Origin of the sequence: Enterobacter sp. E12 (genome assembly GCF_014596715.2) — a bacterium.
Taxonomy (GTDB): Bacteria; Pseudomonadota; Gammaproteobacteria; order Enterobacterales; family Enterobacteriaceae; genus Enterobacter; species Enterobacter bugandensis.
Genome location: NZ_CP115601.1, coordinates 3786517 through 4709262 on the forward strand (window position 1 = coordinate 3786517; position 922746 = coordinate 4709262).

Here is a 922746-nt window from a genome sequence, read left to right on the forward strand (position 1 = left end):
CGCGGGTATCGATCCGGCGTTCAAAAAAGCGCTGGAAGAAAAAGGCATCGACGTGATCGTAACCGGAGAAAGAGATGAGTGATTTTCTGTTAGAAACGGGCCGCCAGACGCTGATGCTGGAGCTGCAGGAAGCCAGCCGCCTGCCGGAACGTCTGGGCGAGGATTTTGTCCGCGCCGCCAACACCATTATCCACTGCGAAGGCAAAGTGATTGTGGCGGGCATCGGTAAATCCGGCCATATCGGCAAGAAGATTGCCGCGACGCTCGCCAGCACCGGTACCCCGGCGTTCTTCGTGCATCCGGCAGAGGCGCTGCATGGCGATCTCGGGATGATCGAAAGCCGCGACGTGATGCTGTTTATCTCCTACTCCGGTTCGGCCAAAGAGCTGGATCTGATTATTCCGCGCCTGCAGGAAAAATCTGTCGCCCTGCTGGCGATGACCGGGAAACCCCGCTCGCCGCTGGCGCTGGCCGCCAAAGCGACGCTGGATATTTCCGTTGAGCGTGAAGCCTGCCCGATGCACCTCGCCCCGACCTCCAGCACCGTTAACACCCTGATGATGGGCGACGCGCTGGCGATGGCGGTAATGCAGGCGCGCGGATTCAATGAGGAAGATTTTGCCCGTTCGCATCCGGCAGGTGCGCTCGGCGCGCGACTGCTCAACAAGGTTCACCATCTGATGCGCACCGACGATGCCATTCCGCAGGTCAAACTCGATACCAGCGTGATGGACGCGATGCTGGAGCTGAGCCGCACCGGTCTGGGGCTGGTGGCGGTATGCGATGACGGCGGAAACGTGAAGGGCGTCTTCACCGACGGCGACCTGCGCCGCTGGCTGGTGGGCGGCGGCAGGCTGGAAACAAACGTGTCTGACGCCATGACCAAAGGCGGGCTGACGCTCAACGCCGACAGCCGCGCCATTGAAGCCAAAGAGGTGCTGATGAAGCGCAAAATCACCGCCGCACCGGTGGTGGACGAGCACGGCAGGCTGTGCGGCGCTATCAACCTGCAGGACTTCTACCAGGCCGGGATTATTTAACCCTTCAGCCCAAGACGCTTCGCCAGCCGGTGCAGGTTGGCGACGTCCATCTCCAGCGCCCGCGCGCACGCCGCCCAGCTGCGGTTATTCTGCTCCAGCGCGCGGGTAATCATCTGACGCTGAAACTCTTCCGTCGCTTCGCGCAGGTTTTCGATTGCGCTCTCAGGCACAGCAGGCTTCACGGTCGGGGCATTTTCCTCATGCAGCGCAAAATGGCGCGCATGAATCACCACTTCATCCCCCGAGCGCGTCGCCCTCGCCAGCACCACCGCGCGGTGAATCGCATGCTCCAGCTCGCGCACGTTGCCCGGCCAGCCGTAGCTGAGCAGATGCGCTCTCGCCCCCGGGCTAAGCACCACGCGGGACAGCCCCATTTTGAGACGGCACTGTTCGCAGAAATAACCCGCCAGCAGCACCGCGTCGTCTCCGCGCTCGCGCAGCGGCGGCACGGACAGCGGGAACACGCTCAGGCGATGGAACAGGTCGGCGCGGAACTGCCCGGCCAGCACCGCTTCGCGCAGATCCCGGTTGGTCGCAGCAAGGACCCGCACGTCCACCCGCAGGCTGCGGTCATCCCCCACGCGCTGGATGTCGCCGTACTGCAATACGCGCAGCAGCTTGGCCTGAAGTGAAAGGGAAAGCTCGCCAATCTCATCAAGAAACAGCGTGCCGTTATCGGCCATTTCAAACTTGCCGCTGCGGTTGCTGATGGCCCCGGTAAACGCCCCTTTGACGTGACCGAACAGCTCGCTCTCCGCCACGCTTTCCGGCAGCGCGGCGCAGTTGAGGTACACCAGCGGGTTGACCGCGCGCGGCGAAGCTTCATGGATGGACTTCGCCACCAGCTCCTTACCGGTACCAGTCTCTCCGAAGATCAGCACGTTCAGATCGGACGCGGCGACAATCTCAATCTCTTTTTTGAGCTGCTCCATGCCCGGTGAAAGGCCGATCATCTCGGTGTGCGCCACCGGCTCAAACGCCATCGGGCTACCGGGAAGAATATTCTGGCTCTCCAGCTGCTCTATCAGCAGCGCATTATTCAGCGCCCCGGCGGCCAGCGCGGCAATCAGCCGTAGCTCTTCGTCGCTGAAGGTGTCGAACTGATCCGGCGACATGCCGTCGAGGGTTAATGCGCCAATCAGATTCTGCCCGGCGAACAGCGGCAGGCCAATACAGGCGTGCACCTTCAGGCTCTCCTGCCCCGGAATCAGGCCGTCGTACGGATCGGGCAGATCGCTGTCTGCCGGGAAACGCACCACGTCGCCCGCGCGGGCGATGGTTTCCAGACGCGGGTGGCCCTCCAGCGTAAAGCGCCGCCCGAGTACGTCCTTCGCCAGGCCGTCGATAGCCAGCGGAATAAACTGCCGCCCTTCGTAACGCAGCAGCGCCGATGCATCGCAATCCAGCACGTGGCGCAGCGTGGAGATCAGGCGCTGAAAGCGGTCCTGATGGCCGATACCGGTTTGCAGCTCAATGGCGATCTTCGCCAGCACGTCTACGGAAAAGCTCATGTCTGCCTCACTGTCATTTTGACAATGAATAATGTCATATTGACTCTTTTTAGGATAGTCATAATGACTACTCATCATGGGGCATTAAATCGCAACTTATTGAATATTAATAATTTAAAAAGTTGGCACGCAACTTGATATAAGCAAACCATCTTATTTAAAAACGCTGTATTAAGTTGAGGTTGCTATGTCTATTCTGGTTAAAAATAACATTCATTGGGTGGGTCAACGTGACTGGGAAGTGCGCGATTTCCACGGGACGGAATACAAAACGCTGCGCGGCAGCAGCTACAACAGCTATCTCATCCGCGAAGGTAAAAACGTCCTGATCGATACCGTCGATCACAAATTCAGCCGTGAGTTCGTGCAGAACCTGCGCGGTGAAATCGACCTGAATGACATCGACTACATCATCATCAACCATGCGGAAGAGGACCACGCCGGGGCGCTGACCGAACTGATGTCACACATTCCGGATACCCCAATCTACTGCACCACCAACGCCATTGATTCAATTAACGGCCACCACCATCATCCGGAGTGGAACTTCCACACCGTAAAAACCGGCGACACGCTGGATATCGGCAACGGCAAGCAGCTGATCTTCGTCGAAACCCCGATGCTGCACTGGCCGGACAGCATGATGACCTACATGACCGGCGACGCGGTGCTGTTCAGCAACGACGCCTTCGGCCAGCACTACTGCGACGAACGCCTGTTTAATGATGAAGTGGATCAGACCGAGCTGTTCGAACAGTGCCAGCGCTACTACGCCAATATCCTGACCCCGTTCAGCCGTCTGGTGACGCCTAAAATTACCGAGATCCTCGGCTTCAACCTGCCGGTGGACATGATTGCCACCTCCCACGGCGTGGTGTGGCGTGAAAACCCCACCCAGATCGTCGAGCTGTACCTGAAATGGGCCGCGGATTACCAGGAAGACCGCATCACTATCTTCTACGACACCATGTCCAACAACACCCGCATGATGGCGGACGCGATTGCCCAGGGGATCAATGAAGTTGACCCGAACGTAGCGGTGAAAATCTTCAACGTGGCGCGCAGCGATAAGAACGAGGTATTGACCAATGTCTTCCGCTCCAAGGGCGTGCTGGTGGGAACCTCCACCATGAATAACGTGATGATGCCGAAGATTGCCGGCCTGGTGGAAGAGATGACCGGCCTGCGCTTTCGTAACAAACGCGCCAGCGCCTTTGGTTCACACGGCTGGAGCGGCGGCGCGGTAGACCGTCTTTCCACCCGTTTACAGGATGCGGGTTTTGAGATGTCCATGAGCCTGAAGGCGAAATGGCGTCCGGATATCGACGCGCTGGAAATCTGCCGCCAGCATGGCCGCGACATCGCCCGTCAGTGGGCGCTCGCCCCGCTTCCTGAAGTCACCGCAAAACCTGCGGAACAGCCACAAACCTGTTCTACGGCAGCCAGCGCCGATCTCGGTCCGCGCATGCAGTGCAGCGTCTGCCAGTGGATCTACGATCCTGAGCTGGGCGAACCGCTGCAGGATGTTGCCCCGGGCACGCCGTGGAGCGAGGTGCCGGACAACTTCCTCTGCCCGGAATGCTCCCTCGGCAAAGACGTCTTTGATGAACTGGCAACGGAGGCAAAATGAGCAACGGCATCGTTATCATCGGCTCGGGCTTTGCTGCCCGCCAGCTGGTGAAAAATATCCGCAAACAGGATGCAAACGTGCCGTTGACGCTGATCGCCGCCGACAGCATGGACGAGTACAACAAGCCTGATTTAAGCCACGTCATTAGCCAGAATCAGCGCGCCGATGACCTCACCCGCCAGACGGCGGGGGAGTTCGCGGAGCAGTTCAACCTGCGTCTGTTTCCGTACACCTGGGTCACCGATATCGATGCCGACGCCCACGTGGTAAAAGCGAAAGAGAAAACCTGGCAGTACGACAGGCTGGTGCTGGCGACCGGGGCATCTGCGTTTGTGCCGCCGGTTGAGGGCCGCGAGCTGATGATTACCCTCAACAGCCAGCAGGAGTATCAGGCCAGCGAAACCCGGCTACGCGATGCCGCCAGAGTGATGATCGTCGGCGGCGGGCTGATCGGCACCGAGCTGGCGATGGACTTCTGTCGGGCGGGAAAATCCGTGACCCTGGTTGACCACGCGGCCAGCATTCTGTCGGCGCTGATGACCGCAGAAGTAAGCAGTCGCTTACAGCATCGTCTGACCGATATGGGCGTGCATCTGATGTTGAAATCGCAGCTACAAAGCCTGAGCAAAACCGAAGGCGGTATCCGTGCCACGCTCGACCGAAGCCGCAGCGTAGAAGTGGATGCGGTGGTTGCCGCGACGGGCCTGCGCCCGGAAACCGCGCTGGCGCATCGCGCAGGGGCTGAAATAAACCGCGGCGTGAAGGTAAATAGCTACCTGCAAACCACGCGGCCGGATATTTATGCCCTGGGCGACTGCGCGGAAATTAACGGCCAGGTGCTGCCCTTCCTGCAGCCGATACAATTAAGCGCCATGTATCTGGCAAAAAACCTGCTCGGCGGCAGCGCGCCGCTGAAATTACCCGCCATGCTGGTAAAGGTCAAAACGCCGGAATTGCCGCTGCATCTTGCAGGTGAAACGCAGCGTCAGGATCTGGACTGGCAGATTGCCCTTTCGCCGCAGGGCATGGTGGCGCGCGGCACCGATGCAGACGGTCAGATGCGCGCCTTTGTCGTCAGCGAAGACCGGATGAAGGAGGCCTTCGCCCTGCTGAAATCGCTGCCTGCTTAACCCTCGTATTGCCGGGTAACGCTCCGCTTACCCGGCCTACATGCAGACCCGCGCAAGCGTAGCGCCGCCGGGTAAAACAGGGTGGGGAGTTCAGGAACGCACCACCAGCGCGTCGTAGCCGCGCCAGCGGTAGTTGACCATGGAGATCAGCCAGCAGGCGACAAACAACCCGACCACCACAAACCCGGCGTTGCCCAGGTTGTCGTTCACCGCGCCAATCAGATCCCAGACGCCGCCGCTGAGGGCGAATTTGTCCATCAGCAGACCCAGCGCTTCCAGCCCGCCGATAAACAGCGCCACCACCACGGAGGTGCCAGTGATGGTCATGTTGTAGTAGAGCTTGCGCTGCGGTTTATCAAACGCCCAGCCGTAGGCACCGACCATCAGCAGGTTATCGAGCGTATCCACCAGCGCCATGCCGCTGGCGAAGAGCGCCGGGAAGATCATGATTGACCACACGGACATCCCGCTGGAGGCGCTGGCGGCGGAGATCCCGAGCACGCCGATTTCCGTGGCAGTGTCAAACCCGAGGCCAAACAGAAAGCCCACCAGATACATCTGCCAGCTTTTATTGACGAGGCGGAAGGTTTTACCGAACAGCCAGTTCATAACGCCCCCCTGGGCAGGCAGCGTGACGTCACCCTGCACCGTCTGGCCCTTTTTCAGCGCCTGGAAACTGCGCCAGACGCCGCGCAGGATCACCATATTCACCAGCGCCATCGCCAGCAGGAAAGTGGCGGATACCGCAGTGCCAATCAGGCTGCCGGTTTCGTGGAACCATTCCATGTTTTTCTGAAACGCCGTGGCGGTGGCGGCGATGGCAATGGAGGCCAGCACCACGATGGTGGAGTGCCCCAGCGAGAACCACGCCCCCACACCGCACGGGCGTTTGCCCTGCTGCATCATCTTACGCGTCACGGTATCAATGGCCGCGATGTGGTCGGCATCCACCGCATGGCGCAGCCCGTAGCACCACGCCAGCAGGCTGGCGGCCATCAGCGCCGTGCTGCCGCTAAAAGAGTGCCATGCCCATCCCCAGGCCAGCAGGTTTGCCATTACCAGAGCCAGCAGCAGAAGCGCGGCGCGAGGTTCATTGTGTAAAAGTCGTAACATTTTAAGTCCTTTGTGAACATGACCGGGCAGCGGCGACCACCGCCTGCCCGAAGGAGATCGCTCCGTCACCTGCAGGCAGGCGCGAAGGAAAAAGAAGCGTAAAGTCAGAAAGATAATGACGCAGGCGCGCGCGCAGCAGACGGTTGTGCAACACGCCGCCGCTGAGACAGATTGTCGACAGCGATAAGCGTCGGGCATGGAGCGCGGCGAGTTCTGCCAGCCCTTTTGCCAGCGCGTCGTGAAACGCCCACGCGCGCTCGCACGGCTCAGCCTGCCAGGCCAGCCACTGCTGCCAGAAAAGCGCGAGGTTACCCGCATCCAGCGTCACCGGATGGTCGACGCCCGCGCACTGCGATGCCAGCGCTTCCAGCCTGCACGCTGCCTCGCCTTCATAGTGCTGCGCGTCAATGCCCAGCGCGCAGGCGACCGCGTCAAACAAACGACCGCAGGACGACGCCTGCGGCGCGTTGATGCCACGCTGGATCGCCGTTGCCAGCAGCGGCCAGCTGTGGCGCTGAACCGCTCGCGTTTCCGGGTAGCGTTGCCAGTCCGGGACAAACGCCAGGCAGTGGGCGAGCAGATTACGCCACGGCTGCTTTGCCGCCAGATCGCCGCCCGGCAGCGCCACGGCAGGCAGGCCGCCGAGCCGTTCGCAGTCGAGATAGTTCACCCGCAGGCACTCTCCGCCCCACAGCGCACCGTTCTCGCCCATGCCGATCCCGTCCAGCGTCAGAGCGATAGCGTCTCCGCCGTCGAGCGGCCAGCCGTTCTCCGCCAGGCACGCCGCCGCGTGAGCGTGATGATGCAGCACGGTTTCGACGGGCAGCGCCTGCTCCTGCGCCCACCGGCGCGCGCGATACCCCGGATGGGCATCGCACACCAGCTTATCAGGCTGGAAAGCGTAGATGCCCTGCATCGTCGAGAGCGCGCTGCGCCACTGCGCCTCTACGCCCTCGTCGCTCAGATCGCCAAAGTGCTGGCTCAGCACCGCCTGGTTGCCGCGCACCAGGCAGAAGGTGTTCTTCATCTCTGCACCGGTGCACAGCATGGCGGGGATATTCTCAAAACCCGCGGGCAACGTGACGGCATCGGGCACAAAACCCCGGGCACGACGCAGGATAGCGCCATCCCGATCCATCACCGAATCATCCATGCGCTGCAGGATGTCGCGGTTGTGCAGCAGGAAGCCGTCCGCGATGCCGCCGAGCTCCTCCAGCGCCTGCGCGTTGGTGACGGCAGGCGGCCTGCCGCAGAGGTTGCCGGAGGTCATCACCAGCGGGCGCCGGCAGTCCATCAGCAAAAGATGCTGGAGCGGGTTCGCGGGCAGCATCACGCCAACGCAGTCGAGCCCAGGGGCAATTTCCTCGGGAAACGCGGGAAGCGAAGCTTTCGGCGTCAGCACGATCGGTGCCGCGGGCGAGCGTAACAGCGTCTGTATCGTCTCCGGCAGATCGTCCGCATCCGGTAGCATCACCGCCAGCGGCTTCGTCGGGCGCTGCTTGCGTGCCCGCAGCGTCGCCACTGCCTGCGGGTTAAGCGCGTCGCAGACCAGATGAAATCCCCCCAGCCCTTTAACCGCCACGATCCCGCCGTTTTTCAGCCTCTTCACCGCCTCGTTTAAGGCCGATTCGCGAGTGGCAATAGTGTCTCCGGCTCGCCATTCCAGCTGCGGCCCGCAGTCCGGGCAGGCCACCGGCTGGGCGTGGAAGCGGCGGTCGGCCGGGTTGCGGTACTCGGTTTCGCACGGCGCGCAGAGCGGGAATGCGGCCATCGACGTGGCCGGACGGTCGTACGGCATGGCGCGTATAATGGTAAACCGCGGCCCGCAGTGGGTGCAGTTGATAAACGGGTAACGATAGCGGCGCTCGCGGGGATCGCGCATTTCAGCCAGACACGCCGGGCAGGTGGCGGCATCCGGCACGATTTGCGTATCCATCGCCCCGCGATCGCTGTGGCGGATGGTAAAGTCCTCAGGCATGTCCGCCCAGGTGAACGGCTGCGTTTCAACGCGATCGATGCGCGCCAGCGGTGGGCAGTCCTGATGCAGCCTCGCGGTAAAGTCCCCCCCATTACCCGCGAGACGCACCAGGACACCCTCTCCGTCGTTGCAGACATCGCCCACAAGCTTCAGCCGGTGCGCCAGCTGCCAGACAAAGGGCCGAAACCCTACGCCCTGCACTTTGCCGCGCACCCGAAGCAGTACGCCGTTAACGCTCATCGCAGCTTAAAACAGCAGCGATGACGAGGTGTCGAACGCCGCGCGACGGCGTTTTTCTGCGCTCATCTGCTCAAGCTTGTCACGATCCACGCAGACCAGTGCGTGCGTCGGGCAGGCCTCCATACAGGCCGGGCCGGCTTCGCGGTGATAGCAAAGATCGCATTTATTGGCTTCGGCTTTCTCCGCCCGCACGCTCAGCCCCATGCCGCTGTTGCGCACCACCGGGCGGACAACCACCTCCATCGCGCCATACGGACAGGCCACCACGCAGGTTTTGCAGCCAATGCAGCGCTCCTGCATCACGTGCACAAAGCCCTTCTCGCGCTTAATCGCCCCGTTCGGGCAGACGTTCGCGCACGGCGCATCTTCGCACTGGCGACAGATGGCGGCGGTGGAAATATTCACACCTTTAATGACGTGAATGCGCGGCAGGAAGGTATCGGGAGTGAGAGAGGCGCAATCCTGCTCCGCCTGGTGGGAAACCACGCACGCCACTTCACAGGTACGGCAACCAATGCACTTGCTGGCATCGGCCATAATAAAACGGTTCATCTGCTTCTCCGGCATAACTGTTATGCGCGAAGCTATTCATAAACCGTGCCAATATTTAAGATACTGATTTTTAAGAAAAATAAAAACGCAGCGTTTCTGTCATCGTCATTAGTGACGATGACAGATGTCGACGTCAGCGGTGCGGGCCATCGGTAACGGAGTCGCGCAGGACAAGCTCGCCAGAAAAGGTTTGCTGATATTTGAACTCTCCGCCGTCGAGCATGAAAATCAGGCGACTGACGATCTCCTGGATCATCGCCGTCACCGGAATACGCACGCTGGAGAGCGACGGCACGATGTAGGGCGCAATCGCCACGTCGTCAAAGCCGATGACGGACACCGCGTCCGGCGTGGCGACGCCGCTGTCGTGCAGTTGCTTGATGGCGCCGATCGCCATATCGTCGTTGCTCGCCACCAGCGCGGTAAACGGTTCGCCGCGGGAGAGGAGTTGAGTGACCGCCGCCGCGCCGCTGGCCGGGTTCCACTTCCCTTCGGCGATAAGCGCGTCACGCGCTGCAATACCGTGCTGCGCCAGCGCATCCCTGTAACCGGAAAGACGTTCAACCCCGGTGGGGGAATCCAGCGAACCGGTGATAAAGGCAATCTCCCGGTGCCCTTTCGCAATCAGCTGCGACACCGCGTCCTGACACGAGGCTTTATGATCGGACCAGACGCTGTGGCTGCTGTTTTTCCGCAGGCGGCGGTTAAGCACCATAATCGGCTGCTCGCAATTCTCGACGAGCTCGTCCAGCTCTTCCACGCTCAGGAAACGCGGGTAGATAATTACCGCATCGCAGCGCATATCCAGCAGATACTGAATCGCCTCGCGCTCTTCTTCGGCGCTGTGCTTGCCGTCGGCGAGGATCAGCTGCCGCCCTTTTTCTTCCGTCATCCGCGCGGCGTTAAACAGCAGCTCGCTAAAGTAGACGCCGTGATACAGGGTGTTGGTCACTACCAGCCCAAGCGTCTGGGTGCGTTTGGTCGCCAGGTTTCGCGCCAGCAAGTTCGGGCGATAGCCGCTCTCTTCAATGGCCTGAAAAACCCGGTCTTTGGTCTCCTGGCTAACGTAGCCGTTGCCCGACAACACCCGGGAAACCGTCGCTTTCGATACGCCTGCCCGCTTCGCCACTTCCAGCATCGTGGTCATATTGTTCTTCCATCCGAAACTCATGCGGGCAGTGTACTGCACCGCGAAAAAATTGTCGCAGCGACGACGTCACGCTTTCTACACCCCACTGCGATCTTCATCACGAAAAGAAAAAATGTCCAAAAAGCGGTCTTGTTTCAACAAAAGAAACTCATGATGATTATGTGGAACCGGTTTCCTACATTTCACACAACGATAACAGGAACAGATCCGATGGCCAAAAACTACGCTGCGCTGGCAAACGACGTTATCAGCGCGCTGGGCGGCAAAGAGAACATCGTCGCCGTCACCCACTGCATGACGCGCCTGCGTTTCGTTCTGAAAGACGAAAATCTTAACGACGTTGCGCGCCTGAAAAGCATCAGCGGCGTGCTTGGCGTGGTGCGTAACGACAACCAGTGCCAGGTGATTATTGGCAACACGGTTTCACAGGCGTACCGCGAAGTAGTGAGCCTGCTGCCCGTTGACCTGCAGCCCGTGGTACCGGAAGGCCCGCAGAAGCTGACGTTACGCCGCATTGGTGCCGGGATCCTCGACGCGCTGATCGGCACCATGTCGCCGCTGATCCCGGCAATCATCGGCGGTTCGATGGTCAAGCTGCTGGCGATGATCCTCGAAATGACTGGCGTGCTGGAAAAAGGCGCGCCGACGCTCACCATTTTGACCGTCATAGGCGACGGGGCGTTCTTCTTCCTGCCGCTGATGGTGGCGGCCTCGGCGGCGGTGAAGTTTAAAACCAACATGTCGCTGGCGATTGCCATCGCGGGCGTGCTGGTGCACCCGAGCTTTATCGAGCTGATGGCGAAAGCCGCGCAGGGCGAGCACGTTGAGTTCGCCTTTATTCCGGTGACGGCGGTGAAATACACCTATACCGTCATCCCGGCGCTGGTGATGACCTGGTGCCTGTCGTACATCGAACGCTGGGTGGATCGCATCACCCCGGCGGTGACGAAAAACTTCCTCAAACCGATGCTGATCGTGCTGATTGCCGCCCCGCTCGCCATCGTGCTGATTGGCCCGCTGGGGATCTGGATCGGTAGCGCCATCTCCGCGCTGGTCTACACCATTCACGGCTATCTGGGCTGGCTCTCTGTCGCCATCATGGGCGCACTGTGGCCACTGCTGGTGATGACCGGGATGCACCGCGTGTTTACGCCGACCATCATTCAGACCATTGCCGAAACGGGCAAAGAAGGAATGGTGATGCCGTCAGAAATCGGCGCCAACCTGTCGCTCGGCGGCTCGTCGCTGGCGGTGGCATGGAAAACGAAAAACCCGGAACTGCGCCAGACGGCGCTGGCCGCGGCGGCCTCCGCCATCATGGCGGGGATCTCTGAACCGGCCCTGTACGGCGTAGCGGTACGCCTGAAGCGTCCGCTGATTGCGAGCCTGATCAGCGGCTTTATCTGCGGCGCGGTGGCGGGTATGGCAGGCCTTGCCAGCCACTCAATGGCGGCGCCGGGGCTGTTTACCAGCGTGCAGTTCTTCGACCCGGCCAACCCGATGACCATCGTCTGGGTGTTTGGCGTAATGGGGCTGGCCGTGGTGCTGTCATTTGTTCTGACCCTGCTGTTAGGGTTTGAGGATATCCCGGTCGAAGACGAGGCTGAAAAAGCGCGCGCCCTGCAGACCGCACCGGTACAGAACAACGCAGCAAAAGCATAAATTGAAAGCGAGGTAAGAATGTCTGTTTTTCCACAAGGATTTTTATGGGGCGGCGCGCTTGCCGCCAACCAGAGTGAAGGTGCTTACCGTGAAGGCGGCAAAGGACTGACGACGGTCGATATGATCCCCCACGGCGCGAACCGCCTGGCGGTGAAGCTGGGTAAGGAAAAGCGTTTTTCGCTGCGTGACGATGAGTTTTACCCGAGCCACGAGGCGATTGATTTTTACCATCGCTATAAAGAGGACATCGCCCTGATGGCGGAGATGGGCTTTACGGTGTTCCGCACCTCGATTGCCTGGAGCCGCCTCTACCCGAACGGCGACGAGCCGTTGCCGAACAAAGAGGGCATCGCCTTCTACCGCGCGGTGTTCGAGGAGTGCAAAAAGTACAACATTGAGCCGCTGGTAACGCTTTGCCACTTCGACGTGCCGATGCACCTGGTGACGGAGTACGGCTCCTGGCGCAACCGTAAGATGGTCGATTTCTTCGCCCGCTACGCCCGCACCTGCTTCGAGGAATTTAACGGGCTGGTGAAATACTGGCTGACCTTCAACGAAATCAACATCATGCTGCACAGCCCGTTCTCCGGCGCGGGGCTGGTGTTTGAGGAAGGTGAAAACGAAGATCTGGTGAAATACCAGGCCGCGCACCACGAGCTGGTGGCGAGCGCGCTGGCGACAAAAATCGCTCACGAGGTAAACCCGGAAAACCAGGTCGGCTGCATGCTGGCGGGCGGAAATTTCTACCCGTACTCCTGCAAGCCGGAAGACGTGTGGATGGCGCTGGAGAAAGACCGAGAGAACCTGTTCTTTATCGACGTGCAGGCGCGCGGCAGCTATCCGGCTTACTCCGCCCGCGTGTTCCGCGAGAAAGGCGTCGTGATTGTTAAAGACCCAGGCGACGACGAACTGCTGAAAAATACCGTCGACTTTGTCTCGTTCAGCTATTACGCCTCGCGCTGCGCGTCGGCGGACATGAACGCGGGCAACACCAGCGCGGCAAACATCGTGAAGTCCCTGCGTAACCCGCATATTCAGGTAAGCGAGTGGGGCTGGGGCATCGATCCGCTCGGCCTGCGTATCACCATGAACATGATGTACGACCGCTACCAGAAGCCGCTGTTCCTGGTGGAAAACGGCCTGGGAGCGAAGGACGTCATTGATGAAAACGGCGAGATCAACGACGACTACCGCATCAGCTACCTGCGCGAGCATATCCGCGCGATGGGCGATGCGATTGAGGACGGCGTGCCGCTGATGGGCTACACCACCTGGGGCTGCATCGACCTGGTGTCGGCCTCAACGGGCGAGATGAGCAAGCGCTACGGGTTTGTGTACGTTGACCGCGACGATGCCGGCAACGGGACGCTGGACCGCAAGCGCAAGAAATCGTTCTGGTGGTATAAAAAGGTGATTGCGAGTAACGGGGCGGATCTGGCGTAGCCAGTTGCCCGGTGGCGCTGCGCTTACCGGGCCTACGGTTTTGTAGGCCGGGTAAGGCGTCGCCGCCACCCGGCACTGCTCAGAGCGGAGAAAACCCTCCATCCCCAACCCACTCCGCCAGCCGCGAATACACCTCTTCCACCGCCGCCTTCACCGGCGGCGTCATCGGGTAATAAAAGCCGACAATGTCCGGCTGAATTCCTAAAAACAGCACCTCGCCCACGTCGTCTTTAATCTGATCGACCAGGTAGTTCAGCGGCATATTGTGGGTGGTCATCATAAACATCTCGGCGATGTCGTCCGGATCAATCAGGCGGATTTCGCCCGGGTTCAGCCCCATATCGGTGGCATCGACAATCAACAGCCTTTCCGGACGCAGCTCGCGAATGGCGACCACATCGTTTTCCGGCGCGCTGCCGCCGTCAATCACCACCCAGTCGCCCTGCGGTTTTGCGGCGCACATCTCCGCCAGCAGCGGGCCCGCGCCGTCGTCGCCCATCATGCTGTTGCCGACACACAGTAAAACGTCAGTCACGTAATCTCCTCACCATCAGGTAGATGGCGCTCTCCTGATGAATATCGTGCAGCATGCCGAGCAGCGTTTTGCTCCACGCCTGCTGCGCCGGGGTTTGCCTGCCGAGCGCCGCGTCAAAGGCGTTGGCGAGCATTGTGATATGGTTGGCGTCGATGACGATCTCGCCATACTTCGGCACGCCCTCCATCTTGCGCCGCGCGGTGCTGCCCTCCTCCAGCGTGGCGATCCACGCCAGGTATTCCGGCCACGGGCAGGTTAGCGCCGCCTCCAGACAGTCGATCACCCCGAGGTGGTGCCCAATCGCCAGGCTGTAATAGACCACCTGCTGCGCCGCATCCGGCGTGGCATCGTTCTCATCAATAAACTTACGGCTCAGTTGGCTGAACACCACCGTTTCACTCATCGGATACGCGCCTCATCCACAATGCTGTTCAGGTTTGCCACGATCTCATTGAGACGCGGATCGTTTTCCGCTTCCAGCCAGCGCGCCACCTGATGGTCGCCCTGGCTCAGCAGGCGCAGGTAATCGTCGGCAATCTGACGCCCGTAGCGATAGCCCGCCAGCCTGCGCGCCGTGCGGTCGACCTTCACGCGCAGCGTCTGCACCATGTCCGGATGCAGAATGGCCGCGGGCTGGTTGTCGATCTCGCCAGGGGCGCGGGCGTGGATCTTCTGCTCCAGCAAGCCGAGCGCCATCGCAAAGCCGTACAGCGTGGCGGCAGGCGTCGGCGGGCAGCCCGGAATATAGACATCCACCGGCACGATTTTGTCGGTGCCGCCCCAGACGCAATAAAGATCGTGGAAGATGCCGCCGCTGTTGCCGCAGGCGCCGTAGGAGATGCAGATTTTCGGATCCGGCGCGGACTGCCAGGCGCGCAGCGCGGGCGATCGCATGGCGCGGGTCACCGCCCCGGTAAACAGCAGAATGTCCGCATGACGCGGGGACGGAACCACTTTGATGCCGAAGCGCTCGGCGTCAAACAGCGGCGACAGGGTGGCGAAGATCTCGATCTCACAGCCGTTGCAGCCGCCGCAGTCCACGCGGTAGACGTAGGCCGAGCGTTTAATTTTTTTCAGTAGCGACGCCTTCATGCTGGCGATGGACTCCTCCACCGTCAGCGGCACCGGAATGCCGTTATCGTCGCGCGGGCCGAGTAAGTTTTCCATCAGCTGGCCTCTCTCATATGGCGGGTAATATCAATGCGGTCGGACGGCAGCAGGCACTTCTGACGTTTGCACTCCGGGCAGGTTTCGAAGCTTTCGCGGTGATGCTCCGCGCGGGCGTCGCCGTTGTGCTGCAGCAGCGCGATGGCGTAGTCGATCTCTTTTTGCACGGCGAACGGACGCTTGCAGACGCGGCAATTGCACAGCGCGAAGCGCGACTGCTGGAGAAAATCCTCTTTTTTCCACACCGCCAGCTCGTACTCCTGAGAAAGTCGAATGGCGACCGTCGGGCAGACCTCCTCGCAGCGGCCGCAGAAGATGCAGCGCCCGAGGTTAAACTGCCAGGCCAGCTCGCCGGTTTTAAGATCCGTTTCCACCGTTAAGGCGTTCGACGGGCAGGCGTTGACGCAGGCCGCACAGCCGATGCACTGCTGCGGGTTGTGCTCCGGCTTGCCGCGAAAGTTTTTATCCACCGGGATCGGCTCCAGCGGATAGCTGCTGGTCTGCGCGCCGGTTTTGATCACTTTTTTGATAAAGGTAAACATGGCGTGTCCTTATTTCAGCGGCGAGTTCTTGCGCTCGATGCTGTAGCGCTCAAGCTCTTTGTACGGCACTACCTGGCTTTTCTTCTTGCGCACGTCCACCACCGTCATGCGGTCGGTGCAGGAGTAGCATGGATCGAGGCTGCCGATGATCAGCGGCGCGTCAGAGACCGTGTTACCGCGCAGCATATAGCGCAGGGTAGGCCAGTTGGCGTAGGTCGCCGCGCGACAGCGCCAGCGGTAGAGCTTCTGATTGTCGCCGGTCATGCTCCAGTGGATATCATCCCCTCGCGGCGCTTCGGCAAAGCCGAGGGCAAAGCGGTTTGGAATGTAGGTGAAGCCCTCCACCATCAGCGGACCGCCCGGCAGGTTGTCCAGGCCGAAGTCGATCATGTTCAGGGCGGTGTAGACCTCGTTGATACGCACCTTGAGGCGAGAAATAACGTCGCAGCCCTGTTCGCTGTGCACGGTCATCGGCAGCAGGCCGTAGCCGACGAACGGGTGATCGGCGCGGGTGTCGCGGGCGTGGCCGCTGGCGCGCACCATCGGGCCGACATTGCTGAAGTCGCGGGCAATTTCCGGATCGAGGCGACCAATCCCGACGGTGCGCTGCTCGATGTTTGGCGTGCTGAGCAGCATGTCCACCAGCTCCTGCACGTCCCGGCGCATCTGCTGCGCCAGCTGGCGGGTCTTGATCATGTCGTCTTTCAGCAGGTCGCGGCGGATCCCGCCGATCAGGTTCAGGCCGTAAGTTTTACGCGCCCCGGTGAGGATCTCCGCCATCTTCATCGACGCTTCGCGCACGCGGAAGAACTGCATAAACCCGGAGTCAAAGCCGACGAAGTGGCAGGCAAGGCCGAGATTCAGCAGGTGCGAGTGCAGGCGCTCCACCTCCAGCAGAATGGCGCGGATCATCTGCGCGCGCTCCGGCACCACGATCCCCATGCCGTTCTCCACCGAGGTGGTGTAGGCGGTGCTGTGGGCGAAGCCGCAGATGCCGCACACGCGGTCAGAGAGGAACGTGACCTCGTTGTAGCCCATGCGGGTTTCCGCCAGCTTCTCCATGCCGCGGTGGACGTAGAACAGGCGGTAGTCAGCGTCGATGATATTTTCGCCATCGACGAACAGGCGGAAGTGGCCCGGTTCGTCGGAGGTGACGTGCAGCGGGCCGATCGGCACCACGTTGTTCTTCTTGCTGCCCAGCTCGTTGATGAACTCGTAGGTTTCGCTGTCGGTGGTCGGGGCCGGACGCTGGCGGTAATCCATGCTGTCCTTGCGCAGCGGATAGAGTTCATCCGGCCAGTCGTCCGGCAGCACCAGACGACGCTCGTCCGGCAGGCCGACGGGCACCAGGCCGTACATGTCACGCACCTCGCGCTCACCCCAGACGGCGGCAGGAACGCGCGGCGTCACGGACGGGTATTCCGGCTTATTCGGGTCGACCTCGACGCGCACGGTGAGCCAGCACTTCTCGCCCTGCTCCATCGACATCACGTAGTACACCGCGTAGTTACCGCACAGCTGACGCTCGTCGTTACCGAACAGCACCGACAGCCAGCCGCCCTGCTGGTAATAGAGAAACTCCACCACTTCCGGCAGGTAGTTCACCTTCACGGTAATGGTGATCTGATCTTTGGTTTGCCAGGACTCCTCCAGCACCACGCCGGGGAAAGCCTGATGCAACGCGGCGAGATACTGCTGACCTTTCTTTTCTTCAGACATAAACACTCTCTTTAATCACGCCACCAGCAAGGAGACGAACGCTAAAAATGCAAAACCAAAACCGGCCCAGGTGATGCGCGAGGTTGCCGCAAAACGCAGGCGCGCCATGCTGTTTTCAAACAGGGCGATGACCAGCACGCCGACCAGCAGCTTGAGGGCGGCAACCACCACGGCCAGCAGCAGGCCGCCTGCAGAGAAGTGCGTCATCTGCCCCCACGGGAAGAAAACGCCAACAAACATCTGCAACACCACCAATTGCTTAAGGCTGATGCCCCACTTCAGCACCGCGAAGCCGTAGCCGCTGTACTCGGTAAGCGGCCCTTCCTGCAGCTCCTGCTCCGCTTCCGCGAGATCGAACGGCAGCTTGCCCATCTCAATAAACGTGGCGAACGCGCAGGCGCAGAGTGCCAGCACGAGCGGGATGGAGCGGGCCACCGGCCAGTGGTAAACGGTGTCGGTGATAAAACTGATGTGGGTCGAACCTGCAACCTGCGCGGCCACCCACAGCCCCAGCAGCAGGATCGGCTCCACCAGCACGCCGAGCATCGCCTCGCGGCTGGCGCCGATGCCGGTAAACGGGCTGCCGGTGTCCAGGCCCGCAATCGCAAAGAAGAAGCGCGCGATGGCGAAGAGGTAGATGAGCGTAATCAGATCGCCGAGCACCGGCAGCGGCGAGCCTACCGTGACCACTGGCAGCGCGGTGGCGATGGTGAGCATCACGCCGACCATCACGAACGGCGTCAGGCGGAACACCCAGCCCGCGGCATCCGGAGCGACGCTCTGGCGAGAGAGCAGTTTGAAGAGATCGCGGTACTCCTGGAGCACGCCAGGCCCGCGACGGTTGTGCATTCGGGCGCGCGCCACGCGCGTGATGCCCGACAGCAGCGGCGCGGCGGCGAACAGCACCAGCGCCTGAAGAATTGCCAGTAAAAGACTCATGTCAGGCTCCTCGTGAAATCACAATCACTACCAGCACCGCCAGCTCGATCAGCGCCAGTCGGCGGAACAGCACGGGCACGGCAGCACTCTGCCAGCCCGGCACCCAGCCCTGCGGGTTAAGCCACTGGCGCAGCTTCAGCACGGCGGCGAAGTTCTCCTTCACCGGCATGGCAAAACCGTGGGCGGTAATGACCATCGACGGCTCGTGTTCGTAGCCGCAGGCCCACGCCGCGCCGCGCGAACGGGAGGCGAGACGGTCGCGCCTGAAGAACAGCATCAGCACGAACGGCAGGAGCGGCCCGGCGATCAGCAGCAGCGCCATCATCGGCTGGGAGACAACGGTATGCGCCGTCGCCAGCGGCAGCGGAACGGCGTGGCCCAGCAGCGGCAGCAGCCACGGCGCGGCAACCCCGCCCGCAATGCAGCACAGCGCCAGCGCGACCACGCTGGTGGCCATCAGTACCGGGGCGCAGCAGGCGTTCTCCGCTTCACGGGTGCGCGGCGCGCCGAGGAAGGTGACGCCATAGACTTTCGCCATGCACATCACCGCCAGCGCCCCGGTAATCGCCAGGCCCACCGCCAGCAGCGGGCCGAGCAGCCGCGCGATAAACGCGTCGCTCTGGCCGAGCGCGAAGAAGGACTGATAGATCACCCACTCCCCGGCAAAGCCGTTCAGCGGCGGCAGCGCGGCCATCGCCATCAGCCCCACCAGCATGGCGAGTGAAATCATCGGCATCTTTTTGCCAATCCCACCGAGCTTTTCGATATCGCGATGGCCGGTGCGGAACCAGACGCTGCCCGCGCCGAGGAACAGAGTGGTTTTAAACAGGCTATGGTTGACGAGGTGATACAGACCGCCGACAAACCCGGCAGCAATCAGCGCCGGCTGGTTGAGCGCCAGCCCGGTGACGCCCGCGCCCATGCCGAGCAGGATGATGCCGATGTTTTCCAGGGTGTGATAGGCCAGCAGACGCTGGATGTTGTGCTCCATCAGGGCGTACAGGCCGCCGACAAATGCGGTGATCATCCCCGCAATCAGCAGCGCTACCCCCCACCACAGCGGCGGCTGACCGCCCGTCAGGGTAATCGTCAGGATACCGAACAAACCGACCTTCATTACCACCGTCGAAAACAGCGCGGCGGCGGGCGCAGAGGCATTCGCGTGCGCCTGCGGGACCCAACCGTGCAGCGGGATAATCCCGGCCAGCAGGCCAAAGCCGACTGTGCCCAGCAGCCAGACGTCGTTCCCCAGCGGCTGGCCGTTAAGCGCGGCAAAATCCAGGGTGCCGAAACGCTGCCACACCAGCCAGCAGGCCAGCGCCAGCAGCAGCGTGCCGAGGCGTCCGAGCGCAAACCATAGCTTGCCGGAGGCGCTGCAGCCGGTCAGGAACACGCCACACAGCGCCATGATCTCTGCCATCACCACCAGCGCGCCGAGGTTGCTGGCGATAACCGTGCAGACCGCGGCGGCCATCAGCAGATTGACCAGCAGGCCGTTGGCTTTGGTCTGCTGATGGCGGTGCCAGTCAATATTGAACAGGCTGATAAACAGCCCGCACAGGCCAAAGGTCACCAGCCAGATGGCGTTCAGCGGCGTAATCGCCACGGTGTGGCGAATCAGCGGCATGAGTGTTTCCACGGATTGTCCGCCGAGCAGGACGACACCGCCCGCCGCCAGCGTCATCAGGCTGCCGACCGCCCCGCCGATACCGGCTATCCAGCCGCTCAGGGTTTTATGGAAAGAGAACACCAGCGCCAGCGCGGCGGCAGCGGCAAAGTACGCCACGGCGCTATTAATCATAAATATCGCGTTCACTTCGCCCCCTCGTTAAGCGCCTGCAGAAGCGAAAGATCGCCGACGTCGGTATTAATGGTCAGCTCGCGCTTGCGCCTGCTGGTGCGGGCGATATCGCGGATGTTAACCAGGATCAGCGCTTTGGTCGGGCAGGTCCGCACGCAGGCCGGACCCTGTTCGTCAAAGCTGCACAGATCGCACTTCACCGCAATAGCGCGGATGCCGGGCACCCAGTCCAGCAGCGTGCTCACGCGTGCCGGAGCCGGTGGCGCAGGCGGCGCTTTCGGGGTATTGGCGTTCGCCGGGATATGCAGCGGGCGGCTGCCGGAGAATTCAATGGCACCGAACGGGCAGGCGATGCCGCACAGCTTGCAGCTCACGCACAGGCTTTCGTTCAGCTGGACCGCGCCATCGACGCGGGTGATGGCATTGACGGGACACACGCCCGCGCAAGGGGCATCTTCACAGTGGTGGCAGAGCTGCGGCGCAGACTCTTTCTCATTACGCATGACGCGCAGGCGCGGCATGGACTGCAGCCCGTGCAGGCGGTGCGTTTCCGAACACGCCGCCTCACAGGTCCGACAGCCAATACAGACCGTCGAGTCAGCAATTACAAAACGGTTCACCGGGCAATCCTCTGGTGATGGTCATTTTTGACGACGAAAAACTGTCTCATCGACACTTTTCGACATTCGGTTATCAGGCAAGATTTGCGGGGGCCTTTCCCACGACGAGCTGTTTGAGGTCGACCGGCAAGTCGTGCTCAACCGCGGCGTAGAGACCGTTGTAAACCGGCGCGATTTTCTCCAGATAGTGCTCAAGTACCTGCTGGCGATCGCGGTTGCTGACGTAGCCGTCGACCATGCCGTCGGCCATCAGCTGCGCCTGCGCAATACATTGTTTTTCACCCTCTTTATTCTCAACGTAGTACTCGATGGTGTGGCTGTTAAAGCTGTCTGCCAGGGTCACAAAGACCGTGAAATGACCGAACAGGACAAAGCGCATATCCCCCTGCGCCGCACAGCTCATCGCATGATGCAGTCGGGCTTTTGACAGGGTGATCCCCTGAACCAGAGAGTTACAGTAGAGGTGCCACTGATCCTGAAGCTGCTGGTGGCGCTGCGCGATGTAATCCGCTTTTTCGCTAATTTCCCAAATAGTCATAGAAGGTATCCGGTTAATGGAGATAGCGGCTGTTAAGCAGATTCCGTGCCAGTTTTTAATGTGTTGATTTGAATGATTTTTATTAAAAAAGACACTGTCAACGCCGCCGTGTCGACGTGTCATTTCGACAGCGCTGACATCGTCACGCCGTAACGCAAATCAAGCTGGCACCGTTATTGCATTTACTGGCGCAAATCATTGAGGAGGCGTCATGCACGAAATCACCCTCTGCCAGCGGGCTCTGGAACTTATCGAACAGCAGGCTGTGCAGAACCACGCGAAGCGCGTCACCGGCGTCTGGCTGAAGGTCGGCGCCTTTTCCTGCGTCGAGAGCAGCGCCCTCACCTTCTGTTTTGAACTGGTGTGCCGCGGCACGCTGGCGGAAGGCTGCGCGCTGCATATTGAAGAGCAGCAGGCAGAGTGCTGGTGCGAGCAGTGTCAGCAGTACGTCACCCTGCTCTCATCAAAGGTTCAGCGCTGCCCGCAGTGTCAGAGCACGGGTCTTCGCATCGTGGCGGATGACGGCATGCAGATCCTGCGCCTCGAAATCGAGAAGGAGTAAGTTATGTGTAGTACCTGCGGTTGCGCCGAAGGCAACCTGTATATAGAAGGGGATGAACACCGTCCTCACTCCGCGTTTCGCTCCGCGCCCTTTTCCCCTGCCCCGCGTCCCGCGGCGGCACTGACCGGCATCACCTTTGCGCCGCAGCGTTCCGACGCGGGCGACCTGCATTACGGCCACGGCGAAGCGGGCACCCACGCGCCGGGCATGAGCCAGCGCCAGATGCTGGAGGTGGAGATCGACGTGCTGGACAAAAATAACCAGATCGCCGCCCGCAACCGCGCCCGCTTTGCCGCGCGTCAACTGCTGGTGCTGAACCTGGTCTCCAGCCCCGGCTCTGGCAAAACCACGCTGCTGACCGAAACGCTCAAGCGCCTGAACCAACGCGTCTCCTGCGCGGTTATCGAAGGCGATCAGCAAACCGTTAACGACGCGGCGCGCATCCGCGAAACCGGGACGCCCGCCATTCAGGTTAACACCGGCAAGGGCTGCCACCTGGATGCGCAGATGATTGCCGACGCCGCCCCTCGCCTGCCGCTGGCGGATAACGGCATCCTGTTTATCGAAAACGTCGGTAACCTGGTCTGCCCGGCAAGCTTCGACCTCGGCGAACGGCATAAAGTGGCGGTGCTCTCCGTGACCGAAGGGGAGGACAAGCCGCTGAAGTACCCGCACATGTTCGCCGCCGCCTCCCTCATGCTGCTGAACAAAGTCGATCTGCTGCCGTACCTGAACTTCGACGTGGATAAGTGCCTTGCCTGTGCCCGCGAGGTGAACCCGGACATTCACATCCTGCTGGTTTCCGCCACGCGCGGCGACGGCATGGCCGCCTGGCTGGATTGGCTGGAGAGCGAACGATGTGCATAGGCGTACCGGGACAAATCCATTCCCTCGACGGCAATCAGGCCAAAGTGGAGGTTTGCGGCATCCTGCGCGACGTCGACCTGACGCTGGTGGGCAGCACCGATGAGACGGGCGCGTCGCGCCTCGGCCAGTGGGTGCTGGTCCACGTGGGGTTTGCGATGAGCGTGATTAACGAAGCGGAAGCCCGCGACACGCTGGACGCGCTGCAAAACATGTTTGACGTGGAGCCGGACGTGGGCGCGCTCCTGTACGGCGAGGAGCGCTAGCCTATGCGTTACGTTGATGAATATCGCGCGCCAGAACAGGTGATGCAGCTTATCGGACATCTGAAAACGCGCGCGGCGCTGCTGGACTACACGAACGAAAGGCCGCTGCGGATCATGGAGGTGTGCGGCGGGCACACGCACGCCATCTTCAAGTTTGGCCTCGACCAGCTGCTGCCGGAGAACATCGAGTTTATTCACGGCCCCGGCTGCCCGGTGTGCGTTTTGCCGATGGGGCGTATCGACAGCTGCATCGAAATTGCCGGCCAGCCCGACGTCATTTTCTGCACCTTTGGCGACGCGATGCGCGTGCCGGGGAAAAACGGCTCGCTGTTGCAGGCGAAGGCGCGCGGCGCGGACGTGCGGATCGTTTACTCGCCGATGGATGCCCTGACGCTGGCAGAGGCTAACCCTGAGCGCAAGGTCGTCTTTTTCGGGCTGGGTTTTGAAACCACCATGCCCGCTACGGCCATCACGCTGCAGCAGGCGAAAGCGCGCAACGTCACTAACTTTTTCTTTTTCTGCCAGCATATTACGCTCATTCCCACGCTGCGCAGTCTGCTCGAAGAGCCAGACAACGGCATCGACGCGTTTCTGGCGCCGGGCCACGTCAGCATGGTGATTGGCACAGACGCCTACGGTTTTATCGCTGATCAATACAATCGTCCGTTAGTGGTGGCTGGTTTCGAACCGCTTGATCTACTGCAAGGCGTAGCCATGCTGGTTGAGCAGAAAATAGCGTCTCTGAGCGCGGTTGAAAACCAGTACCGCCGCGTGGTGCCCGATGCGGGAAATGAACGGGCGCAGCAGGCGATTGCCGACGTGTTTAGCGTTGAGGGCGACAGCGAGTGGCGCGGGCTGGGGCTGATTGCGGAATCCGGCGTGCGCCTGACGCCTGCCTATTGCGAATTTGATGCCGAAGCGCACTTCCGCCCTCAGCCGCAGCAGGTGTGCGACGATCCCCGGTCCCGCTGTGGCGAGGTGCTTACCGGCAAATGCAAACCTCATCACTGCCCGCTATTTGGCAACACCTGTAACCCGCAAACCGCGTTTGGCGCGCTGATGGTCTCCTCTGAAGGGGCATGCGCCGCGTGGTATCAGTATCGCAACCAGGAGTGTGAAGCATGAACACGGTGGAAATGGCGCACGGAAGCGGTGGACAGGCGATGCAGCAGCTGATTAACAGGCTGTTCATGGAGGCCTTTAATAACCCCTGGCTCGCCGAGCAGGAGGATCAGGCTCGCATCGCGCTCTCAACCCTCACCGCACACGGCGACCGGCTGGCGTTCTCCACCGACAGCTACGTGATTGACCCGCTATTCTTCCCGGGCGGCGATATTGGCAAGCTCGCCGTCTGCGGTACGGCCAACGACGTGGCCGTCAGCGGCGCCATTCCGCGCTACCTCTCGTGCGGATTTATCCTCGAAGAAGGATTACCGATGGAGACGCTTGCGGCAGTGGTCAACAGCATGGCGCATACCGCCCGCGAGGCGGGGATTGCTATCGTCACCGGCGATACCAAAGTGGTCCAGCGCGGCGCGGCCGATAAGCTCTTCGTCAACACCGCCGGCATGGGGGCGATCCCCGCCGACGTTCACTGGGGCGCGCAGCAGCTTTCGGTGGGCGACGTGCTGATTGTCAGCGGAACGCTGGGCTGCCACGGGGCAACCATCCTGAACCTGCGCGAAGGCCTGGGGCTGGACGGCGAGCTTCGCAGCGACTGCGCGGTGCTCACCCCGCTTATCCAGACGCTGCGCGACATCCCGGGCGTCAAAGCCCTGCGCGACGCCACCCGGGGCGGGGTGAATGCCGTTGTCCACGAGTTCGCCGCAAGCAGCGGGTGCGGGATTGAACTGAGCGAGCGCGACCTGCCCGTTAAGCCTGCCGTGCGGGGGCTGAGTGAGCTTTTAGGGCTTGACCCGCTAAACTTTGCCAACGAGGGCAAGCTGGCGATCGGCGTGGAACGTTCGGCGGCGGAAGCCGTACTTGAACAGCTGAGAGCGCATCCCTTAGGGAAAGACGCGGCCATCATTGGCGACGTGGTTGAGCGCAAAGGGGTGCGCCTGACCGGACTTTATGGCGTGAAGCGCACGCTGGATCTGCCGCACGCTGAGCCGTTACCCCGAATTTGCTAGAACCGCGTCATAAGCGGTCAGCAGTGAAGTCTCTTTTTTGCCAGTTTCTAGTGGAAAGCAATAATGCCGTATACACCGATGAGCGATCTTGGACAGCAGGGCCTGTTTGACATCACGCGCACACTTTTACAACAGCCCGATCTCGGCGCGCTGAGCGATGCCCTGACGCGGCTGGTCAGGCAATCAGCGCTGGCGGACAGCGCGGCGATTGTGCTCTGGCATAGTGGAACGCACCGCGCGAGCTACTATTCCACGCGCGATAATGGCAAAACGTTTGAATACGAAGACGAAACGTACCTCGCGCACGGCCCGGTGCGCCGCATTCTCTCCCGGCCTGAAGTGCTGCACTGCAATTTTGAAGAGTTTCGGATGGCATGGCCGCGGCTGGCAGAGAGCAATCTCTATCAGCCTTTCGGTCATTACGGCATGCTGCCGCTGGCGGCGGAGGGCCATATTTTTGGCGGCTGCGAGTTTATCCGCAATACCGACCAGCCCTGGAGCGAGGCGGAGTACGAGCGGTTGCATACCTTCACGCAGATTGTGGCCGTCGTCGCGGAGCAGATCCAAAGCCGCGTCACCAATAACGTGGATTACGACCTGCTGAGCCGCGAGCGCGATAACTTCCGCATTCTGGTCGCCATCACTAACGCCGTACTCTCAAGGCTCGACATGGACGAGCTGGTCAGCGAAGTCGCCAAGGAGATCCACCACTATTTCAGGATCGACGCCATCAGCATCGCGCTACGCGGGAACCGCAAAGGCAAGCTGAACATCTACTCCACCCACTATCTTGATGAGGCCAATCCGGCGCACGAGCAGAGCGAGGTGGACGAAGCGGGCACCCTTTCTGAGCGGGTATTTAAAAGCAAAGAGATCCTGCTGCTTAATCTCAGCGAGCAGGACCCGGTGGCGCCGTACGAGCGGATGCTGTTTAACACCTGGGGCAACAAAATTCAGACCCTGTGCCTCCTGCCGCTGATGTCCGGCAGCACCATGCTTGGGGTGCTCAAACTGGCGCAGTGCGATGAAGCCGTGTTTACCACCGCCAACCTGAAGCTGCTGCGCCAGATCGCCGAGCGTATTTCCATCGCGCTGGATAACGCCCTCGCCTATCAGGAGATCCACCGCCTGAAAGAGCGGCTGGTGGACGAAAACCTGGCCCTGACCGAACAGCTCAACAACGTGGACAGCGAGTTTGGCGAAATCATCGGGCGCAGCGATGCCATGTACAGCGTGCTTAAGCAGGTGGAGATGGTGGCCCAGAGCGACAGCACGGTGCTGATCCTCGGTGAAACCGGCACCGGTAAAGAGCTGATAGCCCGCGCCATTCATAACCTGAGCAACCGCAACAGCCGGCGGATGGTGAAGATGAACTGCGCGGCGATGCCCGCGGGTCTGCTGGAAAGTGACCTCTTCGGCCACGAGCGCGGCGCCTTTACCGGGGCCAGCAGCCAGCGGCTGGGCCGTTTCGAACTGGCGGATAAAAGCTCGCTGTTCCTCGACGAAGTGGGCGATATGCCGCTGGAGCTGCAGCCCAAGCTGCTGCGCGTTTTGCAGGAGCAGGAGTTTGAGCGCCTCGGCAGCAACAAGCTGATCCAGACCGACGTGCGGCTGATTGCCGCCACCAACCGCGACCTGAAAAAGATGGTCGCCGACCGCGAGTTTCGCAGCGATCTCTACTATCGCCTGAACGTCTTTCCGATCTGCCTGCCGCCGCTGCGCGAGCGCCCGGAAGATATTCCGCTGCTGGTGAAGGCCTTTACCGCGAAGATTGCCCGCCGGATGGGGAGGAATATCGACAGTATTCCTGCCGAAACGCTACGTACCCTTTCGGCGATGGAGTGGCCGGGGAACGTGCGCGAGCTGGAAAACGTCATTGAGCGCGCGGTACTGCTGACGCGCGGGAACGTTCTTCAGCTCTCTTTGCCTGAAGTCTCCCTTCAGGAAGCCCCCACGCTTTCGGCAGAGGTCGCGCTGGAAGGCGAAGATGAATATCAGCTCATTATGCGCGTACTGAAAGAGACCAACGGCGTGGTAGCCGGACCGAAGGGCGCAGCTCAGCGGCTGGGGCTGAAACGCACTACCCTGCTCTCTCGCATGAAGCGTCTGGGAATCGATAAAGAGAGCCTGCTTTAACCCGACATTCCGGCGCCGCTTATGGCGCCGCTTTTCGTCACCCTGCGCAATTGTCCCTCATTGACACAATATATTTTCCTCTGTATAAAATTCCGCCTTAATAATGCGTTTCATTTGCATCAAAAATAATATTAATGAAGGGTAGCGTTTCATGAAGAAGGTCATCTGCGCGTTAGGCCTGGCGATTGCGTCGGTCAGTTCTGCTCTGGCAACCACATATCCTCTGACGATTGAAAACTGTGGCTATAAAGAGACATTCACTAAAGCGCCTGAACGCGTCGTGGCCCTCGGTCAGAACACCGTGGAAATTTTGCTCCTGCTGGGGCTGGAAGATAAGGTCAAAGCCAGCGCCTTCTGGCCGACCAAGGTGCTGCCGCAGCTGGCTGAGCAGAATGCAAAAATCAAAACCCTGACCGTCGAAATTCCGACTCTTGAATCCATCCTTGCGCAAAACCCCGATTTTGTTCCTGCACAGCTGCCGCTGCTGCTTGGGCCGGAAAGTAAGGTCGCAAAACGTGAAGATCTGGCTACCGTCGGCGTGAACAGCTATTTATCTCCAGGCATGTGCGCCACCAAAAAAGCGGCAGGCGATATGTACGGCAGCCGCCAGACGCTGTGGGATATGACGTACCTTTATAAAGAGATTGAAGATTTCGCGAAGATTTTCAACGTTGAAGCGCGCGGCCAGGCCGTTATCGCTGATTTCAAAAAACGTGAGGCCGACCTGCGTCAGGAATTTGGTAAAAACAAAAAAGATCTCTCGTTTGTTTTCTGGTTCTCAAGCGCCTCGCCTTCGGCAGATGCCTATGTCGGCGGGAAAAATAGCGCCTCCGGTTTTATTGCTAACGTGCTGGGTGGCCATAACGCCATTACCGCTGAGACCGAATGGCCGACCGTCGGCTGGGAAAGTATTATTGCCGCGAACCCTGATGTGATTGTCGTCTCCAGTCTGGACCGCAACCGCTGGGCGCTGGATAACGCGGATGAGAAAATCAAATTCCTGAAAAGCGATCCTGCCGTGAGCCAGCTTGATGCCGTCAAAAAAGGCCATATCGTGGTGATGGACGGTCAGGCGATGAACCCGACGATTCGTACGATTTACGGTGCTGAACAGGTGGGTGAACAGCTCAGAAAACTGGGGCTGAACTGATGACGGCAGCCGTACTTCAGGCCCGCCAGGGCCTGATCCTGACCACTTCCGCTCTGCTTGCCGTTGTCCTGCTGTTTTTAGTGATTGCTCTTGGCGTCAGCGTCGGCGAGCTGTCGATTCCGCTCTCCAACGTCTTTTACGCTATTGGTAATAAGCTGGGGCTGACCGACGTTCCGCTCAACCGCATCTATGAGAGCGTAATCTGGGACTTTCGCCTGAGCCGCGCGCTGGTGGCGGCCTGCTGCGGGGCCGGTTTAGCCATCTGCGGTGCCGTGCTGCAAAGCCTGCTGAAGAACGCGCTGGCGGAACCCTACGTGCTCGGCGTGTCGGCGGGTGCCTCAACCGGGGCGGTGTCGGTCGTCGTCCTGGGCATCGGCACCGGCGCGGTATCGCTCTCTGCGGGGGCGTTTGCCGGGGCGTTCGCCGCCTTTGCGTTTGTCGCCTTTCTGACGAACGGCGCGCGCGGCGGCAATGAACGCACCATTCTGGCAGGCGTTGCTGCATCTCAGCTTTTCAACGCCATTACCGCCTACACCATCAGCACCTCCGCCAGCGCGCAGCAGGCGCGCGACGTGATGTTCTGGCTGCTGGGCAGCTTTAGCGGCGTGCGTTGGCCGGAATTCCAGCTGGCGCTGGTTGTCGTGCTGGCGGGCCTTGCCGTCTGCCTCTACTATTCCCGGGCGCTGGACGCCTTTACCTTTGGTGATGACGCGGCTGCCTCCTTAGGCATTGCCGTGCCCTGGGTGCGTCTTGCCCTCTTTACCACCACGGCACTGATCACCGCGACCATCGTCAGCATGGCGGGCTCAATCGGCTTTGTAGGGCTGGTGGTGCCGCACGTCATGCGCTTCCTGTTCGGGCCGCTGCACCGCACGCTGCTGATTGCCAGCGCGCTGGCGGGGGCGATCCTGATGGTGCTGGCCGATATCGCCTCGCGCATGCTGATTGCCCCGCAAAGCCTGCCCGTCGGCGTGGTCACCGCGCTGGTGGGCGTACCTTTCTTTGCCGTGATTATCTACCGCTCAAGGAATAAGTGATGAGTATCTGCGCTGAAAATATTACCTGGAAGGTAGGCAAAAAAGTTATCGTCAATGGTGTCTCGCTGAAGGTTTCACGCGGCGAAACGGTGGGTTTGCTTGGTCCTAACGGCTGCGGCAAATCGTCCCTTTTGCGTATCCTGGCAGGCCTGCGTCGCCCGGATTCGGGCAGCGTGACCCTGGACGGGCAGGACATTTCCCGCATCGCCAAAAAGCAGCTTGCCCGCCGGGTGGCGTTCGTTGAGCAGCACGGGATGACCGACGCCAATATGCGCGTGCGCGACGTGGTCAAACTTGGACGTATTCCGCACCACTCCCCTTTTTCTAACTGGAGCGCGCAGGATGACGACACCGTCACCGCGGCTCTGCAGCGTGTCGATATGCTGGACCGCAGCGAGCAGGGCTGGCTGAGCCTGTCCGGCGGCGAGCGTCAGCGGGTGCATATTGCCCGCGCGCTGGCACAAACGCCAACCGAAATCCTGCTGGATGAACCGACCAACCACCTGGATATCCATCATCAGATGCAGCTGATGCAGTTGATCAGCCAATTACCCGTTACCAGTATCGTCGCCATCCACGATCTCAACCACGCTTCAATGTTCTGCGACTCGCTGATTGTGATGCAAAAAGGGCAAATTGTGGCGACCGGAACGCCGCAGGACATCTTATCCGAGTCGTTGCTCTGGGATGTCTTCCGGGTCAAAACCAAAATTGAGATCTCGCCGTTTCATGGCAAAAAGCACATTCACTTTATCGTTTAGGGACGAGTGATCGACAATGTCCCTTCGCCCCGCCACCACGCTCTGGCCGCCCGTTTTACTGGGTAGCCAGTTTGTTTTTAACATTGGTTTTTACGCCGTCGTTCCCTTCCTGGCGATATTTCTGCGTGACGACATGCTGCTCTCCGGCGGGCTCATCGGGCTGATCCTGGGCCTGCGCACGTTCTCGCAGCAGGGGATGTTTATCGTTGGCGGTGCGCTCTCGGACCGGTTTGGCGCGAAGGTCATCATCCTCAGCGGCTGCATAGTTCGTGTTTCAGGCTATCTGCTGCTGGCCTTCGGGGGATCGCTGTGGCCGATTATTCTGGGCGCGTGTCTGACGGGCGTCGGCGGCGCGTTATTTTCTCCCTCAATTGAGGCTCTGCTGGCGAAAGCGGGTACCCACAGCGAGGCGAAAGGGAAACGAAGCCGGGCGGAGTGGTTCGCGCTCTTTGCCGTCTGCGGGGAGCTCGGCGCGGTACTGGGCCCGGTTGCTGGCGCTCTGCTAACGGGGCTTGGCTTCCGCCAGGTAGCGCTGGCGGGGGCAGGCGTCTTTATCATTGCGCTAGTGGTGCTTTACTTCTGTCTACCTGCTGCCGGGCAACGTTCACAGAAGATAAAAATAGAGCCCTGGTGGACGACGTTCCGCCAGCCGCGCTTTGTCGCCTTTATCATTGCCTACAGCTCCTGGCTGTTAAGCTATAACCAGCTCTATCTGGCGCTGCCGGTGGAGATCCAGCGCTCCGGCGGTAACGAGAAAGATCTCGGCCCGCTTTTTATGCTGGCCTCCGTTCTGATCATTACCTTACAGCTGCCGCTGGCGCGTTTCGCCCGACGCGTGGGCGCGGTGAACATTCTTCCGGTGGGCTTTTTGCTGCTTTCCGCCGCCTTTGCGAGCGTGGCAATGTTTGCGGCAACAGAACCGCCTGAAGGCTGGCTGCGGCTTCTGCCCTCGGTCTCGTTTGTCACGCTGCTGACGCTGGGGCAGATGCTGTTGGTGCCGTCGGCAAAAGATCTCATTCCGCGGTTCGCCGATGAATCCACGCTGGGCGCGCACTATGGCGCACTCTCCACCGCCGGAGGCATTGCGGTACTGGCTGGAAATTTGTTATTTGGCAGCCTGCTGGATCGCGCGCTGGTGCCTTCAACGCAGGCGATTTACCCGTGGCTGCTGCTGGCGCTCTTTCCACTCTGCAGCGCGCTGGCCCTGAACGTGATTTGCCGCCCGCTACGAAGCTGATCGGTTCACTTTTTCGGTCGATACTTCTCCGGCAGTTCCGGCACCGGACGACGGTCATCCATCAGATGGCGGACGGTCAGAATGGGGTGACGCCATAACATACGCGGGCCTGCCCAGCGCATAATCTGCTTCATCTCTTCACGTCTGGCAGGCTGGTAGCAGTGCACCGGGCATTGTTTACAGGCGGGCTTTTCTTCACCAAAAACGCACTTATCCAGGCGCTTATCAGCATACGCGTTGAGCCCCTGATAATGCCCCGCTTCCTGAGAAGCCTGTGGACACTGCTTTGCGTACAACGCGATCATTTTCGCGATGGTCTCTTTTTCACGTGATATGCGTTTACCGGTCATAGCGACTTACCAAATAATAAGATGCATCAATAATACACTTTAAAACTGTGGATTTCAGGTGTTGCATTCCGTTTTCTGAAGCCTGATTCCACTATTAACCCTGCACCTCCTGGAAATCACTGGTATTTTATACAGGCATCAGGAATGACCGTTGTCCGTATAGTCTGGAGACCCTATGAAAGAGATCGCGATCGGCAAACCCTACCGCCATTTAAAAGTGGGATATTTCAGAAAACGTCACGAGGATCGAAAAACGAAGATACCAAAGCGATACAGCGTGCATGCGGCGCTGAGCTTAAAAGGAGACTGGCTTGAAAAGGCGGGCTTTACCACCAACTCCCAGGTCAGGGTGGGCGTTGAGCATGGAAAAATCGTCATAGAGTTAATGTCTGAAGGCGCCTCGTAAAGCCGCCACATTTTTCTGCGCCGTACCTTTTTTTCATGCGACAATAGAACGAACAAACGGCCACTGAGCCGCTCAAAACGGTTTATTTTCAAAGAAATGGACATCATAACTCCATGAGCACAATCGACAATTTCGACGCACATACGCCGATGATGCAGCAGTACCTGAAGCTGAAGGCACAGCATCCGGAAATCCTGCTGTTTTACCGCATGGGCGATTTTTACGAGCTGTTTTATGACGATGCTAAACGTGCGTCGCAGTTGCTCGACATCTCGCTAACCAAACGTGGCGCATCCGCAGGCGAGCCCATCCCGATGGCCGGTATCCCGCACCACGCGGTTGAAAACTATTTGGCCAAGCTGGTGAATCAGGGTGAGTCCGTTGCCATCTGCGAACAAATCGGCGATCCGGCAACCTCGAAAGGCCCGGTTGAGCGCAAAGTCGTGCGCATCGTCACGCCAGGCACCATCAGTGATGAAGCCCTGCTTCAGGAGCGCCAGGATAACCTGCTGGCGGCGCTGTGGCAGGACGGCAAAGGGTTTGGCTACGCCACGCTGGACATCAGCTCCGGGCGTTTTCGCCTGAGTGAGCCGGCTGACCGCGAAACGATGGCTGCCGAACTGCAGCGCACCAACCCGGCAGAATTGCTCTACGCCGAAGACTTCGCCGAAATGGCGCTGATTGAAGGCCGTCGCGGATTGCGCCGTCGCCCGCTGTGGGAATTCGAAATTGATACCGCGCGCCAGCAGCTGAACCTGCAGTTCGGTACCCGCGATCTGATTGGCTTTGGCGTGGAAAATGCTCCACGCGGGCTGTGTGCCGCAGGTTGCCTGCTGCAGTACGTGAAAGACACCCAGCGCACCGCCCTGCCGCATATCCGTTCTATCACCATGGAGCGCCAGCAGGACAGCATCATCATGGATGCCGCCACGCGCCGTAACCTGGAGATCACCCAGAACCTGGCAGGTGGCGTTGAAAACACGCTCGCGTCGGTGCTCGACAGCACGGTGACGCCGATGGGCAGTCGCATGCTGAAACGCTGGCTGCATATGCCGATTCGCGATACGGATACCCTTGTCTGCCGTCAGCAGACCATTGCCGCCCTGCAGGATCGCTATACCGAGCTGCAGCCGGTCCTGCGCCAGGTGGGCGATCTGGAGCGTATCCTGGCCCGTCTGGCTCTGCGCACCGCGCGCCCGCGCGACCTTGCGCGTATGCGTCATGCTTTCCAGCAGCTGCCGGAACTGCGTGCGCAGCTGAGTGACGTTGACAGCGCGCCGGTACAGAAACTCCGCGAAACGATGGGCGAATTCACTGAACTTCGCGAACTGCTGGAGCGCGCCATTATCGATGCGCCTCCGGTTCTGGTGCGCGATGGCGGCGTGATTGCTCCAGGCTACAACGAAGAGCTGGACGAATGGCGCGCGCTGGCCGACGGCGCGACGGACTATCTCGATAAGCTGGAAATTCGCGAACGCGAGCGTCTTGGGCTCGACACGCTGAAAGTGGGATATAACGCGGTACACGGTTACTACATTCAGATCAGCCGCGGGCAGAGCCATCTGGCGCCGATTCACTACGTACGTCGTCAGACCTTGAAAAACGCCGAGCGTTACATCATTCCCGAGCTGAAAGAGTACGAGGACAAAGTACTCACCTCGAAAGGTAAAGCCCTGGCGCTGGAAAAACAGCTGTATGACGAGCTGTTCGACATGCTGATGCCGCACCTTGCTGACCTGCAGCTCAGCGCCAGCGCGCTGGCGGAGCTGGACGTGCTGGTGAACCTGGCAGAACGGGCTGAAACGCTAAACTATACCTGCCCGACCTTTACCGACAAGCCCGGCATTCGCATTACGGAAGGCCGTCACCCGGTCGTTGAGCAGGTGCTGAACGAACCGTTCATCGCCAACCCGCTGAGCCTCTCGCCGCAGAGAAGAATGCTGATCATTACCGGCCCGAACATGGGCGGTAAGAGTACCTATATGCGCCAGACGGCGCTGATTGCTTTGCTCGCCTATATCGGCAGCTACGTCCCGGCGCAAAAAGTGGAGATTGGCCCCATCGATCGTATCTTCACCCGCGTTGGGGCAGCGGACGATCTGGCGAGCGGTCGCTCAACCTTCATGGTCGAGATGACCGAAACGGCTAATATTCTGCATAACGCAACGGAGCACAGCCTGGTGCTGATGGACGAAGTGGGACGCGGAACCTCAACCTATGACGGCCTGTCACTGGCCTGGGCCTGTGCTGAAAGCCTCGCGAATAAAATCAAGGCCATGACGCTGTTCGCCACCCACTACTTCGAGCTGACGCAGCTGCCGGAGAAAATGGAAGGCGTGGCTAACGTTCATCTTGATGCGCTGGAGCACGGCGATACCATTGCCTTTATGCACACGGTGCAGGATGGCGCGGCGAGCAAGAGCTATGGCCTGGCCGTTGCGGCGCTGGCAGGTGTACCAAAAGAGGTGATCAAGCGCGCTCGCCAGAAGCTGCGTGAGCTGGAAAGCCTCTCGCCGAATGCGGCGGCGACGCAGATCGATGGCACCCAGATGTCGCTGTTGGCGCCACCGGAAGAAACGTCGCCTGCGGTGGAAGCGCTGGAGAACCTCGACCCGGATTCACTGACGCCGCGTCAGGCGCTGGAGTGGATTTATCGGTTGAAGAGTCTGGTTTAGTTTTCTGCGGTCTGTTTTGTCGGGTGGCGGCTTCGCCTTACCCGACCTACAAAACCTTTAGGCCCGGTAAGCGCAGCGCCACCGGGCTTATTTTTACAACAGCGGCGGGATCGTCGGCACCTGCGGTGCTTCATCAATATCCTTCTGCGTCATGCGGAACGCTTCCGGGTAATGCTCGCGGCTGGTACGACGCAGCGGTTCGGTATCGCGCCAGGTATAAAGACAATGCTGGCACTGATAAACGGTCCAGACCCCTTTCACCGGTGACGTCGCCATCACTTCAATATGCTCATCGGCACAACGTGGACAAATCATCTTTTCCTCCTTATTGGCGTGCTGCCAGCATCGCGGTCAGTTTTTCAGCCCAGGCTTTAGTTTCAGGCAGATCCTGTACCGGCTGGCTGTAGTGGCCACGGGTGTCCGGTGCAACAGGCGTGGTGGCATCAATAATCAGTTTGTCGGTAATGCCCGCCGGGCTGGAGCCAGGGTCAAGTTCAAGCACTGACATGTTCGGCAGCTGCACCAGATCCCCTGCCGGATTGACCTTCGATGAGAGCGCCCACATCACCTGCGGGAGGTTGAACGGATCGACATCCTCATCCACCATAATCACCATCTTCACGTAGCCCAGACCGTGCGGCGTGGTCATGGCGCGTAAACCGACCGCGCGGGCAAAACCACCGTAGCGTTTTTTGGTGGAGATAATTGCCAGCAGACCGTGGGTGTACATCGCGTTCACCGCCTGCACTTCCGGGAATTCTGCCTTCAGCTGCTGGTAAAGCGGCACGCAGGTGGCTGGTCCCATCAGATAGTCAATCTCGGTCCACGGCATGCCGAGGTAAAGGGATTCGAAGATCGGTTTGGTGCGGTAAGAAACTTTGTCGATACGGACCACCGTCATATTACGGCCACCGGAATAGTGTCCGGTAAACTCGCCGAACGGCCCTTCGATTTCACGTTTGCGGCCTTCAATCACCCCTTCCAGGATCACTTCAGACCCCCACGGCACGTCGAAGCCGGTCAGCGGCGCGGTGGCAATCGGGTACGGGCTTTCGCGCAGCGCGCCGGCCATTTCATACTCAGACTGATCGTATTTCAGCGGCGTGGCGCCCATCAGGGTGATGATCGGGTCGTTGCCGAGAGTAATCGCGATCGGCAGATCTTGTCCGCGCTCTTCCGCTTTGTGCAGATGGAGGGCGATATCGTGCATCGGTACCGGCTGCAGGCCGAGCTTGCGCTTGCCCTTGACCTCCATGCGGTAGATCCCGACGTTCTGCTTGCCGAAATGGTCCGGGTCGAGCGGATCGCGCGAGACAACGCACGCTTTATCGAGATAAAAACCGCCGTCACCGTCGTTCAGGCGAAACAGCGGCAGGATATCGAACAGGTTAATGTCTTCACCGTCGACCGTATTTTGCGCCCAGGCCGGGTTAGCGCGGCGCTCCGGCGTAACGGGGAATTTATCCCAGCGGCGAATAAACTCGTCGATCTGTTTTTTTACCGGGGTGTTCGCTGGCAGCCCCATCGATATGGCGTGGTTTTGCCACGAGCCGATGGTGTTCATCACCACGCGGGCGTCGGTAAAGCCACGAATATTGTCGAACCACAGCGCGGGCGCGCCGTCGCCAATACGGCCTGTGGCGTTGGCTGCCGCCGCCAGATCCGGCTCCGCATTCACCTCTTCCTCAATTTTCAGCAGTTGCCCTTGCTCATCGAGCGCCTGCAGGAAGCTTCTCAAATCATCAAATGCCATCTTTGTTCTCCTGTGAAAAATGTTTCGCCTCCCGCAACCCGTTCCATCGGCGCGCCTTTTTGTGCTCCAGACCAAACTGGTCGAGCACACGAGTGACGATATGCTGGGTGATGTCATCGGCGGTTTGCGGGTGGTTGTAATACGCAGGCATGGGCGGCACCATCGCCACGCCCATGCGGGAAAGCGCCAGCATGTTCTCCAGATGAATGGTGCTGAGCGGCGTTTCGCGGGGAACGAGCACCAGCTTGCGCCCCTCTTTCAGCACCACATCTGCCGCACGGCCCACCAGCCCTTCGGCGTAGCCCGCGCGGATCCCCGCCAGCGTTTTCATGCTGCAGGGAATGACTATCATGCCGTCGGTGCGAAACGAGCCGGAGGAGATGGTGGCGGCCTGGTCAGCCGGGCTGTGAACAACGTCAGCCAGCGCAGCAACGTCCTGCACGCTGTAAGGCGTTTCCAGCTCAATGGTTGTTTTTGCCCACTTCGACATGACCAGATGGGTCTCTACCTCCGGCATTTCCTTCAGCGCCAGCAGCAGCGCCACGCCGAGCGGAGCCCCCGTTGCTCCTGTCATTCCCACGATCAATCTCATTCATCACCTCAATCAATTTGTTCGTGTACGAACATTTATAAATAAACTACTCCCGGATCGCTCTACTGACAAGATCGTTCGCACACGATCACATTAATTGCTAAAAAATCCCGCGTTATCATCCCGGGCTTTAGCGGCTATCATAGGGGGTGATTTTTTCTGTCGGAGTGTTCATGGAACTAAGACAAGAGGCGTTCCACCTGTTACGTCAGCTTTTTCAACAGCATACCGCTAAGTGGCAACATTCCCTGCCGGAACTGACCAAGCCGCAGTATGCGGTTATGCGCTCCATTGCCGAGCACCCGGGCATTGAGCAGGTGTCATTGACCGAAGTGGCGGTCAGCACGAAGGCGACTCTGGCGGAGATGCTCAGCCGAATGGAGGCGCGCGGGCTGGTCAAACGCGAGCACGATCCCGCAGATAAGCGCCGCCGGTTTGTCTTCCTGACGCCGGAAGGCGAAGCCCTGCTTGCAGACTGCCAGCCGGTCAGCAACGAGGTGGATGAGGCGTTTTTAGGGCGTCTTAATAAGGCCGAACGGGAGCAGTTCTCTGCGCTCATCAAAAAGATGATGCACGATTAATTCACGCAGGCGCGCATAAAATCAATAAAGGTGCGCACTTTCGCAGGCACGTGCCGGGCATCCGGATAAACCGCGTGGATGCCCTGCCGCGCGAAGGTATATTCCGGTAAAACCGGGACCAGTTTTCCCGCATCAAGCGCATCGCGCACCAGCCATTCCGGCAGTAACGCCACGCCACTTCCCGCAAGCGCAAAGGCCATAAGCGCCTGCGCGCTGTCGGCAAACAGGCGCGGCGCTTTTTTTATCTCAAGCATTTCAGGCGCACCGCTGGCATCTTTCACCTGCCAGCTCAGCGGCGACGCTAAGCGCTCGTGAATAATCCAGTCGGCTTGCGCCAGCTGCGCAAGCGATTCAACCGGATGATTCATCCGCCATTCCGGCGTCGCGACGGGCAGGATGGAAAAATGTGAAATCAATGCGGCGTGGTAGCGCGAGTCGGTAAGCGTTCCCAACCGAATAGCCACGTCAAAGCGCTCTGAGATCAGGTCGGCATGGAGTGAAGACGAAACATGACGCACGCGAAGCTCCGGGTGCAGCTGGCTAAACCTTGCCAGCAACGGTACCACGACCCGCGAACCATACTCAGGGGTGGTGGTGATCCGCAATTCCCCCGTGAGTCCTGCATGATTCGCGCGAACATCATCCTGCAGCCGTTCTGCGTCCTTCAGAAGCGCCACGCTGCGCTGATGAAAAAGCGCTCCCGCCTCGGTTAACGTCAGGCGGCGGGTGGAGCGCAGCAGCAGCGTCACCCCCAGCTCGGCTTCGAGCTGGCGAATATTGAAGCTGACCACGGCTTTTGTCAGACCCAGCGCATCGGCTGCGGCAGTAAAGCTGCCGGTATCGGCCACCGCAACAAACATCTGCGTCCGCTGTAGGTTAATCATCATTACGCCTTTTACCGTCAAAATTTTTTTGACAGTATATCGCGCTTTGTCAGGTTTATCCCTGTTTCCGGGGTCGATACGATACGCCTCCTCACGGGAGGATCCACCATGACGTATCGCAGCAAAGTCGCCGCTGTCTATCTGCTGGGCTTTTTTCTTGATTTGATCAACATGTTTATTGCCAGCGTCGCTTTTCCGGCGATGGCGCAAGCCCTTAACGCCACGCCTTCAGCGCTTGCCTGGGTCAGTAACGGGTACATTGCCGGCCTGACGCTGGCGATCCCGTTTAGCAGCATGCTCACGCGCCGCTTCGGACCAAAGCGGGTCATCCTGATCTCGCTTTTTCTGTTCAGCGCGGCTTCTGCTGCGGCAGGCTTGTCTGCAACGCTGGAAAGTCTGATCGCCTGGCGCGTGCTGCAGGGCGTGGGCGGTGGCTTACTGATCCCCGTCGGACAGGCGCTGACCTGGCAACTGTTTCAGCCTCACGAGCGAGCCAGACTCTCCTCGGCGGTCATGCTGGTCGCGCTGCTTGCTCCTGCCTGCTCCCCCGCTATCGGGGGCCTGCTGGTGCAGATGCTAAGCTGGCGGTGGATATTTTTCGCGACGCTTCCGGTGGCCATCGTGACCTTTGTGTTGGCCTGCCTGTGGCTTAAACATGAAATACCCGCGATGAAAGCGGCCAGGCTGCTCAACCTGCGGTTGCTCGCGGACCCGCTTTTGCGTTTTGCCATGCTTGTCTATGTATGCGTTCCTGGCGTATTTATCGGGGTGAACGTTACGGGCATGTTTTATCTTCAGCACGAGGCGAACATGAGTCCAGCCGCAACGGGTATGCTCATGCTGCCGTGGTCCGTGGCATCGTTTATCGCCATCACGGCGACGGGACGCTATTTTAACCGTATCGGCCCACAGCCGCTGATTGTTATCGGCTGCCTGCTGCAGGCGACGGGCATTCTGCTTTTGCTTAACGTCAGTTCGGCTACGCTGCTTCCTGTCGTTGCGTTTGCCCTGATGGGCGCGGGGGGAAGCCTGTGCAGCAGTACCGCTCAGAGCAGCGCTTTTCTGACAACGCGCCGGGAAGAGATGCCGGATGCCAGCGCGCTGTGGAATCTCAATCGTCAGTTAAGCTTTTTTGCCGGTGCCCTGCTGCTGGCAGAGGTGCTGAGTCTGGCGCAGAGTTATCTGGCGCCGCTCGCCGCCTGGCACGGAATGTTTCTTTTTGCCGCAGGCATGACCCTATTGCCTGTACTGTACGTTTTCCGACTTAACAATACGCAGGTGCTCGACCAGCTGCGACAGGAGAATTCATGACGCCTTTTGAACACGACATTATCGACCTCCACATTGCGCTTGAAAACTGGTTAGGCAAAGGCGAAGGCGACTCTGACGCCCTGCTCGCCCGTTTCCGGCCAGATTTTCTGATGATCCCACCGGGTGGCGTTCATATCGACTATCACGGCCTTGTGGGCTTTCTGCACAGTCAGCGAGGAAGCCGCCCCGGACTGAAGATCGTCATTGACGAATTATCCACGATCGAGCGCTGGGATCGTGGCGCGGTACTGCACTACCGGGAGACGCAAACCCGGCCGGACCTGCCCGTCAACGTGCGCTGGTCAACCGCGGTGCTTAATCAGGAAGGCGACGGGATTACATGGCGTCTGCTGCACGAAACGGCCCAGCCGTAGCAAAAAAGAAAAAGGCCCGTCTCACGACGGGCCTTTTTTGACGAAAGGATGCTTATTCGCGGAACAGCGCTTCGATATTCAGACCTTGCCCCTGCAGGATTTCACGCAGGCGGCGCAGACCTTCTACCTGAATCTGACGAACACGTTCACGGGTCAGGCCAATTTCGCGGCCGACGTCTTCCAGTGTCGCAGCTTCATACCCCAGTAAACCGAAACGACGTGCCAGCACTTCACGCTGTTTGGCGTTCAGTTCGAACAGCCATTTGACGATGCTCTGCTTCATGTCATCATCCTGGGTGGTGTCTTCCGGGCCGTTGTCTTTTTCATCGGCCAGGATGTCCAGCAGCGCTTTTTCGGAGTCGCCACCCAGCGGGGTGTCAACCGAGGTAATGCGCTCGTTGAGACGCAGCATACGGCTTACGTCATCAACCGGTTTGTCGAGTTGTTCGGCAATTTCTTCTGCGCTTGGCTCATGGTCCAGTTTATGGGACAACTCGCGCGCGGTACGCAGATAGACGTTCAACTCTTTGACGATGTGGATCGGCAGTCGGATCGTACGGGTCTGGTTCATAATAGCCCGTTCGATGGTCTGACGAATCCACCAGGTCGCGTAGGTTGAGAAACGGAACCCGCGTTCCGGGTCAAACTTCTCAACTGCGCGGATGAGACCTAAGTTGCCCTCTTCAATCAGATCCAGCAGAGCCAGACCACGATTGCCGTAACGGCGGGCAATTTTCACGACCAGTCGCAGGTTACTTTCGATCATGCGACGACGCGAGGCAACATCACCACGCAAAGCACGACGTGCGAAATAGACTTCTTCTTCGGCCGTTAGCAGTGGGGAGTAACCAATCTCCCCAAGGTAAAGCTGAGTCGCGTCCAGTACACGCTGTGTGGCGCCCTGCGATAACAGCTCTTCTTCAGCCAAATCGTTATCACTGGGTTCCTCTTCTACTAAGGCTTTTTCGTCAAAAGCCTCTGCTCCGTTCTCATCAAATTCCGCGTCTTCATTTAAATCATGAACTTTCAGCGTATTCTGACTCATAAGGTGGCTCCTACCCGTGATCCCTGAACGAGACACCCTGGCTGGCATGCCCCGTCAATTTATCGCTGCGGCAAGTACTGCAGCGGGTTTACGGATTTCCCCTTGTAACGAATTTCAAAATGCAAGCGTGTAGAACTGGTTCCGGTGCTACCCATGGTAGCGATTTTTTGCCCCGCCTTAACTTCTTGTTGTTCCCGGACCAGCATTGTGTCGTTATGGGCGTAGGCACTCAGGTAATCATCGTTATGTTTGATGATAATCAGATTACCGTAACCGCGCAGCGCGTTACCGGCATACACAACGCGTCCGTCTGCGGTCGCGATGATAGCCTGTCCTTTACTGCCTGCGATATCGATCCCTTTGTTCCCCCCCTCAGAGGTTGCGAAGTTCTCGATAATCTTGCCGTCGGTTGGCCAGCGCCATGCGGTGATGGACGAACTGGCATTCTGACTGCTTGCAGTCGGTTCAGTAGAGCTAACCACAGGTGCCGTGGTCGGTGCTGTGACAACAGTCGCAGTCCCTTTATTATTCGGCAACATTTTGTTAGCAGTCTGATCACCTGAATCCTCAGAATACGTAATTACAGGTTGTGAAGCAACCACCGTGGTGGATTTTTGTGCAGGCTTAACGCTGTTATTTTGAGCCGTCACATCGGCCGCTGAAACCGTATTGCCAGGCGTCAGTGGCGTACCCGTTGCGTTGCCCACCTGGAGCGTTTGGCCAACTTCCAGAGCATACGGGGCCTGGACGTTATTGCGCTGCGCGAGGTCACGGAAATCGTTCCCGGTGATCCAGGCAATGTAGAACAGCGTATCGCCGCGCTTCACGGTATAGGTGCTGCCGCCGGTATAGCTGCCTTTCGGAATGTTCCCATACTGGCGGTTATAGACTATGCGGCCATTTTGGGTCTGAACAGGCTGTTCAACTGGCTGAATCTGCGTTGGCTGTGTAACAGGATGTTGCACAGGCTGAATTTGTGGTGTTTGCTGCGGCGCAGCAGTACCCATTTTAGGCGGAGGCGTGATCAACATTCCGCTGGACGTGTTACCGGAGCCGCTGTTTCCCCCGACGGAACTGACGGGCGCAGGCGCGTTGTTGGAACTTGTACAGCCTGCCAGCCAGAGCGAAACCAGTGATAATGCCGCAACACGGCTGATGGTGAATTTAGGGCTTCCCGCGCTCATTTATCCCCCAGGAATGTGTTAACTACCAGTGACTTAAAATTTACCGTGATGACACGAATCTTTCGCGCCACACCATACGCTGAATTTGCCTTAATAACCCTGGATAAATCCGAGTCTCAGGCCAACTCCCCCTTTACCAGAGGCACAAAGCGCACGGCTTCCACGGTGTCGATAATATACTCGCCGCCGCGCCGACGAACGCGCTTTAATAGCTGCTGCTCGTCCCCGACGGGCAGAACAAGAATGCCCCCCTCATCCAGCTGCGACAAGAGCGCTGCGGGAATTTCAGGCGGAGCCGCCGTCACGATGATAGCGTCAAACGGGGAGCGAGCCTGCCAACCCTGCCATCCATCACCGTGTCGTGTCGAAACATTATGTAAATCAAGTTGTTTCAGGCGACGACGCGCCTGCCATTGCAAACCTTTGATCCGCTCTACGGAACAGACATGGTGTACCAGATGCGCCAGGATGGCGGTCTGATACCCCGACCCGGTGCCAATCTCCAGCACGCGTGAGTCGGGCGTGAGCTCCAGCAGCTCCGTCATCCGCGCCACCATATAAGGCTGCGAAATCGTCTGGCCTTGCCCGATGGGCAGCGCTACGTTTTCCCACGCTTTGTGTTCAAACGCCTCGTCTACAAATTTCTCACGCGGGACCTGAGCGAGCGCTTCAAGCACGTGCTCGTCGCGGATCCCCTGTGCGCGAAGTTGTTCCAGAAGAGTTTGTACACGTTTGCTTACCATTGCGCGTTCACCCCTGCGCGATCCAGCCAGCCCGACACCACATCATGCGCGCTATACGCGGTTAAATCTACGTGCAGCGGAGTGACCGAGACATAGCCATCATCCACGGCGGCAAAGTCGGTGTCCGGACCCGCATCGCACTTATCGCCAGGAGGCCCGATCCAGTAAAGCGTGTTGCCGCGAGGATCCTGCTGCGGGATCACCTGATCGGCCGGATGCCGGCTTCCGCAGCGCGTAACGCGAATGCCCTTAATTTCATTGAGAGGAAGATCCGGCACGTTGATGTTCAGAATGCGCCCGGTACGCAGCGGCTCGCGGCCGAGCGCCCGCAGGATCGAGCAGGTCACCGCGGCGGCGGTATCGTAGTGCGTGTGCCCGTTTAACGAGACCGCCAGCGCCGGGAACCCCAGATGGCGCCCTTCCATTGCCGCCGCTACCGTTCCGGAGTAAATCACGTCATCGCCGAGGTTCGGCCCGGCGTTAATGCCGGAGACGACGATATCCGGACGCGGGCGCATCAGCGCGTTCACGCCCAGAAACACGCAGTCCGTCGGCGTGCCCATCTGCACGGCAATATCGCCATTTTCAAAGGTAAAGGTGCGAAGCGACGACTCCAGCGTCAGTGAGTTAGACGCTCCACTGCGGTTACGATCGGGGGCCACGATCTGCACATCCGCAAATTCACGGAGGTGCTTCGCCAGGGTCTGAATGCCCGGCGCGTGGATCCCGTCATCGTTACTCAGCAATATTCGCATAATCACCCGAGGTGTTGATTAGTTCCCTGACAACACTGGTGGCAAAGCTACCTGCCGGCAGCCAGAAGCGTAACTCGACGGTCACGTCATCCCACCAGTTCCAGCTTAACTGCTGCGGATAGAGCAGCATCGCGCGGCGCGCTGCTTCGACTTTTTCCCGCACCAGCAAGGATTGTAATTCCGGCGCATCCGCCACGGCGGTCTGCTCAGCGCTCAACGCGTCGCCCTGGGTGCCCCAGTCGCCTGAGCCCGGCAAAGCTGCGGTAATCATCAGCGCTTTGGCGTCCACGCGCGACTGCACATCGGCCATTTCTTCGGCCGTTGCCACAAACCAGCTTCCGCGTCCCGCTAATTGTAGCGCATCGCCAACAACAACTTGATTCGCGTCCGGTTTTTTCAGCCTTTCGCTCACAATCTGATTAAACAACGCGCTGCGGGCCGCCGACAACCAAAAACTGCGTTTATTCCTGTCGCGCACCGGCGCATCGCTTTGCGCCCAGCGCAGCGCGCCCTGCAGGTTGCTGCCGCCAATGCCAAAGCGCTGCGCGCCAAAGTAGTTCGGAACACCGCGTTCATTAATGGCGTTGAGACGTTTTTCAACGTCTTCTCGATCGGTCACTTCGCGCAACACCAGCGTAAACGCGTTGCCTTTCAACGCCCCCAGGCGCAGCTTGCGCTTGTGGCGGGCGTACTCCAGCACCTTACAGCCTTCAAGCTCAAATTTGCTTAAATCAGGCATCGCATTGCCGGGCACGCGGGCGCAGAGCCACTGCTCGGTGACGGCGTGTTTATCTTTCTGCCCGGCAAAGCTCACTTCCCGGGCGTGAATTTTGAGGAATTTTGCCAGCGCGTCGGCCACAAAGCGGGTGTTGCAGCCGTTTTTCAGAATACGCACCAGGATATGTTCGCCTTCGCCATCGGGTTCAAAGCCCAGATCCTCAACCACGAGGAAATCTTCCGGGCTGGCTTTCAGCACCCCGTTCCCCTGCGGCTTACCGTGCAGGTATGTCAGGTTATCGAAGTCCGTCATTTTGCCGCCTTCACCAGCAGCGCCACGGCTTCACAGGCAATCCCTTCGCCACGACCGGTAAAGCCCAGCTTCTCCGTGGTGGTGGCTTTGACGTTGACGTCGTCCATATGGCAGCCCAGATCTTCAGCGATAAATACGCGCATCTGCGGAATGTGCGGCAGCATTTTCGGGGCCTGGGCAATAATCGTCACGTCGACGTTGCCGAGGGTGTAACCTTTCGCCTGAATACGGCGCCACGCTTCGCGCAGCAATTCGCGGCTGTCCGCCCCTTTAAAGGCCGGGTCGGTGTCCGGGAACAGCTTGCCGATATCACCCAGCGCGGCAGCGCCGAGTAGCGCGTCGGTCAGCGCATGCAGCGCCACGTCGCCATCAGAATGCGCCAGCAGCCCTTTTTCGTAAGGAATACGTACGCCGCCAATGATAATTGGGCCTTCTCCGCCAAAGGCGTGTACATCAAAACCGTGTCCAATTCGCATTATGCCTTCTCCTGATGGGTCGAACGGGTAAGATAAAATTCCGCGAGCTGTAAATCTTCCGGGCGCGTCACTTTTATATTATCAGCGCGCCCTTCAACAAGCGTGGGGTGAAAACCGCAATACTCCAGCGCGGAGGCTTCGTCCGTGATGGTCGCGCCTTCATTAAGGGCACGCGTTAAGCAGTCGTGGAGCAGTTCGCGGGGGAAAAATTGCGGCGTCAGCGCGTGCCATAAGTCGACGCGCTCAACGGTGTGGGCGATGGCACGCTTGCCCGGCTCGGCACGCTTCATGGTGTCGCGCACCGGCGCGGCCAGAATGCCGCCCACTTTACTGGTTTCGCTCAGCGCCAGCAGGCGTGCCAGGTCGTCCTGATGCAGGCACGGACGTGCCGCGTCATGGACCAGCACCCACTGGGCGCTTCCGGCAGCCTGAATGCCCGCCAGCACGGAATCGGCGCGCTCGGCGCCGCCATCAACTACGGTAATCTGTGGGTGGTTTGCCAGCGGCAGCTGCGCAAAGCGGGCATCGCCGGGACTGATGGCGATGACCACGTGCGTCACCCGCGGGTGCGCCAGCAGCGCCGCCACGGCGTGCTCAAGGATCGTTTTATCGCCAATTGAGAGGTACTGCTTGGGACATTCTGTCTGCATGCGCCGGCCAAAACCTGCGGCCGGCACCACGGCACATACGTCCGAAAAAGTTGCTGCCATGTCGTAATCCTGGGCCTGATTATCGATTGTTTTGTGCTGAGCCCTGATTGCGTTTAGACGCATCCGGAACCAGACGATAAAAGGTTTCGCCCGGCTTAGTCATACTGAGTTCATTGCGTGCGCGCTCCTCAATCGCCTCCTGGCCGCCATTGAGGTCATCAATTTCAGCAAAGAGTTGATCGTTACGCGCCTTAAGTTTGGCATTTGTTGCCTGCTGAGCCGCGACGTCATCGCTCACCCGGCTGTAGTCGTGCAGCCCGTTCTTACCGAACCACAACGAATATTGCAGCCAGACCAGCAAAGCCAGCAACAGCAGCGTTAGTTTACCCATCCTGCCCCCTGAAAAAACGGCATCATCATCCCATAACTTTCCGTTCGACTCTACTGCGGGGTTTTAATTATGTCGCAAGTTAGCCCATCAGCCATAAAAACAGCAGGCCAAAGATGACGACAACGGTGGCAATCGTGATAACCGTACTGTACAGGAGCTTGCCGTTGAAAAGGGAGTGCAGCGCAACCCCGACAACGACCGCAACGGGCATCAGCGCCAGGAAGAAGGGCCAGGTGTAGAGAAAGAAGAAAAGGGTGTTACCACCGTAGATCAAAAACGGGATACCCAGCGCCAGTAACCACGACGCAAAGCCGACTATCGCCCCAGGGAAGGACCAGGTCGTCTCATTGTCGGAGGTTAACGGTTCCGACCCGGTGGTGATAATGTAGTTTTCACTGTTGCGCATAGCTAATCCTGTGACCGTGACTCATCGTTCGGGAAGACAGCTCCCGAACGATACCGCCTCAGGATCTGATAATATCGTCCCGTCTGAGCAGGTCTAATAATTGGCTTACTAAATTTGTTACCAATTGTTGACCTTCCAGGTGAATCTCAGGCGATTCAGGCGCTTCGTAAACCGAGTCAATTCCGGTGAAGTTTCGAAGCTCGCCGGCACGCGCTTTTTTGTACAGCCCTTTCGGATCGCGCGCTTCGCAGATCTCCAGCGGCGTATCGACAAACACTTCGATAAAGCGATCCTGACCCACGCGCTCGCGCACCATCTGGCGCTCTGCGCGGTGTGGCGAGATAAACGCCGTCAGCACCACCAGCCCGGCGTCTGCCATCAGGCTGGCGACTTCACCTACCCGGCGAATGTTCTCTTTGCGGTCGTCGTCGCTGAACCCCAAATCGCTGCACAGGCCGTGACGCACGTTGTCGCCATCCAGCAGGTAGGTACTTACTCCCTGCTGATGCAGCGCCTCTTCCAGCGCGCCCGCCACCGTGGATTTACCGGAGCCAGACAGCCCGGTAAACCACAGCACCACCCCACGGTGGCCATGAAGCTGTTCGCGCTGGGCGACGGTGACCGGATGAGGATGCCAGACGACGTTCTCATCATGGGCGGCCATTACTTGCCTCCCAGCAGATCGCGGGCGCCCCAGTGCGGGAAGTGCTTACGCACCAGCGCGTTCAGCTCCAGCTCAAACGCGCTGAACTCAGAGGTCACGCTCGCCTGCGCGTTAGGCTCGCGCACCATGCCCGCGCCGACGGTAACGTTGGTCAGGCGGTCAATAAAGATCAGCCCGCCCGTCACCGGGTTCTGCTGATACGGATCCAGCACCAGCGGCTCGTCGAAGGTCAGATCCACCAGGCCAATACCATTCAGCGGCAGCTCGCTCACGTCACGGTGGGTCAGGTTGTTGATGTCCACCTGGAACTGAATGCCGTCCACGCGGGCACGGGTTTTCTTCCCGGCAATTTTGATGTCGTAGCTCTGGCCTGCGGTCAGCGGCTGTTCGGCCATCCACACCACGTCCACGGACGCGCCCTGCACCGCCGTCAGCATCTCCTGCGCGTCGACCAGCAGGTCACCGCGGCTGATATCAATTTCGTCTTTCAGCACCAGCGTGACCGCTTCCCCTGCCCCGGCTTCCTGCAGGTCGCCGTCGAACGTCACGATGCGAGCGATTGCCGACTCCACGCCGGATGGCAGCACCTTCACGCGCTGCCCCACCTTCACGGAACCGGAAGCAATAGTGCCGGAGAAGCCGCGGAAATCGAGGTTTGGACGGTTCACGTACTGCACCGGGAAACGCATTGGCTGAGTGTCGACCACGCGCTGAATTTCAACGGTTTCGAGCACTTCCAGCAGCGTCGGGCCGCTGTACCACGGCATGTTCGCGCTCTGGGAGGCGACGTTATCCCCTTCCAGCGCCGAGAGCGGCACAAAGCGAATATCCAGGTTGCCCGGCAGCTGTTCGGCAAAGGTCAGGTAGCTCTGGCGGATCTCCTCGAATTTTTCTTCGCTGAAGTTCACCAGATCCATCTTGTTGACCGCCACCACCAGGTGCTTGATCCCCAGCAAAGTGGAGATAAAGCTGTGGCGACGGGTTTGATCCAGCACGCCTTTACGGGCGTCCATCAGCAGGATCGCCAGATCGCAGGTGGATGCGCCGGTCGCCATATTGCGGGTGTACTGCTCGTGCCCCGGGGTATCGGCAATAATAAACTTGCGCTTCTCGGTGGAGAAATAGCGATAGGCCACGTCAATAGTGATGCCCTGCTCGCGCTCCGCCTGCAGGCCGTCCACCAGCAGCGCCAGGTCAAGTTTTTCGCCCTGGGTGCCGTGACGCTTGCTGTCGTTATGCAGGGAAGAGAGCTGATCTTCATAAATCTGGCGCGTGTCGTGCAGCAGGCGGCCAATCAGGGTACTTTTCCCGTCATCCACGCTGCCGCAGGTCAGAAAGCGCAGCAGACTTTTATGTTGTTGGGCGTGCAGATACGCTTCCACGCCGCCTTCGTTGGCAATTTGTTGAGCAATAGTGGTGTTCATGGCGGCTCCTTAGAAATAACCCTGACGTTTCTTCAGCTCCATGGAGCCTGCCTGGTCGCGGTCAATCACGCGCCCCTGTCGCTCGCTGGTGGTGGACACCAGCATCTCTTCGATGATCTCCGGCAGCGTCTGCGCGTTCGATTCCACCGCGCCGGTCAGCGGCCAGCAGCCGAGGGTACGGAAACGGACCATCTGTTTTTTGATCACTTCACCCGGCTGCAGGTCGATACGATCGTCGTCAATCATCATCAGCATGCCGTCGCGCTCCAGCACCGGGCGCTCGGCGGCCAGGTACAGCGGAACAATCTCGATGTTTTCCAGATAGATGTACTGCCAGATATCCAGCTCGGTCCAGTTAGAGAGCGGGAAGACGCGAATGCTTTCGCCCTTGTTGATCTGGCCGTTGTAGTTGTGCCACAGCTCCGGGCGCTGGTTTTTCGGATCCCAGCGATGGAAGCGGTCGCGGAAGGAGTAGATTCGCTCTTTGGCGCGGGATTTTTCTTCGTCACGCCGCGCGCCGCCGAAGGCCGCGTCAAAACCGTACTTGTTCAGCGCCTGCTTCAGCCCTTCGGTTTTCATGATGTCGGTATGCTTGGCGCTGCCGTGGACGAACGGGTTAATGCCCATCGCCACCCCTTCCGGATTTTTGTGCACCAGCAGCTCGCAGCCGTAGGCTTTGGCGGTACGGTCGCGGAATTCGTACATTTCGCGGAATTTCCAGCCGGTATCCACGTGCAGCAGCGGGAACGGCAGCGTGCCCGGATAAAACGCTTTACGCGCCAGGTGCAGCATGACGCTGGAATCTTTACCGATGGAGTACATCATCACCGGGTTAGAGAACTCGGCGGCCACTTCGCGGATAATATGGATACTTTCCGCTTCGAGCTGCCGCAGGTGAGTAAGTCGTTTTTGGTCCATAACCGTTCCTTAAGCCAAATTTACAACAGAAGAACCAAAGCCTTCTGTATCGGTTGTGTGTTGGAACCAGGCGAGGGTGCTGTGCAGCTGCACCACCTCTCCCACCACGATCAGGGCAGGCATCGGGGCGTCTTTCGCCAGGGTTGCAAGGTCTTGTAATGTGCCGATAGCGACATGCTGATCGACGCGCGTACCGCGAGAAATGACGGCAACGGGCGTCGTCGCCTCGCGACCGTGCTGAATAAGCTGTTCGCTGATGTCCGCCGCCTTCATGGTGCCCATGTAGATCGCCAGCGTCTGGCGGCTCTGGGCGAGATGCGACCAGTCAAACGGCGTGCTGTCGGCCTTGTAGTGTCCGGTCACAAAGGTGACGCTCTGGGCATAATCGCGATGGGTGAGCGGGATCCCGGCGTAGGCCGTCACGGCTGACGCCGATGTGATGCCGGGCACCACCTGGAACGGTACGCCCGCTTCGGCTGCCGCCTGCAGTTCTTCACCGCCGCGACCGAAAATGAACGGGTCGCCCCCTTTCAGGCGCACCACGGTTTTGCCCGCTTTCGCGGCGGCAATCAGCATCTGGTTGGTATCGTGCTGCGGCACGGAGTGTTCCCCCGCCCGTTTGCCGACGCAGATTTGCTCCGCATCGCGACGGATCAGCTCGCGCACGCCATCGGTGACCAGGTGGTCGTAGAACACCACGTCCGCATCCTGCAAAACCTGCAGGCCGCGCAGCGTCAGCAAACCGGCATCCCCCGGCCCGGCTCCCACCAGAATAATTTCCCCGCCCGTACTGCCGGGGTTATCCAGTTCGTCTTCGAGAATTTTCTGCGCCGCCGTCTCATTGCCCGCCTGCATCAGGCTGGCAAAGCGGCCGCGAAATACGCGCTCCCAGAAGCGACGGCGTTCCGTCACGCTGGTCAGGCGGTTTTTTAAATGGTTGCGCCAGTAGCTGGCTTTCTCCGCCATGCGTCCGAGGCTGGTCGGCAGCAGCGCTTCGATCTTTTCCCGCAGCACGCGCGCCAGCACCGGCGCGGTGCCGCCGGAGGAGATCGCCACCAGCAGCGGCGAGCGGTCAACGATCGACGGGAAGATAAACGAGCATAAAGGCTGGTCGTCCACCACGTTCACCAGACGGTAACGGGCCTGGGCCGCGTCGGAGACCCGCCGGTTAAGTTCCCGATTTTCAGTCGCCGCAATCACCAGCACCACGCTGTCGATCTGTGACTCGTCGAAATCCGCCTCTTCAACAACCCGCACCTGTGCCCCTGCGCGCTGCAAAAACGCGATTTTGCGATCGGCAATTTCTCCCGTGCCGACAACCAGTACCGGTCGGTCTTTTAAGGCGGCAAAAAGGGGCAGATAGTCCACAGGCAACAACTCACTAACAACGAGGAATAGAGGGACTATAGGGGGCGGCTTAGATCGAATGAAATTACGAATTGGAATGAGTAGTTACTCAATGGAATAACGCAGTAAAAAAGCAAATACCAAAAAATGCTTAACACGCGAAATTTCGGGCATTTAAGAGCAATTCAAATTGTGTATGGACGATCACAGTTTCATACTATGCACGTTATTATTTTGCTCTGTTTTTAAGGACTCACTATGTTTTCCGCAACGCGCCACCGTATTGCTGCCCTGGCGCTCGGCGTTTGCTTTATCCTTCCGGCTCAGGCAAAAAATCAACCTTATGGTGAAATCGCGACTCAGCAGGCGCGACATATTGCGACGGTTTTCCCTGGCCGCATGACCGGTTCACCCGCGGAGATGCTCTCCGCCGACTATATTCGCCAGCAGTTTGCACAGATGGGCTACCAGAGTGACATACGCTCGTTTCACAGCCGCTACATCTATACCTCACGCAATAAAACGCAAAACTGGCATAACGTGACCGGCAGCACGGTGATTGCGGCGCATGAGGGGAAAGCGGCTGAGCAGATTATTATCATGGCGCACCTGGATACCTATGCGCCAATGAGCGACGCCGATATTGATAATAACCTCGGGGGACTGACGCTGCAGGGCATGGACGATAACGCAGCGGGTCTCGGCGTGATGCTTGAACTGGCTGAACGCCTTAAAAATATTCCGACGAAATACGGTATTCGCTTTGTGGCGACCAGCGGCGAAGAAGAAGGAAAACTCGGCGCTGAGAATCTCCTTAAACGGATGAGCGCTGAGGAGAAGAAAAATACGCTGCTGGTGATTAACCTCGATAACCTGATCGTGGGCGATAAGCTCTATTTTAATAGTGGACAGAGCACGCCGAGCAGCGTGCGTAAACTCACCCGCGACCGTGCGCTGGCGCTTGCCCGTACGCATGGCGTCTATGCCGCAACAAACCCAGGCGGTAACCCGGATTATCCAAAAGGCACTGGCTGTTGTAACGACGGGGAAGTGTTTGATAAGGCAGGCATTCCGGTGCTGTACGTCGAGGCGACGAACTGGGCGCTGGGCAAAAAGGATGGCTATCAGCAGCGCGCTAAATCGAAAGCGTTCCCTGACGGGACAAGCTGGCATGACGTGCGGCTGGATAATCAGCAGCACATTGATAAAACGCTGCCGCAGCGGATTGAGCACCGCAGCCGGGACGTGGTGAAAGTGATGCTGCCGCTGGTGAAGGAGCTGGCGAAAGCGGGCAAAGCCTGATGTTTTTAAGTATAGCGGGGCCTGATGCCCTCACCCCAACCCTCTCCCACAGGGAGAGGGAGGATAAAGGATCACCCTTCGTGCAGCCCGCACTCGCGCTTCAGCCCGAAGAATCGCGTCTCTTCTTCCGCCATTCCCGGCTCCCATTTGCGCGTGGTGTGGGTGTCGCCCACGGACAGGTAGCCCTGGTCCCACAGCGGATGGTACTTGAGTCCGTGTTTTTGCAGGTACTGATACACCGTGCGGTTATCCCAGTCGATAATCGGTAGCACTTTGAATACGCCGCGCTGTACCGCCAGTACCGGTAAAGTTGCGCGGCTCCCGGACTGCTCGCGGCGCAGGCCGGCAAACCACGTTTGGGCGTTCAGCTCTTTCAGCGCCCGGTTCATCGGCTCAACTTTGTTGATCTCATTGTATTTTTCAATGCCCTCAACGCCCTGCTCCCAGAGCTTGCCGTAGCGCGCCTCCTGCCAGGCCGCGCTTTCCGTTGCGCGGTAGACTTTAAGGTTCAGCCTGAGCTTGTCCGTCAGCTCGTCGATAAACTGGTAGGTTTCCGGGAACAGGTAGCCGGTATCGGTGAGGATCACCGGTATGTCCGGACGGATCTGATTCACCAGATGCAAACTGACCGCCGCCTGAATACCAAAGCTTGATGAGAGCACATACTCTCCCGGCAGGTTTTCCAGCGCCCACGCCACGCGCCCTTCGGCGTCCAGCTTTTCAAGGTGAGCGTTAGTTTCTGCCAGCGCCAGAATGCGTTCGACTTTTGGCAGGTCATTAAGGGCGTTTAGATCGAGTACGGACATAATTACCTCTCGTGGTTACTCCCAGAAATCCCTTGCGGGATCGAGCACCGGGCGAATGATGCCCGCACGCACCGTAAAGTCGCCGAAGCCTTCACCCGCTTCGCGCTCTTTCGCCCAGCGCCCGACAAGCTCGTCGATAGAATCAAGAATTTCCGGCTCGGTGATGTTCTCGCGGAACATGCGTGGAATACGCGTGCCGATACGGTTACCGCCCAGGTGCAGGTTGTAGCGACCCGGCGCTTTCCCCACCAGCCCCAGCTCGGCCAGCATCGCACGACCGCAGCCGTTCGGGCAGCCCGTCACGCGCATAACAATATGCTCGTCCGGAATACCGTGTTTTTCCAGAATCGCTTCCACTTTGTCAGTAAATGACGGGAGAAAACGCTCGGCTTCGGCCATCGCCAGCGGACAGGTCGGGAACGACACGCAGGCCATCGAGTTTTCACGCTGTGGCTTCACCGCATTCATCAACCCGTGCTCGCGCGCCAGCTCCTCAATTTTCGCCTTTTCGCTTTCCGGCACGCTGGCGACGATCAGGTTCTGGTTAGCGGTGATACGGAACTCGCCTTTGTGGATCTTCGCGATTTCCAGCAGACCGGTTTTCAGCGGGCGGCCCGGATAATCCAGAATACGGCCATTTTCAATGAACAGCGTCAGGTGCCAGTTATTGTCGATGCCTTTCACCCAGCCGATGCGATCGCCGCGACCGGTGAATTCGTAAGGGCGGATCGGCTCAAATTTGATCCCCGCACGACGCTCCACTTCCTCTTTGAACGTTTCAACGCCCACGCGCTCCAGAGTGTACTTGGTTTTCGCGTTTTTACGGTCGGTACGGTTGCCCCAGTCGCGCTGGGTGGTCACTACCGCTTCCGCCACGGCCAGCGTGTGCTCCAGCGGCAGGAAGCCGAACTCGCTCGCGGTGCGGGCGTAGGTTTTCTTGTTACCGTGCTCAATAGACAGGCCGCCGCCCACCAGCAGGTTAAAGCCCACCAGCTTGCCGTTTTCGGCAATCGCCACGAAGTTCATGTCGTTGGCGTGCAGATCGATGTCGTTCTGCGGCGGGATCACCACCGTGGTTTTGAACTTACGCGGCAGGTAGGTCTGACCGAGGATCGGTTCTTCGTCGGTGGTCGCGACTTTCTCCTGATCGAGCCAGATCTCCGCATAGGCGCGGGTACGCGGCAGCAGGTGCTCGGAAATTTTCTTAGCCCACTCATACGCTTCGGCGTGGAGCTCGGACTCGTACGGGTTCGAGGTGCAGAGCACGTTACGGTTCATGTCGTTGGCGGTCGCCAGCGCGTCCAGACCCACGGAGTGCAGCATCTGGTGCACCGGCTTCACGTTCTTCTTCAGAATCCCGTGGAACTGGAAGGTCTGACGGTTGGTCAGGCGGATGCTGCCATAAATCGTGTTTTCACCTGCAAACTTGTCGATCGCCTGCCACTGTTTGGTGGTGATCACCCCGCCCGGCAGACGGCAGCGCAGCAGCATCGCGTGGCGCGGCTCCAGTTTCTGTTCTGCGCGCTCGGCGCGGATATCGCGGTCGTCCTGCTGATACATACCGTGGAAACGGATCAGCAGGAAGTTGTCGCCTTTGAAACCGCCGGTCAGGCCGTCATTCAGATCTTCAGCAATGGTGCCGCGCAGATAGTTGCTTTCCAGCTTCATGCGCTCGGCGTCTGTCAGTTTACCTTCGACCACCAGTGGCCCTGGATGTTTTTCGCTCATTAGTAGACATCTCGCTGATAACGGCGCTCAACGCGCAGCTCACTTAAAAATTCATCCGCCGCTTCGGCATCCATACCGCCGAATTCGGCAATCACTTCCAGCAGTGCCTGCTCAACGTCTTTCGCCATGCGATTGGCGTCGCCGCAGACATAAATGTGGGCACCGTCATTGATCCAGCGCCACAGCTCTGCGCCCTGTTCGCGCAGTTTGTCTTGTACGTATACTTTTTCTTTCTGATCGCGGGACCAGGCCAGATCGATGCGGGTCAGTACGCCCTCTTTGACGTAGCGCTGCCACTCAACCTGGTAGAGGAAATCTTCGGTAAAGTGCGGGTTGCCGAAGAACAGCCAGTTTTTACCCGGCGCGTCGTCCGCGGCACGCTGCTGCATAAAGGCGCGGAACGGCGCGATGCCGGTGCCCGGGCCAATCATGATCACCGGAGTTTCCGGGTTCGCCGGCAGGCGGAAGTTGTCGTTGTGCTCGATAAAGACGCGCACCTCGCCCTCTTCTTCCACGCGGTCCGCCAGGAAGCTTGATGCCCCACCCGCGCGGGCGCGGCCTTCGATGTCGTAGCGCACCACGCCGACGGTAACGTGAACTTCGCTTTCCACTTCCGCCTGGGAAGAGGCGATAGAGTACAGGCGTGGGGTCAGCGGACGCAGCAGACCGATCAGCGCATCGGCATCCAGCTGTGCCGGAGAGAAACGCACCATATCGACAATCGGCGTCGTCGCGGCGTAATGCTGCAGCTTCGCTTTGTCGCCCACCAGCGGCAGCAGGGATTCGCTGCGCGTTAGGGTGGCATAATTCTCGACGATATTCGGGGTGTTCACCGTCAGCTCGAAATGCCACTGCAGCGCCTCTGAAAGTGGCTGGGTTTTGCCATCAACGGTGACGGGCTCGTCACCCTTCAGCCACAGCAGTTCCACCAGCTCTTTCACCAGCGCCGGATCGTTCTGATACCAGACGCCCAGCGCATCGCCAGGCTGATAGCGCAGGCCGGAGTCGCCAAGATCGATTTCAATATGGCGCACGTCTTTTTCCGAGTCGCGGCCCGTAATTTTCTGGTTCACCGACAGGCTCGCCGTCAGCGGCGACTCTTTGGTGTACGGGCTGGTGTGGATCTCATTGACGGTGCCCGCAGCGGTCACCGCGGCCTGTGCTGGCGTCTCTTTCGGGACGCGGGCTTTCAACACCTCAACGATGCGCGCACGCCATTCAGCGGCGGCAGTCTGGTATTCCACATCCGCGTCCACGCGGTCCAGCAGGCGCTCCGCGCCCAGCTCCGCCAGCTTGCTGTCGAAATCTTTACCGGACTGGCAGAAGAATTCATAGGAGGTATCGCCCAGGCCAAAGACGGCAAACGCCGTGCCGTTCAGCTTAGGGGCTTTTTTTGAGAACAGGAACTTGTGCAGCGCCACCGCTTCTTCAGCGGGTTCACCTTCCCCCTGGGTCGAGGCGACCATCACCAGCAGTTTTTCTGACGCGATTTGTTTGAATTTATAATCCCCGGCGTTGACCAGGTTCACGTTCAGTTTGGCGGCCAGCAGATCATCACGCAGCGCTTCGGCCACGCGGCGGGCGTTGCCCGTCTGCGAGGCGCTAATCAGCGTAATAGCAGGAATTTCCACGGCCGTTGCCGGTGCGCCAGCCACCGCGCCAGGCTGCTGGTTGAGCATTCCCCAGAAATAACCGGAGACCCAGGCAAGCTGAGTGGGAGAAAAATCAGAGGTGGCAGCCTGAAGGCGCGCCAGTTGCTCCGGGTTAAGGGGAAGCAAATTTGAAGGTGGGGCCTGTGTTGTCATGCGTCGTTATGTTCCAGTAGCCAAGCGGACTTTAAGCGAATAAATCCAAACTGAAGATAAGGTTAACGGCGTGGATAATAACAATTAAAGAAGGGATGGAAATAATAAATAACCAAATGGACTAACCTGTTTTAGTTATCGTTCTTAGCGGTAAAAACGATTGAATAACCATTTGAAATAAAACAATAAAAACCAACAATCACCCTGAATACCCGGCGTTCAACGTTCAGAGCCGTTTTAGTTAATGCTAAAAATTGTGCTTTCCGGTACTATGCGGCGGTTTTTTCCGCATTACTGAGAGCGATCATGTCCACCACACTGTTTAAAGATTTCACCTTCGAAGCCGCCCACCACCTTCCGCACGTTCCTGCAGGACATAAATGCGGCCGCCTGCACGGGCATTCGTTTATGGTGCGTCTTGAGATCACCGGTGAAGTTGATCCGCATACCGGTTGGATCATGGACTTTGCCGAGCTGAAGGCCGCGTTTAAGCCGACCTACGATCGTCTGGATCACTACTATCTCAACGATATTCCGGGTCTGGAAAACCCGACCAGCGAAGTGCTGGCAAAATGGATCTGGGATCAGATGAAGCCGCTGGTACCGCTGCTGAGCGCGGTGATGATCAAAGAAACCTGCACGGCAGGCTGCGTGTATCGCGGAGAGTAAAAAAAGCCCGGCAAAACCGGGCTTTTTTCTAGGCAATATTCAGATACTTATGCGTCTGCATCGACAGGCGCCAGTTGCGCGCAATGCAGGTTTCAATGCACAGGCGCGTCGCATCCTCTTTCTGGCTGATCGGCTGCAGGGCGATTACCCGCTGCTTCTCATCCGTCAGCGTCGCCAGCAGTTCATCCAGCGCTTCGATATCACGCACGCGTCCTACCGGATGCTTAATTTCATCCGCGCGCTCCAGCGCCTGAGACAGCACGTCATACCCGCCACGCATATTCACTTTTGGCGATACCGTCACCCAGGTGGTGTGTGAACAGCGCACTTCATGGGTGCCGCTGGTCTCAATCTGGCAGCTGTAGCCGTTCTTTTCGAGCAGCTCGGTCAGCGGCGTCAGATCGTGAATGCAGGGTTCGCCGCCGGTGATGACGACGTGGCGAGCCGTCCAGCCCTGGCGACCAATAATGGCCAGCAGGTCTTCTGCACTGCCAGCGCCCCACTTATCGCTCTCTTTGGTTTTCGCCAGAATGCTAAACAGCGACACTTCCCGATCTGCGAGCTTATCCCACGTATGTTTGGTATCACACCAGGCACAGCCAACCGGGCATCCCTGTAAACGAATAAAGATAGCGGGAACGCCGGTAAAGTAACCCTCGCCTTGCAGGGTCTGGAACATCTCGTTAATCGGGTACTGCATAGTCATCTCAGTAAAGGGGATAAACGATAAGTATCGCAGATCCCCGTCGGATGGTCATGCTCCATCGGTGCTTTGCGCGCTAATCGCCGCCATAAAGCGCGCGGTAATTTGCTGTGGGCGGGTGATCGCCCCGCCGACAACGACCGTATGCGCGCCCAGAGCCAGACACCGGGCCGCGCGCTCGGGCGTATCCACGTTGCCTTCGGCAACCACGGGGACCGTCACGGCCGCCAGAACCGCTTTCAGGAACGCACAGTCATTCTCCGGAAGCGTATGGCCTATCGTTTCCGCCGTATAGCCGTACAGCGTGGTACCGACGCAGTCAAAGCCAAGCGTCTGCGCCGTCACGGCTTCGTCTACGGTGGAAATATCTGCCATCAGCAGTACCGAGGGGTAACGTGAGCGGATGGCCGTGACCAGTGTTTCCAGGGATTCACCGCCAGGACGTTCCCGCGCCGTCGCATCAAGGGCAATGATTTCCGGAGAGACGGCCATGAGCTCATCCACCTCTTTCATCGTAGCGGTGATAAATACTTCGCTCCCTGGATAGTCCCGTTTGATGATGCCGATAACCGGTAAAGACACCTGCTGTTTAATGGCCTCGATATCCACCACGCTGTTGGCGCGAATGGCGAAGGCTCCGCCCTGTGCCGCCGCCAGCGCCATTCGCGACATGATAAACGGGCTGTGCAGCGGTTCGTTTTCCAGCGCCTGACAGGAGACGACCAGTTTTCCCTTCAGGTTATCCAGTACATTTTTCATTACGATAAGATCTCTTCCACTTCGTTTTTGATAATCGTGACGTGCGGGCCATAAATGACCTGTACACCGTTACCGCGCACGATAACGCCGCGCGCGCCGGTGGCTTTCAGCGCCGCGTCATTCACTTTGCTGCCGTCTTTGACCGTCACGCGAAGCCGCGTGGCGCAGCAGTCCACCTCTTCCAGATTGTCTTTTCCGCCCAACCCGGCGATCACCGCCGCAGCGCGCTCGCTTTGCGGCAGGCTGACGTCATCAACCATCGCCTCCTTTTCACGGCCCGGCGTGGCGAAATCAAAGCGGTTAATCAGGTAGCGGAAGGTGAAGTAATAGAGGAAGAACCACGGCACGCCGACCAGCGGAACGAACATCCAGTTGGTTTTGGCCTCCCCCTGCAATATGCCGAACAGCACGAAGTCAATAAAACCGCCGGAGAAGGTCTGCCCGATTGTGATGTGCAGCATGTGCGCGAGCATAAACGCCAGCCCGTCAAACAGCGCGTGAATGACGTAGAGCACCGGGGCAATGAACAGGAAGGAGAACTCGATGGGCTCGGTAATTCCCGTCAGGAATGAAGTTAACGCCGCGGAGAGCAGCAGCCCGGCAACGCGCTTTTTGTTCTCCGGTTTCGCCGTGTGGTACATCGCCAGACACGCGCCGAGCAGGCCAAACATCATCGTGATAAAGCGCCCGGACATGAAGCGTGACGTGCCTTCATAGAAATGCTGCGTGTTCGGGTCGGCGAGCTGAGCGAAGAAGATCCGCTGCGTGCCCTCAACCAGGTGGCCGTTGACGATCTCGCTGCCGCCGAGCGCGGTGGTCCAGAACGGCAGATAGAAGATGTGGTGCAGACCAAACGGGCCAAGCATGCGCAAAATAAAGCCGTACAGCAGCGTGCCAAGATAACCGGTGGCATCCACCAGCCCGCCCAGACCAAAAATAAGCTTCTGGAAATGCGGCCAGACCACGGTCATGATCGCGCCAACGAGTATTGCCGCCAGCGAGCTGATAATCGGGACAAAGCGCGAGCCGCCAAAAAAGCCCAGGAACTGCGGAAGCGCTATCTTGTTAAACCGATGATGCAGCGCGCAGGTCACGAGACCAATCACCACGCCGCCAAACACCCCGGTTTCCAGCGTCTGAATACCCAGCGTCATGCCCTGCCCTACAGCGCCCGGGTTCTCGTGCGCCAGTTTGCCGGTGAGGATCAGCAGCGCGTTGATGGTGGCGTTCATCACCAGAAACGCGAGTAGCGCTGCCAGCCCCGCCGTGCCCTTATCGTTTTTTGCCAGCCCGACGGCCACCCCAACCGCAAACAGCACCGAGAGGTTCGCAAACACAATCGAACCCGCACTGCTCATGATGGTGAAAATGGCCTGCAGCCAGCTCACATCTAAAAACGGATAGGCCGCCAGCGTATTGGGGTTCGATAACGCCCCGCCGATACCGAGCAGCAGACCCGCCGCGGGCAAAACGGCGATAGGCAACATAAAGGATTTGCCAAAGCGCTGCGCTTTTTCAAACCATCCACCCGACGAAGCGCCACTGAATATTTGCATCATTTTTTCATCCCCCCATTAAAAGATGAAAATTTTTACCATATAAATATTTTATAGTGAAAATTATCATCACAAACCAGGAGGCCGATCATACTTTTTTAAAATGACTGGCATCTTTCCCCCGCTTTCCGCCACACTAGTCGCAGTGAAACACATTAAGGACGTGGCATGTCGGACCATGAAAACCTGCTGCTGAAGCTCCGCCAGGAGGCTTCCGGGTACAGCCCAACGCAACAAAAACTCGGTGAGTTTGTCCTCAGCGACCCTGCCCGGGTGCTCTACCTGACCATCACCGAACTGGCGCGAGAGAGCCACACCAGCGAGGCCAGCGTGACGCGTCTTTGCCGGACGCTGGGATGTAAGGGGTATAACGAATTCAAAATGGCGCTGGCGCTGGACATTCAGCAGGGCCAGCCCGCACGTCAGGCGGGGGATGAGATTGACAGCGTGGTGGATGAATCGGTGCAGGCTCTGCAGGATACCGCGAGACTCCTCGACCGCGCGCTGCTTGAAAAAGCCGCACTGGCGCTGCATCAGGCGCAGTCCGTGCAGATTTATGGCGTCGCGGCCAGCGCGATCCTCGGGGAGTATCTGCATTACAAGTTATTAAGGCTGGGTAAATCCGCACAGCTGTTTAGCGATATGCACCGCGCAGCCATGAATGCGACCACGCTTTCGGCAGAGACGCTGGTGGTGGCGATCTCCAGCTCCGGTTCAACGCGAGATTTACTTCACGTGGTGAAACTTGCCCGCAAGCGCGGGGTGAAGGTTCTGGCGCTCAGCAACACTCCCCGCAGCCCGCTGGCGTCTCTTAGCGATATGCTGCTGGTGGCCGCCAAGCCAGAAGGCCCTCTTAGCGCGGGCGCGCTCAATGCCAAAGTTGGGGTGATGCTGCTGGTCGAATTACTTACGACATCCATGATTGCGCTGGATGGTCATTACGCTGACGTCAGCCAGCAAACGGCCAGCGCCACGCTTCCTCTTCTGCTCTGAAAACCCTTCGCAGGCTAAATAAAATAGCCTGCATTTTATTTTGCTCAATTTAACTTAAGCAGAGTTCAATTCATTTATATGATAAATGTTTGGTGTAACAAATTATTTTGTTTATTACAGTTTGAATTATTTTCCTCGCGCCACCCCAGAGACAAAAACAGATTAAAATCATTAAGTTAAAATAAAAACATGAATAAATTGAATTTTTCCGCTTTCTGCAATGTCCAATATTTTCACCTGATTTCCTTTCCTTAAAATAAGCTTAAGACGCTGTCGGTCCCGACGTTTTATTATTTAAACGCCGTTTACTTTTGCGCGCCTACAATCCGCCCCATCAATCATAATGAGACGGTAATAATGAAGATGTTATTAATTACAGGCGTGACCGGGTTTCTGGGCGGTGCAGTACTTGAAAAAATCCTGACCAGCGATCAATCCGTAAAACTCCTTTTGCTTGCCCGTGCCGGCGATCCGCAAAGCGGGCTGGCGCGCGTGCAGGAGAACATGCGTAAGTTCAACATTTCTGAGGAGAAACTGGCCTCCCTGAGCGTGGATAATATCCTCATCGGCGACCTCAGCCAGCCGGAAGCCTTTCTGAACGATCCCCGTCTGGACCAAGTTACGCATGTCGTTAACTGCGCGGCAGTTGCGTCTTTTGGCAATAACCCGCTGATCTGGAAGGTGAACGTAGAGGGTACGCTAGCGCTGGCGCGCCGCATGGAGCAGGTCGCAGGGCTGCAGCGTTTCCTGCATGTAGGCACCGCAATGTCATGCACGCCGGAGCAGGATTCGCTGGTCGCCGAAAGTGCGGAATTCAGAGAAAACGCTGAGCACCTGGTGGAATATACGTATTCGAAGTCAACCATCGAACAGCTGATGCGCCAGGAATGTCCTAACCTGCCGCTGCTCATCGCCCGTCCGTCCATCGTCGTCGGCCATACCCGCCACGGCTGCACGCCGTCGAGCAGTATCTTTTGGGTCTTCAGCATGGGCCTGATGCTGCAGAAGTTTATGTGCTCGATGGAAGACCGGATCGACGTTGTCCCGGTAGATTATTGCGCCGACGCAATGTTAATGCTGCTGAGCAGCAACGCGCGTCCGGGGGAAGTGGTACACATTTCAGCCGGGGAAGAGAACAGCGTTCGCTTTGCGGATATCGATCGGGCAATGGCGCAGGCGCTGGAGAAAGCGCCCGTTGGCGATAAGTACGCGCAGGTCAGCTACGAAACGCTGGTCAAAATGCGCCGTGAACTGAAAACCATTTTTGGTCCGTGCAACGAACGTCTGATGCTGAGAGCGATGCGCTTATACGGTGCCTTTGCCACGCTGAACGTGCGCTTCAGCAACGATAAGCTGCTCAGCATGGGGATGCCGAAGCCACCTCGTTTTACGGATTATATCGCCCGCTGCGTGCAAACCACCCGGGGACTGACCATTCCCGAGCAGATGGCGGTCGATTTTAAATAACCAAAAAAAATGCCAGTCATTCGACTGGCATTTTCATGTTAAGGCTTAAGCAATTATGCCTGGCCTTTGATCTCTTTACGACCGTTGTAAGGTGCTTTTTCACCCAGCGCTTCTTCGATACGAATCAGCTGGTTGTATTTAGCAACACGGTCAGAACGGCTCATAGAACCGGTTTTGATCTGGCCAGCAGCGGTACCAACAGCCAGGTCGGCAATGGTCGCGTCTTCAGTTTCGCCAGAACGGTGAGAGATAACAGCGGTGTAGCCAGCGTCTTTCGCCATTTTGATCGCAGCCAGCGTTTCGGTCAGAGAACCGATCTGGTTGAATTTGATCAGGATGGAGTTAACGATGCCTTTCTCGATGCCTTCTTTCAGGATCTTAGTGTTGGTTACGAACAGATCGTCACCAACCAGCTGGATTTTGTCGCCCAGTACTTTGGTCTGGTATGCGAAACCATCCCAGTCAGACTCGTCCAGACCGTCTTCGATAGAAACGATTGGGTACTGTTTGGTCAGGTCTTCCAGGAAGTGAGTGAACTCTTCGGAGGTGAACGCTTTGTTGCCTTCGCCAGCCAGAACGTATTTACCGTCTTTGTAGAATTCAGATGCTGCACAGTCCATCGCCAGGGTGATGTCTTTGCCCAGCTCGTAGCCTGCTGCTTTAACCGCTTCAGCGATAACAGCCAGTGCTTCTGCGTTAGAACCCAGGTTTGGCGCGTAGCCACCTTCGTCACCAACAGCAGTGTTCATACCTTTAGCTTTCAGAACTTTAGCCAGGTTGTGGAACACTTCAGAACCCATACGAACCGCTTCTTTCAGGGTTTTCGCGCCAACTGGCTGAATCATGAATTCCTGAATATCAACGTTGTTGTCTGCGTGCTCACCACCGTTGATGATGTTCATCATTGGTACAGGCATAGAGTATTTGCCTGGGGTGCCGTTCAGTTCAGCGATGTGCTCGAACAGTGGCATACCTTTAGCAGCGGCTGCTGCTTTGGCGTTCGCCAGGGAAACGGCCAGGATTGCGTTCGCACCGAAGTTAGATTTGTTTTCAGTACCGTCCAGATCGATCATGATCTTGTCGATGCCAGCCTGATCTTTGGCATCTTTGCCAACGATAGCCTGAGCAATAGGACCGTTAACAGCGCCAACCGCTTTCAGTACGCCTTTGCCCATGAAACGGGATTTGTCGCCATCACGCAGTTCCAGCGCTTCACGGGAACCCGTAGAAGCACCTGATGGAGCAGCTGCCATACCGACGAAACCACCTTCCAGATGAACTTCGGCTTCAACGGTCGGGTTACCACGGGAGTCGATGATTTCACGACCGATGACTTTAACGATTTTGGACATTAGATTTTCCTCAGTACAAGTTAAACTAAAACTCCAGACAAACAACGCGTACCGTTGGTACGCGTTGCCGTTCTAACTTTTTTACTTCGCCTGACGCTTCTGGTACTCGCTGGCGGCTTTCACGAAGCCTGCAAACAGCGGATGTCCATCACGCGGCGTTGAAGTAAATTCCGGGTGGAACTGGCAGGCAACAAACCACGGATGGTTTGGCACCTCGATGATCTCGACTAACTGATCGTCCCCGGAGCGACCCGCAACACGCAGGCCCGCGGCTTCAATTTGTTTCAACAACATATTGTTGACTTCATAGCGGTGACGATGGCGCTCGGTGATGACCGGCTCGCCGTACAGCTTGCGAACCACGCTATCGTCGGACAGCTGGCAGGCCTGCGCGCCAAGACGCATAGTGCCACCCAGATCGCTCTTCTCGGTACGGACTTCGACGTTACCGTCTTCGTCGCGCCATTCCGTAATCAGCGCCACGACAGGGTACTTACAGTCTGGCACAAATTCCGTAGAGTTCGCGTTTTCCATTCCCGCTACGTTGCGCGCAAATTCGATCAGCGCAACCTGCATACCCAGGCAGATGCCGAGGTATGGAATATTGTTTTCACGCGCATAGCGTGCAGTGGCGATCTTGCCTTCAACACCACGGTAGCCGAAGCCGCCAGGGATGAGGATAGCATCCAGATCTTTCAGAATTTCAACGCCACGTGTTTCAACATCCTGCGAATCAATCAGCTTGATGTTCACGGAGACGCGGTTCTTCAGACCACCGTGCTTCAGCGCTTCGATAACGGACTTATAGGCGTCCGGCAGTTCGATGTACTTGCCGACCATACCGATAGTCACTTCGCCTGCCGGGTTCGCTTCTTCATAAATAACCTGTTCCCATTCAGACAGGTTAGCTTCCGGACAGTTCAAGCTGAATCGTTTACAAATATAATCGTCCAGACCCTGTGATTTCAACAGGCCCGGGATTTTATAAATGGAATCGACATCTTTCATTGAAATAACGGCTTTTTCAGGCACGTTACAGAACAATGCAATTTTCGCACGTTCGTTCGCTGGAATGGCACGATCGGAACGGCAAACCAGGATGTCAGGCTGAATACCGATAGAGAGCAGTTCTTTAACGGAGTGCTGAGTCGGTTTGGTTTTCACTTCACCTGCCGCCGCCATGTAAGGCACCAGCGTCAGGTGCATGAACAGCGCGTGTTCACGACCAATGTCTACCGCCAGCTGACGAATCGCTTCGAGGAACGGCAGGGATTCGATATCACCCACGGTACCGCCGATTTCAACCAGCACAACGTCATGCCCTTCGCCACCGGCAAGGACACGCTCTTTGATGGCGTTAGTGATGTGTGGGATAACCTGCACGGTCGCGCCCAGGTAGTCACCGCGGCGCTCTTTACGCAGAACGTCAGAGTAGATGCGGCCAGTCGTAAAGTTGTTACGACGGGTCATTTTGGTACGAATGAAACGCTCGTAGTGGCCAAGATCCAGATCGGTTTCAGCGCCGTCTTCAGTAACGAACACTTCCCCGTGTTGGGTTGGGCTCATGGTGCCAGGATCGACGTTGATATACGGATCCAGTTTCATCATGGTCACATTGAGGCCACGGGCTTCAAGAATGGCTGCGAGGGAGGCTGCGGCAATGCCTTTACCCAGAGAGGATACGACCCCGCCGGTCACAAAAATATAGTTCGTTGTCATGCTGAACCTGAGAAGTTAGGGTGAAACGATGGAATAACCAGGACGGGAAAGTAGTATACCCGAACACGGCGAGCGCCACAAACTTTCATTCTCCGTCTCCATTCCAGGCCATGACAAACATAAGGAGTGAGAAAATAGCCCCTTTTGGGTAAATGTTTTTGACGCAAATCAAGCGCTTGTCATTTAAAAAATCACACAAATTGCGCTTGATCGCAAAATTCCGTTAGAGATCAGATTCCTGGCGTTTTACTTCCTGCCAGACTTCTTCCATCGCGTCGAGGTCAATTCCGGTCATTTCCAGGCCGCGCGAGGCCACAATCCGCTCGACTTCACGAAAGCGTCGTTCGAATTTCAGGTTGGCTTTTTGCAGCGCGGTTTCCGCTTTTACCCCTAAATGGCGAGAAAGATTGACGGTGGCGAACAGCAGGTCGCCCATCTCTTCCTCCAGCTTTGCTTCATCGACCACCGCCTGCTGCGCTTCGTGCATCACTTCATCGATCTCTTCATGCACTTTATCCAGCACGGGTCCCAGGGAATCCCAGTCAAATCCTACCGCCGAGCAGCGCTTTTGAATTTTGTGGGCGCGCATCAGCGCGGGCAGGCTCAGCGGGATGTCGTCCAGCGCAGAGTGCTGGGACTTTTCAGCGCGCTCGGCGCTTTTAATCTGCTCCCAGCGGGACAGCACCTCTGCGCTGTTTCCTGCAGTGGCATCGCCAAAGATATGCGGATGGCGGCGCTCCAGCTTATCGCTGATAGCGGCACAGATATCGTCAAAGTTAAAGCGCCCTTCCTCCTGCGCCATCTGGGCGTAGAACACTACCTGGAACAGCAGGTCGCCGAGTTCACCGCGCAGGTCATCGAAATCCTCGCGTGAAATGGCGTCCAGCACCTCATAGGTCTCTTCGAGGGTATAAGGTGCGATGGTCGCGAAAGTCTGCTCCTTGTCCCACGGGCAGCCGTTTTCCGGGTCGCGCAGGCGTTTCATGATGCCGAGCAGGCGGTCGATTTGAGTCATAGTTCTGTCCTGATGAAAAAATGCCGGGTGGCGGCGTTGCCTTACCCGGCCTACGGAAGAGGATGTTTAGCCGCCGTGCAGACGACGCGCGTCAATCACATCCGGCACCTGGTTCAGTTTGCCCAGCACGCGGCCGAGCACCTGCAGGTTGTAGATTTCGATGGTCATATCGATGGTGGCAAGCTGCTCGCGGGTATCGCTGCGGCTGGCGACGCCCAGCACGTTGACCTTCTCGTTGGCGAGAATGGTGGTGATGTCGCGCAGCAGCCCGCTGCGATCGTTGGCAGTGACGCGCACCACCAGCGAGTAACCGGCGGAATAGCTCTCACCCCAGACCGCTTCCACGATACGCTCCGGCGCGTGGGACTGCAGTTCGGCAAGCTGGTCGCAGTCGGAGCGGTGGATCGAGATCCCGCGCCCCTGGGTGATAAAGCCGACGATATCGTCCCCCGGAATCGGCTGGCAGCAGCGGGCAATGTGGTGCATCAGGTTGCCCACGCCCTCGACCACCACGCGGCCGTTGTCTTTGCTGCGCTGCTGCGGGGCATAGGTTTTCTGCTGCAGCTGCTTCAGCGCCGCCGCGTCCTGCTCTTCCGCGCTAGGCTTGTTGAACTGCGCCTGCAGGAAGTTGACCATCTGATTCAGACGGATATCACCGCCGCCAATCGCCGCCAGCAGCTCGTCCAGCTCGTTGAAGTTGTAGCGCGGCAGCAGGAATTTCTCTGCTTCTTTCAGGCTGATCCCGATATGCTCCAGCTCGTCGTCAAGGATCTGGCGACCGGCAAGAATGTTTTTGTCACGATCCTGCTTGCGGAACCAGGCGTGAATTTTGGAGCGCCCGCGGCTGGTGGTGACGTAACCGAGGTTCGGGTTAAGCCAGTCGCGGCTCGGGTTTGGCTGCTTCTGGGTAATGATTTCAATCTGGTCGCCCATCTGCAGCTGATAGGTAAACGGCACGATACGTCCGCCGATCTTCGCCCCGATGCAGCGGTGCCCCACGTCGCTGTGAATGTGGTAGGCAAAATCGAGCGGCGTGGAGCCAGCCGGCAGGTCGACAACGTCCCCTTTCGGGGTAAAGACGTAGACACGGTCATCAAAGACCTGGCTGCGCACCTCGTCGAGCATTTCGCCGGAGTCGGCCATCTCTTCCTGCCACGCAATCAGCTTGCGCAGCCAGGCGATGCGGTCTTCGTGGCCGGAGCGTGCCCCGCCAGAAGTGCCCTCTTTGTACTTCCAGTGCGCGGCTACGCCCAGCTCGGCGTCTTCGTGCATCTGTTTGGTGCGGATTTGAATCTCGACCGTTTTGCCGCCGGGGCCAAGCACCACGGTATGAATGGACTGGTAGCCGTTCGGTTTTGGGTTCGCGACATAGTCGTCAAATTCATCCGGCAGGTGGCGGAAGTGAGTATGTACTATCCCCAGCGCGGCGTAGCAGTCCTGTAGACGCTCCGCCACGATACGCACGGCGCGCACGTCAAACAGCTCGTCAAAGGCGAGGTGTTTCTTCTGCATTTTGCGCCAGATGCTGTAGATGTGCTTAGGCCGACCGTAAACTTCGGCACGCACATTCTCTTCTTTCATGGCCTGACGCAGCCCGCTGACAAACTCGTCGATGTAGTGCTCACGATCGATACGGCGCTCATGCAGGAGTTTGGCAATGCGCTTGTATTCTGCCGGATGCAGATAGCGGAAGCAGTAATCTTCCAGCTCCCATTTCAGCTGACCAATACCTAAGCGGTTCGCCAGCGGCGCATAGATGTTCGTACACTCTTTGGCGGCCAGCACGCGCTCGTCTTCCGGCGCATCTTTCACTTCACGCAGGTGGGCAATACGCTCGGCAAGCTTGATGACCACGCAGCGAAAATCATCCACCATGGCCAGCAGCATCCGGCGGACGTTATCAACCTGCTCAGAGGAGACGGAATCGGTATGCGCGGCTTTTAGCTGGCGAATGGCCGCCATATCGCGCACGCCGTGGATCAGCGCAACGACGGATTTGCCGACGCTGTCGCGCAGCACATCTTCGCTGACCACATCCGCATCCGCGAGGGGGAACAGCAGCGCGGCCTGCAGCGTTTCGATGTCCATGTTCAGCATGGACAAGATTTCAACCATTTCCACGCCGCGCCATAAGAGAAGATCGGCATCCGGGTGTCCCTGCGTGGTGCGCAGACAGTAGGCCCAGGTTTCGGTTAAGCGTTCACACGACTGCTGGCTGGAAATTCCCAGACTTGCGATCCATTTTTGTGGGTCAAACTCCCCAGCTTTATTGAGATGTGCACTTCTTACCGCAACCATTGTCCTCTCCTTTAGGGACCAGGGCCTGTCGAAGTCGACAAGCCAAACAAATTAGATGTGCTCGAACAACGCCATCGATTCCAGATGTCCAGTGTGCGGGAACATGTCCAGCATTGCCAGACGCCGAATCTGGTAACCCGCGCTGATTAACGCCTCACTGTCACGGGCAAGCGTTGCCGGGTTACAGGAAACATAGACCACGCGCCTGGGCGCGAGTTTAATAATATGCGCCATGACGCCTGGGGCACCTGCACGCGCCGGGTCGAGCAGGATTTTGTCGAAACCCTGCTTTGCCCACGGCTGTTGGGTGACATCTTCCTCGAGATTTTGATGAAAGAATGTCACATTTTGCAAGCCGTTCTGCTCTGCGTTTTCCTGGCCTTTGACCACCAGCGCCTCAACGCCTTCCACCCCGACCACGCTTGCCGCTCTACGCGCCAGCGGCAGGGTAAAGTTACCCATGCCGCAGAACAGATCGAGCACACGGTCAGTGGGCTGTACGTCAAGCCATTCCAGGGTCTTCGCCACCATTTGCTGGTTTATGCCGTCGTTGACCTGGATAAAATCACGCGGACTGAACGTTAAGCGTAGCCCGTCTGACGCATACCAGGGAGCTTCGCCCGATACCTGTTCAAGTATCTCGCTTTGAGGCGCGAGGAAAAGCGCAAGCTCATGAGAATGCGAAAAGCGTTCCAGTTTTTCGCGATCTTTTTTCGACAGCGGCACGGTGTGGCGCAGCACCATCAGCGGGCCGTTGTTCGCCAGCACCAGTTCAACGTGGCCCAATGAACGCACCCCGTCCAGCGATGCAAGACAGCGGTGCACGTCCGGAAGTAACGCCTCAAGATGGGGCACCAAAATGGGGCACCGCTTCACGTCAACAATATCGCTGGAGGCTGCTTTGCGAAAACCCATCTCCAGCCGCTCCGTTTTGGGCTGATAGCTCAGGCTCAGGCGCGCGCGGCGGCGATAGCCCCAGGGCTCATCGGCGATAATCTCGTCAACTTCGTGTTTAAGGAGGCGCGCCAGCGCGCGGCTTTTACTTTTTTGCTGTAATTCTGTGCTCGCATGCTGTTGCTGGCAGCCTCCGCACACGCCAAAATGTGGACAGCGGGGCTCCACGCGCTCCGGGCTCGCGTTGAGGCGACGCTTCACCTGTCCACGCGAGTACTGACGCTTGTCTTCCGTCAGCGTAATTTCTGCTCGTTCTCCTGGCAGCAAACCTGTTATAAACAGAGTCTTACCGTTGTGACGAGCCACTCCCTGACCAAACGGATCAAGGTCCGTGGCTTCAACAGTAATGATTTGACGCGTCGTCACGCGTCGCTTTGCAGAGTAGAATTGCGCCATCGCCGAGATTTTTCTCACATAAACATAATTATCTTAATTGTCCCATAACGGAACGCCATGACCAACTACAGCCTGCGCGCGCGCATGATGATTTTGATCCTCGCCCCCACCGTTCTCATCGGTTTGCTGCTGAGTATCTTCTTTGTGGTGCACCGCTATAACGATTTGCAGCGACAGCTGGAGGACGCGGGCGCCAGCATTATCGAACCGCTCGCCGTCTCAAGCGAGTATGGGATGAACCTGCAAAACCGTGAATCCATTGGGCAGTTAATCAGCGTGCTCCACCGCCGCCACTCGGATATCGTCCGCGCCATTTCCGTCTACGACGAACATAACCGCCTGTTTGTCACCTCAAACTTTCATCTCGATCCGACCACGCTGAAGATCCCTGACGGTACGCCCTTCCCGCGCCATCTCACCGTGTTGCGGCGCGGCGACATCATGATCCTGCGCACGCCGATCGTGTCGGAAAGCTATTCACCCGATGAGTCTGCGCAATCCGATGCCAAATCCAGCAATAACATGCTGGGATATGTAGCGCTTGAGCTGGATCTCAAGTCGGTACGGCTGCAGCAGTACAAAGAAATTTTTATCTCCGGCGTGATGATGCTGTTCTGCATTGGTATTGCGCTGATCTTCGGCTGGCGTCTGATGCGCGACGTCACGGGGCCCATCCGCAACATGGTTAATACCGTTGACCGCATCCGCCGGGGACAGCTCGACAGCCGCGTGGAAGGGTTTATGTTGGGCGAGCTGGATATGCTGAAAAATGGCATTAACTCGATGGCGATGTCGCTGGCGGCCTATCACGAAGAGATGCAGCATAACGTTGACCAGGCCACCTCTGACCTGCGCGAAACGCTGGAGCAGATGGAGATCCAGAACGTTGAGCTGGATCTGGCGAAAAAGCGCGCTCAGGAAGCGGCGCGTATCAAGTCTGAGTTTCTGGCCAATATGTCGCACGAGCTGCGTACGCCGCTCAATGGCGTGATCGGCTTTACCCGCCTGACCCTGAAAAGCGAGCTGAATCCTACTCAGCGCGATCACCTGCACACCATTGAACGTTCGGCCAACAACCTGCTGGCGATCATTAACGACGTGCTGGACTTCTCCAAGCTGGAGGCCGGCAAACTGATTCTGGAGAGCATCCCGTTCCCGCTGCGCAGTACGCTCGATGAAGTCGTGACGCTGCTCGCGCACTCGTCGCACGACAAGGGCCTTGAGCTAACGCTCAATATTAAAAACGACGTGCCGGACAACGTTATTGGCGATCCGCTGCGCCTGCAGCAGGTCATTACCAATCTTGTCGGGAATGCGATTAAATTCACCGAAAGCGGCAACATCGACATCCTGGTAGAAAAACGCGCCATCAGTAATAACAAGGTGCAGATTGAGGTTCAAATCCGCGATACCGGTATCGGCATTCCGGAGCGGGATCAGTCGCGTCTGTTCCAGGCCTTCCGCCAGGCAGACGCCAGCATCTCCCGCCGCCATGGCGGTACCGGACTGGGGCTGGTGATCACGCAGAGGCTGGTAAACGAGATGGGCGGCGATATCTCTTTCCACAGCCAGCCAAACCGCGGCTCAACCTTCTGGTTCCATATTAACCTCGACCTCAATCCGAACGTGCTGACCGACGGCCCGGTGACGGACTGTCTGAAAGGTAAGCGCCTGGCCTACGTTGAGCCTAACGCGGCAGCGGCGCAGTGCGCGCTGGATATTTTAAGCACCACGCCGCTGGAGGTGGTTTACAGTCCAACCTTCTCTGCCCTGGCCGTTGATCATTACGACATTTTGCTGATGGGGATCCCGGTGACCTTCACCGGCGAGCTGACCATGCAGCAGGAGCGACTGGCGAAAGCCGCGTCGATGACCGACTATCTGCTGCTGGCGCTGCCCTGCCACGCCCAGCTTAATGCGGAAGAGTTGAAAAACGACGGTGCGGCCGCGTGCCTGCTTAAACCACTCACCGCGACCCGCCTGCTGCCCGCCCTCACGGAGTATTGCCGTCTTAGCCAGCACGCACTGCCGTTGATTAACGACGAGCAAAAACTGCCCATGAGCGTGATGGCGGTGGATGATAATCCGGCAAACCTGAAGCTAATCGGCGTATTGCTGGAAGACCAGGTTCAGCATGTTGAGCTGTGTACCAGCGGCGCCCAGGCGGTTGAACTGGCTAAACAGATGCAGTTCGACTTAATTCTGATGGATATTCAGATGCCGGGCATGGATGGCATTCGTGCCTGCGAGCTGATCCACCAGCTCCCGCATCAGCAGCAAACCCCGGTGATTGCGGTCACCGCGCATGCGATGGCCGGTCAGAAAGAGAAGCTGCTGAGCGCCGGGATGAATGATTACCTGGCGAAACCTATCGACGAAGAGAAGCTTCATAACCTGCTGTTACGCTATAAGCCGGGGCACATTGGCGGAACATATACGGTTTTCAGCGAGCCGGTTGAGGTAAGCGTTAATCAAAATGCGACCTTTGACTGGCAGCTGGCGCTGCGCCAGGCGGCAGGGAAACCCGATTTAGCACGCGAGATGCTGCAAATGCTGGTCGCGTTTCTGCCGGAGATCCGTAATAAGGTTGAAGAACAGCTGGTGGGCGAGAACCCGGAAGAGCTGCTGGAAGCGATCCACAAGCTGCACGGCAGCTGCGGCTACAGCGGCGTACCGCGGCTGAAAAACCTCTGCCAGCTGCTGGAGCAGCAGCTGCGCGCGGGTACGCCGGAATCGGAGCTTGAACCGGAGTTCCTGGAACTGCTGGATGAGATGGATAACGTGACGCGGGAAGCGATGAAGGTGTTGGGTAGCTGAGGTAAAAGCCCGGTGGCGGCTTCGCCTTACCGGGCCTACGATTGCGGGTGCGGCCTGATGCCCTCACCCCGCCCCTCTCCCACGGGGAGAGGGAGAACTACATCCCCTGCCCCACTTTCAGCACCGCCGCGATATTCCTTGCGGCCATCTGTACATTCTCGCTGGCATTTTCCAGCGCGTCCTCCAGCGAGCAGATGGTGTAGATCACGCTAAACACCGCGTCTAAGCCGTGATCGTGTACAACGCCAACATCCGCCGTCAGGCTACCTGCAATACCGATAACGGGCTTATTAAAGCGTTTCGCCACTTTCGCCACTCCTACCGGCACTTTGCCATGGATCGTCTGGCTGTCGATGCGGCCTTCCCCGGTGATCACCAGATCCGCATCGGCCACCTGGTCGGCCAGGTGTAGCGCATCGGTCACAATCTCAATGCCCTGGCGCAACTCCGCGCCACAAAAAGCGTACAGCGCCGCGCCCATGCCACCCGCTGCACCGCCGCCAGCAAGGTTGAGCACATCAATGTCCAGATCCCGGGCAATGACTCTCGCATAGTGCGCAAGCGCGTTGTCCAGGGTGACGATCATCTCGGGTGTAGCGCCCTTTTGCGGGCCAAATACCGCTGACGCGCCATCCTTACCGGTGAGCGGATTCGTCACATCGCAGGCGACTTCTATCCGGCACTCCGCCAGACGCTGGTCGAGGCCGCTCAGGTCGATCCGCGCAAGCTTATCCAGCTCGCCCCCGCCCTGCCCCAGCGGCTGTTCATTGTCGTCCAGCAGCTTAGCCCCCAGCGCCTGCACCATCCCGGCGCCGCCGTCATTGGTGGCGCTGCCGCCGATACCGATGATGATATGCTTAACGCCCGCATCCAGCGCGTGGCGGATAAGTTCCCCCGTGCCCCAGGAGGTCGTTTTCAGAGGGTCACGCAGTGAAGGGGCTACCAGTTCCAGACCGCTTGCCGCCGCCATTTCAATAAAGGCGCTCTGCTCGTCACCGGATATTCCATAAAATCCGTCCACGCGCTCGCCCAGCGGACCGGTCACCGGAACGTGCACAATGCGTCCCCGGGTTGCCGCGATCATCGCCTCAACCGTGCCTTCACCGCCATCAGCGACCGGCAGTTTGACGTACTCCGCCTCAGGGAAAATCTCGCGAAAACCGCGCTCGATCGCTGTCGCAACCTCAAGCGCACTCAAACTTTCCTTATACGAGTCCGGTGCGATAACAATTTTCATAAGCCATCCTTACGCATAGTCGTTACGTTAAGCATACACCACGTAGGAAACCGCTCATGGGAGCGGTCCCAATGCGTTTATCGTACCATGCACGGACGTTTATTGTCGAATGTCCAGTCAGGGATCAGGTACTGCATCGCCATCGCGTCGTCGCGCGCGCCCAGACCGTGTTTCTGATACAGCTCGTGTGCTTTCATTACCTGATCCATATCCAGCTCAACGCCCAACCCCGGCGTGGACGGCACCTGCACCATGCCATCTTTGATCTCAAACGGCTCTTTGGTGAGGCGCTGATTACCCTCCTGCCAGATCCAGTGCGTGTCGATAGCGGTAATGGTGCCCGGCGCGGCGGCGGCAACGTGGGTAAACATCGCCAGCGACACGTCAAAATGGTTGTTGGAGTGCGAACCCCAGGTCAGGCCAAACTCGTGGCACATCTGCGCCACGCGAACCGAGCCCTGCATTGTCCAGAAGTGCGGGTCCGCCAGCGGGATATCCACCGATTGCAGAGAGAGCGTGTGACCCATCTGACGCCAGTCGGTGGCGATCATATTGGTCGCGGTCGGTAGCCCCGTAGCGCGACGGAATTCCGCCATGACTTCGCGGCCCGAGAAGCCTTGCTCAGCCCCGCATGGATCTTCGGCGTAGGCCAGTACGCCCTTGAGCTGCTTACCAATTTTGATCGCTTCATCAAGCGACCACGCGCCGTTCGGATCCAGCGTCACGCGCGCCTGCGGGAAACGTTTTGCCAGCGCGGTAATGGCTTCCGCCTCCTCTTCCCCCGCCAGCACGCCGCCTTTCAGTTTGAAATCATTGAAGCCATATTTTTCATACGCGGCTTCTGCCAGCCGCACCACCGCATCCGGGGTCATCGCTTCTTCGTGACGAACGCGGTACCAGTCGCATTGGTCATCCGGCTGGCTCTGATACGGCAGCGGCGTCAGCTTGCGGTCGCCAACAAAGAACAGATAGCCGAGCATCTCCACTTCACTGCGCTGCTGGCCCTCGCCCAGCAGCGACGCGACGTTAACGCCCAGGTGCTGGCCCAGCAGATCCAGCATCGCGGCTTCAATGCCGGTCACCACGTGGATAGTGGTGCGCAAATCGAAGGTTTGCAGACCGCGGCCGCCGGCATCGCGATCGGCAAAGGTGTTGCGCACTTTGTTGAGGACATTTTTGTACTCACCCAGCGTTTTGCCCACCACCAGCGGAATGGCATCCTCCAGCGTTTTGCGGATCTTCTCCCCGCCCGGAATTTCCCCCACGCCGGTATGGCCGGCATTGTCTTTGATAATGACAATATTGCGCGTGAAGAACGGCGCATGCGCCCCGCTCAGGTTCATCAGCATGCTGTCATGACCTGCGACCGGAATGATTTGCATGGAGGTGACGACAGGGGTCGTAAAAGTACTCATCGTGTAATCCTTTTATCAGTGACGTCCAAAAACAGGGCGCTTACGGTCAAATGTCCAGCCGGGGATAAGGTACTGCATCGGGCCCGCGTCGTTACGTGCGCCGCCCGGTAGCTTTTTATACGCCTCATGGGCTTGATGAACCTGATCCCAGTCAAGCTCCACGCCCAGCCCCGGCGCATCGGGTACGGCAATTTTACCGTTTTTGATCTCCAGCGGATTTTTCGTCAGGCGAGCTTCGCCTTCCTGCCAAATCCAGTGGGTGTCGATGGCGGTCGGGTTACCCGGCGCCGCCGCGCCAACGTGGGTAAACATTGCCAGCGAGATATCGAAATGGTTGTTGGAGTGGCAGCCCCAGGTCAGGCCCCAGTCAGCGCACAGCTGCGCCACGCGAACCGCGCCGGAGAGCGTCCAGAAGTGCGGGTCTGCCAGCGGAATGTCGACGGCGTTCAGCATCACCGCGTGGCCCATTTCGCGCCAGTTGGTGGCGATCATATTGGTCGCAACCGGCAGCCCGGTTGCGCGGCGGAATTCGGCCATCACCTCGCGGCCTGAGAAGCCCTGCTCGGCGCCGCACGGGTCTTCCGCGTAGGTCAGCACGTCACCGAGACCTTTACACAGGCTAATCGCCTCATCCAGCAGCCAGGCGCCGTTCGGGTCAACGGTGATGCGCGCCTCCGGGAAGCGTTTTTTCAGCGCCCGGGCCGTTTCAATCTCCTGCTCGCCGGGCAGCACGCCGCCTTTCAGCTTGAAATCCTTAAAGCCGTAGCGATCCTGAGCAGCTTCAGCCAGCCGGACCACCGCCTCGCCGGAGAGCGCTTCCTGATGGCGCAGCTGATACCAGTCGTGGTCACCCGGTGAACGAGCCAGATAGGGGAGATCGGTTTTATTGCGATCGCCAACGTAGAACAGATAGCCCAGCACGGTGACCGCATCGCGCTGTTTGCCCGGCCCCAGCAGTTCGCAGACCGGAACGTTAAGGGCTTTACCGAGTAAATCCAGCAGTGCCGCTTCCAGGGCGGCGACCGCATTGACGTGCAGTTCAAACGTCCACGCGCCCTTGCCGAAGGTATCAAAGTCCGCCGACTGATTGCCCTTATGCACCCGCTGAACCACCTTGTTCAGACGAGCCACTTCCTGGCCCACGACCTGTGGAATAGCCTCTACCAGGGTCTGGTAGATCACTTCCCCGCCGGGGGCTTCACCTACCCCGGTGTTGCCTGCGCTATCGGTTAACACCACGATATTGCGGGTAAACCATGCGTTATGCGCGCCGCCAATATTGAGCAGCATGCTGTCCTGACCGGCCACCGGGATAACTTTCATTTCCGTGACGATAGGGCTTGATTGTGTTGTCATCATCCGCGCTCCACAACAGGTTTAAGTTCGACGCGTTTAATATCACCCACCAGCACCAGGTAACTCAGCACCGCCACCAGGGCATGCACACCGACGTAGATCAGCGCGCCGTTGAAAGACCCCGTGGTGCCGACGATGTAGCCGATAGCGATAGGTGTAACAATCCCGGAAACGTTGCCGAACATATTGAACAGACCGCCGCTCAGGCCGCTGATCTCTTTCGGTGCCGTATCCGCCATCACCGCCCAGCCCAGCGCGCCAATCCCTTTGCCGAAGAAGGCCATCGCCATAAAGCCGATAATCATCCACTCGGCACTGACGTAGTTACAGAACACCATGGTCATGGAGAGCAGCATGCCGAGCACAATCGGCGTTTTACGCGCGATGTTCAGCGAACCCGTGCGGCGCATCAGCCAGTCGGAAATGACCCCGCCAAGCACGCCGCCGATGAAGCCGCAGATTGCCGGGACCGAGGCAACAAACCCCGCTTTGAGGATCGACATGCCGCGCGCCTGCACCAGATAAACCGGGAACCAGGTGATAAAGAAGTAAGTTAAGGCGTTGATACAGTACTGACCGAGATAGATACCGATCATCATGCGCGAGCCGACGAGCTGCTTGATCTGCGCCCATTTCTGGCTGAAGGGGACTTTTGCTTTGTCAGATTTCTGATCCATATTGATCAGCGCCCCGCCCTCAGCAATGTATTCCAGCTCCTTCTTGTTCACGCCAGGGTGCTGATTCGGTTCGTGGATCACTTTCAGCCAGATAAAGCTGATGACGATCCCAAGCCCGCCCATAAAGAAGAAGACGTGCGACCAGCCCACCTCATGCGTCAGCCAGCCCATAATGGGCGCAAAGATCACCGTCGCGAAATACTGGGCAGAGTTAAAAATTGCCACCGCTGTTCCCCTCTCCTGCGCAGGAAACCAGGCCGCGACAATGCGGCTGTTGCCCGGGAAGGAAGGGGCTTCCGCCAGGCCTACCAGAAAGCGCAGCGTAAAGAGCGCCACGATAATGCCAAAGCCGCTGAAGATATCGACGAAACCCTGCAAAAGGGTAAAAGCAGACCAGATAAAGATGGACCAGAAATAGACGCGTTTAGAGCCAAAACGGTCCAGCAGCCAGCCGCCAGGAATTTGGCCGATGACGTAGGCCCACGAGAATGCAGAGAAAACGTAACCCATGCCCACCGGATCAAGGCCGATGTCTTTTGCCATCTCCGAGCCGGCAATCGACAGCGTGGCGCGGTCACCATAGTTAAAGGACGTGACGATAAACAGCATCACCACTATCCAGTAGCGGGCGTTAGTGCGCTTTTCAGCGCTGCTCGCTGCGTGGCTTAATGTACTCATTGTTGCACTCCTGAAACATAGCTTTCGCCTGTTCATTCTGTACAGCACCGGTAGGGTAATCAGAATGAGATAAGTTTTGTCGTTTTAGTACGGCGTGAAGCCGTTTTATTGTGACCGGAGAAGTATATGAAGGAGTGGCAGGTTCGCTCACCGTGCAGAAACACAACATTGAGGAGTGTGGGGAACGTGGTTTAAGGCATAAGCCCAAAGCAGTGGAAGATACTTCACGGAATTGAGGATTTGATGCGGCTTTGTTGCCGGGTGGCGGCTACGCCTTACCCGGCCTACGAAACTATTTAAGAAGCGTTGCCCAGTGTTCAACCCACGGGTTCGACTCGCTTTCGGGTTCAGGATGCTCACCGGCATCAATCAGCAGCATCTCGCCGACGCGCTGGGCGCTCTGTTCCTGAAGAAGCGCATCGAACTGCTTGCCGCCGCCGCAGAAGTTGGCGTAAGAGCTATCGCCGAGGGCAATAATGCCGTAGTGGACGTCCGGCTGGTAGCCAAGCCGATCTTTAATGCCCTGGAAAAGCGGCACGATACTGTCCGGGAGATCGCCCTGACCGGTGGTGGAGGTCACTACCAGAATGTATTTATCTTTATACTTTTCCCAGTCCGCCAGCTCCGGGTCTTCATAGACCGTGGCTTTATGGCCCTGGCTTGTCAAAATCGCCTCAGCCTCTTCCGCTACCAGCAGCGAGTTGCCATACATTGTGCCGACAAAAATGCCTACTTCAGCCATGCTTTGCTCCCGTAATTATTGCGCTTACCGTTCATCCTGAACGTTGCCCGATGCAAACTCAACCCTTTCATTTTCGGGGAGTTGTCCCCGCCAGCCAAACTGTGACAGCGCCTGCATCCAGACGTCGTCCAGCCCGGCACGAATAATCAGTGGTTCACCGGTAAACGGGTGAGTCAGGCTAAGCTCGCTGGCGTGCAGCATCAGTCTGTTACAGCCAAAATGCTCTGCCGCGCTGCGGTTCTGGCGCAGATCGCCGTGCTTGCTGTCGCCAATAATCGGGTGGCGCAGGTGCGCAAGATGGCGGCGAAGCTGGTGCTTGCGTCCGGTTTTGGGCAAAAGCTCAACCAGGCTGTAGCGCGTGGTGGGGAATTTGCTGGTTGCTACCGGCATTTCCGTTGTCGCCATGCCGCGATAATCCGTCACCGCGGGCTGCGGGCCTTTGTCATCTCGGGTAAATTTATCGGCGATTTTGTCCAGCTCCTCCACCAGCGGATAGTCCAGCGTGGCGGATTCGGTCAGCCAGCCACGAACGATCGCGTGGTAGCGCTTCTGGATCTGGTGCTGTTCGAACTGCTGCGCCAGCAGGCGGCCCGCCTCGCTGGAAAGCCCCATCAGCAGCACGCCGGAAGTCGGTCTGTCGAGGCGGTGCGCGGTAAACACATGCTGACCAATCTGGTCGCGCACGGTTTGCATCACCACCACTTTCTCGTCGCGATCCAGCCAGCTGCGGTGCACCAGCCAGCCAGACGGTTTATTCACCGCCACCAGCCACTCGTCCTGATAGAGGATTTCCAGCGTCATGCCTCTTCACCGGCAAACAGGGCGTCCAGTTTTTCCAGCTCAACCAGCATCACATCGCGAGCTGGGTGCGTCGCCTCAAGCGCCATTTCATAGTAGGGAGAAACGGCGAACGCCTGCGGCAAAGGGTGGCCGCCTTCCAGCAGCGCGTGCATGCGCGGGATTAATACCCACTGGAGCCACTCGAACGGTGCCAGCGTATCCAGGCAGAATGGCTGGGTACTGGCAAACGCTTCCGGATTCGGCGCGGTCTCCTGCCACAGCTGATGCTGGCGCAAAAGGGCTTCGATGGCGTGCAACTGAGCACGAACGCTATCGTGTTGCGTCATAGTAACCTCAACTGAAAAAGTGAACGGCGCGCAGCATAGCATTGCGGAAGACAGAAATAAAAAAGGGAGCACTGTAAAAACAGTGCTCCCGGTTCGTTTCGCAGCATTCCAGCTACAATTCGTGCTCCCTGCTCTTCCGTGACAACTTTTCCTGATGCCCGAAGGCCTGATCATCCTTATACCTTTTGCATCCTGCACACATCTTCCTGACGTGTTTGTTTCATCCTGAAACGTCCTGGCCTTCCTGACCCACCGACCATCCTGTTCGGTTCTCGTTCTCCTTCCTGGAGGTGTCCCTTACGCGTCCTGCGTTATCCTTTTGCTTCATCCTGAAGCCTTCCTGCAGCGCCATCCTGACGTGTCCTGAGTAAGAAACGCCATCATCCTGATGTTCGTTTCTCGTGTCGGCGTCCTGTCGACGGAGATAGAATCCGCTATTCCGCTTCGTCTTACAACCCACCCTTGCAGCACTGTAAGCCGTAAGAAATCCCTAAAAAAGATGCGATGAACAACTAATTCTTTGAAAAACAGAGTGATATTAATCTGAATTAAATAAGGCAATACTGAATGATCCAGCGATCTCTCACAAACCTTGTAAGAGATCTCTCACACGCGTCGTAGCATCATGGATTACAGAAGCGGCTCAAGCCGGGTAAGGAAATCCGCAAGAGAGGGGGCGAGCGTTTCGCGATTGCGGGTACCGATGGTCTCTTTAATCACTTCCCCGGACAGGTTGCAGACGGATATCACATCCAGTTCGCTGTCCAGCGTGGCAATAAAGAGCGTCGGAGAAAGCTTAAGGCGTTTTTGCGTGACCAGATGACCAATCAGGTTTTCCTGAACACGCTGCAGATCGTCTTCGCTCCAGGTCTGCAACAGCGTCAGCGTCAAATCACCCAAGCGCGCGGGCATATCCCCTGCGAACTGCGTGGCATAAAACGCGTGAACCGCTGGTTGTACCACAAGGTCCATAGCCCGTTCAACCGCATTTACATTTTGCTCAGCGGTATTGGGCTTCGGCTGCCAGATAACATAGTCATCCTGCGAAGAGATAATGCACGGCGACGGCACGCCATATAAATCAGCGCTTTGTGGCCATGTTCCGTGCTTTTCATGCCACGCGTCGCAATAGCGGGTTGTGAAGGTAGTAAGGGCATTTGCAGTTTCGATGTCCACCGATTTCTCTCTTCTTGTAAGACAGGATAAACTCTGCCCATAAGTGTACCTGTAAAGTGGCTATGAAACATGTCTTACGAAAATCATCAGGCGTTAACCGGCCTAACGCTGGGTAAATCGACCGATTACCGCGATACCTACGATGCAAGCCTGCTGCAGGGCGTGCCGCGCAGCCTGAACCGCGATCCTCTTGGACTGCATGCGGACGCGTTGCCGTTTGTCGGCGGCGATATCTGGACGCTGTACGAACTCTCCTGGCTTAACGAGCGCGGTCTGCCGCAGGTGGCCGTGGGCCACGTTGAGCTGGACTATGCCAGCGTGAACCTGGTCGAGTCCAAAAGCTTTAAGCTCTATCTCAACAGCTTCAACCAGACCCGATTCAACAGCTGGGACGAGGTTCAGCAAACGCTGGAGCGGGATTTAGCCGCCTGCGCGCAGGGGAACGTGTCCGTCTCGTTATACCGCCTGCACGAGCTGGAAGGACAGCCCATTGCCCACTTCCACGGGACCTGCATCGACGAGCAGGACATCGAGGTGGAGAATTATGAATTCAGCGCCGATTACCTCGAAAACGCGGCGGGCGGAAAAGTGGTTGAAGAGACGCTCGTCAGCCATTTGCTGAAGTCCAACTGCCTGATTACCCACCAGCCGGACTGGGGTTCGGTGCAGATCCAGTACCGCGGCCCGAAAATTGACCGGGAAAAACTGCTGCGCTATCTGGTGTCGTTCCGCCATCACAACGAATTTCACGAGCAGTGCGTGGAGCGTATTTTTAACGATATTCAGCGTTTCTGCCAGCCGGAGAAACTGAGCGTTTACGCGCGCTATACCCGCCGTGGCGGGCTGGACATTAACCCGTGGCGCACCAACACCGATTTTGTGCCGGCGACGGGCCGGCTGGTGCGTCAATAATATAAATATTTTCACAATATGCGTGCGGTATTCCGCCGAAGTGTTGTGAAACGTCACGTGCCAGGGCTATTGTAATCAAAGGGAATGACGATAATCGTCCCATAAGGAGCTCACTTGATTACACATATTAGCCCGCTTGGCTCAATGGATATGTTGTCGCAGCTGGAAGTGGACATGCTTAAACGCACGGCCAGCAGCGATCTTTATCAACTGTTTCGTAACTGTTCACTTGCCGTACTGAACTCCGGAAGCCTGACAGATAACAGTAAAGAACTGCTGTCCCGCTTCGAAAGCTTTGATATTAACGTGCTGCGCCGCGAGCGTGGCGTGAAACTGGAAGTGATCAACCCGCCGGAAGAGGCCTTTGTCGACGGACGTATCATTCGTTCCCTTCAGGCCAACCTGTTTGCCGTCCTGCGCGACATCCTGTTTGTTAACGGGCAGATTCACAACGCGGGCCGCTTCCAGCATCTCGACCTGGAAAGCTCCGTTCATATCACCAACCTGGTGTTCTCTATTCTGCGCAACGCCCGCGCCCTGCACGTTGGCGAAGCACCAAACATGGTCGTCTGCTGGGGCGGCCACTCGATTAACGAAACCGAATATCTCTATGCCCGTCGGGTCGGAACGCAGCTTGGCCTGCGCGAGCTGAATATCTGTACCGGCTGTGGTCCGGGTGCAATGGAAGCACCAATGAAAGGTGCAGCCGTGGGTCATGCGCAGCAGCGTTACAAAGAGGGGCGGTTTATCGGCATGACCGAGCCGTCAATCATCGCCGCTGAGCCGCCTAACCCGCTGGTCAATGAGCTGATTATCATGCCGGATATCGAGAAGCGTCTTGAGGCGTTTGTTCGTATCGCTCACGGGATTATCATCTTCCCGGGCGGCGTGGGAACGGCGGAAGAGCTGCTCTATCTGCTGGGGATTCTGATGAACCCGGCCAACAAAGATCAGGTTCTGCCACTGATCCTGACCGGCCCGAAAGAGAGCGCCGACTACTTCCGCGTGCTGGACGAGTTTATCGTGCATACGCTGGGAGAAGCCGCGCGTCGTCACTATCGCATCATCATTGATGATGCGGCGGAAGTGGCGCGCCAGATGAAAAAAGCGATGCCGCTGGTGAAAGAGAATCGTCGTGATACCGGTGATGCGTACAGCTTTAACTGGTCAATCCGTATTGCGCCTGACCTGCAGATCCCGTTCGAGCCGACCCATGAAAATATGGCGAACCTGAAACTCTACCCGGACCAGCCGGTGGAAGTGCTGGCCGCCGACCTGCGTCGCGCCTTCTCCGGGATTGTGGCGGGCAACGTGAAGGAGATGGGCATCCGCGCGATTGAGCAGTATGGTCCGTACAAGATCCACGGCGACCCGGAGATGATGCGCCGTATGGACGACATGCTTCAGGGCTTTGTGGCTCAACACCGCATGAAGTTGCCGGGTTCAGCCTACATTCCGTGCTACGAAATCTGCACGTAACGCTCAGTTTCTTCTCCTCAAAGCCGGGGCACCCTGTAGCGGGTCCCGGCTTTTTTATTACCGAATCAATTCATAGGCCTCACTTATAACTTTAACAAACTTACGGCGAACGCAATCGATTACCTCCATTTAACAACCGTAACTTATCAGCCTTAAACTAAATTACCCGCAAGAAAATCCTAAAAACCCATATCTTTACAGCGGAAGACACCTATATTGCGGGCCGCTCTTTTAGCCCACATGTCGTTGGTGGTAGCCTTCGCGCCCGTAAATTCTATTTGATGTTTTTTTAACAGATAAATGGTCTAAAGATGCCCACATCATAAGTGGATTATTGCATTTGGGATCGCGATCACTGATAGATTCATAACGAGAATGTATCTTTCCGCCCGCCAATAGTTACGGGCGAAAATTATTAAAAAACCGTCACTGAACGAATTTCATATTACCGTCATGCACTTTTTCATCGGATTTGACTAAAAACCTGACAATTTGCTTCCTCCAGGAGATACAGATGGAAACCACTCAAACCAGCACCGTTGCTTCGATTGAATCCCGAAGTGGTTGGCGCAAAACGGATACCATGTGGATGCTGGGCCTTTACGGCACGGCAATCGGCGCTGGTGTACTGTTCCTTCCTATCAACGCAGGCGTCGGCGGTCTGATTCCGCTGATCATCATGGCCATCATCGCCTTCCCGATGACCTACTTCGCACACCGCGGGCTGACCCGCTTCGTGCTGTCCGGTAAAAACCCGGGCGAAGACATCACCGAAGTGGTTGAAGAACATTTCGGCGTTGGCGCAGGTAAACTGATTACCCTGCTCTACTTCTTCGCGATTTACCCAATCCTGCTCGTCTACAGCGTGGCGATCACCAACACCGTTGAAAGCTTCATGACGCACCAGCTGCACATGACGCCGCCACCGCGTGCCATTCTGTCTCTGATCCTGATCGTCGGCATGATGACCATCGTGCGCTTCGGCGAGCAGATGATTGTTAAGGCCATGAGCGTGCTGGTCTTCCCGTTTGTGGCTGCGCTGATGCTGCTGGCCTGCTACCTGATTCCACAGTGGAACGGTGCAGCGCTGGAAACCCTGTCCCTGAGCAGCGCGTCTGCGACCGGTAACGGCCTGCTGATGACCCTGTGGCTGGCGATCCCGGTAATGGTCTTCTCCTTCAACCACTCCCCAATCATCTCCTCTTTCGCCGTGGCGAAACGCGAAGAGTACGGTAATGGTGCAGAGAAGAAGTGCTCCAGCATCCTGGCCCGCGCTCACGTGATGATGGTGCTGACCGTGATGTTCTTCGTCTTCAGCTGCGTACTGAGCCTCTCCCCGGGGGACCTGGCGGCAGCGAAAGAACAGAACATCTCTATTCTGTCTTACCTGGCGAACCACTTTAACGCACCGCTGATTGCGTGGATGGCACCGATCATCGCGATGATCGCCATCACCAAATCCTTCCTGGGCCACTACCTGGGCGCGCGTGAAGGCTTCAACGGTATGGTGATTAAATCTCTGCGCGGTAAAGGCAAGAGCATTGAAATCAACAAGCTGAACAAAATCACTGCACTGTTCATGCTGCTCACCACCTGGGCGGTAGCGACCCTGAACCCAAGCATCCTGGGCATGATTGAAACCCTGGGTGGCCCGGTTATCGCGATGATTCTGTTCCTGATGCCGATGTACGCGATTCAGAAAGTGCCTGCCATGCGCAAGTACAGCGGCCAGGTCAGCAACGTGTTTGTGGTTATCATGGGCCTTATCGCTATCTCTGCGATCTTCTACTCCCTGTACACCATGTTCTGATGAACGCCCGCGCCGCCTTCGGGCGGCGCACTCCTCCCCCTCTGACTGAAAGCAATGGACGCATCATGATTAGCGTATTCGATATTTTCAAAATCGGTATTGGTCCTTCCAGCTCTCACACTGTCGGACCAATGAAAGCCGGTAAGCAGTTCACGGATGACTTGATTGCACGCGGCATTCTGCACGACATCACCCGCGTGGTTGTCGATGTGTACGGCTCGCTTTCCCTGACCGGGAAAGGCCACCATACCGATATTGCCATTATCATGGGCCTGGCGGGAAATCTGCCGGATACCGTTGATATTGACGCGATCCCTGGCTTCATCCAGGACGTGAACACCCACGGTCGTTTGCTGCTGGCAAACGGTGAGCATGAGGTTGAATTCCCGGTTGACCACTGCATGAATTTCCATGCGGACAACCTGTCGCTGCACGAAAACGGCATGCGCATTACCGCGCTGGCCGGCGACAAAGCGGTTTACAGCCAGACGTATTACTCCATCGGCGGCGGCTTTATCGTCGACGAAGACCACTTTGGTCAAACCACCACCTCTTCTGTTGAGGTGCCGTATCCGTACAAAACCGCGGCAGATCTCCAGCGCCACTGCCACGAGACGGGGCTTTCCCTCTCTGGCCTGATGATGAAAAACGAACTGGCCCTTCACAGCAAAGAAGAGCTGGAACAGCACTTCGCTAGCGTCTGGGAAGTGATGCGCGGCGGCATTGAGCGCGGGATCACCACCGAAGGCGTTCTGCCGGGCAAGCTTCGCGTACCGCGTCGTGCGGCGGCGCTGCGTCGTATGCTGGTGAGCACCGACAAAACGACAACGGACCCGATGGCCGTCGTCGACTGGATCAACATGTTCGCCCTGGCGGTGAACGAAGAGAACGCCGCAGGGGGCCGCGTCGTCACGGCGCCAACCAACGGTGCCTGCGGTATCGTTCCGGCCGTGCTGGCGTACTACGACAAGTTTATCCGTGAAGTGAACGCTAACTCCCTGGCGCGCTACCTGCTGGTCGCCAGCGCGATTGGTTCTCTGTACAAGATGAACGCCTCCATTTCCGGTGCGGAAGTAGGCTGTCAGGGCGAAGTCGGCGTGGCATGTTCCATGGCGGCGGCGGGCCTGGCGGAACTGTTGGGCGCAAGCCCGGCGCAGGTCTGCATCGCTGCGGAAATCGGCATGGAACATAACCTGGGGCTAACCTGCGATCCGGTTGCCGGACAGGTACAGGTGCCGTGCATCGAGCGTAACGCCATCGCCTCCGTCAAGGCGGTGAACGCGGCGCGTATGGCGCTGCGCCGCACCAGTGAGCCGCGCGTCTGTCTCGATAAAGTTATCGAAACCATGTACGAAACCGGTAAAGATATGAACGCCAAATACCGCGAAACCTCTCGCGGCGGCCTGGCGATGAAGATCGTAACCTGCGATTAAGCCTCTCAGGAAGCCTCGTTTTGCGAGGCTTCTTCCTGTTTTCCCTCACGCTATTCGTTTCATCCTGCCGACAGTGATACCCTTTACCCATTAGATTTAAGGGAGAATATCTGTGGCTGTTCATTTGCTTATCGTCGACGCGCTCAATCTGATTCGCCGAATCCATGCGGTACAAGGCACGCCCTGCAAGGACACCTGCCTGCACGCGCTGGAGCAGCTTATTCGCCACAGCGAGCCGACGCACGTCGTGGCCGTGTTTGATGACGAAGCGCGCAACAGCGGCTGGCGACATCAGCGCTTGCCCGACTACAAAGCCGGACGCGCACCGATGCCGGACGATCTGCATGCCGAAATGCCCGCCCTGCGTGCCGCCTTTGAGCAGCGTGGCGTCCCCTGCTGGGGTGCACAGGGCAATGAAGCCGACGATCTCGCGGCCACCCTGGCCGTAAAAGTGGCAAGTGCCGGGCATCAGGCCACTATCGTTTCAACTGACAAAGGCTACTGCCAGCTGCTCTCCCCAACTATCCGCATTCGCGACTATTTTCAAAAACGCTGGCTGGACGCGCCGTTTATAGCCAGCGAGTTCGGCGTCTTGCCTGAGCAACTGCCGGATTATTGGGGTCTGGCAGGCATCAGCAGCTCTAAGGTTCCGGGTGTCGCCGGTATTGGACCAAAGAGCGCCGCCCAGTTGCTGACCGATTTTCAGAGTCTGGAAGGGATTTACGCCCGTCTGGATGAGGTGCCAGAAAAGTGGCGCAAGAAGCTGGAGGCGCATAAAGAGATGGCGTTTATCTGCCGCGAGGTGGCGACGCTACAGACAGATTTACAGCTGGACGGGAATTTACAGCAGTTGCGGTTAGAACGTTAAAACGTCAACACGGTTTTGTAGGCCCGGTAAGCGCAGCGCCACCGGGCAAAACAAAGCACGCACTATCGCTCGTCGCGACGTCCGCCTACAGCCGCCCACCAGCGACGGATGTGTACCGTCACCTCTTCGCGGTCGTGGTACAACTGACGCGCCTGGATCTCCACGTTAATACCGTGCTCATCCAGCTGTGCCTGAATGTAGGCCAGGTTCTGGGATACCTCCTCGTAGCGCTTTTTCATCGGCAGCTTGAGGTTGAAAATTGTCTCACGGCACCAGCCGTTCACCAGCCAGGAGGCCATCAGCGCGGCCACTTTCGCCGGCTTCTCCACCATGTCGCACACCATCCACGAGATGTTGTTGCGGGTTGGGCGATAGCGGAAACCGTCTTCTCGCAGCCAGGTGACCTGTCCAGTGTCCATCAGGCTTTGCGCCATTGGGCCGTTATCCACAGACGACACCCACATGTTGCGTTTCACCAGCTGATAGGTCCAGCCGCCCGGGCACGCGCCAAGGTCGACGGCATACATGCCGTTAGCCAGACGCTCGTCCCACTCATCAGTCGGGATAAAAACGTGAAACGCCTCTTCCAGCTTCAGGGTTGAACGGCTCGGCGCATCTGCCGGGAACTTCAGGCGCGGGATGCCCATAAAGAATGGCGAATTGTTATTGGTGTACGAATAGCCCGCATAGCAGCAGCCCGGTGCGATAAAGAAGATATGTACCACCGGACGCTTCGGCGTTTCGTAGTTTGTCAGTATGCCCGCGTCACGCAGCGCTGCGCGCAGCGGCACGGTGAACTTACGGCAAAACTTCATCAGCTCTTTGCTTTCGTTGGTATCGGCAACCTCAACGCGCAGGTCGCCGCCCTTCTCCACCACGCCCTGCAGCATGCCCACAATCGGCGTGATGCGATCTTCCGGCGGAAGATCTTTCAGCAACTCACCCGCGACGAACATCTGGCGGGCGAAAATCAGCGAGCTGAACGGCAGCTCGCGCGCCAGCTTGTCGGCGTCTTCAGGCTGATAACACTCGAATACCACATAGCCCGCATTTTCTTTTACGCGAGCAAAGCCGAAGACTTCGCGCTTCGCCGCTTTATCGGTAATTTCCGCGGCGCACTCTTTCTCAAACCCCGGGCGACAATATAAAACAACCTTATTCATGAACAACGCCCTTGCGTTTCAGACGGATAGCTCCGATAAACATTAATACCCAACCCGCCAGGAAGCTCACGCCGCCGACAGGTGTAACAAACGCCCACAGGCGCAAATGCGAGAGGGCCAGACAGTAAAGGCTGCCGCTAAACAGCACGGTACCCAGCGCCATAAATACGCTACTCCAGTAAAACCAGATGCTTATCCGGCGCTGCATCGCTACCGCCAGCCCAAAAATAGCCAGCGTATGAAACGCCTGGTATTCAAGGCCGGTCTGGATCCAGCCCATCTCGACGGCGCCCAAAGACTTGCTCAATACGTGCGCGCCAAAGGCGCCCAGTGCAACAAAAATAAAGCCACTCACCGCGGCAAAAATCAGCATGAATCGGCTGGTCATGTTTAAGTCCTGAATTAATGCGTGCCCGGCACACAAACGTTATTGTTCATACCTGAAGCGGAATTTTTCTTGCTCGCTTGCCGCTTTCGCCAGTATCCACTGCCGGAAGGCGGCTATTTTACCCAGTTCTGCCTGACTGTCATGACAAACCAGATAAAATGCATTCTTGCTGACCAGTACATCATTAAAAGGGCAAACCAGACGGCCTGCCTCAATTTCGGACTGCGCCATCACGTTGTTCGCCAACGCCACGCCCTGTCCGTGAATGGCAGCCTGTAGCACCATCGCACTATGGCTAAAAATGGGGCCCTGCTGCACGTTTATATGACTAAGACCTAATTGACGGGTATAAGTTTGCCAGTCGCGGCGAGAGGCATCATGTAAAAGCGTATGCTGCGCCAGGTCAGCGGGTGTTTTCAGCGCCTTGTCGCCTGTTAAAAGCAGAGGCGAACAGACCGGCAGCAGATATTCTGCGTATAATTTCTCGACACGCAAGCCCGGCCAGTTGCCGCGACCATAAAAAATGGCGACATCCACATCATCGGCCAGCTTGTCTTCCTGACGATCCACCGCCTGGATTCGAACGTCGATCCCCGGATAAGCTGAGTTAAAGCTTGAGAGTCTAGGCACCAGCCACTGAATGGCAAAACTGGGCAATAAACTAACAGTCAGGGCACCTTTTGCACTGCGGGCCTGCAGCTTACGCGTGGCTTCCGTGAGCTGGGAAAAAATCTCTTTAATATCCTGAAAATAGCTCTGCCCCTCTTCGGTCAACAGCAAGGAACGATTGCGTCGGCGGAACAGCTTAAGGCCCAGGAAATCCTCCAGGGACTTGATTTGGTGACTTACTGCGGCCTGTGTCACAAAAAGCTCATCTGCCGCACGGGTGAAGCTCAGGTGACGTGCTGCTGCATCAAAAACGCGTAATGCATTAAGGGGTGGCAATCGCTTGGACATGGTTATCTGGCTTAGATGTTAACGGAATTTAACAAACAGGAAACAACGTTTAACCTATTAGTTTTTTTTATCTGAGCCATTATAATTTGTCCGTTGAGGAACTACCAGCAAATACCTATAGTGGCGGCACTTCCTGAGCCGGAACGAAGAGCTTTTTTCGGAATGCGTGTTCTGAAGGGCTTTTGGCTTACGGTTGTGATGTTGTGTTGTTGTGTTTGCAATTGGTCTGCGATTCAGACCACGGTAGCAACGCTACCAATTTTTCACTTCCTGTACATTTACCCTGTCTGTCCATAGTGATTAATGTAGCACCGCCAATTTGCGGTGCTTTTTTTTCGCCTGCGATCGGTTAATGCTCGATCTCTTTCATCTCCTTCACGTCCGTGCGGTTGATCTGCTGCTTGTTCCCGTTAGCATCTTTGTACGAAATCATCCCGGTATCGTTATCGGTAGTCGGTTTCCCTTCCGAAACGATAGAACGACCATCGTTTGTGTGCATCACGTAGTTGTTACCAGAACAGGCGCTCAGGGCAAAAGTAAACGCACAGGCAGAAATGATTGCAGCTGTCTTATTCATGATTATTCTCCTTTAGCAATTAATGCTATTCAAACCTCGATTTATAACAGGCTAAAACATCCGCCTAACACTATTTAGCATAACCTGCTTTTTCGAGGTCGCCAGGATAAGCAGACAAATCTGATAGATATCAACCTCCTTGCCCTGCCGCAGAAATTGCGCGACGATCTCTCTATCGACACGAGGAATTCCATGAACGCTTTCAGTCCTGCGCAGTTTCGCGCACAGTTTCCGGCGCTGGCCGATGCCGGTATTTATCTTGATAGCGCCGCCACGGCCCTGAAGCCCCAGGCGGTGATCGAGGCCACGCAGCAGTTCTACAGCCTGAGCGCCGGCAACGTACATCGCAGCCAGTTTGCCGAAGCGCAGCGCCTGACCGCGCGCTATGAAGCCGCACGCGATCAGGTTGCACGCTTGATCAATGCCGAAAGCGGGAAAAATATCGTCTGGACGCGCGGCACGACCGAAGCCATCAATATGGTGGCCCAGAGTTATGCCCGCCCGCTGCTGCAGCCAGGGGACGAGATCATTGTCAGCGAAGCAGAGCACCACGCTAACCTGGTGCCGTGGCTGATGGTGGCTGAGCAAACGGGCGCGCGCGTTATTAAGCTCCCGTTGAGTGCAGACTTTCTGCCTGACGTGGCCCGTCTCCCTGAGCTGATTACCCCCCGCAGCCGTATTCTGGCGCTGGGGCAGATGTCCAACGTCACCGGCGGCTGTCCGGATCTGGCTCGCGCCATTGAGATTGCCCATGCCAGCGGCGTGGTGGTGATGGTCGACGGTGCTCAGGGCGTGGTTCATTTCCCCGCTGATGTGCAGGCGCTGGATATCGACTTCTACGCCTTCTCCGGACACAAACTCTACGGGCCAACCGGGATTGGCGCGCTGTACGGTAAGCCAGAACTGCTGGCAAAAATGACGCCGTGGCTCGGCGGCGGCAAAATGATTACCGAAGTGACCTTCGACGGTTTTAAAACGCAGGAGGTGCCTTACCGTCTGGAAGCGGGCACGCCGAACGTGGCCGGGGTCATCGGCCTCAGCGCCGCACTTGAATGGCTGGCGGAAACGGACGCGGTTCAGGCGGAAAGCTGGAGCCGAGGACTGGCGACGCTGGCAGAGGAAGAACTGAAAAAACGCCCGGGTTTCCGCTCGTTCCGCGTTCAGGATTCCAGCCTGCTCGCCTTTGATTTTGCTGGCGTGCATCATAGCGATATGGTGACGCTGCTGGCCGGGTACGGCATTGCCCTGCGCGCAGGACAGCACTGCGCCCAGCCGCTGCTGGCGGCGCTCGGCGTCAGCGGTACGCTGCGCGCCTCGTTTGCGCCCTATAATACCCAAAGCGATGTCGACGCGCTGGTTAGCGCCGTTGACCGCGCCCTTGAAATACTGGTGGATTAATGACTAGCGCTGCTTTAGCCGGACATCCGTTTGGCACGGTCATCACTGAAGAGACCTTAAAACAGACCTTCGCCCCGCTCCAGCAGTGGGAAGATAAATATCGTCAGCTGATCCTGCTGGGTAAACAGCTCCCAGCTCTTTCCGACGATCTTAAAGCGCAGGCGAAAGAAATTGTGGGCTGTGAAAACCGCGTCTGGCTGGGCGTGAGCGTCTCCGGCGAGAAGCTGCATTTCTTCGGCGACAGCGAAGGGCGCATCGTCCGGGGCCTGCTGGCGGTCCTGTTAACCGCCATTGAAGGGAAAAGCGCGGCGGAATTGTTAACGCACTCGCCGCTGGCGCTGTTCGACGAACTGGGGCTGCGCGCGCAGCTTAGCGCCTCGCGCGGTCAGGGCCTGATCGCGCTCAGCGACGCGGTGCTGGACGCCGCACGTCAGGCTCAGGCCTGACGTTCCGCCTTCGCCATCATCTTCTTCAGGGCGTGAGAGACCGCCACAAAGCCAAAAGAGGCGGTTACCATGGTGGCCGCCCCAAAGCCTGACGCGCAGTCCATGCGTTTTGGCCCTTCCGCTGTGCTTTTCATCGCACAAACTGAACCATCCGCCTGCGGGTAGACCAGCGCTTCGGTGGAGAACACGCAGTCGACGCCCAGCTTGCCCTTGCTGTTCTTCACCACATTGAAGTCGCTCTTCAGGCGTTCACGCAGCTTGGCAGCCAGCGGATCCTGAATTGTTTTCGCCAGATCGGCAACCTGGATCTGCGTGGGATCGATTTGCCCGCCCGCGCCACCAGTCGTGACCAGCGGCACCTTGTAACGACGGCAGTATGCGATCAGCGCCGCTTTAGGCCGCACGCTGTCGATGGCGTCAATCACATAGCTGTAGCCTTTGCTCATGTACTCCGCGACGTTATCTGCCGTCACAAAGTCGTCGATCACCGTCACCCGACACTCCGGATTAATGAGGCGAATGCGCTCCGCCATCACCTCGGACTTCGCCAGGCCGACGTTATCACGCAGGGCGTGGATCTGACGGTTAGTGTTGGTCACACAAACGTCATCCATATCAATCAGCGTGATTGCGCCAATCCCGGTTCTCGCCAGCGCTTCCGCCGCCCAGGAGCCGACACCGCCAATGCCCACGACGCAGACGTGCGCATCCGCAAACAGCTGCAGGGCTTTTTCACCATAGAGACGTGCCGTGCCGCCAAAACGCTGGCGCCAGGCATCGCTGATTACCACAGACATAAAACCTCAGATGTAAAAAGGGTGAGGTTTTCCTCACCCTGAACAGTAATCCGTATTGCGCTCAGAATACCACAATCAGCCGCTGAATACGTTTCCGGTGCCCGGCGCGGCCTTCAGCACCCATACGCGTCCGTAGTGGTTATACCAGCCTGCACGGTGACCAGCATCCGGGCCAATGCCCTGATAGATATCAAAGTGCTGGCCCTTAATCGCTCCGCCCACATCCAGGGCTACCATCAGACGCAGCTCATATTTGCCGTTGAACTTGCCGTTGTTGTCGAGCAGAGGGACTTCCGCCAGCAGCGTGGTACCCGCAGGAATGATAGAACGATCCGATGCCACCGACGCGCGGCCAATCAGCGGCACGGCGCTGGCCCCTTTCACCGGGGCGAAGTTTTGCGGCTTGAAGAAGACGAACGATGGGTTCTGCTCCAGCAGCTCGCGCACCTCGGCTTCACTGTGCTTTTCGCCCCACTCGCGGATCGCCTGCATCGACATATCTTCTTTTTTCACTTCGCCGCGGTCAATCAGCACCTTACCGATGCTGCGGTAGGCATGGCCGTTTTTCCCGGCATAGCTGAAGAAGTTAAGCGGTGAACCGTCGCCAAAATCAATGTAGCCGCTGCCCTGCACGTCCATGATGAAATTATCCATCAGGGAGTTGCTGTAGGCCAGGACGTAGTTTTCGCTCAGCGCACCGGCGTAGATTTCGGCGCGGGACGGCAGACGGCCGCGTTTTGGCGGCATACGGTAGATAGGGTACTGGAACTCGCCCTGGCGCGTGTGTCGCGCCTGAACCACGGGCGTGTAATAGCCGGTGAACTGGACGTTGCCGTAGTTATCCGCCCCTTCCATTTGCCAGGCATCAATACCAAACTGGCGCATGTTGCGCGTATCGCCGCCCGCCTTCAGCCAGTCCTGTACCGCGCTATAAACATTGTTCTGTGAGCTATACAGACGCGGCGACGCATTGCGGATCTGGTAGACCTGCTCGGAGAAATCACCGGCGTTGATCGGCGCGCCAACGGCGTCAGGCTGATTAACTAAAGAGAAAGGCTGGGATAACTTCCCGTCTTTATACTGCTGACCGCGATCGGTCGGTTTGGAAGAACAGGCCGCAAGAATCGCTACCATTGCGCCCGCCATCAGATACTTCGCCCAACGTCCTTTCATTATATCTCGTCTTTAAGTTGCCCATTTCCGCGTGATGAAGATAACAAACCGACAAAGCGAATGAAATGCGATCGCATGCCCTTTGGCAAATTCAGAGCAAAAAATAGTCTAAATGTCGCAATGCCGTTCACTTTACATACAAAGTTAATGATTTATGTGAAAAAGGGGTTGCATCACAAACCTATCCGAGTATAGTGCGCTTCCACGGACGCGGGGTGGAGCAGCCTGGTAGCTCGTCGGGCTCATAACCCGAAGGTCGTCGGTTCAAATCCGGCCCCCGCAACCAATTAAAATTTGATGAAGTATAAGCAGTACGGTGACGCGGGGTGGAGCAGCCTGGTAGCTCGTCGGGCTCATAACCCGAAGGTCGTCGGTTCAAATCCGGCCCCCGCAACCAATCAAATTTTAGAAAAGATAAGAAGTACGGTGCCGCGGGGTGGAGCAGCCTGGTAGCTCGTCGGGCTCATAACCCGAAGGTCGTCGGTTCAAATCCGGCCCCCGCAACCAACACTTCTAAAAACAATAAACACCCTTAAGGGTGTTTTTTTGTATCTGTCGTTTGTGAATTTGCCGGGCATTTCACCCGGCTAAAAACCTACCCGCGCCGCGCCAGCGTCGCCCCGTCTGAGAAATACGCCCGTATCCCCGCCAGAATCGACTCCGCCACCTCCTGCTGGAACTTTGCCGTCTTGAGCTTACGCTCTTCTTCAACGTTACTGATAAACGCGGTTTCTACCAGAATGGACGGGATATCCGGTGCCTTCAGCACCGCAAACCCGGCCTGCTCAACGCTGTTTTTGTGCAGCTTATTGATGTTCCCCAGCTTGCCCAGCACCGCTTTACCAAACTTCAGGCTGTCGTTAATGGTCAGGGACTGCACCATGTCGAACATGGTGTGGTCGACGTAGCGGTCGCCGCTTTTGCTCACGCCACCGATCAGGTCCGAGGCGTTCTGGGTGTCCGCAAGGTATCGCGCCGCGGTACTGGTCGCACCCTTGGTTGAGAGCGCAAACACCGACGAGCCGCTCGGCTGGCGGCTGGTAAAGGCATCCGCATGGATCGAGACGAACAGATCGGCACGCTGCTTCTGCGCTTTCGCCACCCTCACCTTCAGCGGGATAAAGACATCCTCATTGCGCGTCATGTAGGCGCGCATATTGCCCTCTTTATCAATTAACGCCTTCAGACGACGGGCAATTTGCAGCACCACGTCTTTTTCACGCGTATGGTATTTCCCCACCGCACCGGAGTCTTCGCCGCCGTGGCCGGGATCGAGCATGATCACAATCGGACGATCGCGCCCTGCTTTCCCGGGCTGCGGGCCGCTTTGCGCAGGCGGCACCTGACGCTGAAGATCGCCTTTGTTGTAATCCTCCAGCAGGGCGAGAAGCGGATCCTGAATATCCGTCGCATTCGCCGGGTAAAGATCCATCACCAGACGCTCTTTAAACGTCGCGACGGGCGCCAGGGCGAACAGCTGCGGCTTAACGTTCTGCTTAAGCTCAAACACCATGCGCACGGTTTGCGGATCAAACTGACCGACGCGCGCCGATTTAATAAACGGATCGTCACCGCGGATCTGCGCCGCCATGCCTTTCAGCACGGAGTTGAGGTTCACCCCTTCGAGATCCACCACCACGCGTTCAGGGTTGCTGAGGGCAAATTGCTTATATTTCAGCACGCGATTGGATTCAACCGTCACGCGCGTATAGGTCGACGACGGCCAGACGCGCACCGCCACCACCTGACTCGTGGCGGCAAGACCGACCTGGCTGACGCTAAGCAACCACATTGCCCCGGCCCCTTTTAACAAACGGCGGCGGCTTATTGCTGAATTGGATCCCGACATGCTTCTCCCGAGCAAGAAAACAAACTGATATACAAAAGTGCAGATTGACCGAAAACTTTAACGAATGACGCATAAACTGTCATCTATAAAAGGGTAAACAATCATACGTTAACGCACGGATTACTTATTAATTTCTGTAGGTCGCAGAAAATTTGCACTTGCACACGCGCCCACAATCGAATAAAAATACATAAATTACGAATAAACATTCATTAAGGGTTGTGCCATGGTGAAGGAACGTAGAACCGAACTGGTCCAGGGATTCCGCCATTCTGTTCCCTATATCAACGCCCACCGGGGAAAAACGTTTGTCATCATGCTGGGCGGCGAAGCCATTGAGCATGAAAATTTTTCCAGCATCGTCAATGACATTGGCCTGCTGCACAGCCTCGGGATCCGCCTGGTGGTGGTCTATGGCGCGCGCCCGCAGATCGACGCCAACCTGGCCGCTCACCACCACGAGCCGATTTACCACAAACATACCCGCGTCACGGATGCCAAAACCCTGGAGCTGGTGAAGCAGGCGGCGGGTCTGCTGCAGCTGGATATCACCGCTCGCCTGTCGATGAGCCTGAACAACACGCCGCTACAGGGCGCGCATATCAACGTCGTGAGCGGCAACTTTATCATTGCCCAGCCGCTCGGCGTGGACGATGGCGTGGATTACTGCCACAGCGGCCGCATTCGTCGTATTGATGAAGAGGCCATTCACCGTCAGCTCGACAGCGGTGCCATTGTGCTGATGGGGCCGGTGGCGGTTTCCGTAACCGGTGAAAGCTTTAACCTGACGTCCGAAGAGATTGCCACCCAGCTGGCGATCAAGCTGAAGGCGGAAAAAATGATTGGGTTTTGCTCCTCCCAGGGCGTCGTAAACGATGAAGGGGTGATTGTGCCGGAACTCTTCCCGAATGAAGCGCAGGCCCGCGTTGAAGCGCTGGAAGCCGAAGGGGATTACCACTCCGGCACCGTCCGCTTCCTGCGTGGCGCCGTGAAGGCCTGCCGCAGCGGCGTGCGCCGTAGTCACCTGATCAGCTATCAGGAAGACGGCGCCCTGCTGCAGGAGCTGTTCTCCCGCGACGGTATTGGTACGCAGATTGTCATGGAGAGTGCGGAGCAGATCCGCCGCGCCACCATCAACGACATCGGCGGTATTCTGGAGCTGATCCGCCCGCTGGAACAGCAGGGTATTCTGGTTCGTCGCTCCCGCGAGCAGCTGGAGATGGAGATCGACAAATTCACCATTATCCAGCGCGATAACCTGACCATTGCCTGCGCCGCCCTCTATCCGTTCCCGGAAGAGAAAATCGGAGAAATGGCCTGCGTGGCGGTGCACCCGGATTACCGCAGCTCTTCACGCGGCGAAATGCTGCTTGAGCGCGTGGCGGCACAGGCGCGTCAGATGGGGCTGAGCAAGCTGTTCGTCCTGACGACGCGCAGCATTCACTGGTTCCAGGAGCGCGGGTTCACGCCGGTGGATATTGATTCTCTGCCGGAAACGAAGAAAGAGATGTACAACTATCAGCGCCGTTCGAAAGTGCTGATGGCCGACCTGGGGTAATCCTTTCTTTGCCGGCGTCGTTCAGAGGGAGTCAAATATCGCGCTCAGCCCGCTTCGGCGATCCGTGCGGGTGGCAATCGCCTGTACCAGCACCCGTTCATCGGTATACAGCGACAGGCGCTGACGCGCGCGCGTAATGGCGGTATAGATCAGCTCGCGGGTAACGACGGGGGAAAGCTGTGTGGGCAGGATAAGTGCCGCATGGTTAAACTCAGAACCCTGGGATTTATGCACCGTCATCGCCCAGGCAGTTTCATGCTCGGGCAAACGGCTCGGCTGGAAGGACTTCACGCTACCGTCCGGCATCTGGAACCAGACGCGGAGCCCCTGCCCGCGATCGAGCGCAATCCCGATATCCCCGTTAAACAACCCCAGCGCGCTGTCGTTGCGGGAGATCATCACCGGCCGGCCTTCATACCAGCGCGAGTGCGGAGTACGGTTGATTTTACGCTTTTGCGCCAGCAGCTGTTCCAGCCTGTCATTCAGGCCGCTGACGCCAAAGGGCCCTTCCCTCAACGCGCAGAGCAGCTGGTATTCGCCAAACGCGGCAATGACCTGCTCCGGCGTGCTTTGCTGCTGTACGCCCGTCAGAAAATGTTGGTACCCCAGCAGGGCGTCATCCAGCATCGCCTGATACTCTTCCCCGGTTTGCAGCGATTTTTTCTCAATATCGGTAAAGGTACCGTCAAATACCGCACAGGTAGCGTGCCGGTCGCCCCGGTTCACCGCCGCCGCAAGCTGACCAATGCCGGAGTCGCTGCCAAAACGGTAGCTTTTTTGCAGTAAACACAGGCTGTCGCGCAGCGCCCCCGCAAGTAAATGGTTTTCAGCCGCGAGCGAACATCCGGTCAGGCGCGCCAGCTCCTCAGCGCGTTCTGCGGTATACCCCAGGCTGGCATAGGTGCAGATATCGCCCAGCACGGCCCCGGCCTCAACGGAGGCAAGCTGATCGCGGTCACCGAGGAAAATGACGCGCGCGTGCGGCGGTAACGCATCAATCAAACGCGACATCATCGTCAGGTCAATCATCGACGCTTCATCCACCACCAGCACGTCCAGATGCAGCGGGTTACCGGCATGGTAGCGCAGACGCTGGCTACCCGGCTGCGCACCGAGCAAGCGGTGCAGCGTGCTGGCTTCGTTAGGGAAAAGCGCAAGCCGCTCCCCGGTGAGCGGCAGTTTTTGCAGCGCGCCACCTAACGACTCCGTCAGACGTGCAGCCGCTTTACCGGTGGGTGCCGCCAGGCGGATACGACACTTTTGCTCACCCGATAACTGAATCAGCGCGGCAAGCAGCTTAGCCACGGTGGTCGTTTTACCGGTGCCAGGCCCGCCCGAAATCACCGATATCCGCCGCGTTAACGCCACTGCTGCCGCCACTTTCTGCCAGTCTGTCTCGTCGTCAGAGGTAAACAGCGTATCCAGCGTTTGCCGGAGCAGTGCTTCATCGCACGGAAGCGGAGTATTGGTCTCGCTGAAGAAGCGCGCCACCGTCAGTTCGTTACGCCACAGCCGGTTCAGATACAAACGTTCACCCGTCAAAATCATTGGCGTACCGGTATCGGCGCTGCTGACGGCGGGCGAGCGGAGTAATATTTCTTGCCAGTCCACTGCCTCACCCAGAAGCGCGAAACACGCCTGTAAAGCCGGCGGCATTTTCTCATCCACCACCAGACGTGAAAGCGGCAGACAGACATGCCCTTCTCCCGCATCTTTACTCAGGATCGCCGCGGCAAGCATGACGGCAGGCTCTTCGCTCGCCACCATCATGGCAAATTGTACGTCCAGGTGGCGAAGTGCACGTTGTTCAATTGCGTCCAGCAGTAGCGCCTGCATCGTCATGCTACTTCCTCCGTGCTTGCAGCAAACAGGTTATCCATCTTTTCAATCAACTCCGCAGCCGGGCGGGTGCTGAAGATACCCGAACGCGGGTCGTTAGCATCCACGCCGCGCAGAAACAGGTAAATGACGCCGCCAAAATGATCTTCATAGCGATAATCGGCCATGCGATGGCGCAGGTAACGGTGCAGCGCCAGGGTGTAAAGCTGATACTGCAGATCGTAGCGATGCATTTGCATCGCTGAGGCCATCGCCTGCTGGGTATAAGCTTCGCTGTTTGCCCCCAGCCAGTTCGATTTGTAATCCAACAGGTAGTAGCGCCCTTCATGGCGGAAAACCAGGTCGATAAAGCCTTTCAGCATCCCCTGCACCTGGCGAAAATTCAGCGGCGGACACCCGGCGGATAACGGATCGTACTCGCGGATCAGCGCATCAAGCGCCTCGGCCCTGAGCGGGCTGGCGATGGGGAGGTAAAACTCCATCTCCACCTGCTTATCTTTGGCGGTCAGCTGGCTCAGCGAGATCCCCTGCGCCGTGAGCGGCGCGTGCAGAACAGCGCGGATCCATTCAGTGAGAACAGGCTGCCACTGTGCGTCGTAGCCTCCGCTCTGTAACATCTTCAGCACCCACTCTTCTGATACCGGTTGGGTAAAATCCAGCTCTTCAAACAGGCTGTGCAAAAACGTGCCCGGCGAGGCGCCGCGCGGAAACTGATGCGGCGTGAGCGCCGGCTCGACGGGCACGCTCCCGGCCCCAGCGGCATCCACGTCCAGTTTTGGCATCAGATCCTGCGCAATACTCTGTCCGTGCTGCTGTAAACCGGAGTAACTGGTAACGCGCCAGTCGTCAGCGATTGTGCGAGCCACCTCGCGGGCATGCAGCGCTGACTCTCCCTGCTCCGGCGTCTGCCAGCGGCTGCTGTCGGGCTGGGAGGGAATATGCAGGGCAACATGCTCTGAGCAAAGTGATTCGATGCACTGGCGCAGCCCTGCGGCATCTTTAGGCTCGCCGCGCTGAATAAGCCGCCCCAGCGCGCTCAGATGAAAATCACTCTCGCCGCTCTTTTCGCCACGGCGACGGAACAGCGGCGCGACGCCCAGGGAACAGTGCCAGACCGAACGGGTCAGCGCCACGTATAGCAGGCGCAGGTCTTCCGCGAGACGCTCGGCTTCGGCCAGCTCGACGCTGGACTCCGCGTTGCTGAGGTCGAGTACCGCTTCGAACGACTCGCGATCGTGGTAAAAAGCCTGGTCCTGCACGCGATAATTGGCGATAAACGGCAGCCAGACCAGCGGATACTCCAGGCCTTTCGACTTGTGAATGGTGACGATCTGCACCAGATGTTTATCGCTCTCGAGGCGCATCTGCTGGCTGGAAGAATTGCTGTTAGGGTCGGCAATCTGCTGGGCCAGCCAGCGCACCAGAGCATGCTCGCTCTCCAGTTGCGTACCCGCTTCCTGGAGCAGCTCGCTGATGTGCAAAATATCGGTCAGACGGCGTTCGCCGCCCGCTGTCGCCAGCATGTTTTCCGCAATGTGACGATGTGCCATGAGCTCGCGCACCATCGCCATCACGCCGCGCTTCTGCCATTTTTCACGGTAGCGCACAAACTCTTCTACCACAGCATCCCACGCGGATTCGTCAGTATTAAGCGCATCAATGTCACGCGCGTTCAGCCCGAGCATCGCGCTCGCTAAGGCGCTGCGGAGCGTGCTTTCACGCTCCGGGGCCAGCACAGCCTGCAGCAGCCATAGCATCTCGAGGGCTTCCAGCGTTTCAAAAACGCTGTCGCGGTTGGAGAGGTAGACGGACGGTATATTCAGTAGCGTCAGGGCGTCGCGGATAAGCGCGGCCTCCTGACGGCTGCGCACCAGCACCGTGATATCAGATGCCTTTACCGGGGCTGGTTTATCCTCCTTCCACAGCAGCGCATCGCCGCGCGCGCCTGCGCTGAGCCAGTCCCTAATTTGCGCCGCACAGTGCTGGGCCATAGCATTTTGATAGTCCGCGACGCCCCAGCCTTCCCCGTCAAGTAGCCAGAAGTTCATGGCTGGCTGAGTTTCGCCATTAACCTCGAAGCGCAACGCGGTATTTTTAGGGGCGAACTTGACCTGCTGGAAAGGGATCTCCCGGAACATAAACGCCGTATCCATGCGGCTGAAGAGCGCATTGACGCTTTCCACCATGCCGGGAGAAGAGCGCCAGTTGGTGTCGAGCGTGTAGTGCGCGTCAACCTCGCTACGGGCTTTCATGTAGGTAAAAATATCCGCACCGCGGAAGGCGTAAATGGCCTGCTTAGGATCGCCGATTAACAACAGCGAGGTGCCGGGCTGCTGGCCCCAGATACGGCGGAAAATGCGGTACTGCTGTGGGTCGGTGTCCTGAAATTCGTCAATCATCGCGACCGGGAAGCGGGTGCGAATCGCGGCGGCAAGCGCTTCGCCATTTTCACTGCACAGCGCCGCATCAAGTCGGCTCAGCATATCGTCGAACCCCAGTTCGCCCCGGCGACGCTTTTCACGCGCGACGGCGTCGCGGATCTCCGTCATGGCGCGAGTGATCATCAGATCGTTGAGCGTCAGGGGCTCCGCCAGCAGGGTTTCAATCGCCAGAAACAGGGGATGTTCAGGTACGATACCGTCTGCTTTGGTCCGCTCAACCAGGAAACGCCGGGAGAATTTCTCCAGCGCATCCGGGAGCTGGTAACCGCGCGTCTCTTCCTGCGCCCACGCGCTGATTTTCTCGATCCATTTGCCCTGGTTGCCGCGATTGAACTTACGTCGATCGATCCCGGAATTCTCGATGATCGCGTCAATCTCACCGACTGACTCAATCCATTTTTGTTTGATGTCGGCAATTTTAGCGATGATTTTTTCATGGCGTGAGGCCAGGGTTTCATCCGCCGGGGGCGGAGATTTGATGACCGGCGCTTCCCCCTGAAGATAACGATCGATGGCGCGCAGCAGCGCTTCGGGCCCCTTCCACAACGCATGTACCGCTTCCGCAATATCCCGCTGTAACGGATAACAGTGGCGACGCCAGAAATCCGCGCAGGCCTGATAGCGAAGCACGGATTCATCTTCAATAAGCTGCTGCTCAAACAGCATGCCGGATTCAAACGCATTCAGGCTCAGCATGCGCTGGCAAAAACCGTGAATGGTGAAGACGGACGCTTCGTCCATCTGCCTTTCTGCGAGGAGCAGCCACTGGGCTGCCTGTTGCTTATCGGCGATCTCTTCCAGAAGGCTCGCGTAGAGAGGGTTATCCGTGCTCTGGCGCAGACAGGCGATACGCAGTTCGTGGATATTGCTCCGAATACGGCCGCGCAGCTCAGCGGTGGCGGCCTCGGTAAAGGTAACGACCAGCAGCTCTTCAACGCTCAAAGGACGAGGAAAAGCGGCATTACCGCCAAGCCCTAACAGCAGGCGCAGATAGAGCGCGGCGATGGTGAAGGTTTTTCCCGTTCCCGCTGAGGCTTCAATCAATCGTTCACCCTGCAGAGGTAAACGTAAGGGATCAAGGGACTCAGCGGTATCGGTCATTCTTTCTTACTCCAGGGCATAGATTGCTGCAACGCGCTGACGCTCTTCCAGACTTTCCAGCCTTTCGGGTTCACGTAGTCCGTTTTCCCGTTCTGGCTACCGGAAACCTGAGACAGGATAGTGATGCCCTGCGGCTTAATCACCGCCTGATGGAAGAAGTCGGCAGCCTTCTGCGGCGTCAGCTGTTTTATCTCGGCCACTACTTTATCACGCGAATCAAATTTCAGATTACCGCGATCGAAATCTTTGCTCAGCTGTGACGCCTCTTCGCCCAGCGTCTGCGGCGGCTGCATCACCTGCGCGATGACGGCCTGCTGGATCTGAGCAAACTCTTCCGGCTTCATGGCCCGCAGTTTTGCTTCCACCTGCGGGAAGAACGCCTGATAGCGGTGCCAGAGATAGGCCGGCTGTTTGTCGCTGCTTTGCAGCAGGAAGCCCAGCCCCCATTGACGCCCCACGTTCATTGAGAAAGCAAATACCGCATAGCCAAGCTGCTCTTCTGTGCGCAGCTGGTTATAGAACCACGGCTGAATAATCTGACCCAGAACGGCGCTCTGCGCAGAGCTTGCGAATTCATCATAGCCCGTTGGCACAAACACCGCGGCCAGCGCGGAATCGGTGCTGCTCCCCGCTTTTTCAAAGATCACATTCTGTTTTTTCTCAACCAGCACGTCCTGGTTACGGCACCACTCGTCCCCTTTCGAACCGAGCTGCGTGCGAACATTTTCTGCCAGCGTTTTGGCCTGATCTTCGCTCATGTTGCCGACGATAAGAAACTCCGGGCGCGTGTTGGTTTTTAGCGAGTCACGGTAAGCCAGCACCTCTTTTAATGAGATTGATGGCAGCAAGGCACGGCGTTCTTCACGCTGGAAATAAGGTATTTGCGACAGCATTTGTGCCGGCATAAGCGCCTGATCGTAAGCTTTGCCCTTTTCTGCAGAATCCATCATCTGCGCATACCAGGATTTAGCCTGCTCAAGCTGCTCTTCCGTTGGCGTGTAGCTGAAGTAACCCTCGAGCAGTGCCTTGAAAAGCTGAGGCAGACGCTGAGTATAGCCATTTGCATTAAGCATCAAACCGTTGTTGGCGTTGGTGGAGAAGCTGATCCCGCCCACGGCCGCCTGGTTGCTGAGCTGATCGAGCGCGATACCGGCCAGATAGTCATTGAGCGCGAACATCACCTGATTTTTGGCGCTGTTCATCGCTTTCGGGTTACGCAGGACCACGCTGACATCGGCCTTTGGCTCGCTCGCAAAATAACGGCTTGGGGTATACACCACGCGCAGCGTCGGTTCATCAATAATGAGCTCCGGGTGCGGATAATGCTTAGTCGTTTTGATCAGCGAGAAATCATCCGGGATATAGGGGTTCAGCTCCGGCAGCTTCAACGCAATCTCACCGGCCTTCTTCTGCCAATCGGCGAAGGTCTGGTCGCTGATTTTGTCTACCTGATAAGGGGCATCAACAAAGTATGCCGTCTTGTTATGCGGTTCGTTCGGGCTGATGTACCAGATGCGGGCATTTTGCGGCGTCATCATCGCCAGGCGCGCTTTAACCGCCTCGGCATCATAACGATCGGCAATATTGACCGCGTCGAGCGTGTGCGCCACCGGCACGCGGATCATGGTATCCGCCAGCCACTCCACGTAATCCATATCGCGGGTAATGGACGGGTAACGGAAATCGAGATCCAGCACGTGCGCGAGTTCATCAAAATAGCGCTTATCGACGCCTTTCTCGCGCAGTAAAGAGAGGTAGCTAAAGATAGCCGCCACCACTTCATCACGGTTGGCCTGACCTTTGTCGGTCAGGGTGGCGGAGATCGCCAGCACGCCGCTGTTGCCGTTTACCACGGGATCGGAATCGGCGCGGATCCCTTCCACCAGCCCCTGTTTTTGCAGCCAGTCAGATAAGGTTCCCGGGCTACGGTTACCAATCAGGTAGGTCACCAGCTCGTCGGTTTTACTGCGAAACTGGGCTGTGTTGTTATCAATGCGGAACTCAACGCGCAGCACTTTGCGGGGCATGGCAGGGACGTAGTGGATGACGATCCCTTTTTGCGCGTCCGTGACAACCGGTACGTCTATCTTCGGCAGGTCAATATTTTTATTCGGCACCCGGCCAAACGTTTGTGCCGCCAGTCCGGCAAGCTCCGGCAACGATTTGTTGCTGTAAATAACCGCCTTCATCAGGTTGGCGGAGTAGTATTTGTCACGAAACGCATGCAGGGCGTCAATGACCGGGCTTCCCGGTTTATCGCTCAGCGTCTCCAGGTTACCGCCCGAGAAACGTGAGCCCGGATGCGCCGGGTTGATGGTCTCGGCGCTGACCTGCGCCATACGCATACCGTCCCGGGTACGGGCCATAGTCAGCTCCGCATTGACGGCATTGCGCTCGCGGTCGGCGTATTTTTTATCCAGCAGCGGCGCGGCGATAGCATCGGCAAGACGATCAACCGCCCCTGCCAGCGCGTCATTTTCGACTTCGAGATAAAAGGCCGTGCGGTACGGTGCCGTGCTGGCGTTGTGGCTGCCGCCGTGCATTTTCAGGAATTCAGAAAGGCTATCCGGCTGCGGATATTTTTTAGAGCCCATCAGCGTCATGTGTTCGAGATAATGCGCCAGCCCCGGATGCGCCTCAGGATCTTCCAGCGATCCAACCGGCACCACTAACGCCGAGAGGGATTTCACCGCCTGCGGATCGGAAACCAGCAGCACGGTCATACCGTTATCGAGGCGGATAGCCTGATACTGACGGGTATCTTTTTCGCTCTTACGGATAGTTTCCTGAACGGGTTGCCAACCGGAGTCTGCCTGAGTGACGGGAGCCCAAAGGGCGACAAACAAAACAAACGCTTTGAACAAGGTGCTGCCTGGCATTACGACCTCTTTATCACGGCTATCCCGTCATACTTCAAGTTGCATGTGCGTCGGTTGCATGCGTTCACCCCAGTCACTTACTCATGTAAGCTCCCGGAGATTCACGCCCTTGCCGCCTTCCTGCAACTCGAATTATTTAGGGCAAACATCATTAACAAACTGCGTGCTGGACACGCCAACATCTCTTTATTTAGGTACATCAGTCCGTGATAAGAAGTGCATCATAAATGAACACCCCATACTGCGCAATTTTTATACAGCGCTCAGGACTGATTAAACTTAAACAACGGTAACAGGTAGCGCTGTGCCTCTTCCGTAATAGCCTCGAAGTATTCTGGCTCAAGCGTTCGCCATAGACGTTGATACCAGACATCCTCACCTTCACCGCGTACCATCATGTTTCCTTCATAGGCCTGCATAAATTTACTGCGCGCTTTCTGCAGCGAAGCCTCATCCGTTAACATCGCATCATTCTGCGCGTCATAACAGGCTTTTATCCACGCACCGCCACTTTCGGGCAGTAACAGGAGGGGTTTGTTCATTCCCTGAAGATAGCCCTCAATATACAAGGACAGATAGCGTAACGCCTGTTCTGCCTCCATGGGTGGGAAGCGCCATTCGCCCTCTTTGCGCACGAAGATCCGGCTTTCACCTTTATTCCCACCCGCACTGTAGACAAGATGTTCCAGCCAGAGTTGCAATCCTTGTGAAACGCTGAGCAGAGAAGGTCGCCAGCGCAATAGCCCATCCGGCTGAACCTGGGTTAGCCAGCCCGTGAGCTGTATGCCCTTGCAACTGAGATCGATTTCGATGCTTTGTCCGGGCTGGCGGTACTCCCTGACGCGCTCCGCCAGAGCGGTCATCTCCTGGCACTGCGCCTCCCAGACGATTTCCCCAAACGCACCGTAAGGTAGTTGCCCTGCGGCACGGTAGCGCCGGTAAAGTTTGTCTGCATCTTCCTCTTCAACCAGCGCATTAAGCAGCTGGAGGTTTAGCTGATAGCGCTCCAGCCCTTCCAGAGTAAAGGGTTCTGCATCAGGAATTTCGCTCTCTTCAGAGCGGAAGTTGACCCGTAATCGCTGCTGGAAGAAGGCGCGCACCGGATGCGCCCAAAACCGCTGAAGCTGTTCGAAAGTCAGAGTGTTAATGGGCAGCGGATCAAGCGGCTGAATAAAATCCGTATGGGCTCTCCCCTCTTTTTTCGCTGCTGGCAGCCATTCGCGGGCATAGCTCTGCTGTTCGCTGACAATATAGTTTACCGGGTCAAACGGCATGCGGCTGTGGATACAGGTAATGTGCGCCTTCACCCGCTGCTCGCTTTCATCGCAGTTAAGCGCCTCATCCCCAGCCAGATAGTGGCTCTGGCCGATATAGTCCACCAGTTCCTGCACCAGAACGGAGGGGAAGCGCTCGCTGTTGTCCTGAATGGAACGACCGATATAGCTGATATAGAGCTTACTTTGAGCGGAGATGAGCGCTTCAAGGAAGAGATAGCGGTCATCATCACGGCGGCTACGGTCACCCCGCTTTGGATCTGCGTTCATCAAATCGAACCCCAGCGGTGCCAGGGCCCGAGGATAAATACCGTCGTTCATGCCGAGCAGGCAGACCACCTTAAAGGGAATTGAGCGCATTGGCATCAGGGTACAGATATTGATGGGGCCTGCCAGGAAACGCTGGCTGATTCGCTCCTGGTCAAGGCGCTGCGTCAACTCATCTCTCAGCAGCGACAAAGGAATCGCTTCGCGATAGTGGGAATTCACGCCCTCGTCAACGATAGCCTGCCACTGCGTTTCAATGAGCGCTATCGCCGCTTCGGTGTCGTTGTCTGGCAGGAAGAAATCATTAAGTAACGCCCTGCACACCGGGAGCCACTCTTCAAGAGGACGCGGCTGCATTAGCTCACGGCGCCAGCGGTTAAGCTGCATCAGTAGAGAAGCTAAATGCCCTACCAGGTCAGCAATCAAACCGCTGGACTCATCGTAAGGCAGCACTTCGTTCCACTCGCCCTGGCTGCTCTCCATGGCGTAGCCCAGCAGCATACGCGTCAGGCCAAACCGCCAGGTATGCTGGCCGGTTGGGGGAAGCTCGAACTCCTGAACGTTATCGTCATCGATGCCCCAGCGAACGCCTGATTCGTTTACCCACTGGCGAAGGTAGCGCAGCCCTTCTTCATTGATGTTGAAGCGGGCTGCCAGCACGGGAACATCCAGTAACGCCAGAACATCTTCGGAGATAAACCGGCTATCCGGCAGTGAAAGCAGGGTGATAAATGCCTGCAATGCCGGGTGCGACTGACGGGCACGACGGTCAGAGATGGCGTAAGGCAGGTATCGCTCACCCGTCGCACTGCCGAAGACGGCCTGAATAAAGGGACTGTAGCTGTCGATGTCCGCCACCATCACCACGATATCGCGTGGCGTCAGTTCAGGGTCGTCCTGCAGCATCGCCAGCAGCCGATCGTGAAGCACTTCGACCTCACGCTGCGGGCTATGACAAACATGGATCGTGATACTGCGATCCTCGGCGTCCAGCTTCCGCTTGCTGTCGCTGCGCTCAAACTCTTTCGCCGTCACGCCCATGACGGCGCGGTTCTCCAGATCCAGAATATCTAACTGAATATTATGCAGCAGACTATCCGGGGCGATCTCGACAAAGGCGTCAACGTCACCTTCGCCTGATGACGTAATATCGGAGAGCATGTGAATGTAATCACGCCCCAGCTTCCCCCATGAGGCAAGCAGTGGATTGGGCAGGTTCTGGATGCCGTCTTCATCAAAAAGCTGCCCGGCAGTCGAGCCGTCTTTAAACAGCGGGACGGATCGTTCTTCAAAAAGGCGCTTTCGCTGGCGAGTCACCAGCCGCGCAAGCCAACGTTCGTCGAGGATATCCCCCCAATACTGTCGGCAAGGGTTGGTGAACAAAATATGAATATCGATATGTTTACCCAGCGCATTCAACGCTTTCAGATAAACAGGCGGTAATGCGGATATCCCACAGATAAAAACGCGTGACGGCAGTCGGGCTGGACGCGCCGACGCATTCTCGAGTATTGAGATAAACCGATCGTAGAGGTTGGCACGGTGCCACTTAGGCTGCCCAAGTTTCTCCGTATGCTCGACCAGCGCTTTCCAAAGCGGTGCCTGCCATATTTGCGCCTCCGGTAACCCTTCAACCAGTTCGCCCGCTTCCCAGCGAATTAACCAGTCAGAACGGTAAACAAGGTATTGGTCGTAGAGATCGGCGGTGCGCGACGCCAGCTGGAACAGCTTGCGCTTATCGGTATCGTCATTGAGGTAGTGGCGCAGCATGGCGAATTCATCGTGCTGGAGCATTTCCGGCAGCAGCGCCATCAGCTTCCAGCTCATGCCCTGCTTGTTGAAGGCGCTCTGCTCGGGGATGTCCGGTAACACGCGAACAAACATCTCCCAGATAAAGCTCGCGGGCAGCGGGAAATCAATATTCGCGGCAATGCCAAACTTACGGGAAAGCGACATTTGCAGCCACTGTGCCATACCGGTGCTCTGCACCAGCACCATTTCAGGCTCAAAAGGATCGTCGAGCCGCTCGCGCTCAACAATAAATTCCATCAGTGCTTCCAGCACATCCAGACGATTTGAGTGGTAGACCCTTAACATAGACGCTCCCGACTACTGGCTAACCGGGCAATGCAGACGCGTTATTTCACCGCGTCGCCCCAGAGGAGAAATAAGTGTAACCGTGATGCTGACACATCCTGCGTGCGTTGTCTGCACCCGACTGGCCTGCCAGCCTGCGGGCAGAACATTTGTTGAGAGCTGAGCCTGATTCCAGGCGTGGTGCCAGAGCTGACGATACTGGTTAAACTGCGTAAACCGCGCCGCCAGCGCCCGATGATAACCGGCCAGTGCCGTGACGATGATGACCAGCAGCATCATCGCCAGCAGAACCTCAACCATGCTAAATCCTTTTTCTTTGCTTACGGCAGCTGGCATAGCGAACGCTCCTTTAGCGGGCAAAAATCACTCCAGCCGTGAGGCGAAAAGCGAATATTACCGTCAATAATCTCTCCTGAACGCCAGAGCAGCAGGTCGTTGACTCCGGCAATCAGTAAAACAGTGGTCTCACTCAGCCGCCGCAAACACACTTGCCACGCGGATGCCTTTTTGCACTGGACTTCAGGATCGGGTGACCAGCTCTGAACGCGTCCCCACTCAAGCGCTGACTGTACAGAAGCCTGCTGCTGCAGCGAACGGCTCTCACCGCCAACGAGCGCGCTGAATGTTGTCAGTTGCTGGTTAAGGCCGGTGAGGATCAGCGTACCAAGCACCAGTAAAAGTAGAACCAGCGCCAGCGAAGACATACCGCGTTGACGGTTCACAGGTTGTACCCCGTGACCGTATACAAAGCCTGATAAGGCTCTCCATGATCGCCGTTGCGCAGGGCGGACAGTTCGATATTCAGCTCCGGCGCAAACCCGGTGTGTGTTACTTTCCTCACCACAAAATGCGCGATGGCGAGCCTGTCCGGGTCCGTGAGCTTTTCCCATCCCTGACCTTCACACGAGGTTGCCCCACGAAGCGTTTCCAGCGCGCCCGATTCCAGACGAAAACCGGTGCTGTCGTTTTCTGATGCACTGCGATCCCAGCGCCCGTTACTGTTGGCATCCCACCGAACAATGACGCAGCTGCCCTGCCTTGCGATCGCCAGCCCTTGCCCCTGGCAGTTCCCCGCACAGTAACCCGCACGCTGAAGCTGTTTGCCGAGAGCAAACAGGCGCTGCCAGACCTCTTCTTCCAGCTCTCTCTGGCCGGATTGCAGTAATACCGCCTGATGCAATCCGGGTAGAAAGCGCGACGCGCCAATCAACAACAGGCTACTGATGGCCGTAGCAATCAGAACTTCTGTCAGCGAGAAACCGCGTTGTCTCATCGACATGAACCTCCTTGTGAGACCTTACACATTCTGATGCGCCCTCCGTCTGAGATCAGGATAAGCCATTCTCCGGCACGGCTTTGCACGCGTATCCGCCCTGCCCATGCCGTATCCCTTAACCCATAGAAGCCTAATGACGGTGTGACCTCGCTCACCGCGACCTCTGGCCAGAGTGGAATCAGAACAAAGGGGCTGCCCTTCTCACAGCCTTGCACGGCAGCGCTCACCAGACACTGCTGTTCCCCAACCCGCAGCTGGGTTATGTGATGATCGCGGTTGTACCTGTTGGCATCATTTCGCAGAAACACCAGATAGTCGCGCACCTGGCTGGCGGTTTGCCACAGCCGCTGCTGCCGCTGCCAGCTGTCCCAGCCGTACAGACCTGAGGCGCTGAGTATGACAACCAGCGAGACTGCCACCAGCGTTTCGATAAGCGTAAAGCCGTTCTCTTTTTTCATGCGGGAAGTGTGGCGATTCGCCGTGGGCGTGGCGAGCGGTGAATAATGGTTTTACGAGGCGTTATCCGAAGTATCAGGAGAGTTGCAGCGCGTTGCACGTTTTCTGGATAACGCCTCGGAAAACGAAATAAAGACGAAAAAAAACCGGCGCTAAACAGCACCGGTTATGTCACGCTTTACCGCATCAGATAGCGACAGGCGCTTTGATGCCAGGGTGCGGGTCGTAGCCCTCAATCTCAAAATCATCAAAGCGGTAATCGAAGATCGATTCCGGTTTGCGTTTGATAATCAGCTTCGGCAGCGCGCGCGGTTCACGAGTGAGCTGAAGATGCGTCTGTTCCATATGATTGCTGTAAAGATGGGTGTCCCCACCTGTCCAGACGAAATCACCCACTTCCAGGTCGCACTGCTGCGCCATCATGTGGACTAACAGCGCATAGCTGGCAATGTTAAACGGCAGGCCGAGGAACACGTCACAGGAGCGCTGGTAGAGCTGGCAGGAGAGCTTGCCGTCTGCGACATAGAACTGGAAGAACGCGTGGCACGGAGCCAGCGCCATTTTATCCAGCTCGCCCACGTTCCAGGCGGAAACGATGATTCGGCGCGAGTCCGGATCGTTTTTCAGCTGGTTCATCACGGTGGTGATCTGGTCAATATGGCGGCCATCAGGCGTTGGCCATGCGCGCCACTGCTTGCCGTAAACCGGGCCCAGGTTGCCGTTTTCATCTGCCCATTCGTCCCAGATGGAGACGTTATTTTCGTGCAGATACGCAACGTTGGTGTCGCCTTGCAGGAACCAGAGCAGTTCATGAATGATCGAGCGCAGGTGGCAGCGCTTCGTCGTCACCAGAGGGAAGCCTTCTTGCAGATTGAAGCGCATCTGGTGGCCAAAAATGGAGAGCGTACCGGTACCGGTACGGTCGTTTTTCGGCGTGCCCTCATCGAGCACTTTTTTCATCAATTCAAGATACTGTTTCATGGTTCCTCAGGAAAGTTGTTGCTGTGGACGACGACGATACGCCCAAATCATCATAATGGCACCCGCGACAATCATCGGAATGGAGAGGATCTGCCCCATGCTGATGTACTGTACCCATTCGCCGGTAAACTGCGCATCCGGCTGGCGGAAGAATTCAACGATGATGCGGAACGCGCCATAGCCAATCAGGAACAGTCCGGAAACAGCTCCCATCGGGCGCGGCTTGCGAATAAACAGGTTGAGGATGATAAACAGCACCACGCCTTCCAGCGCCAGTTCATACAACTGGGACATATGACGCGGCAGCACGCCGTAGGTATCGAAAATGGACTGCCACTCCGGGTGCGACGGCAGCAGCGCGATATCCTCCGCGCGGGAGCCCGGGAAGAGCATCGTGTACGGTACGCTTGGGTCAACGCGGCCCCATAGCTCACCGTTAATAAAGTTGCCCAGACGACCCGCCCCCAGACCAAACGGGATCAGCGGTGCGATAAAATCTGACACCTGGAAGAAGTTGCGTTTGGTGCGTTTGGCAAAAATCACCATCACCAGGATCACCCCAATCAGGCCGCCGTGGAAGGACATGCCGCCGTCCCAGACGCGGAACAGGTAGAGGGGATCGTTCAGGAACACCGGGAAGTTATAGAACAGTACATACCCAATACGGCCACCGAGGAACACGCCGAGGAAGCCCGCGTACAGCAGGTTTTCAACTTCGTTTTTGGTCCAGCCGCTGCCAGGACGGCTGGCGCGACGGCCCGCGAGCCACATGGCAAAAATAAAGCCCACCAGGTACATCAGACCGTACCAGTGAAGCGAAACAGGTCCTACTGAGAAAATGACCGGATCAAACTCCGGAAAATGCAGATAACCACTGTTCATCTGTCACCACAAGATGTTGTTATTCCGCTGAAAGTGGACAGCGGTAGACATGCGATTCTGCCTTAAGCAGAGGCTCCAAAGTTGCGAATCATAGCATAAGGCGGGCGCGGAGGATGCGCCAGAGATGTAAAAGATGTGTATAGGATTTTGTGCGCACTGGCGCCCTCTCCACAAGGAGAGGACGAAAGACGATTAGCGACCACCGCGGATCAGGCCGCCCATACCGCGCCGCTCCATAAATGCCGCCACCTGGTGACGAACCTCTGCGGCCAGCTGCGCCTCAAGGCTGCGCTCAGCCAGCTCGCGGGCATCATTGATGTCGATATGCCGCAACAAATACTTCACGCGCGCTACTGCGCGGCCGTTCATTGACAGATGGCGATACCCCAGACCAATCAGGATCGCGACGCACATCGAGTCTCCGGCCATTTCACCGCACAGGCGGAGATCAATACCGTACTGTTCAGCCTCACGGGCAATCATCGCCAGCGCGCGAATGATCGCCGGGTGCAGGCTATCGTAGATACTGGCGACGCGGGTGTTGTTCCGGTCGACGGCCAGAATATATTGCGTCAGGTCGTTGGTACCAACCGAAATAAAATCAACGCGATTTGCCAGCTGCGGCAGCATAAAGACCATAGATGGCACTTCGAGCATGACGCCGATCCGTGGTTTCGGGATCGCATAGCCAATCATCTCTTCCACTTCACGACCAGCACGTTCGATCAGGCGCCGCGCTTCGTCGATTTCATCTATGCTGGTGACCATCGGCAGCAGGATACTGAGATTGCCCGTCGCGGCGTTGGCGCGCAGCATCGCGCGCACCTGGATCAGGAAGATCTCCGGCTGATCGAGCGTAATGCGGATCCCGCGCCAGCCCAGACACGGGTTCTCTTCGCTGATGGGCATATACGGTAGCTGTTTATCCGCCCCGACATCCAGGGTTCGCAGGGTGACAGGCTTGTCGTTGAACATCTGCAACATCCCCTGATACTGCGCCACCTGCTCCTCTTCGGAGGGGAAACCGCTCTGCAGCATGAAGGGGATTTCAGTGCGGTATAAACCGATCCCGTCGATGCGGCTGCCAAGCTTCTCTTCGTGCTCGGGGCTTAAGCCGGCGTTGAGCATGACTTTGATCCGCTCTCCGCTTTTCAGCTGCGCGGGCAGGTTAACGTCATCTTCCGCCAGCTTGCTTAATTCATTCTCTTCGCTGATGAGACGCTGATATTCCTGGAGCAGAACCGGCTCAGGATCGACCAGCAGTTCACCGCGGTAACCATCAACCACCAGCGTGCGGCGGTGCAGCACCGAGGGCTGAATATCCGCCCCCATAACGGTAGGGATACCGAGCGCGCGCACCATAATGGCGGCATGGGAGTTCGCTGCACCATCACGTACGACAACCCCGGCGAGTCTGTCCTGCGGCAGCTCGGCCAGTGTTGTTGCCGAAAGTTCATCGGCCACCAGCACAAACCGTTTTGGCCAGGCATTCGGCCCCTGAATGGTATCATCGAGGTGGAACAACAGGCGCTGTCCCAGCGCGCGGAGATCTCCCGCCCGCTCTTTCAGATAACCGTCGGTCAGAGCAGCGAACTGCTCGGCAAATTTTTCGATGACCTTTTTAACCGCCCACTCCGCGACTGCGCCTTTATCAACCTCAGCAAAAAGCTCACGGCGCAGACGCGCGTCGGAAAGCAGGTGCGAGTAGAGGTCGAAGATGGCCGCCGTCTCTTTTTGCGCACCAGCGGCAAAGCGCTTGCTGTAGCGACGAAACTCATTGGCCGCCTCTTCCAGCGCGGCGGTAAGACGCTCGCGCTCCAGCGCTTCATCAAGCGTAGAGGCTTCGTAGACCTGCTCCATCAATGGCAGCGTGGCGTCCATCCAGCCTTCCGCAATCGCCACCCCTGGCGATGCCGGAAGGGCGCGAATGCGCGTATGGCGATACTGACCAAAGAGCGCAGCAAGCTGAGACTGAGAGAGGATCGCCGCCATCTGTGTCGCCAGCGTGACGAGGAAGGACTCTTCGCTTTCATCATACTGACGCAGCTCGCGCTGCTGGACGACCAGCACACCGAGTAGCTGACGACGCTGAATAATCGGCACACCCAGAAACGCGCGGAAGCGTTCTTCTTTTACGGAAGGGATGTATTTAAAGCTGGGGTGTTTTTGCGCGTCGGCAAGGTTGATAGGTTCAGCCAGCCGCCCAACCAGCCCGACGATACCTTCATCAAAGGCGAGCGTTACGGTGCGCCCCCGCGGCTTTTTCAAACCGCGGGTCGCCATCAGGTAATAGCAGCGCCGATCGTGGTCGGCCAGATACACCGAACAGACCTCGGTCTCCATCGCAAGACAGATGTCAGTGACCAAAATATTCAGCGCCTCGTTGAGGCGCGGAGCGCTGGCCACCTTCTCGACTATTTCTCGCAAGCGGGTGAGCATGATTTGCGTAGCTTAACCTCTTTTACGTCGCCAAGCAGGTGCGCTCTGCGGCTTAGGCGGGATCTCCTGAAGCTGCATCACCACACTTGCAAACTCTTTCATCACCCTACGGTAAACATCGCGCTTAAATGACACGACCTGACGAACAGGATACCAATAGCTCACCCAGCGCCAGCCATCGAACTCCGGCGTACTGCTGGTTTGCATATTGATGTCCGAATCGTTGCCCACCAACTGCAGAAGAAACCACTTCTGTTTCTGGCCGATACAAACCGGCTTTGTGTCCCAACGCACCAAACGTTTCGGTAACTTGTAACGCAACCAGTTGCGGGTCGAGGCAAGGATGCGAACATCTTTTCGGCTTAAACCGACCTCTTCAAAAAGCTCCCGGTACATCGCTTGTTCTGGGGACTCTCCCGGATTGATCCCGCCTTGCGGGAACTGCCAGGAGTGCTGACCATATCGACGGGCCCACATGACCTGGCCCTGACGATTACAAATTACTATTCCTACGTTCGGGCGGTAGCCATCGTCATCAATCACCGGACTACCCCAAACTAAACCTTATATATGAATGATTGTTTCACACTACAGTGAGGCGGTAAACCACTCTCTTACAGGCCTGCAACCTAATAACATTTGAATAACTCACAAATAAGCGCAGAGTTATAAACAGATGTGCGGTCTCGAGGGCAATTTTATTCACCTTTTCTGTGGATATAGTTGTGAAGAAGTGTCTGATTACCGATGAACAACCTGAAATGGCCTCTGCCCTCCCATTTCTCGCCTTCAACATAAAGTCATATTTTTCATTATTTTATATTCATATCGACAAACAAAATGCAGAATAGCGTGACGATCGTCACAGCAGGGATCGTCGTGCTGATGAAAGATCGAACAGCGTCGGTTTTATCCACAGATTGTGCCAATAAGTTAGGCACAATTTGTCTGAAATTTGGATTTTCGTCGCACGTCAAGGCTGTAAATTGAAACAGTAGTCAGGGTTATGCCCAGTTATCCCATTTTTCTGTGGATAACATGGTGTAAGATCCTGTTTATTGTCAGTGACCAGATTTGAACAACCCGTTTTGCGTCCCTGATGAAACCGTGAAAAATTCATAAAAAACCTATAAATCATGCACATGGAATATTGGTACAGAAAAAGTTAAACTCTATCCACAGGGGACTGTTTCTTCGTTTATTTTTTAATCAAAAGGTTATCGTCATGCATCCGCTTTCACCCTTGCTCTCACCGCCTTCGAGCGAAAGCCAGTTGCTACAGCAGGCTCAGCGCCTTGCAGGCTTCTCGCTGGGCGAACTGGCGGCGATGGCAGGGCTACAGATCCCGAAGGATCTGAAACGAGATAAGGGCTGGATCGGCATGCTTCTGGAGCTGTGGCTGGGTGCAAGCGCCGGGAGCAAGCCAGAGCAAGATTTCGCGGCCCTTGGCGTAGAGTTAAAAACTATTCCTATCGACCGCCAGGGTCGGCCTCTGGAGACTACCTTTGTCTGCGTTGCGCCCTTAACCGGCAATACCGGCGTAACGTGGGAAACCAGCCACGTGCGCCATAAGCTGAATCGCGTGCTTTGGGTTCCGGTTGAAGGTGAACGGCAGATCCCGTTAGCTGAACGCCGCGTTGGCGCGCCGCTGCTCTGGAGCCCGGATGAAGAAGAGGAGCATCAGCTGCGCCTGGACTGGGAAGAACTGATGGACATGATTGTGCTCGGTCAGGTCGAGCGAATTACCGCCCGGCACGGAGAAGTGTTACAGCTGCGCCCAAAAGCGGCAAACAGCAAAGCGCTTACCGAGGCGATCGGCGCGATGGGCGAACCCATACTGACGCTGCCGCGCGGCTTTTATCTCAAAAAAAATTTCACCGGCGCGCTGCTTGCTCGTCATTTCTTACTTAAAACATAGTTTTTTACTTATTTTGCGAGCTCACAAACATAATCGCCTGGTTTTTAAGATTTTACCGCTTCACCCTGTTGCTATAACGGGTTAATACTACACTATGATTTGATACGAGCCAGATGAGGACGATAACGATGAAAAAATGGGCGGTGTTAATTTCAGCAGTCGGGTTGGCGTTTGCCGTTTCGGGCTGCAGCAGCGATTACGTCATGGCGACGAAAGACGGCCGGATGATCCTGACTGACGGTAAACCTGAAGTCGACGATGATACCGGTCTGGTCAGCTACCACGACCAGGCAGGCAATAAAATGCAGATCAATCGCGACGAAGTCTCGCAAATTATTGAGCGATAACAGTCGGAGGTCAGTAGCCTACTGGCCTTTTTGATTTTTTTCTTCCCCTTTTGCTTCCCCTCTGCCATGTTTATATTCCTTTGTCGGGAGGTTCCTGACGCGGTCTACATGTCTATTGAAGGAAGCCGGCTATGCATTATCACCGTATCCCCCACAGCGCTCTGGAGATAAGTCAACTGGGGTTGGGCACGATGACATTTGGTGAACAAAACAGCGAAGCCGATGCCCATGCACAACTCGATTATGCCGTCAGCCAGGGGATTAACCTGATTGATGTCGCAGAGATGTACCCTGTGCCTCCACGCCCTGAAACGCAGGGACTTACCGAAACCTACGTCGGTAACTGGCTGGCAAAACGCGGTAACCGTGAAAAGCTGGTTATCGCCTCGAAAGTGAGTGGCCCCGCGCGAAACAACGATGCCGGGATCCGCCCAAACCAGATCCTCGATCGCAAAAATATCCGTGCCGCGCTGGACGCGAGCCTGAAGCGCCTGCAAACCGACTATCTCGACCTTTACCAGGTCCACTGGCCGCAGCGTCCAACCAACTGTTTTGGCAAGCTCGGCTACAGCTGGAACGAGAGCGCCCCCGCCGTTACGCTGCTGGAAACGCTGGAGGCGCTGACCGAATGCCAGCGCGCGGGAAAAATCCGCTACATTGGCGTGTCCAACGAAACGGCCTTTGGCGTAATGCGCTATCTGCACCTGGCGGATAAACACGATCTGCCGCGCATCGTCACCATCCAGAACCCGTACAGCCTGCTTAACCGCAGCTACGAGGTGGGGCTGGCCGAAGTGACGCAATATGAGGAAGTGGAACTGCTCGCCTATTCATGCCTCGGTTTCGGCACCCTGACGGGGAAATACCTGAACGGTGCGAAACCGGCCGGGGCACGTAATACCCTCTTTAGCCGCTTTACCCGCTACAGCGGCGAGCAGACGCAAAAAGCCGTTGCTGCCTATGTGGATATCGCGAAGCGCCACGGCCTGGATCCGGCGCAGATGGCGCTGGCCTTCGTGCGCCGTCAGCCGTTTGTTGCCAGTACCCTGCTTGGCGCGACGACCATGGAACAGCTGAAAACTAACATTGAGAGTTTCCATCTGAACCTGAGTGAAGAGGTGTTAGCGGAGATTGAAGCGGTGCATCAGGTTTATACCTATCCTGCGCCGTAGCTGATGCTTTTGCCGGGTAAGGCGAAGCCGCCACCCGGCTACTTATTAACGGCGACGCTGCCAGATCCACAATCCCGCAATCGCCGCCGCGAACAGCCCACCAAATCCAACGCCAATCGCCACCACCGGGACACCCACTTTTACCGCCAGCGAGTAGAGCCCCAGCATTAACAGCATGGCCAGGTTTTCACCGAGATTTTGAACCGCAATGGCATTCCCCGCCCCGACGGTCTGCTTGCCACGCTCCTGGAGTAACGCATTCAGCGGTACCACAAAGAAGCCCCCCAGAATACCAATCAGGATCAACAGAGCATAAGCGGGCAATAACGCATGTTGTAGCGAGAAGATAAGCACCACGAGGCCAATCAGGATCCCCGCTGGCATGCAGCGTGCAACCGTTTCAAGCGTCACCAGCTTCGCCGCCGCGCCCGCCCCAGCCACAATCCCGATCGCCACCATCGCATTAAGATAGGTCGGCGTCGCATTGTCCGTAATCCCCAGCGCCACCGGTACCCACAGAACCAGCAGGAAGCGCAGCGTGACGCCCGCCCCCCAGAACATACTGGTTCCCATCAGGGAGAAACGCGTTTCCCCGTTACGCCAGAGCACGCGGCACGCGTTAAAGAAACTGCCGGTCATTGGTTTAAAGCGCCAGGACTGGCCCGGGCGAGCCACCGGCAGCTTCGGAATAAACAGGTTAGCCACGACCGCCCCACCATACACCACTGCACACACGCCCAGGGCCGCCAGAACATGCCAGTCGGCCAGCACGCCACCCGCGACGGAGCCGAGGAGGATAGCGGCAATCGTTGACGACTCCATCAGGCCGTTGGCTTTCACCAGCTTATCGCCCGTAGTCAGTTCTCCGAGAATGCCATACTTCGCCGGGGAGTAGGCGGCAGCACCGATGCCCACCAGCGTATAGCCAACAAACGGATTAAAACCAAAACATATACTGGCAGCGCCCAGCAGCTTGAGACCGTTGGCAAACATCATCACCCGGCCTTTCGGGAAGCTGTCCGCCACCTGCCCCACAAACGGGGCAAAGATAATGTAAGCGCCCACAAACACCATCTGCAGGATCGGCTGACTCCAGTCAGGGTAAAACTCGGCTTTCAGCAGCGCCAGCGTGGCAAACAGCAGCGCGTTATCACCGAATGCAGAGAGAAACTGCGCGGCGATGACGGCCATCATGCCTTTCGACCTGAGGGAGGTGTTAGTGTGTACTGACTCACGCATTTTGCTGTTCCGCCTCTTCAACCATACCTTTCAGGGTCACGAAATCGGGCTTGCCGCTACCCAGCACCGGAAGCTGCTTCAGGTAGCGAATATCGCGCGGCACCGCCAGCTCTGGAATGCCATGCTCACGCGCATAGCTCAGTAACCTGTCGCGCTTAAGCTCAGCATCAGTGGTAAACAGCACCAGCGCCTCGCCTTTGCTGGCATCGCTCTTCACGACCGTGGCGTGCATCTTCTCGGCGGACACGGCCGTCGCCAGTTGTTCAACCATTTCCAGAGAGACCATCTCACCGGCGATTTTGGCGAAGCGTTTTGCGCGCCCCTGAATCTTTACAAAGCCTTGCTCATCGAAACGAACGATGTCACCGGTGTCGTACCAGCCGGTTTCAATCTCGCCGTTGACGTTTTCCGCCGTTGGCGCTTCCAGCACGCCTGGGTTTTCCACGCGCAGGTAACCGTTCATCACGTTCGGCCCTTTCAGCTGCAGGCGGCCACCGTCCTCAATGCCCGGCACCGCCAGCAAGCGCGCGTCCATCCCCGGCAGAATTCGGCCCACCGTTCCCGGTTTCGCCGCCATCGGTACGTTGATCGAGACAACGGGCGCGCACTCGGTAACGCCATAACCTTCAAGAATGCGCAGGCCAAACTTGTCCTGCCAGATCTGACGCGTGCTCTCCTGCAGCTTTTCCGCACCGGCCACCACGTACCGAACGCGGAAGAAATCATACGGATTGGCGAAACGGGCATAGTTACCCAGGAAGGTTGAGGTCCCGAACAGGACGGTGCAGTTACGGTCATACACCAGCTCCGGCACAATGCGGTAGTGCAGCGGGCTAGGATAGAGGAACACCTCGGCACCGGTCAGCAGCGGCGTGAACAGCCCCACAGTCAGGCCAAAGGAGTGGAACAGCGGCAGCGCCGACATAAAACGGTCATTCGCGGTAAAGTCGGCAATGCTTTTGATCTGCTCAACGTTCGCCAGAATACTCTTGTGGCTGTGGACGACGCCTTTCGGGTTGCCCTCCGAACCCGACGTGAAAAGGATAATCGCGTCATCTTCCGGCTGCTGTTTGACCTGAGCCAGATGCGGCACCAGCAGATGCGCAAAAATCCACAGCTTGTCGCCGGTGGTCACGTCCGCTTTTAGATCTTCCAGGAAGACCCAGCGTACCTGGGTCAGCTGTTCCGGCAGATGCCACAGCTTGCCTTTGTCCAGGAACTGTCGGGAGGTAAAGATGGTATTGATTTGGGCGGCGGTAATGGCGCTGGTCAGCCCTTTCACGCCCGCCGTGTAGTTCATCATCGCCGGTATACGGCCACGGGAAACCGCACCAAAAATCACCGCCGCGCTGATGCCCGCGTTTGGCAGCATCAGGCCGATCTTTTCGCCCTTTTTGCTGTACTTCTCAAGAATGCGGCCCACGAACAGCGTCTTGGTCAGCAGTTTACGATAGGTATCCGGGGTAAAGTTGATGTCTTCAATGCAGTTTTTCTTCGCGCCGTAGCGGTACTGCGCCGAAAGCAGGGATTCATACAGCGTTTCGCGCGGACGAACGGCCATGCGCGCTTCCATCATAATCTGGTGCAGCATTTCCCCGGCGATTTTACGGCGATCGCGGGCACGCGGCGCTTCCGGCATCGGTAACGACGTTGGCGGCAGGATATGCAGGGTGATTTTGGGGAACAGACGCTGCTTCACCAGCCCCTTAAGGCGGCTGAAATGGGTCAACTCTGCGCCTTCAATGCGCAGCGGCACCACGGTCGCGTTTGATTTCGCCGCGACAAACCCCGCGCCGTCGTAGATTTTCATCAGCGAACCGGTCACTGAAATGCGCCCTTCCGGGAAAATGACCACCGGACGCCCCTGCTCTACCAGACGTACCAGGTGTTTAATCATCATCGGCTTTGTCGGGTCAAGCGGTACGAAATCGATCAGTGGGGTGAGCCAGCGCATATACCACTGCTGGCTGATGGAGGTATAGACCGCAAACACCGGACGCACGGGCAGAAACAGCGCAAGCAGGATGCCGTCTATAAAGGAAACATGATTGGGTGTGATAAGAACGCGCTCGCCACGAAGCGCCTGGGCATCGCCAGTGACGCGGATGCGAAAAAGAATACGGAACAGTGTACGGAAAAACCCAAATAGCATCTCAACTCCCTTTGCCAGACAGTGTGGTGGGTTGACAGTAAATGGTGGCAGATTACACGAGAAGTGATACGGGAGCGACAGCAAAAATGGAGGCGAAAAAAAACCTGCGCATCCGCGCAGGTTGGTGCAAGAGATGAGTACGAAACCGTACTAAGAATTCTCACCAATCAATACCTCTGGGATCTTGATTGTGGCTGTTGACCCTGCACTTCGCCAGCAGGAAAACGCAAGGGAATGAGCCGAAATGCAACCAGGTGTGAATATTCTCTTTTGCTGTTACAGGTTGAACTATCAGGCAAAAAAAACCTGCGTAAGAACGCAGGCTGGTGTAAGTCGTGTTAATCAACCGGAGTTGATTCCACCTATCAATACCTCTGGGATCTCGACTCTACCAACCTCTTTAACGTCATCGCCACCGGACAATCGCAACAGCCTGAGGCAAAGTGTAACTAAAGGTTCAGAATGACATTCTTCTGACATGACCAGGCGTGTAACGATTACACTACCAGGGTTGGTCTGCGTCACGTTTGTGGCTCCCGGAAACCGGCTTCCCTTGAATGGACGTCACTTTTCCGCAACACTATTCAGTGTGTAAACGCTTACCCCAAATAAGAAGGTTATAAATGGCGACAATAAAGGATGTGGCTCGTCTGGCAGGTGTGTCGGTAGCCACCGTCTCCCGCGTGATTAATGATTCACCCAAAGCCAGTGACGCATCACGCCAGGCGGTACAAAGCGCCATGGAAACCCTGAACTACCATCCGAATGCCAACGCCCGCGCGCTCGCCCAGCAGTCAACAGAGACTATTGGGCTGGTGGTGGGAGACGTTTCCGATCCCTTTTTCGGTGCCATGGTAAAAGCGGTTGAACAGGTCTCTTATCAGACGGGTAATTTTTTGCTGATCGGCAATGGCTATCATAATGAACAAAAAGAACGCCAGGCCATCGAGCAGCTGATCCGCCACCGCTGCGCTGCACTGGTGGTACACGCCAAAATGATCCCGGATGCCGAGCTAATTCACCTGATGAAGCAGATGCCCGGCATGGTGATTATCAACCGTATTATCCCCGGCTTTGAAAAACGCTGTGTAGCCCTCGACGACCGCTACGGCGCCTGGCTTGCGACCCGTCATCTGATTCAACAGGGTCATACCCGGATTGGCTATCTCTGCTCCAATCACCCCATTTCTGATGCGGAAGACCGCCTGCAGGGCTACTACGACGCCCTGCGCGAAAACGGTCTGCCGTGCAATGACCGTCTGGTGGCCTACGGTGAACCGGATGAGAGCGGCGGCGAACAGGCCATGACGGAGCTGCTGGGTCGCGGACGGAATTTCACCGCGGTCGCCAGCTATAACGATTCGATGGCCGCCGGGGCAATGGGCGTCATGAATGACAACGGGATCGAGGTGCCGGCGGAAATCTCGCTGATTGGCTTCGACGATGTTTTGGTCTCCCGGTACGTGCGCCCGCGCCTGACCACCGTACGCTACCCCATCATCACGATGGCCACCCAGGCCGCAGAGCTGGCGCTGGCGCTGGCCGAACAACGCCAGCCGCCGGAGATTACCCATCTCTTCAGTCCAACGTTAGTGCGCCGTCACTCCGTTGCTGCCCCCGCTGACGCACAGAGCGAATAGCGATACAGGTGTACCGTTTTATCCGGATACTCCAGCCCATCGCCAATATACTGCCAGCCGTAACGTTCATAGAAGTCGCGGCAGGCAGACCAGAGATGAAGTTCCTCGTACCCGGCCCGTGCGGCGAAGCGAATAACATGCTGCTGTAACTTTCCTGCCAGCCCCTTGCCTCGCGCCGCGTCATCAACGTAGAGCGCCGCCAGCCACGGACAGAGATCCTGACGGGTAATCAAATCACAGCGCCAGAGTCCCACCGTCCCGAGAAGCCGTTCATCCTCTACGGCGATAAAGGTCAGCGGCAGGGCACCCGGCGTCTGACTGTGCTCGACGATGCTATGGAAAAAATCCCGCGCAAGCCCCTCGCCAAAGGCCTGCCAGAGCCAGTCGGTGACCTGCTCCGCATAGCGCGGTGCCTCGTAAAGCGGGAGAATGACGGTCTTTTTCACGTTTCACCTGCGTTTTTAATGATTCTGCTGGCCTGACGTCTCCAGCCCGGTTTGGCGATTATTTTACCAGAGTCAGACTATTTAGTTTTACTTCCGGCAGGCCAGGCGAATCGTGACCAAAAAGCGTGATCGTGGCAGAAGTTTTGCGCTTCCCGCATCGCTTATACGCTGTCAGGTCTGTGTTAAACTGCAAACCATTACGTGGAAGCAGGAATGTAGAATGGCAACAATGCTGGATGTCTCACTGCGCGCGGGCGTGTCGAAGGCTACCGTCTCGCGCGTGCTGAACGGCACAGGTCAGGTTAAAGAGAGCACGCGTCAGCAGGTCTTTGCTGCGATGGAAGAGCTGGGCTACCGCCCAAACTTTCTCGCGCGTTCGCTGGCTAACCAGACCAGCAACAGCATTGGTCTGGTCGTCTCTACCTTCGACGGCTTTTACTTTGGTCGTCTTTTGCAGCAGGCGTCGCGGCAGACTGAAACCCACGGGAAACAGCTGATCGTCACCGACGGTCACGACGCGCCAGAGCAGGAAGAGCAGGCGGTGCAAATGCTGGCCGACCGCCAGTGCGATGCCATCGTGCTTTACACGCGCTATATGAGCGAAAAAGCGATCATCAAGCTGATTAATACCGTGCAAACGCCGCTGGTGGTCATCAACCGTGAAGTCAGCCAGGCACCGGAGCGCTGCGTGTTCTTCGAACAACAGGATGCCGCGTTTAAGGCGGTGGATTACCTGATCAATCAGGGCCACCGGGAGATCGCCTGCATTACCGTTCCGATCCACACCCCCACGGGTAAAGCGCGGCTGATGGGCTACCGTAAGGCGCTGGAAAAGCACGGCATTCGTCTGGACGAGCGTCGAATAAAGTACGGTGATGCGGGAATGACGCGGGGCTATGAGCTGTGTAAGGAGCTGATTGCTGAAGGGGTGTCGTTCAGCGCGCTGTTTGCCTGTAACGATGATATGGCGCTGGGCGCGTCCAAAGCGCTGCATCAGGCAGGGCTTAAGATCCCGCAGGATATCTCCCTGTTCGGCTTTGACGATGCCCCAAGCGCAAAGTGGCTGGAGCCTGCGCTGTCGTCGGTTTATCTGCCGATAGATAACATGATCGTCACGGCTATCGATCAGGCGATCCGGCTGGCGAAGAACCAGCCGGTCGATGCGATCCCGCCGTTTACCGGCACGCTGGTATTACGCGATTCGGTCACAACGGGGCCGTACTTTAATCAAACGAGTTCCAGCGCCAGCAGTTCCTGAATGGTCTGGCGACGACGGATCAGCCGCGCCTTGCCGTTATCAAACAGCACTTCCGGCAGCAGCGGACGGCTGTTGTAGTTCGAGGACATAGACGCCCCGTACGCCCCGGTGTCGTGCAGCACCAGGTAATCGCCCGGCTTCACCTCGGGCAGCGCGCGGGTTTCAACTTTGCCACCTTCCTGCTGGGTAAACACATCACCGGATTCACACAGCGGGCCTGCGACCACCGTCTCGCGGCGCGGCGCGTGCGTTAAATCGCGGCCATCGGCAGCCAGGGCGGTAATGTGATGGTAGCTGCCGTACATGGACGGACGCATCAGGTCGTTAAAGCCCGCATCAATCAGCACGAAGTGGCGGGAGCCCATCTCTTTGACGCTGCGTACCTGAGCCACCAGCACGCCGGCTTCGGCTACCAGGAAACGACCCGGCTCAATTTCCAGCTTCACGGCATGGCCCAGATGCGCGGCAATTTGATCGCGCGCGGCGCTCCACAGGCCGTAATAGTGATCGGTGTCGATCGCCTCTTCCCCTTCACGATAAGGAATGGAAAGACCTCCACCGGCGGAGATCGCCTCCAGATCCTGACCGAAGTCAAGAACCTGGCGCACCATCGCCCCGCACACCTGCTCCAGGTGCCCGTAATCGACGCCGGAGCCAATGTGCATATGAATGCCTACCAGCTTCAGGCTGTAGCGCTGCAGTACCTCAAGCGCGGCAGGCATATCGGCGTACCAGATGCCGTGCTTGCTGTTTTCGCCCCCGGTGTTGGTTTTTTGGCTATGGCCATGTCCAAAGCCCGGGTTGACGCGCAACCAGACGCGATGGCCGGGCGAAACCTGCCCAAGCTGCTCCAGCATATCCACAGAACCGGCGTTCACCGGCACCTGCAGTTCATGCACGCGCGCAAGCGTGGCGTCGTCGATCACATCCGCGGTAAAGACGATCGCGTCAGGATCGGTTTTCGGATCAAAGCCTGCCGCCAGCGCACGCTCGATTTCACCCAGCGATACGGAGTCAACCTTCACGCCCTGCTCGCGCATCAGGCGCAGAATATGAATATTGGAGCAGGCCTTCTGGGCAAAACGCACCACGTCAAACTGATGCAGGGCGGCGATCTTCTCGCGAACGATCTGCGCGTCGTAGACCCATACCGGGCAGCCAAACTCGGCGGGCAGGCGCAGCAGGTTTTCAGCGTTCAAATCGGTATCCGTCTGGTTGAGCGGGCGTGGCATGGTCTTCTCCGGTTCAATTCATTTTTTATGATTACGCCACAGCGGAAGCAGAATAAAAAATATCGTTTTATCGCGAGTCTATGCAAAAATGATATGGACAGTTCCTTGCTTTCAGGTGCCCTATGCCCGCCGTCAATTTACGCCACATCGAGATTTTCCACGCCGTGATGACCGCCGGCAATCTCACCGAAGCCGCGCAGATGCTGCATACCTCGCAGCCGACGGTCAGCCGCGAGCTGGCGCGCTTCGAGAAAGTGCTGGGGCTGAAGCTGTTCGAACGCGCCCGGGGCAGGCTTCACCCGACGGTGCAGGGGTTGCGCCTGTTTGAGGAAGTGCAGCGCTCATGGTACGGGCTGGACAGAATCGTCAGCGCGGCGGAAAGCCTGCGCGAGTTTCGTCAGGGCGAGCTGTCGATTGTCTGCCTGCCCGTCTTCTCTCAGTCCTTTTTACCGACGCTGCTCCAGCCTTTTCTGGCCCGCTATCCTGAGGTCAATCTCACCATCGTCCCGCAGGAGTCGCCTCTGCTTGAAGAGTGGCTGTCGGCACAGCGGCACGATCTCGGGTTAACCGAAACCCTCTCGACACCCGCAGGAACGGTGCGCACGGAACTACTCGCGCTGGATGAAGTGTGCGTTCTGCCCGCCGGGCATCGGCTTGCCCACAAAGCAGTGCTGACGCCCGCGGATTTTCATGGTGAAAACTACATTAGCCTGTCGCAAACGGACAGCTACCGGCAGCTGCTGGATACGCTTTTTTCTGAGCATCAGGTGAAGCGGCGGATGGTCGTTGAAACCCACAGCGCGGCGTCAATATGCGCGATGGTGCGCGCGGGCGTTGGCGTTGCGGTCGTCAATCCGCTTACGGCGCTGGACTATGCAGGAAGCGGGATCGTCATCCGCCGTTTTAGCGTTTCCGTCCCGTTCACCGTAAGCCTTATCCGCCCGCTGCACCGTCCGGCCTCCGCGCTGGTGGACGCATTCACCGAACACTTAGTTGAGCATGCGCGTCAGGTGGCGCTTCGCTTACCTGACCTGCAAAACCCGTTATGACAGCATAAATTCCACGGCATCTGCCGCGTGAATGGCCGCGGTATCAAACACCGGGATGGGGCTTCGTTCGGCCGGCACCAGCAAACCGATCTCCGTGCAGCCGAAAATCACCCCTTCAGCCCCCTGCTGCGCCAGTTTATCTATTACGCTGACGTAATATGCGCGGGAGGTTTCGCTGAAGGTTCCGAGGCAGAGTTCGTCGAAGATAATCTGATTGATACGCGCCCGGTCCCCCTCATCCGGGATCAGGCTTTCAATCCCAAACTCGCTGTGCAAGCGCCCGCGATAGAAATCCTGCTCCATGGTGTAACGTGTGCCCAGCAAGGCCACGCGCGACATTCCCGAAGCGCGAATGGCGCGTCCGGTGGCGTCCGCGATGTGCAGGAACGGCAGCGAACAGCGCGCTTCAATGTGCGAGGCCACTTTGTGCATCGTGTTGGTACACAGCAGAATGCCCTGCGCCCCCGCACGCTCCAGCCCCAGCGCGGCATCGGTCAGGATTTCTCCGGCTTTATCCCATTCGCCACTCGACTGGCAGGCTTCGATTTCATGAAAATCAACGCTGTGCAGCAGCAGGCTCGCGGAGTTCAGGCCGCCCAGACGCTGCTTTACGCCTTCGTTAATCAGGCGGTAATAAGGGATTGTCGATTCCCAGCTCATCCCACCTATCAGGCCAATCGTTTTCATCATCGCTCCTTATCTGTTTAAGCCAGTGAAGCAAACTTGTGATCCTGTTTCCAGTTCTTTATTACGTCGTTTTCTTTTTAAGCTGGCCAATGTAAATTAAATAAAACACTGTTTTATTAGGAAGGGCGAAGCCATGTTTATGTTCCACAAAGAGACCGCGTCTGAAGATCTGGGGAATGGCGTTACGCGTCGCGTGCTGGCCCACGGCGGCAGGATGATGGCGGTTGAAGTACATTTTGAGCAGGGCGCGATTGGCCCACTGCATAACCACCCGCACGAACAGTTAACCTATGTTCTCTCTGGAGAATTTGAGTTTACCATTGGTGAAGAGAAGCATGTCGTGACGGCGGGAGATACCCTCTACAAACAACCACATGTGATGCACGGCTGCGTCTGCCTCAGGGCCGGCACGCTGCTGGACACCTTTACGCCTGTTCGCGAGGATTTCCTGAAATAAAAAAGGCGCTGTTGCAGCGCCTTCATGTGTGCAGAATTTATTCCGTTACCGGCTCTGGCAATGGGTTTCGGCTGAGCATGGCCTCACGGAGTAATACGCTGCCGCAGGCAAACAGAGCGCCAAGGATCGCCGCCAGAATGACAATCATGCCTTTGCCCGGGCCGTCTTTTTTCACCGGCATCGATGGCGAAAGCTGATACCTGAATGGCTCAAGCTTAACGTCTGCGAAGGAGAGTTTTTTCAGCTGCGCCAGGTAATATTCCCGGTTCTGGAAGTCCGCGTTCAGCTCCGTCACATCCTTAAGATTTTTTTCAATCCTTAGCTTTTCCGCGATACCGTCAGCCCCGAGCGCGACGGAGTAATCCGGATCGTCTTTTATCCCTTGTCCGTTGCTATAAACAGGCTTCTTAATGCCCGCCGCATTCGCCACTTCCAGCGAATAGTTCAGCCGCTGCAGGTTGGTGTTATGCACATTGGTCAGACGAACGCGGTCGAGCGCCAGCTGCTGTTCTACCTCGTTCGTTTTGAGGGCGATCTGGTTGCGGATATTCTGCACCGTCTCTTTCTCAACAATTGCCGAGATATAGTTGATATACCCCTCCAGAACGGATTGGGCATCGGCTGCGGTCGGCGCGGTGAAGCTCAATGTCCAGGAGACGAAAGGCGCTTTATCCGCATCTTTTCCCTGAACATCATTCACCGCTTTCATTTTGTCTGCAATATTGACAACCGCACGGTGCAGTTCAAGCGGGTCCACTTGCGCATTCTTGAGCTGCGCCATCACGTAAGGGGAAGAGGTCATATACTCTTCAAGCAATGACTGCGACTGGAATTTTTTAATAAACAGGTCAAAGACTTCCTGACGGGTAACCGGCACCTTCACATCAAGAACCTGCAGCGCAACCATCATCTGGCTCAGCGGATTCCACTGTGTCTGTTCCGCCGGAGTGATCACCGCTTTACTGGTCCATTTTTGCGGCAGTAGAAGCGCAATTGCCAGACCTGCCAGCGCGAAAACAAAGATAATGGTGGCAATACGTTTTTTCGCGGTAATCAGAATATCTAACAGGCCCAGAAGATCGATCTCTTTTGAACTGACTGCTGGAGGAGCATATGAGGGAAAATCGAGGTCCGTATTTTTTTTGAAATCCATTGCTGACATAGCCGTTCTTATGTTTCGGGTGCAGTAAATTCCTGCCGGGTGAGTTCAGTTGCCCAATAATACAAGAAACTAAGAATAATCTGAACACGAGAATGGACTATCTGAGGAACGGCTATCAAAGTTGGTAGTTATTCAGCATCACGGTTACAAAACGCCGGGTGGCGCTGCGCTTACCCGGCATTACCCCTTACACGCCGATATTTCGCAGTTTCTCCCCGCTCATCAGCTTGCGTTCAATATGTTCCAGCGTCACGCCTTTGGTTTCTGGAATTAGCCAGAATGTCACGCCAATAAACGCCACGTTCAGCACCGTATAGAGCCAGAAGGTTCCCGCCGCGCCAATCGCATCCAGCAGCGTCAGGAAGGTCGCGCCGATGATCATGTTCGACACCCAGTTGGTGGTGGTGGAACAGGTGATACCAAAATCGCGACATTTCAGCGGCTGAATTTCAGAGCACAGGATCCACACCACCGGCGCGGCGCTCATCGCGTAGCCAGCAATACACATCATGGTCATGCCCACGGAGAGCCAGGAGAGGCCGCTGGACGCCGTGCCGTTATCAAACTGCATCAGGCAGTAGCCGAGGATCAGGGTGCCAAGCGCCATCACGCTAAAGCCAATTTTCAGCGCAGGCTTACGACCGGCCTTATCGACGGTGAACACCGCGATAAAGGTGGCGAACATAAAGGTAAGCCCCACCACCAGCGTGGCGATCATCTGCTGTTCGGTGGTGGTAAAACCGGCCATTTTGAAGATGCGCGGGGCGTAATACATGATGATGTTCATCCCCGTGAACTGCTGCATCGCCTGCAGCAACATGCCGAGGAACACCGCGCGGCGCACGTTGCGGTTAGCCTTAAACAGCGACCAGCCGCCCTGCTTCAGCTTCAGGCTTTCGCGGATCTCGTTCAGCTCTTCACGCGCTTTCTCAGACGTGTCGCGCAGCATGCGCAGCACCTCTTCCGCTTCCACGTGACGCCCTTTTTGCGCCAGCCAGCGCGGGCTGTTGGGCAGGAAGATCACTAAAACAATCAGCACTACCGCAGGCAGCGCCAGCACGCCGAGCATCGCCCGCCAGTTACCGCTGTAGCTGAAGTACGTATCGGACAGGAACGCCAGCACGATGCCCAGCGTCACCATCAGCTGGTACATGCTAATCATCTTGCCGCGCACGTTCTCGCTCGCCATTTCGGAGAGATACAGCGGCGCGGTGTAGGAGGCAATCCCCACCGCCACGCCCAGCAGCACGCGGGAGAGCAGCAGCACTTCAACGTTAGTGGCAAACGCCGAACCTATGGACCCGGCAACAAACAGGACCGCCCCGACCATCAGGCTGTATTTACGCCCAAGGCGGAACGAAAGCCAGCCGTTAAACAGTGCGCCGATGGCCGCGCCGAGCATCATGCTGCTCACCACCCACTCCTGCAGGCGGTTACTCAGCGTAAAGTGATCGGTAATAAACGGCAGCGCTCCGGCGATAACGCCGATATCAAGGCCGAACAACAAACCGGCCACGGCTGCCGCAATGGAGACAAACTGGTTCATGCGGCGGGTATCGCGCAGCGCGGCGGGCATCAGGGTAGAGTCATTTATAGATGTCATATTTTTCCTGCCTCAACAGCAAAATTCGTTAAGTGAAATTACGAGATAGCGGGGAAAAGTGTCAGGCCGGAATTCGTGAAGATATGGATTATTTCGCTATGGCATAGCGATCTGTGATGGACATTACAATTTCAACTAATGCTGGATAATCACCTGATTTTACTAACATCTTAATTTTTCAGTAATAAAAGTGTGATGGCAGTCATCTATGATTTTTAAGTATGGATTTTTCGTGTTTATCAATATGGACTTTGACAAATTTTAAGCAAAAAAAACCTCCGCCGAAGAGCAGAGGTATTTGTCATAAGTTAAGTTATCGCGCCAGCCAGCCGCCATCAACCGCGACGGTATAACCATTGATATAGTCCGATGCCGGGGAAGCCAGGAACACTACCGGCCCCATCAGATCGCTCGGTAGCCCCCAGCGGCCCGCCGGAATACGCTCCAGGATCGCCGCACTGCGTTCTTCGTCAGCACGAAGCTGCTGGGTGTTGTTGGTGGCCATGTAGCCCGGCGCAATCGCGTTGACGTTGATGTTGTGCTGCGCCCATTCGTTCGCCAGCAGGCGGGTCACGCCCATCACCGCGCTTTTCGACGCGGTGTAAGACGGCACGCGGATGCCGCCCTGGAAGGAGAGCATCGAGGCGATGTTAATGATCTTGCCGCCCTTGCCCTGCGCGATGAAATGCTTCGCCGCCGCCTGGGACATAAAGAACACGCTCTTGATGTTCAGGTTCATGACATCGTCCCAGTCGGTCTCGCTGAAGTTAATCGCGTCTTCACGGCGGATCAGCCCCGCGTTGTTGACCAGAATGTCGATATGGCCAAATTCCGCCACCGCGCGATCCAGCAGCTCCGGAATAGCGTCGATTTTACGCAGGTCGGCGGTCAGGCTGAGAAAACGGCGGCCCAGCGCGGTTACGCGTTCGATGGTTTCCGTGGGCTCAACGATGTTAATCCCGACGATATCACAGCCCGCTTCCGCCAGGCCTAACGCCATCCCCTGGCCCAGTCCGGTGTCACACCCGGAAACCACGGCCACTTTACCCTGCAGAGAAAATGCATCCAGAATCATGTTTGTTCCTTACTCTTTCAGCGCCTGTCATCAACAGGCAGATGTATGCTTAACTGCCCGCGACTAGCGCAGATCCTTAACCGCGACGTGGTCCATGTCATCGAAGACCTGGTTTTCTCCAACCATCCCCCAGATGAAGGTATAGGCTTTCGTCCCCACGCCGGAGTGAATAGACCAGCTGGGTGAAATCACCGCCTGCTCGTTATGCATGACGATATGACGGGTTTCCTGAGGCTGTCCCATCATGTGGAACACGCAGGCGTCTTCATCCATGTTGAAGTAGAAGTAGACTTCCATGCGGCGTTCGTGGGTATGGCACGGCATGGTGTTCCACAGGTTGCCTGGCGCAAGCTCGGTCAGCCCCATGCTGAGCTGGCAGGTTTCCAGCACATCCGGCACGAAGTATTTATTGATGGTGCGGCGGTTGCTGGTGAGGTTGTCGCCCAGCGTCACGGGCGCAACGTCCGCGGGCGTTACTTTTTTGGTTGGATAAGCGGTGTGCGCCGGGGCGCAGTTGTAGTAAAACTTCGCGGGTTTACCGCCGTCGATGCTGGCAAAGACCACCTCTTTCGCCCCTTTCCCGACGTACAGCCCGTCGCGGTGGCCAATCTCGTAGCACTGGCCGTCCACGGTAATCGTGCCCGGCCCGCCAATATTAATCACGCCCAGTTCACGACGCTCCAGGAAGTAGCTTACGCCCAGCTGCTTGCCTACTTCCCCGCCCACGGAGACGGTTTTCGCCACCGGCATAATGCCGCCCACGATAATGCGGTCGATGTGGCTATAGACCATGGTGTACTTATCGGCTTCGAACACCTGCTCAATTAAAAACTCGCTGCGCAGTCCCTGAGTATCCAGCGCTTTGGCGTGCGCGCTGTGGATGCTTTGTCTGACGTCCACGGTAACCTCCAGATGTGGTCATGCCCGAAGGCAGAAATTAAACGAAACGATGTTTCGTTTTATGATGAGCACATACTAGCGGCATAAAATAGGGTTTTCAATTGCAATTAAAACAACGTTTCATTTTTTATTTTTGTTTATAACAGAAATGACGCGCGGATCACGATTACTTCCCATGAAGAGAAGAGCACGATAAAAAAAACCTCCCGAAGGAGGTTTTTTAAGGGAGGAGAAATTAGCGTTCGATGGCGAGCGCCACACCCTGTCCGCCGCCTATACAGAGGGTAGCGATCCCTTTGCGCGCGTTTCGCTTTTTCATTTCGTGGACCAGCGAAACCAGGATTCGGCAGCCGGACGCGCCGATGGGATGACCCAGCGCAATTGCACCGCCGTTCACGTTGACCCGCAGCGGATCCCATTCCAGCATTTTGCCGACCGAGATCGCCTGCGCGGCAAAGGCTTCGTTCACTTCGATCAGATCTACATCCGAAAGCTGCCACCCTGCGCGCTCCAGGCAGCGACGGGTAGCGTAGACCGGCGCAATCCCCATCAACGCAGGATCCACGCCCACGCTGGCAAACGCCTTAATGCGGGCCAGCACGGGGAGATCGAGCTCAAGGGCTTTGCTTTCGCTCATCATCATCACGGCGGCGGCACCGTCGTTAATGGACGAGGCATTGCCCGCGGTGACCGAGCCCTGTGTTTCAAACGCGGGATTCAGTCTCGCCAGGCCTTCCGCGCTGGCATCCGTGCGCGGCTGTTCATCGGTATCGACGACGATCGCCTCGCCGTTCTGACGCTGCGTGCTGACCGGGACAATCTCGTCGCGAAAGCGACCGGAATCAATCGCGGCACGCGCTTTTTGCTGCGAACTGAGCGCATAGGCGTCCTGCAATTCGCGGCTAATGCCGTACTCGCGCGCCAGGTTTTCTGCCGTCACGCCCATATGATAGTCGTTGAACGCATCCCACAGCCCGTCATGCACGAGGCTGTCGAGCAGCTGGCTGTTACCCAGCTGCGCGCCGGTTCGGCTATCGGTGAGAACGTGCGGCGCGCGGCTCATGTTCTCTTGTCCGCCAGCTATAACCACATCCGCTTCACCGCACTGAATGGCCTGGGTGGCGAGATGCAGCGCTTTTAACCCTGAACCACAGACGTCGTTGATGGTAATGGCGGAGACGGTATTGGGCAGCCCACCCTTCAGCGCCGCCTGACGCGCAGGGTTTTGCCCGGCACCGGCCGTGAGAACCTGCCCCAGGATCACCTCATCAACTTCATGGGCTGCGATCCCGCTACGTTCCACCAGCGCTTTAACGACCACGCTGCCCAGGTCAACCGCCGAGTGACGCGCAAGCGCTCCCTGAAAACAGCCGATAGCCGTACGCAACGCACCCACTATTACGACATCTTTCATCACGACCTCTGTGTTAAATGACATGACGATAGTAGAGGATTGTTACTGGCAATTATCTTAATTGTTTAAAAATAGTGAGTTTAATCACAAGGATTAGCGTGCATCCTGCAGATACTGCCGCAGCCAGCTTCCGGCCACGCCGGGAGGGGATCGTTTATTCCACAGCAGATCGATGCCGATCGCCCGTGGCCAGCCGGGAACATTGAGCTGTACCAGCGACTTCGCAGCGGCGAATTCATCTACCAGCGCGCACGGCAGCACGCACCAGCCGAACCCCTGGACGGCCATACTCAGCAGTAACAGGTAGTTCGGCGCTGACCAGACGGGCCCGCGCGCGATCTCAGCCTCGCGCTCAAGGTAGGTGCTGAGCCTCAGCTCCCGCCAGCCGTGCAGCTCGTCGCTATGCACCTCGTGTTGTCCGGCGAGCGGATGCGTGGTCGCGGCATATATCGCCATTCGGGTCTGCACCGGCAGCCGGGTAGCGCCAATATCCGTAGGATAACCGTCTCGCGCTTCCGTCAGCCCCACCTGCGCGCGCTCCTTTTGCAGCAGATCGATCACGTCCTCTTCCTCGCCAATCAGGCATTCGAATTCCGTGTGGGGAAAGCGAGCGTCAAACTGCTTCATCAGATCTTCAAGCACGTCGGGGTTGAGGGTATCGGAGAGGACAAACGTCAGACGCGCCTCCGTTTGTGCCGTTAACGACACCGCCAGCTCATCCAGCCGCGTGCTGGCGGCGAGGATGGCCTGCACATAGCCCAGCACCTGTTCTCCCTGGACCGTTAACACCGGCTGGCGCGCCGAGCGGTCAAACAGTTCGAAACCCAGATCGGCTTCAAGGTTGGCAATGGAGGTGCTGATCGTCGACTGGCTTTTACGCAGCCTGCGCGCGGCAGCAGAGAAAGAGCCTGCCGCAACGGTCTCAACAAACGCGGTAAGAGCTTCAGGTGAATAGCGCATAAACTATCTACTTTATCAATGGATACCATCTTTAATATATCAGCTTTAGCGATAAAAATAGGCTGCATCAACGCCCATACCGGTGAATTAATGAGGTCTACACTATGCAACATCAGGATGCACTCCAACGTAAGCTGCCGGAGCGGATCTTTCATGCTGTCTGTTTCGAAGGGATTGCCACGGCAATTCTCGCCCCCACGGCGGCATGGCTGATGCAGCGCTCGGTGGTGGAGATGGGTGGGTTAACCATTATCCTGGCTACCACCGCCATGCTCTGGAACATTATCTATAACTTCGGCTTCGACCGTTTCTGGCCTGTCCAGCGCGTAAAACGTACGGCAAAAGTGCGCGCGCTGCACGCCCTGGGGTTCGAATGCGGGTTTATTGTAATCGGCGTGTCGATTGTCGCCGCCGTGCTGGGCGTGACCCTGCTTGAGGCATTCACGTTAGAAATTGGTTTCTTCCTGTTCTTCCTGCCATACACCATGTTCTATAACTGGGCATACGATAACCTGCGTGAGAAATTCCTTAAGCGTCGCCAGCAACGACGCGCTCTGGCAGGCTAAACCCTCGCTGGCCGGACGCCTGTTCCGGCCAAACTCCGTCGAAGCAACTGCGCTCTTCAGGCATAACTATGGTAAATTGCACGCCATTCTGATGGTTTGTTAGTTGAAACGTTGCTCTAATGTCGAAAATTTGGTCAAAAGATGAGACTCTCTGGAGTTTCGCTCTCTATGGCACGGCCGTGGGCGCAGGAACGCTGTTCTTGCCCATTCAGCTGGGCTCCGCAGGCGCTATTGTCCTGTTTATCACCGCCCTCGTGGCCTATCCGTTAACCTACTGGCCGCACCGGGCGCTGGCGCAATTTATTCTCTCGTCAAACACAAAAGGTAATGAAGGGATCACCGGCGCCGTCTCCCACTACTATGGTAAGAAGATTGGCAATCTGATCACCACGCTCTATTTCATCGCCTTTTTTGTGGTGGTGCAGATTTATGCGGTGGCCATTACCAACTCGTTAACCGAGCAGTTGGCAAAACACCTGACGGTGGACACCACCGTTCGCGTGCTGGTCAGCCTGGGGGTGGTGCTGGTATTGAATCTGATTTTCCTGATGGGACGGCATATCACGATAAAAGTGATGGGCTTCCTGGTGTTTCCGCTGATTGCCTATTTCCTGTTTGTCTCGATCTATCTCACCGGAAGCTGGCAGCCCTCGTTGCTTACCAGCCAGATGGCTTTCGATCGCCAAACGCTGCATCAGGTATGGATTTCAATTCCGGTGATGGTGTTTGCCTTTAGCCATACCCCGATTATCTCAACGTTTGCCGTTGACCGTCGCGAGAAGTTTGCCGACGGTGCCATGGATAAATGCAAGAAGATCATGAAGGTGGCGTACCTGATTATCTGCCTGAGCGTGCTGTTCTTTGTCTTCAGCTGCCTGCTCTCTATCCCACCGTCCTATATTATGGCCGCCAAAGAGCAGGGGGTGACGATTCTGTCAGCGCTGTCGATGATGCCGTCTTCCCCAGCCTGGCTCGGCATTTCCGGGATTATCGTGGCGATCGTAGCGATGTCGAAATCGTTCCTCGGCACCTATTTTGGGGTGATTGAAGGGGCGACGGAGATCGTGAAGTCGTCGCTAAATCAGGTGGGGATTAAAAAGAGCCGCGCCTTTAACCGCGCGATTTCCATTATGGGAGTGTCGTTAATCACCTTTGCGGTCTGCTGCATTAACCCGAACGCCATCTCGATGATTTACGCCATCAGCGGCCCGCTTATCGCCATGATCCTGTTTATCATGCCGACGCTGTCGACGTATCTGATCCCTTCCCTGAAACCGTACCGCTCAATTGGCAGCCTGCTGACGCTGATCGTCGGCGTGCTGTGCGTGTCGGTGATGTTTGTTGGCTAGACGTACTCGTGCCCGGCGTGCTGCCGGGCGCGTTATTTACGCCCGAATATCGTCATATTCCCGCGTCTTATCAAACTCATGCTTCGCAAACGGGCACAGCGGAATAATTTTGCGGTTCTCACCGCGCATCTTCTCCACCACTTTCGCCACCAGCTGTTTACCGACGCCCTGCCCTTTCAGGCTCTCATCCACATCAGTGTGCTCGATAATGCTCAGGTGCTCGCCGGTCGGCACGAAGACAATCTCTGCGACCTGATTGCCGTCTGCATCATTCACGTAAAACTTGTTATGGCCTTCCAGAATATCCATGGTTCCTCGCTTATTTTTGGCGATACTTCAGCGCACCGCTCGGGCAGGTATCAATCACGCGTACAACCGTTTCAACGTCCACTTCATCGGGAATGATCCACGGCTTACGTTTCAGATTAAACAGCTTTGCGCTCCCACGCACGCAGTTACCTGAGTGTTTGCAGATCCCGGTATTAAAGTAAACGTCAATTTTCTCGCCGGTATAGGCCCGGTACCCCTCATCCAGTAGTTCTTTATCCATGACATTGCCTCTGTAATTATTATCGTGCTGAATGAAGCATAGCCTTACGGGATCCTGATGGCTATAACGCCGAAAACGAAAAGCCAGGTCACAACTCTTTTCTCGCCAGATTGCGTCCGCTATTGGCACATGTCAGGCTCCGCAAATCTCTCACTTTCATAGGGCTAGCACAGGTTGAATGAAACGCAGACTCTCTTTTCAGGTAAAGCTGTTTTTAGCGCTGGTGTGCTTCTCCTGCCTGCTGTTAGTTCTGCTGGGAACGATCCTGTTTCATTTTATTGACCGACAGCTACACCACGATTTGGGCCAGCGCGCCCGGGTGCAGGCCAGTGAAATCGCCCTGATACCGGGTCTGGCGGAAATGGTGGCAGCCAGAGATATCCCCGCTATCGCCCGCTTAATACAGCCGCTGCGTGCCGAAAGCGATGCCAGCTATATTGTGATTGGCGATACCCGGGAACAGCACCTTTATCATTCAGAATCACCGGAGCGCATTAATTTACCGATGATTGGAGGGGATAATGCGGAGGTGTTAAAAGGCAAAACCATTATTTCCGTGCGTCAGGGCGGGATTGGGGTGTCGCTGCGCAGCAAAGCGCCAATATTTAATGCGCAGCATCAGGTCATTGGCATCGTCTCGGTCGGCTATCTGACCTCGTATATCGCCAATATTAACGCCCGCATTCTCTGGCAGGCTGGACTGTACGGTATTGCCCTTCTGCTGTTGCTGTTTATTTTCTCCTGGCTGTTTACCCGCAATCTTAAAAAGCAGATGTTCCGCCTTGAGCCGAAAGATATCGCCCAGTTGGTTTTGCAGCAACGCGCGCTATTAGAAGCGATGTACGAGGGGGTATTTGCCATCAATGAAGAGAAGCAGCTGATTTTAATTAACCGGGCAGCCAGGGAGATGCTGGATATTCATCAAAGTGAGAAAGAACTTATCGGCAAACCGCTGGAAGACGTTCTGCAGACGTCGCCGGGCTTTTTATCCCAGCGCTACGCCTCGGTAAGCGCTGGTCGCCACGACCAGATCGCAGTGCTTAACCAGCGAGAGGTGATCGTTAACCGCGTGGCGATTGAGGTCGAACCCGGCGTTGAAAGCGGCTGGGTGTACAGCTTTCGCGACAAAAACGACATTAACACCCTCAGCAGCCAACTGAGCCAAATCAAGCGCTATGCGGACAACCTGCGCATTATGCGCCACGAGCAGCTGAACTGGACCGCCACGCTGGTGGGGCTGCTGCAGATGAAACACTATGACGAGGCGATCCGTTACATCCAGGTGCAGTCAGAAGGCGCGCAGCGCGTGCTGGATTTTGTCTCCGCCCATTTTGTCTCTCCGGCCCTGTGCGGGCTGCTGTTAGGAAAATACGTCAGCGCACGCGAAAAAGGCGTTGAACTGCAGTTTGATCCGGCCTGCCAGCTCACCCGCATGCCCGGCACGCTCAACGAAACGGAGCTGATGTCCATTATTGGTAACCTGCTGGATAACGCAGTGGACGCGACCCTTAAGGCACCGGTCCCCGCGCCGGTGGAACTCTACATTTCTGACCGCAACCAGGAGTTGTTGATAGAGGTGGCAGACAGAGGCTGCGGTGTGGATGAGGTGGTGAAGCCACACATTTTCCGCCAGGGTTTCAGCAGCAAACCGGAAAGTGAAAACGACATTGTGGGTACCGAGCACGGTATTGGCCTGTTTCTGGTGGCAGGCTATATCAGGAAAGCGGGCGGCAGCATAGAGATCGCCGACAACACGCCACAGGGCACCGTTTTTTCTGTGTTTATTCCCAATGGACAACAGCATGAGCCAACCACTTGACGTTGTGATCGTTGAAGACGAACCGCACCTGGCGGAACTGCATCGCGAGTATATCGAGCAGAATTTTCACTTGCGCGTGGTGGGCATCGCCGCGTCGATTGAGCAGGCATGCTGCCTGATTCGTCAGCATCAGCCGCGGCTTATCCTGCTGGACAACTATCTCCCGGACGGTAAAGGCGTGGAGCTCATCGATAACCCGCTGCTGAAAAGCTATGAATGCTCGGTGATCTTCATCACCGCCGCCAGCGATATGCAGACCTGCAGCCATGCCATGCGCAGCGGCGCGTTTGACTACCTGATCAAGCCCGTCTTTTTCCAGCGCCTGCACGCCTCGCTGGAGCGGTTTATGCGCTTCGTCCACACCGTGCAGCAGGTGAAGGTGGTCGACCAGCACGCGCTGGATCGTCTGTTTAATCTGCCTGCCGCGGAAGCCTCCATTACGCCGTCGACGAAGGGCATTGAACCCCAAACGCTGGAAAGGATTAAACGCCTGTTCGCCGAACATCCCGACAGCGCGATGTCGGTTGAAGAGGTGGTGGAAAACGTGGGGATCAGCAAAACCACGGGGCGTCGCTACCTGGAATACTGCGTGGAGAGCGGGTTAATCATCGTCGAAATGCTGTATGGCAATATTGGTCATCCACGGCGGCTATACCGCAAAGCCGACGATAAACCGTAATCCGAAACCGTTCGCAGGCAAACGTTCGCGGATTTTATGGTGTTAATTGCTGAAACGATGGTGACAGTCACACTTCGGAATCATTGCCCGCGCCTCCCTATTGTCGGAGGCGCGCTTTACGCTATGTTGACAATTAGTTCCTCAAATGTAACTAAAAGGTTAACTATAATGTCGAACACGTTCCGAATTTCTCTGCTTACCGCTACCGTACTGTTCTCTGCTTCTGCACTTTCTGCCCTGCCGCAGGGCTATCCTGCTGAGTATCAAAAAGTTGTCGATGCCGCCACCAAAGAGGGCAAGGTGGTGATTTACTCCACCACCGACACCAAAGCCGCCGGGCCGCTGATTGCGGGCTTCGAAAAAACCTACCCGGGCATCAAAGTTGAATACAACGACATGAACAGCACCGAGCTGTACAACCGTTTTATCAGCGAACAGGCCTCCGGTGGCGGTAGCGGCGACGTGGTCTGGAGCTCCTCAATGGACACCGGGCTGAAACTCGCCACCGACTACGCCATGGAGTACAAATCGCCGGAGCAAAGTCAGCTGCCGAAATGGGCAGTCTGGAAAGATAAGGCATACGGCACCACCTATGAGCCAGTGGTCTTTATCTACAACAAGCGCCTGATCCCGGCTGGCGACGTGCCGGATTCTCACGCCGCGCTGGCGAAGCTGATTGCCAGCCAGACGGACAAATTCAAGAGCAAAGTCACCACCTACGACATCGAAAAATCGGGTCTTGGCTTTATGCTTTCCGTGCAGGATCACAAGGCCGATCCAAACTACTTTAAAACCCTGGCCGACGTCGCCAAAGGCGGCTTAGCGGTGCAGTCATCAACGGGCACCATGATGGAGAGGGTTTCCTCCGGTGAAAACCTGATCGGCTTTAACATCCTCGGATCCTATGCTGAAGCCCGTGCGAAGAACGATCCTTCTCTCGGCATTTCGTACCCGAAAGATTACACGCTGGTGCTCTCGCGCGTGTCGTTCATCAGCCAGCAGGCGCAAAACAGCAATGCGGCAAAACTGTGGCTGGACTATGTGCTGTCTGAAAAAGGGCAAAGCATTCTGGCCAGTCAGGCGGACATCCCCTCCATCCGTAACGATATCGAAGGCAAAAATGATATTGACGGCCTGACCAAAATACTCGGTAACGCGCTGAAGCCGATCCCGGTTGATGAAACGCTGCTGGAGTACCTGCAGCCGAAAAAACGCCTGGAGTACATCAAAGAGTGGCGTGCAGCAGCCGCCAAATAAGCGTTCGGGCGCGGCGCACGCCGTCGCGCTCCCTGTCGACTGAGTTCGTTTTATTGGGCTGCAACACCAGGGATACCCCATGAATACATTACGCAGAAAGTGGCAAAGCCTGCCGCGCGGCATCGTCGTGCTGATAACCGCTCTGGTTATCTACACGCCGCTGTCGTTTATCGTGATACAGAGCTTCCTGTCCGCTCCGTTCTTTTCTCCGGCAAAAGAGTGGAGCCTTGAATCATTTGGCTTTATCTTCACCGACCCTGATTTCTATAAGGCCCTGAGAAGCGGCTTTATTCTCGCCTTCGGGCTGGTCATCATCGCCATTCCGCTGGGTGGCGTACTGGCGTTTCTGATGGTTCGCACCGACCTGCCCGGCCGCCGCCTGATTGAACCGCTGATCCTGGTCCCCATTTTCGTATCGCCGATGGTGCTCGGCTTTGGCTATGTGGTGGCCGCCGGTCCCGTGGGCTTTCTGTCCCTGTGGGCGCAGGCGCTGATCGGCTTTGTGCCGTGGAACATCTACGATATGTCGAGCATCGTGGTCATTGCTGGCCTGACGCACGTGCCGCATGCCTATCTCTATATTTCATCCGCGCTGCGCAGCGTCGGCTCTGATGTGGAAGAAGCCGCGCGCATTGCGGGTGCCTCTCCGCTGCAGGTGATGACCTCGGTCAGCCTGCCGATGGTGCGCCCGTCGATCCTGTACGCCATCGTGCTGCTGTTCTTCCTCGGGCTGGAAGTATTTGGCCTGATGCTGGTGCTCGGCGATCCGGAAGGCAATATGGTGCTGGCAACCTACCTGTACCAGTTGACGAACAAGCTCGGCACGCCTTCCTATCACCTGATGGCGGCGGTTGCCGTGGTGCTGATCTGCATCACCATCCCGCTGGTGATGCTCCAGCGCCGTCTGATGCGCACCGCCAACCGCTTCGTCACTATGAAAGGGAAAGCCTCACAGGCTCGCGCGTTACCGCTGGGCAAATGGCGCTGGGTTGCCGGGGCGGTGGTTGCCTTCTGGCTCACCGTCACCATCGGCGTGCCGCTGCTCGGCGTGGTGCTGCGCGCGTTTATCTCCAACTGGGGCGTCGGCGTTTCGCTGTGGGATGAGCTTTCGCTGAGCACTTTCCGCACCATCTGGGCACAGCCCAACCTGCTGCGCGCCATCGTCAACTCCATGGCAATTGGGGTGATTGGCGGCGCGCTGGCCGTGGCGTGCTACCTGTTCGTCGGGATTGCGATGCACCGTAAACCGGATAACACCACGCGCTTCCTGGACTACAGCGTACTGGTGCCGCGCGCCGTGCCTGGCCTGCTTGCCGGTCTGGCGTTCCTGTGGGTGTTCCTGTTCCTGCCGATGTGGCTGGACAACTCGCTGAAATCCGGCTGGCTTTCCGGGTTCGCCTGGACCGACTGGATGCGCGAGAACGTCATCGTCTGGCTGCGTTCGCTGCGCAGCACCATTTTCAGCGTCTGGCTGGCCTATACCGTGGTGTGGATGGCTTACGGGCTGAGGCTTATCTCTTCCACGCTGCTGCAGGTGGGGCCAGAGCTTGAAGAAGCCGCGCGCAGCACCGGGGCGACGCGCGGGCAGATCACCCGCCATGTGACCATTCCCCTCTCCCGCTACGGTCTTATTGGTTCGTGGCTGCTGATGTTTCTGATCTTTGAGCGCGAATACTCAACGGGTGTGTATCTGCTTTCCCCCGGCACGGAGACCATCGGTTCAATGCTGGTTTCCCTCTGGGCCGCGGGTGCCATTGATATCGTGGCGGCGCTCTCTTTCATTAACATCCTGCTGGTCGTGGTAGGTCTGGGCATTGCCCTTCGTTTCGGAGTGAAAATACATGATTGAATTAGCGGTTGACGATCTGCACTTAACCTACGGCGACAATCCTGTTTTAAAAGGTGTCTCCATGAACCTGAAGCGCGGCGAAGTGGTCTCACTGTTAGGCCCCTCCGGCAGTGGTAAAACCACCCTGCTGCGTGCCGTCGCGGGTCTGGAAAAACCGACGCAGGGGTCGATTGTCATTGGCAACAATAAAGTTTACGACGGCACGCCGCGCAGTGAGATCCCGGCAGAAGAGCGTAACCTGGGGCTGGTGTTCCAGTCCTATGCCCTGTGGCCGCACAAAACCGTGTTTGAGAACGTGGCCTATCCGCTCAAGCTGCGTAAAGTTCCGGCCAAAGAGATCCAGCAGCGCGTACAGGACGTACTGGACCAGCTGGGTCTGGGCCATCTTGGCAAACGTCACCCGCACCAGCTCTCCGGCGGGCAACAGCAGCGCGTGGCGATTGGCCGGGCGCTGGTGTACAACCCACCGGTGATTTTGCTGGACGAGCCGCTTTCCAACCTCGACGCCAAGCTGCGCGAAGAGGCCCGCGTGTTCCTGCGCGAGCTGATTATCAAGCTCGGGTTATCCGCGCTGATGGTGACGCACGATCAGAACGAAGCGATGTCCATATCCGACCGCATCCTGCTGCTTAACAACGGTAAAATTGAGCAACAGGGCACGCCGCAGGAGATGTACGGCTCGCCAAAAACGCTGTTTACCGCCGAGTTTATGGGCAGCAACAACCGCCTGCACGGTAAGGTCACCGAAGTGCGCGACGGCAGAGCGCGTATCGAAGGAAAAGGCTGGGTTCTGTGGGGCCAGGCCGGAGAAGGGGTGCAGAGCGGTGATGACGCTACGGCGGTGATCCGGGTCGAGCGCGTGGCGGTGGTTGAGGGGCCAGGGGAAAATCAGCTTGAGCTGCCGCTGCTCACCAGCATGTACCTCGGCGACCGCTGGGAGTACCTGTTCCGCACGCCGGGAGATGATTTTGTCATTCGCGCGTATGGGCATGAGGTTCGGGATCCGCAGCACTGCCATCTTTCGCTGCCGGAGAAGCATGTTTGGGTGTTCCCGAAAGGGTGAGTGTGAGAGGAAAGGCTGCGGGATGCGGCCTTTTTTGCTTTGACAGAGTGAGAGCATGCAACCTACGCCCTCAAATATTTAATTAATTATACCTTTCCGATGTCAACAACTTCTGCGCTTGCCCGGCTTACTGAGATTGCGGAATGCCCTGGGCTGCCGCAGATGGCGGCAGTGGCACGGCCGATCTCGCGCAGGAGTTCCGTGAAGGCCATTACGTAATGGCGCCGCAGGCTACCCCTGCGGTTGGACTCCAGGGAAGCGGCCCCTAGCATGTCGGCGAGAATGCTAAGGAACGAGGCCATGGTCTGCCAACTACGGGCGGAGTTGAGGGAAAGCAGGTAGGCCCGAGCAGGATTAACCGGGCCTTTACCTCCGGGCAGCATCGGCATGAAATTCTCATTGGGCAGAATGACAGCTGGCGACAGGTTAAGCTCCGGAGCATCAGATATCTGGGGCATTCAGGGCCCCGTCCGGGGCGGAAGTCCTCCGGCGCGCTGCGTGAAATGCCGAGGTAAATGATACCGAAAAGCGTACCGCAGAGTGTCTACTTTTCAAAGGTACATTTTAATAAGTAGAAATTTTCAGAAATTGTTAATACATCTCACATAAAGAGATAGACCATTCGCTTACTATATGATTAGTATTAAGAATATTTAACACATACTAAACTACTGAGTAAATGAATATGGAAGATACTAATCAGCAGGTTTACCTAAAAGCCATGCAAAAAATGAAGGAAGATGATTTCACAAAATACCTTATAAAACCACTATTTGAATCTATGGGTTTTTTTCGTGTTGACTTCTACGGAGGGCCTTACGAATCAGGAAAAGACTTGATAGCCTTTGTTGAAGTGCCGGTTAATAAAACCATGAGTTACGCCATCCAATCAAAAAAAATTGGTGAAGAAACTAACACATCGGAAAAAGCAATTCTCGGAGAGCTTGTTTTTCAGCTTAGACAATGTTTCACAAATCCTATTAAATTACATAATGGAGATGAGGTAATCCCTGATCAAGTATATTTAGCAAGCCCATATCAAATAAGCCTTCGTTTGATTAATGAAATACATGGAATGCTCAAAATAGATGGAAAGAAAATTGAAATATTGGATGGGCCGTCAGTAATCAAATTATTAAAAACACATAAGCCAACTCTATTAGATAAATTGCTTTCCGTAGATGACATATTCAGTACACAAGATACTACTCAACTGTGCAATGTAGAGCTCATGTCAGCTTTAAATCAACAAAATTCAATACATGAACTTGATTGTTATAGCGATCTAGCTTTTTTCATGGGCACAATTGATAGCAACGTACTGCTAAATAGTAGATTTACTATTAAGCCGGATAAATTTCAGGTTACTCAAGGGGAATGGGAGTGGTTTGAGAGAAAAGTATATACCCCATTAAAATCTTTGAGTGCTTTAGAACCTCTAATTCAAGATGCTAATTCTGTCCTAAGAAAATACAACAATGAGTTAAATATTTATACATCAAAAGAAAACAGAAAAATTAAAAATGGTATAGATCAAGCTAATCAATTGCTGGCTGGAAATGTTTCATTCATTAGAGAAGTTATTTCAGAATTAGAAACGAGCATCAATAATATAACTACGTATAAGTTAGAAAACGCAAATCTTGGTATCATGATTAATAGCGTTACCATCTTGAAGAAATGCTTAGAAACAAGCTTTCATAAAGATTCCATTGATAGTTTTGATAGTTTTATAAACAAAACTAAACTACAGAATCTTGCAAAAGAGAATGCAAAAAGTCTATTACCGAAAATAGTAGAATGTTATAAGAAAGCTAAAACCTCAAACTTACAAAGTATTGAACTAGGTAAGTTGAAAAGTGAGTATAAAGAAGAACCGAAGATAGAGTACGCATTCAATAGTGAGCTAATAAATTTATGGTTAAGTGAGAGATGCAACAAATATAAACTTGACATACAGGCTATAAATTCTGGAGATAACAGTATAGATATATTTAGGTTTCTTAATGACACGCAGACCACACTAAATGCTTTAGATATACTAATAAACAAGCTTGAGGATAGTGAAAAGGTATTGTCTAAAGAAATTCTTATGGATAGCATGGGTGTGACAGACGGCCTATCGACATCACCCTTCAGACTTTTTGATTGTCAGCATGATATAGCAGTGTATGGTAGCGCGGGAGCTGGAAAAACAACAACGCTTCAAATGTATGCAAGAAAACTAGAACAGGAAGGAAATAGAGGTGTTATATACTTACCATTAAACCGTTTCTTAAATAAAGTAGAGATGAATATTGAATCAAAATCAAAAAACTATGACATTTTAATGAGCATGATTTTGATCTCTAAATCACTTGAGCCCATTCGGGAGAACATTGAAAAACTTGAGCTTCACTTACAAAGCAAAAAAAGAAACAAAGTAATTTTTGATGGATTGGATGAGGCTTATGTAAAATTCCCAGGAATAATAGAGGCAATAAACTCCTTCAAAAATAAGTTTAATAATATTCAGTTGCTAATTTCAAGCAGGGATTGTGTTAGTTATCTATCTGAAATTAATTTTTTAGGGATTACACTCATGCCCTTCAGTGAAACTCAGTTGTACTGTTTCATTCAAGCATGGTTTAAAGATAAAAACCCAGCTTTAAGCGATATTATAATTAAAAACATAAAGGCAAAAAAAATATCTGACATAGTGAGAACTCCATTACTAGCAACACTTCTGTGTGATTTAGCTGAAAAAGGAATAGATATCCCTTCTAGTGAAAGTGAAATTTTCACTAAAAGATTAGAGTTGTTATGTGGTTCTTATGATACCTACAAAGATATTAAACGAACAAAGTTATCACAAAGCATTTTAATCAAAGCATCACATAAAATTGCTTTCGCTATGCATTCAAAAACTTTAAGAGCAGCAACTAAGCAAGAGCTTGCTTCATTTTTAGTTAATGACCCTAGTTTTAATTATGAGGAATCAACGTGTTTATTAGCAGTTAACGAGCTAATAGATCCTTGCAACATACTTTTTTTCGACCCAATATCAGAAACATTTTCTTTTGGTCATCTAAGGTACCAGGAACACTTAGCGTCATTAGAACTAATGCAGAATCGGTCAATAGAAATTATTCATTACTTAAAAAATGATTGGTGGCGAGGCTCCCTGTGTCTTTATGCTCAATGCTGTGAATTCTCTATTTTGTTGGAAGAGTTTACGTTGAAATACAATAATATAAAGCCAGCCTTGATTACATTACGTGAAATGGTAAAATTTAGACCTGAGAAAGAACGTCGCCATTTGAATGAGCTTATAAATAATTATGAGCGTTCAGATGATGATTACTTCATCGCATCTACTGAGTGGGATGATAGCTGGAGAGCCGATAGCTACTAATTTCGCTATTTTATTCCAGTTAATCATAGTACAACAGAACTATGACCAGCCATCTCGACACTGGCCTGCATATTATTTTTCCTGAGCGAGTCTCATCCTTTGAATGTAGTGATCACTGTGATGAGACTGTAGCGCGGAGAGGACGGGGACATCTCAATTAAGCTACTGCGCACTAAGTTCGCATAACAAAGAATATGTTAAATAGCTGTACAATTAGTGAATAGATGCCCTTCAAAACATCAAGTTATCTCCCTTGCGTCAGCCCAAAGCAGCATTGTGTAACTGCACTGCTTGTTGCAGTGAGGCGTGTCGCTGAAGGCATCAAGTAGCGATATTTGGCGAAGAAAAGCGCTTTTCACCGAGGGCCTGGGCTGACGGTCTAGCAGATCATCAACAGAGCTGGGGATATTTTGAACAGGAGAATGTAAACTGGAAGGATACAGCAACGGGCCCCCCACGGGGGCGGGTTGTGAAAATATTTTCTGTTGTCTTCGACCTTATTGCACGTAAAATGACCAGACACATTTTGGGAAGGAGTCTTTAATGGATATTGCGCTGCTCAACAGGGGCTGGAACAGAACATGGTCAGATACCATGGTGAATCTTGAAGCCCGGAAACTCGTCGAAACAGCAAATCGGCTGTCAGCATTCTATTTGCAGGATGGTCTTACACGAATCAAGTTTGTCGAAGAGATAAAACAGGTTGTAGATAAAGAATTTGAAACAGCACGACGAGCTAAAACCGATGAAGAATGCATTGCTTGCATCAAAAATCTGCGTGCCGAAACAGATAATCTACAAGAACAAGAACACCTGTTAAGAACCAGAGCCGCACAGCTTTACGCGAAAGTCGAATTTGTTAAGGAAAATAATAAAATCGTCGGTTATGTTATATCCGCTGTAAATGTGGTGCTATCAGGCGTGGTTCTCTTTGGTGGCTTTATGATGTTATCCACTATGGGGCCGATTGGTATGCTGGCTGGGGCAGTCCTGATTGCCGATGGAATGAACGGATTAGCGAAAGAAGTGCTCAACTTTAATCAGCCAGCAGGACATAAACCCTCACAAGGTATCATTGCTGACTCCGCGATGCATACCGCCCAGTTTATGGGATTTAATCCTAACACGGGCCTGGCTCTCTATAATGGTGTTACTCTTGGTGCCAGTGTGTACAGCATTGTGGGATTCGCTCGAAAAACTGGAGCCTGGAGATTATTCCGCTGGCTTCCACACGATTACTATCGCAAAGTCAGCACAATGAGCACTCCTAAACTAACAATGAAGATTGTCGGTTATGGTGTTAAAGCAAAAGTGATTTTCGATCTACTAACAACAGAAAATGGAACCAGTTAATCCTTGATAGTTTTTCGGTAACGCCAGGATTTATAGGAAATTACCGGCGGCTGTGCGAAGGACATAATGGCAACCCCAAAGATCATCGCCAGCCCCCATGCAAATGCTCTATCAGGTGAGCTGAAGACGATAAGTAGCAGTAGGATTAAGGCACACACAGCCACCACTCCCGCCAAGGTAACAAATCGCCTGGCAAGGTCATTTATGGCCTCTCCAAGCGTTCCTCCATATTTTTCAATATTGCTTTTTATCTTCTGCAATTCGGGCTGCGTAAACCCTGAACGTAACAAAGCTTCATCAGTCACTTTCATATCGTCTCGTCCCTTATCTTCCAGAAGTGCTTTCCCAATCGCTGATTGTGCTAGCAATCATACTGATGAACTTTACAGCAATCCACATGATGTTTGTGCAATGTATCAGATTTCAGACAATAGCAGCCAAAAGGCCGCACATCGGGCTTAAATGCGTATGATCAATCTGTTCGGGAGTTATGCCAGGTATGCGGCTTTTTGTTCGTTGTTGTGCTGTCGCGGTAAGAACCAGGAACCACCGCCAGCGTGATGATATGCTCTCTTGTACCACAGACCAATCACGCGACAGGTGCGGGCGTAGAGCAATGGGTAGTTTAAGTTGTACCTGCTAAAGCAGGGCTACGTAACTAACTGATAAGCTATAACTTATTGATTTATCAGGAGGCTGGAGCGGGCGAAGGGAATCGAACCCTCGTATAGAGCTTGGGAAGCTCTCGTTCTACCATTGAACTACGCCCGCTTTGAGGTGCGTAAGGCATTATAGACCTTACGCACCTTCATACAAGCCTCTTCACAACTAACCGGCGATTAAATAATCACTTAGCACTTCGGTTTGCTGCCGGGCGCAGGAAGATAGCGTTGCGGATCGATGGCCGTCGCCTTATAGCGGATCTGGAAGTGCAGCTTCACCGAATCGGTACCTGTACTGCCCATGGTGGCTATCTTCTGCCCCGCCTTCACGTTCTGCCCGTTGTTGACCAGCATCGTGTCGTTATGCGCGTAGGCGGTGATGTAATCTTCGCCATGCTTAATCATGATGAGGTTACCGTAGCCGCGCAGCTGGTTACCGACGTAAACCACCTTCCCTGCCCCGGAGGCATAAACCGGCGTACCGCGCGCAGCGGCGATATCAATACCCTTGTTGCCACCTTCAGAGAGTGAGTAAGGGGCGACCACTTTACCGCTGGCAGGCCAAATCCAGCAGCGCTGTCCAACCGGCGGCCATGACGATTGCGGTACCTGATAGGACGGCGTCACTTTGGCGGTTTTGCCTTTCGATGAGGATTTTTTGCCCGAGGACGAACTGCCGTTCACCTTGAGCTTTTGCCCCACTTCGATGGTGTACGGCGGAGAGATGTTATTCAGGCGCGCCAGATCCTTCACGCTGGTCCCCGTTGCGCGCGAAATCCGGTACAGCGTATCCCCGCGCTTAACGGTATAGACCGAACCGGAATAGCTACCCATATCCGACGATTTGCTTCCTGAACAGCCTGCCAGGAATAGCGTCAGCGTCAGGCAAAAGATGGCGATGATGGGGTTTCTCGTCAGGCTTCCTGCAAACAAAACAGATCCTCGGTCAGCGTGAATGGCGCACTATGATACCAGCCCGGAGAGATATGGGTCAGCCCTTTTCCGCTCCTGGAAACAAACCGTTCGTATAAGATTGCCGTATAATGCTCCCTGTTGATGGTGCAGAACCATCCGCATCGTTGGCACTGGAGCATGAATGAGTATTCAAGAACACGTTATTTTGGTTAATGACCAGGGAATGGTGATTGGCACTCAGGAAAAATACGCCGCGCATACTGCCCAAACCCCGCTGCATCTGGCGTTCTCATCCTGGCTGTTTAACGCCGAAGGCGAGTGTCTGGTAACCCGACGCGCACTAAGTAAAAAAGCCTGGCCGGGCGTCTGGACGAACTCCGTCTGCGGTCACCCTCAATCTGGTGAACGGACGGAAGAGGCAATTATCCGTCGCTGCCGCGATGAGATTGGCGCAGAAATTACCGCGATTACGCCTGTCGCCTCAGAATTCCGCTACCGCGAAACGGATCCTTCCGGGATCGTGGAAAACGAGATTTGCCCGGTCTTCGCTGCCCGCGTCACCAGCGAACTGCGAATTAACCATGATGAAGTGATGGCATTTGAATGGGTGACGCTGGAGTCGTTATTCCGCGCGCTGGACGCCGCCCCATGGAGCTTTAGCCCGTGGATGGTGCAGGAAGCAACGGTCGCGCGAGACGCGCTGAGAGCGTTCGCGGCGCAATAAAAAAGCCCCTTTCGGGGCTTTTTTAGCAACGTAACGCCTTATTTCACCGGGCGCATTGCCGGGAACAGGATCACGTCACGAATAGTGTGGCTGTTGGTGAACAGCATCACCATACGGTCGATACCAATACCCAGACCTGCGGTTGGCGGCAGGCCGTGCTCCAGCGCGGTCACATAGTCTTCGTCGAAGAACATCGCTTCGTCATCGCCTGCTGCTTTCGCGTCAACCTGATCCTGGAAACGCTGCGCCTGGTCTTCCGCATCGTTCAGCTCGCTAAAGCCGTTGCCGATTTCACGGCCGCCGATGAAGAATTCGAAACGGTCGGTGATTTCCGGGTTCTCGTCATTACGACGCGCCAGCGGAGAGACTTCCGCCGGGTACTCGGTGATGAAGGTCGGCTGAATCAGGTGCGCTTCTGCCACTTCTTCGAAGATCTCGGTCACGATACGGCCCAGACCCCAGCTCTTCTCAACCTTGATGCCGATGCTTTCAGCGATGGCCTTCGCAGAGTCGAAGTTATCCAGATCCGCCATGTTGGTTTCCGGACGGTATTTCTTGATCGCTTCGCGCATGGTCAGTTTTTCGAACGGCTTGCCGAAGTCGAAGACTTCTTCACCGTAAGGGACCTGCGTGGTGCCCAGAATATCCTGCGCCAGGGTACGGAACAGGGATTCGGTCAGCTCGATCAGATCTTTGTAGTCCGCGTACGCCATATAGAGTTCCATCATGGTGAACTCTGGGTTATGGCGAACGGAGATACCTTCGTTACGGAAGTTACGGTTGATTTCGAACACGCGGTCGAAACCACCGACCACCAGACGCTTCAGGTACAGTTCCGGCGCGATACGCAGGTACATGTCCAGGTCCAGGGCGTTGTGATGGGTGATGAACGGACGCGCAGACGCGCCGCCAGGGATCACCTGCATCATAGGGGTTTCCACTTCCATAAAGTCGCGGTTGACCATGAACTGGCGAATACCGGCCATGATCTGGGAGCGAATTTTGAAGGTCTTGCGGGATTCATCGTTAGAGATGAGATCCAGGTAACGCTGACGATAGCGCGCTTCCTGATCCTGCAGGCCGTGGAACTTGTCCGGCAGCGGGCGCAGGGCTTTGGTCAGCAGGCGCAGCTCGGTGCAGTGGATAGACAGTTCACCGGTTTTGGTTTTAAACAGTTTACCTTTCGCACCCAGGATATCGCCCAGGTCCCACTTTTTGAACTGCTCGTTGTAGATGCCTTCCGGCAGGTCGTCACGGGAAACGTACAGCTGAATACGGCCGCCGACGTCCTGCAAGGTCACGAAGGAGGCTTTACCCATGATACGGCGGGTCATCATACGGCCTGCAACGGCCACTTCGATGTTCAGCGCTTCCAGCTCTTCGTTCTCTTTACCGTCGAAGTCAGCGTGCAGTTGGTCTGAGGTGTGGTCACGACGAAAATCGTTCGGGAACGGCACGCCCTGCTCGCGCAGCGCTGCCAGCTTCTCGCGGCGGGTTTTCAGTTCGTTGTTAAGATCGACTACCGCGTCAGCGCCCTGTGCTTGTTGTTCAGACATGTTGGTTCCTCATAACCCTGCTTTCAAACTTGCTTCGATAAATTGGTCCAGGCTGCCGTCCAGCACCGCCTGCGTGTTGCGGGTTTCAACCCCGGTACGCAGGTCTTTGATGCGGGAGTCATCAAGGACGTAAGAACGGATCTGGCTGCCCCAACCGATGTCGGACTTGTTGTCTTCCATCGCCTGTTTCTCAGCATTTTTCTTCTGCATCTCCAGCTCATAAAGCTTCGCTTTCATCTGCTTCATGGCCTGGTCTTTGTTCTTATGCTGGGAACGGTCGTTCTGGCACTGTGTTACCAGCCCGGTTGGAATGTGGGTAATACGCACCGCAGATTCTGTACGGTTAACGTGCTGACCACCCGCACCGGACGCGCGGTAAACGTCAATACGCAGGTCCGCCGGGTTAATTTCGATATCGATATCTTCGTCAACTTCCGGGTAAACAAACGCGGAGCTGAAGGAGGTATGACGACGACCACCGGAGTCAAACGGGCTCTTACGCACCAGGCGGTGAACGCCGGTTTCGGTACGCAGCCAGCCGTAGGCGTAGTCGCCAATGATCTTGATAGTGACGGATTTAATACCGGCCACTTCACCTTCAGACTCTTCGATAATTTCGGTTTTGAAGCCGCGCGCTTCCGCCCAACGCAGATACATACGCGTCAGCATGCTGGCCCAGTCCTGCGCTTCGGTACCGCCAGAACCTGCCTGAATATCGAGATAGCAGTCAGCGCTGTCGTATTCGCCGGAGAACATGCGACGGAATTCCAGCTGTGCCAGCTTCTCTTCCAGCCCGTCGAGTTCTGCCACGGCTTCGTTAAAGGTTTCTTCGTCGTCGGCTTCGACGGCCAGCTCCAGCAAACCGGAAACATCTTCCAGCCCCTGAGCCATTTGATCCAACGTATCTACGATAGCTTCGAGAGAGGAACGCTCTTTACCCAGCGCCTGTGCGCGTTCAGGTTCGTTCCAGACGTCCGGCTGTTCCAGCTCGGCGTTTACTTCTTCAAGACGCTCTTTCTTGGCATCGTAGTCAAAGATACCCCCTAAGAACGTCAGAGCGCTCCGTGAGGTCCTGAATACGGTTTTTTACCGGATTAATTTCAAACATGGTCTGTTTTCTTTTATGGACTTGTCAAAATGCGGTGATAAGAGCGGGATTGTACCGAATCCACGCCCTTTTTTATAGAGATTACTGCCGCTAAATTGGCCAGATATTGTCGATGATGATCTGAAGGGTGCGGTTACCGCGAAACTCGTTGATATCCAGTTTGTACGCCAGCTCGACCTCGCGCACGCCGTTGTCCGGCCAGATGGAGGTGTCAACGTTGAAGGCGATGCCGTCCAGCAGCGGTCCGCCGCCCACCGGTTCAACCATCACTTTCAGGTGACGTTCGCCAACGATACGCTGCTGCAGCAGGCGGAATCGCCCGTCGAACAGCGGTTCCGGGAACATTTGCCCCCATGGACCGGCATCGCGCAGCATCTGCGCGACCTCCATCGTCATTTCGGAGACAGACAGCTCACCGTCAGAGACCACTTCGCCCTGCAGCAGCGCCGGGTCAATCCACTCGGTGACCAGCTCGCCAAACAGGCGCTGGAACTCGTCGAACTTTGCCTCTTCCAGCGACAAGCCTGCCGCCATCGCGTGGCCGCCGAACTTGATCATCAGACCCGGGTAAAGCGTATCCAGACGCTCCAGCGCATCGCGCATGTGCAGCCCCTGAATCGAACGGCCAGAGCCTTTCAGCGTGCCGTCACCCGCAGGCGCAAACGCGATCACCGGGCGGTGGAAGCGCTCTTTAATGCGCGACGCCAGAATGCCGACCACGCCCTGATGCCACTCGGGGTGGTACATTGCCAGCCCGCCCGGCAGCGTATCGCCGCTGCGCTCAAGTTTTTCGCACAGGGTTAGCGCTTCGGCCTGCATCCCCTGCTCAATCTCTTTACGGGTCTGGTTCAGGGCGTCCAGCTCGTTGGCCAGCACGCGCGCTTCACCGATGTTGTCGCACAGCAGCAGCGCCACGCCGACGGACATATCGTCCAGCCTTCCGGCAGCGTTCAGACGCGGCCCGAGCGCAAAGCCCAGGTCGCTTGCCGCCAGCTTAAGCGGATCGCGGTTGGCAATCTCCAGCAGCGCCTTAATTCCGGGACGGCACTTGCCCGCGCGAATACGGCTTAAGCCCTGCCAGGTCAAAATGCGGTTATTGGCATCAAGAGGTACCACGTCCGCCACGGTGCCCAGCGCCACCAGGTCGAGGTATTCGGCCAGGTTTGGAACGGCAATGCCGCGGGATTCGAACCAGCCCTTATCGCGTAAGAGAGTACGCAACGCCAGCATCAGATAAAACGCCACGCCCACGCCGGCGAGGGATTTCGACGGGAAATCGCAGTCGCGCAGGTTGGGGTTAATAATCGCTTCTGCTGCGGGGAGCGTATCGCCGGGCAGGTGATGATCGGTGACCAGCACCGGGATCCCCAAAGCGTGAGCATGATCGACGCCCGCATGGGAGGAGATCCCGTTGTCGACGGTCATGATCATCTGCGCACCGCGGGCATGGGCCTGATCGACCACCTCCGGGCTGAGGCCATAGCCGTCTTCAAAGCGGTTCGGCACCAGATAGGTGACATTATCGCAGCCCAGCGCGCGCAGGCTGAGTACGCTCAGGGCGGTGCTGGTTGCGCCGTCGGCGTCGAAATCCCCTACCACCACAATGCGCGTTCCCTCACGAAGCGCGTTGTAGAGCATTTCGGTAGCTTTCTCGATACCGTTCAGCTGCTGCCAGGGCAGCATCCCTTTCACGCTGCGCTCAAGATCCTCTGCGCGACGCACGCCGCGGCTGGCGTAGAGGCGCTTTAGCAGCGGCGGGAGATCGTCCGGTAAATCAACGTGTTCAACCGCCTCGCGGCGGCGCAATTTGATGGGGGCTTTCACGCGAATTATTTACCACCAAACTGTTTCTGGTGCGCGTCGAGGAACTCTTTCATCTCTTTCGGTCCCTGATAGCCCGGAACAACATAGCCGTTACTCAGGACAATCGCTGGCGTACCGCTCACGCCAAACTGCACGCCCAGCGCGTAGTGGTTAGCAATGTCGATGTCGCAGGAGGCAGGCTTAACGTCTTTACCGTTCATCGCGTCATCAAACGCTTTGTTGCGGTCTTTGGCACACCAGATCGCTTTCATGTCCTGCTCTGGCTTGCTCTGTACGCCTGCGCGCGGGAAGGCCAGGTAACGCACGGTAATGCCCAGCGCGTTATAGTCTTTCATCTGTTCATGCAGCTTGTGGCAGTAGCCACAGGTGATGTCGGTGAAGACGGTAATCACATGTTTTTCCTGCGCCGCTTTATAGACGATCATCTCTTTTTCGAGCGCGTTCAGGTTTTTCATCAGCAGCTGGTTGGTGACGTTCACCGGCTGCGCGCCGCTCACGTCGTACAGCGGTCCCTGAATAAAGTGTTTGCCGTCTTCGGTGACGTACAGCACGCCGCTGTTGGTCAGTACGGTTTTCATACCGGCAACCGGCGCAGGCTGGATGTCGCTGCTGGTGACGCCAAGCTTAGCCAGAGACTGTTTGATGGCGGCGTCATCCGCATGGGCGAAGCCGGTAAATGAGGCTGCCAGCAGGGTGAACAGCACGAAAGACTTTTTCATAATTGATCCTGTTACAATTTGTCGGCACTCACGCACGAGGGTGGTGCTGTTGGTGTAGCTGCCGCAGGCGTTCCGTCGCGACATGGGTGTAAATTTGCGTCGTTGAAAGATCGCTGTGTCCCAGCAGCATCTGCACCACGCGTAAATCTGCGCCGTGGTTTAACAGATGCGTCGCGAAGGCGTGACGCAATACGTGCGGCGAAAGCTTTTCACTGTCGATACCCGCCAGTGTGGCGTAATGCTTGATGCGATGCCAGAACGTTTGTCGCGTCATCTGCTGCGCGCGCTGGCTCGGAAACAGGACGTCGATAGACGCGCCATTGAGCAGCCAGGGGCGGCCATGCTCAAGATACGTCTCCAGCCAGTAAACCGCCTCTTCTCCCAGCGGAACCAGCCTTTCCTTGTTTCCTTTACCGATGACGCGCACCACGCCCTGACGCAGGCTGATGTCGCTCATCGTCAAGCCAACCAGTTCCGAAACGCGCAAGCCGGTAGCATACAATAGCTCAAGCATGGCTTTATCGCGTAACTCCAGCGGCAGGTCAACAGCCGGTGACTGTAATAATCTCTCAACTTGTGCTTCGCTGAGATCTTTCGGCAGCCGCTGCGGGAGTTTCGGGGACGCCAGCAGCGCGCTGGGATCGTCTTCGCGAATCTTCTCCCGATAAAGATGCTGGAAAAGCCGACGCATTGCGCTGAGCAAGCGTGCAGAGCTGGTGGCTTTGTACCCCCCTTCTACGCGTTCAGCGAGCAGCGCCTGCAGGTCGTCGCTTTGCGCGCTCGCAAGCGATAGCTCCCGACGCGCCAGCCACTCCACCAGCATGGTGAGATCGCGCCGGTAGGCACTGAGGGTATTCTCGGCCAGATTTTTCTCCAGCCACAGCGCGTCGAGAAACTGTTCAACGAGTGCGAGATCCTTTTCCACATCAGCCCCTTTGATTTTGCAGTCAGGCCATTATGCCTGATTGCGACCGGTTTCTGGTACACTACGCGCAAAGTCATAGCAAGAATTGAGATAGTTACGCGATGAATATTGGTCTGTTCTATGGTTCCAGCACCTGCTACACCGAAATGGCGGCGGAGAAAATTCGCGACATCATTGGCCCGGAACTGGTGACGTTGCATAACCTGAAAGATGACTCGGTCGCCTTGATGGAGCAGTACGATGTGCTGATTCTGGGCATCCCAACCTGGGACTTTGGTGAGATACAGGAAGACTGGGAAGCCATCTGGGATCAGCTCGATTCAGTCAATTTCGACGGTAAAATTATTGCGATGTACGGCATGGGTGACCAGTTAGGCTACGGCGAATGGTTCCTGGACGCACTCGGCATGCTGCACGATAAGCTGGCACCAAAAGGGGCGGCGTTTATCGGCTACTGGCCAACCGAAGGGTATGAATTCACCAGTAAAAAGCCGATTATTGCCGACGGTGAGCTGTTTGTCGGGCTCGCGCTGGATGAAACCAATCAGTACGATCTCAGCGACGAGCGCCTGCAGGCCTGGTGCGAGCAGATCCTCGGCGAAATGGCAGAAAAATTCAGCTAACGCGCGTTACTCCTGCGTCGGCTGTTGCAGCAACATCCGGCGCAGATCCCGCCATTCTGATGCGTCCATACTGTCCGCCGCCAGCCACAGGTGCTGGCAACGTCCGCCCCCCACTTTGCGTAACCGTAGCATCATCCCGGCGTTAAGCATCCAGGGCACACCGAGAATATCCCACTCTTTTCCCTGCCAGCGCAGGCGGGAATCCATCAGCAGCTTGATCTCGCCCTGACGCGCGTTAATGCGACGCTGGCTGCGTACGCTGTCAAAAACAACAAACGAAAGTAATAGCAGCCACAGCGGCGTATAGCTGAGCGGCCACGGCATGAGTAAAACGATGGCCGCAACCAGCCCGTGGAGCAATAAAGACATCCACTGCGAGCGCCACGAGACGCGAAGATCAGATTGCCACAGGACCACGTTCCCGATTCCGTGTTTGAATTAATTGCACCATCCGTTGCAACTCGGTGTCGGCGGGTTTGCCGTGGTTCATCAGCCAGTTGAATAAATCCGGATCGTCAGACTCAAGCAGGCGAACAAACAGACGCTTATCATCATCGCTTAAGCTGTCGTACTCATATTCGAAGAAAGGCATGATGGAAATATCAAGTTCACGCATTCCGCGTCGGCATGCCCAGTGAATACGGGCCTTGTTGTTAATATCCATGTTCAGTTTCCTGCATTACGTTTGGCACAGTCGGTACCCCGTTTTCTGTTCTTAATTTCTCTACGGGGACACCAGCTAGTGTAACGTGTTTTTGACCGTTTCATTACTGGAATATTGCGTTTGACGAGCAGGCTTCCAGAATAATCCCTACATAGACAGCGGATTACACTATTTTGCGTAGCGCTACGCATAACCCGTTTATGGCACAAATGGTCTGCTGAAAGCGCTTGCAATGCCTGCAGGCTCTTTTACCATTAGGCATTATCAAAGCGTTAAGCAATTCAGGATACCGTTATGGCCTTTACACCATTTTCTCCTCGCCAGCCCGCCGCCTCTGCGCGTCTGCCGCTGACGCTTATTTCTCTTGATGACTGGGCGCTGGCAACCCTCTCCGGCGCCGACGCCGAAAAATACTTGCAGGGTCAGGTGACTGCGGATGTTGCGCAGTTGACTGAACACCAGCATCTGCTGGCCGCGCACTGCGATCCTAAGGGCAAAATGTGGAGCAACCTGCGTCTCTTCCGCCGTCAGGACGGTTTTGCCTTTATTGAGCGCCGCAGCCTGCGCGATGCGCAGCTCAAAGAACTGAAAAAATACGCGGTCTTTTCCAAAGTCACCATCGCCCCGGACGATGAACATGTTCTGCTGGGCGTGGCGGGCTTCCAGGCGCGTGCGGCGCTGAAAAACCTGTTTGCTGAGCTGCCGGATGCAGAAAAACAGGTGGTCCGCGAGGGCGCAACTTCCATCCTGTGGTTTGAACACCCGGCAGAGCGCTTCCTGTTAGTCACGGATGCCGCAACAGCCGAACGCGTGACCGAGGCGCTGCGCGGCGAAGCTCAGCTCAACAACAGCCAGCAGTGGCTGGCGCTGAACATCGAAGCGGGTCTGCCTGTAATTGACGCAGCCAACAGCGCGCAGTTTATTCCTCAGGCAACTAACCTGCAGGCGCTGGGGGGCATCAGCTTTAAAAAAGGCTGCTACACCGGTCAGGAAATGGTCGCGCGTGCAAAATTCCGAGGGGCAAACAAACGCGCGTTGTGGACACTGGCAGGCCATGCCAGCCGCGTACCGGAAGCAGGAGAAGACTTAGAACTGAAGATGGGCGACAACTGGCGCCGCACCGGTACCGTGTTAGCCGCAGTCCAGCTGGACGATGGCCGTCTTTTGGTACAGGCTGTAATGAACAACGACATGGAAGCGGACAGCGTGTTCCGCGTGCGCGACGACGCGAATACGTTGAGTATTGAGCCGCTACCGTATTCACTGGAAGAGTGATGCTCTATCGCCCGGTGGCGCTGCGCTTACCGGGCCTACGGGTGCAAATCCAGGTCGGGTAAGGCGAAGCCGCCACCCGACAACAAACTAAACCTGCCCCACGTACAAATAAATCGCCAAAAAGTGGCACACGCTGCCGCCCAGCACAAAGCCGTGCCAGATGGCATGGTTGTATGGGATGCGCTTGCAGACGTAGAAAATAACGCCCAGCGAGTAGACCACACCGCCCACCGCCAGCAGCGTGACGCCGCCGACCGCCAGCTTAATCGCCAGCTGATACACCACAATCAGCGACAGCCAGCCCATCGTCAGATAGGTGACCAGCGACAACACTTTAAACCGGTGCGCAATGGTCAGCTTAAACAGGATCCCCAGCAGCGCCAGGCTCCAGATAACAATCATCAGGCCGCGCGACAGCGGTGAGTTTAGCCCCACCAGCAGGAAAGGCGTATAGGTACCCGCAATCAGCAGATAGATAGCGCAGTGGTCAAATTTCTTAAGCCATATTTTGGCCCGCTGATGCGGAATCGCGTGATAGAGCGTCGAGGCCAGGAACAGCAGGATCATACTTCCGCCATACAGGCTATAGCTGGTAATGGCCATCGCGCTGGCATTGGTATCCACCGCCTGTACCAGCAATAACACTAAACCGACAATCCCAAACACCAGGCCAATGCCGTGGCTGATGCTGTTGGCTACTTCCTCAGCCAGCGAATATCCCTGTGCGATTAATGGTCTGCTCGCCATACTAAACTCCGGGAAAACTAAAGATGATTATTCATCGCATGACTATGCTAACTGAGAATGATTCCAGTGAACACCTGTTAGCTAAAATAATTTTAAAGTAAATTTTTATAATTAAAATCAAAAACATAAACGAAAAATTCACCTGACATTTGTTCACATAAAAATTTAAGCGTTACTAATCAATGGCATAAAATTGGCTCCTGCCGTCTGGCTGCATGATATGATGGATAAATGAGGTCTGAATGAGAGTTTTGCCACTGTGAGTATGTTCACCCACTCCGCCATTGCCAGTCTCAATAACCTGGAAATGATGGTCTACAACTATGTCATCAAAAACCGGGACAAAGTGATGTACATGACCATCCGCGAGCTGGCGGATGCGGCCGGCGTCTCAACCACCACTATCCTGCGCTTTTGCCGCAAGCTCAACTGCGAAGGGTATTCTGAATTTCGCGTGCGCTTTAAGCTCTATCTTGAGCAGAACGAGCCCCAGCAGGCGAATTTCGGCGCCAGCGAAATTATCAGCTTCTTTAAAAGCGTGAATAATGAAGAGTTCGACGCGCTATTAAATGACGCGGTAAATATCATTTTGTCTTCCGAGCGAATTATATTTGTCGGGGCGGGCACGTCAGGCTCTTTGGCCAAATATGGCGCACGCTTCTTTTCAAATATTGGTAAATTCAGTAATCATATTGATGACCCTTATTTCCCGGTTACCAATGATATGGCGAAAAATGCGCTGGCGATTGTGCTCTCCGTCTCGGGCGAAACCGAGGAGATCCTGCGCTTCGCCAGCCAGTTCAGCCTGCATCACTGCAAGGTGCTCTCTATCACCAGCCACGAGCACTCGCGCCTGGCAAAACTGGCGGACTTTAATCTCTCCTGGCACGTTCCCCAGACGCGAATTGGCGGCGTCTATGATATCACCACGCAAATTCCCGTCATTTATATTCTGGAATCTCTCGGACGCAAGCTGGCGAAAAAACTGACGGAATAAAACACCCTGTTTTTTCGATGTGACAAATCACAATTTTCGCAAATTGTTATATCGTGACATTCAATTTCGCTTTGCTAGACTCAATGCCAATAAGCCATTTATTGAGAATAGCAGCGATGAAAAAAATAACCTTACCGAAAGATTTTTTATGGGGCGGCGCGGTTGCCGCTCATCAGGTTGAAGGCGGCTGGAACAAAGGCGGCAAAGGGCCAAGCATTTGCGACGTGCTGACCGGCGGCGCACACGGCGTGCCGCGCGAAATCACGCAGGAGGTGGTGCCGGGTAAATACTACCCAAACCACGAAGCCATCGACTTCCACGGCCACTATAAAGAAGACATCAAGCTATTTGCCGAGATGGGCTTCAAGTGTTTCCGTACCTCTATCGCCTGGACGCGCATCTTCCCGAAAGGTGACGAAACGCAGCCAAACGAAGAAGGGCTGAAGTTTTACGACGACATGTTCGATGAGCTGCTGAAGTACAACATCGAACCGGTGATCACCCTCTCCCACTTCGAAATGCCGCTGCACCTGGTGCAGGAGTATGGTAGCTGGACCAACCGCAAAGTGGTCGATTTCTTTGTGCGCTTCGCGGAAGTGGTGTTTGAGCGCTACAAGCACAAGGTCAAATACTGGATGACCTTCAACGAAATCAACAACCAGCGCAACTGGCGCGCCCCGCTGTTCGGCTACTGCTGCTCGGGCGTGGTCTACACCGAACATGACAACCCGGAAGAGACCATGTACCAGGTGCTGCACCACCAGTTTGTGGCCAGCGCCCTGGCGGTGAAAGCCGCGCGCCGCATCAACCCGGAGATGAAAGTCGGCTGCATGCTGGCGATGGTGGCGCTCTATCCGTTCTCCTGCAAGCCGGAAGACGTGATGTTCGCCCAGGAATCCATGCGCGAGCGCTATGTCTTTACCGACGTCCAGCTGCGTGGTTACTACCCGTCCTACGTGCTGAACGAGTGGGAGCGCCGCGGCTTTTCCATCAAAATGGAGGCGGGCGACGAGCAGATCCTGCGTGAAGGTACCTGCGACTACTTAGGCTTCAGCTACTACATGACCAATGCGGTGAAGGCGGAAGGCGGCACAGGTGACGCCATTTCCGGCTTCGAAGGCAGCGTGCCGAACCCGCACGTGAAGGCGTCCGACTGGGGCTGGCAGATTGACCCGGTGGGCCTGCGTTATTCCCTGTGCGAACTTTACGAGCGTTACCAGAAGCCGCTGTTTATCGTTGAAAACGGCTTCGGCGCCTACGATAAGGTGGAAGAAGACGGCAGCATCAACGATGACTATCGCATCGACTATCTGCGTGCCCACGTGGAAGAGATGATCAAAGCCGTCACGCACGATGGCGTGGATCTGATGGGCTATACGCCGTGGGGCTGCATCGACTGCGTGTCGTTCACTACTGGTCAGTACAGCAAGCGCTACGGCTTTATCTACGTCAACAAGCACGACGACGGCACGGGCGACATGTCGCGCTCCCGTAAGAAGAGCTTCGAGTGGTATAAAGGCGTGATTGCCAGCAACGGCGAGAAACTTTAACGCCGGGCGTCGTTCCCTCTCCCCTTTGGGGAGAGGGTTAGGATGAGGGGTTTACTTCCCGCCAGCCAGCTCGATAAAACTGCCCGTCACGTAAGACGCCTTCTCGCTCAGCAACCAGACAATCGCCTGCGCCACCTCTTCCGGCTGGCCGCCGCGCTGCATCGGCAGTAACGATTTCACGCGATCCACTCGCCCCGGCTCTCCGCCGGAAGCATGGATATCGGTATAAATCAGCCCAGGCCGCACGCAGTTCACGCGAATGCCCTGCGCCGCCACCTCCAGCGATAGCCCGGTTGTCAGCGAATCTACCGCGCCTTTAGAAGCAGCGTAATCGACATATTCACCCGGCGCGCCCAGACGAGACGCGGCGGAAGAGACATTCACAATCGCCCCGCCCTTGCCGCCATGCTTGATGGACATGCGTTTCACCGCTTCACGACAGCAGAGAAAGTAGCCCGTGACGTTGGTCGCCAGCACGCGGTTAATGCGCTCTGCGGACAGATTCTCAATGGTGGATTGCTCAAACAGAATGCCTGCATTATTGACCAGCGCGCGAAGCGGCTCACCTTCACGATCGATGCTGTCAAACATCGCCAGCACCTGAGCTTCATCGCTGATGTCCGCACGCACGGCAAACGCTTTACCGCCGGCCTCAACGATCTGATTGATAACGTCCGTCGCGGCTTTAATGTTGTGGTGATAGTTCACCGCCACGGTGTAGCCTTCACGTGCCAGCTGCAGCGCGGTGGCTTTCCCAATGCCCCGACTCGCGCCGGTGACCAGTGCAATTGCCATTCACAACCTCCAGATAAAAAAAAGCCGGGTGGCGCTTACGCTTACCCGGCCTACAGTATGGCAAATAATTACTGGTATTCGCTCATCGGCACGCAGGAGCAGAACAGATTACGGTCGCCGTAAACGTCATCAAGACGCTTCACGGTCGGCCAGTATTTGTTTGCCACGCCTGCCGGGAAGACGGCCAGCTCGCGGGAGTAACCGTGGTTCCACTCTGCCACCATCTCGTGCTGGGTATGCGGGGCGTTGACCAGCGGGTTATCTTCCAGCGTCCATTCGCCGTCCTGCACGCGGTCGATCTCCATGCGGATGGCCAACATCGCGTCGATAAAGCGGTCCAGCTCGGCTTTGCTTTCAGACTCGGTCGGCTCCACCATCAGCGTCCCCGCAACCGGGAACGACATGGTTGGCGCGTGGAAGCCGTAGTCGATCAGACGCTTGGCGATATCCAGCTCGCTGATGCCGGTCTGCTCTTTCAGCGGACGAATATCCAGAATGCACTCGTGCGCCACGCGACCGTCGCGGCCTGTATAGAGCACCGGGAAGGCGGACTTCAGGCGAGTCGCAATGTAGTTGGCGTTCAGAATAGCCACCTGGCTCGCCTGCTTCAGCCCTTCCGCGCCCATCATGCGGATGTACATCCAGCTGATTGGCAGAATTGATGCGCTGCCGAACGGGGCCGCAGAGACCGCGCCCTGACGGGTCAGCATGCCTTCAATCTGCACCACGCTGTGCCCCGGCACAAACGGCGCCAGGTGCGCTTTCACGCCGATTGGTCCCATGCCCGGGCCGCCACCGCCGTGCGGAATGCAGAAGGTTTTATGCAGGTTCAGGTGCGACACGTCCGCGCCGATAAAGCCCGGAGAGGTAATGCCCACCTGAGCGTTCATGTTCGCGCCGTCGAGGTATACCTGACCGCCAAACTGGTGCACCACTTCGCACACTTCACGGATGGTCTCTTCGTACACGCCGTGGGTGGACGGGTAGGTCACCATAATGCAGGAGAGCTTGTCGCCCGCCTGCTCGGCTTTCGCACGCAGGTCGGCCAAATCGATGTTGCCGTTCTTATCGCACGCGACCACCACCACTTCCATGCCCGCCATCTGGGCTGAGGCCGGGTTGGTGCCGTGGGCGGAGCTTGGGATCAGGCAGATATCGCGGTGGCCTTCGTTACGGCTTTCGTGATAGTGACGGATCGCCAGCAGGCCCGCGTATTCACCCTGCGCGCCGGAGTTCGGCTGCATGCAGAGCGCGTCATAACCGGTCAGCTTCACCAGCCAGTCTGAAAGCTGGTTGATCATCATGTGATAGCCTTCCGCCTGTTCTGGCGGGCAGAACGGGTGCAGTTCGGAGAATTCAGGCCAGGTAATCGGGATCATCTCTGCCGCGGCGTTCAGCTTCATGGTGCAGGAGCCCAGCGGGATCATCGCCTGGTTCAGCGCCAGATCCTTGCGCTCCAGAGAGTGCATATAGCGCATCATCTCGGTTTCGCTGTGATAGCGATTGAACACCGGGTGAGTCAGGATCGCGTCATTGCGCAGCATGCTTTCCTGAATGGAGCGGCTGTCGAGCGCGACCTCTTTGTCGAGCGTATCAACGTCCAGACCGTGAGCATCGCCCAGCAACACGCTGAACAGATTCAGGATATCGTCGCGAGTGGTGCTTTCATCCAGCGTAATGCCGACCGCGTTGTGGATGTCGCTGCGCAGGTTGATTTCTGCTGCATTCGCGCGCGCCAGCACGGCGGCTTTGTCTGCCACTTCCACGCACAGGGTGTCGAAGTAGTGCGCGTGGCGCAGCTTGAGGCCCTTCTGCTGCAGGCCGCAGGCCAGAATATCGGCCAGGCGGTGAATGCGGCTGGCAATGCGCTTCAGGCCAGCCGGACCGTGGAATACCGCATACAGGCTGGCGATGTTTGCCAGCAGTACCTGGGAAGTACAGATGTTGGAGTTAGCTTTCTCGCGGCGGATATGCTGCTCGCGGGTCTGCATCGCCATGCGCAACGCGGTATTACCGGCAGCATCTTTTGACACGCCAATGATACGGCCTGGCATGGAGCGTTTGAATTCATCTTTCGCGCCGAAGAACGCCGCGTGCGGGCCGCCGTAGCCCATCGGCACGCCGAAGCGCTGCGCGGAGCCGAATACAATATCCGCGCCCTGTTTGCCCGGCGCCGTCAGCAGCACCAGCGCCATAAAATCGGCGGCAACGCTGACAACCACTTTGCGGGATTTCAGCTCGGCAATCAGCGCGCCGTAGTCGTGAACTTCGCCGGTGGTACCCACCTGCTGCAGCAGCACGCCGAAGACGTCCTGGTGATCCAGCACTTTGTCGGCGTCGTCGACGATCACCTCAAAGCCGAAGGTTTCTGCACGGGTGCGCACCACGTCCAGCGTCTGCGGATGCACGTCCGCCGCCACGAAGAAGCGGTTAGCATTTTTCAGCTTGCTCACGCGTTTTGCCATCGCCATCGCTTCGGCAGCGGCGGTCGCTTCATCCAGCAGAGAGGCGGAAGCGATATCCATACCGGTCAGATCCAGCGTCACCTGCTGGAAGTTCAGCAGCGCTTCCAGACGCCCCTGGGAGACTTCTGGCTGATAAGGGGTGTAAGCGGTGTACCAGCCCGGGTTTTCCAGCATGTTGCGCAGGATAACCGGCGGTAACTGCACGTTGGTGTAGCCCATGCCAATGTAAGACTTATAGCGCTTGTTGAGGCCTGCAATAGCCTTCAGCTCCGCCAGCGCGGCGAACTCCGTGGTGGCTTCCCCTACCTGAGGCGGCGTGGCAAGCTGGATGTCTTTTGGCACAATCTGGCCGATCAGTGCGTCTAATGAATCCGCGCCAACCGTCTTCAGCATCTCCTGCTGTTGCTGAGCATCCGGCCCAATGTGACGTTCAATGAAGGCGCCACGGTTTTCAAGCTGGCTTAAAGTCTGTGTCATGAGCGATGGTTCCTGATACGTGCAGTGAATGTGTTTTCTCCCTCTCCCTTAGGGAGAGGGCTGGGGTGAGGGTGTCGTCTGTTCCCCTCACCCTACCCTCTCCCCAAAGGGGAGAGGGATAATGGCTTACTCGTCTTCTAACAGTGCTTCGTACGCGGTTGCATCCAGCAGCGCGGCAACTTGCGATTCGTCGCTGGCTTTGATCTTGAAGATCCAGCCGCCTTCATAAGGCTCGCTGTTGACCAGCTCTGGCGAATCGCTCAGCGCATCGTTGACCGCAACAATCTCGCCGCTTACCGGTGCGTAGATGTCAGACGCCGCTTTTACGGACTCCGCCACGGCGCAGTCGTCGCCCGCGCTAACAGTCGTGCCCACGTCAGGCAGGTCAACAAACACCATGTCGCCCAGCAGCTCCTGCGCGTGCTCGGTGATCCCGACGGTGTAAGTGCCGTCCGCCTCTTTGCGCAGCCACTCGTGTTCTTTGCTGTATTTCAGTTCTGCTGGCACATTGCTCATTGAAGTTCTCCTGATAAAAATGATTAGGCGACCGGCTTACCGGCGCGAACAAAAATCGGTTTGGTCACGTGGACCGGCATTTCGCGGTTGCGGATTTGCACTACCGCCGTTTCGCCAATGCCTGCCGGCACGCGAGCCAGTGCAATACTGTAGCCCAGCGTCGGGGAGAAGGTACCGCTGGTGATCACGCCTTCGCGATGATTGCCGTCAGCATCGGTAAAGCGCACCGGCAGCTCGCCGCGCAGCACGCCTTTTTCCTTCATCACCAGTCCCACCAGCTGTTCGGTGCCCTTCTCGCGCTGCATCTCCAGCGCTTCACGGCCAATAAAGTCACGGTCAGCCGGTTCCCACGCGATGGTCCAGCCCATGTTGGCCGCCAGCGGAGAGACGCCTTCATCCATTTCCTGACCGTAGAGGTTCATGCCCGCTTCCAGACGCAGCGTATCGCGCGCGCCCAGACCCGCAGGCTTCACGCCCGCCTCTACCAGGGCACGCCAGAAATCGGCAGCTTTCTCGTTCGGCATCGCAATTTCGTAGCCCGCTTCACCGGTGTAGCCGGTGGTGGCGATAAACAGATCCCCCGCCTGCACGCCGAAGAACGGCTTCATGCCTTCGGTGGCGGTGCGCTGCTCGTCGTTAAAGAGAGAGACGGCTTTTGCCTGCGCGTTTGGTCCCTGCACGGCGATCAGCGACAGATCGTCACGGACGGTGATGTCGACGGCATAAGGTTCGGCGTGTTGGGTGATCCAGGAGAGGTCTTTTTCGCGGGTGGCGGAGTTTACAACGAGGCGGAAGAAATCTTCAGTGAAGTAGTAGACGATAAGGTCGTCAATCACGCCGCCCGAGGCATTCAGCATGCCGGTATAGAGCGCTTTACCCGGCGTCTTCAGTTTGGCGACGTCGTTTGCCAGCAGATAACGCAAAAACTCCCGGGTGCGGCTACCGCGCAGATCGACAATCGTCATGTGGGACACGTCGAACATACCGGCATCGGTGCGCACCGCGTGGTGCTCATCTATCTGCGAGCCGTAGTGCAGCGGCATCATCCAGCCATGGAAGTCCACCATGCGGGCGCCGCATAACACGTGTTGTTCGTACAAAGGAGTCTGTTGAGCCATCTTGTCCTCGTTGAAAAATTCACCGTGAAACCCGGTATCGGCCTCGTTCCCGAATGCCGACGCAAACGTTCTCTTTTACCTGAACTTACCACCGAAACCGGCGGTTAACCATAAGGTAAAACGGGTCATCACATTAGCTTATGACCAAAAAACGCTGAAAAGCCTACAGAGTTATTCACTGGAAAAATGCGATTAACCCCGCACAAAATTAACAATGATCTAACAGGATTTAGCACAAGGTGATATTTCGTGCGGAAAAACGGGCCGAATTTCCGTCACGTGAAAATCACGACATGAGAATAACTAATGCGAAAAATGGCGTGGAATTAGAATATTTCAAACGAGGGGATTTCCCCGACGCAGAGGCCGGGAAAATAAAGTGTGACGGGGATCGAGGTTAGCGTAACCAGTCGGGAAGATCGTTAAGACCCATTGCCTGACGAAGAAGTTGAGGTTTGACGCCGGGAAGGGTGTCGGCCAGCTTGAGGCCGATATCGCGCAGCAGTTTTTTCGCCGGATTTGCCCCGGCAAACAGCTCGCGGAAGCCCTGCATTCCTGCCAGCATCACCGCCGCACTGTGCTTGCGGCTGCGCTCGTAGCGACGCAGATACAGATGCTGGCCGATATCTTTACCTTCACGGTGCAGGCGACGCAGTTCTTCCACCAGTTCCGCCGCGTCCATAAAGCCGAGGTTAACGCCCTGCCCGGCCAGCGGATGAATGGTATGGGCCGCATCCCCCACCAGCGCCAGGCGGTGCGCGGCAAACTGACGCGCGTAGCGGCCGGTTAACGGGAAAACCAGCCGCTCGCTTTCAAGCGTGCACAGGCCAAGGCGATTATCAAACGCCACGCACAGCGCCTGGTTAAAGGCCTCCGGCGTCGCATCCTGCATCTGCTGCGCTTTATCCGGTACCAGGGACCAGACAATCGAGCACAGGTGCGGATCGGCAAGCGGCAGGAACGCCAGTATGCCGTCGTTGTGGAAAATCTGCCGCGCAACGCCGCCGTGCGGCTCTTCAGTACGGATCGTTGCCACCATCGCATGATGGCGGTAATCCCAGTACGTTAGCGGGATATCAGCCTTGTTGCGCAGCCAGGAGTTAGCGCCGTCGGCACCGACCACCAGACGCGCGGTCAGCATGTCGCCGCTTTGCAGGGTGATAAACGCCTCGTTTTCGCCCCATGCCACCTGCTGGATCTGCGCAGGCGCAACCAGCGTCACGTCGCTGCACTGCTCTGCTTTCTGCCACAGCGCGTGGTGGATCACCGCATTCTCTATGATATGCCCCAGATGGCTATAGCCCATGCTTTCATCATCAAAGGCAATATGGCCAAAGCTGTCTTTGTCCCACACTTCCATGCCGTGATAGCAGCTGGCGCGCTGGGCGACGATATCTGACCAGACGCCGAGACGCGTCAAAAGCTTTTCGCTGGCCGCGTTAATCGCCGACACGCGGAGTTCCGGCGGGGCATCTGATGCGACAGGCTGGGGCTGCTTTTGCTCCAGCACGGCCACGCGCAGGCCGCTGCCCTGTAATCCACAGGCCAGCGCCAGTCCAACCATTCCGCCGCCAACGATGGCAACATCAACATTTTGCACAGTGATAACTCCTTAACGCGCGACCCAACCCAGGGTCCGCTGCGCCAGCACGTCACGTGCCGGAATGAACAGTTCCATCGCCATCAGCCCGAGGTTGCGACCAACAACCAGCGGCGCCCAGCGATTGGCAAAGAGATGGACTAAACCATCAGTGACGCCAATTGTCGCCTCTTTATCGGCCTGACGTCGCGTCTGGTAATGGCTTAGCACCGGGTAAGCGCCACAGTCTTTTTGTTCGCTCCACGCCTGCGAAAGCGTTTCGGCCAGGCTCATCACATCCCGCAGGCCAAGGTTAAAGCCCTGACCGGCGATGGGGTGGAGGGTTTGCGCCGCGTTGCCGACCAGCGCCACGCGGTGAGAAACAGACTGTGATGCCGTGGTTAACGACAGTGGATAGACCGCACGTTTCCCGGCATGGGTAATACGCCCCAGCCGCCAGCCAAAGGCTTTCTGCAGCTCGGTACAAAAACGTTCGTCGGACCAGGATTTAACCTCTTCGGCCTTTTCCTGAGGGTGGCACCAGACCAGCGAGCAGCGCCCGCCCGTCATCGGCAGCATCGCCAGCGGGCCGTGCTGGGTGAAGCGCTCAAACGCCCGGCCGTTGTGTTCTGCTGCGGTCGAGACGTTCGCGATGACCGCGACCTGCCCGTAAGGCTGCTGCCGCCACTCTACGCCGCACTGGGTGCCGAGCGCCGAGCGCGACCCGTCAGCCGCCACCAGAAGCTGTCCGTCAAGCACGGTGCCATTGTCCAGCGTTACGCTGACCGCGTCTTCACTGCGGGTGAAGCTGGCAACGCGTGCCGGGCAGTGCAGCGTGACGCCCGGCGCGTCCTGCAACAGGCGGAACAGGCGCAGGCCAATATCGTGCAGTTCAACGACCTGACCCAGCGCGTCAATACGGTAATCATGGGCATCCAGCGTCACAAACCCGGCATGACCGCGATCGCTCACGTGCACGGTATTAATGGCGGTAGCGCAGTCGGCGATGGCCTGCCAGATGCCAATGCGGGATAGCTGCTGGCAGGTGCCCTGCGCCAGAGCAATGGCGCGGGAATCAAACCCAGGGTGATTCTTCGCCTGCGGCGCGACGGCTTCAACCAGATGCACCGGAAGCTGCCCCTTCGTCAAATGCGAGATGGCTAACGCCAGCGTGGCGCCGGTCATGCCGCCGCCAACGATAATCACGCTCATACGCGCGCCGCTGCCATCAGCGCCTCGATATCGTCCGCTTTTTTCACCACGCTCGCGGTCAGGTTTTCGTTGCCGCTTTCGGTGATGACGATGTCGTCTTCAATACGAATGCCAATTCCGCGGTATTCCTCTGGCACGTCGGCATCCGGCGCGATGTACAGGCCCGGCTCGACGGTCAGCACCATGCCCGGTTCAAGCACGCGCGAACGTTCAGGGCCGTACGCGCCCACGTCGTGCACGTCCAGCCCCAGCCAGTGGCTCAGGCCGTGCATAAAGTACGGGCGGTGAGCATTCTCGGTAATCAGGGTGTCGACATCCCCTTTGAGGATCCCAAGCTTAACCAGCCCGGTAATCATGATACGCACCACCTCACCGGTCACCTCCTGAATGGAGGTGCCCGGGCGATACAGCGTCAGCGCCGTCTCGAGAGATTCGAGAACGATGTCATAAATCGCCCGCTGCGCTGGCGAAAACTTGCCGTTCACCGGGAAGGTACGCGTGATGTCGCCCGCGTAGCCCTGATATTCGCAACCGGCGTCAATCAGCACCAGATCGCCGTCGCGCAGCGCGCTTTCGTTTTCGGTATAGTGCAGAATGCAGCCGTTTTCCCCGCCGCCAACGATGGTGTTGTAGGAGGGATAACGCGCGCCGTGGCGGTTAAATTCGTGGTGAATTTCGCCTTCCAGCTGGTATTCGAACATTCCGGGGCGGCATTTTTCCATCGCGCGGGTGTGCGCCAGGGCGCTGATTTCGCCCGCACGGCGCAGCACGTTCAGCTCTTCTTCAGATTTGAACAGACGCATCTCGTGCACCACCGGACGCCAGTCCGTGAGGGTGGCGGGCGCGGACAGGTTCTGCCGCGAGCCTTTACGCAGTTTTTCCAGCGCGTTGAAAACAATCTCATCGGCGTAGGCGTATTCGCCCTGCGCGTGGTAGAGCACGTCGAGGCCATTAAGCAGCTGATAGAGCTGCTGGTTGATTTCGCTAAACGCCAGCGCGCGGTCAACGCCCAGCTTTTCCGGGGCGGCCTCTTGCCCTAAGCGGCGGCCAAACCAGATCTCAGCGGTTAAGTCTCGTACGCGGTTGAAAATCACGCTGTGGTTGTGGGTGTCATTGCTCTTAATCAGCACCAGCACCGCTTCCGGCTCGTTGAAGCCGGTGAAGTACCAGAAATCGCTGCTCTGGCGATAGGGGTATTCGCTGTCGGCGCTGCGCGTCACTTCCGGCGCGGCAAAAATCAGCGCCGCGCTTCCCGGCTGCATGTTTGCCAGCAGCGCCTGACGACGGCGCAAATACTCTTGTTGCGAGATAACCATGACACCCTCCTGTGCGTTATTTTTCTTAATGTAAGGTTGGCTTGCGAACTTCCGGCGCGGTCGGCTGCGAGCGCGTAAAGTTGTCGTGGCACAGCAGCGCCGCCACGCGCACGTACTCGATGATCTCTTCGAGAGACATTTCCAGCTCCTCCTGATCTTCCTCTTCATCGTAGCCAAGCTGGGCGATGTTGCGCAGATCGTCAATCGCTTCACCCGCTTCGCCGGTGACTTTATCAAGCTTAGGCTGGGTAACGCCCAGGCCAAGCAGATAGTGGTTTACCCACCCCGCGAGCGCATCGGCGCGATCGAAGACGCTGACATCGTCGCCTTCAGGCAGATAAAGCTGAAAAAGGAAGCCATCGTCTTCCAGCGAATCGCTGGTTGCCGCGTGCATTTTTCGCAGCGCTTCCGCCAGTTCGTGGCCAAACGCCAGCCCTTCGTTGGTGAGGTCGTGGATCAGCGGCTGCCATGAGCTGTCGCTGTTTCCGCCGCACAGTATGCCGCTGATCAGACCGTGCATTTCGGCAGGGGTAAGACCGACTCCCTGCTGGTTCAGTAACTGGTTTAAATCTTTGTAACCAGGCATTTCGTTCTGTATAGACATACGCATTCGTCATCAAAGGGAGGATATTCATGATATGCTACCACTTTGGACCCTGGTGATACCAGAAAAGGGCTTGTATCTTCACATCAGGGTAGCTATAGTGTCGCCCCTTCGCAGCCCCCGGGGCAGTAAGCGAAGGCAGCGCAGTCAATCAGCAGGAAGGTGGCATGTCTGCACAACCCGTCGATCTCCAGATTTTTGGCCGTTCACTGCGAGTGAATTGTCCACCTGAACAAAGGGATGCTTTGAATCAGGCTGCGGACGATTTGAATCAGCGGTTGCAAGATCTAAAAGAACGCACTAGAGTCACAAATACTGAGCAGCTGGTTTTCATCGCCGCGTTGAACATCAGCTATGAACTGACTCAGGAAAAAGCGAAGACCCGCGATTACGCGGCTAGCATGGAGCAGCGCATTAAAATGCTCCAGCAGACCATTGAACAGGCGTTGCTTGATCAAGGTCGCAATCCCGAAAGACCGGGACCAAAGTTTGAATAACACTTCGCAGTTGACTATGGTAGAGTAACTGTGAAGACAAAATTTCTCTGAGATGTTTGCAAGCGGGCCAGTCCCCTGAGCCGATATTTCATACCACAAGAATGTGGCGCTCCATGGTTGGTGAGCATGCTCGGTTCGTCCGAGAAGCCTTAAAACTATGACGACACATTCACCTTGAACCAAGGGTTCAAGGGTTACAGCCTGCGGCGGCATCTCGGAGATTCCCTCTCTCTTCTTCTACCGACTACCATGACTCAATTCCCTGAAGTTTCTGCTTCACGCCAGGACATCCGTCAGCTCATTCGCCAGCGTCGTCGCGCCTTAAGCGTCGAACAACAGGCACACTTTGCGCAGCAGGCCGCCGCCCGCATGATGGCCTATCCGCCCGTGGTGATGGCAAATACCGTCGCGCTCTTTCTCTCGTTTGACGGCGAACTGGACACCCAGCCGCTTATCGACCAGCTCTGGCGCGCCGGGAAAAAAGTTTACCTGCCGGTACTGCATCCGTTCAGCCGGGGCAATCTGCTGTTTCTGCACTACCATCCGCACAGCGAGCTGGTGGTGAATCGTCTGAAAATCACCGAGCCGAAACTCGACGTGCGCGACGTACTCCCGCTGTCCGAGCTGGACGTGCTGATTACGCCGCTGGTGGCGTTTGATGAGCAGGGACAGCGCTTAGGCATGGGCGGGGGGTTCTATGACCGAACGCTGCAAAACTGGCAGCAGTACAGGCTGCAGCCGGTAGGCTACGCGCATGATTGTCAGTGCGTGGAGGCGTTGCCGGTGGAGAAATGGGATGTGCCGCTGCCGGCGGTGGTAACGCCAGGTAAAACGTGGCTTTGGTAGCATAAAGCCGGGTGGCGCTTACGCTTACCCGGCCTACAAAAGCTCAACGTAGGTCGGGTAAGGCGTAGCCGCCACCCGACACCACAGACCGCACTATCAGTACAACAGGCGCGCGCGAATCGTTCCCGGTATGGCCTTCATGCTCTGCAGCGCTTTCTCAGCAACATCTTCATCGGCTTCAATATCGATAACCACATAACCCATCTGCGAGTTGGTTTGCAGATACTGGGCGGCAATGTTAACGCTCTGCTCGGCAAAAATCTGGTTGATGGCGGTCAGCACGCCAGGACGGTTTTCGTGGATGTGCAGCAGACGACGACCGCCGTGCAGCGGCAGAGACACTTCCGGGAAGTTCACCGCAGAAAGCGTTGAACCGTTGTCGGAATATTTGCTCAGCTTACCCGCCACTTCCAGACCAATATTCTCCTGCGCTTCCTGAGTAGAACCGCCGATGTGCGGCGTCAGGATCACGTTGTCGAATTCGCACAGCGGAGAGTTAAACGGATCGCTGTTGGTGGCCGGTTCCGTCGGGAACACGTCGATGGCCGCCCCCGCCAGATGCTTACGCTTCAGCGCATCGCACAGCGCAGGGATATCGACCACCGTACCACGCGCGGCGTTGATCAGCAGAGATCCCGGCTTCATCAGCGCCAGCTCTTCCGCGCCCATCATATTTTTGGTGGAGGCGTTTTCCGGCACGTGCAGGCTGACCACGTCGCTCATGTTCAGCAGGTCAGAAAGATGCTGTACCTGCGTCGCGTTACCCAGCGGCAGCTTGCTTTCGATATCGTAGAAGTAGACGTGCATCCCCAGCGATTCCGCCAGGATCCCCAGTTGGGTACCGATGTGGCCGTAGCCGATGATACCCAGTTTTTTACCACGGGCTTCGTATGAGCCCGCGGCCAGTTTGTTCCACACGCCGCGGTGCGCTTTGGCGTTAGCTTCCGGGATACCGCGCAGCAGCAGCAGCAGCTCGCCAATCACCAGCTCCGCCACGGAACGGGTGTTAGAGAACGGGGCGTTAAAGACCGGGATACCGCGTTTTGCGGCAGCGTTTAGGTCGACCTGGTTGGTGCCGATGCAGAAACAGCCAATAGCAACCAGCTTTTCTGCCGCGGCAATCACGTCTTCAGTCAGGTGGGTACGGGATCGCAGGCCAATGAAGTGGGCATCACGGATGGCGGCTTTCAGCTCTTCCGTGTCCAGCGCGCCTTTGTGAAATTCGATGTTGGTGTAACCCGCCGCACGAAGGCTATCAAGCGCTTTCTGATGCACGCCCTCGACCAGCAGGAATTTAATCTTGTCTTTCTCCAGTGATACCTTTGCCATTTCCCCGACCCTGTTTTTATCTGAACTGATGTTGTGCTGGATTGAAATCCGCTGTAGCCAACATATCAAAAAAAACTATTGCAGCAATATGAACGTTTGCGTCGGCACTCTGAAGAAAAGTCATACAGGGCAAAATGACAGAGTAAAATGCTGAGGAAATTTACAAACGTGGCAGGATCGGCAAAAGAGGCGGAAAAGCGTGACACAAGTCACCAAATTTAGCTTTTCAAAAATTTTTTAGCGGGGGGAGCACTCCCCCCGTCAGATCATTTTACGATGGTTTTCACACCGTCAGCCGTACCGATCAGCGCCACATCCGCGCCGCGGTTGGCAAATAATCCTACGGTGACGACGCCTGGAATGCCGTTGATGGCGTTTTCCAGCGCAATCGCGTCGAGAATCTCCAGACCGTGAACATCGAGGATGACGTTACCGTTGTCGGTGACCACGCCCTGACGGTATTCCGGACGGCCGCCCAGCTTCACCAGCTGACGGGCAACCGCACTGCGCGCCATCGGGATCACTTCAACCGGCAGCGGGAAATTACCCAGAATGTCGACCTGCTTGGAGGCATCCGCGATGCAGATGAACTTGTCCGCCACGGAGGCGATGATCTTTTCACGGGTCAGCGCCGCGCCGCCGCCTTTGATCATCTGCATATGGCCGTTGATTTCATCCGCGCCATCAACGTAAATGCCCAGACGATCCACTTCGTTGAGATCGAAAACGGTAATGCCGAGGCTTTTCAGCTTTTCCGTGGACGCATCGGAGCTGGAAACCGCGCCCTCGATCTGCCCCTTCATCGTGCCCAGTGCATCGATAAAGTGCGCCGCCGTTGACCCCGTACCAACACCGACAATGGTCCCTGGCTGTACGTACTGGAGAGCGGCCCATCCTACTGCTTTTTTCAGTTCATCCTGCGTCATGATCGTTTTGCCTGTGGTGTGAAAACTCAGGGCGCATTATAGAACACGTCGAATGGATTTCGTCTGCCAGGAAGGGAAAATTGTGTCATAGTGCAGATTAAGCAAAATTTAGGAGCCAGCCAGAGCAATGAAACGTCCGGACTACAGAACACTACAGGCACTTGATGCAGTTATTCGTGAACGCGGCTTTGAGCGCGCAGCGCAAAAGCTGTGCATCACCCAGTCCGCCGTATCACAGCGTATCAAACAGCTTGAAAACATGTTCGGGCAGCCGCTGCTGGTGCGTACCGTGCCGCCGCGCCCAACGGAGCAAGGGCAAAAGCTTCTCGCCCTGCTGCGTCAGGTTGAACTGCTGGAAGACGAGTGGCTGGGTGACGAACAAACGGGTTCCACGCCGCTGCTGCTCTCGCTGGCGGTGAACGCCGACAGTCTGGCGACCTGGCTGCTGCCGGCCCTTGCGCCGGTGCTGGCCGACTCCCCTATCCGCCTGAATCTTCAGGTCGAAGATGAAACCCGCACCCAGGAACGCCTGCGTCGCGGCGAAGTGGTTGGGGCGGTCAGTATCCAGCCTCAGGCCCTGCCAAGCTGTCTTGTCGATCAGCTCGGCGCGCTCGACTACCTGTTTGTCGGTTCAAAAGCCTTTGCGGAGCGCTACTTCCCGAATGGCGTCACCCGCGCCGCGCTGCTGAAAGCCCCTGCCGTGGCGTTCGACCATCTGGACGATATGCACCAGGCGTTTTTGCAGCAAAACTTCGACCTGCCGCCGGGCAGCGTGCCGTGTCATATCGTTAACTCGTCCGAAGCTTTCGTGCAGCTGGCGCGTCAGGGCACCACCTGCTGCATGATCCCGCATTTACAGATTGAGAAAGAGTTGAAAAGCGGTGAGCTGATTGACCTGACGCCGGGGCTGTATCAGCGCCGGATGCTCTACTGGCACCGTTTTGCGCCAGAAAGCCGCATGATGCGCAACGTGACTGATGCGCTGCTGGCGTTTGGACATAAGGTGTTGAGACAGGATTAAAATGAAAAGCCGGGTGGCGGCTACGCCTTACCCGGCCTATTGATTATTGTGCAGGTTTCGGCTGTGCTGCAACGGGTTCCAGCTGGAACACCACATCAACCTGATCGTCGAACTGAATCGTTGGCTGCTCGTAGGTTTCCTGAGCAGAAACCGGCGCGGCGTCCGCCTTCATCATCCGAACCATCGGGCTTGGCTGGTAGTTAGAGACGTGGTAACGCACGCTGTAAACCGGGCCGAGCTTGCTCTTGAAGCCAGACGCCAGCTGTTCCGCCTGATGAATGGCATCATCAATCGCCGCTTTACGCGCTTCGTCTTTGTATTTCTCCGGTTGCGCAACGCCCAGTGAGACAGAACGAATTTCATTCAGCCCCGCTTTTAACGCGCCATCAAGCAGCGAGTTAAGCTTATCAAGCTGACGCACGGTCACTTCCACGGTGCGCACGGCACGGTAGCCTTTCAGGATACTTTTGCCGTTCTGGTAGTCGTAATCGGGCTGGGTACGCAGGTTCGCAGAGCTGATGTCTTTTTTAGCAACACCGTTCTGTTCCAGGAAAGAGAGATATTGCGCAACACGATCGTCTGCCTGTTTTTTGGCGGAAGCGGCATCTTTCGCCGCCACATTCACTTCAATTGCCAGGGTTGCAACATCCGGTACCGCGTCCACGCTTGCGGTGCCTGACGTGACGATGTGCGGGCCATCCGGCAGTTCACTTGCCTGCGCCGACACCGCACCGAAACTTACTAATGCCGCGAGGGCCATCACTTTAAACTTCACTGTCATTCCTCCATGTTGCGAAGAGTGCCCTAACAACAGGGCTCATGCCAGCAAGCTTAGCGGGTCTTGCTCAGTTGTCCATAAGACAAGGATTAGTTGAACAATTCCTGGACGTGGTGAATGCCCTCTTTTGCCAGCTGAAAAGCAATGAACCACATCACCAGCCCCACCAGGGTATTAATAATGCGCTGGGCTTTGGCAGTCCGCAGACGAGGCGCCAGCCATGCCGCCAGAATGGCGAGACCGAAGAACCAGAGGAAAGAGGCGCTGACCGTGCCGAGCGCAAACCAGCGTTTCGGCTCAACGTCCAGCTGTCCGCCCAGGCTGCCCAGCACTACGAAGGTGTCGAGGTAGACGTGCGGATTTAGCCAGGTGACCGCCAGCATGGTGACGATAATCTTCCAGCGGCCCTGCTTCATGACTTCCGCGCTCGCCAGTTCGAGGTTGCTGCTCATCGCCGTTTTCAGGGCACCGAATCCGTACCACAGCAGAAACGCCACGCCACCCCAGGTCACCAGCGCCAGCAGCCAGGGGGACTGCATCAGCAGCGCGCTGCCGCCAAAAATGCCGGCGCAAATCAGCAGCAGATCGCTCACCGCGCACAGCAGGGCAATCATCAGATGATACTGGCGGCGAATGCCCTGATTCATCACGAAGGCGTTTTGCGGGCCGAGCGGAAGGATCATGGCCGCACCTAAGGCAAGCCCTTGAAAATAATAAGATAGCATGACGATTTTCTCGCAGTGTTGTTCTGGAGGCTGACTATACTGCGCGAATCACATTAGATGAAATGGATAATATTAATTGGGTATTAGCGGAGCTTATGAAAGTAAAGCCCGGTGGCGCGAGCGCTTACCGGGCCTACGGGTGACGTTATTCTGCTTCTTTGACTTTTTTGACGTTTACGTCCATCTGCGGGTAAGGGAAGCTGATGCCGTTGGCGTCGAAATCGCGCTTGATTCGCTCCAGCACATCCCAGTAAACGTTTTGCAGATCGCTGCTTTTGCTCCAGATACGCACCACGAAGTTAATAGAGGAAGCACCCAGTTCGTTCAGGCGAACCGTCTGCTCGCGGTCCTTCAGAATGCGGTCGTCAGAGGCGATGATATTTGCGATCAGCGACTTCACCTGATCGATATCGGAATCATACGCCACGCTGATGATGAGCTCGTTACGACGCACCGGCTCGCGGGAGAAGTTAATGATATTGCCCGCAATGATTTTCCCGTTCGGGACTACCACAATGCGACCATCAACGGTACGCAGGGTGGTAGAGAAAATCTGTACCTGCAACACGGTACCGGCGATGCCGCCAAGGTCAACATATTCACCGGAACGGAACGGACGGAAAGTCACCAGCAGTACGCCCGCCGCCAGGTTTGAAAGCGAGCCCTGCAGTGCCAGACCAATGGCCAGACCGGCGGCACCGAGAACGGCAATCACGGAGGCGGTTTGCACCCCAACACGGCCCAGCGCGGCAATCAGCGTGAAGGCGATAATGCCGTAGCGCACCAGTGCGGAGAGGAAGTCAGCCACCGTGGCGTCAATGTGTCGTGCGACCATCACACGGTTGACGGCGTTCGACACGATACGCGCCACGATCATCCCGACGATGATGATGGCAATCGCCGCGACAATGTTCACGGCATAGCTCAGCAGCAGGGCCTGGTTGCGCACCAGCCAGTTACCGGCGTTATTGATGCTGTCTACAACATCGAGTTGTTCCATTTATTCTTCCTTTTGTTAAACCAAAACACAAAATCCATCCCCCATGGAGACAGGCAGGTCAGTAAAGGGTAAACAAAAAGCACCGGCTTTGCCAAACAGATCACAAAAACAGGTCTGACAGGGTATTGAAAAAGCATAAAAAAAGGCCCGCATTTGCGGGCCTTCTGATGCTGTCAGCAGCTCAAATTACAGAACGTCGATTGCGTTCAGTTCTTTGAAAGCCTGCTCCAGACGGGTCACCATGGACGTCTGAGCAGCGCGCAGCCATACGCGTGGATCGTAGTATTTCTTGTTCGGCTGGTCTTCGCCTTTCGGGTTGCCCAGCTGGCCCTGCAGGTAAGCTTCGTTCGCTTTGTAGTACTGCAGGATACCGTCCCAGGTTGCCCACTGGGTGTCGGTATCGATGTTCATTTTCACTACGCCGTAGCTTACGGAGTCTTTGATTTCCTGAGCAGAAGAACCGGAACCGCCGTGGAAGACGAAGTTCAGGCTGTTGTGCGGCAGGTTGTGTTTCTTAGACACGTATTCCTGAGAATCACGCAGGATGGTCGGGGTCAGAACCACGTTACCTGGCTTATAAACGCCGTGCACGTTACCGAAGGACGCTGCAATGGTGAAGCGCGGGCTGATTTTGCTCAGCTCGGTGTAAGCGTAATCAACGTCTTCTGGCTGGGTGTACAGGGCAGAAGCGTCCATGTGGCTGTTGTCCACGCCGTCTTCTTCACCACCGGTGCAGCCCAGTTCGATTTCCAGGGTCATGCCCATTTTGGCCATGCGTGCCAGGTACTTAGAGCAGATCTCGATGTTTTCTTCCAGAGACTCTTCGGACAGGTCAATCATGTGAGAAGAGAACAGTGGCTTACCGGTTGCCGCGAAGTGTTTTTCACCCGCGTCCAGCAGACCGTCGATCCACGGCAGCAGTTTCTTCGCGCAGTGGTCAGTGTGCAGGATAACTGGAACACCGTAGTGTTCAGCCATCTGGTGAACGTGGTGCGCACCAGAGATAGCACCCAGGATAGCAGCACCCTGAGGAATGTCAGTTTTCACGCCTTTACCTGCGATGAACGCAGCGCCGCCGTTAGAGAACTGAACGATAACCGGTGCTTTAACTTTTGCAGCGGTTTCCAGTACGGCGTTGATGGAGTCGGTACCTACGCAGTTAACTGCTGGCAGAGCGAAGTTGTTTTCTTTAGCTACCTGGAACACTTTCTGTACGTCATCACCAGTGATAACGCCAGGTTTTACGAAATCAAAAATTTTAGACATGTTGCTTAGTCCTGTATCTTCGGCCGTTAGAAAAGGTGCGAGCTCTTAAAAGCGCGCTGAAAATTGGGCAGGTTTCCCTGCCCTTGAATGGCTTACTTCTTAGCGCGCTCTTCGAGCATTGCTACTGCTGGCAGTACTTTGCCTTCCACGAATTCGAGGAATGCGCCGCCACCAGTGGAGATGTAGGAGATCTTGTCAGCGATACCGAACAGGTCGATTGCTGCCAGGGTGTCACCACCGCCTGCGATAGAGAACGCTTCGCTGTCTGCGATTGCGTTAGCCACGATTTCAGTCCCTTTGCGGAAGTTCGGGAATTCGAACACGCCAACAGGACCGTTCCACAGGATAGTTTTTGCGTTTTTGAGGATTTCAGCCAGTTTCTGTGCAGAAACGTCGCCCAGGTCCAGAATCTGCTCTTCGTCTTTGATGTCGTTTACTGATTTCAGGGTCGCGGTTGCGGTTTCGGAGAACTCAGTCGCCACGCGAACGTCAGTTGGAACCGGGATATCACAGGTACCCAGCAGGCGTTTGGCTTCGTCAACCAGGTCTGCTTCGTACAGGGATTTACCCACGTTGTGGCCCTGAGCGGCAACGAAGGTGTTCGCGATACCACCGCCCACGATCAGCTGGTCAGCGATTTTAGACAGGGAATCCAGAACGGTCAGTTTGGTAGACACTTTAGAACCACCAACGATAGCGACCATTGGGCGAGCAGGTTCTTTCAGTGCTTTACCCAGTGCTTCCAGTTCGTCAGCCAGCAGAGGACCCGCACACGCGACGTCTGCGAATTTACCGATACCGTGGGTAGATGCCTGCGCACGGTGCGCAGTACCGAATGCATCCATCACGAATACGTCGCACAGTGCAGCGTATTTTTTGGACAGGGTTTCGTCGTCTTTCTTTTCGCCTTTGTTGAAGCGAACGTTTTCCAGAACAACCAGCTCACCTTCGGCAACGTCTACGCCGTCCAGGTAATCTTTCACCAGGCGAACCGGGTTGGACAGTTTGTCTTTCAGGTAATTAACAACCGGCAGCAGAGAGAACTCTTCGTTGTACTCGCCTTCAGTTGGACGGCCCAGGTGGGAGGTGACCATCACTTTAGCGCCCTGCTTCAGAGCCAGTTCAATGGTTGGCAGAGATGCACGGATACGCGCGTCGCTGGTCACTTTGCCATCTTTAACCGGTACGTTCAGATCGGCACGGATGAAAACGCGTTTACCTGCCAGATCCAGATCGGTCATCTTAATTACAGACATGGTGAATCCTCTCGTTGATTCTTAAAGTTTTGCAAGCGCAAGGTGCGCTCTACCTGAAACCTTTTGCGGCCATGGCTAACGTGGTGTCGAGCATTCGGTTAGCAAAGCCCCATTCGTTATCACACCAGACCAGCGTCTTGATAAGGTGCGCACCACTGACTCGCGTCTGCGTGCCATCCACGATGGCGCTGTGCGGGTCGTGGTTAAAATCTACTGAGACCAACGGTAATTCCGTATAGTCAACTATACCATGAAATGCTCCCTGTGCCGCTTTTTGCAGCAACAGGTTGACTTCACAGGCTTTTACCGGTTTTTTCACCGTCACGCTGAGGTCGATTGCGGTGACGTTTATCGTCGGAACACGCACGGCAATCGCTTCGAAACGGTCATTAAACTGCGGGAAAATTCGGGTGATCCCTGCAGCCAGTTTCGTGTCCACCGGGATGATTGACTGGCTCGCCGCGCGAGTGCGTCGTAAATCCGGGTGATAGGCGTCGATAACCTGCTGATCGTGCATGGCGGAGTGAATCGTGGTTACGGTGCCGGATTCAATGCCATACGCATCGTCTAACAGTTTGATGACCGGAATAATGCAGTTGGTGGTGCAGGAGGCGTTGGAAACAATGCGGTGTTCGGCTTGCAGCTCATGCTGGTTGACGCCAAACACGACGGTCGCGTCGAGGTCGTGACTGCCGGGATGAGAAAACAGGACTTTTTTCGCGCCTGCTGTCAGATGCGCTTCGCCGTGTTCGCGGTTGCCATACACACCGGTACAGTCAAGCACCACATCCACACCCAGTTCACGCCAGGGTAGCCCGGAAATGCTGTTCTCATGCAGCACACGAATAGCGTCATCACCCACAAAAAGCTGGTCTCTTTCCTGGCGCACATCCCAGGCAAAGCGGCCGTGGCTGGTGTCATACTTCAATAAATGCGCCATGCCCGCAGCATCCGCCAGTTCATTGATTGCCACCACGGTGATTTCCGCCCGACGTCCGGATTCATACAAAGCACGAACCACATTACGCCCGATGCGACCGAAGCCATTAATCGCTACGCGTACGGTCATAGATCTCCTGCAAAGCAATCCCTGAGTTTGAGGTGGCTGAAAGAGTAATCCAGCGACGCCCGAAGGGGAATCTTTGCTATCACAAACTGCGATTGATTGGTCAATTGTCGAACATTTAATCGACTGAAACGCTTCAGCAAGAATAAGCGAATCGGGGAATAAAAGGAATGTCTGTCCAGATGAATAAGCGAGCTATATGACTTGCGTCACATTTTCGTTGGAATAATGACGCAAAAAAAGCCGGGTAAGCGCTAGCGCTTACCCGGCCTACTTTTGAGCCATTTGTAGGCCCGGTCAGCGTAAGCGCCACCGGGCAAAACGGCGATTACAGCAGTTCTTTCGCCTTAGCGACCACGTTCTCAACGGTGAAGCCGAACTCTTCGAACAGCTGTTCTGCCGGAGCAGACTCACCGAAGGTGGTCATACCGACGATAGCGCCGTTCAGGCCCACGTATTTGAACCAGTAGTCAGCAATACCCGCTTCCACCGCCACGCGAGCGGAAACCGCTTTAGGCAGTACGGATTCACGGTAAGCCGCATCCTGCTTGTCGAACGCATCGGTAGACGGCATGGAGACCACGCGCGCCTTCACGCCTTCGGCAGTCAGTTTTTCCCATGCAGCTACAGCCAGTTCAACTTCAGAACCGGTCGCGATGAAGATCAGCTCAGGCTGGCCCGCGCAATCTTTCAGCACGTAGCCACCGCGGGCGATGTTCGCCAGTTGCTCAGGGGTACGCTCCTGCTGCGCCAGGTTCTGACGGGAGAGGATCAGAGCGGTCGGGCCGTCCTGACGCTCAACGCCGTATTTCCACGCTACCGCAGATTCAACCTGGTCACATGGACGCCATGTGCTCATGTTCGGGGTTACACGCAGGGAAGCTACCTGCTCTACCGGCTGGTGAGTTGGACCATCTTCGCCCAGACCGATGGAGTCATGGGTGTAGACCATCACCTGACGCTGTTTCATCAGCGCAGCCATACGCACGGCGTTACGTGCATATTCCACGAACATCAGGAAGGTAGAGGTGTATGGCAGGAAACCACCGTGCAGAGCGATACCGTTCGCGATAGCGGTCATACCGAACTCACGTACACCGTAATGGATGTAGTTACCGGCAGTGTCTTCGTTGATTGGCTTAGAACCAGACCACAGGGTCAGGTTAGAAGGCGCCAGGTCAGCGGAGCCGCCCAGGAATTCTGGAAGCAGCGGACCGAACGCTTCAATCGCATTCTGAGATGCTTTACGGCTGGCGATTTTAGACGGGTTCGCCTGCAGCTTCGCGATGAATTCGTTGGCTTTCGCGTCGAAGTCAGACGGCATATCGCCTTTCATACGACGGGTGAATTCAGCCGCTTCCTGTGGGAACGCCTTCGCATAGGCAGCGAATTTCTCGTTCCAGGCCGCTTCTTTCGCCTGGCCCACTTCTTTAGCATCCCACTGAGCATAGATCTCAGACGGGATTTCGAAGGCAGGGTGTTTCCAGCCCAGTGCTTCACGGGTCAGTGCGATTTCCGCGTCGCCCAGCGGTGCGCCGTGGGAGTCATGGGTGCCCGCTTTGTTCGGAGAACCGAAGCCGATGATGGTTTTGCACATCAGCAGGGACGGTTTGTCGGTGACTGCGCGAGCTTCTTCTACTGCACGTTTAATCGAGTCAGCATCGTGGCCATCAACACCACGCACAACGTGCCAGCCGTAGGCTTCGAAACGTGCGGCGGTGTCGTCGGTGAACCAGCCTTCAACGTGACCGTCGATGGAGATACCGTTGTCGTCGTAGAACGCCACCAGTTTACCCAGTTTCAGGGTACCTGCCAGGGAGCATACTTCGTGAGAAATGCCTTCCATCATGCAGCCGTCGCCCAGGAAAGCGTAGGTGAAGTGGTCAACGATATCATGGCCAGGACGGTTGAACTGCGCCGCCAGGGTCTTCTCGGCAATCGCCATACCCACAGCGTTAGCAATACCCTGCCCCAGCGGACCGGTGGTGGTTTCTACGCCAGCGGTGTAGCCCACTTCCGGGTGACCTGGAGTTTTGGAGTGCAGCTGACGGAAGTTTTTCAGCTCTTCGATTGGCAGATCGTAGCCGGTGAGGTGCAGCAGGCTGTAGATCAGCATAGAGCCGTGGCCGTTAGACAGCACGAAACGGTCGCGGTCAGCCCATGCCGGGTTCTGCGGGTTGTGGTTAAGGAAATCACGCCACAGGACTTCGGCGATATCAGCCATACCCATAGGGGCACCCGGGTGGCCGGATTTGGCTTTCTGTACTGCGTCCATGCTCAGCGCACGAATAGCATTAGCAAGCTCTTTACGTGAGGACATTTTAACTCCAGATCGGACTGTTAAAGGCCATGCCCTTGACGACAGCGCGTTTTGGGCTACGCCGGAAAAAAGTGCCAACAATGTAACCCAAGCCGCAGGGCATGTACATGGACCATTCTTTTGCAGCTTAAGAAATCTCTGGATCATGCTCGCATGTTGCGCAATCTGCTCGCCCGCGCCTGTAGATATTCCTTATACTTATCCCGCCCCGGCTTCGTTGCGGGTGCACTTTTCGGATTTTATTCAGTTTAACGAGTACGGAAGCAACCTCATGAAAATGCGTGCAATAGTGCTGGCCTTGGGTACAACGCTCGTGCTGAGCGGCTGTCAGAATATGGACTCTAACGGTCTGATGACCTCAGGTGCAGAAGCCTTTCAGGCCTACTCCCTGAGCGACGCGCAGGTTAAAGCGCTGAGCGATCAGGCCTGTAAAGATATGGACGGAAAAGCCACGCTTGCGCCGGCTGACAGTACCTACACACAGCGTCTGAATAAGATTGCTTCCGCGCTCGGCGATAACATCAACGGCCAACCGGTGAACTACAAGGTTTACATGGCGAAAGACGTCAACGCCTTCGCGATGGCTAACGGCTGTATCCGCGTCTACAGCGGGCTGATGGATATGATGACCGACAACGAAGTGGAAGCGGTTATCGGCCATGAAATGGGTCACGTTGCGCTCGGCCACGTGAAGAAAGGGATGCAGGTTGCCTTAGGCACCAACGCCATTCGCGCGGCGGCGGCCTCTGCGGGCGGTATCGTTGGCAGCCTGTCGCAGTCACAGCTTGGCGACGTCGGGGAAAAGCTGGTTAACTCTCAGTTCTCCCAGCGTCAGGAGTCCGAAGCGGATGACTACTCCTACGATCTGTTGCGCAAACGCGGCATTAATCCATCCGGTTTAGCCACCAGTTTCGAAAAACTGGCCAAGCTGGAAGCGGGTCGCCAGAGCTCCATGTTTGATGATCACCCGGCCTCAGAAGCGCGCGCACAGCATATTCGCGACCGAATGGCCGCTGACGGAATTAAATAATTTTTGAAGGAGGCAATTTTGCCTCCTTTTTATTTCGCATGAATTGCTAACTAAATCGCACGTATCGGTAACACCTCTGAAAGCCCCGTTAAGCCTACCCTTTCCGGCTGAAACGTCTGGTCACATATTTATTGCAATCGTTAATCTTTCCGGTAATTATCAAACGCGCAGTAATTCAATTTAATATATTAAGACAGAGACGTTCCCTCCGTGAAAAAAGAATTATCGTTAATTGCTTTAAGTTTATTCGCCGCATTACCCGCCGCTGCAAGCCAGCAATCTGACAGCAAGGGTTTTATCGACGACAGTCATTTAGACCTGTTTTTACGCAATGCGTATATCAGCCGTGACTACCATCAGGGCCAGCAGGATAAAGCCGAATGGGGTCAGGGGATCATCGCCACCTTTGAATCCGGCTATACCGAAGGGCTGGTGGGCTTTGGCGTGGACGGCATCGCGCAGTACGGCGTGCGCCTGGACGGCGGTCGCGGCAAGAGCGGCGCGGGCGGTATCGACTTCTTTAAACAGGAAGACGATGGCCGGGCCAAATCCGATTTAGCGAAATTTGGCGCTACCGCCAAAATGCGGATCTCGAATACCGTGCTGAGCTACGGTAACCAGCGTCCTGAACTGCCTATCGTTAACGCCGACAGCTCCCGCCTGCTGTTTGAAAGCTACACCGGTGCCATGCTGACCTCGAAAGAGATCGACGGGCTGGAAGTGAACGCCGGTTATTTCACCGACGAGCAGCGTAAAAGCGACGACCGCCACGACAGCGGCCTGAAAAGCCTGACTTTCGGTGGCGCAAGCTACCAGTTCAACGACCAGTTCAGCGGCGCGCTATACGCCTCTCACAACGAAGAGGTGATGAACAAACAGTACCTGGGGTTGAATTACAAACAGCCGTTCAGCACCGGGCAGCAGCTGGTGCTCGACTTTAACGGCTATAACTCGCGTCTGGATCAGGGCTACGCTGACAGCCTCGACACGGGCCGCAGCAACACCATCTGGAGCCTGGCGGCAAGCTACATCTGGGATATTCACACGTTCAAAGTGGCGTATCAGCAGAGCAGCGGCAGCACAGGCTATAACTACGGCGGATATCGCGACAAGGGCGGCGTGGGCGACGGCGGTAACACCATCTGGCTCGCGAATTCCTACTGGTCTGACTTTAACGGCGAAGATGAACGTTCCTGGCAGGCATCCTACGGTCTGGACTTCGCGGGTCTCGGCCTGCCGGGCCTGAGCTGGACCACCGCCTACGTGCGCGGCGACAATATCAAGACCTCTGAAACCAGCAACGGCAAAGAGCACGAGTGGTTTAACCAGATCCAGTACCAGGTGCAGGATGGCCCGGCAAAAGATCTGAAGCTGAAACTGCGCTACTCCGTGCTGCGCGTCTCCAGCAACGCCAGCGACTATAACGTGGGCGGGGACGAGATCCGCGCTTACGTGGAATACCCGTTTAACGTGTTCTGATAAAACAAGCCGGGTGGCGGTTTCGCCTTACCCGGACTACTGTTTTCTCCCTCTCCCACGGGGAGAGGGAGAAAACAGCTAGTAAAGCGTTTTCTGCGGCGGCCCGGCAAACTTCAGCGCGCCAATCTGACCCATCCGCACTTCCACTACCGACGGCCCCGGCATCGCCAGCGCTTCCGTCATCACGGCTTCAAAATCCTCTGCCCGCTCAACGCTCCACGCCTGCAGGCCAATTGCCTGTGCCAGCAGGGTAAAGTCCGGCGTATGCAGTTCGTTATAATACTGTCGCCCGCCGAAGTACTTATCCTGAATGCCGCGCATCACGCCGTAGCCCCCGTCGTTCATGATCAGCAGCGTCACGTTAGCTTTCTCCTGCGCCAGCGTCGCCAGCTCGCCTAAATTCAGGCTCAGGCCACCGTCGCCCACCAGCCCCACCACCTTACGCTGTGGGTTGGCAATCGCGGTACCAATCGCCATTGGCAGCCCCATGCCAATCGCCCCGGCCAGAGAGTGAATGTTCATCAGCGGGCCGTTAGCCCTGAACAGGCGGCTGCCCCACAGGCTGCCGGAAACGGTGATATCGCGCACCAGCAGGCCGTCCTTCGGCAGGGCTTTTTCTATGGCGTCGTTGAGCTTCGCATAGGCGCCGCACTGCTCGCGCAGGCCCTGTTCAGCCTGCAATACCGCCTGCTGCACCTGCGCGTCCCACTGGGCGTTGCCCCACTCGCGGCCCTGCGCTTTTTCAGCCAGCGCGCCAAGCAGCGCTGAACAGTCGGCTATCAGCGTATTATCCATCAGGTAGTTACGGCTCGCCGCCGCCGGGTCGATATCTATCTGCACCCTCGGAGACGGCAACTCCAGCGTCCAGGAGCGGGTTTCGTTACTGCGCAGGCGAGAACCGGCCACCAGCGTAAAATCACACTGCTCAATCAGCGCCTCAACCGACGGCGAGTTGTGGAACGCGCGCAGGCTGGCACGATGGCCGTCCGGCAGCACGCCGCGTGCGTGGGTGCTGGAGATCACCGTCACGCCCGCATCCGCCAGCTTTTTCACCGCGTCGGCGCTTCCCAGCGCCCCGCCGCCCAGCCACAGCAGCGGCTGTTTAGCCTGCCTGAGCTGCGCCCATAAAGCATCCACCATCGCGGGATCCACAGCTGCAACCGAAGCCGGTTTCACCGGTGCGGTCACCAGAGACAGAGGAATTTTAGCCCCCTGAATATCAATCGGAATTTCCACAGAGACCGGCCCGCACGGCGGCGTCTGCGCCTCCTGAATGGCTTTATGCAGGATGGCTATCGCCTGGCTGGCATTGCTGATGCGGTACGCCCGTTTTGAACTGGCCTTCAGGAAGGTCAGCTGGTCGCGGGTCTCGTGGATAAACCCGGTGTCAGCGTCCAGCCAGGCCTTTTCAACCTGTCCGGTTAAATGCAGCAGCGGCGTGCAGGCGTTCATCGCCTCCACCAGCGCGCCTACCGCGTTCCCCGCCCCCGCGCCGGTGCTGGTCAGCGCCACGCCGAGGCCGGAAAACCGCCCGTGGGCGTCGGCCATGGTGACGGAACCCGCCTCGCCGCGCGCGGGCACGAAGCGGATTTTGCCCCGCTGCCCCACCGCGTCCGCGATCGGCAGGTTGTGAATGGAGATGACGCCGTAGATGGCCTCAACCTGATACTGCTCCAGCGTTCTGGCGATGGCGTCGCCGACGGTTATCATTTCGCTCATTGCTCACCCTTTCTCAGTCGCACCAGTGGTTGACGCTGTTACCCGTCGCCAGATAAATGCTCTTTTGCTGCATCCAGGCTTTCAGCCCCTGAATGCCCTTTTCGCGGCCCAGACCGCTCTCTTTAAAGCCCCCGAACGGGGTCGAAATCGCAAAAACTTTGTAGGTGTTGATCCACACCGTACCGGCCTCCAGCTGCTCGCTCAGGCGCAGCGCCCGCCCGGTGTCGCGGGTCCAGATCCCTGCCGCCAGGCCGTAAACCGAGTCGTTCGCCTCGCGGATCAACGCCGCTTCATCGCGAAACGGCATCGCCACCAGCACCGGGCCGAAGATCTCCTCCTGGCAGGCGCGGGCGCCGTTCGTCAGCCCTTCGATAATGGTCGGCTGGAAGAAGCTGCCGTTTGCGAGCGCGGGATCTGCCGGGATCTCCCCGCCGCACAGCACCCGGCCCCCCTCGCGCTTCGCCAGCTCGACGTATTCCTGCACGCTCTGGCGATGTTTCTCATTGATCAGCGGCCCAACGTGAACGCCGTCGGTGAAGGGATGCCCTACGCGCAGCCCGCGAGTTAATTCCAGCAGCCGCGCCATCAGCGGCGCGTACAGGCTTTCGTGGATAAACAGCCGGGACCCGGCGATGCACGCCTGCCCTGCTGAGCTGAAAATGCCGTAGCAGATCCCGCGCGCGGCCTGCTCAACGTCGGCATCCTCCAGCACGATGGTCGGGGATTTACCGCCCAGCTCCAGCGACGCCGGAATAAGCTTTTCCGCCGCCACGTGCGCCAGATGGCGGCCCGTATTGGTGCCGCCGGTAAAGGAAATTTTTCGCACGCGGGTATGGCGCGCCAGCGCGTCGCCAATCACCGAGCCTTTGCCCGGCAGCACGCTCAGAAGCCCGGCGGGCAGCCCGGCCTGTTCAAAAATGCGCGCCAGCTCCAGCGCCATCAGCGGCGTGGCTTCGGCAGGCTTGAGGATCACCGCGTTCCCGGCGGCGATGGCCGGGGCGACCTTCTGCATCTCGCTGGCAATGGGCGAGTTCCACGGCGTGATGGCCGCTACCACGCCGAGCGGCTCATAGCGGCTTAGCGTCAGCAGATCCGGCTGGCGCGGCGTGGGCAGCTCCCCTTCCAGCAGCTCGCAGGCGGCGGCGAAGTAGCGCGCCGTTCCCGCCGCGCTCATCACCAGCCCGCGCGCCTCCGCCAGCGGCTTGCCGTTATCCCGGCTCTGCATCTGCGCCAGCTCGTCAGCGCGGGACTCAATCAGATCCGCCACCTTGTGCAGGATCTTCGCCCGCACGTGCGGCAGGCTGTTGCGCCAGGCGGGATCGAGCCACGCGCGCTCGCCGGCCTCAATCGCGTCGTGCAGATCGTCAAGGTTTGCCGCGGTCAGCGTCGCATTGAGCGACCCGTCAGCCGGGAAGTGGCTCTGCATCGGGTTACCGCCGCCGCGTCGCCACTGGCCGCCGATAAAAATCTTCAGATCGTCCATCGTCACTCCTCAGCTCAGGGCCAGCTCGCGGCAGGCGCGCACCGCGCTGAGTGCCGCCAGGGTGGAGGTTTTAGGGTTAGACGCCAGCGGCAGCCCGCTCAGCTCCAGATGGAATTCGCCAAACAGCCCTTCTACGTGCAGCGTGTGGGTGTTACGTTTCGTTGCCGGGTCAACCATCAGCTGCACGCGGGTTTCATCCATCCCGACGCCGCCGAGCGCCACGGTCGCCGCCACGTTGGCGTTCGCCGGGAACAGGCGCGCCGCCTCGCGGGCGCTGCCTTCGAAGAAGACTTTCGCTTCTGACACTGCGTTAAGGTCGATAAGCTGCTCGGCGTAGCTGCCGCGCCAGCTGGCCGGGCTTTTGCGTGACTGATAGGTGACGCGCTCAAGCCCGCCCTCCTTCGCCGCCGCCAGCCCGTCGATGCCGGCGACCGCCCCGGAAAGCAGCGTCAGCTTTCCGCCCGCCGCGAGCAGGCGCTGCTCCAGCGCGCTGTCCGCCAGCGCGCCGGTGGAAATAACCGCCAGATGCCAGCCGCGGCGCAGAATCGCTTCGCCGTACTGCGCAACCGCCTGCTGGCTGGCGCACTCCAGCACCAGATCGGGCGTTTGTGCGCACGCCATCGGCGAGGTCAGCGCCTCGACCGCATCCCCAAACTGGTCGCGAATGGCGGCATGGTGAGACGCGCGCGCCACGATCCAGCCGATAGCCACGCCGGCGGGCAGACGCTCAATCACCGCCTGCGCCATGGCGCCATAACCAATCAACATTACCTTTTTCATGATGCGTCCTTACAGATGACGGCAAAAGCCGCCGGAAACGTCCAGCGCCGCGCCGGTGGTAAACGAGGCCAGCGGCGAGGCGAGGAACAGCAGCGCCTGCGCGGGCTCCTGCGGCTTGCCGAGGCGCGCCATCGGTATGCCGCGCTTGCGCGCGATCTCCGCCGTCCACTCCGGCCAGCTCTGGCTTTTATCCGCCCGGCTTTCAAAGCGGCGCTGCCACTGGCCGGACTCGACCATACCGAGCAGTATGGAATTGACGCGAATCCCTTTGCCTACCAGCTCTTTCGAGAGCGTCAGCGTCATGTTCAGCAACGCGGCGCGGGCTGCCGACGTGGCGATCATGTGCTCTTCCGGCTGAAGCGCCAGCAGGGAGTTCACGCAGGTGATGGAGGCGATATCGGACCTTTCCAGCAGCGGCTGAAACGCCTGCACCGGATTAATGACGCCAAACAGTTTAAGTTCGGCTTCGTGCAGCCACGCCTCGCGCGGCGTGTCATGGAAGTGCGCCACGTAGCCCTGACCGGCGTTGTTGATCAGCATATCCGCCGCGCCAAAGCGCGCCTGCACCGCATCCGCGAAGGCCTGCACCTCGTCGGCGTTCAGCACGTCGCAGCGGTATGAGAAAATCTCCCCGTCGGGATAGTCGTTTTGCAGCGTCGCATGGGCGCTGGCGAGCCGGTCCGGGTCGCGGCCACAGAAGGCGACTCTCGCCCCTTCGCCCAGCAGCAGGCGCAGCGTTTCAAAGCCAATGCCGGACGAACCGCCGGTAACGACCGCTACGCGGCCGTCAATGTGTGCATTCATCGCGCACCTCTTCGTTAATGCGTAAAAGCTGTTGATTAAAAAACGCGTCGTTATCGAGATAGCTCGCGTGTCCGGCCTGCGGAATCGCGGTAAACGGCATGCCGTAGCGCAGCGCCAGCCCCTGTACCAGCTCGGGCTGCGTGATCGCGTCCTGCTCGCCGCACCAGACTTCAAATTGACCGGCGTAACGCTTAAGCCAGCCGTGAATGTCGTCATGCGCCAGCATCCACGCGGCAGCGAGGTAGCCTTCGGGGCGCAGCCTGCGCATGCCCGCCGCGACGGTGGCGATATCGTCCGGGCGCGCGCCGGGGCGCAGCAGCTTCGCGGCGCGGGTCTGCGCGAGAATGTCGCCACCGAGCGCCATCTGCTGCTCACGATTACGCCAGACCTGCTCTCGCTGCGCCGGCGCGGCATTACCGTAGCCCTGCGCGGCGTCCGCCAGCACCAGATGAATAACGCGTTCAGGGAACTTCGCCGCAAACGCGCTGGCCACCAGCGCCCCCAGGGAATGGCCCACCAGTACCGCCTGCCAGACGCCTGCGCGGTCGAGCATCGCCGCCAGCGCGTCGGCGTAATCTCCGGCGTTCGCCCGCTCAACCGCCAGCATCGGGCTTTCGCCGTAACCGGGCATGTCCCACGCCAGCACGCGAAAACCGTTCAGCGTCATCTGCTTATGCCAGGACGCAGCGCCAGAGCTGATCCCGTGCAGCAGCATCAGCGGGATGCCGCTTCCCTGTTCACGAAAACCCGTCATGTCGCCCCCTTAGTTCCGCTTCACTTTTGAGAGCGGATGATCGGAGGGATAGGTCGGGATTTCCGGCTTATTGGTTCCCAGCATGACGCACATCAGCGCCTCTTCTTCCCCGTGGTTAAACAGGCCGCGATAGATGCCCGGCGGGACGGAGATCAGGTCACGCTCGCGCAGCACGGTTTCGGTGTAGTTGTCGCCGTCCTGGATCATCAGCGTGATCTGCCCTTTGAGCATGAAGAACACCTCCTCCACGTCGTCGTGCAGGTGCAGCGGCCCTTCGCACTTCGACGGCAGCACCATGGTGGAGAAGGTAAAATGGTCCGCCTGCACGGTATTGGTGTCGTTCGCCACGCCGGTTGCCCCGGTGCCGATGTAGCGCATCTGCGCCCGGCGGTATTTCGGGTCAAAATCGGCCTGGAACTTCAGCGCGTTCCAGTCGTATTTACGGCCTTCGAAGCGCGCGATGCGCGACTCGACCCACTCTTCCATCGTCAGGTGGTCAGGTTTGATGCCTGTTTTGTTGGTTACGGTTGAATCAGTCATGACACTCTCCTCAGTAACGTCTCAGCAGCGGCAGTAACAGGACGCAGCCCACCGCCGCCATCACCGCCAGAAAAATCAGCCCGGAATCCATGCTGTGGGTGAAGGCAATAAGCGCGCCCATCACCGCCGGCGACAGCGCGCCCGCAAAGTTTCCCAGCCCGTTGAAGATGCCGCCCGCCGTGGCGCTCACCCGGGGATGGGTGGCCTTCGCCAGCAGGGCGAAAATGTTGGGGGCGCCGGTGCCCCACATAAAGGTGCTGAAGCTCATCGCCGCGATGATGGCAAGCGGGGTATCAAGGTGCATCACCGCCGCCAGCCCGACGGCTGCCCCTGCCATCGAGATAAAGCAGGCCGCCGCGCGCTTATCGACCCGGTCAGAGAGCCACGCGCCAATCACCTCTCCCGCCAGCATGGCGATGAACGGCATCGACGACAGCCAGCCCGCGTGCTCCAGGTGGATGCCTTTGCCCTTAATTAAGTAGCCAGGCAGCCAGCCGTTGATGCCCCACAGGTAGGTCAGGAACGCGATGTTAAAGATGCAGATGATCCAGAAGTGCGGACTGACAAACAGCTCGCGCCGCGCCGCGCGCCGCTCGTCCCGGGACGCCTGCGAGGTACCGGGTTTTGCCTCCAGCCGGATCCCGCGCAGGCCAACGCGCACAAAGATAAGCACCGGCACGGTCAGCATCGCCATCACAAAGAAGGTGCTCTGCCAGCCGAAGGTGTTCAGCAGCCAGAGGGAGAGCGGGAAGCCAATCGCCGCGCCGACCGGCGTGCCCAGCAGCCACAGCATGGTGGCACGCGCCTGCAGATGCTGCGGGAAGTTGTGGCGCACGATGGCGAAAGCCAGCGGGAACAGCGGCCCTTCCGCCACGCCCAGCAGGATGCGCAGAACGATCATCAGCGTGTAGTTATGGGTAAAGCCCATCGCCACCATCAGCACGCACCAGATCGCCATCATCCCGGTGAGCAGGCGCAGCGGCGCGATTTTGTCGCCTAAACCGCTCAAAAATACCGACGAAAAACCGTAGCTCAGCAGGAAGGCGCTCATCAGAATGCCGAGGCGCGTGGTGTCAAAATCGATGCCCATCGCCTGCTGGAAATGGCCGTCGGAAAAGAGCGCCGCGATGCTGATTTTGTCGAAAAAGGCCAGCAGCACGCAGGCCAGCAGCGACAGCGGGATGGCCCAGCGCACCGCTTTTTCAGGCGTGCGGGTTCCCTCACCGCTCGCCTCGACGGGCGCGGTGTTGGTCTCTAATGTAGTCATGTCTCCCCCTACGGGTGCGGGTTAGCTATCGCAATGACATCAGTGAAAAAGCCGGGTCGGCGAGCGGTACGTCCGACAGGTCCCGCCCCGCCGCCATCCAGCGCTTCGCCAGCTTGACGGTGCGCGCATCGTTGAACGCCACCAGCTGCGTTAGCCGACCGTTGTCGTCCAGCGAGAAGTACAGCGCCTCTTCACGCACTATCGTTCGGCTGCCCGGCTGCGGAATGCCGAGGATCTGGATGTTGTGCTGATATTGATCCGACCACAGCCACGGCGCGTCGTCGTAGCCTGGCGCATCGGGGTTAAGCATGGCTTTCGCCGTCGCCACCGCCTGATTCTGGGCGAAGGCCCAGGACTGAATGCACAGGCCGTAGTGATGGTGCTGCGCCACATCTCCGGCGGCGAAGATGAATGGATCCGACGTCCGCCCCTGGGCATCCACCACGATCCCCCGCTCGGTGCAAAGTCCCGCATCGCGCGCCAGTTCCAGATTGAGATCGACACCGATCCCCACCACCACCGTGTCAAAGGTTTCGCGCTGGCCGTCGCAGTGGATGACCGGCAGGCCGTTATCGTCCTCCAGCTCCAGCGCGCCGCAGCCGGTACGGATTTCCACCCCCTGCTCGCAGTGGATGGCCTCTAAGCGCTGCGACACCTCGCCGCTCACCGAGCGCATGCACAGCGCGGGCTGCTGCTCGAACAGCGTGACCGCTACGCCGCTTTTGCGCGCGGAAGCGGCAATCTCAAGACCGATCCAGCCGCCGCCGACAATCGCCAGTTTTTTACTTTCCGCCAGACGCGCCTTCAGGCGCTGCGCATCCTGCCAGTGGCGCAGAGTGTAGACCTGCGGATGCGCCGCCCACGCCGGTGAAGGCAGGCGCGCCCTCCCGCCGGTGGCCATTAGAAGAATGTTGTAACTAAGGCGTTCGCCGTTGCTTAAACGCACGGTTTTCGCTTCACGATCGACTGACTCAGCACGCAGCGGGCGGTACCAGGTCAGGTTCAGCGCCTGCTGTGCTTCTTCGCTAAACAGCCGCGGGAGCGCCGCGTCCGGCTCCAGCAGAGACGCTTTCGACAGCGGCGGACGTTCGTAGAAATCCCACTCCTCTTCCGCCACCACGCAGATCTCGCCGTCGAAGCCCTCGTCGCGCAGGGTTTTCGCCGCCCAGCCGCCCGCCTGACCGCCGCCGATAATGACAATGCGCGACGTCATACCGCCTCCGGCTTTTTCTGCTGACGGCGGGTGTCGTGGTCAATCCCTCCCTCCACCGCCCATTCGGTAAAGGAGACCAGGGAGTGCTCCAGCTCGCGCGGCTGCCAGTTTTCCGTCAGATAGTCGTCGTTGGTGTAATACTCAAACGCGCCGCCGGTCGGGCTATTGACGTACCAGAAATAGGCCGACGACACCGGATGGCGGCCCGGCCCGATAAAAGTGCTCCATTCATTTTTATTCATCGCGATACCGCCGCCGATCACCTCGTGGATGTCGCGCACGGTGAAGGCCACGTGGTTGAGGCCGCGCTTGCGGTTCGGCAGTTGCAGCAGGAACAGGTTGTGATGTCCGCCGCGCGCCCCGCAGCGCAGGAACACGGCGCGGTTGATGTAGCGGTCCGAAACCTGGAAGCCGAGCACCTCGCGGTAGAATTTTTCCACCGCCGCCAGCTCCTCCACGAAGAACACCACGTGCCCGACGTTGATCGGCTGCGCGCGATCGTAAACCGGGCTGGGCGTGTCGATGCGGCGGGCGTCGCCCCACTGGTTGATCGGCTCAACGTTCAGCTCCACGTCGGTCTGCTGGCTGACCTGCACGCGCAGGGTCATGCCGTTCGGATCGAGGCATTCCAGCGCGTCGCCCACTTCGCGAAAGCCGGGCTGCTGCGCAAGCTTCGGGCGCAGCGCGTCGAGATCGGACTGTGCGGCCACCGCCCAGGTCATGCGGCGCAGGGTGTTGCCCGCTTCAAACGCCAGCGGCAGGTCGGGACTGTCGATGGGGTTCAGCTCCACGCGCGCGCCGCTCAGGGTGGTAAAACGCTGGCCGCTGGCATCGCCCGTCAGGCCAAAATCACGCATAAATTTGGCGCAGTGCGTCAGGTCTTCCACGCCAAATTCCAGCTTTTCAATTCCGGTTACACTCATCGTTCGTTGCCTCATCTGGCCCAAATTGGGCGTAAAACATGCCCGACGCAGTCAAGCGCCTGACGTTAACTCACTGATTTAGCTGGCCTGTGACAAATAGCCTAAGAAGCCAGAAATTTTATCCGCCGCGAGGCGAACCTCGTTTTGCAGCCGCTCACGGTCGGTCTGCGGGATCTCTTCCGACGGCACCAGAATGCTGACCACCGCCGCCACGCGTCCGCTTCGGTCATACACCGGATAGACGATGGAGGAGATGCCGTGGCGGAAGAAGGATTCGCCGATGACATACCCGCGGGCTTTGTCCTGCTGCACCATCTGCCACAGGGCTTCGCGGTCGTGAAGCTGCCCCGGCGTGTTGCCCGGCAGGCGCTCGTGCGGGAACAACTGTTCAAAATCGGCGCGGGAAATATCGGTCAGCAACATGCGGCCCAGCGAGGTGCAGTGCACCGGCAGGCGGGTGCCAATGCTGACCTGATTGATGCGCGACCCGGCGGCGCTGACGCGGGCGATGTAGATAATGTCGCGCCCGTCGCGGATCGCCAGATGGCTGCTGCACTGGCTCACGTCGCGCAGCTGCTCGATCACCGGCTGGCCGACCTGCGCCACGTCCAGCGAGGCGATGTACTCAAAGCCGAGACGCAGCACGTTCATGCCCAGCGAAAAGGTATTGGTGCGCGCGTTGCGCTCCAGAAAGCCCATGTACTCCAGCGTCTGCACCACGCGATAGGCGGTCGCCTTCGGCATATCCACCAGCCGGTGCAGCTCGGCAAAGGTCAGATCGCGATGCTGCTCGCCAAAGGCCAACAGCAGCTGTAAACCGCGCTCCAGCCCCGGCACCAGATACTTCACTTCCTGATCGTTTGCCATAATCGCTACACCTTAGTTAAAGACAAAACCGCCGTTGACCGGGATCAGCTGCCCGGTGATAAACCGCGACAGATCGCTTAACAGCCAGACCACGCTGCCGGTGACGTCTTCCGGCTGCTGCGCGCCGGTTAACGCGCGGCCATTCTCGTAGAGCTGATGGCGCTCGGCCGGAACATATTCGGTCGCCTCGACGCGGGTTAACCCCGGCGCGATGGCATTAATGCGTATACGCTTTTCACCCAGTTCGCGTGCCATTGAGCGGGTCATGGCAATCACGGCGCCCTTACTGGCGACGTAGGCCATCAGGCGCGGCGCGCCCCACAGCGCGGTGTCGGACGCAACGTTCACGATACCCGCGCCCTCGCGCAGCAGCGGCACCGCAGCGCGCGTCACCAGCCAGGTGCCTTTGACGTTAACGCTCATCACCCGATCCCAGAGATCCGGATCGTAATCGAGCATATTTTTGCCGCCGACGCCCGTCGCCATCGCCGCGTTGTTCACCAGGCCATCAATCTGACCCTGCTCGCCAATCGCGCTGAACACCTGCTCAATGGACTGTGGATCGGCCAGATCGATAACGTGCGGTTCGATCGCATAGCCCCGCTCGCTCAGGGCGTGGGCGCTCTCGGCCAGCTCGCCCTTGAGGATGTCGCACATCACCACCGCTGCGCCCTGCTCCGCGCAGGCTTTGGCAAAGTGAAAGCCCAGCCCGCGCGCGGCGCCGGTTATGACGATGCGTTTGCCGCTCAGCAGCCCGTTCATCAGGCGGCTCCCTGCTGTTCTTCGCGCATCGCCAGCTGCTCTTTGGCGGCCTTTTGCATCATGCGGCGCAGGCGCGAGAGGCCGACGTCGTGCTGATACAGGTATTCATGGTCGCGGGCGTTTGGCGCCAGGCTTTCCAGCACCACGCGGTCCTGCTCCAGCACTTCCCAGTGCAGTTTTTCCAGACGGTTGCGGTACATGAAGCGCCACATGTCGCGCTGCCAGCCCTGCACCCGGCGAATGCGCCAGAAGAAGACGCGGCAGTTGTCGTTATCTTCCGGCACCACCATGCCGACGATAAAGAAGTGGCCGCCCGGCCCGAAGCGCTTCTTGTACGGAATGGAGAGGCGCATCCAGCAGGTGCCGCTGTTGCCCAGCTCCACCCAGTCAAAGTTGACGCCGCTCTGCCCTTTCTTCTCGAAGATAAAGCCGGTTTTGGTCGGCTGGAGCACCATGTCAGCCTTGCGGTCCCCTTCCGCCATTGAGTGCGACGAGGAGTGCAGATAGGTGCCGTGCATCGGGTCCATCACGTTTTCCAGCGCGTACTGGTAATTGCATTTCCACGCGGCGGTGCAGAGGAAATTGCTGAAGCTGTCCGTATCGGCGAGCTCGTCCGGGAAGATCAGCTCGTCCGGCTGCTGGTCCGCGGTGACGCCAAACCACAGGAAGATTGCGCCGTGCGCCTCCTGCACGTTGTAGCTGCGCACGCACTGCTGGCCGACCAGCGGGCATTTGTCCACGGCGGGCACGTCTTTCACCTCGCCGTTGCCCGCGACCTCCACGCCGTGATACCAGCAGGCAATGCGGTCGCCAAGGTTCCAGCCCATCGACAGGCGTGCGCCGCGGTGCGGACAGCGGTCCTCCAGCGCCTGCACCTGGCCGTCTTTGTTGCGCCAGACCACAATCTGTTCGCCCAGGCGGGTAATGCCCACCGGTGCAGACTGCACCTCCCAGCTCGCCAGCACCGGATACCAGAGGCCGCGCAGACCTTTATCGAGGTAGTGTTGTACGGTAGTCGTCATCGCGTTGCCCTCAGTAGCCGTTAACCTGTAAGAATGCCTGGAAGCTGGCCTCGCTCCACGGCTCGCCCTGCTGATCGTGCATGCGCACCGCGTTCAGCCCGTTCACCAGCTCCGGTAAGGTTTCAACCCCCTGCTCGAAGAGATCTTCCAGCGTGGCGATGAGGTTCACTTCCCAGCTTTCCGGCTCGCGGCTGCGGGTCTGCCAGATAAGGTTCTGGTAATCACCCGGCTTATGGATCGCACCGTTACCGCCCTCAGCCGGGGGGGCAAACTGACGGCTTTCCGGCAGCGCCGGGTTGTAGTTCAGGGTGTCGCTCATGCCACGGTCTCCTAGACGAAGGTAATCTGAATCTGGTTTTCAAAAATCCGAACCGGGTAGCGGTTGAGGTTGCGCCCGCCGGGGCCGTGCAGGCACTGGCCGGTTTTGACGTCGAATACCGCCTCGTGCAGCGGGCATTCCACCTTGCCGTCCTCCACGAAGCCCTGGCTCAGCAGGGCATAGGCGTGGGGGCATACGTCTTCCAGCGCGTAATATTCACCGTCAATCAAATACACGCCGATCTCTTTACCGTCGACGTTGCCGCTAAAAGGGAAATCTTCCTGTACTTGTTCTGCGTCACATACGCCTATCCAGCTCATCACGATCCTCCAGGCTTTTGTTTCATATATGAAACTCTGTTTCTTATTTAATACGGTCAATATAAAAGCGATGAATGTTTCGTCAAGCCGCAATGTGACGAATTTGTTAATCAAACGGTAATTAATTAACTAAGTGTGCAAAGGATCACGAAAAAATGCAGCGATATGAAATTTTCATTATTTCGGTGTGAAAGAATACGATTTATCGATGGCCTTAAATTTTAATAAACAGTGATTGACTTCTTTTCTTTTTGTTCCTTAAAAATAAAAGAAGTGAAAAACAGGGTGTTTCACCTGTGAAACTTAATTTTATTTTTTCTTTAATAAACAATGAGTTTCACAGGTGAACCATTTTACCCACGTGATAATCACGCGCATAAAAATAGAAATAAGCAAAAACATAAGGCAGGCGTTATGACGGCAAGATGGCAAGGCACAGTGGCATTGTTATTACTGATTATTATTTCCTACGTTGACCGGGTGAATATTTCTGTCATGATTTTAAACCCGGAATTTGCTCAGCATTTTCAGCTAAATGAAAACAGAATGTTACATGGAATGCTTATGACCTGTTTTCTGCTGGGTTATGGATTTTCAGCTTTATTATTAACTCCGGTTATTGAAAGCAAACTCCATTATCGACAGGGATTATTGAGCAGCATAGCGATGTGGGCAGCGGTATGCGCCATTTCACCGCTGCTCGGATCGCTGATGGGCATGCTCGTCGCGCGCACGATCCTGGGGATCGCTGAGGGGCCGCTCTTTTCGCTGAAAACGCGCTTCATCAGCGATCACTTTAGCGCGCAAGAGATCGGCAAACCCAACGCCGTGACCGCGCTGGGCGTCTCGCTCGGGCTGGCCGTGGGCTTTCCGCTGGTAACGTGGCTGATGGCGCATCTCGGCTGGGCCGGATCGTTTTATGCCCTGGCGGCACTGAATCTGGTGCTGGGCGGCGGCCTTGTCTGGCGCTTCCTGCCCGCGCCGCGGAGTACGGTGAAGATGAAAAAACCGGGCTTTACAGAGACGTTTTCGCTGGCCTGGCAAACGCCGCTGCTCGGGTGGATCCTGCTGGTGGAGATTGCCACCCTGAGCTATCTCTGGGGGAGCAGCGCCTGGCTGCCCGCGTGGCTGCGCGACGAGCATCATTTCTCGCTGCACGCCACGGGCATACTTGCGGCCATTCCCTTCCTGCTGAGTCTGGGCTCGAAGTTCCTCGGTGGGGTGCTGCTCGACAAAATGCGTCCGGAACAGGCGCCAATGCTGTTTGTGGTGGGCGGCGCGCTGACGGCGCTGTCCGTGATCGCGCTGATGCTCAGCCATCAGCCTGCCTGGCTGGCGCTGTTTATGCTCTCGGCGAATATCTTCTGGGGGCTACAGGGGGCGGCTATTCCGGCGGTGATCCAGCATCACGCCGCGCGGGAAGCGGTGGGCAGCGCTTACGGCATTATCAACGGGATCGGCAATATCTGCGCGGCGTTTATTCCGCTGCTGATGGGGATGGTAATGAGGTCGGTGGGGTCGGTTAGCTCAGGCTTTTCGGTGCTGGTCGTCTCGCAGGCAATCACCCTGCTTGCCGGGGGAATGTTGCTGCTGCGCATGCGTCGCGCAGCAGCAATCAGCGCGTAAGGCTTATTCGCCTTTTTTCGCGGCCTGGATGTAGAGCATTTCCAGCGCCAGGGTCGCCGCGGCAAGCGCGGTGATCTCGGACTGGTCATAGGCTGGCGCCACTTCTACCACGTCCATACCAACGATGTTCAGATCCTTCAGGCCACGCACCAGCTTGATGGCGCGGTCTGACGTCAGGCCGCCAATCACCGGCGTACCAGTACCCGGTGCAAACGCCGGATCCAGGCAGTCGATATCGAAGGTCAGGTATACAGGCATATCGCCGACGATCTGCTTAACCTGAGCCAGAATATCGTCCACGCCGCGATCGTTCACCTGGCCGGCGTCCAGCACGGTGAAACCGTTGTCTTTGTCGAACTCGGTACGGATGCCGATCTGCACGGAGTGGTTCGGATCGATCAGGCCTTCTTTCGGCGCGGTGTAGAACATGGTGCCGTGGTCGAACTCGCAGCCGTTCGCGTAGGTGTCGGTATGCGCATCGAAGTGCACCAGCGCCATTTTACCGAAGTGCTTCGCGTGGGCGCGCAGCAGCGGCAGAGTGACAAAGTGGTCACCGCCGAAGGAGAGCATGCGCTTACCGGCCGCCAGCAGTTTCTCTGCGTGCGCCTGCAATTTTTCGCTCATTTCGCGCGCGTCGCCGAAGGCGTACACCAGGTCACCGCAGTCCACCACGTTCAGGCGCTCGCGCATGTCGAAGTTCCACGGGAAGCGGTTGTGCTCCCAGGCCAGGTTGGTGGAAACCTGACGGATTGCCGCCGGGCCGTGACGTCCACCCGCACGACCGGAGGTTGCCATGTCGAACGGCACGCCGGTGATCACCCAGTCCGCATCGCTGTCGTACGGCTGGAAGTTCATTGGAAGGCGTAAAAAACCAAACGCGTTAGATACCAGAGAGTTATCGTACTGATGACCTAAAGTGCTCATGTCCTGACCTCTTTCAACGTCGATACATTAGAAACAGATGAAAAAAAATCCCCTCCGCGTCGTTAAACCCGACGAGGAAGGGATTGATTCGTAAATCGCATATTGGGGCGAATTATCGCCGTTAATTCATACGGGTTCAAGTGAGTATAGGGCATTGTGCGGTCTGATGCCCTCACCCCAACCCTCTCCCACCGGGAGAGGGAGGTTTTACTACTCGTCTTCCAGGTAGGTGTACCCGTACAGACCCGCTTCAAACTCTTCCAGGAACTGCTGCTGCAGCGCGTCGTCCAGACCGGTGTTTTTCACCTGGTCGCGGAACTGGGTGAGCAGTTTTTTCGGATCCAGCTGCACGTATTCCAGCATATCCGCCACGGTGTCCCCTTCATCGGACAGCTCAACCTCGACGCTGCCGTCAGGGAAGACAAACACGTCAACCGCTTCGGTATCGCCGAACAGGTTGTGCATGTTGCCGAGGATCTCCTGATACGCACCCACCATAAAGAAGCCCAGCATTGGCGGGTTCTCCGGATCGTACTCCGGCATTGGCATCGTCGTTGCGATACCGTCACCGTCAACGTAGTGGTCAATCGCGCCGTCAGAGTCACAGGTGATGTCCAGCAGCACCGCGCGACGTTCCGGGGCGTGGTTCAGCCCTTCCAGCGGCAGAACCGGGAACAGCTGGTCGATACCCCAGGCATCCGGCATCGACTGGAACAGGGAGAAGTTGACGTACATTTTGTCCGCCATACGCTCCTGCAACTCGTCGATAATCGGACGATGCGCGCGGTTGCTCGGGTCGAGCTGTTTCTGCACTTCATGGCACATGTTCAGATAGAGCTGCTCCGCCCACGCGCGCTCCTGCAGGCTGAAGGTGCCTGACGAGTAGCCGACGTGGATATCGTGCAGGTCCATCTGGCTGTCGTGCAGCCATTCGCGCAGGGAGCGACGCGTGCCCGGCTCGTGCATTTCCTGCCAGGTTTCCCACATGCTTTGCAGGGAACGTGGGGCATCGTCTGCCGGAGGCGTCGCTTCGGTGATTTCGCTACGCTCGACGCCGATGATGTTAGACACCAGCACCGTATGGTGCGCGGTAACCGCGCGGCCAGATTCGGTGATCACTGTCGGGTGCGGCAGGCCGTGCTCTTCGCAGGCATCGCCAATCGCCCAGATGATGTTGTTGGCGTATTCGTTCAGGCCGTAGTTCACCGAGCAGTCGGACTGGGAGCGGGTTCCTTCGTAGTCCACGCCCAGGCCACCGCCCACGTCGAAGCACTGAATATTCACGCCAAGCTTGTGCAGCTCAACGTAGAAACGCGCGGACTCACGCACGCCGGTGGCGATGTCGCGGATATTGGCCATCTGCGAGCCGAGGTGGAAGTGCAGCAGCTGAATGCTGTCCAGACGACCGCGCTCGCGCAGGATCTCCACCAGCTGCAGCACCTGGTTCGCCGCGAGGCCGAACTTGGATTTTTCACCGCCGGAGGACTGCCATTTACCGGAACCCTGCGACGCCAGACGCGCACGTACGCCAAGGCGCGGAATGACGTTCAGACGCTCGGCCTCTTCCAGCACGATGGCAATTTCGGTCATCTTCTCGATAACCAGATAGACCTTGTGGCCCATCTTCTCGCCAATCAGCGCCAGACGAATGTACTCGCGGTCTTTATAGCCGTTACAGACGATCACCGACCGGGTCATGCCCGCGTGCGCCAGAACCGCCATCAGCTCCGCTTTGGAGCCTGCTTCCAGTCCCAGCGGTTCGCCGGAGTGGATCAGGGATTCGATTACGCGGCGGTGCTGGTTCACCTTGATCGGGTAAACCAGGAAGTAGTCGCCGTTATAGCCGTAGGATTCACGCGCGCGCTTGAACGCGGCGTTAATGGAACGCAGGCGATGTTGCAGGATCTGCGGGAAGCAGAACAGTGCAGGCAAACGCTGGCCCTGCGCTTCACGGGCTTTCACCAGCTTAGCGAGATCCACGCGCGCTTCAGGGACGTCCGGATCCGGGCAGACGCTGATGTGGCCCAGTTCGTTGACGTCGTAGTAGTTATTGCCCCACCAGGCAATATTGTAAGTGCGCAGCATCTTGCTGGCTTCCTGGGAGCTCATCGCAACCTCCTGCATAGAACGTAGTACACCCTGTTCGCCCGCTGACGAAGGCGAAAAAGAAGACATGTCGTCAGACATAGCGAACCTCAACTCTTTGTATTAAGTGTAAAACAGTTGACTACTATCGCAGCGTTATACGGCGATAACAACCCATAAACGGCTCCGTTTCCCAGCAGAGTATGCTGAAATCCAGACCGTGCGACCGGTTTCTTATTCATATCATTGTAAAACACGTATCCGAACTCTGTATGACAAGGTTCGGCGAAACCACGAGAAAACTCTTGTATTAACAAGAGCGCCCTTGTTCAGTTTTCACAGAGCGTAACCGGCCCTTGAATCCTGAGAAGCGCCGAGATGGGTATAACATCGGCAGGTTTGCAGACTAGAAATGCGGGTTGCGGGAATCAATGGCGCGCCAGAACGGCAGCGCTGAATTAGCGGAAAACGATGGTTCATTATCTCGTATCACCTCCACGGCCGCCTCTGATGAAACGGACCCCAAGCCAAAGCTAAAAGTTCACTGCTCAACCCGGCTGGAAGTGGCGACACGATGTATTCATCGAGCGCTGATTTTATATGAGCCGCGCGCCGCGTTTTATACCGAGAAGGGGGCTAAAAAGCAAAACAAAAATACGCGTGTTGCCAGCAGCGTCAGGAAAAATTTCCAGCAGCCATTTCAACGCAGTGAGAGATGAATCAAAAAAAACTGGAAATCGGGCGAAGAAGTGACCTAAAATAGCCATCCAGATGTTAATCCATCTATACTGATTAACACTCATACTGCCAGTGTCAAAAACCTGCAGGCCTTGGTAGAATTATCTCCTTTGGCTATTCCACACAGCAGCTTGAGCTAACCAAATTCCTCTTAGGTGAAATAAAACATGGCAAAACACCTGTTTACGTCCGAGTCCGTATCAGAAGGACATCCTGATAAAATTGCTGACCAAATCTCCGATGCGGTGCTGGATGCGATCCTGGCGCAGGATCCTAAAGCGCGCGTAGCGTGTGAAACCTATGTCAAAACCGGCATGGTTCTGGTTGGCGGTGAGATCACCACCAGCGCATGGGTTGATATCGAAGAGATCACCCGTAACACGGTGCGTGAGATCGGCTATGTGCATTCTGATATGGGCTTTGATGCCAATTCCTGCGCGGTACTGAGCGCGATTGGCAAACAGTCTCCGGACATCAACCAGGGCGTTGACCGTGCCGATCCGCTGGAACAGGGCGCGGGCGACCAGGGCCTGATGTTCGGTTATGCAACCAACGAAACCGATGTGCTGATGCCAGCACCTGTGACCTACGCACACCGTCTGGTGCAGCGTCAGGCTGAAGTGCGTAAAAACGGCACCCTGCCGTGGCTGCGCCCGGATGCGAAAAGCCAGGTCACCTTCCAGTACGACGACGGCAAAATCGTCGGTATTGACGCGGTTGTGCTGTCTACCCAGCATGCCGAAGAGATCGATCAGAAATCCCTGCAGGAAGCAGTGATGGAAGAGATCATCAAGCCGGTTCTGCCAACCGAATGGCTGAGCTCAGCAACCAAATTCTTCATCAACCCAACCGGACGCTTTGTTATCGGCGGCCCAATGGGCGACTGCGGCCTGACCGGTCGTAAAATCATCGTTGATACCTACGGCGGCATGGCGCGTCACGGTGGCGGCGCGTTCTCCGGTAAAGATCCGTCTAAAGTTGACCGTTCTGCCGCGTACGCTGCGCGCTATGTAGCGAAAAACATCGTTGCTGCCGGCCTGGCCGACCGCTGTGAGATTCAGGTTTCCTACGCAATCGGCGTGGCTGAGCCAACCTCCATCATGGTGGAAACCTTCGGTACGGAGAAAGTGCCTTCAGAACAGCTGACCCTGCTGGTGCGCGAGTTCTTCGACCTGCGTCCATACGGCCTGATTCAGATGCTGGATCTGCTGCACCCAATCTACCAGGAAACCGCTGCATACGGTCACTTTGGTCGTGAACATTTCCCATGGGAAAAAACCGACAAAGCCGCTCTGCTGCGTGAAGCTGCCGGTCTGAAGTAATCGACAGCCGAGAGTATTAAACAGGCCAGCCTTTGTGCTGGCTTTTTTTATGTCGGGGGGCGGCTAAAGCCGCACAACTGAAAGCGATTACACCGCACCGGATATACCCCTCTTTCAGAATATTCTCTTTGCATGATCGCCTTTCTTCTGCTGTTACATTTCCTTTCAGTTAAGTCTGAAATTCAAACAAACGCGATGCGCATCACCTCGTTTACCTCTATATTTTCAAAGCTTTAATAATTTTTACGGTTGCACGTTAGTGTAACCGATTACACCATTGTGATTAATCTCACATATTTTTACGGGTCGCTCACCTACCCTTATCATCAATAAAACTGATAACCCAACTGGAGGGCATAATGCCTGACAATAAAAAACAGGGGCGTACGTCCAACAAGGCGATGACTTTCTTCGTCTGCTTCCTCGCCGCCCTGGCAGGATTACTCTTTGGCCTGGATATTGGCGTCATCGCCGGCGCTCTTCCCTTCATCGCAGACGAATTCCAGATTAACGCGCATACCCAGGAATGGGTGGTTAGCTCCATGATGTTCGGTGCGGCCGTTGGGGCCGTCGGCAGCGGCTGGCTCTCCTTCAAGCTCGGACGCAAAAAGAGCCTGATGATCGGTGCGATCCTCTTCGTCGCCGGTTCGCTCTTCTCCGCTGCCGCCCCTAACGTTGAAGTGCTTATTCTTTCCCGCGTGCTGCTGGGCCTTGCGGTGGGCGTGGCGTCTTACACCGCCCCGCTTTACCTCTCCGAAATTGCGCCGGAGAAAATCCGCGGCAGTATGATTTCCATGTACCAGCTGATGATCACCATCGGTATTCTCGGCGCTTACCTGTCCGATACCGCGTTCAGCTACAGCGGCGCATGGCGCTGGATGCTCGGCGTGATCATCATCCCAGCCATTCTCCTGCTGATTGGCGTCTTCTTCCTGCCGGACAGCCCGCGCTGGTTTGCCGCCAAACGTCGCTTCGTTGATGCCGAACGCGTGCTGCTCCGCCTGCGTGATACCAGCGCGGAAGCGAAAAACGAGCTGGAAGAGATCCGCGAAAGCCTGAAGGTAAAACAGTCCGGCTGGGCGCTGTTTAAAGAGAACAGCAACTTCCGTCGGGCGGTGTTCCTCGGCGTGCTGCTGCAGGTGATGCAGCAGTTCACCGGGATGAACGTCATCATGTACTACGCGCCAAAAATCTTTGAACTGGCGGGCTACACCAACACCACCGAGCAGATGTGGGGCACCGTCATCGTGGGCCTGACCAACGTGCTGGCGACCTTTATCGCCATCGGCCTGGTGGACCGCTGGGGTCGTAAGCCAACCCTGACCCTGGGCTTCCTGGTGATGGCGACGGGTATGGGCGTTCTCGGTACGATGATGCATGTGGGCATCCACTCCCCAACCGCCCAGTACTTCGCGGTGGGCATGCTGCTGATGTTTATCGTCGGGTTTGCGATGAGCGCCGGTCCGCTGATTTGGGTACTGTGCTCTGAAATCCAGCCGCTGAAAGGGCGTGATTTTGGTATCACCTGCTCTACCGCAACCAACTGGATTGCCAACATGATCGTCGGCGCAACGTTCCTGACCATGCTCAACACCCTGGGCAATGCCAACACCTTCTGGGTCTACGCCGGTCTGAATATCTTCTTCATTGTGCTGACCGTCTGGCTGGTTCCAGAAACCAAACATGTTTCTCTGGAACATATTGAACGTAACCTGATGAAAGGTCGTCCGCTGCGCGAAATCGGCGCCCACGACTAATCCTCTTGCGGGAGGCGCCTCTTGCGCCTCCCCGCTTCCCGCTTTATGCTCTGCCCCTATGAAAGCTCCCCGTCTCCCCATCGCCATTCAGCAAGCCGTTATGCGCAGCCTGCGGGAAAAACTTGCCCAGGCGAATCTGAAACTCGGCCGCAATTACCCTGAACCGAAGCTGGTCTATCAGCAGCGCGGCACCGCAGCCGGCACCGCCTGGCTGGAACCGTACGAGATCCGCCTGAACCCGGTGCTGATGATGGAAAACCAGCAGGCGTTTATTGAAGAAGTGGTGCCGCACGAGCTGGCGCACCTTCTGGTATGGAAGCATTTTGGCCGCGTCGCGCCGCACGGCAAAGAGTGGAAGTGGATGATGGAGGCGGTGCTCGGCGTTCCGGCGCGCCGTACCCATCAGTTCGAGCTGGAATCGGTACGCCGCAATACCTTCCCCTATCGCTGCCAGTGTCAGCAGCACCAGCTTACCGTCCGCCGCCATAACCGCGTGGTGCGCGGTGAGGCGACCTACCGCTGCGTCAAATGCGGCGAACCGCTGATTGCAGAGTAATCACCTGAACTTTCAGGAACTTTCCTGATCTGACTGATTGCATACAGGAACAACATTCGTTACGTTGCGGGCTCGTTTTGACACGGAGTGTAAGATGTCCCGTAATGTTTCTCTCGCGGTCGCTTTTCTGGCGACGGCGCTTTCCGGTCAGGCCCTGGCCGACGGTATCAACAGTTTTTCCCAGGCCAAGGCAGCAGGCGTGAAGGTGAACGCCGATGTGCCGGGCGATTTCTACTGCGGCTGCAAAATTAACTGGCAGGGCAAAAAAGGGGTCGTTGACCTCGAATCCTGCGGCTATAAGGTGCGTAAAAACGAAAACCGCGCCAGCCGCATCGAGTGGGAGCATGTCGTTCCGGCCTGGCAGTTTGGTCACCAGCGCCAGTGCTGGCAGGACGGCGGACGTAAAAATTGCGCCAAAGATCCGGTTTATCGCCAGATGGAAAGCGACATGCATAACCTGCAGCCTGCGGTAGGTGAAGTGAACGGCGACCGCGGCAATTTCATGTACAGCCAGTGGAACGGTGGCGAAGGCCAGTACGGCCAGTGCGGTATGAAGGTAGATTTCAAAGAGAAAGTCGCCGAGCCCCCTGCCCGCGCGCGCGGCAGCATCGCCCGCACCTACTTCTACATGCGTGACCGTTATGACCTCAACCTTTCACGCCAGCAGACGCAGTTGTTCAATGCCTGGGATAAGCAGTATCCGGTGACGGAATGGGAATGCCAGCGCGACGAACGTATCGCCAGAGTCCAGGGGAATCATAACCCGTACGTCCAGCGGGCTTGCCAGGCGCAAAAGAGCTAACCTACACTACGGCAATTCGCTTATACCGCATGACATATGGAATTTTTGACTATGCGCATTCCCCGCATTTACCACCCTGAACTGATTACCGCAGGCCGCGAAATCGCCCTGTCTGACGACGCCGCTAACCACGTTGGCCGCGTGCTGCGCATGGGGGCTGGCCAGGCAATACAGCTGTTCGACGGCTCTAATCAGGTTTTCGACGCGGAAATCACGCGGGCGGATAAAAAAAGCGTGCATGTAAATGTCTTGCGCGGCGAAGTGGACGACCGTGAATCGCCGCTGCACATCCACCTTGGGCAGGTGATGTCGCGCGGAGAAAAGATGGAGTTCACCATTCAAAAATCCATTGAGCTGGGTGTAAGCCTCATTACGCCACTTTTTTCCGAGCGCTGTGGCGTTAAACTGGATGCGGAACGTCTGAACAAAAAGATCCAGCAGTGGCAGAAAATCGCCATTGCGGCCTGCGAACAGAGCGGCCGCAACCGTATCCCGGAGATCCGCCCGGCGATGGATCTGGAGGACTGGTGTGCAGAAGAGGATAGCGGGCTGAAGCTCAATCTTCATCCGCGCGCCAGCGCCAGCATCAATACGCTGCCGCTGCCCGTTGAGCGCGTACGCCTGCTGATTGGCCCCGAAGGCGGCCTGTCGGCGGACGAAATTGCGATGACGGCGCGCTACCAGTTTACTGATATTCTGTTGGGACCTCGCGTTCTGCGCACTGAGACAACGGCACTCACGGCCATAACCGCGCTACAGGTACGGTTTGGCGATCTGGGTTGAAGTATTAACGGAGAAGAACATGATAAAGCTCGGCATCGTGATGGATCCCATCGCAAACATTAACATCAAGAAAGACTCCAGCTTCGCCATGCTGCTGGAAGCGCAGCGTCGTGGCTATGAGCTCCACTATATGGAGATGAACGATCTTTATCTGATCAACGGTGAAGCCCGCGCACGCACCCGCATCGTTAACGTCGAGCAGAACTACGACAAATGGTACGAATTCGGCACCGAGCAGGACATTGCCCTGGCCGACCTCAACGTCATCCTGATGCGTAAAGATCCGCCGTTTGACACCGAATACATCTATAGCACCTACATCCTTGAGCGTGCCGAAGAGAAAGGGACGCTGATCGTCAACAAGCCGCAGAGCCTGCGCGACTGCAACGAGAAGCTTTACACCGCCTGGTTCTCTGACCTGACGCCGGAAACGCTGGTCACCCGCAGCAAAGCGCAGCTGAAAGAATTCTGGCAGAAGCACGGCGACATCATCATGAAGCCGCTGGACGGCATGGGCGGCGCGTCTATTTTCCGCGTGAAGGAAGGCGACCCGAACATTGGCGTGATTGCCGAAACGCTGACCGAGCTGGGCACGCGTTACTGCATGGCGCAAAACTATATTCCAGCGATCAAAGATGGCGATAAGCGCGTGCTGGTCGTGGACGGTGAGCCGGTGCCTTACTGCCTGGCGCGTATCCCACAGGGTGGCGAAACCCGCGGTAACCTGGCGGCAGGTGGCCGCGGCGAGCCGCGCCCGCTAACCGAAAGCGACTGGGAAATTGCCCGCCGCGTTGGCCCAACGCTGAAAGCCAAAGGCCTGATCTTCGTTGGCCTGGATATCATCGGCGATCGCCTGACTGAAGTTAACGTCACCAGCCCAACCTGCATTCGCGAAATCGAAGCGGAGTTCCCGATCTCGATCACCGGAATGCTGATGGACGCTATCGAAAAACGCCTGCAGAAATAACCCACCAATGAGTGACAGCGCCCGGGTTTCTCCGCATACTGGACGCTGTCGCTTTTTAAACCAGGAAACAGTACCTCTGACAATGAATTTACAGCATCACTTTCTTATTGCCATGCCTGCTCTCCAGGATCCGATTTTTCGCCGCGCCGTGGTTTATATTTGTGAATACAATGAAGACGGCGCGATGGGTATTATCATCAACAAACCGCTGGAAAACCTGCAGGTTGAAGGGATTCTGGACAAGCTGAAAATCTCGGCTGAAGCGCGCCTGCCGGAAATCCGGCTTGATAAACCGGTGATGCTGGGTGGACCTCTTGCCGAAGATCGCGGCTTTATCCTGCATACCCCGCCGGTATTCTCTTCCAGCATTCGCATCTCCGATAACACCGTGATCACCACCTCGCGCGACGTGCTTGAAACGCTGGGCACCGCTGAGCAGCCTTCCGAAGTGCTGGTGGCGCTGGGCTATTCGTCGTGGGAGAAAGGCCAGCTTGAGCAAGAGATCCTCGATAACGCCTGGCTTACCGCACCTGCGGACATGAATATTCTGTTTAAAACCCCTATTGCCGATCGCTGGCGTGACGCGGCAAAGCTGATTGGCATTGATATTCTGACCATGCCTGGCGTAGCGGGGCACGCGTAATGAGCGGCACCCTTCTCGCCTTCGACTTCGGCACCAAAAGCATCGGCGTCGCCGTGGGTCAACGGATCACCGGCACCGCCCGCCCGCTCACGGCGCTGAAAGCTAACGACGGCACGCCGGACTGGAACCTGATTGAGCGCCTGCTCAAAGAGTGGCAGCCGGACGACGTGATTGTCGGCCTGCCGCTGAACATGGACGGCACCGAGCAACCGCTTACCGCCCGCGCGCGTAAATTCGCCAATAAAATCCATGGCCGCTTTGGCGTCTCCGTGAAGCTTCACGACGAGCGTCTCAGCACCGTCGAAGCGCGTGCAGGCCTGTTTGAACGCGGTGGCTTCCGGTCGCTCAACAAAGGCAGCGTAGACTCCGCTTCAGCCGTTATCATCCTCGAAAGCTACTTCGAACAGGGCTTTTAACGCAGGGGCCTAAAGCCGCCCCTGTGCCCGTCTCTCCGCCAGGCTCTGGTCAAAGTTCTGCATTCCCGCCTGCTGGCCGGTTTGAATGATGCCGGGCAGCTGCCACGTCTTCCCCTCACGAATCAGATTCGCCGCCGCCGCGGTGTTTACCAGCAGCTCGTACAGCGCGACGCGCCCACCCTGAAGATCGGGAAGCAGCTTTTGCGCCAGCACTGCCCGCAGGCTGCCAGCCAGCTGGTTACGCACCGGATCTTTCTCCTGCGCCGGGAACGTATCGACCAGCCGTTCAATCGCCTGTGCTGCCCCGCGCGTATGCAGCGTCGCCAGCACCAGATGCCCGGTCTCCGCCGCCGTCAGCGCCAGGCGGATCGTTTCGCTGTCGCGCAGCTCCCCCAGCAAAATAACGTCCGGGTCCTCGCGTAACGCACTGCGCAGCGCCTCTGCAAATGACGGGCTGTGCTGGCCTATCTCCCGCTGCTGAATCAGGCAACGTTCACTCTGGTACATAAACTCCACCGGATCTTCAAGCGTGAGGATATGGCCGTCAGTATGGCGGTTGAGGAAGTCGACCATTGCGGCCAGCGTGGTGGATTTACCGCTGCCGGTCGCTCCCGTTACCAGAATCAACCCGTTGTCGCTGGACAACAGTTCGGGAATAGCGCGCGGCACCCCAAGCGAAGGGAGCTGCGGACAGGAACGCGGCAACAGCCGCAGGGTAACGGAGATGCCCTTCATCTGCTTAAACGCACTGCCGCGCAGACGCTGGTCTCCTGCGACCGTCACGGCAAAATCGACCTGCCCGTTTGCCCACCATGCGCCCTGCTGTTCGTCGTTGAGCCACGCCTTTAGCAACGCCCCGACGTCCGGCGGCGGAAACGGGGCCGGCTCAAGGCGGCCCAATCTGCGCCAGCGCGGTGGTGAATCACTGCACAGGTGTAGATCGGAGACGTTATGCTTTACACTAAGGGCCACAATTTCTTCCACATCCATAGACTACTCCTCGGAAAATGAACGACATTGCGCATAACCTGGCACAGGTCCGGGACAAAATCTCAGCCGCTGCAACGCGTTGCGGCCGTGCTTCAGAAGAAATTACGCTACTTGCAGTCAGCAAAACCAAGCCTGCGAGCGCCATCGCAGAAGCGATTGCTGCAGGTCACCGGGCGTTTGGCGAAAACTACGTGCAGGAAGGTGTGGATAAAATTCGCTACTTCCAGGAGCAGGAGACGTCCGATCTGCAATGGCACTTTATTGGTCCCCTGCAGTCGAACAAAAGCCGTCTGGTGGCAGAGCACTTTGACTGGTGCCATACCATCGACCGTCTGCGTATTGCTTCCCGTCTGAACGACCAGCGCCCGGCGGAGATGCCTGCGCTTAACGTGCTGATTCAAATCAACATCAGTGATGAAAACAGCAAGTCCGGCATTGCGCTGAACGAGCTGGATGCGCTGGCCGCAGAGGTGGCCGCCCTGCCGCGCTTAACCCTGCGCGGACTGATGGCCATTCCGGCACCTGAGTCAAGTTATGAAAGGCAGTTTGCCGTGGCACAGCAAATGGCTGTAGCATTTGAGGCGCTTAAAGCGCGCTATGAAACGGTAGACACGCTTTCACTGGGCATGTCGGATGATATGGAAGCCGCCATCGCGGCAGGCAGCACTATGGTGCGCATCGGCACAGCCATTTTCGGTGCGCGCGACTACACCAAATAATAAGGAAACCTGAGGAACGCCATGAAGACGTTGACTTTCCTGCTCTCAACGGTCATTGAGCTGTACACGATGGCGCTTTTGCTGCGCGTCTGGATGCAGTGGGCCCGCTGTGACTTTTACAATCCGTTCTCCCAGTTTGTCGTGAAAATCACGCAACCTGTTGTCGGACCGCTGCGCCGTATTATCCCGGCCATGGGCCCCATCGACAGCGCTTCGCTGCTGGTGGCGTTTATTCTGAGCGTGCTCAAAGCCATCGTGCTGTTTATGGTCATCACCTTCCAGCCGATTATCTGGATTGCCGCCGTCCTGATTCTGATCAAAACCGTCGGTTTGCTGATCTTCTGGGTACTGCTGGTGATGGCGATCATGAGCTGGGTAAGCCAGGGGCGTAGCCCGGTAGAGTACGCCTTGATTCAGCTGGCCGAGCCGCTGCTGCGTCCGATCCGTAACCTGCTTCCGTCCATGGGCGGCATCGACTTCTCCCCGATGATCCTGGTGCTGCTGCTCTATGTGATCAACATGGGGATCGCCGAACTGCTCCAGTCTACGGGCGATATGCTGCTGCCGGGGCTGTGGATGGCGCTATGAGTGCAGTAAGCACCTGCACCGACGGGCTGGTTTTACGGCTGTATATTCAGCCGAAAGCCAGCCGTGACAGTATTGTTGGGCTGCATGGCGACGAGCTAAAGGTCGCCATCACCGCCCCACCGGTCGATGGCCAGGCGAACGCGCATCTGACCAAATATCTGGCAAAACAGTTTCGCGTCGCCAAAAGCCAGGTCATCATTGAAAAAGGTGAACTTGGGCGGCATAAACAGGTGAAAATCCTTAATCCGCAATCTATCCCGACGGAAGTCGCGGCTCTGACAGAACAGGACTAAACCATGCAGAAAGTTGTTCTCGCGACCGGTAACGCCGGTAAAGTGCGCGAGCTGGCCTCGCTATTAAATGATTTTGGGCTGGACGTGGTGGCTCAGACCGAGCTGGGCGTGGAGTCCGCCGAAGAGACGGGCCTGACGTTTATCGAAAACGCCATTCTGAAAGCGCGCCATGCGGCGCAGGTAACCGGCCTGCCCGCGATTGCCGACGACTCCGGTCTGGCCGTGGATTTTCTCGGCGGTGCGCCGGGGATTTACTCCGCCCGCTATTCCGGGGTGGACGCCACCGACCAGCAGAATCTGGAAAAGCTGCTCGTGGCCCTGAAGGACGTTCCCGACGAACAGCGTACCGCGCAGTTCCACTGCGTGCTGGTCTACATGCGTCATGCGGAAGACCCGACGCCGATTGTCTGTCACGGCAGCTGGCCGGGCGTGATTACCCGTGAAGCGGCGGGCAACGGCGGCTTTGGCTACGACCCGATTTTCTTTGTCCCGACCGAGGGCAAAACCGCTGCGGAACTGACCCGCGAAGAGAAAAGCGCGATTTCCCACCGTGGACGCGCGCTGAAACTGTTACTGGAAGCACTGCGTAATGGCTAATTTGCCGCCTCTGAGTCTTTATATTCATATCCCGTGGTGCGTGCAGAAATGCCCGTACTGTGATTTCAATTCGCACGCGCTGAAGGGCGAAGTGCCGCACGATGACTACGTCGCGCATCTGCTGGCCGACCTGGACGCCGATGTGCCGTACGCGCAGGGACGTGAAGTTAAGACCATTTTCATTGGTGGCGGTACGCCGAGCCTGCTGTCAGGCCCGGCAATGCAGACGCTGCTGGACGGCGTGCGTGCGCGCCTGAACCTGGCGGAGGATGCAGAAATTACGATGGAAGCCAACCCCGGCACCGTTGAGGCCGACCGTTTTGTCGAGTATCAGCGCGCGGGCGTGAACCGCATCTCCATCGGCGTGCAGAGCTTTAGCGAGCCGAAGCTGAAGCGTCTGGGGCGCATTCACGGCCCGGAAGAGGCGAAGCGCGCGGCGAACCTGGCAACGGGGCTTGGGCTGCGCAGCTTTAACCTCGATTTGATGCATGGCCTGCCGGATCAGTCGCTGGAAGAGGCGCTGGACGATTTGCGCCAGGCCATTGCGCTGAATCCACCGCACCTGTCGTGGTATCAGCTCACCATCGAGCCAAACACGCTGTTCGGCTCCCGCCCTCCGGTGCTGCCGGATGACGACGCGCTGTGGGATATCTTCGAGCAGGGCCACAAGCTTTTGACCGCTGCCGGGTATCAGCAGTATGAAACGTCCGCCTACGCGAAGCCGGGCTTCCAGTGTCAGCACAACCTGAACTACTGGCGTTTTGGTGATTATCTGGGGATTGGCTGCGGCGCCCACGGCAAGGTGACCTTCCCGGATGGTCGCATTCTGCGTACCGCCAAAACCCGCCACCCGCGCGGGTATATGGAAGGCCGCTACCTGGAGCGTCAGCACGACGTTGAGGCGGCGGATAAGCCGTTTGAGTTCTTTATGAACCGTTTCCGCCTGCTGGAAGCCGCGCCGCGCGCGGAGTTTTCGCTGTACACTGGCCTGGCGGAATCGGTGATTCGTCCGCAGATTGACGAAGCGCTGGCAAAGGGGTATCTCACCGAGAGTGAGGAATGCTGGCAGATCACCGAGCACGGCAAGCTGTTCTTAAACTCCCTTCTTGAGCTGTTCCTCGCTGAAGATTCCTGAAGGCTGATTCAGGATTTCGCATCCCGTTCTGCCGGCTAAGGGAAAGGCTGGCAGAGTATGGGGATGGAAAAATCAAAACAACTCCGTAAACAAATGACGCCCGAAGAGTTACGCCTCTGGTATTTACTCAGGGGACGCCGCTTCTTTGGCTATAAGTTTCGCCGCCAGATGCCGATTGGTGCATATATCGTGGATTTTGCCTGTTTTAAGGCAAAGCTGATTATCGAGCTGGACGGTGGCCAACATCAGAATAACGAAACCTATGATTCACGTCGTACTGAATTTTTGAATGCGAACGGCTGGGAAATACTACGGTTCTGGAATAACGAATTCAGGACAAACGAGGAGGAGGTGTTAATGGCTATCAGGCAACGACTGCGCTGCCTGATGCCCTCACCCTGACCCTCTCCCACAGGGAGAGGGAACAATTACACCCTCTCCCCTGGGGAGAGGGACCCAGCGCGCAGAGAACTTACTTCAGCGTCCCCACCAGCGCCTTCCGGCTGTCTTCCAGCGACACCACGCGTTTACACACGTCTTTGCCGAACTGCTGGAAATCATCTTCCTGGTTCTTCCACTCGTTCTGAATGGAAGTCTGCAAGCCGCCCAGGCTGCCCAGTACGCCCTGCAGCGGGTTACCGCCGCCTTTCAGCACGGCTTTCGCCCCCATCTCGTTGATGCTGTCCTGCAGGATGCCGCCCATCGCCTGGTTCACCAGCTGCTGGCCGTCGGCGCGGACCTGATCGATCGCCTTATAGTGGAACGTAAGGCCATCAGAGCGCGTCTCGATAATGCGGTTCATCTGCTCTTTGAGCTGCTTGTCGAGCTTCGTAAGGCGGGAGCGCATATTACTGCTCTCCCCCACCTCTTTAGTGATGATGTTGTCCAGCGCGACGCGGCTCTTTTCGACGCGCGTCAGGGCACCTTCATTGATCCATGGCAGCGCGGTACGCAAATCGGCCTGATAATCTTTCGCCTGCTCACGCTGTGCGGCAGTCAGGTTGTACTGTTTGCCGTTAAAGGTGACGTTCCCTTCCGGCGTAATCACCAGATTGCCGTTCTCGCCTTTGACCTGCACGGTTTGCGGGCTTAACACCACGTCATCACGCGGGGTGACGCTACATTGATAATCCGCATGGGCGGTGAATCCGGTTGCCATCAAAGCAACAGCCAGCAACGTTTTGCGCATCATAAACACTCCCTCAGACAAAATGGGCCAGCTAATGCTGGCCCGCTTACTGCTTTATTAGTCCCACCAAACGTCGAAAAGTTCGCTCACGCGGACATCTTCCAGCTTGTGCTCTTCGAGCCATTTGCGAACCAGGGCCTGATGTTCTTCGGTGCATTTGCCCACTTCCTGGGTGCAGATCAGACCTTCCCATGCCAGGTAGCCGCTACCGTCGAAGGCCAGCTTGTTTGGCTCGATTACCTCGTTGATGAACGCATCAACGTCCTGGTCGATCTGCTCAACGCTGGTGCCTTCCGGGAAACGCCAGGCAACGGAGAAGCCCACTTCCTGGAATTCTTCGATGTGCATCTTTTTACGCAGACGACGGCTACGATTCTTTGCCATTATTTCACCCTCTCGAACATTAAGTCCCATACGCCGTGACCAAGACGATGGCCACGCTGTTCAAATTTTGTCACCGGACGCGATTCCGGACGCGGTACGTAGTCGTTGCTCTCGGACTGATTTTTGTACCCGTCCAGAGACGACATCACTTCCAGCATGTGTTCCGCATAAGGTTCCCAGTCGGTCGCCATGTGGAAAACGCCGCCCAGCTTGAGCTTGCTTTTCACCAGCTCGGCAAACGGTGCCTGAACGATACGGCGTTTATTATGACGCGCTTTGTGCCATGGGTCAGGGAAAAAGAGCTGAACCATGTTCAAAGAATTGTCAGGAATCATTTTGTGCAGCACTTCCACCGCGTCGTGACACATCACGCGCAGGTTCTCAACGCCCTCTTCGTGGGCCGTTGCCAGGCACGCGCCGACGCCCGGCGAGTGTACTTCAATGCCGAGGAAGTTCTGCTCCGGGCGCGCTTTCGCCATAGTGACCAGCGAGGTGCCCATACCAAACCCGATCTCCAGCGTGACGGGCGCGTCGCGGCCAAACAGCTCGGTAAAGTCGAGCGGCTGCTCGCTGAACTCAACGCCCATCACCGGCCAGTAGTTGTCCAGCGCGTGTTGCTGCCCTTTGGTCAGGCGGCCCTGACGGCGGACAAAGCTGCGAATACGGCGCAGCGGGCGACCGTTTTCATCAAATTCCGGTGAAATGACGTCGTTTTTCATAAAAGAGTTGTCTGCTTGTGAGAATGTTCGGGAAACGGGCATTATCCAAAGTTAAGGCTTCTATGCAAGCATGGGAAAGATCCGGTTTACAGCAGATGGACGCTGTGCTGCAATCTGCGTCCCTGATTATGCGAATCGATGACCATGCAAGCCTCTCAATTTTCAGCCCAGGTGCTGGACTGGTACGACAAATACGGGCGTAAAACCCTGCCCTGGCAAATTGAAAAAACGCCCTACAAAGTATGGCTCTCCGAGGTGATGTTGCAACAAACGCAGGTCGCCACCGTGATCCCTTACTTCGAGCGTTTTATGGCACGCTTCCCGACGGTCACCGACCTGGCAAACGCGCCGTTGGACGAAGTGCTGCACCTGTGGACCGGGCTGGGCTATTACGCCCGCGCGCGCAACCTGCACAAGGCCGCGCAGCAGGTCGCCACCCGCCACAACGGTAAATTCCCTGAAACCTTTGACGAGGTGGCGGATTTACCCGGCGTAGGACGTTCAACCGCAGGCGCGATCCTCTCCCTTTCATTAGGCAAGCATTTCCCGATCCTCGACGGCAACGTGAAGCGCGTGCTCGCACGCTGCTACGCCGTTGACGGCTGGCCGGGTAAGAAAGACGTTGAAAAACGCCTGTGGGAGATCGCTGAAGCGGTCACCCCGGCGAAGGGCGTAGAGCGTTTTAACCAGGCGATGATGGATCTTGGCGCGATGGTCTGCACGCGCTCAAAACCAAAGTGCGAACTCTGCCCGGTGAACAACCTCTGCGTGGCGTATGCCAACCAGTCATGGGCGCAGTATCCGGGTAAGAAACCTAAACAGACGCTGCCGGAGCGCACCGGCTATATGCTGCTGATGCAGCACGGTGACGAGGTCTTCCTCGCCCAGCGTCCGCCGAGCGGTCTGTGGGGTGGTCTATACTGCTTCCCACAGTTTGAAGATGAAGACTTGCTGCGTGAATGGCTTGAACAGCGCGGCATTGCTGCAGATACCCTGACGCAGCTGACCGCGTTTCGCCACACCTTCAGCCATTTCCATCTGGATATAGTACCGATGTGGCTTCCCGTGTCCTCATTCACCTCCTGCATGGATGAAGGCACCGCTCTCTGGTATAACTTAGCGCAACCGCCATCAGTCGGGCTGGCGGCTCCCGTGGAGCGCCTGTTACAGCAATTACGTGCCGGTGCAATGGTTTAGCATCGGCAACACAAAGAGGAATACGTATGGCCAGAACCATTTTTTGTACTTTCCTGCAGCGCGACGCTGAAGGCCAGGATTTCCAGCTCTACCCGGGCGACCTGGGCAAGCGCATCTATAACGAGATCTCCAAAGAAGCCTGGGGACAGTGGCAGAAAAAACAGACCATGCTGATCAACGAGAAAAAGCTCAGCATGATGAACCCGGAGCACCGCAAGCTGCTGGAGCAGGAGATGGTGAACTTCCTGTTCGAGGGCAAAGACGTCCACATCGAAGGCTATACGCCGCCGGAAAAATAACAGCGTGCGGGTGAAACCCCGCCGTTAAAGCAAACACAACACGCACTCCCGGAATGATGAAAAAACTTTTAGCGCTAGCCCTTGTTGCGCCGTTGCTGGTCTCGTGCTCGTCCAAAAAAGGCGATGATTACAATGAAGCCTGGGTCAAGGACACCAACGGTTTTGACATTTTGATGGGGCAGTTTGCCCATAACATCGAGAACATATGGGGATTTAACGAAGTTCTTATTGCCGGACCGAAGGACTACGTTAAGTACACCGACGCCTATCTGACCCGTAGCCACATCAACTTTGATGAGGGTACGATCACCATTGAGACCATCGCAGGCACCGACCCTGCGGCACGGCTGCGTCAGGCGATCGTCAAAACCCTGCTGATGGGTGACGATCCGGGATCTATCGATCTCTACTCCGATGCGGACGACATCACCATTTCGAAAGAGCCGTTCCTGTACGGTCAGGTTGTCGACCAGACCGGACAGCCGATCCGCTGGGAAGGTCGCGCTACGAAATTTGCCGACTACCTGCTGCAGACGCGCCTGAAGAGCCGCTCTAACGGCCTGAAGATTATCTACAGCGTTACCATTAACCTTGTCCCGAACCACCTCGACAAGCGTGCGCATAAGTATCTGGGCATGGTGCGTCAGGCGTCGCGTAAGTATGGCGTGGACGAGTCGCTGATCCTGGCGATTATGCAGACCGAATCCTCGTTCAACCCGTACGCGGTCAGCCGTTCCGACGCGCTGGGGCTGATGCAGGTTGTCCAGCACAGCGCCGGTAAAGACGTCTTCCGCTCGCAGGGGAAATCCGGCACGCCGAGCCGCAGCTATCTGTTCGATCCGCAAAGCAACATTGATACCGGCACGGCCTATCTGGCGATGCTGAACAATATCTATCTCGGCGGAATTGATAACCCGACGTCGCGTCGCTACGCGGTGATCACCGCCTATAACGGCGGCGCGGGCAGCGTGCTGCGCGTCTTCTCGAATGACAAAGTGCAGGCTGCGAACATCATCAACAGCATGACGCCGGGGGATGTTTACTCCACCCTCACCACCCGCCACCCGTCTGCGGAGTCCCGCCGGTACCTGTATAAGGTGAATACGGCGCAGAAAAACTATCGTCGTCGATAATCAACACACCTTCTCCAGCAAGGAGAAGGCGTTCTGCTTACCCTCTCCCTGTGGGTGTACGGTCCGGGGACATAGTGAACACTTGTTCGGGGACATGGTAGACACTTACAACTGAGGTATAAGAACCCGTTTATGGAGTCGCTTATGCCCTGGGATGCGAGAGATACCATGTCATTACGTACCGAGTTTGTTTTGTTCGCCTCGCAGGACGGGGCGAACATCCGTTCCCTCTGCCGTCAGTTCGGCATTTCTCCTGCCACCGCCTACAAGTGGCTTCGCCGCTGGGCTCAGGAAGGTGCCGCCGGCCTTCAGGACCGCCCGCGCATACCGCACCATTCCCCGAACCGCTCATCTGACGACATCACCGCCCTGCTGCGCATGGCCCATGACCGTCATCAACGCTGGGGCGCCCGCAAGATTAAGCGCTGGCTTGAAGACCAGGGGCACCGTATGCCCGCCTTCAGCACCGTCCATAGCCTGATGGCCCGTCACGGCCTGCTGCCGGGCGCAACACCGGGCATTCCCGCCACGGGACGGTTCGAACACGACGCGCCGAATCGCCTCTGGCAGATGGATTTTAAGGGCCACTTTCCCTTTGGCGGTGGCCGCTGCCATCCGCTCACCCTGCTGGACGACCACTCCCGTTTTTCCCTGTGCCTGGCGCACTGTACCGATGAACGGCGCGAGACCGTGCAGCAGCTGGTCAGTGCGTTTGAACGCTACGGCCTGCCGGACAGGATGACGATGGACAACGGCTCACCGTGGGGCGACACCACCGGCACCTGGACGGCGCTGGAGCTGTGGCTGATGCGCCACGGTATCCGGGTGGGGCACTCCCGGCCTTATCATCCGCAGACGCAGGGCAAGCTGGAGCGTTTTCACCGCAGCCTGAAGGCGGAAATGCTGCAGGGAAAATGGTTCGCGGACAGCGGAGAGCTGCAGCGCGCTTTCGATCACTGGCGCACGGTGTACAACCTTGAACGCCCGCACGAGGCGCTGGATATGGCGGTACCGGCCTCGCGTTATCAGCCGTCTGCCCGGCAGTACAGCGGCAGCGTAACGCCACCTGAATACGATGAAGGGGTGAAGGTCAGGAAAGTGGATGTCAGCGGAAAGCTGAGCATACAGGGTGTCAGTCTGAGCGCAGGCAAGGCGTTCAGGGGAGAACGGGTCGGGCTGAGGGAGACACAGGATGACGGCTGCTATGAAGTGTGGTGGTACAGCACGAAAGTGGGGGTGATCGACCTGAAGAAAAAGTCGATCACCATGGGTAAAGGATGTTAAAAAGTGTTCACCATGTCCCCGAACACCTGTCTACCATGTCCCCGGACTGTACAGAGGGAGAGGGCTGGGGTGAGGGGGAACATACGGCTGAAGTGGTCATTCCGTTCACTTTATGTTCCTTGCTACTCTGTAAGGACATGGCCGGTGAACGTGCCAGGGCGGCTCAATCGCCGCCGCCCTGGCGACCCGGGCTCCCGGCGGTAAATCGCCGCTTCGCGGTGCCTTCGGCTTATTCCTTTCGGCTTGTCGGGGGCGGGCGGAGGTAACATCCCTGTAAAGCCCGCCCTCTCGGCGCATCCATGCGCCTCGCCCCGGCCTACAGGAAACGCCTCAGCGATTTACAGCCGGACCAGGACATCGCTGTAAGTTATTCATTTCTCTGAAGCAATGTTCATCGCTTCAGGAAAAAATTACTGGGGATCCCTCTCCCCTGTGGGAGAGGGTCAGGGTGAGGGCATCAGGCCGCACCTATCCTCCACCCATACGAAAATGTTATTTGCATCACAATCCAAACTGCAAATTAATGTGGATTGCATTTTTTTGCGGGAGATAACAAAACATATCGTTGCCAACTGATAGAATTGCATCAAATAACAACCCTGAATGTTCCTATAACAACATATCTCCCGCTCACTTGTGAGGAAAGTAACATGAACCTTAAGCTGCAGCTTAAAATCTTGTCGTTTCTGCAGTTCTGCCTGTGGGGTAGCTGGCTGACTACACTCGGCTCCTATATGTTTGTGACGCTCAAGTTTGATGGTGCGTCAATCGGTGCCGTCTACAGCTCGTTGGGTATTGCGGCTGTTTTCATGCCAACGCTGCTCGGTATCGTGGCGGATAAATGGTTAAGTGCGAAATGGCTGTATATGCTTTGCCATCTGGTGGGTGCGGGGACGCTGTTTATGGCGGCCGAAGTGACCACGCCGGGGGCGATGTTTATGGTGATCCTGCTTAACTCGCTGGCGTATATGCCAACGCTTGGGCTGATCAACTCCATCTCCTACTACCGCCTGAAATCTGCCGGCCTGGATATCGTCACCGACTTCCCGCCAATCCGTATCTGGGGCACCATCGGCTTTATCATGGCGATGTGGGGCGTGAGCTTCGCGGGCTTCGAGCTGAGCCACATGCAGCTGTATATTGGTGCTGCGCTCTCCGTACTGCTGGCGTTGTTCACCCTGACGCTGCCAACCATTCCGGTATCTAACCAGCAGAAAAACCAGAGCTGGAGCACCATGCTTGGCCTGGACGCCTTCGCGCTGTTCAAAAACAAGCGCATGGCGATCTTCTTTATCTTCTCCATGCTGCTGGGCGCGGAGCTGCAAATCACCAACATGTTCGGCAACACCTTCCTGCACAGCTTCGATAACGATCCGCTGTTTGCCGGGAGCTTTATCGTTGAGCACGCGTCGGTGATGATGTCCATCTCGCAGATCTCCGAGACGCTGTTCATCCTGACCATCCCGTTCTTCCTGAGCCGCTACGGCATCAAAAACGTCATGCTGATCAGTATCGCCGCGTGGATGCTGCGCTTCGGCCTGTTCGCCTACGGCGACCCGAGCGCGTTCGGCACCGTGCTGCTGGTGCTGTCGATGATTGTTTACGGCTGCGCCTTCGACTTCTTCAACATTTCCGGTTCGGTGTTTGTGGAAAAAGAGGTGAAGCCTGAAATCCGCGCCAGCGCGCAGGGCATGTTCCTGATGATGACTAACGGCTTCGGCTGTATTCTGGGCGGCGTGGTGAGCGGTAAAGTGGTTGAGATGTACACCACCAACGGTATGACCGACTGGCAGCCCGTGTGGCTGATCTTCGCGGCGTATTCGCTGGTGCTGTTCTTCGCGTTCCTCGCGCTGTTCAAGTACAAGCACGTTCGCACAGCGCACGGTACACAGCCGATTGCGCATTAATTGTTGTGCCCGGTGGCGCTTCGCTTACCGGGCCTACAAAACCAGACCGTAGGCCGGGTAAGGCGTAGCCGCCACCCGGCTATTTTATTGCAGAGAGCACCCACCCCACCGACAGCAAATCCGCGCTGCCGCCCGGACTCAGGTTTCGTTCAATCAGTGCCTTATCCATCTTAAGCAACGCCTCGCGATCCCAGCCGTTAGCCAGCAGTTTCCGCGCATAGCCCTGAACGTAGCGCAGCCCCTGAATGCCGCCGCGTGACACGAGATTACTGTCCTGATTGACCGCCATCAGGCGCAACAGCAGGCCGTGAAGCGACTGTCCGTTCCACTGCCCCAGCGCCTTACGCACCGTCGCAAAGCCGCTCTCCGCCTCGCCTCGCGCCCCGGTTAAGCCGTACTGCTGAAACTGCCGCTCGCCCGCCGTCGCCTGCCCGCTGCGCGCTGCCAGCTCCCGCGACACCAGCCCGCTACAGATGTTACTCACCTCACAACAGAGGCTGCTGGCGGAGATATTTTTCACACGCCCGGCAGCGAAGCACAGCAGGCCGAGAGCAAAAATCCCACCCTTATGCGTGTTCACGCCGTTCGTCGCGGCGTACATCGCCTGCTCGCAGGCCATCCCCATCGGGCGGATAATCCGCAGCTGCTGAGCGGCTGGCTTGTCCGCATGTGCCTCGCCCAGCTCCGCAAAACGGGCAAACCACGGCGTAATCGCCGCAATGCTACGGACAAACAGCGCGTGGTCCATATCGCGATGGGAACCGTTGTTAAGCTTGTCCACCAGCCCCGGCTTGGGCGTCAGCTCCAGCTCCTGCCACAGCGCCGCTTCGGCAAGCCCGGGCACGTCAACCGGGCGCGGTTTAGTCGCGAGCAAACCAGTCATCGATCGTCTTCTCCACGCGGGAAACTACCTGCTCAACGGGATGGCGCCGCGAACGGGAGCAGGCATGCGCGGGCTCGTCGCAGATCAGGCAGCGCCTGAGGTTTGCCCCCAGCGACTGACGCCCCACGTGGCCATGCTGAGGACAAATCACGTCCAGATCCCACAGCCTGCCGAGCGGGTGCGTCTGCTCCAGTTCCGCGCAGTGCGCTTTGATTTCCGCCGCCGGATGGGCGACGCACCACAAGGCTTCCGGTCCGGTGGGCAGCCACAGCACCTGGCGGTCCAGCACCTGCCAGCGGTTCTCCCACAGCAGCTGGTCGCACATCTGGAGCGCCACGCCCATGGTGTTGCGATAGCGCAGGCTGTCCTTGATTTCCCCTGGCGTGACCAGCGTGAGGGAGATCACCGGCTGTTTATAGTGCTCAAGCATGTCAGCCTGACGGGCTGCGCGACGCTCTTTCGCCGCCAGCAGTTCTTCCAGGCTGACACCCGCCCGCACGGGTGTCGCTAAAATCATACTGACTCCTTCACCTGTCGTACGGTGTCGATCACGCTGCCGTCGCGGTAGCGGATCACCCCGACGATTTTGTCGGTAAATTCAATCGGTTTCGGTACGCCGGTCAGGGAAATCGCCCGCTCATAGAGCGCGCTGATGTCCACTACCTTCAACCCGGCCTCCAGCAGCCGCTCGCGGATCTCCGGGCGCGCCGGGTTGACCGCGATGCCGTGATCGGTAACCAGCACGTCGATGCTTTCGCCCGGCGTGAGGCGCGTGGTCACCCGCTTCACGACGGTGGGGATGCGGCTGCGCAGCAGCGGCGCGACCACGATGGTCAGGTTGGCTGCCGCCGCCACGTCGCAGTGCCCGCCGGATGCGCCACGCATCACGCCGTCGGAGCCGGTGATGACGTTGACGTTGAAATCAACGTCAATTTCCAGGGCGCTGAGGATCACCACGTCGAGCTGGTCGCAGCTTGCCGCCTTGCTGCCGGGGTTGGCGTAGACATTGGTGGAGATCTCCACGTGGTTCGGGTTGCGCGCCAGCGAAGCCGCCGCCTGGCCGTCAAAGCACTGGGTGTCGAGCAGCTTTTCGATGAGCCCCTTCTCGTGCAGATCCACCAGGCTGCCGGTGATGCCGCCGAGCGCAAAGCGCGCCTTTACGCCGCTGCGCTCCATCTTCTCTTCCATAAAGCGGGTGCAGGCGGTGGCCGCCGCGCCGGAGCCGGTCTGCATCGAGAAGCCCGGCTTGAAGTAGCCGGAATGCTCGATCACGTCCGCCGCATAGCGGGCGATCATCAGCTCGCGCGGGTTGCTGGTGACGCGCGCCGCGCCGACGCTGATTTTCGCCGGGTCGCCCACGCTCTCGACCTGCACGATGTAGTCCACCTGGTCCTGCACCAGGCTGGCGGGCATATTCGGGAACGGCACCAGCTCTTCGGTCAGCAGCACCACCTTGCGAGCAAAGTGCGCGTCCACCATCGCGTAGCCGAGCGAGCCGCAGCACGATTTACCGTGCGTGCCGTTAGCGTTGCCAAACGCATCGCTGCACGGCACGCCGAGAAACGCCACGTCGATATTCAGCTCGCCGTCCTGGAGCAGCTTCACTCGCCCACCGTGGGAGTGAATGTGTACCGGCTCGTCCATCAGCCCGTGGGAGATGGCGTCCGCCAGCCTGCCGCGCATGCCCGAGGTGTAAATCCGGGTGATGACGCCGCTTTCAATATGCTCGATCAGAGCGTCGTTGCAGGTCATCAGCGAGCTGGAGGCCAGCGTCAGGTTTTTAAATCCCATCCGCGCCAGCAGCGCCACAACGGTGTTGATCACCCGGTCGCCTTCGCGAAAGGCATGGTGGAAGGAGATAGTCATCCCGTCCTGCAGGCCGCTGCGCGCTACGGCTTCTTCAAGGGAGGCACAGAGCTTGCGGTTGTGCTTCGCGTCATTATCCGCCAGCCAGGGCGTCGCGCTGTGGGCAGTATCAAAGGGTTTCAGGTCCCGCAGATGGGGGAAGTTTACGTGGAGAAGTTCAGTCTGATTCATTGTCTTATCCTTACCGACGCACGCCGGAAGCCGCCGCGCGCTCCAGCACCACCTGCGCGTGGTTAATAATTGGTGCATCCACCATTTTGCCGTTGAGCGACACCACGCCCAGGCCGTTACGCTCGCCCTCTTCTGCCGCCTCAATCACCCTTTTGGCGTGATCCACCTCTTCCTGCGTCGGGGCGTAGGCGTTGTGCAGCAGGTCAATCTGGCGCGGGTTAATCAGCGATTTGCCGTTAAAGCCCATCTTGCGGATCAGATCGACCTCGCGAAGGAACCCAGCCTCGTCGTTAACGTCTGACCACACCACATCGAAGGCGTCGATGCCCGCGGCGCGAGCGGCGTGCAGCACGGCGCAGCGGGCATAGAACAGCTCGGTGCCGTCGCCGCGCTCGGTCTGCATGTCCATCACGTAGTCAAAGGCGGCCAGCGCGATGCCGATGAGGCGCGGGGAGCTGCGGGCAATCGCCACGGCATTGATGACGCCAATGGCCGACTCAATCGCCGCCATCACGCGGGTGGAGCCGACCTCGCGGCCGCACTCGCGTTCAATGCGCTCAAGATGGCCTTCCAGCTCGTAGACGTCGTCCGGGGTGTCGGTTTTTGGCAGGCGGATCACGTCAACACCCGCGCGCACGGCGGCTTCCAGATCCAGCAGGCCAAACGGCGTGCTGAGCGGGTTAATGCGCACCACGGTTTCGATATCCTGATACATCGGGTGCTGTAGCGCGTGGAATACCAGCAGTCGGGCGGTGTCCTTCTCACGCAGGGCGACGGCGTCCTCAAGGTCAAACATGATGGAGTCGGGGCGGTAGATAAACGCGGTGGAAAGCATGGCGGCGTTGGCGCCCGGCAGGAACAGCATACTGCGGCGGAGTTTGCTCATTTCAGCGCCTCCCAGTTGATGGCCTGTTCATCGGCGGCACGCATCAGCGCGCTTTGCAGGCGGGCGCGAATAACACAGTCCAGCGCCCCTTTGTCTTCAATAATGATTAATCCCTGGCGCACGTTCATGGCGCGCAGCGTGTCGTTGACCACCCGGCGAATTTGCTCGCCAAACTGCTTAATCACTTCACTGTGGATGACAATCTCCAGCTCGCCGTGAGCGGGGGCGATTTTCACCATCAGGTCGCTGGACTCCTGCGTTCCGGCCAGCGCCTCCCTTACAATATTCATGATAAATTCCTGATAGTTATGCGACTTCCGCACTCGCACGATAGTGTGTTTCGAGATGCGCGAAGGTGGAGTCCGGGACGATCTCCCGGATCCGGGAAAACTGCTGTGTCTTGATTAAACGGCGCACTTCGGACGCCGAAATGGCGTTGCCGGTGGCCTTGATGCGCGGCATTTCCACCACCTCGATATGCGAGGCCAGCAGGTCATACAGCGTCTGGTTGTACTGGCGGGTGATGTCGCAAAAAGGCTCCGAGCCGATGAAGCGGTGCGTGATGCCGAGCGCCGGGGCGATGAAGTCCCGGAAGATCAGCACGTCGATCTCGCTCCACGCCTGCTGCACTTTTCCGGTCTCCTTCAGGAAGTAGGCCGGGAAGGTGGCGCGGGAGATGATGTACTGCGAGCCTTCATGCACCACCACGTTCGGCAGATGGGCTACGCCCGCGCGCACCATCTCGAGACGCGCGCTGAACGGGAAGAACGAGGCGTCTTCACGCACCACGAACAGATGCAGGGCATCGCACCGCTGCGCCGCCTGCTCCACCAGATGGCGGTGGCCGAGGGTGAACGGATTGGCGTTCATCACTATCGCGCCAGTTTTCTCCCCGCCCTTTCGCATCCGGCTTAAGGTACGGCAGTAGCGCGCGATCCCCTGCGGGGTGTTCTCCATCAGCACCGCGTTGTTCCCGCTCTGGGCAATTGGCCAGAAGCCGCTGCGGGCAAAGCGCTCCCGGTTGCACGGACGGGTGCAGAGGAAGAGGTGAAAATGGCCGCGCTCCAGCGCCGCATTTTCCACCTCTGCCAGCAGCCGCGCGCTGAGGTTTTCCCCACGAAGCTGCTCGTTGACCGCCACGCATTTGATGACGTTGCCGGCAAGTCCTGCGCAACCCACCAGCTGCGCGCCGGACCAGGCTTCGACAAACAGCGTGATGTCGTTGTCCAGGCCAAGGCCGCTGTCTGCCAGCAGGTAGCGGATCTGGCTTAAGCGTTCCGGGTGTTTCGCCACCAGCGTCTGGCGAAAATCGATGGGTTGACTGTTCATGCCGCCTTTCTCAGTGTGCCGCCGCAAGCCCGACGGCTGGCGCTTCAACAATCACGTTGCTCAGATGACCGATATGCTCGATCTCCACCTCAATGCGATCCCCCTCTTTCATAAACAGCGGCGGGTTACGCTTTTTACCCACGCCGCCCGGGGAGCCGGTGATGATCACGTCGCCCGGGCTTAAGCGGGTAAAGGTGCTGATGTACTCGATGAGCTCCGCGACCTTGTGGATCATGCTGCTGGTGTTGTCCTCCTGCACCATGCGGCCGTTAAGCCAGGTGCGGATCGCCAGGCTGTGCGGGTCCGGGATCTCATCCGCCGTCGCCATCCACGGGCCAAACGCGCCGGTCTGACGCCAGTTTTTACCGGCGGTGAACCAGGTGTGCTGCCAGTCGCGGGCGGAGCCGTCCATGTAGCAGCTGTAACCCGCCACGTGGCGCAGGGCGTCATCGCGGCTGATGTTCTCCCCACCCTTACCGATGATCACCGCCAGCTCGCCTTCGTAGTCGAATTCGCTGGAGTGGCGCGGCTTCAGCACCGGCTCGTTGTGGCCGGTCTGTGAGTCCGGGAAGCGGACAAACAGCGTTGGGGCCGGGTTGTGCTGGTCAAACTCCTTGCGCTTGTCGGCGTAGTTCATGCCCACGCAGAGGATTTTTTCCGGCTGCACGATCACAGGTAAGAAGGTGATGGCGCTCAGCGGTACATCCACCGCGTCGTTCAGGTAACGGGTGGCCAACGCCAGCCCGTTGCCCTGCAGCAGCGCTTTAAGGTCGCCATAGTGGTCGCCCAGGCGGCGGCCTAAATCAATCACGCCCTCGGCCTGGACGATGCCGTAGCTGCGTTTTCCCTGGTATAAAAAGCTTGCGAGTTTCATTGTTTTTTCCTGAATACTTAGACGAGGAAGTTGCCCAGAATCAGCAGTGAGACAGAGACGTTAATCGCCCCGCCGATACGGGTAGCAATCTGGGCGAAGGGCATCAGGCTCATGCGGTTGCCTGCGGTCAGGATCGCCACGTCGCCGGTACCGCCCTGGCCGCTCTGGCAGCAGGAGACGATGGCGACATCAATCGGGTGCATACCGATCTTTTTGCCGACGAAGAACCCGGTCGCCACCAGCGCGGAGACGGTGCTGATAATCACCAGCAGGTTGGTCAGCGTGAAGGCGGCCACCAGTTCATGCCACGGGGTAATGGCCACGCCAACGGCGAAGAGGATCGGGTAGGTCACGGAGGTCTGGAAGAATTTGTACACCACCTGCGAGCCCTCCAGCAGGCGCGGAGAGGCGCCGTTGCAGAGCTTCACCAGCACCGCCATAAACAGCATGCCAACGGGCGCAGGCAGGCCAATCAGCTTGTGGCCGAGCATGCCCAGCATGTACAGCAGCACCGCCAGCAGCGCGCCGGAGGCGATAGTCGTCACGTCCGCTTTACCGGAAAACGCAGGCTGAGAGACGGTGGCATCGGCATTCGCGCGGTTAGGCATCAGCTGGCCTTCACCGGTCAGGTGCGGGTAGCGTTTACCGAGCTGGTTCAGGCAGCCGGAGATGATGATTGCCGTCAGCCCGCCGAGCATGACCATCGGCAGCACGCGGCCGAGCGCTACACCCTGGTCCATATGCAGCAGGGTGGCATAGCCGATGGAAAGCGGAATCGCCCCTTCCCCGACGCCGCCCGCCATGATCGGCAGAATGATAAAGAAGAAGATCTGGAACGGCTCCAGGCCCAGCGCCAGCCCCACGCCCATGCCAACAATCATGCCGACGATTTCACCGCACAGCATCGGGAAGAAAATGCGCAGGAAGCCCTGAATCAGCACCGTGCGGTTCATGCTCATGATGCTGCCGACGATAATGCAGCAGATATAGAGGTAGAGAATGTTGGTGGATTTGTAGAATTTGGTCGTGGATTCCACCACCACGTCCGGCAGCAAACCGTAGTAGACCAGCGCGGAAGGGATAAAGGTGGCGCAAATCGCCGCCGCACCAAGCTTGCCGACAATCGGCAGGCGTTTGCCGAACTCACCGCAGGCAAAGCCGAAGAAGGCCAGCGTCGCCACCATCACCACGATATCGCTCGGCAGCTTTCCGCCCAGGCAATCAATCGCGATCAGCACGCCCGCCAGAACGAACAGCGGCAGAGGAATAATCCCGATTTTCCAGGTATCCATAATATGCCACCAGCGCTCTTTAAGCGAAGGCCGCTGAATTTCAATCGGGTCGTGGGTAACAGAGAAAGAATCGTCAGTTGTGCTCATAATAAGCCCCTTAGTTATTTTGTGCGTTCAGCTTAGAGTCACAAAGGCCTACTTTATGTGAGGAATGGCATATTAAAAGCGAAGTTTTAATGGCAGCTATGGTTTTTATGGTTTCTTTTATTTAATGTGATTTATGCCTTATTTATTATCGTGGTTTTTATGGTTTCTTTTCTGAATTGAACGACCAAATAACATTTAACTTAGCAGCATGAAGATCTTAAGCCTTCTGGATAAATCATTTACAGCCCTTGCTGTGCAAGGGATCACAAGTTTCCCGCAAAGCGGACATCCGCATGAAAAAAGATGATATATTGACGATCTTTGCCGCTACTTTGCGTGATAGTTATGAAAGTCTCTTTCCAGATTAAGCTGTTTATTTCGCTGGTTGCCTTTTTCTCAGTACTTTTTGTGCTGCTGGGCGGATATTATTATGCCGATGTCGGAAAACAGCTTTATCAGGAAATGAGTGCGCGCGCTAAAATACAGGCGGAAGAGATTGCGCTTATTCCGTCATTGCGTACTGAAGTTGAACAAAAAGATATCAACGCCATTCATGATTTCATGCAGAAAATGGCCGCGCACAGCGACGCCAGCTTTATTGTCATTGGCGATAATACGGGACGGCATCTTTTTCACTCCGTCTTTGCCGACAGGGTGGGCACGACGCTGGTCGGCGGCGACAATGAAGCCGTATTGCAGGGGAAAAGCACGACAACCATACGTAAAGGCGGGTTGGGCATTTCACTGCGCAGTAAAGCGCCCATTTTCAACGACGCCGGACAGGTGGTCGGCATTGTTTCAGTTGGCTATCTCACCAGCTACCTGGACACCATTACCGTCAGTAAAGTGGTCAATATCCTGATTGCCGCCGTGCTGCTGCTGATCGCCCTCTTTGTCTTCTCCTGGTTCTTTACCCGTAGTATTAAGAAGCAGATCTTCTCCCTGGAGCCACGAGAGATCGGCCTGCTGGTGCGCCAGCAAAAGGCGATGATGGAGTCCATCTACGAAGGCGTGATCGCCATTGATAACGAACGGCGCATAGAGGTGATCAACCAGGCGGCGCGCAAGCTGCTGGGCCTGAGCCAGCCGGCCCGGGAACTGCGCGGGCAGCTGATAAGCCAGGTGATCGATCCGGTCCCGTTCTTCGACACGCAGACGATGCTGGCGAAAGATACCCATGACGAGATTTGCCGCTTTAACGATCTCACGGTGATTGCCAGCCGGGTACACATCATGCTTGAGGGGTCGCTGCAGGGCTGGGTGATCACCTTCCGCGATCGCAACGAGATCGACTCTCTCAGCAGCCAGCTCAGCCAGGTAAAACGCTACGTCGATAACCTGCGCATTATGCGTCATGAGCAGCTGAACCGGATGACCACCCTCTCCGGCCTGCTGCATATGGGCCGCTATGAAGAGGCCATTCGCTACATTCAGGCGCAGTCGGAGCATGCTCAGGAGCTGCTGGACTTTATCTCCTCCCGCTTTAGTTCCCCGACACTTTGCGGGCTGCTGCTGGGAAAAGCCGCCCGCGCGCGTGAGAAAGGCGTCGAGCTGAGTTTCGACCCGGCCTGTCGGCTGGACAAACCGTTCCTGCCGCTGGGAGAGCAAGAGCTGATTTCGATTATTGGCAACCTGCTGGATAACGCCATCGAAGCGACGCAGCGATCGCCGCTCCCGCATGCGCCGGTGGAAGTGCTGATAAAACTCAGCGAGCAGGAGCTGATTATTGAAGTGGCCGACCAGGGCGTTGGCATTACCCCGGCGATCCGTGACCGGATATTTGAACGCGGCATCACCACCAAAACGCGGGGCGATCACGGGATTGGCCTGTATCTGATTGAAAGCTACGTCACGCAGGCTGGCGGCACAATAGAAGTTGCCGATAACATGCCGCACGGGACCATTTTCTCACTGTTTATCCCGGCCTCGGGAACCGTCCGGCAACTGGAAGATACCGACTATGCAACATGAACTTATCGACGTACTGATTGTTGAAGACGAGAACGAACTGGCACAGCTGCACGCGGAGCTTATCGGTAAACATCCGCGCCTGAGGCTGGTGGGGATTGCCGCGTCGTTGGCCGACGCGCAGGTTCAGCTTGAGAGTAAACAGCCGCAGCTGATGCTGCTGGATAACTACCTGCCGGACGGCAAAGGCATCACTCTTATAAGCAACCCGATGCTGGCCCGCGCCAACTGCTCGGTGATTTTCATCACTGCCGCCAGCGATATGGACACCTGTAGCCAGGCCATTCGAAACGGCGCGTTTGACTATATCCTTAAGCCGGTCTCCTGGAAGCGGCTCAGCCAGTCGCTGGAGCGTTTTGTGCAGTTTACCGAACAGCAGCGGGTCTGGAAGATTGTCGACCAGCAGAACGTGGATTCACTCTATCAGTTACAGGCGAAAAACTATCGTCTGGACAACGGCAGCAAGGGAATAGAGGAGAACACGCTGGCGCGGGTGCAAACGCTGTTTAACAGCAAGGCGGCGCACTGCTTTACGGTGGATGAGGTGGTGAGCGAGACGGGACTGAGTAAAACCACCACCCGACGCTATCTGGAACATTGCGTGGAGGTGGGTTTTCTGACGGTGGAGATGCTGTACGGGAAGATTGGGCATCCGAGAAGGATGTACCGCCGCGCAGAAGCCTGACGAAGTATTATAGGCCCGGTAAGCTTGCGCCACCGGGCCTGCGTTCAGACATTCAATACGTACCCATACAGCCGCTTAATCCCGTCCGCATCCTTCTCGCTGTAAACGCCCTGCAACTCCGGCGAGAAGCCCGGCAGCATATTAATGCCCTCTTCCAGCGCCAGGAAGTAACGCTGTACCGCCCCGCCCCAGACTTCTCCCGGCACCACGCACAGCACGCCTGGCGGGTACGGCAGCGCGCCTTCGGCGGCAATGCGCCCTTCAGCGTCACGAATACGCACCAGCTCCACGTTCCCGCGAATGTACTCCTGGTTGGCATCCTGCGGGTTCATCACTACGGCGGGCAGGCTCTCCTGGCGGAACATCGCCTTCTGTAGATCCTTCACGTTAAAGCTGACGTAGAGATCGTGCATCTCCTGGCACAGTTGACGGATCGTGTAGTCGCGGTAACGCACCGGGTATTTTTGGTAGATGGTCGGCAGCACGTCAGCGAGCGGCGTGTCGTCTTCAATATGCTGCTCAAACTGCCCCAGCATCGCCACCAGCTGCGCCAGCTTCTCGCTGCTTTCGGCAGGCGTCAGCAGGAACAGGATCGAGTTGAGGTCGCACTTCTCCGGCACGATGCCGTTTTCGCGCAGGTAGTGGGCGAGAATGGTCGCCGGAATGCCGAAATCGGTATAGTGACCTGTTTCTGCATCAATGCCCGGCGTGGTCAGCAGCAGCTTGCACGGGTCGACGAAATACTGCTCGCTCGCATAACCCTCAAATCCGTGCCATTTGGCCCCCGGCTCGAAGCTAAAGAAGCGACGCTCGCTCGCGATGACCTGCGTGGGGTGATCCTGCCATGGCCGCCCCGCCACCACCGGCGGAATAAACGGTTTGATCATATGGCAGTTGGCGATGATTGCCTTGCGCGCCTCAATGCCCAGCTCGACGCACTCCGCCCACAGCCTGCGCCCGCTCTCGCCCTCGTGAATTTTGGCGTTCACGTCCAGCGCCGCAAACAGCGGATAAAATGGGCTGGTGGAGGCGTGCAGCATAAACGCGTTGTTCAGCCGCTTGTGCGGACAGAAGCGCGCCTGACCGCGGATGTGGTTATCCTTTTTATGGATCTGCGACGTTTGCGAGAACCCGGCCTGCTGCTTGTGCACCGACTGGGTCACGAAAATACCCGGATCGTTCTCGTTAAGCTCCAGCAAGAGCGGGGACGTTTCCGCCATCATCGGAATAAACTGCTCGTAGCCCACCCACGCGGAGTCGAAAAGGATGTAGTCACACAGATGGCCGATCTTGTCGATCACCTGGCGGGCGTTGTAGATCGTCCCGTCATAGGTGCCCAGTTGAATGATCGCCAGGCGGAACGGGCGAGCCTCCTCGGCCTTTTCCGGCGCCGCTTCGCGGATCAGATCCCGCAGATACGCGTCATCAAAGCAGTGCTCGTCGATCCCGCCGATAAAGCCAAACGGATTGCGCGCCGCCTCAAGATACACCGGCGTGGCGCCCGCCTGGATCAGTGCGCCGTGGTGATTAGATTTATGGTTGTTGCGGTCGAACAGCACCAGGTCGCCGCGGGTCAGCAGCGCGTTGGTCACCACCTTGTTGGCCGCCGACGTGCCGTTCAGCACAAAGTAGGTTTTGTCCGCGTTGAATACTTTCGCCGCGAACTTTTGCGCGTGCTTGGCGGAGCCTTCGTGGATCAGCAGATCGCCCAGCTTAACGTCGGCGTTGCACATGTCGGCGCGAAATACGTTCTCACCGAAGAAATCATAGAACTGTCGCCCTGCCGGGTGTTTTTTGAAAAAAGCCCCGTGCTGGTGGCCCGGACAGGCGAAGGTGCTGTTGCCCATCTCTACATACTGGCTCAGGGTATCGAAAAAAGGCGGCAGCAATTCCTCTTCGTAACGGCAGGCGGCGCTCTCCAGTTCCAGAAACTCCTGAGCTTTACCCGAGATAATCGCCGTGACGCCATCAGGCACCTCTCCAGGCTCTTGCGAGAACATAAACACCGGTAGCTGAAAGCCCGTACGCTTCAGCAACGCGAGAATGCCGCTGTAGCTTTCAACAACGGTAATGACGACTGCCGCCACATCGGTGAAATCGGTGTTATCCAGCGTCACCTTTTCACGGTGCGTAGAAACTTTGGATACCAGCTCATGGCTGACGGCAATTTTCATGGTTTTCATAAGCGCAAATACCCTCACCGAGCGGTGAGACAGGGAGGAGAAAATTCGCGCAATCATGTCACTTTTTATTTTCATGCGCAAGAAGGAATCAGTATGCACGAAACCACCCAAAGCTAAGGCTCGCGCAGCCCTGACGTGCCATAATAATGCAATATTAATGAGTAAATAACAGGAGTTAACTGTGGTTATCGGGCCATTTATTAACGCCGGAGCCGTATTGCTGGGCGGCGTACTGGGCGCAGTGTTGAGTCAACGGCTGCCGGAGCGTATCCGTTCATCCATGCCCTCTATATTCGGCCTGGCATCCTTAGGCATCGGCATCCTTTTAGTGATCAAATGCGCCAACCTGCCCGTCATGGTGCTGGCTACACTGCTCGGCGCACTGATTGGCGAATTTTGCTATCTGGAAAAAGGCATCAATAGCGCGGTGGGCAAAGCCAAAAACCTGATTGCCCGACCGGGCAAGGCGAAACACGGCACGCACGAGTCGTTTATTCAGAACTACGTCGCCATCATTATTCTGTTTTGCGCAAGCGGCACCGGGATTTTCGGCTCGATGCAGGAAGGGATGACGGGCGACCCAAGCATATTGATTGCAAAAGCGTTTCTCGATTTCTTCACCGCCACCATTTTCGCCACCACGCTCGGCGTTGCCGTTGCGGCGATTTGCGTGCCGATGCTGCTGATTCAACTCGCGCTTGCCACCTGCGCCACTTTGATTCTCCCGCTGACCACGCCAGCGATGATGGCGGACTTCACCGCCGTCGGCGGCCTGCTGCTGCTGGCGACGGGCCTACGTATTTGCGGGATCAAAATGTTTGCCGTGGTGAATATGCTGCCCGCATTACTGCTCGCCATGCCGCTCTCTGCGCTCTGGACACACTTTTTCGCTTAAGATTGCGGCGAAATGGCGAGAGATTGCGCAGTCTGTAACGAAAACAACATTTTTCGTTGACGGCAACGGGCAGATCGGGTTTAATGCGCCCCGTTGCCCGGATAGCTCAGTCGGTAGAGCAGGGGATTGAAAATCCCCGTGTCCTTGGTTCGATTCCGAGTCCGGGCACCACTTATTTATAACCCTCGCTTCGGCGGGGGTTTTTGCTTTCTGAGTCAGCAACTTGTAGGTTTACCAGTAGTTACCGTCCTTATCTCTCCTCCGGCCCCGCTTCCCGGTGGTACAACTGGCGTGTTTATCGCCTTTACCGCCACACAGAAGCAGAAAAACCTGACCTTCACCGATCTATTTGAGCATTACAAATGCATATATCAATTGGACAGAGCCCGACAGAGCGGCATCACATATCCGTGATTACACCCCATCGGCTAACTGTTTTATTAGAATGATTGGTGGTAAATCCATCCGGGACATCCTGAAAAGTGACCTGTCGGCGTTCCGTACACTGCTGGAACAGTCCCAGGCTAACCGCAGTAAAGTAGGCCGAGGAACGAAGCTGTAAAAAGCGACTTCTACTTCAGACACCGTAACCACATTGCTACTATATTGTGTGTGCGTTGGCAAGCATGGCTGTCAGGGGGGCGTTTATCAGTCTAAGCAGAGGCCGGTAAAGCAATTGAGAGGAACTACAATGGATGCAGCATTACTTAACATGATGCGTTCAGGTGGAAGAAATAAAGCCTGGGCGGAAACGATGGTGAATATGGAAGCCAGGAAACTGGTAAATACAGCCAACACTCTGTCGGCTTTTCATCTCAGCGATAGTTTGACTCGAATGAAGTTTGTTCAGGAAATTCGGGACCTCATAGAACATCAGTTCACGTTAGCTCGTCGGGCTAAATCAGATGAAGAATGCATGGAATGCGTTAAAATTCTCAGAGAAGAAAACAGTAACCTGCTGGAACAAGCGCGTTTATTAAGAACGAAGGCAGCGAAGCTTTACGCTAAAGTCGAGTTTATCCGAGAGAATAACAAAATTGTTGGGTATGTGATCTCGGCTGTTAGTGTTGTCCTGGCCGGTGCTGAAATAGCCGCAGGATTTACCCTCATAGGCACTATGACCCCTCTCGGAGTTCTTGCTGGTGCGATTCTGGTTACTGACGGGGCAAACAGCATCAGTAAAGAAGTGGCTCGCTACGCAACTAACAACACTACCAGTGAAGGGCTGGTCGCGAATGCCGCGATGTCTACAGCTGAGTTTATGGGCTTTAGTCGTGAGAATGGGTTAGGTGTCTACAAATCAATTTCACTGGCCGCTAATGCGTACACCATTTTTGGCTTGTTACGGCGACCTGGTACCTGGCGACTGTTTCGTTATCTCCCTGCTGACTATTACCGAAAGGTGAGCACACTGAGCCGCCCGCAGCTTACAATGAAAATAGCGGGTTATGGCCTGAAAGCTAAGATTATTTTTGATCTGTTGTCCGTCAGCGACCCGTCCCAGAATTAGTCAGCATTTTACGATAACGCCAGGATTTGTAGCCAAGTTTTGCTGGCGTTATATACCAGATGAAAGGTAGTACAATCAATAACGTGAGTGCAAGTGTCAGGCTTGTATCCTTGGATGCAAGTAAAAGAGTTAAAGCCAGTATGATGAAGGCAATAATAGTTATCCACTTCATAGCCTTAAAACGATTGGCCAGATCATGAGTTACGCTATCAAACGAACCACCGTAATTTTCAATATTGTTTTTTAGCTTTTGAATATCTCGTTTGCTAAAACCTGATTTTAAAAGTGCCTCTTCGCTGGTCATTCTGTTATCCGTCCCATAACTCACTGAAACCTGTGACGAAGTTTAACTTAATTTGGCGGATAAATCGCTACCTGACGATATTCGTCAAATTTATATATATCAACGAGTTGAAGATATCTTAGAGTATATGCTCGAAAACTGACATTATTGCCCACTGCGGAACTTCGCTGGTACCAACTCTAATGACTCCTTCGGGGCCGTTTCCAACATCTCCCGCCCTGCCCTGTAGAAGCAACATGCAGATCACCACAGGAGGCTGAATCATGCACGATGAAATCATTAATCAGGCCCGCGAAATCCTCCCTCAGCGGCTCAACCATACCGACACATTTGCATCACAGCAGGACACCGCGAACTATCTGGCCCTACAGTGAAGCGCAATGCTGCTATTATCTATTCCCCTATCCACGACACCCCGACCACTGCGTCAGCAGCGCATGCAGTTTAGCCGGCTCCAGAGGTTTGCGCAGCACCAGATACCCTTCCTGCTCCGCCTCCAGCAGAACAGGCGAATTAAACTCGCCGCTGACCATCGCGCCGCTCATGTCCGGCAGACGTTCAAAAAGCGCTTTCAGGATGTCAAAGCCGCTTTCGCCGGATCGCAGGCGCTGGTCGCACAGCACGGCGAACGGGGTGAAGCCGTCGTCGATGATGGCGAACGCTTCTTCAGCGGAGGCCGCGCAGCGCACGTTGATTCCCCAAACGCTCATCAGGCTCTCCCAGGCTGACGTCACCAGCGGGTCGTCATCGACGACCAGGCAAGAACCGCGCAGCGGCGCATAGCGTACCGGCGCAGAGGCGTTGTTATCGGCGGGCGGGGTGTCCGTCTCGATCTCTTCGCCAGCATATTGAGTGAAGCGCATCCAGAAGCGTGAGCCTTTACCTTCTATGGATTGCATCCCGTACTTCACCTTCATCAGCCTGGCACAGCGGGCAACCACGGCGAGGCCCAGCCCGTGTCCGGCGCTGTCGATCTTCCAGGCCAGTTCGGGGCGGTAGTAAGGGGAGAAGATTTTACCTTTCTCGTCATCAGCGATACCGACACCCGTGTCCCACACCTCCACCAGGCACTCGTCACCGCGCGGTCGGATGGCAACCAGCACGCCGCCCTGCTGCGTGTAGCGAAGGGCGTTTTGAATCAGGTTAATCAGCGATTGTCGCACCAGCAGCGGGTCGCCCGTCACGTGGATGCGGCGTTTGGGCCGACGGGTGGACAGCCTAAGTGCACGGCTATTAGCCTCTTCGCGAAACAGCGTGATCACCGAGTCGAGCAGAGCGCCGATGTCCACTTTGGTAGAGGCAGTGAGCACTTTCCCGGATTCAATCTTGCTGAGGTCGAGCAGAGAATTGAACATCAAATGCACCGAGCGAACGCTCTGCTGCAGGTCAAGCAGCTGGGGCGTCAGGCTGTCGTCCCGGTTTCGATGGATAATCGCTTCAATCAAAAATCCCATGGCGTGTACCGGCTGACGCAGGTCGTGGCTGGCAGTCGTCAGGAACTGATTTTTATCCAGCAGCGCCTGCTCCGCTTCCTCTTTGGCCTGACGAAACTGTTCTGCCAGGCGTGAGCTTTTTTCCTCAAGCAGCGCTTGCTGAATAAAGTACGCGTGCGACGTTAACGCATGGCGGTAAATGGCGAAGCCGTACAGCAGGTTCAGCATCAGCACAATGAATATCAGCTCGTCCAGCCGCCAGATGATGCCGATATTCAATACTCCCCAGGAGGCGAAGAAAAAGCACGTAAAAGTGCTGATGACTGGCGTCAGATGCGTCGCATTGGCGGCGACGATGGCGGCAATACTGATATTAAGGAGCAGGAAAAAGTCAAAGTTCTGCGTCTGCGGAGTAATTAAATAGAGAGATGAAATCCCCAGCCCGTGAATAAAAGCGATCTTATTTATGCGCGGAAGCCAGCGGCGCAGAACGTCCTCTTCATCATGCTCTTTCACTTCGCGCTGGTAGCGTCGGTGCAATATGCGGATTGCCACGGCACATAGCAGGTAAATAATTATCCAGATAATGGTTGGGCCAAGTTCATCGCCCAGCAAATAGATCCAGATGGCAAAAGGAATACCGACAAATGGCACCGCGCTAAAGCTGAACACCAGCCGCAAAAAAGTGTTGTTTAGCAAACGGATCTGCGCGGGAGATGAGATACCATCTTTCTGTAAGCTCTGGAAAAACCTCATTCTGATGATTCCCGCTTGCCATGCAGAAGCGTGATGGCTTCGACCCGGCTGTTAACGCCTATCTTTTTCAATATATTGCTGATGTGTTCTTTGACCGTGGGCTCAGAAATTGAAAGCTGCGCGGCGATTCGTTTATTTGGCAGGCCGCGCATAATCATATTTAAAACGTCTATTTGTCGCGGCGTTAGGTTAAATTTACTTAACTTCTCATTATTCGATTCAACGGGAAAATCGTTTCTCTCAGGAAACCAGGTCAGATTATCAAGGAGTGCACAAACGGCCCGTGAGAACATTTCAGGCGGTTCGCTTTTCAATACAAATCCGTGTCCCCCGGCGGCGTGAACTTTCTGCCAGATGTCATTATTGTCGTCCCCGCTGACCACCAGGAACCGTACCTGTGGGTAATGTTGTTTTACTTCTTTGAGTAATTTCAGTGCCGTTCCGGACGAAAGCCAAAAATCGATGACCAGCAAACGCGGCGGGCCATTATCCCTAATTTGACGGTAGCAATCTTCCTCATTCGTCACCACGCTCGCCTGCTTAAAATGGCAATGTGAAATCAGAAAATTAGCGATGCCGCTTGCTACCAATGGATGGTCATCAACGACCAACGCATAATTCTGCCCCAAAGGATCCTCCTTTTACCTTCGCATATCTGAGTGTACAGATGAATTATTATCTACCCACCCTACTTTAGGAGGGTTTTTTCGATTAGGAAAGGGAAATATATTATTCGCTGATTTGGGTAATTGAAAACATAAATACAATCAGTGAAATTAACTGATTGGATATCAAGGATAATTTATGAAAAAACCACTCATCTTTTTAAGCGTTACGTTGATGCTCGCCGGTTGTTCCACGCTAAAAACCGATCAGGCTATTCCACTCCTGCAGGCGGAGACCGCTAAAATGCTGGGGCTGGGCTCATCGGATGAAATAACCGTGACCAATGTTAATGGCGCCCAGCCGGACGCACTGGGAGGGCAAAAACTGTCTTATCGCGCTACGACGGAAAAAGGGCGTATTTTCGATTGCTCATCAATGATGATGCCGGGGATTTTAGGATCCGCCCCGACGCTCAGCGCACCAACCTGTACCCCTGTTGTCACGCATAAATAATTAACGGCAAATGAAAAGGCGTACATAAATAACGCCTTTTATATTTTCTGACGTATCTGAGTTTTCATAAAAACGATTTTCCAGACATCACGCTAATGAGTACGGAGATAGCCCGTGAATAACTCTACATCGCATGCTTTAGCGGTTAAGACGCCGCTTTCCAGACTTTACCTCGCTCTATTTTCCGCGCCACTGTTACTGCTTTCACCTGCCGATTTCGCGCGCGCAGCCGATGCCATTTTTGATGGCGAGGCGCGTATAACCGAAACGCTGGGTTACACCGGAGATGTTTACGTTGGACGTAATCAACCCGGAAACCTGCTGATTGATAATGGCAAAATCACCGCCTATAACATCAACATCGGTCGGCTGTTCGACGGCCAAATTTATGAAAGCGTGGTCACGGTCCGTGGGCCAAACGCTGAGCTTAACGCAGTGAACGATCAGTACGTCCTGCGCGGCGACCTGAATCTTGGCCTCGGCACCCTGCGAGTCGAAGAAGGCGCGCTGGCCAGCGCAAAAGAAATTGTTGTCGGCACCACCCGCGGCTACGACAGCCACCTTATCGCCACTGGCGCCGGCTCTCGCGTGACCAGTAATTTTCTCAGCGTAGGTACCGATCTGGGGGCACGCTCCACGCTGGCGATTGAAGACGGCGCGGCGCTCAGCACCGCCTACGATGCGCGCATCGGCAACGGTACCGGGCCGGGTGAAACCGACACGCTAAGCCCGAAAGCCACCGTCACGGGGAGCGGCTCACAGTGGAACGTTGGCCGTACGTTGACGCTATATGGCGACCTGGACGTGCTGAACGGCGGTGCGGTTAACGTTGGCGGCGTGCAGGTGGCGGGCGTCTCCGGGGCAGGTAAAACCGCCGAGCTGGTTATTGCGGGCAAAGACTCGCGCTTTACCAGCGGCAGCAGCGTGAGCGTGGGCGATTATGGCAATGGCGTGCTGTCGGTGATTGACGGCGGTTCATTTTCCGCTGGCAGCAATACGCTGATCGTGGGGACCTCGGGTTCCGGCTCGAACCGGGGTGCGCTCATTGTCGGCAGCCGCGGCAATATGGACACCGGCACGGGTTTAACTGAGCCAACGCTTGGCACAGCGGGCGGCGCGGGTACTCTCGATGCGAATACGGCAATCAGCCTGCGCGGCGGGCTGTTCGGCAGCTATGTCTACTTCAACCATACCGACGAAAATTACGTCTTTAGCAACAAGATGAGTGGCGAAGGTGAGGTGATCAATACTTCCGGGCAGACAACGCTGAATGGCGATCTTTCAGCCCTTCAGGCGAACGTGACCGCGCGCGGTGGCAAAGTCATTATCGCCAGCAACATCAACACCCAGCCAGAAGACGATATTTTTGATATTCAGACTCTTAGCGCCGAGAACGGCGGGACACTGATCCTCAACGCGACGGCGGGATCCGACGTTAGCGACGGGCTGGGCTACAGCAGCGCCGCCTCAATCAAGGCCGGCGGAACGCTGGGAGGGAACGGCACGCTGGGCCAGACCGAGATCCTTTCCGGCGGGCATATCTCGCCAGGGGATGGCGATATCGGCACGCTGACGCTGAAACGTTATCTGAATTTTGTGGGTGACTCTTTCTATGACGTCGATATCGCCGGAGATGGCCGCAGCGACCAGCTGCTGGTCGCAGGCAAAACGACCATCAGCGACCGGGCTCAGGTACAGGTCACTGCGCTGGATCCGCAAACCAGCTACAAAACGGGCCAAAGCTACCGCATTTTAACCTCCGACGGGGGAATTGACGGTCAGTTCGCGGGGGCGGTGTCTAAATCCGCCTTCCTGGACGTGGCGCTCAACCAGAGCACCAACGCCGTCGATCTGACTATCGCGCAGAAAGAGACCGGCGGCGAGAATCCGGGAGGCGAAAACCCGGGAGGTGAAAATCCAGGAGGAGGAAACCCAGGCGGTGAGAACCCGGGCGGAGAAAACCCTGGCAGTGAGAATCCGGGCAGTGGCAAGCCGGGGATTTTCCAGACCGTCGCCAAAAGCAGCAACCAGTGGAATACCTCCGGCGCGCTCTCCACCCTGACGCAAAGCGGCCCGTCGCTGGCGCTGTATAACTCTCTGCTGGTACTCAGCGCGGCGGAAGCGCGCGAGGCGTTCAACCAGCTGTCCGGTGAAGTTTATCCGTCAATGCAGTCCAACCTGATCGCCGGCAGCACGCAGGTGTTTAACGTCTTAAACCAGCGTATGCAGCGCGCGTTTGATAACGACAGCCTGCCGATACCACCGTTAGCGATGTCGCTGGTGCAGCAGCCGGAGCCGCAAAACAATGGCGTCTGGGGCCAGACCTTCAGCTCCTGGAGCCGAAACGACGGCGACGGGAACGTGGGCAAGCTGGACGGCAACACCACCGGCTTCCTGCTGGGAGCAGATCGCAAGCTGGCGGATCATAACGTGCGTGTCGGTGGCTACTTCGGCTACAGCCGCGGTGATTACGACGTCGACAGCCGTCGTTCCTCAACGGATACCGATAACTACCACCTTGGCCTGTATGCGGCGGGTCAACAGGATGCGTTCTCCCTTCGCGGCGCGCTGGGTTACACCTGGCACAAGATAGAAGGCGAGCGCAGCGTTGATTTCAGCGGCTTCTCGGATCGGCTGAAGTCGGATTACGACGCCAACTCGCTGCTGGCATTCACCGAAGCTGGCTACCGCTTCGGCCAGCCTGATATGAATATCGAGCCGTTCGTCAATTTATCGTACATTCGACTGCATACCGACAGCTTCAGGGAAGACGGCGGTGCCGCCGCGCTGAGCGTAAGTAACGAAACGATGAACACCTTCTACTCCACCCTCGGGGTGCGCGGTGTGACCGAGCTGCCGAAGAACGTGAACCTCTACGGTTCGTTGGGCTGGCAGCACGCCTATGGCGATAAGAATACCTCTTCGCGCATGGCGTTTGCGGGCAGCGACGCGTTCATTACTCAGGGGCAGGCCGTGGATGAGGACGTGATGGTGGGTGATATCGGCGTGAGCGTACAGCTGTCGCGTGCTGCGACGCTGGATGTGGGTTATCAGGGGCAATATGGTGCGGATACCCGCGTCAACTCGGTTAACGCTAATCTGCGCTGGTTGTTCTGAATTATTTCCAGTAAAAGAACCCGCCCTTGTGGCGGGTTTTTGCTTTTAGGCTCTCAGGAATTCAGGGATCGTTCCCAACCGCGTCCAGCAGTTTGTTTTTAAAGATAAACAAACACGCCTCGTTGAAGTTCTCCGCCCCCAGGCGTTCCGACAGCGCTGTCCGCTTGCGATAGAGGCTCTTCACCGACGTGTTCAGCTCATCGGCAATCGCTTCCATCGACATCCCTGCCCTCAACAACCGCAGCATGATCGCTTCGTGCGTGCCAAGCCGTAAGTTAAGCAGCCATTTGGTGGTCAGACGCCTGCCCTTCATATTGAGCACCAGGTTAAATAACGATGCCATATCCGGCGCCGTAAGCGACGTGTTCATAAACAACTTCATACTGAGTAGATTCTCCTCGCGATGTCGCATATCCAGCATAACGCAGCAGATCGTTTTTTTTGTTCTGGCCGGATGGCGTATCAGGTAATCATATAAACGGAGCGGAGAACGGCTATCAATCAACACAGAATATTCATCTGCACCGTTATCAAATATGTTTCTGTCAATCGAGTCGAGCAGGATAATATCCGGGAAAAATAGCCTCATCCCCCTGACAAGATAGCGATCCTGGGTCACTAACACTATTGAAGTTGCCACTAACCATCCCTTTTAGATTAAAGCAAGAGCGCACCTTCAGAAAGAAGGCCGCCTTCGTTTTATAGCGCTGTAATATTAACGACAATATGTATTCTGGCGTTGAACATCCCTCAATACAGACATTGATGAGTAAGACTTCCTGTAGACTTTCATTCAATGGCTGGCGTTAATTATAAATAAAAAACAATCGCAGAAAAGTCACTTCGATGAACATTAAGACTTTTTGTCATGAAACTTCCCAAACATGCACCAGAAAGTACTTTAATTGCTACAATAAAACCTCGCCGGGAATATAAACAAACTCAAAAACACTTAAATAAATTACATTAATATCAAATAGTTACAAATACACACTCAATTCAAAATAATCACAAAAGACATCTCATTCCAGAATTATCCCAAAACTACCCCTCTGCTTTTCACCATATTTATCCGGCAACATATCAGGTGTACATTACCTTCCACCCAGTTTCCAAAGAGGAGGTTCCATAATTACCTTAAAGTAAGTACCCCATAACGTTACTGCATTCAGATTTAATGTTCTCATTTATGGCCTTTAACGCAGAGTTAAAAGGCGGCCGTGTTATGCAATGGATTCATGATAAACAAATGGCAAATAGATATGGAAAGATCGCTTCGCTTCAATACGTTATTCTTTTATCGCGCCCCAGGATTATTGTTTCTGCTATTTCTGTTTCCTGTTCTCGTTCAGGCAACGGAATCCGTTTATGAGCAACAGATTCAACAGGCACGTAACGGTAATTACACGCCGTTTCTCAATTATCTTCAGCGGTATCAGCAACAGCATGCTCTGACGCCCGAGCAAGTGGCGGACTGGTTACAGGTGGCTGCGTGGGCTGGTCGTAATGACGAGGTGATTCAGCTCTGGCAGCGCTATGGCATTTATATGCCGCTGCCCGCTCGCGGCGTTGCGGCTGTCGCGCAGGCCAGAAGAGATCAAAAAGCGTGGCAGCCTGCCTTATCACTGTGGAAAGAGGCGCGTAGCCTTGCGCCACATAATGACGATTATCGTATCGGTTATATCAAAACCCTGGCCGATGCCCGCATGGATACGCTCGCTCTGCAGGAAGCCCGCCAGCTGGTGACGGAGGATCCCTCTCCGGCGCATCTTCAGACGCTTTCGTACGTCTGGTTACGCCAGGGAAAAAGCTGGGATCGGCTTTTAGCGGACACGCGTGCGCTGACCCTCGCGCCGGAGAATAACGCGCTCCTTAGCGAGCTGACTGACGCGCTAACGGATAACCGGGTGAGTACTCCCGCGCTGATGCTGTCACAAAGGGTAAAGCTGACCCCCGCGCAGCGCCGCCGTCTGGAGCTTAATGCCGCCGCAGAATGGGTTCGCCTTGCCGACGTGCCTGGCAGAACGGAAAAGGAGCGCCTGCAGCTGGCGCAAACGGCACTGAATCGTTACGACGCCCTGCTCTCACGCTGGCAACACGAACCGCAGGCAGCGGAAGACATCATCCTCGCCCGTATCGACAGGCTGGGTGCGCTGTACGCGCATGGCGATTACCCGCAGGTCATCCGTGAATATCAGTCGCTGACGGAGGCGCAGCATCCGGTGCCGGGCTGGGCCATCGGCTGGGCGATCTCCGCGTATCTGCAAGAGAAAAACGCCACTGCCGCCTTCTCGCTGCTGCAACGCTATCCGCACTACGCCGCCGATCCGCAGGACGAGGAGCATGCGCTTTTCTACGCCTGGCTGGACACGGGGCAGTATCAGGCCGCTCGCCAGTACGTAGAGCGCCAGACCCGCAGCGTTCCGTGGACCCGCTACGATTTCGGCTCGCCCACTCCGCAGCCCAACGATCGGTGGCTTACCGGGCAGTCGCTCAAATTTAACTATTTGCTCTCAACCAACGCCCTGCCGGATGCGGATAAGCTGGCGCACCGTCTGGCCACAACGGCGCCGGGCAATCAGGGGCTGCAGATTGACTATGCCACTCTGCTTCAGGCGCGGGGCCAGCCGCGCGCGGCCGAGCAAACGTTAAAAAGGGCGGAGGCGCTGGAGCCATCTAATCTGGAGCTGGAACAGCAGCAGGCATACGTCGCCATGGATCTGCAGGAATGGCGACAGATGGATTTACTGGCCGACGACGTGCTTGCCCGCGCGCCCGTTGCTCGCAGCGCCAGGCGTCTGGACAGGCTCAGAACGGTGCATCACATGTCCGAGCTGCGCCTTAACGCGAGCAAGGGCTTGCACTCCGATAACCCCATCAGCGGGACGCACGACCTGAACGGGGATGCCACGCTCTATGGTCCACCGGTAGCGGATAGCTGGCGGCTGTTTGCGGGTACCCGCTATGCGCAAGGTAATTTCGATGAAGGCAAAGGCACCAGCCGTCACCTCCTGGGCGGCGTCGAGTGGCGTCCTCGCGACCTTCAGCTCGAAGCCGAGGTATCCAGCAACCGCTATCACGGTGAAAACAAGCCGGGTGCTCGCCTCTCAACCACGTACTTTCTAAATGATAACTGGCAGGTCAGCGGCAGCCTTGAACGCTTATCCCGCACCGCGCCGCTACGGGCATTACGCAACGGGATTAGCGCTAACCGGGGTGAAGGCGGGATCCGCTGGTATCAAAACGAGCGCCGTGAGTACCAGTTCAGCGCCGCCGTCAGCCGCTTCTCAGACCATAATCGCCGACAGGAATACACCCTTACGGGTAAGGAGCGTCTCTGGCAGACCCCGACCCTGACGCTGGATCTTGAACCGGGGATCGCCGCCAGTAAAAACAGCCTTCGGGACACGCTCTATTACAACCCGGCGCGGGATCTGTCCGTGACGGCCGCCCTGTCCGTGGACCATGAGATGTACCGCCATTACGACACCCTCTGGAGCCAGCAGTTGGTGGCGGGAGGCGGCAGCTACTGGCAGAAAAACCAGTCCGTTGGCGCCATCGCCCTGCTGGGCTACGGGCAACGTGTCCAGTGGAATAACGTCATTGATACCGGCGTGATGCTGAACTGGGATAAACGCCCTTACGACGGCAAACGCGAGAGCAACCTCTCCGTCACGCTTGATGCGACTTTACGCTTTTAAGGATGAATATGCTGAACACACGTTTTTCCGTGAGCCTGATCCTCATCGGCTGGCTCTGCCTCAGCGCGAGCGTCTGGGCGCAGGCGATCTCGTTCGTTGCGCCCAGCGAGCGGCCGCAGCCGGAGGCGAGCAAACCCTGGCCGCAGAACCAGTTTCTGGTGCTGGCCTACCACGACGTCGAAGACGATGCCGCCGATCAGCGCTACCTCTCCGTGCGCACCAGCGCGCTAAACGAGCAGATTAGCTGGCTTCTGCACAACGGCTATCACGCCATCAGCGTGCAGGACATTCTGGACGCGCATGACGGCAAAAAATCGCTGCCGCCGAAAGCCGTTCTGCTCAGCTTTGACGACGGCTACAGCAGCTTCTACACCCGCGTCTGGCCGCTGCTTAAGGCGTGGAACGTGCCTGCGCTCTGGGCGCCGGTGGGCAGCTGGGTGGATACGCCAGCAAACCAGAAGGTGAACTTTGGCGGTCTGATGACGCCCCGGGATCGCTTCGCGACCTGGGACATGGTGCGCGAGCTCAGCCAGTCTCCGCTGGTTGAGATCGGATCGCATACCTGGGCCTCGCATTACGGCATCGTCGCCAATCCGCAGGGCAGCCGGGAACCGGCCATCGCCAACCGCTTTTATGATAAAGCGACGGGGCGCTATGAAACTGACCAGCAGTTCAGCCAGCGGATCGGCGATGACGTCCGCAAGGTGACGGAGAAAATCGCGCAGGTGACGGGCAAAGCGCCGCGCGCCTGGGTCTGGCCTTACGGTGCCGCCAGCGGTACGTCGCTCGCCATCGCCAGGCAACAGGGCTACCGGCTGGCCTTTACCCTGGAGGACGGACTGGGTGACGTGCGCAATCTCGGTAGCATTCCCCGTTTGCTGATCGCCGGCAACCCCTCGCTCAAAGCGTTTGCCAGTTCGGTCAGCCGGGTTCAGGAGCACGATCCCGTGCGCGTGATGCACGTCGATCTCGACTACGTTTACGATCCCGATCCGGCTCAGCAGACCCAAAACATCAACAGGCTGATCCAGCGGGTCTACGACATGAAAATCAGCCACGTCTTCCTGCAGGCGTTTGCCGACCCGCAGGGCGATGGCAGGATCAGGGCGCTCTATTTCCCCAACCGCCGGCTTCCGGTCCGGGCCGATCTCTTTAACTTCGTATCCTGGCAGCTGCAAACCCGCGCGGGGGTGAAGGTCTACGCGTGGATGCCGGTGCTCTCGTTCGATCTCGATCCTGCCCTGCCGCGCGTGCAGCGCCGGGACGATCGAACCGGCCAGCTGCGCGAGGCCAATGAGCCCTACATCAGGCTTTCACCGTGGGACCCGCAGGTTCGCCTGCAGGTGACGGAAATCTATGAAGATCTGGCCCGCCATGCCAGCTTCAACGGGATCCTGTTCCATGACGATGCGGTACTGACGGACGTTGACGCTGCCGGGCAGGACACGACGCGCCAGAAAAGCCGGAGGCTTACCGGATTTACCCGCGCTCTGAGCCAGGCGGTGAAGCACATCCGCGGCCCGCAGATAAAAACCGCGCGCAATATGTTCGTCCTTCCCATTCTGCAGCCCGAAAGCGAAGCGTGGTTTGCGCAGAATCTCGATGATTTTCTGGCGGCCTATGACTGGACGGTGCCCATGGCAATGCCGCTGATGGAGTCCGTTCCGGCGAACGAGAGCAATGCCTGGCTGACGCGTTTGATCAAGGCCGTCGCCGCGCGGCCCGGCGCGCTGGATAAAACCATTTTCGAGCTGCAGGCCAGAGACTGGGAGCAGAAGCCGCAGCGCGCCGTCTCCGACAGTCAGCTTGCGGCGTGGATGCGCGTCCTCCAGCTGAACGGCATCAAAAACTACGGCTACTACCCTGACGATTTCATCAATAACCAGCCTGATATCTCGCGCATCAGGCCCGTCTTTTCTTCCTACTGGTACCCTGACAATGACTGATCGCATAATCGCCTTTTCAATTTTGTGTCTGGTATTCGGGCTGCCGTTAGGGGTAGCCGCCCTCTTTACCGGCGAGCTGATTCTGGATTTTGTCTTCTTCTGGCCGCTGTTTATGTCCGTGCTCTGGGTCACCGGCGGCCTCTATTTCTGGTTTCAGCTTGAACGCCGCTGGTCGTGGGATAAAGACACGCCCGCCCCGACGCTCGCCGGCGAGCCGCTCATCTCAATTCTGATCCCCTGCTTCAATGAGGAAAGAAACGCCAGAGAGACCATCAGCGCCGCGCTGGCTCAGCGATACGAGAATATTGAAGTGATCGCCATCAACGACGGCTCGTCTGATAACACCGCGCAGGTGCTGCAGCAGCTGGCGCTGGAGCAGCCGCGCCTGCGGGTGATTAACCTCGCGGAGAATCAGGGAAAAGCGGTGGCGCTCAAAGCCGGGGCGGCGGCGGCCCGGGGCGATCTGCTGGTCTGTATTGACGGCGACGCCCTGCTCGACCGCGACACCGCGGCCTATCTGGTCGCGCCGCTGATTCAGTATCCCCACGTCGGGGCGGTTACCGGGAACCCGCGCATTCGCACGCGCTCCACGCTGATTGGCCGCATTCAGGTTGGCGAGTTTTCGTCCATCATTGGGCTCATCAAGCGGACGCAGCGGATCTATGGCCGGGTCTTTACCGTCTCCGGCGTCATCGCCGCCTTTCGTCGGCAGGCGCTGGCGGACGTGGGGTACTGGAGCCCGGACATGATCACCGAAGACATCGACATCAGCTGGAAGCTCCAGCTGCGCCACTGGGATATCTTTTTCGAGCCGCGGGCGCTGTGCTGGATCCTGATGCCGGAGACGCTGAAGGGCCTGTGGAAGCAGCGTCTGCGCTGGGCACAGGGCGGCGCGGAGGTATTTCTGGTGAACCTGCGCAAGATGGTGCGCTGGGAGCATCACCGCATGTGGCCCCTGTTTCTGGAGTACGCGCTGTCAACGCTGTGGGCCTTCGCGTATGCGATAACGGTGCTGCTGTACATCATCAGCCACGTCGCGCCCATTCCCGCCAGGCTGACCGTTGAAACCCTGTTTCCCCCGGCATTTACCGGGCTGCTGCTGGGCGTGATGTGCCTGCTGCAGTTCCTGGTCAGCTTGTACATCGAGCGGCGCTATGAGCGCAAGGTGGCCAGCTCGCTTTTCTGGGTGATTTGGTTCCCGATGGTCTACTGGATGATTGGTCTGTTCACCACCCTCGTCGCATTTCCAAAAGTCATGCTTAAACGTCAGCGCGCCCGCGCGCGCTGGATCAGTCCGGACAGGGGAAAAGGAAGCCTTCAATGAATGAAAATACCTTAATTTTGACTGAACATCGGTTGCTGCCACGACTTTTTGATGCCGCGTTAACCGTGGTGGCGTGGGGCGGGTTTCTGTTCTTCCTGTATGCCAGGCTGTGGATGCAGTTAACCGAGGAGAGCGACCACCGGTGGAGCGTGATTATTGCCTCCTTTAATACGGTGTTGATCTATTTGCTGTTCGCCGCGCTCAACGGCTGGCTGCTGATTTTGTGGTATCAGTACAACCGCCGCCGTGCGAACGTAAGACGACGTCAGCCGGGCTTGTTGCATCATGACGAACTTGCCCGCAGCTTTAACGTCTCACCGCAGCTCATCTCGGAGATGAGCCAGCACAACCTGCTGACGGTTTATCATGACCAGATTGGACGCATCATCGAATTGAAAACCAGCGCGCAGCAGGACGAGGAAGCGCAGTAACAAAAAGCTCCCACAGAGAATACCCTGCGGGGGCTTTTTTAGCGCAGATTCACGTTACTTATCCTTCAGTACAATCAGCGGCTCGATATCGCTCTCTTTTTTCACCACCAGCGAGTCATCGCCGCGCAGGCAGGTCCCGCCGTAATTTCCGCCCACGGTAAAGGTACAGACCTGAATGTACTTGCCGTCGACGTTTGGCAGGCACCACAGCTGCTGGTAGATATTTTTGCGGTCAACAAACTTGCCGCTGGATTTATCCAGCAGTTCGTCCTGGGCGCTGATGAGATCGATATTGCTGCCGCAGCGTCCGGCAATCGGCTTGACGGCGTATCCGGTCTGCTTCAGCAGGTCGTTCACCTCAAAATCGGTGTCGAGCAGGTAACGGTGGTTCGGGAACAGCTGCCACAGTACCGGAAGAATCGCCTTGTTGCCGGGAATAACGGTCCACAGCGGTTCAAAGACCAGCACTTCCGGGCGCAGCAGAACATCAATCAGGCGTACCTCGCCCTCAGGATGCCCGGTGCGGATCGGCACGGCGGCGTATTCGGTTTCGCTCACCTCGCGGATCTGCTCTATCGCCGTCTCCCACGCCCAGGTTTTCCACACGCAGTTGACGTGACGACCTTCGTCGTCAATCAGCTGTCCGGCGCCATCCCAGCTCAGCGCCTCCAGCCCGTGCAGGATTTTGGTCTCGAACCCGGCCTGCATCAGCGAGCGCTGGATAAAGAGCGCGTGGTAGTCCTCCTCGACATCGTTGTCCTGCATGATGTGAACGAACGGCCGCGCGTGGCTGTGCTTCCATGCGCCGGTCAGCTCTTCAAGCAGCCCTTCTGCCGGGTTATGCCCGCTGCCGCGATAGCCGTTTTTCACCCACTCTTCGAGAATGAGCCCGCCTTCAGTGTGGCAGGACGCGGAGTCGGCGTTGTATTCGTAAACCTTAATGCCGCGCTCATCCATGCAGAAATCCATACGACCGGTGATCATATGGTGGCGACGCCATTGCCAGGAGAGGCGCAGGCGCGGCCAGAGGATTTTCGGGATGTCGAAAAGCGCCAGCAGATTGTCGTCTTTCAGCACCTTGTCCGTCGCGTGCAGGTACATCAGGTGCAGTTCGTTGGTGGCCTTGATCAGCTCCTGCTCGGCGCTTTCCTTGATGGTGAAATACTGGCAGGGATCTTTGTTGATCACATGGCCGTTCGCTCGGATATACGCCTGCTGCAGCGCGTCATTTTCGTTCAGCCATTTTCCGTCGAACTGACGTTTGTTTTCTAGCCGCGCGCCGCTGATTTTCAGCAGTTCTCCGTCCGGTTCAGGCTGGGGAATGCTGTGCTCCGTGTCGTCCGTCTGGATCATCCAGCCGAGAATTTCGGTATCGCTGAAGGTGTCATGAAGGGTATAGCAGCCGTTCTCCACGGTCAGACGCAGTTCGCGCGTCCACTGCTGTCCGAGCGGCAGCGGGGAGTGAATCACGTTCTGCTCCGCAATACGCACCTTATCGTCCAGAAGCTGGGTGATCACCGCCACGTGGCCGGTCTCGTGAAACTCGCCGCCTTTTTGCCAGATCAGCAGCGCCCCGGCGCGCGGCGCGCGCTTCGAGCCGTTGGCAAAAGCCTGAAGGGGCAGAATGTTATCGTTCACCACCTGGCGCAAAAAGCGCAGGGAGAAGATTTCCCACGCCATGCCGACATCGGTAAACACGAAGCCATAGTTGAGGAACAGGAAACGGCGGGCAAACTCAACGCACTGCCACTTGTGGCCCATGTATTCGTTGCCGATATAGCTGCGAAAGTCCGCGTCTTCCGGGTAGTTACGCGGGTCCAGACTGCCGTAATTTGAAGAGTAAATCGCCACGCCACCGGGCGCATAGCCTAACAATGTCCCGAATGGCGCATCACTGCTTAACTTTCCTTTACGCATGTATCCAACCTAAAACAGGCAGGCGGCAATTTTTTGAAGGGTTGTCGTCGTCTGCACGTTGTAATTAACCTGACAGAGGAGCGTTTATCATACACCTGCGCGACGCGTGAATAACATTTAAAACAACCAGCATGCCGCGAAATGCCCTGGCGCAATCTCCTGCATCGCAGGCTCCTGCGTCTGACAAACCGGCATGGCGTGCGGGCAGCGGCTGCAGAACTTACAGCCCGGCAGCGCGGACGTGGGGCCTGGAATGTCGCCGCGCAGGGTGGCGTCTTCGAGATTGCGGATGCGCGGATCGGGCTGGGGAACCGCCGCCAGCAGCGCGCGGGTGTAAGGGTGTGCCGGGCGCTGATACAGTTCATTCGCCGGGGCCACCTCTACCAGTTTGCCGAGATACATCACCCCAATGCGGCTGGAGATATGGCGCACCATGGAGAGATCGTGGGCGATAAACAGATAGGTTAGCCCCAACTCCTGCTGCAGGTCCTGCAAAATATTCACCACCTGCGCCTGCACCGATACGTCCAGCGCCGAGAGCGGCTCATCGCACAGCACAAATTCAGGATGCACGGACAACGCGCGGGCAATACTGATGCGCTGACGCTGCCCGCCGCTGAACTCATGCGGGAACCGTTCAAGGTGTTCGTGCTTCAGCCCGACTTTGTAGAGCAGCGTTTCCGTCCGTTCTCGCTGTTCTTCGCGGCTGTAGCCGTGGATCTGCATCGGTTCGGCCACCAGCTGTCGCACCGTCATACCGGGGTTGAGCGAGGAGTAAGGATCCTGAAAAATCGCCTGCATCCGCTTACGCAGCGGCTTGAGCTCTTTTTCACGGGCATGGGCGATTGACTGTCCGGCAAAGTGGATCTCGCCCGAAGTGATATCGAACAGGCGCAGGATGGCGCGCCCGAGGGTGGATTTGCCGCAGCCGGACTCCCCCACCAGACCAAACGTCTCGCCAGGCTGGATATCAAAGCTCACGCCATCAACCGCCTTCACGGCCACGCCTTTACGCAGCAAACCGCCGCTAAGCGGATAGTGCTTGCGCAGTTCGCGCACGCTCACTAATGGCGCCTGTTGTTCACTCATGCCTGAATCTCCTTATCGGCCCATAGCCAGCAGGCGGCGCGATGGCCCTCTCCGGTGGTGTAAAATGCGGGCTGTCGTTCACACTGGGGCATGCGTTTCGAGCAGCGTTCCGCAAATGGACAGCCCGGGGGCGGGTTAAGCAGGCCAGGCGGCGCGCCTTCGATGGGCGATAAACGTTGGTTGACCTCATCCGGGCGCGGCAGCGAGGCCAGCAGCCCCTGGGTGTAAGGATGCGCAGGACGATAAAAAATGTCCTCCACGCTCCCCTCCTCCATCACCAGCCCGCCGTACATCACCACCACGCGGCTGCAGACCTGCGCCACCACGCCGAGATCGTGGGTGATCAGCAGAATCGCGGTTCGGGTCTGCTGTTGCAGGCTTTTCAGCAGGCGCAGGATCTGCGCCTGAATGGTCACGTCCAGCGCGGTGGTCGGCTCGTCGGCAATAAGCAGCTTCGGGCTGCAGGAGAGCGCAATGGCGATCATCACCCGCTGTCGCATCCCGCCGCTGAACTCGTGGGGATACTGGTCGTAGCGGCGTTCCGCCTCGGCAATGCCTACCTGTTCCAGCATGGCGATCGCCGCCGCTTTGGCCGCTTTTTTGCTCAGCCCTTTGTTACGCATCAGGATCTCAGCCATCTGCTTGCCGATGGTCAGCACCGGGTTCAGGGCGGTCATCGGATCCTGAAAAATCATCGCGATCTCGTTGCCGCGAATGGCACGCATCTGCGCGGGCGTTTTCTGCGCCAGGTCCTCATTCTGGAAGCGAATGCTGCCGCCGGTTATCCGTCCGTTGCTCCCCAGAAGCTGGATAATCGACTTACAGGTGACGCTTTTCCCGCAGCCCGACTCGCCGACGATACCGACGAGTTCCCCCGGCTGAACCTGAAAGCTCACGCCGCGCACCGCGTGAACCTCGCCCTCGCGGGTGCGGAACGTGGTTTGCAGGTTCTCAAGCGCTAATAAGTTACTCATCGCGATTTGCTCCCGGCTCAAAGGCGGTACGGAACACATCGCCCAGCACGTTAAAGCTGAACACCGTCAGCAGGATCAGAATGCCGGGGAACATCGCCAGCCACGACGCTTCGCCAATATAAGACTGGGCGTTGTTAAGCATGCTTCCCCATGATGCCGCCGGTGCCTGCACGCCCAGCCCTAAGAAGCTGAGCGTAGACTCCATCAGAATGGCCGAGGCGATATTCAGCGTGGCCGCCACGATAATGGTCGGCAGCACGCCGGGAATGATGTGGCGCACGATAATACGCAGCGGATGCGCTCCCGACGCGCGGGCATAAAGCACGTACTCGCGCTCTTTCACCGATAGGGTTTCAGCACGCACCAGACGCGACATGTTCATCCACGTCAGCAGGCTGATAATCAGAATGATGTTATCCACGCCCGGCTTGAGGTAAGCATTCACCACCAGCAGCAGGAAGAAGGCCGGAATGGCCATCAGGATATCCACGGCGCGCATCATCAGGTTATCCAGCCAGCCGCCAAAATAGCCGCTCACCGTTCCTACCACCGTGCCGATAAGCGTGGAAAAGAGCATGGCAAGAAAACCGACCATCAGGGAGATCTGGCCGCCGTACAGCGCGCGGGTAAAGTAGTCGCGCCCGTATTCGTCGGTGCCGAACCAGTGCGCGGCATCCGGCGGCAACGTGCGCGCGCCGAGCGCCATCCGATCTGGATCGTACGGACTTAACCCCGCACAGAACGCGGCGACAACGAAAATAAAAAGCACAAACAGGGAGAACTGCGCCGGACGGTTGCGGCGCAGCTGGTGACGAACCTGCTGCCAGCGTCTGCTCATCCGGTTACCTCAGCGTACGAATGCGGGGATCGGCGAAGCGATAAAGCACGTCGGCGATCAGGTTACCGACGATCAGCATTATCGACGAGAGCATGATGATCGCCATAATCAGCGGGTAGTCCAGCGAGGCGATCGACTGGATCCCGAGCAGCCCCATCCCCGGCCAGGAGAAGACGCTTTCCGTCACATAGGCCCCCACAATCAGCTCACCGAACGACAATCCGAACAGGGTGATCACCGGCAGCAGCACGTTTTTCAGCACGTGGCGGAACAGAATGCTGGAACGCGTGGCGCCGTAGGCCAGCTGGGTCTGCACGTAGTCGGCCGAGAGCTGCGAGATGGTGTTGGAGCGGATGTAGCGTACGTAGCTGGAAAGATTATAAAACGTGAGAGCAATACACGGCAGCACGCCGTGGCGCAGCAGATCCAGCGCATTATCTTCCATGCCGATGGTGCGCATCCCCATGCTGGGGAACCAGTTAAGCTGCACGGCAAAAACGGTGATGAGCAAAATGCCGAACCAGAAAATCGGTACCGAGATGCCGATATAGGCAAACAGGTTCAACAGGTGATCCAGCCAGCGGTGCTTAAATGCCCCCGCCAGCAGCCCCAGCGGGATCGCCAGCACGATAGCCATCAGCAGCGACGCCCCCATCAGCCCCAGCGTGGCCGGAATGCGTTCGCCGATCATCTCCAGCACCGGGCGGTGGTAAATCAACGAATAGCCGAGATCGCCCTGCAGGACGCTTTTCAGCCACAAGACGTACTGCGTGACCAGCGGCTTATCCAGCCCCAGGCTCTGGCGAATTCGCTCAATATCTTCCGGCGCCATACGCGGCGTGATGTACGCGGCCACGGGGTCGCCGGGCGCGAGCTTGACCAGCAAAAACGCCACCAGCGAAATAAAGAAAAGCATCGGCAGCAGCTGCAGCAGCCGACGCGTGAGGAGTGTGTTCACGACGTGCCCTTAAAAGGCCCCGATCTTACGACCGGGGCAACAGCCTATTTTTGATAAATTTTTGACAGATCCTGGAACAGATAAACCGGCTTCGGCTCCGCTTCCTTCGTGCCGCCGAAGCGTTTATCCACGGCGACGGTCGCATTGGTGTAGGCGATCGGGTAGTAGGTCATCTCGTTCGCCACGGTCTGCTGAATTTGCTTGTAGATATCGGCACGTTTCGCGGCGTCGGTTTCCACGGCACCTTTATCCCACAGGGCATCAAACTGCGGATTTTTGTAGTGCGCGTAGTTATAGGCTTCGTTGCTCATGAATAGCGATTTGTAACCGTCCGGCTCTGCTCCCATAATGTAGCCGCCCAGGTTCAGTTCCCACGCGGTGTTGTTCATATCAAGACTGCGCTGAGACATGGCGTTGGAGTCCAGCGGCATCAGCTCCACGTTCACCCCAATGCCCTTCAGCGCCTGCTGAATGTAGAGCGCCATGCTCTCCTGGGTTTTGTTGGTGTTCACATACGCCAGGCGTAGCTTGAGATTATCCGGCGCGCCGGACGTCTTCAGCAGGTCTTTGGCTTTTTGCAGATCGAATTTGTACTGTTCAACGTCATCCGTCTTGTAAAGCGTATCTGGCGTCAGGAACGAGGTTGCCGGTTTAGCGTAGTCCAGCGAGGTAAACGCGGTCTGGGTTAGCTCGTCTTTGTTGATGGCGTACGCGATGGCCTGACGCAGCGCTTTGCTCTTCATCACCGCCACGTTCTGGTTGAACGTCATATAGGCCAGACGGCCTTCCGGATAGACCACGAAGTCAAATTTCCCGGTATTTTTCAGGCGGTTCACATCCTGCGGGTCAACCATCTTGAGGTTGATTTCACCGTTTTGCAGCGCCAGGTTGGCGGCGTTGCTGTCTTTGGCGAAACGGTAGGTGACGGAATCGAGCTTCGGTTTGCCGTTCCAGTAATCGTCGAAGCGCGTAAGGGCGTAATACTGACCGGCGCGATACTCTTTAAATTTGAACGGCCCGGAACCGACCGGCGCATCGTTTTTGGTGCTCTTTTCCAGGTCGCCTTCACCGGCGAACACGTGCTGCGGGATCGGGTAGATCTGCACCAGGGTGCCGGTAAAGGCCGCGCTAACCTGCGGTAAGGTGAACTTAACGGTGCGCTCATCAACCTTGCTCACTTCAACAGGCTTGCCGCCGTAGGTAAACATGCTGCGGAAGAAGCTGTGCTGTTTGGCATCCAGCAGCTTATTGAAGGTGAAGACCACGTCGTCCGCCGTCAGCGGCTGGCCGTCCTGCCATTTTAGGTTGGGTTTTAGCGTCAGGGTATAGCTCAGGTTGTCGGCAGAAGGCGTCAGGCTTTCCGCCAGGCCCCACTCAATGTTGCCGTTATTAAAGCTGTACAGCGGGGCATAAAGCGCCTGCATGATGGTTAATGTTGTGCGGTCGCTGGCGTAGAGCGGATTAACAGCTAACGGGTCGCCGGAGGTAATCCCGATAATGAGCGAACCGCCCTCTTTTGGCGCGTCGCTTTTTGCCGCCGCGGCCGAATTTGTCTCTTTATTTTTCGCATCATCACAGCCCGCCAGGCCTAACGCGAGCGAAACGACCACTGCCGATAACAGAAGCTTGCGCATCTCACTAACTCCTTGCCTTATAAAGTGTTTATTACTGCATCTTTTATTTATGTTGAAGCATCATATTCAGCTTTAGCGGTTTACGCATTAATTATGAAAATGCGATTTTCGATTAAGCTTATGCCGGATTTGATATATATAAGCAGCAGAAGGAATAGCGGTTAATTGCTTGCGCTCACAACGTTAAACGCTTCACAAATCTCCTGCTACACTGCCTCAACACATCACTAAAAAGGCAGGCCAACATGTCAGACAACACGTATCAGCCACCCAAAGTGTGGGAATGGAAAAAGAACGGCGGCGGCGCGTTCGCCAACATCAACCGTCCAATTTCCGGCGCAACGCATGAGAAGGATTTGCCCGTAGGCTCTCACCCGCTGCAGCTCTACTCGCTGGGCACACCGAACGGCCAGAAGGTGACGATCATGCTCGAAGAGCTGCTGGCGCTGGGCGTGACGGGCGCGGAATACGATGCGTGGTTGATCCGCATCGGCGAGGGCGACCAGTTCTCCAGCGGGTTTGTAGACGTGAACCCGAACTCGAAAATACCGGCGCTGCGTGACCACTCTACAAACCCGCCAACGCGCGTCTTTGAATCCGGCAATATCCTGCTTTACCTGGCAGAGAAATTCGGACACTTCCTGCCGAAAGATCCGGCGGGACGCACCGAGACGCTGAACTGGCTGTTCTGGCTCCAGGGCGCGGCACCGTTCCTCGGCGGCGGCTTTGGCCACTTCTACAACTATGCGCCAGTAAAAATCGAGTACGCGATTGACCGCTTCACCATGGAAGCTAAGCGCCTGTTCGACGTGCTGGATAAACAGCTGGCGCGCGGTCGCTACGTGGCGGGTGAGGAGTACACCATCGCGGATATGGCGATTTGGCCTTGGTTCGGCTGTGTGGCGCTGGGCAGCGTCTATAACGCCGCCGAATTCCTGGACGCGGAGAAGTACACCAACGTCCAGCGCTGGGCGAAGGACGTGGCGAACCGCCATGCGGTTAAGCGCGGTCGCATCGTTAACCGCACCAGCGGCGAGCTGAACGAGCAGCTCCACGAACGCCACGCGGCGAGCGACTTCGATACCAATACGGAAGACAAGCGTCAGGCGTAACGTTTCGCCGGGCGGCTCCCCGCCCGGCAGCCGAGATCCTTGCCCAGGGCATGATTAGCCTAAAGGTTGAGTGGCTATTGCTGGCACTATCTGGACGTTTTTCTCACCTCAGACTGAGAAACGCCGTATCAACTGACAGCAGTCACAAAGGATCTGTTATGAAACTTATTAAAACAACGCTGGTTATCAGCGCCCTCATTTTTTCCACCTCGGGAATGGCCATCGACAAAACCGCCGCCGGCGCGGTAGCAGGTGCTGCTATTGGCGCAGCCACGGGCAAAGATCTGAAATCAACCGTGGGTGGTGCCGTGGTTGGCGCAGGCACGGGTGCAATGTTCAAAAACGGCGAAAAAGGCAAAGACGCACGTAAGGGCGGTGCCGTGGGTGCCGTCGTTGGCGCGGGCGCGGCTGCGGTGACGGGCAATAGCGTGCTGAAAGGCGCGGCCGTGGGTGCCGGCACGGGCGCGCTGATTGGTGAAGCGACGCACTAACAGCATCGGGAAAAGAAAGAAGTAAGGCCGCATCAGGCGGCCTGTTGTGTTATGCCGTCAGGCGGAACTTCTGCACCGAACGCTGAAGCTCTTCGGTCTGGCGTTCCAGCGCCGCGGCTGCCGCGGAAACCTCTTCGACCAGCGAGGCGTTCTGCTGGGTGACGCCGTCCATCTGCGTAATAGCAATCCCGACCTGCGAAATGCCCTTACTTTGCTCTTCAGAAGCCGACGCGATTTGCTTCATAATGGTCGTCACCTCCGTCACGTCACGCAAAATCGCATCCATGGTGGTGCCCGTGTCGCTCACCAGCTGCGCACCCTGCTCTACGCGGGTCACGGAATCGGTAATCAGACCCTCAATTTCTTTTGCCGCATTGGCGCTGCGGCTTGCCAGGTTGCGGACTTCACCCGCCACCACGGCGAACCCACGCCCCTGCTCGCCCGCGCGCGCCGCTTCTACGGCCGCATTGAGCGCCAGAATATTGGTCTGGAAGGCAATGCTGTTGATGACGTTGGTGATTTCAGCAATTTTCTTCGAGCTTTCAGAAATACCGCTCATGGTGGTGACCACCTCTTCCACCAGCGAGCCGCCGCGGCTGGCGGTGGTTGAGGCCACATCGGCAAGCTGGCTGGCCTGACGCGCGCTTTCGGCGTTCAGCTTCACGGTCGCGGTCAGCTGTTCCATGCTGGCCGCCGTCTCTTCCAGCGCGGAAGCCTGCTCTTCGGTACGGGAAGAGAGATCGTTGTTGCCGCTGGAGATCTCCGTCGCGCCGCGCCAGATATTCTCACTGCCGGAGCGAATGGTGCTGACCGCTTCACGCAGGCTGTCCTGCATGGCGCTCAGCAGCGGCACCAGCTGTCCCACGCAGTTGCGGCCGAAAGGCGCAATGGGCTGGCTGAGATCGCCCTGGGCAATCTGGCGAAACTGCTGGCGAATGCGCTCCAGCGGTTTGACCAGCATCGCCACCAGGTAGCGGTCGGTAAAGAGCAGGATCAGCAGGCCGATAATGGTGGCGACGATAATAACCGTGCGGGTCATGCTGGTCAGGCCGTCGACCACCATGCGGGTGCTGTCGAGCGTCTTCGCGGCGGCATTATTGAACTTCTCGGCGGCGGCACCGAACGCACGGCTTAGCGGCGGCGTAACGTTGTTGGCCTGCTGGCGGTAGCCGTCCAGGGTCGCCTGCTTCGCCTGCTCCATTTGCGGCGTCACGCCCTGTTCAAGCAGCGCCTGCCAGGCACCGATCACCTGCGCAGAGACCTGCTCATCCATTGGGCCAGGCGAGATCGCCTTCATTTCGGCCAGTTTCTTACCCATGTTGTCCAGCGCCTGTTGGGCAGAGGACAAATCCGGCGTGCCGCCAGCGGCTTTGACCTCCATGGCGCGGCTCAGACGGGTCACAAAGCGGAAATACTGATCGTTGCCCTGGCTGAGCACCATCATCTGTTTAACCAGCTGGCGATCGACTTCATTGCCGTCTGATACCCGTGACAGGGACCAGGTGCTGTACAGCCCGACGCCCGCCCACATTAAACAAAAAATCCCGAGGATCGTCAGCATGACGAAACGGATCGTGAAATTACGGAGCATATTCATAAGTCTTCCTTGCCGTGAGGGTGAATTCGCCCAGAGGCGAGTCTTACCCTCGTTATCGGCAGAAACTGGCGAAATTATAATATTTCGCGAGTAATTTTATAAAAATCTTCACTACCCTGCCGATCGCCGGAAAAGGATAATCGCTGCGGGGAAAATCCGCCTGCACAATACGTGTTTAAATATTTCAGCAGCCCTCGAAATGTAAAACAGACAAACAGTTAATTAACCTCATAACCCTAAAGGGTTAATACCCCGGTGAATAAGAAGGTCAAAGAACCGCACGACCGGTCAAGAAACCCTTTAATTTGTATGCAAATCATTCAAAAACATTTAGATCATGAATTAATTTAAATTTATTAATTAGGTTTAATTATTTAACCGTCAACTATTGCGCGGTATATATCTTTAGATTTCATTACATCCTTAACCGCTAAGAAAGTTCTTATTTTAAATAAATTAAATTAAAAAGAGCCGGACAATTTTCGACTCATCCAGAGAACTTAAAAATGCGCAAATTAATGAATCGTACGTTGCTTTCGCAATGTGTATTAGTGGCTTTTACGTCATTGGGTGCCCAGGCTGCCGTCACTCCCGCTACGCCCTGCCAGCCCGGCGTGACGTCGCAGACCTGTGGCTTATCGAAATATAAAGATAATAGTTTCTATCAGGATCCCGGCGTGACGGATGCCGTTATGGCCGACGCCACCGCAAATAATATCTTTATGGATGGAAGCCGTGAATCAGGGGATACCCAGTCATTGACCGTTTCCGGTACCGACATGTCCGGCCATTATATCCAGGGCAGCAACGGGGGGACGGCTAATATTACGATAAATAACGGCGCCACCGTCGATATGATCGAAGTGGGCAATACCGGTGCAACCACCAATACGACGGTGACCATCGATGGCGCCACGCTGAATGGTGAAAATGACGCCGGAAGCTACGAAGGTAAAAAAGCCTATATGATGGGTTCAGCCATTTACCTCGACCCGATGGATAAAGGCTACCACACCGTGAACGTTGAGAACGGCAGCGTACTGCACGGCAGTATTCTCAGCGCGGGGGCCGGTGCGCAAAATATTGCTATCAGCGACAGCACGATGGATAAAGGCGGTATCTACGCGGGTAGCGATAAATCTGATACCACTATTACGCTGACGAACGCTTCCGTGGATGCCTCGCAGAGCGAAATCGCGCAGAACATCGACACGCTGGCGGTAAAACTGAGCGAATACAAGCCCTTCAGCGACATCAACCTCGATGCCTTTGGCGATGTCGCCATCGCGATGTACGGAACGAAGGCCGATTCGCTGACGCTGAATAACAGCACGATCACCGGAGACATCGGGGCCATTAACGAAAACGGCACCACCAGTATCTCACTGACAAATAACAGCGTTGTAAATGGTAATGTAACCATCGAGGGTAATTCCGCAAATTCCGTTCTGGTGGATAACAGCACCGTGAATGGCGAGATAAATACCAGCCAGAATACGGGCAGCAGCACCATCACGCTGCAGAACAATGCGACCATCAACGGTGATATTACAACGGGTGCGGGTGATGATACGGTCGTGCTGACCAATGATTCACATGTTAATGGCAATGTTAACGGGGGTGACGGCAGCGATACCCTGTCAATGGATGCGGGCAGTTCCATATCCGGACAAATAAGCCAGTTTGAAACGGTCAATACCACCAGCGATAACAGCATTGCCATTGATAAAATTAACGACGCAACCAGCTGGAGTTTGCAAAACGGTTCAACCCTGATTGCCACCACCACCGGCAGCAATGCACTGGTTACCATGAGCACCGACAGCTATGTGAATTTCGGAAATATTACCGGCGCCAATAACACCGTGATTGTGAATAGCATCACTCCGTCGGCACAAAATCAGCGTAACGTTATTCTGGGTACGTTCACCACCTCAGGCAGCAGCGCACCAGAAAATTATGCCGCAGCAAGTTTTACCAACGGCCAACAGACTGTTGAGAACCGTAGCGGAGCCTATAATTACGACAATAGCCTGAATATTGTTGCTGCCGACAGCGCGCCACAGACGATGCTGGCAGCTGATAACAGCCAAAGCTGGAATATTGAATTTAATAGCCAAAAAGGCAATCTCGCGAGCGACGTTCAGGGGCTGGTTGCAGGTCTGGATGCCGCGGAACAAGCCGGTCATCAGGTGGCTGATGACATTAGCAACCACATGAACCAGGTGCATCTGGCGAACCTGCAGGGAGAACAGCAGGACGGCGCGCAGGTGTGGGGTGATTTCCTCTATCAGAATGGTAATTTCAGCAACGACGTCGACTATAAAAGCATCACTCAGGGGGCGCAGGGCGGCGTAGACTGGACGGCGCATATGGACAACGGCGACAGCGTGACCGGCGGTATAGCGCTGGCGTGGACGCGCAGCCGCGTGCAGGACACCAGCGATGGTGCGGATAGCTTCAAAGACAGCGTTTACGGTAACTACTACAGCCTGTATGGCGGCTGGCAGCAGGCACTGAACGGCCGCAACTGGGGTCTCTTTGCTGACGGTAGCTTCAGCTACGGCGATATGCGTTACTCGCTGTCTGCCAACAACGTGACGGGCGATACCAGCGGCATGACGGAGGCGCTACACGGCTCCACCGATGGCAGCCTGTATATGGCTCAAGCCCGTACCGGCGTCAATGTCCTGCTGCCGGGCGAAACGCTGCTGCAGCCTTACGCGACGTTAGGCTGGGATCAGACCAAAGCAAACGGCTTCTCGGATAGCGCGGTGACGTTTGCCGACAGCCAGGTCTCTTCCTGGAACGGTGGCGCGGGCGTGAGGCTCACCACCACCCTTCGCGATTTGAACAAGAACGTGAAGGTGATGCCGTGGATCGACGCGCGCTTCCAGAAAGAGTTCAGCGATAACACCGACATTCAGGCGGCGGATTATCACAACACCTCTGGTCACAACAACACAATGGGCATCTTTGGAGCAGGCATCAACGCCACCATCGCCCATAACTTTACCCTGAACACCGGGGTGTATGTCGGTACCGGTGATGTGGATAACGGTGCCAGTGTGCAGGCGGGGATGAGCTACAGCTTCTGATTGTCGTCTGGTTGCCCGGTGACGCTACGTTTACCGGGCAGGTCGGGGCTCAACGTCTGACGTATCCCGGGGAAAAGTGCCGGCAGCGCGTTCTGCCATCGCATCTCTCCGGGATTTATGTTTTGATAAGGACAGAATGAAAACGCCGTTTCAAAAATTCATCGATAAGAAAAGGAGACATCATGTCCTGGTACCCTGACGCTACCCGCTACGAGAATATGCAGTACCGCTACTGTGGCAAGAGCGGCCTTCGCCTGCCCGCGCTGTCGCTGGGCCTGTGGCATAGCTTCGGCCACGTTCAGCCCCTTGACTCCCAGCGCGCGCTGCTGCGTAAAGCCTTCGACCTCGGGATTACCCATTTCGATCTTGCCAACAACTACGGACCGCCTGCGGGAAGCGCGGAAGAGAACTTTGGCCGCCTGCTGCGTGAGGACTTTGCCCGGTATCGCGACGAGCTGATTATCTCCACTAAAGCCGGTTACGACATGTGGCCAGGCCCGTACGGTTCAGGCGGCTCACGCAAGTACCTGCTCGCCAGTCTCGACCAGAGCCTGAAACGTATGGGCGTCGAATACGTGGATATTTTCTATTCCCACCGCGTGGATGAAAATACGCCAATGGAAGAGACGGCCTCCGCGCTGGCTCATGCTGTTCAGAGTGGGAAAGCACTGTACGTGGGCATTTCCTCCTACTCTACCGAGCGCACACAAAAAATGGCCGCGCTGCTGCACGAGTGGAAGATCCCGCTGCTGATCCACCAGCCATCCTATAACCTGCTTAACCGCTGGGTCGATAAGACCGGCTTGCTGGATACGCTGGAAGCAAACGGCACGGGGTGTATTGCCTTTACCCCGCTGGCGCAGGGTCTGCTGACCGGAAAATACCTGAACGGTATTCCGGAAGGTTCTCGCATGCAGCGCGAGGGGAACAAAGTGCGCGGCCTGACGCAGAAAATGCTGACGGAAGCTAATCTGATCAGTCTTCGTCTGCTTAATGAGATGGCGCAGGCGCGCGGGCAGACGATGGCGCAGATGGCGTTGAGCTGGCTGCTGAAAGATGCTCGCGTGACGTCAGTGCTGATTGGCGCGAGCCGCCCGGAACAGCTGGAGGAGAACGTTCAGGCGCTGGGTAATCTGCGCTTTACGGAAGATGAACTGACGCGGATTGACCAGCACGTGGCGGACGGGGAACTGAATTTGTGGCAGGCGTCGTCGGATAAATAGTGTGGTTCGATGCTTTCTCCCCTCACCCTAACCCTTCCCCCGGGAGAGGGTTAGGGTGAGGGGAGAAATGTGTACCTTATTTCTTACTGATCTTATCCAGATACCCCATCACAAACGCCGACAGCACAAACGTCAGGTGGATAATCACATACCACATCAGCTTATTATCCGGGACGTTTTTCGCGTCCATAAACACGCGTAACAGGTGGATAGAGGAGATTGCCACTATAGATGCCGCAACTTTATTCTTCAGCGACGAGGCGTCCATTTTCCCCAGCCAGCTGAGCTTTTCTTTATGCTCGGCGATATCAAGCTGAGAGACGAAGTTCTCATAACCGGAGAACATCACCATCACCAGTAAGCCGCCCACCAGCATCATATCCACCAGCGACAGCAGAACCAGAATTAAATCGGCTTCCGCCACGGAGAAAATGTTAGGCAATACGTGGAAAATCTCCTGGAAGAACTTGATCGTCAGGGCGACCAGCGCCAGGGAAAGACCGAAATAGACGGGGGCGAGCAGCCAGCGAGAGGCATACATTGCGTTTTCAAAGAAGCGTTCCATAAAATCCTGTCTGCAAACGAAACCAGCGCTCAGTATATCTCAACGGCGCTGACTGTTTGCAAGAACTAACCAGTACGCCACTCAGACGTCGTCCGGGTTAACCTCAGGACGCGCATACTCCGGCCAGACCAGCAACACCAGCTCCGGGTAGGCTTCCAGGCTAAACTCGCGAAAACACTGGCGAAGGTTTAATACATCCAGGTCTGAATACGAGACCTTCTCACCGTTAAGACAGCGCTTTTTGATGTTGTCGTAATATTTATAAACCGCTGAATTCAGATCGCTACAGCGACGCTGCGCCTCAAACAGACCGGGCGTGTCATTAATTTCCGACATTTTCATGCGCTTAATTGTCGCGTGTAAGAAGTCGATATATTCATGATTCACCCGCCAGTACCAGACAGGCGTAACGGAGTTCATCAAAACAGAGAAATGATCTTCTCCTTCCTCTTTTGTCATCAGTTCAGGTTGTGGCGGTTCACTGGTGTCTTTCGACACTTTCGTTTTATTGAACTCCTGCATCAATAAAAGCACACCAGCGGTCAGTAATAGTAATGTGATGACCGTAAAAAAGATGCTGTTCATGGGTTGGCTCCATTTTTTTTGATTTTAAAATTGCCTCATGATATTGTCAACGAATCTCACGCCTTTACCAACCTCACCCTGTTGAAATTAAAGGAAATTAAAAATGCTGCCCGACTATCTCGTCCCGGCTAAGTACCACATTACGCCTGTGGAACAGCAACCGACGGAAGAAGAAAAAAAGGCCAGTTTCACTCAGGGGAAAAGAAAGCTCTCTGATTTCGAGCCTGATATATTAATTGGCGTTTCTCACACTGGCAAATCCCGTAATATGCTGCTGGAAGAGCACGATCGCCATATAAAAGACCGCTTATTTCGCGCTATAAAAATTGAAGCCTTCGTCCACCTGCTGAATGACCTGCAGACAGAAGGCGAAATAGATGCCCAGAAACTAAGTCAAATAATGACTGAAAAAACGAAGGAAATAAATGAGGCCGGCAATGAAATTTGGCTTAATCTAATTACGCGAGAAAAAAACAACCCTATTTTTTATACCCTGGGGGAAGATTAACGTGAAAGAAGTTAAAGACAATAACGTTTATTTGACTTTAGATGATAAAAAAAGTGATGAATTTATCTTAAAGCAAAATATCGAGGTGCTAAGAAATGCAAAAAATGCCGAGATGACGCGTATTACACAAGACCTGGTATCGATCCCGGCAACGCTGGTGCGTCTGAAATGGCAGAATCGCCGCGAGATTTATCCGTTACAGGTCAAAGAAGAAATTTACGGCGCCGTGATGAACGCCATCATCGAACAGCTTCCAGAACTGAAAGAGAAACTTCTGGGACGTCTTGAGGCCAACTACCAGTATCTGCTTGCCAGAGAAGTCGCCACCCTGCGCCTGACGCGCAAACTGTCAGCCGGCGAGTACCGTACGTCAAATGTCACCTGCGTTGCGCTCGATGAGGACGCGCTGACCACCCCCTCTACCGCACCGACGGACAACAAAAACGCTTAAACCGACAGGCATAAAAAAAGCCGGCTTTCGCCAGCTTCTTTATCACTTCGAGGCCGCTTTCTCTTCCCCGACCAGCCCAATCTTCAGATAACCCGCCTGATGCAGCGTGTCCATTACCTTCATCATGGTTTCGTAGTCGACGGTTTTGTCCGCCCGGAAGAAGACGGTGGTGTCCTTCTTGCCGCCGGTCAGCTGGTCCAGCGCCGGAATAACGGAGGCATCCGTCACAGGGTCGTTCCCCAGGAACATGGATTTATCCGCTTTCACCGACAAATAAATTGGCTTTTCCGGACGCGGCTGCGGCTGGCTGGAGGAGGCAGGCAGATTCACCTTCACGTCGACCGTCGCCAGGGGTGCTGCCACCATGAAGATAATCAGCAGCACCAGCATGACGTCGATAAACGGCGTCACGTTGATTTCGTGCATTTCGCCGTTATCGTCCAGATTTTCGTTTAGACGCATTGCCATACAATCAACCTACGCGCAGTTTAGACGCCGCATGCACCGGCTTCACGGCGCTGGCATTCAGGTCAAGATCGCGGCTTTGCAGCAGCAGAACCTGAGCGGCAACGTCGCCGAGCGTGGCTTTGTAGTTGCCGATCATACGCGCGAAAATATTGTAGATAACCACCGCCGGAATTGCTGCAACCAGACCGATTGCCGTCGCCAGCAGCGCTTCCGCGATACCCGGGGCAACTACCGCCAGGTTGGTGGTTTGGGTCTGGGCAATGCCGATAAAGCTGTTCATGATGCCCCAGACCGTACCGAAAAGACCGATGAACGGTGAAATCGCGCCGATGGTCGCCAGATACCCATTGCCGCGTCCCATGTGTCGGCCAACGGCCGCAACGCGACGCTCCAGACGGAAACCGGTACGCTCTTTAATGCCTTCGTTATCTTCACTGCCGGCGGAGAGTTCCAGCTCGTTCTGAGCTTCATTCACTAACAGGGTGGTCAGGCTTTTCGGGTGGAAGGATGTGGTCATCTCAGAAGCCTGATCCAGAGAGCGGGCTTCTGCCAGCTGCTGCTGTTCCCGCTTGAGGCGACGCTTCTGCGAAAGCAGCTCGGCGCTTTTGCTGAAGAAGATAGCCCAGGTGACAACGGACGCCAGAATCAGGCCGATCATCACAATCTTAACCACGATGTCAGCATGATGATACATGCCCCAAACGGAGAGATCCGTCTGCATCAAATTATTACCCACTCTGTATCTCCAGGACGCAAATCACAAAATCTGAACGTAATAATATCAAAAAGCCGTCGAATTGATAGTCGTTCTCATTAGTATTTACATGGTGCCGTAATTTTCGCTCAGTTTCCTTGCGCTTACGCAGTAAAAATTTCTTATGCGCTTTTTTGCTACTATTTTCTGCTTATTCGATAAGCATGCGGGTGCAGTTTTTTACAATCGTGGTAGTCTGGACGTCCAGACGTATAAAAACAGGGTTAGCGAACATGACGAAGAAGCATCTTGATACCACGCTGGTGCAGGCGGGACGCAGCAAAAAATACACTCAGGGATCGGTCAACAGCGTGATTCAACGCGCCTCCTCGCTGGTGTTTGATACCGTTGAGGAGAAAAAAATCGCCACGCGTAACCGCGCAAAAGGCGGGCTGTTTTACGGTCGCCGCGGCACGCTAACCCACTTTTCTCTGCAGGAAGCGATGTGCGAGCTGGAGGGGGGCGCAGGCTGCGCGCTGTTCCCGTGCGGTGCGGCGGCGGTCGCCAACACCATTCTGGCGTTTGTGGAACAGGGCGACCATATCCTGATGACCAACACCGCCTATGAACCCAGCCAGGATTTCTGCACAAAAATTCTCAGCAAGCTCGGCGTGACCACCAGCTGGTTTGACCCGCTGATTGGTGAAGGCATTGCTGAACTTATCCAGCCAAACACGCGCATTGTGTTCCTGGAATCTCCCGGCTCCATCACCATGGAAGTGCACGACGTTCCGGCTATCGTGAAGGCCGTGCGCAGCAAAGCGCCAGAGGCGATTATCATGATCGACAACACCTGGGCGGCAGGCGTGCTGTTTAAGGCGCTGGAATTCGATATTGATATCTCGATTCAGGCGGCAACGAAATACCTGATTGGACACTCTGACGGGATGATTGGCACCGCGGTTTCCAACGCGCGCTGCTGGGAGCAGCTGCGGGAAAATGCCTACCTGATGGGCCAGATGGTGGATGCAGACACGGCATACATGACCAGCCGGGGCATTCGTACGCTCGGCGTGCGTCTGCGTCAGCATCATGAAAGTAGCCTGAAAATCGCTGAATGGCTGGCGCAGCATCCGCAGGTTGAGCGCGTGAACCATCCAGCTCTTCCAGGTAGTAAAGGCCATGAGTTCTGGCAACGTGACTTTACGGGCAGCAGCGGGCTGTTCTCGTTTGTCCTTAAAAAACGGCTGAGTAATGACGAACTGGCAAGCTATCTGGATAATTTTACCCTCTTCAGCATGGCCTACTCCTGGGGCGGTTTTGAATCCCTGATCCTGCCGAATCAGCCGGAGCAGATCGCGGCCCTGCGCCCCGGCGGAGAAGTGGACTTCAGCTGCACCCTCATTAGATTGCATATCGGTTTAGAAAATGTGGACGATTTAATTGCGGATTTATCTGCAGGCTTTGAACGTATCGTGTAGAGTGCGGGCTGAAAATGTACTCCCCGGACGCTTTTGTGAACACTGCAAGCAGAAAAGTCTGCATGAGTTGCGCCTGCGATCAATCCCGACAGGTGAAATTGGGAGTACAATAGCGTTATCTCTGCTGTTCCACAGGAAAGTCCATGGCTGTTATTCAAGATATTATCGCGGCGCTCTGGCAACATGATTTTGCCGCTCTGGCGGATCCCCACGTTGTAGGCGTCGTCTATTTCGTGATGTTCGCGACGCTGTTTCTGGAAAATGGATTACTGCCAGCCTCGTTTTTACCCGGTGACAGTTTGCTTTTGCTTGCCGGGGCGTTGATCGGCAAAGGCGTCATGGACTTTACGCCAACGATGGTAATCCTTACCTCCGCCGCGAGCCTGGGCTGCTGGCTGAGCTATCTGCAGGGCCGCTGGCTGGGGAACACGCGCGTGGTGAAGGGCTGGCTGGCGCAGTTACCGCATAAATATCACCAGCGTGCGACCTGTATGTTTGACCGCCACGGCCTGCTGGCGCTGCTCGCCGGGCGTTTCCTGGCGTTTGTTCGCACCCTTCTGCCCACCATGGCGGGTATTTCCGGGCTGTCTAACCGCCGCTTCCAGTTCTTCAACTGGCTGAGCGCCCTGCTGTGGGTTGGCGTGGTAACCACACTCGGCTACGCGCTGAACATGATCCCCTTTGTGAAGCACCATGAAGATCAGGTGATGACCTTCCTGATGATCCTGCCGATATTCCTGCTGGTTGCTGGGCTGGTGGGTACCATTGCGGTGGTGATTAAGAAAAAGTATTGCAGTGCATAAACAAAAGCCGGGTGGCGCTACCGCTTACCCGGCCTACGTTTCCCCTCAGGCGCCCTGCATCGTTCTTATACGTGACGCATCTTCTCCCGGCGTGACGCCGAAATAGCGCTTAAACTCCCGACTGAACTGCGACGCACTTTCGTAGCCGACGCGCATGGCCGCCGCGCTGGCCTTCATGCCGTCGTGGATCATCAACATCCGCGCCTTGTGCAAACGGTAGGTTTTGAGGTACTGCAGCGGCGAGGTGCTGGTCACCGACTTAAAGTTGTGGTGAAACGCCGAAACGCTCATGTTCGCTTCCGCCGCCAGCTGGTCAACGCTGAGGTTCTCCGTGTATTGGCTTTCAATACGCTTGAGCACGCGGCTGATCAGGCTGAAGTGGGTCTGTCGGCTCACCAGCGCGAGTAACGCCCCGCCGCCCGGCCCCAGCAGCACGTGATAAAGAATTTCGCGGATAATCTGCTTGCCGAGAATACGCGCGTCCAGCGGCCTTTCCATGACGTCCAGCAGGCGCTCAATGGCGCAGAGGATCTCTTCCGACAGCGTCGCCGAGTTAATCCCGCTGGAGGCCATCGACGGCTGGAAAAGCTCGTCTTCGCCAATCTCCATCAGCAGCTCCTGCAGTTGAAGAATATCGACGTTGACGCGAATACCCGCCAGCGGGACCGCTTCTGTCGCGAAGGTTTCACATTCGAAGGGTAAAGGTACCGTCAGGAGCAGATATTCATTGGTGTCGTAGCGGAATACCCGCTCGTTGATATAGCCAATCTTATGGCCTGAAAAGAGAAAAACGATGCCCGGCTGGTACATCACCGGCGTGCGCGTCCCGGGCTGCGTGCCGTAGAGCAGGCGAATGTCCGGCAGCAGGTCGCCAACATTATTTTCTTTATTTATCAGCCTTTTAATCTGCGAGGTAAGCTGAAGGCAGATCGCTTCACGGTTCATTTTACGTTACTCCGGGTACGGTTTCCGACCCTCACAGTCTGCGCATTTTTACGAAGTTTCTCCAGCGCTCTGTAGAAATGGGCAAGACATCGGCAGGAATGTGCATTGAGAGCCTGGCCCCGGACGGCCACAATGAGCAGCATCAGGTAGCCATCAGCGCCACCACGGTTTTTCACCCACTAAAGGGAACGAGCAATGAACAACTTTAATCTTCACACCCCAACCCGCATTCTGTTTGGTAAAGACGCTATCGCCGACCTGCGCGCGCAGATCCCTGCTGACGCCCGCGTGCTGATCACCTACGGTGGCGGCAGCGTGAAAAAAACCGGCGTGCTGGATCAAGTTTACAGCGCCCTGGACGGCCTGGACGTGCGTGAGTTCGGCGGCATAGAGCCAAACCCGTCTTACGAAACGCTGATGAACGCGGTGAAAATCGCCCGCGAAGAGAACATCACCTTCCTGCTGGCGGTCGGCGGCGGCTCCGTACTGGACGGCACCAAGTTCATCGCGGCGGCAGCGCACTACGCTGACGGCATCGATCCGTGGCACATTCTGGAAACCCGCGGCAGCGACATTAAAAGCGCAATTCCGATGGGCTCCGTGCTGACCCTGCCAGCGACCGGCTCTGAATCCAACAAGGGCGCGGTGATCTCCCGCAAAACCACCGGCGACAAACAGGCCTTTATGAACGAACACGTTCAGCCTGTGTTTGCCATTCTGGACCCGGTGTACACCTACACCTTGCCTGCGCGTCAGGTAGCGAACGGCGTGGTCGACGCCTTTGTTCATACCGTTGAGCAGTACGTCACCTACCCGGTAGATGCCAAAATCCAGGATCGCTTCGCGGAAGGCATTCTGCTGACGCTGATCGAAGACGGCCCGAAAGCGCTGAAAGAGCCGGAAAACTACGACGTGCGTGCCAACGTGATGTGGGCAGCAACCCAGGCGCTGAACGGCCTGATCGGTGCTGGCGTGCCGCAGGACTGGGCAACCCACATGCTGGGCCACGAGCTGACGGCGATGCACGGTCTGGATCATGCCCAGACGCTGGCGGTCGTTCTGCCTGCCCTGTGGAATGAAAAACGGGATACCAAACGCGCCAAGCTGCTGCAGTACGCCGAGCGCGTGTGGAACATCACCGAGGGTTCTGACGATGCGCGTATTGATGCCGCCATTGCAGCGACCCGTAACTTCTTTGAAAGCCTGGGCGTGCCAACGCGTCTGTCCGGCTACGGCCTGGACGGCAGCTCCATTCCTGCCCTGCTGGCAAAACTCGAAGAGCACGGCATGACCCAGTTGGGCGAGCACGGTGACATTACGCTGGACGTCAGCCGTCGGATCTACGAAGCGGCACGCTAAGCGTTTTTGGCATCCTGACTTTCGTTTTTTGACATTTCGTCCAGACTTAATGCACACCCCATCGCCGGAGTCCCCCTCCGGCGATGCGCACCTGAAGGAGGAAAAATGGCAAACCAAACCGTAATCAAGCTGCAGGACGGCAACGTGATGCCCCAACTGGGGCTAGGTGTATGGAAAGCCGGTAACGACGAGGTCGTCTCCGCCATTCATAAAGCACTCGAAGTCGGCTATCGGTCGATTGATACCGCCGCCGCGTACAAAAACGAGGACGGCGTGGGGACCGCGCTGGCCAGCGCCGGCGTCCCTCGCGATGAGCTGTTCATCACCACTAAACTGTGGAACGACGATCAAAAGCGCCCCCGCGAAGCGTTGCAGGAGAGCCTGGAGAAACTCCAGCTTGATTTCGTCGATCTGTACCTGATGCACTGGCCGGTTCCGGCCATCGACCATTACGTTGACGCCTGGAAAGGGATGATTGAACTGCAGAAAGAGGGGCTGGTGAAAAGCATCGGCGTCTGTAACTTCCAGGTGCATCACCTGCAGCGCCTGATTGACGAAACGGGCGTCGCTCCGGTGATTAACCAGATCGAGCTGCACCCGCTGCTGCAGCAGCGCCAGCTTCACGCCTGGAACGCCACCCACAAGATCCAGACCGAGTCCTGGAGCCCGCTGGCGCAGGGCGGTGAAGGCGTGTTCGATCAGAAAATCATCCGCGACCTGGCGGATAAATACGGCAAAACCCCGGCGCAGATCGTCATTCGCTGGCATCTGGACAACGGCCTGGTGGTGATCCCGAAATCGGTCACGCCGTCGCGCATTGCCGAGAACTTCGACGTCTGGGATTTCCGACTGGACAAAGACGAGCTGGGTGAAATTGCGAAGCTGGATAAAGGTAAGCGGCTTGGGCCGGACCCGGATCAGTTTGGCGGTTAATCGCGTAAAAAAGCCGGGTGGCGGCTTCGCCTTACCCGGCCTACGCGCCGACCTGTAGGCCCGGTAAGCGCAGCGCCACCGGGCATTGTTACAGGTTTAACCGATCTTACGTTTTACGTTCTTCTTCGTTCCCGCCCCACCGTTCGAACGCTGATGCACAATCGGCGTATGTTTGGTCAGCGCCGGGCGCGTATTGCGGTTCTGGCGACGCGCTTCGCGCACCTCATCCAGCGTAGGAGCCGGAACCAGGCAGTCGCGGCGCGAACCAATAAGGTGTTTTTTACCCATCTCTTCCAGCGCCTGGCGGATCAGCGGCCAGTTTTTCGGGTCGTGGTAACGCAGCAGCGCCTTATGCAGACGACGCTGTTTATCCCCTTTCGGCACCACCACCTCTTCGCTCTTGTAGCCAATCTTACTCAGCGGATTTTTGCCGGTGTAATACATGGTCGTCGAGTTGGCGAGCGGTGAAGGATAGAAGTTCTGCACCTGATCCAGACGGAAGCGACGCTGCTTCAGCCACAGCGCCAGGTTCACCATGTCTTCATCGCGCGTGCCAGGATGCGCGGAGATGAAGTACGGGATCAGATACTGCTCTTTGCCCGCCTGCTTCGAGTAGGTGTCGAACAGCTGCTTAAAGCGATCGTAGCTGCCCATGCCCGGCTTCATCATCTTCGACAGCGGGCCTTCTTCGGTGTGCTCCGGCGCAATCTTCAGATAACCGCCCACGTGGTGCGTCGCCAGCTCTTTGATATAGCGAGGATCTTCCACGGCGATGTCGTAACGCACCCCGGAGGCGATGAGGATCTTTTTGATGCCCTTCAGGTCGCGCGCGCGGCGGTAGAGGTTGATCGTCGGCTCGTGGTTAGTATCCATGTGCTCGCAAATGCTCGGGTAGACGCAGGAGAGACGACGGCAGGTCTGCTCCGCGCGCGGCGACTTGCAGCGCAGCATATACATGTTCGCGGTTGGGCCGCCGAGATCGGAGATCACGCCGGTAAAGCCCGGCACCGAGTCGCGAATGGCTTCGATCTCATTGATGATCGAATCCTCAGAGCGGCTCTGGATAATACGGCCTTCGTGTTCGGTAATGGAGCAGAAGGAGCAGCCGCCGAAGCAGCCGCGCATGATGTTGATCGAGAAGCGGATCATCTCATACGCCGGGATACGGGCGTTGCCGTACGCCGGGTGTGGCACGCGCTTGTACGGCAGCGCAAAGACGCTGTCCATCTCTTCGGTGGAGAGCGGGATCGCCGGCGGGTTGATCCAGATAAAGCGCTCGCCGTGCTTCTGCATTAGCGCGCGGGCGCAGCCCGGGTTGGTTTCATGGTGCAGAATACGGGACGCGTGCGCGTAGAGCACCTTGTCGGCTTTCACCTTCTCATAGGACGGCAGCAGCACGTAGGTCTTTTCCCACGGCTTCGGGCGCGGCGGCTGCACAACGATAGCCTTCGCTTCCGCTTTCTTCGGCTCAACCGGCTTGTTATCGGCACACGGCAGATCTTCACCGTACGGGTGCGGGATCGGGTCGATTTTGCCCGGCATATCAATAATGCGGGAATCCACCCCGCTCCAGCCCGGCAGCGCCTCTTTCACCATGATCGCAGTATTGCGCACGTCGCGGATGCTGCTTACCGGCTCGCCCTGCGACAGACGGTGCGCCACTTCCACCAGCGGACGCTCGCCGTTACCGTAAATCAGCATGTCGGCCTTGGAGTCCACCAGCACCGAGCGGCGCACGGTATCTGACCAGTAGTCGTAGTGCGCGGTGCGGCGCAGGCTCGCCTCGATGCCGCCGAGGATCACCGGCACGTCTTTCCAGGCTTCTTTGCAGCGCTGGGTATAAACCAGGGTCGCGCGGTCCGGACGTTTGCCCGCCACGTTATCCGGCGTGTAGGCGTCGTCATGGCGCAGCTTACGGTCGGCGGTATAGCGGTTGATCATCGAGTCCATGTTGCCGGCGGTCACGCCGAAGAACAGGTTTGGTTTTCCCAGACGCATAAAGTCGTCTTTGCTGTTCCAGTCGGGCTGGGAGATGATCCCCACGCGGAAGCCCTGCGCTTCGAGCATACGGCCACAGATGGCCATGCCGAAGCTCGGGTGGTCAACGTAGGCATCGCCCGTGACCAGAATGATATCGCAGCTGTCCCAGCCCAGTTGGTCCATCTCTTCCCGGGACATCGGCAGGAACGGCGCCGGTCCAAAGCAGGCCGCCCAGTACTGGGGCCAGGAGAAGAGGTCACGATCCGGCTGGATCAGGGAAATTGCGCTCATAGTGCTTCCGAAGAAAAAATAGACAAAAGGGCGGGGATTATACGCTGGAACATTGTGGGAAATGAAGGGGTATTATGCGGGCTGTTGCCCTCACCCCAACCCTCTCCCACAGGGAGAGGGAGAAAAGCACGTTACGGCGCCGGATTCACCAGCATCTGCCCTACCGAGCCCCTGTCCATCATCTCCAGCGTCTGGCTGTGGAACAGGAACGGGAAGTGCGGCCACGAAGGCTGGCCGTAGTAGACGAGCAGTTCAACCTGGCCGTCCACCCACACGGTATCTTTCCAGCCGCGATCTTCCGGGAACGGCATCGCGCCATTAACGTTGCGGATCAGGAATGACACACCTTCAATATGGAACGACTGCGGCATGTCTGATCGGACCGTCCAGCGCTCCCACGTTCCCTGCTGAGCGGTGATATCAATGCGATTTACATCCCACAGCGCGCCGTTGATGCCCGGATCGTCGCCCAGGCTGATATCACGGCTGCGCACCGGCGAGCCGCTCATGATCTCCTGCGGCAGCAGGCGCATCGGCAGGCTATCGGTGACCAGCGGCAGCAGGCCGGTTGGACGCAGAGTAAGCACCAGCGTGGAGACCAGAATGCTCGACGGCTCAAAGAACCCGCGAATACGGTCAACGATGCTCGCGGCTTCACCACAGGTGACGGAGACTTCGTCCCCGTTGGTCATATCCACCAGAATTTCACGACGTTCACCCGGCGCCAGCGCAAGCTGTTTAACGGAGACCGGCGCCGGTAAAAAGCCCTGGTCGCCGGAGATTACGTGCAGCGGGCGGCCATCGCTCATCTGCAGCTGATAGCGACGCGAGTTAGAGGCGTTGAGCAGGCGCAGGCGCACCCAGCCGCGGGACACTTCCACGTACGGGCTCTGCGCGCCGTTAACCAGCAAGGTATCGCCGACAAAGCCACCGCTGCCCGGCTCGCTGTACTCCGGCGTACCGAAGTTATCCAGACGTTTGTCCTGAATAATGACCGGGAAATCGTCCACGCCGTAGTGGTTCGGGATCGGCAGAGATTTACTGACCTCATCTTCCACCAGCCACATGCCGGCCAGACCGTTATAGACCTGCTGCGCCGTACGGTTAGGGGTATTGGCGTGATACCACAGGGTTGCCGCACTCTGGCGAATCGGCAGGACGGGCGCCCAGTCGGCGTTGGGGGACATCATTCGCGCCGCGCCGCCAATCAAAGGTCCAGGAACCTGTAAGCCGCTGATGGTCATGGCGACATTTTCAGCCGTACGGTTGCTGTAAATGAGCTTAACGTCATCGCCGTTCCACACGCGGATGGTCGGCCCGAGGTAGCGCCCGTTAATGCCCCACACCGGCGCGCGCGTGCCCTGGGTAAAGGACCAGTGGCTGCGCTGAAGCGTAAGGAAAAGCGGCTGCCCGCGACGGGATTCAATCAACGGCGGAATGGGCAGCGGCTGCTGCTGCCCGGCGGCGCTGGCTGTCAGCGGCATCGCACCCGCACAAAGGGCAATCCCCGAAGCCTGAATAAACTGACGCCGACTGAGTGACATATAAGCTCCATCTGAAACGACTAACAACGCGGGAATTCTTTTTCCCTTTAACGCCGAATTAAACCTTACCGGCGGCTTCTCTTTCTGCGACTTCTTTATCCAGCAGCGCAATATGCTGAGCCATTAGCTCGCGGCAGTGTGCTGCCAGTTCGCGCACCTGGTCTTTACCGTATTTGCTGGTATCGACGGGTGGCAGCATTTCGACAATCACCAGACCATTATTCAGGCGGTTAAGATTAATCTTATTAGAAGTATTGGAAACGCACACGGGAATAATTGGAACACCTGCCGCAATTGCGGCATGAAACGCGCCGGTTTTAAACGGCAGCAGGCCGCGGCCGCGGCTACGCGTCCCTTCCGGGAACATCCAGATTGAGATCCGGCGCTTTTTAAAATGATTCACCACTTCTGCAATCGTGCCGTGCGCTTTTGCACGGTTGTTACGGTCGATCAGCAGGTTACCGGTCAGCCAGTACAGCTGGCCAAAAAACGGGATCCACAGAAGGCTTTTTTTCCCCACCGTCACGGTCGGAGGCAGAACAATATTGGAGGCCGTCACCATATCGTAGTTGTTCTGATGGTTGGCGATATAGATGGCGTTACCGAAGTTCTCCGCTCCTTCAGGCAGGCGTTTTTCAACCTTCAGACCAAACAGCGGCGCAAGGCGACCGAACATATGGCCAAAGGTGGCAACATGCTTCGGATTACGCGGGCTGAACAGGCAGTAAATAGAGCCGAAAATACAGACCAGAATGCAGTAAATAACGGTAAGAATGAGACGAACAATGTATAGCATAGCGACCTCTGAAGCCCTGACAGCTGACAATTATACTTCACCTGTGGCCAGATAAGGACTTTATTACGAGCGCGTATTGTTAATCGCAACGCACGAATTAACAACGATTTTACGGGAAATTTTATTGAAATACCCCCTCCGGACAGAGGGGGTGTCATGACATTACTCTTCGCTGTCGCCCGCGCTGCTGCGCGCAGGCGAATCAATCTCCACGCGGTCGATACGTTGCAGGCCGCGCATCAGCGAACCGCGGCGACCGCGCTCGCCCACCACTTTCTGCAGCTCTTCCGGGCGAAGCTTGATTTTACGCTTGCCAACGTGGATGGTCAGCGTGCTCTGCGGCGGCAGCAGGAAGAGGTGCGCCAGGCCATCTTCACCTTTCGCGGCTTCCGCCGACGGGATGTTGATGATCTTGTTGCCCTTACCTTTCGACAGCTCCGGCAGGTCGCTGACCGGGAACATCAGCATGCGTCCGGCAGAGGTGATCGCCAGCAGCATGTCGCTCTCGTTCTCAATCACCAGCGGTGTCATCACGCGGGCATTGTCCGGCAGGCTGATCAGCGCTTTACCGGCACGGTTACGCGACACGAGGTCGTTAAAGGTACAGATAAAGCCGTAGCCCGCATCGGACGCCATCAGCAGCTTCTGGTCGTCGGCCTCCATCAGCATGTGGTCAACCGTTGCGCCCGGCGGCAGCGTCAGCTTACCGGTGAGCGGTTCGCCCTGGCCGCGCGCGGAAGGCAGCGTGATCGGGTCGATAGCGTAGCTGCGGCCCGTGGAGTCGATAAACGCCACCGGCTGGTTGCTCTTGCCTTTCACCGCCGCTTTAAAGCTATCGCCCGCTTTGTAGCTCAGACCCGGCGCGTCGATATCGTGGCCTTTGGCGCTGCGCACCCAGCCGCTCTGCGACAGGACAATGGTCACCGGCTCGGACGGCTGCATGTCGTGCTCGTTCATCGCCTTCGCTTCTTCGCGCTCGTGCAGCGGAGAACGACGGTCGTCACCGAAGGCATCGGCATCCGCCTGCAGCTCTTTCTTCAGCAGGGTGTTCATCTTGCGCTCGGAGGCGAGGATCGCCTGCAGCTGATCGCGCTCTTTTTCCAGCTCGCTTTGCTCGCCGCGGATCTTCATCTCCTCCAGCTTAGCGAGATGGCGCAGCTTCAGTTCGAGGATCGCTTCGGCCTGGGTTTCGCTGATGCCAAAGCGCGACATCAGCGCGGGCTTCGGCTCGTCCTCGGTACGGATGATCTCAATCACTTCATCGATATTGAGGAATGCCACCAGCAAACCTTCGAGGATATGCAGGCGCTTAAGCACTTTCTCCAGACGATGGTTCAGACGACGGCGCACCGTATCGCGGCGGAACGTCAGCCACTCGCTGAGGATCTCCAGCAGGTTTTTCACCGCCGGACGACCGTCCAGACCAATCATATTCAGGTTGATGCGGTAGCTTTTTTCCAGATCGGTAGTGGCGAACAGGTGGTTCATCACCTGCTCCATGTCCACGCGGTTAGAGCGCGGCACGATCACCAGACGAGTCGGGTTCTCGTGGTCGGATTCGTCGCGCAGATCGTCCACCATCGGCAGCTTTTTATTGCGCATCTGGGCGGCGATCTGCTCCAGCACTTTGGCACCGGAAACCTGGTGCGGCAGCGCGGTGATCACCACGGCGCCGTCCTCTTTATTCCACACCGCGCGCATGCGCACGGAGCCGCGACCGTTCTGGTAGATTTTGCGGATTTCTGCACGCGAGGTGATGATCTCGGCTTCGGTCGGGTAATCCGGCCCCTGCACGATATCCAGCAGCTCGTCCAGCGAGGTTTTTGGCTGCTCGATCAGGGTGATGGCGGCTTTCGCCACTTCACGCAGGTTGTGCGGCGGAATGTCCGTCGCCATGCCGACCGCAATACCGGTCGTGCCGTTCAGCAGGATGTTCGGCAGACGCGCAGGCAGCATCTTCGGCTCCTGCAGCGTACCGTCGAAGTTTGGCACCCAGTCAACGGTTCCCTGACCCAGCTCACCCAGCAGCACTTCGGCGTATTTGGACAGGCGGGATTCGGTATAACGCATCGCTGCGAAGGATTTCGGATCGTCCGGCGCACCCCAGTTCCCCTGCCCGTCCACCAGCGGATATCGGTAAGAGAACGGCTGGGCCATCAGCACCATCGCTTCATAGCAGGCGCTGTCGCCGTGCGGATGGTATTTACCCAGTACGTCACCCACAGTACGGGCGGATTTCTTGAACTTAGCGGTGGCGTTCAGCCCCAGTTCGGACATCGCATAGACGATGCGGCGCTGAACGGGCTTCAGGCCATCCCCGATAAACGGCAACGCCCTGTCCATGATGACGTACATGGAGTAGTTCAGGTAGGCGTTTTCCGTGAATTCATGTAGCGCGAGGCGCTCTGCCATATCGCTCATTACGTGTGATTCCTCAACTCAGAAACCGAAGGGTTTCAGGCAATATTGCCGCAGATACTACCTCATCTGACGAATTGAGTCACAAAGAAAAAGGGCCGCATAAGCGGCCCTTTACGGGTTATTTGTTCAGCTTGATAACCTGCTTCACGTCGATTTCAAACTCGTTCCAGTCTTTGTCGACTTTACCCTGCAGCTCTACTTTATCCTGCGGGGTGACGGTCACGCCGTTCCAGCGCTTGTGGTCAATCTCAACCACCACCGTGCCGGACTCGTCGCGGAAGGTGTAGCGGTCATCGGACAGGCGCTCGGTAATGTTCCCGCGCAGCTTCACCCAGGCATCGTCCTTCAGATCTTTCACTTTAGCCGCGGTGGTGAGGTTGGCGTTGTTATCGACAAAACCGCCCTGCTGGGTTTGCGTCTGGGTCTGTGTCGCAGATGGGCCAGTAAAGCCGCCCTGTGCGGCAAAGACCGGCGCGGTGGTCATCATCATGATGGCAGCAATTGCAGCGAATTTTTTCATCTTCATCTCTCCCTTTAATGTCGTTTCGCAGTCCATTAAACAGGGTAAACCTTAACAACTTCTTAAGGGGAAAATTTATTTATTTTTACTGTACAGCAGGCGCTTGCAGAGGGTTTACTGACGGCATCAAGGAGGGAACATGCGCATTTTACTGGTAGAAGACGACAGGTTAATCGGCGATGGCATCAAAGCAGGCTTAAGCAAACTGGGCTTTAGCGTGGACTGGTTTACCGACGGGAAAACCGGGCAGGCCGCGCTTGCCTCTGCGCCCTATGATGCCGTGGTGCTTGACCTGACCCTACCGGGAATTGACGGTCTGGAGATCCTGCGCGCCTGGCGCGAAAGCGGCCGCAGCGAGCCGGTACTGATCCTGACCGCGCGGGATGCGCTGAACCAGCGCGTTGAAGGGCTGCGCCTCGGTGCGGACGATTATCTCTGTAAGCCGTTCGCGCTGATAGAAGTGGCCGCCCGTCTGGAAGCACTGGTGCGCCGCAGCCACGGTCAGACCCGCAGCGAACTGCGCCACGGCAAGGTGACGCTCGATCCGGCAAGCCTCGTCGCCACGCTGGAGGGCGAAACGCTGACGCTTAAACCCAAAGAGTTCGCCCTGCTGGAGCTGCTGATGCGTAACGCGGGCCGGGTGCTGCCGCGCAAGCTGATCGAGGAAAAGCTTTATACCTGGGACGATGACGTCTCCAGCAACGCCGTCGAAGTCCATGTCCATCATTTACGCCGCAAGCTCGGGAGCGAGTTTATCCGCACCGTGCACGGCATCGGCTACACCCTGGGTGACGCATGAAGCTGAGCCTGAAGCTGCGCCTGACGCTCCTCTTTTTAGCGCTGTCTCTGACGGCCTGGTTTGCCGCCAGCCTGGTGGCGTGGCAGCAGACCACCCACAAGCTCGATAAGCTGTTCGACACCCAGCAGATGCTGTTTGCCAAACGGCTGCTGACGATGGATCTGGACGAGATCCGCGCGCCAGAGCGCATGCGCGAGGTGCCGAAAAAGGCCAAACACGGGCATCTGGACGATGACGCGCTGGCCTTCGCTATTTACGCTTCAGACGGCACGATGATCCTTAACGACGGCGAAAACGGGCGCGATATCCCGTATCACTATCGTCGTGACGGCTTTGATGACGGACGGCTTCAGGATGACAACGATGAATGGCGCTTTTTATGGCTGACGTCGCCAGACGGAAAATACCGCGTGGTGGTCGGCCAGGAGTGGGAGTACCGGCAGGATATGGCGCTGGACGTGGTCAGCTCGCAGCTGACGCCGTGGCTGGTGGCGCTGCCGGTGATGCTACTGTTGCTGATCGTCCTGCTGAGCCGGGAGCTGAAGCCCCTGAAAAAGCTGGCCCAGACCCTACGTTCCCGCTCGCCGGACGCCACCGACGCCCTGCCCACTCAAGGCGTGCCGGCGGAAGTGCGCCCCCTGCTCGACTCGCTGAACCATCTTTTTACCCGTACCCAGGAGATGATGACCCGCGAGCGCCGCTTTACCTCCGACGCCGCCCACGAGCTGCGCAGCCCGCTGGCGGCGCTGAAGGTGCAAACCGACGTGGCGCAGCTTTCTCAGGACGATCCGCAGGCGCAGGAAAAAGCGCTGGCTCAGCTGCACGCGGGTATCGACCGCGCCTCCCGGCTGGTGGATCAGCTCCTCACCCTGTCGCGCCTGGACTCGCTGGACAGCCTGGACGGCGTAGAACAGATAGCGATGGCCGACCTGCTGCAGTCTGCGGTAATGGATATTTATCCTGCTGCACAGCAGGCGGGTATTGATATTTGCCTGCACATCAACGCGCCGGAGGTGACCCGAACGGGTCAGCAGCTGCTTCTGAGCCTGATGGCGCGCAACCTGCTGGATAACGCCACCCGCTACAGCCCGCGCGGCAGCGTGGTAGACGTGACGCTGAACACCCGTAGCGTTACCGTGCGCGACAATGGCCCGGGCATTTCGCCCGATGCGCTGGCGCGTCTCGGCGAGCGCTTTTATCGTCCACCGGGTCAGGACGCCACGGGCAGCGGGCTGGGGCTATCCATTGTGAAACGCATTGCCGCGCTACATGGCATGCGCGTCTCGCTGGGCAATGCGCCAGAAGGCGGCTTTGAAGTAAAGGTTAACTGGTAAGGGATTATTGCATTTAGCGCAAAAGACTTTGCACATTTTGCTTATTTTTCCGCTCCGTCCTCGCGCGTAGAATACCTGGCATACTCTCATGACCGAGGACAAATAATGAGCAATATTCTGATTATCAACGGCGCGAAAGAGTTCGCGCACTCTAAAGGGCAGTTGAATGACACCCTGACCGAGGTCGCGGACGGTTTCCTGCGCGACGCCGGGCATGATGTTAAGGTCGTGCGCGCGGACAGCAACTATGACGTGAAGGCCGAAGTACAGAACTTCCTGTGGGCCGATGTGGTTGTCTGGCAGATGCCGGGCTGGTGGATGGGCGCGCCGTGGACCGTGAAAAAATACATGGACGACGTCTTCACCGAAGGTCACGGTTCGCTGTATGCCAGCGACGGACGCACCCGCTCAGACGCCTCTAAAAAATACGGCTCCGGCGGCCTGATTCAGGGCAAAAAATATATGCTCTCCCTGACCTGGAACGCCCCTCTGGAAGCCTTCACCGAAAAAGATCAGTTCTTCGAAGGCGTGGGCGTAGACGGCGCGTATCTGCCATTCCACAAGGCGAACCAGTTCCTGGGAATGGATCCGCTGCCGACCTTTATCGTCAACGACGTGATTAAAATGCCTGACGTCCCGAGCTATATCGCAGAATATCGCAAGCATCTCGCGAAAATTTTTGCTTAACTGGTAGCCTGGAATTAAAGGAGTAGTAACCATGCTTACAGTAATCGCAGAAATCCGTACTCGTCCAGGTCAACATCACCGCCAGGCGGTGCTGGATCAGTTCGCGAAAATCATCCCAACCGTACTGAAAGAAGAAGGCTGCCACGGCTACGCGCCGATGGTGGACGCCGCTACCGACGCAAGCTTCCAGGCCACTGCGCCAGACTCCATTATCATGGTTGAGCAGTGGGAAACCGTCGCGCACCTTGAAGCACACCTGCAGACCGCGCACATGAAAGCGTGGAGCGATGCGGTGAAGGGTGACGTGCTGGAGACCCACATCCGTATTCTGGAGCAAGGGGTTTAAAACCTGCCTTCCCTCTCCTTCCGGGGAGGGAATTCTCTCTGACCTGCTATGCTTATTCTGACTTCATGATTAACAGGAGGATGGAATGGGTCTTTTTAACTTCGTGAAAGAAGCAGGCGAAAAGCTATGGGATAACCTGACCGACCACAAAGGTCAGAGCGACAAAATCACCGAGCACCTCAAGAAACTCAACATTCCCGGTTCAGACAAAGTTCAGGTTAACGTTACCGACGGCAAGGCCAGCGTGACGGGTGACGGGCTGACCCAGGAGCAGAAAGAAAAAATCCAGGTCGCCGTCGGCAACATCGCGGGCGTCAGCGAGGTGGAGAACAACATCACCACGACCGATGCCAAAGATGAAGCCACCTACTACACGGTAAAATCCGGCGACACCCTGAGCGCTATCTCCAAAACCGTGTACGGCGATGCCAACCAGTACAATAAGATTTTTGAGGCTAACCGCCCGATGCTCTCCAGCCCGGATAAAATCTACCCCGGCCAGACGCTGCGTATTCCTAAAGCGTGATCCGCGAGTCGGGGGTCGCCCCCCGACCGTTTTTACCAGTACAGTTTCCAGCTCTGCGTAAAGCGCACCAGCGCCTCAACATAGAAGTAATCCCCCCAGCTCGCACACTCGTCCACCCCTTTGTTGCTCGCCAGGTGATAGACCGAGTGTTTCAGCAGCCCGGTACCCTTCTCCTCTTTGCCCATCAGGTAGTGCTTCGTCAGTGAAGACATAATGCCTTTGGCCCACTCCAGATAACGCTCCCGGTCCGGATCCGTCACGGGCAGGTGCTTCACCAGTTCCAGCAGCCCGCACACCGCAATCGCCGCCGAGGACGAATCGCGCAGCGCGTCGGTCCCCACCAGCGCCAGATCCCAGTGGCAGACGTAGTCTTCCGGGAGTCGGTTGAGGAAGTAGTTCGCCAGCCGCTTCGACAGGGCGATCATCGTCTCGTCGCCGGTATAGATATAGCTCAGCAGGAAGCCGTAAATCCCCCACGCCTGCCCGCGCGACCAGCAGGAGTCATCGGCATAGCCCTGCTGGGTATTGCCGTAGCGCGGCGCGCCGGTTACCACGTCCATATAGTAGGTGTGGAACGTGGAGGCATCGTCGCGGATGAGATAGTTTGCCGCCTGCATGACGTGCGCTTTTGCGGCGTCAGCAAAGCGCGGATCCCCCGTCTGCTCCGTCGCCCAGTAGAGCAGCGGCAGGTTCATGTTGCAGTCGATGATCATCCGTCCGGCCTGCTCCGGGTCTGAAAGATCGCCCCACGCCTGAATGATTTTCGCCTTCTCATGAAAGCGCTCCAGCAGGGCTTCAGCCGCCAGCAGGGAGAAACCGCGCGCCTCGCGGCTGCCGGTAAGTCTCCAGGCCGCCACGCAGGAGAGCGTGTACAGGAAGCCCAGATCGTGAGTGTTGGTGTCGCTGCGCCCGGCGATGCGCAGGCCGAAGGAGCGCACGTGTTTTTCCGCCATCGAGCGGAATTTCTCCTCGCCGCTCATCTCCCACGCCAGCCACAGCTGGCCGGTCCAGAAGCTGGTTGTCCACTCTACGTTGTCGGTCAGCGGGTAATAACCGTTCCGGCAGGTTTCCGCCGGGAACTGCTCTCCGAATGCCGTTAAATGACGGCTAATCAGCTCGAGGACGTGGCTACGCGCAGAGATCAGTTCATCGCTAAACAGGCGCGAGTCTACGGGAGCAGAAATGGCAGACAGGCGTTCCTCTCTGATACGACTTAACATATTTCGGTTCCTTGTGGTCAGCGTGATGAAGGTTCTGCTACGTTCAGCGGGCGGGGGCCGCGCCATTTGCTCTGGCAGGCGGATAACGTAAAGGCAGAAATAAGGGTAAAGATCAGCGCCGTCGCCCCCATGATGATATAGGTCTGTTCAAAGCCGATGCGGTCATACATATATCCGGCAGGCGAGGAAACCACCACGTTCCCCACGTACAGCATCGCCTGATAGCCCAGTAAATACATGGTGGCGTTCACGCGCTTGTCGAAATGCTCCGCAATATATTTAAAGACCGACACCAGCAGCAGGCAAATTTCTATACCGTATAGCGGCTTGAGCACGGAAATTAACAGATGCGAGTCGCACATCCCGGAAATAATCAAACGCGCCCCGACGATCAGCCCGACAATTAATAGCCCGCGCCTGGCGCCAATAAAGTTAACGAACAGCGGGACAACCATATACATGACGAATTCTATGCCCGACTGCGCGGTGCCGAGATAACCAAACACCGCGTTGCCCTCATGAATATCATCAAAGAAGGTGACGAAATAGCGCGAGAACTGCTGCTCGGCGATAAACATCATCCACGCCACGCCCGCCACGTACAGGCAAAAAGCCCAGAATTTACGGTTACGCAGCAGGGCATACACATCTGCGGGGGCAATTTTCTCTTTGGTCAGTACCGCATCGGCATGAACGGAGTTAGTGTTCACTTTCAGGCTGAGCAGGACAACCAGCATCACTATCGACGCCACGCTGCCCATAATGAAGTTATAGGTCGGTGAGAGGTTGAACAGCAGGCCGGAGAAGGACGATGCCACCGCCCAGCCGAGCGAGCCCCACATACGAATTTGCCCGAACTCCATGCCGTTTAAGCGGCTGAAGCGGTCGGAATAGGATTCACACGCCGCCACGCCCGCATACCAGGCAAAGCTTAAATAGAGCGCGCCGATAATAATCCCCAGCAAGGTACTGGACATTAACAGCGGCTGATAGACGTAAATAAAAAACGGCGCCATCAGGGCCGACATGGCGACCACAAAATAGAGCAGGTATTTGCTCATGCCGATTTTATCCAGAATATAGCCGTAGATGGGTTTGAGAATAACGGAAAATATTCCGTTCACCGCGAACACGGTTCCAATTACCGTCCCGCTGAGATTCGCTTTTTGACCCAGCCAGATCGCCAGCAGGCCAATACTCGCGGACCAGGTAAAGAAATAGAGAAAAATAAAGCTGCTGATTTTGTAATATTCGGTTCTGTTGGTTGTCGATGTATTTTTCATACCATCCTCGCCGAGGTGTAGGGTCAGAATTTTTATAACGTGAACGACAGCAGACGTTCGCCTCCAGGGTCGCGGATTACGACCCGGTTATGGTTCATATCCAGCTGCGGCGCGGCCGCAACGTTCTGTTTTTCACTGGCAATGACGGCGCAGCAGAGCCAGCGCTCTCCCGGATGGAGATCGGTTTTTAAAAGCGGAATGGAGGCGCACTCCGGGAACATGATGCTGCTGTTCGGCGGCGTGACGATGCTGTCCGGGGTGCGTTCAATGAAAGGCGATAGATCGACAATCGCACTGCTGCCGTTCTCTGCCGCCAGATAACTGCCGCGCGCGCGGATTTGGTGCTCCGTTTTCATCACGGCGAAACCGCCCTCCGCCGTTTGCAGCGTGCGCGCGCTGTTGATGCGGTGCAGGCGCAAATGCCACTCGCCGAAGGGGATTTGCCAGGTCTCGATGCGCACGTCGTGCCACGGCGACCAGCGTGAATAGATGTAGTTTTCATCCACCCGCACCGCGTCGCACTCGCGACGGCCGCGGAAATAGTTATCCCCGTCCGCCAGCAGCAGCATGGAATCACAGGCCGCATGCTTCAGGCCAAAGCGCCCGCGCTCAATGGTGAAGCCAAAGCGGCTGGAGTAGGCAAATTTGGTGTATTTCGCTTCGGTGTTGACGTAGTTGTTCAGCTCCAGCTGACCGGCGGTGAGCATGGTGACGTGCTGAGAGTTCGTCGAATGCATTAGGATTTGCTGCGCGTGCGGGATGACGTGCTTCTCCGCCAGCGCGGGCAGCGGCTGTTCTTCTGCCTGCCAGAACGGATGCGTCTCCGGCAGCGCCAGAATCAGGTAGCTTTTTAGCGCCCAGTAGGGCGAGCCGGGAGAGTTATAGTCCTCACACATGGCGAGGTTCGGACAGGCAAAACCGAGGGTCAGAATGCCGTCCCGGTCGGTAATTGTCCGCTGCTGCCACCAGCGGAGATGGCGCAGGATAATGCCCTTCACAATACCCGGCGTGAACACGTCAAGTTCAGAGAAGGCAACCGCGCTCCAGAAGGCGACCATCGCAAAGCGGTAGGTCAGGCTGCGGCCAAACGGTACCGACGCGCCGTCCGCGGCGGACCAGTAGATAAAGTCCTCCGCAAACAGACGCGAGCGCTCGCGCAGCACTTCTGCCCTCGCCTCGTCGCCGCTTAAAGTGGCGTAAATCAGGCCGTAGAAGTGGAACGCCATGGAGATGTAATAATCTTTCGGGCGACCCGCGCCGTCGGAATACCAGCCGTCACCCAGGTAATAGGCCTCCATCAGCGCAAACCGATGGTCGATGGCGGCCTGATCGTACGGCAGCCCGGCGCGTTTGAAGCCCAGCTGGACCATAATGGCAAAGTAGTTCCAGTTGCTGTCGGGCATCTGCGCGTCGGCAATCTGATTCAGCCACGCGTGCAGGTTCATTACCTCGCGCACGCTGAAGCAATCGGTGAGTTTATTCCCCAGCAGGGAAAGCCCCAGACCGTAGGATGCCATCTCGACCAGACGCTGATCGTACGGACCGGTTTCGCCCCAGTAGCCCGGACTTTGCGGATCGGTGCCGATCCTGATGGCCTGCATGTACTTCTCGCTAAACGGCGAAGCATCGCCCGAAGCCAACAGCGGAAACAGCCCCCATAGCGCGCGGGAGAGCCCCTCCATCTGCGCGATATCCGTCGCGTAGTGCGCGCAGGTATCACCCAGCGAGAACCGCGAATGATTTACCGGAAACTGCTTATCCAGCGCGCCAAGTAAGGTATTCAGAGACGCCACGACGTCCTGGCGTGAAGACAACAGATTTGATTTTTCTTCGCTTTCCGCCCGCATAGTTCCACCCTCGTCATCAACTGCGGCCAAGCATAGTGAATGCGTAAGGTGGAGAAATGTTAGCCACGTCACAGGTGAGAACGTTCGATAAACCTGCGGTTGATAAAATTTAAAAAGGTGGTTTATAAATCTCTTCTGACGGGGAAAAGTTGAGTTTTATTGCACTATGCATGACGCGCCCATAACCGATCGTCTTGAGCTCATTACCTTAAACGACACCGTAGCGTCGTTCAGCCGCCTGTTTGCTAACACGGTGCGTTACCACCACTGGCATCAGTGTCTTGAAATTCTCTATGTGGAAGAAGGGTTTGGCGTCGCGATTGTCGATAACCGTCACTACACCATGCGCCCCGGACGCCTGTTTTTCTTTCCGCCGTTCACCCTGCATAAAGTCAGGGTAGACGAACAGGCGGAAGCGATTTACCGGCGCACGATTATTCACCTCGACCACCATGCGGTGCTGAAGTGTCTGCGTGATTTTCCGCACACGCAGCAGCGGCTGGAAAAACTCTCGCGTCGCGGCTCAGAGGCGTGGGTGGTTGACCTGGCACACTGCCACAGCCATGTCGATCATCTGTTCAGCTGTTATCCGCCGCCGATGAGCAGCGAAAGCATCGCCGGGCTGCTGATTAGCCTGTTTGCTATGTTGCCTGACGATCGTACCGGCGCACCGGGCAGCAGCACGGGGATCGCCAGCCAGGTGATGTTCTGGCTGGACGAGCATTATCAGGAGAAATTCCGCCTCGACGCGCTGGCAGCGGAACTGGGCAGATCGCGCAGCTACGTGTCGCGAAAATTTCATGCGGAGACGGGGGAGAAAATCCACCACTACCTGAACACGCTCCGCCTGCGTAAGGCGTGCGAATGCCTGCTGCACAGTGACGCGAGCGTGCGGGAGATTGCCGCGCGGGTGGGATTTTCTGACGTGACCTGGTTTATCAGCGCGTTTAAGAAGGGGATTGGTGAGACGCCGCTGCAGTACCGGAAAAACCATCGTGCGGTATGACACCCTCACCCGCCCCTCTCCCGCGGGAAGAGGGAGACAATCAACTGCTTTTCTTGCCCGGCTTTAGCCCACGGTGAAGCTCGTTGATGCGCTTCATCGACTTGATGGTGCGCTGCGGCTCGGTGGAGGCGACGGATAAAACAATCATCTCCAGGCACAGCAGCACCGTGCCGTGGAGCGGGATTTTGCCCTTCTCGCCGCCGCGCGGAACGTGGATCACCACGCTGGCCTCTTTGCTGAATCGCGAGTCGGTGGCATTGGTGAGCAAAATGGTGGGGATCCCCAGCCGTTTCGCTTCGCGCAGCGTGGTCTGTCCTTCCCGATGCGCGGATTTTTGCGCCATCATGATCAGCACATCCCCGCGCTGGAGACCTATCAGCTGCTCGGCCAGCCCTATTCCGGTGCGGTTAAGCGGCGTGGCGGGTAGCCCCATCCGGCTGAACAGCCTGGCGGTGTAGTCGGCCAGAATGCCGGACGCGCCAATCCCAAATATGGCAACCTGCCTCGCCTGCGCCAGCAGCGAGACCGCCTGCGCCATCGCGAAGCGGTTGTGGGGTTCAGACAATACTTCACACGTATGCTGATGCCCCTCCAGCACGAAATCAATGCTCGCATTGACGTCGCTGGTCAGCGTATTCACCGTGGTGGAGATCTTTTCGCTGGAGGTCACGACCGGCCCAAACCACTGCTCCAGCGTCTGCTTGAGATCGCGCAGCCCGGCGAAACCCAGCGCCTGGATGGCGCGAACGACGGTGGCGTCCGACGTTTTCAGCAGCGTCGCGATCTCCATTGCCGTCTGCTCCATCACCGCTTCACGATTTTCATTGATATAGCGCGCCACCTGCAGCAGGCGCGGCGTGAGCTGGTGCGACCGGGAGCGGAGGCGGTCGCCGAAGAGATCAACTTTACGGCTCATCGTGACGCCTCCGGCAACGGACGTCCGGCAATCTGCGACTGGACCTGCGCGGCCATCAGCCCTAACGAGGCGAACGAGTTCGAGATGGCCTCTTCACGCGAGATCAGCACGTAATGTCCGGTCCGACAGGCATTCAGGAACTGACACCAGCCCGGCATCACCGCATCCATCGCCGCCAGCTCATCCTGCGGTTTGCCGCCCGTATCCCCGCGCCAGGTGGCGAAAACGAAATCCGCATCCAGCTCCGGCAGCCGCTCGGCGCTGACGTCAATGCGTCCCCCTTCCGGGATGGACTCAATCAGCGGCGGGAAGGTGAACCCGGCATCACGCAGCACGCGGCCCAGCGAGTGATAGCTGTGCATGGCATTGATTTTCCCCTGATTGGCCTGAATCACCGACACGCTCACTTTGCGGGTATCAATAGTCGCTTTCAGCGCCTTAATTTGCTCCTGATAGCGCCGCTCCAGAACCTTGAGCCGCGCCTGCGTGCCCGTCAGTTGCGCCAGCTTGCGGTAGATCTCCGGCGCGCCGCCGTCGAGATGATCGATACTCACCGTCGGGGCAATTTTCTCCAGCTGTTCCACCGGGGTATTGCGCGTCGGCTCGGTAACGATCAGGTCAGGCTTTGCGGCGGCGATGGCTTCAATGTCGATATCCGCAGTGCCGATAAACTTGATGTCGGAATTATCGAAGTCGACGCCGGTCAACATGCCGCTGGAGCGCAGAAAATGGCTGCCGTCCGGCCGGGTGCGGCCATGGCTCGCCACCGGCGGCACGCCAAGCTCAATCAGCGGAATAGTGATGTCCAGGTCGTGTAGCGAGACGATCCTTTTCGGATGCACCGGCACCACCACCTTACGGTTCAGATCGTCAGTAAACGTCTGCGTCGGCTCGGTCGCGCTCGCCGCAAACCCCACCAGCAACAGCAATGAAAACAGTATGCGCATGTTAATCCCCTAAAATCTGTCCCGACGCTGCCAGAGCAGCAGCAGGAAAAACGGTCCGCCAATCAGTGAAATCACAATTCCCGCTGGCAGCTGCAGCGGGAGGAATGCCAGCCGCCCGACGTTATCCGCCAGTAGCACAAGCAGCGCCCCCAGCACGGCGCTACCCGTCAGGAGCGCCGTTTGCCCGCCGCGGAGCAGCAGGCGCGCCATGTGCGGCGCAATCAGCCCGACAAAACCAATGCTGCCCACGCAGGAGACGCAGGCCGCCGTCAGCACTACTGGGGCGAGAACCCTTAGAAGCGCCAGCCGGTTTGTGCGCACGCCAAGGCCCGCTGCGGTGTGGTTACCAAGCAGCGCCACGTCCGCAGCGCGGGCGGTAAACAGCAGCAGCGCAAACGCCGGAAGCGCCCAGGCAGCGGCAATGCAGACCAGCGTCCAGTTTGCCGCATGGAGGCTGCCCGCCAGCCACAGCATCGCCGTCTGCACGTCGCGCACGTCCGCCGTGGTCATAAAAACGCCCATTGCGGCGGCAAAGACCCACGACACGCCGATGCCGATCAGGATGAATCGCGGACGTGAGATATCGCGCGCCAGGACCACCACCAGCAGCGCGGTGAGCATCCCCCCGGCCATGCCAACCAGCGGCCGCCAGGCCAGGCCCAGCGCCGGGAACTGAAATATCAGCAGCAGTACCGCCGCGCTACAGCCCTCTTTCACCCCGATAAGCCCCGGATCGGCCAGGCCATTGCGGGTAATGGACTGCATTGCCGCCCCCGCCATGCCGAGCATCCCACCGCACAGCGCCGCCATCAGCAGGCGCGGCAGGCGGATATCCATCACGATGTAGCGCGTCTCTGACGTCAGGGTTTCTGGATAAAACAGCGCGCGCCCGATGGCGGAAGTGGGGATGGGCAGAGAGCCGTGCGTCAGGCCAAACCCCGTCAGCAGGCAGGCGGCCAGCGTCAGGATGACCAGACATACCAGCGCCTTTGGGCGGACCAGCGCCGAGAAGGTGCCAACGCGTAGCGCACGCAGTCCGGCGCGGTTCATTTAAACATCCTCGAGGCCATGAAGATAAAGACCGGGGCGCCAACCAGCGCGGTCATGATGCCGGTTGCCAGCTCCCAGGGCGAAAAGAGCGTGCGGGCAGCGATATCCGCCAGCAGCAGAACCAGCGCCCCGCACAGGGCGGACAGCGGCACCATCACGCGCAGATCGACCGACACCAGACGGCGAACGAGCTGAGGCACCACGAGGCCGATAAAGCCGATCGGCCCGGCGAGGGAGACTGCCGCACCGCAGAGCAGCGCGATGGCCATCAGGGCAAGCAGTCGGGTTTTCAGCAGCGATACGCCAAGCCCCTGCGCCATTCTGTCGCCCAGCGCCAGCATGTTGAGCGAGGGCGACAGCCAGAGCGCCAGCGCAAAGCCCACGCCAGCCACCCACAGGGCAGCGGCAATCGTTTCACCGCTGACCCCCGCTAAATCCCCCGCCAGCCAGGTGCGCATGGCGAGCAGCGTCTGTTCATCGAGGATGAGCACCGTGGCGGTAATCGACGAGGCAAACGCCGACATCGCCACGCCGCACAGCGTGACCTTCATCGGTGTAAGCCCGGTGCGTCCGGACGAGGAGAGCGTGAGCACCAGCAGAAACAGCGCCGCGGCTCCGGCGGCGGCAATCAGCGGGCGCCCAAACGGCAGCGTCATCCCCAGCGCGCTCGTCAGCACCACAGCCAGCGCCGCCCCGGCGTTGAGCCCCAGAATATGCGGTTCGCCGAGCGGGTTGCGGATCGTGGATTGCAGCAGCACGCCCGCCACGCCGAGCGCGGCCCCCGTCACCATCGCGGCGCAGAGACGCAGCAGTCTGAGCTTGATGATGATGTTATGGTCGAAATTGCGCGGATCGAAGTGGAGGATGGCCTCCACCACCGTTTGCGGGGCGATAAAGCGGGCGCCGATCCCCAGATGGGCAATCGCGCCCGTTGCAAGCAGCAGGGCGAACATCAGGAAAGCCAGAGAGGTGCGCATCATGGCTTTTTTGCGACCTGGCGAAACGGCATAAAGAACGGTTTACCGGTCAGCGGATTGATGGACATATGCACGTCGACATCAAACACCGCTTTAATCAGCTCCGGCGTGCAGGCGTCCCCTTGATGCAGTACGCCCTCGACTTTTCCCTGGCGTAAAAAGACCAGCGAATCGCCGTAGCTCACGGCGAAGTTGAGATCGTGCAGCACCACCACCACGGTACGTCCGTGCTCGCGCGTCAGCGTATGCAGCAGTTCGAGGATCTCCACCTGATAGCGGAGATCGAGGAACGTGGTGGGTTCATCCAACAGGATATAGGGCGTTTGCTGCGCCAGCGCCATGGCGATCCAGCAGCGCTGACGCTGGCCGCCGGACAGGCTTTCGACGGGCATGTGGGCAAACTCGGCCGTGCCGGTCAGGCGCAGGGCCTCCTCCACCGCCTGCTCGTCCTCGTCGCTCCACTGGCGCATAACGTTCTGCCAGGGAAAACGCCCGCGCGAGACCAGTTCAAAGACGGTTAACCCTTCCGGCAGCAGCGGAGACTGCGGCAGGATGCCAAGCTGGCGGGCGACGGCTTTCGTCGGCTGCGCGTGGATCGCCTTGCCGTCGAGAACCGCCGCGCCGCCAAGCGGCTGAAGCAAACGCGCGATGGTACTCAGCAGCGTGGATTTTCCGCAGCCGTTCGCCCCCACCAGAACGGTGATTTTCTGCTGGGGGATCGCAAGGGAAATATCATCAACGATGATTTTTTTCTGATAACCGGCAGAAAGATTCTCCAGAACCAGACCCGGTTTTGTCGTGTTGTGAGCCACGTGCATGCCAACGTAATAAAAAAGGGAAACAAATATAAATAAAAATCATTCTCTTTTGAGAGTTTGAGGCCGCGCCATGTAGTAGTCAAGGGAAGAAACACCCTGAAAAAACCAGGGGTAACGGTGTGCTACTACACTGGCCGGTAAAACAATAAAGACTTAATTTTCAATTAATTAATTGATTACCCCTGTGCTTTTCCGTTACGTTTCAGAGATGTAGCCGATTTTTAGCTTTTTTCATTTACTACTACATTCCCGCATGATTGAATGATTCTCAATTACATGTTCGATGCCAGTTCTGGCTAACGGGCAGACCATAAAGGGCAATGACTCACAGGTTCTTCCGTGAAGCACCTTCACGGATATATTGGGATAACAGTTGTAATGGCTACGTTCACACCTTCACTCTCTGGGATAAAAGGGCGCGCGCTCTTTTCACTGCTGTTTATGGCGCCGCTGTCGCAGGCAGCAGACACCACGGCTAAAGACGGCGAAACGCTTACCGTCACCGCCGATCCAAATGCTACGGCGGAGGCCACCAACGGCTACCAGCCGCTGAATACCTCCACCGCCACGCTGACCAACATGCCGATGCTGGATATCCCGCAGGTGGTGAATACCGTCAGCGATAAGGTGCTGGCGGATCAGCACGCCACCACGCTCGATGAAGCGCTCTATAACGTCAGCAACGTGGTGCAGACCAACACCCTGGGCGGTACGCAGGATGCCTTCGTACGCCGCGGGTTTGGCGCAAACCGCGACGGCTCGATCATGACCAACGGCCTGCGCACCGTGTTGCCGCGCAGCTTTAACGCCGCAACCGAACGCGTGGAGGTGCTGAAAGGCCCGGCCTCAACGCTGTACGGCATTCTCGATCCGGGCGGCCTGATTAACGTCGTCACGAAGCGCCCGGAGAAAATCTTCGGTGGCTCGATTTCTGCCACCTCTTCCAGCTTTGGCGGCGGCACCGGACAGATCGATGTCACCGGTCCGATTGAGGGCACGCGCCTGGCGTATCGCCTCACGGGCGAGTATCAGGACGAGGATTACTGGCGCAACTTCGGCAACGAACGCAGCACCTTTATCGCCCCGTCGCTGACCTGGTTCGGCGACGATGCCACCGTGAGCGTGCTCTATTCGCATCGCGACTATAAGACGCCGTTCGATCGCGGAACGATCTTCGATCTCAACACTAAAAAGGCCGTCGACGTCGATCGCAAAACCCGCTTTGACGAGCCGTTTAATGTGACCGACGGGCAGTCCGATCTCGCTCAGCTTAACGCGGAATACCGCCTCAACAGCCAGTGGACCGCGAAGTTCGACTACAGCTACAGCCAGGATAAATACAGTGACAACCAGGCCCGCGTCATGGCCTACGATTCAAAAACCGGCACCCTGACCCGCCGGGTGGATGCAACCCAGGGCTCGACCCAGCGCATGCACAGCACCCGTGCGGATCTGCAGGGCAACGTGGATATCGCGGGCTTTTATAATGAGATCCTCACCGGCGTGTCGTATGAAAATTACGATCTGCTGCGCACGGACATGATGCGCTGTAAGAACGTCAAAGGTTTCAATATCTATAATCCGGTTTACGGCAAACTCGACGAGTGTACAACCGTCTCCGCCGCTGACAGCGACCAGACGCTCAAGCAGGAGAGCTACTCGGCCTACGCCCAGGATGCCCTGTACCTGACGGATAAATGGATTGCCGTCGCCGGGCTGCGCTACCAGTATTACACCCAGTACGCGGGCAAAGGTCGTCCGTTTAACGTCAATACCGACAGCCGCGACGAGCAGTGGACGCCGAAGCTGGGGCTGGTTTACAAACTGACGCCCGCAGTCTCGCTGTTTGCCAACTATTCGCAGACGTTTATGCCGCAGTCATCCATTGCGAGCTACATTGGCGACCTGCCGCCGGAAACCTCAAACGCGTACGAAGTAGGCGCAAAGTTCGATCTGCTCGACGGCATTACCGCCAATATCGCGCTGTTTGATATCCACAAACGCAACGTGCTGTATACCGAAAGCATCGGGGGCGAAACCATCGCCAAAACCGCGGGCCGCGTGCGCTCTCAGGGCGTGGAGGTGGATCTTGCCGGGTCACTGACCGAGAACACTAACATTATCGCCAGCTACGGCTATACCGACGCGAAGGTACTTGAGGACCCGGATTACGCGGGTAAACCGCTGCCGAACGTGCCGCGCCATACCGGCTCCCTGTTCCTGACGTACGACATTCATAATGCGTTTGCCGGAAATACTCTGACGCTCGGCGGCGGCGGGCACGGCGTAAGCCGCCGCTCGGCGACCAACGGTGCGGATTATTATCTGCCGGGCTATTTCGTGGCGGATGCGTTTGCGGCGTATAAGATGAAGCTGCAGTATCCGGTGACGCTGCAGGTGAACGTGAAGAACCTGTTTGATAAGACCTACTACACGTCGTCGATTGCGACCAACAACCTGGGCAACCAGATTGGCGACCCGCGCGAAGTCCAGTTTACGGTGAAGATGGAGTTTTGATGTAAAAAAGCCCGGTGGCGCTAATGCTTACCGGGCCTACGATCCATTCCCTCTCCCTGTGGGCTGAGGAATCACCAGTAATTTTTTTCCTGAAGCGATGAACATTGCTTCAGAGAAATGAATAACTTACAGCGATGTCCTGGTCCGGCTGTAAATCGCTGAGGCGTTTGCCTTCCGGCCGGGGCGAGGCGCATGGATGCGCCGAGAGGGCGGGCTTTACAGGGACGTTACCTCCGCCCGCCCCCGACAAGCCGGAAGGAATAAGCCGAAGGCACCGCGAAGCGGCGATTTACCGCCGGGAGCCCGGGTCGCCAGGGCGGCGGCGATTGAGCCGCCCTGGCACGTTCACAGGTCATGTCCTTACAGAGTAGCAAGGAACATAAAGTGAACGGAATGACCACCAGAGCCGTATGTTCCCCCTCACCCCAGCCCTCTCCCTCAAGGGAGAGGGGGTCGTCCGTGCTGGTATTATTTTGCGGGGATCCCTCAACCCTGTGGGAGAGGGTTAGGGTTAGGGTGAGGGCATCAGGCCTCAATATCCGCCATATCCCCTTTCTCCTGCAGCCAGTTACGTCGGTCTTCCGAACGTTTCTTGGCGAGGAGCATATCCATCACGGCGTTGGTTTGCTGTTCGTCTTCGTCGCTGATCGTCAGCTGCACCAGGCGGCGCGTGTTCGGATCCAGCGTCGTTTCGCGCAGCTGCATCGGGTTCATTTCGCCCAGCCCTTTAAAGCGCTGCACATTTGGTTTGCCCTTCTTACGCTTAAGCTGCTCCAGCACGCCCGCCTTCTCTTCTTCCGTCAGCGCGTAGTAAACCTCTTTGCCGAGGTCGATACGGTAGAGCGGCGGCAGCGCCACGTGAACGTGACCGTTTTTCACCAGCGTGCGGAAGTGCTTCACAAACAGCGCGCACAGCAGCGTGGCGATGTGCAGACCATCGGAGTCCGCATCCGCGAGAATACAGATCTTGCCGTAGCGCAGCTGGCTCAGATCCTCGCTGTCCGGATCGATGCCGATCGCAACGGAGATGTCGTGCACTTCCTGCGAGGCCAGCACTTCGTCTGAAGAGACTTCCCAGGTGTTCAGAATCTTACCCTTGAGTGGCATGATCGCCTGATATTCACGATCGCGCGCCTGTTTGGCCGACCCACCCGCCGAATCCCCTTCCACGAGGAACAGCTCGGTGCGGTTGAGATCCTGCGCGGTGCAGTCCGCCAGCTTGCCCGGCAGCGCAGGGCCGCTGGTCAGCTTTTTACGCACTACTTTCTTCGCGGCACGCAGACGACGCTGGGCGCTGGAGATGGCCATTTCAGCCAGCATCTCAGCCGCCTGAACGTTCTGGTTCAGCCACAGGGTAAACGCATCTTTCACCACGCCGGAGACGAAAGCCGCGCACTGGCGCGATGACAGACGTTCTTTGGTCTGACCGGCAAACTGCGGATCCTGCATCTTCACGGAGAGCACGTAGGCGCAGCGGTCCCAGATATCTTCCGCCGAGAGCTTCACGCCGCGCGGCAGAATGTTGCGGTATTCGCAAAACTCACGCATCGCGTCCAGCAGTCCCTGACGCAGGCCGTTGACGTGGGTACCGCCGAGCATGGTTGGGATCAGGTTAACGTAGCTTTCGGTCAGCAGCTCGCCGCCTTCCGGCAGCCACAGCAGCGCCCAGTCCACCGCTTCGGTATCACCGCTAAAGTTACCGACGAACGGTTTTTCCGGCAGCGTCGGCAGGCCGTTTACCGCTTCGCACAGGTAGTCGTTCAGGCCATCGGCGTAGCACCAGGTCTGCTCGGTGTTGTTGACGTGATCTTTAAAGGTAATTTCCACGCCCGGGCACAGTACCGCTTTGGCTTTCAGCAGGTGCGTCAGGCGAGAAACGGAAAAGCGCGGGCTGTCGAAGAAGCTTTCGTCAGGCCAGAAGTGGACGCTTGTGCCGGTGTTGCGTTTAGCGCACGTGCCGACAACCTGCAGATCCTGCACCTTCTCGCCGTTTTCAAACGCGATGTTGTAGACCTGACCGTCGCGACGGACGTTCACTTCCACGCGTTTGGACAGGGCGTTCACCACGGAAATCCCCACGCCGTGCAGGCCGCCGGAGAACTGATAGTTCTTGTTGGAGAACTTACCGCCCGCGTGCAGACGGCAGAGAATCAGCTCAACGGCAGGCACGCCCTCTTCGGGGTGGATGTCCACCGGCATGCCGCGACCGTCGTCGATGACCTCCAGCGACTGATCGGCGTGCAGGATGACGTCAACGCGTTTGGCATGGCCCGCCAGCGCTTCGTCCACACTGTTATCAATAACTTCCTGGCCCAGATGGTTCGGGCGCGTCGTATCGGTATACATCCCCGGGCGGCGGCGAACCGGCTCAAGCCCGGTGAGTACCTCAATGGCATCAGCGTTATAGGTTTGCGTCATGATTTAAACTAGCAATTCGCATTGATTGTCAGTGGCTGTGCAGTCCAAGAAAATCGACAATCTGGGTGAAATGATCCTCAAAGCCCGTGAAAGCATGGTTTCCGCCCTCTTCTATAGTCTGGCGGCAGGAGGCGTAATACGCCACTGCCTGGCGGTAATCCAGCACTTCATCACCCGTCTGCTGCAGCAGCCAGATGAGATCCGGCGCTTCAAGCGGGTCGACCTGCATAACTTTGAGATCGTAAATATGGCGTGACTCTAGCACATATTGCTGCCCGGTGTAGGGGTTCTCGTTTTCGCCAAGAAAGTCCCTCAGCAGCTCAAATGGCCGTACCGCCGGATTAACCACAACGGCGGGCAGCATAAAGCATTGTGAGAGCCAGGTGGCATAGTACCCGCCAAGCGATGAGCCGACTACGCCAAAGGATTCACCGCCGTGTTCAAGCACGATCGATTCGAGCATTTCCGCCGCCTCCGCCGGGTACGGCGGCAGCTGCGGGATAATCATCTCAACGTGGGGGTGATGCTCGCTCAGCCACTGGCGAAACTGCGTCGCTTTTGCGGAGCGCGGCGAGCTGTTGAATCCGTGCAGATAAAGGAGCGTAGACATCAGTAGCCTTCTGAAGCGGTATCCGGGCGGAACTCTGCGCCTGCCAGACGGCAGACTTCCGTGGTCAGCGTGCCGTCGGCATGCAGTTCCAGCCAGCGCCAGCCTGGCGCGATGGTATCCAGCGTAAAGTTGGCGCAGTGCGGCTTAAACTGCACACAGGTCGACGGCGTCGCCAGCATGCGGCGTCCGTTCCAGTCGAGATCCTGTTCCTGATGGATGTGTCCGCACAGCAGGTGTTTCACGCGCGGGTATTTCGCCAGCACGCTATCCAGCGCCGCGGAGTTACGCAGGCTGTGCTGATCCAGCCAGCTGCAGCCTGCCGGCAGCGGATGATGATGGAGCAACAGCAGCGTATGACGTTCAGGTTCGGCAGCCAGTTTGGTCTCCAGCCAGTCGAGTTGAAACTCGCTTAATTCACCGTGCGGAACGCCAAATACCTGGCTGTCCAGCAGCAGGATCTGCCACTGTTCACCCGCAAATACGCACTTCGCCGGAGAAATCCCCGCATCCTGAAGGGAACTGTACATTGCGGGCTGGAAATCGTGGTTTCCGGGCAGCCAGACGCAAGGCACGCTAAAGCTCGCGATGCCTTCAGCAAAATGCTGGTAGGCCGCGGAGGACTGGTCCTGCGCCAAATCGCCCGTTGCGACAATCAGGTCGCAGTCGCGATGTTCAGCGTGAATGGCGCTCAGTACCGCCTGATAACTCTCCCAGGTATTAACCCCCAGCAAAGTTTCATGCTTTTCGGCAAAAAGGTGGGTATCGGTGATTTGTAATATCCTGACTGGCGCCCCACCAGCAACAGTCAGGTTCAACAGGCTTTCCAAATGGTGTCCTTAGGTAGGTTTATGACGCTAACAAACCGGAATCGCCATTGCTCCATGTGCTAAACAATATCTTAGCCAGTCGGCTAAAAACTGGTTAATTTGATGCTTTTCGTCGCGTTGATGCAACTTTTTATTCGGATAATCATACCGCGCCTTGAAGCGAAAGATCTGCTGACTTGAACACACTTCAGCGACCATCGCGTCATGATAGAGACGCACCGTCATCGACGGCAGGCTCCAGTAGCTGATGCTGGGCGCTGTTTGTTCTATTTCCACCAGCGTAGTGTAGCGCGTTGATTCTGTTATCGTTAACCGATACTGCGCGTTGCTCACCTGATAGCTTACCGTTTCGCCGGGTGCGTCGTTTCTCGGCAGCAGGCGGCGCAGCTGTGCGAAATTGGTTTCGCACAGGCGCATCATTTCTGGGAAGTCAGGCGTATAGCGCTTCATTTTTTCCACTCGTTTCGTAATGTCTGATAATGCAGCTGCAGCCATTGCAGGGCGATGACAGACGCTGCGTTGTCGATTTTCCCCTCTTCTACCCACTGATAAGCCTGTTCCCGGCTCACCACATGAACCCGAATATCTTCGTTTTCATCAGCCAGACCGTGAATACCTTCTGCGGTCGTGGCGTCCACTTCGCCCACCATAATGGATAAGCGTTCGCTGGTGCCACCCGGACTCGCCAGATAGCTCAACACCGGTTTTGTGCGGCCTACCAACAGCCCGGCCTCTTCCAGCGCCTCGCGACGGGCGACGTCTTCAACCGACTCGCCCTCTTCGATCATCCCGGCCACCATCTCCAGCAGCCACGGGCTTTCACTGGTGTCATACGCGGCAATGCGGATTTGCTCCACCAGCACGACTTCGTCACGCACTGGGTCAAAGGGTAGCAAGACAGCCGCATGCCCGCGCTCAAAAATTTCACGTCTGATTTCGCCGCTCATTTCACCGTTGAACAGGCGATGCCTGAAACGGTAAAGATCCATCGAAAAAAAACCGCTATAAAGCGTTTCTCGTGCAATAATTTCTACATCGTTTTTGGCGAATGTCACGGGCATCTTTTCTGGTTTTTGCATGAGTCGAGTCCTGGTAGCAATGGTGATGAAATTGTGAATTTCAAGGCTGTTTGGCTGCCGTTTGTAAGGCTATATGGTAGATTGGTGCAAATTACCGCCAGATGGCACGTAACGCCAACCTTTTGGTGTGGATGATTCTGTTAGAATCGGCAATTATTTTTTAATTAGATCAGCGCTAATACTGCTTCACAACAAGGAATGCAAATGAAGAAATTGCTCCCCATCCTTATCGGCCTGAGCCTGACGGGCTTCAGTGCAATGAGCCAGGCGGAAAACCTGTTACAGGTCTACCAGCAGGCACGTCTGGGCAACCCTGATTTACGTAAATCAGCGGCCGATCGTGATGCTGCGTTTGAAAAGATTAACGAAGCGCGTAGCCCACTGCTGCCGCAGTTAGGGTTAGGTGCAGATTATACCTACAGCAACGGTTTCCGCGACGCTAACGGCGTAAACTCCAATGCTACCAGCGCCTCACTGCAATTAACACAGACGCTGTTTGATATGTCCAAATGGCGTGCCCTGACCCTGCAGGAAAAAAGCGCGGGCATCCAGGATGTGACCTATCAGACCGACCAGCAAACGCTGATCCTGAATACTGCCACCGCGTACTTCAACGTGCTGAGCGCCATTGATGCGCTCTCCTACACCGAAGCGCAGAAACAGGCGATCTACCGCCAGTTGGATCAAACCACCCAGCGCTTCAACGTGGGTCTGGTGGCGATCACCGACGTGCAGAACGCCCGTTCACAGTACGACACCGTGCTGGCCAACGAAGTGACCGCGCGTAACAACCTCGACAACGCGCTGGAATCCCTGCGCCAGGTGACCGGGAATTACTATCCTGAGCTGGCTTCCCTGAACGTCGACAGCTTCAAAACGGATAAGCCGCAGGCCGTTAACGCCCTGCTGAAAGAGGCGGAAAACCGCAACCTGACGTTGCTGCAGGCGCGTCTGAGCCAGGACCTGGCCCGCGAGCAAATTCGTCAGGCGCAGGACGGCCATCTGCCAACCCTGAGCCTGAGCGCGTCCACCGGCGTTTCTGACACGACCTACAGCGGCTCTAAAACCAATTCTGCCCAGTATGACGACAGCAATATGGGTCAGAACAAAGTGGGCCTGAGCTTCTCTCTGCCACTGTACCAGGGCGGTCAGGTAAACTCTCAGGTGAAACAGGCGCAGTACAACTTTGTTGGCGCGAGCGAGCAGCTGGAAAGCGCGCACCGCAACGTGGTGCAGACCGTGCGTTCGTCCTTCAACAACGTGAACGCGTCTATCAGTAGCATCAACGCCTATAAACAGGCCGTTGTGTCTGCACAGAGCTCCCTGGATGCAATGGAAGCGGGTTACTCGGTCGGTACACGTACAATCGTTGACGTGCTCGACGCGACCACCACGCTGTACAACGCGAAACAGCAGCTCTCCAGCGCACGTTACCAGTACCTGATTAACCAGCTGAACATCAAGCAGGCGCTCGGTACGCTGAACGAGCAGGATCTGCAGATGCTGAACAGCGCGCTGGGCAAACCGGTCTCTACCTCGCCGGACAGCGTTGCGCCGGAGAACCCGGAGCAGGTTGCCGCCGTTGATAACTTCAACGCTAACGGCAGCGCCCCTGCCGCACAGCCAGCGGCCGCGCGTAGCACGGCACCTGCAAGCAGCGGTTCTAACCCGTTCCGTAACTAAGAGTGTTATCACGCCCTCTCTCACCGGGAGAGGGCGCAGCTGAATCACACCCGAACGTAAGCCAACGTAAAGATCCCCCTGATTCCGCCCCTCTTCGCTTCATTTTCAACCACTCATCCACTATCCTGAGCGTTATTACCACTGGGTCCTGGAAGACAAACATGAAACGGACAAAAACGATTAACCACGCGTCGTTCCGCAAAAGCTGGAACGCACGTCATCTCACCCCTGTTGCGCTGGCAGTAACCGCGGTCTTTATGCTGGCAGGCTGTGAGAAAAACGACGAAACGGTTTCGCTGTATCAAAACGCGGACGACTGCTCCGCCGCAACCGGCCAGGCAGCAGAATGTAAAACCGCCTACACCAACGCCCTGAAAGAAGCGGAACGCACCGCGCCGAAATATGCCTCACGCGAAGACTGCGTGGCGGAATTTGGTGAAGGACAGTGTCAGCAGACGCCAGCTCAGGCAGGTACTGCGCCGGAAAATCAGGCGCAGGCGCAGTCCAGCGGCAGCTTCTGGATGCCATTAATGGCAGGCTACATGATGGGCCGCCTGATGGGCGGCGGTGCGGGCTATCAGCAGCAACCGCTGTTTAGCTCGAAAAACCCGGCCAGCCCGGCTTATGGTCAATATACCGATGCCAGCGGCAAAGGCTATGGCGCAGCGACCCCGGGCCGCACCGTGACCGTCCCGAAAACCGCGATGGCGCCGAAGCCTGCGACCACCAGCACCATCACCCGCGGTGGGTTCGGTGAGTCTGTGGCGAAACAGACCAGCATGCAGCGTAGTAGTGCAACAGGCACTTCCACTCGCTCAATGGGCGGCTGATCATGGAACGAGTCGGTATTACCGAGCGCCCGGACTGGCGCGAAAAAGCGACTGAATACGGTTTTAACTTCCACACCATGTACGGCGAGCCGTACTGGTGTGAAGATGCTTACTACAAACTGACGCTCGACCAGGTGGAAAAACTGGAAGAGGTGACGGCCGAGCTGCACCAGATGTGCCTGAAGGTGGTGGATAAAGTCATCGACAGCGACGAGCTGATGACTAAATTCCGTATTCCGAAGCATACCTGGAGTTTCGTCCGTCAGTCGTGGAAAACGAATCAACCTTCGCTTTACTCTCGCCTCGATCTGGCGTGGGACGGCGTGGGTGAGCCGAAGCTTTTAGAAAACAACGCGGATACGCCGACCTCTCTTTACGAAGCAGCATTCTTCCAGTGGATTTGGCTGGAAGATCAGATGAACGCCGGAAACCTGCCGGAAGGTTGCGACCAGTTCAACAGCCTGCAGGAAAAGCTGATTGAGCGTTTCGCCGAACTGCGGGAGCAGTTTGGCTTCAATCTGCTGCATCTTGCCTGCTGTCGCGACACGGAAGAAGACAGGGGCACGGTTCAGTATCTGCAGGACTGCGCGGCCGAAGCGGAAGTGGCGACTGAATTCCTCTATATCGAAGATATTGGCCTGGGGGAAAAAGGTCAGTTTACGGATATGCAGGATCAGGTGATCAGCAACCTGTTCAAGCTCTATCCGTGGGAATATATGCTGCGTGAAATGTTCTCCACCAAGCTGGAAGACGCGGGCGTGCGCTGGCTGGAACCGGCGTGGAAGAGCATTATCTCCAACAAAGCCCTGCTGCCGATGCTGTGGGAGATGTTCCCGAACCATCCTAACCTGTTGCCAGCTTACTTTGCCGAAGATGAGTTCCCGCCGATGGAGAAATACGTCGTTAAGCCTATCTTTTCCCGCGAAGGCGCGAACGTCTCCATTATCGAAAACGGTAAAACGCTGGAAGCGGTTGAAGGGCCGTACGGTGAAGAAGGGATGATCGTCCAGGAGTTTTATCAACTGCCGAAGTTTGGCGACAGCTATACGCTGATCGGCAGCTGGCTTATTAACGATCAACCTGCCGGGATTGGTATTCGCGAAGATCGCGCGTTGATTACGCAGGATCTGTCACGGTTCTATCCGCATATTTTTGTTGAATAAAACTTGCCCGGTGGCGCTACGCTTACCGGGCATGTTTTTACCCCACCTGCACCGACAGCATACTCAAACTGCCCATCTCAATGCCGTCAATCGGAATGGTAACCGGCTCCTGACCATCCCATGCACCTAATACATACAGCAGCGGCAGGAAGTGTTCCGGCGTCGGGTTAGAGAGCGAACCGCCTTCGTGATCCAGATAGTTCACTAACGGATGCTTCTCAACCGGGCCTTGCCAGGTCAGGTTCGCTTTGACGTAGGCGTTAAAAGCGCTCGCCCACGGGTATGGCGTGTTTTCGCCATGCCAGCGCGCCGTACGCAGGTTGTGCACCACGTTGCCACTCGCCACCAGCATGATGCCTTCATCACGCAGGGTTGCCAGCTTGCGGCCCATTTCCAGATGCCAGGCGGCGGGTTTGGTGCTGTCGATGCTCAACTGCACCATTGGGATATCGGCATCCGGGTACATCTTAATCAGCACGCCCCACGAGCCGTGGTCAAAGCCCCAGGCTTCTTTATCCAGCGCCACTGGAACAGGTGCGAGCAACTCTACCAGCCGCTGTGCCAGCGCAGGCGAGCCGGGAGCCGGATAATGCGTATCATACAGCGCCTGCGGGAAGCCGCCGAAATCATGAATGGTTTTAGGTGCTTCCATGGCCGTCACGCCGGTACCACGGGTAAACCAGTGCGCAGACACCACCACAATCGCCTTCGGACGCGGCAATGTCTCCCCCAGATGACGCCAGGCGCGGGTATAAACGTTGTCTTCCAGAACGTTCATTGGGCTGCCGTGGCCTAAAAACAGTGCAGGCATACGAGAAGAAGACATGGTGGTATCCTTAGAGAAGGTGTCAATTTGATGGTTCTACATTACGCGCATTCAGGTGAAGATAAACGCAGATAACCGTGAAGATCATCATCAGGAAATTTGAACGTAAGATATCCCTTAAGGAGAGTGCATGTCAGTACCCTTAATTTTGACCGTGCTTGCGGGTGCCGCGACCTTTATCGGTGCGTTCCTCGGCGTGCTCGGGCAAAAACCGTCTAATCGTCTTCTGGCGTTTTCGCTGGGCTTCGCCGCTGGGATCATGCTGCTTATCTCGCTGATGGAGATGCTGCCCGCAGCGCTTCACACTGAGGGAATGTCTCCGGTGATCGGCTACGGCATGTTCATCGTCGGCCTGCTGGGCTATTTTGCGCTCGACCGTATGCTGCCCCACGCCCATCCTCAGGATTTAATGCAAAAAAGCGTTACCCCCATTGCGGGTAATATAAAACGAACGGCCATCCTGCTGACGCTGGGTATCAGTCTGCATAACTTCCCGGAAGGGGTCGCCACGTATGTTACGGCCAGCAGCAATCTGGAGATGGGCTTTGGCGTGGCGCTGGCGGTGGCCTTGCACAATATTCCTGAAGGACTTGCGGTTGCCGGGCCGGTTTATGCCGCCACGGGTTCAAAACGTACTGCTGTCTTCTGGGCGGGAATCTCCGGAATGGCCGAAATTCTCGGCGGGGTACTGGCGTGGCTGATCCTCGGCAGCCTGGTGTCTCCTGTCATGATGGCGGCAATTATGGCTGCCGTCGCCGGGATCATGGTTGCGCTCTCCGTCGATGAGCTGATGCCGCTGGCGAAAGAGATCGACCCGAATAATAACCCGAGCTATGGCGTGCTGTGCGGCATGACAATCATGGGAATGAGCCTGGTGATATTACAAACTGTAGGTATCGGCTAAAACGGAAAGCACCTTCAGAATTGAAGGTGTAACTTTATGTGTCTTTTTTGTCATAACACACATTAATTAGTCTAAGTTATAATACATTCTGAAAGAAATTGTTTCATGCAATTGCATTTGATAAAAATATAATTATTTACTCAATCATTAATCTTGCAAAAAAAAAGAGTCAATTCGTTTAGCAATTATAATAACCTGATGGACGTCTGATTCCCGCACTTTTCTTGATGGAATCCTAAGAAACCCTCACTTTCATACACTCCTGACACATACATTCCAGAGCATGATCATCATCCTTATGAATATAAACATCTCAGCTTAAAGCTCTTTTTAAATTTTCTAAAAATGAAATCACAAATAATAATGATATATTCCCCTTCGCTGCACTAAAACAATATCAGTTAATTAAAATTGATAATCATACCTTCATTACTATAAAGGAATATATTAAATGTTGAACAAAACACTGTTAGCCGTTGTTACTGCTTCCCTTCTGTCTGGCGTAGCTTTCAATGCATCAGCTGCTGATGCAGGTCATGGTAAAGTGACGTTTAAAGGTGAAGTTATCTCTGCACCTTGCTCAATCGCGCCTGGCGATGAAGACCTGCAGGTTAACCTGGGTGAAGTTGCGGATTCAGCGCTGAACGGTGGCAAGTTCTCTCTGCCAGTTGATTTTACTATCCATCTGCAGGACTGTACGCTGACGGGCGGAACCACTGAAGCACCAACCACTATCAGCAAAGCGAAAGTAACCTTTAACTCTGCAAACGAAGATGCGACCACTAAACTGCTGAAAAATACCTATGAAGGTAACTACGGTGCTGCATCAAACGTTGGCGTACGTATCCTGACCGAAGGTAAAGCTAACGTAGACATGGGTGTAGCGCAGGTATTCAGCCTGGTTGCAGGTAAAGCGTATCAGGAACTGAATTTCAAAGCACGTATGGAATCACCAACCAAAACTGCAACTGCGGGTGATGTTTATACCCAGGCTAACTATATTCTGGCTTACGAGTAATCGTTATCGAATAGCGTTAGGGCAATATAAGTCGGTGAAGGAATTACCGACTTATATAGTCTATTTTATTAAAAGAAAAGGATTTTATGCGCAACATTAAAAACCCGACCATATCTGTATTATCTCTTTTAATAAAACAGATCATTCACCCTATTATTGTCGCAGGTGTAATCATAGCTCCTGCCTGGTCGGTAGAGTTCAACACCGACATGATTGACACTGAAGATAAAAGCAATATTGACCTCAGCCAGTTTGAAAAGAAAGGTTACATCCCTGTAGGGCAGTACATCGCTCGCGTTGAGATCAACAAAAAAAGCCTTCCCAACTTATGGTCATTTGACTGGATTAAAGCCGACAATGAAAGCGGCTCTCAGGTCTGTCTTACACAGAGCGATTTGCGCTCATTTGGTTTCGCTGATGAGTTTATTCAACAACTTCAGCCTGTTAATACACAGGGTTGTCTCGATCTCAGCGCAAAACCTGAATTAATCATCGGTCTGAATAAAGCGGATATGGTTGTGTCCATCACTGCGCCTCAGGCATGGATGAAGTATCAGGCAAAAAACTGGACGCCTCCAGAATTCTGGGACGATGGCGTGGCGGGTGCCTTACTCGATTACAACGTCTATGCAAGTCAGTACGATCCTGATAGCGGCGAAAAAAACCAGAACATCAGCTCTTACGGCACACTCGGGTTCAACCTGGGCGCATGGCGTCTGCGCTCAGATTACCAGTACGATAAATCATATACTAATGGGCATACCAACAGCAGTGACAGTGGGCTGGATCGCACCTATTTATTCCGTCCTATACCATCATTGGCAGCCAAATTGACTCTGGGTCAGTACGACCTCAATTCCGATATTTTCGACACGTTCCACTTCACAGGGCTCTCACTGGAGAGTGATGAAAATATGTTGCCCCCGGATTTGCAAGGGTATGCTCCTCAGATTACCGGCATCGCGCAGACCAATGCCAAAGTAACCGTGACCCAAAATGGGAGAATGGTTTACCAGACCACCGTCGCGCCTGGTCCATTTAACATCACCGACCTGGGCGATACTTTCCAGGGGCAACTCGATGTTACCGTTGAAGAAGAGGATGGGCGTAAAAACACCTTCCAGGTCGGCTCGTCTTCAATCCCCTTCCTGACTCGTAAAGGTCAGGTACGTTATAAAACCTCGACAGGTAAGCCTACAAGCGTTGGCCACAGCGACGTTAACAATCCTTACTTCTGGACTGGAGAATTTTCGTGGGGATGGAAGAGTGACATTTCGCTTTACAGCGGAGCATTGCTGACGGCCGATGATTACCAGGCAGTCACAACGGGTATCGGTTATAACATGAACAGCTTTGGCGCACTGTCATTTGATGTCACACGTGCTGAAGCAACATTGCACAATGTGGATAGCGGCAAACAGCGAGGCTACAGCTATCGAGCAAACTATTCTAAACGCTTTGAAGAAACCGGCAGCCAGGTAACGTTTGCTGGCTATCGTTTTTCTGACAAAGAATACGTCACTATGAACGAGTATTTAATGTCGCGAAGCGGTGATGATTCGCTCAGTAATGAAAAAGAGAGCTATGTTCTCTCTTTAAACCAGTTTTTCACTTCGCTGGGAATGAACGCCTATCTCAACCTGACGCGCAATACTTATTGGGACGACACAGCCAGTACAAACTACACGGTATCGGTCAACCGTAACTTTGATATTGGCAACCTTCAGGGTATTTCGGCGTCGCTCTCAGTTAGCCGCTCCAGGTGGGACGGAGAAGATGAGACACAATATTATCTTTCCTTCTCAGTACCACTGGAGCAGAGCCGCAGCGCCTCCTGGAGCATGCAAAAAACAGGCAATAGCAGCCTCACACAGACGGCTTCGTACTACGATTCTTCAGACCGGAGCAATACCTGGAATATTTCCGCATCCGGCAAGGATAGCGATTTTAGTCACGCCGAGCCGACCGTTCGCGGTGGCTACCAGCATTATTCTCCTTATGGCCGTCTGAATATGACGGGGAGTATTCAGCCCAACTTTTACAACTCTTTCACGGCAGGCTGGAATGGCTCCTTAACCGCAACGCGTCACGGTATGGCCCTGCATGATTACAGTAACGGCAACAATGCACGCATGATGGTTGATACCGACGGCATTGCTGATATCCCGTTAAGTGATAACCGCACTGTCACCAACAGATACGGTATTGCGGTTACCAACGCCGTCAGCGACTACATCACCTCTACAATTCGCGTGAAAAGTGCCGATCTCCCGGAAGGTGTAGATGTGAATAATTCAGTGATCAGTACCACGCTCACTGAAGGTGCTATTGGTTACGCCAAAATGAATGCCACTAAAGGTTATCAAATTTGGGGTGTTATCCGTCTGCAAGACGGTCATTTTCCGCCGTTAGGTGTCAACGTTGTGGATAAAACAACAGGCAGAGATGCGGGCCTGGTTGCTGAAGACGGCTATGTCTACCTCAGCGGTCTTCAGGATGAAAGTGAACTCACACTTACGTGGGGTAGCAACAACTGCGAAATTTTAGCGCCGAATAAAAGTAATGCCGATGGAAAAGCCATTATTTTACCTTGTAAATCAGTAAATTAATTCAGGATGAATGAAATGAAATTAACGTTAATTGCAAAAGGATTTTTGTGTTTACTCTGTCTCAGCACGCTCGCCCATGCCACCGTTTCACCGGACAGAACGCGGATAATTTTTAATGAGACGGACAAGAGCACCACGGTCAAACTAACTAACCAGAGTAAAACCATGCCTTACCTGGCTCAGTCATGGATTGAAGATAAAAACAGCGTCAAGACGCGTGAATACATTACGCCTCTACCTCCGTTACTGCGCCTGGAGGCTGGCGAGCAGAGCCAAATTCGTCTGATGGGACAACCCACGCTTGCTCAGTTGCCTAAAGACAGAGAGAGTCTGTTCTATTACAACATGCGCGAAATCCCCCCTCGTTCAGACGCGAAAAATGTCATGCAACTGGCGATGCAAAGCCGCCTGAAGCTTTTCTGGCGTCCTAAGGCGATTGTGCTTAAAGAAGGGCAAGCCGTGCCTATGGAAAAAGTGGATATCATCCGAACCGCATCAGGCATAACGATCAAAAACAGAACACCTTACCACGTCTCGGTTGGTTACATCGGTACAGACGGTAAAACCCTCTTACCTGGCGCCAGTGGGTTTATGGTAGCCCCTTTCAGCGAAAATACCTCTGACCTTAAAAACCTCCCGGCCAAATTCCAGATTGGCTATATCGGCGATTACGGCGGTTTGAATATGTTCAGTATTAACTGCACTTCGGTGCAGCCAGTGTGCCATAGCGAAATAGTGAAAAAGGGCTAATAATGAAAAAGATCGCTTCACTGCTGGGCTTATTGCTGCTGCTTTTTTCATCGTCGTCATGGGCGGTAGACTGCTACCAAAATCATAAAGGCGGTGCCACGGTTTACACCGCTAACCTTCCAAGCTTTACCGTCCCTTCAAATGCGGTCGTCGGAAGCAAAATATGGGAAAGCTCTGACGTTAACGTAACCGTTTATTGCGATAATGCATCAGGCTGGAGCAAAACCAACCAGACAGAAGACCTCTTCGCATGGATAAAACTATCTGCAAAGAACAGTGCGGATGTATTAAATAACCCCTATTTCACTTTTGGCGTTACCTATAACGGCGCAGACCATGAGATGAATGATGAAGGTATTGATACCGGGGCCTGTCTTGATAAATACGAACCATACTATGATGGTATATGGCATAACCCGGTATGTAATGGCATCACGATGCAGAAAAGCATCACGTTTCCTGCACGTTTCCGCTTATATGTAAAACTAAAGGCATTCCCTGACGATCCGGATACTGTTTATAACTTTGGCAGCGTCAATGTCCTTCAATTTGACGGCGAGGGTGGAGCGAACCTCGCTTCTAATGCAAAAAACCTCCGATATAACATTGATGGTCTCGATCATGTTCACTTTCTGGACTGTGGCGTTGATATACAGATATTCCCTGAAAACCAAATTGTCGATTTTGGCCAAGTCAATAACATCGACGTAAACAACCAAAAAGCCCCATTTAGCGTGTCGACAATACGCGACGCGACTGCGGCATGCTCACAGCAGTTTGATGTGACCATGAGTTTTAACACAGATGATTTGTTTGATACCAGCCACGTCGATATGGGTAACGGTTTAGTAATGCAAATTCGTGATGAAACTTTAGGACAGGATATCTTAATGAATACCTATTATCCCTTTGCAACCTATTTCCCAGACGGTAGGGCATCCATCGTAACCCATAATTATATGGCTAAGCTAACGAAGAACCCGAACAGAGAGGTTGAAGTAGGTCCCTTCAGCAAGGACATTATTCTTAAGATAAACTATGAGTAAATAAATACAAAAAAGCCGGGTTTCCCCGGCTTTTTCACATCAGTATGTTCAGCTTGCTTTGCGCTCGTGCGCCTGGCGGTATTCCACCAGATCTTCAATTGTGACAACCGGCATGTTGTGCAGACGCGCAAAGGTGATGCACTCTGGCGCGCGGGCCATGGTGCCGTCATCGTTGGTCAGTTCACACAGCACGCCCGCAGGCTTAAAGCCCGCCAGTGTCACCAGGTCGATGGTCGCTTCGGTGTGACCGCCACGGGTCAGCACGCCGCCCGCCTGCGCGCGCAGCGGGAAGACGTGGCCTGGACGATGCAGATCGGAGGGTTTCGCATCATCAGCAATGGCGGCACGCACGGTGGTCAGGCGGTCAGCCGCCGATACACCGGTAGTCACGCCATGCGCCGCTTCAATGGTCACGGTAAAGCCGGTACCAAAGGCGCTGGTGTTGTTCTCAACCATCATCGGCAGCTCAAGCTGCTTACGACGATCTTCGGTAATACACAGGCATACGATGCCGCTGCCGTGACGGATGGTCAGCGCCATCTGTTCAACGGTCATGTTTTCGGCGGCGAAAATCATGTCGCCTTCGTTTTCACGGTTTTCATCGTCAAGCACCATCACACCGCGGCCTTCGCGCAGTGCATCCAGTGCATGTTCAACACGTTGAGTTGAAGTGCCAAAAGAGGAAAGTAGCGTCTGATTCATGGTAAAAAAACCTCATTAACATTATGGTTACCAGAATCAGGGCAGTCTTAGGAGCGCCGTATAAGCGGCAAAAAGATAACGTGAGCGGGCCCATGCCCGACTGGATCGTTACTCTCTCCCATCCGGACTCTAACCGTCGGCCCCGGAATTACACCGGATCTGCTGACCTTTGAGAATTCACCCAAAGCGCTCGCGGGCTTTCAGCGCTAAGCTGATTTACCGCCGGTGGGGAATTTCGCCCCGCCCTGAGAATAAGCGAGATAACTATAACGCTATTGATTAACCTGGGCAATGCATAAGCTTCAAACAAATCTGCTTTATCCTGGGTCATGACGCGCTACAATGTTCATCAACACCGACTTATCAAGGGAAGCCATTATGATTGACCCGAAAAAAATTGAGCAGATCGCGCGTCAGGTTCATGAGTCCATGCCAAAGGGCATTCGTGAATTTGGTGATGACGTTGAGAAGAAAATCCGCCAGACGCTGCAGGCGCAGTTGGTTCGCCTTGATTTAGTCAGCCGCGAAGAGTTTGACGTGCAGACCCAGGTTCTGCTGCGCACCCGCGAGAAGCTGGCGCTGCTGGAACAGCGTCTGAGCGAGCTGGAGAGCCGCAATGCGCCGGAAGAAGTGAAGCCAGCACCGGCTATTCCACCGGTGGACGATCAGGAGTAAGTGCGGCCTGATGCCCTCTCCCACAGGGAGAGGGTGAAAAAAAACGGGCCAACTGGCCCGTTTTTTACTGACTGTCTTTCTGGATCTTCTTGATGATGTTGGTGGTTGAACACCCGTCCTCAAAATTGAGCACCATCACCTCACCGCCGTTGGCCCAGACCTCTTCGCTACCTGCGATTTGCTCCGGCTTGTAATCCCCGCCCTTCACCAGCAGGTCTGGCAGGATCCCGGCAATCAGGCGCTGCGGGGTATCTTCTTCAAACGACACCACCCAATCCACCGCTTCCAGCGCGCCAAGCACAATCATTCGTTGCTCGAGCGGGTTCACCGGGCGCGTTTCGCCCTTCAGGCGTTTGGTCGACGCATCGCTGTTCACTGCCACAATGAGGCGATCGCCCAGCTTACGCGCATTCGCCAGATACGACACGTGGCCCGCGTGCAGGATGTCAAACACGCCGTTGGTCATCACCACTTTTTCACCGCGTTTGCGCGCGGCGGCAACGGCCACCTTCAGCTCGTCTTCGGTCATCACGCCAAAACCGGTATCCGCACGCCCGCGCACCGCGTTTTCCAGCTCGATTGGCGAAACGGTTGAAGTACCCAATTTACCGACGACCACGCCCGCCGCGGCGTTCGCGAAGTAGCACGCCTCTTCCAGGGAGTTACCCGCCGCCAGCGTTGCCGCCAGCACGCCGATCACCGTATCACCGGCACCGGTCACGTCGTACACTTCCTGCGCCTGGGTTGGCATATGCAGCGGCGCCTTGCCCGGCTGCAGCAGCGTCATCCCCTGCTCGGAGCGGGTGACCAGCAGCGCGGACAGCTCGAAGTCAGCAATGATCTTCATGCCGCGCTCAACCAGTTCTTCCTCGGTTTTGCACTTGCCCGCCACCGCTTCGAACTCAGAGAGGTTTGGCGTCAGCAGGGTTGCGCCGCGATAGCGCTCAAAATCGGTGCCTTTAGGGTCGATCAGCACCGGTACGCTGGCTTTACGCGCCAGCTGAATCATCGTTTGCACGCTCGCCAGCGCGCCTTTGGCGTAGTCAGACAGCACCAGCGCGCCGATATTGCCCAGCGCCTGATTGATGCGCTCGTGCAGCGGTTCAGGATCAACGCCTTCAAAGCCTTCTTCAAAATCGAGGCGGATCAGCTGCTGGTTACGCGACAGCACGCGCAGCTTGGTGATGGTTGGGTGTGTCGGAACAGAAACGAAGTCGCACTTCACGTTCACGTCCGCCAGCGACTTGCTCAGCGCACGCGCCGCATCGTCGATACCGGTCAGGCCCACCAGACGCGAGTGCGCGCCCAGCGAGGCTATGTTCATCGCCACGTTTGCCGCGCCGCCGGGACGCTCTTCAATGGTGTCGACCTTAACCACCGGCACCGGCGCTTCAGGAGAGATGCGACTGGTCGGCCCATACCAGTAGCGATCCAGCATCACATCCCCGACAACCATTACTCCAGCACGTTCAAACTCTGGCAGTGTTACTTTCATTCCTGACTCCAGAAAGATTCACAATTTGCGCGCGATAATATCACACTTGTTTTGTTACGCACGGCTCCACCAGCCATTTCTGCCAGCTTGCCGTCACCTGCGCGCGCTCTGCGGTAAAACAGTCCAGCGCCACGTGGCCCGGCTGTTCCTGTAAGGCCAGATGGTGTAACTCATCACGCAGCGTGGTGTAGGCGCGGGTTAAGGCCTGCGCCTCATGCTCGTCCATAATGTCGTTTTGCGCCAGCAGTTCCAGAATGCGCACGTTATCGGACCAGCGGGTTAGCTTCGGCTTGTCGTGGGCATGCAGCAGCACCAGGTACTGAGTGATGAACTCAATATCGGTAATCCCGCCCTCATCGGCTTTGATATCAAAGCGATCGCGATGTTTGTTACCCAAATGCGCGCGCATTTTCTCACGCATTTCGCGCACTTCAATTTGCAGGGTGCTGCCTTCGCGCGGGGTCGTCATGACTGACTTGCGGATCGCATCGAACTGCGTTTTGAGCTGCGGATCGCCGTACACCACGCGGGCGCGCACTAACGCCTGATGTTCCCACGTCCAGGCTTCGTTCTTCTGATAGTCAGCAAAAGCGTCCGTCGAGGTGACCAGCATGCCTGCCGCGCCGGACGGGCGCAGGCGCGCGTCCACCTCGTACAGAATGCCCGACGAAGTGCGGGTGCTGAACAGGTGCATGATGCGCTGGGCCAGGCGCAGGTAGAACTGCCGCCCGTCAATCTCACGTTCGCCGTCGGTCATGACGTCCGCCGGACAGTCGTGCAGGAAAATCAGATCCAGATCGGAGCTGTAGCCCAGCTCCCAGCCGCCCAGCTTGCCGTAACCGACCACGGCAAACCCTCGCCCCTCGCGGTCAGCAAGATGCTTCGGCTGGCCGTAGCGGGCCACCATCTGCACCCACGCCTGATGGACTACCGCGTCGATGATCGCCTCCGCCAGCCAGGTTAAATGATCGCTCACTTTCATTACCGGCAGCGTACCGGCGATATCCGCCGCCGCCACGCGCAGCATCTGCGCCTGCTTAAACTGACGCAGCGCCTCCAGTTGCTGCTCTTCGTCCTCTTCCGGCACGCGCAGCAGATACTGGCGCAGCTCGTCGCGGTAGGCGTCCGTCGCCGTCGGCTGATAGAGCGTGTTCGGGTCAAGCAGTTCGTCCAGCAGCAGTGGGTATCGCGCCAGCTTGTTAGCTACCATCGGCGACGCGGCGCAGAGGGAAATCAGGTGTTTCAGCGCGCCGGGAAACTCGCTCAGCAGTTCCAGGTAGGTGGTACGCGTGATAATCCCGCTCAGCAGCGGCATCATGCGCGACAGCGGCACCGGCGCATCCTCGCGGGAGCAGACGTCGCTCAGCAGATGCGGCATCAGATGATCCAGTACCTGCCGACCGCGCGGCCCAATGGCACGCTTGTTCAGTTCGAGACGGAAATCGGCAATCAAGGCCACCACGCGATGGCGGGCGTCGTCGCTTAAGTGCGCCAGCACCGGCGTGGTGTCATCTTCCTGGAGCGCGTCCTGCCACAGTTCGCGCCAGTGCTCGGAGAGCGCATCGTCCGGCGATTCACTTTCGTCGTCACCAATAAGATCGTTAAAGATGCGGCGAACGCCTGCCATATGGGCATCCAGCCGTTCGGTCAACGTTGACCAGTCATCTACCCGCATGCCCCAGGCCAGTCGCGCCCGGTTAAGGTCATCGCCCGGCAGGGTCTGGGTCTGTTCGTCGTTAATGCTTTGCAGCAGGTTTTCCAGACGGCGCAGGAACAGATAGGCCTCGCGCAGGGTTTGCGCGTCGCCATCCGGCAGCAAATGCAGTTGCTCAATGGCGCTCAGCGTCGGCAGCAGCGAGCGGGACTGCAGCGACGGCTCGCGCCCGCCGCGGATCAGCTGGAAGACCTGAACGATAAATTCGATTTCGCGGATGCCGCCCGCGCCAAGCTTGATGTTGTCCTTCAGACCGCGACGGCGCACCTCGCGGGCGATCATCCCTTTCATATTGCGCAGGGACTGGATCACGCTAAAGTCGATGTAACGGCGGAACACGAACGGGCGCAGCATGGCGCGCAACTCGTTGGCGTAGGCGTCGTCGCTGTCGCCCATGATCCGCGCTTTGACCATCGCGTAACGCTCCCAGTCGCGCCCCTGCTCCTGGTAATAATCTTCCAGCGCGGCGAAGCTCAGCACCAGCGGGCCACTGTCGCCAAACGGGCGCAGGCGCATGTCCACGCGGTAAACAAAGCCGTCCTGCGTAGGCTGGTCCAGCGCCTTAATCAGACGCTGCCCGAGTCGGGTAAAGAACTGGGCGTTATCCAGCTCGCGACGACCGCCTCGCGTGGCACCATTCTCCGGCCAGGCAAAGATCAGGTCGATATCCGAGGAGAAGTTCAGCTCGCAGCCGCCCAGCTTGCCCATCCCCAGAATCAACAGCGGCTGCGGAACCCCTTCTTCGCTGCACGGCGTGCCCCACTCTTTACAGCAGGCGGCGTAGAGCCAGTCCCGCGCGGCGACAATCAGCGTCTGCGCCAGTTCGCTCAGCTGCTGCAAGGTGCTCTCTTCACTCACCAGCTCCAGCGCCTGCGCCCAGGCAATGCGCACCATCACCCGGCGGCGGAACTGACGCAGAACGCGCATCAGCGTGGCTTCATCCGCCACCTCTGCCAGCGCGGTTTGCAGCCAGCCAGCATAGTGCCGCCACTCGTCAGCCTGCGGCGGCGCGCTTTCCAGCTCTGCCAGCCAGTCAGGATTGGCGCTAACGCTCTCCTGCACAAAATCACTGAACGTGAGCACGCTTTTCGCCTGCTCGCTTAACGATGACGCGGGTAACGACTCGGGCAGACGTTCGCAAACGGTTTGCCAGTGCTGCTGTAACTGCGAAGAAAGCGGCATATCAGGGGTTCCTTGCCAGAATTAACGTTTTCCGCTGTGCAGCCAGTACGGATCCTGCGAAATGGCTTCGTTGCGGAAATGCTCGATCTCAATCTGCTGACGGGTCTCAATGGCATGCTTAAGCCCCTGCCAGTTCTCCAGCCAGGCCTGCGCCTTCACGCCCTCGTACGCTCCCGACAGAAGCAACATGCTGTCGATATTACGCGCCAGGCGGGGAAGCTGGTCGCCATACTGGTCGCCCAGCGGATGCGCGAAGGTGGCTCTCAGCTCGGCGGCGTGTCGGGAAAGATGGATATCCGCGAAGCGTTTAAAGTTGTCCGCGATTTTGGTCTGCGCTTTTGCATCGAGGAAGACGCGCCAGCCGCGCGTAACCAGAAACTCGGTCAGCGCCAGTTTTGCCGCAGCATTTTGCGGGCTATAAAGCGCGGTTTGCGCCGACACGTCGGAAAGCAGCAGCGTTTCGGTCTGGGTCAGCAGATCGCGTAAGTGAGCGCTAGCTTTACGCGGTACGATACCGCCAAACAGCGTCAGGGTATGACGCACCAGTCCGATAGCGGCCAGCACCTGTTTTTTGGCATTTTTGACGTTACGCGCCCACAATTCTTCATGGTACTGCCATTGGGAGAGCGCCAGCTCCAGCGCCGCTTCCATGCCCTGCTCAATGCTGGCTTTCGGGACGACGCGCAAAATCGGAGTCTCTCTCAGCACGCGTGGCGCATTTCCGGCAGCCAGGTGGTAGCCGCGCGCCGCTTTGCTCAAGCTGCCCTGACGTAAACCCGGCTGGCTTACCAGCTTGCGCGCCAGCTTCAGCACGTCGCTCGCATCTCCTTCCAGAAGTTCCAGCTCCAGCTCGCAGATCGGTTCCTGGAACTCACCCGCCTTCACCTCGCCTAAATCCAGCGCGATTTCAATGCGGCTCTTGCCTTCCGTCACCAGCCATTTCTCGCGAGCGAAATCGGTGCTGAACAGCGGCTGCACCTGCCCTGCCAGCGTGGCGGGCAGTTCGCCTTCCGGCCAGACTTCCGCCGGGAAACGTTCCAGCTCAAGTTCTGGCTTACTGATGTCGATATTGTATTCCGGGCGCTGATGCAAACCGCCGACCACGCGGCCGGCGATTTTCATCGTCATCTCGTAGCGTCCGTTCGCGCCGCGGATACGCAGCCCCATATCGTGGTTGCGCAGCCAGTTGTCCGGCGTTTCGTAGTAGATGTTGAGCAACGGTACGGGTTCATGGTGCTCGCCGGAGAGCGTATTCAGATGCTGACGGAGCGCGTCAACGCTGTCTTTTTCGACGATAAATTTTAATTCGATTTCCTGAGCCATAGCCTTGTACTTTTGCGGGCGTCACAGACGCGTCAATGAGGGCGAACTTCCTCGCCATTTATTTGTCAGTACATAGTATTTTGCGCCAAATTGCCATGCAATGAGCAATTTGTCGGGCGTAAATGTGTAGAGTCGTGACACAGATGATTCTGATTGCTGATGAATGCTTTGCGTAGAGACACTGTTGCCACTACTATCGTTCCACTTTTTATGAAAATAACGACTAATGATGCTTAAATTACGCCTGATTGGACTTACTTTACTCGCTTTAAGCGCCGCAACCGCAGTGCACGCTGAAGAGAAGCGTTACGTTTCTGACGAACTTAACACCTGGGTGCGCAGTGGCCCCGGAGACAATTATCGCCTCGTGGGCACGGTGAATGCCGGCGAGGAAGTCACCCTGTTGCAGACCAACGCGGAGACCAATTACGGTCAGGTTCGCGACAGTTCCGGCCGTACCTCCTGGATCCCAATGAAAGAGCTGAGCACCGTGCCAAGCCTGCGCACCCGCGTGCCGGATCTGGAAAATCAGGTGAAGACCCTGACCGACAAGCTGAACAACATCGACGGGACCTGGAACCAGCGCACCGCTGAAATGCAGCAGAAAGTGGCGCAGAGCGACGGCGTGATCAACGGTCTGAAAGAAGAGAATCAAAAGCTCAAAAACGAACTGATCGTCGCGCAGAAAAAAGTGAACGCCGCGAACCTGCAGCTTGATGACAAACAGCGCACCATTATCATGCAGTGGTTTATGTATGGTGGCGGCGTGCTGGGCGTTGGTCTGGTGCTGGGTCTGGTTCTGCCACATCTGATCCCAAGCCGTAAGCGTAAAGATCGCTGGATGAACTAATTCGTCTTCTCTGCCAGACTTACGTATCATTCTGGAAAAGAGAAAACGGGAGAGTTGGGCGTGAAGAGTTATCTGGTCGGTGGTGCGGTACGTGATGCGTTGTTAGGTCTGCCGGTCAAAGATAAAGACTGGGTGGTGGTGGGCGCCACCCCGGAAGAGATGCTCGACGCGGGCTACCAGCAGGTAGGCCGCGATTTTCCCGTGTTCCTGCATCCGAAAAGCCGGGAAGAGTACGCCCTGGCGCGTACCGAACGGAAATCCGGTTCCGGTTATACCGGCTTCACCTGCTACGCCGCGCCGGATGTGACGCTGGAGCAGGATCTGCTGCGCCGCGATCTCACCATTAACGCCCTGGCCCAGGACGAAAACGGCCATATCATCGACGCCTACGGCGGGCAGGACGACCTGCGCGATCGTCTTTTGCGTCACGTCTCCCCGGCATTTTCTGAAGATCCGCTCCGCGTGCTGCGCGTGGCGCGTTTTGCCGCGCGTTACGCGCATCTGAGCTTCCGTATTGCGGATGAGACGATGGCGTTGATGACGGCCATGACCGAGGCGGGCGAGCTGGAACACCTGACGCCGGAGCGCGTCTGGAAAGAGACGGAAAATGCCCTCACCACCCGCAACCCGCAGGTCTTTTTCCAGGTTCTTCGCGACTGCGGCGCGCTGAAGGTGCTGTTCCCGGAAATCGACGCGCTGTTTGGCGTGCCCGCACCGGCGAAATGGCATCCCGAAATTGATACCGGCGTGCACACGCTGATGACGCTGAGCATGGCCGCCATGCTCAGCCCTGAGGTGGACGTACGTTTTTCCACCCTGTGCCACGATCTCGGCAAAGGCTTAACGCCGAAAGAGTTCTGGCCGCGCCATCACGGGCACGGTCCGGCGGGGGTAAAGCTGGTTGACGGGCTCTGCCAGCGTCTGCGCGTGCCGAATGACATCCGCGATCTGGCAAAGCTGGTCGCCGAGTTCCACGACCTGATCCATACCTTCCCGATCCTGAAGCCCGCCACCATCGTGAAGCTGTTCGATAATATCGACGCCTGGCGCAAGCCGCAGCGCGTGGAGCAGATTGCGCTCACCAGCGAAGCGGACGTGCGCGGCCGCACCGGGTTTGAAGCGTCCGATTATCCCCAGGGGCGTTTGCTGCGCGAAGCGTGGGAAGTCGCAAAAGCGGTGCCAACGAAAGACGTGGTTGAGGCAGGATTTAAAGGCCCGGAGATTCGCGAGGAGCTAACCAAACGGCGGATTGACGCGGTTACCGCGTGGAAGGAAAAGCGTTGCCCTCAGCCGAAAGAGTGAGGGCAATCGGTTATCAGAAGAAGACCACGTACACCGCAGCCGCGACGATAAAGCGATAGATCGCGAACGGAATAAACGAGATACGCTTAATCAGCTGCAGGAAGGTTTTGATGGCAATCAGCGCCACGATAAAGGCGGTGATAAAGCCCACGGCAAACATCGGAATATCACCTGTGGTCAGGAAGCCAATGCTTTTGTAAAGGTCCAGCGCGGTGGCGCCCATCATCATCGGCACCGCCAGCAGGAACGAGAACTCGGAAGCCGCGTAGCGGCTCACGCCCATCAGCATCCCGCCTGAAATGGTCGCACCTGAACGGGAGAAGCCCGGCCACAGCGCCAGACACTGGAAGCAGCCAATGATAAACGCCTGACGATAGGTCATATCGTCCAGGCCTTCCGCACGCGGGACTTTTGGCTTCAGCACTTCCGCGGCAATCAACAGGAAACCGCCCACCACCAGCGCGTACATGACGTTAATCGGGTTAAACAGCGATTTAATGGTGTCGTGGAATACCAGCCCCAATACCACCGCCGGGATCATCCCGAGCAGGATGTGAATCAGCGTCAGGCGGCCTTTGCCCTCTCCTTCACGCTGCGGCAGACGGCCAAAGTGGATGCCGATCAGGCCAAACAAGCGACGCCAGAACATCACCACCACCGCCAGAATCGAGCCCAGCTGAATTACCACCTCAAACGTCTTTGCGGTATCGCCTTCGAAGCCCAGCAGATGGCCAACGATAATCATATGGCCCGTACTGGAAACCGGTAAAAACTCCGTCAATCCTTCGACCACACCCAGAATTGCCGCCACCAGCAGCGAGTGCATATCGCTCATCTATAAACCCCTAAAAAAAGATATAAAAAAACGGTCGCCCCTAACGGCTACCGTGAAAGATACAGCCTTAAGACCGATATAACCTAAAATGGTTTAGCAATTATGACGTTAAATCTTTCCTTTCAGATTTGTGCCACGCTCAATGATGACGCCCACGTTGGCGGCGCGCGCCACCGCGCCCGGCTTGCTCAGCTTAATGCGTACCCACGGTGAGTTGAATTTGGTCAGCAGCAGATCCGCCACCTCTTCCGCCACCCGTTCCACCAACGCAAAACGCTGTCCTTCCACGTGGCCGATCACCGCTTCGCTGATGTCGGCATAGCTCAGACAGTCATTCACGTCATCGCTTTTTGCCGATTTGCGGTTATCCCATCCCATTTCGATATCGAACACCAGTTTCTGCTCGATGGTCTGTTCCCAGTCGTAAACACCAATTGTGGTGATTACCGAAAGTTGCTCTATAAATACAATATCCATCACGACCTGCCTGCTTTTTGGCTAAACCGGATACCACTTCCGGCGAATTATGCGTATTATCCACAGATGCTGAGAATACAGATACATTTTCAAAACGGAACAGCGTTATGAGTGCAATCGCGCCTGGAATGATCCTCCTCGCCTATCTTTGCGGCTCAATCTCCAGCGCCATTCTGGTCTGCCGCATTGCCGGGTTACCTGACCCGCGTGAAAGTGGTTCCGGGAATCCGGGAGCGACCAACGTGCTTCGAATTGGCGGCAAGGGAGCAGCCGTAGCGGTTTTGATTTTTGATGTTCTGAAGGGGATGCTACCCGTCTGGGGCGCGTATGCGCTGGGCGTCACGCCGTTCTGGCTGGGGATCATCGCCATCGCCGCCTGCGTCGGCCATATCTGGCCCGTATTCTTCGGCTTTAAAGGCGGCAAAGGGGTGGCGACCGCCTTTGGTGCCATCGCGCCCATCGGATGGGACTTAACCGGCGTCATGGCCGGGACCTGGCTGCTGACCATTCTGCTGAGCGGCTATTCGTCGCTGGGTGCCATCGTCAGCGCGCTGATCGCCCCGTTTTACGTCTGGTGGTTTAAACCCCAATTCACCTTCCCGGTATCGATGCTCTCCTGCCTGATCCTGCTGCGTCATCACGACAATATCCAGCGCCTGTGGCGACGCCAGGAAACGAAGATCTGGACGAAGCTCAAGCGAAAGAAAAAAGATCCCGAGTAGGCGGTTAGTTATGCCTTATAACCAAATGTGATTTTTGTCACCTTCTGCCTGTGGTAACTGTTAGATACACAACACCACTACACAAAAAGAAAATGGCAGAAATCACAGACACAACTCCCCTTTCAACGGCAGGAATTCCCCCTGATGGCGACATTCAGTGGGTGCGCAGTGCATCGGACGTTTCACGTCTCGTTAATCACGGTTCTCAGGGTCGGGCCAACGCCCGGATCGTGGTGGGTATCGCTCTGGGCGGGATTTTCCTCGATGCCTACGATCTGGGCGCGCTGGCTTTCGGCATTAAAGACATTACCCGCGAATTTAACCTGACGCCCGCCGGTACCGGCATGGTGGCCTCGGCGATTACCTTTGGTGCCATTGTCGGGGCGCTGCTCGGCGGTTACCTCACGGATAAAATCGGGCGCTACCGCGTCTTTATGGCCGACATGGTATTCTTTGTCGTCGCCGCTATCGCCTGCGCGCTGGCCCCGAATGAATATGTGCTGGCGGGCGCGCGCTTTGTGATGGGCCTTGGCGTGGGGATCGACCTTCCCGTGGCGATGGCGTTCCTGAGCGAGTTTGCCAGGCTGAAAGGGCCGGGCAATAAGGCCTCCAGCGTCGCGATGTGGTGCCCTACCTGGTATGCGGCGATCAGCATCTCTTACCTTCTGGTTCTCTTTTTCTACGCCGTGCTGCCGGAAAGCCACAGCGACTGGCTGTGGCGATTGATTCTCGGCTTTGGCGCGGTACCCGCGCTGGTGATTATCGCCATCCGCAGCCGCTATATGAGCGAATCGCCGGTCTGGGCGGCGAATCAGGGCAACCTGAAAGAGGCGGCGTCCATTTTGCGGCAGTCGTACAATATTAACGCCCACGTCCCGCAGGATGCGCTCACCCAGCCTGCGCCTGTCGTGAATAAAGCCAAATGGTCGAACTATCTGAACCTGTTCCGCGGCATCTATCTGCGGCGTACCACGCTCGCCACGCTGCTGTCCGTCGTCTCCTCGTTCGCCTATAACGCCGTGGCCTTTGGCCTGCCGGTGATTATTTCAAGCTTCTTCGTGCAGTCTATGCTGACCACTATTGTGATCTCGCTGGCGCTGAACCTGCTGTTTGCATTTATCGGCGGATTACTGGCGGTGCGCTACGTGCCGCGCTTCGGCGCGTGGCGGATGTCGCTGGCGGGTTACGCCTGTCAGCTTGTGGCGCTGCTGGGGCTGGCGCTGATTGGTCGACCGGACGATGCCTCTGAAGGGGTGCTTGCCGTGGCGATGCTTGCGCTTTTCCTGTTCGGTCAGGGATTTGGCCCGGGCGCGCATACCATGACGTTCGCCTCGCTGAGCTACCCGACCTCGCTGCGCGGCGTGGGCGTGGGTCTCAACCAGACGCTGATGCGCAGCAGCTCCACGCTGTCGCTGTTCCTGTTCCCGCTGCTGGTCGCGTCTCTCGACACCGCCGTGTTCTGGGTGATTGCGCTGGCGCCGTTTATCGGTCTGGCGTCATTGCTGGCGATCCGCTGGGAACCGTCGGGGTATGATGTGGATGCAGAAGATTACCGCTAGTCTCGCAAACCGGCTCACATGAGCCGGTTTTTTATCCATAAGCGACTCATATGACAGCCTTCATTTCCGCCAGGGCATACTGAAACGACCCCGATGATGCGCAGATGGAAGCAGCATGTTAGCAGCTCAGGTCACTGATAATACGTATAAAGGCTGGCAGGCGTCGCTTGCCCTGCAGTTTTGTCACACCCCTGAGAAAACCCTCCTGCGTTCCGCTCGACACGTCGGGCCGCTCACCGTACAACGTCCGTTTTATCCCGAAGGAAAAACCTGCCACCTCTATCTGCTGCACCCGCCCGGCGGCGTCGTGGGCGGCGATACGCTGGATATTTCCGTTCGGCTCGATGCCAAAAGCCACGCGCTTATCACCATGCCCGGCGCCAGCAAGTTCTACCGCAGCAGCGGCCCGCAGGCGCGTCTGAGCCAGCACTTTTATCTTGATGAAGACGCCACGCTGGAGTGGCTGCCGCAGGACACCATTATCTTTCCCGGCGCGAACGCCGCGCTGCGTTCCGTCTTCCACCTTAAGGCCTCCAGCACGCTGCTGGCGTGGGAGCTGTACTGCCTGGGCCGCCCGGTAATCGGTGAGACCTTCAGCCACGGCACGCTGGAGAGCCGCCTTGAGGTGTGGGTGGATGACGAACCGCGCCTGATAGAGCGCCAGCACCTCAGCAACGGCGATCTCACGCCCGTTGCCGGACACCCGTGGATCGGCACATTGCTGTTCTATCCGGCCCGGGAAGAACATCTCGACACCGTGCGCGCGCTGCTCGCGCCTCTGGGCCATTTTGCGGGGGCAACGCTCACCGACGCTCTGCTGTCGGTGCGTTTTCTCTCCCACGACAACCTGATTTGCCAGCGGGCGATGCGCGACATCTGGCAGTCGCTTCGCCCGCTTCTTACTACCAAAACCGCCTGTTCGCCGCGCATCTGGCAGACATAAGAGAAACGTTATGGAACTGACCCCCAGAGAAAAAGACAAGCTGTTGCTGTTTACCGCCGCGCTGGTTGCCGAACGCCGCCTTGCGCGCGGGGTAAAGCTCAACTACCCGGAATCGGTCGCGCTGATCAGCGCCTTCATCATGGAAGGCGCGCGCGACGGCGAAACCGTCGCCGCGCTGATGGAGGCGGGCCGCCACGTCCTGACGCGCGATCAGGTGATGGAGGGCGTGCCGGAGATGATCCCGGATATTCAGGTGGAAGCCACCTTCCCGGACGGCTCCAAGCTCGTCACCGTCCACAACCCGATCGTGTAAGGAGCACGTGATGATCCCAGGTGAATACCAGATCCAGCCCGGCACTATTGCGATCAACGTCTGGCGTGAAGCCCAAAGTGTTGTTGTTGAAAATCACGGCGACAGGCCGATCCAGGTCGGATCGCACTATCACTTTTACGAGGTCAACCCGGCGCTGAAGTTTGATCGCGAAGCCACCAGGGGCTACCGGCTGAACATTCCGGCGGGCACCGCCGTGCGCTTCGAGCCAGGCCAGAAGCGAGAGGTGACGCTGGTGCTGGTGACAGGCGCGCAGCGCATTTTTGGCTTTCGCGGCGAGGTCATGGGCGAGGTGAAACATGGCTGAAATTTCACGTCAGGCGTATGCCGACATGTTCGGCCCCACCACCGGGGATAAGGTGCGGCTGGCGGACAGCGAGCTGTGGATCGAAGTGGAAGACGATCTCACGGTCTACGGCGAAGAGGTCAAGTTCGGCGGCGGGAAGGTGATCCGCGACGGCATGGGCCAGGGGCAGATGACCGCTGACAGCTGCGTGGATCTGGTTCTCACCAACGCGCTGATCGTCGACCACTGGGGGATCGTGAAGGCCGACATCGGCGTGAAGAACGGGCGGATCTTCGCCGTCGGCAAAGCCGGGAACCCGGACATTCAGCCCGGCGTGACGATCCCGATTGGCGCAGCAACGGAAGTGATTGCCGCCGAAGGGAAGATCGTCACCGCAGGCGGGATCGACACCCACATCCACTGGATCTGTCCGCAACAGGCGGAAGAGGCGCTGGTCTCTGGCGTCACCACCATGATCGGCGGCGGCACAGGCCCCGCGGCAGGTACAAACGCCACCACCTGCACGCCGGGGCCGTGGTATATCGCCCGCATGTTGCAGGCCGCCGATACGCTGCCGGTGAATATTGGCCTGCTGGGCAAAGGGAACGGCTCAAACCCGGACGCCCTGCGCGAGCAGATCGCGGCGGGTGCCATCGGGCTTAAGATCCACGAAGACTGGGGCGCGACGCCAGCGGCCATCAACTGCTCGCTGGAGGTGGCCGAAGAGATGGATATTCAGGTGGCGCTGCACAGCGACACGCTGAACGAGTCCGGGTTTGTCGAGGACACGCTGGCGGCCATCGGCGGGCGCACCATCCACACCTTCCACACCGAAGGCGCGGGCGGCGGCCACGCGCCGGATATCATCACCGCCTGCGCGCACCCGAATATTCTGCCCTCTTCCACCAATCCTACCTTGCCCTACACGGTGAACACCATCGACGAGCACCTCGACATGCTGATGGTTTGCCATCACCTTGACCCGGATATCGCCGAGGACGTGGCGTTTGCCGAATCCCGCATTCGCCGGGAGACCATCGCCGCGGAAGACGTGCTGCACGATATCGGCGCGTTCTCGCTCACCTCGTCAGATTCGCAGGCCATGGGCCGAGTCGGGGAAGTGATTATCCGCACCTGGCAGGTGGCGCACCGCATGAAGGTCCAGCGCGGCGCGCTGCCGGAAGAGACGGGCGATAACGACAACTTCCGGGTGAAGCGCTATGTCGCCAAATACACCATTAACCCGGCGCTGACCCACGGCATCGCCCATGAAGTCGGTTCGATTGAGGCGGGCAAGCTGGCGGATCTGGTGGTCTGGTCCCCCGCCTTCTTTGGCGTAAAACCCGCCACCATCGTCAAGGGCGGGATGATCGCCTGCGCGCCGATGGGCGACATCAACGCCTCGATCCCCACGCCGCAGCCAGTGCATTACCGCCCGATGTTTGGCGCGCTGGGCGCCGCACGTCACGCCACGCGACTGACGTTTGTTTCTCAGGCGGCCCACGCGAACGGCATCCCACAGCAGCTCAGCCTGCAGAGCGCCACGGCGGTGGTAAAAGGCTGCCGGACGGTGAAAAAGGCCGACATGATCCATAACGCCCTGCAACCGAACATCACCGTCGATTCGCAAACCTACGAGGTGCGCGTCGACGGTGAACTGATTACCAGCGAACCGGCCGACGTTCTGCCGATGGCGCAACGCTATTTCCTGTTTTGAGGAGTGATGATGATCTACTTAACACAACGTCTGGACCACGCGCATCCGACTACCGCCAGCGTCACGCTGCCGATTGACGTGCGGGTGAAAAGCCGCGCTCGCGTGGCGCTTAACGACGGGCGCGAAGCCGGACTGATGCTGCCGCGCGGCCTGCTGCTGCGCGGGGGCGACCTGCTCAGTAACGAAGACGGCAGCGAGGTGATCGAAGTGATCGCCGCTCCGGAGTCGGTTTCCGTGGTGCGCTGCGCCGATCCGTTCCTGCTCGCCCGCGCCTGCTACCACCTGGGCAACCGCCACGTGCCGCTGCAGGTCATGCCCGGCGAGCTGCGCTATCACCACGATCACGTTCTCGACGACATGCTGCGCCAGTTCGGGCTGGAGGTAACCTTCGCCAGCCTGCCGTTTGAACCGGAAGCGGGCGCTTACGCCAGCGATGCCCACAGTCACTCTCACGCTCATTCACATTAAGGATCAATCATGCGTAAGCATTTACCGCTGTTACTGCTGGCTTTTTCCGTTCCCGCGCTCGCGCATCCCGGCCACGGCGCCGACAGCTTTCAGGCCGGTTTTCTCCACCCGCTGACCGGGCTGGATCACCTGCTGATGCTGACCGGGGCTGGCGTGCTGTCTGCCCTGAGCGGCCGCAAGCTCCTGCTGCCGTTTGCCACCCTCGGCATGATGCTTGTCGGCGCCGTTGCGGGCAGCCTGCTCGGCGGCTTTAGCGGCATGGAGATGCTGATTATCGCCTCGCTGGCGGTCTGCGGCGTGATGATGTTTAAAACTGAAAACCGCCTGCTGCTGGCGGTGCCTGCCCTGGCGATGTTCCACGGCTGGGCGCACGGCGTGGAGATGTCTGGCCACAGCTTCTGGCTGTTCACCAGCGGGTTTATGTTCGCCAGCGCGACGGTGCTGTGCGCCAGTTTCGCCGCAGGCTTGCTGCTGCGCCGTCACGACGGGCTGCGTAAAACCTTCGGCGGCGGGCTGATCGTCTCCGCCCTGCTGGCGCTGATGAGCTGATGGAGCATGCCCGACAGCGGCTGCGCCTGATGCAGCTCTCGAGCAGCAGCCTGCCGGTCGGGTCGTTTACCTGGTCGCAGGGGCTGGAGTGGGCCGTAGAGGCGGGCTGGGTTACGAGCACCGACGCCTTCAGACGCTGGCAGATCCAGCAGATGGAGCAGAGCTTTTTCTGCGTCGATCTGCCGATGTTTATCCGGCTGTTCCGGGCCTGCGAACAGCAGGACATCGCGGCAGCAAAACGCTGGACGACATATCTGCTCGCCTGCCGGGAAACGCGCGAGCTGCGCGAAGAGGAGCGCAACCGTGGTGCGGCCTTTACGCGCCTGATTAAAAGCTGGGAGCCGAGCTGCCCGGCAGAGTGGCTGTCGCTGTTTGCACAGAGCCAGCTCTGCGGCATGGCGTGGCTCGGCGTGCGCTGGGGCATTGGCGCGCGCGAGCTGGCGCTGAGCCTCGGCTACAGCTGGATAGAGAGCGCGGTGATGGCGGGCGTCAAGCTCGTCCCCTTCGGACAGCAGGCGGCGCAGCAGCTGATTATCGAGCTGAGCGACCATTTTGCCGCCGGGTTTGAACAGGCATTTTTACGTGGCGACGACGCGCTGGGGGCAGCTACGCCACTGTCGGCCATCGCCTCCGCGCGCCATGAAACACAATATTCACGACTATTCCGTTCCTGAGGAGTCAACATGGCTGATTACAAACATCCCCTGCGCGTGGGCGTAGGCGGTCCGGTAGGATCGGGCAAAACCGCGCTGCTGGAAGCGCTCTGCAAGGCGATGCGCGACACGTACCATCTGGCGGTGGTCACTAACGATATCTACACCAAAGAGGATCAGCGCATCCTGACCGAGGCGGGCGCGCTTGAGCCGGAGCGCATCGTGGGCGTGGAGACCGGCGGCTGCCCGCATACCGCCATCCGCGAAGATGCCTCAATGAACCTCGCGGCGGTAGAAGCACTCAGCGAGAAGTTCGGTAATCTGGATCTGATCTTCGTTGAAAGCGGCGGGGACAACCTGAGCGCGACCTTCAGCCCGGAGCTGGCGGACCTGACTATTTACGTGATCGACGTGGCCGAAGGGGAAAAAATCCCGCGCAAGGGCGGACCGGGGATCACCAAATCCGATTTCCTGGTGATCAACAAAACCGATCTTGCGCCCTACGTCGGGGCGTCGCTGGAGGTAATGGAGCGCGATACCAACCGCATGCGCGGCGAGCGTCCGTGGACGTTTACCAACCTGAAGGCGGGTGACGGTCTGGGGACGATTATTGCGTTTCTGGAAGAGAAAGGGATGCTGCGGGTGTAGTGCGGTTTGTTGCCGGGTGGCGGCTTCGCCTGACCCGGCCTACGGTTTTGTAGGCCCGGTAAGCGCAGCGCCACCGGGCAAAAAACTCACGCCTCAGGCAGTTCCGCCAGCGGCCAGCGCGGACGCACGGACACGCTCAGGTCGGACGTTGCCCCCGCATTCAGGCGCACCATCCCGGCGTAGGCGATCATCGCCCCGTTATCGGTACAGAATTCCGGACGCGCGTAGAACACTTCCCCGCGACGCTTTTGCATCATCTCCGCAAGCTTCGCGCGCAGCGTGCGGTTGGCGCTGACGCCGCCCGCCATCACCAGGCGCTTAAACCCGGTCTGATCCAGCGCGCGCTTGCACTTGATCATCAGCGTATCCACTACCGCGTCTTCAAACGCGCGGGCGATATCGGCGCGGGTCTGCTCGTCGTTGTCGTTATTGCGGATAGTATTCGCCGCGAAGGTTTTCAGCCCGGAGAAGCTGAAATCCAGCCCCGGACGATCGGTCATCGGACGCGGGAAAACAAAGCGCCCTTCCGTTCCCTGCGACGCCATTTTAGAGAGCATCGGGCCGCCCGGGTAATCCAGGCCCAGCAGCTTGGCGGTTTTATCGAACGCTTCACCGGCGGCGTCGTCGATCGACTCGCCCAGCAGCTCGTACTTGCCAATACCCGTTACGCTAATCAGCTGGGTATGCCCACCGGAGACCAGCAGCGCCACGAACGGGAACTCGGGCGGATTGTCTTCCAGCATCGGCGCCAGAAGATGCCCTTCCATGTGGTGAACCGGAATGGCGGGAACGTCCCACGCGAAGGCCAGCGAACGGCCAACCGTCGCGCCGACCAGCAGCGCACCGACCAGACCCGGCCCTGCGGTATAGGCTACGGCGTCAATATCGGTTGAGCTTAATCCGGCCTCTTTCAGCGCCGCCTGAATCAGGGGAACCGTTTTACGCACGTGGTCACGAGAGGCCAGTTCAGGTACGACGCCGCCGTAGTCAGCGTGCAATTTCACCTGACTATACAGCTGGTTGGCCAGAAGCCCTTTTTCGTCGTCGTAAATGGCGATGCCGGTTTCATCGCAGGATGTTTCAATACCCAGTACACGCATGACTTGTTTTACCTCGTTTCAATACCGCGCAGTGTAGAGCCTGGGCGGGTTGATGTAAAACTTTGTTCGCCCCAGGAAGAAGGCTCGTGTATACTCCTCACCCTTATTAAAGTCCCTTTCAAAATCGCATCGGTGCTTTACAAAGCAGCAGCATTTGCAGTAAAATTCCGCACCATTTTGAAATAAGCTGGCGTTGATGCCAGCGGCAAACCGAATTTATTAAAGGTGAGAGTTACATGCCGGTAATTAAAGTACGTGAAAACGAGCCGTTCGACGTAGCACTGCGTCGCTTCAAACGTTCATGCGAGAAAGCAGGTGTTCTGGCTGAAGTTCGTCGTCGTGAGTTTTATGAAAAACCAACGACCGAACGTAAGCGCGCTAAAGCTTCCGCAGTGAAACGTCACGCGAAGAAACTGGCTCGCGAAAACGCACGCCGTACTCGTCTGTACTAATCTGTTGAGGGCCAACGCCCTCAATTGACAGACAGAGTAGTAGTCGTAAGGCCGTGCTTCCGGAAGGAATGCGCGGCTTGTTTTCGTTTATAAGTCGCTTAAATTTTTGGGGCATATGGCCGGAAGAATCCCACGCGTTTTCATCAATGACCTGCTCGCCAGAACCGACATCGTCGATCTCATCGACGCGCGGGTAAAGCTGAAAAAGCAGGGCAAGAACTACCATGCGTGCTGTCCGTTCCATAACGAAAAAACCCCCTCCTTCACCGTAAACGGTGAAAAGCAGTTTTACCATTGCTTCGGCTGTGGCGCACACGGTAATGCCGTCGATTTTTTAATGAACTACGACAAGCTCGAGTTCGTTGAAACCGTCGAAGAACTGGCGGCGATGCATAATCTTGAAGTGCCGTATGAAGCAGGCAGTGGGCCAAGTCAGATCGAGCGCCATCAGCGGCAAACGCTGTATCAACTGATGGATGGCCTGAATTCGTTTTACCAACAGTCTCTTAAGCACTCTGCGGCTGAGCCTGCGCGTCAGTATCTGAACAAGCGCGGACTGAGCGACGATGTGATTGCGCGTTTCGCTATTGGTTACGCCCCGCCCGGCTGGGACAACGTGTTAAAGCGTTTTGGCGGCAATAGCGAAGATCGTAAATCCCTCATCGACGCAGGCATGCTGGTCACTAACGACCAGGGACGAAGCTACGACCGCTTCCGTGAACGGGTGATGTTCCCGATCCGCGACAAGCGTGGCCGGGTAATTGGTTTTGGTGGTCGCGTGCTGGGTGATGCCCTGCCGAAATACCTCAACTCTCCGGAAACCGATATTTTCCATAAGGGCCGCCAGTTGTACGGTCTTTATGAGGCGCAGCAGGACAATGCGGAACCTCCGCGTCTGTTGGTCGTCGAAGGCTATATGGACGTCGTTGCGCTGGCGCAGTACGACATTAACTACGCGGTTGCGTCGTTAGGTACGTCCACCACTGCCGATCATATTCAACTGCTGTTCAGGGTGACCAACAACGTCATCTGCTGTTACGACGGTGACCGAGCCGGACGAGACGCCGCCTGGCGAGCGCTGGAAACCGCGCTGCCGTATATGACCGACGGACGTCAGCTACGCTTTATGTTCCTGCCCGACGGTGAAGACCCGGATACGCTGGTGCGTAAAGAGGGCAAAGCGGCATTCGAAGCGCGGATGGAGCAGGCACAGCCGCTCTCGACGTTTCTGTTTAACAGCCTGATGCCGCAGGTGGATTTGAGTACCCCTGACGGGCGCGCGCAGCTCAGTACCCTGGCGCTGCCGTTAATCAGCCAGGTGCCCGGCGAAACGCTGCGCATCTACCTGCGTCAGGAGTTAGGCAACAAGCTCGGTATCCTGGATGACAGCCAGCTTGAACGTTTAATGCCTAAACAGGCTGAAAACGGCACGGTTCGCCCCGCGCCTCAGCTAAAACGCACAACCATGCGTATACTGATAGGGTTACTGGTGCAAAACCCCGAACTTGCTCCGCAAGTGCCGTCGCTGGCGGGTTTGAACCACGAAAAGTTGCCCGGACTTGGCTTATTTTCAGAACTGGTCAACACTTGTTTGTCTCAGCCAGGTCTGACCACCGGACAACTTTTAGAGCATTATCGCGGCACAAAAGAGGCCGCTACCCTTGAAAAACTGTCGATGTGGGACGATATAGCAGATAAGGAAATTGCAGAAAAAACGTTCACCGACTCGCTCAACCATATGTTTGATTCGATGCTTGAGTTGCGCCAGGAAGAGTTGATAGCTCGCGAGCGCACCCATGGCTTAAGCAGCGAAGAACGCCGGGAGCTCTGGATGATTAACCAGGAACTGGCGAAGAAATAAAAAATTTAACGGCTTAAGTGCCGAATATCGATCGGGAAGCCCCCGGCAGCCGCACTGAGAGGCAGCGGCAAAAATATAAGTACGCCCTCGCTTTAAAGGTTGGCAGCACCATCGCCGACACCAATCAAACGAATTAAGTGTGGATACCGTCTTATGGAGCAAAACCCGCAGTCACAGCTGAAACTTCTTGTCCAACGCGGTAAGGAGCAAGGCTATCTGACCTATGCCGAGGTCAATGACCATCTGCCGGAAGATATCGTCGATTCAGACCAGATCGAAGACATCATCCAAATGATCAATGACATGGGCATTCAGGTGATGGAAGAAGCACCGGATGCCGATGATCTGTTGCTGGCTGAAACCTCCAACAACACTGACGAAGATGCGGAAGAAGCTGCTGCACAGGTCCTGTCCAGCGTGGAATCTGAAATCGGGCGTACCACTGACCCGGTCCGCATGTACATGCGCGAAATGGGTACCGTTGAACTGTTGACCCGCGAAGGCGAAATTGACATCGCAAAACGCATCGAAGACGGGATCAACCAGGTTCAGTGCTCTGTTGCCGAATACCCGGAAGCGATTACCTATCTGCTGGAGCAGTACGATCGCGTTGAAGCGGAAGAAGCGCGCCTGTCTGACCTGATCACCGGTTTTGTCGACCCGAACGCTGAAGAAGATATGGCGCCTACCGCCACTCACGTCGGTTCTGAGCTGTCTCAGGAAGAGATGGATGACGACGAAGATGAAGATGAGGAAGAAGACGACGACAGCGCTGACGATGACAACAGCATCGACCCGGAACTGGCGCGCGAGAAGTTTGCCGAGCTGCGTACCCAGTATGAAGTAACGCGTGACACCATCAAAGCGAAAGGCCGCAGCCATGCCGCCGCTCAGGAAGAGATCCTGAAGCTGTCTGAAGTGTTCAAACAGTTCCGCCTGGTGCCAAAACAGTTCGACTACCTGGTAAACAGCATGCGCGTGATGATGGATCGCGTACGCACCCAGGAACGCATCATCATGAAGCTGTGCGTTGAACAGTGCAAAATGCCGAAGAAGAACTTCATCACCCTCTTCACCGGCAACGAAACCAGCGAAACCTGGTTCAACGCGGCTATCGCGATGAACAAGCCTTGGTCTGAAAAACTGCACGACGTGAAGGACGATGTCTATCGCGGTCTGCAGAAGCTGCAGCAAATTGAAGAAGAGACCGGCCTGACCATCGAGCAGGTCAAAGACATCAACCGTCGTATGTCCATCGGTGAAGCGAAAGCGCGCCGTGCGAAGAAAGAGATGGTTGAGGCGAACTTGCGTCTGGTTATCTCTATCGCCAAGAAATACACCAACCGCGGTCTGCAGTTCCTGGATCTGATTCAGGAAGGCAACATCGGTCTGATGAAAGCGGTAGATAAGTTTGAATACCGTCGTGGTTACAAGTTCTCTACTTACGCGACATGGTGGATCCGTCAGGCGATCACCCGCTCTATCGCGGACCAGGCACGCACCATCCGTATTCCGGTTCATATGATTGAGACCATCAACAAGCTCAACCGTATCTCCCGCCAGATGCTGCAGGAGATGGGCCGCGAGCCGACGCCGGAAGAGCTGGCCGAGCGCATGCTGATGCCGGAAGACAAGATCCGTAAAGTGCTGAAGATCGCCAAAGAGCCAATCTCCATGGAAACACCGATCGGTGACGATGAAGATTCGCATCTGGGGGATTTCATCGAGGATACCACCCTCGAGCTGCCGCTGGACTCTGCCACCACCGAGAGCCTGCGTGCCGCCACTCACGACGTTCTGGCTGGCCTGACCGCCCGTGAAGCAAAAGTGCTGCGTATGCGTTTCGGTATCGACATGAATACCGACCACACGCTGGAAGAAGTGGGTAAACAGTTCGACGTGACACGCGAACGTATCCGTCAGATCGAAGCGAAGGCGCTGCGTAAGCTGCGTCATCCAAGCCGCTCTGAAGTGCTGCGTAGCTTCCTGGACGACTAATCCTGATAAACAGCAAAAAGCTCCCAATCGGGAGCTTTTTTTTGTTTATTCCCTCTCCCCGTGGGAGAGGGCCAGGGTAAGGGCATCAGGCCGCAAAGGAGCTAAAGCCCCCGCACCATCAGCGCCTCATCCAGCTCCCTGTAGGCTTCCACCAGCTTATCCAGCGTCGCTCTGTTGAGCCCGCTCGGGTTCGGCAAGACCCACACCTGCGTAACGCCAATCATGATGCTCTGCTTGCCCCACTTAGCCCCGCGCTGGCTGAACGCCTGCTCGTAGGCCTGCTTACCGAGGATCGCCAGCGCGGCTGGCTGGTAGTCTTCAATCTTCTTCACCAGCTCCCGCCCGCCGCTGCGCAGCTCATGCAGGTTGACCTCGCTCGCCTGTACCGTCGGCCGCTCGACCAACATGGTGATCCCGCAGCGCGTGTCCAGCAGGTGCTGCTCCTCTTCCGGCTTGAGTAACCTGTCGGTAAACCCGGCCTGATAGATCACCTTCCAGAAGCGATTGCCCGGATGGGCGAAGTGAAAGCCGGTGTGCGCCGAGGACTTTCCCGGGTTGATTCCGCAAAACACCACCCGCAGGCCAGGGGCCAGAATGTCGTTGATCATCTTTACTCCCGCTGATACGTCGTTATGGAAGTATAAAGGATTGATAATGCGTTGTTTATAAAAACAGCAGGCAGGTGTGAATGGCTGGATTGCTGCGGGGAGTTACTTTATAATTCACCGCCACGGCCCCTTAGCTCAGTGGTTAGAGCAGGCGACTCATAATCGCTTGGTCGCTGGTTCAAGTCCAGCAGGGGCCACCAAATTTTAGATGTAGAATCAAAGAATTAAGCCACTCGATTGAGTGGCTTTTTTATTGGTTTTTTATGAGCCGGTGGTACCGCCGTTAACCGTGACTCATCGAAGCCGTTCGGACACGTTCAGAAGCGCCAGGAGTTGCAATCAGACGCTCCACGGATTCCATCGTCACGAACGTACAGCTGCAGCCCACATTGGTGCACTGATGATAGCGCTCTTTGGTGTTTTCACTTAAATAGCGACTGGTACGCGCATGCGCTGAATGCTTGCACTTAGGACAATGAAACATATACCCTCCGTTTAATTCACTTTATGTGAATCAATGATACTCAAAAACAACGTAATGGCAAATGAATTACTCTCTATCCACAGAAAATTTTTCGTCGGTGACGTTCAGCTCAAGGTTCAGCTGCGTGGTAAATCCACTCCCGCTCAGCGTATGAACCACTTCGCTGATGATCCACGCCTGCTCGTCAATGACTCGTTTAAAGCCGTTAACCAGCACCGGCGTTTCGGGAAACAGATCGGCTCGCCCCAGCGCCAGCTGGATAGAAAATTTCACGGTTCCCCGCTGAAGCGCGCGCCACTTCGCCTCCGCAGCCCTGAGCGCCTGCTCTTCAGACGCATACACCGTAGCAAGCTCAAACACGTTCTCCGCCGATCCCACCAGCCTCTCTTGCGGCTTCGGCTCCATGCCTTTAGCTCCCGACGCGGCGGCATCCGGATGCTGTAGCACCTCTGTGGGCTGCCCCCCAATCTGGCGATTAATACTCAATTGAGGATTTTGCTGTTTTGGATCGCGCGTTTGCAGCCATTTGGCCGTCACGCCGGAATAACTTTCACGGTCGGCGACGGAAAAAAGGTGCCGATCGCCATCCCCACGTTCAATCATCATTAAGGGAATCGCTGTGCCGCTGGCCGTCACGGCCTGGCCCGCTTTCATGAAAATGACCTTCCCGGCTTTGATGGAAACAAATGCACCATTGCGTTCGGCCAGGCGGGTGAGAAACGCCGCGTCAGTCTCCTGAGACTGGTCAATATGAGAAATGGCAATGGATGAAAGCCCAGCCGCAACGCTTGTGGTCAACTGGTTCCGCTGAGCGATAGTAGTGACTATCGCGCCGATCGTCGTGTCATGCCACGACTGTTCGCGCCGTACGTTTAGCTTCCCACGAAAATCCGCGCTGCATCCCCGAATGGTCAGGGTATCCGGCGCCCCCCGAAATTCAATTGTGTCGATCGTGAAGTTCCCTTTCGGCTGGAGCGGAGCTCCCTCCCACCCCAGCCATAAGGAGAGCGTTGCTCCCCGGGCTGGCAGGTCTAACAGCCCATCGGAATCATCCAGTTGAATATCCAGCTGATCGGCTTCCAGCCCACGTTTGTCGGTCATGGATAAACTGATAAGGCGGTGGCTGAAATTTTGCGTGATATCACGGTCGTTAAGCTTAAGCATAAAGTCAGGGGCGATTTTGCCGCCCGCCCGGATATTCATCTCGGCGATCATCCCACCAGCCCTCCAATGCTATTACGTGCGCTAGTCACCAGCTCTTCAGCCTGCGTTCTCAGATCGCCAAACATCTTCATCAGCGATTCGTCCACGCGTTTTAGCGACAGGGAAAATTCAATTTTTCGCGCGGTACCATCACTGTAAAAATCCGAATGCGTGTGCGTGACTTTCTCAATGATAAACATGCCGTGAATGATGCCGGTACCATCTATCAACGGCCATGCCCGCCCTTCATTCGCCATCAGCTCAACCGCCTTGAGAGAAAGCCGCCCTCCCGTGAGCTCCGGGTAAAGTACGCCGGTGAGGCTAAAGGAGGTCTCACCTTCGCCAAGATATTGCCAGGCTTTGGGTTTCCCGATGCGATCGTTGGACGCCCAGCGGTAGTCCTTTGTAAACTGCATTGTCTGATACGGTAAGGTTCGTCGTTCAAAGACAAACAGACCCAGCACCATTAACATTTTCTCTCTCCTCAACCATACATAAAGCTGGATTGCTGCCGTCTCGCTTGTTCACGTTCACTATTCTCTATTGCCTCCCGGATTTGACGCGTCAGATCCATTCCGGAGGCCGTGCCCCCCTGCAGCGTGATGTTGTACTCGCTTTTACTCTGATCGACGTAAGAGCGTCCCCCTGTGGCGATGGTTGGCTGATACCCCTGGTAACCGCCATAGGTCCCCGTACCCGGAATATAAGAGCTGCCCACAGGAGAGGATGCCGCTTCTGCTTTTGCCGCAGCGGAGTCGAGATTCCCCGACTCGTTTTTGATAAGACCGAGTTTCTCCAGCAGCCAGCTGGCCTTGCCGCTCAGGCTGTTAAAGAGATCAAGCGGTGCCGTTAACGCATCGCCCAGCGCCTGCCCAAAAATCACGCCAGCATTTTTACAGCCATCCAGCGTTTCCTGCGTCGCCTTGATCGGCGCAACCAAATCGGTGAACCACTGCCAGATACCGCCCAGCTTCTCCGAGATAGCATCAAATACCGTTATCACCGGTGAGAACAGCGCCCCCAGCGGTGCGAAGGCCGTCGAAAGCCCTTCCATCACCCCGCCAAAGAAGGCGCTGATGGGTTCCCAGTATTTAAAAATCAGCAAGGCTCCGGCGGCAATCGCCGCGCCAAGGGCAATCACCGGCCAGCTAAGGGCACCCAGCACCGTCATGATGGTGCCCCCCACTACGCTGAACACCGTTCCCAACATCCCGGCCGCGGTGATGATCATATTGACGCCCGTCAGAACCGGGGCGATAACCGTTCCTACGCCGCCCAGTACGCCAGCAAATGCCTGCGCGCCGACAACAATGCTGGCGAGGGTCTGCGTCAGCTCAGGGTTGGCATTCACCCAAAGGGAGGCCGTGCTGAGCCAGCCGGTTGCGGTTGTTATCAGGTTGCGCAGAGCGCCATCCGCTTTATCAAATACATCAATCTTTAACCCGCTCCACGCAGCCTGGAATCGGTTGATATCGCCGTCAATATTATCGGTCTGAACGGACGCCGTGAGCGCGGTACTGCCCTTTGCTCCCAGCAGCTGCTTACTTTTTTCATCAAGCGATCCATCACCCGCGGCGGAAACCAGCGCCCCTGCGGCTTTTATGGCATCCGGAGTCTGAACATGGCGCAACATCGCGCTGAGCGCGTCCCCGGCGGCGGCACCGTACATCCCCTTTTCCGCCAGAACGCCAAGCCGCGCCGTTGTCTCTTCAAGCCCCATACCAGCGGCGTCCGCGGCTGGCGCAGCGGCGTTCAGGGCCGCCGCCATCTCAGCGAGGCTGGTATTCGAAGAGGTAAAACCGCGCGTAAGCACGTCTGCGATGCGTCCGGCATCTGCATCTGCCAGGTTATACGCGGCCTGCGTGCTGCTGATAATATCGGCCGCTTTTGCAGCGTCGATATTCCCCGCCTGACTGAGGTTGATAGTTGGCACAGTGGCCACAAGCACTCCATCGGTGTCATAGCCTGAACGGGCCAGTTCGCTCTGTGTCCGGACGACCGCATCCGCAGGCGTTCCGGTGCTAACACTAACTTCCCGTGCCTGCCGGCGAATGGCCTCAAGCCGGAGGTCTCCCTTCTCCAGGCCAAGGTTTGCCTGAATGGCAGAGATCTGTTTTTCAAAACTGATGCCTGGCGCCATAAAGCGGGACGTCTGGTCAAAGCCCGCTTTTGCCATACTCACGCCCGCATTAGCCAGTTGCTGCACTCGCGAGATAGCGCGCTTGCCTGACTCGTAGCGGTTCTGAACGGTACTCAGCCGCTCCTGCTGCTGGTTGACGCGGGCCAGCGCATCCCGCTGCCGGTTAAGCTGCTGCGTTTTCTCGCTGATGTTGGTTCGTAGACGACGCTCGTCCAACGAAAGCGTGCGCGTGTTTATCCCCGCCTGTGCGAGCTCAGCACGTTGACGCTGTACCGAGTAGCGTAAGCTGTTGTACTCAAGCTTAAGATCGGCTGCCGATTTTCGGGCCGCGGACAGCGCATCAGCCTGTGCCTGGGTGGGGTTTTGCGTGTTTTTAAACTGTACCGCCAGCGCCGCTGCCTGCTGTTTCGCCTGAGCAAGGGACTGCTCCGTCATGGCGAGCTGGCCGTTTGCTTTCCTGAAGCCGTTGATACGCCCCGCCTGCTCATCGAGTGCCCCGAGCGCCACCTGCGCATCGCGGATATCGTTCGCGAGAGTGAGGCTGGCGTTATGGAGAGCGTTAAGCGGTCGGGTTGCCCGGTCGACAGCCTTAAGCAATTCCTGAAGTCTGACATTATTACTCATGGTGGTTTCCGCTTCGCTGCAGCGCTTTTTCGCGCCATAAGAGGAGTTCGGTCACGCTCAGGGTGTACAGCTCTGACGGCGGCCAGTGAAATATCACCGCGATATCCGCCATCAGATCGTCGACCGACAGATTTTCAGGAAATTTCAGCGAGCCGAAGCCGGTGACAAAAAACCGATCACCTTGCCAGCAAAAGAGAGCAGATCGCAGGCATCCAGGCGCGCAACCTCATGCTCGGTCAGGGCTGGCGAGGTCATTCGCGGCAGCACCTTGATCAGCGCATCTACGTCAGATTGCGCCAGCGACGCCAGAGATACCCCTCGTAGGGTCCCTGCATTCGGTTTTGAAACGGTCACCTTTTCAATTTTTTGCTCACCTCGCTGAACGGGGCTATCAAGCGTGACGATATGTGGATTTTCGTTCATGGCGATCTCGTTGGTATTTTCCATTTCGTTACTCTTCACAAAGTTAACTTACCGGCCGGCGATCCCGGCCGTTTAAAGGGCTACAGGCCGATGGCCTTACGGTGTTCTGCCAGGCGATCGACACCATCGACTTTCAGCACCATGTTGATGATGTCGATTTCGATGATCTCTTTGCCATCAATGGTCAGCTGGTAGTAGGCGCACTCGGTGGACATTTTGGTGGTGCCGCTCTCGCCCTGCTTGTTTTCACCGCCATCAAACTCTTTATGACGACCGCGCATGACGATTTCGACGGCGGAAATTTCGCCGGTGTCATCGCGCTGATAAGAGCCAGTAAAGCGCAGCGGCACGCTGTCCGCGCCCGGAGAGGCATACTGCGCCCACAGCGCGGCGTCCGGCAGACCGCCAACGGTCCACTCCAGCGCCAGGGCATCATCGTCCAGGCCGAGATCGACAGAGACCGAGCCGGGCATACCGCCGCCGCGATACTTCTCCAGCTTGCGGGTAAGCTTCGGCAAGGTGACGGACTCAACAACGCCCATGTAGCTCAGGCCATCGTTGAACATATTCAGATATTTCAGTTTGCGTGGTAACGCCATGCTTCAGCTCCTTAGCTATTAACCGAATCTGACAGGTCTGCCAGATAGGTATCGGTGATGCGCTGGCGCAGGGTCAGATTTTCCAGCGGCGGGACAGGGGTGTAGTCATAATCGATATACAGTTTCCCCGCTTTCAGGGTTGATGCGTCGTTCGACTCAGGGTCATACCAGCAGGAGCCGTCGACGATATAGCCGTTGGTTTTCAGCTCGCGGAACTTGGCATTAATACCGGACACGATGTCGCGGATAAGCGTTGGCGTGATGGGTTTATCCATCGCCCACGCGTGCGCTTCCGCCATGGTATCGGCCAGCACCTGCGCGGTACGGGTGTAGTTTTCAAAGACGAATAACGGATCGTCTGAGCAGGTGCGGTTACCCCAGAATTTGAAGCCGTCGTTGCGAATCAGCGTGGTGACGCCAGCCTGGTTAAGCAGGTTCGCGTCGGTGGCCTGTTCCTGCAGATCCCAGGAGACCGAAGCGCTTACGCCAGTGACGCCGTTAACGCCAACGTTTGACAGGGTTTTATGCCAGCCCATTGTCTGATCGATTTTGGCACGCAGGCCAAGCGCACGGGCGGTCGCCCAGGCCATTGTCGTCGCATTCGTAGTGGTATCCCACGCCAGAAAATCAGGGTGGATAACCATCAGCTCGCGCTGGCTAAAGTTTTTGCGGTAGTTGATCGCCTCAGAAATGGTTTTGCACCCCCATGCGCTGACATAGCCAAACGCGCGCAGGCTCTGGCACGTGGCGGCCAGAGCGGTCGCGACTTCCTGAGAGTCCAGCCCCGGTACGCCGAGAATGCGAGGCTTAACGCCGGTCACCGTTTTCGCCGTGAGAAGCGCCTTCAGACCGGTGTATTTACCGTTTTCATCGGTGGTACCGATGATGTTGGAAACGGTCTGTTTGCGGGCCTCTTCCGGGGTCTCTGCAGTACCTTCAGCCACGCGAACAACCACAACAACCGGTTTACACTGGTCGGCGATCGCCTGCAGAGAAGCGGACAGCGTCCCCGCTTTGCCGGCTTTCGCAATCGCGCTTTGCACGTTGGTAATGAGCACGGGCTCGTTTAAAGGAAATGTCTTGTCGTCAGCATCGCTGGCCGTACAGACCATGCCGATGATTGCCGTCGAGACGGTGGAAATGGTGCGGGTGCCATCGTTGATTTCGATAACTTCCACGCCGTGGTGATAGTCGCCCATCCGGTTAACTCCTTCGTTTAGTGGTGAGGCTAGTTTCTCTTGGGCGGGGGAGTTATGAAACGTAATGACGTTGGAGGTAAGACAGCACAACGCACAGTGAGTGGTTGACCCGCGCGGGAAAGGTGACCGCTCATTTTGAGCGATCAATCATGAGTCATTGTTCGTCGATAACCATGATTAATGATTGAATATTATCGATATCGTTGCGCCAATAACGATGGTTATGACGATTTTACTGTGGTTAACAGATGGTCGGACTGCAAGGTGGATTTTTGGTTATTACTAGCTGCAATTCTTTGTCGGTGATGAAACAGAAGAATATGAGGAATGTCCCTATGAATAAGAAATAGCCCGCATGATGCGGACTATTTCTTTAAAATAACCAACCGATTAAACAGAAATCCACACAGGAGTTTTAGGCCAGTCAGGTGTACTGAGGTCAACCCCCGTCAGTTCAACAACGTATTTTTTCAGTTCTTCCAGTTGTATTCTTTCTTCCTCGGTGGCAATCCCCAAATCAACTGCAGACTGCAGCGGAAAAGCGCGAACCGCCGCCTCTCGTTGCCTGTTCAATAGCTCTCTGCGATTAGTCGCGAGGGTTTCTTCTGGTGTTCTGACCGGTGCGGTTACAGTGATCCATTCCATCTGTTTACTCTCGACGTTGTAACCGGGGGCGCAGTTAACGGGAGCAGCACCGACAAATTTTTCATGCTCTGAATCACTGACCCGAACAAGGTCATCCGGCAGAGCGTTAACAGACTTGTAATAGCGCAGACTTTTTATCGGATAGAAGCCGCGCGTTTTATTGCTGAATAACTGACTATGCATAAACTAATATCCTGTTACGACAAAAGAGAAATAACCGCTCATATTCCGCGTGTGAAGAGTGAAAGCACTTGCACTTAAAGGGTTAGCTGTCCAGTAAGAATCTCTGTCACTCCCCCCTGTTCCGCTGAAAGAGCCACCTATTGCGAGGATTCCGTTAGGAAAAGCAGCCGGAAGATAAACAGTGACATCCGGGTTGGAATTGGAGTTGGAAGCAACCCCGCCAATACACTGCATGAACACCTGACCGTTGCCGTGACGGTAATAGGCAGAGTTGTTTCCGGTGGTGGTCGACCCTGACTGGTTCGGTGGCGGGTTGTTCGAAGAATAAACCCTTACCTGCCCGCCGGATTCAAACACCCCCTGACCCGCAACGATATTGCCTCCGCTGTTAATTTGCCCAGCAGCAAGAATTGAGTCGCCGCTATAAAGCCGTTGGGGTGCATTGAATGTTCCGTTTGCATCAAAAGAATACAGGGCTCCACTGCCAGAATCCCCAATGATATGAACGACTGCGGAACCAAAATCATTTTTACCCGATCGTAATATGCCAAAACTAACAGAAGCGCCATATCCATGACCACTCGTTACAGACGTTCCTTTCACGATCGGAAGGTATACCGAATTATCTTTAGCGGTAGTGTATCCACCAACAAAAAACGGTGCTGAGCCATTAGTATATTGATGTGCAAATGCCCCACCTCCCTGCCAGTATTCCGGCTTAGTGGCGTAATACTTTGCACCATCGAGATAATCAACGCTTCCCCCGTAGTTTGTGAGAACTTTCGTCCAGCTCCCCCAGTATCCGTTATCTCCATTTAAGGTACGGAATTTTAGCTGTTTACCGCCATCACTATAAGACGCAGCATATTGCACCCGATAGTTACCACCCAGTCCTCCCACATCAAGAATTGTCGCCTCATAGCCAGGTGAATAGGCAGCACTGGCATAACAGAAACTTACGGAATTAGCAGGAAGACCGCTTGCGTCTTTAATCTCTCTGCTCGCTTCGGCAGCCGCAGACCGTATAGCAAGCGCACCACCGTTAACCACCACGCGCCCGGGCGTGATGTCGTCACGACTATCCTGGGCATTTTTACCAGCAGCAGTACCCAGACTGTTTTTCAGCTTTATGAGATCATCACTGACAGTCTTCACAGACTTTGATGTGGCCGCAAGCGTCTCTGAAGCACTATCGGTCGCACTGCTAAGCTGAACAATCCCCTTTTGTCCGGTAGTCGCATCCTGAGCCGTATACTTACCACGGGCAAGGTCGTAGGCAGCCTTAACCGCTTTCGGCGTTGCCGCCAGCGCTTCAGAGGAGCTATCAGTCGCACTACTAAGCTGAGTAAACCCTTTAGCCGTTAGCGTGGCATCAGGATGGCGACGAGACTGCTCATGCTCTTCAAGCTTCTCATCAACGTACTCCTGGGTCGCCATTACCGTAGACGTATCTATCGAGAGTTCGACTGACTCAATGTCGCTTACCATGATGACCATACGCACGGTCTGCGCACGTCCGGATCCTTCCGCCAACAACGGCTTATAGCTTTCAGCCATGTTCCCAACGGCAATTAGTGTCCCGGTGTCATCATAGAGGCCCATTTCTCGCATCCAGAAACCACCGGTTTCAGGCGGAATGAGCAGTTCCGCGATCACATAATTTTGATGCTTGTTATCCTGGCTGATTTTATTCAGCGCATGGCGCCAGACTTCATTAACCAGCTTCGTCTGCCCGGCATCAGGCACCGGCAACGTGCCACCACCGTCACCCACCGCCATCGCCGTAAAATTCACTTTCTTGCCGTTCGGGACGGTCGCTGCAGCCAGTTTTTCGGCACCGGCTTTGGTGATAACCGTTTTATATTTCACTGTCATTGTGCTCTCACTTATCCGGGATAAACCGTGATGATGTCGCCGTCATAGCCCAAGGCGCCGGTATAGAGATAACCCGGAATGTCCTGGATGATATTCAGGCCAATAAGGTGGCGGCTGGCAGGCTTTGCATCAGCAACCAGCCTCTCCATTTCGTAATACATTTCCTCGTTAATACCGGTGTCCAGCACGCCAATATCAAGGCGGAAAGTGCCGGGCGGATCGTTGGTTTCCCACCACTCGGTGACGTTAATCAGATAGCCAAGCGGCTCCACCACGCGACGCACGGCGCCAATCGTCCCTTTGTGGGCATGGATAAACCACGCCGCGCGGATCACGTCCCGCTTGGTGGCTTCCGGCCAGCTCTCGTCCCAGCGGTCAACCGAAAATGCCCATGCCAGCCACGGCAGCAAATTCGCCGGGCAGGTATCCACATTCCAGAGGTGGCGCAACGGAACGGGCGTATTTTCGATGTCCGCACAGGCGCGCGCTGCCGCGACCTCAAGGGGCGATGAGCCAACCGGTAAAAGGCGGGTGTTACTCATCGTTCCCTCCCACGGTTACGCTGTAGTGGCTGCACCATGAGGCCTGGGTTTCATCAAGCACGATGTCAGCCGCGGGTGCGGTCAGTTCCACCCGCTGCACCCCTTCTACGTGAAGAGCGGCATAAATGGCGGACTTGCGAATATCGCGTCCAAGACGATGCTGAGCCGTGATATAGGCCTGTAACCGGGTTCTTGCCGCGTTGAGTACCGGCTCGCTTTCGGGGCCGGGAAAAAGGAAAAGCGATGCTTCGATGCTGTAATCAACTATTTTGGCCGACTGGACGGTAACGCGGTCGGCAACCGGCCTGATGTCTTCATCGTTTAGGGCGTTACGAACAATAGCGATCAGCTCTTCAGACGCTATGCCGTTATTCTCCCGGGAGAGAACGGAAATCGTGACGTTCGCCGGCTGCGGGCTGATGACGGAGATGTCCGCTACCCGGCCATCGGCACTGCGGCCATGGAACTGGTACGCGCCCGTCGAACCGGCCACGCTCAGCCCTTCCGGCGCCTGCTGGATGCGCAGACGAAAATCGGTATCGGACTCCATCACAGCCGGCGTGGGTGGGAACGTGGTGTCGTCGGCAGGGGCGATCACCAGACGCGCAAGGTTAGCGTTTGCCCCAATCTGGTCCAGATCGCTGCCCGCTGCATAGGCCAACATGACCGCACGCGCGGCCTCGTTAACCCGCTGACGCCACATGACTTCCCGGTAGGCATTCTCCTGCAGGAGCTTCACAATCGGCTCTGACTCCAGCGTCAGCGTCCGCGCAATCGCCTCTCGTTCCTCTTCGGGATAGAGCGAGACAAAGGTGGCCTTTCGTTCTGCCAACAGCGTTTCATAATCCACCTCTTCCACGACATCAGGCGCGGCGAGCTGGCTCAGATCAACAATAGCCATAGCGTTTAACTCAGTGAAATGGTGATAGAAAAGGATTGTCCGGAGGTCGGGCGCGTGCCGGTGATATCGACATACAACGTCCCGTCGTTCTCCGAACGCTCGAAAGTGATTGCCGTCAGGCTTATCCGCGGCTCCCATTTCTGGATGGCGGAATAGCATGCGGACATGATTTGCAGACGCAGCGCAGGGCTCTGCGGCCTGTCGATCATCGCCGCCAGCAGCGAGCCGTAATCCCTGCGCATGACCCGCGAGCCAATCGGCGTGACCAGAATGTCGCGCACGCTTTGCCGGATGTGTTCAGCTTCTGAAATGCTCAGCCCGGTCTGCCTGTTCATTCCCCTGTATCGCACCGTCATTGTGTCCCCTTAGTCCAGCTTCCGCCGCTTTGCACGCTGCCGTGCGCGTGGTTGTCCACCTGCACCCCGTTGGAGGTGAATTTACCGCCGGAATGCTCAATATTTCCGGCCATCACACCGCCCTGCTGCACTTCAAGAGAGGCGGTAATTAACTTGTTGGTACACACCACTTCAGGCGTATCCAGCGTGATGCGGGAAGTTGACGTCACCCGCACCTCCGGCACGGTGGCGGTCAGCGATTCCGAGGCGGTAATGTCGGCCGTTTTAATGCCAGTAACCGTCAGCGCCCCGCGTTCGGGTTCGTACTCGATCACCGCGCCGTCAGGGAACGATACATGGAGCGCGTCAGACGACCCGGACGGGGCCGGATGGTCGTCCGAGAAAATGCCGGGCAGCACAAAGGCGGTATCAAGCTCGCCTCCGATGGCCAGCAGCAGCACCTGCTCGCCCTCGGAAGGCGCCCACCAGACGCGCGAACGTCCCGCACGACAGGTTAGCCAGTTCAGCCAGGTAGTTTTCATCCCGCCGGTCTGGACACGACAAAGCCCTCTGTTGAGGTCAACCTCGGTCACAACACCGATACGAATCAGATTGCGGATCGCGCGAGCGATACCGTTCATGGAAGTTAATGTATTCATGAGAAGAGAATGCCGTTCAGGAGGAACGGCAGCAACGAGACGGGGTTTTATGCGGGATGAAACAACACGGCGCGGGGGAAATTACGCCTCCCACTGGCTGACCAGCTCACCGTTGATGTACAACGACGTCGGACGCGTGACGGGCTCCGGCAGCGGCGGTTCGGGGGAATACGTCGCGTACAGAGCGCTCTTATCCTGTGCAACAAGCATGCGCTCGGTTAATTGCAAACTGATGCTGATATCCATCGTATCGTCATCGTTTAAGACGATCGCGAAGGAACATCCGTTTTTACGGCCTTCATCAAGGGTAAAAATGTCCGGCTGGTTCTCCCGAAGCCAGGCCAGCACGGGAACGAAAAATCCCTCGCTGTCGCCGGTGAAACCGCTGACCTTTGCAATCAGCTCATAGTGCTTTTCAAAGGAGAGCGAGGAGGCCAGGCGGGCGTCAATATGGCCGTTTCCGACCGACATCTGCAGGCGCTCCGGGCTGGCGTTCAGTTGGGGGATGGCGTCAATTAATGCCTGGCGCAGGCTCTTGAGTTTGTGCATCGAATTTATCCTGACAGTTTTTAATGGTTTCAACCTGCAGCGCGCAGGCGATAAGGGCATACTCAAGCCTGCGAATATCCGCGCTGAGATCGCCGTTAGTGGCGGGTTCGCTGCCCGGCATCGGGCAGAGGCTCACCTTCGGGCAGGCGTGGTAAACAATGGGCTGCGGAGGCGCAGGCGGTGCGGGTGTGCAACCTGCGGATAGCATCAGGCAGCCGAGCGTTATACCAGCGGCGTAACGCTTCATTTTCATTAAGTAATCTCCCGATAGTCGCTTCCCGTTTCGCGCTCTCCTCACCCGCAGTGACAAGCGCCTCACGGAGCCTGACCTGGGCGTTTTCGTTTGATCGGGCAATCCGTTGCGACAGGGACAGCTGATGGTTAAGCGTGGCGAGGGCATTTTTTTGCTCGCTGGCGACCCGGTTAGCCGTAGCTAAGGAACGGGACAGGGTCAGGTTGTCATGACGGAGCCACAGCGTGATGGCCAGCAGCCCGGCCAGCGCCAGCATGAGGGCTCTCATGGCAACCCCTTCGTGCACCATGCCTTCTCGCGGACACGGCGATTTTCGAGCCCGGTATTTTTAACGCCGTTGACGTACACCCAGCGGGTAAGCTGCTCGCACGCCTGCGACCACTGTTTACGCTTGATAAAGGACACCAGCGTCGAACGGCAGGCAGCGCCTGCGCCGACATTAAACGTGAAGCTCACCAGCGCGTCGTAGACCCGAGGCGGCATCTCCACCGGCGCGCACGCCGCCAGCCGCCGCTCAACGTTGAGCACATCAGCGACCAGGTTTGCCGCGGCCTCGCGTTCGGTAATGTCCCGCGTGGGCACAACGTTTGCCGTGTGGCCAATGCCTGACGTCCACACCCCGGCACTACACCGGTAGGGCGAGAGGCGGCATCCTTCAAGATCGGCAATCAACGCCAGCCCCTCAGGAGACGTTTTCAGTAACCGAAAATCAGGCATCAGCACCGCCAGGGCCAGCACGCCGGCGACGCTGCAACGCTTAATGATTGAGTTCACGAATGCTCTTCTTATCGAGGCCAAGAGATTTGAGATAGCGCCAGGTTTTTCGCTTAAACCAGTAATTCGTCAGCGCGGTAAAAATGGCGCAAAGACTTCCCACGTACAGCGCGACTTTGTCAGGAGACATCGCACCGAACCAGGCAAGCGCCACGGCCAGCCAGTAGGCGATAAACGTGGTGATTTTCTCCAGGCTCAGTCCCATAGGTTTACGGATTCTTTTGTGGGGGCGCTATCCACCTCCGGCATCTCTACCGGCGTTCCGTGAGGCAAGATAACCCCTAACTCCGCGAGGCCAGAGTTGGCCTTCAGAACGGCTTCAACGACGCCAGCCGTGCGCCCATAAAAGCGGGCGCAAACGGCATCAAGCGTGTCCCCCTGCATTGCATAGATCTTCATCAGTCGCTCCCAACATCCGGTTTCCAGGTACTGAAGAGTTTCCCGGGCCAGCAGGCTTTTCGCTATCGCCGACGGATGGACGCTCGCGGACACAACAAACCATCCGAGGGAAGCGAAGCGCGGTTCAATGGGAACGTAAAAATCTAATGAGGGTGTTCGGTCCGGGTAATAAAACCGGGTTTAGCGCCAGCTCTCGTCTTCCCAGACTTCCCGGAGAATAGTGTCCAGCGCCTCGCGATCGGCCTCTTTTTCAAGCCCCTGGAGCTCTACCCCCGTCACCGAGCCTACTCTCACGGTCACCCTCGTTGACGGAAACAGGGACCCTATTCTGCGGGTCAGTTCGCACTGAAAGGCTTCGGCGACGGACTGGCCAGCCAGCCGATCTTTATCGAGAGTAATGTTCACCCGAACGTTACTCTCTTTTTTGATTCGTTCCGGAACAGGCGATGCCGAGAAAACAACGGTAAAGGCGTTGTTCTTGATTAAATTTCCCCGCGCAATCTCAGCAATCAAATTCAGGGCAATCTCACGATCTCTTTCCTGACACGTTCCTTCTGTCGTCAGCCGAGCAATCATCTCGACTCGTTCAATCATGACCTGCTCGTTCAACTCTCTGTCCACACAACCTCCACCACGAGATACTGTATAAACATACAGTAGCATGTATTCATAAAAAGAGTGAAGCGAAAAATCAGAACCTTTAACGGTATGTACATGATATCGATAAAGATTAGCGTACTCGCCTGGTTAACAAATCCGTTAAATACCCAATACGTTCAAGGATTTTCCGCGCCTTTTCCTGATAAGAACACGCTGCAGGAAATAGCGTTCCGTCAGCTGCGCCCCTGCACCATTTGTCGTTAAAACGGCTAACGCCTCCGGCCATAAGATGCAGGGCCTCGCCCCGGCTGATGGCTATCCCGGTGGCGAGCCGTATCTCGTCAATCACCTTCTCTGGTACCCCGTTCTGCGGGTCGCTCGCGAAGACGATGGGCGACGTAGCGCCGGGGCGGATGAATTTGATGCGTTCGGTTAATGCCCGTCTCGCACGCCGGCTTAGGGGCTGAGACAGATTGTCCTGCGTACAGTTATTGACAGAACTCCGAGAGGGCTCAGGCGCATTCTTAATTTCCGAGGCCCTCTTCGGCACAATTTTCCACTGGGTGAGCCGGGTGACAATCGGGCTGCCCGCGCCGACGGCGGAGTCGTACACGCCACGAATACGGACCGTTTCCTCGCCGTACTGGTTAAACCCGGCGCGCGGTCCATACAGCGTGCGCACCTGTAAATCATCGCGACGGACAAACGGCCCTCCCTGCGCAGTAACGTAACCCGCCCAGTCACCGGCGTCGGCGGCATCATGGACGGCGGCAAACTCAACGCTCAAGCCGCGCGCGGCCTCAGTATCCGCCATACGTCGCAGCTCGCGGTAGACCGTTACCGGCGCGCCGCCGATGAACTGAAACTGACGAATGTGCCAGCGTCCCGCCCAGGCCGAAACGGCGGACGCCGTCTCCTTCAGAAGCCCGCCGCTTTCGTTATCGGTCTCGCCATCGAGCGCATAGCCGTCGATATTCTTTGAGATGTATTTGGCTATGTAACCGGTAGCACTGCCTTTCTTAGGATCGATCGCTTCCGCGTGAAAGCGCGCTCTTATGGCACTTTCGCTCTGCAGCTCAACAGCATCCTCCTGCCGCGCGTAATCCCCGATAATCTGGCGAACGCAGTCAACATCTCCCGGCAGCATAAACATCAGCATGTGCCAGTGGGGCGTACCGTCGTGATGGGGTTCCGCAACGCGGATACCAAAAATACGTCGCCCGTCCCGGTGGAGTTTTGCCCGGATACGTGCCCAGAGACGGGTAAAGTAGCCTTGCGTATCCGCCGGGCTGGCCCCGTTCCACTTAGCGTTGGAGTAGCCCGATTTCACGGTCGCGTGATACTGCGCGGGCGCGGTTAAGGTATAGAACTCGCCCACGTAGCCCAGCGCCTCACAGATATTTTCAAAACCGCGGATGCGGGTCATCAGTTCACAGCGGCGTATCGCCGGGTTAGACACCGAGGTATCGTATTTTTCAATCAGGCTGATGCGGTTGCCCTCTTCATCTTCAAGCTCCATGCCCTTGAGAAATTCGCGGGTGCGGCGCTTCTGCTCGCGCCACTCGGTCACGCAGCGCCTGCTCGCATACGCCGTTCTCTTTTTGCTGACGTTGCCGAGGGCAATCTGCAAATGCTCGCGCCAGGCCGCCGCGATACGGCGCAGGCGCCCGCGCCACCACACCTCGGAAAACATGCGGATCACCGCCGAGGCAACGTCATCTTTGTTGAAAAACGTCTTTGACACCCGTTCCCAGTGGGGAGGCGAAACGTTGAACTGCCGGGCGATCAGTCCGGCGCGCTGGTACCAGACGTAAAGCGTCCGGTATTCGCCCATCTCAGCATCGTTAATATTCGCCAGCTCGCCGCGAATAAAGCTGGCGATATCTGCGGCCAGCAGGTCGATGTCCGCGCGGGACATATCCGGAAGACGGTTATAGCGCGTAACCAGCTCAACCATCCTCGAAGCGAGGTATTGCAGAATCTGGGTGTCGAAATGGTCATTAAACACGGCCCTGGAGACCGTATTGTGCAGGCCCTTGCAGGCATAGCGTTCAGAGACCAGACGCAGGCGAGGCAACATCCTTTTGCAGAAGCGGATCGAGAAAGCATTAGCCTTCAGGCTGCCCTGATGCTGCTCGAGGGCATCAATCGTGCGCCAGACCTCGAAGCGCACGCAGTCAGGCTGCTGTGAGAGGGCAATTCTTGCCTGCTGCAGCGCCGCGAAGAGGCGATCGCGACGCTGCTGTTGGGTGTGCGTGAGGTAAGGGCTGGCAATGGCCGACCGTGGAGCGTTCCACGGATAAGCAAATGACGTCGCCAACTCATCCTCCCCGGACGTGTTTATTTTTCATCTCCGCGATCTCCTGGCATGTGATGCACAAGGCCACTCCAGGTACCGCCTTTCGACGCGCCTCAGGTATCGGCGCATCGCAGTCCTCGCACAGAAAACGCGAAGGCGATGCGGGTCGCCTGCGGGCGCTGTTAATGTGGCGCTCTCTGTCTTCCTGCTCGCGCGCCTGCGCAAGATCGATAAAATCGGCCATCAGTGCAGCTCCTGTGATTCACGCTCGTAGCGGGCTGCCTCGTGGCACAGCAGTTCGGCAACGTCCTCTCCGCTCATGCCGGTTTTGTAGATATGGCTCGCCAGCGCCTCCAGGCGCAGGGAGACCGCGAGGGCTCGCGCGCATCGTTCCTCTGTTTTAGCCTCCATCAGCAGGCGTTTCAGTTCTTCACTTCCGATCGGATAGGGGCGGTTTTCACTGTTTCGCATCACGCGTTCTCCTTAATTTCAGGCAATAGGCTGCCCGGCGGGTTTACGCCATTAGGTTTTTGGTTGGGTTATATCGGCATCGTCAGCCGTTCAGGAAATAAACTCACAACAGCACGAAAATGATTCATGGCGTTAATTAGCGCCCGTTTCTCTTCGGTCGTCAGCTCGCTGATATCGCACTCATGACGGGCGACGGGTAATCTCGCCAGGTAAAAGATGGCGGCCAGCGCCCTGCAGTTCTCCTCAAAACAGGGATCGCGCTTATCGCGCAGCTCGGCCATAAACCGTGCCAGCTCTTTTCCGCTATCGCTCCCGTATCGGGCGCGCAGTTCAGCGACGTGGTTAAGCCCGTTAAGACGTGCTCCCACGCTAAGTGGAACCCTTGCATGGGCAGCTTCTATCGCCATATCTCCCCTCGCATAAATTCACGCACGCTAATGTGCTGAAAACGCTCATAGCACGGCATTTTCCGCCGTTTGATGATTGCGATTTCACAAACCATGCTGCAAAATTCCCATTTTGATAATGTCTGCAATCATTAGCCTCTGTTTGCCAACTTCTGCCGCTGATTGCTCGAATTTGCAATGATATTAATACCCAATTGAGTATTAGTAAACACCCAAAGGAATATATTTTGATACTGGATTCTCAAGTGAATAATGAAGAGTTACTCGATAGAATCTGTCAGGTATATGGTTTCACGCAGAAAATCCAGCTGGCCCGGCACTTTAATATCGCCGCCAGCTCGCTTCAGAACCGCTACGCGCGCGGTACCATCTCTTACGACTTCGCGGTTCAGTGCGCGCTGGACACCGGTGCCAGCTTGCGCTGGCTGATGACCGGGCAAGGTGCGCAGTTTGAAGGTAACCCCGCATCGGGCGATCCGGTTTCAGTTTCGGCATTCACACTCAGTGATGGTAAGCTGGAAGAAAATACCATTTTGAGCATCGATGCCAGTTTCTTTAGCAAACCGCTGGCTCGCGGCATCGCTGTTCGGGCGGAGGGAAAGCTTCACTTTATCGAAAAAGAGGCGTCGTTAACCGACGGCCTTTGGCTGGTCGAGATTGAAGGCACCGCCAGCATCCGCGACTTAACGCTGTTACCGGGCAAAAAACTTCACGTAGCGGGCGGTAAAGTTCCGTTTGAGTGCGGTATCAACGAGATAAAAACGGTGGGTCGCGTGGTGGGGATCTACAGCGAGGTTATTTAAGGGACAGAGCGGGAAACAGTGAAAACGAAGCCATTTTGCGTATTCGCTCTCCTGCTCATATCTCGTACCTCACAAACTGCAAATCTAAAGAAATCCCCCATCGCGCCGATCATCATCCGTGTGTATTATTTCCTGTAGCTTTTACAACAACTACCCTTAACTCAAATACTTAAGCGCCAAAGCGAAAGGCATCATGAGCACACCGATCAAACGGCTAGAAATCATTAAAAATGCCATTGAACTGGAAGATGACGACATCATCCAGAGCCAGCTGACACGCCTGAAAAATGAAGCGTTTGACGATGAGCTACAGGCAATCGTCGTGGCGCTTGAGGAAAAGAACTATACCTCGGCCATGGCGGCCATAACCGCCTGGCTGCAGGGCCAACGCGCCGTGACCCAGTGGCGTGACCCACAGGTAGCCGCCAGCAAGCTGGAGCTGAAGGCGCTGGAAGAGCGTCTGCGCGATCTGATTGACCGCCGCAACGCGCGCGTGCAGCAGCTTGATGAGTTCAACGATCTCTATTTCTCCCGCCTCGGACCGCTGATGCAGCAGATCCTCGCCCTGCGTAAAACGCTGGCGGAGCTGAACCTGCGTCGTCAGCAGGCGGAGGCACGTCGTCGCGAGGAGGATTACCGCCGCTGTCAGCGCTATATGGCGCAGGCGGTGGAGGTGCTGGCGACGCTTACCCAGCGCTGGCGCGATCTCCCGGCTGACTCCGTCCAGGCCGCTCAGGCGCGTAAGCATCTGGAGCAACAAAGCAATCTGATTGCCAACCTGCTGGCCGAAGCGCTCGAACTGGAAAGCGGCTTAACGCGCGAAGAAGAGCCCGCGCGTCAGGCGCGCGACGAGGCCAACGAAGAGTACGAGAAGTATCGCGAACAGCATCACGATGCCGAAGTGCGGTTGCGCAAGGGCAAACATCTCTCGGAAGAAGATCAGAACGAACTCAAGCGCCTCTGGCGGCAGGCGAGCAAGCTCTGCCATCCGGATTTAGTCGCAGACGATCTGAAAGAGGAAGCCAACGCGATGATGGTGCAGCTCAACCAGGCCAAACAGCGCGGCGACGTCAAAACTATTCGCTCGCTGGTGGCCCGCCTGCAGCAGGGGTTCGAGCCATTGATGGCGAGCGACAGGCTGAACGATCTGGAGCGTATCCGCAAAAAAATGGCGCAGGTCCGCGAGCAAATCGACACCTTAGTGAACGAGCTGGCGGAGCTGGAAAAAGAGGAGTCCTGGCTGCTGGTATCGTCGCTGAGCAATATGGAAGCGTACTTTGCTCAGCAGGAGAAAGCGCTAAAAGAGGTATGCGCCTCGCTCGAACACCAGGTTAACGAAGCGCAAATGGATTCGGCAGCCTGATTATTTAGCGTGCCAGTATGCGCTGGCACGCACCAGATGCTGGTCAATCGCGTTGGTTTCAAACTGGCGGCTCAGGCTTTTTACCACCTTCCCTTCTCCGGTCAGCCAGATAAAGTAATCCTCCTCCGGCACGGCCAGCGCCGCCAGACGGTCAGCCACTGCCTGCTCGCTGTGGCCCACCACCCAGGTGATGTTGAAATCACTCAGGTGCGCCAGATAGTCCTTATAAGATTCGTCACCTACGGTCACCACCGCGTGAATCTCCGGACAAACCGGCAGTTTAGCAATGCTCTCTAAACGTCGACGCAGCGCCGGCATGCCGGACTCGTCGCACACGTACAGCTGCCAGGCGTAATCCTCCGGCACTACCAGCGAACCGCGCGGGCCGCCGATCGTCAACCTGTCGCCCACCTTCGCCTCGACTGCCCAGCCGCTGGCAATCCCGCCGTCATGAATGAAGAAATCGAGCGCCAGTTCATGATTTGCCTCATCGTACAGCGGCGTATAGTCGCGCGCCTGTGGACGTACGCCGTCGCCCCAGTCGATGCCTTCATCGGTGACCTTCGGCGGGACAAACGTGGTGCCAGGTGCAGGGAAAAAGACTTTGGTGTGGTCGTCGAAGCCGCGGGAGCTAAAGCCCTCCAGCGCCTCGCCGCCTAAAACAATGCGCTGAAAGCCTGCGCTAACGCGTTCAACGCGGCGCACCGTCAGCTCGCGAAAGCGCAGGTCATTACGCACGCGCTGTGGGTAACGGGTAGATGCCATTTTTAGCCTCTTCTCTGGTGAATACGATATATCGGAATTGATTTTTAAATGATAATGATTACTAATCAGTAAAAAAGCAAGATTTTTTAGATTGCATCTGAATATATCTTAGATATAGTTTAGATATATCAAATTAAGAGACATAACATGCGACATGAACACGACGGCGGCGGACGCCGACCGCGCTTTTTCGGCCACGGCGACCTGCGACTGGTGATTCTGGATATCCTGACCCGCAGCGCCAGCCACGGCTATGAGCTGATCAAAGAGATCGAGAACCTGACCCAGGGGAACTACACGCCGAGCCCCGGTGTGATCTACCCGACGCTGGATTATCTGCAGGATCAAACCTTTATCACTATTACGGAAGAAGAGAGCGGTCGTAAGAAGATTGCGATTACCGCTGAAGGACAACGCTGGCTGGACGAAAACCGGGAACAGCTGGAACAGATCCAGGTGCGTATTAAGGCGCGCAGCGTCGGCTTTGAGCTGCGCAAAAACCCGCAGATGAAGCGGGCGCTGGATAACTTTAAAGCGGTGTTAGACCTGAAGGTAAATCAGGGAGAGCTCAGCGACGCGCAGCTCAAGCAGATTATCGGCATAATCGACCGCGCAGCGCTGGAGATCTCCCAGCTGGATTAAGCCGGCGCGTGCTCGCTCACTCGGAATACGCGTACCAGCTCTTTCAGGTGCATCGCCTGCTCGTTAAGGGATGCCGCCGCCGCGACGGACTCCTCCACCAGCGCAGAGTTCTGCTGGGTGGTGGCATCAATCAGGCCAATCGCGCTGTTGATCTGCGAGATCCCTTCCGTCTGCTCGTGGCTGGCCTGGCGGATCTCGCGCAGGATCGTGTCCATCTCCTCCACGTTGCCGACCATGCCATTGATCAACGCGCTCGCTTTTTCCACCAGATTCATCCCGTCCTGGGTCTGGCTGGTGGAGCTCTCGATCAGCTCGCGAATTTCACTGGCAGACGACGCGCTCTTCTGGGCAAGCTGGCGAACCTCACCGGCAACCACCGCGAAGCCGCGGCCGTGCTCGCCCGCACGCGCCGCTTCCACCGCCGCGTTCAGCGCCAGAATGTTGGTCTGGAACGCAATGGCGTCGATCAGGTCGATAATGTCGGACATCCGGTTCGACGTCTCGTTAATCAGGCGCATTTTGCTGGTCACCTGCTTCATCATCTCCCCGTTGTTTTTGACCACCGTGGCGGCATCTGCCGAGAGATTAGTCGCTTCCCCGGTGTGCGAGGCGGTGTTTTTCACCGTCGCGGTGATCTGCTCCATCGAGGCGGCGGTCTGTTCAACGGAACTTGCCTGCTCCTCGGTGCGCGCGGCAAGATCCTGGTTACCGGCGACAATCTGCGCGGCTGCGCTGGAGATATTCTCCGAGCCTGTTTGCACCTGCTGCACAATATCCAGCAGGCGGTTTTTCATCTCCATCAGCGCGTGCAGCAATAGGCCCGTTTCGTCTTTGCCGTGCGGCGTGATGCTGCCCGTCAGGTCGCCCTCTGAAATGGCATTGGCAAAATTCACCGCCTCGCCGAGTGGGCGGGTAATAGCGCGCACGATAAACCAGCCAATCAGGCTGCCAGCGGCGACGCTAAAGAGGGTGATCAGGATCAGCAGCAGTCGGCTGGACCTGAAGTCTCCTTCCACCTGCGCCCCCGCGCTCTGCATCTCATGGTTCTGAATCGCAATCAGCTCCTGCACTTTAGCTTTATAGGCCTGCTGCACGGTGAGGGTATGGGTCATCATCTCCTGGATAGCACCCGCACGGTCATTATTCTGCACCGCCTGCAAAATGCGATAGCGCGAGTCCAGATACTGCTGACGAACGTCGCGGATCTCGGCAAGGACCTGCTGCGATTTCGGGTCCTGCAACACCGTATTCAGCTCGCCCAAAATCACCGTGATATGCTCGCTGATCTCTTTAAGATGCTGCTGCGACTGTGCCGTGTACGTTCCCTGTTCATCCAGCAGCATGAGCTGCTGAGTGCTAATAAATTCCTGGAAGTTGTCGATTAACTGGTTCGCTTTAACCGTGGTGGGATAATCATGGGTAATGATGGATTGCATCCCGTTGTTAGCCCGGTTCAGGCTCAGTAAGGACATACTGGCGCTGATCACCATCAGGACAATAAAGAATCCAAACGCCAGAAATAATTTCGTGCCGATCTTTACGTCATGTAAGAACATATTTACTCCATCGATGTGATTATTTCTCAGACGATCGCTGTTATCGGTAACGAATCCGCTAACTTTATGACTTTGATCGTTTTTTTATTTCATAACCATCACAATGGATAGGTAGAGACTATTAATTCCGCCCCATCGATCGTTACCAGACCACCAGAACAGGGTTTTGCAAAATAGCATCGGGGAAAACTGACTTAGGCAGGAATAAATAACTGAGGCAATTTCTTTAGTTACTTAATATCTCATTAACAATAAATAACATTAATAGTCACAATCACAAATAAAAAAGCCGTTTATTCCTTACGGTATAAACGACTTTTCCGGAACATTACTGGCTCAATGGAGCACCGTCACCGCATCCTTAAGACGCCCGGCGCGGTGTTTCACCATGGCAGAGATGTGCGCGCTCTCCTCGACCAGGTCGGCATTTTTTTGCGTAATGCTGTCCAGTTCCGCCACCGCGCGGGTTAGCTCTGACAACCCGGTCGCCTGTTCGGACGTCGAGTGGCTGATCTGCGCGATGAGCTGCGTGACGTTTTTCACCTGCTCGACAATGTCATCCATCGTGCGGCCTGCGGCGTGCACCTGCTCGGAGCCGGACTGTACCCTGCTGGCGCTGGCATCAATCAGCTTGCGGATATCGTTAGCCGCATTCGCGCTGCGGCTGGCAAGGTGGCGAACTTCCCCCGCGACCACGGCAAAGCCTTTCCCCTGCTCGCCGGCTCTTGCCGCTTCAACGGCCGCATTCAGCGCCAGGATATTGGTCTGGAAAGCGATGTCGTTAATCAGGGAGGTAATCGAGCCGATGCGCTGCGTGCTATCGGCGATGTCATCCATCGTTTTCACCACGGTCTGCATCGCGTTGCCGCCTTTCGTCGCCGCGCTGCTCGCGGCGACGGAGAGTTTGTCCACTTCGGCGGCGGTTTCTGAGTTGCTCTGAACGGAAGCGGCCATCTGGTTCATCGTTGCGACGGTCTGCTGCACGTTCGCCACGGTCTGACGCGTACGATCGTTCAGCGCTTCGTTCCCCTGCGCCAGCCTGTCGCTGCCGTCACGGACGCTCATCACCTGGCTTGAGACGTCATTGATGAGCCAGCGGCACATCAGCCCCAGTTGTCCTACCGCGCGCAGGGTCAGCCCCAGCTCGTCGCTGCGGTTCAGATGCTGCACGCTGTTGCGCTCGCCGGTCGCCACCTTCAGCGCCTGATGCGCGACGTTTTCGATCGGGCGGACAATTTGCTGCTCAAACAGCAGCGTTCCCAGCAGCGTTATCACGGCGGCCGCGGCGAGCGGCACCCAGCCTGCGGAGGTGGTCACCAGGGTAGCGGCAAGCGCGGCAAAGAGCACCGCCATCACGCTGCGTACGCGCCAGCGTAGCGGCATGGAAGGAAGTTTACCCAACCAGCCCTTACGCACCACCAGTCCTTTTTGGATGCGTTTTTTACAGCTCCCGTTATTCAGCGCCCGGTAGAGCGGCTCTACGGCAGCGATCTCTTCCTCCGTGGCTTTGGTGCGGATCGACATATACCCCGTCACCTGCCCATTCCGCACCATCGGTACCGCATTCGCGCGCACCCAGTAATGATCGCCATTCTTACGTCGGTTTTTGACAATGCCACTCCACGGCTCACCCTGCTGCAGGGTGTACCACATATCGGCAAACGCCGCTTTTGGCATGTCGGGATGGCGCACCAGATTGTGCGGCTGGCCCATCAACTCATCAAGCTGATAGCCGCTCACCTGCACAAAGGTGTCGTTCGCATGGGTCATATAGCTGTGGACGTCGGTGGTCGACATTAAGGTGGTGTCATCGTCCAGAGGATAATTATTCTGGGTGACACAGGAAGGAGAAGACATGACGGGCATTCCTTGCAGGTTATTCGAATGTTAATTTTGTGGTTTATTGTTTTTTCGGCGGTAAACAATTTATCTTTAGTTGTTAAACTTGATGGAGATCGCAGATTTCACTTAAACCGCACTTTTTGTGAGATTTTATAATTCATTGATTCCAAATACTTTCGCAAAGAAATTACCTATAAAGCATGACCTGTTAACGCCCACTTAAGCCGCAAGCCATGCACTCCTTTAGTGCAATTGCCTTTTTATGCACCTGAGAATGCGGGTTGCCCTGTACCCCTAAATCCCGTTTCGATTGCTCCGGCATGATTAAATATTGCGCAACATAATTTTAACCTGGCGTTTATCCCGATTTTCGTTAAGTCATCTGAAGTGGCGTAATCCCTGCAATACTTAACTCAGTATCATGTGATACGCGATCCCCGGGAGCATATTTTGAACAGGTTACCTTCCAGCGCCTCGGCTCTTGCCTGTACCGCGCACGCACTGAATCTCATTGAGAAGCGAACGCTCGATCATGAGGAGATGAAACAACTTAACCGAGAGGTCATTGATTACTTTAAAGAGCATGTGAATCCTGGTTTTCTGGAGTATCGCAAATCTGTTACCGCCGGCGGGGATTACGGAGCCGTAGAGTGGCAAGCGGGAAGTCTCAACACGCTTGTCGACACCCAGGGACAGGAGTTTATAGATTGCCTGGGTGGTTTCGGTATCTTTAACGTGGGGCACCGTAATCCAGTAGTGGTTTCCGCCGTACAGAATCAACTTGCGAAACAACCTCTCCATAGCCAGGAACTGCTCGACCCGCTTCGCGCCATGCTCGCGAAAACGCTGGCGGCCTTAACGCCCGGCAAGCTGAAATACAGCTTCTTCAGCAACAGCGGCACCGAGTCGGTCGAAGCGGCGATTAAGCTCGCCAAAGCGTACCAGTCGCCGCGCGGGAAATTTACCTTTATCGCCACCAGCGGCGCGTTCCACGGGAAATCCCTGGGCGCACTGTCGGCGACCGCCAAATCCACCTTCCGCAAACCGTTTATGCCGCTGCTGCCGGGCTTCCGCCACGTGCCGTTCGGTGACATTAACGCCATGCGCACCGTGCTGAGTGAATGCCGCAAAACCGGCGACGACGTGGCGGCGGTGATCCTGGAGCCGATTCAGGGCGAAGGCGGCGTCATCCTGCCTCCGCAGGGCTATCTGCCCGCCGTGCGACAGCTGTGCGATGAGTTTGGCGCGCTGCTGATCTTCGACGAAGTCCAGACCGGGATGGGGCGCACGGGCAAGATGTTTGCCTGCGAGCATGAGAACGTTCAGCCGGACATCCTGTGCCTGGCGAAAGCGTTGGGCGGCGGCGTGATGCCAATAGGTGCGACGGTGGCGACGGAAGAGGTCTTCTCTGTGCTGTTCGACAACCCGTTCCTGCATACCACCACCTTTGGCGGTAACCCGCTGGCCTGCGCGGCGGCGCTGGCGACCATCAACGTGCTGCTGGAGCAAAACCTGCCTGCGCAGGCGGAGCAGAAAGGCGACATGCTGCTGGACGGCTTCCGCCAGCTGGGCCGGGAATACCCGGACCTGGTGCAGGAGGCCCGCGGCAAAGGGATGCTGATGGCAATTGAATTTGTTGATAACGAAATCGGCTACAGCTTCGCGAGCGAGATGTTCCGCCAGCGGGTGCTGGTGGCCGGGACGCTCAACAACTCGAAAACCATCCGCATTGAGCCACCGCTGACGCTCACCGTTGAGCAGTGTGAGCAGGTGCTGAAAGCGGCGCGCAAAGCGCTGGCAGCCCTGCGCGTGAGCGTGGCAGAGGCGTAATAATGAGCCCCCCTATTTAGTGGGGGCTCCTGTTATTTCTTAACGTAATAAAATAATCATTACGGCAACATTTACCACAACCGTAAATAAATCAGGGACTGATAATAGTTATTCAAACGGTATTCGTATGCCTCGCTACTGATATCACCGATTTCACATATTATATATTCACATAAATTAATATAACCCCGGCAAATAGGTTCCCATAGATTAAGATTATTTTAATCATAAATTAAGAAGTTCTAATAAAAACACCGAACAAATAGATTGCATTACCTTCGGTACATTTCTACCATGTGAGAATTAAATTATAAATTACGATACCAAAATGTCTAATATAATATTTTACTGTTGATATTTTTGGATGTATAGCAAGGCCCTTCTGGTATTCCAGATATTATTAACGTTAATTTTTTTTTAAAAGGATTTCTATGAAGAAGCAATTGTTGGGTATGGCTGTGACTACAGCGTTGTTGGGCGGCCTGGCGATGAACGCTCAGGCTGATACCGTAACCGTCTCCGGCGGTACGGTGAACTTCGTCGGTCAGGTGGTTAACGCCGCGTGTTCCGTTGCGGCTGATTCCGTCGATCAGACCGTCATTTTGAGCCAGGTTCGCACTGTCAAACTGACCGCTGCCGGTATGCAGGCAAATCAAAAAGAAGATTTCAGCATCGTGCTGGAAGATTGCGACACGACCGTCAGCCAAAACGCTGCGGTTATCTTTAACGGCCAACAGGATGCCGCTCAGGTTGGCTCCCTGGCGAATACCGCAGGCGCAGGTGCCGCCACCAACGTTGCTCTGCAACTGTTTGGCCCAGATGGCAACACGCTGAAGCTGGGTGAGACGTCCTCCTCCACAAAACTCATCAACGGCGAAAATATCATTCCTCTGAGCGTGGACTACATCGCGACGGGAGCCGCAACACCCGGTAACGTCTCATCCACGGCAACATTCCAGATGGTTTACTCCTGATTCGCTAACGTCTGTGACACCTCTCTGACGGAGAGGTGTTACGCGTTCAATGGAAATTTAGCGAATGATGAAGTATGCCACTCAATACGTATTACTCGCTCTGGGCCTGATAGCGTGTACTTCAGGGCATGCTTTGGCGAGTGAAGATGGGCAGGTCACCTTTATGGGTCAGGTCGTTAATGCCGCCTGTACCGTGAACACCGACAGCCAGGATCTGGTCGTTCACATGGGGCAGGTACGTAGCAGCCAGTTCATCTCGACCGGGGACTGGGCTATGCCGACGCCTTTTCAAATCAAACTTGAAGAGTGTGATGCCAGCGTAAGCCAACGTGCCGGCGTACTGTTTTACGGAGAGACGGCGTTAAAAGATCCCCAGATCTTTCATGCCGGCAAGGGTGCAGGGGCCGCGAAGGGTATTGGGATAGGTATTTTTGATGCGACAGGTCATCTGCTCATTCCGGGTACCACGCCCCTCTGGAAAGCTCCCCTCCAAGGGGGTGAGAACGTGCTGAGATTCATCGCGAAATATCGGTCGACAGCCCCTCACGTGCAGGCAGGAAATGCCGATGCGCAGATCTGGTTTAACGTCATCTATCAATAAAATGCATAAAGTCGTCTCATTGAGAGAATAAAGAGAAAATGAAAGGATTCATGATTAATCAATTACGTGCTGGCTTATTCATGGCCGCAACGTTTACGCTTACAGCAGGTATGACACCTGATGCAAATGCCGGCGGCATCGCCCTGGGAGCCACTCGTGTCATTTATCCTCAGGGTGATAAACAGGCATCACTACCTGTTATTAACTCGTCAAGTAATAATACATTCCTGATTCAGACTTGGGTGGCCAATGCTGATGGTGTAAAATCTTCTGATTTTATTATTACCCCACCGCTGTTTGTTATACACCCTAAAAAAGAAAATACGTTACGTATTATGTATGCGGGGCCGGACCTGCCCACCGATCGTGAAAGCGTATTTTATCTTAACAGTAAAGCAATTCCCTCTATTGATAAAAGTAAGCTAAATGGGAACACGCTACAGATTGCCACGCAAAGCGTAATAAAACTGTTTGTCCGTCCGAAAAAATTGGCGTCTCTCTCCGCCGATGCGCCCAAAACACTCTCCTGCCAGACAGCCAACGGCCAGGTGTCCATTAAAAATCCGTCCCCCTATTACGTTTCGCTTGTGCAGTTTTTCGTCGGTGATACACAACTGCCAAATTCGATGGTGGCCCCCTTCAACACCCTTACCCTGCCTGTTCCAGGCGGCGGTGCCGGGCGCGTCAGGTTCCAGACGGTGAATGATTTTGGCGCTAATACGCCCGCACAAACGTGTTCTTGATAGCAGACTGGAAAACACGATCTGCATGCAGACAAAAAGTGCCTTGCCATGGATAGCAGGAAAAGTAGATGAAGCGTAACGATTCACCGGCTCCAGACACAGCCTATTTAACCTCGCTGACGCCCGTGGCAGTAGCCGTTACGGCACTCCTCGCACTTACCGAAGCGCGCGCTGAGTATTTTTTCAATCCCGCCTTCTTGTCAGGCGATCCTTCAGCGGTTGCCGATCTGTCGCGTTTTTCCACTAACGGTCAGGCGCCCGGCGTCTACCGCGTGGATATATGGCTGAATGAGCACTTTATCGCTACGCGCGATATCACCTTCGATGCCCGGAAAGTGGAAGACAGTGCCCCGGCAAAATCGACGGATGACACTGGCCTTGTCGCCTGCCTGTCGGCGAAGTCTCTTGAGAATATGGGGGTCAACCTTCAGGCTCTCTCTTTACAGGCATCGGCTCAAAAAGATAACTGTACTGATGTGGCGGGTGCCATTCCAGATGCCAGCACCACGTTTGATTTTGAAAAGCTCAGACTAAATATCAGCATCCCCCAGGTTGCCATGAGAAACAATGCGCGAGGCTATATTCCTCCCGACCAGTGGGATGAGGGGATTAACGCGCTCCTGCTTAATTATAATTTTTCCGGATCGCGCAGTCGCGATCGCGGAACCGATAATGGGACCAGCAACAACGCTTTTCTCGGCCTTAACAGCGGTTTAAATATCGGCCCGTGGCGTTTGCGTGACAATGTCTCCTGGAACCATTCCAGTAGCGCTCAGGGCAAAAGCGATAGCTGGCAGCATATCAGCACCTATGCGGAGCGTACGGTCGTCCCCCTTCAGGGAAGGCTAACGCTGGGAGACAGCTATACCCCCTCAGATGTCTTTGACAGCCTGCCCTTCCGCGGTGCGCAAATTGCCTCTGATGACAATATGCTGCCGGACAGCATGAAGGGCTTTGCGCCAACCATTCGCGGAATCGCGAAAAGTCATGCCCAGGTAACCATCAGGCAGAACGGCTACGTCATTTATCAAAGCTACGTGCCGCCCGGCGCATTCGCGATCAACGACCTTTTCCCCACCTCATCCAGCGGTGACTTGATGGTCGAAGTCAAAGAGGCAGACGGCAGCATCAATAGCTACTCCGTGCCCTATTCCGCCGTGCCCATTCTTCAGCGCGAAGGACGACTAAAATACGCCCTGACGGCGGCTGAATACCGTAGCAGCGGTAGCCAGCAGGATGACGTTGAGTTTATTCAGGGCTCTCTGATCTGGGGGCTTCCTCACGGTCTTACCGCGTACGGCGGATCACAATTGACCCGGAACTACACTGCCGCCGCATTGGGCGCAGGGCTGAACATGGGCGAGGCGGGTGCCCTCTCTGTTGACGTGACGCACGCAAAAAGCCGCCTCGCCGATGATAGCAGTCACTCCGGACAGTCCATTCGTTTTCTGTACGCGAAATCCTTAAACGCCATTGGCACAAACTTTCAGCTGCTGGGCTATCGCTACTCCACCTCCGGGTTTTACACCCTGGATGAAACCGCCTACAGACAAATGCGGGGCTATAAAGGCGACGCTCAGGAGGAGGATAATGCGCAAACCCTCTGGATGGATTACTACAACCTTTACTACACCAAACGCGGCAAGGTGCAGTTCAATCTCTCTCAGCAATTGCCTGGTTCGGGTTCTGTTTATGTTACCGGTAGCCAGCAAAGCTACTGGCACACGGATGAGAAAAATACGCTATTGCAGATTGGATACAGCGGGACCTGGGCAGACGTCTCCTGGAGCCTCTCCTATAACTACAATAAGGCCCCCGGCATGTCGGGAAGTGATGAAATCTACGCGCTGAATATATCGCTGCCATTAAACCAGTGGTTATCCCCACAGAATGAAGTGGGACAAAAACATAATTATGCCTATGCAACCTATAGCCTGAGCACAAACAAACAGGGTGACACGTCCCAGAACGCAGGCATAAACGGCACGCTGCTGGAGGACAACAACCTCAGCTACAGCGTGCAGCAAGGCTATACCCGCCATGGCTCGCACGCTCAGGGGGCGAGCAGCATGGAATACGACAGCGCATACGGTAATGCCAGCGTCGGGTATAACTATAGCCAAAACGGGGACTATCAGCAGGTCAACTACGGGTTAAATGGCGGCGTTATCGCGCACCGCAACGGCATCACCCTGAGCCAGCCTCTGGGCGATACCAACGTACTCATTGCTGCGCCAGGAGCAAAAGAGGTCAAGATTGAAAATGAACCCGGCATCCACACGGACTGGCGTGGTTATGCCGTTGTTCCCTACGCCTCGTCCTATCGCCTCAATCGCATGGCACTGGATACCAACTCGCTGGCCGACGATGTGGATATTGACGATGCGGTGACGCACGTTGTGCCGACACGAGGTGCTGTTGTGCGCGCGACGTTCAAAGCGCGCCCCGGTACGCGCGCCTTAATGACCCTGCTCTATCGTGGAAAACCCGTTCCTTTCGGCGCCATGGTGACCCGCGACGACGGCGGCAGCAACACGATTGTCGGTGAAGAGGGTGAGACCTATCTGTCCGGCCTGAACCCAACAGGAACGCTGAATATTCAATGGGGAGAAGGTGCAAACCGGCAGTGTACGGCGAGATATCAACTACCGGAAAGCAAAGCGCCGCTGGTACGGCTGAAAATGGAGTGTTTATAAATGAAGCTATGGATAATGTTAATCAGCGTAGCGGGGCTGGCGTTTAGCGGTAATGGACTCGCCAAAACCTGCGTTAACGCCAATGGCAGCATTTCCATCGTTAACTACGACCTGACCACTACACTCACGACCGATCAGAATCGCCCCGGTAGCGGTACAGAATTAGAGAAAAGTCAGGATGTTAATATCGGTGCAAGATGTCCGGCGGGGGACTGGGACAAACGAACCTATCGTACTTACCTGAGCCCGTATCCCGTCATCAAAACCGAAGGCGAATGGAAGTATCTGCAGCTTGATCCGGATTACATCATTGGGGCCATGAAAATTCACGATGCCACCATCGGCGATTTCTATCCGCCAGTTGAATATGTGCATATGGGCGGCCATGACGAAGTCGATACGGGAGGGGTATTCCCCGTCAACGACAGTCATCTTGTGTTCAGGCTGCAAATTGTAAAACCCTTTATCGGCACCGTCGTGATCCCCTCAAGGCTCATGTTTAACGTCTATATCACCACAACGGATCATGAGCCGGTTAATACGGTTGTTTATAAAATCATCTACAGCGGGGTGATTAGCGTTCCGCAAAACTGCGTCATCAACGCCGGGCAAACCGTCACGGTGGATCTGGGTAAACTCTACCACGGTGATTTCAGACAGGCGGGGCAGATGCCCGATAATGTCCGTCCAAAAACCTTTAACGTTCCGGTCGAATGCAATGGGGACGTTGAATCTCCCGCGCAGTTAACGCTGCGCTTAACGGGCACGGCGGACAGTCGTTATCCACAGGCGCTGGCTACGGACAATCCGGACGTGGGGGTCGTCGTCACCCGTGAGGACGGCACGCCCCTTACGCCGAACGTCTTTTCAAGTCACGCGCCCTTCGAGACGGATATCTCTGGAAAAGCCAACGTGACGCTGCAAGCGTATCCAATCAGCACCACGGGTCTTTCTCCCGAGCTGGGTGTTTTCACCGCTCTGGCACTGTTACGCATTGATTTCGCCTGAGGATAAATGATGAATATTACCTGGAAAAAAGGGCTGTATCTGACAGCCCTGTTATTCACCCCGTTCGTCATGGCTGACGGCAGTTATAACCTTCACGTTTTCGGTACCATTGTCGGTGAATCCTGCAATGTCGATACGCAAAGCGTGGAGCAGACTGTCGACATGGGCGAGTTTTCCGCAGGCGATTTTCCCGTACCGGGCTCCACCACTCCCCCGAAAAAATTCGATATTAGTCTCAAAGGCTGTACCGCTGCGATTACCGATACTCAGGTGTGGTTTACCGGACAGGCGGATCGGGACAATCCCTCCCTGCTGGCGCTTTCAGATACCGGTAAAGGCCACCTCGCAACCATGGCGACCGGTCTGGGCGTAGAGCTTCTGGATAGCACTCTCACGCCCATCGATATTAACAACACCGAATCTGCCCACTATCCGCTTGCGCCGGGGGACAATCTGTTGACCTTCTTTTTACGCTACAAATCCACCTTGCCCACCGTCACATCAGGCGAAGCCACGGCGGTGATGTATTTCGATCTGCTTTATCAGTGAGGCCCGCGTGAAACCCTTCATCAGACTAGCTTTTCTTAGCGTATCTCTGGCACTGTTCCCGCTGGCCAAAACAATGTCGCATGACGGAACGATTTATATTACGGGAACGATAAAAAACAAAACCTGCGTCATTTCCCCCGACTCAGAACATCTGGTCGTTACCATGACGCAGGTTAATGCCACCCAGCTTGAGAAGGCTAAAAATGAGACACCGTATGAGCGGTTCACGATTAACGTCGAGCAGTGCGGGGCGGGGCTTAACACCATTACTACCCGTTTCGAAGGAACACCTGACGGACAAAACAACGCGCTTTTGGCGATTACCGAGGCGCAAAATAGCGCCAGCGGTGTCGCAATCGGCCTTTTTAACACCGATAAATCCCCGCTGCCGCTGAGCGGAGAGAGCCTTCCCTTTGTGCTTACCGGAAATCAAACGACCGCCGAGCTCGTTTTCTTTGCCCGCTATCTCGCCGTCACGGATACCGTCACCCCAGGTACCGCAAACGCGGCAGCAACCTTTGTTTTGACTTATGCATAAATTTGTCATGTCGGCGAAAATATTCGCGATTTCACTGATGATTGTGTTGCTGGTCAACGCGCAGGGACATGCGGGCGTAGTTGTTGGTGGAACCCGGTTTATCATTCAGCAAAGAGATAAATCAACCACCGTCCCGGTGCGCAACAAGTCGGACATACCTTACCTTGTTACTGTCCGAATCTCTCCCGGTGGAAAATGGCCCGGCGCAGAAGCGCCCGGGTCTGCGGGCCGTTCGCTGGTGGTTATACCACCGCTATTTGCCATAAAACCCGGACATGAACATATTATCCGCCTGCTGCAGGCAGAGGCTGACCTGCCAGCCGATCGCGAATCGCTCTTTACGCTTAACATCGCCAGTATTCCGTCAGCCCATGAGGGCAGTCGGGATGTGCAGATAGCGGTACGTTCGGCGTTTAAGCTGCTCTATCGCCCGGAGGGATTAAAAGGAAACCCCGATCGCGCCTATCGGGAAATACGCTGGTCTTACTCCGATGAGGGATTAATCGCGACGAATCCTACCCCGTATTACGTGACGCTTTTCCAGACCGTCATCAACGGCACGCCCGTTGTTAACGCTGGTGTTGTTGCTCCCTTCAGCCAACGAAAAACCGAATGGTGCCGTCGCGCACCGCGCTGCGAGATACGCTGGCAAACCCTCAATGACGCCGGGCGGGTGTTGCCCATGATGGTTCAGACGCTGCATTGATGAGCCCGGTGCAATCGAGATTGTCGACAACGAAATCGGCTACAGCTTCGCGGGCGTGATGTTCCGCCAGCGGGTGCTGGAGTCCGGGACGCTCAACAACTCGAAAACCATCCGCATTGAGCCACTACTGACACTAACGATTGAGCAGTGTGAGCAGGAGCTGGAAGCAGCGCTCAGGGTGAGTGTGGAAGAGGCGTAATATCGCCCCCCTCCGCAGGAGGGGGTGTTTAATGACCCGTCTGGCAGAATACGATATCATTCCTGCAATATCGGCTATCTTCTCCTGAGGGACCATGCGCTATTTTTTCCTGGAATGGGTCAATCCTTTCGAAATCATGATGCTTAACTCGCTTGCTAAGGATCATCCCGTAAAGCAAATTAATCGCATTATGCGACGCTACAAATCGATCAATGCCCTACTGCCAGGCGAGGCGTTAAAAAAATGGCATAAGCGCACGCACTGTGCCGTTAAATTATCGGCAATCAAGCGGGATGATATCGCGATTTGTAATGGCTACAGCGTCTTTCCGTTCCTGGATTATGTCGCCAGCATGCCATGTAAAAAAGTGTTGATTCTGCGCGACTCCGTTGATGCCCTGACGCGCAAACGTCGTCTTCTTGGGCAACTGGCGCAGGATGCGGATTACATCGAGACCGTTCGGCCCATATTTGATGCTATTTATAGCTTCGATCCTGCTGATTGCGAACGCTATAACTTGCGTGCTATAGAGCAGTTTTTGCCATTTAGCTGGCAAGAAATCCAGCAATTTCAAAAAGAGAGCGCAGCTGAAAATAAAAGCTGTTTTTTTGTCGGTGGCTATGAACCCATTCGGGCAGATGTTCTTCGTACCCTGACACCGGTACTTGAAAATAGCGGTTATGAGACAGATTTTTATCTGCTGGATAAGTACAATAATCAGGATAACTACCCCGGTAATTGTCAGAATAAAAAACTCAGCTATCTGGACAATATTAAAAAAGCCAAACACTGCTCAATTATGCTGGAAATAAACAAACCTGAGCAAAATGGTTTAACACTCCGCGCACTGGAAGCGCTGGTTCTGAATAAGAAGCTGATCACCACCAATGCGTCGATTAAAACGATGGCACTGTACGATCCTGCCCGTATTTTTATTTATAACGGTGCCAATACCGAGGGTCTGGACGCGTTTCTTCAAAGCGAGCTGCCTGCCAGAGATGAAAAACTCCTCAGACAATACAGTGCAGACAGTCTGCTCGCTACGTTGCAGAATCATCATTCCTGAAAGACGTTCGCCCGGTAGCGTAGCGCCACCGGGCTGTTTTTTAACGGTGAAACTCCGCCACAGTCATAGTGAAGCGCAGCACGCTCTCCCCTTCGTTCGCATAGCCGTGCGCCGCTTCGGTTTTCGCCACCGCCGACGCGCCAGCATTCACCTGTGTAACCGTCTCATCCACCGTCAGCGTCAATACGCCTTCGTTCACGTGCAGCAGCTCAAAGGTTCCCGCCGGATGCCCTGTCGAGGTGAAAGACTCCCCCGGATGCATCTCCCACTGCCACAGCTCAATCATGTCCGGGCCCGCGGTGCCCGCCAGGAGCCTGGCGTAACCGCCCTGTGCGCCCTGCCACAGAACCGGGATCGCCGCTTCTTCGATAATGTGCACCAGCGGCTCGCTGGAGACGTTAACGATATCCGCCACGGAGATGCCAAGCGCGGCGGCCAGCTTGCACAAAATGGCGATGCTGGGGTTGGCGGCCCCTTTCTCGATCTCCACCAGCATGCCTTTGCTGACGCTGGCGCGACGGGATAGCTCGTCGAGCGACAGCTTTTTCTCTTTCCGCCAGTTGCGGATGCGGTTCGCCACGGCCAGGCTTACCTGGGCAACATCGGAACCCAAATCAGTCATTATATTGACTTTATCTGTCATTGGTCACTACCATGGTATAAAACAGTCAATACAGGATTATTTATGTCTCTCGTTACGCCGTCAATAGATTCGCGTCTTGCCGGGATTGCCCCTGGCTTTCGGGCGCTGAGCATTCTGGTTGAAGCTGCGCCGATTACCTACCCGGAGGTTGCGCCCGCCGCGCTGGCGCAGGCCTGCCAGCAGATGTTGAATGATGATGTGCCGTGGGCTAATGCACACCTATCGGACTGGGATAACGTATTCAAAGCCTTCGGCGCGAAACCGAAACGTACGCCCTGCTCGGCCGCGGCCCTGCGCAAGCGGGTACTGAAAGACGGTTCGCTGCCGTCGCTGGATCCGGTCGTGGATATCTATAACGCGGTGAGCATTCGCTACGCCATTCCGGTGGGTGGGGAAAATCTCGCGGCGTACTCGGGCGCGCCGCGTCTGACGCTGGCCGACGGCAGCGAGCCGTTTGATACATTTAAAGAGGGAGAGCCGGTGGTGGAACATCCGGAACCGGGCGAGGTTATCTGGCGTGACGATCTCGGCGTCACCTGCCGCCGCTGGAACTGGCGACAGGGGATACGGACCCGCCTGGACAGCCAGGCGCAATCGATGTGGTTTATCCTTGAAAGCCTGCCGTCGATGCCGCTTGCGGCACTGGAAGAGGCAGGGCAAGAGCTGGTCAACAATTTGCAGCAGTTGATGCCGGGGGCAACGGTGCAGGTGAAGCTGCTGGAGCTGGCCTGAACAGCGCCACCGGGCAAAGCCGCTACTCGGGCAACAATCCCACAAAGCTGCGTTTTTTGCGCGGCTCCGACATCAGCTCCTCGAGCTTATCCACGCACGCCAGATAGTGCGGCGTTTGCTTATGCGCCAGCACCGCCTCTTCATCTTTATAGGCCTCGTAGATAAAGAAGCGGGTTTTCACCCGCGGGTCCTGCAATACGTCAAAGCGCAGGTTTCCCGGCTCCTTGATGGCCCCCTCGTGGTTGGCGCGAAACACCTCAAGAAACTCGTCCACCCGCTCGGGCTTGATGTTAATTTCAACCAGCGTCACGTTCATTTTGCTTCTCCCTGTTTCTCGTCCTGCCAGAACTGGAACGCCTCCCGGGCGCTCACGTTCTCGTGAACCACTTTTTTCACCGCTTTCAGCATGGCGAGCGGCGCGCTGGACTGGAAGATATTGCGTCCCATGTCCACGCCGGACGCCCCCTGATCAATCGCCCGCCAGCACATCTCCAGCGCCTCGAGCTCCGGCAGCTTTTTGCCCCCGGCGATGACGATCGGCACCGGGCAGCTGGCGGTCACTTTTTCAAAGCCCTCGTCCACGTAGTAGGTTTTGACGAACTGCGCCCCCATCTCGGCGGCGATGCGGCTGGCGAGCGAGAAGTAGCGCGCGTCACGCGCCATTTCCTTGCCGACGCCCGTTACCGCCAGCGTTGGCATGCCGTAGCGCGCCCCTGCATCGACAAGCTTGATGATGTTGTTGATAGATTGATGCTCAAACTCGCTTCCGATGTACACCTGCGCCGCCACCGCGCAGACGTTCAGGCGCAGGGCATCTTCCATCGCCACCGCCACGCACTCGTTCGACAGCTCGCCCAGAATGGAGTTACCGCCGGAGGCGCGCAGCACCACCGGTTTGTTTGTCGCGGCGGGCACCTGGCTTCGCAGAATGCCGCGGGTACACATCAGCACGTCTGTTTCACCGAACAGCGGCGCAATGGAGAGATCGATACGCTCAAGGCCGGTGGTCGGCCCCTGAAAGTAGCCGTGGTCAAAGGCCAGCATCACCGTGCGGTTGCTCTGCGGGTTAAAGATGCGCGCCAGGCGGGACTGCATGCCCCAGTCCAGCGAGCCGCAGCCCTTCAGCGTGAACGGCACATTCTGCTGCGGCGTGCCGATGCCAAAATCCTTGCCGTCTTTGATGTCGTCTAAATCAGCCATTTGCTCCCCCGTCAGAAATCGTATTTGATGATGTTTTCTTTGGTGAACACCACCCGCTCCGGCAGCAGCACGATGCCGTTGCCCTTCGCCTCATACTGATAGCCCTGCACGCTGTTCGGCTCCACCTTCAGCGCACCGATACCTTTTACGTCCACGCTGTCGCCAGGGTTAAGATCGCCTTTTTTCAGCAGACGATCGGCGACATTGACCGCAATTTTGCCCTGTTGTACGACATCCCACAGGCCGAAGGCTTTCACCGTCCCGCGCTCAACGTACGGACGCATGACGTTCGGCGTGCTGAAGCCGACAATCGCCACCCCTTCCCGCTTCAGGTTTTCCGCCGCCTGCGCCGCCGCCGGCAGGGCGTTGGCGTCCGGCGCGATGATCGCGTCCAGATCCGGATACGCTTTTAAGATCCCCTCGGCGGTTTGCAGGGATTTGGTGGCGTCGTTATAGCCAAACTGGGTGGTCACGACCTGCCACTGGGGGTGATCTTTCTCGATTTTGGCCTTCGCCTCTTTCACCCACTGGTTCTGGTCGGTGACGGTGGGGCTGGAGTAGAAGAACGCCACTTTGGCATTCGGCTTGGTGACCTGTTTGCCCGCCATCTCCACCAGCAGGCCGCCCAGCTGTTCCGGCGTTCCCTGGTTAATGTAGATGCTGCGGCACTCCGGTTTGGTGTCGGAATCCCAGGTCAGGACCTTCACGCCGCGCTGCATCGCGCGCTTCAGCGCCGGGCAGAGACCGTCCGGCGACACGGCGGAGACGATAATGGCGTTATAGCCCTGGTTGACGAAGTTGTTGATGAGCTGCACCTGGCCGGAAACGCTCGGCTCGGTCGGGCCGTCGTAGGTCACGTCCACGCCAAGATCTTTCCCCGCCTCTTTCGCGCCGTTGCCGCCGCTGGTGAAGAAACCCACGCCCACCAGCTTGGGGATAAAGGCAATGCGGTCCGCCGCCTGCGCCGAAGCGAAGCTGAGGGCCATTGCCAGGACGAGCAGTTTTGTTTTCATCTTACGCTCCGGATAGTTTTCTGAAGAGAGATCGCACCCATTCGCGGTGCAGACTTAGCGAACGTCCCATCACCACCACAACCAGCAGCGCCCCCGACAGCGCGCTCGACACCTGGTTGGGGATGCCGACCATCTGTAATCCCTGCTGGAGATACCCCACCAGCAGCGCCGCCAGCGCCGTACCCAGCACCGACCCTGAACCGCCGTAAATATTTGCCCCGCCGAGTACGGCGGCGGTGAGCGCGGGCATCAGCAAATCGCGCCCCAGATCCGAACGCGCAGAGCCGAAATAGGAGACCATCACCAGCGCGGCAATCGCCGAGGCCACGCCCACCAGGCCGTACAGCGCATACGGCATGCCGTTGACCGACAGCGCCGCATAGCGCGCCGCGCGCGGGTTCTGCCCAATCAAAAACAGATGACGGCCAAAGCGCCCGCGGTGGGTCATCAGCCAGAAGAAAGCGGTAATCACCGCGAACAACACCAGCGGGATCGGCAGCCCCAGCACCGTGAGGTTAGCAAAGGCGGTAAAGCTGTCCGGGAAGCCGCCGATGCCCTCATAGCCCGTCGCCCCCGCCATGCCGGAGAGCAGCAGCGCCCCGCCGCCGTAGAGGTAAAGCGTGCCGAGGGTGATCACCAGCGGGCTGATGCCGGTGTAGTGGATCAGCGCCGCGTTCAAAAGCCCGCACAGCAGGCCGAGCAGCAGCGTCAATGGAATGGCGAGTGCCATCGGCCACCCGGCCTGCATCATCACCCCCAGCGCAATCGCGCACAGCCCAATGGTGGAGCCGAGGGAGATGTCGATCCCGCCGCTGATAATCACCAGCGTCAGCGGCAGCGCCACAATGCCGATGCAGATAAAATCGCTGGTGCTGAACAGCAGCATGTTGATATCAAGCATGCGCGGATTGATGGCGCCAAAGAGCAGGATCTCCAGCACCAGTAAAATCAGCAGCGCGCTTTCCCAGTTAAGCCTCATTTACGCCACCTCTTTTTTGCGTTTGGGAAACGGGGTGACGTGCTTTCCCCCTTTGTTACCCGGCTGGAAGCGACCGTACTTCAGCGCCCGCTGATGCCTTGAAAGCGCCTGACGCAGGCGTCCGTCAAGTACCAGCACGCCCAGCAGCACCAGCCCGGCGATGAAGTCGTTCCACCACGCCGGTAGCCTGAACAGCACCAGCACGGTGTCGATTTGAGTAAGGAAAAACGCGCCGAGGAACGCACCGACCAGCGTGCCGGTGCCGCCCAGCAGCGAAATGCCGCCGAGCACGCAGGCGGCAATGGCCTTCATCTCCAGCCCGCTGCCGGTCTGGTTGGGCACAAAGCCGATCTGCGCGGCAAAGACAATCCCGGCGCAGGCCGCCAGCATGCCGTTGAGGGTGAAGGCGATCATGCGCGTGCGGTTCACCGCCACGCCCAGCTGTCGCGCGGCGGCGAGGTTATCCCCCACCGCGTAGAAATCACGCCCGAACGCGGTGCGCGACAGCGTCCACGCGCCGGTGGCCGCGATGATCAACACCACCATGCCGAGCGGCGAAATGCCGACGGCGGCAGGCTCAGAGAGAGATTTCAGTCCCGGCGGCAGCCCCTCAATCCACTTTCCGCCGGTCCAGAGCAGCATCGCCCCGCGGTAAAGCCCCAGCGTGCCGAGGGTGGCGACAATCGCAGGGATGCGCAGCCCCACCACCAGCACGCCGTTGAACGCCCCGGCCAGCGCGCCGATGGACAGCGCGAAGAGAATGGAAACGGGCAGGCTGTAGCCGCTATTAAGCGCCACGCCGACGGCAATGGCGGACAGCCCGACGGTTGAGCCCACAGAGACGTCAATATTGCGGGTCAGCATCACCAGCGCCGCGCCGATCGCCAGCAGGATCAGGATCTGCGCGCTGGCGAAGATCATCCCCAGCGTCTGCAGACTCAGGTAGGACGGATTCAGCGCCACCAGCACGGCGAACAGCGCCAGAATGGCGAGAAACGCGCTCAGCTCGCGGTTTTTCAGTAAGGTCTTCATGATTGCCCTCCGAACGCCAGCGCCATCATCCTGTCGAGACTGACGGCGTGGCGCGGCAGCTCGCCGCTGAGTACGCCCTGATGCATCACCAGCACGCGGTCCGCGAGGCCGGGAAATTCATCGAGATCGCTTGAGATCATCAGCACCGCAACATTCTGCGCCGCCACGCTTTTGATGAGCTGGTAGATATCGGCGCGCGCCGACACGTCCACGCCGCGCGTCGGTTCATCGACGATCAACAATAAAGGATTGGCCTCCAGACAGCGTGCCAGCAGCACCTTCTGCTGGTTGCCGCCGGAGAGCGTGCGTACGGTTTGATCCGCATGATTGAGCTTGATCCCCAGCGCCCGGTGATAGCGCTCCACCACCGCAGACTCCCGCTTTCGCTGCTGCCAGAGCGACGGCTCGTTCAGCGCCACCGTGTTCCAGCGGACAGGCGCGTCGAGAAACAGGCCGGACACCTGCCTGTCTTCCGGCAGATAAACCAGCCCTTTTTCCAGACGTGAACCAACCGGATCGGAGGTGATCTCCCGGCTCTCCAGCCACACCCGCCCGCCGCGTACGGGACGCAGGCCATAAAGCGTTTCGGCAAACTCGGTGCGCCCGGATCCGACCAGTCCGGCAAGGCCGACGATCTCCCCGGCGTAAATCTCCAGGCTGAGATCGATAAAGCCCTCTCCGGTGAGATCTTCCACGCGCAGCACCGGGAAATCCTGCGCCTGGGTGCGGCGGTTGCCCGGCAGCGCCAGCCACAGCTTTTGCGCATCGCTTAAGCCTTTCTCGCGGCTGACCGGCGTCATGGCGGCGATCAGGGCGCTGTCGTCAAACTGGGCGGTTTCGCCGCTGAGCACCACCGCGCCGTCGCGCATCACCGAAACGTGGCTTGACAGCGTGCGGATTTCCGGCAGCTTATGCGAGATAAAGACAATCCCGACGCCGAGCGCCTGTAAGGCGCGGATATGGCGAAACAGCCGTTCGGTTTCGCCGGGCGTCAGCGAGGCAGTGGGCTCGTCGAGGATCAGAATTCTGGCATTGCGCATCAGCCCGCGCAGGATCTCCACCATCTGCTGATCCGCCACCTCCAGGGTGCTGGCGGCGGCGTCGAGGTTAAGCTGGCACTGCAGTTGCTCAAGTTTCTCCGCCAGCCGTTTTTCCCGATCGCGCTCGCGCGGCAGGCGGAACAGGATGTTTTCCCGCACGGTCAGGTTGGGGAAAAGCAGAGGCTCCTGCGGCACCAGATAAATGCCTAACCGGTGCGCCTGCGCCGGGGTAAGCCGTGCAAAAGACTCGCCCGCGACCGAAAGTTCACCGCTATCCGGCGTTTCCACCCCAGCGATGATCTTCATTAGCGTCGATTTTCCCGCGCCGTTACCGCCCATCAGCGCATGCACCTGCCCCGCAAGCAGCGTGAAATCAATGCCTTTTAAGACCGGCACGCCTGAGAACTGGTTGCTGATATTCCGCGCGTCGAGAAGTGGGGTCATCATCGCTCCGCTATTGAACAAATGATTTTTAGATTTAATAATGTTCAAAAGCGTAGACGGTGAACTATATTTACAACCGTGCAGGGATCACAGTTTTATCGATTGAGATACAGATAAACCAGAAACGATCTATAAAGATCCGTTTTGCCGCGTGGCTCACACTTTCCACCTGCGCCATCAAGAACATATGATCTAAATTTTTATAAGAGTTCAACTATGAGCGATAAACGCACTGCGGAAGAAGGACGGTTTGCCGGGCTGGCACTGGCGGAAGAGGAGCTGGTGGCGCGCGTGGCCTGGTGCTATTACCACGACGGATTGACCCAGAACGACATCGGTGAACGGCTCGGGCTGCCGCGTTTGAAGATTTCCCGCCTGCTGGAGAAGGGCCGCCAGTCCGGGGTTATCCGCGTGCAGATCAACTCCCGCTACGAGGGCTGTCTGGCGCTGGAGACCGAGCTACAGCAGCGCTTTGGCCTGAAGCTGGTGCGCGTAATGCCCGCTCTGAATACCCCGCCGATGAACGTGCGGCTCGGCATTGGCGCGGCGCAGTCGCTGATGGGCGTGCTGGAGCCCGGCCAGCTGCTGGCGGTGGGGTTTGGTGAAACCACCATGAGCAGCCTGCAGCACCTGAGCGGCTTTATCAGCTCACAGCAGATCCGCCTGGTGACGCTCTCCGGCGGCGTCGGGCCATATATGACCGGTATCGGACAGCTGGACGCGGCCTGCAGCGTCAGCATGATCCCCGCCCCGCTTCGCGTGTCTTCCGCCGAAGTGGCCGGGATCTTAAAACGCGAAACCAGCGTGCGGGACGTGATCCTCGCCGCCACCGCCGCTGACGTGGCGGTGGTCGGTATTGGTTCAGTAAACCAGCGCCGTAACGCCACGATCCTGCGCTCCGGCTACATCAGCGAAGGTGAACAGCTGATGTATGCCCGCAAAGGGGCGGTGGGCGATATCCTCGGTTATTTCCTTAACGCCGAAGGGGAATGCGTCGAGGAGCTGGAGATCCACAAAGAACTGCTGGGCGTCACTCTCGATGAACTGGCGCAACTGCCCACCATCGTTGGCGTGGCCGGAGGGGAAGAGAAAGCCGATGCGATTTATGCCGCACTGAAGGGTCGCCGTATCAATGGCCTGGTGACGGAGGAGACGACAGCCCGCGCGGTGCTGGCCCTGACGTAAAGGGCATGCCCTGCGCTAACAATGAGGCAAGCTCATGAGTTACCTTTTAGCGTTAGATGCAGGGACAGGCAGCGTTCGCGCCGTGATTTTCGATTTACAGGGCAACCAGATTGCCGTCGGCCAGGCCGAATGGAAGCACCTGAGCGTGGAGAACGTGCCGGGGTCGATGGAGTTCGATCTCGACACCAACTGGCAGCTGGCCTGCCGGTGCATTCAGCAGGCGCTGGAGCGCGCGCGCCTGAGCGCGGCGGATATTCAGTCCGTTGCCTGCTGTTCGATGCGCGAAGGGATCGTGCTGTACGACCGCAGCGGCGAGGCCATCTGGGCCTGCGCCAACGTCGACGCCCGCGCCAGCCGCGAGGTGGCTGAACTCAAAGAGATCCACGACAACCGTTTTGAATCCGAAGTGTATGACGTCTCAGGGCAAACGCTGGCGCTGAGCGCCATGCCGCGCCTGCTGTGGCTGGCGCACCATCGCCCGGACATCTACCGCAAGGCCGCGACAATCACCATGATCAGCGACTGGCTGGCGGCGAAGCTTTCCGGCGAGCTGGCGGTCGACCCGTCGAACGCGGGCACGACGGGCATGCTGGATCTCTTCTCCCGCGACTGGCGTCCGGCGCTGCTCGACATGGCCGGGCTGCGCGCAGATATTCTCTCTCCGGTAAAAGAGACCGGCACCGTGCTGGGTGCCATTACCCATGAAGCCGCGCAGCAGAGCGGCCTGCGCGAAGGCACGCCGGTAGTGATGGGCGGCGGCGACGTGCAGCTGGGCTGTCTGGGGCTGGGCGTGGTTCGCGCCGGACAAACGGCGGTGCTGGGCGGCACCTTCTGGCAGCAGGTGGTTAACCTGCCGCAGGTGCGCACCGACCCTGAGATGAACATCCGCGTGAACCCGCACGTTATCCCCGGCATGGCACAGGCGGAGTCGATCAGCTTCTTTACCGGGCTGACCATGCGCTGGTTCCGCGACGCCTTTTGTGCCGAAGAGAAGCTGATTGCCGAGCGGATGGGGATGGACACCTATTCCCTGCTGGAAGAGATGGCGGGCCGCGTACCCGCTGGCTCCCACGGCGTAATGCCAATCTTCTCCGACGCGATGCATTTCAAGCAGTGGTACCACGCCGCGCCGTCGTTTATTAACCTCTCCATCGACCCGGAAAAGTGCAACAAAGCGACGCTGTTCCGCGCCCTGGAGGAGAACGCGGCAATCGTCTCGGCCTGTAACCTGACGCAGATTTCGCGCTTCTCCGGCGTGACGTTTGATAGCCTGGTGTTTGCGGGCGGCGGCGCAAAGGGCGCCCTGTGGAGCCAGATTTTAAGCGACGTCACCGGGCTGCCGGTGCGCGTGCCGGAAGTGAAAGAGGCGACGGCGCTCGGCTGCGCGATTGCGGCAGGTGCTGGCGCGGGGCTGTTTGCGGATATGGCCTCGACGGGCGAGCGGCTGGTGAAGTGGAGCCGGGAGTTTACGCCGAACCCGGCGCACCGCGAGCTGTATGACGGCATGATGCAGAAATGGCAGGCGGTGTACGCGGATCAGCTCGGGCTGGTGGACAGCGGGCTGACCACGTCGATGTGGCAGGCGCCGGGGTTAGCGCGGGCAGCGACGCCGTAAATAACGCCGGATGGCGCTTCGCTTATCCGTCCTGGGGTTTTGTAGCCCCGGTAAGCGTAGCGCCACCGGGGAAGTTCTTTGAGATCTATCACAATCATTCGATCCCGCTTTTACCTTTCTGCTGCCGCTGGCTAAATTAGTAACTCATCCGACCACATAACAATAATTTTACACTGGAAGAGACTATGAGCCGCTACCCGTCGCTATTCGCCCCCCTCGATCTGGGGTTTACCACCCTCAAAAACCGCGTGCTGATGGGCTCGATGCACACCGGGCTGGAAGAGCGTCCGGACGGAGCCGAGCGCCTGGCGGCCTTCTATGCCGAACGCGCCCGCCACGGGGTGGCGCTGATTGTCACCGGCGGCGTAGCCCCTGCCCCTTCAGGCGTGACGATGGAGGGCGGCGCAGTTCTGAATGATGCGACACAGCTGCCGCATCACCGCATTGTCACGGACGCGGTGCATAACGAAGGCGGCAAAATCGCCCTGCAAATTCTGCACACCGGGCGCTACAGCTATCAGCCAAAGCTGGTTGCGCCATCGGCTATTCAGGCGCCGATTAACCGCTTTACCCCTCACGCCCTCAGCCACGACGAGATCCTGGCGCTGATCGACGATTTTGCCCGCTGCGCCGCGCTGGCGCGTGAGGCGGGCTACGACGGCGTGGAGGTGATGGGCTCTGAAGGCTATCTGATTAACGAATTCCTCGCCGCACGCACCAACCAGCGCGACGACGAATGGGGCGGTGACTATACCCGCCGCATGCGCTTTGCCGTGGAGGTGGTGCGCGCGGTGCGCGAACGTGCGGGCGCGGACTTTATAATTATCTTCCGCCTGTCGATGCTCGACCTGGTGGAGGGCGGCGGCACGTTCGACGAAACCGTGCAGCTGGCGCAGGCGATTGAAGCCGCAGGTGCCACCATCATCAACACCGGGATTGGCTGGCACGAAGCGCGCATCCCGACCATCGCCACGCCGGTGCCGCGCGCGGCGTTCAGCTGGGTAACGCGCAAGCTGAAGGGCAAAGTCTCCGTTCCGCTGGTTACCACTAACCGCATTAACGACCCGCAGGTGGCGGACGATGTGATCTCACGCGGCGACGCCGATATGGTATCGATGGCGCGTCCGTTCCTCGCGGACTCCGAACTGCTCTCCAAAGCGCAAAGCGGCCGTGCGGATGAGATCAACACCTGCATCGGCTGTAACCAGGCCTGTCTGGATCAAATATTCGCCGGCAAAGTCACCTCATGCCTGGTGAACCCCCGCGCCTGTCATGAAACCAAAATGCCGGTGGTTGCGACAGTCAATAAAAAACGCCTGGCCGTGGTGGGCGCTGGCCCCGCTGGGCTGGCGTTTGCGGTGAATGCCGCCTCGCGCGGGCACAGCGTGACGCTGTTTGATGCAGCCGGTGAAATTGGCGGGCAGTTTAATATTGCCAAACAGATCCCCGGCAAAGAGGAGTTCTATGAAACCCTGCGCTACTACCGCCGGATGATCGATATGACGGGTGTTGATCTGCGGCTTAACCAGCTTGTCAGCGCGGCGGATCTGATCGGTTTCGACGAGGTGATCCTCGCGAGCGGGATCGCACCGCGCACGCCTGCAATCGAGGGTATCGATCATCCGAAGGTGTTGAGCTATCTGGACGTATTGCGTGACAAAGCGCCCGTTGGCGAGAAGGTGGCGATTATCGGCTGCGGCGGGATCGGCTTTGATACCGCGATGTATTTAAGCCAGCCGGGCGAGGCCACCAGCCAGAACATCGCCGAGTTTTGCGTAGAATGGGGCATTGATACCAGCCTGAGCCAGTCCGGCGGATTACGGCCGGAAGGGCCGCAGCTGCCGAAAAGCCCGCGCCAGATCGTGATGCTCCAGCGTAAGGCCAGTAAGCCGGGTGAAGGGCTGGGCAAAACCACGGGCTGGATCCACCGCGCCACCCTGCTCTCGCGCGGAGTGAAGATGATCCCGGGGGTGAGCTACCAGAAGATCGACGACGACGGGCTGCATGTGCTGATCGGTGGTGAACCGCAGCTGTTGCGCGTGGATCATGTGATTTTGTGCGCCGGACAGGAGCCAAAGCGCGATCTGGCCGATCCGCTGCGCGAAGCGGGTAAAACGGTGCATTTGATCGGCGGGTGCGACATGGCGATGGAGCTGGATGCGCGGCGGGCGATTGCGCAGGGCACCCAGCTTGCACTGGTTATTTAGCGACGACGCCCCAGCTTCACCGCTTTCAGCACCACAAACTTGTTATTGGTCGCAATGGTGACGCAGTTGCCGAAAATCTTCTTCAGCTTGTGGAAGTAGTCCAGGTGGCGGTTCGCCACGATATACAGCTCGCCGTTGATTTTCAGGCAGCGGCGCGCGTGGTGGAACATCTCCCACGCGACGTTATCCGTCAGGGCGTGCTTCTGGTGGAAGGGCGGGTTGCAGAAAACGGCGTTGAAGCGGAAAGGCTCAACGCCGGAGAGCGCGTTGTTGATCATAAATTCGCAGCGATCCACCGCTTCCGGCATGTTGGTTTCTACGTTCAGACGGCTGGAGGCCACCGCCATCGGCGACTCGTCGCTGAACACCACGCTGGCTTCCGGATTCTTCGCCAGCAGCGTCAGGCCAATCACGCCATTGCCGCAGCCCAGGTCGACAATTTCACCTTCCAGATTTTCCGGCAGATGTTCGATAAAGAAACGTGCGCCAATATCCAGCCCGGTGCGGGAGAAGACGTTCGCATGGTTATGGATGGTCCAGTCGGTGCCTTCCAGTTTCCAGCTCAGCGTCTCAGGCGCGTCGGCCAGCTCCGGCGCGCTGAAAGTGCAGTTGATCAGGCGCGCTTTTTTCCAGGCCAGCGTCGTGGTGGTTGGGCCGAGCACTTTCTCGAACAGCTCCAGCGTCGAGGTGTGAATATCGCGCGCTTTGGCACCCGCGATAATGCGCGTATCCGGCGTGACGACCTTGCGCAGCGCGCGAAGCTGCTGCTCCAGCAGCGCCATGGTTTTTGGCACTTTGATCAGCACCACGCCCGGCGCCTGCGGGTAGTCCGCGGTGCTGTCGAGGAACTTCACGCTGGACTCGTCGATGTCGTTATGGCGCAGGTTTTCACGCGTCGCCAGTTCGCTCAGGTAGGAATCGCCGATGCTGTACGGCGTGTGCTCTGCCAGGGCGCAGCCCAGGGCACCAAACGCGTCATTCAGGATCAGAACCGGGCCGCGGATTTCAGTCTCATCCAACTGCTGCAGCAGATATTCATCCGCCGCTTCCCACGCCTGAAGCGGGTTAACGTCGTCCGTTTCCGGGAAACGTTTAAGGTTGAGTGAACGGAAACCGTTGTCTAAGTGGCTCATCGGCCCTCCTGAATGGTAAAATTTGGCGTATCCCTGAAAAGGGTGCGTGAGTATACCCGTTTTCGCATTAATTTGGGCTTTTGATGAACCAACTTACTTATCTCCAGGGCTATCCGGAGCATTTACTGACTCAGGTTCGCAGCCTGATTGCCGAGCAGAAGCTCGGCGCGGTGCTGGAAAAACGCTATCCCGGCACGCACGATTTCGCGACCGATAAGGCCCTCTGGCAGTATACGCAGGATCTGAAAAGCCGGTATCTGAAGAGCGCGCCGCCGATCAACAAGGTGATGTACGACAACAAGATCCACGTGCTGAAAAACGCGCTCGGTCTGCACACCGCCATCTCCCGCGTGCAGGGCGGCAAGCTGAAGGCTAAGGCGGAGATCCGCGTGGCGACGGTGTTTCGTAACGCGCCGGAAGCCTTTCTGCGGATGATCGTGGTGCATGAGCTGGCGCACCTGAAAGAGAAAGAGCACGACAAAGCGTTCTATTCCCTGTGCTGCCACATGGAGCCGCAGTATCACCAGCTGGAGTTTGATACCCGCCTGTGGCTTACGCATTTATCGTTAAATGGTAATGCGGAATAGCGCACTGGTTTTGCAATAATCCCGTGCTACAGTGGCTAAAGGTTCCCCGCTACGGAGTACGTAAACGTTTATGATACGTTTCGCAGTCATTGGAACGAACTGGATCACGCGCCAGTTCGTCGACGCCGCCCACGAAACCGGCAAACTTAAACTCACCGCAGTCTATTCCCGCAGCCTTGAGCAGGCGCAGAGCTTTGCTAACGACTACCTCGTCGAGCATCTCTTCACCTCCCTGGATGAAATGGCGCAAAGCGACGCCATTGACGCGGTTTATATCGCCAGCCCGAACTCCCTGCACTTCCCGCAAACGGCGCTGTTTCTCGGCCACAAAAAGCACGTGATTTGCGAGAAGCCGCTGGCGTCGAATATCGAAGAAGTGGAAGCGGCCATTGCGCTTGCCCGCGAAAACCAGGTGGTGCTGTTCGAAGCGTTCAAAACCGCCAGCCTGCCGAATTTCTTTCTTCTGCAGCAGTCCCTGCCGAAAATTGGCAAAGTGCGCAAAGCCTTTATCAACTACTGCCAGTATTCGTCGCGCTATCAGCGCTATCTGGACGGCGAGAATCCGAATACCTTTAACCCGGCCTTCTCAAACGGCTCGATTATGGATATCGGTTTTTACTGCCTGGCCTCTGCCGTAGCGCTGTGGGGCGAGCCGCACGGCGTTACGGCCACCGCCAGCCTGCTGGATAGCGGCGTGGATGCACACGGTTTGGTGGTGCTGGATTACGGTGATTTCAGCGTCACGCTGCAGCACTCCAAGGTGAGCGATTCCGTGTTGCCGAGCGAAATTCAGGGCGAAGCCGGGTCGCTGGTCATCGAGAAGATCTCCGAATGCCAGAAGGTGAGCTTCGTGCCGCGCGGCGGCAAAGCGCAGGAACTGACGCAGCCTCAGCATATTAACACTATGCTCTATGAGGCAGAGGTCTTCGCCCGTCTGGTGGAAGACAACGAAGTGAATCACCCAGGCCTTGCGGTAAGCCGCACCACGGCGAAGCTGCAAACCGAGATCCGCCGCCAGACCGGCGTGGTGTTCCCGGCAGACGGCGTCGGCGCGGAAGCGATCGCGTAAAGCTGTGTAATGAAACGGCGCAGGCCATTGACGAAACCGATGGTCTGACATATTTTGTTACCTGCAAAGGGGAGTAACTTCTTCGCCGGTGGATCGTCATTACGATGCGTAAAATATGCATCCGGTCGCCGGGCAACCTTCGTGGTTGTAAGTGAGACCTTGCCGGAAGGCGAGGTCTATGCATAAAAAGCTAACGGCTATCGTCTTCTGACCATGGCCGTTTTTGTTTTTTATGTGTAAGGAAAATAGTATGCATTCTGTCGGCACTCCAATGCTGTGGGGCGGATTCGCGGTTGTCGTGCTCATCATGCTGGCGATCGACCTCTTTTTGCAGGGTCGTCGCGGCGAGCACGGCATGAGCGTTAAGCAGGCCGCCGTCTGGTCGCTGGTCTGGGTTACCCTCTCGCTCCTCTTTTGCGCCGCCTTCTGGTGGTATCTGGCCTCGACCGAAGGCCGTGCGGTGGCCGATCCTCAGGCGCTCGCCTTCCTCACCGGTTATCTGATTGAAAAAGCCCTGGCGGTTGATAACGTCTTCGTCTGGCTGATGCTGTTCAGCTACTTTGCTGTGCCTGCAGCCCTGCAGCGCCGCGTGCTGGTCTACGGCGTGCTGGGTGCCATTGTCCTGCGTACCATCATGATCTTCGCCGGCAGCTGGCTAATTACCCAGTTCGAATGGCTGCTGTACGTGTTCGGCGCGTTCCTGCTGTTCACCGGGGTCAAGATGGCGCTGGCGAAAGAAGACGATACCGGTATCGGTGATAAGCCGCTGGTGAAGTGGATCCGCGGCCATCTGCGCATGACGGACAAGATCGAGAGCGAGCACTTCTTCGTGCGTAAGAACGGCCTGCTGTTTGCTACCCCGCTGCTGCTGGTGCTGATTCTGGTCGAGCTGAGCGACGTGATTTTCGCGGTAGACAGCATCCCGGCAATCTTCGCGGTGACGACTGATCCGTTCATCGTGCTGACCTCTAACCTGTTTGCGATCCTCGGCCTGCGTGCGATGTACTTCCTGCTGGCAGGCGCGGCAGAGCGCTTCTCGATGCTGAAATACGGTCTGTCGGTGATCCTGGTGTTTATCGGTATCAAGATGCTGATCGTGGATTTCTACCACATCCCGATCGCCATTTCGCTTGGCGTGGTGTTCGGCATTCTGCTGGTGACGCTGGTTATCAATACCTGGGTTAACCGCCAGCACGATAAAAAGCAGCAGGCGGAGTAATCCCCTCACCCTCACCCTAACCCTCTCCTCAAAGGGGAGAGGGTTAACACACTTTTGTGACTCAATAGTTAAAAAATATGATGTGACACGTAAAATCCAGCATTTTACTCTTCCGCCTTTCCCCGCTTTCCTTGATACTCAACCAGGCAAACAAATATTTACATCCTGAAATAAATGTGACTTAGAGCACATCCAGGATGGAACACAATTTCACTTAGGAATTTAGTATGAGCACACAATCTAAGGGCCTGCTTGCGCGTCTGACGCAGGGTAGCCTGGTTAAACAAATCCTGGTAGGTCTGGTTCTGGGTATTCTGCTGGCGCTGGTGTCAAAACCCGCCGCGGAAGCGACGGGGCTTCTCGGAACGCTTTTCGTGGGCGCGCTGAAGGCCGTTGCACCGGTGCTGGTACTGATGCTGGTCATGGCTTCTATCGCCAATCACCAACACGGACAAAAAACCAACATTCGCCCGATTCTCTTTTTATATCTGCTGGGCACGTTTTCTGCTGCGCTGACCGCAGTGGTCTTTAGCTTCCTCTTCCCCTCCACGCTACATCTGACCTCTGCGGCGGGCGACGTCACGCCGCCTTCAGGCATTGTGGAAGTGCTGCGCGGCCTGCTGATGAGCATGGTTACGAACCCCATTGATGCTCTGCTGAATGCCAACTACATTGGCATTCTGGTGTGGGCGATCGGCCTGGGCTTCGCCCTGCGTCACGGCAACGAAACGACGAAAAACCTGGTCAACGACATGTCCAACGCCGTGACCTTTATCGTTAAGGTCGTGATTCGCTTTGCGCCCATCGGTATCTTCGGTCTGGTGTCGTCTACCCTGGCCACAACCGGCTTTGACGCGCTGTGGGGCTACGCGCAGCTGCTAATGGTGCTGGTCGGCTGTATGCTGCTGGTGGCGCTGGTGATCAACCCGCTGCTGGTGTTCTGGCAGATCCGCCGTAACCCGTATCCGCTGGTGCTCACCTGCCTGCGCGAGAGCGGCGTATACGCCTTCTTCACCCGCAGCTCGGCGGCAAACATTCCGGTTAACATGGCGCTGGCGGAGAAGCTGAACCTGGACCGCGATACCTATTCCGTGTCGATCCCGCTGGGTGCGACAGTGAACATGGCAGGTGCGGCGATCACCATCACCGTGCTGACCCTGGCGGCAGTGCAAACGCTGGGTATTCCTGTGGATCTGCCAACGGCGCTGCTGCTGAGCGTGGTGGCGTCGCTGTGTGCCTGTGGCGCATCCGGCGTGGCGGGCGGTTCGCTGCTGCTGATCCCGCTGGCGTGCAATATGTTCGGCATCCCGAACGAGATCGCCATGCAGGTTGTGGCCGTCGGCTTCATCATCGGCGTGCTGCAGGACTCCTGCGAAACCGCGCTGAACTCCTCTACAGACGTGCTGTTCACCGCAGCGGCCTGTCAGGCGGAAGACGCGCGTTTAGCGAAGAACGCGCTGCGAGGTTAACAGCAAAACGGCAACCCTGAGGTTGCCGTTTTTAGTGTTTCTACCCTCTCCCCGTGGGAGAGGGTCAGGGTGAGGGCATCAGGCCGCAGCGATTAAAGTTCAGTAGGTCGGGTAAGCGCTAGCGCCACCCGATAAAACATTTAAAGCGTCACACCACTCTTAAAGATCGCCAGCTCGCGGAAGTCGTTCTTCTCGTTACAGGTCTGCCTGCCGTTAGCAAACTCCACGATAGTGTCCACGAACTCCGTCAGCAGCTGCGGCATCGCTTTGCCGTGGATCAGCTGGCCTGCGTCGAAATCGATCCAGTGCTTTTTCTTCGCCGCCAGCTCACTGTTGGTGGCGATTTTCACCGTCGGCACAAAACCGCCGTACGGCGTACCGCGACCGGTGCTGAACAACACCATGTGACAGCCCGCCCCCGCCAGCGCGCTGGTGGCGACCGCATCGTTACCCGGTGCGCTCAGCAGGTTCAGGCCGTGGGTTTTCAGGCGTTCGCCGTAGCGCAGAACGTCCACCACCTGGCTGGCCCCCGCTTTCTGGGTGCAGCCGAGGGATTTCTCCTCCAGCGTGGTGATTCCGCCCGCCTTGTTCCCCGGCGACGGGTTCTCGTAAATCGGCTGATTGTGGGCAATGAAGTACTGTTTGAAGTCGTTCACCATGGTGACGGTCTTCTCAAACGTCTCTTCGTCGCGGCAGTGGCTCATCAGAATGCGCTCCGCGCCAAACATCTCCGGCACTTCGGTCAGCACCGTGGTGCCGCCGTTGGCAATCACGTAATCCGAGAAGCGGCCCAGCATTGGGTTAGCGGTAATGCCGGAAAGACCGTCAGACCCGCCGCACTCCAGGCCAAACTTTAGTTCGCTCAGCCTGCCCGGCTCGCGCCTGTCGTGGCGCATCACCTCATACAGCTGATGCAGCTGCTCAACGCCCGCTTCCACTTCGTCGTCCTGATGCTGGCACACCATGAAGTGAACGCGCTCAGGGTCGAATTCTCCCAGCGTGTCGCGGAAGGCGTCGACCTGGTTGTTCTCGCAGCCGAGGCCGATCACCAGCACCGCGCCCGCATTCGGGTGGCGCACCATGTTTTGCAGCATGGTGCGGGTGTTAATGTGGTCGTCACCCAGCTGGGAGCAGCCGTAGGTGTGGCTGAACAGATGTACCCCGTCGATGCCCTCGGCATCGTGGGTCTCCTTCAGAAAGCGGGTCTGGATCTGACGCGCAATGCCGTTCACGCAGCCGACGGTCGGCAGGATCCACAGCTCGTTGCGGATCCCCACATCACCGTTTGCGCGACGATAGATTTGCACCTCACGATCCCCCGCCTGCACGCCTGCCTTCGGTAGTTCAGGCTGATAGCTGTACTCGTCCAGATCGCTGAGATTGGTGCGGGTATTGTGGGAATGAATATATTCACCCGGCGCAATATCCGCCAGCGCATGGCCGATGGGCAAACCGTACTTCACCACGTTCTCCCCTTTTGCAATGGGGATCAGGGCAAACTTGTGTCCACGGCCAATGGCCTGGCGCAACGTGACCGACTGGTTATCGAAGGCCACTTCCGTGCCTTCGGTTAAATCTGCCAGCGCGACGGCCACGTTATCCAGCGAATGGATTTTGATGTATTGCATATCAACCTCAGACGGCCTTAGTTCAGTTCAATGGCGAAGTAGTCACGTGCATTGTTAAAGCAGATGTTTTTCACCATGTCGCCCAGCAGCTGGAGATCCGCTGGCGCTTCGCCCGCATGCACCCAGCGGCCAATCATCTGGCACAGAATGCGGCGGAAATATTCATGACGGGTATAGGACAGGAAGCTGCGGCTGTCGGTCAGCATACCCACGAAGCGGCTTAACAGACCGAGCTGCGCCAGCTGCGTCATCTGACGCTCCATGCCGTCTTTCTGATCGTTGAACCACCAGCCGGATCCGAACTGCATCTTGCCCGGCATACCTTCGCCCTGGAAGTTGCCCACCATGGTGCCCAGCACTTCGTTATCGCGCGGGTTCAGGCAGTAGAGAATGGTTTTCGGCAGCAGGTTTTGCTCGTTCTGTTTGCTCAGCAGTTTTGAAAGCTCTTCCGCCAGCGGGCGGTCGTTGATGGAGTCAAAGCCCACGTCCGCGCCCAGCAGTTTGAACTGGCGCTGGTTGTTATTGCGCAGCGCGCCGATGTGGTACTGCTGTACCCAGCCGCGACGCGCGTATTCCGCACCGAGGAATACCAGTACCGCCGTTTTGAACTGCGCCACTTCGTGCTCGCTAAGCGATTCACCGGAGAGGCGACGCGCCAGGATGCTGTCCAGTTCAGCTTCGTTGGATTCCGCGAACAGCACCACGTCCAGCGCATGGTCAGAGACTTTACAGCCGTGCGCCGCGAAGTGGTCCAGGCGTTTGGTCAGCGCGGTTTGCAGATCGGCGAAACGACGGATGTCGGTATCGGACACTTCCGCCAGCTTCGCCATATAGTCGTTGAACGTGGCCTGTTCGATGTTGAAGGCTTTGTCCGGGCGCCAGCTTGGCAGCACTTTAATGTCAAAAGAGGCGTCTTTGGCGACAACGGCATGATGCTCCAGGGAGTCAATCGGATCGTCGGTGGTGCCCACCATCTTCACGTTCATCTGCTTCATGATGCCGCGCGCGGAGAAGTTATCCTGCGCCAGCAGTTCGTTGCACTGGTCCCAGATTTCATCCGCCGTAGCGGGAGAAAGCAGCTTGCCGGTGATGCCAAACGGACGGCGTAGTTCGAGGTGCGTCCAGTGGTAAAGCGGGTTGCCGATAGTGTGCGGAACGGTCGCCGCCCAGGCGTCGAACTTCTCGCGATCGGTCGCGTCGCCGGTACACAGGCGCTCGGCCACGCCGTTGGTGCGCATTGCGCGCCATTTATAGTGGTCACCCTTCAGCCAGATATCATACAGGTTTTTGAAACGGTAATTTTCGGCAACCTGCTGCGGCGGTAAGTGGCAGTGGTAGTCGAAAATCGGCTGGTCTTTAGCGTAGTCGTGGTACAGGCGGCGGGCAAATTCGGTATCTAACAGAAAATCGTCGGTCATAAACGGCGTCATTATCGTCTTCCTCATTACGGGAGCGTCAGAAAGCGTATGTTCATATGCTGCAAAGTTATCACACCAATTTCCACCCACCGAAGCTTTTTTCGTGAGTGAGATCAATAAACGCTAACAAATAAATTACCCTCAATGGGTTAAACCCTTCTACAGGCCGCGCCGTTTCTGGCTTTGCGCGCAGCGATTAATGTCCCTACAAAGAATCATACATTTGTGATGTCACTCACCTTTTAAAGTTGTATGACAAGTTATCGTTTCGCCGTCGCAAACACTAAGCCGACGGAATGCGTTACCGGTGTGAGACACATCGGATTTAACGGTACGGATACCGACTTATGCACGCTTACTTATGGCAAGGTTCGGGCCGTTCCGGGACATCTCCCGGTTATGCCCCTCCCGTTACACAACTGCTCCCGGCAACGGTTGAGAGGTTGCCGTGCTCTGGCGCGGAAATAACATAACGATGAGGTTTTAGATGCGTAAAATTAAAGGGTTACGTTGGTATATGATCGCACTGGTGACGCTGGGCACCGTGCTGGGCTACCTGACACGTAACACCGTGGCAGCCGCGGCGCCGACGTTGATGGAAGAGCTGCATATCTCCACGCAGCAATACTCTTACATCATCGCGGCCTATTCTGCCGCTTACACCGTCATGCAGCCTGTTGCTGGGTATGTTCTCGATATTCTGGGTACCAAAATCGGCTATGCCTTCTTCGCCATCGCCTGGGCGGTATTCTGCGGTGCAACCGCACTGGCAGGCAGCTGGGGCGGCCTGGCGCTGGCCCGTGGCGCGGTCGGTGCGGCAGAAGCCGCAATGATCCCGGCGGGGCTGAAAGCCAGCTCTGAGTGGTTCCCGGCAAAAGAGCGTTCCATCGCGGTGGGTTACTTCAACGTGGGCTCGTCCATCGGCGCAATGATTGCGCCGCCGCTGGTGGTGTGGGCCATCGTGATGCACAGCTGGCAGATGGCATTCATTATCTCTGGCGTGCTGAGCTTCGCCTGGGCAATGGCGTGGCTGGTTTTCTATAAACACCCGCGCGATCAGAAAAAACTCTCCGAGGAAGAACGCGAATACATTATTGGTGGTCAGGAAGCGCAGCATCAGACCAACAATGGCAAGAAGATGTCCGTCTGGCAGATCCTGGGCACCCGTCAGTTCTGGGGTATCGCCCTGCCGCGCTTCCTGGCTGAACCGGCCTGGGGTACCTTTAACGCGTGGATCCCACTGTTTATGTTTAAAGTCTATGGCTTTAACCTGAAAGAGATCGCGATGTTCGCCTGGATGCCGATGCTGTTCGCTGACCTGGGCTGTATTGTAGGCGGCTACCTGCCGCCGATGTTCCAGCGCTGGTTTGGGGTGAACCTGATTGTTTCCCGTAAGATGGTGGTGACCATGGGCGCCCTGCTGATGATTGGCCCGGGCATGATCGGCCTGTTCACCAGTCCGTATGTGGCTATCGCCCTGCTGTGCATCGGTGGTTTTGCGCACCAGTCGCTCTCCGGCGCGCTGATTACGCTCTCCTCTGACGTCTTCGGTCGCAACGAAGTGGCCACCGCCAACGGCCTGACCGGGATGGCCGCGTGGACCGCGAGTACGATGTTTGCGCTGGTCGTCGGCGCGCTGGCTGATACCATCGGCTTCAGCCCGCTGTTCGCGGTGCTGGCAATCTTCGACCTGATGGGCGCGGTGGTTATCTGGACGGTGCTGAAAAGCAAATCCGCAGAGGAGCTGGCGAAAGAGTCCCTCGGGCGACCGGCTACGCAGAGTTAGCGAAAATGCGTTTCACCGAAGCCGCCCCCGGGCGGCTTTTTTAATGGCAAAATCTGGAGAGTATTCCGTGAAAGTGGTATAACAAATCATCTGCCGTACCCTGCCTGGAGCGCATATGGAAATCACCGAACCACGTCGTTTATATCAACAACTTGCTGCCGAGCTGAAAGATCGCATCGAGCAAGGGGTTTATCTTGTCGGTGATAAACTTCCCGCCGAGCGCTTTATCGCGGATGAAAAAAGCGTAAGCCGAACCGTGGTGCGCGAAGCGATTATCATGCTGGAAGTGGAAGGCTACGTTGAGGTACGCAAAGGTTCCGGCATTCACGTTATTTCTAATCAGCCTAAACACTCTCCGGTGGCGGATGAAAGTCTAGAATTCGCCAGCTACGGTCCGTTTGAGCTGCTCCAGGCTCGCCAGCTGATCGAAAGCAATATTGCCGAATTTGCCGCCACGCAGGTGACCAAGCAGGACATCATGAAGCTGATGGAGATCCAGGAGAACGCTCGCAAGGAAAAATGTTTCCGTGATTCCGAGTGGGACCTGCAGTTTCACGTTCAGGTCGCCCTGGCAACCCAAAATACAGCGCTGGCGGCAATCGTTGAGAAAATGTGGACTCAGCGCGTTCACAACCCGTACTGGAAAAAACTGCACGATCATATTGATTCGCGTACCGTGGACAACTGGTGTGACGACCACGATCAAATTCTTAAGGCGCTGATTCGTAAAGATCCCCACGCCGCGAAGCTCGCCATGTGGCAGCACCTGGAAAACACCAAGCAGATGCTCTTCAATGAAACCAGTGACGACTTCGAATTTAACGCTGACCGTTATCTTTTTGCCGATAATCCTGTCGTTCATCTCGATACGGCCCCGAGCGGCGCAAAATAGGCGACCTTTCTACCGGCAGGCGCTTCGCTGCGCCTCCCCGCCTGAATGGGTAAGCAAAACATATATAGTGTCAGCCTTTGTAAAATCCCTCGCTCACTTTCAGGGCTTACGCCAAAATCACCTCACCCTGCAAATTCTGTGACGCAGAACGTTGGGCTTTGTTACAATTGGATTCACTTCGTTATTTTGAAAGTTAGTGCTTGCTAACCAGCCAATTAACAGGGAACAGTGTTGGCCACACCGCAATGTGTCCGCGAGCGACCATAATGAAATCACAACAATGTCGCCGTGCTGTTTGTCCCGGATAACAGGCGAGACGTTAACCGATTTCCAGGAACACTGAATGGAACTTTTGACCCAACTGCTGCATGCCCTTTGGGCGCAGGATTTTGAAACGCTGGCCAACCCTTCCATGATTGGCATGCTCTATTTTGTCTTGTTTATGATTCTGTTCCTTGAGAATGGTTTGCTGCCTGCAGCCTTCTTGCCGGGTGACAGTTTGCTGGTGCTTGTCGGCGTGCTGTGTGCCAAAGGCGCAATGGCGTTCCCGCAAACCATTTTATTACTGACCGTCGCGGCCAGCCTTGGCTGCTGGGTGAGCTATATCCAGGGAAGATGGCTGGGCAATACCCGAATAGTACAGAACTGGCTTTCCCATCTGCCTGCGCACTATCACCAGCGGGCACACCACCTGTTCCATAAGCATGGGCTTTCCGCGCTGCTGATTGGCCGCTTTATCGCCTTTGTGCGCACCCTGCTGCCCACCATTGCCGGGCTGTCCGGGTTGAGCAGCGCACGCTTCCAGTTCTTCAACTGGATGAGCGGCCTGTTATGGGTTCTGATCCTGACGACGCTGGGCTATGCGCTGGGTAAGACGCCGGTCTTCATGAAATATGAAGATCAGCTGATGTCCTGCCTGATGCTGCTACCTGTTGTTCTGCTGGTCTTCGGCCTGATCGGCTCGCTGGTTGTCCTGTGGAAGAAAAAATACGGAGCGCGAGGTTAACGATGGTTATCTCACCGCTCGCCATGCGCCGCTTTGCCTGTGCCTTTATTGCACTGGTGATGCTCAGCGCCGTACTGCTGGCCTGGAACACGCTTTCACATCAGGACGCTACGCTGGCCATTCGCCCGGTAAACCAGGGGGGCGGTGTGCCTGACGGTTTTTCTGTCTGGCATCATCTGGATGCAAACGGCATCCGCTTTAAAAGCATCACCCCGCAGGACGATGTTTTACTGATTAAGTTTGATTCCCGTGCGCAGAGCGCTGCCGCGAAAGCGGTTCTTGACCGTACGCTGCCGCACGGCTATATCATTGCCCAGCAGGAAGATGACAACCCGCCAGCCGCGTGGTTATCATTGATTCGCGATACGTCGCATCGGTTTGGATAACTTCCTGGATTCCGAATCTTTTCACTCACTTTGGTGAATCCCCCGTTTACTTACTATGCTTAAGTACGCGGAGCACCCCTCAAATGTACTCCGCATCATTTTGGATAGCGGCTAACCCCGCAGCACAATGGAAGGTTTCGATAATGAAATTCCGCATGACCCTGGCTCTGGCCCTTTTTTCTTTAAGCACAACGACCTTCGCAAACTCTCTCTGTCAGGAGAAAGAACAGGATATTCAGCGTGAGATCGGTTATGCCGAAAAGCATAACAATCAGCACCGTGTTGATGGTCTCAAAAAAGCGCTGAGCGAAGTGAAAGCGAACTGTTCAGACAGCAAGCTGCGTGCCGATCACCAAAAGAAAATCGCTGAACAGAAGGACGAGATAGCCGAGCGCCGTCAAGACCTGCAGGAAGCGAAAGAGAAAGGGGATGCGGAAAAAATTGCTAAGCGCGAGAAGAAGTTGAAAGAGGCGCAGGACGACCTGAAAGCGCTGGAAGCTCGCGATTATTGAGTTAACGGAAATCTCAACAGGAGAGAATCATGTCAAAAGATACGACGTCTGAACATCTGCGCGCTGAACTGAAATCCCTGGCCGATACCCTTGAAGAGGTGCTGAACTCCTCTGCCGATAAGTCGAAAGAAGAAGTAAGCAAGCTGCGCAGCAAAGCGGAGCAGGCGCTGAAAGAGAGCCGCTACCGCCTGGGTGAAACCGGTGATGCACTGGCGAAACAGACCCGTGAAGCGGCTGCGCGTGCAGATGAATATGTGCGCGACAATCCATGGACGGGAGTTGGTATTGGTGCCGCAGTGGGTGTGGTGCTGGGTGTCCTGCTGACGCGTCGTTGATATGGAAGATCCTCGTCACGCACAAGGGCCTGCTAATAACGTCCTCGGCATCGGCCAGCGTATTTTAACGACGCTGGTTGGGATTGCCGAAACGCGCGTCCGGCTGGCAGTGGTCGAACTGGAAGAGGAGAAAGCGAACCTCTTCCAGATGCTGCTGATGCTCGGGCTGACCATGCTCTTCGCCGCGTTTGGTCTGATGAGCCTGATGGTGTTAATCATCTGGGCCATTGACCCGCAGTATCGACTTAACGCGATGATTGCCACGACCGTCGTTCTGCTGGTCGCGGCGCTGATTGGCGGCATATGGACGATGCGTAAAGCGCGCAGGTCCACTTTCCTGCGCCACACGCGCCAGGAACTGGCTAACGATCGCGCCCTGCTGGAGGATGACAAGCCGTGAGCGATAAAGCGGAACGTCAGAAGCGAAAAGCGTACCTGTTAAGTCAGATCCAGCAGCAGCGGCTGGATCTGTCTGCCAGCCGCCGTGACTGGATCGACGCGACGCGACGGTTTGACCGAGGCTGGAACACCTTCCTGAGCCTGCGTTCGTGGGCGCTGGTCGGCAGCAGCGTGATGGCTATCTGGACGGTTCGTCATCCGAATATGCTCATCCGCTGGGCCCGGCGCGGTTTTGGTGCCTGGAGCGCCTGGCGTCTGGTCAAGGCAACGTTGCGGCAACAACAGCTGCGGTGATAAACGCAAAACGGTAACTCAGGTTACCGTTTTTTGTTTTTGCCCTTCTCCCCGTGGGCTGAGGGCACCAGCGCGCACCTGCCCTTACTCAATATCTTTGAAGAAGATTGACAGTTTTCCTTGCTAACAATTGCTACCCGCCCCGTTTACACTCCTCTCCATCGACAGCAGAACCGCGGTATCTACCCGGAATTGCAGACAAATAATGTTCAGCCGCTTATGTGGTTTCCTGGAGAGTAAAATGAAAAAATTAGAAGATGTTGGTGTACTGGTCGCGCGTATTCTGATGCCTATTCTGTTTATCGTGGCAGGCTGGGGCAAAATCACGGGATATGCGGGTACCCAGCAGTATATGGAAGCCATGGGCGTTCCGGGGTTCCTGCTGCCGCTGACCATTCTGCTTGAGTTTGGCGGCGGCCTGGCGGTTCTGTTCGGCTTCCTGACCCGCACCACAGCGCTGTTTACCGCAGGCTTCACCCTGCTGACGGCGTTCATCTTCCACAGCAACTTTGCGGAAGGCGTGAACTCTCTGATGTTCATGAAAAACCTGACCATCGCGGGTGGCTTCCTGCTGCTGGCGATCACCGGCCCAGGCGCATACAGCATCGACCGCGTTCTGAATAAGAAATGGTAAGCACGCTATACTGAATAAACACAAAGCGAGGAGACATCTCCTCGCTTTTGCTATCTGACGGAGGAGTAAAAAATGGGACAACTCGTAGACGGCGTCTGGCAGGATGTCTGGTATGACACCAAATCCACCGGTGGACGCTTTAAGCGCTCTGTTTCGGCCTTCCGTAACTGGCTGACCGCCGACGGCGCACCCGGCCCGAGTGGCGAAGGGGGCTTCGCGGCTGAGAAAGATCGTTATCATCTTTATGTTTCCCTCGCCTGCCCGTGGGCGCACCGCACGCTGATCGTGCGCAAGCTAAAAGGCCTCGAATCCTTCATTCCGGTTTCAGTCGTCAACCCATTGATGCTGGAAAACGGCTGGACGTTCGACAGTGATTTCCCCGCCGCGACCGGTGATGACCTGTATCACCACGATTTCCTCTACCAGCTCTACCTGCGCGCCGATCCGCACTACACCGGACGCGTGACCGTACCGGTGCTGTGGGACAAGAAAAACCAGACGATCGTCAGCAATGAGTCCGCGGAAATCATCCGCATGTTCAATACCGCGTTTGATGCGCACGGCGCCCGCGCCGGGGATTACTACCCGGTTGAACTGCGGGATAAGATTGACGAGCTGAACAGCTGGATTTACGACAACGTCAACAACGGTGTCTATAAGGCCGGTTTCGCCACCAGCCAGGAAGCCTATGACGAAGCGGTCGGAAAGGTGTTTGAATCGCTGGAGCGCCTGGAGCAGATCCTGGGCCAGCATCGCTACCTGACGGGCGATCGCCTGACGGAAGCGGACATTCGCCTGTGGACCACGCTGGTTCGCTTTGACCCGGTCTATGTCACCCACTTTAAGTGCGACAAGCACCGCATCAGCGACTACCTGAACCTGTATGGTTTCCTGCGAGACATCTACCAGATGCCGGGGATCGCGGAGACGGTCGATTTTGACCATATTCGCACCCACTATTTCCGCAGCCACAAGACCATCAACCCGACGGGCATCATCTCCATTGGCCCGTGGCAGGATATGGATGAACCGCACGGGCGCGACGTGCGTTTCGGATAATTATTTAGGGAATCAATTGATTCCCTTTTTTAATTCACAGCATACATCTATCCTTACCTCGATCGCTTAGAAAACAAGTGATTGACTGATTAAGAGGCAAGGAAAATGGACTGGTATTTAAAAGTACTGCGCAACTACGTTGGATTTGGTGGCCGCGCCCGCCGCAAAGAGTACTGGATGTTCGTTCTGGTGAACTTCGTCCTGATTATGGTGCTGGGCATCGTGGATAAAATCCTCGGCTGGGAGCGCGCCGGCGGTGAAGGTGTACTCACTACGATTTATGGCTTGCTGGTTTTGCTGCCTTCATGGGCCGTGCTGTTTCGTCGTCTCCACGACACCGATCGTTCGGCGTGGTGGCTGCTGTTGCTGTTGATCCCGCTTGTCGGCTGGATCGTGATTTTAATTTTCAACTGTCAGAGCGGGACGCCGGGCGAAAACCGCTTTGGTCCGGATCCTAAGATCGGCGCGTAAATTACTGCCCGGTGGCGCTTACGCTTACCGGGCCTGCTCGCTTATTTGTTGTGATGCGCAAACAGCTTTGGAATTTCGCGCAGGCACCACGATTTGGCTTCGCCCATGCTGTCGCGGCGCCACGCCATAATAATGTCCACTTCGCTGGTATACTCCGGGCTCACCACCCTCAGTCGCCCTTCCGCAATATCTTTTTCGACAAACGGGTAGGGCATCGTCGCCACGCCCAAACCGGCCAGCAGCGCCTGCCGCTTGTTTTCCAGTGACGTGACCGTCAGACGCGGCTGTTTATCCAGCAGCTGAACCGTCAGCACCGGACGCTCGCGCGCGGTATCCGCCACCGCCACGCCGCGGTACTTCACGCGCGTCACTTCAGAGAGCGGCTCCGGCTCCTGGTGAATCGGGTGATCCGGCGCGGCGACGTAAACGTTCATGACGCTGTAGAGCTTGCGCGAGTTGATTTCTGACGATGAGCGGAAATGCATGTCAGGCGCAATGACGATATCCGCCCTGCCCGTCTCCAGACGCTCCCACGCCCCGGCCAGCACCTCGGTGATGATCGACAGCTGCGTATTGGCCTTCGCCGCCAGGCGGTCCACCAGCGGGAACAGCGCTTCGGTCGGCACCAGCGCTTCGGTGACTAACGTCAGGTGGGTTTCCCAACCTCGCGCCAGCGCTTCGGCATCCGTGGTGAGCTTGTCCGCCGCTTCCAGCAGCACGCGACCTCGCTCCAGCAGCATCCGCCCCACGTTGGTGAATTTTGTTCGATGACCGGAGCGATCGAAGAGCACGACGTCCAGCTCTTCCTCCAGTTTTTGCATGGTGTAGCTTAGCGCAGACGGAACGCGCCCCAGTTCATCTGCCGCCGCGGCAAAGCTGCCGCGCCGGTCAATCGCGTCCATGACGCGAAGCGCCTCAAGCGTCAATGCTCTCTCTTTAGCCATCTCGTTCTCATTCAGGAAATTTGAACATACCAGGCAGAATATCTGGCTAACAATGCAGCGTCCATACCTTTACCATTGTTTTAGTGTAAAGAGAGGTCAAGTTTATGATTACGACAAGAACAGCGAAACAGTGCGGACAAGCCGATTTCGGTTGGCTGCAGGCCCGCTACACCTTTTCCTTTGGACACTACTTTGACCCTAAACTCCTCGGTTACGCTTCACTGCGCGTGTTGAACCAGGAAGTGCTCGCCCCGGGCGCCTCCTTCCAGCCGCGTACGTATCCGAAAGTCGATATCCTGAACCTGATCCTGGAAGGCGAGGCAGAATACCGCGATAGCGAGGGCAATCATATCCAGGCAAAGGCTGGCGAAGCGTTGTTAATTTCCACGCAGCCGGGCATCAGCTACAGCGAGCATAACCTCAGCAAAGACAAAACGCTGACGCGCATGCAGCTGTGGCTCGACGCCTGCCCTGAGCGAGAAAACCCGCTGGTGCAGAAAATAGATCTGAAGGGCGATAAACAGCAGCTGATTGCCTCGCCTGACGGCAGCAAGGACAGCTTGCAGCTGCGACAGCAGGTATGGCTGCACCATATCGAACTGAAAAAAAGTGAACAGGCAAGCTTCCAGCTGCACGGCCCGCGCGCCTATTTGCAGTCCATTCACGGTACGGTGCATGCGGTAACGCACGCGGAAGAGAAAGAAGCGCTCACCTGCGGCGACGGGGCGTTTATTCGTGACGAACCGAATATCACCCTGGTGGCAGATACGCCGCTGCGCGCGCTGCTGATTGATTTGCCGGTGTAAGAGTTGCTCGATCGGTCCCTCTCCCCTTTGGGAAGAGGGACGAATGCCAATCGCTACACCTTACTCGCCATAATCTCAATAATCTGCCGGTCCGTTGCCTGCATTGAGCGGCACGCCAGCGCGCACAGGTTCGCGATCGACTGCTCCACGTCGTGCGCTACAATCCCCTCGTTGCCCGTCACGCCCGACTCATCCAGCGCCATCATCACGGCTTTCCACGCGCTGGTGACGCTGGTCGAGACTTTCATGGCGCAGCTGTTAGACGCCCCGTCGCAGATCATCCCGCTGACGTCACCGATCATACTGCCAATGGCCATTGCAATCGTCTGATAGCTTCCGCCCAACAGCCACGCCATCCCTGCGGCGGCCCCCATACCGGCCGTTGTCGCCGCACACAGAGCGGACAAACGCGGAAGCTGGTAATGGATGTAGATAGCCGACAGATGCGAGAGCATCAGCGCCCGCGCCAGCCGTTCGTCATCGGCCTGAACATGTTCAGCGACCACGACAACCGGCATGGTGGCTGTAATTCCCTGATTCCCGGAGCCCGAGTTGCTCATCGCCGGCAGCGTCGCGCCGCCCATGCGGGCATCCGAGGCCGCGCTGGTGCGGATAACGATGTCTGAACCCAGATCCTGCGCCATCCATCCGCGTGCGCGCTGCTTAATGAGGGTGGCGCCAATGTGTAGCCCCCACTTCCCGCTAAGCCCTTCACGAGAGAGCGCGTCGTTCAGTTGCCCTGCTTCCAGGATAAAGCGGATCGCCTCGAACGGTACCTGCTCCACAAACTCCTGGATCTGCGAGAGCGTGGTGTTCGACAGTACCGCCAGCGGATCGTTACTTATCTCGGCCTGCCGATCGTCAAGACTAAAGCGCGTTTCGCCGTGACAAACCACCTCCACCACGCGGGTATGTCCGCCCGCAATGGTCACCATGGCCGAGGCCTCACCGGCGTAGACGCAGGCACGTGAATAGAGGATCTCATCGCACGGCTCCTGCAATTTCACCTGCACCAGACCGGCGTTAAGCATTGCTTTGGCCCGCGCCAGCGCACCGGCGGTGACATCTTTCAGCACCTCCAGCCCCGCCTGCGCATTGCCACCGATGGCACCCAGCGCCGCCGCAATGGGCAACCCGACCATGCCGGTGCCCGGCACCGTTACGCCAAGCCCATTCTTCATCAGATTCGGCGATACCCACGCCTCAATCTTCGTGACGTCGCCAGGCAGTTGCTCTGCGGCAATCGCACAGGCAAGGGCCAGAGAAACGGGCTCGGTGCACCCCAGCGCAGGCTTAACTTCTTCCTGCACTACGCGAATAAATTGATTCCATAAAGGATGAGTTTGCTCAGACATCGTTACGACCTTATTTGCCCTCAGGAAAATGCGAGGAAAGGAGAAACACAAAGCAGCAGCCCGGTGATGACAATAATCACCAGCGATACGCCCTTATATTTATGCAGCGCCGGTACCTTGTAGACCAGCCACGCAGGGATCAGGCAGCCCACCATGCCGAAGATGGGGCTACAGATAGAGGTGAAGCTCAGTACCGGCGCGTTTAACACGATCGCGCTCCAGGCCAGCAGGATAGCGAACAGCATGATCCCGCGCTGGACGATGCTTTCATTAATACGTTCAGCCGGCATTTTACGGCGCAGGATATTCATCACGATCCCCTGCGTGGCTTCGCGGAAGCCGAGATAGACGCCGAAGAAGGCGGTCATCACGGCAAAAATATTGAGGATCACGCTGACGATTTTGACCCAGCCCGCGCCGTCGCCGCTGATAAACTGCGCCGCAATCGCCAGGGCGGAAATGTTCTGCTCGTAGGCTTTCACCGCTTCGTCGTGTCCCATCGCCAGGGTGAAAGAGACGGCGTAGAAGAAGACTGTGACAAACAGTATGCCAAAGGCGATATTCATCGCCCGCAGCGCCTTATGACGCGCCACCTCAACGGATTTTTCCCGTGAACGATAGGAAATCACCATCGGGCTTAAGGTCTGAATAAACAGAATGGAGGTTAAGGTAAAGGGCAGCGTAATAATGGCATTTTTTATCAGCAACCCCATCGGCGGCAGCATGCCCACGTTGGCTAAATGCCAGAGGCCGATCATCGAAAGCCCCAGCGCCGCCACCACAAATAATTTGGTCAGCACCATCAGACTGGAGACTTTAAACAGCAGCTTTTCACCGCGCGAAGAGATGGCGACCAGAATACAGATCAGGAATAAGCCGTAGAAGGGATTTTCCGACAGCAACCCCTCGGTGACCCCGAAGGTGTGCAAATAGGATGCGCTGTCGTTGGTGATAGCCGTGGAATAGACAAACATCCAGATGACCAGCATCACGAAATAGAGCGCACCTAATAAGATGCCCCAGTTTTTACCTAAATAACCGCTAATCACGCTCGGGTAGTCTTTACATTCCGGGGATTCCGCCAGCGTATTAATAAATAATCGCTGGAAGAGGTACATAGCCGGATAGCCAATAATCGACGAGAGCAAAAAGACCCACAGCCCAATTAATCCAACCTGCACCGGAAGAAAAACGATACCCGCGCCGATAGCCATCCCGATACTCATGATGACCCAGCCCGTGTCGGTGCTGTCGAATTTGATCGCCTCTCGCCATTCGCTTTCGCTCATTCCCGCCCGCCTTGCCGCAGGGGAATCACTCACAATCACACTGCTGTTTGTTGCCATATTCATTGGGCACTCGCTTATTTTGTAGGGTAAACAATTGTTTTTATTAGGTTCCGATCGCCAGCGATTGCGATTCAGAGAGTGCAGGTGTGTGTTGTTGGTGTGGGAAGATCATATCCGGAGAGAGGGAGAAAAAAGTCACATAATTAATATGGCTTTTCTGCATTTAGAGAAAAATTTTCTCCTTATTTTGGAAATATTAAAAATAAAACCCAAATGTGATTCAGCTCAAAGAAGTAAGTTATCCTGGGAATGGCGCTTTATCAGAATTTATAAAGGTGTACGTAACATCTCCACATCAGAGTTATTTTTGAATTTCCCGGATACTACCGATGAACAATTCGATGGATTAAAGTGAATCGCCATGGCGTGTCGGCGGTGTCAGTCCAGTCAGATTGAGCTACGTGAGCTGCGCCGATTTTATATCCTCGGCATTAGTGCCCTGAGGATAAAAAATATGACAACCATATGATACTTTATAAATTAAATATCATTAAAAAATATTAAACATCATCAATGCGGCACCATTTTTTATTTCTTCACAATTCAAAATAATATAACCATTAAAATACCAGTATTAAGTTTATTAAAATATGTAAATACTCTTGCTGTTTATTTTTGCATAACTACAATGCTTCCGTCTGCATTTCAAACATATTGTTGATGTTAGATGAATAAATTTTGATATTTACGCACAAGCTTAAACATGATAATTGTAAAGGAAATTCCTATGAAAAGATCTTACGTTCACGCATCTGTTCTTTGTGTATTATCTTTTATTATTTCACCAGTGGCATCTTATGCTCACAGCAGTCATAATTCTGATGGGATCAGCATCGAAACGTTACTGGAGACCGAGAAGTCCTGGGATGGAGTGGAATACGCGCCTTATCCAGCAGGTACACCGCAGCTTTCTGTGCTGAAAATCACTATTTCGCCGAATACAAGTCTTGACTGGCATGAACATCCCATGCCGAACGCCGCCTATGTAGAAAAAGGCGCTTTAACCGTTGAAAAACAGGCAACGGGTAAAACCCGTACTCTGCAGGCGGGAGAGGTGCTACCAGAGATGGTTGATAGTGCACACAGGGGCTACACAGGTCCGGAAGGAGCCACGCTGGTGGTATTCTATGCCGGGAAAAAAGGGCTTCCACTGTCAAAGCCCGTTAAATAAATTCTGTCTTTTAAATCGCCCATTTCTTCCGACATGACGAGAAGAAAACAGTCCCTCACTTGCACTTACTTGTACCGGAAGTGACGTGGGGGCTGTTGATTCGGACTTGACGCCATGCAATGGCCATACAAAATTACTATCAATTAATGAGATTTATCTGGCTGTATTGTTAATTCGCAGCCACAAATTATGCTCACGCCAAAAAGCGTAACTACAAACAAGAATGACCAGAGCAGAATCCAGGACATTCGCATTCCAGAACATTCTGACGATCTGAGTGCTCACAATATCCATGAATCCTTCAGAATAGAGGGGGGGCTTGCTTATTTTGAACGTAATAAGCCAAAGAACGCAAATCAGAGCAAAACGAAAAGCAATCCACGCGATGAGGGGCATCATGAAAGCATGACCTTTAGTGAATTTGCCCCGATGAGTCAGGAATAAAAAATATAATAGTGGAGTCAACGCGGGAAGAATTCCCATGGAATAGTGTACTATTTGCTCCCAGACAGGGATTTGCCATTGCTGCAATACTTTTAATGACAAAAAGATCTCTGAGGGAAATGCACGATAAAGTAATGAAAGACAAACCAGTCCCCATATCAGAGCAATCTTGTAACGATGAGTCATCGATGCATTACCTCCCGGATAAAGCTGGCGACTCAATAGTGCCAGCATGTATAAAAATGATATCAAACCTTAAGTATGACGAAAACCGGCCAAAAGAACCAATTTAGATATATACATCAATATAACGGGTTATCTTCTTGATGTGATCTATCTGTTCTTCTCCGTTTTGTTTTGGTGTAGATTCTGCTTTTTTCTGCTGTGCTTCTTCAACTTGTTGTCTCTGGAGCTGGCCAAGCTGTTCATAAAGATGTGCTAGCTGCTGACTAAGCTCTGCCATTCTGCGTTCTTTTTCTTCAGGAGTCTCATCTATCTCACCACTTGCAATACCTTCAACATAATTCTGGATTTCTTTTGTTAAGGCCTCGATCTGGGCCTCTACCTGCTTGATTTTTGATGCTGAATTGTTCCTGCCCGGGCTGGCTTCAGCGTGTATGGCCTGCCTAAGTTGTTGTCCATTTGAGATCGCCGTCATAAGTTCTCCTTTATCTTAGAAAAGAGTGGGGGTCGTTTCTGAATTACATCGGCAACAACGACAACATCATAAATAATTCTATTGCTCCTTGTACCGAAGCGATTTTAAATGTTTTGTGGATTGATTTTATTTTTTATATTCAGCCAGAGGCAGCTTGTCGCTCGAACCATACCGACGCTTGCAGGTAAACGCTCACTGCTCATGGGTATGGGTTCCCCTGTTTAAGTCTTCTTAGATGACGCTGAGGTGCCTGTTAAATCCGTGGCGCTCCCGTTTTTCAAGACTGGATGAATATGTGTGAGTAATTACATAAACAATTTTGTATGTTTAGCGGGCAAAAAAATGCCCCCTGCGCTGAGGGGGCATGAGACCTGAATGTCGTCACATCGCCTGCGTAAACGTCCTCGAAATCACGTCCTGCTGCTGCTCGCGCGTCAGAGCGTTAAACCGTACCGCATAGCCGGATACGCGAATTGTCAGGTTCGGGTAGCTCTCCGGATGGGCAATGGCATCCAGCAGCATCTCCCGGTTCATGACGTTGACGTTCAGGTGCTGCCCGCCCTCAATAGACGCTTCGTGATGGAAGTACCCATCCAGCAGCCCCACCAGGTTGGTTTTGCGCACCAGTTCATCCTTGCCCAGCGCCTGCGGCACAATGGAGAAGGTATAGGAGATCCCGTCTTTGGCGTAGGTAAACGGCAGCTTGGCGACCGACGTTAGCGAAGCCACCGCCCCTTTCCTGTCACGACCGTGCATTGGGTTGGCGCCAGGCGCAAACGGCGTGCCGCCGCGGCGTCCGTCCGGCGTGTTGCCCGTTTTCTGGCCGTAGACCACGTTGGAGGTAATAGTCAGGATCGACTGAGTCGGCACCGCGTTGCGATACGTCGGCAGCGCCTGGATCTTCTTCATAAAACGCTCCACCAGGTCGCAGGCGATGCTGTCCACGCGATCGTCATTATTGCCGTACTGCGGATAGTCCCCTTCGATGACGAAGTCCACCGCCAGGCCGGTGTGGTCGCGCACTGGTTTCACCGTGGCGTATTTAATCGCCGACAGGGAATCCGCCGCCACCGACAGCCCGGCAATGCCGCAGGCCATGGTGCGATAGACGTCACGATCGTGCAGCGCCATCAGCGAGGCTTCGTAACTGTACTTATCATGCATGTAGTGAATGAGATTCAGCGCGCTGATGTACTGCACCGCCAGCCAGTCCATAAAGTGATCGAGGCTCGCCATCACGGTGTCGTAATCCAGCACCTCATCCAGCAGCGGCTCGGTTTTCGGGCCGACCTGGATCTTCAGCTTCTCGTCCACCCCGCCGTTGATCGCGTACAGCAGCGTTTTAGCAAGGTTGGCGCGTGCGCCAAAGAACTGCATCTGCTTGCCGATCACCATCGGGCTGACGCAGCAGGCAATGGCGTAGTCGTCGCTGTTGAAGTCGGCGCGCATAAGATCGTCGTTCTCATACTGCAGCGACGAGGTGACGATCGACACCTGCGCGGCGTATTTCTTAAACGCGATCGGCAGCTGTTCAGACCAGAGGATAGTCAGGTTCGGCTCCGGCGCGGGCCCCATGGTGTGCAGGGTATGCAGGTAGCGGAAGCTGTTTTTTGTCACCAGCGTACGGCCATCCAGCCCCATGCCGCCGATCACTTCCGTGGCCCAGATCGGATCGCCGGAGAAGAGCGTGTCGAACTCCGGCGTGCGCAGGAAGCGCACCATGCGGATCTTCATGATGAAGTGGTCGATCAGCTCCTGGGCCTGCACCTCGTTCAGCCTTCCTGCCTGCATGTCGCGCTCAATGTAGATATCAAGGAACGAGGCCGTACGCCCCAGCGACATCGCCCCGCCGTTCTGGGATTTCACTGCGGCAAGGTAGGCAAAGTAGACCCACTGCACCGCTTCCTGCGCGTTCATCGCCGGACGTGAAATATCAAAGCCATAGTTCGCCGCCATCTGCTGGATCTGCAGCAACGCACGCTTATGCTCCGCCAGTTCCTCGCGCAGGCGGATCGTCGCCTCCAGATCTTCGCCGCGCTCCAGCCTCCCCTGCAGATCGGCAAACTGCAGTTCACGCTCGCGCACCAGATAGCTGATGCCGTACAGCGCCACACGGCGGTAATCGCCGATAATGCGCCCGCGCCCGTAGCCGTCCGGCAGACCGGTCAGCACGCCAGATTTACGGCAGCGCATCATCTCCGGGGAGTAAACGTCAAACACGCCCTGGTTGTGGGTTTTACGCAGGTCGGTAAACAGGTATTCGAACTGCGGATCCATCTCGCGGCCGTAGGCTTCGAACGAGCTGCGGATCATATTGATCCCGCCGTACGGATGCAGGGCGCGCTTGAGCGGCTTGTCGGTTTGCAGGCCGACGATCGTCTCAAGATCCTGGTCGATATAGCCCGGTCCGTGGGCGGTAATGGTAGTGGCAATGTTGGTGTCGAAATCCACCGGAGCGTGGGTGGCATTCTCCTGGCGAATGCCGACCATCACCTTCTGCCACAGCGCCGTCGTTGCTGGCGTCGCCTGCGCGAGGAAAGCTTCATCGCCTTCATAAGGGGTGTAGTTATGCTGAATAAAATCGCGGACGTTAACGGCGTTTTTCCATTCTTCACCGTGAAACCCAGCCCATGCGTCGCTGTAGGGCGCGATGCCCGTATCGATTGTTACTTTCATCAGATTCTCGCTTTATCAGGCGTAAGCCGCAGCCGGGGTGACCTTCCCAAGACGGAGGGCGTCCAGCGCGATCATTTTTTCTTCGTTGGTAGGGATAACCGCGCAGGTCACGCGGGACGACTCGGTGGAGATGACGCGCTCACCCGCGCTGCCCGGCAGAGCGTTTTTCGCCTCGTCGAGCGCGATGCCAAACACCTTCAGATGTTCCGCCACCAGCGCGCGGATCAGCGTGGAGTTTTCACCGATGCCGCCAGTGAAGATCACGCCATCCAGACGGTGCAGAGACGCGGCGTGACCGGCGATATGCCGCGCTATGCGGTGGACAAAGGTCTTTATCGCCAGCTGCGCCCGGTCATTGCCGTCATGCCAGGCTTTCTCCAGCGCGCGTAAATCGGAGGAGATACCGGAGATGCCAAGCAACCCGGACTCTTTGTTGACCACGCGCTCCAGATCCTCGAACGACTGGCCGGTCTGCTGGGCAATCCACGCCATTGCGCCGAAGTCCACGTCGCCGCAGCGCGTGCCCATCACCAGCCCTTCCAGCGGCGTCATCCCCATCGAGGTATCGACGCTTTCACCGTTGCGCACCGCGCAGATGGACGCCCCGTTGCCGAGATGGGCAATCACCAGGCCGCTGTCCTCGGGGGACATCCCGAGGAGCGCGTGCGCCTGCGCGGACACGTAGCGGTGAGAGGTGCCGTGGAAACCGTAGCGGCGCACGCCCAGCTCTTCAAAATAGCGGTACGGCAGACCGTACAGATACGCCTGCGGCGCCATGGTCTGATGGAAACTGGTGTCAAATACCGCCACCTGCTGCACGCCGGGGAACAGGCGCTCTGCGGCTTGCACGCCGCTCAGGTTGGCGTAGTTATGCAGCGGCGCCAGCGGGGAAACCAGGCGGATCTGCTCAATGACCTCTTCCGTGATGAGGGTCGACTCGCTGAAAAGATCGCCGCCGTGAGCGATGCGGTGGCCAATCAGGGCCACGCTGCTCATCAGGTCGCGTTTCTCCAGCTCGAGGGCGATGGCGGCCAGCGCCCCTTCGTAGTCCTGGTGAGCCAGGCTGACCGGCTCACCCCCGTTCACGGAAATAAAGGCTTTTTCAGTGTTGATGCCGTCCGCAATGCCCGTCAGCAGGGCATCGCAGCCTGCTGCGTCCAGCACCGAAAACTTAACGGAGGACGATCCGCAGTTAATAACCAGTACTACCGGAAATTCAGTCATGTGTTACTCCGCTCTTCCTGAGCTTTGGGTTAGAACAGTTTGTAAACGATGTTCAAAATGGTCAGCAGGCCGACCACGGTCACGAAGATGTTCTCGGTCCGGCCTTTGTATTTCGCCAGCGCGGGCGCTTTACGAATGGCGTACATCGGCAGCAGACACAGCAGAGAAGCGATAATTGGCGCCCCCATGGCTTCAATAAGGTCGAGAATGTTCGGGTTGGCGTAGGCCACAATCCAGGTGGAGCCCATGATGAAAATCATGCTGATGGTGTTCAGCTTGCCGACGGAGACTTTCTTCTTATCGCCCTTGTAGCCGAACTTCAGGATCAGGCCGTTCAGCCCTTCCAGCGTGCCGAGGTAGTGACCAAAGAAGGATTTGAAGATAGCGACCAGCGCAATGATGGACGCGCCGTACTCCAGCACGGTGGCGAACGTGGATTTACTGCCCGACATCGAGGCGAAATGGTTCGCCAGATAAGAGAGCACCGGAATGTTCTGCGCCTTGGCGTCCGCCATGTTCTGCGGAGAGAGGGTGAAAAGGCAGCTGAAGGCGAAGAACATCACCACGGCCACCATCAGCAGGCTGGCGCGACCGATGATTTTGGAACATTTCTGCTCGGTGAATGCTTTCCCGAACTCCGGCTCGTACTCTTCGCGCTTGGAGACCACGAACGAGGAGACGATGGGCGAGAAGTTAAAGGAGAAGACCATGATGGAGATCCCCAGCCACACCGTGACCAGAATGCCGTCATGACCGGTAAAAGCGATATCGCTCAGGTTGACCTGGTCGATCACCGCCGAGTTCCAGTACGGGATCAGCGACAGGGAAATCAGCACCAGGCTGGCAATGAACGGGAACACCAGGTAGCTCATCACCTTCACCATCAGGTCTTTCCCGAACCAGATCACAAAGGCCATCAGCAGCAGCAGGAACAGCGCTACCACGCCGCGGTTCAGCGCAGGCATCTGGAGTTGGTTTTCCCAGAAGGTCATAAAGGTGTTAGTAATGGTGACGCCGTAAATCCACAGCAGCGGGCAAATGGCGAAGAAGTAGAGGAAGGTGATCACCACCCCACCGGTTTTCCCGAAGTGCTCTTCCACCGTCTCGGTGATGTTGCCGGAGACGTTGCAGCCGGACAAACAGAGGCGCGCCAGCGCGCGGTGGCAGTAAAACGCAATCGGGAAGGCGAGTACCAGCATCAGCAGGATGGGGATCAGTCCGCCAAAGCCTGCGCGAATGGGAAAGAACAGCACACCTGCGCCAATGGCGGTACCAAACAGGCCGAGCGTCCATGTGGTGTCAGACTTACGCCAGGAGGACGTTTTTGTCTGGCCAACGATAATGCTTTCTGTGTTGCTCATAGGTCACCTTTATGCGTCAACGAAGCCGGTAATTTGGGAAACACGGGAGAGATCGATATTGCCGCCGGAAATAATGCAGACGGATTTACGGCCCTGAATATAGTGGTCAAGCTTGCCGCTTAATAACGCCGCGCAGGCCAGCGCGCCCGCACCTTCCGTCACCACTTTATTTCGCTGAATAAGGGCAATCATGCTGTTGCGAATATCGTCTTCACTCACCAGCACAATGTCATCGACCAGTTCACGAACAATTTCGAAGGTTAATTTACCCGGACGAGACACGTCGCAGCCGTCGGCTAATGTGCCGGTAACGCGATGGTTGGTTATTTCTCCGGCCTGCCAGGAAGCCGCCATGCCGTGAACGTTTTCAGACTGTACGCCGATAATATTGATTGTCGGGTTGATGGATTTAATTGCTGTCGCAATACCGGCAATTAACCCGCCGCCGCCGATAGGAACAATCACGTTATCCACGTCGTAAAGATCTTCAAGAATTTCGAGGCCGATGGTGCCCTGGCCGGCAATGACTTTCGCATCGTCATAAGGCGGGATAAAAATGCGCCCCTCCATCTCGACGATTTCGCTCACCTTAGCGATGGTGTCGTTGAAGTTCTCGCCGTGTAGCACCACTTCGGCGGAGTAGTCGCGGGTAGCGGCGACCTTGGATTTTGGCGCGCCCATCGGCATCACCACTTTGCCGTCGATGCCGAGCATGGCGCAGGAGAGCGATACCCCCTGCGCGTGGTTTCCTGCGGAGCAGGCCACTACCCCTTTGCGTTTTTCTGCGTCCGTCAATGAACTTAACTTATTAAACGCCCCGCGTATTTTAAAAGAACCGGTACGCTGCATATTTTCAAATTTCAGGAATATCTCACCCTTACAGCGTTCGCTGAGATAATTTGAGCGCGGCATGCCGGTTTTATAAATTTTTCCCGCCAGGCGTTTTCTGGCGTCCTGAATATCTTCAATGGTCACCGGGAGATCGTAGGTAATGTGCATAATATCCTCGTTATAATAATTCATTGTTTTCAGGCAAAGTCAGGGTATCAGAGCGTTAAAAAGCGTCGCTCCGGGTGTTTTAAAACTTAATTATTTTTATCGTCGTTTATCGATATCCATCGACGAATATTGTTTTGCCAGTTCAACTAATACTGACGCCGATTTTTTAATGCTGTAATTTTTCGACCATACGGCGGCATAGCGCGCCACGGGTAATTCATCTTCCACGGGCAGCACAATAAACTGGTCTGAGCCGAACGGCGCAATCATGTCGCGGGGGATCACCGTCAGATAATCGGCATTCAGGACAAGGTTATAAATGGTGACGACGGAATCGGTCTGGACGATGTTTTCAATGCTGATGTGGTTGTCTTGCAGGGTGGTCAGGAGTTCGTTGTAGTAGCCCATATCGGTTTGCGGCATCACCCACTGCTCATGCGTAAGTGATGCCAGTCTGGTCGGGCCGGTGCACGTTCGTGATTTACTCGCCACCAGCACAAACTCAGATTCAAACAGTGGCTCAACGTGAAGATCCTGAAGCAACATTCCGTCGCTCAGCGTGCCGATGGCAAAATCCAGCCGACCGTCGCGAATGGCGGGCAGGAATGAAGAGAGCTGCGCTTCATACATGGAGACGCGCGCTTTCGGGAACACTTCCCTGAATTTTTTGATCATCTCAGACAGGAAGGTGAAGCCAATCAGCGACGGATAGCCAAAGGAGACGTCCATGACGGTACTAAAACTGAGGCTGTTGATTTCGCTCACCATGTTTTTCATTTCGCGGGTGATCGACTCAGCGTATGACAGCAGCACCTGACCAGCGGCAGTGAGTTTTACGCCGGTGTTTTTACGCACCATCACTTCCACCCCGAAGTAGGATTCGATGTCGCTGATGATTTTGCTGACGGCGGGTTGCGTCAGGCCTAGTTGTCTTGCGGCAGAACCTATGGAGCCACTTTTAATGACTTCCTGAAATACCACGAGGTGCTGAGTTTTCGGTAGAATAATAGTATTCATAATATTCTGCGCTTATTTCCCTATGACGCAGCGGATTCTACCCAATAATGTTTCAGGGGGTATGTGCTGTTACTCACAATTTGCTTCCCCGCGCATTTTACGGGCACAACAAGAACCTAAAAAACACTTTACAATCAATATCATAAAAAATTAAAAGCACACCATTACGCTGATATCGATCAATAAAATCAGCAGTAATAAATTTATTTTATGGCGATAACCTTGATAAATTTCTCTGCGTTAAATAAATCAATAAAGACGAACTTTCAGACAATTAAAGGCCAATAAATAACCGTTATTCCTTTTAAACATTCTTTCAAATTATCAAATTTTGCAGAGGATTTTTGGACAGCTTTTTATAAACAGTGGAATACGTCACACATTCATAGCCTGAATGTTTTTAATTTTAATATGTTTATATCAAATAAGAAAATATTTGCGATCGTTCAGTTAACATTCGCAACAAATTAACAATACTGTAAATTCACCATTTTTTAGGGTGAAATTTTGTGATAACGATCGTTTGCGGTAGGCATAGCGATGCCCGAAAGGGTCATGCAGTCAAATGTGCTTAATGTCGCAAATATGAGAATTGATGTCGTTTGTGCGAGTTGCCGGGTGGCGATGCGCATACCTGGGCTACAAAACTCTAAAAGCAAAAACCCCGCCGAAGCGGGGTTCTGTAAGAAGTTGAAGCTGACCGATAAGCCGGGTTCTGTCGTGGACAGTCATTCATCTAGGCCAGCAATCGCTCACTGGCTCAAGCAGCCTACCCGGGTTCAGTACGGGCCGTACCATGTGAACCCCTATTTGGCCTTGCTCCGGGTGGAGTTTACCGTGCCACGGACTGTTACCAGCCGCGCGGTGCGCTCTTACCGCACCCTTTCACCCTTACCTGATCCCGCTTGCGCGGGCCATCGGCGGTTTGCTCTCTGTTGCACTGGTCGTGGGTTTCCCCCCCAGGCGTTACCTGGCACCCTGCCCTATGGAGCCCGGACTTTCCTCCCCTCCGCCCGTCTCCCCCGAAAGGGACGACGACGAAGCGGCGACTGTCTGGTCAGCTTCGGCGCGCAGTATAGAGGGTTTGCGCGCCGCTGTCACCCTCAGGTGCGGGCAAGATGCTATTAACGCGCCACTTCCACCTTCGCCAGTTTTTCGTAGTAGCACGCAATCGCGCTGTGATCGGCCGTACCCAGGCCATCCGCACGCAGCGCCTGCATCATCTCCATAACCGCAGCGGTCAGCGGTAGCTGTGCACCCACGCCGTGAGACGTATCCAGCGCGTTCGCCAGATCTTTGATGTGCAGATCAATGCGGAAACCGGGTTTGAAATTACGATCCATCACCATCGGCGCTTTGGCATCCAGCACCGTACTGCCCGCCAGACCGCCACGGATTGCCTGATAAACCAAGTCCGGATTGACGCCCGCCTTCGTTGCCAGCGTCAGCGCTTCAGACATGGCGGCAATGTTCAGCGCCACAATCACCTGGTTCGCGAGCTTGGTAACGTTGCCCGCGCCAATGTCTCCGGTATGCACTACGGAGCCTGCCATCGCTTTCATCAGGTCATAGTATTTGTCGAACACGGCCTTATCGCCGCCCACCATCACCGACAGGGTACCGTCGATGGCTTTCGGCTCGCCGCCGCTGACGGGCGCATCCAGCATCTCTACGCCCTTCGCTTTTAACGCCTCGCTGATTTCACGGCTCGCGAGCGGGGCAATAGAGCTCATATCAATCAGCACCAGGCCCGGCTTCGCACCCTCGATGATGCCGTTCTCCCCAAGCGCGACCTCTTTGACGTGAGGGGAATTTGGCAGCATGGTGATGATGACATCGCACTGCTCAGCAATGGCTTTAGGGGTAGTAGCTGTTTCCGCTCCCGCCGCCATCACCTCAGCCACAGACTGTGGATTGTGATCGGATACCACCAGTGAGTAACCCGCTTTAATCAGGTTCTTACTCATTGGTTTACCCATGATCCCAAGACCAATAAAACCCACTTTCAGCGTCATAATCTGTTTCCTCAATGATGGTTATTTTTTAAAAGCGTCCGCTAATTTCTGCGTCGCTGAGCGGAACACACCGAGGTCGCTGCCGACGGCAACGAACGTGGCTCCCCACTCCAGGTAGCGGCGGGCATCGGCTTCAACCGGCGCCAGAATGCCGCACGGTTTGCCGTGCGCTTTGGCGCGGGCAAAGATGTGCTGGATTGCGCGCTGTACGTCCGGGTGGCTGGCGTTGCCCAGATGCCCAAACGCCGCAGCCAGATCGCTTGGACCGACGAAGATACCGTCCACGCCATCTGTGGCTGCAATCGCATCGACGTTATCAACGCCCTGCTGGCTTTCAATCTGAACCAGAATAGTGATGTTGCTATTAGACTGGGCGAAATAGTCCGGCACGGTGCCAAACATGTTGGCGCGGTGCGATACCGAGACGCCGCGGATCCCTTCCGGCGGATAGCGCGTTGAGGCCACGGCCAGCGCCGCCTGTTCTTCCGTTTCCACAAACGGGATCAGGAAATTGTAGAAACCGATATCCAGCAGACGCTTGATAATCACCGGCTCGTTAGTTGGCACGCGCACCACCGGAGTGCTGGGGCTACCTTTCAGCGCCATCAGCTGCGGAATAAAGGTGCTGATATCGTTCGGCGCGTGTTCGCCGTCCAGCACCAGCCAGTCGAATCCGGCCAGACCTAACACTTCGGTGCTGATAGGGTTTGCCAGCGCGGACCAACAGCCAATCTGAATCTGGTGCGCCGCGAGGGCAGCTTTAAACTTATTCGGGAAGATATCGTTATTCATCACTTAACCCTTTTTTAATTCCGCAGTTTTCGCCAGTAATATTTATTCCAGAACAGATTTTTTATATTTATTTCTCTGACTGAATGGTGGCGTTATAAAATCGTCATTCAGTATAATCGGCTCTATACGTCAGCACATTGTTTTGATGCTCAAGTATTGCGCTACATCTCAACGCTATTTTGAGCATATGCACAAAGCAGTGGGCGCTAATGCACAGAATCAAGGATTAGTCCGCCTGAAACGATCGCGATCACATTTTCACTTTTCTTCTCCTGACATGCTTTATTTCTACGTTAAGAAAACGATTATCCAACGAGTTATTTTTCATAGCTGAAACTTTGCCGGAGAAGAGTGAATAATGACCAATATTGCAATTAGAGAGGCACCCCCGACGGCGTTTTATATTAAGGTTCACGATACGGATAACGTGGCGATTATTGTCAACGACAATGGCTTAAAAGCAGGCACCCGCTTCCCGGACGGGCTGGAGCTGATTGAGCATATTCCGCAGGGGCACAAGGTCGCGTTGGTCGATATTCCTGCCCACGGTGAAATCGTACGCTACGGCGAAGTCATCGGCTATGCGGTAAGCGCTATCCAGCAGGGTAGCTGGATTGAGGAGTCGCTGGTGGCGCTGCCAGAAGCACCGCCGCTGAATACGCTTCCGCTGGCGACCCGCGTTCCTGAAGCTTTGCCGCCGCTGGAGGGCTATACCTTTGAAGGCTACCGCAATGCGGACGGTAGCGTCGGCACCAAAAACCTGCTCGGCATTACCACCAGCGTGCACTGCGTGGCGGGCGTGGTGGATTACGTGGTGAAAATCATAGAACGCGATCTGCTGCCAAAGTACCCGAACGTCGACGGCGTAGTGGGTCTTAACCACCTGTACGGCTGCGGCGTAGCGATCAATGCGCCCGCGGCGGTCGTGCCGATCCGTACTATCCACAATATCGCCCTGAATCCGAACTTTGGCGGCGAGGTGATGGTTATTGGCCTCGGCTGTGAAAAATTGCAGCCAGAGCGCCTGCTGCAGGGCACCGAAGATGTCAAAGCCATCCCGGCTGACGGGGCCAGCATCGTGCGCCTGCAGGACGAGCGCCACGTTGGTTTTCGTTCAATGGTCGACGATATTTTGCAGGTAGCAGAGCATCATCTGGACAAACTCAACCGCCGCCAGCGCGAAACGTGTCCGGCGTCGGAACTGGTGGTGGGAACACAATGCGGCGGCAGCGATGCGTTTTCCGGCGTGACGGCCAACCCGGCAGTGGGCTATGCGTCCGATCTGCTGGTTCGCTGCGGCGCCACGGTGATGTTCTCCGAGGTAACCGAAGTGCGTGACGCCATCCATCTGCTGACGCCGCGCGCCGTCAACGAAGAGGTGGGCAAACGCCTGCTGGAAGAGATGGCCTGGTACGATAACTATCTCGATATGGGCCAAACAGACCGCAGCGCTAACCCGTCGCCGGGCAACAAAAAAGGCGGCCTGGCCAACGTGGTGGAAAAAGCCCTCGGTTCGATTGCCAAATCCGGCCAGAGCGCGATTGTGGAAGTGCTCTCTCCGGGCCAGCGGCCAACCAGGCGCGGCCTTATTTATGCGGCAACACCTGCCAGCGATTTTGTGTGCGGCACCCAGCAGGTGGCGTCCGGCATTACGGTGCAGGTCTTTACCACCGGGCGCGGCACGCCGTACGGGCTGATGGCGGTCCCGGTGATCAAGATGGCGACCCGCACCGAGCTGGCAAACCGCTGGTATGACTTAATGGATATCAACGCGGGCACCATCGCCACCGGGGAAGAGAGTATTGAGGACGTGGGCTGGAATCTGTTCCATTTTATTCTGGACGTAGCGAGCGGGAGGAAGAAAACTTTCTCGGACCAGTGGGGATTGCATAACCAGCTGGCGGTGTTTAACCCGGCGCCGGTGACGTGATGGCCCCTCAGCCTTCCCTCTCCCCATGTACAGTCCGGGGACATGGTAGACAGGTGTTCGGGGACATGGTGAACACTTTTTAACATCCTTTACCCATGGTGATCGACTTTTTCTTCAGGTCGATCACCCCCACTTTCGTGCTGTACCACCACACTTCATAGCAGCCGTCATCCTGTGTCTCCCTCAGCCCGACCCGTTCTCCCCTGAACGCCTTGCCTGCGCTCAGACTGACACCCTGTATGCTCAGCTTTCCGCTGACATCCACTTTCCTGACCTTCACCCCTTCATCGTATTCAGGTGGCGTTACGCTGCCGCTGTACTGCCGGGCAGACGGCTGATAACGCGAGGCCGGTACCGCCATATCCAGCGCCTCGTGCGGGCGTTCAAGGTTGTACACCGTGCGCCAGTGATCGAAAGCGCGCTGCAGCTCTCCGCTGTCCGCGAACCATTTTCCCTGCAGCATTTCCGCCTTCAGGCTGCGGTGAAAACGCTCCAGCTTGCCCTGCGTCTGCGGATGATAAGGCCGGGAGTGCCCCACCCGGATACCGTGGCGCATCAGCCACAGCTCCAGCGCCGTCCAGGTGCCGGTGGTGTCGCCCCACGGTGAGCCGTTGTCCATCGTCATCCTGTCCGGCAGGCCGTAGCGTTCAAACGCGCTGACCAGCTGCTGCTGCACGGTCTCGCGCCGTTCATCGGTACAGTGCGCCAGGCACAGGGAAAAACGGGAGTGGTCGTCCAGCAGGGTGAGCGGATGGCAGCGGCCACCGCCAAAGGGAAAGTGGCCCTTAAAATCCATCTGCCAGAGCCGGTTCGGCGCGTCATGTTCGAAGCGTCCCGTAGCCGGAACGCCCGGTGATGCGCCCGGCAGCAGACCGTGACGGGCCATCAGGCTATGGACGGTGCTGAAGGCGGGCATACGGTGCCCCTGGTCTTCGAGCCAGCGCTTAATCTTGCGGGCGCCCCAGCGTTCATGGCGCTCATGGGCCATGCGCAGCAGGGCGGTGATGTCGTCAGATGAGCGGTTCGGGGAATGGTGCGGTATGCGCGGGCGGTCCTGAAGGCCGGCGGCACCTTCCTGAGCCCAGCGGCGAAGCCACTTGTAGGCGGTGGCAGGAGAAATGCCGAACTGACGGCAGAGGGAACGGATGTTCGCCCCGTCCTGCGAGGCGAACAAAACAAACTCGGTACGTAATGACATGGTATCTCTCGCATCCCAGGGCATAAGCGACTCCATAAACGGGTTCTTATACCTCAGTTGTAAGTGTCTACCATGTCCCCGAACAAGTGTTCACTATGTCCCCGGACCGTACACCCATAGGGGAGAGGGTAAAAAACCTTAAACCAACACCACCTCAATCCCGCTTTTTCGCAGCCCTTCCAAACTCTCCGCCGGAATGCCTTCATCGACGATAATCATATCAATCCGTTGTGTATCAATGATTTTATGCAGGCTTGAGCGGTTAAATTTGCTGGAGTCTGTGACCACAATAATGCGCTCCGCCACCTCGCACATTTTGCGGTTCAGACGGGCTTCGTCCTCGTTGTGCGTGCTCACGCCGCGATCGAGATCGATGGCGTCAACGCCCAGGAACAGCAGGTCGAAATGGTAATTCTGTAGCGACTGTTCTGCCTGGTCACCGTAGAAAGATTGCGACTGACGGCGCAGATGCCCGCCGGTCATCAGCAGTTCCACCCCTTCCGCTTCCAGCAACGCATTCGCGACATTCATACCGTTGGTCATCGCAATCACGTCCGTGTGCTGGCGCAGCATGCGGGCGATTTCAAACGTTGTGGTGCCGGAGTCCAGAATAATTCGGTGCCCGGGTTTGACCAGCGCGGCTGCGGCCTGCGCGATGCTGCGCTTCACCGCCGTATTCAGCGAGCTTTTATCCTCCACGGAAGGCTCAGCGCCCGGCATGTTGCCTTCGCAAATCAATGCCCCACCGTAAGCGCGAACGGCAATGCCCTGCTTTTCCAGGAAGGCCAGATCGTTACGTATCGTCACCGTCGATACGCCGTACAGATGAGACAGGTCGTTAACCTGCACGCTTCCCTGCGCCCGCAACCGCTGAATGATCTGCTCTCGCCTTTCGCTGGTGCCGGTGATGCGCTTTTCCGCGGATGAATCGGTGCTGCTCATACGAGCTCCTTAATAAATAGTCTTTCGTTTCATTTCGTTTGGTCTATTAAGGCCTTTCCTTTACGCGAATGCAACCCCTGTCTGGTGAGACTACGCAAGATGACACGGCGCTGAAACCTTTCATTATGTTTCTTTTGTGAAACAGATCGGAAATCTATTATCTTTCGTTTTATTTTTATATCACCATAATGCAGGATTAAGTGAAACAAAACGAAAGATGAATACCATCACCATCCGAAATGGAGAGGAAAGTGAAACATCTGACAGATATGGTGGAACACCATAAACGGGGGAATGCAAACGGGATTTATGCCGTCTGTTCCGCACATCCATTGGTACTTGAAGCTGCCATTCGTTACGCGCATTCGCATCAGACGCCGCTCTTAATTGAAGCCACCTCCAACCAGGTGGATCAGTTTGGCGGCTATACCGGCATGACGCCTGCGGATTTTCACGGGTTTGTCTGCCAGCTGGCCGACTCGCTCGGTTTCCCGACGTCACAGCTGATCCTCGGCGGCGATCATCTTGGCCCTAACCGCTGGCAAAAGCTGCCTGCTTTGCAGGCGATGGCAAATGCCGACGATCTGATCAAAAGCTATGTTGCTGCCGGATTCAAAAAGATCCACCTCGACTGCAGCATGTCCTGCGCGGACGACCCGGTTCCCCTGACCGACGCTATCGTCGCCGAACGCGCCGCGCGTCTGGCTAAGATTGCCGAAGCGACCTGCCGCGAACAGTTTGGTGAATCCGATCTGGTCTACGTTATCGGCACGGAAGTACCGGTTCCCGGTGGCGCGCACGAGACGCTCACCGAACTTGCGGTCACCACGCCGGACGCGGCCCGCGCCACGCTTGAAGCGCACCGCCACGCGTTCGAAAAGGAAGGCTTAAGCGACATCTGGCCGCGCATTATTGGCCTGGTGGTCCAGCCTGGCGTGGAGTTCGACCACGCGCACGTCTGCGACTATCAGCCGCAGAAAGCCGTTGCTCTGAGCAAAATGGTTGAAGCCTACGATACGCTGGTGTTTGAAGCCCACTCCACCGACTACCAGACGCCGCAGGCGCTGCGCCAGCTGGTAAAGGATCACTTTGCCATCCTGAAAGTTGGCCCCGCCCTGACCTTCGCCCTGCGCGAAGCGCTGTTCTCACTGGCCGCCATTGAAGAGGAACTGCTGCCTGCAAAAGCCAGCTCTGGCCTGCGCCATGTGCTGGAAAACGTCATGCTTGACCGGCCGGAATACTGGCAAAGCCATTACCACGGTGACGGCAATGCCCGACGCCTGGCGCGCGGCTACAGCTACTCTGACCGCGTGCGCTATTACTGGCCCGATAGCCAGATTGACGACGCCTTTGAACGACTGGTACGCAACCTGGCGGATGAACCGCTCCCGCTGCCGCTGATCAGCCAGTACCTGCCGCTGCAGTACAGCAAAGTTCGCGAGGGCGCTCTCAAGTCAACGCCACGGGAACTCATCATCGACCACATTCAGGACATACTTCAGCTGTATCACGCCGCCTGCGAAGGCGTAACGACTCAAAACGCATAATTAAAAAAGAGGAAAACGCTATGCCAAACATTGTTTTATGCCGCATTGATGAACGCCTGATCCACGGCCAGGTGGGCGTGCAGTGGGTAGGGTTTGCGGGGGCAAACCTGGTGCTGGTCGCTAACGATGAGGTGGCTGAAGATCCGGTTCAACAGAACCTGATGGAGATGGTACTTGCGGAAGGGATCGCCGTGCGCTTCTGGTCGCTGCAAAAAGTGATCGACAACATTCACCGCGCCGCCGACCGTCAGAAGATCCTGCTGGTCTGCAAATCACCTGCCGATTTTCTGAAGCTCGTTGAGGGCGGCGTGCCCATCACCCGTATCAACGTAGGAAACATGCACTACGTCAGTGGCAAACAACAAATTGCCAAAACGGTCTCCGTCGACGCGGACGATATCGCCGCGTTCAACGGCCTGAAAGCGGCCGGGGTGGAATGCTTCGTTCAGGGCGTTCCGACAGAAACTGCTTTGGATCTCTTTAAACTGCTCTGAGGGATTCACAATGGAAATCAGTCTGTTGCAGGCGCTGGGATTGGGCATACTCGCCTTTATCGCCGGTCTGGATATGTTTAACGGCTTAACACACATGCACCGTCCGGTGGTACTCGGGCCGCTGGTCGGCCTGATTCTGGGCGATCTGCACACCGGCATTTTGACCGGCGGTACGTTAGAGCTTGTCTGGATGGGGCTGGCACCGCTGGCAGGGGCACAACCACCTAACGTCATTATCGGGACTATCGTGGGCACCGCATTTGCCATCAGCACCGGTGTGAAGCCAGAAGTTGCGGTTGGCGTCGCCGTCCCGTTTGCCGTTGCGGTACAGATGGGGATTACGTTCCTCTTCTCGGTGATGTCCGGCGTGATGTCCCGCTGCGATCGTATGGCGGCGAACGCCGACACTAACGGTATCGAACGGGTCAACTATCTGGCGCTGCTGGCACTCGGTATTTTCTATTTTTTGTGTGCGTTCCTGCCAATTTACTTCGGTGCGGAACACGCGAAAACCGCCATTGATGTCCTGCCTGCACGGTTAATAGACGGTCTCGGCGTCGCGGGCGGCATCATGCCAGCGATCGGCTTCGCCGTGCTGCTGAAGATCATGATGAAAAACGCCTACATCCCTTACTTCATTATCGGTTTTGTCGCCGCGGCCTGGCTCAAGCTTCCTGTACTGGCGATTGCGGCGGCGGCGCTGGCCATGGCGCTGATCGACCTGATGCGTAAATCACCTGAACCGACGGCTCCCGCAGCTCAGAAAGAGGAATTCGAAGATGGCATCTAATCAAACAACGTTGCCGGGCGTGTCAGAAAGCGAAGAGACGTTGCTCACCGGCGTAAATGAAAACGTCTACGAAGACCAGAGTATTGGTGCCGAGCTGACGAAAAAGGATATTAACCGAGTGGCCTGGCGTTCCATGCTGCTGCAGGCCTCGTTCAACTACGAACGTATGCAGGCCTCTGGCTGGCTGTATGGGTTACTGCCTGCACTGAAAAAGATCCACACCAACAAGCGGGATCTGGCGCGGGCGATGAAAGGCCATATGGGCTTCTTTAACACCCACCCGTTCCTGGTGACCTTTGTTATCGGCATTATCCTGGCGATGGAACGCTCCAAGCAGGATGTGAACAGCATCCAGAGCACCAAGATTGCCGTGGGTGCGCCGCTTGGCGGTATTGGCGACGCCATGTTCTGGCTGACGCTGCTGCCCATCTGCGGCGGTATTGGTGCCAGCCTCGCGCTGCAAGGCTCCATTCTGGGGGCAGTGGTCTTTATCGTGCTGTTTAACGTGGTCCATCTTGGCCTGCGTTTTGGGCTGGCGCACTACGCATACCGGATGGGCGTTGCGGCCATCCCGCTGATTAAAGCCAACACCAAAAAGGTCGGTCATGCGGCTTCCATCGTTGGGATGACTGTGATTGGCGCACTGGTCGCAACCTATGTCCGCCTTAATACAACGCTCGAAATCAAAGCGGGTGATGCGGTTGTTAAACTGCAGGCCGACGTGATCGATAAGCTAATGCCTGCGTTCCTGCCGCTGGTCTATACCCTGACGATGTTCTGGCTGGTACGCCGCGGCTGGAGCCCGCTGCGGCTGATCGGTATCACCGTGCTGCTGGGCGTTGTCGGTAAATTCTGTCACTTCCTGTAAAAGCAAAGAGGTTGCGATGTTAGGCATAATTTTGACGGGTCACGGCGGTTTTGCCAGCGGGCTTGAGCAGGCGATGAAGCAGATCCTCGGCGAGCAGCCGCAGTTTATCGCCATCGATTTTCCGGAAACCTCCACCACCGCGCGGCTGACCGCTCAGCTTGAGCAGGCGGTGAGCGAACTCGATGCAGAGCACGATGTTGTGTTTCTTACCGACCTGCTCGGCGGCACGCCGTTTCGCGTGGCGTCAACGCTCGCGATGCAAAGACCGGGCAGCGAAGTCATCACCGGCACTAACCTGCAGCTATTGCTGGAGATGGTGCTGGAGCGCGACGGATTAAGCAGCGAAGCGTTTCGTCTGCAGGCGCTGGAGTGCGGACACCGCGGCCTGACGAGCCTGGCGGACGAGCTGGGGCGCTGTCGCGAGGAAGCTCCGGCTGAGGAAGGGATATGAGCCAGCTGCTGCGCGCGCATCGTCTACTCACCGAACAGGGATGGCTGGATGACCACCAGCTACGCATTGAAAGCGGCGCGGTTGCGGCGATTGAACCCATCCCGGCGGGCGTTACGGCGCGCGATGCGGAGCTGCTTTGCCCGGCCTATATCGATACGCACGTCCACGGCGGCGCGGGTGTGGACGTCATGGATGATGCGCCCGACGCGCTGGATACCCTGGCGATGCATAAAGCGCGTGAAGGCGTGGGCGCATTTCTGCCCACCACCGTCACCGCGCCGCTGGAGATTATCCACGCCGCGCTGATGCGTATTGCCCGGCACAGTCACTCCGGAGGCCCCGGCGCGCAGATCCTGGGCAGTTATCTGGAAGGACCGTACTTTACGCCGCAGAACAAAGGAGCGCATCCGCCGGAGCTGTTCCGGGAGCTGGATATCGCCGAGCTGGATGCACTGATCGCGGTTTCTGATAACACGCTACGGGTAGTGGCGCTCGCGCCAGAAAAGCCCGGCGCGCTGCAGGCGATTCGCCATCTTAAACGGCGCGGTATACGCGTGATGCTGGGCCACAGCGCTGCCACGTACCAGCAAACTCTCGCCGCGTTTGACGCGGGTGCCGACGGGCTGGTGCACTGTTACAACGGCATGACGGGGCTGCACCACAGAGAGCCCGGCATGGTCGGCGCAGGGCTTACGGACCAACGGGCGTGGCTGGAGCTGATTGCCGACGGCCACCACGTCCATCCGGGGGCGATGCGCTTATGCTGCTGCTGCGCGCAGGATCGCGTGGTGCTGATTACCGATGCCATGCAGGCGGCAGGTATGCCGGACGGACGGTACACGCTCTGTGGTGAAGAGGTCTCGATGCAAAACGGCGTGGTTCGAACCCGCTCCGGCGGGCTGGCGGGTAGCACGCTGTCGCTGGATGCCGCGGTCAGGAATATGGTGGAGTATGCGGGCGTAACCGCCGAAGACGCTATCCATATGGCCTCGCTGCACCCTGCCCGCCTGCTGGGCGTTGATGGTCAGCTTGGATCCTTAGCCCCGGGTAAACGTGCCAATATCATTGCGCTGGACGGGGGTTTACATCTCCGGCAGATCTGGATTCAGGGCCAGGCTCTCCCCCTTTAGCCCTTTCATTGTGTCTCGTGTTGGCTTTACGGCAGCAAACCGTAAGGCCTTTCTTTTCCTTTCCTTAAATTTTCCCTTTCCTTTCACGATCACACTTTTCGTTTTATTTCTTTTCTTCCATTGAAGTTTCGATTTCTTTTCTATAGATTTTATTTAACTGCTTAAGTGAACAAGTGAAACGAAACGAAAGATAGCGACACGATTGCCAGCGTCTGATGTGGAATTCACACGACTAAGGACTGAGTTATGCCACAAACCACTACCGCCGCCACAACCGGCACCTGGACCGAGGAAGAGATCCGCCAGCAGCCTGCCAGCTGGATCCGCTCGCTCAACAACATCGATAGCCTGCGCGCTTCGATCGACAGTTTCCTGACGCCGCTGCTGCGCAAGCACGATCTGCGGATCGTCCTGACCGGCGCGGGCACGTCCGCGTTTATCGGCGATATCATTGCGCCATGGCTTGCGAGCCACACCGGGAAAAACTTTGCCGCCGTTCCAACGACCGATCTGGTTACTAATCCGATGGATTACTTCAGTCCGGCACATCCGCTGCTGCTGATATCGTTTGCCCGCTCCGGCAACAGCCCGGAAAGCGTCGCGGCCGTTGAGCTGGCAAACCAGTTCGTGCCGGAGTGCTACCACCTGTCGATTACCTGCAACGAGGCGGGGAGCCTGTACCAGAACGCCGTCGACAGCGATAACGCCTTTGCCCTGCTGATGCCTGCCGAAACGCACGATCGCGGGTTTGCGATGACCAGCAGCATCACCACCATGATGGCAAGCTGTCTGGCCGTGTTCGCCCCGGAAACGATCAATAGCCACACCTTCCGCGACATCGCCGATCGCTGTCAGGCGATCCTCACTACACTCGGCGATTTCAGCCACGGCGTCTTTGGCAATGAAGCATGGAAACGCGTTGTCTATCTGGGAAGCGGCGGCCTGCAGGGCGCGGCGCGCGAATCGGCGCTGAAGGTGCTGGAGCTGACGGCGGGCAAGCTGGCGGCATTTTACGACTCCCCGACGGGCTTCCGTCACGGGCCTAAGTCTCTGGTCGATAACGAAACGCTGGTGGTGGTGTTTATTTCCAGCCATCCATATACGCGTCAGTACGATCTGGATCTGCTTGCTGAGCTGCGCCGCGATCGCCAGGCCCTGCGCGTCGTCGCCATCGCAGCTGAAAACGATCCGGTCATTGAAGCGGGTCCGCACATTCTGCTGCCGCCTTCACGTCCGTTTATCGATATGGAACAGGCGTTCTGCTTCCTGATGTATGCCCAAGTCTTTGCACTCACCCAGTCGATCAGCGTAGGCAATACGCCCGATACGCCATCCGCCAGCGGGACGGTTAACCGCGTGGTGCAGGGCGTTGTTATTCACCCGTGGCAGGCTTAAGAGGATCTGATTATGAGTATTATCTCGACCAAATATCTTCTGCAGGACGCGCAGGCAAAAGGCTACGCCGTTCCGGCGTTCAACATTCACAACGCGGAGACGATCCAGGCGATCCTTGAAGTGTGCAGCGAAATGCGATCGCCGGTGATCCTCGCGGGCACGCCGGGCACCTTTAAACACATTGCGCTGGAAGAGATCTACGCCCTGTGCAGCGCGTATTCCCTCACTTATGACATGCCGCTGGCGTTGCATCTCGACCACCACGAATCACTGGACGATATTCGCCGCAAGGTCAACGCGGGCGTGCGCAGCGCGATGATCGACGGCAGCCACTATCCGTTTGAACAGAACGTGAAGCTGGTGAAGTCGGTGGTCGATTTCTGCCACCTTAACGACTGCAGCGTCGAAGCCGAGCTGGGCCGCCTGGGCGGCGTGGAAGATGATATGAGCGTGGACGCCGAAAGCGCGTTCCTCACCGATCCGCAGGAAGCGAAACGCTTCGTCGAACTAACCGGCGTCGATAGCCTTGCCGTCGCCATCGGCACCGCGCACGGCCTGTATACCAAACGCCCGAAAATCGACTTCCAGCGGCTGGCGGAAATCCGCGAAGTGGTCACCGTGCCGCTGGTGCTGCACGGCGCGAGCGATGTGCCGGATGAGGATGTGCGTCGCACCATCGAGCTGGGCGTGTGCAAAGTCAACGTGGCCACCGAACTGAAAATTGCCTTCTCTGACGCGGTGAAAGCCTGGTTTGCCGAAAACCCGCAGGGTAACGATCCGCGCTTCTACATGCGGGTCGGCATGGACGCCATGAAAGAGGTGGTCAGAAGCAAGATCGCCGTTTGCGGCTCGGCAAACCGGTTCCTGCTTCCGGCCGAAGCCTGATCCCATCGCGCATTACGTCAATGCCTAAAAAATAACTATAAGCCTCGCAAATATGAAGGCGCGTCCTTAAGCCGGACAGCGCCTTCGATTATCCTAAAAATCCGAGGAGTCCCTACATGACACAGGAAAAGTCGTTTAAATCGAAAGCGTGGGAATTTTTCCAAAGCCTGGGAAAGACGTTTATGTTCCCGGTCTCTCTGCTGGCCTTCATGGGGTTGCTGCTGGGTATCGGTAGCTCCGTCACCAGCCCTTCCACTATTAAAAGTTTTCCCTTTCTGGGCGGTGAGTTAACGCAGCTGACCTTTGGCTTTATCGCCATGGTGGGCGGCTTCGCCTTTACCTATCTGCCGCTGATGTTTGCCATGGCGATCCCGATGGGTCTTGCCAAACGCAACAAGGCCGTAGGCGCTTTTGCCGGGTTCGTTGGCTACATGCTGATGAACATGAGCATTAACTACTACCTGACTGCCACCCACCAGCTTGCCGACGCCGCCACCATGAGACAGGTAGGTCAATCTATCGTGCTGGGGATACAGACCCTGGAGATGGGCGTGCTGGGCGGCATTGTAGTTGGGGTGATTACCTATTTCCTGCACGAGCGTTTTCAGGACACGGTTCTCCACGACGCCTTTGCCTTCTTTAGCGGCATCCGTTTTGTGCCGATTATCACCGCCCTCACCCTTTCACTGGTCGGGCTGTTTATTCCCCTGCTGTGGGAATACGTGGCGCTGGGGATTGCCGGAATTGGCCATATCATTCAGAGCACCAGCGTTTTCGGACCGTTCCTGTACGGTGTAGGCGTGCTGCTGCTTAAACCCTTTGGTCTGCACCATATTCTGCTGGCGATGGTGCGCTTCACGCCGGCAGGAGGCATTGAAATGGTCAACGGTCACGAAGTGGCCGGCGCGCTGAATATCTTCTACGCCGAGCTGAAAGCCGGACTGCCGTTTAGCCCGCACGTGACCGCGTTTCTGTCACAAGGCTTTATGCCGACCTTTATCTTTGGCTTACCTGCCGTGGCGTACGCCATCTACCGCACCGCGCGCCCGGAAAACCGCCCGGTGATTAAGGGGCTGTTGCTTTCCGGCGTGCTGGTTTCCGTCGTCACCGGTATTTCAGAGCCGATTGAGTTCCTGTTCCTGTTTATCGCCCCCGCGCTTTACGTCTTCCATATCGTGATGTCTGGCCTGGCGCTGATGGTGATGGCCCTGCTGGGGGTAACCATCGGCAACACCGACGGCGGGATTTTGGATCTGCTGATCTTCGGCGTCATGCAGGGGATGTCGACCAAATGGTATCTGCTGTTCCCGGTGGGCATTGCCTGGTTTGCTATCTACTTCTTCGTCTTTCGCTGGTACATCCTCAAACACGATATCAAGACGCCGGGACGTGAAGTGGACGCGCAGGGTGCGCAGCAGGCCGTCGAAGCCAACACCCGCGCGCGCGGAAAATCGAAATACGATCATGGGCTTATCCTGCGCGCGCTCGGTGGCAAAGAGAACATCGAGTCGCTCGACAACTGCATCACCCGCTTGCGCCTTGTGGTGAAAGAGATGGGCCTTATCGATCAGCAGGCGCTGAAAGCGGCTGGCGCCCTGTCAGTGGTGGTGCTGGATGCCCACAGCGTTCAGGTGATCATCGGCCCGCAGGTGCAGAGCGTCAAAACCGGCATTGAAGCCTTAATCTAACAGGGGGTTGTTGTGTTTGATTTCGACAAAATCATCGAGCGTAAAAGCGATAAGTGCCGTAAATGGGACCATGCGTTTGTCTGCTCACGCTTTGGTGATGTCCCGCAGGGTTTTATCCCGCTGTGGATCGCAGATATGGATTTCACCTCGCCACCGGCCGTGATTGAAGGCTTCCAGCGCATCGTGGAGCATGGCACCTTTGGCTATACCTGGTGCTTCGACGAATTTTACGATGCGGTGATGGCCTTCCAGCGCACGCGTCATCAGGTTGATGTGGAGAAGTCGTGGATCACCCTGACCTACGGCACCGTCTCCACGCTGCATTACACGGTCCAGGCGTTCTGTACGCCTGGCGATAGCGTGATGATGAACACGCCGGTCTACGACCCGTTTGCGATGGCGGCACAGCGCCAGGGCGTGCGGGTGCTTGCTAACCCGCTGTGCGTGAAGGAAAACCTCTATCAGCTGGATTTTAATCTGATAGAAGATCAGCTCAAAACCCACCGCCCGAAACTGTGGTTCTTCTGCTCGCCGCATAACCCTTCGGGCAGGATCTGGCGCGCGGATGAGATACGCCAGGTGTCCGATCTCTGTAAACGCTACGGCACGATTCTGGTGGTCGATGAGGTTCACGCCGAGCACATTCTGGACGGCACATTCGTCAGCTGTCTGACGTCCGGCTGTGCAGCACAGGACAACCTGATTGTGCTGACTTCTCCGAACAAAGCCTTCAACCTGGGCGGACTAAAAACGTCCTACTCCATGATCCCGGACGCCTCACTGCGCCAGCGCTTCCGCCAGCAGCTTGAGAAGAACTCGATTACCTCACCCAATATGTTCGGCGTGTGGGGAATTATCCTGGCCTATCAGCACGGCCTGCCGTGGCTCGACGCGCTGAACGAGTATCTACAAAACAATGCGCGCTACCTTGCGGACGCTATTCAGACCCACTTCCCGGCCTGGAAGATGATGAACCCGGAATCGTCGTATCTGGCCTGGATAGACGTAAGCGCCGACGAGCGCAGCGCCACAGAGTTGACCCAACATTTCGCCCAACAGGCCGGTGTCGTGATTGAAGACGGCAGCCACTATGTACAAAACGGCGAAAACTACCTGCGGATTAACTTCGGCACCCAGCGCTACTGGCTGGAGCAATCCATCAACCGAATGCTGAAGCATTACTGATTAGGATCTTAACCGATGAAAAAAGTGCTCACTCTCTCGCTGCTGGCTTTCTCTGTTTCTCACGGCGCTCTGGCCGCGAACTACGCGCTCAGTAACGACAACATTGCCTTGTCATTTGACGATGCAAACGCAACGGTCGTGGTTAAGGACAGCAAAGCTAACCATCCGCTCACGCCGCAGGAGCTGTTCTTTCTGACGCTACCGGATGAAACAAAAATCCACACCGCTGATTTTAAAATCAAGCACGTCGAAAAGCAGGACAACGCGATAGTCATCGACTTTACGCATCCGGATTTTAACGTGACGGTGAAACTGAACCTGGTGAAGGGAAAATACGCCAGCATCGACTACACCGTTGCCGCCGTCGGGCAGCCGCGAGACGTGGCGAAAATTACCTTCTTCCCGACCAAAAAACAGTCTCAGGCACCCTATGTCGACGGGGCGATCAACAGCTCACCGATCGTTGCTGATTCGTTCTTTATTTTGCCGGACAAGCCCATCGTTAACACTTACGCCTATGAAGCGACCACCAATCTCAACGTAGAACTGAAAACGCCGATCCAGCCGGAAACGCCGGTCAGCTTTACCACCTGGTTCGGCACCTTCCCGGAAACCAGCCAGCTACGACGCAGCGTGAACCAGTTTATTGATGCCGTGCGTCCTCGACCGTACAAGCCTTATCTGCACTATAACAGCTGGATGGATATCGGCTTTTTCAATCCGTACACCGAGCAGGATGTGCTGGGGCGGATGGACGAGTGGAATAAGGAGTTTATTACCGGACGCGGCGTGGCGCTGGACGCCTTCCTGCTGGACGACGGCTGGGACGACCTTACCGGTCGCTGGCTGTTTGGCCCGGCATTCAGCAACGGTTTTGGCAAGGTTCGGGAAAAAGCCGACAGCCTGCACAGCTCGGTCGGACTGTGGCTCTCACCGTGGGGAGGCTACAACAAGCCGCGCGACGTTCGCGTCTCGCATGCAAACGAGTATGGGTTCGAAACCGTCGACGGGAAGCTGGCGCTGTCAGGGCCGAACTACTTTAAGAACTTCAATGAGCAGATCGTTAATCTTATCAAAAATGAACACATTACCTCATTCAAGCTGGACGGGATGGGGAATGCCAACGCGCATATCCAGGGCAGCCCGTATGCCTCGGATTTTGACGCCTCTATCGCCCTGCTGCATAACATGCGCAGCGCCAACCCGAATCTGTTTATCAACCTGACGACAGGTACCAACGCCAGCCCGTCCTGGCTGTTCTACGCCGATTCTATCTGGCGCCAGGGCGATGACATCAACCTGTACGGCCCCGGCACGCCGGTTCAGCAGTGGATGACCTACCGCGATGCGGAAACGTACCGCTCCATTGTGCGCAAAGGCCCGCTGTTCCCGCTGAACTCGCTGATGTACCACGGGATCGTCAGCGCAGAAAATGCCTATTACGGGCTGGAAAAAGTACAAACGGACAGCGATTTTGCCGATCAGGTCTGGAGCTACTTCGCGACCGGCACGCAGCTGCAGGAGCTGTATATCACCCCTTCAATGCTGAACAAGGCGAAGTGGGATACCCTGGCGCAGGCGGCGAAGTGGTCGCGGGATAACGCCAGCGTGCTGGTGGATACGCACTGGATTGGTGGTGATCCAACAGCACTGCAGATTTACGGCTGGGCATCCTGGAGCAAGGACAAAGCGATTCTCGGCTTGCGTAACCCGTCGGATAAGCCGCAAAGCTACTTCCTGGATTTGGCGAAAGATTTCGAAATCCCGACAGGAAACGCGGCGCAATTTCGTCTGAGAGCGGTGTACGGCAGTAATTCAACCGTACCGGAGGAGTACAAAAACGCGGTGGTGATTACGCTGCAGCCGCTGGAAACGCTGGTGTTTGAGGCGATGCCTGGTAAATAAAACCTTTTCATCTGGCAGGTTAAGTCATGACCTGCCAGCTTCCCCCTTTCCTTGCCCCCAGGCGTTTTAATTTACCTTTTGTTTGCAAAGAATGGAGATAACGTTCCGCAGTGCGGGAAGCCACGCCCAGTGCAGAGGCCAACATTACCGCAGTCATTTGCGGCTGAACGGTAAGAAGCTCAAGGATGGACTTTTCCTTTTCCGACAGTTCTTCCGACATTTTTTCCGACATGACGGACGACATACCTATGCCTTCCCGCAAAGCTTCGGTCATATTTTGCAGCATAAATTCCACGAATGCCGTGCAATCACTGGCCCGATCGCATTGCTCTAAAATCTGGTAATAGCGCGCTTGCTGGAAGTGAATGAGCGTCTCAACGGGCAGCCATGCAAGTTCGGCGCGCCACTGGCTTAAGATCAACGTTTGCCACAGCCGCCCCATGCGGCCATTTCCATCCGAAAAGGGATGAATAAACTCAAACTCGTAATGAAATACCGAGCTGACAATCAGCGGGTGAAGATCGGTTTGCTTAAGCCAGGCAAGAAGATCGTCGATAAGACGGTTCATCTGTGAGGCTGGCGGAGCCATGTGGACTAACTGGTTTCCACGGTACACCCCTACGTCCCCATTTCTGAGCGTTCCGGGATGATCGACCAGACCCTTCATCAATAATCGGTGTGCACTGAGTAAGTCGTTGAGCTTCCAGGGCTTCCATTCGGGCAATTTCTCATATGCCAGGATAGCGTTGCGTACTTCCTGAATATCTTTTTCAGGAGCAAGTACGCGTTTGCCATCCATGATTGCCGTCACCTGCCCTGTCGTCAGCGAGTTATGTTCAATGGCTAGCGAGGCCTGAATGGTTCGAATACGGTTCTCTTTACGGAGTAGCGGAGAAGTTCGACCTGAATGTGCCGCCCAATGTCCTAATAGCTCACCAATCTCAACCACCTGATTGAGGATAAAGGGTGTGATGGTGAAAGGAGGCTGATAGCGGCTCATCTGGCTTACTCCCCCTGCTGCTCCAGCGCATACTTATACAGCGCATTTTTCTTCACGCCGTGAATCTCTGCTGCTAATGCCGCCGCTTTCTTCAGCGGCAGTTCGGCCTGCAGCAAGGCCAGCGTGCGCAGCGCATCAGCAGGCAGGGCATCCTCTTCCGCCCTATGCCCTTCGACAATCAGCACCATTTCGCCTTTGCGGCGGTTTTCGTCTTCCTTCACCCACGCCAGCAGTTCACCGACTGGCGCGCCGTGAATGGTTTCCCAGGTTTTGGTCAGCTCACGCGCCAGCACCACGTAGCGGCCTTCTCCCCAGACGGTCACCATATCTTCCAGGCTCTCCAGCAGGCGGTGAGTGGATTCGTAGAAGATCAGGGTACGCGGCTCGGCTTCCAGTTCCTTTAATACATCGCGACGGCCTTTGGATTTGGCAGGGAGGAAGCCTTCATAGCAGAAACGGTCAGACGGCAAACCTGCGGCGCTTAACGCAGCAATCGCGGCGCAAGGCCCCGGCAGTGGCACAACGCGAATCCCGGCTTCGCGACAGGTGCGCACCAGATGGTAGCCAGGATCGTTAATCAGCGGCGTCCCGGCGTCAGAGACCAGCGCGATGTTCTGCCCCTCTTTGAGCTTCGCCACCAGCGTTTCGGCTTTTTGTTGCTCATTGTGATCGTGCAGGGCAAACAAACGGGCGTTAATCGCGAAATGTTGCAGCAGTAAACCGGTGTGGCGGGTGTCTTCAGCGGCAATTAAATCAACAGCTTGCAATACGTTCAGCGCACGTTGGGTAATATCAGACAAATTCCCGATAGGAGTAGGTACAATATAAAGCTGGCCTTGAGAATTATCTGCCGTTTCGTGTTGTTTCATTGTTTCGTCCGTATTGCCGATTTAATATTGAGCATTGCGTAAAAAAAATCACTGGATACAGTATGGTACCGTTAACGTTTCTTCGAAAAAAAGCCACGCGCAGCGTGCCGCTGCTGCTCGCAGCCCTGATTTTTGCAGGCTGTGGCACCCAGGCACCTGACCAGAGCACCGCCCATCTTCAGGGCTCCGCTCAGGCTGATTCTGGCTTTTATCTGCAACAAATGTCGCAGAGTACAAATGATACCAGGATCAACTGGCAATTACTCGCCATTCGTGCACTGCTGAAAGAGGGCAAAACCCAGCAGGCTGCCGAGCTGTTCGGCCAACTGCCGAAAGAGCTTAACGATACTCAGCAACTTGAGCAGAGCCTGCTCTCTGCCGAGCTGAAGGTCGCGCAGAAAGATTATGATGGCGCGAAAAAGATCCTGGGGGGCATCGACCTGAGCGCGCTGGATAAAAACCAGCAGGCGCGCTTCTGGCAGGCGGGCATTACCGCTGAGCAGGGACGCCCTTCCCTGACGCTCCTGCGTGCCTTGATTGCCCAGGAGCCGCTGCTCGCCGGTGCCGACAAGCAGAAAAATATTGATGCCACCTGGCAGGCGCTTGCCTCGATGACCCAGGATCAGGCAAAGGCGCTGGTCATTAACGCGGACGAAAACGTGCTTCAGGGCTGGCTTGATCTGCAGCAGATGTGGTTTAACAACCGCAGCGATCCAAAAATGCTGAAAGCCGGTATTACCGACTGGCAGACCCGTTACCCGCAGAACCCGGGCGCAAAAATGCTGCCAACCCAACTGGTGAATGTGCAGAACTTTAAGCCTGCGTCGACAAGCAAAATTGCGCTGCTTCTGCCGCTGAATGGCCAGGCGGCAGTGTTTGGCCGTACGATTCAACAGGGCTTTGAAGCGGCGAAAAACGGCACCACGCCGGTAACGGGCAGTGCGGTTCCGGTGCAGGCAGCGCAGGCGGCCAACGTGAACGACGTTGTCAGTCCCTCTGCCGCCGAGACCAGTGACCTGACCACCGCACAAACCCCGGCGCAGGGTACAATGCAAAATCCGGTTACCGCACCGACTACCCCTCCAGCGACGGCAGCACCAGCAGCACAGGCTCCGGCTGAGGCACAAGCGACGCCTGCACCAGAGGCAACGGCAGAACAGCCTCAACAGCAGCCGGCACAACCAGCATCACAACCTGCCGCTCAGCCGCAGGCCGTGGCGACCGCCAGCGCGAACCCTGGCGCTGAGCTGAAAATCTACGACACCAGTTCGAAGCCGCTTGACCAGGTGCTGGCGCAGGTTCAGCAGGACGGGGCAAGCATCGTTGTCGGCCCGCTGCTGAAAAACAACGTGGAAGAGCTGATGAAGAGCAATACCACGTTGAACGTACTGGCGCTCAACCAGCCGGAACAAGTTCAGAACCGGGCCAATATTTGCTACTTCGCACTCTCTCCGGAAGATGAAGCCCGCGATGCGGCACGTCATATCCACGAGCAGGGTAAACAGGCCCCGCTGCTGCTGATCCCGCGCAGTACGCTGGGCGATCGCGTGGCTAATGCTTTTGCCGACGAGTGGCAGAAGCTGGGCGGCGGCATCGTGCTGCAGCAGAAATTCGGTTCCGTCTCTGAACTGCGTGCGGGCGTTAACGGTGGAGCGGGTATCGCGCTTAACGGCAGTCCGGTTTCCGCCAGCCTGCCGCAGCAGCAGAGCGTGACCATTGGCGGCCTGACCATCCCTGCCCCGCCAACCGACGCGCAGATAAGCGGTGGTGGTAAAGTGGATGCGGCCTATATCGTTGCCACGCCGCAGGAGATCGCCTTTATCAAGCCGATGATCGCGATGCGTAACGGCAGCCAGAGCGGCGCAACGCTCTACGCCAGCTCCCGCAGCGCACAGGGCACCGCAGGCCCGGATTTCCGTCTGGAAATGGACGGCCTGCAGTACAGCGAAATCCCGATGCTGGCGGGCAGCAACCCGGCGCTGATGCAGCAGGCGCTAAGCTCCGTACGTAACGACTACTCTCTGGCGCGTCTGTATGCGATGGGTGTTGATGCGTGGGCGCTGGCAAACCACTTTACCCAGATGCGTCAGGTGCCGGGCTTTGAGCTTAACGGCAACACCGGCGATCTGACCGCCACTCAGGACTGTGTGATTAACAGGAAGTTATCATGGCTCAAATACCAGCAGGGGCAAATCGTCCCGGCCAGTTAAGCCGTAAAGAGACCGGCGATGCATGGGAGTTAAAAGCGCGTCGCTGGCTCGAAGGCAAAGGACTGCGCTTTATCGCCGCCAACGTCCGCGGGCGCGGCGGCGAAATTGATCTGATCATGAAAGACGGTCAGGTGATTGTGTTTGTAGAAGTCCGCTTTCGACAGTCTTCCCGTTTTGGCGGTGCTGCCGCCAGCGTGACGCTCGCCAAACAACATAAATTATTACAGACTGCCCACTTGTGGCTTGCCCGCCATAATGGGAGCTTTGATACTGTGGATTGCCGTTTCGATGTGATAGCCTTCACCGGAAATGAGATCGAATGGCTTAAAAACGCTTTTGGCGAAGACGCATAATTAAGATTTAAAAGGGATAACGTGCTCGAAAGAATTAAAGTGTGCTTCACAGAAAGCATCCAGACTCAGATTGCCGCGGCGGAAGCCCTTCCGGACGCGATCTCTCGCGCTGCAATGACGCTGGTGCAATCCCTGCTTAACGGCAACAAAATCCTCTGTTGTGGCAACGGAACCTCAGCCGCCAACGCACAGCATTTTGCTGCCAGCATGATTAACCGTTTTGAAACCGAACGCCCGAGTTTACCTGCCATTGCACTTAATACCGATAATGTGGTCTTAACAGCGATTGCTAACGATCGTCTGCATGACGAAATTTACGCAAAGCAGGTGCGCGCCCTGGGGCATGCCGGCGATGTGCTGCTGGCGATCTCCACGCGCGGCAACAGCCGGGACATCGTCAAAGCCGTTGAAGCCGCCGTTACCCGCGACATGACCATCGTCGCCTTAACCGGCTATGACGGCGGTGAGCTGGCGGGTCTGCTCGGGCCGCAGGATGTGGAAATCCGCATTCCGTCTCACCGTAGCGCACGTATCCAGGAGATGCATATGCTCACGGTGAACTGCTTATGCGATTTGATCGATAACACGCTTTTCCCTCACCAGGATGATTAAGGAGTTTTTATGAAGGCTTTATCGACCCTCGCAGTCCTTATGTCTGCATTACTGCTTCAGGGATGTATCGCTGCGGCCGTTGTGGGTACTGCCGCAGTAGGCACCAAAGCGGCGACCGATCCGCGCTCAGTGGGAACGCAGGTGGATGACGGTACGCTGGAGCTGCGGGTCAACAGTGCGCTGTCGAAAGACGAACAAATCAAGAAAGAAGCGCGTATCAACGTGACGGCTTATCAGGGCAAAGTCCTGCTGACGGGTCAGGCACCGAATACCGAACTCTCCAGCCGCGCGAAGCAGATCGCAATGGGCGTTGAGGGCACCACGGAAGTCTTCAATGAAATCCGCCAGGGTCAGCCAATCAGCCTGGGCACCGCGTCGTCTGACACCTGGATCACCACCAAAGTCCGCTCCCAGCTGCTGGGTTCAGACCAGGTGAAATCCTCAAACGTGAAGGTAACGACCGAAAACGGTGAAGTGTTCCTGCTGGGTCTGGTGACCGATCGTGAAGGGAAAGCGGCGGCCGATATCGCCAGCCGGGTGAGCGGCGTGAAGCATGTCACCACCGCGTTTACCTACATTAAGTAATCCACGTCTGACTAAAGGCCCGGTAGGCGCGAGCGCCACCGGGCTTTTTTTACATCAACGCAATACTCCCCACCATCACTCCGCTCAACGCCACCAGCCCCGCCGTCAGCCACAGCGCTTTCGCCGGGAAAGACTTACGCAGCATGATGAGCGACGGCAGGCTGATTGCCGGCAAGGTGATAAGCAGCGCCAGCGCCGGTGCGGTACCCATACCGGCCAGCATCATGGTCTGGACAATCGGAATTTCTGCCGCCGTGGGGATCACAAACAGGCAGCCTGCAACGGCCATCGCAATCACCCACATCAGCGTGTTGTCGATCGTGCCATCCGCATGCGGGAATAGCCAGACGCGCGCCGCGCCCAGAACCAATACCGCCAGGATATAGACCGGAATGGTGCTCCAGAAAAGCTGCCACAACGCCTTACCCCAGCGAGTGAAGAAACCGCCCTGCGGTTCGCTGACGTCCAGTTCAACGGCTGCGGGTTCGACGGCAGTATCCTTCACCAGTTTTTGTACCAGCGTCGCCACCACCAGCACCGTCAGCAGCCCGGCAACCAGACGGATAGCGGCAAAATGCCAGCCGAGCACAAAGCCCATAAACACCAGCGTCGCCGGGTTGAGCAGCGGGTTCCCCATCCAGAATGCCAGCGCACCGCCCATGGATACGCGCTGGCGGCGCATACCCGCCGCTACCGGTGCGGCACAGCAGGAGCACATCATGCCCGGCAGAGAGAAAATCGTCCCCAGCAGCGTGCCCTGAAAGCGCGGCTGCCCGAGTGTTTTCACCAGCCAGTTTCGCGGAATAAGTACCTGAATCAGCGATCCCAGGATTACCCCTAAGACGGCAGCTTTCCACACCGCCAGGAAGTAGACCATGGCGTAATCCCATGCCGCCTTTAGCGGGCTGGCATCAGCCTGAGCGAGTATAGATTTACCGATGCTGTGCGTTTCGGCGGCGGTGAAGGCTTTGCCGTAGTACGGCTGCCATTTCACATACCAGAGGCCAATGATGACCACGAGAAAGAAGAGTGCGGGCTTCCACCATTGGACAGGTGTTGCCGCCTGAGATGAAGACTGACCAGTCATACCATTCCCCGGAGAGTGTTATTTAATAAGCCGGAGAAGTTTACGCCTCGCCCTGCGCGATTTCACGAAGTTTTGCCGAAGGGATGATATTGACGCCCTCCTGCGACGGTGCCAGCGCCTCTTTCAGCATCGCCTGCGCGACGTCCCGTGCCTCGATGGACTTCCAGTTACCCGGCAGGATGCGAAACAGCGGGGCGAAGAAGGATTCGTTAAAACGCCGTTCGTCGCGGTGGCCCATCAGCATGGAAGGCCGCACGATAGTCAGGCGCTCCCACTTCTGCGCAATCAGCGCCTCTTCCATTTTGCCCTTCACCTGATTGTAAAAAAACGGTGAGCCGGTGCTGGCTCCGTGCGAGCTCACCACCAGGAAATGTTTTGCCCCCAGCTTTTTCGCCGTCAGGGCGGTATCCACCACCAGCGTGTAGTCCGCATGAATGAACGCTTCTTTACTGCCCGCCTCACGCCGCGTCGTGCCCAGGCAGCAAAAGGCGATATCTATAGGATCCTGCACCTGCGCCAGCGCGTCGGTGAGCTGGGGATCGTGCGGGTTATAGACGCCAGTGATATCCAACAGCGGGCGGCGCGTCGGGGCGGCAATATAGTTGATATGCCGGTCCTGGATCAGCAACCGCAGCAGATGTCCCCCCACCAGCCCGGTTGCGCCGGTAATCAGTACCTGACTCATCTTATCCCCTTTACAGAATTGTCCGTTTGCGATCTGGACCTGCTCTACCACACTTAAAAGTCTGTTACCGGTAAGTATTTACCACAAACGGGAAAAAAACAGTCTGAAGCGAAAACAACGGAGGAAGCATGGGTAAAAAAATCGCAGTCTTGATTACCGACGAGTTTGAAGATTCAGAATTTACGTCGCCAGCTGAGGCATTCCGCAAGGCAGGCCACGAGGTCATCACCATTGAGAAAGAAGCGGGTAAAACCGTGAAGGGCCACAAGGGCGAAGCCAGCGTGACCATCGATGAGTCCATCGATAACGTCAGCCCGTCAGATTTCGACGCCCTGCTGTTACCGGGCGGCCATTCACCGGATTCCCTGCGCGGGGACGAGCGTTTCGTCACCTTTACCCGTGACTTCGTCGGCACCGGCAAGCCGGTCTTTGCCATCTGCCACGGCCCGCAGCTGCTGATCAGCGCTGAAGTGGTCCGCGGGCGTAAGCTTACGGCGGTGAAACCGATCGTTATCGATCTGAAAAACGCAGGGGCCGAGTTTTACGATCAGGAGGTGGTCAACGATAACGACCAGCTGATCACCAGCCGGACCCCGGACGATCTCCCGGCGTTTAACCGCGAAGCGCTACGCCTGCTCGGTGCGTAGCCAGTGAAGCTTTTTACCAAAGCCCAGGGTGTTGTCGGTAAATTTCAGCTCATCAACGCGGATTTCCCACACCGGGGCTTTTAGCGCAGCAGCAACCGGGAAGCGGCGCGTGTAGCGTTTACGCTGTGCGTCGCTTTCTTCACCTTCCAGGCGACGAATCTCACCTTTGAACTGCACGCCGCGGATCAGCGCGACGGTTTTGGGCTGGCCGTTGACCGTGCCCGCCACTTTTGCCTGCTGGCCGGTCATCTGGGCATGCCGCGTTTTGTCCTCACTCATGACGTAAAAAGCGACGCGTTCAGGATCGTAGTAGTAAAAGGCGTTGGCGCACCACATTTCGCCCTCGCTATATACGCACCAGGTCACGACGTGCTGCTTTGCCAGCCAGCGGTTAATGGCGGCCAGTGTTTCCATTTTCGTTCTCTCTCATGCTATGGTGCGTTCACCTTAACATACTGAATCTGTTTACCGTGTGCTGGTTTCTCTATCTTGTCCGAACCGCTGATAACGCACTCTACACCGGGATCACCACCGATGTGGCGCGGCGTTTTTTACAACATCAAACGGGGAAAGGGGCAAAAGCGCTGCGGGGGAAAGGCGAACTGCAGCTGGCTTTTTCTGCCGCCGTGGGGGACAGATCGCTGGCACTCAGGCTGGAGTACCGTATTAAGCAGCTAACGAAGCGCCAGAAGGAGCGCCTCGTGACCGGAGACGGCTCCTTTGAGGCGCTACGCGAGAGCCTGATTAAAAGCGATTAAAATGGTCGTGGTAGTCCACCAGACCATTTACGCCGTTCAGGGCATCATCCGCCAGGCGATGCACCTGGAAGGCGGATTCGGTACCCGGCCAGCGGCAGCGAAGATCGTAATGCGCGGCCTGCTCGAAGCCTAAACGGCCATAGAACGCCGGATCGCCCAGCGTGACCACGGCGGCATAACCAAACTCATTCAGCGAGTCCAGCCCTTCATAGACCAGCTGGCGCGCCAGGCCCTGCCCGCGGTAGTTTTCATCTACCGCCAGCGGTGCCATGCCCACCCACTGAAGATCTTCACCCTGAACGATCACCGGGCTGAAGGCAACATAGCCGACAACCTGACCTTCGTCATCGGTGGCAACCAGCCCCAGCGTGATCAGGCCGTCTTCACGGAGATCGTGGACCAGTTGGGCTTCCGCATCGCTCTCAAAAGAGCGGCGTAATAACGCATCGATACCCGGTGCATCAATCCCTATTTCGACTCGAATCAGCATGGCTCACCTACTGAAGTGTGTTTACTGTCCGGCGGGGATTTCAGCCCCGCCTCAACGAAATCTGCCATTTGCATCAACATCACGCGCAGCGCTTTCGGCATCTGCTCCAGCTCAATGGCATCCATTAAATTCTTAACGTACAGGCCAAGCTCCGTGTCGCCTTCAATCACCAGACGGCGCTGGAAGAAAAGTGTGTCCGGGTCCTGCTTACGCGCGGCAATCATCAGCAGGTCGCTGGCGTTGGCGCTAAAGCTCACGTCCGCCTCGGCGATTTCACGGACGATCAGCTGGTCATTCTCAACGGAGGTAAACCAGCGCAGCCCGATGTCACGCACCTCAATGCTCAACCAGCGCCCTTCCAGAAACTCCAGCTCGCCATCCTGCAGCGCCTGGCGGAACTGCCAGCTCAGGACCTGCTCCAGCACCTGACGTTTAAGCGCGAACGGCGCCAGCCTGACCGGCACGCTCAGCATTGATGGGCCAAATTGTACGAGACGTGAACGCAGTTTATCCAGCACGAGCTTTACTCCCTGATAGCTATAGTCCCGCTATTTTGCCACATCCGTTCCAGAACATAGCGGCGTAAATCAACAAACCATCGTCGGACGTACCCCATTATTGGTGCCATCAATACGCCATTAGCTGCCTTAAATCAAAAATTGTCGCGTATGGGTTAATTAAAATCCCAGCTCGTTAACAATTTTGCTATCGACTACATCAGGATAATTTATGGAGCTGCTCTGCCCTGCCGGAAACCTTCCGGCGCTTAAGGCGGCCATCGAGAATGGGGCCGATGCGGTCTATATCGGGCTGAAAGATGACACCAACGCCCGCCATTTTGCTGGCCTTAACTTTACGGAGAAAAAGCTTCAGGAAGCCGTTAACTTCGTTCATCAGCACCGCCGCAAGCTGCATATTGCCATCAACACGTTTGCCCATCCTGACGGTTACGCCCGCTGGCAGCGCGCGGTGGACATGGCAGCACAGCTGGGCGCCGATGCGTTAATCCTGGCCGACCTCGCCATGCTTGAGTATGCGGCAGAACGCTATCCGCATATTGAGCGCCACGTCTCTGTTCAGGCATCTGCCACCAACGAAGAGGCGGTGCGTTTTTACCATCAACACTTTGACGTCGCTCGCGTGGTGCTGCCGCGCGTGCTCTCTATTCATCAGGTTAAGCAACTCGCGCGCGTCACGCCAGTGCCGCTGGAGGTTTTTGCCTTTGGTAGTCTGTGCATCATGGCCGAAGGCCGTTGCTATCTTTCTTCTTACTTAACCGGTGAATCGCCGAATACCGTCGGGGCCTGCTCCCCTGCCCGCTTCGTCCGCTGGCAGCAGACCCCACAGGGGCTGGAGTCGCGTCTGAATGAAGTTCTGATCGACCGCTATCAGGACGGTGAAAACGCGGGTTATCCGACACTGTGCAAAGGCCGCTACCTGGTCGACGGCGAGCGCTACCACGCGCTGGAAGAGCCCACCAGCCTTAATACGCTGGAGCTGCTGCCGGAGCTGCTGGCCGCCAATATTGCCTCGGTGAAAATTGAAGGTCGCCAGCGCAGTCCGGCCTATGTGAGCCAGGTGGCGAAAGTGTGGCGTCAGGCCATCGACCGCTGCATGGCGGACCCGCAGAACTACGCCCCACAGGCGGCGTGGATGGAGACGCTCGGATCGATGTCCGAAGGCACGCAAACCACGCTGGGCGCGTATCACCGTAAATGGCAGTGAGAAAACCATGAAATATTCATTAGGGCCGGTGCTCTACTACTGGCCAAAAGAGACGCTGGAAGATTTTTATCAACAGGCCGCCACCAGCAGCGCCGATGTGATTTACCTCGGTGAAGCAGTGTGCAGCAAACGCCGCGCCACCAAAGTGGGCGACTGGCTGGAGATGGCGAAAAGCCTGGCCGGGAGCGGCAAGCAGGTGGTGCTGTCAACGCTCGCGCTGGTGCAGGCTTCGTCCGAACTGGGCGAGCTGAAGCGCTACGTCGAAAACGGTGAGTTTCTGCTGGAGGCGAGCGACCTGGGGGTAGTGAACATGTGCGCCGAACGCAGGCTGCCGTTTGTCGCAGGCCATGCGCTGAACTGCTATAACGCCGTCACCCTGCGCCTGCTGCTCAAACAGGGAATGACCCGCTGGTGCATGCCGGTGGAGCTCTCCCGTGACTGGCTGGCAAACCTGCTGAATCAGTGCGACGAGCTGGGCATTCGCCATCAGTTCGAAGTGGAAGTGCTGAGCTACGGTCATCTGCCGCTGGCCTACTCTGCCCGCTGCTTCACCGCGCGATCGGAAGACCGCCCGAAAGATGAATGTGAAACCTGCTGCATCAAGTACCCGAACGGGCGCAGCATGCTGTCGCAGGAGAACCAGCAGGTATTCGTCCTGAACGGCATTCAGACCATGAGCGGTTACGTCTATAACCTCGGCAACGAACTGGCGTCGATGGACGGACTGGTGGACATGGTGCGCCTGTCGCCGCTGGATACCAGCGTTTTCGCGATGCTGGACGCCTTCCGCGCCAACGAAAACGGCGCGTCGCCGCTGCCGCTGGCGGCAAACAGCGACTGCAACGGTTACTGGAAACGTCTGGCCGGGCTGGAACTTCAGGCCTAAAAAAGGCTCACTTTGTTAACAACGGTTATCATTTTTTAATGCAGTATTAAAGATTGACCGTCGACAAAGTGAGCTGTTATGACTGACAAAACCCTTCCGTTTTCGGTGCTGGATCTGGCGCCGATCCCACAAGGCTCCTCGGCAAGAGAAGCCTTCACGCACTCTCTCGATCTGGCTCAGCTGGCCGAAAAGCGTGGCTATCGCCGCTACTGGCTGGCAGAACATCACAACATGGTCGGCATTGCCAGCGCCGCTACATCGGTGCTGATTGGCTACCTGGCAGCGAATACCACCACTTTGCACCTTGGCTCCGGTGGCGTAATGCTGCCGAACCACGCCCCGCTGGTGATTGCCGAGCAGTTCGGGACACTGAACACCCTCTATCCGGGCCGTATTGACCTGGGGCTTGGCCGCGCGCCGGGCAGCGACCAGCCGACCATGCGCGCCCTGCGCCGCCATATGAGCGGCGATATCGATAACTTCCCGCGCGACGTGGCGGAACTGGTGGACTGGTTCGACGCGCGCGATCCGAACCCGCACGTGCGCCCGGTGCCGGGCTATGGCGAGAAGATCCCGGTGTGGCTGTTAGGCTCAAGCCTGTATAGCGCGCAGCTCGCCGCGCAGCTGGGGCTGCCGTTCGCGTTCGCCTCCCACTTCGCGCCGGATATGCTGCATCAGGCGCTGCACCTCTACCGTACGAACTTCAAACCGTCCGAGCGTCTGGAGAAGCCGTACGCAATGGTGTGTATCAACATCATTGCCGCTGACAGCAATCGCGACGCGGAATTCCTGTTTACCTCTATGCAGCAGGCGTTTGTGAAGCTGCGCCGCGGCGAGACGGGCCAGTTGCCGCCTCCGGTGGAAAATATGCATCAGCTGTGGTCGGCCTCCGAGCAGTATGGCGTGCAGCAGGCGTTGAGCATGTCGCTGGTGGGTGATAAGGCAAAAGTGCGTCACGGGCTGGAAGCAGTGCTGCGTGAAACGCAGGCGGATGAAATTATGGTCAACGGCCAGATTTTCGATCACCAGGCGCGTTTGCATTCGTTTGACCTGGCGATGCAGGTGAAAGAAGAATTGGTGGGGTAGTTTTTTGCCGGATGGCGGCTTCGCCTTATCCGGCCTACGCGATCCCTGTAGGCCCGGTAAGCGTAGCGCCACCGGGCAATGTGTTTACTGGTACACAGGCAACAGGTTAAAGCTCGACAGCACGTGAACCAGCGCGTTACCCACCCCAAATACCAGGATCAGCGCAATCATCGGTTTACCGCCCCAGACGCGGAATTTCGGGCTGCCGAAGCGTTTACGTGATTTACGTGCCAGCAGCGCCGGCACAATCGCCGCCCAGATGGTGGCCGCCAGCCCTGCATAGCCGATGGCGTACAGGAAACCGTTCGGCCACAGCAGACCGCCGACAATCGGCGGCAGGAAGGTCAGCAGCGCCGTCTTGAAACGCCCCATCGCAGAATCGTCAAAGCCAAACAGATCCGCCAGGTAGTCAAACAGGCCCAGCGTCACACCGAGGAATGAACTCGCCACCGCAAAGTTGGAGAAGACCACCAGCAGCAGATCCAGACTGCGGCTGTTCAGTACGCCGCTTAGCGCCTGCACCAGCACGTCAATGTTACCGCCCTTTTGCGCAATGCCGATAAACTCCGGGCGCGGGATGTTGCCCATTGTCCCCAGCAGCCAAATCACATACAGCCCAAGCGCCAGCAGCGTGCCGTAGACCAGGCACTTCACGATGGTGCGCGGATCTTTGCCGTAGTACTTCATCAGGCTCGGCACGTTGCCGTGGTAGCCGAACGACGCCAGACAGAACGGCAGGGTCATTAGCAGATACGGCGTGTAGGAGGTATTAACTTCCGCAACGTTAAACAGCGTGGCGGGCGTAACGTGGCCCAGCAGGCTGCCGAAGGTCAGGAAGAAGGTGATGACCTTCGCGCCCAGCACAATCGCCGTCATGCGGCTCACCGCTTTGGTGCTCATCCAGACGATAAACGCCACGCCCAGCGCAAAGCAAAGCCCGGCCAGACGCGCCGGAACGTTCAGCGACATCTCCGAAAAGGTGTGATGCAGAATCGAGCCGCTTGCTGAGATGTACGCGTAGGTCAGGATGTAGAGCACAAATGCGATGGAAAGGCCGTTCACCAGGTTCCAGCCTTTGCCCAGCAGATCTTTGGTGATGGTGTCGAAGCTGGAGCCAATGCGGTAGTTCAGGTTCGCTTCAAGGATCATCAGGCCGGAATGCAGCATGCAGAACCAGGTGAACACCAGCGCGGCCAGCGACCAGAAGAACCACGCACCGGACATGACCACGGGCAGGGAAAACATCCCGGCACCTATAATGGTTCCGCCGATGATCACCACGCCGCCAAGCAGCGAAGGTGACGTTTGGGTGGTGGTTAGTGTCGCCATACAGCCTTTTCTCCAGTTAATTATGCGGTTCTGCATTTTAGTGCGATGCACTGTACCAGTACAAGAGTACAAAGGGAATAAAAAAAGCCCCGATAGCGTGTATCGGGGCTGTATATTTTACTTTACGTCAGAAGCGAAAGGCTTACGCGTCACCAAAACGACGACGGCTGGTGCCTTCTTCACGACGTGGGCCACGGCTTTCGCGGCGCTCGCCGGAGAAACGACGACCTTCACCACCGCGACCTTCACTGCGACCGCCTTCACGACGCTCGCCGCCGAAACCGCGACCACCGCCACGACGTTCGCCACCGCGGTCAGGACGTGGCTGTGCATCGCCCAGCAGCTGCATGTTCATCGGCTTGTTCAGGATGCGGGTGCGAGTAAAGTGCTGCAGTACTTCGCCCGGCATGCCTTTTGGCAGTTCGATGGTAGAGTGGGATGCGAACAGCTTGATGTTACCAATGTAACGGCTGCTGATGTCGCCTTCGTTAGCAATCGCGCCAACGATGTGACGAACTTCAACACCATCATCACGGCCCACTTCAATGCGGTACAGTTCCATGTCGCCAGCGTCACGACGCTCACGACGTGGACGGTCTTCACCACCACGCTCTGGACGGTCGCCGCGTGGACCACGGTCGTTACGGTCGCCACGACGTTCGAAACGATCGTCACGGTCACGGAACTCACGCTTAGGACGCATCGGTGCATCTGGTGGCACGATCAGGCTACGTTCGCCCTGAGCCATTTTCAGCAGTGCTGCAGCCAGAGTTTCCATGTCCAGCTCTTCGCCTTCAGCGACAGGCTGGATCTGCGACAGCAGCGCGCGGTACTGATCCAGATCGCTGCTTTCCAGCTGCTGCTGTACTTTCGCGGCGAATTTTTCCAGACGGCGTTTGCCCAGCAGATCTGCGTTTGGCAGGTCGGCTTCTGGAATGGTCAGCTTCATGGTGCGTTCAATGTTGCGCAGCAGACGACGCTCGCGGTTCTCAACGAACAGCAGCGCACGGCCAGCACGACCCGCACGACCGGTACGACCGATACGGTGAACGTAAGACTCGGAATCCATCGGGATGTCGTAGTTCACAACCAGGCTGATACGCTCAACGTCCAGACCACGTGCTGCCACGTCGGTTGCAATCAGGATATCCAGACGACCGTCTTTCAGACGCTCCAGCGTCTGCTCACGCAGGGCCTGGTTCATGTCGCCGTTCAGCGCTGCGCTGTTGTAGCCGTTACGCTCCAGCGCTTCAGCCACTTCCAGGGTCGCATTTTTGGTACGCACGAAGATAATCGCCGCATCAAAATCTTCCGCTTCCAGGAAACGGACCAGCGCTTCGTTTTTGCGCATGCCGTACACGGACCAGTAGCTCTGGCTGATGTCCGGGCGAGTGGTCACGCTGGACTGAATACGCACTTCCTGCGGCTCTTTCATGAAGCGGCGGGTAATGCGACGGATCGCTTCTGGCATGGTTGCAGAGAACAGAGCGGTCTGGTGACCTTCCGGGATCTGGGCCATGATGGTTTCTACGTCTTCGATGAAGCCCATACGCAGCATTTCATCTGCTTCATCCAGTACCAGGCCGCTCAGTTTAGAGAGGTCCAGAGTACCGCGCTTCAGGTGATCCAGCAGACGGCCCGGCGTACCGACGACAATCTGTGGGCCCTGGCGCAGGGCGCGTAACTGCACGTCATAACGCTGGCCGCCGTAAAGGGCTACCACGTTTACGCCGCGCATATGTTTAGAGAATTCCGTCATTGCTTCAGCAACCTGAACAGCCAGTTCACGAGTTGGAGCCAGGACGAGGATCTGCGGTGCACGCAGGTCCGGATCGATGTTGTTCAGCAGCGGCAGCGAGAACGCTGCAGTTTTACCGCTACCAGTCTGGGCCATGCCCAGCACGTCACGACCTGAAAGCAGATGCGGGATACATTCTGCCTGGATCGGAGATGGTTTTTCGTAACCCAGATCGTTAAGGGCTTCAAGGATAGGAGCCTTCAGGCCCAGATCTGCAAAAGTGGTTTCGAATTCAGCCATGTAGTACGAGTGCCTCAATGTCAATGGCGGCCAGTCTACTTAGCTCATCGTGAAAATGATTAGCAATTTTCATTGAAAAGTGTGAACCGGCTCAAAGTAGGTGTATTGACGAACAACAACGCCCTCACCAGTGAAGGTGATGGCAATCAAAAGATTACGGGCTGATGTTTATGTCGTCAGCTATTGCTGGTCCGATTCTGCCAGGTCGTCTTGCTCCTGGCCCAAGAGCGATAATTCCAACAATGCATAACGGTGCTCAACGAAGTTATGTACGTTGTTAGCAACCGCTAATTTGAACAGTGCCGTAGCGCTGTCCATATCCCCCAGACTTAGGTAGTACTTACCTAAATAGAAGTTGGTTTCACTGAGATGCTCAGCGAGCGAGGTGTTATCCGTTGCGTCCGCCTTGAGGCGTTCCATCAGCGTTGCTTCGCTAATGTTGCCCAGGTAGAACTCGACAATGTTCCATCCCCACTGTTCCTTATCCGATTTCTCGAAGCGCTGTTGTAGTGCTTCTTTTGCCTGCTTCTCATCGAGCTTCCGCTCAACGATGTAAAGCCACAGGCTACGGAAAGGATCATTAGGATCGTCTTGATAAAACGCCAGCAGATCATCTTGCGCTAACTTATCACGACCGCCGTAATACAATGCGATACCGCGATTCAAGTGCGCGTAGTTGTAAGTTGGATCAAGCTCAAGTACAGAATCAAACGCTTCATAGGCAGCATCAAAATTGCCTGCCTGCGTTAAATAAATGCCTAAGTAATTGAATACTTCTGGCATATCAGGTCGGATAGCCAGCGCTTGTGAAAAATCATTTCGCGCTAATGCCCTCAGACCGAGACTATCATACAACACTCCGCGCTCATATAAAAGCTGTGCGCGTTCGTCATCGGTTAAAGCCCGACTGGCAAGTATTTGTTCCATGCGTGCCAGAATCACTTCCTGCTGCAAAGTCGGTTGCAATGGCACTGCGAGGACTTCGCTCTTACGCCAGGCAGAGTTGCTGCATCCTGCCAGCGTTAAAGCTGTCGCAACGAAACACCAGCGCAAAAAAGGCTTCATTTCCCACTCCCGAAGACAACTATTGGATGAACGTCCTGTCCCCCGGCGGCTTAACAAGGCGTCCTGCCTGATAATAAACCCTCCGCAGAAGCGGAGGGCAAATGCTACCTTACTCGCCTTGTTCTGCGGCTGGCGCTTCTGGCGCAGCGGCAGGAGACTGCTCGGTTGCTTCTTTAATGCTCAGACGGATACGGCCCTGACGGTCAACTTCCAGAACCTTAACCGGCACTTCCTGACCCATCTGCAGGTAATCGGTCACTTTCTCAACGCGCTTGTCAGCGATTTGAGAGATGTGAACCAGACCTTCTTTACCGCCACCGATGGCAACGAACGCACCAAAGTCAACGATACGGGTCACTTTACCCGCGTAGACGCGGCCCACTTCGATTTCAGCAGTGATTTCTTCGATGCGACGGATCGCGAATTTCGCTTTCTCGCCGTCGGTTGCTGCGATCTTCACAGTACCGTCATCTTCGATTTCGATGGTGGTGCCAGTCTCTTCGGTCAGCGCGCGGATAACAGAACCGCCCTTACCGATAACATCTTTGATCTTGTCTGGATTGATCTTGATGGTGTGAATACGCGGAGCGAATTCAGAGATATCACCGCGTGGCGCGTTGATAGCCTGTTCCATCACGCCCAGGATGTGCAGACGCGCACCTTTAGCCTGGTTCAGAGCAACCTGCATGATCTCTTTGGTGATACCTTCAATTTTGATATCCATCTGCAGGGCAGAGATACCGTCGCGGGAACCCGCTACTTTGAAGTCCATATCGCCCAGGTGGTCTTCGTCACCCAGAATGTCAGACAGAACAACGAAGTTGTCGCCTTCTTTCACCAGACCCATTGCGATACCCGCAACGGCGGCTTTGATCGGCACGCCTGCATCCATCAGCGCCAGAGAGGCACCACATACGGAAGCCATGGAAGAAGAACCGTTGGATTCGGTGATTTCAGAAACCACGCGAACGGTGTACGGGAATTTGTCAGCTTCCGGCATCACTGCCAGCACGCCGCGCTTCGCCAGACGACCGTGACCAATTTCACGACGCTTCGGTGAGCCAACCATACCGGTTTCGCCCACAGAGTACGGAGGGAAGTTGTAGTGGAACAGGAAGTTGTCAGTACGCTCGCCCATCAGTTCATCGATGATCTGCGCGTCACGTGCGGTACCCAGGGTTGCGGTAACCAGCGCCTGCGTTTCACCACGGGTGAACAGCGCAGAACCGTGAGTACGCGGCAGTACGCCCGTGCGTACGTCCAGACCACGAATCATGTCTTTTTCACGGCCATCGATACGCGGCTCGCCTGCCAGTACGCGGCTACGAACAACGTTTTTCTCGATAGCGTGCAGAATTTCGCCAATTTCGTTAGCGTCCAGCGTTTCGTCTTCGGCAACCAGGGTCGCGGTTACTTCAGATTTGATCGCGTCAACCTGAGCGTAACGCTCCTGTTTGTCGGTGATTCGGTAAGCGTCGCTCAGACGAGATTCTGCCAGTGCCGCAACGCGTGCGTTCAGCGCGTCGTTTGCTGCTTCTGGCTGCCAGTCCCAACGTGGCTTACCGGCTTCTTTCACCAGGTCGTTGATGTTCTGGATTACAATCTGCTGCTGCTCGTGACCGAACACCACAGCGCCCAGCATCTGGTCTTCGCTCAGCAGTTCAGCTTCGGATTCAACCATCAGCACAGCCGCTTCAGTACCGGCAACAACCAGGTCCAGCTTACTTTCTTTCAGCTCTTCCTGAGTTGGGTTCAGCACGTACTGGTCGTTGATGTAACCGACGCGCGCGGCACCGATTGGGCCATTGAATGGAATACCAGACAGTGACAGGGCAGCGGAGGCACCGATCATCGCAACGATGTCCGGGTTAACCTGTGGGTTAACGGAAACAACGGTCGCAATAACCTGCACTTCGTTAACGAAGCCTTCCGGGAACAGCGGACGAACCGGGCGGTCAATCAGACGCGCGATCAGGGTTTCGCCTTCGCTTGGACGGCCTTCACGACGGAAGAAGCCACCCGGGATTTTACCGGCAGCGTAGGTACGCTCCTGGTAGTTAACGGTCAGCGGGAAGAAGTCCTGACCTGGTTTAGCTTTTTTCTGGCCCACAACGGTAACGAATACCGCGGTGTCATCCATGCTTACCATAACGGCAGCAGTCGCCTGGCGTGCCATCATGCCGGTTTCCAGCGTGACGGTATGTTGACCATACTGGAATTTACGAACGATCGGATTCAGCAAAATTCTATCCTTTCTTAAATGTATGACAGCACACCGCCGGCGTGCTGTCGATTTAACCCGACCTTCTTCGCATCCTCGCGACTAATGACAACCGACACCCCCATGGGTGAAGCCTCTCATTAGCCGCGCGAACCTCTGCAATGAAGATCATTTATAGCAACAATACAATAGTTTCCATTGAATTGCTGCCGTCTGGTTGAAAAAAGGGGCCATCAGGCCCCCTTTTCTGAAACTCGCAAGACTTAGCGACGCAGACCCAGACGCTCGATCAGCGCGGTGTAGCGTGCAACATCTTTACGCTTCAGGTAGTCGAGCAGTTTACGACGCTGAGAAACCATGCGCAGCAGACCACGACGGCTGTGGTGATCTTTTTTGTGCTCTGCAAAGTGACCCTGCAGGTGGTTAATCTGTGCAGTCAGCAGTGCAACCTGAACTTCGGTAGAACCGCTGTCGTTAGTACCACGACCAAACTCAGAAACGATTTTAGCTTTAGCTTCAACGCTTAGAGACATTTTCAAACTCCAAAGTATAAAAAATGTAAGGGTGCCGATCTCTAATTCAGCGACCCCATGTACGCCCCGCAGATTGTTAAACAATTTACCGGGCGTTAAGCGGCGATATTCTACTCGTCTCCCCTGCTTATCGCAAGGTGAGGCGTAATCACCGTCACGCGTCGACCGGATATTCGACGACCAGACGACGCGGCGCAACGCGCCCTTCACCGTCCATTTCGCCCATACCGATGAATTTCCCTTCGTCACCTTCCGTCACGCGTACCAGTCCATCCAGCGGCGCATCCGCCGTACGAACCGGGTTTCCGTTCTTAAAGTAAACGGACGATGTTAAAGGAAGATTAACGATCGGGAAGTCCGCTGCCGGACTGTCCATTGGCATCAGCAGTGGATCCAGCAAATCTGCTGGTTCCACTCCCTGCGCTTGTGCCTGCTCAGCCAGCGCGCGCAGCTGCTCAAGCGTAACCATGCGTTCCACCGGATATTTACTGACCGCCAGACGACGCAGGTAGATCACATGCGCGCCGCAGCCCAGCTTTTCACCCAGGTCGTCGATGATGGTGCGAATATAGGTCCCCTTCGAACAGTGGACTTCCAGCTCCAGCTCGTCACCTTCGTGGCGAATGAACAGCAGCTCATACACGGTTATCGGACGCGCTTCGCGCGGGACGTCAATTCCCTGGCGCGCATATTCGTAAAGCTTCTTGCCCTGATATTTCAGCGCCGAATACATCGACGGCACCTGCATCGTGTCCCCGCGGAAGCTCTCCAGCACCGCATCAAGCTGTTCGGCGCTGAAGGTCACCGGGCGCTCTTCAACAACCTGACCATCCGCGTCGGAAGTATCCGTACGCTGGCCCAGCTTAGCGATAACGCGGTAGCGTTTATCGGAATCGAGCAGGTACTGGGAAAACTTTGTCGCTTCACCCAGGCAAATCGGCAGCATGCCGGTCGCCAGCGGATCCAGTGCGCCGGTGTGGCCCGCACGGTTAGCGTTATAAATACGCTTCACTTTTTGCAGCACGTCGTTGCTGGATGCACCCTGTGGTTTATCCAGCAGCAGCACGCCATGCACGTCGCGACCGCGACGACGAGGACGACTCATCAGTCCTCCTTGCTGTCGTCCGTCGGGTTAACACGACGTTCGTCGTCATGTTTCACCACGCTGGTCACCAGGTTGGACATGCGCATACCTTCGACCAGCGAGTTGTCGTAGAAGAAGGTCAGCTCGGGAACAATACGCAGGCGCATCGCTTTGCCGAGCAGAGAGCGGATGAAACCAGAGGCTTCCTGCAGTGCTTTAATGCCGTTCTTCACCGCCGCTTCGTCCTGATCGTTCAGGAAGGTCACGAACACTTTGGCATAGGCCAGGTCACGAGACATTTCCACGCCAGAGACGGTGGTCATCATACCGATACGCGGGTCTTTGATTTCGCGTTGCAGGATGAGAGCGATCTCTTTCTGCATCTCCTGCGCCACGCGCTGTGGGCGACCAAATTCTTTCGCCATAATAAATTCTCCAGACAAAAAAGGGGCTAAAAGCCCCTTTTAAAATTATTGCCGGGTGGCACGAGGCGATCCCGGCCTACATATGGACTTATCCCTAAGGATTAGTCGATGCTGCGTTGAATCTCGATGATTTCGAACACTTCGATCATATCGCCAACGCGAACGTCGTTGTAGTTCTTAACGCCGATACCACATTCCATGCCGTTACGGACTTCGTTAACGTCATCTTTGAAGCGGCGCAGGGATTCCAGCTCGCCTTCGTAGATAACCACGTTGTCACGCAGTACGCGGATTGGGTTGTGACGCTTGATGGTACCTTCGGTAACCATACAGCCCGCGATCGCACCGAATTTCGGTGATTTGAACACGTCACGCACTTCAGCCAGACCGATGATCTGCTGTTTCAGCTCAGGAGACAGCATACCGCTCATCGCGGCTTTCACTTCGTCGATCAGGTTATAGATGACGGAGTAGTAGCGCAGATCCAGGCTTTCCGCTTCGATCACGCGGCGAGCAGATGCATCAGCACGCACGTTGAAGCCAACCAGGATAGCGTTGGATGCCGCAGCCAGGGTTGCGTCGGTTTCGGTGATACCACCTACGCCAGAACCGATGATCTTCACTTTCACTTCGTCGGTAGACAGTTTCAGCAAGGAGTCGGAGATCGCTTCCACAGAACCCTGAACGTCTGCTTTCAGAACGACGTTCACTTCGTGAACTTCGCCTTCAGCCATGTTCGCAAACATGTTCTCAAGTTTAGATTTCTGCTGACGCGCCAGCTTAACTTCACGGAATTTGCCCTGACGATACAGTGCCACTTCACGCGCTTTCTTCTCGTCACGCACAACGGTCACTTCATCACCGGCAGCCGGAACACCGGACAGACCCAGGATTTCCACTGGAATGGACGGACCTGCTTCCAGCACTTCCTGACCCAGTTCGTTACGCATCGCACGAACGCGACCGTATTCGAAGCCACACAGAACGATGTCGCCCTTGTTCAGCGTACCTTCGCGAACCAGAACCGTTGCAACCGGACCACGACCTTTATCCAGGAAGGATTCGATTACCGCACCGCTCGCCATACCTTTACGAACGGCTTTCAGCTCCAGAACTTCGGCCTGAAGCAGGATAGCGTTCAGCAGGTCGTCGATACCAGTACCCGCTTTTGCAGATACAGGGATGAACTGCGCTTCGCCGCCCCACTCTTCCGGCATAACGCCGTACTGAGACAGTTCGTTCTTCACGCGGTCCAGATCGGCTTCTGGCTTATCGATTTTGTTGACCGCAACAACCAGAGGCACCTGCGCCGCTTTCGCGTGCTGGATAGCTTCAATGGTCTGTGGCATAACGCCATCGTCTGCTGCAACAACCAGTACAACGATATCCGTAGCCTGAGCACCACGAGCACGCATTGAGGTGAACGCTGCGTGGCCTGGGGTATCCAGGAAGGTGATCATGCCGTTTTCGGTTTCTACGTGGTAAGCACCGATGTGCTGGGTAATACCACCCGCTTCGCCGGAGGCAACTTTCGTAGAACGAATGTAGTCGAGCAGAGAGGTTTTACCGTGGTCAACGTGACCCATGATGGTCACAACCGGTGCACGCGGTTCAGCCGCAGCGCCAGTGTCACGGTCGCTCATTACTGCTTCTTCCAGCTCGTTTTCACGACGCAGGATAACTTTGTGGCCCATCTCTTCGGCAACCAGCTGTGCGGTTTCCTGGTCGATAACCTGGTTGATGGTCGCCATTGCGCCCAGCTTCATCATCGCTTTGATGACCTGAGAGCCTTTAACCGCCATCTTGTTCGCCAGATCGCCAACGGTGATGGTTTCGCCAATCACGACGTCACGGTTAACCGCCTGAGCTGGCTTCTGGAAGCCCTGCTGCAGAGAGGAACCTTTACGCTTACCGCCTTTACCACCGCGAACCGCTGCACGAGCTTCTTCGCGGTCAGCTTTAGATTCAGCGTGTTTGTTACCTTTCTTAGCCGGACGCGCGGCTTTTGCATTACGACCACGGCCACGGCCGCCTTCTACTTCACGGTCGTTATCATCTTCAGCCTGACGCGCATGCTGAGAAGTGGTCACGTGATAGTCGCTGGTGTCTTCAGTCGGTTCAGCGGTATTCACGCCATTCTTCTCGTTTTCTTCTGCCATACGGCGCGCTTCTTCAGCGACGCGGCGAGCTTCTTCTTCCAACTTACGGCGGGCTTCTTCTTCCGCTTTACGCTTCAGCTCGGCAGCTTCATTTTCACGGCGGGCTTTTTCAGCCTGGGCGGTTTTGGTCATTTCGTCTGTCTGTTGATTGCTCACTTTGTCTTTTTCCGCAGCGTCACGCTTCACTTTATCACTGGCGTCGCGTTTCGCTTTTTCTGCGGCCTCACGTTCAGCTTTTAATTCTGCTTCACGTTTGGCGGCTGCTTCCGCCTCACGCTGAGCTTGTTCTTCCGCTTCACGCTGTGCCTGCTCTTCCGCGGCAAGGCGTTCTGCCTCTTGCGGATCACGTTTTACAAAGGTGCGCGTCTTGCGGACTTCAATTTGTACCGATTTGCTTTTGCCACCGGTACCAGGAATGTTTAACGTGCTGCGCGTTTTGCGCTGCAGCGTTAACTTGTCAGGCGTAGAACCGTGTTCGCGGTTCAGGTGCGTTAACAAGGTTTGTTTTTCTTGCGCGGTCACCGAGTCATCAGCGGACTTCGGGATCCCTGCATCAGCAAATTGCTGTACCAGGCGGTCCACGGAGGTCTGAATCTCAGCAGCCAGCGATTTTACAGTTACATCAGTCATGCTGTTCCTTCCTGCTACAGTTTATTACGCTTCGTCGCCGAACCAGCAAATATTACGTGCGGCCATGATGAGTTCGCCGGCTTTCTCGTCGGTTAAACCTTCGATATCGGCCAGGTCATCAACGCCTTGCTCAGCGAGATCTTCCAGCGTACAAACACCACGGGCAGCCAGCTTGAACGCAATCGCACGATCAAGACCTTCCAGATTCAGCAGGTCATCAGCCGGCTTCTTATCGCCAAGGCTTTCTTCCTGAGCCAGTGCCAGGGTGGTCAGTGCGTTTTTAGCGCGTTCACGCAGGGCTTCAACGGTTGGCTCATCCAGACCGTCAATTTCCAGCAGCTCTTTCATTGGCACATAGGCCAGTTCTTCCAACGTAGAGAAACCTTCTTCGACCAGAACAGTGGCGAAGTCTTCGTCAATGTCGAGGTATTTGGTGAAGGTATCGATCGCCGCATGGGCTTCAGCCTGATGCTTAGCCTGCAGGTCATCAACGGTCATGACGTTGAGTTCCCAGCCGCTCAGCTGTGACGCCAGGCGTACGTTCTGACCGTTACGGCCAATCGCCTGCGCCAGGTTGCCCGCTTCAACAGCGATATCCATGGTGTGTTTGTCTTCGTCAACAACGATAGACGCGACATCAGCCGGAGCCATTGCGTTGATCACGAACTGCGCCGGGTTGTCGTCCCACAGAACGATATCAATACGCTCGCCGCCCAGTTCGGTAGAAACCGCCTGAACGCGCGCGCCGCGCATACCGACGCAAGCACCGACCGGATCGATACGCTTGTCGTTGGTTTTCACCGCAATTTTCGCACGAGAGCCTGGATCGCGAGCTGCTGCTTTGATCTCAATAACTTCTTCGCCGATTTCCGGCACTTCGATGCGGAACAGTTCAACCAGCATTTCTGGTTTAGAACGGGTCACGAACAGCTGTGCACCACGCGCTTCAGGGCGCACGGCGTACAGAACACCACGAATACGGTCGCCCGGGCGGAAGTTTTCACGCGGCAGCATGTCTTCACGCAGGATCACGGCTTCAGCGTTGCCCGGCATCCCTTCGGATTTAATTTCCAGAGAGATGTTGTCACGGTTCACTTTCTTCACCACGCCAGTGATGATTTCGCCTTCCTGATCGCGGAACTGATCGACAACCAGCGCGCGCTCGGCTTCGCGCACTTTCTGCACGATAACCTGCTTAGCGGTCTGGGTGGTGATACGGTCGAAGGTCACAGATTCAATCTGATCTTCAACGTAGTCACCCACGTTCAGACTTTCGTCTTCAAAACGTGCCGCTTCCAGGGTGATCTCTTTGGTCGGCTGGGTCACTTCTTCAACGATTACCCAACGACGGAATGTATCGAAGTCACCGCTTTTACGATCGATTTCTACGCGAACATCGATCTCTTGTTCGTATTTTTTCTTGGTTGCTGTAGCCAGTGCACTTTCCAGCGCTTCGAAAATTTTCTCACGCGGCAGTGATTTCTCGTTGGAGACGGCTTCAACAACAGCCAAAATTTCTTTGTTCATCGCGGGCTTTTCACCTCAATCCAGACTGTTAAAAGTGGGGAACCAGGTTCGCCTTCTGGATATTACTCAGCGCGAACACTTCTTCTTTGCCTTCGACTGTTACCGTGATCATTTCACCATCAACGGCTTTGATAATTCCCTGCCATTTACGGCGGTTCTGTACGGCCATACGCAGAACGAGAGCCACTTCTTCACCGGTAAAGCGCACATAGTGCTCGGCCGTGAACATCGGGCGATCCAGGCCAGGTGAGGAAACTTCCAGGTTGTACGCAACGGTAATCGGGTCTTCAACATCAAGAACCGCACTCACCTGGTGGCTGACATCAGCACAATCATCAACATTGATGCCATCTTCACTATCAATATAGATGCGCAGCGTCGATGTACGGCCGCGAACGAATTCGATGCCGACCAGTTCGTAGCCCAGTGCTTCGACCGGTGCAGTAATCATCTCTGTTAATTTTTGCTCTAATGTGGACAAGCCCACCCCCAAGACATAAAAAAAGGGCGTAAAGCCCAGTTATTCTGTAGTCAGATAACAAAAAACCCCGATAAATCGGGGCTTTAGATAACTGAACCCTATAGCCACAACTGTGGCCTGGAGCACTCTCCGAAAGAATTTTTTCAAATCCAGCTACGAAGGCTCTAAGTCTTCACAGTATATTTGAAAAAGAACTTTATGGGAAAGTGGTTGCGGGGGCCGGATTTGAACCGACGACCTTCGGGTTATGAGCCCGACGAGCTACCAGGCTGCTCCACCCCGCGCCTGAAACGTGGCAAATTCTACGCGTTTTGGACAGAATTTGCAAATAATGCTGGGATTTGGTACCGAAGACGGGACGTAAAATCGGCGTTTAGTATATTGATAGTTGACCCCACCTGTCAACCCAGCTTCCGCCAGAGAGAACAGACCAAATTTTTTACAAAAAACGCATGAGTCTCTTCCGGTATTCGATAAAAGATGATTAAATGAATACTCACTTATTTTGCATAAAAATGCACAAGAGAACGAAAGCGGTCTCTAATCAGTCAATCAAGCAGGGTTTTATTCTATGACGACGATTCTCAAGCATCTTCCGGTAGGACAACGTATTGGCATCGCTTTCTCAGGCGGCCTGGATACCAGCGCTGCACTGCTGTGGATGCGCCAGAAGGGAGCTGTTCCGTATGCATATACTGCGAACCTGGGTCAGCCGGATGAGGACGATTACGATGCTATTCCTCGTCGCGCTAAAGAGTATGGCGCAGAAAACGCGCGACTGATTGACTGCCGTAAGCAACTGGTTGCTGAAGGTATCGCCGCTATTCAGTGCGGTGCGTTCCATAACACCACAGGCGGCCTGACCTATTTCAACACCACCCCGCTGGGTCGGGCCGTCACCGGCACCATGCTGGTTGCCGCCATGAAAGAAGATGGCGTAAACATCTGGGGTGACGGCAGCACCTATAAAGGCAACGATATCGAACGTTTCTATCGTTATGGCCTGCTGACCAACGCGGAGCTGCAGATCTACAAGCCGTGGCTGGACACCGACTTCATCGACGAGCTGGGTGGTCGTCATGAAATGTCCGAGTTTATGATCGCCTGCGGTTTTGACTATAAGATGTCCGTCGAGAAAGCCTACTCCACCGACTCCAACATGCTGGGCGCGACGCACGAAGCGAAGGACCTGGAATTCCTGAACTCCAGCGTGAAGATCGTTAACCCGATCATGGGCGTGAAGTTCTGGGACGAGAGCGTGAAGATCCCGGCAGAAGAAGTGACCGTGCGTTTCGAACGTGGTCATCCGGTTGCCCTGAACGGAAAGACCTTCTCTGGCGACGTTGAACTGATGCTGGAAGCAAACCGCATCGGCGGCCGTCACGGTCTGGGCATGAGCGATCAGATTGAAAACCGTATCATCGAAGCGAAAAGCCGCGGTATCTATGAAGCTCCGGGGATGGCGCTGCTGCACATCGCTTACGAGCGTCTGCTGACCGGTATTCACAACGAAGATACCATCGAGCAGTATCATTCTCATGGTCGTCAACTGGGCAAACTGCTGTATCAGGGTCGCTGGTTCGATCCGCAGGCGCTGATGCTGCGTGACGCGCTGCAGCGTTGGGTAGCGAGCGCGATCACCGGTGAAGTGACCCTGGAACTGCGTCGTGGTAACGACTACTCCATTCTTAACACCGTGTCGGACAACCTGACCTATAAAGCCGAGCGTCTGACCATGGAAAAAGGTGAGTCTGTGTTTTCTCCGGACGACCGTATTGGTCAGTTGACCATGCGTAACCTGGACATCACCGATACCCGTGAGAAACTGTTCAACTACGTTGAGAATGGTCTGCTCTCTGCGAATTCCGGTAACGGCCTGCCGCAGGTTGAAAACCTGGAGAATAACGATAAGAAGTAATCGCTGATGTAACATGCAAAAGGCGCCCAATGGGCGCCTTTTTGTTTGGTTTTTGTAGGGCGGGTAAGCGCAGCGCCACCCGCCATTTTGCCCGGTGGCGCTGCGCTTAACGGGCCTACGAAAGGCAAAAGCTACAGACGAAAAAAAAGACGTCTTGCGACGTCTTTCTTCTGGAATATTGGTACCGAGGATGGGACTCGAACCCACAAGCCCGTTAGGGCACTACCACCTCAAGGTAGCGTGTCTACCAATTCCACCACCTCGGTACGGAATACTTACTGCGGGATATCGCTGGTTGGCTTAGCCGGTGCAGCTGGCTGAGTCTGCTCAGTTTTTGCTGGCGCGCTCAGGTTTTCCCACTCGCTTCCTTTGCTGGTCTTGTTGCTGTTGATATTGCCCAGCACCAGACTGATGATGAAGAACAGCGTAGCCAGAATCGCCGTCGTGCGGGTCATGAAGTTCGCAGAACCACTTGAACCGAACAGCGTACCGGAAGCGCCTGCTCCGAAGGAGGCTCCCATATCAGCGCCTTTACCTTGCTGCAGCATAATCAGCGCTACGAGAGCGATGGCTACAATAAGGAAAATAACTAAAAGAGCTTCGTACATAATCAACCTGTTCCTTGCGGATTTGCCGCATACCAATGCTTCGACCAATTAGCAGGATTTTTGTTTCCCACTGAAGCGGGTGTGAATACTAACCAAAGCGAATCACCTTCGCAAGGGCATTTTCGACGCATTGTATCAACTGCGGAAAAAAACAGCAAAAAGCCATTAATTGCTTAAAACAAAGGCGGCAAACGCCGCCTTTTTAAACATTTAGCATGCAAGATTATGCAGCTTTTACGGCATCAGCAATACGGTGCGCAAATTCGGTGACCTGCGCTTCGTCTTCGCCTTCCACCATCACGCGGATCAGTGGTTCGGTACCGGACTTACGCAGCAGCACGCGTCCACGGCTGCCCAGGGCCGCTTCAACCTCAGCCATCACCGCTTTCACGTTGTCATTTTCCAGCGGATCGCCTTTACCCGCAGTGAAACGCACGTTCACCAGGATCTGCGGGAACATTTTCATCCCGCTGCACAGATCGTGCAGGCTCATATGGTTGCGCGCCATCGCGGCAACCACCTGAAGCGCGGCAACAATGCCGTCACCGGTAGTGGTTTTGTCGAGCAGGATCACGTGGCCGGAGTTCTCAGCACCAATGCGCCAGCCCTTCTCCTGCAGCTTTTCCAGCACGTAGCGGTCGCCCACTTTCGCGCGAACAAACGGAATACCGAGCTGTTTCAGCGCCAGCTCCAGACCCATGTTGCTCATCAACGTCCCAACCGCGCCGCCGCGCAGCTGCCCCTGGCGCAGGCCTTCACGGGCAATGATGTAGAGGATCTGATCGCCGTCGACTTTATTACCTTCGTGGTCAACCATGATCACGCGGTCACCGTCGCCGTCCAGGGCAATACCCAGATCGGCTTTTTCCGCCAGCACGCGCGCCTGCAGGGCGCGCACGTCCGTCGCCCCGACTTCTTCGTTAATATTCAGACCATCCGGCTCGCAGCCGATGGCGATCACTTTCGCACCCAGCTCGCGGAAGACATTCGGCGCGATGTGATAGGTCGCACCGTTCGCACAGTCCACCACAATTTTAAGATGCGCCAGGCTCAGCTCGTTCGGGAAGGTGCCTTTGCAGAATTCGATATAACGACCCGCCGCATCGACGATACGGTTCGCTTTACCCAGCTCGGCGGAATCAACACAGGTGATCTCTTTTTCCATTTCGGCTTCAATGGCCTCTTCCACTTCGTCCGGCAGCTTAGTGCCGTCAATGGAGAAGAACTTGATGCCGTTGTCGTAGAACGGGTTATGAGACGCCGAGATCACAATTCCCGCTTCCGCGCGGAAGGTGCGCGTAAGGTAGGCAACAGCAGGCGTTGGCATTGGGCCAGTAAAAGAGGCTGAAAGCCCTGCAGCCGCCAGACCCGCTTCCAACGCAGATTCCAGCATATAGCCCGAAATACGGGTATCTTTACCAATAATGATCTTACGTGAGCCATGACGCGCCAGCACCTTGCCGGCAGCCCAGCCGAGCTTCAGAACAAAATCAGGGGTAATTGGAGCATCGCCTACGCGCCCACGGATACCATCGGTACCAAAATACTTACGATTACTCATAGCGTTTGTTTTCCTTCGCTGCCAGTGTGGCTTCCACCACACGCATGGCTTCTACTGTTTCTTTGACGTCATGGACACGGATAATGTGCGCGCCTTGCATCGCCGCAATTACCGCGCAGGCCAGGCTGCCACTCAGGCGCTCGCTCGGTCCTACATTCAGCAATTGACCAATCATCGACTTTCTCGACATACCCACCAGCAGCGGCAGACCAAAGTGATGAAATTCCGATAAGCGAGCAAGCAACGCATAATTGTGTGAGAGATTTTTACCGAAACCGAACCCCGGGTCGAGCAGCAATTTCTCTTTTGCGATACCTGCACGCTCACAGCGTTCAATATGCTCAATAAAGAAGCGATTCACGTCGGCAAAGACATCATCATACTTCGGCGCTTCCTGCATGGTTTTCGGTTGCCCCTGCATGTGCATCAGGCATACCGGCAGGCCGGTTTCTGCAGCGGCCTCGATCGCACCCGGTTCGGTCAGCGAGCGGATATCATTGATAATGTGAGCGCCCACTCTCGCCACTTCACGGATCACTTCTGGTTTGGACGTGTCGACGGAGATCCACACCTCGAAACGTTGCGCGATTGCCTCAACCACCGGCACCACGCGCGCCAGCTCTTCTTCCACCGAAACATCTGCCGCGCCGGGACGCGTCGATTCACCGCCCACATCAATGATGGTGGCACCCGCGTTGATCATTAGATTTGCGTGCTTAACCGCGTCGATAAGCGTGTTATGCGTGCCGCCGTCAGAGAAGGAGTCAGGGGTAACATTCAGGATCCCCATCACGTGCGGATGTGAAAGATCGAGAAGCGTGTCCTGGGCGAAGAGTTTCATGGTTAAATCCCTGGTTTTAGTATGGTTTAACGGAAAAGAAAAACCCCGGAGCAAGCTCCAGGGTTTGGGGTACAGACAAACGCTTCAACAGCAGTGACTTACTTGTCGCCCAACTGCTCTGACATGGTGTTGCCCGGGTTTGGCGTACGCGGTTCATCGACCGGACGAGGCGCGCGCGGGGTACCATTGTTGTCAGAATTGTTGGAAGCGCCTGGGTCTTCCCAGCCTGCTGGCGGACGCACTTCGCGGCGAGCCATCAGGTCGTCAATCTGCGGTGCATCGATGGTCTCATATTTCATGAGCGCATCTTTCATCGAATGCAGAATGTCCATATTGTCGTTCAGGATCTGACGCGCGCGACCGTAGTTACGTTCAATCAGCGCTTTCACTTCCTGGTCGATGATACGTGCCGTCTCATCGGACATATGTTTTGCTTTCGCCACGGAGCGGCCCAGGAATACTTCACCCTCTTCCTCTGCATACAGCAGCGGACCGAGTTTGTCGGAGAAGCCCCATTGAGTCACCATGTTACGCGCCAGGTTTGTCGCCACTTTAATGTCGTTCGACGCACCGGTAGAAACATGTTCCGGACCGTAGATGATCTCTTCTGCCAGACGACCGCCGTACAGGGTCGAAATCTGGCTTTCCAGCTTCTGACGGCTGGCGCTGATCGCGTCGCCCTCAGGCAGGAAGAAGGTCACACCCAGCGCACGGCCGCGCGGAATAATCGTTACCTTGTGTACCGGATCGTGTTCCGGCACCAGGCGACCGATAATCGCGTGACCCGCTTCGTGATAAGCCGTGGACTCTTTCTGCGCTTCCGTCATCACCATGGAGCGACGTTCCGCACCCATCATGATTTTGTCTTTCGCTTTCTCGAACTCCACCATGGAGACCACGCGCTTGTTACCGCGAGCGGCAAACAGTGCAGCTTCGTTGACCAGGTTAGCCAGGTCCGCACCGGAGAAGCCCGGGGTACCGCGCGCAATGATTGCCGCGTCGATATCTGGCGCCAGCGGTACGCGACGCATGTGCACTTTCAGAATCTGTTCACGACCTCGAACATCCGGCAGACCGACAACAACCTGACGGTCGAAACGGCCTGGACGCAGCAGCGCAGGGTCAAGTACGTCCGGACGGTTAGTCGCCGCGATAACGATAATGCCTTCGTTACCTTCGAAGCCGTCCATCTCAACCAGCATCTGGTTCAGGGTCTGCTCACGCTCATCGTGACCACCGCCCAGGCCCGCGCCACGCTGGCGGCCTACGGCGTCGATTTCATCGATAAAGATGATGCACGGTGCTGCCTTCTTGGCCTGCTCGAACATGTCACGCACACGAGATGCACCGACACCCACGAACATTTCAACGAAGTCAGAACCTGAAATAGTAAAGAACGGCACCTTCGCTTCACCCGCGATGGCTTTCGCCAGCAGGGTTTTACCGGTACCCGGAGGGCCTACCATCAAGACGCCTTTCGGGATCTTACCGCCCAGTTTCTGGAAACGGCTCGGCTCGCGCAGGTATTCAACCAGTTCACCCACTTCTTCTTTTGCTTCGTCACAACCGGCGACGTCAGCAAACGTGGTCTTGATCTGGTCTTCCGTCAGCATACGCGCCTTGCTCTTACCGAACGACATGGCACCTTTGCCACCGCCGCCCTGCATCTGGCGCATAAAGAAGATCCAGACGCCGATAAGAAGTAGCATCGGGAACCAGGAAATGAAGATAGAAGCCAGCAGGCTTGGTTCTTCTGGCGGCTCGCCTACCACTTTGACGTTTTTGGTCAGAAGGTTATCAAGCAGCTTAGGATCGTTCACCGGGATGTAAGTCGTGTAACGGTTACTATCTTTCTTGGTAACGTTGATCTCACGTCCGTTGATACGCGCTTCGCGAACCTGGTCCTGATTGACCTCTTGCAGGAAGGTAGAATAATCCACCTTGCGGCCATTCGACTCGCTGGGCCCAAAGCTCTGGAATACTGACATCAGCACAACGGCAATGACCAGCCAGAGTATTAGGTTTTTCGCCATGTCACTCAAGGGATTAACCTCATATTACAACTGTGTTAAAAACAGCGTCAGGATACTCTATATCCAGTTTCATTCAAACTTTCGTCTGAAATCTCCCGGTTATCATTTTCGCCCGGTCGCTACAATATACACTTCACGGGAACGGGCCCGGGAAGAGTCCGGCTTACGAACTTTGACCTTCGCAAACAGGGAGCGAATTTCCTTAAGATACTCCTCGAAACCTTCGCCCTGAAACACCTTCACAACAAAACTACCACCAGGCGCTAGTACATCACGACACATTTCTAACGCTAGCTCCACCAGATACATGGCGCGGGGGATATCCACCGCCGGTGTTCCGCACATATTTGGTGCCATATCCGACATGACAACCTGGACCTTACTGTCACCAACACGATCAAGTAACGCTTTCAGCACTAATTCATCACGAAAGTCGCCCTGAAGGAAGTCGACACCAACGATGGGATCCATTGGTAAAAGATCGCACGCAATGATTCGGCCCGTTCCGCCGATCTGCGTTACCGCATACTGGGACCATCCGCCAGGTGCCGCACCGAGGTCGACAACCGTCATCCCCGGCTTAAAAAGTTTGTCACTTTGCTGTATTTCATCAAGTTTAAACCAGGCACGGGAACGTAACCCCTTTTTCTGTGCCTGTTGAACATATTTATCGCTAAAGTGTTCCTGAAGCCAGCGGCTGGAACTGGCAGAACGCTTTTTACCTGTCATTTAACATTTCCGTCCTGGTTCATCGTTGCTTGCCTGTGACGTAAATTTCTACGCAGCTATTTGGCGATATAAGGGAGATGGCGGTAGAATGAACCGTTTTCAATCCCAACGTAAGCAAAAATATACGATGAATCTGAGTACTAAACAAAAACAGCACCTTAAAGGTCTGGCACATCCGCTCAAGCCTGTAGTCATGCTTGGCAACAATGGTTTGACCGAAGGGGTGCTTGCCGAGATTGAACAAGCGCTGGAACACCACGAGCTGATCAAGGTGAAAATCGCCTCTGAAGACAGAGACACTAAAAACCTGATCGTGGAAGCCATCGTGCGCGAAACCGGCGCCTGTAATGTACAGGTCATCGGTAAAACGCTGGTGCTCTATCGCCCATCTAAAGAGCGTAAAATCTCGCTGCCACGCTAAGGATATCCTGAATCAATCACATTTTCTGTGTGAAACGAGGGATTTCTTTCAGCAGGCTCAGCAAAATGCCATGCTCCTTGAGTTGATAAAAGGCCGCTATGCGGCCTTTTTCTTTTCTTTACAATGTATCAACATCTTAGTAGAGAAGCGAATTACAGGTATTCAACCTTGATAATTTCGTATTCCACTTCACCGCCAGGGGTGCGGATGGTGACAACATCGTCCTGCTCTTTGCCAATCAGGCCGCGAGCAATGGGTGAGTTCACCGAAATCAGGTTCTGTTTGAAGTCTGCTTCATCATCGCCCACGATGCGATAGGTTTGCTCTTCATCGTTGTCGAGGTTCAGCACGGTCACGGTAGAACCAAAGATCACGCGACCGTTGTTAGGCATTTTGGTGATATCGATAACCTGCGCATTAGACAGTTTCGCTTCGATATCTTTAATGCGCCCTTCACAGAAACCCTGCTGCTCGCGCGCCGCATGGTATTCAGCATTCTCTTTCAGGTCGCCATGCTCACGGGCTTCCGCGATAGCGGCGATGATTTCAGGGCGACGCACGGATTTCAGGAAATCCAGCTCTTCGCGCAGTTTTTCGGCACCACGTAAGGTCATCGGAATAGCTTGCATTTGTTATACCTCTTAAACATTCCTGTTGGGAGCAGTGTTCCCTGCTCCTGCCCCCCGAAGCGGGCAAGAAGCAAAAAGAAAACCGACCCGGGAGCGACGCCCCAGGTCAGCAGCAATTTTTCAATTTGATACGCATTTTACCGCGAAGTTCACTATGGGTCATCGTTTACTTTGCAGTGCCATGCACCGTAGTATGACGGTTTGTTTTCGGGTTGTTAGCGCGAGATTATGCGATTTTCCAGTTTTATCATCGGATTGACTACCAGTATAACGTTCACCGCCCAGGCCGCGAATGTTGATGAGTACATTAATCAGCTCCCCGCAGGCGCGAACCTCGCCCTGATGGTGCAGAAGGTTGGCGCACAGGCTCCCGAGATTGACTATCACAGTCAACAGATGGCGCTGCCTGCCAGTACCCAGAAGGTGATCACTGCCCTCGCCGCCCTGCTCCAACTCGGGCCTGACTTCCGTTTTACCACCACGCTTGAAACCAAAGGTAACGTCGACGGTGGCGAACTGAAAGGCGATCTTATCGCCCGTTTCGGTGGCGATCCCACCTTTAAGCGCCAGGATATCCGCAACATGGTAGCGGTGTTGAAAAAATCCGGCGTGACAAAAATCGATGGCAACGTGCTGATCGATACCTCCATTTTTGCCAGCCACGATAAAGCACCAGGCTGGCCGTGGAACGACATGACGCAGTGCTTTAGCGCCCCGCCAGCCGCCGCGATTGTTGACCGCAACTGCTTCTCGATTTCCCTTTACAGCGCGCCCAAGCCGGATGATTTAGCGTTCATTCGCGTGGCATCTTACTATCCGGTGACCATGTTTAGCCAGGTGCGAACGCTGGCTAAAGGCTCCCCTGATGCCCAGTACTGCGAACTGGACGTGGTGCCTGGCGATCTTAACCGCTACACCCTCACCGGCTGCCTGACGCAGCGCGCCGATCCCCTGCCGCTGGCCTTCGCGATTCAGGATGGCGCAAGCTATGCGGGTGCGATTCTCAAGGATGAGCTGAAGCAGGCGGGAATAACCTACTCCGGCACGCTGCTACGCCAGACGCAGGTCAACCAGCCCGGAACGGTCATTGCCAGCAAACAGTCGCCACCGCTGCACGATTTGCTGCGAATTATGCTGAAAAAGTCTGACAACATGATTGCCGACACCGTGTTCCGCATGATTGGCCACGCGCGTTTCGGCGTGCCGGGAACCTGGCGCGCGGGCTCAGACGCTGTTCGTCAGATCCTGCGCCAGCAGGCGGGAATCGATCTGGGTAACACTATCGCCGTTGATGGTTCAGGATTATCGCGTCATAACCTGATTGCCCCGGCCACCATGATGCAGGTGCTTCAGTACATTGCACAACATGACACTGAGCTAAACTTTATCTCAATGCTGCCGCTTGCCGGACACGACGGTTCGCTGCAGTACCGCGCCGGGCTTCACGCGGCGGGTGTGGATGGCAAAGTCTCCGCGAAAACAGGTTCACTGCAGGGGGTGTATAACCTGGCAGGGTTCATCACGACCGCCAGCGGACAGCGCATGGCATTCGTGCAGTATCTTTCCGGCTATGCCGTCGAACCGACCGACCAGCGCAACCGCCGTATTCCACTGGTTCGCTTCGAAAGCAGGCTTTATAAAGACATCTACCAGAATAACTAGCGATGAAACTACTTATAGTTGAAGACGATCTGTTATTACAGGAAGGACTGGCTCTGGGACTCGCCAATGAAGGCTATGCCCTGGACTGTGCCGGCACCGCGGCAGAAGCAGATGCCCTGATCCAGAGCGGCGAATACAGCCTGGTGATCCTTGACCTGGGCTTGCCGGACAAAGACGGCGCGACGCTGCTTACCCAGTGGCGTCGCCGGGGCATCGCCAATCCGGTGTTAATCCTGACGGCACGCGACGCCATTGAAGATCGTATTACCGGCCTTGATGCTGGCGCCGATGATTACCTGGTGAAGCCCTTTGCGCTTGCAGAACTTCAGGCTCGGGTGCGAGCGTTAATACGCCGTTATCAGGGCCATAGTGATAACTTACTAACCGACGGGGACATTACCCTGAATCTGCAAACCCAGCAGGTATTGCGCCAGTCCCAGCCCGTTGAAGTCACTCCAAAAGAGTTCGCCTTGCTGACGCGTCTGATCATGCGAAGCGGACAAACGGTACACAGAGAAACCCTTCAGCAGGATATCTATTCCTGGCAGGACGATCCGGGGTCAAATACCCTGGAAGTCCACATCCACAACCTGCGTCGTAAGCTCGGCAAAGACCGGATTAAAACCGTCCGCGGCGTTGGCTACCGCCTGGAGAGCCAGAAATGAACAGCATGCGTCGGCGATTAATGGTGTTGCTGGCGGTCATTCTGTTATTTTTCCAGCTGATAAGCGTCATTTGGTTGTGGCACGAAAGCCGCGAACAGATTGGCTTTCTGGTGAACGAAACGCTGTCGGCAAAATCGCGTAACAACCACGTCGAGAAAGAGATCCGCGAAGCGATTGCCTCGCTGCTGGTTCCTTCTCTGGTGATGGTTGGGTTTACGTTATTTTTCTCGTTCTGGGCGGTCACCTGGATAACCCGACCGCTGAACAAACTGCGCGTGAGCCTGGCTAACCGTTCGGCGGATAACCTAACCCCACTTCCTATGTATTCCGACATGGAAGAAATCGGCGCCGTTACCACCTCGCTCAATCAGCTACTCGCCAGGCTGGACAGTACCATTCAGCAGGAGCGTCTCTTCACGGCTGACGCCGCCCATGAACTGCGAACGCCTCTTGCCGGAATCAGGCTCCATCTGGAGCTCATGGCCCAGTCAGGCTCTACGCAGGCCACGACGCTCATCAGCCGTATTGACCAGCTAATGCACACCGTTGAGCAACTGCTGATGCTGGCCCGTGCAGGACAGGCAATGGCGAGCGGCCACTATGAAACCATCAACTGGACGGACACCATTATCACGCCTCTTGGTCTTGAGCATGAAGCCAAAGAGCATACGGTGATTTGGCCTGCTAAAAGCGCGCTCACGGTTCAGGGAGACGCGGTACTGCTGCGGCTGATGCTGCGCAACCTGCTGGAGAATGCCGGGCGCTACAGCCCGACAGGCACCACGATTACCGTGACGCTTACCGAGGTCGAAGGCGGTACGCAGCTCAGTGTTATCGATCAGGGGCCTGGTATTGACGAAGCGCATCGACAGTCGATCACGGAGCCGTTCCGTCGCCTCGATCAGCGTTACGGCGGTAGCGGCCTTGGCCTGAGTATCGTACAGCGCATCCTGCAGCTTCATCACGGTAAGCTGATGCTGGAGAATGGTGCTGAAGGCGGCCTGATAGCAAGCTGCTGGCTGCCCTCAACGCTGGAATGAAAAAAGCCCCCTGATGGGGGCTTTGGACAGATATTAGTGCTTGTAGATGAACTCGACGCCTTCTTCGTCGTCTTCATCCCAGTCATCGTCCCAGTCGTCTTCCTCTTCCGCTTCCAGCTCTTCGAGCTGCTGGCGGTGGTAGTCATCCCACATGAATTCGACTTTTTCTGGCTGTTTCGCTTCTTCAGCCTGAACGACAGGGTTCTCGATGATGAAGGTCATCACATCCCAGCAGAGATCTTTCACGCCAACCTGGCTTGCCGCGGAGATAAGGTAGTATTTATCTTCCCAGCCCATCGCTTCGGCAATCGCTTTGGCTTTCGCTTCGGCTTCTGCTTTATCCATCAGGTCGATCTTGTTGAAGACCAGCCAGCGTGGCTTACTCGCCAGTTTTTCGCTGTATTTTTCCAGCTCACCGATAATGATACGGGCGTTTTCAACCGGATCGGAACCGTCGATCGGATCGATGTCGATGAGGTGCAACAGTACGCGGCAACGCTCAAGGTGCTTCAGGAAGCGAATACCCAGGCCAGCCCCTTCCGCGGCGCCTTCAATCAGGCCCGGAATATCGGCGACCACAAAGCTCTTCTCGTTATCCATACGGACAACGCCGAGGCTTGGTACCAGCGTGGTAAACGGATAGTCCGCTACTTTTGGCTTGGCTGCAGAGACGGCGCGAATGAACGTCGATTTACCGGCGTTTGGCATACCCAGCATGCCCACGTCAGCCAGCAGCATCAGTTCAAGTTGCAGGTCGCGCTTATCACCCGGGGTACCCATCGTTTTCTGACGCGGGGTACGGTTAACGGAAGATTTGAAACGGCTGTTACCCAGACCGTGCCAGCCGCCTTTCGCCACCATCAGGCGCTGACCGTGTTTGGTCATATCGCCCATGGTTTCACCGGTGCCCTGATCGATAACGCGCGTACCGACCGGAACCTTAATGGTCACGTCTTTACCGCGTTTACCGGTACAGTCACGGCTCTGGCCGTTCTGTCCGCGTTCTGCACGGAAGGATTTTTCAAAGCGGTAGTCGATCAGCGTGTTGAGGTTTTCATCCGCCTCCAGCCACACGTCACCACCATCGCCACCGTCACCGCCGTCAGGGCCGCCACGAGGAATATATTTTTCACGGCGGAAGCTTACACAACCGTTACCGCCATCACCTGCCACGACCAGAATCGTCGCTTCATCAACAAACTTCATTTTACTCTCCGTAACTCATTCGCCTGAGCGGGGGACTACTACGACCGCTTCATTTTTGCGCCAACGTCCCCAAAGACGATGACCAATGGCGGAATACATCGCGCCCGCAACCACGACAAACGCACCGAGATAGCCCAACAGGTTGAGCATCGGTCTGACGAAGACATCGGGCCAGGCCATTGATAACAAATCTGAAAATAACAGCGTAAACAGCGGGGTAAGCGTGATCAATGCGCTCACCTGTGCTGCCTGCCAGCGCGCCATCGCTTCCGCCAGCGCGCCATAACCGACCAGCGTGTTAAGCCCACAAAAAATGAGGCACGCCAGTTGCCAGTCGCTCAGCTGGGTAATGACGCCCGGCTTCGCTAACGGCAATAATGCCACTGTACACAAAGTGTACAGCAAAAAAAGGATCTGCTGTGAGGCCAGGCGACGCAATAACACCTTTTGCGCGACGCCATAGCTCACCCAGACCGTTGCTGCACCCACGCCGAAGATCACGCCCCAGGTGTAGTCCGTAAGCCGGGTAAAAATCTCGATCAGGCTGGTGTTGAAGAACATCACCAGGCCGCATAGCAGCATGCTTGCCCCGATAATCTGCGTCCCGCGCATCTTCTCTTTGAGGATGAACACGCTCGCGACCATCATGCCCACAGGCGAAAGCTGACCAATCACCTGAGACGCCGTAGGGCTCAAATACTGCAGGGAAGAGCTGAACAGGATAAAGTTACCGAACAGACCGCCCGTCGCAATGGCCAGCAACACCAGCCATCGAGGTTTGCGGAAGAGCCGTAGCGGTGGAAGCTTGCCTTTAACTGCAAGGATGGTCCCGAGACCAATGCTTGCCATCAGAAAGCGATAAAAGACCACCGTAGGCGGCTCCATCACTTCCAGTACCTGCTTCATTGCAATTGGCAGCGCACCCCAGCACATTGCGGTCGTGAGCGCCAAAAGAATACCAATGCCGGCCTGCTGCTTCATGCCCGTTTTCCCTACAGAAAATTTTCCGGGTTTCCAATGTAAAAAGCCCCGCAACACGTTGCGGGGCTTTAATCCGTTACCGGACCGAGAAAACCTTACTCAGCAACGATGCTGATGTATTTACGGTTGTTCGGGCCTTTAACTTCAAATTTCACTTTACCGTCTGCTTTAGCAAACAGAGTGTGGTCACGACCGCAACCTACGTTGTTGCCAGCGTGGAATTTGGTACCACGTTGACGAACGATGATGCTACCCGCCAGAACGGATTCGCCACCGAAACGCTTAACGCCCAGGCGTTTAGCTTCTGAATCGCGACCGTTACGTGTGGAGCCGCCAGCCTTTTTATGTGCCATTTAAATCTCTCCTCAGGTCTTAGGCGCTGATGCCAGTAATTTTCACATCAGTGAACCACTGACGGTGGCCCTGCTGCTTACGGTAGTGTTTACGACGACGAAACTTAACGATTTTAACTTTCTCGCCACGACCGTGTGCAACAACTTCAGCTTTGATAACGCCGCCATCAACGAAAGGAACGCCGATTTTGACTTCTTCACCGTTTGCGATCATCAGAACTTCTGCGAACTCAACAGATTCGCCAGTTGCGATGTCCAGCTTTTCCAGGCGAACGGTCTGACCTTCGCTTACTCGGTGTTGTTTACCACCACTTTGGAAAACCGCGTACATATAAACTCCGCTTCCGCGCACGTCCTCGTATGAATCAGAGTGCGCTATAAATATTCACAATAGGGCGCGAATATTACGCAAAACGCGAGCCTTTGACAAGTGCTACCGTCAATACATGAAGAAAAAAAACACAACACGTACGGTAACGTTTATCTGAGCCGTTTTTTCAGTACAATCAGCACTACTATTGATAAACCGAAACCCTTCGTTACCCCATTTAAGATGGGATCAACAGGATAAAAAGCCCGGCTTTTGCGATGAATTTAGAAAAAATCAACGAGTTAACCGCGCAAGATATGGCGGGTGTAAATGCAGCAATCCTGGAGCAACTCAACTCTGACGTTCAGCTGATCAATCAGCTGGGCTATTACATTGTCAGCGGCGGCGGTAAACGCATTCGCCCGATGATTGCCATTCTGGCTGCCAGAGCCGTTGGCTATCAGGGAAATGCCCACGTGACGATCGCCGCGCTGATCGAATTTATTCACACCGCGACGCTTCTGCATGACGATGTTGTGGATGAATCCGATATGCGTCGTGGCAAAGCCACGGCAAACGCTGCCTTCGGGAACGCCGCCAGCGTTCTGGTCGGGGACTTTATCTATACCCGCGCCTTCCAGATGATGACCAGCCTGGGCTCTCTGAAAGTGCTCGAGGTGATGTCCGAAGCCGTTAACGTCATCGCTGAAGGCGAAGTGCTGCAGCTGATGAACGTCAACGACCCGGACATCACTGAAGAAAACTACATGCGCGTTATCTACAGCAAAACAGCGCGCCTGTTTGAAGCGGCCGCCCAGTGTTCCGGCATCCTGGCTGGCTGTTCCGAGGCGCAGGAGAAAGGACTGCAGGATTATGGACGCTATCTGGGTACGGCCTTCCAGCTGATTGATGATTTGCTGGACTACAGCGCAGACGGCGAAACGCTTGGCAAAAACGTTGGCGATGACCTGAACGAAGGCAAACCGACCCTGCCGCTGCTTCACGCGATGCGTAACGGAACGGCCGATCAGGCGAAAATGATCCGTGAGGCGATCGAACAGGGAAATGGCCGCCATCTTCTGGAACCTGTACTGGAAACGATGGCCATCTGCGGCTCGCTGGAATGGACGCGTCAGCGTGCTGAAGAAGAGGCTGACAAAGCCATCGAAGCTCTCCAGGTTATTCCAGACAGCCCATGGCGCGATGCTCTGATTGGTCTTGCCCATATCGCTGTTCAACGCGACCGTTAATCTTGCACCCACCTCCCCGTATCCATCGCGGGGAGGTTCAAAAACGCACCAGTAAATTCCGCATTCATGTAAATGAATCGGGTTAAAGCCCGCATGAATAAAGCCATGTCTTATTCTGAATATCCCTTCAAGTAACGCGAACTTTTTAGAACAAAAAGTCGAAATGAGTATAGTAAGCCAGTCGTTTCAGAAGAAACGGCGTAGGTGAATCCGAACTTAAGGACAGCGTTATGGATACGAAATTTATCGACTGGCATACGGCAGATATCATTGCGGCACTGCGCAAAAGAGGTACGTCACTTGCAGCAGAGTCCCGCCGCCATGGTCTGAGTTCTTCCACCCTGGCCAACGCCCTGACCCGCCCCTGGCCAAAGGGAGAATTGATTATCGCGACGGCGCTGGAAACGCACCCGTGGGTGATCTGGCCTTCACGTTATCACGATCCTGTTACTCATGAATTTATCGACAGAACGCGCATGATGCGCCAGAGAAAAGCAAAAACAGAACCGCAGGGATAACGGTTTTTTGACAGGAATAGCAACCCCCCGGTCATTTCTGGCAGGGGGCTGCCGGAACGATTACTCGCCCTTCACACGCTCGATATTGGCACCCAGCGCGCGCAGTTTGTCTTCAATACGTTCATAGCCACGATCGATGTGATAAATACGATCCACCACCGTTGTGCCTTCCGCGATACAGCCCGCCAGCACCAGGCTTGCAGACGCACGCAGATCCGTTGCCATTACCTGAGCACCGGACAGTTTCTCAACGCCATGGCAAATCACGGTGTTACTTTCGATCTCAGCATGTGCACCCATACGGATCAGTTCCGGTACGTGCATAAAACGGTTCTCGAAAATCGTCTCGGTAATCACACCGGTTCCTTCGGCCACCAGGTTCAGCAGAGTGAACTGTGCCTGCATATCGGTCGGGAATGCCGGATGCGGAGCCGTACGCACGGTCACCGCTTTAGGACGCTTGCCGTGCATGTCGAGGCTGATCCAGTCTTCACCGGTTTCAACATCGGCACCCGCTTCACGCAGCTTCGCCAGAACGGCATCCAGAGTGTCTGGCTGTGCATTACGGCAGACAATCTTACCGCCAGAGATCGCCGCAGCCACCAGGAAGGTGCCGGTTTCGATACGGTCCGGCAGAACGCGATACACACCACCGCCCAGACGCTCAACGCCTTCAATGGTGATGCGGTCAGTACCCTGGCCGGAAATCTTCGCGCCCAGCGCCACGAGGAAATTGGCGGTATCCACGATCTCCGGTTCGCGCGCGGCGTTTTCTATGATGGTGGTACCTTCTGCCAGCGTTGCCGCAGACATGATGGTGACGGTAGCGCCTACGCTCACTTTGTCCATGACAATGTGCGCGCCTTTCAGACGACCGTTGACGGAGGCCTTAACGTAACCCTCTTCCAGCTTGATCTCTGCGCCCAGTTTCTCCAGGCCAAAAATATGCAGGTCAACCGGACGCGCGCCGATGGCGCAACCGCCCGGCAGCGAAACCTGACCCTGACCGAAACGTGCCACCAGCGGGCCAAGCGCCCAGATAGATGCACGCATGGTTTTAACCAGATCGTAAGGCGCAGAGAAGTTGTTCACGTTGCTGGCGTCGATCCAGACGGAACCGTTGCGCTCAACTTTAGTGCCCAACTGGGTGAGCAACTTCATGGTCGTGTCGATATCTTTCAGCTTCGGTACGTTCTGAATTTCTACCGGCTCTTCCGCGAGCAGCGCAGCAAAGAGGATTGGCAGCGCGGCGTTTTTCGCGCCAGAAATTGTGACTTCGCCCTGGAGACGCGTTGGCCCCTGTACACGAAATTTATCCATTGTGTGCTCTCTTATAAATTCAACCGTGCTGCGGGCCTGTCGCCCTCAGCTCAAAAACCGTTTAGTTTGCGATCGCGTGCCCACTCTTGCGGGGTGAACGCTTTAATCGACAGGGCGTGGATGCGGTTATCCGCAATATATTCCATCAGCGGCGCGTACACAGCCTGCTGCTTCTTCACACGGCTCATACCGTCGAACATCTCACCCACAGCAATAACCTGGAAGTGACTGCCATCGCCAGTGACGTGGGCTTCCTGAAGGGAGAGTGCATTCATCAGCACTGTCTGGATTTCATGATTTTCCATGGGCTCTTAATCATCTGATAGTGAAAACAAGCCCAACATCTTAGAGCAAAGTGGCGTCGTCTTAAACAAGCAAAAAGCCCCGACGATGAAACTGTCAGGGCTTTCGGAAGTAACGCACTGAAAATATTAACGAGGCAGTACGTCCTGAGGCAGATTGTAGAGTTGCGCAAGGGTAACGACATTGTCACTCGCGCCATGAAGCATGACGCTTGTTCCCTGCTTTTTGCCCACGGCAACCAGATGGGCGAGCAGCGCAACGCCTGCCGTATCCACCCGCGTGACGTCGGTTAAGTCGATAAGCGTCACGCCCTGCATCGCCTCATGGCGTTTATCCCACAGTGGGTTCAGCAGATCCTGGTCCAGCTCACCGGACAGCCTTAACGTCTCACCTTCACGCGACCAGCGGAGTTGCTGCGACATTACTTCTTCTCGTCCAGGGTAATTTTCTGACGAGCAATGGACTGCAGCTGTGCGGTCAGGCCATCAATGCCCTTGGTGCGCAGCAGGTCGCTCCACTCGTTTTGTTTAGTGGTGATCATGCTCACCCCTTCGGCGATCATGTCATACGCCTGCCAGTGGCCGGTCTGGCTGTTTTTACGCCACTGGAAATCCAGGCGCACCGGCGGACGGCCGTTAGGATCGATGATCGTTACGCGAATAGGCACGATGGTCGCATCACCCAGCGGCTGCTCCGGGGCGATCTGATAGGTCTGACCGTGGTACATCGCCAGCGCCTGACCATATGCCTGCTTCAGGTATTCACGGAATGCGGCAAAATAGGCCTCACGCTGCGCCGGGGTGGCGTCTTTGTAATAGCGGCCCAGCACCAGCGCTCCCGCATATTTGATCTGCACATACGGCAGCAGTTCCTGGTCAACCACGTCACGCAGATAGTCAGGATTCGCGCGAATTTTTGGCTGTTCGTTTTTGAGACGGTCGAAGGTTTTCTTCGCAGCTTCGTCCATCAGTTTGTACGGGTTGCTCTGATCCGCAGCATGTGCCGCAGTGAGAGGGGCAATGACCAGCATGGCAACCATTAACAGTCGTTTAAACATGAATGACTTCTCCTGAATTAATTCGCAGCACCAGGGGTCGGCGCAACGTTGGTATGGTCTTCACTCTGCGCAGGGGCATCGTCAGACTTTTTATCATCCCCTTTACTGTTGTAAAGGAACTGACCAATCATGTCCTCCAGCACCATCGCGGACTTCGTATCCTGGATAACGCTACCGTCTTTAAGGATAGTCGTTCCCAGCTCGGGATCTTCAAAGCCGACGTTAAGTGCCAGATATTGTTCACCCAGCAGGCCGGAAGTACGGATAGAAAGGGAGCTGGTGTCCGGAATGTGGTTGTAACGTTCTTCGATATCCATCGCGACGCGCGGCAGATACGTTTTCTCATCGAGCGTAATGTCAGATACGCGGCCGATCACCACACCGCCAATGCGGACCGGTGAACGCGCCTTCAGCCCGCCGATGTTATCGAACGTGGCATAGATGCGATACGTCGGCTCGGTGCGTACTGAGGTGATATCCGCCGCTCTCAGGCAGATAAACAGCGCCGCCAGCAGCGCCAGCAGCAGGAAAACGCCGACCCAAATTTCATTTTTTCTCGTTTGCATGAACTCAATTCCCAAACATCAGTGCGGTGAGCACAAAATCCAGGCCCAGTACGGCCAGCGACGAATGTACGACAGTACGTGTAGTTGCACGGCTAATGCCCGCCGAGGTCGGGATAGCATCGTAACCATTGAACAATGCAATCCAGGTGACCGTAATGGCAAATACCACGCTTTTAATCAGGCAGTTAACCAGATCCATTCGCAGGTCGATGGCGTCCTGCATCGCAGACCAGAAGAAGCCGGCATCGATGCCTTTCCAGTTGACCCCAACCAGCGAACCGCCCCAGATCCCCACGGCGACAAACAGAATAGTCAGTAGCGGGAGCGAGATCACCCCCGCCCAGAAACGCGGCGAGATCACGCGACGCAGCGGATCGACCGCCATCATCTCCATGCTGGATAGCTGCTCGGTCGCACGCATCAGGCCAATCTCAGCCGTTAATGCCGACCCAGCGCGTCCGGCAAACAGCAGTGCCGCCACAACCGGACCCAATTCGCGCAGCAGCGAAAGCGCCACCAGCATTCCGAGGCTGGTTTCCGCACTGTAGGTTGTCAGAACAAGGTAGCCCTGCAGCCCCAGCACCATGCCGATAAACAGACCGGAAACAATAATGATGAGCATCGACAGCACGCCGACATTATAAAGCTGACGCACCAGCAGAGGGGCGTGCTTGCTAAACTCCGGCTTGCCGACCAGCGCGTTGAATAACATCAATCCGGCACGCCCGAACGTCCTGATGGTTTTTATGCCACGGTGTCCGAGAGCGGCCAACGCATTTAACAGCATGAGTGGCTTAACTCCCTATTCCCAGTAAATCGTCACGATAATCGCCCGCCGGGTAGCGGAACGGTACGGGTCCGTCAGCAATACCGTCGAGGAACTGCCGTACGCGTGGATCGCAATTTTCCTGCAGCGCCTGGGCGCTGCCGTGTGCAACGATCTTTTTGTCCGCCACGATATAGGCGTAATCGGCAATGCTCAACACTTCCGGTACATCGTGAGACACCACGATACAGGTGACGCCGAGCGCGCTGTTCAGTTCAGAGATGAGCTTTACCAGCACGCCCATCGTGATGGGATCCTGCCCGACGAACGGTTCGTCGAACATGATTAAATCGGGCTCTAATGCAATAGCTCGCGCCAGCGCGGCGCGGCGCGCCATCCCGCCGGACAGTTCCGAAGGCATTAGCTTCGCGGCTCCCCGCAACCCCACAGCTTCAAGCTTCATCATCACCGTGCTTTTCAGCAGCTCAGGCGTCAGGCTGGTATGCTCGCGCAGCGGATAGGCCACGTTATCAAAGACGTTCATGTCGGTGAACAACGCCCCCGACTGAAAGAGCATACTCATACGTTTGCGGACAGTATACAGGCGCGAGCGCGACATCTCCGGGACGTTTTCGCCATCGAAGAGGATTTCACCGCTATCCGGTGGGATCTGACCACCAATTAGGCGCAGGAGGGTCGTTTTACCGATCCCGGACGGCCCCATGATGGCGGTGATTTTGCCACGCGGTACGGTCAACGAAATATCATCGAATATCAGTCGATTGCCGCGAGAAAAACTCACACCGCGGACATCGACGATATTCGCCATCGTTTGGCTCATTTATAGTTCCTTTCTTACCCTGCTCACGTTAAGACGTGCAGCCTGAATCAGCCCTTAACCCCGCATTTTTACAGAATATTAGCCGTTGAGGTTAGCGAAAGCTGGCATTTGTTTTACTTTTCCGGCGCATAAAGTCAAAATTAGGAATTCGTTACGCCTCAGACCGTATGCAGTCCAGCCATTCCCGCGCGATGGACCGACAAGTATACCTGAAGAAAGGACTTTTGATGCTTTTAGCAACAGCACTGTTAATCATTGGTTTACTGTTAGTGGTCTACAGTGCTGACCGTTTAGTCTTTGCTGCATCTATCCTGTGTCGCCTGACGGGTGTACCGCCTGTAGTCATCGGGATGACCGTGGTCAGCGTTGGCACGTCACTTCCTGAAATCATCGTCTCCGTCTCGGCGTCGCTGCATGGTCAGTTAGACCTGGCAATTGGCACCGCGATTGGCTCTAACATCGTCAATATATTACTGATTTTAGGCCTTGCGGCACTGCTCCATCCATTTCGCGTGCATTCTGATGTTCTGCGCCGTGAATTGCCGCTAATGTTAGTCGTAAGCCTGCTGGCAGGGTGCGTATTTTATGATGGCGTACTGAGCTATAGCGACGGCATTTTCCTGCTGGCGTTGGCCGTCATCTGGTTACTGTATAGTGTTAAAATTGCCCGCCAGGCGGAAAAACAGGGTCAGGATAGCCTGACGCGTGAACAGGTTGCCGAACTCCCGCGGGAAGGCACGCTGCCGGTCGCCCTCCTCTGGCTTGGCGTTGCGCTGATTATCATGCCGATGGCAACGCGCATGGTCGTGGATAACGCGACGGTACTGGCGAACTATTTCGCCATGAGCGAACTGACGATTGGCCTGACGGTTATTGCTATCGGCACCAGCCTGCCGGAGCTGGCCACCGCCATTGCGGGGGCGCGTAAAGGGGAAGATGACATCGCCATTGGTAATATCATCGGCTCCAACATATTTAATATCGCGATTGTCATGGGCCTGCCGGCTCTGATTACGCCGGGTCCGTTTAATCCTCTGGCGTTTTCACGCGATTACGGGGTGATGTTGCTGGTCAGCGTGATATTTGCCCTGCTCTGCTGGCGGCGGCAACGCCAGATCGGCAAAGGCGCAGGCGCGCTGCTGACGGGTGGATTTATCGTATGGATGGCGATGCTGTACTGGCTCTCGCCTCTTCTCTCTGGGTAAACGGAAACGCATTATGTCGCAAATAGAATTGCAGCCGGGTTTTGACTTTCAGAAAGCAGGCAAAGAGGTTCTGGAGATTGAACGTGAAGGTCTGGCGCAGTTAGATCAGTACATTAATCAGGATTTTAGTCTGGCATGTGAGAAGATATTCTACTGTGCCGGGAAAGTCGTGGTGATGGGGATGGGCAAGTCCGGCCACATTGGGCGCAAAATGGCGGCAACGTTTGCCAGCACCGGAACCTCGTCCTTCTTTGTACACCCGGGGGAAGCCGCGCACGGCGACCTGGGGATGGTCACGCCGCAGGATGTCGTTATCGCGCTGTCCAACTCCGGTGAGTCCAATGAAATTCTGGCATTGATCCCCGTACTGAAGCGTCTGCAGGTGCCGCTGATTTGCATGACCAGCCGTCCGGAAAGTAGCATGGCGCGTGCGGCCGATATTCATCTGTGCGTTAAAGTACCGAAAGAGGCCTGCCCGCTCGGCCTGGCACCAACGTCCAGCACCACCGCCGCGCTGGTCATGGGCGATGCGCTTGCCGTCGCGCTGCTTGAAGCCCGCGGTTTTACGCCGGAAGATTTCGCGCTCTCCCATCCGGGCGGCGCGCTGGGGCGCAAGCTGCTGCTGCGGGTAAACGATATTATGCACACCGGGGATGAGATCCCTCACGTCAGCAAAGAAGCCTCCCTGCGTGATGCGCTGCTGGAAATCACCCGTAAGAATTTGGGTATGACGGTCGTGTGCGACGATCTGATGAAAATTCAGGGGATCTTCACCGATGGCGACCTGCGTCGCGTGTTCGACATGGGTGTAGATGTCCGCACGCTCGGCATTGCCGATGTGATGACGCCCGGCGGCATTCGCGTGCGTCCGGGAACGCTGGCCGTGGATGTGCTGAACCTGATGCAGTCCCGCCATATCACCTCCGTTATGGTTGCTGATGGCGACCAGTTGCTGGGTGTGGTACATATGCATGATCTGCTGCGCGCTGGCGTAGTGTAATAAAGGATAAGACAATGAGTAATGCGGGTGCATCCCTTGCAACCTGTTATGGTCCGGTCAGTACCCAGATGATGGCAAAGGCGGAAAATATTCGTCTGCTCATTCTGGATGTGGATGGCGTACTTTCCGATGGCCTGATTTACATGGGCAATAATGGTGAAGAGCTGAAAGCGTTTAACGTTCGCGACGGCTACGGTATCCGCTGTGCGCTCACCTCGGGTATCGAGGTTGCTATCATCACCGGACGAAAAGCTAAACTGGTAGAAGACCGCTGTGAAACCTTAGGCATTACCCATCTTTACCAGGGTCAATCCGATAAGATGGCAGCGTTCAATGATTTACTGGGTAAACTGGCTATCGCACCGGAAAACGTGGCCTACGTCGGGGACGACCTGATTGACTGGCCGGTGATGGCTGAAGTCGGTCTCAGCATCGCGGTTGCTGATGCTCATCCGCTGTTGATCCCGCGCGCTGACTACGTTACCCACATCAACGGTGGCCGGGGTGCCGTCCGTGAAGTCTGCGATCTGCTTCTGCTGGCGCAGGGCAAGCTTGATGAAGCCAAAGGGCAATCGATATGAGTAAAACCAGACGTTGGGTTATCATTCTGCTTTCGCTTGTCGCACTGGTATTGATTGGCGTGAACCTTGCCGATCGCGACGATACGCAAACGGAAGTCGTCAACAATAACGATCCAACCTATAAAAGCGATCACAGCGACACCGTGGTCTATAGCCCGGAAGGTGCGCTGAATTATCGCCTGATTGCCCAGCACGTTGAATACTTTTCCGATGACGGCGTTTCGTGGTTTACCCAACCTGTCATGACCACTTTCGATAAAGACAAAGTGCCGACGTGGTCAATTAAGTCAGATCGGGCCAAACTGACAAATGATCGTATGCTTTATCTGTATGGCCACGTTGAAGTCAACGCCCTGACCGCTGACTCGCAACTGCGAAAAATTACGACGGATAATGCCCAGATCAACCTGGTAACCCAGGACGTGACGTCGCAGGATCTGGTCACACTGTATGGCACAACATTTAATTCCAGCGGTTTAAGAATGCGCGGGAACTTACGCAGCAAGAACGCCGAGCTGATTGAAAAGGTTAGAACCTCCTATGAAATTCAAAACAAACAAACTCAGCCTTAAAGTAATTATCGCCAGCGCGATGCTGGCGGCCAGTCTCCCCGCGCTTGCTGTAACGGGCGATACCGACCAGCCGATCCATATCGAGTCTGACACCCAGTCTCTCGATATGCAGGGTAACGTCGTCACCTTCACGGGTAACGTCGTCATGACTCAGGGGACCATCAAAATTAACGCCGATAAAGTGGTCGTTACCCGTCCGGGCGGCGAGCAGGGCAAAGAGATCATTGATGGTTACGGCAACCCGGCCACCTTCTACCAGATGCAGGACAACGGCAAGCCGGTGAAGGGCCACGCCTCGCATATGCACTATGAGCTGGCGAAGGACCTGGTCATCCTGACCGGAAACGCGTATCTGGAACAGCTGGACAGCAATATTACCGGTGACCAGATTACCTATCTGGTGAAAGAGCAAAAAATGCAGGCCTCCAGCGAGAAAGGCAAACGCGTAACCACCGTGCTGGTTCCGTCGCAGCTGCAGGACAAAGGCAAGGGCCAGGCCCCGGCACAGAAGAAGAGTAACTAATTCGCTATGGCAACATTAACTGCAAAAAATCTCGCGAAGGCCTATAAGGGCCGCCGTGTCGTAGAAGATGTCAGTCTGACCGTCAACTCCGGCGAAATTGTGGGCCTGCTTGGCCCGAACGGTGCGGGTAAAACCACCACCTTCTACATGGTGGTGGGTATTGTGCCGCGCGATGCCGGCAACATTATTATTGACGATGAAGATATCAGCCTGCTGCCGCTGCACGCGCGCGCGCGCCGTGGCATCGGCTATCTGCCGCAGGAAGCCTCTATTTTCCGTCGTCTGAGCGTCTTTGATAACCTGATGGCGGTCCTGCAAATTCGCGACGACCTGACCAACGAACAGCGTCAGGATCGCGCCAACGAGCTGATGGAAGAGTTTCATATCGAACACCTGCGCGACAGCCTGGGCCAGGCCTTGTCCGGGGGGGAACGCCGTCGTGTTGAGATTGCGCGCGCGTTGGCCGCCAATCCGAAGTTTATCCTTCTGGATGAACCGTTTGCGGGCGTTGACCCGATCTCCGTTATCGACATTAAACGCATTATCGAGCATCTGCGTGACAGCGGACTTGGCGTGCTGATCACCGACCACAACGTTCGTGAAACGCTGGCGGTATGTGAACGCGCGTATATCGTGAGCCAGGGCAATCTGATCGCTCACGGTACGCCGCAGCAGATCCTCGAAGACGATCATGTTAAGCGCGTCTATCTTGGGGAAGACTTCAGACTCTGATAGGGTAGAGGTAACGTAACGCCGAACCGGAGAAAAATGCTCTGAACATGAAGCAAGGTTTGCAATTAAGGCTCAGCCAACAGCTGGCGATGACGCCGCAGTTACAGCAGGCAATTCGTCTGTTGCAACTGTCCACCTTAGAACTCCAGCAGGAGCTCCAGCAGGCGCTGGACAGCAATCCCCTGCTGGAGCAAGCCGATCTTCATGACGAGGTAGATACCCAGCAGTCACAGGACACAGAAGCGCTCGACACCGCGGATGCACTCGAACAAAAAGAGATGCCGGATGAGCTTCCGCTGGATGCCAGCTGGGATGAAATCTATACCGCCGGGACCCCTTCCGGCACGCGTGCAGACTACCAGGACGACGAGCTACCGGTCTACCAGGGCGAAACCACCCAGTCGCTGCAGGATTACCTGATGTGGCAGGTAGAGCTTACCCCCTTCTCCGATACCGACCGCGCTATTGCCACGTCGATTGTCGACGCCGTTGATGACACCGGTTATTTGACCGTCACGCTGGACGACATTCTGGAAAGCATGGGCGATGAAGAGATTGAGATTGAGGAGATTGAAGCGGTACTGAAACGCATTCAGCGCTTCGATCCGGTCGGGGTGGCCGCGAAGGACCTGCGCGACTGTCTGCTGATCCAGCTTTCTCAGTTCAGCAAAGAGACGCCGTGGCTCGACGAGGCTCGCTTAATCATCAGCGATCATCTGGATCTTCTGGCTAACCACGATTTCCGCACCCTGATGCGCGTGACGCGCCTGAAGGAAGAGGTGCTGAAAGAGGCGGTAAATCTGATCCAGTCCCTCGATCCGCGTCCCGGTCAGTCGATCCAGACCAGCGAACCCGAGTACGTTATCCCGGACGTGCTGGTCAGAAAACACAATGACCGCTGGGTCGTTGAACTGAACTCTGACAGCATCCCTCGCCTGCAAATCAACCAGCAGTACGCCTCCATGTGTACCAGCGCGCGCAACGACTCCGACAATCAATATATTCGCAGCAATCTTCAGGAAGCGCGATGGTTGATCAAGAGCCTGGAGAGCCGGAATGATACCCTGCTTCGCGTGAGCCGCTGCATCGTCGAACAGCAGCAGGCCTTCTTTGAGCAGGGCGAAGAGTATATGAAGCCGATGGTGCTGGCGGATATCGCCCAGGCCGTCGAGATGCATGAATCCACTATTTCCCGCGTTACTACGCAGAAGTATCTGCACAGTCCGCGCGGTATTTTTGAGCTTAAGTATTTCTTCTCCAGCCACGTGAACACCGAGGGTGGCGGCGAAGCCTCCTCAACGGCGATTCGCGCCCTGGTGAAGAAGTTGATCGCCGCGGAGAATCCCGCGAAGCCACTAAGTGACAGTAAGTTGACCACCATGCTGTCCGATCAGGGTATTATGGTGGCACGTCGTACTGTTGCGAAGTATCGAGAGTCTTTATCCATTCCGCCGTCTAACCAGCGTAAACAACTGGTCTGACACAACCGATAAGGAAGACACTATGCAGCTCAATATCACAGGACATAACGTCGAGATTACTGAGGCTTTACGTGACTTCGTGAACGCTAAGTTCGCGAAACTCGAGCAGTATTTCGAAAGGATCAATCAGGTCTACGTTGTGTTAAAAGTGGAGAAAGTGACTCATATCTCGGATGCAACCCTGCATGTTAACGGGGGTGAACTCCATGCCAGTGCGGAAGGGCAAGACATGTACGCGGCTATCGACGGCTTGATTGACAAGCTTGCGCGACAGCTCAATAAACATAAAGATAAACTGAAACAACACTAATTGTCCGGGCAGTTAACGGGTGCAGGACGGCCTGTTGTGAAACACAACGGGCCATTTGTACAGTTAGCGCTTAGGTGAAATTATGATGAACAACGATTCCGCTCTTCAACTGAGCAATGTCCTTAACCAGGAATGTACCCGCAGTGCCGTTCACTGCCAGAGCAAAAAACGTGCGCTGGAGATCATCAGTGAATTGGCTGCAAAACAGCTGGGCCTGCCGCCGCAGGTGGTGTTCGAAGCCATTCTGACCCGTGAAAAGATGGGCAGTACCGGTATCGGCAACGGCATCGCGATCCCACACGGCAAGCTGGAAGAGGACACCCTGCGTGCCGTCGGTGTGTTTGTGCAACTGGAAACCCCAATCGCTTTTGACGCCATTGATAACCAGCCCGTCGATCTCCTCTTCGCGCTGTTGGTGCCTGCCGACCAGACCAAGACCCACCTGCATACGCTTTCGCTGGTTGCTAAACGTCTGGCGGATAAAACCATCTGCCGTCGACTGCGCTCGGCCCAAAGTGATGAAGAGCTTTATCAAATTATCACTGAAGCAGAAGGCAATCAGGATGACGCATAACCAGGTGATGGCCTTCACATCTGTTGTCCTGAGGAGAAACGGAACATGGTACTGATGATTGTCAGCGGTCGTTCAGGGTCGGGAAAATCCGTTGCCCTGCGCGCGCTGGAAGACATGGGTTTTTACTGCGTCGATAACCTGCCGGTCGTGTTATTGCCCGATCTGGCACGCACGTTAGCGGAGAGACAAACCTCCGCCGCCGTCAGTATCGACGTTCGTAACATGCCGGAATCGCCAGAGATCTTCGAACAGGCCATGAGTAACCTGCCTGACGCGTTCTCGCCTCAGCTGCTGTTCCTTGATGCCGACCGCAATACCCTGATCCGCCGCTACAGCGACACCCGTCGTCTGCACCCGCTTTCCAGCAAGAATCTCTCGCTGGAGAGCGCCATCGACGAAGAGAGCGATCTGCTTGAGCCGCTGCGCTCTCGTGCCGATCTGATTGTCGACACCTCAGAGATGTCCGTTCACGAGCTGGCGGAAATGCTGCGAACCCGGCTGCTGGGCAAACGCGAGCGCGAGCTGACGATGGTGTTCGAATCCTTCGGCTTTAAGCACGGTATTCCGATTGATGCGGACTATGTTTTCGACGTGCGCTTCCTGCCGAACCCGCACTGGGATCCCAAACTGCGTCCAATGACCGGTCTGGATAAGCCCGTGGCGGCGTTCCTCGACCGACACACAGAAGTTCACAATTTTATCTACCAGACGCGAAGCTACCTTGAGCTATGGTTACCTATGCTGGAGACAAACAATCGTAGCTACCTGACGGTGGCGATTGGCTGTACTGGCGGTAAACATCGTTCGGTCTACATCGCCGAACAACTGGCCGACTATTTCCGCTCGCGCGGTAAGAACGTTCAGTCCCGTCATCGCACGCTGGAAAAACGTAAAACATGACCGTAAAACAAACCGTTGAGATCACCAATAAACTGGGCATGCATGCACGCCCGGCGATGAAGCTGTTTGAGCTGATGCAGGGTTTCGATGCAGAAGTGCTGCTGCGTAATGACGAAGGCACCGAAGCGGAAGCCAACAGCGTGATTGCGCTGCTGATGCTGGACTCCGCCAAAGGGCGTCAGATTGAGGTTGAAGCCACCGGTCCTCAGGAAGAGGAAGCTCTGGCGGCGGTAGTTGCGCTGTTTAACGCCGGGTTCGACGAAGATTAGGCCTGCTATTCTGGCGGGTGGCGCTGCGCTTACCCGCCCTACATTAACGCATTTCTCTCCATAAACCCTTCCCCACCCAGCTGGCGCATCTGGCGCATGATCCACGCCTGACGGCTTCGCACGTACCCTGACGGGGCGCTGGCCTTGAAGCGGACAGGATTAGGCAGAACAGCCGCGAGCAGCGCCGCCTCCGACATGCTCAGCCTGCTGGCAGGTTTATTAAAATAGCGTTGTGATGCAGCTTCGACACCAAATACCCCGTCGCCGAACTCGGCGATATTAAGGTAAACGGTCAGAATACGCTTTTTGCTCCAGACCGTTTCCATTCCCAGGGTCAGACCCGCTTCCAGCCCTTTTCGCACCCAGCTTCGCCCATCCCACAGGAACAGGTTTTTAGCCGTCTGCTGCGACAGCGTTGACGCACCGCGCACGCGGTTTTCGTGACGTTCGTTATGGGCCAGCGCCTTTTCAATCGCAGCCACATCGAACCCCCAGTGCTCCGGGAATTTTTGATCTTCCGCCGCGATAACCGCCAGCCCCATGAACGGAGAAATTTCATCCATGCTCACCCAGTCAGAATGGGCAACATAGCCGAAATCACCGGAGAACCACGCGCTAAGCTGGCGCTCAACCATGACCGCTGAAAACGGTACCGGCAAAATGCTGAACACGGCCAGCCCGCCTCCCCAGAACACAGCCAGGACGAGTACGATGCGGAAAAGAAGGCGTTTCACCCATGCGCCTGCGGAAAACTGACGTCTCATTCCGTCAGCACCAGCACCCGGGCGACCAGCTTTTCAATGCCCACGGCGGCTTCCGCAATATTCTTCGCCAGCATATACGCGGGCGTGGTGACAACTTTGTTGTCCTCATCCACCACAATGTCATCGACCGGGCACGGAACGTGTTCGCCCCCCATGTCCTCGACGACCTCTGCGGTATCAATATCGGTTCCGATCGTCAGCCGTAACGGACAATCGAAAATATTTGGCAGCATGGCCGGTGCAATACAGATAAAGCCCAGCGGCTTGCCCGCGGCATGCATCGCCAGCGTCAGCGCTTTGAGATCAGGGTCCACCGTGCATGCGGCACCTTCGGCTGCAAAGGTGCTGAGATTTTTCGCGGCGCCGAAGCCGCCCGGCACAATGAGCGCATCCAGTTCAGCGGCATCTGCCTTCGCCAGCGGATGAATCTCTCCCCGGGCAATACGCGCGGCTTCAATCAGCACGTTACGCGTTTCGGCCATCGGCTCGCCGGTCAGATGGTTAATCACATCCGACTGATTTTTGTCGGGTGCAAAACAGATTACCTCTGCTCCCTGTTTTGTCAGGGCCAGCAGCGTGATTACGGCTTCATGTATTTCTGAACCATCAAAAACACCGCATCCGCTCAGGACAACACCAATTTTTTTCATCTTGACGATCCTTCTTTGCAACTCGCTGAAGCACATTAATAATTTTGATTAAAACGCTATGCTTCACACATTTCACTGATTCATGTAACAAACCATTTAAGATTTGCTATCTTATCTGCGTGCGGCCTAAATTTTTACGGCGGCGCCCATTAGAAAATTACTTTAAAAAACAGGCGCAGCCACGATTTCCCTGGTGTTGGCGCAGTATTCGCGCACCCCGGTCTAGCCGGGGTCATTTTTTTCTGGCATCCACCCAGGCTTTAAGCACCGCAACATCGTTCTGCCACTCTTGTTTCATCTCTTCAACCCAATCACCAACGTTATCTTCCCAAGCTGGTAAATCAGGCGACTGAATCTGTTGACCCAGCTGCTGCAGGTGGCGTAACCCGACCGAGCCGGCTGCGCCTTTGATTTTATGCCCTTCTTCCACGATGCCCTTCTGGTCACGCGCCGTCAGGTTTGACTCCAGCACGCTCAGATAACCCGGCATCATTTTCTCAAACACCGCCAGGCCGTCGGTAATCAGTTTCGGGCCGACCAGATCGATATACTGCTCCAGCATCGCGGTATCGAGTATCGTTTGGGCTTTTGCGCTATCAACAGACGTCATGGTGCTCTCCTCTTCATCGTGGGTATCCCAGAACTTCTTGATCATGGCGGTCAGAGCAGGCACCGCCAGAGGCTTGCTGAGTACATCGTCCATACCGGCGTCGAGGTACTCTTTTTTATCTTTCAGCACGTTCGCCGTCAGCGCCACCAGCGGCGGCAGTTCATCAGCCGCGTACTGACGCGTCAGTTCACGCGAGATATCCAGCCCGGTCATATCCGGCAACTGGATATCCAGCAGAACGAGGTCATATTCACCCGGTGTAAACATCTCCAGCGCGGCTTTACCGGTCATCGCGACATCCACGCTGTTGCCCAGTTTTTCCAGCACCGAGCGCGCTACAATCACGTTAAGCTCAATATCCTCAACAAGCAGGACGTGCAGCGCAGGCAGCGGCATATCGTCGTTTTCAAAGGTATCCTCTACCTCTTCCGCCACCGCCGGCGCATGCACCGTCAGCGTGAAGGTTGACCCTTTGCCCGCCTGGCTGGCAACGGTGATGTCACCACCCATGCTCTTCGCCAGCCGCTTAGACACCGCCAGGCCGATTCCGGTACCAGTGGCCGGTTTTCCACCGTTGCTGTCCTTCACCTGGTAGTACATCGCGAAAATCTTGTCCTGCTCCTCCTGCGGAATACCAATCCCGGAGTCCTCCACCTCGAAGTGCAGCATGTCCCCGTCGTCATAGCGAATACGCACCGCCACCTGCCCCTTCTGGGTAAATTTCACCGCGTTGCTGATGAGGTTCCACAGGATCTGACGCAGCCGCGTGCCGTCGGTAATCACTTTATGCGGCAGCGGCAGGGTGGGCTCCATGACAAAATTCAGCCCCTTCTGCTGGGCCTGCAGACCAGACAAGTTTTCCAGATCGGCAAGGAAGCTGGTGAAATCAACCGGCTGGTTATCAAGCTGAACCTTTCGGCGCTCCATCTTATCCATGTCAATAATATCGTTGAAGATATTACCCAGCGTGACCGCCGAGACGTGAATCGTTTTGAGGTATTTTTCCTGCTCCGCGGTCAGGTCGGTATCCAGCAGAATGCGGCTCAGCCCCACAATGCCGTTAAGCGGCGTACGAAGCTCATGGCTGATGGTGGAGATGAAGGTGGTCTTGTCGCGGCTGGCGCGCTCCAGCGCATCCTGATAGCGCTTACGCTCGGTAATATCACGGCCGAAGCCCATCAGGCCGTGACGCTTCCCGACGCGGTCATAGTACGGCACCTTACGGATCTCAAAGCAGGCTTTGCGCCCGTCCGGGTAATCCAGCCACTGTTCGTAGGTCAGCGAGACGTTATGGCGGAACACTTTTTCGTCCGTCTCCATGACCTTGGCGGCCGCCTCTTCGGAGTAAACGTCCTGCGGCTTGAGGTGAATCAGCTGCTTCTCGCTTTTCCCGGTCAGGAGCTCCATCGCCCGGTTACAGCCGGAAAACTCTTTATCTTCGTTACGGTAGAATACCAGATCCGGCGAAGCGTCCAGGAACGAACGCAGGAAGGAGGATTGCTGCTCAAGCTGGATCTGCGTCACCTCGCGCTCTTTCATTTCGATTTTCAGCTGTTCCAGCGTGGCCTGACGCTCTGCCTCCGCCTTCTCACGATCTGAAATTTCCTGATTCAACTGAGCAATGTTGTCTTTAAGCTGAACGTTGAGCTTCAGGTCGCGCTCGCGCATCTCCTCCAGCTTATCGACCAGTTTTGATAAGCGCTGACGGGACTCCTCCAGCTGTTCGACCACCACGGAAAGAAAATAGACCGCCCAGGGGGTAATGAGCAGGCCGAAGAAGATAGAGCGGATAACGTCGATACTCTCGACCTGACCATGCAGAACCATCGTAACGGCCATCTGCACGACAATCGCCAGAACGACCAGCGCCAGCGCCAGCAGCATGGAGAAACGCACCAGCCCAAGCTTCATCATCAGGTCGACGTAGTACTGGGCTAGCATTCGAATTTGCTTCATAGAGGATCCCTTCACGACTTTATCGCTCAATAATACTCAAATTCGAGGCGGGACGTTGAAGGTTGTGAGAAAAAGTGCGGGGTGAAACAGGAGATTAGCCTCGCCTCCGGTTCACCGGAAGCGAGGAGAGGTCAATCAGGAGCGTTTCAGCAGCAGCCAGAGGCTGATCAGGAAGAAGCTGGCGCTCGGCAGCAGCGCACCGATAATCGGCGGGATGCCATAAACCAGCGTCAGCGGACCGAAGATCTGATCGAGAACATAGAAGACAAAGCCGAAGCTAATACCGGTCACGACGCGCACGCCCATCGGCACGCTACGCAGCGGGCCGAAGATAAACGACAGCGCCATCAGCATCATCACCGCCACGGACATCGGCTGGAAGATTTTGCTCCACATGTTGAGCTGATAGCGTCCGGCATCCTGCCCGCTCGACTTCAGGTACTTCACATAGTTGTGCAAGCCGCTGATAGAGAGCGCGTCAGGATCCAGCGCAACAACCCCGAGCTTATCCGGCGTGAGGTTGGTCTTCCAGGTGCCGGTCACCGTCTGTGACCCGGTAATCTGTTTTGGATCCGTCAGGTCAGATTCATCAACCTGCGACAAACGCCACTGCTTATGTTCAGCGTCAAACTTCGCGGAAGAGGCGTGTCGGACAGACTCCAGACGGCGCTGGTCGTTGAACGCGTAGATGCTCACCCCGCCCAGTTCATCATTACCCTTTACCCGTTCGATGTAGACGAAGTTTTTCCCGTCTTTCGCCCATAAACCTTGCTGAGTCGAGAGCAGTGAACCACCGTACATTGCCTGAGCACGATAGTTACGCGCCATCTGCTCGCCCTGCGGTGCCACCCACTCGCCAATCGCCATGGTCAACAGCACCAGCGGGATTGCGGTTTTCATTACCGACAGCGCAACCTGCATACGGGTAAAGCCTGAGGCCTGCATCACCACCAGCTCGCTGCGCTGAGCCAGCATCCCCAGCCCCAGCAGCGCGCCCAGCAGAGCCGCCATCGGGAAGAAGATCTGCACATCTTTTGGCACGCTGAGCAGGGTGTACATCCCCGCCCCCATCGCGTCATAGCTGCCCTGCCCGGCTTTTTTCAGCTGATCGACAAATTTGATAATGCCGGAGAGCGACACCAGCATGAACAACGTCATCATGATGGTGGTGAAAATGGTTTTACCGATATAGCGATCAAGAACGCCAAACGCCTGCATTAGATGGCTCCTTTACGCGAGAATCGGGCACGTATGCGGCGCACAGGCACCGTATCCCACAGGTTTAATCCCAGCGCCAGTAAGATGTACAGGCTGTTAACGAACCACGTCCAGACCATCGGATCCAGCTTACCCTTCGCGCCGTTAGAGCGAATCGAGGTTTGCAGCAGGAAGTAGATCAGGTAAAGCAGCATCGCTGGCAGCATAGAGAGCACGCGGCCCTGGCGCGGGTTCACCACGCTCAGCGGCACGACAATCAGTGCCATCATAAACACGGTGAATACGAGCGTAATACGCCAGTGGAACTCAGCCCGCGCTCTGTCGGTATCGGTATTCCACAGCGTGCGCATATCCATTTGCTCGGTATCCGTCGGATCGAGCGCCACCGCCTGATGACCAATAATGGCCTGATAGTTCTGGAAATCCGTAATACGGAAGTCACGCAGCATCGCGGTGCCTTCGAAACGGGTGCCTTTATTCAGCGTGACGACCTGAGAACCGTCTTTGCGCTGAGAAAGCTGGCCAGAATCGGCAACCACCACTGACGGACGCGCGTTACCTTTAGGACGCAGCTGCGCCAGAAATACATCGTTGAATTTACTGCCGTCAACGCTCTCAATAAACAGCACGGAGTTTCCGTCAGTCGCCTGCTGGAACTGCCCCTGCGCGAGCGCCGCCATGCCGGGGTTTGCTTTCGCCTCGGCCAGCACTTCGTCCTGATGACGGGAAGACATAGGGCCCGCCCACATCACATTCACCGCCGCAACAATGCCCGTGAACAGCGCCAGTATCATCGCCGCTTTCACCAGTACGGCTTTACTCAGGCCGCAGGCATGCATCACCGTAATTTCACTCTCGGTGTACAGCTTACCGAGGGTCATCAGCAGGCCGAGGAATAGACTCAGCGGCAGAATAAGCTGCGCCATTTCCGGGATCCCCAGCCCAAGCAGGGAAAGCACCAGATTCGTTGGAATTTCGCCGTCAACGGCCGCACCGAGGATCTTAACCAGCTTCTGACAGAAAAAAATCAGCAGCAGGATGAAGAGGATCGCCAGTTGGCTTTTGAGCGTCTCCCGCACCAGATATCTTATGATTATCACTTTAAATACGCCCGTAAAAACCCGTCTCTTTGCTGGAAAATCGCTTGTTTCATGGCTTAAACGTCATTTATTCTCTTGAGTCGTCGAAATCGTCGCTAAGATTAAAACATCCGGCGGATTCACGCTTCAGGACTTTTTCTGACGTGTCGAAACCGTAGTAACGTAAGATTAACACGAAGTCACCACAACAGCGGACATGAGTTACGAAAGGTTTCAATTCTATCCGTAGCAGCCGCCGTTGTCTTTAAGATTCAGGAGCGTAGTGCATGGAGTTCAGTGTAAAAAGCGGTAGCCCGGAGAAACAGCGGAGTGCCTGCATCGTTGTGGGCGTCTTTGAACCGCGCCGACTCTCCCCGATCGCCGAGCAACTCGATAAAATCAGTGACGGCTATATCAGCGCCCTGCTGCGCCGTGGCGAACTGGAAGGCAAACCTGGGCAGACGCTGTTACTGCACCATGTTCCGAACGTCCTGTCAGAGCGTATTCTGCTGATTGGCTGCGGCAAAGAGCGCGAGCTGGATGAACGTCAGTATAAGCAGGTTATTCAGAAAACCATTAATACGCTGAATGACACCGGTTCAATGGAAGCCGTCTGCTTCCTGACCGAGCTGCACGTCAAAGGCCGTAACACCTACTGGAAAGTGCGTCAGGCCGTCGAAACGGCAAAAGAGAGCCTTTACAGCTTCGATCAGCTTAAGACCAACAAAAGCGAGCCGCGTCGCCCGCTGCGCAAAATGGTCTTTAACGTGCCAACCCGTCGCGAACTGACCAGCGGCGAGCGCGCCATCCAGCATGGTCTGGCGATTGCCGCCGGTATCAAAGCGGCAAAAGATCTCGGCAACATGCCGCCAAACATCTGTAACGCCGCCTACCTCGCCTCTCAGGCGCGCCAGCTGGCTGACTCTTACAGCAAAAACGTCATCACCCGCGTCATCGGCGAACAGCAGATGAAAGAGCTGGGGATGCACTCTTATCTGGCGGTGGGTAACGGCTCGCAGAACGAATCCCTGATGTCGGTCATCGAATACAAAGGCAATCCGTCTGAAGACGCGCGTCCGATCGTGCTCGTCGGTAAAGGGCTGACCTTTGACTCCGGCGGTATCTCCATCAAGCCTTCAGAAGGCATGGACGAGATGAAGTACGACATGTGCGGCGCGGCGGCGGTTTACGGCGTCATGCGCATGGTTGCGGAGCTTCAGCTGCCCATCAACGTAATCGGCGTGCTGGCAGGCTGCGAAAACATGCCTGGCGGTCGCGCGTATCGTCCGGGCGACGTCCTGACCACCATGTCCGGCCAGACCGTTGAAGTGCTGAATACCGACGCCGAAGGCCGTCTGGTACTCTGTGACGTGTTGACCTACGTTGAGCGCTTCGAGCCAGAAGCGGTTATCGACGTGGCCACCCTGACCGGTGCCTGCGTGATTGCCCTGGGCCATCACATCACCGGCCTGATGTCGAACCACAACCCGCTGGCGCACGAGCTTATCGGCGCGTCCGAGCAGGCCGGTGACCGCGCATGGCGTCTGCCGCTGGGTGACGAGTATCAGGAACAGCTGGAGTCTAACTTTGCGGACATGGCTAACATTGGTGGTCGTCCTGGCGGGGCTATCACCGCAGGCTGCTTCCTGGCGCGCTTTACCCGCAAGTACAACTGGGCGCACCTGGATATCGCGGGGACCGCATGGCGCTCCGGTAAAGCCAAAGGCGCTACCGGACGTCCGGTGGCCCTGCTGTCGCAGTTCCTGCTTAATCGTGCGGGTTTTAACGGCGACGAGTGATGTAATGTGCCGGGTGGCGGCTTCGCCTTACCCGGCCTACACGCCACTCAACCGTAGGCCGGGTAAGCGAAGCGCCACCCGGCTTTGCATTTAAATCCACGACAAGAAGCCCCATATATGAAGAATGCAACGTTCTACCTTCTGGACAACGACACCCATCAGGATGGCCTCAGCGCCGTTGAACAGCTGGTGTGTGAAATTGCCGCAGAACGTTGGCGCGCAGGTAAACGCGTACTGATTGCCTGTGAAGATGAGCAGCAGGCGATTCGCCTGGATGAAGCGCTATGGGCGCGCCCGCCGGAAAGTTTTGTTCCGCATAACCTGTCGGGCGAAGGTCCACGCGGCGGGGCACCGGTCGAAATTGCCTGGCCGCAAAAGCGCAACAGCAGCGCGCGCGATATTCTCATTAGCCTGCGGACAGACTTTGCAGATTTTGCCACCGCTTTCACAGAAGTGGTAGACTTTGTCCCTTACGAAGAATCCTTGAAACAACTGGCGCGCGAACGCTATAAAGCGTACCGCCTGGCCGGTTTTAACCTGAATACGGCAACCTGGAAATAATGGAAAAGACATATAACCCACGCGATATCGAACAGCCGCTTTACGAGCACTGGGAACAGCAGGGCTATTTCAAGCCTAACGGCGACGAAAGCAAAGAGTCCTTCTGCATCATGATCCCGCCGCCGAACGTCACCGGCAGTTTGCATATGGGGCATGCTTTCCAGCAGACCATCATGGACACCATGATCCGCTACCAGCGCATGCAGGGCAAAAACACCCTGTGGCAGGCGGGGACTGACCACGCGGGTATCGCGACCCAAATGGTGGTTGAGCGTAAAATTGCCGCTGAAGAAGGTAAAACTCGTCACGACTACGGTCGCGATGCGTTCATCGACAAAATCTGGCAGTGGAAGGCAGAATCCGGCGGCACCATTACCCGTCAGATGCGCCGTCTCGGCAACTCCGTGGACTGGGAGCGCGAGCGCTTCACCATGGACGCAGGCCTGTCCAACGCCGTAAAAGAAGTGTTCGTCCGTCTGTACAAAGAAGACCTGATTTACCGCGGCAAACGCCTGGTAAACTGGGACCCGAAACTGCGCACCGCAATTTCTGACCTGGAAGTGGAAAACCGCGAGTCCAAAGGCTCCATGTGGCACATCCGCTATCCGCTGGCCGATGGCGCAAAAACCGCAGACGGTAAAGATTACCTGGTGGTGGCGACCACCCGTCCGGAAACCCTGCTGGGCGATACCGGCGTGGCCGTTAACCCGGAAGATCCGCGCTATAAAGATCTGATCGGCAAATTTGTGGTGCTGCCGCTGGTGAACCGCCGCATTCCGATTGTGGGCGACGAACACGCCGACATGGAAAAAGGCACCGGCTGCGTGAAAATCACCCCGGCGCACGACTTCAACGACTATGAAGTGGGTCGTCGTCACGCCCTGCCAATGATCAACATTCTGACCTTCGACGGCGATATCCGCGAAAGCGCAGAGGTGTACGACACCAAAGGCAACGAATCCGACGTTTACTCCAGCGAGATCCCGGCTGAGTTCCAGAAGCTGGAGCGCTTTGCCGCACGTAAAGCCATCGTAGCCGCCGTTGATGCCCTCGGCCTGCTGGAAGAGATTAAGCCTCACGATCTGACCGTGCCGTACGGCGACCGTGGCGGCGTGGTTATTGAGCCAATGCTGACCGACCAGTGGTACGTCCGTGCCGACGTGCTGGCGAAACCGGCTGTGGAAGCGGTTGAGAACGGCAGCATTCAGTTCGTGCCGAAGCAGTACGAAAACATGTACTTCTCCTGGATGCGCGACATTCAGGACTGGTGTATCTCCCGTCAGCTGTGGTGGGGTCACCGCATCCCGGCATGGTACGACAACGAAGGCAACGTCTACGTTGGCCGTAGCGAAGACGAAGTGCGCCAGGAAAATAACCTGAGCGCTGACGTGGCCCTGCGCCAGGATGAAGACGTTCTGGATACCTGGTTCTCCTCCGCGCTGTGGACCTTCTCTACCCTCGGCTGGCCGGAAAACACCGACGCGCTGCGTCAGTTCCACCCTACCAGCGTAATGGTGTCCGGCTTCGACATCATCTTCTTCTGGATTGCCCGCATGATCATGATGACCATGCACTTCATCAAAGATGAAGACGGCAAGCCGCAGGTTCCGTTCCATACCGTCTACATGACCGGCCTTATCCGCGACGACGAGGGGCAGAAGATGTCCAAGTCCAAGGGCAACGTGATTGACCCGCTGGACATGGTTGACGGGATCTCCCTGGAAGACCTGCTGGAAAAACGTACCGGCAACATGATGCAGCCGCAGCTGGCTGAGAAAATCCGCAAGCGTACCGAGAAGCAGTTCCCGAACGGGATCGAATCTCACGGTACCGACGCCCTGCGCTTCACCCTGGCGGCGCTGGCCTCTACCGGCCGCGACATCAACTGGGACATGAAGCGTCTGGAAGGTTACCGTAACTTCTGTAACAAGCTGTGGAACGCCAGCCGCTTCGTGCTGATGAACACCGAAGATCAGGATTGCGGCTTCAACGGCGGCGAGATGACCCTGTCTCTGGCGGACCGCTGGATCCTGGCGGAATTTAACCAGACGGTGAAAGCCTTCCGCGAGGCGCTGGACAGCTACCGCTTTGATATCGCGGCGGGCATTCTGTATGAATTCACCTGGAACCAGTTCTGTGACTGGTATCTGGAGCTGGCGAAGCCGGTCATGAACGGCGGTTCTGAAGCGGAGCTGCGCGGCACGCGCAACACGCTGATTACCGTCCTGGAAGGACTGCTGCGCCTGGCGCATCCGGTTATTCCATTCATCACCGAGACCATCTGGCAGCGCGTGAAGGTCATTGCGGGCATCAACGCCGATACCATCATGCTGCAGCCGTTCCCGGAATTCGATGCGGCTAAGGTTGATGAAGCCGCGTCAGCGGATACCGAGTGGCTGAAGCAGGCGATCGTTGCGGTACGTAACATCCGTGCCGAAATGAACATCGCCCCGGGTAAACCACTGGAGCTGCTGCTGCGCGGTTGCAGCGACGCTGCCGTTCGTCGCGTCACCGAGAACAACACCTTCCTGAAAACCATGGCGCGTCTGGAAAGCATCACCGTGCTGCCTGCCGATGACAAGGGTCCGGTTTCCGTGACTAAAATTATCGACGGTGCGGAGCTGCTGATCCCGATGGCGGGCCTGGTCGACAAAGACGCAGAGCTGGCGCGTCTGGCGAAAGAAGTGGCGAAAGTCGACGTGGAAATTGGCAAAATCGAAAGCAAGCTGGCGAACGAAGGCTTTGTTGCCCGCGCGCCGGAAGCGGTCATTGCCAAAGAGCGTGAGCGTCTGGTTGCCTTCGCCGATGCGAAGACCAAACTGATCGAGCAGCAGGCCGTTATCGCGGCCCTGTAATGCTTTTACCCCTTACGCTTCAGGGCGTAAGGGGTAACCTTCCTGAAAACTCCTCGCTTGCACTCCCTTTTCTGCAGTGCTATTAACAGCAACTGTGTGTCAATTTTTGTAATGAGTAATGCTATGAGCGTGATTACCCCCGTCGCGACGACGATGCGTCGGATCACTGAGCAGGACAATCCGGCTATCGCCGCCGTTATCCGCACCGTTTCTGCAGAGTTTGGGCTGACGGCGGATAAAGGTTACACCGTTGCCGACCCGAATCTTGACGAACTGTTTAAGCTGTACAGCCAGCCGGGCCACGCCTACTGGGTCATTGAGCAGGACGGCCAGGTTGTGGGCGGCGGCGGTGTTGCACCGCTGAGCTGCAGCGAGCCGGATATCTGTGAGCTGCAGAAAATGTATTTCCTGCCGTCGGTTCGTGGACAGGGTCTGGCGAAGAAGCTGGCGCTGGTCGCCCTGGAGCACGCGCGCAATCAGGGTTTTAAACGCTGTTACCTCGAAACCACCGCCTTCCTCAAAGAGGCCATCGGCCTGTATGAACATCTGGGCTTTGAGCATATCGATGCGCCGCTGGGCTGCACGGGCCACGTTGACTGCGAAGTCAGAATGCTGAAAAGTCTGTAAGTTTCGTTCCTGCCCCCTTCTGTTAAGCGGCTGTAAACTGAATGCTCTACACTCTCAGTTCACACCACAACGGGGGAAACACGATGTCGAAGATAAAAAGCTACGCCGCACCGCAGGCGGGTGCAGAACTTGAGCTGTACGAGTACGATGCGGGCGAACTAAAAGCAGAAGACGTCGAAGTACAGGTTGATTACTGCGGGGTCTGCCACTCAGATCTCTCGATGATCGACAACGAATGGGGCTTCTCCAGCTATCCGCTGGTTGCCGGGCACGAAGTGATTGGCCGCGTCGTCGCGCTCGGCAGCGCCGCGCAGGACAAAGGGCTGAAGGTTGGCCAGCGCGTGGGCATTGGCTGGACAGCACGCAGCTGCGGCCACTGCGACGCCTGTATCAGCGGCAACCAGATCAACTGCCTTGAAGGCGCAGTGCCCACCATCCTGAACAAGGGCGGTTTCGCCGATAAGCTGCGCGCCGACTGGCAATGGGTCATCCCGCTGCCGGACAGCATTGATATTGAATCTGCTGGTCCACTGCTGTGCGGCGGGATCACCGTCTTTAAACCGCTGCTGATGCACCACGTCACCGCCACCAGCCGCGTGGGCGTGATCGGTATCGGCGGTCTGGGCCATATCGCCATCAAGCTGCTGCACGCGATGGGCTGTGAAGTGACGGCGTTTAGCTCGAACCCGGCGAAGGAGAAAGAAGTGCTGGCAATGGGCGCGGACAAAGTCGTGAACAGCCGCGATCCGGACGCGCTGAACGCGCTGGCTGGGCAGTTTGACCTGATCATCAACACCGTGAACGTCGATCTCAACTGGCAGCCGTACTTTGAAGCGCTGGCCTACGGCGGTAACTTCCACACCGTGGGTGCGGTGATGAAGCCGCTGCCGGTTCCGGCCTTTACCCTGATCGGCGGGGATCGCAGCGTGTCAGGCTCCGCGACCGGTACGCCATACGAGCTGCGCAAGCTGATGAAGTTTGCCGGCCGCACCAAAGTGACACCGACCACCGAGCTGTATCCGATGTCGAAAATCAACGAAGCGATCCAACACGTGCGCGACGGCAAAGCCCGCTACCGCGTGGTGCTGAAAGCGGATTTCTGATGTGAGTTTGCCGGGTGGCGGCTTCGCCTGACCCGGCCTACTTTTGCTACTGCGCCAATGTATTAAACACTTCCGCCACCGCGACCGCCCCCGGGTCCATTACCCCATCCAGATTCTCTTTATTCACATACGATGAGCGCCCTGCTCCGGCTTTCGCCATTTTCGCCGTTGCCTCCGCTCCCTGCTGCGCAGCCTGCGCTGCCGCCTGAAGATCTTTTTTCTTCAAGGCTTCCAGCGCCGGTTGCAGCGCATCGATCAGCGTACGATCGCCGAGATCTGCCCCGCCATACTGCTTCATCTGCGCCAGTCCGCTCAGCAATGCTTCAGGTAGCGGCTGTCCATCGTGAAGCTTTTGCCCCGCCGCCGTGAAGAAGATCGACATGAGTACACCGCTCGATCCGCCCATCACCGTGGCCAGTCGTTCCCCCACCAGCAACAGCAGCTTAGGCACGTCATTCAGCGGGAGAGTGTTTTCTTCCAGGCGCTGCGCAATATCCCGTGCACCTTGCGCAAACGTAGAGCCGGTATCGCCATCGCCCACTTTGGCATCCAGCGCATTCAGGCGGTTTTCAAGCTGTATGAGCGTCTTCGTCACCTGTGAAACAGACTCCTTCACCTGCGGATTGTCGGACGCGTCATATTCCACGCTATCGTGAATAGCGCTTTGCGGAACGGTACGCAGAGGGGCAAACGCCACAGGCTTCTGCCAGCCCAGCGTCTCGACCTCGGCGTGAATCGCCTTTTCAAAGTAATCGTTGAGCTTTAGCAGCGTCAGAGAAAAGCCCTTCATATCCAGCGCGCTCACCAGCGGCGCAGGGCCAATCAGGTACGCAATATTCTCTTTCAGCGCTGAATGTGCCAGCTCTTTGGTGAGCAGAGCCATCTCCAGCGCGGACACGCCGCCGAGGTTGTTGATCAGCACCGCGAAACGTCCCTCGCCCGCCTGCGCTTTGAGCGGCGACACCAGCGTGTCGATAATCGCTTTACTGTTTTGCGTATCAACCACCGAGGCACCCGGCTCCCCGTGGATCCCCAGCCCCAGCTCGACATGGCCCTGCTTGATGCGCCCCTCTTCATCGTCGCTGCCCGGCAGGTTGCATGTTTGCATCGCAACGCCCAGGCTCCAGAGGTTATCGCAGGCCTGCTGCGCAATATCCCGCACCTCGCTCAGCGATTTTCCTTGCTCCGCTGCATAGCCCGCAATCTTGTGCACCAGCGCCGTGCCGGCAATGCCGCGCGGCTGCTTGTTGTCGGGCAGCGCGATATCGTCCGCCACAATCACCATCTCGACCTTCAGGCCGTAGCGTTTGGCCTTTTCTGCCGCCAGGCCAAAGTTAAGCCGGTCACCGGTATAGTTTTTGACGATCAGCAGGCAGCCGCGATCGCCCGTCACCGCCACAATAGCGTTCAGCACCGCATCCACGCTCGGGGAGGCGAACAGATCGCCACACACTGCCGCCGTCAGCATGCCTTTACCGACAAATCCGGCGTGCGCCGGTTCGTGCCCGGAGCCACCGCCGGAGATCACCGCCACGCGGCTTTTATCCCAGTCGCCGCGGGCGACAACCCTGATAGCTGGATCGATATCAAGTTTGACGAGATTCGCATGTGGCGCAGAAAGCAGTATGCCTTCAATGGCGTCATTGACCAGCTGTTTGCGATCGTTAAAGAAGAATCTGGACATTGTTTTCCACTATTTTATGAACCGTATGCAAAAGCATAGTCCGCGCTGGACAATGCGCCGCAAAGTCAGCAATTTACTCAACCATTTTGCCGTCAGGTTGCCTATACTCCACCCAGGACTAAGAGAGGAAGCGCATCATGAGTACACCATTGTTAATTGCCCGGACGCTGGAAAAAGAGCTGTATCTACTGCCCGCGATGGCGAACCGCCACGGTCTGATTACCGGCGCCACCGGCACAGGGAAAACAGTCACTCTCCAGAAGCTGGCGGAGTCACTTTCAGAGATTGGCGTGCCGGTCTTTATGGCTGACGTGAAGGGCGATTTAACCGGTGTGGCTCAGGAAGGTACAGCGTCAGAAAAACTGCTCGAGCGTCTGAAAAATATCGGTATCACGGACTGGACGCCGCACGGCAATCCGGTGGTGGTCTGGGACATCTTCGGTGAGAAAGGCCACCCGGTACGCGCCACCGTTTCCGATCTCGGCCCGCTGCTGCTGGCCCGCCTGCTCAACCTCAACGACGTGCAGTCCGGGGTGCTGAACATCATCTTCCGTATCGCCGACGATCAGGGGCTGCTGCTGCTCGATTTCAAAGATCTGCGCGCCATTACCCAGTACATCGGCGATAACGCCAAATCCTTCCAGAACCAGTACGGCAATATCAGCAGCGCCTCTGTCGGTGCCATTCAGCGTGGGCTACTGACGCTGGAGCAGCAGGGCGCCGAACACTTCTTCGGCGAGCCGATGCTGGATATTAAAGACTGGATGCGCACCGACAGCAGCGGCAAGGGCATCATCAACATTCTGAGTTCAGAGAAGCTCTACCAGATGCCAAAGCTTTACGCTGCCAGCCTGCTGTGGATGCTCTCCGAACTGTACGAGCAGTTACCGGAAGCGGGCGATCTGGAAAAACCCAAACTGGTCTTCTTCTTTGACGAAGCACACCTGCTGTTTAACGACGCGCCGCAGGTACTGCTGGATAAAATTGAACAGGTTATCCGCCTGATCCGCTCCAAAGGGGTCGGCGTCTGGTTTGTGTCGCAAAACCCGTCGGATATTCCTGACAATGTGCTGGGCCAGCTTGGTAACCGCGTGCAGCACGCCCTGCGCGCCTTTACGCCGAAGGATCAGAAAGCGGTGAAAGCCGCCGCGCAAACCATGCGTGCCAATCCGGCCTTTGATACCGAAGCCGCGATTCAGGCGCTGGGCACCGGTGAAGCGCTGATTTCGTTCCTTGATGCCAAGGGCAGCCCGTCCGTAGTGGAACGCGCAATGGTGATCGCGCCCTGCTCGCGCATGGGGCCGGTTACCGACGATGAACGTAACAGCCTGATTAATCACTCCCCGGTGTACGGCAAGTATGAAGACGAGGTGGATCGGGAGTCTGCGTTCGAGATGCTGCAAAAAGGGGTACAGGCAACCACCGAATCGCAGGATGCTCCACCCGCTAAGGGCCAGTCAGTCGCAGTGGATGACGGCATTCTCGGCGGGCTAAAAGACATTTTGTTTGGCACAACCGGACCGCGCGGCGGCAAGCGCGACGGCGTGGTACAGACCATGGCGAAAAGCGCCGCGCGGCAGGTTACTAATCAGATTGTGCGCGGCATGCTGGGGAGTCTGCTAGGCGGCCGCCGTCGGTAGACGGGGAACCCACGGACGGCCCAGCGCCGAACCCTGTACGCCGTTTTCCTGAAGATAGCGGTCGATTTCCACCATCCCCGTCCACCGGTTCTCGCACCAGAGCGGTGCCAGAAGCGTTGGACGGCGGGCGCTGGCGGAGATGCGGTGGTAGACAATCTCCGGCGGCGTATGGCGAATCATCTCTCCCGCCGTCACCGTATAGTCGTCGAGCTCGATACTGCTTAACCGCCCGGCTTCCCAGGCTTTCGCCATTATGCTTCCCTTCACGATATGCAGCGGGTGCAGCTTAATGCCGTCTACGCCGGTTTCCACGACTTTTTCCAGCGTCTCCAGGCCATGCTGCTGCCCTTCTCCGGGCAAGCCGACAATCAAATGCGAACAGACTTTCAGGCCACGCTCGCGGGCGAGACGCGTGGTGCGCTGGTAGCAGGCGAAATCATGCCCACGATTGATACGGTGCAGGGTTTTATCGTGCGCGGTCTGCAGGCCCAGCTCCAGCCAGATCTCATAGCCCTTCTCTCTGTACTCGCTAAGTAAATCCAGCACCGCCTCCGGTACGCAGTCCGGGCGCGTCCCCACACACAGCCCGACAATGTTCGCCTGAGCAACCGCCTGCTGGTACATGGAACGCAGCACCTGCACCTCCGCCCACGTGCTGGTGTAGGCCTGGAAATAGGCCAGATACTGCTTCGCGCGGTTCACCAGGCTGGCCTGATGGGCGAGCTGTTCCGCGATGGATTTATGCTGCTGGGCTTCGTCAGCAAACGACGCAACGTTACAGAAGGTGCAGCCGCCGCGCCCGATGGTGCCGTCGCGGTTCGGGCAGCTAAAGCCGCCGTGCAGCGTCAGCTTATGCACCTTTTGACCGTACCGCTGCAAAAGATCCCCACCAAACATATTGACTAATTTCTGTAACTGCATAATCTGATAGACCGTCCCGAAGAAAGGGGACAAGCCTGCCATTTTTAGCCTCTGTCGGCGATGACCTGGATCAATCGCCCTGGACTGCCTTTATCTATTTGAATAAATAATCACGATTACCGAGATTTCATTCACCCGCCACGTAATTACTTTTCCTTATGTTCTGATGGTTTTTTTTCATTTATAGCGCCAGGACTGAAAAACAGTGATTTTATGTGGGTTCGAAGACTGCGCCAGATTATTATTCTGCCATAAATCCGCATTTCAGCATGCTGCATCAATAATACCGCTTTCATATAGTGAGTCAGATCACACTCCCCTGCACCTTCCTGGCGCTTTCAGTGGTTGTAAAATTAGTCAAATAACCAATAAAAACAAAATGATAATTACGCTTTAGCACATTTTTGTATAAATAAGATTGCCATTTGACCTGTGTACCAATTCCCGATAAGTTGGAAATCCGCTGGAAGCTTTCTGGATGAGCGGCCTGCTCATCATATTTATGCAGTAATTGAGATTCCCTCTGAAGCAAGTCCTCAAACTTGTTTACCTGCGCGAAAGGATGAAAAAGAGGGCGAATGCGAGGTCCGCGTATGAAACGCTAACCCCGTCGCCATGCTCTTTCTGCGCCTGTGCGCCACGGTAAAGTTCAGTGGGAAGCCCGACGAGCCTGGGGAGGTTCACTGATATGTTGTACGATAAATCCCTTGAGAAGGATAACTGTGGTTTCGGCCTGATCGCCCACATAGAAGGCGAACCTAGCCACAAGGTAGTGCGTACCGCTATTCACGCACTGGCCCGTATGCAGCACCGTGGCGCCATCCTGGCCGATGGTAAAACCGGCGACGGTTGCGGCCTGCTGCTGCAAAAACCGGATCGTTTCTTCCGCATCGTGGCGGAAGAGCGCGGCTGGCGTTTAGCCAAAAACTACGCTGTCGGCATGCTGTTCCTGAATCAGGATCCTGAAAAGGCTGCCGCCTCACGCCGCATCGTTGAAGAAGAACTTCAGCGCGAAACCCTGTCGATTGTCGGCTGGCGCGATGTGCCAACCAACGAAGGGGTGCTCGGTGAAATCGCCCTCTCCTCGCTGCCTCGTATTGAACAGATTTTCGTTAATGCGCCTGCGGGCTGGCGTCCGCGTGATATGGAACGCCGTCTGTTTATCGCCCGCCGTCGCATTGAAAAACGTCTCCAGGACGATAAAGAGTTCTACGTCTGTAGCCTCTCCAACCTGGTGAACATCTATAAAGGTCTGTGTATGCCGGCTGACCTGCCGCGCTTCTACCTGGACCTGGCGGACCTGCGTCTGGAATCGGCCATTTGCCTGTTCCACCAGCGCTTCTCCACCAATACCGTTCCACGCTGGCCGCTGGCTCAGCCGTTCCGCTACCTGGCGCACAACGGCGAGATCAACACCATCACCGGCAACCGCCAGTGGGCGCGTGCTCGTACCTATAAGTTCCAGACCCCGCTAATCCCTGACCTGCACGATGCCGCGCCGTTCGTGAACGAAACCGGCTCTGACTCCAGCTCCATGGACAACATGCTGGAACTGCTGCTGGCGGGCGGGATGGATATCGTGCGCGCCATGCGTCTGCTCGTGCCACCGGCCTGGCAGAACAACCCGGATATGGACCCCGAGCTGCGCGCGTTCTTCGACTTTAACTCCATGCACATGGAGCCGTGGGACGGCCCGGCAGGTATCGTGATGTCCGACGGTCGCTTCGCTGCCTGTAACCTGGACCGTAACGGTCTGCGTCCGGCGCGCTACGTCATCACCAAAGATAAACTCATCACCTGCGCCTCTGAAGTGGGGATCTGGGATTACCAGCCTGACGAAGTGGTCGAGAAAGGCCGCGTCGGTCCGGGCGAGCTGATGGTGATCGATACCCGCGGCGGCCGTATTCTGCACTCTGCGGAAACCGATAACGATCTGAAAAGCCGCCATCCGTATAAAGAGTGGATGGCGAAAAACGTCCGTCGCCTGGTACCCTTCGAAGATCTGTCTGACGACGAAGTGGGCAGCCGCGAGATGGACGACGATACTCTCGCAAGCTTCCAGAAGCAGTTTAACTACAGCGCGGAAGAGCTGGACTCGGTTATTCGCGTGCTCGGCGAAAACGGCCAGGAAGCGGTCAGCTCGATGGGTGACGATACCCCGTTCGCCGTGCTCTCCAGCCAGCCGCGCATTATTTACGACTATTTCCGTCAGCAGTTTGCGCAGGTGACCAACCCGCCAATCGATCCGCTGCGTGAAGCCCACGTGATGTCGCTGGCCACCAGCATCGGTCGCGAGATGAACGTCTTCTGCGAAGCCGAAGGCCAGGCGCACCGTCTGACCTTTAAATCGCCGATCCTGCTGTACTCTGATTTTAAACAGCTCACCACCATGACCGAGGAGCACTACCGCGCCGACACGCTCGATATCACCTTCGACGTGACCGAAACGAGCCTCGAAGAGACGGTGAATGCGCTGTGCGACAAAGCCGAACAGATGGTGCGTAACGGTACCGTGCTGCTGGTATTGTCCGACCGCAACATCGCGAAAAACCGTCTGCCGGTGCCTGCGCCAATGGCGGTGGGCGCTATCCAGACGCGTCTGGTGGATAAGAGCCTGCGCTGCGACGCCAACATCATTGTGGAAACCGCGAGCGCCCGCGATCCGCACCACTTTGCCGTGCTGTTAGGCTTTGGTGCGACGGCGATCTACCCGTACCTGGCCTACGAAACGCTGGCCCGCCTGGTAGACACCCGCGCCATCGACAAAGATTACCGCACGGTGATGCTGAACTACCGTAACGGCATCAACAAAGGCCTGTACAAGATCATGTCCAAAATGGGCATCTCGACTATTGCCTCTTACCGCTGCTCGAAGCTGTTTGAAGCGGTCGGCCTGCACGACGAGGTCGCCAACCTCTGCTTCCAGGGCGTTGTCAGCCGCATCGGCGGGGCCGGTTTTGCTGACTTCCAGCAGGATCTGGTGAACCTGTCGAAGCGCGCCTGGCTGGCACGTAAGCCGCTGGAACAGGGCGGCCTGCTGAAATACGTTCACGGCGGCGAATATCACGCCTACAACCCGGACGTGGTGCGCACGCTGCAACAGGCGGTACAGAGCGGCGAATACAGCGATTATCAGCAGTATGCCGAGCTGGTGAACAACCGTCCGGCAGCGACGCTGCGCGACCTTATTGCCCTCAATCCGGGCGATGAAGCGGTCAGCGTTGACGAAGTTGAGCCTGCATCCGAACTGTTCAAACGCTTCGATACCGCGGCGATGTCCATCGGCGCGCTGAGCCCGGAAGCGCACGAAGCGCTGGCGGAAGCCATGAACAGCATCGGCGGCAACTCCAACTCCGGCGAGGGCGGTGAAGATCCGGCCCGTTACGGCACCAACAAAGTGTCGCGCATCAAGCAGGTGGCGTCCGGCCGCTTTGGCGTAACCCCTGCCTACCTGGTTAACGCCGATGTGATCCAGATTAAGGTCGCTCAGGGTGCAAAACCGGGCGAAGGCGGTCAGCTGCCGGGTGATAAAGTCACCCCGTACATCGCCAAACTGCGCTACTCGGTGCCTGGCGTGACGCTGATTTCCCCGCCGCCGCACCACGATATCTACTCTATCGAGGATCTGGCGCAGCTCATTTTCGACCTGAAGCAGGTCAACCCGAAAGCGATGATCTCCGTGAAGCTGGTTTCCGAGCCGGGCGTCGGCACCATCGCCACCGGCGTGGCGAAAGCCTATGCGGATCTGATCACCATTGCCGGCTACGACGGCGGTACCGGCGCAAGCCCGCTCTCCTCCGTGAAATACGCGGGCTGCCCGTGGGAGCTTGGTCTGGTGGAAACCCAGCAGGCGCTGGTGGCTAACGGCCTGCGTCACAAGATCCGTTTGCAGGTGGACGGCGGTCTGAAAACCGGCCTCGACATCATCAAGGCGGCGATTCTGGGTGCGGAAAGCTTCGGCTTCGGTACTGGCCCGATGGTTGCGCTCGGCTGTAAATACCTGCGTATTTGCCACCTGAACAACTGCGCAACCGGCGTTGCAACCCAGGACGAGAAGCTGCGTAAGAATCACTATCATGGCCTGCCGTTCAAAGTGACCAACTACTTTGACTTCATCGCCCGTGAAACCCGCGAGCTGATGGCGCAGCTGGGCGTGAAGCGTCTGGTGGATCTGATTGGCCGTACCGACCTGCTGAAAGAGCTGGAAGGCTTCACCGCTAAGCAGCAGAAGCTGGAGCTGTCTAAGCTGCTGGAAACCGCGCAGCCGCATCCTGGCAAAGCGGTTTACTGCACCGAGAACAACCCGCCGTTCGACAACGGCGTGCTGAACGCGCAGCTGCTGCAACAGGCGAAGCCGTACGTGGACGAGAAGCAGAGCAAAACGTTCTGGTTTGATATCCGCAACACCGACCGTTCTGTCGGCGCGTCCCTCTCCGGCTACATCGCGCAAACGCACGGTGACCAGGGGCTGGCGTCGGATCCGATTACCGCGCACTTCAGCGGTACCGCGGGCCAGAGCTTCGGCGTGTGGAATGCCGGCGGCGTTGAGTTATACCTGACCGGCGATGCCAACGACTACGTCGGCAAAGGCATGGCGGGCGGTCTGCTGGCGGTGCGTCCTCCGGTCGGTTCAGCCTTCCGCAGTCATGAAGCCAGCATCATCGGCAACACCTGTCTGTACGGTGCGACCGGCGGTCGTCTGTTTTCCGCGGGCCGTGCGGGCGAGCGTTTTGCGGTGCGTAACTCCGGTGCCATCACCGTGGTGGAAGGCATCGGCGATAACGGCTGCGAATACATGACGGGCGGAATTGTGTGCGTCCTGGGTAAAACCGGCGTGAACTTTGGCGCCGGCATGACGGGCGGTTTTGCCTACGTGCTGGATGAAGACGGTGAGTTCCGCAAGCGCGTGAACCCGGAACTGGTGGAAGTGCTGGACGTTGATTCGCTGGCCATTCATGAAGAACACCTGCGCGGTTTGATTACCGAACACGTGCAGCATACCGGTTCTTCGCGCGGCGAAGAGATCCTGGCGAACTGGCCAGCGTTCTCTGCGAAATTCGCGCTGGTTAAGCCGAAGTCCAGCGATGTTAAAGCCCTGTTGGGTCACCGTAGTCGTAGCGCAGCAGAGCTGCGCGTGCAGGCGCAGTAAGGAATTCAGATGAGCCAGAACGTATACCAGTTTATCGACCTGCAGCGTGTTGATCCGCCAAAGAAACCGCTGAAGATCCGTAAAATTGAATTTGTTGAAATCTATGAGCCGTTTTCAGAAGGCCAGGCCAAAGCACAGGCAGACCGCTGCCTGTCCTGCGGTAACCCTTACTGCGAATGGAAATGTCCGGTCCATAACTACATTCCGAACTGGCTGAAGCTGGCCAACGAAGGGCGTATTTTTGAAGCCGCCGAGCTCTCTCACCAGACCAATACCCTGCCGGAAGTGTGCGGTCGCGTGTGTCCTCAGGATCGCCTGTGCGAAGGCTCCTGTACGCTGAACGACGAGTTTGGTGCGGTGACCATCGGCAACATCGAACGCTATATCAACGATAAAGCGTTCGAGATGGGCTGGCGTCCGGATATGACCGGCGTGAAGCAAACCGACAAGCGCGTGGCAATCGTCGGCGCGGGTCCGGCAGGCCTCGCCTGTGCCGACGTGCTGACACGCAACGGCGTGAAGGCGGTGGTTTTTGACCGTCACCCGGAGATCGGCGGTCTGCTGACCTTCGGTATCCCGGCCTTCAAGCTGGAAAAAGAGGTGATGACCCGCCGCCGTGAAATCTTCACCGGCATGGGCATTGAGTTCAAACTCAACACCGAAGTGGGCCGCGACGTGCAGCTCGACGATCTGCTGAAGGATTACGACGCCGTGTTCCTGGGCGTGGGTACCTATCAGTCCATGCGCGGTGGTCTGGAAAACGAAGACGCGCCGGGCGTTTACGACGCGCTGCCGTTCCTGATTGCTAACACCAAACAGCTGATGGGCTACGGAGAAACTGCCGACGAGCCGTTTGTCAGCATGGAAGGTAAACGCGTTGTCGTGCTGGGCGGCGGTGATACCGCGATGGACTGCGTGCGTACGTCCATTCGTCAGAACGCGGCGCACGTCATCTGTGCTTACCGTCGTGACGAAGAGAACATGCCCGGCTCTAAGCGCGAAGTAAAAAACGCGCGTGAAGAGGGCGTGGAGTTCCAGTTCAACATCCAGCCTCTGGGCATTGAAGTGAACGCCAACGGTAAGGTAAGCGGCGTGAAGATGGCGCGTACGGAGATGGGTGCGCCGGATGCGAAAGGCCGTCGTCGCGCGGAGATCGTGGCTGGCTCTGAGCACGTGATCCCTGCCGACGCCGTGGTGATGGCGTTTGGTTTCCGTCCTCACAGCATGGAGTGGCTGGCGAAACACAGCGTAGAGCTGGACTCACAGGGCCGCGTGATTGCGCCGGAAGGCAGCGACAACGCCTTCCAGACCAGCAACCCGAAAATCTTCGCCGGTGGCGATATCGTTCGCGGTTCAGACCTGGTGGTTACCGCGATTGCCGAAGGGCGTAAAGCGGCTGACGGGATCATGAACTTCCTGGAAGTGTAAGCCCCTCTGACTCCCCGGCAGAAGCATAAAGCGGAACGCCGGGGAGCCTGTTTTCAGTAACCTCCCCTTCTGTTAACGATACCCATTTCCCCACAAATGCAGTGTAAACCCCGGACGTAAACGTTTGCATTGATGAAAAAAATGGATATTATGCGGCGGATTTTTTGGCCAAAATTCAAGGAGGCGTTGTGTCGCAAGATAACAATTATAGCCAGGGCCCCGTCCCTCTGGCGGCGCGGAAAGGCGTGGTTCCACTCACTTTTGTGATGTTAGGGTTAACGTTTTTTTCCGCCAGTATGTGGACCGGAGGCACGCTCGGTACCGGTCTTTCCTATAATGATTTCTTCCTCGCAGTTCTCTTCGGCAATCTCCTCCTCGGTATTTACACTGCTTTTCTTGGCTACATTGGCGCAAAAACCGGCCTCTCAACCCATCTTCTTGCGCGTTACTCGTTCGGTATAAAAGGTTCCTGGCTTCCCTCCATGCTTTTAGGCGGTACGCAGGTAGGATGGTTTGGCGTCGGCGTAGCGATGTTTGCCATCCCGGTGAGTAAAGCCACGGGCATCGACGTGAACGTCCTGATTGCGGTTTCCGGCCTGTTGATGACGTTGACCATTTTTTTTGGCATCTCAGCACTGACGATTTTATCCATCATCGCCGTACCCGCTATCGTCATCCTGGGTAGCTACTCCGTCTGGCTGGCGGTGGACGGCGTGGGAGGGTTGGACCACCTCAAATCCATTGTGCCGCAGACGCCGCTCAACTTTTCCAGCGCGCTGGCGCTGGTTGTAGGTTCGTTTATCAGCGCAGGCACGCTGACCGCCGACTTCGTCCGCTTTGGCCGCAATGCTAAAGGTGCCGTTCTGGTGGCGATGGTGGCATTTTTCCTTGGCAACTCGCTGATGTTTATCTTCGGTGCGGCAGGCGCTGCCGCCGTAGGACAGGCCGATATTTCTGACGTGATGATCGCCCAGGGACTGTTGGTGCCGGCGATTGTCGTTCTCGGCCTGAATATCTGGACCACCAATGACAACGCGCTGTACGCCTCTGGTCTGGGTTTCGCCAATATTACTGGCCTTTCCAGCCGTACGCTGTCGGTGGTGAATGGCATTATCGGTACGCTGTGCGCGCTGTGGCTATACAACAACTTCGTTGGCTGGCTGACCTTTCTGTCGGCAGCGATTCCGCCGATTGGCGGGGTGATTATCGCCGACTACCTGATTAATCGCCGCCGCTATGCCAGCTTCGCCCCCGCAAATTTTGTGTCTGTTAACTGGATTGCCATTTTCTCGGTCGCCCTGGGCGTTGCTGCCGGGCATTATATTCCGGGAATTGTCCCCGTTAACGCAGTATTGGGTGGCGTCTTCAGCTATTTGGTGTTAAACCCATTCGCCAGACGCACCCTTGTCAATCCTTCGGAGGCTTCCCATGCAGAATAATTCCCTCACTATCCGTCAGGCCCGTTTGCAGGGGCAGGAGGGTTTATGGCAGATCACGATTGAGGACGGACGCTTCAGCCGTATCGATCCTCAGGAAACCGCCTCTGCGCCAGTCGGTCAGGTGTTGGACGCCGAATGCGGGCTGGTTATTCCTCCTTTCATCGAACCGCATATCCATCTGGATACAACGCAAACGGCGGGTGAACCGAACTGGAACCAGTCAGGCACCCTTTTCGAGGGAATCGAGCGCTGGGCCGAACGTAAGGCGATGCTCACCCACGAAGACGTTAAAGCTCGCGCGATGCAAACCCTGAAGTGGCAGATCGCCAACGGCATTCAGTACGTACGTACACATGTTGACGTCTCGGACCCCACGCTTACGGCACTGAAAGCCATGCTGGAGGTGAAGCAGGAAGTCGCCCCGTGGGTCGATATGCAAATTGTGGCATTCCCGCAGGAAGGCATTCTTTCTTATCCGAACGGTGAAGCACTGCTTGAGGAAGCCGTGCGTTTAGGGGCGGATGTCATCGGCGCAATTCCGCACTTTGAATTTACGCGTGAATATGGCGTGGAGTCGCTGCATAAAACGTTTTCCCTGGCCAGAAAGTACGACCGCCTGATCGATGTCCACTGTGACGAAATTGATGATGAACAATCGCGCTTCGTTGAAACCGTTGCCGCCCTGGCACATCGTGACGGAATGGGTTCGCGCGTGACTGCCAGCCATACCACGGCAATGCACTCCTATAATGGCGCGTATACGTCCCGGCTGTTCCGCCTGTTAAAAATGTCAGGCATTAACTTCGTGGCAAACCCGCTGGTTAACACACATTTGCAGGGTCGTTTCGATACCTATCCCAAACGCCGCGGCATTACACGCGTCAAAGAAATGCTGGAAGCGGAGATCAACGTCTGCTTCGGTCATGACGACGTTTTCGATCCGTGGTATCCGCTGGGAACCGCGAATATGCTTCAGGTTCTGCATATGGGGCTGCACGTTTGCCAACTGATGGGGTACGGGCAGATAAACGATGGGCTTAACCTGATCACTACCCACAGCGCGAAAACGCTTAATTTGCAGGACTATGGTGTGCGCGTTGGGAATTCAGCAAACCTGGTGATCCTCCCGGCAGAGAATGGGTTTGATGCCGTTCGTCGCCAGACGCCGGCACGATACTCTGTTCGCCACGGCAAGGTGATTGCCGAGACGGTGCCCAGCCAGACAACCTTGCACCTGACGCAGCCGGAAGCGGTGACGTTTAAGCGCTAATTCTGGGTTGGAAACCGCGTGGCAAACGTCATCGCGTACATAAAGATATCCTCACGGCGGAGCTAACGCCCTGCCGCTTTTTCCAGCGGATTAACTTTTGCTTTTGGCTAAAGCGCTTTTATCGCCGCCAAACGGGACGGCTCCGCTGAAAGGTTTACCGTCGATGGCGTCGTGGGTTCGAATCGCCTCCGGCCGCAGCCAGCGCTGAACGCGGGACGGCATATCCAGTCCAATCAGCAGGATCACCACAAAGGTCAGGCCGAAGGAGAGCGATCCCAGGGCTGTGCCCAGCGCCATATTCTGCGACAGCAGCGCGCCAATCACCGGGGCGATCGCCCCGCCCAGCGCCCCGACGTTATAGGTAAAGCCCAGACCCGCCGCACGCTGGTCGGTGTCGAAATAACCGCCGATAAGTTTCGGTAAGATCCCCGAGATCCCCTGCCCCAGCATCTGCTGGAAAAAGAGCAGCAGGCCCAGCACCCAGACATTTGCGCCACCGATCGCAAAGACGGGAACGATCAGCAGCTGTGAGGCCAGCAGGCTACAGACGTAGGCCTTCCGGGTGCCCAACCAGTCGCCGAGAAAACCACCCACGCAGCAGCCTACAGCCGCGCCGAAGCCGCTAAAGAACAGCACCTTCGCCACCGTTGACGGATCATAGGCCAGGTCGGTTTTCAGATACGTGGGTAATAGCGCCTGAATCGGCCAGGAGTAGAGGAACGCGAAGAGCACGACAACCATCAGCGTGACGCCCGTAGGCCAGCGTTTACCGCTGCTTTGCACCATAAAGCTGATAAACACAATGGCGCACAGCAGGCCGAGAATAACCACCAGCCCGGCGTTGTTGAGTTCGCCGGCAAAGCAGAACCACAGCGCCGTGCCGGCAAACAGCGTCATCGCCATATTGATCAGGCGGTATTTGCCGCGATAAAGAATATCAACCATTGTACGTACCGGCGCCTGACCTTCGTGCTTCGCTTTCCAGTCTTCAGCCTCCGGAATATTTTTCCGCAGCCAAAGGGCAAAGACGATGGGCAGGATGCCGATAAAGAACAGCGCTCGCCAGCCCCAGACGGGCACGACAAGGCTGTAGACCTGGGCCGCAACCACGGCACCGACGGAGAAGCCAGAAATTAGAAAACCACTCGCCTTATTGCGCAGGTGTTTCGGCCAGCTTTCGATGACGTAGGTTGCGCTGGAGCCGTATTCCCCCGCCATCCCCATACCAATCACCATGCGGGCGATAAACAGGGTGACGTAACCCGGCGCAAAACCGCAGGCCAGCGTACCGCAGGAGAAGAGCACGATGCTGGTTATCATTGCCAGCTTGCGGCCATAGCGGTCGCCCATGGCGCCCAGCAGCAGGCCGCCGAACCAGCGCGAAATAAAGGCCGCCGAAATAAGGCTCGCCGCTTCAACGGTCGTGAGGCCAAATTCACTTTTAATTTCTGTCAGGACTAAGGCAATCAGAACAAAATCGAAGCCATCAAGCAGATATCCCAGCCAGGCGGCAGAGAAGGCGCGCCACTGAGGGCGGCTTAGATGGCGGTACCACGGGATGCTTTGGGTAGACTTACTCATTTCACTCTCCCGACGATTTCTCTGTCGTTTTGCCGGATGGCGCGTCGCTTATCCGGCAGTACGTTAGCGTTTTTCCGCCATTAACTGCTCCGCCAGCGCCTTCAGCGCCGGCACGAATCTCTCGTCTACAGGAGCAAACGGTTTACGGCACAGCGGCACGGACACCACATCCATGTAGTGCAGAACCGTTTTCAGACCACGGAAGACCCCGGCTTTAATCAGCAGGTCGATGACCTTGTTGCATTCGCTTTGCAGGCGCTGTGCGATGGCGTTATCCCCCTCACGAACCGCGTTGGCGATAGCCCGGTAGCGCCAGCCCATAATGTTGTAGGTGCTGCCGATCCCCCCGTCAGCGCCGGCCAGCAGGCCGGAGGCAAAGATTTCGTCATAGCCGTTGTAGAGCACCAGATCCGGATGCTCACGTCGGATCTGCTCCATCTGGAACAGATCGCCGGAGGTTTGTTTTAACGCGCCGACGCCGGGCAGCGTCACCAGAGTGTTGATCTGATCCAGGCTTAGCTTCACGCCGCTTAACGCCGGGATGTTGTAGACCACCATCGGCAGACCATCCGCCGAATCAATAATTGCACGGTAGTGATCGCAATGTTCTTCAAAGCTAAAGGGGTAATAAAACGGCGTGACGGCGGACACGGCGTCAAAGCCCTGGCGGGCAGCGGCGGTGGCCAGCTGCTGGCTTTCCGCGGTGCTCACGCAGCCAACGTGGGCAATGAGCGTGATTTTTCCTTTCGCCTCCTCCGCCACGATCTCCATCACCTGCTCGCGTTCAGAAAGGCTTTGGACAAAGGCTTCCCCCGTTGAACCGCCGACATAAAGCCCGTCGATGCCCTGCGCAATATTGAACTGCACCAGACGGCGCAGGCTCTCCTTATCCAGCGCCTGCTGTAGGGTAAACGGAGTCAGAAGTGCGGCCATTACGCCGCGGAGTTGCGTTGCCATAGATACCTCAATCATTCGTGTGTTTGTTATAGCGATATACCTTTATACCTGTTACACCAGATCAATTAAGCAGCAGTGGAATACAGAACGCTTATATTGCGATCTGCTTCACTAAAGGATCGTTACTTTTTAGCTTTTGAATGCTGGCCGAAGGCGTGCCAGGTAGCGGAAACGCTGTTGAGGTGAGTTTGCAACGCCCGATCGGCTTCATCGGGATCGCGGCGGCGGATCGCGTCAACGATCGCGATATGCTGGCGATAGCTGGCTTCGTTATGCTGATAAAGCTCAGCGTCCGGCACTGTAGGACGCGCCGCGATTAGCCAGTCGAGCAGCGCAACGTGGATCGCGTTGAAGATTGGGTTGCCGGGGATCTCCGCCAGCACGCGGTGAAAATCGACGTCGGATCGAATGAACAGCGCGTTGTCATCCAGGGACTGGCTGTTGATCTCCAGCGCTTTCGTCAGCCGCGCAATCTGATCGTCCGTGGCGTACTCTGCGGCATAACGCACGAGGCTCGATTCAAAGAACAGACGGAGCTGCTCAAAATGGGCAATACCACCGGGCTGGGTCAGAAAATCTTTCGCCATCCCCGACAGCTCGCTGATGATGGTATCGGCAGACGGCAGGGTGACGCGGGCGCGTTCACCGTTGTTAATCTGTACCAGACCTTTACGCTTCAGCGCCGCCAGCGCTTCGCGCACCGAGGGGCGGCCCACGTTGAAGAACGCCATCAGCTCGCGCTCGGAGGGCAGTTGCTCTCCCTGGGCAAATTCCTTCCGGCGGATCATCTGCTCCAGCTCTTCTTCCACCATATCCGACAGCTTTTTGCGCGTCAGCGGTCGGCGACGCAGGCTGCGGCCAAGGGTTTCATCTGAGTTTTCAGCGTTACGATCGGTCGGTTTCATTGCAGTCCGGTGCCATTGAAGGAAAACGCTGCATCATAACACAGGAAATTAGAGGGGGCGAAAAGGGGCAGAAAGCAAAACAGGCCCGTCGGGCCTGTTTGTTTATTTCACAACGCGCAGTGCGGGACGACCACCGCGCGGTGGCGGTTCATCATCGGGACCCTCGTCGTCGTCCTGACGATCGGGCTTGTCGCCATCAATCACAGACATTACCGGGTCGCTTTCGCGTTCATCGGATGCCTCATCGTCATTCAGGCTGGCAACCTCTTCATCATACGCCGCTTCCGGCTCGAACATAGTGCCTGCACCGTTTTCACGGGCGTAGATAGCCAGAACCGCAGCCAGCGGAACGGAAACCTGACGCGGCACGCCGCCGAAACGCGCATTAAAGCGCACTTCGTCGTTTGCCAGCTCCAGGTTACCCACTGCACGTGGCGCAATATTCAGTACAATCTGTCCGTCGCGTGCGTATTCCATTGGAACCTGCACGCCCGGCAACGTCACATCCACAACCAGGTGCGGCGTGAGCTGGTTATCCAGCAGCCATTCATAGAAGGCGCGCAGCAGATACGGACGGCGTGGGGTAAGTTGTGACATTTCCACAGTCATTAGCCTCGGCCGAGACGCATTTCACGTTCCGGTTCAGTTAAAGATGCCAGGAAAGAGTCGCGCTCAAATACGCGAGTCATATAGCCTTTCAGCTCTTTTGCGCCAGGGCCGCTGAACTCAACGCCCAGAATTGGCAGACGCCACAGCAGCGGGGCCAGATAGCAATCCACCAGGCTGAACTCGTCGCTCAGGAAGAACGGTTTCTGACCAAACACAGGGGCAATTGCCAGCAGCTCTTCACGCAGTTGCTTACGCGCAGCGTCGGCTTCAGAAGCGGAGCCGCTGGTAATGACGTTCATCAGCGAGTACCAGTCTTTTTCGATACGCTGCATGTACAGGCGGCTTTCACCACGTGCAACAGGGTAAACAGGCATCAGCGGCGGATGCGGGAAACGCTCATCCAGATATTCCATAATGATACGGGATTCCCACAGGGTCAGCTCGCGATCCACCAGCGTCGGTACGCTTTGGCTCGGGTTGAGATCGATCAGATCCTGAGGCGGGTTATCCTTTTCCACATGCTCGATCTCAAAACTGACACCCTTCTCGGCCAGCACGATACGAACCTGATGGCTATAAATGTCAGTAGGACCAGAAAACAGCGTCATTACCGAACGTTTGTTGGCAGCGACAGCCATGAAAACCTCCAGGTATATTCAGAATTTTTACTGCTACCAGCCCAACGGGGCCAGCCAGATGAAGTATCGCCCATCCCAGAGAAGACACATTGTTCAAGAATCGAACAAAAATCGAGTATTCACCGATATTTGGGCAGAAAATTGGATGATAGTTTACCAGATTTTGATGGCTTTGTGGTGAGGGGATGCCGGAAATGTGGAAAAAGAGAAGATATATGAAATGTTACTGTGGATAACCTTCGCATTATCCATAAAAAAACCCGCCGAAGCGGGTTTTTCGCCAATCGTTCTGCGTAAGCAGAATGGATTAACGTTTGGAGAACTGTGGACGACGACGTGCTTTACGCAGACCCACTTTCTTACGTTCAACCTGACGAGCGTCACGAGTAACGAAGCCAGCTTTACGCAGTTCAGAACGCAGGGATTCGTCGTACTCCATCAGAGCGCGGGTGATACCGTGACGGATCGCACCTGCCTGACCGGAGATACCACCACCTTTAACGGTGATGTACAGATCCAGTTTTTCTACCATATCAACCAGTTCCAGCGGCTGGCGAACTACCATGCGGGCAGTTTCGCGACCGAAGTACTGTTCCAGAGAACGCTGGTTGATTACGATTTTACCACTACCCGGTTTGATGAAAACGCGAGCTGCGGAACTTTTGCGGCGACCAGTGCCGTAGTATTGATTTTCAGCCATTGCCTATAATCCCGATTAGATGTCAAGAACTTGCGGTTGCTGTGCCGCGTGGTTGTGCTCGTTGCCTGCGTAAACTTTCAGTTTACGGAACATAGCACGACCCAGCGGGCCTTTTGGCAGCATGCCTTTAACCGCGATTTCAATCACACGCTCAGGACGGCGGGCAATCATCTCTTCAAAGGTCGCTTCTTTGATACCACCGATGTGGCCGGTGTGGTGGTAGTACACTTTGTCAGTACGCTTGTTGCCGGTAACAGCAACTTTGTCAGCGTTCAGAACGATGATGTAATCACCGGTATCAACGTGCGGAGTGTATTCCGCTTTATGCTTACCGCGCAGGCGACGAGCCAGTTCAGTAGCCAGACGGCCCAGAGTTTTACCGGTCGCGTCAACAACATACCAGTCGCGCTGTACGGTTTCTGGTTTAGCTGTAAAAGTTTTCATTAAAAGCTTACCCAAATAATAAGTTACACGTTGGTGAACACCCAAACGTTTAGTCAGTTGAGGTTCACACGACAAAGTCCGGCAAACCTACCCCTTCGAATAGCACATGCCGACACATAGAAAGTTTCGGGAAAAAAACCTTCTCGTAACGTGGGGTCGCAAGATTATAGAGAAGTTGAGGTCAAAGATCGACCCTTAAATGTGATTTGGAATGGGTTTTTCGGGGGGCGCGTTTGTGCGGTCTGGTGCCCTCACTCCCAGCCCCTCTCCCCGTGGGAGAGAGGAGCATTGATTAGGGCATATGCTCACGCTTGAGATACTCTTCGCTCTGCATCTCTTGCAGGCGCGAGAGGCAGCGCTGGAACTCAAACTTCAGCCGCTCGCCCTGGTAGATCTCATATAAAGGCACCTCGGCGCTGACGACAAGCTTGACGTGGCGCTCGTAAAACTCGTCCACCAGCGCAATGAAGCGCCGCGCTTCGCTCTCCATCAGCCGCGTCATCACCGGCACATCCAGCATCATCACGGTGTGGAACAGGCGCGAAAGCGCAATATAGTCATGCTGGCTGCGGGCATCCACGCAGAGCGTCGCAAAAGAGACCGCCAGCGTCTGGTTTTCTACGCCAAGGGTAGGTAACGGGCGATGGTTAATCTCCAGCGTCGGTGCGTTTTCGCGTTTTGCGCCCGCCAGCGCCAGCCAGAGTTTATCCATCTCGCGAGCGGTATCGGCGTTTAACGGCGAAAGCCACAGGTGCGCCTGCGTTAACGTGCGCAGACGATAATCGACACCGGCATCGACATTCATGATGTCGCAATGCTGTTTGATAGCATCAATGGCCGGCAGGAAACGCGCCCGCTGCAGGCCGTTGCGATAGAGTTCATCCGGCGGGATATTCGACGTGGCAACGAGCGTGATCCCGCGGGCAAACAGCGCTTTCATCAGCCCGCCTAACAGCATGGCGTCGGTAATGTCAGAAACAAAAAACTCATCGAAGCAGAGCACGTCCGTTTCCGCCTTGAACCTGTCAGCCACAATCTCCAGCGGATCGCTTTTGCCCTGCAGCGCTGTCAGCTCTTCATGCACCCGCAGCATAAAGCGATGGAAGTGGAGGCGCTGTTTACGCTCCCCCGGCAGGCTGAGATAAAACAGATCCATCAGCCAGGTTTTTCCGCGACCGACGCCGCCCCACATATATAAACCGCGCACCGGAGCCTGAGCCTGCGGCGCTTTTTTGCCGAGAAGTCGGCCAAACGCCGCTTTGAGCCCACCACTCTGTTCTACTTCAGCAGGTTTTGCCGTGAGCGCCTGATAAATCATCTCCAGACGGTTTACCGCCTCACGTTGAACGTCATCAGGCTGATGAGTACCCTCATTCAGGGCCAGTTGATATCGCGATGCAGGGGACAGGATTTGCATAATCTTATTGTTATTCCTTCAATTAATGCTCATCAGCAGGCGTGACTGATGAAAAAAAGGCCGTTCTACACTACGCGATGATACGTCAGGATTCCACTTCTGCGGAAATAGCGGTTATAGTGGCATTATCAGGCACAGGCAGGAGCCGAGCCAACACCCTACGGAACAACAAGACAACGGGAGAAGTTCATGACCTGGGAATATGCGCTAATCGGTTTAGTCGTCGGCATCGTGATCGGTGCTGTGGCCATGCGTTTCGGTAACCGCAAATTGCGTCAGCAGCAGTCACTGCAGTACGAACTGGAAAAGAATAAAGCAGAGCTGGAAGAGTATCGCGAAGAGCTGGTCAGCCACTTTGCCCGTAGCGCCGAGCTGCTGGACAACATGGCGACCGACTACCGTCAGCTGTATCAGCATATGGCGAAAAGCTCCAGCAGCCTGCTGCCGGAAATGACCGCGGAGACTAACCCGTTCCGCAACCGTCTGGCCGACTCAGAAGCGGGTAACGATCAGGCTCCGGTTCAGATGCCACGCGACTACTCTGACGGCGCGTCCGGCCTGCTGCGCGGTGGCGCAAAACGCGATTAATCGCACAACATAAATATATTTTACGGGCGCATCTCTTGCGCCCGTCCTTTCTTCCCGTCCCCCAGCTATTATTTAGTCAAACACCTCATTGTTCAGCGGTATAAAATTCAATAACATCATCATGATTTTGGGCCGTTCTTCTTTCATTCCAGGATACGAGAGTCAGCATCAATGAAGAAAAAAAACCAGCTGTTGAGCGCTATAGCGTTAAGTGTCGGGTTATCTCTCTCGGCGTCCTTCCCTGCCGGTGCGGCGCTACCTTCGCAGGTGCCGGGACAGGCAGCCACTCCCAGCCTCGCGCCGATGCTGGAAAAAGTGTTGCCCGCGGTCGTGAGCGTTCAGGTAGAAGGCACGGCGGTTCAAAGCCAGCGCGTACCGGAAGAACTGAAAAAATATTTTGGCGATGAGTCCCCCAACCAGCAGGCTCAGCCTTTTGAAGGCCTGGGCTCCGGTGTCATCATTGATGCGGCTAAAGGCTATATTCTGACCAACAATCATGTCATCAGCCAGGCCGATAAAATCAGCGTCCAGCTGAACGATGGTCGTGAATTTGATGCCAAACTGATTGGCGGCGATGATCAGAGCGACATCGCGCTATTGCAGGTGCAGAACCCGAGCAACCTGACCCAGATTGCCATTGCGGATTCCGACAAGCTGCGCGTCGGTGATTTTGCCGTCGCCGTGGGCAATCCCTTTGGTTTAGGTCAAACCGCCACCTCCGGCATAGTCTCGGCGCTGGGACGCAGTGGCCTGAATCTGGAAGGTCTGGAAAACTTCATCCAGACCGATGCCTCAATCAACCGGGGCAACTCCGGCGGGGCATTACTCAACCTTAACGGCGAGCTGATTGGCATTAACACGGCAATTCTGGCTCCGGGCGGCGGCAGCATTGGGATTGGCTTTGCGATCCCGAGCAATATGGCTAAAACGCTGGCGCAGCAGCTAATCCAGTTCGGCGAAGTCAAACGTGGACTGCTGGGTATTAAAGGCATGGAGATGAGCGCGGATATCGCGAAAGCGTTCAATATCAACGTGCAGCGCGGTGCGTTTGTCAGTGAAGTGCTGCCAAACTCCGGCTCGGCAAAAGCAGGCATCAAATCGGGCGATGTGATCGTCAGCCTTAACGACAAGCCGCTGAGTAGCTTTGCTGAACTGCGTTCGCGTATCGCCACCACCGAACCGGGGGCCAAAGTGAAGCTGGGCCTGATCCGTGACGGTAAGCCGCTGAACGTCGAAGTGACGCTGGATAAAAGCACCTCGTCCTCTGCCAGCGCGGAGCTTATCGCCCCGGCGCTGCAGGGGGCAACGCTAAGCGATGGGCAGTTGAAAGACGGTACGAAAGGCATTCGCCTGGACACCGTCGAGAAGAGCAGCCCTGCCGCGCAGGCCGGATTGCATCAGGAAGATGTCATCATTGGCGTGAACCGCAATCGCGTGCAGTCCATTGCCGAACTGCGCAAGGTGCTGGAGAGCAAACCGGCGGTCATTGCCCTGCAGGTCATGCGTGGCAATGAGTCTATCTACATTCTGTTGCGCTAAGCATTTGCGATCCCGGACATCACCGCTGCGTGTGATGTCCGGATAACTCATGTTATGCTGCAAATCGTTCCTTTTTTCACGACACGCGCATCATGCTTTTAAAGCTCTTACGTTCCATTGTCATCGGTTTGATTGTCGCAGGCCTGCTGCTACTGGCGATGCCGTCTTTGCGTCAGTTTAATAAGCTGTCTGCCCCCCAGTTCGACAGCACGGATGAAACGCCGGCGACCTATAACCAGGCCGTTCGCCGTGCCGCCCCTGCCGTGGTTAACGTTTATAACCGCGGCCTCAACAGCTCAGCACATAACCAGCTTGAGATCCGCACCCTTGGCTCCGGGGTGATTATGGACGAGCGCGGCTACATTATTACGAACAAACACGTGATCAACGATGCCGACCAGATCATCGTCGCCCTGCAGGATGGCCGCGTGTTTGAGGCGTTGCTTGTGGGTTCAGACAGCCTGACCGATCTGGCCGTGCTGAAGATTAACGCCACGGGCGGATTGCCGGTCATTCCGATCAACCGTAAACGTACGCCGCACATCGGCGATGTGGTGCTGGCGATCGGTAACCCGTACAACCTGGGCCAGACCATCACGCAGGGAATTATCAGCGCGACCGGTCGAATCGGCCTCAACCCGTCAGGACGGCAGAACTTCCTGCAGACGGATGCATCAATCAACCACGGCAACTCCGGCGGCGCGCTGGTCAACTCGCTGGGCGAACTGATGGGCATCAACACCCTCTCGTTCGATAAAAGCAACGACGGCGAGACGCCGGAAGGGATCGGCTTTGCTATTCCGTTCCAGCTGGCGACCAAGATTATGGATAAGCTGATCCGCGACGGACGCGTGATCCGCGGCTATATCGGTATCGGCGGGCGCGAAATTGCGCCAATGCATACTCAGGGCGGCGGTATCGATCAGATTCAGGGCATCGTCGTCAACGAGGTGGCACCGGGTGGCCCGGCGGCTAACGCGGGGATTCAGGTTAATGATGTCATCGTGTCGGTTAACGGCACGCCGGCAGTCTCTGCCCTGGAGACGATGGACCAGGTGGCCGAAATTCGCCCTGGCTCGATCATCCCTGTGGAAATCATGCGCAACGATAAGAAAATGACGCTGCACGTGACGATTCAGGAATACCCGGCAACAAATTAGCCCCATAAAAAAACCGAAGCACTTACTGGCTTCGGTTTTTTTGCCGGGTGGCGCTAACGCTTACCCGGCCTACGGGAGACACTTCGTTTTACTTGTTAACGAACTCTTCACCCAAAGTGATATCTTTCTTCAGCGTGTCCAGCATGCCTTCCATCGCGTTTTGCTCAAACGCGCTCAGCGTACCGATAGGCTTACGCTCTTCAATACCGTTTTTGCCCAGCAGCAGCGGCTGAGAGAAGAAGCGGGCATGTTCGCCGTCGCCTTCAACGTAAGCGCATTCAACAACGCCTTTCTCGCCCTGCAGGGCGCGAACCAGTGACAGACCGAAACGTGCAGCCGCCTGGCCCATAGACAGGGTTGCAGAACCGCCACCCGCCTTCGCTTCCACCACTTCGGTGCCCGCGTTCTGGATTCGTTTGGTCAGGTCAGCCACTTCCTGCTCGGTGAAGCTCACGCCCGGGATCTGGGACAGCAGAGGCAGAATAGTCACGCCAGAGTGGCCGCCGATAACCGGCACTTCCACTTCTGTTGGCTGTTTGCCTTTCAGCTCAGCAACGAAGGTGTTGGAACGGATGATATCCAGCGTGGTCACGCCGAACAGTTTGTTTTTGTCGTACACACCCGCTTTCTTCAGCACTTCGGCTGCGATAGCAACGGTGGTGTTCACCGGGTTAGTGATGATACCGATGCATGCTTTCGGGCACACTTCAGCGATCTGCTGCACCAGGTTTTTCACGATGCCCGCGTTGACGTTGAACAGGTCTGAACGATCCATGCCTGGCTTACGCGCCACGCCTGCAGAAATCAGGACCACGTCAGCACCCTGCAGCGCAGGACGCGCATCTTCACCGGAGAAGCCTTTGATTTTTACAGCGGTCGGGATGTGGCTCAGGTCAACCGCCACGCCTGGGGTTACCGGAGCAATATCGTACAGGGAGAGTTCTGAGCCTGAAGGCAGTTGGGTTTTCAGTAGTAGGGCAAGCGCCTGGCCGATACCACCAGCAGCGCCGAGGACTGCGACTTTCATCCTAAACTCCTTATTATGGTTAACTTAAGTATCTGTAAATCCGTTGCCGCGACCTTAAATCAGCATGTCTTTAATTACAATTTTCGAAGCTAAAGAATTTGAGGTCACACGACTTTATCTCTCACCAGAAAGCTATCTGACGACAGATGGCAACGAATTAAGAGGTGGTTACAATACACCCTGCCACGCCACCAAAACAACATCATTTTGATAACATTTAATTTACTTTTAAGCTTATTTGCGCGGCGTGACCCAGGCATGTTTTCTGATAACGAAATCTGATAAAATCACTCCCTTTCATAACATTATTTCAGCCTGCCGTTGAGCAGATAATTTGCATAAAAATTCATCCACATGCATAATAATGTTGTTTCTTTCGTCATATTCCGGGTGACTTATGCGAAGCTCGTCTAAGCAAGAAGAATTGGTAAAAGCGTTTAAGGCGCTACTTAAAGAAGAGAAATTCAGTTCTCAGGGAGAAATTGTTCAGGCGCTGCAGGAACAAGGGTTCGATAACATCAACCAGTCGAAAGTCTCCCGCATGTTAACCAAGTTTGGCGCGGTGCGTACCCGCAACGCCAAGATGGAGATGGTCTATTGCCTGCCGGCTGAACTTGGCGTGCCGACCACCTCCAGCCCGCTCAAGAATTTGGTTCTGGATATCGACTATAACGACGCCGTTGTGGTCATCCACACAAGCCCGGGTGCCGCGCAGCTGATTGCCCGCATGCTGGACTCGTTAGGAAAAACAGAGGGTATTCTCGGCACCATTGCCGGTGATGATACCATCTTTACCACCCCGGCTAGCGGTTTCTCCGTGAAGGATCTCCACGAAGCGATTCTGGTTCTGTTCGAACAGGAACTGTAATGCGTCCTCCCCCGTAGCGCCGCTGCGGGGATCATTCTGCTCTCGCATCATTTCCCCCTTTATTTCACTGCCCTTGCTTTGACGATTAGTGCTTTTTACCACTCATTAACATTCATCCAGTGAATAGCAATCCCGTAAATCGCACAAAAAATCAAAAAGCATTATCCCTATGATTTTCTTATAAATACCAGCACAAATTGCTCACAAAACACCCAACATTATGCAATTAGGTTATAAAAAAAAGCGTGTTTAACACGTAATAACAAGGGAAACCATTAGTCTGGTATTAATTTTTTACGTTATTAGTGTATACTTGATTTTGTGATGAGGGTCACGAAACAAGACCCCACTAAAAAATTCGACGAGGTAAGAATCATGAAAATCAAAACTACTGTAGCGGCGCTGAGCGTCCTGTCTGTCCTGTCCTTCGGTGCTTTCGCGGCTGACGCTATTAATGCTGACCAGGCGCAATCCCGTGAGGCAATCGGTACGGTTTCTGTCGGCGCTGTTGGCACGTCTCCAATGGACATGCATGAGATGCTGAACAAAAAAGCGGAAGAAAAAGGTGCGTCATCCTATCGCATTATCGAAGCACGTTCCGGTGACCACTGGCACGCTACCGCCGAGCTGTACAAATAAGTTTAAGTAATCACTGAAGACATAACTCTCCACTCAACGGCACCAGGCATAAAAATAGCAGTTCAACCCTTCTCGCCGTTGAGCAAAAACCTGTTCAGGAGTAAAGACTATGAAAACCAAATTGATCATCGCAACCCTGGGTCTGGCATCCGCTCTCTCTTTCGGCGCAAGCGCAGCCGTACAGCAAGTAAATGCCGATCAGGCACAAAATCTGCAGCCAATGGGCAGCGTCTCCGTAACGTCAGTCACCGGCTCCCCGATGGACATTCGTCAGGAACTTGCCGCCAAAGCTGAAAAAGCAGGCGCCAGCAGCTATCGCGTCACCGAACTGAATCAGGGTGACCACTGGCACGCCACGGCTGAACTGTATAAATAAACCCTCGTCGTATCTCATCATACGACTTGCCCCTGGCCTCGTGGTCAGGGGCTTTTTTCATTTAATGCCGCGCGTTAAAGCGAAGCTGTCCTTCAAGCTCTTCCTCCGCTTCATCGAAGAGTAATATCAGCGCGCCGAAACGTCTGCGCAGCTTATCGGGCAGATGGATAAACTCAATCTCCAGCGGTAGCGGCAGCATGCTGCCGGTGACCACGTCCCACAGCGTATCCAGATTGGTCACGCTTTCCCGTTCAAGATCAAACGCCCGGATAAATTCCCGATAAAAGTCTTCCTGACTGTCGATTTCGTCAAAATCAAAAGTATAGGTTTTCATTGCCAGCCGCCCAGTCTATTATAATCCCCCGATATGCAGGGTTTTAACTTCCAGATACTCTTCCAGCCCCAGCACGGATCCCTCACGTCCAAGACCGGACTCTTTTACGCCGCCGAAAGGCCCCAGCTCGGTGGAAACGGCGCACTCGTTAATGCCAATCATCCCGCTCTCGATGGCCTGTGAAACGCGGAAAACCCGGGAAAGGTTCTGGGTGTAGAAGTAAGCTGCCAGCCCGTAAGGCGTGTTATTCGCACGCTGGATGACTTCATCTTCCGAGGTGAAGCGGAAACACGCCGCAACCGGACCAAACGTCTCTTCTTCTGCCAGCTTCATGCCTTCGTGACAGTCGCCCAGCACGGTTGGCATCCAGAAATTACCGCCCAGCGGATGGGGTTTGCCGCCCGCCAGCACGGTCGCCCCTCGTGTGACAGCATCTTCAACATGCTCACGGACCTTGTCGACCGCGGCGGATTCAATCAGCGGCCCGACGACGACGCCGTCCTCAAGGCCATTCCCCACCTTAAGGGCATTAACCGCATCTGCGAGCTTATTCACAAACTTGTCGTAGACGGTTTCCTGAATGTAGAAGCGGTTCACGCTGACGCAGACCTGCCCGGCATTGCGGAATTTATTGGCAATTGCGCCTTTTACCGCAGCCTCGATGTCGGCATCCTCAAAGACGATATACGGAGCATTTCCCCCCAGCTCCATCGAGACTTTTTTCATGGTTTCTGCGGCGTTGCGCACCAGCGTTTTGCCGACGGAGGTCGAACCGGTAAAGGAGATTTTACGCACGTCGTGGCTGGCCATGATCGCATCGCTGATTTCATGGGTATTTCCGGCCACCGCGTTGAGCACACCGTCGGGCACGCCCGCCTGTTTTGCCAGCGTCAGCAGCGCAAAGGCGCTGAGCGGCGTGTTATTGGCCGGTTTGATGACACCGGTACACCCGGCTGCCAGCGCCGGGCCTAGCTTGCGGGTGAGCATCGCCATCGGGAAGTTCCACGGCGTGATGGCCGCGACGACGCCGATGGGCTCACGGGTCGCCAGAATGCGCGAGCCGGGCTTGATTGGCGGAATAATTTCACCGTTCGCGCGCTTGGCCTCTTCGGCGAACCACTGGATAAAGCTGGCGGCATACTCCACTTCCCCTTCCGCCTCTTTCAGGGGCTTGCCCTGCTCGGTGGTCATTAACCGCCCGAGCCAGCTTTTATTTTCAATAATCAGTTCGTACCAGCGGTACAGAATCGCCGAACGCTCTTTCGCGGTTTTGGCACGCCATGCCGGGAAGGCTTTGGTGGCCGCTGCGATCGCTTCTTCGGTTTGCGCTTTCCCCGCTTTCGCAACTTTAGCGATGACCTCACCGGTCGCGGGGTTCAGCACATCAAACGTTGTGTCCAGCGTTTTCCAGATGCCGTCGACCAGATAGCCGGTCTGAAAAAGGGTGTTGTCCTGAAGCGCCTGAGTCGTCATGTGTCCTCCCTTCCTGAATGTAAGTACGTGCTGGAATAAGTATAGCCACAAAAAAACCGGCGCTTTTGGCGTCGGTTTTTTTACTTCAGTCAGTTATCCGTGAGGGCATTCTGGTAGCGATGCAGCATAAACACCAGCCGCCCTACCGGCTCGGTCACCTGTGGCGGCGCTTGCCAGTGCTTGAGCTTTTCCTGATAAATATCCAGTTCTTCAAGCAGTTGGGTAAAGTAACGACGGCGTTTGTCGTCACTGCTGGCGGAAAGCACATGGTCGGCGGTACGACGCAGCTGACGGTGGAATGCCGAGAGATCGTCGTTGATCGGCACCGGCGCGTTGCGCAGACGCTGGTGCGCGATGATCATGGTTAACGCCAGGCGGAACTTCGCTATGTCGCCCGGGAACTTGTTCAGCAGTAAAAACAGCTGCTGGTAGAGCGCGGGCAGGTGGTTCTCTTTACGACGCGCGGTATTGGTAGTCATCGACGACACGGCAGCCGATACAAACTGGTTCAGCAATACGCGCCCCGTCCGCGCCTGCGAGTTATCCCGGACCAGCAGAATCACCATCATCGCCAGGAAGCAGCCCACCAGCTGACCCAGCGCGCTGTCGAGGAACTGGCTGAAGTGGAAGGTCATTGGGTTATCCAGCACGATGATGTTAATCGTACTCGCCAGCGCCCCCAGCGATCCCAGGCGGCGCTTTTGCACTTCAATGCCGATAAAGAACGCCATCACCGCCAGGCTAATACAGAGCAGCAGCATGCTCTGCTGCGTCGACGGGATGATGACCAGGAAATAGAGCGCGCCTATCGGCAGCGCGGCGATGGTGCCGTAGAGGAAATCAATGGCGACCATGCGCGGGTTAGGCAGACGCATCGCCAGTGCGGTCACGACGGCAATCATCACCATCGCGCCGCTGCCGGACGTCCAGCCCGTCCACAGCCAGAACAGCGTGCCGAGCATACAGGCAAGCGTGGTACGCCAGAAGTTGACCATCGCGTGATGGCGCTCGGCAGACTCCGCCTTGATCACCACTTCGCCCTGGAGCACCTCTTCTTCCGCCGCGCTGATTTTGGTGTTACCGATCACGCCGCGCTTAAGCAGCAGATAGCGCGTTGCGGCCCCAACCCAGGTGTAGATCGTCACCGGCGTCTCGCGCTCCCCGGTCCAGGCAATCACCCGGCGCATGCGCTTAAGCTGCTTATGCACGTCCTGTACAGTCTCTACCGGCTCGGCAAACAGTTCGCGGAACGTATCGGTGACCACTTCCGGCCGGGTGTTCTGGATGAGATAGGTTTCGCAGGCCTGGGTAATCAGCGTTAAGGAGACGGTATTGAGGGCTTTAAGGCGACGATTCGCCCGCGCCCAGCGAGACGACTCCATATTGAGGTTGCTGCGCATCCCTTCCAGCGCCTGCGTACGACGAACCAGCCCGCTCCAGGCTTTATCCACCTCTTCGCTGTCGCCGTGTTTAATGCACAGCTGCATCAGCTGGTACTGGGCAACGATCAGCGCGTCCAGCTCGCGATCCACCTCTTGCTTGATCGAGCGCGGGGAGAAAAGCAGGTCAGCCACGATCGCGCAGACAATACCAATCACAATCTCGCTGCAGCGCTCCACGGCAAACTGCGGCGCGAGCAGCGGTTCGCTTTGGATGGTGATGACAATGATCAGCGCGGTATAGCCCGCCAGCCCCCAGGCGTAGGAGTTCTCCACTTTTACCAGAGACGAGACCCAGGTGCAGAAGCCTGCCCAGATGCAGCACACCATTAGCATCAGCAGCGGCGTGCGGATCATCAGAATAATAATGGTCAGCGCCGCGAAACAGCCGATAAACGTCCCGATGATACGCAGCATCCCGCGATAGCGGATCGCACCAGAGTAGGGTTCTCCACCCGCGGCGAAGGCAGGGCCCGCCGCGACAATCGCGGCGGTCAGCACCGCCCAGCGAGGGGTTTCAAGCTGGAAGTGGAAGCCAACGAACAGCGCCAGCACGATGGCGCACGCCAGCTTCACGGCGAAGCGAATGTGCTGGCTGGCGATGGAAAAGATACCCATGGCGATTAACCAAACTCGCGCAGGCGATGGGCAATTTTACGGAAGAGGGAGTCCTGGCTGGCATCCCGATCTTTTTCTCCGGTGATCACCACCGTCGCCGTGGTACCCGCTGGCCACAGGTTGCCCTGCTGCTCATCCAGATGAATACGTACCGGCACGCGCTGCGCCAGACGCACCCACTCCAGGTTAGAATCTACCGTCGCCATCCCTTTGGCATCGTTAGAGCTGCTGGAGTTGGTTACCCCTGCGGCAACGCTATCGACGGTACCTTTAAAGACGCGGTTGCTGCCAAGCGGCGTGACTTCTGCGCGATAACCCGGACGAACGCCCTCCAGCTTGGTCTCTTCCATATAGGCGAGCACGTAGAAGGAGTTCTGTTTAACCAGCGCCACGGCGGTTGAGCCACGGGTGATAAACTCCCCGGCATAGACGTTCAGGTTGGTCACCCAGCCATCGGCCGGCGCGCGGATCACGGTACGCTCCAGGTCGAGCTTCGCTAGATCGCGCGTTGCCTGCGCTTTCGCTAACTGGTGCAGCACGGTTTGCAGCACGTTGTTGGACTGGTCAATCTCTTCGCGGGACATGGCCTGAACGCCCAGCTGGTTACGACGGCCTGCCTCTCGGCGTTTCTCTGCGGCCAGCGCCTGGTAATAGGCCACGTCTGCTTCTGCTTCCTCCAGCGCCTTCTGGTAACGAGGCTGGTCGATGGTGAACAGGACCTGATCTTTCTTCACCAGCTGGTTATCGTGAACGTTAACCGCCGTGATAAGGCCGGCCACGTCGGGGGCAATTGCCACCACATCGGCGCTAAAGCGCGCGTCACGCGTCCACGGTGATTCGGTGTAATAAACCCAGGCGCGAAAAATAGCGATGAACGCGAGGATAACCAGCGCCATGGTAATGGCGGTGCGGGAGATTTTTCTTGTTAGCGTTTTCACATCAACCTCAGACAAACATGCGCGATATCAGGTAAAACAGGCAGCAATACAGCGCGGTATTGAACAATGCAGGGTGCCAGACGAAATCGTAGATCCCAGTCGGGACCAGCACCTTGCGCACCAGCCAGAAGATCGCCAGTGATAAAAGTAGCTCGAAAAATATCGGTGGGAACGACAGACCGAACACCACGATAACGGGAAACAGACTCATGTTGACCTTGATAAGAGAGAGTGCAGGCTTCAGAATTTTTTAGCGCACGCCATCGCAGGAGAGCTAGAAACGCAGGGCGAGAATGGCGCAGCCGTTATGTAATTAATAATATATTAACGTAACTGTTATGCTGTTATCTATCATATGTGATCTAAATCACTTTTAAGCCAGAGTGAACAATGGAACGTTTAAAACGCATGTCCGTCTTCGCCAAAGTGGTTGAACTCGGCTCATTTACCGCCGCTGCGCGCCAGCTTCAGATGAGCGTCTCATCCATCAGCCAGACGGTGTCCAAACTGGAAGATGAGCTTCAGGTTAAGCTGCTCAACCGCAGCACCCGCAGCATCGGGTTGACGGAAGCCGGTAAAATTTACTATCAGGGCTGTCGCCGCATGCTGCATGAAGTGCAGGATGTTCACGAACAACTCTATGCCTTTAACAACACGCCCATCGGCACGCTGCGTATAGGGTGTTCTTCAACTATGGCACAAAATGTTCTCGCTGCCATGACGGCGGACATGCTGAAAGAGTACCCTGGGCTTACCGTCAATCTGGTGACGGGCATCCCTGCCCCAGACCTGATCGCCGATGGATTAGACGTGGTGATCCGCGTTGGCGCGTTGCAGGACTCCAGCCTGTTCTCGCGTCGCCTCGGGAGCATGCCGATGGTGGTCTGTGCCTCGAAGAGCTATCTGGCGCAGTACGGTGTGCCGGAGAAACCTGCCGATCTCGCTAACCACTCCTGGCTGGAGTACAGCGTCCGCCCCGATAATGAATTTGAACTGATTGCTCCGGAAGGGATCTCCACCAGGCTGCTGCCGGAAGGCCGGTTCGTCACCAACGATCCGATGACCATTTCGCGCTGGCTGGTGGCCGGCGCCGGGATCGCCTACGTGCCGCTGATGTGGGTGATCAATGAGATCAACAGCGGCGTGCTGGAGATCCTCTTCCCGCGCTATCAGTCCGATCCACGCCCGGTCTACGCTCTGTATACCGAGAAGGACAAGCTGCCCCTCAAAGTACAGGTGTGTATTAACTATCTGACCGACTATTTTGTCGACGTAGCAGAGCTGTTTCAGGGAATGCGCGGAAGAAGAAAGGAATAAGTAATTAATTTCTGAAATATCCGCGCCATTAATATTTCAGGATGAAGCCGGCCTTCATCCAGGAATATTCTTTAGCTTCTATCAGGAATAGCGAATTGACACTGCCGCCGCCTGCCCTTTACCTTATAAACAGTCTGGCATTCAGACTGTTATTATTTTGTTGCTGATTTGAATAATAAAATGTATTTCGCAGGATGACGTTAAACAAGGAAACGAAATGAATCTATTTGAACAAACACCGCCGTCACGCAGGCGCTACGGACTCGCCGCGTTCATTGGCTTAATTGCAGGAATTGTCTCCGCGTTTGTCAAATGGGGAGCCGAGGTACCACTCCCGCCACGCAGTCCCACCGATTTATTTACCGGCGCATGCGGCCCTGAGCAATTAATAAGAGCCGCAGGCCAAATAGATTGCTCCCGCAATTTTTTAAATCCACCCTATGTTTTTTTACGCGACTGGCTGGGCGTAGTTGATCCTAACGCAGCAGTTTATACCTTTGCCGGACATATATTTAACTGGGTCGGCGTCACGCATATTATTTTCTCAATCGTCTTCGCGGTTGGGTATTGTGTCGTTGCTGAAGTCTTCCCGAAAATTAAACTCTGGCAGGGTTTGCTGGCGGGTGCATTGGCACAGCTTTTTGTTCACATGCTCTCCTTCCCGCTGATGGGGCTGACGCCACCGCTGTTTGATCTGCCCTGGTATGAACATGTGTCAGAGATCGTGGGTCATCTGGTCTGGTTCTGGTCGATCGAAATCATTCGACGTGACTTGCGTAACCGCATAACTCACGAGCCGGATCCGGAGATCCCGCTGGGTAACTTACGTTAAAAAAATGGCGCTACATCTGTAGCGCCATTTTTTATGTTTGCTCAGGTCAGGCCGTGCCGCCCACCGTCAGATTATCCACTTTCAGCGTTGGCTGACCCACACCAACCGGCAGGCTCTGGCCTTCTTTACCGCAAACACCCACGCCGTTATCCAGCTTCAGATCGTTACCGACCATGGAAATCTGCTGCATCGCTTCAATGCCGGAGCCAATCAGGGTCGCGCCCTTCACCGCTTTGGTCACTTTGCCCTTCTCAATCAGGTACGCTTCTGAAGTCGAGAAGACAAACTTACCGGATGTGATATCCACCTGGCCGCCGCCAAAGTTTGGCGCAAAGATACCGTAATCCACGGATTCGATAATCTCCTGCGGCGTGGATTTGCCCGGCAGCATATAAGTGTTGGTCATGCGCGGCATCGGCAGGTGCGCGTAAGATTCACGGCGGCCGTTACCCGTTGGCGCTACGCCCATCAGGCGCGCGTTGAGTTTGTCCTGCATGTAGCCTTTCAGAACGCCGTTTTCGATCAGCACGTTGTACTGGCCTGGCGTACCTTCATCGTCGATAGAAATCGAGCCGCGGCGGTCAAGCATGGTGCCATCATCTACTACGGTGCAAAGCTCAGAGGAGACGAGCTGTCCGATCTGGCCGCTGAACACGGACGTCCCACGACGGTTAAAATCGCCTTCCAGACCGTGGCCCACCGCTTCGTGCAGCAGCACGCCCGGCCAGCCTGCGCCCAGCACCACCGGGAATGTCCCGGCCGGCGCCGCAACAGCATTAAGATTCACCAGCGCCATGCGCACGGCTTCTTTAGCCCACGCGTCAGCGCGCGCTTCGCCGTCAACATCACCCAGGAACCAGTCATAGCCGAAACGACCGCCGCCGCCGCTTGAGCCGCGCTCGCGTTTGCCGTTGTCATCGACCTGCACGCTGATGGAGAGACGCACCAGCGGACGCACATCGGCCGCGAGCGTACCGTCCGTTGCCGCCACCAGAATCAGTTCATACACACCGCTCAGGCTGGCGGAAACTTCCTGAACACGTTTGTCGGCAGCGCGCGCCACTTTGTCCACGCGGCGCAGGATGTCCAGCTTCTCTTCGCGGCTCATGCTCTGCAGCGGGTCGATGCTGGTATAAAGCGCGGAGTGCTGCACTTCACCCAGGGTTTTCACGCGACCGTCGCCGGCATCGCGCACAATGGTACGCGCGGCCTGCGCGCTCTGCTCAAGCGCGGCCAGGCTAATCTGGTCGGCATAGGCAAAACCGGTTTTTTCACCGCTGATGGCGCGCACGCCGACGCCCTGGTCAATGTTATATGAGCCATCTTTGATGATGCTGTCTTCTAAAACCCAGGATTCGTGATAGCTCGACTGGAAATAGAGATCGCCGTAGTCGAGACGGCGTTCGGTCAGTTGACCAAGAATGGAGAACAGGTCCTGATGGCTCAGGCCGTTCGCTGCGAGCAAATGTTCACTTACCAGGTTCAGACTCATAGTATTGCTACTCGTTCGTTGCCGCCCGTGGCGGTATAAAGATCGTATTTATTGAGAGTGAGGCAATTACCAGCCCACGTCAAATCATTGCTGTGCATCTTTGCGCGGCTGGCGCAGCACCTCGTTAATCTGCGGTTTATCCACCGGACCGGTAATGCGGTAGCGCAGAATGGAGACCTTGCTCCACAGCGGCCCCAGCACTTTACTGGCGGCAAACACCGCCGCACCGACAATCGGGTTAACCACAAAGGCCGCCGCCACGCCCACGCTGGCGGAAATTTCCGGCGCCACCACGGCTTCCATATCCAGCTCGCGACGCACGAGGTTGACTGAGCCTTTCATGGCGATGTCCGCTTCCAGCCCATCCACCAGCGTGTCGTCCGTGTGCAGAACGCCGTCCTTGATCCACGCCGTACTGCGGATGGAATCGTAATAGAAACCTTCGCTGAAGGTGTCGCTGAAATCGAAGCGCAGCTTGCGCAGCAGCGCATCAAAGCTGAGGAGGCGCAGGATCTGCCCGGCGCGCCCCGTGCTCACGTCGGCGATTTCACCTTTGCCAAAGTGTGTTTTCAGAATACCGTTCAGTGACGCTTCGTCCGGTGTCCACGGCGCGGCACGCCAGTGAAGATCGTAATTAACGTTAAACGAGGAGCCGCGCAGCGGCGTGCTGATGCCAAAGAAGTTGGCTGCCGCATCCAGCTTGTTGCCTTTAATGTCGCCCTTCAGAGACGTGCGCTGCTCGCCCGGGTTATTCACCCACTCTCCACCCGCCGTCATGCGGCCAAAGCCGGTGTCGATCAATCCGCCGGAGAGCTTGAGCGTATTCCCCTGGATGGCAAAATCACCGTCGATACGGCCATATTTTTGCCCCCACAGCCAGCACTCCGCGCAGCGCAGCTGCAGATCGGGCCAGCCGCTAAAATCGACGCGAGTAGTATTACTCAGCGGCGATGTATTCGCCGGTTTATCTTTACTCGCAGCAGCCGGGTTGTAGTAGAGATAGCGGATCGCTGCCTGCCACGGCGCGTTATTGCGCATGGTCAGCGTGCCGTTGATTTCCCGGCCCTGCGCCTCCACTTTTGAGCCGTTAGCGGTTGGCTGGGAGACAATGCTCAGATTGTTCCACTGCTGTCCGCCCAGCATCAGCGACGGCGTACGTACGGTAATGGTCTGCGGGAACTGGGCGGCCTCATCAACGTTTTGCCCAACGCCTTTCTGGAACAGCGCCAGCCACTCCGCGCCGTCCATCGGCGGGAGATTCAGCTCAACGCCCGCATGCTCAGGCAACGGCGGCGTGGTTTTGCTGTCCGTCGTCCAGATGGCTTTGTCGAGGGTAAGCTTGCGGTTAAGCAGCCAGCGGCTGTTAAAGTGGTTTGTTCCGCCCGCGCTTCCGGTCAGCGCGAAGCTGTCCAGATTGCCATCAACGTTAAGCTTCACCGGCAGCGGCTGTCCCGCCTGTTTATCCAGCGGCGCAGGCAGTTGGCTTTGAAGATTCTTCAGGTCACCCGTAATGTCGACCTTATAGTGTGCACCCGCGTGATAAGGCAGGTCGATTGCCACTTTGCCCTGCCAGGCGACCGCGCCCGCTACTGACGCCTCAATCGGCTTCGGCAGGACATCCATACGCGACGGCTGCCAGTTGCCGTCCAGATTAACGGCCACCTGATAAGCCTTTTGCCCCTCGGCTGTTGAGAAGTCGATATTCACCGGCTGATTAAACCAGCTGGCGGTCAGCGGCTCGCTTTTCAAATTACCGTTCACAAAGCTGAACTGTCCGCTGAGGTCTTTCAGGGTGCTATCAAGCGGTTTAATGTACAGGCTGTTGTTCTTCAGACGGACGTCACCTTTGGCGGTGGTCATTTCACCGTCCAGCGGGATATCCAGATGTAAGCGAGCATTCACATCGCCATCGAGCTGGAGCTGCTGAAGGGTCGCCGCCAGCGACTCTTTGAGTGGCGTCTCCTCAAAGTACGGCCCCACCGCTTTCCCCGGGCCGTTGATGTCGGCATCAATCAGCAGCTTCTCTTTTGAGTAGTCCGGGATGTTGGCCGTCAGGTTGCTGGCCGTTACGCCTCCCAGCGCAACGCTGTCCGCCTTCATCCATAATCCGTCGTTGAGGAAGTTAAGCTCGATATCCAGGTTTTTCAGCGCGGGCCAGCCCGGCTGGAACGCGAAGGTGGCGTCGTGCAGCGGCACCAGCACCTGGAACTGCCCCTCATTATGTTTGTACGGGAAAAGATGCGGGTTACCGCCGTAGACCAGCGTGGCGTTTTCCGCCTGACCGCCCTGAATTGCGCCGCTCAGATAGTCGACCAGCGCTTTACCCATCAGATTTTCCGGGAAATAGCGCCAGGCCTGAGAACCGTCATCGGTACTGATCCCGGCCAGAATGCCCAGCCACGGTTCGTCACCCTGCGGCTGTAAATAGCGGAAGTCACCCCGCGCGTGTACCGCTTTGGCTTTGACGTCGATATGGCGACCATCAAGCTGGAAGCCCTTATCGTTACGGAGCCAGTTAAGCACCGCGCTGCCCTGCTCAATTTCCAGCGGCGCGCGGAAGACCGTCTCGTAAGGCATTTTAGCGTTGTGCATATCGGCCGTGAGCCTGCCGTTCTCCACGCTGCCTTCCAGCTTGCCGCTGAAATGCTCCGCGCCCGGCAGCATCTTCCACTGCTTCCAGGCAAGATCTTTCCATGTTGCCTGGAAACGGGTTTTTTCCGTCGCCTGAAGCGGGATATCCAGCGCCAGAGAATCAATTTTTCCGCTCGGCTGCGTTGCCAGCCAGATCTCGCCCAGGTCCGGAGAGAGCTTTGCCGCCATGGAGCGCAGGCCTTCAATGGCCGCCAGATCCAGGTTACTGGCGCGGATGCGCAGCTCATCGCTGCGTTTACTCGCCGCGCCGCCCACGTCCTGCTCCGGCATCCAGGCCAGCGTCAGCGCACCGCGCGGCCACGGCTTGCCGTCCATCGTGATGCGCGTATCCGGGATGGCGAACTGCCAGCCCTCTTTTTCCTGCGTCACGTGCGCGGTGAGGTTATCAACGGAAAGCTGATGCTGCTGTCTTTCACCCTTCCAGCTCGCGCCCCCTTGCTTCAGCCAGATATCGCCGCTGGCAAATTTCCCTTTCGTCAGGGTCATCCAGCCCTCAAGGCTGAAACGGGCGGTTTCCAGCTGCATGTTTTGCTGCAGCCAGTCGCCGAGCCAGGGCTTTACATCCACATCGTCGGCCTGCAGCCAGACTTTGCCGTTGTTTAACAGGCCGTCATCGTCACGCAAGTCCATACGCACCTGCATGACGCCGTGCTGGCCGTTCAGGCTGGAAAGATTGACCTGCCCCTCGGCGCGGTGTCGATCCTTGCCGTTAAGCCAGGTCAGCTGCGGGATCGCCAGTTCGGCGCGCTGGCCAGAAAGGGTAATAAAGCTCACTTCGCTGTCGCGCAGATCGAAATGATCGAACTGGCGGAGGAAGAGATCGCTGAAGCGGTTGGCTTCCAGGCCCTGATTGTTATCACCGCCCGTCAGCGGCGTATTGGTCAGAAACTGGAGTTGATAAAAGGTGAGATCGCGAAACTGCCAGCGCAGATGCAGCAGGCTTTGCCAGACGTCCAGCGCCAGGGTTACGCGTTTGATTTTGAGATGACCGCCATCTTTCAGGCTGGCGTTGATGTCACGGACATCCAGCGTCGGGCCAAAATTCTGCCAGCTGGCGCTAACCTGGCTTACGTCGACCGGCACGCCGGTGGTGGATTCGATTTTCGCCAGCAGCTGCGGACGCCAGCTGTCCAGATGCGGTAAAACGAGGCGTAGCCCGCTCACGAGCAACGCGACAATCACGACCAGCGTTGCCCCTGTAAGCACTAAAATCCCCGGCAATCGCCTCACGCATCTCTCCTTGTCAGCTTTCGTCACGCAGCGTACTGCGTTTTACATCATTACGACGTCAAACTGCTCCTGGTTATAGAGCGGTTCAATTTGTACTTTTACCTGTTTGCCGACAAAGATTTCCACTTCCGCCAGCGCGTGCGACTCTTCGCCTTTCAGGGCTTCAGCCACCGCAGGGGAAGCATAGACCAGAAAACGGTCTGAGTCGTAGGCATGATGGACACGGACAATTTCACGCATGATCTCGTAGCAGACCGTCTCCACCGTCTTTACCGTTCCGCGTCCATGGCAGGTTGGACACTCATTACACAGGACATGTTCCACGCTTTCGCGGGTCCGTTTCCGGGTCATTTCCACCAGGCCGAGCTGCGAGAAGCCATTGATGCTGGTCTTCACGCGATCTTTACTCAGCGCCTGTTCCAGCGAGTGCAGCACGCGACGACGATGGTCTTCATTACTCATATCGATAAAGTCGATGATGATAATGCCGCCGAGGTTGCGCAGACGAAGCTGACGCGCAATCGCCTGCGTGGCTTCGATGTTGGTGTTGAAGATGGTGTCGTCCAGATTGCGATGACCGACAAACGCGCCGGTGTTGATATCGACGGTGGTCATCGCTTCGGTCTGATCGATGATCAGATAGCCGCCGGACTTCAGTTCGACCTTACGCTCCAGGGCTCGCTGGATCTCGTTTTCGACATCATAGAGATCGAAGATCGGCTGACGCCCGGTGTAATGCTCCAGCAGGCCCGGCATTTCCGGGATGTATTCAGCGGTAAACTCCAGCAGCGCTTCATATGTCAGGCGAGAGTCCACGCGGATGCGGTCGAGCTGCGCGTCGGCAAAATCACGCAGCACGCGCTGCGCAAGCGCCAGCTCACCGTACAGCTGGTAGCGAGTCTGGTTGCGTTTTTTACGCTCCATCACTTTGGTCCAGACGCGCTTCAGGTAAGCCGCATCCGACGCCAGGTCTTCTTCGCTGATCCCTTCTGCAGCGGTACGGATAATAAACCCGCCCTGTTCATCGCAGTAGGCGCTGACCACTTTCTTCAGCCGCTCGCGCTCGCTTTCGCTCTCAATACGCTGCGAAACGCCCACGTGTGACGCGCCGGGCATAAAGACCAGATAGCGGGAAGGTAAGGTAATGTCGGTGGTCAGACGGGCACCTTTGGTGCCAAGGGGGTCTTTCACCACCTGCACCATTAAGTCCTGGCCCTGACGCACCAGCTCGGAAATGTCGCGCACGGCAAACTGCTTTTGCTCTTCGCCCGCGACGCACTCGGTGTGCGGCATGATGTCGGAGGCATGTAAAAATGCCGCCTTATCCAGTCCAATATCTACAAAAGCCGCCTGCATACCCGGCAGTACACGACTGACACGACCTTTGTAGATATTGCCTACTATTCCGCGCCGCGCTTCACGCTCAATATGAATTTCCTGAAGAATGCCACCGTCAATATAGGCCACACGGGTTTCCGATGGCGTTACGTTTACCAACAATTCAGCCGTCATAATTATCCCTTCCCTCACGCAGTGAGTTAAAATTGCTCAGCAACTCATACGTTTCCACCAGCGGTAAGCCGACTACGGCGTGATAGCTGCCATTAATCTTCCTGACAAAACAGCCACCCAACCCTTGAATACCGTATGCACCTGCTTTATCCATCGGTTCACCGCTGGCAATATAAGCGGCGATCTCGTCGTCGGTAATCACTCTGAACGTGACATCCGTAACCACCAGGCAATCCAGCACGTGCTGGCTGTCCGCCAGCGCGACGGCCGTCATCACCTGGTGCGTTTGCCCGGACATCTTGCGCAGCATGCGCGCCGCATGGCCGGCGTCATGCGGTTTCTCGAGGACTTCACCGTTAAGGATAACGATGGTATCTGCTCCCAGCACGGGCAGATCGCGCGGCACACAGGCCACGCCCGCCTGCGCTTTCTCGCGTGCCAGACGAGACACGTACTGCTGAGCACTTTCGCCCTCAGCACGTTTTTCTTCAATGCCGGTCACGATGCGTTCAAAAGAGACCCCTAACTGCGTCAGGAGTTCCTGACGGCGCGGGGAGCCGGAAGCAAGATACAGAGACGTCATAGAAACCTTTTATTGCACAGCAAACTGCTGGCGAACCTTACGCATCAGCAGGAATAGCCACGGCCAGAGCACACCGTTTACTACACTACTCCAGAACACTTCCGGTCGGAAAGAGACGTTGATCACTAAAAACTCTGCCCAGAAAACAACGATATCCGCAGCAAGCGACAACAGCATCACGACCAGGGCCTGTTGCCAGAGCGCGAGGTTACGGAAGAGCTGGAATTTCAGTGCGACGAGGTACGCAATAATGCTCATGGACAGGGCGCGCACGCCCAGCGTAGAGCCACTAATGAGATCCAGTATGGCACCCATCACAAAACCCGTGCCGACATTTACGCGATGCGGCAGGGCAAGGATCCAGTAAAGTAAAATGAGCAAGACCCAGTTTGGCCGGAAAACGAGAATGTTATCCGGCCAGGGCATAATCTGCAGCAACAGTGCAATGAGGAACGAGAGCCAGATGACCCAGCGTCCCTGGCTACGATAGCTTGCCACTACTGCCCTCCCGAAGAGAGTTTAGGCGGTGGCGGCGCATCAGGCTGCGGCTGCGTTAACCCGGTTGCCGGCGCAGGCACGGGCGCAGGCGGCCCCATAGAGTCCGCTGGCGGAAGAACCTGCGGCATCATCTGCATCAGGCGTTCATTCGCCACGCGATGCACCTCTTCAGGCGTCATCGGGTTAGCACCGTTACGATCGGCACCCCAGAGCAGCAGCAGGTAGCGCAGACGCTGTAAACCGGCGGTTGGACGGGCCTGAATCACGGTGTATGCACGCTGCGTATCCAGCTTAACCGAAGAGACCACCGCAACCGGGTAACCTTCAGGGAAGCGTCCACCGAGACCGGACGTCACCAGCACGTCGCCGACACGGATGTCCGTGTTAGCAGGCAGATGTTCAAGCTGCAGATCGTCCGTACAGCCGTTACCGGCCGCAATCACGCGGATATCGTTACGCAGGACCTGGATCGGCAGTGCGTGGGTGGCGTCGCAAATCAGCAGCACGCGGCTGGTCAGTTTGGCGACGGCAACGACCTGGCCTACTACGCCCTTATCACTAATGACGGGCTGACCTTCATACACCCCGTTCACGCTCCCTTTGTCGATCACAACCTGATCGCTGTAAGGGTCGTTCACGGTGGAGATCACCTGGGTAACCATCTTCTGCTCGTCCTGACGCAGCGGCGAGCCGAGCAGTTCACGCAGACGCGCGTTTTCCTGCTTGTATTGCCCCAGCATCAGCAGTTCGCTGTTTTTCAGCAGCAATTCCTGGCGTAATGCCCGGTTTTCAAGTTCGAGCTGGTCTCGTGAAGACAGCGTTTGAGAAACGGAGTCGAGCAGTTCACGGGGACCATTTGATATAAAGTAGAAAGGACTGACGGCGGTATCCATGTACGTTCGGATCTGGCTGAACGTACCGAGGCGGCTATCGGCAATAATGACGCCAAGCGCAACCAGAACCGCCAGAATGAGGCGAAACTGTAGCGATGGGCCACGGCTAAAAATTGGCTTCATAGGCTATGCGTATTCTCGTGTCAGAGAGAAAGGGTAGCGATTCGCTACCCTTTCACCATGACTACTCTTCGCTGAACAAGTCGCCGCCGTGCATGTCGATCATTTCCAGCGCCTTGCCACCACCGCGGGCGACGCAAGTCAGTGGATCTTCTGCAACTACGACAGGAATACCTGTCTCTTCCATCAACAGGCGGTCGAGGTTACGCAGCAGCGCACCACCACCGGTCAGAACCATACCGCGCTCGGAGATGTCGGACGCCAGCTCTGGTGGGCACTGTTCCAGCGCAACCATTACAGCGCTCACGATGCCCGTCAGTGGTTCCTGCAGTGCTTCCAGAATTTCGTTGGAGTTCAGGGTAAAGCCGCGTGGAACACCTTCCGCCAGGTTACGGCCACGCACTTCGATCTCACGCACTTCATCGCCTGGATATGCAGAACCGATTTCGTGTTTGATACGCTCTGCGGTGGCTTCACCGATCAGAGAGCCGTAGTTACGGCGCACGTAATTGATGATGGCTTCATCGAAGCGGTCACCACCGATACGTACGGAGGAGGAGTACACCACGCCGTTCAGTGAGATAACGGCCACTTCAGTGGTACCACCACCGATATCCACCACCATAGAACCGGTGGCTTCAGAAACAGGCAGACCCGCACCGATTGCCGCAGCCATTGGCTCTTCAATCAGGAACACTTCACGTGCGCCTGCACCCTGGGCAGATTCACGGATTGCGCGACGTTCTACCTGAGTTGCGCCAACCGGCACACACACCAGAACACGCGGGCTTGGGCGCATGAAGCTGTTGCTGTGAACCTGCTTGATGAAGTGCTGAAGCATTTTTTCAGTCACGAAGAAATCAGCGATAACGCCGTCTTTCATTGGGCGAATAGCGGCGATGTTGCCAGGGGTACGACCCAGCATCTGCTTCGCGTCATGACCCACTGCGGCCACGCTTTTCGGCGAGCCTGCACGATCCTGACGAATGGCCACAACAGAAGGCTCATTCAATACGATGCCTTGTCCTTTTACATAAATAAGGGTATTCGCGGTACCCAGGTCAATGGACAGGTCATTGGAAAACATGCCACGAAATTTTTTCAACATACTAAGGGATAATCCTGAAAGCTGGGGCGGAAAACAAAATCCGCTTACTTTACCAACCACACGCAGCAGCGACAAGGCGCAAAAATCATCTGCAACGGTGAAAATTTGTGCAGTACGTTTCCTGTTGTTACAAATTCATCCCCTGACTCCCTCAGGGCTGAGTAAACAGTCGTGTTCCTCACTGATATTTGTAACCCATTAAAGGTCGTTCACTGGCTTTTTGCTCGACATACTCAAAGCTACAGGCGCGATATTCTACGTGAAAACAACGTAAACGGCAGGTCAAACAGAGTATCTTTGCAAATATTTTTTCACGTTGGTGTCAAGCGGCTGAGAGGCGGCAAAAAAATCGCCCTGACCGCCCGTCACTCCGCGCTCTGTTAACATCTGCCATTCGCCTCTGGAGCGCACGCCTGCGGCAAATACCTGTGTTCGCGTTCCCTTACACGCTTCAACCAGACTCTGAACCAGCAGCTGGTTTTCCGTGCGCTTCTCAATATTCCTTACCAGCCCCGGATGTAGCTTTAATAGCTCCACATCCAGCTCCTTGATCCAGCTGGTACTGACCAGCGTTAAACCCGCCTGCGTTACCGCGACACGGGCACCGAGCGCGTTGATCAAACGGACCACCGGACGCAACCGGCTGATGTGTTGACCCACATCCGCCTCAGCAAGTTCAAAAATAATGCGTTTGCGTTGCGATTTTTCGCATTGCATTAATGTATCACGCAGCCAGCGCTGAAAACGCGGGCGTATTAATGACTCAACGGTAACCTGTAACGCCAGATTCTCTTCAGGCCAGAATGATAAAAATGGAATCAAGCGTGTAATTTGCTGGCGGTCATACTCTTCGGAGAGCCCAAATTGCAGAACCATCGGCAGATATTCCGCAGAAATAACCTCTTCCGTCCCGTCGAAAATACGGCACATCAATTCCCGGTGGTGGACAAAACCGTTCTTCATGACCGCCGGTTTTTGATAAATACGCGGCCCGCCGCGACTCAGCATTTGCTCAATCAAAGTACGCCAGCGCACGTTTCCACGCCCTTTTTCAGGCAGCGAATCATCATAGACTGCCCATCCGTTCGCCCCTTGCAATACCGCGTTGCGGGTGGCCGCTTCCGCATGCTCCATCACCTGCTCTGTCGACTGTCCGCCGCGCCAGGCGCAAATCCCCATATGGACCATATCGTCTCTGTCGAGCATTTTGCTCTGCGGCAGCGCGTCGACGGCCTTAAGTAGCTGGCTGGCAATGCTTTCTGATTCCTTCAACGTGCGATGCGGAAGCAATACGGCAAAGTCGCTGCGGTGGTAGCGGGCCAGCAGCGCCCCCGGATAGCGCATAATAAAGGTGGAGAGCAGGTTGATCAGCGTAAAGAGATTTTCTTCCGCCGCCCGCTGCCCCCATGTGTCGCGCAGCAGATCGAAATCGGGCAGGCGAATCATCATCACCACCCCGTGCGTACCCACTTTTTCCGGGTCGTCGAGCAGCGTGGCGAGTTGATTGTCAAAGAAAAGGCGGTTGTTAAGGCCGGTTTTATTATCCTGCGCGGCATAAGAGCGGATCAGCGTATCCATTCGGCTGCGCTGGTCGCTGGCAAACTGGATCTCTGAGAGCAGCGTATCCAGCGCGCTGCTGGCGCGTGAGGGCCATTCATGGACCGAGCCGCGAACCTGCGGGCCGCGTTCACCGTTCAGGATACGCACGGAGCGGATCTCCAGCAGTTCCTGGCCTGAAAGCTGGCGGCGCAGCCAGCGGACCGCGAGAAAAATCAGCAAAATAATGAAGGCGACGGCAACAGTAAGCGGCGCGGTGGTCATCATAGAACGGAAATAGCTGGCCATCGGATCGAGGTAGACCATGTGTATGGTCATCCCCGGATTTTTGAGGGAGTGCACCGTTACTTCCCGATACTGGCTCACCACGCCCGCAGGTCGATAGCTGTCCTGTCGTTCATGGCTTAAAACCGGATGCTTTCCCTGCTGGATGTCGACCTGAATAATATCAACCGGCACCATCAACTCATCCAGCTCCCGGGATAGCTCAGGAAGTGGAGTGGTCAGCAGACGCGTATCAATGACCGACGCAACGGACTGCACCCGGTTGACCAGTTTGTCCTGAATGGCGTTATAAAAGCTCAGAGAGCAACCAAGAAGCGTGACAAAGATGGTAAGCCCCGTCAGCAGGGTGATAAAAGCCGAGAACTTCGTCGTTAATCGCATCCTTGAGATTACTCCGTGGGTTGATGGGGTAGCGAGTAAGCGCTAACTTGCATTTCAAATGCGGCATACTACCAAACCTGGCGTATCTGGCAATTTATTGCGTTAAATCGGCATTGCTTTACCCTGAGCGAGTATAGTCTTCAGGAACTCTTTTCCAATCATCTGAGCCGTGAGGACCCCGTATGCAGGCTTTAATCTTAGAACAGCAGGACGGCAAAACGCTTGCCTCAGTACAGGCCGTAGAAGAGACTCGCCTGCCGGAAGGCGACGTCACCGTCGACATCGACTGGTCCAGTTTAAATTATAAAGATGCGCTGGCGATCACCGGCAAGGGTAAAATCATCCGAAATTTCCCTATGGTGCCGGGTATTGATTTTGCTGGCCGGGTTCATAGCAGCGAAGATCCCCGTTTTCATGCGGGCCAGCAGGTGCTGCTCACCGGCTGGGGCGTGGGCGAAAATCACTGGGGCGGGCTGGCAACGCAGGCGCGTGTGAAGGGCGACTGGCTGGTGCCTATGCCGAAAGGCATAGATGGCCGCAAAGCGATGATCGTTGGTACCGCAGGCTTTACCGCCATGCTGTGCGTGATGGCGCTGGAAGAGGCGGGTGTTCGCCCCGAGTCGGGTGAAATTGTTGTGACCGGGGCCAGCGGTGGCGTGGGCAGCACGGCGGTCACGCTGCTGCACAAGCTGGGTTATCAGGTTGCGGCGGTTTCCGGCCGTGAAAGCACGCATGATTATCTGCGCCAGCTCGGCGCCAGCCGCATTCTTGGCCGCGATGAGTTTGCCGAGACCCGCCCGCTGGAAAAACAGGTCTGGGCAGGTGCGGTGGATACCGTCGGTGATAAAGTGCTGGCAAAAGTCCTGGCGCAGATGAACTACGGCGGCTGCGTGGCAGCCTGCGGCCTGGCGGGCGGATTTGCCCTGCCAACGACCGTCATGCCATTTATTCTGCGTAACGTCCGCCTGCAGGGCGTGGATTCCGTGATGACGCCTGCGGCTCGCCGTGCAGAGGCATGGGAGCGTCTGGTGCGCGATTTGCCGGAATCGTTCTATACCCAGAGCGCTACCGAAATTACGCTCAGCCAGGCACCTGAATATGCCAGTAAGATCATGGATAACCAGTTCCACGGCCGCGCGCTGGTGAAAATCGCCTAATCTTCAAATTTTCGTGACATATTCGCGCTAACGCTTCTCCTCCGTCATGCTTAGAAAAACGCATGACGGAGGATGCCATGAAAAACCGAAAACTGACGGAAGCCGACGTAACGTCTGAATCTGTCTTTATGTTACAGCGCCGCCAGATCCTGAAAATGCTTGGCATCAGCGCCACGGCACTGACGCTCTCTCCAGCGGCACACGCCGACCTGCTCGACTGGTTTAAAGGCAACGATCGCCCTAAGGCGCCTTCCGGTGCCCCGCTTACCTTTACCAAACCCGCCGAATGGCAAAACACGCTGGCGCTCACGCCGGAAGATAAAGTCACCGGCTACAACAACTTCTACGAATTTGGTCTGGATAAAGCCGATCCTGCCGCCAATGCCGGCAGCATGAAAACCGATCCGTGGACGCTGAAAATCGACGGTGAAGTGGCAAAACCTCTGACGCTGGACCATCACGATCTGACCACCCGCTTCCCGCTTGAGGAGCGTATCTATCGCATGCGCTGTGTAGAGGCCTGGTCGATGGTGGTGCCCTGGGTAGGCTTCCCGCTGCATAAGCTGCTGGCGATGGTTGAACCCACCAGCAATGCAAAATACGTCGCCTTCCAGACGCGCTACGCCCCGGACGAGATGCCGGGCCAGAAAGACCGGTTCATCGGCGGCGGGCTGGAGTATCCGTACGTTGAAGGGTTACGTCTTGACGAAGCCATGCATCCCCTTACCCTCATGACCGTCGGCGTTTACGGCAAGGCGCTTCCGCCGCAGAACGGTGCCCCCATCCGTTTAACCGTGCCGTGGAAATACGGTTTCAAAGGGATTAAATCGATCGTCAGCATTAAGTTGACCCGCGAACGTCCGCCGACGACATGGAACCTGGCGGCGCCGGGTGAATACGGCTTCTTCGCCAACGTGAACCCGCATGTGGATCATCCCCGCTGGTCGCAGGCGACGGAACGCTTTATTGGCTCCGGCGGCGCGCTGGACGTGAAGCGCCAGCCCACGCTGCTGTTTAACGGGTATGCGGATGAAGTGGCGTCCCTTTACCGTGGCCTCAATTTACGGGAGAACTTCTGAGTGCGTTTAACGACAAAGCAGATTACCTGGCTGAAAGTGCTGCTGCATTTAGCCGGGATACTTCCTTTTATCTGGCTGTTCTGGGCGGCCAGCCAGGGCCTCTTTAGCGCCGATCCGGCAAAGGATATCCAGCATTTTACCGGTCGGATGGCTCTGAAATTTTTGCTGGCCACCTTGCTCGTCTCACCGCTGGCACGCTACGCTAAACAGCCATTATTGATACGCACCCGTCGGCTTTTGGGGCTATGGTGTTTTGCCTGGGCGACCCTGCACCTCACCAGTTACGCCCTGCTGGAACTGGGAATTAACAATCTGACACTGCTTGGCCGCGAGCTGGTAACACGCCCTTACCTGATGCTGGGCATTGTTAGCTGGCTGATCCTGCTGGCGTTAGCGCTGACATCCACGCAATATGCGCAGCGAAAGCTGGGCCGTCGCTGGCAGTTGCTGCACAACTTCGTCTATCTTGTCGCGATCCTCGCCCCCATTCATTATCTGTGGTCGGTGAAGATCCTCTCTCCGCAGCCGGTCCTTTACGCGCTGGCAGCCGTGGCGCTTTTAGCATGGCGTTACAAGAAGTTCCGCCAGTGGTTACGATAGTTCGCGAAACTGTGCGTTTTCCCGCAGATTACCTCTCAACCGCAAATCTTTTTTGGATTGCGGTTGATAATCTTCCCTGATAAGACCAGTATTTAGCTGCCAAATGCTACGAAATCGTTATAATGTGCGACCTTGGTTCGCCTGACAGCGGTTTTGGGCCTCTGAAAAGGTGACATTTGCGCTTCGACGGTATATTTTGTTTTTTACCCGAAAATCGCAGGAGATAGCGGCATAATGACTGATAAGTTCCACATCTTAGTTTTAAACGGACCGAACCTGAACATGCTCGGCACCCGTGAGCCAGAGAAGTACGGCACGCTGACATTGAGCGAAATTGTTAACCGTCTGAGCACGGAAGCAGCCTCGCTGAATGTGGATTTGGATCATTTTCAGTCAAACGCGGAGTACGCAATCATCGACCGTATTCATCAGGCTAAAGACACTGTGGACTATATCCTGATCAATCCGGCCGCGTTTACGCACACCAGTGTTGCTATCCGCGACGCACTGCTCGCGGTGAGTATCCCGTTTATCGAGATCCACCTGAGTAACGTGCACGCCCGAGAGCCGTTCCGCCACCATTCGTATCTGTCGGATATCGCTGCTGGCGTTATCTGCGGACTGGGCGCAGACGGCTATTCATACGCTTTACAGACAGCGGTAAAACGCTTGTCACAATCACACTAAACAAGAGTACGGAACCCACTCATGGATATTCGTAAGATTAAAAAACTGATCGAGCTGGTTGAAGAATCAGGCATCTCCGAACTGGAAATTTCTGAAGGCGAAGAGTCTGTACGCATCAGCCGTGCAGCCCCAGCCGCTAGCTTCCCGGTAATGCAGCAAGCTTACGCTGCGCCAGTGCAGCAGCCTGCGCTTTCCGCAGCCGTTGCGCCAGCAGCAGCTGAAGCCGCACCTGCCGCTGCAGCAGAAATCAGTGGTCACATCGTACGTTCCCCAATGGTTGGTACTTTCTACCGCACCCCGAGCCCGGACGCGAAGGCGTTCATCGAAGTGGGTCAGAAAGTCAACGTAGGCGATACCCTGTGCATCGTTGAAGCGATGAAAATGATGAACCAGATCGAAGCTGACAAGTCAGGTACTGTGAAAGCGATTCTGGTCGAAAGTGGTCAGCCGGTTGAATTTGACGAGCCGCTGGTCGTCATCGAGTAACGAGGCGAACATGCTGGATAAAATTGTTATCGCCAACCGTGGCGAGATTGCACTGCGTATTCTTCGTGCCTGTAAAGAACTGGGCATCAAGACCGTGGCCGTGCACTCAAGCGCGGATCGCGATTTAAAACACGTATTGCTGGCGGATGAGACGGTCTGTATTGGCCCGGCTCCGTCCGTAAAAAGCTATCTGAACATCCCGGCTATCATCAGCGCCGCTGAAATCACCGGCGCGGTGGCAATTCATCCGGGTTACGGCTTCCTCTCTGAGAACGCCAACTTTGCTGAGCAGGTTGAACGCTCTGGCTTTATCTTCATCGGTCCGAAAGCCGACACCATTCGCCTGATGGGCGACAAAGTGTCTGCAATCACCGCAATGAAAAAAGCCGGTGTTCCAACCGTGCCAGGCTCTGACGGCCCTCTGACCGACGACATGGATGCTAACCGTGCTCATGCTAAACGCATTGGCTACCCGGTTATTATCAAGGCGTCCGGCGGCGGCGGCGGTCGCGGTATGCGCGTTGTGCGCAGCGATGCTGAACTGGCGCAGTCCATCTCCATGACCAAAGCGGAAGCGAAAGCGGCTTTCAGCAATGACATGGTGTACATGGAAAAATACCTGGAAAACCCACGCCACATCGAAATTCAGGTGCTGGCTGACGGTCAGGGTAACGCGATCTATCTGGCAGAACGTGACTGCTCCATGCAGCGTCGTCACCAGAAAGTGGTCGAAGAAGCGCCAGCGCCGGGCATTACCCCGGAACTGCGTCGCTACATCGGCGAGCGTTGCGCCAAAGCGTGCGTCGATATCGGCTATCGCGGGGCGGGTACCTTTGAGTTCCTGTTCGAAAACGGCGAGTTCTACTTCATTGAGATGAACACCCGTATTCAGGTTGAACACCCGGTTACCGAAATGATCACCGGCGTTGACCTGATCAAAGAGCAGCTGCGTATCGCAGCCGGTCAGCCTCTGTCCATCAAGCAGGAAGAAGTTGTGGTGAAAGGCCATGCGGTAGAGTGCCGTATCAACGCCGAAGACCCGAACACCTTCCTGCCAAGCCCGGGTAAAATCACGCGTTTCCACGCGCCGGGTGGCTTTGGTGTGCGCTGGGAGTCTCATATCTACGCTGGCTACACCGTACCTCCGTACTATGACTCAATGATCGGTAAGCTGATCTGCTACGGCGAAAACCGTGACGTGGCGATTGCCCGCATGAAGAACGCCCTGCAGGAGCTGATCATCGACGGTATTAAAACCAACGTTGATCTGCAGATGCGTATCATGAGCGACGAGCACTTCCAGAATGGTGGGACTAACATCCACTATCTTGAGAAGAAACTCGGTCTGCACGAGAAGTAAGACTGCACCAACGCGAAAAGGCCGGGTTATCCGGCCTTTTTTATTTCTGGGGATCGCCAGGCCCCATCATGTACAATCCCCGCTTTCTTCATCCACAAGGGACATAAAATGGACAAGCGTTTTGTTCAGGCCCATAAAGAAGCGCGCTGGGCGCTGTGGCTGACCCTTCTCTATCTTGCTGCATGGTTGGTAACTGCTTACTTACCTGACTCCGCTATTGGTATCACCGGCCTGCCGCACTGGTTCGAAATGGCCTGCCTGCTGGTACCGCTGGTGTTTATTCTGCTGTGCTGGGCGATGGTGAAATTCATCTATCGCGATATTCCGCTGGAGGACGATGATGCAGCTTGAAGTAATTCTGCCGCTTGTCGCATACCTGCTGGTCGTGTTTGGTTTATCCATTTACGCCATGCGTAAAAGAACGACCGGTGCTTTTCTGAACGAGTATTTCCTCGGCAGCCGTTCGATGGGCGGCGTTGTGCTGGCAATGACGCTGACCGCGACCTATATCAGCGCCAGCTCGTTTATTGGCGGCCCCGGTGCGGCCTACAAGTACGGGTTAGGCTGGGTTTTGCTGGCGATGATCCAGCTGCCTGCCGTCTGGCTCTCCCTCGGTATTCTTGGTAAGAAATTTGCCATTCTGGCGCGCCGCTATAATGCCGTCACGCTCAACGATATGCTCTTTGCCCGTTACCAGAGCCGCCTACTGGTGTGGCTGGCGAGCTTAAGCCTGCTGGTGGCCTTTATTGGCGCGATGACGGTACAGTTTATCGGCGGGGCACGCCTGCTGGAAACGGCGGCCGGGATCCCTTACGAGACAGGCCTCATCATCTTCGGGGTAAGCATCGCGCTCTATACCGCGTTTGGCGGGTTCCGCGCCAGCGTGCTGAACGATACGCTGCAGGGAATGGTCATGCTCATCGGCACGATTGTTCTGCTGGTGGGGATTGTTCATGCCGCGGGTGGACTCACTCATGCGGTGGAAACCCTTGAAGCGATTGACCCGAAACTGATTTCACCGCAGGGCGCGGATGATATCCTCTCGCCGACCTTTATGACCTCGTTCTGGGTGTTAGTCTGCTTCGGGGTGATTGGTCTGCCGCATACCGCCGTGCGCTGTATCTCCTATAAAGACAGTAAAGCCGTTCACAAGGGCATCATCATCGGGACGATTGTGGTCGCGGTCCTGATGTTTGGTATGCACCTGGCAGGTGCGTTAGGGCGCGCGGTGATCCCCGACCTTACCGTGCCGGATCTGGTGATCCCGACGCTGATGGTAAAAGTGCTGCCGCCCTTCGCCGCCGGAATTTTCCTCGCAGCGCCAATGGCCGCCATTATGTCGACCATTAACGCCCAGTTACTGCAAAGTTCCGCTACGATCATTAAAGATCTCTATCTGAACCTGCGCCCTGAGCAGGTTGAAAATGAACGTCGCCTGAAGCGGATGTCTGCCGTCATTACGCTGGTGTTAGGAGCTTTGCTGATGTTAGCTGCATGGCGTCCGCCGGAGATGATCATCTGGCTGAACCTGCTGGCGTTTGGCGGTCTTGAAGCCGTTTTCCTGTGGCCGCTGGTATTAGGTCTTTACTGGGAACGCGCGAACGCTGCAGGCGCGCTGAGCGCGATGATTGTTGGCGGTGTGCTGTATGCCATCCTTGCGACATTTAAGATTCAGTATCTGGGCTTCCATCCGATTGTGCCTTCGTTACTGCTAAGTTTACTGGCGTTTGTGGTGGGGAACCGTTTCGGTCAGCCCGCCCCACAACCCGCTATGATTTCTACTGATAAATAAAGAGTTTTGCCATGCCGTGGATCCAACTAAAACTGAACACAACCGGCGCGAACGCCGAAGAGCTAAGCGATGCGCTGATGGAAGCCGGCTCTGTCTCCATCACCTTTCAGGACACGCACGACACGCCGGTCTTTGAACCGCTGCCGGGCGAAACGCGCCTGTGGGGTGATACCGACGTGATCGGCCTGTTCGATGCCGAAACCGACATGAAAGAGGTGGTGGCGATTCTGGAAAACCATCCGCTGCTGGGTGCAGGCTTCGCGCATAAAATCGAACAGCTGGAAGACAAAGACTGGGAACGCGAGTGGATGGACAACTTCCACCCGATGCAGTTCGGCAAACGTCTGTGGATCTGCCCAAGCTGGCGCGAGGTTCCCGATGAAAACGCGGTGAACGTGATGCTTGACCCAGGCCTGGCGTTTGGCACCGGCACCCATCCAACCACGTCTCTGTGCCTGCAGTGGCTGGATGGTCTCGATCTGGATGGTAAGACGGTGATCGACTTCGGCTGCGGTTCCGGGATCCTCGCGATTGCCGCGCTGAAACTGGGCGCGGCGAAAGCCATCGGGATCGATATCGATCCGCAGGCCATTCAGGCCAGCCGCGATAATGCCGAGCGTAACGGCGTCTCCGATCGTCTGGAGCTTTACCTGCCGGAAGCGCAGCCAGAAGCCATGAAAGCCGATGTGGTGGTCGCAAACATTCTCGCGGGCCCACTGCGTGAACTGGCGCCATTAATCAGCGTGCTGCCGGTTGAGGGTGGCCTGCTGGGACTTTCCGGCATTCTGGCAAGTCAGGCGGAGAGCGTTTGCGAAGCCTACGCCGATCTCTTTGCGCTCGACCCGGTCGTCGAGAAAGAAGAGTGGTGCCGCATTACCGGTCGTAAAAAATAAGTATTTGGCGTGGTCCTCTGACCACGCCTTTTCTCCTCGAATATTCCTCCCGCCCCTGGCCTGCCTCCGGTAAAATAACCCTACAAATCATATTGATAAATTTTGATTTGGATAATAAAAATTCACGGGAAGAATATTATGAAACACGTTTATAGCAAGGCAGCGCTGTTAGCGCTGAGCATGATCTCGGCTTCAGCATGCGCATCACACTGGAGCTACAAAGGAGAAAGTTCACCTGAGCACTGGGGCGAACTGGATGAGGCCTACAAGACCTGCCAAAGCGGGATGAACCAGTCCCCGATTGATATCGATTCCACCGTTAACGCCCATCTTTCCCCGCTGCAAACGCACTACGTTGACGGCCCTGTGACGCTGACAAATAATGGCCATACCATTCAGGCAAGCGAGCAGGCCGACACTCGCGACACTATCACGCTGGATAAGCAAACCTGGGCATTACAGCAGTTCCACTTCCACGCGCCGAGCGAAAACACCGTACACGGCAAGCATTACGCGATGGAAATGCACCTTGTGCATAAAAATGCGAAGGGGGAACTGGCGGTGGTCGCGGTCATGTTCGACAAAGGGGCAGAGAACCGTGAACTTGATAAACTGTGGGACGTTATGCCTCAGCAGGCTGAGCTGAACGTCTCCATCAAGCAGGAGCTCAACCTGAATAAGCTGCTGCCGGAAGATAAAACGTACTGGCGCTTTAGCGGCTCGCTGACAACGCCACCGTGTTCAGAAGGCGTCACCTGGATCGTGCTTAAGCATCCTCTGACGGTGTCCGCCGGGCAGCTCGAGAAATTCACCCACACAATGCATCACGATAATAACCGGCCGGTACAGTCCCTCCATGGTCGTGTTATCCTCGAATAACGTCTATTTTTTGCCCTGAGATCATGTTCTAAAATGCGACGCAGATCGCAAAGAAGTGGGGAAATCTGCTGTTAAAAACAGCAGATTATCCCGCTCATCTGTCGCATTTATTCAGAAATGATGAGAAGTTACGGGAAATTGTAAGCGCACATAAAATAGCCATCATCGCATAACTCAATGATTTAAATAATGAATAATTTTAAACGAAAAGATTGCGCGGCGATTCCTTGATCTACAACAGTGGATTGTTCAAAGTTTGGCCTTTCATCTCGTGCAAAAAATGCGTAATATACGCCGCCTTGCAGTCACAGTATGGTCATTTCTTAACTCATGCGCATCGGACACCACCAGCTTAGAAATCGCCTGATCGCAGCCCCAATGGCAGGTATTACCGACCGGCCGTTCAGGACGCTGTGCTATGAGATGGGAGCCGGTTTAACCGTATCCGAGATGATGTCGTCTAACCCGCAGGTTTGGGAAAGCGATAAATCCCGCCTTCGGATGGTGCACATTGATGAACCAGGTATTCGCACCGTGCAAATTGCCGGAAGCGTGCCTGAAGAGATGGCAGATGCCGCGCGTATTAACGTGGAAAGTGGTGCCCAGATTATTGATATCAATATGGGTTGCCCGGCCAAAAAGGTGAATCGCAAGCTTGCAGGTTCAGCCCTTCTGCAATACCCCGACCAGGTGAAAGCTATCCTGACGGCGGTTGTCAGCGCAGTGGACGTTCCTGTTACGTTGAAGATTCGCACGGGTTGGTCGCCGGAACACCGTAACTGTGTAGAGATTGCCCAACTGGCCGAAGATTGTGGTATTCAGGCCCTGACCATCCACGGACGCACTCGCGCCTGTTTGTTCAATGGTGAAGCTGAATACGACAGCATTCGGGCAGTTAAGCAGAAGGTTTCCATTCCGATTATCGCGAATGGCGACATAACTGACCCGCTTAAAGCCAGGGCTGTACTCGACTATACGGGAGCTGATGCTCTGATGATAGGACGTGCAGCTCAGGGAAGACCCTGGATCTTCCGGGAAATCCAGCATTATCTGGACACTGGGGAGCTGCTTGCCCCACTGCCTCTGGCAGAGGTAAAGCGCTTGCTTTGTTCGCATGTTCGGGAACTGCATGACCACTACGGTCAGGCAAAAGGGTACCGAATTGCGCGTAAACACGTCTCCTGGTATCTCCAGGAGCACGCTCCAGATGACCAGTTTCGGCGCACATTCAACGCCATTGAGGATGCCAGCGAACAGCTGGAGGCGTTGGAGGCATACTTCGAAAATCTTGCGTAATGAAATAAAGAGCTGACAGAACTATGTTCGAACAACGCGTAAATTCTGACGTACTGACCGTTTCTACCGTTAACTCTCAGGATCAGGTAACTCAAAAGCCCCTGCGTGACTCGGTTAAACAGGCACTGAAGAACTATTTTGCTCAACTGAATGGTCAGGATGTTAATGACCTGTATGAGCTGGTACTGGCTGAAGTTGAACAGCCACTGTTGGACATGGTGATGCAATACACCCGCGGTAACCAGACCCGCGCTGCGCTGATGATGGGTATCAACCGTGGTACTCTGCGTAAGAAACTGAAAAAATACGGCATGAACTGATACTAATCAGTTAAATGCTTGTTTAAAAAGGCGCTACCTGGCATGGGGATGCGCCTTTTTTATTGTCTTATTCTTTCACCGTCAACGCTTTGTAAACCTTTGCTTATCCCGCTTTTAAACCGCTTCTTTTCGTGTATATTTCCACCACTTCAGTGGCTCTCTTCTCGCGGAATGACACAATGATTCGTAAATACTGGTGGCTGGTCGTCTTTGCAATCTCCGTTTTTCTATTCGATGCCCTCCTGATGCAGTGGATTGAACTGATGAGTACCGAAACCGACAAGTGCCGCAATATGAACTCCGTCAATCCGCTGAAATTAGTGAACTGTTCAGAACTCGATTAACACCCTGCCGTCACCAACCTCCCCGTATTACCCACTAAAAACGGGGATTTAAATCCCTTTGAGCCGTTACCTGACGGTGATAATGTCTCGCCCTTCTCAACCTCTCCTGCGTAACGTCATACTCGAGTAGAACCGACCATGCTGGTTAGCCAATACAACCCTATCCTTGTAGCCCTCTCCTTTGCTGTTGCCATCCTTGCTGCTTACACCGCGCTGAATATGGCTGCACGCGTCGCCGGGAGTCAGGGCGTCGCAGCGCGCGTCTGGCTGGCGGGAGGCGGTGTTGCGATGGGCATTGGCGTATGGGCCATGCACTTTATCGGCATGCTGGCGATGGATCTCTCCATGAGCATGAGCTACAACGCGACCCTGACGATTTTATCTATGGTCATCGCCGTGGGGTCGTCACTGTTTGCGCTATGGCTCGTCAGCTGTGAACAACTGCGCATGCGCCGCCTGCTCCCCGGCGCTCTGGTGATGGGAATCGGCATTGTTGCCATGCATTACACCGGTATGGCGGCGCTGGAGGTGAGGCCGGGGATCGTTTGGGACACGCTGTGGGTGGCCATTTCGGTCGTGATTGCGCTTGTCGCTTCGCTTGCAGCATTGTGGCTGACCTTCCGCCTGCGCCACGAAGCCGCTCAGGTGGTGCTGATGCGCCTGGGTGCCGCCATCACGATGGGAATTGCTATCGCCGGTATGCACTACGCCGGGATGAAGGCCGCGCAGTTTCCAATGTCCACCATGGTTCACCATCAGGGTATTAACGGCAGCTGGCTGGCCGTGCTGGTCAGCGTCGTCGCGCTCTCTATTCTTGGGATCACCCTGCTGGTGTCGATGCTGGATGCCCGCCTGCAGGCACGAACCGCCCTTCTGGCCTCGTCGCTGGCAGAAGCGAACCGGGAACTTGCGCAGCTGGCGCTGCACGATACGCTGACGCGTCTGCCCAACCGTATCCTGCTGGAGGACCGGCTCGATCAGGCCATCAGCAAAGCTGACCGTGAAGGTACCCATTTCGCCCTGATGTTCATGGATCTCGACGGTTTTAAAGCCATCAATGACGCCTACGGCCATGATGTCGGTGACAGGCTGCTGGTCGCCGTTACGCAGCGTCTGCTGCATCTCCTGAAGGGCCAGTTTACCCTTGCACGCATTGGCGGCGATGAGTTTGTTCTGCTGGCTGAGGGAGAAGGTCCGGACGATGCGGCCTCGCTGGCAAATTCGCTGGTGCGGGCGATCGATAGCCCGTTCACTCTCGACCCCTACGAACTGGTGGTAACGCTTAGCATTGGTATCGCCCTGTACCCTCACGACGGCAAAACCGAACGTGAGCTGATGTTTAACGCCGACGCGGCGATGTATCACACCAAGCATATGGGCCGAAACGGCTATCACTTTTTCCAGCCCTCCATGAACACTCTGGCGCAGACCCATCTTCAGTTAATGAACGATCTGTGGATGGCCGTCGATCGTAATGAACTGCGCCTGCTTTATCAGCCAAAGTTTCACGCGCCCGCGGGCCCTCTCCTCGGGTTTGAAGCGCTGCTGCGCTGGCAGCATCCGAAGCAGGGTTTACTGACGCCGGATCTTTTCCTGCCGCTGGCGGAAAAAACCGGGCTTATCATCCCTATTGGTAACTGGGTGCTCAATGAAGCCTGTCGCCAGCTGAGAGAATGGCATTTGCAGGGGCATCGAAACTGGTCAATGGCAGTAAACCTGTCGACGCTGCAGTTCGAACAGCCCTCGCTGGTTAAAACAGTGCTCGACTGCCTGGAGCGTCATCACGTCCCGCCGGAAATGTTGATCCTGGAAGTCACGGAAACTACGGCGATGAGCAACCCCGATGAGAGCGTGCGGGTGCTGACAGAGCTGACGGATGCTGGGGTGAAAGCCTCGATTGATGATTTTGGGACCGGATATTCGAGCCTGCTGTATCTCAAGCGTTTACCGGCCTGTGAACTGAAGATAGACAGAGCGTTTGTGAAAGAGTTAAGCGGTGAAAGCGAGGATGCCACCATTGTCTCTGCGATTGTGGCCCTCGCGAAAACGCTCAACCTGAAAGTCGTGGCCGAAGGTGTGGAAACCGAAGCGCAGCAAGCCTTTTTGACGGAGCTGGGCTGTAATACCTTACAGGGTTATCTGTTAGGTAAACCCGCCAGCGCGCAGACCATCGAGGCGCTTTGTGCACGGGGTGAAATGTTGCCAGGCGCTGAGCCGTAATCATTATGAGGCGACACGCGCAAGAGAGGGAGTGTCGCCAGAATACTGTCGACCAGGGCTGGCGCCTGCTGATAAAGATTAAAACTGTCGGTATTCATTAACCAGTTTTTAATGATGCCGCTAAAAAAACCGTGGAATACGATCATGGTCAGCTCAACGTTCACCTGCGACGAAATGATGTTTCGAGAAATACATTTTTCCAGCGTAACGCGCAAAGAATCATAATTGAACCCAATACGTTTCCGAATTTCATCCTCTGAAATCATATCGCTAGTAAATTCACATTTATGATACAAAATTTGTAATAGCGCACATTGACGGGGTTCGCATGCGATATACTGAAGCGCAGTAATGAATTGCTCACGAAGTATTAACAACGGATCATCATTTTCGGCGAGAGAAAGCCTGTCGCGAATGATGTCACGTAGCGGTAATTGCTGTTCCCAAATGGCATTAAATATCTCTGCTTTACTGGTAAAGTGCCAGTAGATAGCACCACGCGTAACCTTTGCGGCATCGGCGATATCCGTCAGCGTCGTGCTGGCTACGCCTCGCGTCGCAAACTGCCCGATAGCCGCCTCAATCAACTGCTGTCGGGTTTGTTGAGCCTCTTCTTTCTTTTTACGCGCCATTGACAGCTACTCTTTACTCGCAAGGTATATACATAACATCAGGTTCGGATGGCTGGAAGTATTCACTAAAAGCCGTTTTAATTTTGCACAAAAAAAGTCAATTTACTTAATCTATAAACAATCTAAATACATGCCCGGAATTAAATTCACGAAATGAATAAATTTACCGGTTACGCTCTATTAGCCTGATTTAGCGGGCAGAAGTATAGCCGTATTTTCTACGGGACTGATTCTGATTTTCCTCTCAGGCCTCGTCATTCGCACTTATAAATTAAAAAACATTAAATACCCTCATTATTATACGCAGCTACATTTTATTTTTTCCCTCTGCCCCACTACCGATCTACGGCAAACATCGGTTAATGGGTATTTAAAGGAACAGTCATGACGAATCATTTCAGACGTTTACCCTTAGCCGGTTTCATTGTCTGCGCTGTACTGCTCACTGGATGCGATGGCCAGGAAAAACAACAACAACATGCACAGGCGCCTCAGGTCAGCGTCCATATCGTGAAAAGTGCGCCGCTGGCCGTCACAACTGAACTCCCGGGCAGAACAGATGCGTTCCGCGTTGCGGAGGTTCGTCCACAGGTTAGCGGTATCATTCTGCGTCGCAACTTCACGGAAGGTAGCGATGTAAAAGCTGGGGACTCACTTTATCAAATTGATCCTGCGACCTATCAGGCGGCTTACGACAGCGCGAAAGGCGAGCTGGCAAAGGCGCAGGCGGCGGCCAATATTGCACACCTGACGGTGAAACGTTATCTCCCGCTGGTGGGAACACAGTATGTCAGTAAACAAGAGTATGACCAGGCCGTGGCTACGGCCCAGCAGGCAGATGCCAGCGTTGTCGCCGCAAAAGCGGGCGTTGAAAGCGCACGCATCAACCTTGCGTATACCAAAGTAACGTCCCCTGTCGATGGCCGCATCGGCAAATCCAGCGTGACGGAAGGGGCGCTCGTGACGAACGGGCAGGCCGCAGCGCTGGCGACGGTCCAGCAGCTTGATCCGATTTATGTCGATGTGACCCAGTCGAGCAATGAATTTATGCGCCTGAAGCAGACGAGCCTGCAAAAAGGCGACACGGCCAGCAGCGTTGAGCTGCTGATGGAGAATGGTCAGCCCTATCCTCTGAAAGGTACCCTGCAGTTCTCCGACGTTACGGTGGATGAAAGCACCGGCTCAATCACGCTGCGCGCCATTTTCCCGAATCCTCAACACCTGCTGTTACCGGGGATGTTCGTTCGCGCCCGCATTGATGAAGGCACACAGCCAGATGCCATTCTGGTTCCGCAGCAGGGGGTGACCCGAACGCCGCGAGGCGACGCAACCGTGCTGGTGGTTAATGATAAAAACCAGGTTGAATCACGTACCGTCGTTGCGCCTCAGGCCATTGGCGACCGCTGGCTGGTGACGGAAGGGCTGAAAAACGGTGACCGCGTGATTGTCAGCGGATTACAAAAAGTCAGACCAGGGGCTACCGTCGTCGCCACGCCAGATACCACCACGACTCCCGCCAGTTAAGGAACGACGACATGGCTAATTTCTTTATTCAAAGGCCAGTTTTCGCCTGGGTACTTGCCATCATTTTGATGATTGCAGGCGGGCTGGCCATTCTCAAACTGCCCGTCGCCCAGTATCCGACGATTGCTCCGCCAGCCGTGGCGATTTCTGCGACCTACCCCGGCGCTGATGCCCAGACGGTGCAGGATACCGTGACCCAGGTTATCGAACAGAACATGAACGGTATCGACAACCTGATGTACATGTCTTCCACCAGCGATTCAGCAGGTAATGTCACCATCACACTGACCTTCGAGTCAGGAACGGATCCGGACATCGCCCAGGTGCAGGTGCAGAACAAACTGCAGCTCGCCATGCCGCTGCTGCCGCAAGAGGTACAGCAGCAGGGGATTGGCGTTGAGAAATCCAGCAGCAGCTTCCTGCTGGTCGCCGGTTTTGTTTCGGACAACAAAAACCTCACTCAGGATGATATCTCCGACTATGTCGCCTCGAACGTCAAAGATGCTATCAGCCGAACGACGGGTGTCGGCGACGTTCAGCTGTTTGGCGCCCAGTATGCGATGCGCATCTGGCTCGACAGCAACGCGATGAATAAATACCAGCTGACGCCGCTGGATATTATCAACCAGCTGAAAACGCAGAACGACCAGATAGCGGCAGGTCAGTTGGGCGGTACGCCATCGGTTCCTGGACAGCAGTTGAATGCCTCCATCATCGCGCAAACTCGCCTGAAATCACCGGAAGAGTTTGGCCGCGTGACGCTCAAGGTGAACCAGGACGGCTCGATGGTTCACCTGAAGGATGTCGCTCGCATTGAGCTCGGCGGCGAAAACTACAATATGGTGACCAAAATCAACGGGCAGGCAGCCACCGGCCTTGGGATTAAGCTGGCAACCGGGGCAAACGCGCTGGATACCGCGGCAGCCATCAAGAGCAAACTGGCGCAACTGCAACAGTTCTTCCCGCAGGGGTTGAAGGTCGTCTATCCCTATGACACCACGCCTTTTGTGAAAATTTCTATTCATGAAGTGGTGAAGACCTTGTTTGAAGCGATCGTTCTGGTCTTCCTGGTCATGTATCTGTTCCTGCAAAACCTGCGCGCGACGCTCATTCCGACTATCGCGGTGCCGGTGGTTCTGCTGGGTACCTTCGCGGTTCTTGCGGCGTTCGGTTTCTCCATCAACACCCTGACGATGTTCGGGATGGTACTGGCGATAGGGCTACTCGTTGATGACGCCATCGTGGTGGTCGAGAACGTTGAGCGCGTGATGGTAGAGGACAAGCTGCCGCCGAAAGAGGCCACGCAGAAGTCGATGGAGCAGATCCAGGGCGCGCTGGTGGGGATCGCGATGGTTCTCTCGGCGGTCTTTGTCCCGATGGCCTTTTTTGGTGGCTCGACGGGCGCCATCTATCGCCAGTTCTCGCTGACTATCGTTTCCGCCATGGCCCTCTCCGTGCTGGTTGCGCTAATCCTGACGCCCGCACTCTGCGCAACGCTGCTTAAGCCCGCTTCTGGCGATCATCATGAGAAGAAAGGGGGGTTCTTTGGCTGGTTCAATGCGCTCTTTGATAAGAGCGTGGAGCACTACAGCAACAGCGTAAGCGGTATTTTGCGTAAGACCGGTCGCTATCTGGTGGTGTACGTCCTTATTGTCGGTGGGATGGCGGTGCTGTTCCTGCGCTTACCTACTTCCTTCCTGCCTGAAGAGGATCAGGGGGTATTTATGACGATGGTTCAACTCCCGGCGGGTGCGACCCAGACGCGTACTCAGCAGGTTCTCGACCAGGTTCAGGACTACTATCTGACCCAAGAGAAAGCGAACGTTGAATCCGTCTTTACCGTTAACGGCTTTAGCTTTAGCGGTCAGGGCCAGAACTCCGGTATCGCCTTCGTCAGCCTGAAGCTCTGGGAAGAACGTTCTGGGGAGAAAAATAGCGTTGAGGCCATCGTGGGCCGAGCGACAAAAGCGTTCAGCCAGATTAAAGACGGTCTTGTATTTCCGTTTAACCTGCCTGCCATTATCGAACTGGGAACCGCAACGGGCTTCGACTTTGAACTTATCGATCAGGCAAACCTGGGGCATACCCAGCTGACGCAGGCGCGTAATCAGCTGCTCGGCATGGTGAAAGAGCACCCTGACCTGCTGGTTCGCGTGCGTCCTAACGGCCTGGAGGATACACCGCAGTTCAAACTGGATGTCGATCAGGAGAAAGCGCAGGCGCTGGGTATTAGCATTTCTGACGTCAACCAGACGATATCGACGGCGTTGGGTGGTACCTATGTGAATGACTTTATCGATCATGGCCGTGTGAAAAAAGTTTACGTCCAGGCGGATGCGAAATTCCGAATGTTGCCGGGGGACATCAACAATCTCTACGTGCGCAGCGCGAATGGGGAAATGGTGCCGTTCTCATCCTTTAGCAGCGCTCACTGGGTTTACGGTTCTCCTCGTCTGGAACGCTATAACGGCATGCCGTCCATGGAGATCCTCGGTGAGTCAGCCCCAGGGAAAAGTACCGGTGAGGCCATGGTGATGATGGAAAGCCTGGCGGCAAAACTGCCTTCCGGTATCGGCTATGACTGGACGGGAATGTCTTATCAGGAACGCCTTTCCGGTAACCAGGCGCCTGCACTGTACGCCATTTCACTGATCGTGGTGTTCCTGTGCCTGGCTGCACTGTATGAAAGCTGGTCCATACCCTTCTCTGTCATGCTGGTTGTGCCGTTAGGCGTCATCGGGGCTCTTTTCGCAGCGTCGCTGCGCGGGTTAAACAATGACGTCTATTTCCAGGTCGGCCTGCTGACAACGATTGGGTTATCGGCGAAAAACGCCATCCTGATCGTCGAATTTGCTAAGGATCTGATGGATAAAGAAGGTAAAGGTATCATTGAGGCCACGCTGGAAGCCTCAAGAATGCGCCTTCGCCCGATCCTGATGACCTCCCTGGCCTTCATTCTTGGCGTCATGCCGCTGGTAATTAGCACCGGAGCCGGGAGCGGAGCGCAAAACGCCGTCGGTACGGGTGTGATGGGAGGCATGCTTTCCGCAACGCTTCTGGCTATTTTCTTTGTGCCCGTTTTCTTTGTGGTTGTCCGGAGACGGTTTACCAACCATAAGGATTAACGTATCCCTGAAGGCACCGTTTGGTGCCTTTTTTATTTTAATATAAACAATGGATTAGTCATTATTGAATCACATATTAAAAATTCATGAGTTTGCATTAAGTAAAAGCGCCCTCTTGCGACTCCATAATTTCTCCATGAATTTATCCAGAAAACGCTTTTTCTCCATGATTTTTACAAACTACATAATTTGAGATTATTCCACGTGTAACGGGAACTTACCCTGGTGGTAAAATAATCTCCAGTTCGTTAATAGCCCTCCTGGCTTTGCAGCGAATAAGAAATAATACTGAGGTAACATCATGAAAAGATTCATTTCCGTTGCACTTCTCGCTGCGCTGCTTGCTGGTTGCGCGCACGACTCTCCTTGTGTACCGGTTTACGATGATCAGGGCCGATTGGTTCATACCAATACCTGTATGAAAGGCACCACCCAGGACAACTGGGAAACAGCGGGTGCCATCGCCGGCGGCGCTGCCGCAGTAGCGGGTTTAACGTTAGGTATTGTTGCCCTGACGAAGTAACATCTGTTCAGAAAGCGCGGCTCCGGCCGCGCTTTTGCTTTTAATGAGTGCACCATTTTCTAATAAATAAAAAAGTTCCGCATTTATTCTTATATTTCATTTCAACCAACCGCTATCAACACCTTTTTCTTATCTCTGATGATTTTCATACATTAATACTATTGAATACTCTGCCAATATTCACCTCAGAAACTATCTCTTCTTTTTATCTCATCCCGGTTAAAACTTTTGCTCCAATTTGTGGCACAGGTTGTAATTTCGCACTGTTTCGGGGCGCTCATTTTATTTAAGCCTGTCTACACTCTGCATTAAGCGTTCAGTTTTCTCTTATCTCGCTGAACTCAAAACTGGCATTACGTTTGCTTTATAAACGTTGGCCAATGCCACAGACAGGTTAAGCGCTTAAAAACGCTTCTATAACAATAAATTTCGCCACACAGGATCCATTATGAAAAAGACGATGATAGCCAGCCTGACCGCTGCAGGCATGTTGTTTGCCATAGCCGTTCAAGCCCATGCGGGAACGACGCTGGATGCCGTTAAAAAGAAAGGTTTTGTTCAATGCGGTATCAGCGACGGTCTGCCTGGCTTCTCTTATGCCGATGCGAACGGCAAATTTACCGGTATTGATGTGGATGTCTGCCGTGGCGTCGCAGCAGCGGTTTTTGGTGATGACAGCAAAGTAAAATACACCCCGCTGACGGCGAAAGAGCGCTTTACGGCGCTGCAGTCCGGCGAAGTTGACATGCTCTCGCGTAACACCACCTGGACCTCCTCCCGCGATGCAGGTATGGGAATGTCATTTACGGGCGTGACCTATTATGACGGCATCGGCTTTCTGACCCACAATAAAGCGGGCCTGAAAAGCGCCAAAGAACTGGATGGCGCCACCGTGTGTATCCAGGCGGGTACCGATACCGAGCTGAACGTCGCGGATTATTTCAAAGCAAATAAGATGAAATACACCCCTGTGACTTTCGACCGCTCGGATGAATCAGCCAAAGCGCTGGAATCCGGTCGCTGCGACACCCTGGCCTCTGACCAGTCACAGCTGTATGCCTTACGCATTAAGCTGAGCAATCCGGCGGAATGGATTGTCCTGCCTGAAGTGATCTCCAAAGAACCTCTCGGACCGGTTGTGCGTCGTGGCGATGAAGACTGGTTCTCTATCGTTCGCTGGACGCTGTTTGCCATGCTGAATGCAGAAGAGATGGGCATCAACTCGAAAAACGTTGATGAGAAAGCGGCGAATCCTTCCACCCCGGATATGGCGCACCTGCTCGGTAAAGAAGGTGATTTCGGCAAGGATCTGAAGCTGGATAACAAGTGGGCTTACAACATCATCAAACAGGTGGGTAACTACGCAGAGATCTTCGAGCGTAACGTGGGATCGGAAAGCCCGCTGAAGATCAAACGCGGCCAGAACAATCTCTGGAATAACGGCGGTATTCAGTACGCGCCACCAGTACGTTAAGTCATAGCTGTAACGGGCACTGCTCGGGCAGTGCCCACTCCAGAGTCATGGTTACTGAGGTTTCTTTATGTCCCATCGCCGCTCAGCCGTAAAAGGATCGCTATCCTTTTCTCATCCCGCGGTCCGCGCCTGGCTATTCCAGATTATTGCTATTGTTGCGGTTGTTCTTATCGCCGTGTATCTCATCCATAACACCATCACTAACCTGAATAATCGCGGTATCACCTCCGGTTTTGCGTTTCTGGATCGCAGCGCGGGCTTTGGGATTGTTCAGCACCTTATCGACTATCAGGAGGGTGACACGTACGGACGCGTGTTTGTGGTCGGTTTACTGAATACGCTGTTGGTATCGGCACTTTGTATTGTCTTCGCGTCCATCCTGGGCTTCTTTATTGGGCTGGCGCGTCTTTCTGAAAACTGGCTGCTGCGAAAGCTTTCCACCATCTATATTGAGACGTTTCGCAACATCCCACCGCTGCTGCAGATCTTCTTCTGGTATTTCGCGGTGCTGCGTAATCTTCCCGGTCCCCGCCAGGCCGTCGATGCGTTTGAGCTGTTTTTCCTGAGTAATCGTGGGTTATACATTCCCTCTCCGCAGGTGGCCGAAGGGATTTACGCCTTTATCGTCGCCATTATTGTTGCGCTCGCGATTTCCGTCGGCCTGTTCCGCTATAACTGTAAGCATCAGATTAAAACCGGACAGCTTCGTAAAACATGGCCAGTTGCCGCTGCGCTGATTGTTGGCTTACCGTTAGTTGCTCACTGGCTTTTTGGTGCAGCCTTGCACTGGGATATTCCTCACCTACGCGGGTTCAACTTCCAGGGTGGTATGGTGTTAATTCCTGAACTTGCCGCACTCACGCTGGCGCTTTCAATTTATACCTCCGCGTTTATTGCGGAAATCATCCGCTCCGGGATCCAGGCCGTGCCTTACGGGCAGCACGAGGCGGCACGTTCACTCGGTTTGCCGAATACCGTGACGCTTCGCCAGGTCATTATTCCGCAGGCTTTACGGGTGATCATTCCGCCCCTGACCAGCCAGTATCTCAACATTGTCAAAAACTCATCGCTGGCAGCTGCCATTGGTTATCCGGATATGGTGTCTCTCTTCGCCGGAACCGTGCTTAACCAGACCGGACAGGCCATAGAAACCATTGCCATCACCATGTCCGTCTATCTAATCATCAGTCTGGCCATTTCGTTGCTGATGAACCTTTATAACCGTCGTATAGCACTGGTCGAGCGCTAAGGATCTATGATGACAAAAGCGATACTGTCGCACTCCTCGCGCCCTGCCAGCTCGACGGGTGGACGTTTTATTCTCTGGGCACGCAAGAATCTCTTCTCCAGCTGGAGTAATAGCCTGCTGACGATTGTCTGCCTGTGGCTCATGTGGGAATTGATTCCTCCCCTGCTGAACTGGGCGGTTATACAGGCCAACTGGGTCGGTACAACTCGGGCAGATTGCACAAAAGCCGGCGCTTGCTGGGTGTTTATTCATGAGCGCTTCGGTCAGTTCATGTATGGATTGTATCCGCATGAACAGCGCTGGCGGATTAATCTGGCGCTGGTTATCGGCCTGCTCTCTGTTGCAGTCATGTTCTGGAAAAAGCTGCCTCACCGTGGACGCTATATTGCCGTCTGGGCGGTGGTTTATCCGATTATTGTCTGGGTGCTGCTGTATGGCGGTTTTCTGGGGCTGGAACGCGTTGAAACACGCCAGTGGGGTGGCCTGACGCTGACATTGATTATCGCTTCAGTAGGGATCGCCGGCGCGCTACCGTTGGGCATTTTACTCGCCCTGGGTCGCCGTTCAAAAATGCCGGTCGTACGCGTGCTCTCCGTTATCTTTATTGAGTTCTGGCGCGGCGTACCGCTTATCACCGTACTGTTTATGTCGTCGGTCATGCTGCCACTGTTTATGGCGGAAGGTACAACGATCGACAAGCTGATCCGTGCCCTGGTCGGGGTGATTCTCTTCCAGTCCGCCTATGTCGCTGAAGTTGTACGCGGTGGCCTGCAGGCATTGCCTAAAGGCCAGTACGAAGCGGCGGAATCGCTGGCGCTCGGTTACTGGAAAACGCAGGGGCTGGTGATCCTTCCGCAAGCGCTCAAGCTGGTTATCCCTGGTCTGGTCAATACGATCATTGCTCTCTTTAAAGATACCAGCCTGGTGATCATCATCGGATTGTTCGATCTCTTTAGCAGCGTGCAGCAGGCAACCGTTGACCCTGTCTGGCTGGGTATGTCCACCGAGGGATATGTCTTTGCCGCTCTGATCTACTGGATCTTTTGTTTTAGCATGTCGCGCTATAGCCAGCATCTGGAAAAGCGCTTTAACACCGGGCGTACACCGCACTGAGGAAATTATGAGCCAAATGACTATGACAACCGCCAACGCGATGATTACGCTGGAAAACGTCAATAAATGGTATGGACAGTTTCATGTCCTGAAGGACATCAATCTTAAGGTAAAGCAGGGCGAACGCATCGTCCTTTGCGGCCCTTCCGGTTCAGGTAAATCCACAACCATTCGCTGTATTAACCATCTTGAAGAGCATCAACAAGGGCGCATTGTGGTTGATGGTATTGAACTGAATGAAGATATCCGCAATATCGAACGCGTGCGGCAGGAAGTGGGAATGGTATTTCAGCACTTTAATCTGTTTCCACACCTGACCGTTCTGCAGAACTGTACGCTTGCGCCGATTTGGGTCCGAAAGATGCCGAAACAGGAGGCGGAGGCGCTGGCGATGCACTACCTTGAACGCGTACGCATCGCGGAGCATGCCAATAAGTTTCCTGGTCAGATCTCGGGCGGGCAACAGCAGCGCGTGGCTATCGCCCGTTCGCTGTGCATGAAACCCAAAATCATGCTGTTTGACGAACCGACATCTGCGCTGGATCCCGAAATGGTGAAAGAAGTACTGGATACCATGATTGGGCTGGCCCAATCCGGCATGACGATGCTGTGCGTCACGCATGAGATGGGATTCGCGAGAACCGTGGCCGACCGGGTGATCTTTATGGACCGCGGCGAGATTGTTGAGCAGGCACCGCCGGATGAGTTCTTTGCGCATCCGAAGTCAGAACGTACGCGAGCATTTTTATCGCAGGTAATTCATTAGTCGTTTGCTCTGCCGGGTGGCGGCTTCGCCTTACCCGGCCTACGGTTTGTGCAGCGCAGAAACGCAAAAAGGCCATCCTTTCGGATGGCCTTTTCACTTATTTGATGTCTGGCAGTTCCCTACTCTCACATGGGGAGACCCCACACTACCATCGGCGCTACGGCGTTTCACTTCTGAGTTCGGCATGGGGTCAGGTGGGACCACCGCGCTAAAGCCGCCAGACAAATTCTTTTACTTCTTGCCGAACTTTAACCTAAGTATAAAGTGGTGCTGATACCCAGAGTCGAACTGGGGACCTCACCCTTACCAAGGGTGCGCTCTACCAACTGAGCCATATCAGCACGCTAAATTTGATGCCTGGCAGTTCCCTACTCTCACATGGGGAGACCCCACACTACCATCGGCGCTACGGCGTTTCACTTCTGAGTTCGGCATGGGGTCAGGTGGGACCACCGCGCTAAAGCCGCCAGGCAAATTCTGTTATCTGTATCAGGCTGAAAATCTGTCTCTCACCGCCAAAACAGCTTCGGCGTTGTAAGGTTAAGCCTCACGGTTCATTAGTACCGGTTAGCTCAACGCATCGCTGCGCTTACACACCCGGCCTATCAACGTCGTCGTCTTCAACGTTCCTTCAGGAGACTTATAGTCTCAGGGAGAACTCATCTCGGGGCAAGTTTCGTGCTTAGATGCTTTCAGCACTTATCTCTTCCGCATTTAGCTACCGGGCAGTGCCATTGGCATGACAACCCGAACACCAGTGATGCGTCCACTCCGGTCCTCTCGTACTAGGAGCAGCCCCCCTCAATTCTCCAGCGCCCACGGCAGATAGGGACCGAACTGTCTCACGACGTTCTAAACCCAGCTCGCGTACCACTTTAAATGGCGAACAGCCATACCCTTGGGACCTACTTCAGCCCCAGGATGTGATGAGCCGACATCGAGGTGCCAAACACCGCCGTCGATATGAACTCTTGGGCGGTATCAGCCTGTTATCCCCGGAGTACCTTTTATCCGTTGAGCGATGGCCCTTCCATTCAGAACCACCGGATCACTATGACCTGCTTTCGCACCTGCTCGAGCCGTCACTCTCGCAGTCAAGCTAGCTTATGCCATTGCACTAACCTCCTGATGTCCGACCAGGATTAGCTAACCTTCGTGCTCCTCCGTTACTCTTTGGGAGGAGACCGCCCCAGTCAAACTACCCACCAGACACTGTCCGCAACCCGGATCACGGGTCCACGTTAGAACACCAGCCATTAAAGGGTGGTATTTCAAGGACGGCTCCACGCAGACTGGCGTCCACGCTTCAAAGCCTCCCACCTATCCTACACATCAAGGACCAGTGTTCAGTGTCAAGCTATAGTAAAGGTTCACGGGGTCTTTCCGTCTTGCCGCGGGTACACTGCATCTTCACAGCGAGTTCAATTTCACTGAGTCTCGGGTGGAGACAGCCTGGCCATCATTACGCCATTCGTGCAGGTCGGAACTTACCCGACAAGGAATTTCGCTACCTTAGGACCGTTATAGTTACGGCCGCCGTTTACCGGGGCTTCGATCAAGAGCTTCGCGTTGCCGCTAACCCCATCAATTAACCTTCCGGCACCGGGCAGGCGTCACACCGTATACGTCCACTTTCGTGTTTGCACAGTGCTGTGTTTTTAATAAACAGTTGCAGCCAGCTGGTATCTTCGACTGATTTCAGCTCCGTCCGCAGGGACTTCACCTACATATCAGCGTGCCTTCTCCCGAAGTTACGGCACCATTTTGCCTAGTTCCTTCACCCGAGTTCTCTCAAGCGCCTTGGTATTCTCTACCTGACCACCTGTGTCGGTTTGGGGTACGATTTCGTGTTACCTGATGCTTAGAGGCTTTTCCTGGAAGCAGGGCATTTATCACTTCAGCACCGTAGTGCCTCGTCATCACGCCTCAGTGTTAAAGTGAACCGGATTTGCCTGGAACACACACCTACACGCTTAAACCGGGACAACCGTCGCCCGGCTGACATAGCCTTCTCCGTCCCCCCTTCGCAGTAACACCAAGTACAGGAATATTAACCTGTTTCCCATCGACTACGCCTTTCGGCCTCGCCTTAGGGGTCGACTCACCCTGCCCCGATTAACGTTGGACAGGAACCCTTGGTCTTCCGGCGAGCGGGCTTTTCACCCGCTTTATCGTTACTTATGTCAGCATTCGCACTTCTGATACCTCCAGCATGCCTCACAGCACACCTTCAACGGCTTACAGAACGCTCCCCTACCCAACAACACATAGTGTCGCTGCCGCAGCTTCGGTGCATGGTTTAGCCCCGTTACATCTTCCGCGCAGGCCGACTCGACCAGTGAGCTATTACGCTTTCTTTAAATGATGGCTGCTTCTAAGCCAACATCCTGGCTGTCTGTGCCTTCCCACATCGTTTCCCACTTAACCATGACTTTGGGACCTTAGCTGGCGGTCTGGGTTGTTTCCCTCTTCACGACGGACGTTAGCACCCGCCGTGTGTCTCCCGTGATAACATTCTTCGGTATTCGTAGTTTGCATCGGGTTGGTAAGCCGGGATGGCCCCCTAGCCGAAACAGTGCTCTACCCCCGAAGATGAGTTCACGAGGCGCTACCTAAATAGCTTTCGGGGAGAACCAGCTATCTCCCGGTTTGATTGGCCTTTCACCCCCAGCCACAGGTCATCCGCTAATTTTTCAACATTAGTCGGTTCGGTCCTCCAGTTAGTGTTACCCAACCTTCAACCTGCCCATGGCTAGATCACCGGGTTTCGGGTCTATACCCTGCAACTTAACGCCCAGTTAAGACTCGGTTTCCCTGCGGCTCCCCTATACGGTTAACCTTGCTACAGAATATAAGTCGCTGACCCATTATACAAAAGGTACGCAGTCACACCACGAAGGTGCTCCCACTGCTTGTACGTACACGGTTTCAGGTTCTTTTTCACTCCCCTCGCCGGGGTTCTTTTCGCCTTTCCCTCACGGTACTGGTTCACTATCGGTCAGTCAGGAGTATTTAGCCTTGGAGGATGGTCCCCCCATATTCAGACAGGATACCACGTGTCCCGCCCTACTCTTCGAGTTCACAACCTGTGCATTTTCGTGTACGGGACTGTCACCCTGTACCGTGCGACTTTCCAGACGCTTCCACTAACACACAAGCTGATTCAGACTCCGGGCTGCTCCCCGTTCGCTCGCCGCTACTGGGGGAATCTCGGTTGATTTCTTTTCCTCGGGGTACTTAGATGTTTCAGTTCCCCCGGTTCGCCTCGTTAACCTATGTATTCAGTTAACGATAGTGCAACGAATTGCACTGGGTTTCCCCATTCGGACATCGACGGGTCAAGGGTTCATATCACCTCGCCGTCGCTTTTCGCAGATTAGCACGTCCTTCATCGCCTCTGACTGCCAGGGCATCCACCGTGTACGCTTAGTCGCTTAACCTCACAACCCGAAGATGTTTCACTTCTGATTGCGAAAATTTGAGAGACTCGAACACACCATTAAAGATGTGTCGTTTCAATTTTCAGCTTGATCCAGATTTTTAAAGAGCAAATATCTCAAACATGACTCGCAAGTCAGTTTTGAGATATGACGGCAGGTGACTTTCACTCACGAACCAGCAAGTGGCGTCCCCTAGGGGATTCGAACCCCTGTTACCGCCGTGAAAGGGCGGTGTCCTGGGCCTCTAGACGAAGGGGACGTGTCAGTCTCAATCGCAAGACGCCTTGCTGTTTACTTTTCATCAGACAATCTGTGTGAGCACTACAAAGGCAGGTTCTTTAAGGTAAGGAGGTGATCCAACCGCAGGTTCCCCTACGGTTACCTTGTTACGACTTCACCCCAGTCATGAATCACAAAGTGGTAAGCGCCCTCCCGAAGGTTAAGCTACCTACTTCTTTTGCAACCCACTCCCATGGTGTGACGGGCGGTGTGTACAAGGCCCGGGAACGTATTCACCGTGGCATTCTGATCCACGATTACTAGCGATTCCGACTTCATGGAGTCGAGTTGCAGACTCCAATCCGGACTACGACGCACTTTATGAGGTCCGCTTGCTCTCGCGAGGTCGCTTCTCTTTGTATGCGCCATTGTAGCACGTGTGTAGCCCTACTCGTAAGGGCCATGATGACTTGACGTCATCCCCACCTTCCTCCAGTTTATCACTGGCAGTCTCCTTTGAGTTCCCGGCCTAACCGCTGGCAACAAAGGATAAGGGTTGCGCTCGTTGCGGGACTTAACCCAACATTTCACAACACGAGCTGACGACAGCCATGCAGCACCTGTCTCAGAGTTCCCGAAGGCACCAAAGCATCTCTGCTAAGTTCTCTGGATGTCAAGAGTAGGTAAGGTTCTTCGCGTTGCATCGAATTAAACCACATGCTCCACCGCTTGTGCGGGCCCCCGTCAATTCATTTGAGTTTTAACCTTGCGGCCGTACTCCCCAGGCGGTCGACTTAACGCGTTAGCTCCGGAAGCCACGCCTCAAGGGCACAACCTCCAAGTCGACATCGTTTACGGCGTGGACTACCAGGGTATCTAATCCTGTTTGCTCCCCACGCTTTCGCACCTGAGCGTCAGTCTTTGTCCAGGGGGCCGCCTTCGCCACCGGTATTCCTCCAGATCTCTACGCATTTCACCGCTACACCTGGAATTCTACCCCCCTCTACAAGACTCTAGCCTGCCAGTTTCGAATGCAGTTCCCAGGTTGAGCCCGGGGATTTCACATCCGACTTGACAGACCGCCTGCGTGCGCTTTACGCCCAGTAATTCCGATTAACGCTTGCACCCTCCGTATTACCGCGGCTGCTGGCACGGAGTTAGCCGGTGCTTCTTCTGCGGGTAACGTCAATCGATGAGGTTATTAACCTCACCGCCTTCCTCCCCGCTGAAAGTACTTTACAACCCGAAGGCCTTCTTCATACACGCGGCATGGCTGCATCAGGCTTGCGCCCATTGTGCAATATTCCCCACTGCTGCCTCCCGTAGGAGTCTGGACCGTGTCTCAGTTCCAGTGTGGCTGGTCATCCTCTCAGACCAGCTAGGGATCGTCGCCTAGGTGAGCCGTTACCCCACCTACTAGCTAATCCCATCTGGGCACATCTGATGGCAAGAGGCCCGAAGGTCCCCCTCTTTGGTCTTGCGACGTTATGCGGTATTAGCTACCGTTTCCAGTAGTTATCCCCCTCCATCAGGCAGTTTCCCAGACATTACTCACCCGTCCGCCACTCGTCACCCGAGAGCAAGCTCTCTGTGCTACCGTTCGACTTGCATGTGTTAGGCCTGCCGCCAGCGTTCAATCTGAGCCATGATCAAACTCTTCAATTTAAGTTTGATGCTCGTGAATTAAACTTCGTAATGAATTACGTATGTTCACTCAGAGACTTGGTATTCATTTTTCGTCCGAGGACGTTAAGAATCCATGTCACTTTGAGTGCCCACACAGATTGTCTGATAAATTGTTAAAGAGCAGTGCAACGCGGCTTTCGCTCACCGTTGCGAGGTGGCGTATATTACGCTTTCCTCTTTCAGAGTCAACCCGTTATTTCAGGATTTTTTCTCTTCAACCGACCGGGTTAACTGTGAAGCGATTCACATCCGCCGTGTCGATGGAGGCGCATTATAGGGATCCCAATTTTTAGCACAAGTGTTTTTTAGATCTTTTTTTTCGACTGCTGATTTTCCGCGCTTTTCGCTGAAATCCCGCCCGATCTGCTTAAATATTGACGCATTTTGCCTTGCCTCGATCCAATAATATGATCAAGTCTTCCGTATAGCGCTCATCCTTAGAGGTAGTTATGTCTGCAGTGTTACGCCCTTATAAAGATCTGTTCCCCCAAAAAGGCGATCGCGTGATGATCGATGCCACCAGCGTGGTCATTGGTGATGTCCGAATGGCCGATGACGTCAGTATCTGGCCGCTCGTCGCCATCAGGGGAGATGTAAATTATGTGTCGATCGGTGCCCGTACCAATATTCAGGACGGTAGCGTTCTGCATGTTACGCACAAATCCTCTTATAACCCGGAGGGCAATCCCCTCATCATTGGAGAAGATGTTACCGTCGGACATAAAGTGATGCTTCACGGCTGCACTATCGGTAATCGGGTGCTTGTTGGCATGGGATCGATTTTGCTGGATGGCGTGATAGTAGAAGAAGACGTAATGATTGGGGCCGGTAGCCTGGTTCCGCAGAACAAACGTCTGGAAAGTGGTTATCTCTATCTGGGAAGCCCGGTAAAACAGATCCGCCCCCTGAAGGAGGCAGAGATCGAAGGATTAAAATACTCGGCGAACAACTACGTAAAATGGAAGAATGACTATTTGGATCAGGATAACCAAACCCAACCCTGATCGTCTTCCTGCTGCTCGCGGATTAAATCGCTGGCTTCCTCTTCCAGATCCCAGCGATTTTCGCAAAAAACGGCTATCGGGTCTGTGCCGCCAAAACGATGTAACAGCGCTTCTCCATGGATGGCACAGGTAAGCTGCATACCCTGCACCAGCACCGGAAAACAGACCGCCTGCTTATGCTCATCCCAGCTCTCTCTGTCCGGGAAATGAATAGCCTGATTCACGCCGAAAGCTCCTGCTTTAGCTTTTCAATGACCGGCTCGACTGCAGGCAACACCCCGTGCCAGAGCAGTACCGCATGCGCAGCCTGCCCCACCAGCATTCCCAGCCCATCGGCTAACTGTTTCGCACCGTGTTGTTCGCACCAGTTCAGGAAGGGCGTATTCCCTTTCTGATAGAACATGTCATAGAAGTACATGTGCGCGCTGACCAGCGAAGCGGGGATCGCCGGGATCTCGCCACTGATGCCGCTGGATGTGGCATTAATGACAAGATCGAATTCACGTTCGGCAAGATCGTCAAGCGCTACCGCACTTACGCTGCCGGTATGCGCAAACAACGCCGCCAGCGCTTCTGCCCGGGAAAAAGTTCGGTTGGTAATGGTCACCGCACAGTCCAGGGAAAGCAGAGGTAACAGTACTCCCCGCGATGCGCCACCCGCACCAATCAGCAGGACCCGGAACCCGGGTTTAATAAACGACAGTCGTTCCAGATCGCTCAGCAACCCTATTCCGTCGGTGTTGTCGCCCAGAAGACGTCCGTCCTCAAGCCGTTTTAGGGTATTTACTGCACCGGCAAGAGAAGCGCGCTCGGTCAGTTCATCAGCACGTTCGAAAGCTTCCTCTTTAAAAGGAACCGTCACATTCGCACCTTTACCACCTGCGCCGAAAAAAGCCTCAAGCGTTGGAATAAATGCATCTACCGGTGCCAGTACGCGGCCATAGGGATGATTTATCTGCAGCTGCTCCGCAAATTGCTGATGGATCAGAGGTGACTTGCTGTGTGCAATCGGATTACCAAAAACAGCATAGGTTTCCATGAGATTACCCCTGGCGAAAACGTTCGCCGGTCAAAGCGTCGCGAATTTCAGACGGATTCAGGCGCCCTCCCGTCTCTCCAACAGCAACCGGGAAGTCATTTCCGAACTGTGCCAGCACTTCTTCAGTTGTACGACAAGGTGGCAATCCGGTCAGGTTGGCGCTGGTTGAGACCAGCGGTTTACCAAATGCCAGGCAAAGCTCAACCACCAGAGGATGATCGGTGACGCGAACGGCGAGGGAATCAAAGCGTCCAGTCAGCCAGCGCGGTGTTGTCGGCTGCGCCGGGAAAACAAAGGTCACCGGTCCGGGCCATGCGGAGAAAATAGTCTCGCGCTGCGCCGGTGTCAGCATAGAGTCATCAATGTAGGGCTTAAGCTGCTCGTAATTCGCAGCTATCAAAATCAACCCTTTCTCTACGGGTCTTTGTTTTAAGGCAAGCAGGCGGCTCACAGCCGTCTCGCTGTCAGGATCGCAACCGACCCCAAAAACAGCTTCAGTTGGATAGGCGATGACTTTTTCATTTTTCAGCACGTCCACAGCATGCGCAATGGAGCCTGATGGCAGGTTATTATTCACTATTTTGATCCGCCGTAACCGGCTTTCCACATTGTTTGCTGGCGCAGAAGCGTTTCATACCTTGCGCCGTTTTCTTCTCGATAAGTAGCGGATAGTTGCAATGAGTGCAGACGCCCGCTACCGGTTTGAAATTGATAACGAACTGGCATTCAGGGTAGCGATCGCAGGAATGGAAGGTCTTACCATAGCGGGAACGGCGCTGTACCAGCTGACCGCGCTGACACTGAGGACACGCAATCGCCGTTTCATCAGGCTTATCAATTTGTTCCGTATGCTCACATTCCGGATAACGGCTACAGCCAATAAACATACCGAAACGGCCCTGACGTAGCGCTAGTTCACCACCACAAAGAGGACATAGCTGTCCTTCCAGAATTTTGACGATATGTCCATCCGCCTGGCTTTTCAGAGGACGGACATAATCACATTCCGGATAGTGTGAACAACCGAGAAACGGGCCGTGTTTCCCGGACCGAATAACAAGTTCAGCCCCGCACTGCGGGCAGGGCTCATTTTTATGCACCGTGAATAGTGCTGATTTGGCCATAACAACTCTTGGTGCTACACATAGAATTAATGCAGCATACCTTCATTCACTTCAAAGAGTAATTCTTCCATTTGCTGATAGGCATTTTCACAGCCCGGGATATTAAACAGAACCATCAGAATCACCCATTTCAGATCTTCCAATTCAAATTCTGCCGTATCCAGCGCCATGACACGCTCTATCACCATTTCTCTCGTTTCGAGGTTCAGCACCTGAATCTGCTCAAGGAATAAGATGAATCCCCGGCAGCTGGCGTCCAGCCTTTCACACTCTTCTGCGGTATAAATGCGTACTGACAACGGGTCAGAAGCAAGCTGCATCGGTTCGGCGAGGCCTTCCTGATAATCAGCCAGTTTTTCCAGCCACATCAACGCATTATAGATATCTTCCCGCTCAAACCCCGCATCGGTAAGATCCTGTGTCAATTTGTCCTGATCCACTCGCATTTCTGCTTCGTTATGGATGTAAGTCTCAAACAAATACATCAGTACGTCGAACATGGCATGCCCTCCTTAATCGGACATAGCCGCCGGGTACAGCTGCGATCCACCCTGCTAACTCCAGTTCGAGTAGCTGTGCTACCGTTACTGGCACAGGTTGGCCGGCACGTTCAGCGACAACGTCAACAGGTGTTACCTCATCTCCTACGTTAGCCAGGAGCTTGGGAAATGGCAATGCCACCTTTCCCTGATCTGATGAATAATGTCGCTTTTCGGGATCTTGCTGCAGACATTGCAAGCCATATTGCAAATTTTCAAGAATGTCCCGCGCTTCTGTTACCGGCGTCGCACCCTGCTTTATCAGCCAGTGTGGTCCTTCACACCCCGGGTTACCAATCGGGCCGGGTAAGGCGAAAACCTCCCTCCCCTGATCGAGCGCGCATCGTGCAGTGACCAGCGAGCCGCTTCGCACTGCCGCTTCAACGACCAATACACCCTGGCTAAGCCCGCTGATGATTCGATTACGACGCGGAAAGTTTGCCGGCCGGGGCTGCGCCGAAAGAGGGAACTCAGACACTATCGCCCCGTCAGCTTCGATAAGCCGCATAGCCAACGCCTGATGCCGTCGGGGATAAATGCTAAACAGGCCGTTCCCCAGTACGGCCACGCTACGCCCTTTTACAGAAAGCGCGGCGTTGTGAGCAACACCGTCTATACCGCAGGCCAGTCCGCTGGTGATTGTGAAACCACTTTGCGAAAGTTGTTCGCACAGAATTTTCCCCCATCGTTCTCCATACCATGACGGCGCACGGCTACCCACGACCGCCAGCTGGGCAGCATTAAGCGTTTCAGGGTTTCCTTTTACGAATAATGCACCGGGATAATCAGGAATTGCTCGAAGTAAAGGAGGATAAAGCGGATGGGTTGCCGTTAATAAATGATTTCCCGGCTGCTCAAGCCACACCAGACTACGCTCCAGCTCACCCTCATCTGGGGCAAAGAACCGTTCAGCCTGTTTTGCTGACAGCCCAGCGTCTCTGACAGCGGAAGCATCGATATTTTTTTGCTTGTGCAGCCGTGCAGCCGCTTCCAGCATTCCATCGCCACATAATGAACCTGTGTGTATTAGCCGTAGCCATATCTCGATAGACGTCATCCTTTCCCCCTGCCATAAGCGGCCTGCGCAATCATTGCGATTGGTCACTGATGCTGTCAATCGACCCGGGATTTGTCTAGAATAGAAGTAATATTCTTATCAACTCCTGAACACGACTCTGGAAATTTATGGCAGTTTTGCAAGTGTTACATATTCCGGACGAGCGCCTTCGCATCGTCGCTGAACCGGTTAAAGAAGTGAATGCAGAAATCCAGCGTATCGTTGATGATATGTTCGATACCATGTACGCCGAAGAAGGCATTGGCCTGGCGGCGACGCAGGTAGACATTCACAAGCGTATTATCGTGATCGACGTTTCTGAAAATCGCGATGAGCGTCTGGTGCTGATCAACCCTGAATTGCTTGAGAAGAGCGGTGAAACGGGCATTGAGGAAGGTTGTCTTTCTATTCCGGAACAGCGCGCTTTGGTGCCACGTGCCGAAAAAGTGAAAATTCGCGCTTTGGATCGTGACGGTAATCCGTTCGAACTGGAAGCAGATGACCTGCTGGCAATTTGCATTCAGCATGAGATGGATCACCTGGTCGGTAAGCTGTTTATCGATTACCTCTCGCCGTTGAAACAGCAGCGTATTCGTCAAAAAGTAGAGAAACTGGATCGTTTGCGCTCTCGCGCATAACGTCCCCCCGGATACAAGGATCATCGTGTCTAAAACACTACGTATTATCTTCGCGGGAACCCCTGATTTTGCAGCGCGTCATCTTGACGCGCTGTTATCTTCTGGTCACCAGGTTGTCGGCGTCTTTACCCAGCCGGACCGTCCGGCTGGTCGCGGTAAAAAACTGATGCCGAGCCCGGTAAAGGTGCTGGCAGAAGAGCATGGGCTTCCTGTTTTCCAGCCCGCATCCTTACGCCCTCAGGAAAATCAGCAGCTGGTTGCTGACCTGAACGCCGACGTAATGGTCGTGGTGGCTTACGGTTTAATTCTGCCAAAAGCGGTGCTTGATATGCCTCGTCTGGGTTGTATCAACGTGCATGGCTCCTTGCTCCCGCGCTGGCGTGGTGCGGCACCTATCCAGCGCTCCCTGTGGGCGGGGGATGCTGAAACCGGCGTCACAATCATGAAGATGGACGTAGGTTTAGACACTGGCGACATGCTGCATAAACTGGCGTGCCCTATTACTGCAGACGATACCAGCGCTACGCTGTATGACAAACTGGCAGGCCTCGGTCCGCAAGGGCTTATCGAGACGCTGCAGCAGCTTGCTGACAATACGGCGAAACCGGAAGTTCAGGATGAGGCGCTGGTGACATATGCTGAAAAACTGAGTAAAGAAGAAGCCCGGCTCGACTGGTCCTTGTCTGCCGCTCAACTTGAACGCTGCATCCGCGCTTTTAATCCGTGGCCGATGAGCTGGATGGAGATTGATGAGCAGCCAGTGAAAGTCTGGAAAGCGTCAGTCATTAATGGCAATACAGCTGCTGAACCCGGCACGATTATCGACGCCAGCAAGAACGGTATCCAGGTTGCGACAGCAGAAGGGATCCTGAATCTTGAATCGCTGCAACCGGCCGGTAAGAAAGCCATGAGCGCTCAGGATCTATTAAATTCCCGTCGCGAATGGTTTATACCGGGTAATCGTCTTGCCTAATCCAATATATGCTTAAAGCCCGGTGTTTCCGGGCATTTTTATTTTTATAGTTATGAAAAAACAAAATCTACGCAGTATGGCGGCCAAAGCCGTTGAGCAGGTTATCGAGCAGGGCCAGTCATTGAGTAACATCCTGCCTCCCCTGCAACAAAAGGTATCTGATAAAGACAAAGCTCTGGTCCAGGAACTCTGCTTTGGCGTCCTGCGCACCCTTTCTCAGCTTGAGTGGCTCATTAATAAGCTGATGTCGCGCCCAATGACAGGCAAACAGCGCACCGTACATTATTTGATTATGGTGGGGTTTTATCAGCTTCTTCATACCCGCATTCCACCTCACGCCGCGCTGGCTGAAACGGTGGAAGGTGCCGTTGCGATTAAACGCCCTCAGTTGAAAGGGCTGATCAACGGCGTACTGCGTCAGTTCCAGCGTCAGCAGGATGAGCTACTGGCTGAATTTGCACAAAGCGAAACACGTTTTCTTCACCCGGACTGGCTGCTGAATCGTCTTAAAAAAGCGTATCCGCAGCAATGGCAAAACATTGCCGAAGCGAATAATCAACGCCCACCGATGTGGTTACGCGTCAACCGTAATCACCACACCCGTGACGCATGGCTGGCATTACTGGAAGAAACCGGAATGAGTGGATTCACGCATGCAGCCTATCCGGATGCCGTGCGTTTAGCCTCCCCTGCACCGGTACATGCTTTACCTGGTTTTGATGAAGGCTGGGTGACCGTACAGGATGCCTCGGCTCAGGGTTGCATGACCTGGCTTGAACCAGCAAACGGGGAACAGATCCTCGATCTTTGCGCCGCGCCTGGCGGAAAAACAACGCACATTCTTGAAGTGGCTCCGCAGGCCAGCGTAATGGCCGTGGATGTCGATGAGCAGCGCCTGTCACGCGTCTACGACAACCTCAAGCGTCTGGGCATGAAGGCTCAGGTTAAGCAGGGCGACGGACGCAAGCCCGCAGAATGGTGTGGTGAAACCCAGTTTGACCGCATTTTACTGGATGCGCCCTGCTCTGCAACAGGCGTGATTCGTCGCCATCCGGATATCAAGTGGCTGCGCCGCGATCGCGATATCAAGGAACTTGCCCAACTGCAATCGGACATACTTGACGCAATCTGGCCACATCTTAAACCAGGCGGCACGCTGGTTTATGCAACCTGCTCCGTACTGCCAGAAGAAAACAGCCAGCAAATCGCGGCCTTCCTTAAACGTACCCCGGACGCAACGCTGCGCGATACGGGAACGCCTGAATGCCCGGGTCAGCAAAACCTGCCGGGCGCGGAAGAAGGCGATGGCTTCTTTTACGCTAAGCTAATCAAAGAGTGATGTTGAGAACAGGTCACGAGATATGAAAATTATCATTCTGGGCGCAGGACAAGTGGGCGGAACGCTGGCGGAAAACCTGGTTGGCGAAAACAACGACATCACAATCGTTGATACCAACGGGGATCGTCTGCGCGTTTTACAGGACAAATTTGACCTTCGCGTTGTGCAGGGCCATGGTTCACACCCGCGCGTGCTACGCGAGGCGGGCGCCGACGATGCAGACATGCTCGTTGCGGTGACCAGTTCTGACGAAACCAATATGGTGGCCTGTCAGGTGGCCTACTCGCTTTTCAACACCCCTAACCGAATCGCGCGCATCCGTTCTCCGGACTATGTCCGCGATGCTGAGAAGCTCTTTAATTCAGAAGCGGTTCCTATTGACCATCTCATCGCGCCAGAACAGCTGGTTATCGACAATATCTATCGTCTGATCGAATATCCAGGCGCACTGCAGGTGGTGAACTTTGCCGAAGGTAAGGTCAGTCTTGCCGTCGTTAAGGCCTATTACGGCGGCCCGTTGATCGGCAATGCGCTTTCCACAATGCGTGAGCACATGCCGCATATCGATACGCGCGTCGCCGCCATTTTCCGCCACGACAGACCTATTCGTCCTCAAGGCTCCACGATTGTCGAAGCGGGGGATGAGGTCTTCTTCATTGCGGCCTCTCAGCATATTCGTGCGGTGATGAGTGAGTTGCAGCGTCTCGAAAAGCCTTATAAACGCATTATGCTGGTCGGCGGTGGCAATATCGGCGCGGGCCTGGCGCGAAGGCTGGAAAAAGACTACAGCGTGAAATTGATCGAGCGCGATCAACAGCGTGCTTCTGAGCTGGCGGAAAAACTGCAAAATACGATCGTATTTTATGGTGACGCGTCGGATCAGGAATTATTGGCTGAAGAGCATATTGATCAAGTTGATCTCTTTATTGCCGTCACGAACGATGACGAGGCGAATATTATGTCCGCCATGCTCGCCAAACGTATGGGAGCAAAGAAGGTCATGGTACTTATCCAGCGCAAGGCGTATGTCGACCTGGTTCAGGGCAGCGTTATTGATATTGCCATTTCACCGCAGCAGGCGACCATTTCCGCTCTGCTGAGCCATGTACGTAAAGCGGACATTGTCGGCGTTTCATCTCTGCGTCGCGGGGTGGCAGAAGCCATTGAAGCGGTAGCTCATGGAGATGAAACCACGTCACGCGTTGTGGGCCGCGCCATCGACGAAATTAAGCTGCCGCCGGGCACTATTATCGGCGCCGTAGTGCGCGGGAATGACGTTATGATCGCCAATGATAATTTGCGTATTGAGCAAGGCGACCACGTAATTATGTTCCTTACCGATAAAAAATTTATTACCGACGTCGAACGTTTATTCCAGCCTAGTCCATTCTTCCTTTAATACGTCGGGGCTCTCAATAGAGCCCCGCACTTTACCCTCTTTATTTCTGTGCCTTTTATTTTCATAACGTTTAATTATCCCGCATGGCAATTGGCTAATCATTTGTTAAACTTATAGTCGTCAGCTGGCACAAGGAGAACATAATGAGTTTTATTAAAGAATTTCGCGAATTTGCGATGCGCGGGAACGTGGTTGATTTGGCAGTGGGTGTCATTATTGGTGCGGCATTCGGCAAGATTGTTTCATCATTAGTAGCGGACATCATCATGCCACCTTTAGGGCTGCTAATCGGGGGCATTGATTTCAAACAGTTCGCGTTCACGCTGCGTGAAGCCCAGGGTGATATCCCGGCAGTAGTAATGCACTACGGCGTGTTTATCCAGAACGTATTTGATTTCGTGATTGTGGCGTTTGCTATCTTTATGGCTATCAAGCTGATTAACCGGCTCAACCGTAAAAAAGAAGAGCCAGCAGCAGCGCCTGCACCAACGAAAGAAGAAGTGTTACTGAGTGAAATTCGCGATCTGTTAAAAGAGCAGAATAACCGCGTTTAATCAGTAGTTAAAAGCAGGAAGGCCAGTGGTAAATAAGCGATTCGCTTGCTTGCCACTGGCCTCCCAGTTACCCCGTTTTGCATGTTTGTCTTTACGCAGATAACTCCCCTTCCCTTTTTTATTCTTTTCAACGCGCTGTCGAAAAAGCGGGTCGTGAAGTAAAGCCTCGATGGCATTATCTTTAATTTGTCCCTTCGTGTGCTGATAGCGGCTCATAATTTCTCCTGAGCATGGTTTATGACGACGGAAGTCTAGACCCGAGTAGATTAAAAATCAACATCCCCGAGTTTCTCCACTGGCTCCCTGTTCAAGGGCTTCCAGAATTGAACAATAAATACTGCTATGAGTCGTTCCGCAGCAGGCATCATTTAACCTTTGCAAAGAGCGCTGCATGGCTTGCAGTTCCAGAATACGGGCTTCAACTTCATCAAGCCGGGCTTGCACGATGCTTTTGGATTCCTGACAAGTGTGATGCTCAGGATCGATGCGGATCGATAATAACTCGCGGATCGAATCAAGCGTGAAGCCAAGCTGTCGGGCGTAGCGTATGAATCTCAGACGCTGCAGATCGTTATCGCTATAAAGCCGAAAGCCGCCTTCCGTGCGTACCTCATGATCGATCATCTGCTGCTTTTCGTAATATCGGATAGTGTCCGGCGTTACGTTCGCGAGCTTTGCAAGTTCACCGATACGGTACATCGCTACTCCTCGTTTATCTTCTTCATCAATATTTCACCGTATTCCCCATGCAGGAATTCCGTGCTCATTCCTGCCTGGCGCAGCTTGAGCTCGATCAGGGCAAGCCTGCGGCTAAGTTCTTTATGTCGAGGATCGTCCTGACGGATCCCTTTTAGCAAATCGACAAGTTCAACAGCCTCTCTGCGCTGCTCAAGCTCGGGCGGGAGGCAACCAGCATTTTTTAGCAAACGGTATCCAGCCCGGAGTTCAGGCGCAATATGCGAATCATCTTCCAGTTCAAGAGGTTCGCCGCTCCCGGGAAGATTGTCGAAATCGCCTTTATTCTGGGCATCGCGAATATGGCGTTCTGCCCACTGATCAAGCAACCACATCATCAGCTCCAGGGGATGAACAAAATTGATACAGGTATTGTAGAGAAGTGGGGATAATGCGGATATAAAAAAACCCGCCGAGGCGGGTTTTTTTACGTTACTGCAGATTACTCTGCAGCAGCTTCTGCTTTCTCTGAACGATCAACCAGCTCGATGTAAGCCATCGGCGCGTTGTCGCCTGCACGGAAACCACACTTCAGAATGCGAGTGTAACCACCGGCACGGCTCGCGAAACGCGGGCCCAGTTCGTTAAACAGTTTTGCCACGATCTCGTTATCACGAGTACGGGCGAATGCCAGACGACGATTAGCAACGCTGTCAGTCTTGGCAAGAGTAATCAGCGGCTCAACTACGCGACGCAGCTCTTTCGCTTTAGGCAGGGTCGTCTTGATGATTTCATGACGAACCAGTGAACCTGCCATGTTGCGGAACATAGCCTGGCGATGGCTGCTGTTGCGGTTCAGTTGACGACCACTCTTACGATGGCGCATGACCTTATCCTTCTCAGTAAAACCTTAACCTGTGATCCGGTTACTCGTCAGCAATGCTTGCCGGTGGCCAGTTTTCCAGGCGCATGCCCAGAGACAGACCACGTGAAGCCAGCACGTCTTTAATCTCGGTAAGAGATTTTTTACCCAGGTTCGGCGTTTTCAGCAACTCAACCTCGGTACGCTGTACCAGATCACCGATATAGTGGATAGCTTCTGCCTTGAGGCAGTTAGCAGAGCGGACAGTCAATTCGAGATCGTCAACAGGGCGCAGCAGGATCGGATCGAATTCTGGTTTCTCTTCTTTCACTTCTGGCTGACGTACATCACGTAAGTCAACGAAAGCTTCCAGTTGTTCTGCCAGGATGGTTGCCGCACGACGAATCGCCTCTTCAGGATCGATTGTGCCGTTGGTTTCCATTTCGATGACCAGCTTGTCCAGGTCGGTACGCTGTTCTACACGCGCTGCTTCAACATTGTAGGCAATACGCTCTACAGGGCTGTAGCATGCGTCGACCAGCAGACGGCCGATTGGGCGCTCATCTTCTTCCGAATGAATTCGGGCAGAAGCCGGCACATAACCACGACCGCGCTGAACTTTGATACGCATGCTAATAGCTGCGTTCTCATCGGTCAGGTGGCAGATCACGTGCTGCGGCTTGACGATTTCAACATCACCGTCGTGGGTGATGTCGGCTGCAGTCACAGGGCCAATGCCAGATTTATTCAGAGTAAGAATAACTTCATCTTTACCCTGAACTCTCACCGCCAGCCCTTTCAGGTTGAGCAGGATTTCAAGGATATCTTCCTGAACGCCTTCTTTGGTGCTGTACTCATGAAGTACACCATCAATCTCAACCTCGGTCACCGCGCAACCCGGCATCGATGAGAGCAGAATACGGCGCAGTGCGTTACCCAGAGTATGGCCAAAGCCACGCTCTAAAGGCTCAAGGGTCACCTTGGCGTGCGTCGAACTCACTTGCTCGATATCTACCAGGCGCGGTTTTAGAAACTCTGTCACAGAACCCTGCATTGTGTCCTCTCTTTGGTACTAAGCTTTACTTGGAGTAAAGCTCGACGATCAGGTGTTCGTTAATGTCCGCAGACAGATCAGAACGCTCAGGCTGACGCTTGAACGTACCTTCCATCTTGCCAGCATCAACTTCCAGCCAGGTTGGCTTTTCACGCTGCTCAGCCAGCTCCAGAGCGGCCTTCACGCGAGATTGCTTTTTCGCTTTCTCACGAATGCTAACAACGTCATTCGCTTTAACCTGATAAGAAGCGATGTTAACAACACGACCGTTTACCATGATTGCTTTGTGGCTAACCAGCTGACGTGATTCAGCACGAGTAGCGCCGAAGCCCATACGGTATACAACGTTGTCCAGACGACCTTCCAGCAGAGCCAGCAGGTTTTCACCTGTGTTGCCTTTCAGACGTGCTGCTTCTTTATAGTAGTTACGGAACTGACGCTCCAGCACACCGTACATACGGCGAACTTTTTGCTTTTCACGCAACTGCACACCATAGTCAGACAGACGCGGTTTACGCGCACCGTGCTGGCCAGGAGCTTGTTCAATTTTACACTTGGTATCGATCGCGCGAACGCCAGACTTAAGGAATAAGTCGGTGCCCTCACGACGGCTCAGCTTGAGCTTAGGACCCAAATATCTTGCCATTTTCTATCTCCAACTAACCTAAAAAACGAGCGTTATACGCGACGTTTTTTCGGCGGACGACAACCGTTATGAGGGATCGGAGTCACATCAGTAATATTCGTGATGCGGAAACCAGCGGCGTTCAGAGCGCGAACAGTAGATTCACGACCCGGACCCGGACCTTTAACCATAACTTCCAGATTCTTGATGCCGTATTCTTTTACGGCTTCAGCGCAACGCTCTGCTGCAACCTGAGCTGCGAACGGAGTGGATTTGCGAGAACCACGGAAACCGGAACCACCGGCTGTTGCCCAACCCAATGCGTTACCCTGACGATCAGTAATAGTAACGATGGTGTTGTTGAAAGAAGCATGGATATGAGCCACGCCGTCAGAGACTTGTTTTCTTACACGTTTACGTGCACGAACTGGTGCCTTTGCCATTATTCAATCACCCCGATTATTTCTTGATCGGTTTGCGCGGACCCTTACGGGTACGTGCGTTGGTCTTAGTACGCTGACCGCGCACTGGCAGACCACGACGATGACGCAAACCGCGATAGCAACCAAGATCCATCAGGCGCTTGATGCTCATGCTGATTTCACGGCGCAGATCACCTTCAACGACAAATTTGGCAACTTCGTCACGCAGCGTGTCGATTTGTCCTTCAGACAGCTCACTGATCTTAACATCTTCAGCGATACCCGCTGCAGCCAGGATGGCTTTAGAACGGGTCTTGCCGATGCCGTAGATCGAAGTTAATGCGATCACAGCATGTTTCTGATCAGGAATGTTAATGCCTGCTATACGGGCCACTATGCACTCCTACTATTTAATATGTACGCACCATGCTGAAAAGCCCGTTTTCAGGATACTCAAATGGAAACGTACAGACATACAAAAGATTGGCTGGCTAATCTAGCCAGCTCAACCCAACTTTGCAAGAAAAATATGCGAAATAATCAGCCTTGGCGCTGTTTATGCTTCGGCTCGGCACTGCAAATCACACGGATGACACCATCACGCTTAACGATTTTGCAGTTACGGCATAATTTCTTGACGGAAGCACGAACTTTCATTTTTACTCTCCGTAACTTCTCAGGCGACCAATTAGCGGCCGTAGCCTTTCAGGTTCGCCTTCTTCAATGCAGACTCATACTGACTGGACATCATCAGAGTTTGCACTTGAGCCATAAAGTCCATAATCACGACAACAACGATAAGCAGTGAGGTCCCACCGAAGTAGAACGGTACTTTCATTGCATCACGCATGAACTCCGGGATCAGGCAGATAAAAGTAATATAAAGCGCACCAACCAAAGTCAGGCGGGTCATTACTTTATCGATATACTTCGCCGTTTGCTCTCCCGGACGAATTCCTGGTACAAATGCACCGGACTTCTTCAGGTTATCTGCTGTTTCACGCGGGTTGAAGACCAACGCCGTGTAGAAGAAACAGAAGAAGATGATCGCAGACGCATAGAGTAACACATAAAGTGGTTGCCCAGGCTGCAAATACAGCGAAATTGTTGTCAGCCAGTTCCAACCAGTACCGCCCCCGAACCATGACGCGATGGTTGCCGGGAACAGAATAATACTGGAAGCGAAGATAGCCGGGATAACCCCCGCCATATTCACTTTCAGCGGTAAATGTGTGCTCTGTGCAGCATAGACACGACGACCCTGCTGACGCTTAGCGTAGTTCACCACAATGCGGCGTTGACCACGTTCAACGAAGACAACAAAGAACGTCACTGCAAATACTAATACTGCAACCAACAGCAACAGGAGGAAGTGCAGGTCGCCTTGACGCGCTTGCTCGATAGTATGGGCGATGGCCGGCGGGAGTCCCGCAACGATACCGGCGAAGATAATGATTGAGATACCGTTACCGATACCACGCTCAGTAATCTGTTCGCCGAGCCACATCAGGAACATCGTCCCTGTGACCAGACTAACAACAGCGGTGAAATAGAATGCAAAGCCTGGGTTTAATACCAGGCCCTGCATACCAGGCATATTCGGCAGACCGGTAGCAATACCGATCGACTGGAATATTGCCAGCACCAGAGTACCGTAACGGGTGTACTGACTAATCTTACGACGTCCAGACTCCCCTTCTTTCTTCAGCTCTGCCAGGGCCGGATGAACGACCGTCAGCAGCTGGATAATAATCGATGCCGAAATGTACGGCATAATACCCAGAGCAAAGATAGAAGCACGGCTGAGAGCACCACCAGAGAACATGTTGAACATTTCAATGATGGTGCCTCGCTGTTGCTCAAGCAGTTTGGCAAGTACAGCGGCATCGATACCAGGGATCGGAATAAAAGAGCCAATACGGAACACAATCAGCGCGCCGATAACAAACAGCAGTCTGCGTTTCAGCTCGCCAAATCCACCTTTGGCACTTTGAAAATCTAATCCCGGTTGCTTAGCCATCTGCTACTTATTCCTCAATTTTACCGCCAGCAGCTTCGATAGCAGCACGAGCACCTTTAGTAACACGCAGGCCACGAACAGTTACCGGAGTAGAAACTTCACCAGACAGGATCACTTTCGCGAACTCGATCTGAATACCGATAATGTTAGCCGCTTTCAGCGTGTTCAGGTCTACAACGCCGCCTTCAACTTTCGCCAGGTCAGACAGACGGATTTCCGCTGTGATCGCTGCTTTGCGAGAGGTGAAGCCGAACTTCGGCAGACGACGGTACAGTGGCATCTGGCCACCCTCGAAACCGCGACGTACGCCACCGCCAGAACGAGAGTTCTGACCTTTGTGACCACGACCACCGGTTTTGCCGAGGCCAGAACCGATACCACGACCCAGGCGTTTACCCGCCTTTTTAGAGCCTTCGGCCGGAGACAGAGTATTTAAACGCATCTCTTACTCCTCAACTTTAACCATGAAGTAAACCGCGTTGACCATACCACGAACAGCAGGAGTATCCTCGCGCTCAACGGTATGACCAATACGACGCAGACCCAGGCCAAGCAGCGTTGCCTTGTGTTTCGGCAGACGACCGATTGCACTGCGGGTTTGAGTGATTTTAATAGTCTTTGCCATGGTCAATTACCCCAGAATTTCTTCAACGGATTTACCACGCTTGGCAGCGACCATTTCTGGAGAATTCATATTTTCCAGGCCATCAATAGTTGCACGAACCACGTTGATCGGGTTGGTGGAACCATATGCTTTAGCCAGAACGTTATGAACCCCAGCAACTTCCAGAACGGCGCGCATTGCACCACCGGCGATGATACCGGTACCTTCTGAAGCTGGCTGCATGAATACACGAGAACCCGTGTGAACACCTTTAACTGGGTGCTGCAGGGTGCCGTTGTTCAGCGCGACGTTAATCATATTGCGACGGGCTTTTTCCATCGCTTTCTGGATCGCTGCTGGAACTTCACGCGCTTTACCGTAACCAAAACCAACGCGACCGTTACCATCGCCTACTACAGTCAGAGCTGTGAAGGAGAAAATACGACCACCTTTAACGGTTTTAGATACGCGGTTTACCGCGATCAGCTTTTCCTGCAGTTCGCCAGCCTGTTTTTCGATGTGAGCCATCTTACACCTCTACCTTAGAACTGAAGGCCAGCTTCACGGGCAGCATCTGCCAGTGCCTGGACACGACCATGATATTGGAACCCGGAACGGTCAAAGGAAACATTGCTGATGCCTTTTTCCAGAGCGCGTTCTGCAACAGCTTTACCTACAGCTGCAGCGGCGTCTTTGTTACCGGTGTACTTCAATTGTTCTGAGATAGCTTTTTCTACAGTAGAAGCAGCTACCAGAACTTCAGAACCGTTCGGTGCAATTACCTGTGCGTAAATATGACGCGGGGTACGATGTACCACCAGGCGAGTTGCACCCAGCTCTTTGAGCTTGCGGCGTGCGCGGGTCGCACGACGGATACGAGCAGATTTCTTATCCATAGTGTTACCTTACTTCTTCTTAGCCTCTTTGGTACGCACGACTTCGTCGGCGTAACGAACACCCTTGCCTTTGTAAGGCTCAGGACGACGGTAGGCGCGCAGATCTGCTGCAACCTGACCGATCAGCTGTTTATCAGCGCCTTTCAGCACGATTTCAGTTTGAGTCGGACATTCTGCAGTGATACCGGCCGGCAGCGGATGCTCAACAGGGTGTGAGAAGCCCAGAGACAGGCCTACTGCATTCCCTTTGATAGCTGCACGATAACCTACACCAACCAGCTGAAGCTTTTTAGTGAAGCCTTCGGTAACACCAACAACCATTGAGTTCAGCAGGGCACGCGCGGTACCAGCCTGAGCCCATCCATCCACGAAACCATCACGTGGACCGAAGGTCAGAGCGTTATCTGCATGTTTAACTTCAACAGCTTTGTTGAGGGTACGAGTCAGCTCGCCGTTTTTACCTTTGATCGTAATAACCTGACCGTCGATTTTTACATCAACGCCGGCAGGAATAACGACCGGTGCTTTAGCAACACGAGACATTCTTTCCTCCGATTAGGCTACGTAGCAGATAATTTCGCCACCAAGACCAGCCTGGCGCGCTGCACGATCAGTCATAACACCTTTAGAGGTAGAAACAACTGCGATACCAAGGCCAGCCATAACTTTTGGCAGCTCATCTTTTTTCTTATAGATGCGCAGACCTGGGCGGCTGACACGCTGAATGCTTTCTACAACAGCTTTACCCTGGAAATACTTGAGAGTAAGTTCCAGTTCCGGCTTGGTGTCGCCTTCAACTTTAAAATCTTCGATAAAACCTTCTTCCTTCAGCACGTTGGCAATTGCCACTTTCAGCTTGGCGGAAGGCATGGTGACCGCAACTTTGTTCGCGGCCTGACCGTTACGGATACGGGTCAGCATATCCGCGATCGGATCTTGCATGCTCATCTGTCTTTACTCCCGTGATTCAATTGGTAATTACCAGCTAGCCTTTTTCAAGCCTGGCACTTCACCGCGCATGGCGGCTTCACGCAGTTTGATACGGCTCAACCCAAACTTGCCCACATAACCATGTGGACGACCTGTTTGACGACAGCGGTTACGCTGACGAGACGGGCTGGAATCACGCGGCAGAGACTGCAGCTTGAGAACCGCATTCCAACGATCTTCGTCGGAAGCGTTCACATCAGAAATGATCGCTTTCAGTTCAGCGCGTTTAGCGAAGAATTTATCAGCTAAAGCTACGCGCTTTACTTCGCGTGCTTTCATTGATTGCTTAGCCATTCAGTAACCCTACCTTACTTGCGGAACGGGAAGTCAAAGGCAGCCAGCAGAGCACGGCCTTCTTCGTCAGATTTCGCAGTAGTGGTAATGGTAATATCCAAACCACGCACGCGGTCGACTTTATCGTAGTCGATTTCTGGGAAGATGATCTGCTCACGGACACCCATGCTGTAGTTACCACGACCGTCGAAAGACTTCGCGGACAGGCCACGGAAGTCACGGATACGTGGAACAGCAATAGTGATCAGGCGCTCAAAGAACTCCCACATGCGTTCGCCACGCAGAGTTACTTTACAGCCGATCGGATAGCCCTGACGGATTTTGAAGCCTGCAACAGATTTGCGTGCTTTGGTGATCAGCGGTTTTTGACCGGAGATTGCTGTCAGATCAGCTGCTGCGTTATCCAGCAGTTTCTTGTCAGCGATCGCTTCACCAACACCCATGTTCAGGGTGATCTTCTCGACCCGAGGGACTTGCATGACAGAATTGTAGTTAAACTCGGTCATGAGTTTCTTAACTACTTCGTCTTTGTAGTAATCATGCAGTTTCGCCATCGTACTACTCCAAATTACTTGATAGTTTCGCTGTTAGACTTGAAGAAACGGACTTTTTTGCCGTCTTCGAATCTAAAGCCTACACGGTCAGCCTTACCGGTAGCCGCATTGAAGATTGCAACGTTAGAAACCTGAATAGCAGCTTCTTTTTCAACGATGCCGCCTGGTTGGTTCAGGGCCGGAACCGGCTTCTGATGTTTCTTAACCAGGTTGATACCTTCAACGACAAGTTTGCCGGAAGACAGAACATTTTTTACTTTACCGCGTTTACCTTTATCTTTACCGGTTAACACGATAACTTCGTCATCACGACGGATTTTCGCTGCCATGATTCGCTCCTTAGAGTACTTCTGGTGCCAGAGAGATAATTTTCATGAACTTCTCAGTACGAAGTTCACGAGTTACCGGCCCAAAGATACGCGTGCCGATAGGCTGCTCGCTGTTATTGTTTAAAATAACGCATGCATTACCATCGAAGCGAATGACAGAACCGTCAGGGCGACGAACACCCTTCTTGGTGCGCACCACTACCGCCTTCAGCACATCACCTTTTTTGACCTTACCACGTGGAATTGCTTCCTTGATGGTGATCTTGATGATGTCGCCTACGCCTGCGTAGCGACGGTGCGAGCCACCCAGAACCTTGATACACATTACGCGACGTGCACCGGAGTTGTCGGCGACGTTCAGCATAGTCTGTTCTTGGATCATTTTAGTGCTCCGCTAATGTCAACTACTACCTGAGACTCTAAAATCAGAGCCGTTAAAAAGCCCCATATCGAGGGCGCGGCATTATAACACCGCTTCTGCAATATGGGTAGAAAAAATAAACGGCTCATCGCTGAGCCGTTTATTCGTATTGAGAAGGCGTACTGTATTACAGAACCGCTTTCTCTACAACGCGAACCAGCGTCCAGGACTTAGTCTTGGACAGTGGACGGCATTCACGGATTTCAACCTTGTCGCCGATACCACATTCGTTGTTCTCGTCATGTACGTGCAGTTTGGTCGTACGCTTGATGAATTTACCGTAGATCGGGTGTTTCACAATACGTTCGATAGCTACAACAATGGATTTCTCCATTTTGTCGCTAACAACACGACCTTGCAGAGTACGGATTTTATCGGTCATTACGCACCCGCCTTCTGAGTCAGTAAAGTCTTAACGCGTGCAACATTGCGACGCACTTGCTTCAGCAGGTGAGTCTGTTGCAGCTGGCCACTTGCAGCCTGCATGCGCAGGTTGAACTGCTCACGCAGCAGGTTCAGCAGCTCAGCGTTCAGCTCTTCAACGCTTTTTTCACGCAGCTCTTTTGCTTTCATTACATCACCGTCTTAGTTACAAAGGTGGTTTTGATAGGCAGTTTCGCTGCTGCCAGGCCGAAGGCTTCACGGGCCAGCTCTTCCGGAACACCGTCCATTTCATAAAGGACTTTGCCCGGTTGGATCAAGGCAACCCAGTACTCCACGTTACCTTTACCTTTACCCATACGAACTTCCAGTGGCTTCTCGGTGATCGGTTTGTCCGGGAATACACGGATCCAGATCTTACCTTGACGCTTAACTGCACGGGTCATTGCACGACGTGCTGCTTCGATCTGACGTGCAGTCAGACGACCACGGCCAACAGCTTTCAGACCGAAAGTGCCGAAGCTAACATCCGTACCCTGCGCCAGACCACGGTTGCGGCCTTTGTGCACTTTACGGAATTTTGTACGCTTTGGTTGTAACATCAGCGACGCTCCTTATTTACGGCCTTTACGCTGCTGCTTTTTAGGTTGAGCAGCCGGTTTTTCCGGTTGTTCAACAGCAGCCATACCACCCAGGATCTCACCTTTGAAGATCCATACCTTAACGCCGATTACACCGTAAGTGGTGTGCGCTTCAGAGGTGTTGTAGTCGATGTCAGCACGCAGAGTGTGCAGCGGTACGCGACCTTCACGGTACCATTCGGTACGTGCGATTTCCGCGCCGCCCAGACGGCCGCTAACTTCAACTTTGATACCTTTAGCGCCCAGACGCATTGCGTTCTGTACAGCACGCTTCATAGCACGACGGAACATAACACGACGTTCCAGCTGAGAAGTGATGCTGTCAGCAACCAATTTAGCGTCCAGTTCAGGCTTACGAACTTCAGCGATATTGATCTGTGCAGGAACGCCAGCGATATCCGCTACGACCTTGCGCAGTTTTTCTACGTCTTCGCCTTTCTTACCGATAACGATGCCAGGACGAGCAGTGTGAATAGTCACACGGATGCTCTTCGCTGGACGCTCGATAACGATACGAGATACAGACGCTTTAGCCAGTTCCTTAGTCAGGTACTGACGTACTTTAAAATCGCTGTCCAGGTTGTCAGCGAATTCTTTGGTGTTCGCAAACCAGGTAGAGTTCCATGGTTTTACAATACCCAGGCGAATACCATTAGGATGTACTTTCTGACCCATTGCTAGTCTCCAGAGTCTCAGCGATCGGACACAACCACAGTAATGTGGCTGGTGCGCTTCAGGATGCGATCTGCACGACCTTTCGCACGCGGCATAATGCGCTTCATGCTTGGGCCTTCATCTACGAAAATTTTCGCGACTTTCAGATCGTCGATGTCAGCGCCATCGTTGTGTTCAGCGTTAGCAATGGCAGATTCCAGTACTTTCTTGACCAATACCGCAGCTTTCTTGTTGGTATAGGTCAGGATGTCCAGGGCCTGCGACACTTTCTTACCGCGAATCAGGTCAGCAACAAGGCGAACCTTCTGTGCAGAAGAACGAGCATGGCGATGTTGAGCTAAAGTTTCCATCTCTTCCTCCTACCTTATTTCTTCTTCGCTTTTTTATCAGCAGCGTGGCCGCGATAAGTACGAGTCGGTGCGAATTCACCCAGTTTGTGACCAACCATTTCGTCGGTTACAAAGACTGGAACGTGCTGACGACCATTATGGACAGCGATGGTCAAACCGATCATGTTAGGAAAGATCGTTGAACGACGGGACCAAGTGCGCAGGGGCTTCTTGTCTCCGCTTTCCACCGCTTTCTCTACCTTCTTCAGCAAGTGCAGGTCAATAAAAGGACCTTTCTTGAGAGAACGTGGCATGGCTTATCCTCTAAAATTATTTGCTACGGCGACGTACGATAAATTTATCAGTACGCTTGTTGCTGCGGGTCTTCTTACCTTTGGTCTGAACGCCCCACGGAGTTACCGGGTGCTTACCAAAGTTACGACCTTCACCACCACCATGTGGGTGGTCGACTGGGTTCATCGCAGTACCGCGAACGGTAGGACGAACACCACGCCAGCGTGCAGCACCAGCTTTACCCAGAACGCGCAGCATATGCTCAGCATTGCCAACTTCGCCCAGAGTAGCGCGGCAGTCGGCTTCGACTTTACGCATTTCACCAGAACGCAGACGCAGGGTGACATAAGCACCGTCACGCGCAACGATCTGAACGTAAGTACCAGCGGAACGTGCCAGCTGACCGCCTTTACCTGGTTTCATTTCTACGTTATGAACGGTAGAACCAACCGGGATATTGCGCATCGGCAGGGTGTTGCCTGCTTTGATTGCAGCATCAACGCCAGACTGAATCTGGTCGCCAGCTTTCAGGCCTTTAGGGGCCAGGATGTAACGGCGTTCGCCGTCTTTGTACAGAACCAGCGCGATGTTCGCGGAACGGTTCGGATCGTACTCAAGACGTTCAACAACTGCTGGGATACCGTCTTTGTTGCGTTTGAAGTCAACAATACGATAAGCCTGCTTGTGGCCACCACCGATGTGACGAGTGGTGATACGGCCATTGTTGTTACGACCACCGGATTTGCTGTTTTTTTCCAGCAACGGAGCAAAAGGTTTGCCCTTGTGCAGCTCAGGGTTAACCACTTTAACTACGTGGCGACGACCCGGAGATGTCGGTTTACATTTAACAACTGCCATTGTATTACTCCTCCGACTTACTCAGCGCCGCCAACGAAGTCCAGGTTCTGGCCTTCTTTCAGGGTGACGTAAGCTTTTTTCCAGTCGCTACGACGACCGATACGCTGTCCGTGACGTTTAACTTTCCCTTTAACTACCAGGGTGTTAACGACTTCGACTTCGACTTCAAACAGTTTCTGCACAGCAGCTTTGATCTCTGCTTTGGTCGCGTCTTTAGCAACTTTGAGAACGATGGTGTTTGTTTTTTCCATCGCAGTAGACGCTTTTTCAGAAACGTGCGGTGCGCGAAGCACCTTCAGCAGACGTTCTTCACGAATCATGCCAGCATCTCCTCAACTTGCTTAACAGCATCAGCAGTCATTACGACTTTGTCGAAGGCGATCAGGCTAACCGGGTCGATACCAGTCGCATCGCGTACGTCAACCTTGTGCAGGTTACGTGCGGCCAGGAACAGGTTCTCGTCCAGCTCACCGGTGATGATCAGCACATCTTCCAGAGCCATGTCTTTCAGTTTCTGTGCCAGCAGCTTAGTTTTAGGCGCTTCAACAGAGAACTTCTCGACAACGATCAGACGATCCTGACGTACCAGTTCGGACAGGATGCTTTTCAGCGCGCCGCGGTACATCTTTTTGTTAACTTTTTGACTGTGGTCCTGTGGACGCGCAGCGAAGGTCACGCCACCTGAACGCCAGATCGGGCTCTTGATAGAACCTGAACGCGCACGGCCGGTACCTTTCTGGCGCCATGGCTTTTTGCCAGAACCAGTTACTTCAGCACGAGTCTTCTGAGCACGAGTACCCTGACGAGCACCAGCTGCATAAGCAACAACAACCTGGTGAACCAGCGCTTCGTTGAAATCACGACCGAAGGTAGTTTCGGAAACAGTCAGCGCGCTCTGCGCGTCTTTCAATACTAATTCCATTGCTATCCCCTTACGCCTTCACAGCTGGTTTAACGATCAGGTCGCTACCGGTTGCACCCGGGACCGCACCTTTAACCAGCAGCAGGTTGCGCTCAGCGTCAACACGTACTACGTCCAGGCTCTGAACGGTTACACGTTCGTTACCCAGCTGACCTGCCATTTTCTTGCCTTTGAACACTTTGCCCGGAGTCTGGTTCTGACCGATAGAACCCGGAACGCGGTGAGACAAGGAGTTACCGTGAGTAGCGTCCTGGGTACGGAAGTTCCAGCGCTTAACGGTACCAGCAAAACCTTTACCTTTAGAGGTACCGGTTACGTCAACTTTTTTAACGTCAGCAAACAGCTCAACGCTAATGTCCTGACCTACGGTGAACTCTTCGCCTTCAGCAAGACGGAATTCCCACAGACCACGGCCAGCTTCTACGCCAGCTTTAGCGAAGTGACCCGCTTCTGGTTTGGTTACACGGTTAGCTTTTTTAGCACCAGTGGTAACCTGAATAGCGCGGTAGCCATCGTTAGCCAGATCTTTAACCTGAGTAACGCGGTTTGCTTCAACTTCGATTACGGTTACTGGGATAGAAACGCCATCTTCAGTGAAGATGCGGGTCATACCCACTTTTTTACCGACTAAACCAATCATTGTTTCAACCTCTCAATCGCTCGATGACCTGATTAACCCAGGCTGATCTGCACGTCTACACCGGCAGCCAGATCCAGACGCATCAGAGCATCAACGGTTTTCTCAGTTGGCTCAACGATGTCAACCAGACGCTTGTGAGTGCGGATTTCGTACTGATCGCGCGCGTCTTTGTTGACGTGCGGGGAGATCAGAACGGTGAAGCGCTCTTTGCGGGTCGGCAGCGGGATCGGACCACGGACTTGCGCACCAGTGCGCTTAGCAGTCTCGACGATTTCCGCGGTTGATTGATCGATCAGACGATGATCAAACGCTTTAAGGCGGATACGGATTCTTTGGTTCTGCATGAGACCAGAGCTCCAATTATTTTATAAACGAAAATGATTACTCCTCAAACCCATTACGATTGATGGGAGAGTGTAACCGTTCTTACGTAGCCCCCCAATTGGGAGCATTGTTGAGTAACAAAATGAGCTACTCTGGTTCTGATTGAACCCGCCGTCAATTACGACAAGCCCGCGCATTATACGTAAATCAGAGAAAGACGCAAGTGCCGTTTAGAAATTAAGCGTCAAAGGCTCAGTATGCGTAGGACTGCGCAACTTTTTACGCCGTATATCCTTTCTGAATTTTTTTATATGAAGCCGCTACGCAATTGCTGTTTTTGTGCGTTGCCGGACAGGCAGATTGTAACGAGTATGCGCTCAAAACCATTTGAGGCCTTTTCCATGCTAACCACCCTCCCCTTCCTGATGATCTATTTTTCTCTGACGGCCCTACTCGTACGCGCTGATATTCGCGACGGTTTGCTGCCCGATAAATTTCTCTGCCCGTTGCTCTGGACGGGCCTGCTCTACCAGGTCTTTATCCATCCTGATTTTCTGCCGAGTGCCGTAATGGGAGCGGTGGCTGGATATCTTGGTTTTGCCACGATTTACTGGGGCTATCGGCTTATCTGCCGGCGGGAAGGAATGGGATATGGCGATGTGAAGTATCTGGCAGGACTTGGTGCGTGGCATGGCTGGTGCATACTGCCTAAACTGGCGTTACTCGCCGCGCTTATGGCGCTGCTTTGCATTCTTGTTTTTTCATTTCTCACCTCAGATAAAGGAGCATTAAAAAACCCACTGCCTTTTGGACCATTTCTGGCAGCAGCGGGTTTATGCGTTGGATGGGAAAATCTGATTAATTTTCCACTTTGATCTGAGACTGTAGGTAGTTTTGAAGGCCAATTTTGCTAATGAGATCCAGCTCGGTTTCCAGCCAGTCAATGTGGCCTTCTTCATCGGCAAGGATCTGGATCATCATATCGCGGCTCACATAGTCATGGACGCTGTCAGCATAAGCAATGGCTTCGCGCAGATCTTTCGCACCTTCCAGCTCCAGCCGGAGGTCAGAACGCAGCATCTCTTCGACATCCTCACCGATGCCCAGCTTGCCGAGATCCTGCAGGTTTGGGATGCCTTCAAGGAATAAGATACGCTCGATGTATTTATCAGCGTGTTTCATCTCATCTATAGATTCATGGTACTCAACGTCATTCAGACGTGTCAGACCCCAGTTTTTAAACATTCTCGCGTGAAGAAAGTACTGGTTGATTGCGACAAGCTCATTTCCCAATAATTTATTGAGATAACTTATGATTTTAACATCACCTTTCATTATATAGTCCCTCCGCTTCCACTCATTGAAGCGTAGAACGGGCTACGGGGATGTCAAAAAAAAGATAGAGGCTTACGCGATCTCTTTGAATTCCGGGATCTGCATCAGTTCGTCCTGCATGATCTCACGCGCTGCGCGAACGCATTTACCGCATTGATTTCCCACCGGAACAAATTTGCGAAGCTGCTGGAAAGATTGTGGCTGAAACTGGCGAACGGCCTGACGAATTTTCTTGTCGCTTACACCATTACATAAACAAACGTACATAGAGACTCCCGTTCAAAATATGCGCAAAGTGTAAGTGAGAATGGTTATGATTACAATAGCACATACGCCAGGATACGGGCCGGGAGCGGTTAAAAAATGCGAAATTTTGTGACAAGGAAAGGTACAGAAAACAAAAAAGGACGCCGAAGCGTCCTTTTTTATTCAGGGATAATTAATTAGCCCAGAACTTTAGCAACAACGCCCGCGCCAACGGTACGGCCGCCTTCACGGATTGCGAAACGCAGACCGTCGTCCATCGCGATTGGGTGGATCAGAGTCACAACCATCTTGATGTTGTCGCCTGGCATTACCATCTCTACGCCTTCTGGCAGTTCGATGGTACCGGTCACGTCAGTTGTACGGAAGTAGAACTGTGGACGGTAGCCTTTGAAGAACGGAGTATGACGGCCGCCTTCGTCTTTGGACAGGATGTACACTTCAGATTCGAACTTGGTGTGTGGCTTGATTGAGCCTGGCTTCGCCAGAACCTGACCACGTTCGATTTCTTCACGTTTGATACCACGCAGCAGAACACCAACGTTCTCACCAGCACGGCCTTCGTCCAGCAGTTTGCGGAACATTTCAACGCCAGTACAGGTAGACTTCGCAGTCTCTTTGATACCAACGATTTCAACTTCTTCACCAACTTTGATGATACCGCGCTCTACACGACCGGTAACAACGGTACCACGACCGGAGATGGAGAATACGTCTTCGATTGGCAGCAGGAATGGCTTGTCAATCGCACGCTCTGGTTCTGGGATGTAAGAATCCAGGAAGCCAGCCAGTTCGATGATTTTCGCTTCCCACTCTGCTTCGCCTTCCAGCGCTTTCAGCGCGGAACCGCGAACGATTGGAGTGTCGTCGCCCGGGAAATCGTACTGAGACAGCAGTTCACGAACTTCCATCTCTACCAGTTCCAGCAGCTCTTCGTCATCAACCATGTCGCATTTGTTCAGGAACACGATGATGAAAGGAACGCCTACCTGACGACCCAGCAGGATGTGCTCACGAGTCTGAGGCATTGGGCCGTCAGTCGCAGCAACAACCAGGATCGCGCCGTCCATCTGCGCAGCACCGGTGATCATGTTTTTAACATAGTCGGCGTGGCCTGGGCAGTCTACGTGTGCGTAGTGGCGAGTCGGGGTGTCGTACTCAACGTGAGAGGTGTTGATGGTGATACCACGAGCTTTTTCTTCTGGCGCGTTATCGATCTGGTCGAATGCACGAGCAGAACCACCGTAGGTTTTAGCCAGAACGGTAGTGATTGCAGCGGTCAGGGTAGTTTTACCATGGTCAACGTGGCCGATAGTACCAACGTTGACGTGCGGTTTTGTACGTTCAAATTTTTCTTTAGACACGGCTATATTCCTTACTATAGTGCTCTCCCCTCTGGAGAGAGCACGGGACTTAGGTTTTAATCCTGTGGATTACTTACCACGGGCTTCAATAACGGCCTGAGCAACGTTGTTAGGCGCATCATCATACTTCAGGAATTCCATGGTGTATGATGCACGACCTTTGGTCAGAGAACGCAGCTGAGTTGCATATCCGAACATTTCAGACAGCGGAACTTCAGCGTGGATCTTAACGCCAGTTACTTCGGATTCCTGACCACGCAGCATACCGCGACGACGGCTCAAGTCACCGATAACGTCACCGGTGTTCTCTTCAGGAGTTTCTACTTCAACCTTCATGATTGGCTCAAGCAGAACTGGTTTTGCTTTCTTAAAGCCTTCTTTAAAGGCAATAGACGCAGCCAGTTTAAACGCCAGTTCAGAGGAGTCAACGTCGTGGTAAGAACCGAAGTGCAGACGGATACCCATGTCAACAACCGGATAGCCAGCCAGAGGGCCCGCTTTCAGCTGTTCCTGGATGCCTTTATCAACGGCTGGGATGTATTCGCCAGGAATTACACCACCTTTGATGTCGTTGATGAACTCGTAACCTTTCGGGTTAGAGCCCGGCTCCAGTGGGTACATGTCGATCACAACGTGACCGTACTGACCGCGACCACCAGACTGCTTAGCGTGTTTACCTTCAACATCGGTAACTTTCGCGCGAATCGCTTCGCGGTAAGCAACCTGAGGTTTACCCACGTTCGCTTCAACGTTGAATTCACGCTTCATACGGTCAACGATGATGTCCAGGTGCAGTTCACCCATACCAGCGATGATGGTCTGGTTAGATTCTTCATCAGTCCATACGCGGAATGATGGGTCTTCTTTCGCCAGACGGCCCAGAGCCAGACCCATTTTTTCCTGGTCAGCTTTGGTTTTTGGTTCAACCGCGATGGAGATTACCGGCTCAGGGAATTCCATACGCTCCAGAATGATCGGGTGATCCGGGTCACACAGGGTGTCACCAGTGGTCACGTCTTTCAGACCGATAGCTGCAGCGATGTCGCCCGCACGAACTTCTTTGATCTCTTCACGTTTGTTAGCGTGCATCTGTACGATACGGCCAAAACGTTCACGCGCCGCTTTCACGGAGTTCAGGATGGTGTCACCAGAGTTAACCACACCAGAGTAAACGCGGAAGAAGGTCAGGTTACCCACGAATGGGTCGGTAGCAATTTTGAACGCCAGTGCAGAGAACGGCTCGTCATCACTTGCGTGACGCTCAGCCGGAGTATCTTTACCGTCGTCCAGGATGCCGTTGATCGCAGGAACGTCAACCGGGGATGGCAGGTAGTCAACTACCGCATCCAGCATCGCCTGAACACCTTTGTTCTTGAACGCAGAACCACAGGTTACCAGGATGATTTCGTTGTTCAGAACGCGCTGACGCAGAGCTTTTTTGATCTCTTCTTCAGACAGTTCTTCACCACCCAGGTATTTCTCCATCAGCTCTTCAGAAGCTTCAGCAGCGGATTCGATCAGGTTCTGGTGCCATTCGTCAGCCAGGTCCTGCATCTCAGCCGGGATATCTTCGTATTCGAAGGTAACGCCCTGGTCTGCATCGTTCCAGTTGATGGCTTTCATTTTCACCAGATCGATAACGCCGGTGAAGCCTTCTTCAGCACCAATTGCCAGCTGCAGCGGAACAGGGTTCGCGCCCAGACGGGTTTTGATCTGGCCAACAACTTTCAGGAAGTTAGCACCCATACGGTCCATTTTGTTAACGAACGCGATGCGTGGAACTTTATATTTGTTCGCCTGACGCCATACGGTTTCAGACTGTGGCTGAACACCACCAACTGCGCAATAAACCATTACCGCGCCGTCAAGAACACGCATGGAACGTTCTACTTCGATGGTGAAGTCAACGTGGCCCGGGGTGTCGATGATGTTTACGCGATGCGGTTCGTACTGCTTAGCCATACCTGACCAGAATGCAGTAGTCGCTGCGGAGGTGATGGTAATACCACGCTCCTGCTCCTGTTCCATCCAGTCCATGGTGGCTGCGCCGTCATGAACTTCACCGATTTTATGGTTTACACCGGTGTAGAACAGAATACGTTCGGTAGTAGTGGTCTTACCGGCGTCGATGTGCGCACTGATACCGATGTTACGGTAGCGTGCGATGGGTGTTGTACGAGCCATTTGATTCCTCGTTTGTTTCTTTAGGCGTTCAGTTAAGTTACCCAGAGCGGGCAGCTTCTCTGAAGCGCCCGCCTGGTGACTAATACTCCGAAGGGATTACCAACGGTAGTGTGCGAACGCCTTGTTGGCTTCTGCCATACGGTGAACGTCTTCACGTTTCTTAACTGCAGTACCTTTGTTTTCTGCAGCATCAGAAAGTTCGTTCGCCAGACGCAGAGCCATGGATTTATCACCGCGTTTACGAGCAGCTTCAACGATCCAACGCATTGCCAGGGCATTACGACGAACCGGACGAACTTCAACTGGAACCTGATAAGTAGAACCACCAACGCGGCGGGACTTAACTTCTACAGTTGGGCGAACGTTGTCGAGAGCGACTTCGAAAGCTTCCAGTTCATTTTTACCAGAACGCTGAGCCAGGGTCTCCAGCGCGCTGTATACGATTGCTTCTGCAGTAGATTTTTTACCATCTACCATCAGGATATTTACAAATTTTGCCAGCAGTTCTGATCCGAACTTCGGATCTGGAAGAATTTTACGCTGACCAATGACGCGACGACGTGGCATGGGAATACTCCGTTGTTAATTCAGGATTGTCCAAAACTCTACGAGTTTAGTTTGACATTAAGATAAATCAGTTTGGCCTTACTTAACGGAGAACCATTAAGCCTTAGGACGCTTCACGCCGTACTTGGAGCGAGCCTGCTTACGGTCTTTAACACCTGAGCAGTCCAGCGCACCACGAACGGTGTGGTAACGAACACCCGGAAGGTCTTTAACACGACCGCCACGGATCAGGATCACGGAGTGCTCCTGCAGGTTGTGACCTTCACCACCGATGTAGGAAGTCACTTCGAAACCGTTAGTCAAACGCACACGGCATACTTTACGCAGTGCGGAGTTTGGTTTTTTAGGAGTGGTGGTATATACACGAGTACATACGCCACGTTTCTGCGGGCAGGCTTCCAGCGCAGGCACGTTGCTTTTTGCAACTTTGCGTGCACGTGGTTTGCGTACCAGCTGGTTAACTGTTGCCATTAAATAGCTCCTGGTTTTAGCTTTTGCTTCGTAAACACGTAATAAAACGACCTCATACAATATGAGGACGCGAAATTTTAGGGCTACGTCGAAAAGGTGTCAAGAAATATACAGCGATCTCAAATCACCAGTTCATTTGACTGGCGTGCGTCACAGTAAGATTGACGAAATCAGTATAGCCAACCACGTCAATTTTGGCTGAAATTTGACCAGAAAGACCCCGCGCATCCAGATCGTCCTTCAGCGCAGAGACCGTTATGGGGGCGTTCGTGAGAATTTCAACGAAACGTCCACCTTCAAGTGCAGCGAGCACGCCATCCTGAATCAGCAGCAGATCGTCACCTTCGCGCAGCATGCTCAACAGCGTGTCGATATCACATTGCCATGGTGAATGGCTGAGAATATGGAGCATGGAAGCCTCAGAAAGTCAGAATGGTGTCGTAGTGGGATAGTTGTTCACGCAGTGCTGCGGCAGGTAAGGTCGTCACATCCAGCACAAAAGGCGTCTTATCGCTTAAACCGCGCGCCGTTAAAGAGTCGGCACAGACATAGCAGGTTTCGATATCGTAAAGCGGCAGCACTTTGAAGGTGGCGATGTAGTCGCGCGCCAGAATGGCCTGCGGCTGTTGGCCCGCCAGAAGCTGAAGCACGCCGTCCCCCAGAAAGAAGACACCGATATCTTCTGTTAACGCCGATGTCGCAAGCAGCGCATCCAGGCCTTCGCGGCCAGAGCTGCTGCCGTGCGGCGCAGAAGTAAAAACAAATGCCACACGCTTCATCAGAATTGCACCACTCTGTCGCAGGTTAACGCCGCCTGAGCCAATGCGCCCAGACCACTCAACGAAAAACCAGGCTGCAGGTTAGCGCCTGATAATCCCAGGCGCTCGGCTTCGTCTGCATCCGTCACGCCGCGACGCAGCGCCGCCGCCACGCAGATATGCAGCTCAACGCCCTGCTTTTCATTTAACGCCTGCCAGGCGCGGACCAGATCAAACTCGTCGCTCGCCGGCGACGTAAACTGGTTCGCGTTATACACCCCTTCCCGATAGAAGAAGACGCTCGCCAGTTCGTGTCCGGCCGCCAGCAGCGCATGCGCAAACTGCAGCGCGCTGCTGGCCTGTTGAGTCCCATACGCCGGGCCCGTCACCATTAATGCAAAACGCATTACTTATCCTGCCCCACGAAATCGCCGCTTTTGAACTGACGGATGTAGAGGTAAACCGTATGCTTGGAGATGTTCAGACGATCGGCCACCTGGTTGATGGCATCTTTAATGTCGAAAATCCCTTTCTCGTAGAGATTGAGTACGATCTGGCGATTCTTGGCGTTGTTCGATACGTTGCGGTCAGCATTGACCTCTTCAATGGTGAACTCAAGCGTCTGCGTGACGAGATCTTCAACGGAGGAGGCAAAGTTAACAGAAGAGCCAACGTCTGGCGTTTCTGGCGGAATAAAGGTGCTCATGATCTGCGAGAATGGCACATCAAGGTTCATGTTGATGCACAGCAGCCCAATCACACGATGCTCGCGATTTCGAATCGCGATGGTTTCTGATTTCATCAGCACGCCGCTTTTGGCGCGGGTGAAATAACATTTTGAGACGCTGCTGTCCGCGCCGGTCATGTCATGCAACATACGCAATGCAAGGTCGGTAATTGGCGAACCAATTTTACGGCCGGTATGCTCACCATTAGCAATGCGGATGGCGGAACACTTCAGATCTTGCAGGGAGTGCAATACGATTTCGCAGTGGGAACCAATGAGCATCGCTAACCCGTCCACTACCGCTTCATAGGATTTCAGAATATCGAAGTCGGTCTGGTCAAAAGGACGTTGATCCAGCAAATCAAGTTCACTGGTTTCGTTGGTTAAAAGCGACCTGGACATGAAAAAAACACTCCTTTTCAGGAGCCTGTCGTTAGGTTTTCAGGGCAGGCTCATTATCTACACGGACAACTAAATTAATACAGCGTGCCTAACGCTTTCCAGTGTTAATTATATCTGCCCCACAATAAAAAACCGCCGCCTTAAAAGGCGGCGGTTTGCATCACATTACTTCTTAGCGTCTGTCGCAGCTTTCTGATCTGCCTGCGCTTCCGGTTTCGCATCCGCTTTCGGCGCTGGTTTGATGTCCAGCAGCTCTACGTCGAAGACCAGCGTAGAGTTAGCCGGGATACCCGGAACGCCAGTTTTGCCATAGGCCAGATCCGGTGGGATAACCAGCTTGATTTTGCCGCCTTTTTTGATGTTTTTCAGGCCTTCAGTCCAGCCTGGGATCACACCGTCAAGACGGAAGGAAAGAGGTTCACCACGGGTGTAAGAGTTGTCGAACTCTTTACCGTCGATCAGCGTACCTTTGTAGTTCACCACAACGGTGTCGCTGTCTTTAGGCGCATCACCGGTACCTTCTTTCTCAACTTTGTACACCAGACCAGTAGAAGAGGTTTTCACACCCTTCTCTTTAGCAAAAGTGTCGCGGTAGGCTTTGCCTTTCGCTTCGTTGTCTTTAGCGTCCGCTTCCATCTTGGTCTGAGCGGCACCCTTCACGCGCGCTTCGAACGCCTGCAGAGTCTGTTCGATTTCCTGGTCAGACAGTTTGCTCTTATCAGCAAAGGCGTCCTGAACACCCGCGATCAGCTGGGCTTTGTCCAGTTTGATGCCCAGTTTCTCTTGTTCTTTCAGAGAGTTTTCCATGTAGCGGCCCAGAGATGCGCCCAGTGCGTAGGCGGATTTCTGGTCGTCATTTTTGAACGCCGCTTTGCTGTCTGCAGTGGCAGCAGGCTTCGCAGCAGTATCAGCAGCGAATGACAGCGGCGCGTTCAGTGCAACAGCCATCGTCGTCGCCAGCAGCGTTACTTTAAACAGTGATTTCATCCATATCTCCAGGGCCTGGGGACTCTCACCCCAGCGTTAAACGTAAATGAGTGACGTACTATAAAACGTTGCGGAAGAAATCTACAGACAGACACTTCCAATTCTCGCCACTTTTCAGACTATTTTTGTTTAAATAAGTTTCTTGCCAACGGGATAGAGACTGCACTTAAGGATAAACTCAGTTAAACTGCGCCGCCGCTGGGCCAATATGGCGTATCAGATATAAACGAGGTGAATGATGAAGGACACAATGATAGAAGCGAGAATGGCTGAGCTGGAAAGCCGCCTGGCTTTTCAGGACATCACCATCGAAGAGCTTAACCAGACCGTGACCGCGCACGAACTCGAAATGGCGAAACTGCGGGATCATATGCGCCTGCTGACGGAAAAGCTGAAGGCGACGCAGCCGTCAAATATTGCCTCTCAGTCGGAAGAGACGCCACCACCTCATTATTGAGGCGTAAAAAAAGCGGGATTATCCCGCTTTTTTATTTTCCGCATGACGGAATTAGTGGCAACCGCAGCCGCCGTTGCCGCAACCACCTTTACCGTGGCCGTGGTCATGACCATGGTCGTGGCCGTGACCACCGCAGCAGCCGTCGTGGCCGTGATCGTGATCATGGTCGTGACCATGCGCACCGTGAACGTGGCCATGAGCCAGCTCTTCTTCAGTCGCTTCACGGATCGCAACAACTTCTACGTTGAACTTCAGGTTCTGGCCAGCCAGCATGTGGTTGCCGTCAACCACAACGTGGTCGTCTTCAACTTCAGTGATTTCAACAGGAACTGGACCCTGGTCAGTTTCAGCCAGGAAGCGCATGCCAACCTGCAGCTCGTCAACGCCCATGAACACGTCTTTAGGAACGCGCTGAACCAGGTTGTCGTCATACTGACCGTAAGCGTCGTTCGCGCCTACAGCAACGTCGAATTTATCGCCAACTTCATGACCTTCCAGCGCAGTTTCCAGGCCGGAAATCAGGGAACCGTGACCATGCAGGTAGTCCAGCGGCGCACTCACCGGAGACTCATCAACCAACACACCGTCTTCTGTACGTACCTGATAGGCCAGGCTGACCACCAGGTCTTTTGCTACTTTCATGATATCTCCTGAGCGTGGGAAAATTGCTGGCGCAGATTGTAGCGGAAATCTGCACCCGTGTACCCTTAAGCTTAAAAAAACTCAGAGCATATCGCTAGTCTGGATGAAAAATGCCGATCACTTGCTCTTCTTTGCGAACGTGATCGCGTGCTTCTTTGTCAGCCTCACGCATCTGGTGACCGCACTTAACGCACTCAACTATATCAATATTATTTTCGCGCCACATGGCCAGCGTATCTTGAGCCTGGCAAGACGGGCACTTTGCACCCGCGATAAAGCGTTTACGTACAGCCATCTTTCGTTACCTTTTATTCAAATTCATCCCAGCCGTCGAGCTGGCGTCGTTCCTGCTGCATCTCTCGCTGAAAAATCTCCTCCAGCTCGCGCCGCGCTTCCCGCACGCGGGAGATCTGCGCCGTATCGCTATGCACAGGCATTAATTCGCGCAGCATCCGCATATCCAGCCGGCGGAAGTGCATCTGGGCGCGCTGCGCCTGGTGAGGATGCATCCCCAGGGAGATTAACGCCTTGCGCCCCAGTTCCAGCGCACTGGAGAACGTCTCACGGGAGAAGTGTTTCACACCTGCCTGCAACAATTCGTGAGCTTCAACACGCCCCCGGGCACGCGCCAGAATATTGAGGTGCGGGAAGTGCTGCTGACATAGCTCCACCAACTTCATCGTATCTTCCGGATCGTTGCAGGTGATGACGATAGACTCCGCGGCTTCCGCCCCGGCCGAGCGCAGAAGCTCAAGCTGAGTGGCATCGCCGTAATAGACCTTGTAGCCATATTTGCGCATCAGGTTGACCGCGCTGATATCCCGCTCCAGCACCGTAATGCGCATTTTGTTCGCCATCAACAGGCGGCCAATCACCTGCCCGAAGCGGCCGAAGCCCACGACGATCACCTGCGGCTTATCGTCTTCTACCCACGGCGCTTCATCTTCATCGTCTGCCGGATTCAGGCGGCGCGACAGGAGTTTATCCACCATCTTCATCAGCAGAGGCGTGGTCATCATCGACAGCGTTACCGTCACCAGCAGCAGCGCCATCTGGTCATCTTTAAACAGCTTCTGGGAGGAGGCGGTGGAGAACAGCACAAACGCAAACTCGCCACCCTGGCTCAACACGCTGGCAAACTGCATGCGTTCCGAACTGCGCAACCCGTAGATACGCGCCATGACGTACAGCACCAGCATTTTCACCGCCACCAGGATCGCAACACTCACCGCAACCCAGAGCAGATGGGTATAAAGCACGCCAAGGTTCAGCGCCATGCCGACCGAAATAAAGAACAGCCCTAACAGCAGCCCCTTAAACGGATCGATAGCAATTTCCAGTTCGTGACGATATTCGCTCTCCGCCAGCAGCACCCCGGCGATGAATGTCCCCAGCGCCATCGACAGCCCCAGCGCATCCATAAACAGCGCAGAGCCAAGCACCAGCAGCAGCGTCGCGGCGGTAAACACTTCACGAACGCCCGAGGCGGCAATAAAGCGGAACACCGGACGCAGTAAGAAACGCCCGCCAATCAGCATCCCCGCGAAGGCCAGCACCTTCATGGAGATTTTTACCCAGTCAAAATGATCGTCACCGGAGCCCGCCAGCAGCGGCACCAGCGCCAGCGCCGGGATCACCGCCAAATCCTGGAATAGCAGCACCGAAAAGCCCAGCTGTCCGGCCTCATTGCGGTTCATCCCCTTGTCGCGCATCAGCTGCAGCGCCATCGCCGTCGACGACATTGCGAGACCAATCCCGCCAATCACCGCCGCCTGCCAGGAAAAGTTGGTCAGCATTAACAGGCCAGCCAGAATCGCGGCGCTAAACAGCACCTGCGCGGCGCCCACGCCAAAGATAGAGCGTCGAAGCTGCCACAGCTTCGAGGGGTTCAGTTCGAGGCCGATGATGAACATCAGGAACACCACGCCGAGCTCCGAGAAGTGGAGAATTTCATCCACGTCGCTGATGAAGCCCAGTCCCCATGGGCCAATGGCGATCCCCGCGAGCAAATACCCCAGCACCGCCCCGATGCCGATACGGGCGGCAAGCGGCACCGCGACGACGGCGGCAAATAAAAACAGCACCCCGGCGAGGAGTAAATTCGATCCTTCCATTAACGACCTCCTGCCGGAATCGGTGATGCCAGCCATTCGCCGTAGGCTCTGGCGTGGCTTGCGAGCGCTTTCGGGTCCTGACGCCGCGCCCAGTAAACAATAATCGGGCTCATCCAGTGCATGCGGCACATGGCCGCCGTCAGCTCGAACGGCCTCAGGATGTCGCTCATGGGATAGCGGTTCAGCCCGTCGTGACGGTAAGCGCTTTCGGGTTCACCGGTGGTGATCACACTGCGCCAGTACTTTCCCGCCAGCTGGTTGCCCCCCACCCCGCTGGAGAAGCCCCGGCTCAGCACGCGGTCCAGCCACTCTTTCAGCAGTGCCGGACAGCTGTAGGTATAGAGCGGATGCTGAAATACAATCACGTCATGCTGACGCAGCAGTTCCTGCTCGTAAGGAATATCGATAAAGAAATCAGGATAGTGCGCGTAGAGATCGTGCACCGTGACGTTACTGAGCTGTGTGGCCGGCTTAAGCAGCACCCGGTTCGCCACCGAGTCCTGAGATTCCGGATGGGCATACAGCAGCAGCACTTTCGCTGTCTGAGACATCACTCCCCTCCCGGTTCTGTTTTTGTGTATTGTTGTCGTTTTGGGCTACCATGGCGGCCCGGTGGGGAAAATGGCCCACACCTTACATTATCATAATGACAAATTAACATAGTCGGAACATACGGCGCTTCTATGATTGTTTTCTCCTCGTTACAAATTCGTCGCGGCGTGCGCGTCCTGCTGGATAACGCCACTGCTACCATCAACCCGGGCCAGAAAGTGGGTCTGGTCGGCAAAAACGGCTGCGGTAAATCCACCCTGCTGGCGCTGCTGAAAAACGAGATTAGCGCGGATGGCGGTAACTTTACCTTCCCGGGGAACTGGCAGCTCGCGTGGGTAAACCAGGAGACGCCAGCCCTGAGCGAACCGGCACTCGACTATGTTATCGACGGCGATCGCGAATACCGTAAGCTCGAAGCGGAACTCAACGCGGCCAACGAGCGCAACGACGGTCACGCCATCGCTACCGTTCACGGCAAGCTGGACGCCATCGACGCGTGGACCATTCGCTCCCGCGCCTCCAGCCTGCTGCACGGCCTGGGCTTCAGCAATGAACAGCTTGAACGCCCGGTCAGCGACTTCTCCGGCGGCTGGCGCATGCGCCTCAACCTGGCGCAGGCGCTGATCTGCCGCTCAGACCTGCTCCTGCTCGATGAACCGACCAACCACCTCGATCTCGATGCGGTTATTTGGCTCGAGAAGTGGCTCAAGAGCTATCAGGGCACTCTGATTCTCATCTCCCACGACCGCGACTTCCTCGATCCGGTGGTGGATAAAATCATTCATATCGAACAGCAAACCATGTTCGAGTACACCGGCAACTACAGCTCTTTCGAGCGCCAGCGCGCGACGCGCCTTGCTCAGCAGCAGTCGATGTATGAAAGCCAACAGCAGCGCGTGGCGCACCTGCAGAGCTTCGTGGATCGCTTCAAAGCTAAAGCGTCAAAAGCCAAGCAGGCCCAGAGCCGCATTAAAATGCTGGAACGCATGGAGATGATTGCCCCGGCACACGTGGATAACCCGTTCCACTTCAGCTTCCGCGCGCCGGAAAGCCTGCCGAACCCGCTGCTGAAGATGGAAAAGGTCAGCGCGGGTTATGGGGATCGCATCATCCTCGACTCTATCAAGCTTAACCTGGTGCCGGGTTCGCGCATTGGCCTGCTGGGGCGCAATGGCGCCGGTAAATCAACGTTAATTAAGCTGCTCGCGGGCGAGCTTAACCCAACCAGCGGTGAAATCGGCCTGGCGAAGGGCATTAAGCTTGGCTATTTCGCCCAGCATCAGCTGGAATTTTTACGCGCGGATGAATCCCCGATTCAGCATCTGGCGCGTCTTGCGCCACAGGAGATGGAGCAGAAGCTGCGCGACTACCTCGGCGGCTTCGGCTTCCAGGGCGATAAGGTGACCGAAAACACCGAGCGTTTCTCGGGCGGCGAAAAAGCCCGTCTGGTGCTGGCGCTGATCGTCTGGCAGAGACCCAACCTGCTGCTGCTTGATGAACCGACCAACCACCTGGATCTCGACATGCGTCAGGCGCTGACCGAAGCGCTGATTGAGTTCGAAGGCGCACTGGTTGTCGTGTCGCACGATCGCCACCTGATCCGCTCCACCACCGACGATCTCTATCTGGTACACGGCGGCAAAGTCGAACCGTTCGACGGCGATCTTGAAGATTACCAGCAGTGGCTGACGGACGTACAAAAGCAGGAAAACCAGCCGGAAGAGTCAGCGAAAGACAACGTCAACAGCGCACAGTCGCGTAAAGACCAGAAGCGCCGCGAAGCGGAACTGCGCACCCAGACCCAGCCGCTGCGTAAAGAGATTGCCCGTCTTGAAAAAGAGATGGAAAAGCTCAACGCCACGCTTGCCGCCGTCGAAGAGAAGCTGGGCGACAGCGAGCTGTACGATCAGAGCCGCAAAGCAGAGCTGACGGACTGTCTGCAAACTCAGGCCAAAACCAAATCCAGCCTCGAAGAGTGCGAAATGGCATGGCTGGACGCGCAGGAACAACTGGAAGCGATGCTGCAGGCTGACTGATCCACCGGGAGGGCTATGAGTTTCGATACCACGAGCGAGATTACATTCCGTAAGCTCAGCATCTTCATGACGTTCATGGAGAAGGGCAATATCGCACGTACCGCCGAAACGCTGGGCCTGAGCGGCGTCAGCGTGCACCGCGCGCTGCACACGCTGGAAGAGAACGTCCGCTGCCCGCTCTTTGCTCACAAAGGGCGTAACCTGATTGCCCTCCCCTCCGCGTGGACGCTGCTGGAGTATTGTCAGGAGGTGATGCAGGTGATGGCGCGCGGCGTGGAAGAGTCCCGTAAAATTGCCGGTATCGGCCAGGGGCGGTTGCGCGTCGGCACGCTCTACTCTCTGACGCTGGAAACCGTGCCGCGCCTGATTATGGGCATGAAGCTGCGCCGTCCGGATCTGGAGATGGACCTGACGATGGGCTCCAACGACACCCTGCTCCATATGCTGGATGAGGGGTCGCTGGATGCGATTTTAATCTCTATTTCCGAAAGCGATATCGACCGTAACAGCCTCGAAGTGCTTCCTCTGTTCCATGATGATATTTTCCTTGCCGCACCGGCTTCCGCCACGCTGAATACCCGCGGGCCCGCGGATCTGCGTGATTACAAAGACCAGAAATTTGTCGCCCTGGCAGAAGGGTTCGCCACGTATGCCGGGTTTCAGGAAGCGTTTCATATCGCCGGGTTCGAGCCGGAAATCGTCACCCGCGTGAATGACATCTTCTCGATGCTGAGTCTGGTGCAGGCGGGGGTTGGATTTACGCTGATGCCGGGCAGGATGAAAAAGGTCTACGAGAATTCGGTGCAACTCCTGAAGCTGGCGGAGCCGTACCAGATGCAGCAGTTGATTGCGATTGTCTTTGCCCGCAACCGCGAGCAGGATCCGAGCCTGCGGGCATTAGCCGCCGAAGGGCGGATGTATGCGCGCAGCTTGCAGGATAGTGCGTGATGCCTTGCCGGGTGGCGACGCGTTGCGTCTTACCCGGCCTACGTTCGTGCAGTCGTAGGCCCGGTAAGGCGTAGCCGCCACCGGGCAAAAAATTCATCGCTGAAGCCGACCCGCCAGATGCACTGCCACGTCCACCCCGCTGCGCTCCAGCGAAATGGTCTCTCCTTCCCACGCTGCCTGCCGAGTCAGGCAGGTCAGTACGCCGCCGGGCGGCATCTCAATTGCCAGTCTCGCTTCGCGCTCGTTAGCGGAAATCACCGCCTCCTGCCAGCGCACGGTTCGCGCCATATTCATCGCTAAATCATCAGCGATCCTTTCCGGCTGCCAGAGCACGCGGCCTGTGCTGCCGCTCAGGTAGGCGCAGCGTGGACGAGCCAGCGTGACGGCCTCAAACGCCGCTATCAGCTTCTGCGCAGGTTCCGCCAGCAGCGCGCAGTGCGACGGCACGCTCACCGCTAGCCGTTTGGCCTTGCTTGCCCCTTTCGCCAGCGCGCGCTCGGCTACCTGCGCCATCCCGTCATCGGTTCCGGCGATCACGATCTGCGTTTCGGCATTCAGGTTCGCAATATAGGTTCCGGTGCCTTCAATCAGCGTCTCCACCTGCGGCAGGGTCAACCCCATAATCGCCGTCAGGCCATAGCCGTGGGGATACGCCTGCTCCATCAGGTCACCGCGCAGCGCTACCAGCCTCAACGCGTCCGCGAAGTCCAGCGCACCCGCAATAACCGCCGCAGGATAAGCACCGATGGACAGCCCGCTGACGATATCCGGCGACACACCGCGACGCTCAAGCTCGCGCGCCCAGGCCACGCCGGCAATCAGCAGCGAAAGCTGAACCGCACGGGTATGGGTTAACGAGTCTGCACTGTCCAGCGTATCCACTTCGGCGCCAAGCACCTCTCGCGCCTGTTCCAGCGCCACTCCCGGCAGGTTTTGCAGCATGCCTTCATGCTGCGTGCCCTGCCCCGGAAAAGTAAACAGTATTTTCATCACGCCTCCCTGTGCCACGGGTCCGCCACCAGGCGAGGTCCGCGGCGGGTTTTCAGCAGCGTTTTGCCGTCGCGCAGCCACTCCGCCAGCGCGAAACCTCCTTCGGAGGTATCGACCTGCGTATCCGCCCGACACAGCGCGCGGCTCAGCTGCGGCTGCCATGCGCTAAAAGCATCGGGGGAAATCGGCTGCGGAGCGCGGATCAGCAGATCAAGATCGCTGTCGGCATGAATAACCGGAATACCGGTTGCCAGCGCGTAGCCGGTGCTGCCGGTAATGCCCCACGTCCACGGCCACGCCTGCTGAGCCAGCTGCAGCGCCACCTGAACCGGCGGCTGGGTTATAAAGGGCGAACGCAGCAGGTCGGCGGCAACGCTCAGATCCTCGGGCGAAACCACGCGCAACACGTTTTCCGGCTTCACCCATCCGGCCGCCCGCTGGTCGCGACGCAATCCGCGTACGCCAACGGGAATACGGCCTTCGCTATCAACATCACGCCGCACCACGACCGGCAGGCCGCTATGCCAGGCCGCCTCCACCCAGGATTCGGTGATGCCTTCCAGCGCGTCATGCGCGGTAAGCCAGATGAGGTCATGCGGGCGTAATGTTGTGGTCATAATTACATTCCTGAAGTCAGCGAGATAAACAGCGGCAGCGACAGGATACACAGTACGGAGCTTAACAGCAGCACGGCTTCAGCATCCGGCGACTGCACGCCAAAACGGTTGCCGAACACCACGCCGAAGAAGCCCGCGGACAGCGCAATCATCAGGATGGCGGTGATCGCCACGGAGCCGTGCAGACCGAAGATTAAAACGATACCCCAGGCGATCGCTGGCTGGATCAGCAGCTTGGCGATAGTGGAAGTGATCACCATGGTGTTGATCTGAAGTTTACGCGCGGAGAGGATCACCCCGGTCAGGAACAGCGCCGCAGCGGTCGCGGACAGTCCCAGCGGTTTAATCGCGGCAAGCACCAGTTCCGGCATTTTGATGCCAATAGCGGACAGGATCACACCCAGCAGCGGGCCCATCACGATCGGTTTTTTAATAGAACGCCACATCAGCACCGGCAGCATGGAAAGCGTTGAACCCGAGTTATTGCCTTCGGCGCGCGCTTTCTCACGCTCCAGAATCAGCAGGCAGAAAGGGGTCATCAGCACTGAACCACAGGCGATAGAGACCGCGACGGACAGTGACGTGGAAGATCCTTCACCCAGCACGCTGCCCAGAATCGGCAGGCCAAGCGCCGCATAGTTTGGCAGGGCGACGGTCAGCGTCAGCACAGCCGCATCCTGCGGGGATTTTTTAAAGACTTGAGTGGCGAGGAAGTAGATGACCGCATAGGTGATCCACATCGCCAGGGTGAGCACCAGGATCAGCGGCGACTGGGCCACGATGCCGGTCCACGGCGTTTGCACGGTGGCGCTGAAAAGCGCGGCAGGCAGTGCAAAATCCATCACGAAGATATTCAGCAGGGAAACATTTTTGTTATCGACCATCTTTGCCTTACCGGCCCAGAATCCCAGCAGCATGATGACAAAAATCGGTGCAAGAGCATGAACAATTACGTAAGTCATAAATCACCTGTAGTAAAAAAGTTTAAGCACTGGCGCGATGTTTATTATTTTCAGGATGCAGGTTCCCGCGTGGACGCAGCGGGCGCGCCCACGGGGTGATGCATCTGGCAGGTCTCTTTTTACTTACCAGCTGGCTCGCATACGTTCACGTACGAGCGCCGAGCTGCGGCGATTGTCAGCACCCAGACGGTTTTTCAACGTAGTGTCCTGACGAGCGTCACTGATGGCCTGTTGCAGGGTGGATTTCACCAGCGTCAGATCATTATCGGAGGGGGCATCCGGGTTGCTGATATCCAGCAGGTTAGAGAGCAGCCCCAGCGTGGCGTAGTTGCTGATGTCGTAGGCCATTGGCGGAATGGTCGCCGCCAGTTTTTCCAGCGCGTCGACGGTACGCAGCGTGATGCGCGCCGCAGACTCTTTGCCCATCGCGTGGATCAGCACGCCTTTGTCGTTAAAGGCGATCAGGCGGTTAGCCTGGTAGCCGTGCGCCAGGAACGCGCCGGACATCGCCTTGCCGACGATCAGGCCAATCACCGGGTGACCGGCCAGGCGGGCATTTGCATAGGCTGCTGCCGCACCGGCCAGCGCCTGGTGAATACCAAACGCCTCTTCGCGTCGGCCATAGGCCTGGCTTGGGACGTCGATCACCGCCACAATCGGGCGCTTCACGGGTTTGTCAGCATCCGCCGCGACGGTTTCACTGACCACTTTCGCAAGCCACCAGCCTTCCAGCAGACCGACTTCCCCTTTCGCCGCGCGCGGGAAGTGGTTGTTGGCATCCGGCACCACGGCGACAAAGCGCACCGTTTCGCCGTTCAGCTCGCCGTCTGCCGCCCGGACGGATGGGCATAGCCCCTCGATATGTTTGGCGTTCGGGGCGAGATTTTCCAGCCAGATCTCGCCACGGCTTTTTGAATTACTCATCATTTCACCTCCCGGGCAAAAAGCGCTTTAATCTGTTCGGCATCGGCCTGTTTGCGGGTGTCGAAATTCGTCAGACGGTTCAGGTAATCGTCGTAGTTATCGGTGCGATGTTTCGCCGGTACGCCTTTGGCAATGGCTTCGTTCATCGCGGCTTTCACCGCGTTCACGCCGTCGCCCACCAGCGCGTCCACCAGTCCGCTTTCATAGCGCACTTCGCCGCCGGTCATGCTCCAGATAAACGGACGGTCGCGGGAGTCATACTCTTCAATGCCCGCCTCCTGCTCGATAACCTGCGGACCGTTGAGGCCGAGTCGCGCTTCGCGGGTCACAATCAGGTAGCTGCACAGCGCCGCGGCGATAGACATCCCGCCGAAGCAGCCCACGGTCCCGGCGACAATCCCGACGACCGGGGTATAGCGGCGCAGGTCAACGATCGCGGCGTGGATATCGGCAATCGCCGCCAGGCCGAGGTTGGCTTCCTGCAAACGTACGCCGCCGGTTTCGAGGCACAGCACCGCCTGAGTCGGAATGCCGTTGCGGTTATCTTCCGCCGCCAGCTCCAGCGCCGCCGCCATTTTGGCACCGGATACTTCGCCCATGCTGCCGCCCTGGAAGGTGCCTTCAATCGCCACCACCACCGCAGGCCGGCCATTGATGGTGCCTTTCGCGACGACCATGCCGTCATCGGCCTGCGGAACAATCCCCTGCGGCCCAAGCCACGGAGAGATAATGCCTTCAAAGGGATCCAGCAGTTCGCGGTAGCTGCCGTCATCCAGCAGCGCCTGCGCACGCTGGCGCGCTTTTAATTCGATAAAGCTGCTGTCATCACGCATGGTTCACCCCTTCAAAGACCTGTTCGATACGAATGCGCGCCACGCCCGGCGTCGCGCCGAAGTCGTGGATAGTCAGCTTGCCTGCGGGCAGGCTGCTGACGGTTTGCAGGCGGTTGAACAATGCCTCCCAGCGTCCACGGCTGTTGTCTACTGAAGTGGTGATATCAATGGTTAAGGTCTGGCCCGGTTCGGCGGTGAAAAGCGCCTCCATATCCCCGGAACCGACTACCCCTGCCAGCGCCCTGCCGCTTACTTCGCGGCTGGCGGGCACGGTCAATGTGATTTTTTCCATAACATCCTCTTAATGCTTTGAATAGGGCGTTTCGACGCGGTCAAGAAACAGCGTGGCGGCAAGCAGGTCTGCGGCTCCACCCGGCGAGGCGTTGAGCGACAGCATCTGACGGTCTAACCGCGCCAGCGCTTGCTGCCCCGCGAGCGCTGCGCATCCTCCGGCGTTCAGCACCGCACGGGCGCCGTTCTGCATGGCGTCCAGCCCCTCCATGCCAGCGCGCGACAGCACGCAGGTATCGGTGAGCGAGGTCATGATCGCCATCAGCGCGTCGAGTCTGGCCTGCGTTTCGCTGCTGCCGTTGAGACGGCTGAGGCGAAGCTGCGGCAGCGCGCGCTGCATAACGTGCGGAAACGCCTGCTGCGCCTCTTCACGTGCGCCCGGCACGCGGTAGCGATGCGTGGCGCGTAACCCCTTGCTGAACACCTTCGGCGCCGCATCATCCGGCAGCTTCGCCAGCTGAGCGGCGGTGTTCGCGACGACCTGCGCCCGGGCATCGCCGCCGAGCATCGCCACCGCGCTCACCAGCAACCCCAGCGCCCAGATCGCGCCACGGTGCGTGTTCACGCCGTCGGTAGCGGCCATCATCTGCCGTTCACCTTCGCGACCCAGGCGGCCAACGGTTTGCCTGAGGGCAATATCCGCCGGACGCTGCCAGCTCTGCTGCGCCAGCGCCTGAAACGTGGGGGTCAGGCTGTGAGCGGAGCGCTCCATCAGCGCAAGCGATAAATCGTGGTGCGCGCCGTTCCCCCGGCTGTCCACCAGACCGGGCTTCGGGCTTAAACGTGCTTCGTCAATCAGACACTGCGTGGCGGTTCGCGCCAGCCATTCGGCACCGCCTTCAACCTGGAGCTGGGGCAGAAGTTTCATTACCAGCTCCGGAATTTCGCAGGTGGGTTATACAGGCCACCGGACCACTCAACGAGGTCAGCCACGCTGCCCGCAGCCAGCAGAGAGCGGGTGGCGTCGGTGCGGCGAATACCCATATCTTCCGGATACACAACCTTTCCGCTCTGGCGCAGTTCCGCCACGCGTTTGGCGTCAACGCCCAGACCGATATCGGTGATACCCGCCACGGCGGCGACCATGGCGCGACGCTCTTCCAGATCTTTCGCCCGGTAGAGGTAAGCAATCCCCTCTTCCGTCAGCACGTGGGTGACGTCATCGCCGTAAATCATGACCGGCGCCAGCGGCATACCGGAGGCTTTGGCCACCTCGACGGCATCCAGTTTCTCCACGAAGGTTGGCTTCACGCCCGCCTGGAAGGTTTCCACCATCTGCACAACCAGCTTTTTACCGCGCTGCATCGGGTCAGGCTCGGTGATCATGTTCAGCCAGGCCGGTGTGGCATGGCGACGACCGTGCGGATCGTGGCCCATGTTTGGCGCACCGCCGAAGCCGGAAAGACGACCGCGGGTCACGGTGGAGGAGTTGGCGTAGCCGTCAACCTGTAGCGTCGAGCCGATAAACATATCGACCGCGTACTGACCTGCCAGCTGGCAGAAGGCGCGGTTAGAACGCATGGAGCCATCAGCACCTGTAAAGAACACGTCCGGACGGGCGCGGATGTACTCTTCCATCCCCAGTTCGCCGCCGAAGCAGTGGACGCTCTCCACCCAGCCGCTTTCGATGGCCGGGATCAGCGTTGGATGCGGGTTCAGCGTCCAGTGTTTACAGATTTTGCCTTTGAGTCCGAGCTGTTCGCCGTAGGTTGGCAGCAGCAGCTCGATCGCTGCGGTGTTAAAGCCAATCCCGTGGTTCAGGGACTGCACCTGGTGTTCAGCGTAGATGCCTTTAATCGCCATCATCGCCATCAGGATATGTTCCTGTTTAATCAGGCGCGGATCGCGGGTGAAGAGCGGTTCGATAAAGAACGGCTTGTCGGCAACCACCACGTAGTCAATCCACGAGCCCGGTATATCCACGCGCGGCAGGTCGCACTCGTCGTCCACCAGCTCGTTTACCTGTGCGATGACGATACCGTCGTGGAACGCGGCGGCTTCCACCAGCGCCGGGGTATCTTCGGTACTCGCACCGGTATAGAGGTTGCCTTTGCGGTCCGCTTTAAAACCGGCAATCAGCGCCACGTTTGGCGACAGGTCGACGTATAAACGTGAGTAGAGTTCGATGTAGGTGTGGATCGCACCGATTTCGAGCTGACCGTCTTCCAGCAGCTGAGAGATACGCAGGCTTTGCGTCCCGGAGAAGGAGAAGTCCAGCTTGCGGGCAATGCCTTTCTCAAAGATGTCCAGATGTTCGCTGCGGCCCACGCTCGGCATGATCATATGCAGATCGTGCACGATTTGCGGGTTTACTTCCGCCAGTGAACGGGAAAGGAAATCCGCCTGCTTCTGGTTGTTGCCTTCCAGCACGACTTTGTCGCCCGGGGCGATCAGTTTTTCCAGCATGGCGACAAGATCGCCGGTTGGCAGTACCTTGCCCTGCACCGGTACGGATGCCAGACGACGCGCTTTCTCACTGCGTCGGGTGTTCCATTGCCGGGTGGGTGTTTGCCCAGATAACATTATTAACCTCCTGATTCAGCACATCATTCTGATTTGCTTAACGTTGAGTAAAGTCTGCGCTCTGGCGAGAAAGGCATCAATTAAGCGTAGAGAGGAATCATTAGCCTGAGAGTAATAATCAAGGTAAAGATTTGTGATCGGGATCAGTTCATGCTTCGGAAAAACGGGCTAAACGGGGTACAATTCGGAAGGTATAGTAAATTTCTGACAAGAATCAGCATCGCCCTTATGACCCAAATCATTCCATCAGACTTCGACATTGCAGCCGAAGAGAGCGCAGAGTTCGTGCCCATGCGCGGCGTGGCTAACCCCCACCTGCAAACCATGCTGCCGCGCCTGATCCGCCGCAAGGTGCAGTTCACCCCGCACTGGCAGCGCCTGGATTTGCCGGACGGCGACTTTTTAGATCTCGCCTGGAGCGAAGATCCGGATCGGGCCAGACATAAACCCCGTCTGGTGGTGTTTCACGGTCTGGAAGGCAGCCTGCACAGCCCTTACGCACACGGTCTCATTGAGGCGGCGAAAGCCCGCGGCTGGCTTGGGGTGGTGATGCATTTTCGCGGATGCAGCGGCGAGCCTAATCGTCAGAAACGTATTTATCACTCGGGTGAAACCGAGGACGGCACCTGGTTCCTGCGCTGGCTAAGAGACAATTTCGGCGAGGCGCCAACGGCAGCGGTGGGGTATTCGCTGGGCGGCAATATGCTGGCCTGCCTGCTGGCGAAGGAGAGCGACGCCGTACCGCTGGATGCGGCGGTCATTGTCTCTGCGCCATTTATGCTGGAGCAGTGCAGCTATCATATGGAAAAGGGGTTTTCGCGGGTCTACCAGCGCTACCTGCTCAACCTGCTGAAAGCCAACGCCGCGCGCAAGCTGAAGGCCTATCCGGATACGCTGCCTGTGACGCTGCAACAGCTCAAACGCGTGAAGCGCCTGCGCGAGTTTGATGATTTGATCACCTCGAAAATTCACGGCTTTGCCGATGCGATTGACTATTACCGTCAGTGCAGCGCCATGCCTTTACTGAATCAAATCACGAAACCCACGCTGATTATCCACGCCAAAGATGATCCGTTTATGGATCATCACTCGATCCCGGCGCCCGATCATCTGCCGGCCAACGTGGAGTATCAGCTCACCCAATTCGGCGGACATGTCGGCTTTGTTGGCGGCACGCTGCGTCGGCCAAAAATGTGGCTTGAGACGCGAATTCCCGACTGGTTAACGGCATATCTGGACGGTAAATAATGATTATTCCCTGGCAGGATCTGGCTCCCGAAACGCTCGATAATCTGATTGAAAGCTTTGTCTTGCGCGAAGGCACCGATTATGGTGAACATGAGCGTTCGCTTGAGCAAAAGGTCAACGATGTAAAACGCCAGCTGAAAAGCGGCGACGTGGTGCTGGTGTGGTCAGAACTGCATGAGACAGTCAATATCATGCCTCGCAACGCGTTTCACGGCTGATCTTCCAACCTTTTCCGTCAGGGAGTTGCTATGTCTGCCAGACATCCCATTATTGCCGTTACGGGGTCGAGTGGTGCGGGAACCACCACCACCAGCCTCGCTTTTCGCAAGATTTTCGCCCAGCTGAATCTCCGTTCGGCGGAGGTCGAAGGCGACAGCTTTCACCGCTATACGCGGCCTGAGATGGACATGGCGATCCGCAAGGCACGCGATCTGGGTAAACACATCAGCTACTTTGGCCCGGAAGCCAATGATTTCGGCCTGCTGGAGCAAACCTTCCGCGAATACGGTCAGAGCGGTACCGGGCAGTCCCGTAAGTATCTGCACACCTACGACGAAGCCGTACCCTGGAACCAGGTGCCGGGCACCTTTACCCCCTGGCAACCGCTGCCGGAACCCACCGACGTGCTGTTTTATGAAGGATTGCACGGCGGCGTTGTCACACCTCAGCACGACGTGGCGCGCCATGTGGATCTGCTGGTCGGGGTGGTGCCGATCGTTAACCTGGAGTGGATCCAGAAGCTGACGCGCGACATGAGCGAGCGCGGCCATTCGCGCGAGGCGGTAATGGACTCGGTGGTGCGCTCCATGGAAGATTACATCAACTATCTCACGCCGCAGTTCTCCCGCACGCACATTAACTTCCAGCGCGTGCCGACGGTGGACACTTCCAATCCGTTCGCGGCGAAAAGCATCCCGTCGCTGGATGAGAGCTTTGTGGTGATCCACTTCCGCAATCTTGAAGGCATTGATTACCCCTGGCTGCTGGCGATGCTGCAGGGCTCGTTTATTTCCCACATGAATACGTTAGTGGTTCCCGGTGGAAAAATGGGGCTGGCAATGGAGCTGATCATGACGCCGCTGGTGGAGCGACTGATGGAAGGGAAGCAGATCGCGTGAACATGTTCCCTCTCCCCGTGGGAGAGGGTTAGGGTGAGGGCATCAACACGCACGATGCCCCAATAATTAAGCCTCGATCACTTCATACGAATGGGTGATTTTTACCGCTTTCTCCAGCATTAACGCCACAGAGCAGTATTTCTCCGCAGAGAGATCCACCGCGCGTGAGACCGCCGCGTCTTTCAGTTCTTTCCCGGTGACAACAAAGTGCAGATTAATGTGGGTGAACAGGCGTGGCGCCTCTTCGCGACGCTCTGAGGTGAGTTTAACCTCGCAATCCGTCACGTCATGACGGCCTTTTTGCAGAATCGACACCACGTCGATCGCACTGCATCCGCCTGCCGCCATCAGCACCATTTCCATTGGGCTTGGAGCTTTATCGCCGGAGTTACCATCCATCAAAATCTGGTGTCCTGACGCGGACTCGCCCAGGAACGTCAAACCTTCAACCCACTTCACGCGCGCTTGCATATTCATTAACTCCAACGTTGCATTTTTGGTGACAGATTACGCGTGCGTTACATTTCTCGCAATGGAAGGCGACCTGCATCATGCTGAAGCGAGACACCAGGAGACACGCGGCAAAAGCTATGCTAAAACACTCAGGATGCTACAGTAATACATTGACGTTACACATGTATGCAGAGGACATCAAACTTTACTGGCTGCGAAACGTTACGACAGCCGACTTCCCAGGGTATGGGTAAGAATTCGATTGCAACCCCAGAGTCCGGATGCATCTGATGACTCTGGTGACAGCTTATAACAGAGGATAACAGCGCATGGTGCTTGGCAAACCGCAAACAGACCCGACTCTCGAATGGTTCTTGTCTCATTGCCACATTCATAAGTACCCATCGAAGAGCACGCTGATTCACCAGGGTGAAAAAGCGGAAACGTTGTATTACATCGTCAAAGGCTCGGTGGCAGTGCTGATCAAAGATGAGGAAGGGAAAGAGATGATCCTTTCTTATCTGAACCAGGGCGATTTTATCGGTGAACTGGGCCTGTTTGAAGAAGGCCAGGAACGTAGCGCCTGGGTTCGTGCAAAGACAGCATGTGAAGTGGCTGAAATTTCTTATAAGAAATTCCGTCAGCTGATTCAGGTAAACCCTGACATCCTGATGCGTCTTTCTTCCCAGATGGCGCGCCGTCTGCAGGTGACGTCAGAGAAAGTGGGTAACCTCGCCTTCCTGGACGTGACTGGCCGTATCGCGCAGACTCTGCTGAACCTGGCGAAACAGCCAGACGCGATGACCCACCCGGACGGCATGCAAATTAAAATTACCCGTCAGGAAATCGGTCAGATCGTCGGTTGCTCCCGCGAAACGGTGGGCCGTATTCTGAAAATGCTGGAAGATCAAAACCTGATCTCCGCCCACGGTAAAACCATCGTGGTTTACGGAACCCGTTAATCCTGCCTAAACGGCGTGCCATCGCGAGGTGTCACGCCGTTTTTGTCTCTTTTCCCCATGTGGCGCAGGCTGATCTATCACCCGGAAGTTAACTACGCACTACGACAAACGCTGGTGCTGTGTCTTCCCGTGGCCGTGGGCCTGATCCTGGGACATCTTCAGCAGGGCCTGCTGTTTTCTCTCGTCCCCGCCTGCTGCAACATTGCCGGTCTGGACACGCCCCATAAACGCTTTTTCAAACGTCTGATAATTGGCGGCTCGCTGTTTGCTGGCTGTAGCCTCGCGGTGCAGCTTCTGCTGGCTCGCGATATTCCCCTGCCGCTGATCCTGACCGTGCTGGCGATGACCCTCGGCGTCACCGCCGAAATCAGCTCGCTCCATGCCCGTCTGCTTCCCGCGTCACTCATTGCGGCCATCTTCACCCTGAGCCTCGCCGGTAATATGCCCGTGTGGGAGCCGCTGTTGATCTACGCCCTCGGCACGCTGTGGTACGGGCTGTTTAACTGGTTCTGGTTCTGGCTGTGGCGGGAGCAGCCGCTGCGCGAATCTCTGAGCCTGCTCTACGTGCAGCTTGCGGATTACTGTGAAGCCAAATACACCCTGCTCACCCAGCATACGGATCCGGAAAAATCCTTACCGCCATTGCTGACGCGCCAGCAAAAGGTGGTAGACCTGATAAGCCAGTGCTATCAGCAGCTGCATATGCTCGCCGCCAACAAGAACCACGAATATAAACGGCTGTTGCGCACCTTTCAGGTGGGGCTGGATCTTCAGGAGCATATCTCCGTTAGCCTTCACCACCCGCAGGAGGTGCAAAAGCTGGTTGAGCGCAGCCATGCCGAAGCGGTGATCCGCTGGAACGCACAAACCGTCTCCGCGCGCCTGCGGGTGCTGGCCGATGATATTCTCTACCACCGCTACCCCACGCGCTTTAACATGGACAAACAGCTCGGCGCGCTGGAGAAAATTGCCCGTCAGCACCCGGATAACCCGGTCGGCCAGTTCGCCGCCTGGCACTTCAGCCGCATCGCCCGCGTGCTGCGCACCCAGCGCCCGCTTTATTCCCGTGACCTGATGGCGGATAAACAGAAACGTCTGCCGCTGCTGCCGGCGCTGAGAAGCTACCTGTCTCTGAAATCTTCCGCTCTGCGCAACGCTGCAAGAATTAGCGTCATGCTCAGTATCGCCAGCCTGATGGGCATGGCGCTCCACCTGCCGAAACCGTACTGGATCTTAATGACCGTGCTGTTTGTTACCCAGAACGGCTATGGCGCCACGCGGGTGCGCATTCTGCACCGGGCAGGCGGCACGATGGCGGGGCTGATTATTGCGGGCGTGACGCTGCATTTTCACGTGCCCGAAGGCTATACCCTGGCGGGCATGCTGGCGATCACCCTGATAAGCTATCTAATCATTCGCAAAAACTACGGCTGGGCGATGGTGGGCTTTACCGTGACGGCGGTATATACCCTGCAGCTGCTGACGCTTAACGGCGAACAGTTCATCATTGCCCGCCTGATCGACACGCTGATTGGCTGCCTGATCGCCTTTGGCGGCATGGTCTGGCTGTGGCCGCAGTGGCAGAGCGGGCTGCTGAGGCAGAACGCCCACGACGCGCTGGAGGCCGATCAGCAGGCCATTCGCCTGATCCTGAGCGACGACCCGCAGCCCTCCCCGCTGGCGTATCAGCGGATGAAGGTCAACCAGGCGCATAACGCCCTGTTTAACTCGCTGAATCAGGCGATGCAGGAGCCGGGCTTTAACTCACACTATCTTGCCGATATGAAGCTGTGGGTCACGCACAGCCAGTTTATCGTTGAGCACATTAACGCCATGACCACGCTGGCGCGCGAGCACACCATGCTGACGCCGGATCTGGCGCAGCGCTATTTGCAGTCGTGTGAAATTGCGTTGCAGCGGTGTCAGCAGCGTCTGGAGTATGACGCGCCGGGCGAGTCGGGGGATTCGAACATTCTGGAGGCACCGGAGACGCTGACCCACGGGCCGATGAGCACCCTGGAGCAGCATTTGCAGCGCGTGCTGGGACATCTGAACACCATGCACACCATTTCGTCGGTGGCATGGCGTCAGCGCCCGCATCACGGCATTTGGTTAACGCGGCGGTTAAAGCGAACCGAGTATTAGCCTTTTACGATCTTCTCGACCGCCGCGGCAAAGCGGGTTAACCCGTCGTCAATATCTTTCTCTTCCACCACCAGCGATGGCGCAAAGCGCATCACGTCAGGCCCGGCATTTAGCACCATCACCCCTTCGTGCGCGGCTGCGTGCAGGAAATCGCGCGCGCGGCCTTTGTACTGCGGCTTAAGCTCCGCACCAATCAGCAGCCCCATGCCGCGGATCTCGCTGAATACGTCGTACTTATTGTTAATCTGCTGGAGATGCTGCACAAACAGCTCGCGTTTCGCGCTAACGCCGTTTAGCACCTCTGGCGTGTTGATGATGTCGAACGCGGCGCCCGCCACGGCGCTCGCCAGCGGGTTACCGCCGTAGGTCGAGCCGTGAGACCCGACGTGGAACGCAGAGGCAATCTCCTGCGTCGTCAGTACCGCACTCACCGGAAAACCGCCGCCGAGCGCTTTGGCGCTGGTCAGAATATCCGGCGTCACGCCGTAGTGCATGTAGGCAAACAGCTCTCCGGTACGCCCCATCCCGCACTGCACTTCATCAAACACCAGTAGCGCCTGATGTTCGTCGCACAGTTCGCGCAGCCCTTTCAGGAATTCCGGGGTTGCCGCGGTCACGCCGCCTTCGCCCTGAATCGGCTCCACCACCACTGCGCAGGTGTGGTCGTCCATCACCGCTTTCACCGCGTGCAGATCGTTAAACGGCACGTGGATAATGTCGGCTGGTTTCGGACCGAAGCCGTCGGAATACTTCGGCTGGCCGCCAACGGAGACGGTAAAGAAAGAGCGTCCGTGGAAGGCGTTATGGAAGGCGATGATTTTAGTTTTGTACGGGCTATGGCGCGTGGTGGCGTAGTAGCGCGCCAGCTTAAAGGCGGTTTCGTTGGCTTCGGTGCCGGAGTTCATAAACAGCACGCGCTCGGCAAACGTGGCATCAATGATCTTGCGGCCCAGGCGCAGCGCAGGTTCGTTGGTGAACACGTTGCTGGTGTGCCACAGGGTTTCGCCCTGGGTTTTCAGCGCGTCCACCAGCGCAGGATGGCAGTGGCCCAGCGCCGTGACCGCAATACCGCCCGCGAAATCCACATACTCCTTGCCCTGCTGATCCCAGACGCGGCTGCCTTTCCCCTTCACCGGGATAAACTCAGCCGGTGCATAAATCGGCAGAATCACTTCATCGAATGTCGCGCGGGTAATTGCTGGTTGTTCAGTTGCCATGTCATGCCCATCCATTTTATGTCACATTCATTGTGAAAATATAATCACAAAATATGCATAAAAACTCACAACAAGGCAACAGATATTCAGCGATTGAGGAAATTTGCCAGCAGTGCGTGCCCCTGCTCGCTGAGGATACTTTCAGGGTGGAACTGGACGCCTTCGAGATCCCACTCGCGGTGGCGAATCCCCATGATCTCCTGCGTATCGCTCCAGGCGGTCACGTCAAAGCAGTCGGGCAGCGTCGGTGGGTCAATCACCAGCGAATGGTAGCGCGTCACGGTTAACGGGTTATTGAGCCCTGTGAATACGCCCGTGCCGGTGTGGGTGACCGGCGAGGTTTTGCCGTGCATCACTTTCGCGGCTCGCACGATGGTAGCCCCAAATGCCTGGGCAATCGCCTGATGACCGAGACAGACGCCCAGGATCGGCAGCCTGCCGGCATAGTGGTGAATAACTTCCAGAGAAATGCCCGATTCCGACGGCGTACACGGTCCCGGCGAAATGACAATTTTCTGCGGAGCCAGCGCCTCAATATCAGACAGGCTGAGTTCGTCGTTGCGGCGGACAACCACCTCCGCACCCAGTTCACAAAAATACTGGTAAAGGTTCCAGGTGAAGGAATCGTAGTTATCAATCAGCAGAATCATGGCGGCTCCCGAAAAAAATGCCGCCCTATTCTACTCAGATTCCCGCGCTTCGCTCACTACTTTGGCAAAGATAGCGCTCAGCGCGGTCAAATCGCCCGTGGCACCGCTTCGGTTCGCCGCCACCCACTGCTCGGGATCAATATCCCGCCAGTCCAGCGCGTAATTTGCGTGGATGGCCAGCTGCTCAAAGAAGACGCGCTGAGCAATGCCATTACCGCGCATAAAGGGATGCAGCATATTGATTTCACAGTAGTAATGGCTCACTTTTTCAACAAACGCCGCTTTTTCAAGACCCACAAGATACTTATCACTTTCCAGCGCCGCCATCAGTTCGTTACCCATCGTCTCGATGTACTCAAAATGGCAGAAGGGAATGTCACCCTTAAAAATATCGTCGGTACGGAATTCGCCTGCCTGCTTCATCTCTCTGTGATACAGATGGCGATGAATGAGGCACAGATGCGGTAGCCCGGGCGCTGAGGGCCCAAGCTCCAGCGTCTCAATGCCGGGCTCTGAAGGACCATTACCTTTTTCAAGGAGACAACTGGCCTGAAAATTGACGTTACGCTGTTGCTCCCAGAGACGGGATTTTTGCTTATCGGTGAGTTTTTTCACTTAACGCCTCCCTGAATAGTCCGTTTGCCACAAGTATAAGCAGCAAAACGCGCTTTCGCAGGGAGGGGTCACAACACGGGCGAGGATCGCCCGTGTCAAAGAGGATTACGGCAGAACTTTTGCAGAGATGATAACGACAGGCTTAGACGGCACATTCTGGTATGGACCGACATCGTGGGTCTGAACCTGAGAGATTTTGTCCGCCACGTCCATCCCTTTCACAATTTTACCGAAGACCGCATAGCCGAAGTCGCGCTGGCCGTGGTCGAGGAAAGCGTTATCCGCCACGTTGAGGAAGAACTGGCTGGTGGCGCTGTCTTTATCCGCCGTGCGCGCCATGGAGATGGTGCCGCGCTTGTTCAGCAGGCCGTTGTCCGCTTCGTTTTTGATGGGTGGGTTAGGCTGTTTCTGCTGCATCTGCTCGTTGAAGCCGCCGCCCTGAATCATAAAGCCAGGGATCACGCGGTGGAAGGTGGTGTTGTTATAGAAACCACTGTTCACATAGTCGAGGAAGTTTTTCACAGAAACCGGAGCTTTCTGGCTATTTAGTTCCAGCTCAATGTTCCCGGCAGAGGTGGTCAGCAGAACGTGAGGGTCCCCTTTGGCTGCCAGCGCAGCAGGGGAAACGGCAGAAAGAGCAAACACAGCTGCGACAGCCGCCAGTGTTGATTTGAGCATGAGAATTCCTTAACAAAGCGCAGTATAAAAAGCGAATGGCTTGATTCTAAAGAGCAGTATGAACCGAGACCAGCCTTTTACCTAATTTTACGAAATTGAAACAATTATTACTGCGCAAACGATTGGTTATACCGCCATTTAGTGTGATTTAGATCACACTAAAACCTGCAATGGCATATTCATTTCCCTTAAAAGATAGGAATAGATCACTTTAGCGACTAAAATCTGCCCGCTCTCAGCGCCCTACCGGCGCTTTTCTTTTTCTGAACAGGCCAGACATGACTAACAGCAATCGCATCAAGCTCACATGGATAAGCTTCTTCTCCTACGCCCTGACCGGCGCGTTGGTGATCGTCACCGGGATGGTGATGGGAAATATCGCAGACTACTTCCAGCTGCCCGTTTCCAGCATGAGTAACACCTTCACCTTCCTCAACGCGGGGATCCTGATCTCAATCTTCCTGAATGCCTGGCTGATGGAAATCGTCCCGCTGAAAACCCAGCTGCGCTTCGGCTTCGTGCTGATGGTTGCCGCCGTGGCGGGCCTGATGTTGAGCCACAGCATCGCCCTGTTCTCCGCCGCCATGTTCGTGCTGGGCCTGGTCAGCGGGATCACGATGTCGATCGGTACGTTTCTTATTACGCACATGTATGAAGGCCGCCAGCGCGGCGCGCGCCTGCTGTTTACCGACTCCTTCTTCAGCATGGCCGGAATGATTTTCCCGATGGTCGCCGCGTATCTGCTCGCGCGCAGCATTGAATGGTACTGGGTATACGCCTGTATCGGTCTGGTCTATGTCGCGATCTTCATTCTGACCTTCGGCTGTGACTTCCCGGTGCTGGGCAAAAAAGCGCAGGCCACCTCAGAGCCGGTGGCGAAAGAAAAATGGGGTATCGGCGTGTTGTTCCTCTCCATTGCCGCCCTGTGCTACATCCTAGGTCAGTTGGGCTTTATCTCGTGGGTACCTGAATACGCCAAAGGTCTGGGCATGAGCCTGAACGACGCGGGCAAACTGGTGAGCGATTTCTGGATGTCTTACATGTTCGGCATGTGGGCCTTTAGCTTCATCCTGCGCTTCTTCGACCTGCAACGTATTCTGACCGTCCTGGCGGGTCTGGCGACCGTGCTGATGTATCTGTTCATCAACGGTGCCCCGGAGCATATGCCATGGTTCATCCTGACCCTGGGCTTCTTCTCCAGCGCGATTTACACCTCAATCATCACCCTGGGCTCCCTGCAGACCAAAGTGGCTTCGCCAAAGCTGGTGAACTTCGTGCTGACCTGCGGCACCATCGGCACCATGCTGACCTTCGTGGTCACGGGCCCGATTGTGGCGCACAGCGGCCCGCTGGCCGCGCTGCACACCGCTAACGGTCTGTATGCCGTGGTGTTTATCATGTGTTTCATTCTGGGCTTCGTGACCCGTCACCGCCAGCACAATACGGCAACGACTACCCACTAATCGTTAAAACCCCTTTGCGTTCTGCAAAGGGGTTTTAACCTGCTTACCCGCTCTGACTGCCGATTCGTAAAAAACCCCGTCAAATTTGTGCGAAAAACAAGCAAGCACAAAAATCAAACAATATCCGTTACTTATAAAAAACCTGACAAATCATAGATATACCCACTAAGGGGTAGGTGAAGGCGTATTTGATTTGCATCAATAAGTGCCTCTGCTGAATCGTTAAGGTAGGCAGTAATAGAAAAGAAATCGAGGCAAAAATGAGCAAAGTCAGACTCGCTATCATCGGTAACGGCATGGTCGGCCACCGCTTTATTGAGGATCTTCTCGATAAAGCCGATGCTGACCAGTTCGATATTACCGTGTTCTGTGAAGAACCCCGCAAGGCGTACGACCGTGTGCACTTGTCTTCCTACTTCTCTCACCATACCGCCGAAGAGCTCTCTCTGGTGCGCGAAGGTTTTTACGAGAAGCATGGCGTAAAAGTGCTGGTGGGCGAACGCGCTATCACCATCAACCGTCAGGAGAAAGTGATCCACTCCAGCGCCGGGCGTACGGTTTTTTACGATAAGCTGATCATGGCGACTGGCTCGTATCCGTGGATCCCGCCGATTAAAGGGTCGGAAACCCAGGATTGCTTCGTTTACCGTACCATTGAAGACCTCAACGCCATTGAATCCTGCGCACGTCGAAGCAAACGCGGTGCGGTTGTTGGCGGTGGCCTGCTGGGCCTGGAAGCGGCAGGCGCGCTGAAAAACCTCGGCGTTGAAACCCACGTTATCGAATTTGCCCCGATGCTGATGGCGGAACAGCTGGACCACATGGGCGGCGACCAGCTGCGTCGTAAAATCGAAAGCATGGGTGTGAAGGTTCACACCAGCAAGAACACCAAAGAGATCGTGCAGGAAGGCACAGAGGCGCGTAAAACCATGCGCTTTGCCGACGGCAGCGAGCTGGAAGTGGACTTTATCGTCTTCTCCACCGGTATTCGTCCGCGCGATAAGCTCGCCACTCAGTGCGGCCTGGCGGTAGCGCAGCGCGGCGGGATCATGATTAACGATACCTGCCAGACCTCCGATCCGGATATCTACGCCATCGGCGAGTGCGCCAGCTGGAATAACCGCGTGTACGGTCTGGTGGCGCCAGGGTACAAAATGGCGCAGGTCGCCGTGGACCATATCCTCGGTAGCGAAAACGCCTTCACCGGCGCAGACATGAGCGCCAAGCTGAAGCTGCTGGGCGTGGACGTAGGCGGTATCGGCGATGCGCATGGCCGCACCCCGAACTCCCGCAGCTACGTCTATCTGGACGAAAGCAAAGAGGTCTACAAACGCCTTATCGTCAGCCAGGACAACAAAACCCTGCTCGGTGCGGTGCTGGTGGGCGATACCAGCGACTTCGGTAACCTGCTCCAGCTGGTGCTGAACGCCATTGAGCTGCCGGAAAACCCGGACGCGCTGATCCTGCCGGCGCACGCCTCCAGCGGTAAACCATCTATCGGCGTAGATAAACTGCCTGACAGCGCGCAGATTTGCTCCTGCTTCGACGTCACCAAAGGCATGCTGATCTCCGCCATCAACAAAGGCTGCCACACCGTTGCGGCGCTGAAGGCCGAAACCAAAGCCGGTACCGGCTGCGGCGGCTGTATTCCACTGGTGACTCAGGTGCTGAACGCTGAACTGGCGAAACAGGGCATCGAAGTGAACAACAACCTTTGCGAGCACTTCGCTTACTCTCGCCAGGAGCTGTATCACCTGATCCGTGTGGAAGGCATCAAGTCCTTCGACGAACTGCTGGAGAAACACGGCCAGGGCTACGGTTGTGAAGTGTGTAAGCCGACCGTCGGCTCCCTGCTGGCGTCCTGCTGGAATGAGTACGTGCTCAAACCAGAACACACGCCGCTGCAGGACACCAACGATAACTTCCTGGCGAACATCCAGAAAGACGGTACTTACTCCGTCATTCCGCGTTCCGCTGGTGGCGAAATCACCCCGGAAGGGCTGGTCGCCGTGGGCCGTATCGCCCGTGAATTTAATCTGTACACCAAAATCACCGGTTCCCAGCGTATCGGCCTGTTTGGTGCGCAGAAAGACGATCTTCCGGAAATCTGGCGTCAGCTGATTGAGGCGGGCTTCGAAACCGGTCACGCGTATGCCAAAGCGCTGCGCATGGCGAAAACCTGCGTGGGCAGCACCTGGTGCCGCTACGGCGTAGGCGACAGCGTGGGCTTCGGCGTCGAGCTGGAAAACCGCTACAAAGGCATCCGTACTCCACACAAAATGAAGTTCGGCGTCTCAGGCTGTACTCGTGAATGTGCGGAAGCGCAGGGTAAAGACGTAGGGATCATCGCCACCGAGAAAGGCTGGAACCTGTACGTGTGCGGCAATGGCGGGATGAAACCACGCCACGCGGACCTGCTGGCGGCGGATCTCGATCGCGATACGCTGATCAAGTATCTCGACCGCTTCATGATGTTCTACATTCGTACCGCCGATAAGCTGACCCGTACCGCGTCCTGGCTGGATAATCTCGAAGGCGGTATCGACTACCTGAAGTCGGTCATCATTGATGACAAGCTGGGTCTGAACGAACAGCTGGAATCCGAGATGGCTCGCCTGCGCGAGGCGGTGATCTGCGAGTGGACCGAAACCGTCAACACCCCGGCGGCGCAGACGCGCTTCAAACACTTTATCAACAGCACCCAGCGCGACCCGAACGTGCAGGTGGTGCCGGAGCGCGAACAGCATCGTCCTGCAACCCCGTATGAACGCATTCCGGTGATGCTGGTGGAGGAAAACGCATGAGCCAGTGGGTAAACATCTGCAACATTAACGACATTCTGCCAGCAACCGGCGTCTGTGCTTTGCTGGGTAACGAGCAGGTAGCTATTTTCCGCCCTCGCCACGATGAACAGGTCTTTGCCATCAGCAATATCGATCCGTTCTTTGAGGCCAGCGTGCTCTCCCGCGGTCTGATTGCTGAACACCAGGGTGAGCTGTGGGTCGCCAGCCCGCTGAAAAAGCAGCGTTTCCGCTTAACCGACGGGCACTGCATGGAAGATGAAAGCTTCTCCGTGAAGCACTACGACGTCCGCGTGAAGGACGGCAAGGTGCAGCTCAAAGCGTAACCCTCCGCTTTTCCAATAGGAAAGGCTTATGACCCCTTATGGGTAACGGCAGGAAAAACCGTATGTTCTGTACGATTCCTGCTGTTATCCTGACGTCAATTCTTACCCCCTCCTTGAATGCTGTGAGGTAACGTCGTGGACCACCTGCCGATTTTCTGTCAATTACGCCATCGCGACTGCCTGCTTGTGGGCGGCGGCGATGTGGCTGAACGCAAAGCGCGCCTGTTGCTGGATGCTGGAGCCCGACTGATGGTCAATGCCCTCACTTTCGCTCCGCAGTTTGACGTCTGGGCGCAGGAAGGGATGCTCACGCTGGTGCAGGGGGAGTTTGATGAGTCCCTGCTGGATACCTGCTGGCTGACCATTGCCGCGACGGATGACGATGAAGTGAACCAGCGCGTCAGCGACGCCTGCGAAGCGCGCCGGATCTTCTGTAACGTGGTGGATGCGCCGAAAGAGGCGAGCTTTATCATGCCGTCGATTATCGACCGTTCACCGCTGATGATCGCGGTGTCTTCCGGCGGCCGCTCGCCCGTACTTGCCCGCCTGCTGCGGGAAAAACTGGAAGCTATTTTGCCGCAGCATCTCGGCCAGATAGCCCACTACGCCGGGCAGCTTCGCTCCCGCGTGAAGCAAACCTTCTCAACCGTGGGTGAGCGTCGTCGCTTCTGGGAGAAATTTTTCGTTAACGACAGGCTGGCGCAGTCGCTGGCGAATCAGGACGCGAAAGCGGTTGAAGAGACGACCGAGCAGCTGCTGAGCGAGCCGCTGGATCACCGAGGTGAAGTGGTGCTGGTCGGGGCTGGTCCGGGAGATGCGGGTTTACTGACCCTGAAAGGGCTCCAGCAGATCCAGCAGGCGGATATCGTGGTGTATGACCGCCTGGTCTCCGATGACATCATGAACCTGGTGCGCCGCGACGCCGACCGCGTCTTCGTCGGTAAACGGGCAGGCTACCACTGCGTGCCGCAGGAGGAGATTAATCAGATCCTGCTGCGTGAAGCGCAAAAGGGAAAACGCGTGGTGCGCCTTAAGGGCGGCGATCCGTTTATCTTTGGCCGCGGCGGCGAGGAGCTGGAAACCCTGTGCAATGCAGGCATTCCGTTCTCCGTGGTGCCGGGCATAACGGCGGCATCCGGCTGTTCAGCCTACTCAGGCATTCCGTTGACCCATCGCGACTACGCCCAGAGCGTGCGTCTGGTTACGGGCCACCTGAAAACCGGCAGCGAGCTGGACTGGCATAACCTGGCCGCTGAAAAGCAGACGCTGGTGTTCTACATGGGGCTGAACCAGGCCGCCACCATCCAGGCGAAACTGCTGGAACACGGCATGGAGGCTGATATGCCCGTTGCGCTGGTGGAAAACGGGACGTCAATCAAGCAGCGCGTGGTGAATGGCGCGCTGACGCAGCTCGGTGAGCTGGCGCAGCAGGTCGAAAGCCCGGCGCTGATTGTGGTGGGTCGCGTGGTTGAACTGCGCGATAAGCTGAACTGGTTCTCGAATCACTAACGCATATTCTCCCCCCTTCGAGTAGTCCTTAAGCGGACTACTCCCTTCATACCCCAGTCGATAACATACCGCTCGCATAGTGGAACTTTTCCATTTATTCCCTCGTGTTACATCCAATTTAAGATTTTTAGACAAGGAATGCGTATGTTCAAGCTGGCAAAAGCCGCCGTTCTGGTTGGCCTGTTATCGACTCTGACCGCCTGCACCGGTCACGTTCAAAATACTAAAAATAACTGCAGCTACGATTACCTGCTGCACCCGGCGATCTCCATTTCGAAGATCATCGGCGGTTGCGGCCCGGCGGCACAGCAGTAAGCGTTTTTCAGGCGTAAAAAAACCGGGGATTTCCCGGTTTTTTTATTGAGTCCGTATTTGTCGGGTGGCGGCTTAAGGTTTCGCCACAAACCCAATCGCCTCGTACACCGCTTTCAGGGTTTCGGACGCGCGCGCGCTGGCTTTTTCTGCGCCCTCTTTCATCACCTTCTGCAGGAAGGCTTCGTCGTTACGGTAGCGATTGTAGCGCTCCTGCAGCTCGGTTAGCATGCCGGAAACGGCCTCTGCCACTTCACCCTTCAGGTGGCCGTACATCTTGCCTTCGAAGTGTTTTTCCAGTTCAGGGATGCTCTGGCCAGTGACGCCCGAGAGGATATCCAGCAGGTTGGAGACGCCCGCTTTGTTCTGCACGTCGTAGCGCACCACAGGCGGTTCGTCGGAGTCCGTGACAGCGCGCTTGAGCTTTTTCACCACCGATTTCGGATCTTCCAGCAGGCCGATAACGTTGTTGCGGTTATCGTCAGACTTGGACATCTTCTTGGTTGGCTCCAGCAGCGACATCACGCGCGCGCCGGATTTCGGGATAAACGGCTCTGGCACTTTGAATACGTCGCCGTAAAGCGCGTTAAAGCGCTGGGCGATATCACGGCTCAGCTCCAGGTGCTGCTTCTGGTCTTCACCCACCGGCACCTGGTTGGTCTGGTACAGCAGGATGTCGGCCGCCATCAGCACCGGATAGTCGAACAGGCCAGCGTTGATGTTTTCAGAGTAGCGGGCAGACTTATCCTTGAACTGGGTCATGCGGCTCAGCTCGCCGAAATAGGTATAGCAGTTCAGCGCCCAGCCCAGCTGCGCATGCTCCGGCACGTGAGACTGAACGAAAATGGTGCTCTTTTCAGGATCGATACCGCAGGCCAGATAGAGGGCCAGGGTGTCCAGGGTGGCTTTGCGCAGCTTCTCAGGATCCTGACGCGCGGTGATAGCATGCAAATCTACGATGCAGTAAATGCAATGGTAGTCATCCTGCATGCTGACCCACTGACGCAACGCACCCATGTAGTTACCAATGGTCAATTCACCTGAAGGCTGTGCGCCACTAAAAACGATGGGCTTAGTCATTATTCAATTCCTGATGTTCACTGTGCGAAAGCCCGAGTGCGGGCAACAAATCTTTGAAGTGGTCGAACACAACATCCGGCTCACTCAGCGTAATAGCCTCACCGTAGTTGTAGCCATAGGTTAAACCGACGGAAGGACACCCCGCCGCTCGGGCAGCCAGAATATCATTACGCGAATCCCCGACAAAGAGCAGCTCCGCAGGCGTTAAGGATAATTTTCCTGCCACCAGCAACAGCGGCTCCGGATGCGGCTTCTTGTTCTGCACGTCATCCCCGCCTACAATCACGGAAAAATATTTCGCGATATTGAGCGCTTCCAGCAGCGGCGCAACAAACGGCGTCGGCTTGTTGGTCACCAGTCCCAGCGGGATGCCTTTTGCGTGCAGCGCGCTCAGGGTTTCCTGGACGTCCGGGAACAGGAAGCTCCCCTCCTCGACGGCCTCTTCGTAGAAACGATCGAACAGCTTGCGCAGAATACGCAGCTGCTCATCCTGCGGGATATCGGCATGATCGACGCTTGGTTTCCCCTGCGCGGAACGCTGCGACGCGCGTTCCTGACGAGCCCACGTCAACGCGCGCTCCATCAGGACATCGGCACCGTTGCCAATCCATGTAATCACACGATCTTCGCCCGCAACGGGCAGTTCCAGTGCATACAGCGCCTGATCGACGGCGCTCGTTAAGCCCGGCGCGCTGTCCACCAGCGTGCCGTCGAGGTCGAATGCCACACCCCGAATTGCCTGCAATTTATCCATGACTTACCTTCGCCAGCTCGCGGCGCATTTCATCAATGACTTTTTTGTAATCCGGTTGGTCGAAAATTGCCGAACCTGCAACGAACATATCCGCGCCCGCTGCCGCAATTTCGCCAATATTATTCACTTTCACACCGCCGTCCACTTCCAGACGAATATCATAGCCAGACTCGTCAATGCGACGGCGCACTTCGCGCAGCTTATCCAGCGTGTGAGGGATGAACGACTGGCCGCCAAAGCCCGGGTTAACGGACATCAGCAAAATCACGTCCAGCTTGTCCATCACGTAATCGAGATAGCTCAACGGTGTTGCCGGGTTAAACACCAGCCCCGCCTTACAGCCGTTCTCTTTGATCAGCTGCAGCGTGCGGTCAACGTGCTCGGAGGCTTCCGGATGGAAAGTGATAATGCTGGCGCCCGCTGCGGCGAAGTCAGGCACGATGCGGTCGACAGGCTTCACCATCAGGTGAACGTCAATCGGTGCGGTAATGCCGTAGTTACGCAGGGCCTTGAGCACCATCGGACCGATGGTCAGATTGGGAACGTAGTGGTTATCCATAACGTCGAAATGGACGACATCTGCGCCAGCTGCGAGAGCTTCCGCCGTGTCTTCACCCAGGCGGGCAAAATCGGCCGACAGAATTGAGGGGGCAATCAAAAACTGTTTCATCCGCATCTCCTTGAAATGTGTTTACCGGCGGGCAAAACGGCTCAGGGGCGATAAAGAGCCAGGAGTTCGTCCACCTTTTTACGTGTGCCGCCGTTGCTGCTAATGCTACGCCGCACCTTAACCTGAAAATGCTTCGCGGCTTTGTACCATTCGCGCGTATCAGGGGTATCGTGATTTGAAATTAACACCGGAATTCTTTTGCTGACCAGTTTTTCCGCCATCTCCGCCAGGCGGGCCTGTTCGGCCGGGCTGAAGCTATTGGTGTGGTAGGCGGTGAAGTTCGCCGTCGCAGACAGCGGCGCATAAGGCGGATCGCAGTAGACCACCGAGTTTACGCCTGCCAGTTCCATGCACTCTTCATAGGAGAGGCAGTGGAACTCTGCATTCTGCGCTTTCTTCGCAAAATGATACAGCTCGTCCTGCGGGAAGTACGGGCGCTTATAACGACCAAACGGCACGTTAAATTCGCCGCGCAAATTATACCGGCACAGGCCGTTGTAACCATGACGGTTGAGGTAAAGGAACAGCAGCGCGCGGCGGAACGGATCCTGGCTCTGATTAAATTCCGTGCGGAACTGATAGTAAACGTCAGGGCTGTTGTTCTCTGGCGTAAACAGCTTGCGCGCCTCTTCCACATACTCATCTGTACGCAGCTTAACGATGTTATAGAGGCTGATAAGGTCGCTGTTGATATCCGCCAGGATATAACGAGAAAAATCGGTGTTCAGGAACACCGATCCCGCACCCACGAAGGGCTCGATAAGACACTCGCCTTTTGGCAGGTGCTTTTTAATATCATCGAGCAGGGGGTATTTCCCCCCTGCCCATTTCAGAAAAGCGCGATTTTTTTTCATGCTGACTAACTGATTACACCTTCTCCGGCTGTGGAGAAAGCTCCGACAGCATCCTGCGCTTTAAACATTACTTCAGATCGGCCTGCACCTGATGAATCGGCTTCGCCCACGGGTTTTTCGCCTGAACGTCTGCTGGCAGTGTCGCCACGGCGCGCTTCGCTTCATCTTTAGAAGCATACACACCGCTCACCAGCACGTACCACGGCTGTCCGTTACGGGTTGTCTGATAAACCACGTAGTTTTTCAGATTCGATTTCTTCGCCCAGCCGTTGAGGTTGTCATAGTTAGACGAACTGCTCAACTGCAGCGTGTAGTTGCTGGACGGTGCAGATTTCAGCGAACCGACGTTGCCAGCTGTTTTACCTGCTGCAGCACTGGAAGCCGTCGCCGTTGCGGCAGGCGCAGCGGTGGCAGCAGGTGCCGTTGTGGTTGCCGTCGCTTTCGGCGCAGTCTGCGTGACTGGCGCTTTGGCCGGCTCGCTCACGGCAGCCGTTTCAGTGCGTTTCGGCTGTACCGGTGCGGCTTTCACTTCAGGCGCTTTTACCACGGCCTGAGGCTTGGTTTCACGCTTCGGCTCAATGACCGCCTGCTTACGTTCAGGACGCGTCGCAGTTTGCGTCTGGCGCGGTTTAGTTTCCGTTGCTGCCGTCTGCGGCTGCGCGGTAGCACCGTGGATCGGCGCGACGGTTGCAGGTTCAGTTGGCAGCGTAGAGTTAACCACAACGTTATCAACCTGCTGCTGGTTTTGCGGCTGCATCAGCGCATTGTTCAGGTCTCCCTGAACTTCAACACGCTGCTGGCCTTCGGGCGTGACAGGTGCCTGGCCCTGAGCAGGCGTTGATGAAACGGGCGGCAGAGAAACATCCTGCGGCGTCGTTGTGTTGCTGGCAGTCTGCTCAGCGGAAGTGGTGCCCGGCGCTGGCTGTGCACCATTCGCCTGATCCGTCGCATCATTACCGGAGAGGTTGATGCTCTTCTCTGCGGAGGCGGTTTGTTCGGTTGAGTTGGTGGACGGTGCTTTCAGCGCGGAGCCAATGCCAACAATCAGCAGCACAAGCACCAGAACGCCAAGTCCCATCATGATGTACTGACGGGAGGCCGGTTTCTGCGCTGCGGCTTTTTTACGTTTACGCGGGCGACGCTCTACAGGCTGTTCGTCCATTGAATCTTCTTCGGACTCATAATCCTCTTCTTCTCGCTCATCACGCGCGTTGCGGCTGCGCGAAGGGCGACGATCGTCTGCATCCAGATCAACATCGTCAAAGTTGATCTGCGGCTCGTTATCACGTTCTGAAGATTGACGAGAACGACCAGTACGACGATCGCTGGGATCGGGTTTCAGCTCGTCTTCTGGTTTGAATTCATCCATTTAACACCCCACTCAAAGGCTTATGCCTACGTCTTTGCATTTCGCCTGAAGCTAAACGACCACCGATAACAGTGGCCTGACCTTTCTAGTTGTTACGCCTGCTGGCAATCAGCAATGGCGCCAAGAACGACATCGTGCGACACTCCGCCGCGCACTTCACTCTTCCCTATTGCAAGCGGGAGTACAAGACGCATCTCACCTGCCAATACTTTTTTATCGCGCATCATGTGGGGTAAATACGCCTGCGCCGACATCTCCTGCGGCCCGGTGACCGGCAAACCTGCACGTTCAAGTAGCGCAATGATACGTGCCGTCTCTTCCGGTTTAAACTGCCCAAGACGTTCAGAGGTGCGGGCTGCCATGACCATGCCAGCCGCGACGGCTTCACCGTGCAGCCAGTTGCCGTAACCCATTTCGGCTTCAATGGCGTGGCCAAACGTATGCCCAAGATTCAGTAAAGCACGTAAGCCGGTTTCACGCTCGTCTGCCGCGACAACTTCTGCTTTCAGCTCACAACAACGACGAATGCAGTATGCCAGTTTCGCCTCATCCAGGCGCAGCAGCGCATCCATATTCTCTTCAAGCCAGTTAAAGAACTCGCCATCCAGAATAATGCCGTATTTGATCACTTCAGCCAGCCCAGAGGCCAGCTCGCGTTTCGGCAGGGTTTTCAGGCAGTCGAGATCCACCACCACCGACGCAGGCTGGTAGAACGCGCCAATCATGTTTTTGCCGAGGGGATGGTTGACTGCCGTTTTGCCACCGACAGAGGAGTCGACCTGAGATAGCAACGTGGTCGGGATTTGAATAAAACGGACGCCACGCTGATAGCTTGCGGCCGCAAAGCCGGTCAGATCGCCCACAACACCGCCGCCCAGGGCAAGCAGTGTTGTATCGCGACCGTGCGGTTTTTGCAGCAATGCGGTAAAGACGGTATCGAGTACCGTCAAGCTTTTATACTGCTCGCCATCGGGCAGAATCACACTGTCGACTTTTACGCCTGCCTGCTCAAGCAGGTGGCGCACGCGGTCGAGATAAAGCGGAGCCAGCGTCTCATTGGTGACCAGCATCGCCTGATCACCCGCTTTTAGTGGTAAAAAGGAAGCTGGGTCGTTAAACAAACCAGCCGCGATGGTGATAGGGTAACTACGTTCCCCGAGAGTAACTGTAATCCTCTCCATGACGCGACATCCACCTTTAATGCTTTTACCCGCAGGCGAGTGTATATAAAGCCAGAATCAGTTGCTTTCCAGCATATGAATAATCTGGTTTGCAACCACTTTAGCGCTCTGATCGTCGGTACGAATGGTCACATCGGCAATCTCTTCATACAGCGGATTGCGTTCGTCGGCCAACGCTTCCAGAACTTCGCGTGGTGGCGTTTCAACCTGCAGCAGCGGGCGCTTTTTATCGCGCTGCGTACGTGCCAGCTGTTTCTCAATGGTCGTCTCAAGATAGACCACTACGCCACGGGCGGAGAGACGGTTGCGGGTTTCGCGAGATTTCACAGAGCCACCGCCTGTTGCCAGTACGATGCCCTGTTTTTCCGTGAGTTCGTTGATCACTTTTTCTTCTCGGTCACGGAAACCTTCTTCGCCTTCTACATCGAAAACCCAGCCCACATCAGCTCCGGTTCGTTTCTCAATCTCTTGATCAGAATCGTAAAATTCCATATTGAGTTGTTGAGCTAACTGACGCCCAATAGTGCTTTTGCCGGCACCCATAGGCCCAACCAGAAAGATATTGCGTTTCTCTGCCATTTTATCGGTACTACTAAGACTATTCGTTAATGGTAATCCCCGCTTCGCAGACACCCGGCGTAGCAGGACATGAACTGAAACCTCATATGCAATAGAGCGAGAGTCAGACTAAAAATTATCTCAATACTCCGGCTTGTTTGGCAACTGATTAAATCACCGCGCCGGACGCATAAGGTAATAAGACGTAAGTCCAACTCAAATCGGTACTCCTTGTATGCTAATTCATGCCCCACGTCAAACATCTGCAACAATCTGAATGCAAAATCATTGCGGGGATCGTTACCCGTTAGTGAATACCGACCAGACGTGGCGTAATAAACACCACTAACTCACGCCGCTCATTATCTTTTCCATCATGGCGAAAAAGCTGTCCCAGCCAGGGGATGCTCCCAAGCCCGGGCACGCTGTCACTGCCGGTTTTGTTCTTTTGCGAGAAAATCCCCCCCAGCGCCAGCGTTTCTCCACTTTTTACCTCCACCTGGGTTTCTATCTCCTGCTTATCGATGGCAAGCGTTTCGCCATCGGCCTGCTGCAGCACCTGTCCCGGCATGTTTTCACTGATGTGTAGCTTCAGGCGCACGCGTCCACCGGGCAATACTACCGGCGTGACCTCCATTCCGAGTACCGCCTCTTTGAACTCCACCGAGGTCGCCCCGCTTTCACCGCTTGAAACCTGATACGGGATCTCACTCCCCTGCTTAATGCTGGCCGGTTGCATGTGCGAGGCCAGCAGCCGCGGGCTGGCAATGATATCGACCTGCTGTTTTTGCTCCAGCGCAGAGAGCTCCAGATCCAGCAGCCTGCCGTTAATCCGCCCGATGTTAAACCCCACATGCGTGGTAGCACTGGCCACGGAAAGATCGCTGCCAAGCGTCGTGAGCTGTCCAACCTTGCCCGCCTCAGTGGCCTCGGCAAGATTCCACTTCACCCCCAACTCTCGCAGGCTTTTTTCATTAATGGTGACAATGTGCGCCGCCAGTTCGACCTGCTCGACGGGAATATCCATCTGAGCCGCCCACTGCTGCAGCGCCTCCAGCACCGCCTGGTTATCCCTGATGAGCAGACGGTTGGTGCGTTTGTCGACAGATAAACTCCCCTTTGGGCTCAGGAGCTTTTCAGCCGCTTTTTGCAGTTCTCCGGCATCCGCATAAGAAAATGGGATGCTGTGCGAGACCAGCGGAGCATCAAGCTGTCGACGCGCTCGCTCCTGCTCTAAACGTTCCCGCTGTTCACGCTGCCAGGCCGCGGTATGGACATAATAAATACCGCCCTCCTCTCGTAAAACGAGTCCGGCGCTGGTGACTACCGTCTGTAACGCCTGCCGCCAGGGAACGCGCGTCAGGTTAAGCGAGAGCGTGCCGCCGACATCCGGCGATACCACCAGATTACGGTTCTCCTGCGCAACCAGCGCCTGTAGCACCTGAACCACCGGCACGTCATCCACCACCAGCGTGACCGGCTTTGGCGCGGCGGCCCACAGCGGGCGGCTGAACGCCAGCAGCAACAGCACTATCCTTAACTTCATTTTTATCCTTTCCTTCTCGTTGCCACGCCCATTCTTCGGGATCGCATGTGTCACCCACATCAATAACCAGTTCCGTTTCATTGATGGCCGTTATCCGCCAGCCCGCCGGGAAACGTTCGTGCTCTTTCAGACGATGCCAGCGCCGTTGCCCATCCAGCAAAATACCAACGCGCTGCTGCCCTCCCACCATTCCGCGGTAGTGCCACTGTGCCAGTTCGGCTGTGGCGCAGGGGTCGTCCGGCGGGCGAAACGGATCGCGCATGCCGGTCAACAGCAGCGCCGAGCAAACCAGCAGGTATCTCGCGCTATTTCGCATGTTCCAGCTCCAGCCTCAGGCGTAACGCCGTACTTTGTGGCGCAAGCGTGAAAGCAGCGACCCGCACATCCCGCTGCGCCAGCCGGGAAAAAAGAGGCGGGATCGCCTGCCACTGCGCCTCCAGCGCCAGTTCACCACCGTTTTGCAACGGCTTCCAGTGAAGGAGCCTTGTACCCTCCCCCTGAAAATCGAGCGGTGAAAAGGGCTTTACCTCCAGTGCCGTCCGGGTTTGCGGGCTAAACGGCACCTGACTGGCGGTGGGCCACAGCGACGCGTTAGTCCGCGCCGCCTGGCTCACCTGCTGCCGCTGATCCGCACACTGCCTCTCTGCTGGCCGGAGCAATACACCCCATGCTGTCAGGCCCATCAGGAGAATACCCAGCCCCCCGCAGACCAGCCGACACCAGGGACGACTTTCACACCAGCGTTCTAGCAAGGTCTCCACGCATTACCCCTCGCTTTTCAGGTGCAGAGTGAACATCCAGCGCCCCTGGCTATCCTGCCGGAGTTCCCCCTCAGAACCGGGCGTAAAGCCGTCTATGTGCTCCAGCCCATTACGCAAGGCAGAAAGCGCCTGCAGGGTAGTGGCATAGCCGATCAACATCAGAGCAGGAGGCTGATAACGCAGCTCTGTCAGCCATACCTGCGCAGGCATGGCCTCAGAAAGTGACTCCAGCACCGGTTGCCATGCGCGGCGCGGCGGCGTGCCCGCAGGGTTCTGCACCTCTGCGGTGGGTCGCTGTCGAGACACAAGACCACGCTGCACGGACTGCGTACCCGCCAGTTGAGCCTGTAGCGCGCGCAGCGTTACCAGATGGTTCATCCTTATGCTAAAAACGGCCATCAGCATGAGCAGCAATGCGCCGACAAATACGCCGCCCCAGAAACGCAGGCATCGCGCGCGCCGCTGCTGACGCCAGGGCAGGAGGTTGGTCACGTTCATTCAGGCACCTCGCTCATGGCCAGCGCCAGCGCGACGGTATAGTCAGCCCCGCATTCGGGAAGAGGCGCATGCCAGCGCTGCAGCATTTCCCATGGGGTTCGTTCGGCATCAAAGAACGCGATGTCATTCTGGTTAAGGGCCAGCAGCGCCGCCAGCTCAGTGACGTTTTCTGCTTCAGTGGTATAACGACGCCCCCACTGATGGCGCATAGCCCACAGCCAGTGATGCGCATCCCGCCAGGCGACGCACTGCGTCGGCGCTACCGCAGGCAGCAGGTTCGCCAGCGCGCTGGCATCCGGGGTGATGGTCGCCAGCCGCAAACGTAGCGTTTTCGCCAGATCAAGAAGCGTTTCAACCTCTTTGTTTTGTGCGGCAGTCACGTGAAACGTATTGCTGAAGGTGTCCTGGGTGTAGTCGAAACAGAGGGACTCTGTCGACATCTCCAGTTCGCGCGAAAGCGCCGCCCCCATCCACGAGAGCTGCTCGCTGTCGCGCAATGCAAGAGCCGGTCGGGGCAACTTTTTTTGCAGAGTCCGTGCAGCAGGAAAGGAGAGAAATACCCGGTGGTAGTGCGGGAGCGCTTTTCGCCAGTCGCGTAAGGCATCGGCCAGCGCTTCTGGCTGACAAATTTTGCCGTCACGAATGATGCCTTCGGCCAGAGAAATGGCCCACCAGCGGCGTAAGCACCAGCCGCCTCTCTCCCGGACCAGTGCCGTAATCAGGACCTTATCCTGTTGAATATGAACGCCCGTTTGCCATGTTTTGAAAGCCATGCTTCACGATCTCCTTATCACCCGTCGCCTTGACGGCTATATCAATGAATCAGGCTTGCCTTTATACTACCGCGCGATTGTTTAGAAACTGCCCAAGTGAAACCAAATGGGAAATCTCCGGTGAAGTTCGTAAAGTATTTATTCATCCTTGCAGTCTGTTGCATTCTGCTGGGAGCAGGCTCGATTTACGGTTTGTACAAATATATTGAGCCACAGCTACCTGATGTCGCCACGCTCCGCGATGTGCGTCTCCAGATCCCAATGCAGGTCTATAGCGCCGATGGCGAGCTGATGGCCCAGTATGGCGAGAAGCGTCGTATCCCGCTGACCTTAAACCAAATTCCTCCCGTGATGGTGAAAGCTTTTATCGCCACAGAGGACAGCCGTTTCTACGAGCACCACGGTGTCGATCCGGTCGGGATTTTCCGTGCCGCAAGCATTGCGTTGTTCTCCGGTCACGCCTCCCAGGGGGCGAGCACCATTACGCAACAGCTGGCGCGTAACTTCTTCCTCAGCCCTGAAAAGACGCTGACGCGTAAGATCAAAGAGGTGTTCCTGGCGATCCGTATTGAGCAGCTGCTGAACAAGGACGAGGTCCTTGAGCTGTACCTCAATAAAATCTACCTGGGCTACCGTGCCTATGGCGTGGGGGCAGCCGCGCAGGTGTACTTCGGTAAGCCTGTTGAACAGCTCACCCTAAGCGAAATGGCAACCATTGCCGGTCTGCCAAAAGCGCCGTCCACGTTTAACCCGCTTTACTCGCTCGATCGCGCTACCTCACGTCGTAATGTCGTCCTGTCACGTATGCTGAGCGAAGGCTATATCAGCCAGAGCGAGTACGACCAGGCGCGTAACGACGTCATTGACGCCAATTATCACGCCCCTGAGATCGCCTTCTCTGCCCCTTATCTGACCGAAATGGTGCGCCAGGAGATGGTGAGTCGTTATGGCGACAAGGCCTATGAAGATGGCTATCGCGTGTACACCACCGTTACCCGTAAAGTGCAGCAGGCGGCTCAGGACGCGGTGCGCAATAACGTGATGGACTACGATATGCGTCACGGCTATCGCGGACCGTCGAACGTGCTCTGGAAAGTGGGCGAAAGCGCATGGGACAGCAAAAAAATCACCAGCACGCTGAAAGCGCTGCCAACCTATGGTCCGCTCCTTCCAGCCGTAGTGACGCAGGCCGATCCTCAGGAAGCCGTTGCGACGCTGGCGGACGGCACGTCCGTCTCCCTGCGCATGGACGGTATTCGCTGGGCGCGTCCATACCGTTCGGACACCCTGCAGGGGCCAACGCCGCGCAAGGTGACCGACGTGGTACAGGCCGGGCAGCAGATTTGGGTGCGCAAGTCAGGCGATGCCTGGTGGCTGGCGCAGGTACCGGATGTGAACTCGGCTCTGGTCTCCATCAACCCACAGAACGGGGCGGTAATGGCGCTGGTCGGCGGGTTCGATTTCAACCAGAGCAAATTTAACCGCGCCACGCAGGCGCTGCGTCAGGTGGGTTCCAACATCAAGCCGTTCCTCTACACGGCTGCAATGGATAAGGGACTGACCCTTGCCAGCATCCTAAACGACGTGCCGATCTCCCGCTGGGATGCCGGTGCCGGTTCCGACTGGCAGCCGAAGAACTCTCCTGCGGAGTATGCCGGTCCTATTCGTCTTCGCCAGGGTCTGGGGCAGTCGAAAAACGTGGTGATGGTGCGTGCCATGCGCGCGATGGGCGTCGACTATGCGGCAGAGTACCTGCAGCGCTTCGGCTTCCCGGCGCAGAACATCGTTCGCACCGAGTCGCTGGCGCTGGGCTCAGCCTCCTTTACGCCGCTTCAGGTCGCCCGCGGATACTCGGTGATGGCCAACGGCGGCTTCCTGGTTGACCCGTACTTCATCAGCAAAATCGAGAACGACCAGGGCGGCGTGCTGTTTGAAGCGAAGCCGAAAATTGCCTGCCCTGAGTGTGATATTCCGGTTATTTACGGCAACACGCCGAAATCCGAGGTGCTCGAAAACAAGGACATGGAAGACCCTGCCGTTTCTCAGGAGCAGCCAAATATCGTCTTGCCGCAGCCGCAGCTGGAGCAGGCTAACCAGTCGCTGGTGGCGCAGACCGGCGCGCAGGAGTATGCCCCGCACGTGATCAACACGCCGCTGGCGTTCCTGATCAAGAGCGCGCTGAACACCAACATCTTCGGTGAACCCGGCTGGCAGGGTACCGGCTGGCGAGCAGGGCGCGATCTGCAGCGCCATGATATCGGCGGTAAAACCGGGACAACTAACAGCTCGAAGGATGCGTGGTTCTCCGGCTATGGGCCGGGTGTGGTGACGTCAGTCTGGATCGGTTTCGACGATCATCGCCGTGATTTAGGCCGTACCACGGCATCCGGCGCGATTAAAGATCAGATTTCCGGCTACGAAGGCGGCGCCAAAAGCGCGCAGCCGGCCTGGGATGCCTACATGAAATCCGTTCTTGAAGGCGTGCCGGAGCAGCCGCTGACGCCGCCACCGGGCGTGGTGACGGTCAATATTGACCGCAGCACCGGCCAGCTCGCTAACGGCGGTAATAGCCGTGCCGAGTATTTTATCGAAGGTACGCAGCCAACCACACAGGCGGTGCATGAGGTGGGTACAGAGATTATTGATAACGGCGAAACGCACGAGCTGTTTTAAGCATAAAAATGCCCGGTAAAAACCGGGCAAAGAATTGCAGGCCGGGTAAGGCGAAGCCGCCACCCGGCTTTTTTATGGCCTACAGCCGCCCTTGCCCCTTCAGCCACTCGCGAACCAGGAACAGCGCGCTCACGTTGCGAGCCTCGTTAAAGTCAGGGTCTTCAAGCAGATCCATCAGATGCGCCAGCGGCCAGCGAACCTGCGGCAGCGGCTCTGGTTCATCTCCCTCCAGCGATTCAGGATAGAGATCTTCAGCCACCACAATGTTCATTTTGCTGGAAAAATAGGACGGCGCCATGCTCAGTTTTTTCAGGAACGACAGTTCGTTCGCGCCAAAACCCACCTCTTCTTTCAGCTCGCGGTTTGCTGCTTCAAAGACCGTTTCACCCGGATCGATGAGCCCTTTCGAGAACCCAAGCTCGTAAGATTCCGTCCCCACGGCGTATTCGCGGATCAAAATCAGATGATCGTCGACGATAGGGACAATCATCACCGCTTCGCGCGAAGAGGGGCGCATACGCTCATAAACACGACGCACACCGTTGCTGAACTCCAGGTCCACACTCTCGACGTTAAACAGGCGCGATTTGGCGACAGTTTCAACGTGCAGAATGGTGGGTTTTTGTAGTGGTTTGCTCATCTTGATGGGGTCTTAGCAGTGTGAACTGGCGTTATTGTGCGATATGCCGCACGGTTTCGGCAATGTCAATTGTTCTTTATTTACATTTATGCAACGCAGCAGGGATCAATCCTCAATTCAAAACAAATGTCAAGAGGTTGAAATGTTTCCAGGAATTTGCTGATATCGCGCCATGACAGGCTTTGCTATCATCACCGGTCACTGGGATGCGCTTTAGAATGCTCAAGTTCGACTCCATACTTGCCGATAGCCAGCCACAGACTCTCATTCAATGTAAAGGTGCTACTGACTACACCTGTAAGATAAGTAAGATGGGGAAAGCATGAGCACCATTTTGATTGTTCTCGCTGCTATGCTGGTCAGCGCATTGATTGCAGGGTGGCTGTACAGGCGACGCATACAGCGCCGTTACCGGCTGCCCTTTTTAAATGCCTTCGCGGGTGCGACAACGCGTAAACTCACGCAAGACGAGCTCGATGCAGTTGAAAACTATCTCGAAACGCTGAACCGTTCTCAGTTAACGCCTGGGCCGACGGGAGCCACGACTGCACCTGTGGCGCTTAAGCTTAACGCGCAAAGTGACACCGTGCTCTGCGTGACGCGCTCCATCACGCGCTATGGCATTACGACTGACGACCCCAACAAGTGGCGCTACTACCTGGATTCGGTTGAGGTGCATCTGCCTCCGTCCTGGGAGCAGTACATTAACGACGAAAACAGCGTTGAGCTGATTCACACCGATTCGCTGCCGCTGGTAATCTCGCTCAACGGCCATACCCTGAATGACTATCTTCACGAAGCCCCGCGCTTTGCGCTGGAACGCGCGAGTTCAACGCAGGCCTCTATTCGTGGTGAAGAGACCGAGCAGATTGAGCTACTGAATATTCGTCAGGAGACGCATGAAGAGTACGCCCTGAGCCGTCCGGACGGTATTCGTGAAGCCATCCTGATCGTTGCCGCTTTCCTGCTCTTTTTTGTCTGCCTGCTGACGCCGGACGTCTTTGTCCCATGGCTGGCGGGTGGCGCAGTGTTGCTTCTTGCGGCCGGGCTGTGGGGGCTCTTTGCCCCACCGGCCAAAACCTCGCTGCGGGAGATCCACTGCCTGCGTGGCACGCCAAAGCGCTGGGGCCTGTTCGGTGAGAACGATCAGGAGCATCTCAACAATATCTCACTCGGGATTATCGACCTGATCTACCCGCGCCACTGGCAACCGTGGATTGCGCAGGATTTAGGGCAGAAAACCGATATTGATATCTATCTTGACCGCCACGTTGTGCGACAGGGGCGCTTCCTGTCTCTGCATGATGAAGTGAAAAATTTCCCGCTTCAGCACTGGCTCCGCAGCACGGTCATCGCCGCCGGCGCCGGGCTGGTGTTTATCATGCTGCTGCTTTTCGTGCCGCTGGATATGCCCATCAAATTTACCCTGTCGTGGATCAAAGGCGCGCAGACCATCGAGGCGACCAGCGTCAACCAGCTCGATGAAGCGGGTGTACGGGTGGGCGATACGCTGCGCCTGAAAGGCACCGGAATGTGTAATATCCATACCCCGGGGGCGTGGAACACGCGCCAGAATTCACCGTTCACGCCGTTCGACTGTTCGCAAATTATCTGGAACGACGCGCCGCCGCTGCCGCTGCCGGAATCCGAAGTGGTGAATAAAGCCACGGCGCTGACCCAGACGGTCAACCGCCAGCTGCACCCGAAACCGGACGATGATTCACGCGTCAGCCCCGCGCTGCGTTCCGCTATTCAGAAATCAGGCATGATTCTGCTGGATGATTTTGGCGACATTGTCCTGAAAACCCAGGACTTATGCTCCTCGCAGGATGAGTGCATACGCCTCAAGAACGCGCTGGTTAACCTCGGGAACAGTAAAGACTGGGACTCGCTGGTGAAACGCGCCGAGGCGGGACGACTGGATGGCGTCAACGTGCTGCTGCGTCCGGTCAGCGCGGAATCGCTTGATAACCTGGTCGCCACCTCGACATCGCCGTTTATGATGCGCGAAACCACCCGGGCGGCTCAGGCGCTCAACAGTCCGGCACCGGGCGGCTTTGTGATTGCCAGCGATGAAGGCAGCGACCTGGTCGATCAGCCTTACCCGCAGGTAGCGCTTTATGACTACCCGGCCCAGGAGCAGTGGAGCCAGTTCCAGCGTCTGGCGCAGATGCTGATGCAAACGCCGTTCAGTGCCGAAGGGATTGTCACAAGCATCTTCACCGACGCCAACGGCACGCGCCATATCGGCCTGCACCGGATGCCGGACAGCGCAGGATTGTGGCGTTACATTGGCACCTCTCTGCTGATGATCGCCATGCTGATCGCCATTTTCTGGAACGGTTTTATGGCCCTGCGCCGCTACCAGCGCTCCCGCACGCGTCTGGCGGAGATCCAGCAATATTATGAGAATTGCCTCAATCCTAAGCTGATCCCCTCCTCTGAGAGCCTGATCTGATAACGTCGTTGCGCGACAAGATGTGCTACCCTGTCGCGCACGTTTCTTCTGGCTGGAGTTCCCCCCTATGCATCTTGATATCGACTGGCAGCAGGTCGACACCGTTCTGCTGGATATGGACGGCACGCTGCTCGATCTCGCCTTTGATAACTATTTCTGGCAAAAGCTGGTGCCGGAAACCTATGGTGAGCAGCAGGGTATCTCCCCGGCAGAAGCGCAGGCGTTCATTCGTTCGCAATATAGCGCGGTGCAACATACGCTAAACTGGTACTGTCTGGACTACTGGAGCGAGCGCCTCGGTTTGGATATTTGTGCCATGACCACTGCCCAGGGACCACGCGCCGTGCTGCGCGAAGATACGGTTCCCTTCCTGGACGCGCTGAAAGCAAGCGGCAAGCGCCGTATTTTGCTGACTAACGCGCATCCACATAACCTGGCCGTGAAGCTGGAGCATACGGGACTGGCGTCGCACCTTGATTTATTACTTTCCACCCACACATTTGGTTATCCGAAAGAGGATCAGCGGTTGTGGCATGCGGTGAAGGAAGAGACCGGCCTGCAGCCGGAGCGCACGCTGTTCATTGACGACAGCGAGCCTATTCTGGATTCTGCGGCAACGTTTGGCATTCGCTACTGTCTGGGCGTCACTAATCCTGACTCTGGCCTGGCTGAAAAAAGCTATCTGCGCCATCCGGGACTGAACGACTACCGCCAGATGATCCCCTCACTGACCGTGAAGGAGACGCCATGAAAGAAAAGCCCTCAGATGGGGTAAGACTGGATAAATGGCTGTGGGCAGCCCGTTTTTATAAAACGCGCGCCCTTGCCCGTGAAATGGTTGACGGCGGTAAAGTGCATTACAACGGCCAGCGCAGCAAGCCGAGCAAGCTGGTTGAGCTGAACGCCACCTTAACGCTGCGCCAGGGCAACGACGAACGTACGGTAGTGATTAAAGCCATTACCGAACAGCGGCGGCCCGCATCGGAAGCCGTACAGCTTTACGAAGAGACGGCTGAAAGCGTTGAAAAGCGCGAGAAGACCGCGCTGGCGCGCAAAATGAATGCGCTGACCATGCCCCACCCGGACCGGCGACCGGATAAAAAAGAGCGCCGCGATCTGATGAAATTTAAACACGGTGAGAGCTAGTAACCCTCACCCGCACGAGAGATGAAAATGGCCCAACACGACCAATTACACCGCTATCTGTTTGAACAATTCGCCGTGCGCGGCGAGCTGGTCACCGTATCCGAAACCTGGAAACAGATTCTGGAAAACCACAACTACCCGCTGCCGGTGAAGACCCTGTTGGGCGAACTGCTGGTTGCCACCAGCCTGCTGACCGCAACGCTGAAGTTTGCCGGTGATATCACCGTGCAGCTGCAGGGTGACGGCCCGATGACGCTGGCGGTGATCAACGGCAATAACCAGCAGCAGATGCGCGGCGTAGCGCGCGTTCAGGGCGACGTTCCTGAAAATGCTGATCTCAAAACGCTGGTGGGCAATGGCTACCTGGTGATCACCATCTCCCCGGAGGAAGGTGAACGCTATCAGGGCGTGGTCGGTCTGGAAGGCGATACCCTGGCAGCCTGCCTGGAAGATTACTTCATGCGTTCCGAACAGCTGCCGACGCGTCTGTTCATCCGTACCGGTGAAGTGGACGGCCAACCTGCTGCGGGCGGCATGCTGCTGCAGGTTCTGCCAGCGCAGGACGCGCAGACCAATGACTTTGAGCATCTGGCGACGCTGACCGAAACCATCAAGGCGGAAGAACTGTTCAACCTGTCGGCGACCGACGTGCTGTGGCGTCTGTACCACGAAGAAGAAGTGACCGTGTACGATCCGCAGTCCGTGGAGTTTAAGTGCACCTGCTCGCGCGAGCGCTGCGCTGGCGCACTGAAAACTCTGCCGGATGAAGAGATCGACAGCATCATGGCTGAAGACGGCGAAATTGATATGCACTGTGACTACTGCGGTACGCACTACGTGTTCAATTCAATGGATATCGCTGAAATCCGCAATAACGCCTCTCCGGCGGATCCGCAGGTTCATTAATACGCTACCCCTCACCCTGCCCTTTCCCCTTTGCGGAGAGGGTTAGGGTGAGGGGCAAAAATCCCCCAAAAGCTGAATCGTTTTCCCTGTGTAACTCTTACGTAATTTTCTTACATGTATGCGATTACATTCACATTCTCTCCGATAAAATCACCACCTCTTAACCTTTTCGGAACATTTTCCCCAACCAAAAAGCGATTCCTGCGATAATCCGCCTGCACTGTGACTGGAGTCGCAGCGTTTTCCGTTAGTAAGGGTTTTATCCAGATGCACAAATCTATGAGCCCCGTCGCGGTTAACATCCCCAGAAAAACCCTACAATTTCAGGCAGTACATATTGGCTAAGGAGCAGTGATATGCGTGTTACTGGTTTAACCCCGCAAGATCTCAAGGCTTATGGTATTCACGACGTCCAGGAAATCGTCTACAACCCCGATTACGATACGCTGTATCAGGAAGAGCTCAATCCAGCACTGGAAGGATACGAGCGCGGTGTGTTGACGAACCTTGGTGCTATCGCCGTCGATACCGGTATCTTTACCGGTCGTTCGCCGAAAGATAAGTATATCGTCCGAGACGAAACTACCCGCGATACGCTGTGGTGGGCTGACAAGGGCAAAGGGAAGAACGACAACAAACCGCTCTCCCCGGAAACCTGGCAGCATCTGAAAGGGCTCGTCACCCATCAACTTTCCGGTAAGCGTCTGTTCATTGTCGACGCTTTCTGCGGCGCTAACGCCGATACCCGCCTTTCCGTGCGTTTCATTACCGAAGTGGCCTGGCAGGCGCATTTCGTTAAGAATATGTTTATTCGTCCGACCGACGAAGAGCTGCAGGACTTCACACCTGACTTCATCGTGATGAACGGTGCGAAATGCACTAACCCACAGTGGAAAGAGCAGGGTCTGAACTCCGAAAACTTCATTGCCTTCAACCTGACCGAACGTATTCAGCTGATCGGCGGTACCTGGTATGGCGGCGAAATGAAGAAAGGGATGTTCTCGGTCATGAACTACCTGCTGCCGCTGCGCGGTATTGCCTCTATGCACTGCTCGGCGAACGTCGGCGAGAAAGGCGACGTAGCGGTGTTCTTCGGTCTTTCCGGCACCGGGAAAACCACGCTCTCCACCGATCCAAAACGCCGTCTGATTGGCGATGACGAACACGGCTGGGACGATGACGGGGTGTTTAACTTCGAAGGCGGCTGCTACGCGAAGACCATTCGCCTGTCTGAAGAGGCCGAGCCGGATATCTTCCACGCGATCCGCCGCGACGCGCTGCTGGAAAACGTCACCGTACGTGCCGACGGCTCTATCGACTTCGACGATGCGTCAAAAACCGAAAACACCCGCGTCTCTTACCCGATCTACCACATCGACAACATCGTGAAGCCGGTGTCAAAAGCGGGCCATGCCACGAAGGTGATTTTCCTGACGGCGGATGCGTTCGGCGTGCTGCCACCGGTTTCCCGCCTGACCGCCAGCCAGACGCAGTACCACTTCCTCTCTGGCTTTACCGCCAAGCTGGCGGGTACCGAGCGTGGCGTCACGGAGCCAACCCCAACCTTCTCCGCCTGCTTCGGTGCAGCCTTCCTGTCGCTTCACCCGACGCAGTACGCTGAGGTGCTGGTGAAACGCATGCAGGCATCCGGCGCGCAGGCCTACCTGGTGAATACCGGCTGGAACGGCACCGGCAAACGTATCTCTATCAAAGATACCCGCGCCATTATCGACGCCATTCTGGATGGTTCTCTGGATAACGCCGAAACCTTCACGCTGCCGATGTTCGATCTGGCCATTCCGACGGAACTGCCGGGTGTGGACACGCGTATCCTCGACCCGCGCAATACCTACGGATCGCCGGAACAGTGGCGCGAGAAGGCGGAATCGCTGGCGAAGCTGTTTATCGAGAACTTCGAGAAGTACACCGATACCCCGGCGGGCGCTGCGCTGGTGAGCGCGGGTCCGAAGCTGTAGGTAAAAGCAAAAAGGCAACGAAAGTTGCCTTTTTTAATGTTTTCTCCCTCTCCCCGTGGGAGAGGGCCGGGGTGAGGGCATCAGACCGCACTATCCCTCTTTCACCTGCCCCCGCGTCACCGGAACCGGCAACCAGGCGCGAATGCTCAACCCGCCCCGCTCGCTGGTACCAATCTCCAGCAATCCGTTATGGTTATCCACAATACGCTGCACAATCGCCAGGCCTAAGCCCGTACCGCTGGTGCTGCGCGCGCTATCGCCGCGCACAAATGGCTGGAACAGATGCTTACGCTGCTCGGGCTTAATGCCCGGGCCGTCGTCTTCCACCTGGAACCAGGCGCGGTTGAGTTCAGACCCGCTGCTAACCTTAATCCAGCCGTTACCGTAGCGCGCCGCGTTAACCACCATATTGGCCACCGCACGCTTAATGGAAAGCGGGTGCATACGAACCTGAATTTCACCGTCCTGAAGGTCAGTATCAATTTCACGCTCATAACCACTTTCTGCGGCCACCACTTCGCCCAGCACCGCGTTCAGATCGGCCATTTCCATCGGCATCTCCTGACCGGTGCGCAGGTAGTCGATGAACTGCTCGATGATGGCGTTACACTCTTCGATGTCCTTGTTAATAGACTCGGCGAGATAACCGTCCTCTTCACCCATCATCTCCGTCGCCAGACGAATACGCGTTAGCGGGGTGCGCAGGTCATGACTGACGCCGGCCATCAGCAGCGTACGGTCATCCGCCAGCTGCTTAACGCCTGCCGCCATGTGGTTAAACGCGCGCGTTACTGAGCGCACTTCAGAGGCACCATATTCACGCAGTGGAGGAGGAATAATGCCTTTACCGACCTGCAGCGCCGCGTGCTCCAGGTCGACCAGCGGTCGGTTCTGGATACGGATAAACAGCCACGCGCCGCCTATCGCCAGCAGCATAATGGCAAGGGTGTAGCGGAACAGCGGCGAGAAATCGCCCTGATGGATTTCAGTCAGCGGAACGCGTACCCAGATGTTGGGTGACAGCCAGGTTTTCAGCCAGACGACGGGCGAGCTTTTGTTGACCTCAACGCGCACTTCCGTCGGGCCACCCAGCTGTTGCGCCATCTGCTGGCTGAGGAATTCATAGTGCTGCGCCCAGCGCAGGCCAGCATCTTCCGCCGCTTCATTGGAGTAAAGCGAAATGCCCAGTTCACGGTAGATTTCACGGCGAAATGCCGGGGGAACAACCAGCTGCGTGCCGTCCTCCAGCTGCAGCTTATCGGTCATCAGCATACGCACTTCGTAGGCCAGGACCTTATTAAACTGCTGGAGGCTCGGCAGAATCGCAAAGTTCAACACCACCAGGTAGGTCGTCACCAGGCTGACGAACAGCAGGGTGACGATCAGTAAGAGGGTGCGGGCAAACGAGCTTCGCGGCGAGAAGCGCATTCGCCTCATGCTTTAGAGCCGTCCGGAACGAACACGTAGCCCAGACCCCATACGGTCTGAATATAACGAGGATGCGCCGGATCTTCTTCCACCATGCGGCGCAGGCGGGAGATCTGCACGTCGATGGAGCGTTCCATTGCGGAGTATTCGCGACCGCGCGCCAGGTTCATCAGCTTGTCGCGGGAAAGCGGCTCGCGCGGGTGGCTGACCAGCGCTTTCAGTACGGCAAACTCGCCGCTGGTGAGCGGCATTGGCTCATCTTCACGGAACATCTCGCGCGTGCCGAGGTTCAGCTTGAACTTGCCGAAGGCAATGACGGCTTCTTCCTGGGACGGCGCGCCCGGCAGTTCATTCGCCTGACGGCGCAGCACGGCACGAATACGCGCCAGCAGCTCGCGCGGGTTAAACGGTTTTGGAATGTAGTCGTCGGCGCCGATTTCGAGGCCTACGATACGGTCAACTTCTTCGCCCTTCGCCGTCACCATGATGATCGGCATCGGGTTGCTCTGGCTGCGCAGACGGCGGCAGATAGAAAGCCCGTCTTCACCCGGCAGCATCAGGTCGAGAACCATCAGATGGAAAGATTCGCGGGTCAGCAGACGGTCCATCTGCTCAGCGTTCGCGACGCTACGAACCTGGAAGCCCTGCTCGGTCAGATAACGCTCAAGCAGCGCGCGCAGGCGCATGTCGTCATCCACGACCAGAATTTTGTAGTTTTCTTGCATTGTGTGTACTCCCAAAGGTTCGGATAGTCTTTGTAACAGCGTATTCTAAAAAAGTGCACGTATTCGACCAGTTAATTCTGGTATAAATTCTAGTCGAAATTGTTACAAAGCATATTTAACAGCAGCTTATCTGTTCATTTCATCACATAAATCATTATTAATCCTGTCTGTTACACTGTGTGGTACGTATTGTGCGCAAAACAGAGAACCGGCAGCAAAGGCAGCACCATGAAAACGCCCCTGATCACCCGCGAAGGGTACGAAAAGCTCAAAAAAGAGATGGATTACCTGTGGCGCGAAGAGCGTCCTGAAGTGACCAAAAAGGTGACCTGGGCGGCCAGCCTGGGCGATCGCAGCGAAAATGCTGATTATCAGTACAACAAGAAGCGGCTGCGCGAAATTGACCGCCGGGTACGCTATCTGACGAAGTGTCTCGAAAATCTTAAAATTGTCGATTACTCCCCGCAGCAGGAGGGCAAAGTGTTCTTCGGCGCGTGGGTGGAGATTGAAAACGACGATGGTGACATCCTGCGTTTTCGCATCGTCGGTTACGATGAAATTTTTGGTCGTAAAGATTACATTTCTATCGACTCCCCGATGGCCCGCGCACTGCTGAAAAAGGAAGTGGGCGATTTAGCCGTCGTTCAGACCCCAGCCGGTGAAGCCAGCTGGTACGTCAATGAGATCGTCTACGTAAAATAGTCCGAGAGCGCCCTCCCCGGCTGGCATTTTGCCGTGTCAGCCCGTATAACTATCCCCTGATTTTTGACCCACAAGATGATAAAGCCATGATGAAAGATTCGCTCTGCCGCATTATTGCGGGTGAACTTCAGGCCAGAGCCGAACAGGTAGAAGCTGCCGTTCGCCTGCTTGATGAAGGGAACACCGTGCCGTTTATTGCACGTTATCGTAAGGAAGTCACAGGCGGTCTGGATGACACGCAGCTGCGTAACCTGGAGACCCGCCTGGGCTATCTGCGCGAGCTGGAAGAACGTCGTCAGGCGATCCTCAAATCCATCGGCGAACAGGGCAAGCTGACCAGCGAGCTGGAAAGCGCCATTAACGGCACCCTGAGCAAAACTGAACTCGAAGATCTCTATCTGCCGTATAAACCGAAGCGCCGTACCCGCGGGCAGATTGCGATTGAGGCGGGCCTTGAGCCGCTGGCAGAGCTGCTGTGGAATGAGCCATCTCACGACCCGGAAACCGAAGCGGCGAAATTCGTCGACGCCGACAAAGGTGTCGCTGACACCAAGGCCGCTCTGGACGGCGCGCGCTACATCCTGATGGAGCGCTTCGCGGAAGACGCCGCCCTGCTGGCCAAAGTGCGTGATTACCTGTGGAAGAACGCCCACATCGTCTCTACCGTCGTCGCGGGCAAAGAGGAAGAAGGCGCGAAGTTCCGCGACTACTTCGATCACCACGAACCGATTTCGACCACCCCGTCTCACCGCGCGCTGGCGATGTTCCGCGGCCGCAACGAAGGCGTGCTCCAGCTCTCCCTGAACGCCGACCCGCAGTTTGACGAGCCGCCGAAAGAGAGCCACTGCGAGCAGATTATCATCGACCATCTCGGCCTGCGCCTGAACAACGCCCCGGCGGACAGCTGGCGCAAAGGCGTGGTGAGCTGGACCTGGCGCATCAAGGTGCTGATGCACCTGGAAACCGAGCTGATGGGCACCGTGCGCGAACGCGCGGAAGACGAAGCGATCAACGTCTTCGCCCGTAACCTGCATGACCTGCTGATGGCCGCTCCTGCGGGCCTGCGCGCCACCATGGGGCTCGATCCGGGCCTGCGTACCGGCGTGAAGGTGGCGGTCGTTGACGGCACCGGCAAGCTGGTCGCCACCGATACCATATACCCGCACACCGGCCAGGCAGCGAAAGCCGCCGTCGTGGTGGCGGCGCTGTGCGAGAAGTACAACGTGGAGCTGGTTGCCATCGGTAACGGCACCGCATCACGCGAAACCGAGCGTTTCTATCTCGACGTGCAGAAGCAGTTCCCGAAAGTGACGGCACAGAAAGTGATCGTCAGCGAAGCGGGCGCATCGGTCTATTCCGCCTCTGAGCTGGCGGCGCAGGAATTCCCTGAGCTGGACGTTTCCCTGCGCGGCGCGGTCTCCATCGCCCGTCGTCTGCAGGATCCGCTGGCGGAGCTGGTGAAGATCGATCCGAAATCCATTGGCGTGGGCCAGTATCAGCACGACGTGAGCCAGACGCAGCTGGCGCGCAAGCTGGACGCGGTCGTGGAAGACTGCGTAAACGCCGTCGGCGTGGACCTGAACACCGCTTCCGTTCCTCTGCTGACCCGCGTGGCGGGCTTAACCCGCATGATGGCACAGAACATCGTGGCCTGGCGCGATGAGAACGGCCAGTTCCAGAACCGTCAGCAGCTGCTTAAAGTGAGCCGCCTGGGGCCGAAAGCGTTTGAGCAGTGTGCGGGCTTCCTGCGTATCAACCACGGCGATAACCCGCTGGATGCCTCTACCGTTCACCCGGAAGCGTACCCTGTTGTTGAGCGCATCCTGGCCGCCACCCAGCAGGCGCTGAAGGATCTCATGGGCGACAGCAGCGCTCTGCGTAACCTGAAAGCCGTTGATTTCACCGACGACAAATTTGGTGTACCAACCGTTACCGACATTATCAAAGAGCTGGAAAAACCGGGCCGCGATCCGCGTCCTGAGTTCAAAACGGCGACCTTTGCTGACGGCATCGAGACCATGAACGATCTCCTGCCGGGCATGGTGCTGGAAGGCGCGGTGACCAACGTCACCAACTTCGGCGCGTTTGTGGATATCGGCGTGCACCAGGACGGTCTGGTGCATATCTCTTCCCTTGCCGACAAGTTCGTTGAAGACCCGCACACCGTGGTCAAAGCGGGCGACATCGTGAAGGTGAAAGTGCTGGAGGTGGATCTGCAGCGCAAGCGTATCGCCCTGACCATGCGTCTGGATGAGCAGCCGAGCGATACCAGCGCGCGCCGTGGCGGCAACGGCGGAGGCCGCGAGCAGCAGCGTCCGGCCACGAAAGCCACAAAACCGCGCGGGCGTGACGCGCAGCCTGCGGGCAACAGCGCGATGATGGACGCGCTGGCGGCGGCGATGGGTAAGAAACGCTAAGGTAACCCCCCCTCACCCTAACCCTCTCCCCAAAAGGGAGAGGGCCGGGATGAGGGGAATAAAATTCTCTCGAAATATATGAAACCGATTGCACACCCATATTTAAACCGCTATTTATCACTCCATTAACAAATACGCTTTTTATTCCTTCCCGGGTAATTCTGCAAATATTGAGCAAGGTCAATCAGACCGCAAATTAATACGATTAACAACATCCCGTCACATTTTTATTATTGCTGATAAAAACTATTCTCATTATCATCGCAGTGTAGATTATTTAACCTCTCGTGGAATCAGGCATTATGCAATTCACTCCAGACAGTGCATGGAAAATTACCGGTTTTACCCGCGAAATTAGCCCGGCCTATCGGCAGAAGCTGCTGTCACTTGGCATGCTGCCCGGCTCATCATTCCAGGTCGTGCGTGTGGCGCCGTTGGGCGATCCTGTTCATATCGAAACCCGGCGCGTAAATCTGGTTCTGCGCAAAAAAGACCTCGCATTAATTGAAGTTGAATCTTTATCCCGTTAACAAGCCAGCGGTTTCGGTGGGTCTAATACAATGAAAAAATTAACTATTGGCTTAATTGGCAATCCTAATTCCGGCAAGACAACCTTATTTAATCAGTTAACCGGCGCGCGCCAGCGCGTGGGAAATTGGGCAGGCGTAACGGTTGAACGTAAAGAAGGCCAGTTCACGACAACGGACAATCAGGTCACCCTGGTTGACCTTCCCGGCACCTACTCCTTAACCACGATTTCATCCCAGACTTCGCTCGATGAGCAAATTGCCTGCCACTACATTCTTGGCGGCGACGCGGATCTGCTGATCAACGTGGTCGACGCTTCGAACCTCGAGCGAAACCTTTACCTGACGCTACAGCTGCTGGAGCTGGGGATCCCCTGCATCGTGGCGCTCAACATGCTCGACATTGCGGAAAAACAAAAGCTGCGCATCGACGTCGATGCGCTCTCCGCGCGCCTGGGCTGTCCGGTGGTTCCGCTGGTCTCGACCCGCGCTCGCGGTATCGACGCCCTTAAGCTGGCGATTGACCGCCACGCGGGAAACCGCGACGTTGAGCTGGTGCATTACGCCCAGCCGCTGCTGCGCGAAGCCGAACGGCTGGCGCAGGAGATGGACAGCAGCATGCCTGCAAAACAGCGCCTGTGGCTCGGTCTGCAGATGCTGGAAGGGGATATCTACAGCCGCGCCTATGCCGGACATGCGGCGGATAAGCTGGACGTGGCCCTCGCCCGTCTCAGCGACGAGCTGGACGATCCGGCGCTGCACATCGCCGATGCGCGTTATCAGGCCATTGCGTCAATTTGCGACGTGGTCAGCAACGCCCTTACCGCAGAGCCCAGCCGCTTCACGGCGGCGGTGGATAAGATTGTGCTCAACCGCTTCCTCGGTTTGCCCATCTTCCTGCTGGTGATGTACGTGATGTTCCTGCTCGCGATTAACATCGGTGGCGCGCTGCAGCCGATTTTTGACGCCGGTTCTGTCGCGGTCTTCGTACACGGTATTCAGTGGGTAGGTTACACCCTGCACTTCCCGGAATGGCTGACCATCTTCCTTGCCCAGGGGATTGGCGGCGGTATCAACACCGTGCTGCCGCTGGTACCGCAGATCGGCATGATGTATCTGTTCCTCTCGTTCCTCGAAGATTCCGGCTACATGGCGCGCGCCGCCTTCGTGATGGACCGCCTGATGCAGGCGCTGGGGCTGCCGGGCAAATCGTTCGTTCCGCTGATCGTCGGCTTCGGCTGTAACGTGCCGTCGGTAATGGGCGCGCGCACCCTGGATGCACCGCGTGAACGACTGATGACCATTATGATGGCGCCGTTTATGTCCTGCGGCGCGCGTCTGGCAATCTTTGCCGTCTTCGCGGCAGCCTTCTTTGGCCAGCAGGGCGCGCTGGCGGTCTTCTCGCTGTACGTGCTGGGCATCGTGATGGCAATCCTGACCGGCTTAATGCTCAAGCACACCATCATGCGCGGTGAAGCGTCACCGTTTGTAATGGAGCTTCCGGTCTATCACGTCCCGCATCTGAAAAGCCTGGCGATCCAGACCTGGCAGCGTCTGAAAGGCTTTGTGCTGCGCGCCGGTAAGGTGATTGTTATTGTCAGTATTTTCCTGAGCGCGCTGAACAGCTTCACCCTCACCGGTCAGGCGGCAGATAACATCAACGACTCTGCCCTCGCCTCCGTCAGCCGCGTCATCACGCCGGTCTTCAAACCGATTGGCGTACAGGAGGATAACTGGCAGGCGACCGTGGGCCTGTTCACCGGTGCGATGGCGAAAGAGGTGGTCGTCGGGACCCTGAACACGCTCTACACCGCAGAGAACATTCAGGAGCAGGAATTTAACCCGGCGGAGTTTCACCTCGTTGACGAACTGCTGGGTGCCGTAGAGGAGACCTGGCAGAGCCTGAAAGACACCTTCAGCCTGAGCGTGCTGGCTAACCCGATTGAGGCCAGTAAAGGCGACGGCGAAATGGCGACCGGTGCCATGGGCGTGATGGGCGAGAAGTTTGGCAGCGCGTCCGCAGCCTACAGCTACCTGATCTTCGTTCTGCTCTATATTCCGTGCATCTCGGTGATGGGGGCGATTGCCCGTGAGTCCAGCCGCGGCTGGATGGGCTTCTCCATTCTGTGGGGGCTGAATATCGCCTACTCGCTGGCGACGCTGTTTTACCAGACCGTTAACTTCAGCCAGCATCCGCGCTACAGCCTGGTCAGCATCCTGGCAGTCATCCTGTTTAACGTGATTGTGATTGGCCTGCTGCGCCGGGCGCGAAGCCGCGTTGATATCAACCTGCTGGCGACGCGTAAAACCCCGGCCACCTGCTGCAACAGCCCGGCGGGCGACTGTCACTAAGGGGAAAAACAGATGGCATCGTTGATTCAGGTTCGTGACTTACTGGCATTGCAGGGACGCATGGAGGCAAAACAGCTCAGCCTTAGCCTGCATACGCCGCAGCCGATGATCGATGCCATGCTGGAGCGCCTGGAAGCCATGGGTAAAGCCGTGCGGATTCAGGAAGAAGCGGAGGGTTGCCTCTCCGGCAGTTGTAAAAGCTGTCCGGAAGGAAAGGCCTGTCTCAGGGAGTGGTGGGCACTGCGCTAATAAAGCCGGGCATTGCTGCCCGGTTTTATCGTATTACTTATAGACATCCGCAGTAGCGCGTACGTTTTTGGTCTGTTTTTCTGCGCTGGTGACGACGAAGTATGTCCCGCCCAGCTCATCCGCTTTCTTCGACAGCTCTTTTCTTGCATCCATCGGCGCGGTGGTGTCAGACGTAGAAATCTCACCAATTTTCGTCAAATTCATCCCGGCAACTTTATCTTTTTCCAGCTCTTTTGCCGCAAAAACGCCAAATGACAGTGACCCAATAACCAGAGAAGTGACAATACCTGTAACAAGTTTCATAGCCTGACTCTCCATAGGATTGTTGTTTTGATCATCGTAGGCAGAACAACCGCAACGACATCTGGAGTATGGTTGCGGTGTGTAACTTTTTCCAGGCTGGATAGAAAATAATCAGTCTAAACGTTGACTTAACGCAACCAACGCTGAACAAAACTCCGTCGGATGAGAGATAAACGGCGCATGCGCGGCTTTTGCTATGACCTGTGATTCGCTGTCCGGCCAGAGGGAATCCAGAAGTGGGACCACTTTGCGCGGCACCAGCCCGTCGAGATAGCCATAGATGCGCAGGTGCGGCATGCTCAGCCCGGCCAGCGGCTCGCGCAGATCGGCCGTTTTCAGGATCTCCAGACCGCCGTTAAGCACCTCAACGTCCGGCATCGGCAGGGAGAGCACCACCTGCTTTAACGCTCTGGCATCCTGACGCGCGGTTTCGGTGCCCATCGTCTGCAAGGCGAGGAATCGCTCGACGGTCCGCTGGAAATCGTCGCTCAGCTGCTGCTGGAAGCCCGCCAGAACGTCAGGTTTGATGCCGGGCCACGCCTCTTGCGCGCTAAAGCATGGCGACGAGGCCACGGTGACCAGCGCCCTAACGCGCTCGGGCCAGGAGAGCGCAATCTGGCTTGCCACCAGCCCGCCCAGACTCCAGCCCAGCCAGATGGCATTTTGCGGCGCGGCGTCTATAACGTGCTGCGCCATTTCATCAAGCGACATCGCGCCAAAGCCACGGCTGCGACCATAGCCCGGCAGATCAACCAGATGTAACGTAAATTGCGAGGCAAGTTCCTCGCTTATGCAATGCCACACTTCCGCATTCAGGCCCCATCCGTGCAGCAGCACAAGATGGCAATTTCCTGTCCCTACGGTCTGCCACCACAGCGTCTTCATCAGTTACTGTTCTCTTTTTTCACATGGAGGTTGCACATGCTAACAGTGCCTGGCTTGTGCTGGCTATGCAAAATGCCGCTTGCCCTCAGCGCGTGGGGCGTCTGTTCCGTCTGCACGCGTTCGCTGGAAAGGCGTATCACAACCTGCCCGCAATGTGGTTTACCGGCGGCGAACCGCGATTTGCCCTGCGGCCGCTGCCTGAAAAAATCCCCGCCGTGGAGCGCGCTGGTGACCGTGGATGATTATGTTCCGCCGCTGAGCGGGCTTATTCACGCCCTGAAGTTTTCCGGCCAGAGTTCGCTGGCGCAGCCCCTTGCCCGCCTGCTTTTGCTGGCCGTTTTACAGGCGCGACGAACCCGCGCTTTGCCGAAAATCGACATGGTGGTGAATGTCCCCTTATACCGACGCCGGCACTGGCGGCGCGGCTATAATCAAAGCGACCTGCTCTGCCGCCCGCTCGCCCGGTGGCTGGGCTGTCGCTACGATGCCAGCGCGCTTACCCGCGTTCATGCCACCGCCATCCAGCATCAGCTCAACGCCCGGCTTCGCAAAAGGAACCTGAAAAACGCCTTTCGCCTTGAATTGCCGGTCCACGACCTCCATATCGCCATCGTGGATGACGTGGTCACCACAGGCAGTACCGTTGCTGAACTTTCCCGACTGCTTTTGCAAAGCGGCGCCGCGTCGGTTCAGGTATGGTGTCTGTGCCGTACCTTGTAGCCCTTCTTCAATGGGCGTATGATTATACCCAGGTAATTTAGTCAACTATTAGGCCAAAGCTATGATCCGTATTTCCGATTCTGCACAAGCGCACTTTGCCAAACTGCTGGCAAATCAGGAAGAAGGGACGCAGATCCGCGTGTTTGTGATCAATCCAGGCACTCCGAATGCAGAATGTGGTGTCTCTTATTGTCCTCCGGACGCTGTGGAAGCAACTGACACTGCCCTTAAATTTGAACAGCTCACCGCTTACGTCGATGAACTGAGCGCGCCGTATCTTGAAGATGCGGAAATCGACTTTGTCACCGACCAGCTGGGTTCTCAGCTGACCCTGAAAGCGCCAAATGCCAAAATGCGTAAAGTCTCTGACGATGCGCCGCTGATGGAGCGCGTTGAGTATCTGCTGCAGTCCCAGATCAACCCACAACTGGCCGGCCACGGCGGTCGCGTTTCCCTGATGGAAATCACGGAAGACGGCCTGGCGATCCTGCAGTTCGGCGGCGGCTGTAACGGTTGCTCCATGGTCGACGTGACCCTGAAAGAAGGGATCGAGAAGCAGCTGCTGAACGAATTCCCGGAACTGAAAGGCGTGCGCGACCTGACAGAGCACCAGCGCGGCGAGCACTCTTACTACTAATTCAGTACCCGTCTGTATTGCCCGGTAGCGCTGCGCTTACCGGGCCTGACTCCCTTGCCTTCCCCCTCTATATGTTGACCTGCGTCTCATAATTCAAATTTTGCCTCACCGGGTGATTCTCAACCACGATATGTTACCCGTATCATTCTCGTGGGCACTCAACACCCTTATAACAGCCGACTAAACTTAACTGTTTCGCAGGCATCAGTATGAGTGCCGTTAACCACTCTGTTCCCAGTTGGGACAACCGGAATTTGTCGTTGAAACAATGACGTTACCCATAACAATTCAAAGGCCAGGTAAATCATGCCATTAGTCATCGTTGCTATCGGTGTTGTGTTATTACTGCTCTTGATGATCCGCTTCAAAATGAACGGATTTATCGCTCTGGTTCTGGTGGCACTTGCAGTCGGTCTGATGCAGGGGATGCCGCTGGTTAAAGTTATCAGCTCTATCAAAGCCGGTGTCGGCGGCACGCTCGGCAGCCTGGCACTGATCATGGGCTTCGGCGCCATGCTCGGTAAAATGCTGGCGGACTGCGGGGGCGCGCAGCGTATTGCCACCACGCTTATCGAAAAGTTTGGCAAGAAGAACATCCAGTGGGCGGTGGTGTTAACCGGTTTTACCGTCGGTTTCGCGCTGTTTTATGAAGTGGGCTTCGTGCTGATGCTGCCGCTGGTGTTCACCATCGCCGCCGCGGCCAACATCCCGCTGCTGTTCGTGGGTGTGCCAATGGCTGCTGCGCTGTCCGTGACCCACGGCTTCCTGCCGCCGCACCCGGGTCCAACCGCCATCGCCACCATCTTCCACGCCGATATGGGTAAAACCCTGCTGTTCGGTACGATTCTGGCGATCCCGACCGTAATTCTGGCAGGCCCGGTATATGCCCGTTTTCTGAAAGGCATTGATAAGCCTATTCCGGAAGGTCTGTACAGCGCCAAAACCTTCACTGAAGAAGAGATGCCAGGCTTTGGCGTCAGCGTCTGGACCTCGCTGGTACCGGTGATCCTGATGGCAATGCGCGCCGTGGCGGAGATGATCCTGCCGAAAGGCCACGCTTTCCTGGCCGTTGCCGAGTTCCTCGGCGACCCGGTGATGGCAACGCTGATTGCGGTATTGATTGCGATGTTCACCTTCGGCCTGAACCGTGGCCGCTCCATGGATCAGATCAACGACACGCTGACCTCGTCCATCAAAATCATTGCCATGATGCTGCTGATTATCGGTGGTGGCGGTGCGTTCAAGCAGGTGCTGGTCGACAGCGGCGTGGACAAATACATCGCTTCCATGATGCATGAAACCAATATCTCTCCAATCCTGATGGCGTGGTCTATTGCTGCCGTGCTGCGTATCGCGCTGGGTTCTGCAACCGTTGCGGCGATTACAGCGGGCGGTATCGTTGCGCCACTGATTGCCACCACGGGCGTCAGCCCTGAGCTGATGGTTATTGCGGTAGGCTCCGGCAGCGTGATTTTCTCTCACGTAAACGATCCGGGCTTCTGGCTGTTCAAGGAGTACTTCAACCTGACCATCGGTGAGACCATCAAGTCCTGGTCAATGCTGGAAACCATTATTTCGGTCTGCGGCCTGGTAGGGTGTCTGCTGTTGAATATGGCTCTCTGACTCTCCTGCTCGATCGGTTCCCTCTCCCCTTTGGGGTGTACAGTCCGGGGACATGGTAGACAGGTGTTCGGGGACATGGTGAACACTTTTTAACATCCTTTACCCATGGTGATCGACTTTTTCTTCAGGTCGATCACCCCCACTTTCGTGCTGTACCACCACACTTCATAGCAGCCGTCATCCTGTGTCTCCCTCAGCCCGACCCGTTCTCCCCTGAACGCCTTGCCTGCGCTCAGACTGACACCCTGTATGCTCAGCTTTCCGCTGACATCCACTTTCCTGACCTTCACCCCTTCATCGTATTCAGGTGGCGTTACGCTGCCGCTGTACTGCCGGGCAGACGGCTGATACCGCGAGGCCGGTACCGCCATATCCAGCGCCTCGTGCGGGCGTTCAAGGTTGTACACCGTGCGCCAGTGGTCGAAGGCGCGCTGCAGCTCACCGCTGTCCGCGAACCATTTTCCCTGCAGCACTTCCGACTTCAGGCTGCGGTGAAAACGCTCCAGCTTGCCCTGCGTCTGCGGATGATAAGGCCGGGAGTGCCCCACCCGGATACCGTGGCGCATCAGCCACAGCTCCAGCGCCGTCCAGGTGCCGGTGGTGTCTCCCCACGGTGAGCCGTTGTCCATCGTCATCCGGTCCGGCAGGCCGTAGCGTTCAAACACGCTGACCAGCTGCTGCTGCACGGTCTCGCGCCGTTCATCGGTACAGTGCGCCAGGCACAGGGAAAAACGGGAGTGGTCGTCCAGCAGGGTGAGCGGATGGCAGCGGCCACCGCCAAAGGGAAAGTGGCCCTTAAAATCCATCTGCCAGAGCCGGTTCGGCGCGTCGTGTTCGAACCGTCCCGTGGCGGGAATGCCCGGTGTTGCGCCCGGCAGCAGGCCGTGACGGGCCATCAGGCTATGGACAGTGCTGAAGGCGGGCATACGGTGCCCCTGGTCTTCGAGCCAGCGCTTAATCTTGCGTGCGCCCCAGCGTTCATGGCGCTCATGGGCCATGCGCAGCAGGGCGGTGATGTCGTCAGATGAGCGGTTCGGGGAATGGTGCGGTATGCGCGGGCGGTCCTGAAGGCCGGAGGCACCTTCCTCCATCCAGCGACGAAGCCACTTGTAGCCGGTGGCAGGTGAAATGCCGAAGCGACGGCAGAGGGAACGGATGTTCGCCCCGTCCTGCGAGGCGAACAAAACAAACTCGGTACGTAATGACATGGTATCTCTCGCATCCCAGGGCATAAGCGACTCCATAGACGGGTTCTTATGCCTTAGTTGTAAGTGTCTACCATGTCCCCGAACAAGTGTTCACTATGTCCCCGGACTGTACATGGGGAGAGGGCTAGGGTGAGGGGCAAATTACGACTTCTTACCCACCGCCCTTCTGCGCTTATCCAAATCTTTAATCAGCCTGTTCACCCGGTCATCGGCAAACATCGTCTCAAGCGTTGTGGACAGCTTGCGGCGCCAGTTCTTGTACTGATAGCTGGTGCCCGGAACGTTCACCGGCTCCGCCATATCAATCCAGTCTTCCGGCTGCAGGCCGAGCAAAGCGCTGTTGCTGTCGGCAATATAGCGCTGCAGGCCACGGTTGAGCGTTGGGGTCATTGCCATCAGCGACGCCTTATGTCCGGCACGCTTCGGCAGACAGCCATGCTTGTGCAGCGCGTCCAGCAGCCCCTGCTTCGCCAGCTCGCGGTCCTGATACAGCCCGCGCAGAACCTCTTCATCTGGATAGAGGCCCAGCGTTTTGCCGAGGGTCAGATCGCCGCTTTCCCAGTAGCCTCTGAGCGTAGGAAGATCATGCGTCGTCGCGACTGCCATTGACTGTTCAGGGTACGCTTTCGGCGCGCGGAAGGTTTTCTCATGGTCGTTTTCAAAATAGAGCACTTTGTAGGAATAAACCCCGCTGTCGCGGAGCTTGCTGACAATTTCCACCGGTACGGTACCGAGATCTTCACCGATCACCATGCACTGATGACGTTTACTCTCCAGGGCCAGGATCGACAGCAGATCGTCCACCGGATACTGCACGTACGCCCCGTGATCGGCCGTTTCACCGTACGGGATCCACCACAGGCGCAGCACGGACATCACGTGGTCAATGCGCAGCGCCCCGCAGTTCTGCATGTTCGCGCGCAGCAGGTCGATAAACGGCTCGTAGGCACGCGCCGCCATCACGTGCGGATCCATCGGCGGCAGGCCCCAGTTCTGACCGAGCGGGCCGAGGATATCCGGCGGCGCGCCGACGGATGCTTTCAGGCAGTAAAGCTCACGGTCACACCAGGTTTCCGCGCCGCCTTCCGCCACGCCCACGGCCAGATCGCGATACAGGCCGATCGGCATCTTATAGCCCTGGCTCACCTGCCAGCAGGCGGCAAACTGGCTGTACGCCAGCCACTGCAGCCACAGGTAGAAGTCCACCTCGTCGGCATGATTTTTACAGAAGGCTTTGACTTCAGGGGTATCCACGGTCTGATACGCTTCCGGCCAGACCGGCCAGCCCCAGCGCATTTCGTCCTCTTTCACCTGATACGCGTGCAGCGCATCAAATGCCGCCTGCCAGTAGAGGCTTTCACCTTCCTGCATCACGAACTGGCGGAAGGCCGCCATCTGCTCATCGTCGCGCTTCGCAAAGCCTTTCCACGCCAGGCGCAGAGCCGCCATTTTCAGCGCGGTCACGGAGGCATAATCTACCCAGTCCGCATCGCGGGCCTGCTTCAGCAACTGCTGGGTGGTCTCAAGCTTCCACCACGCCTGCGCCTCTTTGCTGTTTTTGAAATCGTCTAACGCGTTAACGTCGATGTAAATCACGTTCAGCCAGCGTCGGGAAGACGGGCTGTACGGGCTCGCGCTTTCCGGGTTGGCCGGATAGAGCGCGTGGATCGGGTTGAGGCCGATAAACGCGCCGCCGCGCTCGCCCACGGATGCCAGCATGTTCTTCAGATCGCCAAAATCGCCGATCCCCCAGTTGCTGTCTGAACGCAGCGTGTAGAGCTGCACGCAGGCGCCCCACAGCTTTTTGCCTTCGAGCAATGCCTGCGGCTCATAGCAGCGTTTTGGCGCGACGATCACCCGGCAGTGAAAACGCTGTTCGTCCTGGGTGAGCGTCAGGCTGTGGTAGCCCTCCGGCAGCTTTGCCGGAAGGTTTAACGTTTTGCCGCCGGTGGCGTGGCCTTTATGCTGATGCCCCTCTTCGGTAGTGAGCAGCCAGCTATACTCGCCGCGCCCCTCCACCGCCAGCGGCATCTTTTTGCCTGCGGTAAAGACCTTCACGTTTGGCACCGGAGCAGCCGACGCGTTCGCGTCGGTTTTGTGCATGGCATCCAGCAAACGTCTTTTGGTGTCCGCACCAATAGACTGCGGTTTGCCGTGCGCGTTGATGTAACTGAGGCTAATTCCCGCCGCCTGCGCGGCACTGTCCAGACGTTTACTCTCCATCGCGCTTCCTTAGCGTTTTGCCTGCCAGATACGAGCCTGATAATCACGGATTGAGCGGTCAGAGCTGAACATGCCGCAGCGCGCGGTGTTCAGAATGCACGCCCGGGTCCACGCCTCCTGGTCGCGGTACAGCACGTCGACCTGTTTCTGCGCTTCAACGTAGGCCGTGAAGTCCGCCATCACCAGGTACGGGTCGCCACCGTGTTTGTCCATGCTGTGCAGCATCTGGTCAAACGCGTGCTTGTCGCCATCGCTGTATTTGCCGCTTTCCAGCTCCTTCAGCACCGCATCCAGCACTTTGTCTTTTTTACGCCATTTCACCGGGTCGTAGCCTTTGGCCTTGATGGCTTTCACTTCTTCAACAGTATGGCCGAAGATAAAGATGTTCTCTTCACCGACCTTCTCGGCGATTTCGACGTTCGCACCGTCCAGCGTGCCGACGGTCAGCGCGCCGTTGAGCGCCAGCTTCATGTTGCCGGTACCGGACGCTTCTTTCCCTGCGGTCGAGATCTGCTCGGAGATATCCGCCGCCGGGATCAGCATTTCCGCCGCCGAGACGCAGTAATCCGGCAGGAACACGACCTTCAGCTTGTCGCCCACTTTCGGATCGCTGTTGATCGCCGCCGCCACTTTATTGATGGCGAGGATAATGTTTTTCGCCAGGTAGTAGCCCGGCGCCGCCTTCGCACCGAACAGGAACACGCGCGGCACGCGGTCGGCCTGCGGGTTCTCGCGGATCTCTTTGTACAGCGCCAGAATATGCAGCAGGTTCAGGTGCTGACGCTTGTACTCGTGCAGGCGTTTGATCTGGATATCGAAAATGGCGTTCGGGTTGATCTCAATCCCGGTACGCATTTTCACAAACTCCGCCAGGCGAACCTTGTTCTCCAGCTTGATCGCGCGGTACTGCTCGCGGAATTTCGCATCGTCGGCGTATTTTTCCAGGTTAATCAGCTGGTCCAGATCGTTGGCCCACTCTTTCTTCAGGGTCTTATCCAGCAGGCCGGCCAGCAGCGGATTGCACTGCTTGATCCAGCGACGCGGCGTAATGCCGTTGGTCACGTTGTGGAACTTGGTCGGCCACAGCTGGTGATATTCCGGGAACAGATCTTTCACCACCAGATCGGAGTGCAGCGCCGCCACGCCGTTAACGGCAAAGCCGCTCACCACGCACATGTTCGCCATACGCACCTGTTTGTCGTGCACCACCGCCAGCTTCGCCCAGACGGCTTTGTCGCCCGGCCAGGTTTTCTCCACCAGCGCTTTAAACTGGTCGTTAATCTTGTTGATGATCTGCATGTGGCGCGGCAGCAGCGTTTTCACCAGCTTCTCATCCCAGCACTCCAGCGCTTCCGGCATCAGGGTGTGGTTGGTATAGGCGAAGGTGCGGCTGGTGATGGCCCAGGCGTCGTCCCAGCTCAGCTGATGCTCGTCAATCAGCACGCGCAGCAGTTCCGGGATGGCAATAGTCGGGTGCGTATCGTTAAGCTGAATGACTTCGAAGTCCGGCAGTTGCGCCAGCTTGCGGCCCGCCAGGTGATGGCGACGCAGAATGTCCGCCACGGAGCAGGCGCACTGGAAGTACTGCTGCATCAGGCGCAGCTTTTTACCCGCCAGGTGGTTATCGTTCGGATAGAGGACTTTGGTCAGCTTCTCGGCGTCGATGCCCTGCTGCTCGGCACGCAGGAAATCGCCGTCGTTGAATTTGGTCAGGTTGAACGGATGCGCGTGCTTCGCCTGCCACAGACGCAGCGGCTGCGCCACGCCGTTACGGTAGCCGAGCACCGGCAGGTCCCAGGCTTCGCCGGTAATAATGAACGCCGGTTCCCAGAGCCCCTGCTTCGTCACTTTCCCGCCGATGCCGACCTGCACGTCCAGCTGCGCGTTGTGGCGGAACCACGGGTAGGTATTGCGATGCCAGTCGTCCGGCGCTTCCATCTGGTGGCCGTCGGCAAACGACTGACGGAACAGGCCGTACTGGTAGTTCAGGCCATAGCCAATCGCCGACTGGCCGACCGTTGCCATAGAGTCAAGGAAACAGGCCGCCAGACGCCCCAGTCCGCCGTTGCCCAGCGCCGGGTCGATCTCTTCTTCCAGCAGGTCGGTCAGGTTAAGGTCGTGCTCTTTCAGCACATCACCCACCTCCTTATACCAGCCAAGGTTCAGCAGGTTGTTGCCGGTCAGGCGGCCAATCAGGAATTCCATCGAGATATAGTTAACGTGACGCTGGCCTTTGACGGGCTTCGCCACGGGCTGAGCATCCAGCTGCTCTGCGAGCGCCCCGCTCACCGCCTGCCACCACTGGTGAGGCGTCATCTCGTTTGCAGCATGAAGGCCAAAACGCTGCCACTGACGCGTCAGGGCAGCCTGGAATTGAGCTTTGTTGAAGGTAGGCTGTGACATAGGGGATCGGCATCCTTTAGAAAGAAAACACAAGTTGGCGCTAGTGTGCCTGGCTCATTTCACCTCTTCCTCCTCCCGTGGGGGATTAGACAGGGAGGAGTAGCGGGGATGAGCGTAAAAGTGTGATCGAGGCCACTCTGAGAGCATAGCCGGAGTGTGCCCGGAAGATAAAAAAGTAACCGGGGAGAATGTCAAAGAAATGAAATGCGGTTTTGGATGAAATTAATCCACGCGGAAATGATTGCTTACGGAGAATAATATTTCAGCAATCGGGTCCTGCCTAAGGAGATTATTAATCTCACTCAACTTTACCCGAAGTTTATTAAATTCGACGTCATTATACCTTTCTGAAACCAGTTTCAGCCCAGCCTCGTGACATCCATACAAGCCAGCATTGACGCGGCATCAAAGCCTTTTCAAAAAAGTTCCAGTACTGGCCGAAATGTTTTGTGACAGAGTGCAAATTCAGAGCCACAAAAGCCAGACATAACTTGCAATAGTTCTCTTTCTGACCGACCTTATAGCTATTAATTACGAAGCGCAAAAAAAATAAATTCTCTCGTTCCCCACAGTGAAGTGAAACCTATGTTGATTCCGTCAAAATTAAGTCGCCCGGTTCGTCTTGACCATACAGTGGTCCGCGAGCGTCTGCTGGCTAAACTTTCCGGCGCGCATAATTTCCGACTGGCGCTGGTTACGAGCCCTGCAGGTTATGGAAAAACAACGCTCATTTCACAATGGGCCGCAGGTAAGAGCGATCTTGGCTGGTACTCTCTGGACGAGGGCGATAACCAGCAAGAGCGTTTTGCCAGCTATCTGATTGCCGCTATTCAACAGGCAACCAACGGACACTGCGCCGCCAGCGAGGCAATGGTGCAAAAGCGCCAGTACGCCAGCCTGTCCTCCCTTTTCTCTCAGCTGTTTATCGAACTGGCCGAATGGCATCGCCCGCTGTACGTGGTGATTGATGACTATCATCTGATCACGAACCCGGTTATCCATGAGTCTATGCGCTTCTTCCTGCGCCACCAGCCGGAAAACCTGACCCTGGTCGTGCTGTCACGCAACCTGCCGCAGCTCGGTATTGCCAACCTGCGCGTGCGCGATCAGCTTCTGGAAGTGGGCAGCCAGCAGCTGGCCTTTACCCACCAGGAAGCGAAACAGTTCTTTGACTGCCGCCTGACCTCACCCATTGAGGCCTCCGAAAGCAGCCGCCTGTGTGATGATGTCGCGGGCTGGGCCACGGCGCTGCAGCTGATTGCCCTTTCTGCCCGGCAAAACAACAGCCCGACGCACCAGTCTGCGCGCCGTCTGGCCGGTATCAACGCCAGCCATCTTTCGGATTACCTGGTGGATGAGGTGCTGAACAGCGTCGATCCCTCCACCCGCAATTTCCTGCTGAAAAGCTCCCTGCTGCGCTCCATGAACGACGCGCTGATTGTGCGCGTAACAGGCTGTGAGAACGGTCAGCTGCAGCTGGAAGAGATTGAACGTCAGGGCCTGTTCCTGACGCGCATGGACGATCCCGGCGAGTGGTTCAGCTATCACCCGCTGTTTGGCAGCTTCCTGCGCCAGCGCTGCCAGTGGGAGCTGGCAACGGAATTGCCGGAAATCCACCGCGCCGCCGCTGAAAGCTGGATGGCGCAAGGCTTCCCGAGCGAGGCCATTCACCACGCGCTTGCCGCCGGTGACGCCAGCATGCTGCGCGATATCCTGCTTAACCACGCGTGGGGGCTGTTTAACCACAGCGAACTGACGCTGCTGGAAGAGTCGTTGAAAGCCCTGCCGTGGGAGAGCCTGCTGGAGAACCCGCGCCTGGTGCTGCTCCAGGCCTGGCTGATGCAGAGCCAGCACCGCTACAGCGAAGTGAATACCCTGCTGGCGCGCGCCGAGCAGGAGATGGAAAGCGAAATGGATATCACCCTGCACGGCGAATTTAACGCCCTGCGGGCGCAGGTCGCGATTAACGACGGCGATGCGGATGAAGCGGAACGGCTGGCGATGGTCGCGCTGGATGAACTGCCGCTGGCGAATTTCTACAGCCGGATTGTGGCTACCTCGGTGCACGGCGAAGTGCTGCACTGCAAGGGCGAACTGACGCGCTCCCTTTCGCTGATGCAGCAAACCGAGCAGATGGCGCGCCGCCATGATGTGTGGCACTACGCCCTGTGGAGCCTGATCCAGCAAAGCGAGATTTTATTCGCACAGGGGTTCCTGCAGGCCGCCTGGGAAAATCAGGAAAAAGCGTTCCAGCTGATTCGTGAACAGCACCTGGAACAGCTGCCGATGCACGAGTTCCTGTTGCGTATTCGCGCTCAACTGCTGTGGGCATGGTCGCGTCTGGATGAAGCAGAAAGCTGCGCCCGTCAGGGTGTGAACGTGCTCTCCGGCTTCCAGCCTCAGCAGCAATTGCAGTGTCTGGCCCTGCTGGTGCAGTGCTCGCTGGCGCGTGGCGATCTGGATAACGCCCGCAATCACCTTAACCGTCTGGAAAACCTGCTCGGCAACGGTCAATACCACAGCGACTGGGTATCGAACGCCGACAAGGTTCGGGTGATTTACTGGCAGATGACGGGGGACAAAAAATCCGCCGCCAACTGGCTGCGCCAGACGCCTAAACCGGAATTTGCCAATAACCACTTCCTGCAAAGCCAGTGGCGCAACATCGCCCGCGTGCAGATCCTGCTGGGTGACTTTGAGCCTGCCGAAATTGTGCTGGAAGAGTTAAACGAAAACGCCCGCAACCTGCGTCTGATGAGCGACCTGAACCGCAACCTGCTGCTGCTCAACCAGCTTTACTGGCAGGCGGGCCGCAAAAATGATGCCCAGCGCGTGCTGCTGGAAGCCTTGCAGCTGGCGAACCGCACCGGGTTTATTAGCCACTTCGTGATTGAAGGTGAAGTGATGGCGCAGCAGCTGCGCCAGCTGATTCAGCTCAACACGCTGCCGGAGCTGGATCAGCATCGCGCCCAGCGAATCCTGCGCGAGATTAATCAGCACCATCGCCACAAGTTTGCGCATTTTGACGAGAACTTTGTTGAACGCCTGCTGAACCACCCGGAAGTGCCGGAGCTTATTCGCACCAGCCCGCTCACCCAGCGCGAATGGCAGGTGCTGGGACTGATCTATTCCGGATACAGTAACGAGCAGATTGCCGGTGAGCTGGCGGTGGCGGCAACCACCATCAAAACGCACATTCGCAATCTGTATCAGAAGCTGGGCGTGGCGCACCGTCAGGACGCGGTGCAGCATGCGCAGCAGCTGTTGAAGATGATGGGGTACGGAGTTTAGTTTTGTACGGCCTGATGCCCTCACCCCGGCCCTCTCCCACAGGGCTGAGGAATCCCCAGTAATTTTTTCCTGAAGCGATGAACATTGCTTCAGAGAAATGAATAACTTACAGCGATGTCCTGGTCCGGCTGTAAATCGCTGAGGCGTTTCCTGTAGGCCGGGGCGAGGCGCATGGATGCGCCGAGAGGGCGGGCTTTACAGGGACGTTACCTCCGCCCGCCCCCGACAAGCCGGAAGGAATAAGCCGAAGGCACCGCGAAGCGGCGATTGAGCCGCCCTGGCACGTTCACAGGTCATGTCCTTACAGAGTAGCAAGGAACATAAAGTGAACGGAATGACCACCAGAGCCGTATGTTCCCCCTCACCCCAGCCCTCTCCCTCAAGGGAGAGGGGGTCGTCCGTGCTGGTATTATTTTGTGGGGATCCCTCAGCCCACAGGGAGAGGGAGAACGGCTTTTCAACACAACTCTAACTGCAAATTATTATCCTTAATCACCTGCATCACGCCCGCTGGCGGCATCACGTCGGTATAGACCGCATCCACCATGCTGATGCTGCCCATGTTCACCATCGCGTTTCGGCCAAACTTCGAATGGTCCACCACCAGCATCACGTGGCGCGAGTTCTCAATAATCGCGCGCTTGGTGCGCACCTCGTGATAATCAAACTCCAGCAGTGAGCCATCGGTGTCGATGCCGCTGATCCCCAGGATGCCGAAGTCGAGGCGGAACTGAGAGATAAAGTCGAGCGTCGCTTCGCCGATAATCCCGCCGTCGCGGCTGCGCAGTTCGCCGCCCGCAAGGATGATGCGGAAATCATCTTTCTGCATCAACGTGTTGGCGACGTTCAGGTTGTTGGTCACCACGCGCAGGTTCTCGTGATCCAGCAGCGCATGAGCAACCGCTTCTGGCGTGGTGCCGATATCAATAAACAGCGTCGCACCGTTCGGGATTTGGCTCGCCACTTTACGCGCAATGCGCTCTTTCTCTGCCGTCTGCGTGGCTTTACGGTCGTGCCAGGAGGTATTGACCGAGCTGGACGGCAGCGCCGCGCCGCCGTGGTGGCGCAAAATACGGTTCTGATCGGCCAGATCGTTCAGGTCACGACGGATGGTTTGCGGGCTGACGGCAAACTGCTCGACCAGCTCTTCGGTGCTGACGTATCCCTGTTTTTTGACCAGTTCGATAATGGCGTCATGACGTTGTGTTTGTTTCATCAATTATCCCTGAGAATTATGTTCGTTTTCGCGCATGGAGCGTGTCGGCAAGCGCCATTGCAAGACCGACGGCGAGGCCGGTGACGTGCGCACCATTGGCGATAGACATACCAAACAGATCAAACCATCCGGCAATTAGCCATATTAACGCAAAGGCTATTAATCCGCGTTGTAAATAGATGCCGCTTTCCGGGTCGCGCTCCCCGCGAAGCCAGACGTAGCCCATCAAAGCGTAGACGACACCCGACAGCCCGCCGAACCACGGGCCGCTGAATTTATGCTGTACATAGCCGCTCAGCAGGGCGCTGATTACGGTGATGACAATCAGCTTGCCGCTGCCGAGCCGCTTCTCAACGATACCGCCGAGATACCACCACCACAGCAGGTTAAAGAGGATATGCATCACCGAGAAATGCATCAGCGCGTGGGTAAAGTAGCGCCAGACGTCAAAATCCAGCGACGGATCATACGGCCACGCCAGCGCGATCATCACGCTCTGGTCGCCCACCACGTTCATAATAACGAAGACGATAATGCAGGCTGCCATCAGCAGCAGCGTAAACGGGCCCGCGCGCTCGCGTATCGTGGCAAGGAAGGGAAAGCGGCTGTAATGCAGTCCGCTGCCGGTCTGCCCGGATTGCCAGCTGGCCGCCAGATAACGCGGGTCGCCGGGGTTCTCAAGGAAACGCGCCAGCTCCTCGTTGACCCGCCCTGCCTGGCTCTCATCGGCCAGCCAGACGTCGGTCTGAGTATGTTGCTGAATGGTCAGAATAACGCCCTGCGTCGCCATATAGTCGACAAACGCCTGGGCGACGCGCGGGTTGGTAAAAGAGGTGATCATCAACATGGGCAGCGGTCGCTTATTTCCACACAAAAGGGGACAGTATAGCGGGATTAGCGCTCAAACGCGTATTCCACTTCTGCCGGGAAATGACGATGCCAGGCATCAAAGCCGCCGTCGACGCTGTATACCGCGTCATAGCCTTGCTGAATCAGATACTGCGCCGCGCCTTTGCTGCTGTTGCCGTGGTAGCACATGACCATAACGGGCGTTTCGAAGTCGTTATCGCGCATAAACGCGCCCAGCGTGTCGTTGGTCAGATGAAACGCGCCCGGCGTGTGGCCCATCGCAAAACTCTGCGGGTCGCGGATATCCACCAGCACCGCTTTTCCCTGGTGCATCTTCTGGTGGGCTTCTTCTACGTTAATACATTCAAACTGATCCATGGTGTTCTCTTTACAGTGGTCAACGACAAGATTTTACCCCGTAGTGTACGTCCTGGCGGCGGGTAAACGCCATTATGTTATCCATATCACTCTAAATTGTTTTTTTGATGTTACCAAAAGCGCGTTCCTTTGCTATTATGAGCGATATCGAACATTTTTGAGCTTTAACGAAAGTGCATGAGGGTGTTATGGAAACCAAAGATCTGATTGTGATAGGCGGTGGCATCAACGGTGCCGGTATTGCGGTTGATGCCGCAGGACGCGGTTTATCCGTGCTGATGCTGGAAGCTAACGATCTCGCCTGCGCGACGTCGTCCGCCAGCTCCAAGCTGATCCACGGTGGCCTGCGCTACCTGGAACACTACGAATTCCGCCTGGTCAGCGAAGCGCTGGCCGAACGCGAAGTGCTGCTGAAAATGGCCCCGCATCTGGCGATCCCGATGCGCTTCCGCCTGCCGCACCGCCCACACCTGCGTCCGGCGTGGATGATCCGCATCGGCCTGTTTATGTACGATCATCTGGGCAAACGCACCAGCCTGCCGGGTTCGAACGGTTTGCGTTTTGGCTCAGAATCGGTCCTTAAGCCGGAAATCGTGCGCGGTTTCGAATATTCAGACTGCTGGGTGGACGATGCGCGTCTCGTTCTGGCGAATGCGCAGATGGTCGAGAAGAAAGGCGGCGAGGTGAAAACCCGCACCCGCGCGACCGCCGCCCGTCGTGAAAACGGCCTGTGGATTGTGGAAGCGGAAGACGTGGATACCGGCGAGAAGTTCAGCTGGAAAGCACGCGGCCTGGTGAACGCTACCGGCCCGTGGGTGAAGCAGTTCTTCGACGACGGCATGCACCTGCCTTCGCCGTACGGCATCCGCCTGATCAAGGGCAGCCACATTGTGGTGCCGCGCGTGCATACCCAGAAGCAGGCTTATATCCTGCAAAACGAAGATAAACGCATCGTGTTTGTGATCCCGTGGATGGACGAATTCTCCATCATCGGCACCACCGACGTGGAGTACAAAGGCGATCCGAAGAACGTCGAGATCGACGAGAGCGAAGTAAACTACCTGTTGAAAGTGTATAACGCACACTTTAAGAAACAGCTGTCGCGCGACGACGTGGTCTGGACCTACTCTGGCGTGCGTCCGCTGTGCGATGACGAGTCTGACTCACCGCAGGCCATCACCCGCGACTACACGCTTGATATCCACGACGTAGACGGTCAGGCACCGCTGCTGTCGGTGTTTGGCGGCAAGCTGACTACCTACCGCAAGCTGGCCGAGCACGCGCTGGAAAAACTGGCGCCGTACTACAAAGGTATTGGCCCGGCGTGGACCAAAGAGGCAGTGCTGCCCGGCGGAGATATTGGCGGAAACCGCGACGATTACGCCGCGAAGCTGCGCCGTCGCTTCCCGTTCATTACCGAAGGGATGGCGCGCCACTACGCCCGCACCTACGGCAGCAATACCGAGCTGTTCCTGGGCGACGCGAAATCGCTTGCCGATCTGGGTGAACATTTCGGCCACGAGCTGTACGAGGCCGAGCTGCGCTACCTGGTTGAGCACGAGTGGGTTCGCCGCCTTGAAGATGCCATCTGGCGTCGTACCAAAGAAGGGATGTGGCTTAACGCCGAGCAGCAGTCTCGCGTGGCGCAGTGGCTGCAGCAGCATGCGGGGAAGCGTGAGCTGTCGCTGGCGTCGTGATGTAAAAAAGCCCGGTGGCGCCACCGGGCTTTGTTTTTACAACCGCACCGGATCAATATGCCAGATGTTCTCGGCATACTCCTTGATGGTCCTGTCAGACGAGAAATACCCCATGTTGGCGATGTTGTGCATCGCCGCGCTGGTCCACTTCTCCTGCTGACGGTACAGCTCGTCCACTTTATCCTGGCAGTCCACGTAGCTGCGATAATCCGCCAGCACCTGATAGTGGTCGCCAAAGTTAATCAGCGAATCCACCAGATCGCGATAGCGGCCCGGCTCGTCGGGGCTGAACACACCGGTCGCAATCTGCGTCAGGACCTGACGTAGCTCTTCATCCCCTTCATAGAACTCACGCGGGGAGTAGCCTTTCCTGCGCAGCGCCTCCACTTCTTCGGTGGTATTGCCGAAGATAAAGATATTCTCTTCTCCTACGTGCTCCAGCATCTCGACGTTCGCCCCGTCCAGGGTGCCGATGGTCAGCGCGCCGTTGAGGGCAAACTTCATGTTGCTGGTGCCGGACGCTTCCGTTCCCGCCGTGGAGATCTGCTCGGAGAGATCTGCCGCCGGGATGATCAGCTGCGCCAGGCTGACGCTGTAGTTCGGGATGAATACCACCTTCAGCTTGTCGCCAATCTCCGGATCCTGGTTCACCACCTTCGCCACGTCGTTGATCAGGTGAATAATGTGCTTCGCCATGTAGTAAGCGGAAGCCGCCTTACCGGCGAAGATCTTCACGCGCGGCACCCACTCTGCGGTTGGATCGGCCTTAATGCGGTTGTAGTGAGTGATCACGTGTAGCACGTTCATCAGCTGACGCTTGTATTCGTGGATGCGCTTGATCTGCACGTCAAACAGCGCTTTTGGGTTTGCGACCACGTTGAGGTGCATCGCCAGCCAGACCGCCAGACGTTTCTTGTTCAGCAGCTTGGCTTCCCGCACGGCCTTGTTCACCGTCGGGAAATCAATATGCTGCTTAAGCTCGCTCAGCTGGCTCAAATCGGTGCGCCAGGTGCGGCCGATATTCTCATCCAGCACGTCAGAGAGCGGCTGGTTGGCCAGCGCCAGCCAGCGGCGCGGCGTAACGCCGTTGGTGACGTTGCAGAAGCGTGTCGGGAAGATCTTCGCGAAGTCCGCAAACAGGGACTGCACCATCAGGTTCGAGTGCAGCTCAGACACCCCGTTGACCTTGTGGCTGATCACCACCGCCAGCCAGGCCATGCGCACGCGACGACCGTTTGATTCATCAATGATCGAGGCACGGCTCAGCAGCCCGGTATCGTTCGGGTACTGCTCCTGCAGCGTCTTGAGGAAGTAGTCGTTGATCTCGAAGATGATTTGCAGGTGGCGCGGCAGAATTTTGCCGAGCATGTCCACCGGCCAGGTCTCCAGCGCTTCGCTCATCAGGGTGTGGTTGGTGTAGGAGAACACCTGGCACGTCACTTCAAACGCGTCGTCCCAGCTGAACTTGTGCTCGTCGATCAGCAGGCGCATCAGCTCGGGAATGGAGAGCACCGGATGGGTGTCGTTAAGGTGAATCGCGGTTTTCTCCGCCAGGTTGGCGTAGGTTTTGTGCAGCTGATGGTGGCGGCTGAGGATGTCCTGAATCGTCGCGGAGACGAGGAAATACTCCTGACGCAGGCGCAGCTCGCGCCCGGAGTAGGTTGAGTCATCCGGGTACAGCACGCGGGAGACGTTCTCGGAGTGGTTTTTATCTTCCACCGCCGCAAAGTAGTCGCCCTGGTTAAATTTACCGAGGTTGATTTCGCTGCTCGCCTGGGCATTCCACAGGCGCAGCGTATTGGTCGCATCGGTGTCATAGCCGGGGATGATCTGATCATAGGCCACGGCGAGGATCTCTTCGGTTTCCACCCAGCGGGACTTTTTCCCTTCCTGCTGAATGCGTCCGCCAAAGCGCACCTTGTAGCGCGTGTTGTGGCGCTTGAACTCCCAAGGGTTGCCGTATTCCAGCCAGTAGTCCGGGGACTCTTTCTGGCGGCCGTCAACGATGTTCTGCTTGAACATGCCGTAGTCGTAGCGAATACCGTAGCCGCGCCCCGGCAGCGCCAGCGTTGCCAGCGAGTCAAGGAAGCAGGCGGCAAGACGCCCGAGACCACCGTTACCCAGCCCCGGGTCGTTCTCTTCGTCAATCAGCTCTTCTAAATCCAGCCCCATCTCTTCCAGTGCAGTTTTGACGTCGTCGTAGATACCGAGCGACAGCAGCGCGTTGGAGAGGGTGCGGCCAATCAAAAATTCCATCGACAGGTAGTAAACCTGCCGCGTCTCCTGCGAAAGCTGGGCGCGGTTAGAGCGCAGCCAGCGTTCGACCATGCGGTCACGCACCGCAAACAGGGTGGCGTTCAGCCACTCGTGCTTGTTGGCGATGACCGGATCTTTCCCGATGGTAAACATCAGCTTGTAGGCGATGGAGTGCTTTAACGCCTCAACGCTGAGCGTGGGGGAAGAGTAGCTAAATGGAGCGTTCATATCAGTAACTTCGCCTCGTTACATCAAGCGTTGATAAAGGTCGCGGTACGACTGCGCCGCAACGTGCCAGCTAAAGTCCATGGACATCGCCTGACGCTGAACGTAACGCCACAGGGATGGACGGGACCACAAGACGAACGCACGCCGAATCGCCCGAAGCAGCGACCAGGCATTACTGTCTTCAAAGACAAACCCGCTGGCGATACCGTCCGCCAGGTTTTCCAGAGAGCTATCCGACACCGTATCCGCCAGCCCGCCCGTGCGGCGCACCAGCGGCAGCGTGCCGTATTTCAGACCGTAGAGCTGCGTCAGGCCGCAGGGTTCGAAACGGCTCGGCACCAGAATCACGTCCGCGCCGCCCATAATGCGGTGCGAGAACGCTTCGTGATAGCCAATCTGCACGCCCACCTGCCCCGGATGTTCCGCGGCGGCGGCGAGGAAACCTTCCTGCAGCACCGGGTCGCCCGCGCCGAGCAGCGCCAGCTGTCCGCCCTGCTCCAGTAAACCGGGCAGCGCCTCCAGCACCAGATCCAGCCCTTTCTGGCTGGTCAGGCGGCTGACCACCGCAAACAGCGGCACCTTGTCGTTGACCTTCAGCCCCATCGCAATTTGCAGCTGGCGTTTGTTTTCGGCTTTATCTTCCACCGAGTCGCGGCCATAGCGCGCGGCCAGCAGGAGATCGGTTTCAGGGCTCCAGATCTGCTCATCCACGCCGTTCAGAATGCCCGACAGGCGGCCTTCACGATGGCGCTGCTGCAGCAGCCCTTCCAGACCGTAGCCAAACTCCGGCTGGGTAATTTCACGCGCGTAGGTGGGGCTCACCGCCGTGATGTGGTCGGCGTAGTACAGCCCGGCCTTCAGGAACGAAATTTGCCCGTTGAACTCCAGCCCGTGCATGTTATAGAACGACCATGGCAGATCGATGTCATTCATATGATGCGCATAGTACATGCCCTGATACGCCAGGTTGTGCACCGTAAACACCGATTTTGCCGGATGCCCTTTTGCCGCCAGATACGCTGGCGTCAGCCCGGCGTGCCAGTCGTGCGCGTGGACCACATCCGGACGCCAGAATGGATCCAGCCCGACGGCCATCTCCGCCCCCACCCAGCCGAGCAGCGCAAAGCGCAGCACGTTGTCGGTATAGGCGAACAGGTTGGTATCGTGATACGGGCTGCCCGGACGGTCGTACAGATGCGGCGCGTCGATCAGGTAGATCCCTACGCCGTTGTAGTGCCCAAACAGCAGGGTGATGCGTCCGGCAAACGTTTCACGGCGGGTCACGACCTTTGCATCAGGTATGCCGCGCCGGATATCCGGGAAGGCGGGCAGCAGGACGCGGGTATCGACTCCACCGGCGATTTGCGCCGCCGGTAATGCACCAAGAACATCCGCCAGGCCGCCCGTTTTTAACAACGGGAACATCTCAGAACATACGTGTAAAACCTGCATCATCGCTCCTGTTTGATCTGCAGCTTACGCAACATTTCCCGTGTGACTAACACGATCCCCTCTTCAGAACGGTAGAAGCGACGCGCATCTTCTTCCGCGTTTTCACCAATCACCATTCCCTCAGGAATGACGCAGGCGCGGTCGATCACGCAGCGACGCAGACGACACGAACGCCCTACCCAGACATCCGGCAGCAGAACCGCCGAATCGATATTACAGAATGAGTTTATACGCACGCGCGGGAACAGCACGGACTGCACCACCACCGAACCGGAGATGATGCACCCGCCGGAGACCAGCGAGTTCAGGGTCATGCCGTGGCTGCCGGAGCGGTCCTGCACGAACTTCGCCGGCGGCAGGGATTCCATGTGGGTACGAATCGGCCAGTTCTGGTCGTACATATCCAGCTCAGGCGTCACGGACGCCAGATCGAGGTTGGCTTTCCAGTACGCTTCCAGGGTTCCCACATCACGCCAGTATGGCTCCGCATTCGGATCGGACTGCACGCAGGACAATGGGAAGGGATGTGCATAGGCCATGCCAGCTTTGGTAATTTTCGGGATGATGTCTTTACCGAAGTCGTGGCTGGAGCTTTCGTCTTTGTCGTCTTCTTCGAGCAGCTCATAAAGATAATCTGCATCAAAGACATAGATCCCCATGCTGGCGAGCGATTTGGTGTCATCGCCCGGCATGGTTGGCGGGTTCGCCGGTTTTTCAACGAAGTCGATAATCTTGTCGTCCGCATCCACGTGCATCACGCCAAACGCCGTCGCCTCGGCAACGGGCACCGGCAGACACGCCACGGTGCAGCGCGCCCCTTTTTCGACATGGTCGATCAGCATGTGCGAGTAATCCTGCTTGTAGATGTGGTCACCCGCGAGGATCACGATGTACTCCGCGCTGTAGCGGCGAATAATGTCGAGGTTCTGGGTCACCGCATCCGCCGTGCCGCGGTACCAGTTTTCCCCGTGTACGCGCTGCTGCGCCGGGAGCAGATCGACAAACTCGTTCATCTCTTCGCTGAAGAATGACCAGCCGCGCTGAATGTGCTGCACCAGGGTGTGCGACTGATACTGAGTAATGACGCCAATGCGGCGAATGCCCGAGTTCAGGCAGTTTGAGAGCGCAAAGTCGATAATGCGGAACTTACCACCAAAGTGAACGGCCGGCTTGGCGCGCTTGATGGTCAAATCTTTCAGACGGGTACCACGCCCGCCCGCAAGTATCAGGGCAACAGTTTTTAATGGTAGCTGGCGCGCCAACATTAACGGATCGTTCTTCTCTAATCTAACCATGACTAACTCCTTTTTTATCATCTTTGGAATACGCACACTCCGTGCGCAGGCCCGTGCCAGACAGCCATTACTACCGGATTATCCGCTCCGGCAAAGGGGGGAACAGCTCGCCACTCCCCGTCAGGTAAAACAATCTCTGCGACGTCATCCGTCGCGTTCAGCGTCACCAGCCACTTATCCGAAAGCAGGATTTGCAGGCAGGTGATGCCGTGTTGCCACTCTTGCGCGCTCAACGGCTGCGCGTCTTTATTCAGCCAGCTAACGTTGCCGTCGCCCTCTTCCCACCAGCTGTCGGCGGTAAGGGCGGGGATCTGCTGGCGAAGGTGGATCAGCGCCGCGGTGAAATGGGTCAACCCGCTGTTCGCCTCCCCCCAGTCGAGCCAGGTTAAGGTATTGTCCTGGCAATAGGCGTTGTTATTGCCGTGCTGGCTGTGGCCGTGCTCGTCGCCCGCCAGCAGCATCGGCGTGCCCTGAGACAGTAAAAGCGTCGTCAGCAGCGCATGAACGCTGGCGCGTCGCCGCTCGATCACATCCAGACTTCCGCCTAATCCTTCTATACCATGATTGAAGCTATGGTTATTGTTAGTGCCATCGCGATTCTCTTCGCCGTTGGCCTCATTGTGTTTCTGATTGAAACAAACGCAGTCGCGCAGCGTAAAACCGTCATGCGCCGTCACCAGGTTGATGGTGGCCGACGGACGTTTTCCGTCGCGCTTAAAGAGATCGCTGGAGCCGGCAAAGCGTCCGGCGAACTCGCCCAGCGACAAATCGCGCGCCAGCCAGAAGCGGCGGATGGCATCGCGGTAGTGGTCGTTCCACTCGGCAAACAGCGGCGGGAAGTTCCCCACCTGATAACCGCCTTCACCAATGTCCCAGGGTTCCGCAATCAGCTTCACCGTTGAGAGCACCGGGCAGTTTTTTATCGCCTCAAACAGCGGTGCCTGCTGGCTGAATGCCGGGGTGCGCCCCATCACAGGCGCCAGGTCGAAGCGAAAACCGTCCACGTGGAACGTCTCAACCCAGTATTTCAGGCACTCGTACGCGTAATGCGTAACGGCCGGATGGCTGAGGTTGAGGGTGTTACCGCACCCGGTCCAGTTCTCGTAATCACCGTCGTCCCTGATCCAATAATAGCTACGGTTATCGATTCCGCGCTGTGAGAGCGTCGGGCCGTCAAGATCGCTTTCCGCACTGTGGTTCAGCACCACGTCCAGAATGACCTCAATGCCCGCCGCGTGGAGCGCCTTCACCGCGTCGCGAAACTCGTCCCGCGCTTTCTCCGGATGCACCGCGTAGCGCGGGTCGAGAGCGAACATCGCCAGCGGGTTGTAGCCCCAGTAGTTGCTTAACCCAAGACGCTGAAGACGCGGCTCGCTGGCGAAATGCGCCACCGGAAGCAGCTCCAGCGCAGTGATGCCCAAATGCTTCAGGTAAGCGACCATAGTCGGATGCCCCAGCGCTTTGTAGGTGCCGCGCATCTCTTTGGGGATCGACGGGTGCAGGTAGGTCAGCCCTTTGACGTGCGCTTCATAGATGACGGTGTTACCCCACGGCGTGCGCGGCGGGGCATCGTCTTCCCAGTCGTAGAGATCGTGCACCACCGCGCTTTTCGGCGCGACGGGCGCGCTGTCGCGGTGGTCCGGTTCGCCGTAGCCGACGTGGAACAGCGGGTCGTCTTTAAACTCGCCGTCCACGCGGCGCGCGCACGGGTCAATCAGCAGCTTCGCCGGGTTAAACCAGTGCCCCTGAGAAGGTTCCCACGGGCCGTGTACGCGAAAACCGTAGTGCATTCCCGGACGCCCGCCGGACAGGTAACCGTGCCAGATGTCTCCCGTGCGGGACGGTAAATCGTAACGGCGCTCGTTACCCTCCCCGTCAAACACGCAGAGCTCCACCCGCTCCGCGTGAGCAGAAAAGAGCGTGAAGTTCACCCCCTTTCCATCAAAACTCGCGCCGAGCGGTTCGGGTTTACCTGCCGTAAGCTGCGTCATTCTTCCTCCCGCATCAGCCAGATGGTGCCAAGCGGCGGCAGCGTCAGGCTCAGGGAGTTTGGACGCCCGTGGCTTTCAATCGCATCGCTCTGCACCAGCCCGCCGTTACCGGCGTTACTGCCGTGGTAATGCATGGAGTCGGTATTCAGGATCTCGCGCCATTTGCCCGGCTGGTTAATGCCGAAGCGGTAGTGTTCGCGCGGCACCGGCGTGAAGTTGCTGGCGACGATAATCTCGTTGCCCGCTTTATCGCGACGTACAAAGACAAACACCGAGCGCTCGTGGTCGTCCACCACCAGCCACTCAAAGCCGTACGGGTCGAAGTCCAGCTCGTGTAGCGCTTTGTGGTGGCGGTAGGTCAGGTTCAGGTCGCGCACCAGACGCTGTACGCCGTGGTGCCAGTTGTCGCCGCCCTCCAGCAGATGCCAGTCGAGGCTGGTGTCGTGGTTCCACTCGCGACCCTGGGCGAACTCATTGCCCATAAACAGCAGCTTTTTGCCCGGGAAGGCAAACATCCAGCCGTAGTAGGCGCGCAGGTTGGCAAACTTCTGCCACGCGTCGCCCGGCATGCGGTCGAGAATGGATTTTTTGCCGTGCACCACTTCATCATGCGACAGCGGCAGCATGAAGTTTTCGGTGTAGTTGTAGAGCAGCCCGAAGGTGAGCTTATCGTGGTGATACTGACGATAAACCGGGTCGAGCTTCATGTAGTCGAGCGTGTCGTGCATCCAGCCCAGGTTCCACTTGTACCAGAACCCCAGGCCACCTGATGACGGAGGGCGGGAGACGCCCGCAAAGTCCGTCGACTCTTCCGCCATGGTCACGGCGCCTTCCACCTGCTCGCCGATGATGCGGTTGGTGTTGCGCAGAAACTCAATCGCTTCGAGGTTTTCACGGCCGCCATACTCGTTTGGGATCCACTCTCCCTCTTTGCGGCTGTAGTCGCGGTAGATCATCGAGGCCACCGCATCCACGCGCAGGGCATCAATGCCGAAGCGTTCGATCCAGTACAGCGCATTCCCCACCAGGTAATTCGACACTTCACGGCGACCGTAGTTGTAGATCAGCGTGTTCCAGTCCTGGTGATAGCCTTCGCGCGGGTCGCTGTGCTCGTACAGCTTCGTGCCGTCGAACTCTGCCAGCGCAAAATCGTCCGACGGGAAATGGCCCGGCACCCAGTCGAGGATCACGTTCAGCCCGGCGGCGTGCGCAGCATCAATGAAATAACGGAAATCATCGCGCGTGCCGAAGCGCCGCGTGGGCGCATACAGCCCGGTGGGCTGATAGCCCCAGCTGCCATCGAACGGGTGCTCGTTAACCGGCAGCAGTTCGAGGTGGGTAAAGCCCATCCATTTGGCGTACGGCACCAGCTGGTCGGCGAGCTCCCTGTAGCTGAGCCAGAAGTTGTTGTCCGTGTGGCGGCGCCAGGAGCCGAGATGCACTTCGTAAACGGAGATTGGCGCATCAAAGCGGTTGGCCTGCTTGCGCTCCTCGGTCTGAACGACCTTCTCCGGCAGGCCGCAGATCAGCGATGCGGTATCCGGGCGCATCTGCGCCTCGAAGGCGTACGGGTCGGCTTTAATGCGCAGCTTTCCGTGCGCGTCGATCATCTCAAATTTGTAGAGCTGGCCGTTATGCGCCCCGGGGATAAACAGCTCCCAGATGCCCGTCTCACGGCGCAGGCGCATCGGGTGGCGGCGACCGTCCCAGTAGTTGAACTGCCCGACAACGGAGACGCGCTGGGCGTTTGGCGCCCATACGGCAAAGCGCGTGCCGGTGATACCGTCCATGGTATCCGCATGGGCACCCAGCGTTTCGTAGGGGCGTAAATGGGTCCCTTCGGACAGCAGCCAGGCGTCCATCTCTTTTAAGAGCGGCCCAAAGCTGTAGGGATCGTCAATCAGGTTTTGCTGGCCGTGCCAGATAACGGCGAGCTGATAGCGAAAGGGGTTTTTACGGCGGGGCATGACGCCCGAGAAGAAGCCGCGCGAGTCGAGGCATTCCAGATTACCCACCTTGCGGCCGGTTTTGGGTTCGATAACCCACACTTCTGTCGCATCCGGCAACAGCGCCCGAACTTCCAGTCCGGCCTCTGTACGGTGCATCCCTAGCACAGAAAAGGGGTCGGCAAAATGACCCGCAATAAGCGCATTAATCACGTCTCTCGAAATACGATCGGACATGGTATTCATCCTGTTTTTTTATGTCGCCCTTTTTACGCGCTCCGGGACGACTTTTAATGTGACCTAAACGGTGCAGTTGATCCTCTCTGCTCCGCCCTACCCTCAGGTGAGAAATAAATCTTCCTTAAAGCATAGCCAACGTCGTGGTTCCTCCTGATAAAAAATAAGACATCTGCGTTTTACTCCATGTAGTACGCAAAAAAAGGGGGTGACAATCACCCCCTGTGTTTAACAAATTATTACGCCAGCTGGCGCAGCATGCGGCGCAGCGGCTCGGCGGCACCCCACAACAGCTGGTCGCCGACGGTGAATGCGGAGAGATACTCCGGCCCCATGTTCAGCTTGCGCAGGCGGCCAACCGGCGTGGTCAGCGTGCCGGTAACGGCAGCCGGGGTCAGTTCACGCATGGTGATATCGCGATCGTTTGGTACCACTTTCGCCCACGGGTTGTGCGCGGCCAGCAGCTCTTCCACGGTCGGAATAGACACATCTTTTTTCAGTTTAATGGTGAAGGCCTGGCTGTGGCAGCGCAGCGCGCCGATACGCACGCACAGGCCGTCAACCGGAATGGTATTCGCGGTGGCGAGAATTTTGTTGGTCTCCGCCTGGCCCTTCCACTCTTCGCGGGTCTGGCCGTTATCCAGCTGTTTGTCGATCCACGGGATCAGGCCACCGGCCAGCGGTACGCCAAAGTTATCCACCGGCAGCTCGCCGCTGCGGGTCAGCTGAGTGACTTTGCGCTCGATGTCGAGGATGGCGGACGCCGGGTTTGCCAGCTCGGTCGCGACGCTTTGATGCAGCTGGCCCATCTGGGTCAGCAGCTCGCGCATGTGGCGCGCGCCGCCGCCGGACGCGGCCTGGTAGGTCGCCACGGAGACCCACTCCACCAGGTCCTGCGCGAACAGGCCGCCGAGTGACATCAGCATCAGGCTGACGGTGCAGTTACCGCCAACAAAGGTTTTCACGCCGTTGTTCAGGCCGTCGGTGATGACGTCCTGGTTAACCGGGTCGAGAATAATGATGGCATCGTCTTTCATGCGCAGTGAAGAGGCCGCGTCAATCCAGTAGCCCTGCCAGCCGCTTTCACGCAGCTTTGGATAGATTTCGTTGGTATAATCGCCGCCCTGGCAGGTCACAATAATGTCGAGTGCCTTCAGCGCTTCCAGATCGTAAGCGTCCTGCAACGTGCCTGTGGTACCACCAAAGGACGGAGCAGCCTGGCCGAGCTGGGAAGTGGAGAAGAAGACCGGGCGGATAGCGTCGAAATCGCGCTCTTCAACCATGCGTTGCATGAGTACAGAGCCGACCATACCGCGCCAGCCGATGAAACCAACGTTTTTCATAGCATTTTTTTCCTGCTGAGGGTGTGTGCTGATTGTGCAAGCCAGTATTGAACTGGGATATGCTTCACATTACAAAATGCTGCCAAAGTCGCAAGCGAAATTAATCGATGATTGCCCGGCAATCAGAAATACAGCTAATTATCATAATAACCATAGAGAGTTTCAGGGATAATTTACATGAGTGAAATCATTTCAGCAGCGGTTTTATTGATCCTGATAATGGATCCACTGGGCAACCTGCCCATCTTCATGTCGGTGCTGAAGCACACCGAGCCGAAGCGCCGCCGGGCGATCATGATCCGCGAGCTGCTTATTGCCCTGCTGGTGATGTTTATCTTCCTGTTTGCCGGTGAAAAAATCCTCGCGTTCCTGAACCTGCGCGCCGAAACGGTCTCCATTTCCGGCGGGATTATTCTCTTCCTGATTGCCATTAAGATGATCTTCCCGAGCGCCGAAGGCAGCAGCAGCGGCCTGCCCGCAGGCGAAGAGCCGTTTATCGTGCCGCTGGCGATTCCCCTCGTCGCGGGGCCAACCATTCTGGCGACGCTGATGCTGCTGTCGCATCAGTATCCGAATCAAATGAGCCATCTGGTCATTGCCCTGCTGATTGCCTGGGGCGGAACGTTTATTATCCTGCTGCAGTCGTCGCTGTTCCTGCGCCTGCTGGGTGAGAAAGGGGTGAACGCGCTGGAGCGTCTGATGGGGCTGATTCTGGTAATGATGGCGACGCAGATGTTCCTGGACGGGATCAGGGCGTGGATGAAAGGATGACTTTCTCCCTCTCCCCGTGGGAGAGGGCCGGAGTGAGGGCATCAGGCCGCAGAGGACAGCCCTCCTAACCCTTACGAATCAAATACCGGTACGGCAGCGTTTCCGTCTGCTGCGCCACCAGCTCATGCTCCATAAAGGTACAAAAACCGGGAATATCGCGCGTGGTGGCCGGATCGTCGGCAATAATCAGCAGCGTTTCACCGGTCTGCATGTTACGCACGGTCTTACGTACCATCATTACCGGCTCCGGGCAGCGAAGGCCCTGGGCATCAAGGGTGTGGTCTGGGCTGGAAAACAGGTCGGTCATGATCTTCTCGGTCAGATAAAAACGGCAGTAGTTTACGCCCCGGCGCGGGCAATGCAAACCAGGTTAACGATTGCGCAAAAACTAACCATTGCAATGTCCAGCCAAAGCAGTATCATGCTGCGGTTTTTATTGGGTTCCCTCACCCCAACGTATAAAAAGGTCACAATATGACGCAGTTCTCTGAATCACAGCGCGTAAAAGCGTTGTTCTGGCTTTCGCTTTTCCATTTGCTGGTGATCACCTCCAGCAACTACCTGGTGCAGCTCCCGATCTCCATTTTTGGTTTTCATACCACCTGGGGCGCGTTCAGCTTTCCGTTTATATTCCTCGCCACCGATCTGACCGTGCGTATCTTCGGCGCACCGCTGGCACGCCGCATTATCTTTGCGGTCATGCTTCCGGCGCTGTTCATCTCGTACGTGATCTCCTCCCTGTTTTACATGGGAAGCTGGCAGGGCTTTGAGGCGCTGACACACTTCAACCTGTTTGTCGCCCGTATCGCCGCGGCAAGCTTTATGGCCTACGCGCTGGGGCAGATCCTCGACGTGCACGTGTTTAACCGCCTGCGTCAGAATCACCGCTGGTGGATGGCGCCGACCGCGTCCACGCTGTTCGGCAACGTAAGCGATACGCTGGCCTTCTTCTTCATCGCCTTCTGGCGCAGCCCGGATGCCTTTATGGCCGAGCACTGGATGGAGATCGCGCTGGTGGACTACTGCTTCAAGGTGCTCATCAGCATTGTTTTCTTCCTGCCGATGTACGGCGTGCTGCTGAATATGCTGCTGAAAAGGCTGGCAGATAAATCTGAAATCACGGCATTGCAGGCTGGTTAAGGGTTCGCTTTATCAGTTGTGATAAGATGGGTGAATGAGCCGCTATGGCCGTTTATCGAAAGGAAGAAGTCAATGCGCAATCTGGTTAAATATGTCGGGATTGGCCTGCTGGTTGTGGGTCTTGCAGCCTGTGATAACAGCGACACGAAAACGCCTGCTCAGGGCGCATCCGCAGAAAGCAACGCGACCGGTCAGCCGGTGAATCTGATGGATGGCAAACTCAGTTTCTCTCTGCCAGCCGATATGACTGACCAGAGCGGCAAGCTGGGCACCCAGACGAATAACATGCATGTTTACTCCGACGCAACCGGCCAGAAAGCGGTCATTGTGATTGTGGGCGACGACACCAGCGAAGACCTGGCCGTCCTGTCCAAACGTCTGGAAGACCAGCAGCGCGGCCGCGATCCGCAGCTGCAGGTGGTAACCAATAAATCCATCGAGCTGAAAGGCCATAAGCTGCAGCAGCTGGACAGCATCATCTCCGCAAAAGGCCAGACCGCCTGGTCTTCTGTGGTGCTGGGCAAGGTTGATAACAAACTGCTGACCCTGCAGATCACCCTGCCAGCGGAAGATCAGCAGAAAGCGCAGACGGCTGCTGAAAACATCATTAACACCATCGTGATCCAGTAACCCTTCACGACGATGACGTGGCCTCCGGTGCCTGCACCGGGGGCCATTTTTTTAGCCGCCACGTCAGCAGCAGGGCAATTATCACCAGACCCGCCGCGGCAAGATAGATCACCGGTACCCCCGCCCAGGCCATCACCAGCCCCGCCAGCGGCCCGGTTATGCCTAAAGACATATCCATAAATACCGTATAGGTCGCCAGCGCCGCCCCCTGGTTCTGCTGCGGCACCGCTTTAACCGCCACCACGCCCAGCGCCGGGAAGACCAGCGAGAAACCGGCTCCCGCCAGGAAGACGCCAATTTTCGCCATCCAGGGCGCGCTGGCGATGCCGGTTAACAGCAGCCCGACAATCTCTACCGTAAAGCAGATCATCGCCACGTTCAGCCCGCCCAGACGGTTGATACCGTTCGGGAAAAGCAGGCGTGCGCCAACAAACGCACCGCTGAAGAGGGTTAACGCAAAGGCCGCGCCCTCCCAGCCTTTGGCGTCATAAAACAGGGTAATGAAGGTCGCAATGACGCCGAAGCCGGTGGTCGCCAGGGCCAGCGCCATGCCGTACGGCCAGACGCGCCCCAGCACGGCCCGAAACGGCAGCGGCTTGCCCTTGCTGGCCTTCACCTTCGGGCGCGGCAGCGCAAACAGTATCGCCACAAGCGCGACCGCTATAATGGTCAGCGACAGTCCATACAGACCGCCAAAGGCGTAACAGGCCACGCCAAGCGGCGCGCCGAGCGCCATCGCCCCGTAGGTGACGATCCCGTTCCACGAGATAACCCGGCCAATGTGTGGTGCACCGACAACCCCCACACCCCATAGCGTCGAGCCGGTTCCTGCCAGGCTTTGCCCAATCCCGAGAATGACGCGGCCCAGGCAAAGCAGCGCCAGGCTGACCAGCGGCCAGTGGCTGGTAGCGGCAGCCAGCAGGTAGCTCAGACCACTGAGGAAACAGCCGCACAATCCCACTACCACAATGCTTTTGGGACCGAACAGGTCGGCGTAGCGCCCGGCGTGCGGGCGGCTAAGGAGCGTGGCGAAATACTGCAGGCTGATGACCAGCCCCGCCCAGAACGCGCTAAAACCCATCACGTCATGGACGTAGCCCGGCAGAACCGCCAGCGGCAGGCCGATCGTTAAATAGCTGGCAAAGTTGAAGATAACGACGGAAACAATGCGCAGATTGAGGCGCAATCCGCTCAGCGCCGGTTCGGCGGCAGGTTCTGGCATGGGGTTCTACCTGAATTTTTTGCAACAGTGTTTCACTATTACCACGGAGCAACAAGAAAATCAGCCCCGACTTTCAGATTATCGGTGCCAGACGAAGCGGCCCTAAGGCACTACACTTATCGGGTCATCTTATTAAGGAACGCGCATGTTAGCTCCCCAGCCCGATAAAGCAGGACTCCACATCTTATTAAAACTCGCCTGTCTGGTGGTTATCCTTGCGGGTATACATGCTGCCGCTGACATTATCGTCCAGCTCCTGCTGGCGCTCTTTTTTGCCATTGTCCTCAATCCGCTGGTGACCTGGTTTTTACGCCGGGGCGTGAGCCGCCCGGTGGCCATCACCATCGTGGTTATCGTGATGCTGATTGGCCTGACGGCGCTCTTCGGCGTACTGGCGGCATCTCTGAGCGAATTCTCCACCATGTTGCCGCAGTACAATAAAGAGCTGACGCGTAAAATCGTCGCGCTGCAGGAGATGATGCCCTTTCTTAACCTGCATATTTCGCCAGAACGGATGCTGCGCAGAATGGATTCCGAGAAGGTCATGACTTACGCTACCACGCTGATGACCGGTCTTTCCGGCGCGATGGCCAGCATACTGCTGCTGGTCATGACGGTGGTATTTATGCTGTTCGAAGTGCGCCATGTTCCGTATAAGCTGCGCTTTGCTTTAAATAACCCGCAAATACACATTGCCGGCCTACACCGCGCCTTAAAGGGCGTCTCCAAATATCTGGCGCTGAAAACGCTGCTAAGCGTCTGGACCGGGATTATTGTCTGGCTGGGGCTGATGCTGATGGACGTCCAGTTCGCGCTGATGTGGGGGGTGCTGGCGTTTCTGCTGAACTACGTGCCGAATATTGGCGCGGTGCTTTCCGCCGTGCCGCCGATGATTCAGGCGTTTCTGTTTAACGGTTTCTACGAATGTATGCTGGTCGGGGCGCTGTTCCTCGTCGTGCATATGGTGCTGGGCAACATTCTTGAACCGCGCATGATGGGGCACCGGCTGGGCATGTCGACGCTGGTGGTGTTTTTATCCTTGCTGATTTGGGGATGGCTGCTGGGCCCTGTCGGCATGCTGCTGTCGGTCCCGCTGACCAGCGTATGTAAAATCTGGATGGAAACCACCAAAGGGGGCAGCAAGCTGGCGATCCTGCTTGGGCCGGGGCGGCCGAAAAGCCGGTTGCCGGGGTAACGTATCTGTCTGTGTAAACGGGTTTATACCGTCAAATACCGCGACGCTCACCGTCGCGGTATTTTTATTTGCGTTAAGGCTTATTCCTTCCGTTTTTTATCAACTCATCCAGATTTCGCTTAAATGCAACATCCCTTAAATCAAATTAAAAAAAACGGAATGATTAATTATTTTGCGTGATATTATACCCCGCCTTAGCGACGACGTAATGTAAACATTAATATTGATTAAAAACACATCTGACTTAATCCCTAAGCCTGGTGATGCTTATTTGTAAAAAACACTACCTTTAATTGTTATTATTGATATGGAGTTGTTGATGAAAAAGCTCGTTAAATGGTGCACTGCCGCCGTATTCGTTGGCGCACTGGCTGGCTGTGCGCGTACCGCCCCTATTGCTCAGGTTCACTCTGTCGTGAGCGCCGGTCATACTGCCGATCAGGTGAAAACAGCCATTTTGAAAGCAGGCCAGAAGCGTGACTGGATCATGACGGAAGCGGGCCCGGGCGTGATTAAGGGCCGTCTACAGGCACGCGATCACTCGGTCCAGGTGCGTATTCCCTACTCTGCGACAAGTTATTCAATTAATTACGAAAGCAGCCTGAACCTGAAAGCGGCAGACGGTAAAATTCACAAAAATTATAACCGCTGGGTGAACAACCTCGACCACGATATTCAGCTGAACCTTTCTGCGGGTGCCGCGCTGTAATATTTTTCTAAAGTCGGGCCGGACATGGCCCGATAACCTCATTTCTTACCCTGAAAGGTTACGCAACAATGTACGAAAAGGACACGCTCAGCGCGCTGGATGCCATTACCGAAGCGCAACGCATCGCTTTTGCGCCGATGTTATTTCAGACCGCGCTTTGTCTGCGTAACTCGGGCGTTCTCGCCTGGCTCGATAAACAGGGTAATAAGGGGGCGAGCCTCGACGAAATAACCGAAAACAGTACCCTGAGCAGTTATGCCGTCAGCGTATTGTTAGACATGGGATTAAGCGGGCGGATAATTACTTATAAAGAAGGTCGTTATTTCCTGGCGAAAGTGGGCCATTTCTTACTCCACGATACCATGACCCGCGTTAATATGGATTTCACGCAGGACGTCTGTTACCAGGGGTTATTTCATCTGGCCGATGCCCTGCAGAAAGAAAAACCGGCTGGATTATCCGTGTTTGGCGACTGGCCAACCATCTATCCGGCTTTATCCCAGCTTCCTGCCCCGGCAAAAGAGAGCTGGTTTGCCTTCGATCATTACTATTCCGACGCCGCTTTTGACGCTGCGTTGCCATATATATTCGCAAGCTCGCCGACAAAATTGTACGATGTGGGCGGAAATACAGGTAAATGGTCGTTACGCTGCTGCCGCTATGACGACAATGTTGCCGTGACGATCCTCGATCTCCCGCAGCAGATAGCGCTGGCGCAGGAAAACATCGAAAAAGCAGGTTTTTCTCATCGTATTGGATTCCATGCTGTCGATATGCTTAGTCCGTCGGCATTGCCGGGAGATGCCGACGTCTGGTGGATGAGCCAGTTCCTCGACTGTTTCTCTCCGGATCAGATTGTCGCCATGCTGACGCGCGTCGCAGAGGTCATGAAGCCTGGCGCACGGTTGTGCATCATGGAGCTTTTCTGGGATGCCCAGAAATATGAAGCGGCGGCTTTCAGCCTGAATGCCACCTCGCTCTATTTCACCTGTATGGCGAATGGCAATAGCCGGTTTTACAGCGTAGAGAAGTTTTATCACTACCTGGAAAGGGCGGGCTTCAGCATAGCACAGCGGCTGGATAACCTTGGGGTAGGTCATACCCTGTTAATTTGCACCAAACGTGAACAATAGCGCAGCCTGGCTGCCCTTTGAATACGGTATTCCGCGGACGCGCGTAGATGAAATTTTCACTGAACATTATTGACTGGCAGGCAAGAGCGCCAGGACTAAGCGATGCCGCAGAGTGGCAGGCGTGGTCGCGCCTGCAGTCGACCATCGACCCGACGGCTCCTCTACCCCGCCTGACCGCGTTACCCATGATGACCGCGCGCCGCCTTAACTCAGGCAGTAAGCTGGCGGTGGATATTGGTCTTGCCATGCTGCAAAGCCACGCCATAGACGCCGTCGTCTATTCCAGCCGCCACGGCGAGCTGGAGCGCAATTACCGTATTCTGCATACGCTGGCGACCGGGCAGGCCGTCTCGCCTACCGACTTCGCCATGTCCGTGCACAATTCCGCGGTGGGCAATCTCACGATCGCCGCTCGCCAGCCTGTTGTCTCGTCATCCATTTCCGCCGGGCTGGACACCTTCCAGCAGGCCCTGTGTGAAGTGCTGAGCCTGCTGCATGCGGGCTACTCCCGCGTCCTGCTGGTGGATTTTGACGGCGCGCTGCCGGAATTTTACCATCCGGCGTTACCGCCGCAGATGCCTACCTGGCCGTACGCGGTGGCGCTGGTGATTGAAGCCGGCAGCGAATGGCAGTGCGAAACCCGCAGCGGCAGCACGGGCGAGGAAGCCGCCCTGCCGCAAAGCCTGATGTTCCTGCAACGCTATCTCCGCGAGGAACGGCAGTTTGTGGTGCCCGGCGAACGTTTGCTGTGGCAGTGGGCGCGCCAATGAACCGCCTGACCGCCCGGATCAACTGGCTATGGCGTCTGGTCATGACCGGATTCTGCTTCGTGCTGTTTGGCGCGGGCGGGCTTCTGCTGTCGCTGGTCTGGTTCAACCTGCTGCTGATTGCCCAGCGCGATCGCGCCAAACGCCGTCGCCTGGCGCGCCGCAGCATCGCGGCCAGCTTCCGCTTCTTCTTAACCGTTGCCCGCGGCACCGGGGTGCTGGACTATCGCATCCACAATCTTGATGCCCTGCGCGGCGATCGGGGCTGCCTGGTGGTGGCTAACCACCCTACGTTAATTGACTACGTGATTCTGGCGTCGGTAATGCCCGAAACCGACTGTCTGGTGAAAAGCGCGCTGCTGCGCAATCCGTTTGTCAGCGGCGTTATCCGCGCGGCGGATTATCTGATTAACAGCGAGGCCGAGCCTCTGCTCGCCGCCAGCCAGCAGCGTCTGGCCCAGGGCGACACGCTGTTAATCTTCCCGGAAGGAACGCGTACCCGCCCAGGTGAGGCAATGTCCCTCCAGCGCGGCGCGGCAAATATCGCCGTGCGCTGCCGCAGCGATCTGCGGATCGTACTCATCCACTGCAGCGAGCACCTGCTGGATAAAAAATGCCGCTGGTATGATGTACCGCCCGCAAAACCTGTCTTTACCGTCGATGTGCGCGATCGCGTGAACATCGACGAATTTTACGATGCAAGGCAACAAGAACCGGCACTGGCGGCAAGGCAGTTAAACCGGCACCTGCAGCATCGATTAACATCAGGCCTTCAATCTTTGTCAGGAATTAATGATGCAAGCGCTTTATCTTGAAATTAAGAATCTCATTATCACCACGCTGAATCTGGACGAGCTTACCGCAGAGGATATTGATACCGATGCCGCGCTGTTTGGCGACGGGCTGGGTCTCGACTCTATCGACGCGCTGGAGCTGGGTCTGGCGGTGAAAAACCAGTATGGCGTGGTGCTTTCTGCCGAAAGCGAAGAGATGCGCCAGCACTTCTTTTCCGTCGCCACCCTGGCGTCCTTTATCCACGCCCAACGCGCCTGAGATGTGAACTATGACCGAACAAGAAACCATTTATCAGGAAGTCTGCGGCCTTCTGACCAAACTCTTTGAAATCGACCCGCAGGACATTACGCCCGAAGCACGTCTTTACGAAGACCTGGAGCTGGACAGCATTGACGCGGTGGACATGATTGTCCATCTGCAGAAGAAAACCGGTAAGAAAATCAAGCCGGAAACCTTCAAATCGGTTCGTACCGTTCAGGATGTGGTAGACGCCGTCGAACAGCTGCTGCGCGAAGAGTAAGACACCGTGCGTGGTGGACGGACGCTCCCGGTCATCCCACTTCTGACGGGGCTGATGCTGCTGGCGTGGCCCTTCCTGATTGGATTTGGGCTGACGCATAACAGCCTGCCGTGGCTGCTGCCGGTGATGGCGCTGCTGTTGCTGCTGCGGCTGCGTCAGGCGCGGCGTAACACCGGCCCGATGCGGTATGTGGTGCAGTGCGTGGCGCTGGCGGGGATCGCGCTCTGCGCGGCAAGCTATCTGCTGAAAACCCACCAGTGGCTGCTGTTTTACCCTGTGGTCGTTAATCTTGTAATGCTGGCCGTGTTCGGCGGTTCGCTCTGGACAGCGATGCCGCTGGTCGAACGCCTGGCGCGCTTACGTGAGCCCAATTTGCCGCCGGAGGGCGTGCGCTATACCCGCAGGGTGACCCTCGTCTGGTGCGGCTTTTTCATCGTCAACGGGGCGATAGCGCTGTATACCGTCCTGCACGGCGACATGCACCTGTGGACGCTGTGGAACGGTATGGTGGCTTACATCCTGATGGGGACGCTGATGGCGGCAGAGTGGCTGGTGCGCCAGCGGGTGATAAAAAAAGAGATGCACAATGAATAACCCCCTTCCGCTGGGCCAGTGGTTAAACGCGCCCCGCCCTGACGACACGCCCGTCGCCTGGCTCGACGATCGTACCTGGACGCTGGGCCAGCTGCGCCACGACGTGACGTTACTGGTCGACACCCTGCGTCAGCAGGAAGGCGAGCGCTGGGCGCTGTGCTTTGAAAACAGCTACCTGTTTATCGTTGCGCTGCTGGCCTCGCTGCATGCCGGTAAAACGCCGGTCATTCCCGGCCATAGCCGCGTTTCGCTGCTTGAGGAGCAGCAGCCGCTGTTTAGCGGCGTCCTGAGCGATCGGTCCCTCGATATTGACGGGCAGCTGATTGTGGTAGCCTCCCGCCACCAGACGATCGCCCGCTGGGTACCCCTGCCGGAGATTAACGAAAACCGCTTCGTCGAGCTGTTCACCTCCGGCTCCACGGGAACGCCGCGCCGGGTGGTTAAGCACATCGTCAGCCTGGATCGCGAAGCCCGCCTGCTGGCTGACCGCTTCGGCGAACGTCTGGCTGGCTGTAGCGTTGTGGCCTCCGTCGTCCCGCAACATCTCTATGGCCTGACATTTCGCATCGTACTGCCGATGGCGATGGGCCTGCCGCTGCATGCCGCGATGCTCTACTACGCAGAGCAGCTGGCCGCCCTTCCTCATGACCGGCATTACCTGTTCATCAGCAGCCCTGCGTTCCTGAAGCGCCTGGATACCGAGCTGGCCGCGCCGCCCGTCAGGATGCTGATTTCCGCGGGCGGAATGCTGCCCTGGCGTGACGTCTCCACCACGGTTGGCTGGCTTAACATCTGGCCGGACGAAATTTATGGCAGCACCGAAACCGGGATCCTCGCCTGGCGCCATCGCGTGGAAGATAACCTGCCGTGGCTACCCTTCCCCGGCGTAAACTTCCATCAGGAAGATGACGCCTGCCGCGTCACTTCGCCGCTTATCCATGAGGCTGAAGGACTCCAGCTGGACGATATCCTCCACTTCGACAGTGCGGGGCTGTTTAGCATCGCCGGTCGTCGCGGGCGGGTGGTCAAAATTGAAGAAAAGCGCATCTCGCTTAACGAGATTGAGCATCGCCTGCTGGAGCTCGACGGCGTTTGCGAGGCGGCTGCGCTGCCGGTTACGCGCGGGGGCCGTCAGGGGATTGGCGTCCTGCTGGTGCTGGATGAGGCGGTTCGTCAGCGCTGGCATCTGCAGGATAAAAAAGCGCAGGAGTTCGCCTGGCGACGCGCCCTGCTGCCGTGGCTTGAGCCGGTCGCCGTTCCACGCTACTGGCGCATTGTCGATGAGATGCCGGTAAACAGTATGAACAAGCGTGTCTATGCGCAGTTAGAGGAGTTATTTCATGAAAATTCATGAAATCGAGCGCCATCAGGCACAGCCGGAGAAGCTGGAGATCGTGTTGTATCTCGACGCCTCTCTGTTCTGGTTTCAGGGCCATTTTGCCGTACAGCCGCTGCTGCCCGGCGTTGCGCAGCTCGACTGGGTGATGCACTACGCAACGACCTTAATGGCTCCGGGCTACCGCTTTCACAGCATTCAAAACGTGAAGTTCCAGGCGCCTCTGCTGCCTGAAACCACGGTGACGCTGGTGCTTGAGTGGCATGCCGGGCGCAAACTGCTGACCTTCAGCTACCTGCGTCATGACGGAGCTGAACGCCATACCGCCAGCAGCGGGAAAATTCGTCTATGTCAGTAACCTTCCGCCCCTGCGTGCTGATCCCGTGCTACAACCACGGCGCCACGATGGCCAGCGTGCTGTCGCGCCTCTCGCCGTTTGGCCTGCCGTGCCTGGTGGTGGATGACGGCAGCTCCGCCGCCACCCGCCAGGAGCTTGAGCGGCTGGCGGCGGAGCTGCCGCAGATGACGCTGGTCCGTCTGGCGCAAAACGCCGGCAAAGGTGCCGCGGTCATCAGGGGGCTGGAGGAGTGCGCGCGTGCGGGCTATACCCACGCCCTGCAGGTGGACGCGGACGGCCAGCACGCCATCGAAGATATTCCGAAAATGCTGGCGCTGGCGGAGCGCCACCCGGACGCGCTGATTTCCGGCCAGCCCGTTTACGATGATTCCATCCCGCGCTCGCGGCTCTACGGGCGCTGGGTCACCCACGTCTGGGTATGGATTGAGACCTTATCCCTGCAGCTTAAAGACAGCATGTGCGGCTTTCGGGTCTACCCGGTCTCGCCCACGCTGCGGCTCGCCGCGCGTGAAACGCTCGGTAAACGGATGGACTTTGACACCGAAGTAATGGTCCGTCTCTACTGGCAGGGCAACACCAGCGTCTTTCTGCCCACCCGCGTGACCTATCCGCAGGACGGGTTGTCCCACTTCGACGCGTTGAAAGATAACGTGCGGATCTCCCTGATGCATACCCGGCTGTTCTTCGGCATGCTTCCGCGCATTCCCGGCCTGCTCTTCCTTCGACGCGGCCAACACTGGGCGCAGCAGGACGAGGTTAAAGGCCTGTGGGGCATGCGCCTGATGCTACGCGTCTGGCAGCTGCTGGGGCGGCGGGCGTTTACCGTGCTGCTGTGGCCGGTGATCGGCGTCTACTGGCTTATCGCGCGTCCAGCACGGCAGGCTTCGCGGCAGTGGATTGCACGCGTGAAGCAGGGGCTGATGCAGCGGAACATGCCTGTGCCAGCACGTCTCAACAGCTTTTTCCATTTCATGCGCTTCGGCAACGCGATGCTGGACAAAGTCGCCAGCTGGCGCGGCGAGCTGAAGTTTAAGCGCGACGTGGTCTTTGCTCCCGGCGCGAGCGAAACGCTGAATATCGCGGCGCCGCAGGGCAAGCTGCTGCTGGCCTCGCATCTTGGCGACGTAGAAGCCTGCCGGGCGCTGGCCCAGTTGGACGGCAGCAAAACCATCAACGCCCTGGTCTTCAGCGAGAACGCCCGGCGTTTTAAGCAAATTATGAGCGAAATGGCGCCCCAGGCCGGCGTGAATTTGATGTCGGTCACCGACATCGGCCCGGACACCGCCATTGCCATCAAAGAGAAGCTTGAGCGCGGAGAATGGGTCGCGATCGTGGGCGACCGCATCGCCGTCAACCCGCAGCGTGGCGGCGAGTGGCGGGTGATCTGGAGCCCGTTCATGGGCCAGCCCGCACCGTTCCCTCAGGGGCCGTTTATCCTGGCCTCCATCCTGCGCTGTCCGGTGGTGTTGATTTTCGCCCTGCGCCAGCAGGGGAAGCTCGTCCTGCACAGCGAGCCGTTTGCCGACCCGCTGATCCTGCCGCGCGGGGAACGCCAGCAGGCGCTGCAGGCTACCGTCGATCGCTACGCGCAGCGGCTGGAGCATTACGCCCTGATGTCGCCGCTCGACTGGTTTAATTTTTTCGATTTCTGGCATCTGCCAGAGTCCCGAGAGAAGGAGTAAAGGGTGCTGACCGATCCCCGCTTTACGACTGAAGTTGAGATCACCGTTCCGTTCCACGACGTCGATATGATGGGCGTGGTCTGGCACGGCAACTATTTCCGCTACTTTGAGATCGCCCGCGAGGCGCTGCTCAATCAGTTTGACTATGGCTATCGCCAGATGAAAGCCTCCGGCTACGTCTGGCCCGTTGTCGACACGCGGGTGAAATACCGCGATGCGGTGACCTTTGAGCAGCGCATTCGCGTTCGCGCGCAGATTGAAGAGTATGAAAACCGCCTGCGCATTGCCTATCAAATTTTCGATGCGCAAACCGGCAAACGCACCACCACCGGCTACACCATCCAGGTGGCGGTGGAAGAAGCCACCCGCGAAATGTGCTTTGTCAGTCCGGCAGTACTGTTTGAACGTATGGGAGTCACGCCATGAAATGGTTGCCTTTGCTGGCGCTGCTCGTCAGCCCGCTGGTCAGCGCCGTGACGCTGGATGAACTGCAGCAGCGCTTCACCGAGCAGCCTGTGGTGCGCGCGCACTTCGAACAGGTCCGCACGATAAAAGATATGCCGCAGCCGCTGCGCTCGCAGGGCGAGATGCTGATCGCCCGCGACAGCGGCCTGCTGTGGGATCAAAAAGCGCCGTTTCCGATGACGCTGCTGCTGGACGACAAGCGGATGGTTCAGACGATCAACGGCCAGCCGCCGCAGACCATCACCGCCGACAATAATCCGCAGATGTTTCAGTTCAACCACCTGCTGCGGGCCCTGTTCCAGGCCGACCGCAAGGTGCTGGAAGAGAACTTCCGCATCGATTTTAAAGACCTGGGCGCGGGCCGCTGGTCGCTGGTGCTTACCCCAAAAACGACGCCGCTGGACAAGATTTTCGCCACCCTCGATCTGGGCGGCGCGACCTATCTTGAGACGATCCGCCTGAACGACAGGCAGGGCGACCGTACCGATATCGCCCTTTCAAACCACCAATTGACGCCCGCCAGCCTGACCGATGACGAACGCCAACGCTTTGCCGCACCGTAAATCCCTGCGCCCGGCGCTGCTGTGGGCCACGGTATGTCTGGTTATGCTGGGCGTGCTGCTGTCGCTGCTGCCCGGCGCGCGGCTGAACAGCAGCGTGCTGGCCATGCTGCCGAAGCAGACGCTGGGGGCGATCCCTCCGGCGCTCAACGACGGGTTTATGCAGCGTCTCGACCGCCAGCTGGTCTGGCTGGTCAGCCCCGGCAAAGAACCCGATCCGCGCGTGGCGCAGCAGTGGCTTGAACTGCTGCACAGCAGCGACGCGCTCCGCGAGGTCAAAGGCCCGATGGACGCCGCCGGGCAAAAGGCCTGGGGAGAATTCTTCTGGCAGCACCGCAACGGGCTGATTGATCCGGCCACCCGCGCCCGCCTGCAAAACGGCGGAGAAGCGCAGGCGCAGTGGATTTTATCCCAGCTCTACTCCGCCTTCTCCGGCGTCAGCGGTAAAGAGCTGCAAAACGATCCGCTGATGCTGATGCGCGGCTCGCAGCTCGCCCTGGCGCAAAACGGCCAGAAGCTGCGGCTGATGGACGGCTGGCTGGTCACGCAAGATGAAGCGGGAAACTACTGGTATCTGCTGCACGGCGAACTGGCGGGCTCATCATTTGATATGCAGCAGACCCACCGGCTCGTGACGACGCTTAACGCACTGCAACAGACGCTGAAAGCGCGTTACCCGCAGGCGCAGCTGCTTTCGCGCGGGACGGTGTTCTACAGCGATTATGCCAGCCAGCAGGCTAAACGCGACGTCTCAACGCTGGGCATCGCCACCCTGCTTGGGGTGTTCCTGCTGATCGTAGCGGTGTTCCGCTCTCTGCGCCCGTTGCTGCTGAGCGTGCTCTCCATTGCCATCGGCGCGCTGGCGGGGACGGTGGTGACGCTGCTGCTCTTTGGCGAGCTGCACCTGATGACGCTGGTGATGAGCATGAGCATCATCGGTATTTCGGCCGACTATACGCTTTACTACCTGACCGAACGGATGGTGCACGGCGCTGAGCTCTCTCCCTGGCAAAGCCTGGCCAAAGTGCGCAATGCGCTGCTGCTGGCGCTGCTGACGACCGTCGCTGCCTACCTGATTATGATGCTGGCCCCCTTCCCCGGGATCCGCCAGATGGCGGTATTTGCCGCGACGGGGCTGAGCGCCTCCTGCCTGACGGTGATTTTCTGGCATCCGTGGCTGTGCCGGGGTTTGCCGGTGCGCCCGGTTCCCTTTATGGTCCTGATGTTGCGCTGGCTGGCCGCCTGGCGACGCAGTAAAAAACTGTCCGTTGGTCTGCCCGTCGCGCTGGCGCTGCTCTCCGCCGTGGGAATGAGCACCCTGAAGGTGGACGACGACATCGCCCAGCTGCAGGCGCTGCCGAAAGATATTCTGGCGCAGGAGAAAACCATTACCGCCCTGACCGGCCAAAGCGTCGATCAGAAATGGTTTGTGGTGCACGGCGCTTCTCCCCAGCAAACGCTGGAGCGGCTGGAAGCCTTTACTCCCGCGCTGGCCGAGGCGCAAAAGGCGGGGGATCTCACCCGCTGGCGCACCCTGCCGCTGAACTCGCTGGCCCGCCAGAAAAGCGACCTTGCGCTACTGCGGAACGCCGCGCCTGCGGTGACGAACGTGCTGAAAAGCGCAGGGCTCAACGCCGTTTCCCCCAATCTGGACGCCACGCCGGTCAGCGTGGACGCGTGGCTTGAAAGTCCGGCCAGCGAGGGCTGGCGCCTGCTCTGGCTGACCCTGCCCGATGGGGAAAGCGGCGTGCTCGTGCCGGTGGACGGCGCAAAAAACAGCGCGGCGCTCGGTGAGCTGGCCGGGCGCCATGACGGCGTCGTCTGGGTGGACCGCAAGGCCAGCTTTGACAGCCTGTTTGCCCTCTACCGCACGCTGCTGACGGGGCTACTGTTTGCGGCGCTGGCGGTGATTGCCTGCGGGGCGATACTGCGCCTCGGCTGGCGCAAAGGGCTGATAAGCCTGGTGCCGTCCGCACTGTCGCTGAGCTGCGGGCTGGCCGCGCTGGCCGCAACGGGCCACCCGGTAAATCTGTTTTCACTACTGGCGCTGGTACTGGTGCTCGGCATTGGCATTAACTACACGCTGTTCTTCAGCAATCCACGCGGTACGCCGCTGACTTCGATGCTGGCGATTACCCTGGCCATGATGACCACCCTGCTGACGCTGGGCATGCTCGTCTTCAGCGCCACCCAGGCTATCAGCAGCTTTGGTATTGTGCTGGTGAGCGGTATTTTCACCGCCTTCCTGCTGGCACCGCTGGCGATGCCGGATAAGAAAGAGAGAAAACGTAAATGAACGCTGTTTATCGCGCTGTCGCGCTGGCCGCGGCGCTGCTGCTGGCAGGCTGCAGCCATTCGACCGATACCAAAGAGACGCGGCCTCAGGCCTGGCTTCAGCCTGGCACCAAAGTCACTCTGCCGCCGCCCGGCATCAGCCCGGCGGTAAGCTCCCAGCAGCTGCTGACCGGCAGCTTTAACGGGCAAACGCAGTCCCTGCTGGTGATGCTCAACGCGGATGCGCATAAGGTCACGCTGGCCGGCCTCTCTTCCGTGGGCATTCGCCTGTTCCTGGCAACGTACGACGAGAGCGGTATTCATACCGAGCAGTCGATCGTCGTGCCGCAGCTGCCGCCCGCCAGCCAGGTGCTGGCCGACGTGATGCTCAGCCACTGGCCGATTAGGGCCTGGCAGCCGCAGTTGCCGAAGGGCTGGACGTTAACGGACAATGGCGATCGGCGCGAGCTGCGTAACGCCAGCGGCAAGCTGGTGACGGAGATTGTCTACCTCCAGCGCAAAGGCAAGCGCGAGCCGATCAGCATCGAGCAACACGTATTCAAATACCACATCACCATTCAATATCTGGGTGACTGAGATGATTTATATATCCGCTGTTGGCATGGTCAACGCGCTGGGCAACTCGCCTGATGAAATTGCCGCCAACCTGGCTGCGGGCGTGGCGCCGGGCATGCACGCCCGGACCGGCTGGCTGCAGGGAATGCCCGAAGCGGTACTGGGCGGGGTGGAAGGCGAACTGCCGCTCATCCCGGACACCTTCTCTGCACACCGCACCCGCAACAACCAGCTGCTGCTGGCCGCGCTGGCGCAGATTCAGCCCGCCGTTGACGAGGCCATCGCCCGCGTTGGTCGTGACCGGGTGGCCGTGGTGCTGGGAACCAGCACCTCCGGGCTGGATGAAGGCGATGAGCACGTGCGTCTCATGACCGACGGCGAGACCAGCACGCGCTGGCAGTATCCGCAGCAGGAGCTGGGCGATCCGTCCCGCTTTCTCGCCAACTGGCTGCAGCTTGAAGGCCCGGCTTATACGATCTCCACCGCCTGCTCCTCCAGCGCGCGGGCGATGATCGGCGGCAAACGCCTGATCGAAGCCGGGCTGGTAGATATCGCCATTGTCGGCGGAGCAGACACCCTGAGCCGGATGCCCGTGAACGGCTTTAACAGTCTTGAATCCTTCTCCCCCACGCTCTGCGAGCCGTTTGGCCGGGACCGCCGGGGGATCACCATCGGTGAAGCGGCGGCGCTGATGGTATTAAGCCGGGAACCCGCGGACGTGGCGCTGCTCGGCACGGGCGAATCCAGCGATGCGTACCATATTTCCGCCCCGCATCCGCAGGGCGACGGGGCGATAAGGGCTATCACTCAGGCGCTCAGCGAAGCGGGCATGCAGCCGGACGACATCGGCTACATCAACCTGCACGGCACGGCCACGCCGCTCAACGATCAGATTGAATCACAGGTGGTTCACGATCTCTTCGGAGAAAGCGTGCCGTGCAGTTCAACCAAACACCTTACCGGCCACACGCTGGGCGCTGCCGGCATTACCGAAGCGGCTTTGAGCTGGCTTATCCTGACGCGCGATCTGCCCTTGCCGCCGCAGGATTTTTCCCGCTACGCTCCGGACGAGACGCTGGCGCCGTGCGGCCTGCTGCACCAGAGCACCGCCCTAAAAAAGCCGGTGATTTTGTCTAACTCGTTCGCGTTTGGCGGCAATAACGCCAGCATTCTGCTGGGGAGAGCGTCATGAGCTATCTATCACCCGAAGCCTATTTGCCGCACGATGCGCCCATGATGCTGCTGGGGTCCGTTGAAAATGTGACGGATGACATGGCGGTCTGCCGCGTGGCGGTTGACAGGCAAAGCGTGCTGGCGCCGTTTCTCAATGCCAATGGCGACCTGCCGGGCTGGTACGCGCTCGAGCTAATGGCGCAGACCGTTGGCGTCTGGTCGGGCTGGCATCGTCAGCAGCAGGGGCAGGAACATATCGCGCTGGGCATGGTGCTCGGCGCGCGCGAGCTGGTCTGCGCCAGCGGGCGTTTCGCCAAAGGCTTAACGCTGGACATTACCGTTAAGCTGCTGATGCAGGACGAACGCTTCGGCAGTTTTGAATGCACGATTTGCGCAGGTGAAGAGACGCTGGCCACGGGCCGGGTCAATACCTTCCAGCCGACTGCAGAAGAATTAACATCGCTTTTTAATCAGGGATCCCAAGCATGAGTCGTTCCGTACTGGTCACAGGGGCCAGCAAAGGCATTGGTCGCGCCATCGCCCGCCAGCTTGCCGCTGACGGGTTCACCGTCGGCGTGCATTACCATCGTGATGCCGCAGGCGCGCAGGAGACGCTGGACGCCATCACGCAGGCGGGCGGCAGCGGCCGTTTACTCTCGTTTGACGTAGGCAACCGCGAGCAGTGCCGTGAAGTGCTTGAGCAGGAAATTGATGCCCATGGCGCATGGTATGGCGTGGTCAGCAACGCCGGAATTACCCGCGACGGTGCCTTTCCGGCACTGAGTGAAGACGACTGGGACAGCGTGATCCACACCAATCTCGACAGCTTTTATAACGTCATACACCCCTGCATTATGCCCATGATCGGCACCCGTCAGGGCGGGCGCATTATTACCTTATCCTCCGTCTCCGGCGTGATGGGCAACCGCGGCCAGGTGAACTACAGTGCGGCCAAAGCGGGCATTATCGGCGCCACCAAAGCGCTGGCGATCGAACTGGCAAAACGAAAAATCACCGTGAACTGCATTGCGCCAGGGCTGATTGATACCGGCATGATTGAAATGGAGGAGGCCGCGCTGAAGGAAGCGATGTCCATCATCCCAATGAAACGTATGGGCCAGGCTGAGGAGGTCGCCGGGCTGGCAAGCTATCTGATGTCGGATATCGCGGGCTACGTCACCCGCCAGGTCATTTCGATTAACGGAGGAATGCTATGACGCGTCGCGTGGTGATTACGGGCATGGGCGGCGTCACCGCCTTTGGCGAGAACTGGCAGTCCGTTTCCAGCCGACTGCTGGCGTATGAAAACGCCGTGCGTAAAATGCCGGAATGGCAGGTTTATGATGGCCTGCACACCCTGCTGGGCGCGCCGATCGACGATTTCGCGCTGCCGGAACACTATACCCGCAAGCGTATTCGCGCCATGGGCCGCGTGTCGCTGATGTCTACCCGCGCCACAGAGCTGGCGCTGGAGCAGGCGGGGCTGATTGGCGAAGCGGTGCTCACCAACGGGCAAACCGGCATCGCCTACGGTTCTTCGACAGGCAGCACCGGCCCGGTCAGCGAATTCGCGACCATGCTTACCGAAAAGCACACCAATAACATCACCGGGACAACCTACGTCCAGATGATGCCGCACACCACCGCGGTGAATACCGGCCTGTTCTTTGGACTACGTGGCCGCGTGATCCCAACGTCGAGCGCCTGTACCTCCGGCAGCCAGGCGATTGGCTACGCCTGGGAGGCAATTCGCCACGGGTATCAGACCGTGATGGTCGCGGGGGGGGCGGAAGAGCTTTGTCCGTCTGAAGCGGCGGTGTTTGACACGCTGTTTGCCACCAGCCAGCGCAACGACGAACCCAAAACCACCCCCTCGCCGTTCGATACGCAGCGCGATGGTCTGGTGATTGGGGAAGGCGCAGGCACCCTGATTCTGGAGGAGCTTGAGCACGCCAGAGCGCGCGGGGCCACCATCTACGGTGAGATCGTGGGCTTTGCCACCAACTGTGACGCGGCCCATATCACCCAGCCGCAGCGTGACACCATGCAGATATGCATGGAGCAGTCGCTGGCGATGGCGGGGTTAAGCGCCCGGGATATGGGGTATATCTCCGCGCACGGTACCGCCACCGACCGCGGCGATATCGCCGAAAGCCAGGCCACGGCCGCCATCTACGGTGACAGCGTGCCGGTTTCCTCGCTGAAGAGCTATTTTGGCCACACGCTGGGGGCCTGCGGCGCCCTGGAAGCGTGGATGAGCCTGCAGATGATGCGCGAAGGCTGGTTTGCCCCGACGCTCAATTTAACGCAGCCGGATGAGCAATGCGGGGCTTTAGATTATATTATGGGAGAAGCCCGTCAGATTGACTGCGAGTATCTGCAGAGCAATAACTTCGCGTTTGGCGGCATCAATACCTCGATTATCATTAAACGCTGGGCGTAACTATGTACCGGTTTGTACTGGGAAAAATTTCCACCCTTTGCGCGGACCCGCTGGCGTCAACGCTTGCAGATAAGGCACCTCAGGGTGCACGACAGGCCTCCTGGCTGGCTGGCCGGACGCTGCTCGCCAGAACATTATCCCCTCACCCGCTCCCCGACATCATTTACGGCGAGCAGGGGAAGCCGGCTTTTGCGAAGGGGGACCCGCTGTGGTTCAACCTGAGCCATAGCGGTGATGATATCGCCCTGCTGATGAGCGATGAAGGCGAAGTGGGCTGCGATATCGAAGTGATTCGCCCCCGCAAGAACTGGCAGGCGCTGGCCAACGCCGTTTTCAGCCTGACAGAGCATGACGAGCTGGAGCGTGAAGCGCCCGAGGAACAGCTTTCTGCCTTCTGGCGTATCTGGACGCGCAAAGAAGCGATTGTGAAACAGCGCGGCGGCAGCGCCTGGCAGATTGTCAGCATCGACAGCACGGCGCAGTCGCACTCGGTCAGCCAGCTGCAGCTCGGTTCTCTGAGCCTTGCCGTCTGTACCTCGACCCCTTACACCCTGACCACCGAGTCGATTATTCACGTCGGGGCAGGAAAATCACCAGTACACCCAGCATAATCAACGCGACGCCCAGCAGCCCATGCCAGGAGAAGTGCTCCCCCCAGCCGGGCAGCAGGATTGCCGCGCCCCACACCAGGATATAGCTGAGGCTCAGCAAGGCATACGCTTTGCTGAGCGCCATGCGATGCAGCGCCAGATACCAGCAGCCCATGGAGGCAACGTATCCCGTTAACCCCAGCAGCAGCGCGCCCGTGCCGGACGAAACGTGCCACAGCGCGGAGATAAACGTCAGAAAATCGCTGACCGGCGGCAGAGCCTGCATGGCATCGCGCAGCAACAGCTGTGCGGCGCTGACTAACAGTACGCTGCATAACGCCCAGAACGCGCCTTTCACAGGCTTCCTCCCAGCACGATAATCCCCATGATAATGAACCCGACCCCCAGCCAGTGGTGCACAGCAACGTGCTCGCGCCAGAAGACCTTCGCCGCCAGCGTCACCCAGACAAAATTGAGGCTCAGCATAGGGTAAGCTACGCCGACTGGCAGGCGCTGCAGCACCACCAGCCAGACCAGCATTCCGCAGCCCAGCGCCAGCATCGCCAGGCCAAGCCACCGCATGATGTGCGCGCCACGCCGTCCGCCTTTCGCCGGACGGGTAGCCTGTTTCTGGCACAGTTGTCCCGCGCAGCTCAGCAGGCTTGCCAGTATGAGCCAGGTCCAGGTCATCACTTCGGCAGATACTCCAGCAGGGCCAGACGCCCCTGGATATAGAGATTGTCCGGCTGCGGTAAATTCGCCTCTGCAATATCGTCACGTTTAGACAGCAGCATCACCAGCGACACGCTTCCCTGCTTACGATGCGTTGCCAGCCACTGCGCGAAGTCGTCTTCACTGACAAAGCGATCTTTCGCATCGGGATAATCCAGCCCGTAGCGCAGCTCGCCGCTCTGAGCAAACAGCGTGATGTCACTGCGCTTCAGCTCCCACGCCAGGCCCGCGGCCACGCCAACGTTATTGGTCAGCACAAAGCGGCTGCCCTGTAGCGGCTCGCGCACGGTATCCACCAGCGACTGCGGCTGCTTGGAATCCACCACCAGGTTCGGAATGGCAAAACCAATCAGCAGCGCCAAACCCGCAGGACACAGCGCCGCCAGCCACCAGCGCCGCTGGCTCTGCCGCAGCGTAAACCAGCCTACCGCGCCCCAGATAAGGAACGCCACCACCGCGCAGAAGACTTTATACAGTTCGACCGACGTCCAGACCGGATGCTTAGCCAGCCCCCACGGCGAGACCGCCAGCGCCGCCACCACGCCGATAGCGCCAAACGCCAGGTTAATGCCGCCGTTAATGCGCAACGCTCTGGCCCCTTTTTCCGCCGCGAGGCAGGCATAGCGCGCCATCAGGATAGCCAGCGGGGCAAAACAGGGCAGGATATAGGTCGGCAGCTTGCCTTTAGCGATGCTGAAAAACAGCAGCGGCATCACCACCCACCCCAGCAGGTAGAACCCGCCGCCCACGTTTTGTCTGTCATTCCAGCCAAGACGCAGCGCGCCTGGCAGCAGCGCCAGCCACGGCAGGCTGCCCGCGAGCAGGAACGGCAGGTAATACCAGAACGGAGCTTTATGCTGCGCGTCGCTCTGGGCAAAACGCTGAATATGCTCAACCCAGAAGAAGTAGCGCCAGAAATCAGGCTCGCGGTGCGCAATGGCCAGCCCCCACGGCAGAACAATCAGCACGCAGCTCAGGACCGCGAGCCAGCCAAAAATCAGCACCTCTTTCCAGCGCTTTTGGGCAATCACCCACGGCAGCACGCCGATCACCGGTACCGCCAGCGCCAGGAAGCCTTTGGTCATCACCCCCATTCCGCAGGCCAGCCCAAGCAGCACATAGCCGCCCGCTTTTCCGGCTACGGTGCGCGCCTGTGAGGCGAGCCAGAAGCTGCACATCGCCGCCACCAGCCACAGAGTGACGATGGGGTCCAGGACCGCATAGGTGCCGATGCCATACACCAGGAACAGGGTCAGAAAGATCAGGCCGGAGAAAATGGCCGTACGCTTATCCCGCCAGAGACGCCAGGCCATCCAGATCACCAGCAGCGCCGCGAGCCCGGTGGAGAAGATCGACCCGGCGCGTACGGCAAAGTTCGTGTGCCCGAACAGCCATTGTCCGATAGTGTTGATCCAGTAGCCGGCAATCGGCTTTTCAAAGTAGCGCAGCCCGAGGAAATGCGGGACAACCCAGTCACCCGATGCCAGCATTTCGCGGCTGATTTCCGCATAGCGCGTTTCATCAGGCTGCCAAAGCAGGCGAATATCGACCGGAATGAAGTAATAAACGATAAACAGTGCGAAAAGCGCTACGCCATAACGGGCTGTTTTCATGGGACCGGACTCACGGTTTGTTGATAGCCAAGCCAGCCTTCCCGGCCAGCCAGTTCACTACGGACCACTTTGCCCACGGGCAGGCTGCTGAGGTCGTCCGGCAGCAGCTCGCTCAACGGGCAGAATTCAATGCCCTCCTGAGCGGCCATCGTCAGCAGCGCATCGAAATCATGCTGATACGCAATCCCTTCCACTTCGGCATGGATGGTATACACCGGCGTACCGGCGTCACGATGGATGCGGTCCAGAATGTAGCGATTAAATGCTTCCGCCTTCACCTCACGCCCCACCACCTCATCCCACGTGGGAAGCGTGACCGGAATTTGCACCGTACCGTAGCGATTTTCGCCCAACAGCGGCAAAAACGGCCCGGTTCCACGACAGTCGCTATTGTAGCGAAACGCGAAATGCTCTTTGGCTTTGACCACCCGCTGGTCGGCACGCCATCCCGCCACGGCGGAACAGCGCACGGGCTGACCGATGATGGCCTCAAGCTCCAGCATTCCACGCTCGACCTCACGGGACAGGCGCGGGATATCCCAGACGCCCGCCCACGCCTGCCAGGCGTGATGATCCCAGGCATGCAGGCCGACCTCGTGTTGCTGCGCCGCCGCGCGGATAACCGCTTCATTACCCGCGCCGATGCGTCTGCCGGGCCAGGCGGTGCCGGCCAGCAAAATATCCCAGCCGTAGAGCGATGCCGCGCGCGAGCGCAGCATTTTGAACAGAAATGCCGGTTTAACCAGACGCCATAAATGGCGTCCCATGTTGTCAGGCCCCACGCTGAAGAAAATGCTGGCACGCACGCCGTGCCTGCTCAGCAGTTCCAGCAGTCTGGGCACGCCGTCACGCGTTCCCCTGAAGGTGTCGACATCAATGCGTAAACCGACTTTTTTCATGAGGCCTGTTCCGACAGCTCCACGGTGCGCAGGAAGAAGTCGAGCGTCTCATCTATGGTCTGCTCCATCTTCACCGTCGGCGTCCAGTTCAGGCAGCGCTTCGCGTTGCGGATGCTTGGCTTACGGTGCTCGACGTCCTGGTAGCCCTTACCGTAGTAGCTGCTGCTTTCCACTTCGCGGAAACCGGCAAACGGCGGGAAGCGATCGCGCAGCGGGTGGCGCTCAAAGCTGGCCAGCAGCATCTCTGCCAGCTCGCGAATGCTCGCCTCGTTTTCCGGGTTACCGATGTTAATGATCTCACCGTTGCAGCGGTTATCTTTGTTCTCAATGATGCGGAACAGGGCTTCGATACCGTCGCTGATGTCCGTAAAGCAGCGTTTCTGGCTCCCACCTTCAATCAGCTTGATAGGCGAGCCTTCGACCAGGTTCAGGATCAGCTGAGTGATCGCGCGGGAGCTGCCGATTCGCGCCGCGTTCAGGTTATCCAGACGCGGGCCCATCCAGTTAAACGGACGGAACAGGGTAAAGCGCAGACCCTCTTTCTCGCCGTAGGCCCAAATTACGCGGTCCAGTAGCTGCTTGGAGACAGAGTAGATCCAGCGCTGCTTGTTGATCGGCCCGACCACCAGGCTGGAGGCATCCTCATCGAAGTTTTTGTCGGTACACATGCCGTACACTTCAGAGGTGGACGGGAAGATGATGCGCTTGTCGTATTTCACGCAGTCGCGGATGATCTTCAGGTTCTCTTCAAAGTCCAGCTCGAACACGCGCAGCGGGTTACGGGTGTACTCGATTGGCGTGGCGATAGCGACCAGCGGCAGCACCACGTCGCATTTTTTAATGTGATATTCGATCCACTCGGAGTGAATGCTGATATCCCCTTCCACAAAGTGGAAGCGCGGGTTGTTGAGGAAACGGCTGATGGCGTCAGAGCCAATATCCAGACCGTAAATCTCGTAGTTATCGTCTTTGAGCAGACGTTCGGTCAGGTGGTTCCCGATAAAGCCGTTCACGCCGAGGATCAGCACGCGCGTGCGGCGCTTGATGGCAACCACCGGCGCGCTGGTGATCAGCGCCCCGGCCACCAGACCCAGAGACTGCGCCAGCTGCGTGCCCTGAACGTACAGGCCGTTGTCGGTCTGCCCGGTGACGATCTCCAGCGCCTGCTCGCCGCAGCTCACAATCAGCGGGGAGACGGAGACGACGGTGCCCGGCTTAGCGGCCGGGATATCGTCACGCACGCGGGATTTCCAGACGATAAATTTGCTTACGCCCGCAAAGCTGTACGCGCCCGGCCACGGGTCGGTCACGGCGCGCACCAGGTTGTGCAGCTGGCGGGCGGGTTTATTCCAGTCCAGGCGACCATCTTCCGGCGCGCGGCGGCCAAAGCAGCTGGCCTTGCTTTCGTCCTGCTCGGTCTCGCTGAAGGTGCCGTTGAGGATGGCTGGCAGCGCGTCACGCAGCAGGCTTTGCGCCGCGGTGCAGAGTTTATGATGCAGCTCAAGCGCGGTTTCATCCGCGTCGATTGCCACGCGCTGCTGGGCGACGATGGCCCCGGCATCCGCGCGGCGCACCATGCGGTGCAGCGTCACGCCCGTTTCCGTTTCGCCGTTGACCAGCACCCAGTTCAGCGGCGCGCGGCCACGGTAGGCGGGCAGCAGAGAGCCGTGAAGGTTAAAGGCCCCTTTAGCGGCTAAACCTAAGATCTCGTCGCAGATCAGGTTGCGATAGTAGAACGAGAAGATGACATCAGGTGCGAGCGCGCGGATGCGATCCACCCACAGCGGGTGGTTGACGTCGTCCGGGGCATAAACCGGAATACCGCGCTCGGCGGCGATACGCGCCACGGAGCCGAAGAAGTGATTCTCTCCCGCCGCGTCCGGATGGGTAAAGATTGCAGCAATGTCATAGCCCGCTTCCAGCAGGGCCAGCGTGCCCGCGCACCCCATATCGTGATAGGCAAATACAACGGCTTTCATGGGTGGTTTTCCTCTTGAGATGCTTTGTGTTCCTGACGGACAACACGTTGAATAAAGTAGCGCGGACGTGCGCGAACATCGTTATAGATACGGCCTATGTATTCACCGAGCAGGCCCATTCCGACGAACTGGGCGCCGATGAACATAAATAGCACGGCAAAAAGCATGAAGACCCCTTCCGCCGCCCACTGCGGGCCAAAGACCAGCCTCAGCACCACCAGCAGGACGGACAGCGTAAAGCCGGCCAGGGCGATGATGCTGCCGAACACGCTCAGCAGGCGCAGCGGCGTGGTGGTCAGGCAGGTGACGAGGTCGTACATCAGGTTGATGAGACGCATAAAGCTGTACTTCGATTCCCCGTGCTCGCGCTCGGCGTGCAGGACCGGAATTTCCGTTGCCTTGCGGGCAAAGGTGTTGGCGAGGATCGGAATAAAGGTGCTGCGCTCATGGCAGTGCAGCATGGCGTCGACAATATGGCGGCGGTAGGCGCGCAGCATGCAGCCGTAATCGCCCATTGCTTTACCGGTGGTGCGCTGAATAAGACGATTGATGGTGCGTGAGGCCAGCTTGCGGAACAGGCTGTCCTGACGGTTCTGACGCACCGTGCCGACCACGTCATAGCCTTCATCGGCTTTCGCCACCAGGCGCGGGATCTCCTCCGGCGGGTTTTGCAGATCCGCGTCCAGGGTGATAATCAGATCGCCCGTAACGTGGCTGAACCCGGCCATAATGGCGGAGTGCTGGCCATAGTTACGGTTGAGCAGCACGGCGACAATATGGCTGCCTTCGGCCTGGGCGGCTTCGGTCAGCATCAGCGCGGAATCATCACTGCTGCCGTCGTCCACCAGCAGAATTTCATAGGCTTTGCCCAGCGTATCGCAGGCGGCCGTGGTGCGGCGGATCAGCTCGGGCAGGCTCTCCTGCTCGTTATAAACTGGGATGACCACAGAAACTTTTTGTACAGGCGGTGCGCTGAACATATCAATGTCCTGCAAGCTGATGGAGCGCGGTAATGACGCGGGTTGTGTCGTCATGAGTCATGTCCGGGAAAAGAGGGAGAGAACAAATACGCGCGCTGTTCCATTCCGAATTCGGAAGCGATACATCAGGAAAACGCTCGCGGTAGTATTTTTGGGTGTGTGCCGCGCGGAAATGAAGGCCGGTGCCGATGCCTTGCACCTTCAGCGCCGCCATCAGGTTGTCGCGTGAGATCCCGCAGCGCGCTTCATCAACGCGAATAATAAACAGGTGCCAGGCGTGAACGTGCGGCCATGACGGAATGCTCAGCGGCTGGAACGGCGTATCGGCAAGCTCGCGCAGGTAGCGTTGCGCGATTGCCTCGCGGCGTAGGTTGGCCTCTTTCAGCTTACCCAGCTGTACCAGCGCCAGCGCGGCGTTGATATCTGCGAGGTTGTACTTAAAGCCCGGGGAGATCACTTCGGCCTGCGGCGCGCGGCCGTGCGTCTGGCGGTCATAGGCATCCACGCCCAGGCCGTGGAATTTCAGGCTGCGGATCCGCGCGGCAAGCCGGGCGTTATCCGTGACGACTAAACCACCTTCCGCGCAGGTCATGTTTTTGATGGCGTGGAAGGAAAAAATCGCCGTGCCTTTCCAGCCCACGTGACGGTTCTTGTAGTACGTTCCGGCGGCATGGGCCGCGTCTTCAATCACCGTAATACCGTGACGCTCACCGACGGCATGAATGGCGTCGATATCACACGGCGCGCCGGCGTAATGCACGGGAATAATCGCTTTGGTACGCGGGGTAATGGCGGCTTCAACCGCTTCCGGTGTCACCATCAATGTCTCTTTGTCCACATCGATCATGACCGGCGTGGCGCCCAGCAGCACGATCATATTCAGCGTGGAGACCCAGGTTTGGGAGGGGGTAATGACCTCATCGCCCGGACCAATATCCAGCGCCATCAGCGTAACGTGCATGCCCGCCGTCGCCGAGCAGACGGCAATCGCGTGCTGGTTCCCCGTCAGCTGACAAAATGCCGCTTCAAGTTCCTGATTTTTAGGCCCGGTGGTGATCCAGCCGGAGGTTAAAACCTCCTGCAACGCCGCTAATTCCTCACTACCCATCGACGGGCGGGAAAAAGGCAAAAAATCACTCATCATTAATTTCCTTGCAATAAGAATGGCACGCGCTTGATATTAACCAATTACTTTTTCGTTTATTTCAACGAACCATAAACTCATATCAAGGTATCGTTCATTTCTTAGGGAAAAATTAAGATGCGTAATTAAGATGTAACTAAATCAATATTAATTCATTTATAAACAATAGCTTATGTAATTATGAATTATTTATTTCGTGATCAAAGTCAATTTTTACAAAATGTTATTTTAAACCAAACATCAACAAACAAAAAAAATCCCGGTTATTTCTGTAAAAGCAGAAATAACCGGGAACTTTTCTTTTTAGTTAATTGTCGCGCTTATTTTAAGTTATCGGGAAAGTTTTTCGGTAACTCGCTGGCCGCGCAGGCAATCACGCTTTCGTTGTTCGCACCGCAGTCGCGTACAAAGGTGATGGTGGCAAATTCGTCAATCACTTCTGTTGGATATGCAGGCCCCGCATCGCGATAGCTGTTCATCAGCGGAATATGGTCGTTCTGGAAGCAGACGGTTTTTTCCGGGTTGTTCATGACCCAACGCGGGAAGAAGATGGTGCCGTGGAACAGTTTGTCGCCCAGGTTCACAATCAGGCTAACGTCCGTACCGGTTGGCTCGGTCCAGGAGATTTTATAGATGCTCTCCCCTACCCGCACGATGTAAGCCTGCTGATCTTTAACCCAACGGTTCGCCACCAGACCGCTGTGAATACGGTAGTCGAGAGTAGTCTCGTTTTTGACGTAAATTTCGTAATTCCAGCCGTTGTCATAGGTATAAACCAGATGTTTGCCAACGAAGCCGCTTAAGTCGTGTTTGTCGAATGTGTTCATAAGATGTCTCCTTCGTTTTGATGAGACGATCTTAAGCCTTCAAAAAATGAATTAATAACGCTATGTTTTAATCAAATTCATTCAAATTTTAGATAAATTATGCACAAGACGACGCTGGAACAGTGGGCCTTACTGGAAAAAGTGGTGGATGCGGGCAGCTTTGCCAAAGCTGCGGAAGAAACCCACCGCAGTCAGTCCTCGGTGAGCTATAACCTGTCGCTGCTGCAGGAGCGGCTGGGCGTGGCGCTGCTGGCGCCGGAGGGGCGCAGGGCGGTGTTGACCCCGGCCGGAGAACTGCTTCTCGGCCAGGTGAAACCGCTGCTGAAAGCGTTTTCGTATGTCGAGACACGCGCGGCGACCCTTCGTAACGGGATGCGCACGCGGCTGGACCTGGTGGTGGACTCGATTTTCCCACGCCGCCGCCTGTTCGCCATTCTGCGTCAGTTCCAGCAGCAGTATCCGCAAACTCAGGTCCGCCTCACGGAGGTGCTGGAAAATACCCGCGCCGATGCCATGAACAACGAGGCCGATGTGATGGTTTTAACCCGCCGCCAGGACATTACCGGGCTCGGCGAATGGCTGATGAATATTGACTTTGTCGCCGTGGCGCATCATCAGCATCCCCTCTTTAGCCTCGACGCGCCGCTGAATGATGAGATGCTGCGCCCGTGGCCGCTAATCCAGATTGCGGACAGCCAGAACGCCGCGCGGGCTGCCGGCGAGTCGTGGACGTTCTCGACCATCGACGCTGCCATAGAGGCGGTCGTCTCGCAGGTCGGCTACGGCTGGCTGCCAGAGGAACGCATTCAGCCCCAGCTGGAGCAAGGCGTACTGAAACTCCTCCCGCTGAGCCACGGCGTTCGTCGGGCCACGCCGCTGCATCTGATCGTGAAGCGCACCCTCGCCCCGCTGGATGAGCAGGTCGAAACCCTGCTGCGCCTTTTTAGCCAGGAGCCGTCATCATCACCTGCTACGCTTTAAGGTCCGAACGTTAAAACGATAAGGAGCTGATGATGAAAATCGACTTTGCGGGGAAAGTGGCCCTGGTCACCGCCTCAACCGGCGGGATCGGGTTTGCCATTGCCAGAGGCCTGGCAGAAAGCGGCGCGGAAGTGATCGTTAATGGCCGCAGCACCGACTCGGTGAACAAAGGTATTCAGCAGCTGCAGCAGGTTGTGCCTGGCGTGCAGGTGCGTGCAGCCATTGCCGATCTCAGCACCGCGGAAGGGGTTGAATCGCTGCTGAAGGTTGCGAGCGACGTCGATATTCTGGTGAACAACGCCGGGATTTACGGCCCGCAGGATTTCTATGGCACCGACGATGAAACCTGGGAGCGCTACTGGCAGACCAACGTGATGTCCGGCGTGCGCCTCTCCCGCGCCCTGCTGCCGGGCATGGTGAAAAAAGGCTGGGGCCGCGTGGTGTTTATCTCCTCCGAGTCAGCCTGCAATATCCCGGCAGACATGATCCACTACGGGGTGACCAAAACGGCACAGCTTTCGCTGGCGCGCGGGCTGGCGAAGTTCGTGGCGGGAAGCGGCGTGACGGTGAACAGCGTGCTGCCGGGCCCGACGATGTCCGACGGTTTCGCTGAAATGATGAAAGATGAGATCGAGAAAACCGGTAAATCGCTGGAGCAGCTGGCGAAAGAATTTGTCATGACCAACCGCCCCAGCTCGGTTATCCAGCGCGCCGCCACCGTTGAAGAGGTGGCTAATATGGTGATTTATGTCTGTTCGCCGCAGGCCTCCGCCACCTCAGGCGCGGCATTGCGCGTCGATGGTGGCGTGGTGGATGACATTATTTAATGTCGTCAGGCGGCGCTGCCGGCGATACGACGGGCGGTAATGTAACGATCCTGCCAGTAGTCATCAGTCAGGGTTGAGACCGTTACGCCCTGGCTGCTGGAGGCATGAATAAACTGGCTGTTACCGATATACACACCAACGTGTCTGCGGTTCGGGCCCGTCTGGAAGAAGACTAAATCTCCCGCCTTCAGACGGTATTGCGCTACCTGTACACCGCGATGGATCTGCTCACTCGTCGTGCGCGGCAGATAAAGATGCGCCGCATCGCTGAACAGATGCTGCATAAGCGCGGAGCAATCCACTCCGCGGTGTGTGGTGCCGCCCCACTGATAGTGAGTCCCTTTCCATTTCTGGTATTGATCCAGTATCCGGGAGCGGAGTGGGCCTGTCTCCTGGTGAAGCAGGGCCGACTTCACCGGCGATTCCGCAAATGTGCTATCGGCGGAGATCATCGATGCGGGCAGCTGGAAACTCAGTGCGGAAAACGAAGCAAAACTTAACGTGAGGATTGAAATAAGCGATCTGAATGTCATATCTAAACAGGAGCTAAGAGTGAATTTATCCTTACCTGTGGAGGCCAACGTTCCCCCGAAATATCTTTCGATGTGGCGATAATATAGACTGCTCACTTTTTCACCAATCATTATTGAGGCCAAAATTGGACTCACTTTCAGATCGCAAGATTGAGAAAAAAAAGGGTGGTGATGTAAGGACTGTTCAGATAAAGCAGGTAAACTGATCGACAGAATGTGTAATTCAGCTAAGACGTATTTATGACCAATATGATTGCCGACGAGACGGTGGCGAAATCCAGCGTGCTCTCTGTCTTTGACTTTGACGGGACGCTCACGCACCACGACAGCTTTATCCCTTTCCTGCGTTTTGCCTTTGGGAAACGCTACTTTGCGGGTCGTCTGGTGCGCATGGCGCTGCCCACGCTCCACTGCGTGCGCCGCAAGCTGACGCGTGATGAGCTGAAGGAAGTGCTGATTAAAACGTTCCTGACGGGCGTGGACGAACACTGGCTACGCCAGCAGGCGGAAGCCTTTTGCGAAAAATACTGGAACAAGCTGATGCGCCCCGAAGGGGTTCTGGCGGTGGCGGCTGAAGTAAATTCCGGCGCGGAAGTGACTATCTGCTCTGCGTCGCCGGCGCTGGTGCTCCAGCCGTGGGCGGACAGGCTCGGCATTAAGCTGATTGGCACGCAGCTGGAAGTGAAGGACGGCAAGCTGACGGGACGCATTACGGGCAATAACTGCCGCTGCGCCCAGAAAGTGGCGAGGCTGGAGAAGGTGTATGGCGATCTGAACGACTATCATCTGCGAGCCTGGGGCGACACCCGCGGCGACCACGAACTGCTGGCCGCGGCGCAGGATCCTCACTGGCGGCACTTCCATCACCCACGCAAGCGCCGGAATTCACCGATTAAGGGTTAGGTGCGGTCTGTTGCCCTCACCCCAGCCCTCTCCCACAGGGAGAGGGAGAAAAGCGGTGCATCAGGCCTCACGTTTCCCCGGGAACATCACGCTCGCAATAATCCCCAGCGCCAGCACACCTAACACCACAAACAGGCTGGCCGTCGCGCCAATGCTGTAACCGTGGTGCCAGAAGTGATCGGTCGCATTCAGACCCAGCTTGAACGCCACAAAGAACAGCAGCAGCACCACCGCTTTCTCCAGGTGCACCAGATACTGCTTGAGCGCTTCCAGCACAAAGTAGAGGGTACGCAGGCCGAGAATGGCGAACATCATGGCGCTGTAGATAATCAGCGGCTCGCGGCTTACCGCAATAATCGCCGGTACGGAGTCAAACGCGAACATCACGTCAGAGAGTTCTACCACCGCCACGCAGAGCAGCAGCGGCGTTGCATAGCGCTTCGCCTTCTTCACGCGGCCAACCGTTACGTCCTGGTTTTCCGGCTTTTCAAGCTCCGCATCGACCTCTTTCTGCGTCAGAATAAACGCGTTGCTGCTGATTTTGGGCCAGACGGGATAGAAGCGTTTCACCAGGCGATAGGCAAGGTGACCCGAGTAATCTTCCACTTCGTCACTCTCTTCATTGCGCTTGAGCATCATCACCGCCGTCCAGCCGACGACCAGCGCAAAAATAACCTCCACGTACGGCCCCAGGCTCAGCAGGCTGGTGCCGATCGCCACGAAAATACCGCGGAAGACAATCGCCCCCAGCACACCCCAGTAGAGCACACGGTGACGGTACTTATCCGGCACGCCGAACCAGGCGAAGATCGCCATCATCACGAACAGGTTATCGACGGAAAGCACCTCTTCCAGGGCGTAACCGGTAAGGAACAGGCTCGCCATTTCGGCGCCGTGGTGAACATACAGGAACCCGGCGAAGGCCATCGCCATCATAACCCAGAAGATGGACCACATTGCGGCGCTTTTCAGCGAGATGGGTTTGTCGTGACGGTGCATAAAGAGGTCGATAAACATCGCCCCAACGGCCATCACCACAAAGACAACAACGGTTTCAGTCGGGAAACCGAGATGAGCAGAAGCCATGAATCTATCCTTAACCTTCATCTGCGCGCTGGCAGAGGCAACGTTTGCAACAAAAAAAAGAAAACGCCCGTATCACCGGGCAAGAGAATAATAATAACACTTCTTGACGCCAGCCCGGCAATGTAAATGTGATGTTAAAAGCGCCAGGATTCCCCTTACATCTTCCGGGAAGGCAACGTGTTCTTCCGGAGATTATTCTTTCATTATTATGAAAGTTTTATTATCTGAGCTGAACCTGACATACGGCAAGTAGTAAATAAGCCGTAAAATTCTCACACTGAATTGCTGATAAAACCCTGATAAAAACAACATAACTCATTGATTTTAAAACAACCAAAGACAAATCATGATGTTCTCACTTTATTTTTTTTAAACGCTTGTTAACCTGACCCAGAAAAATATTCAGACTTCTTGTGATGGAAGTTTTTCACATGGACTGGTAAGCGATGATGAATATCCACCTTAATGTTTCATATTAGCGGAATATCCACATCCCGTGACCACAACAACGCTTTCGAGTGACTAACCCGAAATAATACTGTTCTACCTTTTACACACTGAGGAATATTTTAAAAAATGAATAAATCCGTTATTACCATGGGATTTTTATTGGCTGCAATTGCCAGTCCTTCCAGCCATGCAGCGCCAGGTAAAGGCGCAGGGACCATTGAATTCACGGGTATGATTACCGCGAGCACCTGTGATGTCGATATTAACGGTCAGGGGGGGAACCCAACGATCGATATGGGTACCATCTCGTCTTCAGCATTTAAAGAAAAAGGTGACGTTGCGGGTATTCACCGTATCCAGATAGAACTGTCTAACTGCGATACCGCCGTCCTTAAATCAGCCGGAGCACGATTTGGCGGTGCCTATGATGCTAATGATAATAATCTGCTCGCGCTTAAAACCGATGGCGACGCTGCAACGGGTTTGGGTATTGAATTCCTGAATGAAGATGGAACATCGTTAAAACTGGGCGACAACCCGAATAAATTTGTTCCTATTACCGGTGATGGCACCACGGGGGCAGCCACCCTGCTGTATTCAGCCCGTTATAAAGCATCCCTGGATGCTGTGACCGCCGGTAAGGCAGATGCGGTTGCGGATTACACCATTATCTATAAATAAATCATTCAACTCAGTTCCGGGCAATGAATAACAGCCCGGAACGCAAGGACGTTTTATGTTAAGGAAACGCTATCTGACGCTGCTGGCTCTGCTCTTTGGCTCTTGTATGTCACACGCCAGTGTGACCTTATCCAATACGCGAGTGGTATATCATGCGGACAAGAAAGAGAGCAATATTACAGTCAGAAATAATACTGCCAGCCCGTTCCTGGTACAGAGCTGGGTACAGGGCAAAGATTCACAGGGCACCAAAGCCCCGTTTATTGTGACGCCACCGCTTTTTCGCATGGATGCAGGTAAGTCCAACGCGCTACGTATTATCTATAACGGCGCGCCTTTACCGCAGGATCGCGAGTCGCTTTTCTGGATCAACGTAAAATCGATCCCCTCCTCTTCCAGAGAGGATATTAATAAACTGCAGATAGCGGTAAATACCCGGATCAAATTATTTTATCGTCCGTCAAATTTAATGGATGAACCCACGGATATTAGTAAGAATGTGCAATGGTCTGTTAAAAATAACGAACTCATTGTACGCAACAACTCGTCTTATTACATTTCCTTTGCGGAGGTGAAGATCAATAACAAAGCATGGTCAGAGATTGACATGCTCGCGCCTAAAAGCAGCACAACATTCACGCTCAGGAACACGCTTTTGAAAAACAATGCCACCGTGCAATGGAAATATATCAATGATTATGGCGGCAACAGCCAGTTAATCACACAAAAAATAGAATAACGATTTTAAAACAATAACCTCACAAGGGTATTTTTTCATGACTATATTTTGGGGCATTCGTCCAGCGCTTTGCTTTGCCTGGATATTACCCAGCGCATTATACGCCAGTGATTACTTCGACCCGGCCTTTCTGGAAACGGGTGGCGCGCCGCGTACCGCCGTCGATCTTTCTCTCTTTGAGAACAAAGAGAGCCAGACACCCGGCGTTTATCGTGTTGACCTGTTTATTAACAATAAAATGTTCGACACGCGCGATATCACGTTTCGACTCGAAGAGAACGCGCAGCATAAAAATATCCTCGCACCGTGCCTCAGCGAGGAGACGCTCCAGTCGTTTGGTGTTAAAACGGCGGCATTCCCGTTGCTCCGGGACGATACCCAGGGCTGCGCGAATCTGTCGGCGATCCCTCTCGCAAGCAGCGAATTTGACTTCAGCGAGCAGGCGTTAAGGCTCAGCATTCCCCAGGCGGCCCTGGACAGCCACGCTCACGGCTACATCGATCCTGCGCGTCGGGAACAGGGTATTCCGGGCCTGATGCTCAGCTACAACTACAGCGGCGCCACGTGGACCTCGCACAACGGGACGGGAACCGATAGCCAGTACCTCAGCCTGCGTCCGGGTCTGAACGTTGGGCCCTGGCGTTTACGCAATTTCTCGACCTGGAGTAACAGCCAGGGGCAAGCTGGGCGCTGGGAATCGGTTTATACCTATCTGCAGCGTGATATCAGCGCCCTGAATAGCCAGCTGATTGTCGGGGATAACAGTTCTACCGCAGAAGTCTTTGATAGCACCCCGTTTCGCGGCGTTCAGCTTTACTCGGATGAACAGATGCTTCCGGGCAGCCTGCGAGGCTATGCGCCGGTGATCCGCGGTATTGCTCGTACTAATGCCCAGATCACTATTTTTCAGAACGGCTACAGCATTTATCAAAGCTATGTCCCGCCTGGTGAATTTGTCATCAACGATCTTTACCTCGGCAGCAGCGGCGAGCTGAAAGTTGTGGTGAAAGAGGCGGATGGCAGCGAACAAGTCTCTTTAGTGCCTTACGCGTCGTTAGCGGTTATGCAGCGGGAAGGGCAATACAAATATGAAGTCATTAGCGGCAGCTATCGTTCCAGCAGCAGCGATGCTGAGAATGCCCTGTTTTCACAAGGGAGCCTGATTTACGGTCTGCCGTGGGAAACCTCGATATACGGAGGCATGCAGGCTGCCAGTCAATATCAGTCCCTGCTTTTTGGCATGGGTAAAAACATGGGCGATTTTGGCGCACTGTCATTTGATATTACCCAGGCCTGGGCCACCACTAAACAGGCAGAGAAAAACCGGGGACAGTCGCTACGCCTGCGCTATAACAAAAATTTGCTGTCTACCGGCACTAACGTTGCGATTGCGGGCTATCGCTACTCGACGTCCGATTTCTACACGCTCGGTGAAACCCTGAGCAGCTATCACTCGCAACCCTCGCGCCTGGATCGACGCCGTAGCCGTACAGAACTGACGCTAAACCAAAACCTGGGAGAAAACCTCGGCTATCTCTCCGCCATGCTGGTCAGCGAGGACTACCACACGAGCCAAAAACGCACGACCTCCGCCACGCTGGGCTATGGCAACAGCTGGAACGGGATCAGCTATAGCCTGAATTACAACCACTATCTGAACGTGACAAAAGAGGATAACCAGCGTCTCTATAACCAGGACAATCTGTTCAGCCTGAGCGTGAGCGTCCCTCTGGACAAATGGCTCCGCTCCACACGTGCCGGTTACACCTTCTCTGCGGCGGAAAAACGCTCGCCAGGCCACAGTGTTTCCCTGAGCGGCAGCGCCCTTGAGGACAATAACCTGAACTGGAGCGTACAGCAGAATATCAACCCAGGGAGCCAGGCAAACAGCAGCGATGCCTCGCTTAGCTATAACGGACGCTATGCGCAGGTTGGCGCCGGGTATGGCTATAGTCGGGACGCGCAGCGGCTGAATTACAGCCTGCGCGGGGGCGTGCTGGTTCATCCTCATGGCGTCACGCTGGCGCAGTCGCTGGGTGAAACGGTCGCTCTGGTTGAAGCGCCGGATGCCGCAGGTGTCAGCGTCCGTAACCACACTGGCGTGCGCACCGACCCCTGGGGCTATGCGGTGGTGCCTTACCTGACACCTTATCAGGAGAGCAATATCCAGCTGCGTCCCGATACATTACCTGACGATGTCGAGCTGGAAAGTAACAGCCATAAAGTCGTTCCCACCCGGGGGGCTATCGTTCGGGCACGTTTCACCACGGCGGTGGGTAAACGCCTGATGATGACGCTGAAAGATGCGCAGGGCAAACCCGTTCCGTTCGGTGCCATTGTTTCTCAGAATACCACCACAAGCATTGTGGGTGATGAAGGCAGCGTATTCCTCACCGGGATGGCAGAAAAAGGGACGTTAGACGTGAGCTGGGGTAAGAAACCCGATCAGCGTTGCCAGGTTCACTATCAGCTTTCTGGCCAGGAACCCACGATTAGCGGAATTGTGCAGTTAACCCAGACCTGCAAATCATCCGTTAATAAATAAAGGAATTAAAAATGAAAAAATTAACGTTACTCGCATGCCTGGCAGCAGGGGGATTGATGGGCGCGCCAGCTTATGCTGATGTTGTAGGAAGCTGCTGGCCGACATCAACCGTATCTGGCCAGGCGCACAAGTTTGATATTATCGAAAACCTTACTGCTGACGACGTACCCGGCACAACCCAATCCACATGGAATAATAAAGGTAATTTTAATGGTATCTGCCTCTGTCAGGACTCCAGCGTGCCAGAAAGTATCTTATTTCGATTTACCAGTGCGAAACTGGGTACAGGAGGCGGCAAACGTAACGCAGACTTTATCTATTATCCTCTGGATGCGGAAAAAGGTATTAATATCGGTATAAATGTCGTTCTTGGTGGCGAGGATGAATTGCGGTATATCCCGGTTGATTTGAGTAATACCGCCGGTGTTGATAATGGACGTCCTGCGACAAATAACTGTGATGATAAAAACGACCATACTCTGTTCGCAACCGGCTCCAGCGGGACTGTCTCTCTGGAATTAACTAAACCGCTTCCTTCAGGCCGCATTGATATTCCTATGCAGGAATTAGTGACCATTTTTGCTAAAAAACAGACGGGGAGTTATGACACCTCCAGACCTTTTGTCACACTTAATTTCCAACTGTCAATTGATATTCCACCACAATGCATGATTAATGACGGGCAAACCATCAAGGTTCCGTTTGGTAGTATTACCGCGAATGAATTTAAGCCCGAGGCCACCAGTAAGCAAAAAAACGTGGATATTCGTGTGACTTGCAAAAACCCTGAAGATGAAAGCAAGGTGAGTATTAAGTTCCGCGCGTCCGATTTTAATGGCTCTGGTTTTATCAAGACCCATAATGATGAAGGTGAGCGCAATGATTTAGGGATAAAACTTGAACACAACGGGAATAAAATTGATGGCAGCAGTTCGGCCGTACCAACGCAGGAGGGGAATGTCACTATTATAGCAACACCTGTCCAACAAGGAGAAAAGTCTCCACAACCGGGAAAATTTGAAGCCACATCCACGCTGGATTTCGAGTTTAAATAAAGAAAAAACTTAATACAGCGTAGAAACCTCTTATTTCCCGGCAACACATAGCGCTATACAAATGAGTTGCCGGGTATGAAAAATGGATTTGTATAAGGATATATACTATGAAACTCAAAACGAAAACGCGTGTAGCGCTTTGCGTTGCAGCTTTATCAGGTACTGGCATCACGGCATCACAGGTTATCGCCAGCGATATCGAGCCTTATTCTGTCCCTGTATCTATTAAGGGTGAAAAACAAAAAGACTATTTCGGTATGACGATGACCACGATCGGTAAGTTTTCCGATAAGGACAATGGTTCGCATATCGCGGGTGAAGATATTGTCATTACGGCTCCCTGGGGGGATGGCGCAAAAGGGATCGCGTACGTCATTTTCGGGACTTCCGGTGGGAAACCCATGCAGCAAGTCAATAACGTAGGTGAATTCGATCCGCAAAACGCGCTTAAAATTATCCACAGCAATAAAGCGAATAAGCCTGGCTCAGTGACGACAAAATGGATGGGCGTCGCGGTACGTAAAATAGGTGATATTAACGGCGATGGATATGATGATTTAGTCATCGCCTCCCACTGGCATGATCAGGTCTATATTATCTGGGGCGGACCGCATCACCGTACCGGCGCGCGTCTTTCTAATCAGATTGACCTCAATGATATCGACAACGGCGACGCTCGCCTGGGTATTCGCATCCGTACGGTGAATTCTTCAGGCAATGCGAATACCGGCGGCTGGTTTGGCGCCGCGGTAGGCCCAATTAAATATAAAAATTCTGCAGTGGCTAACAAGATGGTCGATCTTGCTATCGGCGATATCGAAGGTACGGGCGGACGCGGCGGCGCCGTCATTATCTACGGCGCTCAGAAGCCAGGCGATCAATGGCAGAACATTGATATTAAGCGCAACAACCTGGGCGACTGGGAGATCCCTGCCGCGACCGGTGCCTATATTCGTCCGCAGATGACCGCCACCAACGGTCCGGATAAACCCCTTAACTACAACCTTGGGCAGCAGATCAGCGATGTCGGGGATATTAACGGCGACGGCTTCAGTGATTACCTGATCGTCGACCCGGAATCGGTCAATGAAGGCCGTAAATCAGAGAACAGCGGCACTGATGGACGCGGCACGGCCTATCTCGTCTACGGCAGCAGCTTCAACCAGGGGAATCTCGACATCGCCTCGCTAAACTCGACGCAGGCAACCCGCATTCACGGTATGGGGGCGGCTTTCCTGGGTGGTCAGTCCGGCGGAGGTGAAGGAAGTAACGATCATAGCGCCTATACGCAGGATAAGCCCAATAACGGCACCATTACGCCATTAGGTAACTTCCTGAATGCTCACGCTAACGCTTTTGCGATTAGCGCCCCTGCCGACATGGGTATTGATAAAAAACGTTCCGGGCTGGTCTGGATTATTAAAGGTAAGGCCGACGGCAGTAAGCTGCCATCGTCTCTGTTCCTCGATGCGGCGCACACCCGACTGAACTACAACAAAACATTTAGCGTACATGATGGCTATGCTATTTACGCCGACAGGCCTGGCAGCAAGCTGGCAGGGTTCGGGAACAGCATTCTCGGTAATGTGGACTTGAACGGCGACGGTAAAAAAGACCTGGTGATCGGCGATCCGAATGCGGTGAACGGCAGCGGCACGCAGGTGGGCGCCGTGTACGTCATCAACGGCGGTAAAAGCCTGGATGACTACGCTGACGATGAAGAAGGCATGATCAATATTAATACGCTGGTGAGAGAAGGCGTTGCGAAAGTCTACTGGGGTAAAAATCAGTATGAAAAATTCGGCGCCTCCATTGCGGCCGGGAGCTTCAATGGCTTCACTCAGGACAGTCTCGCCATTGGTTCTTACCGTGATAACACCTGGACGGGCAAGGTCACCTTCCGCATTGCGGATTACGCCATACCGGATTAATGCTTACATCATCTGAATGGGCATCACCGCCGGGGAGGAGACTCCCCGGCAATTTATTGCGCACCTTGCAGCGCCTGCGCGCACGCCCAGGCGCTCGACCACGCCCACTGGAAATTATATCCGCCGAGCCAGCCGGTTACGTCCATTACTTCGCCAATAAAGTAGAGCCCCGGCACGTTGCGCGCTTCCATCGTGCGTGAAGAAAGCTCATTCGTATCAACGCCGCCCAGCGTCACTTCCGCCGTGCGATACCCCTCGGTGCCGTTTGGCTGAACGCGCCAGTTCGTTAGCGTATCCACCAACGTCTCCTGCTCGCGGCTGTTAAGCTGCTTGAGCGACACATCCGGGATTTGCCCCAGCCCCTGCAAACACTCCACCAGACGCTTCGGCAGCTGCATCGCCAGGGTATTTTTCAGGCTCTGATTCGGGTGCGCGGTACGCTGTTCGTTGAGGAACGCGTTCAGATCGCTGTCCGGCAGCAGATTCACCGAGACAAATTCCCCCGGCTGCCAGTAGCTGGAGATTTGCAGGACCGCCGGGCCGGAGAGACCGCGGTGGGTAAAGAGCAGGTTTTCGCGGAATACCGTCCCGTCTTCGGCAGTAATAACGGAGGGAACAGAGACGCCGGACAGCGTCTGAAGCTGCTCCAGCAGCGGCTTATGCAGCGTGAACGGCACCAGCCCGGCGCGGGTTGGCAGCACCTTCAGGCCAAACTGCTCGGCAATCTTGTAGCCGAACGGTGACGCGCCCAGCCCCGGCATCGACAGACCGCCGCTGGCGATCACCAGATTATCGGCGCTGACGGTTTCACCGTTCAGCAGCAGCGTGTAGCCCTGCTCGTCGCGGGCCACCTCCAGCACTTCAGTGCGCAGGCGCATGACCACGCCGCCCTTCTCGCACTCGGCCACCAGCATATCGACAATCTGCTGCGCGGAGTCGTCGCAGAAGAGTTGCCCGAGCGTCTTTTCATGCCACGCGATGCCATGCTTACCCACCAGGTCGATAAAGTCCCACTGGGTGTAACGCGCCAGCGCAGATTTACAAAAATGACGGTTCTGGCTCAAATAGGCCGCGGGTTCGACATAAAGATTGGTGAAGTTGCAGCGCCCGCCGCCTGACATCAGGATCTTGCGGCCAGGCTTTTTCCCGTTGTCCAGCAACAGCACGCGACGACCCGCCTGTCCGGCCATCGCCGCACAAAACATACCCGCCGCACCGGCGCCAATAACCACGGCATCAAACCTTTCCACGTCAAAACCCTCTTCGTTAACTGCCGCGGATTGTAAAGTTTCCTCTGTGGTCACACCAGCGTAAAAAGATATTACAAAGCCATTCCATTGAAATTTAACGATTATCCTTTCAGGCACTTTTCCCAAATCAGGTGGTATGTCAAAAAAAGTCTATATTTCACTTTGCCCGTTGCGCATTTGTCCTGGATAATGCGCCGCGTTCATGTCCTCAAAATGGCGTAACGTCCTATGCTACATTTGTTTGCCGGCCTGGATTTACATACCGGGCTTTTACTATTGCTTGCTCTGGTTTTTGTACTGTTTTACGAAGCGATCAACGGCTTCCACGACACTGCAAACGCAGTAGCAACGGTTATCTACACTCGCGCAATGCGATCGCAGCTTGCGGTTGTTATGGCGGCGGTATTTAACTTTTTTGGTGTCCTCCTGGGCGGACTGAGCGTTGCGTATGCGATTGTGCATATGCTGCCAACGGATCTGCTGCTTAACGTGAGTTCCGGTCATGGCCTCGCCATGGTGTTCTCAATGCTGCTTGCTGCCATTATCTGGAACCTCGGTACCTGGTATTTTGGCCTGCCTGCATCCAGCTCTCACACTCTCATCGGTGCGATTATCGGTATCGGGTTAACCAACGCCCTGATGACCGGGACATCGGTTGTTGATGCGCTGAATCTGCCTAAAGTACTGGGCATTTTCGCTTCTCTCATCGTCTCCCCTATCGTGGGTCTGGTGGTTGCGGGTGGATTGATTTTCATCCTGCGTCGCTACTGGAGCAACACGAAGAAACGTGCGCGTATCCACCTGACGCCAGCAGAGCGTGAGAAGAAAGACGGCAAGAAAAAGCCGCCATTCTGGACGCGTATCGCCCTGATCATTTCCGCTATCGGCGTGGCCTTCTCTCATGGCGCGAACGACGGGCAGAAAGGCATTGGTCTGGTGATGCTGGTTCTGATCGGTGTCGCACCGGCGGGCTTCGTGGTGAATATGAACGCCTCGGGTTACGAAATCACCCGTACCCGTGATGCGGTCAACAACGTTGAAACCTATTTCCAGCAGCACCCTGAGCTGTTGAAAAAAGCGACCGGCGTTGACCAGCTGATCCCTTCTCCGGAAGCCGGTGCCACCACCGCGCCTGGCGAATTCCACTGCCATCCGGCTAACGCGATTAACGCGCTGGAACGTGCCAAAGGTATGCTGGGCAACATCGAAAGCTACGATAAACTGGCCGTTGAACAGCGTGGTCAGCTGCGTCGTATCATGCTCTGTATCTCCGACGTGACCGATAAAGTCGCGAAGCTGCCAGAGGTGAATGGTGACGACAAGCGTCTGCTGAAGAAACTGAAAAGCGATATGCTCAATACCATTGAGTATGCGCCAATCTGGATCATCATGGCCGTCGCGCTGGCGCTGGGTATCGGTACGATGATTGGCTGGCGTCGTGTGGCGACCACCATCGGCGAGAAGATCGGTAAGAAAGGCATGACCTATGCGCAGGGTATGTCCGCGCAGATGACGGCGGCAGTGTCTATCGGTCTGGCGAGCTACACCGGTATGCCGGTATCCACCACCCACGTACTCTCCTCGTCCGTGGCAGGTACCATGATTGTTGACGGCGGCGGTCTGCAGCGCAAAACCGTGACCAACATTCTGATGGCCTGGGTGTTTACGCTTCCGGCTTCTATCCTGCTGTCAGGCGGGTTGTACTGGATTTCGCTGAAGCTGATTTAATTGGCTGAAGGCGACAAAAAGCGGGTCAGGAAACTGACCCGCTTTTTTTATGGCTGTTGTGTTACTTAATCCATTGCTGTGAATAGGAAAATCTGAACATTATCTGTTCAGATTTTTTCTGCACAAATAACTATTATCCCCGCGAATGTTCTCAGTTCCCCCCATGACGGAAAAGACTATGCCATTCAAAACGGCTACTAAATGGATGCATCGCCTTGTTACTGTTTCGCTTCTGGCTCTGGTCATTGGATTTGTGTGGCTCAACCACCAGCCCAACCAGCAAGAGGGCGATAAACTTCAACGCGTTTATAAATTATCTGACAGCGTCTGGCTCTATATGACCGTGAACAATCAGGGTGGCGCCACCGTACCCACAATCTACCGTTACTATCTCTCGGAAAAGATAACAGGGAAAGACACCGACATTATCCATCAGTTGGCAATGAAGCATCCTGTCATTGAAGGTACGGGTACAATCACTGCGGCCAGCATTGATACAAACGGACACGTTAATATCGCCTATAGCGGGAAGGTTATTTCGATTGAGACCAATATCTCCAATCTGCGGTTCTCAGTGAAGCCCTGAACCAGAGGAAAGCAGGCGGGGTTATCCCCGCCTGTTGTGGTACTCAGTGCCAAATCATCAACGCAATCATACTGACCACGACCAGCCCACACAGGGCGCTGGTCAAAATGAACTGACGACGCAGACGCTCGCAGCGACGGATAAACTCTTCATCGTGATGATCTCGGTAGCGCTGGTAATAGATATACCCCACCAGACGCATCTGCTTGCTGGGCTGTCCATGCGAGGTGAAGAACCCTCCACCGTCCACATACTGATACAGCAACGGATCGCAACCACGAAGTACCACTAACAGCGCACGTAACGATGAGAAGTAGCGCGCCATATTCACTATGCAAACTACGCATAACGCCCAAAACAATGCGACGGTGCTAATCATACATCCTCCCCGGCGTCCGCCCACGAAGCAAGGCTCCTGAGCTACCGCACCCCAATGCCCTGACAGACAGTTCAGTGAAAGAATGACTAAAAGTCGATCCGGTTCGCGTTTTAATATCCGAACGGCTCATTAAATAGTGTAGGAGATCCGTTAATTTTTTTGCCACAAGGTTAATCGTTATCAACACCAAAGCTTGAAAAATATGTTTAACTGGGCCGTAATGAAAGCATCAGACGACGGCTTTCCCATTTAGTCATCGATAACTTAAGGAAGGAGTAACACTATGGCTTACAAACACATTCTTATCGCGGTAGATCTCTCCCCGGAGAGCAAAGTGCTGGTTGATAAAGCGGTATCTATGGCACGTCCCTACAACGCGAAAGTCTCCCTGATTCACGTTGATGTGAATTACTCCGACCTCTACACCGGTCTGATCGACGTCAATCTGGGCGATATGCAGAAACGCATCTCTGAAGAAACGCATCACGCGCTGAGCGAGCTCTCCACCAACGCGGGCTATCCGATCACCGAAACCCTGAGCGGCAGCGGCGACCTGGGTCAGGTGCTGGTTGATGCGATTAAGAAATACGATATGGATCTGGTGGTATGCGGTCACCATCAGGACTTCTGGAGCAAGCTGATGTCTTCAGCACGCCAGCTGATTAACACCGTTCACGTGGACATGCTGATTGTTCCGCTGCGCGACGAAGAAGACGAGTAAGTGCAAAAAAAGCGGCACTGAATGTAGGCCGGGTAAGGCGAAGCCGCCACCCGGCTTTTTTTATTCTGGCGTACCCGAATAAATATCAAACCGATGCCCTTTCGTGGTCACCGCGTTGGTCGTAGCAACGTCCGCCAGCGGCGGCGCGTAATCCGGACGCTTCACCACCACCCGCTTCGTCGCGAGCTGACGAGCAGGCTGCAGCAGGCCATCTGCGTCTAAATCCGGCCCCACCAGCGACTGAAATACCCGCATCTCTTTCTTCACCAGCGCGCTTTTCTGCTTATGCGGGAACATCGGGTCGAGGTAGACCACCTGCGGACGCGGGGTGATGTCCGTCAGCGCCGTCAGGCTTGACGCGTGGATAAGCTGCAATCGCTCCTGCAGCCACGGGCCGATTTCCGGGTCCGCATAGCCTCGCGTCAGCCCGTCGTCGAGCAGCGCGGCGACAACCGGATTACGCTCCAGCATCCGCACATGACAGCCCACCGACGCCAGCACAAACGCATCGCGTCCCAGCCCCGCCGTGGCGTCCACCACGTCCGGCAGATAGCTCCCCTTAATGCCGACCGCTTTGGCCACCGCTTCGCCGCGACCGCCGCCGAACTTACGCCGGTGCGCCATCGCGCCGCCAACGAAGTCGACAAAAATCCCGCCGAGCTTCGGTTCATCGCGCTTGCGTAATTCGAGATGTGCTGACGTCATTACCAGCGCCATCAGGTTCTCTTCATCGTGCTCCAGCCCCCAGCGGGCCGCCAGAACAGATAAGGCGCCGTCTCCGGCGCCCGTTTCATCCACTAAGCAGATCTTCACGTAACAATCAGCCTTTGATCCCGTAATGCTCAAGCATCGCATCCAGCTGCGGCTCGCGGCCACGGAAGCGTTTGAACAGCACCATTGGCTCTTCAGACCCGCCGCGGGTCAGGATGTTGTCAAGGAACGACTGGCCGGTTTCGCGGTTGAAGATCCCCTCTTCCTCGAAGCGAGAGAAGGCATCCGCCGCCAGCACGTCGGCCCACAGGTAGCTGTAATAGCCCGCCGCGTAGCCGCCCGCGAAAATGTGGCTGAACGCGTGCGGGAAGCGGCCCCAGGTAGGCCCTGGAATAACGGCAACCTGCTTTTTAATCTCGGCCAGCGTTTCGAGGATTTTCGCCCCCTGCTCCGGGCTGAACTCGGCGTGCAGGCGGAAATCGAACAGGCCGAACTCCAGCTGACGCAGGATAAACATCGCCGCCTGGTAGTTTTTCGCCGCCAGCATTTTATCCAGCAGCTCTTTGGGCAGCGGTTCGCCGGTCTCATAGTGGCCGGAGATAAACGCCAGCGCGTCCGGCTCCCAGCACCAGTTTTCCATAAACTGGCTTGGCAGCTCGACCGCATCCCATGGCACCCCGCTGATACCGGCGACGCCGGCGGTTTCGATGCGGGTCAGCATGTGGTGCAGGCCATGACCGAACTCGTGGAACAGGGTAATAACTTCGTCGTGGGTGAACAGCGCAGGTTTGCCGCTTACCGGACGGTTGAAGTTACAGGTCAGATAGGCGACCGGTTTTTGCAGGGAACCGTCTGCTTTACGCATCTGGCCCACGCAGTCGTCCATCCACGCCCCGCCGCGCTTGTTCTCACGCGCGTAAAGATCCAGATAGAAGCTGCCGCGCAGTTCGTTTTTCTCGTCATACAGTTCGAAGAAGCGTACGTCCGGATGCCAGACGTCAATATCAGTACGCTCTTTAGCGGTAATGCCGTAAATGCGTTTCACCACTTCAAACAGGCCGTTGACGGCTTTGTTTTCCGGGAAGTACGGGCGCAGCTGCTCGTCGCTGATGCTGTAGAGGTGCTGCTTCTGTTTTTCGCTGTAGTACGCGATATCCCACGGCTGCAGCTCGTCCACGCCAAACTCCGCTTTCGCAAAGGCGCGCAGCTGGGCCAGCTCTTTCTCACCCTGAGGACGAGCACGTTTGGCCAGATCGGTCAGGAAGTCGAGCACCTGCTGCGGGTTCTCGGCCATTTTGGTGGCGAGGGATTTATCCGCGTAGCTGTCGAAGCCCAGCAGCTGAGCCAGCTCGTGACGCAGGGCGAGGATCTCCGCCATCACCGGGCTGTTATCCCATTTGCCCGCGTTCGGCCCCTGATCGGAGGCGCGGGTGCTGTAGGCGCGGTACATCTCTTCACGCAGGGCCTGGTTGTCGCAGTAGGTCATCACCGGCAGATAGCTCGGGATATCCAGCGTTAACAGGAAGCCTTCCTGCTCTTTCGCTTCGGCCTGGGCTTTCGCCGCCGCCAGGGCGCTTTCCGGCATACCCGCCAGCTCTGCTTCGTTGGTAATCAGCTTCGTCCAGCCCATGGTGGCGTCAAGGACGTTGTTGCTGTACTGGTTGCCCAGCTCGGACAGGCGCGCAGCGATTTCACCGTAGCGAACCTGCTTCTCTTTTGGCAGACCGATACCGGACAGTTCGAAATCACGCAGGGCGTTATCGACCGATTTTTTCTGCGCCGTGTTCAGTTCGGCATAATGGTCGCCGTCGCGCAGGTCGCGGTAGGCTTTGTACAGCCCTTCGTGCTGGCCGACCCAGGTGCTGTACTCAGAGAGCAGCGGCAGGGTTTGTTCGTAGGCTTCACGCAGTTCCGGGCTGTTTTTCACCGAGTTCAGGTGGCTTATCGGAGAGAAGATACGCCCCAGCACGTCGTCCACTTCGGCCAGCGGCTGACACAGATTCTCCCAGGTGTACGGCGCGCCCTGCGCAACCACGCTTTCTACCGCCGCGCGGCAGTTGTCCAGCGACTGGGTAACGGCTGGAACCACATGCTCAGGGAGGATTTTAGAAAACGGTGGCAACGAAAAAGGCGTCAGTAATGGATTGGTCATAAACGCTGTCCTGTTGAAATAGGTGAATGAAGCGCGCATCCGGCGCTGTGCATATTGTTTTCAGTAATGGGGTTAAGTGTAGAGGATTTCAATAGCTGCGCTTACCGGGCCTGCGGGTAATCTGTGCCGTTCTGCTGTAAACTGTGGCAAATCGTCAATTCAGCGGAATACCATTACCCATGCTCAGTTATCGCCACAGCTTCCACGCTGGCAACCATGCCGACGTCCTCAAACACACCGTTCAGAGCCTGATCATTGAATCGCTTAAAGAGAAAGAGAAGCCGTTTCTCTATCTGGACACCCATGCGGGCGCGGGCCGTTATCAGCTGAGCGGCGAGCATGCCGAGCGTACCGGCGAATACCTTGAGGGCATCGCCCGCATCTGGCAGCAGGACGACCTGCCCGCCGAGCTGGAGCCTTACATTGGCGTGGTGAATCACTTCAACCGCAACGGCCAGCTGCGCTACTACCCTGGCTCACCGCTGATTGCCCGCCAGCTGCTGCGCGAGCAGGACAGCCTCCAGCTGACCGAACTGCACCCGAGCGACTTCCCGCTGCTGCGTTCTGAGTTTCAGAAAGATAACCGCGCCCGCGTCGACAAAGCCGACGGCTACCAGCAGCTGAAAGCCAAGCTGCCGCCGGTTTCCCGTCGCGGCCTGGTGCTGATCGACCCACCGTACGAAATCAAAACCGACTATCAGGCGGTGGTGACCGGCATCAACGAAGGCTACAAACGTTTTGCGACCGGAACCTATGCCCTGTGGTACCCGGTGGTGCTGCGCGCGCAGATTAAGCGCATGATCAAAGACCTTGAGGCGACCGGCATTCGTAAAATCCTGCAGATTGAGCTGGCGGTACGCCCGGACAGCGACCAGCGCGGCATGACCGCTTCCGGCATGATCGTCATTAACCCGCCGTGGAAGCTGGAAGCGCAGATGAACAACGTGCTGCCGTGGCTGCACAAAACGCTGGTGCCAGCCGGAACGGGCCACGCCACCGTCAGCTGGATCGTGCCGGAGTAATTGCAGCCATCGGTGGAAACTATTGATTTCAGGTATACAATCGCGGCAATTCACGATTAAGGACAAAAGCTATGACTAAGCATTATGACTACATCGCAATCGGCGGCGGCAGCGGCGGCATCGCCTCCATCAACCGCGCGGCCATGTACGGCCAGAAATGTGCGCTGATTGAAGCCAAAGCGCTGGGCGGCACCTGCGTGAACGTGGGTTGTGTACCGAAAAAGGTGATGTGGCACGCGGCGCAAATTCGTGAAGCGATCCATATGTACGGTCCGGACTACGGCTTTGACACCACCATCAACAATTTCGACTGGGACAAGCTGATCGCCAGCCGTACCGCCTACATCGACCGCATTCACACCTCGTACGACAACGTGCTGGGCAAAAATAACGTCGACGTGATTCACGGCTTCGCCCGCTTTGTGGACGCGAAAACGATCGAAGTGAACGGCGAGACGATCACCGCCGATCATATCCTGATCGCCACCGGCGGCCGTCCGAGCCATCCGAATATTCCGGGCGCGGAATACGGTATCGACTCCGACGGCTTCTTCGAGCTGCCTGCCTTGCCTGAGCGCGTTGCCGTGGTGGGCGCGGGCTACATCGCGGTTGAGCTGGCTGGCGTGATTAACGGACTGGGTGCAGAAGCGCACCTGTTCGTGCGTAAACACGCACCGCTGCGCAGCTTTGACCCGCTGATCGTCGATACGCTGGTTGAAGTGATGAACACCGAAGGCCCAACCCTGCACACCAACGCCGTGCCTAAAGCGGTCGTTAAAAACGCGGACGGCAGCCTGACCCTTGAGCTGGAAGATGGCCGCAGCCAGACCGTTGATTGCCTGATCTGGGCGATTGGCCGTGAACCGGCGAACGACAGCTTTAACCTGGCGGTGACCGGCGTGAAAACCGACGAAAAAGGCTACATCGTCGTCGATAAGTTCCAGAACACCAGCGTACCGGGCATTTACGCCGTCGGTGATAACACCGGTGCGGTTGAACTGACGCCGGTGGCCGTTGCGGCGGGCCGTCGTCTCTCCGAGCGTCTGTTCAACAACAAGCCGGACGAGCATCTGGACTACAGCAATATCCCGACCGTGGTCTTTAGCCACCCGCCAATCGGCACCGTCGGCTTAACCGAGCCGCAGGCGCGCGAGCAGTACGGCGACGACCAGGTGAAAGTGTATAAATCCGCGTTCACCGCGATGTATACCGCCGTCACCTCTCACCGTCAGCCGTGCCGCATGAAGCTGGTCTGCGTGGGCCCAGAAGAGAAGATTGTCGGTATCCACGGCATTGGCTTCGGCATGGATGAGATCCTGCAGGGCTTTGCGGTGGCGCTGAAGATGGGTGCGACCAAGAAAGACTTCGACAACACCGTGGCGATCCACCCTACGGCGGCGGAAGAGTTTGTCACCATGCGATAATGCAGAAGCCCCTCTCCGGAGGGGCTTTTTTTATTCACATACATAAATCGTTGCAAAACGAATGCTCCGAAAAGAGTGATCTACCGCACATATCCCTCCACATCTACCGAAGCGAATGTCTACGCTTATAGGACGCCCGGAGAAACCTGTCTTCAGAACACACAACCGGAGGTCCCTATCACCATGTTCAACCAGAAACTACAGGCTACCGAGAACATCGAACTCGAGATTGCAGAAGAGCTGCGCTACGAGACCGATCCCTGCGAGTTAAAACTGGATGAGATGATTGAGGCGGAGCCGGAACCCGAAATGATCGAGGGGCTACCCGCCTCCGATGCCCTGACGCCCGCCGATCGCTACCTCGAACTGTTCGAGCACGTACAGTCGACGCGGCTGTTTGCGGACAGCAAAACCTTCCCCGACTGCGCGCCGAAGATGGATCCGCTGGATATTCTGATCCGCTACCGTAAGGTCAGACGGCACCGGGATTTCGACCTGCGCCAGTTCGTTGAGAACCACTTCTGGCTGCCTGAAACCTCCAGCACGGAGTATGTCTCCGACCCCGGCCTGTCGCTGAAAGAGCACATTGATAGCCTGTGGCCCGTCCTGACGCGCGAACCGCAGGACCATATTCCCTGGTCGTCCCTGCTGGCGCTGCCGCAGGCCTATATCGTGCCCGGCGGGCGATTCAGCGAGACCTACTACTGGGATTCGTACTTCTCCATGCTGGGGCTGGCGGAGAGCGGCCGTAACGATCTGCTGAAGTGCATGGCGGATAACTTCGCATGGCTGATCGAACGCTACGGCCATATCCCTAACGGCAACCGCACCTATTATCTCAGCCGCTCGCAGCCGCCGGTCTTTGCCCTGATGGTGGAGCTGTTTGAAGAGGACGGCGTGCGCGGCGCGAAGCGTTACCTCGACCATCTCAAAATGGAGCACGCCTTCTGGATGGACGGCGCGGAGTCGCTACTGCTTAATCAGGCATACCGCAGCGCGGTGCGCATGCCGGACGGTTCATTGCTCAACCGCTACTGGGACGACCGTGACACCCCGCGCGACGAATCGTGGATTGAAGACGTGGAAACCGCCCGCCACTCGGGCCGTCCGCCGAATGAGGTCTATCGCGATCTGCGTGCGGGAGCAGCGTCTGGCTGGGACTACTCCTCCCGCTGGCTGCGCGATCCGGCGCGGCTCGCCAGCATTCGCACGACGCAATTTATCCCCATCGATTTGAACGCCTTCCTGTTTAAGCTGGAGAGCGCGATTGCCAATATCTCGGCGTCGAAAGGGGATAAAGAGACGGCCGAGCTGTTCCGCCAGAAGGCCACCGATCGCCGCGCGGCGGTGAACCGCTATCTGTGGGACGAGGAGAGTGGCTGTTACCGCGATTACGACTGGCGACGCGAGCAGATGGCGCTGTTTTCTGCCGCCAGCATTGTGCCGCTGTATGTTGGAATGGCGACGCACGAGCAGGCAGAACGTTTATCTGACGCGGTAAAAGCGCGTCTGCTGACGCCGGGTGGGATTCTGGCAACCGAGTACGAAACCGGCGAGCAGTGGGATAAACCCAATGGCTGGGCGCCGCTGCAGTGGATGGCGATCCAGGGGTTCAAGCAGTACGGCAACGACCCGCTGGGGGATGAAATCGCCTGGAGCTGGCTGCATACGGTGAACCACTTCTACAAGACGCACCACAAGCTGATTGAGAAGTATCACATCGCCAGCAGCACGCCGCGCGAAGGGGGCGGCGGGGAGTATCCGCTACAGGATGGCTTCGGCTGGACGAACGGCGTGGTGCGACGGTTGATTGGGTTGTATGGGGAGCCTTGAGAGAGGTGCGATCTGGCCCCTCTCCCCTCTGGGGAGAGGGGAAAACGTTAACGAATCACCTCATAAATGGCGGTCTGAATAGACTGCCATTTTTTTGTGGTGGCATCCGGCTGTGACTGCGCGCGTCGCGTTGCCATCTCAAGATCGTGCTTCTGGCGCTTCACCACGGCCGGCACGGTGCAGAACGCTTTCAGATACTCTTTACGTATTGACGTCAGGGACTCGCCGTTTGACATGGCGTGGCTAAGCGTATTGATGAAACGACGACACGGCTTCTCTTCTGCCATGTTCTGCCGATAGCGCAGCATAAGCTCCAGAACGTCGTCATAGCCTGCCGACATCGCCTCTTCGGTCCATGACAGCTTCCAGTCCATCCCACCCTGCAAAAAGAGCAGCGCCACGCGGGTATCGTTGCGGTTAATCGCCGAACGGAAATTACTCTCGTCCCAGGTCACTCCCATGCGCGTCAGCGTCTCGCGCGAGGAGGGGGTTTCGCGCATCTCCTGCGGCGGAGCCGCCGCTTGCGCCGTATTTTCGGCAGCAGGCTGCGGTTTGCTGCTGGTCACCAGCCAGAAGCCGCCTACCACGATGGCAATCACCATCACGCCGACCGCTCCCCATAGCGCACCGGAGATAAGCTGCTCACGCTGTTCGGGCGTGCGCGGGGCGCGCTGGGTCGGCTTTTCAATCGTGTCGCGGACTTCAAATAGATCCCCACCGGTAACCCGATCCATTTTTTGTGCCTTTTCCCAGAACGCGTGCAGCTCGCTGGCATCCACAGCCATGAATCCGGCCGGGTTGACGCGCGTTCTCCCCTCCTCAAACGCGCGTTGAACCGGACGGGAGATCTGCATGTAGTAGTTATCCAGCAGCTGAATTTGCGCCGAACTTAACGTTTTCTGCACCGTAATGCTGTTGCGGATTTGCCGAATGTCGTCGAGGAAGGTTTGCAGCGTTTTGCGCGGCTCCACCAGGAGCGTCAGCATGGACGGGTCGTTAAACAGCGAGGCGTAATAGCGGCTGAACTCTTTTTTATCCACCAGCATTTGCGCCAGTTCACTGAACATCATGCCGCTCAGGACATCGTTGATTTCGCCATGCTTCAGCCAGCGCCGTACGCGGTCAGCGTTAAATAAGGTTTTAAGATGATTATTGAGCCGCACCTGATCGGGCCAGGCCTGCTGAATGAGGCCTTTAATCATTAACTCAATTGCGCGTACCTGCTTATGCGCCTGCTGTTGCTGGAGTTCGCTTCCCGGGGCCAGCTCGGTGCTGTAGGTCAGAAGCGGCTGCTGCAGACGAAGATGTTCCAGCGTAGTCACAAACCGCATCGCCGCAATAAGCTGGTTTTCACTGACATCCTGCCCGCTTTCGTACTGCGGGACGCGCTGCTGCAGCAGGCGCAGCTGCAGCGTAAATTCCGACATCTCGGCATCATTCAGGTTAAGCTTCTTCGCAACCGTAGCCCATCCCCCAAGGCCTAAACGCGCGCTGTCCAGCTGTTCCAGAAACCAGCGTGGATCTTTTCCCTCAGAAACATGTACATTCAGAAGAAGCAAGATTTCCACCGACGCCTGGCGAATGACCGCCAGACAGTGTTCAAACTGTTCGCGGATATGATGTGATGTGCTGAGAGTCATTGTTTTCCTTAAGCGACAGCGAAGACATCCGGAATGGGCACTAACGGCCGTTTTTCTTTTTATTTATACGCGCTTAACCATACCTGACTTTCTGTTGAAATAAAGTGACAACCCTAAAATCATTTAAAATGCTTCAGGAGAATCTTAATGCCAGTTTTAATGACCTCACGCCTGAACTGCTCGCCCCTGCAGGAACAAGACTGGCCCTTTTTTCTGGCGTTGCAGCAACACCCCGAAGTCATGCGCTTTGTGGCGGAGAACCGCCCCGTCGCAGCGATCCGGGAGGCGTTTGATTCGCGCCTAACGCCCTGGACGCCAGGCAGCGCGCACTGGCTGTGCCTCGTCGTACGTGATGCCCTCTCACAGGCCCCGCTGGGCGTTACCGGGTATATTCATCGGGAAGAAGATTGCGCCGAAGTGGGCTTTCTTTTTGCCCCCGAGGCGCAGGGCAAAGGTTACGGCTTCGAATCCCTGCAGGCGCTTTGCGATTACGCCTTTCATCAGGGCGGTATTCGTCGGCTCACCGCCACCGTCACCGCGGGAAACGTCGCCTCCAGGCGCCTGCTGGAAAAAGCTCGCTTCCAGCTGGAAGGCGAGCTACGTGAAAGCTATTACCTTTCCGGTCGCTGGCAAAATGACTGGTTATTTGGGTTATTACGGCAGGAATACCTGAACAATAATTCCTGATCAACAGCCATTTGGCGGATATTGCTCGTACCGCGATTCCTCTACAGTATCGCCATTAAGAGGAAACGAATATGAACGGTCATGCGCTAAATATATCTTCTGCCGCCATAGAATTAATAAAGAAACATCAAGGGCTTTCACTGGAGAAATATCGTGATGAAAAGGGTGTATGGGTTATCGGCTATGGGCATGTGATCCGCGAACGGGAAAATTTTCACGGCCTTATCACGCCTCTTCAGGCGGAATATTTACTCCATGAAGATATTCAGTTGTGTGAAACGCTGCTGCGGGAAAAGTGTATACATCCATTAACCCAGCAGCAGCATGACGCGCTGGTACTGATGATACTGAGTTTCGGCGTGACGTCTTCACTCCCGAAAGCGCTGCTTCAGGCCGTCGCCCGGGTGTAGTACATGGCTGCCTGGGTTCGGTTTTTTACCTCCAGCCGGCGAAAAAGCGCTTCCAGATGCGCTTTTACCGTGGCCGCACTGATGTTGAGATTGCGACCAATCTCTTTGTTTGATTCGCCCGCCGCCAGCAGCTTCAGCACCTCACGCTGACGCTCGCTTAAGAAAAGTAACGCCTGCGCTGACGATTGCTGGCTGACCCACTCAGCGGGAAAGCAGACCATCCCTCTGGACACGGAATCCAGCACGGCGGCAAACCGCTCAGGGTTAGCGTTACGGGGGATAATAGCCATCACGTTTCGCTGCATGAGTTGTTCAACCCATCGGGTCTCTTTTTTTGCCAGAACCATCATCACCCGTACCGACGGGAAGCGATGCATGATTTCATCCAGGAAAGAACTCCCCTCATCCTGAATTAAATTGCCGTCAATCATGACGATAGCAGACGGTGACGCGGATATTTGCGTCCATAAATCATCTGCCTGACAAGCCCCCGTTATATTTATTTCAGGAATTAATTTCTGCAAACCGTGTATCGCTCCATGAATAAATATCGACTGCCTGTCAAACATGATTACTCGCATCGTATTTCTCCCTCTGAGAATAGCGAAGGGGGATTCTACATAAGCGCTATTTAAGAAAAAACTCAATGAATGGAGAGGTTACAAATCCACCAGTGGTTTTTATATTTATCCGCATTTTGACACATCCATATTAAGGATTTCCTTAAGGGGTTCCCTCCCCTTAACATCAGACATCACAGGAACATGCCGCCTGATACTTCAATACGTTGCGCGTTCATCCAGCCAAGCTTATCGCTAAGCAGCGCCGCAATGGCATCCCCGATATCGTCCGGCAAACCTACCCGCCCCAGCGCCGTCTGCGACGCCAGCATCTGGTTAAGCTGCGCGTTGTCGCGCACGCGCCCACCGCCAAAGTCGGTTTCGATCGCGCCTGGTGCGATAATATTGACTGAGATACCGCGCGCTCCAAGCTCCTTCGCCTGATAGCGGGTGAGCACTTCCATCGCCCCTTTCATGGCCGCGTAGGTTCCTGAGCCTGGCTGGGTGAAGCGGGCCAGTCCGCTGGAGACATTGAGGATCCGCCCCCCGTCGTTAAGCAGAGGCAGCAGGCGCTGCGTCAGGAAGAAAGGCCCTTTGAAGTGAATGTTCAGCGCCTCATCAAACTGGGCTTCCGTCGTTTCGGTATAGGGTGCGTATAAACCCGTTCCGGCATTGTTCAATAAATAATCAAATGTTTCGCGCTGCCAGACGCTCTTCAGGATCTCCTGAAGCTGTTGAGCAAAATTTTCGAAACTGGCGATATCCCCGACGTTGAGCTTTAATGCCGCCGCCTTGACGCCTTTTTCCTGAATTTCGCGCACAACTTCCAGCGCTTCCTGCTGGCTACGATTGTAGGTCAGGATAATTCCCGTGCCGTCAGCAGCCAGCTTTAACGCAGCGTTTTTACCTAAGCCGCGGCTACCACCCGTCACTAATGCGATACGTTCAGTCATCATAAACCTCGTTTTGGCTGTTATGGAGATTGAGAAAGAGCTTATTAGGTGATAGAAGATCAATAAAGATGGGTAATAACGCTTCACTGTTTCATTGCAAACAACAATGAGCTTCATCTATGGATAAAATTCACGCAATGCAGCTGTTTGTTCGCGTCGCGGAACTGGAGAGTTTTTCCCGCGCGGCAGAGACATTAACGCTGCCGAAAGGCAGCGTTTCCCGGCAAATTCAGACACTGGAAAACCGGCTTGGCACCCAGCTACTGCACCGTACCACGCGCCGCGTCAGCCTGACGCAGGACGGCATGGTCTATTACGAACGGGCAAAAGATCTGCTGGCGAACCTGGATGAGCTGGACGGTATGTTTCAGCACGATCCCTCCAGCATCAGCGGAAGGCTGCGCGTGGATATGCCTGTTGGCGTTGCTCGAAATGTCGTCATCCCCAAACTGCCTGCGTTTTTACAGCAGTATCCGGGTATCGAACTGGAGCTCAGCAGCAGCGATCGTCTGGTGGATGTGGTCCGGGAAGGGTTTGATTGCGTCGTCCGCGTGGGTTCCCTGAAGGACTCAGGGCTGATAGCCCGTCCGCTGGGCAAGCTGTCGGTGATAAACTGCGCCAGCCCGGATTATCTGGCGCGTTTTGGCTACCCTGACACGCTGGACGATTTAGGCTCGCACGCCGTGATTCATTATGCCGCGATGCTGGGAAGCCGCCCTCAGGGCTTTGAATTTTATAACGGAAGCACGACGCAGTGGATAAAAACGGGCGGGGTGCTAACCGTCAACAGCACGGAAACTTACCAGGCCGCCTGCCTTGCCGGGCTGGGGATCATTCAGGCCCCGCGCGTTGGGGTGCGCGACCTGCTGCGCGCAAAGAAACTGATTGAGATCCTCCCGCAGTATCGCGCGGAACCGATGCCTGTCTCCCTGATTTACCCCCACCGGCGCAACCTCTCTCGCCGGGTTCACCTGTTTATGGAGTGGCTAACCGAACTCACAAAAACTTACGTGGACTAGTCGCAAGCTATAATTCAGTAACATCCAGCCAAACGAAAAAGGAAAAGACGCGTGACGCCGGAAAATAACCCGCAACGACCCACCCAACATTTAGATTATGAACCCATCAAGAAGATGGAAACCGAGCCGGAAGAGGCTAAAGCCCCTGGTACCGCCAGCAAGGCACTGGGCACCGTCACCAGCCTGGCGGAGAGAATTCAACAGTTTCCCATGGTTGCGCATCTAATACGTGCGACCGAGCGCTTTAATGACCGCATGGGGAACCAGTTCGGTGCCGCGATCACCTATTTTTCGTTCCTGTCGATGATCCCCATCCTGATGGTGTCGTTTGCAGCGGCCGGTTTTGTACTCGCGTCACATCCAACGCTGCTGCAGGATATTTTCAATAAGATCCTGAATAACGTCAGTGACCCAACCCTCGCCACCACGCTGAAAAGCACGATAAACACCGCCGTTCAGCAGCGCACCACCGTCGGGATCGTCGGTTTGCTCATCGCCCTTTACTCCGGCGTTAACTGGATGGGCAACCTCCGCGAAGCTATTCGCGCCCAGTCGCGCGAGGTGTGGGAGCGTAAACCGCAGGATCAGGAGAAAATTTGGGTTAAATATTTCCGCGACTTTATTTCGCTGATTGGCCTGCTTATCGCGCTCGTCGTCACGCTCTCCATTACCTCCGTGGCGGGCTCCGCGCAGCAGATGATTATTTCTGCGCTCTATCTTGATTACATCGAATGGCTGAAGCCCGCCTGGCGCGGCATCGGACTGGCGATTTCTATCTTCGCCAACTACCTGCTGTTCTTCTGGATTTTCTGGCGCTTGCCTCGGCATCGTCCGCGTAAGAAGGCGCTGCTCCGCGGCACATTGATTGCGGCGATCGGCTTTGAAGTGATTAAGATCGTGATGACTTACACCCTGCCGTCGCTGGTGAAATCCCCATCCGGCGCGGCATTTGGCTCGGTGCTCGGGCTGATGGCGTTCTTTTACTTCTTCGCGCGTTTAACCCTGTTCTGCGCGGCGTGGATTGCCACCGCCGAGTACAAAGGCGACACGCGAATGCCAGGAAAAACACATCGTTAATTCCGCTCTCGGGCTGATATTTCAGCCCGACTCATCATTTCAGCATATAAATCCAGTCCGTAACTTTTATTTAACCGAAAACCAGTTTTATCCACCAATATTTAAAAAACGTGAAGCATTTCATGGAAGCATTTTGGCTGGCCTGAACATTATCCGCTTTTTGTTGATTTTATAATCAGGAAGCTATTTTGTTACAGATTGAAATGTCGCTTTTGCTGTGCGTAATATGGCCTTTCGTTCGACAAAAAATAAGAAAATATTATGCAATCAACAGCCACAACACTCGACTCTGGTGCGGAAAACGTCCCGGTAAACTCGCGCAATAAAGTTGTCGTCGCATCGCTGATTGGCACCGCCATTGAGTTCTTCGACTTTTACATTTACGCCACCGCAGCGGTCATCGTTTTCCCGCATATTTTCTTCCCGCAGGGAGACCCGACGGCGGCGACGCTACAGTCTCTGGCGACCTTTGCTATCGCGTTTGTGGCGCGTCCGATTGGCTCCGCGCTGTTTGGACACTTCGGCGATCGTATTGGGCGCAAGGTCACCCTGGTGGCCTCGCTGCTGACAATGGGCATCTCCACCGTGGCGATCGGCCTGCTGCCGACCTACGAAACCATCGGCATTCTGGCGCCGGTCCTGCTGGCGCTGGCGCGTTTTGGTCAGGGTCTGGGGCTGGGCGGTGAATGGGGTGGCGCGGCGCTGCTGGCGACCGAGAACGCCCCGCCGCGTAAACGTGCGCTGTACGGTTCATTCCCGCAGCTTGGCGCGCCGATTGGCTTCTTCTTTGCCAACGGGACCTTCCTGCTGCTCTCCTGGCTGCTGACGGACGAACAGTTCATGAGCTGGGGCTGGCGTATTCCGTTTGTCTTCTCGGCCGTGCTGGTGCTGATTGGCCTGTATGTGCGTGTTTCCCTGCATGAGACGCCGGTGTTCGCAAAAGTAGCCGCGGCGAAAAAACAGGTAAAAGTGCCGCTGGGCACCCTGCTGACAAAACACGTGCGCGTGACCGTGCTGGGCACGTTTATCATGCTGGCTACCTACACGCTGTTCTACATCATGACGGTGTATTCCATGACCTACAGTACCGCTGCCGCACCGGTTGGGCTGGGCCTGCCGCGTAACGAAGTGCTGTGGATGCTGATGATGGCGGTGATTGGGTTTGGCGTGATGGTACCGATTGCCGGCCTGCTGGCGGATAAGTTTGGTCGTCGTGCGAGCATGATTACGATCACCACGCTGATCATTCTGTTTGCTCTGTTCGTCTTCCCGCCGCTGCTGAGTTCAGGTAGCCCGGCGCTGGTGATGGCGTACCTGCTGATTGGCCTGAGCCTGATGGGGCTGACCTTCGGCCCGATGGGCGCGCTGCTGCCGGAGCTGTTCCCGACGGAAGTGCGTTATACCGGCGCGTCGTTCTCCTATAACGTCTCGTCTATTCTGGGTGCGTCCGTGGCACCGTATATCGCCACCTGGCTGCAGGCAAATTATGGTCTGTTCTACGTGGGCGTTTATCTGGCGGCCATGGCGGCGCTGACGTTGATTGCGCTGCTGCTGACGCATGAGACTAAGCATCAGGCGCTGTAATTCATTGCGGCCTGATGCCCTCACCCCGGCCCTCTCCCACAGGGAGAGGGAGAAAGGCGTTACTTCTTCATCTGCGACAAAATCGTCCGGCATTGATTCGCCTCGCCTTCTGACGGCGAAATCAACGCCAGCAGCGCTGCGGCCGGGGTGACCAACGTCGCGAGGGCTGCGGCCACCGCGCCACGCGCAATCAGCGGCCCGGGCTTGACGCCCGCCTGCGGATTTTTGAAGGTCCCACGCACGTAAAGCGGCGAGCGCAGGGTAATAATACGAATTCCCTTACTTTCCGGATCGATGGTCAAATCCAGCTGCTCGGAGGCCATGCTGGCGGTACCGGTCACGTTAATCACCGCGTTTTCCGTGTCGAAGGCAAAAATCTGCGGACGCGCCACGCCATTAACCAGATCCACATTCGCCGCCGCGCAGTTCACCCGCACCTCGTCATCGCCAAAGATTTGCCCGATGATAAAGTTACCGACGTTCAGCCCCAGGATCTCCATCAGGTTGCGGCTGACCAGACCGTCGTTCATTAGCAGTTTCAGGTTACCGTTGCCGCTGCCCAGCAGTGCCGCCACGGAATTCCCCACCCCGCGAATGTCCGCATCGCCGTTCATTTCACCGAGGGTTTTCTGCATCAGCTCCACGTTCGGCATCAGCTCTTTCAGCTTCAATCGACGCGCCTGGATCTCCGCCCGCCCCTGCATCGGCTTTTTATCGCCTTCCAGGTGAATGTTGGAGGAAATCGTCCCGCCCGCCATGCCAAACTTCAGCGGCTGCAGGCGCAGGTCGGCATTTTTCAGGATGATATGCGTTGAGAGATCGCTCAGCGGCAGCGTGCTGCCATGCTCAATCTTGCGCCCTTTGAAGCGCACATCTGCGTCCATCACGTCCCACTTATCGGTCTCAAAGCGATCGTAAGGCAGCACTTTTCCCGCAGGCTGAACGTCCTTTTTGACCTCTTTTGACTTTGTCCCTTTGCCCGAATCCACGCCTATCAGCGGGCCAAGATCGGCCAGACGCAGCTGGCGGGATTCGACATCCCCTTCCAGTTTTGGCCGTGGTTTTCCGGTGGTGTAGGTCAGCGTGCCGTGAATATCGCTGTCGCCGATGCGGCCGTTGAAATCCCGGTAGTCAAAAACGGACGATTTTTCGGTATCAATTTTGGCAACCAAATGCCCGTCCGTTTCGAACGGCGGGGTATCCGGCAGCAGTACGCCGGTCAGTTCATACAGTTCGCCAAGCGAGTCACCGGCGAACTTGAGCTGCAGGTCGACGCCCCCCATGTTCATCGGGTCGTTGACCGTCCCCACAAACGCCACGCGCGTATTCCCCGAGCGGAAATCCGCCTGCACCGGGAACGGCGTGCCTTCGCTCCGGAGGGCCAGCATGCCGCCGATTTTCCCTTTCCCGTTAAGCGGCTGACCGTTGTAGCGCCCTTTTGCCGTCAGGCCGAAGACATAATCACCCGCTTTGGCGCTATCGCCTTTCGCTTTATTGCCCGTGACTTCGCTAAACGGCAGCGGTTTACCCAGCGGATCGACCAGGATCTCCACGTCTGCCTTGCTGACCTTATCGTCGATGGCGATCCGCCCGCGATCGAAAAGAATATTGTCCAGACGGAATGACCACGAAGAGGGCTGGGCATTCGGATCTTTTTCGCCCTCGCTGGCAAGGTTAAACGTCCAGTTATTGTTTTTTTCAGAGAGGCGGATCAGGCGCGCATCGGGCTGCTGGAGCTTGATCCACGGTAGATAGACGGTTTTGGTCAGGAGCGCTAGCGGCGCCAGCGTGGCTTCCACGCGCGGCAGATGCACCATGGTCACTTCGGGGATATCCGGCGGGTTGCCGAGAATAATGTCGTCGGCGTGGACTTGCGGCCAGGGGATCCAGCTTCGCCAGCCGGTCTCCTCTTTCTGACGCTCCCATACCACACCCAGATCGCCACGAATGGCGAAGGGACGGTTCAGCTCAGTTGAGACTTTCTGGTTGATGGTCGGCTTAAGGCGGTTCCAGTCAAACGTCGCGATAATGATGACGACGATCGCGATCAACAACAAGAAAATCCCTGTAATCCAGGAAATGACCCTGGTTGTTTTTGTCATTGTTATCCCCTTTCCTGATGACCTGTCCTGTAAAACTATAGTCCAGACAAAGGGAAACGGGGCTATCAGAGGGTCGTTCTGGCGCTTTCGAGGAGATCCATCGGCACGGGGCGAGAGAGGAAATAGCCTTGCGCCGCCGCTGCGGGAGAGTTTTGCACATCACGCCACTCTTCCAGCGTTTCCACGCCTTCAACGATCACCCCCTGGCAATAGCGATTCATCAACTGCAATAACAGCGTAAACAGATTCCGCCCTTCCGGGGTCTGGCGCAGCATGATGAACAGATCGCGGGCCACCTTGATGTAGTCATAGCGCACTTCGCTGAGGGCCGAGAAGTTCGCCATACCGGTGCCAAAGTCATCCAGCCACAGCGGGCCAAATTCACACATTGACGCAAACGAGGAATCCTGCGGCAGGCGCACGTGCTCCACCAGCTCAAAGCGCAGCCACGGCAGGGTGGCGATCAGCTCCTGCAGCTTCGCGTTCTGACGCAGCGCCAGCAGAGTTGGGCCATCCACGTTCACCGAGGCGAGGATCGTATGCTGCTCGAAAAAGGCCTGTTTCGTCGCCAGCATACGGAGCTGCTCTTCCAGCACGTCCAGACGCTGGCGAACGGCAACTTCGGCAAAATAGCGATCCGGAGCGATGCGCTGAGTAGGGTTTGAGGGATGCGTAACGACGGTCAAAATCTCAATTGCCATCAGCCGACCGTCCGTTCGATAGATCGGCTGCCAGGTGTACGCGCGCTCACATTGCAGCCAGTAGCGATGCTCCTGCAAGTTCTCAATACTTGCCTCAGGCGTAGTGCTCAGCCGCTGGATAACCTGCTCTGACTTCATTTCAGATGTCCTGTTGTTGGGATAGCCTTTCTGGACTCGTCACAGGATTATCGGCGCGATAATTGAGAACTTTATGTTCAATTCACCGTGAAAATGAAATTAAGATGACAGAAATTTGCCGGAACACGCGCTGGCTCAAATAAAATAATGGAACACCGTTTTAATATAGTTGACCATCTAATTCACTCGGCGCACACTGCTGAAAATTCTTCTGTTCAGGTTCACGACTATGTCCAAAAAAATTGCCGTGATTGGCGAATGCATGATTGAGCTGTCACAAAAAGGCGCGGAAGTCAGCCGCGGATTTGGTGGCGATACGTTAAACACCTCGGTTTACATTGCCCGTCAGGTTGCGCCTGAGGCACTCACCTTGAACTACGTCACCGCCCTCGGCACGGACAGCTTCAGCCAGCAGATGCTGGAAGCCTGGCAGAGTGAACATGTTGACACCTCGCTTATACAGCGTATGGAAAACCGCCTGCCTGGGCTTTACTACATCGAAACTGACAGCACCGGCGAACGCACGTTTTATTACTGGCGTAACGAAGCCGCGGCCAAATTCTGGCTGGAGAGCGACGCCGCTGGGGCCATCTGCGAAGAGCTGGCGACGTTTGACTATCTCTATCTGAGCGGCATTAGCCTGGCGATTTTAAGCCCGACCAGCCGCGAAAAGCTGCTCTCGCTGCTGCGCGAATGCCGCGCCAACGGCGGGAAGGTGATTTTTGATAACAACTACCGCCCGCGCCTGTGGGCCAGCCGCGAAGAGACGCAGCAGGTTTATCAGCAGATGCTGCAGTGCACGGACATCGCCTTCCTCACGCTCGATGATGAAGACGCCCTGTGGGGTGAAAAGCCGGTTGAGGACGTGATTGCCCGCACGCACGCAGCAGGCGTGAGCGAAGTGGTGATTAAGCGCGGCGCGGAGTCGTGCCTGGTCGCGATTGCGGGTGAAGCGGTGATTGAGGTCCCTGCGGTGAAGCTGGCCAAAGAGAAAGTGATTGATACCACCGCGGCGGGGGATTCCTTCAGCGCGGGCTACCTGGCGGTACGCCTGACGGGGGGAACGCCGGAAGCGGCGGCACAGCGTGGGCACCTGACGGCCAGCACCGTGATTCAGTATCGCGGGGCGATTATTCCGCGCGAGGCGATGCCTGTTTAGTTTCCCCTAACCCTCTCCCCAAAGGGGAGAGGGTCAGCGTGAGGGGGTTACTGCCCCTGCGGAATATCCGACGCGTCCTGGTGTAGATCATCAGCCGTTGCAGCCTGCGCCGGCTGCGACGCGGTGGCCATAATGGAATCCCAGGTCTTCTGAAGTTCCTTCATGTCATATTCCGGCTCGCCTTTCGGCTGCAGAAGGATCAACGCCATATCCTGCGACAGCTGCTGACGTAAATCCTGATTCAGCATATTCACAGTCAGACCGTTCAGGAAGTCCTGACGCAGCTTCTGGTACTGCTCAGGCGCAATGTCGACAACCTGATTCTGCAGGGAGCGAATCCGCTGGCTGATCAGAATGTCGGTATCGGCGCGAGCGTAGGTGGCAAACAGTTTCTGCAGCTCCAGTTTTTTCTGGGCCAGCAGCGCGTTGAACTCCTCTTCAGAGAGCCCCTCTTTACGCACTTTTGCCAGCTCTTTCGCCACCACACCCAGGTTCGCATTCAGTTTATCGCCCGGCGATTCAACGTTAATGGCACATTGCGCACGCTGGAACAGCACGCGGCAGTCAAAGCCAAGGCCAATGTTCTTCACGTTGTTTTTGCTGAGCGTCTGCTGAACGTGCCAGAACAACGCTTCACGCGCCAGATCGGCACGCCAGTAGCGCAGCAGCGCCGCAGACTCACGAATAGGCTGCCAGGCGTTATCCCACATCACGGAGAGCCTGTCCTGGCGCACGGTGTCCGTCATAATGCTGACAGGCTCGGCGCGCAGCGGAGAGAGCGTCGGGACAGGGGCTGGCGTTTCGCGTTTGCCCTTCAGATCGCCAAACGCTTTGTTGATCTGCTCAACCACCGCGCGGCTATCCACATTGCCGACGACGATCAGCGTCATCGCGTCCGGGGTGTACCATTTCTGGTAGAACGATTTTACCTGTTCGACGTCCACCGGCTGCTTCAGCGGCTCTGCCGGATCGTGCCCCAGCAACGTTGAGCCTTTCAGACGGTAGCGCCACCAGCCCTCTTTGGTATCCGCAGGCCAGGTCGCCACCATGTCGCCGTTGCTCAACGCATAGTTCACGGTGTCCGGCGTAATCGCCAGGTTGCCAGAGGCATCGGAGAGATAGGTAAGGGCTTCTTTAAGCAGGTCGTTACGGTTATTTGGCAGGCTCAGGTTAAACATGGTGTAGTCATAGGAGACCACAGCCGGAGGAAGGGGGCGTTTCGGATCGATGGCCTGTTGCCACAGCGAACGCACCTGTACTGCCTGCAAGCTGCCGCTCTGCGTGAGCGCCAGACGGGGAATAAAATGGCTAAAACCGGTTTGCTGAGTGCTTTCCGTAAGGGAGCCGGTATTTACGGACAGACGGATTTCAATACGATCGCTGGGACGCTGTGGAGTAGATAACACCTGCCACTGAAAACCGTTCGCTAGCGTGCCTTGTTGCCAGGCCGGGTCTGGCTGGAGCGCATCTGCCTGCACATAACTGGCTGCTGCCATCATCAGCAAACCGCCGGTTAAGAGTCGAATTTTTGTGCCCTGCATGTGAACCCCTGATCAACATTCCTGGTTAAAAAGAGTGTCTCGCGACGCGCTGCACTCTAAAAGATGACGATGAAAACACGTCGATTAGACCGCGCGTTCGGCAAAACGTCACGGTCCGAAGTGAAATATACCCAAAAAAAATCTTGTCGAATTATGACAGGTATGAACAGTTATTATGCGCAGGAGCCCGCATCCCGACAAGGGAATGCGGGCAATTGTGACAAGATTAGGAGGTTAAACCAGGATTTTTGCTATCAGACGCGCGATTATTCAGCGTATCGTTGAGCTTCTTGTGATCCAGCTCTTTCACCCATTTCGCGACCACCACCGTGGCCACGCCGTTACCCACCAGGTTGGTAAGGGCACGCGCCTCAGACATAAAGCGGTCAATACCAAGAATCAGTGCCAGACCCGCCACCGGCAGATGCCCCACCGCAGAAATGGTGGCCGCCAGCACGATAAAGCCGCTGCCCGTCACGCCCGCAGCCCCTTTAGACGACAGCAAGAGCACCACCAGCAGGGTGATTTGATGGAAAATATCCATATGGCTGTTGGTCGCCTGGGCGATAAACACGGCCGCCATCGTCAGGTATATCGAGGTACCGTCAAGGTTGAAGGAGTACCCCGTCGGGATCACCAGGCCGACCACCGATTTACGGCACCCCAGCTTTTCCATCTTGTCGAGCATACGCGGCAGCGCCGATTCTGAAGAGGAGGTCCCCAGAACAATCAGCAGCTCTTCACGGATGTAGCGGATGAATTTGAAAATGCTGAAGCCTGTCGCACGGGCGATGGAGCCCAGCACCACCACCACGAAAAGAATACAGGTGATGTAGAAGCAGATGATCAGCTGACCCAGCTGCACCAGCGTGCCAACGCCATACTTGCCGATGGTGAAGGCCATCGCACCGAAGGCACCGATCGGCGCCAGGCGCATGATCATATTGATGATGCCAAAGATGACCTGCGAGAAGCTTTCAATCACGTTGAAGATAAGCTGGCCCTTGCTGCCCAGACGGTGCAGGGCGAAGCCAAACATCACGGCAAACAGCAGCACCTGCAGAATGTTTCCGCTGGCGAAGGCGCCGATGACGCTGCCAGGGATGACGTCCAGCAGGAAGGCCACCACGCCCTGATCCTTCGCCTGTTCGGCATAGACCGCAACCGCTTTGGCATCCAGCGTAGAGGGATCAACGTTCATACCCGCGCCAGGCTGTACCACGTTGACGATGACCAGACCAATAATCAGCGCAAGGGTACTGACCACTTCAAAGTAGAGAAGCGCCACTGCACCGGTACGGCCCACCGCCTTCATGCTTTCCATGCCAGCGATGCCCGTTACCACCGTACAGAAGATCACCGGGGCGATGACCATTTTAATGAGCTTAACGAACGCGTCGCCAAGCGGTTTCATTTGCGCGCCCAGCTCCGGGTAATAGTGACCCAGCAGAATACCGATGGCGATGGCTGTCAGGACCTGGAAATAAAGACTTTTGAAGAGTGAGGTTTTCATAGGGTGTCCTTGGGAAGAAAAACCACAGGCTTTGTAAGGTTATGGTTAACCTGCGGCTTTAAAATAACACCCGTATAACAGGACAGAAATAAACCCGGTTCAAATTTGAAACACAAATGTTAAGAACTTTGAACTGGCTCGCACAAGCCAGCAACAAAATTACACTTTTGCGTTATGGTCAGCGCCAGAAAGGTATCGCTGCTCGAAGACATCTGGCGGCACCGCGGGGGCAAAAAGATAGCCCTGGCCGCTCTCGACGCCCGCCTCTGCCAGCCAGACGCGTTGCGCTTCGGTTTCAATCCCCTCGGCAATAAGATGCACCTTGAGGCTGCGCGCCATCTGAACGATGGCCTGCACCATGCTGCTGTCTTCCGGCAGCCCGTCGACAAACGATTTATCGATTTTGAGCACGTCCACCGGCAGGGCTTTCATGTGCTGAAGCTGGCGCAGCCCGGCGTAGCCCATACCAAAATCGTCCAGCGCGATGCGAATGCCGGCATTGCGCAGCGGCTTCAGGATGGCCACCGCGTCGTTAGGATCGTCAATGCGCCGGCTCTCCGTCACTTCCAGCGTCAGCGTATCAGGCTTGATCCGGTAGCGGTGGATCAGCTCCAGCATCTCGGAGACCATCGTCGGATGCATAAGCTGCAGGGCAGACAAGTTGACCGACAGCGGCAGCGTTACGCCGCGCTCCTGCCAGGCGGCAAGCTGGCGGCAGGACTCCTCCAGTACCCAATAGCCAACGGTGACCATCAGCCCGCAGGATTCGATGCGCTCAATCAGCCCCTCCGGCAGCTCCCAGGAGCCATCCGGCTGCTGCAGGCGGAGCAGCGCCTCGGCGCTTTTCACTTCCCCCGTCTGTAAATTCACCTGCGGCTGTAGCCAGAGGGCGAACTGACGGTTATCCAGCGCGGTCAGGATATCGCTCTCTTCCGTCAGGCGCTGCTGCGCCTTTTCCATCTGCTCCGGGTCAAAGAACTGGATCTGATTTTTCCCTTTGCGCCGGGCGGTAAACGCCGCCGAGAACGCGCGGCGGTACAGCTGCTCCGCCGTTAAATCACCGTAGTACATGGCGATGCCGATACTGGCGCTCGGACGAAGCTGGATGCCCTGCACGGGCAGCCGCTCATTTATGACAGTGAGTACTTGCTGACCTAATGTGATGGCGTGCCACGGCTCTTTCACGCCGTTGGCAATCACCACCAGGTCGTAACCGCTGACCTGTGTCAGCACCATGCGCGGGGCAAGGACAGACTTCACCTTTTCCACCAGCGTCAGCAGCAGCATTTCACGCTGGCTCTCCTTGAGCACGCCCGCCGTGTCCTGCAGGGTTTCACAGGCAATCACCATCAGCGCCGTGGTTTGCTGCCGCGCAACGGTCTGCTCCAGCATTGCCATCAGAAACGCTTTATTAGGTAGCTCCGACACAGGGAAGCGCGTGGCGCTGTTGTTTAGCTCATCCTGATGACGCTGGATGCGCTGCTGGTTGAGGTTGTAGCTGCGCACCAGCATACCGATCTCATCGTCTTGATGTAGACGCGGCAGCTCAAGCTGGTGCCCCAGTTGATCCTGCGGCGAAAGCCCATTCAGCTCGCGGGCGATACGGCGCAGCGGATGGACAATGAGGCGGTTTATACACCACGTCAGCGCTACGCTGATGATCAGGGTCATAAGTAAGCAAGTGGTCACTAACGTAACCACCCAACTCATGACGAATTTATACATCCGGTACGAGTCCGCCTGCAGAACCAGGTAGGCCAGTGGCTGCGGATTGGCAGGACGTTCCAGCGAATAGAGAGGCAGAGAAATTTGCACCGGCAGTTCAAACAGGCGCATCACCATCATCGGGACGGGACGCTCCGGGATAAAACTCATCCGCAACGCCTGGAACTGGTTGGGTAAGACGACATCGGCGCGGCTAACGACCCCGGCAGGCTGAATGCGCTTTAAGATGGTTTCCGCTTCGGGAATGTCCCCTTTCAGGATCGAGGCGGAGAGCGGGCCGCGCACCGAGCGGGCGATACTTTCTAACTGCGAAGCCGTGTTATAGCGATTCTGCTGTACGGAATGAAACAGCAAAATTACGCAGAAGAGCAGTACAAACAGCATAGTGACGGCAGAGACCATCGCCATTTGTTTGATCGTTAAGGAACGGCTGACACGCAAAATGACTCTCCACAAAACTCGAAGCGCAGGGCGCGCCAGGGTGTAAACCTGGCGCGCCTGAGTATACCCGATTGCCGCGCTATTAAGAGAGACTTACAAATGGATTAAGGAAAATCCGATTACCAGTCCGCATAAGGAATAAGCGGCTGCGGCGGTAAGTCCATATCGCCCTGCCAGCCTGCAGCAGAGTAGCGCACATAAATTAGCGCATGGCTTGGGGTGTAATCTTTCGCTTCCTGAATATCTACGCCCATGCCCACAAACCAGTTGGAGGTGACCCGGCGTTCGATAATTGCCCGCGCGGTATAACCCGTCCCGGAGGAGGAGCTGCCGGTTTCCATCGCGCCACGGTCGGTATAGCGGCCTGGCTCATCGGTCGGGATCAGGCTCTGGATAGGGTAACGCAGCTCGTCTTTGGTTTTGGAGTGGGACCAGGACACCGAGCCACCCAGCTCCCAGGACCAGTTTTCCGTACGCTTACGCCAGGTCACCGGCAGCGCGAAGGAAACATACTCCTGCGGGCTGTAGTAGCCGCCCTGACCGAGGGAATAGCCGCTCAGATCCTTATCGTAGTGCCAGAGCATATTGGAGACGCCGACCGTCAGGCGCTCGTTGTTTTTATTAATAAGCTTGTAGTAATAACCCGTCATCCAGCGGACGCGCCAGTTATCTTCCACATTTTTACCGGTCAGCGTTTCCGCGTTCAGGCTTGACCAGACGCCGTTCGCCTCGCCTTTGTCATAGCTGATACTTACCCCGCCGCCCGTCGCGCGCACGCCGCCCCAGGTGGTGCCGGTATTGGTATCTTTTTGCCCGGCGAACGCCAGCAGAGAGCTGGAGATAGGCCGACGATGGGCGTTGACGGTGTAGCCGATGGGGCCTAAATCGCTGCTGTAGCTGATACCCCCCACCACGTCGACGACGTCAAAGCCCATTGGCGTGGTACCAATATCCATCGCCCAGGTTTTATTCTGCCAGCCAACGGCGACGCTGGCGCCGCTGTCGCTCTGGCTGGTGTTGCCGCTACACGGCGTGTCGTAGCAGGTTCCCCATTTAGGGTCGTAGGTTCCGTTATTGTTATCAAAGGTGCCAGCGTCCATGTTGACCAGATCGCTTCTGAAGAACATGCGCCCGTCAGAGAGCGGGGCGTCCACCTGGAGCATGGTGGTATGCGCTTTCAGGTCGGAATAGCCGCCCGTGCCGCTGGAGCCCCAGTAGTCGTGCTGGAGCGTGACGTTAACATCCTGCTGACGGTACAAATCACCGGCGTCACTGCGCACGCCGCGCTTCAGCCAGTCATCTTTTTCATCGTTACGCGTCAGACGGGTGAAACTGTCATTGTCCACCGGACGCGTCGTGGTGATGCCGGACGACACCATCGCATCTTTATACGTCTCCAGCGCCTGCTGCGGCTGGCCGTTTTGCGTCTGGAAGCGGGCAGCATCACGCAGCACCAGCGCGCTTTCCATGGAGGCGGGCTGTGATTTAGCCTGCGGAATGATTTTGCTGAAGGTCTGTTCTGCGGCAGCGGAATCGCCCAGACCTGCCTGCGCCATCGCGATCCGGCGCTGCATATTGAGCGACAGCGGCTGGCCGTTTTGCGCGGCGGGCAGTTTCGCGAGCTCTGCACGGGCGGCATCTTTGTTACCTTCCGCGCTGTAAATTTCGGTCAAACCGAGGATCGCGTCTTCGTTCTGCGGCTCACGCTGCAGGACGGCGCTGTACGTCGTTTTCGCCGCGTTCAGATCGCCACGCTGCTGCGCCCAGTCCGCCAGCGTCAGGTCGATGCGGGTGGAGGCAGGCTGCTGACGCAGAAGATTTTCCGCCTCCTGCTCTTTGCCGCTGTCGCGCAGGCGGTTGGCGGTTTCCAGCACCTGATTGCTTTGCAGACGGTCGGCAAGTTCCTGAATGTTGCCGTTCCACTGGCTGCGCGGCAGGGTATTCAGATGCGCCAGCGCGGCCCGGTCCTGATCGTTTCCGGACAGGTAGAGCCCGTTGGCATACACCTGCTCCGGGTCAGACGGTTTCTGGCTGGCAAGCTGGCGCATCAGGGTATCCGCCTGGCTGCGCTGGCCCGCGCTGTAGAGATCGCGCGAGAGACGATAGGTTATCCAGACGTCACCGGGCGAGAGTGCCAGACGGCGACGCTGAATTTCTGCCGCCTGAGCGTATTTCCCCTGACTCTCCAGCTGTTCTGCCTGGGCGGAAAGCTGCTCGTTAGTCAGGCTACGCTCAATATCATCAATACTCCGGCGCTGGCTGGCAGAGAGCGACTGGATAAACTGCGAGGCTTTCTCCGGGGACTGCGCGCGGTAAACATTGGCAAGGCCGCGAACCGCATTGCTGTTGCTGCTGTCCATACGTAACGCCTGGCGGTAATAACGCTCCGCCGCGTCGTTATCTTTACGCGCCGCAGCGGCATCTCCCAGCCCCAGCACCGCATAGCTGTCGGTGTTGTCGACGTTGCGCGCCTGCTGATAGTAACGCTCCGCCTGCGCCGGGTTATTCGCCTTCAGCGCCGCATCCCCCTGCTGGATCAGCAGCCAGTAGCGGTTAACCTTCAGCAAGCTGTCCCATTTACCGCGGTTATCGCTCTGCGGATCGAGGGCAATCGCCTTTTCAAACTGTGCCACCGCGCGGGCGCGATCGCCTTTCTGGGAATAGGCCTGCCCCAGAGCCCCCACCGCTTCACTGTCGGCATGGTTGGCGCTGACGGCTTTTTGCAGCTCCGCCACCGCCTTACTCCCCTGCCCGGCATCCACCGCCGCCAGCCCTTCCGCTTTCGCGCGGAACGCCGGGTCAGCGAGCTGCTTTTGCTGCGCCTCAAGCTGGGCGCGCGCCGCCGCGACGCTATCGCCGTCGCTGAAGACGGTCAGGTATTTTTGCAGCGCGGTGACGCTGGCGCTGCTGGCAGGCTGGTCTTTGATCTGCTCATACCACATGTCAGAGGCCTGGCCGCGGCCGCCGGTGGATTTAGCCATCTCCTGCAGCACCGCAAAGCCTTCATCACGGCGTCCGCTCTGGAACAGAAGCTGGGCCAGCGTCGTCTGGAGCTGGGTATTCCCGGGGCTGCTGCTGTTTATTTTTTTCAGTTGGTTGATGGCCGAAGCGCGACGGGCAGGATCTTTCGCCACCACATTCCAGTATTCCGTCGCCACGTCGCCGCCCGGCGGGTTGCCGTCAAAGAGCTTGTCATAGGCGGCAATCGCCTCCTGCGTGTGCCCTGTCGTAGCGAGTAAGCGCGCCTGCTGAAGCTGCTGGCGGCCATCCGGGGTGGAAAGCAGCATGGTATTGCGTGAGGACTGGTACGCGCCGGAGTCAGGGGCGATCCCCTTCAGGCGGTCCAGCTCTTTTTGCGCTCCGGCGTTATCGCCCTGGCGCAGCAGGTAGCGAAAGCGGGCGGCAATGACGTCAGGGTTGTTCGGATCGATCAGCTCAAGACGGTAGAGCGACTGACGAACCAAATCCTCACGATGGGTCGATTCGCCCAGCCGAACCTGCTCCAGCAGCTGTTTCTGCTGCGGAGAGTTAACGGCCTGCGCCAGCGGCATCAGTGCCAGCCCAAGCGATAGAGTGAGTAGATTTACTGTGAACTTGCGCATTCCTGGCCCCAATCCGGTATTAATTCACCCTTAGCGGTGAAGCGAAAACGATGCTGATCCCATCCCTGACCAAAAAGAGTCAATACATAGCTGTAGTAGGCATTGTCATCGGGAAAATGATCTGCCACGCGCTGGCGCTGAACCGCCTGGGCATCGCGCTGCTGTAAAAACGGCAGCATCGCGGCAGAGAACCCGACCGGGCCATTGCCGGTGTGTTTACCCGTCGCCACATCCACTTTCTCCGGCGGCACGCCCTGTTTAATTGTCTTTGCCGCCATCGGCTGGAAGCGCGTCAGCAGCCGGGCTTTTTGAGGATCTTTATCGCTCATCATGCCCACCCAAAGATAGACACGGATGGCGTCATAGCCCCCTTCCAGCGTTTTATCCTGCTGTAGCTGCCAGCCTTTGTTTTTCTGATACTGCACCCAGTTCGGCGAGAATCCCTTCGGCGCGCTTTCCAGCAGCAGCCGCAGATTGGTTTCACGCAGCGTGGTCCACGGTGCACCGTAGCGGGTGAAATAGCTCGCTAACTGTGGAGGAAGGTAGCTGGGGTTAAAGCGCCAGGCGTTTTCTTCGGCAAAACCGACTTTACCGGGAAGCAGCATTGAGCCGAGCCCCGGCACTTTCACCACTTCCTCGCTGGCAATGCGTTTTAGCAGTGCCTTGCCCGTTTGGGTATAGTCCGGGTCTTTCCATAACCGGCCCGCTTCGAGCAGCGACCAGGCAATCCAGACATCGGCATCTGAGGCGGAGTTGGTATCAATCACTCCCCAGTTTTCTTTGTCTTTCTGTCCCCAGAGCCAGGCGGGTAGACGATCGTTGAGATTGCCGCTGGCGAGGTTATCGCGCGTCCACGTCAGCAGCTGGTCAAACGCCTTGCGATCGTTAGCGGCCAGGGCAAAGAACAACGCATAGCTTTGCCCTTCCGACGTTGTAATTTTACGCGTGTCGCTCGGATCGATGACGCGCCCGCCCTCGCTGATGTAATCCTTTTTAAACTGCTCCCAGGCAGGCCAGGTACAGGCGGCGCGAAGAGGGATCGCCGCCAGCATCAACGCTGCGACTACACACCAGCGAAAGGCTTTCATCACGTCTTACTCATCCGGGTTAAGGCGACGACGGCTGATGATGCGCAGCAGACGCCACAGCACCCATGCCAGCAAGACCACGCTGACCGCAGCCAGGATGGCGAGCAGAACCGGATGGTTCGACAGCGCATACCACAGGCGCTCGAACCACGGCAGATGGCCGACGTAATATACATCACCCACGCGCAGGCTGTTGACGCCGGACTCGCGAATCACCGACACAGAACCAAACATCGCGGCACGTTTGCCGCTGTCGTTCATCGCGGTATTCAGCAGCTCATAGCCACGCGGGCTGTCCGCCAGCAGGGCTATCACGCTACGCTGATCGTTGTAAGGAGACTGGAAGCCCACCACCGCAGCCATCGCCCCCTGAGAGGTTACGGCCGTCTGCGCGCTGGCCTTACGGTCGTTCACGTCCGGCATAATGCTTGGGAACTCGGTCTGGCGAAGCGGCGTGTTAACCCACGACTCGGTGGCTTTCACCAGCAGGTCGATACGTTTTTCATCCTTCAGCTTGTCCGGGATGGTGCCGATCACCATGATATCCGCATCTTTGTTCTGGATCTGACTGCCATCGTCCGTCAACGTGACGTTAACTGCCGGTAATCCGGTTTGCGCGCCTACGGTTGCCATGGTGTCGAGCAGGGTCGTCACCTGGCCTTCGTTTGGCGCTTTTGGCATCACCACAATGGATTCAGAGAGATCGGCCATGCGGCTGAACGGGAAACCCGCGTTAGCAAAGGCACGCAGATCCGGCATCGCCAGGAAATGGTAGTACTTCGAGAAGTCGATGGTCGACTCATCGCCGATCACAACGTGGTTTTGTACCGGCTGGAAGGTGATGCAGTTATCCACCGAACCGCCAGGCATAGGGTTCATGTACTGGAAATCAAAACGCAGCTGGTTGATCGCGCCAAGCTTCAGCGCCGGAATAGAGACGTCCGTTTTTCCGTCCAGCAGCCCCTGCAGCACCGGCAGGCGGAGCATCAGACGGTTGGTGTCCTGGGTACTTTGCAGGCTGAACGATTGCAGGAACTGGTTGTTCAGGCTGATATCCATGCGCGAGCTGTCTTTCGTCGCCGGCGCGGTATAGCGGTAGTTGAGATTGATATCAATGCCGTTGGTGCGAAGCAAGTACAGATCCGGCGGCAGGTTCAGCGACAGGCTAATCGGCGATGGCTCAAGGCCGGAGGCCTGCAGCTGCTCTTCATAGGTTTTCAGTTCACCAAACGTCACGGCGCGGTCGGTACGCACCCAGTTTGGCGCGTCATAAGGTTTACGCGCCAGTAGCGGCTTAACTTCGTCCACCACCACGCTGTTGCCGCGGAAAAGGACGTTGCCCTGAGCAATCGCCTTCGCGGCCTGGACCAGATCTTTATTATCACGACCAAAGACCACCAGCAGCTTCACGTACGGGTTATCAGGGTGACTTACCATCTCAATGGTTGGCGCTTTGACTTCCGGGTGGTCGCGCAGGAAGCCCGGACGCTTCGCGTTGGTTGCAAAGACAATCGCGTTCCTGTCCGGCATTTTGTCATACATTACCGGGAAGTTCTGACCGCGCCAGCCGGAGCGGGAGCCAAACCAGGAGGCCACAATGGTCGCCGCCAGCTGCTCGGTTACGTCAGGGGACGATGCAAACACCATCGGCAGCGTGAGCGGACGGTTATCACGCGGGTCGAAGAACGGAACCGGGAACGCCGACAGATCGTTTTTCAGCGCCAGCGGCTGGTAGGTCATCTGCAGCGAGGAGTTACGCCCGACGTCCAGCCACAGCGTGTTGCTGGCGGGGTTTTCGCAGACATCGCGGTAGTGACCAACAAACTCCAGACGGATACGGTTAAAGTCGGTGATGAACAGCGGGTTAATCGGCACCTGCGCCTGTGTTTTCTTACCCAGCTGCTCTTTGGTCACCGGCAGAACGTCCATCAGTTCATCGTTCAGGTAGACCTTCAGCTGAGACTGCGTCGGCAGCAGGGATGGCGACGGGGTGTATTCAAGGTTCAGTACCGCATTTGAAACAACCTCATCGCTGCGCATACCAAATTCAATGCTGCCGTTAGGGTTGACGCCGCGCAGCACCATGCTGCCCGGCGGCGGCGCAATTTGCGCGAAGGTCAGCTTCACGTCCCGCGACGGCACATTATCCGCGACAACGGGCGCATTAGCCCCCCGCACGCCCGGCATCACCTGCCCGATGACCGGATTCTCGACCGGCAGGGTGTTCCCCTCCGTTGGCTGGTTCGGAATGATGTTTTCTGTTTGACCGGGTGCCGCCGTAACAACCGGATCGGTTGCCTGCGCGACGACAGGTACCGTCGGCGCAGGCGTCGCCGCTGCGTTACCGGGTGCTGCGTTAGCCATTGTTGCGGGAAGTGCACTCACTCCCATTGCCACTGCACATAACCAGGAAAGTTTTGTTTTCATCGCGTTATCATCATTGTTGAGCCATAACCGGGTCCGCCTGCTTCGTCTCATCCCGCTCGGGACGACGAGGAATGAACGACACGACCCAGGAAACCAGCGAAGTAAGTGACCGGAAAATTAATTTCACCGACGACGGGGCAAATTCTGCAAGGTGACGATAGCCACGGAACCCCAGCTTCAGAATATCCAGCAGGCTTTCCAGAGGTTTATCTTCCGGGAAGCTGTCCTGCCAGAGAGCCCATGTATCCGCACGGGCAAACGTACACTGCACAAAATCAATGTGTTGCTTTTTGGTCAACGGCATCAGCTGCAGACCCACTTCACTGCCTGCCACACGCACAACCTGCGTCGGGAAGACATACTCCTGCTGACCGCGCTTAAGCAGCAGGTTAACCTTCTGCCCTTCCAGGACTTTCGCCTGGCCGTTGATTTTGATCCCCAGGCCACCGTCAGAGAAGTCGTGCACCGTACAGGAGAAGAGGTGACCATCTTCACGGGCGATCGCCGCAGGCATGCAGATTTCAACGCGATGCGCGCGACGAACCTGTTTACTCTCTACCGATACCGCCACCGCGCCGCCGAGGATAATCAGGTTGTAGAACACCCAGGCCATACTTACAAAGACGGTCAGGATTTCGTTTTCCGGGCCGTAGAAGTAGCGCCAGATACCGGCGATCACGCCGACAATATTCAACAGCACGAGGAAGATATACGGGCGGGAGATCACCCAGTCGACGTACTCTTCTTCCACCAGACCGCCCTTCGCGGTGACGTTGAATTTCCCTTTGTGCGGGTTAATCAGCGCGACCATCGTCGGCGGCGCGATGTACCACGCCAGCACCGTTTCGTAGATTTCACTCCAGAAGGAGTGCCGGTATTTGCCCTGAATCTTCGAGTTCGTCAGGCTCGCGTGGATCATGTGCGGCAGAACGAACAGCGCAATCATCAGCGCGGGGGCGTAAATGATATAGGCGTGAAGGAGCAGGAACGCCAGCGGCGCGGTCAGGAAGATCAACCGCGGGATGCCGGACAAGAAGTGGAACATGGCGTTGACGTAGCAGAGACGTTGAGCCAGCTTGAGCCCTTTGCCTATCAGCGGGTTATCGAGGCGGAAAATCTGCACCATGCCGCGCGCCCAGCGAATACGCTGACCAATGTGCGCGGAGAGTGATTCCGTCGCCAGACCGGCGGCCTGAGGGATACGCATATAGGCAGAGGTATAGCCCCGACGGTGCAGGCGCAGCGAGGTATGCGCATCTTCCGTTACCGTTTCAACGGCTATTCCGCCAATTTCATCCAGCGGCTTACGGCGGATAACCGCGCAGGAGCCGCAGAAGAAGGTGGCATCCCACATGTCGTTCCCGTCCTGCACCAGCCCATAGAACAGCGTGCCTTCGTTCGGGGTTTTGCGGAAGCGGCCAAGGTTACGTTCAAACGGGTCCGGCGAGAAGAAGTGGTGCGGCGTCTGCATCATCGCCAGCTCTTTCTCTTTCAGGAACCAGCCCATGGTCATCTGCAGGAACGAGCGCGTCGGCACGTGGTCACAGTCAAAAATCGAGACGAACTCCCCGGAGGCATACTTCAGGGCGTTGTTGATGTTCCCCGCCTTAGCGTGTTCATGCGTCGGGCGGGCGATGTACTCAACGCCGACCTCCTCCGCGAACTGGCGAAACGCCGGACGGTTACCGTCATCCAGGATCCAGACTTTGAGCTTATCTTTCGGCCAGTCGATGCCCAGCGCGGCATAGATGGTGTTTTTCACCACGCTCAGGTCTTCGTTGTAGGTCGGGACGAAGAGATCGACGGTCGGCCACTGCGTGGTGTCTTTAGGCAGCGGAACCGGCTGGCGGTTGAGCGGCCAGATCACCTGGAAATAGCCTAGCACCAGCACAATCCACGCGTAGGTCTCAGCAAAAAGCAGCACCAGACCACACACCAGGCTGACCGGGTCGTCCCAGTTCAGCGTTGAGGTGTAACGCCACCAGATGTAGCGGCAGGAAACCGTCAGCGACAGCACAATCAGCATCAGCGCCGAGAAACGGCCCGGAATACGACGAACCAGCAACGCCACGCCCCACAGCAGGATCAGGAAGATGAACTGCGCCAAGGGGTTGAAAGGTTGCGTAATACAGACCAGCGCCAGAATGAGCGAGAACACGACAATCACGCCGAGAATAAAACGCCGCAAGCCTGGGTGGAGATGCCCAAGCTCTTTATGGTTATCCAGATGGCTGGTCTTATCGCTGACGCTAGCGGGCAGTTTATCCAGCCACTGGTGATAGTGTTCACGTAACTGCTGTATGCGGGAATAGCTGCGCCAGTGCGGCGTTATTTTCTCCGTTCGGGATGACGATATTGCCAGCCAGACGGCCTGAATAAGATAGCGCGCCGGATCCAAAGGCCGTGGTCGGTCGGGGTTAATGTGTGGGTATAATTCGCCGTGACGCGCACGGATGCGCTGCCAGCGCGGGTGCTCGAGTGGAATGAACGTCCAGGCCAGAATCAGCCAGAAACAGCCGAGCGCGGCGCTGAATGCCGGAGCACCATGCCGGCGAAAGTGCCGGTAATGGTCGCTCAAACGCGAACTGACCGGCGGGATAAGAAGCCAGCTGGCGAGTCGACTCATACCGAACTCCCAGCAGGCTCCGCCTTGCTGGCGAAGTTCAGCAGACACCAGTTCGCCAACGTCAGGATCTCTTCTGCTGCCAGCGAGTCGCTGCGGTATTCGCCCAGCGGCTGCTTGGAGGCGAGGCATTCCGCCATCCCCTCATCCCGATGAATCACAATGGGAAGCAGGCGGCGCTGGCTTTGCAGCCACACCTGATAGAGATCGTCCTGGATTTGGCTACCGATACGTAAATCGTTAATCAGGAGGTGCGCGTTCTGAGGCAGTCCCTGCTGATGCAGGCGAATATGGCAGTTCGCATCGACGTTCACCACGGAAAGTACATGATCGCACTGGGCGATGAGCTGCCGGGTCAGCGTCCCGGCGCCGTGCGGCAGATCCAGGAGGATCCACTGGTAGTGCCCCTTTTCTTTCAGGCTCTGCAGCGCAAGCGTGAACTGCGAAAACAGACGCTGATAGGCGGCTTCATTCTCGCGTTCTGTGGTGGTCAGTTGGCCAAAAGGCAGTAAATCCAGCTGGGAGGTATAGCGTAGCCCCGCATCCCGCCAGTCTTTGTCATCAAGCAGCGCGCGGGCCCAGCCCTCTTCGCGAGTGAAATCGACGTTGAACGACATACGCAGCAAATTATCGGCGCAGGCGTCAATCACCAGCACCGATTCACCTAAAAGCTGTAATGACCACGCCAGCGCCGCGGTAACAGATGTGGTACCCACACCGCCACGGACGCCCTGTAATCCGAGTATGGCCATCAATGGCTCCCTTAATGTTGATGGGCGAATTCAGCTAATAACGGCCAGCGTTTAATAGCAGCAGCCAACTGTTCCCGCTGGGAAATATCGGTGTAATCTATTTCAGGTAGAGAAAAGGCCTGCGCCAGCGCCAGAAAATCGTTTTGGAATGTGTAACCCAGAGTCGAGTCGACTGGGGTTGCAGGTTCGTTATTATCCATTCTTATTCCATCCCTTTGAGGAAAATCGCACGCTCGGAAGTTGCAGGGCATCCTGCCCTGACAAATTTCATTTACATGCTAAATCTGATGTTCTTTAATTTCAATGTTAGGTTTATTTCTACGCTTTCGCTAGTAAACTGAGATACAGGCAAATTAGACGAAAAGAGGGACATCGTGGACTCCATATTTTCTATTGGCATCCAGTCATTATGGGACGAATTGAGCCACATGCCAGTCGGTGGAGTCTGGTGGATTAATACGGATCGTAATGAAGACGCTATCAGCCTGGTAAACCAGACAATTGCCGCTCAGGATAAGGATTCCCGCGTGGCCGTCATTAGCATGGGTGAAGAGCCGAAGAAAATAATTACGCTCGAAAGCGACAGCGGCCCCCAGAAAGTACGTTTGTTTTCTATGTCAGCGGAAGCGGATAGTCTATACTTTTTGTCCCGCGACGTTCAGTGCTCTATAGATCCGGATCACTATTTAGTGATTCTTAAATGTGCAAATAACATACTGCAAAATATTCCTGCTGAAAAACTGCTGTCGTGGCTGGAAAAAATCAATAAATGGGTAAAGTTTCAAAATTGCACGCTATTGGTCGTCAACCCCGGCAGTAATAATGACAAGCTGTTCTCACTTTTGATGGGCGAATATCGCTCCCTGTTCGGACTGGCAAGTCTTCGTGACCAGGCAGGCAGCTATCTCTACGATATTGCCTTCTGGTGCAATGAAAAGGGCGTGAGCGCCAGGCAACAGCTGACTCTTAAACATATTGAGGGAAAATGGCACCTGGCACAGCAGGAAGAAACCGTGGTGCAGCCGCGCAGCGATGAAAAGCGCATCCTGAGCCATATTGCGGTTTTAGAGGGCGCGCCCGCGCTTTCGGAAAACTGGACACTGTTTGAGTCTAACGAAGCGCTTTTTCATGAAGCCCGCACCACCCAGGCAGCCACCCTCGTTTTCTCGTTGATGCAGAATAATCAGATTGAAACGCTGGCGAGACAAATTCACACCCTGCGCCGCCAGCGCGGCAGCGCGTTAAAAATTGTGGTGCGCGAAAATAATACCAGCCTGCGTGCTACCGATGAGCGTCTGCTTCTGGGCTGCGGGGCAAATATGGTTATCCCCTGGAATGCGCCACTGTCACGCTGCCTGACGCTTATTGAAAGCGTTCAGGGCCAGCAGTTCAGCCGCCATGTACCGGAAGATATCTCCACGCTGCTCTCCATGACCCAGCCGATGAAGCTGCGTGGCTACCAGAAATGGGATACGTTCTGCGATGCCGTCGGCAACATGATGAGCAACACGTTACTTCCGGCGGACGGGAAAGGGGTTATGGTTGCCCTGCGGCCGGTCCCGGGCATTCGCGTTGAGCAGGCGCTCACCCTGTGTCGCCCGAACCGTACAGGGGACATCATGACCATTGGCGACAATCGCCTGGTGCTATTTTTGTCGTTTTGCCGGGTCAACGATCTTGATACCGCGCTTAACCACATCTTCCCCCTGCCTACCGGGGATATTTTCTCGAACCGTATGATTTGGTTCGAAGATAATGCTATCAGCGCAGAGCTGGTGCAAATGCGCGCTCTCCAGCCTGAACAATGGGTTAAACCGCTCGCAATCACGAGCGATGTAAAACCGATCCTCAATGCCAGACATGACGGACATGTATGGCGTCGGGTTCCGGAACCCCTTCGCTTATTAACTGAGAACGGGGAGAACGCACCATCATGAATATCAGCGATATCATCCAACTGGTCGTATTCTGCGCGCTGATCTTTTTCCCGCTTGGCTACTATGCACGCCATTCCATACGCCGTATCCGTGATACGGCCAGAGTGATGTTTGTAAAACCTCGCTATGTAAAACCAGCCGGAACACTGACACGGGCATCACACGTCAAGGCAGACCGTAAACATGACTAATTCTTCCTATACCGCTTCGTCACCCTCGCCGCTCTGGCAATACTGGCGCGGCCTTTCCGGCTGGAACTTCTACTTTCTGGTGAAGTTTGGCCTGCTTTGGGCAGGTTATCTGAATTTCCATCCCCTGCTTAACCTGGTGTTTATGGCCTTCCTGCTGATGCCTCTGCCGAACATCAGGCTGCATCGTTTACGCCATTGGGTGGCCATCCCCATCGGCTTTGCGCTGTTCTGGCACGATACCTGGCTGCCTGGTCCGGAAAGCATAATGAGCCAGGGATCGCAGGTCGCGGGCTTCAGCGCAGACTATATGCTTGACCTGGTTGAGCGTTTCATTAACTGGCAGATGATTGGCGCCGTCTTTGTCCTGCTGGTTGCCTGGCTGTTCCTGTCTCAGTGGATCCGCGTCACGGTGTTTGTCGTCGCCATTATGATCTGGCTTAACGTGCTTACGCTGGCGGGGCCAAGCTTTTCGCTGTGGCCTGCCGGCCAGCCGACGACAACGGTAACCACGACGGGAGGAAGCGCAGCGGCTACCGTTACAACGGCAGGCGATACGCCGGTGGTGGGCGATATTCCAACGCAGACTGCACCGCCGACCTCCACCAATCTTAATGCCTGGCTCTCCAGCTTCTATACCGCTGAAGATAAGCGACAGACGAAATTCCCGGATGCGCTGCCAGCCGATGCACAGCCGTTTGAGCTGCTGGTGATTAACATCTGTTCCCTCTCCTGGGCCGACGTGGATGCCGCCGGTTTGATGTCTCACCCGCTGTGGTCCCACTTTGACATCCAGTTTAAAGATTTTAACTCTGCCACCTCATACAGCGGCCCGGCGGCAATCCGCCTGCTGCGAGCAAGCTGCGGTCAGGCATCGCATAAAAACCTGTATCAGCCCGCTGGCAACCAGTGTTATTTATTCGATAATCTCGCGAAGCTGGGCTTTACGCAGCACCTGATGCTGGGGCATAACGGTCAGTTCGGTAACTTCCTGAAAGAGGTACGTGAACAGGGAGGCATGCAGGCGCCACTGATGGATCAAACCGGTCTTCCCGTTACGCTGCTGGGCTTCGATGGCTCGCCGGTTTATGACGATACCGCCGTGCTGCAGCGCTGGCTGCAGACCATCGAAAAAGACAGTAATCCGCGCAGTGCAACGTTCTATAACACCCTGCCGCTTCACGACGGTAACCATTTCCCGGGGGTGAGTAAAACGGCGGATTACAAAGTGCGGGCGCAGAAATTCTTCGACGAGCTGGACGCGTTCTTCACGGAGCTGGAAAAATCTGGCCGTAAAGTGATGGTGGTCGTGGTACCTGAGCACGGTGGCGCGCTGAAAGGCGACAGAATGCAGGTATCCGGCCTGCGCGATATCCCAAGCCCGTCCATTACCAACGTGCCTGCAGGCATTAAATTCTTTGGTATGAAGGCACCGCACCAGGGGGCACCAATTGAGATTACCCAGCCAAGCAGCTATCTGGCGATTTCAGAACTGGTTGCCCGCGCCGTTGACGGGAAGCTGTTTGTGGAAGATAGCGTGAACTGGGATCAGCTCACCAGCAACCTGCCGCAAACGGCTGAAGTCTCCGAGAACGCCAACGCGGTGGTGATTCAGTATCAGAACAAACCGTACGTTCGCCTGAACGGCGGGGACTGGGTACCGTATCCGCAGTAACTGATTTCCCCCTCTTCCCACAGGGGAGAGGGGATAGTCAGTGCGTCATTATTGCGCTGAAATCCACACCCGCATTTTCAGACTTTCCGAATCGTCGTCTTTAGAGGTGATTTCGGGCTCTCCGGAAGGCTGCCCCATCGTTAAATGCCAGGGTAGCGCAGACGGATTTTCGCATCGTTCACTCCATCCGGTTATTCGGCGCTTCGCAGGGAAATCTCACCGCCCACCCAGGGCTTGATCGCGCCATCCTGCTCCAGAAGCAGCGCGCCCTGTGCGTCAATACCGCGGGAAATGCCGTAAATCTCTTTATCACCAATCAGCAGCTTCACCGGACGGTTGATGAAGTTATCCAGCTTTTCCCAACGAGACAGGAACGGTGCCAGGCCTTCCTGTTCAAAAAGCGTGAGTGAACTGCGCAGCTCTTTAATCATGCGCACGGCAAGGGTGTTACGATCGATAACAATCCCCGCCTCCTGGAGATTAGTCCAGGCCTGATTCACCACATCATCCTGGACAGTACGCATCACCATATTGAGGCCCGCGCCAATAACAATTTGCGCCGCATCACCGGTTTTACCCGTCAATTCGACCAGAATACCGGCAAGTTTACGATCGTTAAGGTACAGATCGTTTGGCCACTTAACGCGGACCCGATCGGCACCCAGATCGTGTAGCACTTCCGCCATGACGATACCAATGACCAGACTCAGGCCAATGGCTGCGGCAGGCCCCTGCTCCAGACGCCAGTACATGGACAGATAGAGATTGGCGCCAAATGGCGAGAACCATTTGCGACCGCGACGGCCACGACCGGCCTGCTGGTATTCAGCAACACAGGCATCGCCGGACGAGAGTTCGCTCAGCCGATCCATAAGGTACTGGTTCGTCGAATCAATCACCGGCAGCACCGCAACGTTGCCGTGTTCAAGCTGGCTGCGGATGACGTCTTCATTCAGCAATTGAATTGGCTCCGGCAGGCTGTAGCCTTTTCCCGGCACCGTGAACACATCGACGCCCCAGTCGCGAAGCGTCTGGATATGCTTGTTAATGCCGGCACGGCTCATGCCCAGCTGCTCGCCCAGCTGTTCGCCAGAGTGAAACTCCCCGTCAGCAAGGATGCTAATCAGGGTTAACGGAATGGTATTGTCCTTCACGCAATGGTCTCCACGGCATTCACTTCACCTGTGCGGCCAATGAAGCGGACTTCTGGCTCCAGCCAGACGTTAAACTTTTCGCCCACACGTTGACGAACATAATGCGCCAGCTGTACAACATCATCGCTGGTCGCATCGCATTGATTAATCAGTACCAGAGCCTGCTGCTGGTGAACGGCAGCGCCACCTACGGACGTGCCTTTTAACTGGCATTGATCGATCAGCCAGCCAGCGGCCAGCTTCACGCTGCCATCTGCCTGAGGATAATGTGGCGCAGTGGGCCATCCTTCAAGAAAGGCTTTTGCATTTTCGCTGCTAATAACCGGATTTTTGAAGAAGCTTCCTGCATTTCCGTTTACTTTCGGATCGGGAAGTTTGGTCATTCGCATATGGCAAACTGAGTCAAATACGTCGCGGGGAGTGACGGTTGCCGGATCGAGACGCGTTAAATCGCCATAGGTCAGCACCGGCTGCCAGTTCTTTGGCAGACGCAGGCCCACGGCGACAATCACGTAGCGATCCTGATATTCATGCTTGAAGATACTGTCACGATAGCCAAACCGACACTGTTCTGCCGTTAAGCGCTTAGCCGTTCCGGTCGCTAGTTCGATGCAGTCGACATATTCACAGACATGTTTCAGTTCGATGCCGTAGGCACCGATGTTTTGGATGGGTGACGATCCGGCGCAGCCTGGTATAAGCGCCAGGTTTTCCAGACCCGGCATCCCTTTTTCGAGGGTAAATTGCACCAACTGATGCCAGTTTTCTCCGGCCCCCACGTGCAGATGCCAGCTATCGGCATGCTCTTCCACACCAATGCCCATAATGCGGTTAACGATCACCGTTCCCGCGAAATCGTCGAGAAACAGGACATTGCTTCCTTCGCCCAGAATCAGTACGGGTTCGTTATTTTCTGTTGCGCTTTGCCATGCATCCAGCAGCTGCTGTGCAGTATCGGCACGTACAATTTGATTAGCATTACGTTGAATGCCAAAGGTATTCCAGGGCTTAAGGGAGTGGTTCATAGACGCTATCCTGATGCAAAAACGCAGGTAGTTTACCGTATAAGCAGGGCGTTGGGGGATCTGTTTGTGCAGCGCAGAAACGCAAAAAGGCCATCCTTTCGGATGGCCTCTTCACTTATTTGATGCCTGGCAGTTCCCTACTCTCACATGGGGAGACCCCACACTACCATCGGCGCTACGGCGTTTCACTTCTGAGTTCGGCATGGGGTCAGGTGGGACCACCGCGCTAAAGCCGCCAGGCAAATTCTGTTATCTGTATCAGGCTGAAAATCTGTCTCTCACCGCCAAAACATCTTCGGCGTTGTAAGGTTAAGCCTCACGGTTCATTAGTACCGGTTAGCTCAACGCATCGCTACGCTTACACACCCGGCCTATCAACGTCGTCGTCTTCAACGTTCCTTCAGGAGACTTAAAGTCTCAGGGAGAACTCATCTCGGGGCAAGTTTCGTGCTTAGATGCTTTCAGCACTTATCTCTTCCGCATTTAGCTACCGGGCAGTGCCATTGGCATGACAACCCGAACACCAGTGATGCGTCCACTCCGGTCCTCTCGTACTAGGAGCAGCCCCCCTCAATTCTCCAGCGCCCACGGCAGATAGGGACCGAACTGTCTCACGACGTTCTAAACCCAGCTCGCGTACCACTTTAAATGGCGAACAGCCATACCCTTGGGACCTACTTCAGCCCCAGGATGTGATGAGCCGACATCGAGGTGCCAAACACCGCCGTCGATATGAACTCTTGGGCGGTATCAGCCTGTTATCCCCGGAGTACCTTTTATCCGTTGAGCGATGGCCCTTCCATTCAGAACCACCGGATCACTATGACCTGCTTTCGCACCTGCTCGAGCCGTCACTCTCGCAGTCAAGCTAGCTTATGCCATTGCACTAACCTCCTGATGTCCGACCAGGATTAGCTAACCTTCGTGCTCCTCCGTTACTCTTTGGGAGGAGACCGCCCCAGTCAAACTACCCACCAGACACTGTCCGCAACCCGGATCACGGGTCCACGTTAGAACACCAGCCATTAAAGGGTGGTATTTCAAGGACGGCTCCACGCAGACTGGCGTCCACGCTTCAAAGCCTCCCACCTATCCTACACATCAAGGACCAGTGTTCAGTGTCAAGCTATAGTAAAGGTTCACGGGGTCTTTCCGTCTTGCCGCGGGTACACTGCATCTTCACAGCGAGTTCAATTTCACTGAGTCTCGGGTGGAGACAGCCTGGCCATCATTACGCCATTCGTGCAGGTCGGAACTTACCCGACAAGGAATTTCGCTACCTTAGGACCGTTATAGTTACGGCCGCCGTTTACCGGGGCTTCGATCAAGAGCTTCGCGTTGCCGCTAACCCCATCAATTAACCTTCCGGCACCGGGCAGGCGTCACACCGTATACGTCCACTTTCGTGTTTGCACAGTGCTGTGTTTTTAATAAACAGTTGCAGCCAGCTGGTATCTTCGACTGATTTCAGCTCCGTCCGCAGGGACTTCACCTACATATCAGCGTGCCTTCTCCCGAAGTTACGGCACCATTTTGCCTAGTTCCTTCACCCGAGTTCTCTCAAGCGCCTTGGTATTCTCTACCTGACCACCTGTGTCGGTTTGGGGTACGATTTCGTGTTACCTGATGCTTAGAGGCTTTTCCTGGAAGCAGGGCATTTATCACTTCAGCACCGTAGTGCCTCGTCATCACGCCTCAGTGTTAAAGTGAACCGGATTTGCCTGGAACACACACCTACACGCTTAAACCGGGACAACCGTCGCCCGGCTGACATAGCCTTCTCCGTCCCCCCTTCGCAGTAACACCAAGTACAGGAATATTAACCTGTTTCCCATCGACTACGCCTTTCGGCCTCGCCTTAGGGGTCGACTCACCCTGCCCCGATTAACGTTGGACAGGAACCCTTGGTCTTCCGGCGAGCGGGCTTTTCACCCGCTTTATCGTTACTTATGTCAGCATTCGCACTTCTGATACCTCCAGCATGCCTCACAGCACACCTTCAACGGCTTACAGAACGCTCCCCTACCCAACAACACATAGTGTCGCTGCCGCAGCTTCGGTGCATGGTTTAGCCCCGTTACATCTTCCGCGCAGGCCGACTCGACCAGTGAGCTATTACGCTTTCTTTAAATGATGGCTGCTTCTAAGCCAACATCCTGGCTGTCTGTGCCTTCCCACATCGTTTCCCACTTAACCATGACTTTGGGACCTTAGCTGGCGGTCTGGGTTGTTTCCCTCTTCACGACGGACGTTAGCACCCGCCGTGTGTCTCCCGTGATAACATTCTTCGGTATTCGTAGTTTGCATCGGGTTGGTAAGCCGGGATGGCCCCCTAGCCGAAACAGTGCTCTACCCCCGAAGATGAGTTCACGAGGCGCTACCTAAATAGCTTTCGGGGAGAACCAGCTATCTCCCGGTTTGATTGGCCTTTCACCCCCAGCCACAGGTCATCCGCTAATTTTTCAACATTAGTCGGTTCGGTCCTCCAGTTAGTGTTACCCAACCTTCAACCTGCCCATGGCTAGATCACCGGGTTTCGGGTCTATACCCTGCAACTTAACGCCCAGTTAAGACTCGGTTTCCCTGCGGCTCCCCTATACGGTTAACCTTGCTACAGAATATAAGTCGCTGACCCATTATACAAAAGGTACGCAGTCACACCACGAAGGTGCTCCCACTGCTTGTACGTACACGGTTTCAGGTTCTTTTTCACTCCCCTCGCCGGGGTTCTTTTCGCCTTTCCCTCACGGTACTGGTTCACTATCGGTCAGTCAGGAGTATTTAGCCTTGGAGGATGGTCCCCCCATATTCAGACAGGATACCACGTGTCCCGCCCTACTCTTCGAGTTCACAACCTGTGCATTTTCGTGTACGGGACTGTCACCCTGTACCGTGCGACTTTCCAGACGCTTCCACTAACACACAAGCTGATTCAGACTCCGGGCTGCTCCCCGTTCGCTCGCCGCTACTGGGGGAATCTCGGTTGATTTCTTTTCCTCGGGGTACTTAGATGTTTCAGTTCCCCCGGTTCGCCTCGTTAACCTATGTATTCAGTTAACGATAGTGTGACGGATCACACTGGGTTTCCCCATTCGGACATCGACGGGTCAAAGGTTCATATCACCTCGCCGTCGCTTTTCGCAGATTAGCACGTCCTTCATCGCCTCTGACTGCCAGGGCATCCACCGTGTACGCTTAGTCGCTTAACCTCACAACCCGAAGATGTTTCACTTCTGATTGCGAAAATTTGAGAGACTCGAACACACCATTAAAGATGTGTCGTTTCAATTTTCAGCTTGATCCAGATTTTTAAAGAGCAAAACTTCGCAGTGCACCTTTTCAGGTTCACTCTGAAGTTTTCTTGTGTTCGCAGTAAAAGATGGTGGAGCTATGCGGGATCGAACCGCAGACCTCCTGCGTGCAAAGCAGGCGCTCTCCCAGCTGAGCTATAGCCCCATCGTTTTGCCAACCTCTTCAAATTTGCTTCGCAAATTTGGTAGGCCTGAGTGGACTTGAACCACCGACCTCACCCTTATCAGGGGTGCGCTCTAACCACCTGAGCTACAAGCCTGTAGAGGTTTTTTACTGCTGTTTTTCATCAGACAATCTGTGTGAGCACTGCAAAGGCAGGTTCTTTAAGGTAAGGAGGTGATCCAACCGCAGGTTCCCCTACGGTTACCTTGTTACGACTTCACCCCAGTCATGAATCACAAAGTGGTAAGCGCCCTCCCGAAGGTTAAGCTACCTACTTCTTTTGCAACCCACTCCCATGGTGTGACGGGCGGTGTGTACAAGGCCCGGGAACGTATTCACCGTGGCATTCTGATCCACGATTACTAGCGATTCCGACTTCATGGAGTCGAGTTGCAGACTCCAATCCGGACTACGACGCACTTTATGAGGTCCGCTTGCTCTCGCGAGGTCGCTTCTCTTTGTATGCGCCATTGTAGCACGTGTGTAGCCCTACTCGTAAGGGCCATGATGACTTGACGTCATCCCCACCTTCCTCCAGTTTATCACTGGCAGTCTCCTTTGAGTTCCCGGCCTAACCGCTGGCAACAAAGGATAAGGGTTGCGCTCGTTGCGGGACTTAACCCAACATTTCACAACACGAGCTGACGACAGCCATGCAGCACCTGTCTCAGAGTTCCCGAAGGCACCAAAGCATCTCTGCTAAGTTCTCTGGATGTCAAGAGTAGGTAAGGTTCTTCGCGTTGCATCGAATTAAACCACATGCTCCACCGCTTGTGCGGGCCCCCGTCAATTCATTTGAGTTTTAACCTTGCGGCCGTACTCCCCAGGCGGTCGACTTAACGCGTTAGCTCCGGAAGCCACGCCTCAAGGGCACAACCTCCAAGTCGACATCGTTTACGGCGTGGACTACCAGGGTATCTAATCCTGTTTGCTCCCCACGCTTTCGCACCTGAGCGTCAGTCTTTGTCCAGGGGGCCGCCTTCGCCACCGGTATTCCTCCAGATCTCTACGCATTTCACCGCTACACCTGGAATTCTACCCCCCTCTACAAGACTCTAGCCTGCCAGTTTCGAATGCAGTTCCCAGGTTGAGCCCGGGGATTTCACATCCGACTTGACAGACCGCCTGCGTGCGCTTTACGCCCAGTAATTCCGATTAACGCTTGCACCCTCCGTATTACCGCGGCTGCTGGCACGGAGTTAGCCGGTGCTTCTTCTGCGGGTAACGTCAATCGATGAGGTTATTAACCTCACCGCCTTCCTCCCCGCTGAAAGTACTTTACAACCCGAAGGCCTTCTTCATACACGCGGCATGGCTGCATCAGGCTTGCGCCCATTGTGCAATATTCCCCACTGCTGCCTCCCGTAGGAGTCTGGACCGTGTCTCAGTTCCAGTGTGGCTGGTCATCCTCTCAGACCAGCTAGGGATCGTCGCCTAGGTGAGCCGTTACCCCACCTACTAGCTAATCCCATCTGGGCACATCTGATGGCAAGAGGCCCGAAGGTCCCCCTCTTTGGTCTTGCGACGTTATGCGGTATTAGCTACCGTTTCCAGTAGTTATCCCCCTCCATCAGGCAGTTTCCCAGACATTACTCACCCGTCCGCCACTCGTCACCCGAGAGCAAGCTCTCTGTGCTACCGTTCGACTTGCATGTGTTAGGCCTGCCGCCAGCGTTCAATCTGAGCCATGATCAAACTCTTCAATTTAAGTTTGATGCTCGTGAATTAAACTTCGTAATGAATTACGCATGTTCACTCAGAGACTTGGTATTCATTTTTCGTCTTGCGACGTTAAGAATCCATGTCACTTTGAGTGCCCACACAGATTGTCTGATAAATTGTTAAAGAGCAGTGCCGCTTCGTTTTCGCTGCGGCGCGGGGTGTGCATATTACGCCTTCCCGCTTCAGAGTCAAGCCTTTATTTTGCTTTTCTCTGCTGACCCAGCGGCGTGTGTGCCGTTGTTCCGTATCAGTGGAGGCGCATTATAGGGAGTTATTCTGAAGTGACAAGCACAAAATAAAAAAAACTTTTCGTTCGCTCACTTTTCAAACTTAACGCTTATTTAAGTCGCGAATCGCCCGCTAAATGGGCAATTTCCCGCGCAAAACTGGCCACCTGCGACCAGTCGGTATAAACCACTTCTTTACGCGTATCGGTTTCGCCACCCGTCATCTTCATTATCAGGCGGATCATGAAGCGGTCATACCAGCGGTAGCGAGGATAGCGCAGCGCACCGGCAAAGACGGCGCACAGGTCTGGCTGCCACGGCGAGCCGAGCAAAAACTTGCGCGTGTAGCTGTTGGTCTGCGGCGTACGCTTCTCAGCTTTACGGGCAACCAGATTGACCGAGTAAAACGCGCCCGGCAATGTGTTGAGTACCGCCGTATGCTTTTTCACAAAGCGATCCAGCGCCGGATGGAAGTGTCCGTAACGAATGGAGGCGCCAATCACCACGCGATCGTACTCCTGCCAGGCAATCTGCTCTGCGCGATTCAGGTTCACCACATCTGAGTAAATGCCCAGCTCTTTTAATTCCGACGCCAGATAAGCGGCAATCTCACGCGTTTGTCCGTCTCGCGTAGAGAAAAGAATCAGTGTTTTCATCAACGGCTCCTTATTCGCGCCAGAATGTTGGGGTGAACAGCACCAGCAGCGTAAAGACCTCAAGACGACCAAACAGCATATTGGCAATAAGGATCCATTTCGCAACCGGGTTCATGCTGGCAAAGTTATCCGCCACAACCCCCAGCCCAGGCCCGAGGTTGTTCAGTGTTGCGACGACGGACGCAAAGGCGGAGAAATCATCCACTCCCGTCGCGATGATCGCCAGCATGCTGACGATAAAGACCAGCGCATACGCCGAGAAGAACCCCCACACCGCTTCGAGGATACGTTCCGGCAGCGCGCGGTTCCCCAGCTTAATGCTGTAGACCGCATTCGGGTGGACCAGGCGCTTCAGCTCACGGTTCCCCTGCTTGAATAGCAGCAGAATACGAATCACCTTCAGACCACCGCCCGTCGACCCGGCGCAGCCGCCGATAAACGCGGAGCACAGCAGAAGTACCGGCAGGAACAGCGGCCAGCGCGCGATGCTGTCCGTGGTAAACCCGGCGGTCGTCGCCATCGACACCACCTGGAAAAACGCCTGATTGAGCGTGGTCAGCGCCGAGTTGTAAACATCATGGAACCACAGCACCAGGGTGCAGATGACGACCAGGGTAAGCTGGACGCCAATGAACATGCGGAACTCAGGATCGCGCCAGTACACCTTCAGACTACGTCCGCTCAGTAAAGAGAAGTGCAGGCCGTAGTTACAGCCGGAGATCAGCAGGAAAATCGCAATGATGGTGTTAATCGTTGGGCTGTCGAAGTACCCCACGCTGGCGTCGTGGGTGGAGAACCCGCCAATGGCAATCGTCGCGAAGCTGTGCCCGATAGCATCGAAGGCCGGCATCCCGGCAAACCACAGCGCCAGCGCGCAGGCTACCGTCAGCAGAACATAAATCAGCCACAGGGTTTTCGCCGTCTCGGCAATACGTGGACGCATCTTGTTGTCTTTCAGCGGCCCCGGCATTTCAGCCCTGTACAGCTGCATCCCCCCGACGCCCAGAATCGGCAGGATGGCCACCGCCAGGACGATGATCCCCATCCCCCCGAACCACTGCAGCATCTGGCGATAAAAGAGAATAGCGTGGGGTAACGAATCCAGCCCCACCAGCGTCGTCGCACCAGTGGTCGTTAAACCAGAAAACGATTCAAAAAAGGCATCCGTGATGCTGAGGTTAGGCTGCTCAGAGAAGATAAAGGGCAGCGAACCGACGCTTCCCAGCACCGTCCAGAACAGGACCACAATCAGAAAGCCTTCGCGAGATTTCAGTTCACCTTTCTGACGACGGTTCGGCCACCACAGCAGCGAGCCGATCGCCAGCGCGACAAAGAAGGTCTGGGTAAAAGCCCGCCCCGCGCCGTCCCGGTAGATAAGCGCCACCAGTCCAGGGAGAATCATCGTCCCCGAAAAGAGTATGACCAGCAGTCCAACGATTCGGGTTATGGCACGAAAATGCATCTCTGCCGCTTCCTTTGGTATTCAAAAAGTGAGGTGGGGATTATTCTTCAATCGGCAGCAATTGCAACGAACCGCGACTGAAATCAGCCAGTTTTGCTGAAAAAGCAGCCAGTTCTGCCTGAGGAAGCGCCACGCGTAATTGCACCATTGCCTGGTAATCACTGTGCGCAATCACGCCGTTAAATTGTTTGAGCAGTGTTTCAATGCCCGATAGCTGAGCGTAATCGCACAATAAAGTATATTCGGTGAGCGGCGTTTTGCGGGTGGTCGTCAGGATATTCAGTGCCTGCTGCACCCCACCGCCATACGCTTTAACCAGCCCGCCCGTGCCCAACAGGATGCCGCCGTAGTAGCGCACCACCACGGCGGTAATTTCACCCACGCCGCTGCCCATCAGCTGGGAGAGCATGGGTTTACCGGCTGTGCCCGCCGGTTCACCGTCGTCGGAAAAACCGAGCTGTTGCGAATCGTCCGGCGGCCCTGCCACCCACGCCACGCAGTGGTGACGTGCGTCAGGGTGCTCCGCGCGAACGGACTCGACAAACGCTTTCGCCGCCTCTACGCCGTCGGTGTGCGCCAGCAGCGTAATAAAGCGGCTTTTCTTGATTTCCTCAACAAAAGTGACCGGTTCAGCCGGTATCAGCCAGCTTTCCATCAGGCCAGCTTCAGGTCTCGCGTCATATTCTCGATACCGTTCTCGTGAACCACCACGTTATCTTCGATACGAATGCCGCCAAACGGTTTCAGCGCGTCGATTTTTTCCCAGTTGAAGTGCTTGCTGAACTGCCCTTCACGCCACGGCGCCAGCAGGGATTCAATAAAGTAGATCCCCGGCTCGATGGTCAATACCATGCGCGGCTCAAGAATACGGGTGCAGCGCAGGTAAGGATATTTAGACGGTGCCGCCAGGTGCGTACCGGTATCATCCTGCATGAAGCCCGCAACGTCGTGAACCTGCAGGCCCAGCGGGTGGCCGATACCGTGCGGCATGAATGGTCCGGTCAGGTCGTTTTCGACCATCGCCTCTTCGCTCATGTCTTTCACAATCTGATGCTTACGCAGCAGTTTAGCAATGCGCTGATGGAACTGGATGTGGTAATCCACGTAGCTGGTTCCGGCCTTCATGGTGCCAATCAACGCCAGCTGTTCGTCGTTTACGTCCTTAATAAGCTGCGCAAAATCGGTATCCGCATTCGCCGCCCAGGTGCGAGTCAGATCGGCCGCATAGCCGTTGTACTCTGCGCCTGCGTCCAGCAGGAAGCTGCGCATCTCAGACGGAACCTGATGATCCAGTTTGGTGTAGTGGAGAACAGACGCATGCTCATTCAGCGCGACGATGTTGCTGTACGGTACGTCGGTGTCACGATGACCGGTTGCGGTCAGGTAGGCCAGGTTGATATCGAACTCGCTCATGCCTGACTGGAACGCTTCGTGCGCGGCGCGGTGACCATTCACCGCCGTTTTTTGCGCTTCACGCATGCAGTAGAGTTCATAGTCGGTTTTATACGCGCGGTAATAGTGCAGGTAATCCAGCACGCCTTTCGGATTGAGTTTGTCTGCCGGAATATCCAGACCGAGCGCACGTTCAGGTACAGGGCCAATGTAGCCGATGTTGCCGCGCGCCGCTGGCAGCTGGCTGCCAATGCCGTCCGCTTTTGGCAGGGCGATCACCTCAATTTCTTCGGTCCAGAAAGAGGTCGGCAGCGGTTCGACGTTGTGCCAGTAATCAACCGGCAGGTAGAACCACAGTTTCGGCTTGTTCACGCCGTCCACCAGCAGCCAGCAATTCGGAACCTGTGTCACCGGCACCCAGGCTTTAAACTGCGGGTTAACCTTAAACGGATAGGCGTGGTCATCAAGAAAAGTATTCATCAGCTCGCCGGAGTGGATCAGAAGAGCATCCAGCTTGAAGCGGGCCAGTACATCGCGGGTACGTTCCTGTAGGGTAACGATATGATTTTTATAAAGCGAAGCCAGTGAGTCCATCATTCTTCCTTTCGTTTTTTTGACCTCAAGTCATCGCATCTTAGCACACCTCACTCCGGCTGCGTGATTTCCACCGACCGTGATCAACGCAGCAATTTCTTAATGAGTAATTTGCATTTTATTAACATAAATTCCACACTCCGTCTCATCTGGTATGACCAGATCCACTTGCTGGATTCAGGAGACTGACATGCTTTACAAAGGCGACACCCTGTACCTCAACTGGCTGGAAGATGGCATTGCCGAACTGGTGTTCGATGCCCCCGGCTCAGTGAATAAGCTTGATACCGCGACGGTGGCCAGTCTTGGCCAGGCGCTGGAAGTACTTGAAAAGCAATCTGAATTAAAAGGGCTGCTGCTGCGTTCGAACAAAGCGGCCTTTATCGTCGGTGCCGATATCACCGAATTCCTTTCGCTGTTCCAGGTTCCGGAAGAACAGCTGAGCCAGTGGCTGCACTTTGCCAACAGCGTCTTTAATCGTCTGGAAGATCTGCCTGTTCCAACGATCTCTGCCGTGAACGGCTACGCGCTGGGCGGCGGCTGCGAGTGCGTGCTGGCAACCGACTACCGTCTGGCGACGCCGGACCTGCGTATCGGCCTGCCGGAAACCAAGCTGGGCATCATGCCGGGCTTTGGCGGTTCCGTGCGTATGCCCCGCATGCTGGGCGCCGACAGCGCCCTGGAAATCATTGCCGCTGGTAAAGACGTGGGTGCAGAACAGGCGCAGAAAATCGGTCTGGTCGACGGCGTCGTGAAACCAGAGAAGCTGGTTGAAGGTGCACTCGCCATTCTGCGTCAGGCGATTAACGGCGACCTCGACTGGAAGGCCAAACGTCAGCCGAAGCTGGAGCCGTTAAAGCTCAGCAAGATTGAAGCCACCATGAGCTTCACCATCGCCAAAGGCATGGTGATGCAGACGGCGGGTAAACACTACCCGGCGCCAATCACGGCGGTGAAAACCATTGAAGCGGCAGCCCGCTTTGGCCGCGACGAAGCCCTGAAGCTGGAAAACCAGAGCTTTGTTCCGCTGGCGCACACCAATGAAGCCCGCGCGCTGGTTGGCATCTTCCTCAACGATCAGTTCGTGAAGGGCAAAGCCAAACAGCTGACCAAAAACGTTGAGACGCCAAAACACGCGGCGGTACTCGGCGCCGGTATTATGGGCGGCGGCATCGCTTACCAGTCGGCCTGGAAAGGCGTGCCGGTAGTGATGAAAGACATCAACGAGAAATCTCTGACGCTGGGCATGACCGAAGCCGCCAAGCTGCTGAATAAACAGCTTGAGCGCGGAAAAATTGACGGGCTGAAGCTCGCAGGCGTGATCTCAACCATCCAGCCTGTGCTGGAATACAGCGGTTTCGACCGTGTGGACGTGGTGGTTGAAGCGGTCGTTGAGAACCCGAAAGTCAAAAAAGCGGTGCTGGCGGAAACGGAAGACAAGGTTCGCCCGGACGCCGTCCTGGCCTCAAACACCTCCACCATCCCCATCAGCGAACTGGCGAGCGTGCTGAAGCGTCCGGAAAACTTCTGCGGAATGCACTTCTTCAACCCGGTACACCGTATGCCACTGGTCGAAGTGATCCGTGGAGAAAAAACCTCTTACGAAACCATCGCTAAAGTCGTGGCGTGGGCAAGCAAGATGGGTAAAACGCCGATCGTCGTTAATGACTGCCCAGGCTTCTTCGTCAACCGCGTGCTGTTCCCGTACTTCGCCGGCTTCAGCCAGCTGCTGCGCGACGGCGCGGACTTCCGCAAAATCGACAAAGTAATGGAAAAACAGTTCGGCTGGCCGATGGGCCCGGCGTATCTGCTGGACGTCGTCGGCATTGATACCGCCCACCACGCGCAGGCCGTCATGGCGGCGGGCTTCCCGCAGCGCATGCAGAAAGATTATCGCGATGCCATTGACGCCCTCTTTGACGCCAACCGCTTCGGACAGAAAAACGGCCTGGGCTTCTGGCGTTATAAAGAAGACAGCAAAGGCAAACCGAAGAAAGAAGAAGATGCGGCGGTGGATGGCCTGCTGGCCGACGTATGCCAGCCGAAACGCGACTTCACCGACGACGAAATTATTGCCCGCATGATGATTCCGATGATCAACGAAGTGGTCCGTTGCCTGGAAGAAGGCATTATCGCCAGCCCGGCAGAAGCGGATATGGCGTTGGTATACGGCCTGGGCTTCCCTCCGTTCCACGGCGGCGCGTTCCGCTGGCTGGATACGCTCGGCAGCGCCCGCTATCTCGATATGGCGCAGCAGTATCAGCACCTCGGTCCGCTTTATGAAGTGCCGGAAGGGCTGCGTAACAAAGCGCGCCATAACGAACCCTACTATCCAGCAGTTGAGCCAGCCCGTCCGGTTGGCGCGCTGAAAACGGCTTAAGGAGTCACAATGGAAAAGGTTGTCATTGTTGATGCGATTCGCACCCCGATGGGCCGTTCAAAAGGCGGTGCGTTCCGTAACGTGCGAGCGGAAGATCTCTCCGCGCACCTGATGCGTAGCCTGCTGGCGCGTAACCCGGCGCTGGACCCAGCAGCGCTCGACGATATCTACTGGGGCTGCGTGCAGCAAACGCTGGAGCAGGGCTTCAACATCGCCCGCAACGCGTCGCTGCTGGCGGAGATCCCGCATTCGGTTCCGGCGGTCACCGTCAACCGCCTGTGCGGTTCGTCGATGCAGGCCCTGCACGACGCGGCGCGCATGATCATGACCGGCGATGCGCAGGCCTGTCTGGTCGGCGGCGTTGAACACATGGGCCATGTGCCGATGAGCCACGGGGTCGATTTCCATCCGGGCATGAGCCGCAACGTGGCGAAAGCCGCAGGCATGATGGGCCTTACCGCCGAGATGCTCTCCCGCCTGCACGGCATCAGTCGTGAAATGCAGGATGCTTTTGCCGCGCGCTCTCACGCCCGCGCCTGGGCCGCCACGCAGTCCGGTGCCTTCAAGAATGAGATCATCCCGACCGGGGGCCACGATGCAGACGGCGTACTGAAGCAGTTTAGCTACGACGAAGTCATTCGTCCGGAAACGACGGTCGAAGCGCTTTCTACCCTGCGTCCGGCATTTGATCCGGTCACCGGTACGGTAACGGCAGGGACGTCGTCGGCGCTATCCGACGGTGCCGCCGCGATGCTGGTGATGAGCGAAAGCCGTGCCCGTGAATTGGGCCAGACGCCACGCGCTCGCGTGCGTTCGATGGCGGTGGTGGGCTGCGATCCTTCAATCATGGGTTACGGCCCGGTTCCGGCCTCGAAGCTGGCGCTGAAAAAAGCGGGCTTAACTGCCAGCGATATCGATCTGTTCGAGATGAACGAAGCGTTTGCCGCACAGATCCTGCCGTGCATTAAAGATCTGGGGCTGATGGAGCAGATCGACGAGAAGATTAACCTCAACGGCGGCGCGATCGCCCTCGGTCACCCGCTGGGCTGTTCCGGGGCGCGTATCAGCACGACGCTGATTAACCTGATGGAACGCAAAGATGCCCAGTTTGGTCTGGCAACGATGTGTATCGGCCTGGGTCAGGGTATCGCGACGGTGTTTGAGAGAGTGTAAGTAAGGAAAAGTATCTCAAAGCCAATGACGTCAGAACAAGGCGGCAAGCGAGCGAATCCCGATGAGCTTACATTAGTAAGTGATTCGGGTGAACGAGCGCAGCCAACGCAGTTATGGCGTCATTGGCGAAGAGAGACAGTTTAGTTGCCGTTCTTCCCGCCTGTCAGGGGCGGGTTTTTTATTTAAATGAAGGCAAACGCATCGCCAAACAGGCGATCTTCACGCGCATCGCGTTCGTTACAGAACAGGTCGCGGGCAATTTTCGCCATCTCAAAACGGCCTGCAATGTAGATATCATGTCCCGCCAGCGTGCCGTGATCCTGCAGTACCGCCGTCAGCACCGTCCCGCTACGTCCACGCCAGCCCTCTTCCGGCTGCTCGACCACTGGCTCAATGCGCAGGTTAGGATGGTTAACGCTCAGCGCTTCCAGTTCAGACAGGTCGTACAGGTGCTTCTCTTCGCGGCCGCCCCAGTAGATGGTGATGTCACGGTCTGGATTACGCGCCAGCGCGGTCAACAGAATAGAGCGCACATAGGAGAAGCCCGTACCGCCCGCGATCAGAATCAGCGGACGGTCTTCGTCATCACGCAACCACGCGTCGCCGTGAGGAATGTCGACCACAATCTCACGCTCTTTCAGGATGCGGTCCATCACGGCCATCGCGTACAGGTTAAGCTCAGACGCACCAATATGCAGCTCAATAAATTCCTGCTCTGCTGGCGTAGAGGCCATAGAGAAAGGACGCTTATCACGCTCATCCATCACCACCATCAGGTACTGGCCGGCACGGAATGAGAATGCCGCTTCAGGAACCAAACGGACGCGATATACGGTGTCGGTAATAGCATCTACCGACGTCACTTTACAGCTTAAGGTTGTCATTCGCTCTCTCTGTCGGGAAGTCTATAGGGCTTAACGGTCAGCTCAGGGTTTACCGTTATTCATTATGGCCAGTTCGTCCCAGATCGCGTCAATTCGCGCGGTCACAGCAGGATCTTTTTTGATCGGGCGACCCCATTCACGGTCGGTTTCGCCAGGCCATTTATTTGTGGCATCCAGTCCCATCTTTGAGCCAAGACCGGAAACCGGCGAGGCAAAATCCAGATAATCTATCGGCGTATTTTCGACTAACACCGTATCACGCGCAGGATCCATTCGCGTGGTTATCGCCCAGATAACATCGTTCCAGTCACGGGCGTTAACGTCATCATCGCAGACAATAACAAATTTGGTATACATAAACTGGCGCAGGAAAGACCATACGCCCATCATCACGCGTTTAGCATGTCCGGGATACTGCTTCTTCATCGTGACCACCGCCATGCGATACGAGCATCCTTCAGGCGGCAGATAAAAATCAACGATTTCCGGGAACTGCTTTTGCAGGATCGGCACAAATACTTCGTTCAGTGCCACGCCGAGCACCGCCGGTTCATCCGGTGGGCGGCCAGTATAGGTGGAGTGATAAATCGCATCTTCACGTTGAGTAACATGCGTGACGGTAAACACCGGGAAGTTATCCACTTCGTTGTAATAGCCGGTATGGTCGCCGTATGGGCCTTCTGGCGCCATTTCACCCTGCTCAATGTAACCTTCCAGCACAATTTCGGCGCTGGCCGGCACTTCGAGATCGTTGGAGATACACTTCACGACCTCGGTTTTAGTCCCGCGCAGCAGGCCAGCAAACGCATATTCAGAGAGCGTATCCGGTACGGGCGTGACCGCCCCCAGAATGGTGGCCGGATCGGCACCTAACGCGACAGACACCGGAAACCGTTCACCCGGATGTGCAGCACACCACTCCTGGAAATCCAGCGCGCCGCCGCGGTGCGACAGCCAGCGCATGATGAGCTTATTCTTGCCAATCAGCTGCTGGCGATAAATACCGAGGTTTTGCCGCTCTTTATGCGGTCCGCGCGTCACGGTGAGGCCCCAGGTGATCAGCGGCGCAGCATCTTCAGGCCAGCACTGCATGATAGGGATTTTGGTGAGATCCACCGCATCGCCTTCCAGCACTTTCTGCTGACACGGCGCGCCGCGCAGGCGTTTGGTGGGCATGTTCAACACCTGCTTAAACTGCGGCAGCTTATCGAACAGATCGCGGAAACCTTTCGGTGGCTCAGGCTCTTTCAGAAATGCCAGCAGTTTCCCCACTTCACGCAGCGCGGTAACGTCTTCTTGCCCCATTCCCAGCGCGACACGACGCGGGGTGCCAAACAGGTTGCACAGCACCGGCATTGAGTAACCTTTTGGATTTTCAAACAGTAATGCAGGGCCACCGGCACGCAGGGTGCGGTCAGCAATTTCTGTCATTTCCAGATAAGGATCAACAGGAAGTGTAATGCGTTTCAGTTCACCCTGCTTTTCCAGCAGCGTCAGGAAGTCGCGGAGATCGTGGTATTTCATGCAGTTAGTCATGGCCTCTCTGTAAGCGCTTCATTATACGGCGTAAGCCTGCTTGATGCTGTAATTTTGTTAAATTAGCGTGAACTTATCCGCTGTGTTCGAATTTCCCCCATTATAATCAACTTAGCGATCCCTCCAGGGTTTTGATATGCTTGCGCCCCGAACTAAGGGAAAGAGTGATTATGCAGGCCTGGTATTTACTGTATTGCAAACGCGGGCAACTTCAGCGCGCGCAGGAACATCTTGAACGTCAGTCTGTAAATTGTCTGACACCCGTGATCACGCTTGAAAAAATGCAGCGCGGGAAGCGCACAACCGTCAGTGAGCCTTTATTCCCGAACTATCTGTTCGTGGAGTTCGACCCTGAGGTGATCCACACCACTACCATCAGCGCAACGCGCGGCGTCAGCCACTTCGTTCGTTTTGGTGCCCACCCGGCAACCGTTCCGTCGACCGTCATTCATCAGCTGTCTGTTTATCAACAGCCTGAAGGGATCACCGACCCGGAAACCCCTTACGCGGGTGATAGCGTCGTCATTACCGAAGGCGCATTCGAAGGCCTGCAGGCGATTTTCGCCGAGCCGGACGGTGAAGCGCGCTCCATGCTGTTGCTCAATCTGCTGAACAAGCAGGTGCTGCAGAGCGTGAAAAACACCGACTTCCGCAAAGTTTAAACGTTTATCCCGAACAGGCGACGCACGTTGTCATCCGTCTGCGCGGAAAGCCAGTGCGGATCCTCTCCGCGCCAGTGCGCTACGCGCTCAACAATGTGCCCCAGCAAGGCGGGCTCGTTTCGCCGCGATGCCGGTTTGGGCTTCATATCTCGCGGCAGCAGGTATGGCGCATCGGTTTCAAGAAGCAAACGGTCTGCCGGGATTATCGGCAGCAGCTCGCGAAGCTCAAGCCCGCGGCGCTCATCACACACCCAACCGGTGATCCCCAGATACAAACCGCGGTTCAGGCAATCCAGCGCTTCCTGGCGAGACCCGGTGAAGCAGTGGAGCACTGCGCCGGGCAGTTTATCCAGCCACGGGTCCAGCAGTGCGAGAAAACGTTCATGCGCATCGCGACAGTGCATAAAGACGGGCATTTGAAGCTCTGCCGCCAGCACAAGCTGGGCAGTGAACGCCTTTTCCTGTTCTTCAGGCGTGGAGAAGTTGCGGTTAAAATCGAGCCCGCACTCGCCAATAGCCACCACCTCTGCCGTTTTTGCCAGCGTGCGCAGGGTTTCTGCGCTCTCAGCCGTCCACTGGCTGCTGTCATGAGGGTGGACGCCGGCGGTTGACCAGCAGTGTTGATAGCGTTGCGCCAACAGCAGCGCCTGCTCGCTCTCATGCAGGTTGGTCCCGGTCAGGAGCAGCCCTTTTACGCCAGCCTCAAAAGCCCGCGCAACCACCTCGTCACGATCTTTCGCAAACTGCGAGCTGGTCAGGTTGAGTCCGATATCAAACATGCGATTCCCCATAGAACAACCGCCCTGACGGGCGGCTGGTTTTACTCTTCAGTGGTCTTTTCGGACGCATCGTCTTCATCGTCCGACCGGCGTCCTTTTCCCACGTAGAAACGCGAGAAGAATACGCCAACCTCAAACAGGCAGTACATCGGTATTGCCAGCAGCGTTTGTGAGAAGACGTCCGGCGGCGTCAGCAGCATGCCGACTACGAAGGCGCCCACCAGAATATAGGGACGCTTCTTACGCAGGTCATCAGGGGTGGTTACCCCAACCCAGCAGAGCAGCACAATGGCCACCGGCACTTCAAACGCCACACCGAACGCCATAAACAGCGCCATCACAAAGCTGAGGTAGCTGGCGATATCCGTCGATACCTGAACCCCTTCCGGCGCGGTATGCGTCAGGAAGCCAAAGGCCAGCGGGAAGACAACGAAGTAGGCAAACGCCATGCCGATATAGAACAGCAGCGAACTGGAGACCAGCAGCGGGATCACCAGTTTACGTTCATGCCTGTACAGTGCTGGCGCCACAAATGCCCATACCTGATAAAGGATGACGGGTGCAGACGCAATCAACGACACCCAGAAGGTGAGCTTAATCGGGGTGAAAAACGGTGATGCAACGTCTGTTGCAATCATCGTTGCCCCCAGCGGCATCTGCTTGATCAGCGGCGCAGAAACCACCTGATAAATATCGTTGGCGAAATAGACCAGGCACAGGAATATGAGGAATACCGCAATAATGCAGTTTAACAGGCGCTTACGCAGCTCAATCAGGTGCGTAATAAGCGGTTGAGTATCATCTACTGCCATGGTTACGCTTTATCACTCGACGAGGGGGATGATTCGGAAACGGGCGCGGCGGGTTTCGCTTCAGCCGCTTTTACAACCGGCTCTTCCGGCTGCGCCTGTTTTTTCAGTTCAGTTTCCTGCGGCGTTTGTTCAGGCGCTGCGGCCTGGTGCTCCGCACTCGCTGGCGTCACGCCCTCACGCTGCGCTTCGCTGTCCTTCACCACCGGGTTATGAATAGTGTTCGCTTCATCGCTCGCTTTTTCAGGATCGTTAACGCTATAAGAGCGCTTCATGGATTCCGCCGCTTCGCGCAGCTCATCCATTGAGGCTTTCAATTCCGGCGTCAGGTTATCCATGCTCGCCTTCTCAACCTTTTTCAGGCTTTCCTGAAACTCCTGCAGCTTAAGTTCCTGCGCCAGCTCGTTCTGAACGGTCGAAGCCAGCGATCTTAGCGCTCGAACCCAGCCCACGACGGTTTTCACCGCTACCGGCAGACGCTGCGGCCCCAGCACGATCAGACCAATCACAAAGACCAGCAGCAGCTCACTAAAACCAATGTCGAACACGACTTACACCTGCTCTTTATCGTGGCGTTTAGCGTCTTCCTTTTTGGCATCTTCCTGCTTATCGGAGATGGATTTAGCAGTAAAGTCAGCGTCCTGGCTGGTTTTATCCTGCTTGCTCTCATCATCGCTCATTGCTTTCTTGAAGCCTTTGATAGACGCGCCCAGATCGGAACCAATAGAACCGAGCTTTTTGGTGCCAAACAGCAGCACAACGATGACGGCAATAATGACTAATTGCCAGATACTGATACCACCCATACATATTCCTCAGGGATAGATGATTAATTGGTCAGGTCGCATTATACGTATGCGACCTGTCGATGGCGATGCAAACTCAGCGCGTTTTTCTCCATCCTGCAAGCCAGACAACAACCCCGCCAGCCATCAGCCAGGCGGGCATCATCTGCCAGTCAGGACGGTTGATCAGCAGCAACGTACCGCTCAGCAGCAGCGTTGCGCCAATGCCAAAGAGGTAGCGTGACTGTCCCTGGCGCACACGGCTGGACTGAAGCTCGCGGGCGATTTTATCCATGCTGTGCTGAAGATTCTTGCTCTGACGCAAACTGTCGTAAACCAGTTCAGGAATTTCAGGCATTTTTTCGATCCAGAACGGTCCTTTCTCTTTCAGCGAACGCACCAGCGCTGGAAGGCCAACCTGATCCTTAATCCAGGATTCCAGGAAAGGTTTAGCCGTCTTCCACAAGTCTAACTGAGGATAGAGTTGTCGACCTACACCCTCAACGTAAAGTAATGTTTTCTGGAGTAAAACTAACTGTGGCTGAACTTCCATATTAAAGCGGCGGGCCGTATTGAACAGGTTTAACAGCACGTGTCCAAAAGAGATCTCTGCCAGCGGTTTTTCAAAAATCGGTTCGCAAACGGTACGGATAGCAAACTCGAACTCTTCGACGTTGGTGTCTGGCGGAACCCAGCCGGAATCCACATGCAGCTCGGCCACCTTACGGTAGTCGCGGTTGAAGAAGGCGATGAAGTTCTCAGCCAGATAACGTTTATCTTCTTTATTCAGCGAGCCCACAATTCCGCAGTCGATACCGATGTATTTCGGATCCTCAGGATGCTCATAGCTCACGAAGATATTGCCCGGATGCATGTCCGCATGGAAAAAACTGTCGCGGAATACCTGGGTAAAGAAAACCTGCACGCCACGTTCGGCCAGCAGCTTCATGTTCGTTCCCTGCTTCTCCAGGGCCACCACATCCGAAACCGGAATACCGTAGATGCGCTCCATGACCATCATGTTCTGGCTGCAATAGTCAGAATAGACTTCAGGCACGTACAGCATCGGGCTGTTTTCAAAATTGCGGCGCAGCTGAATGGCGTTTGCCGATTCACGCAGCAGATTAAGCTCATCAATCAGCGTTTTTTCATATTCCCGCACCACTTCCATCGGGCGCAGTCGACGGCCGTCCGGCAGCAGACGCGGAACCCAACGCGCCAGACGATAAATTAGCTTCATGTCGGCTTTGATAATCGGCAGGATATCCGGGCGGATCACCTTGATCACCACCTCTTTGCCGTTCTCTTTCAGACGCGCAGTGTGCACCTGAGCGATAGAAGCCGACGCCAGCGGTTCTATTTCGAAATCGTCAAACCAGGTTTCAACGGGAAGGTTACCCATCGCCTCCTCGATCTGTTTCTTCGCTCTCACCCCGTCAAACGGGGCGACACGGTCCTGCAGCATCGCCAGTTCATCGGCAATGTGCGGCGGGAAGAGATCGCGGCGAGTTGAGAGCATCTGTCCGAACTTAATCCATACCGGGCCGAGCTCCTGCAGCGCCAGACGCAGGCGTTCACCCAGCGGCTGACCTTTATGGCGATTTGGCATCCAGAACAGCGTCCGCCGCCAGATCCTGAGAGGCAGCGTGATACGCATTTTGGGGATGAGCTCGTCGAGCCCGTAACTCAAAAAGGTGTGGATGATAAAATAGAGGCGCCGAATTTCACCAGGCGTCATTTGCCCTCCAGTTTTTCCAGCCGTTTGCTTAGGGCATCAACCGCACGTTTAACCGCGGCCGTCTCTTCTGCGAACCACGCAACTTCCAGCGGCCCGGGCGCCATGCGCCACTCCTCGGTCAGTACTTCTGCGGCATAACGCTGTTGGCGTTGCAGATTTTTGCGCAGGAACGCCGTGCCGCCATGAATAACTTTCCCGATCCCTTCAGCGGCGATGTCGCCAATAAAAGGCGCCAGCAGCTCTGCCGGGTCAAACTCAGCCAGATCGCTGAGCGCAACGAAGTTCTGCACGACCTGGATGTCGCCTTCCACTTCCAGCTCACCGCTGCGGATAAGCGCCGTTAATTGCTGGCGATCGCGCAGTTTTGGCAGCACGCTCATATGGGTAATGACTGAGCAATCAGCTTCACCTTCCCACTCACCCAGAACGTCAAGCTGACGTTCGCTGAACACCAGCACGAGCGGCGTCGAGAACTCTTTTAACACAATGCGCAGTACCTTCCCGTTAAGCCGCTGACGTGCGGCTTTCAGCGCCGGAGCGCGATACAGGAAGGCATTCAGCACATTCTCGATGCCTGCGGTGACTAAGGGTTTAAAGGGCACGGGACACCTCCACTCAGAATTTGTAACCGCGATGCAGCGCGACGACACCCGCCGTCATGTTGAAGTACTCAACGTTCTCAAATTCCGCATCCTGCATCATGGCTTTTAAGGTGTCCTGATCCGGATGCATGCGAATTGATTCCGCCAGATAGCGATAGCTTTCCGCGTCGTTTGCCACCAGTTCGCCAATACGCGGCAGCACGTGGAAGGAATATGCGTCGTAGGCTTTGCTCAGCGGGTCGATAATCGGTTTAGAGAACTCGAGCACCAGCAGGCGTCCACCCGGCTTCAACACGCGGTACATGGAACGCAGCGCTTTTTCTTTATCAGTGACGTTACGCAGACCGAAGGAAATCGTGATGCAGTCAAAAGTATTGTCCGGGAACGGCAGCGCTTCGGCGTTGGCCTGCACGTATTCCACGTTACCCACCACGCCGATGTTACGCAGCTTTTCGCGTCCCATTTTAAGCATGGAGTCATTAATATCAGCCAGTACAACGCGACCGGTTTCGCCCACCAGACGGGAGAATTTCGCCGTCAGATCGCCCGTACCGCCAGCCAGATCGAGAACCGTTTGTCCACGACGCACACCGCTGCAGTCGATGGTGAAGCGCTTCCACAAGCGATGAATGCCGAACGACATCAAGTCATTCATCACATCGTACTTCGCCGCCACGGAATGAAATACGTGGGCCACCATGTCAGCTTTCTGCGCTTTGGCTACAGTCTGAAAGCCAAAGTGCGTCGTGTCTTGTGAATCGTCAACCATTTCAGAGCCTGCTAATCAGTCAAATGTTCGTGAAGTGTAACAGATTGGGCGCAATTGCCCTACGATTCAACCACCGCGAAAGAAACGCGCTGGCTGCTCGTCTGGCGATAAATCCGGCGCTAAATCGTTGTCCTGGCTGGGTGAATTTTGTTCATCCCCGCCCTCACGCAGTCGGAACTCTTCGTCCTGGGCTGTCGCCTGTTCGACCAATTCCGGATTAATCTCGCGTTTAACCTCCACTCCCAGGCTGCGGAATGCTTCAGCCTGCGCAAGCAGGTTGCCACGCCCGGAGGAGAGCTTTTTCATCGCCTGGCGGTAGTTATCCTGCGCACGATCCAGGCTTTGCCCGACGGAGGACATGTCGTCCACGAAGAGGCGCATTTTGTCGTACAGCTTGCTGGCGCGGTCGGCAATCTGCTGCGCGTTACGGCTCTGGTGCTCATAGCGCCACAGGTTCGCAATGGTGCGTAAGGCCACCAGCAGCGTGGTGGGGCTGACCAGCATAATGTTATTTTTCAGCGCTTCGGTGATCAGTTCGGGCTGTCTGTCGAGCGCCAGCAAAAACGCGGGTTCGACCGGGATAAACATCAGCACGTAGTCCAGCGAGCGCAGCCCCGGCAGTTGCTGATAATCCTTTCTACCCAGCAGGCGAATATGGTTACGCACGGAGGCAATGTGCTCCTGCAGCGCCGATTCGCGCGTATAGTCATCTTCAGCGTTGAAGTAGCGCTCATAGGCCACCAGCGTCATTTTGGCGTCAATGACCACATCTTTGCCCTGCGGCAGACGCACAATCACATCCGGCTGCATTCGCGAGCGGGCATCGTTTTCGATACTCACCTGCGTTTCGTATTCATACCCTTCCCGCAGGCCAGAGGCCTCCAGCACGCGGGTGAGCACCACTTCCCCCCAGTTACCCTGGGTTTTGTTATCGCCTTTCAGCGCCCGCGTCAGGTTGACCGCTTCCTGCGCCATCTGGGCATTCAGCTGTTGAAGATTGCGGATCTCATGCGCCAGCGTGTGGCGTTCGCGGGCTTCCTGACCAAAGCTGTCCTGTACCTGACGGCGAAAGCCGTCCAGCTGTTCGCGCAGCGGCGTCAGCAGGCTGTTCAGGCTCTGGCGATTTTGCTCATCAACGCGGCGGTTGCTGTGCTCGAAAATGCGGTTGGCGAGGTTCTCGAACTGTTCGCTGAGGCGCTGCTCGCTGTTGATCATCTGGCGGATTTTGTCTTCGGCATGCAGCTGGGTGGATTCAAGGCGGGTAGTCACTTCGCGGAGATCGGCCTCCAGGGAGGTGTTGATGTCGCGCAGGTTACGCAGTTCGTTATTGAGCAGTTCACACTCGTCGCGCCAATGGTCGCTTAGGGCAAGCTGCTGTTTTGCGGCGCTTAAATCGGCGACGATCTCTTCGCGTTCAGCCAACTGCTCGGCCTTCTGCTGTGCATGCTGATAGCTGGATATCAGCCAGCCTATCGCCACGCCCGCCAGCGCAATTACCGCATAAATAAGGATTGAGATATCCACAATGCCCCCTGCATCAACGTATTACCCGCACAAAATAAGATTGTGCTGTATAAACGTCCAGTTTGAAAGGGTTTTCCTGCGAGGCGCTACGCAAAAAATAAAGGCCGAACGCGTCGGCCTTTTATCTCAGAGAGGAGAACTAGATCAGGCGGCGAGCCGCTTCAACCACGATTTTCACCGCGTGACTTTCTGTCTGCTTCATGGTTTCGGCGTTCGGGATCTCCTGCTGGGTACGGTTGACGATAACGCCCGCCACCATACCGGCACGCAGACCCTGGCTTGCGCACATGGTCAGCAGCGTTGCGGATTCCATCTCGTAGTTCATCACGCCCATAGACTGCCACTCTTCCATTGAGCCTTTGAAGCGGCTCACCACGCGGCCTGAGAAGGTGTCGTAACGCTCCTGGCCCGGATAGAAGGTATCAGAAGAGGCAGTTACGCCCACGTGAGTGGTTGCGCCCACGGATTTCGCCGCTTCAACCAGCGCGGTGGTGCACTCGAAGTCAGCCACTGCCGGGAATTCCATCGGTGCAAAGTGCAGGCTTGCGCCGTCCAGACGCACGGAAGCGGTCGTCACCAGCACGTCGCCCACGTTAATGTGCGGCTGAATCGCGCCGGTGGTGCCGATACGCAGGAAAGTACGAATGCCCAGCTGCGCCAGCTCTTCCACGGCGATAGAGGTAGACGGGCCACCGATACCGGTAGAGCACACAATCACCGCTTTGCCATCCAGCTCTGCACGCCAGGTGGTGAATTCACGATGGGCAGCCAGCTTGACCGGCTTATCCATCAGCGCGGCGATCTTTTCCACACGCTCTGGGTCGCCAGGGACGATAGCGAGCGTAGCCCCTTGTAAATCGTTTTTAGTGAGGCCGAGATGAAAAACATCAGACTTAGACATAGGTGACTCCTCTGTGGGTCGGTTAGTCAGAAGAAGTAAAACGGTACTTTACAGAAGCGGTAAGCATAATTTCGTGACGCATCTCACCATGAATGAAAATGATTGCATTGAATTTCCATCAAAAAGTGATTCACATCACATTAACAAGTTATATCGTCGGGTGCTGCACAAAAGATAGACCGTTTAAGGCACTGTGAGTTGTTAACCTGGTGTCTATATTTACCTTTGCGCTAACTCATTGGTACGGAGAATGCCATGACTGAAAAAACCGGATTTGCACCTGCTGCGGCTCCGCATGCTTCAACTATCGTCTCAACCTCAGAAGAGGCCATTACGGCAGGCGAGACCTCCATCCCCTCTCAGGGAGAAAATATGCCTGCCTGGCACGCGCGGCCAAAGTCAGCAGACGGCCCGCTGCCCATCGTGATTGTGGTTCAGGAGATTTTCGGCGTTCACGAACATATTCGCGACCTCTGCCGCCGCCTGGCGCTGGAGGGTTATCTGGCCGTTGCGCCAGAGCTCTACTTCCGTCAGGGCGATCCGAATGACTACAGTGATATCCCGACGCTGTTCAGCAACCTGGTCAGCAAAGTGCCGGACGCGCAGGTGCTGGCAGACCTCGACCACGTCGCCAGCTGGGCGGCGCGCAACGGCGGCGACCCGCACCGCTTAATGGTCACCGGTTTCTGCTGGGGTGGACGCATTAGCTGGCTGTATGCCGCGCATAACCCGCAGCTGAAAGCCGCCGTTGCCTGGTACGGCAAACTGGTGGGCGAAAAGACGCTGAACTCACCGAAGCATCCGGTTGATATCGCTACCGATCTCAATGCCCCGGTGTTAGGGCTATATGGTGGCCAGGATACCGGCATTCCGCTTGATACCGTCGAGACGATGCGCCACGCGCTGCGGGCGGCGAACGCGAAGGCCGAAATCGTGCTGTATCCCGATGCCGGACACGCGTTTAATGCCGATTATCGTCCGAGCTATCACGCGGAATCCGCGAAAGATGGCTGGCAGAGAATGCTGGCATGGTTTAGCCAGTACGGTGGGAAGAAAGCATAAAAAAAGCCCGGTGGCGACTGCGACTTACCGGGCCTGCGCGTCATCAAGCCTGACGCAAATTCTGCGCCGCCTTCACCATGTTGGCGAGCGCCGCACGCGTCTCCGGCCAGCCGCGGGTTTTCAGGCCGCAGTCCGGGTTTACCCACAGGCGTTCCGCCGGGATGCGCTGAGCGGCTTTTTTAAGCAGCGCCTCAATCCACTCCACGCTCGGCACGTTCGGGGAGTGAATGTCGTACACGCCCGGCCCAATTTCGTTCGGGTAGTCGAACTCTTCAAACGACTCCAGCAGTTCCATGTCTGAACGCGAGGTCTCGATGGTGATCACGTCTGCATCCAGCGCGGCAATCGAATCCATGATGTCGTTAAATTCGCAGTAACACATATGGGTGTGGATCTGGGTGTCGTCCTTCGCCACTGCGGCGTTGATGCGGAATGCTTCCACGCCCCACTGCAGGTAAGCATCCCAGTCGCTGCGGCGCAGCGGCAAACCTTCGCGCAGCGCCGGTTCGTCAATCTGGATGATGCCAATCCCCGCCGCCTCCAGATCCGCCACTTCATCACGCAGCGCCAGGGCGATCTGTTTGGCGATGGTTTCACGGGTCACGTCTTCGCGCGGGAACGACCAGCAGAGGATGGTCACCGGGCCGGTCAGCATGCCTTTTACCGGCTTGTCGGTCAGGGACTGGGCGTACTTCGCCCACTCCACCGTGATCGGTTCCGGGCGGCTGACGTCGCCAATGACCACCGGCGGCTTCACGCAGCGGGAGCCGTAGCTCTGCACCCAGCCGTTCTGGGTAAAGACGAAGCCGTCCAGGTGCTCACCGAAATATTCCACCATGTCGTTACGCTCGGCTTCACCGTGTACCAGCACGTCCAGCCCGAGGCGTTCCTGCTCGATAATCGCCTGCTTGATGTGTTCCGCAATGCCGGTGCGGTAATGATTCGCGTCCAGATTGCCCTTTTTGAAGTCCAGACGCAGGCCGCGGATCTCGGTAGTTTGCGGGAATGAACCGATGGTCGTGGTCGGCCACGCGGGCAGGTTGAAGCGGGCGCGCTGGGCTTCGGCACGTACCTCGTACGGGCTCTGACGCTGGCTGTCCCGGACGGTGATGGCCGCCAGACGTTTTTCTACCGCCGGGTTGTGCACGCGAGCCGAGTGACGACGCGCCTGAATCGGTGCGCTCCAGTCGGTAATCGCCGCCGTGTCGCCGCTGTTGAGCGCGTCGCGCAGCAGCGCCAGCTCTTCACATTTTTGCAGGGCGAAGGCAAACCAGCTTTTCACTTCAGGGTCGAGACGGGTCTCCACGCTCAGATCGATCGGACTGTGCAGCAGCGAGCATGATGATGCCACCCACAGCTCGCGTTTGCCGACGATGTCTTTAATTTGGGCGTATTTCTCGGTCAGATCGGCGCGCCAGACGTTACGGCCGTTGACCAGACCGGCGGAGAGCAACCACTCCTCAGGCAGGCGCTTGTGCAGCTCTGCGACATCGTCCTTACCGTGAACCAGGTCAACGTGCAGGCCCTGAACCGGCAGCGCGGTGATAGTGTCGAGGTTCGGCGTCACGCCCTCGAAATAGGTGGTCAGCAGCAGCTTCACCTGGCCGGTGAGCGCGTCATACGCCGGTTTGAAGGCATCGAGCCACTCCTGCGGCAGCTCCAGCACCAGCGCGGGTTCGTCGATTTGCACCCACTGAATGTCGCGCTTGCCCAGCTCAATCAGCACCTGTTTATAGACCGGCAGAATATCCTTCAGCAGGCTGAGGCGGTCAAACTGCTCGCCCTTCACTTTACCCAGCCACAGGTAGGTTACCGGCCCCAGCAATACGGGCTTCACCTGGTGGCCCAGCGCCAGCGCTTCATCCACTTCGTCCAGAAGCTGCGTCCAGGTCAGCGTAAACTGCTGACCTTTGACGAACTCCGGCACCATATAGTGATAGTTGGTGTTAAACCACTTGGTCATTTCCGCCGCTGCCGCTGGCTCACCCGTTGGCGCGCGGCCACGGCCGATGCGGAACAGGGTGTCGATATCCACCGATCCATCTTTGTTCTGATGACGAGCCGGCACGTTGCCCAGCAGCAGGCTGGTCGTCAGAACATGGTCGTACCAGGCGAAATCGCCCACCGGCAGCAGGTCAATACCCGCCTGTTTTTGCTGATCCCAGTGACGGGCGCGCAGCTCCCGCCCCACCGCCAGCAGTTCTTCACGGGTGGCGTTGCCCGCCCAGTAGCTTTCTTGCGCTTTTTTCAGCTCGCGACGCAGGCCAACGCGAGGAAAACCGAGAGTGTGAGTGCGGATTGTCATGGTATGCCCCTTGTGAAATTTGTTATTTAGACGTCCAGATGTTTACACATCTATAATTGGCAGGTACTGTATATTCCTCAAGCGCAAAATGTTCATGGCGGAGTGAAGGACTTTCATGATCGAGATTAAACACCTGAAAACGCTACAAGCGTTGCGGAACTGCGGTTCGCTAGCGGCGGCAGCGGCCACGCTGCACCAGACCCAGTCCGCCCTTTCTCACCAGTTCAGCGATCTGGAACAACGCCTCGGATTTCGTCTTTTTGTGCGTAAGAGCCAGCCTTTGCGCTTTACGCCGCAGGGTGAAATTCTTCTTCAACTGGCGAATCAGGTACTGCCGCAGATCGCCAGCGCGCTGCAGGCGTGTAACGAGCCGCAGCAGACCAAACTGCGGATCGCCATTGAGTGCCACAGCTGTATTCAGTGGCTGACCCCCGCGCTTGAGAACTTTCGCCAGAAGTGGCCGCAGGTGGAGATGGACTTTAAATCCGGCGTGACGTTCGACCCGCAGCCCTCGCTCCAGCAGGGCGAGCTGGATCTGGTGATGACGTCCGACATCCTGCCGCGCAGCGGCCTGCACTATTCGCCGATGTTTGATTTTGAGGTGCGTCTGGTGCTGGCGCCGGACCATCCGCTGGCGGCCAAAACGCGCATTACGCCGGAAGATCTGGCGACAGAAACGCTGCTGATTTACCCGGTTCAGCGCAGCCGCCTGGATATCTGGCGTCATTTTCTGCAGCCGGCAGGCATCAGCCCTCAACTGAAAAGCGTGGATAACACCCTGCTGCTGATCCAGATGGTGGCGGCCAGCATGGGTATCGCGGCGCTGCCGCACTGGGTGGTTGAGAGCTTTGAACGCCAGGGTCTGGTGGTCACCAAAACCCTGGGGGAAGGACTGTGGAGCCGGTTGTACGCCGCCGTGCGCGATGGCGAGCAGCGTCAGCCGGTTACGGAGGCGTTTATTCGCTCAGCGCGGAACCACGCGTGCGACCATCTTCCGTTTGTGCGGAGCGCGGAGCGACCCAGCGGCGATGGACCCACAGTGAAGCCAGGATCACCGCCCCCCCAATAAGGAAGCTCGGCCAGTGCGGCTGTTCCTGCCAGATGGCAAGGTTCACCAGCAGCCCCGCCGGGACGTGCACGTTGTTCATGATCCCCAGCGTACCGGCGTCTACCTGCGTAGCGCCGTAGTTCCACATAAAGTACCCCAGCCCCGACGCCACCACGCCCAGCCAGACCAGAACGCTCCACTGCACGGTGGTGGTCGGCAGCTTTTGCGGGTTGCCGAGCATAAACCACGCCGCCACCGCGACGATCGCCGCACCCATATAGAACCACGCAAACGCGTTGTGCTGCGGCATCGGGCGGGTTTCCATCAGGCGCTTGTAGCCCACCATACCAATGGCAAAGCTGATGTTGGCAAGCTGGACGAACATCAGCCCTGTCCAGAAGTGATCGCTAACTTTGTCGTAGCGAATGATCGCCGCGCCAATAACCGCCAGCGCGGCACTTAGCAGATATCCCCAGCGCAGACGGCGCCTGCTGAGCAGGTCGTAGATCAGGGTGATATAGAGCGGCGTCAGCACGGTAAAGAGCAGGAATTCGGAGACGGACAGGTAGACGTAAGCCCGGAAGCTGAACAGATACATGATGCCAAGCTGCATCGCCCCCACCAGCATGTACAGCAGAATGGTTTTCAGCGATTGCCCGCGCGTGCGCAGGAACGGCAGAAACACCAGCGCCGCCAGCCCCACGCGCATTAGCACCGAGAAGTAGCTGTCGACCGAACCGGCAAGGTATTCGCCAATCAGGCTAAAGGAGAAGGCCCACAGGATAGTGGTGATAATGAGTAGCGCCACAATGCTTGTCTCTCAGAAAGAAGGACAGGCATTGTAGCGAACTCTTTAGTTGACAACTGAACAATAAACAACCGAATGAAGATTATTCAAGGAACAGTTTGCGCAGGTATTTCGGTACCGCGTTGTCTGCGTTGGTGCCGATGACCTCCAGCTCCGGATGCAGATCCTTCAGGCGCTGGTGCGCGTTTTCCATGATGCAGCCTTTGCCCGCCATAGAGAGCATCTCGGCGTCGTTCATGCCGTCGCCAAAGGCGATACAGTCTTTAAGCGCGAAGCCCAGACGTTTCGCAACCGCTTCGAGCGCGTGACCTTTAGAAACGCCGCCCGCCATCACTTCCAGACAGGTCAGGGTAGAGAAGCTCACGTTGACGCGATCGCCCCAGCGGGCGTTGATCGCCTGCTCAAGCGGCAGCAGCTCTTCGTGGCTGTCGCAGGTGAAGAACACCTTGCTGATCCCCTCTGGATCCAGCAGGCCCGGCTCATACAGGGAGTAGTTGAATACCGCTTCCTTGAAGAAACGCATTTCATCCGGGCGGTGGCGGTTCATGAACCATTCGTCGTCACGGTATACGTTGGTGACGATAGCCGGATTGTTATGCACCACGCCGAAGAGATCGGCAGCAATATCGCGATCCAGGTTATGGGTGAAGATCAGGTTGCCGTCGGTATCATGCACGCGCGCACCGTTGGAGGTGATCATGTACGACTTAATCTCCAGATTATCGCGGATCTGCCCCACGTCCACGTGGTGGCGGCCGGTAGCGAACACAAAGTTCACGCCACGGGCGGTCAGAAGCTTTAAGGTCTCTTTCGCATAAGGCGACAGGGTGTGGTCGGGGGAAAGCAGCGTGCCATCTAAATCAGATGCAACAACCTGGTACATAGGAAAATTTAACCTCAATAGAAAATCAGTTATGCCGGTCGAAAAACTCGACGATGGCGTTAAGCGCGACTGAGCGCATAGCGTCCTTTTCAAAAAGGATCTCATGGTACGCGCCGTTGATGACCAGCGGTTTACCCCCTTCACAAGGGTGACCGGCGGCAGCGCGCAGTTCACAATAGCGGTCATGCATGCGGTTATCCACCACACGCTCTTCCTCCGCCTGAATCAGAAGCGTCGGCGTGTCATCATCGCCTACGCCTGCCAGCACCTGCTCACCGGCCAGAATACCCTCACGCACCCAGTGCCAGGTCGGGCCGCCGACGCGCAAGCGCGGTTCATCGGCATAAAAGCGCAGGTTGCGGCGATAGCGCTGCCGACTGTGGGTTAAGACGTTGATGGCGAACGGCAATGCGCGCCAGCGTCCGGTTCCGATGGCATAGCCTTCACGAATGCGCTGATGGCCCTCAGCCCAGTCGAGAAGATGGCGCACCATCCAGTCGGGAAAACGAATGACAATACCGTACATCGGCGCGGTGAGCGCAATGGCGTCGCACTGGTGCTCATACCGCTGCAAAAACAGCGTCGAAATGGCGCCGCCCATGGAGTGCGCAAGGATGTACCGCTTGCGCCAGGGGCCGGGCTGAACTTCCTGCTGCCAGAACGCGGCAAAATCGTCGACGTAATCGCTGAAGTGATCCACGTGCCCGCGGTGCGTATCCGGCAGCATGCGCCCGGACAGCCCCTGTCCACGGTGATCGATGATCAGCACGTCAAACCCCATGTTGACCAGGTCGTAGGCCAGTTCGGCATATTTAACGTAGCTTTCGATACGCCCGGGGCAGACCACGATCACCCGGTCATTTTTTTCATTGCGGAAGCGAACGAAGCGCACCGGGATGCCACCGACGCCCGTAAACTCGTCTTCCTCACGCTGCCGCCAGAAATCGGTCAGCGGCCCCATTGAGAAAGCAGCAAACGCGTTTTCTCGTGTTTCCCAGTCCTTTTTCTGCTGAAACATTGGGTTTCCACTCACGTAATCCAGGGAATATCGTTTTTTTTCGTCACTGGTCACAAAATGACTCAACAATAGCGTATTGTGGCATAAAAATAGACGGTTCGGGAGATTCAAATGACCTTCGAGTGGTGGTTCGCCTACCTGCTGACATCAATCATCCTTAGCCTTTCACCCGGCTCTGGCGCCATTAACACTATGACCACCTCCATCAACCACGGCTATCGCGGTGCGGCGGCGTCCATTGCCGGTTTACAGACCGGGCTCGGCATTCATATTGTGCTGGTGGGGATTGGTCTGGGGACGCTGTTCTCTCGTTCGGTGCTGGCGTTTGAAGTGCTGAAGTGGGCCGGTGCGGCGTATCTGATTTGGCTCGGTATCCAGCAGTGGCGCGCGGCAGGCTCGATTGACCTGAATACGCTCTCCAGGACGCAAACGCGCGGCCACCTGTTTAAGCGCGCGGTGTTCGTGAACCTGACGAACCCGAAAAGCATCGTGTTCCTCGCAGCCCTGTTCCCACAGTTTATCGTGCCACATCAGCCTCAGGTCATGCAGTACGTGGTGCTGGGCGCGACCACCATTATTGTCGATATCATCGTGATGATTGGTTACGCGACGCTGGCGCAGCGGATAGCGGCGTGGATCAAAGGGCCTAAGCAGATGAAGGCCCTGAACAAAGTCTTTGGTTCGCTGTTTATGCTGGTGGGCGCGCTGCTTGCGTCAGCGCGTCATGCTTAGCGAGAGATGATGAGATGAATGCCGAAGCCGGCGAACAGCGCGCCGGCGAAGCCGTCGATCCACTTCGCGATGCGCTGATAGCCGCGGCGCATCGCCGGTAAGGCGAACAGGCTGGCAACAATAGTGAACCAGGCGAACGTCTCAACAACGATCAGCAGGAAGATCCCCCAGCGCGCGCCTGCGCCGACGCTGTCACCCACAAACAGCGAGAACACGGAGCCGAAATAGATAATCGCTTTCGGGTTTGCCAGGTTAGTCAGGAGCCCTTTTACAAAGCTGCGGCCGCCCGTTGCCAGCTCTACCTTTGGCTCTTCTGGCTTTTTCTCTTCTTTCTTCAGCGCCCCGCGCAGCATCTGGTAGCCCATCCAGCACAGGTACAGCCCGCCGCCAACCATAATGATGTTATGCAGCCACGCCATCTTCGCCAGGATCAGGTTCAGACCGAGCAGCGCGACCGCCGCCCAGACCATAACGCCCATGGTAATACCGAGCACGCCCATCATCGCCTCTTTGCGGGAGCGGCTGACGGCAGTTTGCGACACGAAGAAAAAGTCTGGGCCAGGGCTCATCAGCGCAACGATGTGCACTAACGCCACGGTGAGAAATAGCATTAACATAATTAGCTCGCGGGGAAATAATTCAGTGAGTCATCATCCTGGCACTTTTTCGCCCGGCTGACTACTCCTCATCATCACCATCGGCGTGAGAGCGGATAAGCGCCATAAACTCTTTACCGAAGCGCTCCAGCTTGCGCGTCCCCACGCCGTTAACGCTGAGCATTTCGCTGGCGCTGAGCGGCATCTGCTCGGCCATCTCTATCAGCGTCGCGTCGTTGAACACCACGTATGGCGGAATGTTCTCTTCGTCAGCGATAGCTTTACGCAGCTTGCGAAGCTTGGCAAACAGCTTGCGGTCATAGTTACCGCCGTAGGATTTCTGCATCACGCGCGGCTTGAGGGCGACCACGCGCGGCACGGCGAGCTTGAGCTCAACATCACCGCGCAGCACCGGACGCGCTGCTTCGGTCAGCTGTAGCGCGGAGTGTTGAGCAATGTTCTGCGTGGCAAAACCGAGGTGAATCAGCTGGCGAATAATGCTGACCCAGTGCTCGTGGCTCTGGTCTTTACCGATGCCGTAAACCGGCAGCTTGTCGTGGCCCATATCGCGAATACGCTGGTTGTTAGCACCGCGCAGTACTTCCACCACGTAGCCCATCCCGAAGCGTTGATTCACGCGGTAAATGGTCGAGAGCGCTTTGCGCGCGTCCATCAGGCCATCGTACTGCTTTGGCGGATCGAGGCAGATATCGCAGTTGCCGCACGGCTCCTGTCGCCCTTCACCAAAGTAGTTGAGCAGCACCAGACGGCGGCAGGTTTGCGCTTCAGCGAAGGCACCCATCGCGTTGAGCTTGTGGCGCTCAATGTCCTGGAGTTGTCCCTGCGGCTTCTCTTCCAGACAACGGCGCAGCCACGCCATATCGGCCGGATCGTAAAACAGCATCGCTTCCGCAGGCAGGCCGTCACGGCCGGCGCGGCCGGTCTCCTGATAGTAGGATTCGATATTGCGCGGAATGTCGAAATGCACCACAAAGCGCACGTTCGGCTTGTTGATGCCCATCCCGAACGCCACCGTCGCGACGACGATTTGCAGGTCGTCGCGCTGGAATTTCTCCTGCACGTCGGCGCGGATGTGGTTCTCCAGCCCGGCGTGATAGGCCGCGGCGCTAAAGCCACGGTTTTGCAGACGCGCGGCGGTGTCTTCCACCTTCGCGCGGCTGTTGCAGTAGATGATACCGGACTTGCCGCGCTGCTCCTGAACGTAGCGCAGGAGCTGGTCCAGCGGCTTGAATTTTTCCATCAGCATGTAGCGGATGTTCGGGCGGTCGAAGCTGCTGACCTGAATATACGGGTCGTTCAGCCCCAGCAGGCGAACAATGTCCAGACGCGTGGTGTCGTCCGCCGTGGCGGTAAGCGCCATAAACGGCAGCTCGGGGAAGCGCTGACGCAGCTGGCCGAGGGCGGCGTATTCCGGGCGGAAATCGTGTCCCCACTGGGAAATACAGTGCGCTTCATCCACCGCCAGCAGGACCGGGTTCCAGTGCGCGAGATGGTCGAGGAAGTTATCCAACATCAGGCGTTCCGGCGCGATATACAGCAGGCGGATCTGCCCGGTGCGGCACCCGGCCATCACCTCTTGCTGCTGCTCCCGGGTTTGGGTCGAGTTAAGACAGGCCGCCGCCACGCCGTTGGCGAGCAGCTGGTCAACCTGGTCTTTCATCAGGGAAATGAGCGGGGATACCACGACTGTCAGGCCGTTCAGCACCAGCGCAGGCACCTGATAGCAGAGGGATTTACCGCCGCCGGTCGGCATCACCACCAGGCAGTCTCGGCCTTCCAGCACCGTTTCAATGATGGTTTCCTGGCCGGGGCGGAACTGCTGGTAGCCAAAGGTTTCATGCAAAACCTGTTTAGCCAGCGACTCCTGATTCAATACTTCCGCCTGCGCCACGTTAACCCCATTTGCGAAAAATAAAACAGGCGCTATTTTCAGCGCCTGAGAGAGAAACTTCAACGTTTAACGCAAAAACATTCGAGCAGCTTAGAGAATATCGTTCAGCATTACGCCCACGCCAACGCGAGTCTGATTGAAGTTGTAGTCGATCAGCGACTCGCCGTAGCCGCTATACACCTGGGTATAGAGACGCACGTGCTTCGTCACCGGGTAGCTCAGACCGAGCTCCGCACCGCCGTAGCCGGTGTTCCAGTTGTACTGGCCTTTCGCGCTCAGCACGGCATCACCAAGCTGGTAGCCGACTTTGAGCTGGTAGTAGCCCATATATTTGGTGATATCCGGGTTGTCATCGGTGCTGCCGAGCACATACCACGGCTTCACTTCCACCATCCAGTTACCGTTCTGCGCCATCAGGCGCGTATAGGCGCGGTTCCAGCTACGGGAGGTTGGATCGGAACGTCCGTTAGAATCATGGTTAAAGCCCACTTCGACGTCGCGCAGCGTCCAGCCAGCAAATTCATAGTCCGTTGCGAAGCCGAGGAAAAGCTGCGGCTCATAGTTGGTTTCACGGAACGGTGAAGATTCGCCGCTGTTGGAGAGCTGCCACCAGGATTTCTGCGTATAAGACGCGCCGAGCACCGAGTTTGGCCCCAGAATACCGCGCCAGAACGGGAACGCGAGGCTAAGCTGGAACTTCACCTCATCTTTACGCGCATTATCAGACCAGTTATAGGAGCTTATCGCCTCTTTGTTGAGATCGCTGGTCTGGGTGTAGATCACGTAGTTGGTGTCATAGGGGTAGAGCGTGAACGGATTGTCATGCTCCTGCAGCATATTGGCGATAATGCTGCCCTTAACGGCAGGTTTATCATGGACTTCTTTAATCGTCGCTTCCTGCGCATATGCTGTGAGGGGCAGCGCAACCGCCGCCAGTAACCAGGCCAGATACGTCCGCATCGGTGGTGTTCTCCTGCAAAGAGTAAAATTACCTGAATAGTTATGAGGCGAACATTCTACAGACTTCTGCGATAACTGCTGCATCCTCGTTTCTGAAAGTGGAATTCCTTATTGCTGAAGCATAAAATCAACATTTCATTAACAATAAGGATGTAATGCCTCATGTCAGCCATGCTTACCGCCGAAGAAGTGTTAAAACTCGTGGGCGAGATTTTTGTTTACCATATGCCGTTTAACCGTGCACTGGGTCTTGAGCTGGAGCGTTACGAGAAAGAGTTTGCCCAGCTGAGTTTCAACAACCAGCCGATGATGGTGGGCAACTGGGCGCAAAGTATTCTGCACGGCGGGGTGATTGCCTCCGCGCTGGACGTGGCGGCCGGTCTGGTCTGCGTGGGCAGTACGCTGACGCGCCATGACACCATCAACGAAGATGAACTCCGCCAGCGTCTGGCGCGCATGGGCACCATTGATTTACGCGTCGACTATCTTCGCCCGGGGCGCGGAAACCGCTTTACCTGCACCAGCAGCCTGCTGCGTGCCGGGAACAAAGTTGCCGTTGCCCGCGTTGAGCTGCATAACGAGGAGCAGGTTTATATCGCCAGCGCAACCGCCACTTATATGGTGGGTTGAGGCGGCAAATTCGGGTAAAATTGATTCACTTTTTTGTCACGGATTTTCCCGATGGATGCTAAACAGACGCGGCAGGGCGTTTTACTCGCCCTTGCCGCTTATTTTATTTGGGGTATCGCCCCGGCGTACTTCAAATTTATCGCCTATGTTCCGGCCGACGAGATCCTCACTCACCGCGTCATCTGGTCGTTCTTCTTCATGATCGCGCTGATGAGCCTCAGCCGTCAGTGGTCCGGCGTTAAAACGCTGCTGCAAACCCCTAAAAAGGTCTTCCTGCTGGCGCTTTCTGCGGTGCTGATTGGCGGCAACTGGCTGCTGTTTATCTGGGCGGTGAATAACCACCACATGCTCGAAGCGAGCCTGGGGTACTTCATTAACCCGCTGGTGAATATCGTGCTGGGGATGATTTTCCTCGGCGAACGCTTCCGCCGGATGCAGTGGGTGGCGGTGATTCTGGCCTTCTGCGGCGTGCTGGTGCAGCTGTGGACGTTTGGCTCGCTGCCGGTTATCGCCCTCGGTCTGGCGTTCAGCTTTGCTTTTTACGGCCTGGTACGTAAGAAAATTGCGGTGGAAGCGCAAACCGGGATGCTGTTTGAAACCCTGTGGCTGCTGCCGGTGGCGGCGATCTATCTGTTCGGTATCGCCGACAGCGCCACCAGCCATATGGGCAGCAACCCGTGGTCGCTGAACCTGATGCTGATGGCGGCGGGCGTAGTGACCACCATTCCGCTGCTGTGCTTCACCGGTGCGGCAACGCGCCTGCGCCTCTCCACGCTGGGCTTCTTCCAGTACATTGGCCCGACGCTGATGTTCCTGCTGGCGGTGGTGTTTTACGGCGAAGTGCCGGGTGCGGATAAGATGGTGACCTTCGCCTTTATCTGGGTGGCGCTGGCGATTTTCGTCGCCGATGCGATTTATACCCAGCGCAGAACCCGCAGAGGAATGTAGGTGTTTTGTAGGGCGGGTAAGCGCAGCGCCACCCGCCAGATTTTACAGCCAGTTTCGACGCTTAAAGTACAGATACGGTGCCAGCCCGGCGAGGATCATAAAGATAATCGCCCCCGGGTAGCCAAAGCTCCACTTCAGCTCCGGCATAAACTCGAAGTTCATTCCGTAGCTGGACGCCACCAGCGTCGGCGGCAGGAACACCACGGACACTACCGAGAAGATCTTGATGATGCGGTTCTGCTCGATGTTGATAAAGCCCATCGCCGCCTGCATCAGGAAGTTCACCTTCTGGAACAGGGATTCGTTGTGCGGCAGCAGAGATTCGATATCGCGTAAGATCTCACGCGCCTGCTCCAGCTGACCGCCCGGCAGACGCGCCTTGCGCACCAGGAAGTTCAGCGCGCGCTGGGTATCCATCAGACACAAACGCACCTTCCAGCCGATATCTTCCAGCTCTGCCAGCGTCGAAAGCGCTTCGTCGTACTCATCCCCCTGATGGCCTTCCATGATCACGCGGCTCAGCTTTTCCAGATCGCTGTAGATGTTTTCAATTTCATCCGCCAGCTGTTCAATTTTAGTCTCGAACAGATCGAGCAGCAGCTCGTAAGCGTTGCCGTCCACCATCGCCTGGCTGCGGGCGCGCATGCGGTAGAGACGGAATGCCGGCAGTTCGCGTTCACGCAAAGTAAACAGACGACCGTCGCGAATGGTAAACGCCACGGTGGAGTTGCCCGCGTGATCTTCCGCATCTTCAAAGAAGAAGAAGGAGTGAATGTGCAGTCCGTCTTCATCTTCAAAGAAACGCGCGGAGGCTTCGATGTCTTCCAGTTCCGGGCGGGTTGCCAGGTTTTGCCCCAGCTCAGATTGTACGCGAAGGCGCTCATCGTCGTCCGGCTCGACCAGATCCACCCATACGGCATCAATGAGGGGCTGTGACTCTTCGGCTTCAAGCCGAGTCAGTCGGTTATTTTCGAGTTGAAATGCGCTCAACATGACCGGGACTCCCAATGCAAAAAATATCGGACAGTTCGGTGGGCACACAGAAACAAATTGGGTTTCAGACCATTAAACAGCCTGACTCAGCGCGACGGGAATAATGCAGTCGCTGACAACCACTAAGGCCATCAGCATGAGGAGATAGCCTTAGGAGTTGTTCCTGGATGACAGGGAATTGAGCCAGTATCTACTGGGTGTGTCCAAGGCGAATGTCCTCTTAGCGTAATCGTGCGCGCATGTTACGCCAGCAGTAACTGTGGCGTCAACACGCAACGGAACGCTGAAGGGCATTAATTGACCTTCAACGTATAAGGCTAGCAGATTATTACAAAATAATGATATTTTTCTGAATGTTAGACTGTTTCCAGCTTCGCGTAGGCCGCCACCAGCCATTTGATCCCCTGCCCCTGGAACGCCACCTGCAGGCGGCTGTGCTCGCCGCTGCCTTCCAGATTCACAATGGTACCTTCGCCAAACTTCGAATGGCGCACGCGCTGGCCCAGCTTGTAGCCGGTGTCGGTTTCAGAGATCGGCGAGCCCATGCGCGGATGGCTAACCGGACGGCTGATGCTGGCGCGCAGACGTACCTCTTCCACGCACTCTTCCGGCAGTTCGCCGATGAAGCGCGACGGACGGTGATAGACCTCTTTACCGTACAGGCGGCGGGTTTCAGCGTAGGTTAGCGTCAGCTTCTGCATCGCTCGCGTCACGCCCACATAAGCCAGACGACGTTCTTCTTCCAGACGCCCGCCTTCATCGAGCGACATCTGGCTTGGGAACATGCCCTCTTCCATGCCGACGATAAACACCTGCGGGAATTCCAGACCTTTGGCGGAGTGCAGGGTCATCAGCTGAACCGCGTCCTGCCAGGTGTCCGCCTGCCCTTCACCCGCTTCCAGCGCGGCGTGAGAGAGGAACGCCTGCAGCGGCATCAGGTCTTCGTCTTCTTCGTTGTAGCTGAACTGGCGCGTTGCCGTGACCAGTTCCTCTAAGTTCTCGATACGGGTCTGCCCCTTTTCGCCTTTTTCCTGCTCGTACATGGTACGCAGCCCGGAGTCTTTAATCACCCGGTCGGTCTGCACGTGCAGCGGCATGTCGGCGGTTTCCTGCGCCAGGGCATCAATTAATTCCAGGAAGCGCTGGAGCGCGCTGGCGGCGCGTCCGGCAAGGGCCTTTTCCTGCAGCAGCTCGCGGCACGCCTGCCACAGCGTCAGCTGGCGATCGCGCGAGGCCTGACGCACCACGTCCAGCGTACGGTCGCCAATCCCGCGAGTCGGCGTGTTCACCACGCGCTCAAACGCCGCGTCGTCGTTGCGGTTGGCGATCAGGCGCAGATACGAAAGCGCATCTTTGATCTCCTGACGTTCGAAGAATCGCATGCCGCCGTAAATGCGGTACGGCATGCTCACCTGCAGCAGCGCCTCTTCCAGCACGCGCGACTGGGCGTTGCTGCGGTAGAGAATGGCGCACTGCTCCAGCGCGCCGCCGTTGTCCTGCCAGGTTTTGATGCGGTTCACCACGAAGCGGGCTTCGTCGAGCTCGTTGAAGGCGCAGTAAATCGAGATCGGTTCGCCGTCGACGCCGTCGGTCCACAGCTTTTTGCCCAGACGCCCGTTGTTGTTCTCAATCAGGGCGTTGGCCGCGCTCAGGATGTTGCTGGTTGAGCGGTAGTTCTGCTCCAGACGGATGGTTTGCGCGCCGGGAAAATCGTTGAGGAAGCGCTGGATGTTTTCCACCTGCGCGCCGCGCCAGCCGTAGATCGACTGGTCGTCATCGCCCACGATCATCACCTTGCCGGTATCTCCGGCCAGCAGGCGGATCCACGCGTACTGGATGTTGTTGGTATCCTGGAATTCGTCCACCAGGATGTTGGTGAAGCGTTCGCGGTAGTGCTGCAGGATATGCGGTTTGTTGAGCCACAGCTCGTGGGCGCGCAGCAGCAGTTCGGCGAAATCCACCAGGCCGGCGCGATCGCACGCTTCCTGATAGGCCTTATAGACGTTCTGCCAGGTCTGCTCGACCGGGTTGCCGAAACTCTGAATGTGGTGCGGGCGCAGCCCCTCGTCTTTCTGACCGTTGATGTACCACATCGCCTGACGCGGCGGCCACTGCTTCTCATCGAGGTTCATCGCCTTGATCAGGCGCTTCAGCAGACGGAGCTGATCTTCGCTGTCGAGGATCTGGAAATCCTGCGGCAGGTTAGCGTCCATATGGTGCGCGCGCAGCAGACGGTGCGCCAGGCCGTGGAAGGTGCCAACCCACATGCCGCCCTGGCTGGTGCCCATCAGCTGGGCGATACGGTGACGCATCTCCGCCGCCGCCTTGTTGGTAAACGTCACGGCCATAATCGAGTACGGTGAGCAGTTTTCCACGCTCTGCAGCCAGGCGATACGGTGAACCAGCACGCGTGTCTTACCACTCCCCGCCCCAGCCAGAACCAGCAGGTTGGTGCGCGAGGCGGCAACCGCGTCACGCTGTTTGTCATTAAGGCTGTCGAGCAGGTAAGAAACGTCCATTGGCACCGTCACGTCATGTCGGGCAGGCAAATGTTTCCACTCGCCAAAACCCTGTTAATTTATACAGAACAATTGATGATTATATCAGCGTCGTGAGGGATGCCAACCGCGAAATTTCCACGTGCGGCAGAAGACGGCTGTCTGTTGCGGTCATCAGCTCCGCATTTTCTGGCTTGATCCAGCAGGCCTGCATGCCGCAGCGGATGGCACCGGCCACGTCGGTGGTCAGGTCATCGCCCACGTGCAGGATCTCACCCAGCGGCAGGTTAAGCTTCTCCGCTGCCAGATGGTACATGTCGCTGAACGGCTTCGCGCGCCCGTGCGGACCCGCGCGCAGCACGAATTCAAAATAATCGCTGAGGCCAAACAGCTCCGGCTGGGCATTGCCGTTGGTGATGGCCACCAGCGGCCACTTTTCGGCAAGCTTCGCCAGCGTGTCGTGGGTTTCCTGTGGCACGTCGATGCGGCTACGCCATTTGGCGAAGTTTTCCATTGCCGCTTCGGCACCGACGGCGGCATCCTGTGCGCTCAGACCCGCGTTCAGCATCGCCTGTTCAACCGCGCGACGACGCCATTCGGTCACGTCGTGGTAAATGTCCGGCTCGGTCTCCCGCAGGGACTGACGCAGCTTCTGGAAGTCCTTGTTCTGCATCGCCTTAAGCGCAGGATGGTAGTTCTGCACAAACGCCAGTGACTCTTGCTCGGTACGCAGGATCACCTCGCGGTTGTCATAAAGGGTGTCATCAAGGTCAAACGTCAGGGCTGAGATCTGACCGAGTGGGCGGTAAAAACGCATTATTTCCCCCGTTTGGCGCGTGGATGCGCCGCGTCATACACCGAGGCAAGGTGTTGGAAGTCTAAGTGGGTGTAGATTTGAGTGGTCGACAGATTCGCGTGGCCAAGCAGTTCCTGTACGCCACGCAGATCGCCGCTCGATTCCAGCATGTGTGTCGCAAAAGAGTGGCGCAGCTTGTGGGGATGCACGTGGCTGTTCAGCCCCTGCTTGATGCCCCACTCCGCAAAGCGCTTCTGCACGTTACGCGCGGAGATCCGCTTGCCGAGCTTTGATAAAAACAGCGCATCCTCTTCCGCGCCAAACAGGCCGCGCAGATCCAGCCAGTGCTCAATCCAGGAGACGGCGTTGCGGCCAATCGGCAGGCGGCGCTCTTTGCTGCCCTTGCCCATCACCCACACTTCGCCGGATTCCAGATCGAGATGCTTTAAGTCGAGGTTCACCAGTTCGGAGAGACGCAGGCCCGCACCGTACATTACCTCCAGCATCGCGCGGTCGCGCACGGCCAGCGGATCGTTTAGATCGATATCCAGCAGGCGGTTTACGTCGTCGACGTCAATATTTTTCGGCAGATGGCGCGGGGCTTTTGGCGTGGCGATCCCTTTTGCCGGGTTAGCTTTCAGCTTGCCCTGGCTGACCAGCCAGTCGAAAAAGCTGCGCAGGGCAGAGAGCCGGAGCGCAAGGCTCGCCGGGCTAAGGTTTTTTTTACGGCTACGCACGACGAACCCGCGTACCGTGGCGGCGTCACATTGTTGCCAGCTTTTCAGGCCGATTTCTTCGGCAATCTGCATGATGGCATCAAGCTGACGCTGATAGTTAAGCAGCGTAATGGGGCTGAGCTGGCGCTCAACGCCCAGATAGCGCAGAAACCGGGTGACGTCAGTGGCGAGCAGTCCGTCCGTCATACGCGTTCAATCCAGCGCTCCAGCAGCTCGGGCAGCATCAGGGCGATCTCCTGCAGCAGGTGCGTGGCTTGCCCCTGCTCATAGTGGTGCGCGTCGCGGCTGGTAAATAATATTACCCCCAGGTCGCCATCGCGCCCCATCAGCGACATCGCCACCGAGCCAATCGCTTTGGCTTCCGGCAGCACTACCAGCAGCTCAGGTCCGTTCAGCGGCCCCAGATAGTGATGCTCATGACCCAGGCGCTGAATGCGCAGCGGCTCAAACGCCTGACGGCTGAGCGCCAGATGGGTGAACCCCGACGGTGCGCCGATGCGCCAGCGGTCAGGGAACAGACGAATCGTTGCGCCCGCCAGCCCCAGCTCGCGCGCCCAGCGATGGAAGCGGCTGAGAAACTCTTCAAGGCTGTGCGCCGAGGCCAGACGCGCCTGCAGGTGCAGAAGGCGATAGAACAGGCTTTCGTTGGTGCTGGCCTGCTCCATCAGCAGCGTCATGTTCTCTTCAAGCTGGTTGATGTGGTTACGCGAGCGCGCCATGTGCCATTCGACCAGCGACACGGTCCCGCGAACCGGATGCGGCACGCGCATTCGTTCGACGACGCGTGCATTGCGAATAAAAAACTCAGGATTGTTCAGCAGATAATCAACAACAGCGCTGTCATCCAGTTCCGTCACTGTTTCCTGCAGTTCTTCCCCTGGTTGTTTCATAGATGGATAAACCCGTCATAAACATGTGTCGCCGGGCCAGTCATGTACAGTGGATGACCCGCTCCTTTCCAGGCGATATCAAGACGACCGCCCGGTAATTCCACGCGAACCTCTTCTGCCAGTAACCCCTGGGAGATACCGACCGCCACCGCCGCACAGGCGCCGCTTCCGCAGGCCTGGGTTTCGCCCGCGCCGCGCTCGTAAACCCGCAGACGGATGTGTTCACGCTTCACTACCTGCATAAAGCCGATGTTCGCCCGCTCCGGGAACCGCTCGTGGCTCTCCAGCACCGGACCGAGCGTTTCGACCGCCGCGGTTTCCACGTCATCCACCTGAATCACGCAGTGCGGGTTACCCATCGAGACAACGCCGCACAATACTGTCTGCTCGGCCGCCCGCATAATATAGGTCTTTTCCGCTTTGTTTGCGCGAAACGGCACGGCGGAAGGCTCGAATTTAGGCTCGCCCATATTGACGCGCACCAGCTCATCGTCGGTAACGCTGAGCACCATACGACCGTTGGCGGTACTGACGCGGATATCGCGCTTATTGGTGAGCCCTTTCAGGCGGACAAAGCGGGCGAAACAGCGCGCGCCATTGCCGCACTGGTTAACCTCACTGCCGTCAGCGTTGAAAATACGGTAGTGGAAATCGAGGTCAGGATCGTAGGGCGGCTCAACCACCAGCAGCTGATCGAACCCCACGCCCACGTGCCGATCCGCCAGGCGGCGGATCAGTTCCGGGGAGAAAAACACATTCTGCGTTACCGCGTCGACGACCATAAAATCGTTGCCAAGGCCATGCATTTTAGAGAACTGCATCATTTGCTCCATTGCGCGGGTACAGAACGTTGTCGTCAGAGGTTAACCTGAGTCGGACCGCCGTTATCGCCACGATCGTTAGTCTTTGGCGTGGAAGACTCGATGCCGCTGTTAACCGGTTTTGTCGGCGGCGGCGCGGTTTTATCCGCAGGCGGGAAGTAGAGTGGTCCCTTCAGTCCGCAGCCGGTCAGGCTAAACAGCGTGATGAGAACGGCAAGCGTTCGGAAAGCGTTTTTCATTATAAAGTTGCCCGTAAGTTCAAATCTGTTTCTATCATCGCAGGAGAAGACACAAAAGCAAGAGTTTGCCGCTTTCCTGCAACGGGAATTATTTAGCGTTATACTGCCGCCATCACGAAAAACAGGAACAAAACCATGAACGACAGTGAATTCCATCGCCTTGCCGACACCCTGTGGATGACCATCGAAGAACGTATCGACGACTGGGACGGCGACAGCGATATCGATTGTGAAATCAACGGCGGCATTCTGACCCTGAGCTTCGAAAACGGCAGCAAAATTATTATTAACCGTCAGGAGCCGCTTCACCAGGTGTGGCTGGCGGCCAAACAGGGCGGCTATCACTTTGATTTGAAGGGTGACGAGTGGGTTTGCGATCGCAGCGGCGAAACGTTCTGGGATCTGCTGGAACAGGCGGCGACCGCGCAGGCGGGCGAGGAAGTGCGTTTCAGGTAGTTTTGTTGCCCGGTGGCGGCTACGCCTTACCGGGCGAAAAGCCTCAGGAAAAATACTGCTGCAACAGCGGTGCGGTATCCTGATTCGCAGGCACTGCTGGGGTAATCGCCTGCGTACGGAACGGGATCACCTGCGCTCGCCCATCCACGTTCACAATCTGGTAGAACTGCGGCAGGTTGAAGTTGATAAAGCTGGAACCGTAGGTGAAACGGTCATGCGAGGAAGAGTAGAAGCGGCTGACGTCGCGCACCAGCTCCTCTTTGCTGCCTTCACAGTGGTGATACACCTCGGCGCGGTTGGTCTCATCCAGAATGTAGATGTTGAACCCGGCATCGTCGCCCGACTCTTCAAAGAAGAACTGAATAATCCCTTCACTGGCAAAGCCATCCACCACCTGCGGCAGCTTGACGTGGTTGGTTTCCACCTGAACCGACAGGCCGTGCAGCTTGTTGTGTGAAATCGCGCCGTAGAACTCGATAGCGTTTTCCAGCTTCTGCACCGACACGTTCAGACGCTCGAAGAACAGGCCCCACGTCTGCCCGGAGACGCGCAGCGCTTTAAAGCGCCCGGTTTCCTGGCGGGTGCTGGAGAGACGCAGTTCGATGCATTCAGACACCAGTTGCTGCACGCGGGTACGGATCAGGCCGCGCAGGTGCTGGCTGTAGCAGAACACTTCGACGCTGTCCGGCGGCGCGGCGTCCTGGTGCATCTTGCCGAGAATGGTTTTCAGCGCTTCAATCATCGCCTGCTCGCCGTTGAAGTGCAGGGTACGCACTTCGTTCCACGAGTTGCGGTACAGCAGGTCTACGCTGCCCACCAGGCAGTTTTGCTGCTCGCCAAAGCTGAAGACGTCCAGCTTGCGGAAGTCAAAATGGACCACCTGATTGCGGAAGGCCGCCGTCGGGTCGTATTCCAGGTTGACGATGATCGCCAGATGGCGAATCTCACACGGGCTGTAGAGCGCTTTTGGCGTTGGGGCAGGCAGACGCAGCGGGAAGTGGTGCGACACATCCGCCACCATCTCCTGCAGCTTGGCTAAATCGACCACCTCGTTGCCTTTGATAAACAGGCGCGTGCGCGAGGTCAGCAGGCCGTTAAACCAGGCCCACGCCACCAGCTTGTTCAGATAGCGGTTATATTCCAGCGGCTGATGGCTGATGATGGAATCCATGCTTGGCGCACGGTTGTACAGATACCACCCGGTGCGGTTCGCGCGGCCCGGCGGCACATAGATAAAGGTCAGGTTTGGTTCAGACAGGTCAGGCGAAATCTGCGGGTTAACCAGGGTCACTTTGCCCGGCAGCGCTTCAAACGCGGCGTACAGCTTACGGGTTAACACCCCGATATCCTGCGGGCTGGCGGAAACGCTAAGGTTATTGCGGCGCGCAAAACGGATCAGGTTACGGTAGCTTTGCATCATCGCGTCGAGCAGTTCGTTGTGTGCTTCACGCACCTGATCGATTTTCCAGTTGGCCCGGTTGTCGAGCATGGACAGACGCGCTTCGTCCCATCCCCACTCTTTTACTAACTGACTGACCACTTCACGACGCCAGCCCACGCAGGCGCGCTCACGGCTCAGCTTTTCACAGACCTTGAGATAGAAACATCGACGCACCAGGTCAAGACGCGTGGCGTCATCAATGGCTTTCAGGTATTCGGTAACGCGCTCCAGCATCATGCAGTAGGCGTCGAGCCCGTAGGAGACAATTTCGCCATCGTGCAGGCGCTGCTTGATGTCTTTCGCCAGCAGGCGCGGCGTAGGGTATTCCCAGGAGTAGGCTTCGAGCAGCAGGGTTTTGAGTACCGCTTTGTACGGTGAATCAATACTCTTATAGAGCTGCCAGAGACTTGCGCCGAAGTACTCTTCGGCAGACAGGGAGCTCAGGCCGCCCAGATCAAGCCACTCGTTAGGCGTCAGTACGCCCTGCGAGTAAAGCGACATGACGTAATCGTCATAATTCTCTTCTTCATCGCACGGCACCATATTCCACAGAATACGTTTCCCGGCCAGGCGAACGGCAGTACGGTAAAACTCATCCAGCAACAGAATGTGCTGGGTCGAGCCGCAGTCCTCACCACCCAGACTGCCGCTTTCATTATGGCGGAAACGGTTTTCATCAATCAGGAAGAAGCTCACTTCCACGCCAAGCGAGGCCGCCCAGCTTTCCAGCAGGCTGCATTTACGCTGCAGCAGCTGGCGCTCTTCGTTGTCGAGCCAGGACTGATGGCAGACCCAGATGTCCAGGTCCGAAGAACAGCTTTGCCCTACCGATGAGGTGCTCCCCATGGAGTAAACGCCGGTAATCGGCAGTTCACCTTTCGGAGAAACCTGAGGCGGCATGCCGCGGTAGAGTTCCAGCTCGTTCAAATAATGCTGTTGGGTTTCATCAGGCGTGAAGAGGCAAATGCCCTGGGGAACGTTACCATCAAGGTAGCCAGGCATTAGCGGGTGGTGATAGTGCAATAATGTCGGCAGCAGACTGTATACCTGCTGGAAAGCAGGGCCCATGGCAGCAAGCGCGCGATCCACACGCAGTTGATTTATGGCATCCAGTCTCTGTTTCAGAGTCTCAATATAGAGGTACAAGACGTATCGCCTGATGTTTCCGGGTGTCGTAAGCTATTCAAAACACGAATAACAGCGAGCCCGCAGTATTTCAAAAAGATAACCGTTACCCTTTTTTCGCCCTTGTCATTATGGTGGTACCGACGAAAAAATGGTCTAAAACGTGATCAATTTAACACCTTGCCGGTTGACCGTAAAGAAAGATGCGCTACATACAAGTGTAGCACCGTTCTGTACGTGTAAATTCCTGAATACGGCTATGGCTGACGAATACGCCGCCTTGTCCCTCTCACGTTTCATCAACCGTAAAACTGCCATCCCAGAGTCAACAATGTTAGGATGGTTAGCGATTGATAATGACGGTAACAAGCATGTTAGACAATGTTTTGAGAATTGCCACACGCCAAAGCCCTCTCGCGCTCTGGCAGGCACATTATGTTAAGCAGCGCCTTGAAGCCTGCCACAGTGGATTGCGCGTCGAGCTGGTGCCGATGGTCACGCGCGGTGACGTGATTCTGGATACGCCGCTGGCGAAAGTGGGCGGCAAGGGCCTGTTTGTCAAAGAGCTGGAACTGGCATTGCTTGAGAACCGCGCCGATATCGCCGTACATTCGATGAAAGACGTGCCCGTCGAGTTCCCGGAAGGGCTGGGGCTGGTGACCATCTGCGAGCGCGAAGATCCGCGTGACGCGTTTGTCTCGAACCACTATGACTCGCTCGACGCGCTGCCGGCGGGTAGCGTGGTTGGCACGTCCAGTTTACGCCGTCAGTGTCAGCTGGCGGAGCGTCGTCCTGACCTTATCATCCGCTCGCTGCGCGGTAACGTTGGCACGCGTCTGGGCAAGCTGGATAACGGCGATTACGATGCCATTATTCTTGCCGTTGCAGGCCTGAAGCGCCTGGGGCTGGAGGAACGCATTCGCGTGGCGTTGCCACCAGAGCTGTCGCTGCCGGCCGTCGGACAGGGCGCCGTCGGCATTGAGTGCCGTCTGGACGATGCGCGCACCCGCGAGCTGCTCGCTCCGCTGAACCATGACGAGACCGCAACCCGCGTAAAAGCCGAGCGGGCGATGAATACTCGCCTCGAAGGCGGGTGTCAGGTGCCGATTGGCAGCTATGCTGAATTAACAGACGGTGAACTGTGGCTGCGCGCGCTGGTGGGCGCGCCGGACGGTTCACAGATGGTGCGCGGCGAACGTCGCGGCAAGCCGCAGGATGCCGAAGCGCTTGGCGTGTCGCTGGCGGAAGAGCTGCTGAATAACGGCGCACGTGAAATTCTGGCCGAGGTCTATAACGGAGAACCCCCTGCATGAGTATTCTTGTCACCCGCCCTTCTCCCGCAGGAGAGCAGTTAGTGAGCCGTCTGCGCGCACTGGGGCAGGTGGCCTGGAGTTTTCCGCTAATTGAATTCTCCCCCGGTCGGGAGCTCTCTGCGCTCGCCGACCAGATGAATACCCTGCAGGAAGGCGACCTGCTGTTTGCGCTATCGCAGCATGCCGTGGAATTTGCCCATGCGCAGCTGCAACAGGCGGGGACACGCTGGCCGACCGCTCCGCGCTTTTTTGCTATCGGCAGAACCACCGCGCTGGCCTTACATACCGTGAGTGGAACAGACGTTCGCTACCCGTTGGATCGGGAAATCAGCGAAGTCTTGCTACAATTACCTGAATTACAAACTATTGCCGGAAAGCGCGCGCTCATTTTGCGCGGCAACGGTGGCCGCGAACTGCTGGGTGAAACGCTGCGGAAACGCGGGGCTGACGTCACGTTTGTTGAGTGCTACCAGCGCTGTGCGAAACACTACGACGGTGCTGAAGAGGCGATGCGCTGGCACGCGCGCGGTATTAATACGCTGGTGGTCACCAGCGGTGAAATGTTACAACAGCTTTGGTCGCTGATACCGCGTTGGTATCGCGAAAACTGGTTACTCCGCTGTCGACTTCTGGTCGTCAGTGAGCGTCTGGCGAACCTCGCCCGGGAACTGGGCTGGCAGGATATTCGGATCGCTGATAACGCCGACAACGATGCGCTGCTGCGCGCATTACAATAACTCTCAAATGGGAAGCCATAATGACGGAACACGAAAAATCCTCCGCCGTGGTTGAAGAGACCAGGGAGACTGTGGAGACAACGCCACAGCCAGAGACGACTGAGAAAACCGCTGAGAAGAAAAACGGCAGCAATAAAACCAGCCTCGCGCTGAGCGCGATTGCCATCGCCATTGCGCTGGCAGCAGGCGTCGGCCTGTATGGTCTGGTAAAGCAACAGAGTGCTAACCAGACGGCCACCAGCGATACGCTGGTCAATCAGCTTACCTCCCTGCAAAAAGCGCAGGAAACGCAGAAAACCGAGCTGGAAGCGGTGATTAAGCAGCAGGCCGCCGCGCTTGCCGAGGCGAACAGCAAACAGGAAGAGCTGACCAAACAGCTGGGCGAAGTACAGCAGAAAGTCGCCACCATCTCCGGCACCGATGCCAAAACCTGGCTGCTCTCGCAGGCCGATTTCCTCGTCAAACTCGCCGGGCGTAAGCTGTGGAGCGATCAGGACGTGACCACCGCCGCCGCGCTGCTGAAAAGCGCCGATGCGAGCCTGGCCGACATGAACGACCCGAGCCTCATTACCGCGCGCCGTGCGATTACCGAAGATATCGCCAGCCTCTCCGCCGTTTCACAGGTGGATTACGACGGCATTATCCTCAAGGTGAACCAGCTTTCGAATCAAATAGATAACCTGCAGCTGGCGGATAACAATGACGACGACTCCCCGATGGACTCTGACGGTACCGAGCTGTCCAGCTCCCTGAGCGAATGGCGCATAAACCTGCAGAAAAGCTGGCAGAACTTTATGGACAGCTTCATCACCATCCGCCGTCGCGATGAAACCGCCGTACCGCTGTTAGCGCCGAATCAGGATATCTATCTGCGCGAAAACATCCGTTCCCGCCTGCTGGTCGCGGCGCAGGCCGTGCCGCGCCATCAGGAAGAAACGTACAAACAGGCGCTGGATAACGTCTCGACGTGGGTACGCGCCTACTACAACACCGATGATGCAACGACCACCGCCTTCCTCGAAGATATCGACAAGCTGAGCCAGCAGAACATCACCATGAACGTGCCGGATAAACTGGCCAGCCAGCCGATTCTGGAGAAGCTGATGCAGACGCGCGTGCGTAACCTGCTGGCGCAGCCGGGCGTTCCGGCCGGGCAGACCGGCACAGCGGCGGCACCAGCGCCTGAAAGCGCGCCACAGGGAGAGTAATGATGCTAAAAGTCCTTTTACTCTTCATCCTGCTGATCGCCGGGATCGTCCTGGGCCCGATGCTTGCGGGTCATCAGGGATACGTCCTGATCCAGACCGATAACTACAACATTGAAACCAGCGTAACGGGTCTGGCGATCGTTCTGATCCTCGGCGTCGTGGTCCTGCTTGCCGTTGAATGGATCCTGCGCCGTATTTTCCGCACCGGTGCCCATACCCGCGGCTGGTTCGTTGGCCGTAAGCGTCGCCGCGCCCGTAAGCAAACGGAACAGGCACTGCTAAAGCTGGCCGAAGGCGATTACCAGCAGGTTGAAAAGCTGATGTCGAAAAACGCCGATCACGCGGAACAGCCGGTGGTGAACTATCTTCTGGCCGCCGAAGCGGCGCAGCAGCGCGGTGATGAAGCCCGCGCTAACCAGCATCTGGAACGCGCGTCAGAACTGGCGTCTGGCGACCCGATCCCAGTGGAAATTACCCGCGTCCGCCTGCAGCTCGCGCGCAATGAGAACCACGCGGCGCGCCACGGCATTGACCGTCTGCTGGAAATCGCACCGCGTCATCCGGAAGTCCTGCGCCTTGCGGAGCAGGCCTATATTCGTACCGGAGCGTGGGGCTCGTTGCTGGACATCATCCCGTCGATGGCGAAGGCCGAGGTGGGTGATGATGAACATCGTGATGAACTTCAGCGTCTGGCATGGATTGGCCTGATGGATCAGGCGCGCGCCGACCTGGGCAGCGAAGGCCTGAAAACCTGGTGGAAGAATCAGAGCCGGAAAACGCGCCAGCAGGTCCCCCTGCAGGTGGCCATGGCGGAACATCTTATTGAATGTGACGATCATGACACTGCCCAGGAGATCCTTCTCGACGGCCTGAAGCGCCAGTACGACGATCGCCTGGTCATGGTGATCCCGCGCCTGAAAACCAATAACCCTGAGCAGGTCGAAAAAGTGCTGCGCCAGCAGATCAAAACCGTCGGTGACCGTCCGCTGCTGTGGAGTACCCTGGGCCAGTCGCTGATGAAGCACGGCGAATGGCAAGAGGCGAGCCTGGCCTTCCGTGCGGCACTGAAACAGCGTCCGGACGCGTTTGACTACGCGTGGCTTGCCGATACGCTGGACAAACAGCATAAGCCAGAAGAGGCGGCCGCCATGCGGCGCGATGGGCTGTTGCTGACGCTGCAAAATAACGGTAACCCGCAATAAATAAAAAAGGAGGCCAGACGGCCTCCTTTTTTTATCGCCTTTCTCCTGCTACATTCTTTACACCCACATCTGCAAACGAACCCGCCAATGTAACGATGTCTTTTCATTAACCTTTTTTCACACACGCGCACTTTCTGCAGCGTGGATTAAATCGTTTTTGAAAGGAAATCTTCATGAACTCGCTTTTGTATGCGCTTATTGAAGCGCTGCGCTGCCACCGCTGGCTGCGCCTGCTTGCCTGTGCTTTTATCTTTTCTTCGCTGGGAAATGGTCTAACCCAGGTCGTGGTCTTTGGTTTACTGTTAGCGTGGTCGGCCCCGCCCGCCCTGCTCACCCTCGCTTTTCTTTTCGCAACGGTTCCGGGATTCATCGGCAGCGCGATCGGCGAAAAGCTGTGCTCACGCTATTCTCCAGTATTCCTGCTGATACTGACCGAGGGGCTGGGATTGCTCGCCCTGCTCTTCCCCCTGCTCGGTGCGGGTTATCACAGTATTGCCTCGCTACTCGCCGTGCAATCCACCGAAGCGCTGCTCAGCGGGATGAGCTGGCCCGCGCTGACATTGCTCTTTAAACGCGGACTTAGCGAAACAGAGCTGCCTGCTGCGACCTGTCTGGAAAATGTGATTTTTGCTTCTCAGGTGTTATTAGGTACTGGACTCGGCGTGGTGCTATTCAAGCAGACCTCCGTGTTTACCTTGCTGGCTATTGATGCCGCCAGTTTTCTCGGGTCGCTGCTGCTGCTGTGGCTGGCTGGGCGGCGGTTTTCTGCGCCATTGCTACCTCTCCCCGGTGAAGAGGCAGCCCACGCGCCACTGCGCTGGCGGACGTTGACCGTTCGGCAAAAGCGCAGCCTGCTCATTTTGCCGGCGCTGGCGGCCGTCGGCTCACCGGCTATGGCGCTACTTCCGGCCCTGGCGCAGCAGCTCCATCCTCAGGATGCGGCGGGCCTTGCTCTGCCTCTGCTTTTCGCAAGGAGCATGGGGCAACTTTGCGGCCCCATGCTGCTAAAAAAAGAGAGCCTGACGCGCTTTGCCGTCCACACGCCGCGAATCATCGTTTGTCTCGGTATTTTTCTTGCCGCTTATGGAATGCTGCCGTTGCTGTCCGGGTGGATGGCATGTGCGCTGGGGATGATCTTTATCGCGCATCTGGCCTCAAACGTTCTCTTCGCAGCCGGCACTTTTGGCGTACTCAGCAGTTTTCATATCACGCAAACCGCGTCAGCCAGCGGTAAAGCCTGGCGCTGGCAAACGCTCAGCGCCTCGCTTTTCACCGGCATTACAGCGATAGTGGCTGTTGGGCTTGGCTCAGTGCTGGCGCTCTATACGGTCTCGTCAGCCGCCCTGCTGTTGGTCGCCCTGATCATGCGTGGGTATCGGGAATAAGACATAAAAAAACGCCTGCTATAAAAGCAGGCGTTAAAACAGGTCTGTAAGACAACATATTTGGTGCTTCACTCAACGTTATGTCCATGGTGTCTGATGAGGCCGAAGCGACATCTGTCAGTGGACGATAAGCACCGTAAATGGCTCTGCGTCATTCCTGAGTTTATGAGGCACTAAGGCGAACATAAGAGATGGAATGAGCATCTACGCGTATATTATTGCACGTTACGTGCCAGATTTACACGCAGAACTTTTACATGGCGCAACATTTTAAGATAAAAGGAAATTATGCTGTTAAGTCGCATCTGAAGCTTCATAGCGTATCGGCAAAAGCAGAAATATGTCGCCAGGAAGAGACAGTAAATCCCACAAATAATTATTTATCTTATTTTCAATGACTTGCATGTCACTGAATCGCGACAATGATAAAGGGTGCTTTCTGGAGATAACGACAGGGGAGAAAACTTACAGAAAACAAAAAACCCCGCCGAAGCGGGGTTCAAAATTGGTCGGCGAGAGAGGATTCGAACCTCCGACCCACTGGTCCCAAACCAGTTGCGCTACCAAGCTGCGCTACTCGCCGATGTACTGCTTTTTTGAATTTTTAGTTCAATTCATTTAAAAAGTCGTGGTGCGAGGGGGGGGACTCGAACCCCCACATCCTAAGGACACTAACACCTGAAGCTAGCGCGTCTACCAATTCCGCCACCTTCGCAATTCACAACTCTTTCAATAATGGGGTGGCTAATGGGATTCGAACCCACGACAACTGGAATCACAATCCAGGGCTCTACCAACTGAGCTATAGCCACCACTGTATTCTTTCACGCGGTACTGACTACTTCTCAGACCACCGCAGCTCTAGCGCCGGGAACTAAAATGGCGCGCCCGACAGGATTCGAACCTGAGACCTCTGCCTCCGGAGGGCAGCGCTCTATCCAGCTGAGCTACGGGCGCTTAGCGCCGTTGCGGGGCTGGATATTACGTACCTCCGTCCCCGCTGTCTAGTGCTTTTTTGAAAAAAATGCGCGTTTGGTTATGGTTTGCACATTTTGCCGCTTATTCCTCCACTTTCTGCGTGGTGGCACGGCGACCCAGGCCAAAAAGCTTATACGCGGCCGTCACTGCCGCCAGGAAGATCAGCCCGACAAACAGCGACATGCGGGTATCTTCATTAAAGTACATTCCAATTAATACGCAAATCAGGAACGCCATCGTCAAATAGTTCGCATACGGGAAAAGGATCGAGCGGAACGGATGGCTGGCGATCGCTTTTTTATGCGCATGGCGGAAACGCAGCTGGCTGATGAGGATAACAAACCACGGCACCATGCCCGGCAGCACGCTGGCGCTGTAGACATAAACAAACACGCGCTGCGGATTAGGGATGATGTAATTCAGGCAGGAGCCAATCAGCAGGATGACAATGGAGACCGCGACGCCCGCTACCGGCACGCCAGCACGTGAGACTTTACTCATTGCCGCAGGCAGCTGGTTATTTTTCGAGAGCGCGTAGAGCATACGGCCACAGCTGTACATCCCGCTGTTACAGCCTGAAAGCGCTGCCGTCAGGACCACAAAGTTGATGATACCCGCTGCTGTTGTAATCCCAATCTTCGCAAAGGTTAATACGAACGGGCTCCCCGTCGTGCCGATTTCGTTCCACGGGAAGATGGTCACAATAACGAAGATTGCGCCCACGTAGAAAATCAGGATGCGCCACAGCACTTTGCCCACCGCGCTACGCAGCGTAACCTGCGGGTTTTTCGCTTCCCCGGCGGTAATCCCGATCAGCTCCACGCCCTGATACGAGGCCACAACAATACACAGCGCCGTCAGGAAGCCCTTCCAGCCGCCGGCGAAGAAGCCGCCGTGTTCAGTCAGGTTGCCAAAGCCGATGGCGTGTCCGCCGTTGCCAAAACCATAGAAAATAACGCCCAGGCCAATAACAATCATCACGATGATGGTGGTTACTTTGATCATCGCAAACCAGAACTCGATTTCACCGTAAAGGCGCACGGCGGCCAGGTTTGCCAGCGCCACCAGCCCCACGGCAATGAGTGCCGGTATCCACTGGACCATGTCCGGGAACCAGAACTGTACGTAAACCCCTATGGCGGTGATTTCAGAGATGCCCACCGCCATCCACATAAACCAGTATGACCAGGCCGTCAGGTAGCCGAAGAACGGGCTCATATAACGGTGTGCGTAAACGGCGAAGGAACCGGTCACCGGCTCCAGAAAGAGCATTTCGCCCATTGAGCGCATGATGAAGAAAACAAACAGCCCGGCGATGATATACGCCAGTAATACGGAAGGGCCTGCCCATTTGAGGGTGCTTGCGGAGCCCATAAACAGGCCAACGCCGATAGTGCCGCCCAGCGCTATCAGTTCGATGTGACGAGCTTCCAGCCCACGCTGTAGCTCCGGTTGTTTCTCTGCCATAGATCCTCGATTGTGTTTGCTGTTTCCCGGCTTAATACCGGTTATTGTTTTTTAGGGGTACTAAAATACGGTGCGAATGGTTTCTTAAAATCGGCCAAATGGCAAACGATGCATTAAAAAAATGAATGCATTGCACAAATTATCAGCAGTTTTGCAGGTGAGTTGCAGCGCGAACAGCATATCGCGCTACATTTTGATTACATTTTACCGGTATAGTGCCAGGTGAGGTAGCGAAGCAGTCGAATCTGTCGTTTAATGCGGGTGGGTTGGGAGAGCAGGCGGTAGAGCCACTCCAGCCCCATATTTTGCCAAATCTTCGGCGCGCGCTTCACGTGGCCGGTAAAGACATCGTAGGTGCCGCCGACGCCCATATAAAGCGCATCCGGGCTGACCAGGCGGCAGTCGCGCATCAGGATCTCCTGGCGCGGGGACCCCATCGCCACGGTGACGATTTTTGCCCCGCTGTCGCGCACGCGGGCAAACAAAGCCTGCTGGTCTTCAGGCTTGAAGTAACCATTCTGGCTGCCAACAATATTAACATTCCATTGACGACGCAGTTTCTCTTCGGTCTCGGCCAGCACCTCAGGCTTACCGCCAATCAGGAACACCGGCGTACCCTCCGCACCAGCGCGGGCCATAAGCTGCTCCCAGAGATCGGCACCCGCCACGCGAGATACATTAGCGTCAGGATATTTTTTACGGATAGAGCGGACCACGCTGATACCGTCCGCGTATTTAAATTCAGCCGCTTCTATCAGGCTTTTGACTTCGGCGTTATCTTCCACCGCCAGCATCTTTTCCGCATTGATAGCGACCAGCGTACCGGATTTCATCTGCCCGTCGGCGAACAGAAAATCCAGCGCGTGCTGCATGTCGCGCCAGCCAATCAGCTGCAAACCACGAAGCGCATAGCGCGGTGCAGAAGTTTTATCAGTCATTACTTTCCCTACTCAGACTTGCGACAGCGTTGTGCTGCCCTGTGGCTCGCGCTTGTGCACAAGCCCTGCGCTGTCGAACAGCCAGTACAACAGTTTGGCCAGTAACAGGCAGATGCCAAAAACGACCATGAAGAACACCACGCGCGAAACGAACGAGTCCAGCCCCTCGCGCGCCAGAACGATCATATTGAAAATGGCACCAAAGCAGAAACTGTGCAAAATGGCCGCTTTATAGCGGTTGGTCTCTTCGTTACCACGCACGTAAAGCCAGTCAAACCACTTAATAATCAACCCTACGACAAACGCGCCCGGCAGGATAAACCAGCCTCCCCCCATCACCACCAGGGAACCAATCAAGGTTGGCGAGATCGCCAGGCCCGAATGGTTGTTCAGCACTTCCCAGGTAAAATAGTTCGCGGTATTGAGTACTACGCCAGGGCGGTCCGGCCAGAGCCAGCTCGGGATAAAGACGTAGAAATCGCGCACAATCGGCGCCAGCCCCTGGAAATCAATCTTGTCGTAGTTTTGCAGCAACAATGCCAGGTTTTCCCACGGCGAGAAGGTGTCGCGCGTCAGGTAGAGGAACGTGTAAAACGCCTCGTCGCCCGCCACGTTCATCCCGTAGCGCTTCAGCGCCAGCCAGAACATCCCCACAATGCCAAATACCCCTGCCGCAACCAGCATCCACAGCGAGATCCAGCCGCGGATGATGCCGATGAAGAGGAAGATAGCGAAAGCGATGATAATGTTGGCACGCGTACCGCCCACGATCATGTAGGTCAGGATACCGAACGCAACCGTACTGATCAGGAAGAACAGCCATGCCTTGCTGTCCTGGCGAAGGAAGAAGATCACCAGCATCGCCGGGATGAAGAAATAGAAGAATCGCTTAAGCGCCACGCCTGAGACTTCAGCCGAAAAAATCTGGCTGTAGGAGTGGAGCTTAAACAGCAGGAAGCCGTTATGCATGAAGAAGATGCCGACGCTGACCAGGGCGATCGTCATGAGCATCACCCACGTCAGATGGGTCTCCACCCGGTTCATGGTAAAGAGCGCCCGACGCGGGGCAGCGGCCTGCGCTGGTCGCAGACGCGTTTTATAGGTGACGTAGTAAACACCATAGAAGCAGGTCGCCGCCAGCAGGGCCTGGAGAAGAATTTCCGGCGGCGCGACGCTCACGTCAAAACGGAAGACCAGAATGCTGGTCAGCGGGAAGCCGAAGAAGAAGGTCAGCAGAAACAGCAACGAGAAGAATACGTTAAAGTTGAAGCGCACCCGGCGGAACTCAAACCAGGTGAGCGTGGCGATAAATAGCGTGCTCAGAAGCCAGACAACCAGTAAGCCGCTAAACTGCAACTGACTCATGCGTTGTCTCCTGAAGCGATACGCAGCGCGCGGTGCCACGGCGTGAGGTAATTCGGGCTGAAAAAGTCGATGCTATTTTTATCCACCAGCGTGAGCTGGCGTTGTGCTTCACGTACCACTTCGACATTCAGCGCGTCTGAGGTGAACAACACCGGAATATGCTGCTCGGCCATATCCTGCCAGAACGGGTTTTCACGATTAAGCACGCACGGTACACCCGCCTGAATCAGCAGGCACAGCGTACCAATCCCCTGCTGGCGAGCAAAGATGAAATAGCCGAGATCGCATTTTCGCAGCAGCGCAAGATAGTCATCAAACTCCAGCTTTTCGCTGAGAATGTGCAGATTTTCTTCGCTGAATAACGCAAGCCCCTGCTGGCGAACCTCATCAATGTAGGCGTCGTTGTTGGCCGGATAACCCATCGGCACCACCACGTTCACCGTATCGCCAAACTGCTGGTGTACCGCCCGGAGCGCGGCGACATGTTCGTTACTGCGGTCGCCGGAATTCCCCACCAGCACCGTCAGCTTGCCTTCGCGAACCGCGTCATTCGCCATGGTGTTCAGCGCCGGATCCATACGGGTTGGGAAATAGAGTAGCTCACCGCGCACATTAGGGTGCTGCTTCGCAAAATAATTCAGATCGCCACGGGTGGCAAAAACGCGGCCCACCCTTCCCTGCGCCATGCGACGCAGCGGATAGAAAAGACGGAATTTCCAGCCGCGCGAGACTTCGTAGAGATCGGCTCCCCAGATATGCCAGCTGCACTGGGAGGGTTTGATTCCCCCGCTGAGCAGAGCCAGCCACAGGCCGGTATTGAACTGCCCGTGGAAAAAGAAACGTTGCTCACGATCCGCTTTGGCTTTGGCAATAACCGCCTTCGCCAGGGTAGCTTTATCCGGCCAGAAGGTGATTGTCAGCGCCGGAAACGCCGCGCTCAGGCCATTATCCTGACCTGCAACCATAAACTCGCGCGCATCAGGATTGCCCGATGCCAGCTCGTCGTTGAAGAACCGCAAAACGGTCTGGTTATGGTGTGGGATATCCGATCCCAGGATGTGAATCAGTGCAGTCATGCGCGTTTACGCCACAATAAAAATACGCCGCAGCAGGCAGCGAAATAAACGATATAGGTTGTCATGTAGGCCTGAGCCGCCCCCAGCGCACCGTGCGCGGGTATCAGCCAGTGTGAAAATGCTGTCAGCAATGCAAACTGGCTAACCTCCGCGAGGATATACAGCCGCAGCGAGGCTTTCGCAATCACCAGATAGCCGAAAACGTAAGCACCCACTTTCAGCACATCACCCACCAGTTGCCAGGCAAAAAGATCGCGCATGGCGGTAAACTTCGCCGAGAACAGCAGCCAGATGGCGACATCACGCAATAACCAGACGGTCAAACTGGCCGCCGCCACTGCGGGTAATACAAAACGCAGGGAGCGGAAAATTTCGCGGGTAATATCCTGCCTGGACGTCAGACGCGATAAGGTTGGCAGCAAATAAACGCTAAAGGAAGCCGTTATAAACTGGAGGTAAGCATCGGAAATACTGCTTACGCCCTGCCAGATCCCCACCTCATCCCAGCTGTAATGCGCCGCCAGCAGGTTTCGCATCATCACGTAGGCCACCGGCAGCGTGACGGAAGTAATGAGCGCCATCAGGGTAAACTTACCCAGCTGGCTGGCAAGCACCTTGTCCCATTGCGGTTTCAGGTAGCTCAGAGGGATAACGCCCTGGCGCATCAGCATGAACGCCGCAGGCACAACAACCAGTGCCGGAACCAGCGCCAGCCCAAGCAGTGCGCCTTCATAGCCGCCCAGGCGGTAGCAGAAATAATAGGCAATCACGCCGATGACGCTACCCAGGATGAGCGCAAGCGCGTTCCCGGCAGCATCGCGAAAACCTTTCATCAGCGCCAGCAGCAGGTTAGCCCAGGCAATGCCCATCTGGACCAGCGCGACCAGACGCACCAGCCCCTGATAATGGGTGTGCCCGAACAATCCCTGGCTAATGGGCGCCGCGGCCAGCAGGAACACAATCGCCAGCAGGGTCGAAAAGCCCGTGACCATTGCCGACGCGGTGCCCACTACCCTGCGAAGCTGGGCCGCATCGTCATGATACTGAGCAACGTATTTGGTCACGCCGTTGAAGATTCCGGCACCGGCCAGCACCCCAAGGACGGTAACAAGCTGGCGGAAGTTGCCCGCCAGCCCGACGCCTGAGGGGCCGAATGAGACGGCCAGCAGCTTGACGACCAGCAGTCCGGCACCAATTTTTACAAGCGTGGACGCGGCGGTCCACACCGATGCTTTTGCCAGAGACATATCAGCCGAAATAGCTCAGAAGGGTATTGATCACCGTACGCTGGTTAACTGGCGCGAGGTTGAAGAACAGTGGCAGGCGAAGCAAACGCTCACTTTCTTTCGTGGTGTAACGGTCTTCACCTGCGAACATCCCAAACGCTTCGCCCGCTGGGCTGGAGTGCAGCGGAATATAGTGAAAGACCGCCATAATTTCGGCTTCTTTCAGCCAGGCGATGAGCTGGCTGCGATCGTCGTTATCGCGCAGCTTGATGTAAAACATGTGGGCGTTGTGGACACAATCGGCCGGAATGGTTGGCAGCTCAATGCGACCGGCTTTTGCCAGCGGCTCAAGCGCATCGTAATAGGTTTGCCACAGGGACAGGCGCTGGAGATTAATTCGCTCTGCCGCTTCCAGCTGTGCCCACAGGTACGCTGCCTGCAGGTCGGCCATCAGATAGCTTGAGCCGATATCGCGCCAGGTGTACTTATCAACCTGACCGCGGAAGAATTGGCTGCGGTTGGTGCCTTTTTCACGGATCACTTCCGCACGCTCAACCAGGGCACGATCGTTAATCAGCGTCGCACCGCCCTCACCGCCGGCAGTGTAGTTTTTCGTTTCGTGGAAGCTGAAGCAGCCGATGTGGCCGATAGTGCCCAGCGCGCGCCCCTTGTAGGTGGACATTACGCCCTGCGCGGCATCTTCTACCACAAACAGGTTGTGCTTTTTGGCGATTGCCATGATGGTGTCCATTTCACAGGCCACGCCCGCGTAGTGAACCGGCACAATCGCACGCGTTTTGTCGGTGATCGCCGCTTCAATCAGCGTCTCATCAATGTTCATGGTGTCCGGGCGGATATCCACAAAGACGATTTTCGCTCCGCGCAGGACAAATGCATTCGCGGTAGAGACGAAGGTATAGCTCGGCATGATCACTTCATCACCGGGCTGGATATCCAGCAGCAGGGCCGCCATTTCCAGCGATGCCGTGCAGGACGGGGTCAGCAGCACTTTAGCACTGCGAAAACGCTGCTCCATCCACTGCTGACAGCGACGGGTAAAACCGCCGTCACCGCAGAGTTTGCCGCTGCCCATAGCAGACTGCATATAGTCGAGCTCCGTTCCCACGACGGGTGGTGCGTTAAATGGAATCATCTTGTCACCTGTATAACCAGTAGGCGGTGGCGTCGATGTTGGCACCACTCGCAATATAACGTTTAAGCGCGGCGGTGTTGCCCACCTGGGTCGCCACCCGCAGCGTCTCAACCTGCTGCAGCTGCGCCCAGTGCAGCGCCGCCTGCATGAGTTTCTCCCCCATGCCGCGCCCGGCTAATAAGCCAATACGCGCCTCGCGCTCGTTAAGCTTTCGCAGCGAGACAAATCCCTGGATCTGACCGTTCGCTGCACGGAAAATCAGGCAGACGTGGTCAAAGGTACCTTTGACCGCATTCTCTACCCACTGGGCATAGAAACGTCCGCTATCGTCAGGCGCATACCAGGGCATGCGAAAGCGGCTCTGCGCAAACGCCCGGGCCGCCATCTGGCGCAGCACAGGAATGTCCTGTTCCGTTGCAATTTCCGCGCCGGACGCATCGTGCCGGGTGAGGGTGATGGCAAGGTCTACCTCGCCTTCAACCAGCTGAAAACCGTGTTGCTGGAGCGCATCAAGCAGGTCGGCACGGTCCGCCGGGATCTTAGCCTGTACGCGCTGCCAGGCGCTGAAGTCCACTTCCTGCAGGGCGGGCGCATTCTCGCGCCAGCGGACTATCGCCGAGGGGCGGGCAAAAAATGCGCTTTCCCACTCAAGGGATTCCAGCACGCCGTGGAGTGCACTCAACGCCAGACGCCTTTCGTATCAACCACATACTGCTGACGCACTGCATCACCGGACGTCGCTTTAAACTCTTTATGGTCCACCAGCAGCACCAGCAGGTCCGCCGTCGCCAGCGCGTCATTGAGCGTCGTCAGCGTGCAGTGCCCCGCCATTTTTGCCGGCAGTTCATGAATATTTGGCTCGACCACCAGCGTTTCGCCCTTATGCCATTCGGCAATCATCTCAGCAATTTCCATCGCCGGGCTTTCGCGCAGATCGTCAATATTGGGTTTAAATGCCAGACCAAAGCAGGCAATTTTCAGCTCGCTGGCGCGCTTGCCGCTCTCTGCCAGACAATCCGCTACCGTCGCTTTAACCTGGTTGAGCACCCAGTGAGGTTTGCTATCGTTCACTTCACGCGCGGTGCGAATCAGGCGCGCCTGCGCCGGGTTCTGCGCCACGATAAACCACGGATCGACGGCGATACAGTGACCGCCCACCCCTGGGCCAGGCTGGAGAATGTTGACGCGCGGATGGCGATTCGCCAGGCGGATTAACTCCCAGACGTTAATCCCCTGATCGGCACAGATCAGCGACAGTTCGTTTGCGAAGGCGATGTTAACGTCACGGAAGCTGTTTTCCGTCAGCTTGCACATCTCGGCGGTGCGGGAGTTGGTTACCACGCATTCGCCTTCCAGGAAAATCTTGTACAGCGCGCTGGCGCGTTCAGAACAGACCGGCGTCATGCCGCCTATCACCCGGTCGTTTTTAATCAGTTCGACCATCACCTGCCCCGGCAGCACGCGCTCCGGGCAGTAGGCGATGTTGATATCCGCCTGCTCACCGGCCTGCTGTGGGAAGCGTAAATCAGGACGCGCATCGGCCAGCCACTGCGCCATCTGCTCGGTAGCGCCGACGGGAGAAGTCGACTCCAGAATTACCAGCGCCCCTTTCTTCAGCACGGGGGCAATAGATTTTGCCGCCGCCTCGACGTAGACCATATCGGGCTCGTGGTCGCCTTTAAAGGGCGTTGGAACGGCAATCAGGTAGGCATCCGCTTCCACTGGCGTCGTGCTGGCGCGCAGGAAGCCGCCATCAACCGCCTCTTTCACCACGCGGTCAAGATCGGGCTCCACAATATGAATTTCGCCACGATTAATGGTTTCTACCGCACGTGCGTTGATATCCACACCAACAACCTGCTTTTGACGGGAGGCGAATGCCGCCGCAGTAGGCAGGCCAATGTAGCCAAGACCAATGACAGAGATGGTAGTAAAACTCATAGCGATACCCGATTGTGTTTAAGTGCTTGCAAAATACGGCCACAAGCCTGCCCATCTCCGTAGGGATTGTGGGCCCGGCTCATCGCCTGATACGCTTCATCGTCGTGTAGCAGCCGCGTGACCTCTTCGACGATGAGCTGTGCGTTGGTGCCGACAAGACGCACTGTCCCGGCTTTAACCGCTTCCGGACGTTCAGTGGTTTCACGCATCACCAGCACCGGCTTGCCAAGAGAGGGCGCTTCTTCCTGAATCCCACCGGAATCGGTGAGGATCAGCCAGGCGTGGTTCATCAGCCAGACAAATGGCATGTAGTCCTGCGGTTCAATCAGCAGGACGTTTTCGACGTGGCCCAGGATGCGGTTGACCGGCTCGCTGACGTTAGGGTTAAGGTGTACCGGATAGACAATTTGCACATCGTCGTTCTGCGCGGCGATTTCAGCCAGCGCGTGACAGATTTGCTCAAAGCCCCGACCAAAGCTTTCGCGACGGTGGCCAGTGACCAGAATGGTTTTTTTGCCGTTATTCAGGAAAGGATAGCGGGCAGCGAGTTCTTTCTGCAGATCGCTGTTTGCCAGCACGCGATCGCGTACCCAAATCAACGCGTCAATGACCGTATTGCCGGTAACAAAGATGTTGTTATCGGCGACATTTTCACGCAGCAGGTTCTGGCGAGAGTTCTCGGTTGGCGCAAAATGGTACATCGCCAGATGCCCGGTAAGCGTACGGTTGGCCTCTTCCGGCCACGGAGAATAAAGATTGCCGGTGCGCAGACCCGCTTCAACATGGCCGACGGGAATACGCTGGTAAAACGCGGCCAGGCTTGTTGCCATCGTCGTCGTGGTATCCCCGTGCACCAGCACGACGTCGGGCTTGAATGACTCCAGGATCGGCTTGAGATCCTGCAGAATGCGGCAGGTTATTTCCGTCAATCCCTGTCCCGGCTTCATAATATTAAGGTCGTAATCCGGGACGATGGAAAAGAGGGTTAGGACCTGATCGAGCATCTCACGGTGCTGGGCCGTGACGCAGACCTTCGCTTCAATATCAGGATCGCTGGCCAGCGCATGAACCAGAGGCGCCATCTTAATGGCCTCCGGCCTGGTGCCAAATACGGTAAGTACTTTCACATCGATTCTCTTCGATTAGGCGATGAAGGCCGCAGCCTTCATCGTAAACGGCGTTCTTAGTTTGTACGACGACGCGTTAACGCCACGCCAGCACCAACGAGTGCACCCACAATCCCCCACATGATCATCAGGAATGCGCGGCGCGGACTGTCGCGTTTTACAGGTTCTTCAGGCGTTCTCAAATAACGATAGGTCTGAAAACGCGGATCCAGCGATGGACCGACATTAAGCGTGTTAAGCATCGCGCGGTTTTGATCGTAGTCGAGATCAAAATCAGGCCCAACGGCCTGCAGGTTTTCCAGACGCGCCTGCAGCATAGGACGACCAAGAAGGAACATTTCAGAATCAGGCAATTCATCAGCCGGAACATCCGTCTCAGTGCGGGAAATGTTGTGCTGTTCCGCAATTTTCAGCGCCTGCTGAATGTTATGCACGCGGCGCGCAAAAATGGCGTTTGCCACCTCTTCCTGACGTTTGACCTGCGCCTTCATCTGGATAGTGCGCGCTGCCCAGGCGCCTTTAAGCTCTTCATTCAGATGGCTGGCGGCACGCTGGCTGGCAAACGCGACGTACTGGCGCAACAGGTTGTTTGCATCCGGGGCGGTTTCGGCAATCAGCTTGACGCTGTCGTTGACGTTACGCAGCACGTCGCCTGGCATGAACTGAATATTGTTAATCAGATCGTCCAGCAGCGCGGCATCGGCTTTGGTGTTATCAACCCGACGCTGCTTGAAGTAATCTGTCTGGGACCAGAAATCGCGGCGCGTATCCCACGAGGCCAGCTGCATCACAAACTCTTTGTAGGCCTCATCCATAACGGAAGCCTGGTCCGGGGTGGCAAGGCTGGCTTTAATATCCAGGTTTCGCAGGAACTGCTGCTGGGAGTAGTACCCTCCGAGCATGTTAACCGTGGGTCTGTCCGTGATTGCCGTGGCGCTCCACTCCTGTTTTGCAAAGAACGTGTAGGCTAGCGCTAACAGTGCAAACCCCAGCGCGATCCCCACAATCCAAAGTTTGCCTGCCCATAACACGCGAAACAAACCCCGAATGTCCAGTTCATTCTCTGTTACCACTGATTTCGCTCCCGCCAACGGTTGAGTCATCATAGTCCCGGTTTTACTTAGTTAATGTTGTGTTTTTGCTACTGTTACGTCGCATCCTGCGCTTAATACGTTTAATGAATCGCGCCACCTTCCATGCGCGCTTAATGCAGTAGCCGTAGAGAGAAAATGCTAGCAAGAACAATACCAACATGGCCCACTCAGGCACAAAGTGCGTATATTCCGCCGTCACGCCAATCCCCGCTAGAATAGCAGCCGCCAGCGTAATAAGCACAAATGCCTGCCGGGAAGTGAATCCGGCTCGCATGATCAAATGATGAATGTGCTGACGGTCAGCAGAGAATGGACTCATTCCTTTACGCAGGCGGCGATACATAATCGCAACCATATCCATTAAGGGGATGGCAATAATCCATAGCGCCGTTACCGGGCTGATGGGATGCACATCGCCCTGAGTGGTTTCCAGCAAGATCCAAATGACAGTAAAGCCGATAAGCGTGCTACCCGCATCGCCCATGAAGACTTTATAGCGTCGGCCCAATGCGCCGAGATTTAACAGGATATAAGGCAGGATGGCAGCAATCATGGCGAAACACCACATAGCAAGGCTATATTGCCCATCGAACCATAAAATGAAACCAATGGCGGCAAATGAGACGCAGGACAGGCCACCAAGCAAACCATCAATACCGTCAACCATGTTGAACGCGTTAATCGCCACCCACACGGCAAAAAGTGTCAGGAAATAGCCGAATGGGCCGAGTTCCATCTCCCAGGCCCCGAAAATATAGCCCAGGCTACTCAGGTGCAACTTAGCAAACACCATCATTGCAATAGCGACAGCTGCCTGAACGAAAGCACGGATTTTGACGCTGATGTCGTATCTATCGTCTAGCGCACCAATCACAACAAGAACTGTTGAGCATATGAGATAAAGCCTGGCATGCGGAATATAGTAATCTGCAATAGCAAAAGTGAAGCAGATCCCCGCAAAAACAGAGATGCCACCGACCAGAGGGATCATGCCTTGATGACGTTTACGGAAGTTGGGTTTATCCACTAAGCCCAGATATTTTGCAACCTTACGTGCCAGAAACAAAAAGCAGGTGGTAAACAAGAAAATACTGGTTAGTTCAGTAAACGTATCAAGTAGGTTCACAATGGATGTTCTCAACAAATGTTAGTCAAGGAAGTATAACCATCAAGGGGCCGCGCCTGAAGTTATAAAGCAAACCTCTTACAATTCCATTTGTTTATTATTCAAGCTATTAATGTTTTTACTGTGCGAATTATCTTATTGTCGCACTGACCGGTCAAAATTGGGAGTAGGCGATACTAGCGTATAGTCCATAAAAGAAAAACGCCACGTAAAAACGTGGCGTTCGCTGGCTTTATTTACGTTACGAGCGCTTCATCATGTCGAAGAAATCGTCGTTGGTTTTGGTCATCGCCAGTTTGTTAATGAGGAACTCCATCGCGTCAATTTCACCCATTGGATGGATGATTTTGCGCAGGATCCACATTTTCTGCAGCTCTTCCTGCGTGGTGAGCAGCTCTTCCTTACGCGTACCGGAACGGTTGTAATCGATAGCCGGGAAGACGCGTTTTTCTGCGATTTTACGAGAGAGGTGCAGTTCCATGTTACCTGTACCTTTAAACTCTTCGTAGATAACCTCGTCCATTTTGGAGCCGGTATCGATCAGCGCCGTTGCGATGATGGTCAGGCTGCCGCCCTCTTCCACGTTACGTGCCGCACCGAAGAAGCGTTTTGGACGGTGCAGGGCGTTAGCGTCCACACCACCGGTCAACACTTTACCGGAAGCTGGCACCACGGTGTTGTAGGCACGCGCCAGACGGGTGATGGAGTCAAGCAGGATGATCACGTCTTTCTTGTGCTCAACCAGGCGTTTCGCCTTCTCGATAACCATTTCCGCAACCTGAACGTGGCGAGATGCTGGCTCGTCGAAGGTAGAAGCAACCACTTCACCTTTAACCAGACGCTGCATCTCGGTCACTTCTTCCGGACGTTCGTCAATCAGCAGCACCATCAGCACGCAGTCTGGGTGGTTGTAGGCAATGCTCTGCGCGATGTTCTGCAGCAGCATGGTTTTACCCGCTTTTGGCGGGGCCACAATCAGACCACGCTGGCCGCGACCGATTGGCGATGCCAGATCCAGGACGCGCGCGGTTAAGTCTTCGGTAGAACCGTTACCACGCTCCATGCGCAGGCGAGAGTTCGCGTGCAGAGGCGTTAAGTTCTCAAAGAGGATCTTGTTACGCGAGTTTTCTGGTTTATCGAAGTTAACTTCATTGACTTTCAACAGCGCAAAGTAGCGTTCACCCTCTTTAGGAGGACGAATCTTACCTGAAATGGTGTCACCAGTGCGGAGGTTGAAACGGCGGATTTGGCTGGGGGATACGTAGATGTCGTCAGGGCCGGCGAGGTAGGAGCTGTCTGCAGAGCGGAGGAAACCAAATCCGTCTTGCAATATCTCCAGCACACCGTCGCCAAAGATATCTTCGCCACTCTTAGCGTGCTGCTTCAGGATGGCGAAAATGATGTCCTGCTTGCGCATACGAGCCTGGTTTTCCAGTCCCATATTTTCGCCGAGAGTGATCAGCTCAGAAACCGGCGTATTCTTTAATTCGGTAAGATTCATAATGGTGTGGGTTCTTAAACTCGGAGTGATTCTCGAACTTAATGTTGTGAATGGTATGGCAGGGTCATCCATGCCTGTTTAGCGGCCATCACCTCATGTCTGTTCGCTGTCTGGTCACAGGGAAAAAACGCAGAACTGAAACGACAAGACGGATTGAGTGACAAGCCCGGAATTTAGCCACTTCACGCATTGTTCATGTCAACAAAGGGAAGTATCGGGTAAAACAAGATTCAAACAATAGATATGTTTAAAACGAAGTCATAGCTAACTTAGCACGACTTCAGCCGGGCGTCCAGAGTTCCACATCATTTAGCCGGGGGCTCTGGACGCACAGCGGAGAAACCTTACGCCAGGTTAGCGTCCAGGAACTCTTTCAGCTGACCTTTGGACAGCGCGCCCACTTTGGTCGCCGCCACTTCGCCGTTTTTGAACAGCAGAAGGGTCGGGATGCCACGGATACCGTATTTCGGTGCGGTGCCCGGGTTCTGGTCGATGTTCAGCTTGGCAACCGTCAGTTTGCCCTGATATTCGTCAGCGATCTCATCCAGAATCGGGGCGATCATTTTGCAAGGACCACACCATTCAGCCCAGAAATCGACGAGGATCAGCCCGTCAGCCTTAAGTACGTCCGTGTCAAAACTGTCGTCAGTCAGGTGAATAATTTTATCGCTCATATATAACTCCACAGGAATAAGCCTGGTACGTTGGTTTTGTCTCCACCAACGACGTGTTGATGTCGCATTAACCAACTAAAGGTTGACTTTATTTCACCGGATACGCTTTCGTAAAGCAATAGTAAGCTGATATTCTACCACACTATGAGCAAAACACATTTAACAGAACAGAAGTTTTCCGACTTCGCCCTGCACCCAAAAGTGATCGAAGCCCTTGAAACAAAAGGGTTTCATAACTGCACGCCCATTCAGGCTCTCGCCCTGCCGCTGACGCTGGCCGGTCGCGATGTTGCAGGGCAGGCGCAAACCGGTACCGGCAAAACGATGGCGTTTTTAACGTCAACGTTCCATTATTTACTTTCTCACCCAGCGATTGCAGACCGCAAAGTTAACCAGCCGCGCGCGCTAATTATGGCCCCGACGCGAGAACTGGCGGTACAGATCCATGCAGACGCTGAACCCCTGGCACAGGCTACTGGTCTGAAGCTTGGCCTGGCCTATGGCGGGGACGGCTACGATAAGCAGCTGAAAGTGCTGGAAAGCGGCGTGGATATCCTGATTGGGACCACCGGCCGTCTTATCGACTACGCCAAACAGAACCATATCAACCTCGGCGCCATCCAGGTTGTGGTGCTTGATGAAGCTGATCGTATGTACGATCTGGGCTTCATTAAAGATATCCGCTGGCTGTTCCGCCGCATGCCGCCGGCAAATCAGCGCCTGAACATGCTGTTCTCTGCCACCCTTTCTTATCGCGTACGCGAGCTGGCGTTCGAGCAGATGAACAACGCCGAGTATGTGGAAGTGGAGCCGGAGCAGAAAACGGGCCACCGCATTAAAGAAGAGCTCTTCTATCCTTCCAATGAAGAGAAAATGCGTCTGCTGCAAACGTTGATCGAAGAAGAGTGGCCCGATCGCGCCATTATCTTCGCGAACACTAAACACCGCTGTGAAGACATCTGGGGCCATCTGGCTGCCGACGGTCACCGTGTTGGCCTGTTGACCGGCGACGTGGCGCAGAAAAAACGCCTTCGTATCCTCGACGAGTTCACCCGTGGCGATCTTGATATTCTGGTCGCAACCGATGTGGCGGCACGTGGTTTACACATTCCGGCCGTGACGCACGTCTTTAACTACGATCTGCCAGACGACTGCGAAGACTACGTACACCGTATCGGTCGTACCGGTCGTGCGGGCGCAAGCGGTCACTCGATTAGCCTTGCGTGTGAAGAGTATGCGCTGAATCTTCCAGCCATTGAGACCTACATCGGTCACTCTATTCCGCAGAGTAAATACAATCCGGAAGCGCTGTTAAGCGAACTGCCGCCGCCTAAGCGTCTATCCCGCCCGCGCTCCGGCAATGGTCCGCGTCGTTCAGGCGGCGCACCGCGTAATCGTCGTCGTTCAGGTTAATACATTATGCTCAGCTCCACCTCGCTCTATGCGGCAATTGATCTCGGTTCGAATAGTTTTCATATGCTGGTTGTGCGTGAGGTGGCGGGAAGCATACAAACGCTGACGCGCATTAAGCGCAAGGTCCGCCTCGCGGCGGGCCTGAGCAGTGATAATTACCTCTCGCCTGAAGCCATGGAACGTGGCTGGCAATGCCTGCGGCTCTTTGCTGAGCGCCTGCAGGATATCCCGCATGCTCAAATCACCGTCGTCGCCACAGCGACGCTCAGACTGGCAGTTAACGCCGTAGATTTTATTGCCAAAGCGCAGGAAATTCTGGGGTGTCCGGTTCAGGTTATCAGCGGTGAAGAAGAAGCACGCCTGATCTACCAGGGCGTTGCCCACACCACCGGGGGTGACGATCGCCGTCTGGTGGTGGATATCGGCGGAGCGAGTACCGAACTGGTAACCGGCACCGGCGCGCAGGCGACGTCGCTGTTCAGCCTGTCGATGGGCTGCGTAACCTGGCTTGAACGTTACTTTACTGACCGGAATCTGGGTAAAGAGAACTTCGACGAGGCGGAAAACGCCGCGCGCGCAGTACTACGCCCGGTAATGGACGAACTGCGCTATCACGGCTGGAAAGTCTGCGTCGGGGCTTCGGGTACCGTGCAGGCCCTGCAGGAAATCATGATGGCGCAGGGCATGGACGAGCGGATCACGCTTGCCAAACTTCAGCAGCTTAAACAGCGTGCCATTCAGTGCGGACGTCTGGAAGAGCTGGAAATTGAAGGCCTGACGCTGGAACGTGCCCTGGTTTTCCCAAGCGGGCTGGCCATTCTGATCGCCATATTCACCGAACTAAATATCCAGTGTATGACCCTGGCCGGCGGCGCGCTGCGCGAAGGTCTGGTCTATGGAATGCTGCATCTGTCGGTGGATCAGGACATCCGCAACCGTACGCTGCGCAACGTCCAGCGTCGATTTCTGGTTGATATCGATCAGGCTGGCCGCGTATCACAGCTGGCATCACGCTTTGCCGACCAGGTCGCTAACGCCTGGGATCTTGATCATCTGAGCCGCGATTTATTGCTGAGCGCCTGTGCGCTGCACGAGGTGGGGCTCAGCATAGATTTTAAGCAGGCACCTGCTCACGCAGCGTATCTGGTGCGCAACCTGGATTTGCCGGGCTACACGCCCGCACAGAAAAAGCTGCTGGCAACGCTACTGCTGAACCAGACCAACGCCGTCGATCTCTCCTCTTTGCATCAGCAAAATGCCGTACCGCCGCGCGTGGCCGAGCATCTGTGTCGCCTGCTGCGTCTGGCAATTCTGTTTGCCAGCCGCCGCCGCGATGATTTGTTACCCGCCATTAATCTGCTAGCCGATGATGAGAAGCTGACGCTGACGCTGCCGGAAAACTGGATTGAGAATCACCCGCTTGGGGCAGAGATGATCGATCAGGAGTGCCAGTGGCAGAGCTATGTGCACTGGGTGCTTGAGGTGAAGTAATACGCTGAACACTGCCGGGTGGCGGCTTCGCCTTACCCGGCCTACTCATCATTATCCCTTCTCTTTGGCTTTTGCCAGCATGGCGCGAATGTTCGCCACGTTAGCCTGCCCTTTGTGCATCCGCTCTTCCGCGGTAATCACTTTGCGCTCCTGTTCCCAGATCAGATCGTCCTGCGGCAGTTCCAGCAGGAAACGGCTGGGTTCCGGGCGCACGAGTTCACCGTACTGACGGCGCTCTTTACAGAGCGTGAACGTCAGCTCCTTTTGCGCGCGGGTGATCCCCACGTAGGCCAGACGGCGCTCCTCGTCGACATTATCTTCATCAATGCTGCTCTGGTGCGGCAATAATCCTTCTTCCATACCGACCAGATACACATACGGGAACTCCAGCCCTTTTGACGCATGCAGCGTCATCAGCTGAACCTGGTCGGCCTCTTCTTCGCTCTCGCCGCGCTCCATCATGTCGCGCAGGGTAAAGCGGGTGACCACCTGCGTTAACGTCATCGGCTCATCTATCTCAGAGCCTTCCAGCATTTCGGTCATCCAGCTAAAAAGCTGGTTAACGTTTTTCATACGCATTTCTGCCGCTTTCGGGCTGGCAGAGGTTTCGTACAGCCAGGATTCGTAGTCAATGCCGTGGATCAGATCGCGTACCGCCGCCACGGGCTCGCGCTCAGCCAGGCGCTGCACTTCACCCAGCCAGTGAGTGAAGCGGGTTAAATTATCATACCCGCGCCCCGTCAGCGTCTGGCTCAGCCCCATATCAAAGCTGGCGGTAAACAGGCTCTTATTGCGGGTCATCGCCCATTCGCCCAGCTTTTGCAGCGTCGCCGGACCAATCTCGCGCTTTGGTGTATTCACGATGCGCAGAAACGCGCTGTCGTCATCCGGGTTCGTGAGCACGCGCAGATAGGCCAGCAGATCTTTAATTTCTGGCCGCGAGAAGAACGAAGTGCCGCCGGAAATTTTGTACGGAATGCGGTTCTGCATCAGCATCTTTTCAAAGACGCGCGACTGGTGATTGCCGCGATAGAGGATCGCGTAATCCTTGTATTCGGTTTTATTGACGAAGTGGTGGGCGATCAGTTCGCCCGTCACGCGCTCCGCCTCATGCTCTTCATTATTGGCGCTGAGCACCTTCAGCTCCGTACCGTAGCCAAGTTCGGAGAAGAGACGCTTTTCAAAAACGTGCGGGTTATTGGCAATCAGGATGTTTGCCGCCTTCAGGATGCGCCCGGAGGAACGGTAGTTCTGCTCCAGCTTAATCACCTGCAGCGCGGGGAAATCTTTGCTCAGAAGCACCAGGTTTTGCGGGCGTGCGCCGCGCCAGGAGTAAATTGACTGGTCATCATCGCCAACCACGGTGAAGCGCGCGCGCTGCCCCACCAGCAGCTTCACCAGCTCGTACTGGCTGGTGTTGGTGTCCTGATACTCATCCACCAGCAGGTAGCGGATTTTATTCTGCCAGCGCTCGCGCACCTCTTCATTTCGCTGTAAAAGCAGCGTCGGCAAGAGGATCAGATCGTCGAAGTCCAGCACGTTGCACGCTTTCATGTGCGCGTCGTACAGACCATAGCAGTGGGCAAAGATCCGATCCCGTTCGCCTTTAGCGATCGCCGCAGCCTGGGCCGGGGTCATCAGATCGTTTTTCCAGTTCGAGATCGTTGAGATCAGCTGCTGCAACAGCACCTTATCATCCTCAATCAGCCCCTCGGTGAGCTCTTTGAGTAACGCCACCTGGTCGGTGTCATCGAACAGCGAAAAGTTGGATTTCATCCCCAACGCGGCGTATTCACGTTTAATGATATCCAGCCCCAGCGTGTGGAAGGTAGAGATCATCAGCCCGCGCGCCTCTTTGCGCCCCAGCGTCTGGCCGACACGCTCTTTCATCTCGCGCGCCGCTTTGTTGGTAAAGGTAACCGCCGCAATGTGGCGGGCCTGATAGCCGCAGCCGCGGATCAGGTGCGCAATCTTATTGGTGATGACGCGCGTTTTACCGGATCCTGCGCCCGCCAGCACCAGACACGGTCCGGTTACAAATTCGACGGCTTGTTGTTGTCCGGGATTTAAACGCATAAATGATCGCTCAATGAAAGTCAGGAGGGGAGAATAACAGCGTGGTAGTATAGCGAGCCTAATCCATACCACTCAAGGCACGATCATGGCAAAAACAGCAGCAGCACTGCATATTCTTGTTAAAGAAGAGAAACTGGCTCTGGATCTTCTGGAGCAGATCAAAAACGGCGCCGACTTCGGCAAACTGGCGAAGAAGCACTCTATTTGTCCGTCAGGCAAGCGTGGCGGCGATTTAGGCGAATTCCGTCAGGGTCAAATGGTTCCGGCGTTCGATAAAGTGGTCTTCTCCTGCCCGGTGCTGGAGCCAACCGGTCCGCTGCATACTCAGTTCGGTTATCACATTATTAAAGTGCTGTATCGCAAATAAAAAAGCCGGGTGGCGGCTGCGCCTTACCCGGCCTACATCTTACGTTTTTGTAGGTCGGGTAAGCGAAGCGCCACCCGACAAGGTTGTTAACCTGCTACAGCAATACGTTTCATATCGGTCATGTAGCCGCGCAGTTTGTGGCCCACTTTCTCGATCTGGTGGCTGCGAATCGCTTCGTTTACGTCGCGCAGCTGCGCGTTGTCTACCGCACCTTCCGCAATCGCTTTGCCCAGATCGCCCGTCTGCAGTGTGGTCATGAACTCTTTCAGCAGCGGTACGCAGGCGTAAGAGAACAGATAGTTACCGTATTCTGCGGTATCAGAGATAACCACGTTCATTTCGTACAGACGCTTACGGGCGATGGTGTTCGCGATCAGCGGCAGCTCGTGCAGAGATTCGTAGTACGCCGACTCTTCGATGATGCCGGAATCCACCATGGTTTCGAACGCCAGCTCAACGCCTGCTTTCACCATCGCAATCATCAGTACGCCTTTATCGAAGTACTCCTGCTCGCCGATTTTACCTTCATACTGCGGCGCGGTTTCGAACGCGGTTTTACCGGTCTCTTCACGCCAGGTCAGCAGTTTCTTGTCGTCGTTGGCCCAGTCCGCCATCATGCCGGAAGAGAATTCGCCGGAGATGATGTCGTCCATATGTTTCTGGAAAAGCGGCGCCATAATGGTTTTCAGCTGTTCAGACAGGGCGTAAGCACGCAGTTTTGCCGGGTTGGACAGACGGTCCATCATCAGCGTAATACCGCCCTGCTTCAGCGCTTCGGTGATGGTTTCCCAGCCGAACTGAATCAGTTTTTCTGCGTATGCCGGGTCGGTACCTTCTTCCACCAGCTTGTCGAAGCAAAGCAGAGAACCCGCCTGCAGCATGCCACACAGAATGGTCTGCTCGCCCATCAGGTCAGATTTCACTTCCGCAACGAAGGAAGATTCCAGCACGCCAGCGCGGTGACCGCCGGTCGCAGCAGCCCAGGCTTTGGCAATCGCCATGCCTTCGCCTTTCGGATCGTTTTCCGGGTGAACTGCGATAAGCGTCGGCACGCCGAAGCCACGCTTGTACTCTTCACGCACTTCGGTACCCGGGCACTTCGGCGCCACCATCACTACGGTGATGTCTTTACGGATCTGCTCGCCCACTTCAACGATGTTGAAGCCGTGGGAGTAACCCAGCGCGGCGCCGTCTTTCATCAGCGGCTGTACGGAACGCACCACGTCAGAGTGCTGCTTGTCTGGCGTCAGGTTAACGACCAGGTCCGCCTGCGGGATCAGCTCTTCATAGGTACCCACTTTGAAGCCGTTTTCTGTCGCTTTACGCCATGAAGCGCGCTTTTCGGCAATCGCTTCTTTACGCAGGGCGTAAGAGATATCCAGACCGGAGTCACGCATGTTCAGGCCCTGGTTCAGGCCCTGTGCGCCACAGCCGACGATGACCACTTTTTTACCCTGAAGGTAGCTTGCGCCATCGGCAAATTCATCGCGCGCCATGAAGCGGCATTTGCCCAGCTGCGCCAGCTGCTGGCGCAAGTTCAGTGTATTAAAGTAGTTAGCCATGGGTGATACCTCGTGATGTTGTGTGTCTTATTGTTCGGTTCGCGTTTCAGCGAGAATGTACCCACATTACAACAGGAAATTTATTGCGGAAATTGATATATTCACAACGTCACATTGCAATTTTTGCAATGTAAAAAGAGGGAGTGGAATCGGTGGATTTACGCGATCTAAAAATGTTCCTGCACCTGGCGGAAAGCCGTCACTTTGGCCGCAGCGCCCGGGCGATGCACGTCAGCCCGTCCACACTTTCGCGCCAGATCCAGCGCCTTGAGGAAGACCTCGGCCAGCCGCTTTTCGTGCGCGATAACCGTACCGTTACCCTCACGGAAGCGGGCGAAGAGCTGCGCATTTTTGCCCAGCAGACGCTATTGCAGTACCAGCAGCTGCGGCACTCAATCGATCAGCAGGGGCCATCACTCTCCGGTGAGCTGCATATTTTTTGCTCCGTAACCGCCGCCTACAGCCATCTGCCCCCCATCCTTGACCGCTTCCGCGCGGCGCATCCGTCGGTTGAAATTAAGCTCACCACCGGCGACGCCGCCGACGCAATGGAAAAAGTGGTGACCGGCGAAGCGGATCTGGCCATTGCCGGAAAACCCGAAACCCTGCCGGGCGCGGTGGCGTTCTCGATGCTGGAGAATCTGGCGGTGGTGCTGATTGCCCCGGCGCTGCCCTGCCCGGTGCGTAATCAGGTATCGGTAGAAAAACCGGACTGGTCGACGGTGCCGTTTATCATGGCCGATCAGGGGCCGGTGCGCCGCCGCATCGAGCTGTGGTTCCGCCGTCAGAAAATCAGCAATCCATCGATTTACGCCACCGTTAGCGGTCATGAGGCGATGGTGTCGATGGTGGCGCTCGGCTGCGGCGTGGCGCTGCTGCCGGAAGTGGTGCTGGAAAACAGCCCGGAACCGGTGCGCAACCGCGTGATGATTCTGGAGCGCAGCGACGAGAAGACGCCTTTTGAACTTGGCGTGTGCGCACAAAAAAAGCGGCTGCATGAGCCGCTTATTGATGCGTTCTGGACGATATTGCCGAACCACTAGCCAGCCAGAAAGAACCTGAACGCCGGGTTATGGGTTTCGTCGTGGCACTCATAGCCCAGCTCGTTCAGGCGCGTTTCGAAATCCGGCTCGTGCTCGCCCAGTTCGAACGCCGCCAGCACGCGCCCGTAGTCGGTGCCGTGGCTACGGTAGTGGAACAGAGAGATGTTCCAGTGCGTGCCGAGCGTGTGCAGGAACTTGAGCAACGCGCCCGGCGATTCCGGAAACTCGAAGCTGAACAGGCGTTCCTGGAGCGGCTTTGAGGGACGACCGCCAACCATGTAACGCACATGCAGCTTAGCCATTTCATCGTCGGACAGATCGACCACGCTGTAGCCGCCTTCATGCAGCAGGCTGAGGATCTCTTTACGCTCCTCCACGCCACGGCTCAGACGCACGCCGACAAAAATGCAGGCATCTTTCGCATCGGCAAAGCGGTAGTTGAACTCCGTTACCGAACGACCGCCCAGCAGCTGGCAGAACTTGAAGAAGCTGCCCTTCTCTTCCGGGATGGTCACCGCCAGCAGCGCTTCACGCTGTTCGCCCAGCTCGCAGCGCTCGGAAACGTAGCGCAGGCCGTGGAAGTTCACGTTCGCACCAGAGAGCACGTGCGCCAGACGTTCGCCGCGAATGTTGTGCTGGGCGATGTATTTTTTCATCCCCGCCAGCGCCAGCGCGCCGGACGGCTCCGCCACCGCACGTACATCTTCGAATAGATCTTTCATTGCCGCGCAGATGGCGTCGCTGTCGACGGTGACGATATCGTCCAGATACTCCTGGCACAGACGGAACGTTTCATCGCCAATGCGCTTCACCGCCACGCCCTCGGCAAACAGCCCGACACGCGGCAGGTCGACCGGATGTCCGGCGTCCAGCGCCGCCTTCAGGCAGGCAGAGTCTTCCGCCTCAACGGCGATGACTTTGATCTGCGGCATCAGCTGTTTAATCAGCACCGCCACGCCTGCGGCTAAACCACCGCCGCCCACCGGGACAAAGACCCGGTCGAGATGGGCATCCTGCTGCAACAGCTCAAGCGCCAGCGTGCCCTGTCCGGCAATCACCATCGGGTGGTCGAACGGCGGCACCCAGGTAAAGCCCTGCTGCTGCGCCAGCTCAATCGCTTTGGCTTTGGCTTCGTCAAAGTTCGCGCCGTGGAGCAGCACTTCTCCGCCAAAACCGCGCACCGCGTCGACTTTGATATCCGCGGTGGCAACCGGCATCACGATCAGCGCTTTCAGACCCAAACGAGCAGACGAGAACGCCACGCCCTGCGCATGGTTGCCCGCCGACGCGGTAATGACGCCGCGCGCTTTCTGCTCATCCGTCAGCCCGGCCATCATCGCGTAGGCACCGCGCAGCTTAAAGCTGTGCACCGGCTGGCGGTCTTCGCGCTTCACCAGAATGACGTTGTCGAGGCGCGAGGAGAGTTTTTCCATTTTTTGCAGGGGCGTGACCTGCACAGCTTCATAGACCGGCGCGCGTAGCACCGCTCTCAGGTATTCCGCCCCCTCAGGGGCGGCGGATAAGGGTTGTGACTCGGCCATCATTAGCCCCCAAGTTTAGATTTATCGCGCACCGCGCCTTTATCTGCACTGGTTGCAAGGCTCGCATAGGCGCGCAGGGCGAAGGAGACTTCGCGCTGGCGATCTTTCGGCGTCCAGGCTTTGTCGCCGCGGGCTTCCTGCGCTTCACGACGGGCCGCAATCTCCTGGTCGCTCAGCTTGAGCTGAATGCCGCGATTCGGAATGTCGATTTCAATCAGATCGCCATCTTCGATGATCGCGATGTTGCCGCCGCTTGCCGCTTCCGGGGAGACGTGGCCGATGGAGAGACCAGACGTGCCGCCGGAGAAACGCCCGTCGGTGATCAGCGCGCAGGCTTTACCGAGGCCCATCGATTTCAGGAAGGTGGTCGGGTAGAGCATCTCCTGCATGCCCGGGCCGCCTTTCGGCCCTTCGTAGCGAATGACAACCACGTCGCCTTCCACCACTTTGCCGCCGAGGATGGCGTCTACCGCCTCGTCCTGGCTTTCGTACACTTTCGCCGGACCGGTGAATTTCAGGATACTGTCGTCCACGCCTGCGGTTTTCACGATGCAGCCATTTTCCGCAAAATTACCGTACAGCACCGCCAGACCGCCGTCTTTGCTGTAGGCGTGCGCCAGCGAGCGGATGCAGCCTTCAGCACGGTCGTCATCCAGCGTGTCCCAGCGGCAATCCTGCGAGAACGCCTGGGTGGTGCGAATACCGGCCGGACCGGCGCGGAACATCTTTTTCACCGCGTCGTCTTTGGTCAGCATCACGTCGTATTGATCCAGCGATTCCGGCAGCGTCAGGCCAAGCACGTTTTTCACGTCGCGGTTCAGCAACCCGGCGCGATCCAGCTCGCCCAGGATACCGATGACGCCACCCGCACGGTGCACGTCTTCCATGTGGTACTTCTGGGTACTCGGCGCGACTTTACACAGCTGCGGCACTTTGCGGGAGAGCTTGTCGATGTCGCTCATGGTGAAGTCGATTTCGGCTTCCTGCGCGGCGGCCAGCAGGTGCAGAACGGTGTTAGTGGAGCCGCCCATGGCGATATCCAGCGTCATGGCGTTTTCGAACGCCGCTTTACTGGCGATATTGCGCGGCAGCGCGCTGGCATCGTCCTGCTCGTAGTAGCGTTTGGTCAGCTCAACGATACGTTTACCGGCGTTGAGGAACAGCTGCTTACGGTCGGCGTGGGTCGCCAGCAGCGAGCCGTTGCCCGGCTGGGAAAGGCCCAGCGCTTCGGTCAGGCAGTTCATGGAGTTGGCCGTGAACATGCCGGAACAGGAGCCGCAGGTCGGGCACGCGGAGCGTTCCACCTGATCGCTCTGTTCGTCAGAGACTTTCGGGTCTGCGCCCTGGATCATCGCATCGACCAGGTCGAGCTTGATGATTTTGTCGGAGAGCTTGGTTTTACCCGCCTCCATCGGACCGCCGGAGACGAAGATCACCGGAATGTTCAGGCGCAGGGAGGCCATCAGCATCCCCGGGGTGATTTTGTCGCAGTTGGAGATACAGACCATCGCATCGGCGCAGTGGGCGTTGACCATATACTCCACCGAGTCGGCGATCAGCTCGCGCGACGGCAGTGAATAGAGCATTCCCCCGTGGCCCATTGCGATACCGTCATCCACCGCAATGGTGTTGAACTCTTTCGCCACGCCGCCAGAGGCTTCGATTTGCTCGGCAACCAGCTTACCGAGATCGCGCAGATGCACGTGGCCCGGTACAAACTGGGTGAAGGAGTTCACCACGGCGATAATTGGCTTGCCGAAATCGGCGTCGGTCATTCCGGTGGCGCGCCACAATGCGCGGGCACCCGCCATGTTACGGCCGTGGGTGGTGGTGGCTGAACGATACTTAGGCATGCTTTATTGACTCCCGTCTGACTATTTAATGGGACGGTGCGTGCCGTCCCACATTTATATTTAGTGATTAACCTGATCCAACCAGCCGTATTTATCTTCTGTTTCGCCGGTGAAGAGGCCAAAGAAGGCTTGCTGGATGCGTTTGGTCACCGGACCACAGCGGCCTTCACCCACCTGAATACCGTCGACGCTGCGAACCGGCGTGATTTCAGCCGCGGTACCGGACATGAACACTTCGTCTGCCAGGTAGAGGGATTCGCGGGACAGCACCTGCTCGCGCACTTCGATACCCAGATCTTTCGCCAGCTTGATGATCGCATCACGGGTGATGCCCGGCAGCGCGGAAGAGGTGAACGGCGGGGTAAACAGAATGCCGTCTTTTACTTCAAACAGGTTTTCGCCCGCGCCTTCTGAGATGTAGCCGTTCACGTCGAGGGCGATGCCTTCCTGATAGCCGTGGCGGCGCGCTTCGCTGCCGACCAGCAGTGAGGAGAGGTAGTTACCGCCCGCTTTTGCGGCGGTCGGGATGGTGTTTGGCGCCACGCGGTTCCAGGAAGAAACCATTGCGTCGATCCCCTGATCCAGTGCTTCTGCGCCCAGGTAGGCGCCCCACGGGAACGCAGCAATGATCACATCAGTGTTGTAACCGGCCGGCGGGTTCACGCCCATGCCCACATCACCCACGAAGACCAGCGGGCGAATATAGGCGCTGGTCAGTTTGTTCTGGCGAATCACTTCGCGGCAGGCTTCCATCAACTCATCAACGCTTTGAGAGACCGGGAAACGATAAATTTTGGCTGAGTCATGCAGACGCTGCATGTGTTCGCGATGGCGGAACACCACTGGCCCTTTGTGAGAATCGTAGCAACGGATGCCTTCAAACACGGAGGTACCGTAGTGCAGCGCATGGGACATCACGTGAACTTTCGCGTCTTCCCAGCGAACCATCTCACCATTGAACCAAATGTAATCAGCTTTTTTTGTCGTCATTTTTTCGTCCTGTCACGCTCAAGCGCGGATTTGTTGTGATGTGGTTGTGCTCTGGCAGATGGCAACATGGGCAACGTCTACCAGCTTTGATAACTGACTAAACAGTAAGTCGACCGGCCGCGGGCTGGCAACGGTTAATTCGATACTGATGTTCTGGGCGTCGGTGGCCGTTTCCATATTCATAGAGCAAATCTGAAAGCCACGGTGGCGAACCACGCGCAATACGCGTTCTAACGTTTCCGGGTTGAAGCGAGCCTGCACGGCGACCTGATGATGCATCATGATAATTTCTCCAGCATTTGTGAGTTACTGGCACCGGGCGGTACCAACGGCCAGACGTTCTCAAGCTCGTCGATTGAGACATGAAGCAGGTATGGCCCTTCGCTTGACAGCATGGTGTCGAGTGCCGCTTCAACCTGGTCTTTACGGGTGATGTGCTGGCCAGGAATGCCGAAGGCGCTGGCCAGGGTGAGGAAATCGGGGTTATCGGTGAGCGTCGTTTCGCTGTAACGCTCCTGGAAGAACAGCTGCTGCCACTGGCGAACCATCCCTAAACGCTGGTTATCGAGCAACACGATCTTCAGCGGTAACTGCTTGCGCTTCACGGTGCCGAGCTCCTGAACGTTCATCATGAAGGAGCCGTCACCGGAGATACAGATCACGGTATCGTTCGGGCGGGCCACCTGTGCGCCTACGGCTGCCGGCAGGCCAAAGCCCATCGTGCCTAAGCCGCTGGAGGTGATGAAGTTCTCCGGGCGGGTGTAGGTCATATGCTGGGCTGACCACATCTGATGCTGGCCCACATCGGTCGTCACCACGCTGTCGGCGGGTTTACGGTCGGACAACTGCTTCAACAGCAGCGGCGCATAGATGGCATCGCCGGGATGGTCGTAACGCCAGGCGTGCTCGGCGCGCATGTCTGCGGTGTGCTGACGCCATGCGTTGATATCCAGCGGCTGCTCCAGCGCCGGTAACAGCGCGTTAAGATCGCCCTGCAACGCCACGTGCGCCTGACGCAGTTTGTTCATCTCCGCCGGGTCGATATCCATATGGATCACTTTGGCATTCGGCGCGAAGGTATTCAGCTTGCCGGTGACGCGGTCATCGAAACGGGCACCTGCGACGATAAGCAAGTCGCACTCCTGCACCGCCAGGTTTGCCGCTTTAGTGCCGTGCATTCCCAGCATGCCGAGGTAGTACGGGTAGTCCGCGTCTACCGCACCCAGACCTTTCAGGGTGCAGGTGGCGGGCATTTGCGTGGTTGCAAGGAACGCGCGAAGCGCCGGAACAGCCTGCGCCATACCCACCCCGCCGCCGACGTACAGCATCGGCTGCTTCGCCTGCGCCATCATCTGACGCGCCTCTTCAACCTCTGCATGGGGAAACGCATCGTCGCTTTCCACGGTGGAGAAATGCGGCTCCAGATCGCCAAATGCAACCTGGATATCTTTCGGAATATCCACCAGAACCGGGCCAGGACGGCCAGAACTGGCAACCTCGAACGCTTCGGCCATCACGCGCGGCAGCTCTTCGAGGGACTGAACGAGGAAGCTGTGCTTGGTGCAGGCTAGCGATAAGCCGAGGACATCTACTTCCTGGAAGGCATCGGTACCGATGAACGGAGAGGCCACCTGACCGGTAATCGCCACGACAGGAACGGAATCGAGCAGCGCGTCAGCCAGGCCGGTGATCAGGTTCGTTGCGCCCGGACCTGAGGTCGCCATGCATACACCGGTTTTACCTGTCGCGCGGGCATAACCAATAGCTGCCATCGCTGCGCCCTGCTCGTGTCGGCACAAGAGGTGTTCCACGCCGCCGTCATACAGTGCATCGTAAATCGGCATAATTGCGCCACCCGGATAACCGAATACGGTTTCGACTCCCTGCGCGCGCAACGCATGTACTACCCATTGTGCCCCATTCATAGTTAGTTCCCCGTCATAAATCTGGAGAAACAGAATTTTGTGCTAGTCGTCATTCTCTGCTCCTCATTTAAGTTTTTTAGTCATAAAAAAACCCCCGGACCTTTCGGTGCGGGGGTCTTAGTTCGTTAAGGCTTGATTTCTAAGCCTTTCCTCGTCCAAGTGCAGCCCCGCACGGTGGGATAATAATCACCACCACGCTAATCACGACCAGGCTAATCACTCGTAGAAGGGCTGTCATTTTCAGTTCTTTTTGCATCTTGTTCGAAGGAATACCTAAAGAGTTATCACAGTTTTTAAATCAAACACAAGATTTATTTATGAAGGATTTGATTAGCAAGCGAACCAAATTTCATGAACATATTGTTTTATATGAGGAAATTTGGATGTGAATATTTTTCATTTTTTATTGCAGATCTAACCGTTAAAGCGCGCCTTTTTACATTTTGCGAGTGTGCTTCCACGGTGATGCAATGGTTTCAATGCTCCCTGAAAATCTCTGAACAGGCGGCGTAAATACGTAAAAAGAGGCTAAACAGAGAAAACAGGCACTGGCATAGTCAGACCAGGAGGTAGTACAAATGTCACTGTCAGTTGTTTATACGCGAGCGGCTCTCGGGGTAAAGGCTCCGCTTATTTCCGTAGAGGTTCATTTGAGTAATGGGCTGCCCGGACTCACGCTTGTCGGGTTACCTGAAACCACGGTTAAAGAGGCCAGGGACCGCGTTCGTAGCGCAATAATAAACAGCGGTTATACCTTCCCCGCAAAGAAGATCACCATCAACCTTGCTCCCGCCGACCTGCCCAAAGAGGGTGGGCGATACGATTTACCTATCGCAATTGCGCTTCTCGCGGCTTCTGAGCAGCTTAATACGACCAGGCTAGGCTCGTATGAGTTCGTGGGTGAACTCGCGCTCACAGGCGCACTGAGAGGCGTTCCCGGTGCGATATCGGGAGCGCTGGAAGCCATACGTGCAGGGCGGCAAATCGTTGTGGCCAATGAAAACGCATCAGAAGTGAGTCTTATTGCAGAAAAGGGATGTCTCGTCGCCGGGCATCTTCAGGAAGTGTGCGCCTGGCTGGAAGGCCGCCATGAACTGTCCGAGCCGGAAGAGTGCGAAGAGGCTATAGCGGATGCGCCAGAAGACCTCAGCGAGATCATGGGACAGGAGCAAGGGAAACGGGCGCTGGAGATTACGGCAGCGGGTGGGCACAATCTCCTGCTGATTGGCCCGCCGGGTACGGGCAAAACCATGCTGGCGAGCAGGCTAAGCGGGCTGCTCCCGCCGCTTAGTAACCATGAAGCGCTGGAAAGCGCCGCCATCTATAGCCTGATCGGTTCGACGTCGTTGCACAAACAGTGGCGTCGACGTCCCTTTCGTTCCCCGCATCATAGCGCGTCACTGACGGCAATGGTCGGTGGTGGGTCTATTCCGGGGCCGGGTGAGATCTCGCTGGCACACAATGGCATTCTGTTTCTCGATGAGCTGCCTGAGTTTGAGCGCCGCGTGCTGGATGCGCTGAGGGAGCCCATTGAATCCGGTGAGATACATATTTCACGCACGCGAGCCAAAATAAGCTATCCCGCCCGTTTTCAGCTCGTGGCGGCGATGAACCCCAGTCCGACGGGGCATTATCAGGGCAACCATAACCGCTGTACGCCAGAGCAGACGCTGCGCTATCTGGGAAAGCTGTCTGGCCCGTTTCTCGACCGTTTCGATTTATCACTGGAAATCCCCCTTCCGCCGCCGGGCCTGCTCAGGCAGACGGATAGACTGGGTGAAAGCTCCGCGCATGTTCGCGAGCGGGTTATCGCGGCACAGGCGAGACAGTATGCCCGTCAAAACAGGCTGAATGCACGACTGGATAATGCAGGGATCCGACAGTTTTGTTCTCTTAACGTTGAAGATGCGGCTTGGCTGGAGGAGACGTTGACGCGCTTTGGGCTTTCCATACGTGCGTGGCAGCGCTTGTTAAAAGTAGCCAGAACCATTGCGGACGTGGAGGGCTGTACTGATATTGCGAGGAAACACTTGCAGGAAGCGCTGAGCTATCGGGCGATCGATCGTTTGCTTTTGCATCTGCAAAAGTTACTGGCATAAAAAAAGGGGCCGTAGCCCCTTTTTTTATTAGTCGTCAGACTCGGTGTAGTCTTCTGCACCTTCCATCTGCGGTTTACCGCCAGACAGCGTATGGAAACGTTTTGGACGCTTAATGCGAGCCATGTACTTGATCCATACACGTTCCGCTTCAGACTGCGGCTCACGCTCACCACGGCACACTGAGACAAACTGTTTTTCATCTTCAGTTGCAGGCTCACGTTTACCCAGATCCAGCTCGTTAAAGGCATAACCATGACGCTCAAGCAGCTGCGCCTCTTTGATGGTGAAATCGCCGTGACGAGAGAACCCGCGCGGATAATGTTTATTGTCGAAAAAACGATTAGTCGTCGTAAAGCTTTCCGCCATCCTACACGCTCCTAATTCTTTGGCCGAGCTATTTATGGCGCGGAGTATTAGTTACGCTTGACAGAGTGTAAAACAAAACATTTAAATCATAACGACAAATTATTTTGCGGAGAAAGATGTGGATACGGAATTGCTAAAAACTTTCCTTGAAGTGAGCAGAACGCGTCACTTCGGGCGAGCCGCTGAAGCCCTTTACCTGACGCAGTCAGCAGTCAGTTTTCGTATTCGACAGCTGGAAAATCAACTGGGTGTGAATCTTTTTACCCGCCATCGCAACAATATCCGCCTCACGCCTGCCGGTGAAAAACTGCTTCCGTATGCGGAGACATTGATGAATACCTGGCAGGCAGCGCGCAAAGAGGTTGCGCATACGTCGAGGCACAACGAGTTCTCGATAGGGGCCAGTGCATCTCTGTGGGAATGCATGCTCAGTCAGTGGCTTACCCGGCTATATCACTCCCATGGCCATTTACAATTTGAAGCCAGAATTGCGCAACGTCAGTCGCTGGTTAAGCAACTTCATGAGCGTCAATTGGATCTGCTGATCACTACAGAAGCCCCCAAGATGGACGAATTTAGCAGCCAGATTGTTGGACAGTTCGGTCTGGCTCTTTATGCTTCTGAACCCTCAAAGATGAAAGCAGACCTGACCTATTTGCGGCTGGAGTGGGGACCTGATTTTCAGCAACATGAGACGGGATTGATCGCACCTGATGATGTTCCACAGTTAACAACCAGTTCTGCCGAGATTGCCTGTCAGCAACTCCCCTTGCTGAAGGGTTGCACCTGGTTACCAGTCCGTTGGGCAGACACCAAGCCTGGACTGCATACCGTGGTGGATTCCACCACCCTTTCGCGGCCGCTGTATGCGATTTGGCTGCAAAATAGCGACAAGCAATCGCAAATAAAAGATCTATTAAAAATCAATGTAATGGATTGATGCTGAGGCCAGCAGGGACGCTGGCTGCATTTAAGAATGCTGAAATTTCACCGGGTTTCAGGCAAAAAAAATCCTTTGCCGAAGCAAAGGATTCTATATGGCAGGGGCGGAGAGACTCGAACTCGCGACACCCGGTTTTGGAGACCGGTGCTCTACCAACTGAGCTACGCCCCTAAAGTTTTTTGCCATTAAGCCTGCCATTACTGGCAGGCTTAATGTCTTAATAAGTGGCGGAACGGACGGGACTCGAACCCGCGACCCCCTGCGTGACAGGCAGGTATTCTAACCGACTGAACTACCGCTCCACCGAAGACTGCTTGTAACCACCGGATTAATGCACCGGCTTACTACTTAATTTGATGCCTGGCAGTTCCCTACTCTCACATGGGGAGACCCCACACTACCATCGGCGCTACGGCGTTTCACTTCTGAGTTCGGCATGGGGTCAGGTGGGACCACCGCGCTAAAGCCGCCAGGCAAATTCTGTTAATCTGTATCAGGCTGAAAATCTGTCTCTCACCGCCAAAACACCTTCGGCGTTGTAAGGTTAAGCCTCACGGTTCATTAGTACCGGTTAGCTCAACGCATCGCTGCGCTTACACACCCGGCCTATCAACGTCGTCGTCTTCAACGTTCCTTCAGGAGACTTAAAGTCTCAGGGAGAACTCATCTCGGGGCAAGTTTCGTGCTTAGATGCTTTCAGCACTTATCTCTTCCGCATTTAGCTACCGGGCAGTGCCATTGGCATGACAACCCGAACACCAGTGATGCGTCCACTCCGGTCCTCTCGTACTAGGAGCAGCCCCCCTCAATTCTCCAGCGCCCACGGCAGATAGGGACCGAACTGTCTCACGACGTTCTAAACCCAGCTCGCGTACCACTTTAAATGGCGAACAGCCATACCCTTGGGACCTACTTCAGCCCCAGGATGTGATGAGCCGACATCGAGGTGCCAAACACCGCCGTCGATATGAACTCTTGGGCGGTATCAGCCTGTTATCCCCGGAGTACCTTTTATCCGTTGAGCGATGGCCCTTCCATTCAGAACCACCGGATCACTATGACCTGCTTTCGCACCTGCTCGAGCCGTCACTCTCGCAGTCAAGCTAGCTTATGCCATTGCACTAACCTCCTGATGTCCGACCAGGATTAGCTAACCTTCGTGCTCCTCCGTTACTCTTTGGGAGGAGACCGCCCCAGTCAAACTACCCACCAGACACTGTCCGCAACCCGGATCACGGGTCCACGTTAGAACACCAGCCATTAAAGGGTGGTATTTCAAGGACGGCTCCACGCAGACTGGCGTCCACGCTTCAAAGCCTCCCACCTATCCTACACATCAAGGACCAGTGTTCAGTGTCAAGCTATAGTAAAGGTTCACGGGGTCTTTCCGTCTTGCCGCGGGTACACTGCATCTTCACAGCGAGTTCAATTTCACTGAGTCTCGGGTGGAGACAGCCTGGCCATCATTACGCCATTCGTGCAGGTCGGAACTTACCCGACAAGGAATTTCGCTACCTTAGGACCGTTATAGTTACGGCCGCCGTTTACCGGGGCTTCGATCAAGAGCTTCGCGTTGCCGCTAACCCCATCAATTAACCTTCCGGCACCGGGCAGGCGTCACACCGTATACGTCCACTTTCGTGTTTGCACAGTGCTGTGTTTTTAATAAACAGTTGCAGCCAGCTGGTATCTTCGACTGATTTCAGCTCCGTCCGCAGGGACTTCACCTACATATCAGCGTGCCTTCTCCCGAAGTTACGGCACCATTTTGCCTAGTTCCTTCACCCGAGTTCTCTCAAGCGCCTTGGTATTCTCTACCTGACCACCTGTGTCGGTTTGGGGTACGATTTCGTGTTACCTGATGCTTAGAGGCTTTTCCTGGAAGCAGGGCATTTATCACTTCAGCACCGTAGTGCCTCGTCATCACGCCTCAGTGTTAAAGTGAACCGGATTTGCCTGGAACACACACCTACACGCTTAAACCGGGACAACCGTCGCCCGGCTGACATAGCCTTCTCCGTCCCCCCTTCGCAGTAACACCAAGTACAGGAATATTAACCTGTTTCCCATCGACTACGCCTTTCGGCCTCGCCTTAGGGGTCGACTCACCCTGCCCCGATTAACGTTGGACAGGAACCCTTGGTCTTCCGGCGAGCGGGCTTTTCACCCGCTTTATCGTTACTTATGTCAGCATTCGCACTTCTGATACCTCCAGCATGCCTCACAGCACACCTTCAACGGCTTACAGAACGCTCCCCTACCCAACAACACATAGTGTCGCTGCCGCAGCTTCGGTGCATGGTTTAGCCCCGTTACATCTTCCGCGCAGGCCGACTCGACCAGTGAGCTATTACGCTTTCTTTAAATGATGGCTGCTTCTAAGCCAACATCCTGGCTGTCTGTGCCTTCCCACATCGTTTCCCACTTAACCATGACTTTGGGACCTTAGCTGGCGGTCTGGGTTGTTTCCCTCTTCACGACGGACGTTAGCACCCGCCGTGTGTCTCCCGTGATAACATTCTTCGGTATTCGTAGTTTGCATCGGGTTGGTAAGCCGGGATGGCCCCCTAGCCGAAACAGTGCTCTACCCCCGAAGATGAGTTCACGAGGCGCTACCTAAATAGCTTTCGGGGAGAACCAGCTATCTCCCGGTTTGATTGGCCTTTCACCCCCAGCCACAGGTCATCCGCTAATTTTTCAACATTAGTCGGTTCGGTCCTCCAGTTAGTGTTACCCAACCTTCAACCTGCCCATGGCTAGATCACCGGGTTTCGGGTCTATACCCTGCAACTTAACGCCCAGTTAAGACTCGGTTTCCCTGCGGCTCCCCTATACGGTTAACCTTGCTACAGAATATAAGTCGCTGACCCATTATACAAAAGGTACGCAGTCACACCACGAAGGTGCTCCCACTGCTTGTACGTACACGGTTTCAGGTTCTTTTTCACTCCCCTCGCCGGGGTTCTTTTCGCCTTTCCCTCACGGTACTGGTTCACTATCGGTCAGTCAGGAGTATTTAGCCTTGGAGGATGGTCCCCCCATATTCAGACAGGATACCACGTGTCCCGCCCTACTCTTCGAGTTCACAACCTGTGCATTTTCGTGTACGGGACTGTCACCCTGTACCGTGCGACTTTCCAGACGCTTCCACTAACACACAAGCTGATTCAGACTCCGGGCTGCTCCCCGTTCGCTCGCCGCTACTGGGGGAATCTCGGTTGATTTCTTTTCCTCGGGGTACTTAGATGTTTCAGTTCCCCCGGTTCGCCTCGTTAACCTATGTATTCAGTTAACGATAGTGTGACGGATCACACTGGGTTTCCCCATTCGGACATCGACGGGTCAAAGGTTCATATCACCTCGCCGTCGCTTTTCGCAGATTAGCACGTCCTTCATCGCCTCTGACTGCCAGGGCATCCACCGTGTACGCTTAGTCGCTTAACCTCACAACCCGAAGATGTTTCACTTCTGATTGCGAAAATTTGAGAGACTCGAACACACCATTAAAGATGTGTCGTTTCAATTTTCAGCTTGATCCAGATTTTTAAAGAGCAAAACTTCGCAGTGCACCTTTTCAGGTTCACTCTGAAGTTTTCTTGTGTTCGCAGTAAAAGATGGTGGAGCTATGCGGGATCGAACCGCAGACCTCCTGCGTGCAAAGCAGGCGCTCTCCCAGCTGAGCTATAGCCCCATCGTTTTGCCAACCTCTTCAAATTTGCTTCGCAAATTTGGTAGGCCTGAGTGGACTTGAACCACCGACCTCACCCTTATCAGGGGTGCGCTCTAACCACCTGAGCTACAAGCCTGTAGAGGTTTTTTACTGCTGTTTTTCATCAGACAATCTGTGTGAGCACTGCAAAGGCAGGTTCTTTAAGGTAAGGAGGTGATCCAACCGCAGGTTCCCCTACGGTTACCTTGTTACGACTTCACCCCAGTCATGAATCACAAAGTGGTAAGCGCCCTCCCGAAGGTTAAGCTACCTACTTCTTTTGCAACCCACTCCCATGGTGTGACGGGCGGTGTGTACAAGGCCCGGGAACGTATTCACCGTGGCATTCTGATCCACGATTACTAGCGATTCCGACTTCATGGAGTCGAGTTGCAGACTCCAATCCGGACTACGACGCACTTTATGAGGTCCGCTTGCTCTCGCGAGGTCGCTTCTCTTTGTATGCGCCATTGTAGCACGTGTGTAGCCCTACTCGTAAGGGCCATGATGACTTGACGTCATCCCCACCTTCCTCCAGTTTATCACTGGCAGTCTCCTTTGAGTTCCCGGCCTAACCGCTGGCAACAAAGGATAAGGGTTGCGCTCGTTGCGGGACTTAACCCAACATTTCACAACACGAGCTGACGACAGCCATGCAGCACCTGTCTCAGAGTTCCCGAAGGCACCAAAGCATCTCTGCTAAGTTCTCTGGATGTCAAGAGTAGGTAAGGTTCTTCGCGTTGCATCGAATTAAACCACATGCTCCACCGCTTGTGCGGGCCCCCGTCAATTCATTTGAGTTTTAACCTTGCGGCCGTACTCCCCAGGCGGTCGACTTAACGCGTTAGCTCCGGAAGCCACGCCTCAAGGGCACAACCTCCAAGTCGACATCGTTTACGGCGTGGACTACCAGGGTATCTAATCCTGTTTGCTCCCCACGCTTTCGCACCTGAGCGTCAGTCTTTGTCCAGGGGGCCGCCTTCGCCACCGGTATTCCTCCAGATCTCTACGCATTTCACCGCTACACCTGGAATTCTACCCCCCTCTACAAGACTCTAGCCTGCCAGTTTCGAATGCAGTTCCCAGGTTGAGCCCGGGGATTTCACATCCGACTTGACAGACCGCCTGCGTGCGCTTTACGCCCAGTAATTCCGATTAACGCTTGCACCCTCCGTATTACCGCGGCTGCTGGCACGGAGTTAGCCGGTGCTTCTTCTGCGGGTAACGTCAATCGATGAGGTTATTAACCTCACCGCCTTCCTCCCCGCTGAAAGTACTTTACAACCCGAAGGCCTTCTTCATACACGCGGCATGGCTGCATCAGGCTTGCGCCCATTGTGCAATATTCCCCACTGCTGCCTCCCGTAGGAGTCTGGACCGTGTCTCAGTTCCAGTGTGGCTGGTCATCCTCTCAGACCAGCTAGGGATCGTCGCCTAGGTGAGCCGTTACCCCACCTACTAGCTAATCCCATCTGGGCACATCTGATGGCAAGAGGCCCGAAGGTCCCCCTCTTTGGTCTTGCGACGTTATGCGGTATTAGCTACCGTTTCCAGTAGTTATCCCCCTCCATCAGGCAGTTTCCCAGACATTACTCACCCGTCCGCCACTCGTCACCCGAGAGCAAGCTCTCTGTGCTACCGTTCGACTTGCATGTGTTAGGCCTGCCGCCAGCGTTCAATCTGAGCCATGATCAAACTCTTCAATTTAAGTTTGATGCTCGTGAATTAAACTTCGTAATGAATTACGTATGTTCACTCAGAGACTTGGTATTCATTTATTGTCCGAAGACATTAAGAATCCATGTCACTTTGAGTGCCCACACAGATTGTCTGATAAATTGTTAAAGAGCAGTTGCAACGCGGCTTTCAGCTCACCGTTGCGAGGTCCCGTATATTACGTTTTCCTCATTCAGAGTCAAGCGATTATTTTCACTTTTCTCTGTTGGCGTTCATCTCTGAACCCCGCTAACCCGGCGGCCTGTAAGCCGTTGTTCCGTGTCAGTGGAGGCGCATTATAGGGAGTTCTCAGACGTTGACAACCCCTCTTTTAAAAAAAACTTTCAACCGTCTCTTTTTTGCTCAAAACCGTGCTACAGCGCCAGTTTTTCGAGCGTTTCAAAGCCATAACGGCGTAAAACGGGTAAAAGTTGCTCAGTCTCTTTCGTGATAGCCATGCAAAATGCGATATTTGCATCGGTAGATTTCGCATCCGGCGCTTCATGCTCCAGCAGCCAGGCCGTACGACGGGCGATCGCCGCACCAGAATCCACCAGCCGCGTCCCCTCCGGAAGCACTTCTAATAGCTCTTCCTGCAAGAGAGGGAAGTGGGTGCAGCCCAGCACAACCGTATCCGGTGGTTCGGGCATCCGCAGCCACGGACGAAGAATACGACGCAGCTCTTCGAGCGATACCGTCTCGCCGTGCAGTTTCGCTTCCGCCATCTCCACCAGCTCTGCGGAGCCAAGCATTGCAATCTGGCATTCGTTAGCAAAACGGTCGATCAGCTCGCGGGTATAAGGACGCTTCACCGTGCCACGCGTGGCCAGCAAGCCCACGATACCGTTCGCCGTCAGGCGCGCGGCAGGCTTTATGGCAGGAACAACGCCCACAACCGGGAACTGGAATTTCTCACGCAGGGCGGGAAGAGAAACGGTGCTCGCCGTATTACAGGCAATGACCGCCAGCGCAAGGGGATAGCGCTTTTGTACCGCGGTGACGATTTCAACCAAGCGCTCAACGATAAAGTCTTCACTCTTCTCCCCATACGGAAAAGCGACGTTATCGAAGGCGTAGATGTAATGGAGATCCGGCAGGAGATGCCGAATCTCATCGTAGACCGAAAGCCCACCGACGCCGGAATCAAACACCAGCACGGTAGGGCGCGGATTAGAAGGTGTAGCTGCCAGACAAGGTGTATTCCCGTCCTGCAGTTTGGTAGCCATAAACTGTCTCGTAATCTTTATCGAACAGGTTGGCTATTTTACCACGAACTGTGAGGTGTGAGGTGACCGGATATGAAACTGCGACATCCCACAGACTCACACCGCCCATTTTCACTTTTTCTGACGGATAAGAACCAAAATCAGTGTCGTAACGCGTGCCGAGATAGTGATACGTCAGGCTCCAGTCGAAATCATAGATCTGCGTATCGAGCTGATATTTCACCTGCTGCTTAGCACGACGGTCCAGAAGTTCGTTGGTCGCCGCATTGCGGGCATCCACATAGTCGTAGCCAACGGTATGCGTCAACGGACCTGTATCAAACGACGCCGTCGCTTCCACACCCTTAATGCGTGCTTTACCGACGTTGTAATATTCCTGAAGGTTATTATTGAAGTCGATGAGATTATCAACGTCATTACGATAGCCGGACACGCGCCAGCTCACGCCTGCCGTCAGGCCTTCAAACGCCCCTTCCCACTGCTTGGTCTCTTCTGGATCAAGATGGTCATTGCCATAGAAGCCATAGAGTTGACCCAGATTCGGGGCTTTATAGGCCGTACCATAAGAAGCAATGAAGCGGTAACCGTCCACGAACTCCCACGCTGCACTGCTTTGCCAGGTGCCATGGCGACCAAACTGAGAGTTGTCATCGCTGCGAACCGCCCCTTCCAGAGTGAAATCGCCCAGCTGCTGCAGCCCGGTCAGGTAGACGCCGGTGTTACGCAGGTTGTAGCCGTTGGTCACGTAGTTTGTACCCGGTTCGGTGCTCTGCTTCTGCCAGTCAACGCCCGCACCAATGTTCCCGTGCCCCACATCAACGGAGTTGAGCCACTGGACGTTGTACTGTTTGATTTCATCCAGCGTGGCCGTCGAATCGTAACGGCCCAAATTAGGGTCGTAGTTATAGTCTTTGCTGTGGCTATAGCTGGTGAGCAGCTGTGAATGGAAGATGTCCTCGTTGAAGCGTAATCCTGCGTCCCAGGTCTGGCTATAGAGCTGGCGGGTATCGACCAGTACGTCAGGGGTAAATGAGCTGTAGTAACCGTCATAGGCCGTACGGTTGCTGTAGCCAAAGCCGCGAACAAATCCGCTCCACTGGTCTGAGAATGCGTGCTCCACTGCACCGTAGAGCGTTTTATTCATAAATCCGTCGCGATCGGTCTGGGCAAGGCCACCATTGTTGCCGTCCGCAACCACATCGAAACCTTTGGTATAGGTGTAATCCCCCGCCAGCGTGACGCGCGTGCTGTCGCCCAGCGTTTGCTGGGTACTGCCGCCATAATTCTGGTAACCGTGCGACCCTACGCCGGCATTCAGCGTCGTACCGTCCTTCGCGCGAGTGGTAATAATGTTGACTACACCGCCAATCGCATCCGAGCCGTATACCGCCGAACGCGGTCCACGCACATATTCGATACGCTGCACCAGGGAGATCGGGAACTGGCTGAGATCGGACGACCCCGTGACGCCCGCCTGGTTAAGGCGAATGCCGTCAACGAGAATCAGGACGTGGCTGGAGTTGGTGCCACGGATAAAGAGAGAAGAGAGTTGCCCCATCCCGCCACTTTGCGCCGTGTCCACGCCGGGCAGGCGACGCATAACATCCAGCACCGAGGTTGATTGCCAGCGGTCAATATCGGCACGCGTAACCACCGACGTTGCTGCCAGAATAGTTTTTTCAGGTTGTTCAAAACGATTTGCCGTCACCACCAACGAGTCAGCGCTATCCTGCGCCCAGCCCGAAAATGCCGTGACGGACAGCGCCGTCAACAGCGATACTTTTTTAATCATTGTTAAAGCATCCACAATATAAGAAGGATGCCGCAGGCCTCATCTATAGCACGCGATGATGAAACCAAATGCGACGTGATCCCGGCAGGTCTTCGGGCTAGGTGGCGTTATACGGATGAAGACTTCCCATTTTCACAGTGTCTACAGCTCTCATCCCGCCAGTCTTTACCGCTGCGCGTCAGCTCCAGATTTTCATTGGATTCCCTTTTCACTCTCAGGAGACCGGAAACAGAATGCTACAATTAGACACGTATAGATGTCCAGACAGCTATTGGCCATTAAATCTGGACATCCCCTGAACAATCCCTACAATCCCCGCGTAATTCTTTATCACTCAGGACGCATCATGACCCCAGAACACCTCCCGACAGAACAGTACGACGCGCAGCTGGCCGAGAAAGTTGTCCGTCTGCAAAGTATGATGACGCCTTTCAACGCGCCCGTTCCCGAGGTGTTCCGCTCCCCTGTCAGCCACTACCGCATGCGCGCCGAGTTCCGCATCTGGCATGACGGCGACGACCTGTACCACATCATTTTTGATCAGCAGACCAAATCACGCATTCGCGTGGACAGCTTCCCGGCAGCGAGCGAGCTTATCAACCAGCTGATGACGCTGATCATTGAAGGCGTGCGCAACAATCAGGTGCTGCGCCACAAGCTGTTCCAGATTGACTATCTGACCACGCAAAGCAATCAGGCGATTGTCTCTCTGCTGTACCACAAAGCGCTGACCGACGAATGGCGCGAGCAGGCCGAAGCCCTGCGCGATACGCTGCGTGCGCAGAACATCAACGTGCACCTGATTGGCCGCGCGACAAAAACCAAAATCATGCTGGATCAGGATTACGTCGACGAGCGTCTGCCGGTGGCGGGTAAAGAGATGGTTTACCGTCAGGTGGAAAACAGCTTCACCCAGCCGAACGCCGCGATGAACGTGCAGATGCTGGAGTGGGCGCTGAAGGCGACGGAAGGGTCTAAGGGCGATCTGCTTGAGCTGTACTGCGGTAACGGCAACTTCTCGCTGGCGCTGGCGCGTAACTTCGAACGCGTGCTGGCAACGGAAATTGCCAAGCCGTCGGTAGCGGCCGCGCAGTACAACATCGCCGCTAATCATATCGATAACGTGCAGATCATTCGCATGGCGGCAGAAGAGTTCACCCAGGCCATGAAAGGTGTACGCCAGTTTAACCGCCTGGAAGGGATCGATTTGAAGAGCTATCAGTGTGAGACGATTTTTGTCGACCCGCCGCGCAGCGGCCTGGACAGCGAAACCGAGAAGATGGTGCAGGCGTACCCGCGTATTTTGTACATCTCCTGTAACCCGGAGACGCTGTGCAAGAATCTGGAAACATTAAGCCAGACGCACAAGGTTGAACGTCTGGCGCTGTTCGATCAGTTCCCGTATACACACCATATGGAGTGCGGTGTACTGCTCACGGCGAAGTAACTCGCCGGCGTTTTCGGCAGGTGGCGCTTCGCTTACCTGCCCTGCTCAGACCTCATTACTCTGGCAGTTGGCTCTTGCGGCTACGCATGCGCGAGCCAATCCAGAACACCAGCGCCACGGACAGTACCGCAGGGAAGAAGTTAGAGCCGATATCCGGATACTCCGCGCGCACCACGGTGCTATACAGCAATACGCCCAGAATAAAACAGGCAGCGGCCAGCCCCGGTAACCCAACCGGCATCGTACGGTTCAGGTAACGCTGATGCAGGCAGTAGACCGTCAGCACCAGCGCAATAAGCGGGAAAATCGAAAATGGCACGATGGAGCTAAAAATAGCGGCAAACGTGCCATTAATGGATAAGCCAGCGATCAATGCCAGCAACAGCGTCCCTTTATCCTGACCTGACTGTTTCATTACTCACCTTCACTCTTCGGTTTGATGTGCCAGTTTCTCTTGTTCACGGCGATACCAGTAGTACGCGCCTTTGGAGATCATCCTGAGCTGCAATACCAGTCGCTCTTCAAGCTGCTTGCGTTGTTCAATGCTGACGTCCAGCGCTTCGGCACCCGCGCTGAACACAATCGTCACCATCGCCTCGGCCTGTGCTTCAGTAAAGGCACGCGGCATATGGTTTTCGAGTTCAAGATAGTCGGCAAGTTCCGCGATGAAGTGTTGAATTTCCCGCGCGACGGCGGCACGAAACGCTGCCGATGTGCCCGAACGCTCGCGCAAAAGCAGACGAAACGCGTTGGGGTTATTGCCGATAAATTCCATAAACGTCGACACGGAGGTGCGGATCACGCTGCCGCCTTTGGCGATACGCTGACGCGCCTGGCGCATCAGCTGGCGCAGCATCAAACCGCTCTCGTCGACCATGGTCAGGCCCAGTTCATCCACATCACGGAAGTGACGATAGAAGGACGTTGGCGCAATCCCGGCCTCGCGTGCGACTTCGCGCAGGCTCAAACTGGCAAAACTCCGCTCAGCACTCAGTTGACTGAATGCGGCTTCCACCAGCGAACGCCGGGTTTTCTCTTTTTGTTGTGCTCTTACGCCCATCACGATAGTTGAATCCTTCCAAAGGCCTGATGGCACTATACCAGAGAATAAAATTAATCTGTTTGCTCAGCTTTGTGAATGATTGTTTACGTGCGGTTTGTGCTCCACTGCCGGAAAAAAGCACAACGATAATTGGGTTACCCTGGCAATGATGTTATGATTCTGTTGCTTTTATGTATAAGAACAGGTAAGCCTTGCCATGCCACATTCCTACGATTACGACGCAATAATTATTGGTTCCGGCCCCGGCGGCGAAGGTGCTGCTATGGGTCTGGTGAAACAGGGAGCCAGAGTAGCGGTCATCGAGCGCTACCATAATGTCGGCGGCGGTTGCACCCACTGGGGCACCATCCCATCGAAAGCCCTCCGCCACGCCGTTAGCCGCATTATCGAATTTAACCAGAACCCTCTTTACAGCGACCACTCCCGACTTCTTCGTTCCTCCTTTGCCGACATCCTGAATCACGCGGATACCGTCATTAACCAGCAGACGCGCATGCGTCAGGGCTTTTATGAGCGTAACCATTGTGAAATCCTGCAGGGCAACGCGCATTTTGTGGATGAACACACCCTGGCACTCGAATGCCACGACGGTTCGATTGAGACAATCACCGCTGAAAAATTTGTGATTGCCTGCGGTTCACGCCCTTACCATCCGGCCGACGTCGACTTCTCACACCCACGCGTCTACGACAGCGACTCCATTCTGAGCCTGCACCATGAACCCCGCCACGTCATTATCTATGGCGCAGGGGTCATCGGCTGCGAATATGCGTCGATCTTCCGCGGAATGGATGTTAAAGTTGACCTGATTAACACCCGCGACCGCCTGCTGGCGTTCCTCGATCAGGAAATGTCAGACTCCCTCTCCTACCACTTCTGGAACAGCGGCGTGGTGATTCGTCACAACGAAGAGTACGAGAAAATAGAAGGCTGCGATGACGGTGTGATCATGCACCTGAAGTCCGGTAAGAAGCTGAAAGCCGACTGCCTGCTGTACGCCAACGGCCGTACCGGCAATACCGATTCACTGCGGCTGGAAAATATCGGGCTTGAAACAGACAGCCGCGGTCAGCTGAAGGTCAACAGCATGTATCAGACCGCACTGCCGCACGTATACGCGGTGGGCGATGTAATTGGCTACCCGAGCCTGGCCTCCGCTGCTTACGATCAGGGCCGCATTGCCGCTCAGGCGCTGGTGAAAGGCGAAGCGACGGCGCATCTGATCGAAGATATCCCGACGGGGATCTACACCATTCCGGAAATCAGTTCCGTGGGAAAAACCGAGCAGCAGCTGACGTCAATGAAGGTGCCTTACGAGGTAGGTCGTGCCCAGTTTAAACATCTGGCGCGGGCGCAGATCGTGGGGATGAGCGTAGGTACGCTGAAAATTCTGTTCCATCGCGAGACGAAAGAGATCCTCGGGATTCACTGCTTTGGTGAACGCGCGGCGGAAATCATTCATATCGGCCAGGCAATCATGGAGCAGAAAGGTGGTGGTAACACCATTGAGTACTTCGTTAACACCACCTTTAACTACCCGACCATGGCAGAAGCCTATCGGGTAGCCGCGCTGAACGGCTTAAACCGCCTGTTTTAACGCGCTGTCGAAATGGCCATCCATCGCACCGCGGATGGCCTCTGCCAGCTGCTCATAGCGGCTGCGCAGCGGTGACCCTGGGCGATACACCAGGCCAATGGTGCGACGCGGCTCCGGCTTAATGCACGGCAGGTACACCACGCCATCACGCTTACGCTCGCGCGGTACGGCCAGCGCAGGCAGCAACGTAATACCGCTTCCCGCCGCCACCATATTACGCAGCGTTTCCAGACTGGTTGCGCGGAAGTGGGTATCTTCGTCAGCGCCCGCTTCGAAGCAGAAGCCCATCGCCTGATCGCGCAGGCAGTGACCGTCTTCCAGCATCAGCAGCTTTTCACCGGCCAGATCGGCCATCGGCACGCGATCGCGGTTCGCCCACGGGTGATCTTCATAGATCGCCAGCATCATCGGCTCATCGAACAGCGGTACTTCAATAAAGGCTTCACTCTCTTTTACCAGTGCCAGAATGGCGCAGTCGAGCTTGCCGCTGTCCAGCTGCGCCAGCAGCTGATGGGTTTGCGCTTCGTGCAGGTACATTTCGAGTTTCGGGAACGTCTGGTGCAGCATCGGAATGATGTGCGGTAACAGGTACGGGCCAACGGTTGGGATCAGGCCAATATGCAGCGGGCCGGACATGGCCTCTCCCTGCTGGCTTGCCATTTCCTTGAGCACTTTGACCTCGCGCAGCACGGTGCGCGCCTGATCCACCAGCAGAAGACCGGCCTGGGTGAACAGCACCTTACGGCTGGTGCGCTCCAGCAGCATCACGCCCAGCTCGTCTTCCAGCTTGCGGATCTGCCCGCTCAGCGTCGGCTGGCTGACGTGGCAGGAATCTGCCGCGCGGCGAAAGTGACGATGCTCGGCTAACGCTACCAGGTATTCAAGATCACGAATATTCATTATTCATCCTCCGTCGCCACGATAGTTCATGGCGATAGATAGCATAGCAACGAACGATTATCCCTATCAAGCATTCTGTTGAATAATACACCACATAGACGAGGCGGCACGTGTTTGACCCTTGACGTCCCCGCACCGTCAGCGAGTTTCTCTCAAAACTCGAACAACTAAAGCCAACGTGAACTTTTGCGGACCCCGTGGTCCGCTTTTTTTTTGCATAAACATAAAAAAGCCTGGCGCTAAGCCAGGCTCCGTTTTACTCCCTCTCCCTGTGGGAGAGGGCCTGGGTGAGGGCACCAGCCCGCACGGTTCAAACCAGCCGGTTTTTCGCATCCGCAATCGCCTGCGCCACCTGCTTCGGCGACACGCCGCCTTTCGCCGCACGTTTATCCAGGCAGGACTGCAGCGCCAGAATCGGGTACACATCCTCCCCGATCGCCGCGCTGAATTTTTGCAGGTCGGCAAGCGCCAGATCTTCCAGCGGTTTACCCTGACGAATCGCTTCCACCACCGCTTCGCCCACAATATGGTGCGCCTCGCGGAACGGTACGCCCTTCGCGACAAGGTAGTCCGCCAGTTCGGTAGAGTTGGCATAGCCCTGCTGCGCCGCTTCCTGGCAGCGCGGACGTTTCACCTGAATGCCGTCCAGCACCAGCGCGCCCATGTGCAGACAGTCCAGCCAGGTGTCGAGCGCGTCGAACAGCCCTTCCTTGTCTTCCTGCATATCTTTGTTATACGCCAGCGGCAGCCCTTTCAGGGTCATCATCATGCCGGTCAGCGCGCCCTGCACGCGACCGCACTTGCCGCGGATCAGCTCCAGCGCGTCCGGGTTTTTCTTCTGCGGCATCAGCGATGAGCCTGAGGTCACGCGATCGGACAGCTCAACGAAGCCCGCTTCGCCGGAGTTAAAGAAGATCAGGTCTTCGGCAAAGCGTGAAAGATGCACCATCCCGATAGAGGCATTGGAGAGCAGCTCCAGCACGTGGTCACGGTCAGATACGCTGTCCAGGCTGTTGCGGGTGGCGGAAGCAAAGCCCAGCCAGCCTGCCAGCTGTTCGCGGTCGATTTCATACGCCGTACCGGCCAGCGCGCCGCTGCCCAGCGGGCTGACGTCCAGACGCTTCAGGGTATCCTGCAGACGGCTTTCGTCACGCGCCAGCATCTCAACGTAGGCCAGACACCAGTGCGCAAAGGTCACCGGCTGCGCGCGCTGCAGGTGGGTATAACCCGGCATCACCGCGTCCTGATTGTTCTGCGCGGTTTCCACCAGCGCGCCCTGCAACTGACGATTTGCCGCCAGCAGTTCGCCAACGGTCTCTTTACACCACAGCTTCAGGTCGGTGGCGACCTGGTCGTTACGGCTACGGCCGGTGTGCAGCTTTTTACCCAGCTGGCCGACCTTGTCGATCAGTTTGCCTTCCACCCAGCTGTGAATATCTTCGGCATCGCTCTGCAGAATTTGCTGCGGATCCAGACGCACCTCTTCCAGCAGGTTGTTCAGCGCCTCTTCCAGCTGCTGCTGTTCGTCTGCGGTCAGTACGCCAACGGTCACCAGCGCTTTGGACCAGGCCACAGAGCCGACAATATCCTGTTCGGCCAGGCGGTAGTCGAAGCGCAAAGAGTCATTGAACTGTTTGAACCGCTGATCCGCTGCCTGTGTAAAACGCCCACCCCAAAGTGCCATAACATCGTTCCTTTATTCGTTAGTTCCGCCGGGTGGCGCTACGCTTACCCGGCCTACGGTCATTCATTAAAAACTTACGCTAAAATACGTGTGCCAATCGGCGTGCCGTTAAACAGCGCCGGCAATTGCTCCGCGTGACGCCAGGAGGCAATATCTACCGGACGGCCCAGCGTGCGCGCCGCATCCAGCGCGGCGTTCACTTTGACGATCATGCCGTCGGTAATAATGCCCTGAGCGATCAGCTGCTCGGCTTTGGCGGCGGTCATTTCCGCTATGCGCTGGCCTTTACCGTCAAGAATGCCGCTCACGTCGGAGAGCAGGATCAGGTCTGCGCCCAGCGTGGCCGCCAGCGCGGTTGCCGCCTGGTCCGCGTTAACGTTCATCAGCTCGCCCTCTTCGGTCACGCCGATAGAGCTCACCACCGGCAGGAAACCGCCTTCCAGCAGGGTGTTAATCAGCTTAGGCGAACCTGGCTGCGCCAGTCCAACATGGCCGAGCTCTTCGTCGAGCTGGGTCACTTTTACGCTATCACCGTCGCCCAGGTAGAGGCCAACGGACGCAATATGGTGTTTCTTCGCCCATGCCAGCAGCGTTTTGTTCGCCGTGCCCGCCAGCGCGCCGGTAATGATGTCAATCTGGTCAGCAGGCGTGACGCGCAGGCCATTTTTCTTTTTCACCGGCAGATTCAGCCCTTTCATCAGCTCATCCACCACGCAGCCGCCGCCGTGCACAATCACCAGCGGACGCTGGTGCGATTCGCGATAGTTCACCAGCGCGGTAAACAGGCGCTCCAGCGCTTCTTCGCTGTCCAGCAGTACACCACCGAGTTTGATAATTAATGGGTTCATCATCACACCTTAAATAAGAGCCTGCGTTTCAGGGAAGCCGAAACGAATATTTGCACACTGCATTGCCTGTGCGGCAGCGCCTTTGAGTAAGTTATCTTCTGCGGCGACCACAATCAGATGCTCGCCCTGTACGGCAAAGCCGATATCGCAGAACGGCAGGCCAACCACATTTTTGAGCGCCGGCACGCCTTTGTCGTACAGACGCACCAGCGGCTTATCCGCATACGCCTGCGTGAAGGCCTCGCTCACCTGCTCTTTCGTCACGCCCGACTTCAGGCGACAGGTGATGGTTTCGAGGATCCCGCGCGGGAAGCTGCCCAGGTGCGGGGTAAAAATCACCTCCGCGCCCAGATGGGTGGTGATTTCAGGATGATGGCGGTGATTAAACACGCCATACGGCTGAAGGCTCACTTCGCAGAAGCTGTTGGAGATAGCGGCCTTGCGCCCCGCACCGCTCACGCCGCTGGTGGCGTTGATCACCGGCCACTGGCTTAGATCCAGCAGACCGGCGTCGATCAGCGGCTTCAGGGAGAGCTGTGCCGCCGTCGGGTAGCAGCCCGGAACGGCAATCAGGTCCGCTTCTTTCAGTTTATCCGCACTCCACTCCGCCAGGCCGTACACCGCTTTTTCAAGCAGATCCGGATGCTGATGAGTGAAGCCGTAATATTTTTCGTAGAACGCGCCGTCGTTAACGCGGAACGCGCCGGAGAGGTCAAACACCACGCAGCCGGCCGCCAGGAACTGCGGCGCAAGGTCGTGGCTGACCTCGTGCGCGGTGGCTAAAAACACCACGTCGACGCCGTCGGTAAACTCGCTGATGTCAGACATCGGCTGCAGCGGCAGATCGACCATGCCCTTAAGCTGCGGATGCAAATCGGAAATTAACTTTCCTGCATCATTGCTTTGCGCTGACACGGTCAAAGCGGTTATGGTCATATGAGGGTGGCGATTTACGTAGCTTACAAGCTCTGCGCCCGCATAACCGCTAGCGCCTACAATCAGCGTATTCAACATCGGGTTCCTTTATGCTCAACGTTAATGTATTTTTATTCACATTTATTGCATGAATATTGATACTATCACGACCTAAGGTGTGTCAACAATGAAAATGAACTTACCGCCATTTATCGAGATCTACCGCGCCCTGATTGCCACACCGTCCATCAGTGCGACCGAAGAAGCGCTGGATCAGAGCAATGAGTCTTTAATCAATCTGCTGGCGGGTTGGTTTAGCGATCTTGGGTTTAACGTTGAGGTTCAGCCCGTCCCCGGAACACGCCACAAATTTAACCTGCTCGCCAGCACCGGAACCGGCGCGGGCGGCCTGCTGCTGGCCGGCCATACCGACACCGTACCGTTTGACGACGGCCGCTGGACGCGCGATCCGTTCACCCTGACCGAGCATGACAACAAGCTCTACGGTCTGGGCACCGCCGACATGAAAGGCTTCTTTGCCTTTATCCTCGACGCGCTGCGTGACGTGGACGTGACGAAGCTGAAAAAACCGCTCTACATTCTGGCAACCGCCGATGAAGAGACCAGCATGGCGGGCGCACGTTATTTCTCTGAAAACACGTCGATTCGTCCGGACTGCGCGATCATCGGTGAACCGACCTCTCTGCAGCCGATTCGTGCGCACAAAGGCCATATTTCTACCGCGGTGCGCGTGCTGGGCCAGTCCGGTCACTCCAGCGATCCAGCGCGCGGCGTGAACGCCATTGAGCTGATGCACGACGCCATTGGCCGCATTATGACCCTGCGCGACGACCTGAAAGAGCGGTATCACTACGAGGCATTCACCGTGCCGTATCCGACGCTGAACCTCGGTAGCCTGCACGGCGGCGATGCGTCCAACCGCATCTGCGCCTGCTGCGAACTGCATATGGATATCCGTCCGCTGCCGGGCATGACGCTGAGCGATCTGGATGGCCTGCTGAATGAAGCGCTGGCCCCGGTGAGCGAGCGCTGGCCGGGACGCCTGACAGTCTCCGAACTGCATCCGCCAATCCCGGGCTACGAATGCCCGCCAGACCACCAGCTGGTTCAGGTGGTGGAAAAACTGCTCGGCGAGAAAACCGACGTGGTGAACTACTGCACCGAAGCGCCTTTTATTCAAACGCTTTGCCCGACGCTGGTCCTCGGCCCTGGCTCCATTAATCAGGCCCACCAGCCGGATGAATATCTGGAAACCCGCTTCATCAAGCCCACCCGCGAGCTGATTACCCAGGTTGTGCATCACTTCTGCTGGCATTAAAACCGCACCGAAAAGTCCCCTCTCCCCGTGGGAGAGGGTTAGGGTGAGGGCAACAAATCGCATGATCACCGTCACATTTCCATAAGCATCTCTTATCTGACGCAATGCGAATTAAATTTCGTAAATTGCCCGCATTTATTCGTTTGCTGAACCGTTTTCGCAGCAATTGACGACGGGGGTTTTACGTGGCTTTATAAAGGGAGATGACAAAATAATGTCCAGAAGATTTTCGCCTGGGCATAAACAAAAATGATGGGGTGACTGGGTTTTTATGAACGAACAATATTCCGCGTTGCGTAGTAATGTCAGCATGCTCGGCAAAGTGCTTGGAGATACCATCAAAGACGCATTAGGGGAGAACATCCTCGACCGCGTTGAAACCATCCGCAAGCTGTCCAAATCTTCCCGTGCCGGTAACGAGGCCAGTCGTCAGGAGCTGCTCACCACCTTGCAGAACCTCTCTAACGATGAGCTGCTGCCCGTTGCCCGCGCCTTCAGCCAGTTCCTGAACCTGGCAAACACCGCTGAGCAATACCACAGCATTTCGCCAAACGGCGAAGCGGCCAGCAACCCGGAAGTCATTGCCCGCACCCTTCGTAAACTGAAAGACCAGCCAGACCTCAACGAAGCCACCATCAAAAAAGCGGTGGAGTCCCTTTCGCTGGAGCTGGTGCTGACCGCACACCCAACCGAAATCACCCGTCGTACGCTGATCCACAAGATGGTGGAAGTAAACAGCTGCCTGAAGCAGCTGGATAACAAAGACATTGCCGACTACGAGCGCAACCAGCTGATGCGCCGTCTGCGCCAGCTGATTGCCCAGTCCTGGCACACCGATGAAATTCGTAAGCATCGCCCAAGCCCGGTCGACGAAGCCAAATGGGGCTTTGCGGTGGTGGAAAACAGCCTGTGGGAAGGGGTACCAAACTACCTGCGCGAGCTGAACGAACAGCTGGAAGAAAACCTGGGCTATCGTCTGCCGGTAGACTTTGTGCCGGTGCGCTTCACCTCCTGGATGGGCGGTGACCGCGACGGCAACCCGAACGTGACCGCGGAAATCACCCGTCACGTCCTGCTGCTGAGCCGCTGGAAAGCGACCGACCTGTTCCTGAAGGATATTCAGGTGCTGATCTCCGAGCTGTCGATGGTTGAAGCGACGCCGGAACTGCGCGCGCTGGCCGGTGAAGAAGGTGCCAGCGAGCCGTACCGTTTCCTGATGAAAAAACTTCGCGGTCAGCTGATGGCCACCCAGGCGTGGCTGGAAGCGCGCCTTAAAGGCCAGCGCCTGCCGAAGCCGGAAGGTCTGCTGAGCCAGAACGAACAGCTCTGGGAGCCGCTGTACGCCTGCTATAAATCACTCCAGGCCTGTGGCATGGGCATCATCGCCAACGGCGAACTGCTCGATACCCTGCGCCGCGTGAAGTGTTTCGGCGTACCGCTGGTGCGTATCGACGTCCGTCAGGAAAGTACCCGCCATACTGAAGCCCTGGGCGAGCTGACCCGCTATCTCGGCATCGGTGACTATGAAAGCTGGTCAGAAGCCGACAAGCAGGCGTTCCTGATCCGCGAGCTGAACTCCAAGCGCCCTCTGCTGCCGCGCAACTGGGAGCCAAGCAACGACACCCGCGAGGTGCTCAACACCTGTAAAGCGATCGTCGATGCGCCGAAAGGATCGGTGGCCGCCTACGTGATCTCCATGGCGAAAACCCCGTCCGACGTGCTGGGCGTTCATCTTCTGCTGAAAGAAGCGGGCATCGACTACGCCCTGCCAGTCGCCCCGCTGTTTGAGACCCTCGACGACCTGAACAACGCCAACGACGTCATGACCCAGCTGCTTAACATCGACTGGTATCGCGGCTTTATTCAGGGCAAGCAGATGGTAATGATTGGCTATTCCGACTCCGCGAAAGATGCGGGCGTGATGGCGGCGTCCTGGGCGCAGTATCAGGCTCAGGATGCGCTGATCAAAACCTGCGAGAAAGCCGGTATTGAGCTGACCCTGTTCCACGGTCGCGGAGGCTCCATTGGCCGCGGTGGCGCGCCTGCTCACGCAGCGCTGCTCTCTCAACCGCCGGGAAGCCTGAAAGGCGGCCTGCGCGTGACCGAGCAGGGCGAGATGATCCGCTTCAAGTACGGCCTGCCGGAAGTGACCATCAGCAGCCTGTCGCTCTATACCAGCGCGATCCTGGAAGCGAACCTGCTGCCACCGCCGGAGCCAAAAGAATCCTGGTGCCGCATCATGGACGAGCTGTCAGACATCTCCTGCGATCTGTACCGCGGCTACGTGCGTGAAAACAAAGATTTTGTCCCTTACTTCCGCTCGGCCACGCCTGAACAGGAGCTGGGTAAACTGCCGCTGGGCTCGCGTCCTGCAAAGCGTCGCCCGACCGGTGGCGTTGAATCCCTGCGCGCCATTCCATGGATCTTCGCCTGGACGCAGAACCGCCTGATGCTGCCCGCCTGGTTGGGTGCCGGTGCCGCGCTGCAAAAAGTGGTGGAAGACGGCAAACAGAACGAACTGGAAACCATGTGCCGCGACTGGCCCTTCTTCTCTACCCGTCTGGGCATGCTGGAGATGGTCTTCTCGAAGGCCGACCTGTGGCTGGCGGAATACTACGACCAGCGGCTGGTGAAACCAGAGCTGTGGGCGTTGGGTAAAGAACTGCGCGAACTGCTGGAAGGCGACATCAAAGTGGTGCTGGACATCGCCAACGACTCGCACCTGATGGCGGACCTGCCGTGGATCGCCGAGTCAATCCAGCTGCGTAACATCTACACCGACCCGCTGAACGTTTTACAGGCTGAACTGCTGCACCGTTCGCGTCTGGCGGAAGAAGAAGGTAAAGAGCCGGATCCGCGCGTTGAACAGGCGCTGATGGTGACGATTGCGGGCGTTGCGGCGGGTATGCGTAACACTGGGTAATGCTTTATGCCGGGCAGGCGTTTTTAGCGCCGCCCGGCACGTTTCGGTAGTCTTCTCATGTATTCCGATATCACCCGAATTTTGGCTCACCTGGTGAACCGTACGTTACCGCTGGGCCAGATTCATTTCTCAGCGCTGGCTGAACAGCATCCCCGAACATCTCCCTGCCTCGTCATTACCCTTGCTACCCCCTGTGAGGCGATATTTTCATCCATTGGACACATCACGCTTCCACCGCCTAACGTCCTGAGCATACATTTCGGTAAGCAGCAGCTGACTCTCGATTTACAGCGTGACAACGCGCTTTTGCAGCAGCTGCAGGTTCCCCGGCGTGGCCCGCGAACGGGTGCTTTTCTTCTGCAAGCGCTCACAGAATTACAGATGCAGCCAGACGAGCAAGACACAGCCATGCTGGTGGTATTAAGCTTGCTCAGCCACTGCCGGGATCTGCTTGGCAGTGACATCCACACCGCTAACCGCAGCCGGGCGCTATTCGAAGCCGTTCGTAGCTATATCGAAGAAAATTACGCCTCTTCGTTAACGCGCGAATCCGTGGCACAGGCGTTCTACATCTCGCCGAATTACCTTTCCCATCTCTTTCAGAAGATCGGCCACGTGGGGTTCAACGAGTATCTGACACAAACGCGGCTGGAACATGCACGCCAGCTGCTGAAAGGCTACGATCTCAAAATTAAAGATATTGCCGCACGCTGCGGATTTCCTGACAGCAACTACTTTTGTCGCCTCTTTCGCAAGCACACCGAGCGTTCCCCTTCCGAATATCGTCGCCAGTACCACAGCCAGCTGATCGCCAAAAAGTAGCATTGTGATCGCTCTCTCACTTCTCTAAGGACATTACATTTGTCCAGTATTTGGCAAAATTGACCTGTATCAGCCGCGCCCAGGTCCACCGTATCCTTTATTCAACCTTTCTGACTTAAGGAAAAATAATGGAACTGTATCTGGATACCGCCAACGTGGCGGAAGTGGAACGCCTTGCCCGCGTCTTCCCCATCGCGGGCGTCACCACAAATCCGAGCATCATTGCCGCCAGCCGTGAATCCATCTGGGACGTGCTGCCGCGGCTGCAACAAGCCATCGGGCCGGCGGGCACGCTGTTTGCTCAAACCATGAGCCGCGACGCCGAAGGCATGGTGGCGGAGGCCAAACGCCTGAGTAATGCCATCCCGGGTATTGTGGTGAAAATTCCGGTCACCGCGCAGGGGCTTATCGCCATTAAAGGGCTGAAAAGAGAGGGTATTACCACGCTGGGCACCGCCGTTTACAGCGCCGCTCAGGGTTTACTGGCCGCTCTGGCAGGCGCGAAATACGTTGCGCCGTACGTCAACCGCGTCGACGCACAGGGCGGCGACGGTATTGGCATGGTACAGGAGCTGCAGTCCCTGCTGGAACTGCATGCGCCGGAAAGCATGGTGCTGGCTGCCAGCTTTAAAACACCGCGTCAGGCGCTGGACTGCCTGCTGGCCGGATGCGAGGCAATCACGCTCCCCTTAGACGTAGCGCAACAAATGCTCGGTACCCCAGCGGTAGAGTCGGCCATAGAAAAGTTCGAGCAGGACTGGAAAAACGCGTTTGGTAACCTCAATCTCTAAGGGAGAAGAGGTTCGCAAAAAAAAAACTCGATCGCCTGAAAAGCGGGTGACAGCTACGCCTTACCCCGCCTGGATGACTGGCAAAAAAATCCCCGCCGTGGCGGGGATTGCTTTTACTTCACGTCAAACCGATCCAAATCCATCACCTTCGCCCATGCGGCAACGAAGTCACGGACAAACTTCTCGTGCGCATCGCTGCTGGCGTAAACCTCGGCCAGCGCGCGCAGGACGGCGTTCGAACCGAAGACCAGGTCGGCGCGGGTCGCGGTGTATTTCACTTCACCGCTGGCGCGATCGCTACCGGCAAACAGCTCGTTTGAATCGTCGGTCGCTTTCCACTGGGTATTCATATCCAGCAGGTTCACGAAGAAGTCGTTGCTCAGCACGCCCTCGCGGCTGGTGAATACGCCATTCTTGCTGCCATCAAAGTTCGTGCCCAGCACGCGCAGGCCACCGATCAGCACCGTCAGCTCAGGTGCGGTCAGGGTCAGCTGCTGGGCCTTATCAATCAGCAATGATTCCGTCGTGGACACATCCACCTGCGCACGGTAGTTGCGGAAGCCGTCGGCAATCGGTTCGAGCAGGTTAAACATCTCGATATCCGTCTGATCCTGACGCGCATCCACACGGCCCGGCGTGAACGGCACGTTGACGTAAACGCCCGCGGCTTTCGCCGCCTGCTCAACGCCCACAACGCCCGCCAGCACGATGATATCCGCCAGCGAGGCTTTATTGGTGGTGCGCTGAATAGCTTCCAGAGCCGGTAACGCACGTACCGCCGCGGCGTTCACATCCCAGTCGCGCTGAGGCGCCAGCGCCAGACGCGCGCCGTTGGCGCCGCCGCGCTTGTCGCCACCGCGGAAGGTCGATGCAGACGCCCAAGCCACGGAAACCAGCTCGCTCACGGAGAGGCCAGAGGCCGCAATTTCCGCTTTCAGGCTTTCGATATCTTCCTGTGTCGGATGGAACACCGGCTGAGGCAGCGGATCCTGCCAAATCAGATCTTCTTTCGGCACTTCCGGGCCGATGTACCGCGCTTTTGGCCCCATATCACGGTGGGTCAGTTTGAACCACGCGCGCGCGAAGGCTTCGTTAAAGGCCTGCGGATCGTTCAGGAAGCGACGGGAAATTTTCTCGAATTCCGGGTCGAAACGCAGCGTCAGGTCGGTGACCAGCATGGTTGGCTTACGTTTTTTCGACGGGTCAAACGGGTCTGGCATGATTTCCGGCGCATCCACGGCTTCAAACTGAATCGCACCTGCCGGGCTGCGGGTCTGCACCCATTCGTATTTGAACAGGTTCTCGAAGAAGTAGTTGCTCCACTGGGTCGGAGTTTGCGACCAGATGACTTCCAGCCCGGAGGTGATGGCGTCAGCGCCAATACCGGTGCCGTGCGTGCTGGCCCAGCCTAAGCCCTGCGCTTCAATCGGCGAGGCTTCCGGATCGGTGCCTACATGCGTAGCTTCACCCGCGCCGTGGGTTTTACCGAGCGTATGGCCGCCAGCAATCAGCGCGACGGTCTCTTCGTCGTTCATACCCATGTTGCCAAAGGTGGCGCGGATTGCCGCAGCCGCAGACAGCGGTTCACCGCTGGCGTTTGGCCCTTCCGGGTTCACGTAAATCAGCCCCATTTCGGTGGCCGCCAGCGGGCGCTTCGCCAGTGCTTCCGGGTCACGGTGGGTCAGCCAGGCTTTTTCATCACCCCAGTTCACGTCCAGATCCGGTTCCCAGACGTCTTCACGACCGGCGCCAAAACCAAAGGTGCGGAAGCCGGAGTTCTCCAGCGCCACGTTACCCGCGAGAATAAACAGGTCGGCCCAGGAGATTTTTTGTCCGTATTTTTGCTTGATTGGCCACAGCAGGCGGCGCGCTTTATCCAGGCTGACGTTATCAGGCCAGGAGTTCAGCGGCGCAAAGCGCTGTTGGCCGCGTCCGGCGCCGCCGCGTCCGTCAACGGAGCGGTAAGTACCGGCACCGTGCCAGGCCATGCGAATAAACAGACCCGCGTAGCTGCCCCAGTCGGCAGGCCACCACGGTTGAGAATCGGTTAACAGGGCTTTGAGATCGCCCTTGAGGGCGGAATAGTCGAGCTTGCTGAATTCTTTGCGGTAGTCGAAGTCTTCACCCAGAGGGTTCGAACGGTTGGAATGTTGGTTTAGAAGATCGATGCGGAGTTGTTTAGGCCACCACTCTTTGCTGCCGGTACCTGCGCCCGCGCTGTGATCGACGCCGCCCTGATGGAACGGACATTTGCCGGCGGATGCCGCGTTATTGGTCTCGTCTGACGTGCTCATCGCTATGCTCCCTTTACAGTGATACCGTTACGATATACACCACTAGCAATAAGATATAGTTGAATTAATCCACAGATTCGATAGTTAATACCTTTTAACTTTTTATATGATTAAAAAGCCCTCACTTTATGAGGGCTTTTTGCTGATTACGCCGGACGAACGCCCAGCGTATGACAAATGGCGTAGCTCATCTCCGCGCGGTTAAGCGTGTAGAAGTGGAAGTCCTTCACCCCTTCGCGGCTTAAGATCTTCACCATGTCCATCGCGATATTGGCCCCCACCAGCTTGCGGGTTTCCGCGTCATCGTCCAGCCCTTCGTACATTTTGGACATCCACAGCGGAATGCGAACGTTGGTCATATCGGCGAACTTCTTCGCCTGTTTGAAGTTAGAGACTGGCAGAATGCCCGGGATAATTTCGACGTCGATACCTGCCGAGACGCAGCGGTCGCGGAAGCGCAGATAGCTTTCCACGTCAAAGAAGAACTGGGTGATGGCGCGGTTGGCACCGGCCTCCACCTTACGCTTCAGGTTAAGCAAATCCGCCTGGGCGCTTTTCGCTTCCGGGTGGACTTCAGGGTAGGCGGCCACGGAAATATCAAAATCAGCAACGTCTTTCAGCAGCGCGACCAGATCGGTAGCGTACATGTCCGGCTTGCCGCTTCCCGGCGGCAGATCGCCACGCAGGGCAACGATATGGCGAATCCCGTTGTTCCAGTAGTCCTGGGCAATGGCGCGCAGCTCATCGCGGGTGGCGTCAATACAGGTCAGATGCGGCGCTGCTTCCAGACCGGTACGATCTTTGATGCCTTTAATAATGCTGTGCGTACGGTCACGCTCGCCGGAGTTGGCGCCGTAGGTCACGGAGACAAACTTCGGCTTCAGGCTGCTCAGGCGATCGATAGAGCTCCACAGGGTTTGCTCCATTTCACTGGTGCGCGGCGGGAAAAATTCAAAAGAGACGTTAATCTGGCCGTTTACTTCGGCCAGGCTCTGATTCAGTGCTTCCCGCTGGTTGGCGTGAAAAAAGCTCATACCTTACCTCTATCTTTCGCGTGTCATTGTCTGTTGTGTTGTGAACTTCTATACGTTTAGACGTCCAGATGTAAAAATGACGGAAAAGCGGCGTGACGTCAACAGAAATAATCACAATAACGGTGAGGTTTGCTCAGGGAAGATGAAGGGAGTTCATGATGAGGGTGAGCGCGGTCTGATGCCCTCACCCTAACCCTCTCCCTGTGGGCTGAGGGATCCCCACAAAATAATACCAGCACGGACGACCCCCTCTCCCTTGAGGGAGAGGGCTGGGGTGAGGGGGAACATACGGCTCTGGTGGTCATTCCGTTCACTTTATGTTCCTTGCTACTCTGTAAGGACATGACCTGTGAACGTGCCAGGGCGGCTCAATCGCCGCTTCGCGGTGCCTTCGGCTTATTCCTTCCGGCTTGTCGGGGGCGGGCGGAGGTAACGTCCCTGTAAAGCCCGCCCTCTCGGCGCATCCATGCGCCTCGCCCCGGCCTACAGGAAACGCCTCAGCGATTTACAGCCGGACCAGGACATCGCTGTTAGTTATTCATTTCTCTGAAGCAATGTTCATCGCTTCAGGAAAAAATTACTGGGGATTCCTCAGCCCACAGGGAGAGGGAAATTCACTTTTTACAGCAGCTTAGCCAGACGGTTAATATCGGACTGGATAGCCCCAGCGGTGACATCGCGCCCCGCGCCCGGGCCGCGGATCACCAGCGGGTTATCGCGGTACCAGCGGCTTTCAATGGCGAAGACGTTATCGCACGGCAGCAGGGCCGCCAGCGGATGGTCAGGACGCACCGCCTCGACACCCACACGCGCCTTACCGTTCGCCTCGAAACGCGCCACGTAGCGCAGCACCAGCCCCATCTCGTTTGCCGCTTCCAGACGTTGCACCATCTGGTCATTCAGCTCGTCGCCGTTTTCGAAGAAGTGGTCTACAGAACCTTCTTCGCAGCCCGCAGGCACCAGCGACTCGACGCGTACGGAATCCGGCTCGATGTCATAACCGGCTTCACGCGCCAGGATCACCAGCTTGCGCATCACGTCTTTACCGGAGAGGTCAACGCGCGGATCGGGCTCGGTTAAGCCCTGCTGCCACGCCTGATCCACCAGGTCGGTGAACGGTACGGTGCCGTCAAACTGCAGGAACAGCCAGGAGAGCGTGCCGGAGAAGATCCCGCTCAGCGCCAGAATGCTGTCGCCGCTTTCAATCAGGTCACGCACGGTATGGTTAACCGGCAGGCCCGCGCCAACGGTGGCATTATAGAGCCAGTGGCGGCCCGTTTTTTCAAACGCGTCGTGGATCTGACGGTATTTATCGGTGCTGCTCGCCCCCGCCAGCTTGTTGGCGCTGATGACGTGGAAACCGTGGCTGGCGAAATCCAGATACTGATCGGCAAGCTGTTCGCTGGCGGTGACGTCCAGCACCACCAGATCGTCATACGGGTGCGCGCGCATCCACAGGAACAGCGACTCTTCATCCTGCTCAACCGCTTCATCGTTAAAGAAGGCAAGCGCCCGGCTGGCATCCAGCCCTTCGTAGTTCAGCAGGCTGCGGCGGCTATCCACCACGCCCGCAAGAATAAATTCAAACCCGGTACGCGCCGAAAGCGTGACCTGTTCGCGGGCGAACAGCTCCAGCCAGCGGGAACCGATGTTACCCTTGCCAAACAGCACCAGGCCGATGCGTTTTTCCGCGCGGAACAGCGAGGTGTGCAGACCCTGAATCAGGCTTTCGGTTGGGCCTTTACGCAGCACGGCGACCAGGCTGATGCCCTCTTCCGACTGCCAGGTGAACTCCACCGGCTGGCCCTTCAGCTGCTGCCAGAAGCGGTGGCAGTGCAGCGGGTTTCGGGTGACGCCCGCGCCGACCATCGCCACCAGCGCCAGCCCCTGACGCAGGCGAAGCTCGCCCGGCAGGCCCGCTTCGTCGAGAATTTTCAGCGCGCTGTCCGCCACTTCGGCGGTATAGCAGAACTGCAGCAGCTGACGATCGTTATGCACGCCAACGGCCAGCGGACGCACCTGGGCGCGCTTCAGGATCGTGTCGATATCTTTATGCGCCAGCCTGAAGTCCTGACCCGCAGGGACCTGGAACTCAATCAGGCAGATGTCGTCGTGGCTGGTGACAATGCGCGCGCCCGTGCCGGACGCCAGCACGCGCTCAATGCGCGTGGACCCCTGATCCGGCGTATAGCTACAGCGCAGCTGCAGGTCAATATCGCTGCCGGAAACCGGCTGCAGCGTGCGCGCGTGCAGAACCGGTGCCGCCAGACGCGCCAGCTCGCTGGCTTCGTCGAGACGCAGCAACGGAAGCAGGCAGGCATCTTTCACTTTACGCGGGTCCGCGCTGTAGACACCGGCCACGTCGCTCCAGATGGTAACGCGGGACACGCCCGCCAGGGCACCAATCTGCGTTGCCGAGTAGTCCGAACCGTTACGACCCAGCAGCACGGTTTCACCGGCGTTGCTGCGGCTGATAAAGCCGGTGACGACAATACGTTTGCCCGGATGCTGCACCAGCAGCTGTTGCAGCAGCGGATAGGACAACCCTTCGTCCACCTGCGGCTGCGCGGCGCGTTCCGCACGCAGGAAATCACGCGCGTCGAGCCAGGCCGCGTCCACGCCCAGGTGTTGCAGCACGGCGGCCATCAGGCGCGCGGACCACACTTCACCGTGGCCCACCACTTCGGCATACACCGCGTCGGTAATCCCGCTGTCCAGCAGAGCAGCCAGACGCTCAAGGTCATGCGTGAAGGCGCTGATCAGCCCGTCCGCCACGTCCGCAGGCAGCAGGCCGGCAATCAGCTCGCTCTGGTAACGACGTAAGGACTGTTGCACCTGATGCGCAGAAAGGCGATCGGTCTGGCTCAGTTTCAGCCAGCTAATCAACTGGTTGGTGGTGCTGCCCGCCGCCGAGACAACCATCATGTCACCCGGCTGTGAATATTCGGTCATGATCCCTGCGACGCGCAGATAACATTTCACATCAGCAAGACTACTACCACCAAACTTGTGCAGCTGACGACCCTTCGCCCCTGCCTGCGCTATCACACTCATGATTACCCCTTGGCTGCGACCCGGAAGCCATTTTCCAGATCGGCAATTAAATCTTCAGAATCTTCAATACCGGTCGAGATACGCAGCAGCGTCTCGGAAATCCCGGCGGCGGCACGTGCTTCCGGTGCCATACCTGCGTGCGTCATGGTCGCGGCGTGGGAGATCAAGCTTTCAACCCCACCTAAGGATTCCGCCAGCGTAAACAATGACAGCCCGCTCAGGAAGCGACGCAGCGTTTGCTCGTCACCGTCCAGTTCAAAACTTAACATCGCGCCAAATCCCTTCTGCTGGCGCGCGGCAATCTCATGCCCCTGGTTTTCCGGCAGCGACGGGTGATAAAGCTTCTTCACCAGCGGCTGGGTTTTCAGGAAATCGACAATCGCCTGGGCATTACGCTGCGCCACGTCCATGCGCGGCGACAGCGTGCGGATGCCGCGCAACAGCAGGTAGCTGTCGAACGCGCCCGCGGTGACGCCGATATTATTAGCCCACCATGCCAGTTCCGTGACAACGTCGGGATCTTTTGCAATCACCACGCCCGCCACCACGTCAGAATGACCGTTCAGATATTTGGTGCATGAATGCAATACCAGATCCGCACCCAGTGCTAACGGGTTCTGAAGGGCCGGACTGAGGAAGGTATTATCCACTACACTTATCGCTCCCGCATCCCTTGCGAGCTGACAAATTTTCGCAATGTCGACAACGCGCAACAATGGGTTGCTTGGACTTTCCACCAGAACCAGCTTCGGCTTCTCTGCCAGCGCCTGTTTCAGCGCCTGTTCGTCGTTTTGATCGACAAACAGCACGCGGTAGCAGCCGCGCTTTGCCAGGCTGTCAAACAGACGATAGCTGCCGCCGTAACAGTCGTGCGGCGCAACCAGCAGATCGCCAGGCTTCAGGAACACCGTGGTCACCAGGTGAATGGCAGACATACCGGTATTGGTTAATACCGCACCCGCGCCGCCTTCCAGTTCCGCCAGCGCGCGCTGGGTTACATCACGCGTAGGGTTGCCGCGACGCGAGTAGTCATGCGCGCGCGGTTCATTAAATCCGGTGAAATTGTAGGTGCTGGAAAGATGAATGGGCGGGACAACGCAGCCGTACTGCTCGTCATCATTTAATCCGCTACGCACTGCGATCGTGGCCTGTTTACGCGTCATGGTGAGGGCTTCCTGGCGAATGAGGTGAAAAGTCAGCCACCAGAGTAAACATTGAAAGTATGGACGTCAATACATCTGGACATCTAAACTTCTTTGCGTATAGATTGAGCAATGCGCAAATAGCCGTTAAAATTATATGCTTTAGTGCACGCTGCAGCGGCAATATCCGTGCCACGGTATCGTCTCTACGGTAAACTACGCAAGATTACGGTTCAAAACGGGCAGTGACCGGTTTGCACCTTTAGATTAATGACTGAGAGGATTAAAGGTATCTCATGGCTGAATGGAGCGGCGAATATATCAGCCCATACGCTGAGCACGGTAAGAAGAGTGAGCAAGTAAAGAAAATTACGGTTTCCATTCCTCTGAAGGTGTTGAAGATCCTCACCGATGAACGTACGCGTCGTCAGGTGAACAACCTGCGTCACGCGACCAACAGCGAACTGCTGTGCGAAGCGTTCCTGCATGCGTTTACCGGCCAACCGTTGCCGAACGATGACGATCTGCGCAAAGAGCGTAGCGATGAAATCCCGGAAGAGGCGAAGGTGATCATGCGTGAACTGGGTATTGACCCGGAGACGTGGGAATACTGAGAAGCGGATACAAAAAAGGCACCTTGCGGTGCCTTTTTTTCGGGAAACTTATTTAGCGCCCGGGATGCTGAAACGCTTGTTGAAGCGGTCAACACGGCCACCGGTTGCAACATCACGCTGCTTACCAGTGTAGAACGGGTGGCATTTGCCGCACACGTCCAGGTTCAGATCGTGACCCACGGTAGAGCGGATCTGGATAGAGTTACCGCAAGAGCAGTTTGCAGTAATCATTTCGTATTTCGGGTGAATATCTTTTTTCATGGGAGAACCTCAGTTAAGGCCGCGTCGCTCTTCCAGCCCTAACGCCAGACACCACGCGATGTTGAATGTAAGTTCTTTGGCGTAAAGTACACCAAAGGCGGCGAATCATACAGAATTTAACCAACGTATGCAAACTGATCCGCACGCCGCTTTTACTAATGTGTATACTAACGCGCCACTTTTCAAGTCAGGAAGATTCGATGCCCGTCGCTCACGTTGCCCTGCCCGTTCCGCTTCCCCGCACCTTTGACTACCTGCTGCCCGACAGCATGAGCGCCAAAGCGGGCTGTCGCGTGACCGTGCCGTTTGGCAAACAGCAGCGCGTGGGGATCGTCGTCTCCGTCAGCGATAAAAGCGAATTGCCCCTCAATGAACTGAAATCGGTGGTTGAGGTGCTGGACAGCGAGCCGGTTTACTCCACCAGCACCTGGCGACTGCTGCTGTGGGCGGCAGATTATTATCATCACCCGATTGGCGACGTTCTGTTCCACGCCCTGCCGATCCTGCTGCGCCAGGGCAAAAGCGCCAGCCACGCCCCGATGTGGTACTGGTTTGCCACCGAACAGGGGCAGGCCGTGGACATCAACAGCCTGAAGCGTTCGCAGAAACAGCAGCAGGCGCTGGCGGCGCTGCGTCAGGGAAAAATCTGGCGGCACCAGGTCGACGAGCTTGAGGTCAGCGAAACGGCGCTACAGGCATTAAGAAAGAAAGGGTTGAGCGAGCTGGCCAGCGAAGCGCCCGCCCTTCAGGACTGGCGCGACGACTTCTCCGTCTCGGGCGATCGCCTGCGCCTGAATACCGAGCAGGCCACCGCGGTAGGCGCCATTCATAGCGCCTCGGACCGCTTTTCCGCCTGGCTGCTGGCGGGCGTGACGGGCTCCGGCAAGACCGAAGTCTATCTGAGCGTGCTGGAAAACGTGCTCGCGCAGGGTAAACAGGCGCTGGTGATGGTGCCGGAAATCGGCCTGACGCCGCAAACCATCGCCCGCTTCCGCGAGCGCTTTAACGCGCCCGTTGAGGTGCTGCACTCCGGGCTGAATGACAGCGAGCGCCTCAGCGCCTGGCTGAAAGCGAAAAACGGCGAAGCGGCGATTGTGATCGGCACCCGCTCGTCGCTGTTTACGCCGTTTAAAAACCTCGGCGTTATCGTCATCGACGAAGAGCACGACAGCTCCTATAAACAGCAGGAAGGCTGGCGCTATCACGCCCGCGATCTGGCGGTCTACCGTGCGCACAGCGAGCAAATCCCTATTATTCTCGGATCCGCCACGCCTGCGCTCGAAACGCTGCACAACGTGCGCCAGCGTAAATACCACATGCTGCGCCTGACGCGCCGCGCGGGGAATGCCCGCCCGGCCATTCAGCACGTGCTGGATCTGAAAGGCCAGCAGGTGCAAGCCGGGTTAGCGCCTGCGCTGATTAGCCGCATGCGCCAGCATTTGCAGGCGGGGAACCAGGTCATTCTGTTCCTCAACCGTCGCGGATTTGCCCCCGCCCTGCTGTGCCACGACTGCGGCTGGATTGCCGAGTGCCCGCGCTGCGACCACTACTACACCTTCCATCAGGCCCAGCGACATTTGCGCTGCCACCACTGCGACAGCCAGCGTCCGGTTCCTCGCCAGTGCCCGTCATGTGGTTCCACGCATATCGTGCCGGTGGGGCTGGGAACGGAACAGCTGGAACAGGCGCTTGGCCCTTTCTTCCCGGACGTGCCTATTTCCCGAATCGACCGGGACACCACCAGCCGCAAGGGGGCGCTGGAGCAGCAGCTGGCGGAAGTGCATCGCGGCGGCGCGCGCATCCTGATTGGCACCCAGATGCTGGCCAAAGGGCACCACTTCCCGGACGTGACGCTGGTCGCCCTGCTCGACGTCGACGGCGCGCTGTTCTCGGCAGATTTCCGCTCCGCCGAGCGCTTCGCCCAGCTTTATACTCAAGTGGCAGGGCGTGCCGGTCGCGCGGGGAAACAGGGCGAGGTGGTACTGCAAACGCACCACCCTGAGCACCCGCTGCTACAGACTCTGCTGCACAAAGGCTATGACGCCTTTGCCGAGCAGGCGCTGGCCGAACGCCAGACCATGCAGTTGCCGCCGTGGACCAGCCACGTCATCATCCGCGCGGAGGATCATAACAACCAGCAGGCGCCGCTTTTCCTGCAACAGCTGAGGAATCTCCTGCAGGCCAGCCCGCTGGTGGATAACCAGCTGTGGATCCTGGGCCCGGTGCCGGCGCTGGCACCAAAACGCGGTGGACGTTTCCGCTGGCAAATTTTGCTTCAGCACCCCTCGCGTATTCGCCTGCAGCACATCGTCAGCGGCACGCTGGCGCTCATCAATACCCTGCCGGAAGCGCGTAAAGTGAAGTGGGTACTGGACGTCGATCCCATCGAAGGCTGAAGACGGATCGAAAAATTTAACGCGCCTCACACTTTTTATGAAAATTCTGTAACCGATTCCATTAACTATCTGTAAAAATGGTGATGTCCGCAGTTCGGTGTTCAGGCGAGGAGAAGACGTTGAAGTCCAGGAAAGAGGTTGCCACGGCGACCATGAAAGACGTTGCCGAGAAAGCACAAGTCTCAACGGCAACCGTGTCGCGCGCATTAATGAACCCGGATAAAGTCTCCCAGGCGACCCGTAACAAGGTTGAACAGGCGGCGCTGGAAGTGGGGTATTTCCCGCAGGCGATGGGGCGGAACGTCAAGCGCAATGAATCCCGGACCATCCTGGTAATAGTGCCGGATATCTGCGATCCCTTCTTCAGCGAGATCATTCGCGGTATCGAAGTGACGGCGGCGGAGCAGGGCTATCTGGTGCTGATTGGCGACTGCGCTCACCAGAACCAGCAGGAAAAAACCTTTATCGACCTCATTATCACCAAGCAGATTGACGGCATGCTGCTGCTTGGCTCGCGCCTGCCGTTTGATGCCAGCATCGAAGAACAGCGCAATTTACCGCCGATGGTAATGGCCAACGAATTTGCGCCTGAGCTTGAGCTGCCGACGGTCCACATTGATAACCTCACCGCCGCGTTCAACGCCGTAAACTATCTCCAGGAGCTGGGGCATAAGCGGATTGGCTGCATTGCCGGGCCGGAAGAGATGCCGCTGTGCCACTACCGCCTGCAGGGCTATGTTCAGGCGCTGCGCCGTACCGGTGCGATTGTCGATCCGCACTATATTGCGCGCGGTGATTTTACCTTTGAAGCGGGCGGACAGGCGCTGGAGAAACTGCTGGCGCTGCCGGAACCGCCAACGGCGGTGTTCTGCCACAGCGACGTGATGGCGCTGGGTGCGCTTTCACACGCCAAGCGCCGTGGCTTACGCGTGCCGAAAGATTTGTCGATTATCGGTTTTGATAACATTTCACTTTCAGAGTTTTGCGATCCACCGCTCTCCACCGTTTCACAACCGCGCTATCAGATTGGCCGCGAAGCGATGCTGCTTCTGCTGGATCAGCTGCAGGGTCAAACGGTTAGCAGCGGCTCGCGTTTGCTGGACTGCGAGCTGATTATTCGCGGCTCTACCCAGGCATTGACTTAAAGTAAACGCCTTTCGGACACCCTTATCTGGTCAAAGCCCCGCCGCTTAAGTAACATGGCGGGCTGACGAACGAATAAATACAGCGAAACGATAGTGGCACAACGAGATTATGTACGTCGCGGCCAGCCGGCACCTTCGCGACGCAAAAAGAGCAGTTCAAAAAGCAAGCAGCGTAATCTGCCTGCGGTCTCGCCAGCAATGGTCGCTATTGCTGCGGCCGTGCTGGTGGCCTTTATTGGCGGCCTGTACTTCATCACGCACCATAAAAAAGAAGAGTCCGAGGCCCTTCAGGGCAACAAAGTGGTGGGAAATGGTCTGCCGCCGAAACCTGAAGAGCGCTGGCGCTATATTAAAGAGCTGGAAAGTCGTCAGCCCGGCGTGCGTGCGCCTACTGAGCCCTCAGCCGGTGGCGAAGTGAAGAATGCCGATCAGCTGACGGACGAGCAGCGCCAGCTGCTGGCACAGATGCAGGCCGATATGCGCCAGCAGCCGACGCAGCTGAATGAAGTGCCGTGGAATGAACAAACGCCAGCGCAGCGTCAGCAAACGTTGCAGCTACAGCGTCAGCGCCAGGCACAAATTCAACAGCAGCAACAGCAGCAGTGGACGCAAACTCAGCCGGTACAGCAGCCGAAGGCCCAGCCATACCAGCAACCGCAGCAGCAGACGCGTACGGTGCAGTCGCAGCCTGTTCAACAGCCAAAAGCGCAGCCGCCAAAGCAAGCGGCGCAGCCGTATCAGGATCTGCTCCAGACGCCAGCGCATACCACCGCGCAGCAGCCGAAAACGCAGCAGGCCGCGCCGGTGACCAAAGAGACCGAAGCGCCGAAGCAGACGGCAGAGAAAAAAGACGAGCGCCGCTGGATGGTGCAGTGCGGTTCGTTTAAAGGTGCCGAGCAGGCGGAAACGGTACGTGCTCAACTGGCATTTGAAGGATTTGACTCACGCATTACCACCAATAACGGCTGGAACCGCGTGGTGATCGGCCCGGTTAAAGGCAAAGAAAACGCAGACGGCACCATTTCCCGTTTGAAAGTGGCTGGGCACACAAACTGCATTCGACTCGCCTCCGGGGGTTGAAACCCCCAAAATCCCCCCCATCTATCATTTAATTCCGCCCTGAGCACAGGCTCAGGGCTTCTGTTTCCCGAATCTGTAACCAGGGGGTCTGCTCGTGACAACAATAGTAAGTGTACGCCGTAACGGCCAGGTGGTAATTGCCGGTGATGGCCAGGCCACGCTGGGTAATACCGTCATGAAAGGCAACGTGAAGAAAGTCCGTCGTCTCTACAACGACAAAGTGATCGCCGGTTTTGCAGGCGGCACGGCGGATGCCTTCACGCTGTTTGAACTGTTTGAACGCAAGCTGGAAATGCACCAGGGTCATCTGGTGAAAGCTGCCGTTGAGCTGGCAAAGGACTGGCGAACCGACCGTATGCTGCGCAAGCTCGAAGCGCTGCTGGCGGTCGCGGATGAAACCGCCTCGCTTATCATCACCGGTAACGGTGACGTGATTCAGCCGGAAAACGACCTGATTGCCATCGGCTCTGGCGGCCCTTATGCCCAGGCTGCAGCCCGCGCGCTGTTGGAAAATACCGACATGAACGCGCGCGATATTGCGGTGAAGGCGTTGGATATTGCAGGTGATATCTGCATCTATACCAACCACAACCACACCATCGAAGAATTGACCTCCAAAGCGTAAGGATCTCCCATGTCTGAAATGACCCCACGCGAAATTGTCAGCGAACTGAACAAACACATTATCGGCCAGGATAACGCCAAGCGCTCCGTGGCTATCGCGCTGCGTAACCGCTGGCGTCGTATGCAGCTTGATGAAGAGCTGCGTCACGAAGTCACCCCGAAAAACATTCTGATGATCGGCCCGACCGGCGTCGGTAAAACCGAAATCGCCCGTCGTCTGGCGAAGCTGGCGAACGCGCCGTTCATCAAAGTTGAAGCCACCAAGTTCACCGAAGTGGGCTATGTGGGTAAAGAAGTGGACTCTATCATCCGCGACCTGACCGATTCTGCGATTAAGATGGTGCGCGTCCAGGCGATTGAGAAAAACCGCTACCGCGCGGAAGAGATGGCCGAAGAGCGTATTCTCGACGTGCTGATCCCACCGGCGAAAAACAACTGGGGCCAGGCTGAACAGCAGGCTGAGCCTTCAGCCGCACGTCAGGCGTTCCGCAAAAAACTGCGTGAAGGCCAGCTGGACGACAAAGAGATTGAGATCGACCTCGCGGCCGCGCCGATGGGCGTGGAAATCATGGCGCCTCCGGGCATGGAAGAGATGACCAGCCAGCTGCAGTCCATGTTCCAGAACCTGGGCGGCCAAAAGCAGAAAGCGCGTAAGCTAAAAATCAAAGACGCGATGAAGCTGCTGATTGAAGAAGAAGCGGCGAAGCTGGTAAATCCGGAAGAGCTGAAGCAGGACGCTATCGACGCGGTTGAGCAGCACGGTATCGTTTTTATCGACGAAATCGACAAAATTTGTAAGCGCGGCGGCAACAGCTCCGGTCCGGACGTGTCCCGCGAAGGCGTACAGCGCGACCTGCTGCCGCTGGTTGAAGGCTGCACCGTCTCTACCAAGCACGGCATGGTGAAAACGGACCACATTCTGTTTATCGCTTCCGGTGCATTCCAGGTAGCCAGCCCGTCGGATCTGATCCCCGAACTGCAGGGTCGTCTGCCTATCCGCGTTGAGCTGCAGGCGCTGACCACCGAAGATTTCGAGCGCATCCTGACCGAGCCAAACGCCTCTGCTACCGTACAGTACAAGGCGCTGATGGCGACCGAAGGCGTGAACCTCGAGTTCACCGAAGACGGTATCAAACGTATTGCCCAGGCCGCATGGCAGGTCAACGAAACCACCGAGAACATCGGTGCGCGTCGTCTGCACACCGTGCTGGAACGTCTGGTTGAAGACATCTCATATGACGCGAGCGACCTCAACGGTCAAACCATTACCATCGACGCAGACTATGTGAGCAAACATCTGGATGCGTTAGTGGCAGATGAAGATCTGAGCCGTTTTATCCTATAATCGCGGTTACTGCATTCTCATCACTGTTAATGGGGGCTAAGGCCCCCATTTTTATTGGCTAAATTACTATGACTGATATCAGCCGTACTCAGGCGTGGCTCGAAAGTCTGCGCCCTAAAACGCTTCCTCTGGCTTTTGCCGCCATTATTGTCGGCACCGCGCTTGCCTGGTGGCAAGGGCATTTCGATCCGCTGGTGGCAGGTCTGGCGCTCATTACCGCCGGGCTGCTGCAAATCCTCTCTAACCTCGCGAACGATTATGGCGATGCGGTAAAAGGCAGCGACAAGCCTGACCGTATCGGGCCGCTGCGCGGGATGCAAAAAGGGGTGATCACCCAGGCACAGATGAAGCGCGCGCTGATTATCACCGTGGTGCTGATTTGCTTATCTGGCCTGGCGCTGGTGACGGTCGCCTCGAAAACTACCAGCGACTTCATTGGCTTCCTGGTGCTGGGCCTGCTCGCCATTATCGCGGCCATCACCTACACCGTCGGCACGCGCCCTTACGGCTATATTGGCCTTGGGGATATCTCTGTGCTGGTGTTCTTCGGCTGGCTGAGCGTAATGGGGAGCTGGTACTTACAGGCGCATACGGTGATCCCTGCCCTGTTCCTCCCGGCGACCGCCTGCGGCCTGCTGGCGACGGCGGTACTCAATATCAATAATCTGCGCGATATCGACAGCGATCGCGAGAACGGCAAGAACACGCTGGCGGTGCGTCTGGGGCCGGTGAATGCGCGCCGCTATCATGCCTGCCTGCTTATTGGCGCGCTGGTTTGCCTGGCGCTATTTAACCTGATTTCCCTGCACAGTCTGTGGGGCTGGCTGTTTGTGCTTGCCGCGCCGCTGCTGGTTAAGCAGGCCCGCTTTGTGATGCGTGAACTCAGCCCGGCAGCCATGCCGCCGATGCTGGAGCGAACGGTAAAAGGCGCTCTGCTGACTAACCTGTTGTTCGTTATTGGGATTGTGTTAAGCCAGACGCTCAGTTAGCTGACAAATATCAATTAACAATTGATGATTTTGCCAACAACGCATTTCGCACGATATACTGAACACATTCGCAGCAACTGAGCGTTAAACCTATGAAATACGATACCTCCGAGCTTTGTGACATCTACCAGGAAGATGTCAACGTCGTTGAACCGCTGTTCTCCAACTTTGGTGGGCGGTCATCGTTTGGCGGGCAAATCGTCACGGTGAAATGTTTCGAGGACAACGGGTTGCTGTACGATCTGCTCGAACAGAACGGCCGTGGCCGCGTTCTGGTGGTCGACGGCGGCGGGTCCGTGCGTCGCGCACTGATTGATGCTGAACTGGCCGGCATTGCCGTCCAGAACGAGTGGGAAGGCATCGTGGTGTACGGCTCCGTGCGTCAGGTGGACGATCTCGAAGACCTGGATATCGGGATTCAGGCCATCGCGGCCATTCCGGTAGGCGCTGCGGGTGACGGCATCGGCGAAAGCGACGTGCGCGTTAACTTCGGCGGCGTGACCTTCTTCTCAGGCGATCATCTCTACGCCGATAATACCGGCATTATCCTTTCTGAAGACCCGCTGGATATTGAGTAATTTACCAGGCCATCTTTTATCGGATGGCCTTTATTTTATCATCACCCAAACCGTGAAGTTAACACAGGTTTAGATATCTCCTCTTTTTATACTGCAATAACACTCCCCCGTAGCGTCTCCTGATGGTTTCGGCGCTCCAGAATAACCGTTTATTCAATCGCCGTCGTTTGCCACATATTTTGCATATCACGTCGTACTTTCCCTGCACAGCAAATGCGCACTAACTGCTTACGAAATAAAGAAAATTTAGCTTAGGTTAACGTCTTTACGGTGTATTATGAGTAAATAACCACCACAATTTCAGGGTTACCTTTCCTGCTTACCGGACGGGCTTACCTGACAGAAGAAGAATGGATTCATCATGAGCAATGAAAAGGGATGTAAGTTCTGCCAGCGCGACGGTTTACCCGTCCTGCCGGTTCGTCCGGCAATCATGGAAAAAGGTGACGCGTTACCGGCTTTATCCGGCAGTATCACCGTACCGGTAACGGCCGAAGGAGGTGCAGACTATACCGCCCGTCTGCTGAGGCAGGGCTTTTTATACATCTGGGCGGAACGTTCACAACGCTGGATTAACTATTATGCTACCGGCGACGGCTATTTTTATCCTCTTCCAGAGGACGGCATCGTGCCGCCGCGCGTGGAAAGCGGGGACATTACCCCCTGTATTACCCGACCAGATGAACTGGCAACCGCTTCCCTGGTGACACTGCCGGTAAAGCCCGCCGGAATCCTTAACGGGGTGTACTGGTTTGCGTGGTCTGAAGAGTCGTGGACACCGGTGGTACGCAAACAGCATGAAGATATCGCCTGGCGAAGCCAGTATATGCAGAAATTTGATATGGATGCCTGGCTTGCCAGCCACAACGGTCAGCAGGCCCTGCCCTTCAGTCAGCTCGTTAATTGCGTGGCTGAATACAGTCCAGGACTGCGCAACAGCACTCTTAAAGCCTGGACTCCCTCTCCCCTCAAAGCGGTCAGTAGTCATTCTGCGGCCGCTTTACGACAGGCGGCAGATAATCTGAACGCGGGCAACGGTGCGATTCTAATGTTGTCTGACCCGGTTGGGGTGGCGACGGAGATTTCAGCCCTGGCACGCTACCGGATGCAGCAGGCTATCGCCACGGATCCGGAGTTGAGCCGTGGCACTGCATTGCTGACCATGCTCGGCAGCGTCGAACTGGCAATGCGTAATTATTTTTACCTGCGGGCAGAAGGCGGGGATGAAAGCTATGAGCGCCAGATGCGCTACGGCAGGGACACGCCGGCAGGACCGAGATTTCCGGCTCCGGACATGGCTGACCGGATGCATGTCCTGAATGAGGCCAGCCGGAAGGACCGGGTGGACGAGGCATGGCAGACCGGCTACGAAAAATACATCGACCGGGCAAAGACACAGACATTCAGTCAGACACTGAAAGACTGGCTGACCGAGTATGACAACAGTTCAGTCATTCCCATCACCCGGATGTATCTGGCCTGGCTGTAGGGACCGGCGATGGTGAATTACTTTGTGCAGCACTTTGATCCGACCTGCGCGCACAGCGGCGGACGCTATATCCAGACAGTAGCGAAAGTACTGGCAGGAATGAACGACAAAGGCGGAGTGATTACCCACATCGATCAGCAGCTGAATCAGGCTCCGCTGACGCCGGAAAACTTTCTTCAGCGGGCGGCCTTCTTTAATCATGACGGCTGGATTGCCGAGGCAAATGCACAGCTGAAAAGCGGCGGACCAGACTGGTGGCTGGGCATAAGCTGGGACCGTCTGGCGGACGGCGCGAAGGAGTACAGCGGCAGCTACGCCAGTGCGATCCTGACGGGGCTGGAAAAGCTCAGCATGCTCTGGTCTGAGGCGATGATGAAATCGGTGGATCTGATGGTGAAAGGAACGCCGGTGCGCTTTGCTGTCGGGATACTGGCGATGCAGGGTAAGGCGTTCTCAGCCGTCAGCGTGGTGCCGGGGACGAAAAACTTTGTCGGGGCGATGACCCGGGGAATGGCCGGGATGCTGGAAATGAGTGGACGCAGCGGCGGGCAATTATATACCGCGATGCAAAAGCTGACCGACCGACTGGTGAAGGAGCTACCGGAGCGCTCGCTGGAGAAAATATCTCTGCCGCGGATTATTGACGTGCAGGAAGCGAAGGCACTGGCCGCCCTGCCGGTTAAAGAGCGGCTGGCGAAGCTAAGTACGGCAATGCTCACGGAGGACGAGCTGGCGCGAATGCTGTTCCCGAAATCGCTGGGCTCATCGGTGGCTCAACTGAGCGGGATGAAACCCGGCACGCTGGCGACGGAGATGGCGGCGAAAGGCATGACGTTTGGCGGGACGGTGTTCTCAGCGTACTTCCAGTGGATGGTGCTGGGGTACGGTGTGAAAGAGAGCGGCCTGCCGTCCGGTGGTAAAGCTGCGACGGTGTTCGCGGCGAATGCCAGCATGGCAGTGGCGTCAACGGCGGAAGCGCTGAAGCTGGCGATGACGTCACTGATGAAGCTGGAGCTGCCATCGACCTTATCGGTAATCAGGAACGGCGCCATGGCGGTTGTCGGGGCGGGTATCTGGGGATTGTTTGGGTTCGGCGGTGGATTGGTTTACACAATGATTGAAGGTTTGAATGGGGGCGTTGATCTTTACCGTGGAAAAATGGGGGAAGGCATTGCTCATCTGATTAATGCCCTCGGTGTCGGAATGATGACAGTCGGGGGCGGTAGCGAAATATCCGTCACTCTCCTCGGCTTGGCTGGTGTGTCAGCTACTTTCATTGAGGAATCCACCGTGTTGGCTTTTTTCCTCGGACCTGCGGGGATTTTTGTCGGAATGATACTGGTTCTGGGGGCCGGGGCCTGGCTGTTAAGTCATACCCGGAACGATATACAGACCTGGCTGCTCAGTACGCAGTGGCGGCGGATTCCGGCGGATGAAAGCGATATCCCGGCTATCTGGCCGAATGCACAAATGGAAAAGGACGGCTATATGGCCCTGAATGCACAGGGAGGAGCACATGTTTAACCCTTTTAAGCGATTCCCTGTCGACCCGTCATCGAATCGGTTCTATAAGGGATTTCGTCGTCTTAGCGATAAAGGTGTTTTTAAAATTTATTCGCAGAAAACAGGTGATCCGGATGTTCCTGGTATATCCGGGTTCGACAGCGTGGTGCGGCTGAACACGACGTATCTGGAGCTGGTTGACCGTTCTTACAACTGGCGCGGAACATGGACGCTGGCAGGGGTAATCTTTTTCTGTCTGTCCTTTAGTTTGTTTTGCTACAGCATTATCGGGGTGGTATTGGGATGGGGAGGACGCAGTTTTGGCATCTGGTTTGGAACCGTTTTAATTTGGGCCATTACATTGCCGGTTTCTTTACTCACATACCGGCTGATGACCTCCGAGGTATTTTTCAGCACCTACTATCCGATCCGCTTTAACCGTAAAAATAGGATGGTGTATGTGTACCAGTCCGGCGGAAAAGTGATGTCTGTGCCGTGGGATGAGCTCAAATTTGTCCTGCACCCAACGAAGGGGCGACTCTCAACGCAGTGGACCATTGTGGGTTGTCTTACGGGAGATGACGGGGATACTGTCACAGGGGCTATTCCTTTGCCGATTAATCTGGAAAGTGACCCCGATGTGCTGTCCATGTACTGGGAGTTTATCCGCTGCTATATGGAAGAGGGAGATGAGTATCTCCCGGACCTCGCGGACTCCATTGCCTGGTGCCCGCCAGTGGAAAAGCAGAAAGAGGGCTGGCTGTTCGGACTGCTCTATCTCAGTAAGCAGTGGTTCGGGCGTCTCGGCCTGCTGGTAAATGCGCTGCAGTTGCCTCTCTTTTTCGTTCTCAGTTTTCCGCGCTGGCTGGTTATGCTGACCTGCAAAATCCCGGAATGGCCTGCAGAAGTGGTCGCGGCCTGTCAGCCGGCTGAGAATGACCCTGTCAACAAAGGCGCTGAGCATAATCCACCGCAGGTCTGGCGGCCGATGCTGGGCTTGCAGGGTAAGGTGCGTTATGCCCGCACGTTTGCAAAAGAGCGCGGAGCAATGGACCGGGTCGTTGCCCGGCTGAAAGCCAAATATGGCGGGCAGAACCATGCGGACTGAGGGGCTTATCGGTCATGAACCGAATACTGGCGAAAGCGACGTACGCGTGAATTTCGGCGGCGTGACCTTCTTCTCCGGCGACCATCTTTATGCTGATAATACCGGCATTATCCGGTCGGAAGATG

858 protein-coding genes, 20 tRNA genes, 10 rRNA genes, 2 other RNA genes, 2 pseudogenes and 2 riboswitches (2 of these 894 cut by a window edge) are annotated in these 922746 nt (G+C 56.4%); of the genes and pseudogenes, 372 read left to right on the plus strand and 520 right to left on the minus strand.

From position 1 onward, the window contains the following. Positions 1–82: the end of a DNA-binding transcriptional repressor gene (locus IB212_RS18080; RefSeq protein ID WP_010434430.1), read on the plus strand. Its footprint begins 692 nt before the window's first position; only the last 82 of its 774 coding nucleotides appear in the window; its start codon lies off the left edge, out of view; its stop codon occupies positions 80–82. Beyond that, a complete protein-coding gene (gene gutQ, locus IB212_RS18085) occupies positions 75–1040 on the plus strand; it encodes an arabinose-5-phosphate isomerase GutQ (RefSeq protein WP_041908497.1) in 966 nt (321 codons plus the stop codon). Before IB212_RS18080 ends, gutQ begins: the two co-directional genes overlap by 8 nt. On the opposite strand, the gene norR is transcribed toward gutQ, so the two are convergent. Continuing rightward, complete coding sequence (gene norR, locus IB212_RS18090; RefSeq protein ID WP_041908496.1) at positions 1037–2551, minus strand: nitric oxide reductase transcriptional regulator NorR; 1515 nt, start codon at positions 2549–2551, stop codon at positions 1037–1039. The two genes, gutQ and norR, sit on opposite strands and share 4 nt — an antisense overlap. A gap of 187 nt (positions 2552–2738) precedes the next feature. On the opposite strand from norR, the gene norV reads away from it, so the two are divergent. Next, positions 2739–4181, plus strand: coding sequence for an anaerobic nitric oxide reductase flavorubredoxin (gene norV, locus IB212_RS18095; protein WP_041908494.1), 1443 nt, complete (start codon positions 2739–2741; stop codon positions 4179–4181). Continuing rightward, positions 4178–5311 (plus strand): NADH:flavorubredoxin reductase NorW, encoded by a 1134-nt coding sequence (gene norW / locus IB212_RS18100; protein WP_188246055.1) that lies wholly within the window; start codon positions 4178–4180, stop codon positions 5309–5311. Before norV ends, norW begins: the two co-directional genes overlap by 4 nt. A gap of 90 nt (positions 5312–5401) precedes the next feature. Here the strand turns inward: norW and IB212_RS18105 are convergent, their stop codons facing one another. From IB212_RS18105 to IB212_RS18120, 4 genes are all read right to left on the minus strand, one after another. Continuing rightward, on the minus strand, positions 5402–6424 hold the full coding sequence (locus IB212_RS18105) for a HoxN/HupN/NixA family nickel/cobalt transporter (RefSeq protein WP_041908490.1): 1023 nt from the start codon (positions 6422–6424) through the stop codon (positions 5402–5404). Position 6425: 1 nt separating this feature from the next. Next, positions 6426–8642 carry a carbamoyltransferase HypF gene (gene hypF, locus IB212_RS18110; RefSeq protein ID WP_041908489.1) on the minus strand — a complete coding sequence of 739 codons (2217 nt, stop codon included), beginning with the start codon at positions 8640–8642 and terminating at the stop codon, positions 6426–6428. Between the two features lie 6 nt (positions 8643–8648). Further along, positions 8649–9194 (minus strand): electron transport protein HydN, encoded by a 546-nt coding sequence (hydN, locus tag IB212_RS18115; protein ID WP_008499565.1) that lies wholly within the window; start codon positions 9192–9194, stop codon positions 8649–8651. 133 nt (positions 9195–9327) lie between these two features. Next, the gene (locus tag IB212_RS18120; protein WP_041908487.1) at positions 9328–10341 is read right to left on the minus strand and encodes a LacI family DNA-binding transcriptional regulator; all 1014 of its coding nucleotides are present in this window, start codon (positions 10339–10341) and stop codon (positions 9328–9330) included. Between the two features lie 213 nt (positions 10342–10554). Here IB212_RS18120 and ascF point away from each other — a divergent pair, with 213 nt between their 5' ends. Both ascF and IB212_RS18130 read left to right on the plus strand, forming a co-directional pair. Continuing rightward, complete coding sequence (gene ascF / locus IB212_RS18125; protein WP_041908485.1) at positions 10555–12006, plus strand: PTS cellobiose/arbutin/salicin transporter subunit IIBC; 1452 nt, start codon at positions 10555–10557, stop codon at positions 12004–12006. Between the two features lie 18 nt (positions 12007–12024). Further along, positions 12025–13449 (plus strand): 6-phospho-beta-glucosidase, encoded by a 1425-nt coding sequence (locus IB212_RS18130; protein WP_041908483.1) that lies wholly within the window; start codon positions 12025–12027, stop codon positions 13447–13449. Positions 13450–13528: 79 nt separating this feature from the next. On the opposite strand, the gene hycI is transcribed toward IB212_RS18130, so the two are convergent. The 9 genes from hycI to hycA form a co-directional block, all read right to left on the minus strand. After that, positions 13529–13984: a hydrogenase maturation peptidase HycI gene (gene hycI, locus IB212_RS18135; protein WP_041908481.1), complete on the minus strand. Its 456-nt coding sequence runs from the start codon at positions 13982–13984 to the stop codon at positions 13529–13531. Continuing rightward, the gene (locus IB212_RS18140; protein WP_041908479.1) at positions 13977–14387 is read right to left on the minus strand and encodes a formate hydrogenlyase maturation HycH family protein; all 411 of its coding nucleotides are present in this window, start codon (positions 14385–14387) and stop codon (positions 13977–13979) included. Before IB212_RS18140 ends, hycI begins: the two co-directional genes overlap by 8 nt. Next, positions 14384–15151: an NADH-quinone oxidoreductase subunit B family protein gene (locus tag IB212_RS18145; RefSeq protein ID WP_041908478.1), complete on the minus strand. Its 768-nt coding sequence runs from the start codon at positions 15149–15151 to the stop codon at positions 14384–14386. The genes IB212_RS18140 and IB212_RS18145 overlap by 4 nt, the downstream gene beginning before the upstream one ends. Continuing rightward, positions 15151–15693: a formate hydrogenlyase complex iron-sulfur subunit gene (locus IB212_RS18150; protein WP_041908477.1), complete on the minus strand. Its 543-nt coding sequence runs from the start codon at positions 15691–15693 to the stop codon at positions 15151–15153. Before IB212_RS18150 ends, IB212_RS18145 begins: the two co-directional genes overlap by 1 nt. Before the next feature lie 9 nt (positions 15694–15702). Next, positions 15703–17412, minus strand: coding sequence for a formate hydrogenlyase subunit HycE (gene hycE, locus IB212_RS18155; protein WP_041908476.1), 1710 nt, complete (start codon positions 17410–17412; stop codon positions 15703–15705). Between the two features lie 15 nt (positions 17413–17427). Then, complete coding sequence (locus tag IB212_RS18160) at positions 17428–18351, minus strand: respiratory chain complex I subunit 1 family protein (protein WP_041908474.1); 924 nt, start codon at positions 18349–18351, stop codon at positions 17428–17430. Position 18352: 1 nt separating this feature from the next. Beyond that, positions 18353–20167, minus strand: a complete 1815-nt coding sequence (gene hycC / locus IB212_RS18165) for a formate hydrogenlyase subunit 3 (protein WP_045629932.1) — start codon at positions 20165–20167, stop codon at positions 18353–18355. Next, positions 20164–20772, minus strand: coding sequence for a 4Fe-4S dicluster domain-containing protein (locus IB212_RS18170; RefSeq protein WP_028014215.1), 609 nt, complete (start codon positions 20770–20772; stop codon positions 20164–20166). Before IB212_RS18170 ends, hycC begins: the two co-directional genes overlap by 4 nt. Before the next feature lie 73 nt (positions 20773–20845). Then, positions 20846–21310, minus strand: coding sequence for a formate hydrogenlyase regulator HycA (gene hycA, locus IB212_RS18175; protein WP_188246056.1), 465 nt, complete (start codon positions 21308–21310; stop codon positions 20846–20848). A gap of 211 nt (positions 21311–21521) precedes the next feature. Here hycA and hypA point away from each other — a divergent pair, with 211 nt between their 5' ends. The 10 genes from hypA to IB212_RS18225 all read left to right on the plus strand — a co-directional run bounded on the left by hypA (position 21522) and on the right by IB212_RS18225 (position 31455). Continuing rightward, positions 21522–21872 carry a hydrogenase maturation nickel metallochaperone HypA gene (gene hypA / locus IB212_RS18180; RefSeq protein WP_041908466.1) on the plus strand — a complete coding sequence of 117 codons (351 nt, stop codon included), beginning with the start codon at positions 21522–21524 and terminating at the stop codon, positions 21870–21872. A 3-nt stretch (positions 21873–21875) separates the two neighbouring features. Then, entirely contained in the window at positions 21876–22739 is an 864-nt protein-coding gene (gene hypB, locus IB212_RS18185; protein ID WP_188246057.1) for a hydrogenase nickel incorporation protein HypB, read from the plus strand. After that, positions 22730–23002, plus strand: coding sequence for a HypC/HybG/HupF family hydrogenase formation chaperone (locus IB212_RS18190; RefSeq protein WP_028014219.1), 273 nt, complete (start codon positions 22730–22732; stop codon positions 23000–23002). The genes hypB and IB212_RS18190 overlap by 10 nt, the downstream gene beginning before the upstream one ends. Before the next feature lie 3 nt (positions 23003–23005). Further along, entirely contained in the window at positions 23006–24127 is a 1122-nt protein-coding gene (gene hypD, locus IB212_RS18195; protein WP_188246058.1) for a hydrogenase formation protein HypD, read from the plus strand. Then, the gene (gene hypE / locus IB212_RS18200) at positions 24124–25134 is read left to right on the plus strand and encodes a hydrogenase expression/formation protein HypE (RefSeq protein WP_041908459.1); all 1011 of its coding nucleotides are present in this window, start codon (positions 24124–24126) and stop codon (positions 25132–25134) included. Before hypD ends, hypE begins: the two co-directional genes overlap by 4 nt. Before the next feature lie 63 nt (positions 25135–25197). Beyond that, positions 25198–27270 carry a formate hydrogenlyase transcriptional activator FlhA gene (gene flhA / locus IB212_RS18205; RefSeq protein WP_188246059.1) on the plus strand — a complete coding sequence of 691 codons (2073 nt, stop codon included), beginning with the start codon at positions 25198–25200 and terminating at the stop codon, positions 27268–27270. Positions 27271–27421: 151 nt separating this feature from the next. Next, positions 27422–28420 carry an ABC transporter substrate-binding protein gene (locus IB212_RS18210; RefSeq protein WP_028014223.1) on the plus strand — a complete coding sequence of 333 codons (999 nt, stop codon included), beginning with the start codon at positions 27422–27424 and terminating at the stop codon, positions 28418–28420. After that, positions 28420–29457 (plus strand): iron ABC transporter permease, encoded by a 1038-nt coding sequence (locus IB212_RS18215; RefSeq protein WP_028014224.1) that lies wholly within the window; start codon positions 28420–28422, stop codon positions 29455–29457. Before IB212_RS18210 ends, IB212_RS18215 begins: the two co-directional genes overlap by 1 nt. Then, positions 29457–30218, plus strand: a complete 762-nt coding sequence (locus tag IB212_RS18220; protein ID WP_041908454.1) for an ABC transporter ATP-binding protein — start codon at positions 29457–29459, stop codon at positions 30216–30218. The genes IB212_RS18215 and IB212_RS18220 overlap by 1 nt, the downstream gene beginning before the upstream one ends. Before the next feature lie 16 nt (positions 30219–30234). Continuing rightward, entirely contained in the window at positions 30235–31455 is a 1221-nt protein-coding gene (locus IB212_RS18225; RefSeq protein WP_041908453.1) for an MFS transporter, read from the plus strand. A 5-nt stretch (positions 31456–31460) separates the two neighbouring features. On the opposite strand, the gene IB212_RS18230 is transcribed toward IB212_RS18225, so the two are convergent. Beyond that, the gene (locus tag IB212_RS18230; protein WP_041908452.1) at positions 31461–31805 is read right to left on the minus strand and encodes a nitrous oxide-stimulated promoter family protein; all 345 of its coding nucleotides are present in this window, start codon (positions 31803–31805) and stop codon (positions 31461–31463) included. A 175-nt stretch (positions 31806–31980) separates the two neighbouring features. Between IB212_RS18230 and IB212_RS18235 the strand changes: the two genes are divergently transcribed. Both IB212_RS18235 and mutS read left to right on the plus strand, forming a co-directional pair. Continuing rightward, entirely contained in the window at positions 31981–32211 is a 231-nt protein-coding gene (locus IB212_RS18235) for a SymE family type I addiction module toxin (protein ID WP_041908449.1), read from the plus strand. A gap of 113 nt (positions 32212–32324) precedes the next feature. After that, complete coding sequence (mutS, locus tag IB212_RS18240) at positions 32325–34886, plus strand: DNA mismatch repair protein MutS (RefSeq protein WP_041908448.1); 2562 nt, start codon at positions 32325–32327, stop codon at positions 34884–34886. Between the two features lie 93 nt (positions 34887–34979). On the opposite strand, the gene IB212_RS18245 is transcribed toward mutS, so the two are convergent. Genes IB212_RS18245 through IB212_RS18255 form a run of 3 tightly spaced genes read right to left on the minus strand, consistent with a single transcriptional unit; the run spans position 34980 to position 37231 of the window. After that, positions 34980–35201 (minus strand): non-oxidative hydroxyarylic acid decarboxylases subunit D, encoded by a 222-nt coding sequence (locus tag IB212_RS18245; protein WP_003862116.1) that lies wholly within the window; start codon positions 35199–35201, stop codon positions 34980–34982. A 10-nt stretch (positions 35202–35211) separates the two neighbouring features. Next, complete coding sequence (locus tag IB212_RS18250; protein ID WP_041908445.1) at positions 35212–36639, minus strand: non-oxidative hydroxyarylic acid decarboxylases subunit C; 1428 nt, start codon at positions 36637–36639, stop codon at positions 35212–35214. Continuing rightward, positions 36629–37231: a non-oxidative hydroxyarylic acid decarboxylases subunit B gene (locus tag IB212_RS18255; protein ID WP_045629940.1), complete on the minus strand. Its 603-nt coding sequence runs from the start codon at positions 37229–37231 to the stop codon at positions 36629–36631. Before IB212_RS18255 ends, IB212_RS18250 begins: the two co-directional genes overlap by 11 nt. A 173-nt stretch (positions 37232–37404) precedes the next feature. Here IB212_RS18255 and IB212_RS18260 point away from each other — a divergent pair, with 173 nt between their 5' ends. Then, the gene (locus tag IB212_RS18260) at positions 37405–37812 is read left to right on the plus strand and encodes a MarR family winged helix-turn-helix transcriptional regulator (RefSeq protein WP_047364431.1); all 408 of its coding nucleotides are present in this window, start codon (positions 37405–37407) and stop codon (positions 37810–37812) included. Here the strand turns inward: IB212_RS18260 and IB212_RS18265 are convergent. Continuing rightward, entirely contained in the window at positions 37809–38696 is an 888-nt protein-coding gene (locus IB212_RS18265; protein ID WP_047364432.1) for a LysR family transcriptional regulator, read from the minus strand. The genes IB212_RS18260 and IB212_RS18265 overlap by 4 nt on opposite strands. Positions 38697–38804: 108 nt before the next feature. On the opposite strand from IB212_RS18265, the gene IB212_RS18270 reads away from it, so the two are divergent. Then, positions 38805–40007, plus strand: coding sequence for an MFS transporter (locus IB212_RS18270; protein WP_047364433.1), 1203 nt, complete (start codon positions 38805–38807; stop codon positions 40005–40007). Then, a complete protein-coding gene (locus IB212_RS18275; RefSeq protein WP_060572264.1) occupies positions 40004–40381 on the plus strand; it encodes a DUF4440 domain-containing protein in 378 nt (125 codons plus the stop codon). The genes IB212_RS18270 and IB212_RS18275 overlap by 4 nt, the downstream gene beginning before the upstream one ends. 52 nt (positions 40382–40433) lie before the next feature. Here the strand turns inward: IB212_RS18275 and rpoS are convergent, their stop codons facing one another. The 13 genes from rpoS to cysG (IB212_RS18340) form a co-directional block, all read right to left on the minus strand. Beyond that, complete coding sequence (gene rpoS / locus IB212_RS18280; RefSeq protein WP_013098493.1) at positions 40434–41426, minus strand: RNA polymerase sigma factor RpoS; 993 nt, start codon at positions 41424–41426, stop codon at positions 40434–40436. 59 nt (positions 41427–41485) lie between these two features. Further along, entirely contained in the window at positions 41486–42610 is a 1125-nt protein-coding gene (nlpD, locus tag IB212_RS18285; protein ID WP_041908436.1) for a murein hydrolase activator NlpD, read from the minus strand. Between the two features lie 116 nt (positions 42611–42726). Next, entirely contained in the window at positions 42727–43353 is a 627-nt protein-coding gene (locus IB212_RS18290) for a protein-L-isoaspartate(D-aspartate) O-methyltransferase (RefSeq protein WP_188246060.1), read from the minus strand. Continuing rightward, the gene (surE, locus tag IB212_RS18295; RefSeq protein ID WP_188246061.1) at positions 43347–44108 is read right to left on the minus strand and encodes a 5'/3'-nucleotidase SurE; all 762 of its coding nucleotides are present in this window, start codon (positions 44106–44108) and stop codon (positions 43347–43349) included. The genes IB212_RS18290 and surE overlap by 7 nt, the downstream gene beginning before the upstream one ends. Further along, entirely contained in the window at positions 44089–45138 is a 1050-nt protein-coding gene (gene truD / locus IB212_RS18300) for a tRNA pseudouridine(13) synthase TruD (protein ID WP_188246062.1), read from the minus strand. The genes surE and truD overlap by 20 nt, the downstream gene beginning before the upstream one ends. Then, positions 45135–45614 carry a 2-C-methyl-D-erythritol 2,4-cyclodiphosphate synthase gene (gene ispF, locus IB212_RS18305; RefSeq protein WP_006811766.1) on the minus strand — a complete coding sequence of 160 codons (480 nt, stop codon included), beginning with the start codon at positions 45612–45614 and terminating at the stop codon, positions 45135–45137. The genes truD and ispF overlap by 4 nt, the downstream gene beginning before the upstream one ends. After that, positions 45614–46324, minus strand: a complete 711-nt coding sequence (gene ispD, locus IB212_RS18310) for a 2-C-methyl-D-erythritol 4-phosphate cytidylyltransferase (RefSeq protein WP_028014240.1) — start codon at positions 46322–46324, stop codon at positions 45614–45616. The genes ispF and ispD overlap by 1 nt, the downstream gene beginning before the upstream one ends. Before the next feature lie 19 nt (positions 46325–46343). Then, the gene (ftsB, locus tag IB212_RS18315; protein WP_003862095.1) at positions 46344–46655 is read right to left on the minus strand and encodes a cell division protein FtsB; all 312 of its coding nucleotides are present in this window, start codon (positions 46653–46655) and stop codon (positions 46344–46346) included. A 79-nt stretch (positions 46656–46734) separates the two neighbouring features. Further along, entirely contained in the window at positions 46735–47061 is a 327-nt protein-coding gene (locus IB212_RS18320; protein WP_188246063.1) for a DUF3561 family protein, read from the minus strand. A 58-nt stretch (positions 47062–47119) separates the two neighbouring features. Beyond that, positions 47120–47725 (minus strand): adenylyl-sulfate kinase, encoded by a 606-nt coding sequence (gene cysC / locus IB212_RS18325; RefSeq protein WP_028014242.1) that lies wholly within the window; start codon positions 47723–47725, stop codon positions 47120–47122. Continuing rightward, complete coding sequence (cysN, locus tag IB212_RS18330) at positions 47725–49149, minus strand: sulfate adenylyltransferase subunit CysN (protein ID WP_153656386.1); 1425 nt, start codon at positions 49147–49149, stop codon at positions 47725–47727. Before cysN ends, cysC begins: the two co-directional genes overlap by 1 nt. Positions 49150–49158: 9 nt before the next feature. Further along, positions 49159–50067, minus strand: a complete 909-nt coding sequence (cysD, locus tag IB212_RS18335) for a sulfate adenylyltransferase subunit CysD (protein ID WP_008499613.1) — start codon at positions 50065–50067, stop codon at positions 49159–49161. 9 nt (positions 50068–50076) lie between these two features. Further along, on the minus strand, positions 50077–51426 hold the full coding sequence (gene cysG / locus IB212_RS18340; RefSeq protein WP_188246065.1) for a siroheme synthase CysG: 1350 nt from the start codon (positions 51424–51426) through the stop codon (positions 50077–50079). A 246-nt stretch (positions 51427–51672) separates the two neighbouring features. On the opposite strand from cysG (IB212_RS18340), the gene IB212_RS18345 reads away from it, so the two are divergent. Next, entirely contained in the window at positions 51673–52716 is a 1044-nt protein-coding gene (locus tag IB212_RS18345; RefSeq protein WP_041908427.1) for an aminopeptidase, read from the plus strand. Positions 52717–52787: 71 nt separating this feature from the next. Here IB212_RS18345 and cysH read toward each other — a convergent pair whose 3' ends face one another. Genes cysH through cysJ form a run of 3 tightly spaced genes read right to left on the minus strand, consistent with a single transcriptional unit; the run spans position 52788 to position 57055 of the window. Next, positions 52788–53522, minus strand: a complete 735-nt coding sequence (gene cysH, locus IB212_RS18350; protein ID WP_008499616.1) for a phosphoadenosine phosphosulfate reductase — start codon at positions 53520–53522, stop codon at positions 52788–52790. Between the two features lie 15 nt (positions 53523–53537). Further along, positions 53538–55250 (minus strand): assimilatory sulfite reductase (NADPH) hemoprotein subunit, encoded by a 1713-nt coding sequence (gene cysI, locus IB212_RS18355; RefSeq protein WP_041908423.1) that lies wholly within the window; start codon positions 55248–55250, stop codon positions 53538–53540. Further along, positions 55250–57055: an NADPH-dependent assimilatory sulfite reductase flavoprotein subunit gene (gene cysJ, locus IB212_RS18360; RefSeq protein WP_041908421.1), complete on the minus strand. Its 1806-nt coding sequence runs from the start codon at positions 57053–57055 to the stop codon at positions 55250–55252. Before cysJ ends, cysI begins: the two co-directional genes overlap by 1 nt. 306 nt (positions 57056–57361) lie before the next feature. On the opposite strand from cysJ, the gene queD reads away from it, so the two are divergent. After that, positions 57362–57724, plus strand: a complete 363-nt coding sequence (gene queD / locus IB212_RS18365) for a 6-carboxytetrahydropterin synthase QueD (protein ID WP_003862700.1) — start codon at positions 57362–57364, stop codon at positions 57722–57724. A 28-nt stretch (positions 57725–57752) separates the two neighbouring features. Here queD and queE read toward each other — a convergent pair whose 3' ends face one another. The 3 genes from queE to IB212_RS18380 are packed head-to-tail and all read right to left on the minus strand — an operon-like array spanning position 57753 to position 60745. Beyond that, positions 57753–58424, minus strand: a complete 672-nt coding sequence (gene queE, locus IB212_RS18370; RefSeq protein ID WP_028014249.1) for a 7-carboxy-7-deazaguanine synthase QueE — start codon at positions 58422–58424, stop codon at positions 57753–57755. Positions 58425–58478: 54 nt separating this feature from the next. Then, on the minus strand, positions 58479–59186 hold the full coding sequence (locus tag IB212_RS18375; RefSeq protein ID WP_041908420.1) for an N-acetylmannosamine-6-phosphate 2-epimerase: 708 nt from the start codon (positions 59184–59186) through the stop codon (positions 58479–58481). Continuing rightward, positions 59186–60745: a maltose/glucose-specific PTS transporter subunit IIC gene (locus IB212_RS18380; protein ID WP_041908418.1), complete on the minus strand. Its 1560-nt coding sequence runs from the start codon at positions 60743–60745 to the stop codon at positions 59186–59188. The genes IB212_RS18375 and IB212_RS18380 overlap by 1 nt, the downstream gene beginning before the upstream one ends. A 165-nt stretch (positions 60746–60910) precedes the next feature. On the opposite strand from IB212_RS18380, the gene IB212_RS18385 reads away from it, so the two are divergent. Continuing rightward, complete coding sequence (locus tag IB212_RS18385) at positions 60911–61735, plus strand: MurR/RpiR family transcriptional regulator (protein WP_028014252.1); 825 nt, start codon at positions 60911–60913, stop codon at positions 61733–61735. Positions 61736–62092: 357 nt separating this feature from the next. Next, positions 62093–63202, plus strand: a complete 1110-nt coding sequence (locus tag IB212_RS18390; RefSeq protein ID WP_041908416.1) for an SDR family oxidoreductase — start codon at positions 62093–62095, stop codon at positions 63200–63202. A gap of 53 nt (positions 63203–63255) precedes the next feature. Here the strand turns inward: IB212_RS18390 and eno are convergent, their stop codons facing one another. The 5 genes from eno to rlmD form a co-directional block, all read right to left on the minus strand. Further along, positions 63256–64554, minus strand: coding sequence for a phosphopyruvate hydratase (gene eno, locus IB212_RS18395; RefSeq protein WP_006811784.1), 1299 nt, complete (start codon positions 64552–64554; stop codon positions 63256–63258). An 81-nt stretch (positions 64555–64635) separates the two neighbouring features. After that, on the minus strand, positions 64636–66273 hold the full coding sequence (pyrG, locus tag IB212_RS18400) for a glutamine hydrolyzing CTP synthase (RefSeq protein ID WP_028014254.1): 1638 nt from the start codon (positions 66271–66273) through the stop codon (positions 64636–64638). A 223-nt stretch (positions 66274–66496) separates the two neighbouring features. Beyond that, positions 66497–67288 (minus strand): nucleoside triphosphate pyrophosphohydrolase, encoded by a 792-nt coding sequence (mazG, locus tag IB212_RS18405; RefSeq protein ID WP_041908413.1) that lies wholly within the window; start codon positions 67286–67288, stop codon positions 66497–66499. A 66-nt stretch (positions 67289–67354) separates the two neighbouring features. Then, complete coding sequence (relA, locus tag IB212_RS18410; protein WP_028014256.1) at positions 67355–69586, minus strand: GTP diphosphokinase; 2232 nt, start codon at positions 69584–69586, stop codon at positions 67355–67357. A 51-nt stretch (positions 69587–69637) separates the two neighbouring features. Continuing rightward, on the minus strand, positions 69638–70936 hold the full coding sequence (gene rlmD / locus IB212_RS18415; protein WP_041908412.1) for a 23S rRNA (uracil(1939)-C(5))-methyltransferase RlmD: 1299 nt from the start codon (positions 70934–70936) through the stop codon (positions 69638–69640). A gap of 57 nt (positions 70937–70993) precedes the next feature. Here rlmD and barA point away from each other — a divergent pair, with 57 nt between their 5' ends. Continuing rightward, complete coding sequence (gene barA, locus IB212_RS18420) at positions 70994–73753, plus strand: two-component sensor histidine kinase BarA (RefSeq protein WP_041908411.1); 2760 nt, start codon at positions 70994–70996, stop codon at positions 73751–73753. A gap of 97 nt (positions 73754–73850) precedes the next feature. Here the strand turns inward: barA and IB212_RS18425 are convergent, their stop codons facing one another. The 8 genes from IB212_RS18425 to syd form a co-directional block, all read right to left on the minus strand. Next, a complete protein-coding gene (locus IB212_RS18425; RefSeq protein WP_041908409.1) occupies positions 73851–74990 on the minus strand; it encodes a glycerate kinase in 1140 nt (379 codons plus the stop codon). A gap of 77 nt (positions 74991–75067) precedes the next feature. Beyond that, positions 75068–76405: a glucarate dehydratase gene (gene gudD, locus IB212_RS18430; protein ID WP_041908407.1), complete on the minus strand. Its 1338-nt coding sequence runs from the start codon at positions 76403–76405 to the stop codon at positions 75068–75070. A gap of 15 nt (positions 76406–76420) precedes the next feature. Continuing rightward, complete coding sequence (locus tag IB212_RS18435) at positions 76421–77761, minus strand: enolase C-terminal domain-like protein (RefSeq protein WP_188246066.1); 1341 nt, start codon at positions 77759–77761, stop codon at positions 76421–76423. Continuing rightward, complete coding sequence (gene gudP, locus IB212_RS18440; RefSeq protein WP_041908405.1) at positions 77761–79116, minus strand: galactarate/glucarate/glycerate transporter GudP; 1356 nt, start codon at positions 79114–79116, stop codon at positions 77761–77763. Before gudP ends, IB212_RS18435 begins: the two co-directional genes overlap by 1 nt. A gap of 292 nt (positions 79117–79408) precedes the next feature. Further along, complete coding sequence (locus IB212_RS18445; RefSeq protein WP_028014263.1) at positions 79409–79858, minus strand: flavodoxin; 450 nt, start codon at positions 79856–79858, stop codon at positions 79409–79411. A gap of 24 nt (positions 79859–79882) precedes the next feature. Then, entirely contained in the window at positions 79883–80659 is a 777-nt protein-coding gene (gene truC, locus IB212_RS18450) for a tRNA pseudouridine(65) synthase TruC (protein ID WP_041908403.1), read from the minus strand. After that, positions 80656–80985, minus strand: coding sequence for a YqcC family protein (locus IB212_RS18455; protein WP_028014265.1), 330 nt, complete (start codon positions 80983–80985; stop codon positions 80656–80658). Before IB212_RS18455 ends, truC begins: the two co-directional genes overlap by 4 nt. 630 nt (positions 80986–81615) lie before the next feature. Beyond that, positions 81616–82161 (minus strand): SecY-interacting protein, encoded by a 546-nt coding sequence (gene syd, locus IB212_RS18460; protein WP_028014266.1) that lies wholly within the window; start codon positions 82159–82161, stop codon positions 81616–81618. A 69-nt stretch (positions 82162–82230) separates the two neighbouring features. On the opposite strand from syd, the gene queF reads away from it, so the two are divergent. The 5 genes from queF (at position 82231) to xni (ending at position 88663) form a co-directional block, all read left to right on the plus strand. Beyond that, entirely contained in the window at positions 82231–83073 is an 843-nt protein-coding gene (gene queF, locus IB212_RS18465) for an NADPH-dependent 7-cyano-7-deazaguanine reductase QueF (protein ID WP_041908401.1), read from the plus strand. 114 nt (positions 83074–83187) lie between these two features. Beyond that, positions 83188–84552 carry a nucleotide 5'-monophosphate nucleosidase PpnN gene (gene ppnN / locus IB212_RS18470; RefSeq protein ID WP_023309027.1) on the plus strand — a complete coding sequence of 455 codons (1365 nt, stop codon included), beginning with the start codon at positions 83188–83190 and terminating at the stop codon, positions 84550–84552. A 514-nt stretch (positions 84553–85066) separates the two neighbouring features. After that, positions 85067–86362, plus strand: coding sequence for an HAAAP family serine/threonine permease (locus tag IB212_RS18475; RefSeq protein ID WP_041908400.1), 1296 nt, complete (start codon positions 85067–85069; stop codon positions 86360–86362). Positions 86363–86427: 65 nt separating this feature from the next. Further along, positions 86428–87795, plus strand: coding sequence for an L-serine ammonia-lyase (locus tag IB212_RS18480; protein WP_041908398.1), 1368 nt, complete (start codon positions 86428–86430; stop codon positions 87793–87795). 112 nt (positions 87796–87907) lie between these two features. Then, positions 87908–88663 (plus strand): flap endonuclease Xni, encoded by a 756-nt coding sequence (gene xni, locus IB212_RS18485; RefSeq protein WP_028014270.1) that lies wholly within the window; start codon positions 87908–87910, stop codon positions 88661–88663. 62 nt (positions 88664–88725) lie between these two features. Here the strand turns inward: xni and rlmM are convergent, their stop codons facing one another. The 4 genes from rlmM to IB212_RS18505 all read right to left on the minus strand — a co-directional run bounded on the left by rlmM (position 88726) and on the right by IB212_RS18505 (position 91748). Beyond that, on the minus strand, positions 88726–89826 hold the full coding sequence (rlmM, locus tag IB212_RS18490) for a 23S rRNA (cytidine(2498)-2'-O)-methyltransferase RlmM (RefSeq protein ID WP_188246064.1): 1101 nt from the start codon (positions 89824–89826) through the stop codon (positions 88726–88728). Then, positions 89819–90214, minus strand: a complete 396-nt coding sequence (locus IB212_RS18495; protein ID WP_028014272.1) for a DUF423 domain-containing protein — start codon at positions 90212–90214, stop codon at positions 89819–89821. Before IB212_RS18495 ends, rlmM begins: the two co-directional genes overlap by 8 nt. 39 nt (positions 90215–90253) lie before the next feature. Continuing rightward, the gene (gcvA, locus tag IB212_RS18500) at positions 90254–91171 is read right to left on the minus strand and encodes a glycine cleavage system transcriptional regulator GcvA (RefSeq protein ID WP_014885066.1); all 918 of its coding nucleotides are present in this window, start codon (positions 91169–91171) and stop codon (positions 90254–90256) included. 349 nt (positions 91172–91520) lie between these two features. Beyond that, complete coding sequence (locus tag IB212_RS18505) at positions 91521–91748, minus strand: YgdI/YgdR family lipoprotein (protein WP_008499648.1); 228 nt, start codon at positions 91746–91748, stop codon at positions 91521–91523. A 192-nt stretch (positions 91749–91940) separates the two neighbouring features. Between IB212_RS18505 and csdA the strand changes: the two genes are divergently transcribed. Both csdA and csdE read left to right on the plus strand, forming a co-directional pair. After that, complete coding sequence (csdA, locus tag IB212_RS18510; RefSeq protein ID WP_045629957.1) at positions 91941–93146, plus strand: cysteine desulfurase CsdA; 1206 nt, start codon at positions 91941–91943, stop codon at positions 93144–93146. After that, a complete protein-coding gene (gene csdE / locus IB212_RS18515; protein ID WP_041908394.1) occupies positions 93146–93592 on the plus strand; it encodes a cysteine desulfurase sulfur acceptor subunit CsdE in 447 nt (148 codons plus the stop codon). Before csdA ends, csdE begins: the two co-directional genes overlap by 1 nt. Here the strand turns inward: csdE and tcdA are convergent. Further along, entirely contained in the window at positions 93583–94389 is an 807-nt protein-coding gene (gene tcdA / locus IB212_RS18520) for a tRNA cyclic N6-threonylcarbamoyladenosine(37) synthase TcdA (protein WP_006811804.1), read from the minus strand. The two genes, csdE and tcdA, sit on opposite strands and share 10 nt — an antisense overlap. A 75-nt stretch (positions 94390–94464) precedes the next feature. After that, the gene (mltA, locus tag IB212_RS18525) at positions 94465–95562 is read right to left on the minus strand and encodes a murein transglycosylase A (RefSeq protein ID WP_028014275.1); all 1098 of its coding nucleotides are present in this window, start codon (positions 95560–95562) and stop codon (positions 94465–94467) included. Positions 95563–95771: 209 nt separating this feature from the next. Between mltA and IB212_RS18530 the strand changes: the two genes are divergently transcribed. From IB212_RS18530 to IB212_RS18540, 3 genes are all read left to right on the plus strand, one after another. Next, positions 95772–95848: transfer RNA gene (locus IB212_RS18530), tRNA-Met, on the plus strand. 34 nt (positions 95849–95882) lie between these two features. Then, positions 95883–95959, plus strand: a tRNA-Met gene (locus IB212_RS18535). A gap of 33 nt (positions 95960–95992) precedes the next feature. Further along, a tRNA-Met gene (locus IB212_RS18540) sits at positions 95993–96069 on the plus strand. Positions 96070–96157: 88 nt separating this feature from the next. Here IB212_RS18540 and amiC read toward each other — a convergent pair. Continuing rightward, positions 96158–97411: an N-acetylmuramoyl-L-alanine amidase AmiC gene (amiC, locus tag IB212_RS18545; RefSeq protein ID WP_014885071.1), complete on the minus strand. Its 1254-nt coding sequence runs from the start codon at positions 97409–97411 to the stop codon at positions 96158–96160. Positions 97412–97637: 226 nt separating this feature from the next. On the opposite strand from amiC, the gene argA reads away from it, so the two are divergent. Then, positions 97638–98969, plus strand: a complete 1332-nt coding sequence (argA, locus tag IB212_RS18550) for an amino-acid N-acetyltransferase (protein ID WP_014885072.1) — start codon at positions 97638–97640, stop codon at positions 98967–98969. 21 nt (positions 98970–98990) lie between these two features. Here the strand turns inward: argA and recD are convergent, their stop codons facing one another. The 12 genes from recD to rppH form a co-directional block, all read right to left on the minus strand. After that, complete coding sequence (gene recD, locus IB212_RS18555; RefSeq protein ID WP_188245979.1) at positions 98991–100811, minus strand: exodeoxyribonuclease V subunit alpha; 1821 nt, start codon at positions 100809–100811, stop codon at positions 98991–98993. After that, the gene (recB, locus tag IB212_RS18560) at positions 100808–104350 is read right to left on the minus strand and encodes an exodeoxyribonuclease V subunit beta (RefSeq protein WP_188245980.1); all 3543 of its coding nucleotides are present in this window, start codon (positions 104348–104350) and stop codon (positions 100808–100810) included. The genes recD and recB overlap by 4 nt, the downstream gene beginning before the upstream one ends. Beyond that, positions 104347–107229 (minus strand): pitrilysin, encoded by a 2883-nt coding sequence (gene ptrA, locus IB212_RS18565; protein WP_188245981.1) that lies wholly within the window; start codon positions 107227–107229, stop codon positions 104347–104349. The genes recB and ptrA overlap by 4 nt, the downstream gene beginning before the upstream one ends. A 263-nt stretch (positions 107230–107492) precedes the next feature. Further along, the gene (recC, locus tag IB212_RS18570; RefSeq protein WP_041908386.1) at positions 107493–110867 is read right to left on the minus strand and encodes an exodeoxyribonuclease V subunit gamma; all 3375 of its coding nucleotides are present in this window, start codon (positions 110865–110867) and stop codon (positions 107493–107495) included. Between the two features lie 12 nt (positions 110868–110879). Then, on the minus strand, positions 110880–111203 hold the full coding sequence (locus IB212_RS18575; protein ID WP_041908385.1) for a prepilin-type N-terminal cleavage/methylation domain-containing protein: 324 nt from the start codon (positions 111201–111203) through the stop codon (positions 110880–110882). Next, on the minus strand, positions 111188–111589 hold the full coding sequence (locus tag IB212_RS18580) for a DUF2509 family protein (protein ID WP_045629963.1): 402 nt from the start codon (positions 111587–111589) through the stop codon (positions 111188–111190). The genes IB212_RS18575 and IB212_RS18580 overlap by 16 nt, the downstream gene beginning before the upstream one ends. Next, positions 111586–112146 (minus strand): prepilin peptidase-dependent protein, encoded by a 561-nt coding sequence (locus IB212_RS18585; RefSeq protein ID WP_041908383.1) that lies wholly within the window; start codon positions 112144–112146, stop codon positions 111586–111588. The genes IB212_RS18580 and IB212_RS18585 overlap by 4 nt, the downstream gene beginning before the upstream one ends. Beyond that, the gene (locus tag IB212_RS18590) at positions 112137–112601 is read right to left on the minus strand and encodes a prepilin peptidase-dependent protein (RefSeq protein ID WP_041908382.1); all 465 of its coding nucleotides are present in this window, start codon (positions 112599–112601) and stop codon (positions 112137–112139) included. The genes IB212_RS18585 and IB212_RS18590 overlap by 10 nt, the downstream gene beginning before the upstream one ends. A 184-nt stretch (positions 112602–112785) precedes the next feature. Beyond that, the gene (gene thyA / locus IB212_RS18595) at positions 112786–113580 is read right to left on the minus strand and encodes a thymidylate synthase (protein WP_013098550.1); all 795 of its coding nucleotides are present in this window, start codon (positions 113578–113580) and stop codon (positions 112786–112788) included. 6 nt (positions 113581–113586) lie between these two features. Then, positions 113587–114462: a prolipoprotein diacylglyceryl transferase gene (gene lgt, locus IB212_RS18600; protein ID WP_028014284.1), complete on the minus strand. Its 876-nt coding sequence runs from the start codon at positions 114460–114462 to the stop codon at positions 113587–113589. Between the two features lie 192 nt (positions 114463–114654). Beyond that, complete coding sequence (gene ptsP, locus IB212_RS18605; protein ID WP_028014285.1) at positions 114655–116901, minus strand: phosphoenolpyruvate--protein phosphotransferase; 2247 nt, start codon at positions 116899–116901, stop codon at positions 114655–114657. Between the two features lie 12 nt (positions 116902–116913). Next, on the minus strand, positions 116914–117444 hold the full coding sequence (rppH, locus tag IB212_RS18610) for an RNA pyrophosphohydrolase (RefSeq protein ID WP_013098553.1): 531 nt from the start codon (positions 117442–117444) through the stop codon (positions 116914–116916). 682 nt (positions 117445–118126) lie between these two features. Here rppH and mutH point away from each other — a divergent pair. The 3 genes from mutH to IB212_RS18625 all read left to right on the plus strand — a co-directional run bounded on the left by mutH (position 118127) and on the right by IB212_RS18625 (position 120338). After that, entirely contained in the window at positions 118127–118819 is a 693-nt protein-coding gene (gene mutH / locus IB212_RS18615; protein ID WP_028014286.1) for a DNA mismatch repair endonuclease MutH, read from the plus strand. Positions 118820–118947: 128 nt separating this feature from the next. Next, entirely contained in the window at positions 118948–119166 is a 219-nt protein-coding gene (locus tag IB212_RS18620) for a YgdI/YgdR family lipoprotein (protein WP_014885085.1), read from the plus strand. Positions 119167–119297: 131 nt separating this feature from the next. Further along, complete coding sequence (locus tag IB212_RS18625) at positions 119298–120338, plus strand: NADP(H)-dependent aldo-keto reductase (protein WP_028014287.1); 1041 nt, start codon at positions 119298–119300, stop codon at positions 120336–120338. A 45-nt stretch (positions 120339–120383) separates the two neighbouring features. On the opposite strand, the gene lplT is transcribed toward IB212_RS18625, so the two are convergent. Together lplT and aas are read right to left on the minus strand one after the other, a co-directional pair. Then, positions 120384–121577 carry a lysophospholipid transporter LplT gene (gene lplT / locus IB212_RS18630; RefSeq protein ID WP_041908380.1) on the minus strand — a complete coding sequence of 398 codons (1194 nt, stop codon included), beginning with the start codon at positions 121575–121577 and terminating at the stop codon, positions 120384–120386. Continuing rightward, positions 121570–123729, minus strand: coding sequence for a bifunctional acyl-ACP--phospholipid O-acyltransferase/long-chain-fatty-acid--ACP ligase (aas, locus tag IB212_RS18635; RefSeq protein ID WP_041908379.1), 2160 nt, complete (start codon positions 123727–123729; stop codon positions 121570–121572). Before aas ends, lplT begins: the two co-directional genes overlap by 8 nt. 623 nt (positions 123730–124352) lie before the next feature. Between aas and galR the strand changes: the two genes are divergently transcribed. Next, positions 124353–125369, plus strand: a complete 1017-nt coding sequence (gene galR / locus IB212_RS18640; RefSeq protein WP_028014290.1) for an HTH-type transcriptional regulator GalR — start codon at positions 124353–124355, stop codon at positions 125367–125369. On the opposite strand, the gene IB212_RS18645 is transcribed toward galR, so the two are convergent. Next, positions 125330–125815 carry a GNAT family N-acetyltransferase gene (locus IB212_RS18645; protein ID WP_041908378.1) on the minus strand — a complete coding sequence of 162 codons (486 nt, stop codon included), beginning with the start codon at positions 125813–125815 and terminating at the stop codon, positions 125330–125332. The two genes, galR and IB212_RS18645, sit on opposite strands and share 40 nt — an antisense overlap. 220 nt (positions 125816–126035) lie before the next feature. On the opposite strand from IB212_RS18645, the gene IB212_RS18650 reads away from it, so the two are divergent. Beyond that, positions 126036–127073 (plus strand): LacI family DNA-binding transcriptional regulator, encoded by a 1038-nt coding sequence (locus IB212_RS18650; protein WP_028014292.1) that lies wholly within the window; start codon positions 126036–126038, stop codon positions 127071–127073. Here the strand turns inward: IB212_RS18650 and lysA are convergent. Next, positions 127043–128305, minus strand: coding sequence for a diaminopimelate decarboxylase (lysA, locus tag IB212_RS18655; protein WP_041908377.1), 1263 nt, complete (start codon positions 128303–128305; stop codon positions 127043–127045). The genes IB212_RS18650 and lysA overlap by 31 nt on opposite strands. A 122-nt stretch (positions 128306–128427) precedes the next feature. Between lysA and IB212_RS18660 the strand changes: the two genes are divergently transcribed. Then, positions 128428–129354, plus strand: a complete 927-nt coding sequence (locus IB212_RS18660; protein WP_041908376.1) for a LysR family transcriptional regulator — start codon at positions 128428–128430, stop codon at positions 129352–129354. Here the strand turns inward: IB212_RS18660 and IB212_RS18665 are convergent. After that, the gene (locus IB212_RS18665; RefSeq protein WP_041908375.1) at positions 129349–130041 is read right to left on the minus strand and encodes an aspartate/glutamate racemase; all 693 of its coding nucleotides are present in this window, start codon (positions 130039–130041) and stop codon (positions 129349–129351) included. The genes IB212_RS18660 and IB212_RS18665 overlap by 6 nt on opposite strands. Positions 130042–130174: 133 nt before the next feature. Between IB212_RS18665 and IB212_RS18670 the strand changes: the two genes are divergently transcribed. Continuing rightward, on the plus strand, positions 130175–130498 hold the full coding sequence (locus IB212_RS18670) for a cupin domain-containing protein (protein ID WP_041908374.1): 324 nt from the start codon (positions 130175–130177) through the stop codon (positions 130496–130498). Between the two features lie 37 nt (positions 130499–130535). Here IB212_RS18670 and wzz(fepE) read toward each other — a convergent pair whose 3' ends face one another. From wzz(fepE) to IB212_RS18700, 6 genes are all read right to left on the minus strand, one after another. Beyond that, on the minus strand, positions 130536–131660 hold the full coding sequence (wzz(fepE), locus tag IB212_RS18675) for an LPS O-antigen length regulator Wzz(fepE) (RefSeq protein WP_041908373.1): 1125 nt from the start codon (positions 131658–131660) through the stop codon (positions 130536–130538). A gap of 187 nt (positions 131661–131847) precedes the next feature. Beyond that, complete coding sequence (locus IB212_RS18680) at positions 131848–133263, minus strand: sugar porter family MFS transporter (RefSeq protein ID WP_028014298.1); 1416 nt, start codon at positions 133261–133263, stop codon at positions 131848–131850. Between the two features lie 313 nt (positions 133264–133576). After that, positions 133577–134338 (minus strand): 2-dehydro-3-deoxy-D-gluconate 5-dehydrogenase KduD, encoded by a 762-nt coding sequence (kduD, locus tag IB212_RS18685; protein ID WP_003862835.1) that lies wholly within the window; start codon positions 134336–134338, stop codon positions 133577–133579. Positions 134339–134401: 63 nt separating this feature from the next. Continuing rightward, a complete protein-coding gene (gene kduI, locus IB212_RS18690; RefSeq protein ID WP_041908372.1) occupies positions 134402–135238 on the minus strand; it encodes a 5-dehydro-4-deoxy-D-glucuronate isomerase in 837 nt (278 codons plus the stop codon). Positions 135239–135473: 235 nt separating this feature from the next. Then, positions 135474–136652, minus strand: coding sequence for an acetyl-CoA C-acetyltransferase (locus IB212_RS18695; RefSeq protein ID WP_028014300.1), 1179 nt, complete (start codon positions 136650–136652; stop codon positions 135474–135476). A gap of 93 nt (positions 136653–136745) precedes the next feature. Further along, entirely contained in the window at positions 136746–137612 is an 867-nt protein-coding gene (locus tag IB212_RS18700; RefSeq protein WP_041908371.1) for a LysR family transcriptional regulator, read from the minus strand. 104 nt (positions 137613–137716) lie between these two features. Here IB212_RS18700 and IB212_RS18705 point away from each other — a divergent pair, with 104 nt between their 5' ends. Both IB212_RS18705 and IB212_RS18710 read left to right on the plus strand, forming a co-directional pair. Beyond that, the gene (locus IB212_RS18705; RefSeq protein WP_041908370.1) at positions 137717–138178 is read left to right on the plus strand and encodes a multidrug/biocide efflux PACE transporter; all 462 of its coding nucleotides are present in this window, start codon (positions 137717–137719) and stop codon (positions 138176–138178) included. Positions 138179–138297: 119 nt separating this feature from the next. After that, positions 138298–139527, plus strand: a complete 1230-nt coding sequence (locus tag IB212_RS18710) for an amino acid permease (protein WP_041908369.1) — start codon at positions 138298–138300, stop codon at positions 139525–139527. A gap of 36 nt (positions 139528–139563) precedes the next feature. On the opposite strand, the gene IB212_RS18715 is transcribed toward IB212_RS18710, so the two are convergent. After that, positions 139564–139836, minus strand: a complete 273-nt coding sequence (locus tag IB212_RS18715) for a GNAT family N-acetyltransferase (protein WP_045260919.1) — start codon at positions 139834–139836, stop codon at positions 139564–139566. Positions 139837–139846: 10 nt separating this feature from the next. Beyond that, complete coding sequence (gene yjdI, locus IB212_RS18720) at positions 139847–140077, minus strand: 4Fe-4S mono-cluster protein YjdI (RefSeq protein WP_041908367.1); 231 nt, start codon at positions 140075–140077, stop codon at positions 139847–139849. 178 nt (positions 140078–140255) lie between these two features. Between yjdI and IB212_RS18725 the strand changes: the two genes are divergently transcribed. The 5 genes from IB212_RS18725 to IB212_RS18745 all read left to right on the plus strand — a co-directional run bounded on the left by IB212_RS18725 (position 140256) and on the right by IB212_RS18745 (position 146744). Further along, on the plus strand, positions 140256–141896 hold the full coding sequence (locus tag IB212_RS18725) for a sensor histidine kinase (protein ID WP_188245982.1): 1641 nt from the start codon (positions 140256–140258) through the stop codon (positions 141894–141896). Next, the gene (locus IB212_RS18730; RefSeq protein ID WP_155963345.1) at positions 141880–142575 is read left to right on the plus strand and encodes a response regulator; all 696 of its coding nucleotides are present in this window, start codon (positions 141880–141882) and stop codon (positions 142573–142575) included. The genes IB212_RS18725 and IB212_RS18730 overlap by 17 nt, the downstream gene beginning before the upstream one ends. A 168-nt stretch (positions 142576–142743) precedes the next feature. Beyond that, positions 142744–143832: an ABC transporter substrate-binding protein gene (locus tag IB212_RS18735; RefSeq protein ID WP_028014307.1), complete on the plus strand. Its 1089-nt coding sequence runs from the start codon at positions 142744–142746 to the stop codon at positions 143830–143832. A 79-nt stretch (positions 143833–143911) separates the two neighbouring features. Continuing rightward, positions 143912–145681 (plus strand): iron ABC transporter permease, encoded by a 1770-nt coding sequence (locus IB212_RS18740; protein ID WP_045260923.1) that lies wholly within the window; start codon positions 143912–143914, stop codon positions 145679–145681. After that, the gene (locus IB212_RS18745; RefSeq protein WP_041908363.1) at positions 145674–146744 is read left to right on the plus strand and encodes an ABC transporter ATP-binding protein; all 1071 of its coding nucleotides are present in this window, start codon (positions 145674–145676) and stop codon (positions 146742–146744) included. Before IB212_RS18740 ends, IB212_RS18745 begins: the two co-directional genes overlap by 8 nt. Before the next feature lie 86 nt (positions 146745–146830). On the opposite strand, the gene IB212_RS18750 is transcribed toward IB212_RS18745, so the two are convergent. Beyond that, on the minus strand, positions 146831–147202 hold the full coding sequence (locus IB212_RS18750) for a hypothetical protein (RefSeq protein WP_041908362.1): 372 nt from the start codon (positions 147200–147202) through the stop codon (positions 146831–146833). Between the two features lie 227 nt (positions 147203–147429). Between IB212_RS18750 and IB212_RS18755 the strand changes: the two genes are divergently transcribed. Together IB212_RS18755 and IB212_RS18760 are read left to right on the plus strand one after the other, a co-directional pair. Next, positions 147430–150138 carry an NACHT domain-containing NTPase gene (locus tag IB212_RS18755; RefSeq protein WP_063439900.1) on the plus strand — a complete coding sequence of 903 codons (2709 nt, stop codon included), beginning with the start codon at positions 147430–147432 and terminating at the stop codon, positions 150136–150138. Between the two features lie 543 nt (positions 150139–150681). Next, positions 150682–151491, plus strand: coding sequence for a DUF4225 domain-containing protein (locus tag IB212_RS18760; RefSeq protein ID WP_041908360.1), 810 nt, complete (start codon positions 150682–150684; stop codon positions 151489–151491). Here IB212_RS18760 and IB212_RS18765 read toward each other — a convergent pair. The 3 genes from IB212_RS18765 to actS form a co-directional block, all read right to left on the minus strand. Beyond that, on the minus strand, positions 151488–151802 hold the full coding sequence (locus IB212_RS18765) for a hypothetical protein (protein ID WP_020882780.1): 315 nt from the start codon (positions 151800–151802) through the stop codon (positions 151488–151490). The genes IB212_RS18760 and IB212_RS18765 overlap by 4 nt on opposite strands. Before the next feature lie 386 nt (positions 151803–152188). Beyond that, positions 152189–152262: transfer RNA gene (locus IB212_RS18770), tRNA-Gly, on the minus strand. 80 nt (positions 152263–152342) lie between these two features. Next, positions 152343–153086, minus strand: coding sequence for an amidase activator ActS (gene actS / locus IB212_RS18775; protein WP_041908359.1), 744 nt, complete (start codon positions 153084–153086; stop codon positions 152343–152345). Positions 153087–153249: 163 nt separating this feature from the next. Between actS and idi the strand changes: the two genes are divergently transcribed. Beyond that, positions 153250–153792 (plus strand): isopentenyl-diphosphate Delta-isomerase, encoded by a 543-nt coding sequence (gene idi, locus IB212_RS18780; protein WP_041908358.1) that lies wholly within the window; start codon positions 153250–153252, stop codon positions 153790–153792. A gap of 38 nt (positions 153793–153830) precedes the next feature. Here the strand turns inward: idi and lysS are convergent, their stop codons facing one another. From lysS to xerD, 5 genes are all read right to left on the minus strand, one after another. Continuing rightward, complete coding sequence (lysS, locus tag IB212_RS18785; protein WP_014885130.1) at positions 153831–155348, minus strand: lysine--tRNA ligase; 1518 nt, start codon at positions 155346–155348, stop codon at positions 153831–153833. A 9-nt stretch (positions 155349–155357) separates the two neighbouring features. After that, a protein-coding gene (gene prfB / locus IB212_RS18790; protein ID WP_100170824.1) for a peptide chain release factor 2 occupies positions 155358–156456 on the minus strand; the annotation gives its coding sequence in 2 pieces (ribosomal slippage) (positions 155358–156380 and positions 156382–156456; 1098 coding nt in all). A 90-nt stretch (positions 156457–156546) separates the two neighbouring features. Further along, entirely contained in the window at positions 156547–158280 is a 1734-nt protein-coding gene (recJ, locus tag IB212_RS18795; RefSeq protein ID WP_041908356.1) for a single-stranded-DNA-specific exonuclease RecJ, read from the minus strand. Positions 158281–158285: 5 nt separating this feature from the next. Further along, the gene (dsbC, locus tag IB212_RS18800; protein ID WP_028014319.1) at positions 158286–158999 is read right to left on the minus strand and encodes a bifunctional protein-disulfide isomerase/oxidoreductase DsbC; all 714 of its coding nucleotides are present in this window, start codon (positions 158997–158999) and stop codon (positions 158286–158288) included. A gap of 28 nt (positions 159000–159027) precedes the next feature. Next, a complete protein-coding gene (gene xerD, locus IB212_RS18805; protein WP_028014320.1) occupies positions 159028–159924 on the minus strand; it encodes a site-specific tyrosine recombinase XerD in 897 nt (298 codons plus the stop codon). A gap of 101 nt (positions 159925–160025) precedes the next feature. Here xerD and fldB point away from each other — a divergent pair, with 101 nt between their 5' ends. Beyond that, positions 160026–160547, plus strand: coding sequence for a flavodoxin FldB (fldB, locus tag IB212_RS18810; RefSeq protein WP_041908355.1), 522 nt, complete (start codon positions 160026–160028; stop codon positions 160545–160547). 6 nt (positions 160548–160553) lie between these two features. Here fldB and IB212_RS18815 read toward each other — a convergent pair whose 3' ends face one another. Continuing rightward, positions 160554–160964 (minus strand): protein YgfX, encoded by a 411-nt coding sequence (locus IB212_RS18815; RefSeq protein WP_028014322.1) that lies wholly within the window; start codon positions 160962–160964, stop codon positions 160554–160556. Continuing rightward, positions 160945–161211, minus strand: coding sequence for an FAD assembly factor SdhE (sdhE, locus tag IB212_RS18820; protein WP_010435322.1), 267 nt, complete (start codon positions 161209–161211; stop codon positions 160945–160947). The genes IB212_RS18815 and sdhE overlap by 20 nt, the downstream gene beginning before the upstream one ends. Before the next feature lie 294 nt (positions 161212–161505). On the opposite strand from sdhE, the gene ygfZ reads away from it, so the two are divergent. After that, positions 161506–162486 (plus strand): tRNA-modifying protein YgfZ, encoded by a 981-nt coding sequence (gene ygfZ, locus IB212_RS18825; RefSeq protein ID WP_041908354.1) that lies wholly within the window; start codon positions 161506–161508, stop codon positions 162484–162486. Positions 162487–162573: 87 nt separating this feature from the next. On the opposite strand, the gene trhA is transcribed toward ygfZ, so the two are convergent. Further along, on the minus strand, positions 162574–163233 hold the full coding sequence (trhA, locus tag IB212_RS18830; protein WP_023331242.1) for a PAQR family membrane homeostasis protein TrhA: 660 nt from the start codon (positions 163231–163233) through the stop codon (positions 162574–162576). A 265-nt stretch (positions 163234–163498) separates the two neighbouring features. On the opposite strand from trhA, the gene IB212_RS18835 reads away from it, so the two are divergent. Together IB212_RS18835 and bglA are read left to right on the plus strand one after the other, a co-directional pair. Further along, a complete protein-coding gene (locus IB212_RS18835) occupies positions 163499–164230 on the plus strand; it encodes a MurR/RpiR family transcriptional regulator (RefSeq protein WP_028014325.1) in 732 nt (243 codons plus the stop codon). Positions 164231–164346: 116 nt separating this feature from the next. After that, positions 164347–165780 (plus strand): 6-phospho-beta-glucosidase BglA, encoded by a 1434-nt coding sequence (gene bglA / locus IB212_RS18840; protein ID WP_028014326.1) that lies wholly within the window; start codon positions 164347–164349, stop codon positions 165778–165780. Positions 165781–165831: 51 nt separating this feature from the next. On the opposite strand, the gene IB212_RS18845 is transcribed toward bglA, so the two are convergent. From IB212_RS18845 to IB212_RS18880, 8 genes are all read right to left on the minus strand, one after another. Then, entirely contained in the window at positions 165832–166575 is a 744-nt protein-coding gene (locus tag IB212_RS18845) for an SDR family oxidoreductase (protein ID WP_028014327.1), read from the minus strand. 68 nt (positions 166576–166643) lie between these two features. Then, positions 166644–169517: an aminomethyl-transferring glycine dehydrogenase gene (gcvP, locus tag IB212_RS18850; protein ID WP_041908353.1), complete on the minus strand. Its 2874-nt coding sequence runs from the start codon at positions 169515–169517 to the stop codon at positions 166644–166646. A gap of 126 nt (positions 169518–169643) precedes the next feature. After that, the gene (gene gcvH / locus IB212_RS18855; RefSeq protein WP_008499718.1) at positions 169644–170033 is read right to left on the minus strand and encodes a glycine cleavage system protein GcvH; all 390 of its coding nucleotides are present in this window, start codon (positions 170031–170033) and stop codon (positions 169644–169646) included. A gap of 23 nt (positions 170034–170056) precedes the next feature. Further along, on the minus strand, positions 170057–171151 hold the full coding sequence (gene gcvT, locus IB212_RS18860) for a glycine cleavage system aminomethyltransferase GcvT (RefSeq protein ID WP_041908352.1): 1095 nt from the start codon (positions 171149–171151) through the stop codon (positions 170057–170059). Positions 171152–171548: 397 nt separating this feature from the next. After that, entirely contained in the window at positions 171549–172751 is a 1203-nt protein-coding gene (ubiI, locus tag IB212_RS18865) for an FAD-dependent 2-octaprenylphenol hydroxylase (protein ID WP_041908351.1), read from the minus strand. A gap of 12 nt (positions 172752–172763) precedes the next feature. After that, on the minus strand, positions 172764–173942 hold the full coding sequence (ubiH, locus tag IB212_RS18870) for a 2-octaprenyl-6-methoxyphenyl hydroxylase (protein WP_041908350.1): 1179 nt from the start codon (positions 173940–173942) through the stop codon (positions 172764–172766). Then, entirely contained in the window at positions 173939–175252 is a 1314-nt protein-coding gene (pepP, locus tag IB212_RS18875; protein WP_155963379.1) for a Xaa-Pro aminopeptidase, read from the minus strand. Before pepP ends, ubiH begins: the two co-directional genes overlap by 4 nt. A 31-nt stretch (positions 175253–175283) precedes the next feature. After that, a complete protein-coding gene (locus tag IB212_RS18880) occupies positions 175284–175862 on the minus strand; it encodes a YecA family protein (protein ID WP_028014333.1) in 579 nt (192 codons plus the stop codon). Between the two features lie 167 nt (positions 175863–176029). Between IB212_RS18880 and zapA the strand changes: the two genes are divergently transcribed. The 3 genes from zapA to IB212_RS18895 all read left to right on the plus strand — a co-directional run bounded on the left by zapA (position 176030) and on the right by IB212_RS18895 (position 177205). Continuing rightward, positions 176030–176359, plus strand: coding sequence for a cell division protein ZapA (gene zapA, locus IB212_RS18885; protein WP_006811891.1), 330 nt, complete (start codon positions 176030–176032; stop codon positions 176357–176359). Positions 176360–176400: 41 nt separating this feature from the next. After that, positions 176401–176584: non-coding RNA, 6S RNA (ssrS, locus tag IB212_RS18890), on the plus strand. 24 nt (positions 176585–176608) lie between these two features. Then, on the plus strand, positions 176609–177205 hold the full coding sequence (locus IB212_RS18895; RefSeq protein ID WP_041908348.1) for a 5-formyltetrahydrofolate cyclo-ligase: 597 nt from the start codon (positions 176609–176611) through the stop codon (positions 177203–177205). Positions 177206–177301: 96 nt separating this feature from the next. Here IB212_RS18895 and serA read toward each other — a convergent pair whose 3' ends face one another. Both serA and rpiA read right to left on the minus strand, forming a co-directional pair. Then, on the minus strand, positions 177302–178534 hold the full coding sequence (gene serA, locus IB212_RS18900; RefSeq protein ID WP_041908347.1) for a phosphoglycerate dehydrogenase: 1233 nt from the start codon (positions 178532–178534) through the stop codon (positions 177302–177304). Positions 178535–178800: 266 nt separating this feature from the next. Then, entirely contained in the window at positions 178801–179460 is a 660-nt protein-coding gene (rpiA, locus tag IB212_RS18905; protein ID WP_003860091.1) for a ribose-5-phosphate isomerase RpiA, read from the minus strand. Positions 179461–179587: 127 nt separating this feature from the next. On the opposite strand from rpiA, the gene argP reads away from it, so the two are divergent. Beyond that, positions 179588–180481, plus strand: a complete 894-nt coding sequence (gene argP / locus IB212_RS18910) for a DNA-binding transcriptional regulator ArgP (RefSeq protein WP_003860089.1) — start codon at positions 179588–179590, stop codon at positions 180479–180481. Positions 180482–180524: 43 nt separating this feature from the next. Here the strand turns inward: argP and IB212_RS18915 are convergent, their stop codons facing one another. The 7 genes from IB212_RS18915 to tkt form a co-directional block, all read right to left on the minus strand. Next, positions 180525–181256 carry an oxidative stress defense protein gene (locus IB212_RS18915; RefSeq protein ID WP_028014336.1) on the minus strand — a complete coding sequence of 244 codons (732 nt, stop codon included), beginning with the start codon at positions 181254–181256 and terminating at the stop codon, positions 180525–180527. A 92-nt stretch (positions 181257–181348) separates the two neighbouring features. Continuing rightward, positions 181349–181984, minus strand: coding sequence for an arginine exporter ArgO (gene argO, locus IB212_RS18920; RefSeq protein WP_021242063.1), 636 nt, complete (start codon positions 181982–181984; stop codon positions 181349–181351). Between the two features lie 145 nt (positions 181985–182129). Next, a complete protein-coding gene (gene mscS / locus IB212_RS18925; protein ID WP_003860082.1) occupies positions 182130–182984 on the minus strand; it encodes a small-conductance mechanosensitive channel MscS in 855 nt (284 codons plus the stop codon). A gap of 186 nt (positions 182985–183170) precedes the next feature. Beyond that, positions 183171–184250 carry a class II fructose-bisphosphate aldolase gene (gene fbaA, locus IB212_RS18930; RefSeq protein ID WP_041908346.1) on the minus strand — a complete coding sequence of 360 codons (1080 nt, stop codon included), beginning with the start codon at positions 184248–184250 and terminating at the stop codon, positions 183171–183173. A gap of 92 nt (positions 184251–184342) precedes the next feature. Further along, entirely contained in the window at positions 184343–185506 is a 1164-nt protein-coding gene (pgk, locus tag IB212_RS18935) for a phosphoglycerate kinase (RefSeq protein WP_028014337.1), read from the minus strand. 49 nt (positions 185507–185555) lie between these two features. Beyond that, positions 185556–186575 (minus strand): erythrose-4-phosphate dehydrogenase, encoded by a 1020-nt coding sequence (epd, locus tag IB212_RS18940; RefSeq protein ID WP_041908345.1) that lies wholly within the window; start codon positions 186573–186575, stop codon positions 185556–185558. 325 nt (positions 186576–186900) lie between these two features. Next, entirely contained in the window at positions 186901–188892 is a 1992-nt protein-coding gene (gene tkt / locus IB212_RS18945; protein ID WP_041908344.1) for a transketolase, read from the minus strand. Between the two features lie 271 nt (positions 188893–189163). Here tkt and IB212_RS18950 point away from each other — a divergent pair, with 271 nt between their 5' ends. Further along, positions 189164–189922 (plus strand): M48 family metallopeptidase, encoded by a 759-nt coding sequence (locus IB212_RS18950; RefSeq protein WP_028014340.1) that lies wholly within the window; start codon positions 189164–189166, stop codon positions 189920–189922. A 210-nt stretch (positions 189923–190132) separates the two neighbouring features. Further along, positions 190133–191401, plus strand: a complete 1269-nt coding sequence (locus tag IB212_RS18955; protein ID WP_041908343.1) for an OprD family outer membrane porin — start codon at positions 190133–190135, stop codon at positions 191399–191401. 78 nt (positions 191402–191479) lie between these two features. Here the strand turns inward: IB212_RS18955 and IB212_RS18960 are convergent, their stop codons facing one another. The 14 genes from IB212_RS18960 to IB212_RS19025 all read right to left on the minus strand — a co-directional run bounded on the left by IB212_RS18960 (position 191480) and on the right by IB212_RS19025 (position 204174). Further along, positions 191480–193120 carry a thiamine pyrophosphate-binding protein gene (locus tag IB212_RS18960; protein WP_041908342.1) on the minus strand — a complete coding sequence of 547 codons (1641 nt, stop codon included), beginning with the start codon at positions 193118–193120 and terminating at the stop codon, positions 191480–191482. A gap of 13 nt (positions 193121–193133) precedes the next feature. Further along, positions 193134–194603, minus strand: coding sequence for an aldehyde dehydrogenase (locus tag IB212_RS18965; protein ID WP_041908341.1), 1470 nt, complete (start codon positions 194601–194603; stop codon positions 193134–193136). 9 nt (positions 194604–194612) lie between these two features. Then, entirely contained in the window at positions 194613–195383 is a 771-nt protein-coding gene (locus tag IB212_RS18970; protein WP_041908340.1) for an aspartate dehydrogenase, read from the minus strand. Between the two features lie 9 nt (positions 195384–195392). After that, a complete protein-coding gene (locus tag IB212_RS18975) occupies positions 195393–196187 on the minus strand; it encodes an SDR family oxidoreductase (RefSeq protein ID WP_041908339.1) in 795 nt (264 codons plus the stop codon). Next, positions 196171–196941, minus strand: a complete 771-nt coding sequence (locus IB212_RS18980; protein WP_041908338.1) for an alpha/beta fold hydrolase — start codon at positions 196939–196941, stop codon at positions 196171–196173. The genes IB212_RS18975 and IB212_RS18980 overlap by 17 nt, the downstream gene beginning before the upstream one ends. 9 nt (positions 196942–196950) lie before the next feature. After that, on the minus strand, positions 196951–197481 hold the full coding sequence (locus IB212_RS18985) for a cupin domain-containing protein (protein ID WP_017382915.1): 531 nt from the start codon (positions 197479–197481) through the stop codon (positions 196951–196953). Positions 197482–197491: 10 nt separating this feature from the next. Then, complete coding sequence (locus tag IB212_RS18990) at positions 197492–198748, minus strand: MFS transporter (protein WP_041908337.1); 1257 nt, start codon at positions 198746–198748, stop codon at positions 197492–197494. 25 nt (positions 198749–198773) lie between these two features. Then, positions 198774–199961, minus strand: a complete 1188-nt coding sequence (locus IB212_RS18995; protein ID WP_041908336.1) for an NAD(P)/FAD-dependent oxidoreductase — start codon at positions 199959–199961, stop codon at positions 198774–198776. Continuing rightward, positions 199958–200884, minus strand: coding sequence for a VOC family protein (locus tag IB212_RS19000; RefSeq protein WP_041908335.1), 927 nt, complete (start codon positions 200882–200884; stop codon positions 199958–199960). The genes IB212_RS18995 and IB212_RS19000 overlap by 4 nt, the downstream gene beginning before the upstream one ends. A 78-nt stretch (positions 200885–200962) precedes the next feature. Then, complete coding sequence (locus IB212_RS19005; RefSeq protein WP_041908334.1) at positions 200963–201751, minus strand: IclR family transcriptional regulator; 789 nt, start codon at positions 201749–201751, stop codon at positions 200963–200965. A 12-nt stretch (positions 201752–201763) separates the two neighbouring features. Continuing rightward, on the minus strand, positions 201764–202513 hold the full coding sequence (locus tag IB212_RS19010; RefSeq protein WP_003860050.1) for an SDR family oxidoreductase: 750 nt from the start codon (positions 202511–202513) through the stop codon (positions 201764–201766). Next, complete coding sequence (locus IB212_RS19015) at positions 202513–203535, minus strand: aromatic ring-hydroxylating dioxygenase subunit alpha (RefSeq protein ID WP_041908333.1); 1023 nt, start codon at positions 203533–203535, stop codon at positions 202513–202515. Before IB212_RS19015 ends, IB212_RS19010 begins: the two co-directional genes overlap by 1 nt. Positions 203536–203545: 10 nt before the next feature. Continuing rightward, positions 203546–203854, minus strand: a complete 309-nt coding sequence (locus tag IB212_RS19020) for a recombinase-like helix-turn-helix domain-containing protein (RefSeq protein ID WP_028014353.1) — start codon at positions 203852–203854, stop codon at positions 203546–203548. A gap of 11 nt (positions 203855–203865) precedes the next feature. Further along, positions 203866–204174, minus strand: a complete 309-nt coding sequence (locus tag IB212_RS19025) for a non-heme iron oxygenase ferredoxin subunit (protein WP_188245983.1) — start codon at positions 204172–204174, stop codon at positions 203866–203868. A gap of 414 nt (positions 204175–204588) precedes the next feature. On the opposite strand from IB212_RS19025, the gene IB212_RS19030 reads away from it, so the two are divergent. Continuing rightward, the gene (locus IB212_RS19030; protein WP_041908331.1) at positions 204589–205800 is read left to right on the plus strand and encodes an MFS transporter; all 1212 of its coding nucleotides are present in this window, start codon (positions 204589–204591) and stop codon (positions 205798–205800) included. A 3-nt stretch (positions 205801–205803) separates the two neighbouring features. Here the strand turns inward: IB212_RS19030 and speB are convergent, their stop codons facing one another. The 3 genes from speB to yqgB all read right to left on the minus strand — a co-directional run bounded on the left by speB (position 205804) and on the right by yqgB (position 209051). Next, positions 205804–206724 carry an agmatinase gene (gene speB / locus IB212_RS19035; RefSeq protein ID WP_017382921.1) on the minus strand — a complete coding sequence of 307 codons (921 nt, stop codon included), beginning with the start codon at positions 206722–206724 and terminating at the stop codon, positions 205804–205806. Between the two features lie 210 nt (positions 206725–206934). Then, positions 206935–208911, minus strand: coding sequence for a biosynthetic arginine decarboxylase (gene speA, locus IB212_RS19040; protein ID WP_045629995.1), 1977 nt, complete (start codon positions 208909–208911; stop codon positions 206935–206937). A gap of 8 nt (positions 208912–208919) precedes the next feature. Continuing rightward, on the minus strand, positions 208920–209051 hold the full coding sequence (gene yqgB, locus IB212_RS19045; protein WP_127312443.1) for an acid stress response protein YqgB: 132 nt from the start codon (positions 209049–209051) through the stop codon (positions 208920–208922). A 189-nt stretch (positions 209052–209240) separates the two neighbouring features. Between yqgB and IB212_RS19050 the strand changes: the two genes are divergently transcribed. The 9 genes from IB212_RS19050 (at position 209241) to ruvX (ending at position 216793) form a co-directional block, all read left to right on the plus strand. Further along, the gene (locus IB212_RS19050) at positions 209241–209528 is read left to right on the plus strand and encodes a hypothetical protein (RefSeq protein WP_041908330.1); all 288 of its coding nucleotides are present in this window, start codon (positions 209241–209243) and stop codon (positions 209526–209528) included. A gap of 186 nt (positions 209529–209714) precedes the next feature. Then, positions 209715–210869, plus strand: a complete 1155-nt coding sequence (gene metK, locus IB212_RS19055) for a methionine adenosyltransferase (protein WP_041908329.1) — start codon at positions 209715–209717, stop codon at positions 210867–210869. A 359-nt stretch (positions 210870–211228) separates the two neighbouring features. Continuing rightward, complete coding sequence (galP, locus tag IB212_RS19060; protein WP_041908328.1) at positions 211229–212626, plus strand: galactose/proton symporter; 1398 nt, start codon at positions 211229–211231, stop codon at positions 212624–212626. A gap of 58 nt (positions 212627–212684) precedes the next feature. After that, positions 212685–213182: a SprT family zinc-dependent metalloprotease gene (locus IB212_RS19065; RefSeq protein WP_136485047.1), complete on the plus strand. Its 498-nt coding sequence runs from the start codon at positions 212685–212687 to the stop codon at positions 213180–213182. A gap of 94 nt (positions 213183–213276) precedes the next feature. Further along, the gene (endA, locus tag IB212_RS19070) at positions 213277–213984 is read left to right on the plus strand and encodes a deoxyribonuclease I (protein ID WP_028014365.1); all 708 of its coding nucleotides are present in this window, start codon (positions 213277–213279) and stop codon (positions 213982–213984) included. 51 nt (positions 213985–214035) lie between these two features. Continuing rightward, the gene (gene rsmE, locus IB212_RS19075) at positions 214036–214767 is read left to right on the plus strand and encodes a 16S rRNA (uracil(1498)-N(3))-methyltransferase (RefSeq protein ID WP_041908327.1); all 732 of its coding nucleotides are present in this window, start codon (positions 214036–214038) and stop codon (positions 214765–214767) included. Between the two features lie 19 nt (positions 214768–214786). Beyond that, positions 214787–215734, plus strand: a complete 948-nt coding sequence (gene gshB, locus IB212_RS19080) for a glutathione synthase (protein ID WP_033146605.1) — start codon at positions 214787–214789, stop codon at positions 215732–215734. Between the two features lie 82 nt (positions 215735–215816). Continuing rightward, entirely contained in the window at positions 215817–216377 is a 561-nt protein-coding gene (locus tag IB212_RS19085) for a YqgE/AlgH family protein (RefSeq protein ID WP_028014368.1), read from the plus strand. Further along, a complete protein-coding gene (ruvX, locus tag IB212_RS19090; protein WP_188245984.1) occupies positions 216377–216793 on the plus strand; it encodes a Holliday junction resolvase RuvX in 417 nt (138 codons plus the stop codon). The genes IB212_RS19085 and ruvX overlap by 1 nt, the downstream gene beginning before the upstream one ends. Positions 216794–216802: 9 nt before the next feature. Here the strand turns inward: ruvX and IB212_RS19095 are convergent, their stop codons facing one another. Beyond that, complete coding sequence (locus IB212_RS19095; protein ID WP_041908325.1) at positions 216803–217783, minus strand: type IV pilus twitching motility protein PilT; 981 nt, start codon at positions 217781–217783, stop codon at positions 216803–216805. 17 nt (positions 217784–217800) lie between these two features. On the opposite strand from IB212_RS19095, the gene IB212_RS19100 reads away from it, so the two are divergent. The 6 genes from IB212_RS19100 (at position 217801) to IB212_RS19125 (ending at position 221517) form a co-directional block, all read left to right on the plus strand. Further along, complete coding sequence (locus tag IB212_RS19100; RefSeq protein WP_188245985.1) at positions 217801–218502, plus strand: YggS family pyridoxal phosphate-dependent enzyme; 702 nt, start codon at positions 217801–217803, stop codon at positions 218500–218502. A 21-nt stretch (positions 218503–218523) separates the two neighbouring features. After that, entirely contained in the window at positions 218524–219090 is a 567-nt protein-coding gene (locus tag IB212_RS19105) for a YggT family protein (RefSeq protein WP_045260768.1), read from the plus strand. Further along, positions 219087–219383, plus strand: coding sequence for a DUF167 family protein YggU (gene yggU, locus IB212_RS19110; RefSeq protein WP_047364545.1), 297 nt, complete (start codon positions 219087–219089; stop codon positions 219381–219383). Before IB212_RS19105 ends, yggU begins: the two co-directional genes overlap by 4 nt. A gap of 3 nt (positions 219384–219386) precedes the next feature. Beyond that, the gene (locus IB212_RS19115; RefSeq protein WP_010435473.1) at positions 219387–219980 is read left to right on the plus strand and encodes an XTP/dITP diphosphatase; all 594 of its coding nucleotides are present in this window, start codon (positions 219387–219389) and stop codon (positions 219978–219980) included. After that, positions 219973–221115: a radical SAM family heme chaperone HemW gene (gene hemW / locus IB212_RS19120; RefSeq protein ID WP_188245986.1), complete on the plus strand. Its 1143-nt coding sequence runs from the start codon at positions 219973–219975 to the stop codon at positions 221113–221115. The genes IB212_RS19115 and hemW overlap by 8 nt, the downstream gene beginning before the upstream one ends. A 63-nt stretch (positions 221116–221178) precedes the next feature. Then, positions 221179–221517 carry an endonuclease domain-containing protein gene (locus IB212_RS19125; protein ID WP_028014373.1) on the plus strand — a complete coding sequence of 113 codons (339 nt, stop codon included), beginning with the start codon at positions 221179–221181 and terminating at the stop codon, positions 221515–221517. 70 nt (positions 221518–221587) lie between these two features. Here the strand turns inward: IB212_RS19125 and IB212_RS19130 are convergent, their stop codons facing one another. Genes IB212_RS19130 through trmB form a run of 3 tightly spaced genes read right to left on the minus strand, consistent with a single transcriptional unit; the run spans position 221588 to position 223407 of the window. Further along, positions 221588–222307 (minus strand): DUF2884 domain-containing protein, encoded by a 720-nt coding sequence (locus IB212_RS19130; RefSeq protein WP_188245987.1) that lies wholly within the window; start codon positions 222305–222307, stop codon positions 221588–221590. Positions 222308–222361: 54 nt separating this feature from the next. Further along, positions 222362–222688: a YggL family protein gene (locus IB212_RS19135; RefSeq protein ID WP_028014375.1), complete on the minus strand. Its 327-nt coding sequence runs from the start codon at positions 222686–222688 to the stop codon at positions 222362–222364. After that, positions 222688–223407: a tRNA (guanosine(46)-N7)-methyltransferase TrmB gene (gene trmB / locus IB212_RS19140; protein ID WP_028014376.1), complete on the minus strand. Its 720-nt coding sequence runs from the start codon at positions 223405–223407 to the stop codon at positions 222688–222690. Before trmB ends, IB212_RS19135 begins: the two co-directional genes overlap by 1 nt. Before the next feature lie 144 nt (positions 223408–223551). Here trmB and mutY point away from each other — a divergent pair, with 144 nt between their 5' ends. From mutY to IB212_RS19165, 5 genes are all read left to right on the plus strand, one after another. Continuing rightward, positions 223552–224604 (plus strand): A/G-specific adenine glycosylase, encoded by a 1053-nt coding sequence (gene mutY / locus IB212_RS19145; RefSeq protein ID WP_188245988.1) that lies wholly within the window; start codon positions 223552–223554, stop codon positions 224602–224604. A 26-nt stretch (positions 224605–224630) separates the two neighbouring features. Next, positions 224631–224903 (plus strand): oxidative damage protection protein, encoded by a 273-nt coding sequence (locus IB212_RS19150; RefSeq protein WP_003862425.1) that lies wholly within the window; start codon positions 224631–224633, stop codon positions 224901–224903. 56 nt (positions 224904–224959) lie between these two features. After that, on the plus strand, positions 224960–226036 hold the full coding sequence (mltC, locus tag IB212_RS19155; protein WP_188245989.1) for a membrane-bound lytic murein transglycosylase MltC: 1077 nt from the start codon (positions 224960–224962) through the stop codon (positions 226034–226036). A gap of 132 nt (positions 226037–226168) precedes the next feature. Beyond that, the gene (locus IB212_RS19160; RefSeq protein ID WP_409033780.1) at positions 226169–227320 is read left to right on the plus strand and encodes an IS481 family transposase; all 1152 of its coding nucleotides are present in this window, start codon (positions 226169–226171) and stop codon (positions 227318–227320) included. A 650-nt stretch (positions 227321–227970) separates the two neighbouring features. Further along, a complete protein-coding gene (locus IB212_RS19165; protein ID WP_188245693.1) occupies positions 227971–229227 on the plus strand; it encodes a nucleoside permease in 1257 nt (418 codons plus the stop codon). Positions 229228–229306: 79 nt separating this feature from the next. Here the strand turns inward: IB212_RS19165 and citG are convergent, their stop codons facing one another. From citG to IB212_RS19205, 8 genes are read right to left on the minus strand one after another with little or no spacing between them, the layout of a single operon-like run. Then, positions 229307–230110 (minus strand): triphosphoribosyl-dephospho-CoA synthase CitG, encoded by an 804-nt coding sequence (gene citG, locus IB212_RS19170; RefSeq protein ID WP_041908316.1) that lies wholly within the window; start codon positions 230108–230110, stop codon positions 229307–229309. Beyond that, positions 230088–230627 carry a citrate lyase holo-[acyl-carrier protein] synthase gene (gene citX, locus IB212_RS19175; protein WP_060572186.1) on the minus strand — a complete coding sequence of 180 codons (540 nt, stop codon included), beginning with the start codon at positions 230625–230627 and terminating at the stop codon, positions 230088–230090. Before citX ends, citG begins: the two co-directional genes overlap by 23 nt. After that, complete coding sequence (gene citF, locus IB212_RS19180) at positions 230624–232147, minus strand: citrate lyase subunit alpha (protein ID WP_188245694.1); 1524 nt, start codon at positions 232145–232147, stop codon at positions 230624–230626. Before citF ends, citX begins: the two co-directional genes overlap by 4 nt. Before the next feature lie 10 nt (positions 232148–232157). Further along, positions 232158–233033 (minus strand): citrate (pro-3S)-lyase subunit beta, encoded by an 876-nt coding sequence (gene citE / locus IB212_RS19185; RefSeq protein WP_041908314.1) that lies wholly within the window; start codon positions 233031–233033, stop codon positions 232158–232160. Continuing rightward, positions 233030–233323: a citrate lyase acyl carrier protein gene (gene citD, locus IB212_RS19190; RefSeq protein WP_188245695.1), complete on the minus strand. Its 294-nt coding sequence runs from the start codon at positions 233321–233323 to the stop codon at positions 233030–233032. Before citD ends, citE begins: the two co-directional genes overlap by 4 nt. A 16-nt stretch (positions 233324–233339) precedes the next feature. After that, on the minus strand, positions 233340–234362 hold the full coding sequence (gene citC / locus IB212_RS19195) for a [citrate (pro-3S)-lyase] ligase (RefSeq protein ID WP_188245696.1): 1023 nt from the start codon (positions 234360–234362) through the stop codon (positions 233340–233342). Between the two features lie 10 nt (positions 234363–234372). Then, positions 234373–235236 carry a fumarylacetoacetate hydrolase family protein gene (locus IB212_RS19200; protein ID WP_188245697.1) on the minus strand — a complete coding sequence of 288 codons (864 nt, stop codon included), beginning with the start codon at positions 235234–235236 and terminating at the stop codon, positions 234373–234375. 17 nt (positions 235237–235253) lie between these two features. Continuing rightward, the gene (locus IB212_RS19205; RefSeq protein WP_188245698.1) at positions 235254–236615 is read right to left on the minus strand and encodes a 2-hydroxycarboxylate transporter family protein; all 1362 of its coding nucleotides are present in this window, start codon (positions 236613–236615) and stop codon (positions 235254–235256) included. Between the two features lie 345 nt (positions 236616–236960). Here IB212_RS19205 and IB212_RS19210 point away from each other — a divergent pair, with 345 nt between their 5' ends. Together IB212_RS19210 and IB212_RS19215 are read left to right on the plus strand one after the other, a co-directional pair. Then, a complete protein-coding gene (locus IB212_RS19210) occupies positions 236961–238586 on the plus strand; it encodes a sensor histidine kinase (RefSeq protein ID WP_041908310.1) in 1626 nt (541 codons plus the stop codon). Continuing rightward, positions 238576–239268, plus strand: coding sequence for a response regulator (locus tag IB212_RS19215; protein WP_041908309.1), 693 nt, complete (start codon positions 238576–238578; stop codon positions 239266–239268). The genes IB212_RS19210 and IB212_RS19215 overlap by 11 nt, the downstream gene beginning before the upstream one ends. A gap of 44 nt (positions 239269–239312) precedes the next feature. Here IB212_RS19215 and IB212_RS19220 read toward each other — a convergent pair whose 3' ends face one another. Continuing rightward, positions 239313–241451, minus strand: coding sequence for an ornithine decarboxylase (locus IB212_RS19220; RefSeq protein ID WP_188245699.1), 2139 nt, complete (start codon positions 241449–241451; stop codon positions 239313–239315). A gap of 181 nt (positions 241452–241632) precedes the next feature. On the opposite strand from IB212_RS19220, the gene IB212_RS19225 reads away from it, so the two are divergent. The 3 genes from IB212_RS19225 (at position 241633) to IB212_RS19235 (ending at position 243856) form a co-directional block, all read left to right on the plus strand. After that, complete coding sequence (locus tag IB212_RS19225) at positions 241633–242346, plus strand: DUF554 domain-containing protein (RefSeq protein WP_028014391.1); 714 nt, start codon at positions 241633–241635, stop codon at positions 242344–242346. A gap of 95 nt (positions 242347–242441) precedes the next feature. Beyond that, positions 242442–242517: transfer RNA gene (locus IB212_RS19230), tRNA-Phe, on the plus strand. Between the two features lie 520 nt (positions 242518–243037). Beyond that, entirely contained in the window at positions 243038–243856 is an 819-nt protein-coding gene (locus IB212_RS19235) for a DUF4225 domain-containing protein (RefSeq protein WP_188245700.1), read from the plus strand. Here IB212_RS19235 and IB212_RS19240 read toward each other — a convergent pair. The 3 genes from IB212_RS19240 to IB212_RS19250 all read right to left on the minus strand — a co-directional run bounded on the left by IB212_RS19240 (position 243834) and on the right by IB212_RS19250 (position 246978). Beyond that, positions 243834–244160 (minus strand): hypothetical protein, encoded by a 327-nt coding sequence (locus tag IB212_RS19240; RefSeq protein ID WP_045630641.1) that lies wholly within the window; start codon positions 244158–244160, stop codon positions 243834–243836. The two genes, IB212_RS19235 and IB212_RS19240, sit on opposite strands and share 23 nt — an antisense overlap. 401 nt (positions 244161–244561) lie before the next feature. Then, positions 244562–246349, minus strand: coding sequence for a hybrid sensor histidine kinase/response regulator (locus IB212_RS19245; RefSeq protein ID WP_188245701.1), 1788 nt, complete (start codon positions 246347–246349; stop codon positions 244562–244564). Further along, on the minus strand, positions 246346–246978 hold the full coding sequence (locus tag IB212_RS19250; RefSeq protein WP_048957273.1) for a response regulator transcription factor: 633 nt from the start codon (positions 246976–246978) through the stop codon (positions 246346–246348). Before IB212_RS19250 ends, IB212_RS19245 begins: the two co-directional genes overlap by 4 nt. A 175-nt stretch (positions 246979–247153) precedes the next feature. Here IB212_RS19250 and IB212_RS19255 point away from each other — a divergent pair, with 175 nt between their 5' ends. Beyond that, positions 247154–247468 carry a lipoprotein gene (locus IB212_RS19255; RefSeq protein WP_028014394.1) on the plus strand — a complete coding sequence of 105 codons (315 nt, stop codon included), beginning with the start codon at positions 247154–247156 and terminating at the stop codon, positions 247466–247468. Between the two features lie 114 nt (positions 247469–247582). Further along, positions 247583–250585, plus strand: coding sequence for an autotransporter domain-containing protein (locus IB212_RS19260; RefSeq protein WP_188245702.1), 3003 nt, complete (start codon positions 247583–247585; stop codon positions 250583–250585). A gap of 61 nt (positions 250586–250646) precedes the next feature. Here the strand turns inward: IB212_RS19260 and IB212_RS19265 are convergent, their stop codons facing one another. Further along, the gene (locus tag IB212_RS19265; RefSeq protein WP_045260784.1) at positions 250647–251174 is read right to left on the minus strand and encodes a helix-turn-helix domain-containing protein; all 528 of its coding nucleotides are present in this window, start codon (positions 251172–251174) and stop codon (positions 250647–250649) included. Positions 251175–251847: 673 nt separating this feature from the next. Here IB212_RS19265 and pgaA point away from each other — a divergent pair. The 4 genes from pgaA to pgaD are packed head-to-tail and all read left to right on the plus strand — an operon-like array spanning position 251848 to position 257987. Next, entirely contained in the window at positions 251848–254286 is a 2439-nt protein-coding gene (pgaA, locus tag IB212_RS19270) for a poly-beta-1,6 N-acetyl-D-glucosamine export porin PgaA (protein WP_188245703.1), read from the plus strand. An 8-nt stretch (positions 254287–254294) separates the two neighbouring features. Beyond that, positions 254295–256232, plus strand: coding sequence for a poly-beta-1,6-N-acetyl-D-glucosamine N-deacetylase PgaB (gene pgaB / locus IB212_RS19275; RefSeq protein WP_188245704.1), 1938 nt, complete (start codon positions 254295–254297; stop codon positions 256230–256232). Continuing rightward, complete coding sequence (gene pgaC / locus IB212_RS19280; protein WP_028014399.1) at positions 256225–257556, plus strand: poly-beta-1,6-N-acetyl-D-glucosamine synthase; 1332 nt, start codon at positions 256225–256227, stop codon at positions 257554–257556. Before pgaB ends, pgaC begins: the two co-directional genes overlap by 8 nt. Beyond that, the gene (gene pgaD, locus IB212_RS19285; protein WP_045260787.1) at positions 257553–257987 is read left to right on the plus strand and encodes a poly-beta-1,6-N-acetyl-D-glucosamine biosynthesis protein PgaD; all 435 of its coding nucleotides are present in this window, start codon (positions 257553–257555) and stop codon (positions 257985–257987) included. Before pgaC ends, pgaD begins: the two co-directional genes overlap by 4 nt. A gap of 54 nt (positions 257988–258041) precedes the next feature. On the opposite strand, the gene gss is transcribed toward pgaD, so the two are convergent. From gss to IB212_RS19315, 6 genes are all read right to left on the minus strand, one after another. Next, on the minus strand, positions 258042–259904 hold the full coding sequence (gene gss / locus IB212_RS19290) for a bifunctional glutathionylspermidine amidase/synthase (protein ID WP_188245705.1): 1863 nt from the start codon (positions 259902–259904) through the stop codon (positions 258042–258044). A 117-nt stretch (positions 259905–260021) separates the two neighbouring features. After that, positions 260022–260993 carry an ABC transporter ATP-binding protein gene (locus tag IB212_RS19295; protein ID WP_188245706.1) on the minus strand — a complete coding sequence of 324 codons (972 nt, stop codon included), beginning with the start codon at positions 260991–260993 and terminating at the stop codon, positions 260022–260024. After that, entirely contained in the window at positions 260990–261967 is a 978-nt protein-coding gene (locus tag IB212_RS19300; RefSeq protein WP_188245707.1) for an ABC transporter ATP-binding protein, read from the minus strand. Before IB212_RS19300 ends, IB212_RS19295 begins: the two co-directional genes overlap by 4 nt. Beyond that, the gene (locus tag IB212_RS19305) at positions 261960–262805 is read right to left on the minus strand and encodes an ABC transporter permease (RefSeq protein WP_188245708.1); all 846 of its coding nucleotides are present in this window, start codon (positions 262803–262805) and stop codon (positions 261960–261962) included. The genes IB212_RS19300 and IB212_RS19305 overlap by 8 nt, the downstream gene beginning before the upstream one ends. A gap of 4 nt (positions 262806–262809) precedes the next feature. Further along, on the minus strand, positions 262810–263763 hold the full coding sequence (locus IB212_RS19310) for an ABC transporter permease (protein ID WP_028014405.1): 954 nt from the start codon (positions 263761–263763) through the stop codon (positions 262810–262812). 44 nt (positions 263764–263807) lie between these two features. Beyond that, the gene (locus IB212_RS19315) at positions 263808–265397 is read right to left on the minus strand and encodes an ABC transporter substrate-binding protein (protein ID WP_045260792.1); all 1590 of its coding nucleotides are present in this window, start codon (positions 265395–265397) and stop codon (positions 263808–263810) included. A 245-nt stretch (positions 265398–265642) separates the two neighbouring features. On the opposite strand from IB212_RS19315, the gene yghU reads away from it, so the two are divergent. After that, positions 265643–266509, plus strand: a complete 867-nt coding sequence (yghU, locus tag IB212_RS19320) for a glutathione-dependent disulfide-bond oxidoreductase (RefSeq protein WP_028014407.1) — start codon at positions 265643–265645, stop codon at positions 266507–266509. 158 nt (positions 266510–266667) lie between these two features. Beyond that, entirely contained in the window at positions 266668–267000 is a 333-nt protein-coding gene (locus IB212_RS19325; RefSeq protein WP_041908148.1) for a YMGG-like glycine zipper-containing protein, read from the plus strand. 49 nt (positions 267001–267049) lie between these two features. On the opposite strand, the gene IB212_RS19330 is transcribed toward IB212_RS19325, so the two are convergent. Next, positions 267050–268597, minus strand: coding sequence for a methyl-accepting chemotaxis protein (locus IB212_RS19330; RefSeq protein WP_188245709.1), 1548 nt, complete (start codon positions 268595–268597; stop codon positions 267050–267052). A 677-nt stretch (positions 268598–269274) separates the two neighbouring features. On the opposite strand from IB212_RS19330, the gene IB212_RS19335 reads away from it, so the two are divergent. Then, positions 269275–271695 carry an autotransporter domain-containing protein gene (locus IB212_RS19335; RefSeq protein ID WP_317616875.1) on the plus strand — a complete coding sequence of 807 codons (2421 nt, stop codon included), beginning with the start codon at positions 269275–269277 and terminating at the stop codon, positions 271693–271695. A 182-nt stretch (positions 271696–271877) separates the two neighbouring features. Then, positions 271878–272918 carry an aldo/keto reductase gene (locus IB212_RS19340; RefSeq protein ID WP_041908142.1) on the plus strand — a complete coding sequence of 347 codons (1041 nt, stop codon included), beginning with the start codon at positions 271878–271880 and terminating at the stop codon, positions 272916–272918. 76 nt (positions 272919–272994) lie between these two features. On the opposite strand, the gene IB212_RS19345 is transcribed toward IB212_RS19340, so the two are convergent. Beyond that, positions 272995–273483, minus strand: a complete 489-nt coding sequence (locus IB212_RS19345) for a TIGR00645 family protein (RefSeq protein ID WP_188245711.1) — start codon at positions 273481–273483, stop codon at positions 272995–272997. 81 nt (positions 273484–273564) lie between these two features. Continuing rightward, entirely contained in the window at positions 273565–274068 is a 504-nt protein-coding gene (locus IB212_RS19350) for an ESA_00282 family adhesion-associated protein (RefSeq protein WP_188245712.1), read from the minus strand. Positions 274069–274171: 103 nt separating this feature from the next. Here IB212_RS19350 and IB212_RS19355 point away from each other — a divergent pair, with 103 nt between their 5' ends. After that, positions 274172–274576 (plus strand): hypothetical protein, encoded by a 405-nt coding sequence (locus IB212_RS19355; protein ID WP_188245713.1) that lies wholly within the window; start codon positions 274172–274174, stop codon positions 274574–274576. Between the two features lies 1 nt (position 274577). Then, positions 274578–275027 carry a cytoplasmic protein gene (locus IB212_RS19360; protein ID WP_188245714.1) on the plus strand — a complete coding sequence of 150 codons (450 nt, stop codon included), beginning with the start codon at positions 274578–274580 and terminating at the stop codon, positions 275025–275027. A 42-nt stretch (positions 275028–275069) separates the two neighbouring features. Here the strand turns inward: IB212_RS19360 and exbD are convergent, their stop codons facing one another. Next, entirely contained in the window at positions 275070–275495 is a 426-nt protein-coding gene (gene exbD / locus IB212_RS19365; protein ID WP_032643392.1) for a TonB system transport protein ExbD, read from the minus strand. 4 nt (positions 275496–275499) lie between these two features. Continuing rightward, a complete protein-coding gene (gene exbB / locus IB212_RS19370; protein WP_059355484.1) occupies positions 275500–276231 on the minus strand; it encodes a tol-pal system-associated acyl-CoA thioesterase in 732 nt (243 codons plus the stop codon). Between the two features lie 251 nt (positions 276232–276482). Here exbB and metC point away from each other — a divergent pair, with 251 nt between their 5' ends. Next, entirely contained in the window at positions 276483–277670 is a 1188-nt protein-coding gene (gene metC / locus IB212_RS19375; protein ID WP_188245715.1) for a cystathionine beta-lyase, read from the plus strand. A 143-nt stretch (positions 277671–277813) separates the two neighbouring features. Then, entirely contained in the window at positions 277814–278473 is a 660-nt protein-coding gene (gene yghB, locus IB212_RS19380; protein ID WP_028014419.1) for a DedA family general envelope maintenance protein YghB, read from the plus strand. Between the two features lie 45 nt (positions 278474–278518). On the opposite strand, the gene IB212_RS19385 is transcribed toward yghB, so the two are convergent. Beyond that, positions 278519–279418, minus strand: coding sequence for an AraC family transcriptional regulator (locus tag IB212_RS19385; RefSeq protein WP_041908133.1), 900 nt, complete (start codon positions 279416–279418; stop codon positions 278519–278521). Positions 279419–279613: 195 nt separating this feature from the next. Between IB212_RS19385 and yqhD the strand changes: the two genes are divergently transcribed. Together yqhD and dkgA are read left to right on the plus strand one after the other, a co-directional pair. Beyond that, the gene (gene yqhD, locus IB212_RS19390; protein WP_188245716.1) at positions 279614–280777 is read left to right on the plus strand and encodes an alcohol dehydrogenase; all 1164 of its coding nucleotides are present in this window, start codon (positions 279614–279616) and stop codon (positions 280775–280777) included. Positions 280778–280882: 105 nt separating this feature from the next. Then, positions 280883–281710 carry a 2,5-didehydrogluconate reductase DkgA gene (dkgA, locus tag IB212_RS19395; protein ID WP_021242117.1) on the plus strand — a complete coding sequence of 276 codons (828 nt, stop codon included), beginning with the start codon at positions 280883–280885 and terminating at the stop codon, positions 281708–281710. Positions 281711–281806: 96 nt separating this feature from the next. On the opposite strand, the gene IB212_RS19400 is transcribed toward dkgA, so the two are convergent. From IB212_RS19400 to IB212_RS19420, 5 genes are all read right to left on the minus strand, one after another. Next, on the minus strand, positions 281807–283981 hold the full coding sequence (locus IB212_RS19400; RefSeq protein WP_041908129.1) for a YgiQ family radical SAM protein: 2175 nt from the start codon (positions 283979–283981) through the stop codon (positions 281807–281809). A gap of 131 nt (positions 283982–284112) precedes the next feature. Beyond that, the gene (ftsP, locus tag IB212_RS19405) at positions 284113–285525 is read right to left on the minus strand and encodes a cell division protein FtsP (protein WP_028014423.1); all 1413 of its coding nucleotides are present in this window, start codon (positions 285523–285525) and stop codon (positions 284113–284115) included. Between the two features lie 58 nt (positions 285526–285583). After that, positions 285584–286321 carry a 1-acylglycerol-3-phosphate O-acyltransferase gene (gene plsC / locus IB212_RS19410; RefSeq protein ID WP_028014424.1) on the minus strand — a complete coding sequence of 246 codons (738 nt, stop codon included), beginning with the start codon at positions 286319–286321 and terminating at the stop codon, positions 285584–285586. A gap of 162 nt (positions 286322–286483) precedes the next feature. Then, positions 286484–288742 carry a DNA topoisomerase IV subunit A gene (parC, locus tag IB212_RS19415; protein ID WP_041908127.1) on the minus strand — a complete coding sequence of 753 codons (2259 nt, stop codon included), beginning with the start codon at positions 288740–288742 and terminating at the stop codon, positions 286484–286486. A 118-nt stretch (positions 288743–288860) separates the two neighbouring features. Beyond that, positions 288861–289262, minus strand: coding sequence for a YgiW/YdeI family stress tolerance OB fold protein (locus IB212_RS19420; protein ID WP_023309189.1), 402 nt, complete (start codon positions 289260–289262; stop codon positions 288861–288863). 139 nt (positions 289263–289401) lie between these two features. On the opposite strand from IB212_RS19420, the gene qseB reads away from it, so the two are divergent. The 5 genes from qseB to lysM all read left to right on the plus strand — a co-directional run bounded on the left by qseB (position 289402) and on the right by lysM (position 292954). Continuing rightward, the gene (gene qseB, locus IB212_RS19425) at positions 289402–290061 is read left to right on the plus strand and encodes a quorum sensing response regulator transcription factor QseB (protein ID WP_047364588.1); all 660 of its coding nucleotides are present in this window, start codon (positions 289402–289404) and stop codon (positions 290059–290061) included. Beyond that, the gene (gene qseC / locus IB212_RS19430) at positions 290058–291395 is read left to right on the plus strand and encodes a quorum sensing histidine kinase QseC (protein ID WP_188245717.1); all 1338 of its coding nucleotides are present in this window, start codon (positions 290058–290060) and stop codon (positions 291393–291395) included. The genes qseB and qseC overlap by 4 nt, the downstream gene beginning before the upstream one ends. Before the next feature lie 105 nt (positions 291396–291500). Next, positions 291501–292082 carry an NAD(P)H-dependent oxidoreductase gene (locus IB212_RS19435; protein WP_041908121.1) on the plus strand — a complete coding sequence of 194 codons (582 nt, stop codon included), beginning with the start codon at positions 291501–291503 and terminating at the stop codon, positions 292080–292082. 31 nt (positions 292083–292113) lie between these two features. After that, positions 292114–292428 carry a putative quinol monooxygenase gene (locus tag IB212_RS19440; protein WP_008502984.1) on the plus strand — a complete coding sequence of 105 codons (315 nt, stop codon included), beginning with the start codon at positions 292114–292116 and terminating at the stop codon, positions 292426–292428. Positions 292429–292513: 85 nt separating this feature from the next. Beyond that, a complete protein-coding gene (lysM, locus tag IB212_RS19445; RefSeq protein WP_028014428.1) occupies positions 292514–292954 on the plus strand; it encodes a peptidoglycan-binding protein LysM in 441 nt (146 codons plus the stop codon). A 32-nt stretch (positions 292955–292986) separates the two neighbouring features. On the opposite strand, the gene IB212_RS19450 is transcribed toward lysM, so the two are convergent. Genes IB212_RS19450 through IB212_RS19460 form a run of 3 tightly spaced genes read right to left on the minus strand, consistent with a single transcriptional unit; the run spans position 292987 to position 297304 of the window. Continuing rightward, complete coding sequence (locus IB212_RS19450) at positions 292987–294174, minus strand: glycoside hydrolase family 88 protein (protein WP_188245718.1); 1188 nt, start codon at positions 294172–294174, stop codon at positions 292987–292989. A gap of 17 nt (positions 294175–294191) precedes the next feature. Next, positions 294192–295457 carry an oligosaccharide MFS transporter gene (locus tag IB212_RS19455; protein ID WP_188245719.1) on the minus strand — a complete coding sequence of 422 codons (1266 nt, stop codon included), beginning with the start codon at positions 295455–295457 and terminating at the stop codon, positions 294192–294194. Positions 295458–295489: 32 nt separating this feature from the next. Continuing rightward, entirely contained in the window at positions 295490–297304 is a 1815-nt protein-coding gene (locus IB212_RS19460) for a DUF2264 domain-containing protein (RefSeq protein WP_188245720.1), read from the minus strand. 166 nt (positions 297305–297470) lie between these two features. Here IB212_RS19460 and IB212_RS19465 point away from each other — a divergent pair, with 166 nt between their 5' ends. Then, a complete protein-coding gene (locus tag IB212_RS19465; protein WP_041908113.1) occupies positions 297471–298310 on the plus strand; it encodes an AraC family transcriptional regulator in 840 nt (279 codons plus the stop codon). Positions 298311–298350: 40 nt separating this feature from the next. Here the strand turns inward: IB212_RS19465 and IB212_RS19470 are convergent, their stop codons facing one another. The 5 genes from IB212_RS19470 to IB212_RS19490 are packed head-to-tail and all read right to left on the minus strand — an operon-like array spanning position 298351 to position 303012. Next, on the minus strand, positions 298351–299226 hold the full coding sequence (locus IB212_RS19470) for a MurR/RpiR family transcriptional regulator (RefSeq protein WP_028014433.1): 876 nt from the start codon (positions 299224–299226) through the stop codon (positions 298351–298353). After that, on the minus strand, positions 299223–300173 hold the full coding sequence (locus IB212_RS19475) for an iron-siderophore ABC transporter substrate-binding protein (RefSeq protein ID WP_041908111.1): 951 nt from the start codon (positions 300171–300173) through the stop codon (positions 299223–299225). Before IB212_RS19475 ends, IB212_RS19470 begins: the two co-directional genes overlap by 4 nt. 9 nt (positions 300174–300182) lie before the next feature. Next, on the minus strand, positions 300183–301223 hold the full coding sequence (locus tag IB212_RS19480) for an iron ABC transporter permease (protein WP_041908109.1): 1041 nt from the start codon (positions 301221–301223) through the stop codon (positions 300183–300185). Then, the gene (locus IB212_RS19485) at positions 301220–302203 is read right to left on the minus strand and encodes an iron ABC transporter permease (protein WP_041908107.1); all 984 of its coding nucleotides are present in this window, start codon (positions 302201–302203) and stop codon (positions 301220–301222) included. The genes IB212_RS19480 and IB212_RS19485 overlap by 4 nt, the downstream gene beginning before the upstream one ends. Continuing rightward, positions 302200–303012, minus strand: a complete 813-nt coding sequence (locus IB212_RS19490) for an ABC transporter ATP-binding protein (RefSeq protein WP_041911954.1) — start codon at positions 303010–303012, stop codon at positions 302200–302202. The genes IB212_RS19485 and IB212_RS19490 overlap by 4 nt, the downstream gene beginning before the upstream one ends. Positions 303013–303396: 384 nt before the next feature. Between IB212_RS19490 and IB212_RS19495 the strand changes: the two genes are divergently transcribed. Continuing rightward, positions 303397–305535, plus strand: a complete 2139-nt coding sequence (locus IB212_RS19495) for a TonB-dependent siderophore receptor (protein WP_041908105.1) — start codon at positions 303397–303399, stop codon at positions 305533–305535. Between the two features lie 525 nt (positions 305536–306060). Here the strand turns inward: IB212_RS19495 and parE are convergent. Genes parE through nudF form a run of 5 tightly spaced genes read right to left on the minus strand, consistent with a single transcriptional unit; the run spans position 306061 to position 310469 of the window. Further along, positions 306061–307953 carry a DNA topoisomerase IV subunit B gene (gene parE, locus IB212_RS19500; RefSeq protein WP_028014439.1) on the minus strand — a complete coding sequence of 631 codons (1893 nt, stop codon included), beginning with the start codon at positions 307951–307953 and terminating at the stop codon, positions 306061–306063. A gap of 28 nt (positions 307954–307981) precedes the next feature. Further along, positions 307982–308563, minus strand: coding sequence for an esterase YqiA (gene yqiA / locus IB212_RS19505; RefSeq protein WP_041908103.1), 582 nt, complete (start codon positions 308561–308563; stop codon positions 307982–307984). Continuing rightward, positions 308563–309390, minus strand: a complete 828-nt coding sequence (cpdA, locus tag IB212_RS19510; RefSeq protein WP_028014441.1) for a 3',5'-cyclic-AMP phosphodiesterase — start codon at positions 309388–309390, stop codon at positions 308563–308565. The genes yqiA and cpdA overlap by 1 nt, the downstream gene beginning before the upstream one ends. 27 nt (positions 309391–309417) lie before the next feature. Beyond that, positions 309418–309840, minus strand: a complete 423-nt coding sequence (locus IB212_RS19515) for a DUF1249 family protein (RefSeq protein WP_003862516.1) — start codon at positions 309838–309840, stop codon at positions 309418–309420. Further along, the gene (gene nudF, locus IB212_RS19520) at positions 309837–310469 is read right to left on the minus strand and encodes an ADP-ribose diphosphatase (protein ID WP_041908101.1); all 633 of its coding nucleotides are present in this window, start codon (positions 310467–310469) and stop codon (positions 309837–309839) included. Before nudF ends, IB212_RS19515 begins: the two co-directional genes overlap by 4 nt. Before the next feature lie 204 nt (positions 310470–310673). Here nudF and tolC point away from each other — a divergent pair, with 204 nt between their 5' ends. The 3 genes from tolC (at position 310674) to IB212_RS19535 (ending at position 314145) form a co-directional block, all read left to right on the plus strand. Further along, on the plus strand, positions 310674–312152 hold the full coding sequence (tolC, locus tag IB212_RS19525; protein WP_028014444.1) for an outer membrane channel protein TolC: 1479 nt from the start codon (positions 310674–310676) through the stop codon (positions 312150–312152). Positions 312153–312313: 161 nt separating this feature from the next. Next, a complete protein-coding gene (locus IB212_RS19530; protein ID WP_041908098.1) occupies positions 312314–312982 on the plus strand; it encodes a DUF1190 family protein in 669 nt (222 codons plus the stop codon). Between the two features lie 2 nt (positions 312983–312984). After that, on the plus strand, positions 312985–314145 hold the full coding sequence (locus IB212_RS19535) for a glutathionylspermidine synthase family protein (protein WP_041908097.1): 1161 nt from the start codon (positions 312985–312987) through the stop codon (positions 314143–314145). A gap of 37 nt (positions 314146–314182) precedes the next feature. On the opposite strand, the gene ygiD is transcribed toward IB212_RS19535, so the two are convergent. Continuing rightward, a complete protein-coding gene (gene ygiD, locus IB212_RS19540; protein WP_041908095.1) occupies positions 314183–314971 on the minus strand; it encodes a 4,5-DOPA dioxygenase extradiol in 789 nt (262 codons plus the stop codon). A 130-nt stretch (positions 314972–315101) separates the two neighbouring features. On the opposite strand from ygiD, the gene zupT reads away from it, so the two are divergent. From zupT to IB212_RS19565, 5 genes are all read left to right on the plus strand, one after another. After that, positions 315102–315875, plus strand: a complete 774-nt coding sequence (gene zupT, locus IB212_RS19545) for a zinc transporter ZupT (protein ID WP_041908093.1) — start codon at positions 315102–315104, stop codon at positions 315873–315875. Between the two features lie 451 nt (positions 315876–316326). Then, positions 316327–316893 carry a fimbrial-like protein gene (locus IB212_RS19550; protein WP_041908091.1) on the plus strand — a complete coding sequence of 189 codons (567 nt, stop codon included), beginning with the start codon at positions 316327–316329 and terminating at the stop codon, positions 316891–316893. Between the two features lie 86 nt (positions 316894–316979). After that, the gene (locus IB212_RS19555; RefSeq protein WP_041908089.1) at positions 316980–319502 is read left to right on the plus strand and encodes a fimbria/pilus outer membrane usher protein; all 2523 of its coding nucleotides are present in this window, start codon (positions 316980–316982) and stop codon (positions 319500–319502) included. A gap of 6 nt (positions 319503–319508) precedes the next feature. Next, a complete protein-coding gene (locus IB212_RS19560) occupies positions 319509–320252 on the plus strand; it encodes a molecular chaperone (protein ID WP_181013165.1) in 744 nt (247 codons plus the stop codon). 2 nt (positions 320253–320254) lie between these two features. Next, positions 320255–321298, plus strand: coding sequence for a pilus assembly protein (locus IB212_RS19565; protein ID WP_041908085.1), 1044 nt, complete (start codon positions 320255–320257; stop codon positions 321296–321298). 48 nt (positions 321299–321346) lie between these two features. Here the strand turns inward: IB212_RS19565 and ribB are convergent, their stop codons facing one another. Continuing rightward, a complete protein-coding gene (ribB, locus tag IB212_RS19570; protein ID WP_028017147.1) occupies positions 321347–322000 on the minus strand; it encodes a 3,4-dihydroxy-2-butanone-4-phosphate synthase in 654 nt (217 codons plus the stop codon). A 106-nt stretch (positions 322001–322106) separates the two neighbouring features. Beyond that, positions 322107–322257: riboswitch (FMN riboswitch) on the minus strand. A 121-nt stretch (positions 322258–322378) separates the two neighbouring features. Here ribB and ubiK point away from each other — a divergent pair. Continuing rightward, entirely contained in the window at positions 322379–322675 is a 297-nt protein-coding gene (gene ubiK / locus IB212_RS19575; RefSeq protein WP_041908081.1) for a ubiquinone biosynthesis accessory factor UbiK, read from the plus strand. Between the two features lie 64 nt (positions 322676–322739). Here ubiK and hldE read toward each other — a convergent pair whose 3' ends face one another. Genes hldE through IB212_RS19590 form a run of 3 tightly spaced genes read right to left on the minus strand, consistent with a single transcriptional unit; the run spans position 322740 to position 328389 of the window. Then, positions 322740–324170, minus strand: coding sequence for a bifunctional D-glycero-beta-D-manno-heptose-7-phosphate kinase/D-glycero-beta-D-manno-heptose 1-phosphate adenylyltransferase HldE (gene hldE / locus IB212_RS19580; RefSeq protein WP_003862540.1), 1431 nt, complete (start codon positions 324168–324170; stop codon positions 322740–322742). Between the two features lie 40 nt (positions 324171–324210). After that, positions 324211–327066: a bifunctional [glutamate--ammonia ligase]-adenylyl-L-tyrosine phosphorylase/[glutamate--ammonia-ligase] adenylyltransferase gene (gene glnE / locus IB212_RS19585; protein ID WP_041908079.1), complete on the minus strand. Its 2856-nt coding sequence runs from the start codon at positions 327064–327066 to the stop codon at positions 324211–324213. Positions 327067–327087: 21 nt separating this feature from the next. Further along, on the minus strand, positions 327088–328389 hold the full coding sequence (locus tag IB212_RS19590) for an inorganic triphosphatase (protein WP_041908077.1): 1302 nt from the start codon (positions 328387–328389) through the stop codon (positions 327088–327090). A 229-nt stretch (positions 328390–328618) separates the two neighbouring features. On the opposite strand from IB212_RS19590, the gene IB212_RS19595 reads away from it, so the two are divergent. Further along, on the plus strand, positions 328619–329239 hold the full coding sequence (locus tag IB212_RS19595) for a TIGR04211 family SH3 domain-containing protein (protein WP_041911953.1): 621 nt from the start codon (positions 328619–328621) through the stop codon (positions 329237–329239). A gap of 60 nt (positions 329240–329299) precedes the next feature. Beyond that, positions 329300–330541 (plus strand): multifunctional CCA addition/repair protein, encoded by a 1242-nt coding sequence (locus tag IB212_RS19600; protein WP_028014458.1) that lies wholly within the window; start codon positions 329300–329302, stop codon positions 330539–330541. Between the two features lie 13 nt (positions 330542–330554). Here the strand turns inward: IB212_RS19600 and bacA are convergent, their stop codons facing one another. Together bacA and folB are read right to left on the minus strand one after the other, a co-directional pair. Then, positions 330555–331376, minus strand: a complete 822-nt coding sequence (gene bacA, locus IB212_RS19605; RefSeq protein ID WP_028014459.1) for an undecaprenyl-diphosphate phosphatase — start codon at positions 331374–331376, stop codon at positions 330555–330557. A gap of 108 nt (positions 331377–331484) precedes the next feature. Next, positions 331485–331853, minus strand: a complete 369-nt coding sequence (folB, locus tag IB212_RS19610; RefSeq protein ID WP_028014460.1) for a bifunctional dihydroneopterin aldolase/7,8-dihydroneopterin epimerase — start codon at positions 331851–331853, stop codon at positions 331485–331487. 107 nt (positions 331854–331960) lie between these two features. Here folB and plsY point away from each other — a divergent pair, with 107 nt between their 5' ends. The 10 genes from plsY (at position 331961) to ureG (ending at position 339729) form a co-directional block, all read left to right on the plus strand. Beyond that, on the plus strand, positions 331961–332575 hold the full coding sequence (gene plsY, locus IB212_RS19615; protein WP_041908075.1) for a glycerol-3-phosphate 1-O-acyltransferase PlsY: 615 nt from the start codon (positions 331961–331963) through the stop codon (positions 332573–332575). A gap of 92 nt (positions 332576–332667) precedes the next feature. Further along, on the plus strand, positions 332668–334134 hold the full coding sequence (locus IB212_RS19620; RefSeq protein ID WP_188245721.1) for an MFS transporter: 1467 nt from the start codon (positions 332668–332670) through the stop codon (positions 334132–334134). Between the two features lie 115 nt (positions 334135–334249). Next, positions 334250–335077 carry an urease accessory protein UreD gene (locus IB212_RS19625; RefSeq protein ID WP_041908072.1) on the plus strand — a complete coding sequence of 276 codons (828 nt, stop codon included), beginning with the start codon at positions 334250–334252 and terminating at the stop codon, positions 335075–335077. Between the two features lie 10 nt (positions 335078–335087). Next, entirely contained in the window at positions 335088–335390 is a 303-nt protein-coding gene (locus IB212_RS19630; protein WP_041908071.1) for an urease subunit gamma, read from the plus strand. Between the two features lie 10 nt (positions 335391–335400). Continuing rightward, complete coding sequence (locus IB212_RS19635) at positions 335401–335715, plus strand: urease subunit beta (protein WP_188245722.1); 315 nt, start codon at positions 335401–335403, stop codon at positions 335713–335715. Continuing rightward, positions 335708–337411: an urease subunit alpha gene (ureC, locus tag IB212_RS19640; RefSeq protein ID WP_041908068.1), complete on the plus strand. Its 1704-nt coding sequence runs from the start codon at positions 335708–335710 to the stop codon at positions 337409–337411. The genes IB212_RS19635 and ureC overlap by 8 nt, the downstream gene beginning before the upstream one ends. A 9-nt stretch (positions 337412–337420) precedes the next feature. Further along, positions 337421–337879, plus strand: coding sequence for an urease accessory protein UreE (gene ureE / locus IB212_RS19645; protein WP_041908066.1), 459 nt, complete (start codon positions 337421–337423; stop codon positions 337877–337879). A gap of 9 nt (positions 337880–337888) precedes the next feature. Next, positions 337889–338428, plus strand: a complete 540-nt coding sequence (locus tag IB212_RS19650) for a HupE/UreJ family protein (RefSeq protein ID WP_041908064.1) — start codon at positions 337889–337891, stop codon at positions 338426–338428. Continuing rightward, complete coding sequence (locus tag IB212_RS19655; protein ID WP_041908062.1) at positions 338428–339102, plus strand: urease accessory protein UreF; 675 nt, start codon at positions 338428–338430, stop codon at positions 339100–339102. The genes IB212_RS19650 and IB212_RS19655 overlap by 1 nt, the downstream gene beginning before the upstream one ends. A gap of 9 nt (positions 339103–339111) precedes the next feature. Beyond that, positions 339112–339729 carry an urease accessory protein UreG gene (gene ureG, locus IB212_RS19660; RefSeq protein ID WP_022651876.1) on the plus strand — a complete coding sequence of 206 codons (618 nt, stop codon included), beginning with the start codon at positions 339112–339114 and terminating at the stop codon, positions 339727–339729. An 86-nt stretch (positions 339730–339815) separates the two neighbouring features. On the opposite strand, the gene tsaD is transcribed toward ureG, so the two are convergent. Further along, positions 339816–340829, minus strand: coding sequence for a tRNA (adenosine(37)-N6)-threonylcarbamoyltransferase complex transferase subunit TsaD (tsaD, locus tag IB212_RS19665; RefSeq protein ID WP_041908060.1), 1014 nt, complete (start codon positions 340827–340829; stop codon positions 339816–339818). A 236-nt stretch (positions 340830–341065) separates the two neighbouring features. Between tsaD and rpsU the strand changes: the two genes are divergently transcribed. The 3 genes from rpsU (at position 341066) to rpoD (ending at position 345140) form a co-directional block, all read left to right on the plus strand. Further along, entirely contained in the window at positions 341066–341281 is a 216-nt protein-coding gene (gene rpsU / locus IB212_RS19670; protein ID WP_001144069.1) for a 30S ribosomal protein S21, read from the plus strand. A gap of 115 nt (positions 341282–341396) precedes the next feature. After that, on the plus strand, positions 341397–343142 hold the full coding sequence (gene dnaG / locus IB212_RS19675; RefSeq protein ID WP_028014472.1) for a DNA primase: 1746 nt from the start codon (positions 341397–341399) through the stop codon (positions 343140–343142). 153 nt (positions 343143–343295) lie between these two features. After that, positions 343296–345140 carry an RNA polymerase sigma factor RpoD gene (gene rpoD, locus IB212_RS19680; protein ID WP_028014473.1) on the plus strand — a complete coding sequence of 615 codons (1845 nt, stop codon included), beginning with the start codon at positions 343296–343298 and terminating at the stop codon, positions 345138–345140. Positions 345141–345241: 101 nt separating this feature from the next. Here the strand turns inward: rpoD and mug are convergent, their stop codons facing one another. Beyond that, positions 345242–345748, minus strand: a complete 507-nt coding sequence (gene mug / locus IB212_RS19685; RefSeq protein ID WP_008503183.1) for a G/U mismatch-specific DNA glycosylase — start codon at positions 345746–345748, stop codon at positions 345242–345244. Positions 345749–345872: 124 nt separating this feature from the next. Here mug and IB212_RS19690 point away from each other — a divergent pair. Next, positions 345873–345948 (plus strand) — tRNA-Ile (locus IB212_RS19690). Between the two features lie 83 nt (positions 345949–346031). Here the strand turns inward: IB212_RS19690 and IB212_RS19695 are convergent. The 25 genes from IB212_RS19695 to IB212_RS19815 all read right to left on the minus strand — a co-directional run bounded on the left by IB212_RS19695 (position 346032) and on the right by IB212_RS19815 (position 363312). Further along, the gene (locus IB212_RS19695; RefSeq protein WP_051486049.1) at positions 346032–346232 is read right to left on the minus strand and encodes an ogr/Delta-like zinc finger family protein; all 201 of its coding nucleotides are present in this window, start codon (positions 346230–346232) and stop codon (positions 346032–346034) included. 66 nt (positions 346233–346298) lie between these two features. Further along, positions 346299–347447 carry a phage late control D family protein gene (locus IB212_RS19700; RefSeq protein WP_041908058.1) on the minus strand — a complete coding sequence of 383 codons (1149 nt, stop codon included), beginning with the start codon at positions 347445–347447 and terminating at the stop codon, positions 346299–346301. Next, positions 347444–347908 carry a phage tail protein gene (locus tag IB212_RS19705; protein ID WP_041908056.1) on the minus strand — a complete coding sequence of 155 codons (465 nt, stop codon included), beginning with the start codon at positions 347906–347908 and terminating at the stop codon, positions 347444–347446. The genes IB212_RS19700 and IB212_RS19705 overlap by 4 nt, the downstream gene beginning before the upstream one ends. Before the next feature lie 11 nt (positions 347909–347919). Further along, complete coding sequence (locus IB212_RS19710; protein ID WP_041908054.1) at positions 347920–350199, minus strand: phage tail tape measure protein; 2280 nt, start codon at positions 350197–350199, stop codon at positions 347920–347922. Next, positions 350192–350311, minus strand: a complete 120-nt coding sequence (locus IB212_RS19715) for a GpE family phage tail protein (RefSeq protein ID WP_041908052.1) — start codon at positions 350309–350311, stop codon at positions 350192–350194. The genes IB212_RS19710 and IB212_RS19715 overlap by 8 nt, the downstream gene beginning before the upstream one ends. Positions 350312–350343: 32 nt before the next feature. Beyond that, positions 350344–350646, minus strand: coding sequence for a phage tail assembly protein (locus tag IB212_RS19720; protein ID WP_041908050.1), 303 nt, complete (start codon positions 350644–350646; stop codon positions 350344–350346). A 56-nt stretch (positions 350647–350702) separates the two neighbouring features. Then, positions 350703–351221 carry a phage major tail tube protein gene (locus IB212_RS19725; RefSeq protein ID WP_023309235.1) on the minus strand — a complete coding sequence of 173 codons (519 nt, stop codon included), beginning with the start codon at positions 351219–351221 and terminating at the stop codon, positions 350703–350705. Between the two features lie 11 nt (positions 351222–351232). After that, positions 351233–352420: a phage tail sheath protein gene (locus IB212_RS19730; protein ID WP_041908048.1), complete on the minus strand. Its 1188-nt coding sequence runs from the start codon at positions 352418–352420 to the stop codon at positions 351233–351235. A 390-nt stretch (positions 352421–352810) separates the two neighbouring features. Continuing rightward, entirely contained in the window at positions 352811–353248 is a 438-nt protein-coding gene (locus IB212_RS19735; RefSeq protein ID WP_041908046.1) for a tail fiber assembly protein, read from the minus strand. A gap of 3 nt (positions 353249–353251) precedes the next feature. Further along, positions 353252–355123, minus strand: a complete 1872-nt coding sequence (locus IB212_RS19740; RefSeq protein WP_041908044.1) for a phage tail protein — start codon at positions 355121–355123, stop codon at positions 353252–353254. Between the two features lie 11 nt (positions 355124–355134). Further along, on the minus strand, positions 355135–355665 hold the full coding sequence (locus IB212_RS19745; RefSeq protein ID WP_041908042.1) for a phage tail protein I: 531 nt from the start codon (positions 355663–355665) through the stop codon (positions 355135–355137). After that, a complete protein-coding gene (locus IB212_RS19750; protein WP_041908040.1) occupies positions 355658–356566 on the minus strand; it encodes a baseplate assembly protein in 909 nt (302 codons plus the stop codon). The genes IB212_RS19745 and IB212_RS19750 overlap by 8 nt, the downstream gene beginning before the upstream one ends. 5 nt (positions 356567–356571) lie before the next feature. Further along, complete coding sequence (locus tag IB212_RS19755) at positions 356572–356922, minus strand: GPW/gp25 family protein (RefSeq protein WP_041908038.1); 351 nt, start codon at positions 356920–356922, stop codon at positions 356572–356574. Further along, a complete protein-coding gene (locus tag IB212_RS19760; protein ID WP_041908037.1) occupies positions 356919–357560 on the minus strand; it encodes a phage baseplate assembly protein V in 642 nt (213 codons plus the stop codon). The genes IB212_RS19755 and IB212_RS19760 overlap by 4 nt, the downstream gene beginning before the upstream one ends. Positions 357561–357641: 81 nt before the next feature. Continuing rightward, on the minus strand, positions 357642–358109 hold the full coding sequence (locus IB212_RS19765; RefSeq protein WP_188245723.1) for a phage tail protein: 468 nt from the start codon (positions 358107–358109) through the stop codon (positions 357642–357644). Beyond that, complete coding sequence (gene lysC, locus IB212_RS19770) at positions 358072–358317, minus strand: Rz1-like lysis system protein LysC (RefSeq protein WP_075202980.1); 246 nt, start codon at positions 358315–358317, stop codon at positions 358072–358074. Before lysC ends, IB212_RS19765 begins: the two co-directional genes overlap by 38 nt. Then, entirely contained in the window at positions 358205–358630 is a 426-nt protein-coding gene (gene lysB, locus IB212_RS19775; protein WP_045631363.1) for an Rz-like lysis system protein LysB, read from the minus strand. The genes lysC and lysB overlap by 113 nt, the downstream gene beginning before the upstream one ends. Then, positions 358627–359136, minus strand: coding sequence for a lysozyme (locus IB212_RS19780; protein ID WP_048958925.1), 510 nt, complete (start codon positions 359134–359136; stop codon positions 358627–358629). Before IB212_RS19780 ends, lysB begins: the two co-directional genes overlap by 4 nt. After that, positions 359120–359341, minus strand: coding sequence for an HP1 family phage holin (locus IB212_RS19785; RefSeq protein WP_045260131.1), 222 nt, complete (start codon positions 359339–359341; stop codon positions 359120–359122). The genes IB212_RS19780 and IB212_RS19785 overlap by 17 nt, the downstream gene beginning before the upstream one ends. Continuing rightward, the gene (locus tag IB212_RS19790) at positions 359332–359535 is read right to left on the minus strand and encodes a tail protein X (protein WP_042715252.1); all 204 of its coding nucleotides are present in this window, start codon (positions 359533–359535) and stop codon (positions 359332–359334) included. The genes IB212_RS19785 and IB212_RS19790 overlap by 10 nt, the downstream gene beginning before the upstream one ends. A 180-nt stretch (positions 359536–359715) precedes the next feature. Continuing rightward, positions 359716–360156, minus strand: coding sequence for a DinI-like family protein (locus IB212_RS19795; RefSeq protein WP_041908026.1), 441 nt, complete (start codon positions 360154–360156; stop codon positions 359716–359718). Between the two features lie 109 nt (positions 360157–360265). Further along, on the minus strand, positions 360266–362455 hold the full coding sequence (locus tag IB212_RS19800; RefSeq protein WP_041908024.1) for a replication endonuclease: 2190 nt from the start codon (positions 362453–362455) through the stop codon (positions 360266–360268). A gap of 1 nt (position 362456) precedes the next feature. Beyond that, positions 362457–362678, minus strand: a complete 222-nt coding sequence (locus tag IB212_RS19805; protein WP_041908022.1) for a TraR/DksA family transcriptional regulator — start codon at positions 362676–362678, stop codon at positions 362457–362459. Continuing rightward, positions 362678–362905, minus strand: coding sequence for a DUF2732 family protein (locus IB212_RS19810; protein ID WP_041908021.1), 228 nt, complete (start codon positions 362903–362905; stop codon positions 362678–362680). The genes IB212_RS19805 and IB212_RS19810 overlap by 1 nt, the downstream gene beginning before the upstream one ends. A 68-nt stretch (positions 362906–362973) precedes the next feature. Further along, on the minus strand, positions 362974–363312 hold the full coding sequence (locus IB212_RS19815) for a DUF5347 domain-containing protein (RefSeq protein ID WP_041908020.1): 339 nt from the start codon (positions 363310–363312) through the stop codon (positions 362974–362976). A 227-nt stretch (positions 363313–363539) separates the two neighbouring features. Between IB212_RS19815 and IB212_RS19820 the strand changes: the two genes are divergently transcribed. Both IB212_RS19820 and IB212_RS19825 read left to right on the plus strand, forming a co-directional pair. Then, on the plus strand, positions 363540–364115 hold the full coding sequence (locus IB212_RS19820) for a phage repressor protein CI (RefSeq protein WP_041908019.1): 576 nt from the start codon (positions 363540–363542) through the stop codon (positions 364113–364115). Positions 364116–364308: 193 nt separating this feature from the next. After that, positions 364309–365478 (plus strand): DNA repair protein, encoded by a 1170-nt coding sequence (locus IB212_RS19825; protein ID WP_041908017.1) that lies wholly within the window; start codon positions 364309–364311, stop codon positions 365476–365478. On the opposite strand, the gene IB212_RS19830 is transcribed toward IB212_RS19825, so the two are convergent. Next, positions 365479–366243 carry a siderophore-interacting protein gene (locus IB212_RS19830; RefSeq protein WP_041908015.1) on the minus strand — a complete coding sequence of 255 codons (765 nt, stop codon included), beginning with the start codon at positions 366241–366243 and terminating at the stop codon, positions 365479–365481. Between the two features lie 147 nt (positions 366244–366390). Here IB212_RS19830 and IB212_RS19835 point away from each other — a divergent pair, with 147 nt between their 5' ends. Further along, entirely contained in the window at positions 366391–366885 is a 495-nt protein-coding gene (locus IB212_RS19835) for a PadR family transcriptional regulator (protein WP_041908013.1), read from the plus strand. Here IB212_RS19835 and IB212_RS19840 read toward each other — a convergent pair. Continuing rightward, positions 366882–368441, minus strand: coding sequence for a methyl-accepting chemotaxis protein (locus IB212_RS19840; protein ID WP_028014479.1), 1560 nt, complete (start codon positions 368439–368441; stop codon positions 366882–366884). The two genes, IB212_RS19835 and IB212_RS19840, sit on opposite strands and share 4 nt — an antisense overlap. Positions 368442–368777: 336 nt before the next feature. After that, entirely contained in the window at positions 368778–370298 is a 1521-nt protein-coding gene (locus IB212_RS19845; RefSeq protein WP_060572079.1) for a PAS domain-containing methyl-accepting chemotaxis protein, read from the minus strand. 435 nt (positions 370299–370733) lie between these two features. On the opposite strand from IB212_RS19845, the gene ygjG reads away from it, so the two are divergent. The 11 genes and pseudogenes from ygjG (at position 370734) to IB212_RS19900 (ending at position 381193) form a co-directional block, all read left to right on the plus strand. Further along, positions 370734–372113 (plus strand): putrescine aminotransferase, encoded by a 1380-nt coding sequence (gene ygjG, locus IB212_RS19850; protein WP_048339182.1) that lies wholly within the window; start codon positions 370734–370736, stop codon positions 372111–372113. Between the two features lie 431 nt (positions 372114–372544). After that, on the plus strand, positions 372545–373087 hold the full coding sequence (locus tag IB212_RS19855) for a fimbrial protein BcfA (RefSeq protein WP_041908007.1): 543 nt from the start codon (positions 372545–372547) through the stop codon (positions 373085–373087). Between the two features lie 64 nt (positions 373088–373151). Further along, on the plus strand, positions 373152–373688 hold the full coding sequence (locus IB212_RS19860) for a fimbrial protein (protein WP_223239606.1): 537 nt from the start codon (positions 373152–373154) through the stop codon (positions 373686–373688). A gap of 80 nt (positions 373689–373768) precedes the next feature. Next, the gene (locus tag IB212_RS19865) at positions 373769–374431 is read left to right on the plus strand and encodes a fimbria/pilus periplasmic chaperone (protein ID WP_181013178.1); all 663 of its coding nucleotides are present in this window, start codon (positions 373769–373771) and stop codon (positions 374429–374431) included. Positions 374432–374499: 68 nt separating this feature from the next. Beyond that, positions 374500–377127, plus strand: coding sequence for a fimbrial biogenesis usher protein (locus IB212_RS19870; RefSeq protein ID WP_188245724.1), 2628 nt, complete (start codon positions 374500–374502; stop codon positions 377125–377127). Further along, positions 377128–378135 carry a fimbrial protein gene (locus IB212_RS19875; RefSeq protein WP_188245725.1) on the plus strand — a complete coding sequence of 336 codons (1008 nt, stop codon included), beginning with the start codon at positions 377128–377130 and terminating at the stop codon, positions 378133–378135. Between the two features lie 9 nt (positions 378136–378144). After that, the gene (locus IB212_RS19880) at positions 378145–378684 is read left to right on the plus strand and encodes a fimbrial protein (protein ID WP_188245736.1); all 540 of its coding nucleotides are present in this window, start codon (positions 378145–378147) and stop codon (positions 378682–378684) included. A gap of 7 nt (positions 378685–378691) precedes the next feature. Further along, on the plus strand, positions 378692–379222 hold the full coding sequence (locus tag IB212_RS19885) for a fimbrial protein (RefSeq protein ID WP_317616876.1): 531 nt from the start codon (positions 378692–378694) through the stop codon (positions 379220–379222). Positions 379223–379229: 7 nt separating this feature from the next. Next, a complete protein-coding gene (locus IB212_RS19890) occupies positions 379230–379928 on the plus strand; it encodes a fimbria/pilus periplasmic chaperone (protein ID WP_060572358.1) in 699 nt (232 codons plus the stop codon). A gap of 10 nt (positions 379929–379938) precedes the next feature. Then, positions 379939–380127: pseudogene (locus IB212_RS19895) on the plus strand (putrescine aminotransferase); the annotation flags it as partial. 94 nt (positions 380128–380221) lie between these two features. Then, complete coding sequence (locus IB212_RS19900) at positions 380222–381193, plus strand: hypothetical protein (protein WP_041907996.1); 972 nt, start codon at positions 380222–380224, stop codon at positions 381191–381193. A 40-nt stretch (positions 381194–381233) separates the two neighbouring features. Here IB212_RS19900 and IB212_RS19905 read toward each other — a convergent pair whose 3' ends face one another. Continuing rightward, the gene (locus tag IB212_RS19905; protein ID WP_060572073.1) at positions 381234–381836 is read right to left on the minus strand and encodes a helix-turn-helix domain-containing protein; all 603 of its coding nucleotides are present in this window, start codon (positions 381834–381836) and stop codon (positions 381234–381236) included. 42 nt (positions 381837–381878) lie between these two features. On the opposite strand from IB212_RS19905, the gene IB212_RS19910 reads away from it, so the two are divergent. Beyond that, positions 381879–382568: a B3/4 domain-containing protein gene (locus IB212_RS19910; protein ID WP_188245726.1), complete on the plus strand. Its 690-nt coding sequence runs from the start codon at positions 381879–381881 to the stop codon at positions 382566–382568. Between the two features lie 22 nt (positions 382569–382590). Here IB212_RS19910 and lsrG read toward each other — a convergent pair whose 3' ends face one another. The 6 genes from lsrG to lsrA are packed head-to-tail and all read right to left on the minus strand — an operon-like array spanning position 382591 to position 388276. Beyond that, a complete protein-coding gene (gene lsrG / locus IB212_RS19915) occupies positions 382591–382884 on the minus strand; it encodes a (4S)-4-hydroxy-5-phosphonooxypentane-2,3-dione isomerase (RefSeq protein WP_003862606.1) in 294 nt (97 codons plus the stop codon). Beyond that, on the minus strand, positions 382881–383768 hold the full coding sequence (gene lsrF, locus IB212_RS19920; RefSeq protein WP_048957229.1) for a 3-hydroxy-5-phosphonooxypentane-2,4-dione thiolase: 888 nt from the start codon (positions 383766–383768) through the stop codon (positions 382881–382883). The genes lsrG and lsrF overlap by 4 nt, the downstream gene beginning before the upstream one ends. Positions 383769–383779: 11 nt before the next feature. Next, positions 383780–384781 carry an autoinducer 2 ABC transporter substrate-binding protein LsrB gene (gene lsrB / locus IB212_RS19925; protein WP_188245727.1) on the minus strand — a complete coding sequence of 334 codons (1002 nt, stop codon included), beginning with the start codon at positions 384779–384781 and terminating at the stop codon, positions 383780–383782. 1 nt (position 384782) lies between these two features. Beyond that, a complete protein-coding gene (lsrD, locus tag IB212_RS19930) occupies positions 384783–385760 on the minus strand; it encodes an autoinducer 2 ABC transporter permease LsrD (protein ID WP_047364656.1) in 978 nt (325 codons plus the stop codon). After that, entirely contained in the window at positions 385761–386792 is a 1032-nt protein-coding gene (gene lsrC, locus IB212_RS19935) for an autoinducer 2 ABC transporter permease LsrC (protein ID WP_188245728.1), read from the minus strand. Next, positions 386789–388276: an autoinducer 2 ABC transporter ATP-binding protein LsrA gene (lsrA, locus tag IB212_RS19940; RefSeq protein WP_188245738.1), complete on the minus strand. Its 1488-nt coding sequence runs from the start codon at positions 388274–388276 to the stop codon at positions 386789–386791. The genes lsrC and lsrA overlap by 4 nt, the downstream gene beginning before the upstream one ends. Positions 388277–388492: 216 nt before the next feature. On the opposite strand from lsrA, the gene lsrR reads away from it, so the two are divergent. The 3 genes from lsrR to IB212_RS19955 all read left to right on the plus strand — a co-directional run bounded on the left by lsrR (position 388493) and on the right by IB212_RS19955 (position 393283). Continuing rightward, positions 388493–389461: a transcriptional regulator LsrR gene (gene lsrR, locus IB212_RS19945; protein ID WP_188245729.1), complete on the plus strand. Its 969-nt coding sequence runs from the start codon at positions 388493–388495 to the stop codon at positions 389459–389461. Between the two features lie 34 nt (positions 389462–389495). Next, positions 389496–391076: an autoinducer-2 kinase gene (gene lsrK, locus IB212_RS19950; RefSeq protein WP_188245730.1), complete on the plus strand. Its 1581-nt coding sequence runs from the start codon at positions 389496–389498 to the stop codon at positions 391074–391076. A 185-nt stretch (positions 391077–391261) separates the two neighbouring features. Continuing rightward, the gene (locus IB212_RS19955) at positions 391262–393283 is read left to right on the plus strand and encodes an NADPH-dependent 2,4-dienoyl-CoA reductase (protein WP_188245731.1); all 2022 of its coding nucleotides are present in this window, start codon (positions 391262–391264) and stop codon (positions 393281–393283) included. Here the strand turns inward: IB212_RS19955 and rlmG are convergent. Further along, positions 393280–394416, minus strand: a complete 1137-nt coding sequence (rlmG, locus tag IB212_RS19960) for a 23S rRNA (guanine(1835)-N(2))-methyltransferase RlmG (protein ID WP_188245732.1) — start codon at positions 394414–394416, stop codon at positions 393280–393282. The genes IB212_RS19955 and rlmG overlap by 4 nt on opposite strands. A gap of 83 nt (positions 394417–394499) precedes the next feature. On the opposite strand from rlmG, the gene IB212_RS19965 reads away from it, so the two are divergent. The 4 genes from IB212_RS19965 (at position 394500) to sstT (ending at position 398760) form a co-directional block, all read left to right on the plus strand. After that, complete coding sequence (locus IB212_RS19965; protein WP_023333531.1) at positions 394500–395003, plus strand: YgjP-like metallopeptidase domain-containing protein; 504 nt, start codon at positions 394500–394502, stop codon at positions 395001–395003. Positions 395004–395073: 70 nt separating this feature from the next. Beyond that, positions 395074–396072, plus strand: a complete 999-nt coding sequence (locus IB212_RS19970) for a Gfo/Idh/MocA family protein (RefSeq protein WP_188245733.1) — start codon at positions 395074–395076, stop codon at positions 396070–396072. 250 nt (positions 396073–396322) lie between these two features. Then, positions 396323–397291 carry a TerC family protein gene (locus IB212_RS19975; RefSeq protein WP_047367080.1) on the plus strand — a complete coding sequence of 323 codons (969 nt, stop codon included), beginning with the start codon at positions 396323–396325 and terminating at the stop codon, positions 397289–397291. Positions 397292–397518: 227 nt separating this feature from the next. Next, a complete protein-coding gene (gene sstT, locus IB212_RS19980; RefSeq protein WP_041907970.1) occupies positions 397519–398760 on the plus strand; it encodes a serine/threonine transporter SstT in 1242 nt (413 codons plus the stop codon). Positions 398761–398900: 140 nt separating this feature from the next. Here the strand turns inward: sstT and IB212_RS19985 are convergent, their stop codons facing one another. After that, positions 398901–400388: a UxaA family hydrolase gene (locus IB212_RS19985; RefSeq protein WP_041907967.1), complete on the minus strand. Its 1488-nt coding sequence runs from the start codon at positions 400386–400388 to the stop codon at positions 398901–398903. 17 nt (positions 400389–400405) lie between these two features. After that, positions 400406–401818, minus strand: coding sequence for a glucuronate isomerase (uxaC, locus tag IB212_RS19990; RefSeq protein WP_041907965.1), 1413 nt, complete (start codon positions 401816–401818; stop codon positions 400406–400408). Positions 401819–402293: 475 nt separating this feature from the next. Here uxaC and IB212_RS19995 point away from each other — a divergent pair, with 475 nt between their 5' ends. From IB212_RS19995 to IB212_RS20045, 11 genes are all read left to right on the plus strand, one after another. Continuing rightward, positions 402294–403592: an MFS transporter gene (locus tag IB212_RS19995; RefSeq protein ID WP_041907963.1), complete on the plus strand. Its 1299-nt coding sequence runs from the start codon at positions 402294–402296 to the stop codon at positions 403590–403592. A 115-nt stretch (positions 403593–403707) separates the two neighbouring features. Continuing rightward, the gene (exuR, locus tag IB212_RS20000; protein ID WP_028014506.1) at positions 403708–404484 is read left to right on the plus strand and encodes a transcriptional regulator ExuR; all 777 of its coding nucleotides are present in this window, start codon (positions 403708–403710) and stop codon (positions 404482–404484) included. 343 nt (positions 404485–404827) lie between these two features. Further along, positions 404828–405490, plus strand: a complete 663-nt coding sequence (gene yqjA / locus IB212_RS20005; protein WP_008503144.1) for a DedA family general envelope maintenance protein YqjA — start codon at positions 404828–404830, stop codon at positions 405488–405490. 2 nt (positions 405491–405492) lie between these two features. Further along, complete coding sequence (mzrA, locus tag IB212_RS20010; protein ID WP_028014507.1) at positions 405493–405876, plus strand: EnvZ/OmpR regulon moderator MzrA; 384 nt, start codon at positions 405493–405495, stop codon at positions 405874–405876. A gap of 143 nt (positions 405877–406019) precedes the next feature. After that, positions 406020–406388, plus strand: a complete 369-nt coding sequence (locus tag IB212_RS20015) for a DUF1090 domain-containing protein (protein WP_028014508.1) — start codon at positions 406020–406022, stop codon at positions 406386–406388. Between the two features lie 29 nt (positions 406389–406417). Further along, entirely contained in the window at positions 406418–406723 is a 306-nt protein-coding gene (locus IB212_RS20020) for a YqjD family protein (protein WP_008503141.1), read from the plus strand. Between the two features lies 1 nt (position 406724). Continuing rightward, positions 406725–407123, plus strand: a complete 399-nt coding sequence (locus IB212_RS20025) for a phage holin family protein (protein ID WP_041907961.1) — start codon at positions 406725–406727, stop codon at positions 407121–407123. Beyond that, complete coding sequence (locus IB212_RS20030) at positions 407120–407416, plus strand: YqjK-like family protein (protein WP_014885330.1); 297 nt, start codon at positions 407120–407122, stop codon at positions 407414–407416. Before IB212_RS20025 ends, IB212_RS20030 begins: the two co-directional genes overlap by 4 nt. Before the next feature lie 241 nt (positions 407417–407657). Further along, complete coding sequence (locus IB212_RS20035) at positions 407658–408050, plus strand: DoxX family protein (RefSeq protein WP_014833394.1); 393 nt, start codon at positions 407658–407660, stop codon at positions 408048–408050. Between the two features lie 72 nt (positions 408051–408122). Continuing rightward, the gene (locus IB212_RS20040) at positions 408123–409109 is read left to right on the plus strand and encodes a glutathione S-transferase family protein (protein ID WP_041907958.1); all 987 of its coding nucleotides are present in this window, start codon (positions 408123–408125) and stop codon (positions 409107–409109) included. Between the two features lie 105 nt (positions 409110–409214). Then, on the plus strand, positions 409215–409580 hold the full coding sequence (locus tag IB212_RS20045; RefSeq protein WP_028014511.1) for a DUF805 domain-containing protein: 366 nt from the start codon (positions 409215–409217) through the stop codon (positions 409578–409580). A 41-nt stretch (positions 409581–409621) separates the two neighbouring features. Here IB212_RS20045 and yhaJ read toward each other — a convergent pair whose 3' ends face one another. Further along, positions 409622–410524 carry a DNA-binding transcriptional regulator YhaJ gene (gene yhaJ / locus IB212_RS20050; RefSeq protein WP_041907956.1) on the minus strand — a complete coding sequence of 301 codons (903 nt, stop codon included), beginning with the start codon at positions 410522–410524 and terminating at the stop codon, positions 409622–409624. Between the two features lie 104 nt (positions 410525–410628). Here yhaJ and IB212_RS20055 point away from each other — a divergent pair, with 104 nt between their 5' ends. After that, entirely contained in the window at positions 410629–411330 is a 702-nt protein-coding gene (locus tag IB212_RS20055; RefSeq protein ID WP_188245734.1) for a pirin family protein, read from the plus strand. A 53-nt stretch (positions 411331–411383) separates the two neighbouring features. On the opposite strand, the gene IB212_RS20060 is transcribed toward IB212_RS20055, so the two are convergent. Both IB212_RS20060 and IB212_RS20065 read right to left on the minus strand, forming a co-directional pair. Then, positions 411384–412685, minus strand: a complete 1302-nt coding sequence (locus IB212_RS20060) for a serine dehydratase subunit alpha family protein (RefSeq protein ID WP_041907952.1) — start codon at positions 412683–412685, stop codon at positions 411384–411386. Positions 412686–412705: 20 nt separating this feature from the next. Next, positions 412706–414037: an amino acid permease gene (locus IB212_RS20065; RefSeq protein ID WP_188245735.1), complete on the minus strand. Its 1332-nt coding sequence runs from the start codon at positions 414035–414037 to the stop codon at positions 412706–412708. A 724-nt stretch (positions 414038–414761) separates the two neighbouring features. Here IB212_RS20065 and IB212_RS20070 point away from each other — a divergent pair. Together IB212_RS20070 and IB212_RS20075 are read left to right on the plus strand one after the other, a co-directional pair. Beyond that, complete coding sequence (locus IB212_RS20070; protein WP_041907948.1) at positions 414762–415205, plus strand: cupin domain-containing protein; 444 nt, start codon at positions 414762–414764, stop codon at positions 415203–415205. Positions 415206–415394: 189 nt separating this feature from the next. Then, on the plus strand, positions 415395–415649 hold the full coding sequence (locus IB212_RS20075; RefSeq protein WP_131728591.1) for a hypothetical protein: 255 nt from the start codon (positions 415395–415397) through the stop codon (positions 415647–415649). A gap of 289 nt (positions 415650–415938) precedes the next feature. On the opposite strand, the gene IB212_RS20080 is transcribed toward IB212_RS20075, so the two are convergent. The 9 genes from IB212_RS20080 to garL all read right to left on the minus strand — a co-directional run bounded on the left by IB212_RS20080 (position 415939) and on the right by garL (position 426391). Continuing rightward, positions 415939–416307: a FlxA-like family protein gene (locus IB212_RS20080; RefSeq protein ID WP_051486042.1), complete on the minus strand. Its 369-nt coding sequence runs from the start codon at positions 416305–416307 to the stop codon at positions 415939–415941. A gap of 381 nt (positions 416308–416688) precedes the next feature. Then, on the minus strand, positions 416689–418983 hold the full coding sequence (pflB, locus tag IB212_RS20085) for a formate C-acetyltransferase (RefSeq protein ID WP_041907944.1): 2295 nt from the start codon (positions 418981–418983) through the stop codon (positions 416689–416691). A 15-nt stretch (positions 418984–418998) separates the two neighbouring features. Beyond that, positions 418999–420207: a propionate kinase gene (tdcD, locus tag IB212_RS20090; protein WP_041907942.1), complete on the minus strand. Its 1209-nt coding sequence runs from the start codon at positions 420205–420207 to the stop codon at positions 418999–419001. A gap of 29 nt (positions 420208–420236) precedes the next feature. Further along, positions 420237–421568, minus strand: coding sequence for a threonine/serine transporter TdcC (gene tdcC / locus IB212_RS20095; protein ID WP_041907940.1), 1332 nt, complete (start codon positions 421566–421568; stop codon positions 420237–420239). A gap of 9 nt (positions 421569–421577) precedes the next feature. Further along, complete coding sequence (gene tdcB, locus IB212_RS20100; protein WP_041911948.1) at positions 421578–422567, minus strand: bifunctional threonine ammonia-lyase/L-serine ammonia-lyase TdcB; 990 nt, start codon at positions 422565–422567, stop codon at positions 421578–421580. 96 nt (positions 422568–422663) lie between these two features. Beyond that, positions 422664–423584, minus strand: coding sequence for a transcriptional regulator TdcA (gene tdcA, locus IB212_RS20105; protein ID WP_028014518.1), 921 nt, complete (start codon positions 423582–423584; stop codon positions 422664–422666). A 688-nt stretch (positions 423585–424272) separates the two neighbouring features. Beyond that, an RNA gene (rnpB, locus tag IB212_RS20110) (RNase P RNA component class A) lies at positions 424273–424649 on the minus strand. A gap of 59 nt (positions 424650–424708) precedes the next feature. Next, positions 424709–425599, minus strand: a complete 891-nt coding sequence (gene garR / locus IB212_RS20115; RefSeq protein WP_041907938.1) for a 2-hydroxy-3-oxopropionate reductase — start codon at positions 425597–425599, stop codon at positions 424709–424711. Positions 425600–425620: 21 nt separating this feature from the next. Continuing rightward, on the minus strand, positions 425621–426391 hold the full coding sequence (gene garL / locus IB212_RS20120) for a 2-dehydro-3-deoxyglucarate aldolase (RefSeq protein ID WP_028014520.1): 771 nt from the start codon (positions 426389–426391) through the stop codon (positions 425621–425623). Positions 426392–426749: 358 nt separating this feature from the next. On the opposite strand from garL, the gene garD reads away from it, so the two are divergent. Then, positions 426750–428321, plus strand: a complete 1572-nt coding sequence (gene garD, locus IB212_RS20125) for a galactarate dehydratase (protein WP_041907936.1) — start codon at positions 426750–426752, stop codon at positions 428319–428321. Positions 428322–428400: 79 nt separating this feature from the next. Here the strand turns inward: garD and IB212_RS20130 are convergent, their stop codons facing one another. Both IB212_RS20130 and IB212_RS20135 read right to left on the minus strand, forming a co-directional pair. Further along, complete coding sequence (locus IB212_RS20130) at positions 428401–429555, minus strand: IS481 family transposase (protein ID WP_081752952.1); 1155 nt, start codon at positions 429553–429555, stop codon at positions 428401–428403. A gap of 102 nt (positions 429556–429657) precedes the next feature. After that, the gene (locus IB212_RS20135; RefSeq protein WP_041907932.1) at positions 429658–430461 is read right to left on the minus strand and encodes a DeoR family transcriptional regulator; all 804 of its coding nucleotides are present in this window, start codon (positions 430459–430461) and stop codon (positions 429658–429660) included. Positions 430462–430700: 239 nt separating this feature from the next. Here IB212_RS20135 and kbaZ point away from each other — a divergent pair, with 239 nt between their 5' ends. The 11 genes from kbaZ (at position 430701) to IB212_RS20190 (ending at position 442799) form a co-directional block, all read left to right on the plus strand. Beyond that, positions 430701–432008, plus strand: a complete 1308-nt coding sequence (gene kbaZ, locus IB212_RS20140) for a tagatose-bisphosphate aldolase subunit KbaZ (protein WP_041907931.1) — start codon at positions 430701–430703, stop codon at positions 432006–432008. Positions 432009–432028: 20 nt separating this feature from the next. Next, positions 432029–432502 (plus strand): PTS N-acetylgalactosamine transporter subunit IIB, encoded by a 474-nt coding sequence (agaV, locus tag IB212_RS20145; protein WP_041907928.1) that lies wholly within the window; start codon positions 432029–432031, stop codon positions 432500–432502. Positions 432503–432512: 10 nt separating this feature from the next. Further along, complete coding sequence (agaW, locus tag IB212_RS20150) at positions 432513–433292, plus strand: PTS N-acetylgalactosamine transporter subunit IIC (protein ID WP_041907926.1); 780 nt, start codon at positions 432513–432515, stop codon at positions 433290–433292. After that, positions 433282–434160 (plus strand): PTS N-acetylgalactosamine transporter subunit IID, encoded by an 879-nt coding sequence (agaE, locus tag IB212_RS20155; protein ID WP_024906386.1) that lies wholly within the window; start codon positions 433282–433284, stop codon positions 434158–434160. Before agaW ends, agaE begins: the two co-directional genes overlap by 11 nt. 16 nt (positions 434161–434176) lie before the next feature. Further along, complete coding sequence (gene agaF / locus IB212_RS20160) at positions 434177–434611, plus strand: PTS galactosamine/N-acetylgalactosamine transporter subunit IIA (RefSeq protein WP_041907923.1); 435 nt, start codon at positions 434177–434179, stop codon at positions 434609–434611. Further along, positions 434608–435741, plus strand: coding sequence for an N-acetylglucosamine-6-phosphate deacetylase (gene nagA / locus IB212_RS20165; RefSeq protein WP_041907921.1), 1134 nt, complete (start codon positions 434608–434610; stop codon positions 435739–435741). Before agaF ends, nagA begins: the two co-directional genes overlap by 4 nt. Positions 435742–435987: 246 nt before the next feature. Continuing rightward, positions 435988–437136, plus strand: a complete 1149-nt coding sequence (locus IB212_RS20170) for an SIS domain-containing protein (RefSeq protein WP_041907919.1) — start codon at positions 435988–435990, stop codon at positions 437134–437136. Positions 437137–437148: 12 nt separating this feature from the next. Next, positions 437149–438021, plus strand: a complete 873-nt coding sequence (kbaY, locus tag IB212_RS20175) for a tagatose-bisphosphate aldolase subunit KbaY (protein WP_041907917.1) — start codon at positions 437149–437151, stop codon at positions 438019–438021. 116 nt (positions 438022–438137) lie between these two features. After that, positions 438138–439709 (plus strand): maltose/glucose-specific PTS transporter subunit IIBC, encoded by a 1572-nt coding sequence (gene malX / locus IB212_RS20180; protein WP_041907915.1) that lies wholly within the window; start codon positions 438138–438140, stop codon positions 439707–439709. A 12-nt stretch (positions 439710–439721) separates the two neighbouring features. Beyond that, complete coding sequence (locus tag IB212_RS20185; RefSeq protein ID WP_041907913.1) at positions 439722–440894, plus strand: MalY/PatB family protein; 1173 nt, start codon at positions 439722–439724, stop codon at positions 440892–440894. 15 nt (positions 440895–440909) lie between these two features. Continuing rightward, a complete protein-coding gene (locus tag IB212_RS20190; RefSeq protein WP_041907911.1) occupies positions 440910–442799 on the plus strand; it encodes an enterotoxin in 1890 nt (629 codons plus the stop codon). Between the two features lie 19 nt (positions 442800–442818). On the opposite strand, the gene IB212_RS20195 is transcribed toward IB212_RS20190, so the two are convergent. Together IB212_RS20195 and rsmI are read right to left on the minus strand one after the other, a co-directional pair. Then, on the minus strand, positions 442819–443799 hold the full coding sequence (locus IB212_RS20195; protein WP_041907910.1) for a Fic family protein: 981 nt from the start codon (positions 443797–443799) through the stop codon (positions 442819–442821). A gap of 5 nt (positions 443800–443804) precedes the next feature. Beyond that, complete coding sequence (rsmI, locus tag IB212_RS20200) at positions 443805–444668, minus strand: 16S rRNA (cytidine(1402)-2'-O)-methyltransferase (protein WP_041907909.1); 864 nt, start codon at positions 444666–444668, stop codon at positions 443805–443807. A gap of 62 nt (positions 444669–444730) precedes the next feature. On the opposite strand from rsmI, the gene IB212_RS20205 reads away from it, so the two are divergent. Genes IB212_RS20205 through dolP form a run of 4 tightly spaced genes read left to right on the plus strand, consistent with a single transcriptional unit; the run spans position 444731 to position 448428 of the window. Next, a complete protein-coding gene (locus IB212_RS20205) occupies positions 444731–446878 on the plus strand; it encodes a penicillin-binding protein activator (protein WP_041907908.1) in 2148 nt (715 codons plus the stop codon). Further along, positions 446836–447231 carry a YraN family protein gene (locus IB212_RS20210; protein WP_028014533.1) on the plus strand — a complete coding sequence of 132 codons (396 nt, stop codon included), beginning with the start codon at positions 446836–446838 and terminating at the stop codon, positions 447229–447231. The genes IB212_RS20205 and IB212_RS20210 overlap by 43 nt, the downstream gene beginning before the upstream one ends. A 21-nt stretch (positions 447232–447252) precedes the next feature. Further along, the gene (diaA, locus tag IB212_RS20215) at positions 447253–447843 is read left to right on the plus strand and encodes a DnaA initiator-associating protein DiaA (RefSeq protein WP_003861754.1); all 591 of its coding nucleotides are present in this window, start codon (positions 447253–447255) and stop codon (positions 447841–447843) included. A gap of 9 nt (positions 447844–447852) precedes the next feature. Then, the gene (gene dolP, locus IB212_RS20220; protein ID WP_028014534.1) at positions 447853–448428 is read left to right on the plus strand and encodes a division/outer membrane stress-associated lipid-binding lipoprotein; all 576 of its coding nucleotides are present in this window, start codon (positions 447853–447855) and stop codon (positions 448426–448428) included. Between the two features lie 49 nt (positions 448429–448477). Here dolP and IB212_RS20225 read toward each other — a convergent pair whose 3' ends face one another. Together IB212_RS20225 and IB212_RS20230 are read right to left on the minus strand one after the other, a co-directional pair. After that, the gene (locus IB212_RS20225; RefSeq protein WP_041907906.1) at positions 448478–449515 is read right to left on the minus strand and encodes a permease; all 1038 of its coding nucleotides are present in this window, start codon (positions 449513–449515) and stop codon (positions 448478–448480) included. Positions 449516–449555: 40 nt separating this feature from the next. Continuing rightward, on the minus strand, positions 449556–450200 hold the full coding sequence (locus IB212_RS20230) for an NAD(P)H-binding protein (RefSeq protein WP_041907904.1): 645 nt from the start codon (positions 450198–450200) through the stop codon (positions 449556–449558). 128 nt (positions 450201–450328) lie between these two features. Here IB212_RS20230 and IB212_RS20235 point away from each other — a divergent pair, with 128 nt between their 5' ends. Then, positions 450329–450847 carry a type 1 glutamine amidotransferase domain-containing protein gene (locus tag IB212_RS20235; RefSeq protein WP_028014537.1) on the plus strand — a complete coding sequence of 173 codons (519 nt, stop codon included), beginning with the start codon at positions 450329–450331 and terminating at the stop codon, positions 450845–450847. On the opposite strand, the gene IB212_RS20240 is transcribed toward IB212_RS20235, so the two are convergent. Further along, positions 450827–451261: a YhbP family protein gene (locus IB212_RS20240; RefSeq protein WP_041907902.1), complete on the minus strand. Its 435-nt coding sequence runs from the start codon at positions 451259–451261 to the stop codon at positions 450827–450829. The genes IB212_RS20235 and IB212_RS20240 overlap by 21 nt on opposite strands. A 14-nt stretch (positions 451262–451275) precedes the next feature. Between IB212_RS20240 and IB212_RS20245 the strand changes: the two genes are divergently transcribed. After that, positions 451276–451605 (plus strand): GIY-YIG nuclease family protein, encoded by a 330-nt coding sequence (locus IB212_RS20245; RefSeq protein ID WP_045260079.1) that lies wholly within the window; start codon positions 451276–451278, stop codon positions 451603–451605. Here the strand turns inward: IB212_RS20245 and IB212_RS20250 are convergent. Together IB212_RS20250 and IB212_RS20255 are read right to left on the minus strand one after the other, a co-directional pair. Further along, the gene (locus IB212_RS20250; protein WP_041907900.1) at positions 451592–452095 is read right to left on the minus strand and encodes a GNAT family N-acetyltransferase; all 504 of its coding nucleotides are present in this window, start codon (positions 452093–452095) and stop codon (positions 451592–451594) included. The two genes, IB212_RS20245 and IB212_RS20250, sit on opposite strands and share 14 nt — an antisense overlap. After that, positions 452089–452613 carry an SCP2 domain-containing protein gene (locus IB212_RS20255; RefSeq protein ID WP_041907898.1) on the minus strand — a complete coding sequence of 175 codons (525 nt, stop codon included), beginning with the start codon at positions 452611–452613 and terminating at the stop codon, positions 452089–452091. Before IB212_RS20255 ends, IB212_RS20250 begins: the two co-directional genes overlap by 7 nt. 211 nt (positions 452614–452824) lie before the next feature. Here IB212_RS20255 and IB212_RS20260 point away from each other — a divergent pair, with 211 nt between their 5' ends. The 3 genes from IB212_RS20260 to IB212_RS20270 all read left to right on the plus strand — a co-directional run bounded on the left by IB212_RS20260 (position 452825) and on the right by IB212_RS20270 (position 455792). Then, positions 452825–453820, plus strand: coding sequence for a peptidase U32 family protein (locus IB212_RS20260; RefSeq protein ID WP_014885366.1), 996 nt, complete (start codon positions 452825–452827; stop codon positions 453818–453820). Positions 453821–453827: 7 nt separating this feature from the next. After that, positions 453828–454706: a U32 family peptidase gene (locus tag IB212_RS20265; RefSeq protein WP_041907896.1), complete on the plus strand. Its 879-nt coding sequence runs from the start codon at positions 453828–453830 to the stop codon at positions 454704–454706. Positions 454707–454784: 78 nt separating this feature from the next. Continuing rightward, entirely contained in the window at positions 454785–455792 is a 1008-nt protein-coding gene (locus IB212_RS20270; RefSeq protein WP_041907895.1) for an LLM class flavin-dependent oxidoreductase, read from the plus strand. Between the two features lie 84 nt (positions 455793–455876). Here IB212_RS20270 and mtr read toward each other — a convergent pair whose 3' ends face one another. The 12 genes from mtr to IB212_RS20330 all read right to left on the minus strand — a co-directional run bounded on the left by mtr (position 455877) and on the right by IB212_RS20330 (position 469568). Further along, positions 455877–457121, minus strand: coding sequence for a tryptophan permease (gene mtr / locus IB212_RS20275; protein WP_028014544.1), 1245 nt, complete (start codon positions 457119–457121; stop codon positions 455877–455879). A 142-nt stretch (positions 457122–457263) separates the two neighbouring features. Next, positions 457264–459159, minus strand: coding sequence for a DEAD/DEAH family ATP-dependent RNA helicase (locus IB212_RS20280; protein WP_041907893.1), 1896 nt, complete (start codon positions 459157–459159; stop codon positions 457264–457266). Further along, complete coding sequence (gene yrbN, locus IB212_RS20285) at positions 459152–459232, minus strand: protein YrbN (RefSeq protein ID WP_100122156.1); 81 nt, start codon at positions 459230–459232, stop codon at positions 459152–459154. The genes IB212_RS20280 and yrbN overlap by 8 nt, the downstream gene beginning before the upstream one ends. Before the next feature lie 107 nt (positions 459233–459339). Next, positions 459340–460224, minus strand: a complete 885-nt coding sequence (nlpI, locus tag IB212_RS20290; RefSeq protein WP_028014546.1) for a lipoprotein NlpI — start codon at positions 460222–460224, stop codon at positions 459340–459342. A 109-nt stretch (positions 460225–460333) separates the two neighbouring features. Continuing rightward, the gene (gene pnp / locus IB212_RS20295) at positions 460334–462466 is read right to left on the minus strand and encodes a polyribonucleotide nucleotidyltransferase (protein ID WP_041907891.1); all 2133 of its coding nucleotides are present in this window, start codon (positions 462464–462466) and stop codon (positions 460334–460336) included. 242 nt (positions 462467–462708) lie between these two features. Further along, complete coding sequence (gene rpsO / locus IB212_RS20300) at positions 462709–462978, minus strand: 30S ribosomal protein S15 (RefSeq protein ID WP_003861789.1); 270 nt, start codon at positions 462976–462978, stop codon at positions 462709–462711. Positions 462979–463132: 154 nt separating this feature from the next. After that, the gene (gene truB, locus IB212_RS20305; RefSeq protein WP_041907889.1) at positions 463133–464083 is read right to left on the minus strand and encodes a tRNA pseudouridine(55) synthase TruB; all 951 of its coding nucleotides are present in this window, start codon (positions 464081–464083) and stop codon (positions 463133–463135) included. Continuing rightward, positions 464083–464487, minus strand: a complete 405-nt coding sequence (rbfA, locus tag IB212_RS20310) for a 30S ribosome-binding factor RbfA (protein WP_041907887.1) — start codon at positions 464485–464487, stop codon at positions 464083–464085. Before rbfA ends, truB begins: the two co-directional genes overlap by 1 nt. Positions 464488–464588: 101 nt before the next feature. Beyond that, positions 464589–467276 (minus strand): translation initiation factor IF-2, encoded by a 2688-nt coding sequence (gene infB / locus IB212_RS20315; RefSeq protein WP_041907885.1) that lies wholly within the window; start codon positions 467274–467276, stop codon positions 464589–464591. A gap of 24 nt (positions 467277–467300) precedes the next feature. Next, the gene (gene nusA, locus IB212_RS20320) at positions 467301–468803 is read right to left on the minus strand and encodes a transcription termination factor NusA (protein WP_014885374.1); all 1503 of its coding nucleotides are present in this window, start codon (positions 468801–468803) and stop codon (positions 467301–467303) included. Positions 468804–468831: 28 nt separating this feature from the next. Continuing rightward, positions 468832–469284 (minus strand): ribosome maturation factor RimP, encoded by a 453-nt coding sequence (rimP, locus tag IB212_RS20325; protein WP_041911947.1) that lies wholly within the window; start codon positions 469282–469284, stop codon positions 468832–468834. A 207-nt stretch (positions 469285–469491) separates the two neighbouring features. After that, positions 469492–469568, minus strand: a tRNA-Met gene (locus IB212_RS20330). A gap of 287 nt (positions 469569–469855) precedes the next feature. Here IB212_RS20330 and argG point away from each other — a divergent pair. Next, positions 469856–471202 (plus strand): argininosuccinate synthase, encoded by a 1347-nt coding sequence (argG, locus tag IB212_RS20335; RefSeq protein WP_041907883.1) that lies wholly within the window; start codon positions 469856–469858, stop codon positions 471200–471202. Between the two features lie 179 nt (positions 471203–471381). On the opposite strand, the gene IB212_RS20340 is transcribed toward argG, so the two are convergent. The 6 genes from IB212_RS20340 to rlmE all read right to left on the minus strand — a co-directional run bounded on the left by IB212_RS20340 (position 471382) and on the right by rlmE (position 476974). Next, positions 471382–471468: transfer RNA gene (locus IB212_RS20340), tRNA-Leu, on the minus strand. Positions 471469–471477: 9 nt separating this feature from the next. Beyond that, a complete protein-coding gene (gene secG / locus IB212_RS20345; protein ID WP_003861803.1) occupies positions 471478–471810 on the minus strand; it encodes a preprotein translocase subunit SecG in 333 nt (110 codons plus the stop codon). A 223-nt stretch (positions 471811–472033) separates the two neighbouring features. Then, complete coding sequence (gene glmM / locus IB212_RS20350; RefSeq protein ID WP_041907881.1) at positions 472034–473371, minus strand: phosphoglucosamine mutase; 1338 nt, start codon at positions 473369–473371, stop codon at positions 472034–472036. Continuing rightward, positions 473364–474212, minus strand: coding sequence for a dihydropteroate synthase (gene folP / locus IB212_RS20355; RefSeq protein WP_041907879.1), 849 nt, complete (start codon positions 474210–474212; stop codon positions 473364–473366). Before folP ends, glmM begins: the two co-directional genes overlap by 8 nt. A 98-nt stretch (positions 474213–474310) precedes the next feature. Next, entirely contained in the window at positions 474311–476245 is a 1935-nt protein-coding gene (ftsH, locus tag IB212_RS20360) for an ATP-dependent zinc metalloprotease FtsH (protein WP_013098921.1), read from the minus strand. Between the two features lie 102 nt (positions 476246–476347). Then, positions 476348–476974, minus strand: coding sequence for a 23S rRNA (uridine(2552)-2'-O)-methyltransferase RlmE (rlmE, locus tag IB212_RS20365; RefSeq protein ID WP_003861812.1), 627 nt, complete (start codon positions 476972–476974; stop codon positions 476348–476350). A 127-nt stretch (positions 476975–477101) separates the two neighbouring features. On the opposite strand from rlmE, the gene yhbY reads away from it, so the two are divergent. Then, on the plus strand, positions 477102–477395 hold the full coding sequence (gene yhbY / locus IB212_RS20370) for a ribosome assembly RNA-binding protein YhbY (protein ID WP_003861814.1): 294 nt from the start codon (positions 477102–477104) through the stop codon (positions 477393–477395). A 152-nt stretch (positions 477396–477547) separates the two neighbouring features. On the opposite strand, the gene greA is transcribed toward yhbY, so the two are convergent. Beyond that, positions 477548–478024, minus strand: coding sequence for a transcription elongation factor GreA (gene greA / locus IB212_RS20375; RefSeq protein WP_003861815.1), 477 nt, complete (start codon positions 478022–478024; stop codon positions 477548–477550). A 228-nt stretch (positions 478025–478252) separates the two neighbouring features. On the opposite strand from greA, the gene dacB reads away from it, so the two are divergent. The 3 genes from dacB to pmrB are packed head-to-tail and all read left to right on the plus strand — an operon-like array spanning position 478253 to position 481391. Beyond that, on the plus strand, positions 478253–479686 hold the full coding sequence (gene dacB, locus IB212_RS20380; protein WP_028014554.1) for a serine-type D-Ala-D-Ala carboxypeptidase: 1434 nt from the start codon (positions 478253–478255) through the stop codon (positions 479684–479686). Between the two features lie 2 nt (positions 479687–479688). After that, the gene (pmrA, locus tag IB212_RS20385; protein WP_028014555.1) at positions 479689–480351 is read left to right on the plus strand and encodes a two-component system response regulator PmrA; all 663 of its coding nucleotides are present in this window, start codon (positions 479689–479691) and stop codon (positions 480349–480351) included. Further along, on the plus strand, positions 480348–481391 hold the full coding sequence (pmrB, locus tag IB212_RS20390) for a two-component system sensor histidine kinase PmrB (protein ID WP_041907874.1): 1044 nt from the start codon (positions 480348–480350) through the stop codon (positions 481389–481391). The genes pmrA and pmrB overlap by 4 nt, the downstream gene beginning before the upstream one ends. A gap of 33 nt (positions 481392–481424) precedes the next feature. Here pmrB and cgtA read toward each other — a convergent pair whose 3' ends face one another. The 4 genes from cgtA to rplU all read right to left on the minus strand — a co-directional run bounded on the left by cgtA (position 481425) and on the right by rplU (position 484262). Continuing rightward, a complete protein-coding gene (cgtA, locus tag IB212_RS20395; RefSeq protein ID WP_014885381.1) occupies positions 481425–482597 on the minus strand; it encodes an Obg family GTPase CgtA in 1173 nt (390 codons plus the stop codon). Between the two features lie 15 nt (positions 482598–482612). Beyond that, positions 482613–483578, minus strand: a complete 966-nt coding sequence (locus tag IB212_RS20400) for a DMT family transporter (protein ID WP_028014557.1) — start codon at positions 483576–483578, stop codon at positions 482613–482615. Between the two features lie 95 nt (positions 483579–483673). Next, positions 483674–483931 carry a 50S ribosomal protein L27 gene (gene rpmA / locus IB212_RS20405; RefSeq protein ID WP_004385076.1) on the minus strand — a complete coding sequence of 86 codons (258 nt, stop codon included), beginning with the start codon at positions 483929–483931 and terminating at the stop codon, positions 483674–483676. Positions 483932–483950: 19 nt separating this feature from the next. Further along, a complete protein-coding gene (gene rplU / locus IB212_RS20410; protein ID WP_003025032.1) occupies positions 483951–484262 on the minus strand; it encodes a 50S ribosomal protein L21 in 312 nt (103 codons plus the stop codon). A 257-nt stretch (positions 484263–484519) separates the two neighbouring features. Here rplU and ispB point away from each other — a divergent pair, with 257 nt between their 5' ends. Then, on the plus strand, positions 484520–485491 hold the full coding sequence (gene ispB, locus IB212_RS20415; RefSeq protein WP_028014558.1) for an octaprenyl diphosphate synthase: 972 nt from the start codon (positions 484520–484522) through the stop codon (positions 485489–485491). Positions 485492–485721: 230 nt separating this feature from the next. Then, the gene (gene sfsB, locus IB212_RS20420; protein WP_028014559.1) at positions 485722–486009 is read left to right on the plus strand and encodes a DNA-binding transcriptional regulator SfsB; all 288 of its coding nucleotides are present in this window, start codon (positions 485722–485724) and stop codon (positions 486007–486009) included. Positions 486010–486069: 60 nt separating this feature from the next. Here the strand turns inward: sfsB and murA are convergent, their stop codons facing one another. From murA to mlaF, 7 genes are all read right to left on the minus strand, one after another. Then, a complete protein-coding gene (murA, locus tag IB212_RS20425; RefSeq protein WP_028014560.1) occupies positions 486070–487329 on the minus strand; it encodes a UDP-N-acetylglucosamine 1-carboxyvinyltransferase in 1260 nt (419 codons plus the stop codon). A 50-nt stretch (positions 487330–487379) separates the two neighbouring features. After that, positions 487380–487634: a BolA family iron metabolism protein IbaG gene (gene ibaG, locus IB212_RS20430; RefSeq protein WP_008501458.1), complete on the minus strand. Its 255-nt coding sequence runs from the start codon at positions 487632–487634 to the stop codon at positions 487380–487382. Positions 487635–487760: 126 nt separating this feature from the next. Then, positions 487761–488054, minus strand: coding sequence for a lipid asymmetry maintenance protein MlaB (gene mlaB / locus IB212_RS20435; RefSeq protein WP_045630728.1), 294 nt, complete (start codon positions 488052–488054; stop codon positions 487761–487763). Then, positions 488054–488689 (minus strand): phospholipid-binding protein MlaC, encoded by a 636-nt coding sequence (gene mlaC, locus IB212_RS20440; RefSeq protein ID WP_028014562.1) that lies wholly within the window; start codon positions 488687–488689, stop codon positions 488054–488056. The genes mlaB and mlaC overlap by 1 nt, the downstream gene beginning before the upstream one ends. Positions 488690–488706: 17 nt before the next feature. Continuing rightward, positions 488707–489255: an outer membrane lipid asymmetry maintenance protein MlaD gene (mlaD, locus tag IB212_RS20445; protein ID WP_041911946.1), complete on the minus strand. Its 549-nt coding sequence runs from the start codon at positions 489253–489255 to the stop codon at positions 488707–488709. A 4-nt stretch (positions 489256–489259) separates the two neighbouring features. Further along, positions 489260–490042, minus strand: coding sequence for a lipid asymmetry maintenance ABC transporter permease subunit MlaE (gene mlaE, locus IB212_RS20450; RefSeq protein WP_045630729.1), 783 nt, complete (start codon positions 490040–490042; stop codon positions 489260–489262). Between the two features lie 7 nt (positions 490043–490049). Next, positions 490050–490862 carry a phospholipid ABC transporter ATP-binding protein MlaF gene (mlaF, locus tag IB212_RS20455; protein WP_041907869.1) on the minus strand — a complete coding sequence of 271 codons (813 nt, stop codon included), beginning with the start codon at positions 490860–490862 and terminating at the stop codon, positions 490050–490052. A 227-nt stretch (positions 490863–491089) separates the two neighbouring features. On the opposite strand from mlaF, the gene IB212_RS20460 reads away from it, so the two are divergent. The 11 genes from IB212_RS20460 to npr all read left to right on the plus strand — a co-directional run bounded on the left by IB212_RS20460 (position 491090) and on the right by npr (position 499009). Next, positions 491090–492067: a calcium/sodium antiporter gene (locus IB212_RS20460; RefSeq protein WP_028014566.1), complete on the plus strand. Its 978-nt coding sequence runs from the start codon at positions 491090–491092 to the stop codon at positions 492065–492067. Between the two features lie 13 nt (positions 492068–492080). After that, complete coding sequence (kdsD, locus tag IB212_RS20465) at positions 492081–493067, plus strand: arabinose-5-phosphate isomerase KdsD (RefSeq protein WP_028014567.1); 987 nt, start codon at positions 492081–492083, stop codon at positions 493065–493067. 14 nt (positions 493068–493081) lie between these two features. Next, positions 493082–493648, plus strand: a complete 567-nt coding sequence (gene kdsC / locus IB212_RS20470; RefSeq protein WP_025756695.1) for a 3-deoxy-manno-octulosonate-8-phosphatase KdsC — start codon at positions 493082–493084, stop codon at positions 493646–493648. Further along, complete coding sequence (gene lptC / locus IB212_RS20475; RefSeq protein WP_028014568.1) at positions 493645–494220, plus strand: LPS export ABC transporter periplasmic protein LptC; 576 nt, start codon at positions 493645–493647, stop codon at positions 494218–494220. Before kdsC ends, lptC begins: the two co-directional genes overlap by 4 nt. Then, complete coding sequence (gene lptA / locus IB212_RS20480; RefSeq protein WP_028014569.1) at positions 494189–494743, plus strand: lipopolysaccharide ABC transporter substrate-binding protein LptA; 555 nt, start codon at positions 494189–494191, stop codon at positions 494741–494743. The genes lptC and lptA overlap by 32 nt, the downstream gene beginning before the upstream one ends. A 6-nt stretch (positions 494744–494749) precedes the next feature. Then, on the plus strand, positions 494750–495475 hold the full coding sequence (lptB, locus tag IB212_RS20485; RefSeq protein WP_028014570.1) for an LPS export ABC transporter ATP-binding protein: 726 nt from the start codon (positions 494750–494752) through the stop codon (positions 495473–495475). A 47-nt stretch (positions 495476–495522) separates the two neighbouring features. Next, the gene (gene rpoN / locus IB212_RS20490; RefSeq protein ID WP_028014571.1) at positions 495523–496956 is read left to right on the plus strand and encodes an RNA polymerase factor sigma-54; all 1434 of its coding nucleotides are present in this window, start codon (positions 495523–495525) and stop codon (positions 496954–496956) included. A gap of 22 nt (positions 496957–496978) precedes the next feature. Continuing rightward, the gene (hpf, locus tag IB212_RS20495) at positions 496979–497266 is read left to right on the plus strand and encodes a ribosome hibernation promoting factor (RefSeq protein ID WP_014171818.1); all 288 of its coding nucleotides are present in this window, start codon (positions 496979–496981) and stop codon (positions 497264–497266) included. A gap of 82 nt (positions 497267–497348) precedes the next feature. After that, a complete protein-coding gene (ptsN, locus tag IB212_RS20500; protein WP_008501443.1) occupies positions 497349–497840 on the plus strand; it encodes a PTS IIA-like nitrogen regulatory protein PtsN in 492 nt (163 codons plus the stop codon). Positions 497841–497885: 45 nt separating this feature from the next. Then, a complete protein-coding gene (gene rapZ, locus IB212_RS20505) occupies positions 497886–498740 on the plus strand; it encodes an RNase adapter RapZ (protein WP_014885397.1) in 855 nt (284 codons plus the stop codon). Beyond that, entirely contained in the window at positions 498737–499009 is a 273-nt protein-coding gene (gene npr / locus IB212_RS20510; RefSeq protein ID WP_025756690.1) for a PTS phosphocarrier protein NPr, read from the plus strand. The genes rapZ and npr overlap by 4 nt, the downstream gene beginning before the upstream one ends. A 38-nt stretch (positions 499010–499047) precedes the next feature. On the opposite strand, the gene mtgA is transcribed toward npr, so the two are convergent. The 6 genes from mtgA to IB212_RS20540 all read right to left on the minus strand — a co-directional run bounded on the left by mtgA (position 499048) and on the right by IB212_RS20540 (position 505430). Beyond that, entirely contained in the window at positions 499048–499773 is a 726-nt protein-coding gene (mtgA, locus tag IB212_RS20515; RefSeq protein WP_028014572.1) for a monofunctional biosynthetic peptidoglycan transglycosylase, read from the minus strand. Further along, complete coding sequence (gene elbB, locus IB212_RS20520) at positions 499770–500423, minus strand: isoprenoid biosynthesis glyoxalase ElbB (protein WP_041907865.1); 654 nt, start codon at positions 500421–500423, stop codon at positions 499770–499772. Before elbB ends, mtgA begins: the two co-directional genes overlap by 4 nt. A gap of 232 nt (positions 500424–500655) precedes the next feature. Continuing rightward, a complete protein-coding gene (gene arcB, locus IB212_RS20525) occupies positions 500656–502989 on the minus strand; it encodes an aerobic respiration two-component sensor histidine kinase ArcB (protein WP_028014574.1) in 2334 nt (777 codons plus the stop codon). A 135-nt stretch (positions 502990–503124) separates the two neighbouring features. Next, complete coding sequence (gene lptG / locus IB212_RS20530; RefSeq protein WP_028014575.1) at positions 503125–504207, minus strand: LPS export ABC transporter permease LptG; 1083 nt, start codon at positions 504205–504207, stop codon at positions 503125–503127. Beyond that, a complete protein-coding gene (gene lptF / locus IB212_RS20535) occupies positions 504207–505307 on the minus strand; it encodes an LPS export ABC transporter permease LptF (RefSeq protein WP_028014576.1) in 1101 nt (366 codons plus the stop codon). The genes lptG and lptF overlap by 1 nt, the downstream gene beginning before the upstream one ends. A 63-nt stretch (positions 505308–505370) precedes the next feature. After that, a complete protein-coding gene (locus IB212_RS20540; RefSeq protein WP_213743486.1) occupies positions 505371–505430 on the minus strand; it encodes a hypothetical protein in 60 nt (19 codons plus the stop codon). Between the two features lie 143 nt (positions 505431–505573). Between IB212_RS20540 and pepA the strand changes: the two genes are divergently transcribed. The 5 genes from pepA to IB212_RS20565 all read left to right on the plus strand — a co-directional run bounded on the left by pepA (position 505574) and on the right by IB212_RS20565 (position 512231). After that, positions 505574–507085, plus strand: a complete 1512-nt coding sequence (pepA, locus tag IB212_RS20545) for a leucyl aminopeptidase (RefSeq protein WP_028014577.1) — start codon at positions 505574–505576, stop codon at positions 507083–507085. A gap of 117 nt (positions 507086–507202) precedes the next feature. Next, positions 507203–507646, plus strand: coding sequence for a DNA polymerase III subunit chi (gene holC, locus IB212_RS20550; protein WP_003861884.1), 444 nt, complete (start codon positions 507203–507205; stop codon positions 507644–507646). Further along, positions 507646–510501: a valine--tRNA ligase gene (locus IB212_RS20555; RefSeq protein ID WP_041907862.1), complete on the plus strand. Its 2856-nt coding sequence runs from the start codon at positions 507646–507648 to the stop codon at positions 510499–510501. The genes holC and IB212_RS20555 overlap by 1 nt, the downstream gene beginning before the upstream one ends. Positions 510502–510624: 123 nt before the next feature. Next, positions 510625–511128 carry a GNAT family N-acetyltransferase gene (locus tag IB212_RS20560; RefSeq protein ID WP_028014579.1) on the plus strand — a complete coding sequence of 168 codons (504 nt, stop codon included), beginning with the start codon at positions 510625–510627 and terminating at the stop codon, positions 511126–511128. 83 nt (positions 511129–511211) lie between these two features. Beyond that, entirely contained in the window at positions 511212–512231 is a 1020-nt protein-coding gene (locus tag IB212_RS20565; protein ID WP_028014580.1) for an NAD(P)-dependent alcohol dehydrogenase, read from the plus strand. A gap of 46 nt (positions 512232–512277) precedes the next feature. Here the strand turns inward: IB212_RS20565 and IB212_RS20570 are convergent, their stop codons facing one another. Beyond that, complete coding sequence (locus IB212_RS20570; RefSeq protein ID WP_041907860.1) at positions 512278–513915, minus strand: dihydroxyacetone kinase subunit DhaK; 1638 nt, start codon at positions 513913–513915, stop codon at positions 512278–512280. Positions 513916–514052: 137 nt separating this feature from the next. Here IB212_RS20570 and IB212_RS20575 point away from each other — a divergent pair, with 137 nt between their 5' ends. Next, the gene (locus tag IB212_RS20575; RefSeq protein ID WP_041907858.1) at positions 514053–515555 is read left to right on the plus strand and encodes a helicase HerA-like C-terminal domain-containing protein; all 1503 of its coding nucleotides are present in this window, start codon (positions 514053–514055) and stop codon (positions 515553–515555) included. On the opposite strand, the gene IB212_RS20580 is transcribed toward IB212_RS20575, so the two are convergent. Then, positions 515535–516476 (minus strand): TIGR01212 family radical SAM protein, encoded by a 942-nt coding sequence (locus tag IB212_RS20580; RefSeq protein WP_127336335.1) that lies wholly within the window; start codon positions 516474–516476, stop codon positions 515535–515537. The two genes, IB212_RS20575 and IB212_RS20580, sit on opposite strands and share 21 nt — an antisense overlap. Positions 516477–517164: 688 nt before the next feature. Between IB212_RS20580 and gltB the strand changes: the two genes are divergently transcribed. The 4 genes from gltB to codA all read left to right on the plus strand — a co-directional run bounded on the left by gltB (position 517165) and on the right by codA (position 525762). Beyond that, a complete protein-coding gene (gene gltB, locus IB212_RS20585) occupies positions 517165–521625 on the plus strand; it encodes a glutamate synthase large subunit (RefSeq protein WP_188245881.1) in 4461 nt (1486 codons plus the stop codon). A gap of 9 nt (positions 521626–521634) precedes the next feature. Beyond that, complete coding sequence (gltD, locus tag IB212_RS20590) at positions 521635–523053, plus strand: glutamate synthase subunit GltD (RefSeq protein ID WP_041907852.1); 1419 nt, start codon at positions 521635–521637, stop codon at positions 523051–523053. A 188-nt stretch (positions 523054–523241) separates the two neighbouring features. Next, positions 523242–524492 (plus strand): cytosine permease, encoded by a 1251-nt coding sequence (codB, locus tag IB212_RS20595; protein WP_041907850.1) that lies wholly within the window; start codon positions 523242–523244, stop codon positions 524490–524492. Beyond that, the gene (gene codA / locus IB212_RS20600; RefSeq protein WP_041907848.1) at positions 524482–525762 is read left to right on the plus strand and encodes a cytosine/isoguanine deaminase; all 1281 of its coding nucleotides are present in this window, start codon (positions 524482–524484) and stop codon (positions 525760–525762) included. The genes codB and codA overlap by 11 nt, the downstream gene beginning before the upstream one ends. A 90-nt stretch (positions 525763–525852) precedes the next feature. On the opposite strand, the gene IB212_RS20605 is transcribed toward codA, so the two are convergent. The 8 genes from IB212_RS20605 to zapE form a co-directional block, all read right to left on the minus strand. Continuing rightward, entirely contained in the window at positions 525853–527343 is a 1491-nt protein-coding gene (locus IB212_RS20605) for an MFS transporter (RefSeq protein ID WP_041907846.1), read from the minus strand. 63 nt (positions 527344–527406) lie between these two features. Beyond that, positions 527407–528300, minus strand: coding sequence for an N-acetylneuraminate lyase (nanA, locus tag IB212_RS20610; protein ID WP_041911945.1), 894 nt, complete (start codon positions 528298–528300; stop codon positions 527407–527409). Between the two features lie 122 nt (positions 528301–528422). Beyond that, positions 528423–529205 carry a transcriptional regulator NanR gene (nanR, locus tag IB212_RS20615; protein ID WP_041907844.1) on the minus strand — a complete coding sequence of 261 codons (783 nt, stop codon included), beginning with the start codon at positions 529203–529205 and terminating at the stop codon, positions 528423–528425. Between the two features lie 102 nt (positions 529206–529307). Continuing rightward, on the minus strand, positions 529308–529808 hold the full coding sequence (sspB, locus tag IB212_RS20620) for a ClpXP protease specificity-enhancing factor (RefSeq protein WP_028014588.1): 501 nt from the start codon (positions 529806–529808) through the stop codon (positions 529308–529310). Positions 529809–529813: 5 nt separating this feature from the next. After that, a complete protein-coding gene (sspA, locus tag IB212_RS20625) occupies positions 529814–530452 on the minus strand; it encodes a stringent starvation protein SspA (RefSeq protein WP_028014589.1) in 639 nt (212 codons plus the stop codon). Positions 530453–530759: 307 nt separating this feature from the next. Next, positions 530760–531152 carry a 30S ribosomal protein S9 gene (rpsI, locus tag IB212_RS20630; protein ID WP_003860436.1) on the minus strand — a complete coding sequence of 131 codons (393 nt, stop codon included), beginning with the start codon at positions 531150–531152 and terminating at the stop codon, positions 530760–530762. 15 nt (positions 531153–531167) lie between these two features. Next, positions 531168–531596 carry a 50S ribosomal protein L13 gene (gene rplM, locus IB212_RS20635; RefSeq protein ID WP_006178824.1) on the minus strand — a complete coding sequence of 143 codons (429 nt, stop codon included), beginning with the start codon at positions 531594–531596 and terminating at the stop codon, positions 531168–531170. A 292-nt stretch (positions 531597–531888) separates the two neighbouring features. Continuing rightward, positions 531889–533013, minus strand: coding sequence for a cell division protein ZapE (gene zapE / locus IB212_RS20640; RefSeq protein WP_041907841.1), 1125 nt, complete (start codon positions 533011–533013; stop codon positions 531889–531891). 189 nt (positions 533014–533202) lie between these two features. Between zapE and zapG the strand changes: the two genes are divergently transcribed. From zapG to degS, 3 genes are all read left to right on the plus strand, one after another. Then, positions 533203–533601: a Z-ring associated protein ZapG gene (gene zapG, locus IB212_RS20645; RefSeq protein WP_010436126.1), complete on the plus strand. Its 399-nt coding sequence runs from the start codon at positions 533203–533205 to the stop codon at positions 533599–533601. A 171-nt stretch (positions 533602–533772) separates the two neighbouring features. Beyond that, entirely contained in the window at positions 533773–535140 is a 1368-nt protein-coding gene (degQ, locus tag IB212_RS20650; protein WP_041907839.1) for a serine endoprotease DegQ, read from the plus strand. A gap of 92 nt (positions 535141–535232) precedes the next feature. After that, positions 535233–536300, plus strand: a complete 1068-nt coding sequence (degS, locus tag IB212_RS20655) for an outer membrane-stress sensor serine endopeptidase DegS (RefSeq protein ID WP_028014593.1) — start codon at positions 535233–535235, stop codon at positions 536298–536300. Between the two features lie 88 nt (positions 536301–536388). On the opposite strand, the gene mdh is transcribed toward degS, so the two are convergent. Beyond that, the gene (mdh, locus tag IB212_RS20660) at positions 536389–537327 is read right to left on the minus strand and encodes a malate dehydrogenase (RefSeq protein ID WP_028014594.1); all 939 of its coding nucleotides are present in this window, start codon (positions 537325–537327) and stop codon (positions 536389–536391) included. A gap of 397 nt (positions 537328–537724) precedes the next feature. Between mdh and argR the strand changes: the two genes are divergently transcribed. The 3 genes from argR (at position 537725) to yhcN (IB212_RS20675) (ending at position 539210) form a co-directional block, all read left to right on the plus strand. After that, complete coding sequence (gene argR, locus IB212_RS20665; RefSeq protein WP_008502836.1) at positions 537725–538195, plus strand: transcriptional regulator ArgR; 471 nt, start codon at positions 537725–537727, stop codon at positions 538193–538195. 375 nt (positions 538196–538570) lie between these two features. Beyond that, positions 538571–538834: a peroxide/acid stress response protein YhcN gene (yhcN, locus tag IB212_RS20670; RefSeq protein WP_014885423.1), complete on the plus strand. Its 264-nt coding sequence runs from the start codon at positions 538571–538573 to the stop codon at positions 538832–538834. 109 nt (positions 538835–538943) lie between these two features. Further along, positions 538944–539210 carry a peroxide/acid stress response protein YhcN gene (gene yhcN / locus IB212_RS20675; RefSeq protein WP_028014595.1) on the plus strand — a complete coding sequence of 89 codons (267 nt, stop codon included), beginning with the start codon at positions 538944–538946 and terminating at the stop codon, positions 539208–539210. Positions 539211–539271: 61 nt separating this feature from the next. On the opposite strand, the gene IB212_RS20680 is transcribed toward yhcN (IB212_RS20675), so the two are convergent. From IB212_RS20680 to aaeX, 5 genes are all read right to left on the minus strand, one after another. Next, a complete protein-coding gene (locus IB212_RS20680) occupies positions 539272–539544 on the minus strand; it encodes a barstar family protein (RefSeq protein ID WP_028014596.1) in 273 nt (90 codons plus the stop codon). Between the two features lie 18 nt (positions 539545–539562). Then, the gene (locus IB212_RS20685) at positions 539563–541017 is read right to left on the minus strand and encodes an NAD-dependent succinate-semialdehyde dehydrogenase (protein ID WP_028014597.1); all 1455 of its coding nucleotides are present in this window, start codon (positions 541015–541017) and stop codon (positions 539563–539565) included. Positions 541018–541106: 89 nt separating this feature from the next. Further along, positions 541107–543074 (minus strand): p-hydroxybenzoic acid efflux pump subunit AaeB, encoded by a 1968-nt coding sequence (aaeB, locus tag IB212_RS20690; RefSeq protein ID WP_041907837.1) that lies wholly within the window; start codon positions 543072–543074, stop codon positions 541107–541109. A gap of 5 nt (positions 543075–543079) precedes the next feature. After that, positions 543080–544012 carry a p-hydroxybenzoic acid efflux pump subunit AaeA gene (gene aaeA, locus IB212_RS20695; protein ID WP_028014599.1) on the minus strand — a complete coding sequence of 311 codons (933 nt, stop codon included), beginning with the start codon at positions 544010–544012 and terminating at the stop codon, positions 543080–543082. Between the two features lie 7 nt (positions 544013–544019). Next, positions 544020–544223, minus strand: coding sequence for a p-hydroxybenzoic acid efflux pump operon protein AaeX (aaeX, locus tag IB212_RS20700; RefSeq protein WP_003860416.1), 204 nt, complete (start codon positions 544221–544223; stop codon positions 544020–544022). Positions 544224–544402: 179 nt separating this feature from the next. Here aaeX and aaeR point away from each other — a divergent pair, with 179 nt between their 5' ends. Both aaeR and IB212_RS20710 read left to right on the plus strand, forming a co-directional pair. Then, positions 544403–545329, plus strand: coding sequence for an HTH-type transcriptional activator AaeR (aaeR, locus tag IB212_RS20705; protein WP_028014600.1), 927 nt, complete (start codon positions 544403–544405; stop codon positions 545327–545329). A 217-nt stretch (positions 545330–545546) separates the two neighbouring features. Then, entirely contained in the window at positions 545547–546161 is a 615-nt protein-coding gene (locus IB212_RS20710; protein WP_032644925.1) for a YagU family protein, read from the plus strand. A 46-nt stretch (positions 546162–546207) separates the two neighbouring features. On the opposite strand, the gene tldD is transcribed toward IB212_RS20710, so the two are convergent. The 8 genes from tldD to csrD all read right to left on the minus strand — a co-directional run bounded on the left by tldD (position 546208) and on the right by csrD (position 558472). Beyond that, on the minus strand, positions 546208–547653 hold the full coding sequence (gene tldD, locus IB212_RS20715) for a metalloprotease TldD (protein WP_028014602.1): 1446 nt from the start codon (positions 547651–547653) through the stop codon (positions 546208–546210). An 84-nt stretch (positions 547654–547737) separates the two neighbouring features. After that, positions 547738–551535: an AsmA2 domain-containing protein YhdP gene (gene yhdP / locus IB212_RS20720; protein ID WP_047367035.1), complete on the minus strand. Its 3798-nt coding sequence runs from the start codon at positions 551533–551535 to the stop codon at positions 547738–547740. A 42-nt stretch (positions 551536–551577) separates the two neighbouring features. Beyond that, positions 551578–553047, minus strand: a complete 1470-nt coding sequence (gene rng / locus IB212_RS20725) for a ribonuclease G (RefSeq protein ID WP_008502847.1) — start codon at positions 553045–553047, stop codon at positions 551578–551580. Further along, on the minus strand, positions 553037–553630 hold the full coding sequence (locus tag IB212_RS20730; RefSeq protein ID WP_041907832.1) for a nucleoside triphosphate pyrophosphatase: 594 nt from the start codon (positions 553628–553630) through the stop codon (positions 553037–553039). The genes rng and IB212_RS20730 overlap by 11 nt, the downstream gene beginning before the upstream one ends. 9 nt (positions 553631–553639) lie before the next feature. Continuing rightward, complete coding sequence (gene mreD / locus IB212_RS20735) at positions 553640–554128, minus strand: rod shape-determining protein MreD (RefSeq protein ID WP_008502849.1); 489 nt, start codon at positions 554126–554128, stop codon at positions 553640–553642. Continuing rightward, positions 554128–555144 (minus strand): rod shape-determining protein MreC, encoded by a 1017-nt coding sequence (gene mreC / locus IB212_RS20740; RefSeq protein WP_028014605.1) that lies wholly within the window; start codon positions 555142–555144, stop codon positions 554128–554130. The genes mreD and mreC overlap by 1 nt, the downstream gene beginning before the upstream one ends. Before the next feature lie 61 nt (positions 555145–555205). Continuing rightward, positions 555206–556249, minus strand: a complete 1044-nt coding sequence (gene mreB, locus IB212_RS20745; protein WP_000913396.1) for a rod shape-determining protein MreB — start codon at positions 556247–556249, stop codon at positions 555206–555208. 282 nt (positions 556250–556531) lie between these two features. After that, a complete protein-coding gene (csrD, locus tag IB212_RS20750) occupies positions 556532–558472 on the minus strand; it encodes an RNase E specificity factor CsrD (protein ID WP_041907831.1) in 1941 nt (646 codons plus the stop codon). Between the two features lie 182 nt (positions 558473–558654). Here csrD and IB212_RS20755 point away from each other — a divergent pair, with 182 nt between their 5' ends. The 14 genes from IB212_RS20755 to IB212_RS20820 all read left to right on the plus strand — a co-directional run bounded on the left by IB212_RS20755 (position 558655) and on the right by IB212_RS20820 (position 571585). After that, positions 558655–559629: an MDR family oxidoreductase gene (locus tag IB212_RS20755; RefSeq protein ID WP_041907830.1), complete on the plus strand. Its 975-nt coding sequence runs from the start codon at positions 558655–558657 to the stop codon at positions 559627–559629. Positions 559630–559706: 77 nt separating this feature from the next. Next, positions 559707–560708, plus strand: coding sequence for a protein-methionine-sulfoxide reductase catalytic subunit MsrP (gene msrP, locus IB212_RS20760; RefSeq protein ID WP_047364748.1), 1002 nt, complete (start codon positions 559707–559709; stop codon positions 560706–560708). Next, positions 560709–561308: a protein-methionine-sulfoxide reductase heme-binding subunit MsrQ gene (gene msrQ / locus IB212_RS20765; protein ID WP_188245880.1), complete on the plus strand. Its 600-nt coding sequence runs from the start codon at positions 560709–560711 to the stop codon at positions 561306–561308. It abuts the gene before it with no gap. A 234-nt stretch (positions 561309–561542) separates the two neighbouring features. Continuing rightward, entirely contained in the window at positions 561543–561995 is a 453-nt protein-coding gene (gene aroQ, locus IB212_RS20770; protein WP_028014610.1) for a type II 3-dehydroquinate dehydratase, read from the plus strand. Positions 561996–562016: 21 nt separating this feature from the next. Beyond that, the gene (accB, locus tag IB212_RS20775) at positions 562017–562481 is read left to right on the plus strand and encodes an acetyl-CoA carboxylase biotin carboxyl carrier protein (protein ID WP_008502856.1); all 465 of its coding nucleotides are present in this window, start codon (positions 562017–562019) and stop codon (positions 562479–562481) included. Positions 562482–562491: 10 nt separating this feature from the next. Beyond that, positions 562492–563841, plus strand: a complete 1350-nt coding sequence (gene accC / locus IB212_RS20780; protein WP_041907823.1) for an acetyl-CoA carboxylase biotin carboxylase subunit — start codon at positions 562492–562494, stop codon at positions 563839–563841. 108 nt (positions 563842–563949) lie between these two features. Continuing rightward, a complete protein-coding gene (locus IB212_RS20785; protein WP_006178860.1) occupies positions 563950–564192 on the plus strand; it encodes a YhdT family protein in 243 nt (80 codons plus the stop codon). After that, positions 564182–565633, plus strand: a complete 1452-nt coding sequence (panF, locus tag IB212_RS20790; RefSeq protein ID WP_041907819.1) for a sodium/pantothenate symporter — start codon at positions 564182–564184, stop codon at positions 565631–565633. Before IB212_RS20785 ends, panF begins: the two co-directional genes overlap by 11 nt. An 11-nt stretch (positions 565634–565644) precedes the next feature. Beyond that, positions 565645–566526: a 50S ribosomal protein L11 methyltransferase gene (gene prmA / locus IB212_RS20795; RefSeq protein WP_041907816.1), complete on the plus strand. Its 882-nt coding sequence runs from the start codon at positions 565645–565647 to the stop codon at positions 566524–566526. 138 nt (positions 566527–566664) lie between these two features. Next, a complete protein-coding gene (locus IB212_RS20800) occupies positions 566665–567405 on the plus strand; it encodes a carbonic anhydrase (RefSeq protein ID WP_048999228.1) in 741 nt (246 codons plus the stop codon). A 330-nt stretch (positions 567406–567735) separates the two neighbouring features. Further along, positions 567736–568701 carry a tRNA dihydrouridine synthase DusB gene (gene dusB, locus IB212_RS20805; protein ID WP_008502861.1) on the plus strand — a complete coding sequence of 322 codons (966 nt, stop codon included), beginning with the start codon at positions 567736–567738 and terminating at the stop codon, positions 568699–568701. Positions 568702–568724: 23 nt separating this feature from the next. After that, positions 568725–569021: a DNA-binding transcriptional regulator Fis gene (gene fis, locus IB212_RS20810; protein ID WP_000462905.1), complete on the plus strand. Its 297-nt coding sequence runs from the start codon at positions 568725–568727 to the stop codon at positions 569019–569021. A gap of 179 nt (positions 569022–569200) precedes the next feature. Next, positions 569201–569365, plus strand: coding sequence for a DUF2556 family protein (locus IB212_RS20815; protein ID WP_014885446.1), 165 nt, complete (start codon positions 569201–569203; stop codon positions 569363–569365). Positions 569366–569503: 138 nt separating this feature from the next. Further along, the gene (locus IB212_RS20820; RefSeq protein ID WP_041907809.1) at positions 569504–571585 is read left to right on the plus strand and encodes a bifunctional diguanylate cyclase/phosphodiesterase; all 2082 of its coding nucleotides are present in this window, start codon (positions 569504–569506) and stop codon (positions 571583–571585) included. Here IB212_RS20820 and envR read toward each other — a convergent pair. Next, positions 571501–572217 carry an acrEF/envCD operon transcriptional regulator gene (gene envR, locus IB212_RS20825; protein ID WP_041907807.1) on the minus strand — a complete coding sequence of 239 codons (717 nt, stop codon included), beginning with the start codon at positions 572215–572217 and terminating at the stop codon, positions 571501–571503. The genes IB212_RS20820 and envR overlap by 85 nt on opposite strands. A 384-nt stretch (positions 572218–572601) precedes the next feature. On the opposite strand from envR, the gene IB212_RS20830 reads away from it, so the two are divergent. The 7 genes from IB212_RS20830 (at position 572602) to IB212_RS20860 (ending at position 581991) form a co-directional block, all read left to right on the plus strand. Beyond that, positions 572602–573741 carry an efflux RND transporter periplasmic adaptor subunit gene (locus tag IB212_RS20830; protein ID WP_041907805.1) on the plus strand — a complete coding sequence of 380 codons (1140 nt, stop codon included), beginning with the start codon at positions 572602–572604 and terminating at the stop codon, positions 573739–573741. Between the two features lie 11 nt (positions 573742–573752). After that, a complete protein-coding gene (locus IB212_RS20835; protein ID WP_041907803.1) occupies positions 573753–576866 on the plus strand; it encodes an efflux RND transporter permease subunit in 3114 nt (1037 codons plus the stop codon). Between the two features lie 301 nt (positions 576867–577167). Then, entirely contained in the window at positions 577168–577389 is a 222-nt protein-coding gene (locus IB212_RS20840; protein ID WP_008502867.1) for a lipoprotein, read from the plus strand. A gap of 448 nt (positions 577390–577837) precedes the next feature. Next, on the plus strand, positions 577838–578863 hold the full coding sequence (locus IB212_RS20845; RefSeq protein WP_041907801.1) for an amino acid ABC transporter substrate-binding protein: 1026 nt from the start codon (positions 577838–577840) through the stop codon (positions 578861–578863). A gap of 67 nt (positions 578864–578930) precedes the next feature. After that, positions 578931–580112: an amino acid ABC transporter permease gene (locus IB212_RS20850; RefSeq protein ID WP_041907799.1), complete on the plus strand. Its 1182-nt coding sequence runs from the start codon at positions 578931–578933 to the stop codon at positions 580110–580112. Between the two features lie 9 nt (positions 580113–580121). Next, on the plus strand, positions 580122–581225 hold the full coding sequence (locus tag IB212_RS20855) for an amino acid ABC transporter permease (RefSeq protein ID WP_041907798.1): 1104 nt from the start codon (positions 580122–580124) through the stop codon (positions 581223–581225). 7 nt (positions 581226–581232) lie between these two features. Next, positions 581233–581991 (plus strand): amino acid ABC transporter ATP-binding protein, encoded by a 759-nt coding sequence (locus IB212_RS20860; protein ID WP_041907797.1) that lies wholly within the window; start codon positions 581233–581235, stop codon positions 581989–581991. A 106-nt stretch (positions 581992–582097) separates the two neighbouring features. Here the strand turns inward: IB212_RS20860 and rrf (IB212_RS20865) are convergent. The 6 genes from rrf (IB212_RS20865) to IB212_RS20890 all read right to left on the minus strand — a co-directional run bounded on the left by rrf (IB212_RS20865) (position 582098) and on the right by IB212_RS20890 (position 587315). Beyond that, positions 582098–582213, minus strand: a 5S ribosomal RNA gene (rrf, locus tag IB212_RS20865). A gap of 43 nt (positions 582214–582256) precedes the next feature. After that, positions 582257–582332 (minus strand) — tRNA-Thr (locus IB212_RS20870). Between the two features lie 14 nt (positions 582333–582346). Further along, positions 582347–582462, minus strand: a 5S ribosomal RNA gene (gene rrf, locus IB212_RS20875). 65 nt (positions 582463–582527) lie between these two features. Then, a 23S ribosomal RNA gene (locus tag IB212_RS20880) occupies positions 582528–585431 on the minus strand. A gap of 183 nt (positions 585432–585614) precedes the next feature. Continuing rightward, a tRNA-Glu gene (locus IB212_RS20885) sits at positions 585615–585690 on the minus strand. Positions 585691–585775: 85 nt separating this feature from the next. Then, positions 585776–587315 (minus strand): 16S ribosomal RNA (locus IB212_RS20890). Together the 16S, 23S and 5S rRNA genes with 2 tRNA genes alongside form the textbook arrangement of a ribosomal RNA operon. Positions 587316–587785: 470 nt before the next feature. Here IB212_RS20890 and IB212_RS20895 point away from each other — a divergent pair. Then, positions 587786–588340 carry a gamma carbonic anhydrase family protein gene (locus IB212_RS20895; RefSeq protein WP_028014623.1) on the plus strand — a complete coding sequence of 185 codons (555 nt, stop codon included), beginning with the start codon at positions 587786–587788 and terminating at the stop codon, positions 588338–588340. On the opposite strand, the gene IB212_RS20900 is transcribed toward IB212_RS20895, so the two are convergent. Genes IB212_RS20900 through dprA form a run of 6 tightly spaced genes read right to left on the minus strand, consistent with a single transcriptional unit; the run spans position 588316 to position 592099 of the window. Beyond that, complete coding sequence (locus tag IB212_RS20900; RefSeq protein ID WP_028014624.1) at positions 588316–588564, minus strand: DUF1488 domain-containing protein; 249 nt, start codon at positions 588562–588564, stop codon at positions 588316–588318. The two genes, IB212_RS20895 and IB212_RS20900, sit on opposite strands and share 25 nt — an antisense overlap. Beyond that, positions 588561–589379 carry a shikimate dehydrogenase gene (aroE, locus tag IB212_RS20905; RefSeq protein WP_188246095.1) on the minus strand — a complete coding sequence of 273 codons (819 nt, stop codon included), beginning with the start codon at positions 589377–589379 and terminating at the stop codon, positions 588561–588563. The genes IB212_RS20900 and aroE overlap by 4 nt, the downstream gene beginning before the upstream one ends. Before the next feature lie 4 nt (positions 589380–589383). Continuing rightward, positions 589384–589956, minus strand: a complete 573-nt coding sequence (gene tsaC / locus IB212_RS20910) for an L-threonylcarbamoyladenylate synthase type 1 TsaC (protein ID WP_045630331.1) — start codon at positions 589954–589956, stop codon at positions 589384–589386. Then, the gene (locus IB212_RS20915; protein WP_045630330.1) at positions 589949–590503 is read right to left on the minus strand and encodes a type I DNA topoisomerase; all 555 of its coding nucleotides are present in this window, start codon (positions 590501–590503) and stop codon (positions 589949–589951) included. Before IB212_RS20915 ends, tsaC begins: the two co-directional genes overlap by 8 nt. A 26-nt stretch (positions 590504–590529) precedes the next feature. Further along, positions 590530–591003: a DUF494 family protein Smg gene (smg, locus tag IB212_RS20920; protein ID WP_008503477.1), complete on the minus strand. Its 474-nt coding sequence runs from the start codon at positions 591001–591003 to the stop codon at positions 590530–590532. Beyond that, a complete protein-coding gene (dprA, locus tag IB212_RS20925; RefSeq protein ID WP_188246096.1) occupies positions 590975–592099 on the minus strand; it encodes a DNA-protecting protein DprA in 1125 nt (374 codons plus the stop codon). The genes smg and dprA overlap by 29 nt, the downstream gene beginning before the upstream one ends. A gap of 128 nt (positions 592100–592227) precedes the next feature. On the opposite strand from dprA, the gene def reads away from it, so the two are divergent. The 5 genes from def to mscL all read left to right on the plus strand — a co-directional run bounded on the left by def (position 592228) and on the right by mscL (position 597002). Further along, entirely contained in the window at positions 592228–592737 is a 510-nt protein-coding gene (def, locus tag IB212_RS20930; protein WP_006812188.1) for a peptide deformylase, read from the plus strand. Positions 592738–592762: 25 nt separating this feature from the next. Beyond that, positions 592763–593710 carry a methionyl-tRNA formyltransferase gene (gene fmt, locus IB212_RS20935; RefSeq protein ID WP_047363717.1) on the plus strand — a complete coding sequence of 316 codons (948 nt, stop codon included), beginning with the start codon at positions 592763–592765 and terminating at the stop codon, positions 593708–593710. Between the two features lie 52 nt (positions 593711–593762). Next, a complete protein-coding gene (gene rsmB, locus IB212_RS20940; RefSeq protein WP_188246097.1) occupies positions 593763–595049 on the plus strand; it encodes a 16S rRNA (cytosine(967)-C(5))-methyltransferase RsmB in 1287 nt (428 codons plus the stop codon). A 22-nt stretch (positions 595050–595071) separates the two neighbouring features. Beyond that, a complete protein-coding gene (trkA, locus tag IB212_RS20945) occupies positions 595072–596448 on the plus strand; it encodes a Trk system potassium transporter TrkA (protein WP_014885463.1) in 1377 nt (458 codons plus the stop codon). A gap of 143 nt (positions 596449–596591) precedes the next feature. Next, positions 596592–597002, plus strand: a complete 411-nt coding sequence (mscL, locus tag IB212_RS20950; protein ID WP_028014631.1) for a large-conductance mechanosensitive channel protein MscL — start codon at positions 596592–596594, stop codon at positions 597000–597002. Here the strand turns inward: mscL and IB212_RS20955 are convergent, their stop codons facing one another. The 31 genes from IB212_RS20955 to rpsJ all read right to left on the minus strand — a co-directional run bounded on the left by IB212_RS20955 (position 597003) and on the right by rpsJ (position 611832). Further along, entirely contained in the window at positions 597003–597218 is a 216-nt protein-coding gene (locus IB212_RS20955) for an alternative ribosome-rescue factor A (protein WP_188246098.1), read from the minus strand. Between the two features lie 57 nt (positions 597219–597275). Then, positions 597276–597701: a Zn(2+)-responsive transcriptional regulator gene (gene zntR / locus IB212_RS20960; protein WP_188246099.1), complete on the minus strand. Its 426-nt coding sequence runs from the start codon at positions 597699–597701 to the stop codon at positions 597276–597278. 2 nt (positions 597702–597703) lie between these two features. Beyond that, entirely contained in the window at positions 597704–598072 is a 369-nt protein-coding gene (locus IB212_RS20965) for a DUF1992 domain-containing protein (protein ID WP_045630324.1), read from the minus strand. A 107-nt stretch (positions 598073–598179) separates the two neighbouring features. Further along, positions 598180–598563: a 50S ribosomal protein L17 gene (gene rplQ, locus IB212_RS20970; protein ID WP_001216368.1), complete on the minus strand. Its 384-nt coding sequence runs from the start codon at positions 598561–598563 to the stop codon at positions 598180–598182. Between the two features lie 40 nt (positions 598564–598603). Next, positions 598604–599593, minus strand: a complete 990-nt coding sequence (locus tag IB212_RS20975; protein ID WP_002919219.1) for a DNA-directed RNA polymerase subunit alpha — start codon at positions 599591–599593, stop codon at positions 598604–598606. Positions 599594–599618: 25 nt separating this feature from the next. After that, positions 599619–600239, minus strand: coding sequence for a 30S ribosomal protein S4 (gene rpsD / locus IB212_RS20980; RefSeq protein ID WP_004868345.1), 621 nt, complete (start codon positions 600237–600239; stop codon positions 599619–599621). A 32-nt stretch (positions 600240–600271) separates the two neighbouring features. Continuing rightward, entirely contained in the window at positions 600272–600661 is a 390-nt protein-coding gene (rpsK, locus tag IB212_RS20985) for a 30S ribosomal protein S11 (RefSeq protein ID WP_003863312.1), read from the minus strand. 16 nt (positions 600662–600677) lie between these two features. After that, the gene (gene rpsM / locus IB212_RS20990; protein ID WP_013099021.1) at positions 600678–601034 is read right to left on the minus strand and encodes a 30S ribosomal protein S13; all 357 of its coding nucleotides are present in this window, start codon (positions 601032–601034) and stop codon (positions 600678–600680) included. 146 nt (positions 601035–601180) lie between these two features. Then, positions 601181–601297, minus strand: a complete 117-nt coding sequence (gene rpmJ / locus IB212_RS20995) for a 50S ribosomal protein L36 (protein ID WP_000868187.1) — start codon at positions 601295–601297, stop codon at positions 601181–601183. A 31-nt stretch (positions 601298–601328) separates the two neighbouring features. Then, positions 601329–602660 (minus strand): preprotein translocase subunit SecY, encoded by a 1332-nt coding sequence (secY, locus tag IB212_RS21000; protein WP_003863305.1) that lies wholly within the window; start codon positions 602658–602660, stop codon positions 601329–601331. Between the two features lie 7 nt (positions 602661–602667). Beyond that, positions 602668–603102 (minus strand): 50S ribosomal protein L15, encoded by a 435-nt coding sequence (gene rplO, locus IB212_RS21005; RefSeq protein WP_014885468.1) that lies wholly within the window; start codon positions 603100–603102, stop codon positions 602668–602670. Between the two features lie 3 nt (positions 603103–603105). Beyond that, positions 603106–603285, minus strand: a complete 180-nt coding sequence (gene rpmD, locus IB212_RS21010) for a 50S ribosomal protein L30 (RefSeq protein WP_003863301.1) — start codon at positions 603283–603285, stop codon at positions 603106–603108. 6 nt (positions 603286–603291) lie between these two features. Further along, a complete protein-coding gene (gene rpsE, locus IB212_RS21015; RefSeq protein ID WP_003863299.1) occupies positions 603292–603792 on the minus strand; it encodes a 30S ribosomal protein S5 in 501 nt (166 codons plus the stop codon). Between the two features lie 14 nt (positions 603793–603806). Further along, positions 603807–604160: a 50S ribosomal protein L18 gene (gene rplR / locus IB212_RS21020; RefSeq protein WP_003863297.1), complete on the minus strand. Its 354-nt coding sequence runs from the start codon at positions 604158–604160 to the stop codon at positions 603807–603809. Positions 604161–604169: 9 nt separating this feature from the next. Next, positions 604170–604703, minus strand: coding sequence for a 50S ribosomal protein L6 (gene rplF, locus IB212_RS21025; RefSeq protein ID WP_003863296.1), 534 nt, complete (start codon positions 604701–604703; stop codon positions 604170–604172). Positions 604704–604715: 12 nt separating this feature from the next. Then, entirely contained in the window at positions 604716–605108 is a 393-nt protein-coding gene (gene rpsH, locus IB212_RS21030) for a 30S ribosomal protein S8 (RefSeq protein WP_006178918.1), read from the minus strand. 30 nt (positions 605109–605138) lie between these two features. Then, complete coding sequence (rpsN, locus tag IB212_RS21035) at positions 605139–605444, minus strand: 30S ribosomal protein S14 (RefSeq protein ID WP_003863291.1); 306 nt, start codon at positions 605442–605444, stop codon at positions 605139–605141. 14 nt (positions 605445–605458) lie between these two features. Continuing rightward, complete coding sequence (rplE, locus tag IB212_RS21040; protein WP_001096202.1) at positions 605459–605998, minus strand: 50S ribosomal protein L5; 540 nt, start codon at positions 605996–605998, stop codon at positions 605459–605461. A gap of 14 nt (positions 605999–606012) precedes the next feature. After that, positions 606013–606327, minus strand: a complete 315-nt coding sequence (rplX, locus tag IB212_RS21045) for a 50S ribosomal protein L24 (RefSeq protein ID WP_003863287.1) — start codon at positions 606325–606327, stop codon at positions 606013–606015. Between the two features lie 10 nt (positions 606328–606337). Next, entirely contained in the window at positions 606338–606709 is a 372-nt protein-coding gene (gene rplN, locus IB212_RS21050; RefSeq protein ID WP_002919748.1) for a 50S ribosomal protein L14, read from the minus strand. Positions 606710–606875: 166 nt separating this feature from the next. Next, positions 606876–607130, minus strand: coding sequence for a 30S ribosomal protein S17 (gene rpsQ / locus IB212_RS21055; protein ID WP_008503489.1), 255 nt, complete (start codon positions 607128–607130; stop codon positions 606876–606878). Further along, positions 607130–607321, minus strand: a complete 192-nt coding sequence (rpmC, locus tag IB212_RS21060; protein WP_003863282.1) for a 50S ribosomal protein L29 — start codon at positions 607319–607321, stop codon at positions 607130–607132. The genes rpsQ and rpmC overlap by 1 nt, the downstream gene beginning before the upstream one ends. Beyond that, on the minus strand, positions 607321–607731 hold the full coding sequence (rplP, locus tag IB212_RS21065) for a 50S ribosomal protein L16 (protein WP_002919759.1): 411 nt from the start codon (positions 607729–607731) through the stop codon (positions 607321–607323). The genes rpmC and rplP overlap by 1 nt, the downstream gene beginning before the upstream one ends. A gap of 12 nt (positions 607732–607743) precedes the next feature. Then, positions 607744–608445, minus strand: coding sequence for a 30S ribosomal protein S3 (rpsC, locus tag IB212_RS21070; RefSeq protein ID WP_000529945.1), 702 nt, complete (start codon positions 608443–608445; stop codon positions 607744–607746). A gap of 17 nt (positions 608446–608462) precedes the next feature. Beyond that, entirely contained in the window at positions 608463–608795 is a 333-nt protein-coding gene (rplV, locus tag IB212_RS21075; RefSeq protein ID WP_002919773.1) for a 50S ribosomal protein L22, read from the minus strand. A gap of 14 nt (positions 608796–608809) precedes the next feature. Further along, positions 608810–609088 carry a 30S ribosomal protein S19 gene (rpsS, locus tag IB212_RS21080; RefSeq protein ID WP_001138117.1) on the minus strand — a complete coding sequence of 93 codons (279 nt, stop codon included), beginning with the start codon at positions 609086–609088 and terminating at the stop codon, positions 608810–608812. A gap of 16 nt (positions 609089–609104) precedes the next feature. Further along, entirely contained in the window at positions 609105–609926 is an 822-nt protein-coding gene (gene rplB, locus IB212_RS21085; protein ID WP_000301859.1) for a 50S ribosomal protein L2, read from the minus strand. 17 nt (positions 609927–609943) lie between these two features. Further along, positions 609944–610246 carry a 50S ribosomal protein L23 gene (rplW, locus tag IB212_RS21090; RefSeq protein ID WP_000617546.1) on the minus strand — a complete coding sequence of 101 codons (303 nt, stop codon included), beginning with the start codon at positions 610244–610246 and terminating at the stop codon, positions 609944–609946. Further along, complete coding sequence (gene rplD / locus IB212_RS21095; RefSeq protein WP_000424395.1) at positions 610243–610848, minus strand: 50S ribosomal protein L4; 606 nt, start codon at positions 610846–610848, stop codon at positions 610243–610245. Before rplD ends, rplW begins: the two co-directional genes overlap by 4 nt. A 10-nt stretch (positions 610849–610858) precedes the next feature. Next, positions 610859–611488: a 50S ribosomal protein L3 gene (gene rplC, locus IB212_RS21100; RefSeq protein WP_003863274.1), complete on the minus strand. Its 630-nt coding sequence runs from the start codon at positions 611486–611488 to the stop codon at positions 610859–610861. A 32-nt stretch (positions 611489–611520) separates the two neighbouring features. Next, on the minus strand, positions 611521–611832 hold the full coding sequence (gene rpsJ / locus IB212_RS21105; protein ID WP_001181005.1) for a 30S ribosomal protein S10: 312 nt from the start codon (positions 611830–611832) through the stop codon (positions 611521–611523). Between the two features lie 381 nt (positions 611833–612213). Between rpsJ and IB212_RS21110 the strand changes: the two genes are divergently transcribed. After that, entirely contained in the window at positions 612214–612687 is a 474-nt protein-coding gene (locus IB212_RS21110) for an A24 family peptidase (protein ID WP_188246100.1), read from the plus strand. On the opposite strand, the gene bfr is transcribed toward IB212_RS21110, so the two are convergent. From bfr to fkpA, 11 genes are all read right to left on the minus strand, one after another. After that, positions 612671–613147, minus strand: a complete 477-nt coding sequence (bfr, locus tag IB212_RS21115; RefSeq protein WP_028014636.1) for a bacterioferritin — start codon at positions 613145–613147, stop codon at positions 612671–612673. The two genes, IB212_RS21110 and bfr, sit on opposite strands and share 17 nt — an antisense overlap. Before the next feature lie 72 nt (positions 613148–613219). Beyond that, positions 613220–613414, minus strand: a complete 195-nt coding sequence (gene bfd, locus IB212_RS21120) for a bacterioferritin-associated ferredoxin (RefSeq protein ID WP_003863268.1) — start codon at positions 613412–613414, stop codon at positions 613220–613222. A 176-nt stretch (positions 613415–613590) separates the two neighbouring features. Beyond that, positions 613591–614775, minus strand: a complete 1185-nt coding sequence (gene tuf / locus IB212_RS21125) for an elongation factor Tu (protein ID WP_014068448.1) — start codon at positions 614773–614775, stop codon at positions 613591–613593. A gap of 69 nt (positions 614776–614844) precedes the next feature. Next, complete coding sequence (gene fusA, locus IB212_RS21130) at positions 614845–616959, minus strand: elongation factor G (RefSeq protein ID WP_028014637.1); 2115 nt, start codon at positions 616957–616959, stop codon at positions 614845–614847. Positions 616960–617055: 96 nt separating this feature from the next. Continuing rightward, complete coding sequence (gene rpsG, locus IB212_RS21135) at positions 617056–617526, minus strand: 30S ribosomal protein S7 (RefSeq protein ID WP_003861706.1); 471 nt, start codon at positions 617524–617526, stop codon at positions 617056–617058. 96 nt (positions 617527–617622) lie between these two features. After that, positions 617623–617997, minus strand: a complete 375-nt coding sequence (gene rpsL, locus IB212_RS21140) for a 30S ribosomal protein S12 (RefSeq protein ID WP_000246815.1) — start codon at positions 617995–617997, stop codon at positions 617623–617625. Between the two features lie 124 nt (positions 617998–618121). Beyond that, entirely contained in the window at positions 618122–618409 is a 288-nt protein-coding gene (tusB, locus tag IB212_RS21145) for a sulfurtransferase complex subunit TusB (protein ID WP_041911943.1), read from the minus strand. A gap of 7 nt (positions 618410–618416) precedes the next feature. Beyond that, positions 618417–618776 (minus strand): sulfurtransferase complex subunit TusC, encoded by a 360-nt coding sequence (tusC, locus tag IB212_RS21150; RefSeq protein ID WP_041911942.1) that lies wholly within the window; start codon positions 618774–618776, stop codon positions 618417–618419. Then, positions 618776–619162, minus strand: a complete 387-nt coding sequence (gene tusD, locus IB212_RS21155; RefSeq protein ID WP_041911941.1) for a sulfurtransferase complex subunit TusD — start codon at positions 619160–619162, stop codon at positions 618776–618778. The genes tusC and tusD overlap by 1 nt, the downstream gene beginning before the upstream one ends. Beyond that, complete coding sequence (locus tag IB212_RS21160; protein WP_014885489.1) at positions 619162–619884, minus strand: transcriptional regulator; 723 nt, start codon at positions 619882–619884, stop codon at positions 619162–619164. The genes tusD and IB212_RS21160 overlap by 1 nt, the downstream gene beginning before the upstream one ends. 165 nt (positions 619885–620049) lie before the next feature. Continuing rightward, positions 620050–620871 (minus strand): FKBP-type peptidyl-prolyl cis-trans isomerase, encoded by an 822-nt coding sequence (fkpA, locus tag IB212_RS21165; RefSeq protein WP_023331457.1) that lies wholly within the window; start codon positions 620869–620871, stop codon positions 620050–620052. Positions 620872–621109: 238 nt separating this feature from the next. On the opposite strand from fkpA, the gene IB212_RS21170 reads away from it, so the two are divergent. Beyond that, positions 621110–621328, plus strand: coding sequence for a protein SlyX (locus IB212_RS21170; protein WP_028014642.1), 219 nt, complete (start codon positions 621110–621112; stop codon positions 621326–621328). A gap of 51 nt (positions 621329–621379) precedes the next feature. On the opposite strand, the gene slyD is transcribed toward IB212_RS21170, so the two are convergent. The 4 genes from slyD to kefG all read right to left on the minus strand — a co-directional run bounded on the left by slyD (position 621380) and on the right by kefG (position 624635). Further along, positions 621380–621970 carry a peptidylprolyl isomerase gene (gene slyD / locus IB212_RS21175; RefSeq protein ID WP_003861691.1) on the minus strand — a complete coding sequence of 197 codons (591 nt, stop codon included), beginning with the start codon at positions 621968–621970 and terminating at the stop codon, positions 621380–621382. Between the two features lie 94 nt (positions 621971–622064). Further along, positions 622065–622265, minus strand: a complete 201-nt coding sequence (locus tag IB212_RS21180) for a YheV family putative zinc ribbon protein (protein WP_003861689.1) — start codon at positions 622263–622265, stop codon at positions 622065–622067. Between the two features lie 13 nt (positions 622266–622278). Next, entirely contained in the window at positions 622279–624084 is a 1806-nt protein-coding gene (gene kefB / locus IB212_RS21185) for a glutathione-regulated potassium-efflux system protein KefB (protein WP_188246199.1), read from the minus strand. Further along, positions 624084–624635 carry a glutathione-regulated potassium-efflux system ancillary protein KefG gene (gene kefG / locus IB212_RS21190; protein WP_006812200.1) on the minus strand — a complete coding sequence of 184 codons (552 nt, stop codon included), beginning with the start codon at positions 624633–624635 and terminating at the stop codon, positions 624084–624086. Before kefG ends, kefB begins: the two co-directional genes overlap by 1 nt. A 132-nt stretch (positions 624636–624767) precedes the next feature. Here kefG and IB212_RS21195 point away from each other — a divergent pair, with 132 nt between their 5' ends. Together IB212_RS21195 and IB212_RS21200 are read left to right on the plus strand one after the other, a co-directional pair. Next, positions 624768–626672: an ABC transporter ATP-binding protein gene (locus IB212_RS21195; RefSeq protein WP_060573419.1), complete on the plus strand. Its 1905-nt coding sequence runs from the start codon at positions 624768–624770 to the stop codon at positions 626670–626672. Between the two features lie 15 nt (positions 626673–626687). Next, a complete protein-coding gene (locus IB212_RS21200; protein ID WP_041911939.1) occupies positions 626688–627620 on the plus strand; it encodes a LysR family transcriptional regulator in 933 nt (310 codons plus the stop codon). Positions 627621–627713: 93 nt separating this feature from the next. Here the strand turns inward: IB212_RS21200 and mdcH are convergent, their stop codons facing one another. The 8 genes from mdcH to mdcA all read right to left on the minus strand — a co-directional run bounded on the left by mdcH (position 627714) and on the right by mdcA (position 634760). After that, positions 627714–628610 (minus strand): malonate decarboxylase subunit epsilon, encoded by an 897-nt coding sequence (gene mdcH, locus IB212_RS21205; protein WP_062936177.1) that lies wholly within the window; start codon positions 628608–628610, stop codon positions 627714–627716. Beyond that, positions 628610–629227: a malonate decarboxylase holo-ACP synthase gene (locus tag IB212_RS21210; RefSeq protein ID WP_188246200.1), complete on the minus strand. Its 618-nt coding sequence runs from the start codon at positions 629225–629227 to the stop codon at positions 628610–628612. Before IB212_RS21210 ends, mdcH begins: the two co-directional genes overlap by 1 nt. A 2-nt stretch (positions 629228–629229) precedes the next feature. Continuing rightward, entirely contained in the window at positions 629230–630189 is a 960-nt protein-coding gene (locus IB212_RS21215; RefSeq protein ID WP_041911936.1) for an AEC family transporter, read from the minus strand. 123 nt (positions 630190–630312) lie between these two features. Continuing rightward, positions 630313–631113, minus strand: a complete 801-nt coding sequence (gene mdcE / locus IB212_RS21220) for a biotin-independent malonate decarboxylase subunit gamma (RefSeq protein ID WP_047362599.1) — start codon at positions 631111–631113, stop codon at positions 630313–630315. Continuing rightward, entirely contained in the window at positions 631113–631946 is an 834-nt protein-coding gene (locus tag IB212_RS21225) for a biotin-independent malonate decarboxylase subunit beta (RefSeq protein ID WP_041911935.1), read from the minus strand. Before IB212_RS21225 ends, mdcE begins: the two co-directional genes overlap by 1 nt. Further along, on the minus strand, positions 631939–632238 hold the full coding sequence (gene mdcC, locus IB212_RS21230) for a malonate decarboxylase acyl carrier protein (protein ID WP_015571419.1): 300 nt from the start codon (positions 632236–632238) through the stop codon (positions 631939–631941). Before mdcC ends, IB212_RS21225 begins: the two co-directional genes overlap by 8 nt. Before the next feature lie 9 nt (positions 632239–632247). Continuing rightward, positions 632248–633105, minus strand: a complete 858-nt coding sequence (locus tag IB212_RS21235) for a triphosphoribosyl-dephospho-CoA synthase (RefSeq protein WP_047362531.1) — start codon at positions 633103–633105, stop codon at positions 632248–632250. Further along, positions 633105–634760, minus strand: a complete 1656-nt coding sequence (gene mdcA / locus IB212_RS21240; RefSeq protein WP_040118174.1) for a malonate decarboxylase subunit alpha — start codon at positions 634758–634760, stop codon at positions 633105–633107. The genes IB212_RS21235 and mdcA overlap by 1 nt, the downstream gene beginning before the upstream one ends. Before the next feature lie 228 nt (positions 634761–634988). Here mdcA and IB212_RS21245 point away from each other — a divergent pair, with 228 nt between their 5' ends. Genes IB212_RS21245 through IB212_RS21255 form a run of 3 tightly spaced genes read left to right on the plus strand, consistent with a single transcriptional unit; the run spans position 634989 to position 637126 of the window. Continuing rightward, a complete protein-coding gene (locus IB212_RS21245; RefSeq protein WP_017693875.1) occupies positions 634989–636008 on the plus strand; it encodes a hydrolase in 1020 nt (339 codons plus the stop codon). Beyond that, positions 636008–636226: a YheU family protein gene (locus IB212_RS21250; protein WP_013099053.1), complete on the plus strand. Its 219-nt coding sequence runs from the start codon at positions 636008–636010 to the stop codon at positions 636224–636226. The genes IB212_RS21245 and IB212_RS21250 overlap by 1 nt, the downstream gene beginning before the upstream one ends. Before the next feature lie 30 nt (positions 636227–636256). Continuing rightward, the gene (locus IB212_RS21255; protein WP_028014646.1) at positions 636257–637126 is read left to right on the plus strand and encodes a phosphoribulokinase; all 870 of its coding nucleotides are present in this window, start codon (positions 636257–636259) and stop codon (positions 637124–637126) included. Between the two features lie 66 nt (positions 637127–637192). On the opposite strand, the gene IB212_RS21260 is transcribed toward IB212_RS21255, so the two are convergent. Further along, the gene (locus IB212_RS21260) at positions 637193–637597 is read right to left on the minus strand and encodes an OsmC family protein (RefSeq protein ID WP_008503018.1); all 405 of its coding nucleotides are present in this window, start codon (positions 637595–637597) and stop codon (positions 637193–637195) included. 311 nt (positions 637598–637908) lie between these two features. On the opposite strand from IB212_RS21260, the gene crp reads away from it, so the two are divergent. Next, a complete protein-coding gene (crp, locus tag IB212_RS21265) occupies positions 637909–638541 on the plus strand; it encodes a cAMP-activated global transcriptional regulator CRP (RefSeq protein ID WP_000242758.1) in 633 nt (210 codons plus the stop codon). 57 nt (positions 638542–638598) lie between these two features. Then, positions 638599–640686 (plus strand): YccS/YhfK family putative transporter, encoded by a 2088-nt coding sequence (locus IB212_RS21270; protein ID WP_041911932.1) that lies wholly within the window; start codon positions 638599–638601, stop codon positions 640684–640686. Here IB212_RS21270 and IB212_RS21275 read toward each other — a convergent pair. The 4 genes from IB212_RS21275 to ppiA all read right to left on the minus strand — a co-directional run bounded on the left by IB212_RS21275 (position 640683) and on the right by ppiA (position 643846). Continuing rightward, positions 640683–641903, minus strand: coding sequence for an aspartate aminotransferase family protein (locus IB212_RS21275; protein WP_172976467.1), 1221 nt, complete (start codon positions 641901–641903; stop codon positions 640683–640685). The genes IB212_RS21270 and IB212_RS21275 overlap by 4 nt on opposite strands. Before the next feature lie 86 nt (positions 641904–641989). Beyond that, positions 641990–642553, minus strand: a complete 564-nt coding sequence (pabA, locus tag IB212_RS21280; protein ID WP_041911930.1) for an aminodeoxychorismate synthase component 2 — start codon at positions 642551–642553, stop codon at positions 641990–641992. Between the two features lie 30 nt (positions 642554–642583). Beyond that, positions 642584–643168 carry a putative adenosine monophosphate-protein transferase Fic gene (locus IB212_RS21285; protein WP_028014650.1) on the minus strand — a complete coding sequence of 195 codons (585 nt, stop codon included), beginning with the start codon at positions 643166–643168 and terminating at the stop codon, positions 642584–642586. Between the two features lie 105 nt (positions 643169–643273). Further along, positions 643274–643846, minus strand: coding sequence for a peptidylprolyl isomerase A (gene ppiA / locus IB212_RS21290; RefSeq protein ID WP_041911929.1), 573 nt, complete (start codon positions 643844–643846; stop codon positions 643274–643276). A 278-nt stretch (positions 643847–644124) separates the two neighbouring features. Here ppiA and tsgA point away from each other — a divergent pair, with 278 nt between their 5' ends. From tsgA to IB212_RS21315, 5 genes are all read left to right on the plus strand, one after another. Then, positions 644125–645309 carry an MFS transporter TsgA gene (tsgA, locus tag IB212_RS21295; protein WP_188246201.1) on the plus strand — a complete coding sequence of 395 codons (1185 nt, stop codon included), beginning with the start codon at positions 644125–644127 and terminating at the stop codon, positions 645307–645309. A gap of 260 nt (positions 645310–645569) precedes the next feature. Then, a complete protein-coding gene (gene nirB / locus IB212_RS21300) occupies positions 645570–648113 on the plus strand; it encodes a nitrite reductase large subunit NirB (protein ID WP_041911927.1) in 2544 nt (847 codons plus the stop codon). Then, a complete protein-coding gene (gene nirD / locus IB212_RS21305) occupies positions 648110–648436 on the plus strand; it encodes a nitrite reductase small subunit NirD (protein WP_041911926.1) in 327 nt (108 codons plus the stop codon). The genes nirB and nirD overlap by 4 nt, the downstream gene beginning before the upstream one ends. 135 nt (positions 648437–648571) lie before the next feature. Beyond that, a complete protein-coding gene (gene cysG, locus IB212_RS21310) occupies positions 648572–649945 on the plus strand; it encodes a siroheme synthase CysG (protein ID WP_041911925.1) in 1374 nt (457 codons plus the stop codon). Between the two features lie 144 nt (positions 649946–650089). After that, positions 650090–650260 (plus strand): YhfL family protein, encoded by a 171-nt coding sequence (locus tag IB212_RS21315; protein WP_008503029.1) that lies wholly within the window; start codon positions 650090–650092, stop codon positions 650258–650260. A 72-nt stretch (positions 650261–650332) separates the two neighbouring features. Here IB212_RS21315 and trpS read toward each other — a convergent pair whose 3' ends face one another. The 12 genes from trpS to IB212_RS21375 all read right to left on the minus strand — a co-directional run bounded on the left by trpS (position 650333) and on the right by IB212_RS21375 (position 660301). Beyond that, positions 650333–651337 carry a tryptophan--tRNA ligase gene (gene trpS / locus IB212_RS21320; RefSeq protein WP_041911924.1) on the minus strand — a complete coding sequence of 335 codons (1005 nt, stop codon included), beginning with the start codon at positions 651335–651337 and terminating at the stop codon, positions 650333–650335. Further along, positions 651330–652091 (minus strand): phosphoglycolate phosphatase, encoded by a 762-nt coding sequence (gph, locus tag IB212_RS21325; protein WP_041911923.1) that lies wholly within the window; start codon positions 652089–652091, stop codon positions 651330–651332. The genes trpS and gph overlap by 8 nt, the downstream gene beginning before the upstream one ends. Next, on the minus strand, positions 652084–652761 hold the full coding sequence (gene rpe, locus IB212_RS21330; protein ID WP_023333698.1) for a ribulose-phosphate 3-epimerase: 678 nt from the start codon (positions 652759–652761) through the stop codon (positions 652084–652086). Before rpe ends, gph begins: the two co-directional genes overlap by 8 nt. A gap of 41 nt (positions 652762–652802) precedes the next feature. Continuing rightward, on the minus strand, positions 652803–653615 hold the full coding sequence (gene dam, locus IB212_RS21335) for an adenine-specific DNA-methyltransferase (RefSeq protein WP_028014659.1): 813 nt from the start codon (positions 653613–653615) through the stop codon (positions 652803–652805). A gap of 67 nt (positions 653616–653682) precedes the next feature. Further along, positions 653683–654984 (minus strand): cell division protein DamX, encoded by a 1302-nt coding sequence (damX, locus tag IB212_RS21340; protein WP_188246202.1) that lies wholly within the window; start codon positions 654982–654984, stop codon positions 653683–653685. Between the two features lie 92 nt (positions 654985–655076). Beyond that, positions 655077–656165: a 3-dehydroquinate synthase gene (gene aroB / locus IB212_RS21345; RefSeq protein WP_041911921.1), complete on the minus strand. Its 1089-nt coding sequence runs from the start codon at positions 656163–656165 to the stop codon at positions 655077–655079. 57 nt (positions 656166–656222) lie between these two features. Continuing rightward, entirely contained in the window at positions 656223–656744 is a 522-nt protein-coding gene (gene aroK, locus IB212_RS21350; RefSeq protein ID WP_003861630.1) for a shikimate kinase AroK, read from the minus strand. A gap of 286 nt (positions 656745–657030) precedes the next feature. Further along, a complete protein-coding gene (gene hofQ, locus IB212_RS21355) occupies positions 657031–658269 on the minus strand; it encodes a DNA uptake porin HofQ (protein WP_041911920.1) in 1239 nt (412 codons plus the stop codon). After that, positions 658181–658585: a HofP DNA utilization family protein gene (locus IB212_RS21360; RefSeq protein WP_041911919.1), complete on the minus strand. Its 405-nt coding sequence runs from the start codon at positions 658583–658585 to the stop codon at positions 658181–658183. The genes hofQ and IB212_RS21360 overlap by 89 nt, the downstream gene beginning before the upstream one ends. After that, positions 658575–659030 carry a hypothetical protein gene (locus IB212_RS21365; RefSeq protein WP_041911918.1) on the minus strand — a complete coding sequence of 152 codons (456 nt, stop codon included), beginning with the start codon at positions 659028–659030 and terminating at the stop codon, positions 658575–658577. The genes IB212_RS21360 and IB212_RS21365 overlap by 11 nt, the downstream gene beginning before the upstream one ends. Before the next feature lie 3 nt (positions 659031–659033). Next, positions 659034–659528, minus strand: coding sequence for a PilN domain-containing protein (locus tag IB212_RS21370; RefSeq protein ID WP_041911917.1), 495 nt, complete (start codon positions 659526–659528; stop codon positions 659034–659036). Further along, positions 659525–660301, minus strand: a complete 777-nt coding sequence (locus tag IB212_RS21375) for a hypothetical protein (protein WP_041911916.1) — start codon at positions 660299–660301, stop codon at positions 659525–659527. The genes IB212_RS21370 and IB212_RS21375 overlap by 4 nt, the downstream gene beginning before the upstream one ends. A 120-nt stretch (positions 660302–660421) precedes the next feature. Between IB212_RS21375 and mrcA the strand changes: the two genes are divergently transcribed. After that, complete coding sequence (gene mrcA / locus IB212_RS21380) at positions 660422–662974, plus strand: peptidoglycan glycosyltransferase/peptidoglycan DD-transpeptidase MrcA (protein ID WP_041911915.1); 2553 nt, start codon at positions 660422–660424, stop codon at positions 662972–662974. A gap of 79 nt (positions 662975–663053) precedes the next feature. Here the strand turns inward: mrcA and nudE are convergent, their stop codons facing one another. Then, positions 663054–663614 carry an ADP compounds hydrolase NudE gene (nudE, locus tag IB212_RS21385; RefSeq protein ID WP_028014666.1) on the minus strand — a complete coding sequence of 187 codons (561 nt, stop codon included), beginning with the start codon at positions 663612–663614 and terminating at the stop codon, positions 663054–663056. Positions 663615–663936: 322 nt separating this feature from the next. Between nudE and IB212_RS21390 the strand changes: the two genes are divergently transcribed. The 5 genes from IB212_RS21390 to pckA all read left to right on the plus strand — a co-directional run bounded on the left by IB212_RS21390 (position 663937) and on the right by pckA (position 670100). Further along, a complete protein-coding gene (locus IB212_RS21390; protein ID WP_041911913.1) occupies positions 663937–666072 on the plus strand; it encodes an intracellular growth attenuator family protein in 2136 nt (711 codons plus the stop codon). Positions 666073–666139: 67 nt separating this feature from the next. Then, the gene (gene yrfG, locus IB212_RS21395) at positions 666140–666823 is read left to right on the plus strand and encodes a GMP/IMP nucleotidase (RefSeq protein WP_028014668.1); all 684 of its coding nucleotides are present in this window, start codon (positions 666140–666142) and stop codon (positions 666821–666823) included. After that, on the plus strand, positions 666820–667218 hold the full coding sequence (hslR, locus tag IB212_RS21400; RefSeq protein WP_041911912.1) for a ribosome-associated heat shock protein Hsp15: 399 nt from the start codon (positions 666820–666822) through the stop codon (positions 667216–667218). Before yrfG ends, hslR begins: the two co-directional genes overlap by 4 nt. Before the next feature lie 21 nt (positions 667219–667239). Further along, a complete protein-coding gene (gene hslO / locus IB212_RS21405) occupies positions 667240–668124 on the plus strand; it encodes an Hsp33 family molecular chaperone HslO (protein ID WP_161495995.1) in 885 nt (294 codons plus the stop codon). Positions 668125–668480: 356 nt separating this feature from the next. After that, positions 668481–670100 (plus strand): phosphoenolpyruvate carboxykinase (ATP), encoded by a 1620-nt coding sequence (pckA, locus tag IB212_RS21410; RefSeq protein ID WP_041911911.1) that lies wholly within the window; start codon positions 668481–668483, stop codon positions 670098–670100. A 90-nt stretch (positions 670101–670190) separates the two neighbouring features. Here pckA and envZ read toward each other — a convergent pair whose 3' ends face one another. Further along, positions 670191–671537 (minus strand): two-component system sensor histidine kinase EnvZ, encoded by a 1347-nt coding sequence (gene envZ, locus IB212_RS21415; RefSeq protein ID WP_028014672.1) that lies wholly within the window; start codon positions 671535–671537, stop codon positions 670191–670193. Further along, on the minus strand, positions 671534–672253 hold the full coding sequence (gene ompR / locus IB212_RS21420; protein WP_001157751.1) for a two-component system response regulator OmpR: 720 nt from the start codon (positions 672251–672253) through the stop codon (positions 671534–671536). The genes envZ and ompR overlap by 4 nt, the downstream gene beginning before the upstream one ends. A gap of 228 nt (positions 672254–672481) precedes the next feature. Between ompR and greB the strand changes: the two genes are divergently transcribed. The 5 genes from greB to feoC all read left to right on the plus strand — a co-directional run bounded on the left by greB (position 672482) and on the right by feoC (position 678500). Then, on the plus strand, positions 672482–672955 hold the full coding sequence (gene greB / locus IB212_RS21425; protein ID WP_033146820.1) for a transcription elongation factor GreB: 474 nt from the start codon (positions 672482–672484) through the stop codon (positions 672953–672955). Positions 672956–673041: 86 nt separating this feature from the next. Further along, entirely contained in the window at positions 673042–675372 is a 2331-nt protein-coding gene (locus IB212_RS21430; protein ID WP_041911910.1) for a Tex family protein, read from the plus strand. A 302-nt stretch (positions 675373–675674) separates the two neighbouring features. Further along, a complete protein-coding gene (feoA, locus tag IB212_RS21435) occupies positions 675675–675902 on the plus strand; it encodes a ferrous iron transporter A (RefSeq protein WP_006177893.1) in 228 nt (75 codons plus the stop codon). A gap of 30 nt (positions 675903–675932) precedes the next feature. Continuing rightward, positions 675933–678251 carry a Fe(2+) transporter permease subunit FeoB gene (feoB, locus tag IB212_RS21440; protein WP_041911909.1) on the plus strand — a complete coding sequence of 773 codons (2319 nt, stop codon included), beginning with the start codon at positions 675933–675935 and terminating at the stop codon, positions 678249–678251. A gap of 12 nt (positions 678252–678263) precedes the next feature. After that, complete coding sequence (gene feoC, locus IB212_RS21445) at positions 678264–678500, plus strand: [Fe-S]-dependent transcriptional repressor FeoC (protein WP_041911908.1); 237 nt, start codon at positions 678264–678266, stop codon at positions 678498–678500. Positions 678501–678533: 33 nt separating this feature from the next. Here feoC and IB212_RS21450 read toward each other — a convergent pair whose 3' ends face one another. Further along, on the minus strand, positions 678534–678803 hold the full coding sequence (locus IB212_RS21450; RefSeq protein WP_028014676.1) for a YdgH/BhsA/McbA-like domain containing protein: 270 nt from the start codon (positions 678801–678803) through the stop codon (positions 678534–678536). A gap of 111 nt (positions 678804–678914) precedes the next feature. Next, positions 678915–679688, minus strand: coding sequence for a pimeloyl-ACP methyl ester esterase BioH (bioH, locus tag IB212_RS21455; protein ID WP_048957376.1), 774 nt, complete (start codon positions 679686–679688; stop codon positions 678915–678917). A 36-nt stretch (positions 679689–679724) separates the two neighbouring features. Between bioH and gntX the strand changes: the two genes are divergently transcribed. The 3 genes from gntX (at position 679725) to gntT (ending at position 682668) form a co-directional block, all read left to right on the plus strand. After that, positions 679725–680408 carry a DNA utilization protein GntX gene (gene gntX / locus IB212_RS21460; protein ID WP_188246203.1) on the plus strand — a complete coding sequence of 228 codons (684 nt, stop codon included), beginning with the start codon at positions 679725–679727 and terminating at the stop codon, positions 680406–680408. 61 nt (positions 680409–680469) lie between these two features. Then, complete coding sequence (gene nfuA / locus IB212_RS21465) at positions 680470–681045, plus strand: Fe-S biogenesis protein NfuA (RefSeq protein ID WP_003861601.1); 576 nt, start codon at positions 680470–680472, stop codon at positions 681043–681045. 306 nt (positions 681046–681351) lie between these two features. Next, positions 681352–682668, plus strand: a complete 1317-nt coding sequence (gene gntT / locus IB212_RS21470; protein ID WP_028014680.1) for a gluconate transporter — start codon at positions 681352–681354, stop codon at positions 682666–682668. Between the two features lie 89 nt (positions 682669–682757). Here gntT and IB212_RS21475 read toward each other — a convergent pair whose 3' ends face one another. From IB212_RS21475 to malP, 3 genes are all read right to left on the minus strand, one after another. Beyond that, complete coding sequence (locus tag IB212_RS21475; protein WP_081753002.1) at positions 682758–683912, minus strand: IS481 family transposase; 1155 nt, start codon at positions 683910–683912, stop codon at positions 682758–682760. Positions 683913–684017: 105 nt separating this feature from the next. Further along, positions 684018–686099 (minus strand): 4-alpha-glucanotransferase, encoded by a 2082-nt coding sequence (gene malQ, locus IB212_RS21480; RefSeq protein ID WP_041911904.1) that lies wholly within the window; start codon positions 686097–686099, stop codon positions 684018–684020. 9 nt (positions 686100–686108) lie between these two features. After that, positions 686109–688502: a maltodextrin phosphorylase gene (gene malP / locus IB212_RS21485; RefSeq protein ID WP_041911903.1), complete on the minus strand. Its 2394-nt coding sequence runs from the start codon at positions 688500–688502 to the stop codon at positions 686109–686111. Positions 688503–689087: 585 nt separating this feature from the next. Between malP and malT the strand changes: the two genes are divergently transcribed. Next, on the plus strand, positions 689088–691793 hold the full coding sequence (gene malT, locus IB212_RS21490; protein ID WP_041911902.1) for an HTH-type transcriptional regulator MalT: 2706 nt from the start codon (positions 689088–689090) through the stop codon (positions 691791–691793). A 457-nt stretch (positions 691794–692250) separates the two neighbouring features. Here the strand turns inward: malT and IB212_RS21495 are convergent, their stop codons facing one another. The 3 genes from IB212_RS21495 to glpE are packed head-to-tail and all read right to left on the minus strand — an operon-like array spanning position 692251 to position 694236. Further along, positions 692251–693009, minus strand: coding sequence for a DeoR/GlpR family transcriptional regulator (locus IB212_RS21495; RefSeq protein ID WP_028014684.1), 759 nt, complete (start codon positions 693007–693009; stop codon positions 692251–692253). Between the two features lie 16 nt (positions 693010–693025). Beyond that, on the minus strand, positions 693026–693856 hold the full coding sequence (gene glpG, locus IB212_RS21500) for a rhomboid family intramembrane serine protease GlpG (RefSeq protein ID WP_041911901.1): 831 nt from the start codon (positions 693854–693856) through the stop codon (positions 693026–693028). Between the two features lie 47 nt (positions 693857–693903). Continuing rightward, on the minus strand, positions 693904–694236 hold the full coding sequence (gene glpE / locus IB212_RS21505; RefSeq protein WP_028014686.1) for a thiosulfate sulfurtransferase GlpE: 333 nt from the start codon (positions 694234–694236) through the stop codon (positions 693904–693906). A 188-nt stretch (positions 694237–694424) separates the two neighbouring features. Here glpE and glpD point away from each other — a divergent pair, with 188 nt between their 5' ends. Next, the gene (gene glpD, locus IB212_RS21510) at positions 694425–695933 is read left to right on the plus strand and encodes a glycerol-3-phosphate dehydrogenase (protein WP_041911900.1); all 1509 of its coding nucleotides are present in this window, start codon (positions 694425–694427) and stop codon (positions 695931–695933) included. Between the two features lie 36 nt (positions 695934–695969). On the opposite strand, the gene glgP is transcribed toward glpD, so the two are convergent. The 6 genes from glgP to asd form a co-directional block, all read right to left on the minus strand. After that, positions 695970–698417: a glycogen phosphorylase gene (gene glgP, locus IB212_RS21515; RefSeq protein WP_041911899.1), complete on the minus strand. Its 2448-nt coding sequence runs from the start codon at positions 698415–698417 to the stop codon at positions 695970–695972. A gap of 18 nt (positions 698418–698435) precedes the next feature. After that, positions 698436–699869 carry a glycogen synthase GlgA gene (gene glgA, locus IB212_RS21520; protein ID WP_041911898.1) on the minus strand — a complete coding sequence of 478 codons (1434 nt, stop codon included), beginning with the start codon at positions 699867–699869 and terminating at the stop codon, positions 698436–698438. Then, the gene (glgC, locus tag IB212_RS21525; RefSeq protein WP_028014690.1) at positions 699869–701164 is read right to left on the minus strand and encodes a glucose-1-phosphate adenylyltransferase; all 1296 of its coding nucleotides are present in this window, start codon (positions 701162–701164) and stop codon (positions 699869–699871) included. The genes glgA and glgC overlap by 1 nt, the downstream gene beginning before the upstream one ends. A gap of 17 nt (positions 701165–701181) precedes the next feature. Next, the gene (glgX, locus tag IB212_RS21530) at positions 701182–703155 is read right to left on the minus strand and encodes a glycogen debranching protein GlgX (protein ID WP_041911897.1); all 1974 of its coding nucleotides are present in this window, start codon (positions 703153–703155) and stop codon (positions 701182–701184) included. Further along, the gene (gene glgB, locus IB212_RS21535; RefSeq protein ID WP_041911896.1) at positions 703152–705338 is read right to left on the minus strand and encodes a 1,4-alpha-glucan branching enzyme; all 2187 of its coding nucleotides are present in this window, start codon (positions 705336–705338) and stop codon (positions 703152–703154) included. The genes glgX and glgB overlap by 4 nt, the downstream gene beginning before the upstream one ends. Before the next feature lie 239 nt (positions 705339–705577). Further along, entirely contained in the window at positions 705578–706681 is a 1104-nt protein-coding gene (gene asd, locus IB212_RS21540; RefSeq protein WP_022649649.1) for an aspartate-semialdehyde dehydrogenase, read from the minus strand. A 177-nt stretch (positions 706682–706858) separates the two neighbouring features. On the opposite strand from asd, the gene yhgN reads away from it, so the two are divergent. Continuing rightward, positions 706859–707452: an NAAT family transporter YhgN gene (gene yhgN, locus IB212_RS21545; RefSeq protein WP_003861574.1), complete on the plus strand. Its 594-nt coding sequence runs from the start codon at positions 706859–706861 to the stop codon at positions 707450–707452. A gap of 64 nt (positions 707453–707516) precedes the next feature. Here the strand turns inward: yhgN and tusA are convergent, their stop codons facing one another. Then, complete coding sequence (gene tusA, locus IB212_RS21550; protein WP_032653764.1) at positions 707517–707759, minus strand: sulfurtransferase TusA; 243 nt, start codon at positions 707757–707759, stop codon at positions 707517–707519. A gap of 167 nt (positions 707760–707926) precedes the next feature. Between tusA and IB212_RS21555 the strand changes: the two genes are divergently transcribed. Both IB212_RS21555 and IB212_RS21560 read left to right on the plus strand, forming a co-directional pair. Beyond that, a complete protein-coding gene (locus tag IB212_RS21555; RefSeq protein WP_028014693.1) occupies positions 707927–708592 on the plus strand; it encodes a 7-cyano-7-deazaguanine/7-aminomethyl-7-deazaguanine transporter in 666 nt (221 codons plus the stop codon). Between the two features lie 72 nt (positions 708593–708664). Further along, entirely contained in the window at positions 708665–709222 is a 558-nt protein-coding gene (locus IB212_RS21560; protein ID WP_041911895.1) for a DcrB family lipoprotein, read from the plus strand. Between the two features lie 4 nt (positions 709223–709226). On the opposite strand, the gene IB212_RS21565 is transcribed toward IB212_RS21560, so the two are convergent. Continuing rightward, positions 709227–710444, minus strand: coding sequence for an MFS transporter (locus IB212_RS21565; protein WP_041911894.1), 1218 nt, complete (start codon positions 710442–710444; stop codon positions 709227–709229). A 145-nt stretch (positions 710445–710589) separates the two neighbouring features. Here IB212_RS21565 and IB212_RS21570 point away from each other — a divergent pair, with 145 nt between their 5' ends. The 20 genes from IB212_RS21570 (at position 710590) to acpT (ending at position 727635) form a co-directional block, all read left to right on the plus strand. Further along, positions 710590–711639, plus strand: a complete 1050-nt coding sequence (locus IB212_RS21570) for an AI-2E family transporter (protein ID WP_041911893.1) — start codon at positions 710590–710592, stop codon at positions 711637–711639. A 319-nt stretch (positions 711640–711958) separates the two neighbouring features. After that, complete coding sequence (locus IB212_RS21575) at positions 711959–712348, plus strand: hypothetical protein (protein ID WP_028014697.1); 390 nt, start codon at positions 711959–711961, stop codon at positions 712346–712348. 68 nt (positions 712349–712416) lie between these two features. Further along, positions 712417–713481: a class I SAM-dependent methyltransferase gene (locus IB212_RS21580; RefSeq protein WP_041911892.1), complete on the plus strand. Its 1065-nt coding sequence runs from the start codon at positions 712417–712419 to the stop codon at positions 713479–713481. Positions 713482–713528: 47 nt separating this feature from the next. Further along, positions 713529–714251, plus strand: a complete 723-nt coding sequence (locus IB212_RS21585) for a beta-ketoacyl synthase chain length factor (protein WP_041911891.1) — start codon at positions 713529–713531, stop codon at positions 714249–714251. Further along, a complete protein-coding gene (locus IB212_RS21590; RefSeq protein ID WP_041911890.1) occupies positions 714248–715063 on the plus strand; it encodes a 1-acyl-sn-glycerol-3-phosphate acyltransferase in 816 nt (271 codons plus the stop codon). The genes IB212_RS21585 and IB212_RS21590 overlap by 4 nt, the downstream gene beginning before the upstream one ends. After that, positions 715044–715301, plus strand: coding sequence for a phosphopantetheine-binding protein (locus IB212_RS21595; protein WP_028014701.1), 258 nt, complete (start codon positions 715044–715046; stop codon positions 715299–715301). Before IB212_RS21590 ends, IB212_RS21595 begins: the two co-directional genes overlap by 20 nt. 10 nt (positions 715302–715311) lie before the next feature. Next, a complete protein-coding gene (locus IB212_RS21600) occupies positions 715312–715563 on the plus strand; it encodes an acyl carrier protein (protein ID WP_024908875.1) in 252 nt (83 codons plus the stop codon). Between the two features lie 6 nt (positions 715564–715569). Continuing rightward, on the plus strand, positions 715570–716157 hold the full coding sequence (locus tag IB212_RS21605; RefSeq protein ID WP_041911889.1) for a hypothetical protein: 588 nt from the start codon (positions 715570–715572) through the stop codon (positions 716155–716157). Next, on the plus strand, positions 716150–717511 hold the full coding sequence (locus IB212_RS21610; RefSeq protein WP_041911888.1) for an acyl-CoA synthetase: 1362 nt from the start codon (positions 716150–716152) through the stop codon (positions 717509–717511). The genes IB212_RS21605 and IB212_RS21610 overlap by 8 nt, the downstream gene beginning before the upstream one ends. Beyond that, positions 717498–717851 (plus strand): hydroxymyristoyl-ACP dehydratase, encoded by a 354-nt coding sequence (locus IB212_RS21615; RefSeq protein ID WP_188246068.1) that lies wholly within the window; start codon positions 717498–717500, stop codon positions 717849–717851. The genes IB212_RS21610 and IB212_RS21615 overlap by 14 nt, the downstream gene beginning before the upstream one ends. Next, a complete protein-coding gene (locus tag IB212_RS21620; protein WP_041911886.1) occupies positions 717842–719533 on the plus strand; it encodes a glycosyltransferase in 1692 nt (563 codons plus the stop codon). The genes IB212_RS21615 and IB212_RS21620 overlap by 10 nt, the downstream gene beginning before the upstream one ends. A gap of 3 nt (positions 719534–719536) precedes the next feature. Then, on the plus strand, positions 719537–719959 hold the full coding sequence (locus tag IB212_RS21625; RefSeq protein WP_028014706.1) for a thioesterase family protein: 423 nt from the start codon (positions 719537–719539) through the stop codon (positions 719957–719959). Continuing rightward, entirely contained in the window at positions 719956–720561 is a 606-nt protein-coding gene (locus IB212_RS21630) for an outer membrane lipoprotein carrier protein LolA (protein WP_041911885.1), read from the plus strand. The genes IB212_RS21625 and IB212_RS21630 overlap by 4 nt, the downstream gene beginning before the upstream one ends. Continuing rightward, complete coding sequence (locus IB212_RS21635; RefSeq protein ID WP_041911884.1) at positions 720530–722854, plus strand: MMPL family transporter; 2325 nt, start codon at positions 720530–720532, stop codon at positions 722852–722854. The genes IB212_RS21630 and IB212_RS21635 overlap by 32 nt, the downstream gene beginning before the upstream one ends. Then, complete coding sequence (locus IB212_RS21640; RefSeq protein WP_041911883.1) at positions 722851–723429, plus strand: DUF3261 domain-containing protein; 579 nt, start codon at positions 722851–722853, stop codon at positions 723427–723429. The genes IB212_RS21635 and IB212_RS21640 overlap by 4 nt, the downstream gene beginning before the upstream one ends. Position 723430: 1 nt before the next feature. Then, positions 723431–724600: a beta-ketoacyl-[acyl-carrier-protein] synthase family protein gene (locus IB212_RS21645; RefSeq protein WP_041911882.1), complete on the plus strand. Its 1170-nt coding sequence runs from the start codon at positions 723431–723433 to the stop codon at positions 724598–724600. Further along, a complete protein-coding gene (locus IB212_RS21650) occupies positions 724597–725070 on the plus strand; it encodes a 3-hydroxy-fatty acyl-ACP dehydratase (RefSeq protein ID WP_041911881.1) in 474 nt (157 codons plus the stop codon). The genes IB212_RS21645 and IB212_RS21650 overlap by 4 nt, the downstream gene beginning before the upstream one ends. Next, positions 725067–725798 (plus strand): 3-ketoacyl-ACP reductase FabG2, encoded by a 732-nt coding sequence (locus tag IB212_RS21655; RefSeq protein ID WP_028014712.1) that lies wholly within the window; start codon positions 725067–725069, stop codon positions 725796–725798. Before IB212_RS21650 ends, IB212_RS21655 begins: the two co-directional genes overlap by 4 nt. Further along, entirely contained in the window at positions 725795–727024 is a 1230-nt protein-coding gene (locus IB212_RS21660; RefSeq protein WP_028014713.1) for a beta-ketoacyl-ACP synthase, read from the plus strand. The genes IB212_RS21655 and IB212_RS21660 overlap by 4 nt, the downstream gene beginning before the upstream one ends. 2 nt (positions 727025–727026) lie before the next feature. Further along, the gene (acpT, locus tag IB212_RS21665) at positions 727027–727635 is read left to right on the plus strand and encodes a 4'-phosphopantetheinyl transferase AcpT (protein ID WP_028014714.1); all 609 of its coding nucleotides are present in this window, start codon (positions 727027–727029) and stop codon (positions 727633–727635) included. Here acpT and arnF read toward each other — a convergent pair. The 8 genes from arnF to IB212_RS21705 all read right to left on the minus strand — a co-directional run bounded on the left by arnF (position 727592) and on the right by IB212_RS21705 (position 735788). Next, the gene (gene arnF / locus IB212_RS21670; RefSeq protein ID WP_028014715.1) at positions 727592–727972 is read right to left on the minus strand and encodes a 4-amino-4-deoxy-L-arabinose-phosphoundecaprenol flippase subunit ArnF; all 381 of its coding nucleotides are present in this window, start codon (positions 727970–727972) and stop codon (positions 727592–727594) included. The genes acpT and arnF overlap by 44 nt on opposite strands. Beyond that, positions 727969–728304: a 4-amino-4-deoxy-L-arabinose-phosphoundecaprenol flippase subunit ArnE gene (arnE, locus tag IB212_RS21675; protein WP_041911880.1), complete on the minus strand. Its 336-nt coding sequence runs from the start codon at positions 728302–728304 to the stop codon at positions 727969–727971. The genes arnF and arnE overlap by 4 nt, the downstream gene beginning before the upstream one ends. Beyond that, the gene (arnT, locus tag IB212_RS21680; protein WP_041911879.1) at positions 728304–729959 is read right to left on the minus strand and encodes a lipid IV(A) 4-amino-4-deoxy-L-arabinosyltransferase; all 1656 of its coding nucleotides are present in this window, start codon (positions 729957–729959) and stop codon (positions 728304–728306) included. Before arnT ends, arnE begins: the two co-directional genes overlap by 1 nt. Beyond that, positions 729956–730858 (minus strand): 4-deoxy-4-formamido-L-arabinose-phosphoundecaprenol deformylase, encoded by a 903-nt coding sequence (arnD, locus tag IB212_RS21685; protein WP_041911878.1) that lies wholly within the window; start codon positions 730856–730858, stop codon positions 729956–729958. Before arnD ends, arnT begins: the two co-directional genes overlap by 4 nt. Then, on the minus strand, positions 730855–732837 hold the full coding sequence (gene arnA / locus IB212_RS21690; RefSeq protein ID WP_041911877.1) for a bifunctional UDP-4-amino-4-deoxy-L-arabinose formyltransferase/UDP-glucuronic acid oxidase ArnA: 1983 nt from the start codon (positions 732835–732837) through the stop codon (positions 730855–730857). The genes arnD and arnA overlap by 4 nt, the downstream gene beginning before the upstream one ends. Then, positions 732834–733817 carry an undecaprenyl-phosphate 4-deoxy-4-formamido-L-arabinose transferase gene (gene arnC, locus IB212_RS21695; protein ID WP_041911876.1) on the minus strand — a complete coding sequence of 328 codons (984 nt, stop codon included), beginning with the start codon at positions 733815–733817 and terminating at the stop codon, positions 732834–732836. The genes arnA and arnC overlap by 4 nt, the downstream gene beginning before the upstream one ends. A gap of 1 nt (position 733818) precedes the next feature. Beyond that, positions 733819–734958, minus strand: coding sequence for a UDP-4-amino-4-deoxy-L-arabinose aminotransferase (gene arnB / locus IB212_RS21700; RefSeq protein WP_041911875.1), 1140 nt, complete (start codon positions 734956–734958; stop codon positions 733819–733821). 323 nt (positions 734959–735281) lie between these two features. Then, on the minus strand, positions 735282–735788 hold the full coding sequence (locus IB212_RS21705) for a phenolic acid decarboxylase (RefSeq protein ID WP_028014722.1): 507 nt from the start codon (positions 735786–735788) through the stop codon (positions 735282–735284). 99 nt (positions 735789–735887) lie between these two features. Between IB212_RS21705 and IB212_RS21710 the strand changes: the two genes are divergently transcribed. After that, positions 735888–736769: a LysR family transcriptional regulator gene (locus tag IB212_RS21710; protein WP_041911874.1), complete on the plus strand. Its 882-nt coding sequence runs from the start codon at positions 735888–735890 to the stop codon at positions 736767–736769. A gap of 32 nt (positions 736770–736801) precedes the next feature. Beyond that, on the plus strand, positions 736802–737596 hold the full coding sequence (locus IB212_RS21715; RefSeq protein ID WP_041911873.1) for an SDR family NAD(P)-dependent oxidoreductase: 795 nt from the start codon (positions 736802–736804) through the stop codon (positions 737594–737596). Positions 737597–737601: 5 nt separating this feature from the next. On the opposite strand, the gene IB212_RS21720 is transcribed toward IB212_RS21715, so the two are convergent. Next, positions 737602–738129 carry an NlpC/P60 family protein gene (locus IB212_RS21720; RefSeq protein WP_041911872.1) on the minus strand — a complete coding sequence of 176 codons (528 nt, stop codon included), beginning with the start codon at positions 738127–738129 and terminating at the stop codon, positions 737602–737604. 240 nt (positions 738130–738369) lie between these two features. Here IB212_RS21720 and IB212_RS21725 point away from each other — a divergent pair, with 240 nt between their 5' ends. Next, the gene (locus tag IB212_RS21725; protein WP_028014726.1) at positions 738370–739032 is read left to right on the plus strand and encodes an HAD family hydrolase; all 663 of its coding nucleotides are present in this window, start codon (positions 738370–738372) and stop codon (positions 739030–739032) included. Positions 739033–739092: 60 nt separating this feature from the next. Here IB212_RS21725 and IB212_RS21730 read toward each other — a convergent pair whose 3' ends face one another. Beyond that, positions 739093–740118, minus strand: a complete 1026-nt coding sequence (locus tag IB212_RS21730) for a TerC/Alx family metal homeostasis membrane protein (protein WP_041911871.1) — start codon at positions 740116–740118, stop codon at positions 739093–739095. Positions 740119–740694: 576 nt separating this feature from the next. On the opposite strand from IB212_RS21730, the gene IB212_RS21735 reads away from it, so the two are divergent. From IB212_RS21735 to IB212_RS21755, 5 genes are all read left to right on the plus strand, one after another. After that, positions 740695–741249: a fimbrial protein gene (locus IB212_RS21735; RefSeq protein WP_041911870.1), complete on the plus strand. Its 555-nt coding sequence runs from the start codon at positions 740695–740697 to the stop codon at positions 741247–741249. 55 nt (positions 741250–741304) lie between these two features. Continuing rightward, positions 741305–741988: a molecular chaperone gene (locus IB212_RS21740; RefSeq protein WP_041911869.1), complete on the plus strand. Its 684-nt coding sequence runs from the start codon at positions 741305–741307 to the stop codon at positions 741986–741988. Between the two features lie 37 nt (positions 741989–742025). After that, positions 742026–744533 (plus strand): fimbria/pilus outer membrane usher protein, encoded by a 2508-nt coding sequence (locus IB212_RS21745; RefSeq protein WP_041911868.1) that lies wholly within the window; start codon positions 742026–742028, stop codon positions 744531–744533. A gap of 11 nt (positions 744534–744544) precedes the next feature. After that, complete coding sequence (locus IB212_RS21750; RefSeq protein ID WP_041911867.1) at positions 744545–745588, plus strand: fimbrial protein; 1044 nt, start codon at positions 744545–744547, stop codon at positions 745586–745588. A gap of 107 nt (positions 745589–745695) precedes the next feature. After that, complete coding sequence (locus tag IB212_RS21755) at positions 745696–747519, plus strand: integrin alpha (RefSeq protein WP_041911866.1); 1824 nt, start codon at positions 745696–745698, stop codon at positions 747517–747519. A gap of 53 nt (positions 747520–747572) precedes the next feature. On the opposite strand, the gene IB212_RS21760 is transcribed toward IB212_RS21755, so the two are convergent. Continuing rightward, on the minus strand, positions 747573–748769 hold the full coding sequence (locus IB212_RS21760) for an NAD(P)/FAD-dependent oxidoreductase (RefSeq protein ID WP_041912099.1): 1197 nt from the start codon (positions 748767–748769) through the stop codon (positions 747573–747575). Between the two features lie 228 nt (positions 748770–748997). Between IB212_RS21760 and pitA the strand changes: the two genes are divergently transcribed. After that, positions 748998–750497: an inorganic phosphate transporter PitA gene (gene pitA, locus IB212_RS21765; protein ID WP_028014734.1), complete on the plus strand. Its 1500-nt coding sequence runs from the start codon at positions 748998–749000 to the stop codon at positions 750495–750497. A gap of 178 nt (positions 750498–750675) precedes the next feature. Next, complete coding sequence (locus IB212_RS21770) at positions 750676–751083, plus strand: hypothetical protein (RefSeq protein WP_041911865.1); 408 nt, start codon at positions 750676–750678, stop codon at positions 751081–751083. 43 nt (positions 751084–751126) lie between these two features. On the opposite strand, the gene uspB is transcribed toward IB212_RS21770, so the two are convergent. Next, on the minus strand, positions 751127–751462 hold the full coding sequence (gene uspB / locus IB212_RS21775; RefSeq protein WP_003861224.1) for a universal stress protein UspB: 336 nt from the start codon (positions 751460–751462) through the stop codon (positions 751127–751129). A 283-nt stretch (positions 751463–751745) separates the two neighbouring features. Here uspB and uspA point away from each other — a divergent pair, with 283 nt between their 5' ends. After that, positions 751746–752183: a universal stress protein UspA gene (gene uspA / locus IB212_RS21780; RefSeq protein WP_003861223.1), complete on the plus strand. Its 438-nt coding sequence runs from the start codon at positions 751746–751748 to the stop codon at positions 752181–752183. 60 nt (positions 752184–752243) lie between these two features. Here the strand turns inward: uspA and rsmJ are convergent, their stop codons facing one another. Both rsmJ and prlC read right to left on the minus strand, forming a co-directional pair. Further along, on the minus strand, positions 752244–752996 hold the full coding sequence (rsmJ, locus tag IB212_RS21785) for a 16S rRNA (guanine(1516)-N(2))-methyltransferase RsmJ (protein WP_041911864.1): 753 nt from the start codon (positions 752994–752996) through the stop codon (positions 752244–752246). A gap of 7 nt (positions 752997–753003) precedes the next feature. After that, the gene (gene prlC, locus IB212_RS21790; protein ID WP_041911863.1) at positions 753004–755046 is read right to left on the minus strand and encodes an oligopeptidase A; all 2043 of its coding nucleotides are present in this window, start codon (positions 755044–755046) and stop codon (positions 753004–753006) included. Between the two features lie 179 nt (positions 755047–755225). On the opposite strand from prlC, the gene IB212_RS21795 reads away from it, so the two are divergent. The 3 genes from IB212_RS21795 to IB212_RS21805 all read left to right on the plus strand — a co-directional run bounded on the left by IB212_RS21795 (position 755226) and on the right by IB212_RS21805 (position 759325). Beyond that, the gene (locus IB212_RS21795; protein WP_041911862.1) at positions 755226–756068 is read left to right on the plus strand and encodes a 23S rRNA (adenine(2030)-N(6))-methyltransferase RlmJ; all 843 of its coding nucleotides are present in this window, start codon (positions 755226–755228) and stop codon (positions 756066–756068) included. Between the two features lie 71 nt (positions 756069–756139). Then, entirely contained in the window at positions 756140–757492 is a 1353-nt protein-coding gene (gorA, locus tag IB212_RS21800; RefSeq protein WP_041911861.1) for a glutathione-disulfide reductase, read from the plus strand. A 183-nt stretch (positions 757493–757675) separates the two neighbouring features. Further along, on the plus strand, positions 757676–759325 hold the full coding sequence (locus IB212_RS21805; protein WP_041911860.1) for an alpha,alpha-trehalase: 1650 nt from the start codon (positions 757676–757678) through the stop codon (positions 759323–759325). 47 nt (positions 759326–759372) lie between these two features. Here the strand turns inward: IB212_RS21805 and IB212_RS21810 are convergent, their stop codons facing one another. After that, positions 759373–760965, minus strand: a complete 1593-nt coding sequence (locus IB212_RS21810) for an STY4199 family HEPN domain-containing protein (protein ID WP_041911859.1) — start codon at positions 760963–760965, stop codon at positions 759373–759375. Positions 760966–761112: 147 nt separating this feature from the next. Here IB212_RS21810 and IB212_RS21815 point away from each other — a divergent pair, with 147 nt between their 5' ends. Beyond that, entirely contained in the window at positions 761113–761652 is a 540-nt protein-coding gene (locus IB212_RS21815; RefSeq protein WP_028014743.1) for a GNAT family N-acetyltransferase, read from the plus strand. Positions 761653–761723: 71 nt separating this feature from the next. Next, on the plus strand, positions 761724–762062 hold the full coding sequence (locus IB212_RS21820; RefSeq protein ID WP_028014744.1) for a lysozyme: 339 nt from the start codon (positions 761724–761726) through the stop codon (positions 762060–762062). On the opposite strand, the gene IB212_RS21825 is transcribed toward IB212_RS21820, so the two are convergent. Then, positions 762041–762643: a response regulator transcription factor gene (locus tag IB212_RS21825; RefSeq protein ID WP_041911858.1), complete on the minus strand. Its 603-nt coding sequence runs from the start codon at positions 762641–762643 to the stop codon at positions 762041–762043. The two genes, IB212_RS21820 and IB212_RS21825, sit on opposite strands and share 22 nt — an antisense overlap. Positions 762644–762816: 173 nt before the next feature. Beyond that, a complete protein-coding gene (locus tag IB212_RS21830) occupies positions 762817–763575 on the minus strand; it encodes an SDR family NAD(P)-dependent oxidoreductase (protein ID WP_028014746.1) in 759 nt (252 codons plus the stop codon). A gap of 119 nt (positions 763576–763694) precedes the next feature. Between IB212_RS21830 and IB212_RS21835 the strand changes: the two genes are divergently transcribed. The 3 genes from IB212_RS21835 to IB212_RS21845 all read left to right on the plus strand — a co-directional run bounded on the left by IB212_RS21835 (position 763695) and on the right by IB212_RS21845 (position 767255). Next, a complete protein-coding gene (locus IB212_RS21835; RefSeq protein ID WP_041911857.1) occupies positions 763695–764594 on the plus strand; it encodes a LysR family transcriptional regulator in 900 nt (299 codons plus the stop codon). Between the two features lie 51 nt (positions 764595–764645). Next, positions 764646–765671 (plus strand): inner membrane protein YhjD, encoded by a 1026-nt coding sequence (yhjD, locus tag IB212_RS21840; RefSeq protein WP_041911856.1) that lies wholly within the window; start codon positions 764646–764648, stop codon positions 765669–765671. Positions 765672–765932: 261 nt separating this feature from the next. Beyond that, complete coding sequence (locus tag IB212_RS21845) at positions 765933–767255, plus strand: MFS transporter (RefSeq protein ID WP_028014749.1); 1323 nt, start codon at positions 765933–765935, stop codon at positions 767253–767255. Between the two features lie 59 nt (positions 767256–767314). Here the strand turns inward: IB212_RS21845 and IB212_RS21850 are convergent, their stop codons facing one another. Both IB212_RS21850 and pdeH read right to left on the minus strand, forming a co-directional pair. After that, a complete protein-coding gene (locus tag IB212_RS21850) occupies positions 767315–769357 on the minus strand; it encodes an AsmA family protein (protein WP_041911855.1) in 2043 nt (680 codons plus the stop codon). A 65-nt stretch (positions 769358–769422) separates the two neighbouring features. Then, entirely contained in the window at positions 769423–770196 is a 774-nt protein-coding gene (pdeH, locus tag IB212_RS21855) for a cyclic-guanylate-specific phosphodiesterase (RefSeq protein WP_041911854.1), read from the minus strand. A 229-nt stretch (positions 770197–770425) separates the two neighbouring features. On the opposite strand from pdeH, the gene IB212_RS21860 reads away from it, so the two are divergent. Beyond that, on the plus strand, positions 770426–771355 hold the full coding sequence (locus IB212_RS21860) for a sugar kinase (RefSeq protein WP_188246067.1): 930 nt from the start codon (positions 770426–770428) through the stop codon (positions 771353–771355). Between the two features lie 47 nt (positions 771356–771402). Here IB212_RS21860 and IB212_RS21865 read toward each other — a convergent pair whose 3' ends face one another. The 9 genes from IB212_RS21865 to bcsR form a co-directional block, all read right to left on the minus strand. Further along, positions 771403–772896 (minus strand): pitrilysin family protein, encoded by a 1494-nt coding sequence (locus IB212_RS21865; protein ID WP_041911852.1) that lies wholly within the window; start codon positions 772894–772896, stop codon positions 771403–771405. 226 nt (positions 772897–773122) lie between these two features. Continuing rightward, positions 773123–774409, minus strand: a complete 1287-nt coding sequence (locus IB212_RS21870; RefSeq protein ID WP_028014754.1) for a dicarboxylate/amino acid:cation symporter — start codon at positions 774407–774409, stop codon at positions 773123–773125. A gap of 159 nt (positions 774410–774568) precedes the next feature. Then, positions 774569–776575 (minus strand): biofilm formation regulator HmsP, encoded by a 2007-nt coding sequence (gene hmsP / locus IB212_RS21875; RefSeq protein ID WP_028014755.1) that lies wholly within the window; start codon positions 776573–776575, stop codon positions 774569–774571. A gap of 119 nt (positions 776576–776694) precedes the next feature. Next, positions 776695–780177 (minus strand): cellulose synthase complex outer membrane protein BcsC, encoded by a 3483-nt coding sequence (gene bcsC, locus IB212_RS21880; protein ID WP_041911851.1) that lies wholly within the window; start codon positions 780175–780177, stop codon positions 776695–776697. Then, complete coding sequence (bcsZ, locus tag IB212_RS21885; protein ID WP_041911850.1) at positions 780159–781265, minus strand: cellulose synthase complex periplasmic endoglucanase BcsZ; 1107 nt, start codon at positions 781263–781265, stop codon at positions 780159–780161. The genes bcsC and bcsZ overlap by 19 nt, the downstream gene beginning before the upstream one ends. A gap of 6 nt (positions 781266–781271) precedes the next feature. Next, positions 781272–783692 (minus strand): cellulose biosynthesis cyclic di-GMP-binding regulatory protein BcsB, encoded by a 2421-nt coding sequence (bcsB, locus tag IB212_RS21890; RefSeq protein ID WP_041911849.1) that lies wholly within the window; start codon positions 783690–783692, stop codon positions 781272–781274. A gap of 10 nt (positions 783693–783702) precedes the next feature. Further along, positions 783703–786318, minus strand: a complete 2616-nt coding sequence (gene bcsA, locus IB212_RS21895; RefSeq protein ID WP_041911848.1) for a UDP-forming cellulose synthase catalytic subunit — start codon at positions 786316–786318, stop codon at positions 783703–783705. Further along, positions 786315–787067, minus strand: coding sequence for a cellulose biosynthesis protein BcsQ (gene bcsQ, locus IB212_RS21900; RefSeq protein WP_028014760.1), 753 nt, complete (start codon positions 787065–787067; stop codon positions 786315–786317). The genes bcsA and bcsQ overlap by 4 nt, the downstream gene beginning before the upstream one ends. Before the next feature lie 11 nt (positions 787068–787078). Further along, the gene (bcsR, locus tag IB212_RS21905) at positions 787079–787267 is read right to left on the minus strand and encodes a cellulose biosynthesis protein BcsR (protein ID WP_028014761.1); all 189 of its coding nucleotides are present in this window, start codon (positions 787265–787267) and stop codon (positions 787079–787081) included. Positions 787268–787441: 174 nt separating this feature from the next. On the opposite strand from bcsR, the gene bcsE reads away from it, so the two are divergent. From bcsE to bcsG, 3 genes are read left to right on the plus strand one after another with little or no spacing between them, the layout of a single operon-like run. Continuing rightward, positions 787442–789004, plus strand: coding sequence for a cellulose biosynthesis c-di-GMP-binding protein BcsE (gene bcsE, locus IB212_RS21910; protein ID WP_041911847.1), 1563 nt, complete (start codon positions 787442–787444; stop codon positions 789002–789004). Next, positions 789001–789195 (plus strand): cellulose biosynthesis protein BcsF, encoded by a 195-nt coding sequence (bcsF, locus tag IB212_RS21915; RefSeq protein WP_072201618.1) that lies wholly within the window; start codon positions 789001–789003, stop codon positions 789193–789195. Before bcsE ends, bcsF begins: the two co-directional genes overlap by 4 nt. Further along, positions 789188–790867, plus strand: a complete 1680-nt coding sequence (gene bcsG / locus IB212_RS21920; protein ID WP_028014764.1) for a cellulose biosynthesis protein BcsG — start codon at positions 789188–789190, stop codon at positions 790865–790867. The genes bcsF and bcsG overlap by 8 nt, the downstream gene beginning before the upstream one ends. Positions 790868–791058: 191 nt before the next feature. On the opposite strand, the gene birA is transcribed toward bcsG, so the two are convergent. The 11 genes from birA to pepQ form a co-directional block, all read right to left on the minus strand. Further along, on the minus strand, positions 791059–792021 hold the full coding sequence (gene birA, locus IB212_RS21925; RefSeq protein ID WP_041911845.1) for a bifunctional biotin--[acetyl-CoA-carboxylase] ligase/biotin operon repressor BirA: 963 nt from the start codon (positions 792019–792021) through the stop codon (positions 791059–791061). Continuing rightward, positions 792018–793046, minus strand: a complete 1029-nt coding sequence (murB, locus tag IB212_RS21930; protein ID WP_060571551.1) for a UDP-N-acetylmuramate dehydrogenase — start codon at positions 793044–793046, stop codon at positions 792018–792020. Before murB ends, birA begins: the two co-directional genes overlap by 4 nt. A 124-nt stretch (positions 793047–793170) precedes the next feature. Further along, positions 793171–793286 (minus strand): 5S ribosomal RNA (gene rrf, locus IB212_RS21935). A 65-nt stretch (positions 793287–793351) separates the two neighbouring features. Beyond that, positions 793352–796255 (minus strand): 23S ribosomal RNA (locus IB212_RS21940). 171 nt (positions 796256–796426) lie between these two features. Next, positions 796427–796502 (minus strand) — tRNA-Ala (locus tag IB212_RS21945). Positions 796503–796540: 38 nt separating this feature from the next. After that, positions 796541–796617 (minus strand) — tRNA-Ile (locus IB212_RS21950). A gap of 70 nt (positions 796618–796687) precedes the next feature. After that, positions 796688–798227: ribosomal RNA gene (locus IB212_RS21955) — 16S ribosomal RNA — on the minus strand. Positions 798228–798579: 352 nt separating this feature from the next. Further along, positions 798580–799125, minus strand: a complete 546-nt coding sequence (gene hemG / locus IB212_RS21960; RefSeq protein ID WP_041911844.1) for a menaquinone-dependent protoporphyrinogen IX dehydrogenase — start codon at positions 799123–799125, stop codon at positions 798580–798582. A gap of 10 nt (positions 799126–799135) precedes the next feature. Then, on the minus strand, positions 799136–800587 hold the full coding sequence (gene trkH / locus IB212_RS21965) for a Trk system potassium transporter TrkH (RefSeq protein ID WP_013099227.1): 1452 nt from the start codon (positions 800585–800587) through the stop codon (positions 799136–799138). Positions 800588–800627: 40 nt separating this feature from the next. Further along, positions 800628–801242, minus strand: coding sequence for an IMPACT family protein (locus IB212_RS21970; RefSeq protein ID WP_041911843.1), 615 nt, complete (start codon positions 801240–801242; stop codon positions 800628–800630). Beyond that, positions 801242–802573 carry a Xaa-Pro dipeptidase gene (gene pepQ, locus IB212_RS21975; protein ID WP_028014769.1) on the minus strand — a complete coding sequence of 444 codons (1332 nt, stop codon included), beginning with the start codon at positions 802571–802573 and terminating at the stop codon, positions 801242–801244. Before pepQ ends, IB212_RS21970 begins: the two co-directional genes overlap by 1 nt. 190 nt (positions 802574–802763) lie before the next feature. Between pepQ and fadB the strand changes: the two genes are divergently transcribed. Beyond that, positions 802764–804953 carry a fatty acid oxidation complex subunit alpha FadB gene (gene fadB, locus IB212_RS21980; RefSeq protein WP_041911842.1) on the plus strand — a complete coding sequence of 730 codons (2190 nt, stop codon included), beginning with the start codon at positions 802764–802766 and terminating at the stop codon, positions 804951–804953. A gap of 9 nt (positions 804954–804962) precedes the next feature. Further along, positions 804963–806126: an acetyl-CoA C-acyltransferase FadA gene (gene fadA / locus IB212_RS21985; protein ID WP_041911841.1), complete on the plus strand. Its 1164-nt coding sequence runs from the start codon at positions 804963–804965 to the stop codon at positions 806124–806126. Positions 806127–806308: 182 nt separating this feature from the next. Here the strand turns inward: fadA and fre are convergent, their stop codons facing one another. After that, positions 806309–807010 carry an NAD(P)H-flavin reductase gene (gene fre, locus IB212_RS21990; protein ID WP_028014772.1) on the minus strand — a complete coding sequence of 234 codons (702 nt, stop codon included), beginning with the start codon at positions 807008–807010 and terminating at the stop codon, positions 806309–806311. A gap of 42 nt (positions 807011–807052) precedes the next feature. After that, the gene (gene ubiD, locus IB212_RS21995) at positions 807053–808546 is read right to left on the minus strand and encodes a 4-hydroxy-3-polyprenylbenzoate decarboxylase (RefSeq protein WP_028014773.1); all 1494 of its coding nucleotides are present in this window, start codon (positions 808544–808546) and stop codon (positions 807053–807055) included. Positions 808547–808716: 170 nt separating this feature from the next. Here ubiD and rfaH point away from each other — a divergent pair, with 170 nt between their 5' ends. Continuing rightward, entirely contained in the window at positions 808717–809208 is a 492-nt protein-coding gene (gene rfaH, locus IB212_RS22000; RefSeq protein ID WP_020882871.1) for a transcription/translation regulatory transformer protein RfaH, read from the plus strand. On the opposite strand, the gene tatD is transcribed toward rfaH, so the two are convergent. The 9 genes from tatD to udp all read right to left on the minus strand — a co-directional run bounded on the left by tatD (position 809205) and on the right by udp (position 817115). Continuing rightward, positions 809205–809987, minus strand: coding sequence for a 3'-5' ssDNA/RNA exonuclease TatD (gene tatD / locus IB212_RS22005; protein ID WP_041911840.1), 783 nt, complete (start codon positions 809985–809987; stop codon positions 809205–809207). The genes rfaH and tatD overlap by 4 nt on opposite strands. A 41-nt stretch (positions 809988–810028) precedes the next feature. After that, positions 810029–810799, minus strand: a complete 771-nt coding sequence (gene tatC, locus IB212_RS22010; protein WP_028014775.1) for a Sec-independent protein translocase subunit TatC — start codon at positions 810797–810799, stop codon at positions 810029–810031. Positions 810800–810801: 2 nt separating this feature from the next. Next, the gene (gene tatB, locus IB212_RS22015) at positions 810802–811344 is read right to left on the minus strand and encodes a Sec-independent protein translocase protein TatB (RefSeq protein ID WP_028014776.1); all 543 of its coding nucleotides are present in this window, start codon (positions 811342–811344) and stop codon (positions 810802–810804) included. A gap of 3 nt (positions 811345–811347) precedes the next feature. Then, on the minus strand, positions 811348–811602 hold the full coding sequence (tatA, locus tag IB212_RS22020; protein ID WP_013099238.1) for a Sec-independent protein translocase subunit TatA: 255 nt from the start codon (positions 811600–811602) through the stop codon (positions 811348–811350). Positions 811603–811678: 76 nt separating this feature from the next. After that, positions 811679–813319 carry a ubiquinone biosynthesis regulatory protein kinase UbiB gene (gene ubiB / locus IB212_RS22025; RefSeq protein WP_028014777.1) on the minus strand — a complete coding sequence of 547 codons (1641 nt, stop codon included), beginning with the start codon at positions 813317–813319 and terminating at the stop codon, positions 811679–811681. Beyond that, on the minus strand, positions 813316–813921 hold the full coding sequence (ubiJ, locus tag IB212_RS22030) for a ubiquinone biosynthesis protein UbiJ (RefSeq protein ID WP_041911839.1): 606 nt from the start codon (positions 813919–813921) through the stop codon (positions 813316–813318). Before ubiJ ends, ubiB begins: the two co-directional genes overlap by 4 nt. A gap of 13 nt (positions 813922–813934) precedes the next feature. Beyond that, positions 813935–814690: a bifunctional demethylmenaquinone methyltransferase/2-methoxy-6-polyprenyl-1,4-benzoquinol methylase UbiE gene (gene ubiE / locus IB212_RS22035; protein WP_028014779.1), complete on the minus strand. Its 756-nt coding sequence runs from the start codon at positions 814688–814690 to the stop codon at positions 813935–813937. 66 nt (positions 814691–814756) lie between these two features. Then, on the minus strand, positions 814757–816214 hold the full coding sequence (rmuC, locus tag IB212_RS22040) for a DNA recombination protein RmuC (protein WP_041911838.1): 1458 nt from the start codon (positions 816212–816214) through the stop codon (positions 814757–814759). 139 nt (positions 816215–816353) lie between these two features. Then, a complete protein-coding gene (gene udp / locus IB212_RS22045; RefSeq protein ID WP_003860792.1) occupies positions 816354–817115 on the minus strand; it encodes a uridine phosphorylase in 762 nt (253 codons plus the stop codon). 255 nt (positions 817116–817370) lie between these two features. Here udp and IB212_RS22050 point away from each other — a divergent pair, with 255 nt between their 5' ends. Beyond that, positions 817371–818177 (plus strand): dienelactone hydrolase family protein, encoded by an 807-nt coding sequence (locus IB212_RS22050; protein WP_041911837.1) that lies wholly within the window; start codon positions 817371–817373, stop codon positions 818175–818177. 43 nt (positions 818178–818220) lie between these two features. Here the strand turns inward: IB212_RS22050 and metE are convergent, their stop codons facing one another. Continuing rightward, the gene (gene metE / locus IB212_RS22055; protein ID WP_188246148.1) at positions 818221–820482 is read right to left on the minus strand and encodes a 5-methyltetrahydropteroyltriglutamate--homocysteine S-methyltransferase; all 2262 of its coding nucleotides are present in this window, start codon (positions 820480–820482) and stop codon (positions 818221–818223) included. 115 nt (positions 820483–820597) lie between these two features. Between metE and metR the strand changes: the two genes are divergently transcribed. Then, complete coding sequence (metR, locus tag IB212_RS22060; protein WP_028014783.1) at positions 820598–821551, plus strand: HTH-type transcriptional regulator MetR; 954 nt, start codon at positions 820598–820600, stop codon at positions 821549–821551. On the opposite strand, the gene IB212_RS22065 is transcribed toward metR, so the two are convergent. The 3 genes from IB212_RS22065 to pldB all read right to left on the minus strand — a co-directional run bounded on the left by IB212_RS22065 (position 821439) and on the right by pldB (position 824239). Continuing rightward, complete coding sequence (locus IB212_RS22065; protein WP_032644934.1) at positions 821439–822338, minus strand: carboxylate/amino acid/amine transporter; 900 nt, start codon at positions 822336–822338, stop codon at positions 821439–821441. The genes metR and IB212_RS22065 overlap by 113 nt on opposite strands. A gap of 82 nt (positions 822339–822420) precedes the next feature. Beyond that, positions 822421–823221, minus strand: a complete 801-nt coding sequence (gene yigL, locus IB212_RS22070; RefSeq protein ID WP_028014784.1) for a sugar/pyridoxal phosphate phosphatase YigL — start codon at positions 823219–823221, stop codon at positions 822421–822423. Between the two features lie 25 nt (positions 823222–823246). Next, a complete protein-coding gene (gene pldB, locus IB212_RS22075; protein ID WP_041911835.1) occupies positions 823247–824239 on the minus strand; it encodes a lysophospholipase L2 in 993 nt (330 codons plus the stop codon). 111 nt (positions 824240–824350) lie between these two features. Here pldB and rhtB point away from each other — a divergent pair, with 111 nt between their 5' ends. Beyond that, the gene (rhtB, locus tag IB212_RS22080; protein ID WP_028014786.1) at positions 824351–824971 is read left to right on the plus strand and encodes a homoserine/homoserine lactone efflux protein; all 621 of its coding nucleotides are present in this window, start codon (positions 824351–824353) and stop codon (positions 824969–824971) included. Here rhtB and rhtC read toward each other — a convergent pair. The 3 genes from rhtC to pldA form a co-directional block, all read right to left on the minus strand. After that, positions 824968–825588 carry a threonine export protein RhtC gene (rhtC, locus tag IB212_RS22085; RefSeq protein WP_010426287.1) on the minus strand — a complete coding sequence of 207 codons (621 nt, stop codon included), beginning with the start codon at positions 825586–825588 and terminating at the stop codon, positions 824968–824970. The two genes, rhtB and rhtC, sit on opposite strands and share 4 nt — an antisense overlap. Positions 825589–825649: 61 nt before the next feature. Further along, positions 825650–827479: an ATP-dependent DNA helicase RecQ gene (gene recQ, locus IB212_RS22090; RefSeq protein WP_032644788.1), complete on the minus strand. Its 1830-nt coding sequence runs from the start codon at positions 827477–827479 to the stop codon at positions 825650–825652. A gap of 90 nt (positions 827480–827569) precedes the next feature. After that, positions 827570–828439, minus strand: coding sequence for a phospholipase A (pldA, locus tag IB212_RS22095; protein WP_028014788.1), 870 nt, complete (start codon positions 828437–828439; stop codon positions 827570–827572). 162 nt (positions 828440–828601) lie between these two features. On the opposite strand from pldA, the gene yigI reads away from it, so the two are divergent. Next, a complete protein-coding gene (gene yigI / locus IB212_RS22100; protein WP_028014789.1) occupies positions 828602–829069 on the plus strand; it encodes an acyl-CoA thioesterase YigI in 468 nt (155 codons plus the stop codon). Between the two features lie 51 nt (positions 829070–829120). Continuing rightward, positions 829121–830017 (plus strand): EamA family transporter RarD, encoded by an 897-nt coding sequence (gene rarD, locus IB212_RS22105; protein WP_041911834.1) that lies wholly within the window; start codon positions 829121–829123, stop codon positions 830015–830017. Between the two features lie 42 nt (positions 830018–830059). Here rarD and corA read toward each other — a convergent pair whose 3' ends face one another. The 8 genes from corA to lptM all read right to left on the minus strand — a co-directional run bounded on the left by corA (position 830060) and on the right by lptM (position 836991). After that, the gene (gene corA, locus IB212_RS22110) at positions 830060–831010 is read right to left on the minus strand and encodes a magnesium/cobalt transporter CorA (protein ID WP_188246149.1); all 951 of its coding nucleotides are present in this window, start codon (positions 831008–831010) and stop codon (positions 830060–830062) included. A gap of 150 nt (positions 831011–831160) precedes the next feature. After that, on the minus strand, positions 831161–831217 hold the full coding sequence (gene ysgD, locus IB212_RS22115; RefSeq protein ID WP_212743980.1) for a YsgD/CorL family protein: 57 nt from the start codon (positions 831215–831217) through the stop codon (positions 831161–831163). 149 nt (positions 831218–831366) lie between these two features. Beyond that, complete coding sequence (uvrD, locus tag IB212_RS22120) at positions 831367–833529, minus strand: DNA helicase II (protein WP_041911833.1); 2163 nt, start codon at positions 833527–833529, stop codon at positions 831367–831369. Positions 833530–833608: 79 nt separating this feature from the next. Then, entirely contained in the window at positions 833609–834325 is a 717-nt protein-coding gene (gene yigB / locus IB212_RS22125) for a 5-amino-6-(5-phospho-D-ribitylamino)uracil phosphatase YigB (protein WP_028014792.1), read from the minus strand. Beyond that, positions 834325–835227, minus strand: coding sequence for a tyrosine recombinase XerC (xerC, locus tag IB212_RS22130; protein ID WP_041911832.1), 903 nt, complete (start codon positions 835225–835227; stop codon positions 834325–834327). Before xerC ends, yigB begins: the two co-directional genes overlap by 1 nt. Beyond that, positions 835224–835931, minus strand: coding sequence for a DUF484 domain-containing protein (locus tag IB212_RS22135; RefSeq protein WP_028014794.1), 708 nt, complete (start codon positions 835929–835931; stop codon positions 835224–835226). Before IB212_RS22135 ends, xerC begins: the two co-directional genes overlap by 4 nt. Beyond that, positions 835928–836752: a diaminopimelate epimerase gene (dapF, locus tag IB212_RS22140; RefSeq protein ID WP_188246152.1), complete on the minus strand. Its 825-nt coding sequence runs from the start codon at positions 836750–836752 to the stop codon at positions 835928–835930. Before dapF ends, IB212_RS22135 begins: the two co-directional genes overlap by 4 nt. Before the next feature lie 35 nt (positions 836753–836787). Beyond that, entirely contained in the window at positions 836788–836991 is a 204-nt protein-coding gene (gene lptM, locus IB212_RS22145; protein ID WP_041911830.1) for an LPS translocon maturation chaperone LptM, read from the minus strand. 135 nt (positions 836992–837126) lie between these two features. On the opposite strand from lptM, the gene cyaY reads away from it, so the two are divergent. Then, complete coding sequence (cyaY, locus tag IB212_RS22150; RefSeq protein WP_041911829.1) at positions 837127–837447, plus strand: iron donor protein CyaY; 321 nt, start codon at positions 837127–837129, stop codon at positions 837445–837447. Positions 837448–837490: 43 nt separating this feature from the next. Here cyaY and cyaA read toward each other — a convergent pair whose 3' ends face one another. Next, positions 837491–840034, minus strand: coding sequence for a class I adenylate cyclase (gene cyaA, locus IB212_RS22155; RefSeq protein WP_188246150.1), 2544 nt, complete (start codon positions 840032–840034; stop codon positions 837491–837493). A 350-nt stretch (positions 840035–840384) separates the two neighbouring features. Here cyaA and hemC point away from each other — a divergent pair, with 350 nt between their 5' ends. The 5 genes from hemC (at position 840385) to IB212_RS22180 (ending at position 845858) form a co-directional block, all read left to right on the plus strand. Further along, positions 840385–841326: a hydroxymethylbilane synthase gene (gene hemC / locus IB212_RS22160; RefSeq protein WP_032644935.1), complete on the plus strand. Its 942-nt coding sequence runs from the start codon at positions 840385–840387 to the stop codon at positions 841324–841326. After that, positions 841323–842063, plus strand: a complete 741-nt coding sequence (gene hemD / locus IB212_RS22165; RefSeq protein ID WP_041911827.1) for a uroporphyrinogen-III synthase — start codon at positions 841323–841325, stop codon at positions 842061–842063. Before hemC ends, hemD begins: the two co-directional genes overlap by 4 nt. Before the next feature lie 20 nt (positions 842064–842083). Beyond that, positions 842084–843271, plus strand: coding sequence for a uroporphyrinogen-III C-methyltransferase (gene hemX, locus IB212_RS22170; RefSeq protein WP_041911826.1), 1188 nt, complete (start codon positions 842084–842086; stop codon positions 843269–843271). Positions 843272–843273: 2 nt separating this feature from the next. Continuing rightward, positions 843274–844473: a protoheme IX biogenesis protein HemY gene (gene hemY / locus IB212_RS22175; RefSeq protein ID WP_028014802.1), complete on the plus strand. Its 1200-nt coding sequence runs from the start codon at positions 843274–843276 to the stop codon at positions 844471–844473. A 173-nt stretch (positions 844474–844646) separates the two neighbouring features. After that, a complete protein-coding gene (locus IB212_RS22180) occupies positions 844647–845858 on the plus strand; it encodes a hypothetical protein (RefSeq protein ID WP_041911825.1) in 1212 nt (403 codons plus the stop codon). A gap of 506 nt (positions 845859–846364) precedes the next feature. On the opposite strand, the gene IB212_RS22185 is transcribed toward IB212_RS22180, so the two are convergent. The 17 genes from IB212_RS22185 to trxA all read right to left on the minus strand — a co-directional run bounded on the left by IB212_RS22185 (position 846365) and on the right by trxA (position 861524). After that, positions 846365–846441, minus strand: a tRNA-Pro gene (locus tag IB212_RS22185). 46 nt (positions 846442–846487) lie between these two features. Beyond that, positions 846488–846573 (minus strand) — tRNA-Leu (locus tag IB212_RS22190). Between the two features lie 21 nt (positions 846574–846594). Then, a tRNA-His gene (locus IB212_RS22195) sits at positions 846595–846670 on the minus strand. A 68-nt stretch (positions 846671–846738) separates the two neighbouring features. Continuing rightward, positions 846739–846815 (minus strand) — tRNA-Arg (locus IB212_RS22200). Between the two features lie 102 nt (positions 846816–846917). Next, complete coding sequence (gene thrP / locus IB212_RS22205) at positions 846918–848303, minus strand: bifunctional threonine/serine APC transporter ThrP (RefSeq protein ID WP_188246151.1); 1386 nt, start codon at positions 848301–848303, stop codon at positions 846918–846920. A gap of 197 nt (positions 848304–848500) precedes the next feature. Then, positions 848501–849241: a lipopolysaccharide N-acetylmannosaminouronosyltransferase gene (gene wecG, locus IB212_RS22210; RefSeq protein WP_041911823.1), complete on the minus strand. Its 741-nt coding sequence runs from the start codon at positions 849239–849241 to the stop codon at positions 848501–848503. Between the two features lie 12 nt (positions 849242–849253). Continuing rightward, positions 849254–850606: an ECA oligosaccharide polymerase gene (gene wzyE / locus IB212_RS22215; RefSeq protein ID WP_041911822.1), complete on the minus strand. Its 1353-nt coding sequence runs from the start codon at positions 850604–850606 to the stop codon at positions 849254–849256. Then, complete coding sequence (locus IB212_RS22220; protein ID WP_041911821.1) at positions 850603–851682, minus strand: TDP-N-acetylfucosamine:lipid II N-acetylfucosaminyltransferase; 1080 nt, start codon at positions 851680–851682, stop codon at positions 850603–850605. The genes wzyE and IB212_RS22220 overlap by 4 nt, the downstream gene beginning before the upstream one ends. Beyond that, positions 851679–852929 carry a lipid III flippase WzxE gene (gene wzxE / locus IB212_RS22225; protein ID WP_041911820.1) on the minus strand — a complete coding sequence of 417 codons (1251 nt, stop codon included), beginning with the start codon at positions 852927–852929 and terminating at the stop codon, positions 851679–851681. Before wzxE ends, IB212_RS22220 begins: the two co-directional genes overlap by 4 nt. A 1-nt stretch (position 852930) precedes the next feature. Further along, entirely contained in the window at positions 852931–854061 is a 1131-nt protein-coding gene (gene rffA / locus IB212_RS22230) for a dTDP-4-amino-4,6-dideoxygalactose transaminase (protein ID WP_041911819.1), read from the minus strand. A gap of 4 nt (positions 854062–854065) precedes the next feature. After that, entirely contained in the window at positions 854066–854743 is a 678-nt protein-coding gene (rffC, locus tag IB212_RS22235) for a dTDP-4-amino-4,6-dideoxy-D-galactose acyltransferase (RefSeq protein ID WP_041911818.1), read from the minus strand. Next, complete coding sequence (wecC, locus tag IB212_RS22240) at positions 854740–856002, minus strand: UDP-N-acetyl-D-mannosamine dehydrogenase (protein WP_041911817.1); 1263 nt, start codon at positions 856000–856002, stop codon at positions 854740–854742. Before wecC ends, rffC begins: the two co-directional genes overlap by 4 nt. After that, a complete protein-coding gene (gene wecB / locus IB212_RS22245; protein WP_028014812.1) occupies positions 855999–857129 on the minus strand; it encodes a non-hydrolyzing UDP-N-acetylglucosamine 2-epimerase in 1131 nt (376 codons plus the stop codon). Before wecB ends, wecC begins: the two co-directional genes overlap by 4 nt. A gap of 56 nt (positions 857130–857185) precedes the next feature. After that, positions 857186–858232: an ECA polysaccharide chain length modulation protein gene (gene wzzE, locus IB212_RS22250; RefSeq protein ID WP_028014813.1), complete on the minus strand. Its 1047-nt coding sequence runs from the start codon at positions 858230–858232 to the stop codon at positions 857186–857188. Between the two features lie 13 nt (positions 858233–858245). After that, a complete protein-coding gene (gene wecA, locus IB212_RS22255) occupies positions 858246–859349 on the minus strand; it encodes a UDP-N-acetylglucosamine--undecaprenyl-phosphate N-acetylglucosaminephosphotransferase (RefSeq protein ID WP_028014814.1) in 1104 nt (367 codons plus the stop codon). A 241-nt stretch (positions 859350–859590) separates the two neighbouring features. Beyond that, entirely contained in the window at positions 859591–860850 is a 1260-nt protein-coding gene (rho, locus tag IB212_RS22260) for a transcription termination factor Rho (protein WP_008501566.1), read from the minus strand. Positions 860851–861194: 344 nt separating this feature from the next. Next, entirely contained in the window at positions 861195–861524 is a 330-nt protein-coding gene (trxA, locus tag IB212_RS22265; protein ID WP_006179218.1) for a thioredoxin TrxA, read from the minus strand. 144 nt (positions 861525–861668) lie between these two features. On the opposite strand from trxA, the gene rhlB reads away from it, so the two are divergent. Both rhlB and gppA read left to right on the plus strand, forming a co-directional pair. Then, positions 861669–862937, plus strand: a complete 1269-nt coding sequence (gene rhlB / locus IB212_RS22270; RefSeq protein WP_028014815.1) for an ATP-dependent RNA helicase RhlB — start codon at positions 861669–861671, stop codon at positions 862935–862937. Positions 862938–862943: 6 nt separating this feature from the next. After that, complete coding sequence (gppA, locus tag IB212_RS22275) at positions 862944–864428, plus strand: guanosine-5'-triphosphate,3'-diphosphate diphosphatase (protein WP_041911816.1); 1485 nt, start codon at positions 862944–862946, stop codon at positions 864426–864428. A 51-nt stretch (positions 864429–864479) separates the two neighbouring features. On the opposite strand, the gene rep is transcribed toward gppA, so the two are convergent. Continuing rightward, positions 864480–866504, minus strand: a complete 2025-nt coding sequence (gene rep / locus IB212_RS22280; protein ID WP_028014817.1) for a DNA helicase Rep — start codon at positions 866502–866504, stop codon at positions 864480–864482. Positions 866505–866589: 85 nt separating this feature from the next. Here rep and ppiC point away from each other — a divergent pair, with 85 nt between their 5' ends. After that, positions 866590–866871, plus strand: coding sequence for a peptidylprolyl isomerase PpiC (gene ppiC / locus IB212_RS22285; protein WP_004886861.1), 282 nt, complete (start codon positions 866590–866592; stop codon positions 866869–866871). Between the two features lie 86 nt (positions 866872–866957). Here the strand turns inward: ppiC and ilvC are convergent, their stop codons facing one another. Beyond that, positions 866958–868433: a ketol-acid reductoisomerase gene (gene ilvC / locus IB212_RS22290; protein WP_021242831.1), complete on the minus strand. Its 1476-nt coding sequence runs from the start codon at positions 868431–868433 to the stop codon at positions 866958–866960. Positions 868434–868585: 152 nt separating this feature from the next. Between ilvC and ilvY the strand changes: the two genes are divergently transcribed. Then, positions 868586–869476 (plus strand): HTH-type transcriptional activator IlvY, encoded by an 891-nt coding sequence (ilvY, locus tag IB212_RS22295; protein ID WP_008501572.1) that lies wholly within the window; start codon positions 868586–868588, stop codon positions 869474–869476. Here the strand turns inward: ilvY and ilvA are convergent. The 7 genes from ilvA to ilvL all read right to left on the minus strand — a co-directional run bounded on the left by ilvA (position 869473) and on the right by ilvL (position 876023). Continuing rightward, the gene (ilvA, locus tag IB212_RS22300) at positions 869473–871017 is read right to left on the minus strand and encodes a threonine ammonia-lyase, biosynthetic (protein ID WP_155963384.1); all 1545 of its coding nucleotides are present in this window, start codon (positions 871015–871017) and stop codon (positions 869473–869475) included. The genes ilvY and ilvA overlap by 4 nt on opposite strands. Before the next feature lie 2 nt (positions 871018–871019). Then, positions 871020–872870: a dihydroxy-acid dehydratase gene (ilvD, locus tag IB212_RS22305; RefSeq protein WP_041911814.1), complete on the minus strand. Its 1851-nt coding sequence runs from the start codon at positions 872868–872870 to the stop codon at positions 871020–871022. 60 nt (positions 872871–872930) lie between these two features. After that, entirely contained in the window at positions 872931–873860 is a 930-nt protein-coding gene (gene ilvE, locus IB212_RS22310; protein WP_003860182.1) for a branched-chain-amino-acid transaminase, read from the minus strand. Positions 873861–873878: 18 nt separating this feature from the next. Then, a complete protein-coding gene (ilvM, locus tag IB212_RS22315) occupies positions 873879–874142 on the minus strand; it encodes an acetolactate synthase 2 small subunit (RefSeq protein WP_041911813.1) in 264 nt (87 codons plus the stop codon). Beyond that, positions 874139–875785: an acetolactate synthase 2 catalytic subunit gene (gene ilvG, locus IB212_RS22320; protein WP_041911812.1), complete on the minus strand. Its 1647-nt coding sequence runs from the start codon at positions 875783–875785 to the stop codon at positions 874139–874141. Before ilvG ends, ilvM begins: the two co-directional genes overlap by 4 nt. Before the next feature lie 2 nt (positions 875786–875787). Next, a complete protein-coding gene (ilvX, locus tag IB212_RS22325) occupies positions 875788–875838 on the minus strand; it encodes a peptide IlvX (RefSeq protein WP_166792073.1) in 51 nt (16 codons plus the stop codon). Positions 875839–875924: 86 nt separating this feature from the next. Next, a complete protein-coding gene (gene ilvL / locus IB212_RS22330; protein ID WP_001311244.1) occupies positions 875925–876023 on the minus strand; it encodes an ilv operon leader peptide in 99 nt (32 codons plus the stop codon). A gap of 340 nt (positions 876024–876363) precedes the next feature. Between ilvL and IB212_RS22335 the strand changes: the two genes are divergently transcribed. Further along, positions 876364–877884 carry a YifB family Mg chelatase-like AAA ATPase gene (locus IB212_RS22335; protein ID WP_041911811.1) on the plus strand — a complete coding sequence of 507 codons (1521 nt, stop codon included), beginning with the start codon at positions 876364–876366 and terminating at the stop codon, positions 877882–877884. 27 nt (positions 877885–877911) lie between these two features. Here IB212_RS22335 and IB212_RS22340 read toward each other — a convergent pair whose 3' ends face one another. Continuing rightward, entirely contained in the window at positions 877912–878250 is a 339-nt protein-coding gene (locus IB212_RS22340) for a DUF413 domain-containing protein (protein WP_008501577.1), read from the minus strand. A gap of 118 nt (positions 878251–878368) precedes the next feature. On the opposite strand from IB212_RS22340, the gene hdfR reads away from it, so the two are divergent. Then, a complete protein-coding gene (hdfR, locus tag IB212_RS22345; protein ID WP_028014823.1) occupies positions 878369–879190 on the plus strand; it encodes an HTH-type transcriptional regulator HdfR in 822 nt (273 codons plus the stop codon). 98 nt (positions 879191–879288) lie between these two features. On the opposite strand, the gene IB212_RS22350 is transcribed toward hdfR, so the two are convergent. From IB212_RS22350 to btuB, 9 genes are all read right to left on the minus strand, one after another. Beyond that, positions 879289–879364, minus strand: a tRNA-Trp gene (locus tag IB212_RS22350). Between the two features lie 54 nt (positions 879365–879418). Next, positions 879419–879495, minus strand: a tRNA-Asp gene (locus IB212_RS22355). Positions 879496–879551: 56 nt separating this feature from the next. After that, positions 879552–879667: ribosomal RNA gene (rrf, locus tag IB212_RS22360) — 5S ribosomal RNA — on the minus strand. A gap of 66 nt (positions 879668–879733) precedes the next feature. Continuing rightward, positions 879734–882637, minus strand: a 23S ribosomal RNA gene (locus IB212_RS22365). A gap of 171 nt (positions 882638–882808) precedes the next feature. Further along, positions 882809–882884 (minus strand) — tRNA-Ala (locus IB212_RS22370). Positions 882885–882922: 38 nt separating this feature from the next. Beyond that, positions 882923–882999 (minus strand) — tRNA-Ile (locus tag IB212_RS22375). A gap of 70 nt (positions 883000–883069) precedes the next feature. After that, positions 883070–884609, minus strand: a 16S ribosomal RNA gene (locus tag IB212_RS22380). 383 nt (positions 884610–884992) lie between these two features. After that, positions 884993–885844, minus strand: a complete 852-nt coding sequence (murI, locus tag IB212_RS22385; protein WP_188246103.1) for a glutamate racemase — start codon at positions 885842–885844, stop codon at positions 884993–884995. Then, the gene (btuB, locus tag IB212_RS22390; protein WP_041911810.1) at positions 885789–887636 is read right to left on the minus strand and encodes a TonB-dependent vitamin B12 receptor BtuB; all 1848 of its coding nucleotides are present in this window, start codon (positions 887634–887636) and stop codon (positions 885789–885791) included. The genes murI and btuB overlap by 56 nt, the downstream gene beginning before the upstream one ends. Positions 887637–887701: 65 nt before the next feature. Beyond that, positions 887702–887878, minus strand: a riboswitch (cobalamin riboswitch). 104 nt (positions 887879–887982) lie between these two features. Here btuB and trmA point away from each other — a divergent pair. After that, positions 887983–889083 carry a tRNA (uridine(54)-C5)-methyltransferase TrmA gene (gene trmA, locus IB212_RS22395; protein WP_041911809.1) on the plus strand — a complete coding sequence of 367 codons (1101 nt, stop codon included), beginning with the start codon at positions 887983–887985 and terminating at the stop codon, positions 889081–889083. Positions 889084–889138: 55 nt separating this feature from the next. Here trmA and IB212_RS22400 read toward each other — a convergent pair whose 3' ends face one another. After that, positions 889139–889498 carry a YijD family membrane protein gene (locus tag IB212_RS22400; RefSeq protein WP_008501783.1) on the minus strand — a complete coding sequence of 120 codons (360 nt, stop codon included), beginning with the start codon at positions 889496–889498 and terminating at the stop codon, positions 889139–889141. Positions 889499–889507: 9 nt separating this feature from the next. Further along, positions 889508–890146, minus strand: a complete 639-nt coding sequence (gene fabR, locus IB212_RS22405) for an HTH-type transcriptional repressor FabR (protein WP_008501784.1) — start codon at positions 890144–890146, stop codon at positions 889508–889510. Positions 890147–890342: 196 nt separating this feature from the next. On the opposite strand from fabR, the gene sthA reads away from it, so the two are divergent. Further along, complete coding sequence (gene sthA / locus IB212_RS22410) at positions 890343–891743, plus strand: Si-specific NAD(P)(+) transhydrogenase (protein WP_041911808.1); 1401 nt, start codon at positions 890343–890345, stop codon at positions 891741–891743. Here sthA and oxyR read toward each other — a convergent pair. From oxyR to argC, 4 genes are all read right to left on the minus strand, one after another. Further along, positions 891726–892643 (minus strand): DNA-binding transcriptional regulator OxyR, encoded by a 918-nt coding sequence (oxyR, locus tag IB212_RS22415; RefSeq protein WP_025758848.1) that lies wholly within the window; start codon positions 892641–892643, stop codon positions 891726–891728. The two genes, sthA and oxyR, sit on opposite strands and share 18 nt — an antisense overlap. Positions 892644–892953: 310 nt before the next feature. Then, complete coding sequence (gene argH / locus IB212_RS22420; RefSeq protein ID WP_041911807.1) at positions 892954–894327, minus strand: argininosuccinate lyase; 1374 nt, start codon at positions 894325–894327, stop codon at positions 892954–892956. Between the two features lie 74 nt (positions 894328–894401). Continuing rightward, positions 894402–895178, minus strand: coding sequence for an acetylglutamate kinase (argB, locus tag IB212_RS22425; RefSeq protein ID WP_098946274.1), 777 nt, complete (start codon positions 895176–895178; stop codon positions 894402–894404). Between the two features lie 6 nt (positions 895179–895184). Next, positions 895185–896189 carry an N-acetyl-gamma-glutamyl-phosphate reductase gene (argC, locus tag IB212_RS22430; protein WP_041911806.1) on the minus strand — a complete coding sequence of 335 codons (1005 nt, stop codon included), beginning with the start codon at positions 896187–896189 and terminating at the stop codon, positions 895185–895187. Positions 896190–896277: 88 nt separating this feature from the next. Between argC and argE the strand changes: the two genes are divergently transcribed. From argE to fsa, 4 genes are all read left to right on the plus strand, one after another. Further along, on the plus strand, positions 896278–897429 hold the full coding sequence (gene argE / locus IB212_RS22435) for an acetylornithine deacetylase (RefSeq protein WP_028014830.1): 1152 nt from the start codon (positions 896278–896280) through the stop codon (positions 897427–897429). Between the two features lie 271 nt (positions 897430–897700). Further along, a complete protein-coding gene (ppc, locus tag IB212_RS22440) occupies positions 897701–900352 on the plus strand; it encodes a phosphoenolpyruvate carboxylase (RefSeq protein WP_041911805.1) in 2652 nt (883 codons plus the stop codon). Positions 900353–900409: 57 nt separating this feature from the next. Beyond that, entirely contained in the window at positions 900410–901174 is a 765-nt protein-coding gene (locus IB212_RS22445) for an AraC family transcriptional regulator (RefSeq protein ID WP_041911804.1), read from the plus strand. A gap of 128 nt (positions 901175–901302) precedes the next feature. After that, positions 901303–901965, plus strand: coding sequence for a fructose-6-phosphate aldolase (gene fsa / locus IB212_RS22450; protein WP_041911803.1), 663 nt, complete (start codon positions 901303–901305; stop codon positions 901963–901965). Between the two features lie 113 nt (positions 901966–902078). On the opposite strand, the gene katG is transcribed toward fsa, so the two are convergent. From katG to metB, 4 genes are all read right to left on the minus strand, one after another. Beyond that, entirely contained in the window at positions 902079–904259 is a 2181-nt protein-coding gene (katG, locus tag IB212_RS22455) for a catalase/peroxidase HPI (protein ID WP_041911802.1), read from the minus strand. A 146-nt stretch (positions 904260–904405) separates the two neighbouring features. Beyond that, positions 904406–905293: a methylenetetrahydrofolate reductase gene (gene metF / locus IB212_RS22460; RefSeq protein ID WP_041911801.1), complete on the minus strand. Its 888-nt coding sequence runs from the start codon at positions 905291–905293 to the stop codon at positions 904406–904408. A gap of 621 nt (positions 905294–905914) precedes the next feature. Continuing rightward, positions 905915–908347, minus strand: a complete 2433-nt coding sequence (locus tag IB212_RS22465) for a bifunctional aspartate kinase/homoserine dehydrogenase II (RefSeq protein ID WP_041911800.1) — start codon at positions 908345–908347, stop codon at positions 905915–905917. Positions 908348–908349: 2 nt separating this feature from the next. After that, the gene (metB, locus tag IB212_RS22470; protein ID WP_021242813.1) at positions 908350–909510 is read right to left on the minus strand and encodes a cystathionine gamma-synthase; all 1161 of its coding nucleotides are present in this window, start codon (positions 909508–909510) and stop codon (positions 908350–908352) included. Between the two features lie 275 nt (positions 909511–909785). Between metB and metJ the strand changes: the two genes are divergently transcribed. Beyond that, the gene (gene metJ / locus IB212_RS22475) at positions 909786–910103 is read left to right on the plus strand and encodes a met regulon transcriptional regulator MetJ (RefSeq protein ID WP_003862042.1); all 318 of its coding nucleotides are present in this window, start codon (positions 909786–909788) and stop codon (positions 910101–910103) included. Positions 910104–910151: 48 nt separating this feature from the next. Here metJ and rpmE read toward each other — a convergent pair whose 3' ends face one another. Then, complete coding sequence (gene rpmE, locus IB212_RS22480; RefSeq protein WP_003862040.1) at positions 910152–910364, minus strand: 50S ribosomal protein L31; 213 nt, start codon at positions 910362–910364, stop codon at positions 910152–910154. Between the two features lie 200 nt (positions 910365–910564). On the opposite strand from rpmE, the gene priA reads away from it, so the two are divergent. The 11 genes and pseudogenes from priA to IB212_RS22535 form a co-directional block, all read left to right on the plus strand. Further along, positions 910565–912760: a primosomal protein N' gene (gene priA / locus IB212_RS22485; RefSeq protein ID WP_041911798.1), complete on the plus strand. Its 2196-nt coding sequence runs from the start codon at positions 910565–910567 to the stop codon at positions 912758–912760. A gap of 119 nt (positions 912761–912879) precedes the next feature. After that, on the plus strand, positions 912880–913905 hold the full coding sequence (cytR, locus tag IB212_RS22490; RefSeq protein ID WP_041911797.1) for a DNA-binding transcriptional regulator CytR: 1026 nt from the start codon (positions 912880–912882) through the stop codon (positions 913903–913905). Between the two features lie 93 nt (positions 913906–913998). Then, complete coding sequence (gene ftsN, locus IB212_RS22495) at positions 913999–914985, plus strand: cell division protein FtsN (protein ID WP_028014839.1); 987 nt, start codon at positions 913999–914001, stop codon at positions 914983–914985. Between the two features lie 94 nt (positions 914986–915079). Further along, on the plus strand, positions 915080–915610 hold the full coding sequence (hslV, locus tag IB212_RS22500; RefSeq protein WP_014072345.1) for an ATP-dependent protease subunit HslV: 531 nt from the start codon (positions 915080–915082) through the stop codon (positions 915608–915610). Between the two features lie 9 nt (positions 915611–915619). Continuing rightward, positions 915620–916954: an HslU--HslV peptidase ATPase subunit gene (gene hslU / locus IB212_RS22505; protein ID WP_028014840.1), complete on the plus strand. Its 1335-nt coding sequence runs from the start codon at positions 915620–915622 to the stop codon at positions 916952–916954. Positions 916955–917016: 62 nt separating this feature from the next. Further along, positions 917017–917943 (plus strand): 1,4-dihydroxy-2-naphthoate polyprenyltransferase, encoded by a 927-nt coding sequence (gene menA, locus IB212_RS22510; protein WP_100171285.1) that lies wholly within the window; start codon positions 917017–917019, stop codon positions 917941–917943. 92 nt (positions 917944–918035) lie between these two features. Then, positions 918036–918521 (plus strand): ribonuclease E activity regulator RraA, encoded by a 486-nt coding sequence (gene rraA, locus IB212_RS22515; RefSeq protein ID WP_014885702.1) that lies wholly within the window; start codon positions 918036–918038, stop codon positions 918519–918521. 361 nt (positions 918522–918882) lie between these two features. Next, positions 918883–920010: a T6SS effector BTH_I2691 family protein gene (locus IB212_RS22520; protein WP_041911796.1), complete on the plus strand. Its 1128-nt coding sequence runs from the start codon at positions 918883–918885 to the stop codon at positions 920008–920010. Positions 920011–920019: 9 nt separating this feature from the next. Then, positions 920020–921534: a hypothetical protein gene (locus tag IB212_RS22525; RefSeq protein ID WP_041911795.1), complete on the plus strand. Its 1515-nt coding sequence runs from the start codon at positions 920020–920022 to the stop codon at positions 921532–921534. Then, positions 921527–922621: a DUF6708 domain-containing protein gene (locus IB212_RS22530; protein ID WP_188246147.1), complete on the plus strand. Its 1095-nt coding sequence runs from the start codon at positions 921527–921529 to the stop codon at positions 922619–922621. The genes IB212_RS22525 and IB212_RS22530 overlap by 8 nt, the downstream gene beginning before the upstream one ends. A gap of 28 nt (positions 922622–922649) precedes the next feature. Then, a pseudogene (locus IB212_RS22535) lies at positions 922650–922746 on the plus strand (hypothetical protein) (its annotated part continues 14 nt past the right edge of the window); the annotation flags it as partial.

Bases quoted from the DNA above. Each gene is read 5' to 3' on its own strand.
- IB212_RS18140 (WP_041908479.1), bottom strand. From the start codon at position 14,387: ATGAGTGAAACGGTGGTGTTCAGCCAACTGAGCCGTAAGTTTATTGAT.
- garR (WP_041907938.1), bottom strand. From the start codon at position 425,599: ATGACGCTGAAAGTGGGTTTTATTGGTCTTGGGATCATGGGTAAACCA.
- accB (WP_008502856.1), top strand. From the start codon at position 562,017: ATGGATATTCGTAAGATTAAAAAACTGATCGAGCTGGTTGAAGAATCA.
- hemW (WP_188245986.1), top strand. From the start codon at position 219,973: ATGGCTAATTTGCCGCCTCTGAGTCTTTATATTCATATCCCGTGGTGC.
- IB212_RS19010 (WP_003860050.1), bottom strand. From the start codon at position 202,513: ATGAACGGGCTGCTGAGCGGCAAACGCATCGTCATAACCGGCGCCGCG.
- tdcB (WP_041911948.1), bottom strand. From the start codon at position 422,567: ATGCACATTACCTACGATCTCCCGGTGACCATTGAAGATATTCAGGAC.
- accC (WP_041907823.1), top strand. From the start codon at position 562,492: ATGCTGGATAAAATTGTTATCGCCAACCGTGGCGAGATTGCACTGCGT.
- rpsD (WP_004868345.1), bottom strand. From the start codon at position 600,239: ATGGCAAGATATTTGGGTCCTAAGCTCAAGCTGAGCCGTCGTGAGGGC.
- mdcH (WP_062936177.1), bottom strand. From the start codon at position 628,610: ATGAAAATACTGTTTACTTTTCCGGGGCAGGGCACGCAGCATGAAGGC.
- IB212_RS22335 (WP_041911811.1), top strand. From the start codon at position 876,364: ATGTCACTGTCAGTTGTTTATACGCGAGCGGCTCTCGGGGTAAAGGCT.
- gltD (WP_041907852.1), top strand. From the start codon at position 521,635: ATGAGCCAGAACGTATACCAGTTTATCGACCTGCAGCGTGTTGATCCG.
- fadB (WP_041911842.1), top strand. From the start codon at position 802,764: ATGCTTTACAAAGGCGACACCCTGTACCTCAACTGGCTGGAAGATGGC.
- glgC (WP_028014690.1), bottom strand. From the start codon at position 701,164: ATGGTTAGATTAGAGAAGAACGATCCGTTAATGTTGGCGCGCCAGCTA.
- truB (WP_041907889.1), bottom strand. From the start codon at position 464,083: ATGAGTCGTCCTCGTCGTCGCGGTCGCGACGTGCATGGCGTGCTGCTG.
- rplC (WP_003863274.1), bottom strand. From the start codon at position 611,488: ATGATTGGTTTAGTCGGTAAAAAAGTGGGTATGACCCGCATCTTCACT.
- aas (WP_041908379.1), bottom strand. From the start codon at position 123,729: ATGCTATTTGGGTTTTTCCGTACACTGTTCCGTATTCTTTTTCGCATC.
- bglA (WP_028014326.1), top strand. From the start codon at position 164,347: ATGAAAAAAATAACCTTACCGAAAGATTTTTTATGGGGCGGCGCGGTT.
- IB212_RS18705 (WP_041908370.1), top strand. From the start codon at position 137,717: ATGCAACATCAGGATGCACTCCAACGTAAGCTGCCGGAGCGGATCTTT.
- rplB (WP_000301859.1), bottom strand. From the start codon at position 609,926: ATGGCAGTTGTTAAATGTAAACCGACATCTCCGGGTCGTCGCCACGTA.
- exbD (WP_032643392.1), bottom strand. From the start codon at position 275,495: ATGGCAATGCGTCTAAACGAAAATCTGGACGATAACGGCGAAATGCAC.
- IB212_RS19460 (WP_188245720.1), bottom strand. From the start codon at position 297,304: ATGCGGGCGGAAAGCGAAGAAAAATCAAATCTGTTGTCTTCACGCCAG.
- rplQ (WP_001216368.1), bottom strand. From the start codon at position 598,563: ATGCGCCATCGTAAGAGTGGTCGTCAACTGAACCGCAACAGCAGCCAT.
- IB212_RS20605 (WP_041907846.1), bottom strand. From the start codon at position 527,343: ATGAGTAAGTCTACCCAAAGCATCCCGTGGTACCGCCATCTAAGCCGC.
- IB212_RS21160 (WP_014885489.1), bottom strand. From the start codon at position 619,884: ATGTCCAGGTCGCTTTTAACCAACGAAACCAGTGAACTTGATTTGCTG.
- fre (WP_028014772.1), bottom strand. From the start codon at position 807,010: ATGACAACCTTAAGCTGTAAAGTGACGTCGGTAGATGCTATTACCGAC.
- yhbY (WP_003861814.1), top strand. From the start codon at position 477,102: ATGAATCTGAGTACTAAACAAAAACAGCACCTTAAAGGTCTGGCACAT.
- IB212_RS18160 (WP_041908474.1), bottom strand. From the start codon at position 18,351: ATGAGTCTTTTACTGGCAATTCTTCAGGCGCTGGTGCTGTTCGCCGCC.
- hemX (WP_041911826.1), top strand. From the start codon at position 842,084: ATGACGGAACACGAAAAATCCTCCGCCGTGGTTGAAGAGACCAGGGAG.
- IB212_RS20070 (WP_041907948.1), top strand. From the start codon at position 414,762: ATGAAAAGATCTTACGTTCACGCATCTGTTCTTTGTGTATTATCTTTT.
- IB212_RS19595 (WP_041911953.1), top strand. From the start codon at position 328,619: ATGCTTAAATTACGCCTGATTGGACTTACTTTACTCGCTTTAAGCGCC.
- IB212_RS19235 (WP_188245700.1), top strand. From the start codon at position 243,038: ATGGATGCAGCATTACTTAACATGATGCGTTCAGGTGGAAGAAATAAA.
- yghB (WP_028014419.1), top strand. From the start codon at position 277,814: ATGGCTGTTATTCAAGATATTATCGCGGCGCTCTGGCAACATGATTTT.
- yhgN (WP_003861574.1), top strand. From the start codon at position 706,859: ATGAGTGAAATCATTTCAGCAGCGGTTTTATTGATCCTGATAATGGAT.
- fadA (WP_041911841.1), top strand. From the start codon at position 804,963: ATGGAAAAGGTTGTCATTGTTGATGCGATTCGCACCCCGATGGGCCGT.
- IB212_RS19095 (WP_041908325.1), bottom strand. From the start codon at position 217,783: ATGGATGTGGAAGAAATTGTGGCCCTTAGTGTAAAGCATAACGTCTCC.
- murA (WP_028014560.1), bottom strand. From the start codon at position 487,329: ATGGATAAATTTCGTGTACAGGGGCCAACGCGTCTCCAGGGCGAAGTC.
- argA (WP_014885072.1), top strand. From the start codon at position 97,638: ATGGTGAAGGAACGTAGAACCGAACTGGTCCAGGGATTCCGCCATTCT.
- hypD (WP_188246058.1), top strand. From the start codon at position 23,006: ATGCGTTACGTTGATGAATATCGCGCGCCAGAACAGGTGATGCAGCTT.
- IB212_RS18715 (WP_045260919.1), bottom strand. From the start codon at position 139,836: ATGGATATTCTGGAAGGCCATAACAAGTTTTACGTGAATGATGCAGAC.
- rbfA (WP_041907887.1), bottom strand. From the start codon at position 464,487: ATGGCGAAAGAATTTGGTCGCCCACAGCGCGTGGCGCAGGAGATGCAG.
- argG (WP_041907883.1), top strand. From the start codon at position 469,856: ATGACGACGATTCTCAAGCATCTTCCGGTAGGACAACGTATTGGCATC.
- arnE (WP_041911880.1), bottom strand. From the start codon at position 728,304: ATGACCTGGACCTGGCTCATACTGGCAAGCCTGCTGAGCTGCGCGGGA.
- rpmA (WP_004385076.1), bottom strand. From the start codon at position 483,931: ATGGCACATAAAAAGGCTGGCGGCTCCACACGTAACGGTCGCGATTCA.
- yghU (WP_028014407.1), top strand. From the start codon at position 265,643: ATGTCAGACAACACGTATCAGCCACCCAAAGTGTGGGAATGGAAAAAG.
- IB212_RS21200 (WP_041911939.1), top strand. From the start codon at position 626,688: ATGAGTTTCGATACCACGAGCGAGATTACATTCCGTAAGCTCAGCATC.
- cysD (WP_008499613.1), bottom strand. From the start codon at position 50,067: ATGGACCAAAAACGACTTACTCACCTGCGGCAGCTCGAAGCGGAAAGT.
- IB212_RS20580 (WP_127336335.1), bottom strand. From the start codon at position 516,476: ATGCAGTTACAGAAATTAGTCAATATGTTTGGTGGGGATCTTTTGCAG.
- IB212_RS19975 (WP_047367080.1), top strand. From the start codon at position 396,323: ATGCATTCTGTCGGCACTCCAATGCTGTGGGGCGGATTCGCGGTTGTC.
- citX (WP_060572186.1), bottom strand. From the start codon at position 230,627: ATGATTTTAGCGACACCCGTGCGGGCGGGTGTCAGCCTGGAAGAACTG.
- dacB (WP_028014554.1), top strand. From the start codon at position 478,253: ATGCGATTTTCCAGTTTTATCATCGGATTGACTACCAGTATAACGTTC.
- rpmD (WP_003863301.1), bottom strand. From the start codon at position 603,285: ATGGCAAAGACTATTAAAATCACTCAAACCCGCAGTGCAATCGGTCGT.
- IB212_RS21795 (WP_041911862.1), top strand. From the start codon at position 755,226: ATGCTCAGTTATCGCCACAGCTTCCACGCTGGCAACCATGCCGACGTC.
- ilvC (WP_021242831.1), bottom strand. From the start codon at position 868,433: ATGGCTAACTACTTTAATACACTGAACTTGCGCCAGCAGCTGGCGCAG.
- IB212_RS19750 (WP_041908040.1), bottom strand. From the start codon at position 356,566: ATGGCTATTGTTGATCTGAGCCAGCTCGCCGCGCCTGATGTCGTGGAA.
- wecG (WP_041911823.1), bottom strand. From the start codon at position 849,241: ATGACTGATAAAACTTCTGCACCGCGCTATGCGCTTCGTGGTTTGCAG.
- tdcC (WP_041907940.1), bottom strand. From the start codon at position 421,568: ATGAGCAACACAGAAAGCATTATCGTTGGCCAGACAAAAACGTCCTCC.
- mreC (WP_028014605.1), bottom strand. From the start codon at position 555,144: ATGAAGCCAATTTTTAGCCGTGGCCCATCGCTACAGTTTCGCCTCATT.
- queD (WP_003862700.1), top strand. From the start codon at position 57,362: ATGTCCACCACACTGTTTAAAGATTTCACCTTCGAAGCCGCCCACCAC.
- IB212_RS19100 (WP_188245985.1), top strand. From the start codon at position 217,801: ATGAACGACATTGCGCATAACCTGGCACAGGTCCGGGACAAAATCTCA.
- IB212_RS19650 (WP_041908064.1), top strand. From the start codon at position 337,889: ATGCGTAAGCATTTACCGCTGTTACTGCTGGCTTTTTCCGTTCCCGCG.
- IB212_RS19115 (WP_010435473.1), top strand. From the start codon at position 219,387: ATGCAGAAAGTTGTTCTCGCGACCGGTAACGCCGGTAAAGTGCGCGAG.
- IB212_RS20225 (WP_041907906.1), bottom strand. From the start codon at position 449,515: ATGACTGGTCAGTCTTCATCTCAGGCGGCAACACCTGTCCAATGGTGG.
- IB212_RS21755 (WP_041911866.1), top strand. From the start codon at position 745,696: ATGAAACTCAAAACGAAAACGCGTGTAGCGCTTTGCGTTGCAGCTTTA.
- lptA (WP_028014569.1), top strand. From the start codon at position 494,189: ATGAAATTCAAAACAAACAAACTCAGCCTTAAAGTAATTATCGCCAGC.
- hslO (WP_161495995.1), top strand. From the start codon at position 667,240: ATGAAAATGGCCCAACACGACCAATTACACCGCTATCTGTTTGAACAA.
- tolC (WP_028014444.1), top strand. From the start codon at position 310,674: ATGAAGAAATTGCTCCCCATCCTTATCGGCCTGAGCCTGACGGGCTTC.
- rapZ (WP_014885397.1), top strand. From the start codon at position 497,886: ATGGTACTGATGATTGTCAGCGGTCGTTCAGGGTCGGGAAAATCCGTT.
- IB212_RS21720 (WP_041911872.1), bottom strand. From the start codon at position 738,129: ATGACATTCAGATCGCTTATTTCAATCCTCACGTTAAGTTTTGCTTCG.
- IB212_RS20190 (WP_041907911.1), top strand. From the start codon at position 440,910: ATGAAAAAAGTGCTCACTCTCTCGCTGCTGGCTTTCTCTGTTTCTCAC.
- lysS (WP_014885130.1), bottom strand. From the start codon at position 155,348: ATGTCTGAACAACAAGCACAGGGCGCTGACGCGGTAGTCGATCTTAAC.
- IB212_RS20250 (WP_041907900.1), bottom strand. From the start codon at position 452,095: ATGCTGATTCGAGTCGAAATAGGGATTGATGCACCGGGTATCGATGCG.
- IB212_RS19535 (WP_041908097.1), top strand. From the start codon at position 312,985: ATGGAACGAGTCGGTATTACCGAGCGCCCGGACTGGCGCGAAAAAGCG.
- IB212_RS21970 (WP_041911843.1), bottom strand. From the start codon at position 801,242: ATGGAAAGCTGGCTGATACCGGCTGAACCGGTCACTTTTGTTGAGGAA.
- IB212_RS19845 (WP_060572079.1), bottom strand. From the start codon at position 370,298: ATGTCTTCTCCTTCCTGTGTCACCCAGAATAATTATCCTCTGGACGAT.
- pgaD (WP_045260787.1), top strand. From the start codon at position 257,553: ATGAATGAAAATACCTTAATTTTGACTGAACATCGGTTGCTGCCACGA.
- IB212_RS18990 (WP_041908337.1), bottom strand. From the start codon at position 198,748: ATGACTACATTAGAGACCAACACCGCGCCCGTCGAGGCGAGCGGTGAG.
- tatA (WP_013099238.1), bottom strand. From the start codon at position 811,602: ATGGGTGGTATCAGTATCTGGCAATTAGTCATTATTGCCGTCATCGTT.
- IB212_RS21275 (WP_172976467.1), bottom strand. From the start codon at position 641,903: ATGGCAACTGAACAACCAGCAATTACCCGCGCGACATTCGATGAAGTG.
- IB212_RS22340 (WP_008501577.1), bottom strand. From the start codon at position 878,250: ATGGCGGAAAGCTTTACGACGACTAATCGTTTTTTCGACAATAAACAT.
- arcB (WP_028014574.1), bottom strand. From the start codon at position 502,989: ATGAAGCAAATTCGAATGCTAGCCCAGTACTACGTCGACCTGATGATG.
- IB212_RS19150 (WP_003862425.1), top strand. From the start codon at position 224,631: ATGGCCAGAACCATTTTTTGTACTTTCCTGCAGCGCGACGCTGAAGGC.
- cysH (WP_008499616.1), bottom strand. From the start codon at position 53,522: ATGTCCGTACTCGATCTAAACGCCCTTAATGACCTGCCAAAAGTCGAA.
- IB212_RS19625 (WP_041908072.1), top strand. From the start codon at position 334,250: ATGTTAGCAGCTCAGGTCACTGATAATACGTATAAAGGCTGGCAGGCG.
- IB212_RS19590 (WP_041908077.1), bottom strand. From the start codon at position 328,389: ATGGCTCAGGAAATCGAATTAAAATTTATCGTCGAAAAAGACAGCGTT.
- IB212_RS19985 (WP_041907967.1), bottom strand. From the start codon at position 400,388: ATGCAATACATCAAAATCCATTCGCTGGATAACGTGGCCGTCGCGCTG.
- rraA (WP_014885702.1), top strand. From the start codon at position 918,036: ATGAAATACGATACCTCCGAGCTTTGTGACATCTACCAGGAAGATGTC.
- IB212_RS20025 (WP_041907961.1), top strand. From the start codon at position 406,725: ATGGAAGATCCTCGTCACGCACAAGGGCCTGCTAATAACGTCCTCGGC.
- IB212_RS20075 (WP_131728591.1), top strand. From the start codon at position 415,395: ATGCTCACGCCAAAAAGCGTAACTACAAACAAGAATGACCAGAGCAGA.
- IB212_RS21735 (WP_041911870.1), top strand. From the start codon at position 740,695: ATGAATAAATCCGTTATTACCATGGGATTTTTATTGGCTGCAATTGCC.
- IB212_RS19085 (WP_028014368.1), top strand. From the start codon at position 215,817: ATGAATTTACAGCATCACTTTCTTATTGCCATGCCTGCTCTCCAGGAT.
- ftsP (WP_028014423.1), bottom strand. From the start codon at position 285,525: ATGTCACTCAGTCGGCGTCAGTTTATTCAGGCTTCGGGGATTGCCCTT.
- ftsH (WP_013098921.1), bottom strand. From the start codon at position 476,245: ATGGCGAAAAACCTAATACTCTGGCTGGTCATTGCCGTTGTGCTGATG.
- IB212_RS19730 (WP_041908048.1), bottom strand. From the start codon at position 352,420: ATGGGCGACTATCACCACGGCGTGGAAGTTATCGAAATCAACGATGGC.
- endA (WP_028014365.1), top strand. From the start codon at position 213,277: ATGTCCCGTAATGTTTCTCTCGCGGTCGCTTTTCTGGCGACGGCGCTT.
- hpf (WP_014171818.1), top strand. From the start codon at position 496,979: ATGCAGCTCAATATCACAGGACATAACGTCGAGATTACTGAGGCTTTA.
- bcsG (WP_028014764.1), top strand. From the start codon at position 789,188: ATGACTAATTCTTCCTATACCGCTTCGTCACCCTCGCCGCTCTGGCAA.
- bcsQ (WP_028014760.1), bottom strand. From the start codon at position 787,067: ATGGCCATACTCGGATTACAGGGCGTCCGTGGCGGTGTGGGTACCACA.
- tatD (WP_041911840.1), bottom strand. From the start codon at position 809,987: ATGTTTGATATCGGACTCAACCTGACCAGCTCGCAGTTTGCGAAAGAT.
- IB212_RS21595 (WP_028014701.1), top strand. From the start codon at position 715,044: ATGCAAGCGCTTTATCTTGAAATTAAGAATCTCATTATCACCACGCTG.
- sstT (WP_041907970.1), top strand. From the start codon at position 397,519: ATGAGCACACAATCTAAGGGCCTGCTTGCGCGTCTGACGCAGGGTAGC.
- IB212_RS19385 (WP_041908133.1), bottom strand. From the start codon at position 279,418: ATGAACCGTGAAGCGATCTGCCTTCAGCTTACCTCGCAGATTAAAAGG.
- IB212_RS21225 (WP_041911935.1), bottom strand. From the start codon at position 631,946: ATGCGTGATGACAGCAGCTTTATCGAATTAAAAGCGCGCCAGCGTGCG.
- epd (WP_041908345.1), bottom strand. From the start codon at position 186,575: ATGACCGTACGCGTAGCGATTAATGGCTTCGGTCGCATCGGGCGTAAT.
- IB212_RS18710 (WP_041908369.1), top strand. From the start codon at position 138,298: ATGTCGAAAATTTGGTCAAAAGATGAGACTCTCTGGAGTTTCGCTCTC.
- yrbN (WP_100122156.1), bottom strand. From the start codon at position 459,232: ATGAAAATTGCTAATCATTTTCACGATGAGCTAAGTAGACTGGCCGCC.
- IB212_RS19005 (WP_041908334.1), bottom strand. From the start codon at position 201,751: ATGGCAAACGATCAGGAAGTGAAGTATCTGGTGCCGGGGCTGGAGCGC.
- IB212_RS22445 (WP_041911804.1), top strand. From the start codon at position 900,410: ATGTATTCCGATATCACCCGAATTTTGGCTCACCTGGTGAACCGTACG.
- mscL (WP_028014631.1), top strand. From the start codon at position 596,592: ATGAGTTTTATTAAAGAATTTCGCGAATTTGCGATGCGCGGGAACGTG.
- mtgA (WP_028014572.1), bottom strand. From the start codon at position 499,773: ATGAGACGTCAGTTTTCCGCAGGCGCATGGGTGAAACGCCTTCTTTTC.
- qseB (WP_047364588.1), top strand. From the start codon at position 289,402: ATGCGCATTTTACTGGTAGAAGACGACAGGTTAATCGGCGATGGCATC.
- IB212_RS20975 (WP_002919219.1), bottom strand. From the start codon at position 599,593: ATGCAGGGTTCTGTGACAGAGTTTCTAAAACCGCGCCTGGTAGATATC.
- argP (WP_003860089.1), top strand. From the start codon at position 179,588: ATGAAACGTCCGGACTACAGAACACTACAGGCACTTGATGCAGTTATT.
- gcvA (WP_014885066.1), bottom strand. From the start codon at position 91,171: ATGTCCAAGCGATTGCCACCCCTTAATGCATTACGCGTTTTTGATGCA.
- arnA (WP_041911877.1), bottom strand. From the start codon at position 732,837: ATGAAAGCCGTTGTATTTGCCTATCACGATATGGGGTGCGCGGGCACG.
- wecC (WP_041911817.1), bottom strand. From the start codon at position 856,002: ATGAGTTTTACTACCATCTCTGTCATTGGTCTTGGCTACATTGGCCTG.
- IB212_RS20840 (WP_008502867.1), top strand. From the start codon at position 577,168: ATGAAAAGATTCATTTCCGTTGCACTTCTCGCTGCGCTGCTTGCTGGT.
- IB212_RS18245 (WP_003862116.1), bottom strand. From the start codon at position 35,201: ATGATTTGTCCACGTTGTGCCGATGAGCATATTGAAGTGATGGCGACG.
- ureG (WP_022651876.1), top strand. From the start codon at position 339,112: ATGGCTGATTACAAACATCCCCTGCGCGTGGGCGTAGGCGGTCCGGTA.
- IB212_RS20065 (WP_188245735.1), bottom strand. From the start codon at position 414,037: ATGAATATGGCAACAAACAGCAGTGTGATTGTGAGTGATTCCCCTGCG.
- IB212_RS18665 (WP_041908375.1), bottom strand. From the start codon at position 130,041: ATGAAAACGATTGGCCTGATAGGTGGGATGAGCTGGGAATCGACAATC.
- IB212_RS19530 (WP_041908098.1), top strand. From the start codon at position 312,314: ATGAAACGGACAAAAACGATTAACCACGCGTCGTTCCGCAAAAGCTGG.
- mdcC (WP_015571419.1), bottom strand. From the start codon at position 632,238: ATGGAAAAAATCACATTGACCGTGCCCGCCAGCCGCGAAGTAAGCGGC.
- lsrC (WP_188245728.1), bottom strand. From the start codon at position 386,792: ATGAAGACCTTACTGAAAAACCGCGAGCTGAGCGCGTTTCTCGCCATT.
- zapG (WP_010436126.1), top strand. From the start codon at position 533,203: ATGACCTGGGAATATGCGCTAATCGGTTTAGTCGTCGGCATCGTGATC.
- IB212_RS18225 (WP_041908453.1), top strand. From the start codon at position 30,235: ATGTCCCTTCGCCCCGCCACCACGCTCTGGCCGCCCGTTTTACTGGGT.
- lsrA (WP_188245738.1), bottom strand. From the start codon at position 388,276: ATGACCCCACTTCTCGACGCGCGGAATATCAGCAACCAGTTCTCAGGC.
- IB212_RS18425 (WP_041908409.1), bottom strand. From the start codon at position 74,990: ATGAAAATTGTTATCGCACCGGACTCGTATAAGGAAAGTTTGAGTGCG.
- IB212_RS22400 (WP_008501783.1), bottom strand. From the start codon at position 889,498: ATGAAACAGTCAGGTCAGGATAAAGGGACGCTGTTGCTGGCATTGATC.
- sspA (WP_028014589.1), bottom strand. From the start codon at position 530,452: ATGGCTGTCGCTGCCAACAAACGTTCGGTAATGACGCTGTTTTCTGGT.
- rpe (WP_023333698.1), bottom strand. From the start codon at position 652,761: ATGAAACAGTTTTTGATTGCCCCCTCAATTCTGTCGGCCGATTTTGCC.
- IB212_RS19245 (WP_188245701.1), bottom strand. From the start codon at position 246,349: ATGAGGTTTTTCCAGAGCTTACAGAAAGATGGTATCTCATCTCCCGCG.
- rpsG (WP_003861706.1), bottom strand. From the start codon at position 617,526: ATGCCACGTCGTCGCGTCATTGGTCAGCGTAAAATTCTTCCAGATCCG.
- rpoN (WP_028014571.1), top strand. From the start codon at position 495,523: ATGAAGCAAGGTTTGCAATTAAGGCTCAGCCAACAGCTGGCGATGACG.
- IB212_RS20850 (WP_041907799.1), top strand. From the start codon at position 578,931: ATGTCCCATCGCCGCTCAGCCGTAAAAGGATCGCTATCCTTTTCTCAT.
- IB212_RS21370 (WP_041911917.1), bottom strand. From the start codon at position 659,528: ATGAACGTGACCAACCTCCTGCCCTGGCGTCAGCAGCGGCGCGCGCGA.
- rpsJ (WP_001181005.1), bottom strand. From the start codon at position 611,832: ATGCAGAACCAAAGAATCCGTATCCGCCTTAAAGCGTTTGATCATCGT.
- kdsC (WP_025756695.1), top strand. From the start codon at position 493,082: ATGAGTAATGCGGGTGCATCCCTTGCAACCTGTTATGGTCCGGTCAGT.
- IB212_RS19910 (WP_188245726.1), top strand. From the start codon at position 381,879: ATGTCTCTCGTTACGCCGTCAATAGATTCGCGTCTTGCCGGGATTGCC.
- IB212_RS20555 (WP_041907862.1), top strand. From the start codon at position 507,646: ATGGAAAAGACATATAACCCACGCGATATCGAACAGCCGCTTTACGAG.
- IB212_RS19015 (WP_041908333.1), bottom strand. From the start codon at position 203,535: ATGACGACTACCGTACAACACTACCTCGATAAAGGTCTGCGCGGCCTC.
- IB212_RS18735 (WP_028014307.1), top strand. From the start codon at position 142,744: ATGTCGAACACGTTCCGAATTTCTCTGCTTACCGCTACCGTACTGTTC.
- aroE (WP_188246095.1), bottom strand. From the start codon at position 589,379: ATGGAAACCTATGCTGTTTTTGGTAATCCGATTGCACACAGCAAGTCA.
- uspB (WP_003861224.1), bottom strand. From the start codon at position 751,462: ATGATTAGCACCGTCGCATTGTTTTGGGCGTTATGCGTAGTTTGCATA.
- hemY (WP_028014802.1), top strand. From the start codon at position 843,274: ATGCTAAAAGTCCTTTTACTCTTCATCCTGCTGATCGCCGGGATCGTC.
- rhtC (WP_010426287.1), bottom strand. From the start codon at position 825,588: ATGTTAATGCTATTTCTCACCGTGGCGTTAGTGCACATCGTTGCGCTG.
- ispD (WP_028014240.1), bottom strand. From the start codon at position 46,324: ATGGCAGCAACTTTTTCGGACGTATGTGCCGTGGTGCCGGCCGCAGGT.
- IB212_RS21210 (WP_188246200.1), bottom strand. From the start codon at position 629,227: ATGACCACAACATTACGCCCGCATGACCTCATCTGGCTTACCGCGCAT.
- fusA (WP_028014637.1), bottom strand. From the start codon at position 616,959: ATGGCTCGTACAACACCCATCGCACGCTACCGTAACATCGGTATCAGT.
- IB212_RS20570 (WP_041907860.1), bottom strand. From the start codon at position 513,915: ATGTCCAGATTCTTCTTTAACGATCGCAAACAGCTGGTCAATGACGCC.
- IB212_RS18265 (WP_047364432.1), bottom strand. From the start codon at position 38,696: ATGATTAACCTACAGCGGACGCAGATGTTTGTTGCGGTGGCCGATACC.
- IB212_RS21860 (WP_188246067.1), top strand. From the start codon at position 770,426: ATGTCCAAAAAAATTGCCGTGATTGGCGAATGCATGATTGAGCTGTCA.
- IB212_RS18475 (WP_041908400.1), top strand. From the start codon at position 85,067: ATGGAAACCACTCAAACCAGCACCGTTGCTTCGATTGAATCCCGAAGT.
- IB212_RS19860 (WP_223239606.1), top strand. From the start codon at position 373,152: ATGATGAAGTATGCCACTCAATACGTATTACTCGCTCTGGGCCTGATA.
- dusB (WP_008502861.1), top strand. From the start codon at position 567,736: ATGCGCATCGGACACCACCAGCTTAGAAATCGCCTGATCGCAGCCCCA.
- ptsP (WP_028014285.1), bottom strand. From the start codon at position 116,901: ATGCTCACCCGCTTGCGAGAAATAGTCGAGAAGGTGGCCAGCGCTCCG.
- IB212_RS19875 (WP_188245725.1), top strand. From the start codon at position 377,128: ATGAAGCTATGGATAATGTTAATCAGCGTAGCGGGGCTGGCGTTTAGC.
- IB212_RS20400 (WP_028014557.1), bottom strand. From the start codon at position 483,578: ATGAAGCAGCAGGCCGGCATTGGTATTCTTTTGGCGCTCACGACCGCA.
- pgk (WP_028014337.1), bottom strand. From the start codon at position 185,506: ATGTCTGTAATTAAGATGACCGATCTGGATCTGGCAGGTAAACGCGTT.
- IB212_RS21615 (WP_188246068.1), top strand. From the start codon at position 717,498: ATGAAAATTCATGAAATCGAGCGCCATCAGGCACAGCCGGAGAAGCTG.
- IB212_RS18320 (WP_188246063.1), bottom strand. From the start codon at position 47,061: ATGCGCAACAGTGAAAACTACATTATCACCACCGGGTCGGAACCGTTA.
- IB212_RS19160 (WP_409033780.1), top strand. From the start codon at position 226,169: ATGGAGTCGCTTATGCCCTGGGATGCGAGAGATACCATGTCATTACGT.
- IB212_RS20020 (WP_008503141.1), top strand. From the start codon at position 406,418: ATGTCAAAAGATACGACGTCTGAACATCTGCGCGCTGAACTGAAATCC.
- IB212_RS21375 (WP_041911916.1), bottom strand. From the start codon at position 660,301: ATGGCTTTCAAAACATGGCAAACGGGCGTTCATATTCAACAGGATAAG.
- surE (WP_188246061.1), bottom strand. From the start codon at position 44,108: ATGCGAATATTGCTGAGTAACGATGACGGGATCCACGCGCCGGGCATT.
- lsrR (WP_188245729.1), top strand. From the start codon at position 388,493: ATGAGCGATAAACGCACTGCGGAAGAAGGACGGTTTGCCGGGCTGGCA.
- IB212_RS19620 (WP_188245721.1), top strand. From the start codon at position 332,668: ATGGCAGAAATCACAGACACAACTCCCCTTTCAACGGCAGGAATTCCC.
- ppiA (WP_041911929.1), bottom strand. From the start codon at position 643,846: ATGCTCAAATCAACACTGGCGGCTGTCGCAGCTGTGTTTGCTCTTTCT.
- IB212_RS21865 (WP_041911852.1), bottom strand. From the start codon at position 772,896: ATGCAGGGCACAAAAATTCGACTCTTAACCGGCGGTTTGCTGATGATG.
- IB212_RS18215 (WP_028014224.1), top strand. From the start codon at position 28,420: ATGACGGCAGCCGTACTTCAGGCCCGCCAGGGCCTGATCCTGACCACT.
- malT (WP_041911902.1), top strand. From the start codon at position 689,088: ATGTTGATTCCGTCAAAATTAAGTCGCCCGGTTCGTCTTGACCATACA.
- IB212_RS21195 (WP_060573419.1), top strand. From the start codon at position 624,768: ATGATTGTTTTCTCCTCGTTACAAATTCGTCGCGGCGTGCGCGTCCTG.
- citD (WP_188245695.1), bottom strand. From the start codon at position 233,323: ATGAATATTGTAAGGGAGGCGCTGGCCGGAACGCAGGAGTCCAGCGAC.
- IB212_RS19695 (WP_051486049.1), bottom strand. From the start codon at position 346,232: ATGTTTCATTGTCCTAAGTGCAAGCATTCAGCGCATGCGCGTACCAGT.
- IB212_RS18270 (WP_047364433.1), top strand. From the start codon at position 38,805: ATGACGTATCGCAGCAAAGTCGCCGCTGTCTATCTGCTGGGCTTTTTT.
- gntT (WP_028014680.1), top strand. From the start codon at position 681,352: ATGCCATTAGTCATCGTTGCTATCGGTGTTGTGTTATTACTGCTCTTG.
- IB212_RS20915 (WP_045630330.1), bottom strand. From the start codon at position 590,503: ATGGCCAAATCAGCACTATTCACGGTGCATAAAAATGAGCCCTGCCCG.
- rpsS (WP_001138117.1), bottom strand. From the start codon at position 609,088: ATGCCACGTTCTCTCAAGAAAGGTCCTTTTATTGACCTGCACTTGCTG.
- IB212_RS18380 (WP_041908418.1), bottom strand. From the start codon at position 60,745: ATGATGCAAATATTCAGTGGCGCTTCGTCGGGTGGATGGTTTGAAAAA.
- hypA (WP_041908466.1), top strand. From the start codon at position 21,522: ATGCACGAAATCACCCTCTGCCAGCGGGCTCTGGAACTTATCGAACAG.
- IB212_RS21740 (WP_041911869.1), top strand. From the start codon at position 741,305: ATGTTAAGGAAACGCTATCTGACGCTGCTGGCTCTGCTCTTTGGCTCT.
- xerC (WP_041911832.1), bottom strand. From the start codon at position 835,227: ATGACGGACGGACTGCTCGCCACTGACGTCACCCGGTTTCTGCGCTAT.
- feoB (WP_041911909.1), top strand. From the start codon at position 675,933: ATGAAAAAATTAACTATTGGCTTAATTGGCAATCCTAATTCCGGCAAG.
- ibaG (WP_008501458.1), bottom strand. From the start codon at position 487,634: ATGGAAAATCATGAAATCCAGACAGTGCTGATGAATGCACTCTCCCTT.
- pldB (WP_041911835.1), bottom strand. From the start codon at position 824,239: ATGTTTCAGCAGAAAAAGGACTGGGAAACACGAGAAAACGCGTTTGCT.
- yigB (WP_028014792.1), bottom strand. From the start codon at position 834,325: ATGCGTTTTTACCGCCCACTCGGTCAGATCTCAGCCCTGACGTTTGAC.
- glpE (WP_028014686.1), bottom strand. From the start codon at position 694,236: ATGGATCAGTTTGAATGTATTAACGTAGAAGAAGCCCACCAGAAGATG.
- IB212_RS20015 (WP_028014508.1), top strand. From the start codon at position 406,020: ATGAAATTCCGCATGACCCTGGCTCTGGCCCTTTTTTCTTTAAGCACA.
- recB (WP_188245980.1), bottom strand. From the start codon at position 104,350: ATGACCGATACCGCTGAGTCCCTTGATCCCTTACGTTTACCTCTGCAG.
- tcdA (WP_006811804.1), bottom strand. From the start codon at position 94,389: ATGTCTGTGGTAATCAGCGATGCCTGGCGCCAGCGTTTTGGCGGCACG.
- aroK (WP_003861630.1), bottom strand. From the start codon at position 656,744: ATGGCAGAGAAACGCAATATCTTTCTGGTTGGGCCTATGGGTGCCGGC.
- ptsN (WP_008501443.1), top strand. From the start codon at position 497,349: ATGATGAACAACGATTCCGCTCTTCAACTGAGCAATGTCCTTAACCAG.
- IB212_RS21635 (WP_041911884.1), top strand. From the start codon at position 720,530: ATGACGAACGCCAACGCTTTGCCGCACCGTAAATCCCTGCGCCCGGCG.
- agaV (WP_041907928.1), top strand. From the start codon at position 432,029: ATGCCAAACATTGTTTTATGCCGCATTGATGAACGCCTGATCCACGGC.
- IB212_RS19765 (WP_188245723.1), bottom strand. From the start codon at position 358,109: ATGCACAAACTCAAGAGCCTGCGCCAGGCATTAATTGACGCCATCCCC.
- IB212_RS20460 (WP_028014566.1), top strand. From the start codon at position 491,090: ATGCTTTTAGCAACAGCACTGTTAATCATTGGTTTACTGTTAGTGGTC.
- IB212_RS19105 (WP_045260768.1), top strand. From the start codon at position 218,524: ATGAAGACGTTGACTTTCCTGCTCTCAACGGTCATTGAGCTGTACACG.
- lysC (WP_075202980.1), bottom strand. From the start codon at position 358,317: ATGCTATCCGCAGGTTGCACACCCGCACCGCCTGCGCCTCCGCAGCCC.
- IB212_RS19325 (WP_041908148.1), top strand. From the start codon at position 266,668: ATGAAACTTATTAAAACAACGCTGGTTATCAGCGCCCTCATTTTTTCC.
- tusB (WP_041911943.1), bottom strand. From the start codon at position 618,409: ATGCTCCATATTCTCAGCCATTCACCATGGCAATGTGATATCGACACG.
- kduD (WP_003862835.1), bottom strand. From the start codon at position 134,338: ATGATTCTGGATGCATTTTCTCTGCAGGGTAAAGTGGCCGTGGTTTCC.
- IB212_RS20260 (WP_014885366.1), top strand. From the start codon at position 452,825: ATGGAGCTGCTCTGCCCTGCCGGAAACCTTCCGGCGCTTAAGGCGGCC.
- ygfZ (WP_041908354.1), top strand. From the start codon at position 161,506: ATGGCCTTTACACCATTTTCTCCTCGCCAGCCCGCCGCCTCTGCGCGT.
- IB212_RS21710 (WP_041911874.1), top strand. From the start codon at position 735,888: ATGCACAAGACGACGCTGGAACAGTGGGCCTTACTGGAAAAAGTGGTG.
- IB212_RS21390 (WP_041911913.1), top strand. From the start codon at position 663,937: ATGAGCACCATTTTGATTGTTCTCGCTGCTATGCTGGTCAGCGCATTG.
- rhlB (WP_028014815.1), top strand. From the start codon at position 861,669: ATGAGCAAAACACATTTAACAGAACAGAAGTTTTCCGACTTCGCCCTG.
- aroQ (WP_028014610.1), top strand. From the start codon at position 561,543: ATGACTGATAAGTTCCACATCTTAGTTTTAAACGGACCGAACCTGAAC.
- IB212_RS21770 (WP_041911865.1), top strand. From the start codon at position 750,676: ATGCCATTCAAAACGGCTACTAAATGGATGCATCGCCTTGTTACTGTT.
- IB212_RS19785 (WP_045260131.1), bottom strand. From the start codon at position 359,341: ATGGGACTGAGCCTGGAGAAAATCACCACGTTTATCGCCTACTGGCTG.
- speB (WP_017382921.1), bottom strand. From the start codon at position 206,724: ATGAGCACTTTAGGTCATCAGTACGATAACTCTCTGGTATCTAACGCG.
- panF (WP_041907819.1), top strand. From the start codon at position 564,182: ATGCAGCTTGAAGTAATTCTGCCGCTTGTCGCATACCTGCTGGTCGTG.
- bcsC (WP_041911851.1), bottom strand. From the start codon at position 780,177: ATGCGCAAGTTCACAGTAAATCTACTCACTCTATCGCTTGGGCTGGCA.
- IB212_RS18620 (WP_014885085.1), top strand. From the start codon at position 118,948: ATGAAAAAATGGGCGGTGTTAATTTCAGCAGTCGGGTTGGCGTTTGCC.
- IB212_RS20270 (WP_041907895.1), top strand. From the start codon at position 454,785: ATGACTGACAAAACCCTTCCGTTTTCGGTGCTGGATCTGGCGCCGATC.
- kdsD (WP_028014567.1), top strand. From the start codon at position 492,081: ATGTCGCAAATAGAATTGCAGCCGGGTTTTGACTTTCAGAAAGCAGGC.
- csdE (WP_041908394.1), top strand. From the start codon at position 93,146: ATGACTAGCGCTGCTTTAGCCGGACATCCGTTTGGCACGGTCATCACT.
- IB212_RS21245 (WP_017693875.1), top strand. From the start codon at position 634,989: ATGACCCAAATCATTCCATCAGACTTCGACATTGCAGCCGAAGAGAGC.
- idi (WP_041908358.1), top strand. From the start codon at position 153,250: ATGAGTATTCAAGAACACGTTATTTTGGTTAATGACCAGGGAATGGTG.
- IB212_RS20955 (WP_188246098.1), bottom strand. From the start codon at position 597,218: ATGAGCCGCTATCAGCACACGAAGGGACAAATTAAAGATAATGCCATC.
- IB212_RS18260 (WP_047364431.1), top strand. From the start codon at position 37,405: ATGGAACTAAGACAAGAGGCGTTCCACCTGTTACGTCAGCTTTTTCAA.
- rpsU (WP_001144069.1), top strand. From the start codon at position 341,066: ATGCCGGTAATTAAAGTACGTGAAAACGAGCCGTTCGACGTAGCACTG.
- thrP (WP_188246151.1), bottom strand. From the start codon at position 848,303: ATGGCAGAGAAACAACCGGAGCTACAGCGTGGGCTGGAAGCTCGTCAC.
- mdcA (WP_040118174.1), bottom strand. From the start codon at position 634,760: ATGTTATCTGGGCAAACACCCACCCGGCAATGGAACACCCGACGCAGT.
- IB212_RS19340 (WP_041908142.1), top strand. From the start codon at position 271,878: ATGTCCTGGTACCCTGACGCTACCCGCTACGAGAATATGCAGTACCGC.
- IB212_RS19565 (WP_041908085.1), top strand. From the start codon at position 320,255: ATGAAAAAGATCGCTTCACTGCTGGGCTTATTGCTGCTGCTTTTTTCA.
- rplP (WP_002919759.1), bottom strand. From the start codon at position 607,731: ATGTTACAACCAAAGCGTACAAAATTCCGTAAAGTGCACAAAGGCCGC.
- galP (WP_041908328.1), top strand. From the start codon at position 211,229: ATGCCTGACAATAAAAAACAGGGGCGTACGTCCAACAAGGCGATGACT.
- IB212_RS18250 (WP_041908445.1), bottom strand. From the start codon at position 36,639: ATGGCATTTGATGATTTGAGAAGCTTCCTGCAGGCGCTCGATGAGCAA.
- mdh (WP_028014594.1), bottom strand. From the start codon at position 537,327: ATGAAAGTCGCAGTCCTCGGCGCTGCTGGTGGTATCGGCCAGGCGCTT.
- rpoD (WP_028014473.1), top strand. From the start codon at position 343,296: ATGGAGCAAAACCCGCAGTCACAGCTGAAACTTCTTGTCCAACGCGGT.
- flhA (WP_188246059.1), top strand. From the start codon at position 25,198: ATGCCGTATACACCGATGAGCGATCTTGGACAGCAGGGCCTGTTTGAC.
- IB212_RS19265 (WP_045260784.1), bottom strand. From the start codon at position 251,174: ATGAGGCTATTTTTCCCGGATATTATCCTGCTCGACTCGATTGACAGA.
- tsgA (WP_188246201.1), top strand. From the start codon at position 644,125: ATGACTAACAGCAATCGCATCAAGCTCACATGGATAAGCTTCTTCTCC.
- IB212_RS18680 (WP_028014298.1), bottom strand. From the start codon at position 133,263: ATGACATCTATAAATGACTCTACCCTGATGCCCGCCGCGCTGCGCGAT.
- yigL (WP_028014784.1), bottom strand. From the start codon at position 823,221: ATGTACCAGGTTGTTGCATCTGATTTAGATGGCACGCTGCTTTCCCCC.
- IB212_RS19065 (WP_136485047.1), top strand. From the start codon at position 212,685: ATGAAAGCTCCCCGTCTCCCCATCGCCATTCAGCAAGCCGTTATGCGC.
- IB212_RS20055 (WP_188245734.1), top strand. From the start codon at position 410,629: ATGATTACGACAAGAACAGCGAAACAGTGCGGACAAGCCGATTTCGGT.
- IB212_RS19355 (WP_188245713.1), top strand. From the start codon at position 274,172: ATGCTGCCCGACTATCTCGTCCCGGCTAAGTACCACATTACGCCTGTG.
- IB212_RS21315 (WP_008503029.1), top strand. From the start codon at position 650,090: ATGTTCAAGCTGGCAAAAGCCGCCGTTCTGGTTGGCCTGTTATCGACT.
- IB212_RS18835 (WP_028014325.1), top strand. From the start codon at position 163,499: ATGTTCACCCACTCCGCCATTGCCAGTCTCAATAACCTGGAAATGATG.
- aaeB (WP_041907837.1), bottom strand. From the start codon at position 543,074: ATGGGTATCTTTTCCATCGCCAGCCAGCACATTCGCTTCGCCGTGAAG.
- lgt (WP_028014284.1), bottom strand. From the start codon at position 114,462: ATGAACAGTGGTTATCTGCATTTTCCGGAGTTTGATCCGGTCATTTTC.
- IB212_RS21600 (WP_024908875.1), top strand. From the start codon at position 715,312: ATGACCGAACAAGAAACCATTTATCAGGAAGTCTGCGGCCTTCTGACC.
- IB212_RS18995 (WP_041908336.1), bottom strand. From the start codon at position 199,961: ATGACGTCGCGCATTGTCATTATCGGCGGCGGTCAGGCGGGCGGCTGG.
- glgX (WP_041911897.1), bottom strand. From the start codon at position 703,155: ATGACGCAGCTTACGGCAGGTAAACCCGAACCGCTCGGCGCGAGTTTT.
- IB212_RS20205 (WP_041907908.1), top strand. From the start codon at position 444,731: ATGGTACCGTTAACGTTTCTTCGAAAAAAAGCCACGCGCAGCGTGCCG.
- IB212_RS19210 (WP_041908310.1), top strand. From the start codon at position 236,961: ATGAAAGTCTCTTTCCAGATTAAGCTGTTTATTTCGCTGGTTGCCTTT.
- tusA (WP_032653764.1), bottom strand. From the start codon at position 707,759: ATGACCGACCTGTTTTCCAGCCCAGACCACACCCTTGATGCCCAGGGC.
- hypF (WP_041908489.1), bottom strand. From the start codon at position 8,642: ATGAGCGTTAACGGCGTACTGCTTCGGGTGCGCGGCAAAGTGCAGGGC.
- IB212_RS21850 (WP_041911855.1), bottom strand. From the start codon at position 769,357: ATGACAAAAACAACCAGGGTCATTTCCTGGATTACAGGGATTTTCTTG.
- IB212_RS20820 (WP_041907809.1), top strand. From the start codon at position 569,504: ATGCTGGTTAGCCAATACAACCCTATCCTTGTAGCCCTCTCCTTTGCT.
- cysI (WP_041908423.1), bottom strand. From the start codon at position 55,250: ATGAGCGAAAAACATCCAGGGCCACTGGTGGTCGAAGGTAAACTGACA.
- ompR (WP_001157751.1), bottom strand. From the start codon at position 672,253: ATGCAAGAAAACTACAAAATTCTGGTCGTGGATGACGACATGCGCCTG.
- IB212_RS19450 (WP_188245718.1), bottom strand. From the start codon at position 294,174: ATGTTAAGTCGTATCAGAGAGGAACGCCTGTCTGCCATTTCTGCTCCC.
- IB212_RS21845 (WP_028014749.1), top strand. From the start codon at position 765,933: ATGCAATCAACAGCCACAACACTCGACTCTGGTGCGGAAAACGTCCCG.
- IB212_RS19205 (WP_188245698.1), bottom strand. From the start codon at position 236,615: ATGAGCACAACTGACGATTCTTTCTCTGTTACCCACGACCCGATTGAA.
- rpsQ (WP_008503489.1), bottom strand. From the start codon at position 607,130: ATGACCGATAAAATCCGTACTCTGCAAGGTCGTGTTGTTAGCGACAAA.
- IB212_RS21820 (WP_028014744.1), top strand. From the start codon at position 761,724: ATGAACGGTCATGCGCTAAATATATCTTCTGCCGCCATAGAATTAATA.
- IB212_RS18480 (WP_041908398.1), top strand. From the start codon at position 86,428: ATGATTAGCGTATTCGATATTTTCAAAATCGGTATTGGTCCTTCCAGC.
- IB212_RS18765 (WP_020882780.1), bottom strand. From the start codon at position 151,802: ATGAAAGTGACTGATGAAGCTTTGTTACGTTCAGGGTTTACGCAGCCC.
- envZ (WP_028014672.1), bottom strand. From the start codon at position 671,537: ATGAGGCGAATGCGCTTCTCGCCGCGAAGCTCGTTTGCCCGCACCCTC.
- mutH (WP_028014286.1), top strand. From the start codon at position 118,127: ATGCATCCGCTTTCACCCTTGCTCTCACCGCCTTCGAGCGAAAGCCAG.
- nlpI (WP_028014546.1), bottom strand. From the start codon at position 460,224: ATGAAGCCTTTTTTGCGCTGGTGTTTCGTTGCGACAGCTTTAACGCTG.
- IB212_RS19485 (WP_041908107.1), bottom strand. From the start codon at position 302,203: ATGATGCGCACCTCTCTGGCTTTCCTGATGTTCGCCCTGCTGCTTGCA.
- argB (WP_098946274.1), bottom strand. From the start codon at position 895,178: ATGATGAACCCATTAATTATCAAACTCGGTGGTGTACTGCTGGACAGC.
- metC (WP_188245715.1), top strand. From the start codon at position 276,483: ATGACGAAGAAGCATCTTGATACCACGCTGGTGCAGGCGGGACGCAGC.
- IB212_RS20080 (WP_051486042.1), bottom strand. From the start codon at position 416,307: ATGACGGCGATCTCAAATGGACAACAACTTAGGCAGGCCATACACGCT.
- rplD (WP_000424395.1), bottom strand. From the start codon at position 610,848: ATGGAATTAGTATTGAAAGACGCGCAGAGCGCGCTGACTGTTTCCGAA.
- kefG (WP_006812200.1), bottom strand. From the start codon at position 624,635: ATGTCTCAGACAGCGAAAGTGCTGCTGCTGTATGCCCATCCGGAATCT.
- IB212_RS19720 (WP_041908050.1), bottom strand. From the start codon at position 350,646: ATGGAAAATACCAACGAGATCGCCATGAACGAAAATCCACATATCGTC.
- IB212_RS20680 (WP_028014596.1), bottom strand. From the start codon at position 539,544: ATGAAAACCTATACTTTTGATTTTGACGAAATCGACAGTCAGGAAGAC.
- secG (WP_003861803.1), bottom strand. From the start codon at position 471,810: ATGTACGAAGCTCTTTTAGTTATTTTCCTTATTGTAGCCATCGCTCTC.
- lsrB (WP_188245727.1), bottom strand. From the start codon at position 384,781: ATGAAAACAAAACTGCTCGTCCTGGCAATGGCCCTCAGCTTCGCTTCG.
- ppiC (WP_004886861.1), top strand. From the start codon at position 866,590: ATGGCAAAAACAGCAGCAGCACTGCATATTCTTGTTAAAGAAGAGAAA.
- dam (WP_028014659.1), bottom strand. From the start codon at position 653,615: ATGAAAAAAAATCGCGCTTTTCTGAAATGGGCAGGGGGGAAATACCCC.
- queE (WP_028014249.1), bottom strand. From the start codon at position 58,424: ATGCAGTACCCGATTAACGAGATGTTCCAGACCCTGCAAGGCGAGGGT.
- bcsB (WP_041911849.1), bottom strand. From the start codon at position 783,692: ATGAAAACAAAACTTTCCTGGTTATGTGCAGTGGCAATGGGAGTGAGT.
- lsrD (WP_047364656.1), bottom strand. From the start codon at position 385,760: ATGAGGCTTAACTGGGAAAGCGCGCTGCTGATTTTACTGGTGCTGGAG.
- yqgB (WP_127312443.1), bottom strand. From the start codon at position 209,051: ATGAATAAGAAACCGGTCGCACGGTCTGGATTTCAGCATACTCTGCTG.
- IB212_RS22180 (WP_041911825.1), top strand. From the start codon at position 844,647: ATGAACTCGCTTTTGTATGCGCTTATTGAAGCGCTGCGCTGCCACCGC.
- ygiD (WP_041908095.1), bottom strand. From the start codon at position 314,971: ATGTCTTCTTCTCGTATGCCTGCACTGTTTTTAGGCCACGGCAGCCCA.
- damX (WP_188246202.1), bottom strand. From the start codon at position 654,984: ATGGATGAATTCAAACCAGAAGACGAGCTGAAACCCGATCCCAGCGAT.
- folP (WP_041907879.1), bottom strand. From the start codon at position 474,212: ATGAAACTCTTCGCCCAGGACACGCTTCTCGATCTTTCACATCCGCAC.
- IB212_RS19050 (WP_041908330.1), top strand. From the start codon at position 209,241: ATGGCGCGCCAGAACGGCAGCGCTGAATTAGCGGAAAACGATGGTTCA.
- priA (WP_041911798.1), top strand. From the start codon at position 910,565: ATGCCCGTCGCTCACGTTGCCCTGCCCGTTCCGCTTCCCCGCACCTTT.
- IB212_RS20060 (WP_041907952.1), bottom strand. From the start codon at position 412,685: ATGTCTGAGCAAACTCATCCTTTATGGAATCAATTTATTCGCGTAGTG.
- IB212_RS22530 (WP_188246147.1), top strand. From the start codon at position 921,527: ATGTTTAACCCTTTTAAGCGATTCCCTGTCGACCCGTCATCGAATCGG.
- IB212_RS18390 (WP_041908416.1), top strand. From the start codon at position 62,093: ATGAAGATGTTATTAATTACAGGCGTGACCGGGTTTCTGGGCGGTGCA.
- pitA (WP_028014734.1), top strand. From the start codon at position 748,998: ATGCTACATTTGTTTGCCGGCCTGGATTTACATACCGGGCTTTTACTA.
- yqiA (WP_041908103.1), bottom strand. From the start codon at position 308,563: ATGTCTACGCTCCTTTATCTGCACGGATTCAACAGCTCGCCGCGCTCC.
- IB212_RS19200 (WP_188245697.1), bottom strand. From the start codon at position 235,236: ATGAAACTCGCAAGCTTTTTATACCAGGGAAAACGCAGCTACGGCATC.
- rlmM (WP_188246064.1), bottom strand. From the start codon at position 89,826: ATGAATAAGGTTGTTTTATATTGTCGCCCGGGGTTTGAGAAAGAGTGC.
- zapA (WP_006811891.1), top strand. From the start codon at position 176,030: ATGTCTGCACAACCCGTCGATCTCCAGATTTTTGGCCGTTCACTGCGA.
- galR (WP_028014290.1), top strand. From the start codon at position 124,353: ATGGCGACAATAAAGGATGTGGCTCGTCTGGCAGGTGTGTCGGTAGCC.
- aroB (WP_041911921.1), bottom strand. From the start codon at position 656,165: ATGGAGAGGATTACAGTTACTCTCGGGGAACGTAGTTACCCTATCACC.
- IB212_RS21835 (WP_041911857.1), top strand. From the start codon at position 763,695: ATGGATAAAATTCACGCAATGCAGCTGTTTGTTCGCGTCGCGGAACTG.
- rplW (WP_000617546.1), bottom strand. From the start codon at position 610,246: ATGATTCGTGAAGAACGTCTGCTGAAGGTGCTTCGCGCACCGCACGTT.
- IB212_RS18590 (WP_041908382.1), bottom strand. From the start codon at position 112,601: ATGAAAAAAGAGAACGGCTTTACGCTTATCGAAACGCTGGTGGCAGTC.
- cysJ (WP_041908421.1), bottom strand. From the start codon at position 57,055: ATGACAACACAGGCCCCACCTTCAAATTTGCTTCCCCTTAACCCGGAG.
- IB212_RS21255 (WP_028014646.1), top strand. From the start codon at position 636,257: ATGTCTGCCAGACATCCCATTATTGCCGTTACGGGGTCGAGTGGTGCG.
- IB212_RS22135 (WP_028014794.1), bottom strand. From the start codon at position 835,931: ATGAAACAACCAGGGGAAGAACTGCAGGAAACAGTGACGGAACTGGAT.
- corA (WP_188246149.1), bottom strand. From the start codon at position 831,010: ATGTTGAGCGCATTTCAACTCGAAAATAACCGACTGACTCGGCTTGAA.
- IB212_RS18965 (WP_041908341.1), bottom strand. From the start codon at position 194,603: ATGGACGATCTGAAGATTTTTATCGGCGGCCAGTGGCGACGCGGCGGC.
- dnaG (WP_028014472.1), top strand. From the start codon at position 341,397: ATGGCCGGAAGAATCCCACGCGTTTTCATCAATGACCTGCTCGCCAGA.
- pgaA (WP_188245703.1), top strand. From the start codon at position 251,848: ATGGAAAGATCGCTTCGCTTCAATACGTTATTCTTTTATCGCGCCCCA.
- IB212_RS21430 (WP_041911910.1), top strand. From the start codon at position 673,042: ATGATGAAAGATTCGCTCTGCCGCATTATTGCGGGTGAACTTCAGGCC.
- lptB (WP_028014570.1), top strand. From the start codon at position 494,750: ATGGCAACATTAACTGCAAAAAATCTCGCGAAGGCCTATAAGGGCCGC.
- ribB (WP_028017147.1), bottom strand. From the start codon at position 322,000: ATGAATCAGACGCTACTTTCCTCTTTTGGCACTTCAACTCAACGTGTT.
- lysB (WP_045631363.1), bottom strand. From the start codon at position 358,630: ATGAGAGCCCTCATGCTGGCGCTGGCCGGGCTGCTGGCCATCACGCTG.
- hslR (WP_041911912.1), top strand. From the start codon at position 666,820: ATGAAAGAAAAGCCCTCAGATGGGGTAAGACTGGATAAATGGCTGTGG.
- lptM (WP_041911830.1), bottom strand. From the start codon at position 836,991: ATGAAAAACGCTTTCCGAACGCTTGCCGTTCTCATCACGCTGTTTAGC.
- IB212_RS18755 (WP_063439900.1), top strand. From the start codon at position 147,430: ATGGAAGATACTAATCAGCAGGTTTACCTAAAAGCCATGCAAAAAATG.
- IB212_RS18730 (WP_155963345.1), top strand. From the start codon at position 141,880: ATGAGCCAACCACTTGACGTTGTGATCGTTGAAGACGAACCGCACCTG.
- mreB (WP_000913396.1), bottom strand. From the start codon at position 556,249: ATGTTGAAAAAATTTCGTGGCATGTTTTCCAATGACCTGTCCATTGAC.
- IB212_RS20830 (WP_041907805.1), top strand. From the start codon at position 572,602: ATGACGAATCATTTCAGACGTTTACCCTTAGCCGGTTTCATTGTCTGC.
- citG (WP_041908316.1), bottom strand. From the start codon at position 230,110: ATGACTGGTTTGCTCGCGACTAAACCGCGCCCGGTTGACGTGCCCGGG.
- rsmE (WP_041908327.1), top strand. From the start codon at position 214,036: ATGCGCATTCCCCGCATTTACCACCCTGAACTGATTACCGCAGGCCGC.
- IB212_RS19840 (WP_028014479.1), bottom strand. From the start codon at position 368,441: ATGTTCTTACATGACGTAAAGATCGGCACGAAATTATTTCTGGCGTTT.
- eno (WP_006811784.1), bottom strand. From the start codon at position 64,554: ATGTCCAAAATCGTTAAAGTCATCGGTCGTGAAATCATCGACTCCCGT.
- IB212_RS18625 (WP_028014287.1), top strand. From the start codon at position 119,298: ATGCATTATCACCGTATCCCCCACAGCGCTCTGGAGATAAGTCAACTG.
- lysM (WP_028014428.1), top strand. From the start codon at position 292,514: ATGGGTCTTTTTAACTTCGTGAAAGAAGCAGGCGAAAAGCTATGGGAT.
- mug (WP_008503183.1), bottom strand. From the start codon at position 345,748: ATGATCAACGACATTCTGGCCCCTGGCCTGCGGGTGGTGTTTTGCGGA.
- IB212_RS21250 (WP_013099053.1), top strand. From the start codon at position 636,008: ATGATTATTCCCTGGCAGGATCTGGCTCCCGAAACGCTCGATAATCTG.
- yqhD (WP_188245716.1), top strand. From the start codon at position 279,614: ATGAACAACTTTAATCTTCACACCCCAACCCGCATTCTGTTTGGTAAA.
- envR (WP_041907807.1), bottom strand. From the start codon at position 572,217: ATGGCGCGTAAAAAGAAAGAAGAGGCTCAACAAACCCGACAGCAGTTG.
- IB212_RS19870 (WP_188245724.1), top strand. From the start codon at position 374,500: ATGAAGCGTAACGATTCACCGGCTCCAGACACAGCCTATTTAACCTCG.
- oxyR (WP_025758848.1), bottom strand. From the start codon at position 892,643: ATGAATATTCGTGATCTTGAATACCTGGTAGCGTTAGCCGAGCATCGT.
- ubiD (WP_028014773.1), bottom strand. From the start codon at position 808,546: ATGACTAACTGCATGAAATACCACGATCTCCGCGACTTCCTGACGCTG.
- IB212_RS20235 (WP_028014537.1), top strand. From the start codon at position 450,329: ATGGGTAAAAAAATCGCAGTCTTGATTACCGACGAGTTTGAAGATTCA.
- rplF (WP_003863296.1), bottom strand. From the start codon at position 604,703: ATGTCTCGTGTTGCTAAAGCACCGGTCGTTATTCCTGCCGGCGTTGAT.
- IB212_RS18760 (WP_041908360.1), top strand. From the start codon at position 150,682: ATGGATATTGCGCTGCTCAACAGGGGCTGGAACAGAACATGGTCAGAT.
- IB212_RS18105 (WP_041908490.1), bottom strand. From the start codon at position 6,424: ATGTTACGACTTTTACACAATGAACCTCGCGCCGCGCTTCTGCTGCTG.
- dprA (WP_188246096.1), bottom strand. From the start codon at position 592,099: ATGACGTCTATCGAGATATGGCTACGGCTAATACACACAGGTTCATTA.
- ptrA (WP_188245981.1), bottom strand. From the start codon at position 107,229: ATGCCAGGCAGCACCTTGTTCAAAGCGTTTGTTTTGTTTGTCGCCCTT.
- rsmI (WP_041907909.1), bottom strand. From the start codon at position 444,668: ATGAAACAACACGAAACGGCAGATAATTCTCAAGGCCAGCTTTATATT.
- IB212_RS21360 (WP_041911919.1), bottom strand. From the start codon at position 658,585: ATGCGAAATAGCGCGAGATACCTGCTGGTTTGCTCGGCGCTGCTGTTG.
- norW (WP_188246055.1), top strand. From the start codon at position 4,178: ATGAGCAACGGCATCGTTATCATCGGCTCGGGCTTTGCTGCCCGCCAG.
- lplT (WP_041908380.1), bottom strand. From the start codon at position 121,577: ATGCGTGAGTCAGTACACACTAACACCTCCCTCAGGTCGAAAGGCATG.
- bcsA (WP_041911848.1), bottom strand. From the start codon at position 786,318: ATGAGTCGACTCGCCAGCTGGCTTCTTATCCCGCCGGTCAGTTCGCGT.
- norV (WP_041908494.1), top strand. From the start codon at position 2,739: ATGTCTATTCTGGTTAAAAATAACATTCATTGGGTGGGTCAACGTGAC.
- IB212_RS22050 (WP_041911837.1), top strand. From the start codon at position 817,371: ATGACTGAAAAAACCGGATTTGCACCTGCTGCGGCTCCGCATGCTTCA.
- IB212_RS18725 (WP_188245982.1), top strand. From the start codon at position 140,256: ATGAAACGCAGACTCTCTTTTCAGGTAAAGCTGTTTTTAGCGCTGGTG.
- glgP (WP_041911899.1), bottom strand. From the start codon at position 698,417: ATGAACGCTCCATTTAGCTACTCTTCCCCCACGCTCAGCGTTGAGGCG.
- IB212_RS19440 (WP_008502984.1), top strand. From the start codon at position 292,114: ATGCTTACAGTAATCGCAGAAATCCGTACTCGTCCAGGTCAACATCAC.
- hycA (WP_188246056.1), bottom strand. From the start codon at position 21,310: ATGACTATTTGGGAAATTAGCGAAAAAGCGGATTACATCGCGCAGCGC.
- feoA (WP_006177893.1), top strand. From the start codon at position 675,675: ATGCAATTCACTCCAGACAGTGCATGGAAAATTACCGGTTTTACCCGC.
- IB212_RS18750 (WP_041908362.1), bottom strand. From the start codon at position 147,202: ATGCCCCAGATATCTGATGCTCCGGAGCTTAACCTGTCGCCAGCTGTC.
- IB212_RS19555 (WP_041908089.1), top strand. From the start codon at position 316,980: ATGCGCAACATTAAAAACCCGACCATATCTGTATTATCTCTTTTAATA.
- murI (WP_188246103.1), bottom strand. From the start codon at position 885,844: ATGGCTACCAAACTGCAGGACGGGAATACACCTTGTCTGGCAGCTACA.
- IB212_RS21270 (WP_041911932.1), top strand. From the start codon at position 638,599: ATGTGGCGCAGGCTGATCTATCACCCGGAAGTTAACTACGCACTACGA.
- ispF (WP_006811766.1), bottom strand. From the start codon at position 45,614: ATGCGAATTGGACACGGTTTTGATGTACACGCCTTTGGCGGAGAAGGC.
- malP (WP_041911903.1), bottom strand. From the start codon at position 688,502: ATGTCACAGCCTACCTTCAACAAAGCTCAATTCCAGGCTGCCCTGACG.
- IB212_RS21235 (WP_047362531.1), bottom strand. From the start codon at position 633,105: ATGAAACTTCTGCCCCAGCTCCAGGTTGAAGGCGGTGCCGAATGGCTG.
- IB212_RS18230 (WP_041908452.1), bottom strand. From the start codon at position 31,805: ATGACCGGTAAACGCATATCACGTGAAAAAGAGACCATCGCGAAAATG.
- IB212_RS19715 (WP_041908052.1), bottom strand. From the start codon at position 350,311: ATGGCGGATATCGCGGTGATATTTCACTGGCCGCCGTCAGAGCTGTAC.
- IB212_RS18985 (WP_017382915.1), bottom strand. From the start codon at position 197,481: ATGACTGATTCAACCGTAACCAACAAAACAGGCATCAAACCTGACCAC.
- IB212_RS21870 (WP_028014754.1), bottom strand. From the start codon at position 774,409: ATGAAAACCTCACTCTTCAAAAGTCTTTATTTCCAGGTCCTGACAGCC.
- uvrD (WP_041911833.1), bottom strand. From the start codon at position 833,529: ATGGACGTTTCTTACCTGCTCGACAGCCTTAATGACAAACAGCGTGAC.
- thyA (WP_013098550.1), bottom strand. From the start codon at position 113,580: ATGAAACAGTATCTTGAATTGATGAAAAAAGTGCTCGATGAGGGCACG.
- metK (WP_041908329.1), top strand. From the start codon at position 209,715: ATGGCAAAACACCTGTTTACGTCCGAGTCCGTATCAGAAGGACATCCT.
- IB212_RS19835 (WP_041908013.1), top strand. From the start codon at position 366,391: ATGCGACATGAACACGACGGCGGCGGACGCCGACCGCGCTTTTTCGGC.
- trhA (WP_023331242.1), bottom strand. From the start codon at position 163,233: ATGGCGAGCAGACCATTAATCGCACAGGGATATTCGCTGGCTGAGGAA.
- dkgA (WP_021242117.1), top strand. From the start codon at position 280,883: ATGGCAAACCAAACCGTAATCAAGCTGCAGGACGGCAACGTGATGCCC.
- pepQ (WP_028014769.1), bottom strand. From the start codon at position 802,573: ATGGACTCACTGGCTTCGCTTTATAAAAATCATATCGTTACCCTACAG.
- queF (WP_041908401.1), top strand. From the start codon at position 82,231: ATGTCTTACGAAAATCATCAGGCGTTAACCGGCCTAACGCTGGGTAAA.
- IB212_RS19865 (WP_181013178.1), top strand. From the start codon at position 373,769: ATGGCCGCAACGTTTACGCTTACAGCAGGTATGACACCTGATGCAAAT.
- IB212_RS19435 (WP_041908121.1), top strand. From the start codon at position 291,501: ATGAGCAATATTCTGATTATCAACGGCGCGAAAGAGTTCGCGCACTCT.
- IB212_RS19735 (WP_041908046.1), bottom strand. From the start codon at position 353,248: ATGCATAGTCAGTTATTCAGCAATAAAACGCGCGGCTTCTATCCGATA.
- metJ (WP_003862042.1), top strand. From the start codon at position 909,786: ATGGCTGAATGGAGCGGCGAATATATCAGCCCATACGCTGAGCACGGT.
- IB212_RS20130 (WP_081752952.1), bottom strand. From the start codon at position 429,555: ATGGAGTCGCTTATGCCCTGGGATGCGAGAGATACCATGTCATTACGT.
- malQ (WP_041911904.1), bottom strand. From the start codon at position 686,099: ATGGAGAGTAAACGTCTGGACAGTGCCGCGCAGGCGGCGGGAATTAGC.
- hypB (WP_188246057.1), top strand. From the start codon at position 21,876: ATGTGTAGTACCTGCGGTTGCGCCGAAGGCAACCTGTATATAGAAGGG.
- IB212_RS19905 (WP_060572073.1), bottom strand. From the start codon at position 381,836: ATGACAGATAAAGTCAATATAATGACTGATTTGGGTTCCGATGTTGCC.
- bcsR (WP_028014761.1), bottom strand. From the start codon at position 787,267: ATGGATAATAACGAACCTGCAACCCCAGTCGACTCGACTCTGGGTTAC.
- IB212_RS18375 (WP_041908420.1), bottom strand. From the start codon at position 59,186: ATGAAAAATGTACTGGATAACCTGAAGGGAAAACTGGTCGTCTCCTGT.
- truD (WP_188246062.1), bottom strand. From the start codon at position 45,138: ATGACGGACTTCGATAACCTGACATACCTGCACGGTAAGCCGCAGGGG.
- tusC (WP_041911942.1), bottom strand. From the start codon at position 618,776: ATGAAGCGTGTGGCATTTGTTTTTACTTCTGCGCCGCACGGCAGCAGC.
- udp (WP_003860792.1), bottom strand. From the start codon at position 817,115: ATGTCTAAGTCTGATGTTTTTCATCTCGGCCTCACTAAAAACGATTTA.
- IB212_RS18970 (WP_041908340.1), bottom strand. From the start codon at position 195,383: ATGAAAAAGGTAATGTTGATTGGTTATGGCGCCATGGCGCAGGCGGTG.
- elbB (WP_041907865.1), bottom strand. From the start codon at position 500,423: ATGAAAAAAATTGGTGTTGTCCTGAGCGGATGCGGTGTTTTTGATGGT.
- IB212_RS20245 (WP_045260079.1), top strand. From the start codon at position 451,276: ATGCTATGGTGCGTTCACCTTAACATACTGAATCTGTTTACCGTGTGC.
- IB212_RS18435 (WP_188246066.1), bottom strand. From the start codon at position 77,761: ATGACAACACAATCAAGCCCTATCGTCACGGAAATGAAAGTTATCCCG.
- IB212_RS19790 (WP_042715252.1), bottom strand. From the start codon at position 359,535: ATGAAGATCTATGCAATGCAGGGGGACACGCTTGATGCCGTTTGCGCC.
- mltC (WP_188245989.1), top strand. From the start codon at position 224,960: ATGAAAAAACTTTTAGCGCTAGCCCTTGTTGCGCCGTTGCTGGTCTCG.
- IB212_RS18345 (WP_041908427.1), top strand. From the start codon at position 51,673: ATGTTTTCCGCAACGCGCCACCGTATTGCTGCCCTGGCGCTCGGCGTT.
- IB212_RS19300 (WP_188245707.1), bottom strand. From the start codon at position 261,967: ATGAGTAACTTATTAGCGCTTGAGAACCTGCAAACCACGTTCCGCACC.
- IB212_RS20575 (WP_041907858.1), top strand. From the start codon at position 514,053: ATGAGTACACCATTGTTAATTGCCCGGACGCTGGAAAAAGAGCTGTAT.
- pgaB (WP_188245704.1), top strand. From the start codon at position 254,295: ATGCTGAACACACGTTTTTCCGTGAGCCTGATCCTCATCGGCTGGCTC.
- gntX (WP_188246203.1), top strand. From the start codon at position 679,725: ATGCTAACAGTGCCTGGCTTGTGCTGGCTATGCAAAATGCCGCTTGCC.
- IB212_RS21730 (WP_041911871.1), bottom strand. From the start codon at position 740,118: ATGGCTTCTGCTCATCTCGGTTTCCCGACTGAAACCGTTGTTGTCTTT.
- IB212_RS19970 (WP_188245733.1), top strand. From the start codon at position 395,074: ATGATACGTTTCGCAGTCATTGGAACGAACTGGATCACGCGCCAGTTC.
- bfd (WP_003863268.1), bottom strand. From the start codon at position 613,414: ATGTACGTTTGTTTATGTAATGGTGTAAGCGACAAGAAAATTCGTCAG.
- rpsE (WP_003863299.1), bottom strand. From the start codon at position 603,792: ATGGCTCACATCGAAAAACAGGCTGGCGAACTGCAGGAAAAGCTGATC.
- rpsC (WP_000529945.1), bottom strand. From the start codon at position 608,445: ATGGGTCAGAAAGTACATCCTAATGGTATTCGCCTGGGTATTGTAAAA.
- ilvG (WP_041911812.1), bottom strand. From the start codon at position 875,785: ATGAATGGGGCACAATGGGTAGTACATGCGTTGCGCGCGCAGGGAGTC.
- IB212_RS19550 (WP_041908091.1), top strand. From the start codon at position 316,327: ATGTTGAACAAAACACTGTTAGCCGTTGTTACTGCTTCCCTTCTGTCT.
- rpmC (WP_003863282.1), bottom strand. From the start codon at position 607,321: ATGAAAGCAAAAGAGCTGCGTGAAAAAAGCGTTGAAGAGCTGAACGCT.
- yhcN (WP_014885423.1), top strand. From the start codon at position 538,571: ATGAAAATCAAAACTACTGTAGCGGCGCTGAGCGTCCTGTCTGTCCTG.
- IB212_RS19420 (WP_023309189.1), bottom strand. From the start codon at position 289,262: ATGAAAAAATTCGCTGCAATTGCTGCCATCATGATGATGACCACCGCG.
- IB212_RS21475 (WP_081753002.1), bottom strand. From the start codon at position 683,912: ATGGAGTCGCTTATGCCCTGGGATGCGAGAGATACCATGTCATTACGT.
- parC (WP_041908127.1), bottom strand. From the start codon at position 288,742: ATGAGCGATATGGCAGAGCGCCTCGCGCTACATGAATTCACGGAAAAC.
- IB212_RS19515 (WP_003862516.1), bottom strand. From the start codon at position 309,840: ATGAAGCGCTATACGCCTGACTTCCCAGAAATGATGCGCCTGTGCGAA.
- ilvD (WP_041911814.1), bottom strand. From the start codon at position 872,870: ATGCCTAAGTATCGTTCAGCCACCACCACCCACGGCCGTAACATGGCG.
- IB212_RS19805 (WP_041908022.1), bottom strand. From the start codon at position 362,678: ATGGCCGATTTTATCGATCTTGCGCAGGCGCGCGAGCAGGAAGACAGA.
- csdA (WP_045629957.1), top strand. From the start codon at position 91,941: ATGAACGCTTTCAGTCCTGCGCAGTTTCGCGCACAGTTTCCGGCGCTG.
- rep (WP_028014817.1), bottom strand. From the start codon at position 866,504: ATGCGTTTAAATCCCGGACAACAACAAGCCGTCGAATTTGTAACCGGA.
- IB212_RS18880 (WP_028014333.1), bottom strand. From the start codon at position 175,862: ATGTCTATACAGAACGAAATGCCTGGTTACAAAGATTTAAACCAGTTA.
- ilvL (WP_001311244.1), bottom strand. From the start codon at position 876,023: ATGACAGCCCTTCTACGAGTGATTAGCCTGGTCGTGATTAGCGTGGTG.
- yhaJ (WP_041907956.1), bottom strand. From the start codon at position 410,524: ATGGCTAAAGAGAGAGCATTGACGCTTGAGGCGCTTCGCGTCATGGAC.
- fldB (WP_041908355.1), top strand. From the start codon at position 160,026: ATGAATATTGGTCTGTTCTATGGTTCCAGCACCTGCTACACCGAAATG.
- rffA (WP_041911819.1), bottom strand. From the start codon at position 854,061: ATGATTCCATTTAACGCACCACCCGTCGTGGGAACGGAGCTCGACTAT.
- IB212_RS19125 (WP_028014373.1), top strand. From the start codon at position 221,179: ATGGAAAAATCAAAACAACTCCGTAAACAAATGACGCCCGAAGAGTTA.
- asd (WP_022649649.1), bottom strand. From the start codon at position 706,681: ATGAAAAACGTTGGTTTCATCGGCTGGCGCGGTATGGTCGGCTCTGTA.
- IB212_RS18960 (WP_041908342.1), bottom strand. From the start codon at position 193,120: ATGAGCGAAATGATAACCGTCGGCGACGCCATCGCCAGAACGCTGGAG.
- IB212_RS21170 (WP_028014642.1), top strand. From the start codon at position 621,110: ATGAAGGACACAATGATAGAAGCGAGAATGGCTGAGCTGGAAAGCCGC.
- ubiE (WP_028014779.1), bottom strand. From the start codon at position 814,690: ATGGTTGACGATTCACAAGACACGACGCACTTTGGCTTTCAGACTGTA.
- nudF (WP_041908101.1), bottom strand. From the start codon at position 310,469: ATGCAAAAACCAGAAAAGATGCCCGTGACATTCGCCAAAAACGATGTA.
- IB212_RS21705 (WP_028014722.1), bottom strand. From the start codon at position 735,788: ATGAACACATTCGACAAACACGACTTAAGCGGCTTCGTTGGCAAACAT.
- secY (WP_003863305.1), bottom strand. From the start codon at position 602,660: ATGGCTAAGCAACCGGGATTAGATTTTCAAAGTGCCAAAGGTGGATTT.
- IB212_RS18220 (WP_041908454.1), top strand. From the start codon at position 29,457: ATGAGTATCTGCGCTGAAAATATTACCTGGAAGGTAGGCAAAAAAGTT.
- IB212_RS19725 (WP_023309235.1), bottom strand. From the start codon at position 351,221: ATGGCGTTACCACGCAAACTGAAATATCTGAATATGTTCAACGATGGC.
- bacA (WP_028014459.1), bottom strand. From the start codon at position 331,376: ATGAGCGATATGCACTCGCTGCTGGTGGCGGCAATTCTGGGTGTGGTC.
- pflB (WP_041907944.1), bottom strand. From the start codon at position 418,983: ATGAAAGTAACAATCGATACGGGCATCGCGCCCTACAGCGACGCATGG.
- arnT (WP_041911879.1), bottom strand. From the start codon at position 729,959: ATGAAAACAGCCCGTTATGGCGTAGCGCTTTTCGCACTGTTTATCGTT.
- IB212_RS18385 (WP_028014252.1), top strand. From the start codon at position 60,911: ATGTCGGACCATGAAAACCTGCTGCTGAAGCTCCGCCAGGAGGCTTCC.
- hemC (WP_032644935.1), top strand. From the start codon at position 840,385: ATGTTAGACAATGTTTTGAGAATTGCCACACGCCAAAGCCCTCTCGCG.
- degQ (WP_041907839.1), top strand. From the start codon at position 533,773: ATGAAGAAAAAAAACCAGCTGTTGAGCGCTATAGCGTTAAGTGTCGGG.
- IB212_RS18120 (WP_041908487.1), bottom strand. From the start codon at position 10,341: ATGACCACGATGCTGGAAGTGGCGAAGCGGGCAGGCGTATCGAAAGCG.
- IB212_RS19455 (WP_188245719.1), bottom strand. From the start codon at position 295,457: ATGAAAAATACATCGACAACCAACAGAACCGAATATTACAAAATCAGC.
- IB212_RS21815 (WP_028014743.1), top strand. From the start codon at position 761,113: ATGCCAGTTTTAATGACCTCACGCCTGAACTGCTCGCCCCTGCAGGAA.
- agaE (WP_024906386.1), top strand. From the start codon at position 433,282: ATGGCATCTAATCAAACAACGTTGCCGGGCGTGTCAGAAAGCGAAGAG.
- wzxE (WP_041911820.1), bottom strand. From the start codon at position 852,929: ATGTCTCTGGCAAAAGCATCGGTGTGGACCGCCGCGTCCACGCTTGTA.
- IB212_RS19700 (WP_041908058.1), bottom strand. From the start codon at position 347,447: ATGATCGCCGAGATGAATATCCGGGCGGGCGGCAAAATCGCCCCTGAC.
- speA (WP_045629995.1), bottom strand. From the start codon at position 208,911: ATGTCTGACGACATGTCTTCTTTTTCGCCTTCGTCAGCGGGCGAACAG.
- IB212_RS18210 (WP_028014223.1), top strand. From the start codon at position 27,422: ATGAAGAAGGTCATCTGCGCGTTAGGCCTGGCGATTGCGTCGGTCAGT.
- IB212_RS20845 (WP_041907801.1), top strand. From the start codon at position 577,838: ATGAAAAAGACGATGATAGCCAGCCTGACCGCTGCAGGCATGTTGTTT.
- uxaC (WP_041907965.1), bottom strand. From the start codon at position 401,818: ATGACGCCGTTTATGACCGACGATTTTCTGTTAGATACCGAATTTGCC.
- slyD (WP_003861691.1), bottom strand. From the start codon at position 621,970: ATGAAAGTAGCAAAAGACCTGGTGGTCAGCCTGGCCTATCAGGTACGT.
- IB212_RS20785 (WP_006178860.1), top strand. From the start codon at position 563,950: ATGGACAAGCGTTTTGTTCAGGCCCATAAAGAAGCGCGCTGGGCGCTG.
- IB212_RS20855 (WP_041907798.1), top strand. From the start codon at position 580,122: ATGACAAAAGCGATACTGTCGCACTCCTCGCGCCCTGCCAGCTCGACG.
- mazG (WP_041908413.1), bottom strand. From the start codon at position 67,288: ATGACTCAAATCGACCGCCTGCTCGGCATCATGAAACGCCTGCGCGAC.
- yqjA (WP_008503144.1), top strand. From the start codon at position 404,828: ATGGAACTTTTGACCCAACTGCTGCATGCCCTTTGGGCGCAGGATTTT.
- hofQ (WP_041911920.1), bottom strand. From the start codon at position 658,269: ATGAAGTTAAGGATAGTGCTGTTGCTGCTGGCGTTCAGCCGCCCGCTG.
- IB212_RS21745 (WP_041911868.1), top strand. From the start codon at position 742,026: ATGACTATATTTTGGGGCATTCGTCCAGCGCTTTGCTTTGCCTGGATA.
- malX (WP_041907915.1), top strand. From the start codon at position 438,138: ATGACACAGGAAAAGTCGTTTAAATCGAAAGCGTGGGAATTTTTCCAA.
- metF (WP_041911801.1), bottom strand. From the start codon at position 905,293: ATGAGCTTTTTTCACGCCAACCAGCGGGAAGCACTGAATCAGAGCCTG.
- qseC (WP_188245717.1), top strand. From the start codon at position 290,058: ATGAAGCTGAGCCTGAAGCTGCGCCTGACGCTCCTCTTTTTAGCGCTG.
- mlaE (WP_045630729.1), bottom strand. From the start codon at position 490,042: ATGCTGTTAAATGCGTTGGCCGCTCTCGGACACCGTGGCATAAAAACC.
- glnE (WP_041908079.1), bottom strand. From the start codon at position 327,066: ATGCCGCTTTCTTCGCAGTTACAGCAGCACTGGCAAACCGTTTGCGAA.
- amiC (WP_014885071.1), bottom strand. From the start codon at position 97,411: ATGTCGGGATCCAATTCAGCAATAAGCCGCCGCCGTTTGTTAAAAGGG.
- nfuA (WP_003861601.1), top strand. From the start codon at position 680,470: ATGATCCGTATTTCCGATTCTGCACAAGCGCACTTTGCCAAACTGCTG.
- cyaY (WP_041911829.1), top strand. From the start codon at position 837,127: ATGAACGACAGTGAATTCCATCGCCTTGCCGACACCCTGTGGATGACC.
- IB212_RS21110 (WP_188246100.1), top strand. From the start codon at position 612,214: ATGCTAACCACCCTCCCCTTCCTGATGATCTATTTTTCTCTGACGGCC.
- serA (WP_041908347.1), bottom strand. From the start codon at position 178,534: ATGGCAAAGGTATCACTGGAGAAAGACAAGATTAAATTCCTGCTGGTC.
- nlpD (WP_041908436.1), bottom strand. From the start codon at position 42,610: ATGAGCGCGGGAAGCCCTAAATTCACCATCAGCCGTGTTGCGGCATTA.
- IB212_RS20685 (WP_028014597.1), bottom strand. From the start codon at position 541,017: ATGACGACTCAGGCGCTTCAGGACAACACCCTTTTTCAGACCGGCTAT.
- IB212_RS21575 (WP_028014697.1), top strand. From the start codon at position 711,959: ATGAAAAAGCTCGTTAAATGGTGCACTGCCGCCGTATTCGTTGGCGCA.
- IB212_RS21610 (WP_041911888.1), top strand. From the start codon at position 716,150: ATGAATAACCCCCTTCCGCTGGGCCAGTGGTTAAACGCGCCCCGCCCT.
- gppA (WP_041911816.1), top strand. From the start codon at position 862,944: ATGCTCAGCTCCACCTCGCTCTATGCGGCAATTGATCTCGGTTCGAAT.
- arnC (WP_041911876.1), bottom strand. From the start codon at position 733,817: ATGTTCAGCGCACCGCCTGTACAAAAAGTTTCTGTGGTCATCCCAGTT.
- prmA (WP_041907816.1), top strand. From the start codon at position 565,645: ATGCCGTGGATCCAACTAAAACTGAACACAACCGGCGCGAACGCCGAA.
- IB212_RS18695 (WP_028014300.1), bottom strand. From the start codon at position 136,652: ATGAAAGATGTCGTAATAGTGGGTGCGTTGCGTACGGCTATCGGCTGT.
- aaeR (WP_028014600.1), top strand. From the start codon at position 544,403: ATGGAACGTTTAAAACGCATGTCCGTCTTCGCCAAAGTGGTTGAACTC.
- IB212_RS19000 (WP_041908335.1), bottom strand. From the start codon at position 200,884: ATGAGTGTAACCGGAATTGAAAAGCTGGAATTTGGCGTGGAAGACCTG.
- cysC (WP_028014242.1), bottom strand. From the start codon at position 47,725: ATGGCCGCCCATGATGAGAACGTCGTCTGGCATCCTCATCCGGTCACC.
- IB212_RS18585 (WP_041908383.1), bottom strand. From the start codon at position 112,146: ATGTCGATGAGACAACGCGGTTTCTCGCTGACAGAAGTTCTGATTGCT.
- IB212_RS22220 (WP_041911821.1), bottom strand. From the start codon at position 851,682: ATGACTGCACTGATTCACATCCTGGGATCGGATATCCCACACCATAAC.
- gcvT (WP_041908352.1), bottom strand. From the start codon at position 171,151: ATGGCTCAACAGACTCCTTTGTACGAACAACACGTGTTATGCGGCGCC.
- acpT (WP_028014714.1), top strand. From the start codon at position 727,027: ATGTACCGGTTTGTACTGGGAAAAATTTCCACCCTTTGCGCGGACCCG.
- rhtB (WP_028014786.1), top strand. From the start codon at position 824,351: ATGACCTTCGAGTGGTGGTTCGCCTACCTGCTGACATCAATCATCCTT.
- IB212_RS18895 (WP_041908348.1), top strand. From the start codon at position 176,609: ATGACTCAATTCCCTGAAGTTTCTGCTTCACGCCAGGACATCCGTCAG.
- rpmJ (WP_000868187.1), bottom strand. From the start codon at position 601,297: ATGAAAGTTCGTGCTTCCGTCAAGAAATTATGCCGTAACTGCAAAATC.
- IB212_RS20170 (WP_041907919.1), top strand. From the start codon at position 435,988: ATGCCACAAACCACTACCGCCGCCACAACCGGCACCTGGACCGAGGAA.
- pmrB (WP_041907874.1), top strand. From the start codon at position 480,348: ATGAACAGCATGCGTCGGCGATTAATGGTGTTGCTGGCGGTCATTCTG.
- IB212_RS19165 (WP_188245693.1), top strand. From the start codon at position 227,971: ATGAACCTTAAGCTGCAGCTTAAAATCTTGTCGTTTCTGCAGTTCTGC.
- kbaZ (WP_041907931.1), top strand. From the start codon at position 430,701: ATGGAGAGGAAAGTGAAACATCTGACAGATATGGTGGAACACCATAAA.
- tusD (WP_041911941.1), bottom strand. From the start codon at position 619,162: ATGCGTTTTGCATTAATGGTGACGGGCCCGGCGTATGGGACTCAACAG.
- agaW (WP_041907926.1), top strand. From the start codon at position 432,513: ATGGAAATCAGTCTGTTGCAGGCGCTGGGATTGGGCATACTCGCCTTT.
- nudE (WP_028014666.1), bottom strand. From the start codon at position 663,614: ATGAGCAAACCACTACAAAAACCCACCATTCTGCACGTTGAAACTGTC.
- IB212_RS19630 (WP_041908071.1), top strand. From the start codon at position 335,088: ATGGAACTGACCCCCAGAGAAAAAGACAAGCTGTTGCTGTTTACCGCC.
- IB212_RS19825 (WP_041908017.1), top strand. From the start codon at position 364,309: ATGAGCACACCGATCAAACGGCTAGAAATCATTAAAAATGCCATTGAA.
- IB212_RS19995 (WP_041907963.1), top strand. From the start codon at position 402,294: ATGCGTAAAATTAAAGGGTTACGTTGGTATATGATCGCACTGGTGACG.
- bcsZ (WP_041911850.1), bottom strand. From the start codon at position 781,265: ATGAAAGCCTTTCGCTGGTGTGTAGTCGCAGCGTTGATGCTGGCGGCG.
- ppc (WP_041911805.1), top strand. From the start codon at position 897,701: ATGAACGAACAATATTCCGCGTTGCGTAGTAATGTCAGCATGCTCGGC.
- tdcA (WP_028014518.1), bottom strand. From the start codon at position 423,584: ATGAATACTATTATTCTACCGAAAACTCAGCACCTCGTGGTATTTCAG.
- nanA (WP_041911945.1), bottom strand. From the start codon at position 528,300: ATGGCAACGCAACTCCGCGGCGTAATGGCCGCACTTCTGACTCCGTTT.
- IB212_RS20800 (WP_048999228.1), top strand. From the start codon at position 566,665: ATGAAACACGTTTATAGCAAGGCAGCGCTGTTAGCGCTGAGCATGATC.
- hslU (WP_028014840.1), top strand. From the start codon at position 915,620: ATGTCTGAAATGACCCCACGCGAAATTGTCAGCGAACTGAACAAACAC.
- IB212_RS21650 (WP_041911881.1), top strand. From the start codon at position 724,597: ATGAGCTATCTATCACCCGAAGCCTATTTGCCGCACGATGCGCCCATG.
- gcvH (WP_008499718.1), bottom strand. From the start codon at position 170,033: ATGAGCAATGTGCCAGCAGAACTGAAATACAGCAAAGAACACGAGTGG.
- trkH (WP_013099227.1), bottom strand. From the start codon at position 800,587: ATGCATTTTCGTGCCATAACCCGAATCGTTGGACTGCTGGTCATACTC.
- IB212_RS21620 (WP_041911886.1), top strand. From the start codon at position 717,842: ATGTCAGTAACCTTCCGCCCCTGCGTGCTGATCCCGTGCTACAACCAC.
- IB212_RS20210 (WP_028014533.1), top strand. From the start codon at position 446,836: ATGGCTCAAATACCAGCAGGGGCAAATCGTCCCGGCCAGTTAAGCCGT.
- rplU (WP_003025032.1), bottom strand. From the start codon at position 484,262: ATGTACGCGGTTTTCCAAAGTGGTGGTAAACAACACCGAGTAAGCGAA.
- crp (WP_000242758.1), top strand. From the start codon at position 637,909: ATGGTGCTTGGCAAACCGCAAACAGACCCGACTCTCGAATGGTTCTTG.
- IB212_RS18660 (WP_041908376.1), top strand. From the start codon at position 128,428: ATGCCCGCCGTCAATTTACGCCACATCGAGATTTTCCACGCCGTGATG.
- cgtA (WP_014885381.1), bottom strand. From the start codon at position 482,597: ATGAAGTTTGTTGATGAAGCGACGATTCTGGTCGTGGCAGGTGATGGC.
- IB212_RS21560 (WP_041911895.1), top strand. From the start codon at position 708,665: ATGCGCAATCTGGTTAAATATGTCGGGATTGGCCTGCTGGTTGTGGGT.
- IB212_RS21580 (WP_041911892.1), top strand. From the start codon at position 712,417: ATGTACGAAAAGGACACGCTCAGCGCGCTGGATGCCATTACCGAAGCG.
- IB212_RS21630 (WP_041911885.1), top strand. From the start codon at position 719,956: ATGAAATGGTTGCCTTTGCTGGCGCTGCTCGTCAGCCCGCTGGTCAGC.
- IB212_RS20565 (WP_028014580.1), top strand. From the start codon at position 511,212: ATGTCGAAGATAAAAAGCTACGCCGCACCGCAGGCGGGTGCAGAACTT.
- IB212_RS19810 (WP_041908021.1), bottom strand. From the start codon at position 362,905: ATGCGAAACAGTGAAAACCGCCCCTATCCGATCGGAAGTGAAGAACTG.
- mscS (WP_003860082.1), bottom strand. From the start codon at position 182,984: ATGGAACAACTCGATGTTGTAGACAGCATCAATAACGCCGGTAACTGG.
- IB212_RS19030 (WP_041908331.1), top strand. From the start codon at position 204,589: ATGACGGCAAGATGGCAAGGCACAGTGGCATTGTTATTACTGATTATT.
- ruvX (WP_188245984.1), top strand. From the start codon at position 216,377: ATGAGCGGCACCCTTCTCGCCTTCGACTTCGGCACCAAAAGCATCGGC.
- IB212_RS18575 (WP_041908385.1), bottom strand. From the start codon at position 111,203: ATGCCAGCTGCCGTAAGCAAAGAAAAAGGATTTAGCATGGTTGAGGTT.
- norR (WP_041908496.1), bottom strand. From the start codon at position 2,551: ATGAGCTTTTCCGTAGACGTGCTGGCGAAGATCGCCATTGAGCTGCAA.
- IB212_RS20195 (WP_041907910.1), bottom strand. From the start codon at position 443,799: ATGAGCCGCTATCAGCCTCCTTTCACCATCACACCCTTTATCCTCAAT.
- greA (WP_003861815.1), bottom strand. From the start codon at position 478,024: ATGCAAGCTATTCCGATGACCTTACGTGGTGCCGAAAAACTGCGCGAA.
- IB212_RS19345 (WP_188245711.1), bottom strand. From the start codon at position 273,483: ATGGAACGCTTCTTTGAAAACGCAATGTATGCCTCTCGCTGGCTGCTC.
- IB212_RS21260 (WP_008503018.1), bottom strand. From the start codon at position 637,597: ATGCAAGCGCGCGTGAAGTGGGTTGAAGGTTTGACGTTCCTGGGCGAG.
- dolP (WP_028014534.1), top strand. From the start codon at position 447,853: ATGAAGGCTTTATCGACCCTCGCAGTCCTTATGTCTGCATTACTGCTT.
- rarD (WP_041911834.1), top strand. From the start codon at position 829,121: ATGGATGCTAAACAGACGCGGCAGGGCGTTTTACTCGCCCTTGCCGCT.
- IB212_RS21565 (WP_041911894.1), bottom strand. From the start codon at position 710,444: ATGCCAGAACCTGCCGCCGAACCGGCGCTGAGCGGATTGCGCCTCAAT.
- truC (WP_041908403.1), bottom strand. From the start codon at position 80,659: ATGACGCTGGAAATCCTCTATCAGGACGAGTGGCTGGTGGCGGTGAAT.
- rpsK (WP_003863312.1), bottom strand. From the start codon at position 600,661: ATGGCAAAGGCACCAGTTCGTGCACGTAAACGTGTAAGAAAACAAGTC.
- katG (WP_041911802.1), bottom strand. From the start codon at position 904,259: ATGAGCACGTCAGACGAGACCAATAACGCGGCATCCGCCGGCAAATGT.
- IB212_RS19255 (WP_028014394.1), top strand. From the start codon at position 247,154: ATGAAAAAACCACTCATCTTTTTAAGCGTTACGTTGATGCTCGCCGGT.
- codA (WP_041907848.1), top strand. From the start codon at position 524,482: ATGCAGAATAATTCCCTCACTATCCGTCAGGCCCGTTTGCAGGGGCAG.
- btuB (WP_041911810.1), bottom strand. From the start codon at position 887,636: ATGATTAAAAAAGTATCGCTGTTGACGGCGCTGTCCGTCACGGCATTT.
- IB212_RS21830 (WP_028014746.1), bottom strand. From the start codon at position 763,575: ATGACTGAACGTATCGCATTAGTGACGGGTGGTAGCCGCGGCTTAGGT.
- IB212_RS19470 (WP_028014433.1), bottom strand. From the start codon at position 299,226: ATGAGCCGTAAAGTTGATCTCTTCGGCGACCGCCTCCGCTCCCGGTCG.
- IB212_RS19755 (WP_041908038.1), bottom strand. From the start codon at position 356,922: ATGACGGTGCGATACAGGGGAATGAACAGGCAGACCGGGCTGAGCATT.
- IB212_RS21555 (WP_028014693.1), top strand. From the start codon at position 707,927: ATGACGCAGTTCTCTGAATCACAGCGCGTAAAAGCGTTGTTCTGGCTT.
- IB212_RS19760 (WP_041908037.1), bottom strand. From the start codon at position 357,560: ATGAATACATTAACTTCCATGAACGGTATCGCTCGCGCGATCCGCAAT.
- arnB (WP_041911875.1), bottom strand. From the start codon at position 734,958: ATGAGTGATTTTTTGCCTTTTTCCCGCCCGTCGATGGGTAGTGAGGAA.
- smg (WP_008503477.1), bottom strand. From the start codon at position 591,003: ATGTTCGACGTACTGATGTATTTGTTTGAGACTTACATCCATAACGAA.
- ureC (WP_041908068.1), top strand. From the start codon at position 335,708: ATGGCTGAAATTTCACGTCAGGCGTATGCCGACATGTTCGGCCCCACC.
- tsaD (WP_041908060.1), bottom strand. From the start codon at position 340,829: ATGCGTGTACTGGGTATTGAAACATCCTGCGATGAAACCGGCATCGCC.
- IB212_RS19635 (WP_188245722.1), top strand. From the start codon at position 335,401: ATGATCCCAGGTGAATACCAGATCCAGCCCGGCACTATTGCGATCAAC.
- hldE (WP_003862540.1), bottom strand. From the start codon at position 324,170: ATGAAAGTAACACTGCCAGAGTTTGAACGTGCTGGAGTAATGGTTGTC.
- hemD (WP_041911827.1), top strand. From the start codon at position 841,323: ATGAGTATTCTTGTCACCCGCCCTTCTCCCGCAGGAGAGCAGTTAGTG.
- kefB (WP_188246199.1), bottom strand. From the start codon at position 624,084: ATGGAAGGATCGAATTTACTCCTCGCCGGGGTGCTGTTTTTATTTGCC.
- rplO (WP_014885468.1), bottom strand. From the start codon at position 603,102: ATGCGTTTAAATACTCTGTCTCCGGCCGAAGGCTCTAAAAAGGCGGGT.
- IB212_RS22465 (WP_041911800.1), bottom strand. From the start codon at position 908,347: ATGAGTGTGATAGCGCAGGCAGGGGCGAAGGGTCGTCAGCTGCACAAG.
- IB212_RS20230 (WP_041907904.1), bottom strand. From the start codon at position 450,200: ATGAGTCAGGTACTGATTACCGGCGCAACCGGGCTGGTGGGGGGACAT.
- IB212_RS19560 (WP_181013165.1), top strand. From the start codon at position 319,509: ATGAATGAAATGAAATTAACGTTAATTGCAAAAGGATTTTTGTGTTTA.
- ascF (WP_041908485.1), top strand. From the start codon at position 10,555: ATGGCCAAAAACTACGCTGCGCTGGCAAACGACGTTATCAGCGCGCTG.
- greB (WP_033146820.1), top strand. From the start codon at position 672,482: ATGAAAACGCCCCTGATCACCCGCGAAGGGTACGAAAAGCTCAAAAAA.
- IB212_RS21180 (WP_003861689.1), bottom strand. From the start codon at position 622,265: ATGGCTGTACGTAAACGCTTTATCGCGGGTGCAAAGTGCCCGTCTTGC.
- lsrG (WP_003862606.1), bottom strand. From the start codon at position 382,884: ATGAACGTGACGCTGGTTGAAATTAACATCAAGCCCGAGCGGGTGGAC.
- IB212_RS18980 (WP_041908338.1), bottom strand. From the start codon at position 196,941: ATGACGGGTTTTCGTGAACAGGGAAGCGGCATCCCGCTGATGCTGCTG.
- gutQ (WP_041908497.1), top strand. From the start codon at position 75: ATGAGTGATTTTCTGTTAGAAACGGGCCGCCAGACGCTGATGCTGGAG.
- citE (WP_041908314.1), bottom strand. From the start codon at position 233,033: ATGAGCAAACTCCGCCGCAGTATGCTGTTCCTGCCGGGCGCCAACGCC.
- rlmG (WP_188245732.1), bottom strand. From the start codon at position 394,416: ATGAGCCACTTAGACAACGGTTTCCGTTCACTCAACCTTAAACGTTTC.
- bcsF (WP_072201618.1), top strand. From the start codon at position 789,001: ATGAATATCAGCGATATCATCCAACTGGTCGTATTCTGCGCGCTGATC.
- IB212_RS18255 (WP_045629940.1), bottom strand. From the start codon at position 37,231: ATGAGATTGATCGTGGGAATGACAGGAGCAACGGGGGCTCCGCTCGGC.
- mlaC (WP_028014562.1), bottom strand. From the start codon at position 488,689: ATGTTTAAACGACTGTTAATGGTTGCCATGCTGGTCATTGCCCCTCTC.
- tatC (WP_028014775.1), bottom strand. From the start codon at position 810,799: ATGGCAGTAGATGATACTCAACCGCTTATTACGCACCTGATTGAGCTG.
- mltA (WP_028014275.1), bottom strand. From the start codon at position 95,562: ATGAAAGGACGTTGGGCGAAGTATCTGATGGCGGGCGCAATGGTAGCG.
- IB212_RS19475 (WP_041908111.1), bottom strand. From the start codon at position 300,173: ATGCGCATACTGTTTTCATTGCTGTTGCTGGTGGGGTTTGCGGCGAGC.
- rplM (WP_006178824.1), bottom strand. From the start codon at position 531,596: ATGAAAACTTTTACAGCTAAACCAGAAACCGTACAGCGCGACTGGTAT.
- folB (WP_028014460.1), bottom strand. From the start codon at position 331,853: ATGGATATTGTATTTATAGAGCAACTTTCGGTAATCACCACAATTGGT.
- argE (WP_028014830.1), top strand. From the start codon at position 896,278: ATGAAAATGAACTTACCGCCATTTATCGAGATCTACCGCGCCCTGATT.
- barA (WP_041908411.1), top strand. From the start codon at position 70,994: ATGACCAACTACAGCCTGCGCGCGCGCATGATGATTTTGATCCTCGCC.
- IB212_RS19295 (WP_188245706.1), bottom strand. From the start codon at position 260,993: ATGAGTGAACAACAGGCGCCATTAGTGAGCGTGCGCGAACTGCGCAAG.
- glpD (WP_041911900.1), top strand. From the start codon at position 694,425: ATGGAAACCAAAGATCTGATTGTGATAGGCGGTGGCATCAACGGTGCC.
- fbaA (WP_041908346.1), bottom strand. From the start codon at position 184,250: ATGTCTAAAATTTTTGATTTCGTAAAACCTGGCGTTATCACTGGTGAT.
- IB212_RS21215 (WP_041911936.1), bottom strand. From the start codon at position 630,189: ATGACTTACGTAATTGTTCATGCTCTTGCACCGATTTTTGTCATCATG.
- IB212_RS18275 (WP_060572264.1), top strand. From the start codon at position 40,004: ATGACGCCTTTTGAACACGACATTATCGACCTCCACATTGCGCTTGAA.
- IB212_RS19135 (WP_028014375.1), bottom strand. From the start codon at position 222,688: ATGGCAAAGAATCGTAGCCGTCGTCTGCGTAAAAAGATGCACATCGAA.
- rpsH (WP_006178918.1), bottom strand. From the start codon at position 605,108: ATGAGCATGCAAGATCCGATCGCGGATATGCTGACCCGTATCCGTAAC.
- cysN (WP_153656386.1), bottom strand. From the start codon at position 49,149: ATGAACACCACTATTGCTCAACAAATTGCCAACGAAGGCGGCGTGGAA.
- sdhE (WP_010435322.1), bottom strand. From the start codon at position 161,211: ATGGATATTAACAACAAGGCCCGTATTCACTGGGCATGCCGACGCGGA.
- mlaB (WP_045630728.1), bottom strand. From the start codon at position 488,054: ATGTCGCAGCAACTCCGCTGGTCGCGTGAAGGTGAGACGTTAAGGCTG.
- recC (WP_041908386.1), bottom strand. From the start codon at position 110,867: ATGTTAAGGGTCTACCACTCAAATCGTCTGGATGTGCTGGAAGCACTG.
- lptC (WP_028014568.1), top strand. From the start codon at position 493,645: ATGAGTAAAACCAGACGTTGGGTTATCATTCTGCTTTCGCTTGTCGCA.
- IB212_RS20240 (WP_041907902.1), bottom strand. From the start codon at position 451,261: ATGGAAACACTGGCCGCCATTAACCGCTGGCTGGCAAAGCAGCACGTC.
- ureE (WP_041908066.1), top strand. From the start codon at position 337,421: ATGATCTACTTAACACAACGTCTGGACCACGCGCATCCGACTACCGCC.
- argR (WP_008502836.1), top strand. From the start codon at position 537,725: ATGCGAAGCTCGTCTAAGCAAGAAGAATTGGTAAAAGCGTTTAAGGCG.
- pmrA (WP_028014555.1), top strand. From the start codon at position 479,689: ATGAAACTACTTATAGTTGAAGACGATCTGTTATTACAGGAAGGACTG.
- IB212_RS19220 (WP_188245699.1), bottom strand. From the start codon at position 241,451: ATGAAAACCATGAAAATTGCCGTCAGCCATGAGCTGGTATCCAAAGTT.
- fkpA (WP_023331457.1), bottom strand. From the start codon at position 620,871: ATGAAATCACTGTTTAAAGTAACGCTGCTGGCGACGACGATGGCTGTT.
- rho (WP_008501566.1), bottom strand. From the start codon at position 860,850: ATGAATCTTACCGAATTAAAGAATACGCCGGTTTCTGAGCTGATCACT.
- hypE (WP_041908459.1), top strand. From the start codon at position 24,124: ATGAACACGGTGGAAATGGCGCACGGAAGCGGTGGACAGGCGATGCAG.
- trxA (WP_006179218.1), bottom strand. From the start codon at position 861,524: ATGAGCGATAAAATTATTCACCTGACTGACGACAGTTTTGACACGGAC.
- ubiB (WP_028014777.1), bottom strand. From the start codon at position 813,319: ATGACGCCTGGTGAAATTCGGCGCCTCTATTTTATCATCCACACCTTT.
- IB212_RS18670 (WP_041908374.1), top strand. From the start codon at position 130,175: ATGTTTATGTTCCACAAAGAGACCGCGTCTGAAGATCTGGGGAATGGC.
- IB212_RS22520 (WP_041911796.1), top strand. From the start codon at position 918,883: ATGAGCAATGAAAAGGGATGTAAGTTCTGCCAGCGCGACGGTTTACCC.
- zntR (WP_188246099.1), bottom strand. From the start codon at position 597,701: ATGTACCGTATCGGTGAACTTGCAAAGCTCGCGAACGTAACGCCGGAC.
- bioH (WP_048957376.1), bottom strand. From the start codon at position 679,688: ATGAAGACGCTGTGGTGGCAGACCGTAGGGACAGGAAATTGCCATCTT.
- yjdI (WP_041908367.1), bottom strand. From the start codon at position 140,077: ATGGATAAAGAACTACTGGATGAGGGGTACCGGGCCTATACCGGCGAG.
- nagA (WP_041907921.1), top strand. From the start codon at position 434,608: ATGAGCCAGCTGCTGCGCGCGCATCGTCTACTCACCGAACAGGGATGG.
- pyrG (WP_028014254.1), bottom strand. From the start codon at position 66,273: ATGACAACGAACTATATTTTTGTGACCGGCGGGGTCGTATCCTCTCTG.
- IB212_RS19965 (WP_023333531.1), top strand. From the start codon at position 394,500: ATGAACCAACTTACTTATCTCCAGGGCTATCCGGAGCATTTACTGACT.
- rplV (WP_002919773.1), bottom strand. From the start codon at position 608,795: ATGGAAACTTTAGCTCAACATCGCCATGCTCGTTCTTCTGCACAGAAG.
- IB212_RS19020 (WP_028014353.1), bottom strand. From the start codon at position 203,854: ATGAGCGACACCCTGAACTACAACCCGGCGCTGCCGGAAAGCCGTCAG.
- dsbC (WP_028014319.1), bottom strand. From the start codon at position 158,999: ATGAAAAAGTCTTTCGTGCTGTTCACCCTGCTGGCAGCCTCATTTACC.
- plsY (WP_041908075.1), top strand. From the start codon at position 331,961: ATGAGTGCAATCGCGCCTGGAATGATCCTCCTCGCCTATCTTTGCGGC.
- IB212_RS21495 (WP_028014684.1), bottom strand. From the start codon at position 693,009: ATGAAACAAACACAACGTCATGACGCCATTATCGAACTGGTCAAAAAA.
- IB212_RS19900 (WP_041907996.1), top strand. From the start codon at position 380,222: ATGCGCTATTTTTTCCTGGAATGGGTCAATCCTTTCGAAATCATGATG.
- IB212_RS19955 (WP_188245731.1), top strand. From the start codon at position 391,262: ATGAGCCGCTACCCGTCGCTATTCGCCCCCCTCGATCTGGGGTTTACC.
- IB212_RS20045 (WP_028014511.1), top strand. From the start codon at position 409,215: ATGGACTGGTATTTAAAAGTACTGCGCAACTACGTTGGATTTGGTGGC.
- IB212_RS18495 (WP_028014272.1), bottom strand. From the start codon at position 90,214: ATGACCAGCCGATTCATGCTGATTTTTGCCGCGGTGAGTGGCTTTATT.
- lysA (WP_041908377.1), bottom strand. From the start codon at position 128,305: ATGCCACGCCCGCTCAACCAGACGGATACCGATTTGAACGCTGAAAAC.
- mlaF (WP_041907869.1), bottom strand. From the start codon at position 490,862: ATGAGCCAAACGATGGCGAATATCGTCGATGTCCGCGGTGTGAGTTTT.
- gph (WP_041911923.1), bottom strand. From the start codon at position 652,091: ATGGATAAATTGCAGGCAATTCGGGGTGTGGCATTCGACCTCGACGGC.
- ispB (WP_028014558.1), top strand. From the start codon at position 484,520: ATGAATTTAGAAAAAATCAACGAGTTAACCGCGCAAGATATGGCGGGT.
- IB212_RS21660 (WP_028014713.1), top strand. From the start codon at position 725,795: ATGACGCGTCGCGTGGTGATTACGGGCATGGGCGGCGTCACCGCCTTT.
- IB212_RS18455 (WP_028014265.1), bottom strand. From the start codon at position 80,985: ATGACGCAACACGATAGCGTTCGTGCTCAGTTGCACGCCATCGAAGCC.
- trpS (WP_041911924.1), bottom strand. From the start codon at position 651,337: ATGACTAAGCCCATCGTTTTTAGTGGCGCACAGCCTTCAGGTGAATTG.
- IB212_RS21590 (WP_041911890.1), top strand. From the start codon at position 714,248: ATGAACCGCCTGACCGCCCGGATCAACTGGCTATGGCGTCTGGTCATG.
- IB212_RS19655 (WP_041908062.1), top strand. From the start codon at position 338,428: ATGGAGCATGCCCGACAGCGGCTGCGCCTGATGCAGCTCTCGAGCAGC.
- IB212_RS19710 (WP_041908054.1), bottom strand. From the start codon at position 350,199: ATGAGTAATAATGTCAGACTTCAGGAATTGCTTAAGGCTGTCGACCGG.
- IB212_RS18845 (WP_028014327.1), bottom strand. From the start codon at position 166,575: ATGGCAATTGCACTGGTCACCGGCGCGAGTCGGGGCATTGGGAAAGCC.
- pepA (WP_028014577.1), top strand. From the start codon at position 505,574: ATGGAGTTCAGTGTAAAAAGCGGTAGCCCGGAGAAACAGCGGAGTGCC.
- recD (WP_188245979.1), bottom strand. From the start codon at position 100,811: ATGACGATGCAGGCGCTACTGCTGGACGCAATTGAACAACGTGCACTT.
- rpsL (WP_000246815.1), bottom strand. From the start codon at position 617,997: ATGGCAACAGTTAACCAGCTGGTACGCAAACCACGTGCACGCAAAGTT.
- wzyE (WP_041911822.1), bottom strand. From the start codon at position 850,606: ATGAGTCAGTTGCAGTTTAGCGGCTTACTGGTTGTCTGGCTTCTGAGC.
- mtr (WP_028014544.1), bottom strand. From the start codon at position 457,121: ATGGCGACACTAACCACCACCCAAACGTCACCTTCGCTGCTTGGCGGC.
- hycE (WP_041908476.1), bottom strand. From the start codon at position 17,412: ATGTCTGAAGAAAAGAAAGGTCAGCAGTATCTCGCCGCGTTGCATCAG.
- IB212_RS19880 (WP_188245736.1), top strand. From the start codon at position 378,145: ATGAATATTACCTGGAAAAAAGGGCTGTATCTGACAGCCCTGTTATTC.
- trmA (WP_041911809.1), top strand. From the start codon at position 887,983: ATGACCCCAGAACACCTCCCGACAGAACAGTACGACGCGCAGCTGGCC.
- rlmD (WP_041908412.1), bottom strand. From the start codon at position 70,936: ATGGCGCAATTCTACTCTGCAAAGCGACGCGTGACGACGCGTCAAATC.
- zupT (WP_041908093.1), top strand. From the start codon at position 315,102: ATGTCAGTACCCTTAATTTTGACCGTGCTTGCGGGTGCCGCGACCTTT.
- aaeX (WP_003860416.1), bottom strand. From the start codon at position 544,223: ATGAGTCTGTTTCCCGTTATCGTGGTGTTCGGTCTGTCGTTCCCACCG.
- IB212_RS18145 (WP_041908478.1), bottom strand. From the start codon at position 15,151: ATGGAAAACTTACTCGGCCCGCGCGACGATAACGGCATTCCGGTGCCG.
- IB212_RS20710 (WP_032644925.1), top strand. From the start codon at position 545,547: ATGAATCTATTTGAACAAACACCGCCGTCACGCAGGCGCTACGGACTC.
- IB212_RS18290 (WP_188246060.1), bottom strand. From the start codon at position 43,353: ATGGTAAGCAAACGTGTACAAACTCTTCTGGAACAACTTCGCGCACAG.
- murB (WP_060571551.1), bottom strand. From the start codon at position 793,046: ATGAACCACTCCCTTAAGCCCTGGAATACCTTTGGCATTCAACGTAAT.
- mutS (WP_041908448.1), top strand. From the start codon at position 32,325: ATGAGCACAATCGACAATTTCGACGCACATACGCCGATGATGCAGCAG.
- argO (WP_021242063.1), bottom strand. From the start codon at position 181,984: ATGCTATCTTATTATTTTCAAGGGCTTGCCTTAGGTGCGGCCATGATC.
- IB212_RS18505 (WP_008499648.1), bottom strand. From the start codon at position 91,748: ATGAATAAGACAGCTGCAATCATTTCTGCCTGTGCGTTTACTTTTGCC.
- IB212_RS18650 (WP_028014292.1), top strand. From the start codon at position 126,036: ATGGCAACAATGCTGGATGTCTCACTGCGCGCGGGCGTGTCGAAGGCT.
- ubiH (WP_041908350.1), bottom strand. From the start codon at position 173,942: ATGAGCGTGATTATCGTTGGCGGCGGCATGACCGGCGCCACGCTGGCG.
- IB212_RS20135 (WP_041907932.1), bottom strand. From the start codon at position 430,461: ATGAGCAGCACCGATTCATCCGCGGAAAAGCGCATCACCGGCACCAGC.
- metB (WP_021242813.1), bottom strand. From the start codon at position 909,510: ATGACGCGTAAACAGGCCACGATCGCAGTGCGTAGCGGATTAAATGAT.
- yggU (WP_047364545.1), top strand. From the start codon at position 219,087: ATGAGTGCAGTAAGCACCTGCACCGACGGGCTGGTTTTACGGCTGTAT.
- IB212_RS21645 (WP_041911882.1), top strand. From the start codon at position 723,431: ATGATTTATATATCCGCTGTTGGCATGGTCAACGCGCTGGGCAACTCG.
- argC (WP_041911806.1), bottom strand. From the start codon at position 896,189: ATGTTGAATACGCTGATTGTAGGCGCTAGCGGTTATGCGGGCGCAGAG.
- IB212_RS21640 (WP_041911883.1), top strand. From the start codon at position 722,851: ATGAACGCTGTTTATCGCGCTGTCGCGCTGGCCGCGGCGCTGCTGCTG.
- kbaY (WP_041907917.1), top strand. From the start codon at position 437,149: ATGAGTATTATCTCGACCAAATATCTTCTGCAGGACGCGCAGGCAAAA.
- rlmE (WP_003861812.1), bottom strand. From the start codon at position 476,974: ATGACAGGTAAAAAGCGTTCTGCCAGTTCCAGCCGCTGGCTTCAGGAA.
- IB212_RS19745 (WP_041908042.1), bottom strand. From the start codon at position 355,665: ATGAGTAACACCCGCCTTTTACCGGTTGGCTCATCGCCCCTTGAGGTC.
- IB212_RS22525 (WP_041911795.1), top strand. From the start codon at position 920,020: ATGGTGAATTACTTTGTGCAGCACTTTGATCCGACCTGCGCGCACAGC.
- rplR (WP_003863297.1), bottom strand. From the start codon at position 604,160: ATGGATAAGAAATCTGCTCGTATCCGTCGTGCGACCCGCGCACGCCGC.
- IB212_RS19025 (WP_188245983.1), bottom strand. From the start codon at position 204,174: ATGAGCTGGATAGGCGTATGTGACGCAGAACAAGTACAGGAAGATTTC.
- mzrA (WP_028014507.1), top strand. From the start codon at position 405,493: ATGGTTATCTCACCGCTCGCCATGCGCCGCTTTGCCTGTGCCTTTATT.
- parE (WP_028014439.1), bottom strand. From the start codon at position 307,953: ATGACGCAAACCTATAACGCTGATGCCATTGAGGTACTCACCGGGCTT.
- sfsB (WP_028014559.1), top strand. From the start codon at position 485,722: ATGGATACGAAATTTATCGACTGGCATACGGCAGATATCATTGCGGCA.
- pckA (WP_041911911.1), top strand. From the start codon at position 668,481: ATGCGTGTTACTGGTTTAACCCCGCAAGATCTCAAGGCTTATGGTATT.
- ubiK (WP_041908081.1), top strand. From the start codon at position 322,379: ATGATTGACCCGAAAAAAATTGAGCAGATCGCGCGTCAGGTTCATGAG.
- IB212_RS20965 (WP_045630324.1), bottom strand. From the start codon at position 598,072: ATGTGGTTGCTTGATCAGTGGGCAGAACGCCATATTCGCGATGCCCAG.
- exuR (WP_028014506.1), top strand. From the start codon at position 403,708: ATGGAAATCACCGAACCACGTCGTTTATATCAACAACTTGCTGCCGAG.
- nirB (WP_041911927.1), top strand. From the start codon at position 645,570: ATGAGCAAAGTCAGACTCGCTATCATCGGTAACGGCATGGTCGGCCAC.
- wzzE (WP_028014813.1), bottom strand. From the start codon at position 858,232: ATGACTCAACCGTTGGCGGGAGCGAAATCAGTGGTAACAGAGAATGAA.
- rplE (WP_001096202.1), bottom strand. From the start codon at position 605,998: ATGGCGAAACTGCATGATTACTACAAAGACGAAGTAGTTAAGAAACTC.
- IB212_RS19305 (WP_188245708.1), bottom strand. From the start codon at position 262,805: ATGAGCAGACGCTGGCAGCAGGTTCGTCACCAGCTGCGCCGCAACCGT.
- IB212_RS19495 (WP_041908105.1), top strand. From the start codon at position 303,397: ATGGCTACGTTCACACCTTCACTCTCTGGGATAAAAGGGCGCGCGCTC.
- feoC (WP_041911908.1), top strand. From the start codon at position 678,264: ATGGCATCGTTGATTCAGGTTCGTGACTTACTGGCATTGCAGGGACGC.
- yhcN (WP_028014595.1), top strand. From the start codon at position 538,944: ATGAAAACCAAATTGATCATCGCAACCCTGGGTCTGGCATCCGCTCTC.
- mlaD (WP_041911946.1), bottom strand. From the start codon at position 489,255: ATGCAAACGAGAAAAAATGAAATTTGGGTCGGCGTTTTCCTGCTGCTG.
- def (WP_006812188.1), top strand. From the start codon at position 592,228: ATGGCAGTTTTGCAAGTGTTACATATTCCGGACGAGCGCCTTCGCATC.
- IB212_RS18130 (WP_041908483.1), top strand. From the start codon at position 12,025: ATGTCTGTTTTTCCACAAGGATTTTTATGGGGCGGCGCGCTTGCCGCC.
- gcvP (WP_041908353.1), bottom strand. From the start codon at position 169,517: ATGACACAGACTTTAAGCCAGCTTGAAAACCGTGGCGCCTTCATTGAA.
- lptG (WP_028014575.1), bottom strand. From the start codon at position 504,207: ATGCAGGCGTTTGGCGTTCTTGATCGCTATATCGGTAAAACCATTTTC.
- IB212_RS21725 (WP_028014726.1), top strand. From the start codon at position 738,370: ATGACCAATATGATTGCCGACGAGACGGTGGCGAAATCCAGCGTGCTC.
- pabA (WP_041911930.1), bottom strand. From the start codon at position 642,553: ATGATTCTGCTGATTGATAACTACGATTCCTTCACCTGGAACCTTTAC.
- IB212_RS19740 (WP_041908044.1), bottom strand. From the start codon at position 355,123: ATGACAGTGAAATATAAAACGGTTATCACCAAAGCCGGTGCCGAAAAA.
- IB212_RS21585 (WP_041911891.1), top strand. From the start codon at position 713,529: ATGAAATTTTCACTGAACATTATTGACTGGCAGGCAAGAGCGCCAGGA.
- mutY (WP_188245988.1), top strand. From the start codon at position 223,552: ATGCAAGCCTCTCAATTTTCAGCCCAGGTGCTGGACTGGTACGACAAA.
- citF (WP_188245694.1), bottom strand. From the start codon at position 232,147: ATGAATCAGACTGAACTTCTCCACGTAAACTTCCCCCATCTGCGGGAC.
- rpoS (WP_013098493.1), bottom strand. From the start codon at position 41,426: ATGAGTCAGAATACGCTGAAAGTTCATGATTTAAATGAAGACGCGGAA.
- ilvA (WP_155963384.1), bottom strand. From the start codon at position 871,017: ATGGCCGAGTCACAACCCTTATCCGCCGCCCCTGAGGGGGCGGAATAC.
- IB212_RS20280 (WP_041907893.1), bottom strand. From the start codon at position 459,159: ATGGCTGAATTCGAAACCACTTTTGCAGATCTGGGCCTGAAGGCTCCT.
- ilvM (WP_041911813.1), bottom strand. From the start codon at position 874,142: ATGATGCATCATCAGGTCGCCGTGCAGGCTCGCTTCAACCCGGAAACG.
- IB212_RS19480 (WP_041908109.1), bottom strand. From the start codon at position 301,223: ATGAACCGCGCCGGACTGCGTGCGCTACGCGTTGGCACCTTCTCGGCG.
- rfaH (WP_020882871.1), top strand. From the start codon at position 808,717: ATGCAGGCCTGGTATTTACTGTATTGCAAACGCGGGCAACTTCAGCGC.
- pdeH (WP_041911854.1), bottom strand. From the start codon at position 770,196: ATGAAGTCAGAGCAGGTTATCCAGCGGCTGAGCACTACGCCTGAGGCA.
- trkA (WP_014885463.1), top strand. From the start codon at position 595,072: ATGAAAATTATCATTCTGGGCGCAGGACAAGTGGGCGGAACGCTGGCG.
- rplX (WP_003863287.1), bottom strand. From the start codon at position 606,327: ATGGCAGCGAAAATCCGTCGTGATGACGAAGTTATCGTGTTAACCGGT.
- IB212_RS21805 (WP_041911860.1), top strand. From the start codon at position 757,676: ATGTTCAACCAGAAACTACAGGCTACCGAGAACATCGAACTCGAGATT.
- gss (WP_188245705.1), bottom strand. From the start codon at position 259,904: ATGCGTAAAGGAAAGTTAAGCAGTGATGCGCCATTCGGGACATTGTTA.
- fsa (WP_041911803.1), top strand. From the start codon at position 901,303: ATGGAACTGTATCTGGATACCGCCAACGTGGCGGAAGTGGAACGCCTT.
- gshB (WP_033146605.1), top strand. From the start codon at position 214,787: ATGATAAAGCTCGGCATCGTGATGGATCCCATCGCAAACATTAACATC.
- zapE (WP_041907841.1), bottom strand. From the start codon at position 533,013: ATGCAAATCCTGTCCCCTGCATCGCGATATCAACTGGCCCTGAATGAG.
- metE (WP_188246148.1), bottom strand. From the start codon at position 820,482: ATGACAATCCGCACTCACACTCTCGGTTTTCCTCGCGTTGGCCTGCGT.
- relA (WP_028014256.1), bottom strand. From the start codon at position 69,586: ATGGTTGCGGTAAGAAGTGCACATCTCAATAAAGCTGGGGAGTTTGAC.
- infB (WP_041907885.1), bottom strand. From the start codon at position 467,276: ATGACTGATGTAACTGTAAAATCGCTGGCTGCTGAGATTCAGACCTCC.
- rplN (WP_002919748.1), bottom strand. From the start codon at position 606,709: ATGATCCAAGAACAGACTATGCTGAACGTCGCCGACAACTCCGGTGCA.
- pldA (WP_028014788.1), bottom strand. From the start codon at position 828,439: ATGCGGACGTATCTGGCCTGGTTACTGGCGGCGGTTGCGCTGCCCCTC.
- IB212_RS19400 (WP_041908129.1), bottom strand. From the start codon at position 283,981: ATGAGCGCAATTTCCCTGATCCAGCCGGATCGTGACCTCTTCTCCTGG.
- nusA (WP_014885374.1), bottom strand. From the start codon at position 468,803: ATGAACAAAGAAATTTTGGCTGTTGTTGAAGCCGTCTCCAACGAGAAA.
- IB212_RS21810 (WP_041911859.1), bottom strand. From the start codon at position 760,965: ATGACTCTCAGCACATCACATCATATCCGCGAACAGTTTGAACACTGT.
- IB212_RS20815 (WP_014885446.1), top strand. From the start codon at position 569,201: ATGATTCGTAAATACTGGTGGCTGGTCGTCTTTGCAATCTCCGTTTTT.
- IB212_RS18745 (WP_041908363.1), top strand. From the start codon at position 145,674: ATGATTGAATTAGCGGTTGACGATCTGCACTTAACCTACGGCGACAAT.
- IB212_RS20730 (WP_041907832.1), bottom strand. From the start codon at position 553,630: ATGACGTCTCTGTATCTTGCTTCCGGCTCCCCGCGCCGTCAGGAACTC.
- IB212_RS18950 (WP_028014340.1), top strand. From the start codon at position 189,164: ATGAAAATGCGTGCAATAGTGCTGGCCTTGGGTACAACGCTCGTGCTG.
- IB212_RS21715 (WP_041911873.1), top strand. From the start codon at position 736,802: ATGAAAATCGACTTTGCGGGGAAAGTGGCCCTGGTCACCGCCTCAACC.
- IB212_RS20035 (WP_014833394.1), top strand. From the start codon at position 407,658: ATGAAAAAATTAGAAGATGTTGGTGTACTGGTCGCGCGTATTCTGATG.
- gltB (WP_188245881.1), top strand. From the start codon at position 517,165: ATGTTGTACGATAAATCCCTTGAGAAGGATAACTGTGGTTTCGGCCTG.
- csrD (WP_041907831.1), bottom strand. From the start codon at position 558,472: ATGCGATTAACGACGAAGTTCTCGGCTTTTATCACCCTGCTGACGGGG.
- sthA (WP_041911808.1), top strand. From the start codon at position 890,343: ATGCCACATTCCTACGATTACGACGCAATAATTATTGGTTCCGGCCCC.
- nirD (WP_041911926.1), top strand. From the start codon at position 648,110: ATGAGCCAGTGGGTAAACATCTGCAACATTAACGACATTCTGCCAGCA.
- rng (WP_008502847.1), bottom strand. From the start codon at position 553,047: ATGACGGCTGAATTGTTGGTAAACGTAACGCCATCGGAAACCCGTGTG.
- msrP (WP_047364748.1), top strand. From the start codon at position 559,707: ATGAAAAACCGAAAACTGACGGAAGCCGACGTAACGTCTGAATCTGTC.
- IB212_RS19350 (WP_188245712.1), bottom strand. From the start codon at position 274,068: ATGAACAGCATCTTTTTTACGGTCATCACATTACTATTACTGACCGCT.
- tdcD (WP_041907942.1), bottom strand. From the start codon at position 420,207: ATGACTGAATTTCCGGTAGTACTGGTTATTAACTGCGGATCGTCCTCC.
- glmM (WP_041907881.1), bottom strand. From the start codon at position 473,371: ATGAGTAATCGTAAGTATTTTGGTACCGATGGTATCCGTGGGCGCGTA.
- yrfG (WP_028014668.1), top strand. From the start codon at position 666,140: ATGCATCTTGATATCGACTGGCAGCAGGTCGACACCGTTCTGCTGGAT.
- IB212_RS18975 (WP_041908339.1), bottom strand. From the start codon at position 196,187: ATGAATGCACACATTGACGGCCGCGTAGCGGTCGTTACCGGCGGTTCG.
- IB212_RS21825 (WP_041911858.1), bottom strand. From the start codon at position 762,643: ATGCGAGTAATCATGTTTGACAGGCAGTCGATATTTATTCATGGAGCG.
- holC (WP_003861884.1), top strand. From the start codon at position 507,203: ATGAAGAATGCAACGTTCTACCTTCTGGACAACGACACCCATCAGGAT.
- IB212_RS18700 (WP_041908371.1), bottom strand. From the start codon at position 137,612: ATGCGCTATTCACCTGAAGCTCTTACCGCGTTTGTTGAGACCGTTGCG.
- npr (WP_025756690.1), top strand. From the start codon at position 498,737: ATGACCGTAAAACAAACCGTTGAGATCACCAATAAACTGGGCATGCAT.
- IB212_RS19830 (WP_041908015.1), bottom strand. From the start codon at position 366,243: ATGGCATCTACCCGTTACCCACAGCGCGTGCGTAATGACCTGCGCTTT.
- glgA (WP_041911898.1), bottom strand. From the start codon at position 699,869: ATGCAGGTTTTACACGTATGTTCTGAGATGTTCCCGTTGTTAAAAACG.
- dapF (WP_188246152.1), bottom strand. From the start codon at position 836,752: ATGCAGTTCTCTAAAATGCATGGCCTTGGCAACGATTTTATGGTCGTC.
- IB212_RS19465 (WP_041908113.1), top strand. From the start codon at position 297,471: ATGCATGACGCGCCCATAACCGATCGTCTTGAGCTCATTACCTTAAAC.
- prlC (WP_041911863.1), bottom strand. From the start codon at position 755,046: ATGACCAATCCATTACTGACGCCTTTTTCGTTGCCACCGTTTTCTAAA.
- IB212_RS20560 (WP_028014579.1), top strand. From the start codon at position 510,625: ATGAGCGTGATTACCCCCGTCGCGACGACGATGCGTCGGATCACTGAG.
- IB212_RS20265 (WP_041907896.1), top strand. From the start codon at position 453,828: ATGAAATATTCATTAGGGCCGGTGCTCTACTACTGGCCAAAAGAGACG.
- IB212_RS20755 (WP_041907830.1), top strand. From the start codon at position 558,655: ATGCAGGCTTTAATCTTAGAACAGCAGGACGGCAAAACGCTTGCCTCA.
- IB212_RS19130 (WP_188245987.1), bottom strand. From the start codon at position 222,307: ATGATGCGCAAAACGTTGCTGGCTGTTGCTTTGATGGCAACCGGATTC.
- IB212_RS18235 (WP_041908449.1), top strand. From the start codon at position 31,981: ATGAAAGAGATCGCGATCGGCAAACCCTACCGCCATTTAAAAGTGGGA.
- hydN (WP_008499565.1), bottom strand. From the start codon at position 9,194: ATGAACCGTTTTATTATGGCCGATGCCAGCAAGTGCATTGGTTGCCGT.
- gudP (WP_041908405.1), bottom strand. From the start codon at position 79,116: ATGAGTACATTAAGCCACGCAGCGAGCAGCGCTGAAAAGCGCACTAAC.
- IB212_RS18740 (WP_045260923.1), top strand. From the start codon at position 143,912: ATGAATACATTACGCAGAAAGTGGCAAAGCCTGCCGCGCGGCATCGTC.
- lsrK (WP_188245730.1), top strand. From the start codon at position 389,496: ATGAGTTACCTTTTAGCGTTAGATGCAGGGACAGGCAGCGTTCGCGCC.
- IB212_RS19855 (WP_041908007.1), top strand. From the start codon at position 372,545: ATGAAGAAGCAATTGTTGGGTATGGCTGTGACTACAGCGTTGTTGGGC.
- IB212_RS18445 (WP_028014263.1), bottom strand. From the start codon at position 79,858: ATGGCTGAAGTAGGCATTTTTGTCGGCACAATGTATGGCAACTCGCTG.
- trmB (WP_028014376.1), bottom strand. From the start codon at position 223,407: ATGAAAAACGACGTCATTTCACCGGAATTTGATGAAAACGGTCGCCCG.
- ilvE (WP_003860182.1), bottom strand. From the start codon at position 873,860: ATGACGACAAAAAAAGCTGATTACATTTGGTTCAATGGTGAGATGGTT.
- IB212_RS19705 (WP_041908056.1), bottom strand. From the start codon at position 347,908: ATGTTAATGGTGCTGGGTCTGTTTGTCTTTGAACGACGAACCTTACCG.
- garL (WP_028014520.1), bottom strand. From the start codon at position 426,391: ATGAATAACGATATCTTCCCGAATAAGTTTAAAGCTGCCCTCGCGGCG.
- degS (WP_028014593.1), top strand. From the start codon at position 535,233: ATGCTTTTAAAGCTCTTACGTTCCATTGTCATCGGTTTGATTGTCGCA.
- rsmB (WP_188246097.1), top strand. From the start codon at position 593,763: ATGAAAAAACAAAATCTACGCAGTATGGCGGCCAAAGCCGTTGAGCAG.
- glgB (WP_041911896.1), bottom strand. From the start codon at position 705,338: ATGTCCGATCGTATTTCGAGAGACGTGATTAATGCGCTTATTGCGGGT.
- IB212_RS20895 (WP_028014623.1), top strand. From the start codon at position 587,786: ATGTCTGCAGTGTTACGCCCTTATAAAGATCTGTTCCCCCAAAAAGGC.
- IB212_RS18150 (WP_041908477.1), bottom strand. From the start codon at position 15,693: ATGTTTACCTTTATCAAAAAAGTGATCAAAACCGGCGCGCAGACCAGC.
- IB212_RS19315 (WP_045260792.1), bottom strand. From the start codon at position 265,397: ATGCGCAAGCTTCTGTTATCGGCAGTGGTCGTTTCGCTCGCGTTAGGC.
- agaF (WP_041907923.1), top strand. From the start codon at position 434,177: ATGTTAGGCATAATTTTGACGGGTCACGGCGGTTTTGCCAGCGGGCTT.
- IB212_RS21570 (WP_041911893.1), top strand. From the start codon at position 710,590: ATGTTAGCTCCCCAGCCCGATAAAGCAGGACTCCACATCTTATTAAAA.
- IB212_RS19815 (WP_041908020.1), bottom strand. From the start codon at position 363,312: ATGGCGATAGAAGCTGCCCATGCAAGGGTTCCACTTAGCGTGGGAGCA.
- IB212_RS20040 (WP_041907958.1), top strand. From the start codon at position 408,123: ATGGGACAACTCGTAGACGGCGTCTGGCAGGATGTCTGGTATGACACC.
- citC (WP_188245696.1), bottom strand. From the start codon at position 234,362: ATGAACAGTCAACCCATCGATTTTCGCCAGACGCTGGTGGCGAAACAC.
- gudD (WP_041908407.1), bottom strand. From the start codon at position 76,405: ATGAGTACTTTTACGACCCCTGTCGTCACCTCCATGCAAATCATTCCG.
- IB212_RS21750 (WP_041911867.1), top strand. From the start codon at position 744,545: ATGAAAAAATTAACGTTACTCGCATGCCTGGCAGCAGGGGGATTGATG.
- pgaC (WP_028014399.1), top strand. From the start codon at position 256,225: ATGACTGATCGCATAATCGCCTTTTCAATTTTGTGTCTGGTATTCGGG.
- ftsB (WP_003862095.1), bottom strand. From the start codon at position 46,655: ATGGGTAAACTAACGCTGCTGTTGCTGGCTTTGCTGGTCTGGCTGCAA.
- tldD (WP_028014602.1), bottom strand. From the start codon at position 547,653: ATGAGTCTGAACCTGGTAAGTGAACATTTGCTCGCAGCGAACGGCCTG.
- IB212_RS19240 (WP_045630641.1), bottom strand. From the start codon at position 244,160: ATGACCAGCGAAGAGGCACTTTTAAAATCAGGTTTTAGCAAACGAGAT.
- metR (WP_028014783.1), top strand. From the start codon at position 820,598: ATGATCGAGATTAAACACCTGAAAACGCTACAAGCGTTGCGGAACTGC.
- IB212_RS19890 (WP_060572358.1), top strand. From the start codon at position 379,230: ATGTCGGCGAAAATATTCGCGATTTCACTGATGATTGTGTTGCTGGTC.
- IB212_RS18190 (WP_028014219.1), top strand. From the start codon at position 22,730: ATGTGCATAGGCGTACCGGGACAAATCCATTCCCTCGACGGCAATCAG.
- rpsI (WP_003860436.1), bottom strand. From the start codon at position 531,152: ATGGCTGAAAATCAATACTACGGCACTGGTCGCCGCAAAAGTTCCGCA.
- nanR (WP_041907844.1), bottom strand. From the start codon at position 529,205: ATGAAACCGACCGATCGTAACGCTGAAAACTCAGATGAAACCCTTGGC.
- arnD (WP_041911878.1), bottom strand. From the start codon at position 730,858: ATGAAAAAAGTCGGTTTACGCATTGATGTCGACACCTTCAGGGGAACG.
- rpiA (WP_003860091.1), bottom strand. From the start codon at position 179,460: ATGACGCAGGATGAACTGAAAAAAGCAGTAGGATGGGCCGCTCTCCAG.
- IB212_RS19330 (WP_188245709.1), bottom strand. From the start codon at position 268,597: ATGAATATGCTCCGTAATTTCACGATCCGTTTCGTCATGCTGACGATC.
- IB212_RS19215 (WP_041908309.1), top strand. From the start codon at position 238,576: ATGCAACATGAACTTATCGACGTACTGATTGTTGAAGACGAGAACGAA.
- tkt (WP_041908344.1), bottom strand. From the start codon at position 188,892: ATGTCCTCACGTAAAGAGCTTGCTAATGCTATTCGTGCGCTGAGCATG.
- IB212_RS20860 (WP_041907797.1), top strand. From the start codon at position 581,233: ATGAGCCAAATGACTATGACAACCGCCAACGCGATGATTACGCTGGAA.
- garD (WP_041907936.1), top strand. From the start codon at position 426,750: ATGACCAATATTGCAATTAGAGAGGCACCCCCGACGGCGTTTTATATT.
- hemG (WP_041911844.1), bottom strand. From the start codon at position 799,125: ATGAAAACACTGATTCTTTTCTCTACGCGAGACGGACAAACGCGTGAG.
- rpsO (WP_003861789.1), bottom strand. From the start codon at position 462,978: ATGTCTCTAAGCGTTGAAGCTAAAGCTAAAATCGTTTCTGAGTTTGGT.
- plsC (WP_028014424.1), bottom strand. From the start codon at position 286,321: ATGCTATACATTGTTCGTCTCATTCTTACCGTTATTTACTGCATTCTG.
- IB212_RS20835 (WP_041907803.1), top strand. From the start codon at position 573,753: ATGGCTAATTTCTTTATTCAAAGGCCAGTTTTCGCCTGGGTACTTGCC.
- IB212_RS21655 (WP_028014712.1), top strand. From the start codon at position 725,067: ATGAGTCGTTCCGTACTGGTCACAGGGGCCAGCAAAGGCATTGGTCGC.
- rpmE (WP_003862040.1), bottom strand. From the start codon at position 910,364: ATGAAAAAAGATATTCACCCGAAATACGAAATGATTACTGCAAACTGC.
- bfr (WP_028014636.1), bottom strand. From the start codon at position 613,147: ATGAAAGGTGATGTTAAAATCATAAGTTATCTCAATAAATTATTGGGA.
- argH (WP_041911807.1), bottom strand. From the start codon at position 894,327: ATGGCACTTTGGGGTGGGCGTTTTACACAGGCAGCGGATCAGCGGTTC.
- fis (WP_000462905.1), top strand. From the start codon at position 568,725: ATGTTCGAACAACGCGTAAATTCTGACGTACTGACCGTTTCTACCGTT.
- uspA (WP_003861223.1), top strand. From the start codon at position 751,746: ATGGCTTACAAACACATTCTTATCGCGGTAGATCTCTCCCCGGAGAGC.
- yigI (WP_028014789.1), top strand. From the start codon at position 828,602: ATGTCAGCCATGCTTACCGCCGAAGAAGTGTTAAAACTCGTGGGCGAG.
- IB212_RS21450 (WP_028014676.1), bottom strand. From the start codon at position 678,803: ATGAAACTTGTTACAGGTATTGTCACTTCTCTGGTTATTGGGTCACTG.
- lsrF (WP_048957229.1), bottom strand. From the start codon at position 383,768: ATGGCTGATTTAGACGACATCAAAGACGGCAAGGATTTTGGCATCGGC.
- mdcE (WP_047362599.1), bottom strand. From the start codon at position 631,113: ATGAGTAATTCAAAAAGCCGTGGCGAGATCTGGCTGGAAAATCTCGCC.
- gorA (WP_041911861.1), top strand. From the start codon at position 756,140: ATGACTAAGCATTATGACTACATCGCAATCGGCGGCGGCAGCGGCGGC.
- glpG (WP_041911901.1), bottom strand. From the start codon at position 693,856: ATGTTGATGATCACCTCTTTTACCAACCCGCGCGTCGCCCAGGCGTTT.
- rpsN (WP_003863291.1), bottom strand. From the start codon at position 605,444: ATGGCTAAGCAATCAATGAAAGCACGCGAAGTAAAGCGCGTAGCTTTA.